Genomic DNA, 922,746 nt, shown 5'->3' with positions numbered 1-922,746 from the left:
CCACAGTCATTTTGAGACCGGGTATGCGCACATCAAAGATGGTTTGCGCTGAAGCATTGATAAAGCGTAATTTAACGCGCTGTCCTGCTTTGACGATTTGTGCCCAATTAGCTGCGGTGGTTTTGCCATTGATAAGGTAGGTAAATGTGTTTTCACCCGACAAGTCAGTAAAATCAGTGGGCATCATGCGCATCTGATTCCACATTTTACGCTTATCAAACGCGGTTTTCATATCTGTTTCGGCAATATCAGACAGTAGCTTCTTGAAGTCTGGCAGATGATAGTTATCAAAATCTGCGCGCTGTTTGAGCAGTTTTAAGAGATTATGCGGGTTGCGGCTGGTCCAATCACTGAGCACGAGCACGTGGTCTTCTTCGATAGGATGACGCTCACGACCTTTAGGTTCAATCACAATGGCACCCAGCATACCGGTTTGTTCTTGGAACCCACTGTGTGAGTGATACCAATAGGTGCCTGATTGTTTTAATTTGAATTTATAAGTAAAGGTGCTGTTTGCAGGAATGCCATCAAAGCTAATACCCGGCACCCCATCCATCTCAAACGGTACTAGTAGTCCATGCCAATGGATAGAGGTTGATTCATCCATCTGATTATGAACACGTATCACCACCGTATCGCCTTCACGCATCTTTAGCGTCGGTGCTGGTAATGAATTATTGATCAGCGTTGCCATGCTCTTTTTACCGTTGACAATAGCGGACTGTTTACTGACGTATAAATCAAACTCTTTACCGGTCAATATAGGCACTTTATGAGTGTTTTGGTCACTATTGATAGTAGCACCCTGACTGCCCGAACGACTTGAGTGTCCCAATGCACTACTGGCCATGGTCGGTATCAAGGAGGCGCCAAGGACAGCGGAGGATCCGGTTAAAAAACGTCGGCGGTTCAATATGTTCTGTTTATTCATAATGATGACCTAATTTAATTTGAGAGATGGTGGTTAAGCTTATGGTTATAATATTTAACGATACGTCAATTACGATTGGGAATCTTATTAAGCCGCTTTTGATGCTACTCACATTCAATTTATCCAGATCTCAGCCAAAACAACCATCAAAATTATAGTTGCTGCTGAGGAGAATCAATAGCGGCATAAACTTCTGTGGTGCCGTCTTTATTAAGCTGCATTACTTTATAAGGCATGAATTTATCTTGATATTCCATACCGGGGCTGCCAACTGGCATACTAGGTACGGCAAGACCAATGGCTTGTATAGGAGGATTTTCTAAGAACTGAGCCATGTGTTTAGCAGGGACATGTCCTTCAAAGACGAAACCGTCGGTAGTAACGGTGGTATGGCAAGAGCGCATTTGCTGTGGTACGCCATAGCGATCCTTGAATAAAGAGACATCTGCCACATCTTGCGCGGTTGCACTTAATCCATTGTCTTTTGCATAGCCTACCCATTCTTTACAGCAGCCACAGTTGGCATCTTTATAGACGGTCGCTGAGACGTTTTTGAGTAATGATGATGGGTCGATTGCAGGAGCATCTGCCGGAGCCGAACTTTCGTTTAGTACTTGTGCCTTCTGAGTAGCAGACTGTTCAACCTTTACTGGTTGAGAATCAGGGACACTGGTAGTAGATTGGCTACAAGCGGCTAGTGTAAGGGGTAGTGCCGATACCGCCATCAATAAAAGGACACGACCGGATAACCAGTGATGTCCATTAGGAAACCCGTGTATGTAATGTCTCATCAAATCACCTTTAAGTGTCTATTATTATGCTCGATACTCTAAAAACTGGACCCTATATTTGTGGTCTTAACTAAAAACGTTAAATGCAGCACCGTTCAGTACTGCATTATTAATAACGATAACATTTAATGATGATGCTTCTATATACAGATAGGGTTAATGCTGCATTCCAGAACCATCTTCCGACATCTCCATACCCATACCATCATCCGACATATTCATATCACCATCAAATGACATGTCCATCATATCGCCATCTATCCGAGTGGTTAGCATCGTGTACTGAGCTTCATCTAATTCAGGTAGCGATCTGATAAAAGCGACCATTGCCCACATTCTATCGTCATCATGGGAGGCGCCCCATGCAGGCATTCCCGAAGCCATAATGCCATGTTTGATGGCCCAAAAGCTTTGCTTTGCACCGTCCTCAGTTTGATAACGTTTGACGATATCAGCCTTGGTAAAGTTGGGCGGCTTCGGATATAAGCTTTCGCTAAAGTCAGTTTGTGCCACTCCCGGAGACAAGTGACAGCCTGCACACATATCTTTATAGTCCGCGCCACCAGAGCTGATCATGTCAACCTTCTCTAAGTCTGGTACCACAATATCTTTACTGGCAGTTTGTATAGAACGATTGCGCGCAGTTTCTAAAAAGCTATACATCATTGGGCTATGCTCTTGGTCTGCACCCACGTTGACAACGCCACTGCTGACAACCGCAAACATCCCAACGATTGCCACAAATAAAGTAAAGAGCACACCCAATAAAAACTTCATATATTTTCCTAAAAACTTATTTCCGTTAATTTCTCTCTGCTATTAGAGAGGAGCTGTGAGTTAACAGAGCTGAAATTTTTAAGATTTACTGTCAGTAGTCACACAATGTTTTTGGTACATTTGCTTCATTTTGCTCATATTGGCCATCATGGCTTTCATAGCAGGGTCATTCATGTCCATCTTGCTATGATCCATTTTTCCCATCATTTGCATATGCTTTTGCATTTTTTCACAGTTCATTTGATCTTTTTCAGCATGCATTTTAGGGTCATGCGCTAGAGCTGAGGTTGATACAACAAGAGCGATGGCAGTAATGGCGATTGATTTAGTCAGTGCTTTAAATTGCGACATAATTAATTCCTATTGATTGGATTAAGATCTATTGAGGGTAAAGCAGTTAGACCAGCCTCAATGATACATTATTCGTTCTGACTGGCACATGACATTAAGATTACAATATTGTCATCTTCACATATTGGGATTTCAATATCCCAAGTAATCTTTTAGTATTACTTCTCGCTATTATAATTTTTCACAAAATATTTTTCAGATTGCAAGTGTTGATCCTGATGCTGAACCTGACACGCGACTCTCGCATCGACATAACCTTTCATTTGCGCGCTAGAAATTTGTGCATCGTTATGATCTGCGTTCTTTGCAAAACTAGTAACCGCATCACAACTACTAAGAATAGAAGCATCTAAGTTCGTGGTGTGAGCATTGGCCGCTGACATACCAACTAACATTGATACTGAAAGTAAAGCTGCTTTTTTTAATGTACTATATTTTTTCATTTAAAACCCTTTGAATTCAAATAATAAATCATTTAAGTAAGATAATCGCCTAACTCATAGAAGCGGTCTAAATCAGAGACAAGCTTTTATGTGGCGTTGATTTAGAATACTAAATAGAGGCTGACAGCTAGATGACACGGACATGACGTTTTTGTTAGAAACAAAACAATACTGTCATCTACTTGTCATTAGAACCAAATGTCATTATCCGCTTTTATCCGTAGAGCGCCGTTATAACAAGGACTTTTGATAAATATATAGATGATAATCTAACAACGTTAGTGATACGCTGTTGACAAATATAATGATATGAAGGTAAGCGACGATGAAAGTACTGTTAGTAGAAGATGAGCAAAAACTTGGAGAATATATTAAGAAAGGCTTAACTGAGGCCGGCTTCATCGTGGATCATTATATGACTGGTCTAGATGGCTATCATGCGCTAATGACTGAAGAATTTAGTGTGGTGCTGATGGATGTGATGCTACCTGACGTCAGTGGCTTTGAGCTGATACAGCGCTACCGTGCCGCTGGAAAGCATACGCCTGTTTTATTTTTAACCGCTAAAGATGATTTAAGTGATCGAATCAAAGGTATTGAAATTGGTGGCGATGATTATCTGACCAAGCCTTTTGCTTTTGCTGAGCTGATTGTTAGAATAAAAAGTTTGCTGCGACGTGCCAACCAATCGGACTATAAAAGCACAGTCATCCATACCGCTGATCTGAAAATGGATATTGCCAAACGCACTGTATACAGAGGCGACACCCTTATCAAACTGACTGCCAAAGAGTTTGCTCTATTACAGTTTTTCCTAGAACGTCAAGGTGAAGTACTGCCACGTACTGTGATTGCCTCGCAAGTATGGGATATAAATTTTGACAGCGATACGAATGTCATTGACGTGGCTATAAGGCGCTTGCGGATAAAAATTGATGATGGATTTGATATAAAGCTGATTCATACGGTACGCGGAATGGGCTACAAGTTAGAGCCACTGGCTGTCGACGTGGATAGTGGCATGGGCGACGATAGTATTAATAAAGACAGTCTGACATCAAATGAGAGATAAATCTAAGAATCGGCGTTGGCCGCTGTTATGGCGCACTGTTTTTTTACTGACCATATTTGTTGTCATCTCTCAAGTCATTATTTATATATGGGTTCAGCGCTCTGTTAACGAGCACTTTGAGCAAATGGACTCAGAGATCATTACTCATGCCGCGTTTAATTTGCGCAAACGTATGGTTGCCTTGGGCGAAGAAGTAGAGCCATTAACAGCTTCAAAGTCCCAATCACTCATTGATGACAATCACCTACATTCTTCTTGGCTAGATTATGATTTAAAAACGCTAATATCAGATAAAAACGGCAAATTATTATCCAGCGATCCCAGTAATTTCATCAATGATCTACCGGCAGATTTTAGCTTGTTACAACTATTGCAGGACTATCGCGATCAGCAGTTTATGATCAAGATAAATAATAGGCATTACCGAGCCATTATCATTACACATCAAGAGGTTTTGGCATTTATTGCTCTACCTATCGATGTGCATCATCAATATCTTATCCAGTTTAATCGCCAGCTGAGCTTGATACTTATCGCCATTACCTTATTATTGGTTTCAGTAGCAGCACTAAGTGTACACTGGGGTTTTGCTCCCCTAGCTACTATCGTACAAAAGATGAAGGGTATTAATCCTGAGCAGTTACATGAAAGGGTGGTGGTCAGTAATATGCCCTTAGAGCTACGACCATTGGCTGAGTCTTATAACTTAATGATGGAAAAGCTGGAAAGTAATTTTGAATCGTTATCACGCTTTTCAGATAATATTGCCCATGAGCTACGTACTCCGCTGGCGACGCTTGGCACTCAAACCCAAGTGATGTTAAGTAAGCCTAGAGCAAGCCATGAATATGTTGAGCAGCTGCACCATCAGCATGACACCCTTGAGCAGTTATCTACGCTGATTAATAATATGCTGCTGCTAGCAAAGACACAAAAAGGGCTGTCTAACTCACAGCTCAATCAGATTGATACCGAGTCAATGTTCACTAAGCTTATTGATTACTATGAGCTAATCGCAGAAGATCGGAATATCTCTTTTGAAAAGACGGGCAACTTTCAAGCTGTGCTAGGAGACGAAAGCTTATTACAAAGACTGTTCGCCAATCTCATGTCAAATGCCATTTATTATGCTGCTAGTGACAGTGTGATCATTATTGAAGCCTCTAGTATTGAGATCCCGACTGTGCCTCATACTGTCACGAGTGATAAGCAAGATATGTGGTTATCTATATTAAATCCTGCATCTTTCAAGGTAGTGATCACCAATCGATTGGATCAACCATTGACTCAAGTAGAGGCTGATAAGCTGTTTGAGCGCTTTTACCGTCATGATAAAACGAATATGATGCATTCGGGAACAGGCTTAGGCTTATCTATCGTGCAAGCTATCGCCAATGCCCATAATGGCAAGGTCAGTATTACTATAAAAGATGAGTCTTACTTTCAAGTCAATGTTGAGTTGATGATGGCTAGATAAATAAGTATCAAATAAGAAAATTCGAGCTTCTCGTCCCACTTAGCCAAATAATTAAGACTGTATTTAGATGTTATTGTTTAAGCAAATGTCGCCTCGATTATTTACATAATTGAGGCTTTTTTCTGTCTAGAAATTCTCCAAGTATTTCAGCAGCAGATTATTGACCACAGTAACAATATTTCTTCCTCCTTTACAAAATTAATATTCCTGACCATTTAGTTAGTTATTTTAATAAAATCATAAACTTAGATGATATCAATAACTTAGAGTACGTTTTTTACTGATATTTGGCGCTAAAATGCAGTTGTCAGCCCTTATAAAACATGCTTAACTGTTTCAAAGTGTTAATAATTGCTGCCAAAATTGGAATTACTGAAATAAGTTATTAAGAAAATTTTTGTAGTTCCAGCAGCATTGATGCTTTTTTTGATGACGTTTTATTTTTATTGAAAGCTAATAGCCTTTTTCCCTCTAGCAGTACGGGTGCGCTTTAACAGGAAGTTAAACCCCGTTTATAGCCATGATAACCATGATAACCATGATGGCAATGTTGCTAGGCACCAACGACTGTAAATAAAGGAATACTACTGTGCGTGATCATTCATCTATAAGCCTATCATTAATCACTAATAAGCTAACCTATGCGCTTGTTGCTATTGCTGCTTTAGGCGCTATGAGCAGCGCTCAAGCAAAAGTGCTCTTCACTGATACCAGTATCTCAGCGCTTTACGGTACTGATTATGAGCTAGTGCCTCAAGAAACCTTAACCACCGTTACTTTAGAGCATGCCTCGACCCATACATGGGGTGGTGTATTTTTCTTTGTCGATCGCCATCAAGGTAAAGAAAATGCAGCAGGTAAAGAGTTTAAGGAAACCTATGGTGAGCTTGCGCCCAAACTTAAGCTGGCAAAGTTTGATAACAGCTTTATCAAACAAGTCAATTTAGCGGGGCAGTACGAGTTTGGCTCAAACAGTAATGGTTTTAGTCAAGATAACTATTTGGTAGGCGTTGGCGCGGATTTAAATGTCCCTATTCCGGGTATGAAATATGCATCGGCATCGTTATATCATGCGTTTAATGATAAGGACAATGCTGATGATCAACAGATTACCTTAACCTATGGCTGGGAGAAAAATAACTTTGTCATAGATGGTTATGTTGACTATGCATTTAACAGCGAAGATGATTCTGTGAAAGATAATATCCATATCAATCCGCAATTAAAATACAACTTACAAGAAGTGTTGGGCATTGATAACCGCTTAGAAGTCGGTATGGAATATAGCTACTGGAAGAATAAATTTGGTAGTGACAAAACACAGAATGCCGCGAGCGCTTTAGTGAAGTTCCATTTTTAAACAGTTATGAATTTTTAAATATGATTAATAAAGCCCTCATGCTAACTTTATCGGTTGGATGAGGGTTTTTTGTTGTGTATGCAAAAAAATCGAAAGTCAGATAGGCTTAAGAAGAAAATAAAGGTGCTAAAAAACCGCATAAATTTTAAATTTGACTCATGCGCTTATGGGCGCTGATAGACTCGACTGACACTTGCAATCAGCGCCACCATGACCATACCCATTATGATAAGAATAGCAGACATCATGTGTGCTGCCTCGTAATTCAATGCTTCTACTTGTTCATAGATAGCAATGGAGACCACTTTGGTTTCCCCCGAAATACTGCCACCAATCATCAATACCACGCCAAACTCGCCAATGGTATGCGCAAAGCTGATTAAGCTGCCGAGGATGATACCGATTCGAGCTTGCGGTAATGCTACCCGTATAAAGCGTCTGAAACGGCTAGGTTCCAGTAAGCTTGCAACCTCCATGACACTGGTTGGAATGCGTAAAAATTGCGCATAGACAGGCTGAACAAAAAAAGGCAACGAGTAAATAATAGAGCCAATGACCAGTCCTTCAAAGGTAAATACAAAGGCACTGATATTGTATTGCAACAGCCACTTACCGATACCAAAATTGGGGCTTAACAGTAATAACAAATAGAAACCAATCACAGTAGGCGGCAAGACCAGCGGCATCGCAATCACGCCCATGAGCATAATTTTGATGCGCCCAATAATCTGACCACGACTCGGCTTTGCCAGCCAATAGGCTAATGGGGTTGCGAACACCAGCAAGCATAAGGTAGTGACACCAGCAAGCTTGATGCTTACCCACACAGGAAGCAGCATATCTGAGATAAGGGCAGGAGACATCATAACGTTACTGTTTATTTACCTTTTATCTAATAGCGCACTTGCACCATGTTATATAGAGCATCAATTATAAAGTACCATTTATCGTATTCTTTTTTTCAAATATCATGGTAAGAAAACACATTTATAATGATATTTAAAGCCTTATGATAAGCGTGCTCACTGACAAAAGACAGTATAAAACAGCTAGGATGGCTTTTTATGCATAGCGGCTATAGATAAATTACCGAACTGCTAAATAACCAGCTCTAGAGAAGTAAGCTTGTCCTGTAGGAGAACGTAGATAATCCGTGAAATCTGCTGCATTTGCTTCATTAGTAATGAGTATGCCGTCTTGTAAGATAGCAGGATAAGATGTTGATGGTAAGAGGTAGAAATGCTCAGGTGTTGCTTTCATTGCTATGACTTGTGAGTGCGCAACAAAGCCATAGTCGACACTACCAGTATGGGCATATTGGAACGCTTGACCGATATTTTCCGCTTGGATAAGACGGTCTTGTGCTATTAGCACGTCATATAGATTTTGCGTTTGTAGATAGGATTTTGCAGATGCACCATAAGGCGCAAGCTCAGGATTGGCAATGGTGATTTTGCTTTTATCATTGCTATTAAGCAGCTCAGTCAATGTGTTTTGATCGAATACACCGACAGCTTTGGTGGCACTATAAATGGACAGTTGCCCTTGGGTATAAGTAAAAGGCGTATGATTTGCATCACCTTTAAAAACCTCATTTAGCAGCTGCGCGGGGAAGTCTTGGTTGGCTGCTAAAAAGATATCATATGGTGCACCTGAGATAATTTGAGAATAAAGCTTACCTGACGAGGCAAAAGTGACTTCTATTTCTTGGTCAGGTAAACCCTTATCAGTTTTGTAGCCCTCGATAACTTCAGGCAATACGTCCGATAAATTGGCAGCTGCAGCGATACGGAGTATTTGAGTTGGCTCAGCGGTGTTGTTGATCTCAGCTGGCAAGTCAGTACCTTTTTCTTTAGTACAAGCCGTTAGCATCAAGGCTAAGCACACTGCTGACACTGTTATATTCTTACCCATTATTGCTAAGCCATTTTGAAGAGTCATCTTGGTAGTATTCTTGCTTCCAAACGGGAATGTCCGCTTTTATCGTATCTAATATCCAGCGGCAGGCATCAAAAGCAGGATAACGATGGGCAGAAACGACCCCAACCCAAACGGCCACATCACCAATCTCTAAAGCCCCGATACGATGAATGGCAATAGCGTGAGTAATTTCAAAGCGCTTTTTGGCTTCTTCGATAATGGCACGCCCTTGATTGAGTGCAAGTTCCTCGTAGCCATAGTAGGTTAAGCGGTTGACGCTACTGGCATTATTGTGATTACGTACACGACCTTCAAAGCATACGAAAGCGCCGCAACTGTCATCATCAAGGGTTTTCTTTAGTCGATTTTCATCAATGTCTGAATCTAGTAGCGCAAAGCCATCACGTTCAGCGATGAGATAAGCCTCATCGATGCTACGCTTAATGCTCATCGACTGCCCATGTACTTGGTCTGCCATATATTGTCTCTATTTATTATTCTTAAAATTTTTAGCGATACACATAAGCGTCTAAATACTATTAACCGCCTGCTACTGGAGTAATGAAGACCACGCTATCGCCATGATTAATCTCATCTGTCCACTTGGCAAAGTAATCGTTTACTGCCACACGCAGCTCTGACTGTGGACGGCTAAAACGATGCTTTTGGCGCAGTTGCTCGTATAACTCGGTTAATGACGTAGACTGTGGCACGTTTACTTTTTCTTCATGACAATTGGCTTCATCGGCTAAGCTGGCAAAGTATAAAACGGTGATATTCATCGTCGTATTTATATCGTCACTGCTTTCTACTAAACTGCTCATAGAAGTCTCCATTATTTATTAATTGCCAAGCTTTATATCTATCATATCGCTATGGCGTATTTACGCATGTTGATAGTCAGATTTGCCGCCCGTCTTATTCATCAGATGGACGTTATTGATGATGATGTCGTGAGAGATGGCTTTGGTCATATCATAGATAGTTAGGCAAGCGACGCTGACGGCTGTCAGTGCTTCCATTTCTACGCCGGTTTTATGCGTAACTTTGACAGTAGCAGTGACAGTAATACTATTTTGACTATCGTCGTATTCAAAATTTAAACCAATCTTATCTAATGGCAAGGGGTGACAAAGTGGAATCAGGTCATGGGTACGTTTTGCAGCCATGATACCTGCGATATGAGCGGTCTGCGTGATACTGCCTTTTTTGGTCATACCATCAGCAGCTTTGATTTGCTCATAAATTATCGCAGGGAAGATCACTTGCCCCTGCGCACGTGCTTCTCTTGTCGTCGCTATTTTGCCACTCACATCGACCATGGTGATATCACCGTCGCTGTCTAAATGGGATAAGGCAGTTTGAATGGTTTTTTGACTGCTGATATTCATTTATCATTTCTCTTAAATGGCTAGTTTCTCTCAGTAAATCTTATTACAGGTGACGTAAAGCAATACAGGCATGCTCAAAATCTTTAGGCGTATTGAAATTGGTAAGACATTGCCAATCCTCTGAAAACGTTACAGGCTGCACAATTGGCTGAATAAATTTCATTACTTGGCGCTGCCCATGGTCAATATAATGCTTTAAATCCGGCTCAATACTTAAGCGATAAATACCTAACAATGGATATAAATGATGCTCATCGGTGAGACAAATGACCGACTTATCTACAGCTTGTGTTATATAACGTTGCAGTTTTTTCCATAAATCGCTTGCAGCAATCAAGCTATCACAGCTGATAACCATCAGCCAAGAGCTAGGCGCATTTGATATAGTGGCTAATGTCGTTGACGAAATCAAATATTGTAATGCCGCCTCTATGGCGACCAATGCGCCGCCAGTTTCGATCTGTTCATTGTCATTACTAGCAAAATCGTCAACCGAAAAGTAATCAGTGATATGAATGATGGGCACTTGCGGGTTATTCAAAATCAAATCTGGATTGATACAAAAACCACGACCGTTATCTGCAATCATAATAGGCGCATTATAAGTAGTTGCTGCGCTTAGTTTAAGCGCTTGCCTGACATGATAATCAAGCAATTGCTCATTGGTTGGTAGCATCAACTCAGCTTTAGGAGAACCCATACGTTTGGATGCACCGCCTGCTAAGATGATGATACCTGCTAAGCGATTCAAGTGATCTATATCGCATGAGCTATTTACACTTTTTAAGGTATTTACAGCATCTGTCATGATTAATCGTGACCGGGGTTGGTAAGCATAAAGTGCGGGACAAAATTGCATGGGCGCGTACGGCTATCGAGCTGTTCTTGTAAGATGCCTTCCCAAGCAGTGCGGCAAGCACCTGATGAGCCAGGTAAGCAAAAAATGCCTGTACCATTTGCCATACCAGCTACAGCGCGAGATTGGATGGTAGACATGCCGATATCGTCTTTTGATATTAAGCGGAACATCTCGCCAAAACCATCTATTGACTTGTCAAACAAGACGCTGACTGCCTCTGGAATGCTGTCTCTAATATAAAACCCCGTACCGCCAGTGGTAATCACTGCATGAACATTTGGGTCCGCAATCCAGCCGCTGACAACGGCTCTAATCTTATAGATATCGTCGGTAATCAGTTGACGATCAGCAAGCTGATGCCCTGCTGCGGTCAATTGGTCGACCAGATACTGTCCTGAGCTGTCTTCTGCCATCGTACGACTATCAGAAACGGTTAGTATCGCGAGATTAAGTGGGGTAAAAGGTGCTTGCAGCTTGCTCATGAATGTTCCTTGATAAATATGCTTATTATGAAAAATATTGCTGATAAATTAACCACCAATCATCGACAAGTTATTCATAATGCCACTGTTCGAGTCATGAAGATGATGGTGCTCAGGTTTAATGGGCATAAAACTATGTAAAGTACTGACCAGTCCTGCAACATCATCTTGCTTCAAATGCTCACGAATGTCGTAATTGCCTTGATCAAATAAGCACAGATGCACCTTGCCTTGACTGCTAACCCGTAGGCGATTACAGCTGTCACAAAAATGGGCTGCATATGGGGCAATCAGTCCGATACGCCCTTTATAATCAGGATGACTGTATTCAATTGCTGGACCGTCGTTACTGCCGCGTTCATGGGTTTGCCAGCCGTCTTCTATCAGATAATTGGTAATGATGTCGGTTTGCGCATGCTGAGCAAAAAATAAATCGCTGTTGTCACTGGTCTGCATAAATTCAATAAAGCGATAAGTGACTGCTCTATCTTTGACATAATCAATGGCATTCATTAAGTTTTCAAAAGCAGTTTCTGCCATCAGAATGCTATTTATTTTAAGCTTAATATCGGTGGTTGCCAGCAAGGTATCCATATCAGCCAAAAGTTGCGGCAACATATCAAAGCCAGTCATCTTATGGAAAGTAGCGGCATCAAAGCTGTCCATACTGATATTAAGCTGATTTAGTCCGGCTGCCTGCCAACTAGCTAAGTGCTTACTAAGCTTATACCCATTACTGGTCATGGCAACGGTTTCAATGCCTTCAGTGTTTTTGATTGTTTTAATAATGTCTACCACATCACGGCGTATAGAAGGCTCACCGCCCGTAATCCTGACTTTTTTGGTGCCAACTTGAGCAAAACCGCGGATTAACGTAGCAATTTCAGCGACACTAAGCTCATCTTGGGGAGGTTTGCCTTGATAGCCATTGGGCAAGCAATACTCACAGCGAAAATTACAGAAATCAGTAATCGATAAACGCAAATAGGTCAGACGTCGTGCAAAGCCATCTGTTAATGGTTGAGCTAGGTTAACTGCAGAATCAGTAGACAAAACTGCCAATTTCGATGGTAAATGATCATCAAAAAAACTAGATGCAGCAGTAGGCGAATACAGTTGAGCATTTCCTACGGTGGGGGCAAGATGGTTCATAGATGATTACCATTAATATAAAATATAGTGTGTACTTTTAAGCGTTGCCTCAGGTTGTGAGTGAAATAGGCTATTCAGGTATAAATATGACCGATTAACTACAAATAACGATCAACCGTCATTCAATTAGTGACTAACACCAGAGTAGCAGTTAGATAATAAATGTTAAGTTTCACACGGTCTATAGCATAGAGGTTTATTCACTGTATCATTTTTAAGCGACATTCACTATATCCAAGGGAAAGGTTGCACTTGTACGCTTTCGCCAGCGGCTACATTGCCAGAATCTTGTGCCAATACAATAAAGCAGTTGGCATGGCTCAGCTGCTTGATACGGTGTGATTGTTGTTTGGTAAAGCTTTCAACATAAAAACTGCCTGCTTCATCTTGGGTTAAAACGCCTCTTTGGAAGTCCTTACGACCCGCTGATTTTTTAACATCGTTTTTAAGTGTTGCCATGACTGTTAATTGCATAGGTCGCTCTGAATGAGACGCGCCTGCCATTTGCCACAAAGCAGGAATCACAAACTGTAGCGTACCAACGACCGTCGATAGTGGATTACCAGGCAAACCAAAATATAAGACAGGCTTGGCAAGGTTTTGCGTCAGCTCACCAAAGACAAACGGTTTACCAGGTTTCATCGCGACTTTGTAGTGGTTAATCTTGCCCAATTGCTCAATGACGGTGGTCAAAAAATCATAATCACCAACGGATACACCAGCGGTAGAGATCAGTACGTCACACTCTTGCATGGCTTGAGTGACAGCAGCCGTCGTTTTGTCTAAATCATCAGGGATAATCCCATAATCTTGAAGAGCTATTGGTAAATCAGAGAGCAGGCTTTTAAGAGTGGGGGTATTAGAATTATAGATTTGCGCCAAACTTTTAAGCTCATTGCCAATCGCCACTAGCTCATCGCCTGTCGCGAATACACCAACAATTAAAGGCTGATAGACGTTGACTTTATCCAAACCCAAATTCGCCAGTAAGCTGATATCAGCAGGATTCAGCCGCTTACCTTTAAATAAAACGGCTTCTCCCGCTACAATTTCTTCGCCTTGTTTGCGAATATGATCATCAGACTGAGCCGTTTGGCTAAGGATGATTGAGTATGGCTTTGATTTATCAATGCTACCTTTTATCGCGACAAAATTGGTGTTTTCTTGCATGATAACGGTATCACATTCATCAGGTACGACCGCACCAGTAAAAATGCGTACTCCTTGACCTGACTGGATATCACCACTATAAGGGCTACCAGCTTGCGATTCTCCGATGATGGTGATGGTAGTATTTATTGCAAGCTTAGTCCCTTTAGCAATCGCATAACCATCCATCGCGGATAGGTTCTGTCTTGGTACCGAAAAAGGCGAGACGATATCTTCAGCCAGTATGTGATGACAGCTGTCTAATAAATCGTAGTTAGCGACGGCTCTTTTATTAAGCGGATAGTCGTTATTATTATAATTCTCTACGCGCTGCTGTATCTCAGCTACAAGCCCTTCAACCGTAATCATAACCTTGTACTCATCTTATTAATGTTGAGCTATATATAGCATGAGACATACTTTATACCATAAGAATGACATGGCTGACAGGGATTTCATAAGCGGAGTTGTAAGATATGATTGAGGTTATGCGTTAGAAAATAAATAAAAATAGAGCAGATTTTAATATCAATTTACCGAGATAGTTTTTTATCGCTTGCCCGAAGAAAACGATGCAGAAGCTTCAAAAAACCATCCCAGTAATGCTATTTTGTCATTAACAATTGCTTATAACCTTAAGCCAGCTCTATACTCATTTTAGGACCAAAGGGTTCATAATGAATGTTATCAAGGACATGGTCAAGGATGATCAGGCTATCAATAATGCTTTCCATAAAAGGCATGGAACCACAAACATAAATATCAGCAAGTTTAGGCAAATTGCTAAGCCAAGCTTCATTAAGAATCTGCCCAGACTCAAAGTAAAAAATGTGCTTTTCTACGTTTATCGCAGTAGCCAACAGTTTATTAACTTCACTATCAAAAGCATGATGCTCTTGGTTTTGGCAAGCATAAACCCAAACGATAGGACGTTTTGGATTAGCGGTAACTTGAGCTTCTAACATGGATAAAATAGGTGTCACGCCAACGCCAGCACTGATCAGTACCAAGGGAATATCATTTTGCTGCATCAACTCCTGATTCAGCTCAAAATTACCAGCCGGTGCCGACAATAGAACCGTGGCACCGACGGTTAGATGATCATGTAAATAATTAGACACTAGACCATTATGCTCATTGCGATTGTCACGTCTAACTGCAAACTGGATACCTTGATCGCTATTGGCTGAGTATAAAGAGTAATGACGCAGAGCGATATGATCGCTGTCTGCTGGGTCTGTTTTTACAGTAATGTATTGACCAGCAGATAATTTAATCTTGCTTAAATCGATAGTCTGATTGTTTACTGAATGGTCATTTACCGGGACGACGGTAAAGGCGGCGATATCAGTCGCTGCTTCTGCTTTTGCCGTTACTATAAACGGTGCAAAGCCTTGCCATATTGCCTGCTCATACATACCGTGCTCGATTTGGATAAATATCGAGGCAATCTCATCATAAGCTTCTGCCCAAGCCGTAAGGATATCGTCAGTTGCTGCATCACCCAATACTTCCTTGATGGCAGCAAGCAGATGCTTGCCAACGATAGGGTAGTGCTCTGGTAGGATTTGTAAGGCGCGATGCTTATGGCTGATTTGCGTCACTTGCGGTAATAACGTCGCTAAGTTTTCTAGATGTTTAGCCGCTGCCAAAACTGTCATTGCCAGTGCAGTCTGTTGAAGACCAAGCTTTTGGTTGGTTTCATTAAAAATATCAAGTAGCTCAGGATGCTCATGAAACATATTCTTATAAAATACAGTAGTAATCGCGGTTCCATGCTCTTCGAGTACCGGTACCGTTGCTTTGACGATTGCTAATGTTTGTAGTGAAGCCATTGTGGATCCTTTAGTGAATATTCACATTGATAATATTTAGTGCTTGAAGGTTAAGGTTAAGGTTAAGGAACGAAATTAATAACGATAATCAAAATTCTGAACCGCCGAATGAGCCAATAAAACGCAATGACTCAACATTTAAAAGTCAAATCGTTAACCGAAATTATAAGATTCATTTTAAATGAATCTTATAATATATTATCTCTGTTCTAATATCAATGATGCAATACTATTGTACTGATTCCTTTTGGCAACATTTCTGTATCACAATCTAATTTTACTTTGCAGGCAAAGGGGTTCATTTATGCAAAGTCCACATACATAAATCATTAGCTTTAAAACGCTACGGTTCATTACATAGGTGGCACAAAAAAGCCCTGTTAGGTACAGGGCTTTTTTTATTAAGCGATAGGTAACTTCTTTATTTAAAATAGTAATTTAGACATTTTTGCCGTGTTGCTTTTGCTGAATGTCTTTAGCTAAGTTGTAGCATTCATTGATATGGTCAGTAGCAATCTTCTTAAAGATCATATAGCCCATAGTACCTGCGACCAGTTGACCACCAAGTGGGATAAATTTGGTTACTTGCTTAGCAGCGATACGACCACCAAAGCCTTGCACTGTCTTTTTAACGATACCACGAGTTGCCATTAAGCCTGCAAAGTCAACGGTACGATCTTTTAGCGCACTCCAGTGAATAGCGCGTGACTCTAAATCTACCGCTGCTTGGCGATCCTCGAGTAAACCAAAGCGCTCACTGATTTCAGGTAACAGCATCGTGAGCATGCTCGCATCAATTGCCACATCAAAAAATGGTACCGGAACGATAGCAACACCAGCAGAGATTCTGGCGCGCTTTTTGACCATGGCGATACATTCTTTTTTGACTTGTTCAAGATTTAAGTTTGGATCAATCGTATTCGGTAGTTTTTCAGCTAAAGGGGTCGTTTTCATGAAATATCCTTAAAATAGATAAAAATAGCAATTAAAAGAAAAAATAGAATAAATAACAAGCAACTGCAGTGTTTATAAGATGCCTACCATTTTATGTATTTATAAACGCCATACAATCGCTGCTTTGTAGCAAAATGCTGAAAAATAGGGGTAATCTGCACCGTTTTTGTAAATGAAGCCACACTCTAAAAATATAAGTTTAGAAATAAATACATTGTCTAGGTGCGCTAAAATTATTCTATAAGTTACGTGATGATGGATGTATAAGCAATCTTTAACCTTGCACCGACATGCCAAAAATTACCTCTAAATTAATATTGTGAGCACTTACTAAAGCCAGTAGAATAGCTTCATGCTAAATTTAACTCCCCGTTATACCAGCACTCGCATTGACGAGTTGCCCGCCGCGTTGCAACCACTTGCCGCTCAATCATTGACGCTTGCTCGCCTATATGCCGCTCGCGGTATTATGCAGCCAGATGAGCTTGAGACTCAGCTGGCTGGTTTGCTGCCTGCTGAAAAGCTAAAAGGTATCATTGAAGCGGTAGATCTATTAGATATCGCTATTGATGACGGTCAGCGTATTCTGATCGTTGGTGACTTTGACTGTGATGGCGCAACCAGTACGGCGTTAATGATGCGCGCCCTGACTGCCATGGGTGCCAAGGTTGATTTTCTAGTCCCTGACCGTTTTAAATATGGTTATGGGTTGACGCCAGAGATTGTCGAATTGGGTATTAAAACTTATCAACCGCAAATGATCGTCACGGTAGATAATGGTATCTCAAGCCATGAAGGCGTGGCGCGCGCGCAGGCTGATGGCATTACTGTCATTATTACAGACCATCATCTCACCACCAAAGAGACACCGCCTGCTGAAGCAGTAGTCAATCCCAATCAACTTGATTGCACTTTTGCTAGTAAAGCTTTGGTAGGTGTTGGGGTAGCGTTTTACGTGCTCGGACGACTGGCAAAGCTGCGCCGCGATGCTGGAAAATCTACCGTACAAGTCAGTCAATATTTGGATTTAGTGGCGCTTGGTACGATTGCTGATGTGGGCGTACTTGATAAAAACAATCGTATTTTGGTCCATCATGGCTTAGCGGCTATTCGTCAAGGACGTGGCTCTCTTGGCATACTAGCGTTACTCGAGCAAGCGGGTCGAGATCCCAAAAAACTACAGGCGCAAGATTTTGGTTTTGTCTTGGGTCCACGTATTAATGCGGCTGGGCGTATGGATAATATGCGCATCGGTATTGAGTGCTTACTAGCAGATGATTGGGCAACGGCGAAGCGATTGGCACAAGAGCTTGAGCAGCTGAATCGTACGCGTCGCCAAGTAGAAGGTGAGATGCGTACGCAAGCGGATAATATCGTCCAAGCATTAGCTGCTGCTGATACAGGTATTGAAGCGGATGTTGAAGAAAGCGATGATATTATCGTTCAGCATAGGCTTGAGAAGAAGAGCACTAATACCCGTAGTATTGTGTTATATCAAGATGACTGGCATCAAGGTGTTATCGGTATCGTCGCAGGACGTTTGAAAGAAAGCCATTATCTGCCAAGCATTGTCTTTGCGCCAGCGAATACTGAACGTACAAGTGCTGAAGATGCCATCAAAGGCTCAGCACGTTCTATTGCTGGCGTGCATATTCGTGATGCCATTGAACAAGTTGCCGAGAGCCATCCTGATTTAATCAGTCATTTTGGCGGTCATGCCATGGCAGCAGGACTGACATTGAAACGAGGCAATTTTGATGCCTTTGTGACAGCATTTAACGCGGTGCTGGCACAGATGGAGGATGAGGTATTCGCTGAGCAAAAATTCACCGATGGTGCTTTGCAAGCAAGTGATTTTAGCTTATGGTTTGCTGAGCATCTTGCAGAGTCTAGTATTTGGGGACATGGGTTTGCGCCGCCAGTATTCGATGGGGTGTTTGAAGTGTTAAGTTTTAAAGTATTAAAGGATAAGCATCTTAAACTGTCGCTACGTTATCCTGATGTACAGTATCCGATTGAGGCGATTCAATTTAATTTTGATAGCAGTGCTTGGGATTACCGTGCCGAAAAAGTACATATATTGTTTGAGCTGGACATCAATGAATGGAATGGTAAACAAAGCTTGCAGTTAATGATAAAAGATTTGGCGCTGGTAAAAGAGACGGTCGAAGCGAACTAGAGGCTTAACGGTACAGATAGTAACTGCGCTAATAGTCGCTAAGCGTCAATATTTCTATGCTTTAATATTTCCATTCAATGGTCGGAAACTGCCAATCATAGCGAATAGCAAGCATGCGTAAGGTAAAAATCGTTGCCATTGCTGAGATATCAGCAATCCAAGCGGTCACGCCAATATGGTGTAGCGCAAAGTAAAGGATACCACCTGTTAAAGCGGCGGTGATATAGATCTCTTGCTGTAGCACCAGCGGAATTTCATTGCAGATCATATCGCGGATGATACCGCCGACAATAATCGTAATAACCCCGAGTAATAGCGCCACCGGCATATTTGCGCCCATACTATCAGCCACCTTTATACCGATTAAGGTGAAGGCTGACAGACCAATAGTGTCAGAGAGTTTAAGAAATGTATCAACGCGTCTAGAATTGGGGTGAAAGAATATCTGCATCACCAGTGAAGAGATGGTAATAACTGTCAAATAGCTCATATCTACCATCCAAAACAGTGGGTGACGATCCAAAATCACATCGCGCACCGTACCTCCGCCGATAGCCGTCACAATCGATACCAGCAAGCAGCCGAACACGTCGAAATTTTTATGCTTAGCTAATATCGTCCCTGAGATACTACAAGCGACAATACCAATCATATCGAACAAATAAATCAGTGAGCGCGGATTAAAAGTAGTAATCAAATCCGAATCTAAGGCAATAATGGGCATGAGTTATTCTCATTAAAGCACTGAGATTACAGTGCTACTAGTTTCTTCGCTCATCGTAAAAACTGGCTAATCTGTTAATCGATCAAACGAATGGAAGGCAAGTGCCAATCGAATTTTAATGCCAGCATACGTATGGCAAAGATGATAAATAGCATTATAAATTCGTTTATTGTCGCGTCTAGCCCCCAGTAGTCGAGCACCAAATACGCCAATGAGCCTGCAATACTGGCAGTGATATAAATCTCACGCTGTAGTACGAGCGGAATCTCATTACAAATGATATCACGCAATAAACCACCAATAATGGCTGTCCAAACCCCCATCATAATAGCAATCATTGGCGCTATATCTTGCGTCAATCCCACTTTAAAGCCAATCACACTGAAGGCTGCTAGACCAATAGCATCAAAGAACTTAAGCGCGTTATCAATTTTATGATACAGATGAAAAAACATTTGCAAGATAAGAGAGGTAGCAGTAATCACGATGACGTAATTGAGATCTGTCATCCAAAATAAGGGGTGGCGATCAAGTGCCATATCCCGTAGTGTACCACCGCCGATAGCATTGACCAGTGCAACTAATATGCAGCCTGCAATATCAAAACCTTTATGCTGCGCGAGCAATGTGCCAGCGATAGCACAGGCGATGATCCCAACCATATCCAACACATACAGCAGGATATCGGGGAAAATAAAGTTATTTATCATCGCTATATTTGAGCCTTAACCATCTTTGGCAAATAATATCAGTCCCAGAATGATGAGCGCAATACCCACCAAGCCCAGTGTAGAAGGAAGGGCATTATTCAGTAATAACATGCCGCCAATTAAAGCAAATATTACTTCACTGGCCTGGGTAGAATCTACGCCTGCCACCTCACTCGATGTCACCGCTTGCTCACGGGCATATAAAAATATACTCGTCGCCGCCACACCTGCGAGTACTGCTACCAGTAACGTATTAAAAACCTGTGTGGTCGCCGGTTGCTCAGGACGTATGATTAAGCCTAATAATAACCAAAACGGCAAACTACCGAGGGTCATTAACCAGACTTTATTAAAGGCATTTTGTAATAAGGTTGTTTCAATCGCAGGAATGCGCGCGATGAGATTTTGTAAGCGTGACGCAGCTTGTCTATCGATAGGTAGGATAGGGGCTTCGGTAATGATGCGTTGGGTATGAGTGTCAATGTTATCATCAGTGTCATTTGGCTGAAGATTATCACGAGCCTGTTGCTGCTCAGCACTGTGTTTGCGCGAATTATGAGACACTTGCCAAACCAGCTGATTGCCAATCGGATAACTGAATGCTGCAATCAGTGCAGGCAGCGCGCCATATAGCAGCATATCAGCCATAGGTACGGTATCAGCGAGAGTGGATGCATGTAAGCCTTCACTGACATTGACCATCACTACGCCGATAAAGACGAGTAGCGCATAAATGATAAATTTCTTATCAAATCTTTGCCCAAATGCTACCAATACCAATAAACTTGTCACGACCGTAAACATAAAGGTTGCTGCAACCACCCAGCCTGCAACGTGGTCGCCAGCATAGCAAATACCCGTATAAAATACGCCAAAGCCAATACTGCCGGTGATACACCAAAATCGCCAATGCTGAAAGAAGATAGCGCTCAATTCTCTAATACGTCCAAAACCATGCTGCATCGCAATCAGGACAGTAATGATGAGCCACATAAATAAATAGCGTAGGCTAGCTGACCAAAACCAGTGCCCACCAGCACTGCTCATCATCTCATTTAATATAAAAGTGGAGCTAAAAAACGCGCCCGCTAATAAGCCCAATAAAATGAGTTTGACCATAGCTATCCCTTTCTTCCTTGGCTTGCTATTTATTTGAGAATCCATTCAGATTTTAGAGACTATTTGCCCTTGGCATCTGCCCAAATAATCTTATGTAGTTGCAATTGAAAACGTACGGGTAGGGCGTCGGTTAACATCCATTCGGCAAGCTCACGTGCGAGTACTGGCACTTCTGGGCTATTATCATTTGCCGTATCTTCATGTGTCACATTAAACATCGGTGAAAACCATACCGTACCGACCAAGTCATCTAGCTTATAGTCGATAAGTTTGGCTTTTGCCCAGTCATAATCGGTGCGATTCATGATGACAAATTTTATTTGGTCATGTTGAGTGAGGTAATCGAGGTTTGACCAAAGATTCTTATCAACTTCACCTGAGCTTGGGGTTTTCAAATCCATCACTTTGCTGACCGCTGGTGGAACATTTTCGACCGTCAGTGCTCCTGCCGTTTCAAGAGAAATCTCATAACCCTCATTGAGCAGACGCTTCATCAATTCAATAGCGTTAGGCTGGGCTAAAGGCTCACCACCGGTTAAGCAAATACGCTTACAAGGGAAGCTGGCAATAGTCGCCATAATAGTCTCAAGCGACTGACGTTCGCCGCCACTAAAGGCATATTCGGTATCGCAGTAAACGCAACGTAGCGGGCAGCCGGTCAAGCGTACAAATATCGTCGGCAACCCTGAAGTCAGTGCCTCACCTTGCAAAGAATAAAAAATCTCCGTCAAACGTAACCCTGCTTCAGGGTCAGTGACAGGGATGGCAGCGGTGCGTAAAGATAACTCACTCATAATATTTCAAATACAGTTAAGGATTGATTGTGCCATCGAGCACATATCAAATAAAAAAGGTTTAAGAATCTGTTTAATGCTCGGAAGTTCAGCGCCCAAACAAGACAAAGATTATAACGTAAAGTCCTCTATTAAGCTGCTATCTAACAACAAAAAAGATGCTGGAGCACAAAGCTTCAGCATCTTTTTTTATTTAAAACAATCACTATCGTGATTAAGTATTTAAGCTAAACGTAATAACTCATTTACGGATGTTTTAGCGCGGGTTTGCGCATCGACTTTTTTCACGATGATAGCTGCATACAAGCTATGCGTACCATCTTCAGAAGGCAAGCTGCCTGGCACAACAACTGAGCCTGCTGGTACGCGACCACGATGAATCTCGCCAGTTTCGCGATCATAAATACGAGTAGATTGACCAATATAGACGCCCATAGAGATCACTGCGCCTTCTTCTACGATAACGCCTTCAACGATTTCAGAGCGCGCACCGATAAAGCAGTTATCTTCAATGATAGTCGGGTTAGCTTGTAATGGCTCTAGAACACCACCGATACCGACGCCGCCTGATAGATGGACATTTTTACCGATTTGAGCACATGAACCAACGGTCGCCCAGGTATCTACCATAGCGCCTTGATCGACATAAGCACCGATATTGACATACGATGGCATCAATACGGCGCCTGGCGCGATATAAGAGCCTTTACGCGCAACGGCTGGTGGTACAACACGCACGCCAGCTTCTTTAAACTGCGCTTCTGTCCAATCTGCAAATTTGGTTGGTACCTTGTCATAAAACTGGACATGCTCGCCCGCTGCTTGAACGTAGTTGTCATTTAAGCGGAACGATAGCAAGACGGCTTTTTTTGCCCACTGATTGACGACCCATTCGCCATCCTTTTTTTCTGCAACGCGCAAAGTGCCGTTATCTAGCTGCTCAAGTACTTGATTGATGGCATCACGGACATCTTGTGGCATGGTTGCTGGGCTATATTCATTGCGGTTCTCAAAAGCTTGTTCGATGGTTTGTTGTAATGACATAAACATTCCTAGAATTGATGAAGGTAAATAAAAAACTTGCCGTATTGTCGCTAATTTGGCGACTTTTAGCAAACGTGATAGACGATACTATAATTTCGGGATTTTATGGGCTTAAGTATTGCTATTTATCCAGCCTAAGATGTCTTGATAAACCTGCTCTTTATTCTGTTCATGGAGCGGCTCATGGCGCATATGAGGGTAGAGCTGCACAGAGACATGATCAAAATGTTGTCTGTCTAAGCGATTGGCAATGTTGCGAATACCGCGACCCATATCACCGATTGGGTCATTTTCTCCGCTGATTAATAACATTGGAAAATCTTTGGCAATCGTCATTGCCCAGTTTTTATGCAAGCCTGCATTCATCAGTGTAAAGAGGGTCATAAAGCCGTTATTAGTAAAGTCAAAACCCGTCAATGGATCGGCTTCATAAGCTTCAACAGCGACAGGATTTTCGCTTAACCAAGCAAACTTTGATGAAGAAATACGATTATTAAGCTTGCTATTAAGTACTTTATTCATCACGTTAGCAAATAGGGCGTTTGGCTTTTTAGGCGCCGCTTTTGTCAGTAACTTATTGACCGGCAATAATACTTTGATCAATGGATTGGCATCCGCTGTGCCCATTAAAATAGCACCGGTAAAGTTACGCGCATGGTGTTTAAGGACGTTACGGACGATAAACGAGCCCATCGAATGACCCATGACGAAATGTGGTACATTCGGATGACGCGCTTTTAAGCTGTCCGCCATGACGATGACATCTTTTAATAATGACTGCACAGGATGCTCTTCACCAAAAAACCCCAAGTCCTTGGCTGATTTAACAGTTTTTCCATGACCAAGCTGGTCATAAGTGGCGACCGCAATACCGTGATCGGCTAAAAATTGCGCCACGTCTGCATAACGCCCGCTGTGCTCTGCCATGCCGTGTACAATCAGCAAGGTTGCACTAATGACAGTATCACTATGGCTCGGCTCAAAAAAGGTATGATGCAGATAATGGGTATTGTCAGAGGAAGTTATTTGTTCATTATTACTCATAAAAATCCAGTCCTTGAATGGTTAAGGGTATGATGAGATAGATTATATATTTTTTAGGGCTTTATTATAGGGATAAGTTATTGCTACAACCAATCTAATTGCGAAATTTGGCAACATTAGTATGTTATTTGGTTTTTAGTGAGCGTTATGGTCTAGTCATTTAAACAGCAGCTACAAAAATATCGACCATAAAAAAACCCCCATCAAAGTGATGAGGGTCTTGGCAAATGCCATAATCGAATCAAATATGACTCAAAAAATTTACTACTAAAATATGGCTCTCCAACCTGGGCTCGAACCAGGGACACACGGATTAACAGTCCGTTGCTCTACCAACTGAGCTATTGGAGAATAAGCGGTAAGTGTTTAATGACTTACTGCGAGCTTAGAAAGTCTCTAACGAGTTCTTGCTAAGTGGGGCGTATTCTAGCAAAGATAAAAAATACGTCAAGCTTTTTTTGCATGTTTTTATACATTAAAGATATTAACGCTAGCGCAAAGGTTGTTGTCGAGCCAATTTGCGTCATATCTTAGATATCACTCTGTTTGCGAAGTAACAACAAATAAAGCAACTTGCTTATACTATAATTATTTAGATTTGATAAATAAAAGACTGCATTGGTTAATAAAATAATGCTAATGAAATTACATTGTTAATAGCTATAAAGCTGCTAAAGGCTTATAAGATAAAGATTTATCAAAGCCAAACCAAGAATAAGATAGCAAACGACGAAAAGGATATTTGCGATGACAGACACTGCTAAGAAACAACATATTGTGATTACGGGTGCGACCTCTGGGATTGGTTATCAGCTGGCAAAAGACTATCTGCGAGAAGGACAGCATGTCTATGCCGTCGGTCGCGATGAGGAAGCCTTATCTGAGCTCAAATCATTAGGAGCAGAAACTATCGATTTAGATCTAATGGATCGAGATAAGGTGATTGCTGCTTTTGATAAAATTAATGAGATTGATTTGGCGATTTGCGGCGCTGGCATGTGTGAGTATCTAGATATGCCAAACTTTGATAGTGCGGCGTTTATGAAAGTGCTGTCGGTGAATATGGGTACGTTATCGCATGCCATTGAAGCAGTACTGCCAAAGCTGATTGCTTCAAAAGGACGCTTAGTTGGTATTGGCTCGGCGTCGGCTTACGTGCCTTTTGCTCGTGCAGAGGCTTATGGCAGCTCAAAAGCAGCTATTCACTATTTAATGAAAACTTTACAGATTAGCCTTGCACCGCAAGGCGTGTCAGTGAGCTTAGTAGTTCCCGGCTTTGTAGAGACGCCAATGACCAAACAAAACGATTTTCCGATGCCGTTTTTACAGACTACACAGCAGGCAAGTCAAGCGATTCGTGATGGTATAAAAAGTGGCAATGACGTTATTGAGTTTCCCAAAAAACTGACGTTGCCATTAAAAGTATTAGGGACATTACCTGATATGGTTTGGCAACAGGTCAGTACAAAAATCAATAAAAAATAGCCAGTTTTACTATTTTTGAACACCTATAAAGAAAATAACTAGGAATATTTTATGCCGTTTTTGCGCCGTAAATCTAAGCAGCTGTCTAATCAAGTAGAAGCCGTTGTTAAGGCTACAAGCCGTCATTCAGAGGATAAGAAGGATGCACAAGTCAGAAAAAATGTCGCTATTATTGGCTCAGGGGTATCAGGTTTAACTTGTGCTCATTACTTGGCAACGCAATTTGACGTCACCGTATTTGAAGCCAGTGATTATATCGGTGGACACGTAAATACCATTGATGTGACGCTACAAGACGGTAAAAAAGCCAAGCCTAATAAGGTTGAAAAAAGTGCCATAGATACCGGCTTTATTGTCTTTAATGAGCGTACTTATCCTAACTTCTTTCGCTTACTTCATGAGCTGCAAGTACCATTTCAAGCAACAGATATGAGTTTCTCAGTCAAAAATACTGCACACAACTTCGAATATAACGGCCATACGCTCAATACCTTGTTATCACAGCGCAAGAATCTTCTGAATCCGAAGTTTTGGGGATTTATTAATGATATCTGGCAGTTTAATAAACAGGTGCGTCAGCTGCGCCAAGATTATGATAAGGCGCGTGAGCAGGGGCAGGATATTGCTGTTTTTACCAAGCAAACGCTAGGCGAATATCTAGATACTAAAAAGTATGGTGATTTATTCACCGATAATTATCTATTGCCCATGGTATCTGCGATTTGGTCGACCAGTCTACGCGACGTACGAGATTTCCCCTTGGTATTTTTCGCTCAATTCTTCGATAATCATGGTTTGCTTGATGTGGTCAATCGTCCGCAGTGGTTTACGATAAAAGGCGGTTCTAAGCATTATGTAAATAAGCTGATCAAACGTTTTGTGAAGGCAGGTGGCAGCGTTCGCGTGAACAGTCCCGTGCAATCAGTTACTCGCAAAGATAATAAGGTAATATTGAGCGTTACAGATACAACAGATAATAAGACGCAAGGTCTTGTGTTTGATGAAGTCATCTTTGCCTGTCATGCAGATACAGCGCTCAAAATATTACAAGATGCCAATCTTACCGAGCAAGAAGTACTGAGTCATTTTACCTTTACCGATAACACTGCTGTTTTACATACCGATACTTCAGTCTTACCCAAAAAACCACTGGCGTGGGCAAGCTGGAACTATTTAATCGATGATAAAAATGCTATTAAAAAAGATAAAGCATCGCTGCAAACTGCTACAAAGCCCGTATTGACCTATCATATGAATATTTTGCAGCGCTTGACTAAAAAGTATAATTACTTAGTGACTCTCAATCATGAGGTGGATGAGAGCCAAGTCATCAAGCGTATCGACTATAGCCATCCAGTATTTAACAATGAAATGATTGCCGCGCAAGCACAGTGGTCAAATATCTCTGGTAGTAGCGATTCACACACCCATTTTTGCGGTGCTTATTGGTTCAACGGCTTCCATGAGGATGGCGTAAGAAGCGCGCTACGTGTCTGTCAGGCATTGGGATGCAACATCGATATTAAGGATAGCGTTGACCCAAGCCATTTACCTGATGCTGAAAGCGCACATACGCCGTTCCGCTATAAAGATTTACCAGTAAAAGCAGACAAACAATTACGCAAACTTAAGAAACGTCAGCTAGTCACTGCCACGACCAATCAAGAGTTGGTTCAATACATTGCAATGTTGGCGCCCGCGGCTAAAGCGTTTAAAAAGAAAAAACTGGGATTTTTTGCTGCTCGTAAAGATAAGCACTCGTAGCAGTTAAATACAGCATGACCAATTAAGGTTATTAAGTATGGTAGAAGCAGAACAGCCTAACAGTATAAGCGTAGAGCCTACCTTGGCAGATGATACTAAGCGCTTGCCACACCAAATATTTCACGGAATAACTTGGCACAGCCGGTTGCTACCGAGTGTGCATAAATTTGCCTATCCTTATCGTTATTGGGGTGTCAACATTACTGCATTAGCAGCAGGGAAAACATTGCCAGAAGTGGATATCAGTTCATTTAGCGGTAATAAAATCCTAAAAAAGTTGCCATTTAATAAGCAATTACTCTTCTCTGGAACAAAAAAAGCCTTACAACAGTTTAATCCTGAGGATTACTTACAAGGATTGAGCACACAAGATAGAAATAGCCTAGATAAAAGCAAAGTTGCTGACGATAAAGGAGGGTATTTATCAGATGTTCAATCACTAGAACAACGTTTAATTCAAGCATTTACAGAACGGACGGGTAGTGCACCAACAGGGGATATGATTGGGATGGTCGTTTGCCGTAATGCAGGGATATATTTTAGCCCAGTAAATTTTTATTTGGGTTTTGATAAAGAGCAAAAACCCAGCCATCTGTTGGCAGAAGTATCTAATACGCCATGGGATAAACACCATTACTATGGGTTTTTATTAGATGGCGCAAACACTGAGTTGTGTCACGATAAAGATTTCCATGTCTCACCTTTTAATCCTATTGACCAGCAGTATCAGTGGCAAGTAACGATTAAAAGGGCAATAAAAAATACTGTCATTAATGAAATGAAAGGTGAGATAGAAGAGCAGTCTAATCAATGCTTAGACGTTCGTATCGCTATCAATATCAGCGATAAGCGCGGTGAAGTACTAAAAACAGGTATTAAAATGTCTGGCGTACCAATGACGGCATCGACGATTTATGAGAGCTTGCGCAAAAATCCACTGATGAATATAACGTCTTTAATGCGTATTTATGGGCAGGCTTTTAAACTCTATGCTATCAAAAAAGTACCCTATATTAATTACGATGAAACATTAGCCGATAGCAAGCAGCAGAATGGCAATAATAATCATGAGCAGTGACAGTAACTATTATGCCAAAACTTCAAAACTTTAAAGGTTCAAAGACTCAAGAATTTAACGCAGAGCTTTTACTATCGAATAATTATACAAGGATGGATAAATGATGTCAGCAAGACTAGCAAGCAAGGCACCCGTATCAACATTAGGAAAAATCACTGCTCACATCAATCAAACGGTTAACGATAGTGCTATTTTGCAGCCAGTTAGTAATAGCGTGAATTATCTGGCGCGAAAAGCCATATTCCGAGCTTTGAAGCACATTCAATTTGGTAGTATTACTATCATTGAGGAGTTTGTTGGGCAGGATGCTAAGCCGCATTGTTTTGGCACAGCTGCTTCTAGCAACATAAGTAGCTCAGCTATCGGTCGTCATACATTGGATGTGACGCTGACCATTCATGATAGCAGCGTCTATCGTCAGTTATTATTTGGTGGTTCTATTGCGCTAGCGGACAGCTATATCAATGGCGAATGGGATACGGATGATTTAACGGGTTTGATTCGACTGGCAGCGCGTAATTTGGCGGTACTTAATCAGTTAGAAAATCGTTTTGCGGTTATTAGTAAAACCTTTGAGCGAGCCAATCATAAATTACGCAGTAATGATAAGTCGGGTTCAAAGTCTAATATTTTGGCACATTACGACTTAGGTAATGACATGTACCAGCGTTTTTTAGACGATACGATGATGTACTCATCAGCAGTCTATAAAAAAGTAGATACGACATTGGCTGAGGCGCAGCAGCATAAACTCGCTTTGATTTGTGAGCGTTTACAACTAAAACCTGAAGATACTGTGATAGAAATTGGGACTGGGTGGGGCGGTTTTGCTATTTATGCAGCAACGCATTATGGTTGTCATATAACGACGACCACTATCTCGGATGCGCAATATGAAGAGGCGCAGCGCCGTGTCGAAGCGGCTGGACTGTCGGATAAAATTACTTTACTGAAGCAAGACTATCGCGAACTGACAGGACAGTATGATAAATTGGTCAGTATTGAGATGATTGAAGCGGTTGGACATGAGTATTTACCGACGTTTTTTGCGAAATGTAATAGCCTGCTGAAGCCAACGGGTTTGATGGTATTACAAGCCATTACCTTTAATGATCAAAACTATCAAGACTATATAAAGTCGGTCGATTTTATTCAGACGCACATTTTCCCTGGTGGTTGCTTACTATCTAATCAAGAATTGACGACGCAGTTTACTGAGCAGACCGATATGGTCATCAAGCAATTGCATGATTATGGCTTTGATTATGCGTACACGCTACGGGATTGGCGTACTGCGTTTATGGCACAACGTGAGGAGATAAAAGCACTCGGTTATGATGAAGCGTTTATTCGCTTATGGGAGTTTTATTTCTGCTACTGCGAAGGGGGGTTTTTGGAACGTACGATTGGAGTCGTGCAAGTCACCGCCGTTAAGCCAAACAACATTGATGCATGGCATTCATAGGCTGCATTTTAGTCCCTATTATAAAAGGATCTTACTATGGGTTATATTTATATCTATCTTGCTTCTCTTGTCATATTTTTGGGCATTGATGCGGTTTGGCTGAAGACCATGACCGGTCTGTTTTATGAAAAGCGTATCGGACACTTACTTGCCGAACAGCCAAATATGACTGCTGCTGGGGTGTTTTATCTGTTTTACCTATTGGCGCTGTGTATTATTATTTTATACCCACAAATCAGATCAAATGCGCCGATTCACCATATCTTCTTATTGGGCGCTTTGATAGGACTGATGGCTTACGGTACTTATGATTTTACCAGCTTAGCGTTATATAAAGGTTTTACTCTGGACACCGCTTTGGTTGATTTTGCTTGGGGTGGTATTTTAACAGGTTCAGTGAGTGCTATCGTGGCTTGGCTTGCTTATCGTTTTCATTGGTTAAGCTAATCTAGTAGTTAAGTTAAATCGACTATATTTGCGCTGTCGGAATTGCTACTGTATAAATAACACTTTAAATAGATTCTACCCCCGTTAAGGAACATTATGACGCAATATAACACCAGCTCTACCGCCAAAACAGTCCCATTAAACCATGAGCTGTATATGTCAGTGCTTATGACGCCAGATATGGCCAATTTTATTGGTAACGTTCATGGTGGGGATTTGCTCAAGATGCTGGACCAAGTCGCTTATGCCTGTGCCAGTCGCTATAGCGGTAGTTATGTGGTGACACTGTCAGTCGATCAAGTGATGTTCCGTGAGCCTATTCATGTTGGAGAGTTGGTAACGTTTGCAGCTAGTGTCAATTACGTTGGTAAGACTTCAATGGAAGTCGGCATTCGAGTAGAGGCAGAAGATGTACGTGCACGTACCGTTCGCCATACCAACAGCTGCTACTTTACCATGGTGGCGATTGATGAAAATCGTAAGCCCACGCTAATCCCTGAGCTTGAGATTAAAGATGCCTTGCAACAATGTCGATTTGACGCAGGCTTAGAGCGCAGAAAGCTGCGTATGGAAGGCTCGCAACGTATCAGCTGTGACATCAGTAAATTGACTAATAAAGTAGCAAGCGTATAATCTGCTCATTAATGCAGACAATAAACATACTCTCACCAAAAAATTACTGATAAGAACAGATTTTTTGACTACAGTAAATGGAATCTAAAGTAACTAATAGATCAGCTAGTGTTTATATATAACTAGTCTGGTTTTATACCTTAAACCATCCATTTATTGAGACTCAGATGAGTTTAAAACCGCCAGAATCCAACCCAAAAGATGAGCCAATGTCGCGCGCTGATACGCACGGCATTGGTCGCTCTCGCGCTCGAAATCCTTTTAATGCTTCAGATAGCACCAATTCTGACCACTCTAAATCTGTGCCAAGCCATGATGACAAAAAATCGAGCTCATTAATAACGGTTTTGATTGCAGTTGGTGCCAATCTTATTATTGCAATTGCTAAAACAGTAGCAGCGTTTATGACGGGTTCCGCTTCCATGATAGCGGAATCAGCGCATTCTTGGGCAGACGCGGGCAATGGCACCTTATTGATCGTTGCAGAGAAAAAGTCGGTCAAACCTGCTGACAAAAGCCATCCACTCGGCTACGGTAAAGAGTCGTATGTATGGTCAATGATTGCCGCGTTTGGCGTCTTTATGGCAGGTTCAGTAGTGTCTATTTATACTGGCATTACTGAGTGGAATGCAGCTGAAACTGAAACCAACTATACCATCGGTTTTATTATCTTGGCAGTCGCCTTTGTGCTTGAAGGATTTTCTTTAACACAAGCTTATTTGCAAAGTAAAAAACATGGCGAAGCGATTAATGTCAGTGCCATCGGCTATGTGATGGACACCTCTAATCCCACCTTGCGCGGTGTGTTCTTTGAAGATTTGGCGGCAGTAGTAGGTTTGGTTGTGGCGGCAGCTGCTATGGCAATGCATGCCTATACTGGCGAACCATTTTGGGATGCGCTTGGGTCTATCATTGTCGGTATATTGCTGGCCGTAGTGGCAGTCTTTTTAATCAGTCGTAATCGTGATTTTTTGGTTGGCTATAGAGTCTCAGAAAAAATGCACGATTATATTTTATCAGAGCTTATCAAGCATCCAGATATTGATAGTGTTTCTTACTTGCATTTGGAGTGGGTAGGTCCCAAAAAAATATTTATGGTCGCGGCGGTCGATATTGCTGGAAATCAACATGAACATGAGATTGCGCACAAATTTGAAAGTATAGAAAATCAGTTTCGCAGTCAGTCATTGTTTCAAGAAGCTATCTTAACTTTATCTGTCCCTAACGCTGAAATCTTACGCTTACCTGATAATGAACATTCATAATCTATAATAAGAATGAGAACATAATATGAAAAGTCCTTTAAAACCGTTAACAAAACATCCTAATCGCCATACACAGATAGTATCACCGTTGCTGGCATTAGTAGTAGTGACTTTAATGTCAGCTACTGCTGTACAAGCCAATGCAGAATTAATCGTACACAGTGATGCCAATCGAATTCAACAATCAAAAACGGTCACATCAGCACCCTATAACGTCCGTAAGATCGATGATCCACAGAGTGTCAACCGCCCGTTACCTACCGATATCTCTATTATTAAACTGATGCAAGTCATGCATATTGATGAGCAAATCCAATCTATCGTCGATGGCAAGCAAGCGGCTATCAATGCAATCAATACGCAAACTCAGAATCAACAGGTGACTGATGAACCGTTGAATAAACGTCAACGTGAGCTACAAAATCAGATCCAAAGCGTGTTAGGGCAATATGCCAAAATTATGACCAATGGGATGGGCAATACGGCAGATATTCAAACCTTAACGCAAGCTTATATCAGTGCAGCAAAAACTTACTATACGCAAGCGGAAGTGGATGCCCAAATCAAATTTTACGACACTGCTGTCGGTCAAAATATCTTAGCAAAACAGCCACAAATTACTGCCGCTTTTTTAAAGCAATCTTTACCGCAAGATACCTCAGAGACTGAAAACCAATTAAGTGAGCTGTTACCGCAGATGAAGCAAATTGTGAAAGGTGTTTTTTAAAGTGTGTGTTAGAAATATAGTTAAAGTCCCTACAATATCTATGGTAGTGCTGGTATAAATTTTTTGCAGCCTCTGTCTGCGTAGGCACAGCAAGCAAGAAAAATTAATACCAGTAATATACGATTCATCGGTATTGATGTTTAATGATTCTAGTCAAAATCGTCAAACATAAAAAAGGTCACCATTGAGGTGACCTTTTTCTATTTAGCAAATAAGTTAATCTTATATTGAGACGTGCTTATTTTTTAGACGTATCTTTTTTCGGGGCGTTTGCACCGATAAACCAAGCATCTTTATCAACAGTACGACTCACTTCAGTCAATAAGTCAGCGGTATCTTCATCACCAGCATCGCCAGCGGCATCAATCCCTTCACGCAAAGATGCAGCAATGGTCTTATAGCGATTGGTCAACTCACGAACATGCTGGTCAACGTCAGTGATATCAGTCGGGTAAGTCTCTAAGATAGAGTCCTCAACGACACGTTTAGAGATACCATTGGCTTTACCACCAAGGATAACAATGCGCTCAGCGACTGTATCATAAGCTTCTGTTAAGCGCCCATAAGTGTCATCCAATAACTGATGTACACCAATGAAACCAGTACCTTGAAGATTCCAATGACATTGCTTGCTATCCATACTCAAATCAATCAGATTTGCTAAATTCGCATTCAACAGATCGATCATTTTTTTTGCAGTTGCGTCATCTATTCCACTTGCGTAACGTTCTCTCATATTCTGCTCCATTATTCTATTTTAATAAATCTAAGTTTCTAATTATCAACAGCTCTTTAAATTTTTATTTATTAAGGTGTTGCTGACTGCTTATAAATTCATTATCGATAATAACAGCTTAAATAATAGATGGAACCCCAACATTTAGGCTTTATACAAGGGTCGTGTAATGAGTTTGTTAATCATGAAAACCTTTGTAAATTTAACCGCTAAAATAGACGCTTTGATAACAATCCGTGCACACGCCAGCATATTCAATCGTATTAAAATTTGATTTAATTGACGTTAAGTTAAGAATAGTCATACGCATTTTAAGCCTTATAAATATTTAGTCCTTTGGTCTAATGCCTTTCTCTGCGAATTTATCAAACAGCTGTTGCTGAGTTAAGTTGACTGTGTCATTAGCAAATTCATAATAATCGGGTTTTCTATCAATGAAAATCTGGCTCTCAAAAGTAAGGTTTGGATTCTCTTGAAATAGTCCTAGTGACAGGACATAAGTTTCAGAGCTAAGCTGATGATAATAGAGATTGGTGCCGCATTTATGGCAAAACGCACGCTCCGCCCATGCTGAAGAGGGGTAAATAGTCATTGATTCTTCACCTTTAATATCAGGTTTTGAGTGGCTATGTATCGCCATTAGTGGTCCGCTGCCCCAACGACGACACATCGTACAATGGCACGCCTCAAAGGTATTGATATCTTCTAATTCTATGGTGACGTTACCGCACAGACAGTGACCTTTCATAACTCGTTCCTTGATTAATGGTCATTGAACTATACCTGAGTTTCTATGCTTTTTATTGAGTGTTTGTGCATCCATTTGTGGGCGTTTTGCGCAATAAATGACCTTTAAAAATAAAGGTTTAACCCCATATTGTTATAAACCTAACCTCTTATAACTTTTTATAAATATCAGGAAAATAACCATTATGCGAATGCCTGAACCGCGCTCGTCGCGTCAGCTAAACCAATTGGCCACTCAGCTGCAAGGCGAAGCTGAAATTAGTGGTGTCAACGCGTCTGGTACGCAAATATCAAGTCGCGCCTTTGAGATGGTCACCGAGTTTGAGCCAGCAGGCGATCAGCCGCAAGCGATAAAGAAACTGGTTAATGGTATTAATGCTGGCATGGATGAGCAGCTATTACTGGGTGTGACGGGTTCTGGTAAGACCTATACCATGGCAAAGGTCATCTCTGAGACGCAACGTCCAACTATTATCATGGCGCATAATAAGACGCTTGCCGCCCAGTTATATGGTGAGTTTAAGTCGTTTTTCCCCAATAACGCGGTTGAATACTTCGTTAGTTATTACGACTACTATCAGCCGGAAGCCTATGTCGCAGCGAGCGATACCTTTATCGAAAAAGACAGCGCCATTAATGATCATATTGATCAAATGCGCCTATCAGCGACGCGTGCACTACTTGAGCGTCGTGATGCAATTATCGTCGCCTCAGTATCCTGTATCTATGGTCTAGGTGATCCAGAAAGTTATCTAAAAATGCTGCTACACGTCGTCGTTGGTGACAAAATCGATCGCACTGCTACCATTAAACGTCTTGTTGAAATGCAATATACGCGTAACGAACTGGACTTTGGGCGTGGTACTTATCGTCTTCGCGGTGAGCTATTAGATATTTATCCTGCTGAGTCTGAGCAGCTAGCGGTGCGTGTGCACTTGTTTGATAATGAAGTGGAAAAAATCACGTGGTTTGATCCTTTAACAGGGAAGACCGTGCGTACAGTGCCGCGTATTACTATTTATCCAAAATCACATTATGTGACGCCGCGCAATAAATTGGAGGCTGCTAGTCATACCATCCGCGCTGAGCTTGAGCCTCGGCTAGAGTATTTCCGTGAAAATAACAAGCTGATTGAGGCACAGCGTCTTAAAGAGCGTACTCAGTATGATCTTGAGATGATTCAACAGCTCGGCTACTGTAACGGTATCGAAAACTACTCGCAGCATCTCTCTGGTCGTCCATCAGGGGAAGCACCACCGACTTTGTTTGATTACATTCCAGAGGATGCGTTATTATTTCTTGATGAGTCGCACGTGACAGTGTCGCAGATTGGTGCAATGTATAAAGGTGATAGATCACGTAAAGAGAACCTCGTCAATTATGGCTTTCGTCTACCAAGTGCCATGAATAACCGTCCGATGAAGTTTGAAGAATGGGAGCGTATTAAACCAAAGACCATTTATGTTAGCGCCACGCCTGCATTGTATGAACTGGAACATAGTGAGCAAGTGGTCGAGCAAGTCGTACGTCCAACGGGTTTGATTGACCCTGAGATTGAGATTCGTCCTGTATTGACGCAAGTCGATGATGTGCTGTCTGAGATTACCAAGCGCCGAGAAAAAGACGAGCGCGTGTTAATCACAACCTTGACCAAGCGTATGTCAGAGGATTTGACCAGCTATCTCAAAGAATATGATGTCAAAGTTGCTTACCTACACTCGGATATCGATACCCTTGAGCGTATGCAGATTATCCATGAGCTGCGTACGGGCGTGCATGATGTGCTGGTCGGCATTAATCTATTGCGTGAAGGGTTAGATATGCCAGAGGTGTCATTGGTCGCGATATTTGATGCGGACAAAGAGGGCTTTTTGCGCTCTGAACGTGCTCTGATTCAGACCATTGGTCGGGCGGCGCGTCATATTAATGGTAAAGCCATTCTCTATGCTGACCGTATTACCAACAGTATGCAAAAAGCGATTGATGAGACCGATCGTCGCCGCGAAAAGCAAGTGGCATTTAACCTTGAGCATAACATCACACCAACAGGCGCACGCCGTAGTATCACGGATAAAATCGATACAGGTGATGACCATGATGCCAATGATAATCAGATGATTCCAATTAAGAGCAATCTGCCTGATGTCGATATCAGTATCTTACGCAGTCCTGATTTGCTCGCGAAAGAAATCAACCGTCTTGAAAAGCTTATGAAGCAGATGTCGCGTGACTTGAAGTTTGAAGATGCAGCAAAAACGCGTGATAAGGTACTAGAGTTAAAGGCGCATTTATTGTAAAGAGTAAAACTATAATTTCAAAATAGTAATAAAAAGGTGAGTTGACAACGGCGCAGCTCACCTTTTTTATGGTCTTCTTATAACCAAAATAACCTCGCTTTTGCCCGAGGTTATTAATAACCAATAATTGGTAATGACAAAACTTGTGTTTATACCAAATGCCAACTAATATGATATCAATGAGCAATATGAACTTATAACAACGGACGTTGAGGCACATAATACATCATGCAAAATAATAAATGCTTAGAATTAAATGCGAATGAAAACTCACTAGGCATGTCAGCTTCTGCCAAACAAGCCATTACAGACTCTTTAGGTGCAGGCTTCCGTTATCCAGATAATCCACGTGCGGCACTCATTAGCAAAATTGCCACCATCCATGGCGTGGCAGAAAACCAAATCTCATTAGGCAATGGCTCAACTGAAAATATTCGAGCTACCTTACAAATGCTGCAATATAAAGCTCTAAAAGAGGGCAGGCAGTTTCAAATGGTAATCCCTGTTCCCACTTTTGATTGTGCAGAGATGTATGCAAATGCCATTGGCGTGCCTGTGGTCAAGATACCGTTAACCGCTGAAAACTATGATTATGATTTTGACGAACTACAAAAAGCAGCTGACGATTTTGATGGCATCAGCCTACTTTATATTTGTAATCCAAACAACCCAACTGGCATCATTACATCAACTTCAAGGCTTAAAGCCTGGATAAGTAAGGCGCCAGACAACCATTACTTTTTATTAGATCAAGCGTACTTGGAATACGTGTCAGACCCAAGTTTTGAGAGTGGGATTGAATGGGTAAAACAAGGGTTATCAGACAAGCTTATTGTTATCCATACTTTCTCAAAGTTATGTGCTTTAGCTGGTATGCGAGTGGGCTACGCGATTTCTAACCCGCAAGCTATTGAGACTGTCGAAGCATTTATGTCTATGGATAATACCAACTTGTCAGGTGCGGTTGCTGCTATTGCGACGTTAAATGATGCAGAGTTTTTAGCGCTAAGTTTGCGCAATACCAATCAGTCGCGTCAGATGATTGAAACAGTCTTAGACGATCTGGGACTGCGTTATTTACCTTCACAGACCAACTTTATTTTTCATGAAATAAAAGGTGATTTAAAAACATATATCGACAGAATGCGAGACCATGGCATCAAGGTTGGTCGCGAGTTCCCACCTGTTATAGGCTTCAACCGCTTGACACTTGGTACGCCCGATGAGATGGCAGCATTTATCAAAGTATTAAAGTTATTTCGTGAAAAGGACTGGGTATGAGTGAGATAAATCATATGTCTTAACCAACCTCAAACGCAGTTTTACATATCCCACCTTAAAAAACATCACTTTATCTTATAAGATTGGTCAGTTAAGCACACTCTTTTAGATTGCTAGCTTTCAAGTTGCTAGATAAATTTAAGTCGCTGGATAAACGCTGAGCGATAGCTAAAGTTAAGTGTGCTAACGTCAATTATAATTATAAGGTTAAAGATATATTCATGTTTGATATCAAATCATTTTTTAAACGAGAAGTAGAAAAAAAGCTCATCAATTTAGACGATTATATTTTTATGCCTGAGCGTGTAGAGACGGCGCTAGAAGGCGGATTATTAAATTGTGTACTCAATAGTGATGGTCGAGTGGATGTTTTTTATACCAAGGATGGCGTGACAGAAGTAAGTTCCGCATCACGTAAGCATCCATTTACTGCGTTTGAGACCGAGCTATATCATGGGGTTTATGATGATATTATTCATGATTTGACTAAAGAGGTGAGTAAGATACTTGAGCGTCGGTCAAAATACTTTCGCCAGAACAAGACATTGCATCCTACAGCGTCTCTAATGTCTCAGCCACATTACAACAAGTAAGCTATAAGGTGATTTGAACTATTGTAGGTTTAGAAGAAGTAAAGGCAATTGGTAAGAAAAAGGGTGCGTTATATTTAAATGACGCGCCCTTTTTCTTACCTTGTATTTTGGTGTCAGCTTGAAACAGTTATTACTGATGCTTAGTTTTTCATACCAACTGATTTATCTTTGGCAGCTAACTCAGATGATTTAGTAATAGGAATAGATTGTGCGCCTTCAACTAAATGATTGGTCTTGGTTTGTGTGACCAAGCCTTTGGCAAAACGAGTACTGTCGTCACGTATTTTTAAAGTATTGGTAAAATACCATTCACACTGAAAAGCGTGTTCATTGATATCAACAGGGCGTTCTGCGGTTGATGATGGATCGCGATCTATTGTTGATAATCTATACGAATAGGCTGGGTTAAGCAATCGCCAACCCAGCCTAATTATTTATAATGACTGATATTATTAATAAACTATTTATTTAACGATAGTGGAATAACAGCTCTGCAATGATTTTGCCACGACTCTAGCCACTAATTGCACACGATATTGTGGGTCTATGGCTGCATTACCCAATTCGACGATGCTGACTTGTTGCGGTGCTTGCTCACTAACGCAACCACAAACTCTGCCTTTTACCGCTTCTTCTTGCGCTTCAGTCATAGCGACACTGGCAATACGCCACGCGTTTTGCTGTTCGATCTGACTGCGACATTGATTGTCGATAGCTGCTTTAAAAACGCTCATACCGATCTCGTTTGCAGTACCCATTGCTGTTCCTGCATTGGTATTGCCGCCCGTTGAGGCACATCCCGCTAGTGCCAATGTTGCTAGTAATGCTGTTGATGCGAATAATTTTTTCATCAAATTTCCTTTCAGATTGATCAGTATTATGAGGGGGTATTCTTAAAGTTTTATATCGTGCTGAGCAGATGTACCAAAACCTATAATCTGCTTTTTACTATCTATACCTTGTGATATTGGCATGATATACATCAGCACAAATAAAAAGTCATCTTACTAGAACTCAATATTGATGACAAAGGAAATATAAACGTGCTATCAGAATATCTATTAACAATTGTTTTTTATACCAAGTTATGTCGTAGAAAAAATGATGATAAATATTCTAGGAGTAGTTCATCTTTATGGACTTAAAGGTTTACAAGGCGGTTAAAGTTTGTTTAAATAACTTACAATATGAAACTTAGTATCGCTTAGCGAAACAAGAAAGCGGTATTTAGTGAATAATAGCGCTTAACTTTCAATAAATCTCGATTTATAGTCAGGATAAGGGTTAGTGAGAAAAACAATATAGCAATATAAAGTCTCTCATGTTTTAATTAGATAGACTGTTTTTTTATGGCGCTCTTATGATAACAGAGTGAGTAAAAAGCCATTCAAAGTAGCACGTTGCTAGTGTGACGGATATGGATAGTACCATTATATCTGAGTCATACTTTTATAAGTCCATTTGCTTTATTTTATCAAGGAAGAAAATAATGAAGTCCATTTATAAACTGCCTTTACTTGCGGCAATGATTGCAGCCAGTATGACAATGGTTGCCTGTTCAGACAAAGCGGCTACTGATAGCGCAGCTACTGACAGTGCTACTGCTGAAACCACCACAGATACCGCTGCCACATCAAATGACAAGCTTGAAACCAAATTTGTCACCATTGCTACAGGGGGCGCCTCCGGTCCTTACAATATTATTGGGACGTCTTTAGCAGAGATTTATGCAAAGACTTTTGGCGTTAATGCTAAGACCCAAACGACAGGTGCTTCAGTAGAAAACGTCAATCTGTTGACGCAAGGTAAAGTAGATATGGTGCTGGCGCTCAGTGATGTCGTTACTGATGCAGTCGAAGGTAAAAATGACTTTAAGGCACCTATCGCCAATATTCAGCAAATTGCTGTTCTGTATCCCAACGTCATTCAGCTAGTTGCTTCAGAGAAATCTGGCATCAAAAACATTGAAGATTTAAAAGGCAAACGTATTGCGGTTGGCGATCAAGGCTCGGGTACAGAGGTTAATGCTCGCACCCTGTTAGAAGGTTTTGGTATTACCTATGATGATGTCAAGGTCGATTATCTAGGTTTTGCAGATGCTGCAGATGCGATGAAAGCTGGAAAAATTGAAGCGGCGTTTTTTAGTAGTGGCTTACCAAACTCTTCATTATTAGAGCTAGAGCAAGGTATCAAGTTGCAGTTGGTGACCATCAATCAAGATAAGCTGAAAAAAATTATTGAGACCAAGCCTTACTTTAAGACTTTTGAGATTCCTGCTGGTACCTATGGTAATGCTGCTGCTATCCCAACCACAGCCGTCATGAATGCTTTATTGGTACGTTCTGATATCTCTGAAGAAGATGGTTATAAGCTGACCAAAGCATTGTTTGAAAACTTAGATGGTCTAAAAAATGCTCACCAAGCGGCGAATGATATCAGTTTAGAGACTGCCCAAGTCGGTATGGTTGCTCCTATTCATCCTGGTGCCAAAAAATACTATGATGAGAAAGCAGCTAAATAAGCAAGTATGGTGGTTTGCTGGCGTAGCATCTATTGCTGCGCTGGTTTTATTTATACTATGGGCGATTTTTAGCCGCCAAACAGTCATTGAAATACGAGTAGCGGGCGTTGCTGGTAACAATAACAATAGTGCCAGCCTAGTCTGCTATTTTGTTGAGCCCAATTTTCAATTGCGCTGGATTCACTCGGTAGAAAAGCAATGGTGGGAGGAGCATTATCTTCGTGAAGAAGAGGGCTTACTATTAACCACTACCTACTTTCAAGCGTTTGGTGCTGGTACGCCGTCTACTGAAAATGTCGCTCCTATACAAAAAGAGGGCTATGTCGGGTATCAAATCAACCAAAGGTTTCCCCATCTCAACTGGGTTGTATCAAGACTGACAAAAGGTGAGATTAATTATGCCGGTCAGCGCATTCTTATTCATCAACTGGTACCAGATTATTCAGAAGTAACTATCATGCCCAAAGCATATAGTCCAATCGATAGATTCAATAAGGATTTTTGTCATGAACTCCCAAGTGATGGATCACAGTAGCGATAAGCCTCATGTCAGTGATGATGCTAAGTTGGCAAATCAGCCAAATGCGCCTGAAGATACTGATAATTACGATGACGTTGATCCTAGTGTCACACAGGCAATATTAGAAAAATACGATCGAGAATCTATTACGCGTCATATCACCCAAGGTCCAGTGAAGTATATTATCGCTGCGATCTGTATTTTCTACTCCATTTTTCATTTATACATTACTTTTAATCCAATGCCATCGTTACTACAGCGCTCTGTGCATGTGGGCGTTGGCTTCGCTTTGATTTTTTTGATTTTCCCTGCCAGTAAAAAAAGCAGCCGTAAGAAAGTGGCATGGTATGACTGGATTTGGTTTATCTTTTCCTTATCTGGGATGACGTATCTCATTTATGAGTATCAAGATATTGTCACCAGTCGCGGCGGTATGGCAAATTCGGTCGATGTGATCTTTTCTATTATTACGGTTATCTGCGTCCTTGAAGGCAGTCGGCGTATTACTGGCTGGATCTTGCCCATATTAGCCTCTATATTTTTGCTATATCCCTTTATCAGTCATTTGGACTTTATGCCGGATAGGCTGCTGACCAGACCTTATGATTTGGGCGATATTTTTGGTCAATTATTCTTAAAGACTGAAGGCTTATATTCGGTTGCAATTGGTGCCTCAGTCACTTTTATCTTCTTATTCATTCTATTTGGGGCATTTTTAGCGCGTTCTGGAATGGGTCAGCTGTTTAATGATTTGGCATTGGCGCTGGCAGGCGATAAAAAAGGTGGACCTGCTAAAGTCGCTGTCATATCAAGCGGCTTTATGGGTAGTATCAATGGTTCAGCCTTATCGAACGTGGTCAGTACGGGCGCGTTTACCATCCCATTGATGAAAAAGGTTGGTTATCATAAAGACTTTGCAGGAGCCGTAGAGGCAAGTGCGTCGGTCGGTGGTCAAATATTGCCACCTATTATGGGTGCCAGTGCTTTTATTATGGCAGAGACGACAGGTCTACCGTATAGCACTATTGCTTTGGCAGCGTTATTACCTGCTATTCTCTATTATCTAGGCGTTATCGCACAGGTACATTTTCGTGCCGGTCGCCGAGACTTAAAAGGCATGGCAAAAGAGAGTTTGCCGCAGGTAAAAGAGGTATTAAAAGCACGCGGTCATATGTTGTTGCCGATTGTATTCTTGATTTATTTATTAATACAAAATGTTCCTGTAGGTTATGCCGCGGCTTATACCATTGGCTTTACTGTTGTCATCAGTATGCTACGCAAAGAAACCCGCATGGGCTTCAAGGATATTTTAGGCGCTCTAGAAGATGGTGCACGCCAGTCATTAGCAGTGATGGCAGCTTGTGCGGTTGTAGGTATCATCATTGGGGTCGTTAGTTTGACCAGCTTTGGTACAGTAATGACCTCTTCAATTGTCACCTTGGGTGCAGGGTCGTTATTGCTCACATTGATTTTGACCATGCTAGCGTCTATGGTCTTGGGTATGGGATTGCCTTCTATCCCTGCTTATATCATTACCGCAACCATGGCAGCGCCTGCTTTAGCAGGATTTGATATTCCTATTTTATCAGCGCACATGTTTGTTTTCTATTTTGGTGTGTTTGCAAATATTACCCCGCCCGTCTGTCTGGCAGCTTTTGCTGGTGCTGGTATCTCTGGCGGTGATCCGATGAAAACAGGGTATTTGTCATTAAAGTTAGCGTTAGCAGGTTTTATCGTCCCCTTTATGTTTATTTATAATCCTGCAATGTTGATGATTGACCCAACAGATCTTGCGGTTACGGCGAAAGAATTTCCATTGCCGCCGGTCATCGATATTATTATTGCTGTTGTGACATCGGTCATTGGTGTGATTGGACTTAGTGCCGCGTTAGAGGGTTATTTTAAAAGTGATATAAATCTCGCTACGCGCTTAATATTAGCATTAGGCGCATTGCTACTGATTTATCCTGGGCTGATCACAGGTGCAATAGGTGGCGTAATAGTACTAGGTATTGCGGCATTCAATATAAAAGGTAGTAAGGCGCCAACCGCTTTAAGTGTTTAACATTGAAGCGCTGCTATTTTAAGTGAGACAGAAAAGTTAGAAGCATAGAAAAGGTCGAATAGCAGATATCTGCTATTCGACCTTTTTGTATTTTAAGACTCATCACGTTACGTTGATATAGTGACGACTCTCACTTAACAGCCAAGTTTCCCTTCTGCTGCTAATGCTTTTTTGCTACGGATAGGTGCTGGGCAATCTTCACCATAGTACTGACGATCAGCAAAATAGCTTGAGCGCACCATAGGACCTGCCCAAATATTAAAGAAGCCAATCTTTTTGCCATAGTCCATATAACGCTGGAACTCATCTGGATGCACATAGCGATCGACTGGCGCATGGTCTTTACTGGGTTGTAAATACTGACCAACGGTAATCATATCGACGTTATGCGCCTTTAGATCATCAAGCAGCTTATAGATTTCTTCTTCAGTTTCACCAAGTCCAACCATAAAGCCGCATTTGGTCGCAATATCAGGTCGACGTTCTTTATAAATCTTTAGCAAGTCTAATGAATGCTGATAATCTGAACCTGGACGGAAAGCTTTATATAAACGAGGCACGGTTTCGATATTGTGGTTAAAAACATCAGGCGCCGTTTCAGTCAATAAGTCCAATGCGATATCCATACGACCACGGAAATCTGGTACCAAAATCTCGATCAAGCAATTTGGGCTCAGCGCACGCGATTCATTCAATACTTCAACGAAATGCATCGCGCCGCCATCTTTTAAATCATCACGGTCAACCGAGGTAATGACGGCATATTTAAGACCTAAACCTTGGATGGTCTCGGCAGTATGACGCGGCTCATCTTTATCAAGCTCATTTGGACGACCATGTCCGACATCACAGAACGGGCATCGACGTGTACAGATATCACCCATAATCATAAAGGTAGCGGTACCATCGGCAAAGCACTGTGGAAGGTTAGGGCAGGCAGCTTCTTCACAAACGGTATAGAGTTTCTGTTCACGTAAGGTGGACTTGATACGTGCGACTTCCGCAGGTGAAGACAGTTTTACCCGAATCCAATCTGGCTTTTTCTTAGCCTCGACAGTCGGGATAATTTTAATTGGGATACGAGCAACTTTATCGTAGCCACGGAGTTTTTCGCCTTGGATGGCTTTTTTGGGTTTTGCGCGGGCAGCAGGCGTGTGCGTTTGTACGGCGTTTGTCATAATCGAATGTTCTCTTAACCCTTGATAGAACAAGGGTTTATGGAATTATTAGAATGCTTTATGAATAGAGCTATTATAGCAGATATTTGGTCAAGGTTTTTTAGGCAATCGTATGAAATTCAGTTTATCAAGGCTACTATAAATAAGCGATTTAGCATAGTTTCATTTATTGATATCAATGTTCATGTCATTTAGTACGTCTATGGCAGCGCGAAACGCTTCTTGAGTGGCAGGTGCGCCGCAATAAGGCAGGCTGTGCATCAAGACTTCTCGAATCTCAGCGACACTTGCGCCATTATTGATGGCACCTCGGATATGTCCCTTTAGCTCGTTTGGGCTTTTTTGTGCAATCAAAAAACCAATCGTGATAAGCGAGCGATATTTGCGCGGTAGTACCGAGTCATCTTGCCATGTACTGCCCCAAGCGTGCTCGATAATCCAATCTTGTAATGGCTGAGTAAATGGCGTTGCTGAGTCAAGTGAGCGTTTGACATGTGCTGCACCCATCACCTCGGTACGAACTTTTAGACCGTTTTCATAATTGGCGTTTTGACTGGTGCCTTGATTGGCATTGTGACTCATACTGTGAGTAGTATTGCGATCTTCATTTTCTTTATTAGCCATTGTCATCCTTGATTTTATGATTAAATCCTTTGCATTTAATCGGTATATTCTTATCAAACATTATAACAGTCGAGTAGGTTTTATTTAACCGTTAATCGAGATATAGTTGATTCCATTTAACAATAACAACGTATAACAATAACGAGATACTAAGACAGTAGCGGTATATCTTTTTAAGTGAATAGATAGTTGCAACCGCAATTTACTACCAATATATTGTGAATGTTAAAAAACAAAATAGGCCCTCAGTTTGAAAAATTTAGAATTTATGATATAGGCACCATTAGTCATATTATTTATGGCACTATTTATATAATAAATGTTCAATATGCCCCCTTTATGACCGCTTTATGAGCCTTTTAAAGGCTGAGCCATTAACATTTAGGGCGTTTTAAGCTATGATTGCACGGATAATTATTCCATCTAGTATATAGACGCAGGCGGTCATGCTGACTACCCACGTAATGTGCTAATACTCCCAACTGACGAGGACGACTATTGTGTTAGAAGCTTATCGTAAACATGTCGAAGAACGTGCTGAGCTAGGAACGGTTCCGCTACCACTGAACGAAAAACAAGTAGCAGAGTTGGTTGAACTACTAAAGAATCCACCAGCGGGCGAAGATGCGTTCTTGATGGACTTGCTCGAAAATCGTATTCCTGCCGGTGTTGACCAAGCTGCTTACGTTAAAGCGGCATTTTTAGCAGCGATCCTTAAGGGTGAAGCGACCTCTTCACTAGTAAGTAAGAAAAAAGCGGTTCAAATCTTGGGTACGATGCAAGGTGGTTACAACGTTCAACCGCTAGTTGCTGCTCTTGATGATGCGGAAGTCGCGCAAGAAGCTGCCGATGCGTTGAAAAAAACCTTGCTAGTATTTGACGCATTCAATGATGTGACCGAAAAAGCAGAAGCGGGCAATACTATTGCTAAAGAAGTCGTTCAATCTTGGGCTGACGCTGAGTGGTTCTTGAGCCGTGACGCTGTACCAGCAAAGACGACTTACACGACATTTAAAATCACTGGCGAAACCAATACCGATGATTTGTCTCCTGCACAAGATGCGTGGAGCCGACCTGATATCCCATTACATTCATTAGCAATGCATAAAAACTCTCGCGATGGCATTACTGCTGACGAAGAGGGCGTTATCGGTCCGATGAAACAGATCGAAGCGTTAAAAGAAAAAGGTCATCCATTAGCCTATGTTGGCGACGTGGTAGGTACGGGTTCTAGCCGTAAATCTGCGACCAACTCAGTACTGTGGTTGATGGGTGATGATATCCCTAACGTGCCAAACAAACGTGGCGGCGGTCTAGTACTAGGTAATAATATTGCACCTATCTTCTTTAATACTATGGAAGATTCTGGCGCATTACCAATCGAAAAAGTAGCCGTTGATAACCTAAACATGGGCGATGTCTTTGACATCTATCCGTATGATGGCAAAATCACTAAGCATGATTCTGATGAAGTACTGTCAACCTTTAAGCTAAACTCGCCAACTTTGCTTGACGAAGTTCGTGCGGGTGGTCGTATTCCGTTAATCGTTGGTCGTGGTCTGACCAATCGTGCTCGTGAATATATGGGTCTTGGTCATTCAGACGTATTTGCTAAGCCAGAAGAGCCAGTTGATACCGGCAAAGGCTTTACACTAGCGCAGAAAATGGTTGGTAAAGCTTGTGGCCTGCCAGGCGTTCGTCCTGGTATGTACTGTGAACCAAAAATCACTACTGTCGGCAGTCAAGATACCACTGGTCCGATGACCCGTGATGAGCTAAAAGACTTAGCCTGCCTAGGTTTCCAAGCAGACTTAGTGATGCAGTCATTCTGTCACACGGCTGCTTATCCAAAGCCAGTTGACATCGAAACTCAGCATACACTACCTGACTTTATTATGAACCGAGGCGGCGTGAGCTTACGTCCAGGTGATGGTATTATTCACTCGTGGCTGAACCGTATGCTACTTCCGGATACCGTTGGTACTGGTGGTGACTCGCATACGCGTTTCCCAATCGGTATCTCATTTCCAGCCGGTTCTGGTCTAGTAGCGTTTGCTGCTGCGACTGGTGTTATGCCACTTGATATGCCTGAATCTGTCCGTGTCCGTTTCATCGGTGAGCGTCAAGCCGGTATCACCTTACGTGACTTAGTCCATGCAATTCCTTATCAAGCGATTAAAGAAGGTCTGTTAACCGTTGATAAGAAGGGTAAAATCAACGAGTTTAACGGTCGTATTTTAGAAATCGAAGGTTTAGAAGATTTAACCGCTGAACAAGCGTTTGAATTGTCTGATGCTTCAGCTGAGCGTAGTGCTGCTGGTTGTACGATTACTCTATCTGAAAAGTCAGTTGCCGAGTATCTAACGTCGAACATCACATTATTAAAATGGATGATCTCAGAAGGTTACGGCGATGCACGTACGATTAGCCGTCGTATCGAAGGTATGCAAGAGTGGTTGGCTAATCCAAGCCTGATGCGTGCTGATGAAGATGCAGAATATACCATCGATATGGTTATCGATATGTCTGAAATCAAAGAGCCGATTCTTTGCTGCCCGAACGATCCAGATGATGCAAAAACATTGGCTGATGTCGCTGGTGACACCATTGATGAAGTATTCATTGGTTCATGTATGACTAACATCGGTCATTTCCGCGCTGCCGGCAAATTGCTAAAAGATGTCCCAGCAGGTAGCTTGCAAACACGTCTATGGATTGCGCCGCCAACCAAAATGGACGCGCGTCAGTTGATGGAAGAAGGTTATTATAATATTTATGCACAAGCCGGCGCTCGTACAGAGATGCCAGGTTGTTCATTATGTATGGGTAACCAAGCACGTATTGCACCGAATTCTACTGCCGTTTCGACTTCTACCCGTAACTTCCCGAACCGTTTAGGTCAAGGTGCTAACGTATATCTAGCATCAGCTGAATTGGCTTCTGTTGCTGCGGTACTTGGTAAATTACCAACCAACGAAGAGTATCAGCAGTACGCTGGCATGCTTGACAGTATGGGCGAAGAGGTGTATCAATACATGAACTTCGACCGTATGGAAGACTATACTGAAGAAGCTGATAAGATCAACGTTGCTCAGTTGAGCTAATTTTGGTCAAATCTTAAATGCTTTGAAGTTTTCAAAAACCCTGTATCGTCATGATGCGGGGTTTTTTGCTGTGAGCAATGGCTGGTTTCTCTTATTATCTTATGTATAATATGGGAGCAGGCGGAAACCGTGGCTCTGTATGTTATTTCTCCTTTTCTATCTCGGGACGGACCGATACTTTGATAGGCACTTTTTGTTTGCAATCAAGTGCTTTGGAGTTTTGGTTGATTACTTTATCCCCCATCAAACGTCGCATCTTCTATGTGACTGTCTTTGAAATCATTGCTATCATTTCATCTACCTTGGTTCTTATGCTGTTGAGTAACAGCAGCGCCGCAGAATCTCTACCAGTTGCCGTGATGGTCTCATTGGCAGCGGTGATTTGGAATTTTATTTACAATACGGCATTTGAAAACTGGGAACGTCGTAAGCAGGTGCCGCAGCGCACGTTATTGGTACGTAGTGCCCATGCGATAGGTTTTGAAGGCGGCTTGGTTTTGATTTGCCTGCCGGTGTATATGATTTGGTACGATGTTGGTTTTATCAAAGCCTTTATGATGGAAGCCGTGCTACTGCTGTTTTTCTTGGTTTATACTTTTTTCTTTACCTTGGGTTTTGACAAAATATTTACCTTACCACATCACTATAAAAGTGCTTCTGCTTCTTGATAAATAAAGAGGTTAATGGAAATGGTTTTGTCCATTAATTATATAATTTATTCAAAAAAGGCTGCACCTTGGCAGCCTTTTTAATGATATTGCAAAGAACAATGTCATCAGCGTACTATTTACCTTGATAAACGGGCTTACGCTTTTCCATAAATGCGGTAATACCTTCTTTAAAATCATCGGTTTTAGCAAGCATCGTTTGTTGTTCTACTTCCATATCCAATGCTTCATTAAGATCCATATAGGCATGAGTATTAATCATGTGCTTCATCGATGCCAATGCTTTGCCGGGTAGATTACTCAGACGCGTTGCCAATGCCAGTACGCTCGCATCAAGCTCATCGTTACTAACCACATCGTTGACTAAGTTTAAGCGTGCCATATCTTCCGCTTTGAGCTTATCGCCAAGCATGACCATTTCAGTCGTTTTTGCGACGCCAATCAATTGATTCAATAAGTAAATACCACCAGCATCTGGAATCAGACCAATATTGACAAAAGCTTGTACAAATTTGGCATTTTCAGCGGCAATACGAAAGTCACAAGTCAGCGCCAAGTTCATGCCAGCACCAGCAACGGCACCTTCTAATTTGGCGATAATAGGCTTATGAATATTACGCAGCTTTAAGCTAATCTCAGCGACTTCACCAACCATAAAGTTCAGCTTATCCGATAATGCCTCGCTTTCCATACCGTTTTCTAACATCTCACCGATATGCCCGCCACTTGAAAAATTATTGCCAGCGCCCTGCAAAACGATGACTCGTACTTGCTCATCTTCATCGGCTTTGGTCAATGCTGCCATCATGGCGTCTTTGAGTACCGTGCTAAAGGCGTTCAAGGTTTTAGGATCGTTCATTGTGATGGTAGCGATATGGTTTTCGGCTTGGTATTCGACGAGAGCTTGTGACATTTTGGATATCCTTAAGATGATGTTCTAAATAATGATTGCAATAAAATACTGGTATAGTCATGTTTGAATAAAAGAAATATACATATTATAAAGCACTACTGAGGTTAATTTTTCTTGCTTTCTGTGCCTGCGCAGACAGAGGCTGCGAATAATTAATCTCAGTAGTGTTGTATTCTTTTAAAATTGGATCAACTATATCGGCAGTAAGTAAAACAAATAGGGCAATACTAATTACTATAGCAGTTTGAGCTTATTATAAAAGCGAGATTTGTGCGCGCTTAAGGCACGTTTTGAATAACATTTTTTGCTGCTATCACTATTGCCAAAGGTATAAAACCTATCATTCAAAAATAAGGCTACTATCTGTAAGAGGGTTGAATTATTCTAGAAGACAGATTTCAAAAGGTTTTATTTTTTATCACACTAACAAGGAAGTGGTTATGCCAATGATTCATGTCAATGATATCGATATTTATTATGAAGACAGCGCACCAAACGATAAGCAAAAGCCCATCATGGTATTCGCCCATGGTTTGCTATGGAATACGCGTATGTTTGACAAGCAAGTCGAGTATTTTAAAGCGGGTTATCGCTGTATTGCGTTTGATTTTCGGGGACAAGGTCAGTCTGAAATTACCAAATCTGGCTATGATATGGAAACCTTAACTGAAGATACGCTGGCGTTGTTAGATGCGCTAGATATTCAGCAGTGTCATTTTTTAGGACTATCAATGGGTGGATTTGTCGCCCAACGTATTGCGTTAAAGCGTCCTGAATTATTGCTATCACTGACGCTGCTTGAAACCTCTGCTGATCCTGAAGATCCTAAAAACGTGCCACAGTACCGCAAGCTGATTAAAGCCATTCGTTGGTTGGGCATGAAGCGTGTCAGCCAAAAAGTAATGCCCATTATGTTTGGTAGCAGTTTTTTAGCAGATAAATTGCGTAAAGCTGACCGTAGAGAGTGGTTGTCTATGTTGCAAAGCAATCGTAAGGGCGGGGTCATCAAGGCAACTACTGGCGTGATTGAGCGCTCTGCAACGTATGATCAGCTCAGTGATATCAAGACGCCGACGCTTATAATTGTTGGCGATGAAGATGTGGCAACACCGTATGCAAAAGCTGAGCGCATGCACTTTGCGATAGCAGGCTCTAAGCTGGTGGTGATTAAAGGTGCAGGGCATACGGCAACGGTTGAAGAGCCGGAGCAAGTTAATAAAGCTATTAATAAGTTTCTAGTAAACTTTATATAGTGTTCATTGCGGATCTATATACCTGATATAACAGCGTTTATTATCGCAAAAAATGTAGTAAAAAAGCCGTTATCATGAATTTGATAACGGCTTTTTTAACGCTTTAAAAGGAGTGTTTACAACTTATAAGCGCGCTGTATAGTCGTTATTGCCATCATTAATGGTGCCAAAAACGTTAGCTCTATTGACGATTTCGGTTGCCCAAGCACGATGGGTAGCAGGCTCTAGCATAGTATTATTATATTTAAAGACCGCTTTTGCCTCGCTATGTAATATCGCCTGTGCCTCATCTAAAGTGCTAAGCGGTACGCAGTATGCTTGCTGTACCAAAGCAATCTGACTTGGATGAATAACGGTTTTTCCGACCAACCCCAAGCTGACATCACGCGTCAACTCTTGCATAAATAACGTAGGCTCATCCAAATACTCAAACACTGGCGCCGACAGATAAAAGCCATGGGGTACAAAACAGCCAAGCAGCTGGTAGGCTAGTGTACCAACAGGTGTATCATAGACAAGGCTATTCTTAGGACGGCGCAAACGCAGTGCTGCAAATAAATCATTACCACCAATACGCAAAGCAAATACCGGCTGGCTAAAAGCTTCTTTAAAACCAATCGCCAGCTCTTGATTATGATGTGGATTAAACAACGCTGCCGTTTCAAGCGTCGGCATTAATAGCATGTCAGTACTAAGATTCTGGCATGCCATGCGCCAATTAGATAGACTGTACATATCGACTTTTGGCATCACAAAGCCATCAATCAAATCAATATGGGTAAAGCCCGATAACTGCTCTAACATGGCAGGATGGCGCGGACGTACAAATACCAACGGACGCGTTGGCTGCTCAGTCTGTATCTTGGTTTGTTGTGTTTCAGCTTGCTGTGTCGGCTCATTGATACTATCAACGTGCGTCGCCCACGTATACAGCAGCGTCTGCAAGCGCTCAAGTGCCAACTCAACATCATTGTGGCTGACCGCATCTTCTAGACAGATGATAATACTATTAATCGTCGGTAATTTATCACGCTTGATCACTTGCCAGATATCTTGGCGCGTCGCTGGCATATATAAGCTCGCTCCCAACTGATACGGATGATGCATGTTAGGCTTGAGCATAGCATGACGCTCAGTAATCAGATGCGCGTAAGACTGGGTGTTTTGATAAAGGTGGGACTCGTTTTTTGGCATATCTGACATAATGGGCATCGTAAATAGTGGTAAATGAATGGGTCTAAAAGTATAGTTTCAAGATTAGGTAGAAAGATAAGGAGTTATTAATCGTCTGTAGCGCGCTGCTTAATAAGGGTAATCGCTTGATAAGGCAGTATTTTATCACCTAGTACGCTAATAGCGATATGTCGCTGTGTACATAAATGCCTTAATAATATAGTGTCGGGGTGCTCAGCGCTCGCTAACAAAATACGTTCAGGGTCGCGGCGTAGTATCGCGCGTGTCGCCTCAGCAATGGTCGGCTTAATACGATTGCGGTTGCTAATACCATACTCAGCAGCCAAGCTATCGACTAATTCGGCCGTTTGATAGCGAGGTTGCTTATGTGTTGGCAAGCATTTCAAAGGCGTGTTTAATATACGCCTTGTCGCATCGATACAATCAATAAAGGCCAGACTATGATCTGCACTGATCAAATTATCATAAAAGACACTGCGATGCAGCCCCAATTCCGGCTCAGTATATAAACTGCGTGATATAAGCCCTGATACAGTACTATTTAATAAACCTGACGGAATCAACCAGTCATCGATACTAGCAGCCAGCCAAGCAACACCAGCCGGATCAGCAAGGGTCAGTAGCGGTATAACATCCTGATCTTGATGGAAAATATTGGCAAAGTTAGGGTGGTTAGGATCGGCAAAGGCTTTTAGACTATGCGCCAGTTCTTGATAAATCGCCCCTTTACCCGTCCAACCATCGACAAATACAATCGGGCTATGAGGATGATTATTTAATATCATTTTTAATGCAACTGGATCAAGACCACGATCTCGTATAATACTGACGCCATAATGCACACTTGGTAGAGAGTAGCTGCTATCGGCAGTTGCTAATGCGCGTTGTAACAGCACGCCTATTGGTAAACCGGCACGCACAAGACTGACTAATATTAACGGGCGCTCATTATTGACGTTTGGCTGAAAAACTTGCTGTAGCGTATAGGCCAAATTGGTAATATCAGTCGCTGCTCTTACTTTTCCCTGCTCTAACGCCTCGATATATAGCTGCTCATGCATGGCACTTGGCGCGTCTTCCAAGGTCAGCATATCAGAGTAATGACGCTGCCCACTTTGAATCAGTGCTTCTTTTTGACTGACAGGCACATCAGCAACGGCATCTTTATCAACGATATTGAGCAGCACAGTGACATCGCTAGCAAGATAGCTGCCTGAGCCATATTGTGATAAATCGGCTGTTTTAATATTAGAATGGATTGAGGTCATAGTAGAAATAGTTGTACTCGTTTGATGACGGTTTAATAATAGATTAATAGCAGAATATCATTTAATAAAAGGTAGCGCTCATCATTTAGCTGCAAATTTCTCATGTAGCTGTCCATGATTGGGCATGCCGTACCAGTCAAGTAATTGCAGAAATGGCAGATCTGCCAGACTGTCACCAAAACCGAAGCTTGGGCGCTGATGATCCAAATGCTGTTCCAATAAAAATTGTACCGCATGACGTTTATGAATAGCATGCGGCAATATTGCTAAATTATTAGCATTCACATGCACATAAAAAATCTCATCAAAATCTGGTATGAGCGTTGGTAATTGTGTGGCTAACTCTGCCAATGCTTTATGGTCTTTTTGTCTGTGTTTGATCGCTATATAAATGGTCATCTCGCTATCGATAAAAGTATCGGTATGCGGGGTTAACTTTAAATCGTTATGAGTACTATCGCTTTCTGGTCTATAACTATTGACCAATTCAGTCAGCTGACTGAGCTTATCTTGTACTGGAGCAAGCGCGTTATACATATGCTGCTGCCACGTGCTTAGTAGCTCACCATCAGACGCTAAAATGACCGCGCCATGGGTCAATACTTGCCAGCTATTAAAAGGCAGTTTGACGCGTTTAATTTCTTGACGATCACGTGCTGTGACAGCTATCAATTCAGTACTGGCAAATAGCCAATTAAAAAAGACCGCTTGGCGCTGACTCATAAAGCTTAACGGCTCACCTTGTTTATTGATGGTGGCGCAAACCAAATTTTCAGGTTCAGTAGTGGGTAATTCCCATGCATCAATTTTACGCTGAGTTTGAAAGAGCGTATCGTCCAAATCCATTAGCGCATATGGCTTTACAATGTTTGGACTAGACTGGAAAAATGGGAAGGTCATTATGTTTTCCAAAGATAAAATGATGATAAGACTGTTTATAGATGGCTTGGATACGAATTTGTAAAGGAGGTGCAGCGCTGATTTTTAAAACTGAGCATTACCTATTTATCAGACTTTAGCCAAATGCAGACAGTATAACGATAATCATAAAAAAGGTCAGAATAAATCGGTAATAAAAGTGCAGAATTATCGCAAGAGGATTGGCTTTAACCAATTTTGGATTGGATAGATAAGCTTAAATGACAGAGTTTAAAAATGGCTTGTGGCTGATTATAACCATCGATTTAATAAACTCAGAAAATTCAGTGTGAAATTTTCCGAGTTTATTAAAGTGAGGTTTCTTGAATAATAGGACGGTATTAAACTGATAGAGTCGATTCCAAATAAAATAGATACGCTATATTGCAACGCGGAACTGGTATGAATTTTTCTGGCGTGCTGTGCCTACGCCGACAGAGGCTGCGTAAAATTTATTCCAGTCCCGCTGTATCGTTTTAATACTGAATTCACTATAGAGACAATAGTTATGAAGTCAGCACCCAATTATCCATATATTTCTTCTAACCTTAGGCAAGAGACTAATCGTCCTTCCCATTCACGTAGCTCAGGTTCAATTTCGCTACATATTGGTTTGGCATAGGGGCAGCGTTTATGAAGTGCGCAGCCACTTGGAGGGTTAAGCGGACTAGGTAATTCGCCTTGTAGAGTCAGCTCTTTTTTATGACCCGTCACTGAGGGCGCTGCTGAGAGTAAAGCGATGGTATAAGGGTGTTTAGGATCATTATAAATAGCATCTTTAGCACCGTGCTCAACGGCTTTGCCTAAATACATGACCATCACGTCATCTGCTACGTGGCGTACGACAGAAAGGTTGTGCGAGATAAAGACATAGGCAGTATGATATTCATCTTGCAAATCCATAAATAGATTCAGTACTTGCGCCTGAATAGAGACGTCGAGTGCTGACGTCGGCTCATCAGCGACGACAATTTTAGGATTAAGCATCATGGCACGGGCAAGAGCAATACGTTGGCGCTGACCGCCAGAAAACATATGCGGATAGCGCCCCGTATGCTCAGGACGCAAACCAACGTGCTTCATCATTGCATGGACTTTGGTGCGTTTTTCATCTTTACTCAGCGTGGTATGAATGTCTAACGGTTCGGTGAGCTGAAAACCAATGGTATGACGTGGGTTGAGACTGCCATAAGGGTTTTGGAACACCATCTGAATCTCAGTACGCAAGTTCTTAAGCGCACTTCTGCTATAACTAGTAGTTGCCTCATTGTTAATAAACAACTCGCCACTGGTAGGTTCTTCTATTAAAGTCAGCTGACGAGCTAAAGTAGACTTTCCACATCCTGACTCACCAACGACTGCGAGAGTTTTCCCTGCTTCTAGCTCAAATGAGATGCCATTTAGCGCCTTGACGAATGCTTTACCTTTCCCTAAGCCTAGAGACACCTGATAGTGTTTATGTAGATTATCTGCCTTTAAGACAATTTTATTACTCATGTTGCAGACTCCAGCGTAGCGGTTTGAGCAGTCCGAGTAGGATGTTCAGGAAGGGTGGCGTGAATACAGCGGACTTCGCCATTTGGGGTTGCTAAAATGGGTGGTGGCACCTCACAAGCAGGCTCTTTGTATGGGCAACGTGGTGAGAGCAGACAGCCTGTAGGCCTGTCATATTGGCTTGGCACCACACCTGGTAAGCTATTTAATCTATCTTGTCCAACAGCCAGTTCAGGAATCGCCTGTAGTAGCGCTTCGGTATAAGGGTGCGCAGGTTTTTGGAATATCTCTGGCACTGTACTGGTCTCGACCACTTGACCGGCATACATGACAGCGACATCACGAGCGTTTTGTGCGACTAAGCCCAAGTCATGAGTGATGAGCACCATTGCCATTCGCTTTTCACGTTGTAAGCGACTGAGTAAATCCATGATTTGAGCCTGAACGGTAACGTCGAGAGCGGTCGTCGGTTCATCAGCGATAAGCAGTTTTGGCTCGCAAGCCAGTGCCATCGCAATCATGACCCGTTGACTCATACCACCTGAGAGTTGGTGCGGATAGACCCGTAGGCGATTCTTAGCATCTGGCATCTCAACCAGCTCTAATAATTCTAAAAGACGCTGCCGTACTGCTGCTCCGCGCAAGCCAAGATGGGTGGTCAATACCTCGCCCATTTGCATCTCGACCGTAAAGCTTGGATTCAGGCATGACATGGCATTTTGAAATATCATCGAGATATCTTTACCGATAATCTTGCGCTTTTGTTTTGCTGGCATAGTGAGGAGTTCTTTACCATCAAAGTTAAGACGATCAGCAACGACAGTGGCAGAAGAGGGTAATAAACCCATCAGTGCCATCATAGTGACCGATTTACCAGAGCCTGATTCACCGACAACCGCGACGACTTCTCCTTGTTTTATTTTTAAAGAGACATCATCGACCGCACGGAATGCTCGTGCTCCTTCTCCAAAAGTCACCGATAGATGCTCAATATCGAGCAGTAATGAATTATCTGTGGCAAGGCTATTCGCTATTGAGCTATTCACGTCAGAGCTATTTACTTGAAAATCGTTCATTAGGACACCTGCTTCAATTTTGGATCTAAGGCATCACGCAGACCATCACCCGTTAGATTGATGGACAATGCGGCTAAGAAAATCGCCACACCCGGCCAAATCGCTAACCATACATTACTCTGGATATATTGACGAGCAGTACCTAACATCGCGCCCCACTCAGCATCAGGTGGCTGAACACCGAAACCTAAGAAACCAATCGCGCCCGCTTCCAAGATAGCAGTAGAGAAAATCATGGTCGCTTGGACGATTAATGGCGCCATACAGTTGGGTAATATCGTGATAAATAATAATCTTAAGACGCCTGCGCCCATGACTTGTGAGGCAATAAAATACTCACGTTGTAGCTCAACCATTGCCGTCGCGCGAGTCAACCTGATAAAAGGCGGTGTACATACCAAGGCAATGGTAATGATGGTGTTGGTCATCGAAGGCCCTAAGATAGCGGCAATGATGATAGCAAGCAGTAAACTTGGGTAAGACATCAAGATATCATTTACTAGCATGACCGCTTTGCCCCAAACCTTAGGCCAAAAGGCAGCACTTAGCCCTAAAGATACGCCTACAATCATCGCTATCGAAGTAGCACTGATGCCAATAAATAATGAATAACGTGCGCCGTGCATGACGCGCGAGAGCGTATCACGACCGGCATCATCGGTGCCCAAAAAGAACATCGAATCACCGCCACTAAAGAAGGAGGGCGGCAACTGCTCTTTACCGGTGAATAATTCATAAGGGTCATAAGGGGCAATGGTAGGGGCCAAGATTGCGACGATGACCATCAGCATCAAGACTATAAAACCCAGTACCGCGCCTTTATTTCGGCAAAAGGTGTATAAAAACAGCTGCCAAGAAGTCGGCGGCTTAGGCGCAACCGGAGCAATGTCAGAAGGAACTACAGAAGGCTTCATTGGATATTCCTTTAGTGAATCAGACCTTGTTTTACTCCACTGGCTTGCTTACTTTATTAGGATAAGTCGCTTATGGTTTCAGCTAACTTAGCATGCGCTTATCTTCTGTAAGCTGAGTAATACAAACTTAGGGATACAAGATCTTTATGAGCACTATGGGTAATTATTAAAAACTATAAATAGCAATTGTCGATGCAATAACAATGCATCAAATGGGCTTCACCCTAACAATAGACTATGAAGAATGGCGAATTCTAGGATTAATAAATCCATATAAAATATCGATCATTAAGCTCACCAGAATCAGAGCAGTAGCGACCAATAAAATACCATTTTGTACAATGGGATAATCACGTGTAAAGAAGCCATCTAATAACCAGTTGCCGACACCCGGCCAACTAAAGATAGTCTCAGTGATAATGGCACCAGCCAGCAATGTTGCCATCTGTAATCCCACTACGGTTACTACGGTAATGAGCGCATTACGCATCACGTGAATTAAAATCACACGTTTTGGTGACAGACCTTTGGCTCTTGCAGTACGCACATAATCTTCATCCAATACTTCAAGTATCGCTGAGCGTGTCATACGAGCAATCATCGCTAAAGGAATGGTAGATAGGGCAACCGAGGGCAGGATGAAATGTTTGACAACGTTCCAAAAGGCGCCGGGCTCACCAGAGCTTAAAGAACCTAGTAGCCAAGACCCGTATAAAGGTTTGACGTCTAGGAACTGCGCGACAGAGATAACGCCAGAGACCGGTAGTAGACCTAGATAGTGGGCGAAAATACCCGTTAGGATAGGACCAAGTAAGTAGATCGGCATAGAGTAGCCGGCAAGTGCGCCAGACATTAAGGTATAGTCTAGCCAAGTACCACGGCGTAAGGCAGCCAAAATACCCAGACTAATACCAACGATACTCGCTATCGTAATCGCGCAAAGCGCCAGCTCTAATGTCGGCACAAAATGCGCAAAAAAATCCTGCAATATAGGCGTACGGGTGCGAAAGGATTCACCAAAGTTACCTTGCAGTATCCCAGTGAGATAATCCCAGTATTGTACGGGTAAGGGTTTGTCCAAACCAAGGCGGGCTAAAGCCTGCGCATGTAGCTCAGGATCAACCATGCGCTCTCCCATCATAATCTCAACTGCATCGCCAGGTACGAGGCGAATAAGAATAAAAGTCGATAGGGTTAAGCCGATATAGACGGGAACTAAGATTAAAATCCGGCGTAGAATATAAAGTAGCATAGCTCGGCTCGTTTTTATAGAAGTGGCTTTTACTAGCTATAGCTCAGGCTCAGACAAATACGGCTGGAACAGAATCTCTGAACCAGCCGCAAACGTATATAAAGCAATGACTATAGAATAAAAGGCGTCACTAGGGTTTGTTAGGTACTGGTATTGAATCTAATACCAGTACCTCATGAGATATTGGTATTAGCTAAGGCTATTTAATACAGCTATTCAATATCAACGCCATCAAAGCGAATGGAGCCGAGTGGGCTAATTTTGTAGTCTTTTACATTAGGGGTCGTTAATACCGTCACGACTGAGTTAGCAACTGTGGTCCAAGGTAGTTGGTCTTTAAAGATAACCTGAGCCTGCTTGTAATTGGCAATACGCTCATCTTGGTTGGTATTTGCACGCGCATCCATGACCAGCTTATCAAAGTCTTTATTACACCAGCGCGAGTAGTTGTTACCGTTAACCGCATCACAAGATAATAGAACGCCTAACCAGTTATCAGGATCGCCATTATCGCCTGTCCAACCGGCTAGGATCGCTTCAGGCTCGCCTTTACCCGCACGCTTTAGGTACTCGCCCCACTCATAAGTCACAAGCTTGGCTTTAACGCCAATTTTAGCCCAATCTGATTGAATCATTTCAGCCATTAGCTTGGCATTAGGGTTATAAGGGCGCTGAACGGGCATATACCATAAGTCGATTTCTAAATCTTTAGCACCTGCTTCAGCCAGTAGGGCTTTGGCTTTTTCAATATCGTAAGGCGCATCTTTGATCTCATCGTTATAGCCCCACTGCGTTGGTGGCATTGGGTTGCTTGCTTTGATACCAGAACCTTGATATACCGCATTGATGATGGCGTCTTTATTGATTGCCATATCAAGAGCGCGGCGAACATTGACATCTTTTAGGTCTGGTTTTTCAGTGTTATAGCCTAAGTAACCAACGTTAAATCCAGCATCATCCAGTACGTTTGCTTTGCCAGATTTTTTGGCAGAATCAACTTCAGATGGGTTGGCATAAGCGGAGACATTACATTCGCCTGCTTGTACCTTCTGTGCGCGAACCGCAGAATCTTTAGTGATGACAAAGACGAGGTTATCGATATGAATGTTGTCTTTGTTCCAATAGTCAGGATTTTTGGTATAACGAATCTGCGCATCTTTTTGATACGAAGTAAAGACGAAAGGTCCGGTACCGACTGGTTTGGTATTTAGATCAGCGGCATTGCCAGCGTCTTGTAACTGCTTAGCATACTCTGCAGAATGCACATAGGCGAACGGCATTGCTAGGTTTTGTAGGAATGGCGCGTTGGTCTCAGTCAGAGTGATTTTGACCGTATAATCATCGACTTTTTCTACTTTGTCGATAATATCAGGCAAACCCATACCTACTGAATACGGGAATTCAGCTGGATAGTCTTTATTAAAAGCAAAGCCTGTATCGGTGAGACGTTCGATAGTAAAGATAATGTCATCAGCGTTGAAGTCACGAGTTGGGGTGAAGTAATCGGTCTTGCCGAATTTGACGCCTTTACGTAGATTGAGTGTATAAGTCTTACCGTCTTCACTGATTTCCCAACTTTCGGCTAAGCCTGGCTCAATTTCGGTTTCGCCACGTTTAAACTGTACGATACCATTAAAAATAGGATAAGCACTGGCATCAAAGTCAGTACCTGCCGTATATTGCGCAGGGTCAAAGCCAGCAGGGCTACCTTCTGAACAGTAAATTAAGGTCTTAGCGGCTTTGGCATCGCTACCGGCATCTGCCGTTTTATCCGCAGTTTTATTGTCGCCGCTACAGGCGCTGACGCCTAGCGTTAAGGCTGCTAATAAGGTGAGCTTGAAAAATGGAGTTTGCACTGTGATTACATCCTGTATAAATCGTTAGATAATTATCGATTGATAGCACGACAACGACGTTAGACGCCGTTGATATCGAACTCTAATCGATAAACCTTTAATTCCTTTTAAAGTATTTATCAATTCAAATTATTTCAGGTCATGACAAATTATCAGAATTTGAGACACCCCAAAATGGTGTATCTCAAGTGTTTGGTCTTCTAATAGTTGATATGTTGACACTGAATAAGTAAATGAATAGACCGAATATATAGGTAAATATGAGGTTGTGCAAGGTGTCTACAGCGCAAATATGAATTTTTTTATGCTATGGACATCTTTTTTGTTATTGATGAGGTATTTAACCTCCGTAAAATCACAGGCATGTATGAGTAAACTTTGTTTTAGAAAGATATAATAAATATTCTGAAGATGTTCATATTACGGCTATGACAATCCATTATCAGTAGCTCGTAATATGCATGTTAAATGCACGTCTATTTAGGACTCACCACCAACACATTATCCAAACCTTTCCACATGGTATCCACACTATCAGCCGACGTTTCCACACATAATACAATCAAATCCCACTCATTTGGCTCAACGTTATAAGCAAAATTGGTCATACCAAGGCCATAATTATCACGAAAGCTTAACATCGTGCCAATACCGCTACCAAGTGCAATCGGCGAGCGGGTTAATGCGCTAAAATTCACCGTATTATTGCTGTTATCTAAATTCGTCTGTGTCTCAAGCCATTCCGCCAATAAAAATGGCAACCAGACAAATTCATTACTGCCCAATACCAATATTTTTTGTGGCAATTGAGCGTTATTAAATGCGTTTTGACCATCAAAACTTGCAAATGCAGTTTGGAAACTTGCTAGATAATCCGCAAAGCCATTCGTGCTATCTAGCGTTGGAAAGCGTCCCCAGTTACCGGTATTGCCCAAAGGTTGACTACCAGCTTCGGTCGTATCAACCGATGGCATAATGATAGGCTCAGGGTTGGGCGCATCAGTCCATTTCCAAGCGCCAGATAGTAAATGATGGCGGTGAAAATCAATATTTGGCAGGCGGGTGGCAATCGTATCATCGGCGTTAGCATCAGACTCATTTTGATTCTGATCTAGAGACCAATCAACCAAGGTTGTGAGATGCACTTGCTCTAGTTGGGCCAACCCAGCTTCACGTAATGCTGTGACGACATTAACGCAAGTATTACCCGTTGATGCTTCATCATCGACCATAATCAGCGTTTTACTAGCAAGTAGTTGCGCTTGCGTCATTTTATTGGCACTTTGATAAATCAGATGCTGACTGGCATGACTGTGGTCTTCGCTAAAAGTGGTCAATAAAGAATCGCTACTGTTGTCATCATGCTGGGCATGACGAGTAGAATTTAGCAGCAACGCTTGCGGATAGCGCGTTTGTAGCGCTTGGTGCACACCAGCAGATAATCCAACCGCCGTCTCTGCCATACCGATGACCAAAATCGGCTCAGGCAAATCATCAGGTATTAAGTTTGCCAAATCAGTAAAGGCATCACGCATGATGCTTGGTGCCACCGGAATATGACGACCTAACACTTTTGAGACAAACAAAAACGCCCGTTTTGGATTGATACGTTGAGCAAAATCAAGCAAATCTTCTAGCTGATAATGGCTGCTTTCTTTAAGGTCGTTGTTACCACTAGCAGCGTTGGTCTGATAGGTCAGATCAAGCGTACCGCGAGGTAAGGTGATGGTCGTGTTGTGTTGCTTATTTGGCATTCATATTCCTTCAGTCTTTCAATTTTTTATATCGTTAGTTTCACTTATTCAGCAGTATCTTCTTCAATTTTTACACTCACCATAATAGAACGTACTTGGCACGGTATAATTTGCTGTGCGATATCTGCCAGTTTCGGCTTCTTACTTAAACCGAGCCAATAAGCAAAACCAACTTGAGTTATATCTACACCGCTATGAGTGGTGTAATCAATACCACCAGAGGGGCGACTATTAATCTCAAGCACACGATGCTGACCATTATCATCCGCTTTAGTCTGGACACTAACGACACCATCACAGCCGAACGTTTTTATCAGTGGAATGACCACATCCATGACCGATTGCTCATAACCAATATGCTGAATTTTCCCCGTTTTATAACGAGTAATAGCAGCCAACACTTCGCCGTATTCACAGACGACATCGATAGAGTATTCTTGTCCTGATAAATAAGGCATCAGCAACATGGGAATCGGGCGCTCATGCACCATGAGACTGTTGGTATAAGCATTGATAAATTGTGCGGTATTGATTTTTTTCTCTTCGGTAAAGTATAGATGCTCAAAACTGTCGTATTGCTCACTTTCTTCTTTACCTGTCTCTTTAACTTTACCTAAGCGCCAAAATCCTTGGGCAAAAATCCCCGTCACTGGTTTGACACATAAAGGCTGATGACCATGGGTGGCAAGTAACGCTTCAAGCTCTGCGACAGTATCAAAGCGCCATGCATCTGCGACAGGGATATCATGCTCATGGCACTGCTGCATAAAGGCAAACTTATCATCGATGGATTCCAGTGCTGCAACGCTGGTCGCACCTGTCAATAAACGGATACCTGCTGCTGCAAATTTTTCGCGATGAGCTTCATAATCAATGCCATTGCGTCCAGTGAGTAACACTTTCACGTTGTTTTTCTGAGCTTGTTCTAACACAAATTGCCAACGTGGCATCAATGGCTCAACAGATTCAAGCATTGCTTGCTCATTGTTATCTGCGGTGCTAATAGAAGGCTCGCGGTAAACGCTATCGGCAAATTCAAAAATCTCAGGCCTATTATGACGATGTGAGGCAACGACATGAAAGGGCATGCTAGATTGAGCTTTTAGGGTTTGCAGGCTAGCTAACATATCACGCTGGCTTGACTGACCTTCAGCCAACCAAGCAGCGCTTAACTTTGTATGATGACTATTGTTAACAGGGTTATCCATAATTCTCTTTGCACTCTCTTAAATAATAGGGTTGTGGATCACTCGATATCGTCATCATAAAGTGATTAGCAATTTAATATATGATCGAATAATTTCAGACATGGCATTTATACATAACGGGCTCTATTATATACAAATGCTAGATGTTATAAATGTTTCCAATTAAATAGCATCAAGGATTTTTACTTTTTTTATGATGTTTTATAAGATGCTGGTTCTGATTAAGGTTGTAATGCCATCCATGCTACTATATGGCGATAGTTAACCTCACTCATATAAGTAAATAATAAATAACGTAAAGGATAAATGATGAGTCAACCTCAAGCTTTAATTGCAGGTGCTAACGCGCCGCTGCCAACGGATAATATTAGCATTCGTATTTTAAGCCAAAGCGCCATCGATTGCGCTGCATATCGCCTGACGACTGAAGGTAAAGTGCGCGGCGATGGCGATATGATATTTTATGGGCAGACGCGTAGCGATGATGGTAGCGTGAGCTTTCGCGGTCATGACAGTGATGGATTTTTTGATATCAATCTACCTGCGCAGCCAGCAAGTATTGAAAAGATTGCGTTAGCGTTTTCTAGTGCGCAGACGTTGGCTCAAGTCGGCGATGTAGATATTCAAGTACTACAAGGCAGTCAAGTGCTGATAACTTGTCAATTATCTGCTGCTGGGCGTAATGAAAAAGCGATCATCTTAGCGGAATGTTATCGTCGGCAGGGCAATTGGAAGTTTCGTTTTATCGCTCAAGGTTTTGAAGGTGGCTTAAAACCTTTATCTGAGCATTTCGGTGTAGAGATTGCCGATGAAGCACCAGCTCAAAGCCCTGTACAAAATCAGTCACAAGGGCAAACTCAGCCTATTAATACGCAGCGACCAATCAATACGCAAAAAGCTAGTAGTGCACCTCAGACAACTACGCCACCGCCGATTCCTGCTGGCTCTACCAATCCTTCAATCAACCTAAGTAAAATTACTTTAACCAAAAATCAATCTAGTATCAATCTCAAGAAACGTGATGATTTTGGCAAAATATCGGTTAACCTAGACTGGAACCAACGTCCAGATGTCAGCAAGCAAGCACCCAAAAAAGGGCTGCTCGGCGATTTATTTAAGCAGCATAAAGCTGATGGAATTGATCTCGATGTTGGTGCGATGATTCATCTGAAAAATGGTGAAAAAACGCTTATTCAAGCGTTGGGAAGTCGTTTTGGTAGCCTACAATCAGCGCCATACGTTTTATTGCGTGCCGATGATAGAACAGGACAGGTAAGCGGCGGTGAATGGCTAGATATCAATGGTCAGCAGTGGTCACAGATTGAAGAAGTATTTATCTTTGCTTTCATTTACGAAGGTGCACCAAATTGGGCGCAAACTGATGGGGTAGTGACTATTCATGTACCCGACCAGCCACCGATTGAAACGCGTTTGACAGAAGGTACAGGTAACTTACCGATGTGCGCCATTGCGCGTCTGGTCAATCAGCAAGGCAGTATCAACGTTGAACGTATCAACCAATACTTCAAAGGACATCAAGAGATGGACAAAGCCTTTAATTGGGGATTTAGCTGGAAACGTGGCAGTAAGTAATAGCTCTAAGGGTATTGTTAGCACACGTAAAAAAACAGCCTATCTAATAATAGATGGGCTGTTTTTCTATGAATCATTTTTATAAATGATAAAGCGGGACATTATTTCAAAAACGACACTTATGGATATTAAGCATGCGGGGTGATAGCAGGCATTAAGTCATGGAAAGTGCGACCAGTCGCCGTTTCACCGATGGCATGCATCTTCCACTCATTATTATGGCGATATACTTTTGCCATAATCATCGCCGTATGCGTACCTTGTGAGGACAGATTATAGCGTGCTACTTCAGTATTGTTATTGGCATTGACGATACGGCAAAACGCATTTTCTACTGTCTCAAACGTCTGACCAGTAAAGCTGTTGACGGTAAATACCAAGGATACTACGTTAGCTGGAACTTTTGATAAATCAACATTGATTACTTCATCATCACCATCGCCGTCACCGGTGCGATTATCACCAGTGTGCACGATACTGCCGTCTTTTGATTTTAATTGGCTAAACCAAATGGCATCAACTGGCTGTTTGTTGCTATCGAACATAATGCATGATGCATCTAAATCGATAGAATCGCCGCCACTACCACCACCGAATAATTTACCTAAGAATCCACCTTTTTTATCTTGTGGACCTTGGGCAACGTCCCAGCCTAAACCCAATTTTACTTGAGTAAGCTCGCCGCCTGCTTCTTTGCTTAGGGAGATTTTTTGACCCTTTTGTAAACTAACTGCCATGTGATAATCCTTATAATAGTTGTATGAGAAATTGCTATAAAATATTGCCAAGTAATCCGCTATTGCCGCCACGACCACCTGAACTGGTGCCCAAGATGCTTTGTAGCCATCCTTGATAGCTGTCACGATTGCGTGAGCAAATAATAACTTTGCCTGAGCCTGAAAAGTTGAGTACCATTCCTTCGCCACTGGTGACTGAATTGATAATATTGCTCATAATGCCTTTTTTCTTACTGGTCGATACAGAGAGCTTATAATCAAGCGTTGAATCCCAGCAGACCACATGACCATTATCGATGATGACGTCTTTATCTGGCGTCACATCAATCTCAAATAATGAACCGAAACCCGATACCACTACCTGACCTTGACCTTGTGTCTGCATGACCATAAAGCCGCCAGTATCACCAAAGACTGCGCCACCTAGATTACGTTGAATATTGGCTCTGATATCGACACCGATTTGTGCCGCGACAAAAGCACCATCGCTCAAGGTATATTGATGTTTGCCGCAATCAATGATTTGCATATCGCCATCGAGCGTTGGTGCCAGCAAGCAATCACCTTCACCGTTTACCGCTTCGATTTGCTGTTGAAAAAGTGACTCATCGTTAGCAAAACGGCGCATCAATGACTGCATCAGTCCACCTTGCAATTTACCTTTTAGCTCAAGGTTTGATTCCATCATCACCATGGCGTTGGCTTCGCAATAGATTGAGTCGCCTTTTTTAAGATTACAATGTAAAAAAGGTTCAATAGTACCAATTAAGCTAAACGTTGCAGCCATAGGTCAAAAGTCCTTGTTCTAATATTTTCATGAGTCCATCTGTAGAGGATATAGCAAATAACTTCTGTCAATATCGTTTAGACATTAAATTCATATCCACTTAAATTTAAAGCCATCAAATGTCTTAAATAACACACTTGATGGCTTATAGATCTCGTAAGTAGCTTGTAAATAAATAGTTACTTACGATAGTTGGCTTGCGACACGATTAAGTCAATTAGACGATTAAACGTTGACGCCATAAGAGGCCGCTAATGGTCCAAGACCACCGCTAAAGCCTTGACCAACCGCGCGGAATTTCCAGTCGCCGCTATGACGATATAACTCACCAAAAATCATCGCTGTTTCAGTACTACCGTCTTCTGATAGGTCATAACGAGCGATTTCAGCATCGCCATTGTCGTTCAAAATACGGATATAAGCGTCGCCCACTTGACCGAAGTTTTGGTTACGAGCTTGACCTTCATAAATGATGGCACAGATAGCAACTTTGCTCACGTCAGCTGGAATGCTTGCAAGGTTGATTTTGATTTTTTCATCATCGCCATCACCTTCACCAGTACGGTTATCGCCTGTATGTTCAACCGCGCCATTGTCTGACTTTAAGTTGTTAAAGAAGATAAAATCTTGATCGTTACGTACTTGACCCGCTTCATTGACCAAAAAGCCAATCGCATCTAAGTCAAATTCTTGACCGTCAGTGGCGCGTGGATCCCAGCCTAGACCGACCGTAATATTGGTTAAACCTGGCGCTTCTTTTGATAAGTTTACGTTGCCGCCTTTTGTTAAGCTAATAGCCATGTAAATATCCTTTGGATTAATAATTAAGTGGATTGATTGATAAAAAATGAACTCAAATAGTGCAGTGATCGATATATAGACGTTATGAGAAAAAAATATCTGTACGCCATGTCCTGCATATCATTACGTTTTACTATACTAAGCGTTTGCTTACTAAGCAAGGCGTATTTTGTGCGCTGATGTTATGTTTACTAACAGATATAGCAATTGTGCAAATCTGATACTTTCTAACCGTCCCGATAACAATCATTAAGATATTGTTATCAAAAATGAATTTTTTAGATACTGAAGTTGGTATTAAGGTTGCAATATCGAACCTACCAATGAAACAAAACCTTATGATATGAATTACTCATAAAGTAAAAAAGGTATAAAAAACAGGTCATACCAATCGCTTGATATAACCTGGCATGACTACGATTTTCTACCAAAGCGCTTTTTCTTAATTTGAACGTAGCGTTTAAACGTAAGCTAAAATCAACACTAAGTCATCGCCTTCGCTTGTTGCTTGCGATGCTTAAGTGAAGCAAGCAATGCCCAACCAATAAAGGCAATACCAATCAAACCAGTAATAATCTCTGGTACATGGAATTTCACTGATAGCAGCATAATAATTGCCAAAGCACCAATGGCATAATGCGCACCATGTTCTAGATAGATGAACTCATCAAGTGTGCCTTTGTCTACCAAGAAAATGGTCATCGAACGCACAAACATGGCACCAATCGCCAGACCTAACATAATCACGATAACGTCATTGGTGATTGCAAAGGCGCCAATCACACCATCGAAACTGAATGAAGCATCAAGAACTTCTAAGTATAAGAAACCAATAATACCGCCCTTCATAATCGCGCTGGTCGCTGCGGCGCCTGAACCCTTCTCTTCATTTTCTAAGTCTTCTTCAAGGTCACCCTCGAGCATACCAGAGATAACTTGGACACCAAGATAGACCAAGATACCCCAAACACCCGCAATCAGTACGGCAGAAGCTTGTTCCGCACTTGCCCAAGATACAGCAAACATCAGGACAATAAGTGCAACAAACACGCTCATGGCATCGACTTTGCCAAGCTTTGCTAAGCGGCTCTCAAGCCAGTTAAACCAATGCACTTCTTTATCATCAAAGATAAAGTTTAAGAAGACGAGTAACAAGAAGATACCACCAAAGGCTGAGATTTCAGCATGATGCGCCATCAGTCTTGCTGAGTATTCTTTAGGGTCGTTCAATGCCAGATCTATCACTTGCATCATGCCAAGGTCTGCGGTAACCGCAACGATGACAATTGGGAATACCAAGCGCATACCGAATACAGCAATTAAAATACCAACGGTTAAAAATATCTTTTTCCAAAACTCGTCCCAGCCTTTAAGGACTGAGGCGTTGACCACCGCATTATCAAAGGACAATGAAATCTCCATGACGGCCAAAATAGCAGTAATAGAAAGGGTGGTTATCAAACCGCCCATACCGCCATGTGAATATCCCCACCATGCAGCTACCATCAATGCGATAGCTGTGAAGATGAAGTCTAAATAAAAATGTCTCATGACACATCCTGTCTGGTTGCGTAAAGCTAAGGTTGTCTATTATAGACGCAGCATAAAAAAAGTGGCTATCGCTAGCCACTTTTCCATGTGTGATTTTTAATGAAATATAAAGTATTATCAGTCATTTGGCTATTAAAGATTGTGACTATTTTGCAACCATATTTTACAGCCAATAGTGAGGCATAATGGCTTTAGGTTTTGCACCTACTTATCATCTAATGGATGGTTTTAGCACGGGCTAAATATCGATTTAGATAGTAGTTAACTAACAGTTTAAATAACGACACCATATTGCTGGCACATCGCTTGTAAGCCACCAGAGTAACCTTGACCAACGGCGCGGAATTTCCATTCTGCATTGTGGCGATAGACTTCTCCAAATACCATTGCTGTCTCAACAGAGTAGTCTTCTGCTAAATCAAAACGGACCACTTCAGCACCCGTTTCTTCATTCACAACGCGAATAAAGGCATTAGCAACTTGACCGAAGTTTTGGCTACGAGCCGCTGCATCATGAATAGTGACTGTCACAACGATTTTATCGACATCGGCAGGTACTTGCGTTAGGTTGACTTTGACGACTTCGTCATCACCGTCGCCTTCGCCTGTACGGTTATCACCAGTATGCTCTACTGCGCCATTATCAGACTTGAGTTGGTTGTAAAAGATAAAGTCATGGTCGCCACGTACTTTGCCAGCTGCATTTAATAAGAATACGCTTGCATCAAGATCAAATTCGGCACCAGAAGTTGCACGCTCATCCCAACCAAGACCAATAAGCAGCTTAGTTAAGTTTGGATCCGTTTTGGTTAGCGATAAATTACCGCCTTTGTTTAGAGATAATGCCATGGAATGGTCCTTGTTATTTATTGGAGTAGGGTGGACTGCACGTTCACAACGGTAAAAGTAATAACTGTTTTAAGACCGTCAGTTCAAAATAGTGCTGTGTCGCTTTTGAATGATATTTACCATACCAGCGATAATGGGATTCAATAACGATAAAACGATCACTAGTAGCTCTCTATCATACCAACAAAAAATGACCCAATCAAAGCTGATTGGGTCATTGTTATGTTTTATAGCCAGTTAGGCGTCAAAGCTAAGATTTAGTGTTTGTTATAGACTCTAACGATGACGAATCTCAAAGCTTTGATGAATCGGTTTTTTGATATCAAAATCAAAACCAATGGTTTTTTGGGTGATATCAACGATGTCATAACGTTCAGTTAGCTGCTCATCCAGCTCAAAGCGGGTAAAGTTATTAGAGAAGTATAAAATACCATCTGCTGTTAAGCGGTTCATTGCGCGGTTAATCAGTGCGGCATGATCACGCTGGACATCAAAGGTACCCTGAAACTTTTTAGAGTTTGAAAAGGTTGGCGGATCAATAAAGATAATATCGAATTGTTCCGTATTGTCTTTGATCCACTCAAAAATATCGGCAGCAACGAATTGATATTTATTACCACTGACATTTAACCCATTTAAAGCAAAGTTTTGTTTGCCCCAATCCAGATAGTTCTGTGATAAATCAACGCTGGTGACTTTTTTAGCACCTGCCAATGCCGCATGCACACTCGCCGTACAAGTATAAGCAAATAAGTTCAATACCGATTTATTACGACTGTTGTCTTTGATACGCGCACGCATATTGCGATGGTCAATAAATAGACCCGTATCGAGGTAATCGGTGAAATTGACATAAAGATAAGCACCATCTTCGCGGGCAATATAAAACTTGCCACGCTTTTCGGTATTGCCTTGTTTGCTATATTGATCATTACCAGATTGACGAGCACGGGTTTTAATAAAGATTTGTTCGCGGTTAATACCGAATACTTCACGAATACCCATTAGCGCCAAATTAAAGCGTTTTTTGGCGGTTTCTGGTGGAATAGTTTTCGGCGGCGCGTACTCTTGTACATGGGCATAATCACCATATAAGTCGATTGCCACTTTGAAATCAGGTAAGTCAGCGTTATAAACACGGATATTACTCACGTTGTCTTTTTTAGCCAATTTCTTTAGTCGGGTCAGGTTTTTTTGCAAACGATTGATAAAATCTTGACCGTCTTCAACCTCAATTTCACGTTTCTCAAAACGGCTAACAAGATTCCCTGTCTGACCAGCAATCAAGGTGCCATAGCGGAAATACACGGTAATGGCGCCATTATGACACCGTAACGTTTTTGGCTCTCTAATTGGCAAAATATCGACTTGCTCAACGTGAGATGCCAATATACCAAGCATCGGGTCAATACCACTACCGGCAAAGCTGTCTTGTAAGATAAGCCCAATCGATTGATATAACGGCTTAATCATTTCTTCATCACCCAGACGCTCACCATAAGGTGGGTTGGTGATAATTAAAGGGTTGCTCAAACGACCGTCAGCAACCAAAGGTTTTAAGAGCGTGCTTAGCTGATCAAGGGCGCGCGTTTCGATATCGAGTAGCGGTAACAGGTCTTGTAAACCAGCAGCAATCAGATTCTTTTCTGTGGCAATGATAGCGCCATTATCGGCATCAAATCCAAAGATAAGCGGTAATGTATCTGGCTGCTCATTAGCAATCTCTAAGGCTGCACGGAAACGCGTTTGTGCATCATCAATCATTTCTTGCCATAAAATCTTGTCATGATGCTGCCATTCATAAAAACCAAACTGATTGGCGGCTTTATCGATACCGACGGCATAATCGCAGTGCATGAGGAGCGCTTCAATGATAAAGGTACCAGAGCCACACATAGGATCGATTAGCGCATTATAAAAAGGCGCATCACCTGCTTCGTTTTTCTTATGCCAGCCTGCGCTATAAAGTAGCGCCGCTGCTAAGTTTTCTTTTAGTGGTGCTTCTGTCATTGCAACGCGATAGCCACGGCGATGCAAGCTGGTACCTGACAAATCCAAATATAACTCAGCTTGCTTGTCATTGACGGTCGCAAAAACAGAAAAGTCTGGGTTTTTACTATCGACGTTAGGGCGGCTCTCATACACTTCGTTAAAGGTATCCGCAATCGCATCTTTAATACGTAGCATGGCAAACTGTTGGCTGACAGCCACACGTTTATCAACAGAAAGACGAATCGCAAAGGTTTGCTCTAGGCTAAATTGCTCTGTCCAATTGACCGATTTCGCCAAACCATACAGCTGCTCAGCCACATCATATTCGGCATTGATATTTTTGCGTTTAATCAGCATTAATACGCGCGATGCCACGCGCGACCAAAGACAGATCTTATATAAATCACGCAAGGTACCCGTAACAGCAAGGCGACCGGTACTCTTTATCTCACTTGCAATACCAAAACTGGTCAGCTCAGTCTGTAGCGGTGCTTCTAACCCATCGGCGCAGGTGATGATAAGGTCAAGCGACAATACCTGTGAAGATGCTTGTGAAGATGGTTGCGAAGACGCTGTGGATGAGGCGAGCGCGGTTGTTTCGGTCATACGGATACCTGTGGGCTAAATTGATAAATAGTGCACATCATAAAATAAGATGTTTAACCGCTAATTTTACCATAATTCTATAGCGGATGGTTTAAAGCGCTGATGTTTAAGAAAGCGATGGTTAAAAGATTTCTATTTGAAAGTACTTTTTATGGCATATAAATGCTAAATAAGTTGCAAGGATATTAATGCTGGTCTTTGTTCAGCGCTAATGACTCTGAAACAGTTTGCGCGGTCGTTGCCAATGGCTTGGGTTTGGTCACAATCGGATAGACGTCTTCTCTTGGCATAAGTAAGCGCATATGAGGATAAGGGGTCGAGATATCAGCGGCATCAAAAGCGCGTTTGATATTCTCTCGTAAATCTTCTTTGATTTTGGGCATACGAGCAACTGCCGCTGGTTTGACCCAAAAGCGTACAATAAAATATACGCCATACTCGCCAATCTCTGCCACAGTCGCAGAAGATTCAGGTCGGTTGAGGACAGCCTCACTATCAGACAGTACCTGCAAAATCTCATCACGTGCTTTATCAATATCATCTTCAAAAGCAATACGCATCTGAATATCAAAGCGTATAAAATTTTTGGAGGTCAGGTTGGTAACGACAGAGGAGGCCACATTCGAATTGGGTATGATGACCGTAATATTGTCACGAGTTAAGACGTGGGTCGTACGTAAGGCAATCACCACCACGCGCCCTTCATTGTCATTGATATTGACCCAGTCACCAACTTGAAAGGACTGCTCAAGCAAAATGGTAATACCTGCGATAAAATTGGCAAGCGTTGACTGCGCGGCAAAGCCGACCGCCAAACCAGCAATACCCAAACCTGCCACCAGAGATACAATATCAAAGCCGAACTGAGCCATGACACTGGCAAGCCCTAAGACTAATAGCAGCACAGATAAGATATTTTTAAGCAGCTGCTCAATAGAAGCGTTTAAACCGTAGTGCTGTAGTATTTTATGGACAATTTGTCCCGATGATGTCCATAGCACGTAATATATTCCCGCCCATGTACTGGCTTTGGCAGTGGCTTTAATGGTATCGGGCTCAAAATTCAGCTGACTCATAATAGCAATGACACTGGTCACAGCCCATACATAACGCAAGATTGAGCGGGCAATTTTAGCGCGGCGCTCATTCAGACGAATGCGTGCTTTGCTTTTTTTTAGTACATAAATAGCAAGCCAATACATAAACCCCGATATCGCAAGCAGTATTAGAATTTTGATGCCAGTGCTTACCAGTTCTACTGATTTAGACGACCAATCTAAGGTGCCTTCCTCGATAGAGCCACCAATCGCAAGAAAAAGGCTGGTATGTAGGTCACGAGCAATCTCTTGAAAAAATTCAGTAATACTAGCGATTGCCATTATCTTATCCATGAAAGGTGTGGTTCTAAAAATGTATTACTTTGCACTAATAAGACGTTAACAACATGATTTAAGCGACTTTAACCGTCATCTAATGATATCAATATCAGTATTGAATCAGCTTAAATCATCGCTACAAATCTCACTGACGTTGGCGACAGTCCATATATTTCATTATTTTAAAAAACAGCGTTTTAATAGGCATTTAAGAGTTATTTTTTTGGGTATCAAGCGACTGATACGGTATTTCCATCAAATCCTGAACATCACGCAAGGCGGTACGCAAGCCTTCTAGGATAGTAGGATGGTAAAAAGGCATATCAAGCATGTCTTTAATACTCAAGTCATTAGTAATTGCCATTGCTAAGATATGCCCGATGTATTCTGCATCTGGACCAACCATACTTGCACCTAAGATTCTGTCTGTTTTTTTGCAGCCATAAATATGCAATAGACCACAGTTAACACCCATGACGCGGCTACGACCTTGATTGTCGAAGCTGACTTTCCCAATCACATGCTCAAGTGTTGAATCTTCTTGGATTTCCGGTAAAGACATACCAACATTGACGATTTGTGGTGAGCTAAATACGATGGAAAATGGCGTGGCAGGCGGACGAATATAAGCGTCTTTTTTATTGTCACAGACCATACTGCCGGCGCTAAAACCTTCATCGCTTGCTACATGCAGCAAGGGAATATTAGCATTGGCATCACCAACGATATAAACGTCTAAATCACCGATTTTACCAGTTTTTTTGTCCAGCTGTTGTGGGCGATTTTTTTCATCAAGTTCAACGCCTAGGTTTTCAACACCCAATGCCTCTATATTATTACGTCGACCAGTCGCGACTAGTACGTAATCACCTTGCCATTGTTGCACTTCGCCAGCGCTGTCTTCATAATCAATAAAGGCAACAGTGCTGTTTTTATTTATGCTTTTATCGCTATTTTCATCTGATTTTTGACCGACATCAGTAATTTTGCTGCCCAAGTGCATGGTCAGCTCACGACTTAAGCAATCAATAGCTTTGTTATTGATGTCTTCGTCTTTTAGACCAGCAACGCGTTTGGCGCGATTAAATACCGTTACCTTGACACCCAATCGTGTGAAAGCTTGGGCAAGTTCTAAACCTATCGCACCTGCGCCAATCACAGCCATAGATTTTGGCAAGTCGGCTAACTCAAAGACAGCATCTGAGGTCAGCATAGTATCACCAAGCTTATCTTCCCAGCCATCTGGAATAAAGGTCGAGCTACCAGTGGCGACAATGATTTTATCTGCTTTGATCAATTGATCATTGACCTCAATCAAGCCTTGCTTATTAATATAAGCCCGTCCCGCTATCTTACTATCCTCAGGCCAGCTATCGACTTGTTTTTCGATGTAGCTGGCAAAATGATCACGCTCAGCGCGCACCCGTTCCATCACTTGTTTGCCATCTATGCGAGCAGTGGCATGTACGCCAAACTCAGCAGAATGATTGGCATCATGAGCGCGGTCAGCAGCTGCAATGAGTAGCTTGCTTGGCATGCAACCTACCGCAATACAGGTAGTCGTCCAAAAGCCATCATTGATAATAATGACATCTTCTAAGAATTTTTTTGCTTGGCGAAAAGCGTTTTGTCCGGCAGTCCCAGCACCAATGACCGCAACAGATACCTTGCGAGTCACGTTTTGATGATTGCTATGATCAAAGGGAGCAGAAGAATCAGAGGCGGTATCAGGCTGTTTATTCATAGTATTCTCAAATAAAAATAGTTTTAAGGTTTATCGTAAGATCGATTAGAAGACTAAGGTGCAAGTGTAGTTAATAAACGCTCAGTATAATCCTTTGCTTTAAGGTTACGCTGTGCATGAGTGAGCGTACCATTTTTATCAAAGACAAACGCCGAACGTACAAGACCTAGAGTAATATTGCCATACATGTTCTTTTCTTTAATCACATCAAAATAGTGGCAGAGTTTTTCATCGGCATCACTAATAAGTGGAATATGTAGATTATATTTGCTAATAAAGTTTTCGTGTGATTCAACGCTATCACGTGAGACGCCAATAATGTCGTAACCTAAATCATCAAATTCGTTAAGATGGGCGGTAAACTCAGTTGCTTGTGTGGTACAGCCAGGTGTATTGTCTTTTGGGTAAAAATAAAGGATAAGTCCTTTGCTGGTGTTGGCGACCAGCTCTTTTAGGCTAATATCATCATGAATGAAATGACCATCTAACTCACGTACGATAGTGACTGGAAAATCAGGTAGAGTAATGGTTTCTGTGGTTGGCTTTGCCATCATAAAATCCTTATTTATTTTGATTGCGGTTATATTATTATTGGTCATCCCATTATAGGCAGATTCATAGAAATAAATCCTCGATTTTACACATCACTTATGGATGAGCAACAAAAAAGACTGGCAATGGCCAGTCTTTTATATATCTAAAAATTTGAGGATTAAGCAGGTTTTTGTGGCTGTTTTAAGTCCAAACCAACGGTACACTGTTGCAAATCTTTTTGCATTTTTTTCACATACGAGAGGCTTGATGGGTCTTTTTTACTTTGCGCATAGCTCTCAATCTCCCACATCTGACCAATGGTCATATTGCTACGGACACCGATCGTGCAATCACAAAGCTTGGTTGCAGTGCTCTTGTCAGCGACTTTATATTTGACCGCGCCGTTGACGCAAGTATTGATATTATTCTGCTTAATATCAACAGCGTTCGCTTGTGGCATGGCAAATAGTGCAGCAAGAGCTAGAGGTAGTACTGGCAAAAATTTCATAAATATCCTTTTACATGTGACTGCGATAACTTGAATTTTTTATAAATGAATTAGATTTTGTACAAATGATAAAATATTACTTCTAATAAAATGTTGCTACTTTGATGAGCATTTATATCTTGTGGTAGAGAAAGTGGTTCATACCATAGCAATGATTGTATTTAAAATACAACGGCAGCGTGCTGTGTTAATGCAAGCGAATGTTTCGCCAATGTTTAATTGCCTTTATTTTAAGACCGTTTATTCATTTTCCAAGGCGAAACTTCTAAAATTATTACTGATAATGGGTAGGGTCGGCAACGCCTGCCTGAGCGAACCCTTGACGACGCAGCGCGCAACTGTCACAAACGCCGCAGGCAAGACCATTGGCATCTGCTTGATAACAAGAAATTGTTTGTCCGTAATCAACCCCTAGCGACAGACCCAGCTCGATGGTTTTGGCTTTCGATAATTGTTGTAGCGGGGTTTGAATCGATAAATGATGACCGGTAACGCCCGCTTTGGTAGCAAGATTTGCCATATGTTGGAAAGCGGCAATATACTCAGGACGGCAATCAGGATATCCTGAATAATCGACTGAACTGACACCAATGACGATATGGTTTGAATCGGTTACTTCAGCAACTGCTAGGGCATAAGATAAGAAGATAGTATTGCGCGCTGGCACATAAGTGTTTGGAATCGCGTCATTATCAATCTCATCACGCTTTTTGTCTGGGAATTTATCCGTATCACCATCAGGCACAATCATACTGTGATCCGTTAGTGATGAGCCACCCAGTTGGGCGATATCGATATCAATAATTCGGTGATTAACGCCTGCAGTTTCAGCGATTGCTTTGGCAGCGACCAGCTCACTATTATGACGTTGACCATAATCAAAGCTGACTGCAGTTACTGACGCATAACGGGCCTTTGCCCAATATAAACAAGTCACTGAATCAAGCCCACCTGATAGCAGTACGACCGCATTTTGGCTTTTATGCAGCTCATTTAATTGGGTATCGTTTTCTTGATCAGCAGAAGAGGTTGGCAGAGCAGTATTTGTCATAATGGCATCTATTATTGGTTAGCGAAAAACGCCTATTTTAGCAAAAATTCTACCATTACAGAACCTTGAAAGCAGCATTAAAACATCATGCAAGTAATAGGATAAAGTTTAGGAAATCGATAATTAGTAGCTTTAGATAAGCAGTCACATTTAAGACGATAATTTAATGTCATCTTTTCAATCTGTTAGCAAATTTTGTTATAATCGCTGCTGTTTTAAATCATGTTTGAAGCGTTGCCTTATGAAGCATCATTGTTAGCCATACGCAGATAGCTTTTATTGCAGCCTTTTGAATAAATCGATTGATTATCTCTTTTGAAGTAACGCCATTCTTGTCAAGATATTGAGTAACTTATGACTGCAGCAACCTTATTTACACCATCAATCACGCCTCAGTTTGACAAGGCTTCTATCGATACTAATGTGAATCATCATGATAAAACAACTGATATCGAACAGATGTTATATGATGATGTCGATGACAGAAATGATGATTTTATGGATGAGCAAGCAGATAACATATTGGCTGATACGCAATCACTGACCGAGTCGGCTCACTTTCGGAAATTGCAAAAGAAGCTTCGTCGTCAAGTATCATGGGCGATTCGTGACTTTAATATGATTGAAGATGGCGATGTGGTGATGGTCTGCGTATCAGGCGGTAAAGACAGCTATACGTTGCTCGATATCTTGCTGCTATTAAAACGTATCGCCCCGATTCATTTTGATATCGTTGCCGTCAATCTTGACCAAAAGCAGCCCGGCTATCCAGAAGAAGTACTACCTGCCTATCTAAACGAGCAGGGCATCGCTCATTATATTCTGGAAAAAGATACTTATAGTATTGTCAAAAGTGTGGTGCCAGAAGGGAAAACTTATTGCTCGGCGTGTTCACGTCTGCATCGTGGCTCACTGTATGGTTTCGCTAAACAAATCGGTGCGACCAAGATTGCGCTTGGGCACCATCGCGATGATATGTTGGCGACTTTCTTTTTGAACTTATTCCATGGCGGCGCGTTGAAATCGATGCCGCCCAAATTACTCAGTGATGACAAGCAAAACATGCTCATCCGTCCACTGGCTTATGTGGAAGAAAAAGATATCATTGAATATGCGAACCTAAAAGAATTCCCGATTATTCCGTGTAATCTCTGTGGCAGCCAAACCAATCTGCAACGTGCCATTATCAATGACATGTTACGAGAATGGGACGATGCCCATCCCCAGCGCCTAGCGTCTATTTTTAAAGCGATGCAAAATGTTGCGCCCTCGCAATTGGCAGATAGAGAGCTGTTTGATTTTGAGACATTAAGTCTGGATCGTGACGATAACGAGCGTTTATTTGAAGGCGATAATATCCAAGCGGGGCAAATAGAGAGTCTGGCTGAGATTGGTTTGCCAGTATCACCAGAAACGCAGATATTCAATCCAGACTTTGCTAATGCAGAAAAGGGCAGCCGTGCGCCGAAAAAAATCCCAACGATCAATCCAGTGATTTGATGATTTAATAATTTAATGATCTAATACTGTTTACGCTCTTCAAATAATAAAAACCAGCTCATGATAGGTTCATGGCTGGTTTTTTATTTTAATCATACTTTGAACAGTTTAGCTTTCGCCAAATACTGGTAGAGGATCAAAGCTAACCTCTGATCGTGGTAACTTGGCAACATCTTGCATGCGCCAATCGTCTTTACCTTTATGACTTACTTGTAAATAATATTTTGCTTTAAGAGGATCGATATCTACTTGGGCGCTATATTTATTGCCTTCTAGATGCTTTAACACCGCATCACGGTCTTTTTTAATGTCAGTGGCATGAGATATAGACAAATCCAGTGTTTCAGGATAACTAAGTGGACTGCCATTAATCAGTTTGCCTGACTGCAAACTTTGCTCAGGATAATTCAGATAAAACACAACATCGCCATTATCTGCAAATTGCATTTGTCCATGCAAGTCTAAATCATAGGTCAACTTGTCACGCGACACATCATGATAAAGGGTTTTACCATCCATATACCAGTCGTCGCGTACCACGCTATCACGAATCTGATAAGAGTAATAAACAAACCAGATGCAAGCAATGACGACAAAAGCTGGCATACCAATGACAAAGATAACCACCATGTAGTTTTTGTACCATGGCTGGCTGTCTTGATGCTTAAAATTTGGGGCTGGACTGGACATAACATACCTATTAATCAGATATCTAGTAACCGTATCAACGGATAAAGCTGACAGCCAAAAGCTGCCAAGGTAAGGTAACTCAATAACCAGTGAGCTATCAAGCGCTAACTCACTGGTAGGTATCATTTAACAATGAATGTTAATATTTACTGACCTTGAGTGGTAAAAACATTTTGCTTACTAACATGATATTTGCCGTCTTCACTACTGACATTCAAAGTCACGGGTGTTTGACCAAATTCAATCATATCAGGGTCGCCATAGATACTAACTGGCATATCAAAGCTTTCACCGGCATCTAACGGCACATCGTTAAAGCGAATCTCCAAGCTCAAACCCTCTTGCGGTGCGAGCGTTATTTTATAAGTATGGGCATCTTGGGTTTTATTGGTCAGCTTAACGATATAACTGTTTTCAATCATGCCTTGCTGATTCAATGAAGACAACTGATTGCGGTCACGCCGTATATCAATCTCTAATGGCACACGGTCATTCAAAGCGTATAAAACACCGCCACAAAGTATCGTGAGAAGTGCTAAGTAAGCGAAGAAACGAGGGCGAAAGACACGGCTCTTCTCTTTTTCAGCCAATTGACGCTCTGTGGTATAACGGATAAGTCCGCGTGGATAGCCCACTTTATCCATTATCTCATTACAAGCATCCACACAGGCGGCGCACTGAATACAAGCTACTTGTAATCCATCACGAATATCAATCCCAGTAGGGCAGACCTGTACACACATCTGACACTCGATACAGTCGCCTAAATTATCAGGGTTGGTGCCTTTTTTGCGAGCACCGCGAGGCTCGCCGCGCTCATAATCATAAGAAACCACTAAGGTATCTTTATCAAACATCACACTTTGAAAACGACCATAAGGGCAGATTTGGATACACATCTGCTCGCGCATATAACCTGCATTGACGTAGGTCGAAAACGCAAAAATAAATACTGATACCCAAATCCACGTCGCCCAATCAGGGAAGGGGATAAAACCAATCATCTGCCAGCTATTGTATAGAGCATCTGTACCGGATACATAACTTACAAAGGTCGTGGCGGTAATCATGGAAAACACAAACCAGATGAAATATATCAAGAAGCGTTTAAACACCTTGGTTGCGCTCATTGGTTCTTTATCAAACTTAATGCGTTTATTACGATCGCCAATCACCCATTTTTCTACATATTGAAATAAATGCGTCCAAATGGTCTGGGGACAAGCATAGCCACACCAAACTCGCCCTGCATAGACTGTTACCATAAATAAGGCGAAGGCTGCAATGATAGCAAAGGCGGCAATAAAATAAAAATCCTGCGTCAAAAATGTCATGCCAAAAATATAATAATGCTGGGATGGCACATCAAACCAAATAGCTTGTCGTCCGTTATAGCGTAACCAGGGCAACAGCAAAAACGCCGCTAAAAGTGCATACATCGTAATAACACGAATGTTTTGATAGAAACCAGTCACAAATCGTGGATGGACACGATGCTTGGTAGCATCAAGATCTACTTGCTGTACAGGGATTTTATTAGATTGTGGTGCTGACATAAACGTGCCTCTTTAAAAAAAGAATCAGTCTGCTGGCATGGGTAACAAACATCTATTATAAAAATAAGATAGGTGGATGTGCGGTGTTATCAATGTCAGTAAGTAGAGAGATAAAAATTAAAATGCCTTTAATTCGTCTACCAAATGAGGGATGATCAATAATTGGCAAAAAAGCTGAAATGGCTCTGTCACCAATGTCTTATGGTCTAACTATTTTAACATTCTCCCTACTATAAATGGGGTGAGAGTGTTAAAAAGCAATATCTATATGAGGGCTATTACGCTACAAATAGTAGTACTGCTAAAAGCCATAATTGATGACAAAGCTTAAATATTTTTAATAAAAAAGAGAGGACTGTAATGACAGACCTCCCTTTATCTAAATCTACTCGTCAATGAGATAGCTGCTAACCAAGTAACTATAGTTAAAATTAACCGTATTAGTTAACCGTCTTCTCTGTACTTACCACTTGTTTTGGCATTGCAGCAGCAACAGAAGTTGCCTTAGCAGCAGGTTGAACAGTTCTATCTGATAATGAATATACGTAGGCCGCAAGCAACATAATACGTTCATTACCTAGCTTGGTTTCCCACTCAGGCATCACACCTGCACGACCATAACGTAATGTTTCTCGAATAGTCTCGCGATCGCCACCATATAACCAGATATTATCTGTTAAGTTTGGCGCACCCGCTGAAATCATACCTTTACCCTCTGGACCATGACAAAGCACACAGTTGGTAGGTTCTTTAAAGATAGCTTCACCTTGAGCAACTTGGGCTTTATCAAGCTCGTAACCGGGTTGGTTACCAGATAGTGACAACACATATTCAGAAACAGCACGAATACCATCTTCACCAAGTTGATCACGCCATGCAGCCATACCGCCGACGCGACCATTATGTAACGTCGTTAAGATGTTTGACGCTTCGCCGCCATATAACCAATCATTATCGGTTAGATTTGGATAACCTGTAGCACCTTTGGCGTTTGAGCCATGACAGACCGCACAGTTCTGTAAGAACAAGCGACTACCGACTTTTAACGCATTCGGGTTTTCAGATAACTTTTCTACATAAGGTGACAGTTCTGCAATTTTCTCATCAATTTGAGCTTGCAGATCTGCAGGCGGCTTTTCACTACGACGCATAGTCGCTTGCATCTCAGACAAGCTGGCTAGGGTCTTAGTAGCACCGCTGGCATCTGCTTTTGCCAAAATGTTTTTCTCAAAGTTATCCGTAAATACTTTGTTGTTACTCTCAAGCTCACTGTAAAGCTCGTTTTTAGAAGTCCATGGCAAAGTTTTGCCATCGACTTCTACGGTTGTGATGCCTTCCCATTTTGAGGGGAAAATACCTGGAAAGAACACCCAGTAAGCAACACCCCAAATGATTGATCCAAAAAATATCACTAGCCACCATTTAGGCAGCGCTTTATCATATTCTCGAATACCGTCGTATTCATGCCCTGTGGTACCATCGTCTTCTACTTCTGGTTTGAATTTTAAGACCATTAGTAAAATACCGAGGATAAACGCCCAGCACATGATACTTAGTATAGTTATCCAAGAACTCCAAAAGAATGTCATCATTTATCCTTATCGCGCTGCTCGTCAGACAGAGATTTGATATCCTCGTCATCAAGCGCAAGTTGTGCATCTTCTTCGAAGCGTTTTTTGTTTTTTGGCGAATACGCCCACCATGCAACACCTACGAAGGCAATAAAGGCAGAAACGGTCGCAATTGTTTGTAATTCACCAATACCCATTAGCGCTGTCCTTCCATTGCGGTACCTAACTGCTGAAGGTAGGCAACCAAAGCATCAAGCTCAGTAGCACCAAGCACAGCATCTGGAGCGCCTTCGATATCTTCTTCAGTATAAGGCACACCGAAGCGATCACGGAAGAGACGCATTTTGGCTTGAACATTAGAACCATTCACTTCATTGGTCGCAAGCCATGGGAAACCAGGCATGACTGATTCAGGCACTAATGAACGTGGATCAATCAGATGTTGTCTTTGCCAATCTTCAGAATAACGTCCGCCCACACGTGCTAAATCAGGACCAGTACGTTTTGAGCCCCAAAGAAAAGGGTGATCCCACGTTGATTCGGCAGCACGTGAATATGGTCCATAACGCTCAACTTCAGCACGTAATGGACGTACCATTTGGGTGTGGCAGACATGACAACCTTCACGAATGTAGATGTCACGACCTTCAAATTCAAGCGCAGTCCAAGGCTCCATAGAAGGGAGAGGAGTGTTCACACCACCTTCTTCAGCACCTCTATAATCGTATATCAGCGGTACAATCTCAACGAGCGTTGCAAAGCTAATAGCGATAACGATACCGATGACCAACAAGCCTGTATTTTTTTCAATAATTTCATGCGGTGTACCAGCCATGATCGCTCCTTATACTTTAGCTGTCGAGATTTGATCGACACTAGGTTCATGATCAGTCGGATCAGCAATGTCTACTGGCTTACCTTCTGGCATCTTGATTGTTCTATAGACATTATATGCCATTACAAACATACCAGATACATACAGAAGACCACCAAACGCACGACCAATATATGGGAAATGCGAGAACTCAACGGTATCAACAAAGCTGTATACCAAAGTACCATCAGGGTTGGTCGCAAGCCACATCATGCCTTGGCCAATACCTGAAATCCACATAGATACGATATAGAAGATGGTACCTGCTGTTGCTAGCCAGAAATGCGTTGTGATCAAGCTGATAGAATACATTTTTGGCTTGTTATAAATACGTGGTAACAGTACATATAGCGAACCAATGGTAATCATACCAACCCAGCCAAGCGCACCTGAGTGTACGTGACCAACTGTCCAATCCGTATTATGCGATAGCGCATTGACTGTTTTAATAGACATCATTGGACCTTCAAACGTCGACATGGCATAGAATGACAAAGCGACAATCATAAAGCGAATGATCGGATCGGTACGTAGCTTATCCCAACTACCTGAAAGCGTTAGTACACCGTTAATCATACCACCCCAAGATGGAGCAAATAGAATAATAGAGAATACCATTGCTAATGACTGCGTCCAATCTGGAAGCGCTGAATAATGCAAATGGTGACCACCAGCCCACATGTATGAAGCAATCAATGCCCAAAAGTGAACGATAGACAAACGGTAAGAATAAATTGGGCGACCAATCTGTACTGGCACGAAATAATACATCATGCCTAAGAAAGCAGCCGTCAGATAGAAGCCTACCGCATTATGCCCATACCACCACTGCACCATGGCATCGGTTGCACCGCCAAATAGCGAGTAAGACTTAAATGCACTAACAGGAATCGCCATGCTATTTACAATATGCAGTAGCGCAATCGTAATAATAAAGGCAGCAAAGAACCAGTTAGCCACATAGATATGTGACGTTTTACGCTTAATTAGTGTACCGAAGAAGACAATAGCATAAGATATCCATACCAATGCGATAAGGATGTCAATCGGCCATTCAAGCTCAGCGTATTCTTTAGCCGAGGTTAAACCTAATGGTAAGGTGATAACAGCCGATACGATAACCGTCTGCCAACCCCAAAAGGTAAACCAAGCTAAGTAAGGCGCAAATAATCTTGTCTTACAAGTACGCTGAACGATGTAATAAGACGTTGCGAACAAGGCTGAGCCACCGAACGCAAAAATAACCGCATTGGTGTGCAGTGGTCTTAAACGACTAAAAGTCAGCCATGGAATGTCAAAATTGAGTGCTGGCCATGCTAACTGAGAAGCAATGAACACACCAATACTCATGCCGACGATGCCCCATACCACGGCCATAACCGTAAAGAATCTTACGATAGTAATTTCATATTCACGGTCAATGGGGGCGAGTGCTGTGTTTTGTAAACTCATTGGATGATTCCTTTACAGCCCGAATTATCAACAGAATTAACTAACATGCCATGTCATCTAGATCATGATAAAGATCATAACCAAACAATGGCTTTGGTAAAGGCTGTTTTCACTCGTCTTATCAGGCTGACGGTATTAACTATCAAGCTAAGCATGGCCTAGATATCAGTGATTGCTGATGGGTAGAGAGCAGTACTAAAGCGGACTGCCCGCGAAGCTGATTGATAGTAGGATTGTTAATATATTGTCAGGTTTAATAAGAAAATGTGCCGTTCTCGAGCATCAAACATCTATTGAGGCTGAGTATTTATCTTAATTGTCACTGCTAAAAGCCGTACAAACCAAGATAAATACTGATGTTCAACCGGTGATAAGAAGGTATCGACCGTCAATGTATGCTAGCGATAGCTGACAAAAAAACATATTTACGTAATGTTTAGTTAAAACTCCCGACTCTGTTTAAGGGTATTGTAACGCAAACCTAATCAAATATCATCAGAACTATGCGCCAAAATACAAACTCTTTAGTAAAATCTTAGCAAGCAACTTATCACTGCTACGCTATCCGCTTATTTTATACCCAATTTCATGACTATTCTATAGATGAAAAAAGATAGTATTCACAAGTTTGTATGGACCAACTATGAACAAGGTTTTGTAACAATTTTATTATTTGTTCTACAAATAAGTTTTACTTATTGTAAAGTCGCATCTTATAATGCCACTGAGCAGCATCCATAATAAAGTGCTTATTATATAAAATAGTCACCTTGTAGTAGTAAGTTTTTTGGCATTTAACTGGCTGTTAGGTTGGAGCACGAAGGGTGCTGACCTAGCACTGATTAACAACAATAGGTATTAAGGATAATAATATGGCAGTTTTTTTGACAGATGAATGGTTTGAGCAAGTTGAGCAAATGGGTCAAGAAGCAGGTGAGCTTAATTTGCCGCCTGCACTTGCGAATATGATCGTCAATCTAAAAGTATCTGATAGCGATCAAGACATCGAAGCCAACTTTGCAAACGGTCTATTACATCGCGGCTTAAACGATGGAGCGACCACCACGTTATTGCTTGATCGTAGTATCCTACAATCCATCATCACTGATTTCGATACCAATGAAATCATGGGCGCCTTTATGGGTGGCAAAATTCGTGTCGAAGGCGATATGTCACAGTTGATGGCAGTACAGACGGCTCGTCCAAGTGCTGAGCAAAAAGCGCTTTATAGCAATATTAAGTCAATGACTACAATGGCTTAGAGTCATTATTAATTTAATCGTATTTAGACAAATAAAAAGCCCCTAAAATCAATTAGGGGCTTTTTATTTGTCTAAAATAATCTAAATCTGACTAGCTGGCTTTCGATTGTACTACTTGCTGATTTTCTTTATAAATGGCAGCTTGTAGCCATACGTTTGCTTGTACGTAATCATGAACGTTAATAGAGGCAGTATCAGGTGTTTTTAGCGCCCCAATACGCATCACAAACGGATCAGCATCTTGTTCGCGCAGTACCACCACATCAAACAGAATAATCGTTTTACCATTAAATAAGGTTTCTTGCTTGCCCAGTACTTGACCTTGACACCACGCTTCGTCTTCCTGCCCTAACGTATCGCCAAACAAATAAGCACACATATGACCCAGATTGATCTCGACCGGCGCCATTTGTTCTTTGGTTTCTGGTTGCCATGCTTTGATTTGTTCTTGTAGGTCATCCGGCATCTTTCCATCGTTTGCCGCGACGATATCATTGAAAGCACGGTGATAGCGTATCGCTTCTTGGTCTTCTACTTTGATGACTTCATTTTGTTCACTGATTTTGATCTCATGTGCCCATGCGCTAAAGTTCACAAAATAGCTGGTATCACGTTGGTATAAATGACGATTAGCAGTATATAGCTGATCAAAAGCATAGATGATGCTGCCATCAGTGGTACGTAAGCGTAATACGGCATCGTGTGAGTTGTCATTGACAATCATACGCTCGATTTTACAGCTCAATCCATATGGGCTGTCGACACAAGGATAGGCATTGATAAAGCATTCAGGCTTGCCACCCTTCATTGCCAGTACTTGATTGATATGACAAGGCTGGTTCTCAGATAGCAATAAACAGCTGTCTTTGGCACTGACATCGGTATTAAGGCCTTTAGGCATCGCTGCTTTTTCAATCATCTGTTGTAACCATTCAGGTACATCATGACTCATGTCATCAGTCAGAATACGCCAATGGTCACCGTGACCAGCTGATTGCTCATCAGTTAAGGTGATTTTGGTAGGAGATTGGATGTTTTTATATTGATAATTAATGGTCATGAAAATACTCAAACTTAAGTCAGCCATGAGGTTTGGGTCTGAAACTGTGATCGCTGAGTACCATGTGCCACTTTAAAAGAGGGGTTTATGATGGTCAGCAATGCCGTCAGTAAAGAGGCAACAAACAACAATGAGGGGTTAATGACAATTGTCCTTAGCATACAATATATAGGTATAGACACAGAGAATAGCAAGTCTGTTATAAAAAATAATCATAAAACCGCATTTTTTATTATAAAATCTGGACAGTTTTCGGTAATGACTGGCACCTGTTAGCCAAATTGTGTCAAACTAGCTCCCTTTTGACAGCCACATTTGGCTTGTCTTACACCCTGTTTTTGTGTTCGATTGATATGTTTTTGTGGCAGCTGCAAAAGTGTGATGCAATTGCCGCTATTTGTTTTGTAACCTACATAAAGTCGCACGTAGATAAGATAAAGAGTTTGAATATGTTTCGTCCTTTAGCGTTATTTATCGGCTTACGGTATACCCGAGCAGAACGTAGTAATGGTTTTATCTCTTTTATATCACTGATCTCAATGATTGGTCTGACGCTTGGCGTGGCAGTATTGATTACCGTACTGTCGGTCATGAACGGCTTCGATCGTGAGCTAAAAACGCGTATTTTGGGTATGGTACCGCAAGCGACTGTCACATCAACCGAGATTATCGGTGATTGGAAACAAGTCGCTGATAAGATTAAAGAAGATCCGGAAGTGGTTGCAGTTGCGCCTTTTATCCAGTTGCAAGGTATGTTGACCTCGAATGGTCAGGTAGCTGGCATCATGGTGACAGGTGTTGATCCTGAGTATGAGAAAAACGTTTCTATCATCAATGAGCATATGGTAGAAGGCAATATTGATACGCTAAAGAATGGCGAGTTCGGTATTGTGCTTGGTGAAGGTATGGTGCAATCACTAGGACTGCAATTGGGTGACAAAGTCACTCTCGTGCTGCCAGAAGCATCACCATCACCTGCTGGCGTGATACCACGCTTTAAACGCTTTACCTTGACTGGTATATTCTCTATCAGTCCAGAAGTGGACAGTCTCATGGCATTTATTCCAATGGGCGATGCGGCAAAATTACTGCGTTTACCAGAGGGCGCCCAAGGTATCCGTATGAAGCTTCATGATATCTTTACAGCGCCAATGGCAGCACAAAAAGCGGCTGCGATTGCGCCAGAGCAATTATATCCTAGTGATTGGACCCAGACGCATGGCAATCTATTTGGTGCTATCCAAATGGAAAAAGCCATGGTTGGCTTGCTACTGTTCTTAATTATCCTCGTGGCAGCTTTTAATATTGTTTCAAGTTTAGTGATGCTAGTCACAGATAAAAAAGCAGACATCGCTATCTTAAAAACTTTTGGCGCCTCTCCGCGTCTGATTACCCAAGTTTTTATGGTACAAGGTGTAGTGATTGGTTTTATTGGTACCATTGCAGGTACGATATTGGGCGTGATATTTGCATTAACGGTCAGTGATATTTTGGGCTTTATCAATAATAGCTTTGGTCTAAATTTATTTGATGCCTATTTTGTGAACTATCTACCATCGCAGCTGCGTTTGGCAGATGTGGTATTGATTACCAGTGCGTCATTTATATTGAGCTTTTTGGCGACCATTTATCCAGCACGCCGAGCGGCTAAAATTCAGCCTGCACAAACGCTGCGTTACGAGTAATTTACAGGCGTTAATGCCGTTATAAATAAAATAAAGGAAGCATTATGTCTGCTATCTTAAAAGCGACCAATATTAATAAGATATACGATGAAGGCGCTGTGAGCACCCAAGTCTTGACCGGTTTGGATTTGACTGTCACCGCCGGTGAGCGTATCGCTATCGTTGGTACCAGTGGCTCAGGAAAGAGTACTTTGCTCCATCTGCTTGGCGGACTTGATACGCCAACCAGCGGTGAAGTTTGGTTGCATGGTCAGTTGTTAAACAGTATGAATGAGACCGAACGCGGTGCGATGCGTAATAAGCATTTGGGATTTATTTATCAGTTTCATCATCTATTGGCTGAATTTACTGCCATTGAAAACGTTGCCATGCCACTATTGATGCGCCCAGAAGTATCGACGGCTGAAGCGCGTCAGCAAGCCATCGATATTTTAAACAGTGTTGGTCTTGAGCATCGTTTGGCTCATAGACCGGGTGAGTTGTCGGGTGGTGAGCGTCAGCGCGTGGCGATTGCGCGTGCTTTAGTCACCAAACCGTCGCTTATCTTGGCAGATGAGCCAACAGGTAACCTAGATTATGATAACGCACAAAGCGTTTTTGGATTATTATCAGAGCTGCAAAGTACGATGCAAACGGCACTATTGATGGTCACTCATGATCGAAATCTAGCGGCGCTTGCTGATCGTCAGCTGCTTTTACGTAATGGTCATTGGGAAAATTATTAAAATATAATAGGAAAGGACTGCAAGATAGCAGTCTATTGATTGAGTAAGGATAAATATAATGGATAAAGATAACGACCCGATTGCTGCTTTTGGCAGTATTGAAGAAGGCGATGAGCCACTAAACCTTTATATGGATACCGCGTTATTTGATACGCTCGATAAACAAGGTCAAATAGATTTACTGACGCCCGTTTTCGATCGTATTACTTTGGCAGGTGTTGATTTTGATTTAAAGGTTCAAGACAGTGCGACAGGTAAGCGTTATGTATTGCTCAAAAACGAAGAAGTGGTTGAAGTTTTTGTGATGGATAATAAGCTCACTGACAACATCCTTAATGCTATTGAAGCAAATAGAGATGAGGATTAATAGCATTTATTAAAGTTCGGGCGGCTTATCTAAAGAGCTAAGCTGCCTTTTTTGCCAACTCGTGACAGTCTTATAGCGCCAAATGGCTTTAAACGCTAAGCCGCAGACGATGCTTGTAATAATGGCTAAGATAGTCAGACCTAGGCAAAATGCGGTCAAGGACACAGTGCCTTTATAAGTAATAAAGGGGTTGGCGCCGTCCGATATAATCCATAAACTTAAGTCAGAGATCATCCTGCCGATCGTGCGCAAGCTAATCATCGGCAAATCGAGTATTTCGGCACCGATATAGTATCCAGCGTAAAATACCGGTAAGGTGGTGAGTGGATTGGTAATCCATGTTAAGCCCAGTGCCATAGGGACATTGGCACGGAAAATAAGCGCACCAATCAATGCTAATAACATCTGTCCTGGCAATGGAAAAAAGGCACTCAGCACGCCGATATAGACGGCTTTATTTAAGCTATGGCGATTAAAATGCCACAATCGTGGGTCAGAAAGTTGCGGCGCAAACAGTTTTAATGTGCGACTTTCTAACACTTTCTCAGGGGTAGGTAATAAGTCTTTTAAACGTTTTTTTGGCACAGATTTGCCTTTACTCATTGTCCGCAGCCCGCTCAATCATAATAATAGGCAGATAGGCAGTCATGTTATTGATAAAAGTATAGATAAGAATTCTATCAGAAAAACGTAAAAAGAACGTTAGACAATCACCATCCTAGTGTGTGCAATTAGTATAGGATAATATCCGGATAAATACCATGGCTTGATGTAGTGGTATTTAGCGCCAAGGTAATAGAGCAAGCACATTACGGTTTTTTAGTGGATGCTATATATTATTTCAAATATCACGCAAGGAGCACTGGTGTATTGGTTAATAGGTAGCTTTATCATCCTTGCTATGATGGGTGTTTTGGCGGTTGCTGATAGCACGCCTATACTAATAATGCCGCTATTTATGGATAGCGCCAGCACTCCTGTTCTGACTATTTCATTCGTACTTCTTACCTTTATTTTAATTTTGATAAGCCAGTTTACTATCCCGTCAGTTAATCCTATCAATTCTGTAAAAAATACGTCTCATCACTCTAGGTTTGCTTCTCGTATTCTCTATTTTATATCAATCGCTATACTAGTAAGCACTTTGGTTATTGGTAGTGGTTTGAAGGCACTAGTAAGTCACCAACAAGCAGACGATCAAAAAATTACTGAGCCAATGCGTGTGCAGGCTTTGGTTCATATAGAGGGAATAAGCGATAGTGTGTATGATGCTGGTACCGATACTGGCTATCGGCAAGTGGCGATCATCAGTCAAATATTGCCATTGGTTTCTGAGCTGACAGCGCAAGACTTAGATAAAGTGACAGCAGAATATGGAGCAGGGCTAAATAATAGCTTAAGCGGCGATGATATCAAGTATGAATCTTCAAATGCCATATCTTCACATCAAAACACACTCGCTGAAAACGCTGTTCAAGATAAGGTATACCGCGTCCTACTCAATGCTTACCCAAAAAAGCCAGCCAAACAGTCATCTAAGACTAACTCTCAGAAAAAATCTAAAAAAACAAAAAAACAAAGTCAGATTGCTGACTTAAATCATTTGCAGCCGGGTGATAGATTGTTTATGACCTTGAAGCTGGCACCGCTTGCTACTTCTGAGCAAGTATCAAATAACCCATCAGGGTTTGATAGTTATCGCTGGCTACGTAGTCGGCACATTGACGGCGTTGCCAATATACTGGCTACCAGCAGCGCAATTTTGCCATCCAGTCACCCACAGATACAGTCACATTCAAATTCAAATTCGCATTTACTCTCTTCTGATTCTTATTTAACACGGTTGCGTACTGCTATTGACCAAGGGCGTTGGCAATTACGTCAGCACTTTTATAAAGATTGGGCTACAAATACTGCTGCAGAGCAACAAGCAAAAGCGGTCACATTAAGCTTGCTGACCGGTGATCGCAGTTTAATTAATCGTGAGACCAAAGATCTATATCAGTTGGCTGGCATTTCACATTTATTAGCAATATCGGGTACACATGTTTTGTTTTTAGCGATTGTGCTGGCTGGTATAGTTATCCTATTGATTAATCGTCTGTATCCCGCTCTATATCGCTATATTCCGCGCTGGCACGTACGTTGGTGGGTGATGATTAGCGCCGCATTTATTTATGCATTGTTTACAGGGTTTGATGTGCCCGCTGCACGTACCGCATGGATGCTACTGGCAATTGGTCTGACAAGACTAACTTTATTGCCCGTCAGTACCATGCGCGTATTACTTGCTCTGGCAGTACTGATGGCATGGCATGACCCTTATGTATTATGGCAAGCAGGTTATTGGCTGTCCTTTATTGCCGTGGCGTTATTGCTTAAATATGAAGATACCTCACAAAATCAGCCATTAACATCAAACCAACCCTCTACTTCTTATGACAAATTACTCAGACGTTTATGGCTAAGTTTTAAGCGCTTATTTAAGTTACAGTGTTGGCTATTTCTAGCTCTTTTACCTGTAACTTTGTTGCTCTTTGGCAAAGCGTCATTATGGGGATTAATCGTAAATCTTTTTGCTATTGGCTTATTTGGTTGGATTATTGTACCGCTGAATTTATTGGCTGGGCTTTGCTATCTTATATTGCCGTCTGTAGCCAATATTATTTGGATGTTAGTTACTGTGATTGTCAGTAACCTACAGGAACTGATAGCATGGCTAACGGCAATGCCTGTGCTATCAGATGCGTGGCTTTATACGCCCGTTAATGCCGCTATTTTGCTCATGGCATTATTAACCCTGTTACCTTGGTTGCTACCTCGCGGTCTGATCAGTCGTTGGTTAGTATTGCCACCGCTCAGTCTTTTGGTAATGACGGTATATGCCAATCAGCAGTCACTGACTACGACACCCACTCTATATATATTGCCAACGGGTGATCATTATATAAGTGCCACTTTATTACAATATCCTGGCGTCAATGATAAAGATGCCAAAAATACCAGCTGGCTGTTTTTGGCAGATCATAGACCCAGTAACACTAAAATTAAGACCATGCCCAGCAATCTGACGGCAGATAAATTCTCTGCCATGTTAGCGCAGCAATTGGGCAGCTTATCTGTCAATAAGCTAGAGGGCATCGTCGTACAAAGCAGTAGTAGTGGCGTGACTGATTCACGCGTTTACGATAAAAAGAGCAGCGCAGTGAGTCCTAATGATTCAGAACTCTTACCCATGATAGTCGCTCAGCTCAGTCAGAGATTGCCTGTGAGCCAATACTGGCAAGCAGGACGTAGTGAGCGTTGGTCTGCGCTGCATCAAGCTTATAAAGTTACTACGGACTCTCAAAAGACGGCAACTATCAGCGCCCAACGTTGCGAATCCGGTAAAATATGGCAGCTGCCAAATGGCAACTTAACGTTGCAAGCAATCACAGGTTGGAGCAAGCTAGAGGACGCCAGTGTTTGGGATTGTACTGTGGCTATTGATAGCAGCACGCCCATACGAGTGCTCAAGTATCAAGCAAATGATCCTCTCAAGTCATTACCTGCTAACTCACAAACACCTATGTCAAAAAGCCAACCACTATCTAACCAAGCAAATATGTCGCAATCGCGGCTAATTTTGAATGCAGATACGCATGAGCGAACTTGGCAAATGTGGTCGTTGCTATGCTCGGCTGATTTAACCAATAGCAATATAGCCATGAATCATACGACATGGCTGGGTCACAGTACCTCACATATCTCGAATGAGGTAATCACCCAGCAACAAATAGATGAGATAATAACCTATGATAATAAACCGTTAGAAGTGGCTTTATCTTCTGATGCGCTATTCAAAGAGGGTGATTAGGAATTGTTCCAATATCAATAATGTTGCAGATGTTATTGGGAACTCCTAATATCTAGTGATAGTGTTTTATTTGTGATATCACATTTATAAAATACACGTATTTCACAGAGATGCTATTGAACCACGAGTAAAATGGCACCATACTTAACCACCTATTCATACAGAAAACTTAAACAGTAAGAATCTCGAATTTTCTGTCGTAAGTTTATATAATCTGTCTTTTATCGTTTTACATTGTTTCTACTTAGGAAGTTATATGCCCAACTGGCCGCCAGACCCTAACAAACGTCCTGATAATTCGGCAAATCAGCCAGCACCGATGCAGCAGTCAAACCAGCCGAGCGGGCAAGAATGGCGACTGATTGAAAATACTTTATTAGCAAGCGTGGTCGAGCAACGCCGTGCTCGTCGTTGGAGTATTTTCTTTAAGCTACTGACCTTTGGCTATATTTTATTGATATTTTTGACGATTGGTCGTAGCTGTAGTACTGAAGCACCCACTGGTCTTGATGGTATCGATACCAGTAAGCCGCATTTGGCAGTGGTTGAGCTTCAAGGAACTATTAGCAGTGGTGATGTCGCTAATGCTTATGATGTCAATGATGCGCTCACACGCGCCTTTAAAAACAGTAACTCAAAGGCAGTGGCGCTCGATATCAACTCACCGGGTGGCTCGCCTGTGCAGTCAGATGAAATCTGGCAGACTATGATGGATTTGCGTAAAGAATATCCAGATAAAAAGCTTTATGCAGTGATTGGTGATATGGGGGCTTCTGGCGCGTATTATATCGCATCAGCGGCTGATGAGATTTATGTCAACCCATCAAGCCTAGTCGGTTCGATCGGCGTCATTATGCCAAGTTATAATGTAAAAGGCTTGATGGACAAGGTCGGCGTAGAAGATCGCACCATTACAGCAGGTGAATATAAAGATATCTTGAGTTTATCACGTCCCCTAACGGATTATGAAGAAAAGCATGTTGAAAAAGTGCTAGACAATACTCATAAGCACTTTATTAATGCCGTAAAAGAAGGTCGTGGCGATCGTCTAAAAAATCCTGAACAAAATAAGCTGTTTTCGGGACTGTTTTGGACAGGTGAGCAATCTATCGAGCTTGGCTTGGCGGACAAAAAAGGCAGTATCTCAAGTTTAGAGAAGCAGCTTAAATTAAATAACGTGGTTAATTATACGCCAAGTGATCCGTTCCAATTATTTATGGATCGCTTCGCCGTCAAATTGGGCGCAGGTGTGGGTTCAAGTATCAATCTTGATCTCTTGCCATCAGAAGAAGGCAACGCGCAGATGCGTTAATAGACTTTAATTTTTAGCGTTACCGTGTATGATTGTTAAGGCTGAGCGTATGATTACGCTCAGCCTTATTTATGTGTCGCTATCTAGCATTTAAAACCATAAATACAATACAAACCACTATAACAACTATAACAACTATAACAACTAATGAGAATGTGTCATGAGTGAAGTCAATTTGCAGTCTTTTGCGTCCTTACCGATATCGAAAATAACCCAAAAACCAGTCATCCATTTTGCTCATGCCAATGGAATGCCAAGTCCTGTCTATGAGCCGTTTTTTGAGAAATTGGCTGAATTTTTTACTATTGAATATATCTCCATGTTAGGCGATACGCCTGATTATCCGGTCGATAACCAATGGCGAAGTCTCACGCAGCAGATTGTCGATAGCGTCAAGGATACCTGTAAAAAACATGGCGTTAAGCAAGTCGTAGCCGTCGGGCATTCGCTTGGTGCCATGTGTACCTTGCAAGCGTTGTACCGTGCACCTGAGTACTTTTCGCAAGCCGTTCTGATGGATCCACCATGGATTTATGGCAAAGTTAGCTTGCTATGGCATCTTGCCAAGACAGCAGATCGATTGCCATTGATGAATAATCGTTTGATGGATAAGCTATCGCCAGCTGGCGTGTCTAAGCATCGCCGTGACGTATGGGATAGCCGAGAAGATGCGTATGACAAACTGCGCCATAAAGGATTTTTTAAAGATTTTACTGAGCGCAGTTTTCAAGGTTATATTGAGCATGGTCTGCATGAGCGTGCCGATGGTAAAGTTACCTTGGCGATTCCAAAAGCCAGTGAAGTCGCCGTCTTTCGCACCAACCCTTCTTGGTATTGGTTGACCCCAAATCGAGCCCCTAAAGTGCCAGTTACCTTGATTATTGGTGAGGACAGTATCTTTTTAAAACGTCGATTCCCGCAACAAATAAAGTCGCGCTTACGTATTCCTTATATTACTCATGCGGGCGGTCATATGTTTCCACTTGAGCATCCAGAGTCTGTGTCAGAGCAGGTATTAGCATTGATTGAAAAACAGTTATCTGCCAAATAACAACAGACTTTGTTTTTAATCAATTTCCTTACGCTAAACTGATTGTCTTTGTGAGCAGTTTTTAAGCAATGCTTCAGTATCTTTTCGAGTAAACCTATTATGTCAATGCGAATGCCAAATAAGAGCACCGCTGAAAACAACAAAGTTGTCATACATCCTCAGCCTTTATTCACATGCTTAGGCACTTTATTGCTTATCATAGGCATGGTGGTTTTTTTCTTTATCAGTCAATTGATCGGGATTTACATCGCTGGCAAACTGGTATTACCAACTGCCAAAAGCGCAACGGTCGGCGATATTTTCTTTTTTGGCAGCAATGATGGAACGGTTGTCAGTATTTCTATCATGATAGGCTGCGTGTTATTAGTGGCAATCAGTGCGTTGGTTATACGCGTGAGAGGCGGCAATTTAAAGCAGTATTTGGCATTAAGACCGTTCTCATTGGCGGTCGGTATGGGCATGATAGGGCTGCTGTTAATATTTATGATTGGCAGTCAGGCATTGACGTATATGCTTGATAAATCACCGTTGGCGTTTGTAGATCCTTTATATCAGTCTGTCAGCTCAGTATGGCTACTTATTTTTGCGATGGTTATCGTCGCGCCCATTTATGAAGAACTCATATTTCGTGGCATATTGTGGTCGGCGATTGCAGAGCAATTCACCTCGCCACCTGATACAGAATATCGCGGGGCAATCGTAGCAAGTCTAGTGACCAGTTTGATATTTGCGGTCATTCATTTGCAATATGGAATTTACGAGATCAGTACCATCGTGGTGTTAGCATTACTATTTTGCTATGCGCGTATCAAATCAGGCTCGCTGATATTGCCCATGTTATTACATATTATAAATAACGGCGCGGCTATGTGGCAGTATTTGGCGCAAGTAGCATAAAGAATAACAGTGAATATCTGATAATTAATACTTACGCCGTATGCATTGTTATTTAATAGTAGGTTTCATCAGGCATCAGGCATCAGGCATCAGGCATCAGGCATCAGGCATCAGGGTTAAGGGCTAATACTTCAGTCGCCGCGTGCTTGATATCATCGATGGTCAATTGAGGCTTACCGCTCAATGCTTGACGCCATTTTCGAGCACCCACTAATCCTTGGAATAACCCTAAATAGTGCCGAGTCATCGTTGGAAGTGCTTCACCTTTAGCTATTTGCTCTTCTAAATAAGGATACAGCTGAGCTAGTATAACTGAACGCTTCGGGACAGGGGTGTCCCACAAGCTATTGGCTTCGGCTAACAAATACGGGTTGTGATAAAAGGCGCGCCCAATCATAACGCCATCGATATGCTCAAGATGCGCCTCAATATCAGCGACGGTCTCAATCCCACCATTTATCTCAATATCAAGGGTAGGAAAGTCCTGCTTTAAACGATATACATCTTCATAACGTAGTGGCGGTATCTCACGATTTTGCTTTGGGCTCAAGCCTTGTAGCCACGCCGTACGCGCATGAACGATAAAGCGTGTACAACCACCTGCTGCTACCTTTTGTACAAAATCCGCCATAAATTCATAACTGTCAAAGTCATCAATGCCAATACGATGCTTGACCGTGACTGGAATATCGACTGCCGCTTGCATATGCTTGACCAAGTCTGCAACGGTATTGGGTTCTGCCATCAAGCAAGCACCGATTTTATTGTGCTGTACACGATCAGAGGGGCAGCCCACATTAATATTAACCTCATCATAACCATGCTGCTGAGCAAATTCTGCACACTGCGTCATCTCAGCGATATCTGCGCCGCCAAGTTGCAATACCAGCGGATGTTCAAGAGTATCAAAGCGTAAATGCCGTGCACGATTGCCATGTATCAGCGCGCCCGTACTGATCATCTCGGTATACAAATAGACATGTGGGTTAAAAAGACGGGCAAAATAACGATAATCCGTCGTTGTCCAATCAATCATGGGTGCAACCGAAAGACGTTTATTGGTCATATCAACCATAGTGGTTAAGCCTTAATTTTTTAGAAATTTTTGAAGATGTATATGCTAAATGCTGATGGTATATGTGTCAGTTTACGTATCACTTGCGATGGCTTGTAAAGCTACAATGAATAGGCTGATAAAAGATCAGCCTATTTGGATAAAATAACACTATATAACTTGATCGATTTTTTTGAGTTCAGGCAGATTATAAAAATAAATCCCCATAATTATGGCAATAAAACCGATAAAGACGATATAGAGTGCAGGAGAAAAGCTCACATATAAAGTGGCGTAGCCAAGCCCGAACGGTATCAATACCCCAACAATACCATAAGTGACATTGTAGCAAAAAGCCATTCCGGTGAGTCGCACATTGGTAGGAAATAGTTGAATCAAGATGGCAGGTATCATGCCGATAACACCTGCACAAAAGCCTAAAAGTGCATACATAATAAGGATATAGTCGCCACTTGCCTCTAAATGATAGAAGAAAGCAAGCATTTGAGCGATTAAGATAATAGAGCCTATCGCCAAAATTTTGCCAAAGTTTTGATGGTTAGAGATGATGCCATAAAAGACACAACCAAAAATCATAAAGACGATGCCAAGACTGTGCGAGAATCCAAACAAGTCAGTATCAAGTGTAAAGCGTAATTCAATCAAATCAGGCAGTAAAATAACAACGACTGTGGTAATACTTGAGGCAATTAAAGTGAGAACCAGACCAATAAAGATAGCATGTTTACAATGCTTAAATAGGGTTGTAAAAGGCTTAGCAACATAATCACTGGGTCTTGAACTTTTCATCTGAGTGAAAAACGGTGTTTCTTCTATCCATCGCCAGGCAAGGAGCGGTAAGACCGTCAGGATAGCTGCGATAAAGAAGGGCAAACGCCAGCCATAATCTGCCAATTGCTCAGTGGTCAACGTACTGTTTAACCAGAGAAAAAAAGCATTAGAAAATAAAACGCCCACAAAAAAGCTTGCAGTAACGTAGCTACAGCCTACAGACAGATATTGGCGCGGCACGTGCTCTGCGACAAACACCCAAGAAAGTGGCACATAAAGACCGTATGCCATGCCATGTATGATTCGCAAGACGATAAACAATGCTGGCGCTGCCAAACCCCACTGTGCATAAGTAGGCAAACATCCCATCGCCAATAAGCTTGCTGCCGTAATCAAGATACTGATTAGTAATAACGGTTTACGACCTTTTATATCGCCATAACGTCCAAAGATAACACCGCCAATTGGGCGTGCCACATAACCAATTGCAAATAATGACAGCCCCTGTATCTTCATAAGATTGGGATCTGAGCTAACAGGAAATAAAGTCGCTGCCAACATATCTGCAAGATATAGGTATATTAAAAAGTCGAAAAACGCTATTGCACTGCTATAGCAAGTAAACAGTACCGTATTTTTATCTTTAGAAGACATAAGTGCATATTGAGAACGAGAAGGCATATTAGGTCACGCATCCAGACATTAAGGTATTCGTTAAGGCAGTCATTATCTAAATAACTGCCTATAATAAAAAACGATAAATTATCATTGCTAATGATTTATCGTCAAAATAAGACGTTTATGTCAAATATGATTATATGAAACAGAATTAAGCCAAGAGCATTCAACTTCAGTTTCTTTTATATTGAGCCAACTATAATAGCCAATCAATAGGTAACCATGACATGATGGTTAGCCAAACATGGTCACTGACATCGACGCGCGGCTCTGAATCATAAATGACTTTCTTATCTTTTTCCATGGTATGCCATTGTAAATCACCGTTTTCTAGTAACTTCACTTCATACGCTTGGTTTAGTAAGTCATCGCTCAATGCACCATGCAACTGAGTCGCAAGCTCATCATCATTGATAATCACGCCCATCTCAGTATTAATATTAGCCGAGCGCGGGTCAACATTATATGAGCCAATGAATACTTGATAGTCATCAACGGCGAAAGCTTTTGCATGTAAACTGGTTGAAGATTGGCTACGCGCTTTCCAAAGTTTGTTTTCACGCTTTTCTTCAGAAGCGGTTGATTTTAGCTCATAAATCTTGACTCCCGCGCGCAGTAAACTAGGACGCCATTGGCTATAGCCAGAATGTACCGCTGTTACGTCGGTTGCATCAAATGAATTGGTGAGAATTTTGATTTCGATACCAGATTCTGCTAATGCGACCAACGTATTAACACCGTCTTTGGTCGGTACAAAGTAGGAGGAGATAATAGTCAGTTTCTTTGATGGACTACCGAGCAAAGTGCGCAGCTGATGCACCAAATTGGTGTCTGCTGGCACAGTTTTAGTCAATTTACCGACGTCATCACTTAAGAATTGCATGTCCGTCCAGCGAAACGGCACGCGTTTATTAATCAAATCCGTATCGATAGAGGAGTCTTCTATGGCTGCTTTATACACTGATAAGCTGCCACTGCTACTACTTTTCTCATCGGCTTTTAACTTATCGAGCCCTTGTACGAAGTCAGTCGTCTCTCCTTTATCAAGGGTCGCTAAGGTTTGAATATCGAATGATATTGGTGCTGACCAGTAGCTGGCAAAGCTATTATCAATATCTGCCACCACTTTACCAATCAATAGTACATCCAAATCTGCGAACTGACTGCTTTTGTCATTGCTTAGGTATTCATCACCGATATTACGACCACCAATAATGGTGATTTGCTTATCAAAAATCATGCTTTTATTGTGCATGCGTCTATTGATACGTGGCAGACCGGTGACAAAATTTAAAGTCTGAAATTTACGATGCATAAGTGGATTGATGATACGCACAGCAATATTAGGGTGACTGGCAAAACGCAGTAAATGCTGATCAAACTTAGCATTATTATTAAAATCATCGAGCAGTAAACGTACGATCACGCCGCGCTCTGCCGCATCCCATAAGTCTTTGAGCATCAGCTGACCGGCTTGATCATCGTGCCAAATATAGTACTGGGCATCGATATTTCGCGTTGCCATACCTGTCAATATACTGCGTGAGGCAAAAGCATTGGCGCCCGTCACAATTGGATGATAGCCTGATAAATCAGGGTGAATTTCACTCTGTTGACTGATGGCAGCAACCAAATCAAGACTATCCGTGTTTGGGGTAGCAAGGTCTGTGCTGACAGTCGTAGTATTTATAGGATCGCCCTCTTTTTGGGCATCTTTTTCTATTTCAGCTTGTTTGCTGATGTCCGATTGGTATAAAGCATTGACCCGTGCGGATAGTGCTTGGCTTTCAGGCAAGTGCGGCTGCTTGGGTAAGCTTTGGCATCCACTAAGACCTAAGGTGAGACCGAGTGTCAGGCTCAACGATAAGTTGCTGGGTTCTATACTGAACATCGACATAAATAAATTACCTTAGTGAGCCTTTATATAATGGAGAAGTTGCCAAAAAATATGTATGGATTTCTTGGTGGTTTTGCAGATAATAACACTGATTATAAGGCATATGATAATATCGCCTAAGGCAAAGTTTAAATCGCCGCTAAGCTTATCAGGTGTCGGCATCTGTGCCTATTATAAATACGTTACTTTTATAAAATATTGCCTGTATTAGATATTGTTCTTATTGGATCTAGGTAGCACAATTTTTGCTTCTTATTTCTAATAAGTGATAGGTTAGGCAAAATAATAGACAGTCAGCGCTGAAAACTGCTGCTTTGAAGCTGCTGCTTGGAATAATTTATCATGATATGATAACGCGAATACGTGAAGTTTATAATCAAAAATAAACGCTATTGTAAATAACAATCAAGGCAATGGAAACTTTATGAGTCAACCGCAAAATAAAGACAATATAAACGGCTTGGATGCAAACTGGTGCAATGATGCACTGGATTTAGAACTCGATTATGGTATGCAAACCATTGCAGTACGTGCAGGTCAGCATCGTACCGATGAGGGCGAACATTCAGAAGCTATTTTTACAACCAGCTCCTATGTATATAGCTCAGCAGCTGATGCTGCCGGTCATTTTGATGGCACTAAAACGGGCAATGTCTACTCACGTCATACCAATCCAAGCGTACGTACCTTTGAGCGCCGTTTAGCAGCACTTGAAAACGGTGAGCGTGCAGTCGCAACAGCCTCTGGCATGGGTGCGATTTTGACCATGTGTTTGGCGTACTTAAAAGCCGGTGACCATTTACTTGCTGCTAATCAGCTATTTGGCTCCTCTATTGGTCTGTTTAATAACTATATGGCAAAGTTTGGTGTAGAAGTCAGTTACGTTGATTGTTTCGACAATGACGCATGGGCAAATGCTGTTCAACCAAATACTAAGGTGATTTATTGCGAAAGCCCCAGTAATCCATTGGCACAGATTTGTGATATTGGCTTTTTAAGCCAGCTATGTAAAGCCAATGATATACTCTTGGTCGTTGACAACTGCTTTGCCACCCCAGCTTTGCAACGTCCGCTTGATTTGGGTGCCGATGTGGTGATTCATTCTGCAACCAAATACTTAGACGGTCAGGGTCGAGTACTTGGTGGCGCGTTAGTCGGTAGCGATAAGCTGATGCAAGAAGCGTTTACCGTCATACGTTCAGGCGGTATCAGCATGAGCCCTTTTAATGCTTGGGTGTTTACCAAGGGACTTGAAACGCTTAAATTACGTATGCAAGCGCATTGTAGTAATGCCAATCAAGTGGCAAAGTTTTTGGTTAATCATCCCAATGTCAGCACCGTACACTTTTCAGGCTTGAGCGACCATCCATCGCATGAGTTGACCAAACGTCAGCATCATATAAAAGACGGCTTTGGAGCAATTATGGGTTTTGAAGTGCAGCCATCAGAGACGCGTGATTCCAAATCTGCCGCATGGCATGTCATTGATTCAACTCAAATGGTCTCTATCACCAATAATTTGGGTGATGCGAAAACAACGATTACCCATCCTGCAACAACGACCCATTTTCGTTTGAGCGCCCAAGAGCGCGCAGAAGCAGGCGTAAAAGACGGTCTGATTCGTCTGTCGGTCGGTCTAGAAGATGTGGAAGATATCATCAAAGATTTGGCGCGTGGTTTAGACAGTTTGTAAAGATAACGGTATAATTGCTATTAGTATTTTATTTTTTATTATCAAAACCCCCATTATTTATTATTAAAAAACCAAGAGGCAACTATGAATATCCAAGCATTGATGCAACAAGCACAAACCATGCAAAAGAAAGTCGAAGCAAACGTCGAAAATGCTAAAAAAGAGCTTGGCAGTAAAGAAGTGCATGCAGAAGCGGGCAGTGGTCTGGTAAAAGTAACCATGACAGGTCGTCATGTGGTTAAGCGCTTGACCATTGATCCAAGCTTATTAGAAGATGAGCCAGATATGATCGAAGATCTTATCGCTGCTGCTATCAATGATGCGGTGCGCCAAGCAGATGCGCTATATGAAGAAACCATGGCTGGCGCGACCTCAGGTATGGGCTTGCCACCAGGTATGCAAGGTATGTTCTAAGTAGCTGGTTCTTAAACGCTAAAGGCGACATATTAAAGAAAATGGGGTTGTTATCGACATGATACGACCCCATTTTCATAGCTATGATTTATAAACAAAGGACATCACTTTGCTGACAGCCAAATTTGATCAGCTGGTCAAACAGTTGCGTATCTTGCCGGGCGTTGGTCAAAAAAGCGCTCAACGTATGGCGCTGCATCTACTCACCAAAAAACGCCCACAAGGCATGGCACTTGCTCAAGCGCTTGATGAAGCGATGCGTGATATCGTCGAATGTCAGCGCTGCCATAGCTTTAGCGATGAGGCTGTTTGCCCATTATGCCAAGATCCTAGGCGTGATGATGCATTGCTATGCGTGGTTGAGACAGCAGCTGACGTGATGGCGATAGAGCAGACGGCAGGCTATCGTGGGCGTTATTTTGTGTTAGGTGGTCACTTATCACCGATTGATGGCATTAGTGCTGATGATTTAAATATTGAGCAACTGGTCTGGCGCGTCAAGCAAGAGCCTGTTGAAGAGCTGATATTGGCGACCGGTACGACGGTTGAAGGGCAAACGACCGCGCACTTTATCAGTGAGGCAGTCAGTCGTCATGTCAATAAAGTCACGCGTCTGGCGCAAGGCGTACCGATGGGCGGTGAGCTTGAATATCTTGACAGCATGACCCTTGGACAAGCGATGCAAAACCGCTCCTTTTTATAGCCTTCTTATCTTTATCAGATTAAAATCTTGCGCATTTTATTCAATGATGTGGTTATAATTGCTTATATTATTTTATCGCTTTCTCTTTTAATTTTATTAAGACGTGCTTTAGCGTTTTATTCTCTCTTATCAATGCAGGTATCTGCCCGTGTCTAACACTGCTCCAACCGAATCAAACCTTCAAAATACATTTTCGGCTGACGAATTACACCATTCAATCAATCCAGCCAAATTAGTAGACCTGCCAGTAGAGCCGGATATTGACGCATTATTAGATATTGCTGATGAGGTTACCGTCACTTGGGTGCGTAAGCAAAGCCAGTTGGATGAAGTGATTGAGGCATTGGCCACTTGCGGGCGTGTGGCATTAGATACCGAGTTTATCAAGCGCGATACCTATTATCCACGCTTAGCACTGATACAGCTGAATACTGGCAATCATGTATATTTATTAGATGCGCCGCAGTTACAGCTGAGTGAGCTATGGCAAGCACTTATGAAAGTTGATGTGGCTATCTGGCATGCTTGTGGTGAAGATTTAGGTATATTTTATCTATTGTCCGGCTGCCCGCCGCTGACCAATATTTTTGATACGCAAATTGCCTTGTCCTACTTAACAGGTCAATTACAGATGGGCTACCAGCAAGCGCTTGATGAGCAGCTCGATATGCATATTGATAAGGAACAAAGCCAGTCAGATTGGTTACAGCGTCCATTATCAGATGAGCAAGAGCAGTATGCGATTGATGACGTGCGCTTTTTACCTGCGTTATATTTGAGTCTTGAATACGCCCTAAAATCTCAAGGTCTCTATGAGTATGTCTGGGAAGACTGTCAGCTTTACGCCAACGACTTATATGATGCTCAAAATGTTGCAGACGAGCAGATGTATCTAACCATGGCAGATTATCGCTATACCTCTGAGCAAATGGCCATATTGCAGGCGGTAGCCACATGGCGTGAAGAGCTGGCGCGCTCAACCAATCAGCCACGTACTTTTGTCATAAAAAAACAAGCGGTGCGTGAGATTATCACTGAAAAACCAAACACGATGCGTGAGCTTGCGCATAAGACAACGATACATCGCAGTATGTTGCGACTGTATGGTGAAGAATTACTCAAAGTGATAAAGGAAGCAAAAAATCTGCATCCTGCAGAATATCCAGATTCTCTATTGCCGCCGTATCGCTCAAAGAATAAAGTACTCTCAAAAGCGGTACAAAAAACGATAGATGATCAAGCAAGAGTTACCGGCGTACCTGCCAATGTCTTGATGCGTAAAAAATGGCTTGGGCAATTATATGAAGTGATTGCTTTTGATCAAGATATCAGCGAGTTGCCGCAAGGGTTGAAAGGCTGGCGTCATGATTGGGTAATGCACACCTTTATTCCCGTTATCGAAGCGCATAAAACCGAGCTACAGCAAGGCATGGGTATCAATGTATAGGGTTTAACGCCTGATACTTATCTGCGTTCAAATTGACCGTACTGTAAAAAATATCCTGTCTGCTTGGCAACGTTAGTATCAATCAACATGCCGGTATGCGATACAGGCAGGATTAAATGGTCAGCCGCTGCTTCAAGTTTGGTCTCTTTTAAATAGACGGTGCCATCATGCACCAGATGTTCATCAAGCAATGGGTTATGAGCTTGGCGTAATTTGCGATTATGATATTGCAGAAATATCTGACCCAAACCGTATGGACGATTCCCAGCAATCACGCCAAGGGTAATATGCTCAGGTAATGGCCCAACGGTGCCATCTAATGCATCGATATAGGATTGCCCAACGATAGCAGGGCTCAGCCGCCAAATATAATTCGCACAAATACTGCCCATATGCGGTGTCCCAAGGGTCACGCAGCGACCAATTTGCCACTTAGGATACTGAGTAACAAAATCACGAATAATCAAACCGCCCAAGCTATGACCGACCAAATGTATCGGCTCATCAGGATGATGATTTTTTTCAAGCCACTTATTAAGCCGTTGGCTATTGGTTTGAATACCATCGCGCATACTACGATAGCCAAATTGATGAGTTTTAAACCCTGCTGCTTGTAAGCGTTTGGCAAGTGGTCGCATAATCCAAGCCGTTTGGTGCAGACCATGGATAAGAATGACAAGATTATTTTTCTGCATATGTGATTCTAACCAAGTGGATGATATGAATAGATTAATAGCCATTTTATTATAGCGCTAAATGTTAGTAGTAAAATAAAAACCTCCAAATCAGCTGCTGACTTGGAGGTTTATTTTTATCTTTTATAAAGTATCAAAACTAAGACTATATAAAACTGGGATTACATATAGTTCTCGATACTTGGGCACGAACACATGAGGTTTTTGTCACCATAGGCGTCATCGACACGTGCCACACTTGGCCAGAATTTATTGGTGCGGATATAAGGCAGTGGGAATGCTGCTGTCTCACGGCTGTATGGATAGGTCCATTCGCCGTCAATTACCATAGCAGCTGTATGCGGGGCATTGACCAATGGATTGTTCTCTAACGTCCAGTTGTCTTCGCCCGCTTTGGCTTTCAGCGCTTCCGCTTTAATAGATTTTAGAGCACTGATAAAGCGATCAAGCTCTTCTTTTGACTCTGATTCTGTCGGCTCAATCATCAAGGTGCCCGCTACTGGGAAACTCATGGTTGGTGAGTGGAAACCATAATCCATCAAGCGTTTCGCGATATCGCTTTCACTGATGCCCGTCTCTTCTTTTAAAGGACGAATATCGATGATACATTCGTGAGCAACGCGACCGTTTTTACCCGTATATAGCACAGGGTAATGGTCTTTTAATTCAGCGGCAACATAGTTGGCATTCAGTAGCGCAAGCTCGGTCGCTTTTAATAAACCATCGCGTCCCATCATGGCAATGTACATCCATGAAATAGGCAAAATGCTCGCTGAGCCATAAGGGGCTGCTGATACTGCTGAGCAGTCTTTTTGTGCATTGTGCACAGGGCTTAAAGTATGGTTAGCCATAAATGGCGCCAGATGCGCCTTCATACCGATAGGACCCATACCAGGACCACCGCCGCCATGTGGGATACAGAAGGTTTTATGCAAGTTCATGTGCAGTACATCAGCACCAACGTCAGCTGGCTGCATCATGCCAACCTGCGCATTCATATTAGCGCCATCCATATAAACTTGACCGCCATGTTTATGAATGAGGTCACAGATTTTACGGATACCTTCTTCAAACACACCATGCGTCGATGGGTAGGTGATCATCAATGCACCTAGACGCGCGCTATGCTCTTCAGATTTAGCAGTTAGGTCATCGATATCAACGTTGCCATTGTCATCAGTTTTGACCACAACCACTTTCATGCCCATCATCATAGCAGTCGCAGGGTTAGTACCATGCGCTGACATAGGGATCAAGCAAACATCACGGTCAGTCTCACCGAGTGATTCATGATAACGACGAATCGCTAGCAAGCCTGCATATTCACCTGAAGCGCCAGAGTTTGGCTGCATAGAGACATCATCAAAACCGGTAATGGCTTTTAATTGCTCTTGCAAGCTATCAATCATAGCAACGTAGCCTGTGACTTGGTCACGCGGTGCAAAAGGATGCACATTGGCAAATTCAGGCCAAGTGATCGGTAGCATCTCACTGGTGGCATTCAATTTCATGGTGCAGCTACCGAGTGAAATCATGCTGCGGTTCATCGCCAAATCTTTGTCTTCAAGCGATTTTAAATAGCGCAGCATTTCATGCTCGGTATGATGCGAGTTGAATACTGGATGCGATAAGATAGCATCAGTACGTAAATGAGCACTATCAAGAGAGACACGAGCGTCTTCTGGTAGATCATGTGCTTTAGTAACGAACAGCTGAGTTAGGACATTAAAGTCTTTCTGATCGCTGGTTTCACTGAATGCAACGCTTAATTTGGTCTCACCAAGACGCCATAAGTTATAACCAACATTGTCAGCATTTTGAAAGATTTGGCTAGCAAGTTTTTCTGAGCCACAATCAACCACAACGCTATCAAAGAATTGATCATGGACAACATTTAAATTACTATCGTTGGCGTTTTTGATGACGTCAGCGAAGGCAGTCGCAAATGCATGGATACGAGTAGCGATACGCTTTACACCACCTGGACCATGATAAACGGCATACATACCAGCTAGGTTTGCCAATAGTACTTGTGAGGTACAGATGTTTGAGTTGGCTTTTTCACGGCGGATATGCTGCTCACGAGTCTGTAGCGCCATACGTAGGGCAGTATTGCCTTGTGAGTCTTTTGATACCCCGATGATACGACCAGGTGCTGAGCGCTTGGCTTTATCAGAGAACGCAAAGTAGGCGGCATGTGGACCACCAAAGCCCATTGGAATACCAAAACGCTGCGTGCTACCCAATGCCACGTCTGCGCCCATGTCCGCTGGTGATTTTAGTAACACCAAACTCATGATGTCACTGACGACACTCACATAAGTTTTATTTTTCTTAACGGCAGCGATAACGTCGGTTAGGTCTTTAATATCGCCTTCAACACCGACATATTGGAATAATGCACCAAAATAGTCGCCTGATTTAGCCAGTTCAAAATCACCAACAACCACTTCCCAACCAAAATATTTGGCACGAGTATTAATAACATCTAGCGTTTGCGGATAGACGCGGTCATCAACGAAAAACTGCATAGACTTGCTTTTGCTGACACGTTTTGACATTGCCATCGCTTCAGCAGCAGCCGTTGCTTCATCAAGCAGTGAGGCGCCAGCAAGCTCAAGACCAGTCAGGTCGATACAAACTTGTTGGAAGTTAAGCAAGGCTTCTAGGCGACCTTGAGCGATTTCTGCCTGATAAGGCGTGTAAGCGGTATACCAACCTGGATTTTCAAGGACGTTGCGCTGAATAACTGCTGGCATACGCACAGGCGAGTAACCTTGACCGATATAGCTCTTATTAACAGTGATGTCATCTGCCATGGTACGCAATTTGGCAAGCGCTGCGTGCTCACTCATCGCCACTGGCAAATCTAATTCTTTATGCAGACGTACTGGTTCAGGCACGGTATCATTGATAAAGCTTGCCATGTCGCTATAACCAATAGCGCTGAGCAGGTCAGCTTGTTTGGCATCATTTGAGCCAAGATGACGATAAACAAATTCGGCTTCATTGAACAAGCCTTCAAACGTATCAAGAGTTGGGTTTTGAGAGATAGTCATGGTGATCCTTGGTAAATATAGGAATAAAGGAGATGGCTATAATAAAAATAGGGTAGTAGCAGGTTATACGTAATATACAAATTGGTCTTGTTCAAAGCGGAACTGGGTATTGTAAACGCCATTATCAGCACGCTCCCCAGCACCAATCATCATAACGATATGATGATTATCACTCAGTTTTAATAAGCGCTTCATAGCAGGCTCATCGAAACCGCCCATCGGGCAGCTATCAAATCCATGCGCGCGTAAGGCAAGCATCAGGTTTCCAGCCGCTAATGCGGTGTTATTGGTTGCCCAATTTTTGGTATCTTCAAAGGTATAATAAGGCGATTTTATAGGACCCTTTATACGTCTGACTACTTGAATGGCGCCCCATTTGGCTACTGATACCACGTTAGCAGGTCCACGCAAAAAATCTAAGGCAACGACTTTGTTGTAGTAGTCTTTGACTTTTTTTGGCACCGGCATATCAGGGTATTCACGCAATATTTGCTTTGCATGGTCATGCCAAACGTCAGTACGAGCAACGACAGCGATTAAACGTGCTGAGGTTTTTGCTGCGTTTTGATTCATACAGTTTTTGACCGCGCGCTTACGCTTACCAGCATCATCAATAACATAAAATTCCCATGGCTGAAGATTGCTTGAGTTTGGGGCAAGCATCGCCAAACGCAGGCAGTCTGCTAATACATCGTCAGGTATCGGCGCATCTGTAAATCGGCGTACCGAACGGCGCGACTCTACCACCTCACAAAATGCTTGCAGCTGCGGGGTGTGACTAGGCGTCGCAAGAATGTCTTTATTGCCAGTATTAGAATTCATAGTAGGATCCATGCTGAGGAATGAGTAATCAGCTTCAGGCATTATCGATTGCATATCTTCAATAATGTCTGACGAGTGATTAATATGAATAAATCAGATAGCAGTTGGGCGTCATAAATTGAGTGCTGATTGTCTTGAAAATACTGCATTGAAAACACGGTCTTGCCATTATTGTCTTAAAAGTAAAGCGCACAGATACCAGCGCTTGCCAGTATCTGTCGAGTTGCTTCTTTTAATCAGTAAACATTTTATAAATAACAATCTTATCAAAGACTGTCTTATCAATAAAAATATTAAAAGCAGCAATACTAAAGTTAAATGCTGCTTTTAAGAGAGCATAAGACTGATATTACAGCTCGTTTTCGTACTCATCAGCCGTTAGCAGTGCTTCATAGTCAGCGATATTGTCAGGCTTCATTCTGAAGAACCAACCTTCACCATATGGATCAGAGTTGATGATTTCTGGATCATCTTCTAAGGCCTCATTGATAGCAACCACTTCACCTGAAATAGGCGCGTAAACGTCAGATGCGGCTTTTACTGATTCAACAACAGAGATTTCGTCATCGACAGCGATGATGTCACCTACGTCTGGCAATTCAACAAATACTACGTCACCCAATAGGTCTTGAGCATGATCAGTGATACCAACCGTGATAGTACCGTCGTCTTCTAAGCGTAACCACTCGTGGCTGGCGATGTATTTTAGTTCTGCTGGGATATTACTCATGGTTTCTCTCCTAGGTGATAGAGGTTAATTAATAAAAAAGAAAGCTAATAATAGATTTTCTGTTGCCTACGAGTCAAACTGCTGCTTGCCATTACGGACAAACGGTAGTTTAAGCACGCGTACATCGACGAACTTACCTTTACCGCGCAGATCAATTTGCACATTGTCATCTTCTGCTAGGGTAGCAGGAACACGGGCGATGGCGATAGAATTTTTGAGGCTAGGAGAGAAAGTACCACTAGTAATGATACCTTTTTGCTCTTTATCAGTGCCTTGATTAATGGTCACTTCCATACCTTCACGTAATACGCCACGGCTAGTCATTAATAAGCCCACTTGCTTCATAGCAGTATTGTCATCTTTTGACTGTTTGCGTTTACTGACCATAGCATCGCGACCAATAAAGTCACGATCGTCTTTTAGCGCCAGTGTCCAGCCCATGTTGCACTCATAAGGGCTAACATCTTCATTCATATCATGACCATAGAGGTTCATGCCAGCTTCCATACGCAATGTATCACGAGCGCCAAGACCGGCAGGCTTTATACCATTGGCTTTTAATTGCTCAAAGAACGCCGGCGCATCATCGCCATGCATAATGACTTCGACGCCATCTTCACCGGTGTAGCCCGTACGAGCGACGAACCAATCTGTACCTTCGATGTCTGTTAAATCAGCACCAACGAAAGGCTTAAGACCAGCTAAGGTATCTGCCCAGCTAGGTTTGGTTTGCGCCAGTTTTTCAACGGCGTTTGGTCCTTGCACGGCAATCATGGCAAGCTCTGGCCGCTCAGTGATGCTGATGTCAAAACCTTCAGCGACTTTGTCAAATTGCGCCATGTCTTTATCGCGAGTAGCAGCGTTTGAGACGATACGGTATTCAGTAGCGTTTTCGTTCATCAGGTAAACGATTAAGTCATCGATGACGCCACCTTGCTCGTTGAGCATGCCAGAATATAGCGCTTTACCGACGGTTTTGAGTTTATCGACATCATTAGCCAGTAGCTTTTGTAGCCATGCTTTGCTGTCAGCACCTGTGACATCAGCGACGACCATATGTGAGACATCAAACATACCAGCATCAGTACGCACCGCTTCGTGCTCTTCGATTTGTGAGCCATAATGGATTGGCAATTCCCAACCAGAAAAATCCACCAGTTTGCCATCACTCTCGACATGAGACTGATAAAGGGGTGTGCGTTGAGGAGCTTGGCTGTTAGTATTTTGAGTATCGGTCATAACAAATCCTTATGTGGACATTAGCTATACTTAGTAAAAGTATTAGAGCTGATGTACATGATCATAGTAGCGAGAAGCAATATTGCAGGGTACAAGCATTGCAACCAAGGGTAGTACAGAAATAAGATAAAACTATCCGCCAAACAAACGCTTAACGTCAGTTTAGAGGGAAGCCCTATCTGTCCTGTGACCTGAGATTTTCAACACGATCCATCATCGTAATTCTTCAACAGAGCAATGATGTCGCGTTTTCTCCCCTTCGGTGGGTAAGACGTCGTCCGTCCTTACCGCTCTCCAGATTTGTTATGCCTAAGGTTTGAAGAACAATACGCCAATCAGCGTGATGCAAATAAACCGTTATGACATGTGTTTTTCAGTCCTTTTACCTGAGCGATTAGCAGGGTGGATGCGCCTTCGGTGGTCATGTAGCGGCTGTCAGTACAAACTCGTTAATATGAGCATTACTAACATTAGGCTAAAGACTCTCTCCTGAAAAACGCTTTTATTATGAAAGGTTCACAGCTTTTTTACAACCCATCATATAAATTATAGTGAATAATTTTAGCAAACATGCTTTTTTATACGGACAATACATCGAACGACAGCAAAATAGAGTACATGTGTTTCTGTAAAATTACATAGCGCCAATATAAAATAAAGCTGAAGCATTTATTATCAAAATTTAAAAGTATAAAATTTATCTATGAGCATCATGCCTGACCGTACAAGGGATACAGAGTGCTCATATGAAGATGTTCCTTACTTTCTCTTAAGCTAAGTTGCGATAGTATTTGGGATGCTTTACCTTATCTGAACGTAAAGTCACTACTGATAATGGCTTGAAATATGCTAATCTATGACGATAGTTTCTGATAGGTTGTTTTTATGCATTGCGATATTTATAAATTCCTTAAACATGATGATATGTATATCTATATTGCCCGTCCTGATTATCCGAATGATACGGATGAGATCAAGGATTGGCTGGGTGTGTTACCCAAAGACTTTCGTGCAGGCTTAGGTCGTAGCAAGTTTGTCATGCATCTGGATTTGGGTACAACGCCTACACTTGCTAGAGTGGACAAAGAAGAAGTGCTAGAAAAGCTAGCGTCGCAAGGGTATTTTGTACAATTACCACCACAAGATGTCATGCGCCGCCAAGCAGAATTGCGTGCCCGTGAATCTCAAGACAGTATTTATAATACGTAATAGTTATAAAATTATATTTTAACAAGGTTTACGTCGATATTTTGCAGCTCATTTTATCAAGTCTAATTTTTTAGCTGGCTTTTTTGAACAGAGTATATAGATACAGATGAAATGTCGAAATATCAAAATATATAGTGTCATGCATTTTGGTGAATAGTCATGATAAACTAGCAGTTTATTAATATAATCACTATTCCGCACTATTTACGAACGCAGGTAATAAAACACGCATGGACTGGTTAAAAAATATCTTACACAGCTTACCACTAGAAGCCATCAGCGATATTCTCGGTGAGATTGCTATTTGGTGGGGGCAGCTGGTAAAAGACGTGCCGGTAGCAGATTTACCAATGTATGCTTATCTTGGTGGCGTCATTATCGTGTTAGTACTTTGGCTACTGGTCGCGCGCATACTACCACGTCCATTAGGCGGCATGAGTTGGATGATACTGTTTGCTGTATTGTTAGCACCAGGTACAGCACTGGGTGACCCAAGCGTAATTGCACCTGCCAGTATCAGCGTGGTCTATGCGATTATGATGAAGGACACGACTGGGGCGATTGCCAATATGCTGCCCATCATGGTGGTATTATTTGTTGGTTTATTTGTTGGTTTTGTTTGGCAGCTTATTCGCGGTGCCTTTGAATCAAGCTTAGATAAAGCTCGCAGTCGTACTGCACAGGACACGCAAGCAAATATGCAGCTAGCTTCTGGCAATTATTTGGCGACAGAATCTGATGAAGTGGGGGCAGTTAAAGATATTGATCCAGCAATTAATCTAAAAAAGGATACGCCTGTATCTAAAAATAATGATTAGTCTGAATGCGATTGCTTTAACGCTATAACCTTTTAAAGTATTTCCTTTCTAGTTGACAGTGTTGATTCCTGATTCCTGATTCATGATTCATGATTCATGATTCATGCATTTTTTCTAATGATTATAAAAGACACCATGCGTGTCTTTTTTTATATGATAAATATCTGCGAACGCATGAGTATTTTGGCAATCAATAAGGCTGTGCTAATCTAAATGACAATTTATTAACGCTCTTAAAACCTTTTAACGATAACAATAAATGAGATTGTATTATGACCGATAAAAAAACCAAATTTACGGGTACGCAAAGCTATATCGCTACTGATGATCTGCAATTGGCAGTCAATGCGGCAATGACGCTACAAAAACCGCTACTTATCAAAGGTGAGCCGGGTACAGGCAAGACTTTACTAGCAGAAGAGGTTGCTGAAAGTTTAGGTATGCCACTGATTACGTGGCATATCAAGTCGACGACTAAGGCAGAGCAGGGTTTGTACGAGTATGATGCGGTATCGCGTCTGCGTGATTCGCAAATGGGTGACGATAAAGTCTATGAGATTGGCAATTATATCAAGCCGGGTAAATTGTGGGATGCCTTTACCAGCAAAGAGCGTAGTGTATTATTGATTGATGAAATTGATAAAGCAGATATTGAATTCCCAAATGACTTGTTGCACGAGCTTGATAAGATGTCTTTTTATGTTTATGAGACGGGCGAAACCATCACAGCGGCGCAGCGTCCCGTGGTTATTATCACCTCAAACAATGAAAAAGAGCTACCGGATGCGTTTTTGCGTCGTTGCTTCTTTCACTATATTGATTTCCCTGAAGAGGAAACCATGCGCCAAATTGTTGAGGTGCATTTTCCCAATATTCAAGAAAAGCTGGTCAATGACGCGCTTGATATCTTTTATAAACTACGTAACGTTCAAGGACTCAAAAAGCCGCCATCAACGTCTGAGTTGGTCGATTGGTTGACGCTATTATTGGCGGATGATATGGCTCAAGCAGAGTTAGAAGAAAACTTGCGCGGTGAAAAGTCTATTCCGCCACTATATGGTGCCCTGCTGAAAAACGAAGCCGATGTGAGTTTGTTGCAGCGTTTTGCTAATATGATGCGTCGTTAATATTTGTAGCTTGCATTGATTTTAACATCAGATATCAAAGTCAATGCCAGCGCTTAGCCTATGACTGTATCAATTAATGATATCAGCAATATCACCAGATAATAATATCAGCCAATAAGTGATACGACTCTTATGTTTATCAAACTATTTTACACCTTGCGTACTTATGGCGTGCCAGTCAGTACCCGCGAGCTGCTCGATTTAAATGCTGCGTTAGAGCAAGGGCTGATGATGCAGCCGCACCCTGAAGATCCAGCATTGACTACTTTCGCCAGTCGTGAAGACATGTATCGTCTGATTCGGCTATGTATGGTCAAAGACGAGCGCCATTTTGATAAGTTTGATCGTGCCATGGCAGATTATTTCGAAGGCGTCGATAGTTTAGACATGGATGAGCTGTTGGCCAAGCTAACGGACGTGCCCAAAGAATGGCTCGATTTAAAGCTCGATCCAAAGAACCTGACCGATGAGCAAAGACGTCTGCTAAAAAAGTACGGCTCGCTTGAGGAGTTGATGAAGGCGTTGGAAGAGCGGTTAAAAGAGCAAAAAGAGCGTCATGAAGGTGGTAGTAAATGGGTCGGTACTGGTGGCACCTCACCGTTTGGCGCTTATGGTGACCATCCTGAGGGCGTGCGTGTCAGCGGTGAGTCACGCAAGCGTAGCGCGGCAAAAGTTTGGGAGCAGCGCAAATATCGCAATCTTGATGACGATAATCAGCTCGGTACTCGTCAAATTCAAATGGCGCTACGCAATCTGCGCCAGTTTGCACGGACCGGTAGTGCTGATGAGCTCGATATTCATGAGACAATTAAGCGCACGGCAAAAAAGGGTGTGCTCGATATTCATATGCAAGCAGAGCGCCGTAACCGTGTCAAAGTACTGATGTTATTTGATGTGGGCGGCAGTATGGATGTTCATGTCGAAGCGCTTGAAAAACTGTTTTCTGCGGCGAAAAATGAATTTAAAACCTTAGAGTTTTTTTACTTTCATAACTGTCTATATGATTATGTCTGGAAGGATAATAACCGTCGCCATAGCGCGCCTATGCCAACCTTTGAATTGCTTAATAAGTATGGGCGAGAGTATCGTGTTATCTTCGTGGGTGATGCGTCGATGTCACCGTATGAGCTGATGACGGTAGGCGGTAGCGTTGAGTATATGAATAATGAAGCAGGCATTGTTTGGTTAAAGAGGGTGCTCGCGCACTTTGATAAAGTTGCTTGGCTCAATCCTGAGACTCCAACCTATTGGCAATATACCCAAACCATCGTTGAGATTAAAAAACTGTTTGATAATAAGATGTATCCGATGACGTTACATGGCGTGGAAGATATGACCAATTATATGGCGCGCTAATATTATATTAGATTTAGAGTAATTGAATGTTAGCATTGCAGTCAGTTTTTAGATGATATAAATCAGAATAAAGAAACAGCTTCTATTATTTAATAGAAGCTGTTTCTTTATAACATTTTAATTGTTTACGATAAGCAATCATTGCCTCATCATTAATAATTAAATAATAGGACGATTCCACGCATCACGTACGGCAAATCTAGCATCTGACCATTCTAAGCGTGAGTTGCCACGTGAATTTAACCAATCTCTCTGCAAGTCTTGCTCTACCAGCTCAAACGTTTGATCGTTACCATACTGCTTGCGCTGCGCATAACCATAACCATAGGCATTACGATAATCGGTATCGTAGTCATATTGCGGGTTATAGTAGTCAGTCGTCGCATGCTGAGTACGCCAGTAAGTGTCTTCTTCCATATTGCCTTCAAAGGCATTGGCAACAGCGTTACCAGCTGTTGCACCGACGACTGCACCAACGGCACCGCCTACGACTGAACCTACTGGACCACCTACTGCACCGATAGCTGCGCCTGCTGCTGCACCCCCGACCATACCTGTACCACTACTAACAGGATTGGCTTCTCGTTGTACTTCATTTTGATCAGTAGGATTAACGGCTTCACCAACTTCTTGGCCGCCAGCACCACCAGCAACTGCGCCTGCTAAGCCGCCGATTACTGTACCGACTGGACCACCAACTGCTGTACCTACAGCAGCGCCTGCTGCTGCACCGCCTAGTGCACCAGTACCACTAGCAATAGGATGCGGCTTCTCATGAGCTTCTAAGCTATCGGTAGGATTGACCATCTCGCCTGCTTCATGTCCAACTTTGCTACCTGCGATGGCCCCAACAGCGCCACCAACTAAGGTGCCAACTGGACCTCCAACTGCTGTGCCTACGGCTGCACCTGCTGCTGCGCCACTAAGTGCGCCAGTACCAGTCGCCACTGGATGCGGCTTATCTTCACCATGATGGATCGGCTCAATAGGCTCTCTATGACCTGCATAATGGACGTACTCTTTTGGCTCATAGTTTTCACCATTCATACGAGCATGGGTCTTATCCCAACCATCGCGTACCATGTCTTTTGCTTGTAGCCAAGTCATGCGTGAATCGCCTTTTACCTCATACCAGCGCTGTTCAAGTTCAGCTTCAACTTCCTCAAAGCGCGTAGCATTCGGATAATGTGCACGGGTTGCATAACCTACTGCATAGGCTGGATGATAATCGGTATCGTAATCATAATCTTCGTGATAATAAGGGCGCGTGGTATGAGTTTCTTGCCAGTATTCATATTCTACCGTTGGATCTAGCATCTCACCGACTGAGCTACCTGCGACGCCGCCGACGATAGCGCCAATAGCGCCACCAATCAGCATACCTAGTGGACCACCAATAGCGCCAATAGCTGCGCCTGCTGCTGCACCGCCTGTACCACCAAGAGCCGTACCAATTGGATGTGAACCTGGCTCACCTGTGATAGGGTCAGCGTTGTCATTGATTACTACTGTACGATTGATATTATCCATGAGCCATTATCCTTTTTTACTATTATTGTTAAATTATTAAGAATGATATAAATAGCCTAAAATCTAAATGACATTAAAATAAAAGTCATTTTTGACATCCAATCTTAGCTTGTCCTCTAAACCAGTATGCTAGCTATTAACGCTTGCTAGCAATCGTTGTGTAGCTGTTCAAATTTCTAATACTTATTTCAATACTTCGCACCTAAATCACCTTTGGAAAAGCTGGCGATCCCTGCTTGCTCAGTAATATAGCCCAAGGATGAGGGGCTAGTCTGTAGTACATATCTGCTACCTGTATAGCAGTTCAGTAAACGATACTTCCATAATGAGCATTATTGTTAACCAATGATTATCAAAGCGTACAAAAGTAAATAGAATGTAAGTTGAGCTTATTGGAATCGCTATTTCCCAGTTATTGATGTTATGAAAAGGATTAAGTAAGCACAAAAAAGGCACTATTATTAAGAGTAATAGTGCCTTCATTTTTATTAATAAATACTTAATGTGGCTCAGTGAGTCTAAAAAGATGCAGTCTCAGTAGATATGGTATTACTGATGATGAATTGGTGGAATGTAAGTAACCATACTATGGTCTATTGTGTTGACTCAACCAGTCCAATCATCACGCCCATCTCTTTTTTATCGTGCTTATCTATCGTGGGTGCGTATAAAGCGGATGCAATACCGCCATCTAAAAATAAAGCATTTGGACACTTCAATTCGTTTTTAAATAGTGAGGCAAACTGATAAAAGGTCACGGGTGCTTCGCTATTGACAAATTGTAGACTGCCATCGCTACACACGCCTATACCGTTGCGAATTTTAGCTGAGGTGCCATCAGGGTCAAACTGCGGATGGATAGCGTCGTTAATAACCAGCATAGGACCTGATTGGGTGGCATACAATGGCTTTGCAGTGCTGTTTTTTAGCTGCTCGGCTAAGGCATTGCTTTCAGTGATTTGTACCTTGCCAGACTTATCCCACCACAGTACACCATTTGGCAAGAGGTGAAAATTGCCGCCGCCTTCTTTCAGGTTTAATGCACGTATCTCTTCAGATTTGATGACGGTATAGCCAATGGGTGCATAATTTTCATTGTACATGCCCGCATTCATGGCAAACTTCAAAGATTGCGATGGGGGCAGTGTGCTCAAGAGATTATCGAAAGTCAGTAGCGGTTGACGACTGTCAGATTGTTGCCAAAACAACTGTAATGAATAGCGCTTATCTGTCAACAAATCAGACTGAATATGACAAGTGCTATAAGCAAACGGTGTGTTGTGTGATTGACATGACCAATCAGTAGAAGCAGTGTCCGCCTGATTACTATCAGTTGGTTGGCAAGCACTTATACCAACAGTCATAAGCGCCATAAGCGCCATAAGCATCATTGGCAGTACATGAAGAAGTTTTTTGAAAACAGTGTTTGGCATCAATCATCTATCTTTTATAAGGAAATAAATTGCGTGATTGTCACAGCCAAACACTGTTAAATGGTTAAACAGTTGGCGGTATAAAATCGCGGACGGTATTATTGACATTGCCAATCATTTTACCACCATCAATATTGACGTCTACCTCTCCAACCGTTTTTTCTGTTGGCGCACCTGTTTCTTTACCAATATCGCGCGAGTCTTTATTATAAGCAATCAGCGCATCATTATTGGCTAAAAAGCTCGACGAATCTGCCATTACCCACATCTGATTAAAGACCTCTGATCGCGCATTATGATCAAGTAAGGCGCCTTTATCGGTGAAATAAAAGAACTTCGACAATAGCTTAATTTTTCCATCATCCAAACGGCGTGCAATGTGATAAGGCTGCAATTGACTTGGGTGCTGTAAGCCGACTGCGCCAACGATGCTGGCAAGCGATTTTAGGGTATTTTTATGATAACTGGCAACGCGTTCAGCCTTACTTGGTACATCAAGTGCTTTTTGACGATAAGGGTCTTGGGTTGCCACACCTGTCGGGCAGGTATTGGTATGGCAAGAGCGTGATTGGATACAGCCGACAGCAAACATAAAGCCACGTGCAGAGTTACACCAATCAGCGCCCAATGCCAATAGGCGGGCGATATCAAAACCTGAGACGATTTTGCCACTCACGCCAAGTTTGATTTGGTTGCGGATACCTGCCCCAACCAAGGTGTTGTGAACGAATAAAAAACCATCGATCAATGGCATGCCGACGCTATCCATAAACTCAACAGGTGCAGCACCCGTGCCGCCTTCAGCACCATCAATGACGATAAAATCAGGGTAGTTATCGGCTTCTATCATGGCTTTGACAATCGCCATAAACTGCCAAGGCTGACCAATACAAAGCTTAAAGCCAACTGGCTTGCCTTCTGATAAATCCCGTAGCTGCTGTAAAAACACAACCAATTCGCGAGGCGTACTAAAAGCAGAGTGCGAAGCAGGTGATACGCAGTCTTGACCCATCGGCACTTGACGGGTTTTAGCGATTTCTGGGGTGATTTTTTCTGCTGGCAACACGCCACCCTGACCGGGCTTAGCACCTTGTGATAGTTTGATTTCAATCATTTTGACTTGCGGGTCAACAGCTTTTTCGGCAAATGACAGTGGGTCAAAGTTGCCATTGTCATCGCGGCAACCGAAGTAACCTGTACCCAGCTCCCAAATCAAATCACCACCGAATTTACGATGATAAGGGCTGATAGCGCCTTCACCACTATCATGAGTGAAGCCGCCCATTTTTGCGCCTTGATTGAGCGCCATAATGGCATTAGCAGACAAACTGCCAAAGCTCATCGCTGAGATATTAAACACTGACATATCATGCGGCTGCTTACACCGCTCACCGCCCACAATGATGCGGAAGTCTTTATTCTTAATCGGCTCACTGACAGCAGATTGCAAAAACCATTCTTTACCATGAGCATATAAATTGTCCAAAGTGCCAAAAGCATTGGTATCGCTGACGTTTTTGGCGCGCTGATAGACCAAGGCCCGCTGCTGACGTGAGAACGGCACTTGCTCTTTATCGTCTTCTAGCAAATACTGGCGAATCTCAGGACGGAAATCCTCTAACACATAGCGGATGTGACCGGCGATAGGATAGTTGCTTAAGATAGAGTGCTTAGACTGCAATAAGTCATAAATACCTAGCCCAACGGCGAGTCCACCGATGATGATGAGTGCCCAGTTGACGAGGAGTAATCCTGCTAAAAACAGCAAGATTGCGGCGCCAAAGGTGCTGTAGCGTAGCAAAACACCGGTTAGGTAAGGGGAGTTGTGTTCAGGCTCAGGGTTCAAATTGGTTCTGGAATCGGGCATAACAAGGCTCAACTATAAAAAATAGGAATTAAAAAATGCGGCAGTAAGTTATTTGGTAACTTTGCCGCTATTCATGATTCAATATAGAAAGATTAAGTAAGAGTTTTAAAATGAGCGAAAGCGCTAAAAGCCAACATGTTAAAAGCAGGCCAAACGCCCTTAGGGGCTCAAATTTGTGGTGTGTATCATACGCCTATAATATCACGGCTCCATATCAATTAAGTAACGGCAGACCGATAAAGACCTTGCAATTGCTACTCTTAGGCTTTAATAATTCCAAAAAAAACCTTAAGCTTATGTTTTAATGACCGTTTGTCGCGTAGCTATGATTAAATCACCTATAATCAATGGCAGAAAATATTAAAAATAAAATTGAAACCGACTGTCAGTATCTGGTGGTAAGGTCTAAAAAGCACCTTGTAAGCTGTGACGAGGACGGCGCATGAAGGGTAAAAAAAGCAATTATTCAACAAGGTCAATTTGCCAGTTATTGGTTTGAATGACAATATTGATTTTGCGCAGTTTCATGGCGATGTCATCCGCTTGTCTTTATAAGCTTGCGACCGAGACCATGAGATTCCATTTAATCTCACGGTGGCTATAGCGATCCGCCTATGTATCAGTCGCTTCTATCAATAGCTTATGGCATATTACTTTTATTATTGGTATTTGCATTAAATTTTAACGTCTCTTACGCTTTAGCACAAAATACTTGCTACAAAGTGTATAGCACTTAGACCAAATCACTTTGTGATTGTATCGAAACGCTTTATTATCATTGGTAAACTAAGTTAAAACTTACCTGGCAACTCAATTAGTCTAAACCCCGCTGCCAATCCTTTCAGCCAACACTTGCAACTTAGGTACTATCATCGCCGCATAGTCTTTGCTTTCCCAGTTAGCACTTGGGACACTGGCATTGAGTGAATACGCATATTGCCCAGTCGCAACATCAAAGACACCAACGGCCACTGCTAATATGTCCGTAGAGAACTCACCATCCGATACGGTATAACCATGCATTTTATAATGGTCTGCAGCGTCAGATAAAGCACCCTGCGCATGGTTATAATCTTCTGCTGATAGCTGCTCTTGTAAATTACTACGAATAACAGCCTGTCTTATTTGCGAGCTAGCCGCATAAAAAGCACGTCCAATAGCAGTGCGGGCGACGGGAACGGCTGAGCCAACTTGCAAATTGACCGATAGGCGGGCAGGGCTACGACAGCAAGCGTGATAGCGCATTTCCCCTTCGACTTCGGTTGCTAAATTCACCGACACCTCGTTTTGACTGGCAAACTGCCGCAATAACGGTTCAGCTGCTGCCACTAAATCATGACGACTCCACGCTGTTGCACTTAATCGCACCGCACTACTACCCAATTGATACTGTCCATGTAGCGTCACGCGCAAAAATCCAAGCGTCATCAAGGTATGAATCAGACGAGTAATTGTCGCTTTTGGCAATTTTGTCATCTGGCATAACTGCTGATGGCTAAGCGCCTCCTCATGCTCAAAAGCTGCCAATATCATTAAGCCACGTCCAAGGGCAGTGACAAATTGCCTATCGTTGTCTTCTTTACCTTGGGTAAGGGAGCTATTTAATCGATCCAATAATGGTGCGGCTACCAGCATATTTTTTCTCATTTTATAACCATCTGAATGAATAAGGGTTTACAGGACGCTAAAATTTTGCTTAAATAGTTCATATTATGAAACTAAGTTTCGCATAGCGGAATTTTGAAGTCAATAGTAAATTTAGCCAAAGCATCATATTCACCATTAATCGTCGGTCAGGATGATTGACAACAAGGAGCACCACATGGCAACTTCTAGCAGCCCGCGTTTTGATTGGGAAGATCCATTTTTATTACGTGACCAGCTTACAGATGAAGAGCGCATGGTAACGGATAGTGCGCGTCAGTTTTTTCAAAAAGAGCTGATGCCGGGTATCATTCAGGCCAATCGTAATGAACATTTCGACCGCGATATCATGCGTCAGATGGGCGAGATGGGTCTTCTTGGTGTGACGATCGACGGTTATGGTTGTGCTGGCATGTCAAGCGTGGCTTATGGCTTGATTGCGAAAGAAGTGGAAGCGGTGGATTCGGGCTATCGTTCAGCGATGAGCGTGCAGTCAAGCTTGGTCATGCACCCGATACATGCCTATGGTACAGAAGAGCAGAAAGAAAAATATCTACCAAAACTGGCAACTGGGGAATATGTCGGCTGCTTTGGTCTGACAGAGCCGGATTCGGGTTCAGATCCTTCATCAATGTCAACGCGCGCGCGCGCAGTGGCAGGCGGTTATGAGCTGACTGGTAATAAAATGTGGATTACCAATAGCCCGATTTCTGATGTATTTGTCGTTTGGGCAAAAGATGATGCCGGTGACATTCGTGGTTTTATCTTAGATAAAGGTATGAAAGGGCTGTCCGCACCGAAAATCGAAGGCAAGTTCTCATTGCGTGCGTCTGTCACGGGTGAGATTGTTATGGACAAAGTGTTTGTCCCTGAAGCCAATGCTTTCCCAGATATTCGTGGTCTAAAAGGTCCGTTTGGTTGCCTAAATAAAGCCCGTTATGGTATCGCTTGGGGGTCAATGGGCGCCGCTGAATTCTGCTGGAAAGCGGCTCGTCAGTACACCCTTGACCGTAAACAATTTGGTCGTCCGCTAGCAGCGACACAGTTGGTACAGCTAAAACTTGCCAATATGCAAACGGAAATCACACTAGGTCTGCAAGCAGCATTGCGTGTTGGCCGTTTGATGGATGAGGACAATGCGGCGCCTGAAATGATTTCACTGATTAAGCGTAATAATTGCGGCAAAGCGCTAGAGATTGCCCGTATTGCCCGTGATATGCATGGCGGCAATGGTATCTCTGATGAGTTTCATATTATTCGTCATGTGATGAATTTAGAAGCGGTCAATACTTATGAAGGTACCCATGATATTCATGCGCTCATCTTAGGTCGTGCGCAGACTGGGATTCAGGCATTTTATTAAGCGTTGTTAGCTAATAAGTATTAGCTAATTTCCCGACCATTAACGTACGTTACTGTTGTGCTTCTTACGAAGCACTTGATAAGCAGTAGCGTGCGTTTTTTAGTTATTAGTCCTCATTTATATCTGGTTTAGCAGTAGTTCTAAAGAATTAGATAAATGAGGACTAGGCACTGTCTTATCATTTTTATCATTATAAAAAATACGTTATCAATAAGGGATTATTATGACTGTCACTACAACGACACAACAGCCTGAACAAGCCAACTTTACTAATAATGCTACCGCTGATATTGCGACTGATGCTGTATCACAAGGCGCATTATATGGTATCAAGGTGCTTGATTTGTCGCGGGTATTGGCAGGTCCTTCTTGCACTCAAGTGCTCGCCGACCTTGGTGCCGATGTGATCAAGGTTGAGCGTCCACATATCGGTGATGAAACCCGTCATTGGGCGCCGCCAAAATTCAGCGATGATACATCCGCTTATTACGCTACCATTAATCGCAATAAAAAATCCCTTACGGTCGATATCACCACGCCTGCTGGACAAACCATCATTAAGCAGCTCGCTGAAACAAGCGATATCGTGGTAGAAAACTTTAAAGTTGGCGGTCTGAAAAAATATGGTTTGGACTATGAGAGTCTAAAGCAAAGCAATCCACGTCTGATTTATGCCTCACTAACGGGCTTTGGGCAAACAGGTCCCGATGCTGAACTTCCGGGCTATGACTATATTATTCAAGGTTTGTCAGGGCTAATGAGCATCACTGGACCTACTGATGGCGAACCGCATAAAGTTGGCGTGGCAGTGGTAGATTTGTTTGCAGGTTTGCAGCTGACGATTGGTATTCAAGCGGCGTTAATAGCGCGCCAGCATACTGGAATGGGTCAACATGTCGATGTCGCGTTACTAGACAGTGCGCTGGCAATGCTCGCCAATGTTGGTATGAATCATTTGGCATCTGGTGAGGTACCGCCGAGACTGGGCAATGGTCACCCTAACATCGTTCCTTATCAAGTGTTTGCCGGTGCAGGGGAGGAGCATTTCATTTTAGCCTGCGGTAATGACAGTCAATTTGCCAGACTATGCCAGATGTTATCCGTAGAGTGGCATACTGACAGTCGTTTTGCGACCAACCCTCAACGCGTTGCCCATCGTGAGCTGATTTGTGAGTGGCTCATAAACGCATTTGCCGAGCATCCACGTGCATATTGGCTTACGCGCTTGCATGAGGCAGGTATTCCTTGCGGTCCTATTCATAATGTTGCAGAAGCTTTGGCTATGCCGCAGGCGATGGCACGAGGGATGATTGTTAATTTTGCCGCGCAAGGCAGTCCGGTAAGAGCACTTGGTAGCCCCATTAAACTCTCAGGCTCGCCTGTCACTTATCGTACACCGCCACCGCGTTTGAGCGAGCATACTGACAGCACGCTTAGTAATTTGGGCTATGACAGCGATATGATCGCCAAATTGAAAGCTGATGGGATTGTTTGATTAAACCCCTAATTGTCTTGGTCGAAGGCGGCTATTACCTGCAAAAGCTCAATGACAATTTGCAGGCGTTTTTGTCAGGGCTTATAGTCAGCCCTAAATAAAATAAGTACAAATATCATAAAGTGCTACTGGTATAAATTTTTCTTTCTTTAAACAAGGAAATAGTAGCGTTTAGGTTTTATTGCTAATCAATGAAACCTAAACGCTGTTCAATTTGCTTCGCCAATTCAATCAGTACAGCACTGACCTCAGCACGCTTGGACTCATATTCTGCTTGTAAAAAGCTGACTGCCATACCCGCAACCGCATTGCCCGACGCATTGCGTATGTAAGTCCCTAAGCAATACATACCATCACGCAATTGCCCATCATCCAGTGAAATACGGCTCTGCTGTATGGCAGCAATTTCATCCGCTAAAGTTTCAAAGTTGGTAACTCCGTTAGGTGTCATTGGCTCTGGAAAGATACCTTCATAAAGTGATTTGATATTATGCATGGGCAAGGTTGAAAGCATAGCTTTGCCCGTGGCAGAAAATACTGCTGGTACGCGCACACCAGCACGGAAAGTAAAACCAAGCGGAGCTGGTGCTTCATGACATGCTAAAAAAACCACTTCGCCCAAATCCATTTTGGACAGGGTGACGGTGTGCTGTAACAGGATAGGATATTGCATGATAAGGTCTTTAAATAACTGCACCACCCCTTGCTGCTGCTCGTATTTACCCGCCCAATATAGCAAGTAAGACCCTAAGTGAAAGCGCCCTTCGCTATCCTTATAGATGACATGCTTGGTAAGTAGGCTTTGCAAAATATTATGCGTTGAGCTACGTGGTAGCTTTAACTCTTTTGCAATATAAGCTGCCGTTAAGGGCTGCTGGCTTGCCGTGATTAAATCCAGAATTTGAAACGTTTTGTCTAGAGCAGGAACGGCGCTGGTACTCATAAGTTGCCTATTAAAATGTCAGTTGAAAAGTAAAAATAAAAAATATGTTCGAGAACTATCAAAATAACGGTTGCAAAGAGTATCGCATCGTTCTTATAATGATGTCTCATATATGGAATATCTGTTCAGTATATTGAACAGTGCATATATTATCAATCATTATTACTGACTGCTTACGTCAATTTTTCATTGGTTTAATAGCTGTTTAAAAAGACAAGCTTATGCCAACGTTAGATAGCTTTATAAATAATAAATAAGTAATAGCGACAAACATGGAGTGTTACGATGCTAAATACGACCCTAAATCTCTCAAACCCAGATTTGATCAAACAGCAGTGTCTTATCAAAGACGGATGGCACGGTGCCAATGATGATGCCACTATTGAAGTGAGCAATCCATTCAACGGCGATGTTATCGGTACGGTGCCAAGCTTGACGACCGCTGATGTCAATGATGCTGTTACTTACTCTCACGAAGCTCAAATCACTTGGGCCGCTAAAACCCCACAAGAACGCGCGCAGCTGCTGCAAAAATGGGCAGATCTTATCGATGCCAACAAAGAAGATTTGGCCATTATCATGACCGCCGAGCAGGGCAAGCCTTTGGCTGAATCACGCGGCGAGATTGGTTATGCCAATAGCTTTATCCGCTGGTTTGCAGAAGAAGGCAAGCGTGTTTATGGTGATGTCATTCCTGCAACCAACTCGCAATTACGCTATGTGGTATTAAAACAGCCCGTTGGCGTTTGTGCTGCCATCACGCCTTGGAACTTTCCAGCGGCGATGATCACGCGTAAAGCAGCTCCTGCACTAGCAGCAGGCTGTACCATCATTATCAAACCTGCGACTGAAACACCATTTTCTGCCTTAGCACTCGGTGCATTGGCTGAGCAAGCAGGTATTCCTGCAGGCGTTATCCAAGTTGTGACCGGCAAATCATCTGTTATCGGCGATATTCTTACCGGCGATGCTCGCATTCACAAGCTATCATTCACAGGCTCTACCGAAGTCGGTCGCACCTTAATGGCGCAGTGTGCTCCAACGATTAAAAAGCTGTCATTAGAGCTTGGCGGCAATGCACCGTTTATCGTTTTTGATGATGCCGATCTTGAAAAAGCTGCTGAAGGTCTAATCGCCTCTAAATACCGTAACGCCGGTCAAACCTGTGTGTGTGCCAACCGTGTTTATGTTCAAGACAGCATTAAAGATGAATTCTTAGATATCTTTATCAAAAAAGTCGCTGAGCTAAAAGTCGGTAATGGCATGGAAGAAGGGGTCAACGTTGGTCCTTTGATTAATGAAAAAGCCTTACAAAAAGTACAAGCGCTACTAAAAGATGCGCTAGACAAAGGCGCAACCCTGATTGCTGGTGGCAGTACGAACAATGCGTCAGCCCTTGCTTACAACCCAACTGTTATCACCGATATCAGCGCTGATATGGATATTGCCAGCGAAGAGATATTTGGTCCTATCGCGCCAGTCTTTACTTTCTCATCTGAAGAAGAAGTTATTCGCGCAGCCAACGACACTATCTACGGTCTAGCAGCTTATTTTTATAGTAGCGACTATGCGCGTGCTTGGCGCGTGACCGAAGGTCTTGAGTATGGCATGGTTGGACATAATACGGGCATGCTCTCAACAGAAGTAGCACCATTTGGCGGCGTCAAACAATCTGGTTTTGGTCGTGAAGGTTCAAAATACGGCATCGAAGAATATGTTGTGACCAAATACTGGTGTTCTGACGTCAGCTAAGCTTTTCAGTTTTATATTCTATTTTAATGGTCACATATTTAATTGTCACATAGCGCGAAACGGGGTTCAGTACTATGAATCCCAACTGTAATTTACTCTATAAACCGCCATCACTTCACTGGCATCTACGTAAAAAGAAAGAAAAGGACATTCTTATGACTACCAATCAATCATTACTTGCACGCCGTAAAGCGGTATTGCCAACCGGACTGGGTGTGGCTTTTCCTATCTTTGCCGAAAAAGCAAAAAACTCAGAAGTTTGGGATATTGAAGGCAATCGTTATATCGATTTCGTTGGCGGCATCTCAGTACTAAATACCGGTCACAGTCATCCAAAAATCACGCAGCGTGTGCACGAGCAGCTAGACAAATTCACCCATACTGCTGCGCAAATGATTAACTATGAATGCTATGTCGATCTTGCCGAAAAACTTTGCGAAAAAGTGCCTATCAGTGGCGACACCAAAGCGTTCTTCTTGACCACTGGTGCAGAAGCGGTTGAAAACTGTATCAAAATTGCTCGTGCAAAAACCCGTCGTCCAGGTGTGATTTCTTTCGTTGGCGGTTGGCATGGCCGCACGCTTATGTGCATGAGCTTGACTGGTAAAGTATTGCCATACAAAAAGAACTTTGGTCCGATGCCAGGGCCTGTATTCCATGCACTATTCCCATGCGATGAGCTGAATGTTACTGAAGAACAAGCATTGCATAGCCTTGAGATGATTTTCCAAGCGGATATCGATCCTAGTGAAGTGGCGGCGATGATTATCGAGCCAGTACAAGGTGAGGGTGGCTTCCATCAAGTCACGCCATCATTTGCTAAGTCTTTACGCGATATCTGTGATGAGCACGGCATCGTCCTAATCTTTGATGAAGTACAGTGTGGTTTTGCGCGTACGGGTACGTTGTTTGCCTGTGAACAATTGGGCGTTGAGCCAGATCTAATGACCAGTGCCAAGAGCTTGGCAGGTGGTTATCCTATTTCTGCCGTTATTGGTCGTGCCGATATTATGGATGCCCCGCAAGTAGGTGGCTTGGGTGGTACTTATGCTGGTAACCCACTTGCTTGTGTAGCCGCTTTAGCAGTCATCGAAGTCATCGAAGAGGAAAACCTACTTGAGCGTAGTATTGAAATTGGCGACAAAATTGAGTCATTTTTAAAGGGCTTAAACTTAAGTAGTATCGGACATATTCGCCATAAAGGCGCCATGCTCGCGTTTGAATTAATCGATAGTGATGGTAAGCCTGACGTTGAAGCGACGACTAACCTAAAAGCGAAATCATTTGAGCAAGGTTTATTACTAGCATCTTGCGGTATGCATGGCAATGCCATTCGTGTGATGGTGCCATTGACGGTTGAAGATGAAGTGCTACAAGAAGGTCTTGATATCATCAAAGGTATTTTGACTGCCTAAGTATTTGATAGCTTAAAGGATAACAAGTGCTAAAGGTTGGGCTGTGTTTATAGTCAAATCCTAAGCAGTGTTGGTACAACGGCGCCTTGCAAGTCAAGACGCCGTTGTTGTCTCCGCTATCGAGATATTAAAAATACTATCGAGCTTCTCGGCTGAGAAGTATGGAAAGATAAACATGAGGGGCAATGCCCTGTTAAATAAAACCCTGTTATATAAAATACAGTGTCACTCTAAGTGTAATGAAAAAAGATTCACACGGATGAAGCACGGACAAGGAGCAAGTTATGTCTGAATTAAAAAAATCGTTAGGGACGCTAGATGTTATCGCCTTAGCATTTGGTGCAATGGTCGGTTGGGGCTGGGTCGTCTTGGCGGGCGGTTGGATTTTATCTGCTGGTACTTGGGGTGCGATGTTGGCATTCTTTATAGGTGGGCTGGCAGTGATACTGATTGGTGTGACTTATGCTGAGCTTGCGGCATCGATGCCCATCACTGGTGGTGAGCATACTTATACCCATCGCGCGCTGGGAGTCAATGTCTCCTTTATCTGTTCATGGAGTATCCTATTTGGTTATTTCTCTGTGGTCGCCTTTGAGGCAGTTGCCTTGCCGACAGTCGTAGAATATTTTATTCCTAATTATAATCAAGGTTATCTCTGGACCATTGCTGGATGGGATGTTTATGCCACATGGGTAGGGGTTGGGATGCTGGGCTCCGTCATTGTAACGTGGCTAAACATACGCGGTATGGAAGTCAGTGCATGGTTCCAAAAAACTGCAGTACTAGGTATTTTATTCGTCGGAACCTTGCTATTTATTGGTGCAGTGCTTTATAACCCTGAAACCTCTACAGCAATACAATCGCCAGCCTTCATTGGTGGTGTCGGTGGCATGATGGCCGTCATTGTCATGGTGCCCTTTATGTTCGTGGGTTTTGACGTTATTCCACAAGCGGCAGAAGAGATTGATTTAACTCGTCCTAATATCGGTAAGTTTTTGATTATCTCTATCGTCGTTGCGGTGATGTGGTATGTGGGTATCGCTTGGAGCGTGGGCACGACGTTGCCACTGGTACAAGCAGAAAGCTCAACCTTAGCCACAGCTGATGCCATGACCAATGCTTGGCAAGGCAAATGGGCAGGTATTTTACTGGTTATCGGCGGTGTACTGGGTATTTTATCAAGCTGGAATGCGTTCTTAATTGGTGGTAGTCGTCTACTTTATGCGATGTCAAAAGCGCGCATGTTGCCAGCTTTTTTAGGTAAGTTACATCCAAAATACAATACACCTTCGAATGCGATTCTCCTCATTGGTGGTTTAGCAACGCTAGCACCTTTATTTGGTCGCAAGATGTTGGTTTGGATCGTTGATGCTGGTGGTTTTGGTATCGTCATTGCCTATACCTGTGTTGCTATTTCATTCTTGGTACTACGCTACCGCGAGCCTGATATGGTACGTCCCTTTAAGATACCAGCAGGTAAGCTTGTCGGTATGATAACGATTGCGCTTAGCTTTGGTTTATTGATGCTATATATGCCAGGTATGCCATCAGCACTGACTGCTGTTGAATGGTGGATTTTCTTTGGCTGGACCGTCTTAGGTATTGTGTTATATAGCTATGCAAGGATTAAATATCCAGGTATTAGTGAATCGATTATGGCAGAAGAGCTACGTGAATTAAAAATCGTCAATCAATTGTGGTTAAAAGATAACCCACCTAAGCGCTAAGTTTTTCGATAAGATATTTTTTCATCAATGATCATTCAACAAAAAGCCTAACATTAAATGTTAGGCTTTTTGTTTATCTAAGAAAAACACTATCGATTACGATTTGTCACGAATCAACTTATAGTTTAAAAATTCAGTGATACCAAGGGTACCAAGCTCGCGACCAAATCCAGAGCGTTTAACGCCGCCGAATGGGGTATTGGCCTCACTACCAGAAGGCGCGTTGATAGTCACCATACCGACATCTAATTGCTCAGCAATCTCTGCTGCCAATGCTGCGTCTTGAGTTTGAATGGAAGCACCTAGACCAAATGGTACATCATTGGCAATTTTGATTGCATGCGCAATGTCATTCGCTTTGTAGATAACGGCGACAGGACCGAATAGCTCCTGACGATAGACATCCATTGAGTCATCAACATCTGCCAATACCGCAGGGGCAAACCAAGCACCTGGCTTGTCTTTAACGATGCCACCCTCGACTAATACCGTTGCACCGGCTTTGACAGCACTGTCTAACTGCTCTTGCAAATTATTTGCTGCCGCCTTCGAAGACATAGGGCCAATGAAAGTATCTTCATTTTGTGGATCAGCTAGGGTCATGCCACGCACGGCGTCGGTAAAGCCTTTAACAAACTGGTCGTACACGCTTTCGACGATGATTAAGCGTTTAGCAGCATTACAAGCCTGTCCAGTGTTACCAAAACGACCTACGATTGCACCTTGTACGGCCTGCTCGATGTCAGCATCCGCTGCGACGATAAAGGCATCGGAGCCACCAAGCTCTAAAACGACCTTTTTGAGGGCGCCACCAGCTACTTTTGCAACTGCTTGTCCTGCACGTTCAGAACCTGTCAACGAGACGCCTTGCACTCTGGTGTCTTCAATAATAGTCGCTGCTTGATCGTTGGTAGCGAAGACATTGTTATACACGCCACTAGGTAAGCCGGCGTCTTTTAGAATATCAACGATAACTTCTGCGGTGTTAGGGCACTGCGGCGCATGTTTTAAGATAATGGTGTTACCTGCCATCACGTTTGGTGCCACAAAACGAGCCACCTGATAATGCGGGTAGTTCCATGGCATGATGCCAAGTAAAACGCCAACTGGGAGCTTTTCTACTGAGGCAGAACCTTGATCCACATCAATGGTATTTGGTGCTAATAGTTGCTCACCGTTATCTGCATAATAGCGATAAATTTGAGCAACCAGTTGGAGCTCACCCTTTGCTTGTGCGAGAGGCTTGCCCATTTCGTTGGCAACGATACGTGCTAGCTCATCTTGGCGCTCAATATAGATGTCAGCTATTTTATTTAATAATGCACTACGTTCGCTAAGCGAGGTCTTTTGCCAGTCTTGATAAGCATTATTTGCTTGTTCAATAGCGTTTTGGATATCTTGTTCAGTGGCGGTAGGGTAAGTGGCTTCTACTTCACCAGTGGCTGGGTTATTAACTTGATAATCGCTCATAGTTATGTCCTTTTTTAAAATATTATTGGGTTCAAAATCCATTTGGGTCTATATTTTTATGCGGCTGCTTTTAGTTAATACTTTTAGTTGCTGCTTTTAATTGATGATTTTGGTTGCTGCTGCGTAATGCAATGAATATTGCCGCCACCAAACACAATCTCTTTCGTTCGTACTCCCACTACCTGATGTTGAGGAAAGACTTTTTCAAGCTGCTCGATAGCGAGTGCATCATTTATATCATCATATTGCGGTACGATGACAGCGTCATTACAAATTAAAAAATTGGCATATGAGGCAATACAGACGTCACCCGTTAAGCGCGCCTTGGCATCATCAGATTGTTCAATATCATAATGTTCAGGCAAGGTGACAGAGTTTTTGGTACAGCAAAGCTTATGGACTTTTAAACGTCTGCCTTTTGCATCAGTCATATTTGAGAGCTGCTCATAGGCTTTTTGCGTGGCTTCATAAAACGGATGCTTAGGGTTGTCAGTAAACAAGCAAACCACTTCACCAGGGCGCGCAAAGCAAGCGATATCGTCAATGTGACCTGTAGTCTCATCAGGATCAATACCGTCATCAATCCACAGCACTTTTTGTACATTGAGATAGGCTTTTAGCTTGTCTTCAATTTGAGCTTCGGTTAGGTGCGGGTTGCGCCCTGGGCTTAGCAGACACATGCGCGTAGTCAGAACCGTGCCTTCACCATCGACATGAAATGCACCGCCTTCCATCACAAAGTCATCCGTTCGATAGCGTTTGGTATCTAAATGGTCACATAAGCGTTCAGCCAGCTTATCATCGTCATCCCACGGCGAGTATAGCCCGTCATAGTCGCCGCCCCATGCATTGAATGTCCAATCACAAGCGCGTAGCTCACCTGCTTCATTGATTAAAAATGTCGGGACAGTATCACGCGCCCAAGCATCGTTGCTGGGCATGGATATGACGTCGATATCAGCAGGTAGACTATCGCGGCATGATTGATAGTCATCAGGATTGACCAGTATGCCAATTTCACAAAATCTGTTAATTGCCAGTGCAACATTGGCATAAGCTTTCTGAGCAGGAAGTGCTTGCTGTCGCCAATTATCAGCACGGTAAGGCCATACCATCCATATTTTTTGTATCGGCTCAAATTCTGCTGGCATGTAAAAGCCGTCTTGTTGTGGTATTGAGCCAGTGATTAATCGGTTCGGTAATAATGACATATAGAGCACCTTATTTGACGACTTTTTTTAGCGATGAGTGGAAAGAGCCTAAAGCTCGAGTGGTGGTCACGCCAAAAGATTTGATAGAGCTGAGCGAGCCGAGCAGTAGAGTGTCTCTAAAGCAGGTATATAACTGTAGCACCACCAAGAATCTGGGTTTTTTGATCGAGACTTATCAGCCAAACAGCTCAACGGAAGAAAAAATTGCTCATGAAGGTGAAGAAATCGGTACCGTCATCGAAGGTAAAGTGTTGATTCGTATTGAAGAGACCACCTACTTATTAAATGAAGGTGACAGTTATGTGATCGATACGATTAAACCGCATACTTTTATCAATCCTACTGATGGCGTGACTCGTATCGTTAGTGCGCATACGCCAACGACGTACTGAACAAAAATCAGCACAAGCTTTTATACAGTGATAAGTCCATATATTAATGCATTTTCAAAAGCGTATGATTATTGAACATACAGGATTGCCTTTTACTCACGCTATTTTCTACTAGAAAGTAGCGTTTTTTATATGTGTCTTTGAAGCAAGCTGATAAGAGGAAAGTTAATAATAGATAGGCAAGAAGTCAAATTAGAAATGACGCCAATTAAGCATCGTTTGGCTCTTCTGTTACTTTAGTACTATAAGATGTGTTGGGTTTGTCTTTGACCAACCTGACTTTATTGGCTGTTTTTTTATTAATGATGGGCTCAGAAGTCACGCCAAAGACTTTTTTGTGTCTTCTTACGGCTAAAGCATCCGCTGCCGCTTTTTCTTCTGCTAATGCCTGCTCATGCAGATTTTTATAGACGCCTATTGTCTCATCAATCATCTCACGCATGGTAAATTTGTTGGTCATCTCAGGGCGAGTCACACTTTCTAACTGATTGCGCACCGCTTTGCACAGTGCGTTGGCATTGTATTTTCTGACCAAACCTTGCGGATAGAGTGGGCGCAGAATTTCACTAAATGCCGCTTGATCCCAGCCAATGACAGGCGTACCCAAATGAATGGCTTGTAAGGCATTAATGCCGATAGATTCAGGCTGATTGGCAAGTGCCATGACGACATTGGCCGCTGACAACCACTCACGCATATCATTACGTTTGCTGCCGACATAAGTGATACGATCGGCTAGTCCCAAAGTATTGCTGCGTTGACGAAAATCTTCATGGGCGACATCGCCTGCGCGATAATCATCATCCATAATAATGGCATGGATATTGGGGAACTGCTCTTGAAGATTGCCCAAGATATCAATCAGCCATTCTTGACCATATTCCTTACCGATAATGGTTGGAAATACTAGCCATTTTTTATTCTCAAGCTCAGGGTATTCAGCAAAAGTATGACGTAGCCAATATACTGATGGATTATGACGATAAGGATAACGCCGCGTATCAACACCGCGGTAGATACGTTTAATGACTCTGGGGTCCAGCTCCTCACGGCGCAGCCCTTTTTTTAAGTAATCAGTCACACTATCAGACACAGTAATAATGGTGTGAACATCAAGCAAGGCTTGTGAGTATTTATTAATAGGATAGAAGCCATACATGGTCGATACCAGTTTTGGTCGACGTTTTACCCGTGCACGGCGCAGCGCTAAATGCAGTACCCATGCTGGTGTCCGCGAATGCACATGGATGATATCAGGGTCATATTTTTCAATCAGGCGGCGCAGTGGCGCGACCTGTAACAAGGACAGCCAAGACTTTTTGTTCATATATAACTGATGATAATGGTTGCCATCACGCTTTAGGCGTCTGACCAAGTCATTGTCTTCATTAGCGCTAGAGATAATAATTGAGGTATGCTCGTTTTTAACCAAAGCACGCCCAAGATGAAAAATACCGCGCTCGGATTCATCATGCTTCAAAGACGACAGTAAACGCATAACTTTCATAATGGCGTGAGTCACTATTAGAGGATATCAAGCTGCTATTGTCAGTGAAAAGCGTCTAAAACTCAACCACCAAGATAAAAAGATAGCATGGGACGATGACTATTATTTGTCGTCAATAAATACAGATAATATAAATAACAGTAATCAAATATTTAGCGCTGTTTTTTGAGGTGCGGCGCATTTGGCAGGACTTGTTTTTCACTCAAGTATTTCCAATAGCGCTGCGGTAAATATTGCTTGTGCAAACGTGGATTTTTACGCTCTTTGATATTGACGTTGGTAAAATAGCCTTGCCAAAAACGCTGATAATGTTGCTCATCTTCGCTATGAATGCTGGCAGGATTGCGCAGTACTGCCTCATCAAGCTCAGTAATGGTTTGCAGGGCTGCGGGGCGCTTGGGCGTGCTTTGGCTTTTGTCATAATAAATACCATAGCCACGAGCCAAATCATAAATTGCCCAATGCTGATCTTGATAACGCTGACGAAAATGCTCTCCGATTAAAGGCAAAACATTAAAATCCGGCTCAACACGGGCAAAGTAAATGTCTTCAACTGTATGCTCAAAGCGTACAAAGGCTTCCATGCGGTGTTTTTCACGACCGACAGACTTGACCGTTTGCACGAGTTCTAAAACATTGAGATTACCCAAATCATCCATGATATGGCGACTTGGGTAGTTAATAGCATATTTCACTACTTGAAATAGAGTAGTGCCTATATTGTCTTTTTCTGACAAAAAACCCCAAAGTAAATTGCGCATACCCGAGCGACCTAGGAGTTGATTCAACTTCGTAAGTACTCGTTCGGCATGGTTGGCATTGGTCTCTACACTAATGGCGTGAGCGAGTAATGACGGCACATAACAGTCCTGCGCAATAAGCTGTAGCGATGTATCGTCCTGTAAGTGATTGGAATAGACGTAAAATACTGCACTGAGCCACCCCTCAAAACTTGGCTCATAAAGTACAATACTGGGCGTCAATTGACCCAGCTGGTAATTTTGGTTTTTGACAAGTTCTGATAGTGATTGCGACATTATTTGTCCTAAGATAACTTCATGATAGTGGCTAAATTATCAATAATTTTGATATTTAAAACAAAGCCAACTGTCCACTGCGTTGATCTTTAAATTTCGTCTGCGTTTGCGCCAGCACATATTGACGAAAGTTGTCACGGGTTAAGTGTGCGAGATGCTCGTTTTTACCAGTAGTTGCAATGAAGTATTTGGCGCGATTGACCGCCGCGCCCATTTTCTTCAAGTGATAAAGTGTGAGCTGATTAAACTTGCGGGCTTTGACTATTTTCTTAGCCGTTTTTGTACCGATACCGGGAATACGTACAATCATCTCATAACTTGCTGTTTGGATATTGACCGGAAAATGCTCACGGTGGCGGATTGCCCATGCTAACTTTGGGTCGCAGTCCAAATCTAAAAATGGCGAGTCCGGTTCAACGATTTCGTGCGCGCCAAAACCATAAAAACGCATCAGCCAATCCGCTTGATAGAGACGGTTTTCGCGTATCATTGGCACAGGCGTACCGATAGCTGGCAGGCGACTGTCAGATAGCATTGGCACATAGCCAGAATAGTAAACTCGTTTTAAATCATATTGTTTATAAAAATGACTCGATAGCTGAATCACTTGCAAGTCGGTCTCGTTACTTGCGCCAACAATCATCTGGCTAGTCTGACCTGCTGGCACAAATTTCGGCGCTTTTTTATGTGTTTTACGGCTCTCACGAATGGTGATGATTTCTTCTTTTACCGTTTCCATCGGTGCTTTTAATTGTTCGTGAGATTTTTCTGGTGCCAGTAACGCCAATCCTGATTTAGTTGGAATTTCGATATTGACGCTTAAGCGATCAGCATATAATCCAGCTTCTAACAATAATTCTTTTGAAGCTCCGGGAATGGTCTTTAGATGAATATAACCATTAAAACGCTCACGGGTACGTAATATCTTGGCGACCTCAACCAGTCGCTCCATCGTATAATCCCCACTTTTAAAGATACCTGAGCTAAGAAACAGTCCTTCGATATAGTTACGGCGGTAAAACTGCATGGTTAAATCAACGACTTCCTCAACACTAAAAGCAGCGCGCGGGGTGTCATTGCTTTTACGCGAGGTGCAATAAGCGCAATCATATATGCAATGATTGGTCAGCAGGATTTTCAGCAGGCTGACGCAGCGACCATCTTCGGTATAGCTGTGACAAATACCAGTTGCTGAGGCATCGCCAAGGCCACCGCCTTGGTTTTTGCGGGTACCAGCGGAGGATGAGCAAGAGACATCATACTTAGCAGCGTCCGCTAAAATATTGAGCTTACCTTGTAGTCGTTCATAATTGATGGTTGCCATAAGCGGTATTTACTATGTCAGTAATGAAAGACTATTTTAGCAAAATTAGCGTTAAGTCATTGTATTTATGAGTAAAATGGCAATGATAGACGACAACTGTTGTCGTCTATTCTGAGCTGCACTATACGATTATAAAAGCGATTAAATTTGAAGCAATATAGTCAGTGAAAAGTAATATCGATACATTGAGTACTGTTAGTATTAATTTTGCTTGCTTGCTTGCTTGCTTGCTTGCTTGCTTGCTTGCTGTGCCTAGGCAGACAGAGACTGCAAAAAATTTATACTAGCAGTACCGTAGCGTTTTTAAGGTATTTTACTATGGTTTATGAATAGCCACAAAAAAGGCCTTGCCGGCTAGAGAATTAGCAAACAAGACCTTTTATTAGTTTTAATATTTCTTAAGTTGTAATACTATAACTTCACTGCCGTATTTATTGAACTTTAGCGCGTATCACGACAGTCTGTGCAGCTTTAGGACTAAGATTTACCAAGTTCCATTTAAGACCTGAGTAATTTTCTTTTACCACCACTGTATTGCCAACTTGTTGGATAGTTTGATAGCTATCGCCACCAGTGGTCGCAAGCGTTGGTAGTGGACTGTTCAATGACACCATTCTGACGCCATTTGGCAAAGAAACCATGGCATTGATATCAGTCACTGGTTGCGCTGTGGTATTGGTATAAACGGTATAATACTCAATCACATCACCAGGCGCGATATGGTTGGCAGGTACTGCAACTTCACGTCCATCACTATTTTTCAAGATTTTCATAACTTTGGTTTGCGCGTTGACCACATCAGGCGTACTAAAAGTTGGTTTGAGCTGCAAGGCTTCTATAGAAGTAATTGTTGTCATAGGGGTAGTGATCACCGGTGCATTGATTACTGACGTATTTATGACTGGCAGCTGAGTTGCTGTGGTTACAGGCAGTATTTGAGTCGTCGGTAATACTTGAGTGACAGTACTGGTTGGCACTGCGATGACATCAACACGGCTGCTTTGATTGGTTATTTGGTTGGTCACCGGTACGCTAGTGACAGTCACACTACCTTGAGTAACGACAGTATTACTAACACCATTACTGGCTACTTGGCGAACCACGTAGCGCGGTACATTGGTAACCTGCGTCACAGCAAACGGCATGCCATCTTGCATACCAATACTATTAGGCGTAGCGGTAATGACAGCTGTTTTACCATCAGAATACTGCTCGACCACGGTGGTACTACCGCCCGTAGAAGGTAGAACGGTCACTTCAGTGGCGGCATTGGCAGCAGACATAGCCATAACAGTGCCTACCAACAGTGCGGATACTGCCGTGAATGTAGCTGTTTTTTGCATCACAACAAATGAGCGATCAATAGTGGTGGTCATAATAAAGTCCTTTAAAATGATAATAAGTAACACAAAAATAGAGAACACTTAAAGAAGAAAGCCCAGATAAGAAAACCCCCGTTAATTGACGCTGCAAGGGAGGTCAAATAACGGGGGCAGCATTACTGATAACAGTAGTAAATAGCCAGACGATAAAAGCTATCTGTCAAACCGTCCTATCAAACTATTGATTTATCCGTGATTATTTTAATTAGTTGCTAAGCATATACTTAGCAATCTCAACTCAACAATTATGCGCTAAAACGAGTTAGGTAGAAAAGCAGCGTTGTGTAACTGCTATCCTATAAACGATGACTTTTTGTGTGGTTTACTTTATCTAATTTCTTAAGAAAATTACTATTTGAATCATTACAAAAGACGACTATATTAATCGTAAATGACTTTCATAATTTCGTATTCAACCACACCTTTTGGGGTTTCAATACGCGCTTCATCGCCCTCAGATTTACCAATCAAACCACGCGCAATCGGTGAGTTAACAGAGATTTTACCGGCTTTGAAATCCGCTTCGTCGTCACCAACGATTTTGTACTGCTTTTCTTCTTCAGTGTCCATGTTTTCAATAACGACGCTGACGCCGAATATCACACGGCCATCTTTTGGTAACGTCGTAGGATCAATCACTTGCGCACCGCCAAGTTTGGCTTCGATGTCACGGATACGAGCTTCACAAAATCCCTGCTGTTCACGCGCTGCATGATATTCAGCATTTTCTTTCAAATCACCGTGTTCGCGCGCTTCAGCGATAGAGGCGGTGATGCGAGGACGGTCAATACTTTTTAACTGTTTTAATTCGGCTTCTAAAGCCGCATGTCCTTGCGGAGTCATGGGATAACGTTGCATGTTTTTTCCTTAAACCAATAACACGGGCACCATCTCCTACTCTTAGTGAATAGTGAGATGGTGTCAGAGTTGTTGCAATGGGTATAAAATAAAAAAAGAATAATGATGCAGACAGCGTAACCAGTCAGGTCGCTATCATTCATTGATATCAATTCAATAATCTGGGTGTTTAAGCTTACGTAATAAAAAGCATAGTCGCAGTTTAGCCACTATGCTTTTTAGGTCTATCATTTAAATTTTATTTCAAGCATGGTCTACATTATTAAACGCTACACTATGCTCAAATAAGCTCCTAGGCAAGCCTAACGGTTATGCTTAATCTACTGAAATTATTCAGCCAAGTCAATAGAGCTATACAATAGACTTTGCTTGCTCATGTAAATCTTGTAATTTATACACCTCAAAAGGTAGGTCAATCGCATAAGATTTACAAACGGCATCTGCTGCACCCAAAGTCGTGACGTAGAACACTTTGCCTTGTAGCGCGCTACGACGGATAGAGAAAGAATCCTCTTGTGCCTGCTTACCTTCAGTCGTGTTAATAATAATATCGATTTTGCCGTTTTTTAAGGCATCAACGATATGTGGGCGACCTTCGGTGACTTTGTTAATTTGCTTGCATTCAATACCATTGTCACTTAGTACTTTTTGCGTACCAGTAGTCGCTACAATGTTAAAGCCAAAGTCAATCAGCTGACGAGCGATAGGGGAAATTTGCTCTTTATCGCTATCACGTACTGAAATAAAGACGGTTTTGGTTTCACCTTCAGTTGGCAAACCGGGTAAACGCTCATTACTACCGATAACCGCTTTGTAGAATGCTTCGCCAAAGGTTTTACCCACGCCCATCACTTCGCCAGTCGATTTCATCTCAGGGCTCAAGATTGGGTCAACACCAGGAAATTTAGCGAATGGGAAGACGGCTTCTTTTACCGCAAAGAATGCAGGAACGATTTCTTTCGTAAAGCCTTGGTCTTTAAGCGACGTGCCAGCCATACAGCGTGCTGCGATTTGTGCTAAAGAAGTGCCGATACATTTAGAGACAAACGGTACGGTGCGCGCGGCACGTGGATTGACTTCTAAGATGTAAACCGTTTCACCTTTTACCGCAAACTGGACGTTCATTAAGCCGACAACACCAAGCTCTTTTGCCATGGCGACGGTTTGTGCGCGCATCACATCGCACAGCTCATCAGACAACGAGTAAGAAGGCAATGAACAGGCTGAGTCACCAGAGTGGACACCCGCTTGTTCGATATGCTGCATGATACCGCCAATCACCACATCTGTACCGTCGCTAACACAGTCGACATCGACTTCGATGGCATCATCTAAGAAGCGGTCTAATAGAACCGGCGCTTCATTTGATGCTTGTACCGCAGTGCGCAAGTAATGTCTTAATTCATCTTCGTTATAAACGATTTCCATCGCGCGACCACCGAGTACATAGGATGGGCGTACAACCAGCGGATAGCCAACATCTTTTGCTTTGACCAAACCGTCTTCTAAGCTCGTCGCCAAGGCATTGGTTGGTTGCACAAGATTCAACTGCTGAATCATATGTTGGAAGCGTTCGCGGTCTTCCGCACGGTCAATGGCATCAGGGCTGGTACCAATGATTTTAACGCCAGCAGCTTCAAGCGCGCGGGCGAGCTTCAATGGCGTTTGACCACCAAACTGTACAATCACGCCGTCAGGATTTTCGATACGGACGATTTCTAACACGTCTTCTAATGTGATTGGCTCAAAGTAGAGACGGTCAGAGGTGTCATAATCGGTAGAAACGGTTTCAGGGTTACAGTTGACCATGATGGTCTCGTAGCCGTCTTCGCGCATGGCAAGCGCCGCGTGTACGCAGCAATAGTCAAACTCGATACCTTGACCGATACGGTTAGGACCACCGCCGATAACCATGATTTTCTTGTTATCGGTAGGATTGGCTTCACATTCGCTATCGTATGTTGAGTACATATAAGCGGTGCTGGTAGCAAACTCTGCTGCACAAGTATCGACACGCTTATAAACTGGATAGACATTTAAGTCCCAACGTTTGGTACGTAGCTGCTTTTGTGAGACGCCAAGCAACTTAGCCAAACGCAAATCTGATAAGCCTTTACGCTTAAAGCTGCGTAAATTATGCTCAGTTAAGCCGCCAAAACCTAACGCTTTAACTTGTGCTTCGGTTTTTACGATATCTTCGATTTGTACCAAGAACCATGGGTCGATTTTGGTTAGTTTGAAAACGTCATCGACGCTCATGCCGATACGAAAAGCATCAGCAATATAGTAGATACGTTCAGGCGTTGGAATGGTTAAGCGGTTGGTGATTTCGCTACGCGCTTTTTCAATACTTACTTTTGATAAGTCAATTTGCTCATCAAAACCATCATTGCCAGTTTCCATACCGCGTAATGCTTTTTGCATCGACTCTTGGAAGTTACGACCAATCGCCATGACTTCACCAACTGACTTCATTTGCGTTGATAATACATTATCGGCTTGTGGGAATTTCTCAAAGTTAAAACGAGGAATCTTAGTGACGACATAATCAAGCGCAGGCTCAAAGCTGGCTGGGGTTTTGCCGCCCGTGATGTCATTTTGCAATTCATCTAGGGTATAGCCAATTGCTAATTTTGCCGCAATTTTTGCAATCGGGAAGCCCGTGGCTTTTGAGGCCAATGCTGATGAACGTGATACGCGTGGGTTCATTTCGATGACGACCATACGACCCGTTTCAGGGTTGATACCGAATTGCACGTTTGAGCCGCCCGTTTCGACACCAATCTCACGCAGTACTGCTAGTGAAGCATTACGCATGATTTGATATTCTTTATCGGTCAGCGTTTGTGCTGGAGCAACCGTGATTGAGTCGCCGGTATGTACGCCCATCGGGTCAAAGTTCTCAATCGCACAAATGATGATGCAGTTGTCGTTTTTGTCACGAACCACTTCCATCTCATATTCTTTCCAACCGATGAGCGACTCATCGATAAGCAATTGATGGTTTGGCGATAAGTCAAAGCCACGCTCGCAGATTTCAATGAACTCATCACGGTTATAAGCGATACCGCCGCCTGAGCCGCCCATCGTGAATGATGGACGAATGATGCACGGATAGCCCATTTTTTCTTGGGTCGCAAATGCTTCTTCCATGGTTTCAGCGGTTTCAGCACGTGGACACTCAAGACCAATACGCTTCATGGCTTTATCGAACAAGTTACGGTCTTCTGCCATCTCGATAGAGTCTTTGGTTGCCCCAATCAATTCGCAGTTATATTTGGTTAATACACCGTGCTTGTCTAACTCTAAGGCACAGTTTAGAGCGGTCTGACCACCCATCGTTGGCAAGATCGCGTCAGGACGCTCTTTAGCAATGATTTGCTCAACCGTCTGCCACGTAATCGGCTCGATATAGGTCGCATCCGCCATGGTTGGGTCAGTCATGATGGTCGCAGGGTTTGAGTTGACCAAGATGACGCGGTAGCCTTCTTCTTTTAGCGCTTTACACGCCTGCGCGCCTGAGTAGTCAAACTCACATGCTTGGCCGATGACGATAGGGCCTGCGCCAATGATAAGAATGCTTTTTATGTCGGTACGTTTTGGCATAGTTAGGGCTACCTTCGTTTGAGTGATATTTTGAGTAATCTGCATTTTAACGATATGTTCAATAACGCTTATCGTGTCTGGCATGGTGTAGCTTGAATCACCATCTGTGCTTCAAGCTTTATACTTATTATTTATGGCTAGGTATTAAGCTTTCGCTGCTGCCATCATATCGGCAAATTTATCGAACAGTGGCGCAGCATCATGCGGTCCAGGGCTGGCTTCTGGGTGACCTTGGAAACTAAAGACTGGCTTATTAGTCAGCTCAATCCCTTGGTTGGTACCGTCAAATAATGAGCGATGGGTCGATTTAACATTGGCAGGCAGCGTGTCTTCATCAACCGCAAAACCATGGTTTTGACTGGTAATCATAACCGTGCCAGTTGCCAAGTCTTGCACTGGATGGTTGGCACCGTGATGACCGGTTTTCATTTTGATGGTTTTTGCACCGCTGGCAAGACCAATCAGCTGATGACCTAAGCAGATACCAAAGGTTGGAATGTCAGTTTGTTCAATGATATGACGTACCGCATCGATAGCGTAATCACAGGCAGCTGGATCGCCAGGGCCATTTGATAAGAAGATACCATCTGGATTCATCGCGAGGACATCTGCGATAGGCGTTTGTGCTGGCACGACAGTGACATGACAACCGCGGTCAACGAGCATACGTAGGATATTGGTTTTGCTACCAAAGTCATAGGCGACAACGTTGTATTTTGCTTCGACGTGCGTGCCCAAATGCTTAAAGAAGCCGCCTGTACCGCTATCATGGCTACCAGCTACATCGCGGTTAAGTAAGGTGTCTGATAAATCCCAGCTACCAGCGGTCCATTCAAATGTCGTCGGTGTACAGCATTCTTTTGCCAAGTCCATGCCTTCGATACCAGCAAATTCTTGCGCCAGTTTGATGGCTTGCTGTTCATCTTCGCTGCTAATTGTTGTACCGTTAGAAGCGGTCATGATACAACCGTTTTGCGCGCCTTTATCACGTAGCAGGCGGGTCAATTGACGGGTATCAATATCAGCAATGGCGACGGTATTATGGCTCTGTAAATAATCAGTCAGTGACTCTGAGTTGCGGAAGTTTGAGGTCACCATGGTCGCATCGCGGATGATAAGACCTTCAGCCCATACTTGATGACCATTACCAGACTCGACATCTTCAGCGTTGGTGCCGGTATTGCCAATATGCGGATAAGTAAGCGTGACCAGCTGACGTGCGTAACTGGGGTCAGTAAGGATTTCTTGGTACCCTGTCATGGCTGTATTAAATACCACCTCACCGACACGATGACCAAGACTACCGATACTCAAACCGCGAAAAATCGTACCGTCTGCTAGTGCCAAAATTGCTTGTATTTCTGCCGATGAATTCAAGGGTTGCCTCCGCTGTTATTAGTGAGTGCTGTGCTGTTTTTTGGTTAAAATAAAGCGCTGCTTTTTTGATTATTGCTATTTAACTGCGGCTAAATAACCATAATAAAAGAGACAGCGCCAAAATTTTTCCACAAAAAAGCGAGAAGACATCATAGATGAAAAGGTACAGGATTCACTAGGTGGTGAATAAGTAACTTACATCATGTCCGCTCGCTTTGGCACAGATTTTGCGCATTATACTAGAGTTTTGCACTAAGGGCTAGCATCTTAAGCTGATGCTTGACTAATAAATTTAAGATGTTTCTTATTTAACCTTCAATCATGAGCAGCCATAGTAGATTTGGCTATAGGTAGTGACTAGGAGGTGATATAAATAGGTATATAGGTATATAGGTATATAGGTATATAGGTATGAAGATTAGGATTTATTGATCAAAAGTTATAATGTACTGATAAGCCATAATAATCTGGCGATAAGTTGGTGGCGATATGCAGCTGGTCATCTTGATAGCTTTTCGTCAGATACATACTGCTCGCCATACCTAAGGCAGCGCCTGCCAATACATCGACAGCATCATGCTCATCGGCTTCAATGCGGCTATAAGCCACAAAACCTGCGCCAATATAGGCAGGAACACTATATTTTAGTCCATAGCGTTTATGAATAAAACTGGCACCCTGAAAGGCTCTTGAGGTATGACCAGATGGATAAGAATCATCATCGCTGCCATCTGGGCGCTCTTTACTAATCACAGATTTTAGGGCATAAGTGGCTGCAACATTAGTTGCAAATGAATAATAAAATTGCTCTCGTCCCTCTTTATCATCCATATAATAAGTGCTACCGTAAGCAACGGCTGGTATAGCGAAAGATAGAATGTCACCCGCCTTGTCGATATTATCGCTACTACTGGCTTGAGCTGGCATAGCGACAAGCAAGCTGCTCGATAATAAAAAACTACTGGGTAATAAAATGATAGCGGAAGCGTTTTTGCTGATCATTGCGGCAATCCTAAAGAGGGTTTATAGGGCAGATGAAGGAAAACCGCATTATACTACAACTGCTTGCTCCTAAATTCAGCGCTCACATATTTACAGGTCAGTTTTATAGCCGATATCTGTCTCAACTACATTTATGAATAATAACAACTGAATAAAACCTATCAAGGATAGAGTATGATTTATCAATATTTAGACAAAGTGCCTACATTCGCTGTACCCTTTAATGGTTGGGTTGCAGACTCAGCATGCGTGATAGGCGACGTGTATTTGGGTCATCAGTCAAGCGTCTGGTTTGGGGCAGTGATTCGTGGCGACAATGAACGCATCCATATCGGTGACTATACTAACGTGCAAGAAAACAGTGTTATTCATACTGATGCTGGTATCGAGGTAAAAATCGGTAATCATGTCACCATTGGTCATTTAGCGATGCTGCATGGGTGCGAAGTCGGTGATAATAGCTTGATCGGCATTGGCGCGGTCATCTTGAATAATGCCAAAATCGGCAAAAACTGTATTATCGGTGCCAAAGCCTTGGTCACCGAAGGCAAAGAGATACCAGATAATTCTCTCGTTGTGGGCGCTCCTGCAACAGTGGTCAAAACTTTGACTGATGAACAGGCAGTCATGATGAAACTGTCAGCGCTACACTATAGCGATCGTTGTCAGAAGTTTAAAACGGGTCTTAGAGAGATTGAGCAACCAGAATAAATTGCTAATGAACAATCACTAATCAACAGTTACTAACGACCGATTACTATTAATTATTACTAATTGTCATTAATGAGTATTTTATTATGAGCACGCCAAGCATTGTCAGCCAGACTGTCTCACGCACGTTAGCGCTATTTGATTTAGACCATACTTTGCTCGATGTCGATAGCGACTACTTATGGGGCGAATATATCGTCAAGCATAATCTTGTCGACGAAGCCGAGTATCGCACTGCCAACCAGAAATTTTATAATGATTATATTGAAGGTACGCTTGATGCGACGGAATATAACGAGTTTGTGGCACAGTTTTTAAGCAGCTTACCAATGGATAGGTTGCATGAGCTGCGAGAAGATTATATTAAAAGTGAAATCGAGCCGCACATTCGCCCAAAAGCGATGGAAGTCCTGTGTCAACATGTTGAAGCAGGTCACGATGTGGTGATTATTTCAGCGACCAATGACTTTGTCGTTTCGGCGATTGCTAAGCGTTTTGGGATTGAAGACGGCAATGTGATCTCAACGCCTCTTGAGATAAAAGATGAGCGCTATACGGGTAAATTGACTGATAAGCCAAACTTTAAAGAAGGTAAAATTTATCATTTGGATAAATGGATTGGCAAACAGCAACTGGCAGGTATTAATTTTGACAAGACTTATGCTTATTCAGACTCCAAAAATGATATTCCTTTACTAGAGTGGGCAGATGTGGCGATTTGTGTATCGCCTGATGATGCGCTACATGCCCATGCGTTGGCACACCACTGGGCGGTTGAGGATTGGTCGATTTAAAAGATGAAAATAGCGGCTAAAATTAGCCAAACATTTCACCCAAATCTCATTTAAAATAGCGCCATCGTATTTTTAAAACAGACAGGAACCCTTATGGAAATCAATCCGTATCAAGAACGAATTAAAGATTTATCAGAGCGTGGGCAGGACTTGCGGAGGTATCTTTGACTTCGATGGTAAGCAAGAACGCTTAGAAGAAGTCAATTTAGAGTTAGAAAATCCCGAGCTATGGAATGATCCAGAACGTGCGACCAAGATTAATAAAGAAAAAAGTCAGCTTGATGGTGTGATTGATGTGGTGGTGTCGCTTGAAACCACATTAGAAGATGCATCTGCCATGCTGGAGCTGGCGGTAGAAGCAGAGGATGAATCCTTACTGGCGGATGTGCAAGCCGAATTAGACAACGCTGAAAAGCGCGTTGCCGATTTAGAGTTTCGCCGGATGTTTAGCGGTGAGATGGACCCAAATAATTGCTACTTGGACATCCAGTCAGGTAGTGGAGGTACAGAGGCGCAAGATTGGGCAGAAATGCTACTGCGTATGTATACGCGCTGGGCGGAAGCGCATGGCTTTAAAGTGGACGTTATTGAAGTATCATCAGGTAGTGTCGCTGGTATCAAGTCGGCCACGATTGAGATTAAAGGGGATTATGCCTTTGGTTGGTTACGTACCGAAATCGGCGTCCATCGCTTAGTGCGTAAGTCACCATTTGATAGTAATAACGGTCGTCATACTTCATTTGCTGCCGTTTTTGTGTCGCCTGAAATTGATGATAATATTGAAATTGATATCAATCCAGCAGATTTGCGTATCGATACCTATCGCTCATCTGGCGCAGGTGGTCAGCATGTGAACACGACCGATTCTGCGGTACGTATCACCCATGAGCCAAGTGGCGTGGTGGTCACTTGTCAGAACGAGCGTAGCCAACATGGTAATAAAGCGACGGCGATGAAAATGCTGCGTGCCAAGCTTTATGAGCTTGAGATGCAAAAACGAATGGAATCTCAGCAAGCGGTCGAAGACGGTAAGTCAGACGTCGGTTGGGGCAGTCAAATTCGCTCTTATGTGCTTGATGATTCACGTATCAAAGACTTGCGTACTGGCGTTGAAACCTTTAACACTGGTGCGGTACTCGATGGCGACCTCGATCAATTTATCGAAGCGAGCCTAAAAGCGGGTCTATAAAGCTGGACTGTAAAAATAGAGTATAAAGACAGATTTAAAATATCAACCAACACTTAATTAAGGAAAATTATGCCAAGCGTTAATAATTATTTTGAAAACAAAGTGACTTCTATCGCCTTTCAAACCGCAACTAAGCCTGCTACTGTCGGTGTAATGGAAATTGGTGAATACGAATTTGGCACCAGCGAATTTGAAACCATGTCAGTCGTTAGCGGTGCCTTGACGGTCAAGCTGCCAGAGAGTGATGAGTGGCAAACCTTTAATGCTGGCGAGCAATTTACCATTGACGCCAACCAAAAGTTTCAAGTAAAAGTGGAAGTTGAGTCTGCTTATTTATGTACTTACGGTAAATAGCCATTTCACATATGAGTACAGTCGTCAAAAAAACGCCAAGCATTAACTTGGCGTTTTTTTGACGACTGTACTTTATTCTCCGACTAATTTCAAAAAATAAAACAAGCTAATACAATCTATAAGTTCTTACGGTATTGCACCATATCTGTTTGAGTGGCGATTGTGTCATAGAGTTTGCGCGCTGTGGTGTTTCCCTCTTGGGTTGTCCAATAAACGCGGTTGCAGTTTTGCTGGCGGGCAAACTCATAAACCTGTTCAATCAATGCACGTCCTACGCCGTGCCCGCGCACAGATTGATCCACGTATAAATCCTCTAAGTAGCAGCATTCAGTGCTATTCCAAGTATTGGGGTGTAGCACCACATGCGTGATACCTACCAACTTGTCGTCTTGCCAAGCACCAAAACCATAAATCGGCACATTACTATCGAGCAAACTGTGCCACGTTGCATTCGTCGTTTCTAATGGCAAGCTGCTCTCATAAAACGTCAGATAGCTTTGCCAGAGGCTTAACCAAGCATCGTAATCACTTTTAGATAATGGCATTATTTTTAAAGAGCCATTAGTTGGCTTTATAGGAGTGGCGTTTGTCATATTGGTGGTGTCTTTAGTTAGTTTGTCTTAAATTATGCCTTAGCGCCCAAAATCTACAAGCCATTTATCGGTTTTATTTTACACAGCATTACACATTGTCCATGTCAAGTACACAGCAATGATAATGGCGATTAATTATGCTAAAACAACGATATTAGCAAATGAGTATTTTTTATGGCGAAGTCAAATCAACCAACCAATATACAAGATGTGCGCCATGATTATGAGCACTTGGCGAGCCTCGCAAACTTACGTTATGTCAGCGATACCGATCCTGGATATGGGCGTCGGCGTTCTGGGCGTGGCTTTACTTATCGAGATGCCACTGGCAAAACGGTCAAAGATAAAGCCTTGCGTCAGCGCTTTGATGCTTTAGTCATACCGCCGATGTGGTCAGAAGTTTGGATATGCCAAGATGATAAAGGCCATCTACAATCGACAGGTCGAGATGATAAAGCGCGTAAGCAGTATTTATATCATTCAGAGTGGGATCGGGTACGTGACCAAGCCAAGTTTAATGCCATGATAGGTTTTGCTGAAGCATTGCCCAATCTGCGTGCGCAAGTTGAAAAAGATTTAGAAGCCAAACCCTTATCACGTGACAATGTGTTGGCAGCAGTGGTCAAATTACTTGAGACCACTTTGATTCGTATCGGTAATAGTCGCTACGCCAAGCTCAATAAAAGTTATGGTTTGAGCACGTTACGCAGTAAGCATGTCAGCGAAACGGATACTGGACTGGCATTTGACTTTGTCGGTAAAAGTGCCAAAGAGCATCATATAGAATTGCAAGATGAGCGTTTGATTGACATCATCCAAGCGTGCTCTGAGCTGCCCGGTTATCAAGTATTCAAATACTTAGATGAAGAGGGCAATAAGCAAGTCGTTGATAGCGCTGATATCAATGATTATCTGCGTACGCATACCTGTGGTAACAAGTGTGAAAGTTATAGCGGCAATTTATACAGTGCAAAAGACTTTCGTACTTGGATGGCAAGTGTATTGGCAGCAAGCTACCTTTATGATGAGCTGCAAACCAAATCTGGTAAATTGATTTTAGCCAGTGCGCCTGATATTAAGGAGCGCCAGCAACTGGTGACCGATATGGTAAAAAGCGTCGCCGATGAGCTCGGCAATACCCCAACGGTCTGCCGATCCTCTTATATCAATCCTATTATTATTCAGCAGTTTTTAGCGGGGGAGTTTTTTGAGCCTTATAAACAAGCGCGCCGTGGACGTACCAAACGGCATCAAAGCTGTGAAGAGAAGGCGTTACTTGGGTTTTTGAGCGCGCTACAGTAAACCGTTACTAAGTAACTGTTTTTAGGGAATAATAAAAATGATACGTTATGTATTGAAATAAGTATAAAAATACGTTACTAATAGAGTATGTGCCATTTAAGATTTTTAAACAGTTGATCAAATATAGCTGTTTTACGATTTATTCTATTATTTCTAACTCTCTGATTTTGTCAGTGATTCTCGATTGCTAAAGGATTAGCTTATGAATACCTCTCCTTCAAGTACTACATCTTTAAACACCCCTTCAAATCATGCTGTAAATACCTCACAGGCGCTAACGAGTTATAGTGACTATTATCATAATTTTGATATGAATGCATTACTGACAGAGATATTTGGTAAAAATTTAGATGACCGTTTAAACGCCTATATGGCGTGCTGTGGTCGTCATGTACGTGACGGTCGCGGTGATAATATTGCGCTAGTTCATGAAGATACGGCTGGCAATGTCACGCGTATGAGCTTTGCTGAGCTTGATAAAGCAAGTGCACAGGTTGCCAGTTTACTACTTTCTTATGGCGTGCAAGCGGGTGACCAAGTGGCAACTATGTTACCGCGTACCCCTGAGTTACTCACCATTGTATTAGCCACTTGGCGGATTGGCGCAGTCTATCAACCGCTGTTTACCGCCTTTGGTTATGACTCGATTAAGTATCGAATGGACAAAGCCAATACTAAAGTTGTTTTTACCAATCAAGACAATCGTGGCAAGTTTGACGACTTGGCGAAGCAAACCAAAATGGTGCTGGTTGGTAGCAAAGTAGATGCGCAAAGCTGGGGTGATGATAGCTACGCTGAAAAGGTCGCAACGCAGTCGCAAACGGTAGACGCGGTTTCATTAAATACCGATGCACCCTTTCTGCAAATGTTTACCTCGGGTACGGTTGGTAAGTCAAAAGGCGTTAGTGTGCCACTAAGCGCACTTTCGGCTTTTTATCTGTATATGCGTTATGCAATTGACCTGCGCGCGGATGATAACTACTGGAATATGGCAGATCCAGGCTGGGCGTATGGGTTATATTACGCGATTACTGGGCCATTATTATTAGGTATTACTACCTATTTTAATGAAGCGGGCTTCGATGCTGCCAATACCCGCGACTTTATGGTACGCCATAAGATTAGCAATTTGGCGTCCTCGCCAACTGCATTTCGGATGATGAAATCGAGTGGCGTGTTTGAAGCTGCTCACAATGACAATAGTAATGATAATGAGGCTAAACTATCACTGCGCTGTGCCAATTCAGCAGGCGAGACCTTAAATACCGAAGTGGTCAACTGGGTTGAGACCTACTTAAACTGTAAAGTTTGTGATCAGTACGGACAGACAGAAACGGGTATGACCTGCTGTGAGCATCATGCGTTAGAGCATGAGTGCCCAGTTGGCTCGATGGGTATGGCGCTACCGGGGCATACACTCGTTGTGTTAGGTGATGATATGAACATATTACCTGACGGCGAGCAAGGACAGCTTGCCGTAGTGGTCAGTCAATCGCCCGCGTTTTATTTCCGTGGCTATAGCTGGAACGAAAAAGATGCCTTCGCTGATGACTATTATTTAACAGGTGACGTGGTCGAGCGTCATAGTGATGGCAGCTATTGGTTCTCAGGGCGTGATGATGACATTATCATTACCGCAGGTTACCGAGTTGGGCCAACCGATGTCGAAAACACAGTGCTTGAGCATGAGGCAGTCGCAGAGTCAGCGGCAGTTGGCGTGCCAGACGAAGTGCGTGGTCATACCATTAAGTCTTATGTGGTGCTAAAAGATGGTATCAAAGGCACAGACGAGATTGCTAAAGAGATTCAAGACTTGGTCCGCAGACGTCTATCAACTCACGCTTATCCACGTGAGGTTGAGTTTGTGAAAGAATTGCCAAAAACCCCAAGTGGTAAAATTCAGCGCTTTTTGCTGCGCAGTTTATCTGCGGCTTAATAAAGCAATGCATTTATATCGTCAGGTTAAGATAAAAATCGATAACTGATAAAAATAACAGTATAAATATTAATTAAAGGAAAAATTATGCAAATTGAACAACACAGCTTTTTGGTCACGGGCGGTGCGTCAGGTCTGGGTGAGTCGGTAGTGCGTGCTATCGTTGCTCAAGGCGGCAAGGTTGTCATTGCTGATCTTAATGAGTCGACGGGGCAAGCACTGGTTGATGAATTGGGTGACCATGCTCGTTTTGTACGCTGTGATGTGACCAGTGGCGACGAGGTACAAGCGGCTGTTGATATGGCTGAAAGCGAATTTGGTGGTCTGCAGGGGTCGATTAATTGTGCTGGTATCGCTGTCGTACAGAAGCTCTTAGACCGTGAAAACAATCCGGCAGATCTCGATACTTTTAGTCGCGGCGTCAATATTAATCTTGTCGGTTCTTTTAATGTTGCGCGTTTGGTGGCAGCCAGTATTGCGAAGCGTGTAGCTAATGCCAATAACGCAGACAGCTCCGTAGAGAAGAACGCTGACAACGGCATCATTATTAATACGGCTTCTATCGCTGCCTTTGATGGGCAAGTAGGGCAAGGGAGTTATGCTTCATCTAAAGCTGGCGTCGTTGGTATGATGTTGCCGCTCGCACGTGAGCTGACTCGTCATGGTATCCGTGTCATGACTATCGCGCCTGGGGTATTTGCAACGCCTATGATGCAAAGTCTGCCTGAAAAGGCGCGCGAGCAACTAGAGGCTGCGGTACCGTATCCTAAACGCTTGGGTAATCCTAACGAGTTTGCCAAATTGGTCATGCACATCATTGATAATGCCTATCTCAATGGCGAAGTGATTCGTTTGGATGGCGCGATTCGTATGGTGTAATAGAATTCTAAGAATTTAATGTCGCAGTTTTAAGTCTCATTCGTACAACTCGCACAACGCTTGGCATGGTTTTTTGCTATAGTTGATCCACTTTTAAAAGAGTACGGAACTACTGGGGTTCATTATTTGCAGCCTCTGTCTGCGTAGGCACAGCAAGCAAGAAAAATTAACCCCAGTAGTGATTGATAATATTTGTATTTCTTTTATTAAGGACTGATTATATCTTATAGATAATAATTTTATTTATTAATAATAAGAAGTAATACCATGCCATTTTTTCGTGCAGATTTTAGTCAGTATCTTGTTTGGTTAGTAAGCGCAATAAGTCTTAGCATTGTGACTCTCATGAGTACCAATGCCGCGTCAAACATACAAAATAATTCAAAATCTACCCCCTCTATTCCTGATACTGCCATTATCGACAAAGTCTTCGTTGATAAATCAGCGCGTGTTCTACAATTATTAAGTGGTGACACTGTTATCAAGTCTTATCATATAGCGCTTGGTGGCAATCCTATTGGTCACAAGCAGGAGCAGGGTGATAAGCGTACCCCGTCAAGTTCTTATACACTCGATTATAAGAATGAAAAATCCAAATTTTATCGCTCTATTCACATAAGTTATCCTAATGCGGTTGATAAGGCACATGCTAAGAAGATGGGCGTCAATCCGGGCGGTGATATTATGATTCATGGTCAAAAGAACGGTTCTGGACATCTGGCTTCGGTCAATCAATTACGCGATTGGACCGAGGGCTGTATTGCCGTCACTGATGAAGAGATGGACGAAATCATGGCGATGGTCAAGGTCGGTACCGCTATTGAAATCGTAGAATGAAAATCTTAAATAAGCGGTATCCGTAGATGCATTTTTTTCTAAAATTGAATGAATTATATATTGAGTGTAATCACGATTTAGTGACTTTATTTCAAGCAATTAATATCATTACTATTAATAAGGTTTTAGTGCTGAGTAGGTTGAAATTCCTCTCTATATACCGCATATATAAAGGCAGACGAAGGCAAGTAAACAGCATAAGTTTGCTGCCTGATGATATATAAATGATAAAAGGATACTACTATGAGATTTGAGAAATTTACCCAAAAACTGCAATCTGCCATTCAAGAAGCACAAAGTTTGGCGTTAGGGCGTGACCATACGGGAATAGACCCTGTGCATTTGCTAGCAGTCTTGCTACAAGATGAGTCTAATTTGTCTATCTGCCAACAAGCGGGCGCGTCTATCCCTGCGCTAAAAAATGGCGTGGCAAAGGCGCTGGACAACCAAGCAACGATTAGTGAGCCAACAGGAGACGTTAATCTAAACCCAAATTCAGTCAAAATTCTGAACTTGGCAGACCGCCAAGCACAAAAAGAAGGTGATGATTTTATCGCCACCGAATGGGTAATGTTGGCACTGGCTGAACAAGGCGATACCAAAAAGATATTTGAAAGTGCGGGCGTTACAGCCAATAAATTGAAAGCCGTGATTGAGCAATTACGCGGTGACGATACCGTGAATAATCAAAATGCTGAAGATCAGCGTGATGCCCTCAATAAATATACGATTAACTTAACGGAGCAAGCAGAGCTAGGTAAGCTTGATCCTGTGATTGGTCGTGATGAAGAGATTCGCCGTACCATTCAAGTACTGTCTCGACGTACCAAAAACAACCCTGTGCTCATTGGTGAGCCAGGTGTTGGTAAAACGGCCATTGTAGAAGGTTTGGCTCAAAAAATTATCAATGGTGATGTACCAGAAGGTTTACGTCGCAAAGAAGTGCTGTCGTTGGACTTGGGTGCGTTGATTGCTGGGGCAAAATTCCGTGGTGAGTTTGAAGAGCGACTTAAAGCGGTACTTAGCGACTTATCGAAGCAAGAAGGTAACGTCATCTTATTTATCGATGAGCTACATACCCTAGTCGGTGCGGGTAAAGCAGATGGCGCGATGGACGCTGGTAATATGCTCAAACCAGCGCTTGCTCGTGGTGAGTTGCACTGCGTCGGTGCCACGACTTTAGATGAATATCGTAAGTATATTGAAAAAGATGCGGCGCTTGAGCGTCGTTTCCAAAAAGTATTGGTTGATGAGCCAACGGTCGAAGACACCATTGCGATATTGCGTGGTCTCAAAGAGCGCTATGAGCTTCATCATGGGGTCGATATTCAAGACAGTGCCATCATCGCTGCTGCTCGTATGAGTCATCGTTATATCACTGATCGCAAGTTACCGGATAAGGCGATTGACTTGATTGATGAAGCTGCCAGTCGCTTACGTATGGAGATGGACAGCAAACCTGAATCGCTTGGCAAACTCGATAGTCGTCTGATTCAGCTAAAAATGCAGCGCGAAGTACTCAAAAATGAAGAAGATGCTGGCGCGCAAGCAGAGCGTAAAGTGCTTGATGCACAAATTGAAGAGTTAGAGAAAGAATACGCTGATCTTAATGAGATTTGGCAAGCAGAAAAAGCTTTGGTCAAAGGCAGTCAGCAGCTAAAAGACGAGCTGGACAAAGCGCGTATTGCTTATGATAAAGCCAGTCGTGAAGGCGATTATGAGACCATGAGTAAGCTACAATACGAGACGATTCCGCAGTTAGAGCGCCGTATCCATGAGTCTGACTTGGCAGAGCAAAAAGAGCAGACTGGTGAAAATAGTGGTGTAAAATTGCTGCGTAACAAAGTCACGGATAATGAAATCGCCGAAGTTGTTGCTGCAGCAACGGGTATTCCAGTCAGTAAAATGATGCAAGGCGAACGTGATAAGATGCTGGCAATGGAAGAAAAACTCCATGAGCGCGTTATCGGTCAAGATGAAGCAGTTGAAGCGGTAGCCAATGCAGTACGTCGTAGTCGTGCTGGCTTGTCAGATCCGAATCGTCCTTCTGGTTCATTCTTATTCTTAGGACCTACGGGTGTTGGTAAGACTGAGTTAACAAAGTCGTTAGCAAACTTCTTATTCGATAGTGAGGATGCAATTGTTCGTATCGACATGAGTGAGTATATGGAGAAGCACAGTGTCAGCCGCTTGGTTGGTGCGCCTCCAGGATACGTCGGTTACGAAGAAGGTGGTGCCTTGACTGAAGCGGTACGCCGTAAACCTTATAGTGTGATTTTGTTTGATGAAGTTGAAAAAGCGCATCCTGATGTGTTCAATATCTTGCTACAAGTGTTGGATGATGGTCGTTTGACCGATTCACAAGGTCGCGTGGTGGATTTTAAAAACACGGTCATCATTATGACCAGTAACTTGGGCTCGCATAAAATCCAAGAAATGGTCGGCGAGAGCTACGAGGATATCAAAGCAGAAGTGATGGATTCAGTTGGGCAGCATTTCCGTCCAGAGTTTGTCAACCGTATCGATGAGATCGTGGTATTCCATCCACTAGGTATGTCGCAGATGGCAGGTATTGCTGCGATTCAGTTAAACCGCTTACGTCAGCGTTTATATGAGCGTGAGTTAGATATCGAGTTATCAGCAGAAGCGATGAATAAGCTGGTTGCGGTTGGTTATGATCCTGTTTATGGCGCGCGTCCACTCAAGCGTGCCATTCAGCAAGAGATTGAAAACCCATTGTCATTGAAGCTGCTGGCGGGTGACTTTGTTGCTGGTGATATCATCAAAGTCGATGTCGGTGTGGATGATAAGCTGACATTTGATAAGCTTAGAATGAGCTAATCGTTCATTTTAGCCCTTGATCCGAAAATAAGCCCCTTATTTGCCCATTTTTTATACAGGCAAGTAAGGGGTTTTTACTTTGTGCGCCATCATTATTTTTACTCTTGCCCTACTTAGATTATGTTATAAATAATCTAAGCTCTAATTATATAAATATAAAATTTATGGAGATAAAAGAATGATAATAATAAATAGGCAGTATATGAGTAAACCATTAACGTTACCGATAATTATCACAGCATTACTGTTTAGTACTTCTGCTTGTTCCAATCAATCTGCCACTGATACCAATGCCGATCTGGCAAAATATCAAGAAGCTGAAACCTCAGTAGCAGATGTTGCAAGTACGGACAAACCTGCCTTTACCACAAAAGACGTTGCCACCTTTGATGAGCCATGGGCAATGACTGCATTACCAAAAGTTGATAATAAACCATTAAGACTACTCGTAACACAAAAGACAGGTGAGTTATTTATAGTCAATGCAGCGACTGGTGCTAAGACAGCCGTCGTGGGCATACCTAAAGTCGCTTATGGCGGGCAAGGCGGTCTTGGCGATATTATTCTTGCACCGGATTTTACCACTTCTAGCTATGTATATATCAGCTACGTAGAGGCAGGCAAAGGGGTTGATAATAATAAATTTGGTGCAAAAGTCATCAAAGCCAAGCTGTCAGGTTTGGATACTGATAAGCCAAGTTTGCGGGAGATTGCTCCAATTTGGCAGCAGATGCCAAAGGTAGACGGGCAAGGGCATTACAGTCATCGCTTAGTATTTTCTCCTGATGGGCAATATTTGTATATTAGCTCAGGCGAACGTCAAGAAAAAACCCCTGCTCAAGACATGACTGTCAATTTGGGCAAAATAATACGGTTAAATACTGACGGCTCGATGCCAATGGACAATCCATTTGTGAGTAATAATGACATCGCTGCTCAATTTTGGAGCATAGGACATCGTAATGTACTCGGGATGGCATTCGATAGTAAAGAGCAGTTGTGGGCGCATGAAATGGGTCCACGAGGTGGTGATGAGTTCAATCTGATTGAAAAAGGTAAGAATTACGGCTGGCCAATCGTATCAAATGGTCGCAATTATTCTGGTGTGGATATTCCTGATCACAGTACGCGTCCTGAGCTTGAAGCACCCAAAATCACATGGACACCAGTCATATCCCCTTCATCAATAAGTATGTATTCGACTGGTAAGCACAATGATTTTCCGGCGTGGCAAGGTAATGCGCTGATCAGTGGTTTATCCTCCAAAGCGCTGATAGTTGTTAATTTCGATGAAAATAATGGTGCGACTGAGCGCTATCGCTATGATATGGGCGAGCGTATTCGTAGTGTACTGGTTGCAGATGGGCAGGTTTGGGCGCTTGAAGATGGTAATGATGGGCGATTACTGAGACTATCGCCTAAGTAGGATCGTGCTAAAGTTGTTTTTATTTGTATAGTTATTTAGTTATTCTAAAAAAAATTATTAATTTATTTAGAAAAAATTAAGGGTTTTATCAAGTTTTAATTTGTAATTGATTGATACTTAAAGCCTATTTTGTTAAGGTGATGTTCCTTAAATTTTGAGACTTGCACATGGAAGAAGTAAAAGTAGGCAGATTAGGCCCTTTTCCACGGGTGAGTAAACCTGTGTTTATTACCTCAACACTGTTGATTGTTGGATTCATTATTTTCGGTGCACTTTTCACTGAAACAGCAGGGGCTCTCTTTAGTTTTTTACAAAATTTTATTACCGATAAATTCGGCTGGCTGTTTATTCTCTTAGTTAATGCGGCGCTTGCACTTTGTATTTACTTAGCAATGAGTCGCTATGGTGACATTCGGCTAGGCAATCAGACGGAGCGACCACAGTACAATCTGTTTTCGTGGATTGGCATGTTGTTTTCCGCAGGTATTGGTATTGGCCTAGTTTATTGGGGCACAGCGGAGCCGTTGTATCATTTCATGGCACCACCAATGAGCGATGCCGAAACGGTTGCAGCAGCAAAGCAAGCGATGAACATCTCATTTATGCATTGGGGTCTACACGCTTGGGCGATCTATACGATTGTGGCGCTATCTTTAGCGTATTTTCATTTCCGCCGCGGTCTGCCCTTATCGATTCGATCAACTCTATACCCTATACTCGGTAAACGAATCTATGGTCGATGGGGACATACTGTCGATATCTTGGCCGTATTTGGTACGATGTTTGGCGTGGTCACCTCACTAGGGCTAGGAGTGCTGCAGATCAACTCCGGACTCGAAAAGCTATTTGGTACACCTAATAGTCTCACTGTACAGTTTGGTTTGATTGCTTTCATCACAGGGCTTGCAGCCATTTCCGTTATGATGGGTTTAGATAAAGGTATTAAGCGACTTAGTGACATTAACATTGGATTCACGATCGTCTTATTGGCGTTTATGGTCATTTTAGGACCGACACTCTTTATCTTTGATAGCTTTATTGAAAACATCGGAAACTATCTGACCGTGATTGTGCCTCTAGGTACATGGGGCGAGTCTTATAGTGGGACAGATTGGCAGAGTAGTTGGACGATATTTTATTGGGCATGGTGGGTCAGTTGGGCACCATTCGTTGGTATCTTTATTGCCCGTATCTCTCGTGGTCGTACCATTCGTGAATTTACGCTTGGGGTATTACTGATCCCAATGCTTATTTTGTTCTTCTGGTTTACGACCTTTGGCGGCGTTGCTGTTCATATGGAACTTGCCTCTGCTGTGTCAGGTATTAGCCCAGGATTGGTTGAAGCGGTACAAGCAGATACCGGTAGTGCGATCTTTAAATTGGTTGAATACTATCCATTGGCAAAACCGATTACGCTACTGATCGTCGTTATGATTATGCTTTGGTTTGTGACGTCATCAGACTCGGCCAGTTTTGTTATCGATATGCTGACAGCTGGTGGTGATACCAATCCACCAAAAATTCAGCGTTTGTTTTGGGCAACTACAGAAGGCGTTATCGCTGCTATACTACTAGCGGCTGGTGGGCTGTCTGCTTTGCAGGCCGCTGCTATCGTAGCAGGACTACCGTTTGCCTTAGTGATTTTTGTCATGATGTACGCGTTGTTACGTGGTCTTAGCCGCGATCGTCTGATTCTATATCGAGCTCAGCAGAATTTTATTACTGATGAATCGGCAGATCACAACTCGGCTAATGAGTTCGTCGACGAGCATTTGTTGAAAGGCCCACCTAAAATTGTAAAGGGTGATTAATCAACGCGATGCTGATTAATAGTCATGAATTAGGGCTTAGATAAGCAACCTGTGATTAAGCGAAGAAAGATCAAGAGTGTGCTGACAGTCGTTTCAATCAATGATTGACAGCTCACTATATCTGTTTTTTATTTATTAAAAAACGATAAAATACTTGTAATATCAAATCCTAAGATGCATGGTTATCTTAGGATTTTTTTATTTGTTGACCAATAGCAAGGTTATAAAGTGTCTGATTCGATTTGATAGTTGTGTAATATCTTGTTAAGGTGAGCCCCTTCAAAAACTGAGACGACTAAATGGATCATGTAAAAGTTGGCCGCTTAGGCCCTTTTCCACGGGTAAGTAAACCTGTGTTCTTAACTTCAGCGCTATTGATTTTGGCATTTATTATATTTGGTACTTTTTTTAATGAGCAAGCTGAACTGGTATTTGGTCATGCCAAAGCATTCGTGTCTTTGCGCTTTGGCTGGTTCTTCATTGTGGTGGTCAATTTAACGCTGGTGATGAGTATTTACATGATATTCAGTCGCTATGGCGATATCAGACTTGGTCATCAGAACGAAAAACCCGAGTATAATATAGTCTCTTGGATTGGTATGCTGTTTTCAGCTGGCATCGGTATTGGACTGCTCTATTGGGGCACCGCTGAACCCTTGTATCATTTTATGGCGCCGCCATTGGGAGAGCCCGAAACGATCGCCGCCGCCAAGCAAGCGATGAATATCTCGTTCCTGCATTATGGCTTACATGTGTGGGCGCTCTACGGCATGGTTGCTTTGTCATTGGCTTATTTTCACTACCGAGTGGGCTTACCACTAGCAATCCGCTCGACACTTTATCCTATATTGGGTAAGAAAATCTATGGCGGTTGGGGTCATACGGTCGATACGCTAGCAGTGTTTGGGACGATGTTTGGGGTAGTGACAACGTTAGGTCTTGGGGTGTTACAGATTAACTCAGGTCTTGAGACGTTATTTGGTATTCCCAATAATATTACAGTGCAAATTATGTTGATTGCCTTTATCACTATGCTGGCAGGACTGTCTCTATTTATGGGACTCGATAAAGGGATTAAGCGCTTAAGCGATACCAATATATTATTTACTGTGATATTACTCAGTTTTGTGATTATTTTAGGACCGACTCAGTTTATCTTTAATAGTTTTGTAGAAAATATCGGTAATTACTTACATGAGATTGTACCACTAGGTCTTTGGACAGAATCTTATAACGGTGAAGAAAATTGGCAAGCCTCATGGACGATTTTCTATTGGGCATGGTGGATAAGTTGGTCGCCTTTTGTTGGGGTGTTCGTGGCTCGTATCTCTCGTGGTCGTACGATTCGTGAATTCATATTGGGAGTGTTGTTGATTCCTATTACCATATTGTTCTTATGGTTTACCGCTTTTGGTGGTTCAGCCGTTAATATGGAGCTAATGGCGGCGGCGGACCCCAATGTTATCAGTCCTGGCTTGATCGAGGCCGTCCAAGCAGATACTGGCAGTGCCATCTTTAAGTTGATGGAGTCTTATCCGCTAACATCGGCTATGAACTTGCTCATCGTGGTAATGATTGTTCTTTGGTTTGTCACGTCATCGGATTCAGCCAGTTTCGTCATTGATATGTTGACCTCAGGTGGCGATGCTAATCCACCGAAAATTCAGCGCTTATTTTGGGCGGGTACCGAAGGTATCATCGCAGCGGTACTATTGGCAGCAGGTGGCTTGAGTGCACTACAAGCGGCTTCCATTGTGTCAGGTTTTCCTTTTGCGATAGTGATAGTCGTAATGATGTATTCGCTACTACGTGGCTTAAGTCGTGACCGTTTGATATTGTATCGCAATCAGCAATGGTTTATCACCGAGGAATCTGCTGAGCACAATTCAGCCAATGAATTTCGTGATGAAGACTTGCTTACAGGTCCGCCTGATATTGAAAAGCCTGAAGGTTAAGAGTTTTTTAGACAATGTTTAAATAATACTTAAGCTGAAAAATAACTCAAAAAGCCCCAGCTTTATTATAAGTTGGGGCTTTTTCATTTCTACGGATATATCTATAGTCAATCCACTATGAATCAAACATAATGCTACTGGGATAAGTTTTGCGTCGCCTCTGTCTGCGCAGGCACAGCAAGCAAGAAAAATTTATACCAGTAGCGCGTTATAATATTTGTACTTATTTTATTTAGGACTGACTATATTATGATGAAAAGTATTTGATTAGAGTTACCAGAGGTAGGATGTAAACTACACACATTGTCCTTTTACATAACCGACTGCAGAGGTAGTACCACATGCTGAACAGGCGTTGCCCGCAGTACGATAACTGACACCTGATTGGTTTTTTACAGTGACACAGACAGGATCATACTGTGCGGTACACATGGTTTGCTCAGGATTAAAGGGTGGGCATTTATTGAAAGGATTGTTAATTGAGCCTTGATTACTGCTAGCACTGTGGTCTTTGTTGTTTTCAGTGCTATGAATAGGCGGCTCAGAATGGGTGCTGATTGGAAGATTATTACAACCAGATAATGTGATGGCTACTGAGAGCCCTAGTATTGACAGCCACGGTTTAGATAAATGATTCATAATGATGTTTCCTTATAAATAGCGCTCGATAACTTCCTGTTATCAACAGTCAACGACAACTATATCAGAAATAGAATGATACAAATGGATAGTAACTTATTTAGGGGAAGTCATCCACCACATCATATGATAAGTACAAAATAAAATCGAGAAAATTATACATGTATATATAGTCAGGGAAAAGTAATATCGATACATCAAGTACTGCTGATATTAATTTTTCTTGCTTGCTGTGCCTACGCAGACAGAGGCTGCAAAAAATTCATACCAGCAGCACTGTAGCGTTTTTGAGATATTTTAACTATAGCTATACTACTGCTATGAATTTTGCTCAATGCGTGAGAAAAGCTGCAAAAACTTCATAGCAATAGCATTGTTGGCTTTAATGGCTTTCTATCATTTACAAGCAAATAAAAACCCCAAGCTTAATAGTAAGCTTAGGGTTTTTATTTGCTCAAAGATAATTTCTGCCACTAAAGATGCCCAGATAAATATCTTTAACCAAGCATAACCGTTTTATTTAGCAGGCTTATCATCTTGATTAAGCTGAATGTATTTATCAAAGTTCTGCGCATAATCAGTCAAGTTGTCGCTCAGCATTTGGCGATATTGTTTGGTATAAAATTCGACAATATCATCCTTTTCTTTGGCAAAATCATCACCCTTTACAAAGCCGATCGAGGCGACCGATGCGCTATAACGTGCTGCGGCATAAAGCAGTGACGCACCTACTTGACCTGAGTGCGCCTCAGGACCTAATTGACTGTTTGCTACACCAATAATGGCATCAGCACGTTGATAAAACGATTGCATTTCAGGGGTGATTTCAAGACTTGCATCAATCTCATTGTTTTGAGCATTCTCTTGAGACATAAACGACTCCTAATAATGGTAGGTAAATTTAAATGTATCACAGCAGTCTAATAACTGGATAAGATAATAGGTACAAAAAGGGTTTTAGCAAAAATTTTATAAGCCAGCATCCGCTTTTAAAATCTCAGCTTTGTCAGTTTTTTCCCACGTAAAGGCGGTTTCAGAACCTTGGCGACCAAAATGTCCAAAACTAGCGGTTTGCTGATACATCGGCTGCAATAAATTCAGCATACGGGTGATACCATACGGACGTAGGTCAAAATGCGTACGAATCAAGCTAATGATTTCATCGTTGCTAATTTTGTTAGTACCAAAAGTGTTAATCGAAATAGAAGTCGGTTCAGCAACGCCAATGGCATAGCTTACTTGTACTTCACAGCGATCGGCAATACCAGCAGCGACGATGTTTTTAGCCACGTAACGCACCGCATAAGCCGCACTGCGATCGACTTTTGAGGGATCTTTACCACTAAATGCGCCGCCACCGTGACGCGCCATACCGCCATAAGTATCAACAATAATCTTACGACCGGTCAGTCCTGCATCACCAACAGGACCACCGATGACGAATTTGCCAGTCGGGTTGATATGATAACGTGTACCAGCATGTAGTAGCTCTGCTGGGAGTACTTGTTTGATAATTGACTCCATGATCGCTTCTTGTAAATCGGCTTGCGAGATACTTGGATCATGCTGCGTAGATAAGACGACCGCGTCAATAGCAACAGGTTTATTGCCATCATATTTAAGCGTGACTTGTGCTTTGGCATCCGGACGTAACCAAGGTAATTCGCCTGCACGGCGCAGCTCCGACTGACGCTCCATCAAGCGATGAGCATACTCGATAGGGGCGGGCATCAATACTTCAGTCTCATTGCTAGCATAACCAAACATCAAACCTTGGTCACCAGCGCCTTGTTCTTCAGGGTCAGCGCGGTCAACACCTTGGGCAATCTCAGGCGATTGTTTACCAAGCATATTAATAACCGCACATGTCTCGCCATCAAAACCCAAGTCTGAATGATGATAACCAATGCCATTAACCGTATCACGCACGATGCGCTCAACGTCGATATTTGCCGTGGTGGTTATTTCACCTGCCAATACGACAGCGCCAGTTTTGACTAGGGTCTCACATGCCACGCGTGCATGTAAATCTTGCCGTAAGATGGCATCAAGGATAGCGTCTGAGATTTGATCAGCCATTTTGTCAGGATGACCTTCGCTCACAGATTCTGAGGTAAATAAGTTGTATTCGCGCATAATAGGATCGCTTAATTGAATCAATAAAGATAGGAAAAAGCATAACGTCAGGGCGCTGCTTTAATTAGTATTGGCCAAACAATGTATTGCTTGGTGTTTAATTGGTACTACTTAATTCACTTATTCATAAATGCATGTGTTATATAAATTTACATAAGGCACAGATTTCTATAAATCATATGGGGTCAGGCTAAGAGAGCGATAGCTTTACGTTGTACTATATCGAATTATTAACTGACAACGTGCTTGAAGCTGTCGCCAATCATACGTCTATCACCTGATTATCAGCAGGATCAAAAATATGACGTACTTGCCTAAAAATACGCTTATTCTAACTCGAAACGCAATAAAACTCTAGTAAGCTGCACTCGTTCTATTATAAGTAATGCTCAATCATGACATTATTATAATTTAGCATAAGTATATTGATCGATAGGCTTTACGATCATTATCATCTGCTCACGTCACAACTCTAAAAATACTGCTTTATCTTTAAACATACATTCGTCATAAACAGGACAAGCGCCGCATTTTGGGGTACGAGCTTGACAAGTATAGCGCCCATGCAAAATCAAGTAATGATGAGCATCAACGATAAAGTCATCGGGGATACGTTCGACCAGTTTGTGCTCAACGATTAAGACATTTTTGCCAGTGGCAAGTCCCGTACGATTACCCACTCGAAAGATATGGGTATCGACCGCCATCGTCGGCTGTCCAAAGGCTGTATTTAGAACTACATTCGCCGTCTTGCGCCCGACACCCGCTAGAGACTCTAAGTCTTTTCGGTTATCAGGGACGGTGCTATTAAATTTCTCAATCAAGTCACGGCAAGTTTTGATAACGTTTTTAGCTTTGGCATTAAACAAGCCGATATTCTTAATATAGGATTTCAAACCTTCTTCGCCTAAAGCGAGTATTGCCTCAGGCGTATTCGCCACCGGATAGAGCTGATTGGTGGCAATATTGACGCTGACATCAGTCGCCTGTGCTGATAATATGACTGCGATAAGCAGCTCAAAGTTACTCTTATAATTGAGCTCAGTCACTGGCTTATCAATCGTCGCCGCCAATTTCTCAAAAAATGGACGCACATCACGGTTGGGCATGCGCCTCGATGGCGGAGTATCAGCTGTTTTATGTTTGACGGTTTTACTCATGGTATTTTTACCATTATTTTGTTCATTGGTTATTCAAAGTGGATATTGGCTATTAAAGTTGTGCAAGCTCAGCTTTTAATTCATTCAATTCTGCTTGTTTGCTTTCATTGGGACGTACGCTAAGCTGCTTTTCTAACTTCTTAATTTTACTGCGCAGCTTTGCCGCTGCAATAGTGTTTTTTGCTTGAGCTTCACTGATATTTAACGACTGACTGGCGGCATTATTCAGTTTTGCCTCCACCATGCTGACCACGGGTCTACTATTGCTGCTATCCGCAAGTTGCTTGCTCACACGATTTAAATGGGTATGATAACGCTGTCTCAAATCCTCTTGCTCAAGGGTGCGCTCAGGTGTCGAAAGCGTGCGCTCAACTGTGACCAAATCGATGCAGTCAACAGGGCAGGGCGCTATACATAATTCACAGCCCGTGCATAAATCTGTAAAAATAGTATGCATATGCTTGCCAGTACCAACGATGGCATCAACAGGGCAGGCGGGAATACATTTGGTACAGCCAATGCAATCATCTTCACGAATAACGGCGCGCACTTCAACAGGCCGCTGAGAAGTACCATCTAGTGGCCATTTTGAAGGTTCAGCGCTTAGTATTGGCATATCAGCATCGATAATCTGCGCGATAGTATCCGCCACTGGCTGACCACCCGGTACACACTTATTATGTGGCTCACCATCCATCACGATAGCAACTGCATAAGGTAAGCAACCATCAGCATGGTCGCATAGACCGCACTGTGTTTGCGGTAGGCTGCCATCAATGCGCGCAATTTTTTCCTGAACATCAGCAGGCAATGTTTCTATCTTCAGCGAATCGAATAAGATTGGCAAATTGGTTAAACGGATATGATTGCTGTTTTTATTCATGGTGCTTTGCATTTAATGTAAAACCTTTATATCAGTGCTAGATGCTGATATTAAAATAAATAGGATAATAGTAATATGGATGAAGGTTGAATGATGCATTGATATGATAGATTAAAGCAAAATACCTTGCTCATTGGCAATTTGTGCAATCAGCTCATAAGCAATGCTACCCTTAAAGGGAATTTTTGGCAGCTTTGATAGATCAAAAAAATCTGCATGTGATAGCTCATCTTCTTGTATAACGATATCGCCATCTGCATAAGATGCTCGAAAGCCCAGCATCAAATTAGACGGAAACGGCCATGGTTGACTGTTCACATAGCGAATATCGGACAAGCTAAGACCCACTTCTTCTGCCACTTCGCGTACCACAGCATGCTCTAGACTTTCACCTACTTCTACAAAGCCTGCAATCAAACCGTATAGTAACGGTTGGGGCGACTGTAATAAATGAGAGGCTGTTTTTTGCTGACCGTAACGATGATGATGAGCCAATAAAATTTGCATTTCACCCGTTTTCGGGTTGGGTCGAGTAATGGCGGTAATGACGCAGGGCTGTACACGCGGATACTGACGCAATCGACAAACGTCACAAACCATGGCACGCTCACCGCATTTGGCAGCTACAGTGCGTGCCGCGCAGCGACTACAAAACTGTGTATCTGCTTGCCAACGAAGTAGTTGTATGGCTTGGCTAAGCTGAGCAGCGAATGCTATGGGCAGGTGCGTGATAAGCTGTCGATAAGGTATAAAAGTGTTAATACTGTTCTCTACATGGCTAATAACGCTGCTATCCAAGTCACTACTTGTTAATTCATCACTGTCTAAAATACTGGGCAAGGCGATATTATGTGCTATTGCATAATCATAAGTGATAGAGCGGCTTGCTTGTACAGTGACAGCATTAGCGTTATCAGTATCATCTACATCACTCGGCAGCCAGCTATTGGGCGCTAAGCTATCAAATAATGTAACCTGTCCTAATTGATAAGCTTGCTCATTACTGATATTAAAGTGTGCTAGCTCAACCTGTAAAGGCCACCAGCCATTAGGCGTTTGACGACATAAGATCGTTTCATCAGATAGGACAAAGGCGCGGATCATCATATAGGTTTCCAAACGGTCAAAGACAAGCTCATATCAGCTTGTCTTTGTATAAAAATTTAAATAAATGATTAAGCGGCAAGCAATTGGCTTAAGCTATGCTGCCCAACATCCAATGCTTGTTTGCTGACAGGGCGATTGTTCTCGAAACCGTCTAGATGATGGTCAACTGCCATGATAACATCAGCAATATAAGATAAGGTGCCATCATCGATACGATTACCACTATTGATACGTTGCTGTAAATAATTTGCCAATTGACTGAGCATACTGGCAGGCGTTGGCAATTGCAAGAAGCGTACCGCACCGCTTACTTGACGTAGCATTTCAGGGGTATTTTGAATATTAAGAATATCGCGCTCAGGCTCCGCAAGGTAGTCATTGATTGCTTGTTCAGCACTGGCAATTGCCGTACGACTCTCTTCTATCAAGGTATCATAAGCGGTATTCAGCTGATGTAGTGAGATATGAGGATTGTTCAACGGCAGATAAATTGCACCTGGAGTATGCATCTCAGCCATGGCGATGGTCGCGTTTTCTGCATGCATGAGTGCCAATAATAAATGATCAAAATCTTCTGGAGTAGGCGAGCGCCATGTGCTGACGGCTTCTGACGCTTTAATCAGGCTATTGGCGGCATTAGATAGACCAAGAAGATGCAACGCAGAGCTTAAAGTAGTGAGTTCTTCAATAATTTGCGAGGTCTGCATATCGACTGGATTGATTGAGTCACCACGGGCATAGCTGTCGACATTTTCTTTAATCGTATTGATTTGAGTCTGGATAATGATATTCAAAGTATCCGTCAGCTCACGGTTTGGACCAAACAAGAAGCGCTCCATCTGCTGGCGCTGTGGATCTTCTAAACGGTTGGCGGCGTATTGATCGCGCAGCATTTTTGCCGCTTCAGTATCACGTTGTCCGGCAAAACTGACCAAATCAGCAAAACGCGTATCCATGACAGGCAAATAGCTTTGGAATTGCTGCTCAACATAAATAAGCGTGTGCTTTTGAGTGACATTAAGCGGCAGTATGGCTGCGATATCAGTGACCGCAGCGGACGCTGCTTGCCAAAATAGACTGCTGGTATTTTTCGCTATCAAAGCACATGCCGCTGACATAGCATCCAATTTTTGCTGATCATCTTGATTGATGTTGCCATCCCGATTGACCAAAGTAACGCCAAGCCCACTACGATAAGCATAGGTCAGTAGCTCTTGATCAAGGTTGAGCTCATTTAGCGGCTGAAAATTCTTTTCAGGATCGGCGATAATGACGCTACTATTACCAAAAGCAGAAAAATAATCAGCAGCAATAGGCGCTATTTGGCTATGAGCATTTAGCTTATTAATAATAGGTAGTAATAAAGTAGGCTCTACCGACTCAGTCAGCAGCACAAATTCAACATAACGATCAAGCGTCATGATCGCTTCGGACAGATCCATGATTAAGTCAATATCACTATTGTCGCCACTGTCATAAAGCTCCTGTAAACCGTGTACAATCGCATTATTGAGTGCCTCTGCACCCACCAAAGATATCAGCTCAAAAATACAAGAAAGCTGTTTTAATACAATAATAGAGTCTAATAATAATGGCGCTTGGCTATTGTCGTCATTAAATTCGCCCAAATGAATCTCAGTATCTTTGAGTATGACCTTGACCTCATCGTGCAATAAGTGCAGCGATGGCAAATTAAAGTCAGTAACACTAAGCGTTGGCGCGGTCAATTTTATTTGCGTAGAGTGGTTCATAATTATTTTTTCCATAAGATACTGACGAAAATAGCAAATAGTTAGAGAGTAAATTAAAAAATAGCGCTAGATAAGGTTTTACTTTTTATCGTTATAATAATCAAGACTATATTCTCTAATCGCCAATATAAGAAGCGATTTTAATGTCTGTTACATTTTGGCTTTCAGCTCAGGATAATCTTCTGCGAGCGATGCATACCAGCTTTTATTGGCGCCCTCATCAGTACTTGACTCAAGCAATAAAGTTGCTAAATTGGCAAAGCTAGCATGGGCTGTGTGTCCGCCATCCGCTTGCGCGTCATCCTCAATGCCTAGCGTTACTTGTCCGCCAGTCATCGCCAAATAGACTTCTGCTAAAATCTCTGAATCTAGTAATGCCCCGTGAAAGGTACGGTCTTGCTTGCCCACGTCTAAACGACGTACGAGAGCATCAAGAGTATTTTTCTGTCCAGGATACTGCTGCTTTGCCATGACCAGTGAGTCGGTCACTTTTACTCGCTCAGCAAAGTCATGCATGCCAACTTTGGCAAACTCCATATTTAAGAAGTTCATATCAAACGAGGCATTATGAGCGATGACTTCTGCACCATCCATAAAGTCATAGAGCGACTGCGCGACTTGGTCAAAGGTTGGTTTGTCCGTTAAAAACGCTTCAGAAATACCGTGAATTCGAATAACTTCTTCATCCATACCGCGCTGTGGGTTGATATAGACGTGGAGCTTTTCGCCGGTGAACTTACGTCCGATCATCTCTACAATACCGACTTCGATAATGCGATCGCCTTTTAGCGGATCAAGACCGGTGGTCTCAGTATCCATAATGAGCTGACGATCAGATTCATGACGATGGATTGGCTTGGGTAGCAGCGGTATAAAATACGGATTGGCACGGCTGGTATCACCATCGAATTTTGGCGTATCTGCTTCAACATTAGTAACCATGTTGGACGCATGGTTATTGATACTTGTGTCAATCAAAGGCGTCTGGGCGTCTGGCATTTCTATAGCACTCATTGAATTGGTGGCATTGTACGGACTAATATTTTCTTCAGCGAAAGCATGAGTATTTATTACATTGTCATTATAACTTTGATTCTCTAGTAGTTCGGCATCAAGCTCATCATCCATCATATCAAAACCTAATGGATCAAAATTTAGCCAATCATCGCTGCTTGATGGCTTTTTATCAGCTGTTATTTGCTCTTTTTTTTTAATGTTATCTTGAGTCTCTATTATCGAATATTCACTACGTGAGGTCACACCTAGGTTCGCAAGCTCATCCGCTTTTTCATTGCCAGCATGTCCAGCATGACCTTTTACCCAATGCCAATCAACATCGCGTCGCTGACAGAGCTCATCGAGTCGCTGCCATAGGTCTTGATTGGCGACGGGTTTTTTACTGGCCGTTTTCCAGCCTCTTTTTTTCCAACCTTCAATCCACTCAGTGATGCCTTTTTTGACATAACTTGAGTCTGTCCAAATCTCGAGTTTTTGCTCATGCGGGCTATAGGTCAATGCTTGTATCGCACCCATCAATTCCATACGATTATTGGTTGTTTCTTTATCACCGCCATAAAAATCCTGCGTCCGTCCGTCGCTAAATATCAGATGAGCGCCCCAGCCACCAGCACCAGGATTGCCTTTACACGCGCCATCTGTGTAAGCAACCGTAGTGTCTGCTTTGGCAGCCAATGGGTTTATGGCATTACTGGTGTTAAATGGCTGCGCTGCGCTGCGATTTTCTGACATAAAAATTTACTGACCTAATAGAGAATAAATACAGGATATAGCGAAGCGATTTCACTGATATATTGGAGGTTAATTCTAGCTACCTATGTTGGAATTGAGTATAACAAATCCAGCGTTAATAGGGGCAATTGCCATGCACAAAAAACCAAAAACAGATATCCTAATAGTAAGCTTATCGTTTTCTGTTAAAATAGAGCGGTTGTAAGGATATGTCTAGCCAGACATTAACTATAATTTGCTTAACTAAAGCTTTCAATGCTCGAATGCAGGATTACCCTATGATGTCCTTAGCCTCAAAACCTTCTTCTAAAAACCTCAGCCATTTGATGATTACGATGGCTGCGAGCAGTATGCTGCTTTTGAGCGCTTGTAATGATAGTAATACCCAAGCGGATACCAAAAAGGTTGAGAAGGTAGCAGATTTATCTATCTTTGAGGGCTGTTATACCGTCAGTCATGATGAGCCGGCGCAAATAAAAGTCAGCCAACAGGGCGGCGCATGGGTCATGCAGATGAAAGAGCCTGCAAGTGCCAAACGTGTTTGGGATGATGCTGAGCCGTTAGAGGTGATTGAAAATAGCGACATACCACAGTTTTTTTCTATTGATCCTGATAATGTCGATGCGGTGATTGGTCGTCCGGATAGAGTGTTGGTATTAGCTCATGTTAAGCCTGTTTATGCCAATATCGATCCGCTACTTGATAGTGAGTACTTGTCTTATATCTATAAAGGGGCAAACACTATTTATCGAGTCGAATGTGATGACGTTAATACTGATATTTTGGCCAATCCTCATGCCAATATTGTCATTGATAATGTTAAAGAGACTATTTAGTTAGGTATTATCAGTCAATATTACATATCTGTTATTTATGATAAAAAGTGCTTTTTTATCAATACAATTTTGTTATAAACCGTCGTATCATTAGAGTTAGGCAATATGAATTTTTTTAGTTATGTGGTGTTGGGTGGGTTTTCGTATGCGGCTGGTTGGGCGATACGAACCTATGTATTAAACAAAAAACCTGAACCTGAGCAGAATTATAATCTAAAGCATCCAGCTATCTTGGCGTATTTGGGCGGGTTCTTTATTATTATGTTGATTGTCTCATGGCTCATCGGTCGCTACGTGCTTGGGCACGCCAGCATTGATGTGCCATTTATTATCATAAACAGTCTGGTTGCAACCTTTGTCTATTCGTTCGGTCTCAATCCAGAAAAAGCCCGTTATGATGTGCCGGATTAATGGCTTTTTGCACAAGTAAAATTAATAGAGATATTGTTATTCTCATAAAAAGACACGGTCGATGAATACCTCATTGAACGTGTCTTTATAGCAAATACTATAGGAAGTTATGTTGGCTATGTTGCTTAACAAAGACTGCTAGGCAGCTATAACGACTTTTTAGTATCTACCTTATCATCTTCCGCTTTAGACTCTTCGTCTTTATCTGATTTTTCCGTACTTTTATCTTTGAGCTTTTTATTAGTAGGCTTTGAGTCTTTATCTTCAGATGTGCTTTGTTGATCTTTCCAAGTTTTGTACTTCCGCAAATCTTTTTCCATGAGCTTGAGACAAAATTTCAGTACCAAAGCATCATCGATTCGACCGATAAAAGGGATAAAGTCTGGAATAAGATCAATAGGGTTTATAACATAGAGCAGACCAACCACTGCCGCTGAAATAGTTTTATAAGGGATATTACGATAGTTACCTTGGTAGTAGTCTTTTACCAAGCTCATGAGCAATAGTAAATCCTTGGTATAACGCTCAAGACCGCGACCGTTTTCAAGTTGGTCTTTTATTTTGTCTTCTTTACCCAAGATGAGTCTAATGCTATCCATTAGGCTTTTATTGTCTTTCTCTTTGTCAGCCATACTTATATTCCTTATTTTTTGTTAAAGACTATTGAACGCCCTTTACTATAACAAGAGTCGTCACTTCATCCAAATAAGGCTGTGAGTGATTCTGTAGCGTTTTGTTGACTAGCATAACAATGGGTTGAGCTGCCCTAGACAATCTTAAACCAAATTGCCGTCCCAACTTCCGTTATAATGCAATGTTTCAAAGATAAAGGCTTAGCGCATATTAAATGAAATCGCGTGCATTTAAAGCATCAATGCTAAAGAAGTATCCTTGTTAAACAAGCATTAACTGAATAGTACAAAAAGGTAAAATAATGACCAAGATATCTTCTGGACTTAATCGTCGCCAATTTTTATGTCAAGTCGGAATCAGTGCAGGGGCAGGATTATTAGTAACCCAAAGCATGACTCAGGCGCTAGCCGCCAATGCTATTCAGCAAGATAAAAGTACGCAGCTTACCAAAGATGACCTGCCAACGGCGTTAACATCACAAGAAGCAGCGCCCGAAACATTGCAGGCGCAAACGAGTTGTATCACGCCGAATATTGAGACGCGGCTTTTTGCCAGCTCTAATGTCGGTGGTAGTGACGAGCGCAATCAATTGGCGTTAGATCGCATGGCTTGTGCAGGTTTTAAAGTCGATAATCCTACGATTACCACTCGGCAGTATTTGCGCTTTGCAGGTACGGATTCGCAAAGAGCAAGTGATCTGCAAAATATCGCCACGGGTGCGATCAAAGCGCCAAAGCTGCTACTTGGTGTACGCGGTGGCTATGGTGCTGTGCGTCTATTGCCGATGGTGGATTGGTCAACGCTGGGACGCATTATGAAGGAGCGTGGCACGATACTCGCAGGCTTTAGTGATGTAACCGCTATTCAGTGCGCACTATTGGCAAAAGGAGGCATGAGCTCGCTTGCCGCCCCGATGCTTTACAGTGAGTTTGGCAAAACCAAACCCGACCAAGTCAGCTGTCGACAATTTGCGGAAGCATTAACCAATCCTAATCTGGCTGTCAACATACCAGATGCCTCTTTAACCAGTCCAAATTTACCGAGCATCTTGGCAAGCTCTGAGCCGAAAACGATAACGGGCACTATTTGGGGTGGCAATCTGAGCGTGGTGTCAGCGCTGGCAGGCAGTGAGTATGTGCCACGAATTGCTGGCGGTATCGTATTTTTAGAAGATGTCGGCGAGCAAGCCTATCGTATTGAGCGCATGCTGTATGATTTGTATTTGGCAGGTGTGTTTAAAGATCAGCAAGCCATCGTGTTTGGCGCGTTATCAGGTGCAGGTGAGGACAGCTATGACAAGCGTTATGATGTCGCCACCGTGATTCGTCAATTGCATAAGCTGACAGGATTGACGATTTATAGCGGCATGCGCTTTGGTCATATTGGTCAGAAACACAGTTTTCCACTGGGGGCGACGTGCCAGCTTAGCGCCAATACAGTCGGTGGCTATCAATTGGCATTTAGCGATTATCCCACTATTAAGTCGGACGCCATTCATGTCGAAGGCTTGTGGCAATAAAATTTAGGTCTATAGTCGAATCCAAATAAATCAGTTACATGGCTATCAAGTTGCTCAATGAAAAGTTGTTTTTCTTGCGTGCTGTGCCTACGCCGATAGATGCTGCGCAAAACAACTTTTCGTCTCGCTGTATCGTTTTTATATCGAATTAACTACATAAAATTTTTGCTGTGATAAATTTGCTTCAGCAACGTATTACTTTGAAAAAATACACTATAAAGTTAAATCGCCAGTCTCGAAAATTTCTCCTGATATTCTTTCGGGGTCAGTTCAGTAGCGCGTTTAAAAAGCCTAGTGAATGAGGAAATATCATCGTAACCAACTTGCTCCGCTAACGATTTTATCGTCACATCGCCCAATTCCAGTAAGCGCTTTGCCTGCTCAATTCTGACTGCTTGAATATACTCAATCGGGCGCATCGCAACGCAGGATTGAAAGCGTCTATTTAACGTGCGTGGGGTGATATTTACCATAGCTGCCAAGCCGCTAACTTGAATAGATTGCTTGAAGTTTTCCTCGATAAACTCTTGTACTTGTTTAACCAGTTGATCTGAATGTGGTTTATGCAACGTCACATTGGTATAGCTGTTTTGATTGCCTCTTTTACTATCAATAATCTGGGTTTTTGCCACTTGGGTAGAAATCTCACGCCCACAATAACGCTCTATCAATAGCAATCCCAAGTCATAAAAGGCGCTACCACCTGCCGCACAAAATATATTGCCTGATTGGTGTGCTGAATCACTTTTTGGCTGGCTTTTTGATTGGTTCTTTGATGGATTCTTTGATTGAGTGACAAATTGATTCTCTTGCAAATCAACCAGTGGAAAATCTGCCTTAAACTTACTGGCATAGCCCCAATGAGTAGTCGCTACTTTGCCATCGAGCAAGCCTGCTTTTGCCAAAAAGAAAGCCCCGCTACAATTACTAGCGATATCCGCTTTGGTATTCGCCAGTCGCTTGATGTGCGGAATTAAATCGCTATTTTGGCTCAATACTTTATCGATTGAATCGCCAATGGTTGGAATTAATAGTAAGTCGCACTCTGCGACTTCCTGAATATCGCAATGCGCGCGCATGATTAAACGGTTGCTGCATCTAATATCCGCGCCACCTAAGCTTGCAATCTGCACGTCAAACCTTGGTTCTACTGCCTCATCCAAAAACCGTTGCCAGCTGACGCCAGTAAACGAAAATAAATCTAACGCCCCAGCGAGCACACTGCCGAGCACGCCATCGAAGCCAACGATAATCACTTTAAACGGTTTGAAGTAGGGCAAAATTTGGCTTCCTTTAAGTGTATGCAAATTTATGGCTGATATTCATCAGCCGCACGATACGTAATTTGAAATTCACTCACCATAGGTTAGAGAGAATGTCTTATTTGACCATAATTATGTCATAAATGACAATACGGCAAGGCGTTAAATTAGATTAATATCAATGAATCACCAAATTTAATGAGTTAATGAGAATACTATGGCAGCAGATACGCTTATCAATGACTTTGAGTTACCGTTCCAACTATATGATGTATTGGGTACTGAACATTTAACCGAGCATCCGAAGTTTGCAGAACACAGCCGCGAAACCTTCGATGCAGTATTAGACACTGCCAATAAAATCGCGACCAATTTATTCTTGCCCCATAACCATGTGGCAGATAAAAACGAGCCACAGTTCGATGGCAAAAAAGTCAGCATGATAAGTGACGTAAAAGTCGCCTTTGATGCGTTTCGTGAGTCGGGCTTCATCGCTGGTCGTTATAGCTTTGACGATGGCGGCATGCAATTACCCGAAACGGTTATGACCGCAGTGGCAGGCTATTTTATGGCGGCCAACCCATCAACGACGGCTTATCCATTTTTGACCACGGCGGCGATTAATGTCATCTCACATTTCGCCAGTGATGAGATTAAAAATGCCTTTATGCCGCGTATGCTAACGGGTGAATTTACCGGCACGATGGCATTAACTGAGCCACATGCTGGCTCATCGCTTGCCGATATCAAAACTACCGCCGTTAAACAAGACGACGGCAGCTATCGCGTCAAAGGCAGCAAGATTTATATCTCAGCAGGCGATCACGAATTGTCTGACAATATCGTGCATTTGGTATTAGCCAAAGTGCCGGGCGGTCCTGGTGGTGTCAAAGGTATCTCTTTATTTGCCGTACCCAAGTATCGACTCAATGACGATGCATCGGTTGGCGAGCGCAATGACGTGCATTTAACGGGACTTATTCATAAGCTGGGCTATCGAGGTGCGACTTCTACCGCATTAAGCTTTGGCGATGCAGGCGAGTGCTATGGCTATCTTATCGGCGAAGAGCATTTTGGTCTGCGTTACATGTTTAAAATGATGAATGAAGCACGTATCGCGGTTGGTTTTGGCGCGGCGATGATTGGCTATCGTGGTTATCAGTATTCGCTCGATTATGCCAAAGACAGAACGCAGGGCAGAATTGCACCGAATAATAAACCTGAAGATGCAGCAACGGCGATTATCCAGCATGGCGATGTGAAGCGTATGTTGCTTGCGCAAAAAGCCTATAGCGAGGGCGGCATTTCACTGTGTTTATATGGCTCAAACCTGATTGACCGTATCAATACTTGTGAAGATGCAACATTAAAAGCTGAGCTATCAGAACTGCTGGATTTATTAACCCCAGTATTAAAAGCATGGCCATCTGAATATGGGCCCAAAGCCAATGATTTAGGCATTCAAGTATTGGGCGGTGCAGGCTATACGCGCGAGTATCAAGCCGAGCAGTTTTGGCGTGACAATCGTCTCAATCCCATTCATGAAGGCACAAATGGTGTGCAAGCGTTAGATTTATCATTCCGTAAGTTATGGCAAAACAAGGGTCTTGGTATTCAAATTCTAAAACGTGAAATTACCCAAGACTTAGAAAGCATTACCACGCCCGAGACTGCCAAACTTGCCGGTAAATTGATGCCTTATATGGGTCATCTGCATGAAGTATTGGTGCATCTAAGCAAAATCCTGCAAACGGAAAAAGCACTAACGCTGACTGGTAACGCACAAGCATTGATGAATATCTTTGCCTCTATCGTGGTCAGCTGGATTTGGATTCGCCAAGCCAGTAAAGCTGAGCAATTGCTAAGCGAGACAACAGATATTGAAAAGCAGAATTTCTATCAAGGGAAAATACAAGCAGCCAAATACTTTATCGATTGGGAATTGCCGTTAATCAATCGCGACATCGAACTGTTAAATAATGACAATGCGGTATGTACCAATATGCAAGCAGAATGGTTTTAAGTGACTGTTTGGAATGTTTTCAACATAAGAACATGCCTGAACAATACGACTAATGTGATGCTGGGATGAATTTTTCGAAGTCTTTGGAGTGCAAAGCGCACAGCAAGCGAGAAAAATTTATCCCAGAAGAACGCTTTTTAATATATTTGGCTTATTTTTAATAAACTCTTTTTAAGCAAACGATACCAATGGCTTTTTATAAAAATTTAAAGGAATAAATAATGACAACAATGAATAAGCAGTGGCGCTTAAAAGAAAGACCTGTTGGCGCACCGAGTTCGCAGACTTGGGATTATACTGAGTCAGAACTACCGATTATCACAGACGGTCAGTTACTGATAAAAATTGAATATATTTCGATGGATCCAGCGATGCGTGGCTGGTTAAACGATGCCAAATCTTATATCGAACCAGTACAGATTGGTGATGTCATGCGCGCGGGTACCGTGGGCGAAGTCATTGAAAGTAAGCATGAGAAGTTTGCCGTCGGCGATTATGTCTGTGGTCACAATGGCGTGCAGTCATATGCGGTCAGTGATGGTAATGGGTTATACAAAGTCGATCCAAACCTTGCACCCTTATCTTATTACTTAGGCGTGCTCGGTATGCCAGGTATGACTGGCTACTTTGGCTTATTAAAAACTGGTGAGCCAAAAGCTGGCGAGACGGTGGTCGTCTCTGGTGCTGCGGGTGCCGTTGGTGGCTTGGTTGGACAGATTGCCAAACTAAAAGGCTGCCGTGTCGTTGGTATCGCAGGCGGTGCTGAGAAATGTAAATTCTTAGTTGATGAGCTAGGTTTCGATGCTGCAGTAGATTATAAAAATGAGGATGTCAAAAAAGGCTTAAAGCAAGCTTGTCCAAACGGTGTCGATGTCTTCTTTGATAACGTAGGCGGCGATATCTTAAATGACGTCCTCACGCAAATTAATCTGCGCGCGCGTATCGTGATTTGCGGTGCGATTAGCCAATATAACAACACCACAGCGGTAAAAGGGCCGTCAAATTATTTATCCTTATTGGTCAATCGTGCCCGTATGGAAGGCATCGTTGTCTTTGATAATATTAAAGAGTATCCAATCGCGATGAAAGAGATTGCTGGCTGGATTCAGTCAGGTGATATGAAAGTAAAAGATCATATCGTTGAAGGTATCGAGACTTTCCCAGATACCCTGATGATGCTTTTTAAAGGTGAAAACTTCGGCAAACTGGTACTTAAGGTAGAGGGATAGATCATGACACTGAATACAAACGGAATTTCATCAGATGTAACGGGCAAAAGAATTTTGATCACGGGCGGTGCGTCTGGCATCGGTGCGGTTAGCGCGTTATTGCTAGCCAGTCGCGGCGCAAAAGTTGTGATCGGTGATATGGCCGAAGAGATGGGCGCTGCGGTTGCTAAGCAAGGTCAAGACGCTGGCAATAGTATCGTCTTTAAAAAGGTCGATGTGACGAGTGGCGACGAAGTACGCGCGTTGTTTGCCTTTGCCATGGAAACGTTGGGTGGTCTTGATGTCGTGGTAAATAATGCGGGCATCGACCATCAGCCTGCACCGATGCATGAGCTAAGCGATGAGGACTTTGACCGTAATATTGCCGTTAATCTAAAAGGCGTCTGGCATTGCATGCGTGCGGCTGTTACTTGTATGGCAGCCAATGGTGGCGGTCACGTGATTAATGTGGCATCCATCGCAGGGCTGCGTTCTGCGCCGTTATTGTCAGCATATAGCGCCGCTAAACATGGCGTGATGGGACTGACCAAGTCTGCTGCTCATGAATATGCGCGCGTCAATATTCGCTTTAACGCCGTCTGTCCAAGCTTTATTGACACCCCTATGGTGCAAAATACCATGGCGAAGATGGGCGAGCGCGCGCAAAAAGCAACAATTAATGCCAGCCCGCTACGTCGTTTAGGGACAGTTGATGAAGTATCCGGCGCGATTGCATGGCTCGCGAGCGATGAAAGCAGCTTTATGAATGGTCATGCGTTTACCCTTGATGGTGGCATGTTGGCTTAGCTGACTTAATGCAATTTCTTAAAACGATTGGTATGAAATTTCTAAGCTAAGTATCTCAGAGCTGGTAAAAATTTTCTTGCTTGCTGTGTGCGTTGCACTCCAGAGGCTGCAAAAATTTCTTCCAGCTCTGCTACACATTTAAAATGTATAAATAATATATTTAAAAATATAAGGAATAATAATGAAAGATTTATTTGATTTAACGGGTAAGATTGCTTTGGTCACAGGTGCTAGTCGTGGTATTGGCGAATCTATTGCACGCTTATTAGCTTCTAGAGGCGCGCACGTCATTGTCTCTAGCCGTAAAATTGATGCTTGCCAAGCGGTCGCTGATAGCATTGTCGCTGATGGTCACAAAGCCAGTGCCTTTGCGTGCCATGTCGGAAATATGGATCAGATTGATGCTATTTTTGAGCACATCAAAAGTGAGTTCGGTCAAATCGATATTTTAGTCAATAATGCCGCTGCAAACCCTTATTATGGTCATATCTTAGATACGGACTTAGCCGCTTTTGATAAGACCGTTGAAGTCAATATTCGTGGTTATTTCTTTATGTCGACAGCTGCTGGTAAGATGATGCGCGAGCAGGGCGGCGGGGTTATCTTAAATACCGCTTCGGTCAATGGCTTAGTCGCAGGTGACAAGCAAGGCATCTATTCAATCACCAAAGCTGCTGTGATTAGCATGACTAAAGCGTTTGCAAAAGAGTGTGGCCCATTGAACATTCGTGTCAACGCGTTGTTGCCTGGTTTAACCGATACTAAGTTTGCCTCAGCGTTAACGACTAATGATAAAGTCTTAAAAATGGCGCTACATGCAATTCCATTAGGACGCGTAGCAGATCCAGATGAGATGGCTGGCACGGTATTATATCTAGTGTCTGATGCGTCAAGCTATACGACGGGCGCAACGATCGTTGTTGATGGTGGGATGTTGGCTTAGTTAGCCGTTCGCCCTCTAAAAGTAGAGCCATTTTTAAAACCGTATGCTGATAAATGGCATACGGTTTTTTATTTGGTTATAGTAAGTACTAATATTTTAAGTAACAGTGTTTGAAATAATAGTGTTTGAAGTAATAATATTTAAGGAAGGAGTAAAGCATGCAAGCATCTATTGTTAAAAAATTTTCCAATATCAAAACATGGTTATTCGTTCCAGCCACTCGCATAGATAGAGTGGAAAAAGCCTTTGCCAGTGGGACAGATGCAGTGATTGTGGATTTAGAAGATGCGGTTGCTACAACGGACAAGGTGCGAGCTCGCAAAGATTTACAAGTCTATTATAATAGTCAGGCTTATCAGCCGATTTGGGTACGCATCAATAAAACAGGTAGTGAGGAGTTTTTCAAAGACGTAGTGCTCTGTCAGAAAATGCCTAATTTGGCTGGCGTGTTACTAGCCAAAGCTGAGCAAGCATCAGATATTGAAAGTGTGCATCAACTTACGGATTTGCCTGTCATTGCGTTAATAGAGACAGCGCTTGGTTTATATCAAATTGATAGTATGGCAAAATCCGCTGGACTGCTTGCATTTAGCTATGGGTTTTTAGATTTATGCAATGATTTACAGGTGCACGTAGGTACAGCGGCAGCAGATGTTATTGCCAATCAAATTCGTTATCAGCTTTTACTCACATCAAAAGCACATCAATTATTAGCGCCTATTGACACGGTTTATACTGATTTTAACGATGGTAAGGGGCTTGGGCAGCGAGTGCAATTATGGTCACAAATGGGCATGTCCGGAATGCTTTGTATCCATCCAAAGCAAGTAGCAACTGTTAAGCAATCTCTGCAACCGACTGACGCCGATATTGAGTTTGCAAGACGTGTGATAGAAGAATACGAGCGGAGCGCGCAGGCGATATTTAAAATAGCAGGTCAAATGGTCGACGCGCCCGTGATTGAGCGCTGCCGTCAGTTGCTGAGTTTATAAAAGGTGTTTAATAGATTACGCCCTAGCAAACTAAAACAGCAAAAAAGGCGCGGTACGACTGGCTTTTGATTTCGCAACCTCTGCTGGTGTGCCTTCTGCCACAATAAGACCGCCCTCATCACCAGCGCCCGGCCCAATATCGATAATCCAATCACTGTTACTAGCGACTTGCATGTCATGCTCAACCATAATCACAGTGTTACCAGCGTCAACGAGTCCGTTCAATTGTGCCATCAATAGCGACACATCCGAAGGATGCAGGCCAGTTGTAGGTTCATCAAGGATATAAAGCGTGTCTCCTCGTTGTGTTCGTTGCAGTTCGGTGGCAAGCTTAATACGTTGTGCTTCGCCACCCGAAAGCTCGGTTGCGGGCTGACCAAGGCGTAAGTAGCCAAGCCCGACTTTTAGCAACGCGTCTAATGCTCGTAGGATGGGTGCTTCTTCCACAAAGAATTCATAAGCAGATTCAACAGTGAGATCAAGGATCTCAGCGATATTTTTGCCTCGATAAGTGATCTCAAGGGTTTCATCATTGTAGCGTTGCCCATGACACACTTGGCACGGCGAGTAAACGCTCGGCAGAAATAGCAGTTCAACACTCACAAAACCAACACCTTCGCAATTTGGACAGCGGCCTTTCTTAACGTTAAAGGAGAATCGACCGGCATCGTAACGTCTAGCCTTTGCTTCTGGCGTTGCGGCAAATAATTTGCGCACATGATCGAACAGGCCGGTATAAGTAGCAAGGTTTGAGCGCGGCGTACGACCGATGGCTTTTTGATCGACGGTCACCAATCGACTTACGTGCTCCATCCCATCAGCAATCTTACCGCTGGTCTGAGTTTCTAGCTCTTGCTCTAGTAAATCAGCTTCGCCAGTCGGTGCTTCGATGATTGTCTTCTGCCCTAATTCGCTATAAATGAGATCGACCAGCGCTTGACTGACTAGGCTTGATTTGCCCGAACCTGATACGCCCGTCACCGTTGTCATCACCCCCAATGGAAACGCTACATCTAGCCTTTGCAAGTTGTTGCGTTCGATATTGACCAACTGTAGCGAGGATTTCGCTTTTCTTGGGGTATGCTCAACCGCCCCTTCAGTCTCAAAAAGATACTGTCCTGTGCGTGATTGCGCAACGTCCCGCAAGCCTGCTACAGGGCCACTATAAATAACTTCGCCGCCATGGGTTCCAGCCTTTGGCCCCACATCGACAATCCAATCGGCGTGCCGAATCACGCTGACATCATGCTCAACAATAAATAACGAGTTACCAGCCGCGGTCAGCTCATCCAATGCGCCCAATAGCGCTTGAGTATCAGCAGGATGTAATCCAGCAGACGGCTCGTCAAGCACATAGACCACACCAAACAGTTTAGAGCGAATTTGGGTAGCGAGTCTTAGGCGTTGTAATTCACCCGGAGACAAAGTAGGTGTAGTGCGTTCAAGTGAAAGATACCCTAAGCCTAGCGTGGTCAGAGCCTCAACTCGAGACAGAATGTCACTGGCAATACGTTGAGCAACAATGGCCTTTTCTCGGTTTGGCATATTATCAGTTGGTTTGGTCTTGGCCGCATCCTGAAGTTTGAGTGCCATTTCAGTCAGGGTTAATTGAGACAGTTCACCAATATCAAGACCCGCGAACTTCACCGATAGCGATTCTTTTTTGAGTTTTTTGCCATGGCATTCTGGACATTCAGAAATTTGCATAAACTGGGAAACGCGCTTTTTGGTACGCGGACTTTGAGTGCTAGCAAAAGAGTGCAAGACGAAATTCTTTGCACTGGTAAAAGTCCCTTTATAATTGGGCTTTTCGCCTTTTTTAATCGCCTCGCGTACTTGTTCAATGTTGTATTCTGGATAAACAGGGACTTCTGGGGTGTCGTCGGTAAAGAGAATCCAATCGCGGGTTTTTTGGGGCAGGGTATTCCACGGCTTATCGATATCGTAGCCAAGTGAGGTCAGGATACGGCTTAGGTTTTGCCCTTGCCATGCAGGCGGCCAAGCGGCAATGGCGCGTTCGCGAATGGTTTTGGTATTGTCAGGAACTAGCAATTCTTCTGTCACCTCAAACACGCGGCCAATACCGGAGCAAGTAGGGCAAGCGCCATCTGGCGTGTTTGGAGAGAATGCGTCAGCGTAGAGTATGTCTTGACCAGCAGGGTATTCGCCCGCTCGCGAGTAGAGCATGCGTAAGCCATTCGAAATCGTCGTGACACTACCAACCGATGAGCGCACAGACGGCGTGCCTCGTTGTTGTTGGAGAGCAACGGCAGGTGGTAAGCCTTCTATCGAATCGACATCAGGCTGATCTACTTGATCGATTAAGCGTCTGGCATAAGGCGATACTGAGTCAAGATAGCGGTGTTGTGACTCAGCAAAAAGAGTACCAAATGCCAGCGAAGATTTGCCTGACCCTGATATACCCGTGAATACCACAAGGGCATTACGTGGCAAATCAACATCGACGTTTTTTAGATTATGAACCCTTGCGCCTCTGACTTGGATGCTGTGAGCTGGGTCGCAAGCGATATTTTTAGTGGCATTGTCATCAACTTTTGCAGTGGATTTTACTTTTTTATTTTTAGTGGTCATAAAACAGTTATTCCTATCAAATCGTATTTTTAGCTTTAGTGTGCAGAAGGCGGGTAAAGTTTTGGCTAAGAAACTGCTTGCTAAATAATTAGCTAATTAAGCAATGTCTTGGTTTAAGCAGTATCTTGGCAATCTAAAACCATCCTAGCATGTCAATATCGAATCCTTAGATAGGCTTACGCTTTACAGACAGATGACAGACATAGCAATGCCAAACAATAACATTTATGAGGTTTCATCTCTGAATTGCAGCTTATAAGTCTTGAAAAACTGCTTTTAAGACATGCGGATTTTTGAAGTGGGTGAGCTGGCAAGTAGCGAGGTAGCTGATAATGGTTTATCATTAATCATAACTATCAATTATTTATAAAAGCATCCTATGATTTTTATCAGCAATACCATTAGTTTAAATGACAGTGATATCGAGATTAGCGCTATACGTGCGCAAGGCGCAGGTGGGCAAAACGTCAATAAAGTCTCCTCTGCGATTCATTTGCGTTTTGATATCCATGCCTCAAGCTTGAGTGATGTCATTAAGCAGCGTTTGCTTGATAGTAAAGACAGCCGAATTACCAAAGAAGGTGTGCTCATTATTAAGGCGCAGCAATTTCGTACCCAAGAACGTAATAAAATTGATGCGTTTGAGCGCTTACAAAGCTTTATCACCAAAGCTACTTACGTCAATAAAACACGCAGGCCGACCAAACCGAGCAGAAATGCTAAGCGTAAACGTGTCGATCAAAAAACTCAGCGCGGTAAAACAAAAGTATTACGCGGTAAGGTGGATTTTTAGATAGACTGATTTGAAGGTGGATTTTCACCATTAACCAAAAAGCAAAATGCCAGCCCATTTAAGTGGCTGGCATTTTTTTGTGCGCTGAATGAACTTTGGTTAATCTGCCCTTAGCTAACCAAGTCTTCTGCTTAATTCAGGAAAACGCTTTATCATAAACAACATTAGGAGTAATGCGGCACTGGCGATTGCCGCGCCAACATAGCCCACGCTTGATAACGAGAGATGAGTCACAGCATAACCTCCGAACAGTGCGCCCGTCCCAATGCCTAAATTGATAATCCCTGAAAACATCGACATCAGCATATCCTGTGCATTGACATCGACCATGATGACCTTGGCTTGCATAGAGACAATCAATAGCATGAGCGCCGCGCCCCAGAGTAGGGCAATCAAGCTGAGCGCCCATATTGAGGTCACCGCAAATAACAGCATGAGCATAGATAATAGTATCAGTATCGTCGATATCAGCATCAACCTAGTATTAAAATTATCCCCCCAGCGACTGAATATTACACTACCCGCAATCCCTGCGACACCGAACAATAGCAGCACAATAGTCGCAGCGTTTTCGCTGATTGAGCCGACTTGACGCATAAAAGGCTCGATATACGAGTAAGCCGTATAGTGCGCGGTAAAGACCAGTAAAATTAGCAGATATAGGCAGACCAATAAAGGGTTTTTGAGTAATTCTGGAATCTTTCTAAAAGACCCTTCAAACATACTAGGCAGCGTGGGCAACAGTCTCATTTGCAGAATGAATACGATAAGGGCAAGCCCGCCAATACCACCAAAAGTCGCGCGCCAGCCAAACCATTGACCGACCACGCGTCCTAGAGGCACACCCAACACCATCGCTAATGACGTACCGGTCGCAAGCACGCTAAGTGCCAAAGCCTTTTTGCCTTCCGGTGCCACGCGTATCGCAATCGCTGCGGTGATTGACCAAAATATCGCATGCGTGAGCGCAATGCCAACTCGGCTGATGAGCAGCACTTCAAAGCTCCAAGCAAATACTGACAACATATGACTGGCAATAAATACCGCAAATAACGCCAACAGCAAACGCTTGCGCTCAAAGCGACTGGTCAGCAGCATTAATGGCAATGACATGGCCGCGACAATCCACGCATACAGCGTCAACATCCAGCCCGTCTCTGCCGTGGTGATAGAGAAATCTTGGGCAATGTCGCTTAATAGGGCAACAGGGACGAATTCGGTGGTATTCATAATAAAGGCGCTGACGCCCATTAGGAATACTTGAAAATACTGAGTGCGGCGAGCATTTGCGCTCACCTCAAGGTTATGTTTCATATGATCCAACGGTCAGAAAGAATGCTAAAAAATTAGCGTAAAAACGGGGCAGAAAGTGAGATGTTCACAGAAAAGGTAAGCAAGATAGCAAGTCAATGGCTTTAGTTAAAGGGGTTTTTTGCTAATATCATTAATGCTTAGCCTTTTAATGATAAATACTGACTTCGACAATAAGTTTATCTGGTTTGTCAAAATAGATAAATCAGAGGATAATTCCAAGCAATATCATACTTATTTAGAAGTTATATTATGCTCATCAATGCAGACTTTTCATGCCGTGCTGCCTTAGCACCTGAACACTATCAGTGGGTCCAATCACCACAAAACGGCGTCGAGCGCGTGATGCTTGACCGAGTTGGCGCCGAAAAAGCACGTGCTACCAGTATCGTACGCTATGCCCCTGAGTCAAATTTTCCGCATCATCTGCACCCAGGAGGTGAAGAGATTTTGGTATTGTCAGGCACTTTTTCTGCAGATAACAACGATTATCCTACTGGTTGGTATCTACGCAATCCACCGACTTCAGGGCATCAGCCTTATAGTCATGAGGGGGCTGTTATTTTTGTCAAACTTTGGCAGATGACAGTCGACGAGACCCGTCATGTCGCTATCGATACCAACGATGCTGACAACTGGCAAGAACAAGGCGGCCGTGAGGTTTGCCATTTATACTCGGATGCAAAGGAGCAAGTGATCTTGCAACGTATCAATGCAGGTGAGGCATTGTTTACAGGTATCATCGTAGGAGGTGCTGAGCTATTGGTGCTAGAGGGCACGTTGATAGAAGCGGGACAGAGTTATCAGCGCGGTGGTTGGATACGTCTGCCTGTCGATGCGATATCGCAAATAACAGCAGGAGGGAATGGCGCCACGGTTTATCTAAAAACTGGACATTTATCACAAATCATCGGTATCGATGTTCACTGAGTTTATAAGTACTGTTGAGAAAAATAATATGAAAAAAGCATCGGTAGCGATTATTGGCGGCGGTCTAAGCGGCTTGTATGCGGCTTATTTATTGGAGAAAAAAGGCATCGATTATGTGCTGTTAGAGGCGCGTCCGACGCTAGGTGGTCGTATCGTTACTGCAAAATTTTCGAGAGATAATAAAAATATAGATAGCTTTGATTTGGGGCCTTCTTGGTTTTGGCCAGACTATCAGCAGCAGTTGGCGCATCTTATTGCAGAACTGCAATTAGAGACCGTAACGCAGTTTGAAGACGGCGATATGATGGTCGAGCGCTCGCCTGATGCGCCTGCTGTTCGTACGCAAGGCTATAAGAGTTCACCACCTTCTATGCGACTTAAAGGCGGTATGGCAGCATTGATAGAGGCTTTGTATCTTCACTTAGATGCATCACGTATTTTGACTGGTCAAATCGTATATCAACTTAATCATGTTGGTCAATATATTGAGATTGCTAGTAAAGATATATCTGAGCAAGTAGTGACTTGGCAAGCACAACATGTGCTGCTAGCGCTACCGCCACGTTTGGTACAAGAAAGCATTACGTTTCAACCTGCTTTACCTTACAATCTAGCTGTGCAGTGGCAGCAGACAGCCACTTGGATGGCGCCACATGCAAAATATGTGGCGGTTTATGACACGCCTTTTTGGCAAAAACAGGGTCTTTCTGGAGCGGCGAGAAGCGCCCAAGGTCCTATGGTTGAGATTCATGATGCTTCGGTGACAGACGGTAGTGGTGCGCTGTTTGGTTTTATAGGTGTACCTGCAGAAATACGTCAAAATATTTCTGAAGCCCAATTAAAAATCCATTGCCGTGCACAGTTGGTAAGACTGTTTGGCGTAGAGGCAGAGAACCCTAAAAGAGAATATCTTAAAGACTGGGCGCAAGAACCGTTTACAGCGAATGCTACTGACGCGAGTGGCAATGGTCAACATGCGTCAGCACCTGTATCTAAAGCAATATCTGGCGTATGGGAAAATTGTCTGACGGGTATTGGCAGTGAATGGTCAATACAATTCCCAGGTTACCTTGCTGGGGCGATTGATGCCGCTAGCATAGGGACGCTAAACCTTCCTGAGTCAGTCTTGACTTAATTAATCCTGCTTATACCAATATAAAGAACCGCCTCTAAACAGTCGTTTTTGGATCTGCTCTTTCCTTACTATACGGGCGTTTCACTCTTTATAGTAAGGAAAGGTTTGAGCTCAATGTAAAGTGCGGCGTGTCAAGTAAAGCCATATTATCAGTCCGCCTTGCCCCCATAATTCCATCTAGCCTTATCTCATCTAAAATAAACAAAATACATATTAACCCTTCACATTGCTAGATTATTTCTATAAAATACCGACCGTGTGGTTTCTTTAATGTATATACATTATTAATATGTGCTCAATTTGAGACAGGTATCCTAATTATGAGTCCTACCACGATTGCTTACGGTTACCTTGCCATTGCTATCATGTGTGAAGTCATTGGCACCACCTTTTTAGCTAAGTCAGAGCAGTTTACGCGTTTGGTGCCGACAGTGATTATGGGTGTGCTCTACGCCATCTCGTTTTACTTATTGACACAGACTATCAAGACCATACCGCTTGGTATCGCTTATGCGTTGTGGGCTGGACTTGGGATTGTATTGACCTCATTGGTAAGCTTGGTGTTTTTTAAGCAAACACTGGATACAGCAGCGGTGGTTGGTATTGCGATGATTGTGGGCGGTGTCGTCGTGATGAATTTACTATCTAATTCTGTCGGGCATTAATCGTGTATCTGGAGATAAAAATGGAAGCTGAAAACGCGCATAAGCGCAAAAAACAACCAGAAGTAGTACGTCGGGCATTACTTGACCAAGCGGCACGCATTACTTTAGAGCAAGGTTTGGCCAAGGTGACCTTCCAAGCGGTTGCTGATGCAGTTGGGGTAACCAAAGGTGGCGTGATGCATCATTTCACCACCAAAAACGCCTTGGTGATGGAAGTATTTCATGACGCCATGAAAAAGTTTGAGCTAGAGGTTGACGCGGCTATGGCAAAAGACCCTGTACGTTTTGGCTCTTTTACCCGTGCTTATATCAATGCCACGATTAGCTTGGGCGAAAAAGGGCAGCATGAGTTCAATAGCCAAGCGACACTATATGCATTGATGCTAGGCGATAGTGAGCTACGTGACTTATGGGCAGAGTGGGCAAATGCACAATTAAAGAAACATGAAGCAACCGACAATACCGAAACACTATGTATGGTGCGTTTAGTCGCTGATGGTATTTGGCTCTCTGATTTTTCAGGAATCAATATCTCAGATAAAACATCCATTCATAAACGCTTGATAAGTATGATTCAATCTGAGAAAGAGTAAGACGCTGCTCTCAACTGATTTATCGAAGAAGCGTTTTTTATTATAGAAGCATTGAACGAACAGCTTATAGAAATAGACGATATAAATTTATTTTAAACATTTAACCCATGACGACATCATTCGGTATTAACTTTTTTATAAAGCTTTTGCCAGTCGTCAATAGGAGCACTGCATGACAGCTACTAATATAAACTCAAACAACTTAACAGACATCATTGATTTAGAACAAATACAAACTGCTTATATTAACGGCCGTTATTTGGCGGTAAATGAAACGCTGACGACTTTTGAAGATATTAATCCAGCGACGGGTGAAGTGCTAGCGACGATTCAGCAAACGACCAATGAGCAAATCGACGACGCTGTTAAAGCCGCACAAAAAGGTCAAAAAGTTTGGGCAGCACTGACAGCAGTTGAGCGTGGTCGAATCCTATCAAAGGCCGTTGAGATATTACGCGAGCGCAATGACGTACTGGCATTACTCGAAACGAAAGACACAGGTAAAGCTTACTCTGAAACTAAGTATGTCGATATCGTCACTGGTGCGGATGTCGTTGAATATTATGCGGGTCTGGCACCGATGATTGAAGGTCGTCAGATTCCACTACGTGATACCAGTTTTGTCTATACTCGCCGTGAGCCACTTGGCGTGGTCGCTGGTATTGGTGCATGGAACTATCCGATTCAAATCGCGATGTGGAAGGCAGCACCAGCACTAGCTGCTGGTAACGCGATGATCTTTAAGCCATCAGAAGTGACACCGTTGACTGCGTTGAAACTGGCAGAAATTTTGACAGAAGCAGGATTACCAGATGGCGTATTTAACGTCGTCCAAGGCAATTATAAAGTGGGTGAGGCCTTAACTCAGCATCCTGATATCGCCAAAGTATCGTTTACCGGTGGCGTACCGACGGGTAAAAAAGTCATGTCGAGTGCGGCATCATCGTCTCTTAAAGACGTGACATTAGAGTTGGGTGGCAAGTCACCATTGATCATCTTTGATGATGCAGACATCGATACGGCTGCGGACATCGCGATGATGGCGAACTTCTATAGCAGTGGTCAGGTATGTACCAATGGTACGCGTGTGTTTATTCCTAAAGCCATGCAAGCTAAGTTCGAGCAAGCTATTTCAACGCGTGTTGAGCGTATTAAGTTGGGTGATCCGATGGATGAAAGCATCAACATGGGCCCACTAGTCAGCTTCCCGCATATGGAAAGAGTGCTTGGCTATATCGAGCAAGGTAAGGCTAGCGGTGCACGACTGCTAACAGGTGGTGACCGTGTGACGACAGGCGAATTGGCAAATGGCGCATTCGTCGCACCGACGGTATTTACTGACTGTACTGATGAAATGACTATTGTACGTGAAGAAATATTTGGCCCAGTCATGTCGATATTGACTTATGAGACTGAAGAAGAAGTTATTCGCCGTGCCAATGATACCGAATATGGATTGGCAGCTGGCGTCGTGACTGCTGACTTGACCCGAGCACATCGAGTCATTGCTCAAATCGAAGCGGGTATCTGCTGGTTAAATACATGGGGCGAATCAGCCGCTCAAATGCCAGTCGGCGGTTACAAGCATTCAGGTATTGGCCGCGAAAACGGCATTGAAGCCCTTGAGTATTATACGCAGACCAAATCTATCCAAGTAGAATTGGGTAAGTTTGAATCTGTATTTTAATCATTTGTATTGAGAAAATTCTTAATCAGTAAAGTGGTTCAGTAGTAGAGCTAATTTGTTCTTTGTTCGACTTTACTGATAGTAAATGATTTATTTTTCAATATTATGGAGCGTTTTATGACATCGACCACACCTGAGTATGACTACATTATCATTGGTGCAGGATCAGCAGGCAATGTGCTGGCCACGCGTTTGACCGAAGATGCCAACATTAAGGTGCTGCTACTAGAAGCGGGTCGTCCAGACCATCGCTTAGACTTTCGTACTCAGATGCCAGCGGCGCTCGCTATGCCGTTGCAAGGTACTACTTATAACTGGGGTTATAAAACCGATCCTGAGCCCTATATGAATAACCGCGTCATGGATTGCGGTCGTGGTAAAGGGTTAGGTGGCTCGTCTCTGATTAATGGGATGTGTTATATCCGTGGTAATGCACTAGATTTTGATGATTGGTCTGAGATTAAAGGCTTAGAAGATTGGACGTATCTTGATTGCCTGCCTTATTTTAAAAAGTTAGAAAACCGTGATGCTGGCGAGAATGACTATCATGGTGTGGGTGGTCCTGTTGAGATGACCACCTCAAAACCAGGGGTCAATCCACTGTTTCAGGCGATGATTGAAGCAGGCGTGCAAGCTGGCTATCCAAGTACTGACGATTTAAACGGTTATCAGCAAGAAGGCTTTGGGCCAATGGATCGTTTCGTGACGCCTAATGGTCGCCGTGCTTCAACGTCCCGTGGCTATCTGGACCGTGCTAAACCGCGCAGCAATATTACGATTTTGACGGGTGCATTGACCGATGTAATCTTGTTTGATGGTAAGCGTGCCATCGGTGTCAAAGTCGAGCATCAAGGTCAAACCAAGAACTTTCATGCCTCTCGTGAAGTGATTGTCTCATCAGGTGCAATTGCTTCGCCACAATTATTGCAGCGTTCTGGTATTGGCCCTGGTCAATGGTTAAAAGATCTAGGTGTTAATGAGATTATAGATTTGCCAGGCGTCGGTAATAACCTGCAAGATCATTTAGAGCTGTATATGCAGTATGAATGTAAGCTGCCAGTGTCGATTGCACCTGCCAATAAATGGTGGAACAAGCCCGCCATCGGTGCTGAGTGGTTATTCAATGGTACGGGTCTTGGCGCGTCAAACCAGTTCGAAGGTGGCGGTTTTATTCGTACCGATGAAAAATTCACCCATCCTAATATTCAGTACCATTTCTTACCATTAGCGGTACGTTATGATGGTCGAAGTGCGGTTAAATCGCATAGTTTCCAAGCACACGTGGGCTCATTACGCTCGCCAAGTCGTGGTCGTGTCAAGCTGACCTCAAAAGATCCAAGTGCTCATCCGAGTATCTTGTTTAACTATATGTCTCATGATCAAGACTGGCAGGAGTTCCGTGCTGCTATGCGTATCACGCGTGAGATCATGCATCAGCCAGCACTTGATCCTTATCGTGGCCGCTCGATTGCACCAACGGATGATTTAGTGACTGATGCGCAGTTGGACGAGTATGTCCGTAACCACAGTGAGACGGCTTATCATCCATCTTGTACCTGTGCGATGGGCGAAGACAATGATTCGGTCGTAAATGGCGAAGGGCTGGTACATGGTATCGATGGCTTGCGCGTCGTTGATGCGTCAATTATGCCAAATATCATCAGTGGTAATCTAAACGCGACCACCATTATGCTGGCAGAAAAAATCGTCGATAAAATGCGCGGTGTGCAGTTGCCACGTTCGACGGTAGATTATTATGTCGCTAATGGTGCACCGCTCAGAGCAGAGCCGATGCGGAGTTATAGTTCTATGGTATAAGCGGTTGAATCATCAATCATATAAGACAGTTTTAATAAGAAGGCCTTTTACAGTAAAGGTCTTTTTTATCAGCGCTAAAGTTTAAGAAGATGAGTGCCGTTATGGCTGCCTCTGTTTATCGTTTGCTTTGCTATTTTTTCACATTGTTGATTTAGCAAATTTCATTTATTGGTACTGCTTTGTGCGTCATGCAGTTATTTGTATGTCATGCGGTTATCAGCCATAAGATTATGACGGACAAAGCAATATCAGACCCTGTTTAATTTACCTATTGAGGTCTTTTATGTACAGCTCGCCATCAAAAGATGCGACGAAACCCCTGACTCTAAATAAGACGGTTTTTTTAGGCTCAGCTATTATTTCTATTTTATTGATAATCTGGACGATTGCGTTTCCAGATTATAGTGAGGCATTATTAAGTTCAAGTATGGCATGGGTATCAGAGAGTTTTGGCTGGTATTACATGCTGGTGGTTGCCGCGTATAGTATATTCGCCTTGTTTGTTGGCTTTTCTAAGTATGGCGATATTAAGCTTGGTCAAGATCATGAAAAGGCGCAATTTCCTTTCCTAGCATGGGCCGCGATGCTGTTCTCTGCGGGTATCGGTATTGATTTATTGTTCTTTGGTGCGTCTGAGCCGTTGATGCATTATCTGACGCCGCATACGGGGCTCGAGCCTGCCAGTGAGGCGGCCATGCGTGAAGCACTTGCACAGACCTTTTTACATTGGGGTCTACATGGCTGGGGCATTTATGCTTTAATCGGGATGGCATTGGCGTACTTTGCTTATCGTAAAAACATGCCACTTGCGTTACGTTCGCCACTGACGCCTATCTTTGGCGAGCGTTTAATCAAAGGCTGGCTTGGTGATGGTATTGATACCTTTGGTGTGGTTTGTACCTTGATGGGTATCGCGACCAGTTTGGGTATTGGTGTATTGCAAGCCAATGCTGGTTTGACTCATGTTTTTGGGATTGAATCCAGCAAAATGGTTCAAACCTTTATCATCATAGGTGTTGTCGCTGCCGCGGCGATCTCTGCGATGACTGGTGTAGAAAGAGGCGTCCGCCGTTTATCCGAATTTAATATGCTATCTTCGATATTGCTATTAATCGCGATATTGGTGATGGGTAATACGGTTTATTTGCTGAATACCTTTACCCAAAATATTGGTCAATACTTCCAAACCATCGTTTTCAAAACTTTTGATGTTTATGCTTATGATGGTCAAGCTGGCGCTGACTGGAAATCAGGCTGGACGATATTTTTCTGGGCATGGTGGGTCGCTTGGGCACCGTTTGTAGGCCTATTTATTGCGCGTATTAGCCGTGGTCGTACCCTGCGTGAGTTCGTATTTGGTGTGATGTTTATCCCACTTGGATTCATCTTTGCTTGGTTCTCTATCTTTGGTAACTCAGCGATAGATTTGGTTGCCAATGGTGCCACTGAACTTGGTGAAATCGCAGTCAATGATGCGGCAATGGGCATGTTTGCCTTGTTTGAGTATTTTCCTTACAGCGAAGTGCTATCATTTGCAGGTGTTGTGATTGGGCTAGTATTCTTTGTGACTTCAGCTGACTCAGGCGCGTTAGTATTAGCAAACTTGAGCTCACGCGGCATGACCAATGATACGGATGCACCTGTTTGGTTACGCTTATTTTGGGCAGCAGCGACCGGTCTTATTACCTTAGGATTATTGTTTGCTGGTGGTTTTGCCTCATTACAGTCCGTATCCGTCATTGCAGGCTTACCGTTCTCTCTCATCCTTGTACTCTATATGATGTCGATGTGGAAGTCGCTCAAAGAGGAAGGTAATAAGCGTAAAGCCAGTACGATTGGTACGGCTAATGTGCTTGATAGTGGTAAAAGCTGGAAAGCACGCTTGCAACGTATTGTGAGTTTCCCAAGCCATGCACAAGTTGAACGGTTTTTACAAAATGTGGTCAGACCTGCCATGACGGAAGTTGAAAAAGAGTTTGCCGCAGGCGGTCTAAAGACGTCTTTGGATATCCGTAACCCTGAACATATCGGACAAGATATAGATGAAGGTATGGATGAGAGTAGCGGTCAAATAGATGGTCTGAAATTACGGGTTGGACACGGTGATGAAGACGACTTTATTTATGAAGTTAATTTGATCAAAGCGGAGCGTCCTAACTTTACATTGAGCACATCAACTAAGAATGCAGAGTACTATTATCGTGCGGAAGTGTTCTTGAGTGAAGGCTCGCAAGAGTATGACTTGGTAGGTTACTCTAAAGAGCAAGTATTGGTCGATATCTTAAACCAGTACGAGCGCCATTTGCAGTATTTACATTTAGAGCGTTAATAGCTAAGTAATATACTCGATTTTACACTGACCCCATAAGTTGGATTCAACTTATGGGGTTTTTTAAATGTCAGTGTTATAGTCGATTCACTCTAAAAGGAATAGGATATATACTGCTACGTTTTATAATGAAGATTAACAGTATTACCATTATCTGATGTGCTATCATTATTAAAAATGGTCATTCAGACCTATCGTGGGTTTAATGGTTTCGTAGCTTTCACTTGCCATTGTGAATCAATCAATGACAGCGCTACAAGCCTTGCAACTTCCAGCACGATATAAAATAACTCTGGTAAAGCGCATGAGCCTTTTCTCCGACAAAGTCATCCATGCCTTATTTGATTTGCCGAATTTGGCTTATTATTATACTTTTATTGTCGGAGTTATAGGAGTCTCACTTGTTTAATCTTCCTGCTACTCATTCCAAATACACCCGCTATTATAGACCGCAGCATTCTTTGGCGCGCCGTATCATTACTCAAATCGATACGTGTGAGCGCCGTCCCCAAGATATTACCAGAGCCATGGGCTATCCGCTTAAGCATACTATTCCTGCCTGTGATCGTTTGCGTCACGTACTGTCTAGCGAAAAATTGGGCTTGGATGGCAGTTATATCGATGCTTATTTTACTCCTGAGCAATTCTTAGAAAAGCTGGTTTCAGTACTTGATATGCAGGATGAGGCGTTTGGAGAAGACATCGCTCAAATCAAGTATGATTTGGCGCATTATGCGTATCCTTTGCCTAAATATCGGTTAAGAGCAGATGTTGATTTTGAGTTTACTGCCGGCGCAAATTGGATGTCCCGTGGCGGTGCGGCTCAATTGGCTCATGCTCACTTGCCTGAAAATATTGCTCGAATGACTGAGACAGAACGTGAGTTCATCGTACAAAAGTGTATTGATGAGCATTACAAAAACTACAATGGCAATTTGCCATATGGCGGCATGATTAAAGGCTACTGGCTAACGATTGAGCAGCATGGTGAGGTTATTAGCAAAGTGGAATACGGACTGCCCGTTAAATCATGATAGTACTCATAACGACGTAAGAAAAAATCTTAAAAAGCCTATTTAAAATCCATCTCAATAGAAAACCGCCAAGCACTTTTTAGCGTTTGGCGGTTTTTTTGAGCTTCAATATATAAACTATCAGCAACTAAGCTTGATTCAAACCGTTTAGTAAGTGCTGCTAAGACCGACAAACAAACTCGTTGATTTGTCATCATCACCTTGCGAGTGCGTAACACCAGCATTGGCATTTAATTGACCAAAGCTTTTGGATACACCAAGCGTCATGCCAAAATTATCATCGTCGGTCTGTACCATTGGCGTATCAAAGCTGACATTTGCTATGGTGTTAAGACGCGCAGAAGCCGCTTCACGATTGTCACTCAACTGCTTTTGATAATGAACATCCCCGAATACATTAAGTGAATCGCCTAGATTATGGTTGGCTTTCACGCCAAGTTTGCCATAAGTGGTAGTATATTTTTGCTCATCAAACTGCATGGCGATACCAGACATTTCTTGCTCTTTTAGCGCGTCCAATCTCACACGGCTAGCCGTTGCACCGATATATGGCGTGATAGCAAGGCTGCTGAACTGCATCGGATATCCTGCCTGCAAGTTAGCATAGTAACGTTTACCATCAGCATTAGAGTTAAACTCTTGTTTATTGCCACCAAGTGTGACCGCACGTGTGACATCAACGTCTAGATTACCAAAGCCAACCGCGCCATTAAGCTGCACGCCGCCAAGCTTATCTAGCGTATTGCTATGATAGACACCAAAGCCTACTTCTTCTAAGTCGATATTGCTTAAGCCAGTGCGAACCCCTGAGTTCTCAAAATCTTTTTGAGTGATATTGCCATACAAGCCTGTTACCGCATGTGCTGAGTTAGGATGAGCAAAATCTACACCTAATAATACTTGGGTATTACTATCGCCTTCAAACCTTGCAATATCTTGATTTTCAAACTCACCGGTTGCCCATAACTTACGGGCAGGTTTTTGTTCACTACTTTGGATTTTATTGATGTGAGATTGCAAGCGCTCGCTAGTTGCTAGCCCTGCTGTCGTCGCAATGTGCGGCAACACGCCAATAAGACTAGGAGCGGTAACGACGGCACTGGCGTAATCTGCAATCATTTGATGCGCACGTCCCGACGGATGGATACCATCAGCAAAGAAATAGCTTTCATTGGCACCTGGCGCGACTAAATTACTTGATCCACATAAAAGCGAGCTTGAAGTGTTGCAAGCTTTTTGAGTCATATTTGTAAAGCCATAAGCCGTAGGGTTGGCAGCGACTTGTTGTAATAAGCTAAAAGTATCGAGCGGTATGATATTAGCACCCGTAGCTACTGCGCCACTATACATAGTTTGATTATATAAATTTGCTAACATCGTACCAGACGATTGAAACCCTGCTCCTGCAGCGATAGCAGTAGGTGTTAGACCTATATCAGGGATATTAGGTACTAAAATATAGTTCGCACCATTATCTTTGAGCGCTTTAATAGCGGCGACTTGGCTGCCAGCCGCTGATGAAATCGTATTTATCGCATTAGCAGGATTTGCAGCTGCCGCAAGTAAATCGTTTGCGCCTCCCCACACCACATACATACCATTAGGATCAACTTTTTTATTAGCCAGATAACCAGTTACTTGAGTGTTCACAGACGCAACAGGAACGTTAACGCCAAAGTCCGTATTAACGATATCCTTGCCTGCTCTTGCACCACCAATAGCATAGTTATTACCAGCTTGATTTCCAAGATAAACGATGGGAACAGCTGTTGTACCTAGCTGCTCAGCGAATGACGTTGCCCATACGTTATCAGGATTGGTCGTAAATTGACCTGACTCTTTAATACCGAGCTTGCCTTGGGTAATGGGACTAAAATAACCGCCATCGGTCAAGCTATCACCAAAAAATGTCACACTGCTATAAAGCTCAGCATGCGCTAGACCTGCCATTGATAGCGAGATGGCAAGTATACTTTTGGTCAATGTTTTAAGGGTGGTAGGGTTAACAATAGCGTGAGAGATATTACGAGGCATATCGACTTCCTTGTCGTGAATGTAGCGGTTTATTAAGGAAGTGTAACTGCTTTAGAAAATCCTATCAATCGAATTTATCGTAAATCCCAATATAAGTTGAATAAGCTAACAAGTATAAAACTTTTAACCATGGTGCTGTAAATATCGTTCTAAACTAATGCTCTATCTTCTAAATTATCCAGACCATCATAACAATGCAATTACTTGCATTGTTATGATGTGCAAATGAAGGTATCGTCCCTAGTATTTTTAAAATGATGAAACACCCTAGTAATGATCAACCTCCGCGTCTAAACTTATTAGTCTCAATTCAACTACGAACCCTACCTATGACTTCCTCTTATCATTGCCTGTATTCTTTTCGTCGCTGCCCTTATGCCATGCGCGCCCGTCTCGGCATACTGTTTGCCGAGCTACAGGTAGAGCTGCGCGAAATAACACTGAAAAATAAGCCGTCGCAGATGCTAGCCATTAGCCCAAAAGGTACGGTGCCTGTTTTACAACTTGTAGATGGGACGGTGATTGAAGAGAGTACAGAGATAATGATATGGGCGCTTGAGCAGCAAGATCCGCAAGGGCTTTTGGATGCAGAGGTTTTGCAGCAGGCAAATGCTTTGATTGATAAAAACGACAACGAATTTAAATATTGGCTCGATCGCTATAAATATGCCGATCGTCATACAGACATGACCCAGACAGAGTATCGACAGAAGGGTGAAATATTTTTACAAGTGTTAGAGGAATTGCTGACTAAAAATCCTTATTTGCTAGGGAAAACTGTAACGATTGCCGATATTGGTATTATGCCTTTTGTCCGTCAATTCGCTCATGTCGATCGTAATGTTTTTTATAGCCTGCCTTATCCAAATCTACAGCGATGGTTACAAGATTGGCTGCAGCATCCGTTTTTTTTGCAAACGATGACCAAATTTCAGCCGTGGCAGGATGGGATGAAGCAGTAATTTTTTGCTGAGACGCTCTCTAAAATATTTAACAAGTGTTAATACTTTGAAATTTTCGTCTCATGTTTGTTAAGGTTACTACCCTCTAGCTATCTATCTTATTGAATTACTACAAGATTCACAGTACGGATTAACTAAAAATAGGATTGAGCTGCCATAATTTTTACCAATGTGTAAAGAAATAATTTGACAATTATGTACGGTTGGCTTATAAGAGATAAACAGTATGGCTGTTTGCCCATAAGTGCTTTTTTATAGCGCCTATTTGCATTAATTAAGCTCATACACATATCAAGGGAAGCATCTTCTACCCTGATGGTACATCGCAATTTATCTGAACTACTCGTTTTATGGTTTTTAGGCAATCATTGCCCAACTGATGACATTCGATGACAGCTACTAGGCTGCCACTGCCACTGCCACTGCCACTGCCACTGTCACTCTAACCTCACCCACGCACGTGAATGTATTTTCTCATTTTGCTATTGTCAGCCAATTTGCTGACGATTCAGCGATGTATGTCGCGCTGGGCCTATAAAAAAGGTTTCCAATCGCATGACGATTTTATCTTCTATGCCTGTGCATCCGCAGCCAATCATAGATTCTGGGCATCGTTTTGATGCCAGCCGCCATTGGCCAGCCTCATTAACTCTGGGGTTTGCAGCCTATCCTGAAGCGGACACTCGCATTACCCGCATGAATGTCGCACGTCACTATGGTCCACTACGGGTACAGCGCGCTTTTTACCCTGAAGGTCGTGATGGCTGCTGTCATGTGTATCTTTTACATCCACCCGGCGGTATTGCCAGCGGTGATTCTTTAACCATCGATGTTACGGTGTCTGAAAACGCTCACGCTTTATTAACCACACCAGCTGCCAACAAACTGTATCGAGCCGATAGTAATAACGTCGCTTGGACACAACACACTCATCTTAAAATCGAAGACGGTGCCACACTTGAATGGCTGCCACAAGAAACGCTGGCTTTTGATGGGTCACGCGGTGAGCAAACGGTGATTATTGATTTGGCTGAAACGGCTAAATGCTTGGGCTGGGAGATTATAGGCCTTGGTCGCCCAGCCAGCGACTTACCTTATGTCAGTGGCATCATTGAACAGCGCTTTCAGCTTAGCCGAAAAGGTCGGCCACTATGGTTAGAGCGCCAAGCTATTGACCCAATACATCCTCGCTTTTTAGGTAAATGGGGACAAGGCGGCGCTACGGTTCACGCTACCCTTTGGGCTGTCGGACTGAGTGACCCTGCTGACACCATTACCGAACTACGCGACAAAATACCTGCCAACCACAATTGGGCGGTGACTTATCGCCGCGGTGTGCTTTTACTTCGCTATTTGGGCATGGAGCGCAATGAGGCATGGGATTTATTGCAACAAGCGAGGGAAATTCTGCGCCCAAGACTGATGGATGTTGAGGCAGTGACGCCGCGCATTTGGTTAACCTAATAATTTTTATGCGTATTTTTTTTCGATTACACATAAAAGCAAGTCGCAGATCAATCGGTTTTCAGCACAACAATATTAATAATAATGGAGACAATAATGGAACTAACCCCCAGAGACAAAGACAAATTAATGCTTTTTACTGCTGGGCTTTTGGCCGAGCGCCGTAAGGCAAAAGGGCTGAAGCTTAATTATCCAGAAGCGATTGCTCTGATAAGTTGTGAGATTATGGAAGGCGCACGAGAAGGGCGCACGGTGGCAGAAATGATGGGCGCCGGTCGCGAAATTTTAACTCGTGACGATGTGATGGAAGGTGTACCTGAGATGATTGAAAGTATTCAGGTCGAAGCGACTTTTCCTGATGGCACCAAACTGGTGACTGTTCACAGTCCTATTATCTAATAAGAGCATAAAGCTTAAGGAGAGCATGATGATTCCAGGTGAATATCAATTAAAGAAAGGTGATATTGAACTGTGCGTAGGTCGAGACAGCTTTGTGATTGAAGTGGCCAATACCGGCGATCGCCCTATACAAGTGGGCTCTCACTATCACTTTGCTGAAACCAATAGTGCACTGAGCTTTGATCGCAAAAAAGCCTATGGCCATCGCCTAGCGATACCTGCTGGCACCGCTACGCGCTTTGAGCCAGGTCAAAAACGTGAGGTGTCGTTACTGCCTTATGCCGGACTGCGCCGAATCTTTGGTTTTAGAGGTGAGGTAATGGGTGCGCTAGATGACAATTCAGATTCAGGAGAAACACGATGAAAATATCTCGCGACGCCTATGCCAATATGTATGGTCCGACCATTGGCGATCGCATCCGTTTGGGTGATACCGAGCTTTGGATCGAGATTGAAAAGGACCATACCCATTATGGTGAAGAGGTAGTATTCGGTGGCGGTAAAGTGATTCGTGATGGTATGGGACAAAGCCAATTGTGCTCAGACTCAGTGATGGATACTGTGATTACCAACGTGATTATTATTGATTGGTGGGGCATCGTAAAAGCCGATGTTGGCTTAAAAGACGGGCGCATTGTCGCTATTGGTAAAGCCGGCAACCCTGATACGCAGCCGGATGTTGATATTATCATTGGCGCAGGTACTGAGATTATCGCTGGTGAAAACCAAATATTGACCGCAGGCGCGGTAGATACTCACGTTCACTATATCTGCCCGCAGCAAGTAGATGAGGCGTTAATGAGCGGTCTTACCACTATGATTGGTGGCGGTACTGGCCCTGCAACTGGCTCAGTCGCTACCACCAACACGCCTGGACCGTGGCACATTGGCAAAATGATGCAAGCCGTGGATGACCTGCCTATTAACATCGGATTTTTGGGTAAAGGCAGTGCCAGTACGCCTGCAGCACTTGAAGAGCAAGTCAAAGCTGGCGTTATGAGTTTAAAAGTTCATGAAGATTGGGCGGCAACGCCAGCAACGATTAGTAATGCGCTTGATGTTGCTGACCGTTACGATATTCAGGTAGCGCTACATGCTGATAGTTTAAATGAGTCAGGCTTTGTTAAAGATACGCTAGAGGCCTTTAAAGATCGCTGTATCCATTCGTATCATACTGAAGGTGCGGGTGGTGGTCATGCGCCAGATATTATTGTCGCTTGTGGTCAGCCAAATGTTTTACCGTCATCGACCAATCCAACACGCCCGTACACCATCAACACTGTTGACGAGCATCTAGACATGCTGATGGAGTGTCATCACTTAGACCCAAATATTCCTGAAGATGTGGCCTTTGCTGATTCGCGTATCCGCCGTGAGACCATTGCTGCAGAAGATATTTTGCATGATCTTGGTGCCATTTCAATGATTTCATCGGACTCTCAAGCCATGGGCCGTATTGGTGAAGTGGTCTGCCGTACGTGGCAAACCGCGCACAAAATGCGCCTGCAACGTGGTCTGCTACCAGAAGATCAAGAGCGCGGTACTGATAACTTCCGAGTCAAACGTTATATTGCCAAATACACCATCAATCCTGCCATCACCCATGGTGTATCACATGAAGTGGGCTCGGTAGAGATTGGCAAAATGGCAGACTTGGTACTATGGCGTCCTAAGTTTTTTGGTGTTAAGCCCTCCATTATCTTAAAAGGCGGCATGATTGCTGGTGCTGCAATGGGTGATCCTAACGCAGCGATTTCGACCCCGCAGCCAGTGCATTACCGCCGCATGTTTGGCGCGCTAGGACGTGCAGTTTCTGCTACACGTGTTACTTTCGTTAGCCAAGCTGCGATGAACACGGGACTCGAAGAAAAACTGGGGCTAAAAAGCCGATTGGTCGCGTGTAAAAACGTTCGTAGCATGCGCAAAAAAGACATGAAGCTGAATGATTACTGCCCGAACATCACGGTAGATCCAGAAACTTATGAAGTTCATGTAGACGGTGTGCTCTTAACTTGCGAGCCGCTCTCTGAATTGCCATTAGCTCAGCTTTATCATTTGTTTTAAGCCATCTGTTTTAAATCGTTTGTAAGGATAATAATATGCTTGAATTAATAAAAAGAATGGATGCTAATGCTTCGGTCGATATTTATGACACCTTGACCTTGCCTTATGAGCTGCGTATCCGTGGCCGTCTAAAAGCAGTCAGTGATAATGACCGTGACGTGGGTTTATTTCTTGACCGAGGTCCTGTGCTTCGTCATGGTGATTTGCTACAAGCCAATAGTGGTGAGGTGATTCAGGTTCTTGCAGCTGATGAGCCAGTAGCTACTGCTTATATCGAAAGCGGTTTACCACTCGCGAGACTGTGTTATCACTTAGGTAATCGACATGTGTCACTTGCCCTTGGTAGCGATGAAGATGGGCGCCATTGGGTGCGTTTTCCTCCAGATCATGTGCTTGAGGAGCTAGCAGTACTATTGGGAGCAGACTTAAGGCATCACGACGCACCATTTGATCCTGAATCTGGTGCTTATGCGCAGGCTGGTCGCGAGCACTCGCACTCAAATAGTCATGCGCATTCTCACTCTCATTCTCATGACCACGACCATTCTGAACACGACGGTCATAACCATGCGCATTGATGAGCCGTCAAATGCTGTGAGCGATCTGGCATTGTTAGGTTTGATGCAATTAATTAGCCCAGCATTACCTATTGGTGCTTTTGCTTGGTCACAAGGTTTGGAAAGTGCGTTTGAGCTGGGTTGGGTCAATAATGAAGCTCAACTGGGCGAATGGTTGGAAGGCGTTTTAGGTGACGGTTTGACGCGTTGTGAACTGCCTGTCTTAGCACGTTTACAGAGATGTTGGGCAAATAATGACAGTGATGGTTTGGCTTTTTGGAATGATTGGCTACACGCCAATCGGGAAACGGCTGAGCTGAGCGATGAAGATACACGTTTGGGTCAAGCATTGATACGCCTACTAAACAGTTTGGATTTGCAGCCACAGACAGCGTTAGGTCATGCCGAGCTACCAAAGGAACCGGGCTATGTCACTGTCTTTGCGTGGACGGCTCATCAAAGGCAGGTGCCTGTACGTCAAGCTCTACTAGGATTTGCTTGGGGCTGGCTAGAAAATCAGCTTGCAGCTGCCTGTAAAGCCCTGCCACTCGGTCATACCGCTGCACAACGTTTGAACGAGACGTTACGTCCGCAACTGGTAGCGGCAGTTGATAAAGCTTTAACCTTAACTGATGAGCAGTTGGGTCCGATTTTACCCGGCTTAGCACTGGGTAGTGCTCAACATGAAACTCAATATTCACGATTATTTCGAAGCTAAATTAATACTTCGTTTTTAGATAAGGAAAATATACATGAAACATTGTTTAAGAGTAGGTGTTGGTGGTCCGGTTGGTTCTGGAAAAACAGCTCTATTACGTCAGTTATGTAGTGCGCTAAAAGATCACTATGATATCGCTGTGGTTACTAACGACATCTATACGCGTGAAGATGCTGATTTTTTGTTAAAGCACGACGCCTTGCCTGCTGACCGTATTCTTGGCGTAGAAACTGGCGGCTGTCCACATACTGCTATCCGCGAAGATGCCTCGATGAATCTGGCCGCAATTGATGATTTGCAAACGCGCCATCCTAACCTAGAGCTGGTGTTAGTAGAGTCTGGCGGCGATAACCTTGCGGCTACCTTTAGCCCAGAGCTTTCTGATTTGACCTTATATGTCATTGACGTCGCTGCTGGTGACAAAATTCCTCGTAAAGGTGGCCCAGGTATAACTAAGTCAGACCTGCTGATTATTAATAAAATTGACATCGCCAAATACGTACATGCTTCGCTAGATATCATGGAGCGTGACTCAAAGAAAATGCGCGGAGAACGTCCTTTTATATTCACTAATCTGTATGACGGCGTGGGCGTAGAAGAAATTATTAGCTTTATCTTAAAGCAAGGTATGTTACCTGAGCGTCGTCCTGGAAAGCTAAGCGCCAATGCTTAATGCTTAATTGCTCGCATTTAATAATCATGGTCAGTCCTAAATAAAAAAATGCAAATATTATCAATCACTACTGGGGTTAATTTTTCTTGCTTGCTGTGGCTACGCAGACAGAGGCTGCGAATAATCAACCCCAGTAGTTCTGTACTCTTTTAAAAGTGGATCAACTATAAGTATACGGACAGTATTTTAAAACATTATCTAGAGCAATTATTCAAATAATAGAAAACAAGAAAATAGGAGAGAAAGATGAATAAAATGACTAAATTGCTGCTGACAGTAGGGCTAATGATGACTGCTACTTTGGCGATGGCCCACCCTGGTCATGGCGAGCACGTGACCAACGGTTTCCTTAGCGGCTTACTGCATCCGATGATGGGCCTTGACCACTTATTGGCTATGGGCGCGATTGGTTTTTGGAGTATTCGCCAAAACACTACGATGAAACGTGGCACGCCGTTATTTGTCGTAGGCGGCATGATAGCTGGCGCAGGCCTTGCTTGGGCGGGTGTCAGTTTGGCTGGGGTAGAGACCGGCATCGCCATGTCAGTATTGCTAGTCGGTGTACTAATCGCCACGTTAGCAAAACTGCCGACTGCTGTTGGTGGCACCTTGGTTGCGCTGTTCATGGTCGCCCATGGTTATGCTCATGGTATTGAAATGACACAAGGTTCAAGCTTATTGCTTTATATGGCTGGCTTCGTTGTCGCCACCTTAGCGATTACCTTTATCGGTCGTGGTCTAGGTACCATGATGCTCAAAGCCGATAATCGTATTACCCGTGCATTAGGCGGCGTGGTTGCTATCATCGGTGGCGTATTAGCTGCGGGCTAATATGTATTAATCAAAAAAAATTTCGTCTCGCATCAAGCTAAGAAGCCGTAGGGACTTCCTACGGTTTTTTAGTTTCTCATATTCCTTTTCGCATCTACTAAAGATCTTAAAGCGACGACAGTGGGCTAGATGCCTGCTTCATTAATAAATATATCAACCAGCTTAGTAATTAAGCCTATCAAAAAGGGACTATCACGATATGAATGATACCATCATAAAATTATCTAGAAACACGAACCGTGCGCCGATTAGCGCAACCTCAACTCAGAGCGTTGCTTTTTCTCATTACAATAACGTTTCAGCACAATTACCAATCGATCCTAAGACTGGAGCATTAGCCTCTGCTGACATCACAGCACAAGCCAAACAGTGCTTAGATAATATCAAAGTGATTGTAGAAAGTACTGATCATCTCATGGATGATGTGATTAAAATCACTGTATTTTTAAAAGATATTACAGATATGACGGTAGTAGATACTGTCTATCGTACCTTCTTTAGCGACTATCTGCCAACACGTAACGTAGTGATGGTTGCAGAGCTGCCTATGGACGGTGCCTTAGTACAAATGGATGCATTACTTTCAAATGGCGAAGGTACTCACCCGCAAGCACCTTGCGAGCTCGTAAAAGTGGCAAAAAACACCGATAATGCGCCAATCGACTCTTTATCTACCCAGACAGTTGCTTTTTCTCATTACAATAACGTTTCAGCACAATTACCAATCGATCCTACTTCAGGGCAACTAGTAGCAGGCGATATAGCAGAGCAGACGGCGCAATGCCTAACCAATCTTAAGTCGATTTTGAATAGTATCGATGTCGGTATTGATGATATTGTCAAAATAAACATTAGTCTAACCAACCTTACTGATATCACAGCCGTCGATGACGTTTATAGCACTTTTTTTCCAGATACTGCTATTGCCAGAGCCGTCAATTATCTACCAGCGCGCACAGTGACTATGGTTTCAGGGCTACCTATGGCTGCTTTGGTACAAGTTGAAGCCGTGGTATCACATGGAGATGGCACACCGCCACAAGCCGTTGAAGATCGACATGGCATTGTGATCAAAGCCAATAATACTGAGCAAGCACCAAAGCACTCGTTAAGCACGCAGATGGTTGCTTTTTCTCACTATAATCATCTTTCGGGTCAATTGCCTATCAATCCTGAAATAGGTAAGCTCATCAATGGTGATATAAAGGCGCAGACTCAGCAGTGCTTAGATAATATCAAAGCCATTGCCAAGAGTATCGATCATAAAATGGATGACATCGTTAAAGTAACTATCCAACTCAAAGACATTAGCGATATTGACACGGTCAATGATATTTACACCACGTTTTTTGACGGTGAACTGCCTGCCAGAACAGTGTTTGGCGTATCAGCAATCCCTATGGATGCATTGATACAAATCGATGCCGTACTCTCTAATGCTGAAGGTACGCCACCTGTAAGATAGTGGTCATTCAGATTTTGCCATAACAATTGGTTTGACGCACGTTTTCTAGAGCGTCATAATCAATTGATGATTCATCACCTAAATAAAATAAAAAGGCTTTCAACTATTTGGAAGCCTTTTTATATGTGGAAGATATAATTAAACAGGTAAGAGTAGGCAGAAACAGTAAGGTCTAAATAAAAAAGAATCATTCATAGCAGTACCGTAGTGTTTTTAGAGTACTTTGACTATAGTTAGCTAATAATAGCACTTAAGGAAAATTTATATAAACAAGGAAGTGATAAAATGAAAGGGATTACCCGTTTTTCGAATAGTTTGATGGAGAAGTATTTACCGGATCCATTTTTGTTCGTTATTATCTTAACAGTGGTTATTTTTGTACTGGGTTTAGGATTAACTGATTCTTCACCGGTACAAATGGTGGCGTTTTGGGGTGAAGGTTTTTGGGCATTACTCGCATTCTCAATGCAGATGGTGTTGGTATTAGTCACAGGTTTTGTATTGGCAAGCAGCCCAATATTTAAAAAAGGTTTAGGAAAGCTTGCAAGTTTAGCAAAATCGCCGGGCAGTGCCATTATCTTGGTAACTTTAGTATCCCTTGCGGCAAGTTGGATTAACTGGGGATTTGGGTTGGTGATTGGGGCATTATTCGCCAAAGAATTGGCAAAGCGTGTAGAGAATGTCGATTACCGTTTATTGATTGCCAGTGCTTATTCTGGTTTTATTATTTGGCATGCTGGTTTTTCGGGCTCCATTCCTTTATCTATTGCCACAGAAGGGCATCCTTTCGCTGATAAGATTGGTATTATTCCGACCAGTGCAACCATTTTTGCCAGCTATAACTTAATAATCGTTGTAGCATTGATTGTCATCGTTCCTTTACTCAACCGTTTGATGATGCCGAAAAAAGAAGATACGGTGACGGTAGATCCGAGACTTCTGGTTGAACCAATTGATGAAGTGCTGCCAGAAAAATCGGACATGACACCAGCAGAGCGTTTGGAAAATAGCTGGATTTTATCCATGATCATTGGCGCATTAGGTATTGCTTTTATCGTCTATTATTTTGTACAAAATGGCTTTGCCTTGACGCTTGATTTGGTCAACTTTATGTTTTTGTTCCTTGGGATTATCTTTCACGGAACGCCTCGTAAGTATTTGATTGCCGTTCAAGAAGCGGTCAAAGGTGCTGGTGCTATTATTGTCCAGTTTCCGTTTTATGCAGGAATCATGGGTATGATGACAGCGTCAGGCTTGGCAGGCGTGATGTCAGAAGCATTCGTCAATATCTCGTCAGCTGAGACATTGCCACTTTTTGCCTTCTTAAGTGCAGGACTCGTCAATTTCTTTGTCCCTTCAGGTGGTGGGCAATGGGCAGTGCAAGCACCCATTATGTTAGAGGCGGCAGAGATGCTGGGCAGCGATCCTGCAAAGGTTGCTATGGCAGTTGCATGGGGTGACGCATGGACAAATATGATTCAGCCGTTTTGGGCATTGCCAGCCTTGGCAATTGCGGGGCTAAAAGCCAAAGATATCATGGGTTTTTGTGTCATCGTCCTGATTGTTAGTGGTGTTGTGATTGGTTTAGGGCTATTGTTTTTATAATTAACACCTAGCGTTTTTGGTACGGCTTAGCGTTTAGACCTTGCCTATTTGATGGGTAAGGTCTTTTTTTATGAGAATAATTCAAGGGGTATGTCTATCGCTGTCTATCTAAAATTGTCCAAATAAGCGACAATACCCGCATAAATTTTAAGCGTATATTAAGAGCGATATATCCGCTTAGAGACTCTCATTTTTTTGATAGTAGACATCTATTAAATCTAACACACATAAAAGGCCGTCCCAAATGACCAATGATAACCCATATGATTTTTTACCATTACAGCCTACTGGTAGAAACGAGACTGATACTGCCAATACTTACGCGCCCGAAGACATGATCAAGATATACGAGCAGCAATTTCTCATACCAGTCCCTGAAGAGCAGCTAACTGAATTTTTACCTGCGCTAAAAAGCTTCTATGATATTGATAATCATACTCTAGATGTTAGCGCCATTATCTTCGAAGCAATCGCGGATGCGAGTATTATTTACAATCACAAAATAAAAGCAGGGCGCTACCAACTCCTAGAGGGCTTGGTAAAAGAAGAGCTTGAACATGATGAAGACGACAAAAATGATGCAGGTATTGATGGCGTTGACAGCAATGACAGTGAAGAAGCGCAAGCCTATACCCTAGAGTGTAAGCGTACCTTTTTTATTAATGATATAGAGATGCCCTATTATTTTAATTTATTTATTCAGGGCGATAGCTATTCAACATTAACCAAACAAGACACCTTGCTAGAGCAGATGTATTGGTTCGCGAGTGACGGTACCGATGACAACGAACGCTTAGAGGCTATCAATGCGCAGTTAGCGAGCTTAGGTATTCGTGCAATGGATTTGGCGACGCTCTATCAGATAGTGGATTATGTAGAAGACCACATCATAGACGATGCCATGATAGAAACCCTTAATAAATTATTAGATGATGCTGAATAGTAAGTGAAAATAATACTAAACAGCCAATCAAATTTTGTATGTGACTTTAAGTTATAACACTTTCTCTTTATACGGTCTGCCAAGGAGAGTGACACGTGGTACATCATAATAACGCCAATATTGAAAGCAAATCAGCATGGGCTGTTTTTCTTATCTTCCTTAGATTGGGGTTGACCTCATTTGGTGGCCCTGTCGCTCATTTGGGCTATTTCCGTGATGAGTTTGTAATACGCCGTAAGTGGCTGACTGAGAACAGCTATGCCGATTTAATCGCGCTCTGTCAGTTTTTACCAGGACCTGCCAGCAGCCAAGTTGGCATTGCTATCGGGTTATCTCGAGCAGGATATGCTGGCGCGCTTGCTGCTTGGACGGGTTTTACCTTACCCTCTGCCATAGTGCTTATGTTGTTTGCCATAGGTATTAGCCGTTATGGGGATATTGTTCCACTTGGTGTATTGCATGGTTTAAAGGTCGCGGCAGTGGCTGTGGTTGCGCAAGCGGTATGGGGTATGGGGAAAAATCTCTGCACCGATGTTGCGCGAATCTCTATCATGGCGCTGGCTGCTTGTTTTGTACTTTTGGTGCCTTCTGCATTAGCTCAAGTGAGCGTTATTGCTATTGCTGCCATCATTGGACTGCTATGGTTCAAGCCTGATAAAGTAATGGCTCATGACCCTTTACCTATTACTATTAGACGTCCAGCTGCTCTTTTTTGGTTGTTCTTGTTTTTTTCATTGCTCATCGGCTTACCGCTGCTGACTGCATTGTATCCAAGCCAAACCCTATCTATGGTAGATACCTTTTTTCGTGCAGGATCACTTGTATTTGGTGGCGGACACGTAGTATTGCCATTATTACAGGCTGAGATTGTTCCCGCAGGCTGGATAAGTAACGATACTTTCTTAGCAGGTTACGGAGCTACGCAAGCAGTGCCAGGACCTTTATTTACCTTTGCAGCATTTCTAGGTAGCTCGATGAATCAAGCTCCTAGTGGCTGGCTAGGAGGGATGATTTGCTTGATAGCAATCTTTGCGCCGTCATTTTTATTGGTTATGGGCGCACTGCCATTTTGGGAGAGTCTACGCCAAAATCTGCGCACAAGAGCCGCACTATCTGGTATCAATGCAGCGGTCGTTGGTTTGTTATTGGCAGCGCTTTATCAGCCTGTATGGACAAGCGCTATCATTGAAGCAAAAGATTTTGGTCTGGCATTGGTCGCGCTCATTGCTTTGATGTTCTGGAAATTCCCTGCTTGGCTGGTAGTGATTGGCTGCGGAGCCGCTGGATGGTTACTAACACTATAAGGTGGCAATTGAGGTGGTACTAATGACAGACAACTATTTGTATAACGAGCAAATACATTAAGAAATTGCTAATTTTAAAAATTGCTCATTATTAAGCAGTTTTTTCTAATTTTGGAAGGTTTAACTCTCTCAAGAGTCACCACATCAAGTTACGTTTCAACATCCACCTCAAACGCTAAAGCTGAAATTCACCAAATTTATCTTTACCGTTTATGCAGCATAGCTCAAGGTTATTGATAACGCTAAAATAGAGCAGGATAAATGACCCATAATAAGATAAACTGCCCCGCGAGCGCTGATTGGATTCGATATATTTCGGACTGGACAGACGCACTTAATCAGTTATAAAAGATTATTTATAAAAGAACATTGTTATAAGGTACATCATTATGGAACAAGCACAAAACGCGGTAGAAAAAAGACCTGTATTCATGCCTAGAGTCAACAGTGACAATCTGGTAAAAACAGATATGGTTCGGTTTGAGCGCCATGTGGGGTTTGCGAGTCGGCAAAAGAAAAAATCTATCAATGATATGCATCAAGTTATTCGCAAAAAATATGGATTTAATCACGTTTTAGAGCTGTCGAGTAAATCGGGTAATAAGTTGAGTTTTTTACTCAGCCCTTTGAGCCTAAAGCTAACTAATGAGAATGGTGGCGAGCAGTATAGTGTCGAAAACGCCTTTCAAAGCAGTATGGTTTTTGAGGATGGTGGCCCCTATATCGACTTGCTAAGTGCACCGCCCAGACAAGCCAAAAAAGATGAGCGATTAATAACCTCGGGTGAACTCATTGGCTATAATTATTTCGGTATGGAGTGGAGTGTAGAGCCATTAACGACGTTTTATGATTGGCTATATGTGAATGCGCTAAAGCAAAACCCTCAGCTGCATGAAGAGGTCATGCAATATCAAGCCTTTACTGATATGGAGTTTAATCCAAAGAAATCTATCCATGGTGCAGCTTATGCACTGGCTATGTTTGTGGCGCTCCATAAACGAGAGCTACTGGATAATGTTGAAGATCCAGCGGTATTTTTTAACTTATATCATGACTTTAAAGTGAGTAACACCGAGGAGCTTTTGGAAGCGGGCTGGATCTGATCACTAGACCAGCGCTCAATTTAGTATAAGAAATTGGTGAACCAATTTTCTTGCTAGGCTGTAGTGGAATAATAACCTTAGACTGTGCTTAAAAGAAGCGATGTGATACGAAGTACCACATCTATTATCATGGAAGAAAATAAAAACAGACTATGAAAACTGATACCAATCCTTCGCTTGCGTTTAGAAGATACCCTTCGACGACTGCGCTGCAATGCTTCGAGACAGCGGCTCGTCACCTAAGCTTTACTAATGCTGCCTTAGAGCTGCATATGACGCAAAGTGCGATAAGCAAGCAAGTGGCGCAGTTAGAAGAGATGCTGAATATATCTTTGTTTTATCGTACCTCGCAGCGTATTTCGTTAACGCCTGCCGGCAAATCTTATTATATTGATGTACTAAGTATTCTTAAGCATATTGAGACTGCGACGACCAATTTGATGTCGCATAGCAGTAATTTGGAGGTGCTAAAAATGGTCTCGCATCCCACCTTTTGTGCACGTTGGCTGATTCCTGCGCTTCACGGCTTTAGTCAGGAAAACCCTTTAATTAGGCTGGATATTAAAGAGCAGGTAGGTCCATTTTTCTCCGAAGAGCATGATATCGATATTGCGTTCTTATACGGAGAAGGGACGTGGTCGGGAATGCAAAACGTTAAATTGTTTGATGAGTACTGTGTGGCGGTTTGTCGCCCTGATTATTTGCAAGGTAAAGACTTGCAACCGCAGCAGTCGGACAGCTATGTGCTGCTACAGCTGAGCTCACGGCCTAGCGCATGGTACGAGTACTTTAAGCAGCAGCAGATTAGCTTGGATGGTACGTTTGTAGGTCCACGTTTTGATACGTTTCATGCTTGCATTTCGGCAGCATTAACCGGTTATGGCGTTGCCTTGGTGCCGTTACGTTTGGTGGCTCCCGAGCTGCAATCGGGTCAGCTGGTGATGGCTTGGCATTATGCGGCCAAGGGGAGAGGGGCTTACTATATGTCTTATCCTTTATCGCTTGGCAACTCGCACAAGACCAAAGTGATGCAAGAGTGGATTGCACGCTACTTAGAGACGTCCAGTCAGAGTCAGGTGGAGTTAGCCAGTTTGCTTGGCATCACTTGTACGAGTGTCAGCCATGGATAACGACAGTAATGTGATTAACTGCTAAAAGCCAGTGGTGAAAAAAACAATCGCTTCAATCAGACACGATGACAAAAAGGAATGCCCGCCCAACTATTATTCGTTTGCCCAAATCCTAGGTTTTTGTTGAAATGAGCGTCTAACTCAAGGAAGATGAGAGACGTTCATGGATTCGTTGTATAACGTTACCGATGCATTCACCATGGTGCATCCAGTGACCCTTAGCAAAGGTAAAAATGCGCACGTTTGGGATACGAATGGCAAGCGCTATATTGATTTCGTCGGTGGTATCGGCGTATTAAATTTTGGTCATTGTCATCCGCATATCGTGGACGCTATCATCGATCAATCACAAAACCTCATTCACTACGCCTACAATGCGGCAGGTCACCTGCCTTACCAAAAGCTCATGCCGAGACTTTGCGATTTAGTTCCCATTGCAGGCGAGCTTGCAGGCATGTTGACCAATTGCGGCGCCGAAGCGACCGAAAATGCGATCAAAATTGCTCGTATGAAGACCGGTCGTGTCGGTGTGATTGCTTTTGATGGGGGCTTTCATGGCCGTACCCTCGCAGCTGTCAACCTCAATGGTAAAGTTGCCCCGTATAAACGCGGTCTTGGCCCTCTTGCCGGCAGTGTCTATCATATTCCATTCCCAAGCCCTGACAATAATATCAGTGACGAGCAAGCCATTGATGCTTTGCTGCGCCTGTTCGAAGTCGAAACTGATATTAGTAACATCGGCGCTATCATTGCAGAACCGGTTCAAGGCGAAGGCGGTTTTCAATTAATGTCACCAAAATTTGCTCAATACCTACGTAAGTTCTGTGATGATAATGCCATCTTACTCATTATGGATGAGATTCAGTCAGGCTTTGGGCGTACGGGTACACCGTTTGCTTTCAGCCATCTAGGTATCGAGCCCGATATGGTATTGCTGGGTAAAAGTATCGCCGGAGGTCTACCATTAGGGGCAGTCATTGGTAAAGGCACTGTGATGAACGACTTACCAAAGGGCAGCTTGGGCGGTACTTATTCTGGCAACCCAGTAGCATGTGCTGCTGCCAATGCCACGCTCGATATCATGGCAGAAGATGCCGTATGGGACTCAGCAAAACACTATCAGCAGACTATAGAATCGACGATAGTACAGTGGCAACAAGAGGGTCTAACGCCTTGGTTGTATGGACTAACGGGTATCGGCGCTATGCGCGGTATTGAACTGCGTCATCCATCTCATGGTACGCACCCAAGCGTGATGACTTATATTTTAGCGGAAGCTCGCAAGCAAGGATTGTTGTTGATGCCTAGTGGTAAATACCGCCATATCATTCGCTTATTACCGCCATTAACGATTGAGCCTGAAACCCTACAAGAAGGCCTCGATATCTTAAAAGGCATCCTAGCATCTATCCCAAATGAGCTGCCGATTCAATGAGTATTTTTGCTTGTAGCTTCTATTTGGCTACATAAAGCAGCCATCATTTTTAACTATTATTCATCTGTCATCATAACCAGTTTAAGGAGAATAACCGTGAGTTCAGAGCATCTAATCTCAAACCAAAAAAATATGAGCAGTGACGATACCCGTCATCGTTTTTCGCTCGCTATGTCAAATATGTATCAAAAAGAAGTGCCGCTGTATACTGATCTTATGAATCTGGTCGCTGAGGTTAATCAGGATGTATTGGACAAGCAGCCTGAGATTTCTGAACAGCTTAAGAATACTAATGAAATCGATAGACTCAGCATGGAGCGCCATGGAGCGATTCGATTGGGTGCTGCGGCAGAGCTTACGATGATGCGTCGTTTGTTCGCAGTTATGGGCATGTATCCGGTCGGGTACTATGATCTAGCGCCTGCTGGCGTGCCAGTGCATTCTACAGCGTTTCGCGCGATTGATACGGCATCGCTCAATAATAGCCCGTTTCGCGTATTTACCTCATTGTTGCGTTTAGATTTGATTGGCGATGAGACGCTCAAGCAACAAGCCCAAGCGGCACTGGATGCACGCTGTATCTTTACCGATGACGCGATCAAACTGATTAAAATTTATGAAAACGAGGGCGGTCTAACGAATGAGCAGGGTGAGCAATTTGTCCAAGAAGCGTTAGAGACTTTCCGCTGGCATGAGCAGTCGCCTATCTCGAAAGATGTATATGAGCAGTTGGCAGGTCAGCATCAACTGATTGCCGATGTGGTTGGGTTTAAAGGACCACATATCAATCATTTGACCCCAAGGACGCTAGATATCGATGCCGTCCAGCAAGGTATGCAGCGCCGCGGGATTACACCAAAAGCGATCATTGAGGGACCGCCACGCCGTCACTGTCCTATTCTTTTGCGCCAGACCAGCTTTAAGGCATTAATAGAGCCAGTGAGTTTTAAAGGTGCTGACGGTCAGTATGAATCCGGTCAGCATACCGCTCGCTTTGGTGAGATTGAGCAGCGCGGTGTAGCCCTGACCCCAAAAGGCCGTGCCCTTTACGACCAATTGCTAACCGAAGCTCGTAAAAAGTTGGGTACGACCCCAAATGAAGACAATGCTGAGCAATATTATCGATTATTAAGCGAATCTTTTGTCGCTTTTCCAGACGATTATAAGACACTGCATCATGAGCAGCTTGCTTATTTCCTTTATCAAGTAGCTGATAAAGAGGCTTTTGCAAACCACATTATAGATTCACCGTCAAACGAGCTCTCTGCTGCCGATCTGCAAAGCCTGATTGAGCAAGATATCATTCTTATTGAGCCGATTGTTTATGAAGACTTTTTGCCTGTGAGTGCAGCCGGTATCTTCCAGTCCAATCTTCATAGTAATAGCGAGAACAGCTATGACGGTCAGTCCAATAAGCAAGAATTTGAGCAAGCCTTAGGCATGCGTGTGCAAGATGAATTGGCATTATATGCGCAGCGGCAGAATGAGAGTCTACAGGTATGTTTGGCCTTGCTACGACAAGTGGCTTAAAGCAATTTATGGTTAAAAGACAAAACAGTGGCGCTGTGAAAAACATTTTTTTAGAGCAGTCAGGTTTAATCCGCTTTAATACAGTGAGGATGATATCAGTCAATATATTGATTCAGTAAGATTTTATCCACTAAGTTTAAAATGCCATTCCAAAAATGAATGACAGCAAGAAATTTATTATTTTGCAACTTAAGCGACGGCAGGGTAGTTTATAGATCTGCACGGACGTAACGAAATACTATACAAAGGAGTCAGTATGATTAAGCAATACATGTCAGCCATGGGCGTCGACGAAAGCCAGTACCAAGCAGGCGATTTCGCAGTCTATAGTCCTATCGATGGTGAAGTCATCGGTAAGGTCGCTTTGCATCAAGTGAACGATGTCGACACACAAATACAAGATGCTAAAAAAGCCTTCAAAGAATGGCGTACAGTGCCTGCTCCTAAGCGTGGCGAATTGGTCCGTATTTTAGGCGAAGTGCTCCGTGAGCACAAAGAAGATCTAGGCGCGCTAGTTTCTCTAGAAGCCGGTAAAATCAAAGAAGAAGGTCTAGGCGAAGTCCAAGAGATGATCGATATCTGCGACTTTGCAGTAGGTCTGTCTCGTCAGCTTTATGGTTTGACTATCGCCTCAGAGCGTCCTGGTCACCACATGCGCGAAACTTGGCAGCCATTAGGCGTCATCGCGGTCATCTCAGCTTTTAACTTTCCCGTTGCTGTTTGGTCATGGAACACGGCGCTAGCCTTGGTCTGTGGTAATCCTGTGATCTGGAAACCTTCAGAAAAAACCCCTTTAACTGCCATCGCTTGCCAAGCGCTGTTTGAGAAAGCCCTAGCCAAATTTGGCGATGCGCCTGCCAATCTATCTCAGCTCCTATTGGGTGAAGCCGATGTCGGTAATGCGTTGGTTGAGCATAAAGATGTGGCTCTCGTCAGTGCTACGGGCAGCACACGTATGGGCAGAATCGTAGGGCCAAAAGTCGCTGAGCGTTTCGGTAAGTCTTTACTAGAGCTTGGTGGCAACAACGCCATGATTCTAACGCCAAGTGCTGATTTAGACCTAGCCTTACGTGGCATTCTGTTCTCAGCTGTTGGTACGGCAGGTCAGCGCTGTACCTCGCTACGCCGTCTATTTGTTCACGAATCTGTAAAAGACGATATCTTACCACGCGTAAAATCTGCTTATTCAACAGTGAGTATCGGACATCCACTAGAAGGCAACTTGGTCGGTCCACTCATTGACCAAGATAGCTTTAATAATATGCAAGATGCCTTGACCAAAGCCCGTGCAGCCGGCGGTACAGTGACTGGTGGTGAGCGTGTTTTACAAGATAAGTATCCAAACGCTTACTACGTGACGCCTGCTATTGTTGAGATGGATGCGCAAAATGATGTCGTCCGTCATGAGACTTTCGCGCCTATCTTATATGTCATGACCTATACAGACTTCGACGAAGCTTTAGAGCTACAAAATGACGTACCACAAGGCTTATCTTCTTGCGTCTTTACCAATGACTTGCGTGAAGCTGAGCTGTTCTTAAGTGCCCGCGGTAGTGACTGTGGTATTGCCAACGTCAACATCGGTACCAGCGGTGCTGAGATTGGTGGCGCATTCGGCGGTGAAAAAGAAACCGGCGGTGGTCGTGAGTCAGGCTCTGATGCCTGGAAAAACTACATGCGTCGTCAGACCAATACGGTCAACTACTCAACTGAGCTACCACTAGCACAGGGTATTAATTTCGGTTAATGCAAGCCATAGTTGCTAATGTAAAAGTGTGTTTTTAGCCAGTTAAGCGCGCGTTATGTGCGCTTAACTGCCCTTAGCATTACTTGTATCCTTTTAAATTCTGCTTTGAATCTTAAAACCGTCAATAAGCCGCAAAATAGCGGATAGCCGTTTTAATTAAGATTACTGTTTAACGCTCTATTTTTTAAACCCTTTTAATGATTCATGAATATCTTTCAAATATTTATTTTGATTGATGGCAATACTTTATTCTTTAACATTATTATTAAGTTATTGTTTTAATTGATTATTTAATATAAATGCATTTAGAGAAGTGACTTAGGTCACTAGATTGGTTTGCATCTGACCAATGAGCAACACCGTACGATGACTATATACCAATGGATTTGGTTTTAACTACTAGGATAGGTAGATATATTATGATTGCAGATAAACCTCACAAACCGCATGACCCTGATATCGAAGGTTATGATCCTTCTTCTAGCTTCCTGCTAGATATTGCCCCACTGATATTGACTGCCATTATTCTAATGGTGCAATTTTTTGTCTTTAAAGATTTTACTCCGCATATTCCGCTAGCATGTGGCATCTTGATTACCGGTCTGTTCATGAAGTTACGTGGGCGCAGCTGGGACGGTATGGAAGAGCGTTTCTTAAAGGTTGTGAAAATTGGTCTGCCTGCCATGATCATCTTGATGGGTGTAGGGATGCTCATCGGTGCTTGGATTATCGCTGGTACCGTACCCACTATTTTATACTACGGCTTTAGCGTTTTTTCTCCCTCCTCATTCCTAGTCTCTGTTTGTCTTATTTGTGCCATTATTTCAGTAGCAACGGGTACCTCGTGGGGCACGGTTGGTACAGTCGGTTTAGCTATGATGGGTATCGGTCTGGGATTAGGTATTCCTCCTTCACTCACAGGTGGTGCCATCGTCTCTGGTGCTTTTTTTGGCGACAAAATGTCTCCGTTGTCTGACACCACGAACTTAACACCAGCTGCTGCCGGCGTGGATCTTTGGGACCATATCCGTGGCATGTTGCCGACGACTGTACCTGCCATGGTGACTGCTCTGATTCTCTATGCTTGGATTGGTATGAGCTACGGCGCAGACAATGTCGATCTCACTTCAATCAAAGAAATACAAACCTCATTAGCAGCGAACTATAACCTGAGCATTATTACTTTATTACCTGCTGTCGTCGTCGTCATTGCAGCTGTTATGAAAATGCCAGCCATTCCAACGGTATTGTCAGGTGTGGTAGTCGCAGGTCTTGTCGCATTTTTTATGCAAGGCGTTGGTGTCCATGACATCTTTAACGTCCTACAAAATGGCTTTAAAAGTGAGACCGGCTTTGCTGTGGTTGATCAACTGTTGTCTAAAGGTGGCGTGATGTCCATGACTTGGGTCGTGACCTTAACTATCTTTGCACTAGCTTTTGTCGGTTCAATTGAGCATTACGGTACATTAAAAGCCATCATGGCCAAAATCAACAACATGGTGAAGTCGAGATTTGGTTTAGTGATTACGACTTATGCCAGTACCATCGGTGTTGGTACGCTTATCGGTGATGTCTATACCACGCTAGTCTTACCGGGTCGTCTGCTCAAAGATAAGTATAAAGAGATGGGTTACAAGCGCACGACGCTTACTCGCTCTATCGAAGATACGGGTACGCTGTTATCGCCACTTATTCCTTGGAACATGGGCGGTAGCTTTGTCGCGGCAACCCTAGGTATTGCGACCTTAACTTACGCGCCATTCGCCTTTGCCTGCTGGTTATCACCATTGTTTGGCTTGCTATGGGTCGTCTTAAATAAATTTATTCCTCGTGAAGAACCGACTGTCATCGATAACACAAGCACGCTCTCTACCGTAGAAAACGTATAATTTAGAAGGAACTTGAGATGTTGCAAGAGCAATGTTTGTGGAGCGTCACTGCGCCCAAAACTCACCACTACGATACCCTAACGAGCGAAACGCAAACACGAGTTTGTATCATCGGCGGTGGTTATACTGGACTGTCTGCTGCGATCCATCTGGCAGAGCAAGGAGTGGCGGTGGTGTTACTAGAGAGTAAGATCATCGGTAGCGGCGGCTCAGGACGCAATGTGGGTTTTGTGAATGCCGGTACTTGGGCCCGTCCTGATGACCTCAATAAAATCATGGGAGAAGAGGTTGGTGAACGTTTAGGGACTGCGCTCGGTCATGCGCCAAGTCTCGTGTTTGACATCATCGATCGCCATCATATTGATGCAAAGGATACGCGTACGGGCAATATCCATATGGCACACAATGCCAAGGGTGAAGCCGATGTAGATATCCGCTACGATCAGTTGATACGTCGCGGTGTTCATGCCGAGGTATTGACCGGTGCGCGCTGTCATGAATACTGCGGGACAACCAGTATCAATAAGGCGCTGCTCGATCATCGTGCGGGCACTATTAACCCATCTGCATACGTCAATGGCTTAGCGGCAGCCGCGACTAAACTGGGCGTACGTATCTATGAGCACTCGGCGGTAACTTCAGTTGAGAAGTCTGATGGTAATTGGTATGTGCGTACGGCTGATGCGGCGGTGAAAGCTGAAAAAGTTATTATCGCGACCAATGCTTATACCGAAGGCGAATGGACAGATATTAAAAAGACGTTCTATTTGGTCGATTACTATCAGATTGCCTCCGAGCCATTGACCGGTGAAGCGGCAAATCGAATATTGCCTTATAAAACGGGCGCTTGGGATACGCGATTGGCATTGTCCAGTATTCGCCGTGATAACGAGGGTCGTCTGCTCCTTGGCACGGTCGGTGGCAAAGCCATGAAGTCCAAAACCTTCTATCAAAACTGGGCGAATGTCGTACAAAAGAGCTATTTCCCAGATCTGCCTAAATTTAAGTGGCAGTATGAGTGGTACGGTCACTTTGGCTTTACGCAAGACCATATCATGCGTATCTTTGAGCCAGAAGACGGTATCCTTGCCGCGACTGCATACAATGGGCGTGGGATTACCACAGGTACTATGATTGGTAAATGCTTTGCCGATTATATTATCTCAGGTGACCGCGACGTCTTGCCATTACCCTTTAAGACGATTAAAGAAGCTAAGGTGAGCATGTCTGGACTGCGTTCGGGCTATACGGAGATGGGGCTGACTTTGTATCATATGGGTCAATGTCTCAAAATCATAGCCTAGTTTTTTGACGCAGGGCGTTGTGTTTATTTATTGCCGCCGCTGATTTGGCGGAGAGATTAAGTGAACGGCACACTGCTTTTATTTATTTGGAGTGTATATTGTGACTGATTTTTCAGCACTGCCTACTTTAGAAGCTGCGCATATAGAAGCTATACATACAGAATCTGGGTATGCTTCAACCGTGCTAGCATTAACTCAGCAACTATTGTCTATACTGCAAGAGCAGCATGGTTATGATATATCACAGATTAAGACAGATGCCGTGAGCTTAGAGCATTGGGGTAAAGACTGGACCAAACATTTTGCGCCAGCACCCTCTGCGATCGTATTTCCGAAATCTACTGAGCAAGTCCAAGCCTTAGTAAAGCTGGCAAATGAGCACAATATTGTCATCACACCGAGTGGTGGTCGTACCGGGCTATCCGCAGGTGCAGTCGCTAGCAATGGTGAGATAGTTGTCAGCCTAGATAAGATGAATAAAATTGGTCAGTTCTATCCGGCTGATCGTTTGGTAGAGGTGGAGGCCGGTGTGATTACTGAGCAGCTACAGCAGTTTGCTGAAGCGCAGGATTTGTATTATCCGGTCGATTTTGCCTCAGCAGGTTCAAGTCAGATCGGTGGTAATATTGGTACCAATGCGGGCGGGATTAAAGTGATTCGCTATGGCATGACACGTCAATGGGTAATGGGTCTAACTGTCGTGACGGGCAAAGGTGATATCCTTAAGCTGAATCGAGGCATGGTTAAAAACGCTACTGGCTATGATTTACGTCAATTATTTATTGGCGCTGAAGGCACATTAGGTATCGTCACCGAGGCACAAATGAAGCTTGACCGTCCACCCCAAGATTTGACCGTGATGGTGCTCGGCATGGATGAATTTGACCATGTGATGCAGGTGTTAGCGGCTTTTCAGGCACAAATTGATTTGACTGCGTTTGAGTTCTTTGATGAGGTGGCGATTGAGAAATTAATGGCGACTGGGCATGTGCAAGAGCCGTTTGAAGCTCGAACGAAATACTACGTTTTATTAGAATTCGAAGCGCCGTATGAGCCGATTATGGATAAGGCAATGGCTATCTTTGAAGACTGTATGGAGAATGGTTGGATAGTCGATGGGGTAATGAGTCAGAGTATGGCTCAGGCGATGGACTTGTGGAAGCTGCGCGAGTATATCTCTGAGACGATTTCAGTATTCACGCCGTATAAAAATGACATATCAGTACTCATCAGCCATGTGCCAAACTTTATCCATGATATAGAAACGATCGTAAACGCCAAATATCCAGATTTTGAGATTTGCTGGTTTGGACATATCGGCGATGGCAACTTGCATCTCAATATTTTAAAACCCAAGAATTTATCAAAAGACGAGTTCTTTGAGCAATGCCAAACGGTGAATGATTCTATCTTTGAGGTAGTGCAGCAGTATGGTGGTTCGGTCTCAGCAGAACATGGCGTGGGTATGACTAAAAAGCCTTATCTACACTATAGCCGTAGCGAAACCGAGATTGATTATTTGCGTGAGATTAAGAAAGTGCTCGATCCCAATGGTATTATGAATCGCGGCAAGATTTTTGATCTTTAGTTGAGTGATATCGTAATCAACTAAGACTTATTCTCAATAAAAACTATAAGGAAGCCTCATGAATATTTTAGACAGCAAAACGGTAAAGAGTCAATTGACCATGACCATGGCTATCGACTCAATCGAGCAGCTGTTGATCCTACAAGCGCAGCATCCAGAGTGGATTAAGTGCCCTGAGCGCTTGGTCATTCCGACTTTCACTGCCAGTGATAAAAGCAGTGGCTCACATCTATCGATGCCTTCAGTATTGTTCGATGGGCATGAAGAATTTGCTATCGTTAAACTGGTCACCATTTGTCCAGATAATCCAAAGCGCAATCTACCGACGACTACCGCTGTGGTAAGTGTCTCAAACAATGATACTGGTGAAATCCTTGCCTTCATGGATGGTGTTTATGTCACTCAAGTACGTACGGCAGCGCTATCAGGTATCGCGAGCAAGTATTTAGCAAAGCCAGATAGCCAGCAAGTGTCAGTCATCGGCTGTGGTGGTATGGCATATGAGCAGCTGAATGCTGTGCTCACTGTGTGTCCAAAGATCAAAAAGGTAACGCTATGGAATCGAACTGCTAAGGGTGCAAATACCTTTAAAACACAGTTTTCTGAACAGTATCCAGAATGGTCGGTCACCATCGAAGTCTGCGAAGATATCGCGAGCGCTGTAAAAGATGCCGATGTGATTAACTTGGCGACACGTGCAACCGAAGGCTTGTTTGAGATAAACCAAATTAAAGCCGATGTACATATTAATGCGGTAGGTGCTTATCAACCTGAGATGAAAGAAGTCAGTGATTCCGTCATTGAAGGCTGCTCACATGTCTTTATTGATGATATCGCGGGCGGACGTCATGAAGCGGGCGATTTGATTCAGGCGGATGCTGCTGAGGGTTGCAGTTGGACTTGGGAGGATTTAAGTGGCGATTTAGCTGACTTGGTCACAAAAAATATTACTATCAATCAAGATAAAAAAGGCGTCACGTTATTTAAGTCGGTCGGTGCGGCCAGCTTTGACGCGGCAGTCGCTTTGAAAGTTGCTCAAAAAGCTAAAGACGAAGGTCTGGGTCAGCTGATTACTTGGGGGTAGTGATATGCGCTATGACGTTATTGTAATTGGTGCCGGCATAGTAGGAACCTCTATCGCTTGGCATCTGCAGAAAAACAATGCTCAAGTTCTCTTGTTAGATAAAAAATGCCCAGGAGAAGAAACTTCCTATGGTAATGCAGGTATTATTACAAGAGAGGCGGTAAATACAAAACCGTTCCCTAGAAGCTTTAAGGAGATATCTAGAATATTACCCAATAAAAGTGCTGATATTCGATACCGTTGGTCTGCAATATATCGTCTTCAGCGCCCATTATTACAGTATTGGATTCACTCAAGTCCAAAAAACGTTGAAGAGATCGATGACGAGTGGGCTACGCTCATTCAGCATTGCACAGACGAGCATGAGCCTATGATTAGAGCGTCAGGCGCTGATGAACTGGTCAGTAAAATAGGTTGGATTGAGCTTCATCGTAAATTAAGCAATTTTGAAAAATCAATTAATAAAGCGGTAAAAGCGGCGGATAAAGGCGTGGAGTATCAGGTTCTATCGCTAGCAGAGCTCCAAGCGCTAGAGCCAAATGTGAACTTTACAGATTATGTCGGTGGTATACGCTGGAAAAACTCTTGGCAGATAAAAAATCCCGGCAGTCTTGTGAAAGCATATGCTAAAAATTTTGAAGCAATGGCAGGAGAGATAAAACAATCCACCGTAAAAAATATGATACAGACAGAAGAGGGCTGGCAGGTCATTACCGATAGCGAAACCTATTTATGTCAGAATTTGGTCATTGCTGCTGGTCCTTGGTCAGCTGATCTTATTAAACCATTGGGTTATAAAATTCCTCTATTTCCTATGCGTGGTTATCATCAACACTTTAAAAGCACCGACCAAAACGCATTTTCTCATAGCTTGTTTGATGTAGATAAAGGGTTTGTGATGGGCACAATGGATCAAGGCGTGAGAATCACGACTGGCGCTGAAATGGCATTGTTAGATGATCCAAAAGACTTTAATCAGTTAGAGACTGTACTGACTTTTGCAAAAAAAGTGTTGCCGCTTGATGCTGCTGTTGAATCTGAAGCATGGTGTGGGACAAGACCATGTATGCCAGACATGAAGCCAGTTATTGGGCCTGCATCAAAACACGATAATTTATGGTTTGCTTTTGGTCATGCTCATCAAGGTCTGACACTTGGACCGGTGACAGGACGTCTCATTGAGGAGATGATTCACGGTAAGCCATTATTTATTGATGCTCAGCCATTTAGTAGTAGACGCTTCGATTCCAATCTTTAATAAACATAGGTCTTAATAAACGTATCTTTTAACCCCGCTAGACCACCTTTTTAACGTCCTTTACAGGCTTAATATTTATTAAGTCTGTCGTCAAAACATCCCTTACTCCCTCCTTTTTCTACTATAAAACTAGCAACATGAATTTTACTCATCTTTAATTTAAATAGTATCATTTTTATTCATGTTTTGGTTCGGGTATGATTCATCTCATACACAAATTCGGTTTTATCTCAAATACTGAGATTAGATTAAGGTAGCGAATTATCATGAGTAAACAATTTATATATTCCATCTCGAGCATTCGTTTTGATGAAAATTATCAGCCTGCAGACAGCACCCGTCTGACGACTAACTTTGCGAATTTGGCTCGTGGCGAGAGTCGTCAAGAGAACTTACGCAAAACGCTGACTATGATAAACAATCGTTTCAACGATCTAGCACATTGGGACAATCCGACAGCCGACCGTTATTCTGTTGAAGTTGATATAATTTCTGCCGACTTGGATATTGAAGGCAATGGTCATACATTCCCAGTCATCGAAACGCTAAAAACAACGATTATTGATCATAAAGAGAACAAACGTATTGATGGTATGATTGGCAACAGCTTCTCATCTTATGTGCGCGATTATGATTTTAGCATCGTATTGCCAGCACATTTCGATAACCATCCTGCATCGCCACCACCAGCCGATTTTGGCGATTTACATGGCAAACTGTTTCAACATTTATTAAATTCAGGTGCCTATAAAGCCAATTTTAATAAACAACCGGTGATTTGCCTAAGCGTTTCAAGTAGTAAAACCTATCATCGTACGGGCAATCAGCATCCTGTATTAGGGACTGAATATAGACAAGATGGCTGCGCTTTGAACAAAGGATCATTGACCGATGAGTACTTTTCCAAAATGGGCTTGACGGTGCGCTATTTTATGCCTGCCAACAGTGCTGCACCTTTAGCATTTTATTTTTCTGGTGACTTATTGAGTGATTACACCGATCTTGAGCTAATCAGTGCGATCAGTACCATGGAGACCTTCCAAAAGATTTATCGACCTGAAATTTACAATGCCAACTCGACCGCCGCTCAAATATATCAACCCAGCTTGAAGTACCAAGATTATTCACTGACGCAAATTGTGTATGATCGCGCGGAGCGCAGCCAGATGGCAGTAACACAAGGTAAATTTACGGAAGACGAGTTCATTAATCCTTACCAAGACATTCTTGAAGAATGGGCGGCAAGCTATGATGTTGCAAGCGAGACCGTTCAAAGAGAAGCGGCTCAAAAAGAAATGGCTAAAAAACAGGCAGCTTAAGCAATCTAACTATAGCCAAAATATAAAATACGAATGAATAAGAAGATGAATCCCATGACAATATTATTACCGACACAAAAATTATTACCAACATCAACAGCGGGCAGTTTACCAAAACCTTCTTGGCTTGCCGAACCTGAGAAAATCTGGTCACCTTGGGCATTAGAAGGCGAGCAATTGCTCGAAGCCAAACAAGATGCGCTACGTTTAACATTGCAAGAACAGCGACATGCAGGGATTGATATTGTCAGTGATGGCGAGCAGACGCGTCAGCATTTTGTCACCACCTTTATTGAACATCTTGATGGCGTCGATTTTGAGAATCGAAAAACCGTTAAAATTCGTGATCGTTATGATGCCAGTGTGCCGTCTGTCGTTGGCGCGGTAAGCCGTCAAAAGCCAGTATTCGTTGAAGATGCGAAGTTTTTACGTCAGCAAACCGATCAGCCGATCAAATGGGCGCTGCCCGGTCCGATGACGATGATTGATACCTTATATGATGGTCATTATAAAAGCCGTGAAAAATTGGCGTGGGAATTTGCTAAAATCTTAAATCAAGAAGCCAGAGAATTAGAAGCGGCGGGTGTAGATATCATCCAGTTTGACGAACCTGCTTTTAACGTGTTCTTTGATGACGTCAACGACTGGGGCATCGCTACTTTAGAGCGCGCCATAGAAGGTCTAAAGTGTGAGACGGCGGTGCATATTTGCTACGGCTACGGCATCAAAGCCAATACCGATTGGAAAAAGACACTGGGTTCAGAGTGGCGTCAATATGAGCAAGCCTTTCCTAAATTGCAGCAGTCTAATATCGATATTGTCTCGTTAGAGTGTCAAAACTCACATGTACCGATGGATTTGATAGAACTCATTCGCGGTAAAAAAGTGATGATTGGTGCCATTGATGTGGCAACCAATACCATTGAAACCCCTGAAGAGGTTGCTGATACACTACGCAAAGCCCTGCAATTCGTCGATGCGGACAAACTTTACCCGTCCACCAACTGCGGCATGGCACCGTTGTCGCGCCAAGTTGCCCGCGGTAAATTGAACGCTCTAAGCGAAGGCGCGGCAATCGTGCGTCAAGAGCTGACAGCTTAGGATTTACCGACTAAACTTATGCAAAATTTAGCTTTTATAGGTTGGGTCTTTAACTCCGCCTATAAAAGCTTGTTTAAACTCATGAGTGACCTCAGTTATCAATGTACTTACTGATTTAACATTTAGGATTGCAGCAATGAGTAAAGATGTGATTGAAGCAACCGACTTTAGAGATGCCATGTCTTTGTTGACGACCGCCGTCAATGTAGTCACCACCAAAGGGCAATCTGGTCTGCATGGGTTTACTGCCTCGGCGGTATGTAGCGTCACCGATACACCGCCAACCTTGCTGGTCTGTATGAATCAAACGTCTCGCTCACATGCCCATTTTCTTGAAAATAAAACCTTAAGTGTCAATGTGTTGGGCGCACAGCATGAGCCTATATCTAATGCCTTTGCTTCTAAATTGTGCTCAGAAGAGCGCTTTGGGCATGGTGCTTGGACGCAATTAGCGACAGGTGCGCCTATTTTAGAAGATGCATTGGTCAGTTTTGACTGTGAGATTGAGGATATTCAGCAAGTTGGTACGCACAGTGTCTTTATGTGCCGAGTTGTCGCCATCAAACAAGGCTATCAACAAAGCAGTGCTGATGAAAGCTTGGTGTATTTTAACCGTGCTTACCATCAAGTAGGTCAGGTAGAAATCGTTTAAGCTGACTTTCTGACATTGATTATCTAATTGTCATCTAACTATAGTCAGCTCAATATCAAGAAGATACAGTGAAACTGGAATGGATTTTTTTTAGCCTCTGTCGGCGTAGGCACAGCAAGCTAGAAAAATTCGTACCAGTTTCACCTTGTCAGATAACGTATTCATGTTATTTTGTATCGACTATAAAACTATCATTTAACCGAGAAGTAACTATCCTGTGGAACTAATCATTTTTTTAATAATAGGCGCTCTAGCAGGATTTGCTGCGGGGCTTTTTGGTGTGGGCGGCGGCACGATTATCGTACCACTGTTATTTATCGTCTTTACCCAAATGGATTACAGTCCTGACAGTATCATGCATTTGGCGTTAGGTACGTCGCTGGCGACCATCATTGTTACCTCTATCAGCTCGCTCATGGCGCACAATAAAAAGGGCGCCGTCATGTGGCCTGTTTTTAAAAACCTAGCACCCGGTTTAGCGATTGGCTGTTTTTTAGGGGCAGGGATTGCAGGACAGATATCTGGGCTGTATCTTCAGCTTATCGTTGGGGTGTTTTTGCTGTGGGTCGCTTATAAGATGTTTTTCGATGGCAAAAAACAAGTCGTTAGTCATGCTGATGATGTCGCTGGCGTTAATACAGAACTGCCTTCAAAACCTAAGCAACTAGCAGCAGGCGGGGTGATCGGTATCGCTTCTGCCATTTTTGGTATTGGCGGCGGCAGCTTAACGGTGCCTTATTTAACTCGTTACGGTGTGGTCATGCAAAAAGCCGTTGGCACGTCAGCAGCGTGTGGCTTGCCCATTGCCATTGCTGGAGCGTTAGGCTTTATGTTCTTTGGGATGCAGCAACAAGTTGATGTGCCCAATACCATTGGCTTTGTGCACATTTATGCCTTTTTAGGGATTAGTATCATGAGCTTTTTCACTGCGAAGCTAGGTGCAAAAGTCGCCCATATACTATCACCAGAGCTTTTAAAGAAATGCTTTGCGGTATTATTAACCGTGGTTGGGTGTTATTTCCTTTTAAAAGGGCTGCTTTAGGTGTTCATAGCCGTTCCTCTAAAAGGCAAAGCTTGCAAACTGAGCTACCCAAAAAGCACATAGCGAAACGCATTATCATGATCTAAATAATCCAAAGCATGACAATTTAGAAAACAGTCTAGAAAACAATATTGAGACAGTAGCCTAGTCGTGCTTGGGCGGTACAGAATATGTGCCAACAACATGCGCGACCAAGTCGCTAGAGCCTTCTGAGTATAAGGAAACCTCACCTACAATGAGCGTACGCCCTACCTTTAGCAAGGTGCACTCAGCAATAATACGCGCTTCTGCTGATGGTTTACGCAGAAAATTGATGGTAAGGCTTGTTGTTACTGTCAACGCTACAATGCCAATCTTACCAAGTATCGCCACATAGAGTGCGACATCAGCAATGCTCATCAATACAGGGCCAGAGACCGTACCACCAGGACGTAGCTCATCTATACCGATATCATGCGATAAGGTCGAACTATCATCGCCTACTGCTTCAACTTTGCACTTGGTTTGAGGGAATTCTAATGCCATAAAGGCTGCTATTTCTTCTTTGGTCGCTGACATACATACTCCTGTGGTTTAATTATTCTTGTTGTTAACTATCTTTTCTTCGCACTCAAGTTCATTGGTTCGATTAACACAACTAGAATCGATAAAATTGGTATCGATTCTAGTTTCTTACTATAAATGGGTAGTAGATAGATATATTTTTGATACTGACTCAATATTTTCAGTTGCGTATTCTTAAATTAAGGTGTACCAGCGTGACCCACTTTAACTGGTGTAGATAGCATACGCCCTTTAGTTTCAGCGGTGCGTAACGCTTCATCCCAATCAGGTGCTGCACACATAAACAATGTTTTGCCATCTTGTCCGCCAAGAGCGACCGCAAAAATGCCGTCAGGTGCCGTATCAACGGTTTCTAAGATTTCTCCCCCTTCTTTAATACGAACAGCACGTTGGTTCAAGGTATCTGCAATCCAAACAGCGCCCTCGCTATCTAAGGCAAGACCATCAGGTAAGATGCTGGCGTTCTCTATACGTGCCCCTAAATTTGGCTCGTCTCCTAACTCTCCAAAGTTAGCAAAATCACGTTTTTCTCCTAAAGTGCCGTCTTTATTAATATCGAACTGTGATACTTTATTACCAAATAGCTCATTAACGATTAATGTCTTTTCATCCGCAGAAATGACCATGCCATTTGGAAAGGCCAAACCTTCTGCCACAACCTGAGAGGTACCATCAGGTCTCACCAATACAAGACCAGTGTGTTTATGATCAGCACCACCCATCAGATCAAAACCGAAGTTTCCAACATAAGCGTTGCCATTAGGCGCAACGACCATATCGTTAGCATGCCCCTCACAATGCTTCCAAATATCAGCGTGAACAACTAATTCGCCATTGTCCTCTAAACATAACACTTTACGATCTTTCATAGAGACAACGAGCATACGGCCGTCAGGAAGCCAGCCTAGGCCAGATGGCTGCTGTTCTACATGCACAATTTTTTCTGCAACGCCTTCATCATTAACACGATAAACGCCTTTGGTATAAAAATCGACAAACCATAAAGCGTTTTTGTACCAACGCGGTCCTTCTAGGTAATGGAATCCATCAACTACCACGTCTAACTCATATTTTGACATAACTATCTTCCTTGATTTATAGACAAAATTATTTAAGAAATTTGCTGCTTATTAGAGTATTTCTTGGTAGATCATTTTTACTTCCTCTAAAGACATATCCATTGGATTGGTTTCAATGAGACGAGCATAGGTATTAATGACCATATCAGCTAACGCGGGGATATCCTGTCCCGTTATATCTAGCTCATTTAAGCGATATTTTAGACCACTTGTTTTCAAGAAGTCCTTTAGTTGATTAATAAATTGATGGGCAGCCTCTATGTCAGTCATGCCCGAAGTGTCGATAGGCATCACTGCACGCGCGAGTTCTGCATAAAGAGGTGCTGCTACTGGTAAGTTGAAAGTAAATACACTGCACATCACGAGCGCATTAGCATGCCCATGCGGCACATGGAAGTTAATGCTAAGTGGGTAGGAGAGTCCATGTACAGCTGCTACGGAAGCATTGACAAAAGCGATACCAGCTAGCGTTGAACCCAATAACATATCAGCACGAGCATCAATATCATCGCCGTGATGGAGCACTGTATAAAAGTTACTCCATAGCATTTGCAAACCTTTAACAGCCAACGCATCTGAAATGGGGTTCTTTTTGGTGCGGCTTGTGTAAGCTTCAATGCAGTGAACCATCGCATCTAAGGCAGTGGCAGCAGTAATATGGCGAGGAAGCTTGAGAGTTAGCGTCGCATCTAAAATCGCGACATCAGGTAGGATTTTAGGCGTGTATATGGCTTTCTTGCTGCCATCCTTTGCTGTGATTACAGATACAAAGGTAGCCTCTGCGCCAGTACCTGCAGTGGTGGGGATCGCAAACAACGGCATTTTTTTGAAACCACTAATATCTGCCTCTAAGAGCTCATTAACCGACTGAAAGTCATTGGAATATAGCGCGACAATTTTCGCGGTATCGATAGGGCTGCCGCCTCCTAAACCGATGACCAGATTACACTGGTTCGCCCTGGCAAGTTCAATAGCTTCTTCGACGACTTCAATAGGGGGATCAGCAACAACCCTGTCGAAAATAACAACATTAATACCAGCCTGCTCTAAAGACTCTTGTGCGATATCGACGTATCCTAAATCAGAGATGCCAGCGTCTGTAATAATAATGGCAGATGTCGCGTCGTACTGTTTTGCTAAATCCCCTAGCTTCTGGCGCATACTGTCAGCTTCGCTAACGATGTGTCCATTAGTATAAAACTCCATCCCTGTCATTCTATTCTTCCTTGTGTAGATGAGCGATCATTTTTGTGTATTTATAGCCTTTAGATAAATCGCATGTATAAAGTCTTAGTATTAACTCAATCACGCTACAGTGTATATCTATTAATTGGCACTTTTTGTAAGAATATTTCTTTATTAAAAGCATTAAATTCTATCGAGATATTACTCGCTATTCCTTTAGCTTTTTGAACCTTTGACATCATTAATAAGCTTTATCGAAGCTATCGCAATCTATATGACTCTGGATATATTTCTAGGTTTCTTCCCATCTCTACTGAAATGGGCACTGAATTTCCTATATAATACGAGCCATCTCGTTGTTGATGATCCATTCAATTTAGGCTTTTTTCTGAACAAGAAAGGCTTTTTATTAGGTAAAAACGGTGCTTTATGTTTAACGCTTCCTCGACTCGTTTAAATAAATACATCAGTGAAAGCGGTATTTGCTCCAGGCGAGACGCTGACCGCTTTATTGAACAAGGTAATGTATACCTCAATGGCAAGCGTGCTGCAGTAGGCGCGCAAGTGGTTGCTGGAGATACGGTGAAAGTCAACGGGCAGCTCATTGAGCCGAAAGAAGCTGATGACTTTGTTTTTATTGTCTTGAATAAGCCAGTCGGCATTGTGAGCACCACGGAAAGCTCCGAGAAAAACAACATTGTTGATTTTGTGAGACATAGCGTACGTATTTTCCCTATTGGGCGTTTGGATAAAGATTCTCAGGGCTTAATCTTCTTGACCAGTAATGGCGATCTAGTCAACAAGGTATTGCGTGCTGGTAATAACCATGAAAAAGAATATTTGGTGACGGTGAATAAACCGATAACGGATAATTTTATCGAAGGTTTGGCTGGTGGCGTGCCGATGTTAGGTAAGATGACGAAAAAATGCCCTGTCACTAAGGTGTCGCCTAACGTGTTTAACATCACGCTAGTGCAAGGTTTGAACCGTCAAATTCGCCGTATGTGTGAGCATTTTGGCTATGAAGTCGTCAAGCTTGAGCGTACACGGATTATGAATGTCAGTCTTAAAGGTACGCCCGTTGGAGACTGGCGAGATTTGACGCCAAAAGAGCTGTCTGTTTTACTTAAGTCTGTAGAAGATTCTTCTTCGCAAGACAGTAAACCGGCTAAGAAATCTAGTAATGCACCACGAAAAAACCCTCGTGCCGATGACTCGTCAAAAGCAAAGTCGTCTTCGAAACCAGCGGGTGCGGCAAAGGGAAATAAAAAACACTCCAAGGATGATGCTAGAAAACCAGCGGGTTCTAAAGGTAGAGATGGGCGTCCTGCTGGTCGTGGTAAGCCGTCAGGGGGTAATGGTAAGTCTGGAGGCAATGGCAAACCTGCTACAAATGGCAAGCGCCCTTCAAAAGGTCGCGGTTCTTCGCGATAGTAAGTTTTCACAGTGTGACTGCTTTGTTTATTTCTGAAATGGCAGTAAGCTAAAGAACTTTAGTCTTAACGAGATAATATTATGTTTAAAATAAAAGTAGAGCGCATTGTCAAAAAACCGATTGATAAGGTATTTGAAGCACTGAGTGACCATGCCAGTTATGGCTCATTTAAAGCGGTAGGTGTAGCTAAGTTGGTGACGGAAGGTGACGAGGAGCGCAATGGCGTTGGGGCTTTACGTACCATTCAAACGGGACCTGTTAAGTTTTGGGAGCGAATTACGGCGTTTGAGCGTCCTACTCACATGCAATACCAAATCGAAAAATCTAGACCTATAAAAATGCAACATGATAAAGGCGTCATTGATTTAAAAGACTTGGGCGATGGCACCACACACGTGACTTGGGTATCTGAGGGTCGATTGACTGTACCACTGCCATTAATCGGTCGCCTATTTGACCGTCAAATGCAAAAACAAGGAACCGTAGGATTTAGTAGCATACTTAAATCTATAGAAAGCCGCTAATCTAGCGGCAATATCGGCCTTTTTAATATAACTATTTAGTAGTGGCTTATTTTATTAGAGCCACTGCTATCCGTCCTAATCTGTTTTATTTTTGGCAGCTTCAACCTCGTTAAAGCGTGCTAATTGCTCTGGTGTTGCTTTTTGTTGATGCTTCTCTTTCCACTCAGCATAAGGCATACCATAAACAAGCTCGCGCGCATCCTCGTATTCGATCTCAATACCACGCTCTTCACCAGCAGCTTTATACCATTTCGATAAACAGTTACGACAAAAGTCTGCAAGGTTCATAAGATCAATATTCTGTACGTCTTTACGCTCGTCTAAATGGGCTAATAAATGACGAAATGCTGCAGCTTCTAATTCAATGTTGGATTCCAATTTTGCCATAAGATTTTCCTAATCGTTAATGCGTATTTGTTCGTTATTATACATGAGACCTTAAAAGTGTTGATGACCCATTGTTTTATTATTTACTAGATGTCTGTCTGCCCGTCATCTATCTACCAAAGCTCTTTACCTTTTAATTATAATATTAAACCATTTCTCACTTCTATCGGGTCTTTGATCACTAGTATAGAGTCTGTTGAACATTGGGAATAAATCAGTAGAAAAAAATAGCAAAGCAGTAATCTTTAAGTTCTTATATAAAAAAGATACCGTTCGCTATACCTCGCACAATGCTCACGAATGAGAACTGGGCAAGACTAAGATTTATATTACTAGAACTTAACATCTATGACAAAAGAAATCTTAGACAAACGGTCGAAGATGTACTGTGTTGGTTGTCCTCGGCGTGATCTACCCGCTAGCAACCATGCAACATAGCCAAATGACCAATAGTGACATGATTGCCAGTCCTGATTCCAGTACCCTTATCAGCATGAATGACAGTCTTTTCTTGAACATTGCTATATTTGCTAATATGGATGTGCTCAATGTCTCCAAGAACCACTGCATCGAACCAAACACTAGCTTGATGACCTAAATAAACATCACCAATGACACTTGCAAAATTAGCTACCCAACCGTTAAAAGCGTTAGCAAATTTAGGACTTTTATCTAAATATTTATAAATCATAGCCTACCCTTAGTTATTTTTAATAAATGGTTGTTAATAATTAATAATTTAAGAACCCTATTCTGATTGTCTAAGATTTACTAACAGTTCAAAGTTAGCGTTAGATGAGCTATACATGTCAGAGTTATAATCAGTTCTCCGATTTTTAAGATGGTAGCTGACTCAAACATTTACTTTGGTTAAATTTTTATGTGAATCAGATAGCTTTTAGTCCTAGCAGCATATCTTTAATCATACTGTCTAAATCTTTCATGGTTTGCTTAACGTTTGGTTGCGTGCTCAGTGTCATAACCGCTCCTACTAGTAATCCATAAATCAAACTAACTGCAACGTTAGTAGCATAAGGCTTCATCTGACCACTGTTTTGTAGTTGTGAGACGATACTTTCAATGTGTCTAATGGTATGGCTACTATCGATTTTTTGCCATTGCTCCCATCCTAATACTGTAATAACCTCTTGTAGAGGAATCGTATTTGACCCATGAGCAAGAATAAAATTTAAAAAAGCATGACACTGATTGAATGCGGTCTGCCAGTCATTATCACCATTAGGAGCTGCTGCTATCGCCTCAGAAACCTGACGCGCCTGTTGCTCGAAGCAAGCCTCAAACACTGCCTGCTTATCTTTGAAATGATGATAAATCGCTCCTTTTGTTACCTGTGCTTGTGCCGCTATAGTATCAATTGATGTTCCAGCAAAGCTATCACGGCAAAATAACGCCTGTGCTGAATTAAGAATAGCTTCGCGAGTTTCCTCTGCATAAAGCTGTCGTCGAGAAATACCTTTCATAACACATCCAATTGGTTATTAAATTTGCTATTATACTAACATACTAATAGTATGTTAAATACCATAGGTATTTATCAAGAATATAAAAGACAAGGGGTCAGAATTTAAACAACTAAGGATGATCGTAATGAAGACTTTTACAGATATACAAGCAAAAACTCAGCATCTTGAGACTCAAGACGGTTATCCACTTTTGGCAACCTTATATCAATCATCGACTCCCAGTAGCGTGATTATCATTGCGCCGGCTGTCGCTGTGCCACAAGCATATTATCAATCTTTCGCAGAATACTTTGCAGGTCGAGGAATCGACTGTATTACCTTCGACTATCGGGGTACTGGACAGTCTTTAGCTAAGGATTCACCTTATCAGATTCGCTTGGAGGATTGGGGCATACAAGATATTGAAGCGGTTATTCAATTTACTCAGAACAATTATAGCGATAACTTTCCCATTCACTTTTTAGGACACAGCATAGGTGGACAACTCATGGGGTTAGCTCCATCATCGAAAGTTCTCAATCGTATTGTTCATATTGCTGTATCCGCACCTTATTGGCGACGCTGGCCGCTGAAAATAGGACTAAATATACATGCTTTTACTAAGCTGGTGATTCCCCTATTTTCAGCGCGGCGAGAGCAATTTCCTTCGAAAAAAGTAGGGCTTGGCAAAATGAGTGTGCCCTCAAGTGCTATTAGACAGTGGGGCGCTTGGATGAGTAAAAAGAAATATTTATTTGACCCAGTTTTCAAGCTTGAACTTAGTGGTTATAAAAATCTTAGTCAGCCATTATTGGCGCTTGGGTTTAGCGATGACGAGCTAGCGCCAGAGGTGAATATCAATGTATTACTAGGCTATTTTTGCAATGCTTACATTACTCACGAATTTATCAATGTTTCTGAGCTTGGACTTGGAACAGTAGGTCATGCTGGCTTCTTCAAACCTCGATTTGAAGATACGCTGTGGTCTAAGGTAGCTGATTGGTTGAATGAATAAATAGTGTCCAATCAGAGCTTGTAAGAACAAGCTTGATATACAAATAACTAATAGGAGAAGTAAATGTTAAAAATGAAATCGAACTGCGAGAAATGCAATTTAGATACAGGGCTTACTGCTGTAGCGTATATATGCTCATATGAGTGTACCTTCTGCGAAGCATGCAGCAAGAATATGGACTGCATCTGTCCAAACTGTCAAGGTAATTTAGTTCTTAGACCTATTAGAACCAAAAGTCCTAGGGAAGCTCTTATGTCTAGGATTAAGAAAAAAGTATTTGGTTTATAAATTTTTCTAAAATCAGAGAGTGTTTTTGGAAGTGAAACGTTTTAAAAAAATAAGTCCGACTTTCTTTTCCTAAAAACCTCATCACTATGAACACCAGACTCAATAGCCACATTCACAAGTGCCCTCAGAATAGCTCAGGGCACGGTTTGGGCACCAAATGGGCACCGCACCGAAAATGAGCTTTTTGATTGAGTAGCTAAACTTAATTGGATTAGAAAAGATATTTTGAAATATTCTCTACAAGCTTTGAAAATTAGACAAAAAAAAGTCTCACTGTTAAGTGAGGCTTTTTAAGTATTTGGAGCGGGAAAAGAGATTCGAACTCTCGACCCCAACCTTGGCAAGGTTATGCTCTACCACTGAGCTATTCCCGCTAATTATCAATTAACTATCGTCAGTTGATGATGGCGTATTATACGCAGTTTTTTGAGCGTGTCAACAGCTAGTATGAAAAAAAGCAAAAGATAGTAAATTGGCATATTATCGCATCGTCTATCTATGTTATAACAGATTGTTATAATCTATATTCCAAAAGCTTTGCTTTCTATAAATAGGCTGGAATGCAGTTTTATAATTACTTTTATCATATTTATGATTAATAAACATAACACTTAAGGATAAGTAGTATGAGTCAACAATATACCATCGCTGATTATTTGTTTGATCGTGTCGCAGAAGCAGGTGCGTCAGAGGTATTTGGCGTACCGGGTGATTTTAATCTAACGTTTTTAGATAATGTACTTGCCTCAGATAAATTACGCTGGGTAGGTAATACCAATGAGTTAAATGCTGGTTACGCAGCAGATGGCTATGCACGTGAGCGTGGGTTTGCGGCGATGGTGACGACCTTTGGAGTGGGTGAGCTGTCCGCTATCAATGCCACCGCAGGCTCGTTTGCGGAGTATGCGCCAGTGCTCCATATCGTAGGCGCGCCAAGTACAGCATTACAAGATTCAAAGCGTCGCATCCATCACTCACTTGGTGATGGCGTGTTCAATCATTTTATCAAAATGGTAGAACCGGTTACGGTAGCACGGGCGCAAATTACGCCTGAAAATGCTGCCTCAGAGATTGACCGCGTGATTCGCTTGATTCTCAAAAAGCATCGCCCAGGCTATTTATTACTATCACCAGATGTAGCAAAAACGCCAATTTATCCACCGACGACCAAACTTATCGATAGTGAGGAAGATATTACTAGCCAAGCGGCGTTGGCAGACTTTAAACAGGCGCTGATAGAATTTTTACCCAATAAAACCACGACGCTCATGGCAGATTTGATGGTGCATCGTTTGGGTCTGCAAAATCAGCTTAAGGCTTTGATTGCCGATACTGACATTCCTTATACAACGTTATCGTGGGGCAAAACTTTGCTTGATGAAAATAGTGAGCGTTGGGCAGGCACCTATGCAGGCGTGGCATCGCGTCCTGTCGTTAAGGATATGGTCGAAAACTGTGAGTGTTTGATAAAAATTGGTGTGCAATATACTGATACTACTACTGCAGGTTTTAGCCAAGATATTGATGAAAACGTGGTGGTTGACCTGCATTATGAGCGTGCGAGTATCGCAGGCAAAAACTTTGCGCCCATTGCCCTAAAAGATGCTCTAAAAACACTGCATGAGGTAATGACCTCAGATATTAATATTGTACCGAAGCAGTTCTGTGAAGAGGTAAAGCCGCATGAGCAACATGGCAAGGATGATGAGGCTATCCGTCAAGATGATTTATGGCATATCATTGCCGATGCGCTCGATGATAAAAACTTGGTGTTTTCAGAACAAGGTACTGCCTATTTTGGTATCAGTGATGTGCGTCTGCCAGAAGGCGTGACGTCTTATGGACAGCCGATGTGGGGTTCTATTGGTTATACTTTGCCTGCGAGTTTAGGTGGTGCCATTGCTTCACCGCATAAGCGTAGTATTTTACTCATTGGTGATGGTTCTGCTTTATTAACCATCCAAGAAATTGCGGTAATGATTCAAGAACGCATCAACCCGGTGATTGTACTGATTAACAATGATGGCTATACCGTTGAGCGCGCGATTCATGGTGAAAACCAGTACTATAACGACATTCCTAAATGTGACTGGCAGTTGATGCCAAAAGCGTTTGGTGCCAATGATGATAATAGTCTGCTACTAAAAGCAGAGACAGCAGGCGAGTTAAAAGATGCTCTCAAGCAAGCGGCGGCTGCAAAAGATAAGCTGGTTATGTTGGAGGTTATCGCTGGCAAGCATGATATCCCGCCACTATTAGCCGATATCAGTGCCGCGCTTAAGCCAAAAAATGATTAATTAGTTCGCAAATAGCATCAACAATTATCAGTCATAGCCCCATTTAGCAGCATTGCTAGATGGGGTTTTTTTGAGCCTTTTTATGGTGTAAGTCAATTAAGCTGTTGTTCCTCTTATATCGCTTTGCAGACTTTAGTATCATGGTGGATTGGGCTATGTTCAGCCCTTAGCATTCAACAGGAGATGATCCCGTCGTGATTTGGTTAAAAATGCTTATTGGCGCTCTAATGGTACTGGCGATTCAATTATTTGCGCAAACTCGATTTTTTTATTTGGCGGCACTTGCGCCACTTTTCCCCACCTTTACATTAATCAGTCACTTCATCGTCGGTACTGAGCGTAGCCCTGCTGATTTAAGGGTTGCACTGATATTTAGTATGCTCGGCGTCATCCCACATCTTATTTATACCTGCGTGGTCTTTTTTAGCATCAGCTATGTCAGCTTATATAAGGCACTTTTATTGGGCACCGTCGCTTGGACAGTGGCAGCGGCCATTTTAGTGATTACGTGGCAATACATTCATGCTTAGTAGTCACTAAACAAGCAGCTTAAACGATGCAAAAGAGCGGTTTATCAACTGAATATATAGGCTAAGGTGACTATTTCTAAAGATAATTTTTATAGATTCCGTTGTAGATGTTATGCTTAAGGACGATTTTATCGTGTTACCTGCAACAAACTCATAACCAGACTATATCGATAACTCCATTCGTCATCACTGATAAAATAGGGCTTAAAAAAAGATGGATACCTTAAATATCCTATACCTTGTAGGGGCATTGTTAATTTTCGCCAGTATCATGGCAAGCACGTTATCAGCACGTTTGGGCGTTCCATTATTGCTGTTGTTTTTAATGGTAGGAATGCTGGCTGGTGAAGAGGGTATCTTAGGTATCGAGTTTTCCCAATATGCTATTGCTAATTTTGTTGGGCAAGCCGCTTTGGCTTGTATCTTGTTAGATGGTGGTCTACGTACCTCTTTTAAATCGTTTCGGGTTGGTCTTAAGCCTGCCGTTACACTCGCTACTTGGGGTGTCCTCGCTACTGTCATGATACTGGGCGTATTCGTGACTTGGCTACTCGATGTCGATTGGCGCTTTGGGCTATTGATGGCAGCTATCGTTGGCTCAACCGATGCGGCAGCGGTATTTTCACTATTGCGTAATGGCGGTGTCAAGCTCAATGATCGCGTTCAAGCTACATTGGAGCTAGAGTCAGGCGCCAACGATCCTTTGGCTATTTTGCTTGTGACAGGATTGATTGCTTTAAATGTCGATCCCGCTGGGCAAACAGTACTGGGCTTCTTAGGGTTGCTATTACAGCAGCTTAGCTTCGGTTTGGGCATGGGTTTGTTGTTTGGTTATTTATTGGCAAGACTATTACCCAAAATCCACTTGGCAGAAGGTATGTATGCCATTTTGATCATGTCTGCTGGCTTGGCAGTCTTTGCCGCGACCAATCTTATTGGCGGTAGTGGGTTTTTGGCGATCTATCTCACCGGTGTGCTGATTGGCAATCATAAAGTACGCTCAACCGAGCATGTCATGCGGGTGATGGATAGCTTTGCTTGGTTATCACAAGCGGTGCTTTTTGTGGTGCTAGGTTTACTCGTGACGCCATCGAACGTTATCGATGTTTGGTATTATTCAGTGGCGATTGCCGCCTTTATGATTTTAGTTGCTCGTCCTATCGCGGTCTATACTAGCGTTAAACCTTTTAAATTCAAAGACAGAGAAATCGGTTTTATCTCTTGGGTTGGCTTGCGTGGTGCGGTCCCTATCACCCTTGCGATATTGCCAGTCATGGCAGGGATAGATGGTGCCTTTATGCTATTCGATATTGCCTTTGGTGTGGTGGTCTTGTCTTTGATTTTGCAAGGCACGACCATTCCTATTATGGCAAATTTGTTTAAAGTACGTATTCCGAATAATAAAGACCCAGAAGAAGAACATGAAGTTTGGGTATCTGATAAAGCGAGCATTACCTTATATGAATTTGAAGTAAAGTCTGGTGCATTTGCGATTGACCGTCATCCGATGGGCATCTCTAACCGTGTCAGCCCTGATGAGATTAGCATCTTTGCTTTGGTACGTCGGCAACACATTGTGATGGTTGAAGAGACGACCAAGCTCAAATGTGGGGATAGAGTCTGGTATGCGATGAGAGGTAATCATGCCAGTCAAATTGCCAAGATTTTCAATGATACGACACTCGATCGTAAAGCCATTGATGACTTTTATGGCGATTGGTTACTGTCACCTAGTGTGAAGCTTGGAGATTTGCCTTTTTTTACCGACATCATGGCGTCTGAGTCTCTTGTAGATAAGCTAAAGGCAAAACCTGAAAATACTTCAAAAATTATGTGGGAGCAGACGGTCGCTGAGTATGTCATAGACAATTTGGATCTGAAGCCAGTATCAGGCGATACGGTTGATATCAGTGATGAGTGGTCATTGGTCATCAAAGAAGTGGACGATAAAGGAAAGCTAAGAACGATTGGTTTAAAGCACTTGGAGTTTGCTAAGGCGATTTGATTTTTTGCTATATAGTGACTTCGGTATTAAAACGATACAGCGGGACTGGGATGACTATTAAAAAAGCGCTATTGATAATCAATAGCACTTTTTCAATAGTATTATCTACAGCAGTGATTACCACATCAAGTCATCTGGAATCACATAAGCGGCATATGGATCGTCTTCTGCCAGCTCATCTTCTGCAGTATCGTTTGATACCACCATAAAGCCTGTCATCTTTGAATCGATACGATCAGCAAGTGGGCGCGGTAGTAGGGCATAGCTGTTATCTAAACGGGCGATGACCACATGACCTGCTACAATTTGATCATATAGCTTTTGAGTGATAGAGATTTTTTTGACTTTGGCATCGTCGACAAACTGATAGCTGATATCGCCGTTTGTTTCGGTCAGTTGATGCTGCTTAATCATTTGAATGATATTGGCTTTTAGCATCTTTTCTTCTAAGATGCGCTGCTTTTCTTGATTGAGCTTTTGGTCTTTTTCTAGCTTCTTAGCTTGAGCATCTGCCAAGGCTTTTTTAGCTTCGATATTCGATGCATCGCCAGTGCGCTTAGCGTGCTGCGTCTGTTTGCTTATTTTGTTGGCTTTCTTACTATCAACCAAGCCTGCTTTTAGAAGTTGAGCCTGTAGGGCGTTTTTTGCCATATCTGCATTACCTAAATGAAACTAACTAAGTGAAATGATCTAAATTGTCTTCAGTCATGGTAACAAATTCTGCCAAGAGATGTCATCAAATACGGCAATCCCAAAGTTTTTATTGAAAAATCGTTTGTCAGATAATTGAGTCACATACCTTTTTAGAATAATTGCTGTAGATTCTTGTTCACCCGCTCAAGAGCTTTGATGGTTAATAATGTGTTCAGCGAGGGTGATGAAGTCTGAAGCGATAAAGTCGGGTTTTGGTACATTGGGTGCCGAAAGTAGCGCGTTATAAGGTCGAGTGATAAAAGCCCCTTGGCAGCCAGCAGCTTGAGCACCGATAACATCCCAGAGGTGACAGGCGACAAGACATAGCTCTGAGGTCTCAACGGACAGCTCGCGAGCGACCATCTGATATGTCGCCGGTGCAGGTTTAAATTGGCTGACGTTTGCAACACTAAAATTCCGCTCAAAGAATTCACTCAGTCCTGCTTTTTCAAGCGGTGTCGGAGAAGCGCTAGGTGCTGAGTTGGTCAAAGTCACCAATCTAAATCCTGCATCACGTAGTTTGGTCAAAGCAGGGATAGCATCAGGGTGAGCTGGCATCTGACTCATACGCTGCTTAAACTCCTGAACATCTTCTTCGGTTAGGGTAACGGCATGAATATCTGCGGTCATTTGTAAAGCACCGACGCCAAGCTCGCCAAAAGGTGTGTAGAGACCAGATAAAGTCATGGTTTGCGAATAAAGTACCAATTGCGCGAACCACTCTCTGAGTCTGTTATTATCCCCAAATAAACGCGTGAATAAGGGCGTGAGCGTATCGATATCGAGTAAGGTTTCGTTGACATCGAATACGATAATCGGAGCTGAGTAGATATAGGACATAAAAGTTCCTTTTGCAATAAAAGTAAGCCTTACTAGTGAGGTTTGATAATATAATAAAGACATTCGGTAAACTTACTTTAGCTGGACTTGAGTAATCATTCAAGATAAAATTGAGTAGTCACTCAAATTGTATAACCATGTTTACTTTATTGTCTAAAATCATGGGATAAAAATTGGAATATTATGTCACGTACCACATTATATAATCGTCATGAAGCATTAGAGCGGGCCATACAGCTGTTTTGGCAAAAAGGCTTTCATGCAACCTCTTTAAAGGATATCGAGCAAGCGCTTGATATGCGACCGGGCAGTATTTATGCCGCTTTTGGTAATAAAGATGGATTGTTTCAAGAAGCGCTTGATTACTATGCGCAGGCAGGGCTAAAGGAGCTTGAGCGTACATTAAGCAGCTATGAAACCCCTTTATTAGGATTGGCAGCTTACATGCGTCAGCTTGGCGGTATCCGCGAAAAAAATCTGCCCAGTCGGGCATGTATGTTGGTCAAGAGCTTACTTGAGCTTGGTGCCCGTGAACAGTTAGCGCTAGAGAAAGTTGAAAAATTACTAGCCGGTATGGAGGCGCGTTTTGCCGCATGTTTTGTGGAGGCGCAGCAGCTAGGAGAGTTGGATAACACGCTCGATCCACTGAGGTTGGCCCGTCGATTACAAGCCGAGGTTATGGGGTTACGTGCTTTTGCTCAGCGCGATGTTGACAGTGCAGCGGTTCATGCGCTTGCAGAGGATATGGCGTATTCTATAGAAAGCTTGCGCAATAATGAGTCTGTTGGTTAAAACGATGCTTAGTGGCCAAGCGTACGTTCGCTAGTATGATGGTCATTTAAGCTAAAAATCGAACATGAGTATGGATATTAACGTTCATTTATATGATAGCAGGTGTAAAAAAAGGCTACTTGAAAGATTAAGTAGCCTTTTTAGTTTTAAATTTTGCAGTGTGTTTCTATTATTAATTAGAGATACATCTATTGTGGCATGTCCGCTAATTGCTGCAAAATACTTTTGAAATTCTCAACCCCTTGAGCACCGCTAACCAGATGCTTTTGGTTAAAGATAACAGAAGGTACGCTTTGAATACCTTGCTGCCTCCACTGTTGCTGAGCACGGCGGACGTCTTCAGCAAAGCGCTCGTCTGCTAATACCGCTAGCGCCTCACTACGATCTAAACCAATCTCTGCTATGATATCGGCTAAGACTTCTTTGTTAGAGATATCTCTAGCGTGAGTAAAGTGAGCCGCGAACAAGGCTTGCTTTAAATCATGCGCGTACCCTTGCTGATCGGCCCAGTGCAGTAGTTGATGCATAGCAAAGGTATTATAAGTGCGACTCTCTTCAGTAAAGTTAAATGCAAAGCCTACCTCACGACCAGCCTCAGTCATTCTAGCGCGGCTGGCATCAGATTCCTCCCGACTTGAGCCGTATTTCTTAGCGATATGCTCACGATAGTTTCGTCCTTCGTGCGGCGTATCAGGATTAAGCTCAAACGGATGCCAATGAATCTCATACTCAGTATTGGTTTGTTTGAGTGCTTCGGCCAACTGTCCATAGCCTATAGCGCACCAAGGGCAAACCACGTCCGATACAATATCGATGCGCAGTGGGGCTATTATACTCATCACAATATCTCCTTCGATTTTATACGAAAAGCTTTGCTCAACTAGTCTGTGCTGTTAATCAGCCTTATGCCATTCAAATTTTTGAAAAGGCTTATCGATTGGTGTATTAGCGAGATGGTTGGTGTAGTTACTCATTACTTTCTGTGCTGTTGCTAATACCACTTCTAGCACTTGACGCTTAGTGAATCCTGCGTCTAAAAACGTTTGTACAGTGTCATCATTGACGTTGCCACGATCACGAACCACAGATAGAGTAAAGTCACGTAAAGCTTCTAGTTTTGCAGTTGGTAGTGGCGTCTCGTCACGTAATGCATCAGTGATAGCATCATCGACTTTCATGCTTTTGGCAATACCAGTATGAGCTGGCACACAATAATGACATTCATGCTCGACGTTGATGGTTTGCCATACTACCGTAGTCTCTTCGTCATCAAAGCTGCTGTCTAAGAACAATTGATGTAGACGTTGGTAGCCTTCAAGCAATCCAGGCGCTTCAGCCATTACGGCATGTAAGTTTGGAACCATACCAAATGCATTGATTGAGACATCAAGTAATGCTGTGCTTTCTGCTGGCGCGCTTTGTTTGTCATGTAATGTAAAGTCAGTCATATATAATTCCTATTTGGTATTAGTAACAGTATTAAAATTTTATTCAATCATTCAGGTTGAAAAATAACGATAATATGTGGTTAAAGTTAGAGCTCGTTATCGTAAAGGTATCACCTTCTACTTGATAACTGACACCACTATAAATTATTTTGAGCAATCACTCAAATATAAATTGAATGATTGCTCAAATATTTGTAACGCTGGTTAACAATTAAAGGTTTTGCTAGCAATTAATGGTCCGTATTACCCGCTTAGTGATGGTTAGATGCTGCATCTATTTTTGATTGGATTGATTTATAGAAGGTTTATTTTTAAAAGGCATGAGCAACAACCCCCATAGCGAGGCATTTTGCTTGGCATCGGGATACTCTTTTAAACCAATATCTAATGCTTGGTCAGGTTTTGATCCTTGACTTTTATAACTACCAAAAAGCCAATCCCACCAAGTCACACTAAAACCATAATTAGAATTGGTCTCACTGGCCCGTTGGCTGTGATGAATACGGTGTAAGACTTGCGTGACTAGAATCATGCGTAAAGGCTTCTCAATCACTGGCGGCAGACGAATATTGGCATGATTAAACATAGCCAACCCATTTAAGGCAATCTCGAATATAAGTACCACGATAGCAGGGACACCAAGCACACTAATGACAACGAGCTTAAGCAATATGCTTAAGACAATTTCGATAGGATGAAATCTAAGCCCGGTGCTGGCATCGATATGCGCATCAGCGTGATGGACACGGTGCAAGCGCCAGAGAAGCGGCACTCGATGAAACAAGCGATGTTGCCAGTAGATAACAATATCAAGCAACAATAAGCTTAAAATAATCGCCGCGATATTCGGTATCTCAACTAGATTAAATAAACCGATACCGTTTTTTTGATTATAAATGGCGACCGTTGTCAGCCCAATGGGCACTGCCAAACGGGCAACAAAAGAAGAGGCAAATACTAGCCCAAGGTTGGCAAACCAACGCTTGCTACTCTTAATCGGTGATTGCCGTGCGGGATGCCTATGCTCAATGAGCATCATAATGACCAATATGCTAAAGAAAAAGCCCAAACGCCACCACATCTCATTCGCCATTATTGACCTCCTTAATGGGCTTATGTATATCGGTTTCGAGCCGTTTAAGCGTATGATAACCGCCATATATACGAGTCATAATAGTAACCGCACACGCCGCTGCAAAAATACTAGCTAATACCACAAAGTGCTGTGGCCAAATACAAAAGGCGATAAACAAAACAATGGTTTCAGTACCCTCAGTGAGACCATTTAGGTAATAAAAGCTCTTATATTTAAATTGTGGCTTATCTAATTGGAATTTTTCAGCTGCAATAGCAAAGGCCAAAAAGCTAGAGCCCGTGCCAATAAAGGCGGCTAATAACAATGCGCCTGCAATGGCGTTTTGCTCGGGATTAACCAATACAAAGCCGAGTGGCACCGCTGCATAGAATAAAAAATCTAGAGTAATGTCTAGATAGCCGCCAGCACTTGAGCTTTGGCCAGCATAACGTGCCAGTGCACCATCTAATCCATCAAAAACACGGTTTAATATAATAGCAATTAGTGCTGCATACCACAGCTCAAAAGCAATCAATGGCAACGCCAACATACCAATGAGAAAACCAGTGACAGTCAACTGATCTGCGGTAACACCGCCCTTATAAAATAGCACGACCAATGGCTCTAATAGAGGCTTGATGATGGGTGTAATAAACTTATCGAGCATATTTCTGCCTTTTGTATCGTCATTCTTTTAGAAGCAAGCAGTCGAACTTTTTATACTGGTTTCTAAATATGGTTTATCAAGCTTTTTATTTTATCAAAAGCTAAAGGCTGTTTATCAGGCAAACGCTTTCTTATCAAAGGCGAACTATTTTGCCATTTGCCGCTTCAGCATCGCTATGGTCATGGGTAACCATGATAGTAGGTAACTTATGCTGACGGATTTGACTGAATACCAATTGTTGGGTTTCCGCTCTAAGCTGGCTATCAAGTTTGCTAAAAGGCTCGTCTAATAATATCGCCTTAGGCTGGCTTAACAGAGTACGCAGCAGCGCAACACGGGCTTGCTGACCCCCAGATAAGCTATCGGGATGTCGATTTTCCATACCTGCCAAACCGACTTGTTCAAGTGTGTCTGCTATTTGCTCAAAGCGCTGCTTTTTATTGCCTTTAGGCATCGCAAAAGCAATATTGCCTGCAACCGATAAATGCGAGAATAAGAGTGCATCTTGATATAAAACGCCAATATGGCGTAAATGCGCGGGTAGGTGACTGATGTTTTGACCATGTAGCCAAACCTCGCCCGTAGCACTTAAGCCGCTCGGCAAGGTGCCGGTCATCCAATTTAATAAACTTGATTTGCCACTACCAGATGGACCCATGATAGTGAGAATGTCACCACCCTCAATCTGCTCATCTAACTGAAGGAGCAATTTATCTTCTCGAAAGAGCTGTAGATTTTTTATCTCTAAAGATGATTGCATTAAAGACCCTTTATATAATCAGTTAAAAATATAGCCAGTTCAAAATAAGAGAGATGTCAATGAAGCTTAAAAAACTTTTTATGATTGAACATTCTAACGCACGCCACTCTTAAAGAAATACTTTGGTAGCAGCCATGCCACCATAAAGCCAATCAGTGGCAATACCATTTGTATAATGGCATAGACAGCACTGGTCCGACGGCTGGCGCCATTAGCAAGCGTTACCGCTTCAGTCGTAATAGTGGCAATACGTCCGCCGCCCGTGAGTAACGTTGGCAGATATTGTCCGAAGCTCACTGCAAGTCCTAGTGCCATTGCGATGAGTAGCGGTGCAAATAACTGCGGTAACTTAACTTGGAAGAATATTCTCATCGGCGGCGCTCCAAGACTGGCTGCTACAATGGCAAAGCGCTTATCTAACCTTCTATAGCTGCTGGCAAGGGATAAAAAGACATAGGGCAGTACAAATAAGACGTGGGTAAAAGCGACGTTAAAAAATGCCGCTTGGTTATGGGCAAGTTGCTGTAACCATACCAAGCCAAATAAGAAAGCAATGCTCGGCACCAGAAGTGGCAGGTAAATAATCAAGCTGGTGAAATTCGAGATGGGTTTATTGCTTAACTGCTCTGCCTCTAAGCACAATAAAGTGATGCCAATAGCAAAAAGCGTTGAGACGATACCAAGGGTGAGCGTGTTAAATAATGGCGTGCTTATTTGCATCAAGGCACTTTGAAAGTGTGACAGTACGAGCTGCTCTGGCAAGGCGGCAGGGAAGCGCCAATAGCCAGCTAAAGACCACATCAGCAGACCAATGAGCGATAGGGCTATAAACCCTATGATGAATACCGTGGCGCTTGCAGTGAGTTTCTGCCAAATAACATCCTTATACTGGCGTTTTCCATTGACCAGTGCTTCGCTACATAGTGCTTTGACCATACGCTCACCGCCCAGCCATAATGCAATTAAGCTGCCTGTCAGTAGTAGATGTAATATTGCCCCAGCCGAGGCTTTGATACGTAAGTTTAAATCAACATCATTGAACCACTGCATGATAGTGACAGCAAGCGTGGGCGGAGTGTTGGGTCCTAAAATTAATGGCATCTCAACACTGGCACTGGCGTAAGCAAGTACTGCCAAAATAGGCAAACGCAAGAAGGGGTACAGTATAGGAAATACTGCTTTAAAAAAGGCAGTGATGGGATAGTAGCCTAAGTTTAGGGCAACTTGATATTGTTGGCGCAGCTTCTTACCAAGCTCAGGCTGTGCGAATACGCCAAGTGCCATTAACAATAGAAAAGGCAGCTCTTTGAGTACTAGACCTAAGATGATACTAATACCATAAGGGTCATGCGGTAGTATCCCCTGTGGTGCCAGCTCCCAACCACTGAGCCATGGCGATATCATTCGTGCAATCATGCCAGAGGGTGCAATTAAAAACCCAACGGCAATCGCCGCTGCGGCATGCGGGATTACTAAAATAGGGCTAAGCAAACGTTCAATACGTGTGAGCCAAATACTATTAAAAAACGTTGCCAATATCATAATCGCAATGACAAAGGCGAGTAGGGTACTGAGAAATCCGGTCGCTACACTGAGCGCAACCATTTGCTTAAGTCCTAGAGTTTGACCCAGCGCTTTAAATCCTTGTAGACCAAATGTCGTTGTTTCTAGAGCAGGCACCCAGCCAAACGCTGGCAGGATGACGCTTATCAAACCTCCTAATACAGGCAAAATAAGGAGTATTAGTAAAAGACTGGGGCTTAGGGTCACTAAACGCGTAAAAAGGTCAGTTTTACAAGTCGCGGCTATTTGATTGCTTAAATTAGAACCTACGATAACAGCATTGAGAGTATCAGTATTCGCGCCATCAGCATTGCTGTTATTAGTATCAGCCTTGTTTTTCTCGATAGGTTTTTTCATTCACTAACCCCGTAGCGCGCTTGCCAACCTTGCATAATGGCGTCGACCCAGCTGGGATGTGGTTCACTGACGGTTCGTTTAATGGCATCAAAAGGTAGGGCGCTTGCATGCGGTTTATTGGTTTTAAATAATGCTTTTTGCTCGGCGCTCAGTGTTGATTGAACCAGCACTGTTTTATCTCCCCAGACAGCTGGGTTTTGTTTATGGGCCTGTGCTTCTGGGCTCAATAAAAAGTTTGCTACCAATTGGGCTGCTGCTGCATGGCTTGCATTGTAAGGAATAGCAACAAAGTGAGTATTGCTCAAACTGCCATCTGTCATGGCATAACTGCGAATACTGGGCGGCAAGTCATAGCGCTGAACGGCGGCTGGTATTTCGGGTCCTGAAAAGGTAAAGGCCAAGCTGAGCTCGGTATCATCGACCAAACGGCGCATTTGTGCGCCGCTTTGCAGGAATTGCTCACCTTTTCGCCATAGCCTGGGATGTAGCTCATCCAAAAAGTCCCACAGCGGATCAAGTATCAAATCTTTGTTTTGTGCATCTACTGGCTGGTTAAGCTCTGCTCTGAGAGTGGTTCCATTCTTACTATCATTTTGCTCATGCAGCATGACCAAAGCATACTTCAAAAAACTCATACCCAAAAAATCAGGTGGCTTTGGGTAGCCAAAACGTCCGGGGTTCTGCTGTGCCCAAGCGCTTAATTGCTGTAAGGTGGCAGGCGGCTTATCTATCGCTAAGTTATCATAATAAAAGGTCAATGACGCCTGTCCCCATGGCGATTCCATACCATTAGTAGGTATACCGAAATCAAGCGTGACAGAGGGGTTGTTATCAGGATCAGTCAGAGCAAAGTTTGGCAGAGTAGATGCCCAGTCCTTTAACAGTAATTTATTCTCACTCATAGCGGCAAAGTTTGCACCGTTGATCCAAATTAAATCAACGCTACCTTTATCGTTATTATTGGCAGATTTTTCTGCAAGGACACGGCTGACAGCTTCACTGGTGTCGCTTAATTTGACATGAACCAAGTTAATATTATATTTTTTATCGACCGCTTTTGCAGCCCACTGAATATAGGCATTAATTTGTGGATCCCCGCCCCAAGTATGAAAGTAAACATCTTGATTTTCACCAGCTTGTACCGTCTGCTGCCACTGCAAGGTACTTTTATTATCTATAGCAGTGGGAGTCGAAGCGGTACTTGCAGAGATGCCAACACAGACACCAAGCACTATGACAAAGGCGCTATAGCGGCGCAGTTTTTTTGGTATTGTCAAAGCTGCTGGCAAGCTAGTAGGGTGCATGAATTAACCTCGACGCCAAGTATGATACTTCTCAAGCAACTGTAGCGCTTTTGTAGGGGCATGATTGCGTTTCCATTCGCCAGCTGCATACTTATTGCCTTCCGCCCATGTTGGATAGATATGAATGGTGCCCAGTATTTTATTCAGCCCTAGATTGTGTTTCATGGCTAGTACAAACTCAGCCATCAGGTCACCGGCATGTTCAGCGACGATAGTCACACCCAATATCTTATCTTTGCCCTTTGGGGTAATCACCTTGATAAAGCCATGATTGGCGCTTTCGGTTACCGCCCGATCTAAGTCTTTAAAGTTATAACGTGTGACTTCAAAGTCGATACCTTTATCAATTGCTTCTTGCTCATTTAAGCCCACTCGTGCTACTTCTGGGTCAATAAACGTCGTCCATGGAATCACCCGATAATCTACTTTGAATTTTTTAAGATGACCAAATAAGCCATTGACCGCAGCGTACCATGCTTGATGGGAAGCGACATGGGTGAATTGATAGGGACCTACGATATCACCTGCCGCATAGATATTGGGGTAAAGGGTCTCAAGATACTCATCTGTACTGATGGTGCGCTCAGTATCGATGCCCAAGGTGTCAAGCCCGTAACCTTCTAGGCGCGCACTACGACCGACTGCACAAATCAACTCGTCATACTCAATGGCAGTTTCTTGTTGATCATCAGTGCTGCCTTTTGGTGCAACGATAATATGTTTTTTGCCATCACGAGTTTCACAGCGAATTGCTTGCTGTGAGGTTAAGATAGTAACGCCACTCTCAGTCAGTGATTCTTGCGCAAATACAGAAACCTCGACATCCTCTTTTTTCATCAATCGCGTGCCTCTTTCGATTTGGGTCACAGCAGAACCTAAACGAGCAAAGGCTTGTGCCAGCTCACAGCCAATGGGTCCGCCGCCAAGTACGACCAGCTTGCTCGGCGCTTTATCAAGTTTTGCAAATTTATCCCAAAGAGTGTCGCTGGTCACAAAACCTGTCTCCTCTAAACCCGGTAGGTCTGGGACAAAGGGGCGTGCGCCCGTCGCGATAACGATAGAGCACGCGGTTAATGTCTGAGTGCCGCCATCATTGAGGGCAATCTCAACCGTCCATGGATCAATGAGTTTTGCATAGCCTTTTAATACCTCGACACCCAAATCTGTATAACGCTCAACACTGTCATTGGGAGCGATCTCAGCAATGACTTTATGAATGCGAGCCATGATGTTCTTGAATGCAAAATCCGGTTGGCTATTATTGAGTCCATAACGTTCGCCATGGCGTATCTGCTCAACCACTTTTGCGCTTTTTATCAGCGCTTTACTGGGGACGCAGCCATAGTTTAAGCAGTCGCCGCCCATTTCACCTGCCTCAATCAATGTGACTTTTGCTTTGACGGTCGCAGCAATATAGCTGGTAACAAGCCCGCCAGCACCAGCACCAATCACAATCATATTCCGGTCGAATTTTTTTGGTTTATTATAGTTCTTATAGACACGGCGTTTTTTTAGTGTCGTTAATATGCCTTTCGCTATTAGCGGAAATAATCCTAATAATGCAAATGAAGCCAGTAGATTAAAAGACAAAATGCCAGATAACTGCTCAATTTGTGCCAACTGCGTACCAGCATTCACAAATACAAAGGTGCCGGCAAGCATACCGATTTGGCTGATCCAATAAAAGGTCCTTGCTTTGATAGCAGTCAAACCCATCAATAGGTTGATAAGGAAAAAGGGGAATATCGGCACCAAACGTAGCGTAAATAAGTAAAATCCGCCTTCTTTTTTTACCCCTGCATCAATAGAGGCAAGACGATCAGGAAAACGCTGTTTAATGGTATCGCGTAACAAATAACGCGAAGTCAAAAAGGCGAGGGTGGCACCGATACTGGAGGCAAATGAGGCGACCAATACACCTTGTACTAAACCAAATAAAGCACCGGCTGCCAAAGTTAAAATAGCGGCGCCGGGTAAAGATAATGCCGTGGCTAAGATGTAGACCAAAAAAAAGCCGCCGATGACTAACCATGGCGACTGTGTTTTATATTGCTCAAACTGATCCATCGAGCCTTTTAAGCCCTCAAGTGTTAATAATTCATTGAGGTCAAAATAAAAAAAGCCAATGACGCCAATCAAGACCGCGAATATCAAAACTATTTTTTTAATCATGGATTATCCAGATAAATAATATAAAACATCATGTAATAAAGAATCACTTAGCAAAGAATAACGCTGTATTCCTACTATAAGCTAGTTTTTCATATAGTTATGTTATAAATGACAGTTCAAAATTTAGTCATAGATATACGTAAAATATGACATTTATCCATTGTAATCGTTATTGAGCGATTGTTCAAATATAATATTGTGGATGGCTTGAGACAAATTTTAAAGTGATATAGAAGAAGGTAGTGATAGTTGTCCTCTGCTTATATCAGTATTATAAAAAACCGCCAAATACACTCATTATTTGGCGGTTCTAAAATACAATAGCTAATGTCCTAATTACGAAGAGAGTTATAAAGAGATATGCTGAGCTTCACCTTTTTCAAGAGCAAGTTTAGCGGCAGCAGAGGCTACTGCTAAATCCTGTAAACCAACACCCGTACCATCAAACAAGGTAATTTCATCATCTGAGCTGCGACCTGGGTGATCTCCATTAATAACATCACCAAGTGTGGTAATATCACTCTCTTTGATAGCACCAGATTTAATCGCATGCTGGGCTTCACCAAGACTGATTGATTGTGCGACTTCATCGGTAAATACGGTGGCAGACGCTAAAAGGTCAGCATCAACTTCTTGCTTACCAACGGTATCGGTACCCATACAGGCGATATGTGTGCCCGGTTTGATCCACGCTTTCATCAATAATGGCTCAAACGCTGAAGTAATGGTAATAATCACATCCGCCTCGCTACATAACTGCTCACGCTCAACTGCTTCAAATGGTATGCCTAATTCCTCAGCGACAGCTTGTAAGTTCTTGAGACGATCTTTATTTTTATTCCAAGCGACTACTTTTTCGAAATTGCGTTGCTCAAGAGCGGCACGCAGCTGAAAAGTAGACTGATGACCGGCGCCGACCATACCAAGTACTTTGCTGTCTTTACGTGCTAGATGGGAGATTGATACGGCAGATGCGGCGGCGGTACGTACGGCAGTTAAATAGTTGCCGCCGACCAGTGCACGCAATTTACCATTATCTGGATTGAATAAGAAAATCGTGGATTGATGATTGGTCAAGCCTTTAGCCGCATTACCTGGCCAGTAGCCACCTGATTTTAGACCTAGTGATTTTCCTGCACGGTCAAAACCTGATTTAAAGCCGTATAACGCATCAGCATAGCCAATGGCTTCGCGGATAACAGGGAAGTTATAGGCGTCCCCTCGTGACATTGACGCGAAAACATTTTCAACGGCGATAAATGCAGAAGGGCGATCAATCACCGATTTGCAAGCGTCTTCTGATACGATCAATAAACCTTCGTCACTATTAACACTATTTGCTTCACTCATTATAAATTCCTTTTTATGCTTTTTAATTTGTAATTCTTGAATACTTTAAATAAATAAGGGCTGCTGTAGGCTAAAGCTACAACAGCCCATCTAAACTAAACGGATAGAATCATACTAATTTAGCTTATAGTTCCTAATCTAGTTCTTAGTACATTTTACCGCGTGCAGATACTGGCCATACGGTTTCAACTTTACCGTTACGCACACCAATATAGAAATCATGAACGTTACAAGTAGGATCACAATGACCAGGTACCAGTTTTAGTTTTTCATTGATTTCCAGTACGCCGTTTGGATCGCTGACTACGCCATGCTCGTCTGAACATTTAACATATTCAACATCGTCACGACCATAGATGAACGGTAGGCCACTATCAACTGACTGAGCTTTTAGACCAGCATCAACGATGGCTTTGTCGGTTTTGGCATGGCTCATCACAGACGTTAGGATGAATAAGGCGTTTTCCCACTCGCCAGCATCGATGCGGTTGCCGTCTTCATCTAGAATACGACCGTAATCGGCATCCATAAACGCGTAAGAGCCACACTGTAATTCGTTGAAAACACCTGAATTACTTTCGAAGTAATAACTACCTGTACCGCCACCCGACACGAATTCTGGTTTTAGCCCGATTTCAGTTAATGCATCGATTGCTTCTTGTACTTGATCGATAGCGATTTGTGTTTTCGCTTTGCGATCGCTAAAGCTGTCCATGTGTTGCATCGCACCTTGATAAGCTTGGATACCAGTGAATTTTAGATTTTCAGCGGCATCAATTGCTTTGGCAATCTCAACAACCGCTTCAGTGGTCGTTACACCACAACGTCCAGCGCCGCAGTCGATTTCGATATAGCAGTTCAGCTCGGTGTCTGCTTTGGTCGCAGCAGCTGATAGCTCAGCGACGTTATCGACATCATCGACACAAACGGTGATGGTTGCACCCAACTTAGGTAGATTCGCTAAACGCTCAATTTTAGCTGGATTACGGACTTGGTTTGATACCAATACGTCTTTAATGCCACCACGTACGAATACTTCTGCTTCAGAGACCTTTTGACAGCAAACACCAATAGCGCCGCCAAGCTCTTCTTGTAAATTTTGTACGTCAACTGATTTGTGCATTTTACCGTGGCTACGGTGACGCATATTATGCGCTTTAGCATAATCGCCCATTTTTTTGACGTTACGCTCAAGGGCGTCAAGATCCAAGATCAAACAAGGGGTTTGAATGTCAGCTTCGTCCATACCAACAGTGGCGGGTACGTTGTAACCTACTTCTAATTCGGCAGTCATTGTCATTTTAATTCTTCCATGTTATTAGTTAGTGTTATAAAAAGCCGTTTAAACTTGCGCATTACTGGCGCTTAGTTAACGCTCCATTTGTAATCAGTTATTGATACCTAATTACTGATATTTAGTTGCCGATCGTTAATTCCAAGGCAACTTGTCAAGATCAACGTTACCACCAGTGATGATGACACCAACCTTTTTACCGGCAAAAACGTCTTTGTTCTTCAAGATAACAGCAAGCGGCACGGCACAGCTTGGTTCAATGACGATCTTCATATGCGTCCAAGTCAGTTTCATCGCTTCAACGATTTCTTCTTCAGTCGCGGTCAAAATATCAGTCACATAATTGCTAACAAAATGCCAAGTCAAATCTTTAAGCGGTACTTTTAAGCCATCAGCAACCGTTTCAGGCGCATCATCAGCGATAATATGACCGGCTTTAAAGGAGCGCGCAGCGTCATCAGCGTTTAATGGCTCTGCTGCGTAGATTTTGACATCTGGTGCTAGGTTCGCCAACGTCAAACAAGTACCTGAAATCATACCGCCACCACCAATGGGTGCTACAACCATATCAGGTTTTTCACCAATCTCTTCCATTTGTTCTAAAAACTCACGTGAGCAAGTGGCTTGTCCAGCGATAACGCGTGGATCATTGTACGGATGGACAAAGTCGCCGCCTGTTTCTGCTTGAACTTTGGCAAAGACTTCTTCACGTGATGTGGTTGATGGCTGGCATTCGGTGATGATACCCCCATAGCCACGTACCGCGGCTTTTTTAGCTTCAGGCGCGCTATGCGGCATGACGACATTACAAGGTATACCACGCTGGCCTGCCGCATAAGATAAAGATAAGGCATGGTTACCTGAGCTGTGTGTACAGACGCCATTTTTGGCATCTTCGTCAGAGAGACCAAACACTGCATTTGAGGCGCCACGTACTTTAAATGCACCCGCTTTTTGAAAGTTCTCACATTTAAAGAACATCTCACAGCCAGCCAGCTCATTTAAAAAGCGAGAGGTCAGAACAGGAGTGCGATGGATATATGGTTTGATGCGCTCATGCGCTTCTAACATATCATCAAGGGTTGGAATCACTAATCCATTATCATTTGTTATCATAAAAAATAGTCCTTCATCTTTTGTTTAACTCTTGTTATTTAATAGCTTGTTATCTAATAAATTTTATTTAGTTGGTGCGCTGTTGCGATAATACTCTTGTGCAGCCGCAACGCCTTGTCCGAGTTTAATAGGGTAGCCTAAATCAACCATTGCCATCTCAATCGTTGCAAGCCCTGCTAGTACCATAACTTCAGTTAATGAACCTAGATGACCGATTCTAAATGCTTTACCATTCATCTCGCCCAAACCAATACCAAATGAGATACCATATTTATTAAAAGCATGATCGGTCAGCTTGTTACTGTCAAAGCCTTCAGGAACAAAGATGGCGCTGACGGTATTAGAATAAAGGTCAGGTGTTTTTGCACACAGTTTCATACCCCAAGCGCTAACCGCTTGTCGTACGCCTTCGGCTAGACGGTAATGACGTGCATAGACATTATCAAGACCTTCATCAAACAACATCTCAAGACTTTCTCTTAGGCCATAGATGAGATTTAATGGTGGCGTATAAGGGAAGCCGCCGTTGGCATTGGCATTTAACATATCACGAAAAGCAAAATAAGTACGTGGAAGCTTTGCCTCATCCATATGACTCAAAGCTTTTTGACTGACGCCCAATATTGCCATACCCGTTGCGAGCATAAAGCCTTTTTGTGAGCCGGCAACAGCAACGTCTACGCCCCAAGCATCCATCTCAAAAGGGACACAAGCAATTGAGCTAACACCATCTACGAATAATAAAGCAGGGTGGTCACTGCTATCCATAGCTTTGCGAACGGCGCCAATATCACTTAAAACACCTGTTGCTGTTTCGTTATGGGTGACCATGACGGCTTTGATTTCGTGTGCGGTGTCTTCGTTTAAAATTGCTTGGAATTTATCAGCAGGTGCGCCTGTTCCCCAATCGCATTCTACAACTTGCACATCAAGTCCGTGGCGCTGACACATATCGATCCAGCGATGCGAGAACATACCATAGCGTGCAATCAGAACTTTATCACCAGGTGACAAGGTATTGCTAATAGCAGCTTCCCAGCCACCTGTGCCGCTAGAGGTAAATAGAATGATTTCGCCATCTTGGGTGCCAAATACTTTTTTACAATCAGCAAGCACCGGTAAGAACGTGTCTGAGAAATCAGGCGCACGGTGATCTTGCGTCGGCACGTTCATTGCGCGACGTAATCTGTCAGGAATATTGGTAGGGCCAGGAATAAAAATTGGGTTTTGTAGCGACATGATTGACATCCTTGTAAGTGCATATAAAGGGGCACGATTGTTGTATAAGCAGGGGTTCATGCGAATTTAATGCAAGAGTCTTCCTGACTCATACAGTTTAGGTTTTGTGTTTTTAAGATTTAAAAAATTAACCATGTCAAAGAAAGGAGTTGCAGGTGATTGGTCACTTTACTACTTACTGCGTTCTTTTTATGGTGTTCTTGCGGTAACGATTTTTACGAAGGATAAAATAAGAGGTTTTGGTTGAAAAAGTGTAGATACTCATCAACTGGTTAAAATATAGCACTAATAGTAAGTTGTAACAAGGTGTTTTTAAATAACCTTTGTGCTAGACTTCTCAAGACTATTACAGTGACTGTTTTGCGTAAATAGCCGACATTAGTCCTATTTATTCTTTTATGCTTTGATCGAAATAATTCATGATTGCTATTTCAGTTGTATGATGTCTTCAAGAGCTGCTATAACTTCAGTATAATAGGGATTCTTGCCGACAACTTTGCCTTGATTGGTTATATCAATTGGATAACGTTTGTATCGCTATTCTTGATTACTAAGCCATCGCACTTAAGTTATCTGTTAGATAGCCTCTGCTTTACATTCTGTACTATATCTCTGCAATTTTTTGGTCATGGTAAGCGCCTCGTCCAGTGGTTAGTTTACTAAGTTTATCTTTACAGTTTCTTCGGCATCGCTCAATTTCTAACTTGCTAAAAACAACTTATTCAATTAAGAAAATATAATAAAAAACCCTTCATTATCAATGTTGAGGGTTTACAAAAGACATTGTATTTATTATAGATATCAATTCTTTAAGAATGTCAGCTTGAACGAATTTGAGCAAGCTAGAGCAAACCATAAATTTAAATAATTTCATTTGTTTAATGAATCGATAAAAATACTTAACCCATTAACCTTGTACCACCCCATACTTTCAATAAGAAGATTTTATCATGTTAAACCAACGTCCGTTATATATCCCCTTTGCAGGTCCTGCACTATTAGAAACCCCTTTATTGAATAAGGGCAGTGCTTTTTCATCAGAGGAGCGCGATAGCTTTAATTTAACCGGTTTGCTACCTCATAATATTGAGACGATTGAAGAGCAGTCATCACGTGCTTATCTTCAACTACGCTCATTTACCAGTGATATGGATAAGCATATTTATTTGCGTAATATACAAGACACTAATGAGACATTATTTCACCATTTGATTGAGCAGCATATTGAAGAAGTCATGCCGCTTATCTATACCCCTACGGTTGGGCAAGCGTGTGAAAAATTCTCTCAAATTTATCGCCGTAAACGTGGTTTATTTATCTCTTATCCTGAACGTCATAAAATCGATGACATGTTGCAAAACGCCACCAAACAAAACGTAAAAGTTATCGTGGTCACTGATGGTGAACGTATCTTGGGCTTAGGTGACCAAGGTATTGGCGGTATGGGAATTCCAATTGGTAAATTGGCTTTATACACCGCTTGTGGTGGTATTAGCCCAGCTTACTGCTTACCTATTTTGTTAGATGTCGGTACCAATAATCAGCAGTTGCTTGACGATCCTATGTATATGGGCTGGAGAAATCCACGCATCTCTGGCGATGAGTATAATGAATTTGTAGACTTATTTATTCAGGCTGTTAAGCGTCGTTGGCCCGAGGTGTTATTGCAATTTGAAGATTTTGCACAGGAAAATGCGACCCCATTATTGAATAAATATCGTGATCAGCTATGTTGCTTTAACGATGATATCCAAGGAACTGCTGCTGTTTCAGTCGGTACATTGATTGCAGCATGTTTAAATAAAAGCCAGAAACTTAGTCAACAAAATATTGCTTTCTTGGGTGCAGGATCTGCAGGTTGCGGTATCGCTGAGCACATTATTCGTCAGATGCAGCGTGAAGGGTTAACAGAAGAGCAGGCTCGCAGACAGGTATTTATGGTTGACCGTTATGGTCTGCTAACCGATAGCATGACAGAGCTACAAAAATTCCAAACACCGTTAGTGCAAAAAGAATCAGACATTGAACATTGGGATAAGAGTCAAAAACTTGGGTTAGCACAAGTGGTTAAACAAGCAAGAATAACTGTCTTGTTTGGCGTAAGCGGACAAAAAGGTCTCTTTACGCAAGAGGTCGTCGAAGCTTTATGTGCTAATACTGAACATCCTATTGTATTGCCGCTATCAAATCCAACGTCTCGTGTTGAAGCAACACCGCAAGAAGTGACTAACTGGAGTCGTGGTAAGGCCATTGTTGCAACGGGCAGTCCTTTTCCCAATACCACTTTTGAAGGTCAGTCTTTTGAAGTCTCTCAGTGTAATAACAGCTATATATTCCCTGGTATTGGCCTAGGTGTATTAGCAGCACGTGCGACGGGTATCAGCGATAATATGCTGACGGCGGCAAGCCAAGCACTTGCAGATATCTCAGTAGAATATGAAAAAGCGCCAGGTGCCATATTGCCGCCCATTAAATTCATTAGAGAAATCAGTGAAAAAATAGCCTATGCAGTTGCCCTGCAAGCAATTGAAGATAAATTAGCATTACCAGTCACGGCAGAAAACTTAGAACGTCGATTAAAAGCTAACTTCTGGTTACCTAAATACCGCGACTATCGCCGTACTTCTTTCTAACGGTTAGAAAATCCGACTAAAAAGCTGAATGCTACGATTAAAAGTAGCATTCGGCTTTTTTAATGATAACAATGCTAATCCACTAGCCGTTGACGTTTTGCTGGTGAAATTTTTCCGTATAATGAATTCAGTATTAAAGCGAGACGGTAGGACTGGGATGAATTTTACGCAGCCTCTGTCGGCGTAGGCACCGCATGCTAAAAAAATTTATACCAGTACTGCGTTGGAACATAACGTATCTGTTTTATTTGGAATTGACTATATCATGGATTGTGAGGTTTTTATGGTCATGATAAATCCTTAATGTGTAAGCCAATCGATATGATCACTGTCTGATAACCCGCTTATCATTCAGTAGTTCACAGAACACCTATTTATGCCATAGCATATGGCATTATAGGCACGGTCTTACGCTATGCTTATCATGCCTTTATCAAGGATAAAAGCAACGATGTCATCAACGCCTTCACCCGTTTTCATGTTGCTAAAGACCACAGGCTTATCGCCGCGCATTTTTTTGGCATCACGTGCCATCACCTCAAGTGACGCGCCTACGAGAGGGGCAAGATCGGTTTTATTGATGATGAGTAAGTCTGATTTCATGATACCAGGGCCGCCTTTACGAGGGATTTTGTCGCCTGCCGAGACATCAATGACATATAGCGTCAAGTCGGATAATTCAGGGCTAAAAGTTGCTGCCAAATTATCACCACCAGACTCGATGATAATAAGCTCAAGACCTGCAAACTGCTGCTGTAATTCGGCGATGGCAGATAGGTTAATCGAGGCATCTTCACGGATGGCAGTATGCGGGCAGCCACCCGTTTCGACACCGCGAATGCGCTCGGCTGGCATGGCCTCATTGCGGGTTAAAAATTCAGAATCTTCTTTGGTATAAATATCATTGGTTACCACTGCCATATTGACATCATCACGTAGGCGTTGACACAATCTCAGCGTTAATGCCGTTTTTCCTGAGCCTACAGGGCCACCAATACCTAAGCGTAATGGCGATAATGTCGTGTCTGAATGTTTGTTTTCGACTTTAGGAGTTAGTGCCATAAATAAAGTTCCTTAATAAGTGTTAGGGTTTTCAGCCATTAAGAGCGAAATAAGCGGCTATATTGCCTTTCATGCTGGCAAGACAGGAGCGCTAAATTTGGTAAGTTAGCTGATATTTGTAGCTGTTGATAAAGTAGATTTAGCTTTGATATCGCTATGTCAGAGCTATCTGCCATTAACGGCAGCCTTTGAGCGTACAAAAAGCTTTGCTCGACGCGAGCAGCCAGTGGCTGTACTTGTTGGCTTAGTAGCTGTTGCAGCTGCCAAATGATTCGCTGTCCTGCCATTTGTCCAAGTGGTACGGTCTTGACCGCAGCCAGCACCATGTTTTCGATTTGACCAAAAGCGTAAGTGGTCATGGCTTGTACAGGGTTAAATTGCCAGTGCGAGCTAATATGGGCATACAGTGGCAAAAACCCATGGGCGAGTAAGCGATCAGGCACATTGAGCTCAAGGACATTATCAAGCCATGCGGATAAAGACAGAGCCAATTGACTTGACTCATAGACGAACTCTTTGGTTTCGCGGCTAGCGTGGTAATCTGCACCTAAAGCATCAGCAAGTGCGACGTCCTCAATCATAAGTGCCTCTATCATCAGCGCTAGTAGCGGTAGCTCATAACGACATAATGCCAGCTCCAGATAATCACTCATAAAGTCCATACTACTGCTTTCATCATAAATAAGCCCTGACTCAATAGCAGGTTCTATACCTTGCGAGTAGGTATAACTACCAATAGGTAAGTTGCTTGACGCCAGCATGAGCAAACGTCCGGTCACATCTGCATGATTCAGATCATTTATACCTTGTGCGGTACTGGCAGGATGCTGGGAGTGCGTGGCATGATTAGTCATGAGAGTTGCCGTGGGTGTGTGAATGGTCATGGCCGTGATCGTGATGACTATGATTGTGATTATGATTATGACCATGAGAGTGAGAATGTCCGCCTTGATTGCCTTTATAAGCACCCGTTTCTGGCTCAAACGGCGCTTGTACGGCTTGGATATGTAGGCCAAGTTGATGTAACATCGCTTCTAAAACATGGTCAGGCTCAAAGTAGAGGGCAGTAGGGGTCAGCATTAAAGGCACATGGCGGTTGCCTAAATGGTAAGCGCCTTTCATAAGGTCAAAGTTATTATCTGCAGTCACTTCTATCAAGGCTTGCTTGGCGGCCATAATCTGTATCAAATTGCCTTGATGGTCTGCTAGCACACTGCCATTCTTAATGGTTTCCGTACGTGGCAAATCAATACCAATGGATTCTTGATGCTGTGTTTCTGCTTTAAAACGGCTACGCTGACGAGTGTCGAAATCTAAATATAAAAAGTTTTCTGCCTGTTTTTGCCTATCAATAATCGCTTGTTGTTCAGGGTTGAGGGTTGATAGATCAAGGCGTTGCGTATAAATGTTCATAATTATGTTTATAGTCCGTTAAAATAGATTATTCACAGCTGATGGGGGATTATCAGCACGACAATAAAAAGCAGCTAGAATAAAAAGTAGCGCTGTGCCATTGGTAGATAGTCGGCAGGCTCACAGGTCAGCAGCTCGCCATCGGCATATACTTCATAAGTCTCAGGGTTGACCTCCATCTGAGGACAGTAGCTGTTAAACTTCATGTCTTGTTTGCGTACCTTGCGAATGTTGTGTACCGCTTTGATGACCTTTTCTAATCCTAATTGCCTATCAACCCCCTTATCAATAGCCGCACTTGACATAAAGGTGATGCAAGTCTGCGCTACTGTCTTGGGGAAGCTGCCAAACATGCTGCGATAGTGCACAGGCTGCGGGGTAGAGATAGAAGCATTGGGGTCACCCATAGGTGCCGCTGCAATCAAGCCGCCTTTAATGATAAGGTCGGGCTTTACACCAAAAAATGCAGGCGACCACAACACTAAATCTGCCCATTTTCCCAACTCAAGTGATCCCACTTCATCACTAATGCCATGGGTAATAGCGGGATTGATGGTGTATTTTGCGAGATAGCGTTTGATACGAAAGTTGTCGTTGCTGCTATCAGAATCCGTAGGACTTAGCATGATATTGTCTAAGGATTGCTCGGTTTTAGCTGATTGATCAGGAGCAAGGTGACCACGCTGGGCTTTCATCTTATCAGCCGTTTGCCATGTGCGAATAATGACTTCTCCCACGCGTCCCATCGCTTGCGAATCACTACTCATCATGGAGATAGCGCCCATATCTTGTAAAATATCTTCGGCGGCAATGGTTTCTTTACGAATACGGCTTTCTGCAAAAGCCACATCTTCAGCAATGGCTGGGCTTAAGTGGTGACAAACCATGAGCATGTCGAGATGCTCGTCAATAGTATTAATGGTGAAAGGGCGCGTTGGATTGGTTGATGAGGGTAAAACATTGGTTTCGCCAATAGCTTTTAAGATATCTGGAGCATGACCACCGCCAGCGCCTTCGGTATGAAAGGTGTGAATACAGCGGTCTTTAAATGCGCCTAGAGTGCTATCTAAATAGCCGCTTTCATTTAACGTATCAGTATGAATAGCCACTTGCACATCATATTCTTCAGCCACGCTAAGGCAGTTATCAATGGCTTTGGGCGTGGAGCCCCAGTCTTCATGAAGTTTAAGCCCGATAGCTCCTGCTTCAATCTGCTCTACAATGGGAACAGGTAGACTAACATTGCCTTTACCTAAGAATCCGATATTCATCGGAATAGCATCAGTGGCTTTTAGCATGCTGTGAATATGATAAGCACCAGGAGTACAAGTGGTGGCAAGAGTACCTTCAGCAGGTCCCGTACCACCGCCTAACATCGTGGTTACACCAGACACCAATGCCGTCTCACACTGCTGCGGTGCAATGAAGTGAATATGGCTATCGATCCCGCCAGCAGTTAAGATTTTACCTTCTCCTGCGATAATTTCGGTAGCAGCGCCAATAGGTAACGTCACGTTAGGCTGAATATCAGGATTGCCAGCTTTCCCGATGCCACTGATACGACCCTCTTTGATAGCGACATCTGCCTTATAGATACCGCTGTAGTCCACAATCAGAGCATTGGTAATAATAGTATCGGCAACTTGCTCACCCAGCAGCTGTGACTGACCCATGCCATCGCGGATAACCTTGCCGCCGCCAAATTTAACCTCTTCACCAATGCTAACACTATCAATATCAGGCTGGTGATCAATATGACTAGTCAAATCATACTCAACCTCAAGCCATAAATTTGTATCTGCCAAGCGTACCTTATCCCCTGTGGTAGGGCCAAAATGTTCGGCATAAATACGTCGGTCAATGCGTTTTTTCGAGGTGTTTTGAGAGGTTTTAGGGTCTACAACGCCCATAACTTTGCCCGAAAAACCGTAGATATGCTGTCTACCTGAGATGGCAACCAGTTCCACTTCGCGCGCTTGTCCCGGCTCAAAGCGTACCGCAGTGCCAGATAGGATATTGAGTCGATAGCCAAGCGTCGACTCTCGATCGAAGCTCAGTGCTGCATTTACCTCAAAGAAGTGATAGTGAGAACCGATTTGAATAGGGCGATCACCTGTATTGATTACTGCTATGGTTTGAACGCAGCGACCAGCATTCAAAGCCATATCGCCTGCTTTAATCTTATATTCGCCTGCTTTCATCGTCATTTTTATTATCCTTAGTCGTCTTACGGCAATGGCTCTAGTTCAATATCGTTGTATACGGCTTTATAGCAAGCAAGCTATACAATGGGGTTATGTACCGTCACCAGCTTAGTGCCATCGGGGAAAGTGGCTTCAACTTGGACATCGTGTATCATCTCTGCAATGCCTTCCATGACGTCATCGGCAGAGAGATAAGTGGCTCCTTCACTCATCAGTTGCGCCACGGTTTTGCCATCACGCGCGCCTTCCATTAGTAACATGCTAATGTAAGCGATAGACTCAGGATAATTGAGTTTTACACCGCGGTTTTTACGACGTTCCGCCACCATACCGGCTGTAAATAATAAGAGTTTATCTTTTTCTGTAGGATTTAATTGCATAAAGCTTCCTTAATAATTATTGTGCTTTAAAGACTATGATTCGTTTTTAATCTTCATAAAGTAAATGTGCTAAGTTAAATGTACTAAGTAGAGTCATTCTGGTTTGATTAAGCATTGTTTAAAGATGAGAGTATGCAGGAGCACATGATATTAAGTATCCCAAATCCTTGGTCGATGAGGCTCAAGCTTGTACCATCTAGACCGTATAAGCTCGCGAATTTGGTAAAAGGCCTCAAAGCAGGCACGCACATCTGCTCCTAAATAACGGCAATTGATACCTTGAAAATTGTGAGTACAGTGAATGGGTAATGACTGCGTATCAATGAGATTGCGTATCTCGGTAATAGTGGCATCTAAATATTGACCAAGCTTGAGCGGATTATTCTGTAACTCAGGCGCAATGACCTCTGTGCTAGGTATTGCCCAAAAAGAGCCATGCACATGTTGATTGTTCAGTCCTAATGGTGAGGTAAACCAGCGGGTATTGGCTTGCTGGGAGGTGCACTCACTGACCAATAAATCACTCTCACGCCATATCTCTAAGCGGTTGGCATAATGACCATTAGCAAACGTCTCTTGATACGCTTGACGTCCGAACACAGCAATATCCCAAGTCAATAAACTTGCCGTTTTAGCCAAATAAAAGCGGTTATTGGCAGTAGAGATAGAATGATCGTAATAGATACTTTCTTGTGGTAGCCATTCAAGAATAGCGTGGTCATCGAGGCGGGCGTTGATATGCTGTTCTGCGCTGACAACATCATTGAAACAGTCGTTAGAAGTGTTGCTATGTGCCGATTGAGTACCGTTGTTAAATTTTGATGAATCGCTGGGTCTAGAGAATCGTAATGATTTGCGCTGCCCGTACCATTTGCCGGCTCCAGGAGTGGTAATCACCGCATGGCTATTAGAGTGTAGGTTAAATTCCAATGTTAAGCGGTCATCATCGGCGATACCAGCAGGAGGATACAACACATAAATATGGCAAATTCCTGCTTGGCTACTATCAGTACTATCAGTACTATCAGGCTCAGGATACAGCGCGCGCTGCACCATGAGTGCGCCAGTATGGGCACGATGACACAGCCGAGTTTTTGCAGTATTAGAGGCGCAGTCGAAATGAAGCTGTAGTGAGGATTGCCAAGTCAAAATTGTGTTCCCTTTTAGAAAGTGTCCTTTTAGATTGCCACCAACTCTTGAATGTTGTTTTTTGCCATGTCACATCCAACCCCTTGAGCTACCACTTGTCCTCTAGAGAGCACGGTATAGTTATCGGCAAGCTCTTCTGCAAACTCATAAAATTGCTCGACCAGTATAATGGCCATTTCACCTTGATAACCCAAATCCCTAATGACCCGCCCGATGTCCTTGATGATAGAGGGCTGAATACCTTCAGTCGGCTCATCAAGTACCAGCACAGATGGCTCGGAGGCAAGCGCACGAGCAATAGCGAGCTGCTGCTGCTGACCGCCAGATAGATCGCCACCGCGCCGATGCTTCATCTCGTCCAGCACTGGAAATATATCATACAAGTGTTTGGGTACTTTGCTTGCTTTTCGTTGAGAGAATTTCGCCATGCCAATCAGAATGTTTTCTTCAACGGTCAAGGTGGAAAATATATCACGTCCTTGAGGTACATAAGCGAGTCCTGCGCGTACACGCTGCTCAGGCGTCATCTGACTAATGTCCTTACCGTCTAATAAAATTTCACCTGATTTTATTGGTAGGATGCCCATCAAGCATTTAAGCAAGGTGGTTTTACCGACGCCATTACGACCCAGCACCACGCTACATTCTCCTACAGGGGCGGCGAGGGTGACATCACGTAAAATGTGACTGCCACCATAATATTGATTTATGGCATTAATTTCTAACATATAAGTACCTCTATTTTTTAGGTCTATTTCTAAGCACTACTATCAATTATCGACCCAAGTAAGTCTCAATAACGGCTTCATTATTCTGTACTTCACTCAACGTGCCTTCAGCCAAAATAGCACCATTTGCTAAGACCGTTACTTTCTCACTTATGGCATCAATAAAGGTCATGTCATGCTCAACCACGATTAAAGTATGATTCTTTTTGAGGCGCAGACATAACTCAGCGGTATGTTCGGTTTCGGCATCTGTCATGCCTGCTACTGGTTCATCAAGCAAAATAAGCTTTGGTCTTTGCATCAATAACATCCCAATCTCTAGCCACTGTTTTTGACCATGAGATAACAGTCCTGCTGGCTTGTTAATCAGCTCTTTTAGGCGTATTTGATCAAGCGTTGAGTCAAGGGTATCTTGGATTTCTGCATCAATACGAGTAAGCCAGCTTTTTGACACTCGCTTATCCTTTGGCGCGGCCAGCATTAAGTTATCGAGTACGGTAAATTTCTCAAACACGGTAGGTTTTTGAAACTTACGGCCAATGCCTGCTTCCGCGATTTCTTCGGTAGATAGTTTGGCTAAATTATGTACTTGACCGAAAAATGCACTGCCTTTAGTGGGACGCGTTTTTCCAGTGATGACATCCATTAATGTCGTCTTACCTGCGCCATTAGGGCCGATGATGCAGCGTAGCTCGCCTGCCTCAATGTATAAAGATAAATCATTGAGTGCACGGAATGAGTCAAACCACACGCTAACGCCTTCTAAATACAGCGCAATACCATGTCTCATATCCGGCCCTGATTTGGGAACAGGATGCGCTAAACCACCGCTATCTCCGTAATCTTCAGCCAAAGTAGTGACTGGTCGGGTAGGCGTGTTTTCTGCGACCGTTATGTGTGGTGTATTTTTAGAGTTTTTCATTGGATTATTGATACTAGGATTGTTTTTAACAAGCGCATCGTTAGTAACTTTTTGGGAGGTAGCAGCATTAGTTAGTAACATTATTCTTTTTCCTTTTTAAAACGATCAAGTACGCCAATGATGCCGTTAGGGAGAAATAAAGTAACCACCACAAATAATCCACCGAGGATAAGCAACCAAAACTCAGGGTAGGCAACGGTAAAATAAGTCTTAATTGCATTGATTGCACCTGCGCCTACGATAGCACCAATGAGTGAACCTCTTCCTCCCGCAGCCACCCATACTGCCATCTCGATAGAGTTGACGGGGTTCATCTCGCCCGGATTAATGATGCCAACTTGCGGTACATATAGAGCACCAGCGATACCAGCAATAACTGCAGACAATACCCAAGCAGAAAGCTTGTACCAAAGCGTGCGATAGCCTAAATACTGCAATCGATTTTCACTATCACGGATGGCACCGAGCACGCGCCCATAAGGCTGGCTCATCAGATAGCGTAGTCCAAGATAGGACAGTAGCAGCGCCAAAGCAGTCGTAAAACACAGCACAGCCCTTGTTGAAGAGGCAGTGATGTCATAGCCCAATAACGTGGTAAAACCTGTGAAGCCATTGTTACCACCAAAGCCTGTTTCGTTACGGAAGAATAATAAGGCTGCCGCATAGGTCATGGCTTGAGTAATAATCGAAAAATAAACCCCTTTGATCTTGGAGCGAAAAGCAAAATAGCCAAAGATAAAAGCGACCAGACCGGGAACTAATACCACTAGAGCCATCGCCCACCAAAAGTGTTGAGTGCCTGCCCAATACCACGGCAGCTCGGTCCAACTTAAGAAACGCATAAAGTCTGGCAAGCCTGTGCCAGCCGTTTCTCGCGTTAAATACATACCAAAAGCATAACCTCCTAGCGCAAAATAAAGACCATGACCTAAGCTTAGTATGCCAGCATAGCCCCAGACCAAGTCTAAAGCCAGTGCTACCATGGCGAGCGCCATTATTTTGCCAATCAAAGTTATCCAGTAAGCAGACAGGTGAAAACTAGAGGTTTCAGGTAATAGATGGAGCCAAGGCAATATCAGTAGCACTAAAAAACACAAACCAATCAAAATGGCATTACGTGGGGAATCAGATAATAATTGAGTCAAACGCATGAGGTTCTCCTTAATCCACAAAACGGCCTTTGAGGGCAAATAAACCTTGTGGACGTTTTTGAATAAACAAAATCACAAGAACCAGTAATACAATCTTAGCCATCACAGCACCAATGCCAATTTCAAGCACCGTACCACTGACACCAAGACCTAAAGATGCCAATACCGCGCCCCATACTTGCCCAACACCGCCAACCACGACGACTAAGAACGCATCAATGATATAAGTCTGACCTAAGTCGGGTCCGACATTGCCTACTTGCGCTAAGGCACAGCCAGCGAGACCTGCGAGACCCGAGCCAAGTCCAAAAGCCAACATATCGATGCGAGCAGATGAGATACCCACTGCACGTGCCATTTGCCGGTTTTGAGTGACAGCGCGCACAAATAGCCCGAAACGAGTCTTATTAAGTAAGTACACCAGTAACATAAGAATAATGATGGTAAAGCCGATAATAGCGATACGGTTGAAGGGAAGCACAAGGCTCGAGGACACTTGATAGGCACCGCTCAACCAGTCGACATTGCTGACTTCGACGTTTTGCGCGCCAAATATCATCCGAACCAACTGCATAAGAATCAAACTGACACCGAAAGTTGCCAGTAAGGTTTCAAGCTCACGACCGTAAAGCGGGCGAATAATGATTCGTTCGATAATCATGCCGATAATGGCACTGACTAAGAAAGCGACGGGTATAGCAGCAACCAGATACCATCCAGTCATACTAGGAAAATACGCTTGAAAGAGATTTTGCACCATATAAGTGGCGTAAGCACCAATCATAATGAGCTCACCGTGGGCCATATTGATGACCCCAAGCAGCCCAAAAGTAATGGCCAGCCCTAATGCCGCGAGTAGTAAGATACTTGCCGTACTAAGCCCCGTGAACAGATGACCTATCCAAGTACTGATGGTAATGCGCTGCTCAATACTATCCTCAGCGTCTAACAGCGCAGATTTGAGTACAGGATCGATATCATCTGCCGCCAATGCTTTTTTGACATCAACTAAGACTTGTGGACTATCGCTATCAGCAAGCACGCTAAGCGCGGCAATTTGGGTAGTAACGTCGCCATCTCTAAAATCAATCCTCGCTTGTAAAGTACTCAACGCCGTTTTGACATCATCGTCTTCCTCATTAGTGGCAGCAGTACTTATGAGTGCTGGATCTAGCTGTTCGATATTGTCCGCTAAGATGGCAACTGCCTGCACACGTTGCGTAGGATCGTTTGACTCAAGCTTAACCTTGGCTTGTCCAAAGACTAAGGCTGAGCGTAGCGTATTGGTCAAAGTCACTTGCGCCAAGTCGCTAGGCCACTCAGTGGTCAGCTGCTTAGCAGGATAAGTAAATAGTTCATCTTCGCTGTTAAGTAGGTAGGTTTGCCCACCATTACCTTGATATAGCTCATCGTTTTTTATCAGCTCAACTAAAGTATCCAAACTCTCAACTGACCCCGGCCACTGATTGAGCATGGTTTGGCGCATGGTGAAGTCAGCAGCAACGAACTGCTCGATAGCATCCCCTTTACTTACCGCAAGATTAGCAGGCGTAGTCAGAGACTGCTTGTTTTGAGCAAGTAAGGTATCGTCTTGAGCAAGTAAGATCTCTTCACTTACAGCATTGGATGTCGCTGCCACAGTATTAGTCGATAGTTTCTCGCCATGGCTGTGTGCTATTGGCGTCTCGTGAGCATGAGCAGCTGATGTGATAGCAATGAGGAGTAAAGATAGTAAGGCGATGACAAAAGTCTTATTAGAATAATTGGCTTGCGCGTCACTTTTATAATAGGAAGGAGAATGTGACATGATGGTTCCTTTTTTGCAGTCAACACTCCTCTAACCTCTACTGAAAACTGTTTTATCAGTAGAGGAGCTAAAGGGTTGCTGGTATTGATACCATTAAGGGGCTAAGGATTAGGGACTAAGGCTTGGGTGACCATAACCTTATTTAGGAATGTACTGACTCCATGGCTCAGCACGAATGACTTTTGGCGTTTTGCTGATCACATCGAACTGACCATCGGCACGGATTTGACCGATCATGACAGGCTTCCATAAGTGATGGTTTTCCTCATCCATTTTTAATGTATACCCTGATGGCGCGTCAAAAGTCTGACCTCCCATACTAATACGCACTTTGTCGACATTAGTGGTACCTGCTTTTTCGACTGCTTGTTTCCACATATTGATACCCACGTAGGTGGCTTCCATAGGATCATTGGTCACGACCTTTTCAGCATTCGGTAGCTTATGATCTAGCGCATATTTCTTATACTTTTTAGTGAAGCCGCTGTTGACAGGATTTTTAACCGACATAAAGTAGTTCCATGACGCCAAATGCCCTTGCAATAAGCTGGTATCGATACCGCGAAGCTCTTCTTCTCCTACTGAGAATGCCATGACTGGGATGTCAGAGGCTTTAATACCTTGGTTGGCAAGCTCGCGATAAAAGGGTACATTTGAGTCCCCATTAATGGTAGAGATAACTGCCGTCTTTTTACCGGTCGAGAAGCTTTTAATATTACCCACGATGGTCTGATAGTTGCTAAAACCGAAAGGGGTATACTCTTCCATGATGTCTGTTTCAGCGACGCCTTTAGACTTCAAAAAAGCCCGCAGTATCTGGTTAGTAGTTCGAGGATAAACATAATCTGTCCCAAGTAAAACGAAGCGTTCTGCACTACCGCCCTCTGGACTCATTAAGTATTCAACGGCAGGAATAGCTTGCTGATTGGGAGCTGCTCCAGTGTAGAAAATGTTCTCTGACTGCTCTTGACCCTCGTACTGCACGGGGTAAAACATGAGACCATTTAACTCTTCAACGACAGGCAGCACTGACTTACGTGATACCGACGTCCAACCACCAAATATGACATCCACTTTGTCTTGAGTTAACAGCTGACGCGCTTTTTCAGCGAATAACGGCCAATCAGAAGCGGGATCTACGACGATTGGCTCTAGCTGCTTACCCAACACACCGCCATTGGCATTAATTTCATCAATGGTCATGAGAGCCGTATCTTTTAATGATGTTTCAGAGATGGCCATCGTTCCAGATAAAGAATGCAAGATGCCAACTTTGATGGTGTCACCATCTGCCGCAGGGGTAGTAGCGGTCTCGGCCGTTTCGGTTTTTGTGGCTGTAGAATTGGTCTCAGCGCTAGTTTCTGCAGGTTTTTGACAACCTATAAGACTTAAGCTACCTACGACGGCTACTGCTAGTAGAGACAAACGTGATGTGAGTTTTGAGTCGATACGATAATTTGTACTTATAGGAGTAGCAGTGATAAGCGTTGGCAATAAAGACATATATTTCTCCAAAAAGATAAAGTAGCAGCTTGGTAGGCCGAGTTAACAAACCATTCCTAACTGCTATTAATACTTCAATATTTATGCCATTCCAAAATACACAATAAACGCACCAATATCGGTCTTTTTAGGAGATATTGCACTTTTTTCGCACCATGATGGTTTTTATGATTTTCTATGCACCATCTGTGTCTATTCTAAGAGGATTAAAACGATTACATTGAAAGCGGTGTGCTGCTAAGTTCAGAAAGCATAAACAAGGGTGCTTGCAAAGCAAACCCCGATATTAATTAAGCCAATTGAGTACTCATAAAAGCAGTAAGGACTTGCTAAGACATGCCAGCATGTAGTGGAATAATAAATTCGGACAGCTGCTAAGAGGTCATACTAAACAAAAGACGGAACATAGTATGACCAACAAACGCAATCAATATACCTGATAATTCAAATTAGAAGCCATCAGCTTAGTCGTTGAACACAAACGTAAAGTACCTGACGGTGCTGATTCATTGAGGATAGGCAAATCCACCCTCAGAGGTTTATCGCACACTTTAACAAGCCAGCTAAAAACACTAGACAACAAAAAACCCCATAAACATTGCGTTTACGGGGTTTGAATTTGGTGGGCCCAGTAGGACTTGAACCTACGACCAAAGGATTATGAGTCCTCTGCTCTAACCAACTGAGCTATGGGCCCTTTAGACGCACAATGATACCTGATTTTTATATATTTTCAAGTAAAAGTTAGCAGATAGGGCATACTATTTGATGAATTATCACTAATTACCACCAGCCAGCGTCAAACTTCGGCCTCCATCTACGGTTATTATTTCACCCGTCACATAACTGGCATTCGCCAAGTAGAGCACGCTATGCGCAATGTCAGCAGGGATGCCTATTCGCTGCATAGGAATGGAGCTTATAATCTTACTTTGCTGCTCGCTATCAATCGCTTGATCGCTATCTGCATCGGGTAAAATATTGACCCCAGGCGCGACCCCATTCACGCGTACATCAGGCGCCATATCCAGTGCTAAAGACTGCACCATCATCCGATGCGCCGCTTTTGCCATATTGTAAACCGTATAATTGGCGAACGGCTTATCCTGCGCATGAATATCAAGCAGACTAATAATACAACCTTGTTGTTGCTTAAGATAAGGTAGTAGTGCTTGGCTTAACAACAAAGGCGCTTTGGCATTGGTCAACAGCAGCTCATCCCACTGGTCATAATTAATACTGCCAAGGGGAGTAGAGTAAAAGCGAGAGGCATTATGTACCAGTACGTTTAGTTGCCCAAATGCCTGTATGATAGTTTGGGTCAGGTGCTTGAGAGTGTCTGCCTGATTTACCACTGCCAAATCCGCGACAATAACCACAGCACTATGAGCGCAAGTATCATTCAGCGCGTCTGCTAATGCATGTGCCTCTTGCTCACTATGATGACAATGGATAATGACGCGATAGCCTTGCTTGTGAGCCGCACGAACAATTGCAGCACCGATACGCTTAGCGCTACCAGTCACAAGCATAACAGGGGCATGAGTATCAATTGGCTGAGAAGTTTTAGTTTTTTGATTCATAGTAGCGTTTTAATCAGGATATATTTTTAAGTTTTAAAAGGTCATTTACTCTATTTTTAGTCAGGCTGTTTGCGTTTGTAAATGCTCAATTCTGCATTGACGCAAGGCTTTACCAATCGCTGGACCTTTGAGACTTTGATCAATATCATTCATACCAATACTGTGAAAGCTATTTAATGCCAACATCATCTGACGGTGCTGTATAGATAACTGCAATACTTGGCTTGTGACCAAGAGCTGCGAGAGTTTTTCAGGCTCTTTATGGGCGCTGCAGGCTTGAATAAGATCAATTTTCTCGGCAGCACTGAGTTGGGTTATAACGCTTAATTTATCAGCTTGTTGTACGAATAAACCAGCAAATTGTGTTTGTGCCTTTGGTACTTTAGCCATATTACCTATATCGTTAATACTTTTGACAGCTGTTATGGCTTCAGTAGGCTTAGTCTGAAATAACGATGGCTTAAGGCTAACCATTAATAGCGCCCAACGCTGTGATAGATTCAATTGCATCTGACCGGCGAAATATAGCGATGTTTGCACTGTCTCTCGTATCTGATCATCATTCCAAGCCTGATGTAACGGTGCAAAGTACTCTGCAAGGGCGCCGATATCAAATAGCTGTTGCCAGTATACCTGGGGGGAGAGCTGCATCATTGCACGGCTCGACTCTTGCCAAATACGCTCGCTATTTAAATGGGTAAGCTCTCCTGAAGCAACCAACTCACGCATCAAGACTAACGTGTCATCAGCGATAGTAAAGCCCAAATCGTAATAGCGGCTATAAAAGCGCGCCGTTCTCAGCACCCGTAAAGGGTCTTCGTTAAAGGCACTTGAGACATGACGTAGGGTTTTATTTTCAATATCCTGCAATCCGCCGTAGTAATCAATCACGTCACCACTTATCGGCGTATCGTCGGTTAAGCTAGTAACCTCTATGGCCATGGCATTGATCGTCAAGTCGCGCCGCTGCAAATCGTCTTTTAAACTAACGTCAATACTGGTATGTACGCTAAAGCCCTGATAGCCCAGACCTTGCTTACGCTCAGTTCGTGCGAGGGCATATTCTTCACGGCTTACCGGATGCAAAAATACAGGGAAATCTGCGCCTACTTGCTGAAAACCTGCGTCAAGCATCTCATTAACGGTTGCCCCAACGACAACGAAGTCTTTATCTTTAATAGGGCGCCCTAATAGCTGATCACGTACTGCACCGCCGACGAGATACACTTGCATAATATTCTCTTTATATTTACTACCAATTAACCTAAATTTTGTCAAAAAAAACCAGCCAATACTTTAAGCGTTGGCTGGTTTTAGTATAGCAGACGGTCTCTATAAAAAATGCAAAAGACCGTCTTAATTGCGCACTTTAACTTTGAAGAGCTTAATCGATTACTGCTTCTCGTTGTCTAAATCCTGAGCTTCAGTGACCGCAAGTGCCGTCATATTAACCACACGGCGCGCTGTGGCTGATGGCGTTAGAATATGTACAGGTTTGCTTGCACCTAACAAAATAGGACCGATAGACGCGCTACCGGTTGCCGTCTTAAGCAGGTTAAAAGCAATGTTCGACGCATCTAACGTTGGCAAGATAAGTAGATTTGCTGAACCTTTAAGGTTGCTCGAAGGCAAGTCATTGGCACGGATATGTTCGTCAAGTGCAGCATCACCTTGCATTTCACCGTCAAACTCAAAATCGACATTCATCTCGGTCAGCAGTTGATGTACTTTACGCATTTTGACGGCGCTGGCACGATCAGAAGTTCCGAAGTTTGAATGCGACACCAAAGCCACACGTGGGGTAATGCTAAAGCGGCACAATTGCTCAGCTGCCAATACAGTCATCTCAGCCAATTGCTCAGCCGTTGGATCTTCATGGATATAGGTATCAGCAATAAAAATATTACGATCCTGCATAAGCACCGCATTCATCGCATAAAAATCATTAATACCTTCTTTTTTGTTGATTACTCTGCCAACATATTTTAAATGCAGCTGATAGTGACCGAATGTGCCACAAATCATACCATCGGCATCGCCATTTTCAACCAAAAGAGCACCAATTAAAGAGGTCTTGCGGCGCACATCACGGCGAGCAAGCTCGATACTGACACCAGTACGTTTGTTTTTCTCGTAGTAGCCTTTCCAGTAATCGTTATAGCGCGGATCATCATCAACATTGACGATAGTAATGTTCACGCCATCTTTCAAGCGTAATGCTAGCTTTGCGATATTATTTTCGATCACTGAAGGACGACCGACCAAGATTGGATAAGCCAACTGCTCATCGACGACTACTTGTACTGCTAATAGTACGTTGCTGTCTTCGCCTTCACAGTAAACGATACGTTTTGGATCTGCTTTTGCACGAGCAAAAATAGGCTTCATTACAAACGCTGAGTTATAGACAAACTCAGACAGACGCTGACGATAGGCTTTCATATCTGCGATAGGAAGCGTTGCAACGCCTGAATCCATAGCTGCTTTTGCGACTGCAGAGGCGATTTCAATGATTAGGTTTGGCTCAAGTGGTCCTGGGATCAGGTAATCACGACCAAAGCTTGGCGTACTTTCAACGTTTTTGACGTTGCTAATTGGCGTCGCTTCAACATGTGCCATAGCAGCAATGGCGCGTACGCATGCAATTTTCATTTCTTCGTTGACAGTCGTTGCGCCTACATCTAATGCACCGCGGAAGATATAAGGGAAACACAATGCGTTGTTTACTTGGTTCGGATAATCAGAGCGACCGGTTGCCATAATAACGTCTGGACGGACGGCATGGGCGATTTCTGGCATGATCTCAGGCGTTGGGTTAGCAAGCGCAAAGATGATAGGGTCTTTTGCCATACGGCGAACCATGTCTTCTGTCAATGTACCCGGCATAGATAAGCCTAGGAACATGTCGACATCATCCATCAGCTCTTCAATAGTCGTAGCAGTGGTTTCACGAGCATAGCGCTGTTTGGTTTCATCAAGGTTTTCACGGGTAGTAGAGATAATACCACGTGAGTCTGATACGTAGATATTGTTTTTATTCACACCAAGGGCGCAAATGATGTCCAAGCAAGAAATCGCTGCAGCACCAGCACCAGAACAAATGATTTTAATATCTTCAATTTTTTTGTTCGTGATGATTAATGCATTAAGCATCGCCGCCGCAACAATGATTGACGTGCCATGTTGGTCATCATGGAATACTGGAATGTTCATACGCTTACGCAATTCGCGCTCGATTTTGAAACACTCTGGTGCTTTGATATCTTCTAAATTAATCCCACCAAACGTAGGCTCTAAAGAAGCAACTGCCTCAATGAATTTGTCCGGATCGTTTTGTGCAATTTCAATATCAAAAACGTCGATACCAGCGAACTTTTTGAATAGAACCCCTTTGCCTTCCATAACAGGCTTTGATGCCAATGGACCGATATTTCCCAAACCTAACACCGCTGTACCATTGGTAATAACACCAACTAAGTTGCTACGTGCGGTATATTTTGCCGCAAGAGATGGGTCTCTTTGAATCTCAAGACAAGGTACTGCCACGCCTGGTGAATAGGCGAGCGCCAGATCACGTTGGTTTGCCAATTGCTTGATAGGAGTAACTGAGATTTTACCAGGGCGAGGGAACTCATGGTAATGTAAGGCAGCTTGTTCAAACTGCTCTTTTTCCGTACTAGGGGTGTCCGTATTCAAAGTGATATCGTCATTCATAATAATTGCCATGGTTAGGATAAATTGGAATAAATTAAATGGTGATAAAAACTAATGCCTAATTCTCAATAACCATTGAATATGATCATGAGTGTACATTGATTGTTAAAGGGTACTATGCGGCGCTTAAACATCAACAAAAAACAACAATAGTGCAAAATAGATAGTCTACATTATCGCCAATAATTTGCCTAGCTAAGGACTATGAACTGCGCACACAATATAATAAATTGATATTCATTATTTAGCTAGTTGATAATGCCAAAAAAATGACCCAAATATCAACCCTAAATGCAAAATATTTCAAAATATTACAGAATAAATATATATTAAGATGAACAGCTGATTGGCATTTGCGGTGCATGAGGCGCAGGCGGTAAGGTATCAAGGTCAATGGCGCTATCATGTAGCGTATAAGGGCTAGCAAGCAGCTCAAATATTCTATTTAGTTCTTTAAACTGTCCTTGCTCTGCGGCAACGATAACACGCTGAGCCATGCTGTTACGCAATACATAAATAGGATTGCTGGCTTGCATATCCTCAATTGCTTGAGTAATCGATACCTGCTTTACTTGTGCCAGATAACGGATCGACCATGCTTGCCAGACTTGCTGTGCTTCAGGATTCAGCTCGGCCGTCAGGGTTGCAAGCAACTGCTGCTCATAATGATGCTCATTAGGTGCGATTAATCCTAATAACGCTCGGAAACTATTGGTATAGTCGAGTAGATTATCCTCTAGTAGTGTCAACCATTCAAACGCTAAGCTTAAACTTTCACGCTGATGCGGCAACCCAAGCTTACGGCATAGCCCTTGCTGATAATGCTGCATAAAGGTCGCCTCATAAGGTGCTAGACAATCTGCTAACGTCTCGCGCGTCACACCGTCTAAACGCATAAAGTGCGGCAACCAAATATTTAGATTCCAATGTCCAATAGCAGGTTGATTTTGATAGGCGTAGCGTCCGCTATGATCAGAGTGATTGTTGATCCAAGCAGGGTTAAAACGCTCCATAAAGCCAAACGGACCAAAATCTAGAGTACTGCCGGTAATAGACAAGTTATCAGTATTCATAACACCATGCGCAAATCCAATCAGTTGCCAATCAGCTATCATCCGTGCGGTACGTTCAACCACCGCCTGCAAAAATGCTAAGACTGGTTTATCACTATCACGGCACTCAGGGTAGTAGGTATCAATCATATAGTCGGTAAATTCAGCGAGTAAGTCGGGCGCAAAGCTGGCAATCCACTCAACATGACCTAAGCGAATATGACTGTCAGCGACTCGCATTAAGGCAGCTCCTGCTTCTATTCGTTCACGGCGCACTTTGGTATCTGATACCACAAATCCCAAGGCGTTAGAGGAGGCGATACCAAGCTGAGTCAACGCATGACCACATAAATACTCACGAATGGTACTGCGTAATACCGCACGCCCATCGCCCATGCGTGAGTAGGGAGTCAAGCCTGCACCCTTTAGATGCATATCTTGTAGTTGATTGTTTTTATCGAGTACTTGCGCCATCAATAAGCCGCGACCATCGCCCAATTGCCCCGCCCATTGCCCAAACTGGTGACCAGCATACGCCATTGATAAAGGCTGAAATTCAGCTGGCACATACTGTCCACCAAGTATTTCAACCCAACGAGTCATCAAATCTGTATCTTCCGTCCAGCCCAGCTGCTCAGCAACTTGAATATTAAAATGACCGACACGAGGATTGTCTAATGGGTTTGGCAGTTGCTCATTATAAAGACGGGTGTCCAATTGAGCATAGGTGTTTTGATAGCGCATAAGAGCCGTTCCAATTTAAAGATAAAAGCTGGGAGAAGAGATTTAAGATATGAATAGAGTAAACTCACTATAACATAGCCTTGATATAGCAGCATTGCACTCTGTCCGTCTCTTGTAAATCATGATTAATTATCACATCATTGTTTATCACATTACTATTTATCAATAGACATGAGATTTAATACCGCACGAAAAAATCCCCCTATCTTTTACAGATAGAGGGAAGGAGAAACGTCACAATAAAATACTAAATAATCAACCAGTTATCAATACTTAAGCCGCTTTTGCGCTTTCACCGATAGAGCGAAATGCTGTTTTTAGGTTGCTGTTATGCGCCAATATTTTTTGTTCAATCTTGGCATAATCTTGCTTTAACTCATCTTCAACTTCATGCAAGCGATCAGCAAACTCGGTCTTTTTCAGCTCAATGGTTTTTGCTTTTAATGCTTGCCATTCTTCAACCGTTTGCGTAAAGGCATCGTATTCAAATTTAATACGATCTTGGAAGCTTTTCATTGCATGAGGAATATCAATACCGCTTGATGTGACCGTATCAATCTGCTGCTGCGCTGCTTTAAATTGCATTTGTACTTCAGCATGCTTGATAGTGGTGTCATCAACAGTACGTAGCTCAGTAGTCAAGCCCAGCTTCGATAAACCAGCGATGAGCCATTTGGTTGGATCATACTGCCACCATTTTACGCCATTACGATAATCGTACTGGAAGAAGTGATGATAGTTATGATAACCCTCACCCCACGTAAATAGAGCCAAGAAGAAGTTATCACGGGCAGTGTTGGTATCGGTATAAGGACGCGACCCAAACATATGACATAGCGAATTGATAAAGAAGGTAAAGTGATGCGTCAGTACCAGACGTAGCAAACCGACGATGACCAAAGTACCCCAAACATCACCCAATAACCAACCGATCGCGGCGACTGCACCGATGTTCAATGCAGCAACCCATAAACCGTAATATTTATGCTGAATTTGCAGCGTTCTATCTTTGGTCAGGTCAGGGATATTTTTATAGTCAAATTTTCCGCTAGGATAATTGCGTAGCATCCAGCCCATATGACTAAAGAAAAAGCCACGTTTCGCTGAGTACGGGTCTTCTAAGCGATCATCGACATGACGATGATGCGTACGGTGACCAGAAACCCAATCAAACGCTGAACCCTGTACCGCAAAGGTAGAACCTAGCAATAAAAAGTTTTTGACGATTGGATGCGCTTTATAAGCACGATGCGATAGTAAACGGTGATAACCAGCTGTGATACTGATACCCGTCCAAACCATAAACGCCCCAAATACGCCCCAAACCGGTGCACTGACTTGATGGGTGAACAGATACCATGGCGTAATAATTGCTGCAGCAATAGGCGTGGCTACCAGAATAGTCGCTGGAATCCAGTTAATCGGTGCTTTGGTAAACTCAAATTCACGCATATCGATATTGTCTACATCGGTAGGCAGTTCAGTCTGCTCAGAGGCGCTTGCATAGTTGCGTTTGGCAACAGGCATCTCATCGAGTGAGTTTTTTGCTTTATTCTCATCAAAACGTGTTTTAAAACGTGTGACTTGAATGCTGGCATTTTTGACAAGTGTGTCACCAGATTTGATAGCGAAACGTAAGCCTTTAAGCGGTAAGCCAAGTGCTTTTTTTGCAATCATATAATATCCCTAACGGTATTAATTTAAGCGTCTATATTACCTTAAATACTTAGTAAAGTGAACACTTATACACTATAAAAATATTGCTAAATAACAATAACTTGTATGGATTATAGTAGGTGTTATGGCAAATAAGCCGTGACTTATCAGCTATAAGGTAAAAATGTAAGTAAAACAATAAATATGTACACCACAAAAGCGAGTTTAGAAATAGGAGTAATGCGTTAAGGCAGTAATAAATAGCTTGGATAATCGGTAATAATCACATCAACTTGCCAGTTTATAAGCTGCTTAATAGTCTCAATATCATTGACCGTCCATGCACTTACGGGTAAGTCATAGCGATGACAATGCTGTATGACTTCACGATTCAAAAGCGGATAGTGGATACCTAATTGCTTACAGCCAAGTTGTAAGGCAGTATTGGGAGCCTGTTTCAATAGTTCAGGCTCTCGAATAAGCAGCCCACGTGGTATATGCCTCATGAAAGTACTGCGTTGTAAGCGGGCATGCAGCTCAACATCAAAGCTGGTTAGTACAATCGGTAGGCTAGCAAGTGGGCTATCAATGAGGTCACGCATCAAGGCTTTTACGAGTTTGGCATAATCAGTGCGACTATGGGTTTTAACCTCAAGCTCAATATAAGTATAGGTATTTAGAGCAGAAGCAATGTCAGGCAACGTGATAATTGGCTGACCAAACTGATGATGACGCTGTATTTCGTTCACATTTAGTTGATCTAGACGCGACTGCTGCGCGCACATGCGCTCAAGCGTTTCATCATGAAAGACGATGAGCTGTCCATCTCGGCTAAGTTGTACATCGAACTCTACACCTGCCAAACCAGAGCTTTGCAAATTTTGCGCATATTCAAAACCTGATAAGGTATTTTCTAATGCTTCACCGCGCGCGCCGCGATGACCAAGTAGCAAGGTGTTCTTAAGATCTATCATAACCAGTAACCATCACATATTTTGAGCATTATAATGGAAATATTATATCGTCTGTTATTAACTGCATCCAACGTTATCACGTATCAAAGCGTATTGAATAAAGCATTTATAAAAATTTTATGCTGATAAAACTTTCTGTCATCATCTTAATATTTGTTTAGGTGAATATATATTTGTAGCTTTTTTGCAACTAAAGCTAGATTTCGGACACAATGTTGAACGTTATTTGTACATCAGTAGGCTACATGGATGACCATCTCCTGCAAACACCGTATAATAATGTGGTTTTCAAATCTATCGCAATGCCGGTTTCTGCTAGATTTGAGTTTTATAGTGTAAATGTCAAATACTGTCCGTGAGCGACGGTACGAATCAGTAAATTGGAGCAAAAGAGATATGAGCGTAGCAAATAAAAGTGTGAGCAAATGGTATAAAGTTGCTGGTATCGGCATGGTATGTGGTTTAGCGCTTGCTGGTTGTGATCGCTCAGAAAAAGACGATGCCGAAATGGTAGAAGTGACTGAGCAAGAAACACAGGTTAGTGAAAACGCTGCTGCCACGGCAGTGAGCTGTGATGATCCTATGGTACAAGACCGCCTCAAATCCGCTTTGAAAAATACGCTCAATCAACAAGCCCAAACTTTAGCCGTCAGTTATGCCAACGATGCAGAGATTGGCTTAGGCAGCGGTGTGGTTTCTACTAAAGCAAATGGTATTATCATCGATGTACAGAATGCTGCCGTGTTGCAAGCAACCAATGAAAATGGTCTGACAACCTGTCAGGCAAGCGTCAGCATGACTTTGCCAAGTGAAGACTTATATCAAGCCAGCCAAGTGCAAGCCGCTAATAATCAGCCAAGTTTGCAATCACGCTTAGCCAATGACAATATTCGTATCAATAACAATATGCTCATTGATGATGCTTTTACCTATGTTGTTGGTACGCAAGGTGGTCAAGTACGTACACGTATCGCAGGACAGCCAGCATTATTAACAGTGGTATCAGAAGTGGTCGCCAGCTCAACGCTCCAGTCAGCAATGGAAGAGCAGCGCGCCCAACGTGGCACTCAGCAACCTGAACGCCGCCGTGAACCAGCACAGAATACACAGAGCAATAATAATACTAGCCAGCCAAGAGCGGTAACGCCAGCTGCGCCTGTGCGTCCAGCACAACCTGCTAAGCCACCAGTTGTTAATCAAAACAGTAGTCAAAATACAAAGACGCCAAGTAGCACTCCGTCAGCGCCAACACCTAGCACTACTGCGCCTAGTACAGTAACTCCTACACCTGCTGCTCCAGAAGCACCAAAAGCAACGCCTAAAGATGAAAGCATTGATATGGTCATTATTGAAGATAAAGAAGCAACTTATTAATCTTATTGCTATTAAATATCGATAAGCATCGTTTCAGTATTTCAATAAAAAAACGCCTGCAACATATTTATTGCAGGCGTTTTTTTATGGTTCATTAAATGGCTCAACTATCAGCGAATTTTTGTAATACTTGGCTGTCCCACAAGACTTCAGAGACCTGTTCAGGGTCTGTGCAAAAACGTGCGGCGACAAAGAGCCAATCAGACAAACGGTTGATAAAGCTGACCGCTGTCGGTCGAATGGCTTGTGGCTGCGCTTGTCTTAGTAATACTGCTTGGCGCTCAGCGCGGCGACAAACAGTACGTGCCACATGCAACTGGCTGACCAATAATGAGCCTGTTGGTAAGATAAAGTCTTTTAGCGGTGGTAACGTTGTATTCATCGCATCGATCTGCTGCTCAAGCCAATCAATATGAATCGTATTTACGCCTTCATATTCTGGCATAGCAAGCTCACCACCGATATTAAATAATAAATGTTGAATAATCACTAAAGCTTGGGCAAAGTCGACTTCTTGCTTTGTTTGCAAGCGTTCAGGTAGCTGTTGGCTGTGACTTGAATTATTGGTTTGCGCACTTAACGCTTGAGTAAGCTGTGCACGTACCAAGCCAATGTGCGAGTTGAGCTCATCAATATCACCCATCACACTAAATAGGATGTCCGCCTTACTGACGCGACTACCATCTGCCATGCCGGTACTGCCATCATCGCCAGTACGCGTATAAATTTTGCTCAAACGATTGCCCATATTTTTATCCTTAACTATCAATGTTTTTATCATTACAGAGTCTTACTTGCGCGCTCATTGTAGTATTTTACGAGCATTTTCGCTAAGATAATGGGTTAAGTTTTATATTGATGTTCTCTTTACCCTTGATTTATGCATGATTTGCTTATGTAAGCGCTTTTTTATTGGCTAAGCGTACATGATTGCTAGGCTTGTTTTCTCTTATACTTTTAATTTAAAGGCTTTATGACTATGACCACACCTCTTGCAGACGCGATGTCTCAGCTCGTCATCTATGACTCACTTACTGGACGCAAGCAAGCATTCAAGCCGCTTGCCACGGGCAAAGTTGGCATGTATGTGTGTGGCATGACGGTTTATGATTATTGTCATATCGGTCACGCTCGAGTGATGGTTGGCTTTGATATGGCAGTACGTTGGCTAGCACAATTGGGCTATGACGTAAATTACGTGCGTAATATTACTGATATTGATGACAAAATCATCACTCGTGCTGCCGAAAATGGTGAAGAGATTGGCACATTGACCCAACGTTTTATTACTGCCATGCATGAAGATGCGACAGCACTTGGCTGCTTGTCCCCTGATGCAGAACCGCGTGCGACCGATCATATCGATGAGATGCAGCAGATGATTGAGACGCTGGTTAGTAATGACTATGCCTACGCGGGTGATAATGGTGATGTCTACTATGCAGTCGATAGCTTCGCAGATTATGGCAAATTGTCAAAACGTAACCTTGATGATATGCAGGCAGGATCACGGGTTGAAGTCGAAAATGACAAGCGCAATCCATTTGATTTTGTGTTATGGAAAGCGGCGAAACCGGATGAGCCGCAATGGGCATCAGCGTGGGGTCAAGGGCGTCCAGGCTGGCATATTGAATGCTCAGCGATGTCGACCAAATGCCTTGGTAATACCTTTGACATCCATGGCGGAGGTCATGATTTGCAGTTCCCGCATCATGAAAACGAGATTGCCCAATCTGAAGCAGCAACCGGCTGTGAATACGCGCGTAACTGGATGCACGTTGGTTTTATCAATGTTGATGGCGAAAAAATGTCCAAGTCATTGGGGAATTTCTTTACCATTCGTGATGTCATGGCAAAATACTTACCAGAAACGGTTCGTTTCTTCTTATTGTCGAGTCATTATCGCAGTCAAGTAAACTTCTCTGATAGTGCCTTGGACGAATCGCATAATAGCCTAAGCAGGTTGTATCAAGCATTAAAAGTTGCTGAACAACAAAAAGGTGAAGTACTTATTATCGATGAAGCCTTGATTAATAATGCCTACGCCAGTGCAGTGGGACAAGACTTTATCAAAGCCATGAATGACGACTTTAATAGCTCAACGGCTATCAGTGTACTATTTGGATTGGCGCGTGATATCAATAAAGCGAGTAAAGCAGAAGATGTAGAGACTGCATGGCAATTAGCGCAGCACTTAAAAGCTTTGGCGCAAACGCTTAATATTTTACAGCAGCCTGTGCAGCAGTTCTTGCAAGCCGTCATTGGTGAAGTAGCTGAAGATAGTTTAACCGACGAAGCCATTGATGGGCTAATCATCGAGCGCGCTGATGCCAAAACCAATAAAGACTTTGCGCGTGCTGATGAGATTCGTGTGCAGTTGAAAGAGGCTGGTATTGAGCTTGAAGACAGTCGTGCGGGCACCACTTGGCGCCGTGCTTAATGTAAGCATTGGTTTTTTGCGCTTGTTCATTCACAAACAATAATAAATTAAGCCAGCTATCTGCTGGCTTTTTTGTGTCTTCTGCATTAGCTTAATATCATACTTATTAGCAAGAGTTTTTGTATGCAAACTCCTTTCGGATTTCTCAGGACTCACTCTCTACAGTCTCATGCCCAATTTTTACCGCGACTGCTCTTTATAATTGGCAGCTTATTTATCCTATTAAATATGGCGTGCATTTCTGCTTATGCAGCAAGCAGTACTGAGGAAATAGACAGTCAAAATATTGAAGAGACAGTTACTACAAAACCAGAAAATTTGGTGGAGTATGCTGCGCAAAGAATCGATAAGTTAAAAGAAGAAGGAGTGACTGTTTCTGCCGTTGCAGCAGAGGTAATTAGCCCGCTAGAAAAAAGGACAGTGCAGCAAGCAGGTGTGCTACAAGGAGACTCTGGTCTCACTGGTGATTACAACGAAAACTACTATACGTTAGATAAGCTTAATGCAGGTTTGCCGCCCTTGTCTGAGCCGCCAAACTTGTCAACCCCACTTGCCACATTAGAGTTTTTCCAATCGGCAGTCATGAATCAGCAATATGATTTGGCAGCTTATGCACTAAATATGAACTTGATTGATAGTGAATCACAGTCGAATCAAGCAATGGATTTGGTCAAACAGCTTGATTTTCTGTTGATTGAAAAAAAGCTCTATGTTTTTGATGAATTGCCAGATCGTCCTGACGGTTTGATTGAGCCACCGCTTGGTAGCACGAACAGTATTCAAGGCATTCCTAGACGTTCGATTCAGCTGGGTTATATTGATTATCGCGAGCGCCGAGTACCCTTGCATCTAGAGCGTGTACGTATTGATGATAGTGCGCCTTTTTGGGTATTTTCAGCGCAGACGGTGGCAAATATTGATAAGCTTTATGAGCAATATCATCCGGCAAAGTTTGAGCGCTATCTGCCTAGTTGGACCAAGCTAAAGCTTTTTAATATTGCTATCTGGGAGTTTTTAGCGTTATTTATATTCTTCTCCTTTACCATGGGCATTGGCTGGCTGCTAAGTACTGCCGCTGGCAAGCTCCTCAATTGGTATGTCATGGATAAAGAAGGCAACCGTCTTGGCACCCTTCATCACAACGGTGTAGAGGATTTGGTCAATAAGCTGACAGTACCGCTAACCTTTACCATCAGCTTCTCATCGGTATTTACCTTGGTATCGGGCGGCTTCCCTTACTTGGATGCAGTCGCTTCCTCGACACGTCCGATTATTTGGATTGGATTGGTCTTTAGCGCCATGTGGCTCGGTATACGTGTTATCAATTTTTTTGCCAACCGCTATCAAGATATGCAGATTGAAAATCTAGGAGAGGAGCAGTTTGACAAAGTGCGCCGTCGTCGAACTTACGTATCGATATTTCGCCGCGTCTTCGTATTTGTCATGGTGTTGGGCAGTATTTGGATAGGTCTGAGTGAGTTTGCCAACATGGAAGGCTTTGGCAAAACCTTACTGACTTCGGCTGGCATTGCTGGCGTGGTCATTGGTATCGCCGCTCAACCAATACTGGGTAACATCATTGCTGGAGTACAGGTAGCAGTGACCCAGCCCGTACGAATTGGCGACAGTGTGATAATGGATGGCAACTTTAGTACCGTTGAAGACCTGCGTTATACTTATGCGGTACTAAAAACATGGGATGAACGTCGATTAATCGTGCCGATGCGCGAATTGATCACCGAAATGGTAGAGAACTGGTCGCATACAGAAGTGCATCAGACCTGTCCTGTGTTCTTATATATCGATTACGGCGCAGATATTGACGCCATTCGGCAGCAGTTTATTTCGGTAGTGAAAGACAATAAGCTTTGGGATAATAAAACTGAGCCTGAAATATTTGTCGTTGAGGTAACTGAAAAGACCATTCAACTGCGCGGCGCTGTTTCAGCGGTAGGCCCTGTAGAAGCATGGACACTGGCCTGTGAGATACGTGAGCAGATGCTTGATTATTTGTACCGTGAACAAAAGCATTATCTACCAGCTGAGCACCTTGTATTGAGACAAAAATAGTCAATGTCTATTGGTTTGGCGCTTAAAAAAATTGAATGTACAGCGTCACTATCGATAGACAGCTTTGGGTAAAACCTATTGACAAATATAGCATGCGATTTGCTTGCTTATTTGTTATAATATGGCGTTATTTTTAAGGGATAATTCAGTTGTTAAGCATTGTATAGTTAGATTTTGGGGCAGGTAAAGGGTGCTGTATTAGCCAGTCTGCTGAGCCAATGATTTAATGAGCAATGATAAATTGATGATGTGCCGAACGAATGTTTGTATTTAGTATTTGTTCCCCACGGTCTTATTATTCTCTGCTAGGTTTTGATAGCCTGAAGATTTTGATAAAACGTTCGTTGATTGTCTTGATGCTGTATTGCCCACCCATCAAAATAACCACTAATAGGGGTCTGTATGTTGCGAATTGTCGATGAAGCCTTAACCTTTGATGACGTTTTATTATTGCCAGCTTATTCAGAAATACTGCCAAAAGCTGCTAATCTAACGACCCGCCTAACAAAAAGTATCACACTAAATTTACCGCTAATTTCTGCTGCTATGGATACAGTCACTGAGTCTGAGATGGCCATTACCATGGCACAACTTGGTGGTTTAGGTATTTTGCATAAGAGTATGGATATCGATAAGCAGGCAATGCAAGTGCGCCGCGTCAAGAAATTCGAAGCTGGTACTGTGGTTGATCCTATTACTGTGCATCCAGAGATGACCATCGGTGAGTTATTAAGACTGACCCAAGACAATAACATCTCAGGCGTGCCAGTGGTTGAAAAGGGCACTGATAAAGTAGTTGGTATCGTTACTCATCGTGACTGGCGCTTTGAGACCAATCTGTCGTTACCAGTTAGCCATATCATGACGCCGAAAGAGCAGCTCGTCACCGTTAAAGAAGGTGAGAGCAACGAAAACATCAAAAGACTGCTACACGAGCACCGTATCGAAAAAGTTATTGTTATCAATGATGATTTCCGTTTGCGTGGTCTGATTACAGTCAATGACTTTGCTAAAGCTGAAAACAATCCAAATGCTTGTAAAGATGAGCAAGGTCGCCTGCGTGTGGGCGCAGCAGTTGGTACGGGCGCTGATACTCAAGCACGCGTTGAAGCATTGATTGCAGCTGACGTCGATATCATCGTTGTTGATACCGCGCATGGTCACTCAAAAGGCGTTATTGATAAAGTATCTTGGATTAAAAAACACTTCCCACATGTACAAGTGATTGGCGGAAATATCGCGACAGGTGATGCTGCAAAAGCCTTACGTGATGCTGGTGCAGATGCGGTCAAAGTTGGTATTGGTCCAGGATCTATCTGTACCACACGTATCATCGCTGGTATCGGTGTGCCGCAAATCTCGGCGATTGATAGTGTTGCAAGCGCTTTGCAAGACAGTATTCCATTGATTGCTGATGGTGGTATTCGCTATTCAGGTGATATGGCAAAAGCCATTGCTGCTGGTGCGTCATGCATCATGGTTGGCTCACTTATGGCAGGTACAGAAGAAGCGCCAGGTGAAGTTGAGTTGTTCCAAGGTCGCTATTATAAAGCTTACCGCGGTATGGGTAGCTTGGGCGCGATGTCAGGTCAAAACGGCTCATCAGATCGCTACTTCCAAGATGCCAAAGACGGTGTGGAAAAATTGGTGCCAGAAGGTATCGAAGGTCGTGTACCTTATAAAGGTCCAGTCGCTGGTATCGTCAACCAATTGGTAGGTGGCTTGCGCTCATCTATGGGTTATACCGGCTGTGCCACGATTGAAGATATGCGCAGCAAACCACAGTTCATCAAAGTTACCTCAGCGGGTATGAAAGAATCGCATGTGCATGATGTGCAAATCACCAAAGAAGCACCTAACTATCGAGTCGACTAATTATATCTTTGCCGCTATAGGATGCGATGACTCGCAGCTGTACAGTGTCAAGCGACGTTAAGATACAAACAGCCAACAATGCCTTGTTATTGTTGGCTGTTTTTTTTGTAAAATACAATCATAGATTATTCTAATAATTGATAACTGTTTGTCTTATCAAAACCATTGATGACAGTGAATGATTGAAGCTACTGAGCTTGCTTCCACGTAGGGGCTTTTACTTTTAGACTTAAGGAAAAATAATAATGAGCTACTTTGGCACTGATGGTATTCGCGGTAAATTTGGTGAGCTGCCAATTACGCCAGACTTTATCTTAAAGCTCGGTTATGTCACAGGATTGGTGCTGATAGAAAACAATCAAAATTCGCCGCGTAAGCCAAGTGTTGTGATCGGTAAAGACACGCGGTTGTCAGGCTATGTGATCGAAGGCGCACTACAAGCCGGCTTTAATGCCGCTGGCGTCGATGTATATATGTTAGGGCCATTGCCCACACCTGCTATCGCACATTTAACCCGTAGCTTTAATGCCGATGCAGGCGTGGTTATTTCTGCTTCACACAATCCATACTATGATAATGGCATCAAATTCTTCTCAGCCGACGGCAAAAAATTAACTGATGCAATGCAAAATGCTATCAATGATAAGTTGGACGCTATTATGGCGGCTGACGGTAATAACGATGCCGTAATGCCTATTCTTGATCCGGCACAATTGGGTAAAAATAACCGTATCGATGATGCGAAAGGTCGCTATATTGAATTCTGTAAAGGCAGCTTTCCCTATCAATATGATTTAGATCATCTGACTGTGGTCGTCGACTGTGCAAATGGTGCAGGCTATAGCGTGGCGCCTCGTGTCATGCGTGAGCTGGGCGCCAATGTCATAGCCATTAATAATAAGCCTGACGGCATCAATATCAATGCTGATTGTGGCTCAACCCATCCTGAAGGTCTGCAAGAAGCAGTGCTAAAATACGAAGCCGATGTGGGCATTGCTTTAGATGGTGATGGCGACCGTATTGTGATGGTTGATGAAGCCGGCAATTTGGTTGACGGCGATGGTATCTTGTATGTGCTCGCTACTCAAGGTCAAACAAAGGTGGCAGGTGTCGTTGGCACCCTAATGAGCAATATGGGTTTAGAGTTGGCGTTAGAAGCGGCTGATATTGAGTTTACGCGTGCAAAAGTAGGCGATCGTTATGTGATGCAAGAGCTTGAGGCCAACGGTTGGATATTGGGCGGTGAGCCGTCAGGTCATATCTTATGCTTGGATAAAAGCCGGACTGGCGACGCTATTATTGCAAGTTTGCAGATACTTGCAGTCATGCAAGCAAGAGGCAAAGCACTAAGTGATTTAACTGAAGGCTTTGAAGTATTGCCACAAAAACTGGTCAATGTACGCTTGTCTCAAATGCAAGATCCGTTTGAGCATGAAGAGCTAGTGGTTGCTTTTGATAAAGCTCGTGCTACTTTAGAAGGTCGCGGTCGCTTGCTTATTCGTCAATCGGGTACAGAGCCGATGATTCGAGTCATGGTTGAATCAGATGATGAGATAGAGTGTGATGTAATGGCGAATGATTTGGCAGATAAAATAAAAGCTATATTAGGTTAATAGTCTTTGATATAAACACACTAGAATAGCAAAATAAGGGACAATCATGAGTATGGATTTTAGCGATCAGCGTTTGTCATATGAAAAAGGTCAACTAGACCAACAGTCAGTACCAGCATCACCATTTGAGCTATTAAATGCTTGGATGCAGCAGGCTATAGAAGAAAACGTACAAGAGCCGTATGCTATGAGCTTGGCAACATGCGGGGCGGACAATAAACCCAGCGTGCGTATTGTTCTATTGCGTGAAATTACAGATAAAGGCATCGTTTTTTATACCAATTATGAAAGTGCCAAGGGTCAAGATATCGCTGAAAACCCCAATGCCGAAGCGCTGTTTTTTTGGCACAAGCTTGAGCGTCAGATTCGTATCAGCGGCAGTATTGCTAAAATTGATGCTGATAAATCTGCTGCTTACTTTCAAAAACGCCCGCACGATAGCCAAGTAGGCGCATGGGTTAGCCAACCACAAAGCGGTGAAGTTGCTAATCGCGATGTGATGGAGCAGACGTTTGAGCAATTGAAAACAGACTATCCAGAAGGTGCAGCCGTACCAACGCCTGAGTTTTGGGGTGGTTACGAGATTACTGTCAATGAGATTGAGTTTTGGCAAGGTCGCGCCAATCGAATGCATGACCGTATTGTCTATCATAAAGAGGCGGATGGTAGTTTTAGCACCAAACGCTTATTGCCTTAAACGTAATCAATAGCGCATGATATGGGCTTAGAAGAAGTTCATGTTTATAAAAAAGCCACTTTACCTGTCGTATTCATATGGCAAAAAAAGTGGCTTTTTTTATTTCTTTAATAGTGGAGCTATTTGGTATCAACATCTACCGAAACAGACATACCAGGACGTAGGCGGGCAAGGTCTGGCTGGTTAGAGTCTAAGTCGATGCGTACCGGAATACGCTGAGCAATTTTAATATAGTTACCTGTCGCAGGATTGGCAGCGCCAGCACTGAATTCACTGCCTGTTGCGGGTGATATATTGCTGACCCGTCCGCTAAACCGTGTACCACCTAAGGCATCCACATGAATAGTGGCCGCTTCACCAATGGTCATATTTGCCACTTGCGTCTCTTTAAAGTTGGCAATAATCCATACGCCTTTTGGTACGATATACATAAGCTGCGTACCAGCAGTGACATATTGTCCTGTTTTAACGCTCAACTGACTCAGTTGTCCCGATTCAGGAGCACGGATTATGGTGTTGTCCAAGTTAATCTGTGCTTGTTTTGCGGCAGCTTCAGCATTTTTGATATTGGCATCCAATGAAGAGCGGCTAGCCGTCGTTTTTTTGCTGCCCTCGACTGCCACTTGTAAATTGGCTTCCGCTTGTTGGACACCAGCTTGTGCTTTTGCTAATTGAGCTTCAGCATGGGCAACATCTGCACTTGATACTGCACCAATGGCAATCAAGCCCTGATAACGGTTGACGTCCTCTCGGGCACTGTCGACACTCACTTTGGCGCTATAAACATCTGCCTCACGTGCCTGAATCTGTGCTTGGCTGGTGCCAGTATCTTGCGCATTACTAGAGCGATTGGTTAACGCAATATCGATATTCGCCTGCGCTTGTTCGAGCTGCTGCTGAAAAGTACGGTCATCTATTTTTACCAATAAGTCACCAGCTGCAACATTCGCAAAATCTTCTACTGCTACTTCTGTCACATAACCTGACACTTGCGGACTGATAATGGTGGTTTGTCCTTTAACAAAAGCATTATTGGTTTGCTGCATGGTTGGGGTAAAAGGTGGCAGTTTCCACGCATAGAGAATGAGTGCCACACCAATAACAATCAGTGCAATCAGTAAGGCTAAATTAAAAAACGACTTCTTTTTGGGCGACCAACCTGCTGGCGCAGGAATAGATTCAGTAGGTGGCATCGGTGTATCATCTTTGCCATCGCCTGCCTCAGTGCTGTCTATTTTATTTGTATCAGCGGCGTCTATAGGCTCATTGGTATTCGTAGGTAAGTCATCAGAAGGGTCGGTTTGAATCCGAGTTGCAGGCATAGTCGGTTCAGGTTGAATGGCTGCTATATTGGTATTTGTGTCATTATTGGAAGCCACGTATGACTGTGATGGTGTATCCACAACCGCTTGATTTGATAATGATTCACTAGCTTGAGCATTTTCAACAGTTTTAGCTGTTTTGTTAGGGGTGCTTGCGTCATCAACGCGGTTCGGTTTGTCTTCGTTCATGACACGCTCCTAAAGGATTTAATAAGCATAATAGATAACGTTACAATAATAATAAGAGAGAATAGGCGCTATAGAATACACAATAGCATTTGCACTATCTGCTATTTTTTGCCCATCATTTCTGCTAACGCGGCAAGCTCTTTACCAAGAGGATTGCGCTTATGATACAAATAATAGAAATACACCATTAATAAATAGATCGCGGTAATCGTAGCGCTCACTGCCATTAAAAAGAATAAATCATCATAAGCGGCAACGGTCGCTTGGCGCTGAATCCCTTGCAGCATTTGGGTCATTTGAGCAGGGTTGCCAGCAGTCATCGAGCTGACCATATCTGCATAGTGCATCTGCGTGCGAATAGTGGTAAAGGCTTGAATACCGGCGGCACCTGCTAAACCGCCAACCGTTTGTGAAATACCAAAAATCACCGAAAAGCTAATAATATAGGCAGGTCCATTGGCAATGGCACGAAACATCCCTTCAAATACCATCGGTCCCATAAAGTATACGGCAGCAAACGCAATGATAAACTGGCTAAAATAAAACATGACAGGTGTAGAGTTCAGTGACACACCCGTATCTATCCATGCACCAATCGCAATCAATGCCACGGCAAAAATCACCGGTCGACGTAGGTCCAGCGCATTGGTCGTAAAAATACTAAGCACCAATGCCAGCGCACTGGCCGCCAAAATAATGGCATAGAACACAATCAGCTGATCATTGCCATAACCGAGGTTAGCCAACAATCCTGCCGCACCAACGCTTTGTTCAGACAGCAAAATACGCATCACAGCGCCCGTTATCATAAAGGCGATAATCGTACGGCTGCGCATCCAACGTACTTGTAGCATCGGGTTTTTACGGTGGGTTTCAATCCACAATGCAATAGCAATGGTCACGACAGCGATGATAAGTGGATAGCTGAGCCAAGGCGTTGTCCACCATAAAATACGACCTTGTACCAAAAAAACTGCCAATGCTGCAAGACCAGTCGCAAAAAAAACAAAGCTGACAATATCCAGCTTTTCAAAGACTTTTTCCATATTACCGCGTGGCAGCTCAAGAAGGTTAATTAAGCCAAAGCATATCAAAGCTAAGCCTACTTGGAATAAAAACAAGCCTTCAAGTTGACCATCGGCGGCAAGATAAGGCGAGATGATGCGAGATAAAGGCACCCCAAACTGTACCAATCCAAAGCCCAAAATCAGCCCACTAATACGCCGAGCTGCTGGCATGCCTTGCAAACAATAAAAGATAGACAATACCGTCATGGCACTCGCAACCACGCCGCTAAAGCCACGGGCAATCAGCTCTAAATAATAAGGATCAATGCTAATTCCGGTGGTTGAGCTCAATAGATGACTACTGACTAACCACTGCATACTGGTCGCTGAGAGCAAAAAGAATAGTGTGATTTTGCTAAATAACGACATACCAAACTGTTGGCGAATTTTATAGAGCAGTACCGTGATACAGGCATTGGTCATATGGTAAGCGACTGATATCCAGCCACCCTCAACAGGGGTTAAGCCCATCTCGCCTTGGATTTGAGAGAGGTTGGCGACTAATAGACCGTTTTGAAAACTGGCAGTAATACCGATAAAAATACCGATCAGTAAGTAAAATACTTTTCGATAAGTAGGATGATCGGGTGTGGCAGGAGAGCCCAGCATAAACGGCTGTTCATGAGGTTTAAACTGATAGTCGGTACTCATGGGCTATCTATCATCGGTAACGACGGATAATGTAAATTCATGATAACGCTCCCAAGTATCAGGCGGTGTCTGATCAGCGCTAATAAGCGTGGTCGGTGCTCATCATACGGTTTTATTATTAGCGCTTATTCATTTAAAGGGCTATAAAAAATAGGTCACAGAACAATAAAAGCATAAAGATATAAAAACTCTAATACTTAATAATGCTGTATAAGAAAAAATAGCCCAAGAAGAGCTTGAGCTATTTTATCATAGTTTTTGATTATCGTTCGCATCTACGCGATTAACCGTGGGATTTATGTCAGAGTAGTCATATCATAATTTGCTTCCAAACGCATGGCGCGCTGATAGCTATCAAGGCTTGCCAGTTGTAGCGCGTATTCTTTAATATGAGGATAATCCTCTAACGCCTCACGCTTGAGAAGCATAATCAAATCAAACGACAGCATAAAATCTGCACCGCTTAGCTTGTTACCCACGATAAAGGATTTGCCTGCCACCTCGTCATTTAGATAGCTCAGTAGCCTGTGTTTTTCTTGAGCGATATACCCTTTTAAAAATGCATTATCACCAGCACCTGCTTTATTGGTAAATAATTCAAGCAAAAGCGGCAGCATCAGCGAGCTTTCAGCAAAGTTAATCCACTGTAAGTAATGACCATAATCTGCGCTATCGATAGCAGGGCGAAGATTATCAGGTGCAAACCGCTCAATCAACAGCTCAGTAATCGCACCTGACTCTGCATAAAGCTCGCCATCCATCTCAATAACCGGAGACTTACCAAGAGGATGTACCGCTTTTAGGCTATCTGGTGCTAGATGCGTTTTGGCATCACGCTGGTGGCTAATAATTTCATAAGGTTGTCCCAATTCTTCTAAAAGCCATAACGTCCGTAATGAGCGTGATTGATTGAGGTGATGTAAGCGAATCATTTAGTTAGCCTTTTTGCAGTGGATTTGATGCTATTAAGCCTGTATTTTAGCCATTAAACGCTTGGCGGCTTCTTCTGACGACGCCGGATTTTGACCCGTGATCAGCAAACCATCTTCGACCACAAACGATTCCCAATCAGAGCTTTTTTCATAGTTTCCGCCATTGGCTTTTAGCACATCTTCTAATAAGAAAGGCACGACGTCAGTGAGCTGAACCGCTTCTTCTTCGGTATTACTAAAGCCTGTGACCGTTTTGCCTTTGACCAGATACTCGCTATCGATTTTAACGTTTTTGAGCGCGGCAGGAGAATGGCAGACAAAAGCAACTGGCTTATCTTGTTTGATAAACGTCTCAATTAATTCAATCGAGTTTTTATCAACGGCTAAATCCCACATTGGACCATGACCACCAGGATAGAATACTGAATCAAAATCTTCCGCTTTCATATCTGCCAATTTTTTAGTCGTTGCTAGGCGTTCTTGGGCTTCAGAATCTTCTTTAAAACGTTTGGTATCTTTAGTTTGAGCATCCGGCGTGTCACTACTTGGGTCAAGTGGTGGTTGACCGCCTGCAGGAGAGGCAATCGTGATATTGACACCGGCATCTAAAAAAGCATAATAAGGTGCGGCAAATTCTTCTAGCCAAAAACCTGTCTTCTTACCAGTATCGCCCAATTTATCGTGTGAAGTTAGTACCATTAAAATATTCATAATTGTCCCTGTTTATTGTTGAAAGTTATTATTGAGGTTTATTATTAAAGCCTATCAGTACTGTGTTGCAGTCGGTATTGAAAGTTATTAACGCTATCAAAAACTAATAACGCTAAAAAACCGACTTCTGACAGTATTCATCTTTTAAGAATGACTTTCAGTAGCTGTCTTAACAAGTTATGTTGTTAACTGGTTATTTTCATGATTTTTTATGTTAGTTATTGAACGTCAGCCACTTTAATCACGGTTTTACCAAAGTTTTTGCCATCAAGCATGTCAAAGAAAGCTTGTGGCGCTTGTGCTAAACCATCAACTTGATGCTCTTTGGTTTTAACATCACCTGATTCAAGCCATTTGCTCATCGTAGCTAAGAATTCTGGAAAGTGATCGCCGTATTCTTCAAAGATAATAAAGCCTTTTATGGTTAGACGTTTACTGAGAATATTACCCATCAGGACACCCAAACGGTCTTTACCGTCCGGCAATTCAGTGGCGTTATATTGTGATATCAAGCCACATACTGGAATACGTGCGTGGGCGTTTAATAGTGGCAATACGCCATCAAAGACTTTACCACCGACGTTTTCGTAATAAATGTCGATACCATCTGGGCAAGCGATTGCTAGTTGTTCAGCAAAGTCATCGGCTTTATGATCAAGACAAACATCAAAGCCTAATTCGTCAACCGCGTAAGCACACTTCTCAGCACCGCCAGCGACGCCAACAGTACGTAAGCCTAACTGATTACCGACTTGTCCAACAGTTGCGCCAACAGGACCCGTTGCCGCCGCGACGACTAAGGTTTCGCCTTTTTTTGGTTTACCGATATCAGTCAAACCCATGTAGCCTGTGAAGCCGGGCATACCAAGCACACCCAAGCCATAAGAAGGGTTTGCCATATTTTTATCGAGCTTTAGTACGCCTTCGCCATCGCTGACACTATAGTCCTGCCAGCCCGAGTTCGATACTACCAAATCACCGACTGTAAATGTATCGATATTAGATTCGATAACTTGGGCAACCGTTCCACCTAGCATGACATCGCCAATTTCTAATGGGTCAGCGTAGCTTGCGGCATCACTCATACGTCCGCGCATATAAGGGTCAAGCGATAAATATACAGTGCGTAATAGCATCTCGCTTTGATTGGGTTTTGGAATCTCGCCAGTAGCCAATTCAAAATTATCGGCAGTTGGTGCGCCATGTGGGCGGCTGGCAAGTTTGATTTGACGGTTTTGTTGTTGATTTTGTTGTTCGTTAAAGCTCATGATAAAGCGCCTTATTTTATTTATTTTTGATTTTAAAGTTACCTGCCACTCTGAAGTGACAGGCTAGTGGTTTCTATAACGACAATATAACTATAGATAATTACTCAGAGAGTTAAGCGTTGCTAGTAATGGCACGCTCTAGAATACGACGTGATACTGCCAAGTCGTTTTTACCATGCTCACCCAATTTCACCATACCATGTACTTCTAATTGCTTGATAATAGGATCAATGGCAGCAGCATCTAACTCGACATCTGCTAAGCTGACCGGCAGTCCAAGCTCGCGGAAGAAGTTTTCAGTCTGTTTGATAGCCGCTTCAATGATGGCATCATCATTTAATTCAGTACCATTATCGTCAGCTTTAATGTTCCAAACGTTGCGTGCATATTGAAGCAATTTGTCTTTTTTACTGTCTTTAAGCTCACGCATGACTGATGGCAATACGATGGTCAGCGTGCGAGCATGGTCAATCGCGTGTAATGAGGTCAACTCATGACCAATCATATGCGTCGTCCAGTCTTGCGGTACACCAGTACCGATCAGACCATTTAGCGCCATAGTTGCCGTCCACATGATGTTTTTGCGAGTCTCTAAATTCTCTGGATCGGCTTTTACCGCTGCGCCTTCCTCAATCAGAATCTTTAATAAGCTCTCAGCAAAGGCATCTTGAACTTTCGCGTTGACCGGATAGGTCAGGTACTGTTCCATCACATGAACAAAGGCATCAGCCACACCATTCATTACTTGGCGTTCAGGTAAAGTCATGGTTTTGGTTGGATCTAAAATTGAAAATTTAGGGAAGGCAAGTGCATTACCAAACGGCAGTTTTGCTTGGCGTTCACTATAGTTAATCACGCCGCCTGAATTCATCTCAGAGCCAGTTGCTGGAATGGTTAATACCGCGCCCAAATCAACTGCTGAATCGATATCTCTGCAATAACTGGTGAGCGCATCCCATGCTTTATCGCGTGATACCGTACCGTCTTCTTCAGTCAATGACGATACCAGTGCGACAAACTTACTGCCGTCAAGCACAGAGCCACCACCAACGGCTAATAAGAAGTTGATATCGTGCTCATTGACCATATCAGCCGCTTTTAATAGCGTCGTAAATTCTGGATTGGCTTCGATACCACCAAATTCGAATATTTCGCGATTGCCACTGGCAGCTAATGCCGTTTTAACTTCATCTAACGTACCTGTACGCTGTGCTGAACTGCCACCATAGGTAATCAGTACGCGGGCATCTGTTGGTACAAGCTCAGCCAACTTCTCGATTTGACCTTCACCAAAGACGATACGGACGGGATTGTAATATTGAAAGTTATTCATAAGATTCCTAATATGTTTTCTGAGTATGAAAAAGGGATTTAAAAACTGAAAATAAAGTCTGCAACTTATTTGCATCTGTCTGCATTATATATTAATTAGACCGGTCGTCTAGTGATTATAGTAAATAGTTACAAAACTATCGTATAAGCATTTCAGCCGATATTAAGTTAATCGAATTATTCAGTTGGACTTTTAATAGTAGTAATTAATATTTTCTTCAAACAAAATATTAATAAGATATCCTTGTTCAACACTAGTTCATGGTAAGTTAAACAAGGAGGAGTAAGACGGAAGGATAGACAAAACGAGAGCTACAGAATGTAAATAGATCGTTTGTAAAATGAAAAAACTAGCGACCCATAGCGGTAGTAGTCATCAGCCATACTTCTGCTAATGGGGTATCCGTTTGACTAATTTTGGTCACTAAGCTGGCACCAAGCCATGCAAAATACCAACGTTTTGCCATACTCTCAGCCGCTACGTTAGCGGGATGAGGGACAGAACCGTCCGCCCAGCCGGCTTTAATTTGAGTTGCAAGCCATGTAATCGTTTGCTGATAGCCCGCATATAGGACTTTACGCATTGGCTCGGACATATCTGACACTTCAGCGCTAAGCTTTACTACCAAACATTTCTCATGAGCGCAGCCGCTTTGCTGTGTGTCATACCAGTTTTGGAAATAGTCATACAATTTCTGCTGGGCACTAACATCTTGTGAACCAATAGTATCAAGGCGCTGCTTATACTGGGTAAAGTAGTGGCTGATAATCGCCTCACCAAAGGCTTCTTTTGACGCAAAATAATGATAAAAAGAACCTTTGGGCACGCCTGCCGTATCTAATATTTGTTTAATGCCAACAGCGGTAAAGCCTTTTTGTGCGATGAGCTTATAGCCCGTCGTTAACAGATGGTCTCTGGTGTTCGATAATGCAATATTAGATAGCGAACTGTCTGGTTGAGTATGTTTTATAGCATTGGGTATAGACATGTGACTTATGTTCTCCTTAGAGAGACTAATTATTTAAGATGGTTTAACAAATTTATAAGTATTAATTGGCAAGTTACGTTTGTTCAACAAACAATAGGTTTAAAAGATTCTAATCTTTATAGCGTTTATGTTAGCATTAGACCAGTCGTCTAGCAAGTTACGTTTGTTATCGTATGCTGCTATTGCTTATTAAACATGTTACGGAATCTGATAGACGGCCATGATACGTTATAGCCACACTCTAATAATATTATTAAATAAAAAATAGGAACAATTATGTCAACAGAAACTAAAAATACGCAGGTAAATGTTTATACAGATTTTCATTTGCAATATATATCAGGCGAATGGAAAAAAGGTGATGACGATAGTATTAATACCAATACCAATCCGTTTAATGGTGAAACCTTGGTTGAGATTCAACAAGCAACGGATAAACAACTTGATGAAGCTTATCAAGCGGCGAGCGAAGCTCAAAAACAATGGGCAAAGCAAACTCCGAACGAACGTGCTGCTATCCTTTATAAAGTAGTCAGTATCTTTGATCAGCGTCAAGATGAGATTGTTGATTGGCTAATCAAAGAGTCGGGCAGTACCCGTATTAAGGCGATGGTCGAGTTTAGCAGTGCGCGGGCGATTACCCTTGAAGCCGCAAGCTTTCCCAATCGCGTCCATGGTGAGATTCGCCCGTCGAACACACCGGGTAAAGAAAACTTTATCTATCGTGAACCGATGGGTGTGATTGCCGTGATTAGCCCATGGAACTTCCCACTACATCTAACCCAGCGCTCTATTGCGCCAGCATTAGCACTAGGGAATGCCGTAGTGTTAAAGCCTGCTAGTGATACACCGATTACCGGTGGGTTGCTGCTTGCAAAAATATTCGAAGAAGCCGGTTTGCCAAAAGGATTATTAAACGTTGTCGTTGGTAGCGGCAGTGAAATAGGCGATGCGATGGTCACCCATCATGTTCCGAGTTTGGTTTCCTTCACCGGTTCGACCTCTGTAGGTAAGCATATCGGTGAGTTGGCAAATGGCGGCGACTATATCAAGCAAGTGGCGTTAGAGCTTGGTGGTAATAGCCCGTTTGTCGTGCTAAAAGACGCTGATATTGAGCAAGCCGTAAAAGCCGCTGCCTTTGGTAAATTCTTACATCAAGGTCAGATCTGTATTGCGATTAACCGTATCATTGTCGAAGATGAGATTTATGACGATTTCGTTACGCGTTTTGTGTCACACGTTAAGACCTTGAATTTTGGCGATCCTAGCAAAATTGATACGGCAGTCGGTCCGATTATCAATGAAAAACAAGTTGAGTCGCTAAAAGAAAAAATCGCTAAAGCGCAAGATGAAGGCGCAAAAATGCTATTAAGTGGTGAGATAAAAGGTCAAGTGGTACCACCGCATGTCTTTAGCGACGTAACACGTGAGATGGACTTGTCTTGTAATGAAGTATTCGGTCCTTTGGTTGGTATTATTCGTGCCAAAGATGAAGACGATGCGCTGTCGATTGCTAATGATTCTATGTACGGCTTATCGAGTGCAGTGTTTACCCAAGATATGGCAACAGGTTTGCGCTTTGCCCGCGGTATCAAAGCTGGCATGACCCATATTAATGATATCTCAGTGAATGATGAAAGCAACGCGCCATTTGGCGGTGAGAAAAACTCGGGTATCGGACGCTTTAATGGTGAATGGATACTAGAAGAGTTTACTACCTTGCATTGGATTTCAGTGCAGCATACGCCGCGTGATTATCCTTTTTAAGCATTTATTATTAAAGCTCTAATTTGATGTGTTAATAAAAAAGACTGCCTATAGGGCAGTCTTTTTTGTGCAGTCATAAGAATCTTATTTTCTCATTTAGCATGAAAGCCTAATAACCCTTGTATTTCTTCGATAGTCATATGTCTGATAAGCGCTTGTTCCTCAACGGTTAGGCGATTCGTATGTTCTTTTAACATGCTATAAAGACTGCGTGCAATCTCAGATGTCGTGGCGTAATACATCTGCGGTTCTTCTTTGGTCAGTTTTATCAAAAATTTATCAATTAATTTACGTTTGTGAGTAGCAGCGTTTTCTTCGGTTTTTTCAGTCATGATATTCTCCTAGGGATAAATCATTTAAGCAGTCGGCTTACTTATAGTCAATGAGTGTATTGAAAGTGGTGAAGCGTCAAGTAGGGTTGAACCTATCTGTAAGCTGCCCTAGATCGTCTTACTTATCTAAGACAGCCCCTAAAATTATTATCTTACTTTATAATGAATGGCACGCTAAACCATATCAAAGGTAATATCCTATAATGACCACGACCATTTTTGCTACCCACCATTATAATTATCCGCAAAATTTTATCGAGATGAAACCCAAGATTGCGCGGCTTGAGCAGGCGATTAAAAAACTCGAAGCCAATCTGATCACTGCGGATACTGAGGTATTAGAGCAAAGGCTTGCCAGTCATTTAGGGTTGCAAGTAGATTATGCCAGTGAGCTTAATGGCAATCAGCTATTGGCCGCCACGACTATTGAGGGCAAGGTATTGGTGATAGCCGGTGCCGGTTCTGGCAAAACCAAGACTTTGACCTATAGAACCAGTTACTTGATAGAAAACGGCGTGTCGCCAAAAGAGATTTTACTATTAACCTTTACTCGTAAAGCAGCCAACGAAATCAAAGGTCGTGCTAGAGCTTTGCTAGCAAGCACACCATCTTTTGCCCAAAGGTTAAATAAGGATTTGGTAGAAGATAAATTGCCAAAAAATAAAACCCTGAATGACATTACCAGTGGCACCTTCCATTCTTTTTGTAATATGCTATTGCGTCAATACTCAGGTCTGCTTGGTATTAATCCGAGATTTACCATTCTAGATACAGGCGACAGTGAAGACGCCATCGATTTAATTCATAAGGAAAAAAAGTATCCGACCAAAATAACCAATCAGGCATTTCCGCGCAAAAAAACGTTGCAAAACATCTTTTCAACCTCTAGAAATCGCCGTATTCATATCCGCGATTTAATCGAAAACAGCTATCCTGATATTGCCGTGCATATTCCTGTTATTGAGCAATTGGCCATTGACTTTCATGAGTACAAGCGTGCCAATCATTTATACGATTTTGATGACATCATTAGCCAAGTGGTGCGTCATTTAAAGCATAATGATACCTTTCGCCAACTGCTACAAAAGCAATATCGTTATGTCATGGTCGATGAATATCAAGACACCAATATTCCGCAAAAAGAGCTGATTGATCTCATCTGTGCGCCTACGTCGGTGTCGCTGATGGTCGTCGGTGATGACAACCAAAGTATTTATGCCTTTCGCGGCGCCAATTATGAAAATATCTTATTATTTGGAGAGGGTTACCCTGAAGCTAAGCTGATTAAACTTGAGCAAAACTATCGTAGTACGCCAGCAGTGCTTGATTATATCAATGCTCTGTCTGCTCAGATCACCTTGGGTTACCAAAAGCAGCTGTACTCTGGTGTTTCTATAGAAGGTGTAAAACCAATATTTCGCCGACTTAGCGATGAGAGCAAAGAAGCAAAGTATATTGCTGATAGAATTATCGAATTAAAATCAGACTATGATTATCAAGACTTTGCGGTATTGTGCCGAACCTCCTTTCAATCTAACTACGTCCAGCTAGAATTTATGGAACGTAATATCCCGTTTATTGTCGTTGGTGGGATTCGTTTTATTGAAAGACGCCACATTAAAGACGTCTTAGCATTTGTTAAGATACTTTATAACCCGAATGATACCATTGCATGGCACCGTATTTTGACCTTATTTAAAGGCGTGGGGTCGGTGACTGCCACGCGCTTAACCCAAGCGATTAATGCTGACAATAACTCTTTTGAGCCGTTATTAACAACAAAGTTTGCCAAAAAAAGCACGCAACTTGAGCCGCTGTATAAAATGCTAAGTCAAGCCAGTCAAGCAGAGTCGGTCGAAGCCATTATCGAGCTGATTCTAGATTTTTATATGCCCGTTTTAAAAATCAATGAAGACAATTGGCGTGAGCGTAGCGAAGACTTCCGTGTGCTCAAAAATCTAGCGTTAGAGCATGATAGCCTAGATAAATTTTTAGAAAATCTGGCACTCGATCCACCTAATGACTCGGTTGCCACCGCAGGTGAGCCTGAAAAAGGCGAAGAAGGTATCGACAAAAACAGGGACAAAGTGACCATTTCGACCATTCATAGTGCCAAAGGACTTGAATGGTCAGTGGTATTTGTTAATTCATTGGTAGATGGTATGACGCCGCATTACCGCTCACTAAGCGATTTTGAGGAGTTAGAAGAGGAGCGTAAGCTGTTTTATGTTGCCTGTAGTCGTGCAAAAAGCAGGCTGTTTCTAACTGCGCCCGATTATTTTTCGAGCTATTCAGGCTATTTTGATAAAGTGTCACGGTTTATCGCTGAAGTACCTGCTGATAAGATAACGGTGCTAACGGTAAAACAGCCTTTAGAAGAGAGTGATGATCCAGTTTGGTGGTGATAAAAAATGCTATAAACGTTGGAAAATAGCTTAAAAAATGACTTTTGTTTTTCATTAGGTTGTCACTATTCCTATCAAAAATACCTTGCATAAAAACATATAACCAAAAGTGTTTATTCGTAAAAATATTTAACAGATAAGGGTTTAAAAAATCTTTCAATGCGTTACTATGACCACCTTACCCGTTATATTCATCTATTTAACACTCTGTATCAAAGCCATAAAAAGGGATATGTTATGCGTCATGAAGTTATCGTTATCGGTGCAGGTATGGTTGGCACCTCGGTTGCTTGGCATCTACAAAAAAACAATGCTGAAGTTTTACTTATAGACAAAAAGCTACCGGGCTCAGAGACTTCATACGGCAATGCTGGCTTGATTCAGCGTGAGGCGATTCATACGCATCCGTTTCCGCGCCAGCTGACTGAAATGATACGTGTATTGCCAAACCAAGGTACTGATATCCGCTATCGCATACCAGCTATTCTTCGTTATCATCAGGCACTATTGCAATACTGGAAATACTCTACACCTGCCTCAGTTAAAAAAATCGAAGGCGAGTGGCAAACACTGATTGAGCATTGCACAAGCGAACATCAAACCATGATTAGCGCCTCTGGTGCAGATGAGCTGATTACCCGCGATGGTTGGTTGCAATTACATCGCTCTGAAGACACTTTTAAAGAAGCCATTGCGCTAGCTATCGATGCTCGCAATCAAGGTGTTGAGCACAAGGTATTGACGGTTGAAGAGTTAAGAGTCATGGAGCCTAGTGCCAATTTTGATGAGTTTGTCGGCGCAATTCATTGGCTCAACTCTTGGCAGGTCTCAAACCCAAGCTTTCTAGTTAAAGCCTATGCAAAAAACTTCCAAGAAATGGGCGGGACAATTAAAGAGACTGGCGTTCAAGAGATCGTACAAGAAGATGGCGGCTGGAAGATTGTTACCGATACCGAGACTTTCTATAGTGATAAATTAGTCATCGCAGCAGGACCTTGGTCTAATGATCTCATCAAGCCGCTTGGTTATGACTTGCCATTATTCCCGATGCGTGGCTATCATCAGCATTTTAAAGTCAACGAAAAGAACACCATCCATCATAGTATGTTTGATATGGATAAAGGTTTTGTCATGGGACCGATGCAGCAAGGTATCCGTATTACCACTGGTGCTGAGATGACGACCATGAATGCGCCAAAGAATTTTGGACAATTGAAAACTGTGCTTAAACTGGCGCGAAAAATATTGCCATTAGAAGATGCAGTTGAGAGTGAAGCATGGGCAGGCTCGCGTCCTTGTATGCCAGATATGAAGCCAGTTATCGGTCCTGCAAGTAACCATGAAAAATTATGGTTTGCCTTTGGTCACAGTCATCAAGGTTTCACATTAGGACCAATGACCGGTCGTCTCGTTGAAGAGATGATTCATGAAAAACCGCTATTGGTCGATATCAAGCCATTTAGCGCTGATCGCTTTTCTCGCTAAGTAAGATTTCATAAAACTTGAGTCATTTATACATTTTAAAGCATTAAAAATTAAGGATAATAATCCATGCAAAAGCTCCATAGTAATCAACGTATGAGTAAAATTGTGGTTCATAACCAGACTGTTTATCTATGTGGTCAAGTAGGTAACGCTGAAGATGACATCAAAGCCCAAACATTGACTTGTTTAGAAAAGATACAAGCCTTGTTAGAAGAAGTTGGTAGCGATAAATCAAAGCTACTGTCAGTGACTGTCTGGATAAAAGATATGTCAGATTTTGCCGCCATGAATGAAGTATGGGACAAGTGGTTTGAAGGCGTACAGCCGCCAGCTCGTGCTTGTGGCGAGTCGGCATTGGCACGTCCTGAGCTATTGGTTGAGATGATTGCCATCGCTGCTGAGTAAATATCAGTATCTGCTGCTTAAAACTGAATAATGATGAGAGGGCGTGATATGACTATCACGCCCTTTTTGATGAGTAACGTATGCAAATAGTCTATAATTAACCTCGTTGACAGTATTGACAGTTATCTGATGAGCAGCAAAAAAAGGTTATATAAAAATGATTAATAATAAAATCTATCACTCAATTTATGTGTTGGCAGAAAAGCTATTAGAAGCGGACAGTGCCAATGATAAAGAGACATTTGATACGCTGTATGTACAGCTAAAAGACTTGTGCATTGAAAATGAGAAAGGCAATAAGGATCATCCTGAGCAGTGGGAGACATTGGCAGATTTTACGGAAGATTTGGATGAGGCATTAGTTATTTACCAAAAAGCCTTGGATAAAGCCGCAGCGATTCAATCAAAAGAGCATTTATCATCGATTGCCTTTTCAATGGCTGAATTACAGAGCGAGCTTGGACAGACAGAGGCAGCGATTCAAAGCTTACAGAGTGCTAAAATTACTGCCAGTAAGCTCGACGATAAAGCATTCAAAAGTGAGATAAATAAGATGCTTGCAAAATTACTAGCTGAGTAATCTTAATTATTGCCATCTCTTATTTAAAAAACGCCTTTGTTATTTAAAAAAGTGGCGCTGCCAACGCCAACAGAGACATTTTGCATTATAGAATAACTCTATTGTTCTTATCGTCCTGTCCATATGGCAGAACGCTTTTCGATAAAGGCGTCAATCCCTTCACTCACATCATCCGCCATCATATTGCAGCTCATCACCTCGCTGGCATACTCGTAAGCATCTGCCAATTCCATATCCAGTTGCTTATAAAACATGGTTTTGCCAGTTTTAAGAGCGACTGAAGATTTATTAGTAATAGCGTCTATCAGAGACTGTAGCATCTGGTCTAATTGCTCAGCGCTTGCCACACGATTGATCAGTCCCTGCTGTAGTGCAGTGTGGGCATCTATAAATTCACCAGTAATCAGCATCTCAAATGCTTGCTTGCGAGATAGGTTGCGACTGACTGCTACTGCAGGGGTAGAACAAAATAGTCCTACATTGATACCAGAGGTGGCAAATTTGGCATTGTCTGAGGCAACAGCTAAATCACAGGCTGCGACCAGTTGACAACCAGCAGCGGTAGCGATGCCTTGTACTTTGGCAATGACAACTTGCGGCATTTGATTGATGGTGAGCATCATCTGACTACATTGCTCAAATAAAGCGCGCTGAAATGCTTCATCTGGATTGGCGCGCATCTCTTTTAGATTATGTCCAGCACAAAATGCCTTGCCATTTGCGGCAATCACCAGCACTTGTATGGTTTTGTCTTGGGCAATATTATCCAGCTCCGCTTGCATGGCAGCTAACAACTCAACAGATAAAGCATTGAATTGTTTGGAACTGTTAAGTGTCAACGTTACAACACTGCCTGAATTTTTTCTAATAACCAATGGCTCATTGGTGTTGGTCGAAGGAGTCACTGATTGAATTGGGTTAAACTGGCTCATTTATCGTCCTTGATAATGGGTATTTAAACTTAGTGTAAAAGTGTAGAAGCTATTTAAATAATAACCCAAATAGTAGCATGCTTAATTAGTTAAGCAATATCTCTGTGATACTGAATATAGCCCATATAAAAATAGCACTCTTATATGATAAGAGCGCTATTTTTATGTTTTAAAGGCAATCGTTTCAAAGCGTTAATTACTGTTAGCGCCCTTTAGTAAGCGCCTTCACTGTAAATCAGCTCATAGCTATGGCTGTATATCTCAACGATATTGCCAAACGGATCTTCCATATAAATCATACGATATGGCTTTTCTCCAGGGTAGTAATAACGAGGTTTTTCCATCCGTTTTTTACCACCTGCGGCAACCATACGCTCGGCAAGCTCTTCAACATTCGGATCTTGAACACAGAAATGAAAAATACCAGTTTTCCAGTATTCAAAGTTATTGTCAGGGTCTTCTTGATTTTTGAATTCAAAAATTTCCACACCAATACGGTCGCCAGTCGATAAGTGAGCAATACGAAAACTGCCCCAACCTGCACCAAAGACTTCTGTACACATCTTACCAATAGCACTGTCATCTTCAGTGATTTCGGTCGGCTCCATGATGGTATACCAACCCATCACCTCAGTATAAAATTTGACAGCGGCATCGAGGTCAGGTACTGAAAGACCAATATGTGAAAAGCTTCTTGGATAAACGTTATTCATGGTTTGTACTCCTTTTTGATATGGGAGTAGTTTACAAAGTTATATGTATTACGTAAAATTATCATTTATTATAAAGATAAGTATATATTGTAATGATAAATATCACATGGCTACGTACTTTTTGCACTTTGGTAGAAGTTGGGCATTTCACTCATACGGCTGAGCGTCTATATATGACGCAGTCAGGGGTTAGTCAGCATATACGTAAGCTTGAGAGTCAGTTGGATATTGACTTGCTTATTCGTCAAGGTAAGCAGTTTTCATTGACAGATGCAGGTGAGCAGCTTTATCGAGAGGCAGAAGACATCTTGCAGCGATTATCACGCTTAGAGCAGCGTATCGGTGACGATCCGTATAATGAGGGAATGGTGCGAATCATGTCGCCTGGCAGCGTCGGTTTAAAGCTCTATCCGCAGTTGTTAACATTACAAGAGCAGTATCCACAGCTGGTGATTGATTACCGTTTTGCCCCCAATACAGATATAGAGCAGGCGCTCTCCAAGCATGAGATTGATATAGGTTTTATGACAACTATCTCGGATGATGAGACGGTCAGCTGCAAGCCGGTGGCTCAAGAAGCGCTGCAACTGGTGACACCAGTCTCGACGATTGAGCCAAGCTGGGAAGCGCTTACCGAGCTTGGATTTATTGATCATCCTGATGGCGCACATCATGCCAGTTTGCTATTGAGCGCCAATTATCCTAAGTTCGAACACATCAATGGTTTTAATAAAAAAGGTTTTTCTAATCAGATAGGTATGATTTTAGAGCCAGTGAGTAGGGGGCTTGGATTTACCGTATTACCAGCGCACGCAGTTGCCGCGTATTCAAACCCGCAGCTGCTAAAAAGTCATCAGCTGCCAGTCTCAGTTAGTGAAACCCTGTACTTTGCTATACGCCGCCAGCAAGTACTACCAAATAGGATGCAAACCGTTATCAATGAGGTAAAAAAATGGCTATAACAGTGGCTAAAAGAGCGACTGAAATAGCCTCATAAAACCTACTTGATGCTTTGACCCAATTTTATTGCCGCAGCAATATTGGCAGCGGTAGTTTCAATATTATGATAAGCATTTTTAAAGATATTATCGATGGACTCTAGTTTTTGAATACTGGGCATAATAACGTCAAACTGACTAGTCTGAGCCGGTTTTAGTCCATCAACACTGCCACAAATCGCAATCACTGGCGTATGGCTCAGTCTGGCAATGTGGCTAATACCGCCAGCGACTTTACCCATGGCAGACTGAGCGTCAAGCTTGCCTTCACCAGTAATAACCAAATCTGCATCGGCAATGTGCTGTGATAAGTTGGTAACTTCTGCCACTGTATCAAAACCTGATTTTAGCTCAGCTTGGCAAAAGCTCATTAACGCATAGCCAAGACCACCTGCTGCGCCCGCACCCGCTATCTCTTGATAATCTTGGTAGCCATTCTGCTCGCATATACTCGCAAAGTGGTTTAACGCTTGGTCCAAATCATTAACTTGCTGTGGACTAGCGCCTTTTTGAGGACCAAATATCGCGCTGGCACCCAACTCGCCACATAAAGGGTTGGTGACATCACAAGCTACTTCAAATACTGTCTCTAACACGCTGGCATGAAAGCTTGTCGCGTCTAATCGTTGTAAGTTGGCAAGCGCGCCGCCGCCTTGGGCTAATGTATTGTCATCACTATCATGAAACGTCATACCAAGTGAGGTTAGCATACCAAGTCCCGCATCATTGGTGGCACTACCACCAAGACCGATAATAATACGTTTGACACCTTCCCTTAAAGCATCTGCAATCAGCTCGCCAACGCCATAGCTGCTGGCGATGACTGGATTGCGCTCTGCCACAGTCAAGAGATGTAAACCGCAAGCTTGAGCAACTTCGATGACCGCAGTTGCATCAGGCAGTAATAAGTATTTTGCGCTAATCGGTCGCATTAAAGGGTCATGGACGTGCACTTCTTTCCAGCGACCACCTAGCACGTAAGACAATACTGCAGAAGTCCCTTCACCGCCATCTGCCATGGGTAGCAGTTTATAGTCAGCATCTGGAAACACTTGGCTGAAGCCAGATTGAATGGCGCGGCAAACATCTAGTGCTTCTAAGCTTTCTTTAAATGAGTCGGGAGCAATTAAAATTTTCATGAATGTCTCTTTGAATCTCTTTAAATAAATACCAAGGTTAATAACCAAATAAAGATGATACTGGTCACGCCCTGAATACCAGTCGCCATAGAATGGGCTTTATAAGCCTGTGCCACACTCATACGACTAAACTGGCTAACAATCCAAAAAAAGCTGTCATTAGCGTGCGAGATAGTCATCGCGCCTGCACCAATTGCCATCACACAAAATACGCGACCAAGCTCACTATCGAGACCTATTTGACCCAATAGTGGTGCGACCATCGCAGAGGTGGTCACCAAGGCAACAGTAGTTGAGCCTTGTGCTGTTTTTAGTGCAGCAGAAACGATAAATGGCATAAAAATACCAAGCCCCAAGGCAGATAAAGTCGTACCCAAATAATCGCCAATTGGTGTGACCTTTAGCATAGCGCCAAACGCGCCGCCAGCACCAGTGATTAAGAGAATAGGCGCTGCGACCACCAAGCCTTGAGAGATGCTATCGCTGATTTGCTGCGTTTTTTGTTCAGTATTGATGAGTAAAAATGATAAAAACAAACCAATCAGTAGGGCTGTCAATGGATTGCCAATAAATATCAAGATATCTGTTATGGTACTTGTACCAAATGGCGTACTAGGTAAGTTAGCAACAGACGATAAGCAAATCAAGACGATAGGCACGATAATAGGTAAAAATGCCATGGTCGCTGACGGTAGCTTACTATAGTCGTCGCGAGTTTTCATATTATTTGGCACATTCGAAGCTGGCGCGTCGAGTGCATCAATATTGTCAGGAGTGGCATTCAGGAAGCGATTGGACCATAACCAACCGGCAAGTACTGCAACAGTTGTCACAACCACACCGACCATGATGACCAAGCCCAAATTTGACTCAAGTCCCAAGTTTCCTGCTGCTGCAATTGGACCGGGTGTCGGTGGTACAAAGGTATGAGTGGCATATAAGCCAGTTGCTAAGGCAATACTCATCGCCACGCTTGATACTTTTAAGCGCTCAGCCAAAGACTCTTTTAACGAGTTTAAAATAATATAGCCTGAATCGCAAAACACTGGTACAGATACCACGGCACCTACGATAGACATCGTCAAAGTAGGGAAGCGTGGTCCCAAGACTTTAATGACTGTCTCTGCCATCACAATGGCGGCACCTGTTTTTTCAAGGATTAAGCCGATAATGGTACCAAATACAATGACCAGACCGATATACCCTAAGATACCGCCAAAGCCATCAGAGATAGTTTTGGCGACCGTATTAAGCGGTACTTGGTAAAACAGTGCGACCAAGAAGGCAGATAATATCAATACTAAAAAAGGATGCCACTTGAGTTTTGCGGTGGCAAAAATAATAAAAAGAATGGTCAGCACCAGCCAAAATACGATCATCACTATCTCTATATAGTTGTTAATGTCTTATGAAAAATTATGAGGCTCATGCAGCGTGCACTTCATAAAGCATCAATAGTCATATGAATTTTTAAAGGGGCATATTCTATAGTAAATCTACGTTGCTAGGAAATCTATTCGGCTCATATTTGATTTTATTCATGGTAAAGCTTGGATACTCTGCTAGTATGTGGGTTTTGTTTGACATGTACCAGATTTAGGATACTTCCTTTGAACATATTTAATGCCCCGATAATTCCCAATATCGAAAATAATGCACTACGCCAGCAGCTAGAGCAAATCATTGACCAGAAGACCAAACCAATTGGCGCACTTGGACGTTTAGAGACGCTCGCTCTGCAGTTAGGTATGATTCAAGGCACAATTATGCCAAAGATTGAGCAACCTCAAATTCGAGTATTTGCCGCCGATCATGGTTTAACCAAGCATGGCACGTCTGCGTATCCTAGTGCAGTCACTGCACAGATGGTTTATAACTTTTTGCAAGGCGGCGCTGCCATCAATGTCTTAGCACGTCAGCATAATATTGAGCTAAAAGTAGTCGATGCTGGGGTAGAAGCGGATTTTGGCAACTCTCCTTTTAAAGACCATCCGCAACTGCTAGATTATAAAATTCGACATGGTAGCCGCGACGCGCTGACAGAACCTGCTATGACACAAGTAGAATGCTTGGCTGCATTAGAGAGTGGTATGAGCGTGGTTAAGAACATGGTAGGTAATCTATTGATTGTCGGTGAAATGGGCGTCGGTAATACGTCAGCGGCAAGTCTATTGCTGGCGAGACTTGGCGACTTGAGCATTGCCGACTGTATCGGTCGCGGTACAGGACTCGATGATGCAGGCTTGCAGCATAAGGCAAATATCTTAACGCAAGTATTAGAGCGTCACCGTGAAGTACAAGCGCCGCTCGATGTGCTTGCTGCATTAGGTGGGCTTGAGATTGCTATGATGGCGGGGGCGCTTATTCAGGCCAGCAGTGAGCGTCGTATTTTATTAATTGATGGCTTTATCGCCAGTAGTGCTTTGCTTGTCGCCGAGCGCTTAGCACCGGGTGTTGCTCAATATGCTATCTTTGCTCATCACTCAGTTGAACCAGGGCATGCGCATTTATTAAAACTGCTGAATGCTAAGCCATTACTTGATATGGGTATGCGCTTAGGCGAGGGCAGTGGTGCGGCATTAGCGTATCCATTATTGCAATCCGCTTGCGCGATTATCAATGAGATGGCAAGTTTTAGTGATGCTGGTATCAGTGAGCAAAGCAAGTGATGCCAAGCTCATCCTCCAAGCTGTCTGTATTGCAGCGCCTTCGTTATGAAGCCCGATTGATATTGGTTGCTGTTCAGTTTTTAACCCGTATATCCGTCCCGTCTTTTAACTATTATGATCCGCAGTGGCTGCACCAAAGCAGCCGTTATTTTCCAGCGGTAGGCTTACTGATAGGTTTGCTTTGTGCTGGCGTGTTTTGGCTTAGCAGTCTCTTATTCATACCGCTAGTTGCGGCAGTGATAAGTACGGCTTTTGGTATCAAGTTAACAGGTGCTTTTCATGAAGATGGACTTGCCGATAGTTGCGATGGGCTAGGTGGCGGACTCACTCGCGAGCGCACTTTAGAGATTATGAAAGACTCACGCTTAGGCACGTATGGCGTATTAGGTTTGGTCTCAGCGCTATTGCTTAAAATCAGCTTACTTACTGCGATGCCAACACCCGTTGCTATCGTTGCACTCATTATTGGGCATACTGCGTCACGTTTATTTTGTATTAGCTTACTGACGCTATTGCCTTATGGCGGAGAGATTGAACATGCCAAAGCAAAACCGATGGCACAGCAGCTGACACCATTACAAGCTATATATAGCAGTGGTTGGCTAATATTGGCTATTACTTTGGTCACACTGGTTTTCCCTTATACCATGCGACAGATTGGTATTTGGCAATGGTTATTGGCTTTATTGCTAGGCATAGGCGCGACAGATTATATGCGGCGCTTATTGCGTAGACGTTTAGATGGCTATACGGGTGATGGCTTAGGAGCCACGCAGCAGCTTAGTGAAATTGCTATTTACATTGGACTGGCCGCTTCATTGCCCTTAATTTAAGCCAAAGCGTTAAAAATGATGCTAAGAAAGGATACTCGCACTCATGATTCTGTATATTTGGCGTCATCCAAAACCTGTTACGGCTGGTGGTCTTTGTATCGGACAGACAGATGTAGAGGTCGATAAACGTAAACTAAAACGCCTTGCTAATAAAATACAGCGCTTTGTACGTCTACAACAATTACCAAAAGTGATTTGGGTTAGCCCCTTACAGCGTTCACTAAAGGTTGGGGAAATATTGGCACAGCGCGGTTTTGAGTGTCGAGTCGCACCTGAATTGGCTGAGATTCATTTCGGTGATTGGGATGGTCAGTCTTGGAAACAGATTGAGAAACAACAAATTGATGAATGGTGCAATAATTTTGCCCACTTTGCGCCTGATCATGGTGAAAATTTGCAACAGCTGTTTAATCGAGCGGAGAGCTGGTTGGATAAAATTGCAGTTGAGCAAAAAGATCATCCAGTATTAGCCATCGGTCATGCTGGTTGGATCAATGCCGCTAAGATGATCGCGACTGGTCAAGAGGTACCAAACCTTGCAATTAACTGGCCACACTCTGTAGGATATTTATCCTGTAGTCGTATTGATATTTAACCAAAAAAATGGTCATTATAATGACCGTTTTTAATATTTAATTATAGTTTAAAAGTGTTGAAATGCTACTGACAGTCATTTGATAGATCATTAATCTTCTCAAAACATGCTCTCTCAGTTTCTGCTATAGCCGAATCAAAGCTCACATAAATGCCTTTGTCATCTAAGGTCGCATACCAATGGTCAGTATTATTATCGGTTAATATTTGGAAGTATTTATTATTAACGATTCTACCAACCTTATAAGTTTTGCCTTCGGTATAAAAGTCATTGCCTTGAGTACATCGTAAAGTGTCATCAGTATTTATCATGGTATCCTAGATTTCATTCATAAAATATATATCGTCAGCATAGTGACTAGTAGGATTAGAATACAACAGACGTTATCAATAGTCTTTTGTCATTGCGTATACAGTGTTTATTGTCTGTATCAGTACTAATACAAATAACGAAGTCCAAATCCAACACAAAAAAAACCAGCAACCTAAAGTTGCTGGTTTTTTATTGCGACTAAAACTTAGTATGCTAAAGATTACTCTTCAGAATAGTCTTCGTTTTCGTCTGCAGCATTGTCTTCGTCTAAATCTTCGTTGTCGCCATCTTCAGAAAGAATGGTAACTAGAATAGTAGCCGTAACGTCATGATGTAGTTGAATATCAACATTATATTCACCAATTTGACGCAAAGTGCCTTCAGGTAGCTTGATTTCAGCACGGTCAACTTCTAGACCTGAGTTAGTCAATGCTTCAGCGATATCGCGTGTACCGATAGAGCCGAATAGCTTGCCTTCGTCACCTGATTTAGCGCGCATGATAACATTAACGTCAGTTAATGCGTCAGCACGTTCTTGAGCAACCGCTACTTCTTTTGCTTCTTCAGCTTCAAGTTCAGCACGACGTGCTTCGAACTTTTCAATGTTAGCTTTAGTAGCAGGTAGTGCTTTACCCAAAGGGATAAGAAAGTTACGTCCGTAACCTGGTTTTACATCGACAGTTTCACCGAGTTTGCCAAGGTTGACGATACGCTGTAACAAAATAATTTGCATGAGTCATTCCTAGTTAACGGTTAACCCTGATGGTTATCAGTGTATGGAAGTAGCGATAAATAACGAGCTTGCTTGATAGCAGTCGCTAGTTGACGCTGATATTTAGTAGACGTACCGGTAATACGGCTTGGTACGATTTTGCCATTATCACTGATATACTGTTTTAGCAATTCAACATCTTTATAATCGATGTGAGTGATACCTTCAGCAGTGAAACGGCAGAATTTGCGACGGCGATAAAAACGTGCCATGATTATGCTCCTTTAATTAGTCATCACTGTGGTTGTCGTTGTCATCATTACTGTCTGGACGACGAGTAGTAGCTTTGCGTGCGCGTTTTTCATCGGCATTCTTGGCTAACTGCGACTCTTCAGTGACAGCATCATCACGGCGCATAACTAGACTACGAATGATCGCGTCGTTATAACGGAATAATTCTTCAAGTTCAGCTAAAGTCTCGCCGTCAGTTTCAATGTTGAAAAGAACGTAATGAGCTTTGTGAATCTTGTTAATTGGGTAAGCAAGTTGACGACGACCCCAATCTTCTAGACGATGGATAGTGCCGTTGTTGTCTTGAACTAACTTGATATAGCGTTCAACCATGCCGACCACTTGGTCGCTTTGGTCTGGGTGTACAAGTAACACCAGTTCGTAATGTCGCATTATGACTCCTTACGGATTAGTAGCTATTAACCCTATGTTAATAGCAAGGAGATTTATAAGGTAAGCTCAAATCCTACCCATTATTATAAATAATTAACAGAGAATAAGCTTAGTTTATAAAGCGCCGTATTATAACAGTAGTCACTGATGAACACAAAGGTTAATCAATGCGCAACTGTTAATAAAAATTATTAATCGAATACCTTGTTTCTTTATCAATAAAAAAGCAACGCTGATACGTCGCTTTTTATGACAAACATAAGAGATATTATGAATAATCAAAAATAGGATTATTTTATTTTTGGCTCTTTTATCAATTGACTACTATCTGCTTTAACTACCAAAGTTTTGGCCAATTTGTCGTGCCAACCAATGTTTTCAGGGCTTTTAGACGCCATATAATAATGAATAGCAATAAGGACAAAGCCTAAAAAGCTGGTAAACGAGAATAGTAAGTTATAAATGATAAACAGCAAAAAGGTACGCATACCAATAAGCTTTAAAAATGATGGTAGACGATGGGTGGTTTGATCAACCACACGAATACCCGTAATCATTTTGCCCAGCGATTGACCACGTAAAGTGATAAATAACAATTGCAAGGCAAACAAACCAAAGACCATGACCTGCGAGATCATCAACGTGCTGCTAGGCAAGCTTTCCATCAATGTCACTGAGTACTGATAAGCAGCGTCCATATCCTGAATATTTTGGAACTTGGTATAGTCGACATCCATCTTGGTCAATGCCATGACTAGTGGAAAAATAGCTAATAAATACAGTAAAGCATTCAGCGCCGTTGCCAATATCCGTGACATGATAGGAGCGAGTATCACATTACCCACTACTTTATCTTTCTCTGAAGCAGCTTTGGTCGCGTTAGATTTATTTAATGACACGTTGCTATTTGGCGTGTGATGACGATTGGTTGTCATATCTGCTTTGGTGTTTTTAGCCGTGTCTTTTGAACGTTCAGGCTTGCCATATAAACGATCTAGCGATACCGATTGTTTGTCTTTATTGGTATCTGCTGCATCGTCTTCTGGGAAGATAGTAACGTTGTTAATGATAGAATCATTAACCTCAGGCATCGCTACATGAGTTGGGCGATAAAAGGCTTGATTATTAGTTAAGTTACCCATGCGCTGCCACTGATCTAAGCCGTCATGCCAGACCAAATCATCTAATAGCACTTCACCAGAGGTGAGCATAATATTGAGCTGATCCAAAGTGTAGGGACCGGCTTGTACGTTATTTCGAGCAAGGAAAATCTGCATAATTGCCTGCATAGTTAGTCATGTCTTAAGTCACTGTTTTAAAAAACTGCTTTTCAGTCACTATTGATCATACATTATATTAGGGTCTATTTGAAAAAATCAAATAGACCCTAGTAATTGTATCTTAAATGACGGTGTGAATTAACGTTGTGACGTAACGTTACAGCTTATTTCGCTTCTTCACCCGCTAAGAAGAACCAAGTATCTAGTACTGAGTCAGGGTTCAATGATACTGAGCTGATGCCTTGCTCCATGAGCCATAAAGCTAGATCTGGATGGTCTGATGGACCTTGACCACAGATACCGACATATTTGTTTTGCTTACGGCAAGCATCAATTGCCATTGACAACAGCTTTTTAACCGCAGGGTCACGCTCATCAAATAGATGTGAGACGATACCTGAGTCACGGTCAAGACCTAGAGTCAACTGAGTCAAATCGTTTGAACCGATTGAGAAACCGTCAAAATGCTCTAGGAACTCTTCTGCTAGTAAGCAGTTGGTTGGTAGCTCACACATCATGATAATGCGTAGACCGTTTTCACCACGTTTTAGACCATTTTTCTCAAGCAATTCGATGACTTGTTTGGCTTCACCAACGGTACGGACGAATGGAATCATAATCTCGACGTTGGTCAAGCCCATCTCATCACGGACACGTTTCAGTGCTTTACACTCAAGCTCGAAGCAGTCACGGAAGTTATCAGACACGTAGCGGCTAGCACCACGGAAACCAAGCATTGGGTTTTCTTCTGATGGCTCGTATAATTTACCACCAAGCAAGTTAGCATATTCGTTTGATTTGAAATCTGACATACGAACGATAACCGGCTGATCCATAAAAGCAACGGCTAGGGTTGAGATACCTTCAACCAATTTATCCACATAGAAGTCAACGGGTGAGGCATAACCTGCGATACGCTCATTAATGGCTTGTGCAATTTCACGTGGCAAGCTGTTCATGTTCAGTAAGGCTTTTGGATGTACACCAATCATACGGTTGATGATGAACTCAAGACGTGCAAGACCGATACCTTCGTTTGGCATTTGGGTAAATGAGAAGGCACGATCTGGATTACCAACGTTCATCATTACTTTGAATGCAAGCTCAGGCATAGATTCTACAGAGTTGGTCTGTACTTCAAAATCAATCTGACTTTCATAAATGAAGCCAGTATCGCCTTCAGCACAAGAAGCAGTCACATCTTGACCATCAACCAACAGCTCAGTGGCATTACCACAACCAACGATAGCAGGGACGCCTAGCTCACGAGCGATAATCGCTGCGTGACAAGTACGACCACCACGGTTAGTAATGATAGCAGAAGCACGCTTCATGACTGGTTCCCAATCCGGATCCGTCATGTCTGATACCAATACATCGCCTTCTTGTACTTTATCCATCTCATTTAGGTTACTAACGATACGGACTTTACCTGAACCGATACGTTGACCAATTGAGCGACCTTCACACAATACTTTAGCGTTAGTCGTATCGATGATATAACGTTCCATGACATTGCTGTCTTGGCGACTCTTAACCGTTTCAGGACGAGCCTGAACGATAAAGATTTCATTGGTGTCGCCGTCTTTTGCCCACTCGATATCCATTGCTTGACCATAATGCTTTTCAATGGTCATCGCTTGCTTGGCAAGTGACGTCAGCTCTTCCGTAGACAAAGAGAACTGCATACGATCTTCTTTTTCAACATCAATGACTTTAACTGATTTGGTAGTACTACCTTCATCACCATAAATCATTTTCTTGTGCTTGCTACCTAAGTTGCGACGGATAATCGCAGGTTTGCCGTTAGCAAGTAATTGCTTTGATACATAGAATTCATCAGGGTTTACGGCGCCCTGTACAACCATTTCACCTAGACCATAGCTTGAAGTGATAAAGACCACTTGATCAAAACCACTTTCGGTATCTAGTGTGAACATAACGCCAGCAGCACCAGTTTCTGAGCGAACCATACGCTGTACAGCAGCAGACAATGCTACGCCTTCGTGCTCAAAACCTTTGTGCACACGATAAGAGATAGCACGGTCATTATAAAGAGAAGCAAAAACTTCTTTAATCGCGATTAGGACGTTATCAATGCCGCGAATGTTCAAGAACGTTTCTTGTTGACCGGCAAATGAGGCGTCTGGCAAATCTTCAGCAGTAGCAGAAGAACGTACCGCAACCGCGATTTCTTTACCATCGCTCATTGCTTCGAATGAATCACGAACCGCTTGCTCAAGATCTTTTGGCAGTTCTTGCTCAATAATCCAAGTACGGATTTTTTTGCCAGTTTCAGCCAGTTTATTGACATCATTAACATCAAGTGTTTTAAGCTCGTTGTTAATTTTGTCAAGTAAGCCTGTTTCTGTTAGAAACTGGTAAAAAGCATTTGAAGTTGTGGCAAAGCCGCCTGGAACACTAACGCCCAAATCAGATAGATGGCTGATCATTTCACCAAGTGAAGCGTTTTTGCCACCGACCATTTCAATGTCGTCTTTTCCTAACTGATCAAGGTTAATTACAAGTGCTGTAGATTGCGCTGCCATGATAACTCCAGAAAATAAGGTTATTTAGTAAAGATTATAATGGTCGATTATACCCCTATATTTTGAGAATTTCGAGAGCTTGAAGCAAAAAAAAGATGAAAAAGCTACAAATTGTGAGATTTGCTACATATTTATTAGGCTAGATCATAAATTTTGGCACGATAAATATCGATCTTACAGTGAGCTGAGTCTTAAAAATCTATCTAAGTCTAAGTGTACGCCTGTAACATTGATTACTATTAAGCGTCTATTATGCGTATAATAAAGGTGAAAATTTGAGACGCATATGACCAAATTATGAAGCGCTAGATGCTAAAAATGAAAGGCTGCTACTGAGGTTTCAACCAAGGATTTAAAAATAAGGTATCAACGTTATGTATGTAAATCATTCGTCACCACAACCCAATTCTACGATTCAAAATATGAAAGCACTAGAAGTTGATAACGCTCAGAACATAAGAACGGCGTTTTTTATCTCTGATGGCACGGCGATTACAGCAGAAACGCTTGGGCGTGCTATTTTAAGCCAATTTGCTTCAGTGCCTTTTGAGACTCGAGTATTGCCTTATGTGGATAATCTAGAACGTGCTGAAGATGCGGTTGTGCAAATCAATACCGCCTATCAGCGAGATGGCTTGTTGCCACTGGTGTTTGATACTATTGTTAGTCCTGAGATTCGTGAAAAAATTAATTCAGCGCACAGCTGTAATCTTGATATGTATGAAGGTCTCATCGGTCGCGTTGCAGAAGAGACGGGCGTGGAGCCAGATGGGCATTCAGGTCATGCCCATGATAACGTCGACTCTGAGACTTATAAAGAGCGTATTGATGCGGTGCATTTTGCTTTAGATAATGATGACGGCGCGCGTACCCGTCATTATCACGCAGCAGATATTATTCTGATTGGGGTATCACGCTCTGGTAAAACGCCAACCTCATTATATTTGGCACTACAATTTGGTATTCGAGCGGCCAATTATCCTTTAACCGAAGAAGATCTAAACGATAACCAGCTACCTAAAGCATTGCGTGAGCATAAACACAAGTTATTTGGTCTGATTATCGATACGGATCGCTTGGTGAAAATCCGCCAAGAGCGCCGCGCGGGTAGTCGCTACTCAAGCTATCAGCAATGTCAGCAAGAACAGCGCGCAATACAAGGAATTTATACCTCACAGGGGATTCCAAGTCTTGATGTGTCAGAGATGTCCGTTGAAGAGATTGCCACGCGTATATTACAGATGACTGGTCTCAAACGCCGTATTGGCTAATTGAGCTCGGTCTCTATTTTTCTGAAAAACAATACTTTTGAAAAAAACAGTTGTAGTGGTGGCTGTATTGCAAAATAACGTATCACCACGTATGGTGGACACACTTTAGCACCATGGATATTTTTATCTAGACATTTATAAAGATGAAGGCGTCCGCGAGCTAAAAAACAGATTCATAAATGAATAAAGAGGACACGATGGGAAGCAAAACGATAGGCGACGCGACCAATGATACTGGTAAAGATATTAAAACTGAGGTGTCTAATAAGGAAAGTGGTCGTGTGCCAAACCCCGAGCATACTGAGGGTAAAAATAAGAAAGAGAAAATCGAACAAACGCATGAGCAAGTTACTGAAGATATCATGCATCATCCAGATTTGGTCAATCCACTAGATGATACACGTATCGACGTAAAATCGGGCTTTACTAAGGATTCACAACGTCTAAAAAGCGATAAGCATGAGTTTGAATATGATGCGGTCGTATTAGGTGCAGGTCCTGCGGGTGAAGCTGCTGCCATGAAACTTGCCAAATCGGGTAAGAAGGTGGTAGTTATTGACCCGCGCGAGCAAGTAGGCGGTAACTGTACCCACGTTGGTACGATTCCAAGTAAAGCTTTGCGCCAGTCCGTTTTTAACTTGATTAACTTTCGCCGTGACCAGATGTTTACTAAGGCCATGGATTATCATCAAGTCCCGCTGAATATCGTGTTAGCTAAAGCTCGAAAAGTGATTTTGCAACAGGTTCAGACGCACACCAGATTCTATGAGCGCAACCAAATCGAAGTGATTCATGGTTGGGCAAATTTTATCGATAAAAACACGATACGTATCGAAATTGATGAAAATACCTTTGAAACGATTACCTTTAACAAAGCTATCATTACGGTCGGTAGCCGTCCATACCGCCCTGATATCTTAGACTTCAATCATCCACGCGTATTTGATTCTGATAAAATCCTACAGATGGATTATGTGGTTAAGAAAATCATTATTTATGGCGCTGGCGTGATTGGCTGTGAGTATGCGTCTATCTTCACCGGTCTTGGCTATAAAGTAGATTTGATTAATAACCAAAACCAACTGCTAAGCTATTTGGATAGTGAAATCAGTGACGCCATCGCTCATGACTTTCGTCAATTTGGCGTAGTTATCCGCAGCAATGAAGAGATTGACCATTTAGAAACGCACGATGACTGTGTGATTTTGCATCTAAAAAGTGGTAAGAAAATCAAGTCAGACGCTATTTTATGGTCGAATGGACGCTCAGGTAATACTGAAGGCTTAAATTTAGAATGCCTAGGTCTAGAAGCCAATAGCCGCGGTCAGCTGAAAGTTGATGATACTTACTGTACCGAAGTTGAAAACATCTATGCAGCGGGCGATGTTATCGGTTGGCCTTCATTAGCTTCTGCCGCTTACGACCAAGGGCGCTGTGCGGCGGCATTTATGGTCGGTGACCGTGATGCAGAGCCTGTATCGAGCGTACCAACAGGTATTTATACTATTCCTGAGATTTCATGTATCGGTAAAACGGAACAAGAATTAACCGATGCTAAAGTTCCTTATGAGGTCGGTCAGGCTTTCTTTAAGCATCTTGCACGCGCGCAAATCATTGGTGAGCGTTCAGGCGTTCTAAAAATCTTGTTCCACCGTGAGACGTTAGAGATTTTAGGGATTCATTGCTACGGCAATCATGCTTCAGAGATTATTCACATTGGGCAAGCCGTGATGAAATGTAATGCCACGCTTGAATACTTTGTAAATACCACCTTTAATTATCCAACGATGGCAGAAGCTTATCGCGTCGCGGCATTGAACGGTCTTAATCGTGTGTTCTAACGATTAATGATATTAAACTGAGTCAATAAAAAAGCGTCTGTAATTATACAGGCGCTTTTTTATCATGGTTAATATGTTATTAACTTTAATAAGCATTTTTACGTTCTGACGTTAACCAGCGGAATAGCAACAGTAGAATAAAGTAAAAAATCCACAATCCTGCCAACGCATAAAATCCTGTCGCTACTTGCGCGATACTGGCGCCCATTTGGTTAAGCTGCACGGAAGTATTGATACCTGGTGTCGTTGGCAATAACCAACGAATAATTTGCAAGAATTCAGGAAGCTGATGGGCAGGCCACGGATAGCCGCTGACAAAAAACATCGGTAACGAGCTAAAAATTAAAATTTGCATACTACGCTCGCGCTGGCGAAACCAAAGTCCAAGCACGCAACCAAGTGTGGCGACTGTCGGACAAAATAGCAGCAAGAATAATAAACTGCCGAGCATGTTTTGCCCGCGCGGATAGTCATGAAGCTCAAATGCCCAGCCATAATAGAAACAGCCAATCACAAAGCTAAACATACTTAGCGCGGCAATCCGCCCAAGCCAGCCACGAATGTTAGTTCTATGGCGTCGTTGCTCATAGCAAGTGCCGATTAACATCGCTGTTGACATCAAAAGCGTTTGCTGCAAGATAAGAATAGACACCGCTGGCACGACGTAAGCGCCATAACCTTCCGTTTGATTATATAAAGGGATAATCTTTAACGGTACGGCTTGGGTTTTAGCAGAAGCAGTCGCTAAGTACGCCCCTTGTGCCACGTTTTTCTTTACCTCAATGCCAGCTGAGACGGTACTAACTGCTTGCAAAAATCCCATTTGTACGTTTTTATTTAATAAAAAATAGCCGCCATTACCAAGCACGCTGACGCTAGCGGCTTTGCCTGACAACACTTGCTGTTCAAGTCCGCTTGGAATAATCATGTAGCCTGCGATGTCATCCGCCCACATGGCATCGATGGCTTGCTGCTCATTTAAAAAGCGTTTTGTATCTAATTGCGGGCTGGCACTGGCATAACGAACGATGGTTTGCGATAAAGGACTATTGTCTTTATCAACAATGCCAACAGGTACGTGGTTGACCACTTCGGTAGAATACGGCCAAGGATAGAAGAAACCATAGATAATCGGTGCAATCATCAATAGTAACAGCACACCTTTATCAGAAAACACGTCTTTTATGGTTTGTAAAAAGCTGCCAAAGAAGCTTGGCGATGCCAGAATTTCCTCTGATACTACTATTTTAGTAGACGATTTATGATTTGAATTGGATGACATCAGCGTGCTCCCCAGCGTTCAGGATGCGCTAATGCGCGTTTGCTTAGTAAAGCCGTTAAAGATAGCGTAACGAGTGTTGCTAGTGTCAGCCCGTAAACAATCGGTAAGGATATGATGACAGGCGCTTGCATCTGTAACTGTGCAATATGCAGCTTAAGATAATGGGTAAGCGGCAGCACATCTGACCAATGCTGGGCATTCTTACTGATAGCGACGTAAGGAAATGTCACTCCAGCGAATGCATAAGAAGGTGCTGAGATAAAACCCGTCGCCGATAAACCCATACGCAATGAGAAGGAGCCTAAGGTAAATATAGCGCCAAGCCAGAAAGATAACATCATTAATAATACAAGGCTTATATAGGTTACCATGAGCGCGCTAATAGCAATCGATTGTTGCGGCGCTGCCAGCCATAAAGCCAATATCGACCAAATACTATAAGCCAGTAGCGGCCAAAAGTACTTGCCCAATAAACCAAATACCAATACCGGTATACTTACTTCTTCTGATGCTTGGTTTTGACTGGCTGAGACATTATCTAATGGACTAGGTTGGCTGTCATTATTAGGTTGATCATCTTTAGGTGGTAATGTTAAATAAACATGACTGCCATTAATAAAGTGATACCAGCGTCCGATTCGCTTGTCACGCAATTCACGGCCGATCGTCGTTGCGCCAATCACCATTGCCAAAATATGCAGCAGAGCAGGAATGACTGTCGATGCCAAAAATTGCTGATAATCAGTCGCAGCATTAAACAAGCTAATACGTTGAATGCTAATAGGAGAGTAGGCAATCGCAGCTTGTGATGGAGCCATCCCTTGCTTGACCAAGCGCTTCATCTCAACGCCTGCGGATAAGGTACCGATGACAGACTGTACGCTGGTTTGGATAATACCAGAGTGGGTGCCATATTGGGCATTGACTTGGAGTACGATAGGAGCAGGCTTACTTAATAAGATATTACGAGAAAAATCTTCAGGGATAATGACGACTGCATAGATATCACGCTGCAAGATAGCAGCTTTTGCCGCAGCAGGCGTATGATATAGCTGCTTTACCGTCAAATTAGGATTGGCTTCCAAATACCGTAATGCCGTATTGGCAACAGGCCCCCGATCATTATCAATCACGCCAATAGGCAAATCAGTGATTTGTATTTGTGAAAAAATCCACCAAATTAATAGCACAGTAGCCAGCGGTATCCAGAACACCATCGCCAAGTCCCACGGATTTTTTACCAAAAAACGTCGCTCGTAAGCTGCACTGCGTACAAAAGCATCCTTTAGCTTCGTCAGGCGCATAGCTTACTCTTGGTTCTGATTAACGAGGGCAGGATTGAGACGTACAACTACGCTCATACCTGAGCGAATACGTCTATCAGGGTTAGTGGGTCGGGCTTTTACTTCAAAGGTACGAACATCAAAACCATCATCATTATTAGTCGGTCGCCAAGTGGCAAAGTCAGACAAGGTTGAAGTAGCATAAACAGTGAATTGCTTGGTATAAGGCTTTTCAGGTGATGATAAAGCGGGAATAGTACCCATGAACCGCTGACCAATCGCAAACTGATTTAAGTAGGTTTCCGTGACATTTAAGACGACCCATTGATCATTGGTATTGACTAAGGTTAGCAGCGGCACACCTTGACCGATCACTTCACCTGCATTGACGATGACATTATCGACGACACCAGAGATTGGGCTTTTTAAGTTGGCTTCTTCTTTCGCTACCAATGCTTCTTCTAATTGCGCATCGACTTGCGCAACTTGTGCAGTCGCCGCTGACTTATCTTCACTACGTGCGCCTTCCATCGCTAACTCATATTGTAAGCGTGCCGCTTCGGTTTGATCTTGAGTTGCCAAATATTGTGCATAGGCTTCATCACGCTTTTGCCGCGCCATCAGTCCTTCTTCATACAGACGATTAACGCGCTGATAAGTGTTTTCTGCCAAGTCGGATGCCGCTTTATGAGCTTGCCACGCTGCTTTTGCTTGAGCGATTTCTTGCGGACGCGCCCCATTTTCTGCTTTATCTAGCTGGCTTTGTGCCATCTGTTTGCCAGCACGTGCCTGATTGATTTTTGCATTAATCTCAGGCGAATCCATCTCTATTAGCTGTTGACCGACCGTTACTGCATCACCTTCTGTGACTAATATTTTTGCAATACGTCCCGGTACTTTTGCCGCGATAGACGTTTGTTGCATTTGCATTTGCCCTTGGAGGGTAATAATTTGCGGCTCGCTATGCTGATTGCTCTTGTATAAACCATAAGCAATCACACCCAAAATAACTAAAATCACCAGCGCCGAAATCGCCCTTTTAATCTTTGTTGATTTATTATCTTTTGCTGACTGGCGCTTATAGCTTGGCACCGTTTGCTCCGGCTCAATGCTAGTATCAGTATTGGTGTCCCTATCGGCATCAGTGCTGTTATTCATATTAGTCTTAGACGCATCAGCATCATTTGCATCGACCGTAGAATCCATGTTCGTGGGTTCTGGATTATTGTTAGTATTGGTCGATCCAGTCGATGAGTTTAAGGCACCTAGTTTGCGCGAGTCGCCTGATTCGTTGGTAGATTCAGTCATGACAGTGAGATTCCTAAAGCAATAAAGTCGGTAATAAGCAAAATAAATCGTTTGTCGTCTGATATTGCGAAGACGATAAATGGGTGATTTTATTTGTCATATAAAGTGGGTAGCCGAATATCGGCGGCATTGAGATAGGCATTAAAGGCAAGGGGCGTACCGCAGCTTTGCATAAGAGCAGCAAGTGATTGAACATAGCTATAAGCTGCTTGCGCTTGCTCCGTACGTGCTTTTAACGACTGCGTTTGCGCTTGGGCAATCTCGACTGGCGTATTCAAACCCTCTTGTAGTCCAAGCCTGCGCAAACGCAAGACTTCTGCCGCAAGCTCTACATTGCTTTGTAGAGCTTGATAGCGTGATTGGGCGTTATTCACATCATGCCAGTTTTTTTCAACCAGTAATAATAGGTTGTCACTGACTTCAATCTCAGACAAGTCAGCTTGGCGTATCTTGGCATTACTTGATGCCAGAGACGCAGTTTTATCCAGACCGCCCCATAACTTCCAACTTGCTGAGACGCCAGCGACCCAGCTTGGGTCTTTTTCAATTTGCCCGTAGCCATACAGCATGACAGTCGGCTTGTAACCAGTATCCGATAGCGCATGTAGCTGCTGCGCCTGAGCACGTTTGGCGGCGACTTTTTGTAGACCTGGGTGATTGGTCAGTGCCAAATCTTGAAAGTAGCTGACATCAGGTAAGGGTCGGCTTGAGACAAACAAAGGTGTGCGAGGTTTAATGCGATACTCAGTGCGCAATAGACGCTGTAAAGCTATCATTGCAAGACGTGCATCATTATTGGCATTGACAGATTCACTTTTGGCATCAGCAAGTGCCGATTGCGCTTCTAAGCGATCAACTCGCGATATAAAACCTTCTTCAAAAAGCCGCTGCGCCATATGGTCAGTCTGCTGCAAGGTATCATAGGCATCGTCGCGTAAATAGGCGGCAATGATTGCCAATTGCGCTTTAAAATAACGCTCAATTAAAGTGTTATAAAGCTCGTTTTTGTCCAATATACTGTCAGCTACGGCTTCTTGAGTACGAGCATTGGACGCGCCTGTCAGAGCGGCAGTACGTCCAGCGGTATAAATAGGCCATACTACCCCAAGTCCTGCGCCCGCCGTAGAGCCTGAGCGTTTTAACTCGTAGTTATCTGGGATACGCTCACCAACCAATTCACCAAAATTTGGCAAATCTGGAATGGGCGGAATAATGTCACCAACCCCATTATTAATATCATTGACGATGCCGTTTTTTAGCGACGATAGATCAATGTCCGCATCCAAATTGTAGGTAGTGGCTGAAACACGGGCAAATACAAGTGGGTGGTCGATAGTTTTGAGGGCATCCGTTTGATACTCGCTGGCAGCAATAGCGGCCTGATTGGCAGCGATTTTTGGGGATACTTGCAACAAAATATTTTGCGCTTGCTCAAGACTTAACAAGCTAGACACTTCTAACGGATAGCTGTTCTCTATGCTTTTATGGGTAATAGGATCGATAAGCGTGCTTAGAGCTGCTTGACGTCCAGAGACCTCGCTTGTACTGTCGACACGTATCGTCGCTGATTTTACAGAAACTTCGTTTATAGAAGATTTCTTTGCAGAAGCTGCATGCTTAGAGGATACCGTTTTAGAGGTGATATTTTGATTGACCATATCAAGTGCACTTAATGCATTGTTTTGATTGTCGGCGTCGATAATCTGTGTCACATTGACAGCTATCATCTCATTTTGTGACTCATTCATATGCTCACTAGCGCGTGCAGAGGCAGTCGCCGCTATACTCATGAGCGTAATCGTCATCACGGCAGTGGACAGAGTCGATAGAGCAAATTTCATAGGTCACGTAAGCCATTAATTAGAATACAAGGTACAAGTTAAAAGGTGTCTAGAATCACACGCAATGTATAAACAGTATTAGTCATGCTGAGTACTGTTTATGCTAGAGATAATCTAAGCTAAATATTATGCAAAATGTGCTGCTAAATAGACTAAATTATCAAATATAATTCGATCTAAAATTTGTCATGGATGACAAAGCGTACACTGTAGTGCCACAATAGTGACGGGTCAATGCTCACTATTTGCTTATTCTGCATTGTATCAACAAAGGGTTTATGGTAACGCTTTTAACTATAATGAATAATAGCATCATTTAATAAACAGCTGATATAGGCTAGTAACTTGTTTTTCCTCTGATTTTCCTAATTGCATAGGTTTAAATTTTTTGTAAGTACTATCTATAAAATGGATAGCAGTATCTATACTGAATTTTAGATTTTATAAATTTATAGTTAATAAATAATAATATTAGACTCAAATAAGATAAGACAAGATGGGATGTGAGTAATGGCAGGATATATTTTAGCGTTAGATCAAGGGACAACGTCAAGTCGGACTATATTGTACGATGATCATGCGCGCCCAATCAAAATGGCACAGCAGCCAACGGTCTTAAAGACACCGCAAGCCGGTTTTGTTGAGCAAGATGCCCAGCAAATTTGGCAGACGCAAATCAGCTGCGCTCATGACGTCATCAATCAGGCAGGGCTACTCGCCACCGATGTTAGCAGTATCGCTATTACCAATCAGCGTGAATCTATTGTCATGTGGGATAAGCAAACAGGTAAGCCACTTGCCCCCGCTATTATTTGGCAAGACAGGCGTACAGCGAGCTACTGTGAAGCGCTTGCTGCTGAGAACCTAACCGCCACGCCGCAAAGGGGTACGGTTAGTAATAATAGCCAAGGTGATATGGCAAGCGAAGTGCAACGTATTACAGGTCTGCGTTTAGATCCATATTTCAGTGCCAGTAAAATCGCTTGGTTACTAGATCAAAATCCTAAATTAAGTGTACGCGCCAGCAAAGGTGAGATAGCAGTTGGCACCATAGACAGCTGGCTGATATATAAGCTCACAGGTGGTGAGCATGTCATCGATGTCACCAATGCTTCTCGTACCTTGCTATACGATATCCATAAGCTGGCATGGTCGGAGGAGTTGTGCGCCCGATTTGGCATACCCATGAATATTTTGCCCAAAGTTCTGCCATCCGATGGCGACTTTGGCAAAACCAAAAAGGGATTATTTGCCAAACAAATCCCAATTCATGCAGTATTGGGTGACCAGCAAGCAGCACTTTTTGGTCAAGGCTGTCTTGAGACGGGCATGGCTAAAAATACTTATGGCACTGGTTGTTTTATGCTAATGAATATCGGTCAAAAGCCGCTGCTTAGTGAACATAAGCTACTCACAACTATTGCATGGCAACGAAAATCTGCACCAACTCGCCCAGACAATCTCTCGTTCGAACAAATCGTCCAATCTGGCAGACGCATGCTACAGCCTCCAGGTAGAGAAGTAACTTATGCGTTAGAGGGCAGTGTTTTTATGGCGGGTGCAATTGTACAGTGGCTGCGTGACAACCTAGGTATGTTTCAAAAAAGCGGCGAGGTAGAAGACTTGGCTCGGCAAGTTGAGAGCAGTGAAGAGGTGGTTTTGCTGCCAGCATTTACAGGATTAGGTGCCCCTTATTGGCGCTCAGATATCAGTGCCAGTATTACTGGTATGAGTCGCGGTACGACCAAAGCCCATATTGCAAGGGCAGCACTCGAGGCGGTTGCTTATCAAACATACGATGTGCTCATTGCCATGCAAAAAGACAGCCCGCATCCACTCACTGAATTAAGGGTAGATGGAGGCGCGGCAAACAATGATTTGTTGATGCAGTTCCAAGCAGATTTATTGAATGTGCCTGTACTGCGTCCAAGAGACACAGAGATTACCGCAAAAGGAGCCGCTCTACTTGCTGGCTTAAAAACAGGTTTATATGATGATACAACGATGAAGGTCTCATGGCAGGTAGATCGAGTTTTTGAGCCTAGCATGTCTATAGATGTTCGTGAAAAGCATCTGTATAAATGGCAACAAGCTATCAGTAGAGCATTAATAGTGCCTTGATTACCATGATAGATAGTGTTTTGCTTATTACTTAATAGCCGTTTTACAATATTATGTAATCGACTCACCTAGAAACTACGTCAGATGACAAAGTTTTGGTACAGATACAGACTGTAACGCAATATCATCGTGATTTTGACACAGTTTACATATTCGACCTATCTGTCTTTGAACTCAGTTCCTATACTTTAGAAGATTTAATAAAACGCTTAATCTAGCTTATATTGCTATTAAGTAGATTGATGATAAATAGAATATATAACAAATCAATTAAGGAAGATATTATGAATAACGATGGCCGTATTACAGACCCGAATAACCATGTGGTTACTGATGACTATCTTGAAGTTGGTGATAGAGAGCGTATTATCGATGACAATGAGCGCCGATTGACTGGTAATGATCAGACAATCAACAATACTGTTATTAGACATGAAAATGACAACATTATAGAGGATCATGATGCGATTGATCGTACTGCTGTCAAGCATATGTCGAAAGAAGCAAGAAGTGATCTGAATGCTGATCCAATCACAGGGGAGCCAGGCTCACACCCTGTAGGTACAGGTATTGGTGGTATTGGCGGCGCAGCAGCAGGTGCTGCTATTGGCACGATGGCAGGCCCATTAGGCACGCTTATTGGTGGAGCAATTGGTGCAATTGTCGGTGGCGGTGCAGGTCATGCAGCAGCCGAAGCGATTGATCCAACGCGTGAAGAAGCATATTGGCGTGCAGAGTATGCCAATGCCGATTACTATCAAGAAGGTCATGATTTCGATCGTGATTTGCATCCAGCTTACGCGGTAGGCTATGCTAACCGTGCACGTTATCCCGCTGATGCCCGCTTTGAAGATCATGAGTCAGATTTAGAGCGCTCATGGAACAATGTGAAAGGTGAATCACGTATGGAATGGAATGAGGCACGTAGAGCATCTCGTGATGCATGGAACCGCATTTCTTAATGTATTTATGCTGATTTTAATAAGGTATTAAGTACTTAGGTTAGATAGTCTATAAAAGTAGTCAGCGAATAATATGCAAGTGCTGCTAATAGTATACTTGCTTCAAGTAACCAAACACGACTAAAGCTTACTGTCTTATTACTGGGTTTAGTTCGATTGTAGACATTTTTTGTTAACAGACGCAATAATTTGAATTTATGCTATTTTAAAGCCTCCAAAGATTTCTTTGGAGGCTTTTTTACTGTATATTACTATGTATGAATATATAATATGCTTTATTGTTAAAATTAGCCAATAAGTAATAATTAGAAACCTTATGTAAAAAAATTATAGAATAATAGGCAGTTTATGACCAATAATAATGAAAGTAATCATAAGCAATTTTATATAGCAACTGCCAACCTGCTCAATTTTGCCAATCCCAATCGTCTCTATTATCCAAACGCACCTGCATATACTAATCACGAATACGAACATAAGTTACGCGGTATCACAGATCTACTGTCAAAGGCACATGCTGATATCATTGCGGTCCAGGAAGTATGGGACAGTGAAGCGCTCGAAGCTTTAGCAGTATCATTGGGCTTTAAGCCTGAACATGTCGTTATTCCGCTGGCCAGTAATGACAGCGTAAATTCATATACGCAAGGTAAAGGGGCGCAAAATACGCCTGCTGTCGGTATCATTAGTCGGTTTGCGCACTTAGAAACCAGTTTGCTTGAAGAGATTGCCTCAAAAGCGGTCATTGATATCCCTGATGTTGGTCCTTATCATCGCTTTAATCGTCCGCCCCTGGTATTGCGCGTAGATGCATTTGGTCAGCCGATAACGATTATTACCGCTCATCTAAAAAGTAAACGTGCTTTTTTCTTACGTGATGAGGCTGGTAATTTGTTAGAAGATATGGATGATCCAAACATTCGTATTCGTGCCAAGTTGCGTAGTTTGTGTATGCGTGCGGCAGAAGCGGCTTCTATCCGGCTTTCTATCATAGATAGGTTACAGCATACTCGTGAGCCCTTGATTTTGCTTGGTGATATGAATGATGTGACTGAAAGCGTGACCACCCAGCTGATGACTGAGACTGGCGAGGTCAACTATGACAAGAGCATGCGAGACGTCGCGCTGTTTGATGCTGCTCGTATTCAAGCCCGTTATGGTTGGATGAAAGATGTAGCATACACGCATATCTATCAAGGTATGCCAGAAGTGATTGATCAGTTATTTGTCTCTGAAGAATTTCTACCTGATAGTAAGTTTTCGCTCGGTCAGGTTGAACGGGTTGACTACTTTAATGACCATTTAAAGTGGGATTATGCAGATAGAGTGATCGACCACGGTATTATAAGAGCGAAAATAAAGCTTCACAATTAACACTATTTAATAATTAATTACTGAATTTTTTTTAACCTATTCTTGTTCCTTGCTTGATAGTGTACAAGCGTTTATTATGCCTCTTCGTTGAGTATAGTAGCGGTGTTATCAATCCATATGTGATTGATAGAAATGGTGCTTTGATTTAGGGCGCATACTATCCGATGAACACTATATTTTTAAAGATATGACATAACATTAAGAGATTTATCATGAGTGAAAATAAAGACGACAAAATTGAAGATGTACTAGTAGATTCGGAGTTGGCAAAAAAGCTGGTGCCGAATAAGTTTAAGTTTACTAGCCAGCAAGGACGCGCCCGCCGTCAAAAATTGTTGATGGGTGCTAAAAAGTTGAGTGAAACTCAATCTATCAATGATATTACGCTTGCCGCTGTCTGCGAAGAAGCGGGTATTCCACGGGCGTCTGCTTATCATTTCTTCCCTAATATTGAAGCCATATTTTTGGCGCTGCGTTTTTTAAATGCTATTGATATTTTAGATGTATTGAGAACCGTTGAGACGGTTAAATATGATAGATGGCAAGGGTATCTTACAGCGCTGATTGATCGCTGTGTACAAATTTTTGATGAAGATCAAACCAAAGCCAAATTAATTTATGATACCAATACACCTGATTTTGAAGGCGACAGTTTTGGCGAGCATATGGATCACCAAGTAGTAAAATTGGTCTATGATCGTTTGGCTGAACGCTATGAAGTGCCTAAGTTTGAAGATATTCAAGATGTATTATTGATTACCTTTAGTATCGTGAATGCGATCTTTACTGTTTCTTATCGTCGTCATGAACGTATTACCGATAAGTATCTGCAAGAAGCTAATACGGCATCTATCGCTTATCTGCGTTGTTACTTGCCAGAGAAGCTACCGCGTAAAGACCGTTAGTCTGTCTATTAAGTTTTAAAGACAGACATTAAAAAAATCCGACATTTATATGTCGGATTTTTTTGCTAAATTTTTATGTATAAGCTTTATAAAATACTTATAGTGAATAAAATTCCTACATTTGATCAAGTGTCGGCAATACTTGTCCATTACAGCGATCACCACTTGCATCGAAAGGCGAGTATTGCTCATAATAACGTACGATAAGCCCTTCTAATGCCACGTTTTCTTTAGAATTGTGAGCATTAACAAAAGCCTCACGTGCCTGCTCAAGCCAGCGGTCAGCCATGCGAAATTGACTACCTGCCTGCCGTGAATTATGTTCACATTGGTCGGTCGCTGCCCAGATTAATGCCACTTCACTAAATGCTATTTCACGGGGAGCGCTTGCAATACCATCGCTGTCTTTGAGGGCGCTTAACGTTGCCCATAAATCAGGTCGCATTAGCGCTGATGAGGCAGATATATCTTGGATAAGAACAAGATCGTTTTCTGAGCCTTTTTTTAATGCTTGCAAAATAGCTTCTGCAGATTTTGCCGCTTCTAATCCAGCAGGTGAGCGACTATTCATGCTGTCTTTATGGATGGCATAGTTGAGCCAAGCTTGGGCTTTATAAGCAAAGTACTGTTGCTGCGCAGTTTTATCTTTTTGCTGATAATGCTGTAGTTCTGCTAGCATACAGCTCATCGCCCGTTGCTGCGTATTTTGGTTTTTATATGTCGCTTTTAAATCCTGACTCTGGCAGTAATCAGAGGTGTCTACAGTAGTGATATTCCCACTTTTTTGAAGAGTCGTAGCTGCGGTTGATACACATGAAGTCGTTGATAATAGCAAAACAGCTGAAAACGCAGCACATATTGGATTTTTATAAGTAGCTACTTTAATAGTAGAGTAAAGCATAACGCGAAAACCTTGTAGTAAGCTGATAAGTATCGGTGCTGGCAATTTTGAGACTGATTTTATCGCTTATCAAATGCTATAGTCAATTTACTTCAAAAATATAGTGCTATTGGAATAAGATTTTGAAGTCTTTATCTTCCTTTAGTGCATGTGAATAAGGAAAAACGATTCCAGAAAAACGTCATTCAAGATGGTGCCTTTTTAATTGACCGTCTTATAATGTAGAGGATACAGGTGCTGCACGTTTATTTTTACGTGGGTCTTCACGCTTAAATAGATCTTCATCAAACTTGAAGCGTAGTCTAAAGTAAGCGCCCTCGATGGTAGTATAGTCATAAGCGATGTCTTCATCTTCAAAGCCCATGAAGTTATAACCAAGCGATAACCATAAATTGTTCATTGGACTATAGCCAACTTCAGCGCCAACTAAATAGGCTAGGTCATTTGCTTGCTTATTCCAATAAGTACCTGCTTGTAAACCAATATCCCAGCGCTCGCTAATATCATATAAGCCACGGGCATACAAAGCATGAGCGGTATTGTCACTTGCGATACCTTGAGCATCGTATTCGGTATATTTACCTGCATAGTGACCTGATAATGTTAATGGTCGCGTTGGATGGTAGTTACCGCTCCATGACCAGACAATAGCATCCTTTTGATAAGGGTCATCACCAGTGGCATTATCATCTAAGCGATATTCAAGCTTGGCCAGCATATCAAGCTGATTGCTATCGTAGTCGCGATAGGCAGCACCAAGTTGAAAGCGATTGATAGTCCGATGACCATCGTCATAATCAACTTTTGAATAAATATCTTTGGCTAATAAAGTCACTTCATCGTTATAGCGATAGGCAACGCCAGCACTACCTAATAAGGTGTCACTGGTATCGCCCCAGCGTTTTTCTAGGCGCCCTGATGCTTTGTAATTTTCGTTAGCAAGGTATTCAACGCCAAAACCTGCTGCAGTTGAGGTACTGTCTTTCTCACCCTCTAAAGATTCGACACGCTCGAGTAAAGTATTAAGCGTCAAACCTTTTTGCACATACCATTTATTCTTTAGACCAATGGCAGCTTCCGCTTCGCGAGCACTGATGGCATCACGCATACGGTATTCACTATAAACCTTGCCATCTTTCATATAAGTGGCATCAAAGCCGACAACAGTGCGTTGACGCTCCTCAGAATCGTCTAAACCATAGCTGCCAGACAAGCTATTGATTAAATCATGGCGAGCATAAAGTCGACCTAAATTACCCAGTGCTGTTTCACCGCCGATAGAGGTTGCGTTACGTGAGCTGTGTTCAATATCTTGCTCATACTCAGCAAATACCAATGAGTTATTTAGCTTTGGCAAACGCGCGGTTAGACGGGCGCGGGCAGTGGTGCCTTCGATATCTTTTTCAGTGTTGCTGACGTTGCTTAGCGCAGATTGATTAATGATGTCATCATTTGCAAAAGTATCATTAGTAATATCCACCACATCTGTTGCTGCTTGGATATTACGTGAGGCTGCTGCTTCTTGTTTATAGTAGCGTACACCAATTTCACCAACGATATTTTTGCTTAAACGCTGTTCGATACTGGCCTGTACGCCTTCAGTACTTGCATCAGTAATATGATCTTCTGTGCGTACGCCTTCAAGTTTAAGCGCAGTCTTTTTCTCGTTTAAAGTGTGGATGATTTCGATGCCAGATTCGGTACGACCAGCAGTTTGTGGTGACGCGCCAGTGACAAAACCGATATCGGTATCGTTATGATAGGCTTTTGCACGGGTATGTTTTTTATTATCATAGTCAAGCTCGATACGTAGAGCGTCACCCTCAGCATTATCGCCTGTTAGTTTGTCCGCATTGATCTGATTGCTTGGCTCGAAATTTGGATTCTCAGCTTTGTTTTTGGCATATTCTGCGACCAGTTTTAGCTTGTCATTAAGTTTAACCACAGTATTAACGCTAGCAAGCTCTTCTTTATTAAGTGGATCATCACTATTAATATAGCTGCCACCGATGGCAATTTTATCAGTCAATTGTCGTTTAGCAGCGACGCCACCTACCCAATATTTCTCACCACCTTCATCAACTTCGACAGTAACGCGTAAGTAGATAGGGTTGCCATCGATATCTTGGCTAGCAATCGGTGATTTTAGATATAAGCTACGGCTAATAGGATCAATTTCATAATCAGCAAAGCGCGTCAAGGTCTCACGGCGCACAATACGTCCAGGATTATTAGCATCACGGGTGATTACTTCTATAGTTTCTGAATTTTCTAATACTGCATCAAAATCATTAGCAAGCGGGTAAGGACCTGAAATGCCCAAACCACGAGTTTCATTGACACGCTGTGAGGTGCTTGTTTCAGCGGCAAAAGCAGTAATACGCGTGTTGCTATCTTCAAACTGGGCTTTGACACCAGTCAGTGTACGATTGTATTGACCGAGCTTAATACCTTCATCGTTGTCAATTTGAGTCTTTAAGTCGCCATACATGGCAAATGAGCGACCTTTATCTAGACGTACATATAGCTTGCTCGTCGATTGCGCATCAAAACCTTTGGCTGATGAGTCGCCATAAACGGGATAGTATTCGCCCGGCTCGATATCACGGAACAGGCGTTCGCCTTTTTTGTCGCTGTCATAAGCAAGCGTTAATAGATAATCACCGCGTACTTTGCCTTTTAAGAACATTGCCGCACGACCCGTCGCTGAGTAATCATCGTTACCGGCTATTTCGCGTAATTCTTTTTCAAATGCACCTTGTGCGTTAGTGATATTACTACCATCAAAGTCTTTGAGCGCTATCGCGCCTTCAACGATACCAACAGCTATTAATGGACGCAATTGAGCCGTAAACTGTAGCGGAATTACTTGCTTAGTACTGCCTGTATCGATGATCATCTCACCTTTACCGGGTACGCTTGGCGCAGTCACGGAGATCAACAGCTCACCACCATTGACAGTAACTTGCGTGCCGGCTTGGTCTTTACTGCTGTCTGCCAAGTTGATACGGCCAATATTGGTATCAAGCGTAAGCGAAGTAGAGCCAATATAGGGACGGTTGTCACGATCTTTTAAGCTAATAACGACTTGATATTCGCTGACGCCATCAGCAGGCACTAGCTGTTCTTGAGTACGATAATTAATAGCTTGCAAGCTATCAGGAGTTAAGACTTTAATCGTTTGCTCAGAGATTATTTTGTTATTCACGTCGGTTGCGACACCGCGTAAAGTATTAGTGCCACGCTTTAAATCGACTGCGTAATAATCAAATGCAGTAACATTTTGCTTTTCTTGTTCAGCGGTTTTACCTATTTGCTGTTCTGATACCGCTTTACCATTGGCATATAAAGTAAATATCGACCCGAGTGGTGCTTGTACCTGTACCATTTGCTTATAAGTAGTGAGCTGTTGACCTTCATCTAAATTAATAAAGGCGACGTTATTGTTAGCCACTTCTTTCAAGTATTCTTCTAACTCTTTTTCTACTGGCGGCGTTACCGTGGTGACGGCCATATCGATACGATTGGCTGCTGGATTGACTATTTCATTTACGATGGCTGAGTCGCATTGAATGCCTATATCTAATGAGTCATTAGATTTGCAGCCGCTGGCATTGATATTGTCTTTATTGTCACGGTTATAGTCAGGATCTAAAGTTAGCTCGCTTTTAACCGCTTGCTCTAAGCGATCGTTTTTGGCACCGATACTTTTGCTACGCGCTACAAGCTCTGCGTTTAAGCGTTCAGTACTATCCGCCATACCGCCAACGATACCGAAATCGGCACGATGCAGCTCGCCATATTTTAGGTCAACGAAACGGCTACCGGCATCACCAGCATTACGGTTGCTTTGGGTAACCAGTTCTGTGGCGTTTGGAATAGTCGTGCGGTCAACTTTTAGGACGTGGGTTTTAGCACTAATACCATAAAAGTTATATTTACCTTCAGGATCAGTGACAACAAAGTTGCCGTTTTCCATATAGAGTCGCACGCCAGCAACACCAAGCTCACCATCTTGTTTTTGTTGGATGCCATCGCGGTTGATATCGTGGTAGACCTTACCAACGATGATACCGTCAGTGTTCATGACGCCACGACCAACTTCGATTTTCCACTGTGCTTCTCTTGAGCCGACGCTTTGACCTTGGTCGTTATTAGCGACAGCAGTTGCACGGTTGATACCATCACCGCCTAATGATGAGGCACCAATCAACACGCGATAGGTAATCTTCTTACTTTCGCCAATTGCCATATTACCTAAATTTAATACCTGATATTTACCGTCTGCCTTGAACTCAGTGGTCTGTGCTTGATTGATATCAAGGTTAGTGGTTGGGCTAACACGCACACTGCTCTCGACGTAATCAAAACCACGTGGTAGAGCATCTTTTAGCTGTACATCGTAAGCAGTCGATTTGCCGCTGTTAGTGACATTGATGGTATAGCTGACATAATCACCGAGTTCCGCACTTTTGACATCGCTTTCTTTGGTGACAACCAAACTTGCACTCTCATCGATGATATTGATTTGCGTATTTAGATCATCGATACGGACGGTAAAGTCGCTATCTGTTGGTAGCTGATCAGCACCCGTGCCGACAGAAGGATCAATACAAGCGTCTAAACTGGCGGTCAAGGTATCGTTTACCAATGTCTGAATAAATTTATCATTGATAGCATTGGCATTATTTTGGGTCGGTGCAGACAGACGATATTTGCCTGTATTATTACCAGTCTCGATGCCTTTAAGAGAGTAGATGTCACCTGTCATCGGAGACTTAACCGTGATCCATACTTGATCTGGCTTATCAGATTGCACGTTACATTGAGCATAGCTTGCGTCAATATAAACGTTTTCATTGATTTGTGAAGTGGCCTTGGCTCCATTAAACTGAGGCGTGGTAAATTTGATGTTAGGCTCGATGATAACCAGTCTGTCTATGGCGTCAACTGCCGCGACTGATGGATCTTCTAATACAACCGCACCGATTTTTACATCAGCAGTATCACCATCGCTACCATTGATATCTGATAAAGCTTGCACGATAAGCTGAATGCTTTCACTCTGACCAAGCTTGATTTGAGTACTCAAGTTGTCCAGCATTATTTGTCTATCTGCTGAATCAACTTGGCCGTTTTTATTCAGGTCTTGATAGACTTTTAAGTTAGAGATGGTTGGTGATATTGCAAACGTTAGCTCAACTGTTTGATCACTGTAGCTTGTGTTGCTCAGTACATTGGTCCAGCTGACCTCTGTATTTGGCATGACAGTGCGCAGAGGCTGTTGATTCAAGCTGATGCCGTATTCAGGAAGTGTAGAAGCTTTAACTTGCACTTGGTTTGAAGCCGTGCTTATAGATACATCATTTTCGTTATCAACACTATAGCTGGCTTGAGCTGTGTTATTGATTAACTGTACCAGTACATCTGGCGCAGCAAAAACCATATTTGATTGCATAAGCAACATAGCAAGCGTCAGCGCAGAAACCTTAGCTGTACCTGATGTGAAGCATTTAGACGTATTGATTACACTGGAGGTCATAATAAGTCGCTTATCCAATAAAATATAAAGTGGCAATAGGGTGGAGCGTCTCTAGCTTGACTACTTAAAAGCAGGTAGTTCAAGCTAAAGATTTAATTTATAAGTATCATGAGACACTTATAAATCTATATAGAAAATTAACGAGCGTTTTTGATCTTAATTCTAAAGGTCAAGGTGCCAACGCCCTCAGGAACTAAGGTATAGTTGCTACCAAGAACTGCAGTACTACTAGTACTAGCTGTACCTGCAGTAGAGTTAGCAGTAGCAGAAGTAGCAGGTGAACCAGCTATCAAGTCTGCACCATCTGAGAAGTTAGATAACAAATCCGAGATGGTTAAGGCGGTAAGGTTAAAACCTAATGCCGCTGAAGACGTATTAGTTGCCTGAATACGATAGATGACACACTGATCAGGGGTTGCATTAATAGCAGTTTGAACAAACGCCCCTGCAGCAACCGTACCTGAACAAGTCGCATCTAAGGCTTGAGCCTTCACTAAAGCTAAGCCTCTAACATTAGTCGTATCGGTCACTGAAGTAGCAGCAGGTGGATTAGTACCAGCTGGGGTCAAAGTTACGATAGTCGTTTCAGTGCTACCAACAGCTGCCGCATCATCAGTAGTTGCAGGAGTAGTGACATTGCCTGAAGACACTTTGTAGTTAATCGCTAGTACGCCACCAGGTGCGATACCATTTGGAAATTGAGCTGTTGGCAGTGTAGTGCTATTAAGAGTGTACGTATTACCACCAGCAACAGTAGGTTGCAGCGTTATAGTAACTGTAGCTCCACCATTAGGCGGTGTATAAGTAACACTGATAGGACCAGTAACCGGTCTAACAGCATCATTGTTACCACCATCGGCAATAGTGAAGGTCAATGGATTAGTATTGGTACCTTCATTATCTTGACCGTTGTTAGTAATAGTATTCGTCTGTGTGACTTGACCATCAGTACCTGAGGCAGGGGCAATCTCTCTAGTCGATTGCGAACCCAATACAACCGCTCGTCTAGTGAAGTTAGTTACACCAGCGCTATCTACACCAGCGCCATTCGCTTGATCAGCAGCAGGAGGAACTCTAGTAACATCTAGATTGTTATTTGTACTATCTAAAATGTCATAGTCAGTACCAAGTATAGGAGCAGCAATTAACGGACTAACCGCACCGACGAACTTATCGTAGACTTCTACATTGTTAGTTACTGAACTATTAGCAGCTGTATATTGAGTTTTATCAACATTAACCGTAAAAGTAATCGTGCGACTTGCGCCAACAGCTAAGTTCGCTACGGCAACATTAATAGCTTGTCGAGTACCAACAGTAGAAATCGTAGCGGTACCAGCACCACCAGTTACCGTCACATCTGATGCTGTGCCGCTAGGCAAACTTAGACCTGCAGGAAGGACATCTCTGATAACAATATCAGTCGCATCAGCACTATAGCTAGTAGTCGGGTTAGTCACTACAATACTATAAGTAATCTGTGGGGTAGCTGCTGTCAGATCGACAGTACTCGTCGCTGCTTTTGCAATTTTAAAGGTAGGCAATCTTACAATAGTTTGGTTTTCGTTAACCAATGTCGCATTAGCTGGAGCATTATTTGTGAAGAAAGTACTCGTCGCAGTTAATGTGCCCACGCCTTTGTCATTACCATTACGAGCGGCGGGCGTAGCTGCCTCGTAGCTTAGATTAGCTCTAGTACCTGGCTGTAGTTTAATAGTACCACCATTAGCTATGGTACCTGTCTGTGCTTGACCATTCAATGCAGTCACTTGAGCAGGAGTTAAAGCAGTACCGTTTGCTTGTACAATAGTAAACGTAACAGGCGCAGTACCTAAAGCATAGTCTGGTGTTCCAGGAATAGTTACTAGTGGTGAGTCATTACCTGTGGTATTAACGGTATAAGTATCCGTCACATTACCCGTGTTGGTTAAATTATGAGTAAAGGTAGTCGTACCACCTGGCGTAGCAGTCTGATTGATAGCAGTATCGTCACCAATGCTACCATCATCAACAGTCGATACCAATGCAAAGTTAGCCGTTTCGCTAACGTTTACAGTCACTGTATTAGAAGTCACGTTTGGCTGAGCAATACCAGCAACGCTATAGTTTGCGGTTGCGACGTTATTGATGGCAGCAGCACCTGCACTAACACCACCAGTAGTATTAGGAGTAGCTGCATTAGCACCACTAGAGATACCCATAGCAGCAACAACACCGACAGCTAATAAGGTATAGTTAAAAGGGTTTGATTTCATGTATGACTCCAAAAGTAAGGTTTAAAGGTAAATCGGTTAGTAATGGGGCAATAAAAAGTGGCAAGTCTTTGTTACATCAGTCCACAATGGTGTTAAGTGAGACGGCAGCTGATTTCTGTGCGGGTAATAGCTTAATATTCCAACGCAGGGTACGGTATTCAGAAAACGGAATCTTGACCATCTTGCCATTGACTTTGCGCATCAGTGGCATGTCCATATAGTTCTTGCCATCGATGCTGGCCTGGGCACTGGCAGGGCTTGCCTCACCAGTAAATGTCATATTGGCAGGGATAGGCAGGACCACTGCTAAGTCTTGAATATCTTTATTGATGATATTGCTATAGGTGGCTTTATACTGAATAACAGTACCTGCTGGGGCAGTACGAACGGGCACATAGCTGGTTTTGCCCGCAGCGTTTTTAATGACTTGATTGGCGGTTAGATCCATTTTCAACGCATCATCGGCATGAGCGGTATTTAACAAACATACTGACGCTAAGCTAGCTAGTAATGTGTTGCGTAAAACATTAAAACCTTTCATATAGTATTCCTTGTTTACACTATTGCTATTAATGAGACTTAAATGTCATCTTATATGATTCAAAAATCGTAATCAGTAATCTATAAAAGCTTAGGTGATGTCAGATTTTTTATTAAAGCTATTGTCACAAACTAAATACAAAATTTCACTATAAATAAGACAAACGGCATTTTGAAGTGACTAAACGGTAGAAGCCCCATCTTTCAAGATAGGGCTTTTGTTGAAAAAGGCAGAATTTTCCGTATTGGGAATAATGCAAGAAAAAACGATGACTAAGGATTTCCGTTCGTTGTGCCGTACTTAGTATTAAAATAGAAGTCACGGCTTGTTCTTTGGTTTAAAGGAAAGGGGTTAGTTTTGACTAGACCGTTTTGACCAATAGGAACGCTATCAGAAGCATAATCAGTTGTACTAGCTACTGGATTAGCTAATATTGATGTGACCAAAGCACCATTTTGTCCTCTCTCTTGCAATCTATCTTGCACGACAGAATTGGTGATAGGTGTATTTGCACGATTGGTTGCTGTTATTCTATAGGCGATACACTGTCCAGGTACAATATTGCCGTTAATACCTTCTGTACTAAAGCCCGTTCTAGGATCGGAAGTAGTGGTGATACTATTGTAATTCAGCCCAGTAGAACAATCATTTACAAACTGAAACTTTCTAAGGACTAATGCTGCGTTTTCTGGGATGACTCTACCGAAATTCCTACTGGGATAATTATAAGTCGTAGTTGCAAATCCAGTATTGATATTGTCACTAGTGGTTCGAACAGGATAAGTAGTTCCTGTTCTACTCTCTATCAAGCATATACTTCTATTGGTACCAAACGTTGAGAGAGGTACGCTGAACTGATACTGACCAATGGTGGCACCCGTACCTGAGGGCTGCGTGGCATAGATGGTAGATGTATTTGAACAACTCACTAGTCTGACCGTACTCCCTGCAATACCGCTTTCAGGAGGCGTATTGAATACCCCATTGAAATAATTGGCGTTGTTGTAAGTACCAGTCGTAAAGTTAGGTTGATTAGCATTGGCTTGAGGAAGGGTTATACCACCATTGTCGTCAAATACTGTACCTGAGAAAATATACTGGGGGACGTAACAGTAGTTGTCTACTCGAATATCAATCTCTTGATTAGTCGCAGTTGGAAGAAAGCCCGTATTTGTATAACGAATTTTTACTGAAGTCACTGGTTGAGAAAACTGGATAGATCCTTGGCATTGGGTACCTAGATCTTTAGCTGGACAGTTAGGATCATTAACAGATCTAGTATATAAACCCTGTAGATTCTGATCGAAAATTATATTTGATCCCACTATCGGTTGAAAAGCTCCAGTAATAGTAGCGCCTGCTTCATTGACGCCTGTAATTTGAACAAGGTCATCAAAAGTATTGCCGTTGCTATTGGCGTAATCAATGTCAAATGCACTTAAAGCTACGTTAGTAAGAAAAATTGGCTGAGACGTTATGCTATTACGAAAATCAAGATTTATGTCTGTAAAAGCAGTGTTATTGGGAAATGTCCGTCTAACGTTAATAGCATTGAGACCACCTGCAGTAATGACGCCGAAGTTACTAAGTTGTGTATTAGTACTAGATTCAACCGTATTCATCCTGATCTGTAAAGGAATACTGCCTGCTGCATTGCCTGCAACCGTGACGTAATTATTGGTATTGACCGCAGATACCAAACTAGAGTAGTCAGCATTAGTCAAGCTGCTTTGAGAGAAGTTGGCAGGACAAGTAGCACCTGGATTAGTAGCAAGTGCAAATGATGAATTGCTGATCGCAAGAAAAATCATCGCTGTCATCAACGCCAATATTCGATATAGATATGTACCAAATAATTGTGAAGCTATTGCATTTACGAAGCGCTGAGTCTGATACATATTGCTATCCCTATAAACTGATATTCACTAACAATCATTTATGTAAATACGCACGATAAACATAATAAAAAATCTGTGAGTATTACGTAATTCATCATATTAAGCAATAATTTTGTAAATTTCCTAAAAAACGGATGAATGGCAGATTTAATATGACCAAATACATATATTTCTGTTAAATATTATATTTACCACTGATTACAAAGAATCTCCCAACAAACCTCCCAAATATCTCAAAAAACATAATCACTATTTATTTTAAAAATACTTGTCATATTGGCATTTCTTTATAGCTATAAACAATACGTGAATAAACCCCTATAATAGAGCGTCAATATCATTTGATGATGAAAGTCGCATATCGGCTGTCGTTTACTTTTACTACGATGTCTGTTTGAACCCCATGCCAAGCTACAGTTGCTGATTATTAGCACTGGTCTGTAATAGCCAAGACATATAATGGAATGACGAGATGCAGCAAGGAAGGCATTAGGTAAATCGTTTGCTTACGAAAATATGTATAACTCTGTGATTTAATAATACCCTGCCACCGTGTAGGGATGACTGATAAAAAAGGATTAGAAAAGATGAATTATTACAAGGATGCTGATAGCAGCGAAACGCAGGAATGGCTGCAAGCTTTTGAGTCTGTGATTAAGCATGCCGATAAAGATCGTGCGCAGTTCTTATTAAAAGCCTTATATAATATGGGGGTACAAGAAGGCCTGCCCTTTAACCGTTTAGATACGGCCTATATCAATACTATCGCCGTTGAAGATGAGCCGATGTACCCAGGTGACTTGACGATCGAGCGCAAGATTCGCGCCTTGATTCGCTACAATGCCTTGGCAATGGTGATGCGCGCCAATAAAAACGATGACGATTTGGGCGGTCATTTAGCCTCATTTGCTTCTAGTGCGACGCTATATGAAACTGGTTTTAACCATTTCTTCCGTGCTGCCAGCGATCATTTCGGCGGCGATATGATTTATTATCAAGGTCATTCAGCGCCAGGTATGTATGCACGTTCTTATCTAGAAGGTCGCTTGACTGAAGATCAGTTGGATAATTTCCGCCGTGAAGTCGGTGGTAAAGGGTTATCAAGCTATCCGCATCCTTATTTGATGCCGGACTATTGGCAGTTCCCAACGGTTTCGATGGGCTTAGGTCCTATCATGTCGATCTACCATGCCCATGTACATCGCTATATGGAAAACCGCAAACTGCTAGAGTCAGAAGGTCGTAAGATTTGGGCGTTCTTAGGTGATGGTGAAACAGATGAGCCAGAAAGCTTAGGTGCTATCTCTCTTGCTGGTCGTGAAAAGCTGGATAACCTGATTTGGGTCGTTAACTGTAACCTGCAGCGCCTCGATGGTCCTGTTCGTGGTAATGGTAAAATTATTCAAGAACTTGAATCCGTATTCCGCGGTGCTGGCTGGCGTGTGATTAAAGTGGTTTGGGGCGGTAATTGGGACAGTCTGCTTGCTAATGATGATACTGGTGTCCTTAAACACCGTATGGAAGAGACAGTCGACGGTGAGTATCAGCTATATGAAGCGCGCGATGCCAAATTTACCCGTGAGCATTTCTTTAATAAGTATCCTGAATTAAAAGAGATGGCAGATGCCTTAACGGATGAAGATATTTCACGTCTGAACCGTGGTGGTCATGATCCGATGAAGGTTTATGCCGCGTTTAGTGAAGCCATGAAAACCAAAGGTCAGCCGACGGTTATTTTAGTGAAGACCGTCAAAGGCTATGGTCTATCCACCACCCAAGCGGTTAACAAATCGCATCAAGTCAAGAAGCTTGATCAAGAAGCATTGGTGTACTTCCGTGACCGTTTTGATTTGCCATTTACCGATGAGCAGTTAGAGACGCTACCGTTCTATCGTCCAGCTGAAGATTCAGCAGAGATGAAGTATCTAAAAGGTCGCCGTGAAGCCTTGGGTGGCCATTTGCCAAATCGCCGTAGTGGTCATATTCCTTTGAATATCCCTGATTTATCTATCTTTGATCGTGTTTTAAAAGGTAGTAACGGTAAAGAGCAATCAACCACCATGGTGTTTGTGCGTCTATTATCAGCAATGCTAAAGAACAAAGACATCCAAGATCGCGTTGTACCTATCGTACCTGATGAAGCGCGTACCTTTGGTTTAGAAGGTATGTTCCGTCAATTGGGTATTTACTCTGCCGTTGGTCAAAAGTATACACCTGAAGACAGTGAAGCCTTGATGGGTTATAAAGAAGCCATCGATGGTCATATGTTAGAAGAAGGTATCAACGAAGCGGGTGCAATGAGTGCGTGGATTGCGCTGGCAACCAGTTATTCAGTGAATGCGCTACCGATGATTCCGATGTACATCTACTACTCTATGTTCGGTTTCCAACGCATTGGTGATTTGGCTTGGGCGGCTGGTGATTGTCAAGCACAGGGTTTCTTACTTGGTGCTACAGCAGGTCGCACGACGTTAAATGGTGAAGGCTTGCAACATCAAGATGGTCATTCGCAAATTTTATTCAACGTCGTTCCTAACTGTGTGAGCTATGATCCGTGCTTTGGTTATGAATTAGCAGTCATTATGCATGACGGTCTACGCCGCATGTATGCTGAAGGTGAGCGTATTTATTACTATCTCACCGTGATGAATGAGAACTATGAGCAACCTGCAATGCCAGAAGGTGTTGAAGAAGGCATCAAGCGTGGTATGTATCTGTTAGAAGATAATGGTTCTGCGCAAGTTCAGTTATTAGGTTCTGGTGTTATTTTACGTGAAGTGCAAAAAGCGGCACGTATTTTAAAAGATGAGTTTAATATCACATCGAACGTCTGGAGTGTGACCAGCTTTAATGAGTTGACACGTGATGGTATGGCGTGTGATGACTATAATCGTCTACATCCAATGGATGAAGAGCGCGTGCCATGGATTACTGAACAGCTTGCACCGCACGAAGGTGTGGTCGTTGCCGCAACGGATTATATGCGCAACTATTCAGAACAGATCCGTGCTTGGTTGCCAGATAGCCGTCCATACACCACACTAGGTACTGATGGTTATGGTCGCTCCGATACCCGCGAAAATCTCCGTAGCTTCTTTAACGTTGATGCCGCCCATATTGTTGTCGCTACTCTAAAACGCTTGGCTGATGAAGGCGAAGTAGAAATGCGTTTGGTTAAAGACGCGATCTCTAGCTTGAATATCGATATCGATCATCCGCCTGCATGGCAGCAACAGCCATATTATGACTATTCTCCAGACGCTCCAGCACCTGGCAACATCAATCCGATTCCTGTACCTGAGTTTGTCGCTGAAGATGATGATGAAATCAGCAGTGAAGGTCGCGCCGAAGATCAAGCCGATGCAACCTTACTTAATGATGATGATGTCGAAGAAAAATAACCATAAGACAAGGAAATGAAAAATGGACATTAAAGCCCCCGATTTGGGTGTCGATAGCGCCGAAGTCAGTGAAATTATGGTTGCAGTTGGTGATGTCATTGCAAAAGACGATAATATTATTTTACTTGAGTCAGATAAGGCTTCAGTTGAAGTGCCAAGCTCTGCTGCTGGTAAAGTGACTAAAATCAGTGTTGCGATTGGTGATCAAGTCAGTGAAGGTATGGTGCTAATCGAGCTTGAAAGCGAGACTGACAGTCAAGATGACAATCAAAGCCTAGAAACACCTGCTGCTGACACTCAAGAGAAACCTCTTGATGCTGAGCAAGAAGAACTGCAAAAGGAAGAGCAGAGCGATAAGGTAGCCGTTGAGTCAAATACCGATCAACCTGTTGAGCAAGAAGCAACAGCGACCACGCATGCGCTCCCAGATTTAGGCGTCGATGAAGCGCAAGTATCTGAGATTATGGTCAGTGTCGGCGATATGGTCACTGCTGATCAGTCTATCTTGCTGATCGAGTCAGATAAAGCGTCGGTTGAAGTGCCAGCGCCACAAGCCGGCAAAGTTGAGAAAATACTGATACAAGTAGGCGATATGGTTGCCAATGGTCAAGACTTTATAGTCATCATTGGTCAAAGCTCAGACAATGCTAATGCTACGAGTGAAGCCAAAGCACCAGTCGCTCAATTGCAAGATTCAAAACCAGCAGTGAGCGAGCAAAAGACTGATTCAAGTCAGGAAGCTGCTAAACAAGCCACGACTGCGCATAAACAAGTTGCTAGTACTACTGCAAAAAGCAGTACAGGTAATAAGCTGACTGAAGCACAAGTCAATGAAAAAATGGTTGATGTCTATGCTGGTCCCGCCGTGCGTAAACTTGCCCGTCAGTTGGGTGTGGATATTAGCCAAGTAACAGGTTCAGCACTGAATGCACGTATCTTAAAAGAAGATTTGTTTGCTCATGTGAAGCAAAGCTTGACGACAAAACAAGCTGCACCCGCTACTGGAGCCGGTGTATCTAGAGCCAGCTTACCAAGCTTACCTGATATGAGTAACGTTGAGATTTGGGGCGAAACAGAAACCCAAGACTTAACTCGCTTGCAAAAGGTGTCGATTCCACAGCTGAATTACAACACTTACTTGCCACAGGTGACGCAATTTGATTTGTCTGATATCACTGAGACAGAGCAGCTGCGTAGTGAGCTTAAAGGCAATATGAAAGCTGAAGGTGTTGGACTGACAATTTTAGCCTTTATTGTCAAAGCAACGGCTTATGCATTGACCCAGCATCCACGCTTTAACAGTCATCTAAGCGATGACAATACGCAAATTATTCTTCGTAAAAGCGTAAATATGGGGATTGCAGTAGCAACAGATGATGGCTTAATCGTGCCAGTGATTAAAAATGCTCACGAAAAAGGTATCAAGCAAATTGCGATTGAAATCGGCGAATTGGCCATCAAAGCCCGTGATAAAAAGCTAAGTACTAAAGACTTGCAAGGCGCAAGCTTTACCATCTCAAGTCAAGGCATCTTAGGTGGTACGGCGTTTACGCCATTGGTAAACTGGCCACAAGTTGGTATTTTAGGGGCATCAGAAGCGACGATGCAACCGAAATGGAATGCTGATAAGCAAACTTTTGAACCGCGCTTGATGTTGCCATTGTCATTATCATATGATCATCGTGTGATTAATGGGGCTGATGCGGCAGTATTCACGCGTTATGTTGCAACATTGCTTGCTGACCCGCGTCGTATCTTGCTATAGGTTTTATTCTTATTTAAATTTTATATAAAAGAAAGACTATCTTCGGATGGTCTTTTTTATAGCTGTTATTGCAACAAATGATAGATAAATAATAGACACAAAAAAGCCAGCAACTAAGCTGGCTTTTTCTATTTATGATATTAGCTCATAATTCTGCTAAATTAGAACTGTTTTACAAAGGCAACGCCATAAACCCAAGGACTGATATCGATTTTGCCAATGTCAGTACCGTTCAAAGTAGCGTCAGTTTTGATGTCCATATAACGGGCATCAATACGGAAAGACTCAGTGGCAGCAAATGGGATATCAAGACCGATATGACCAGCAACACCAACGCTATCATCAAGCTTTAATTCAGTACCTACAACATTTGCTTTTTCTTTAAAGAACATCGTGTAGTTTACACCAACACCCACAAACGGTTTTACATTCATAGGTAGGTTATAATCATCGAAGTGATATTGTAGAGAAAGCGTTGGTGGTAAATGCTGAGTTCTACCAGTGATCTCATTATTTAAGGCATCGGTTAAGGTAAAGTCATGATGAAATGGAATGGCAGCGAGTAGTTCAACACCAACGTTATTAGCGATAAAGTATTCACCACTGATGGTTGGACGGACATCGCCATCAACATCTACAGCATAGCTTGTGCCCCCTATAGTGACATCACCATTATCATTTTTAGGATCAACATAATGCGCACCAGCGGCAACTGTCCAAGTGCCTGCAGGTACAGCAAAAGCAGTGGTCATAGTAAGTGCAGTAGCAGCGGCTAAAACTAGGGATTGTAGTTTCATCGTTTAATTCCTCAACGTTTAGATAATGGTCGCTAGCTCATGAGGGATGTCATAAGTTAGCAACATATAATGTTAGGCTAGGGATTAACCTGTAACATCTGCTATCTATTATAGTACAAATACCTTACTAGTAGTAAGGTTTTAAGCGGAACGTTCAGATGTTTATGCGTAAAGTTACAATGAGAAAGGTTTGGATACGTTAAAGTTTATGGCATAACCTATTTTGATTGTAGGTTTTTGCTATTATTGATATGCCATTATTTTATAAAGGGATCGGTTATCTATTATGCTTGGCTACTGTAGTAATTCTCCACTGCGCTGTGACAACGCTCTCTCATTGATAGTGTTAGACCAAATAGATTCTTGTTGCCCGATCTGTGGCTTATCCTTGCTACCTGCCCAAAAACGTAGTCATGAGTGGCGCGCTGAAGAGCGGTTATTGCGCATAGCGTTTTTCGCCGTTGCTATCATATTGGTCTTGGTTGTCTACATTTATTATACAAAGTTAGTATAATCAGACTCTCATAACGGCTTTTTTGTTCATCCAAGCTCGGTGTTACACCGCATAGGGACGGCATGCTATTTCAATCTATACGGCGCTTGCGTCTTTTTGTCTATAATATTTTGCAAAACGATGAGCATGATACGCTCTTTAGTCGCTGTGTTGATTATTTCCTTATTTTTTTAATTATGGCAAATGTCACTGCGGTGATTGCAGAGTCTGTTGATACTTGGTACTACCCTTATCAAGAATACTTTACGTGGTTTGAAAATTTTTCTATTGTGATATTTTCTATTGAATATTTGCTTCGCATATGGAGCGTTGCTGAAGCCAAGCCAAGCAATACTACATGGCGACAGCGCTGGGATTGGCTAAGAAGTCCATCTGCATTGATTGATTTGATTGCCATTGCCCCTGCCTTTTTGAACTTCTTTGTCAGTATAGACTTGCGTTTCTTGCGTATTTTACGTTTGTTTCGTATTCTTAAATTGACTCGTTATTTTGCCTCATTGCGTATTTTGTTGGTGGTTATTAGTAAGGAAAAAGGCTCTTTCCAAGCGGTTATTTTTATCTTAATAATTATGATTGTGACCGCTTCTAGTGGTATCTATCTAGTAGAAAATCATGCACAGCCAGAAGAGTTTGAATCGATACCAAAAGCCATGTGGTGGGCGGTAGTTACTCTAACAACGGTAGGTTATGGCGATGTGACGCCGATTACCAATGCTGGCAAAATATTAGGCGCTATTATTACTATATTGGGCGTTGGTTTAGCAGCGTTACCTGCTGGTATTTTGGCAACCGGCTTGGCAAATGAGCTCAGTCAGCGCCGTGAAGAGCTTGAGCAGGATTTCAGGGGACAGCTGATTGATAGTGATTTTGATTTGGTTCAAAATCAGATGATGATTGAAAAAATCCGCCGCGAGCTGGGCTTAGATAAAGAACAAGCGCAGGATATTGTGCTGCAAGTGCTGCGTGAGCAAGAGCTTGAGCGCCGTGAAAGAGACGTGCAGCAAAAGAATTTTTGTCCACATTGCGGTGAGCGCTTATAGTAAAGGACTATAGTCAGGGAAAAGCAATATTGATACATCAAGTACTGCTGATATTAATTTTCCTTGCTTGCTGTGCCTACGCAGGCAAAGGCTGCAAAAAATTTATACCAGCAGTACTGTAGCGTTTTTAAGATATTTTAACTATGCCAGTTATCACGGGCTTTCTTCTGTATCGAATCGCCTATATAGAATTAAAAATGGTCAATGGCTTTGTATAGCGATTGACCATTTTTAATTAAGCGCGGCACATCCTTTTAGCTATATATGGCTTGCGGGATCGGTAGGGCACGAGCCAATTCATGCGCCACTTGTTGCGCCGCTATTGCCAAATCTGTTGCAGGGAGTGGCAGGTTCTGTAACGTTAGATGCCAGTCATCTACTTCTCGGCGCAAATGGGCAACCCACAGCGTCACGCAATCACGTGGCAGCTGCTTTAAATTGACCTCAAAAGAGCGGTTACCTTCATCATCGCTGAGATGAATCTCGCCTTTTTTAACTCTGGTAAAAGGTTGTCCGTAATAGGAGTTGGCAATCAAAGCAATATGCGTGATATGAGCAGGGATTTCATCCAGATATAGTCTGATTTGCTCTTGATCAAGCGGTGCAAGATACATCGCTTGGTCGCCGCGGTCTTTACCATTCAAACTATCGCCTTGATGGCATATCGATTCGGCTTTGTCGCGCAGCTGCTTAAACCAAACGATATCGCTGATGGTGCAGTTGTCATCATATAATACGCAAGCCAAATCAAGATCCATGGAGTTTGCATTTTTATTAAAACGCTTCTTTAATTTTTTAAATAAGCCTGTCTGCTCAACCTTGGTAAATTCATAATTGAGACCAAAAAACAAAGTTCCTGCGTCCAAACCCAACCCTCTTAAGCTGTCTGAAAGTAGTGGCGATGGGGTAGTGGTCGACATAATTATCCTTTTGATACTTGGTTTTTTTATGAGTGAATTAGGTAGATGTAGAAGCTATAAAAGTGCTTGTAAGAATGGCTTAAAAATTTAGATATCTTCCACTGCTTTATCTAATACCGCTTGATAAAGCAGCTCTGGTTTGGCATTCAGCAGCCCATTACCAAAACCTCGTAACCACCAAACCAGCTGAGAAGTTAGATTCACCGTTGCTTGTATGGTTAAGGTTTCATCGCTATTGATAATAACAATTTGGTCATCACTGAGCTTACTTTCTGTTAAGCTTTTGCCAGCTTGTTTGGTAAATTGTAGCTCAATCGCTGTATATTTGCCATGATTGGGTAGTTGGCGGAATAAGGGGTGGCTAAAGCCCATACCACCTGCATCCAGATAGTTATCCAACTGAAAATTATCAGGCGTTTTTGCTGCGCTCTCTAATATCTCAACACTGGCAAATCGATGTAGGGCAAAGGTGCGAATGATAGTTTCGCTATCATCAGTGCGGGTCGCGAGCAGATAAATAATCACCCCACGCTGAATAATAGCAATAGGGTTTAAGGTATATTCGCTGGCTTGGGATTTGTTGCTACGGGTATAGCTGGCTTTGATTTGTAATTGATAAAATAAAGCATGATAAATATTATCTTTACTGTCCAAATCAATGTGCGGCGCAATCAAAGGCTGGGTCGCGGGTTCAATACGAACCCTATCAATCCATGAATGGGTTACTTTGCTGTTTTTAAGTTGGCGACGTGCCAAATCAAACCAAGGAAATAACTCATCTAAAATAACTGGCGGTAGCAGCTGGCTTAGATTGGCTTCCACCATATTAAAGGCAACCGCTTGTGATAGATTCATATGCGGCAAGCTTTGTAGCGGCGCATCGTCTTCCCAGCGCCAACCTTGTGGATTGGCGTTATTTTTTTCGATAGGAAAGCGTTTGGCAAGGGCGTTTAAGTCGCGCTGTACTGTGCGCAAACTGATATCAAAACCTGCCAGTATCAGTTGCTCATAAACATGAGTGGTGCCGACCCAGCGATTACGTTGTAATTGCGACAACACTTGCCACTGCCGCGCTGTTGTCGCAGCGCCATGACGACTATCGGCTGCATCATCAGCGGCTTTATTGTCTGAAAGTGCAACAGCGTTTGCTTGCTCATCAGTAGCCTGTTGATTGTCGCGATTATCGTTGTCAGTATGAGCAATGTCGGTATGAGATACAGTCATGAAAAGATAACCTTTGTAATGTCACGATTATAAAGTCAGTGGGTTATTCACATTAGTATGAGCATGAAATGACATCAGCAGATGGTTATTATATAGCATTGCAGAGAGCACCCTAATATCTAGCGTGCTTCATCTATAATAACTTCTTCTACGATAGTGTCGTTATCCTCTTTAATAAGCTGTTCTTTAATAGCCTTTTCTTTGTTAGAGACTTTATTCTTATCTTCTTTTTTTTGGCGTTTGGCTTGGCGTTTCTTTTTGGCTTTCTTTTTTGATTTTTTATCGTCAATATCATCATCTGTGTTTTGGTTTTCATCCCATAGCATCAAACGACTTAAGACTTTACCAAACAACGTCTCTTTGCGGTAGCGACTTTTCTTATTCACTGTATCGACAGGTAATCCCGTCATTAATGTGAGCGCTTCACTGAGCGTGTGCACCCCATATATATGAAAGCTACCTGCTTTTACAGCGGTAATGATATCGTCGCGCAGCATAAGCTGTTTGACGTTTGCCATAGGAATGACCACGCCTTGCTGTCCAGTCAATTCTTGCTCGCGGCACGCATCAAAGAAACCTGCAATCTTGGAATTGATGCCGCCGACGGCTTGTACTTCACCAAGCTGATTCATAGAACCTGTAATCGCAAGAGATTGATTGATCGGTACGTTTGCTAAGGCAGATAATAGCGCACAGCCCTCACTGACAGTCGCGCTATCACCATCAATATGCGCATAGCTTTGCTCAAAAGCCAGTGAGGCACTAAAATTTAGCGCATGGTGCTGACTAAATAATGCTCTTAAGTAGCTGGTCATGATCAGCATACCTTTGGCGTGCAAGCTACCGCCCAAATCAACATCACGCTCGATATCTAGGATTTCACCCGTACCGATATTTGGCTGAATGACCGCTGTGAGACGGGCAGGCATGCCAAATTCACTATCGGCATAGCTTACCACTGTTAACGCGTTGACTTGCCCAACTGCCTCTCCTTGGGTTTGAATAAGCTGCTGACCGTTTTTGAGCTCATCCCAATAGAGGTCGCGCAAATATCCTGAGCGCTCATCCATATCTTCAATAGCTTGCACCACATGCTTGGCACTAACGATATCCTGTCCGCCTAAACGCGCATGGCGATTGGATTCATGCAACAGCTTAATAAGCAAATCACTGTGCAGACTTAGACGGTCTTGATCCTCTGCTTGCAGACTTAAATGCTCAAGTAGAGCAGCTTGTGCCCTTCTATCAAATGGATAAAGATTGGCGTAATCGATGATGTCTGCCATCTTTCCCACCAACGCGAGCTCGTGCTCATGAGTACGAACCACATCATCGTGGAAGTCAGCACGTACCTTAAATACCGCATCAAACTCCGGCTCAAGCTCCAGTAATTCGTAATACAAATCAGCTTCACCCAATAAAATGACCTTGATATTAAGATCAATGGGCGCAGGCGATAAGGATAAGCTACCTGTTAAGGTCAGCATTTGCTCAAGACTTGAGAGTTTGATTTTACGAGACTGTAGTGCACGCTTAAGACCTTGCCACGCATAAGGATGCTCAAGCAGATGACTGGCTTCAAGCAGTAAGTAACCTCCATTAGCACGATGTAAAGCGCCGGCACGAATCATGCTGACATCGGTCGTAACCGTACCTAATTGAGTGATCTGCTCTACATGACCTAATAAATTTAAGTGAGTAGGCAAGTCTTCAAAGATAACGGGCGCACCACTATCAGGCTCATGACTGCTAATAACATTGACCGCATATCTACTAGGCGTCGTGGCGAGCAATGCCGTTACAAACTCTTCATCATCTCCATTAACGATACGCTCGACATGAGTAACCATATCGGCAAAGACTACTTTCAGATACTCAACGACCAGTGGTTGAGCACTGAACTGCTCATAAATAGGGGTAAATAACGGCTGTAGTGCTCGCTTGGCAATATTGCGATGTAGCGACTCGATGGCATCATTGGCTTCATCTTCTAATTGCTCTAAAGCAATCGTCAGCTGACTCAGACGTTTTTGCATATGATTTTTTTGAGCAAAATTATTTAGCTCAGTTTCATATTCACTAACGTGTGCGTTATTGTCAGCCTTAATATCGCTCTCATCGGTGCTAGCGGTTGCCGCTTCCTTATTGTCATTGATAAGGGTATTGTTTTTATGACTATTAGAGAGTTTGTCTTCTTTATCATCCATATCGCTCGTTTCTGTTGCAAGCTGGCTTGGATGAACAAAAACGGCTTTATTATCAAACGGCCGAAACGTTAACGCTAGATCATACTGCTTGCCCTCAGCATTGAGCACATCATAGGCATGACTTTCCTTTTGATGCGTGTCATTTTTGATGGCTTCTATCTTACTTTGATATTGGTCGCTGCGAAAGCGCTGGCTTAGTCTTTTTTTGGCTTGTTGCCACAAAGTATTGACTTGATGTTGCAAGACTGCGGCCTGACCAGCAGGTAAGCGCAGTGCCAGTGGCGTCCGAGGATCAGTGAAGTTATGTACATATACCCAATCATCCGGCGTCGGTGCATCGGCTGCGATAAGACTGAGCAAGCGACTAATCACCGTGCGTTTACCCAAACCATTCTCGCCAGCCGCAAACACATGATAGCCACTAGCATGAATATCGAGTGCCGTATGCAATGCCTTAAGCGCCCGCTGTTGCCCAAAACCAATATCTAAATCTGGTGCGCTACGAGTATCGGCTGGCAGCAGACTGGGTTTACTATAGCGCTTAAGCTGGTTTGTCGCGACGAGGCAGCGCTGACTGACTTCTATGAATATAGGGTGAGGTGTAATAGGCGCATCAGTAGCGTTAGGGTTATTTTCTTTTTCTACCGACTTACGGACCGTTTTTTTACGTTTTAAGCTTTTATCCAATTTCTTTTTATCTAAGGAATTCTTATCCAATGATTCCTTATTGGCTGAGGGCTCTTTATGGGGATGCTTGTCACTTGAGTCACTAATAGGCATCATAGCCTCTGCGGTATTATCGCTAATGTCTTGTTGGTCTTTATTCAGGGGTATGTTTGTCTGTTCTGTCATAGGAATAGGGTCAGTCGCTTAAAAATATTAAATGGTGATTGATTTTGGTTTTTTTGATGGGGCAATGGATACATTAGCATTTATAGTAATAGAACATCTTACAAGATATCGCTGTTTTTTAAAGCAGTCATTGAGCGCAATTTTGTATCATGAGCGATTATGTCTTAGCGAATAAAAGTTTACTAATAGTAATTATAAAACAATAATAGTAGAACAGTTAAAGAAGAATAACAGCTCAATATAGGCGTAGATAGTATAAGATGACGCACATTGGCGCAATCTGCAACTATTCAATGAGCAGCCTGCATGATAAAATAGACGGTTCACATGTCAAAAACGGATAAACCCTTGTATGTCAGACTCCACTAAATCTTCTTTATCCTCTGCTAACATGGGTAATATTCATATTGATCCGACAGGCTTCGTAAAGCTTGGCGCACAATTACCGACATTGGCGAATATCTTAGCGCAAGCAATAGACGAGTTGGGTCTAACATTGAGTGCCCAGCAGCAGCGCAGCTTATTATTGTATTTAGACCAGCTTTTATTATGGAATAAAGCGTATAATCTGACCGCGATTACTGATCCGGTAGAAGCACTTATCAAACATATTATCGATTGTTTGGCTATTATAACCCATTTACCCTCGGGGTCGCTGCTCGATATTGGTACGGGCGCAGGTTTGCCGGCAGTGATTATTGCTATTTGTCAGCCTGAGCGCTCATGTACCGCGCTTGATAGCAATCAGAAAAAAATCCGCTTTATTAAGCAAGTGAGTAGTGAGCTTGGTTTGAGTAATATGCAGCCTATCGCATCGCGTATTGAAGCGCACGAGGCAAGCTATGATGTAGTTACTTCTCGAGCATTTGCCAGTTTGATAGATTTTGTTGCAGTTGCCGAGCCGCGATTGGCAGATAATGGCTATCTATGTGCGATGAAAGGCAAAGCGCCAAGTGAAGAAGAGTTAGACGCTTTAAGTAACGATTGGCAGTTTAAGACCATTAAATTAAACGTGCCACGTTTACATGATAGTCGTCATTTAATTGAATTGTCTTATAAAAATGTCTAAGCTATGAGCACAGCATTTACCATGAAACTATCTTTTTCATGGTAAATGCTGTGCTCATGTTTATGTTTTCAGTAAAAGCGCGTGTTAATAAAATTAGTAACAGATCCTAATTAAATTGAGTGAGTGTATGGAAATCATAGCGATTGCGAATCAAAAAGGCGGCGTGGGTAAGACCACAACGGCGGTAAATTTGACCGCCAGCTTGGCTGCCAAACGCAAGCACGTACTGCTCATTGACTTAGACCCACAGGGTAATGCGACCAGTGGTACGGGTGTGGATAAGAATGAGTTGGCACTGACGATAGCAGATGTGCTCCTTGATGGGGTGGCTTTATCTGACGCTATTGTTGGCAGTCCGGCAGGATTCGATGTCATCGGTGCCAATCGTGATTTGGCGGGTATGGACATCACTTTGATGAGCAAAACCAACAGCCATGAGTTATTTAAAACAGCAATGGCAGATTTAGTTGATGCGCAAATAGCGGCACAAAAACTTGCCTATGATTATGTGATTATAGACTGCGCGCCCAGCTTAAATTTATTGACAATTAATGCGTTGGTGGCGACTGATAGCGTTATTATTCCGATGCAATGCGAGTATTATGCGTTAGAAGGCTTGGCAGATTTGTCTCAAACGATAGAACGTTTAACAGAGTTGAACCCTAAGTTATATATTCGCGGTGTGGTCAGAACGCTATTTGATGCACGCAATACGCTCGCCCGTGATGTGTCTGCTGAGCTGGAAGCGCACTTTGGTGAGATCATGTATCAAACCATTATTCCAAGAAATATCCGTTTGGCTGAAGCGCCTGCGCATGGTCTACCGGTCATTGCTTATGAGAGATGGTCAAAGGGCGCACGTGCTTATCAGAAATTGGCCGCTGAAGTCATGAAACAAAGTCGATAGTTATGTGGTTATAAGAGAAAATGATCGATTATAAAAAATAATGGATCACTGGAGTAATCAGCCAGATAACAAAATTGTGCACATCGTATTTATTATTCAATTTAAAACATTTGGCTTTTATTTGAGCGTTAGAGGATAGGTAATCATGGCGAAGAAAAGAGGGTTGGCTGCCAATCGAGGTTTAGACGCCTTATTAGGGTCAATCAAAAAAGAAAAGCAAATCACCGCCTCTGCCTTGCAAGACGATATAGCTGTGCGCGAGCAGGCTTTACCCGCTGATCCAATAGAGACAAAAGCGACGGTCAAAACTACCGCTAATGCAAAATCTACTGCCGCTTCTGAGTCAAAAGATGCCAATCAACGTAAAGCTCGTACACCGCGCACAATAAATAAAAATACTGCCAATGGCAATCGTGTGAACGTGAGCGAAAGTAACGGATCTGAAGACCAAATCAGTTTGGTGCAAATCGATGTTACCCGTTTGCAGGCCGGTAAGTATCAACCGCGGCGCGACATGAGTGAAACGGCACTGGCAGAATTGGCATCTTCTATCGAACAGCATGGTGTCATGCAGCCGATTGTCATTCGTCCATTACTCGCCACAGAAGATAAAAGTGAAGCTTTTGTTACTCACGAGATCATCGCCGGTGAGCGCCGCTGGCGTGCGGCGAAAATGGCAGGCAAGTCAGTCATTCCAGCGATTGAGCGTGCTTTGTCAGATGAGCTTGCGATTGCCCTCGCATTAATTGAAAATATCCAGCGTGAAGATCTATCCGTGATTGAGCAAGCAGCAGCATTACAGCGTTTTCATACTGAATTTGGTATGAGTCACGCTATGATTGCTGAAGTCGTGGGTAAAGCACGTACTACCGTATCAAACCTTCTGCGCTTAAACCAGTTGCACGACACGGTCAAAGATCACCTAGCTACTAGCGCCTTAGATATGGGTCATGCGCGTACGCTTTTAGCGTTATCATCTGAGCAGCAGCCTATCATTGCTCAAAAGATTATCGATGGAGGTATGACCGTACGCGAAGCTGAAAAGCTTGTTAAATCTATTTTGCAGCCAGCGCCAAAAGCCAGTCGCACCGAACAAGTACAGTCTCGTGATGTTGAGCGTTTGACGCAAAGATTGACAGATATGCTCGGCGCTGAAGTGAAGCTTAAGCATAAAAAAGACGGGCAGGGTAGTGTTGAGATATTCTTCCACAGTCAAGATCAATTAGCCGCTTTAATTAAGCATATGGAAGCACAGGCTTAAAATATTGCGTGTGTATTTAATCTAATGCTTATTTAAATAATCTTGATGACCGCTATTTTTATCAAAATATAAAAGAGAGTTGATATGTGGGAGTTGGTAAAAGCGGGTGGTTGGCTGATGACACCTATTGTATTGTGCTCTATTTTAGCATTGGTGATTATTATTGAGCGTAGCCATACCTTACAGTTTAACAAGGTTGCCCCAAATAGATTGCGTGAGCAGCTGATTACTCGCCTTCGTGAAAATGGTGACATTGGTCGTACGCAGCTGATGAATGTCAAAGAAAAGACTGCGCTAGGTGATATCCTAGCAACGGGTTTGCTCTATCGTCAATACGGCTTAGAGTCGATGACGATGCATATGCAAAATCGTGCAAGCGTACAAGTACATCAATTAGAAAAAAACATCAATATGCTTGGTACTATCGGAGCGATTGCCCCTTTACTTGGCCTGTTGGGTACAGTACTGGGTATTATCTCATCGTTCTTAGCGATTACTGATGGTGCGATGCAAGACCCAACGATGCTTGCTGCAGGGGTGTCGCAAGCTCTGATTACGACTGCGGCCGGCATGATAGTTGCCATCCCAGCGTTGGTAGCCTATCGCTATTTTCAGCGCCGTATCATCGATATCAATGCGCAATTTGAAACCCAAGCAGGATTGATGGTTCAAGAGTTGTACGATTATCAACTGTTAGAAAACACCCATATTCCTAATACATCTAAGCAAGTTACTCATGCTGCAGTAGATGCTAGCATAAGAGATCAGCACTCAATTGACGGATTTGGTTTAGATAAAACGGCAACGGCTACTCTATAGTTGTATTTTTAGCAGCGCCATAATGGCATTGTGAAAACGCTATATTGGTCAGATTAGTATCGAATATCACGACTATTGAAGAGAGTGACATGCGCTTTAGAAAACCAACCGTTGAGCCGCTTGAAATTAATCTGACCCCAATGATTGATTGTTTATTATTTTTAATCGTGTTTTTGCTACTAGCAACCTCGTTCAATCACTTTAGCCGCTTAAATATTATTTTGCCTGAAGCGGAAGGTGTGGCACTGACTGAAGAGAAAAATAGTATCGAGGTAGCTGTACAAGAAGATGGCAGCTACTTGGTCAATGGTATTACCCTTGCCAGTAGCAATGAAGCGGAACTCACCAGTATGTTGCAGCAAGAGGCGGGCAGTAATCGTGATATGCTATTTGTGATTGCCGCTGATGCCAATGCCACACATCAATCAGTGGTAAGAGTGATGGATATCGCTGGCAAATTGGGCTTTTTAAATATAAACATCAGTACCGTTGTACCACTTGGTCAAGCGTTACCGCAATAAATCTGAATAAGCTTATAGCGTGTTCTCAGTATTAAGCACCATCACTCTTTTTTATGGCTATATACATCATTGCAAGTTACTGCTTTATCAATGCCATTTACTCTCGTTCTTATACCTATATTGAGGCTTTTATGAGCCAAGCTTACCAACCTGACTCTACAAAAACTTCTGCTAAAACACCAGTAGCACCAACAGTGGCGACGTTAAATCCGCCTAAACGCAAGACGCTCATGCGTTTACTGGCTTATTTAAAACCATACTGGTGGGCAATATTGCTCACTATCATCGGTTTTGCTATTAATGCCGCCACCGAGATTTGGATTGCCAAACTCTTGCAATACATCACCGATGCTATCAATCAGAACGATCAAAGTAAACAGGATTTATTTCCGTTTATTATTGTGATGTTGTTCTTTGTGCGCGGTGTGGGTAGCTTTTTGGGTAATTACTATACGGCATTGGTGTCACGAAATTTGGTCTATGAGCTGCGCGTAGAAGTGTTTAATAAGTTACTGCGTTTGCCAAGCTCATTCTATTTGGCCAATCCGGCAGGGACGATTTCATCTAAGCTTATTTTTGATGTTGAGCAGGTGACCGCTGCTAGCACCGATTCGATGAAAACGTTATTACGTGACGGTCTCACCGTGGTTGCCTTGATGGGTTTTTTGCTTTATAGCAACTGGCGTTTGACGCTGATTTTATTCGTTGTGCTGCCACCGATTTTATGGCTTATCCGTGTAGCGTCAAAGCGTTATTTGAAGCTTTCCAAAGGTATTCAAGAAACGATGGGTGATGTCAGTCATATCACCAATGAAGTCATCAATGGTTATCAAGTGGTCAAAAATTATGGTGGACAAGCATACGAGTCCAAGCGCTTCGATGTGACATCTAAGAAAAACCTACGCCAAGGCATGAAGGTTGTTGTGACCAATAGTATCAATACCCCAGCAGTACAGTTATTGATGGCAATGGCAATGGCAGTCGTGGTTTGGCTAGCGCTACGCCCTGCGGTGATAGACGATATCTCAGCAGGTCAGTTTATCTCTTATATCGCAGCAGCAGGTCTCTTAAGTAAGCCAGTACGCTCATTGACGGATGTCAATCAACAACTGCAGAGAGGGCTTGCAGCTGGTGAATCGATATTTGCTTTATTAGATGAGCCGGAAGAAGCAGATACTGGTGGGCTTAGTCCTGCCTTGGCAGGTGAGATTAAACTGGATAATGTCAGCTTGGTTTATCCAGATTCAACCGTGGCACTACACGACTTTAATTTGGATATACGTGCAGGCGAGACAGTAGCGCTCGTTGGACGTAGTGGCGCGGGTAAATCATCTTTAGTCAATTTACTCACACGTACGTTAACCACTTCTTCAGGGCAGATTACGCTAGACGGTATGCCCATTGAAGACATTAAGCTTGAAAGCTTACGTGCCCAGATTGCGATGGTCAATCAGCAAGTGGTACTGTTTAATACCACTGTGTTTAATAATATTGCTTATGGCAGTTTGGCTCATAAAACTCCAGCTGAAGTTGAGCAAGCAGCAAAAGATGCCTTTGCTCATGATTTCATTATGCAAATGCCAAATGGCTATCAAAGTGAAATCGGTGCTGAAGGTTTACAACTCTCTGGCGGTCAGCGTCAGCGTCTATCGATTGCACGTGCTCTGCTAAAAGATGCGCCAATTTTGATATTGGATGAAGCTACTAGTGCTTTAGATAATGAGTCAGAATATTATATACAAAAAGCGCTCGATAATATTATTAAGAATCGCACGACACTGGTTATTGCACATCGATTGACGACAATTGAGTCTGCTGATCGCATTGCTGTACTAGACGGTGGTCAGATTGTTGAGCTTGGCACCCATGCTGAGCTGATGCAATTGCATGGTCATTATGCGCAGATGTATGCGCGTGATTTTGAATAATTATGAATATTGAAACGATAATAACACGTGCATGGCAACGTAAAGCGGCTTGGCTTTGGCTACTGTTGCCAGTGAGTTGGCTGTATGCACTGTTGATGGTACTGCGCCGCCAAGCTTATAAAGTAGGTGTTTTTTCCAGTTACCGTGCGCCTATTCCAGTCATGGTCATCGGTAATATCACGGTGGGTGGTAGCGGAAAGACACCATTAATTATTGCTTTGGTTCGACATTTGCAGCAGCAAGGCATTAAAGTAGGGGTTATCAGTCGCGGTTATGGCGGTGATAGCAGCCAGATGCCATTATTGGTTAATACAGAGAGCGTCCCTAATGTCGTCGGTGATGAGCCATGTCTCATTGTTAATACGACAGGGCCAGCCATGGCCGTATCTCCTAACCGTCAGCAAGCGATTGCTATTTTGCTAGAGGCTTATCCAGATCTACAGCTTATTATAGCTGATGATGGCTTACAGCATTATGCGCTGCAACGTGATATTGAATGGGTTGTGGTAGATGCAGCGCGAGGGTTTGGGAATAAACAGTTGCTACCGACAGGATTTTTACGCGAACCCATTTCACGATTAAAGGGTGCTAATGTCATTTATCATCAAAAGGCAGCTACATCATCGATATACAATAAATCTGATCATAATACGCTTCTAACTGAGCATTTAACGATGCATTTACAAGCGGATGATTTGGAGCTGTTGTGGTCATCTAATAATCAGATAGATAATTTAGCCGTAGTAGCTATGGTACCTGAAAAAAGCAGCCAGGTACATGCGGTGAGCGGCATTGGGTATCCTCAGCGTTTTTTTGATACTTTAAATGCGCTTGGTTTTGAAGTGTTTCCGCATCCTTATCCTGACCATTATGATTTTAGTCTGGATGAACTGTTGCAGTATACTGACTATCCTATTATCGTGACCAGTAAAGATGCCGTGAAAATAAAAGCTTTGATAATGCAAGCCATTATTAATCATGCGCTGAGTGACGAGTATAAAGAGTTAGTCAGCAGATTATGGGTATTGCCAGTGACCGCAGTATTGTCAGAGAGTTGTTACGAGAGTTTACAACAGCAATTGCAAACCTTGGACATCGATATAAGCATGAGAAAGCAATAATATAGCGTTTATCATATAAAGATTTAAAAGGTTTTATAGGAACATATTATGTCATCAGCCCTTATGCCCGTCAAAACTCATATCGTCATTCCTGCGCGTCTAAAAAGTACACGTCTACCTAACAAGCCATTATTAACCATTCATGGCAAGCCCATGATAATTTGGGTAGCTGAAAAGGCACGATTGGCGGATTTTGCCGATGATATGTGTATTGCAACCGATGATGAGTCGATTGCAAAAGTTTGTCTAGATGCAGGTTTTGATGTAGTGATGACAAGCAGTGAACATGCTTCAGGTACGGACCGTTTGGCTGAAGTGGCTGCCATCAAAGGCTGGGCTGCCCATGATATAGTGGTTAATATGCAAGGTGACGAACCACTAGTGCCACCATTGTTACTAGAGCAAGTTAAAACATTATTGGTACAAGATGTAGAGAGCGTCATGGCAACTTTATGTGAGCCAATCGAGGACTATGATACCTTTATGCGCCCATCCGTCGTTAAAGTGGTCAGTCAGAAGTCCAATGACCAACAACGAGCGCTTTATTTTAGTCGCGCGCCGATTCCTTGTAATCGTGATGTTGTATTAACCAGTGAGAATAATAAACAGCCGCCAAAAAATGCCTATCGTCATCTAGGCTTATATGCTTATCGTGTCAGTTTGCTACAGCAATTTGTTCACTGGTCACAAACGCCGCTTGAAATACTAGAAAGCTTAGAGCAATTACGTGTGTTGGAAAATGGTGGACATATCGCCATTGCTAAAGCTGCCTGCTCATTACCTGCAGGTGTCGATACGCAAGAAGATTTGGATCGTTTAAATGCCATGAGTTTGACAGATTTCCAAGATTATTAATGTAGAATAGCCTAAGCAATAAAAATACAGTTTCTATTAAAATAGTTTTAATTAAATTTTATAGCATTATTTTTATTCCAAATTACTCTTAGAAATTATGCTCTAACACAGATTTTTAATTGAAAGATATTAAGTGAGTGCCATGAGTGAGCTGACAAATATGACAGATGATATGTATTTTGCGCCACTATTGCCATGGCAACACGAACTTTGGTCGCAGCTGACAATGCGGGTACTAGCGCCGCAGCAATCTCTACCTCATGCGCTGTTAGCAGCTGGTATGCAAGGCATGGGCAAGCGCGCTTTTGTATGGCGATTGGTGGCATGGTTATTATGCCGCGCGCGTGATGAGCATCCACTCGGCGCTTGCGGTCATTGTGAGAGCTGTCAATGGCTTAGATCAGGTACGCATCCAAGCTTACAAGTGCTACCGCTAGTCAGCCTGCCAGTCAATGCTGATAGCAGCGCTCAAAAAGAAGCGTTAGCTAATAGTACAAAAGATAAAAAATCTGCTAAGACAGCGAGTAACGCGTCATTAAAAATAAAGGTGGATGATATTCGTGCCTTGCAGCCTTTTATTTATCAAGGCGGGCAGGGAATGCGTATTTGCGTATTAGATCATGCTGAGAAAATGACCATTGCCGCCGCCAATGCGCTACTTAAAACCTTGGAAGAACCCCAAGCCCAAGTCCATTTATTTCTGATTAGTGATGCCCCTGCACAGTTGCTCCCAACGATTAAAAGCCGTGTTCAGCAATTGGCATTACAGACGATTGACCCTGCTGTCGCAGTGGATTATGTGACTAAAGCATTGGGCAGCAATATTCATCGTGAAGCGGTTGGTACAGATGCCATTGAGCAGCTTATCCAGTTAGCAAATGGTGCGCCTTTAGCAGCTGTGGCACTGGCTCAAGCGCCATGGTATAGCAAGCGCGCACTATGGCTGACAACATGGCAGGCATTACGTAGCGGTAAGCGCAGTAGCGTGGCGGCAAGTGACTATTGGCAAACCCAACTTGGTATTGTCGAATTTATCCAGCTGTCTGAACTCATGATAATCGATATCCGCCGTGTTGGTTTGGGCTTTGAAGCGCAGCAAAAAGACATTAATTTTTTAATCAATTTAAATGATTGTCAACCTATTGATAGTAGGTTAGAGGTGTTTGCGCATAGCTTACAACAGACAAAAATTGCGCTGCAACAAAACGTGCAAGAAAAATTCGCCTATGATAAGCTGATGCAAGATTTGGCTTGCTTGTAATAGACAACAAAGCCTAAAGATGCTCTCGCATATCAGTGCATGCCATTAAACTTATTATCAGTATTTATACTCTAATACTATACAAGATAACCCTGTGTGAAAAAATACTGTAAACCTCATTGATAAAGGAAGCTGACTATGGCAATGCCAGGACGTGGTGGGATTTTAACCTGTCATATTGAAAACATAGATATGCTATATGCAAGCTATCTGTCCTTTGTTACCAATGGGGCATTGTTCGTGCCGTCTGATCGAGCGCAAAAACTGGGTGACGAGGTTTTTATTGCTGTTACTTTGCCCAATTCTAGCGAGCGTTTGCCTATGAATGGCAAGGTAGTTTGGATTAATTCTAAAGCTCAAAGTGGTCGTCCAGTAGGTTTTGCAGTCCAAATGGGCACGGACATTACGGGATTAAGAATAAAGAACGAAGTTGAGCGTCTATTGGCAGGTAAGATCGACAGTTTGCAGGCTACTTATACTATGTAGTTTTAATATTTATCAGCAATTATAATGACTGTATAAAAAAAGCCTTATAACTCTTTATAAGGCTTTTTTATGAGCAATATTTTTTAGACAGTGTGAATGCTAATAATTAATAGCGCGGCGGCACATACATATCATCAGGAATAGGCTCGCGATAATATTCATCATCGCGCTTACGATCAGGTAGCTCCACCTCATCGCGTGGCACTTCTTTATAAGGAATTTGCTCAAGTAAATGGGCAATACAATTGAGCCTTGCACGTTTTTTATTATTGCCCTCAACCACCCACCAAGGCGCTTCAGGAATGTGCGTACGCTCAAACATCGTCTCTTTTGCTTTTGTATAATCTTCCCAGCGTCGCCGTGATTGCAAATCCATCGCTGACAGCTTCCACTGTTTCAGTGGGTCATGAATCCGGCTCATAAATCGAGAATGCTGTTCATCATCAGTAATTGAAAACCAATATTTTACCAAACGTATGCCCGAACGTACCAGCATACGCTCAAACTCTGGTACTGATTGAAAAAACTCTTCGTACTGCGCATCCGTACAAAACCCCATAACACGCTCGACGCCCACGCGGTTATACCAGCTACGATCGAATAAGACAATCTCGCCTGCAGCAGGTAAATGCGCCACATAACGCTGAAAATACCACTGTGATTGTTCACGTTCAGTAGGTGCAGGTAGCGCAGCCACTCGACAAACACGGGGGTTTAATCGTTGGGTGATACGTTTAATCGCCCCACCTTTACCCGCAGAATCACGTCCTTCGAATATCACCACAATGCGCTCACCGCGATCAACGACCCAATCTTGCAGTTTAATCAGCTCACGTTGTAAACGTACCAGCTCTTGAAAGTAGGTACGCCGATCTAACCGCTCTTGCTCACTCATCTCGCGACCATCAAACCGGAAATCGCGTACATAATCGTCTATTTCATTCTCAAGCTCTTCATCATAACTGTCAATTAAGTCTTGGTGCATCTTGCGTTTTAGCTCATCGTTCAAAAGATCTTTATCCATACGCTCTATGAATGTCACTTGCTCAGGTGTGGTTAATTTACTGCGTTCTTGCTCGGTTAAAGATGTCGGGTCAATTATTAAGGGTTTTTTACCCATGATGCGCTCCTGATAAATATTTTTATTATGCCGTTACTATCTTATAGTCCATTAAATCCAAAAGTACGTCGATATAAGTGTCGTTTTTACAAATATCTTTATTCTGTTTTATACCCATCTTTACTTTAGCATAGCACGCTCAATTCTATGAGTAGAGTAAGCTTCATTATTGTGTTAATAAAGTAGCCAATATTTATTTAGATAAAAAAATACCCTCTAATCTATTGATTAGAGGGTATTTTTAAAACTGCATTAGTCTTACACGTTGTATTTACATATCACTATTTTTCTAAGATACAGGTCACACCTTGACCGCCAGCGGCGCAAATAGAGATAAGCGCACGACCTGAGCCTTTTTGATCTAATAGTTTGGCAGCAGTGGCTAGGATACGACCACCGGTTGCAGCAAATGGATGACCTGCAGCAAGTGATGAGCCGTTGACGTTTAGCTTACTACGATCGATAGAGCCTAGTGGCGCGTCAAGACCTAGACGCTCTTCACAGAACTTCTCGTCTTCCCATGCAGCAAGCGTTGATAATACTTGTGAAGCAAAAGCTTCATGGATTTCATAAAAATCGAAATCTTGTAGCGTCAAACCAGCACGCTCAAGCATACGCGGTACGGCATAGGCCGGTGCCATGAGCAAGCCTTCTGTATCACCAGATTTACCGATGAAATCAACAGCCGCTGTTTCTTGATGGACGATATAAGCCAATGGTTTTAGACCATGTGCTGCCGCCCACTCATCAGTACCCAATAGGATACAAGATGCACCATCAGTCAATGGGGTAGAGTTAGCTGCAGTCATGGTTGGCTTAGCATTCTTCTTACCAAAAACAGGCTTGAGCTTAGCTAGCTTCTCTAAAGTGGTATCTGGACGCAAGTTGTTATCGCGGGTCAGACCTTTATATGGGGTAATTAAATCATCAAAGAAACCTTCGTCATAAGCGCGTGCTAGGTTTTGATGACTATTGAAGGCAAGCTCATCTTGCGCTTCACGGCTGATGTTCCATTCAAGCGTAGTGATCGCTTGATGGTCGCCCATAGATAAACCAGTACGTGGCTCACCATTTTGCGGCGTATCAAGTAAATCTTTCGGGTTTAGACCCATCAATGCTTTTAGGCGTTGTTTATTGTCTTTAGCTGCACCCAATTTAATCAATACTTTACGTAAGCCATCACCGACTGCGATAGGCGCATCAGAAGTAGTATCAACACCGCCAGTAATAGCTGAATCGATGATACCAAGCGCGATTTTATTGGCAGAAGCAAACGTCGCTTGCAAGCCAGTACCACAAGCTTGAGAGATATCATACGTTGGGGTATGTGGGTTAAGTGCAGTATTTAATGTCGCTTCACGAGTCAAGTTGATATCGCGGCTCAGTTTCATAACTGCACCAGCAACGACTTCGCCGATTTTTTCATCTTGTAAGTTAAAACGCTCGACCAAACCATCTAACGCAGCAGTGAGCATATCCGTGTTGCTAACATCAGCATATGAGCCGTTTGAGCGAGCAAATGGGATACGGTTGCCACCTAGGATAGCCACACGGTTCTGACCTGAGCTAAGCTTAGTCGTACTTGCTTTTTTAGCCACAGTATTTGTTTTCTTAGCAGGAGTCGCGTCAGCCTTTTTAGGTGCTTCTTTTTTATCGCTGTTACCTTTTGCTGCACTTTCTTTAGCTGCGTTATCCTCTTTCGTAGCAGTGGTTTTACTATCTTTTGCTACGGTTTCTTTTTTAGCGCTATCAGCTTTTGGTTCTGCTGCTTTGGCATCTGTTTTTTTAGCATCAGTGGTGTCTGATTTTACAGCAGTATCAGTGCTCTTAGCATCACTGGCTTTTACCACTGTGGTCTCAACAACAGGACTATCTGGGTGATTGCTTTTGTTACTCATAATATTATCCTTAAAAAATATGGGTAGAAATAGAAAAGGGAAGTTATCAAAAAAATATTTAAATAATAGAAGTCTTTATTCTAAAAACACCTAAAATACTTTAGATACGTATTACCATTTATTGCGATATATATTACACATTATTGTCATATAGCATAAGACGCTTTTTATAACCTTACTGTATATCTTTAGCAAACGATGTGACGCTTAACCATGGATATTGCAGTGTTTACAAGGATAAATACAAGCTTTATAAACTGGCTAGTACTGATTAAAAGCATTGCATAATCGTAGGTTTGATAATATATTGTTATCGATAAATGGATTTGCTATAACTTATAGGTCTTAGTTTAGCACAAACTAAAATCCTTTAACGGCAGAAAAATAGACCATCTTGTATACTGGCTTGTCTACATATTGCTATGGACATTAGTGGTTTTTGGACTTATTCGGTATGAATGTGTATAGTTAAGACCGTTTCTAACCTATTTAATAAGTACTTATTATTTATAAATGATGATGTTAATGTCGCTTTATACAGGTAGTTTTTATAATCAATGCACTTTAATAGCGCGCATTTCATCATAGATACATTTTATTCTTGTTTACTATTATCTTACTCATCAATTAAAGGATTATATTATGTCAGACCGTTATGGTGATTTTGTTCAGTCGTCTATTGGTAAAAAGGTTGCAAAGAATTTAGGCTTACCAATGCCAGTAGATCTTGACCGTTTTGATAGTGGTCAACCTTTGGTACGTGGCAGCGTGCTGGTTGGTCGTGCTAATGGTGGCAATAACGCAGTTAGTGCGTCAGTGGCTCGTATTTTGTCAGAGCTGCATACGGAAATCTTTGTAAATAGTGGTGATGACGTAAAAGATACCCTGTCGGATGCAGGCGTTAAAGCCAAAGCCAATACTGGCAGTGATGATAAGTTTAAAGTCTTATTGTTTGATGCCAGCAATATTAGCAATGCTGAAGAGCTCAAACAAGTGTACGAGTTCTTTCATAGCGTTGCGCGCCGTGTCGAAAAATCAGGTCGAGTGATCGTCATTGGTCGTCCACCAGAAGCGTTGACTGATATCGAAGCCGCATTGGCGCAGCGTGCCCTTGAAGGTTTTGTAAAATCAGTTGGTAAAGAGTTTAAACGTGGTATTACCGCACAGCTTATCTATGTTGAAGCAGGCGCAGAGCAGAATTTAGACTCAACGCTACGTTTTTTTACGTCAGCGCGTTCAGCTTATGTGTCAGGACAGGTCGTACGTGTCAGTAATGGTTCCAATGTCGATGTCGATTGGAACCAACCATTAGGTGGCAAAACCATGCTTGTCACTGGCGCAAGTCGCGGTATTGGTGAAGCAATTGCCCGTGTATTGGCTCGTGAAGGGGCGCATGTTATTTGTTTAGATGTACCACAGCAGCAAGCTGACTTGCAGAAAGTGGCAAGTGAAATTAGTGGTTCGGCTTTGACAGTGGATATTACCAGTGCTGATGCTGGTAAAGAAATCGCAGAAGCTGCACAAAAACGGGGTGGTTTGGATTCAGTGATTCATAATGCTGGTATCACCCGCGATAAAACACTAGCAAATATGGATGATAAACAGTGGGATATGGTGCTCAATATCAATTTGGGAAGTATCGCTAAGCTCAACCGTTATTTACTAGATAACGATGTATTAAAAGATGCTGCACGTATCGTCTGTGTGTCTTCAATCTCAGGTATCGCTGGCAACTTGGGCCAAACCAACTATGCGACCTCAAAAGCTGGTGTCATTGGTTTAGTCAATGCAACCGCCAAGCAGCTAGAAGACAATGCAAAAGGCATGACCATCAATGCAGTTGCGCCAGGATTTATCGAAACGCAAATGACTGAAGCGATTCCATTTGCTATCCGTGAAGCAGGTCGTCGTATGAACTCGATGAGCCAAGGCGGTTTACCAGTCGATGTTGCAGAAACCATCGCATGGTTTGCCTCACCTGCCTCTGGTGGTCTAAATGGCAACGTTATCCGCGTTTGCGGTCAAAGTTTATTAGGTGCATAATTGTCCTAATACCATATGGAAATGCAGATAATAACGAGGGCTATGTGAGCCATAAAGCTGGTCGCTGATTGCCTTTATTAAGCAAGGTGTTGATGTTACTTCACATATGCTTACGAAAAAACTGCTCATAAATTGTAATAAAGCTGCCCAAGGGTGGCTTTTTTATGATAAAAACAAAGTGACAATAAGCCAAACACCGTTGCGCCTATTTTAGGATTTCATCTTATATTTTAGTCATCGAATTCATAGCATATTAAATGCCATCAAAAAACTACTCAATCCCAACTTAGGATGTATTATGTCAGACAAACATTATGATGCGTTGCCCAAAGCGCATACTACCTATGCAAATATTGTCAAAAGCCTATTGCCTATCGGTAATAATGGTAAAGTCAGCCGCGATGAGTTGCCGCAAGCGACATATTTTGTAGATGATTTGCATATTGATCAAAGCAATCTAAATGATTATCGTAAAATTTGCGGCTTTGCAGACGATGGCAATGTGCCAATTACGTATTTTTCGGTGCTTTCACAGGCGTTACAGATGAATATGATGGTCAAAGAGCCATTTCCATTTGCTATGCTAGGACTGGTTCACGTCGATAACAGCGTGACCCAGTATCGTGCCATTAAGCAGAGTGAAACGGTTGCTATGTCAGTGATGTTTGATAATTTGCGTGACCATGCCCAAGGTCAGCAGTTTGATTTTGTCACCACGGTAAAGGCAGCAGAAGAAATCATTTGGGAAGGCACGTCGACTTATCTATCACGCAGCAAAAAACCTGCCAGCAGTAAGGACAAAAAGAGTACGCCGCGTCCAGTAGCCGTTAAGCCATCAATCAATGAAGAGGGTGTTCACAGTATTTTTGAAGTGCCAGAAGATATCGGTCGCCGTTATGCGTTTGTCTCTGGTGATTTTAACCTGATACATTTGCATCCATTATCAGCACGTGCCTTTGGTTTTCCAAAAGCTATTGCTCATGGTATGTGGTCAAAAGCTAAGTGTTTGGCAATGATGGGCGAGCTGCCTGATGCTTGTACGGTTGAGGTGTCATTTAAGCTGCCTATTTTCTTACCATCTGAAGTAGAGCTTATCGCTGATCCACTTGCTCAATTAGAAGGCGCAGAAGATACTTGCCAGTTTGGTTTGTTTAGTGCAAAAAATGACAAGCCGCATCTTGCTGGTGTGATTACCTTGCAGGATAAAGCGAAGTAAAATATAATTTTTATATCAAAAATCATTACTATTGAAAACATTTATCCTTATGACTTTACATGAAAATTCAAAAAGCACCGAATGCTCTGATCATTCAGCTGCGGTAGACAAAGCAGCAGTTGCTGATGCTAGCAGTGCCGACACTAGTAGCAACGATAATGGCATCCATCTTGCCACCATATTTGAGCCATATTTTCGTCCTGATGAAAATACCATCGTATGCGGTGCGCTTGATGATGAAAAGGTGGCCGCATTGGCAGCAGCTGGAGTTGAGTTGGTTATTAACTTGCAGCCTGATGAAGAGCTGAAATTCGATGAAAGTACAGCTGTAGAGCAAGCAGGTATGCAATACGAGCATTTACCTATCAATGGCACTGCTGACTTGAAACAGCTTAAAATACTGGCGTTTGATAACATACTACGTCAGCATCATGGCAAAAAAATTGCCATGCATTGTGGCTCTGGCAATCGTGTTGGCGCTGCCATAGCCTTACGAGCTGGTTGGTTACGTGGACGTAAAATGGATACGGCTATGGAGCGTGGGCGTAGTCATGGTTTGACTAAACTTGCAGAAGAGGTTCATAATCGATTGCTAGTACCGCGTTAAATCATAAATATCCCTAACAATAAAAAAGGCGACCTTAGGGTTGCCTTTTTTATTGTGTGATACATTATAAAAATATTTTGGAGGATAGAGATTTTTTATCCTGATAAGATGTATAACAGGCTTTAAACTGAATAACTTCATAAATATAAAATAGAACAGGGCACTTATGAAAAATAATAATGAAAGCATCTCTACGACTACCCATCAAAACGCTACCGTAGGTACATATACTGACAATCATATCCAACGTCGGCTTCAACAACTGCTAACAGATTTGCAGCTTGATGATGCGCCAGCAGGCGGCGCATTAGTGGTTTATAAAGCTGGCAAATGTATCGCACAGGCAAGTGTGGGGTTAGCACGTGCTGATTTATCATGGAATCCAGATACTTTATCATTGAACTTTTCGACTGGCAAAGGCATCTTGGCGACACTGGTTCATGTATTGGTATCACAGAAAAAACTGGATTATGATCTACCGATTGCCCATTACTGGTCAGCATTTGGCGTGCAAAATAAAGAGAAAATCACTTTACGCAGTGTGATGTCGCATCAAGCCAATCTTTTTTCGATTCAAAGTATTGACCTCGATAATGAAATCGTCCTTGATTGGAGTATGATGCTAGAGAAAATTGCAGCAATGCCTGTGACTGCCCCTGAGCAGGCGGAATTATACGACAGTGCTTACAGTGCCTTGGTCTATGGTTGGGTGCTGGGCGGCGTGATAGAAGCCGTTACTGCGATGCCACTGGCTCAAGCGTTACGCCATTATCTAACAGAGCCATTAGGTATTGCTAACAGCTGCTACTTTGGTATACCAGAAAATCAGGTCGACAAGGTTGCGCGATTGGTTAAAAACTTTGAGTCAGTAGAAGAAGTGTCAGAAAATGCACAAGAAAGCTCACAACCGCAGCCACGTTCCCGCCGTCATAAACCAGTTTTAAAACCAGATTCAGTAGATACCTTGCAAACTTATAGCAATTTACCGAGCTATGCCTGCTGGCAACAACAAGCAGCCAATCAGTATGCAATCCAATCAGTAACAGCTGATAATAAAGAGCAGATAGAGAAAGTACTGCCAACATTGGATACGGCACAAATCAACCGTCTATACTTTGATAACAGTCAGCTGAATCTTAAAAACTATAAAGCAGCCCTGTTACTTGCGAGCAAAGAACCGATTGACTATTATCATCCGCAGACTTTACAAGCTACTATCCCTGCTGCCAATGGCGTCGCATCAGCACATGCACTGGCGACGATTTATGCGATGTTGGCTAATGGTGGTATATGGCAAGGGAAAACACTCATTGATGAGGCAACCTTTAAGCAGCTATCAACGCCGCAAGTCACTGGTATGGATGCCGTTATGCCAGCCCATATGGATTGGCGCTTGGGTTATCATCGCCGCTTTAGTATTTGTAATAGCGATAATTTTGAGGTAAACACTCACAATACAAAATTTCATGCGCCACAAAGTTTTGGACACATGGGCTATAACGGTTCAGTTGCGTGGTGCGACCCTGAGCGGCAGCTATCGTTTGCCTTTGTCCATAATTTTGATGTGACCATGCTCAACGATATCCGCCAGTTTGCGCTGACGGAAGCAGTCTTGGATCTAATTAATACTGAAATTTAATCAGCGTTAGTGATTTATAAATAGCATTCTTTAGTTAAAGAAATACTGTTTATCTTATTATTGCGCTTTGTTTGGTGTCATTTTAAGCAGCTGTTTTGCTGTTAAACCATGTATAAAAATAGACGCCAAAATCACAATTGAGCACACTATCCAAAGTTTAAGGGCATCTTCATCATTAAAAAACCCTTGGTTGAGTGCATAAGATAAGTAGTACAGGGTACCGATGCCGCGGATACCTAGGGCTGATATGGCATATTTTTCAGTGCGCGGTAGATTCAGCCCTGATAAGGCAATAAAGCCGCCAAGCGGACGAATCAATAATAAAAAAGTAAAGCTGACGATATAGACGCGCCATGTTAGCTCAACGCCAGCTTGTAGACCTTGTCCAAGGAACATGCCAAAGATGACAAGCACCAGTGACATGAGTAAACCTTCTGATTGCTCAGCAAAATCATGCAATTTATGGTGGTAAGTGTGTTCAGATTCTGAACGACGGAACGCAAATGCCGCGACGAACACGGCAATAAAGCCATAACTATGGACGTATTCTGCCAATCCATATGCCACCAAAGTTAAGGCAATGACCACATAACCTTGAGACATAGTCGTCTCACGGCTATACTTTGAGAACACCAACTTTGCCATGACTTTGCCAACGAAGATGCCGACCAGTAACCCTGCGCCAATCTTCCACAATACATCATGGGTAAACCAAGACCACAGCATATCGCCCGTAAAACGCTCTCCTTCGCTATAGGCTTCTGCGATCTTAATCGCAAGATATACAAAAGGGAAGGCAAGCCCATCATTTAACCCTGCCTCTGAGGTTAAGGTAAAGCGTGGTGTATCTTCACCTCCGGTATTGGGCGGTCCAACTTGAATGCTAGAGGCCAATACCGGATCCGTTGGGGCAAGGACAGCGCCGAGTAAAATCGCAGCACCTATTGTCATACCAAAGGCATAGTAACCTAATACTGCCATCGCAAAGATACCGATGGGCATGGTAATCAGGAGTAGGCGCATCGTCGGACGCCATAATCGCCAAGACAGCTCAGTATCAATCTTGATACCCGCACCGACCAAAGAAACCAACACTACGATTTCAGTCAGTTTTTCGATAATCAGTCCATTATCGATAGGGTTCAAAAATGCCAAACTTGTCCAAAAATAGCCCATCATCAAACCAAAGCTTAATTGCAGCATGGGCAGGGAGATAGGCGTGCGTTTAAAGATAATCGGAAATAGCGCACCGAATACGAAGGCAATGCCGCAAACCAATAAGAATAAATTGTAATTTTCAATCATGAGGTTGGTGCACGCTGTTATATTTAATTTAAAGTTTAAAAAAGTCACACTTAGTAGCCGTTTATAATGACGGTAAAAACATCTAAATATCGCAAAAAATCGTTATCAGATAGTGATTAAATAGATAGATACGTTGTTTTTTGGTGAAAAAAAGCCTGCATTGCGCAGGCTTAATAAATTCAGTTCAAGAAGGGTACTTAAATATTATTGTCTAACGTTCAACTTGGCTGACGTCACGTACAGCGCCCGTATCGGCGCTGGTGGTCATTGCGGCATAGGCACGTAAAGCAGGAGAGACATGACGCTCACGGCTGACGGGTTTCCAAGCATCACGTCCACGACTTTCCATTTCTTCGCGGCGAGCAGCTAACTCTTCATCACTGACCTGCATATTGATGGTACGGTTTGGGATATCAATATAGATAGTATCGCCTTCTTGCACGAGGCCAATGGCGCCGCCTTCAGCGGCTTCTGGGCTGGCATGACCAATAGACAAGCCTGATGTCCCACCAGAGAAGCGACCATCTGTAAGCAGCGCACATTCTTTGCCTAGGCCTTTAGATTTTAGATAAGTCGTCGGGTAGAGCATCTCTTGCATACCAGGACCGCCTTTTGGACCCTCAAAACGGATGATAACCACATCGCCTGCGACGATTTGATCATCAAGCACCGCTGCTACTGCGTCATCTTGTGATTCAAAGATGCGTGCACGTCCGGTGAAAACCAAGATGCTGTCATCAACGCCGGCAGTTTTGACCACACAGCCACGCTCAGCAATATTTCCGTATAGAACGGCAAGACCGCCATCAGTCGAATAGGCATGTTGGGCACTTCGGATACAGCCGGATTCACGGTTTACATCCAGATTTGACCACTCTTTTGATTGTGAGAAAGCCTCAGTCGTCCGTACGCCACCAGGGGCTGCGATATAGCGTGCACGTGCTTCAAGATTGTCAGGATTCATAATATCCCATTTATCAATCGCTTCTTTCATCGTGGCACTATGGATAGTTGGCAAATCGGTATGCAGCAAACCAGCACGGTCAAGCTCGGCCAATAGCGCAAAGACACCGCCAGCACGATGTACATCTTCCATATGATACTTTTGTGAAGCAGGGGCAACTTTAGCCAAACAAGGTACACCACGACTTAAACGGTCAATATCGTGCATTTTGAAGTCGACTTCGGCTTCATGTGCAGCAGCGAGCAAATGCAAAATAGTATTGGTAGAGCCGCCCATGGCGATGTCTAAAGTCATGGCATTTTCAAACGCGGCTTTAGTGGCGATAGAGCGCGGTAGGACTGAATCATCATCTTGCTCGTAGCGACGTTTGGCTAGTGACACGATGGTACGACCAGCTTCTAGGAATAGCTCGCGACGTAGCGAATGGGTTGCCAATAGTGATCCATTACCCGGTAATGCCAATCCTAATGCTTCGGTCAAGCAATTCATCGAGTTGGCAGTGAACATGCCAGAGCACGACCCACAGGTAGGGCACGCTGAGGCTTCAATAGCAGCGACATCTTCATCACTAATGCTATCATCAGCCGCGTCCATCATCGCATCGACGAGGTCAAGCTTACGAATGGCATTACCTTTACTGTCAGTGCTATGGACGTCGCTACTACCATCATTATTATGACTGTGTGCGACTGTGCTGGCGATAATTTTACCCGCTTCCATTGGGCCACCTGAAATAAAGACGACGGGGATATTGAGGCGCATGGCTGCCATCAACATACCCGGAGTGATTTTATCGCAGTTAGAAATACATACTAGCGCATCGGCGCAGTGGGCATTGACCATATACTCGACAGAATCAGCAATCAAATCTCGACTCGGTAGTGAATACAACATACCGCTATGACCCATGGCAATACCATCATCAACAGCAATGGTATTAAATTCTTTTGCCACGCCACCCGCTTTTTCAATTTCGCGTGCAACCATTTGTCCCAAATCTTTTAAATGCACATGGCCGGGTACAAACTGGGTAAAAGAGTTGGCAATGGCAATAATAGGTTTGCCAAAGTCGCCATCAGTCATGCCAGTTGCGCGCCACAGGGCACGAGCACCTGCCATATTACGACCGCCGGTAGAGGTTTTTGAATTATAATCCATGTGGTATTCCTTACAAATGAGCGAGATTTATTAATATGTGCAGCATCCGCTGCAATGTTGATAGTGTGCTTTTTATACCGGGCGAGTACTAGTGAATAATACTAAGTCGTTACCATACCATTAGATATGAGTAACTGAAAATAATTAACCTATAACAAACAAGACTTAAGGGTCAATCATTTATGCAATGCGCTCCAAAATAGCGGTTTCAAACCAAGGGAGCTCAGCTTTATCTGCTTCTAGCTTGGCAATGACGACTAAGGCGTGAGTCGCTGGTAGGTATTGATACTCCATATTGGCTTCTATCGTCAATGGTAGCGGCTGATTGGTTTCTGTATCAATGCTCAGCTCGTCAATACTAATCAGTGCTTGTTTGTTGTTTTTATACAGGATATCAATACGACCAAAAAACTGCCATTCCTTAAAGGCTGCAATGATAGCATCATCTTTATCTTTAGTATAAATCTGCTGCGTCTCTTTACCAGTATTGGTCCAATGCAAACGGACAGCGAGTTGTAATGCTTCACTAAATACCACCAATGAGCCAATCACTTTGACATGCCACGGATTGGATATGAGTGCTTCATCGATACCAATTAGCTTGGCAGCTTCTTGCGCTGTCATCGGTGTATTAAACTGTGCCAGTAGCTTTGGGGTTAAAGGATGGGTCTGCTTAACGACATCGTCCAAACTGTCATAATGATATAAAAATGGCAGCGGTAAGTCTTGAGTGAGGGTCTTTTGACTGATTTTACAGTTATGAATACGCCAACTTATGGCTTTATCAGTCAATGCTTGCGCTAATATAATGGCATTTGGGTCAGTAGCTGGAAGGTTATTTGCCCCAAGCGTTTGCTTATGCTCACCATTATTTATGGTAGCGTCATTGATAGACTGCGTATGAGCGTCAGTATTATTAGATAATTGAGTTGGCAAGGCAGTCAAATCCATCATGGTAAGGTCATCGAGAGAGTAGATTAATATAACATTTATCGCGCATGGCTCGTCAATAATTTAATCATCAACGAAAGCAGCAAGTTAGTTCATGAAGATCAATCAGTGATTATCTGATACTTGTACTTAAGTGAGATTTCGTCCACTATATTTAATGGTGTAAGTATTCGTTTAATACTCGCTATCCAATCAATACTAACTTTGATTCAATAATAATACAGGTTAAAGGAATAAGATAATGAGCCAAGCCAATCCGCAAACTACTTATAAAGACGATAATATTTTTGCCAAAATGCTCGATGGCGATATCCCTTATCATAAAGTTTATGAAGATGATAAGACTCTTGCTTTTATGGATATCATGCCACAAGCAAAGGGGCATGTTTTAGTCATTCCTAAGCAAAAAGCGGTGGACTTAGCCGATCTTGAACCTGAATACGCGGCAGCTGTGTTGATGACGGCTAAAAAAGTCATGGAAGCCCAGCGTCAGGTATTTGATCGTGAAGGCATTATCCAAATGCAGCTAAATGGTGCAGAAGCAGGGCAAACGGTGTTTCATTATCATGTGCACCTGATTCCTTCTAGTATTCATGAGCTTGGTCACCATGCCGTCACACAAGCAGATCATGCCGAGCTTGCAAAAACAGCTGAACAACTGGCAGCGATTATTACTGCGTAATTTTAAAAACGTCTATCATTGTTCTGAGTTAAAAGAACAGATAGTACTTACTCTTTAGATAATAATAAAAGGGCAACTAACAAGTTGCCTTTTTTGTTTTTAGGTAATAGTGCTGTAACAATAGTTCAAGTAATGTGACAAATGGGCAGCAATACTGGGGTTAGTAATCGGTTTGTGGTAAACATTAAGTCTACTTGATCGTTAATATAAGAATCTGCTTATGAAGAACAAATCCTCCCGTTCTACTATCTTATTGCCCGTCTTCGTGCCGGCAGCAGCCATTATGCTGCTATTAGTGATTGGTACTGCCATTAATCCTGAGTCTGCTGGGGAACTATTTAGCACCGTTCTGAATTTTACCACCGAGACTTTCGGCTGGTTCTATATGCTAGCAGTCGCTATATTTTTGATGTTTATTATTGTCTTGGCGTTTTCGTCTTATGGCAGTATTAAACTGGGACCAGATCATGCTCAGGCTGAGTATAATTTTCTTGAATGGTTTGCCATGCTGTTTTCTGCAGGGTATGGGATTGCTTTATTATTCTATGGCGTAGCAGAGCCAGTCATACACTTTGCCAGTCCGCCGCTTTCAACGCCGCAGACTATTGAAGCTGCCAAAGAAGCGATGCAAATTGCCTATTTTCACTGGGGTTTTCATATTTGGGCGATCTATGGTGTGGTTGGTTTGTCACTGGCTTACTTCTCTTTTCGTCATGGCTTACCACTATCCATGCGCTCGACATTATATCCATTGATTGGTGATAAAATTTATGGTCCGATTGGACATACTGTTGATGTGTTTGCCATTGTGGGCACGATGTTCGGTATTGCGACCAGTTTGGGGATTTCTGTATCACAGATCAATGCCGGGTTAAATTATCTATTACCAAATACGATACCTGTTAGTATTACAGTTCAGGTGATTATCATTGCGCTGGTGACACTAGCAGCTTTGGCATCTGTTCTCGCTGGCATGGATAAAGGGGTAAAGCGACTCTCAATTTTGAACATGATGTTAGCAACGGGGCTGATGCTGTTTGTTTTTATCGTGGGTCCAACCATCTTTATTCTAAACGCCTTTATGGAAAACACGGGCAGCTATTTAGGCAATATTGTTGAGCGTACTTTTAGTTTACAGGCTTATCAATCGAGTGATTGGATCGGCAGTTGGACACTCTTTATCTTTGCATGGACGATTGCTTGGGCACCCTTTGTCGGATTGTTTATTGCCAAGATTAGTCGGGGTCGTACTATCCGTGAGTTTGTATTAGGCGTGATGTTAGTACCAACCTTCTTTACATTCTTCTGGTTCGCAGTTTTTGGCGATACAGCGCTCCATATGATTATGGTTGATGGCTATGATGCACTCATTACTGAAGTGCAGAACAACCAAGCAATTGCATTATTTAAATTATTAGAGAACTTACCTTTTACTCAGATAGTGTCGTCATTAACAGTACTATTAATTATTACCTTTTTTGTGACCTCATCGGATTCAGGGTCTTTGGTGATTGACTCGCTTGCAGCCGGTGGTCGTAGTGATACGCCATGGTGGCAACGTACATTTTGGGTAGTGACTGAAGGGGCAGTTGCTGCAGCGCTGCTGGTCGCTGGTGGACTAACAGCATTGCAGACTGCCGCTATTGTCAGCGCCTTACCCTTTGCCGTTATCATATTAATTTCGATATTTGGCATGTGGCGAGCGCTGCGTATTGAAGGTCATCGTAACCAGAGTTTAGGTAACGACAACCATTTGCCACCGCATCTACTGAAACTAGAGGCTTGGCGCGAGCGTATTGATTATATGACTGAGCAGCCAACACGCGATAAAGTGCTTAGTTATATCAGAGGAACGATTTTATCTTCTATGCACGAAGTGGCTGAGAAGTTCGCCGATACAGGTTGGTTGCCTGATGTGAATTATGATGAGATCAATAACCGCGCTGTATTAGAATTGAGAAGTGGCGATAATGTGGAGTTCTGGTACGAGGTTCGCTTATCAGAGCATGATATTCCTGATTATTATACGGAAGATATGGCAAACAAATTGCCGCAAGAGCACCATTACCGTGCTGAAGTGTATTTGCGCCGTGGTGGTCAGACCTATGATTTATATGGTTATGAATCAGTGTCGATTATTAATGACATTATCGATCAGTTTGAGAAGTATCTACACTTTGTCAATGTCTCACCAGATATTTTACCGTGGCGTATGCAAGAGCATGATGAAGATATAACGCTTGAGCAGGGCAGTGTGTTTGATAAATAGGTATATTAAACAGGACATTCAATGTTGATAAACTTTATGAGCTGAGCAAATGATTACGTAATCCCTTGCAATATGCGCACGAATCCTTAGAATAACGGCTTGTTTTCATTACCAATCAAGCCGTTTTTTATGTCTATTGATTCTCCAGTTTTACTTTCGTCTAATCCTACCTCAGACCATCCTTTATTGCAGCCACTCGTGATTGGCGGCTTGACGATTGAGAACCGTTTGATAGTTGCACCGATGGCTGGCGTGACAGACAATCCTTTTCGCAGATTGTGCAAATCTTTTGGTGCAGGTCATGCAGTCAGTGAAATGATTATCGCTGATACGGCATTGTATGCGCGCAAAAAATCGCTCTATCGTGCCAATTTTGATAATGAAATCGCGCCTATTTCGGCACAAATTGCTGGAGCTGAACCTGATAAATTGGCAGAAGCGGCGCGTTATCAGATTGATAATGGTGCACAAATTATTGATATTAATATGGGCTGCCCTGCCAAAAAGGTTTGCCGTAAATTGGCAGGCTCTGCACTATTGCAAGATGAAGACTTGGTTGCGCGCTTGCTAGATGCTGCGGTGAATGCCGTCGATGCGCCCGTTACTTTAAAAACGCGCTTGGGCTATGAGAATGGACGTGAAAATATTTTGCGCGTTGCAAAGCGAGCAGAGCAAGCGGGTATAGCTGCTATTGCCATCCATGGACGCACGCGTGAAGATATGTATACCGGAGAGGCGCGTTATGAGCTGATACGTGAGGTCAAAGAAAGTATTAGCATTCCAGTCATCGCAAATGGCGATATAGACAGCGCGCAAAAAGCGCAGCGTGTTTATGAGTTGACCGGCTGTGATGCGGTGATGATTGGACGCGCTGCCCAAGGACAACCATGGATATTTCGCGATATTGAGCATTTTTTGCGCACAGGTGAGACGCTGGCATCACCCAGTGTTAGCGAGATAAAAGGAATTGTACTGACACATTTAGAAGAGCTATACGGTTTTTATGGTGAATACTCAGGCTGCCGTATTGCTCGCAAGCACATTGCTTGGTATACCACCGGTATTCCGAACTCTAACGCCTTTAGGCAAGCCATGTATGGTGAGGAAAGTACCGCCGGACAGTTCCGTGTGGTAGAGGATTTTTTGAATGCTCATGAATAAACAATGAAGAGCATATGTCGAGCACAAAGTGATCCATACTTCATCTAGTAAGAATGTCTATCCAGTTAAACTGGCTTTATTGCTTATTTATTTCCTTTAACCTATATTTCTTTGTTATGATTTAGGTAAATATTAACGGAAGTCTAATTTTTAAAAGGATGTTTCATGGCTAACCCTTCAAAAAAAGCAATCGGTAAAGCAGTTCAAGACAAAAATATTATTATAACGGGGGCATCAAGCGGTATTGGTGAGCGTACTGCTTTTTTGCTTAGTGAATGCGGTGCTCATGTCATTTTGTTGGCACGTACTGAAGAGAAGCTAAAAGCGGTTAAAGAAAGTATCGAAGAGCTTGGTGGTAAGGCAAGTTATTATCCTTGTGATTTGACCAATATGGATGCCATTGAAAAAGTTAGCACGCAAATTTTGGCGGACTTTGGTCACGTTGATGTCTTGGTAAATAATGCCGGTCGCTCGATACGACGCTCGGTTCACGAATCCACTGAACGTTTCCATGATTTTGAGCGTACCATGGATATTAATTACTTTGGCGCAGTCAAAATCATTCTTGGGTTTTTGCCGACGATGATTGAACGTCAAACGGGTCAAATTGTGAATATTTCATCAATTGGTGTATTGGCAAACAGTCCGCGTTTTGCCGCGTATGTCGCCTCAAAATCGGCCTTGGATGCCTTTAGCCGTTGTCTAGCTGCAGAAGTCAAAGGCGATAATGTGACGATAACCAATATCTTTATGCCATTGGTACGCACGCCGATGATTGAGCCAACTAAGCTTTATCGTTATATGCCAGCGCTTATGCCAGATGAGGCCGCAATGATGGTCGCCAAAGCGATCGTTCATAAACCAAACAGTATTGCCAGCAACATGGGCAAGTTTGCGTCGGCTACTTATTCATTAGCACCAGCGATTAACGTTGGTATTCAATCGATGGGTTATCGCATTTTCCCGAGCACTCGCGCCGCTCAAACCACCGATAAAAAACCAAACCTTGCTCAACGTGCCTTTGCCAGAATCTTACCGGGTGAGCATCACTAGATTGTATTTATTATGTATAACCAAAAAAGGATACTTCGGTATCCTTTTTTAGTGCCTTAAAAGCATTGATAATGATACAGACGGGTAGGCAGCAGTGGATTTCTATTTAACATAAGGCTCGTTATGGGAAGAAGGACGGTTTTTCCTAATGAGAACTTAAGCCTTTTGTTACAAGAGATATGTTGATGAACTAACTCATTAAAAAAATGCAGATGTGCTCTTAAGCATATACGTAATGGAAATTAAGACATGCATCATGACTATCTTAATTCCTATTACTGTAAGCTTTATTCCTTGCTTCAATTCTTAGTATTTAGAAAATATTAGAGGGACTTGATATATGTAGTACCAACTTGGCATCAAGCGCTTACCAAGTTAGTACTATATTGATTTATATCTGCGCCTGCGGATTATTTTTGGCATAACGCCATGACATCAATCCAGTAATAATTAGCACTACTGCAATAAAGCCTAAAGAAGCTGCTATTGGAACGTGATAAAGATCAAGTAGAAGCATTTTTATACCAATAAATGTCATTATCACGCCTAGCCCATATGGTAAGTAGTGCATTGTGGCTGCTGCGCCTGCTAATAGGAAGAACATAGCACGCAGACCTAAAATAGCGAATAAGTTAGCACTTAATACAATGAATGGGTCGGTGGTAATGGCAAAAATAGCAGGAATAGAATCAACTGCAAAAATAACATCAGAGATTTCGACTAAAATTAATACTACCAACATGGGTGTCGCCCACAATAGACCGTTTTCACGCACTAAAAACTTTTCGCCTCGTAGCGTGGACGTAATGCGCATGTGTCTACGTAGCCATTTTAATAGCTTCATTTCCTCAAGGTCGACAGGTTCGTCGTGGCCACCTTTTAAAAATTTATAACCGGTATAAACCAAGAACGCACCAAAGATATAAAGTACCCATGAAAACTCTTGGATTAGCCATGCGCCTGCAAGAATAAAAATAGTACGTAAAACGATAGCGCCTATCACGCCATACAATAGTATACGGCGCTGTAACGCAGGTGGAACAGCAAACGCGCCAAAAATCATAAGCCAAACAAATACGTTATCAATGGCTAGTGATTTTTCGATTAAATAACCAGTCACAAACTCTAAGGTTTTTTGATTGGCAACTGCTACACCCAATTCTGCGTTTAAATACCACCATAATCCGCCTGCGAATATAGCAGATACACTGACCCAAGCAATACTCCATACCGCAGCCAATTTAATAGAAACAGGTTGGTTCTCTTGTACTGCGTTTACATCAGAACTCTCTGGCGTATGTTTGTGCTTAAAACCTAAAAAGTCGATCAGTAACATGACTGCGACTATTACAAAAAAAATGGCATATAGCCAAGGGGTGCCGATGGTTTCCACAATGTTCCTCAAGTATAATAATAGGGGTCGCTATGATATTTAGCTGCAATTGATATGCCGTTATATCAGTGCCAAAGCCCTAAGAAGAAAATCTAATATACAGATTTTATTTCTTTTCATCTACACCAATTTTAGTTTAGAAAAGCTAATGACATATTACTATTTGAACCTATTTAAATGATAAATAAATCACTAACAAGATAAGGTAAACCAATGCATCAAATGAGTGAATGGGTGCTAGTTATCATGGCAAAGTTTGGCTATCTTGGCATTATATTTGCCATGTTTGCTGAAAATGTTTTTCCACCTATACCTTCTGAGCTAATTATGCCAGCAGCAGGTTTTGCGTCAGCTAAAGGTGATTTAAATATACTATTGGTCATAGCAGCAGGTACATTTGGCAGCGTTTTAGGCGCTCTACCTCTCTACTATCTAGGATCTTTATTCAATGAAGAGCGACTAGTGATTTTTACTAAAAGGTACGGCAAATACGTGTTTATTAAGCCTGAGGATATTTTATCGTCCAATGTTTGGTTCGATAAACATGGTAAAAAAGCGGTTTTTTTTGGTCGCATGGTGCCTGGTATTCGTTCACTAATTTCCATTCCTGCAGGGATGAATAAAATGTCGCTGGTTTCTTTTGTAATATTAACGGCTTTAGGGGCAAGTATTTGGACGACAATATTGACTCTTTCAGGATTTTACTTGGGTAGAAACTATGAGGTCATTGCAGCTATGCTAGCGCCTTACTCTAAGGTTTTCTTATTACTTGCCATAGTCATGATTGTTGTTTGGCTTATTAGACGTCGACTATCTGATCAGCATAATAGTAAAACTGTTTAAAACAAAATCGATTTATGGGGAAAATGACGGTTCTTTACTTTACCGATAGATTCCTCAATATTTTATTTTAGGCATACCCCAAGGGAACCAACTGTTTCACCCTTCAAACCTATTAACAGACTACTTAAAACAGACTGCTATAATGGAACCACTTATAAAAGACTAGCCAAACACACGCCACATTATCCAAAATAACCCAGCCATAATGATAGCAATGATGAGTAGTCGCTTTGCCCAGTAGGGCAGTAGGGGTTTTTTATAGCCTAAATCATTGAGCTGACTGTCAACGCCTTCTTGTAGGCTTTGGAAGCTTTGCTCCGTTGGTGTGCTTTTTACTTTACTCTTAATCAAGCGCTCAGTATCATCTTCGACTGTTTCTCTATCAAAGTTCATGGCTTGACTAGGAATGCCTTGTTTATTAGCGATACTGTTTAATTTTTGCTGCTGCTGATTTTTGAGAGCAAGCTCGTATGCATCGATGCGAGATTTTGCAGCATCCATACTGATATTTTCGTCAGCGGCTAACGTCTTAATTGCCATGACCAGATTGCCTTTTTCGACCATCATGATAACCGTTTTCGGTAATTTTACTTTGGCAGGTTCTAAGCCTGAATCAGAATCAAACATGACTGTCCTTATTTGAGCATGATAATAAGTAGATTGGGGTATTATAACCTTGTTGTACAGTCAAAATTCAAGCAAAAAAATACCGCAGTTATCATCATATCTGCGGTACTGTTATCAATTTTATTTCATTTTAATTTATAGATCTTTCCAGCGTTGGATAGACTCTTTAATGACTTCTTTGGCTTCTTCTACGTTACCCCAAGATTCAACCACCGTTGTACCTGCTTTTTTGAGGTCTTTATAGTGACTGAAATGGAATTCTAGCTGATTGATCAGCTGCTTTGGTAAGTCCGCTAGACTGTTATAAGCGTTGCCTGTATCACGGTCGTCAGCAGGTACGACGACGATTTTGTCATCGACTTCGCCATCATCAACAAACTTCATCACACCGATGACTTTCGCTTTTAAGAAAATACCAGTCGGTAAAGGCTGTTCTGTGATGATAAGCGCATCTAACTCGTCGCCATCTTCATCAAGAGTTTGTGGGATAAAACCATAGTTGCAAGGCTTGGCAAAAATCTGTGGGTCAACACGATCAAGCTCAAATACGGCCAACTCGCGATTCCACTCAATTTTATGGCTACTACCAGCTGGGATTTCTACTACGACATTAATAATGCCGCCGTCAACATCGCCTGCGTCCAAAATTTTATTAAAATCTGCCATAAAATACTCCAATGTGCTTTTGTTATGAATGTTTGAATCGTAAAGGGTTAAAATCGGCGTCCAAGGTTCGTTACTGCGCCCAATTTGTGCCGTGTGCGATTATAACAAGTTTGAATCAAATTTTCTCACAATGCTTAAGTCTAAGCGCGCACGATATTATGCAAAAAAGGATTATACAAAAAATACCTATTTTGGCGCTAATTCACGCAATGGGATGTCTCCTGCATGACGTTTTGCGATATTGTCGATGAGCTGTTGCGTAAATTGCTCGTAGCTCAGGGTCTTTTGGTCATCGGTAAGCGGTAGGTTATTTGGCTGTATATTGGTCGCTTGGTTCATATTAACAAAATCCGCCAAACGCAACATTTGCATGCCAGCATAACCACAAGGGTTGATAGCATTAAATGCTGATAAATCACAATCTAAATTAATGGCAATACCATGGTAGCTAAAGCCATGCTTGATTTTAAAGCCAAGCGACGCGATTTTGCCAATCATAATGGTATTATCAACTTCTATCTCATCACTAGTAGGAGCGCTGTCCGTTTCTGTAGCCATATCAGCATATAGATAGACACCTGGGGCATCACGGCGGGCACGGGCGCTGATATGGTTGGTGTCAGTTGATGCTGTGCTCTTGAGACAGTCATTGACCACATCCTCAATCGCTTGCTCAGCGTGTGAGACCATATTGCGCACACTCCAGCTGATACTGTCCAAATCAAACAGCCAATACATAACCAGCTGACCATGTCCATGCCATGTTACCTGACCACCGCGATCCGTCTTAATGATAGGCGTATTAGTACGTTGCAGGATATGCTCTTCTTTACCTGCTTGCCCAAGAGTATAAACGTCATTGTGATCGACAATCCATAACTCGTCAGGCGTACGCAGTCCTTGCTCTTTTTTAAGAGCGATACGCTCTAACGTGCGTGATAACATGGCATCAAGAGTAGCCACATAATCAGCAGCAGTGAGTGACTTTGTGATGAGATTTTCATTAAGTGGTTGCGTATTAAGCGCCTGCATAGTATTTGGCATGAGAGTGGCTGTCTTATGTTTTTGTTATGTAAAATGGGCTATCTATTGTTAATATTACTGTCATTGAGTGTAGCAGTTTTCATATTGTCGCCCAAATTTTAATTTTAATTATATTGAACTGGAAAAATATAAAAGAATAAAATAGTCACAAAAGGCACCTTGTAGTGAGCAGATACGCATCGTATACAAACCCATGGGTGCATTAAAGATGCTGTTCATTCAGGAATCAATGGGCTACATTAAATGGTACTAAACAAAAGTAATATCTAAGAAAATGATGTTTTAGCCTTATTCACTATTAGGCTTTGTTGCATAGATAACACGTTTACAAGGATAATAGAGTGATATCAGTGATTTTTAGTGTCTAATAATAGCTATAGAGTCTTAAATTTGACAAAACGTGCTGACTCTCACGTATATGACAAGGAAGATATATGACAGACAGCGATCAAAACAATCAGGTTCAAGCGATGCATCCTCAATACGATGAGCACGAAGGGCTTAGTATTATCAAAACCGTGGCAGATATGCAGTCACAGTTTTCACGCATGCAAAATCTAAGCCGTACTCAGCCTATCAATGATTGGGCAACGCGTAGAGACCAACTCGATAATCTAGAGCTAATGCTGAGTGACAATCAACAGCTACTTGCTAATGCTATCAGTGCTGATTTTGGCTATCGTAGTGAATCAGAAACTCAATTTGCCGAGCTGTTTCCGAGCTTTACGGGTATCAGTCATGCCAAAAAGCACGGTAAGAGGTGGATGAAGGCGCAGCGAGTATCGATTTCAGCACTATATATGCCAGCCCATAATGAGATTTTGCCACAGCCATTAGGTGTGGTTGGTATCATGGTACCTTGGAACTATCCTTTATTCTTGGCGATAGGACCGATGATTGACGCGATTACCGCTGGTAACCGCATCATGGTTAAAATGAGTGAAGCGGCGCCGCAATTTGCGCAAACGTTTGCAGAAACCATTTCACGTTATTTTTCAGCAGATATGGTTTGTGTGGTCATCGGTGAAGTTGAGATTGCAGCGGCTTTTAGTGAGCTGCCTTTTGATCACCTGCTCTATACTGGCTCTACTGCTGTTGGTAAAAAGGTAATGGCAGCGGCAGCACCCAATCTAACACCGGTCACGCTTGAGCTTGGCGGTAAGTCGCCAGTCATAGTACTAGAGGGTGCTAACTTAGAAAATGCTGTCAATCGCGTGATGATGGGTAAGACCTTAAATGCTGGTCAAACGTGTATCGCGCCTGACTATGTACTGATTCAGCGCCAACATCATGATGAATTTGTGCGTCTGGCAAGAGAGTGGATGGAGAAACACTATCCCAATATTGAAAGCAATCCTGATTACTCACGCATTATTAATGTTCAGCAGTTCAAGCGTGTTAAAGGCTATTTAGAGAATTTATCCAGTGAAGGTGTCTATAGACTCACTGATGCGACGTCTAATCTTGAAACGCGTCTCATGCCACCGGTTATTGTCAGCGAGCCTGCGCCTGAGAGTGATTTGATGCAAAACGAGATATTTGCACCCGTTTTACCACTCATGCACTATGACACTCTTGATAATGCGATTGCATTTATTAACGCCCGTCCACGACCGTTAGCGCTATATGTCTTCGGTGATAATAGCCGTGATATCGATAAGGTACGCACCAATACGGTATCGGGCGGATTATGTATCAACGAGGTGATTATGCATGTAGCGCAGCATGACTTGCCGTTTGGCGGTGTTGGCGATTCAGGTACAGGCGCTTACCATGGTAAAGCTGGATTTGATCGTTTGAGTCATATGAAACCTATCTTTGTACAATCCAAATTGAATGGGCTAAATATATTGTTACCGCCCTATGGTGGCTTATTTAAAAAGGCAATGGCGCTGTTTTTGAAATAGCAGTTTAAAATAGTTGCCTTATTAAATAGATAGTATTTATTCACATTCCTCCATCAATAGCATCTACTACGGTAAGTGCTATTTTTTTGTCTAAAGAATCATTTGTTATCAGTGTTATAAATCGCTACACTTTGTGGTGACACTAAACGATAGTTTTGTTTGTTTTAGATAAAAATCAGTAGTAGATGATAGGCTTATTAATTGCTCAAATTAGGCTGATGACAGCTATTTTCATAGTAAAGACAATAAATAGGATAACGCCGTGCGCCAATGGATTGCATTTAGCTTATTGCTTATAAGCTCGCTCTTACTGTCTTTGCCAGTATCAGCTGCTGTGCCAACATGCCAAGCACCGATTAAATTTGGGGCATTGACATGGGAGAGTGGTCAGTTTACAAGCGGTGTTTTAAAATACATCATTGAGAGCGGCTATGGCTGTCAGGTAGAGGAGGTGCCGGGAGCAGGTCCTGCACTTGAAACAGCATTGTCGCAAGATGATATCCAAGTTATTGGAGAGCAGTGGATAGGGCGCTCACCCATCATGACACAAGCTATTGAGCAGAATAAAGTCGCTGTTATTGGTGACACGCTTAAGGGCGGTGCAACCCAAGGTTGGTATGTTCCTAAATATGTACTGGACGAAAACCCGGGTCTACGCCGTTATCAAGATCTGCCTAAATACGCTGAGCTGTTTAAAGACCCTGAAAACCCCAGCAAATCACGCTTTATGAACTGTCCATCTGGTTGGACATGTGAGATTTTTAATACGCGATTGCTGAAAAATACTGGCTTGGAGAGTGATTTTAATAATGCCCATCCCGGCACAGGTGCAGCCCTTGATGCTGAAATTGCTTCCGCTTTTGAGCAGCATAAGCCACTCTTATTTTATTACTGGCAGCCGACAGGTTTGATGGCAAAATACGATTTTGCCGCATTGGAATTTCCTGCCCATGATGATGCCTGCTGGCAAGACTTATTACTTGCTTATGGCACCGCTGATTGTGTGTCGGGATTCCCTGTATCGCCTTTAGGTATCGCTGTATCTACCCCGTTTATCGATGCCAATCCTGAGCTTGCAGATGTTTTCAAAAAAATCCAATTTAGCCCCGCTGAGCTTAATGGTGCTATTTTAGAGATGAGTGAAAGCAAACGTAGCGGGGAGGAGCAAGCCTTTGTTTTTCTGCGTGATAACCCCCAAGTTTGGCAGAAGTGGTTATCGGATGAGGCAGCTACCAACCTTGCAGCTAAATTAGGTATTAGCTTAACGGGTGCTGCTATCGTGACTGATAAAAAAGCATCTAGTACGAACCTAGCAGACCCATCATCTATCTTCCCTTCATGGTCACTTGAATCTCCACTGAATAACACCTTAGCCAGCGTCGTTCGCAATCATGGCGACGTATTCCGTACGATCAGTACCGTCGCCTTAACGTATTTATTGCTTCCTATTGAGCGCCTATTAACGCTTATCCCACCATGGCTAATTATTGCCCTTGTGACGGTATTGGCATGGTTTGCTGTACGTAAAATTTGGTTTGCCTTAGCATGCGGCGCTGGGTTGTTCTTAATTGGGGCATTTGGTTTATGGGGCGCGTTAATTGATACCTTGGCATTGCTCATCGTTTCAGTATGGGTGACGGTGGTTATTGGTATTCCTATCGGCATTGCCATGTCAGGAAGTAAGCTATTGCGTAAGATTGTGACGCCTATATTAGATGTGATGCAAACCATGCCAAGCTTTGTATATCTGATACCGGTACTGATGCTGTTTGGAATCGGTAAAGTGCCAGCGCTGTTTGCCACCATTATTTATGCATTACCGCCGCTTATTCGTCTGACGACCTTGGGTATTACTCAAGTGAATCATGAGATGGTAGAAGCAGGGCGCTCGTTTGGCAGTACGCATCTGCAATTGCTTATTTGGATTAAGCTACCGCAAGCACTGCCCAGTATCATGGCAGGGGTAAACCAAGCCGTCATGATGTCACTGTCTATGGTGGTATTGGCGTCCATGATCGGAGCGCCAGGTCTTGGTGAAGATGTATTGCAATCTATTCAAACGCTCAATATTGGTCAAGGCTTACAAGCAGGTACGGCGATTGTCATTGTGGCGATTATCATTGACCGCATTACTCAGGCGTTTGGGCAAGGTAAGCGTGCGCGCCAAAAAACCATTGAAGCTGGTAGACGCCCGATTGGTTAGCAGTTATTTGCAGACATAATAATGCCTTGTGTCGGTTTTAAAATAACTCAACTACATGAATCAATCTTAATAAATAACAACTCTAAAAATAAAAACAAAGAGAACGACAATGAATCATATTCAGCTAGAAAATATCAGTAAGATATATAACGCCAGTCACGCACAAGCAAAAATGGCATTGGCATTGCTGGCTGAGGGTATGGATAGTATTGCAGTAAAGAAACAAACCGGCTATTCGGTCGGGCTTTATGATATTAATTTAGCGGTCAAAGCAGGCGAGCTGCATTGTATTATGGGGTTGTCAGGCTCCGGCAAGTCAACCTTAATACGTCATATCAATCGTCTGATTGATCCAACCAGTGGCAAGATATTGGTAAACACGGCTATCAATGCTAAAGACTCTGTGACTAAGTTAGTATCTAACTCAGTAGTTACAAATAAAGATACCTTGCCAATAGAGAAAGGAGAACCCTCTTCTGCTGTTAATATCTTAGCGCTCAATGATCAAGAGCTTCAGCAATATCGTCAGCAAACAGTCAGTATGGTGTTTCAGCATTTTGGTCTGGTACCTCATATGACCGTCATTCAAAACGTCGCCTATGGCTTGCGGGTGCGAAAAATGAGTATCAAGGAGCGTCATGAGGTAGCTAGGCACTGGCTGAATGAAGTTGGTCTATCCAATCTAGAGAGTAGCTATCCCGATGAGCTGTCAGGAGGCATGCAGCAGCGCGTTGGGCTGGCACGTGCTTTGGCAATGGACAATCCTATATTGCTCATGGATGAAGCCTTTTCGGCGCTCGATCCTTTGATTCGCGCTCAACTACAGGATCAATTATTAGAGCTACAAGCGCGATTGAATAAGACGATCGTGTTTATCACCCATGATATTGACGAAGCCATCAAGGTAGGTCAGCGTATTAGTATTTTGAATGGTGGACGTTTGGTGCAAACAGGCACATCAAGCGACTTACGTCATAATCCCGCTGATGAGTATGTCGCTAGATTTATGGGTGCTAAGCAGTAGGTGTATATAGTCGATTCATTTTAAAAGCGATACAGGGCTATTGGCTATAATTTTTTCTTGGTTGCTGTTCGCAGGCGTGACAGAGGCTGCAAAAAATTTATAGCCAATAGCACGTTATTACAATCGTATCGCTTTTATTTTGAACTGACTATATAGCGACTTATGTTATCGTTATTATTTTCTAAAAGGTAGGTTTTTGCTAAAGTAATCTATCACTCTACTATTTCCATGCTGTTAAAAAAGTGTAGCAGCATCTCTTTTACTATTAAAAAAAACTCCATTATCAGTATATACTATTAAGATACTCTAATATGGAAGTCATACTTAAAGCATGTCATATCTTTATCTAAGCTAAAGCCACTACAGATACAGCATTAGGTTTCAACTCTAGCCTCACACTCTATTTATATTTTGTCTTATAGCTTTTACTAAGCCTGACTCACCCTTTTACAGTATGTTTATCGCTCCAAAACCTTTACTCATTTACTTTAACTAATAGCGCAAGAAGACCATAAGCTGCCCTACAGCATGTAGCTTATAGTCGTAAGACTTCGTCAAAAGGATATCTCATGCCACATAAGAAAGACCATCATGATGCGAATAATCATAACACTAATAGTCATGAAAATAAGAACGCTAATAATTCTGCGATAGCCCCACCGCAAGCTGCGTCACGTTGGTTAAAGAATATCAGTGCGTTTGGCGTCACGACGGTCTTGAGTGCTGGTATATTGGTAGCTTGTGGGCAGATGAGTAGTGCAGAGAATAACGTCAGTAGTAGTACAAGCAAGCAAAATAGTGGCGTGAAAAGCTCACGTGATATGTTGCCATCCGATATGCTCAAAACAATGCAAGCATTGCCGCAGTTGACCAAGGGTTTGGGTAAAAATGGCGCTGCTGTGATTGACCCTAGTAAACCCACCTTGGTTAAGTTTTGGGCGAGCTGGTGCCCATTATGCTTAGGGACGCTAGCAGAAACTGAAGAATGGCGCACTGATCCTAAATTTTCTGGTTTAAATGTCGTCACTGTGGCAAGTCCCGGTCATCTGAATGAAAAAGCCGATGGCGAATTCAGCACTTGGTATGCTGGCGTGCAAGCCGATTACCCTAAGCTTCCCGTATTGATTGATGCCTCAGGTGAGCTGATTAATACGCTTGGCGTACAGGTTTATCCAAGCTGGGCAATACTCGATAAAAACGGTAATTTGGTGCATTTGGTCAAAGGTAATATGTCAGCAGAGCAAGCCTACGCCCTTGCTGAAAATGCGAATAATGATTTTGCTGAACTCAAAGCTGGTAGTGCTAAGCCTGCAAATGTCCAAACATTAGATAACAACAGTAAAATTGAGACTATTAAGCAAAAAGATGGCGTTTATTATAATGACAAAGGTAAGGCGATTAACACCCGCTCAATCTACCTAGCAGGTGGCTGTTTCTGGGGCGTAGAAGCCTATATGGAGCGAGTCGATGGTGTCGTAGATGCTGTGTCAGGCTATGCCAATGGCGACACAGTCAACCCAAGCTATGAGCAAGTAATCCGTGGTTCAGGGCATGCCGAAGCAGTCAAAGTCACCTATGATGCTGATAAAACGGATCTGGATACGATTTTAAAGTATTATTTCCGCGTGGTTGATCCAACCAGTTTAAACAAGCAAGGTAATGATCGCGGCGTACAGTATCGTTCAGGGGTTTATTACACCGACAAAGCAGATAAAGCAGTAGTTGATGCTGCAATCAAGCGTGTGCAAAGTCAATATAAGCAAAAGATAGTCGTTGAAAACAAAATATTGGACAACTTTTACTTAGCTGAGATGTATCATCAAGATTACCTAGCGAAAAATCCGAATGGCTATTGTCATGTTGATTTAAGCCTTGCCGATGACAAGCCTGAAGACACGGTACGTACTAAGCTTGCATCAGTAACTACTGTCGCTGAGACGTTAGATCCTAAGCGTTATGCTGGGTTTGATAAAGGCGCGTTAAAAAACACTTTGACCAAAGCACAATATGATATCACTCAAGATGCAGGCACTGAGCGGGCATTCAGTCATGAATATGATAACTTGTTTGCACCCGGTGTCTATGTCGATGTGGTCAGCGGTGAGCCTTTATTCTTATCAACTGATAAATATGCCTCAGGCTGTGGTTGGCCAAGTTTTACCAAGCCAATTGATAAGCAAGTGATTACGCAACATGACGATATGGCATTTAACATGGTACGTACTGAGATTCGTTCACGAGTAGCGGATTCGCATCTGGGTCATGTGTTCCCTGATGGTCCAAAAGACCGTGGCGGTCTGCGTTATTGCATCAATGGCGGGGCATTGCAGTTTATCCCAGTCAATGTGATGCCTCAGTCAGGCTATGCGCCACTAGTGAAGTTGGTTAAACCTGCGAAACCTTAGTAAATAACATGGTTTAATAATTTTATAAAAAGACGTTAAGAATATTCTTGGCGTCTTTTTTATAGGTTATAGTCGGCTAATAATGTGATGAATACTGCTATGAATCGTAGTAATTTTGCTGCAATCCATAGTGAACTCTGAAAAATAATCTAAAGTTCGTTATACTCAAACGCTTATGATTGTTCTATCAGTAATATATATAGTCAAAATACTCTAGAAACGCTACGGTACTGCTGGTACAAATTTTTTGCAGCCTCTGTCTGCGTAGGCACAGCAAGCAAGAAAAATTGATATCAGCAGTACATAATGTGTCGATATTACTTTTCATTTACTATATCGTTATGTCCACCTATTTATCGCTTGCTTCGTTTAGCGATTTTTCATTTTTGTATTTAAGGCTGTAACATGACCGTTACCCATACTTCTACTACTTTTGAGCCTATTATTACCTCGTTACTTGATAACGACTTGTACAAATTTACTATGCTACAAGCCATGCTACATCAGTTTCCTCAAACCCATGGTGTCTACCGCTTTCGCTGCCGTAATAATAAAGATGCCGCTTATCCACTTTCTGATATCAAAGATGCCTTAGAGCAGCAACTAGACAGCTTATGTGAATTGCGATTTTTAGAAGATGAACTAGAATACTTACGTGGCTTGCGCTTTATGCGTTCAGACTTCGTTGATTACTTGGAATTGTTTAAATTAAAACGTCGTTTTATCACGGTGACTACCGATGACAAAGGTCGCCTATTTATCGATATCGAAGGTCCGATGATTCAGGCGATGTTCTTCGAAGTATTCGTACTAGCCATTGTCAATGAGCTATATTTTAAAGTATTAACGGATGCAAGTGTGCTTGAAGAAGGGCAGCGCCGCTTAGAGAAGAAAGTGGAGTTGTTACATCGTTATGCTGCCGAACAAGCAGGCAATAGCCGTGATATTCCTCCTTTTATCGTTGCTGATTTTGGTACACGTAGACGGTTTAATAAAGACTGGCAAGCTCATGTGGTTGAGACTTTGCACAAAGCTGAGCCAAACATAGTGGGCGGCACGTCCAACGTTTATTTGGCAAAAAAGCTTGGCATGACGCCCATTGGTACCATGGCACATGAGTTTATGCAGGCATTTCAGGCACTGGATGTGCGCCTACGTGATTCGCAAAAAGCGGCGCTTGAAGCTTGGGTACACGAGTATCGCGGTGATTTGGGTATTGCGCTGACTGACGTCGTCGGCATGGATGCGTTCTTACGCGATTTTGACTTGTATTTTGCTAAGCTTTTTGATGGTTTGCGTCATGATAGCGGCGACCCTTATCTTTGGGGTGATAAGGCGATTGCTCATTATCAAAAGCTAAAAATAGATCCAAGAACCAAAGTGTTAACCTTTAGTGATGGCTTGGATCTGAATAAGGCGTGGGATTTGCATCAGTATTTTAAAGGTCAAATCAAAACCAGCTTTGGTATTGGCACCAATCTCACCAACGATATGGGCATCACGCCATTGAATATTGTTCTGAAATTGGTTGAATGCAACGGTCAGCCGGTCGCTAAACTGTCTGATAGTCCAGGTAAGACAATGATCAATAATGACACCTATCTTGCCTATCTACGCCAAGTGTTTGAGGTTGACGAGCCTGAATAGCTTTCATTAAAAGCCATTTAGGCACGACAAAACGGCTATTTAGCTCTCGCTTGCAACCGTTTTGTTTTCTTCAGAGAACGCGGCATCTAAAGCTTGTTGTACTGCGTTAATACGAGTCTCGCAAATGCGATAAGCGGCAATCGATTCTTCAACAGTGGTCATGAGATTATCAATATCAGGCTCATCTTGTTGCTGCAATTCAGCAGCATTGGTTTTTAAGATATCGTAGGCCGCCTTAAAAGTTTTTGGGGCGGCTTTTTTGCGTTTGCGAGTAGGGGTGCTCATAATGTTTCCTAATAGTAAAAATCAAAATAGATAGATAAATAACGGTTGCGGATATTCTGTACTGCTAGACGATTAAGAGGATGCGTTTGCAGATTCTGGCGTTTTATCATCAACATAGACATCAATAATCTGTGCTTTTGCTTTACCGTCTTTTAGGACGATATGAATGGTCTGCTCCGGGTAAAGCTGGTTGCTACTGGTCAGTATTCGTTGGTCCTGTTCATCAGTCAGCATGCTATAGCCCTGCTTAAGTACGCGTGACGGTCGATGCAAGAGTACAATATCACGCAGATGTGCGCTATCACGCTTTGCTTGTATTAACTGCTGCTGAGCACTTTGCATAATAATTTTCTGATGATTTTTACTATAAGTAGAGGCGAGTGAAAGTTGTTGATAAGCAGAGGCTTGAGTCTGTATATGCAGCTGGCTTGCTTGTCTGGCAGCTTGTTTCACTTGACGATGTGCACTTTGTTGGATACTACGCCACGCATAAGCACTGTCTTTTTGTAGTGCCGTTAATTGACCAATGGTTTGCGATTGTATTTGGCTCAATTGGCGCGCAGTTTGTTGTTCAGCTGTATTTAATTGACGCTGAGCAGCTTGTTTGATCTGCATTTGATATTGCAGTGTCTGAGTGACCAGCTGTGCTAAATGCGCCATGATAGCCGCAATGACTTTTGATGGCGTATCAAAGCTGGTATGTGCCACTTCATCTAAGATAACTTTGTCACGCTCATGACCAATCCCAACCCAAACAGGGACAGGTTGCTCAGCGACTAAAGCAGCAAGCTCATAATCGTTAAGGTAAGCCAAATCACCAACAGCGCCACCACCACGGATAATTACTAATAAATCTGGCAGGCGCTGATAAGTATTTTCAAATTGCTGCTGAGCACTGATGATTGCTTGACGAATCTCTGCTGGGGCATGATTACCTTGAAAAGTGGCGTTATGATAATGGAAATGACAAGCGCCTGTACTCGCGAGTCTATTGGCGTCCGCTTGAAAATCGCCTAGCCCTGCGGCTTTTTCAGGAGCGATGACCAACACATGCTCGATATCAAACGGAGTTGGCAACTGCTGATTCAGGTTTAATAATCCTTCACCTGCCAAGCGGTCAACCATCTCAGCATATTGACGCGCTAAATCGCCTAACGTATAGCTTGGGTCAATATCTTCAATGGTGAGAGAGAAGCCGTATTGCGCATGGAAACCTGCCGATACCTTTAATAAAACCGTCAAATCACGGTCCAGTGGCATACCCGTTGCGCGCTCAAACTTGGCTAAAACCCGCGCCGCTTTAAAGCGCCATAGATTGCCACGGCAGCTGGCAATGACTTTACCGTCGTCATCTTTTTCTGCCAATTCAAAATAATAATGCCCACCTTTGCTAGATAAGTTTCGTATCTCAGCTTTGACCCAAACACGGTGATTAAAAGTTTGCTTGATCACCATATCGACCGCTGATAAGTAATCACTAAGGCGCAGGACAGTATCTTCTAAGTTACCCTCTAGACTGTTTTCTTGTTCTGCCAACTCCGCCTCCAAGGTCGCTAAATCTTTGGCAGGCGCTAATACTTTAGTGTGCTTGGTATTTGACAGGTTGGGTTTGCGCATAATAATAGACCAAAGATAGTGAGGGCTTAGAGACCAGCTAGGTGACGTAAAAGATAAGATAGGGTAGTTTAACCTAAAAGCCTCTACACAAAAAGCAAAGCCAACAAGCAGCGATTGATATTGTATCTTTATCGCAAGCTTATTGGCTCTAAGTTATCGCTAATACACTACATATATAACTACAGCTTTATGACATGACTTACTGACAGCGGAAACTGATCATATACTCATAGTCATCATCACGTGATAAATTTGGTGAGCCTGTGCCAAGGATGGTACCGAGCACGGCACTCGCTTGACCAATCATACGCCCTGTACTCTCATTTAAGATGCCATTATATTTCACTTGATCCTCAACGATAATCACCTGTTTGCCTCGGCAAGTAGTCTTAGCACTATCTAGTGCGTTTTGCTGAGCTTTTATCTTGGTCTTGGCAATACCAGTTGTTTCATAAATAGAGTTGGCACGTTGAATAACTGGCGATGAAGGCGTGGTTTGACAGGCACTCAAAGTGAGGGCCGCGACTAAGGTGGCTGCTAAAGTAGCCGTTTTATTAAAAGTCTTCATAAGTATTTCCTAATTCCGGTAAAGTAAAAATGAAAGCATGAACCTAAAAGTGACAGATATAGTTAAAATATCTCAAAAACGCTACAGTGCTGCTGGTATAAATTTTTTGCAGCCTCTGTCTGCATAGGCACAGCAAGCAAGAAAAATTAATATCAGCAGTACTTGATGTATCGATATTACTTTTCTCTGACTATAGATATGTTAAAGCTTTTATCAAACGATGAATTTACCCTATTGATATATTGAGTGTCTAGACGGTTATTGTGTTCGATATTGCGCTTGTATTACCTACCGAAATAGACAGCGATAAAGGTGCGCTAAGTTTGCCCAAAAGTCATAAGTAATGTCTGTCTGAAGCAATATCTGTCTGCTATATTTTTTGACAATTTTCTATGATTAATAGTAAAAATTCGACAGATAGCGGCAATACACAGCAAATCACTTGAAATATAAACCATATCTAGGATAATTGAGCTATTCATTCCTAACTAATAAGTATTATATGCAATTGATTCCCGCTCCTGCTGGCGTGTTAGAAGTTGACGCGCTTTGGCAACAAGACAATTCTAATAACCCAAATACGGATACCGTTGCGCTGCTTTGCCATCCCAATCCGTTGTTCGATGGCACGATGAATAATAAAGTGGTGACGACCATGTACCGCTTTGCTCGTGATAATGGTATGCACGTGGTACGTTTTAACTTTCGTGGTGTTGGACAATCGACCGGTGAGCATGATTATGCTGATGGGGAAGTAGTTGATGCAATGACCGTGCTACAATGGATTGCTGAGCAAACTCCGGCACGCAAATTGTGGCTTGGCGGCTTCTCCTTTGGTGGTTATGTGACGGCGCGTGTGGCTGAGCAAGTGCTAGTGTCGCCGCATATATGGGGACTGGATGATTTTGAGATATCTAAGATTGCTCTCATTGCTCCCTCAGTCGAAAAAAATGACAGCAGTGATATAGACTTACCCGCCGATAAAACCTTTGAGATTTATGGTAATGCAGATGAAGTCATCGACCCTGATAATATGCAAGAATTTGCTGATCGACTGGGCATTCCTGTGAGCGTTGTTGATGGCGCAGGACACTTTTTTCATGGGCGTTTGTCTGAGCTGAAAAAGCTTTTGGAGCAGCATACGTATAACGGCGACATATAGTATTAGCTACAGAGCGCTTAATACCCTTTAAGCTACCTAAAATAGCTTTGCGCTAATCAGTATTGTTAAGAGTTAACGGATTATTTTTACAACCTTAAGCTGTGTTAACCTAAAGAATGGTTGTGATAAGCCATTCTGATAAACCAGTTGCTACTATCTCAGTGTAAAAATCATAAGTTAGTAGCGATTGTCGGTATTAATACTTTATTCTGATATTTATTTTGTTTAATGATGAGTCGTATTATGAGTTTATCTCCCTTACAGCGTTATGAGCAAGCCATCAGCACGGATGAGTTTACTCGTGATGAGCAGCAGTATTTGGCGATGAGTTACTTGGATGGTCTTTACCATCAGCTCAATGATAACGCGGTACAGAAAAAAGGCTTTTTTAGTTTTTTAAAAGCAAAGCCTGTTGCACCCAAAGGTTTGTATATGTGGGGCGGGGTAGGACGTGGTAAAACATGGATGATGGACATGTTTTATGATTCATTGACCATTGAGCGCAAGATGCGTCAACATTTTCATCATTTTATGCAGCGGGTACATCAAGAGCTACATAAGCTCCAAGGCGAGAGTGATCCGTTAGAAAAAGTCGCTGATATCATCTATGCTGAAGCGGTGATTATCTGTTTTGATGAGTTTTTTGTCTCTAACGTCTCTGATGCGATGATTTTGGGTGATTTGTTCACCATGCTATTCAATCGCGGTATTACCTTGGTAGCGACATCAAATATTGAGCCATCTGGACTCTATAAAGATGGCTTGCACCGAGATCGCTTTATGCCAGCTATTGCCGAAGTTGAGAAGCATACCAGCGTTATGAATATCGACTCCGGTATTGATTATCGCTTGCGTGTGCTGCAACAAGCTGAGCTATACGAGTCGCCCATGACCAAAGCCAATCATCACTGGCCCGCCAACCGTTTTGCCAGCTTGTCTAACAATCAAAAATTCAGCAATGAGCCTATCACTGTTAATGGTCGTGAAATCAGGATTAATGCGCGTACCGATGACATCTTATTTTGCGACTTCCGTCATTTATGCATGGAGCCGCGGTCGGCATCTGATTTTATTGAAATCGCTAAGCAGTTCAGCACCGTACTTATCAATGCCGTACCAGCGCTCGATGATGATTTGCGGGATCCAACACGACGTTTTATTTATTTAGTTGATGAGTTTTATGATCGCCGTGTCAAATTATTGGTGCGCGCGCAACAGCCGATTCTTGAGTTATATCAAGGACAAAAACTGGCGTTCGAGATTGAACGTACACGTTCGCGCCTGCTTGAGATGCAGTCAGAAGATTATCTGAAAATGGAGCATCGTACTGAAGATTCGGATGCAGCATAGATTTTATTCAATTCTTTAAATATTAAAAACCAGTTGTTGTCCAATACTGTTGGCTACTCTATAACAATATAGCAGCAGCAGCTGGTTTGTTTCTACTTATATCCCATAAAACTATAATAATATTACCTATAACAGGCAAATGTGCCTAACTGCTAAACACTTATAATAATGAATAAGGATAGACCATGAGTACCTCTGAAAAGAGTCACGACCATAATAATGATGAGCCAAACAATACCGAAAGTCCGATAGTAACCAACTCACAAGTGACCGATGAACAACTGATCAATTGGATTAAATCGAGGCGCAGTATTGGTAATCTGAGTATCCCTGCACCGACAGAAAGCCAGATAAAAGCCGCTATCGATTGTGCAGTGACAGCCCCAGATCATAAGAAACTACAGCCGTGGCGCTTTATCGTCACACAGGGTAATGCTCGTCATGAGCTAGGTCGTGCATTTTTGGTGGCAGCTGAAGCCAAAGCAGCACAAGAAGGCGATACCCTATCTGAAAAAGAGCGACAAAAAACTTATAATATGCCATTACGTGCACCCGTTATTATTACTGTCGTCACACAAATGCAAGTGCATAAAAAAGTACCATCCTTTGAACAGATGCTTAGTGCGGGTGCGGCAGTTCAAAACCTCATCTTAGCGCTAAAGGCACAAGGTTTTAGTACGGTGTGGCGTACTGGACTACTTTGTAATGAGCCTGCTGTTAAAGCATATTTTGATGTAAGTGCAGATGATTATGTCACGGCTTTTGTTTATACCGGCAGCAGCCCTTGTGATATGCCAACGCGCAAGCCGATTGATATTGAACCACTGATGCGCTTTGATCAATAAAAGTCTTTATTGCATAATATAGTGGGCAACCAAGGGCATAGCTAAATAATGACTTAACGAGAATGGCTGTTTGGCTGAGCTAGTAGCCTAAAAAATACTGTTAATTTGTACAAATAATTGTTCATACATTTTGCTGCGCTCACTGTATACTCAGCATAAATGAATTTATCACAAAGTCAGTCAATTCGGATAAAACATATGATAAGCGCTAATGACAAAAGCACAGATACCAACGTAGACAGCACTCAAGCTGAGCAAAAAGTGGCTGAAAAACAAAATAAATTGTTGTCTGGTATCATTGATCGTGCCACCAAATCTAGTCTTGGACGTAAAAAATTAAATCCAAGTGTGGTGGAATCTGCCGTAGCAAAAAAAATGGAAGAGATACATAAAAATCCGACCAAGCTGCGTTTAGTGGTATTAGGCGGCGGTAGCTTTGGCACCGCCATGGCAAACTTAGCGGCACGCAATGGCTGCGATACCACGTTGTGGGTGCGCAACAAGCGTACGGTCAAAGCGATGGCAAAATCGCAAATGAATAAAAAATACCTGCCAGGCTATAAGCTTGATGACCGCCTAAAATACAGTCATGAGCTGCAAGCCGCAGTCAAAGATACGGATATTATCTTCATTGCCGTACCGGGATTGGCGTTTCGCGAAACGCTTAAAAGTATCGCCCCTTTTATTAGTGGGCAGTCTATTGTTTCTTTGACCAAAGGGATGGAAAAAGACACTTTTTCCCTGATGAGTGACATCATCAAAGACGAGCTACCTGAAGTAAATTTTGGCGTGATGTCTGGTCCAAATCTTGCTATAGAAATCATGAAAAATATGCCATCTGCTACGGTAATCGCTAGTGAATCTGAACCATTACGTCATGCCGTACAAGCGGCATTACATAGTGCATTCTTTAGAGTATTTGCTAGTGATGATATCCGCGGTGTTGAGCTTGGCGGCGCGCTAAAAAATATTTATGCCATTGCTATGGGTATGGCAGCTGCTTACGAGGTTGGTGAAAATACCAAAGCCATGATATTGACCCGTGGCTTAGCGGAAATGAGTCGCTTTGGTGTACATGCCGGTGCCAATCCGCTGACCTTTTTAGGGCTATCAGGTGTCGGGGATTTGTATGCCACTTGTAGCTCGGAGTTAAGTCGTAATTATCGTATCGGTAATATGCTTGGTCGCGGGATGACGATTGATGCAGCGGTCAAAAAATTGGGACAAACTGCTGAAGGGGTGAATACCATTCAGCAAGTACATGAAAAAGCCACTAAAGAAGGCATTTATATGCCTATTACTCATGCGTTACATGCCGTCATTTATGAAGACAAAGCGGCGCTTGGTGTTGCCCTGCATTTGATGGAAGCGGGTTTCCGTAGTGATGTTGAATTTGTCATGGAGCACGACCACAGTAATGCTTCGCTGACCGCGCAAATGCAAACTGCAAACAGTCAATCAAAAGAGGATAAAAGTAAGCAGGGTAATAAATAGTAAGAGGTTGTTAGCGCAATAGCAATAGTGTGTCATTAAAAGAGAGTTACTTATAATTTGAACTGGCGATATAACAACAATAAAAAAGGCTGATAACTTATGAAAATTGTTTTGATGCGCCATGGTCAAGCAGAAGACGAGACGCGTCCCGATAGCGCCCGCCAGCTGACGGATTTTGGTCAGCAGCAAGCAAAGCAGACCGCAAAATATATCACTACGCATTATCATCCCGATTATTTTTTGGTCAGTCCTTATGCGAGGGCACAGCAAACACTGGCAGAACTCCAGGCACAACTGCTTACTGTTCCATCGAGCATACAAGACAATCTCACGCCGTCTGACGATGCGCGTCAAGCGTTGAATGAGATTGCTGACATTGAAGCTAAGTGTCTGGTGGTGGTTTGTCATATGTCTATCGTTGCTTATATCGCAGGGTTACTAACCAATGACTATCCTGAGTCTTTTTCCTTGGCAGAAGCACGTGTGTTTGAGATGGATTTTGTGATGGCAGGTATGGCACGCGAGATTGCCCGCTTTGTACCGGATCAGCCTTATTAATCTAAGTTATTATTGATGGTTAATAATAGTGCTGCTGTTGATGGTCCTAAATAATCTGCATTTTAGCTAAACGATAGCTTTGATATATTATGGCTTTAATAATTGAGGACACATTTGGTGTTACATGTTTGGTTAAGAGCGCAGCACAGTCCACTAGCGGTCTGGCATGAAGACAGTCAACACTGGCAGTTGGTCGAGGGTTGGCAGCAGCTACAGGATATCTATAGTCGCTATAAAGCAAATAGCCAAAAAGCCATTTGTCTTTATTTTCCATCTACCCATATGCTACAAGTCGATACGGAGCTAAACAGCACTCAGCTTAAGCAGTTAGGCAGTAGTGGCAAACAGTACTTGTTTGAAGAGACGTCTTTAACGCCTGTTGAGCAATTGGCTATTCGGCAAATGAGTCATAACAACACGCATCATCTGTATGCGCTGGCACAAAGTGATATCGAGTTATGGCAACAAAGCGCAAAGCTTGCTGGCATGAATATCGTTGCTTTATTGCCTGATTTTCTATTACTGCCACTGCCAGAAGAAGGGGCTGGGCAGCAAATCACCCTATATCAAGACAAAGAAACCGTGTTGCTTCGCCAATCTTTATATCAAGGTATGGCAGTCAGCTATCTACCGTTAATCTTTGAGCGTTTTCCGCATTTAAGCGAGGTCTTGATAGTACCTGCCATTGATAACGCTGTTTACGTTACCAGCGACATTTCTGATGCCATTGCTACTGATATCATTATGACTGATAATGAGCTTGCTAATCGAACTGAGATTGAAAACTCTATAGTAGCAGGCAGCTTTACCGCGATTACAGCTGACATGATAGCTGAGCATCAACTGTTATTAACCACACTAGTGACGACGCCAAAACCACTTGATAACGCAGAGCGTCATGCGCTGAACTTTTTTGTTAAGTCAACGGATTCGCAGTTGTCGCCTTATCTTCGTGTGGCGCTGATGGTGGCGTTATCGGCACTGGTATTGCAGATGGCGACTGATGCGGTGCAGTGGTATCAATATAATGAGGCAACAACTGCGACTAAGACTGAGATTGTGACACAATATCAGTCTTGGTTTCCAAATGAGCCACTCAGTACGCGTACCAAACTACAAGTTCAATTAGAGCCAAAATTGCGTAGCGATAGCCAAGCAACCGCGTCACATATTGCAGTCCTTTCGCGTATATCCCCTTTGATTAAACAGTCGTCATTAAAGGCGCAAGCATTGCTTATGCAGCCTTCAGCACTTAGCTTTACGTTGATTGCTCCTGATCGCGGCAGTCTTGATCAGTTTACTGCTACACTCGTCGCGCAAGGTCTAACGGCAAAACTAGAGCAAGTGAATGGCAATGAGCAAGGGCAGTTTAGCGGTCAAGTAACGGTCAATGTTATAGACAACAACAGCAGTGTCGGCAATAAAGGGTAATGATGAAAATACTACAGCGCCGTACCAAACGTAGCACAACGATGCTGCAGACAAGGGCATTATCAGCGCGAATGACTGGCTATCAAAACCTGCTATTTATACGCTGGCAAGCACTGTCTTCTCGTGACCAGTTGGCTTTGCTATTATTGTCTGCTTTTTTACTACTGTTTGTTGGCGGTTACGGCGGTTATAGTATTCATCAGGCAGCCAATAATAGCAAAAACGAGTATCAAGAGCAGGTTGCTGATTATTTTTGGTTACGTGCTCAAGCAGGTAATATAGATAGTAATGCGTTAGCGGCTGCCAATACTACTGATGGTGCAGAAGCAATACCTGCTGCTAGTAGTGTCAATGCGCTGTTGACTAATTCAGGCATTGTAGATGCGCAAGTAATTGTTAATGGTGAGACGGTACAACTGAGCTTTAACAATCCGAGTCAAGCAGTGGTGAGTGCTGCCCTTGGTAAGCTTGAACAACAAGGCTGGCAATTCACTCAGTTGTCTATGCAGCAAGATTTGCTCACTAAAGCGATTCAGGTTCAGGCTACCGTTACCTCATCATAAAGGGGCAAGGGGCTAGGAGCATTGGGATAAAGTTTACTCAAAAGTAGCCAATAGCTTTTATGCTAACAAACCCATTTATACAGCAGACCTTATTGAAAAAGTACTTCTTAGACACTATAAAATAGCTATAACAAATGTTTCACTTTAAAATTCATGCCTCATTTATGTGTAGGGTTTTATAATCAGCACAATATGCTATGTATGCCATGACAGGTGATCATATAAATAATCCGATGAGTGATAATATGAATAATAAACAAAGCCGCTCTTTAGTAACTTATAACCACATTACGTATTTATTATATGTACTCAGTTATTTTACTGCCGGTTTGCTGTGGATTGTGCCTATCTTTATGAATTATGCCAAACGTCGTGATGCTGATGGCACATGGCTTGCCACGCACTTTGACTGGCAAATTAAAACATTTTGGTACAGTATTGTGTGGTTTATCGTTGGCATTGGCATCATTACTTTTGCTCTTGGTAGTTTTGGCGTTAGTATGATGGCGGATAGCGGTAACATCGCTGTCGGCTCGGTATTACTAGCAAGCATTGGTTTTATTATTATGGGTGTTGCCTTTATTTGGCATTTATACCGTATCGTGCGAGGCTGGATTGCTTTAGCGGATGGTCGACCTGTTCCTTAATAATTGAGCTGTATTTTAATATAGAGAGTAGATAGCTATAGTCGATTCCAAATAAAATAGATACGCTATATTGCAACGCGGAACTGGAATAAATTTTTCTGGCGTGCTGTGCCTACGCCGATAGAGGCTGCGTAAAATTTATTCCAGTCCCGCTGTATCGTTTTAATACTGAATTCACTATATATTCTCTATAGTAAAATTGGCTGATGAAACTTTGGTCTTATTTCGACTAAGCTGATATAATCGCTGCGCTTGACCACATTGGTTTTCTTTATTCATTTTCACTTTCAAGCAGGGTCTGTCGTTACTATGTCTTATGCCTTACTTCGCCCTTTTTTGTTTAATATGGACCCTGAACACGCGCATGAAATGACCTTATCCTTATTGGATAAAGCTCATAAAGCGCGTGTTTTAGGTTTGGTTTATGGTCAATCTATGCAGCCAACTGATTGCATGGGCTTGCAGTTCTCTAATCCTGTTGGTCTCGCTGCTGGGCTAGATAAAAACGGCGATTATATTGACGCCTTAGCTGAACTTGGTTTTGGCTTTATCGAAGTAGGCACGGTCACCCCAAAGCCGCAAGCCGGTAATGATAGACCACGTTTATTTAGGCTCAAACAAGCAGACGCCATTATTAACCGTATGGGTTTTAACAATGAAGGCGTCGACTACCTCATTGAAAATGTGCAGCGCTGTAAATACAAAGGCAATATCGGCATTAATATCGGTAAAAACGCTGCAACGCCAGTTGAAAAAGCGGCTGATGACTATGTTTACTGCTTAGAGCGTGTTTACCCACATGCTTCCTACATCACTGTCAATATCTCTTCGCCAAATACTGCAAATTTACGTGACCTGCAAAGCGGAGAAGCATTAACTCATTTGTTAGATGCGATCAAAAACCGCCACAGTCAATTGGCAACAGAATACGGTTTTTATGTGCCATTGGTTCTTAAAGTCGCGCCTGATTTAGATCCAATACAGGTAGATTATATCTCTCAGCAACTGCTGGATTTCGAGATTGATGGTTTGATTGCGACCAATACCACATTGAGCCGCGTAGGCGTCGAAGATTTGCCCGATGGCGATCAAGCAGGCGGTTTATCAGGTCGTCCGGTCAGCCACATTAGTACGCAGATTTTACAACAATTCTCTGATCAGCTGGATGGTAAAGTGGCATTGATTGGGGTCGGCGGTATCGATAGTGGCGCTAAAGCTGTCAAGAAAATCGAAGCGGGCGCAGATATGGTTCAGCTTTATTCAGGGCTTATTTACAAAGGGCCTGGACTTGTACAGTCTTGTATACAGTCTATCGGTGGTTATTACGACGCGATGGAAAATTAATTTAAGCTATATGGCTTACATTAAAAGTATGAAGGCTTGTTATCTAATACTTAATTCAATACCTGATACAAAAGATATAAAGTAACGAGGCGGTAAACATGAGTGGTTTAGACATTGTGATTGCTGTTGTGGTGCTAATAGGCTTATGGCGCGGCTTTCAAGTGGGTCTGATTAAGACGGCAGTTGGTTTGGTCGGTTGGTTTATCGCTCTTATTGCAGCAAGTCGATTGGCCGCTTCCGTAGCACCGCAGTTATCGAGTATCATCCAGAACCCTGTCTTACAGATGGCTGCTGCTTTTTTATTGGTAGTGATTGCGATATTGGCTATCATGCACTTGGTTGCTTTTGTCTTTTCAGGTGTCTTAAAAACTTTACGTTTGGGTGTACTTGATAAGATGGCAGGTGGCCTATTAGGTGCTGCTAAAAATGTGCTGATGGTTTTAGTGATTCTTAGCATCAGTGCGCCACTATTGGTACAAATGCCGCAGTGGCAGACATCTGTACTGGCACCTGAGCTATTACCTTATGCGCCTGTCGGTAAAGCGCTCGTCTCAGATATGTTTGGGATGGCTTGGGATCAGGTCAATCAATCATAAGGGTTGAATAAAAAGCTATTCAACCGCATCTAATATTCGTAAAATACCATCCATCAATTATCAATGCTTAATCAACAACCGTTTGTGTCATAGATCACTCTCTTCTTAAAAAGATTTTAATCTTAGCAAACATCATCAGCTTGGCGGCATATGATAGGTCACAAACTAAAGCGATTTTATCAGTAGTAATGCCGTTATTGTGTTTTTAATGTGTGGTTCAAATTCAAAATAGGATACAACTATGTGTGGAGTCGTTGGGGTCGCAGCTCATGAGCCGGTCAACCAAATTTTGTATGATGCCTTAACCATGTTGCAGCACCGTGGGCAAGATGCGGCAGGTATTGTGACTTTACAGGATGGACGTTTATATTTACGCAAAGAAAACGGCATGGTACGTGACGTTTTTATGAATCGCCATATGTTAAAGCTGGTCGGTAAATTCGGTATCGGTCATGTGCGTTATCCAACTGCTGGAACGTCAAGCAGTGCTGAAGCGCAGCCTTTTTATGTCAACTCGCCTTACGGTATCACGCTGGCACATAATGGTAACTTGACCAATGCTGAGAGCTTGGCGAAGTCGCTTTATCAAGAAGATCGTCGTCATCTAAATACCGACTCAGATTCTGAGGTTTTGCTCAATGTGTTGGCACATGAAATGCAAAATCTAGGCAAAACTCATCCAACGCCTGCTGACATCTTTGAAGCAGTGACAGCGGTTTATGGCCGTGTTGAAGGCGCTTATGGCGTAGTTGCTTTGATTACTGGTCATGGTTTGCTAGCATTTCGTGATCCAAACGGCATTCGTCCGCTTATCTTTGGTAAGCGCATGGCAGCTAATGGCGGCACAGAATATATGGTGGCATCAGAATCGGTTGCTCTGACCGGTTCAGGTTTTAGTATTGTTCGTGATGTTAAGCCAGGCGAAGCTATATTTATTGATTTGGACCATAAATTGCATACGCATCAGTGCGTTGAGCAAAAAGAATATACACCTTGTATCTTTGAATATGTGTATTTTGCCCGTCCAGATTCTATTATGGACAATATCTCCGTTTATAAATCACGCCTACGTATGGGTGAAAAACTGGCCGATAAAATCCTTGCTGAATGGGGTGAAGATCATGATATCGATGTGGTCATTCCTATCCCTGATACCTCGCGTACCTCAGCGATGGAGCTAGCGCTAAAGATGAATATCAAGTACCGTGAAGGGTTTATGAAAAACCGCTATATTGGTCGTACTTTTATCATGCCAGGTCAGCAGCAGCGCAAAAAGTCAGTGCGTCAAAAGCTAAGTGCAGTGCCACTTGAGTTTAAAGGTAAAAATGTCCTTTTGGTTGATGATTCAATCGTCCGCGGTACAACCTGCCATGAGATTATCCAAATGGCACGCGATGCAGGCGCGCGCAAGGTATTCTTTGCCAGTGCAGCGCCACCGGTTAAGTATCCAAATGTCTATGGTATTGATATGCCAGTGCGTAGCGAACTTATCGCGTCAGGACATAGCGTTGAAGAAGTGCGTGATATCATCGGTGCTGACCGCTTAATTTTCCAAGATTTGGACGATTTGATTGAAGCGGTCAAAGATACTAAGCATAGTAAAGTTGAAGGTTTTGATTGTGCCGTATTTAATGGCTGCTACATCACTGGTCAAATCAATGAAGCGTATCTTGAGCATCTGCAAGAGCAGCGTAACGACACTGCTAAAAAGGGTAAAAAAGGGGTACAAATAGTCGCTGATACGCCAGTAGATATGATGGGTGTAGAAGAACTTTAAGCTTCTTTATATCTTAAAATAAAGTAAGTAAAAAAAGGCTGGATTCTCAATGAATTCAGCCTTTTTGCTATTAAATTTATTGTCAAAATATATAGTTTTAAGAGTGATTCTTTAGATTAAAAAAGCATTAAACAACCATAAAAAGCCATTAATCGCAGTGATACCGACCACCATGCTGACCAGTAATTGACGGCTAATATGATAGACAAACAATACCAATAATAAAGCGCCAATTTGTGCCATTATTAAATGCATCTCCGCACTATTGATACCGGTACTTTGTGACAAACCTTGATAAGACAAGCTGGTTAAGATTAGTAATACCATTACAGACAGCGGTAAACTTTCATTTAATCGATGCAGCCAAGGCGTATCCAGTAGCTTTTTGGGTATTAAAGCGGGTAGAGCGCGGGTAATAAAAGTCACTGCTGCCATCGCGAACGTTGCAAAAATCAGATAACTACTGCTCATTACTGCCTCCTTGCACACTGCGCTGCACCCAAACTCCACGGACTAAAATCATAAGCATACAAATCGTAATCGCTACCAATAATAACCAGTTACTGGTAAAAAACGAGGCGATAACTAAAGCAATGACAGCAATAATAATAGGGAAATAGCGTTTGATACTTTGGAATTGCTCATAAGCTAAAATCGCAAACAGACACACCAAGGCAAAGTCTAAATGTGGCACCAAATCACTCAGTGCACTACCAATCATTACACCAATCGCACCAGCTAATACCCACCAGCTTTGATTGAATAAGCTTATGGGCACTATCAACGCTTGTCGTGATTCATTCGGCAAACTGGTCATCACCGAAAAAGTTTCGTCAGTTAGAGCAAACAAGCAATAGGTCTTGGCTATTTTATTTTTTGGGAGATATTGTAATAATGGCATGCCATAAAAAACATGACGCAAGTTAATAGCAGCAATATTGGTTGCGATATTGCCAATCGGTAATCCAGCACTTAACATTGGTAGGCAGGCATATTGAGCGGCGCCCGCATATAACACTACGCTGAGCATAATCGTTGCCCATACTGGTATACCGGCAACTTGCGCAAGCACACCAAAGGCGATGCCCGCTGGCAAATAACCCATGGCGACTGGTAAGCTTTTTTTAAAGCCTTCTGCCCAGTCATAGCCCTGTACCTGAGTTTGATTGATCTCATTTGATTGAGTATTCACGTCACATCCTAGTTTTTACCATTGTTGTTTATTATTAAATTTTAAAAGGAGCTTAATAGTGTAATGCTGATCGTTCAATGGTCAAGTTGGAGTTTTTCATAGCTGCCAGTTTGATGAGCACGGTATAGAAATCCAGCAAGTATCAACATTCTTAGCAACAATAAACACCATACGCTGAGCCAGATGCCCGTCATAGCCCACTGCTGATAAAGCAACCAACTCAATGGGAAAAAGATAGCCGCTAATATAAGGGCTGCATTGCGAATAATGCTACCTGCTGTTAAACCAAAAAATATTCCGTCTAACCAGTAAGCACCAACCCCGACAAGTGGTAACAGGACAGCATATAAATGATAGTCGTAAGCGAGCGTAAAGACCGGTTCGATATTGGTCATAAACTGTAAATATGTGGGCATGGCAAGCCACCATATCGCACTTAGCAGGATAGCAAGACCATAGCTCACGATGCCGGTACGCTTCACAATAATGCGAAAGCGCGACCAATCTCGTCGACCCGCTACTTGTCCACTTAACGTCTCAGCAGAGACTGCCACCCCGTCAAGGGCAAAGGCTGAGATGCTTAATACTTGTAATAAAATAGCATTGGCAGCGAGTATGACGTCACCGCTTTGAGCAGAGAGTCGAGTAATCCAAGCAAAGCTTAATGTTAAAATAAGCGTACGAATAAAAATATCTTTATTTAATGAAAATAGCCTAAGCATCTTATCTTTATTAAAATGCTGCGGATCAGCAGTAAATAACGCCTGCCAAGAGATTTTCAAATGTAGACGACTTAACCATAATGCCAATACTACGCCCAGCCAGAAGGCAATCGCTGTACCCAATGCAACACCGACCAAGCCCATATCCATTGCAAAGACAAAAAATAGTGTCAGAATGATATTAATTATGGCGATAAAACCTTGTTGATATAGCATATAACGGGTCTTGCCTTGACCTGCAAACCAGCCAATAAAAGCAAAGTTCATTAGCTCAGCAATCACACCCCAAAAGCGCACATCTAAATAGGTCTTTGCTGCATCGCCGCTATCAGGATTGGCGGCAAGCGCTTGTAGACCAAAATCAATGAGCCAAGGTTTTACCAGTAGTAAAACTGCACCAATCATAAATGCCAAAACCAAAGCGCGTTGCAAGATGGACAACAGCGGTGATTGCTGACTAGGATTATTCTTTAGAGTATCGTTATGAGCGGTATTTTTATTAGCCAGCTGTCCTAGCGCCTGTGCCGAAAGTCCAGATGAAGCATATTGCAAAAAGTTAAAACTGACGAGCAATAGTGATAGCAGTTGTACTGCAAGCCCGATACCAGCAAGTTTTGCCGTATCATTCATATTGCCAATAATCGCTGTATCAATGACGCTTTGTAGTGGCATTGCAAGATTTGCCAATAATACTGGCAATGCAATAGCGATAATACGTGCATAGCGAGTATCAATAGGCGGCATAGGACGTGGCGGTAGGATAGATGACATAAGGCAATCGCTTAGATAGGCAGATTAAGAATGCTCATAGGTAGTGCTAAGGATAATAACTTATAGCAGCGCTAAAATTTTTAGGTATTGATTTGATTTTGACCATTATACATAAACAAAAGCACCTAGAGTCTAGGTGCTTTTTTCATGATCACGCTTATCTACTCACTTAATAGAGAATTTACCAAGTGAGCAGGGGTGCCATTATCAATCTTGTTCAAACATCTTTGGATCATTGAAAGTCACGATTTCTTCTTCAAACTCAGGTTTTACTTTGACGATAAAGTCATCACGTGACAGACCCATCGCTAGAGGAATCGAGCTTGCAATATAGGTAGAGGAATAAGTACCAGCAAGTAAACCAATAAACAGTGCCGCTGAGAACCAGAATAAGCCATCACCGCCCAAAAACAGCATTGCTAATACCACTAATAGCACGGTTGAAATGGTCATAATCGTACGGCGTAGTGTCTCTGTTAATGACAGATCAATCGTTTGACGCGGACTGATACCGCGGACACGGCGGAAATTTTCACGGATACGGTCATAGACAACGATGGTATCGTTCAATGAATAACCAATCAATGCCAAGATGGCTGCTAGTACTGTTAGATCGAATGGGAAGCCAAATAAGGCAAAGACACCGATGGTCACGATAGCATCATGGAACAAGGACAATACTGCGCCAAGTGCCAGTTTGAACTGGAAGCGCAGGGCAACATATCCCAGCATACACGCTAGTGCAAGCACAATTGACATGACTGAGCTTAAGTAAACCTCATTACCCACTTGACTACCGATAATATTCACGTTGCTGATTTCAACATCGTTATTAGGTAGCGCTAATGCTTCGCTCAAGCTGGTGTTAAGACCATCGATGTTATCAGATTGAGGCGGCAAACGTATTAGCAGCTCTTGCGAGGTGCCTAGGTACTGCACGACTGCATCATCAAAGCCATTATCTGCCAACGCAGTAACCACATCACCTTGCTCGACAGATTGCTCATAGCGCACATCTGCTGACACGCCACCGGTAAAATCAAGACCAAGGTTTAAGCCATTGACCGCAATTGCAATGATACTACCAATCACCAAAATGATTGATAAAATGCCCATTGGCTTTTCTATCTTCATAAAAGGAATGATACGCTGATCACCAACGGCTTTGATACCGCCTTCGGCATAGGCAGCTGCATCGTCAGCAGCGTCACCCAATGCTAAGTTAGGATCGATAGCAGCAGGCGCGAGCACCTGGCTATCTTTATCAGCGCTTTTGCCACTACGCGGATTTTTATTAGCTGATTTTTTAGCAGTGGCGTTATTGGTTTGGGTATTGCTGCCTTTGCCATCACGGCGCGGCTTTTTACGGCGACGCGTAGTTGCTTCATTATTTAAGCCATTCGGTTCAGGATTGTTCTGTTTTTCTAGAGGATTGTTATTATCGATTGCCATAGTTTTCTCCTAACCGATGCTCAGACGTTTGATAGATTTACGCTTACCATAAGCAATTTGTATCAGTGCACGGGTTACCAAAATAGCCGTAAATAGCGAGCTGACAATACCAATGGCTAAAGTAATCGCAAAGCCTTTAATCGGACCTGTACCAATTGCAAATAAGATAAAGGCGACCAGTAAGGTTGTGATATTGGCATCGAAAATACTACTATAGGCGCGATCAAAACCTGCCACGATAGCTGATTTCGGTCTCACTCCATTAGCTATCTCCTCGCGAATACGCTCAAAAATTAGAACGTTAGCATCGACAGCCATACCAATGGTCAATACGATACCAGCGATACCAGGTAGCGTCAGTGATGAGCCTAAAATGGACATAATAGAGATAATAATAATAACGTTAACTGCTAGAGCAATATTGGCAATCACACCAAACAGACGATAGAAGATAATCATAAATGCAAAGACTAGTAAGTAACCAACCTGCGTAGAGAATAAGCCTTTATCGATATTTTCCTGGCCCAGTGATGGACCAATGGTACGCTCTTCAACAAAATACATCGGTGCTGCTAACGCGCCTGAGCGTAGTAACAATGCAAGCTCAGCGGCTTCAGCGCTACTATCAAGACCGGTAATACGGAATGATGAGCCAAGGACTGCTTGGATATTTGCACGGTTAATGACTTTTGTTTCAGCATATGGCGTCCGAACTTCAGTCGTTTCGCCAGTCGCTGGGTCTTCTTCATAAGCGATGCGCTGTTTATTTTCAATAAACAATACTGCCATTTGTTTGCCAACCGCTGTACGGGTAGCATTCTGCATCAGCTTACCACCAGCACTGTCTAAGGTAATACTAACCTCAGGTGAGCCACTTTCATCAATACCGGTTTGAGCATTAGTAACTTTATCACCAGTGACAATCGCTTGGCGCTCCAATAATACTGGCGGACCATCAAGGGTTTCAAATGGGAACGCTTCAGTACCGGCAGGTGGAATACCGCCTGTATAGTTTTCGGCACCTTCAGCGACCATACGGAATTCAAGATTGGCCGTACGACCAAGGACGCGCTTTGCCTCAGCGGTATCTTGTACACCTGGTAGCTCAACGACGATACGGCTAGCGCCTTGTGATTGTACCAAGGCTTCTGTTACCCCAAGCTCAGCAATACGATTGCGTAGGGTAGTCAAGTTTTGATTGACCGCATAGCTGTTGATTTCATCAAGCGTTGCATCGTTATACGCCAAAATCAGGGCAGGGCCTTGCTCATCAATAGAAGATTGCAGGGCAAAGGTGTTACCCATTGAGCTTTGCAAAACGTTTTGGGCACGGTTACGAGTGTCTGTATCGGAAAAATGCAATACCACGCTACGCTTGTCGTTTTTAATACCTTTAACAGCAATGCGCTCAGCTCTTAGATCTCGTCGAATATCGCGACTGGCACTGGTCAGACGTTGTTCGAGCGCCTTATCCATATCAACTTCTAAGACGAAACGAACGCCGCCACGCAAATCAAGACCAAGTTTCATGGGCTTTGCGCCGATATCACGCAACCACTGCGGCGTTGTCTGCGCTAAGTTCAGTGCGACCACATAGTTCTCACCCAAGTTTTTTCTCAATACTTCCTGAGCTTTGAGCTGATCGACTGGATTGTCAAGACGTACCAATGCGCTGTTACCTTTGAACGTACCATCATGGTAGTTCAAGCCAGCTTCTTTTAACAAGTCTTGTGACTGCGTTAAAATGCCATTAGACAACTGTGTGCCTGCTGCAGCACTGGTAATCTGTACAGCAGGTTCGTCAGGATATAAGTTAGGAGCAGCGTATAGACCGGCAATGATAAGTACGACGGTGATGAGTAGGTATTTCCAAGCGGGATATTGCATAATCACTTCTTTAGGTTGATAAACTACTGGCGACGCAGGCCACAAGTTAGCAGATGGGAAGTTAGCGATAACAATGGTGAGGTGCTTATTTAGCTGCCATAGAAGCCATGATAGTGCACCACTGTAATCATCCGCGATGATAATAAAGCATAAAACGATAAAGCCAAAAATGACCGTAAATAATGTACGGTCATTTTATAATCATTACAACTGTTAATTGATACTGATACAGTAATAGCCAGTCATTATCGTGCTGATTAATTTTAACGATCACATATATCAATTATCAAAGATGTCAATGACGTTTAAACGCTTTCGATAGTACCAGCTGGCAATACTGAAATAACAGAAGCACGTTGTACTTTGATATCTGTATTATTATTTAAGCTTACCACTGCATAATCGCCTTCCAAATGTTTGATACGACCCATCAAACCACCAGCAAATATGATTTCACTGCCGACTGTCAAAGCACTTACCATAGCGCGATGCTCTTTAGTACGTTTTGATTGTGGACGAATCACCAAAAAGTAAAAAATAGCAAAAAAAGCAACTGGTAATAAGATTTGACCGAACAGTGATGCCGCACCGGCAGTTTCAGCAGCGTGAGCGGCTTGGATAAATAACAACATAGTTTCTCTCGACAAGTTATAGATAATAATTAATTTAGACGCATAGTAGCAAAAAATACCAGACTTGGTAACTGTTAATCATAAGCTGGATATGTTTTTCTTAAGCTAAAGGCATGTTGATAGCGCATTACTTTGCCTATCTGACTTTTTAAGCTGTCTACATTATATAGAATCCATTGACTTATAAAACAAGCCCAATAGTAAATAGTTAACATGTCATCAAGCGAAACCCGTATTTCTCTCATTCGCAAATGTGTCGTGATTATTGAAATATATAGCGATTTATTGTGAAATAAGCGCATCAATGCTACTATCGAAAGCAAATAGTCGCCAGTTTTTACAGTAAGATTTAAGCCATTGTGCTGAGCGATATGTGCTCATTTATATATCAAAGATCCAAACCATATCAGATAATATTTTCTATCTGCTTGCCTCTGCTCATGATATATTGTGACTTCCTTTTACTTCTTTGTTTAGGTTACCTAACTTGTTCACCTCTTTTATGTCTGTACCTCGTTTACATCGTTCGCGTGCTTGTCGTAAAGACGCCTCTGCCAAACCTCCCCCGACGATGCGCGGCGATACTCGCTTGAGTATCAAATCATTGTTGGTATTATTCGGGATAACGTTACTGCCGCAAACGGTTTGGGCGGCTGAAGCTTTGGCAGACCCAAGTGCCAGTAGCATACTACTGCTCATCTTATTTGTGGTAGTAGCGATTGGTATCTCATTTATCTGTTCGTTGGCAGAGGCTGCATTGCTCAGTATGACCCCGTCATATATTGCTGACATTCAAGAAACCAATCCAAAAAAAGCAAATATGCTAAAAAGCTTAAAGGTTGATAATATCGATCAGTCTTTGGCAGCTATCTTGACACTAAATACAGTGGCGCATACCTTAGGCTCTATCGGTGCTGGTGCGCAGGCAACGATTGTATTTGGTAGTGCCTGGTTTGGTCTGTTTTCTGCAATCATGACATTGGCGATTTTGTTTTTGTCGGAAATCATGCCAAAAACGCTCGGAACAATATACTGGCGACAACTAGGTGGCGTTGTTGCTTATTTTGTCCGCGGTATTATATTGCTGCTGTATCCACTTATTTGGATATCAGAGAAGTTCACCAAGCTGCTTGTACGCGGTAAAGAGCCGCAGGCGTTTAGCCGTCGTGAGTTTGCCGCGCTTGCCAGTATTGGTGAAGAAGCAGGACAAATCGACCCATTAGAGTCACGTATCATCCGTAACCTACTGGCATTTGGCGCTATTAAAGTCGAAGATATAATGACACCGCGTTCAGTGATGCTGGCGTTTGAAGAAAATAAAACCGTTGCAGAATTATTGGTTGATCGCCCAAAGCTGACATTCTCAAGATTGCCAATTTATGATGGCGATTTGGACAATATCACGGGTTTTGTGTTGAAGACGGACATGCTATTAGCAAAGGTGAATCATGCTGTCGATAGACCATTGACGCAGTTTAAACGCGACATTACTTTTGTTTTTTCAAAGATGAAATTGTTTGATTTGCTTGAGCTGATGCTGAAAAACCGTATACATATTGCCATTACGGTTGGTGAATACGGGGAAGTCAAAGGTTTAGTTACTCTAGAAGATGTGTTCGAAACTCTCTTAGGTCTTGAGATTGTCGATGAGATAGATCGAGTTGAAGACATGCAAGCATTGGCACGGCAAATGATGGACAGACGTGTCGAGCGCTTGGGTATGAAGCTGAGCGATGATGAGCATTATGAAGACTATACGGCTGAGAGTAAGCAGTAAGCAGTAAAAATTTAATCAGTTTTTATTGCGTAAACTACTGATAATTTATCGTATGCTTTTTATAAGATAGCTCATTTATTCAAAAAGCATACTTTGCTGAGGTAGTCGCAATAATTACACAGGGTGTCACATGGCTGTGAGAATTAAGTGATAGGCTAAAAGTATCCTAATAAGAGGCTGCTAGAAATCTAATATAAAAGCACTTGTTAGAAGTGCCTATCAATAGAAATACTCGTTAATCACTGCATCGATTGAAGATACTAGTTCGTCAGTAGTTAAAAGTTCAGGGTATAAGATTTATTGGATATAAGTAGCATTCTATAATTAAATCGTAGCTATTTCATTGTCGTTCAATAGTAATGATTATAAAGCCACCATTAAGGAATATCATGAAACAACTATGGGGAAAAGGGCTATTGGCTCTATTGATAAAAGGTGCCAGCTTGGCGGCAATCGTTGCTGCTGTCAGCACCATAACTATCACTGCGCAAGCAGCAACCATGACTGAAGCCTTGGTACAAAACTACGCAACTGCTATGAAGTCTGCCGCTAATAATCGAAATATTAATCAGGTGGCGCGTTTGGTTTCTGATGAGGCATTGATTTCATTGTCAAGAAAAGGCAAGTCTACCAGTTTGGATAAAGAGGCTTATTTAAAACTGCTGCAAAATAGTTGGGGCAATACCTCAAACTATCGCTATGACATCAATGTTGATAACATTGTAATTTCAGGTGAACAGGCAAAAGCCAATGTAACTACCAATGAAAGCTGGGTCAAAGATGGTCAAAAGGTCTCCTTTGTTACCACTTCAAGAGTGACACTGGCTTTGTCTACTGGTGACGCCATACTTCTGCGTGCTGTATCCCAAGTTACGATTAATTAGTCTTCGTTCAATAATAAAGTCAGCTAATGAGCAGAACCTTTAGCCATCAATGATAGGGCATATTAATTTTTGTGAATTATCTTTTATATTGAGCTGGTCTTTATTCGATATTGCGTACTATACTGTCAATCAACTTTATTTCATCACTTCTCGTTGTTAGGAAACTTCCATTATCATGTCTACTGTGTCATCGAACTATCGCTCATTTATAGCTTTACCATTGACGCTTGCGGTGTCAACTCTTCTTATCAGTGCGTGTAGTAATACATCAGTGGTGAAAAAGACGGGTGCGACTGGCAGCACAGCTGTGGTTACTAAGCGTCCTACCACGCAAGTTCAGCCAACGGGAAATGCAGATTATTCGACTGCATTTTTGGATGCTGAAAGCTTAGATGAGCTTGCTGATTTATTGGAAGCCACCGATATGACTATGGTTGAGGGCAACAAGCTTGCTATTCAACAATATGGTGACTTGTGGAATCGCCTGCGTGCTGGGTATCGGATGAACGGTGGACAGCCGGTTTATAATCAGCGTATTGAAGCACAAAAAGGCTGGTTTACCAGTAGACAGGATTATCTAAACCGTTTAACAGCGCGTGCCAGTCGCTATATTTATCACACAGTAAGAGAGGCAGAGCGTCGCAATATCCCAACCGAGCTGGCTTTGCTGCCTGTGATTGAGAGCTCCTACGATCCAAGTGGCACCAGTAGTGCGGCAGCAGCAGGTTTATGGCAGTTTATTCCGAGTACGGGACGTATTTATGGTCTAAATCAAAGCAGTACATATGATGGTCGCCGTGATGTGATTGAGTCAACACGTGCCGCTTATGATTTTCTGACGGCATTGCACAATCAGTTTGGTAGTTGGGAGCTGGCATTAGCCGCTTATAATGCCGGTCCTGGTCGTGTGCAAAAAGCCATTGATGCCAATAGAGCTCAAGGTTTACCTACCGACTATTGGTCACTCAGATTACCGACTGAAACCATGAATTATGTACCACGCTTTTTGGCAGTTGCCGAAATCGTTGCCAAACCTGAAAAATATGGTGTCTATTTACCGGCTATTGCTAACCGTCAGCATTTCCGTAGTGTGCCTGTCAACTATGGCGTAAGCTTAGCCGAAGTATCGCAAGTCACGGGTGTTAGCTACGATGAATTAGAAAGATTAAATACGGCGTTAACCTCAGCACGTATCGATTCATCAGGTCCGCAGCGTATTATTATTCCTAATGATGTCAGTCTGACCACTGATGTGAAGCTGAGCGCTTTGAGGGGTAATGGCAGTAGTAATATTCTCGCCTCTAGCAATGCTGTTACGACGACTACGCCAAGCTACTCTGGGTCAACAACGCCAAGCTATAATAATAAGCCATATACTACTAGCTCATCATTACCGGGTACTGGCAAGGGTCTTGCTGACTATGCTGCCAGTGCAAGCGTCCCGCAGCAAACCACCAGCTATATTCCGCCATCGTCATCAACGACCAGCAGCTCAGTTTATAGCAGCAGTGCCTCAGTGCGTACAGAGCCACCTTTAACCTCAGCAGAAACCAAAAAAATCAACGCTGAGCTGAAAAGTAGTAACAGCTTACCAACCACATCAGCGCAAATCACTCAAAACAATACCATCATTCAAGAGCCGCCGCTAAGTAAAGCGGAGCGTGATTTTATTGCCAATCAAATTCGTATTAATACGCCTGAAACCAATGTCATTAACGCCGATGGTAATATCAATTTATCTGCCGTGCAGACGCAGCAGTCCGTCTTAGAAGCCACGGGACAAGAAAAGAAACTGAGCTTCCCAAAAACCTCAGTTAGTAAGCCAAAACCACAAGGCACACGTACCACTTATACGGTCAAACGCGGTGATACTTTGGCTAATATTGCCAGTCGCTCTGGTGTGAGCTGGCGCGATATTGCCGAATGGAATCAGATGGATGCCAGTGCCAAGCTACTCTCTGGTAGTACTTTGTATCTATATAATGCCAAAACTATCGAGCCATTGAGCACTACCAGCAGCACTGTCGCGAGCCAGCCTGAAAGTTATGTGGTACAAGGTGGCGATACGCTTATAGGTACTGCCAATCGCTTTGGTTTATCAGTGACGCAGTTAGCAAGTTATAATAATTTGAGCAGCCGTGCAGACTTATTAAGAGGTCAGAAACTATGGCTTATCCCAGGCAAAGTAACAGCGCCAGTCAGCACTCCTGCCGCGCCATCTACTAAACCGAAGAAGTCATCGACTGCGACCAAAAACTATAAAGTAAAAGCGGGTGATGGCTTGATTGCACTTGCACGCCAATTTAATATAACGACTGAGACATTGGCCAGTCTTAATGATATTGGTACGACAGATTCATTATACGTCGGTCAGACCTTAAAAGTACCTGCTAGTGTAGACTTTACTTCTAACAGTGCGCCTACTGCTACACAGAGCACTGCTAGTAGCAATAACACCACAACCAAAGCCAGCAGTTCAAGCTCAGCACCAACTAGCAATTATAAAGTAAAATCAGGGGATACCTTGATTGGTATTGCTAATAGTGTTGGGGTCAGCGCAGAAGATATTGCTGCCGTAAATAGTAACTTTGATGCTAAGGCGCGTTTACAACGTGGACAAACGATTAAAGTTCCTGTATCAAAAGAATTGGTTGATCGTCAGCTAAACGATGAGGCAGTCAGCTACAAGGTAAAATCAGGCGATACTTTGACGGGTGTTGCCCAGCGTTACAATATTGGCTTGGGTGACTTGGCAGCAGCTAACAATCTCAAGACCAATTCTAACTTGATCTTAGGTCGCACGATTACCATTCCTGCTAAAGGTAGCGTGAGTACTAGTGAGAATGCTGCTGCCAGTAGCAAGAGCAGTAGTTCGGTGAGCACAGAGACGACCAGTAAGGCTGGTAGCGCGCCATCTACCAGTAATAGCGGCAAAAAGCTCGGCAACACAGAAAGCTATAAGGTGCAGTCTGGCGATGGACTCATTGCTTTAGCACGCCGCTTCGGTGTTTCAGTTGAAGACTTAGCTGCTACCAATGATATTTCGACTAAAGCTCAATTACAACGTGGTCAGACCATCAAAGTGCCGAAAGTGACGGTCAGCTATACGGTTGGCTCAGGAGACAGCTTGATTGGTTTGGCACGTAAATACGACGTTTCAACCAAAGAGCTTGCGGATATGAATAACATTGCAGTCGATACCATGCTGCAACGCGGTCAACGCTTAACGGTGCCTAATCGCTAATCTGTGCATGTTTGAATAAATGTTGTTAATAAAAAAGCTGCTCTTATCAAAGAGCAGCTTTTTTTATGGCAGTATCAATTATCAATATCTGATTAAACCGTGGCAGTTTTTATTGTTTCAAGATAGCTTCTGATATTGCTCACATAATGCATGGCTTGACCATAGCGGCTATTTGACGCTTTATTATCAGACAGATAGGCATATATATTTGCCCAACTTTTATCATCGATACCTTTGGCACTCAATTTACGCTGAATACCTTTAACGGCATTTGGTCCCATATTATAAGCCGCAAGCGCAAACCAAATACGATCCGTTTTTGGCACATCGGCAAAATCCGTTTTCATCTGCTCCAAGTAACGAGCACCGCCGCCGATACTTTGGTAAGGGTCAACACGGTCTGAGACGCCCATTGCCTTTGCCGTATTATTAGTCAGCATCATAATGCCGCGTACTCCGGTCGGAGAGACGGCATTGGCATCCAAGTGCGACTCTTGATAACCCATGGCAACCAAAAGCTCCCAATCATGATTGTAGTTGCGCGCTTGTTCTTCAAACGAAGACTGATAATCAGGCAGCTTTTCTGTCAGTGTGGTCTTGAAATGGTCTTGACTATAGGCATCTTTTAATAAGTCTTGATTATAAAAGGCGGCTAGCTTTTGAGTATTATCAAGCTTGATGCTATCACATAAAAAATAGCTGGCTTTTTGTGACAATGGATCATTGGCAGAATTAAACGTCCAGCTTACTTTAGGATGCAAGCCATTTTTGGTCAAACTGGCATCATAACCACAGCTGACATTAATAGAAGATAAATTCAGCTGGCTTTTTAATTGGGTGCTGGCCGTGGTCAATGCCATATCCGCATCGCCTGACTGTAACGCTCTTAGCGCAGCTTCCTCATCAGCATAAGCTTTGAGAGTGACTTTTACCCCAAGCTCATCAGCATAGTTACGCACTAAGTCGTAACCAAATCCATGTTGGAAGCCATCGGTCGCAAAATAAGTGCTATCGCCTGGAACAGCAGCGATGGTTAAGGTCTTCTCCAGCATAACATGGTCATAAGCTGGTACTTGGTTATTCATGGTCGTCAGACTCTCAGCAGGGAGTGAGAGTAGGGCGATGCTTGAGATTTGCGCCAATTTCTTGGTTTTGGCGAAACGAGTCACTTTGATAGATGCAACAGCTGGAACGATGTTACTTTCGGTGTTTAGCAAGCGTTTAGATGGACGCAATATATATGAGATACGGCGTTTAGCCCCTCGCGCAGATGCTTTCGCACGATAAGTAATTCGCTGCATGGATGTCTCCTAATTTTAGCCATCCTACTTACCATAAAAATACGTGCTCATTTATGCCAATATCAGCAGCATAAATAGCAGTGCATTTTAAATACTATAAAATTTACATACTTATTGAGCATATAAATCTCATAACATCTCGTTTAAATATAGCCGTACAGTCTCAGCTGGCAACCTTATAGCAAGGGGTGTAAGAGCATAAAAAAGCACTTTAATACCTGATTGCTAAAAAAGGCTGCAAAACACCGCAAAGGCGCTAAATCAGATGATTCCTTCATCAATGATAGACTTGGCTATGATTGGAACTATTTAAAAGACATTATTTAAAAGACACTTTAAAACATCGGTAAGGTCATGAATAAATTATTGGAAAAACGTGGCGTGAGCAGGATATGCTCAGAGTTGTTACGCTGGTATGAATAATTAAATACTCTGACTATGTTAAGAGTAAATGGTCACTCATACCGTTTATCCAGCAATAAAGACAAGCAAGTTAATCTGTCTGATAAATAAGACTGATCAATAAAAGCCAATGGTTAAAAAACCATCAGGTAGTTTGCTGTACCGCTATTGCGACATTAAAATAGAAAATATCATCTTACTCAAGAATATATAAGCCGAGGTGATATTGTATTGATCGCTGTTTATATCCCTATTAAAAAAGTAAAAATAATAGGATTTTAGACCTCAATCATCATTTTAGTGCCATAACCGGAAGCTGTAATAATGGGGAGTCTCATGACAAGACATTCTTTCTACAGATAGTAATATGCAGATATTCATCTGATTATTCAAGTGTGGTTAAGAAAATTGCGATAAAACTTAACAATAGCACTATAGACGGTAATAATTTAGCCTGTTTTCTGTCGCATAATTTCGATTTAGTGAATATAAGTTCGTTCTGTTACTGGCCAAAATAAAAAAGGCAGGTAAGCAAAAATCTGCTTACCTGTCTTTTTTAGGAGAAAAATAAGTTTCTGCTGCTTAAGCAGGATTATCGATATCGATAAATGTCACTGGTAAGTCAAACTGTTGAGCAACAATCCTACCTAAAGCTTCAATGCCGCCGCGTTCTGTTGCATGATGTCCGCAAGCAAAATAATCAATGCCAAGCTCACGGGCAATATGAGTCGTACGTTCTGATATTTCACCAGAAATAAACGCATCACAGCCCATTAATGATGCTTGCTCAATCATATCTTGTGCGCCGCCCGTACAGATACCAATCCGTTCAATTAACTTATTACTGGTATTAGTATTGATATTATAATCAGCAGCAATATGTAATGGCATGCGCCCCAATGCTTGAGTAATTTGAGCGATAAGGCTTTGAGCCGTCTGCGGTATACAAGTAGCAATATTACCAACCGGATGTGTCTCAGTCGGCTTAAGTGCCTCGATGATGGTCATGTCTAACGCCGCCGCCAATGTAGCATTGTTACCGATGACAGGGTGGGCATCGAGTGGTAGGTGATAGCCGATTAAGGAGATACCATGCTGCATAAGCTTGCGAATACGCTGACCTTTCATACCAGTCAATGGGGCAGGTTCACCTTTCCAAAAATAGCCATGATGTACCATGATTGCATCAGCATTATCTGCAATGGCGGCATCAATCAATGCTTCACAGGCAGTCACACCAGTAACAATACGCTGAATAGCCCGCCCGCCATCTACTTGTAAACCATTCGGTGCATAATCTTTGAACGCAGTCGCTGATAAGTAATCATCGCAAAATTTAGTTAGGGATTGTGCAGTAATGATAGTATTTGATGATGTGATTAAGACATCGTGCGTGCTCATAGTATTCCCTTATAAAAATTTCAATTAATAATTGCAGTAGCTCAAGTATTTATAAATAATGAATTATTTCTCGTAATCACCATTTTAACATGATGCGGCAAAAGAATAGACAAGCCCAATAACTGAAACGGTACACGATGCGCTACCATTGTATTATGAGGACAGCTATAATTTACACATGTGAAAGTGCCTTATATCAAGGCGTACGCCTGATATGGCTTAATACCGATTGTCCATGTGAAATTATAGAGGTTTTTATATGTCGTCATCCCCGAATGCCAAGAACAAGGCTGGTCTCTTAAGGTGGTTACCTTGGATTTTACTGCTATTGGTCACAGCCGCCTTTATTTGGTTATTTGCGAGTATGAAGACAGCATCGGAGGCAAAATGGGAGCCGCCAAAGACCACACCTGCTGAGCAGCAAGCTTCCGAGCCGGTATCGGACTCACCAACGCCTATCGCCTCTTATCATAATGGTGTGGCTCGAGCCTCCCAGTCTGTGGTCAATATCTATACCACGCAGACGATGGCAGAACATCCTTATATGAACGATCCAGTGTTGCGCCGGTTTTTTGAATATCATGGCGCACCGTCAGAAGAGCAAGGCAATACCAACCTAGGTTCAGGCGTTATCGTGTCGGATGATGGTTATATCGTCACCAATGCGCATGTGATCGAAAAAGCCGATGAAATTACTGTTGCGTTTAATGATGGTCGCAAAAGCCGTGCAAAATTAATTGGCACAGACCCAGATAGTGATTTGGCAGTGATTAAAGTCGATATGACTGGGCTTACACCGTTGGGCTTTCGTGAAAAACCAACGCTGGTAGGCGATGTAGCATTAGCGATCGGTAATCCCTTTGGCGTCGGTCAAACCGTTACCCAAGGTATTATTTCAGCGACGGGACGTACAGGTCTTGGCGTCAATAAGTTTGAAGACTTTATTCAAACTGATGCGGCTATCAATCCCGGTAACTCGGGCGGCGCATTGGTTGATGCACGTGGTGAGCTGATTGGTATTAATACTGCCATCTACTCACGTTCTGGTGGCTCTATGGGTATTGGATTTGCTATTCCCACCGCTATCGTTGAGCAAGTGATGAATGCTCTAATCAAAGATGGCAAGGTCAGTCGTGGTTGGCTGGGTATTGAGATACAATCACAGCTGAGAGATCCCACACAGCTCGAATCATCAACAGGCGTAGAAGTGCTTAACGTGGTTCCTAAGAGTCCAGCTGCTAAGAGCGGTCTAAAAGTTGGCGATATTGTTTTGACCATTGATGGGGTTGAGATGACTGATGCCAATACCTTGATTCAGTATGTCGCTCGTAAAGCACCTAATACCACGCTGCATGCGCAAATCTTACGTCAAGGTAAAAATGCGCAAGTGAAGATATTGCTAGAGGAGCGTCCAGTTGAAGAGCCAGTCACCGTGCCCGTTGTGATTCAAGATGAGACGCTTGGCGGTGCGCAGCCACCAACGCTACAAGCGCCAGAACAAAATGTCCCTATGATGTCAGAGGCTGAACGTGACCGCATGCGTGAAGAGCTTTTATTACTGTTCGAAAGAGATGGTGCACCTTTGTAAAGAGAGTGTTTACCGATTCTCTGATCTCTAAGAGCAATAACAAAAAGCGCGCTATCTATAAGATAGCGCGCTTTTTTAATAAGTTTTGATTGATCGAATGGTTAGTAATTTATTGATTTAGCAGCTACTTTTCTATCAGCTCATGATTGACATAAATCACGCCTTGTACTCTACAGCAGCAGGGTAGGATTTCATCTTTTTCAATCATAGCAAGCGGCTCAAAAGGATAATCAATAACGTGTGAGCTGGCGATACGCTTGATGCGGCAGCTGCCACAATAGCCTTCCTTACATTGATAATTGATATCATGTCCGGTGCGTAGCAATCCATCAAGCAAGCTTTCGTCATCATGCAAGTAAAATTGCTTCTTACTCGTCATTACCCAAGTCATAGTTTTATCCTATCTTTTTATAATATGGTCAATCCTAAATAAAATAAGTACAATTATTATAACGTGCTACTGGGATAAATTTTACTTGCTTGCTTTGCCTACGCAGACAGAGGCTGCGCAAAACTTATCCCAGCAGCACTACACTTATTCTATGATGAATCGACTATATTAAAAGCTCAATCTTGAAAAACTATCTTCTACAACTCAAAATCATCAAAATCGCTGTCTGATAAGTCTGAATCAATCTGACCGACCAAGTACGAGCTAATCTCTGTTTCTTGCGGGGCAACTTGTACGTTGTCAGACGACAACCACGTGTTAATCCACGGAATCGGATTTGATTTAGAGTTCGGGAATGCGACTGGTAAGCCAACCGCTTCCATACGTAAATTGGTGATGTATTCGATATATTGGCACAGAATGTCTTTATTCAGCCCAATCATTGAACCGTCTTTGAACAGATATCCTGCCCATTCTTTTTCTTGCTCAGCCGCTTTTCGGAAGATCTCGATGCTTTCTTCATAGCATTCTTTGGCAATATCGACCATCTCTGGATCATCACGACCGATGCGCATGAGGTTAAGGATATGCTGAGTACCCGTTAAATGTAGCGCCTCATCACGAGCGATTAATTTAATAATCTTAGCATTACCTTCCATTAGCTTGCGCTCAGCAAAGGCAAACGAGCAAGCAAATGACACATAAAAGCGAATGGCTTCTAGAACATTGACTGCCATCAAGCACAAATAAAGCTGCTTTTTCAGTGATTTTAAATCGATGGTAATTTGCTTACCATTGATCGTATGCGTGCCTGCACCATATAGGTTATATAGCGATGAGCTGTAATACAAATCATCATAATACTTAGCGATGTCCGCCGCGCGCCCTAGGATGTGCTCGTTTTGCATGATGTCATCAAAGACGATAGCAGGGTCGTTGATAATATTACGAATGATATGGGTATAGCTGCGTGAGTGAATGGTCTCAGAAAACGTCCACGTTTCAATCCATGTCTCAAGCTCAGGAATCGATACCAGTGGCAGTAGCACGACGTTTGGGCTACGACCTTGGATAGAGTCGAGCAGCGTTTGATACTTTAGGTTGCTGATAAAGATATGCTGCTCATGTGACGACAGATTGCCATAATCCATACGATCACGTGATACATCGACTTCTTCTGGACGCCAAAAGAACGACAACTGCTTTTCGATCAACTGCTCAAAGATAGGGTGCTTTTGTTGGTCGTAACGCGCCACGTTGACCGGATTACCAAAAAACATCGGCTCTGTTAGCGCATTGTTTGGCGTTTGGGAAAAAATCGAATAAGTCATGGGACTGCCTTTATCATTGATATGGTTATTAAGTTATAGGGTTTGACTAGATTTGGTTTGATTGGATTATATTACAAATGCTCTAAAGATATCTGTTCTGGCGTCTGTCCGTCATTCATATACGCTTTAAACATCTCACTCAGCTCGCTATCATCCAAACCTTCCAATTCATCGATCGCACTCTTACGCAGCGCACTCAAGCCATCATCATCTGATAGTTGCTGCATTTCTTTCTGTACGTCTTTTTTAGTCACTCTCTTTACTGGTTTTTTCAATACTTTTGTGGCGACTTTCTTTAATGCTTCTGGTTTTGCTGCTGTGCCTTCGCCTAATTGCTCACGGACGTCTGCGATGTCGACTTCTACTTGTACGATATGCGAGCCACCATCGTTTAGGTCTGAAAATACGTTTGGGATAAACAAACCACCGTCTTTGATGATTGCGGTATATTGCACATGACCTCCGTCGTTTTTATTGTTTGTGTGTTTCAGTTATAGCACTTAATGCCTCTTATAATGACTTTCATCATGGCTGGCGTGTCGCAAGATTGTCATATACTTTGTTGTTTTCTCTTTTGCCTACTGCTAATACATAAACTACCACCACATCATCTTTTACGGTATATACCAGACGATAGCCTACGGTGCGTAATTTGATTTTATAAGTATCCGTATGTCCCGATAGTTTTGACGCAGGCACATGAGGGTTTGACAATCGCTGCTGTAATTTTTTCTTAAACTGCTGCTGAATACTGGGCGCTAACTTTTTCCATTCTTTTAATGCTAAAGGATGAAACTCAAGATTATAAGTCATCCAATGTTACCTTTATCGGTATCTGCCCATCATTTAACCGTGCGCTAACGGTTTGGCTTAATGCCATGTCGTCCATCGCTTCCATCATGCGCTCAAAGACGTCTGTTGAGACTAAGTAAGCCACTGGTTTATTGTGGTTTAAAATAGCAATGGATTCACCATCTGACTGTTTAATCAGTGCCGATGGGTTGGCCTTTAATTCTGAGATACTGGCTGTCTGTGTGGCAAATATTGGTTGCATTACTCATTCTCCGCTAATATTATGCTCTAAATATAGGGATAATTTTAGCATGAAAATTAGGTCTTATTTATTAATATATTTATGTGTAATTTGTAGGGTGCGCCTCGCGCACTTTTAAACACAATTTGCATATCATCGGTGCGCTGGGCGCACCCTACGTCACTACAAAAGCTATTGTATTTCTATAGTTGTAGGATTGAAAAATACATTATCTGTTTTATATATAATGGTGAAATTTTTTCGACCTTCTATAATATTTACGAACGTATATTTATCATTAAAATAAAGTATTTTGTAGTCCGTATAAGATTCAAAATCATTTGATATTATTTCCTCTATTTTTGAATAATTATAAGTGCCCTTAGCTTCATTCATATACTCTATAAAAAAATAAGTAATACGTAAAAAAATTACTATAAATGAAACCAGTAAAATTGAACTAAATACTGAAAATATCGATTTAGAGATTTTTAATAATTTATTATCAATCAAAATTACATGATCTATATTTCTAAGATATTCTTTCTCAAGGTTTATATATTTGAAGCAATAAAATACCATAGCAAGTATTCCAACATATATTACCGCATTTACAGCAATGAAATAATTAGAAGAATTAAGAAGCTCTTCTGTAGACGGCATCTCAACAACTGCATATGTAATTGAAATGGCTTGTCCTGTTGCAATTACTAAGGAGGAAATTAAAGATCTTAATTTGAGCTTGGTTGTAAGTTTTTCTGGTATGAAAGAAAGCTTGATGAGCAAAAAATTATTATGTATATATACAATAGCTGCGATAATCCAAAGTAATAATATTGCTAATAAACCATCTGGAACTAGTTGAGTAACAGAAAAATATCTAATATATCGTAAGTCTATCATGCCTAACTTGAATAACTGTATTAGACCTCCTAATACAGTTGGTATTAGTACAATAATAGCAATATTGACTTTAATTAAATTTGATAAATAACTTATTCGATTTGTTGTTGTTTTTATAATACCTTGAAGAAATATATCTTCATTGTCATCGTGTGATTGTTCTTTATCAATATTCATTAGTGACAGTCTCTGCTGCTATACTTAATTCAATTAGTCGATAAAGTGGTTATTATATAAAATTAAAATGCTAAGCAATATTAATAAGCGGGTTTAGCTTAGACACTAAACTAAACCCGCCATCCATCAAACTTAGATTTTACATGCACCACCAGCACAATCATCTTCCATGTCCGCTTGCGCATCGTTCGCACCATCACGGGTATTGTGATAATACAACGTCTTTACGCCAAGCTTATACGCGTTTAGCAAGTCTTTTAGCAATATCTTCATTGGTACACGACCGCCTTCATAACGAACGGGATCGTAGTTGGTATTGGCAGAGATACTTTGATCGACGAATTTTTGCATGACAGCGACCAGCTTTAGGTAACCGTCATTGTTTGGCATTTGCCACAGTAGCTCGTACTGACCTTTTAACTTATCAATCTCAGGCACCACTTGCTTGAGGATACCATCTTTTGACGCTTTGATAGAGACCAGACCACGTGGTGGTTCGATACCGTTGGTCGCGTTGGCGATCTGACTAGAGGTCTCAGACGGCATCAAGGCGGTTAGGGTAGAGTTGCGTAGACCGTGCTCGGTGATCTCGCCACGTAGCGTTTCCCAATCGAGATGTAGTGGCTCTTGGCAGATTTTATCCAAGTCGGCTTTGTACGTATCAATCGGCAAGATACCTTGTGAGTACGTGGTCTCATTGAACGCAGGACACGCGCCTTGCTCTTTTGCCAATTTGTTTGACGCTTTTAAGAGATAGAACTGCAATGCTTCAAACGTTTGATGAGTCAGACCAAGCGCACTGTCGTCTGAATAGCGTACACCATTCTTGGCAAGGTAATAAGCATAGTTAATCACGCCCACACCGAGCGTACGACGACGCATGCTGCCGTTTTGAGCTGCTTTGACTGGATAGTCTTGATAGTCGAGCAGGGCATCAAGCGCACGGACGATGAGCTCAGCTGGCTCTTCGATATCGCTGACATTTTCGACTTTACCCAAGTTGACCGCTGATAGCGTACAAAGGGCGATTTCGCCTTCTTCGTCATTGATGTTATCCAGTGGCTTGGTCGGTAGGGCGATTTCCATACAGAGATTTGACTGACGAATTGGCGCAACCGTTGGGTCAAATGGGCTATGGGTGTTGCAATGATCGACGTTTTGGATGTAGATACGACCCGTGCTGGCACGCTCTTGCATCATCAAGCTAAATAAATCTGCTGCTGGAATTTGACGGCTACGAATAGCAGGATCATTTTCGTACTTGGTATATAACTCTTCGAACTTGTCTTGATCTTCAAAGAACGCATCATACAAGCCTGGCGTATCACCTGGTGAGAATAGCGAGATGTCTTGACCTTTGATCAGGCGAGTGTACATCGTTTTATTTAGCTGGACGCCATAATCCATATGACGGACACGGTTGTCTTCGACGCCGCGGTTGTTTTTGAGTACCAGTAACGACTCAACTTCTAGATGCCACAATGGGTAAAATAGAGTCGCAGCACCGCCACGGACGCCACCTTGTGAGCAGCATTTAACAGCCGTCTGGAATAATTTATAGAATGGGATACAACCCGTATGCTGTGCTTCACCGCCACGGATAGGGCTACCAAGGGCACGGATGCGACCTGCGTTGATGCCGATACCAGCGCGCTGTGACACATAGCGTACGATGGCGCTAGTGGTCGCGTTGATAGAGTCTAGGCTATCACCACATTCGATCAATACACATGAGCTAAACTGGCGCGATGGGGTACGTACACCAGACATGATAGGCGTCGGTAGTGAGATTTTGAATTCTGAAGTCGCATCATAGAAACGCTTCACATAGTTCATACGCTCTGATTTTTCGTAACGGCTAAACAAGCACATTCCAACCAACATATACAAAAACTGTGGGCTTTCATACACGGTTTTGCTAACACGATCTTGGACGAGGTATTTACCTGCCATTTGCTCAACAGCTGCATAAGCCAGATTCATATCGCGCCAGTGATCTAGATACTCTTCTAATTCGTCAAATTCAGCACGGCTATAATCGGCTAGGATATGCTGATCATATTTACCAGCGTCGGTAAGCTTTTTGACATGATCATAAAGGTGCGGTGGGGTGAATTTATTGTAAGCAATCTTACGTAAATGAAAGATGGCCAAGCGCGCGGCTAAATACTGATAGTCAGGCGTATCTTCAGAGATAAGATCTGCTGCTGACTTGATGATGGTCTCGTGAATATCACGTGTTTTGATACCTTCATAAAACTGAATGTGTGATTTTAGCTCCACTTGTGACACCGACACATTATCTAAACCGTGAGCTGCCCACTCGATAACCTTGTGAATTTTATCTAACTCGATAGGCTCTAAACGTCCATCACGTTTGGTTACTTGGATTTTATCGATATGTGTCATGCTGACCTCGTAAGTTGATTGCTTATTAGTTATTTACTGAATGACTTATTAGTGATGCCGCGCGGTGTAAGGACGCCAAGCATGCTTTATAACGCGATATATATGCTCATGATAGAGTGTTTTTTTGAGGCAAAAGCTCGCCACGGCTCATGGTGATGGTTAAAATCACTGAGCACTACATATAGCGTGTTTGTTAATAGGTGGACACAATATAGCGGGAAAATTTTGAAAATGCTATATTGATTTTAGCGGCAAACTATGTTGCTGAGGGCTTATACGTTGTCCGAATTTGGGCAAAGGACGATGGCATAAGGGTTAGACGCAAATGAGTTTAATAATAAATTTTTTGTAAAAATCTAATCACTCTTTGCTTTTTATTTGCTCGTAAATTGTTGACTAATAAAAGAAGTCATGACAATAATAATGCGGGCGCAGATTGTACATCAAACCACAAAAAATCGCCACCCAAATGAGTGACGATTGTCATTATCTTCAGTGAATTTACGCCCATGATAGTAGGATTTGATAGAGGGCAGTAAGAGACTGTCAACCCTATCATAAGTTACATCACAATGCGTACGGTCTTAGCCGCATCAAGAGACGCATATAGGGTATTGACTTGCTCAGCAGTCGTTAAGTATAAGTTCACCCGTATAGAATGAAAGCGTCCTGTTTTTGAGGGTTTGACTTGCATAGACGCTAAGTCAAAATCCGGAAACTGGCTGCCTAAAATGAGTTTGACTTCGTTCAACAAAGTCTCATGCTCACCTTCATTACCGATAATACTCATCGGGTAATTCATCGGAAAATCCCACAACTCAGGATTTTGAATGTCGGTTTTTTTGCCTTTAATTTTGTCATTGCCCAACGATATTTGAGAGACGTTGACATCTTTTTTAGGATTTTGTTGATTATCGCTCATGGGTGAGTCCTTAGTGCTATTTTATAGTGAGGCTTGAGTCTTAAAATTGGCTGGTATTTTAACAAACGACTATCGATTAACCACAAAAAAGCTGAGACGCGCTCAGCTTTTAGGTTTATATATATTCTGCGATATATAAGGACAGTATGCTAAAAAGCTACTGTCTTTATAGGGGGCTTATCAGTCATTTTCAAGGAAAGAGCGCAGATGCTCAGAGCGTGATGGATGACGTAATTTACGCAATGCTTTTGCTTCAATCTGACGAATACGCTCACGCGTCACATCAAACTGCTTACCAACTTCTTCCAAGGTATGGTCCGTTGGCATATCGATACCAAAACGCATTTTGAGCACGCGTGCTTCACGCTCAGTCAAATTGCCTAATACATCACGCGTCGCTTCACGTAGACCAGCAGCCGTCGCATCGTCAACAGGGCTTGAGATCGTGCCATCTTCGATGAAGTCGCCTAGGTGCGAATCTTCATCATCACCGATAGGGGTTTCCATTGAGATAGGCTCTTTGGCGATTTTTAATACTTTACGGACTTTGGCTTCGTCCATCTCTAAGCGTTCGCCTAATTCCTCAGGCGTTGGCTCGCGTCCCATTTCTTGTAGCAATTGACGAGAGACACGATTAATCTTATTGATCGTCTCAATCATATGCACAGGGATACGGATGGTACGTGCTTGGTCAGCGATAGAGCGGGTGATTGCCTGACGAATCCACCAAGTCGCATAAGTTGAAAACTTATAACCACGGCGATATTCAAATTTATCGACGGCTTTCATCAAGCCGATATTACCTTCTTGAATCAGATCCAAGAACTGCAAACCACGGTTGGTATATTTTTTGGCAATTGAGATAACGAGACGTAAGTTAGCCTCGACCATCTCTTTCTTGGCACGGCGGGCTTTGGCTTCGCCAATAGCCATACGGCGCGCCACATCTTTCATGTCGTGGATTTCCATCTCGAGCTTATGCTCGTAATCACGGATAGCACGTTGTAACAAGATAACATCGTCGGCGACTTTCTCTAATGTGGCAGCAAAAGCAGGCTTACCTTTAATACGCTCAATCAACCAATCAACGTTGGTTTCATTACTTGGAAAAGTCTTACGGAACTCTTCGCGCGGCATACGACCACGGCGAATCACCAAGCGCATGATTTGACGCTCATGCTTACGCACGTCATCATAAACATCATGCATAATAGCCATGACTTGATCAGATAGACGGTTATTCAGCTTTAGCATCATAAAGCGGCTAGCCAGCTGCTCATAAGCTTCATTGGCTTGTGCACTACCACGACCATAATCAAGTAAGGCTTGCTTGGCTTTAATAAATAGATGCTCGATCTCTTCTAGACGCAGGCGCACTTCTTCTGGATCGATACCGCTGGTTTCTTCTTCAGCGTCCTCTTCCACTTCCTCGTCATCCTCCTCGTCATCATCAAGCCCAGATTTTACTTTGGCTTTTTCTTTGATGATCGGCGGGTTTTCTTTTTCTTCTTTGATGCGCTCGCGTTCTTCCTTCGCTGCTTCTTTGGCTTCTTGAGCAGCGATTTTGTCTTCTTCGGTTTCAGGGTCTAAGAAACCAGTGATAACGTCAGAAAGCTTTTTTTCGCCATCTTGGACTTTTTGGTACTCGTCAAGGACGAACTGTACCGTACCCGGCCAGTAAGACATGGCATGCTGTACGTCACGAATACCTTCTTCGATACGCTTGGCAATGGCAATCTCGCCTTCGCGCGTTAATAGATCAACCGTACCCATCTCACGCATATACATACGCACAGGGTCAGTGGTGCGACCAGGTTCGGTTTCAACAGAAGCTAGTACCGCTGCTGCCTCATCCGCTGCCATGTCATCATCACTTGAATCGTCGTTCATCAAGATGTCATCGGCATCAGGCGCAGATTCAAAGATTTTGATGCCAACGTCGGTTAGCATTTGTACAATATCTTCGATCTGATCGCTTTCGGTAATAGAGTCGGGCAGTTGGTCATTCACCTCAGCATAGGTTAAATACCCTTGCTCTTTACCCATTTGGATTAAGGTGGCCAGTTGAGATGTGGACTTAGAAACTGACTTATCGTTCATAAATACTCGCTTACTTGCATCGGACATTTTTATATTGTGACTGGCTATCGCTCGCTGGGTGCGTTGATCTTATCAATCGATTGATCAAAATATGGCGTAAAGGTAGTCAATAATATCAAAAATGAGTGGATATGAATAAAGGCTCAAAATACTACAATTACAATGTTATAAAACCGCTAACGCTCAAAAATTTTCAAAAGGCTAATACCTAAAAATAAATATTTTAAAATACGCTTTAACGATAACATTTAAAAATTTATACCTAAAACTGTGCTCAATCATACGGGCGTATCATCATTTTGTCGTTATTCATTAAACCATGCTATAAATAGTTAGCGACATAGTTTAACACAGACCAGTGTAATCAAGCACGAGGTAGTGATATCTACCGACTGTTTTTTACTGATTATTTACCAGCTATTCCATGTTAAACATAGTTTTAATAACAGGCAGTTTTAATAAGCTAAGACAACAGTGCATAATCATTAATAGTGGGGACAATGTCGACCCTTTTAAAGGGCAGCTGTTTTATAAATAAAATCTAATAATCATATTAAGATTTAACCGTCGCCATTTGGGCCGATTGTTCTGCTTGCTGCGCACGTAACCAGTCATTTAATAACTGGGATTGTTTGCGGACAATCGCCAGTTTTATGTTGTCAGGGTTTTTAATCAAATTTTGTGTTTTCTTCTTCATATGGCGTTCAATCAGTTGGCTGACCAACTCTTCGACCAAACCATCGAGGCTCAAGATATTACGACTGGTCAGGGCTTTATAAAAGCTGCTCCAATCACGGCTAAGCGTCTCTTGCGTCAAGGGTTTGACGTTAGAGAGAATAAAGTGCGCCGCCGCATTGACATCTTTTGGCAAATATTTCAGGCAGCGCTTAATAGTGCTGACGACATCAAGTAATGCCGTGTCCTGCATATCTTCCCAAGCCAGCGGGCGTAAAACATCAGCCGAGGCTTTTTGCTTAAGATGAGCGGGCAGGTGTAAGTCATTAATACCGGCTTGTTGCCAAATGGCTTCGATAGGATCATCAATCAAGGCACGCGGCTGGAATACAAAGCACAGTTGAAGCTGCTGACTGATGGTCATCTCACCATCAAAATCTAGCAGGGCATCTTTGGCTTCGATGTTTTGGCTACGTTTGCCGCCAAGCTTTTGATAAATGTCATTATTGAGCAGGTAGCGGAAACTACTGCCTTTTGGTAAGGCAGTAGTCAAGGCGCGTACTTGTGACATGAGCTTGGCTTTGCCTTCCACCAAACTCAAATCATGACGCTCACTGAGATAGGCAAAGATATACTGTGATAGCGGCATGGCGTTAGTGATCTGCTCACGCATTGCATCCGCGCCCTGACTTTTTATAAAGGTATCAGGGTCATGATTGTTGGGCAGCGTCAAAAAACGCAGCTCTTTTTCATCACTGAGCACCGGTAGCGCCACTTCAAGCGTACGCCAAGCGGCTTTTTGTCCGGCGCTATCACCATCAAAACTTAAGGTTAATGTTGGATTTAGCGTTAATAGACGTGAGATTTGACTCTCATTAATTGCCGTGCCCATCGACGCAATGGCACCATAAATACCGACTTGATATAGGGCAATCACATCCATATAGCCTTCAACCACTAGCCAGTCATTTGCACGTTTTTGGCGTGACTCATAATAGCCATATAGTACATGCTGCTTATGAAAGACGGGCGAGTCAGAGGAGTTGATATATTTGGGCTTTACCTCATCATCAAGCGCACGACCACCAAAACCAATGGTACGCCCTTGATTGTCTCGAATAGGGAAAATAACCCGATCACGAAGTAGGTCATAATCGCGTCCAGATTCTGAGCGCCGCACTAAGCCAAGCGCTTTGAGACCTTCGATATCTTGTGGAAATTGATGCTCAAGATGTTGCCAACCAAAAGGCGCGTAGCCCAAGCCAAAAGTTTCGAAGATTTCATCGCTAATACCGCGCGATAAGAAGTAATGCTTAGCATGAGGGTGAATACTGAGATTATGTTGATAAAACTGCTGTATCTGCTCTAGCAGCTCATATAAGTTGCCATCTTTATCAGAGATACTATTATCATTGTAGAGAGCAGTATTATCATCATCGGTTAACCATGCAGGCGGATAGCCATTGTCATCTTGATAATGAGCATCATAGCCATCCATTACATAAGGGACGGCATCGTAAGCATCTAACGGTGGGTAATTGTCATAACTATGGTGATCATCATAAATTGGCGGCTGCGTATCATCAGCTGGCATGATTATGGCTGACTGATTATTGGTTACTGGCTGACTATCATTTTTTCGCAGATGCGTTGACGATGTTGCTGGCTTAATAGCAGATTTTGGCTTAGCTTTTGATTTAATAGGGGCACGCTGATAGCTGACGTTTTGCTGTTCTTCTTTTGGGACTTCAATGCCCGTCTGCTTGGACAGCTCATTGACCGCTTCGATAAAGGTGAGGTTTTCATAATCACGTAAAAAACTGATGGCATTGCCACCGACGCTACAGCCAAAGCAGTGATAGATGTTTTTTTGTGGATTGACATAAAAAGACGGCGACTTTTCACCATGAAAAGGGCAGCAGCCTTTAAACTCACTACCAGCACGTTTAAGCGTAGTATGACGCCCAATGATACTGACTAAATCAGCTTGGCTATTTAATTGTTCAAGAATGTGATTTGGGATACTCATGCGAAAAACAGTTTACCACAGGTGCAATATTGTTGATGCTCAAAATAATGCAAAAATAAAACAGAAAAAATAAGGCCAACCGTATCGTTGACCTTATTTTTAGTTGACGTCTGACGCCATGACAGCGTTATTGATTAAAGCGCACAAACACTCTTAATCAATCATACCAAAATACGATTAATTGCTATCGGTCATATCGATGCTGTCATTTTCAACCGCCCCTAAGCGTACACGACGATTGTCATCAGTCAGACGCAGCGGAGAAGTGCTGCTTGGGGCTGCTGTATTTGCAGCATTGTCGCTTGGCAATCTCAGTTGAGTGGCATTGCGAATGACTTGAGTTTTGGTCGCACCGTTATAGTTGGCAGTGGAAAATGAAGTGTCTTTATCAAAACGACTCAGCTGTCCAAAAGTTAATTTGTTTACTAGAGAACGCTCACGTTTGGTATTGAGCTTGACACGTCCATCAGCACTTAGCATGTTTGGATAGTTAATTTGCAATAAAGTTTTATACTCGTTTGCTAAATCAGTTAGACCTAATTTTTCATGGCTATAAGCAAGGACGGCAATCGCATCTGGCACAGATTCGCTGAGTGGATAATATTGAAAGACCCATTTGGCACGATTGACAGCAGCTACATAAGCTTCACGCTCAATATACCAATTAGCAGCGCTCATCTCACTTTCAGCAAACTGATTATAAATAAACGTCATGCGCTGAGCGGCATCAGGTGCGTAAGGACTGTTTGGGTATTTGTTCAACAGCTCTTGGAAATTGGCGAAAGCAATACGGTAGTAAGCAGTATCGCGCTCCGCTTGGTTGAGCTTAAACAGTTTCAAACCTTCAGACGAGCCTTGCATATTGGCAACGCCGCGCACATAGTAAGCGTAGCTCACTTGCGGGTTAGACGGGTACAGACGAATGAACTGCTCAGCACTGGCAGCCGCAGTTTCATATTTACCACTGGCATATTGTGCATACATCATATCGAGCAAAGATTGCTCGGCATATTGTCCAGTCGGATAAAAAGTGCGCAAGTTGGTTAAATCTTCGATCGCTTGAGTATAGCGACCTTTATCAATCTGAGCAATCGCGTCATTATAGTACGCTTGCTCTGACTTCTCAGCAGTGACCACTGCATCCACGTCTTTACCGCCGGTGAGGTTTTTAAAGGTTTGACAACCCACTAAGTTGACACTTAGGGCAAGTAAAGTGATTGAGGACAGTTTGATAAACGTATTGCCAACAGCTTGCATACTTCTTCTCCGACACAAGACGTATAATAGCAGCGACGCTATCATACTATTTAGTAGATTGATGATAAAAAACGATGCTTGGTGCATCAATAATGGTCTATCATTTTACATGCCAATCACTAAGCATGCGTATTATTATAAAAACATGCTCATTAAAAAACATAGTTATTAATTTATTAAAAATTTACTCTGTAAACATGTTACGCAATAAGGCGTGCATCACATGTAAGGCTTTTATAAAAGAGCTACAATAACGACACAGTGCCATAGCATACAGCAAAACATGGCTATACTTTATAGAATAACATTTGCTGCGTCTATTTTTTCATGAGCTATTTTGTAGTTAGGCGCACCGCTGGCTTATTCTATAATGCATTTTTATTCAGTGATACCTTAAGTACATTCCACTAATATAGTACAACGTTTGAATCGCCACACTTATCAGGATTCATGCCCGCTAGTTTAGCATGAGCGGTTGCAACGGGCGATGTTCAATAGTGCTGACAGTGACAAATATACAGTAAATTACAGCCATGTTATATTTTAGAGAGCTAATGAGTGCTATAAATTCCCAGATAACACGCAGCTTCTATAGGGCTTAAACGCTCAGCATGTTACACTAGAGCCATATTATGACCATTTTTTGACCACGATTATTATTTATGGTCTATAAGTGCCAATCTGTTTTCTTATGAAGTACTCCGACTGAACATTGTCAGAGGCTTTACCATATATAAATCTGCTATGAATACATGATGCTATGACTACCAATTTACCCGCGAACCAATCCACTGAAGATTCATCAATGACAGACTTATCAACGCAAGGTTCACCTGTGCCAGAATCCACGATACCCAATGAATTATTAACCATTAATGAGCAATTTGACGAGCATTTGGACGATGATAACGTGTCAGATGATGAGCTGCTTAATGACGAAGACGAGCATGGCGATGATGAAGTCTCGGTCGCAGGGCAATCTGTGCCTGTTGTGGTTGACGTGAAGCATACGGTCATAGAAGACGAAGCAGGTTTGCGTATTGATAAACTGGCATCAAAAATATTTACCGATTTTTCACGTGTCCAGTTACAAGGCTGGGTAAGTGATGGCAGCTTGCTTTATAACGGTAGCATACAAAAACCTAAGATCCGTGTTAAAGCTGGCGATATCTTGCATCTGTCGACGACTTTAGAGCAGCATAGTGAGGATCAGCCAGAAGATATCGCAATCGACGTGGTTTATGAAGATGATGACGTATTGGTCATCAATAAGCCAGTCGGCATGGTGGTACATCCAGGTGCCGGTAATCAAACAGGCACTTTGGTAAACGCGCTATTGTATCACTATCCGCAGCAGCACCATTTGCCGCGTGCAGGCTTAGTCCACCGTATTGATAAAGATACTTCAGGGCTATTGTTGATTGGTAAAACAAAACCCGCACAGCTGGCACTGATGGAGCAGCTAAAGGACAAGTCAGTGTATCGTCATTACCAATGTGTGGTCGCAGGGGATGCAGCGAGTCTATCTCGTCATCGCCGTATTGATGCGCCCATTGGACGCCATCGTAATCAGCGTACCAAAATGACGGTGATGACGGCAGGACGCGAAGCTGTGACTCACCTATTGAATGTAACCGCGCTTAATGGTAACTATTGTTTGTTGGATATAGGGCTTGAGACAGGGCGTACGCATCAGATTCGTGTGCATCTGAGTCATATTACTTATCCTATTGTTGGTGATAGAGTCTATGGCGGTCGTCGTCAGCTACGTGCTGGTCTAACAGAAGCGCAGCGTCAAGCGATTAATAACTTCCCGCGTCAAGCACTCCATGCTTATACGTTGGGTTTCGTTCATCCAACGACTGGTGAAGACGTTGAGGTCACTACACCAATGCCTGAAGATATGCAGCAGCTAATGGCGGTCTTAAGTGACGGTTATGACGAAGAGTAAGCGCTGCAAAAACGCTTTATTAAAACGGTAAATATGCCATGAAAAATACGCTTCCCATGACATTGATAGCACAGCTTGATGATGTGGCTGTGTTTCAAACGGCTGCTTTTTCTGATATAGACTATGCAAGTATTGATATATCTCGGTCTAAAATGAATCAGCAGCCACATCAACGACAGCAAGCAAGTTATGGCGAGCTGAACTTGGGGCTGCATGTCAATGATGATGCAAGCGTAGTATTAAGTAATCGGATGCGTGTGCTTGCTACGATTAATGAGCAGATGATCGCGCAGCAAAACCTACCTGGTCATAGCGTGCCTGTCAAAGCGCTACATTGGGTTAATCAAGTCCATGGTAATCATATACATGATACCGATGCTACAGTACTGAGTATGGTGCCTATGGCAGCTGATGCTATGGTTAGCAAACAAGATGGTACTGGGCTTGCCATAATGACGGCTGATTGTGTACCGATCGTTCTTTATCAGCCAGCAACTGGGCAGATAGCGGCGATTCACGCTGGCTGGCAAGGGCTGGCATGCGGCGTAATCAAAGCAACGGCTGAACGCTTTAGCGACAGCGGCGAGATTATGGCATGGATAGGCATTTGTATCAGTCAAGATAATTACGAAGTGGGTAGCCAAGTCCGAGATAAGTTATTGGCAGGTTGCATCGCGAATAACGCTTTGACGACAGATGCAATAAATAATTTTAATGAGCGCTATGTGATGGCGTCAGTTACCAGCGAGTTAGACGCAGCAAGTACAGCGGACAAGTTATCATACAATACGCCAGTCTATGCAGAAAAAATTAAGATAGATTTGCCAAAAATTGCCGCGGATCAATTGCGGGCAGCAGGGATTGTCGTATGCAATGAGTCCTCTATCCCTTGTAGTTATGCTGACGGGCATTACTATTCTTATCGACGTCAGACCCATTTGCAGCAAGCTGCAACGGGACGCATGGCCTTGATTATTACGCGCAGTGCTTCTATATATAGCTAATCCACTTTTAAAAGGGTACAGAACTACTGGGGTTAATTATTCGCAGCATCTGTCTGCGTAGACACAGCAAGCAAGAAAAAGTAACCCCAGTAGTACCTTATAACATTTGGATTTTTTTATTTAAGACCGATTATAGTAACTAAAGCATGATCATTCAAAAGAGTAACTGTCACATAATAAGTGCGTCTTCTTATCGTTAACAATCATAAGCCTAATTTACATTTTTATTTTTTATTTCATTACTTATAGCCATTATTAGAGTTTATATGAATACATCTGTTACACCGTCTATTGTACTACCTCCTGACGAGACTTCTCTTAGCGTATCTAATATATCGATGGCCGTTATTTACCATAGTAACTACGGTCATACTCAACGTGTCGCAGAAGCAATCGTGACGGGCGCTCGTCAGCAACTACCTGAAGCGCAAGCCAAGGCTGTCGATGTCAATGACGTCGATTGGGAGTTTTTAGATCAAGCGGATCTGTTGGTTTTTGGTAGTGCGGTATATATGGGCAGTGTGACAGCAGGCTTTAAGACTTTTATGGATGCGACATCGAAGCGTTGGTATCATGGAAAATGGCAAGGCAAGTGGGCAGCAGGTTTTGCCAACTCAGGTGGGCTTAGCGGCGATAAGCTTGCTGTACTACAACAGATTTGTCTTTATAGCATGCAGCATGGGATGAACTGGATAGGATTGCCACTCAGACCGACCGGACATGAGCCCCATGATTTAAACCGTTTATCGAGTAATTTGGGTTTGATGACCCAGTCGCTTGATGGTCCACCTGAAGAAACACCAGGCGTGGGTGATATAGATACGGCGATTTGGTTTGGTGATCATCTGGCAAAAACTATCATAAAACATCAGCCCGCCTCATAAAAATTCAAAAGCTATTTATTAAGTAGTAAATACCAAAAAGCAGATATCAAACTGATATCTGCTTTTTTTATTGTCAGCTTTTTATATCTATCTTAGTGCTCGTTATTTTCAACGGAAATATCTGCAACTGGGACAGTTTTAACCAACAGATTTTTGCTCGGAGCGTTTTTAACAGGAATCGGGCTTTCGACAAATTGAAACGACTGACAACCTGTCATAAATAAGGCAGCTGTGAATATATAGGTCAAGGTTAATGACTTCATAATGATATCTCAAAAGGCAATCGGCGACGGTGAAATAGCGCTCATCATAACCAATGCACGGAATTGTGCAAGATATTATCTCATTATAAACGGAAGTAGTACGCTCTGTAAGAAACGTTTAGGATGGGCGTTATGTATCCATTATGTACAGCCAAAATAGGATAAGAAGAAATGTTGGCTTCATTATCTAGCCATAATTTACCAGTAATTCATGTTCGTAAATATATAGAAACAAGCTTTTATAACTTTACTAATTGTTTTATAAAGAATTAATTATTTTACCTAAATTTATAATATAAAAAGGTATAACCGTCTATTAAAAAATATATCCAATTATTTATCTTTTTAAGTTTTGTAAAAAAATGATAGCAATGCGTTACTATCCAAGTAATAGAAGTGAAATAGTCTTACAGTAGTGAGGTGAACAGACATTTTTTAGCAATGATCTATAAATGGATATTTTATTACAGTTTTATCTTGTACTGATAATAGCAAAAAATAATGATAAAAATTCAGCTCAACAGTAGAAGTTATGCGCAACAATCATGAAAGTATATGAGATGTTAGCGAAATGAGGGAATTATGAAGCGATTTTCTATGATGTTATCGATGCTTGCCATTGGTATGACCTCCAGCGCTGCGATGGCTGAGGATACGAGCCTTACTAATACAAGCTTACCTAATGCGACCTTACCTAATATCAGTCCTGCCAATAGCGTGCTCGTCAATCGAGGTGCCTATATTGCTCGTGCAGCGGACTGTATGGCGTGTCATGGCGAAGACTATACTGGCGGTACAGCAATAGAGACCCCTATGGGGGAGATTTATTCTACGAATATCACCCCCTCCAAACGCTATGGTATCGGCAATTATACTGAAAAAGATCTAAAAAATGCGCTGCAAAAAGGTCGTGCGCCTAGCCATATGCTATATCCTGCCATGCCATATCCTTCTTATAGTGGTATGAAAGAAGAGGATGTCAGCGCGCTGTTTGCCTATCTGCAAACCGTGCCAGTGGTAGATGAAGCGCCAAAGCATAAAACTGACCTACCATTTCCGTTTAATATTCGTGCGCTCATGTTCGGTTGGAACTTTTTAAATGTTCCTTCTACTGAGGGACGTGATGGTCTCAATGAGACGCAGAAGCGCGGTGAGTATCTGGTCAATAATCTAGAACACTGTGGTACTTGCCATACGCCACGCAACAGCACCATGGGCTTCGATAAAAAAATGTATTTATCTGGAGCGCAGTTAGGGCATTGGTACGCACCTAATATCACCCCTGACGAGTCAAGTGGTATTGGCAGCTGGAGTGAGCAAGATATCATTACTTATCTACGCACCGGCGAGCTTGATCAGCGCGCTTATGCTGGTGGTCCAATGGGTGAGGCAGTCGCGCATAGTACTCAGTATCTAAAGCAAGAAGACTTAAGCGCGATTGCCTCTTATCTAAGAGCAGTACCTGCCATTCAAACCGATGATAAAGTATTTGTCGTCGATGTCTCACGTTTACCGACTCGGGTGAACGAATCTATTACCCATGATTTACTTGCCCAAAAAGATTATTTGGCTCAAGCCAAAACTGCTGTGAGTAAGGGCAGTAATTCACCAGAAGCCTTGTATTTGGCTACGTGTGGCAGTTGTCATGGTGTGGACGGCTATGGTCAACCTGATGCACAGTATTCACCCATCGTAGGGCTAAGCAGTCTTCGCCGCGATAAGCCTGATGTGCTCGTCAATATGATTTTGCATGGGGTCGTTGGCAGCACCAATACGTCACCGATTATGCCTGCTTTTTCGGATGAGCTGAGCAGCGAGCAAATTGCCAGTATCGCCAATTACGTACGCATCAACTTTGGCGGTCTTGCCAACAGCGATGTGAGTGCAGCGGACGTCGAGCGCATCGCTGCCACTAGCGCCGAAAAGCCATTTTTAATTAAATACGCAGGCTTGCTGGCAATATTGGGTATGATCGTCGCTATTGCCGTCATTATATTTATTATTCGAGCCATCATACGCTCTAAGCACCGTCACTGATTTGGGTTTCATTTCACCTTTCATCAAACAGCGTAGTCATCAATACTATAAAGCTATGTTAGATACTGATTATAAGACAAGGATTATGGCAATTAGATAGAGCGTTATCGTTTGGCAATTATAGACAACAACACGCCAAGTACATTGATAACGATGCGTCTACTATCCTGCACCATTGTCTACTTTAAGGATATTATTATGAAAGACATGCTTCAATCACCCACGCGCCGTCAATTGCTTTCAATGATTGGTAAAACAGCGGGCGCGACCGCCATGTACCAAGCAATGACGACCTTGGGGTTTGCTTCAGAGTCCAGTTTTAAAGAAGCAATGGACCTTAAAGGCGCACCTACTGGCGCGAGCATTGTTATTCTTGGTGCTGGTCTTGGTGGTCTTACTGCCGCCTATGAGCTGCGAAAAGCGGGCTACGATGTCAAAGTGCTTGAGTTTCAAAATCGTGGTGGCGGTCGTAGTTGGACACTGAACAGTGGTGATAAATATACCGAGCTTGGCGGCGAAGAGGTTACTTGTGATTTTGAAGAAGGCAATTATTTCAATGGTGGACCATGGCGTTTGCCAAGCCACCACTATGCCGTCTTTCATTATTGCAAACAGTTCGGTGTTGAGATGCAACCCTTTATACAAACCAATGACCGCGCTTATTTGCACCGTACTAATCATTTTAATGGCGTACCGCAGCGTTTGGGTGACATCAAAAATGACATTCAAGGTCATGTGGCGGAGCTGCTATCGAAGTCAGTAAACGTGGGTGGTCTGGATCGCTCAGTCAATACTGAGGACAAAGAGAAGCTGCTAGAAGGGCTAAAAGGCTGGGGCGTGCTCGATAAAGACTATCGCTACCGCCCCAGTAATGAGACTACCAAACATCGTGGCTTTAGTGTGTTCCCAGGTGGCGGTTTGATGCCAAATGAAAAGCCGTCAAAGCCATTACCAATCAGTGAGATACTAGATTCAGGCATGTGGGGAGATATTTATAGCAATCACATGACCTATGGACATCAGCCGACCATGTTTCAGCCAGTTGGTGGTATGGGTAAAATCGGTGATGCTTTCACCCGCGAATGTCGCGATATGATTGAGTTTAATGCCAAAGTCACTAAGATTCATCAAGATGATACTGGCGTTACAGTCGACTATGTGGACAGTAATAGTCCCGATGGTGCAACTAGAACCATTCGGGCAGACTGGTGTGTCTGCAATATACCTTTAACCGTATTAACCCAGCTCGATATCAATGTCTCAAAACCAATGAAACAGGCGATGGCAGCGGTTCCTTATGACACTTCCTATAAAGTAGGTTTGGAATTTAATCGCCGCTTCTGGGAAGAAGATGAGTGGATTTATGGCGGTTTAACCTATACCAATATGCCTATTACCCAAATTGCTTATCCGTCAGAAAATATGTTTAAAGATGGCTCGGGTGTATTGCTTGGTGCCTATGGTTTTGGCGCGACTTCTTATAAGTTTAATACTCTAACACCGCAAGAGCGTATCAATGTGGCGCTTGCCTACGGTAAGTATATCCATCCGCAGTACCCAAAGGAATTCCGCGCCGGAACATCTGTCGTCTGGCACCGTATTCCTTGGACACTCGGCTGCTACGGTATTTGGAGTGAGTCTAGTCGTGAGCAGCATTACGATAACCTATGCAGTATAGACAACCGTATTGTGCTGACAGGTGAGCATTGCTCTCATATTCCTGCGTGGCAGGAAGGGGCTATATTATCTGGCATGGATGCAGCTAAACGCTTGCATAAAAAAGCAAAAATGCTGGGTTAATTGCGGTGCACATAGAGACAATCATTATAAATTCAGAGGCTATCATGAACACTATCATCATGAAAACAACTATCATGAAAAACATGACACCTAAGATGCTGATGATCATGCTGCTAAGCAGCAGCGCATTATTAGGCTGTAGTCAAAAAGCAGACGATGTAGAGACGGTAGCCAGTAAACACGATGCTGAGCAAACGGTTGACTATCAAGCAAGTCGCAATACTGGCAGCTGGGGCGCTGTCTATATGAGCCGTGACGAGCTAAAAGCGCAGCCTATCAATGTCGTTGATGACAGCTCATTACCCAATATGGAAAATGATCCTATTATTAGCGAGTGGGAAGCAAAGTTTGAAGGGTCAAATGCCTTTATTACGACCGATGGCAAAAAGCTCTATCATGACTCCTGTGCTGGCTGTCATATGCATAAAGGCGAGGGCGCTTATGGTGCAGGCTATTACCCGCCACTGGCTAACAATAGCAAAATGCAGTCAAAATATTACATCATTAATATTTTGATCAATGGTTTCCGCGGGATGCCATCGTTTCATATGATGATGAATGATGCGCAAATGGCGGCAGTGACTCAATACGTCGTCAGTGACTTAAATGGTTACACGGATACAGTGACCGATGAAGACGTGGCCAAGCTCAGACATGCCAATCCGCCCGGTTATGATCCAAGTGAATAGTGTTGCTGTGAACAATGTTTCCTTAGAATAAAAGCTGATCAATTTACTCTCATATAAAAAAGTGCCCAATCGATGATAGGGCGCTTTTCTTGGTTAAGACATTACGAATTTCTAGCTCTATCTGGGACTGGCTGACCAGACAGGTGAGCGAATCGTACCTTGCCCAGATTTACCAAAGGCTTCGCCGCCGTTTAGTGATTTGATAGTCAGTACGCCCTTACCACCTTGCTTTGATGCATAAACAACACGCTTACCATTTGGTGAAAAGCTCGGTGCTTCATCGATACCAGTATTGCCCAAATTAGCAGTGACCGCGCCGCCGCTGTTCATAACAGCCGCTGAGCGCCCATTTAAAAAGGCAATTTGCGTACCATCACTACTAAATTGTGGGCTGGTCGCATAACCACTATTAGACACTTTGGTTGTGCGCCCTGAACCAAATTCATAACGATAAATCTGCGGCTTATTAAATCCAGTCTTATCAGATACAAAGACAAAAGATCTGCCATCAGGGGCGTAGCTTGGCTGTACTTCACTGCTTGGCCAATTGGTCAGTCGTCTTGGTTGACCGCCGCTGGCACTCATCTCATAAATATCAGCACTGCCTTCAAAACTACTCGAAAACAGTATTTTGCTGCCATCTGGCGAGAACGAAGGACTTAAGTTGCTACCAGGGAAAGGCGTCAATGGAGTTGCACCGCCGCCGCTCACGCTTTGCACATAAATAACAGGATAAGATTTATCACGTTGTACTGAATAAGCGATACGATTGCCATCGGGCGACCATGCTGGAGAGAAGATAGAGCCTGAAACCTCAGTAATGGTTTTGGCGTTTTCGCCATCAGCATCCATGACTTTTAAGCGTGAGACTTTTGCTTTGCCAGTGCCAATTTCTTCGATATAAGCAATACGCCCTGAGAAATCACCTGGAATCCCAGTAATCAGCTCATAGACTTTATTAGAGATGACGTGAGCGGCATAGCGCATGTTGTCTTTATCAGCAGTTAAGGTTTGCTTACCTTCGATCACGCGTCCTGTCTTAACCTCAATCACTTCGTAATCGGTGACCACTTTACCGCGGCTACTGCGTGTGCTGCCGACTACTAAATAAGGAACCCCCATACTTTGCCAAACGGGTAGAGTGCCAGCCAGCTCGCTGCTACTATGCGGCTGTTGTGGTAGGTTTTGGTTGGTAACTTTTAGCTCAGTTTTGCTCAAATTATTTAAAATAATAGGCGACAACACACTATCACCAGCAAAAGCCACAAAAGCCACTTGGTTCTGTTGCACAGGAATATCGTAATCGAGTTCTAAAACAATGGGCGCTGCCAATACACTTGGCGCGATCAGCAAGCTTGAGGCGCTAGCAAGTAACGAGATGAGTAGTTTTTTATGGGTGCGCATGAGTAAGTTTAGCTCCTAAAGCAGTATGAGTATCATTTTTATAGGTTATTAGTCCGCCATAAAGATAAGGCAGTCCCTTCTACAGTACAAGCTGTTTAAGGTAACGTTATCAATAATATAAGACATGAGCAACTGATTAATTGCTACCTTTAAACTGTAGAGTAAAGGTTGGGTATTTGGGATCGTCAGCATCGATTGGTAAGCTGCCTGTGTTCAATACGGCTTGTTTTGCGGCTTCATTGACAGCTTCATCAGGTCCTGAAGCGGTAACATTGGTGATATTACCGCTGGCATTGACCGTAATTGTGAGGGTCGCACGCTGGGTTGAGCCCTTTGCCGCAGTCGGTGGGTTATAGTTACGTCTGATGAGGTTAATGATTTCACTATTACTGGCGCCGCGACTGCCACCTGACGCTGAGCGGCTGTTGCCTTTTGAAGGGCTTGAGGTTGTGCTATCACCAGATAAAGTCGACTGCCCATCGTTTGATAGACTAAGGGTTTGACCTGAACTACTAGAGCCGCCCGTATTGATTTCTATATTTCGGTCGGTAGCAGTTGGGCGCTTAATCTTGGGAGGATTGTTTTGTTTATTGCGGAAATCCCCAAGCCTTTTTTGCTCTTCAATCAGCTGCTGTCGTCTTTCTTTTTCAATCTGGTCATGTTCTTCTAAGACGGATTCGTCTAAGCGCGCGGCCCACTCAGCCATACTGCGCTCATACTCTTGGTTTTGCTCAAGTAGGCGTTGATGCTGCTCTTCACTCATGAGCATCGGACTAGTAGCAGATTCATCCGAGCGTGTGAAGACAGGCACTTGCTGAGAGTTTGGTTGAGCAGGATTTGGAGTGCTGACGCTTCCATCAAAGGCTTCTGTTGGCGTAGCTGAACTACTTGAGCCGCTTTCCGCTTGCATAGCACTGGCTGCGGCGGCGCGATTTGCAAGGATTTGACCTTGCATCTCGGCTAACTGTTCAGGAGATACCATGGTCGTTTCAATACTACCTGCGGTCTCAACGTCCATATTTTGGTAGGTATAGATAAGTATACCAATGACAAGACCATGTGCCAGCAAACTGAGCAGCGTGGGTAAGGTTAGCCCATTGCCTTCGGGTTCAGTTGGTACATAAACGGTTGGAGCCTTGTGCATGGTAGTGATACTCAAAAACGTGATACTAAAAGATAAGCTACATCAGATTATCTGCTTTATTATAACCGGCTACACCAAAACGGCTGTTTTTTAATATTATAAAATGATTAAACCGCTGGTGTAGGCAATGGAGCGCCAGTTAATAGTCCAACCTTCTGAATACCGGCTTGTTGCAACGTTGCCATCAAAGTCATGATAGCGCCATATTGATTGTTTTGGTCGGCATTAATCATCACTTGTACTGGCTGAGCACCGGCATCACTGCTTTGACTTTGCAAAGTCGAGAGGGTATCAATTAGCTCAGGCTCACTAACAGGTAAGTCAACATTGCTCTCATAACTGATAAAAATCTCACCGTTACCGGTCAAAGATACAATGACTGGTAGCTGGCTTTGACTCATGGTGTTGGTTTGCTCTTTTGGCAAATCAACATCGACGCCAGTAATCAGCATCGGCGCGGTCACCATAAATATCACGAGCAGCACGAGCATTACGTCGATATAAGGAACAACGTTCATCTCCGCATTCAGTGCTTTTTTCTCACGGCGATAGGGACTTTGTTTCATAGACCAGCCACCTGAGTGCTTTGGTTGGCTTGGTTGGCTTGGTTTACTTGAGTGCTAGGCTGCGGGCTTTCATTACTGGTTTCGCGCTGCAGCATACCTGTCATCTCATCACAGAATAAGGCACGTGAATCATATAATCGACTAGATTTGGCGGTAAAATGGTTATAAGCCAATACCGCAGGAATAGCGGCAAACAAACCCATAGCGGTGGCAATCAATGCTTCTGCAATACCTGGTGCCACAGCGGCTAGGGTAGCTTGTTCATTTTGTGACAAGCCCAAAAAGGCATTCATGATACCCCAAACGGTGCCGAACAGACCGACGTAAGGTGCAACGGAGCCGATGCTGGCAAGCGTTGTAAGTCCTGATTCCAAAAGTAGCTGCTGACGACCAAGACCCACCCTAAGCTTACGCTCAACGCCATCGATAATGTCATCTTTTGGTTGACGTTTTTTGTGCATTCTTAAGTATTCAGAGAAGCCAACATAGAAAATCTGCTCAAGACCTTGGCGCTCAGGTGAGCCCTGAATACCTTGATACAATTTCGCCAAATCTTCACCCGACCAAAACCACGCCTCGAACTGTTGGTCAAAGTTTCTGGCAGTGCCAAGCCGCGCACTCATACGAAAAATAATCACCCAACTGAGTAACGATGCTAATAATAATAGAGCCATCACGATCTGAACCAGCAGGCTCGCTTGAGTAATAAGGTCGATAATATTTAAGGATTCAGGCATGTAAAGGACTCATGGATAATTAATAATAGTCATTAAAAATAGGGTGCTCATATTAACCCCCTAGTGTACTGCTAATCTTGGTAAATATCATTAATAATGTGTTAATTACATAATGAGCAGTTTTTTCCTAAAATTTATGGTGACAGCACTATCATTTTATAATATTGTCCATATGGTCAACTATTTTTTGCTCTTTTACTGACAAGTTCATGGCATTCATTGAAATTATCTATTTATTTCCATAGAATGTTATGATTTGTTGCTGTAATTTTTCACAGTGGTTTTATTTTTAGCAAATCTTGTGTGGCTAAAGGATTAAAAACATCATCTCCAACCGTAGTTTATAGCGTCATTTACAGTCGCAATTTGGAAGCGTCATTTATCGTCGCAATTTAGGTGTATTTTTTATGTTTGAGTTAAAAGCGGCATTTATCGTCGCAATTTGGAAGCGACATTTATCAATACCATTTGATAATGATAATTTACTCACTGCAATTTGGAAGCGACTCCTATGAACGCAATTGAACGATATTTTGGGATCGATGGGCACAATACCACGATCAAAACAGAGATTTTAGCAGGTGTAACCACGTTCTTGACGATGGCTTACATCATATTTGTCAACCCTAACATACTTGCTGATGCAGGTATGGATAAAGGCGCAGTATTCGTAGCTACCTGTCTTGCCGCGGCCATTGGTTGTTTTATTATGGGTATTTATGCCCGCCTGCCAGTCGCACTAGCGCCTGGAATGGGACTCAATGCCTTCTTTACTTATGGCGTGGTTTTAGGAATGGGCTATGCTTGGCAAACGGCGCTTGGCGCAGTATTTTTGTCAGGTTGTATCTTTATCCTATTAAGTTTGTTTAAAATCCGTGAAATCATTATTAATTCTATTCCGACCAGTATCAAACAAGGGGTTGTCGCAGGTATTGGTGCGTTTTTGGCCTTTATTGCGCTTCAAACCTCAGGTGTCATCGTCAATAATGATGCGACACTAGTGGGACTAGGTGACATGACCACGTTTTCACCTGCGATGGCAGCCCTTGGTTTTATTGTTATCGTTGGTTTGTCACATAAAAAAGTACCCGGTGCGGTCACTATTGGTATTTTATTGGTTGCGCTTATTAGCCTTGTCACAGGAAATACCCAGTTTACAGGTATTATCTCAGCGCCGCCCCCTATTGCACCAACCCTGATGCAGCTTGATATTGCTGGCGCGTTCGATGTAGCCATGATTAGTGTTATCTTTGCTTTCTTATTCGTTGATTTATTCGATACAGCAGGCACGCTGATTGCCACCACCACTCAAGCAGGTTTGATTGGTAAAGATGGTAAAATCCCAAATATGGGCAAAGCATTGCTAGCAGATTCGACGGCGACTGTGGCAGGTACAGTACTTGGTACCTCATCAACAACCAGTTTTGTTGAAAGTGTCTCAGGTATTGCTGCAGGTGGTCGTACTGGTTTGATGGCTGTGACCGTTGGCGTGTTATTTTTACTCAGCTTATTCTTTTCACCACTTGCCGGTATGATTCCAGGATATGCGACTGCGGGCGCTATCTTTTATGTAGCAGTACTCATGATGGAAACATTAAAAGATGTCAAATGGAATGACTTAACAGAAGCGGCACCAGTGGTGGTGGTCCTATTGTTTACACCTTTGACCTATTCTGTCGCTGACGGTATTGCGCTTGGCTTTATCACTTATACTGCCATCAAAGTAGTTGCTGGTAAATTCTCTGACATCAGTATTCCTGTTTTGCTATTGACAGTAGTATTACTGGCTAAAATTATCTTTATCTAGTTTTTAATCAATCGACGCGCACTGTTAATTACGGTTGATATTGCTATAGAGATATCAGTTAAGCCCTTCTTATTATCAAATGATAAGAAGGGCTTTTTGGTATTTACTATTCTTATTATATCAAGACAGTAGCGCCAACTATTTGATTCATAAAACAATTAATCATAAATAGTAAATCGGAAATTATAACCAAAGCGTCACGTTTGTGAATGCGTTAATAACTGTTTGTTTTTTAACACTATTATAATTGGCTAAAATGCATAATATTGTTAGTTTGAAAATTTATTTCATGGTAATATGCGGATATTAAGCGCATCACCTCAATCAACGCCGTAGAGGTTTTTCTTATCAGTGAATCAGCATTGCATATTGCCACTTTATATTGCAAACACTCTCCTTTCACTACTAACAAGAAGAAGGCACTAATGCCGCTTAGTTTTATGTTGTTGCCTTTGTATTGTTGACGTAGTCCGTTGCACAGTCAAACGATCTACTTGACCTTTTCCAGCTTATGCTGGATTTTCTCGTTTTTTAATATTGTCGTGTGTTCTGTTCATTGTTATGTATGTTATCAAAGCCGAATCACTCACACTGCTTAATAGCTGATTGTGATTGATTGCTGTTTTCGATAGGGTAGATGATAAACCGTTTCAATACTTTAGCGTTACGACGTTGTTTTAGCGCCACAATATTTAAAAGTTTCAATATTTAAAAGTCACAATATCAAAAAGTTTCAATGTTAAAAAGCCTCAGCGCATCACTTATGATGGATTTTCAAGTTATGGAGTTGTTATGAACCCAGTAGAGCAATTTACCCCGCAAGAGCCGATTTTATTTAATCCTATTGATTTGTTATCACCAGAATATATTGCTCAGTCATCAACAGAGCTACATGCGCGTATATCGCCTTTATATAGCGTAGATGAAGAGCGCTGGTTGACGCAGTTATTGCCACTTGCCAAACCGACAGATGCCGAGCGTGACAGTGCAGCTACGCAGACGCGTCAGCTGGTTGAGCATGTGCGTAATGATGGTAAAGCGGTAAAAATGGTCGACTCATTATTGCTTGAGTACAGCTTGGATACCCAAGAAGGTGTTTTGCTCATGAGCTTGGCGGAAGCCTTGATTCGTGTGCCGGACAATTATACAGCTGATGCGCTGATTCATGACAAGATGAGCGTCGCTGACTGGAAAAAACATTTAAAAAATGACAATGGTTTTATGGTCAATGCCTCAACGTGGGGCATGATGATGACAGGCCGTGTGGTGAGCATCGATAGTGATACCACGGCATCTGGATTTTTAGATCGCATGACCAAAAAGATGGGTGAGCCTGTTATTCGTAGTGCCATGCAAAAAGCCATGCGTATCATGGGACACCAGTTTGTACTTGGCGAAACGATTGAAGGCGCTAATAAAAATAGCCAGCCATATCGCAATAAAGGCTATACCTACTCATTTGATATGTTGGGTGAAGCGGCAATTACTCATAAAGATGCTGAAAAATACTTTAATGATTATTTGCATGCTATCAAAGCCACTGCAAGTGTGAAAGTTAAAGAGGGCATGCCTAAGCCATCAGTTTCGATCAAGCTGTCTGCATTGCATCCGCGTTATGAAGCCACGCAAGAAGCGCAAGTCATGGGGCTGTTGCGTCAACGCTGCTTACTGTTGATTGAAGCTGCGCGTGAGGTGAATGTTGATATCAGTATTGATGCCGAAGAAGCCGATCGTCTTGAGATATCGCTAAAACTATTTGAGTCCTTATATCGCGACAATCTAACAGCGGATTGGGATGGTCTTGGCTTAGTTGTACAAGGTTACTCAAAGCGTGCAATTGCTATTTTGGCTTGGCTGGCACGCTTGGCAACTGAGGTTGGCGACCGTATTCCTGTACGTCTAGTAAAAGGCGCTTATTGGGATACAGAAATCAAGCTTGCTCAACAAAAAGGTCTATCAGGCTATCCGGTCTGGACGCGTAAAGAGGGGACGGATACCGCTTATCTTGCCTGCGCGCGTTTCTTATTGTCAGAGCATTTGCGCGGGCTAATCTGGCCACAGTTTGCCACCCATAATGCCCATACGCTTGCCTCAATCATGACCATGAGTGCCCATAGAGACTTTGAGTTCCAGCGTCTACATGGTATGGGCGATGCATTGTACGATCATATCTTGCAAGCCTATCAAATCCCTGTGCGTATCTATGCACCCGTTGGCGCTCATAAAGATCTGCTGCCGTATTTGGTACGTCGATTGCTCGAAAACGGTGCCAATAGCTCGTTTGTCCATCAGTTATTAGACAAGTCTTATCCAATTGACAAGCTAACTGTACATCCGTATGACAAGCTATTAACCAATGCAACGCTACACAATCCAGATATTCCATTACCGTTAGCTATCTATGGCGCACGCCGTGCCAGCTTTGGTCCCAATATCTTTGTAGAATCGCAGTGGATACCGTTTAAAGCAGCTATCGATACGCATATATACAAAACATGGTCTGCGACTTCTGTTATTAATGGCAACGCAGTCAATGACAATACGGTAGATGGCGACACTCATCAGCTTGACAAGCAAGCTATATGTGCGCCTTGGAACCATGAAGTCATTGCCGGTGAAGTCGTCTATGCCAATGCTACTATCGCACAGCAAGCAATTGCGGCGGCAGTCGCTGGACAAGGCGAATGGCAAGCGGTTGCTGCTACTAAACGTGCGGCTATATTGCGTAAAATAGCGGACTTATATGAAGAAAACTATGCAGAGCTGATGGCATTATGCCAAGTTGAGGCAGGTAAAACCTTACAAGACAGCATTGATGAAATCAAAGAAGCGGTTGATTTTTGCCGTTTTTATGCTGATGAAGCTGAGCGTTTAGATGATGTTATTTATGAGTTTACCGATTTGGCAGGCAAGCCGTCGCGTCAAGTTTATAAAGCACGTGGCACCTTTATTTGTATCAGCCCATGGAACTTTCCATTGGCTATTTATACCGGTCAAGTAGTTGCAGCACTGGCTGCAGGTAATACCGTAGTGGCAAAACCTGCCGAACAGACGAGCTTAATCGCTCATTTTGGTGCGCAGCTTATGTATCAAGCTGGCGTGCCAGTAGAAGCATTGCAACTCGTGATTGGCGCGGGCGACGTTGGTGCTGCATTGACTGCTGCGGACAATATCGCAGGTGTTATCTTTACAGGTTCGACCCAAACGGCGCAGCGCATCAACCAAAGCCTAAATGCCCATGCTCAAGTCAGCGGTGAGCTGCCTGTCTTTATCGCCGAGACTGGCGGACAAAATGCCATGATTATGGACTCAACGGCATTGCCTGAGCAAGTGGTTAGAGATGCGGTATTATCTGCCTTTGGTTCAGCAGGTCAGCGCTGTTCAGCATGTCGTATCTTATGTGTACAAGAAGAGATGGCAGATGATTTGATTGAGCTATTGCAAGGCAATATGGCTGAATTAATCGTTGGCAACCCGCTATATGCGACTACAGATGTAGGTCCTGTGATTGATATTGATGCCAAGCGCGGACTTGAAGCGCATATCGAACGCATGCGCGCTGAGCCAACGGCTACGATTTTGGCGCAGACACCGATGAGTGATAGCTCAGAGGTCAGTCAAGATCAAGCAACGTTTGTATTGCCAACGGCGATAGAAGTAAAAAGTATCGATGTGATCGGTGGAGAGCATTTTGGTCCTATTTTGCATGTACTGCGTTATGAAGCACGTGATCTAAATAAGCTGATTGATGCAATCAATGCGACGGGTTTTGGTTTGACCTTGGGCATCCATAGCCGTATTGAAAACACAGTAGAGCATATCGAGCGCCGAGCCTTTGTCGGCAATACTTATATCAACCGTAACCAAATCGGCGCGGTCGTCAACGTACAGCCGTTCGGTGGCTGCGGTCTATCGGGCACAGGTCCCAAAGCAGGTGGTCCACATTATGTCGCCCGTCTGATGAGCTTAACGACAGAGCAGTTGGCTAATGAGCAAGTGGCTCTGATAGACAATACCACTGCAACCAGTACTCAAACAATAATCGCATAAGGAGTAGCACTATGGCGACTGAATTCAAAAAAAATCATGGCCAAGTTTGTGAAACTTGGCGTTTGCTTGGCGCAGTGAATCGTGCCACTTATCTGCAAGAAGCCGCACCAAGACTGGCATTATTGACCGGTGATGCCAATAAGGCAAAGCGTCTGTTCAATCATTTATTGAGCGCCTCACCCATGCTTGACGAAGAGCACCGTATGACTGGTGCTACGGGCGAGTCAAATGACTTGTACGTGACGGGTCGCGGTAAGACGATGGTTGTTGGCGGCGAGTCTGCTCGCGCGATGGCAGTGCTTGGGCAATTGCTAGCAGCATTATTAACGGGTAATGAGGTGATATTGCATTGCCCAAGCCAAGATGAGATGTGCATTGAAGCGGCAAAAATCCTCTATGAGAGTGGCATCAGTGATGATGTGCTGAGTGTCGCCAATGACTCACAAACCGTCACGCTTTTATATATCGATCGCCTTGCGCAAGTTGCCGTCTCTGGTAATCGGCAAGAGGTGCAAGCGGTCAGTCAAGAGCTTGCCAAGACCGATGGTATGTTGACGCAAGTCATTAGCGTCACTGATATGGACGGCTTATCAGAGATGCTAACGCCTGATTATCTATACCGCTTCGTCACTGAGCGTGTAAAGACCATTAATACCACTGCCATTGGCGGAAATGCAAGCTTGTTAGAGCTTGGCACATAGAAGTAACAGCAACAATTTAGTACAGGCAACCAATAATCTCATAAGAAGTTAAAAGATTAGCTTATTGCCAATAAAGAAATAGCTCGAATAGTAAAAATGACGATCAGTCATTATTCCCAAATATTTGGTGAGTAATTGCTGGTCGTTTTTTTATGCTTAAATTTAGAGGTAGGATAGGTAGGTATTTTAGTAAATACTCACTTTAGTAATGAAGTTTCTTGGCTTTTCAACCAAAATAAGGTATTTTTTGAGTTGTAAGTTAAACAAAGATGGTGATAATATAAGTTAACCGTTTAGTCAGCAATTATTCACTAAATGGTTAATAAATCCCTTTAACACGGAACGTTGACGTAAGCTAAGCCTCGAAAGCATGTTTTAACGATGCTTATATTCCTCGATTTTCCGATAGAGTAGTCGTCATTAAGACGATACCCAAACCCTTGATAATGCTTTTGTATTTACTAAAGATGCTCATCCATCATAGGTAAATTAAAAAGTTCAAACCGCAAACAGATTAAGCCTGAGCAAGTCAGTAGTCAGATAGGCAGTCAGCTTATTCAATACAGTTATAACTCTCAGTATTGATGTAGGTATGATGATCATCATCGTATAAATTTTATTAACATGGTAATTAAGTACTCACTTAAGGGCAGCGCATTTGTGTGCAGTTATCCTTTAAGATACTGATTGTTAAGATTTTATGATTCGATTAAAGATAAAGCAGTTTTTTATCTTCCTTTTATTCTGACAGCTGAGCATTGCTATGATTTATTTTTATTTGAACGGTCAATATAAGCAATTAACTGACCTCAATCCGAATACCACGGTGCTTGAGTATTTGCGCTTGCACGAACGCCAGACTGATACCAAAGAAGGCTGCGGCAGTGGCGACTGCGGAGCCTGTACGGTGATGGCGCAGCGCTTACCTAGCAGTGGTGAAGATTCTTCTGATTTGCCTTTTTATACCCTTAACGCCTGTATTACGCTACTGTCATTGATGGATGGTCATCATATAATGACGTCAGCTTATATCGCGGACAATCCTGAACATCATCCAGAACGTGCTTTATTGCACCCAGCGCAGCAAGCAATGGTCGAATGCCATGGCTCGCAGTGCGGGTTTTGTACGCCTGGATTTGTGATGACGCTGGCCAGCACCTACGAGAATCATCGTCTGCAAGTCGCAAAGGGAACCATTAAAGATGATTTAAGCTACGATGATATCGTGGCTTCAATTGGTGGGAATCTTTGCCGTTGTACAGGCTATCGTCCGATTATCGAGGCTGGTTTGGCAATGAGTGAGATTGGTAGACAACGCGATGCTGATCAGACGATCGCCAAAGACTTGACCATCAGTTTAGCGACAGATGCGATGGCAAATAGCAGACAAACCGTTTCAAGCGAAATGGGCACTATTGAGCCTGCACTTACTCAAGGGTCACGTAAGTTATTCATTCCACAGTCTGTTGCTGAGCTCAATCAAGTGCTCGCTGCCCATCCAAAAGCGACCATTTGGGCAGGTGGTACGGACTTAGGTTTGAGTGTGACGCAACACTTGGTTGATCACGATATTATCGTACAACTGTCAGCGATTGACGAGCTAAAATCTTGGTCACTACAAGCGTTAAGCTTAAATACCGATGAGCAGTCTAAAGGCGATAGCGAAGTAGAGTCTTTAGTATTGGGTGCTGGCATGAGCTATAAGAGCATGCTGCCTGCGCTTGAACAGCATTTCCCTGCGTTTGCCAATTTGTTTGAACGTATTGCTTCTCCGCAAATCCGTAATATGGGCACTATCGGCGGTAACGTTGCTAACGCTTCACCGATTGGCGATTTGCCTCCCATTCTATTGGCATTAGATGCTCATATTCATCTGCGTCATTGTGCTGCTATTGACAATGCTATTAACAGCGCTACTGACAATATCAATGTTAATAATGTCCATTCAAATCAAGTATCTAGTATTGATGAAATCATTCCTTTATCTAAATTCTTTTTAGATTACAAAAAGACCAAACTACGTGCTGGTAGTTACGTGGTTGCCCTTCATATTCCGCTAATGCAAGATCATCAGTATCTCTATATTCATAAGATTAGTAAGCGTTACGAAGATGATATCTCAGCGTGCTTGCTTGCTGCGCGACTTGATTTGTCAGCGGATGGCATGACTATCCAAGATGCAAAATTTGGACTTGGCGGCATGGCGGCGATACCTTTATTGGCAGCAGAATGTCAGCAGGCACTAATTGGACAAGCAGTAAATGTTGCCAGTTTCGAGCAGGCAGCACAAAGGCTACCTAATGATGTCTCGCCGATGACCGATGTGAGAGCCAGCCGAGAGTATCGTATGCATGTGATGCAGCGGTTAATCATTAAGTGTGGCAAGCAATTGGTTGCTGATGTGCAAGCGGTAGATGCGTAAGGAAACATATAGTAAGTAAGCTCGGCAAGGGCTAAATAGACGGCCCTAGTGTTTGAACTTGCTTGATTATGCTAACTCACGTAACTTTCGCATCGCTAAAAGATACAGTCAAAACGCTATTGTTAGAGAGATAGGTTTTGCTAAAAATATAAGAGAGAGCCATTATGAGCCACCATTCTTCATTATTTGACAGCTACAGTACCCGCAGACAGCGTCCACCAAAAGACAAGATTGGCACCCAAGCCAAACATGACAGTGCTATTAGTCACGTTATGGGTACCGCCACTTATGTGGACGATATGCTAAAACCACAAAACACCCTGCATTTAGCAATTGGTAAAAGTGCTCACGCGCATGCTCGTGTATTGAATATGGATTTGAGCGCCGTACAAGCAGCGGACGGGGTCATCGATGTCATCACCTTTAAAGATTTACCAGCCAAGACTGATATCGGAGCAGTGTTTGATGGCGACCCACTCATGGTCGATCAGATCACAGAATATGTCGGTCAAACGCTATTTACGGTGGTTGCCACTAGTCACCGTGCAGCAAAAAAAGCCGTGCTCAAAGCCATTGTGGAATATGAGCCGCTGCCCGCAATCCTCACTATTGATGAGGCGCTAAAGCAAGAGCAGTTTGTACGTCCAAGTCACTTTATGACGCGCGGTGATGCTCAGGCTGAGCTTGAGAATGCACCTACTCGTATTGCAGGGCATATTCATATGCTGGGGCAAGAACATTTTTATTTGGAAGGGCAAGTATCTTATGTTGTTCCTTGCGATGATGGTGGGCTTGAAGTATATACTTCTTCACAGCATCCGAGTGAAGTGCAGCAGCTGGTCGCCGAAGTGGTCGATTTACCTTTTCATGCCGTGACGACAGTTGTGCGCCGAATGGGCGGCGGTTTTGGCGGTAAAGAAACGCAAGCTGCGGCATGGGCGTGTCTGTGCGGTATCATTGCCAAACGCCATAATGTGCCAGTGAGTATGCGCTTAGACCGTCAAGATGACATGGTCGTCACTGGTAAACGTCATGAATTTGCCAATCGCTACGATGTCGGTGTCAATGATGCTGGTCAAGTGCTTGGCGTTGATATGCAGCTATCAGGATTGTGTGGCTATTCACCAGATTTGTCCGATGCCATTGTCGATCGGGCGATGTTCCATTGTGACAACGCTTATTATTATCCAGCGGCTCAGATCGCTGGTCATCGCTGCAAGACACATACGGTATCTAATACCGCTTATCGAGGTTTTGGTGGCCCACAAGGTTTGCTGACCGCTGAATATATGATGGATGATATCGCCTACAGTTTGGGCAAAGATCCTCTGCAGGTACGTTTGGCAAATCTATATCAAAATGGTCAAAGCACCCATTATGGGCAGCCAATTGAGCATTTTGATTTGGCGACTATTATGCAGACGTTAGCTGATGATAACGATTATGCTAAGCGCCGTGAACAAATCACAGTCGCTAATCGAAAAGCTGAAGCCGAAGGTAGTGACAAACGTTTTGGTCTGGCTCTAACGCCGGTCAAATTTGGTATCTCATTTACGGTACAGACGCTAAACCAAGCAGGTGCTTTGGTTCATATCTATACCGACGGTACCATTCAAATCAATCACGGCGGTACTGAAATGGGGCAAGGGCTATATATTAAGATTGCCCAAATCGTTGCCAATGAATTCGATGTCGACTTGGATACCGTAAAAGTAACCGCAACTCGCACTGATAAAGTGCCAAATACTTCGCCAACAGCGGCGTCGTCAGGTACTGATATGAATGGTAAAGCCGCCCAAAATGCCTGTATTACTATTAGAGATCGCTTGGTTGAATTTGCTACTGAACATTTTGACGTAAGTGCAGAAGATGTCAAATTTGAGCGCAATCATGTCCATATCGGTGATAAAAAAACACTAACCTTTGCTGAAATGGTGTTACTCGCATATCAGCACCGCGTTAGCTTATCGTCTACTGGCTATTACAAAACACCAAAGATATTTTATGATCGCTCAAAAGCGTGGGGTCGCCCATTCTTTTACTTTGCTTTGGGTGCCTCTTGTTCTGAGGTTGAGATTGATATTTTAACGGGTGAATATAAAGTATTGCGCTGCGATATCTTGCATGATGTCGGGCAGTCGATTAATCCTGCAATTGATATCGGTCAGATTGAAGGCGGTTTTGTTCAAGGTATGGGCTGGCTTACTGCTGAAGAGTTGGTTTGGGATAAAAAAGGCAACCTTGCGTCAAACAGTGCCGCCAATTATAAAATTCCAACGGCGCATGACTTACCAAAACAATGGAGCGTCAAACTGTTCGAGCGTAAAAACGAAGAGCAGACTATTTATAACTCCAAAGCCGTTGGCGAACCGCCATTTATGCTAGCCGCTAGCGTTTGGTGCGCGATTAACAACGCGATTGCAAGCTTAGGTGATTACCAGAAAAACCCTGAGCTGACTATGCCGGCAACGCCAGAAGCAGTGCTCAAATCAGTAATGCGATTGCAGGGTCAAGCGTGGGAAATTGCTTCTAAAGCGGATACAGATACGATTACTAGCCTAACAGTAACCGATGATAATTGCGGTATTGATGATGATAAAGTCAAGCCGCAGCAAGTCGCACATGGTAAGGATATTAATCCAACAGAAGTCGAAGGTAAGCTAACGGATGATCAGCCTGAAGCGATACAAAATCCAAATGTATCAACGGCTCGCGGACCGGCACATAGTGAATAAGTCACTAATCACACCGATGCCACCAACAAAGTGGTATAACGGGCTAGCGCAATATCAGCAGCAAGGTATTGCGCATGTTTTAGCTACAGTCGTTGCAGTCAATGGCTCAGCACCTCGTGAGCTTCAATCAAAAATGATCGTGACGCTTGATGCATGCTGTGACACCTTAGGCGGCGGTAGCCTTGAACATGACGTGACGATAACCGCTAGGCAATTGCTAAATGGTGAAATTAATGGCACTGACGCTAGAAGCACGCAACCGTTAAAAGAAGGTAAGTCTGCAAAGGCGCAGGCAGTACGCCGCGATGCCGTTTACACCAAGCATTATCCATTGGGTGCTACGTTGGCTCAATGCTGCGGCGGTAGCGTCACGGTCATGTTTGAATGCTTTAATGTAACGCCGCCCATGTCATTACTGGTGTTTGGCGCAGGGCATGTAGCAGCTGCGCTAATGACCATTCTTGCCGAGCTACCTTGTCAAGTTGACTGGGTGGACAGCCGAGCTGAAATGTTTGAGCGTTATCTAACGCATAATCCGGATACTGTAGAGGGGCAAGTGACTTATCAGTTGCCTACTCACATTCGCCCGCATATTGATGAAGATCCAGTCGATTTTGTTCAACCGTTTGTTGCCAAGAGCATTGAAAGTGCCTTGATGAATGCGTCAACAAAAAAAGGCACTCAGTACTTTATATTGGTCATGACACATGATCACAGTCTTGATTTTGATTTGGTGCGTGCCGCGCTCGATGCTTATGTAAAAATTGGCATCGATAGCAGCTCATTACCTTATCTTGGCTGTATCAGCTCAGCGACCAAAGCCAAGCGTTTCAGAGATCGCCTGCTACAGCGTGACTACAATGAGCAAATAGTCGATAAATTGACCATGCCTATAGGACTTAATACTGGCGGAAAAGAGCCAATGGCAGTCGCGATCTCTATCGCGGCGCAAGTTATGCAGCTTTATCATGATTTATAACTAACATTCATCTTAATTAAAAATTTTTTAATTCTCTATTTATCTGTCTGCCTTAAATGCATTAAGACATCGTTCTTAGTTTCGTCAGCCATCATAAGATATAGGCTGCGCTCAGTAACTTTGTGCTTGTATTTCTTTGATTGTATTAGGGTAGACACATAATATGGATGAATTTTTAACCAAAATACTTATCTATTATTGTGAGATTTTTTTATGACCATACATATTTATCAAGCACAATTATTGCATTATTTAACGGAAGAGAATCTGGCGGCAAGAGCCAAGCATACCCATGTAGAGACGGCTGATTTAACCAATGATAGTTTAACCAATGCTGAGCGTCCTAGCATTACGGTGGTCGATAAAAACGTTACTTTGCTGCCAGTGGTGGCAGGCGTCAAGGTTTATCCTGAGTATATCGCCAATGGTGCTTTGGTGGTCGATGATGCGACTGGTCGCGTCGTAGATTATGGTAGCTGTGCGTCAATGATGTCGCAGTACGGCAACGCCAGTCGTCAAGAGGGTCAAGCGCCAGTACAGATTCATGATTATCAAGATAAGCTTATCATGCCAGGCTTTATTGACACCCATGTACATTATCCGCAAATAGATATGATTGCTGCGTTTGGCGAGCAATTACTTGATTGGTTGAACAATTATACCTTTGTGACCGAAGCCAATTTTGGTGATGCAAAGATTGCTGATGATACCGCAAAATTCTTTTTAAACCAGCTGCTTGCTAACGGCACAACAAGCGCCTTGGTATTTTCAACCAGCCATCCACAGTCAGTAGAATCGTTCTTTAACGAAAGCTGCCGTCTGAATACTCGTATGATTACGGGTAACGTATTGATGGATCAAAACGCGCCTGAGCATCTGTGTGTACCAACAGAGCAGGGCATCCGTGATACACAAAATATCATCGATAAATGGCATGAGCGTGGACGTCAGCATGTGGCGATTACGCCAAGATTTGCCATTACCTCAACGCCAAAACAATTACAAATGACCGGTGAGCTGTATCGTAGTTATGATAGTGTTTATCTGCAAACACATCTGGCTGAAAACCTTGATGAAATCGCTTTTGTACGTGAGCTTTATCCCAATCATAAAGGTTATTTGGACGTTTATCATGATATGGGCTTACTTGGCAGGCAGACGACGTTGGCGCATGGCATCCATCTCTCGACATCAGAATATGAAGTGCTACGTGATACTGGCACCCAAATAGCCCATTGCCCGACGTCCAATTTATTTTTAGGCAGTGGACTGTTTGATTTGTCCAAAACTCTAAGCTATACCGGCGTTAGTATCGCAACCGACGTGGGCGCAGGTACTAGCTTATCGATGCTGACCACTTTATCAGAAGCCTATAAAGTTCAGCAATTGCAGAGTAATCCGCTATCAGCGCATCAAGGCTTATATCAAATTACTTTAGGCAACGCGCAGTCATTGTTGTTAGACGATAAAATCGGTAACTTTATGCCAAATAAAGAAGCAGATTTTGTGGTGATAGATATGGGAGGCACTGATTTAATGGAGCGCCGTATGACACAGACCAAGTCGCTTGATGAGCAGTTATTTGTATTGATGATGTTAGGTGATGATAGGGTGATTGAAGAAACGATTATCGCTGGCGTGAGTCGTTATAAAAAAGCGGTTGCTGCATAAAGGGAAGTATTAAAAGTATTTTTTTGCTTAATTTAGAATGTTTACATAAAAATCAGCGCCAATTTATTAAGACATTCAAATCTTAGTAAATAGGCGCTGATGTTTTTTAAATCATGCTTAATAGCTAATAACTATGGCATTACTCTGGATGATTCATCCATATCCAACCATTCTCTAACCATTCCATCACTTCATCAGGGTCAATCCCTTCCATATCGTCAAGGGTTAAATGCTCGCCATTAGATAAGCGTACCAGTAGTGCTATCGATGTTTCATGCAAATCATCTAGGCGTTGCCCATTGGCATATAAAACGATGTCATTATCCGCCTGGGTGTATAACAAACGATTGCTGTAATCTGCTTGCAACGTCGCGCCAGTTGCCAATGCTGCTATCATCTCATCAGTCGTCAGCGACTCTTCAGGGACAAGCACATCATATTGACGCTTGCTGACCACTTCAGACACGGCTTGGCGAATAATCGTATCACCGCGCTCAGATTGGAGGAGTTGTAATAATTGAGTTTTAATCGCCTCAATGCTGTCAGTCTTTAATGCCCCTGACGCTTGCATAGCTTGTGGTAATAACATCGGTATAAATAAAGCGCTGTCATTGGTTGCGACATCGGCAAGGCTGTCAATAATTTGCATCAAGTTTGGACGACGGCAGCCAAAGGAAAAGGTTAGGCAATCATCTTGCGCTACGCCAAAATGTGCTAGTTTTGGTGGCACGTATAGCACATCACCGGCTTCTAAGATTTCATCAAAGATAATCTCGCCCATATCATCAAATAGACGTATCGGCTCATCGGCAACAAATTGGGTCTGCTCATCACAAAACTTACCTAACTGCCAACGCCTAGAGCCAAACCCTTGCGCTAAAAATACATCGTAATTATCATAATGCTTGCCAACCGAGCCGCCTTTTGGCGCATAAGACACCATAATATCATCGCGCTGCCACTGCGGTATAAAATCAAGCGCCTGCCATAATGCGCCAAGTTCCGGCGACCATTGCTCAAGATTTTGTACCAGTACTGACCATTGCTCAGGTAAGTTATCAAAGTCGGCTTCAGTTAGTGGGTTCTTTTTAAGTTGCCATTGCGACTGACCTTCTTGTTTGCTCGCAGCTTGAGTCAGTAGCCTTGCAGTAGCGTCTTCATCTATGGCTAAGCCTAAGATATCTTCCGGCTCAAACATACCAATTAATTGCGGTAAGCCTTGCTTAATCAAGAGGGGTTTTTTTTGCCAATAATCGCTTAAGAATTGCTCAGGAGTAATGGTATTCGGTAAACAAAGGGGGATAGAAGTCATGGATAAATCCGTATGGTTAACTGGTTATAAGATTAATAGAAATGATGGCTTTATAGGCAGGATTTATTAGTTTATGATTATTGCTTATCTGATGACTGTCATCAGAGCCTATAATTATTCTTAGGACATTTATGAAAAAATTGCATTTTATCGTTATTATTGCCAGTATGTTTTTGCTGCAAGCTTGTGTACATAAAATTGTTACTGTACCTGCTAAAATCGCTTATAAAACCACTAAAGGTGTGGTTAAAGGTACGGTCGCTGTGGGTAAAGCTATCATACCGGGCGATAGCAGTGATAAAGACGATAAAGAATAAAAACCTTACCCATCAACTATGTATTTTAAAAAATAATAGTGTTTATAGTAAGGTTCTTATTAAGATATAAATGAATGCTCATTTATATCTTTTTTGCATTTGATAGAGATGAGCTGATTGCCAGTTAAATTTTAGCAATCCATTCTTTAATCGTGCGTGCTTGTTCAGCCGCATTACCAATATAAGTAGCAGGCGTCATTTCGCGCAAACTGTTTTTATCGCTTTCACTGACTGCCGATAATTCATCGCCATCAACAAAAGTAAGCATTGCTTCACGAGTCATGGCATTACCACGGGTAAGAGCTTTAAGCTTCTCGTATGGGTTTTCAACACGGTAGCGACGCATCACAGTTTGAATCGGCTCTGCTAATACTTCTTGCGCATTATCTAGGTCATCATTTAAACGTTGGGCATTTAATTCAAGTTTGCTGACGCCTTTGAGGCACGCATCATAAGCAATCATGCTTTGTGCTAGACCAACACCGATATTACGTAACACGGTAGAGTCAGACAAATCGCGCTGCATACGTGAAATCGGTAGCTTTTCACCCAAATGAGCAAGCATGGCATTAGCTACACCCAAATTACCTTCAGAGTTTTCAAAGTCAATCGGGTTGACTTTATGCGGCATGGTAGAAGAACCCACTTCACCATCTTTTAGGCGCTGTTTAAAATAGCCTAAGCTAATATACTGCCAAATATCACGGTTAAAGTCGATTAGAATGGTATTAAAGCGTTTTACTGCGTCAAACAATTCAGCGATATAATCATGTGGCTCAATTTGTGTGGTGTACGGGTTAAACGTCAATTCTAAACGTTCATTAATGAATTTCTCAGCATGATTCTGCCAATCAACGTCAGGATATGAGGCGTAGTGAGCATTATAGTTACCGACCGCACCATTGATTTTACCGAGCAACTCTACCTGACCGACTTGCTTAATTTGACGAGCAAGGCGATAAGCAACGTTTGCCATCTCTTTACCTAGAGTCGTCGGGCTTGCCGTTTGACCATGAGTACGTGAAAGCATCGGTTGATCAGCATGGATAATTGCTAGATTAACAATGCTATCCGTTACTTCTTGCATTTTAGCAACGACGATTTCGCGGCTGTCTTTGAGCATGAGTGCGTAAGATAGGTTATTAATATCTTCACTGGTACAAGCAAAATGAATAAATTCTAATGAATCTTCAAGTGCTGCCTGACCACGGAATTTATCTTTAATAAAGTATTCAACCGCTTTTACATCATGGTTGGTCGTTGCTTCGATGTCTTTGATCGCTTGCGCGTCAGCTTCGCTAAAGTTATCTACGATAGCATTTAAAAACGCATTGGTATTGGTATCGAATTCTGCCAACTCACCAATCGCGCTATTATCAGCCAATGACTGTAACCAGCGAATCTCAACGGTCACACGCGCTTTAATCAGACCAAATTCTGATAAATAAGGGCGCAAGCTATCGGCTTTGGATGCATAGCGACCATCGATTGGGGAGAGTGCGGTAAGTAGATTCATATCATTGCCTCAAAAAGTTATTGAAATTACAGCTGGTTAAAAAAATGTAAAAAATGATTTAATCTGAAAAATCATCATGTATTAATTAGATTGTGTTGTACCGTACTTAGTATTGAAGTAAAAGTCGTAAGATGATTTTGCCGCTAGAGTAAATATTTTGGTTTTAATTAAACCATTATTACCGATAGCCACACTATCAGAAGCATAGTCATTTGGCTTATAAAGTGGTGCAATCAGTTTTGAGTCGACTACGGCCCCTTTTTCTCCCTTCTTTTGAAGCATATCTTGCATTATGAAGTTATCAATAGAAAGGTTGGCGCGATTGGTTGCCGTAATTTTATAGGCAATACAGTTTCCAGGCTCAATATTGTCAATAGGTTTAGTACTAAAACCACTATTAGGGTTGTCAGCAGCGGTATTGCTAATAGTAGGGTAATCAATAGTCGCCGGACAGCTATTTACATATTGGTATTTTATAAGTACTAGAGCAGCATTTTCAGCAGCGACTCTACCAAAATTATTGGTATCATAAAAATATTTGTTCGTCACTAAATCCACTTGTTTTTTACTATTAGTAGTGCGAATAGGGTGTGTATTCGTACTGTTTTCTTCTATCAAACAGACAGTGTTTTTGCCGCTCAGATTGGCAATGGGCGTTCTAAGTTGATATTGCCCAACACCAGTCATAGGTAAATTTTCACTAGCGTAAACTATATCTGAGTTGTTGCAATCGACTAGTTTAATAGTACTGTTAGAAATTCCGCTTTCGGAAACGGCATCAAAAATACCGTTAAAGTAGCCAGAGTTATTGATTTGTGGATTGGTATTACCACCATTATCGTTAAATACTGTTCCTGAAAAAACATAATAGAGAGGTTCGCTTTCTACCCCGAAGCTGAGCCATTCATTATAGGTTTCTCCAACCACATCCGCTTCAATAGCACTATTACCTCTCATGATGCCTTCGTAAGTTAAGGTGACAGTCTTGGCATTCTTAACCGCAAGAACATAGTTGCTGTCCGTATTAGCGATACCATAGCTGACGTAGCTGCTATTATTAGCTATGATGTCGTTTACGTTCAATGCCCGATAAGTCGTCTGATTATTGGGACTGGTAGAGGTTTCTTTTAGAATATTGGTAAAGGTGGGCATAGGGGGCAAGGTACCTCTTTTTTGACCAGATGCAAAAGATACTTGTCCACTACTATTGGTAGTAGGCGTAAACGAGCTACTATTACCACTACCGTTAAGCGCAGTGATTCCGTAATAATATAAGCCGCTATCCCCACCATTTGAGCTATCGAAGCGTAGCTGTGGCAAGGTAACCGTATTGTTAGAGCTAAAGCTATTTCCAGCCAGTTTTTTACCCATAAAATAATCACCCATGGCATTATAAAAATAGGGGACGTTTGGATTATTTCTGATGGTAGCTTGCGCAGGCGTACTAATTTGACTATTTTGGGTAAAGCTTAATGTTTGACGTGCAATCTCTGAGTTACCACCCAGTGAATAGCTAGCTTGCCCAACTTTTATGGTATGTATAGAAGCATTGTCATCAGGAGTAATAGTAAAGGTGTACTTAAACTTATCTCTATCAATACTAGTATTAGAATCATTCCTGATTTCAATACCATTGGTGCGCGTACCACTAGCTGGTGTTATCTCAGCGCTATTGTTATAACCAATATTTTCATTGCGAACTAAAGTAAAACTACCGGTAGCACCAGAACCTGCTGCTACATATGTGCCAGAAGCAGTACCAGCCGAAGCATTAGAGCTGGTAACTGTCATACTACCCATATTTGTTGGTGCAGCCTGCAAATTAAATGACGCCGCTATAAAAGTAAGCGTAAGACCTCGCTTCGCCCATAACGAAAAAGAAGTTGGAAGAGTAAGTAAAACACAAAAGCGAGCGGTCATTCAATATCCTAAAAAAAGGCAAATCATTTTATTGATTAAGGATAAATGAGATGTCAAATTCCGCAAGGCGCATCAATAGAGGCAATCACGCCGCCGCCTAGACAAACTTCCTCGATATAAAATACCGCTGATTGACCGGGAGTAACGGCACGTTGTGGCTCATCAAATACCACTCGTACCTCACTACCATTTTCATTGTTAGCAAATACGGTACAAGCTTGGTCAGGCTGACGATAGCGCGATTTTGCCATACAACGTAAGCCATCTTCGTTAAAGATATCTGCAGGCGGTAAACCATTGACCCAATCGAGCTTATAAGCTTGTAGCTCATTACTCAGCATCATGGCATGCTCGTGACCTTGTCCAACGATCAAACGATTGTTATCTAAGTCTTTTGCGAGTACAAACCATGGTTCTTCGGGACGATCTTTCACTCCGCCAATACCAATACCACCGCGCTGCCCTAATGTATAGTACATAAGACCATCATGCGTACCGATAGTAATACTATCGTCAGTGACGATATCGCCTTTTTGTGCCGGCAAGTACTGCTGTAAAAAGTCTTTAAAACGGCGCTCGCCAATAAAACAAATACCAGTTGAATCCTTTTTATTGGCGGTAATAAGGTCATGATCTTCAGCGATTTGACGAACGACTGGTTTTTCCAGCTCACCAACTGGGAACAGGGTTTTGGCAAGCTTGTCACCACCAACCGCATGTAAGAAGTAGCTTTGGTCTTTATTATTATCGAGACCACGTAGCAATTGAGCCACTTCAATACCGTCATTATTCTTATGGTTCACACTGCGGCGGGTATAGTGACCAGTGGCGATATAATCAGCACCAAGCGTTAAGGCATAATCTAAGAATGCCTTAAACTTGATTTCTTTATTACATAAAATATCGGGATTTGGCGTGCGACCCGCTTTGTATTCCGCTAAAAAATGCTCAAAGACGCGATCCCAATATTCCATGGCAAAGTTGGCGGTATGCAGTTTTATGCCAATTTTGTCGCACACCGCTTGCGCATCTGCTAAGTCATCCATCGCCGTACAATATTCGGTACCGTCATCTTCTTCCCAGTTCTTCATAAACAGACCTTCGACCAAAAAGCCTGCCTGCTGAAGCAATACGGCAGACACAGAAGAGTCGACTCCGCCTGACATGCCAACAATCACATGCTTAGTGCTAGGATCATTGATATCGGCAAGCGTTAGAGGGCGATGGGCGTCAAAAGAAGCAGAAGCTGATGTGTTAGAAGCGTTTGGTATGGCTGACATAAAGCGGCTCAACTATTTATACGTTCTCCAAAATACATATTGACGCCAAAATTATGCAATCACTACCATGCGTAGTCTCAGCAGAACGACGTCAGCTTATCTTTTGGATTGGGTATTATGATAAAATAAGCGTCATATTATACCAGTTAATTGAAACTGGTGGCGAGCTATGGCATCTTACTGGCGGTAAAATCGCTTTAAAAATTTAGATAATGGTTTTCAATTATCCTAATCACCATTAATTTACTTGGAATGATAATGATAAAAATTGGTCAAGGTATTGATGTTCATGCGTTTCATAATAATGGTCAACAGCAGCAATATGTGGTGCTGGCAGGTGTGCCTATTGATCATACGCACAGCTTACTTGCGCATTCTGATGGTGATGTAGTACTGCATGCACTTGCTGACGCTTTGCTTGGTGCCTTGGCACTTGGTGATATCGGGCAACATTTTCCAGATACCGATGCGGCAAATGCCGGTTTAGATTCACGCGTACTACTTCGTTATGTGTATGGCAAAGTTTTGGCCGCAGGTTATATGTTGGGTAATGCTGATATTACCGTAATGTGTGAGCGCCCAAAACTAGCACCACATAATTTAGCCATGCGCGCTAACATCGCTAGTGATTTGCAGACCGATGTGAGTAATGTCAGTGTTAAGGCAACCACCACTGAAAAATTGGGCTTTACCGGTCGGCAAGAGGGTATTATGGCCAATGCCGTGGTATTATTGGTGCCGAATGCGTCTGGCGTTTAATTCTCAATAGTATATCAGTGCGTATGATTATGGCTGTCAGCTTTCAAAACTGCTTGCAATATGGTTAAGATTGCCCCATGTAGCAGCCACATGATAAATTTAATGTTACCTGTCTTTTTTATAAATAGTTTTAATTAATAGGAGTTTTTATGAGTGAGCAAACCCCAAATACTGCTGCCAACGATATTGAACAACTGATTCGTAACCAAATCAAAGACAACAAAGTCATTCTGTATATGAAAGGCTCACCGCAGTTCCCACAGTGTGGTTTCTCTGCCAAAGCGATTGAAGTCTTGACACAAATTGGTCGCCCATTTGCTTTTGTCAATATCTTAGAAAATCCAGAAATCCGCGCAACGTTACCACAAATTGCTAATTGGCCAACTTTTCCGCAGCTATGGATTGATGGTGAATTGATGGGCGGATCAGACATCATTTTGCAAATGTATCAATCAGGCGAGCTTAAGCCTTTGGTTGAAGCAAATAGCCCAGCTGCTTAATATCGAGAGCACTTTATATCGACGTTTAATGCTTAAATATCTAAGTGGCATTAAGATGTTGATATAATTGACATTCGATCCTAAGTACCCAAATCCGAGTCGCCTTATTAAAGGTTGCTCGGATTTTTTATTTTTTAATATTGACAGTCAGCAAGTTCAATTGTTTTTGCCAACTTTATCCCCATATAACTCTTAATATCGATGTTCAATACCTCGAAACATTGAGAAACATTAAATCAATAATAAGAGAGTTTTATGACTAACGAATTAAATAGCCAAGCCACTCAAATACAAGATGCCGAGCAAGCTGCGATTGAAAAACGTCGCGAGCACTTAAAAAATGAATCCACGCGCATTATTGAAATCGCTGGCAATGAGCCACATTCAGCGCTGAAATGTATTCATCAGCTTAGCGTGGCAGGCGGCGCAACAGAAGCCACTTATATTGCGATTGAACAGCGTATCGTCGCGGATCAAGATGCTGCGGGCGCTTATCATTTGGCGTTATTGGCACAGAATACGCCAGATTTACCCATTGATGCGCGTCAACTTATTGAACTGGTCGTTAATAAAGGCGACAACCAGCAGCGTTTAGCATTGCTAAAAAACTTGCCACTACCACCCGTTGAGACGATTAAACAGTATATATTGGCGAGTAATGATGGCGATGCGATTGGGCAGATGAATGCTTATTTACAGATTAATCCAGAAGGCTATGGCAGCCAACATATGCTGGCGAGTGGGCAGGCGGATCGTATTGTGCCGCTTAGTCCTGGCAAATAAGCCCTGACACATAAAGGTTGGGAATGAGCATTGGTAAATGCTGTCAACGTTAATCAAAACTTCTTGATCGTTAATCTCAATAGTTTTTCGTATAACGTTTTTTAAATGATAAAAAATTGTTATAATTAATGATTATCTATTCAGCTAATAGTAGCTTGTTCTATATTCAAGTCGCTATTTCTTTTTTAAATTCGACTGACACTTATCTACCCAGTTCCTGTTATTGAATAATAGCCTGTCGCTAAGCATAGCGTGATCAGTCAAGTGAGGCATTACATGCAATACCCAAAAAATTACGACGTGGTGGTAATCGGTGGCGGTCATGCTGGCACAGAAGCTGCTTTGGCGGCCGCACGTATGGGCGCGCAAACCTTGCTGTTGACGCATAATATTGAAACGCTGGGGCAGATGAGCTGTAACCCTGCGATTGGTGGTATTGGTAAATCGCATTTGGTGCGTGAGATTGATGCGCTTGGCGGCGCAATGGCACTGGCAACGGACAAATCTGGCATCCAGTTTCGAGTACTTAACAGTCGTAAGGGTGCCGCTGTACGAGCCACTCGAGCGCAAGCAGATCGTATTCTTTATAAAGCCGCCATTCGTCATACGTTAGAGAATCAGCCAAATCTTGATATATTTCAACAAGCGGCTGATGATATTTTGGTTGAAAACGGTCGTGCCACAGCGGTTGTGACTGCTACTGGTATTATTTTTAATACGCAAACGGTCGTGTTAACCTCAGGTACGTTTCTAGGCGGGGTGATTCATATTGGTCTTGAGAGCTCAAAAGGTGGTCGCGCAGGCGATCAGCCTTCTATTAAGCTTGCTGATCGTTTACGTGAGCTGAAACTCCCTGTTGGTCGCCTAAAAACAGGTACGCCCGCCCGTATTGATGCGCGTAGTGTTGACTTTAGTGTGATGACCGTACAGCCGGGTGATACACCGCTACCAGTAATGAGTTATATGGGCGATGTGTCCATGCATCCTGAGCAGGTCAATTGCTATATAACTCATACCAATGCGCGCACGCATGATATCATCCGTGAAAATCTAGACCGCTCACCGATGTTCTCTGGCAAAATCGAAGGTGTTGGTCCACGTTATTGTCCATCTATTGAAGATAAAATACATCGCTTCGCTGACAAAGACAGTCATCAGATTTTTATTGAGCCAGAAGGCTTGACCACCCATGAGCTATATCCAAACGGTATCTCAACCAGCTTGCCGTTTGATGTGCAGTTAGAATTTATTCATAGTATGAAAGGCTTAGAGAACGCTCATATTACCCGTCCAGGCTATGCGATTGAATACGATTATTTTGATCCGCAAAACCTAAAACCAACGCTTGAAACCAAATCGATTGACCGCTTGTACTTTGCCGGTCAAATCAATGGTACAACTGGTTATGAAGAGGCTGGCGTACAGGGTTTGCTAGCAGGTACTAATGCGGCATTGGTTACGACTAATAATAGTGAGTTTGAAACGTGGACACCGCGCCGTGATGAAGCCTATCTTGGCGTGCTCGTTGATGATTTGATTACCCATGGTACGACTGAGCCATATCGTATGTTTACGAGTCGTGCAGAATATCGTCTATTATTACGTGAAGACAATGCCGATCAACGTCTAACTGAAACAGGTCGCAAGCTTGGTCTAGTAGATGATGTGCGCTGGCAAGCGTATCAAGAAAAAATGGAGGCGATCACAACGGAGACCTCACGTCTCAAAGATATGTGGGCAACCCCTGCTAATACGTTGGGCAAAAAAGTCACAGAGCAAACGGGCGAGGTGCTGTCAAAAGAATCAACTGCTTTTGATTTGCTCAAGCGTCCGCAGATTCATTTTGCTGATATCGCTGCCATCACTGATTCGCAAGTAGATGCGCAAGTGGGTGAGCAGATTGAAATTTCTGTCAAATATGCAGGCTATATTGATCGTCAGCAAGAAGATATTGATCAGATGAAGAGATTGGAGAATACAGCCCTACCAATAGATTTTGATTATAGTGTAGTATCTGGGTTGTCCAATGAGATTGTCCAAAAACTTGCGCAAGTCCGTCCGTCAACATTGGCTCAAGCGGGACGTATCAGTGGTGTCACACCGGCTGCTATCCAGCTACTAGCAATGACGGTCAAGAAACAGAAAAAAGTAAAAGCAGCATTAAACGCGTCATAACAATGTATCAATGACTTAAAAAATAGAAAAGCAAAAAGCCTATACCGAGAAGTCGTTATGGGCTTTTTTTATTGCCAAAATACTACCGTTGTTAAAAGAAAGAGGTGTACTCACTTGTCTTGGTTGCTGCTTTCTCTTTATACTGGCTCTACGAATTACCAACTCTATTGTTATTACTTATATCTTTTTTATTAATTTACCTCGCTATTGTCCACATTATGATGGGCTTGTCACTAAATTGAGCCTATTTATGATTGATGCCATTATTTTTGCTATGACCATCGTCTTGCCCAACCTTGTCTTAATGTGGTTAGGTTTTTTTATGAAAAGACGCGGTGAGGCGGATCAGGTGTTTATCGATCAGGCCTCTAGTTTCGTTTTTAATTATTGTCTGCCCTGTCTGCTGTTTTTTAGTGTGGTCGATAGTGACGTTGATTATGCGAAGCAAGTGGTATTGATAGGCGCTGGTATTGTGGTGACCTTTATACTGTTTATCGGCTCTGAGCTCTATGCCAAGCGCTTTATCAGCGACCCTGCCAATCAAGGGGTTTTTGTACAAGGTATTTTTCGCAGCAATATGGCGATTATTGGACTGGCAACCGTTGCCAACGCCTATGGAACGACTGGCTTAAGTATTGGCGCGGTATATATGGGTGTGGTGACAATACTGTTTAATATCTTAGCGGTGATTACGCTCAGCCGAGTGTCTAAGAGTATAGAGGATACTTGGCTCAGTCGTAGTACCATGATTATTAAAAAGCTATTTACCAATCCGCTCATCATTGCACTCGTTGCAGCCTTTACTTATAAAGCATTGCCACTACCACCGATAGCGGGTGTGATTCATATCACCGGTGGGTTGTTAGCAGCAGTTGCTTTACCGCTTGCCCTGATTTGTGCGGGTGCCAGTATTAATTTGAAGTCGATGTTGCATCCTTCTGGACTTTCTATGCAGGCAAGTATTGGACGCATTGTTATTGCACCGTTGGTTGCTATAGCGGTTGGTTTTGCTTTTGGCTTAACGGGCGTACATATGGGCGTACTGTTTTTGATGGTTGCATCACCAACAGCAGCAGCAAGTTATGTGATGGCAAAAGCGATGGGCGGTAATGATATTTTAGCGGCCAATATTTTGGCATTTACGACAGTAGTTGGTATGTTTGGCATGGCGATTGGCGCAGCAATATTACGCGCTATGGGACTAATTTAACCACTGTTTGATAAATGACTACATACTTATCAAACAGTGGTTAAATCAAAAGACAGTTGTTAAGAGTTTATCAACCCCTGATTAAAAAACCTTCCCATCTTTATAGAAGTGAACCGACCCCCATAAGTTGGACACACCTTATGGGGGTATTTTTATGCGTTACGATCTAGACTTTAAGATGCAAGTCATCGCATACTATCGGCAAGGACATACCGGACTTGCCACAAGTGAGAAGTTTAAAGTAGATTCGAAACTTGTACAAAAATGGGTTAAGCAATATCAAAGCGGTGGTATAGACGCGATCAAGCCAAAGACAAGTAAGGCCAAATACAGCAGTGGGTTTAAATACAAAGTGATTACGACCATGCTGACGCAAGGATTAAGTCAATCCGAGGTCGCTTTAACATTTAATATCAGCTCACCTGCTTTAATTAGCCACTGGCACAAAGCATATCGACAACAAGGCATGTCTGGACTAATAACCAAACCCAAAGGTAGAACCGCCATGAGTAAACCCTTTATCACAGACAAACCAGATGATGAGAAAACCTTAGCAGAGCTTAAGCGTGAGAATGAGTACCTACGTGCAGAGAACGCCTACCTAAAAAAGCTCGATGCCTTGCTCAAAGCGGAGGAACAAGCAGGCAAAAAGCAAGGCTCATCGAAGCACTAAGACAAGCGCACCCTTTATCTGCTTTGCTAAACATCGCTAAGATGGCTAAGAGTGTCTTTTACTACCATAGGTGCCAGTTTGACGTTAAAGACAAATATGCAGACTTAAAACAGCGTATTGCTAAGCTGTATCATAAGCACAAAGGCAGGTATGGCTATCGCAGAATAACGGCCGCGCTAAAGCAGTTAGATTGTCATCATAACCATAAGCTCATCGCTAAGCTTATGCATGACATGACCCTTAGCGCAAAGATAAGACGTCAGAAGTATCGCTCCTATAAAGGACAACAAGGTAAGATTGCGAAGAACTATTTAAAACGCCAGTTTCATGCAGATAGACCGAACAAGCGCTGGCTCACCGATATTACCGAGTTTAAGGTCGGTGATGATAAGCTGTATTTGTCGCCCATACTAGATTGTTATAACAATGAGATTGTCAGTTATACACTCTCAAAGAGACCGACTTATGACTTAGTTGGCAAGATGCTAGAGGATGCTTTGGCAAAGACGAAAGCGTGTCGTGATAAGACGCTCATGCTACATTCTGATCAAGGATGGCATTATCAAATGAGACTGTTTGGACAGGTGCTGAAACAGCATGGGATTAAGCAAAGTATGAGCAGAAAAGGCAACTGTTTGGATAATGCGCTCATGGAGGGGTTCTTTGGTACCCTGAAGTGCGAGACCATTTATATTGAAAAGCCTAATTCGATTGAAGGTTTAGAGAAACAGATTCATGAGTATATTCACTACTATAATCATGAAAGAATTCAACTCAAACTAAAAGGACTGAGTCCTGTTAAGTACAGAACTCAGTCCTTGATATAAAATAAACCGTCTAACATTTGGGGGTCAGTTCAAAGGGAAGGTTTTTTAATATTATGCAAGCATTGCTATTGGTTGTAAATCAAACAAATTAAGCTTAGAGACAAGCTCAAGTGAGCGCAAACGTGCTGCTTGGTCATAGATGTTTGCTGTCACAATCAGCTCATCGGGCTGATAGGTAGCAAGAAACGCTGCAAGCTTTGGCTTGACAGTTTCAACAGAACCGATAAACGATACCGACAACGCACTATCCACCATCATTTTTTCAGCAGCGCTCCAGATACTATCCATATCATGAGTAGGCTTTGGCATTTGACCTGTTTCACCACGGCGTAAACGCACAAAGCTCTGCTGTGCTGAGGTAAAATGATAATGTGCGGTGGCATCATCGTCCGCAAGCAATAAATTTGCCGCTAGCATGACATAAGGCTTATCTAAATAAGCCGAGGGTCTAAATTGCTCTCGATAAGCATTGATGGCTTGCCCAAGCATTTGCGGTGCAAAGTGTGAAGCAAACACATATGGCAATCCTAAGTGCGCTGCTAAGGTCGCACCAAAAAGGGAAGAACCTAGTATCCAAATGGGAATATTAGATTTTGCACCGGGGAACGCCTGTACGGGACTATCATCTGTGCCATTTCCCAAAAAGTACATCAACTCTTGCACATCTTGCGGAAAGCGATCAGCATCTTGCATCTGGCGACGTAATGCCTGAAAAGTTGCACCGTCTGTACCGGGTGCACGACCCAAACCCAAATCTATGCGGTCGCCATATAATGCTTGCAGGGTACCAAACTGCTCAGCAATGACGAGCGGGGCATGATTGGGCAACATCACACCACCTGCGCCAATACGTATACGCTTGGTCTGAGCACCAATATGCGACAATAGCACTGACGTCGCTGCACTAGCAATACCAGGCATATTATGATGTTCTGCCATCCAATAGCGATTAAAGCCAGATTTTTCGGCTTGCTGCGCTGTTTCAACGGTTTGGGCGACACCTTCAGCAATGCTTTTACCTTCAGGGACAGGTGCGAGATCTAGGAAAGATAAAGGGATTTTGTTACTCATAAATTATCCAGTAGTGTATTAATTATTTTCTACTGATATGCTTATAGTCAGTGATAGTTTCAAGTACCTATAGTCAGTGTTAATGAATCATAACAAAGTAGACTAACTCAGTATTTAAGCTCACTTAACAATTATCAATGTGCGTTTATAGATATAAAGGCGTGCCTATAAAGTTGTAATACATTATGAATAGGGCACAAGCAATATTGCAGCACTAAAAAAAGCAGGCAACCTAAGTTACCTGTTTTTTTTGATTGGCTAGTGATAAAGTGGTAATGAATCAAATCATTAGTGCTTTATCAATATGGCTTTATTTGACTTAGTGGCTATTTAGATTAATCACTTAGATTGACCACCAAGCTTATAGGCCATGACGTAATCGCCAATAGTTGTGCCAACTGAACCGTGTCCACCAGCAACTAATACTACCATCTGCTCACCTTTAGAGTTCAAGTAAGTCATAGGCGTGGCTTGACCACCTGCTGGAATACGCACATTCCATAGGACATCACCATTTTTCAAATCATAAGCGCGGAAGTTGTTTTCGGTCGCCGCTGATAAGAATGCTAAGCCGCCTTTAGTAATGATAGGTCCACCGATACCAGGAACACCTAACTCCAATTTTAATGGAATAGGAGATAAGTCTTGTACGGTACCATTTTTGCGTTGATAAGCAATCTCACCTGTGGCCAGATAAGCACCTGCTATTGTGCCCCATGGTGGCTGCTGACAAGGTACGCCAAGCGGTGATAAAAACGGTCCCATTTCTACCGCATAATCTGCGCCTTCATTGGCATTCACACCTTGCTCACCTTTATTGGTTTCAACATCACCAAGTGTTTCTTTAGGAATGAGTTTTGACGTAAAGGCAAGGTAAGTTGGCATACCAAACATCACGCCATTTTCAGGATCGACGGCGATTCCGCCCCAGTTAAAGGTACCAAAGTTACCAGGATAGACTATGCTGCCATTCGTTGATGGTGGTGTATAACGACCATCATAATTAAGCTGGTTAAATTCAATTCGGCACATCATCTGATCAATCAGGCTGGCACCCCACATGTCTTTTTCTTTCAACATCGGTGGCTCAAAACTCAAACCAGAATACGGCTGAGTGGGTGCGGCGTGTTCACTTGCAATGAGATAGCCTTGCGGTGCATCACGTTCTTTGATTGGTACAATAGGCTTGCCTGTTGCGCGGTTCAAGACATAGACATCACCTTGTTTGGTCGGTACAACCAAAGCAGGTTGGACGCCATCATTTGTATCTAAGTCAAGCACCGTTGGCTGAGCAGGTGTATCCATATCCCAAAGATCATGATGGACAAACTGCTGTACCCAGCGCGCTTCGCCTGTATTAATATCTAACGCGACCACAGAGGTTGCATATTTTTCTTCAGCAGCGTTGCGGTAGCTGCCCAGCTGATCTGGCGTGCGGTTACCCATAGGGAAGTAAACCAAACCAAGCTCTTCATCAGCACTAGCGATCGCCCATGAATTTGGCGAGCTGGTTTTGTACGTCTGAGTAGGATCATTGACATCAAAAGGCGCGGTGTTGTCAGGGTCGCCTGAATCCCAGTTCCACAATAGCTCACCAGTATTGACATCATAAGCACGGATAACACCAGAAGGTGAATTTACATCATAGTTGTCATTGATGGCACCTGCCACAACAATAGTATTGCCTACCACTATCGGAGGCGACGTCGAATAGTAGTAGCCCGCCTGTGTAAATGGCATATTGTGCATCAAATCTAATGCGCCATCTTCACCAAAATCTTGACAGCGTTGGCCAGTATTTGGATCAAGTGCATATAACTTAGCATCAGAGGTTGGAATAAATATCTTGGCATCGCATTGTTTAGATGCGTTTTCAAAAGTATTACCAGTAACTTTTTGAACCATCATATTGCTGTGCACAGCAGATTTGTTGGTTATGGCTGTATTATTAGCCGTTGTATCATTGATGGCACTATCGCTGTTTGCCTCATCATTAGCAACTAGAGGAGTACTATCCGTGCCAGCTTGACCAGCATAATAAGACACGCCTCGACATGTTTGGTGTTGGCGTTGCAGGTTCTTTTCTACTTTGGGATCAAACTTCCATAGTGTCTTACCAGAGTCTGCATCCAATGCCAGCACCCAGTTATGAGGAGTGCACATATACAGAGCATTGCCGATTTTTAATGGCGTTGCCTGATAAGTGGTCTCGCCGATATCATTAGGACCTTTGACATCACCTGTTTGGATTTGCCAAGCAAGCTCTAAATTTTTGACATTGTCAGTGTTGATTTGAGTTAGGGGAGAATAGCGTTGCCCATAGTTAGTACGACCATACGCGCTCCACTCGCCGTCTGGTGTTTGTTGGCCATTTGATAGTGGGTCACCAAGATTTGCAGACGTATCAGATGAAGTGGTATCTTGATCGCCATCATCGGTGGCTGTTAAATTGAGCTCACCTAATTTGTCAGTAACATTGTTTGCTAAGCTTCCAAAAGAGAGCAGTGCACCCACACCTACGCTAGCGAGCAATCCCCAATAATAAAGAGGGTTTTTCTTAACAGTGTCTATGGTTGATGTACTACTAGCAGAGCTCGTCGATACTTGAGTCTTGTGACCACGCATCTTATTTGATACCCATGGCAAGAGCATCAACAGACCAAATATGAGCGGGAAGCCAACACGAGGCGCTAGCGCCCACCAATAGAATCCAGATTCCCAAAGTGCCCAAACAATGGTCGCTACTATAAAGATGGCGTAGAGTGCGTAAGCACTCCAATATTTTTTGAACAATAAAAATGCCGTCGTCAGTATGATAACGCCGGCAAAAAGATAGTAAGGACTACCGCCTAGAGAGAGCAGGTAAGCGCCACCGATAACCAAGGGGGCGGCAAAAACTGCCATAATGATCGCTACGAATTTTTCCATGAGCGCTACCACCTGTTTACATAAGAGCAAATGGACATGCAGTGATCGACACCCAGTAATAATGACTAATAACGAGATGTCTAGGCGTCCAGCAATACGTGCATAATAAAAAATAAATCAAACGCTGAATGACGTTCTAGACTCTATTTTATCATTTATGCATAAGTTCGGTAAAGGTGGGGTAAGCTAGGAATAACGGTTTGGTAGGGATGTTTTAGTTGTTGAATTGTTTTTGACACAGCTCCATAAACGCCCGTCCATACTGACGAATCTCTGCGTCATCACGTACTGCCATCCAACTGGTAAAACGTCCAAAATGGTCGACTGGAATGGCGGTTAGATTTTGATAATGACTTGGCTCAAATGCCATCTCCGCGATAATACCAATCCCTAAGCCAAGTCCAACATAGGTGCTAATCACGTCTGCATCAAGTGCTGCCAATACGATATCTGGCTCAAGACCGGCGTCGCTAAAAGTCTTGTCAATGGCGCCGCGCCCCGTAAAACCACCGTGATAAGTTACGATTGGATAGCTGGCGAGAGTTGGTAAATCGATAGATTCTAGTCCTGCCAGTTCATGATCGCTTGGCACGATGACACGATGCGTCCAGTCGTAATAACGATAGCAGCGCAGATAGTTGTTATGTAGCAAGGACTCGGTTGCAATACCAATATCGGCCTGCCCACGTATCACCATCTGTGCGATTGTTTCAGGATCTGCCTGTTGCAGAATGAGATTAACCTTAGGAAAACGCTCTTTAAATTCTTTCACGACTTCTGGTAAGACATAACGTGCCTGAGTATGAGTCGTGGCAATTGTCAATGTACCGACATTTGGATTGTTAAAGTCGAGGCTGAGGTTTTCAATCGTACGGATTTCGGTAAAGATAGACTCAATATGCGGCATGAGCGCCGTACCCATTGTCGTAAGCCCCGTTAAACGTTTGCCTTGGCGCACGAACACTTCGGTTTTGAGCTGATTCTCAAGTGCTGCGATATGCTTTGAAAGACTTGATTGGCTAGTATGCAGTACCGTCGCCGCCTGACTTAAATTATAGCCATTGATTACGGTATGCCACACTGTCTCCAACTGTTTGAGTTGAATTTGCAGATGCCGCTGATTGACCACTACGTCGATTGCCATAAGTTAATCCCATTATATAAAGAGTCAGTCGTCTTTATAAGAGTTAAAACGCCCAAAAAACATAACAAGCGTGTAGTGTAAATCAAAGCTATTATTCTTGTATATAATAAATAGGTATCTATTTATACATATATGGAATATAGGAAAATCGCTTGGATAGTACGCTAGATAGAAATATAGTAGTAGTAACCAAAAAATTATAGCTTAATTTATATTTAAGAAAGGTTAAGATACATGTACTTACTAAGGCAAGCTATAGAATATAGCCGATATGCTCAATCAAGTAGTTAGTGGAAAAACATCTAGTCAATTTAAGCATTCTCAAGTACCATTATTCAATTTTGCAGCAAATGTCATTTTCTTTGTACAGAGCTAGGCAATTTTTTGTCCTTTTTTATCCTGATAGTCTCGATGTCACACTGCCAGTAGATAAAATTTTTGGATAAAAAGTAGCGCACTGTCGTATTTTTTGTCTAAATTTTTGGTGAGTCGTTATGTCTGCTGTCCAACCTATTCCGCCCAATTCTCCTATGGCCAAGAAGTCACTTAGCGAATCTTTGCAAGCTTATCTTGATCGGCGTTCACTTATCATGCTGTTCTTGGGCTTTGTCGCTGGCATTCCGATCTTACTAATTTTCTCTAGCTTATCATTATGGCTGCGTGAAGCAGGGATTGATCGTAGCGTAGTAACGATGTTTAGCTGGGCGGCGCTTGGTTATGCCTTTAAGTTTATCTGGGCACCACTAATTGATGCGGTGCCATTGCCAATATTAAACAAGCTTTTAGGTCGCAGGCGCAGCTGGATTTTGGTCTCGCAGATTATGATTATTGCCGCTATTTGTATTATGGCGAGTGTCAATCCAGCGAATGAAGGCAGTCTAGTCCTGATGGCAGTAGGTGCAGTACTACTTGGCTTTTCATCAGCGACACAAGACATCGTTATTGATGCCTATCGCATCGAATTGGCACCACCAAGCCTACAGGCGGTCTTGTCTGCCATGTATGTGACCGGTTACCGTATCGGGATGATTGTTGCTGGTGCTGGGGCATTATATTTAGCCGATTACTTTGGTTCTACCGAGAGCTTTTATAGCTATGAGGCGTGGCGCAATACCTACTGGATTATGGCAGCGGTAATGGGTATTGGGGTTATTACCACCTTGGTGATTCATGAGCCGATTAGACAACAAGTGGTTGTTGAACGTAAAACGTCAGAATATACCCGTCTAGTATTAGTATTCGCTATATCAATCATAGGTTTTGTACTGGTATTTGCTAATGCGGGCTTGGTCTTACCTGAGACAGAAAGTGTGTTTGCAGGCTTCTTAATCGAAGTAGTGCGTATGGTATCGAGTTTGGCAGCGGCTTTGATTATCGGTTACGGCTTAGTAAAAGCCAATCTTGTGGAGCAAGAGTTTGCTAAGACCACATGGATTGAGCCTATTGCTGACTTTTTCCGCCGTTACGGTAAAAAGGCGTTATTGTTATTGGCGCTGATTGGTCTTTATCGTATCTCCGATATTGTTGCCGGGGTCATCTCTAACGTCTTCTATCAAGACATGGCATTCACTAAAGTTGATATTGCCAACGCCGTTAAATTGGTTGGCGTTGTCATGGCGATTGCTGGTGGTTTCTTAGGTGGTTTATTAGCACAAAAGATGCGTATCATGCGCGCAATGATGGTTGGAGCAGTCCTTGCCTGCGTGACCAACTTGTTATTTATTCTGCTGACATACCATCCTGGGAGCTTGCCGTATATGTATTTGGCAGTAATCCTTGATAACCTTGCAGCTGGTCTTGCTAGTGCCGTATTTATTGCCTTTTTATCTGCATTAACATCTATTCGATTTACTGCCGTCCAGTATTCAATATTTTCATCACTAATGACATTATTACCAAAAGTGGTGGGTGGTTATTCAGGCACTATCGTTGATAGCACCAGTTATCCCTTCTTCTTTATGTTTACTTTTCTAATTGGTATTCCTATTTTAGCGCTGATTTATTATGTTGATAAATATATCGTCATTGGTGACAATGATGATATTTATGGTGGTGGCAGTGACGATAGTAATAGTGGCAGTAATAAAGGTGTTGAGTTAACCAAAGCCAATCCTAATTTAACCAATACCAATGAGCCACCGCGCGCGTCAGAGTAGGTTAGAGGTTATAAAAATAAAGCAGATATAATTATTAAGAGTCATTTATGACAGCGCAAAAAGCAGCAGACGTAACAGTATGGCAAATCAAGCAGCAAGCGATTCAAATGGCGGAAGAATTATCTGTTCCGCCATTTTGGATAACGGATTGGCTGCTATATATCATTGATAAACCCGCGCTATTTTTAATAACGGATGATAGCTATCAGCTAAGTGATGTTGAGGTTGAGAGATTTAAGGCTGGTGTGACCAAAATGCAGCAAGGTACACCATTGGCTTATTTAACGGGTATACAGGCATTTTGGTCGCTTGATTTTGCCGTTAATGAACATATCTTAATTCCCAGACCCGATACTGAAGTTTTGGTTGAGCAAGTACTACATTGGATAAATACTGCCAATGAAGAGTTTGTGCCTAATGCTGCTAGCAATAAGCGTCTGCTTGATCTGGGCACGGGTTCTGGTTGCATTGCCATCAGTCTTGCTCACGAGTTAAAGCTAGCTCGCAAATTGGAACCAGTAAGCTGGCAAGTCGTTGCCGTTGATTTCTCGCTAGAGGCGCTAAAAATTGCTCAGCATAATGCGGTTAGTAATGCTGTAGATATCGAGTTTGTCCATAGTAGCTGGTATGATGCACTCTCTACTCAGGACGAACATTTATTCGATGTGATTGTCTCAAATCCGCCCTATATTGATGAGGCGGATGAGCATTTAGCAGGTTTATTAGCAGAGCCAATTAGTGCTTTGAGCGCCCCTAATCATGGTTTGGCTGATATCGAACATATTGTCCATCATGCGCCGCAGTACCTAAAAGTAGGCGGGCTACTAGCGATTGAGCATGGCTTTGATCAAGGGCATGCTGCGCGCCAGTTATTTGCGGACAATCACTTCGATAATATACAAACGATTAAAGATTTTGGTGGGAACGATAGAGTGACGCTTGGGCAGTTTAATAAAAATAAGCGGCAATATTGAGTACTGGTAATCCATATGAGTAATGTAGAAACAGAAATATTGTTAGATGATGAGCTGCTGCGTTATGCGCGTCAAATATTGCTTGATGGCTGGGATATTGATGCTCAGCTACGACTAAAATCATCACGTGTCGTCATGATAGGCGCAGGTGGGCTAGGTTGCCCAGCTTCTGAAACCTTAGTGCGTGCAGGACTTGGGCATATTCTCCTAATTGATGACGATGACATTGAAGCCAGTAATTTACAGCGTCAAACATTGTTTTTACCGGAGGATATTGGTAAACCTAAAGCTCTAACTGCTGCGCAAATGTTAATGCGTATCAATCCTTTAATCACAGCTCGCGGTACGATAGCGCGTTTGAGTGAAGACAATGCTTATGAGTTACTTTATATGGCGTCCGGTACGCCAGACCTATTGTTAGACTGTACAGATAATTTTGCTACCCGTGACATCATCAATCGTATTAGCGTGCGCTATCAGATTCCATTATTATCGGCATCTGCTATTGCAATGCAAGGGCAACTGGCACTATTTGAGCCACATCTAAATACCGGCTGCTATCACTGCGTGTTTGGTTCGGTAGTACTGGATGCCGAGGCGGATGAACGTACGTGTGCCAATTCAGGGGTGCTTGCCAGCACTACAGCTATCATGGGTAATCTACAAGCCAATGCAGCTTTGCAATATCTAGGATTAACCAAAAATCCACTGACAAACAAACTGCTGATATGGGATGGTAGTCGGATGCAGCAACGCTTGATGGGATATCGAAAAGAGTCAGAATGTCCTGTCTGTAATAGCCTTTCCTAATTTCAATTAATGATTTTTTACCAATTATAATCGCCGATTCCCAAATATCCTTCTTATGACCACAGTTGTCTTTTATGAAAATTCATCGTCCGCATTTATTAAAACATACCTTTAATGTCGTTAACCGTATTCGTCAAACAGCAAGTGTCGCTGGTTTATCAGCGCTTAGAGTGGCGAAGGGCGAAAAGCCTGATGCCATGCTGTTAAAAGAAACTTTTGAGCAACTGGGTACGACTTATATCAAAATAGGGCAGTTTATTGCTAGTACGCCGTCATTATTTCCGCGCGAATATGTGCAAGCCTTTCAAAGCTGTTTGGATCAAACCACACCATTGTCTTATGCTTATATCGAGCAAGTATTAACAGAAGAGCTAGCTGTTAATGGACTCACACTTGAAGAGACGTTTGCCTACATTGACTCAAAACCACTGGCTTCTGCTTCTATCGCCCAAGTCCACGCAGCGCGTTTGCATAATGGTGATGAAGTTGTCTTAAAGGTGCAAAAACCTGGCGTCGAAACCATTATGCAGACGGATTTGGGTGTATTGCATGGCGTGACAAAGCTGGTTGAATTGTTGATGCCTTCAATGAGATTTGCCAGCATTGCGCCGATTATTGATGAGATTCGTTTGCGTATGCTTGCGGAGACAGACTTTATCGCTGAGGCACAAAATATTCGCGACTTTCAGCAGTTTTTGGCAGTATCAGGCAATACACGCGTGGTGGCACCAAAAGTCTATGAGGCGTACACTACCAAGCGTGTGTTGACCATGAGCCGCTTATACGGTGTCTCTATGGTAGATGAAACTTTGATGCGTCAATATTGTACTGATCCTGCCCAAGTGATGGCAGATACGCTCAATACTTGGTTTGCAAGCCTGATGCTGTGTAATAGTTTCCATGCGGATTTGCATGCGGGTAATTTAATGCTATTAACTGATGGACGTATCGGATTTTTAGATTTTGGTATTGTCGGTAAATTGAAGGCTGAAAGCTGGCGCGCTTGCATGGGAATGATGCAAGCCATGCAGGATAATGATTATTATGCGATGGCACGCCATATGATAGATATGGAGATGACACATGGTGGTAATCAGGTTGATGTGGTGGCATTGGGTAATGATTTGCAGCGTATGATGAAGACCATTATGGCAGAGGACAAAGCCTTTACCAGTGGTGTGCCTTTTAATACGAAAGAGCAGGCGGATGAGTTGAATACAATGATGCTGGAGATAGTTGAGGTCGGTAAGTGTCATGGTATTCATTTTCCGCGTGATTTTGCTTTATTGACCAAGCAAATGCTCTATTTTGACCGCTTCATGCGTACGCTTGCACCTGATATGGATATGTTTAGTGATCAGCGCGTGCAGATGTTGGGACAAGCAGAGAAAAATGAACAAGAAAATCGTCCAACACTCAATGTTTCGTAGGATTAAATACTATATTTAATGCTGTTCTAATACTCGTTCATAATTGTTGTTTACTACTTTAACACAAAGGATTGTGTGCTTTTTGCCACAAAATGGCCCTGTCATGATGACTGCTCTCAAAAGCCGTGCTGTTATTACTATCACCAATGAAACAGCTGTTGCGTTGATTGGTATGTACTGTATGGCAGTGGTGATGGGGTTTGGACGCTTTTTATTTACAGCCACTTTACCTGATATTATGCTGCAATTGTCGCTATCCACGACCATTGCAGGTTGGCTCGCTTCAATCAACTATATTGGCTATTTTATTGGCGCGCTTATCGCGATGTTTGTGCCGCAGCGTTTAACATGGCACATGCTAATATTATGGACAATAGTTAGTGTCATTACTACCATGCTGTTGGTCGTGCCAAATATGTCATTAAATCTATGGTATGGCATTCGGCTGATATCAGGTATCGCAAGTGGTGTGGCGATGATTTTAAGCTCATCTTTGGTCATTCAAAGCTTCAGTCTTGAGCGCCGTTCGGTGCTATCGGCAGTACACTATGCAGGTATCGGCGTCGGTATCAGTGCCTCCGCAATACTGACGTGGTGGTTACTGACGCTTGGCTACCATTTCGACGTGATTTGGCTGATCGCTGGAATGATTAGCTTACCTGTTTTATGGTTGCTGTATGGCATACGTCCATCTGCTATGGTTACTTTATCTGGTTCAACATCATCAAATCTAACATCAGTAAGCTCAGAAAAATCCCAGAGTAATCGTTATTCCTCGCTATATCAAACCTATATTAATTTTAAGCGTTCTTTATTTGAGGCGCTAGCAGGTCATAGCAAGCCCATTGCGTTATTGTTGACCAGTTATGTGCTGGCAGGCTTTGGTTATATTACATCGGCGACTTTTTTGCCCGTAATGGCAGCACAGCGTTTGACCACTCAAAATTCTGCTGGACTGTCTATTTGGCTGGTGGTAGGTATTTTTGCCATGCTCTCAAACCCGATTTGGGGTGCTCTTGCCAAGCGTATTGGTGAAGTCAAAACCTTAATGGGCTTGACGTTATTGCAAGCGTTTGGCATGTATTTGCCTATAGGGTTTGATGGCGCTATTGGTTTATATGCTAATGCCATGATTTTAGGATTAACCTTTGTGGGTATGGTTTCTATGACCTTGACGATTATTAAAAACATAAATCCCATGTATTCAAATCTGCTGATAGGACTGGCGACATTAGCCTATGCAATAGGGCAGTTCATCGGACCATTGGTAACGGTAGCGCTGGCGGGAGAGAATGATAACTTTAATGCAGGGTTGTTGGTAGCGGCTATAGGACTGCTGACAGGACTAGTTTTGGTATTCTTTTTCTGGCGTCAAACGAACCGACTGCAAAAAATAATCATTTAAGCGAATCACTTTAATATGATTAAACCATACTGCGGCTGAATACTTCTCGCAGCTCAAAGCTGGTATGGACTTGTGCCACGCCTTCGATACGATTTAACCGATGCAATAAAAATTCCTCATAGTGAGCCATATCGCGTACGCGTACTTTAATCAGGTAGTCCTCAGAGCGACCAGTGACGATACTACAGCTGATGACTTCATCGAAGCTTTTAACCTTGCGCTCAAACTGCTCAAAACGGTCAGCTGTGTGACGGTCCATACTGATAGCAATGAAAACTGCCAAGGGATAGCCAAGTTTTTGGGCATCGGTTTGAGTATGATAACCGGTGATAACGCCACTGTCTTCTAAGCGCTTAATACGGCGCGCACAAGGGGTTGCCGAGAGATTAACGCGCTCGGCAAGCTCAGTAATGCTCATACGTGCATCGGTCTGTAATAAGCGCAATAAGCGTTTATCTGTGTCATCAATATCTGCAATTAAAAGCTGATTAGAATGAGTATGTTGCATAATAAGTATCTTTGTTAGTGGATTATGCCAATTATAGCGATTGATTTATCGCATTTCACTAATATAAGGTAAATATACTTATTATAAAGCCGATATTCACCTTATAAACTTTGTTATTATAATGGCATAAGTTCGTATTATCTCGTATGATAAAGCAGGATCTTGGCATTGATTGCCTCACTAAAAATACCAACCTAATGCCATCTAAGGATTGATTATGTCTGACCAAGCAACACGCCCTGTAGCGCCTGCCGCTGCAAAGAGCACACCAAAAAAAGCCGCTTTCGATTTCCGTAAATATCGCCCTTTTGCATTTGCGCCACTGTTGCCGGATCGCACATGGCCGAGCAAAACGCTAGAGAAATCACCGATATGGGCAAGTGTGGATCTGCGTGATGGCAATCAGGCATTGATTGATCCGATGACTATTGAACAAAAAATGCGTTTTTTTGAAACTTTGGTAGATGTGGGTTTTAAAGAGATTGAAATAGGTTTTCCCTCAGCGGCACAAGTCGAGTTTGATTTTGCTCGTAAATTGATTGAAGAAAATCATGTGCCTGATGACGTGACTTTGCAGGTATTGGTACAGGCACGTGAGCATTTGATTGCTCGTACTTTTGAATCCTTAAAAGGCGCAAAGCGTGCCATCGTTCATGTTTATAACTCAACTTGCCGTATTCAGCGCGAAAAAGTATATGCTAAAGATAAAGCTGAAATCAAAGAGATAGCTGTCACTGGTGCTAAATTATTGGTTGAATATGCTGCTAAATATCCAGAAACAGAATGGGTATTCCAGTATTCACCTGAGAGCTTTAGCCAAACTGAGACTGAATATGCAGTTGAAGTCTGTGATGCCGTTTGTGATGTTTGGCAGCCCGAGAACGGTCAAGAGGTAATCTTAAACTTACCTGCGACGGTTGAGGCGTCAATGCCCAATGTATTCGCTGATCAAGTCGAGTATTTTTGTCGTAATCTTGCCAAGCGTGAGCATGTAACTATTAGCTTGCATACGCATAATGACCGAGGCTGTGCGGTGGCAGCGGCTGAGCTTGGTGTGCTTGCTGGTGCAGATCGTATCGAGGGCACCTTGCTTGGTAATGGCGAGCGTACCGGCAATATGGATATTATGGTCATGGCGATGAATCTGTTTAGCCAAGGTATCGATCCTGAGCTTGATTTTAGTAACATGAGCGAGATTGTACAAGTCGTTAGCGAATGCAATAACTTGCCTCTGCATCCACGTCATCCCTATGTAGGTGAGCTTGTATTTACTGCCTTTAGCGGCTCGCACCAAGACGCGATCAAAAAGTGCCTCGACTATAATGAGAAACATGTGGAGAAGACAGAAAACGTCTGGGATGTGGCATATTTACCAATTGATCCTGCACATATTGGTCGCAGCTATCAGGATGTGGTTCGTATCAATAGCCAATCTGGTAAAGGCGGTGTGGCTTATATCTTGCAGCGTAACTATGGCTTTAATTTACCACGTTGGATGCAAATTGACTTTAGTGGTGTGGTACAAAAACAAGCTGAAACCACGGCTCGTGAATTGCAGAATGATGAAATCTTACAGACCTTTGAAGACACTTATTTACAGCAAGGCAGTTTTGAGCTGTTAGATTATACGGTCAACAATAAAGGCGGCGAAGTCTACTTTAACGGTCAAGTTCAGATGAATGGCGATACCATCACTATAGATGGTGATGGTAATGGGCCGTTATCTTCGTTTATCGATGGATTGGCGCAGCACACAGGTAAATCAATCCATGTCATTAACTACGCTGAGCATGCAATTAATCCGCAGCATAATAGCGGTGATGGTATCAATGATGATAACAACAGAGACAATAAGACAAATGCCAATGCTGCTGCTTATATACAGCTAAATGTAGATGGTGAAGTTTATTCCGGTATCGGTACTTGTAGCAGCACTGTATCAGCCATGCTAAAGGGTGCATTGTCAGCCTTTGCTCAAGCAGTTAGTATCGCTGCTGTTTAATAACTAAGTACTTAAGAATTTAAATATTTAGGTATATAAGTTTACGTTTATATAAGTATAACGTCATGGCTCATTGCGATAAGCAAATCAGAGCCATGGCGTTATTCTTTATGTTTGAACCTATGTTTGAACCTCAGTAATTAGAGATCTTATTGAAGTGCTTACCACTGAGAGGTTAAAGCCTAATAGCATAATGTTACTTGTGTTTTCGGTGACTAAGACTTACGCTAATGTACATAGCATTCATTATTATAATAGTATAAATAACAAGGTTAATTATGGAACCTCTCTCATTTGCTTCATTTTCATTAGCTGCTATTTTGGCATCATTGCCAGTAAATGGCGAAGCAGTTAGTAAGCCGACCATTACCACACATATTAGTCCTGCAATTGCTGGACAGTGGGAGATTGATCTAAACAGTAGTATCACAATGACCAAAGAAGCTGAGGCGCGGCAAGCAGCGTTAAAAGATGAGAGTCAGATTAAAAGTAACGAACCTAAAGTCGACGCCGGTGCAGGACTATTGACACAAAACGAAAAACGCCTCATTAATATTCAAGCTGATACCAGCAAAAAACTCATTGCATCAGCAAAGAAATCTGCTCAGTGCCGTGAGCTTTACAATTTTGCTGCTGATAATGAAATGTGGTCAGTCAGTGGCAAAGAGTGGACTTATGGACGTTATTTGATTACGCACCGTGAAGAGGGGCTACCTATCATTGCTATTAAAACCATTTACGATAACAATGAAGTAGATTGCTCCGGCAGCCAGATAGATCAGAGCAATGAGGCGTTGATTGCATTTTTAAATCATGATGGCAATCAAATGCAGTGGTGTGCTGATCCTGATGGCAAAGAGTGCTTTATGAATTTTAATAGAATTCTGCCATAGTAATAGTTTTCGGTGACTTTGCTTTAGCTTTAATTACAATCATCATTAAAAAACCGCTATCCATGCAGATAGCGGTTTTTTTATTGAGAACAAATCTTTATGATAACAATATGTGATATCAATATTTAATCAGTTCACAAGTTGGCTTTTTCTTTATTAGCAGTTAACAATTCTCTTTCAAGATAATGAATATTCTGTGCTTCATGAACAAAATTATCATCTGATAAGATTACATCACGATGCATCGGGATATTTGTTTTGATACCTTCGATAACCAACTCATCAAGTGCCTGTAGCGTTTTAGAAATCGCTTGCTGACGGGTTTGACCATGACAAATAAGCTTACCAATCAAAGAGTCATAGTAACTTGGAATCTCATAGCCAGGATATAGATGTGAGTCAAAGCGGATACCAGCCCCACTAGGTGAATACAGCTGAGTAACCGTACCAGGTGATGGCATAAAGGTCACTGGATCTTCAGCATTGATGCGACATTCGATCGCATGACCTTGAATTTCAATCTCACTTTGGCGATACGATAAACCGTAGCCTGCTGCGATTTTTAACTGTTCAACGACCACATCAATGCCTGTAATCATCTCAGTAATAGTATGCTCAACTTGTACGCGAGTGTTCATCTCAATAAAGAAATATTCATTATTTTCAAATAAAAACTCAAAAGTACCAGCACCGCGGTATTTGACCAGCTTACATGCTTTTACGCAAGCATCTAAGATAGGCTGACGTACATCATCAGGAATATCAGGGGCAGGGGCTTCTTCTAAAACTTTTTGATGACGACGCTGCAATGAGCAATCTCTGTCATATAAATGGATGGCATTACCATTACCATCGCCAAGTACTTGTATCTCTACATGTCGCGGGTTTTGGAGATAACGTTCCATATAAACCGTATCATCACCAAACCATAGCTCAGCTTCTTGCTTAGCCGCTTGCACTTGACCGATAATTTCTTCAAAGCGCTCAACCACACGCATACCACGACCACCGCCACCCGCTGCCGCTTTAATCAACAAGGGAAAACCAATATTGCGCGCTTGCTCTTCAGCATTGTGTAGCGTCACAGCACCTACTGAACCAGGTACTGTCGGCACACCCGCTTTTTTCATGGCATTGATCGCGGAAACCTTGTTTCCCATCAGACGAATATGATCTGCAGTAGGGCCTACAAAGGTTAATCCAGCTTCTTCAATACGTTCAGCAAATTCAGCATTTTCAGCCAAAAAACCATAACCGGGGTGAATGGCATCAGCGCCAGTAATCTCAGCAGCAGTCAAGATAGTATTGATATTTAGATAGCTTTGATTGGCATTGGGCTTGCCGATACAAATGGCTTCATCAACAAAGCGTAAGTGCATTAAATTGGCATCAGCCGTAGAGTAAACACCAACGGTTTGAATACCAAGGGCTTTACAAGCGCGAACGATACGTAGAGCAATCTCACCTCTATTGGCGATGAGCAGTTTTTTTATCATGGGGTCATCCTTATTGAAGCGGCGTTTTTTAATGGAGTCACTATATTCAGCAATATCAAAACTTATTATTAAGCATAATGATTATCTAACTTTAAAATCTTTAAGCTTAGATATGATTAAGCTAAAATAGCCTAAGCATAAGTTGATATTGCCTGATAAATAGCACGCTCTCCATCAGAACGAGGTAAAGGTTGGCAAATCTGGTTACGCTTTATAGCGTACGATAGGCTGACCAAACTGTACCACTTCAGAATTAGTGACCAAGATCTCATCAATAACACCACTTTGAGTCGCCTCAAGAGGATTCATAATTTTCATCGCTTCAATGATGCCGAGCGTATCACCAGCTTGCACTTTTTGTCCAACCTTTATAAATGGTGGATCATTAGGGCTAGGGGCTGAGTAATAAACGCCAACCATAGGTGATGTCTCAACACTACCTGCTTTCATCGCAGGCTGCGATTCAGGAGTATGAGGTGTAGCAGCACCAGCAGTAGGTGCGGCCATCATCGTTGGCGCCGGCGCATCATAGTGACGAGTCAAACTGATATGCTCGTCATCTGAGCTGATTTCCAAATTAACCAGTTCGCTTTCTTCCATGAGTGCAATGAGGGTGCGTATTTTTTCAATATCCATAATTGTATTTTTGCCTTGTAACAAATTCGAGAAAAATAGTGTAACTAAATATTGTGTAGATAATTGCTAATGATACCTATATTCACGGCAATGAGCAATCGATGTACAGTTGTTAACTGAGTTTTTTTACATATTATGACGTAAGCGCTCGTTTGAGTAAGAAATGCTAAAGAATTTATCATAGTCTATGTGACTTGCGAGCGCCAGTGATGATTATTACAGATAACATTTAGATAAACTTGTGTAAACCTAGTCTTATTATTATCCCCACATTGCCAGCAATCTCTTCTGTTGGTAGCGCAAACGTATGGTAAGTAAAATAGACGATAAAAATAACCCTGTAATTAAAGCCATCCAAAAACCTTGCGCCCCAATATCAGTGAAGCGTACTAGATAAATACCAAGCGGCAGTGCCACTATCCAGTAGCAAAATAGGGTAACCCACATCGGGATTGTAGTATCTTGCATGCCCCGTAATATGCCCGCGACATTGACTTGCCAGCCATCAAATAGCTGATAAGCAAGCGCAAAGATGAGCAAATGCATGGCTTGAGCTCGTACTACAGGATTGTCAGTGAATGCCGCTGCCAATTGTGGTCTAAATAGCCAAACACCAATCATACAAGCAAATGCAATAAGTACCGTCCATATAAGACCGGTTGCTTGTACTTGACGCAGTGCCATTAGGTTTTTTTCACCAAAGCGGTTGGATACCATAATGGTCAGTGCCATCGCGACCGAAATGGGGATCATAAACAACTGCGAGGTCACTGATAGGGCGACTTGGTGCGACGCGGTTGCCAGCTCACCCAATGGACTAATCACCAGTGCGCCTAAGCTAAATAGACTGGCTTCAAAAAAGATAGAGACGCCAATCGGAATACCAAGCTTGAGAAGTTTTTTTATCTGTGCCCGATTTGGGCTGGCAAAGGCATAAAAGAAGCGCGTACTGGCAAATTGCTGACGCTTAGTAAAGCTGGTATAAGCGGCTAATAATAAGACGTTAATCCACAAAACGATAGCAGTTGCTACCCCGCAACCAGCGCCACCCATCTCAGGCATGCCAAATAAGCCATGGATAAAAATATAGTTAAGCGGGATATCTGCAAGCAGCCCTATGATACTAATAACTGTCACTGGCTCAGGTCGACCAAGCGCTTCACAGTAACTACGCAGCACCGCATAAACGGCAATTGCAGGGAAGCCAAATGATACGCCATGCAAATACTGAGTTGCTATCGGTTGTATATTTTCAGGAACACCCATGAGGGCAAGTACATTGGGTGCTAGGTTGACAATGATAAAACCAAGGATACCAATGACACCAGCCGTCCATAATGACTGCTGCGTGATATGTGGTACTTTATCGAGTTGGTTTTGACCAATGGCTTCACCGATCAGAGGCGTAGTCGCAATCAAAATACCTGTTGCTAATAAAAATAATGGTAGCCAAATACCTGAGCCGACAGCGACAGCAGCCAAATCAAGTGCCGAAACTTGACCTGCCATAATGGCATCGACAACACCAAGCGCTGCTTGACAAAATTGGGTGATTAAGATGGGCAGCGCGAGTATACCTAAGCGTAAACTGTAACTTTTAAAATCTACAAAAGACAACGGGAAAACCATAATGAGCAACTTTTATTCTTTACAATAATTATTTTTAATAAACAAATTTTACTAATGAACAAACACAGCCATCAATAAATCAATAGCGAGACAGTAAAATAGGAGGTGTGCGACGATAATACTCCGATAAATAATATGAGCAAGTCCATTTTTAATAAGACTAGGCATGCAGAGTTAAAAAAGAATCACTGATGCTAAAATAAAAATAACCCGTCAATTCAAGTGATGAAGTGACAGGTCATAAGTTAATAGAATGGTAAAGAAGTCAGGCTATAATGTAAATATTTTAGAAAAGTTTGATGAAGGTCGTATTTATAGGTGTATTAAGCCCCTAATAGAAGAGTTAAACATCAATTTTGGTGCTTGTAAGCCAGAATTATTCATTCAATAGAGTCGGTATCTTCTGACAGTAAATTAAGATTTCCTGCAATATCCATGATTGCATACCAGTGTTTAGGCTCCAGTGGTATGATGGTCAATTGCTCACAGCCTTTTCTCAGTAATAATGAGTCCTCGAGCGCGGGCAGAAACTTTAGCTCTGACAGTGGTAATATTTTGTTAAAAGCTTGATTGAAAGTCAAATCAACCATATACCATCGCGGATTCTCTGCGGTGGCTTTCGGGTCGTAATGCCGGTGTTCAGGATGAAATTGAGTAATATCAGGATAGCCAGCTTGACTAATAGTCACGATACCAGCAACGCCTGAGGGTTTAGCACTAGAGTGGTAAAAAAACGCCTTGTCACCTACTTGCATATCATCACGCATAAAATTGCGGGCTCGGTAGTTACGCACGCCATCCCACATCTCTGTTCCTGCACCTTCTAAGTCTTTTATACTAAAACAGCTTGGATTAGATTTTATAAGCCAATATGCCATGGTTTTTATCCTTTTTATATAGTCGGTTATTTATAATTATTTTATATAATAATGGTGATTCTTAGTTATTTTGCCTATAACTAAGAATTTTTAACATGAGCCTTTGTCATTGGTTTTGTTATCGATAGAATTTTCTTGAAGTTAGGCTTTTTTTTACTGTGCTTAGCCGTTATCCTAGCGGTATTTTCTGCTATTGATGGCAGTTACCTATTTATAGATAAGTCCGCTTATGTCAAATATCAAACCTAATCAACTGTTTCAGCAAGCAAAGCCTTTTCATGATGGTCATTCGAATGCAGTAGAAGTGACAGACATTCCATTGGCGTTATACATCCATATCCCGTGGTGTGTCAAAAAATGCCCATACTGTGATTTTAATTCACATGAGCTACCAGTTGATAGTCAGCTGTCCATGTATGATGAATATGTCGATGCATTATTGCAAGATGCTGCTATGCAGCAGATATTGACCCAAGGACGTGAGATTAGCTCCATATTTATCGGCGGTGGTACGCCGTCGTTGTTGCCCATTGCTCAATACCAGCGCTTGTTTGATGGTTTACGGAAATATTATCAATTTTCTAGCGACATCGAAATCACCATGGAGGCAAATCCAGGCACCCTTGAGCATGCGCCATTTGCTGAGTATTTAGGGGTGGGTATTAATCGCCTATCGATAGGTGTACAGAGCTTTTCTGCTGAACAATTAACCACGCTTGGACGCATTCATAATCCTACTCAAGCGCTATCTGCAATTAAAGCAGCTCGAAAAGCTGGATTTGAGCGCGTAAACGTGGATTTGATGCATGGACTGCCAGAGCAAACCATGAGCGAGGCATTAGACGATATTCAAATGGCACACGATGCTGGTGCGACCCATATCTCATGGTATCAGCTGACCATTGAGCCAAATACCGTATTCTATCGCAGTCAGCCAATTTTACCCAATGAGGATCGCTTGGCAGATATAGAAGAATCTGGTCAGACATTATTACAGAATTTAGGCTATTGCAATTATGAGGTATCTGCATGGTCTGGGGCAGCGGATAAGCCTTGTCAACATAACGTCAATTACTGGCAGTTTGGTGACTATTTGGCAATCGGGGCGGGTGCTCATGGAAAAGTCACTATTGGACAAGATATTATCGGACAAGGTATTGGCAATGAGATGGCGACTGACATATGGAGTATTGATAGCGAAAATACTCAAACAGGTATCTATCGCTTTAGTAAATCCCGTATGCCAAAAAGTTATATAGAATATGAAGAAGCTCATGGCCAAGATGGGGCATCAATATCAGCGCCAAAAATGGTTGGCTGGCAAGCGATTGATGAAGAGGAGTTGGTTAGTGAGTTTATGCTTAACGCCTTACGTTTGCATGGTGGCGTAGCATGGTCGTTATTTGAAGCACGTACGGGGCTAAGTTATGACAGCATTGCAATACAAGTTGCTACATTAATCGAGCAAGGTCTATTGATAGATCATCCGGAACAGTTGCAACCGACAGAACTTGGTAAAAGGTATCTCAATCAAATATTAAGAGCATTTTTATAGCGAAGTATGCTTGTTAAATATTCAGAACTTAAGCTTCATAAAAAAGGGCTTATCACATAGATGATAAGCCCTTTAAACAACCTAAATATTTAAAGCTTAGATTTTGTTTTGTACTTCTTGTGCAGTACCGCTTACAGCACTACCAGCGCTTGATACGTCTTGGCCTAGACCTTTAAAAGTGTTACAACCAGTTAATACAAACATAGCAGCCAAAGATGCGATAACTAATTTTTTCATGGTATATTCCTCAAAAAAGACAGATACAGATAAGTAGTGTAGTAACAGTGAAACCTGATGTTGATCCTAAGTTACACTGCAAGATGATAACAGACGATGACAATATTTTTATATTATCCCCTTGTCCGTTACAGCCATCATAATCAAAGTTAAAATACGTGCCCAGTATCAAAATGTAATTATTGGCAGTAAACTGTAACTTTTAATTACCTTTGCCATATAAGTCAGAAAAATAACCCTAATGCTAATGACGGAGAGAGTATGACCATTCATATCGTGCTGGTAGCGCCAAAAATGCCCAGTAATACGGGCAATATCATTCGTCTGTGTGCCAATAGTGGGGCGCAGCTGCATTTAGTCAAACCATTAGGGTTTGAGCTGGATGATAAAAAATTGCGCCGTGCAGGATTAGATTATCATGAGTATGCCCATCTGCAAGTACACGACAATTGGTCAATAGCAAAGCAAGCATTGCAGGATGCTGACTGTCATACCATTACGGCATTGACCACCAAGTTAAGTAAGCCTTTTTATGATTATGATTTTGGTGGACAAGAGACTGCAGAGTCGGGCAGTGATTTTTCTGGAAATAATGTGGCCATGGTTTTTGGCTCAGAAACAGCGGGACTGGCAGATGATATACGTGAAGATATTGGCGCTGATAACTGGCTACGATTGCCGATGCTAGCAGATTCACGCAGTTTGAATCTGTCGAACAGCGTGGCAATATGTTTATATGAGGTATGGCGACAACAAGGATTTGGCGGTGATGAAGGTCGTAGTATCGGCTATGAGACACTCATCGTCTACGACCCAAAGTAGTACTTTTATTATAAATGCTCATAAAAAAGGCAGATAAATAAAGAATTTATCTGTCTTTTTTATGAGCATTTATAAGCAATTCGGCGGTTTGGGTAGCCCAGCGAGGCGATTGACATGGCGGGCGACCAGACCTGTGTTAAATAGCTGCTGTAGCTTTTGATTGCTGATGTCATTATCGGGCAAAGTCTGTTGCAGCCATTTGATCAACGGGCGGGTAGCGGGGGCGTGATTAAATTTTATAAAAAACGCTCGTACTTGCTGCAATATGGCCAAGTGCTCAGCATTTAAATGTACGTCCAAGGTATCGGCTAGCTGCTGTGCAATAATTGGCGTCCAGACAGTGTGGTCGCATAAATGTCCATCTTGGTCTAATGCCACATCGTCTAATGCTAAATCGATTGAGCTCAGAGAGGATGTAGACGAGTTAGTAGACATACTCATAAGGCAATCGTCACGACTTTATCAAAGCGGCTGTCTTGGGTCATCGCTACCCATTCTGCATCGCTTAAAATATCAGTGAGCTTTGCCGCTAGATTAAGCTTCGCTGCGGTATTTTCATGCAACTGTGCCACATCGTCGGCAAGCGCGTAAATACCAGCAATGGTTTCTATTTCCATATTCTCGATATCGCCCAAATATGCATTGAACCAATCTATAAATGCGACGGTTGTACCCAACAAAAGGATGCTATCGCCCGCCTGCCATGACAACGCCATTTGTTCCGTAGTGCGTCTGAGCGTATCCATACTGCTATGTAATTGATATAAAGTTGCCATACTCGTGTCCGATTGCTTGCTATAGGTTTGAAACAATAAAATTTTACATCAGCTTTGCTATTTATAGCTTTAAGATTAAAAAGTGAGAATTTGCTCAAATACTTGTAAATTTACTTCTTCTGGAATCAAGACTAACTGCGTTGCCAAGTCCGTCGGTAGCATGCCAGCTATCCAGCCACTAAAAACATCGTCAGGTAGCCACGCTGGCGGCATATCATAAAGCTCAAGCGCTTGAATCATACCTTGCAAGCGTGAGTTTGGCTGCATTAAAAATCCAAAGACGGGCGCATCCAAATACAGCTGCACTTCGTGCCCAAAGGTTGCCAACGTCAAGGCCAGCGCACAGCCTTCATAGCTTGCCATTTCAGTGGGCGTATGCAGCCGAATGAGTAATTTCATGAGGTTTTCCTAATCTTATTTGTCGCTATCTATTGGTATCAAACTGAATTTTTATTTCCATCATCTTTATTAGAATTGTAGTAAGCGACAGTCGCCTTGCATCATCATAGCAAGCTCACTCAGACCTACCAGCTTAAAACCTGTCGCTAGATTTTCTGTCTCTAACTGATGGCGGCTGCTGTTGTCCGTATCACTAATACCGCGACTGAGTGCCGTACTGACGCATACTGGCAGCACAAGATTATATTGTTCTGCCAGTACCTGCCACTCTTGGGTAATATTTGATTGATCAGCGGATTGCCACCTTAAACGATTGGCAGTATGTGCTGCATCTGCATAAAAGAAGATGTTTAATACAGAGTTTTCATGATCCGCGCTATTAGGCGCATTATCGGCTAAAGAGGCGTTTTGTAGATAAGCGCGCGCATAGCGTAATGCCAGATAGGCAAGTGGATGGCTTGGGTCAGCGGTAATCAAAAGTAGAGGTGTTGAGAGTGTCATAATGGCGGTATCACATAGTATTAATAAGCATTGAATAAATGAGTATTGAAAAAGAACTGAGACCTTGTGTGGCTGTATATTGTATCATCATTCAGCGCTTTTTCATTTTTTGCAAGTATAGTCAATTCTAAATAAAACAGATACGTTATGTTCCAACGCAGTACTGGTATAAATTTTTCTGGCGTGCTGTGCCTACGCCGACAGAGGCTGCGTAAAATTCATCCCAGTCCTACTGTAGCGCTTTAATACTGAATTCGCTATATGCTTGCTCTTGGCAGCGCATTACTTTATTTATGTTACTATAAAAGCATAGTGTTTAACTGATCCATAGCAGTTGTGACCGTTCCGTAAGAAAAAACAATAAACTTATTCGCCCAGTTCACGTAGGCTTATGGCTCTATGCTGCAATGAGGTATCATCATTATGCTATCTACCACTCCAAATGGTAACGGCTATCAGCCCACATCAGAACAGCTACAAGTATTGCAAACTGCCAGTGAGTTTGCTTATCAAATTTGGCAAAGTCGCACGGGCGCCTGCCAGACGTTTTTACGCAGTTATCCTTTAGACACGACCTTAACGCGCCAACAGATTGATGACCTGATACAAGATTATACCTTGGACGAAAATTATCAGCTTGGCCATGAAAACAAAGTGATGAGTGGTTTACGCAATTTGCGTATGCTACTGATGATGCGTTGGGTATGGCAAGACGCATTGGCAGTGATTGAGCTTGAGCAATTGACCGACGAGCTGTCCGAATTCGCTGATGGTTGTATTTTATTTGCGAAAAACTATACCTATCAGCAGTTGGTGACTCAATATGGTCAGCCTACCTTTATTAATGAGAAAGGCAATGCGCAAGTTGATGATATGGCGATTATGGCAATGGGCAAGCTTGGCGCTCATGAGCTGAATTTATCAAGTGACATTGATCTGATTTTTATCCATCAAGCGCGCGGTGAAACTGATGGGGATAAAGCTAAAGGCACGCGTAGTATAGATAATAAGCGTTTTATGACTCGGCTCGGTCAAGGTATTATTAAGTTGCTCGACAATAATACCGCTGATGGTTTTGTGTTTCGAGTAGATATGCGCCTGCGCCCATGGGGTGATGGTAGTGATTTGGCGATTCATCTGTCAGCATTACAGAAGTATTTTTCTCAGCATGGGCGGGCATGGGAGCGGTTTGCTTGGCTAAAAGCCCGCGTGGTTGGGCACATAGAGCGACCGTTCTATGATGACATTCAAGCACTTATTAAGCCGTTTGTCTTTCGATATTACGTCGATTATAGTGCTTTTTCGGCATTACGAGAGATGAAGTCTCTGATTCAGAATCAAGTCGCCCAGCGTGAGGATTTGGACAATATCAAACTCGGTGCTGGTGGTATTCGAGATATCGAGTTTATCGTTCAAGCTTTCCAGTTGATTTATGGCGGACGGCATCCGCAGCTACAGGTCAAATCTTGTTTGAAGGCAATGCAGGCGCTGTATGAGCTTAAGTATTTAGAAGAAACCACTTATCAGGAACTGCAAAGTGCTTATCGGTTTTTACGCCGGCTTGAGCACGGTATTCAAGCAATCAATGACCAGCAAACCCAGCGTCTTCCTCATGATGTGCATTGGCAGCACAATCTTGCGCTCACGCTTGGGTTTGAAGACTGGGCTGCATTATTAAATACGCTTAATTATCATCGATATCATGTCAATGTGCCGTTTGAGCGTATGGTTACTGAAAGGCAAGTACCGGATCACGATGATGAGCTAGAACCTGCTAACTTGGATGAGCAAGTGGCTCGTTTAAATGACGTGTTGACGGAAGAGAATCATAGCCAATTGCAAAATTTTTGGCAGTCAAAAATGGTGGCCAATTTAAGCGATGAGGCTCGTGAACGCTTGGACGGAGCGTATCCAGTAATTGTGCATGCGCTACTTGCTCATCAAGATCAGCAGCAATTGGCGAATACTGCATTGCCGCGCTTGATTGCCTTGCTGGAAGCGATTTGTCGTCGTTCTATCTACTTGGTTATGATTGCAGAGAACCCAAACGCCACGGTTGAGTTGATTCCGATGCTGTCTGCTAGCCCTTGGATTGCCAAAGAGCTGGCACAGTATCCAGTGTTATTAGATACATTTTTACAGCAACGCTATCGGCATTTGCCAGACAAACTTGAGCTGCGTGATATCTTGCGTCAGCAGTTATTGAGAGTAGAGCCTAATGACGAAGAAAAGCTGCTTAGCGTATTACGATTATTTAAAAAGAATCAAGTATTAGCGGTTGCCGCCAGTGATGTGTTGGCTGAACGTCCAATCATGAAGGTGTCGGATTCTCTAACTTATATTGCTGAAGTGGTATTAGAAGCGGCGCTTGAACGTGCTTTTGCTGAAATTGTGAAACGTTATGGTTATCCTATTGGCCAAGATGGCGATCCGGTCACCGAAGCAGATTGCGGCTTTGCTATTATCGGCTATGGCAAGCTTGGCGGTCTTGAGTTGTCTTATTCATCAGATTTAGATTTGGTGTTTTTGCATAAAATAAAAGAGCAGGGTATGACCACGGGTGAAAATTCGGTCAGTGGCATGAAGTTTGCGGCACGCTTGGCGCAAAAGCTCATGACCTATCTTAATACCCAAACCCGTGATGGCCGTGCTTATGAGGTAGATATGCGCCTGCGTCCCTCCGGCAATGCTGGCATGATGGTGGTGTCTTGTCATGCGTTTGAAACCTATCAGCTTGAGAAAGCTTGGTCATGGGAGCATCAAGCGCTGGTACGGGCGCGTGCAATCTGCGGTGATAAACGCGTCACAGCCCGTTTTTGTGATATTCGCCGTACTGTCTTAGCATTACCGCGCACAATTGAGGAAGTACGTATCGAAGTGACAAGTATGCGTATCAAAATGCAAAAGCATCTGGGTACGAGCCAATGGCAACAGCAAGCGGGTAAGTTTCATCTTAAACAAGATGCAGGCGGTGTCATTGATATCGAGTTTTTGGCACAATTTGCCGTACTGGCCTATTCGCATGAACATCCAACCTTGACCAAATGGAGCGATAACGTCCGTATCTTTGAGGAGATGGCGACACTAGGTATTTGGGAGCGTGAGATCTGTCAAGATTTGACGGATGCTTATTTGCGCATAAGGGCTGCAACGCATCAATTGGCACTATCCGAGCAGTCATTACTGGTCGATGAGTCGCTTTGGACTGAAACCCGTGCACTCGTACAGGCGCAGTGGCAGCATTTGATGGGTGTGGAATCGACAGAATAGCGGTATTAAAACGGCTGTGCTGAATGAAAGGACAGTGTTAAGACAGTCTTGGCACTGATATTTAACGCCATATAAATAAAGGCACTGCAGTAATGAACTAAAATATTTCATTTGCTTGGCGTGCTGGTGATATAATCATTTGCGCATTAAATTTGCACATGATATTCGTGCATTAAAACAGACACTCAGTGTCACTATAAAATTTTAATTAAAACATTTACTTAACACTCAACAAAAAAAGTTAGACGTTAGCGCTAGCATAAGGATTATTAGATGAATATGGCAACAAAGGAAGGCAAGCTTTGGATGAATGGCACGATGATTGAACAGCCAGATGCCAAAATTCATGTGCTTACGCACAGCATGCATTATGGTATCGCAGTCTTTGAAGGCGTCCGTGCCTATCAAACTGCTGATAACCGTACCGCGATTTTCCGCTTAAAAGAACATACTGAGCGTCTGCTAGGTTCGGCAAAGATTTTCCAAATGGACGTGCCTTTTGATGCAGCAACACTTGAGCAAGCACACAAAGATGTGGTCAAGCAGAACAATCTAGCAGAAGCTTATATTCGCCCGCTAATTTGGTTCGGTGCCGAAAAACTGGGTCTGTCATCACGTGATAATAGCGTTAATGCCATGGTAGCCGCTTGGCATTGGGGCGCCTACCTTGGTGAAGAAGGTATCAAAAACGGTATTCGTGTAAAAACGTCATCATATACCCATCATTTGCCAAACGTGACCATGTGTAAAGCAAAAGCCTCAAGTAACTACCCAGTATCTATCATGGCGAACCAAGAAGTGACCCGTAACGGCTATGACGAAGCCATCTTGATGGATCCACAAGGCTATGTCTGCCAAGGCGCTGGTGAGAACTTATTTTTAGTTAAAGATGGTGTGCTACATACTCCTGATTTAGCAGGCGGGGCACTTGACGGTATCACGCGTCGAACTATTGTCCAATTTGCTGAAGATTTGGGCATTAAAGTTGTTGAGCGCCGTATCACTCGTGATGAGTTCTACTTAGCGGATGAAATATTTATGACTGGTACTGCTGCTGAAGTCACGCCTATTCGTGAATACGATGATCGTACTATCGGTAATGGTGGTCGCGGTCCGTTGACTGAAAAGCTGCAAACCTTATACTTTGATGTGGTTCATGGTCGTAATGAGCAGTATATGGATTGGTTAAGTTTTATTGACTGATTGTGTTACTTTATTTTTTTTAAAAAGCTGGACGTCACTGTCCAGCTTTTTTATGATTAAATGATTCTTTTTAAGTAGAGCTATTAAATAACTATATTCATAAATAGTCTACAATAACTGCTTTTTAAAGTATTTTACTAATCTGGTTTGAATACACATTATATCGAGGTAGCTGTGAAAATCCTTCATGTTCTGCTTACTAGGATGCCTATACCGCCTTTAAAATATGGAGGCACTGAACGTGTTGTTTGGGCATTATATAAAGGGCAAAAAGAGTTGGGACATGACGTTAAGTTTATGACCAAGCATCAGAACCAACATCCTGATTCAATTTTATACAATCCTGCTCAGGGAATTGAAGATCAAGTAGAAGGCTGGGCCGATGTTATTCATTTCCATTTCTTATTTCAAGGGACATTAAAAACCCCTTTTGTTTGTACAACGCATAACCAACAGATTACCCCTGCTATATTTCCTAAAAATACTATATTTCTGGGGAAATTACATGCCGAACGTAGTGGGGGAGAAGCGTATGTTTATAATGGCTTATACTGGGAGGATTATGAGCAACCTAATATAAAGCAGCCAGAAAACTATGTACATTTTTTAGCGAATGCAAAATATAAAGACAAAAATTTAAAAGACAGTGTGGATATTGCAAGACAAGCAAATAAAAAATTGCATGTTATTGGTAGTAAACGTTACTGCTTAAAATGGCGTAAAGACGGAAAATATCAACCTTATATTTATCCGGGTAATGATCTTAAGTTTTATGGCATGATTGGCGGTGACAAGAAGAATAAGGTTATTCGCAACTCGCAAGCGTTGATTTTTCCTGTACTAACAAATGAAGCTTTTGGCTTAGCTATGATTGAAAGCTTATATTTAGGCTGCCCTGTTATTGGTAGTCGATGTGGTTCTCTGCCAGAGCTCATCAATCAAGATGTCGGTGTTAGTACCGATAGTAAAAGTGTGATGATAGATACTCTAAGAAATATTGGACAATTTAGTCGTCAGCGCTGTCATGATTATGCACGAGACACATTCAATCACCTTGTGATGAGTAAGAACTACTTATATTTTTATGAAAAAGTCTTAAATGGTCATGCTTTACATGAGACAGCACCTAAGGTGACTCAAAATCTCCCATATGATTTTGTCTTAAAAGATTAAAAGGTTAAATGATGAAAATATTACATGTACTTTTGACTCAGTTAAGTATTCCACCCAAAGATTATGGTGGTACTGAACGAGTGTTATGGGGATTGTATCAAGGACAAAAATCACTAGGGCATGAAGTCAGGTTTTTAACCAAGCACAAAAGCTCACATAAAGATGCGGTCTATTTTGATGAGCAACTGCCTTTAGAAAAGCAAATAGAAGGGTGGGCAGATATCATTCACTTTCATTTTCGCTATGATAATGATATCGATACTCCATTTGTGTGTACTGAACACAGTAACAGCGAGATTGAACAAGAATATCCTGTCAATACGATCTATTTATCAAAGAAGCATGCGGAAAACTATAATGCCAATTGCTATGTGCACAATGGTTTGTATTGGAATGATTATGGCGAGCCAGACTTTAATCCTAAAAACTATGTCCATTTTTTAGCAAAAGCTTCTTGGCGAATTAAGAACCTGCAAGGAACTGTGAAAATAGCGCAGCAAGCGGATATTCCGCTACATGTATTAGGCGGCGATCGTTTTAACATCCGTCGGAACCCTTATTTTTATACGTCCTCAAAACTGACCTTCCATGGAATGGTCGGTGGTGAGCAAAAAAATCAGTTACTCCGTCACTCCAAAGGATTGCTCTTTCCCGTGTTATGGCATGAGCCTTTTGGATTGGCAGTCATTGAAAGCCTATATCTGGGTTGTCCTGTACTGGCAACACCTTTTGGGTCTCTACCAGATATCATCACGCAAGAGGATGTTGGCGTTTTATCTGACAGTTATGCCGAGCTTGTTGAGGCGACTAAAAATATTGATAGATTTGATAGACGTGCTTGTCATCATCATGCGCAGACGTATTTTAGTCATGTTGCCATGGCAAAAGGCTATATGGAATGCTATGAAAAAGTGCTTGCAGGCGAAGTACTTAATGCAACTAAACCAAGAGCCAAAGCAAATATTAAAGAAAGATTAAAAATGAGAGACTGATTTAGTGAATTAGTCGAAAGGGACGATAGTGTAAAACGTACGTTTACCGATACTACGTTTAATCTTTTTGAAATAATGTTTTAGGTCTCGTGGATCTTTCGATCTGATTTTTCTATGCTCTATGCGTCCAGCTTCCAGATCGCTTGCTAAAGTAGGATTATCTGCTTCTAAGAAAGTTGATTGTATGCTTAAAGCAGGAGAGATTTGGTAGACTGATATTCGAGGTAAGAATTTATCAAAAATCATTTCGTCTATTGGCACGTAGTCTTTTTCATTGAGAGATCTGATCTGATGAAGTAGTGTTTTTGCGCCTTTATTTGAAATAATATAAGCCGCTGCTCCGGTATGCCAGTTTTCTAACTTTAAAAAACATCTCTCTCCATAATTGATTTCTTTTTCACTACAATGTGTTTTCTCTAATGCTGTTTCTAATTTGATAATATCCATGTCAATTAAGTTATCTAATATCCATTGATTATCAGTGAGAAAATTATTAGCATTTTCTCCTAAGTATATATCGTCCTCAAATATTGACATATATTCGAGATTGTCGTCTATTATTTTTTGCCATAAGCAAACATGGCTCAAAAAACAAGCTTTTTCTATAGGTGATAAACGCTCACTTTCTGCCAAGCGTAAACCTAATGCTTTAGACACTTCCGTCAATTGAGAGATTGTTATCGCATCATAGAATTCAGAAGGGATGTTTTGCTTTGTAAATTCTTGAATGATGTGCTGACGACGATCAGTCGCGGTTGTTAAGCTGATGACATGGTTCTGCATTCAATCTTTTCCTTGGTTAAGCTGCCAAAGCATTATATATTTATCCATTGTGTAGCCTAATGAGGCGAAAGCCAAAATATAGCCATAAGCCCCGCCTAATATGTCAGCACGCATGATGTATTCACGAAAGAAAGAAAACCAAGAACGTAATAACATGCCTAAAAGCGTTACCTTTTTACCTTTATGATGTTTTTCTCTTGCCCAATCATGACTGTAGCGCACATTTTTCATCAAAAAATGGTGTAAATTATCATTGGTAATATGCAATAGATAACCTTTCAATACCTCACTTGGAACGCCTTTTTGATCTAACGATTCATGAACGTCTAAATTAGAATATTTAAATAAGCTATTGGCATATAATCGTGCCAGTTTATCCGTATACCATATTCGTTTCTGTACTTCGACGCCGCAAAACTGATTGACTCGAGCCACACTAAATACTCTATCAGTCTGTAGCGGCTCATTTAACAACATAGCAATAGAATGTCTTAAATCATTCTCTAGACGTTCGTCTGCATCTAGTACTAAGACATAATCACAAGTAGCATAAGATTGTGCCAACTGTCGCTGTCTTCCGAAGCCTTGCCACTGTTCATTGACGTACCATTTAGCACCATACTGTAGGGCAATGGCTTTAGTATCATCTGTGCTACCAGAATCCAAAATAATGATTTCATCTACAATATCTTGTACTGTTTTTAAACATACTTCTAAATGCTTGCCTTCATTTTTTACAATCATTACTAAAGACAAGCTGCTTTGTTTTTTCGATACGTCTACTGGCTGTAAGTTTTCAGCTATTTCCAACGATTTTATAAATGCTTGCTCTGTTTTATTGTATGTTAGGTCATATAAAATAGCGTATTTATTAAAGGTATACTGCATAAATAGCAGCGAATATATGAGTCCGTATTTGCCTTTTAAGAAGCGTCCATCTATTAGGTACTGCTTAATAAATGCCCAAATTGGATTGAAAATAACTTTATAAAAGCTAATTTTTCTACCTTTTTTATGGCGATCCTCAGCCCACGCCTTAGCATAATCTAAACGTTTTTGTAGCCAAAATAGTGGCGTTTCGGCTGTATGATGGCGCATAAACCCATCTAATGTCTTGGTAATAGCATTATGTAGGACGACAGATTCATGGACTAGATTTTCATTATAATAAAAGTGACAGGGATATAAACGCCAGTGTGCTTTTATTGCCCAATAGCTAGGGTCAATTTCGTGCCCAAAAATACAATCAATACGCTTAATACCATAGACTGTATTATCAGGTTTTTGTGTGATGATCTTTAGTATACTTTCTTTAAGCTGAGGAGTAACTTCTTCATCAGCATCTAATGCAAAAATCCAATCACCGGTCGCATATGACTGTGCCAATTGACGTTGTTTGCCAAATCCCTGCCAATCTGTATTGACATACCATGTTCCGCCATATTGCTCTACGAGCTGACGGCTATTATCGGTGCTGCCTGAGTCTAATACGATGATTTCATCAGCCAATCCTTGCAGAGAAGGTAAAGTAATAGCAAGGTTTTTGGCTTCATTTTTAACTATCATTACTACTGATAAGCGGTATGACCTAATATTTTTTACATGATTCACACCATATGCTCCTGTAGATAGTGATTTAGATTTGCATCAAAATAAGGGCTAATACCCTAAAAAATAGTAGCCTACAGTTTAATTAGACAATAACAAATGTATTAGCGAATGAATAAAAAAATGTTTTAATAGATGCTTGTTCGTAATATAAAAATAGAGGAGACTAGCATACAAATGCAGAGCGCTGCAATATTAAACAATTATTTTACGGCTATTTATTATACCAAGATAGGCATCACAAGTATGAAAGACGGGTTACTATGATAACTAGCAATAAACCAACTATTTTACTAATATTAAAAGCGTTAGAAGGGCGCGGTGCAGAACGTATGGTCACGACATTGGCGCGTGCCTATATAGATATGGATTATGATGTCCATGTGCTTTGCCTAGAAGATACGACAGATATGTGCTTAGATGCTCACGTGCATTACCACATCGTCCCTTATAATCAGCCGCTTTTTAATATAGAAACTGAGCAAGCCACCGCTTATAAACAGGTTGCAGCGCGCATTGATGAATATGTACTAAAAAATATCGGAACACCTAAATTAATCTTGGCCAATATTTACAAGGTTAATTGGATTATGGCATATAGTAAGCTACCAAATATAGTGAACGTATTGCACACCGCAGTGTCCAAACAGTTTCAAGAAAAGCTAGCAACTATACCTGCTCAAACCATAAGTCATTTAAAAGTGGTTTATGGTGCTCATCCGTGCAGTTGTGTCAGTGAAGGCGCATGCCAAGATTTATTGGCATTAATAGGTAACTTAAATAGAACCACGACAATTTATAACCCATGCGATGTCAGTCAAATTCAGCAATTGGCCAGTGAACATTTTCATATTGAAGAGTTTGGCTTGACTGATAAAGGTTATATTATTCATGTCGCTTCGTTTGACGCTATGAAAGGTCATCGTGATTTACTGCAGGCCTATGCCAAAACAGAGCGCAGACTACCATTGGTTTTGGTAGGTAAAGGTCGACTTGAAGATGAAATAAAACAATTAGCGATTGAGTTAAAAATTGAGGATAAAGTATATTTTTTAGGCTTTCATGCCAATCCTTATCCGTTGATTGCGGGAGCCGCACTGCTCGTCATGACCTCTAAGTATGAGGGCTTTGGTTATGTTATCGTCGAAGCGCAAGCCTTAAATATACCTGTTATCAGTACGGATTGCCCCTTTGGTCCAAGAGAGCTGTTACCACAGAAAAACTTAGTTGCTATTGATGATATCGAAGGGTTGGCAGCGCTAATAAGTCAGGCATTAGATAATGCGAATCAATTTATAACGCCGTTAAATCAGCAGCTATTACCAAAACATATTGCACAGCAGTATTTAGATTTTTCGCTATCAATAGTAAATGATATTAACTAAAGTCGAAAAGTGATTTAGAGATAGGAGAGTGATTGGTAACACGCGTGCCATATTGTTGATAGGTTTTGGCTAATAAATTAAATGACGGTACAATAGTATTGCTGATGACATTATTTAGCGTCGTGGGCGCACTACGCTCTCTATCTTCATAAAAACGCGGCTCGTTACTATTAAGTAGATCAACACCATATAAATGCAGTGCGTTTGCACCACGGGAGAAAGCCAGCTGCGTTGCTACATAAGCCACTGTTCCAGCTTCTACAAAGCCGTAGGTGATGTCTAAGGACAACCCGATAGGTGATGGCTGATGATAGCTATCGATAACAAATTTAGCATGCTTAGCAAATGCTGATAGTGGCGTTTTTCTATTGAGCGCTTGGTATCGTGACTCCTTACCTAACAGCAAAAGACTAAATTCTGAATCATTTCCTTTAACACCCCACGGTCTGTCAACAAGATAGATAATACGCATCTTATGATGATATTTTTTTATGATTTCAGGGTGGGCGCTGACCAATGCTTCTAATACTGCCAAGGTGGCATATAAGGGCTGACCGGTGTAGTATTTATTTAATATATCGGGCTGATGGAGGATAAAACGTGCATCACTAATGACATAACCGACGACTTTGGTAAAGCTATACTGAGCGGTGAGACTAATACTACCATTAATAAAAATCGTGGCTGTATCTAGTAAAGGTATAAAATCTACCTCAGCAATAGAAGGACCTGAAGCAATGATATTGACAGCTTGTCGGTCAAGGTTTTGTTGATTTTCTTTTGCGTTAAATGCGTGAATAGGGAACGGCTGATTACCAACCTCAAACTCAATCATAGGAGGTAATCCCAATTTCAGCTCCAGATATTTTAAAGTAATGATGGTTTGATGATTAAATTATATCCAATATTCTTTGAGCCAAGGGCTCGGCTTCACATGACGATACCATTTACCGCCACCCCCTGCTATCGCGTCTGGCGGATTAATCTCACCATGGAAAATAACGATTTTAGCATCATTTGGCAGAGTAGGTGCCCGTACTAGATTAAAAGGAATAGGTGCAATACACTGATATTTAAAACTCACGCACCAGTCTTTGTTCCAATACTCTAAATGATGATGCTCACGTAAATAATTGGACAGATACGCTTGCTCATGGCGAACTTGCTGACGAATGCTGTCGAAGTTGCGCTCAAAATTTGCGAGCAAATCAGGATAAGTATTCATACCGATATTGAAGCGGTATACCGAGCTATTGCCAATCATACGCCACGGTTTTTTCCAGTCACGAATGATGACGACGCTGTCTTCATGCTCAGCTTTATAAGTGAAAAAGCCGTCGATATTATCAACGATAACGATATCAATATCTAAAAATAATGCAACGCCTTTTAAATCGTAAAGCTCGGGCTTAAAAGTCGTGAGCTTTTTCCAGCCACGCTCAGGTCCTGCAGGTAGATTGAGCTCAGGGATAGGGTGGCAGATAACAGCAGGATCGATACCAGTACTGTCATCGGTTAAGCAAACCATCTGAAAATCTAAAGTTAGGTTACGATGCACCATGTTATAAAGACGGTTGACATATTCAGCACCATATTTATCACCCCATTTCATACAAATAATATAACGCTGATCAGAGTTTTTACTGTCTGTTGGCGTTTGATTGGTTGGTAAATTTTGATTCATGTCAGTTGCCATAGTGCACTCATATTTATATAAATAAGGGGCTAACTTTTAAAAAATTGATAAAAAACACTAAAATTGAGAGTCTATCAGTAGCGTACGGATTTCACTGTATCGATTTTATTTATTATCGACACTAGGATGATGTGCGCGAATAAATGCGGCTAGATTGGCTTCATCAGTGTTATAAGGGTTGTCTATCATAGGGATATGCTTAAAGCGTCGATAACCCCACATATAATGACTGTAATTGTCTTCAATCATACGTTGCATTGCTAGATTGAGTGCATAAGCTGCCGTTTCAGTATTGCGATCATATAATGCTGGGTCATCGAGTTTATAGCAATAAATATCAAAGCCATGCCCGTCGTCGCGGCGAATACATGCCAATCCGACCAGTGCGCATTTGGTTTTACTAGCAAGTTTGGAGGCGAGGGTACTGGTCAACGTTTCAATGCCAAAAAAAGGCACGATGATACCGCCTGATGGGTCAGGAACGTGGTCAGGTAAGACAATACTAAAACCACCTTGTTTGAGTGTTTTAAATACTGCTTTTACACCGCTACCATCCGTCGGTACTAATGTCGCATTGAGGCGGGCACGACCTTGCAATATAAAATTGTTGGTAATGTCACCTTTTACGGGCTTATACATGATGGTTGGCGAGCCAAATTGATTGAGCCAAGCATTCATCATCTCCCACGTACCCAAATGCGGTACGATCGCGAGCATGCCGTTAGGACTAGCAAGTCCATCAAGTAAGATGTCTTTATTATGAACGTCACGAATTTGAGCAATACTCCAATCAGGTGGCATCGCCCAGCTTTTGATTGACTCAATGCTGGTTAAACATTGATGATAGATAATCTCTTTGGTTAAGGCTTGTTTTTGCAGGTGAGATAACATAGGGGCAATCAGTGCCATGTTGATTTTAACCGTGCGCATGATACTAGCGCTTGGCATCCTTAAGATTATCCACGCAACAAAACGTGCCAGCATCTGCAAGACAGACAGTGGCACGATTTTGAAAATATGATACGGATTCATGACCATTCACACAGTAATGAATCACGTAACAGGCACTGTAAAAAATAGCTTCGCATGATCAGACTATTTATTCAGCAGACTTACTGGTGTCAGCTTGTACTTTTTCACGGACACGGATACCAAGCTCACGTAGCTGCTTGGTATTTACCTCAGCCGGTGCTTGGGTCAATGGACATTCAGCAGTTTTGGTTTTTGGGAAGGCAATCACGTCACGGATAGAGCTTGCGCCTACCATAAGCATGATTAAGCGATCCAAACCAAATGCCAAGCCACCATGTGGCGGCGCGCCAAATTTTAACGCATCAAGCAAGAAGCCAAATTTGTCTTCTGCTTCCTGATCATCAATACCCAATGCTTCAAATACGGCTGTTTGCATCTCAAGCGTGTTGATACGTAAACTACCACCACCCACTTCAGTACCGTTTAATACCATATCATAAGCGATAGAAAGGGCAGATTCAGGATTGGTTTTTAATTCTTCAACCGAACCTTTTGGCTTAGTAAATGGATGATGCATTGAGGTCCAGCGACCATCTTCAGTTTCTTCAAACATCGGGAAGTCAGTTACCCAAAGTGGGGCCCACTCACAAGTGGTCATTTCTAAATCTAAACCAATCTTTTGACGTAGGGCGCCGATGGCATCATTGACTACACTGGCTTTATCCGCACCAAAGAAGATAATATCGTTGCTTTCTGCACCAGTACGCTCAATCAGGCTTACCAATACATCATCAGTCATATTCTTAATGATAGGAGACTGTAGACCAGATTCTTTATCCACGCCGTTATTGATGTTGCTGGCATCGTTGACTTTAATATAAGCCAGACCACGTGCACCATAGATACCAACGAACTTGGTATAAGCATCGATTTGTTTACGGCTTAATGAAGCACCGCCTGGTATACGTAGGGCAGCAACACGACCTTTAGGATCGTTAGCAGGACCGGCAAACACTTTAAAATCAACGTCTTTCATTAAGTCTGCAACGTCAATCAATTTAAGCGGAATACGTAGGTCAGGCTTGTCTGAGGCATAATCACGCATGGCTTCAGCATAAGTCATACGTGGGAACTGTTCAAATTCAACGTCCATCATCGTCTTAAAGACATGCTTAATCAGACCTTCGTTGATATTCATGATTTCTTCTTCATTTAAGAAAGAAGTCTCAATATCGACTTGGGTAAATTCAGGCTGACGATCCGCACGTAAATCTTCATCACGGAAGCACTTAGCGATTTGATAATAGCGGTCAAAACCTGCGACCATCAATAACTGTTTAAACAGCTGTGGCGACTGCGGTAAGGCAAAGAAGTTACCCGGACGCGTACGTGAAGGCACAAGATAATCACGAGCACCTTCTGGCGTTGCACGAGTCAAGATAGGGGTTTCTACGTCTAAAAAGCCATGATCATCCAAATAACGACGAATCGCTGAGGTGGCTTTCGCACGGAATACCATACGATCTTGCATTTGTGGACGGCGCATATCAAGATAGCGATATTTGAGACGCAAATCTTCTGATACCGTACTTTTCTCATCATTCAATGGGAATGGCGGGGTTTCAGATTTTGCCAGCACTTCAATTTCTTTGGCCAACAGCTCGATATGACCACTGGTCATATTTGCGTTTTCAGTGCCCGCGTAGCGTTGACGGACACGACCTGTAATTTTTATTACATATTCAGGACGTACCGCATCAGCAATAGCGAACGCTTCTGGGGTATCAGGATCGACAACGACCTGCAAGATACCAGCGCGGTCACGCATGTCTAAGAAAATCACGCCACCGTGATCGCGACGACGATGTACCCAGCCTACGACACTAATGGTTTGCTCAATTAAGCTTTCGGTTACGGCTCCGCAATATTCGTCTCGGTATTCGCTATGCGTCATAATATAATTATCCAGTTGTCAGCCCAATTCGAAATACAATAATGCAGCCATCGTTACGCTTCTTTTAGATAATAACTAGTTTAGTTAAAAGAAGCGCAAACAACGCGATTAAGACAAATAGTCATCACGTTGGCTACAGAAAATTTGGTGTAAACGTATATTATGCCTAATCTGCCTTTGTTATACAACCGAATCAGCCCAATCAAAGCTCAGTAAAGATGGCTATAAGCCGTATTTATGCCGTAACAATTGCATTAGGTTAAATATTGTTCCTCTGCTTGAAAAGATAAGCGCGCGTGCGCATATCAGCCTAACTTATAAAATTACACTAAGACCGTCTTAATCATTTAAGGAATCGCACTCATGCTTTTTAATCCCTCTAAAAACCCTGTTGAGCTAAGAGTTATCCATCTGAATAAAAACCAAGAGCAACGCCGTGAAGACCTGATGGAGGCGACTCAAGGTAAAGCTGCCCTCAAACAATTCAAAAAAACACTGGCTAAAAAAGCAAAACAAGCCCTAAAAGCGAAAACCAAAAATAAGAAAAAAAATAGTGATAGCAAGCAACAAGTTTTTGTACTCGACTTTGATGGCGATATCAAAGCCACTGCTGTTAAACACCTGCGTGAAGAGATTAGCACACTTATCAGCACGGCGAATAAAGGCGATGAAGTGGTGGTGCGTCTAGAGTCTGGTGGGGGCGTAGTACACGGTTATGGTTTAGCCGCCGCACAATTGGCTCGTCTGAAAGATGCCGGTTTGAAACTCACCGTCTGCGTTGATAAGGTTGCAGCTAGTGGTGGCTATATGATGGCCTGCGTAGCGGACAATATTGTGGCGGCGCCATTTGCCATTATTGGCTCTATCGGTGTGGTATCACAACTGCCCAATTTTCATAAATGGCTCAAAAACCATGATGTCGATTATGAGATGTTTACGGCTGGTGATTACAAACGTACCGTGACTGTATTTGGTGAAAATGACGACGAAGATCGTGCCAAATATCAAGAAGAGCTAGAGCAAACCCATGAGTTATTTAAGCACTTTGTCAATCGTTATCGCGGTATGCTTGATGTAGATAAAGTTGCAACAGGCGAGCATTGGTATGGTGAAGATGCGCTGCATTTGAACTTGGTAGATAAATTACAGACATCAGACAGTTATCTATTAGAGCGTATGGAAAACAACGAAGTGTACGCGCTGCATTCACGTCAAAAGCCAACACTGGCAGAAAAGCTAGGGCTATCACAAGCTGCAGAAGCGACCATCAGCATGGCGGTTGATAAGCTGCCAGAGGCACTAGCACGATTTGACCTTAATAGTCGTTTAAATATCTTAAAGTAGTTTTAAGTATTAAGAGGCTAGTGCATAGCTGATCTTTAAAGTTCTAACCTTAATTTGTGCATTGTTTGTATTTTGTAAAAGGCGTGTCCTAACGGGTCGCGCCTTTTTGCTGTTTAAAAATAATTGCTGTGTTATAAATGGTAAATACGATACAGAGTTTACGTACGTACACTATGAAGTTTTTTATAAAAATGTGATTGAGATAATTAATAAGGATAGGGAAATCATTATGTCTAGCAATGCCTTAATGTTTACAGCAACAGAACATGGTCAAGCCATGCATGCCCAAGTACAAGCATTTATCGAAACCCTTATTGAGCCCATTGAAGCGCAATTTTGGGCAGACTGTCATCAGCAAAATCCTGATGGTAATTGGAAAAATTGGCAGTGGCCAGAAAAGTATGAGAGCTTACGTAAGCAAGCACGTGAAGCTGGCCTGTGGAATTTATTTTTGCCGGATGACATCCTAGGTGCTGGCCTTTCGGTTACCGATTATGCACCGATTGCAGAGTTGACAGGTCGCAGTTTATTAGCGCCTTACGTGTTTAACTGCAATGCCCCTGATAGTGGCAATATGGAGCTGTTGTGGCGTTATGGTACACAAGAGCAGCAAGATAAGTGGCTGACGCCAATCTTGGAAGGTAAAACGCGTTCGGTATTTTGTATGACTGAGCCTGAGGTGGCATCCAGTGATGCGACCAACATGCAGGCGACTGCGGTTGTCGATGGCGATGAGATTATTATCAATGGTAGTAAATGGTGGTCGTCCGGTCTTGGCGACCCAGCAGTTGATATTTTGATTGTGATGGCATACACCCCTGATGAAACTAAAGACCGTCATCATCAGCATTCGATGGTATTGGTTCCAGCAAAAACTGCAGGCTTCAATATCGAGCGCATGCTAAAAGTATTTGGCGATTATGATGCGCCGCATGGTCATGGTGAAGTCAGCTTTAATGATGTACGTGTACCCGTTAGCCACTTTATCGGTGGCCCAGGTATGGGCTTTGAGATTGCGCAAGGTCGCCTAGGGCCAGGTCGCATTCATCATTGCATGCGTTGTATTGGGGCCGCTGAAAAGTCGCTAGAGCTGGCCGTAAAACGCGGTATGGAGCGTACGGCTTTTGGTAAGCCATTACTACAACTAGGTGGTAACTTTGAGCGTATTGCTGAAGCACGTATTAAGATTGACCAAGCCCGTTTGCTGACTCTATACGCCGCGCAGAAAATGGACGGCCAAGGTACCAAAGCAGCACTCACAGAAATCTCTGCCATTAAAGTCGTTGCACCAACCGTGCTACAAGAAGTGGTTGATATGGCGATTCAAATCTATGGTGGTATGGGCGTTTGCCAAGATACGATGCTGCCGAGTTTCTTTGCTCAAGCACGAGCGCTGCGCTTAGCCGATGGTCCTGATGAAGTGCATAAAACCATGATTGCTAAGTTAGAATTAAAGCGTCAAGGTTTTAGCCGTTCGTCGAAACCTGCTAAATCTTAAGGTAACTTAGATTTGTATCTATAACTAATACAAAACAAGCTCAATGGCGACCATAACTATAAATCATTTGATAGTGGATTCTTCACCCCTAAATAATCAATAAAAATAACTGACCACACGATAAGGAACATCTTATGGCAACTGCTAATCAGAGCAATACTACGGATAAAGAAGTAGCTAATAAAATATTAGATAAAGGTGGCGAGGTTCGTGAGGGCGAAGAGCTTGACGCCAAAGCGGTTAGTAACTGGCTACGCGCCCAAGGAATCGATGTAGCAGGCGAGCCAATGGTTACTCAATTCTCGGGTGGTGCATCAAACTGGACTTACCGTTTGCAATATGAAGGCGAAGGTAACGCTGAAAGTAAAAGCCAAGATTTAATCTTACGCCGTCCGCCAAAAGGCACTAAAGCCAAATCAGCACATGATATGGTGCGCGAATACACTGTCCAAAAATCCTTAAAGGATGCTTATCCTTACGTACCTAAAATGGTCGCGCTATGTACGGATGAGTCCGTCATCGGTGCCGATTTCTATGTCATGGAGCGTATGGAAGGTATCATTCCTCGTGCTAATTTGCCAAAAGGGATTGATTTAAACGAAGAGCAAACGCGTGCATTATGTACCAATGTTATCGATGCTTTAGTTGAGCTGCACCAAGTAGATTATAAAGCGCATCCTGATTTAGTGAATCTTGGGCGTGGCGAAGGTTATTGCGAGCGCCAAGTAACAGGTTGGGATAAGCGTTATGTCAAAGCCAAAACACCTAATGTCCCAAGTTTTGCATTGGTACGTCAATGGCTTGGTAAGCATACGCCTGCTGATAGTAAGACTTGCTTGATTCACAATGATTGGCGTTTTGACAACGTCATTTTAGATGCCGCAGATCCAACTAAGGTTATCGGTGTACTTGATTGGGAAATGGCGACCTTGGGTGATCCTTTGATGGATTTGGGTAGCGCCTTGGCTTACTGGATTGAAGAAGATGACAACATCATTATGCAGCAGTCACGCCGTCAGCCCACGCATTTAAAAGGCATGATGACCCGTGATGAAGTGGTGGATTACTATCTTAAACAATCAGGTTTAGAGATAGATAATTGGACGTTTTATGAGGTGTTTGGTTTATTCCGTCTAGCGGGTATCGTGCAGCAAATTTACTATCGCTATTATAATAAACAAACAACCAATCCGGCGTTTAAGAATTTTTGGCTTATCGTTCATGTATTGCATGCAAAATCTCTGAAGTCGATAGCACAGTATGAAGGTGAGGCGTTATTTAACACTCATGTGCAGCCGCATTTGCAAGATATGGGCGTCGATGCTGCCACCATTGAGCAATTACCAGCGCCTGTACAAAAAGTTATTAAAGGTATTTTACCGAAAGGCTATTTTGCTAAGTCGCCGCAATCAACAGCTGAGTAATTTTTTAGCAAGTAAAATGTTTGAAATCAGCATATTGAAACTATGATAAAAGGCAGTATTTTATGACAACCATTCTTCTGGCACGTCATGGCCAGGCATCCTTTGGACAAGAAAATTACGATCAGCTGTCAGAGCTAGGTGGTATCCAAGCGCAAATGCTCGGCCAGCATTATGCAACGACCCAGCGCCGAATCGATGCTATTTTTACGGGGAGTTTGGTCAGGCAACAAGATTCTGCACATCATTTTTGGCAGCGTTATCAGTCATTTGCTGATACCGATAGCTCTAACAAGCCTGCAATCGATATGAGTGCGCCGGATAGCTATGTACTGCCACAATTTGATGAATTTAATCATAAAGATGTTTTTGTTAAATCAGATCCAGCATTCAGCACTCGAGCATCAATTGCAGCTGAGATTGCTAAAGCGGATGTACCGATGACACGTTTGGCTGAGTTATTCGATAACGCGATGCGGCGCTGGCATGGCAGTGATTATGATCAAGATTATATAGAAAGCTGGTCGCAGTTTAATGAGCGAGCTAAGCAAGCGCTTGAGCAAATACGTATACAGATGACAACGCTAAATTTAAATCGTGATAGTACGGTATTGGTATTTACTTCAGGCGGCATTATTGCGGCTATTACCGCGCAGTTATTACAACAAGGCAGTCAGACTGCGTATCAAATCAATAAAAGCTTGGTTAATACGGGCGTGACATCTATTACTTTAAAAGAGCAGAATTCACGTTTACTATCATTAAATGAGTATAGTCATTTATTCGCTGATGGTAAGCGTTTTGTGACATGGCGATAATTCATGATTGGTTGCTAAAACCTTGTTATAGAAAGTCTGTAGTGGCTGGCTACTAGCGCAGATAACACCAAAGCCACATAGACAGTTGGAAGTGTTTACGTTATCTTGAAGTTATCATTGATACATAAGAGAATGTCCATGCAAAATAAATTACTGAGCCTAGTGGCAAAAAAAGCCACCAAAAGTAAAAATCAATTATTTGGCGCGGTTCAACCAGCACGTTATTTAAAAGGTTTAAATAAACAGCAGATTGGTCGTGGCAAAACGGTTTTAATCACGGGTGCCAGCTCAGGGTTGGGCGAGGGCATGGCGAGATTGTTTGCTAAGCTTGGATACAACCTTGCTATTTGTGCGCGTCGTACGGATCGTTTAGAGAGTCTACAAATAGAGCTGATGGCACAATATCCTGATATTCGTATCGAGTATCGAGTGCTAGACGTTAGTGATTATGATGCGATTTTTGAAGTGTTTGATGCCTTCACGGCTGACTTTGGTCATATTGATCGTGTCGTGGTCAATGCAGGCATTGGCGAGAGCCGCCGTATTGGTAAAGGACGCTTTGATACCAACCGCCGTACGGTTGAGGTTAACTTTATTTCGGCGCTCGCGCAGTGTGAAGCAGCGATGAGTATCTTTCGCGCACAAAATAGCGGCCATTTGGTCGTGATATCTAGTATGTCAGCGATGCGTGGATTACCTAAGCACTTGACTGCCTATGGTGCGAGTAAGGCAGGCTTGGCACATTTGGCAGAGGGCATCCGTGCTGATATGCTATTGACCAAACTGCCGATCAAAGTCTCTACTATTTATCCAGGCTATATCCGTACTGAAATCAATGAAAATGCCAAGCCATTACCGTTTGAAGTAGATGCAGATACGGGCACCAAATCCATCGTTGCAGCGATTGAAGCTGAGGTTGATGAAGCTTGTGTACCCAGTCTACCATGGTCTATCGTCGGTCAAGCAATGAAGCACTTGCCATTGCAGGTGGTCAATAAAGTCAGTTAGTACAAGCGACATTAATAACATCAAGACCAATAAAAGAATCCCTCTATATGCTGATATAGAGGGATTCTTTTATTGGTCTTGATGTGTACAGATTTTAGAAGTTATAACATTTGAGGGTTATCTGCCATGTGTTTTTCACGCAGTTTTTGACGCAATATTTTACCCACATTACTCTTTGGCAACTCACTCACAAATTCAATATGACGCGGGCATTTGTAGCCAGTCAAATTGTCCAAGGCAAATTCTTTAATATCACTTTTGGTAACATTGTTATCAGCAGGAACGATATAAATTTTGACCGCTTCGCCTTGATGCTCATCAGAAATGCCAATCACTGCGCAATCAATAATACCTTTGCAATCTAGCATAACTGACTCAATCTCATTCGGAAAGACGTTAAATCCTGATACCAAAATCATGTCTTTTTTGCGATCAAGTAAAGTGATATAGCCTTTTTCGTCCATACTAATGATATCACCAGTACGGAAATAACCCTCTTTAGTAAAGTCGTTGGTGTTGTCTTTATTAAAATAGCCTGAGGTGATATTTGGTCCCTTAATGCACATTTCACCAGACTGATTAAAACCTACGGTCTCGCCATTATCATCGACCACAATTACATCGACACTAGGTACAGGAATGCCAATAGTGCCATTGAACTTGCGATCAGTAATGACGTTAGCAGTACCTGCTGCAACCCCTTCAGTCATACCCCAACCCTCAACCATCGGGCAACCAGTGACTTCTAACCAGCGCGCTGCCGTCTGCTCAGTCGCTGCCATACCGCCTGCTTGTGAGATACGTAATGCGCTAAAATCTAGATTTTTAAAGGTTGGTTGATCAAGTAGCCCTTTAAACAAGGTATTGACGGCAGGAAAAATATGGAAGGGCTGTTTTGATAAGGTTTTGACAAATCCAGGCATGTCTCGTGGATTAGGTATTAATATAAAAGTATAACCCGAACGCATACCTAGCAAGCTCAGCATAAAGGCAAATATATGATATAGCGGCAATGCCATGACCATATTGATATATACCTCATTGATTTCAGAAGTAACAGGGCGATACCATGCTTCTGATTGCATGGCAGCAGCGACAACGTTACGCTGGGTTAAAATAGCGCCTTTAGATAGGCCTGTTGTACCGCCGGTATATTGTAAAATAGCTTTTTGTTGCAGTGAGGTTTTTGGTGTTTGAAAAGGCAGGTTTTTGCCTTTTTTAAGCACATCAGGGAATTTGGTAACATTATACTTAGGGTCATTCAGGTTGTACTTAGGCACTAAGCGTTTGACCTGACGAATAACAGTATTGACCAAAATACCCTTTAGCCCCATCATATCGCCCATTTTCGATAGGACAATACGTTTGATGTTCGTCTCTTCAATGACTTGCTCAAGTGCTTGAGCAAAGTTATCGACGACAAAAATAACCTGAGCGCCTGAATCATTGAGTTGATGACGTAGCTCACGACCAGTATATAGTGGGTTGATAGGGGTGCAAACATAGCCGGCGCGCAATATACCGATCATGGTTGGCAAGTATTGCGGCACGTTTGGCATCATGACTGCCACTACGCTACCTTTGGGGATATCTTGTGCTTGCAACCAAGCAGCGACAGCAAGAGACGCTTTGTCCACGTCTCCATAAGTATGAGAAACGCCCATACAGATGGTCATAGGATGCATACGGAAGCGGTCAAAACACTCTTCATACAACTCGATGAGACTTTCATACTGATCAGGATTAATAGTCTTGGGTACGTTTGCTGGATATTGAGCAAGCCAAGGTTTATCTGTTGTCATACTAAGCGTCCTTAAATTTGCGATCAGTTAAGGCTCTATACAAAAGTAGTCACATCCATGTCAACAATACGAGTCATCGCCAGTTAGGCAGTGGATTGTCGAGTGCTATCCCATTTATTCACAAACTGCTAAAATACGGCGGCCTTTATACAAGGTGATTGAACTAAAAATTCATTTAACCACACAGAAAACTCATCTGAATGGATTAAATGGCTGGTTTGTAATTATTTTTGAAAAATGTACTGCTGTTTAAGGTCAATTAATTGACCTCAGTTAAATATATTACTGACTCAATGTTATAAACAATAGCGTAACATATTTTGGCAATACATTAACATAAGTGTAATTGAGTAAGTTATTGCTATAAAAGAACTTGAGAGTTTGTCGTTATACTTGATATATTGAAAAATATATGTTGCAACTAAGAATAGTGAAGCGATTGCAGAGATAAGATAGTATATTAAAAATGCTAATAAAGTTTAAAATTGATCGATGGTATGGTTAATAAAAAAGCGCCTTGCATCTAATGCAAGGCGCTCTTGACAATTAAAAGACCGCTTTAATTATAGTTGAGGATTGTCTATCAGATGCTTCTCGCGAAGTTTTTGACGTAATACTTTACCGACGTTACTTTTTGGTAGCTCAGTAACAAACTCGATATGACGTGGACATTTATAACCAGTCATATTGTCTAAAGCGAACTCTTTAATAGAGTTTTTGGTGACATTATTATCAGCAGGGACAACATAGATTTTGACCGCTTCACCTTGATTCTCATCAGGGATACCGATGACAGCACAATCGATAATGCCGTCACAATCAAGCATGACCGACTCGATCTCATTTGGAAATACATTAAATCCTGACACCAAAATCATGTCTTTTTTACGGTCTAATAGTCTAAAGTAGCCTTTCTCGTCCATGCTGACGATATCGCCAGTGCGGAAGTAGCCATCTTTGGTAAAGTCATCACTACTGTCTCTATTTAGGTAACCTGAGGTAACGTTAGGTCCTTTGACACACATCTCGCCTGCTTGATTGGCACCGACAGGGTTGCCCTCGTCATCGATAATAATGACATCAACACTAGGGACAGGGACGCCAATCGTACCATTAAACTTGCGATCAGTGATGACGTTGGCAGTACCAACAGCAACCCCTTCCGTCATTCCCCAACCCTCAATCATAGCGCAGCCTGTCGTCTCAAGCCAGCGTCTTGCTGTTTGCTCAGTCGCTGCCATACCGCCTGCTTGTGAGATGCGTAGTGAGCTAAAATCTAGGTTTTTAAAGTTCGGATTGTCGAGTAAGCCTTTAAATAAGGTATTGACCGCAGGGAAAATATGGAAGGGCTGTTTTGATAACGTCTTAATAAAGCCTGGTATATCACGCGGGTTAGGAACCAATATAAAAGTGTAACCTGCACGCATACCCAGTGAGCTCAGCATAAAGGCAAAAATATGATACAGCGGCAGTGCCATCACCATATTGATATATACCTCATTAATCTCTGAGGTAATAGGGCGAGTCCAAGCTTCTGACTGCATCGCGCCTGCGACAATATTACGCTGAGATAAAATAGCGCCTTTAGACAGCCCTGTTGTGCCACCTGTATATTGCAAAAAGGCGGTTTGACTCAAAGACAGTTTTGGCTTTTGGAACGGCAGGTTTTTGCCTTTCTTGAGCACATCAGGGAACTTAGTGACGTCGTATTTTGGGTCATTCAGATTATACTTGGGTACCAAGCGTTTGACCTGACGGATAATGGTGTTGACCAAAATACCTTTTAGACCCATCATATCGCCCATTTTTGATAGGACAATGTGTTTGATATGGGTTTCTTCAATAACCTGCTCAAGTGCTTGAGCAAAGTTATCGACGACAAAAATAACCTGAGCGCCAGAGTCATTCAATTGATGGCGTAGCTCGCGGCCAGTATACAGAGGATTTACGGGTGTACAGATATAACCAGCCCGCAAAATACCAATCATCGTTGGCAAGTATTGCGGCACGTTTGGCATCATAAGCGCGACTACACTACCTTGAGGCAGACCTTTTGCCTGTAACCATGCAGCAACCGCGATAGAAGCTTTATCGACATCGTCGTAGGTATGAGTAACGCCCATACAGATGGTCATAGGATGCATGCGAAAGCGATCGAAGCACTCTTCATATAGCTCCATGATACTGCTATATTTGTCTGGATCAATCGTCTTTGGCACACCAATAGGGTAATTTGCAAGCCAAGGTTTATTTAGCGTCATAGTCAGCGTCCTTGAAATATGAGAGAGGTTAAATGTTGCTAGCTAAGCAGTCAGATCCTTGTCAATAAAAAAACAGCGCTGACATAAAAGCGATCGCTGAATTTGATAATATCCTTATCCATTGACAGACTGCTGGTGTTATTGGGTTATTTGGCATCAGTAAATGGTAAAAAATAAGTGTTTGATTAAAAAACTATTTGAGTAATCTTAAAAAATTAGTCGAATTAATTTTTTCTACCAACCATCTACCACAAAAAAATAATATATCAAATATATAATGATACATTTAAGCAATACGTTAGCATGAATCTAGGCTAAGGCACTATGATGATAAGAGTACTGCTCAGTACAGGAAATATCCTTATAAATGAATATATAGAAAGGTCTATACCCCGCTCAATGTAAAAATGATACAGCGAGACTGGAATGAATGTTTTGCAGTCCTTGTAGGCATAGCATGCTTCACAGGGGCTACGAAAAATCTATAGCAGTAGAGCTGTATCGGTTTTAAATCAAATCGATTCTATATATCATACAAAAAGAGAAGATGACTAATTATTGTCGTAGGAAAAACAGATTTTTCTAAAAAGACTTAAGAAGCTACTTATTATATTCTGAAATTGCTTGCTCAATAGCAACACGTAATTTTTTTGGCACACGAATAGGGCGCATTGGCGCGGTATTGGTACTGGTTTTATTTGACGCATCATTCTCTATAGCATCCGGTGTGATTTGATTTTGTACGCAGGCAACAACGATTTTAGTGCTGCTTAGCAAAACCGCTTTTACATTGTCAGCAGTGTTCTCTTGAGAGTGCTGACGATAAATGCTTTGATAAAATACAATGCTGGCAGGTTTTATCTCAACGTTATCAATGCGTACATTAATGACCTCATCTAATAAAATAGCGCGCTTATATTGCAAGTCTGCTTGAGTGACGACGAAATGCTGAATCTGACCGTCATTGGTCTCCAAAAAATAACCATTTAAGCCCAATCGAGTAAACCAATCGCGGCGGCAGTTTTCAAAGAACACTAAGTGATTGGCATGATAGACTATACCGCCAGCATCAGTATGATTGATGTAGACATTATAGTTGGTCGCAAATAACGGCGTGATTATGTGAGGTTTTGATACGGCAGTTGGGTTCTTATCAGTTGTTTTTGTCATAATAATGCTCAATAGATTTTTAATAATAGGGTGTTATAAGTTGTTTAAATGCCGCTGCTTGATAAGCATGATTTAATAAAAAGTAGGATAGTCAATAAGAGTGGCTTGATAGCATGTTTTGATAAAATGACACGGCAAACAGCCAAGTAATTAGACCAAACAAACACTCTAACTCAAGATATAAAAGGGTGCAACAGCTAGCGCTGTCTATGTCTGTTATCATAACCGTATTTATTTTATTTTAGATTTATTTATAAGTGCATTTTAAAACTGCATTTACTTATCAAAGCAGTTATTTATATAGGATAGGATAATTTATGACCCGTTTTGTTTGTTTTAATATCAATGGTATCCGAGCTCGTCAACATCAGCTGGAGGCGGTGCGAGATATTATCGATCCTGATGTCATGGGTCTGCAAGAAACCAAGGTGCATGATGAGCAGTTTCCCCTTGAAAATGTAGAAGGCTTGGGCTATCACGTCGAGTATTTTGGACAGAAAGCGCATTACGGTGTGGCATTATTATCGAAAGTTGCGCCTATTTTTGTGCAAAAAGGTTTCCCTGACGAAGATGAAGAGGCGCAAAAACGTTTTATTCATGCGCGTTATGAGTTTGATGGGCGTGAGATTGATGTGCTCAATGGCTATTTCCCACAGGGTGAGAGTCAAGATCATCCAACCAAATTTCCGATGAAACGCGCTTATTATGCTGATTTAATGGCCTATATTGATACGCTAAAAGTAGAAGGGCGCTCGCTAGTGATTATGGGGGATATGAATATTGCCCCAGAAGACATCGATATTGGAATCGGTGAAGTAAATGCTAAGCGTTGGTTGAAAAATAGAAAAACATCCTTCCTACCTGAGGAGCGTGAATGGTATAGCAATCTTATGTCACGTGAGTTGACTGATACCTACCGTTTGCATTATCCAGAAAGCACCGAATTATACAGCTGGTTTGATTATCGCAGTCGCGGTTTTGATGATGATCCTAAGCGTGGATTGCGTATTGATCATATTTTATGTACGCCTGATCTTGTCGAATGTTGTGTTGATGCGGGTATCAGCTATGAGCTGCGCGCTATGGAAAAACCCTCTGACCATGCGCCTATTTGGACAGCATTTGATTTAAACAAAGTATGATGTTTTTACCATTACGACTAAGGCTTTACAATCAATAAAAATATACCAATATCAATAATTAAGGAGTGAATGATGGCAGTTGGCAATGTTGCAGTACCTGAGACGATTTATCCTATTGAAGGCATTAAATTAAGCGCTACCGCAGCAGGCGTACGTTATAAAGATCGTGATGATTTGGTAATTATTGAGATCGCAGCTGATGCTGCCACTGCAGTGGTAACGACCAAAAATACATTTTGCGCTGCGCCTGTGCGCGTATTACGTGAACACTTTGCTGCAGCTTCTCCGCGCTATTTGGTGACCAATACTGGTAATGCTAATGCTGGAACCGGTGCTGATGGCAAACGCCGCGCCACAGATATTTGTGCGGCATTGGCTGCTAAAGCTGGCGTGGCTAGTGATACTGTATTGCCATTTTCGACGGGTGTTATTGGGGAGTCATTAAATAGTGAGGCAATTATCGCAGGACTAGACAACGCATTAGCCAATCTAGCGCCTGATAATTGGCTTGCTGCTGCAAATGGTATCCGTACAACGGATACGATTCCAAAGCTCGCGAGTAAAAAAATCGATGTTGATGGTAGTAGTTATCATATTACGGGGATGTCAAAAGGCTCAGGCATGATACGTCCCAATATGGCAACCATGCTTGGCTATGTTGCAACCGATGCCAATATTGCTGCTGACTTATTACAAGAGATGTTAAGTGCTATCAATGAGCAGTCTTTTAACCGTATTACGGTTGATGGTGATACCTCGACCAATGATTGTTGTGTACTGATAGCGACAGGTGCTGCGAGCTCAGATATCATTGATAGCCCTGAGCACCCACATTATCAGCCAATGTTTGATGCGTTAGCTGAAGTCTTTATACGTTTGGCACAACTGATCGTACGTGATGGTGAAGGCGCTACTAAATTTATGACGGTAAAAGTCACAGGTGGCAAAACCACGCAAGAATGCTGCGATGTGGCATATGCGGTTGCGCATTCACCCTTGGTCAAGACGGCGTTTTTTGCCAGTGATGCCAATTGGGGTCGTATATTAGCAGCCGTCGGTTATGCTGGGATTGAAGACCTTGATACCGAACAAGTCGATGTCTACTTAGACGAAGTTAGGATTTGTCAAAATGGTGGTGTCGCGCCAAACTATACGGAAGAGGCGGGCAAGATGGTCATGAGTCGCCCTGAGATTACCATTCATATCGATCTTGCACGCGGTGATGCCCATGACACCGTTTATACCTGCGATTTATCTTACGACTATGTCAAAATAAATGCGGACTATCGTAGCTAAAAAACCTTAATACTTAATTATAAAGAATGCTCAGAATCATCATGATTCTGAGCGTTTTTTATTTAGTGTTTTAAACTGATATCACTGAAAGTAAGATGTATTTGTCGGTAATATCAAAAATATTTATTTACTGTTGATTAACAACCGTTGCAAAAGCTGACGTTAAGTTACAAAGCAGTTGTAGAGGCGAAGTTACTTTGCGCCCTATACTGGTCAAGTTAATAATAAATGATTAAGTGATATCGAAAAACCGTTTATTCTAAAATGAATAAATCGAGTTCAAACAAATAAAACTATGAATACATTGAGGATTTTATAATGAAAAAGTTAGCATTAGCAGCAGTGATGGCAACGTTTGTTTTATCAGGTTGTTCAACCATGGCAACTGACGATACGCGTACCATGGTCGTTGAAGGTGAACCGGCAGTGGTAAAAGTCATTAACATTCCAAGTTTTAAAATAGAGATAGCCCCACTGAAAGCAGTTTGTGAGCTACAAGCTTCTAATGGTGCCATGATTGAGTCAGAGTGCTTGCAGTATCGCCAAACGTATCAGAAAAACTACACCCCTTTAAATGGTAATATTCAAGGCTTTACGTATGAGCCAAATTATCGTTATGTTTTGGACGTTCGCCAAGAAGCGATGATGGATGAAGTAACGAATGCAGTCAAGCCAGTTTGGATACTGAACCAAGTAGTGTCAAAAAAAGCGGAATAATTGCTTATTAAGTAGCTTTTGGAATAAATAGCACTACCGTTAGTTCAATAGTAGTTAGCTCAAAAAAAGACCTCTAATGATTAGAGGTCTTTTTTATAATAGGATTTATATGTTCTATTGAGTTATAAGCTGCCCAATCATTAGCATTGGCTGTATTTCACACTGACGCCATGAGTGGCAGTCGGTATACGGTTGTCAGCATATACTGCCAATCCACCGCGAGAAGTTTCTTTGTATTTATCTAACATGTCAGCGCCAGTAACTTTCATAGTTTCAATGACTTTGTCTAAAGAGACAAAATGTTGACCATTACCACGACAGGCAAGTCGTGCTGCATTGACGGCTTTGACTGCGCCCATCGCATTGCGCTCGATACAAGGGACTTGGACTAAGCCACCAACAGGATCACAGGTCAGACCCAAGTTATGCTCGATACCAATCTCAGCAGCATTAAGACATTTAGCAGGATCTCCGCCTAGGATTTCTGCCAATGCAGACGCCGCCATTGCACAAGCTGAACCTACTTCACCTTGACAGCCCACTTCAGCACCCGATATTGAAGCGTTTTGTTTGATTAAGCTGCCAATTGCTGTGGCATTTAACAAAAACTTGCGCGCGCCATCAAGGCTATAGTTTGATAAAAAATCGCGATAATAATGCATCACTGCAGGAATGATACCTGCGGCGCCGTTGGTAGGAGCAGTGACCACATTGCCGCCATTGGCGTTTTCTTCATTGACTGCTAAAGCGTATAAATCAATCCAATCCATCGCAACCAGTTTGTCATTTTGCGCAATCGGCTGGTCTTTTTCAGCACATAGTTGCACATATAGTGCTTGAGCGCGGCGTCTTACATCTAAGCCACCCGGTAGAATACCGCTGTTTTGGCAGCCACGGGTCACACAATCCTGCATCGACTCCCAAATAGAATCTAAATACGCAAATACTTCTGCCTGCTCACGGTAATGGCATTCGTTTGCTAATACCAGCTCGCTCACGCTCAAGTGATGTTTACGGCATTGTTCTAATAGCTCTGCGGCGCTATTAAAAGGATAAGGAATAACATCGATAGTCGGCGTTGCATTATCTTCATCAGGATTGGTCGCATTTTCTTCATTGATAACAAATCCACCTCCTACGGAATAATAAGTCTGCTGATAATGGCTGCCATTCGCTAAAGACACACGAATAGTCATAGCATTCGGATGATAAGGTAGAACCGTCTCATCATACCAGTGAATATCACGCTCTGTATCAAAAGCAATAACGTGCTCGCCTGCGATATTGAGTTGATTGTCTGAAAAGATCGGTGCTAGATATTCACTGGTCAAACGCGTATCGATGGTGCTAGGTGCATGACCAAGTAAGCCCAGTAATATGGCAGTATCTGTAGCATGTCCTTTACCAGTTGCCGCAAGCGAGCCATATAACTCAATCTCTAAAGACTGGATGTCGCTCAGATTGGTTTGCTTTAGGAGTGACTGTACAAACAAGTTAGCCGCTATCATAGGACCAACTGTATGAGAGCTTGATGGGCCAACGCCGATTTTGAATAAATCAAAGACACTAATCATAATAAGTTACCAAAAAATAAAAGGGATTCAGAAAAACCGCATAGCAAAGACTACTGCGCCCATATAAAATTATAACGGGCAACAATAGATAATAAGTATCGATCATCGATAAATTTAGTGCATTGTCTATGAGAATGTTTAAACGTGTTCGTTCGAGTGACGGGTGAATAATAGCTGTTGTTTATTATTAAATTCCGTTATGATGCTCGGCATCAACGCTTATGTAACATCCTGTAAGTTAGCTGTCGCTATAGAATACACGGTATGAGCAGCCAAAGCGTTGAATTTAGTAAAGCATATCTTAGTCAATACAGCTAGCAAAATGTGGTAATACTCTAAAATAATACCTATTATTATGATATTTCCAAACAGCTGATTGGAGATAGAAAAATAGTGTAGAAAAACATAGAAATAAAAAGTATGTTCTTGCGAGATATTAAGATTAAGCAAGAGAGACAGTTTGTTAAAAATATTAAAAATAGCTCTGTATTTATACAAGAATCTGTAGTTAGTAAGAGCTAGATTTCACTATTTTTCCATTAACTTTTTATTGTATAGATAGCTATCTCATATAATAGCCACTATTTATAACAGCACTTATAGTAAATACCGTTATTTGTTATCTCTTTATTTATTCGAGCTACTATTAGCCTGTATCATTAGTGAGTTATTACCAGTCTGTTATTATTAGCTTAAGCCTATAGGACAATCACGCATGATAACCCCTCCAGAAAACTCGTCTCAATCAACGCCGCATAGTCAGAAAGAACCATCAACGCCAAATGCACTAGAAGCAGCAGGTATTGATGTTGCAACTGGCTCGGCGACAATGAACTTACCGTACAATCCAGACTTTGATAATGGTCGCTGGTTTCCAAAATGGCGTCCATATGGCGGTGATTTGGATCGTGATCCGGTTGGTATTAATGAGTATTTACCGCCCTCAAAAAGCATGCTACTGGGTATACAACATACCTTTGCGATGTTTGGGGCGACAGTGCTTGCGCCATTATTAATGGGCTTTGACCCTAACTTAGCTATTTTGATGTCTGGTATTTGTACGGTGATGTTTTTTGTGATTACCGGTGGACGTATGCCAAGTTATTTGGGGTCGAGTTTTGCTTTTATTGGTCCCGTGATTGCCGTGACGGCATATGCTGGCGTAGGGTTTAATGCTAATCTGAATGTTGCATTGGGCGGCATTATGGCCTGCGGTATTATTTATGCATTGATAGGTCTGTTGGTCATGAAGACGGGTACAGGCTGGATTGAGCGCTTGATGCCACCGATTGTTACCGGTGCGATTGTAATGATTATTGGTCTTAATTTAGCGCCCGTAACCATTCAAGGGGTGTCTGCCAACCAATTTGATGCATGGATGGCCACGTTAACGGTATTGCTTATCAGTGGGGTAGCGGTATTTACCCGCGGCATGCTACGTCGTTTGCTGTTATTAGTTGGCTTAATATTGTCTTATATTGCTTATTTTGTGATGACCAATGTATTGGGCTATGGCGTGCCGATTGATTTTAGCAGTGTGTCGACGGCTTCATGGTTTGGTCTGCCAAGTATTCATGCGCCGCGTTTTGAGATGAGCGCCATTATATTAATTGCCCCTGTCGCCTTTATTTTAGTTGCTGAAAATTTGGGACATTTTAAAGCGGTAGAAGGCATGACTAAAGCACGAGTAACGCCTTATATGGGTCGCGCGTTTTTTGCTGATGGTTTAGCAACGACTTTCTCAGCAGGATTTGGCGGTACAGGTGTCACGACTTATGCTGAAAATATCGGCGTGATGGCGGTCACCAAAGTATATAGTACGACTATTTTTGTCGTAGCAGGTTTGGTTGCTATCATGCTGGGCTTGTCACCGAAATTTGGTGCGATTATTCAAACCATTCCGCCAGCATTATTGGGCGGTGCTTCTATCGTAGTTTTTGGTTTGATTGCTATCGCTGGTGCGAAAATTTGGATAGACAACCATATCGACTTTAGTAAAAACAGCAATCTGATCATCGCAGCAGTCACTGTGATCATGGGAACCGGTAACTTTAGCTTGCATCTAGGCGGCTTTGATTTGGGTGGCATCGGTACGGCTACCTTAACAGCAATTGTGCTTAACGCTCTATTTAATCGCCAAAAAGACTAACTTTTTTACTATCTTAAGCTTCAAATAATTCACTATATTGATAAGCAAAAGCCACAATAATCATTGTGGCTTTTATCTATTATGGCGCTTGTTTATGATCGTTTTTATTCTATACGAGCTTTACTTATAATCACGCTTATAAAACCGTGCAAAAAACCGATAATGGCGTAGGGCGCGTGGTTTAGGCTTTAACGAACCCAAATAAATGGCAAACATCGTGAGTAACGCACCGCTCCATTGTAGGGTATTGATGGGCTTATCAAGCCAAGTATAATCAATTACCAACGCCGCAACCGGCTCGGTCAATAATAGCAATCCAGTTAATGCTAAAGACAGCTTGGGAATAGAGTAGGCGATAAGCCCCCACGCTAGGCACTGCATGACCGTACCATAAATCAATATCCAGCCAATATCAGACCAGCTATTAGGCAGTATATTACCCATATCAAAGACAAACATTGGCACAATCATTGCCAGTCCGCCCCCAATACTAATCAGCTGCATAAGCATGAATATCGGCGTCGGCTCAGTATCATGGGTCTTACGTATAAAGGTCATTGATGCTGCGAGCATAGCCCCTGACACGATACCAGTAATAAATCCCCAAGTAGCAGCCTTATTCTGGGCAAATTCTGGGCTACCGATCATTGCCACACCCAACATTGCCAAGACCAAGCTGACAAGCTGTAATATAGATTGGCGCTCGTTAAAGTATAGAAAGCCAATGGCTGCCAAAAAGAAAATCTGTAAGCTGTTTAGTAAGGTTGAAATGCCGGGACCCACCGCATAGATACTCTCGTGCCACAGTGCCAAATCCAAACCTAAAAATGCACCCGATAATAAGCCATAAAAAACAGCACGTTTTGAGCGCGGTAGCCGTTGCCCTGTCATTTTTGCTAATACCGCAAACACCACGCCTGAAATAGCCAAGCGCCAAAAAGCCATTGCCCAGCCACCGATGTCAACATGAGCGACGATTAAACTGCCCAAACCAAAGATCACACAGCCAATGAGCAAGCCAGTAGCAGCGGAGCGTGAAGAGGCAATAGCCATATATTATCCTTATATCATGACAACTTTTATTTCAATTATTGCGTACTAAAGACATCATCTTTACCACAAGCCGTATTGTCGATGTTTTGAGCTAAAATTGAAATGGTTTGATATTATTTATTTTTATTTTATAGTAGTATTTTATGACTTTAGAGAATATGAACTTTCTAAGGTTTCATCTAAAGTATAAAGACAAGTTACTGCCTATTAATATACTTACAGGAATATCATTGGCGTTTTTACTGCGATTTGTTACCCTCATTTCTACTTTTATATTGTAATATCATCAGCTTAAAAAACTAATACCCTTAAAATATCTCATTTAAATTGCCTCAACCGCCATCATTACTTTAGCTTAGGTTTGCTTATGTTCCAACGTACCTTATCAAAACGATCACTGTCATTAACGACATCTAAAGATCAGTCATCCCTAATAAAGCGCTGTGCTCTGACAATTGGTATGTTAACAACCGCGTTATTTGTCATACCAAGCGCGCAAGCTGCCAGCTGTAAAATTCCTAAGAGTTATTATAAGAACGTCTCTTGTACGGCGAGTAGTGGTTATTTTTTAGCGGTGAAAGACTTTGGCGCACCGGTCGCCCTTATCGATAAGCAAGGTAAAAGCCTTGTTGACTTAACGCGCTATCAAAAAGTGGATACAGATAAAATATCAGCAGGTCTATTGCCTGTCATGCGTAATAGTCATGTCGGTTATCTGAATATGCAAGGTCGTGAAGTGATTCCTGTAATGTATGATGTGATAAATGACGGTCAAGGTTGGGCGCGTCCGGTATCTGAAGGGCGTATCGTGGTCAAGCAGGGCGGTCACTATGGCGTCATCGATACGGCAAATAGGACTATTGTTCCATTTTCAGCAGCGATTAGTGATATTGATGACTACCGAGGCGGTATGGCTCGTGTACGTAAAAACAAAGCGATAAGCTGGCTTGATAAAGAGGGCAATATTAAGAACGCCAATACTCAAAGTACTAATACTCAAAATGCTGGTGTCAAAAAAGATAATAGTAAAAGTAATGACGGTAAGAGTGCCAAAAACAGCCGTGCAAATGACCGACCCGCTGCCAGTAAATCAGAAGTTACACCTAGTGCTCGCGCAAATAGCACACAGAAAAATTCAGCCTCCATACCAATTAATCGCTTTACCTCGCTGCAGCCGCGTCAACAAGACGGTAGATGGGGATTTGTTGATGATAATAATGTCACTATGATTACGTATTCTTTCGACGAAGTACGTCCATTCTCGGAAGGGCTAGCGGGCGTGCGCATTGATGCAGAGTGGGGCTTTATCAATCTTGGCGGCGAGCTTGTGATTCCTTTTAACTTTAAGGATTTTGACGGCTCTAATAACTTTAATGATTCCAATAATAAGAGCCTCAGTCTTGATAGCCGCTATAAGGACAAACCTTCTTTTGTATTTGTAACGGATAAGGCTTGGATTGGCAGCTTAGAAAACGGCACTAAGATGTGTATTGACAAAGAAGGCGCGGCTGTCGCCTGTGATTAAATCCTAACAGCATATTTTATTTTGACCAAAAAAAGAGCCTATAGCGATTCATGATTGCTATAGGCTCTTTTTTGTAGCCGGAAAAATTCACAGGCTAACTCATTAAAACTATTTTTCTAATAAGTGATTGCTAATTAAATCAACCATATATGGCTGGTAGTACTCAGGAATATCGTGCGCCATGCCTTCAATCAAATGAAATTTGGCATTAGGGATGGTTTTGGCAACCACGCGACCTTGTGAGGCAGGAATTAAGCCATCAGCGCTGCCATGTAATACGATAGTAGGTGCTTTGACTTGTTTGCTAAATCGACTGATAGAACCTGATGCCAAGATAGCATTGAGCTGCTGCACCGTACCGAGCGGATGAAAGTTACGCTGATACCGTATCTTGGCAATATCACGTACCATGCGCACATTTACATGCCCTGGCGTACCAACAGTCTTCATAAACCAAACGCTATGGCGCACGATATCACGCTCAGAGTGGCTCTCAGGACGATTAATCAGCGTATATAGCTGTCTAGGCTTTGGTGGTTTTAAAAAGGCACGGTTGGTGGTGGTAAACATCAATGCCATCCGCTGTACTAGGCTTGGATAACGTGCCGCTACGATTTGGGCAATCATGCCACCCATAGAAGCACCCAGCAAATGTGTTTTGCCAAGCTGCAAAGCCTTGATTAAACGCGCCGTATCTTCTGCCATGTCGGTTAAATTGTAGGCAACCTGTGCACCTTTATTAGACAGTCCCGTTTGCAGGCGCATCATCATTTTAAGCTGACTAATACGCGGTAGACCATCGATTTGTACTTTAGAGGACAAACCGATATCACGATTGTCAAAACGAATCACAAAAAAACCAGCATCAATAAGGCGCTTAATAAAATGATTTGGCCAAAATATCATTTGCGAGCCAAGTCCCATAATCATAAGCAGTGGCGGATGATTAGGATTACCACCAGCTTCAACACACAGCTCAATACCGTCGCCGATATCTATCATGGCTTGATAAAGATGCTCACTGAGGTCTGATGCGCCCCACAGGTGCTCACCAAATTTTTGCCATTCAGGCGTCGGGTAACTTGAGCTGCTATCCAATGAATCAGGCAATTTAGCAGCATTATCAATGTTGTTTTTTTCTGTCATGAACGGTCCTATCTAAAAGGTCATTGGCTTAAAGTTCTAGCATCTCAAAATCAAGCTTGCCAACGCCGCATTCTGGGCATGTCCAATCATCAGGGATATCATCCCATTTGGTGCCCGGTGCGATACCTTCTTCAGGGCAGCCCAGTGCTTCATCATATATCCAGCCGCAGACAATACATTCATAACGTTTCATAAAGAGTCCTATCGATTATTACCAGTGTTACTATACGTTTTTAAGGTGATATTGATGGCACATCAAGAATGATTACCGTCAATATTTAGACTGTAAAAACGCAGCTAGTTTAGCATATAACCGTTGTTTTCATAGTTAAGTTTACACTTGTATATTGAGATTGATAAACGTTTATCAAGTCACTATGCCTGATTTTATTGACTTAATAAGTGGTGTTTTCCCCATTGCCGCGCAATATTAAAGGCAATTATGCTATAATAACCGCCGTTAATTTTCTGATGCATAGATTATTTGCTATTGTTACATCATTATCTAGGTTATAGACGTTAAGGGTTATTATGAGCGCAAACACCGCTGTTACAGCAGTTGATACCGCAATCGAGTCATCGAATACGCTCAATACCGATCATCCATTTTGGAACATCATTCGCACAGTACCAGACTTCCCTAAAGTCGGCATTGATTTTTATGATATTACACCGTTACTACGCAGTCACATTAATGAAGTCATTGATGCACTGCTGTCTGTCCTACCTGAAGGCATAATGGATGAGGTGGATTGTTTGGGTGCTGTTGAAGCCCGTGGATTCGTGTTTGCAAGTTTGCTGGCAGGACGTCTGGGTAAAGGTATGATTTTGCTACGTAAACCCGGCAAGTTACCACCGCCTGTTGCCAATAAAGCCTACGCGTTAGAGTACGGTAAAGATACCCTTGAGATGCAAAACAATCTGCCACCAGAGCGCGTGCTATTGGTTGATGATATCTTGGCAACGGGCGGCACACTGACCACTGCTTATGAGCTATGTCAATCAGCAGATCATACGGTCGTTGGTGCATTAGTCTTATTAGATTTGGTGGATTTACATGGCGATTTTCCAGTGCCTGTTTATACGGTATTGAAGGCGTAAATGACTGGCAGCTTTACTTATAGTCGGTAAAAATAAAAAGTAATATCGATACATTATGTACTGCTGGTATTAATTTTTCTTGCTTGCTGTGCCTACGCAGACAGAGGCTGCAAAAAATTTATATCAGCAGTATCGTAGCGTTTTTAGGGTATCTTAACTATAAGTAAAATGCGATAAGAGCCAGTTTTCTATGGCTTTGAGATGATATGATTAAAGCAATCTAAAAAAGCGCGCTGAACCTATTCAGCGCGCTTTTTTAATCAGGGTTTTTTAGACTGCTTGTATGTTACGTGTGCTATTTGGCTTGCTCGTAATTTTTACAAGCTTGCTCGACTAGTATACGACTGACAGTTTTTGGGGCAGTAATTTTGAAATCTTTGGTAGTCAGGAGGGGTTTTTCTGATTGCCAAGACTTTATTACTTTGTCGTCAGCGGTATAATAAACGTATGCCCGTCTGTAATAGCTGGCGTCCTTACAAGAGATAAGCCATTGCTGGTCGCTATGATGAATACCGCTTTCTTTACTATCACTCGTTGTACTTTTTAATGCAGGGTAGGTTCTACGAATGGAGACGGTAATATTTTCGACCCGCTTTTCATCAAGGATATTGATGTCAGAGCGTTCGATAGAATCCAAATCTAAGCTAAAAATGGAACCGGTCTGACTTTCTGTTACTTTCGACCAGTTTACTGCATGAGCACCAATCGCAAGCGTACTGCTTGCTAATATCACTGCTAGCCGTTTCATAATTAAGCCTTGCTTGTAGTCATTTTAGGTCGCTCATAATAGCCAACTTACTATGAGCAGGCAAATTTCTTTTATTACCTGCTGCGTATACCTATGTAATATTTCCACTGTTTTATAGTGCTTTAGTAAGTAACTCTCAAGCCAGATAGACTTGGTTATACGCCCATATTAATCATATATGCAGCTTAGCTGCGCATACTCGCTAGCATATGAGCAAGCTCATCACGCGCACCGATAAAGCCGTCAATGCCTTTTGGTAAAAGATCTTGAGTAATGGTGTCTTGTTGATAGGCGCTACTGAATTCTTCAGCGCTTAAGCTCACTCGCGTCATATCTGTCATGTCCATCGACATGCTTTCTGATAATTGACGTGTAACCTCAATATCCATTGCTGCTAGCTCATCAATGAGGTCAGGTGCAATGGTCAATAAATCACAGCCTGCCAGCGCTAATATTTGCTCAGTTGAGCGGAAACTTGCGCCCATTACCTGCGTTTTATAGCCATGCTGCTTGTAGTATTGATAAATGAGCTTAACCGATTGTACGCCCATGTCATCAGAGACAGGTATGTTTTGACGGTTTTGCTGGCGTTTTTGCCAATCCAAAATACGTCCAACAAAAGGGGATATCAAGGTCACACCAGCATCGGCACAAGCGATGGCTTGATGTTGCCCAAAGAGCAAGGTGAGATTGCAGTGTATACCTTGAGTTTCAAGGTAGCGTGCCGCCTCAATACCTTGCCAAGTCGCTGCCATCTTAATCAACACACGCTCTGAGTCGATACCTGCTTTTTGATAGGCTTCCATGAATGCCAATGCCTTATCAATGGTCGCTTGTGTGTCATAGGACAAGCGAGCATCGACCTCAGTTGAGACACGTCCTTCAATTGAAGATAAAATATTACAGCCGATTTGAATGGTTAGCTCATCAATTACCGCATCGATATCATCTCGATGGCGGCTCATGGTTTCTGATAATACCGCTTCATTATCAGGATGGATCAGTGCTTTGGTAATTAGACTTGGATTGGTGGTCGCATCGATAGGTTTTAGACGCTCAATGGCGGCAAGATCGCCTGTATCAGCGACAATGGTAGTCATAGTGCGAAGCTGTTGTAATGCGCTCATCAGATATCCTTGGTATTATTCATTAATGGTGTTATTTTCTTATGGATGGTTGTGGTCTATTATGGATAAAATCCTCTGTCCTTTTAAACTGTAACATAGATTTAGGCACATGTTACCTGATAGTTTTAGCAGGCTAAGCCCGTATATCTCTTAACTATGCTAAGATTTATAGCGATTTGCCACTTTACGTTCATTTACGAATGGGCACTGTCCATAGTTTTTGTTATAGTAGAGCCGGTCAGTGGTTGAGCTTTACGAATACTACGAACTTTACTAAGAACATAGCGCTGCTTCAAAAAACCAATAATGATAAATTGGTGATATAAGAGCAACAAATAGCAAAAATATTTATGTCCTTTAAAAAATCTTCATGTCTTTTAACGAAGTATTTATGGTCATCATTGACAAGTAGTTATACCTAACAGTCATAAAATCTAAAAAAGGATGGGCGGTAATGAGTGAGCAGTCACCAGAACAAAACAATGATAATCTAAACCAAACCACCGCAAGCATTAGTACTACCGCAACGGATAAAGAGTTTTTGAATACATTACGCGGCAGTATCGATGCGGTAGACTGCGAAATTCAGACGCTGATTAACAATCGTGCCAAATTGGCTCAGCAAGTGGCGAGCGTCAAAAAGAACCACATTGCCAATGATTCTGCTGCTGAAAATGCCAACCCTATCTTTTATCGTCCAGAGCGTGAGGCGCAAGTGCTAAAAGCTGTCATGGAGCGTAATGAAGGACCTATTGCCGATGAAAAAATGGCACGCTTGTTTCGAGAGATTATGTCGGTATGCCTTGATTTAGAAGCGCCGCAGCGCATTGCGTTTTTGGGTCCACTGGGCACTTTTACTCATGCGGCTGCATTAAAGCACTTTGGTAAAGCGGCGGATACTGTACCGCTGAATACCATTACTGATGTGTTTCGTGAAGTCGAAGCGGGCACCGCAATGTATGGCGTCGTGCCCGTTGAAAACTCATCTGAAGGCGTAGTCAACCATACGCTAGATGGCTTTTTATCTTCTACATTAAAAATAATCGGTGAAGTCGAGCTGCCGATTCATCAAAACTTTTTGGTCGCTGAACATACCAAACTTGATGGGTTAAGCCGTATTTACTCGCACCAGCAATCATTGGCGCAGTGTCGGCATTGGCTTGATGTGAATTATCCCAATGTCGAGCGTGTTGCGGTATCGAGTAATGGTGAAGCGGCACGTCGCTTGAAGAACGAGTGGCACTCGGCAGCGATTGCGGGTGACGTGGCAGCAGCAGAATATGATTTGCATAAGCTTTATTCAAATATCGAAGACAATCCAAGCAATACGACCCGTTTCTTGATTATTGGTCATGAAGCAATTGCACCATCAGGTCAAGATAAAACCTCAATTATGGTTTCAGCGCATGACAAAGCGGGCGCTCTGATCGAAATATTAAAGCCTTTGTCTTATCATGGCGTGTCTATGACCAGCATTGAAACGCGGCCTGAGCGTCCTAATAAATGGGCTTACGTCTTCTTTATTGATATGAATGGGCACATTGAAGACCCAAATGTGAGCGCTGCTATCGCTGATATTCGTCCATTGGTCAAAGACTTACGTGTCTTAGGCTCTTATCCAAAAGCAGTACTATAAATTTACTGGTTTCTATGGGTTATTGTTTTATTAGTATTAGCCGCAAGCGTTTATAAATTGCCTTGTCATAAATAGCGGTCACCAGTGACATTAATGGGCTTAGCCAATGATAGGTGCGTTATCACATCTAAGGATTAATCATGCAGTCTGCGCAATCGACAGAGTCAAATTTATTACCGCTCGTACCTGCTTACGAGAGTGTTTTGGCGTTGACACCGTATCAAACCGGCAAGCCTATTGAAGAGCTAACGCGAGAGTATGGCGTCTCAGATGTGGTAAAAATTGCCAGTAATGAGAATCCGATAGGCTGCTCACCGCACGTTACGCTAGCGATTACTGAACAGCTAGGTCAGCTGTCACGTTATCCTGATGGCAATGGTTATTATCTAAAGCAAGCATTGGCTGATTTTAATGATGTCAATGTTGATCAAATTACTTTGGGCAATGGCTCTGATGATTTGCTCGATATCTTGGCGCGTAGTTTTGTAGGTGCAGATGATGCAATCGTTTATAGCCAGTATGCCTTTGTGGTCTATTCAATGCTCGCTAAAATGCAGGGTGCTATGGATGTTGAAGTGCCTGCTCAGCGCTTTGGTCATGACCTAAAAGCCATGAGCCAAGCGGTTCAGGATAACTCTAATACCAAAATCGTCTTTATTGCCAATCCGAACAATCCAACCGGTACACAGCTTGAACATGCTGAGCTAAGAGAGTTTGTCGCTAGTGTGCCAAGCTCAGTACTGGTGGTGTTAGATGAAGCTTATATTGAATATAGCCCTGAGAGCAATAATCGGGCGCTGTTAGATGAATTTGATAATGTGGTTATTGTTCGCACCTTTTCTAAAGCCTATGGGCTGGCAGGTCTGCGTGTTGGCTATGCGTTAAGCTCGGTAGCTGTGGCAGATTTACTCAATCGCATTCGTCAGCCATTTAATGTGAGCCGCATTGGACTGGCGGCAGCGGCAGCGGCACTTGCGGATCAAGACTTTATTGAAAAAACTCGTCTGATGAATAACGAGCAGATGCGCTGGTTGGAAAAGCAGTTTGATGCACTGGGACTGGGCTTTATAAAGTCACATGCCAACTTTATTATGGTCGAAATCGAAGTTGAAATGGAAGATACAAACGCTGCTGTTATTTATCAGGCATTGCTTGAGCAAGGCGTTATTGTGCGACAGCTAGAGGTTTATGGTTTGCATAATTGGCTGCGTATTAGTGTAGGGGTCGCAGAAGATAATATGCGTCTGATTGATACTTTGCGCTCTATTTTGACCGATGATTAAGTCAATAACTAATAAGTAATTTAATAAGCAACCTAATAATTAAAACAATATGCAAAAAATAAATCACGCCGTAAATATTCAAGCAGCAACTAAACTGACTCCATCCTCTACGCAGCCGCTATTCCAGCAAGTGTGTGTGATAGGTTTGGGTTTGATTGGTGCAAGTCTTGCGCAAGCGATTAAAGACAATGGTTTAGCTGAGCGTATCGTTGCAGTCGATAGACACGAGCCAAGTCTAGAGGAAGCTATTCAACATGGCTTACTAGACGCTGGTAGCTCAGTACTTAATGACGTGATATCTAATAGTGACTTGATAGTGATTGCGGTACCAGTACAAGCGGCACAAGCGGTATTTATAGATATCAAAAATGCAATGGATAGTGGTCTACTTGCTATTGATTGTATTATTACCGATGTATGCAGTACCAAAGTTAATATTATTGATGCTGCCAAGACTGTGTTCGAGACATTGCCTGTCGGGCTTGTGCCTGCACATCCAATTGCTGGTGCCGAAAATTCAGGGTATCATGCTCGCCGCGCTACATTGTTTGTCAATCATAGCGTTATTGTCTGTGAACTCCCAACGACTAGCCATATAGCAATTGCCAAGCTAAGCCAGTTATGGGAAGCAGTGGGTGCAAGCGTCATGCCGATGGATGCCGCTCATCATGATTCTATATTGGCACATACCAGTCATTTACCGCATTTGCTCGCCTTTAATTTGGTCGAACAGCTGGCAAGCCATGATGATAATTTAGATATTTTCCGCTATGCCGCAGGTGGTTTTCGTGATTTTACCCGCATTGCTGCCAGCGACCCTAAAATGTGGCATGATATATTTTTTGCCAACCAAAACGCGATTGTAAGCGCCCTTGATGAGTATAGCGTTTATTTAAATGATATTCGTCAGCTTATCATTGATAAAGATTCAACCGCCCTGATGGGACTTTTGGGCCGCGCGCAAGCCGCACGGCGACATTTTGGCCATATGTTAGCCAGCACCCCTTATACGGATACTTCTGCCATGTCAGCTTCTTATAATATCACCCCAAGCAACACCGTCTCTGGTACTATTGCCATTCCTGGGGATAAGTCTATCTCTCACCGTAGTATTATGCTCGGTAGCCTTGCTACTGGTGTAACTAACGTGACTGGATTTTTGGAAGGGGAAGATGCGCTTGCCACTTTGCAAGCGTTTCGCGATATGGGCGTGACCATTGAAGGTCCTGATAATGGCAATTTAACCATTCATGGCGTTGGTATGAATGGCTTAAAGCCAAGCAAAACACCTTTATATATGGGCAATTCTGGCACCAGTATGCGTCTGCTTTCAGGCATCTTAGCAGCGCAAGCATTTGATAGCGTATTGACGGGTGACACTAGCCTAAATAAGCGTCCAATGGAGCGTGTGGCAGCACCATTACGTGAGATGGGTGCAGTGATTCAAAGCACTGGTCAAAAAGGTACAGCGCCACTGAGTATTACTGGTCGAGATAGTGTTGGCAAACCTCTACAAGGGGTTGAATACGATATGCCAGTTGCTTCTGCACAGATTAAATCTTGCTTATTGCTGGCTGGACTTTGGGCGGAAGGCACCACGACCATTACTCAACCTGAAGTTAGCCGCGATCATACCGAGCGTATGCTTTCAGCTTTTGGTTATCCAGTAACGGTCGATGGCAATCGTATCAGTGTTGAAGGCGGCGGCACGCTCACAGGCGGTAATATCGCAGTACCTGCTGATATCTCGTCGGCAGCATTTTTTATGGTGGCTGCCGCCATCAGCCAAGGGAGCGAGTTGACTTTGAAGCAAGTCGGTATCAATCCTACGCGTACCGGCATTATTGATATTCTTAAGCTGATGCAAGCGGATATCAGCTTAAGTAATGAGACTCATGTTGGCGGTGAGCCAGTAGCGGATATTACTATTCGAAGCTCAAACTTGGTCGGTATTGAAATACCAGAGTATCTAGTACCACTTGCCATTGACGAATTTCCTGTATTATTTATCGCAGCCAGCTGTGCCCAAGGCCGTACCGTTTTGACCGGTGCAAAAGAGCTGCGTGTCAAAGAATCAGATCGCATTGCAGTAATGGCAGAAGGCTTGCAGACATTAGGCGTTGACTGTACCGTTACTGAAGATGGTCTTATCATTGAAGGTAAAGGGGTGGTCGGTCAGAGTAATGATGTGAATAATAGCCAAGCGGTTTTTGGTGGTGGACATATTGTCTCGCATCATGACCACCGTATTGCTATGAGTTTTGCGGTTGCCAGCTTACGCGCCTCTAAGCAGATTACCATTGAAGGCGTTGAAACCGTTAATACCAGCTTCCCAGGATTTGCAGAACTTGCCAACCAAATTGGCATGTCTATTGACGTTGTGAGTGCTTAACGCAGTAACTTTAATTTGAGCCAATGATAATAGCTTAGCAATAAAATAAGCTATTAATTTTATTATTTTAATTATGGTTTTCGGCAGCAATGAGTTGATACGATTTCTAGTATCAACTCATTGCTTTTTACCTTTTATTCTATCTGTAGTGACCCTGTACTCTTAACACCAAATTACCATCAATGATAATAATTGGGTGAGGGTGCGCTTTGCTCTAAAAAGTTGTCCTATCTTATGACTACCCAAAATGTCATCAAAAAACCTGCTGCTCCCATTAAAACGACCAGACGTGGTATTGTCACCGCGCTGATAGCTTTTTCTATCTGGGGTGCTTTTCCTTTATACTTTAAGCAATTATCGGACTATAATGCCACTGAAATCATTGGTCACCGTATTGTTTGGACCTTTGCTTGTCTTTTAGTTGTGTTAGTAGTGACCAAGCGTTGGCAGTGGATTGACACGCTAAAGAAAAACCCGAGGTGGATAGCCTATACCTTTGTGTCAGGTATTATCATCGCGATCAACTGGCTCACTTATGTATGGGCGGTTAACAACAACCAGATTTTAGAGGCCAGTTTGGGGTACTTTATTGGACCACTGGTTGGCGTAGGATTGTCGATGCTACTGTTCAAAGAGCGCCTGCGTACTTTACAATGGGTGGCAATTGGTTTTGCGCTATTATCAGTCGTTATTCAAGTTGTCATGCTGGGTAGTCTGCCGTGGGTATCGTTAATATTGGCGTTTAGCTTTAGTACTTACGGTACCATTCAGCGCCAAACCCCTCTGACAGCAGTCGATGCAATGTTTGTCGAGACAGCAATGCTACTGCCTATTTTTATCGCATGGTTCTGGCAGTCTGATGTGGCGAGTAGTAATATCAGCTTTTGGTTTACGCCTTCTATTTGGCTGCTTATGTTGGCAGGACCTATCACTTTGATACCGCTATTGATGTTTAACAAATCCACCAAGCTGGTCGCTTATAGTATCCTCAGTTTTATGAATTATCTGACGCCGACCTTTATTTTCTTCTTGGCTGTATTCTATTACAATGAGCCTTTTGATTTACATCGTTTGGCAGTCTTTGGTTTAATTTGGCTGGGTCTGCTATTATTCAGTATCGATTTATGGCGTCATCGCCCAAGTAAGCAGCTAAAAGCAGCACGCCTACGTGAAGAAGCATTATCTTCTAAATAAATCATCAAACTAAAATAGATAGCAAAAATATCATTAACAAGGATGCTTGTATGTTTCATACCCAGTCTGATGTCGTGTTTGTAAAAGGCTTAAAAGTAGAGGCGGTGATTGGCGTTTATGAATGGGAGCGCGCCATTACACAGCCGTTATTGATTGATATCGCGCTTGAAACCGATATCAGTCGTGCTGCGGTGTCAGATGATGTAAACGATGCGCTAAATTACAAAGAAGTCTGTGATGATGTCAGTGCGTGGTGCCAAGCTATTAAGGCTCAGTTACTTGAACATCTGGCTGGGCAAATCGCTGATAAACTGCTTGAAAAGTATAGCTGCGATAAAATTTCCTTAAGTATTGCTAAGCCTACCGCTATTCAACAAGCAGATGCAGTTGGTGTCCAAATCACCCGCTATGCCAAAGCCGCATCTAGCGTATCTACCAATCAAGTTAATCCTAGCTTGTCTGATGATGCATAAAGCCTTGGCTGATTTATTTGAATCACTGATAAGCTGCGATCCTGAAACGCTGCAAGCACAGCCTGTAAAAGCTGTGCTACTGGCCTTAGGTAGCAACCATGATGCGCAGATACACTTACCGCGTGTCCGAGAGCGATTGACAAGTATTGGTGCTATAACATTGTCAACAGCCTTTCAAAATCCTGACTTCACTGCCACTATAGAATTACCAAAACCTGACTATACCAATCAATGTGTCCATATTTTGTTAATGTCACCGATGACATTACAACAGTTGCAGCAAATTTTCAAACAGTTTGAATGTGACTGTAATCGGCAGCGTTTAACGGAAACACAGGCACCAATAAAAAAAGTCACGATGGATATTGATATATTGCTTGTTAAATTGGATAAAGATAATAGCCTAAGCAAAAAAAATGATTCTGAATGGATAATAATGGCAAATCGCTATCCATTTAAAGCGCATGAGAGGGCAGGGATAAAAGAATTGGTAGCGGGGATAGATAGTTGACAGTTGTAAAACGAAAGCTCTAAGCTGAGCTTAATATTAAACCCAGCCCAAGAATAAAAAGTTATTGCGATTCAGCACCTATCTCATTCATGTCACTTTTGCCAATCACGTCCAAATCTTCTAAGCACAATTTGTCATATTCTTTTTTGCAAAAGTTAGGATCGATTTTGCACATGGCAGTTTGTAATTGATCTAAGCGATTTTCTGATTGTTGAATGTGTTCAAGCATTTTAGCAAAGGCTTCAGCAACAGGGTCTTGTGACATGGGATCAATGCCATAAGCTTGAAAAGTGGTTTCGCGCGCTGTGTGATTCGTTGTTTTTTTATCTGCGGGGTTCTCGGTAGAAGCAGCTTGCACTGCTTTTTCTTGTTGATTGGCATCATTGACTTTGGTCGTAATAGGATTGCCTTTTTCGTCATGATGCTCTGATATCATACGAGCAGCATTACCGACCATGGTTGCGCCTGCTGGCACTGCTTTAACCACGACAGCATTTGAGCCAATTTTAGCGCCTTTACCAACAGTGAATGGTCCTAATACTTTAGCACCGGCACCGACGATGACGCCATCTTCCAAAGTAGGGTGGCGTTTGCCGTTATTCCAAGAAACGCCGCCAAGCGTGACGCCATGATAAAGGGTCACATCATTACCAATCTCTGCTGTCTCGCCAATGACGATACCCATGCCATGGTCAATAAAAAACCGACGACCGATCTTAGCAGCAGGATGAATCTCGATACCAGTAATGATACGCGAGCCATAAGAAATCACTCGAGCAGCAAGCTTTTGCTCATTTTGCCAAAGACAATGCGCGCCGCGATGTAGAATAAGCGCGTGGATGCCAGGGTAAGTTAAGATTACCTCTAGACTATTACGCGCAGCAGGGTCGCGATTGAATACCGCATCAATATCTTCTTTTAGGTCTCTTTTGATGCGGACGAGCGATTTGAATAAAGCAGTTGGCAATGACATAAATCGTCCTATCGTATTTTTGGTTACAATCTCTTTAGTTATAGCAGTTTTATAGCAAAAAATATAGCAATGTACTTTAAATAAAAAATCGTCTGTAGATAAAACGCCAATAATTAGCGATTCATCTCCAGACGATTACTCTTATCCTTTAGCTATCACTGACAACATATTTGAGCAATTCAACAATCTGCTCAGGCGTTTGCGCCCATGCCATTGCCGCGGCATCCACTTCTTTTAACGGATGAATAATATCCTCAGCATGCAATGTGATATACGGTTTGCCCAACGCGGCGCAATAACCGGCATCGAATGCGGCGTTCCACTGCTTATATTTATCACCAAAACGAATAATAGCAATGTCACACTTTTGGATCATATTTTTGGTGCGAATCGCATTAACTTTGGATGATTTATGATCGCGCCAGAATCCATTGTCATCTTTACCGAGTACATCACCTGCCGCATCGCTGGCTTCATGCTCAGTGACTGCTGAGATAAAGGTAATGTCTAAACCCTGTTCTTTCGCGCCTTGCATAATTTTCTGTCGCCAGTCAGTGTGTATTTCTCCGGATAAGTAAACAGTCCAATTCATCGTAAATCCCTTTTTATTGTTAAATGATATGACTACCTGTACTACTAATAATGCCAATAGTGGCAAGAAAATTAGCTTATTAAATGTTAGTCTTTTAAAAGTTTTGCTAGCAGAGCACTGAGTAACTGATACTCTTTTTGGTCGAGTTGAATACGTGAACCGAGTCTAGATAAGCGTGATGGCAGCGATTTTAAGTTTTCACTATCTGCCAGTTTGCGTTGAACCATCAATGCGGTGGTACGCTCAGTAAGCAATTGCAATTGCTGTTGAGTAATCGCTGGCTCATCCCATTGCTGGCGCATATAGGTATTAAGCATCCCTTGTTCAGTCGTCTCTAGGTTGTCAGTTACCTGTGCTATATCATTAACTTCGCTGTCAGCTTGGATATGAGTTTGTGCATAAGCATAAATAAAGCTCGCGATCACTTGCACGGCTGAAGCAACATTGAGCACTGGATAAGCAGGGTTGGCATCAATTTGAACATGATAGTCAGCATAAGCCAATTCTTCATTGGTCAAGCCGCGATCTTCACGCCCAAACAGGATGGCAATATTGGGCGCTGTATTACTGTCGTGCCCGTCAATCGTGCTTTGCTTATCAATAAAGTCCAACATGATTTTGGCAGCTTGTGTCGGCGTGACCACAGGACGCGGCAAATGACGGCTACGACTACTGGCCGCAAATACTAACTGGCAATCAGCGATAGCAGACTCAAGCGTTGGTGCGATAATTGCTGATGATAGCAAATCACTGCCACCAGCAGCATGAGAGACGCTAGTGTCATCAATCGGTAATTTTGGATCAACCACCGTCAATCTCGATAATCCCATGGTGTGCATGGCGCGTGCTGCTGAACCAATATTGGCAGGCAATGTCGTATTGACCATCACTACTTGAACACAAGACAAATAATTGCTGACGTTTGGTACTGCTGTTGCTAAAGATGAGGGTGCATTGTTACTCATTATTGTCCTAGTCGCTGGTTGATGTCTTGCTCAGTACGTTGTAATGCAACTGCGATGTCCTCGATAAGAGGGGCTTGTTCGCTGATAAGACGCTCACGGCAAAGCTCTTGCAATTGACTGCCAAGACGCGTCATTTGGGTTGCGCCCAAATTGACACTGGCTCCTTTTAGTGCATGAGCAAGCTCAAAGCCATTGGCATTATCTTCTTCTTGCTGAGCTTGTCTGAGTTTTGTGATACGGCGACGACAATCAGTAAAATAGACTTGTATCAAATCGACAAAGTCTTCTTCTAATAAGTCGCGCATATCTTCAAACTGCTCAGTATTGATAATCTCGTCATCAGTTATGGCGGTCATATCTTTGTTCGTAATAGTAGCCATAGTCATGTTCCAATAGGATTAAAGTTAGCGCAGAAAGAATTATTATAATAAATATTTTCCTACTAATGAATATGCTAACGATAATACATTCGTTAGCTGTAGTGAAAATGTAAGTTATCTTCGCTAATCATGCTTTTTAGCTGCTGTAAATTATCATCATTCGGATAAATGCGCCAATGCTCAGACAGTCCTACATTGGCAATGCCATATTCTTCATAAATACTGAGTCCAAGGGGTAGGCAATTATCTCTAATAGAGACGTCGGTGTTGCTCAAGGCGTTGTTGGCGTAGCTTTTGTTACTTAGGCTTGGGTCAGTGTCATTTGAATAAGCATCTTGTGCCATATTGTTCTCTAATGCCAACAAATCATTACCATTTTCATCATATAGACTGCCACCCATTGAGGCATTATAACCGTCAAAACTATTGTTATTAGTATTCTCGCTTTGCTCGTCTTGCTCATCGTTATAAGATATTTTTGGTACTGGAATCATGCTGACTTGTGCCGATTTCAGTAAAGGCTGCATGCGTGTCAGCAGCTCGATATCACTACCATGAATTTTAATACTGATTTTTTTGAGCCATCTTAGGCGAGCATCGACCATACTCATGGCATTATCAAGACGAGCAAATAAACGCCCATCACGCTCACGGATGCTGCCTTTAATTATAACAACTTCATCTATTTTTAACTGTTCTTTGACACGGTTAAAGCGCTCAGCATAACAGCTGACCTCTAACCTTGATGTCCCATCGTCTAAGGTAATAACGTTACGAGTACCAAAGTTGGCGATATCAATGATAAGACCAGCAAAATAGCAGCTGCAGTTATAGCCCGTATCAGTCAATTTATCGAGACGAGCACCTGAGGTATAGCGTTTGAGCTCGTCTCGATATTCATCGATAGGATGTCCGGTCAAATAAAGCCCTAGAGTATTTTTCTCTGCTTTTAGGCGGTGTTTATCACCCCAAATTAGCTCTGGGGTCATCACCAACGGTGGCGCGGCGACGACACCATCCATTTCACCAAACAAATCCATCATACCTATTTCACGGTTTTGACGGTCTTGCTCAGCCGCCTGTACTGCACTTGGCAGCTGACTCATTAATGCGCCGCGAATCTCGTAGGCTTCATCGGCTGGCAAGTCAGGACGTAGGGTAGCCGCAAAGTCATCAAAACAGCCGGCACTGACTAATGCTTCAAGCGTGCGTTTATTGACCTTTTTGATATCAACGCGACGGCAAAAATCATATAGATCTTTAAAAGGTCCTTCACGTCTTCGTGCATTGACAATAGACTCGACCGCGCCTTCACCGACCCCTTTAATCGCCCCCAAGCCATAAATGATATTGGTCGGGGTATCGGCAACGAAATGCCATTCACTACGGTTCACTGAAGGATTAACGACGGTTAAATCAAAGTTTTCACGGCAATCATTGATAAAGAACACCACGTTATCGGTATTGTTCATATCGGAAGTTAATACCGCCGCCATAAATTCAGCAGGGTAATACTGTTTTAGATACGCGGTCTGATAAGCAAGCACACCATAAGCGGCAGAATGCGAGCGGTTAAAACCATAACCGGCGAATTTTTCCATCAAGTCAAACACGCCGCCTGATGTGACTTCATCAATACCTTGTGCGGTGGCACCAGTAATGAAAATATCGCGCTGTTTGGCCATCTCTTCAGGTTTCTTTTTACCCATGGCGCGGCGTAACATATCTGCACCGCCCAAGCTATAGCCTGCCATCACCTGTGAGATTTGCATGACCTGTTCTTGGTAGACAATAACGCCATTGGTGTTTTCTAAAATTGGCTCAAGGTTGGGATGGTCATAAATGACTTCCTCACGACCATGCTTACGGTCGATATACATCTCTACCATGCCTGCATCGAGCGGACCCGGACGATAGAGCGCACACATGGCGATCACATCTTCGATGTTGGTCGGTTGTAATTTCGCCAGATACTTTTTCATACCCATACTTTCTAACTGAAAGACAGCAGTGGTCTTGGCATCTTGCAAGAGCTTGTAGGCTTTAGCATCATCTAACGGCAGGTCTTCTAACACCAAGGCATCTTTGCCTTCTTTTGCACGGCGCAGGTTGATATTTCTGACAGCAGCATCAATCACGGTCAAGTTACGCAGACCCAAAAAGTCAAACTTTACCAGCCCAACGGCTTCAACGTCATCTTTATCAAATTGGCTGACGCGGTGACCTTCATCATCACAATAAATGGCGCTAAAATCTGTGATTCTGTGCGGTGCAATCAATACGCCGCCGGCATGTTTACCCACGTTCCGGCAAATACCTTCAAGCTTGATAGCCATCTCCCATACTTCGATGGCATCTTCATAATCCATATTATCAGGGTTGGAGATTAAGTCTTTCAGCTGCGGCTCTTGCTCAAGCGCTTGACTGAGTGTGATCCCCGGTGTTTTGGGAATAAGTTTAGACATTTTACTGGCAAGAAAGTAGGATTTACTTTGCGCACGCGCCACATCTCGTACCACCGCCTTTGCCGCCATGGTACCAAAAGTGATAATCTGCGAAACCGCTTCACGACCATAGGTTTGCGCCACATAATCAATAACGCGGTCGCGACCTTCGATACAAAAGTCAATATCGAAATCGGGCATGGACACACGCTCAGGGTTTAAAAAGCGCTCAAATAATAAGTCGTAATGAATAGGGTCAAGGTCGGTAATATTGAGCGCATAAGCCACGAGCGAGCCTGCACCAGAACCACGACCAGGACCGACTGGTACGCCATTGGCTTTTGCCCAACGGATAAAGTCCATCACGATCAGGAAGTAACCGGGGAATCCCATTGATAAGATAACCTTGAGCTCATACTCTAAGCGGTCATCGTATCTTTGGCGTATATCACTCCAATTATCACTGCGCGCGTCAACTGGAAAGAGCTTGTCTAAACGATTGTCAAGCCCACGCTGCGATTCTAAGCGAAAGAAAGATTCAGTGGTCTCGCCCTCAGGTACTGGAAACTCTGGTAGTACGTTAATACCTAGCGTTAAGCTCACATTACAGCGCGTTGCTAAGCGCAAGGTATTATCAATCACCTGCGGAATATCAGCAAATAGCTGCTGCATCTGCGTTTGGGTTTTCAGATACTGCGCATCAGAATAAGTTTGCGGACGATTTTGGTCGGCAAGGACATAAGAGCCAGCAATACAAACCCGCGCTTCATGAGCATCAAAATCATCTTGTTCTAAAAACCGCACGTCATTATGGGCAATAATAGGAATGTTATGTTTGGCACCCGAGTGAATCGCTGCTTTAATAAAGGCATCTTCGCCAGTACGATTGGTGCGTTTAATCGCAAAATATAAGCGATCAGCAAACTGCGCTTGCCATTCTGTCAGTAGCTCATCGGCTTTTTCTGGCATTGAGCCAACCAATGCTTGTCCAACGTCTGACTTTTCAGTGAATAAGACAATGACACCTGCCGCATGCGCTAAAATATGGCTGCGTTTAATAACAGGAGTACCGTGATTAACAGGATCAGCACGTCCTTCGGTAAAGCCAAGCGATACGATACGAGTGATGTTTTGGTAGCCCTCGTTGTTCATCGCCAATAAAGTTAAGCGCGTGTCTTCATTTTCCATGATGACTTCACTACCGATAATTGGCTTGATACCTGCACCTAAGCAGGCACGATAGAATTTCACCGTTGCATACAGGTTGGATAGATCTGTCAAGGCAAGGGCGCTTTGATTGTCTGCCGCCGCCGCTTTAACCAACGGCTTAATACGCACGATAGAATCGGTAATGGAATATTCGCTGTGGATGCCAAGGTGTACAAATGCCATAGAAGACTCTTACGGATGCAAACAAAAGGAGAGGGTGCGAATGAGCGTCAGAGATAAAGCAAGTGAAAACAGGTGGTAATTTATTTAAAAAATATATTATATCAATGGTTTGACTGATATTTTCAATAAACTATCATGTTAATAGCCACACTTTATACGCTGTATCTCAGCCGCTAATCATAGCATTATTTGCTCATAACAGCCACTCGACGTCGCGCAAAAATATAGATAACCATCCATAACATAGTAATTGTATGGTTGATAGCTGACTGTGTTAGAGAAAACCACTAGTTATCAATTTCCTATATTGATTATATGGTATTCACTTGTAATAGCATTAAAAATGCCCTCTACCATATATTAGGTAGAGGGCAAGAAGGTACGAAGAGTAAGTGCTACTTGGTGCTTTTATTGAAATATTGAAATAGTGTTATTTTAGTATCCAACCACCGCAGCATCGACAATACGTGGATCCGAAGAGCCGTATACGCCATTTGGAGTAACCATAATAGACTGTGTTGATCCCATAGCTGACTGCTGACTGACCTTATGTCCCATGGACTCCAGTTTCTTGATGGTATCGATATTTAGTGCTTTTTCGATACGAATCTCATCCGGTAGCCATTGGTCATGAATACGCGGCGCATGCGTCGCTTCAGCGATATTCATATCATGGTCAATGACGTTTGAGATCACCTGCGTGACGGTAGTAATAATGCGGCTACCACCCGGACTGCCTGTGACGATATAAGGTTTGCTGTCTTTAAATACGATTGTTGGACTCATAGAAGATAACGGGCGTTTATTGGCTTCAACCGCATTGGCGTCGCCGCCGATTAAGCCGTAACCATTTGGCACACCGGGCTTGGCAGAAAAATCATCCATCTCGTTATTGAGCAGTATCCCCGTACCTTCAGCAACAAGCCCCGTCCCATAAGAAAAGTTCAGCGTATACGTATTGGCTACTGCATTGCCGTCTTTATCGACAATAGAAAAATGCGTGGTTTGATCACTCTCGTACGGTAGAGGGTTATTCGCTTTAATGGTTGCTGCTGGCGTGGCTTTATTTGGGTTGATTAAAGCGCGCAGCTTATCAGCATAAGGCTGGGCAGTTAAACCACTGGCAGGCACGTCGATAAAATCCGAATCACCCAAATACTCAGAACGATCGGCATAAGCAAGCTGCATAGCCTCAGCCATTAAATGAATGGTTTGCGCGCTGTTTTGACCATAGTCTTTTAGCGGATAACCTTCTAAGATATTTAAAATCTGCACGATATGAATACCGCCAGAAGACGGTGGTGGCATTGAGACAATCTCATAACCACGATAATCGCCTTTGACCGGCGTACGGGCAATAGCTTGATAGTTTGCCAAGTCCTGCAAGCTCATTTTACCGCCTGCTTCATTGACCGCTTTAACCAATTTACGGGCGGTTTCTCCTTTATAAAAACCATCACTACCTTTTGCCGCAATCAGTTTAAGGGACTTTGCCAGCTCCGGCTGTTTTAAACGCTCACCCGGTTGATAAGTGCTACCATCGGCTTTAAAGAATATCTTTTTGGTACTTGGCCATTTTTGTAAGCGATCGCTTAACGCTTCTAGCGATTCGGACAAACCAGCAGTGACTTCAATACCGTTTTCAGCCAGCGCAATCGCTGGTGCCATTACTTGCCCGCGGCTCATGGTGCCATGATCCTCTAACGCTTTGAGTAAGCCTGCGACCGTACCCGGCACACCAACGGCTAAGCCATGATAACGAGATAAATCACTGACGGCATTGCCCTCCTTATCGAGATACATATCACGCGAGGCGCTACTAGGGGCTTTTTCACGATAATCGAGTGCCACTGTTTTACCTTGTTTGGCGTCATATACCATCATAAATCCGCCACCGCCGATATTACCGGCTCGCGGTAATGTCACAGCTAACGCAAAGCCAACAGCTACAGCAGCATCAACGGCATTGCCACCATCTTTCAAAATCTTTAAGCCGATATCAGAAGCCAGTGCTTCTTGGGTGGCAACCATGCCGTTTTTTGCCCAAATAGGATGGTGGATAGCGTCCACAGAATAGATGGCTTGATCGGTTTTGGCTTGCGTGGCCTTAGGCGTGAACGTGTTACTTTTCGCTCGTGTCACGCGCTGCGTCTCAGACAATACCGTGGGATTTTCTTTCATAACCGTTAGATTAATCGCACTGGTATTAATCGAGGTTGGATTGATGGTTTTTGAGGCGACAGCAGTATTTGTGTCTACCGCATGGGCAGATACAGAAAATAATAGCGTGCTGCCAATAATTAACGTTGCAGATTTTAAAGTCTTATAAGTGGGCGCTTGTGTCTGATGAGAATGAGAATATGGAGCTGACATCGCAAAGTCCTTTTTACGAGGATGAAAGAAATTGGGCTAAAAATACAGGATTAATCAATAAGATTAACTGATAAGGTTAAATAGTAACGAATATTGCTAGTAGTAGAAAGGACTTTGACATCTTTCGTTTTCAGATAAGAAAATGGTTATGAGGTAATTGAATTTAGGAAATGTAAAATACAGAGGAAAAGAAGCGCATCGGTAAGCCGATACGCTTCTTTAAATGTTCTTACTTTATCTAACTAATGCTTTCTAATTGTATAGCTTATATCTTACTGCGCTTGGTTATGCATCTTACGCTGTTTTGAACCATGATGACCTTTGGTTGTTCTTTCTGATTTTAACTGTGCCATTTTTGCACGCTGCTCAGCTGTGAGTACTTGCGAAATGGCATGTTGGGTTTGAACGCGTTCAATAAAGCGCTGCTTGTTTTTAGCTGCTTGCTGGTCTGCAAGACGATTGATGGCAGCGTTATCCAAGGTATTAGCGTTCATCAATGCCTGCATCTGCTGCTGTATTTGCATACGTTCTGCTTGATGTTTTGCACGGTCATTTTTGCGATCGCCCTGTTTTTCTTGCATGATGGCTTTGATTTGTGCCTGCTGCGTCGCTGTTAGATTTAGCTGTGCCATTGGACCTCTCATGCCGTCTTTCATGCCTTTATGCTGCATTTTGCTTGTTGTTGGCGTCGCCTCAGTAGAGGCATTGACACTGCTGCAGGCAGTCACGGTCAATACGCTAGACATCGCTAATACTGAACCCATCAATAATTTTTTCATCTGTATCGTTTGCATAAAAGTTTCCTTAATTTTATAAGAGCGAGTATTTATCTAATAAGCCTAGTTTTGATCAAGTGTCCCGGATAGTCACTATGCATCATTACTATGAATCATTATTAAGCATCAGTACTCGACATGGTTAATGAACGTTCACTTGTTTTTGATAACCGCTATCATACGACAGCTAGAGGTTACGAACATTTATGAAATATTAAGAAAGGTAACGTTTATAGCGCGTAGGTAGCGCTTGCCTGATAATATGAGCCATAACCGGATTGAGAGGCATAAGAATAAGGTGATAACGATGTCAAATATTTTATTGGGTGACGATGACGAAGAGCTGACTCAATTATTGCAAGAGTATCTGCACAATCATGGTGTTCGTTGTGACTGCGTGCATGATGGCGAAGCGGTCATAGAGCGTCTAAAAATGACGATGCAGGATAATTCGCCTTATGATTTGTTGGTGCTCGATATTATGATGCCAAAAATAGACGGACTCAGTGTGTTACGTCAGCTGCCTGCTATTAGTGATATCCCTGTCATTATGCTTACTGCAAAAGGGGAGGAGATAGACCGTATCATCGGGCTTGAGCTTGGCGCTGATGATTATATTACTAAGCCTTGTAATCCACGTGAGCTGCTGGCACGCATCAATGCGGTGATCAAGCGCACCAGTATTGCGGCACATATTGTTGAGCAATTACCGCTGCCGAGTAGTCGCTTATATCTTGACCAACAGCAAAGGCTTTGCCAGATAGATGGCGTTGAGCTGCAATTAACAGGTACAGAGTTTGATTTATTGCTGGCTTTATTACGACAAAAAGGCGAGGTAGTCAGTAAATCGTGGCTGTCACAGCACGTCTTGCAGCGAGAATTACAGCCTTTTGACCGTAGCCTTGATGTCCATGTCTCGCGCCTGCGTAAAAAACTTCAACCTTTCCATGATGAGCCAATCAAGGCAATTCGTGGTAAAGGCTATCAGTTGGTACTCTAATGACAGAAGCTGCCCAAAATCCTACAGCGATAAACAAACCGAAGCTGAGCATACCTATGTCGCTATTTTGGCGACTGTTTTTGAGTTTGCTATCTATGATTCTGATCACTTCTATATTATCTATAGCAGTAGAGCGCTGGCTTAATGAGCGAGAGCTTGCTACTCGTATGGATTCTCAAATTGATAAGCTGCTTATTCAGCGTGAGCGGCTGGTCATATCCTTGGAAGCGGGTGATTTATCTGCTGTAAAGCAGATTTATAATGAAGATCGAAGACTCATGAGCCAAATCAGGATATACGATGAGCAGGGCGCTATTATATTTCCAAGATATCGGTTTCGAGAAAATCGAGTCAAGCGGCGTCCAGCACGTGACGTGGCAAGTATAAAGGCAATAGACTTGCAGATAGAAGGTGAGCAATCATCTGTACCACCGAATATGTCCAATTCTGTGAGTAGCAGTGTTGACAATAAAGCATCTGATTACAGTGAACTTAGTGATAAAGACCGTGTCGATAAGAACCCTTATAGGGCGTATTCCTTTGATAAGGATGGCGTCAAAAGCGCGCACCCAAATAATAAACCTTTTAGCCTCGATGATATTTTAAAACCAATACCGTCTCATAAAGCCATTGCTGACATTGATAGCCGACCTGAGTTAGCTGAGGTTACGGTGGTCATGCCAAATAATGACAGCGTTATCGTACAGCTGCGTCCGCACCTGTTATTTAAAGATGTGTTAGAGCTACAGCGGGGCAATTTTATGCTGCGGCTCTTGCTGATTATACTCTTTAGCGTGTTGGTGTGCTTTTGGCTCAGTCGTACGTTGACTCGGCGTATTGGGCGTGTGCAGGATACCGTACACCGGATGATAGATGGCAACTATGAAGTCAATCCGCAGTTATCAAGTCTGGGTTCTGACGAATTGGGGTTATTAGCAAAAGATGTCGCTTTACTATCAACGCGGCTCGCTGACAGTGAGCTGGCACGCAAGCAGATGTTAAGTGATATCTCGCATGAGCTGCGCTCGCCGCTGGCCCGTCTCGATGTAGCGACTGAGCTGACACGAGATTTTGCGCCCAACGCCGGTCGTTATCTTGACCGTATCGATAAAGAGTCAACGCGGATGAATGAGCTGATTGAGCAAATTATCCGTATTCAATCGTTGCAAATGCAGCAATATACCGTCGACACTCTAGAAAATGAGGCAGTAGACATCTGTGAAATTATTAATGAGATTGGTCAAGATGTCTGTTTTGAGTTTCAGCATAAAAATATATATTGGCAATGGCATGCGAATCCGTCTTTATTGCCAGATTCTTGCACAGTAAGGGGCAATCAAGAACAGCTGCATAGTGCCCTTGAAAACATCATCCGTAATGCCTTTATGCATACTGCTTTTGATTCGGCAGTGATGGCTGAGATACAAGCAGTGAAGATGAATAATAAAGTGTCAGCTATTGAAATAAGCATCACTGACGAGGGCGGCGGTGTTGCCGAAAAGGATCTGGAGCGTATTTTTCAGCCTTTCGTTAGGCTTGATACGGCGCGCCATCGCGAAACGGGCGGTTATGGACTGGGGTTGGCAATCGTCCATGCCGTAGTGATGGCACATAGAGGTCAGATCACTGTCCATAATCGCCAAGATGGCATATTAGGGCTTGTGATAAAAGTAATATTACCTATTAAATAGAAACAACCTCAAATGAGAACGTATTTCATCAACATATATTCACTAATAAGAATATAACGGATGAACGGTAGTAAATTACCGATGGGTGGTATTGAGACTCTCTGTATATTCGTTAATAATAATATACAGAGAGTTATAATGATTTACAAAATAAGACGCTTTATGTCTCAAATAATCATCTAAGTAATTTTTTAACCCTAACTTCTAATCCTATTGCCTCATAACTGTTTTCTTTTGTTACATCAACTCTCTACAAAATGGATTTTAACTTCGATTTTTTAAATCAGACAAATCTATAAGGGAGTATACATTATGAACCGCATCTATAAGGTAATATGGAATGAAGCCTTAAACTGTTTCACTGCAGTTGGTGAATACGCAAAGGCACGTGGCAAATCTTCCAAATCTAGCGTGAGTGCAAACGCTACCATCAACACGACAGAAAATCTTTCATCTACCAGTGCTTTTAAACTCACGGCTATCGGGCTGGGTTTAATGGCGGCTGGTTTTTGTATACAAGCGAATGCTGCTTCAGACTTTGAGGGTGACATTGGTGGGAAGCTTGACGCTTCTATTCAACTTAACATTGTAGGTGGTGAAAGTAATCCTATCAATCTAACAGATAACAACATTGGTGTCGTAGGCAGTGGTGGTGGTGATGATACTACCCCTAATGATCCAAAAACGTTAACCATTAAGTTAGCCAAAGATATTGATCTAACCCATGAGGGTAGTCTCACTATTGGCGATACCTTAGTGGATAACTCAGGTATTACAATCACTAATATCGATCAAACTAAAACTGTCAGCTTAACAAGCACCGGTCTTAACAACGGTGGTAATCAAATCACGAATGTTTTTAGTGGTGGCGAAGTTGAAACCAATGCTGCAAACATTGGTGATGTTAATAGGGTAGTTTCAGCCAATAGGATAAAGTATTTCAGTGTCAAATCAACAGGTGGCACGAATGAAGATAACCTAGGTGCTCAAGGTGTAGACGCAATTGCGATTGGTAAGGGTGCTTCTGCAGTTGGACAGACTACAGTAGCCATAGGTTTAAACTCCGGTTCTGGATCAACTGCAGGTACTGAACAGGGAGTATCTGTAGGTAATGCATCAGGTCAAAATGTACTATCATCGGGTAACGTAGGTATAGGTAGAGGTGCAGGCTCAAATGTAAGTGCTACGCCAAGAGCTACAGTAGGTGGTAACCCAGCATATAGACCTTATTCGATCGAAGGACAAAACACTGCAATTGGCGCTGATGCTGGCAATGGAGTCTATGGTGATTCTAACTCAGCATTAGGTGAGCGTGCAGGTCGTAATGTTGACGGTCATGCTAATACGGCTATTGGTGCCTTCTCAGGTAACGCAGTAATTGGTAGTGCTAACGTTGCTATGGGCCCTACTGCGGGCTACACAGTTACCGGTGACAGAAATACAGCAGTTGGTAACTTCTCTGGTTCGCATGTAGTTGGTAAAGCTAACTCGGCGTTTGGTAACGGTGCTGGTTCAAACGTTACAGGTGAATATAACCTTGCTCTAGGTGCTGGTGCAGGCGCCGGTATCACTAATGATTTGACAGTAGCTATCGGTAATAATGCTGGCAATTTCCAGAACGGACAGATTGGTAAAAACAGCATATCAGTAGGTACTAACTCTTCAGCTCAAGGTCACAGCAGCATGGCGCTTGGACGTGGGTCTGTCTCTGCTGGAATTAATGCTATTGGTATTGGTGTTCAATCTATCGCCTCAGCAACAGGTACTATTGCTGTCGGTGATAGAGCTGAGGCTAGTGGTGAAAATGCTATTGCGATTGGGAAAAATTCGCTAGCTACAGGGTCACAAGCTATTGGTGTAGGATCACGTGCAGGGAATGGTGGTGCAGCATACGGTGATAACGCTGATGCAGGAGGCACCATAATGTCTGCTACTCCTACTGTTATCAAAGGAACTGCTATAGGTAATGGCTCTATAGTTAATGTTGATAATGGCGTGGCTTTAGGATTTAAATCAGTAGCTAACCGTACTGCTACTGGCTTGGGTACAGTGTTTGTCCCAACATCAGCAAGTAGATTAGCTATTGAATCTACTAGAAGTACTTTACTTGGTGCTGTCTCTGTAGGCAATAATGTTGACGGCAACCGTCAGATAGTTAATGTCGCAGCTGGTAGAGATGATAGTGATGCGGTCAATGTATCTCAGCTAAAAGGTGTTGATGCTAAAGTCAACGAAGGCTTTGGTTTAAGAGCTGCCGATGGTAACACTGTCATGAAACCATTAGGAGAACAAGTCGAGGTAATTGGCTCTAATAGCAATATCACAACTACAGCTGCTAATGGTAAAGTTGAAATTGCCCTAAATAACAACCTAGATTTAGACACTAATGGCAGTGTCAGAATGGGAAGTGGTGGTTTGTTTGGACTAGGGTCTGTAACTACAGTTAATCGTAATGGCATGAGAACAGGCAATATCCTGCGTAATACAGTAGTTACTGATTCGGGTGTGAGTGTTAATGGTATATTTGGCAACAGTGCTTTGGCTACTGATGGTCTAACCATTAGTAATGGTCCAAGCGTCCTTAGATCTGGTATCGATGCAGGCAATAAAAAAATCACTAATGTGAAAGCGGGTTCACAGCCATTAGACGCAGTTAACGTCAGTCAGCTTAGCCGTTCTGCTGCAGGATCTAGAACAGAGGTGGAAGCTGGTACTAATGTTGCTGTCACGAACATTCCAGGTGCTAATGGTCAGAACGTTTACAAGATCAATGCAGATGGAACTACTGTTTCTGGATCTACCGCGGTAACGGTCACCGCTGGCTCTAAAAATGCGACAACCAATCTCACAGACTACGCAGTTGATCTAAGCCAAGTTACTAAAGACAGCTTAGTGAAAGCGGACAACTCAGTACAGTATGATAATGCCGGTCAGACCAGCGTGACGTTAGGTGGAACAGGATCAACAACGCCTGTCACACTAACCAATGTGAAAGCTGGTTCTACCGAATTTGACGCTGTGAACTTCGGTCAGCTAGAAACTACCAATAATGCAGTAAACCGAGGCTTGGATTTCACTGGGGATAATACTGACTCCACCTCTATAATTAATCGTAAGTCTGGTCAATTATTAAAAACCACAGGTGGTAATACGGATCTAACTAATTTATCTGATGACAATATTGGTGTTATTGCTAACAATATCACCAATACTCTAACAGTCAAATTAGCTAAAGATTTAACAGGTCTTAACAGTGCAAGTTTTGGCAATGACGTTATGATCTCATCTACTGGCTTAAGAGCAGGGACTACCGTAGTAAATACCAGCGGTGTCAGCTTTAGTGACAGTACAGTAAGTTTAAGTAGCACTGGTCTTAACAACGGCGGTAAAGTTATTACCAACGTTGCACGAGGTGCTGAGCTTACTGATGCTGTTAATGTTGAGCAGCTGAATGAAGTCAAGCAAAGCGCTACTGATGCCAACAAAGGCTGGAATATTAGTGCTCAAGGCGCGAATATTAGCACAGTGAAACCAACTGATACAGTCGACTTAAACAACACAGATAACAATATAACCGTCTCTAAAACAGCAGAGAGTAATAATGTTACCTTTAATTTAAGTAGGGATATCGCCATAGATAGTTTGCAAACTGGTGATGCCACGATGAATAGCAGTGGTCTAACTATCGTAGGCGGTCCTAAACTTACTAAAACCAGTGTTGATGCTGGTGGTAACAAGATTACCAACGTCGCTAATGGTTTCATTGAGGTAGCGAGTAAGGATGCCGTCAATGGTGGACAGTTATTTGAAGTTTTATCTAGCATCAATACACAGACAGCTGTGATAGCTGAGATGGGCGCTGGACTTAACTTCGATGCAGATAGTGGTCCTGTTATCAACAAAAAAGCAGGTTCTGCTCCACTTACGTTTAAAGGTGGCAATAATATCACCACGACATCAGCAGGCAGTAGCATTAAGTTTGACTTAAACGGCAACATCAATGTCGACAGCGTGACGACTGGTGATACAACCGTCAGCACAAACGGAGTCGTTATTGCAGGTGGTCCTAGTATCATTAAAGCCGGTATATATGCAGGTAATGGTGAAACTGCTCCTAGTATGACAGCAGCCGGTATTAATGCTGCTGGCACTAAGATAACCAATGTTGCGGACGGCATGCAACCTAGAGACGCTGTGAACTTCGGTCAATTGGATGCAGTCAATAGAAACCTAGGCAATAGCATCAATGAGCTGGGTTATAGAATTGGCGAGGTTGAGGACGACGCCAACGCTGGTATCTCAGCAGCCATGGCGATGTCTTCATTGCCTCAAGCTTACATCATCGGTAAGTCTATGATAGGTGGTGGTATCGCAACGTATAACGGTGAGAGTGCCGTTGCTATCGGCTTTTCGAAACTGTCCGCCGATGGACGTTGGGTCATGAAACTAAATGGTACTGCAGATACTCAAGGCAACGTAGGTGCAGCCATAGGTGCAGGTTTCCATTTTGACTAAACACCTATTTTACTGAACATCTAAGCGAAATGACAATCATAATCATTAGTTAGATACAAGAAGCAAGGCATTAGATGCCTTGCTTTTTTAATGAATATTTATCAACATATAAAAACCGACAGAACAGATTAAAAATATAATCACGCTCGTTAACTATTAACGTACCAAAATAACCGGTGACAGCGTACTGGCGATAATCTCTGTTGTAGTGCTACCAAGAAACAGATGCTGTAGTTTTGAGCTGCCATAAGCCCCCACCACAATAATATCGATTGCATGCTCCATTTGAAAAGCTAACAATCCATTGACCGCGTCAAGCTTTTGGAGCTGATGAGTCTCTACTGAAAATCCTGCTGCTGCCATCTGCTCGCGGGCATCAGCAAGGCTTCGTTTGGCGGTTTCATTATCGTTACCGATCATCACGATATGACCTTGCATGCCTTTTAATAATTTGCTCTCTGACAGCATAGTTATAGCTTTAATCGCTGTTTTACTAGCGTCAAAGGCTACCATGTATGAGTGAGGTTCTTTGAATTTCTCTGAGCAAATGAGTACCGGTATGCTTGACGCTCGTGCAACTGTCTCGATTTGGCTGCCGATGTTGATGCGACTATGTTTATGGTCTTCACCGCGGCGTCCCATAACGATGGCACGATTATGCGCTTTAAAATGCTCAATAGCAGGCAATAGCTTGCCACGGCGCTGATAAACATGGACATCTACGTCATCAAACTGATTTTTGATATGGCTTTTGGCATCTTGCACCAAGGCGTTACTATAGCTATTGACTACCTTGGCTCTTTGCTCGTCCAGCTGAGACAATTCATCTAGCAAGAATTGACGGCTATTGATGCCAATCGCCCCAGACAAGTCTCTTCTAATAGACGCTGCCACATCACTGACATGCAGCAGTCCTACCGAAATATTGAGTCGACTTGCATACCATGCTGCATAGTCACAAACAGACTCTGTCACTGCTGAGCCGTCAATACAAGCCAAAACGTGCTGTTGAGTTGTCATCATTCATCCTTAAATGCTTATTTTTTCGCTACCAACTTTATGTCAATCAGCTAATAATGAACTGCTTTCATATCAAATTTAGCACCAGCTTTTATCAGTATAGCCTTTAGTTAAAAAATTTTTCCAGTTTCTAAAATATAACATGCGCGGAGTCCTTTTAAAAATATGACACTGATAATCTTACTATAATTTTTTTGGGTCTATAGACAAAAAATCAGAAATATTATCGTTAATATTTTTCTATTAATCAAAAATATCCCATTCTATATTTTAAAGTATGGTTTATAAATGCGTTGATACCTATCTGAGAAAAATAAATAATAAGGATTTTTAACCATCATACCTTACGGTAAGCACATCTCTTTGAGATAAAGAAAAATAGATCTGACTGCAATTTAAAGAGGAAAAGAACACTATATAAAAGATATTAAAAAGCGAACTAATGTTAATTTATATGAGATAGATAAAATCCCTATAGGTAAATTTAAGTCATTCAACTTGTTTTTTGCGGGAAAGTTGCTAATATGCAGCAATGCATTTTATTGTTGGTTTCGTATCAAACGCTTCATCGCGAAGTGGTTTGATTTTAATATGGAAGTTACTAGGAAAAAAGGTATGACATCATTAAATCATGAAGGTCGCGTGCTTCACGACGGTCTAAGCAAAAAAATCATGTCTGCTGATCAAGCAGCAGCGTTCATCAAAAACGACATGAATGTCGGTATGAGTGGCTTTACCGGTGCAGGTTATCCAAAAGCGATACCCGCTGCGCTTGCCAAACATATGGAAGCGGCTCATGCTCGCGGTGAAGACTTTCAAATTGGTTTATTGACAGGTGCCTCTACCGCAACCGAATGTGATGGCGTATTGGCAGAAGCGAACGGCATCAAGTGGCGCACGCCATATCAATCAGAGCCTGCTTTACGTAAACAAATCAACGCTGGCGCCGCGCATTATTTCGATATGCATTTATCGCATGTGGCACAGCAGAGTACCATTGGTTTCTATGGCAAGATGCATATAGCGGTCGTTGAAGTGTCAGGTATTTTGCCAGATGGTCGCCTGATTCCATCGACTTCTATCGGTAACAACAATGCCTGGTTAGAAAATGCCGACAAAATCATCTTAGAAGTGAACGCGCAGCAAAGCTTGATGTTAAAAGGTATGCACGATGTCTATAATGATATCGGTATGCCGCCAAACCGCAAGCCGATTCCACTTGTGACTCCAGGCGGACGCATTGGTGTGCCGTATCTACATTGTGACTTGGATAAAGTGGTTGGCGTTGTCCTAACGAACTCGCCTGATCGCAACAGCAAGTTTGCTGATCCTGATGAATGTTCAAACAAAATAGCCAGTCATATCATTGATTTCTTCCATGATGAAGTCAAAAAAGGTCGCATGCCAGAAAATTTATTACCGATCCAGTCTGGTGTAGGTAACGTAGCCAATGCCGTATTGGCAGGACTACAAAACAGCCCGTTTGAGAATTTAACTGGTTACACTGAAGTATTGCAAGATGGTATGTTAGACCTAATTATGTCTGGCAAAATGACCATGGCATCTGCCACTGCACTGTCATTAAGCCCAGATGCGCTAGAGCGTTTTAATGCCAATATCGAAGAGCTGCGTGCGCGTATTGTATTGCGCCCCCAAGAGATTACCAATCATCCTGAAGTGGCACGGCGTTTGGGCGTTCTTGCCATCAATGCCATGATTGAATGCGACCTTTATGGTAACGTCAACTCAACCCACGTCATGGGCACCAATATGATGAATGGCTTGGGCGGCTCAGGTGATTTCGCTCGTAACGCTTATACGTCATTCTTTGTATCGCCATCAGTGGCAAAAGATGGTGCTATCTCTTGTATCACGCCGATGGTCTCGCATCACGACCATACTGAGCATGATGTGATGGTCATTGTCACCGAACAAGGATTGGCAGATTTGCGTGGTTTATCGCCGCGTCAACGTGCAAAAGCAATTATCGATAACTGTGCCCATCCTGACTATCGCCCAATGCTGCAAGATTATTTTGATCGTGCTTCAGATACGGCTGGTATGCAAACGCCGCATATCTTGGACGAAGCATTATCATGGCATCAGCGTTATGTTGAAACGGGTGATATGCGTATTAAAAAAGCTGCTTATAAAATTGCCGTTTAATATAATAGATATTATAACAGCATAAATAAATTCCAAAAAAACGCCCCTTATTTAATTTAAGGGGCGCTTTTTTGTGCAACGTTAAGTAATTTAGTAACGAATTATTTAACGGCTAGTAAATACAATCGCTTTCGTACCGTTGTTTGTCGGTTGGCTAATCGTCACTTTACTATCTAAGATATCGCCGCGCGCATTGATTTTATAGCATTCTGATGAGACACCATTGGGATCATTTGCGACGAGTAGATTGGCTGAGGTGTCGACACAAAACCATGCAGTGTTATTGGTGTCTCTGGTCAATGACCAGCCTTGTCTGTAGCTACCTATATTTTTGCGCATACTTCTATCGGCGTATACGTCCTCTGCAATCAATTGACTAGAGGAGCCAACGGTTGCCAGCTTAGGAAGCGTCATGCTCTGGGTCGCTAGTGAGTATTTGCCTGAGCTATCAGTATAACCATGGAAAACTAATGGATTTAACGTAAAGTAATTGATGGCAACAGATTGGTCAGTGATTTGATTATTTACTTTATTAATAGTATTTACTTCGGCAGCTTGTACTTGTTTATTATTGAATACCATACTGCCTTTTGGGGTAATTGTAATATCAGCTGAGGCAGTTTGATTGCCGACGGTCGCTACCAAGCTTTGACTGCGAGCTTTGGTGTAAATGTTGAGCATCGCTGCTTCAACAGGATATTGAGTGACGATAGTATTTTGGTTGTTATTGCCAATGGTGCCACCGTTTATCCCGCCAGCACATGCGCTCAAGCTCAGTGCCACTGCGGCGCATAATCCTAATTTTTTCATCATTTATTCCTTATTTTGTTTATATGAGCATATCTATGTCTACTATAATCGAATTTTTGTGCCATGGCATCTGCTATCTACCTTTGTCCTTGCTATCATTACATCACTATAACAACCAATGATTTGTTAGACATCTATTGCACAACAAGGTGATAAAAATAGTGGTGTATTTTTGCGATAAATACTTATTTACAGTTCAATGATAAGCATCTTTTTGCACCTCATTATGGCGAGTCTGTTATCATTTCGCTCTGCAAAAGTATCAGCGTTAGGAAGTCAATATGATCGTCAAGCAAAACCCAAGCGCCATCAAACTATTCTTTACCTTGCGTGGCTCAATTCTTCCCAAAGTATATCCTCAAATTTTGCTGATTGGTCTTATCAGTGCGCTTATTACCAATATTCAGCACGGCTTTCCAAGCTCTTTTTCTTCTTATAGCGTTGCGCCTTTCACCTTGCTTGGGATTGCCTTATCGTTGTTTTTGGGCTTTCGTAATAATGCCAGCTATCAGCGTTGGTGGGAAGCAAGGGGGCTATGGGGACAATTGGTTTATGATGCGCGCAGCCTGTGCCGTCAAGCGCTCTCTTATATCGACGAAGACAATCCAATAGGGCGAGATACTCAGCGCCGTCTGATTCATCTGAGTATTGCTTTTACTCATGCGGTGCGTCATCGACTGCGAAACACCTCGCCTTGGGACGATATCGAGCGCTTTGTTGATCCGAAATATCATAGCAAAATGCGGCAGGCAAAAAATCTGCCTGATTATCTGATGCGCTTGATGGGTAAGGAGCTTAGACACTGTCGGAAGCAGCATTTGCTATCAGAGCAGATGGTACAAAATATGGATGAGCGCCTGAATTCTATGACGGTGGTACTGGCAGCGTGTGAACGTATTCATAATACACCATTGCCATTTGCTTATACTTTGCTTGTACATCGAACCACTTATCTTTATTGCTTTATGCTGCCGTTTGGTCTGGTATCTTCTCTAGGCTGGGTGACACCCTTAATCTGCAGCGTGATTGCCTATACCTTTTTTGGACTAGATGCGCTGAGTGAGGAGTTAGAATCACCATTTGGCTTGGCGGACAATCAGCTGCCATTAACGGCTTTATCGCGCACTATTGAAATCAACTTGTTAGAGGCCTTGGGTGAAACTGATTTGCCAGCTGATATCAGCCCTATAAAAGGCTACTTACCATAAATAATGAGTAAGATAATAAAAGACCGCTCAATTGGAGCGGTCTTTCTATGTTTGTATGTCACTTTGATTGCTTATTAGCCTTAAATACCTTTTAAAAAGCTCAGTAAGATCCCTTTTTACGTACTAGGTCATTGTGTATCGCTTTTATGAGCGCCGCTAAGGGACAGTTGCTTATAGCTGACTGGGGAGTTTTACAGGAATAGGGTAGTTATACATCCAAGTCTGTGAGGTGTTTTCATTGCCTAATGAACCCTCAAAGCTCCAGCCCCATGTAAATAGATTGCCGTTCTTAAAAGGTATGCCATTGTTTTGATTGCGTGGTTTTTCATGTGCAATCAGATGCATTGTACCCATCGCCATATTATCGATGTTTTTTAGGTTGGCAAGCCTGTTTGTTGGTTCATCTAAGTTTTCATAACTTGTTTTGCCTTTGCCGTCTGTTTCACCAAACATGCCCCAAGCATAAAGGATGCCATCTGACGCTTGGGTGTTACTATTATTTGCTGCAACATTGTCCAACAATACATAGCTGGCATTGCCATTGGCGTAGACACGGCGAACCTCTTTACCGGCAAACCAAGGCAATTTGGTTGGCGCAGTTATGGTGCTTGCCCATACGTTTGCGGTATTTTTAAAGCCAATTCCGTTGTAGCCTATTTGGCTGCTAGCATTTAGCCCCCAACCATAGACAGAGTCTTTGTTGGTCAGTGCTAAAACATGATCTTTACCAGCAGCAAGCTGAGTGACTATTTCTTTCTCTACCCCTTGAGCAGTACTATCAGCCAAATCCTGTGCAATGACATTGATACGTACCGGTTTACTATTAACGTTGATGCAATTGTTGGCTTTATCACATGCTTGACCGCGCCCAAGATTGGCGCTCGCGTCGCTGCCCCAACCCCATACCTGACCTTTATCATCTAAGGCATATGAGCTACTGCTACTGGCTACGACTTGTATGATATGACCGACGCCCTCTGACGCCGAAAAGTCCACTTTGACTGGTATGCTGCTGTCTATAGCGGTGTTATTACCGAGCTGTCCTTGAGCATTAGCGCCAAATGCCCAAACGCTGCCGTCTTTGGTCAATACCAAATTATGATTATAACCAGCCGCTAGCATGACCGCATTATTAATACCGGCAATCGCGCTGATATCAAGACGACAATCAGCGGATTTAACACAAGAATGACGATTTGACTGACCACGTCCTAATTGTCCATAAGCATCATTACCCCAGCTATAAACTTGACCTTTATCATCGATAGCAAGCGAGTGGTTTTGATTAAATTTAATAGATACTAGATTTTTTGGGGCATTATTCATGAGTGTCGGTAACTCTGGATATCCCATAGTATCAGTGAATGTCGAGGTATATGCAGTGCCTGTTTGCCCATAGTTATTACGACCCCAACCATAGAGCTGCCCATCATGAAGGGCTGCGGTATGTGAGCCACCAGCTGCCACCGTATCACCCAGATACATATTTTTGGTTGAGCGCATGATATTACCTGCATTGTCAGTGGCGGCTAAGGCAATGCTGTTTTTGCCTAAATCTAACAAGATGCGATCGTTAAAATAACCATTTGTGTCAATAGTTAGTGATTGAGGTGCTCTACCGTTCAATGTATAAGTCACAGACTTTATGCCACCGCTATCTTGCACTTGACCTGAGACAAATACGGCCGCAACTGCGCTATAACCACTTGAAAAGTTGCTATCCGTTGTCAAAAGTGGCGGTGTCCCATCAATGATTTCTGTGCTGACATCAGAATCATCGCCGCAAGCAGTCAACATCAAAGTAGCGGTAATCAAAGCGACTGCTTGGGTCAGAGTGGATAAACGCATAAATGTCTCAATCAGTGATCAATAAAAATAAAAGGGGTAGCAGTGCCAATCCTAAGATAGGGGCACTTAGTAAAGTGACTGTAATAATTTAAGCGAATAATATTACAAACGATAACTATTATCAATATGTAAATTAGGATGGCAGTATATTAGATATGTTACGGATCAGAGCAGCAAATATGATAATGGCGGCGTACAGATGAGGTGCTGCCTATAGGGATTTGCCATCAGTATTTTTATAGGGCTGTAGCGAGGAGAGCTTTAATAAGACTTTATGACATGGTGGTGAAGATAGCGACTAGGCGACTATCTGGAAGTATGGTAAAAGCGCGGATCATGCCACTGCGTTATATGTATGTTTCCATGATACTGAGTTAATAATAAAATCGCATACTCACTTAAAGTGTTAATAATTATGCGATTAAAGTGTTAATAATTATGCGATCTCTATCATTAATTACATGATCTAGCTAATGTAAAGATTGCTCTCAATACTATTTTTCATATGCAGTAGACGAGGGGCAACATCTTCCTCTAGTTTTGTACGGCTCAAAACGAAATTTGGCGCGCCACAATTAAAAGTCAGTAGGCCCTCAGTAGGGTGCATTAAAGCAGTGGCAACTGCATTGACATCTTTTTGCCATTCGCTAATTGAAAAGCAATAGCCATAATCTTCATAATCTTTAAAAGCTTTATCTAGTCCTCTTCTAATCTTTATCCAATCCTCTTTGTACTTAGTGCGAATGGCATCAAGGATAAATTCTTGCTCAGCCTGCGGCATACTTGCTAGACAGGCTCTGCCCATCGAACTTAAGTGAATAGGTAAGTATGAGCCGACATTACGGCGCATAGTCGTAGTGCCATCACCTTGCACCACATTCAAATATACCATCGTTAGTCGATCGCGAGTGGCCATGGCAACCGCACTATTTGCATACTCTGCTAACTCTTCCATGTATGGCGTTACTAGATTGTTGATAGAGATGTTCGCCATCATCGTATAGCCAAACCCTAAGACACCAGCAGACAATTGATATTTACTACTATTTATTGATTGCTTTAAATAGCCGAGCTTAACTAAAGTATAAGTAAGACGCGTAATCGTGCCTTTAGGCAGCCCGGTTAGTTGACTTAAGTCTTGATTACCAAGATAAGGACGCTGCGGGGTAAAACAACGAAGTAGCTCTAGCCCTCGCGCCAAAGCGGTGACGAACTGCCGATCATTCTTATCGCGCATCTCTGCAATCGGCTCTAGCAGTTCGATATGTGTTGTGTTAGCCGAGCCTTCAGTAATAAGGTTTTTAGTTGTCATATATTATTTTTATTCTCAATTAAGTTAATACAAATGTAATGGTCAACATACTGCTTATCGTATTTTATTATCAGAATAAATTACTTTGAGCTAATAATAGTATGCACCTTTAACCATACTATCTTAAAGGTGCATTTAAAATACTTGGCACAGCTATTATAAGCTATTTCGCTATGCGGTACATATATTGAATAATATTATGCTTTTTGTGGGTCATACTGTTGTTCTTTAATAAACAACGTCGGAATAAGACCACATAAGAAGTACGCACCTGCCATCAGTAATAAACCTGCGCCGATAGAATTTTGCATCGCCATATAACCAATAGCGACGGGCGCAATAACTGAGCCCAGTCGTCCGATATTGAAAGCACCACCGATAGCAGTACCTCGAATAGCAGTCGGAAAGCTTTCGGTCAAATAGGTGGCGTTAATTGCATAAGGAATACCATATAAGAAGCCAAAGGTTATCATTAACCAACCGATGTTTTCTGGCGTATGCATGTAGACCAATACCGGTATAAATAGTGCCGTACCCATCGTACCGAAAGCAAATACTATCTTGCGACCTATCTTATCAGCCACGATACCTGCGACTAATTTGGCAAACATCATAGTCAGATAAGTACCTGCCATATAGATAGCCATCTCTTTAAACTTGATACCTAATTCAGTTTCTAGATAAGATGGTAACCAGTTGCTTACGCCAAAATAACCAAATAATAAAAGCCCTGAACTCATAGACCATAAAATAAACATGATGCGATGCTTTGGATTCTCAAATATGGCTTTATAAGGGTTTTCAGGTTTTTGAAGTGAGTTCTTTGCGCCACTAAGTTTAAGGGCACGTGACTCTTTCCAAGACTGGGGCTCAGACACTAGAAAATACATCAATACTGCCAGAATAATAGGTATAAAGGTTAAGAGGTATAGAGTGCGCCAACCATAGCTAGGAATAATCCAAGCAGACAGGCTCGTAATAACGAGAGATCCTAAAGTAAACCCTGTCATCAACATCGCAAGCACCGTCGTTCGATGTTTAGTAGGGACCATCTCAGACATCAACGTATTGGTCGCAATGTATAAGCTACCAAGACCCAAACATGCGGTGAATCGTAATGCTACAAAATGTTCGTAGCTCTGCGCAAACCCACTAAAACCTGATAATACAGAGAAGAGTGCGGTCGCAATCACGATAACCCGTACCCGTCCAAAACGATCACAGGCCCAGCCGCCAAAGAACCCACCGATTGCCATGCCAAATAATGACCAACTGCCCAAAGCACCTGCTTGTACATTGGTCAATCCAAATTCTTGTTTTAAACTTGAAAGCGTAAAGGCAAGAATACCGATATCAGCCCCATCACATAACAAGACTAAAAAACAAAATACAAAGGCCAGTTTCCAAGGTTGCTTCTGGGTAGAATTTAAGCTTGGATTCGAAGTTATAGCCGCACTTTTCACAATACATATCCTTATCGTTGTGAGAATAAAAAACTATTTTAATAGTGTCTTTATGACGGTATTCACGTCCTAGCAAATACCGGTATCGCCTAGCTCATCAAACAAACTACTATTCACTGACTTCTTTAATCATATTACGGGCGATGATAATCTGCTGAATCTGAGTCGTACCTTCATATAAACGATACAAGCGCACATCGCGATAAAAACGCTCAATGCCATAATCGGCAATGTAACCCGCACCGCCATGAATTTGTACGGCTCTATCAGCAACGCGACCACACATTTCAGTGGCAAACATCTTGGCACAGGAGGACTCAGTGACGACATCTTTACCTTCATCACGCAGGCGTGAGGCGTCTAATACCATAGATTTAGCCGCATAGATTTCTGCTTTTGAATCAGCGAGCATCGCTTGAATAAGCTGAAAATTGGCAATTGGCTGCCCAAACTGCTTACGTTCAACGGCATAATGTAATGCATCATCCAACATGCGAGTCGCGGCTCCGGTACTCGCTGCAGCAATATGTAGGCGCCCTTTATCGAGTACTTTCATCGCGGTTTTGAAACCTACACCTTCGACACCACCAATCAAAGCATCAGCAGGCACGACACAATTATCAAAGATGACGTCACAGGTATGAGCACCTTTTTGCCCCATTTTTTTGTCAATTTTGCCCAAAGTAATACCAGGGGTATCACTCTCAACGATAAAGGCTGAAATACCACCCGATCTTTTATTTTGTGGATCAGTACGTGCCATCACGGTAAACACGCCGGCTTCAGGAGCGTTGGTAATATAGCGCTTAGTACCGTTGATAATGTAGGTATCACCGTCCTTGATAGCAGTGGTCTTTAATGAAGCGGCATCTGAGCCAGAATCCGGCTCGGTCAAACAAAATGAGCCGATGATTTCACCACTGGCGAGCCTTGGTAGATATTTCTGTTTTTGCGCTTCAGTACCATCGATGACTAGACCAGATGAGCCAATACCGTTATTTGTCCCTATCAATGAGCGAAAAGCAGGAGAGGTGCGCCCTAGTTCAAATGCCAGCGTGACCTCTTCTTCCATCGTAACGCCAAGCCCACCATACTCTTCGGGAATAGTCAGTCCAAACAGCCCTAACTCGCGCATTTGATTGATGATATCGTCTGGAAGACGGTCATTTTCTGCTACCCAGTGTTCCATCGGTATTAATTGGTTATTAACAAACTGGCGGATAGTGTCGGTGATTTGGTCAAGAACGTCCTTATCTCTGATCATGTGATTCTTCCTTGTTTAATTGATATTCAAATTGATAGCGGCTTCATAATTGCCTTGAACAAACAGCATAATTGATAGTTTATGAAATTACAATAGTTTTGGTTTAAATAACCGCAATGCGGTATTTATTAAAAAATTAAAGTTTAAATGGTTGGTTTATTTCTCAATTTAACTGAGATTTACCCTTCACAAAGGAAAATAAACAGTATATATTGGTCTTAAATATCGCTATGCGGTATTAATTATCATAATTACTAGTGTTTTTGAAGGTTGATGTACTTTACCTAAGGACACTGTTTAAGGGACAGCATCATGGAAGAGCCAATCATTATTTGTAAACAACAAGAAAATGGCGTTAGTGTGATAAGACTCAATCGTCCCAAGGTTCGCAATGCTTTAAACACTGAGCTACGCGAAAAAATGGCAGAGATTTTTATCAAACTAAACGATGACCCAAAGACTAAAGCTATCGTGCTGACGGGTGGTGATAAGGTGTTTGCGGCTGGTGCTGACATCAATGATTTTCTAACTGCGAAAACAGTCGATGTGTATTTGCGTCATAGCGAACGCTACTGGGATGCCATCACCAATTGTCGCAAGCCGATCATTGCAGCGGTCAATGGCTATGCGCTTGGCGGCGGTTGTGAGCTTGCTATGCATGCCGACATCATCGTCGCTGGCAAGTCTGCTAAGTTTGGCCAACCAGAAATCAAAATAGGGCTGATGCCAGGGGCAGGGGGTACGCAGCGGCTATTTCGCGTAATTGGCAAACATAAAGCCATGAAGCTGATATTAACGGGCGACATGATAAGCGCTGATGAAGCAGATCAAATGGGGCTAGTCTCTGAAGTAGTCGAAGATGAAGCGACTATCAAACGTGCTATCGAAATTGCAGAGCAACTAGCGGGTTACTCGCCTATTGCCTTAACCCAAATCAAAGAAGTTGCCAATCTCGGGGTGGACATGCCATTACAAGCCGCGTTGGCTTTAGAGCGTAAAGCCTTTCAGATTTTGTTTGATACCGAAGATCAAAAAGAAGGGGCAAAAGCCTTCTTAGAAAAGCGTCGTGCTGAATACAAAGGACAGTAGCTTGTTGAATCATAGAGAGACATAACTAAGCAACCCTGAAAACGAGACTATTTAACAATAGCGCATAAAGTAACAAGACCATATAAAGGATTATTATGACTGTTAAATCATTGGCCATTATCGGCACCGGTATTATGGGTATGGGTATTGCGCAAATCGCCGCCCAAGTAGGCATTCAAGTGCTGTTATTTGATGCCAAGGCAGGCGCTGCTGAGCATGGACGCCAATCCCTTCAAGCTACCCTCGAAAAACTAGCCGCCAAAGGTAAATTCACCGATGAGCAGCTGCAATCTACTTTATCGAATCTGATCGTGATTGAAGATATAGCCAAAATTGCCGAGGTAGATGTCGTTATTGAAGCAATTATTGAAAATTTAGAAATAAAACAACAGCTTTTTAAACAGTTAGAAAGCATTGTTCCTGCCGAGACGATTTTGGCAACCAATACCTCCTCGCTAGCGGTGACCGCGATTGCTTCTAATTGCGAGCACCCAGAGCGCGTGGCAGGATTTCACTTTTTTAATCCAGTACCTTTAATGAAAATCGTTGAAGTGATTCCGGGTATCTCTACCAAACCTTCAGTGGTTGAGACGCTGACGTCTTTAGCCAAACGCATGGGACATTTAGGGGTGGTGGCAAAAGATACCCCAGGATTTATCGTCAATCATGGCGGTAGAGCTTACGGTACAGAAGCGTTGAAAATATTAGGCGAGGGAGTTGCAAGTTTCGAGGACATCGACCGTATTTTACGTGACGGCGCTGGCTTTCGGATGGGACCATTTGAGCTCCTTGATCTCACCGGTATCGATGTATCACATCCAGTGATGGAGTCGATTTATAATCAATATTATTCTGAGCCTCGCTATCGCCCACATCCGTTAACTCGTCAAATGCTAATAGGGAAAAAGCTTGGTCGCAAAGTCGGTGAAGGCTTTTATCACTACACAGAAAATAAAAAACAAGATGGTCAAAAAGTTTCAGCAGATACGTCTAAACAATCATTGTTTGAATCATTAGTTCTTAAAACAGGGTCTGATACTTCAAACCTCTCCGTTTGGATTGGCGCAGATTTAGCAGAAGATAGACAACAGCTGATTGATCATTTGAACACTAATGGTATTACTATCGACGATAATGATGAGCCAAATTCTGGCAGTTTGATATTACTGGCAATTTATGGCGAAGATACCACCAATGCGGCTATCCGCTATCAAGTCAATCCTAACCAAGCGGTCGCTATTGATATGCTGACTGACTTATCTAAGCATCGTACCTTGATGCCAAGTATCGTCACCCAAGATAACTTTATTGCACAAGCTTATGCTTTATTTGGTAGAAAAACAGATAACCGTTTAGTTGAGGACAAAGCCATTACACAGGTTGCTGTTGATGCCACACTGATCACTGAAAGCACTGGGTTTGTGGCGCAGCGAGTCATGGCTATGGTGATTAATTTAGGCTGTGATATTGCGATGCAAGGTATTGCGTCTCCTGAAGATATCGACAATGCCGTCAAGCTTGGACTAGGGTATCCCTATGGTCCTATTTCATGGGGAGACGAGCTTGGGGCTCAGAGAATCTTACTTATCTTAGAGCGTATTTATGGGTTAACAGGTGATCCGCGTTATCGCCCAAGCCCGTGGTTACAACGCCGCGCCACGCTAGGTATTTCACTATTTACTCAGCAAACTAATTATTAATATTAATAGCAACAACCTAGCAATCTTGCTAAACCATATATCTTAATAAGACAAACTCTCAAAACACAACAAGGAAAAGTTATGTTAGATGCCTATATTTATGACGGATTAAGAAGCCCTTTTGGTCGCCATGGAGGCGCATTAGCCACCGTTCGTCCTGATGACATGATTGCGACAGTAATGAAAGCTTTGGTCGAAAAGCATCAATTGCCTAATGATATCTTTGATGAAGTACTGATCGGTAATACCAATCAAGCTGGTGAGGACTCACGTAATATCGCCCGCAATGCTGCGTTATTGGCAGGATTAGATGTCAAAACACCCGGTCAAACCGTGAATCGCTTATGCGCTTCAGGACTATCTACTGTCATTGATGCCGCTCGTAGTATTACTTGTCATGAGGGGGATATATTTTTAGCAGGGGGCGTTGAGTCCATGACCCGTGCACCTTTTGTCTTTGCTAAGACTGAGCAGCCTTTTAGTCGTGAGTTTAAAGTATTTGATACGACTATTGGCAGCCGGTTCCCCAATCCCATTATCGAAAAACAGTTTGGCAGCGATAGCATGCCGCAAACGGGTGATAATGTCGCCCTCAAATACGGTATCACTCGTGAAGAAGCAGACAAATTTGCAGCGGCCTCGCAAGCGAAGTACCAAGCGGCAAAACAAGCTGGGTTCTTCAATGATGAAATAACACCGATTATGGTATCGCAAGGTAAAAAATTACCCGAAAAAGCGATAGTGGAAGATGAGCATCCTCGTGCCAGCTCTACTGTTGAAGCGTTACAAAAACTTAAACCTTTAAACAACGAAGGTGTCGTCACAGCAGGCAATGCTTCAGGTATCAATGATGGCGCAGCGGCTTTAATTATTGGCTCAAAGCAGGCGGAGGAAAAGTTGGGCTTTAAGCCTATTGCCAAGATTCTTTCATCCGGTGCTATGGGTGTTGAGCCGAGTATTATGGGCGTAGGACCTGTTGAGGCCATTAAACTGGCGTTGAAACGTGCTGACTTGACACTTGATGATATGTCCATCATTGAGATTAATGAAGCGTTTGCCTCGCAAGTACTTGGCTGCTTAAAAGGTTTAGAAATTGACTTTGATGACAAACGCGTCAACCCTAACGGCGGAGCAATTGCTGTTGGGCATCCGCTGGGTGCATCAGGCGCAAGACTGGCATTAAGTACCGCTCGCGAGCTTCAGCGTACGGGCGAAAAATACGCGGTGGTCAGTTTATGCATTGGCATTGGGCAAGGGCTTGCCATGGTGATTGAACGAGTTTAATTTTTCCGAATTAACATCGCCATACTATTTTATTATCAAGGATGACCATAATGACTACGATACTTAACCAACATGAGGATTACCAGCAAGCTCAAGAAGCCTATGGTTTTCCTTTGATTATCAAACAGCTACTAAACCGTGCAAAAATCGCCTCTAAAGATCAAACCATTAGTTATGCGGATAAGGTTACTTATACGTACGCTGAATTTTTTAAGCGTGTTAATCGCTTGGCAAACGTACTTAAAAACATGGGTTTGCAAGCAGGTGATGTGGTTGCTGTTATGGATTGGGACAGTCATCGTTACCTTGAAGCTTACTTTGCTGTGCCTATGTCTGGAATGATTTTGCAAACGGTCAATGTACGCTTGGCTGAAGATAAAGTGCTGTATACCATCAACCATTCCAAACCAAAAGCCTTGTTACTTAATGCTGAGTTTGAGCCAATGGCTAAAAACTACCGTCATGAAGCCCCTTCTATTGAGAAAATTATTTGGCTGGATGACGCTCAGTATAGTGAAAACGATACAAAAACTGAGCAAGCCAATATGCCAGATTATGTTGAAGGTGAATATGAGGCAATGCTAGCCGCGGTCAGTGATGAGTTTGATTTTCCAGATTTTGATGAAAATACCATCGCCACCACATTTTATACCAGCGGCACGACGGGTGACCCAAAAGGGGTTTTCTTTACCCATCGACAGATCGTATTGCAGACGCTATCGAGTACGCTGGCCTCTGCACTCAGCGCCGAAGGTCAAGGTGCTCGCTACAATGATGTTTATATGCCGATGACGCCATTGTTCCATGTGCACGCATGGTGTTGGCCGTATGGGGCAACCATGATAGGGCTAAAACAAGTATATCCAGGGCGATATGTATCCGAAGTATTGGTTGACTTGATTGAACACCATAAGGTAACACTCTCACATGGTGTCCCAACCATTTTACAAATGTTACTTAAAGAAATGGCAACGCGAGGACGCAAGTTTAATGGTCTTAAATTGTCAGTAGGTGGCTCCAAATTAAACGAAGCTCTAGCTGAAGCCGCTATTGAAAGTGGCATAGAGTTTATCTCGGGGTTTGGAATGTCAGAGTCCTGTCCTGTACTTGCCCGAATGGCATTCGGCGATCAGACAAGTACTATGACAACGACAGAGCAGATCAACTATCGTTGTCTTTCTGGCTCACCAATTATGCTGGTATCGATGGAGCTTTGGGATGCGAACGGCAAATCTTTACCGATGGATGGTGAGTCGACCGGCGAACTCGTCGTTCGAGCGCCTTGGCTGACCCAAAGTTATTTTAAGAATCCAGATGCTGGCGATGAGTTATGGCGCGGTGGCTGGATGCATACCCAAGATATTGCCTGCATTACCGCTGATGGTACTCTCAAAATTACTGATAGGCTCAAAGATGTCATCAAGTCAGGTGGCGAATGGGTATCCTCGCTTGAAGTCGAAAATATTTTATCATTCCATCCTTGCGTTGCTGAAGTGGCCGTCATTGGAGTAGCGGATGAAAAATGGGGCGAACGTCCTCTAGCGTTAGTGGTTCTGAAACCTGAGCATACCGATATTAAAGCCGAGGATATTTTAGCATTGGGTCATCAAGCGGTTGAAAAAGGCTATTTACCAAAGTATGGCGTCCCCAGTGAAATAAAATTCTTAGTAGAAATGCCGAAGACCAGTGTGGGTAAGCTCGATAAGAAAAAGATGCGGATAATGTACGCAGAAAAATTAATCTAATCCAAACATATTTATTAGTGACTGCAAAAAAAACAGTTAATGCAGCTTACTGATAATTTGAATAGGTATGTTCATTTGCGCGACTAAACGAGATAACTATGAAAGCTTTAGCAAAACTACCAGAAATACAAGAGACGCTTAATAAAGATAATGACCATCCTATGCATGGTTTTGCGGTTATTTACTCTCAACAAGTAGAGTGGGGCGATATGGATTCTTTTGGACATGTCAATAATGTGGTCTATTACACTTATGCCCAAAATGCTCGTATTCACTATAACAGCCAATTAAATCTATTTAATGAGAAGACTTTTTCAGTCATGGCAGCATCATCCTGCCAATATTTCAAACCAGTAATCTATCCCGATACCTTATGGATCGGGGTTCGAATTAAGAAAATTGGCAATGCCAGCTTGATTCATGAATATACCTATTATAGTACCGCTATGAATACTATCGTTGCTAGCGGTGAGTCAGTACTGGTATATCTTGATAAAGCCACTGGACAAAAGAAAAATATTGATGACACAAAAAAAGCCGGTATTAGTGATTTTGAAAGGGTTCAATAAAGTAGGAGACATGTGTTTTTGTACAAGGAGATAATACTGGTATTTATGAAGTAACAAAATACAGTAGCGATAGGCATTTAAAGGAATTTTCAAACAATACAAGGAATGTATAGATCATGCTTTATATCAAAAAGTTGTCTTTTGGTTTGGCGGTTCTTGGGGTATGTGCACAAGCACAAGCCATAGATCTTGTCACAAATGCAGATACTACTCTAAGTATCGGTGGTTATGTTAAAGCCGAGGGTATATTTTATTCTCCAGATGAAGGCGAGTCAGAGTTCAAAGGCAATGCACGGCAATCTCGGATTAATCTGAAAACCACTAAGAAGGTAGAGGATAAAAAATTAACGGGTTTTATTGAAGGGGATTTTTATGGCAATGCCGCAAATGGCGGTTCAGACTTGCGACTTCGCCATGCTTATGTTCAGGTCAACGATTTGACCGTAGGTAAGACATGGAATGGGCAGTTCTTGGCGGTCTACCCGCTTTTGACTGAACAGCTCGACTTTAGGGGTACGGGATTAGGAACCATCTCGGGTGGGGGCGCTGATATCCGTCCAGATCTAACGGTGCATTATACTCATAAAGGGTTTCGTGTTACCGCTCAACAACCTGTTTATGAGGACGCTAACCTGCCTGATATGGTGGTCAGCTATAAAAATAACATATCTGATCTTAGCTATAACTTAGCGGTCACTGCGCGTGAGGCTAAAAATGGAAACGATTCAGATGTCGGTGTCGGCGTTTCTTTGGCCGGTAAACTCAAACTGGGTAACGACTCATTACATGCGAGCGTATTCAACGGTGAAGGGATGGGCGTCTATTCCACAGTATGTGTCGGAAAAATGCTTGGGACAACTGGAGCTATAGATTGTGATGCTGAAAACGGCGAGCTTGTGTCGCAAACAGGCTTTACGGTAGGGTATAGGCATAAATTTACAGAGAAGCTTCTGAGTAATATGCGTTATGGCGAGATTAATGTAGATGATGCGGCTGATACTTCCGTCAATGTAAAAAGTATAAACCTTGTTTATAATTATTTACCAGATCTCGATTTTGGTATTGAATGGCGAGATCGAAGCGATAAGACATTATCGAAAGTAAAGAAAGGTCAGCAAGTCGAAATCATGGCCAAATATAGCTTCTAAGCTAAATAATTTCTAAGCCGAATAGCTGAATAGTATGTCGTTTAAAGTTATATGCCATCGTCTAAATCATGATTATATAGTTAGTACTTATATAACAGGTTGCAGAAAAGGCGCATAAAGCTTGTCACTTATGGCAGTAAAGAGCAAAAGGATAAAAGGTTGTTAGCGTGACTGCAAGCAGGTGCAATGGGATTTTTATATACGGCTATGCCAAATCTAAGCTTTAGCGTTCTTCGGTATAGCTCATTTTTGCGTTGACTGCTACACTATCTGACACTCCAACATATTCTTTAAAGCACTACCATAAAAACTGATTAAGGACAGGTTATGCATATCACGGCAAATTTTGACGCGGGCAATATTGAGGTTATTAGTTTAGAAGACAAAAAAGATATCCAATTGGCTATTCGTCCGGACGTCGGTGGCGAGTTTTTTCAATGGTTTAACTTTCGTATAACCGGTCAGATTGGCGAGCAATATGTGCTCAATATCCTAAATGCAGGGGAAGCCGCGTTTTCTGGAGGGTGGGAGAGTTATCAAGCAGTTGCTTCCTATGATCGTGAGTATTGGTTCCGCCTGCCCACCTCTTATAAAGACGGCAAGCTGACCATAAACGTAGACATGGAATGTGAAACCATTCAAATTGCTTTTTTTGCCCCTTACAGCTATGAGCGTCATCAAGATTTATTAGCCGCTGTACAAATGCACCCATTTGTGACGTTAGAGCATTTAGGTGAAACGCTTGATAAGCGCGACTTAACCTTAGTTAAAATTAGTGATGGCGATAGCAGTAGTGACGAGAGTAAGCGCAACATTTGGATCACGGCGCGTCAGCATCCTGGTGAGACTATGGCTGAATGGTTGGTCGAAGGTCTCATTTATAGCTTATTAGACGGTGATAATGCGACTGGCAAATTATTATTAGACAAAGCAAACTTTTATATTGTGCCGAATATGAACCCCGATGGCAGCGTACGTGGTCACCTACGTACCAATGCCGTCGGAACGAACCTAAACCGCGCCTGGTCAAATCCGAGTTTAGAAAAAAGCCCTGAAGTGTTTCATGTTATTAAGAAAATGGAAGCGACTGGCGTTGATCTATTTTATGATGTACATGGTGACGAAGAGATACCTTTTGTGTTCCTTGCTGGCTCTCAAGGGACGCCTAATTATAATGACCGACTCGCGCGACTACGTAATAGATTTTCAGAAGTGTTAAAGCTGGCCAGTGCTGACTTTCAGACTGAAGAAGGCTATGATGTTGATGCACCGGGTACAGCGAATATGACGCTCGCAACTCACTGGGTGGCCGAACGTTTTGACTGCCTAGCCAATACTTTGGAGATGCCGTTCATAGATAACAATAATGTACCTGATGCAGATACGGGTTGGTCACCAGAGCGTTCTATTAAATTAGGAGAAGCGTCGCTAGTTGCCATGTTAGCGGTAGTTGATGATTTACGTTAGTTAACAGCTTCTCTAATCCTAATTTTATAACACCACATAAGAAAAACCATCATAAAAAGGTTGCGATCGCTATATTACAAATAGCGATCGCAACCTTTTTCTTATTTATTGATGCTGAGTCACAAATGGCGTTCGTTTATAAACTTGATATTACTGTATTAATAAAGCAATCATCATCTAAGATATTACAAGCCAGCCCCAAAACAAACTTCCAATGGCATTATCACAATGCAACTCATAAATATCTAAGTTTATTATTTTAAAGACCTTCTGAAAAATAGGCTGGCAAGCGCGCAGGCAAGCGTCAATGATAACAACATCGAGACTAAAGTATGGCTAAAAAAATGGTCGCCAAATGCCATTTTATATAGCCCCATCGTCCATCCTAAAACTGTGACGAGTATAAAAATTTTATAGCGATATTTTTGTACTGTCGGTAAAAATGCCAATCCATATAAAGAAAATCCTGCACTGGCATGCGCCGCTGGAAAGCACTTCGCAGGCGTTTTAGCGAGTATGTTTTGCCAAAGATTGAGATATGATAAATCACCATTGAAAAGAAATAAACTATTTGGACAGCTAACATGGGTAAAGCTCTTAAGGGTTGCGATAACCGTAGGTACTATGATGATAGTGATTAATAAATAACCTACCTCTCGGCTAGACAATGCTGCGATTGGTCTAATAAAAAACACTTTAGCATTCACAGTATTAGTGTATCGACGTTGCCAATAGTGCCAAATTAATACCATTATTAAATAGACGCCAAATAATATTAATAATAATTTTGGAAAATCATAAAAGATAAATCTATAAGGCTGCGCACCTTTTTCAAGAAGCCAATGTCCATTCGTATAAAAAAGATTACTAATACGAATATCAAATTGGCTGTGCTCAAACGTCAATGTCGCAATAATCGTTAAGCACAGCAGCTTGAGCCACGTCCAATCAGTTGTGTTTTTTACTAGCGTCATTGAGTCTCCTTTTAAATTATATTAAGTCGAAAATTTTTGAATCTTACTTAATATAAAAGGTTCCAGAACGCCATTACCCATAAGACAAACAAAAGCAATAACGCCAAAAATTGCGCCGCAGAACCTACATCTTTAGCTATTTTAGCGAGTGGATGTTGGTTCGTTGAGGTATGATCAACACTGGCTTCAATACCGGTATTAAACAGCTCAACGATAAGGGATAAAAAAGAGGTGATTGTCAGCATCATTTTTATGCTGATATCAAAAGGGATAAGTATGATTGCTATTAATAAGACGCTATTAAGCCAGAATACTTGTCTAAAAGCCGCCTCATATTTATAAGCGGCTTTAAAACCATCTAAAGAATAACCGGCGGCTTTAACAATACGAGAAAGACCTTTGTTACCTTTGGCAAGACTGGCATAACTATTAGGTGCAAGCAGTTGAGTAGCCGTCGTTTGGTTTTTTGATTCGGAGTTGATTGTATTCATATTGAATTCTTAATACGCATTAATATTGAGTTACGCTAGATGTTTTGAGTAATTAAAAAAATAATCAAACAAAAAATTAGCATACTGTTCTTATGAAAACAGTATAAAACAGGGGATATTAAGAAAACGTTAAGACAATATTGATTGGTTGATTCATGAAATACAGTGAAGACTTATATACGGCATTTATTATAATAAATGCTAAATGTACTACCACCTGTAGCATTGTCTTGGTGCATAAGCTCCCAGTCCATATGAGTCATGATACGTTGCACAATGCTAAGACCCAAACCGCTACCTTCTACCTGATCGCTGGTATTTATGTCATTCAGACGCTCAAATCTCTCATAGAGTAAAGGCATCATAATTTCGGGAATACCAAGACCAGTATCAGTCACCGTAATTTTTTCAGCATCGATAGTGACAATGACTTCACCATCATCTGTGTATTGAAACGCATTTTTTATTAAATTACCCAATGCCATTTTTAGCAGCTCAGGGCGGACATTTGCTATGTAATCTTGCTCAGCGACTACTTTACAAGTTACCGGTTTATGGCGGAGCAAATATGTTAAGCGTGTCACTTCATTAAGGGCGATGGTGTTGATAGAGGTTTGCGGTGTGTCCAGCTGTTCAGGCGCGCGCGATAATAGTAATAAAGCGCTGATGATTTCAGAGGTTTCTTTGGCGGTCGTACTAATACGGTTGGCGAATTCGCTTAGGCGACTGTGCTCTTCAAGTTGTGAGGCTAATACCTCTGATGCACCCATGATAATGGTCAACGGTGTGCGCAATTCATGACTGACATCGCCAGTAAATAGCTGCTCGCGTTTTAGATATTGCTCTAGTTTATGATTTTTTTCATCGATAGCGCGTGCTAATACCCCAACTTCTGAGGGTAGATGGGTTAAGTCGGTGAGGTTTTGATGATCGGTTTCTACGGCTTGCTTTAAATCTAGTAAAGGCTTAATGATTTGCTTAGAGGATAAGTAAGAGAATAGCGCTGCAATGAGCAAACTCAAAACAACCGCAATTTTTAGTGCATCTGCAAATATATCCTCTAACTCTTCGAAGATGGCTAAAACAGGATAGTTTTCCATCACCATCTCGGACCCTTCTAAGTAGGTCAAAATATATTTTTGCTCATTTTGTTGATGGGCAAAAAAATGAAGATTCGTTTCAGTGTTGCCCCTTTGATTGTTCACGGTTACCTGCATCTCTTGAACAGTTCCGTTTGCTATCGCTTTTAAATTTTCAGGCGCACTGTCATAACGATAAATTTTGATACCAGGATTTGCTGTATAAGCCGCCTGTTCACCTTCTTTTTCTTGACTAAGTTGCAGCTGTTGTAAAAGACGTCCTTTCACTAAGTCCTGTTCGATTCGCATCTCAGCGTACATAAAAATACTGACGAACGTTGTGCAAAGCAGTAAGGCAAATAACAAATAGGAGATTCGAAACTTATTAGCGATGGATTCTATAGTGAACATGGCAGGTGCTTATTTAGAGTCAGGTAATATATAGGGAGGTACAGGCGTAACTACTTATAGTAAACTTCAATCTTTAAATTGTATTATGAATTTTCAAACTTTATCTGGGTCAATAATTTGGTAACCAACACCAGCCATTGTTACTATCATGACTTTATCAAACGGTTTATCAACTTGCGCACGTACACTATGCAAATGGGTGCGAAGCGCATCACTACTTGGCACATCTTGTCCCCATACTTTTTCCTCAAGCTCAGTTTTACTGACTACCCGAGGCGAGGCAATCATCAGAGTGTGTAAGATTTTGAATCCCGTTGGGGTTAGTTTTAATGGTTTGTCTTCTCGTTTGATACTGTGTTCCTCAGTATTTAGAGACAGCTTGCCAACTTCTATATTGTGCTGAAAATGTTCATCTTGATGGCGGCGTATTAATGCTTTGATGCGAGCTTCTAATTCAACCAATGAGAAAGGTTTGACCAAATAATCATCCGCACCACTATCAAACCCTGCAACCTTATCTAAAACAGTATCACGCGCGGTCAGCATCAATACGGGCGTCTTATCATGCAGCTCTTCTCTAAGCGTTTTGCACAGCTTAGTACCATCCATACCGGGAAGCATCACGTCGAGCAATATAACATCGTAGCGATTGCTTGATGCCAGTGCTAAGCCACTCAGACCATTATGGGCATTGTCCAACTCGAAACCTTTTGGCTCAAAAAAAGCATAGATATTGGCTACGATATCAGGATTGTCTTCAATAATAAGTATCTTATACATAATGGCTACTATCTACAAAAAGCGTGAATTGAATAAAAAAGTTTAATGGGTAGTCTTAAAAAAGGTGGGTTCTGACGCTACTTCTTGAGTAGTGATACCAAAAAAATGCAATAAGGTTGGCGTAATAAAATCATGTGACACTGGCTGATTGGTCATATTAGACAGACTCTTAGGATTAATGCCATTGTTTTTAGGTGACCAAATAATGACTGGCACCTGTTTTTGCGCATTCGGCGCAATACCGTACGGCAGACCATGTAAATATACATTGTTTTCACCCAGACTTTCCCCATGGTCACTAATATATACCATCACCACATCATAGTCTTGCTCATAGGGTTTTAGCGTATCTATAACGGCATTTAAAAAGTAATCGGTATAGCGAATCGCATTGTCATAACCATTTATAACGGATTGAGCATCACACTTAGATAACTCGTTGGTCATACAGACTGGCTTGTATTCTTCAAATTCCTTGGGATAACGTTGGTAATAAGCAGGACCGTGATTGCCCATTTGATGTAATAAAATCAGTGTATCTTGTGGCTTCGCAGTAGTCTTGACCCCTGTGTCCGACTTAACTAAAGTATCAAAACCGTCCAACATGCCAATATCACGACATTCAATATCACAATTAGGATTTAGCTTAGGCGTTTTATAGTCCTCAACGGTGACTCGATCTGCCACGCCTTTAGAGCTAGAGTTATTGTCCCGCCAGATAACATTAACGCCTTGTTTGTTGAGGGTATCAAGCACGTTTTCATTATATTCAGCAGTGTCAACGTCGTAATCGCTTCGGTTTGCATAACTGAACATGCAAGGTACTGAATAAGCAGTTGACGTACCACAAGAGGTCGCATGGTTGTAGCTATAGGTATCCGGCTGGCTGGCAAGTAACGGCATCGTATCGCGTTTATAGCCATTCAAACCAATATGGTCAGCGCGAACCGTTTCACCGACTACGAAAACCATCAGTTTAGGTTTCGTTGTGCTACTGACGGCTGCGGTACGCTTTGCATCTGGCGCATGCAGTATCAAGGTATCGGGGCGGCGTAGCTCATCGACGTAATCGGTACCGAGTTTGATAACAGAATAAACAGGGGTAATAGGATTGGTATAACTACGCACTATTTTATGCTGGCGGAAAAAGCTGGCGTATTGATCTCCAAATGGTAATAGGCAAACCGCTATTATCGCAATAGACGTTATCAAGGTGATTGCCTTTTGCACGATTGAGCGAACTATAGACAAACGCTTTATACGAATCTTACTAATTAAGAAAGCAGGTAGCACACCCAATAGTAGCAGTCGAACAATAAAGCTTGGTGCTATCAAACCCATCGCTTCTGCTTGGTCTGTCTGCAAGCTGTTAACCAACATGCCAGTGTCAAATATCGTTCCATAAGCATCGGTGAAGTAACCACATACTGCCGCAATCAGCACCATAGCAATAAGCACTACTTTTGCCGTCGGTCGATAACATAATAGCTGAAACAATAACCACATCAGCCCAAACAGTAAGCCAGTCAGAGAAACGATAAAACCAATGTTATCAGCAAACGGATAGATCGTTAATACTTGTTTAAAGAAGCCAATATTTGCAGTAGCAACGAGATAGAGCGTAACCACTATAATCAGATAAGTAAGATTGACTTCACGATGATAAAATTTATTTTTATCGAAGGTTGCATTATTATTTTTAGCAAGACTTATATTATGGGTTTCTGCAATGGCTAGATCGGTAATTAAGTGTTTTGACATACACAGACTTCTTAATAGAGTGAGATAAATTTTATTCTCTAAGGTAGCAATTACCCTGTTAAGAAGATGTTAAGAAGCCTAGATTAAATGCATAATAGCTAATGAAGATACAGATTGTATCTGATACTCTAAAAACTCATGAAATACTCACAAAAACGGCTGTAAAAGAGACTTCTCATTCATGATTACGCTCATCCAAAAAAATCAGCAGTTGTTCCTTTTAGGAGTCTTTATTCTATTAGTGGTGGTTGTTTTATGGGTTTTACAGTATGTGATAATTCGCTATGGTCAGAAGGTACTGAATCAGGTGCCGACATATTGGACGGTGCTCGAACAATATTTTGGAAAAAGCAAACAACTCACTCGCTTAAAAAATAACTATCCAAAACTGTATCATGCTTCGTTGCAAAGGCTCACTGTACAGCACTTTTATGGATTGCCTCTGACGGTTTTATTTTTAGTCATGGGTTATATCTTAGCTTTGTTTTTTGGTTTGGTTGAAGATGTGGTTACGTCAGATGCTATTGTGGCAACGGATTTTTTCGTGTCACAGCAGATGAGTATGCTGAGTGAGTCGCCTGTAGTGAAGCTTTTTATTTTTATTACTAGCTTTGCCTCTACTGCAACGACCTGTTTAATTGTATTGCTAGTCTGTATCCTATGCTGGGTGATTCGCCAACCCTATATATTGGTAGGGTTCTTAATAGCCACTTTAGGAAGTACGATATTTACTTTCCTTAGTAAACTATTATTTCATCGCACGCGACCAGTAGATATTTTATTGTTTGAGCAGACAGATTCTTTTCCCAGTGGACATGCGACGGTTACGGTTGCGTTATATGGATTCTTGGCTTACATGGCTATTCGTTTTAGTCGCAACTTTGCCACGCAAGTTCGGATAGCTGTGATTACTGTCTTTTTCTCACTGTTGGTAGGATTAAGCAGGATTTTGCTGAATGAGCATTATTTGAGCGATGTACTGGGAGGTTATTTGGTAGGCGCATTATGGCTAACAGTAGCGATTAGTGTGACAGAGTGGCTAAGGACGCGTGACAAAATTGATTGGCAGATAAGTTGGTCAGTTACTCAGGTTCGTCTGGTCTGGCTCAATATTGTATGTGTACTGATCGGCACCTCGATATATGCTGAATTTTATCAGTTGCCATTGTTAATCTAAGTAAATTCAAGGTATTAACGCCAAAAAAATAGTATCGTTCATATTTAACATTAATAATGATGGCTAGTTTTTAGTCATAGGCTTGTCCCAGTACAGTGGTGAACCATAATACCCGTTCATAAAATTAATAAAGCGTCTTACCTTCTGTGGTAGCAGTTTAATGTGGGCATAAACTACATATAAACCCAAAGCCTCAGTGCAATTTTTAGCAACACTGCGACCAGTTTGTCACTCATAAGCGCCTCACTAATAATGAAAGCCGGCTGTAATATCAGTCCTGCTCTTACAATAGATACATTCATTACTGTAAGCACAATAAGCTACTTCAGCACTCCATAAAAATTACTATATAATCTGACGCTTATAGGCAAATATTTGCTATCGTTGATGGACAATTATTCAACTGCTATTTCTAATAGGCTGCCTAATAAATCATCATGATACTAAATCCATTTACCCGTCTCAGCGGCTCTATCAGTGCTTGGATAACTATCTTTGTGATTATATTACACGGTCTTACTGTATGGGCTGTGATATCTATGGATAGCCCTGAAATTTTGGAGGCTAAAGCGGCTAAGCCTCAGGCAATCCAATTAGAGCTAGTGACATTGCCAAAATCATCCGCAGCGGCTACTGCAGAACGTCGTGCCGAAAATATCCTTACAAAATCTAACTCTGTTCATCAACGACTGCCGCAATCAGAGAAAAAATCTGCTGAACTATCAGATACTAAACAGGTAGAAGCTAAGTCAGTAAATGCTGTGTCAAAGCCAACCTTTAGTAAACCGCTAAATTCTATCAAACCTTTAAGTTCTGATCCAATAAAAAATCAGTCAAATCCAGAAAAGACTAAGATAACAAAAGAAACTCAACTGCCAGTCTTGGTACAGAAAAATACGACCAAAGAATCGGAAGAAATTGCCAAAAAAATGACGGAAGAAGAACAGGATCTTGTAGCCTTGGTTCAAGCGATGACAGAACAGGTCAGCCCTGAATCAACAGATATGTCAACGCAAGGGCTGGTCATAAAAGAGACGAGAAAAACAGTTAGGATTAAGGCTGAAGAAGAAATAGATATAGCGTCGTTAATCCGATCGGTGACAGCACAATTCAATCGTGATCAAGCACGTCAGTGGCAAGAAGGTAGAAAACGCGCAGGGCAAGAGCTGCTGCAAGCGCAGGCTGGCAAGAGTAATGAGAAACGAAAACAGCTTAATCTCAATGATGAGGCAGTTGACTTTTTGGAGGAGCAAGCCAGCTGGCTTGATCAGAAGAAACCTGAAACAGACCTACCGTCGGCGATTTGGCGTGAAGTGACTAGTCAATCAGGCGATATCTTCACTGTATTATTAGAGCTTCATGTCGATAAAAGCGGCTACATTACGGATGTGCAATTGCTCGAATCATCGGGTAATAAGATTGTTGATATTGCAGCGATGACTCAAGTCAGAGCAGGACAACTTAAACCGTTCCAACAAAATGAGCGACCTGTTAATGGCATTGTACCGATGTCATTAATATATGAGCGACCTTAATCTAAGTAATAGCTCGTTTTCCTTTTTTGATTAAACCGACTATATGAAGAATGTGTTCATAAAAAATGTATTGTCAGCCTCACTAGCTACTTAACTGCTTTTAGGAGCCTATATGGATTTTACAGATTATTGGCAATATACAGATATCATTACTAAGAGTTTGTTTTTCGCATTATTTGCTTTGTCGATTGTGTCTTGGGTGACAGGGATTTTACGATTGTACTATAGCCATCAGTTGGCTAAAACCGTCGTCGTTGACTTATCTCAGCAAATACACAATCAGATACCGCCCACTTTGCAAGCTAGCCCAGAAGAGCGCAGGCTTCTCACCGAACAGATGTTATTACAGCAGATTGGTCGATATCGTTATCAAAGCGAGCAAGGGTTACCACTGCTCGGTACGACTGCTGCTATTGCCCCCTTTATTGGGCTATTTGGGACAGTGTGGGGCATATTCCATGCGCTACGTAGTATTGGTGATAGTGGGCAGGCAGGACTTGCCCAAGTAGCGGGCCCAGTAGGTGAAGCGCTTATTATGACTGGTCTAGGTCTTGCGGTCGCGATTCCTGCGGTGATTTTCTATAACGTCATTACGCGTATGAATCGCCGAATCTTGTATAGAGCCAATGACATTGCGCATGGTCTATTAGGCGAGTCAATGCGGCCGAGTATGCTAGCAAATAGCAAAGCAACTCTCGTTGAAGCAACTGGTGCCAAAGTATAGACAGTGGCTATTCATTCGATAAACTGACGAATAAAGAAAAATAAGGAGGCAGGTATGGCATTCCATCTAGGTGATGAAGAGACCCAAGGTATGAGCGAGATGAATCTCATTCCGCTCATTGATATTATGCTGGTACTGATGATTATCTTTTTGGTCACAGCCACGGTGATGAATCCAACCGTACCACTGGATCTGCCTGATACCAATGCCACAGTAAGCGGCTTGCCTGATGAGATATTGCAAATAAGCATTGATAAAGACAATGGTCTATTTTTGGATGAGGAAGCGCTGACGTTAGCGCAATTGCAATTGCGGCTTGAAGAAGCGTCAAAAGACGGTGCTAATCCGAATATTCATCTGCGGGCAGATCAAGACACCCGTTATGATATGGTGGCGCAAGTGCTGGCTGCTGCCAGTACTGCGGGTTTGACTAAGGTTGCTTTTGTCACTGAATAAATAGCCATTTATAGAATACAAAATTTCCTCTTGAAATTAAGAAGGGGCTAAGATTATTAATCTTAGCCCCTTCTTTAATGTCTTAAACCGTGTTTATGATAAAAGCAAACATAGTGGAATCACTGTAAAACTAGTCGAAATTATTCAATAACGTATCGATGTTATGTTGAACAACCTATATGTATTTTAACGTTTTAATCACGTTATTCGTTCAAAAAACCACCACAATGCAATGGCGATACTAACAAAAGAGCCAGCATAAAATATAACCGATTTATAAAAACGCGTATGACGTAATAACAGCGCGATCGGAAATACTATGGCAATGAATACTAGTTGTCCTAGCTCAATCCCTATATTGAAGCTTAATAATGCTAATACGCGCTCACTTGTTGCTAGTGGCAAATCTACGAGCACGTTGGCAAAGCCAAACCCGTGAATCAGACCAAAAACAAAGGCCAGATAGACGGCTCGCACTCGTAACATTGGTACCAGATTGTTTAACGCAGCGAATGCGATGGACAGAGCAATTAAAGATTCGATAAAGCGGGCAGGTATACTAACGATACCAAGAGCAGCTAGGCTCAAGGTAATTGAGTGCGCAAGCGTAAAGGACGTTGCAATCCAAAATACCTCAAGTAATGCAGCTCGCGGCTTGGCAACGGCAACCAATTGTTTTTGCTTACGCACGTAAACTGCTGGTATTAAAAGGACAAACAAAAACAATAGATGATCCCAGCCGATCAGCAAGTGGTGTATCCCACTTTTCAAAAAGTTTGTCGCCGTAGAGAGCCAGCCAGAGTCTGTCCCGGCACCTAATGAAGTTTGTCCAACAGTCAATACTTGAACCGGTAATTCGCTACCAGCTTGCGTCAGTATCAAGCGGTGGTTAGCATCGATACCTGCCAGAACTTGATAGTTAAGCTCTGAGATAGGAGCAGCGCAGCCCAACTCAAATTCGGTATGTAAGTAATTAAAGCCACCACGCGTATTAATCGCTAGTGGCGCAAAGTTTGTGGTTTGACAGGATTGATCGCCCGCTGCTAATGTCACCTGAGCAGCAATAAGCTGTTCTATAAGCGTCGTCTGTGATTTGACCTCTGCCCAACTTACTTGACTGTCTTGGTTTGAGTCTATATCTATCAGCAAAGCTAAGTCTCGAAGCGATAGCTCGTACTTAGCCTTATAAGCAGTATCTGCTGTACTCGACGAGCTCAGGGGCTCTAAGTTTAAGTAAGCCGTACTAGATTCATGTGCTTGTAGTGCCGTAGACGTCAGCACCAATAAGAATAAAGTCAGATAACGATAAGTGTGACTCCAAATGAGCCTGATAAATGCGCTCATGAAGTTGTCTCCTTGCTTACGTACTTACTTACTTGCTTGCTTGAACTGTTGATTTTACCTAAGCGTAGGTCGCGCTCAAGTGCCGGGTATTCAAATTGTGTGTCTGTCATAAACTGGCGCAATAGCTCAATGTCTTTTTTGCTACCGGCTTTGATGGCTGCTGTCGCATAGATCACGATGTCAGCCGTTTCGCGCTGTTGTTGCCAGTTTTCGCGAGCCAATTGCAGCGCTGGGTTAATTTGGTTAGCAAGTAGGGCATAAGTAGCCTGTTCACGCATGTGGGCATTTTCCTCACGTATCTTCCATACATCGATGCGTTCTTTCATAAGTCCTAAGTTTTGCTGAGCGTTAGGATCCCCCAGTTGAATTTGAGCCGTGATGAGCTTTAGCAATAGCGCGTCTTTGTCAGTATGATCCTGAAGCAATAGCCGCGTTTTTTCATAGTCTCCTTGTTTTAATAGCCAATCAGCGCGTGCCATGAGTGCGGGTACAGTTTGAGTGTCCATCACACTAAAGACTTGAGTAGCAAGCGCAACATCCTTGCTACGCAGTGCAGCGTCTGCCTGAATAAGGTAAATCCAGCGTGCGGTCGATGCATCGAGTCCGGGCGCAAGATTGGCGAGCCCATTCAGGGTTTGCTTTGCTTGCGTCAGTTGACCGGTCATGCTCTGCACTTGAGCCATACATGCCAATTGATAGACACGTAGAGAAGCATCATCGAGCTTTGTACAGTAGCTTATTGCCTCCTCAAACTGACCTTGTACGACAAGCAGAGAAGAGAGTGTCAACAGCGCATCTGCATGAGCAGGATCTTTACTTAATATCTGCTTTAGCTGTGCTTTTGCTTCGGAGAACTTGTGATCTGCCTGCAATGCTCGTGCTCGTAACATGAGGGTTTCTACATCCGGATCCTTTATTTGATCCAGCTGCGCTCGGGCTTGACCCAGCGCACGTGGATCACCCTGTAAGTAAGCGCGCTCTAAAAGCTGACTGGTTTGCTCAGGACTGGCTGTGCTCGCACTAGACAAAAAGCTGTCTGAGTTTGAGTAGCGCGGCGGCGGTGAATCGGTGGGTAAGGTCTCAAGAATTTGTTGGTCGCTTTTTGGAATAAAGGGTGCAGCATGAAGAAGGGGGCTGCCGATAAGTAATAACGGTAGTAGTCCAATAAAGGGCTTAATCCAGTTCATAAGATCTCTCAGCTCAAAACATAAAGAAACACCTGATCAAGAGTTTGATCAGGTGTCAGGTTTATATCACGTCAGATTACAACGAGGCGTTGGCACCTGTTACCGCAACAGGCTCTGCTAGATTGGCTTCGGGAAGGATAATCCGATCAATGTCTTGCGGTTCGTCGGTATTTACATCCTTACTGGCGTTGATCACAGCAGAGACTCTCTCGACTGCTAGATTTGCCTTCGCTTGATCTGCTGCTACATTGGGATTGCCCTGATTTCCTGTCTCAAAGTTCTTGTTATCATTATCACCGAAGCAACCAGTAAGAGCTGTCGACCCGGTAATCAATAGGACTAAACATATATAACGCATCTTGTTTCTCCTTAGGGTGGATTTAGCTTACTGGGGCTGGGAGGTTGCGCCAGGGTTAGGGGTTTTTAGATAAGGGAAGGCTGAATCAAATTTATCAGCGGTTTTACGCACGCCATCAGTAAGTGGCGCTGTACCGGCTTTAGCATCAGCAGGAGCACAAGAAATATTAATTGTACATAATACACCCATAGCTACTCTTAGAGAGACATCGGTGACGTCATCACCAGGCCGTCTGCCGTTCGGGAATCCTGCATTATCGCCAGCAATCACACCTAAATCGTTTTGAGCACCAGCACCTACTGCAGCAATATTAGTATTCAAGCGCAGCATATCCCCTGGAACTACATTTGCATTAGCTGGTTTGTTGACACCTGGGACACCAGTCAAAAAGGCAGTGACTAGATCGTTACGCGGGAAGTTAGTAGGTGCTGGCGCACTTGGATATAGTTTTTGAATCAAGGCAGGTAGCGTAGGATAGAACACATAATTCTTGAAATTAGCCACGTCATCTTTTGGCTCTGAGGCGTTAAATTTGTCTTTGTCTTTAAGACCAATGACGACCTCATTGACCAGCGGCATACCCAATCTTGAAACTTGAGTCCATGCACCACCTTTCTTAGCAGTGGTACTGATACCAGAAGCAGGTGAAGGATTGACTAAGGTAGCCTGACGAACACTGGCAGTCGTCCAAGCGCCGATCACAGGATCTACACCTCTCTTATTATTGCCTAAATCTACTTGGGCGGCGTTAACGAGACAAGCTTTAGGTATCTCCATTGCAATCGAGGTAATATTTTTATCTGCTAGTACGTTTGTCCCGCCGTCACGTGGACCTAATGGATTTAAATTAATCAGATCGAACACTCTACCCAAATCAATAGCAAAGCTTTCAGCGCGTTGACCGACAAAGACCTTGCCAGCCCCACAAGTGCCTAAGTTTAACGGTTGAATAAAGCCTCTTGCATAGCCTGGATAGTCTGCAAAAGACTTGGTGCCGATATAGTCAAATGGCTTGTTAAAATTCCCCAGTGGTGTACGCGCGCCGCTACGGCGATCACCTTTAACCATCGTCACACCATAGCTTTCACTGGTTTGCACGTTAGCTGGGTTTGAGGCATCGCCCGCGTTAGATAATGGTATCGCAACATTTGACGGACCGCCTGAGGGTATTTCGATGCTATTTAGTGTTTGTTTGAAGTCAAATTGGAAGGTGACGTCTTCGACCGCATCACCGTTGTTATCAATGTGGATCTCATATAGAGCATCATCATCTAACGAAAAATAGTTAGGTCCACCGTAGGCGTCTTGCAGTGGTAAATAGTTAGCAATGATGGTGACGTAATCTGCTCGGCCACTCTCATAGCTGTTAAACATATAGAGGTCAGTGGCATCAACTTTAGGCGTTTTGGTGATTGAGGGCGCTTCACGGTGACTAGAGGCTACAGCGCTTGCACTTGCGCATAAAGCCATCGCTGCTAATAGAGCGTGTATAGTATATTTCATACGAATCCTTGTAAAAAAACTTGAGGGCTAAGGGGTATTTAAATCATAAATATATAGACGGTACATACTTGGATATTGCATTACTAAATGGTTGATTTTGAAATATTTCCGAGAGGTTCCTGAGACAATTTAAATTTTTATTATATATAATCCATATATAAATATATCTAAACTATCCTCTGAATAAGTTAAACAAAACTATATGCTTAAGCAAGAATTTTATTATGGCACTCATCGGGTTTATCGTAACGTTCATCGGATTTATTGGGATAAGTGTTGTTTTTCTGTTACAAAAGCGTTTTTAAATCACTTATAAAGGTATTTACTTAAAAACATAAGGGAAATAAATGGAATATTAGCGCAAGAAAAGCAAGGATAATGGAATAATAAGCTGATAAAAAAGGCTCATTATTCAGGAGAGAATGGCACACGCTTTTAAGTCGTTCAAAGTTTTGAAAATATCGCAGCTTCATCTTGTCCTTATATATAGCTAACATTATCAATGTTCAATAATCTAAGATTAATGGCAATGCATCAGAAAAAATAAGGTATTATTAATTAGATTAGCTTTATACAAGCAGTAGATTTATAAGACAAACACTATCTATACCAAAAATTTAATGATGTCCATTTATAATCAAGAAGACTGACACCTGGATTCTATACCACTATGAAATCTACCATTGAATTACTCGAAGATACTGATTTTCCTAATATTAAAAGGCGAGAGCTTAAAATCTTGCAAGTGAATATGGGTTACTTATGCAATATGTCCTGTGTGCATTGTCATGTTGCCGCCAGTCCGTACCGTACAGAGATGATGTCACGTGAGCTGGTTGAGCTGATTCCACAAATTTTACAAGCGCAAAATATCGATACACTGGATTTGACTGGTGGCGCGCCTGAAATGCATGAAGACTTTAAGTACTTGGTTAAAGCGGCACGAGCGCTGGGTGTCAAAGTGATTGACCGCTGCAATCTGACGATTCTGATGGTAGAAGGTTATGAGGATATGGCGCAGTTCTTGGCGGACAATGAGGTCGAGGTTGTTGCTTCGCTTCCCTGTTACTCATTAGAAAACGTAGACAAGCAACGCGGTAAAGGGGCGTTTGATGACAGTATTTTAGGGCTACACAAGCTTAATGCTTTAGGTTATGGTAAATCTGGTTCGAATTTGACATTGAATCTTGTGTACAACCCGCAAGGGGCGACACTACCACCCAATCAGCAGCAGCTAGAAGCGGATTATAAGCGCGAGTTAAAAGCGCACTTCGATATTGAGTTTAATCAGCTATTTGCGTTAACCAATATGCCTATTCAGCGCTTTGGTGCGGTTCTATTGGCTAAAAAACAGTTCCATTCCTATATGGATTTACTCAAAGCCAATTATGTAGCCTCCAATTTAACCGAACTGATGTGTCGCTCGACTATCAGCGTAAATTGGCTGGGAGAATTATTTGATTGCGATTTCAACCAGCAGCTTGAGATTCCGGTACCAAACAAAGCCCGCCGTCATCTAAGAGATTTATTAACACAAAATCCTGCAGGTGATGATATTGCCATTGCGGACCATTGCTATGGTTGTACGGCAGGACAGGGCAGTAGCTGCGGCGGTATTTTAGAAGAGTCAGCTATATAGCTTTATTAGAGTAGATTAGATAAAACTGGAATAAATGAGATTAGGATAGGCAAAAACCTATCTATTTAAGCGGAGTTACTACCATGTCATTATTCAATAACTTAATAGTCAAAACGACTATTGCCACCGCTATTTTGTTATCAAGCGCAGCCGCCTATGCGGATTTTAATCACAGCAGTTGGGATACGTTGCTAGATAAACATGTAACCATGACCAATGCTGGCAAAGCGTCGGTAGTTGATTATGTTGGCATGCAGTCAGATAAAAGTAAGTTAGATAGCTATATGGCTGCCACTAGTAAGGTCAGTCAATCTGAATTTAACGGTTGGAATAAAGCTGAGCAACTAGCCTTTTTAATCAATGTCTATAATGCAGGTACGGTGGAGTTGGTGCTCACCAAGTATCCAAATATCAAATCAATTAAAGATATTGGATCCGTATTAAGCTCACCTTGGAAGCAGAATTTTATTCCACTATTGGGTAAAACACGCTCGCTAGATGATATTGAACACAATCTGATTCGCGGCTCCAAGCGTTACAACGACCCACGCATTCACTTTGCGGTTAATTGTGCCAGCATTGGCTGTCCTGCGCTCCTAGACGATGCGTTTACTGGAAAGCGCTTAGAGAAGCAGTTAGAGCAAGTCACCAGTAAGTTTTTGGCAGACAGCAGCCGTAATCGCTTGAAGGGCAATACGCTTGAGGTATCACCAATTTTTAAATGGTACAAAGAAGATTTTACGATGGGTTGGCGCGGTACTAATGACGTTGCAGGATTTTTGGGACGTTATAGTCAAGCATTAGGAATGAATAGTACTCAAGTGAAGGCCTTAGAGCAGGGTAAAATAAAAGTCAGTTATACCAATTATGATTGGCGGTTGAATAAGAAATAAATTGGGCGTTAATAAAAATGACTGCTGTGCCAATCACCCTCTCTATCGTAATACCGTTATTGAACGAAGCGGATAATTTGCCTAAATTGATGGATCATCTTGCTCATCTGAATCCAGCACCTTATCAGGTCATATTAGTGGATGGCGGTTCAACAGATAACTCAGTTGCCATTACCAAGGAACTGATTGAAAGTTTGATAGATAGCAGTCCATCCGTTATTAGTGGACAGGTTATTGATTGGCAAATAACAGAGTCCGCCGCTGGACGTGCGCTGCAAATGAATGCAGGTGCTGAGCTAGCAACGGGTGACGTGTTGTTGTTTTTGCATGCGGATACGCAGCTGCCGAACCACACTATTGCTGATATTACATCAGCCGTCAGGCACGCCGCGTGGGGGCGTTTCGATGTGCGTTTGGACAGTTCTGCATGGATGCTCAAGGTAGTCAGTCAGATGATTAATTGGCGTTCCAGATTTAGTGGGATTGCAACGGGTGATCAAGCGATATTTATCAAAAAACCACTTTTTGAGCAGCTGGGTGGTTACTCTCAGCAGCCACTTATGGAAGATATTGAACTTTGCAAACGTCTTAAAGCTGTTGGTAAGCCGGCTTGTCTACGAAGCAAGGTAATAACTTCGGCACGGCGCTGGCAACAATATGGAACTTGGCGCACGATAGGTTTGATGTGGCATCTGCGTTTTGATTACTGGCGCGGTGTCTCTGCTGATATTATTAAGCAGCGTTATTATAAGACTTAGTAGCTAACAATTGCCTTTATTAGCCGTGAAGAGTCCTAGAGTACGCTCAAACCATTTCAACTTGTAATAATAAAAATTCAAATACTTATGCCAAGAGATGCTATGCAAACAGACGCGCTTATTATTATCTTCGCCAAGTTCCCCGCTCGTGGTATGGCAAAGACACGTTTGCAGCCTGCGCTTGGTCTTGAGGGTGCATCACTTATAGCAAAACAGCTGTTATTGCATAGCGTTGAGCAGGCACTAGCAACCGGATTTAGCGTCGAGCTGTGTGTGAGTCCAGCGCCAACTGATTTATGTTGGCAGACGCTTGGTTTACCTGAGTCATTGCAGTGGTCAGCGCAAGCAAATGATGACTTAGGGTTACGTATGTTAGCTGCTAGCAGGCAAGCGTTAAATACTTTTAAACAGGTGGTATTGATTGGCACGGATTGCCCAAGCTTAACGCCAGTGCGTATTCAAGATGCAGTGCAGCAATTAGAACAGTCTGATACGGTCATGATTCCTGCCTCAGATGGCGGTTACGTGCTCTTAGGGTTTAAGCAAGTTGATGCCAGTTTATTTTCGGATATTGAGTGGAGCACTGCCAGCGTGGCAGCAGTGACTCGACAACGTATTGCAGCATTGAGTTGGACATTGGCGTTATTAGACCCACTGCACGACATTGATGAGCCTACAGATTTAAAACATTTGCCCGTAGGTTGGCTTGAAAAAATAGGCTCTTGATTAGCTGGTTCTTTAAATATGGTTCATATTTCTTATCTTTAGGATGACCCTGATATAGGGGGCTGAATAAGGTTGCTTAAGCCGTTTTATTATTAACAAGGAAGTTATTATGCATGAGGTCGTTCAAGATTATTATGGCAAGCAGCTACAAAGTACTGAGGATTTGAAAACGTCAGCATGCTGTGATATTAGCAATATGCCAAGTTGGTTAAAGCCTTTGTTAGCGAATATTCATGATGAGGTTCTAAGTCGATATTATGGTTGTGGCTTGGTCTGCCCAGCGCTACTTGAAGGCTGCCGTATCCTAGATTTGGGCTGCGGTTCGGGCCGTGATGTCTATGCATTAGCACAATTGGTTGGACGTACAGGTCATGTGGTCGGTGTCGATATGACAGATGAACAACTAGCCATTGCAAAGCAGCATCAAAATTATCATGTGGATAAATTTGGCTACGACAATGTGACTTTTCTCAAGGGCTACATCGAAAAGCTAGATGAGCTCAATTTAGACCCCAATAGCTTCGATATCATTGTCTCAAATTGTGTTATTAACCTATCGCCTGATAAAGCAGCGGTGATGGCCAGTGTGCAGCGTTTGCTCAAGCCTGGCGGTGAGTTTTATTTCTCTGATGTCTATGCAGACCGCCGTATACCGCAGCATTTAGTCAATGATCCTGTCCTTTATGGAGAGTGTTTAAGTGGTGCCTTATACTGGAAGGATTTTGAGCGCTTAGCACGACATGCTGATTTTTTAGACCCGCGTTTGGTTGAAGATCGTCCGCTTGAAATCACCGATCCGCTACTTGCTGCTAAGATTGGCGATATTCAGTTTTTTTCCGCTACTTATCGATTATTCAAGATTGCCACGCTGGAAGATGCTTGTGAAGACCACGGTCAAGCAGTCATTTATCACGGAACCATTGACCAGCTACCGCATCATTTTAATTTAGATAAACATCATACGATTGAGACAGGCCGCGTTTTCCCTGTCTGTGGTAATACTTTTCGTATGCTAAAAGAGTCACGCTTTGCTAAGCATTTTGATTTTATTGGCGATGATAGTCGCCACTATGGTATTTTCGCAGGTTGTGGTGATATCCTACCGTTTGGTCATCAAGCGGACATAGTGTCTGGGCCGTTTGTTAATTCAGGAAGCTGTTGCTAACAGTAAGACCTGTATGATGTTGAAAAAGCTATCTCTCCAAAAAGCTGGCTGTCAAAAATAAAAGAGACCCTCAAATAGTTTGAGGACCTCTTTTATATGAAAAAACATTATAGATGTCTAAGGTTTTAACCTCTACGGAAGCAATGCCGCAAGCCTTGTCTTAGTCTCTGCGCTCATCGCTTCAACAGGCGTGACTAATGCTTGGGTCAAAGCAGTATGAGCGATGGATTTCGGCTGTTCGGATGCAATTAATGCCACGGCTTGCTTAATGACTTGCTGCGCGTTGTCTGCATTTTTCATTAGATTTTGTATAGCATAATCTGCACTGACGGCTTGCTCATTTGGATGCCAACAATCAAAATCTGTCACTAGCGCCAATGTGGCATAGGCGATACTGGCTTCGCGTGCCAGCTTAGCTTCTGGCATATTGGTCATACCGATGATGTCCGCTTGCATCTGCCGATACCAATGTGATTCTGCGCGAGTTGAAAACTGTGGTCCTTCGATACATACATAGGTGGCTTTTGCGTGGCACTGCCCATCGGCAATATTTGCGTTGTCATAAGCTCGCATCAAGATGTCTGCTACTTCAGGGCATAAAGGGTCAGCCATTGACACATGGGCGACCGCACCATCTCCAAAGAACGTGCTTACTCTCTGCTTGGTCATATCAATCATTTGATCGGGAATGACCATATCTAATGGTCTCAGCTTCTCTTGCAATGAGCCAACCGCTGATACTGAGACGATATAGCGTACGCCTAAAGTCTTTAAGGCATAGATGTTGGCACGATAAGGCACCTCAGAGGGGGTTAACCTGTGTCCTTGACCATGTCGCGTTAAGAATGCAACTGTGACGCCATTAAGTTCACCGAGCACGATGTCATCAGATGGCTCACCATAGGGTGTCTCAATTTTAACGCTGCGCTTATTGGTCAAAGCTTGCATTTGATACAGACCGCTACCGCCGATAATAGCGATATCGGCAGCGTTATTTACCGTAATTTCTACTGCGGTTGAAGTCATATTGGGCTCCAAATGATCATTGGTAGAGTGTATCAAAGTTAATACTACTAGCGTTTACTGACTCTCTTATACATACCTTGAGCAAGCGCCTTCAAGATCATCGCCTGACTTTGCACAAAGCCGTTGTACTTGGGCAAATCATCCTCTATATCGCTGGTGTGGCGATTATAAAATAGATGCATAGTTGGCTTGGGTAGTGCCGCCACATCAGGATAATTTGTTGTGGGTATTAATATTAGATTGCCGCCCAACGCCATTTCTATACTGGGTTTATTGCAACGGGTACAAAGTCCGCGGCTAATATTTGGTGGGAGTTTCCAACGGCGAAATTTGGTTCTGATAAGGTTTAATGAACTCACATCGGGTTTAAGTAAAATCGTCACATCATTATAAGCTTGGCCAGTGAATTCTTGGCAAATAGTGCAGTGGCAGATAAAGCGTCCAATGGGCTGATTGTTGATCGTATAAGTATTGCTATGACAGGAGCAAGAGCCTTCTTGTGGGGTAAATTCTCTGCTCATTGGTCAGTCCTTAATAGTAGGGGCGTGGATATTTATTGTTTTGAAATATAGCACTATCCTAGCGTATTAGTGTAGTCGCTTTCAGTATCATGATCGAATAGGATCTATGTTAAAGAAGATGCAGAGATAAACTAGTGGTTTAATGAAGCATTTAGCATGACTAACAAAAAGCAAAAGCTGTCAAAAAATTATAGAAAATAGCGCAAAGTTCTTTATATTTTTTACTTTAAGTCACTTAGGGTGATGATGAATTATCTCGGGTTATCATAAATAAATTGGACCAAAAGCTTAGCCACTTTTTCACCTTGGTCTTCTTGAAGAAAATGTCCGCCGTTGGCAATAGTCGTATGTGCTTGACCTTTGGTGCCGGGAATGATTTTTTGCATAATGCGATCGCCACCAGCAGTCACTGGGTCAGAATCGCTGAACAGCGTGATAAAGGGCTTTGTCCATTTACTCAGCTCAATCCATGCAGCGCGGTTATTTTCTGAAGCAGGATCATCCGGCGTCGAGGGTACAAGCAGTGGAAACTGTCTAGCGCCCTCCTTATAGGATTCATCAGGAAATGGTGCATTGTAGGCGTCGATCACCGCCTGTGACAGCTTGGTAACGGTACCGCTCTTGATGGTCCCTCCGACATGAAATTGAGGTGTTTCCTGCGAGAATTGCTGCCATTTACGAAAACCTTCACCTAGATCGTGGTCGCCGGTGGGGAGCATGGTGTTGCCAGCTGCTACCCGAGCAAATCGGTCTGGATTTTCTGCAACCAAACGCAAACCAATCAGTCCACCCCAATCCTGACAAAACAGAGTGATGTTATTCAGATCTAATTGGTCGAGTACGGATTGCATCCAGTTGACATGACGTTGGTAGGTATAGTCAGTACGAGATGTGGGTTTGTCTGAGCGCCCAAAACCGGGGAGGTCTGGCGCAATAACGCGGTGTCCCGCTGCAGTCAGTATCGGAATCATTTTACGATATAGATAACACCATGAAGGCTCCCCATGCAACAGTAACACTGGATCAGCGTCTCTTGGTCCTTCGTCTAAATAATGCACACGCAGCTCATTGTCTTCGCTGTCGTCGACCATTAGATAGTGCGGGTCAAAGTTGTAATCTGGTAGGTTTGCAAAACGCGAATCGGGAGTTCTGAGGATTTTCATGTCTCGTCCTTGAGTTGGGTAAATGAGCGCGTATTCTTACACAGCTGATGGAATCTTAGAGTTAGGTTGGATCGCCACAAAACCCGATGAGAATGGATCGCCATCACCAATCTTAATCATGTTTGCATCATATTCCGTACTCTTACCCTATGCCAATTATTCCTCTAACTTGATAGTCGTTCTTTGGCTGTTAGGTATTCTTATCGGGTTTAGCAAAGTTTTGAGGGTATAGCGCGCGTGCTGCCACATCATCAAACTCGGTCTTAAACTCGATGCCTTTAGGAATATTTCGGGCTTTTTGGACCGCAGGGCGAGCACTTATATTTGCAAACCAGCGCTTTAGATTAGGATAGTTGTCTAAACCTTCTTCACCTAAGACTACGGTTGCTTTATCAATCCACCCCCAAGCTGAAATATCAGCGATGGAATACTCATCGCCAACCAGATACTCGCGACCTTCCATGTGGGTCTCTAACACTTCGTAATGACGTTCGGCTTCACGAAGATAACGATTGATAGCATAAGGCGTTTTCTCTGGTGCCTTATGTCTAAAATGCACAGATTGACCAGAAAACGGCCCTAACCCTGTCGCTATAAACATCAACCATGACAGCATCTCGCCACGATCTTCTGGTTTACCGGCTAATTTCCCTGTTTTTTCGGAGAGATACATCAAGATAGCAGTAGAGTCAAATACACGTTTGCCATCATCTTCGATGGCCGGGGTTTTACCATTGGGGTTAATAGCGCGATACTCAGAGGTATGTTGTTCGCCTTTTAAGGTATCTATAGCGATCAACTCATATGGCAAGCCAGTCTCTTCGAGATAGACAGCTACTTTCATCGGGTTTGGGGTTTGATGAAAATAAAATTTGAGCATAACCTGATCCTATCCTGTGGAGGTCTTAGTTTGACAATCATAAAAGCAATGAAAAATACAAATAATCCTTAAAGACTCATGCAGTCATTAAGGATTATTTTTTACAGTGAGCCTAACGATGCGTACCGCGAATAGGGTAGTCATTCTTTCGAATAAAGGCTAAACCATTCGCAAGGGCTTCAAGTTCAGGTCTAGCAAAAGGTGCGTTGGAGATATCAACGATTTGAATTTCTCCATCAGCATTAATCACAAATACACCAGGCTCTGCAAAGGGATGATCGGTCTCTTTCTCTGAACGTGGCTCTGAGATATAAAGTCCTAGCGTATTCATCTGCTCAACAGTCAGACCATAGGCAATAGGGAAGTCGATATCTAATTTTTCTAAATGACTCTCTAATTGCTCTTTACTATCACCTGATACTGCAATGATATCGACACCCGCATCAGCAAATGACGATTTTACGGTTTCTAACTGGTTGAGGTATTTAGTACATATCGGACAATGTTGACCTCGATACATCACGACCAATTTCCAGTCATGACCGTTATCAGGCGTACCTAGTGACTTTATATCACCATTTAGCATTTGTACGTCTATATCGGGGAATTTGACACCGGCTTGAATTTTTTGTGCGTAATTTGATGGCATGATTTATCCTTTAGAAGTGTTTTATAAGTAGGAGTAATTTATATAGCAATGATCATCTTAACTGGACTAAAATAAATGTTCAAGATATATTTGAGCAATCACTCAAGTTAATTAATCATTCCAATCTACAGATGCTAATATCCAGTTTACTAAGCGTGTAGTAAAAGAGTATGGGCGCATAGGATAGGCATTATTTAAAATAGAAGGTAATGTGGTAGATTCACCATCACAACGAATATGAATGGATGCCTGTTTAGTTATACTCATTGGTGTTCAGCTCCTTTGAATAAAATCCCTTTGAATAGAATTAAAATTTCTATCCTAAAAACTACCTTAAAGCTATTGCCTATACCTCTTTACTGTACCACTTGCAGCCCAGCTTGCAACACATAGTCAGAATGATGGCTACTATTGAATATAGAGCCAATAACAGCATAAAAGTGTTTTGTTATTGTCTTAGGGTATGTCATCAATTAATATCATTGCTTTAAAAAAATATATTTAATCTATATTTGGGCAGATGAATGAAAATAGCACAAGACTATATAGCCTAAGCGAAAAAATATAAAAAGTAATAAATGGGAGTAAGTATGAAAAACGTGATGTTTATAGGCTATGGATCTATGGCAAGAAAAGTACATGAGATGTTGCCTAAAAACATTGTCCTCTCAACAGTATTGGTAAGCACCAGAAGCGCAGAGATTATAAAAACTGAACTAGGCGAGTCTATAGATGTGATTACTTCGGTAGACGATTTGATAGAAACTCCTGATTTAGCAGTTGAGATGTCGGGTCAGAATGGGCTCAAAGAACATGCTATTAAAATATTGGAAAAGAGCATCCCACTTGGGATTGTATCTGTCGGCGCTTTTACTGATGAGAAGTTTGCTATATCGCTTGCTGATACTGCAGAAGCGAATGGTGTGAAAATTCATATCTTAGCGGGTGCAGTGGCTGGAATTGATGGCATACACGCTGCAAGTTTCGCAGGACTCAGTGATGTGGTTTATCAAGGTAAGAAGCACCCATCGAGCTGGAAAGGAAGCCATGCAGATCGGCTTATTGACTACGATAATTTAGTGGAACCTACTGTGTTTTTTACGGGTACCGCTAGAGAAGCGGCTGCTTTATTCCCTGATAATTCAAACGTTGCCGCTACGATTGCGATTGCAGGCGTTGGCCTTGATGATACAACCGTAGAGTTAATTGCTGATCCAACGCTTGAGTACAATATTCATCATATAATGGCGAAAGGGGTATTCGGTAAGCTTGAGATTAGCATGGCTGGACTGCCATTGGTCGAAAATCCTAAAACCTCAAGTCTAGCAGCATTTAGTGCCTTGCGTTTATGCTGCCAGATTGATCAGGTTATACAAATATAAAGTATGATTAAAATAGAGTCGAAATCAAATTTAGGTCGCTATAGGTGTGTCTAAAGTGACTGGTTTTTCTTGAATTTTTTTACTATCTACGGCTGCATTAAGGTTTACTAAGAAAATAGCAACGGCTGCAATTATTCCTGGTATGGCGATAAATAAGAAGTTCGTTTGGTGGCTAAGCTCGAGCGTGAGTAGCGCCCCAGTCAAGATAGGACCTACGATAGCACCAATGCGACCGATACCCGATGCCCAGCCCATAGCTGTCGTACGTACAGCAGTCGGATAATACTGAGCAACAAAGGTATAGAGCAGAATCTGTGAGCCGATAGTAGTAGCACCTGCAATCGCGATTAGGGTATATAGCACCACTTGAGGGCTATTGTAGCCAAGTAATATCAACGCGGCTGCACCAGCGACAAACATAACGGTTAATACAGGCTTTAGATGGAATCTATCGGCTAGCACACCGCCACCAATAGCACCGACCATACCGCCAATATTGAGCGCAAATAAGAACAGCATACTAGCGCCTAGTGAATAACCTGCTTGAATCATAAGCTTTGGTAACCAGCTGGCGAGAGCATATACCATCAACAAGCACATAAAGAAAGCTACCCAAAACATGATGGTGGTAAAACCTCTATTTTTTAGGAATAACGCTTTGATAGGAGCGTCATCGCCTTTGGTTGGCTCATCTAAGATTAAGTCAGTAGAGGCTGTGATAGTCTCTTGTGGTGCAAGTTTGCGGACGATTTTTTTGGCTTCATCATGTCTTTTTTCTTTGACCAAATACATCAAGGATTCAGGCAGCATTTTCCAAATGATTGGTAAGAGTAAGGTAGGAATGCCTGCAATATAAAACATAATCTCCCAACCGTAATCTACCACCAAAAACGATCCCAATAATGCTGATGCCATACCGCCGATCGCGTAACCACTAAACATAATAGCGACTAGAGTACTACGAATACGCTTTGGGGCGTATTCAGAGGTCAGCGCCACACAAATCGGCATCACGCCGCCGATACCAAGACCAGCAATGAAGCGTAAAGCTGCAAACTGCATCGGACCATTAGCAAAAGCACCGAAAAAGGTAAAGCTACTGAATAGACCGACGCATATCATGATGGTCTTTTTTCGACCGATTTTATCAGACAAAGTACCAAAAATCATGGCACCAAACATCATGCCAAAAAGTGCTGCGCTGGCAAGAAAGCCTGCTTGTACCGCGGTCAATGACCATTCTTCCATGAGTAACGGTAGGGCCACTCCATAAATGATGAGATCATAACCATCAAAGATAATGATCAATAGACACCAAAACAGCACCTTCCAATGAAAAGGAGCAAATTTGGCTTCATCAATAACTTTATTGATGTTTAAGGTTGGTGATTCCATTCGTTTTTCTCCATGGGTAATATCCTTATAAGTATCTAACAAGTTATTGTTTTCTGATGATCAAGTCAAAAACTATCTAAGTATAAATATATACCTATAAGGTATGGATTTTGATCTTATGGCAGATTAGAAAGTACAAGTACGAGTAGATGGCTTGAATAAAAAAGTGTATTTTTACTAAAATAATGTCTAAACAACTAATAAACCTTTAGATATCTGTTTTTCTGAATTTTATGCGCTTGTTGCTAAGAGAGAATGCTTCTTAAGAGGTAGATGAAAAAACAGCTCATATGTCTTTTAAATATATGAGCTGTTTCGATTTTTATTAAATTATATCGGTTGTAAGAGATAAAATAACGACTTTAATTATTGATTTAAGCAAGTGCTCATACCAATAGATATCGCTCTTTTAGAAAGTTATTTTTTCATAGCCAAATAATCTATTGCTAATTGGCTAAGCGCTCTAGTACCAACTTTGAATGATGATTCATCTACATAAAAGTATGGGGAATGATTATACGGCGCTTTGCTAACGTCTTGTCCTACTGGAGTGCCGCCTAAAAAGAAAAATAAACTAGGTATTTCTTGGGCATAAAATGAGAAATCTTCAGATGCCGTTAGTTTAGGCACCTCAAGTACATTGTCTTTACCTGCTACGTTTTTGAGCGTCGGTAACATTTGCGCGGTAAGGGCTGGGTCATTAATCGTAACTGGATAACCTTTATTGATTTTGACGTCAGCTTTAGCGCCTGATGCCATTGCTATATGAGTGGCCGTGGTTTTCATCTTATCAAAAATTTGGTCGCGATTATCCATATCAAAGTTACGAATAGTACCAATCATATTGACACTATCTGGAATAATATTATCGCGTACACCGCCACCTATTTTACCGAATGAGACAATAGCGGGCTCTTTAGTAATATCAATCTGACGGCTCACTATGTGATTAACACCGGTAACGATTTGCGCCGCAGTTGAAATAGGATCGACCCCATTCCAGGGCGCTGAGCCATGAGTTTGTTTACCGTTTACTGTTATATCAAAGGTATCAGCACTCGCCATAATAGGGCCGCTTCGGTAGCCAATTTGGCCACTATTTAAGCTCGACATAACATGCAATCCAAACGCAACCTCAGGCTTATACTTTTTAAAAATGCCTTGCTTCAGCATGAGCTCAGCACCGCCTTCTTCACCTTCAGGGGCACCTTCTTCGGCAGGTTGAAATACAAACATGATATTGCCGTGCAATTCATTTTTAACCGCAGCTAGTACTTCAGCCGTTCCCATTAGCATAGCAACATGAGTATCGTGTCCGCAGGCATGCATGACCCCAACGTCTTCACCCATATACTTAGTCACAATGGTTGATTTAAAAGGCACATCTGCTTTTTCGGTAACGGGTAATGCGTCCATGTCTGCACGTAGCATCACTGTAGGGCCAGGTTTAGCTCCCTTCAAAAAACCAACAACACCTGTATGCGCTATATCAGTTTCGACCTGCATACCTAGTGATTTTAGATGCTTGGCAACAAGAGCGGCAGTACGAGTTTCTCTATTGCTCAATTCGGGATGTTTGTGAATATCCCGACGCCATTCAATCACCTTTTTTTCAATACTTTTAACTTCTTTATCGATATTGATGTTGGCATGAGCACTAAATGTGCTAAAAGCAAAAATACCGATAACCAATGATAATAATGATCGTTTCATACTGTCTTCCTTGTTTGATGGTACTTCCTTGTTATTGCTTTGATATGCTCATGTGATAATTTTAGTGACCAATAGCGCTATTAAATATTTAAATATTGTCGCACGAGTTTATTGAATGCTTCAGGCTGTTCAATATTCGAGATATGCGAGGCATCGATAGTAGCCAGCTTAGCGTTAGGTATATGATCGACCATATATTGACCATCGGCAACTGTTGTTACTGGATCTTCAGATCCTGCAAGCACTGTGACTGGCACGCGGATATTCTTTAACTGCTCGCGAGTATCAGCGACAGATAATGCCTCACAGCAGCTGGCATAACCCTCACTACTGCCAGCTGCGAGAGCGTCAGATAATGCTTTAACTACATCAGGATGGTTATCGATAAATCTTGCTGTGAACCAACGCGAGGCAGCTGTAGTGGCGATAGGCTCTAGACCTTGCTCACGTACCAATTGCGCACGATCTACCCATGCCGCCTCATTACCAATCTTCGCGGCGGTATTGCATAGCATTAAGTGATGAAAGCGGTTGGGGTGATTAATAGCCAACCATTGACCAGTCATACCGCCCATAGAGATGCCACAAAAAAATGCTTTATCAATATTCAAGTAATCCAGCAAGTTAATGACGTCTTGCCCAAGCTGATCCAAACTATAAGGACCTGTTGGTGCAGAAGACTTACCATGGCCACGGGTGTCGTAGCAGATAATAAAATAATCGTGCTGCAAGGCATCGATTTGTGGCTGCCACATATGATAGCTGGTACCTAAGGAGTTGGAAAATATCAGAGCAGGATTGCTGCTATCACCAAACGTGGCGTAATTTAGAGCTATTTCTTGATTGTCAAATATGGGCATACTAAGCATCCTTTTTTAGGACTAAAATGTTGAAGGCATATGTAGAGATGAGGATCACGCTTGATAATTAACCCGCTCAATAATCATCGCGATACCTTGTCCTACGCCGATACACATTGAGCAGATGGCATAACGCTTACCTGTTTTCTCAAGTTGATTGAGAGCGGTTAAAATCAAACGTGCGCCTGAGGCGCCAAGCGGGTGACCAAGGGCAATCGCACCGCCATTAGGGTTGACGCGCTCGCTATCATCAGATAATCCTAAGTCACGCGTACAGGCGAGAGCTTGAGCGGCAAAAGCCTCGTTTAATTCAATGACATCCATCTCATCAAGTGACAGTCCAGTTTGCTTAAGCAGCTTTTTCATCGCTGGTGCGGGAGCAAAGCCCATAATACGTGGCTCAACGCCTACCGTAGTTGAGGCCACAATACGTGCACGCGGCTTTAGATTAAACTCTTTAACGGCTTGCTCTGATGCTACTAAAAAAGCCGCTGCGCCATCATTGATACCTGATGCATTGCCAGCCGTCACGGTGCCATCTGCGGTGATGATAGGGCGCAGCTTGGTCAACTTCTCAAGTGTGGTATCAGCACGAGGGTGCTCATCAGTATCGACGCTGACAGGATCACCTTTACGCTGCGGGATGCTGACAGGAGTAATCTCATCGTTGAAAAATCCTGCCTCTTGCGCCGCTGCGGTACGTTGTTGGCTACGTAATGCAAATGCATCTTGGTCAGCGCGATTGACATTGAACTGCTCTGCGACATTTTCGGCGGTTTGTGGCATGGTCTCCGTGCCATATAGCTCATCAAGATTTGGATTGATAAAGCGCCAGCCCATCGTGGTATCTTCGAGCTTTTGACTACGACCAAACGCTTGATCTGACTTGCTCATTACCAATGGCGCACGGCTCATACTCTCAACGCCACCTGCAATAATAAGGTTGGCTTCACCCGCTTTAATCGCGCGCGCCGCTATCGCTAACGCATCCATAGACGAGCCGCATAAGCGATTCACGGTAGTGGCAGGCACTTGATAAGGTAGGCCAGCTAGTAACGACGACATACGCCCGACGTTGCGATTGTCTTCACCGCTCTGATTAGCACAGCCGTAAATAACGTCATCTACTTTTACCCAATCGACATTGGCATTACGTTCGATTAGCGCCTTGATAGGTATAGCACCTAAGTCATCGGCACGTACTGGTGCTAGACCGCCGCCGTAGCGTCCAAAAGGGGTGCGAATGGCATCAATAATATAAGCGTTGTTTAAACCAGTGGTTGAATCGATCATGGCGATTATCCTAAGTTTTGATTGTTCTAGGCTTTGATTAAGTGGGCTTTTTATTTAGTAGCGTCAATTAGCGTCGAACCCGTCAATGTTTGTAAGTCTTTAAAGCTTAAGTTGTCAACTATCTCCGTGACGACCATACCTTTATCAGTCACATCGATGATGCAGAGATCAGTATAAATACGATCCACACAATTTTTGCCAGTCACAGGGTAGGTAAGCTCGCTGACGATTTTAGGCTCGCCAGTTTTGGTCGTGTGATTGGTCATCACAAAGACTTTTTTGGCACCGACGGCTAAGTCCATAGCGCCGCCAACAGCAGGTATTGCATCTGGCGCACCCGTGCTCCAGTTGGCCAAATCGCCGTTTTCAGCAACTTGAAACGCGCCCAATACGCAAATGTCGATATGACCACCACGCATCATGGCAAAGGAGTCGCCATGATGAAAGAAGCTACCGCCATCGAGCATGGTGACATACTCTTTTCCGGCATTAATCAGCTCAGGGTCTTCCTTACCTTTGGTAGGTGGGGGTCCAAAAGCTAGTAAGCCGTTTTCTGAATGCAAAAATACATCTTTATCATCCGGTAGGTATTGGGCAATTTTGGTCGGTAGTCCGATGCCTAAATTGACATAGGCGCCATCTGGAATATCTTGTGCAGCGCGCTCGGCGATTTGATCGCGGGTCAAAACAGTGTAGGAAGTATGGTTCATGATGACGCTCCTTATAGTTGGCAGTATTAAGCGGTGGCTGTAGTAGCAGGGCTAGTAGATTAAGTGCTAGCAGGCTGAATGTGCACCACATGCTGTACAAAGATACCCGGCGTAATAACGTGCTCAGGATCAAGCGCGCCAAGCTCAACCGTTTCAGAGACTTGAGCAATAGTCACGTCAGCTGCCATTGCCATGATTGGACCAAAGTTACGGGCAGACTTGCGGTACACCAAGTTGCCCCAACGATCGCCTTTATCGGCTTTAATTAAAGCAAAATCAGCCTTGATCGGATATTCAAGAACGAAGTCTTTGCCATCGATATTACGAGTCTCTTTGTCTTCTGCCAGTAAGGTACCAAAGCCTGTGGGCGTATATACCGCACCGAGTCCCATACCAGCTGCTTGAATGCGGCAAGCCAAATTCCCTTGTGGTACTAGCTCAAGTTCAATCTTGCCAGCATGATAAAGCTCATCAAATACCCAAGAGTCGGACTGGCGCGGAAAAGAGCAAATGATTTTACGCACAGCACCCGTTTTTAAGAGTTTGGCAAGACCATGGTCGCCATTGCCGGCATTGTTATTGATGATAACTAAGTCTTTAATACCCAAGTTGATCAGGCCATCAATTAGCTCAGCAGGCTGACCTGCAGTACCAAAACCACCAATCATAATGGTAGCGCCATCTTTAATTTGACTGAGTACGTCAGAGATGCTTTTATCAGCTTTATTAATCATGTCTATATCCTATAAAAATTCATATGAGGTAATGTCTTTAAGGTTGATAAGCGGTGCACAGGTTGAGTCATTGCTCTGAGACTACTTAAGTTTTGTCGTAAGAGCGCCACTCTTAATTGGCTTCATCATTAGCGCTCTTTAATGAGGTTGATAATGTGGGTAATAGGCGTTTTTTGGTTAGGATGTGATGAGCAATCATGCCGATAAGAATGCCCCAAAATACAGAGCTTAATCCCAAAAAGCTCATACCCGATGCAGTGGCCAAAAATGTAATTAAGGCAGAGTCTCTTTGATCATCGTCTTTCATAGCGAGCGTAATATTGGCAGAAATGGCACCGATTAATGCAAGACCGGCTAGTGCCGCGACAAGCTCTTTTGGAAGTAAGCTAAATACCATCACAATACTGCCAGCAAATAAACCGCCAAATAAATAGAAAATGCCATTGGCGACGCCTGCAATATAGCGTTTCTCTTTTATCTCATGAGCATCTTTACCAGTACACAGCGCGGCAGTGATGGCAGCAAGTACAATAGTAATACCGCCGACACAAGCAACAGCTAAGGAGGCGATACTAGAAACAGCAACGATAGGTTTGGCTGGCGTGTCATAGCCACTTAGATTTAAAATAGCCATACCGGGTAAGAATTGACCTGTTAAGCTCACAAGGATGAGTGGTATAGCGAGGTTAAACGTTGAGTTCCACGACCATTCAGGGGCAATAAAAGTGGGTATAGTAATGGCTAAATTAAAATCGACAGGGTTCATTTTGCCAAGTAAGATACTTAAGATGACGCCACACAGTAGTACCCAGATCATCGTGTAGCGTGGTGATAAGCGTTTAGCGAATAGGTAGCAAGCCAACATACTAAAAACAATAAATGGCATCGTGTCAGTTGCGACAAATAATTCTAAGCCGAACTGAAATAAGATGCCTGCCATCATGCCAGCGGCGATACCGTTAGGAATCCCTCTTAGAATTTTGTCAAAGTAACCGGTCACCCCAACAATAAATATCACAATGGCTGAGATGATATAACCAGCAACGGCTTCATTGATACTCATCTGTGGAAATAGGGTAACCAGTAGAGCGGTACCAGGTGCGGACCATGCCGTGATAACCGGTGTTTTATATTTAATAGATAAATAAATACCGGGAATGGCAGCACCGATGGAGACCCCCCAAATCCAAGACGCCATCATGGCATCTGATACTTGCGCGGCTTGTGCGGCCTGAAAAAAAATAATTAAAGGACCAGCATAAGAAATCAGAACCGCTAAGAACCCTGCAACCGATGCGGAGAGCGACCAGTCGTTTTTTAAGGTTTGGATTACAGAGGCCATATTGCTTCCTTGCAAATTAGCATTCGTTACGGGGTTGCAAATTAAGATGCATGCTACTAATTGGCAGATTTATTGTTATCCTTCGTCGCCACCGCCCACAGGAATAGTACTACCAGTGATATAAGAAGACTCATCAGACGCTAAAAAAGCGATAGCGTTCACTTGCTCATCGATTGTGCCGTAGCGTTTCATAAAGGTACGATCAATGGTTTGGTCAACCACGGCATCCATCCAGCGTTTTTCATCGGCAGTTAAAGGATTGGCATTACGAGGAATTTTTCTAGTCGGGGCTTCAGTACCGCCAGTTGCTACTGCATTCACACGGATGCCATCGTTTGCATATTCAAAAGCGAGCGATGCGGTCATGGCGTTCACGCCACCTTTTGCTGTCGAGTAGGGTATGCGGTTGATACCGCGAGTAGCAATAGAGGACACATTAACAATAGTGCCTGACTGCTGTTTGACCATGGTTGGTAATACCGCATGGCAACACCATAATGTTGGAAATAATGAGCGGCTGATTTCCTTTTGGATTTCTGCTTCAGAAAAGCTGGTAAAAGGTTTCATCCATATTGCGCCGCCGACATTGTTGACTAATATATCTATGCGCCCATAGCTATCAAGTGCCTTATCAATAGCCTCTTTAGCACCTTGATGGGTTTCAAGGTCAGCTTGAATGGTAACGGCCTCTCCGCCATCAGTAATGATTTCAGCTAGCACCTCTTCTACTAATGGAGAAAAGTCTGCCATGACGATTTTTCCGCCCTCACTTGCCAAACGTAAAGCGACTCCGCGTCCGATGCCTTGGGCGGCACCAGTAACGATACATACTTTATTATCAAATCTTTTACTCATGACAGTCTCCTAAAAATCTTGCTCATGCTTTGCTAGTAGAGTAATACGGCTAGGCTACGTTATTGTTCACTGGGCGTGAATTTTTCATAGTAAAAATTACTCGGTTTTAGATTGCTGCTGTCTAACCAGTTACTCACCGCATCCACCATCCCTAACGGACCACACAAGTAGACATCGACGTCACCATCGTTCAGCCACTCATTATCAACATGACCGGTAACATAGCCTTTACGCTCATGCTGGCTGTCTTCAGTGGCGACACAGGTGCGGTAGTCAAACCAAGGGTGGTTTTGTTTGACTTCTTCTAGTTTCTCAACTTCTATAAGATCAAAATCGTTGGTGACGCCGTAGACCATCCTGACAGGATGATGAGCACCAGACACCTCTAAACTTTTTAGCATCGATAAAAAAGGCGCGATACCGGTACCGCCTGCTAGAAATAGAGTCGGGCGGATTAGAGGGCGCAGGTAAAAGCTACCAAATGGACCCTCAAAATTAATCTCTTGACCTATAGTCGCAGTATCAGATAAAAAGGTGCTCATTTTGCCGTTAGGAATATTGCGGACGACAAATTCAGCTTGCTTAGCGCTTGGCACGGAGCTAAACGAGTAAGAGCGTGTTTCATCAGTATCAGGAATACGGATGTTGACGTATTGACCCGGAAGAAATACCAAAGCGTCTGAGTTGTCCACTTCGACACCAAAATGAATGGTAGATTCAGACAACACATTGAGTTGTTGTAATTTGCCTTTAAAAGTAGATTTACCAACTTTACAGGCTTCAGAGGAGCTGGGCACCTTGATCACGCAGTCGCTCTCAGGAATCATCTGACAGGTGAGGACATAACCTTCAGCAGCTTCAGCTTCTGTCAATGCATCTTCGATATACATATCAGGGTGCATGTCGTAGCTGCCAGATTCACAGTGGCAACGGCAAGTACCGCAAGCACCATCAAGGCAATCCACAGGGATATTGAATTTTTGACGATAAGCGGCTTCGGCGACGGTTTCGTCGGCTTCACATTTGATGAAGCCTGTGACGCCGTCTTCGAACTGTAGAGCAATATTATATTCCATGAGAAATATCCCTTTTCAACACGTATTAATTAAAAGCTAGTGGCTAAATAATGAGTGAATAATGATTAGACGTGATAGACGTCCATGATTTGATGCACATAGTCGTCTTTTAAGACCACATACTTATCCAAAATTTTTGGTTGGTCTTGAGTCATGTCTATTTTGTACTGAGAGTAACCCCAATAGGTATTGGTCTCGTGATAGCGAAAGGACTTGTTGATCCAGTTGAAACGCACCTTCACAATACCGTCATTGTCTTCGAGTAGTTCAATATTCGATAAATTGTGCGTGGTACGCGTATCAGGTATGGTCGCTGATGAGCGCTCAGTCTCGATGCGGAAGATACGATCTTCAAGACCACGGCGATCCGGATAATAAATCAGCGAGATTTCTCGTTGTGGGTCGCTGATGAGCTGACCATCATCATCCCAACTTGGCATCCAGAAAGGGCAGTCTTCATCGTAATAAGTGAGCCATTCTTCCCATTTTTTCTCATCCAATAAACGCGCTTCACGGTATAGAAACTGTCTAATGTCTTCAATGTTAACAGTTGCATTTTTCATGATTGATATCCTTATTTTTTTGTCAGTTCTACAATAAATAGCAGAGTAATAATAAAAATGTATTAGTCGCTATTAGCACCGTGTAGCTGCTGCTCTTGCTCTAGAGCTTTTTTCATCTCTTCATGCCAGTAACGATGTTGGACGGTATATAGCCCTTCATCTTCAGTCTTAACACCACTCATCAAAGGTTTGAGGTCAATAGCGGCAGCGCCTTCATCTGCACCTTGAATCCAATGCTCAGAGCCTCGGCACATATCATTCCATTCAAGCTTGATACCGTTATAACCTTCTTGACACGAGCGGAACTCTTCTAAGTCATCAGGTGTTGCCATACCAGTAACGTTAAAGAAATCTTCATACTGACGAATACGGCGTGCACGTGCCTCATCGCTTTCGCCTTTTGGTGCGATACACCAGATACTGACTTCAGTTTTGTCAACCGCGATAGGGCGGAGCATGCGAATTTGTGAGCTGAACTGATCCATGATGTAGACGTTTGGATATAGGCATAAATTACGTGAGCGCCCAATCATCCAGTCCGCCATGGCTTCACCGTAGCTGGCGACATACTCATCGCGATAAGCATAGTTTGGACGGTCTTGTGGGTTTTCCCATTGTGTCCATAACAGCATGTGACCGTTTTCAAAAGAATAAAACCCACCGCCTTGTCGACCCCATTTGCCAGCGTTCATGGCTTTGATATTGTCTTCTTTGACAGCTTCAGTTTCTTTACGGCGCGCAGTTGTCGCAGCGTAGTTCCAATGCACGGCTGATACGTGATAGCCGTCGGCACCGTTTTCAGCTTGCAGTTTCCAGTTACCATCAAAGGTGTAGGTTGAGGTGCCGCGTAGAACTTCTAGACCTTCTGGCGACTGATTGACAATCATGTCAAGAATTTTGGTAGAGCCGCCAAGCCAGTCTTCGATTGACTGAACATCATCATTTAAGCTGGCAAAGATAAAGCCTTTATAATTGGCCATCTTCACTTGTTTTAGGTCGTGTGAGCCTTCTTTATTGAAGCATTCTGGATAGCCTGCATGTCTTGGGTCTTTAACTTTAAGCAGCTTACCTGAGTTGTTAAAGGTCCAACCGTGGAATGGGCAGGTGTAAGTGGCTTTATTGCCTTTTTTATGTCGGCAGAGCTGTGCACCACGATGTGAGCATGAGTTAATCATGCAATGCAGCTCGCCTTCTTTATTGCGGGCAAGAATAACAGGCTGACGACCAATGTATGAGGTGTAGTAGTCGTTGTTATCAGGAACTTGAGACTCATGAGCCAAATATACCCAATTGTTTTCAAAGATGTACTTCATCTCAAGCTCGAACAACTCTTCGTTAGTGAAGGCGCTACGATGCAGGCGATAAATCCCTTTTTCACTGTTGTCTTCTAAAAAATCATCAATAGTGATGTCTGATCCTTCAGGTACTAGATTGATACGCTCGCTCATGGCTGCCTTCCTTGTATAATGACGGTATAAAATGAGATTAGAAGCTAACGTTTGATACGACAACTGAGGACATATCAAACGTAAGTCGCTAATAGTTATTAATGAATGCTATTTAATATGAGTGCTCATTAACCTTGAGCACGGCGGCGTTCTACTTCGCTGCCTTGTATAGCTTGGTCAATGTCTTTTACTAAATGAAAGTCAAAGTCGATACTTGCGTAAGGCTTATCAAGCGCTTTTTCTTTTAGCTTGTCCGCATCTTCGACCATCGTTACCTCTGGTACCAAACCTTCGCGGCTTGCAAAAGCAAAGTCATCCCATAGGTACTCATCGCCATCGATGTTAATCTGCGTGGTCAGTTTGCGATGACCATCAGCACTGGCAAAGAAATGAATGTGAGCTGGGCGATGACCGTGACGTCCTAGCGCGCCCAATACTTTTTGCGTCATTCCTTCTGGTGGTACCGAGTAACCTAGCGGCACGATGCTGCGGAATGCATAATTTCCGTTTTCATCGGTAATGATGCTACGACGTAAGTTGAAATGAGACTGTGATTCATCAAAGAAAGAGTAGTTACCTAAGCTGTTGGCATGCCACACTTCAACTTTTGCGTTTGGAAGAGGCTTTCCATCTTCACCATAAACAGTGCCTTGCATAAATAGCACGGTGCCATTATCAAGGTCAGTGCCATCATCTAGACGCGCAAAGCCCTTTTCTTCTGGCGCACCAGCGACATAGAGCGGACCTTCAATAGTACGTACAGTCCCGCCATCAAGACCGGCTGCTTTTAAATCCTCTTCAATCATTAAATCCATGAAGTGATCGAAACCCAAGCCTGGTGATAATAAACCAGCTTCTTTGCCCAAATCACCGATAAACTCAACGCCAGACCAATATTCATCTGCAGTGATTTTTAAGTCGTTAATGGTTTGCATAAGGTCGGTCACGATACGCAAGACAATCTCTTGTACGCGTGGATTGACTTGCTCAGGGAAGTCGATTTTGCCTTTGATGAACTGAGTGGCTAATGCTTCAATTTGGCTGCGTTCCATGTCTCTCTCCTTGTTGAGGACTGTTTTATTAAGGGGTAATTGCAGTGAGTATTCTTACTCAGTTTTTATAGGTTCTGATATCAGCTGTACTGGCTTGCTTTAGCTGTCATCACTACGAACAGATGATGGATGACGTAACAATGGTGTCACTTCAACCTTCATGTACGGATAGAGCGGTAATGACATCATAATGTCGTGTAGCTCTTCATTACTCTCAACATCAAAGATGCTGAAGTTAGAGTACTGACCGGCTATGCGCCAAATATGACGCCATTTACCTTGCTCTTGGAGCTTTTGTGATAATGCTTTCTCAGTTGCTTTAAGCTCGTTGACCTTGTCGGCGTCCATATCTGTTGGGATTAAGACATCCATTCTGACGTGATATAACATAATTATTTCCTTATATTTAATGATAGGTAACTTTGTTAGCTGTTACAGTATTTCAGTTTGAGCATTAGTGGCAAATTGCGGCTTCGATGATTTAAGTGAATTATTGATTGCTTGTCTGGCATAGTGATAGACCTTATCGCTATCTACTTCAATGCCAAGACCTGCACCTGTAGGTACATTTAAGCCAAAATTTTGATAATCAAGAGGCTGTACTAAAACGTCTTCGGTTAATAGCAAAGGACCAAACAGTTCTGTATCAAAATTTAAACTGGGATAGGTTGAGAATACATGGGCTGATGCTGCCGTACCGATAGGACCTTCAAGCATCGTGCCACCATAGAGCTCGATACCTGCTAGATATGCCATTTGCCCAATAAGACAAGCAGCTTTTAATCCGCCTGCTTGATTGATTTTCACGGCAAAGACGTCGGCACAATGATCTGCTGCTAAGGTAAAAGCATTCTGAGGGTCTTGGACAATTTCATCCGCCATGATAGCTACATCAAAATGTTCGGTTAAACGTTTTAGTGCGGCTTTATTGCGCATTGAGATAGGTTGTTCTATTAACTCAACGCCGCCAGCTTGTAATAAGCTAATACCTTGCATTGCCTCAAGTTCTGTCCATGCTTGGTTAACATCAACTGTGATACGGCAATCAGGTAGCGCTTTTTTGATAGCCAATACGTGGGCAACATCATCAATAATCGGATTGCTACCGATTTTTAATTTAAAAATGCGATGGCGCTTTTGCTCAATCATGCGCTCAGCTTCTGCGATATCGGTCGCTGTATTGCCGCTAGCAAGCGTCCATGCTACTTCGATGCGATCGCGGACACGGCCACCAATCAGCTCACTTACTGGTAGGTTTAGGCGTTTGCCTTCGATATCGAGTAGGGCAGTTTCAATCGCACACTTTGCAAAACGGTTGCCATTAACATGAACACTTAGCAGCTGCATGGCTTTCGCTGTGCTAGTAGGCTGTTCTTTTAATAAAAGAGGCGTAAAGTAGGTATCGATATTAGTCTTGATACTATGAGGGCTTTCTTCTGCGTAGCTTAGACCACCAATGGTGGTCGCTTCGCCCCAACCTTCATAGCCATCTTCTGTTTGAATATGTACTAAGACTAGTACTTGTTCTCTCATGACCGTGCAAGCGAGCTTGTGCTCTCGAATAGTCGGTATCGGTACTAGCAAGGTGTTAATTGAGCGAATCATATCTGTCCTTAATTTATAAGTCTTACTTCCTTATGCTTAATAAGAACTATAATTGCTGGATAACGACATGTCTAAGACCTATTTAGTCTGTTATTAATACCTTTTAGGTATTTTGATAACCAACCCGCACCATGTTATGTTCTTTAGGTATCGATAGGCTTATAGGTCACTCAAGGAATAACATTCAATGGAATTGAGACATTTACGCTACTTTGTAGCGGTGGCAGAGGAAAAAAGTTTTAATAAGGCAGCAGAACGTTTGTTTATTTCGCAACCACCACTGAGTCGTCAGATAAAACAATTGGAGGAAGAGATAGGCGTCACGCTGATTGATAGAGACAATCGACCTCTAAAGCTTACGGAAGCTGGCGAGTTTTTTTATGATCATGCGCTGCAGATAATAAAAAAATCAGATGATCTGCGTGCTATGACTTTTCGTAAGGGTAATTTTGACAACTCACTCTCTATAGGTTTTGTATCATCGATATTATATGGCATATTGCCAAAAGTGATTGCGCGCTTCAGAGAGGTCTATCCAAATATAGAAATTAAGTTATATGAGTTAAACTCTTGGCAGCAAACGCAAGGATTGGTAGATGGTAAAATAGACGTAGGATTTGGCAGGCTACTATTTGAAGATGCTTCTATCAGAAGAATGGTCCTTAGAGAGGAGAGTTTGGTTGTTGCAGTTCCTGTCAGTCATGTGCTCGTAAAGGAGAATCGTACTAGCATCAATCTAATGGATTTAACCAATGAAAATCTATTGTTATATCCAACAGCGCCGCGTCCCAGCTTTATTGATTATGTGTTGGAATTGTTTGAAGCCCGTAACTTAAAAGCCAATTATCTGACTGAAGTACGTGAGTTACATGTTGCGTTAGGGTTAGTAGCAGCAGGTGAAGGCCTGACTATTGTGCCAAAGACGCTTGAGCATCTGCGTAGTCAAGAAGTGACTTATATTCCATTTGAGGATGGTCATTTAACCTCACCGATTGTGATGAGTGTCAGACATTTTGACAAATCAGAATTGTTAAAAACATTGTTAGACGTGACTTATCAGATTTATGATGAAGAAGGGTTTGATTATAAGCGTGAGAAAATATGAATACATCATAGTGTTAATATAGAATATAAACCTATGCGTGAAAATTTACGAGTGCTAGTTCAATAAACGAGTCATTGCCGTTAAGCCCAATAAAAGCTAAGGTATTGACTCGTCCCAGTAAGGTGGCGTGCCATAATAGCCTTCCACAAAATCAATAAAACACCTCACTTTATGTGGTAGCAATTTTCTATGGGCATACACTGCATATAAGCCCAAAGCCTCAGGCTCAAGTTTTGGCAACACTATGACTAGTTTGCCACTACTAAGCGCTTCGCTGATAATAAAAGTCGGCTGTAATACCAAACCTGCGCCTGCAATAGCCGCGTCCACCAATACATCACCATTATTACTACGAAGCTCGCTACCTTGCTTGAGGTATTTTGCTTTTAATAATTGGTAGATATCGTCCTTACCATCCATATTCATATAGCTGTAATGCAAATAGCGGTGTTCGGCAATATCTTCAGGCTGAGTTGGCGTGCCATGTTTGTTCAGGTAATCAGGTGCGGCGCATAACATCACACGAATGGGTGCGACCTTCTTAGCAATCAGTGACGAGCTTTTTAGCTGCCCGATACGCAAGGCCACATCGAAACCCTCCTCGACAATATCGACTTTGCGATCAGTCAATTGTAGGTCGACCTTGACCAATGGATAATGTATCTGAAAGTCAGTGATTAACTTAGCCATATGTTTTAAGGCAAACGATACTGGTGCACTGATTCTTAAGACGCCTTTGGGATTCTGTTGTAAACCACCTAATTTTGATTCCATATCATCAATGCTAAGTAAAATCTGTTGTGCATGTCCGAAGTAATGACTGCCAGCTTCGGTAAGGCTGACTTTACGAGTGGTGCGATTAAGCAGGCGACTATTTAGCTGCTCCTCCAACTTAGAGACATATTTGCTTACCAACTGCGGTGACAGCTGCAAGGTATTTGCCGCATTACTAAAGCTGCCTTCGGTCACCACTGCCACAAAGGCGCGCATCGCATCGATTCTATCCATATTTTGCCCTATTTCTATTTAACCATCAAAATTCAACGCTAAAACAATTATCAATGATATGTTGTTAATTACTCAATATTATCTATCTTACTCTTTTACTGTGTTGATAGTAAAGTATGGTTATTCCAGGGATTAAATACCCTTCCTAAAATAAACCTAATGGAGTAATAACAATGAAAATGTCAGTACTGAATAGAATTTTGCTATCTAAAGCGGGCGCTGCCGCTTTAATCCTTCGTGTACCCGTAGGTTTGATTTTGATGGCTCATGGCTCACAAAAGTTATTTGGCTGGTTTGGTGGCAATGGGCTGGCTGGCACGGCTGGGTGGTTAAGCAGTATGGGTATGGAACCTGGTTTCCTAATGGCAATATTGGCAGGGAGTGCTGAGTTCTTTGGTGGTCTTGCCTTAGTATTAGGATTATTGACACGACCAGCTGCATTAGTTGCTGCATTTACGATGTTAGTCGCCATCTTCTCTGTACATATCGGTAATGGATTATTTGTCGCTGATGGTGGCTATGAGTATGCCTTAGTATTGATGGTCGCTTTGATTGCTTTGGCAATACAAGGTGGCGGTTATCTCAGTATGGATAATGCTTTATCAGAAAAACTAGATAATGTTTAATAAATCCACATTTACTCGCTAATAGTAAGTGTCCATCTTAAATAATGGCAATTGGACTAAAAACTGGCAACATATATAAGATAAAGAAGGCGATGTTCGCTGGCTTGTGACTTTAGTATGCTTCCATGTGGCTTATTATTATTTAACAGCACTGAATTCCAGTAGAATTGTGCCTGTTCATCCTAGCAGTATTTAGTAAAGATAATGGAGTGAAGCTAATGAATAATGAGTCTATTTCAGCCACGCAGCCAGTATTATTTATACCTCACGGTGCAGGTCCTTGTTTTTTTATGGAGTGGCAGCCAGCTGATACTTGGGATCAAATGGCTGAATTTTTAAAAAATATCTCAAGTCGCTTGCCACAGTGTCCCAAAGCTGTTTTGATCATCAGCGCACATTGGCAAACACCCGAGTTTAGTATCACCACTAGTATGCAACCTGATCTAATTTATGATTATTATGGGTTCCCTGAGCATACTTATCAGCTGACTTATCCAGCAGTGGGCGCGCCAGTATTGGCTGAACGGATAGGTAATATGCTCACTGATGCAGGTTTAAGCAATAAACAAGATGCTACAAGAGGCTTTGATCATGGAGTATTCATCCCGTTGAAACTCATCTTCCCTAATGCGGATATCCCAGTAGTGCAGTTATCGCTACGTCAGGATCTTGATCCTGAAGCCCATTTAATGGCAGGTAAAGCAATTGCGGCATTACGTGATGAAGGGGTGTTGATTGTGGGCAGCGGTATGAGTTTTCATAATATGCGCGGTTATGGCGATAAAAAATTCACGGCTCCATCAGTGGCATTTGATGATTGGTTAACTAAGACGGTTGCAGCCGATGAAGATGCGCGATTTGCAGCCCTTAGTGATTGGTCTAAAGCGCCCCATGCTATCGAGTCTCATCTATTAGGAAGCGAAGAGCATTTGATCCCGCTGATGGTTATCGCGGGCGCAGCAGGAACAGATCAAGGGCAAAAGGTCTATTCTCAGCAAGTAATGAACACTCAGATATCAGCCTTTCGGTTTGGCTAAGCTCAGATTCTTCTATCAAACCTCAATATCAATCAAGCTACCTAAATGTTTCTAAAATTAATGAGAGCCCGCTAAAATTCCTCAGTAGATGCTTAGTGGGTTTTTTATACATAACGCAGCTATGTGGTCTACGCTGTAAGTCAGGTAGAAACCAACTTGGGAGGTTTTAGGCATACTGCTTAATCATAACCTATGCTATCGATTTCGTAATCATGCAATCCATATCTAAAATGAGTAGTTCGATACCTGTATAGCGCATCGATCATAAATCAATGCAAATGAGTGTTATGGTTAGGAGGTTTTGAGCACACGAAAATCAACAGTCAGTCTATAGTGGTCAGCATACTATCAGGCGAGTCTGACACGGCAAATCCCATCACACGACAGGCATACAAACCTAAACACGGCTAGATAACACTAGCCGCCTTTGATAAGAATATAGGTGACATCATCTGTCTAGAATTGTTCAAGCGCAGATGGGTTAAAGTTTAATAGGTTTTCATGGGTCTTATGCGCACCATCAGCTTTCTTGTATTTATAAGTCTTTATTCAACGACTTTGAGGTTCTATTTTTGCCACAACCTTACCTGCCGAACTGTCACACTGAAATCAGCTTCCTTCTTTCCTAATTATTAACGGTGCCTAACAAAGACGCACATTTTTCTTTATATATTAAATTAGCCTTATCCTTTTATAAAAAAATCATTTTCGGTGGCTGATGCATTAAGAAGTTTTGGTGAGAGATATTCCAAGCATAAGCGCCTGCTAAGGTAAAAACTAGGTAATCGCCGATATGCAGCGCGTCAATCCATTGATCTTTTGCCAGTATGTCTTTGGGCGTACAAAGCTGACCGACAAGGGTTGCCTTAGTGCCAGTGATGGCGGCTTTCGCTATCAGACTGTCTTGCGGTTCGGTTTCCAGTGTTTGGCTCATGCGGCGCGGCATGATGAAAAAAGGATGATTGTGCTGCTGCGCGGCGGGCGTTCTAAAGTGATGCGTGCCGCCATGACCAATCACAAATGTCTCGCCAAGATTTTTTTTGATATCCAGTACCTCCATGACGTAATAACCACAGGGCGCAGTGATAAAACGTCCAATCTCAAACCTGACCGTAAACTGCGGATTTGCCGTTAAAATGCTGGCAAGCTGTTGACAGAATACTTCCCACTCAAAATGCTGCGGCTGCTGATCATAGTGAATACCAATGCCGCCACCCACATTGATGGTCAGGTTTGAGGGCAACGACGGATAATCGTGCTGCCATTTCTTGACCATCTCCATATAGCGCTGCATTAATAGCAGATGGCGCTCGACTGATAATTGATGCGACATCAAGTGAAAGTGAAACCCACAAAATTCAATAAATGGGCTTGAGTCGATGATAGCTAGCGCTTGCTTGAGATGGGTTTCATCTAGCCCAAAGGGGGTAGGCTTGCCGCCCATGACCAGCTTACTGCTGCCGATATCACCAATATCAATATTCATCCGCAAAAATATACGGACGGGAAGCTGCAAGGATTGGCTTAAGATCTGGATTCGAGTCAGCTCGACCAGACTCTCCACATGAATGGTATCGATTTGCTGTTGTATGGCTTGCTGTAAGTCTGAGGTCAGCTTGCCCGGTCCACCAAAAATAATAGGGTGGTTTGGCTGGTGGGTTTGTAGCCAATTGAGCTCGCCTGCAGAAGCGGCCTCAAACCCATCTACATGCTCTGCTAAGGTTGATAGTATCTTAGGCTCAGCATTGGCCTTTATGGCATAAAACAGCTGCGTGTTATTAGGCAGGCAGCGCTTCATAGCTGTTATACGCTCTTCTAGAGCTTCCAAGTCATAAATGTAAGCACAGAGCGGCGACGGCTGCGCACCATAATTATGGATACAGTCAATTATTTTTTGAGGAAGCGAATGCTTATCTGAGGTTTCGACTAAGTGTGTTGTTGTCACGTTTGTCATCATTTTAGGCAACCTTTGATTCAGATAATTTATGAGTTTTTATATTGTCTTTATTGGCGTTGAGCATAGAGGACTGCCACGGGCAAGGGAGCATCACGTAGGCGGAATGTTTATCAGCAAGCGTGAGTAATCGAGTTTTATAATTGGTCTTGCTGGGTAAGCTACCGCCGTCTAACAAATCCTGAATTTCAGGCTGAGTACCATATACCAGCTGCCAGTTCATCAATATATCTTTGACATGCTGCCAAAGTCGCGCCTCTAAAATCTCTGCTGATTGCGCACCTCGGCATAAATAAAAGATGGCCTCACTAAGATTGTTCACAAAAACGCAATAGGCAATACGTGACCATCCTGCTGCTTTAGAATAGCGTATGGATTGTTTACAGCGCTCGGATAAACCAGTCGCGTCAGCAAGTGACCACAGGCTATCAACCAGCTTGGTGCCTTCCAAATCTCGAATCCAGACGCATGTCGGCAGACCTTGATGAAAGCCAATTACCGTGTTTTGTAAATGCGGCTCGAAAACAACGCCATGATTAAAAAAGTAATCAAACGTGCCGTCAATTAAAGTATTTGCATAACGGCTGAACCATAAGCAGGCTAGAGTGTCATAAGATGAATACTCGTTATCACGTTGACCAGTGTGTACGCAATGTTTTTGTAGCTGGCGCTCGATGACGCTGTCTCCGAATTTATCCTCTGTAAATAAGGCCGCAGCAACTTGTGGCGTTAGGTATTTAATTTCATCCGTCGTAAATGACTCTCGAAATAACATGCCAAAGGACTCGGTAATAAACTGAGTCGAGCTGGAATCGTCATCGGGGAATTTGGCGCTCATATCAAGGGTGGCAGCCCCCGGCTCTAACATCAGCTTAAAAGCTGGCGCAGTCAGACGCTTGCTGTGATCAATTTTATCTAAAATGCTATTTAGATAAACGGCACTGTGGAGCTCATACCAAGCGTTTTTGCGAATGCAATTGGTCAGACGAACATGGATAGAGCATTTGATAAAATGTGATAGCTGGTGATGATATAAGGTGCGCACCGATGAGGTTGGGGATACTGCTTTACCCGTCAGACCAAGCGGTATCATATATCCTGATGTGACAGCCCGCTTGATGGTCGGATTTGCCAAGATGTCATCGGCTTCCCACGGATGACAAGGGTAGTAAACCCAATCGGTGTCGCTATCAGTATCTGAATTAATAGACTCTAGTAAGTCGCCAGCGTCAGCAAGTAAGGTGTGAGCGATATTGCGCAGTAAGGTTTTGGTGTCTTTGCCAATATAGCTGACGAGGGAGGAATCAACCTTAAACCAAAACAGAGCAAATTGGCTTTGGGTTTCGGGCGAGTGCGCCAATAAAGACGTCATATCGACCCCTTGCCGGCTTTTCGGCGACGGATGATACGCATGACCCCACAGCAATGCTTGTTCGCTATCTATATAGCCATTAACGGTGGATTTATCTTGCTGTAAATCGTGATGGTAGTTAGTAGCGTGGTTGCTAGAGGCCTGCAAAAAAGCGGTTGTCACCCTGATGCTATTATCAATCTGGTATTTTAGCTCTTGGTTGATATCGATTTGATAACGCGTAGCAATATAACTGTGCAGATAATCGACCAATTGATAAATGTTGAGGCACGCCCATGATTGACCGCGCACTTTTAGCCAAGGCGCTCCGCTTGGCTGGCACTTGCCTAGATGACTAAAATACGCCACTGGCAATACGATTTTTGCAGAAGCGATCTCATTAGCGACAGGAAATCGAATCGTTAATAGGCGCGTGCTTAGGCAGGCGTGGTTATCACGTAGACACAGTGGTAAGTCGTCCTCAGACTCATCAATGCTTAGGTCTTGATTGGGGATGGCAAACTCACGAAGATAACAATTGATGATATTTGTCAGTGCATGCTGCTCAGACTTATACTGATGGTACTGCGAAAGCAGGCTTGGCACTGGGGTACTTTCAACTGTTTTACTGGGTAGTAGAAAATTTGGTATCGTGTTGTTTGATAGTGAATAGTTTGGTTTCATAAGTGATGTCTTTTTTTTAATGTTTTAGATGTTTTAGAGTGATTGTTGTTGGTAGTTCCCTTTACACAATATTGCTATATTTTGCTTGATACATTTTGATGGTTATTATCGCGATAACTGCCATCATTGCTGAGAGAACAAACGGAGAGAGCAAACCAAACATCGGTACAAATAAAGTGACCGACAATCCTGCTAGCACGCCGCCCCATTTTGCTAGCGCATCATAGCGAGAGAATATTTTGCCGCTATGTTTAGACTGATTGGTATCCGCCATTTGTGCATGCAGGCTTTGATAACACATAAACATACCAACGCCAAATAGCATTCTAGCCAACCAAATCAAGAGAAGATAATCCGTCAAATGCAGTAAAACCGAACTCGCTAATACCGTAAAACCAAGGCTTAAGGACATTGCTGGCAGGCGTTGGCTGATGCGCCCATAGAGCAGCTGACAGATCAGATACATGACATGAGGCATTGCATATAACTGTCCTATTTGAGAGGTGCTAAGCCCAAAAGTTTTGGCAAATGGCAAAAAATAGGGGAAAGTCGCTACCATACAAAAGGCTAAGAAAAACTGCAGCACCGATATAAACAGATAAGGATTGGCGAAAAAAGCTGTGCTCGTTAGACTTTGTGCTGAGTGCTGAGTCTCCTTTTTATCGCTTTTAGCTGTGTTGCTGTTACTGTTGTTGGTTTTGGTTTTGGTTTTGGTTTTTGTAGATGCTTTTGGCAATTGGGTAGTCTTGGTGCTTGTGCTGACATTGTCTGCTTTGATAACGTCTTTTTTTAACAAAAAGCTGAGTAGTAATGCTAAGAGCGGCAGAATGGCAAGTACGCGATACAAACTTAACACCTCGTAATAGTGTACCAAAAACCCTAGCCCAATCGGGGCCGTAATCAGGGCAAGTCGTGCTGAGAATTGAGTGAAATTCAACACCTGTTTTAAGGCGTTTTTATCAGTGATACTGGTGGCTAAATAGGCGTTTGAGGCAGCCATTGTCCCACCAAACAGCCCCTGAACGCTCAGCCCTATGACGAGCTGCCATAAAGACTGAGAAAATCCGCATATCAAAAACCCCACCGCCAAACCCAACTCCGCCCGCAACAAGGATGTTTTGCGACCATATGTATCGGCAAAACTTCCCCAGTATCTGGCAGCGATGGCAGTCATGAGGGTCGGTAATATAAACAGCAAACCAACCCAGCCTGATTGCAATGGCGCATTTAGCTCTTGGAGCATGATTGGTAAAAACAAAGGCATACCTAACGCAGAAAACGCGGACAGGTAGTGACAACATAGGACGATTGCCACCATCATTCGATAGCTCATTAGGAATCCTGTTTGTGTCGCTGCATAAGTTTTAAGGTATTGGGCGCTGATTTACCATAGAACTTATTGATATCAGTCGCGCCAGACTGCTCTTTTGACAACAGACTACCAGCAGACAATAAGTATTTGATATACCAATGCTGGTTCTCTAATAAGACTTGCTGTGCAAGATGGATGTCGTAACCTTGTTTAGAGAGGCTATGTAAGGTCGTATCAATACAGTCTATTAAGGTTTGATAGGCGTCATGACGGTTGATGATGTTATGGGCGCTCATCATCTCAATAATGGCGGTGATGTCGAGCTGGAGCGTGATGGTCAAAAACATCTGCGCTAATGCTAACTCATCTTCAACGACGATACGTTGGTCTTTAATATCCTTGATGTCATTAATAGCACTGCTATTTATCACATCGCCTAAACCAACTTGTGCCATGCCAGCGTTAAATCTTGGTGGATAAAGGCGTGCAGAATCATTGTCTTTCATGAGCAAGGTCATCGTGCTGCTATGTTGATCAAATACAATGACGGCATTTTGCTGATTGGCTTCTAGCGCAATGCCATATTTTATCCATAAATTTAAATGAACATGGCATAACAGATGGATGTACTCTTTTAACCAAAGCTTGCTATCACCATCATAAAACTGTGCAATTAAGTGGCTGATAAAGGGACGACCATCAGGCATGACCCTGCCGAATGCTGCCACAGGCACAGGGGTTTTATCCGTTAAATTGATATCGTCATAGCGCCTGACTATAAAGGCGAGCGTCTTATCATCGCCCATATGACTACCTAGGCTTTCATCGCAATGGGCGTAACACTCTTGTAGCGCGGCATCATTTTTTTCAATCAATTGTAAGGTGCGTTGAAACCAGTGACCATCATAAATGGTTGAGGGCTTAATTAAGCGCACGTTTTTATTGCCTAAGGTGCGGACAATGAGCGGTATTTTAATATGAACATTTGGGTCAGCACAGCACAATACCGTACGCACAGATAAGGTTGGTTGTACGCTTAGCGCAGACTTGGGTGCCAATATGAGTTGCCGCGTATCATCCTTGAAAGCATGTTGCAGCAGCGGCAAAGTTAACGGATGTATGGGAAACAGATGGTGCGTCTGTTGGAGGTCCGGACTGAGACCGACGTCTGCACAGCTTGGCCAAATATTAGGCAGCTTGGCGCTGACAGTGCTTAGTGCTTTAGAGATAGCAACCCAATGTAGACTAAAGGTTGGTGCAAACTCTGGACTATAGGCTGCGATATCAGACGCGTCCAGACCAAGCTTGGCTCGGGCAGTCGGATAATAAGGGTGATCCAAATACGAGGCGACTTGATCGGCGTATAGCAAACGCTCAGACCAGCTTGGGTATTCATTAATATTGCGCTTAAGATGGCAGCGTTGAGACTCAAACCCTTGGCGCGCTAACGCTCGGTGTTCGGTGGCACAATCAAGCTCAAGCAGATAGCTGTCGAGCGCAGTCTCACAGGCATCTGGCAACTGTTTGAGAATGGCTACAAAATCCTGATAGTCATGCTTGATGAGGTAATCGCCTGAGTTTTTTTGAAGCCACATTGGGCTGGCAAGTTGCCAATATTGCATATAATCACTGGCTACAATCGGCAACCAGTCGGTTTGATTGGACGAAGTTATCTTTAGCCACAACTTCTGCTGTTTTAACACCTCTGGCAGATGAGGAAGATCAAATTCTGTTTCCATAATGGTGCTATCTGACAGCAAGCCATAGACGTCTTCGCGGATACAGGTGTTGATAAAGCGTTCGGTAATATATTGTTTGTCCATTATAAGCTCTCAAAATATAACAAGTTAAAAACTAAAAGTTAAATCGGTAAAAGGTGTGTCTAAAAATTTTATGATTCAAACTGCCATTGCAAATTTTCTATGGCATCGCTTAGCACGTCATTCATGGTATTTGTGCAATCGGAATAAGCCAGTAGTCGGCTCAGATAGTCTTTATTAGAGTGGGTAATATGAATGGTTTGATGTTGTTTTTTTAGGGGCTGATGGATAATGACACTTTGTTGGGTTTGTTTTTTAAATGAGGCAGGAGCAGATCGAATCGTGCCAGATTGAGGTGCAACAATGTAATGAATGCGTGCATGCGTACTGATGGCGAGTGACCCGAACTCGGCCTCTAACTCAGCAATGCTGACCCCTTGATGCAATCTAACAATGGTGTCAAACCATGGGTAGTGCGCCATATCATGTAATAAAAACTCTCTGCCATCACCGATGCTGCGATAGTTGATTTCAACCAAATGCACCTCGCCCGTTGGGGTAATAATAAACTCACTGTGACAGACGCCAAGTCCAACACCGATATCTTGTAGAATCGCCAAACAACGCTCACGGTACTGTACACACAAAGGCGTATTCCAAACTGCATCAAGCTCTACAAAATGTGGCGGTTCGGTCAATGTCACCTCAAAGCCGCCTACCGCCACCAAACGCTCACCATCTCCGAGTGTCTCTAACGTAATTAAGCGCCCAGCCACATAGGACTCAACCAAAATAGGCAGGGTTTTTGACTGCCAAAAACTTTGGCAATAGCTTAGCAGCTCGTTTTTATTCATACAAAGCTGAACGTCCATGCTAGCGACGCCTTGCTTGGGTTTAGCGACTAGAGGGAAGCTGATGCTGAGATTCTCAAGGTGTAAATCTTTGGCGGTTAGCAGCTGATAGCCGGCTTGGTATAAGTGAGCAGAATGCAGCTGTGTTCTCATTAAGTACTTGTCTTTAAAGACCAAGCAGTGACACCAGTCTTTACTAGGCAAATGGAAAAATTCAGCGACCACAGCGGTTGCGGCTTGTAGATGGTCGCTATTACTAAAGACCAGATTGGGCAGGATATGATAATTATTTAAGGTATCAATGATCGCTAGAGGGTTAAATACATCGCATTCAAGGATGCTGATTTGCGCCCCTAAAGGCGTCGTTATTAACGCATCCATGTGTGCCTCTTTATCATCGGTTATGATAATCAATTGACTGTCAGGTACGTGCCTCGATTTCAATAAGGCGGGGATAAAACCTTCAATAACTGCATCGTTGACCACATGAGTGATGAGAACCGTAGAATAAGTCATAGAGTTTTCCTTTCATAATTAGCTATAAATAAAAACAAGCAGTACAATCTTTTATTGAACGCAATAATAATGATAATGATAATCATTTACAAGTAAATTATGAAAATATTGTTCTATTAATGGCTGAAATCTACTAAAATTTTTTAAGAGAGGGGTTTAAGTGCGAAGGTAAGCAGTGAAATTTGATAAGAGAGACAAAGAGGTTACAATGTTTTTTTGAAATAAAAGCAAATCCATTTCAGATTTGCTTTTATCGTTGCGAAGTATTCAAGAATTAGAATTTATTAACCCTTAAAATTGATAGTTAAGCCCCAGTTTGTATGAACGTCCGGGTGCAGGATAGCGACCAACAGGACTGGTATCGACACCGCGGAAATAATACTGTTCATCAAATAAGTTATTAATACCAAATTGAACAGATAGTTTTTCGTTTTTGGTATCTTGCAATGTTTTTTGTAGGCTCAAGCTCCAAACTTGATAAGCAGGTGTCTCACCAATGCCGCCGTCTTTGCTTTCTGCTACCGTGTTGGCATTATCAGCATAAGCTTTGTCATAGTAAACGCCAGATAAAGTAGCGTTGTAATCTTGATGCTTATAACTGGCGTGCCAGCCCAACTGATGTGGCGAGCTGTACGGCAGTTGATTGCCTTCATCTGCCCCTTCTTTTAGCGTGGCATCAAGATAGTTGTAACTAAGACCTACATCTAGGTTTTTGAATGTTTTTGGGGTATAAGTAATCGCAGTTTCTAAACCTTGATGCAGGGTACGACCCACATTATCAAAGCTTTGCTCTGCGCTGTTCCATTGCAGCTGATCTTTAAAATCTATGCGATACAATCCCAAATTAGCTTGCAGACTATCGGTGGTATAGCGTGTACCTATTTCATAATTCCACGCAAGCTCACTACCTTCTTCACCGTTACCGCGAATATTGGCAATTTGCGGCGTTCTTAGAGATTTCTGCGCATTGGCATAAATCAGCCAAAGCTTGTCATCAGACTTGGTTAATGCATAAGACGTTGTCAGCCCAGGCAGCCATTCCGTAATGGTGTTATCTGTTTGCGTGTTATTACCAGCATCATTAAACGTCATTTTTGCATTTTCATAACGAATACCGGGGGTAACTTTTAGACGCTCATCCAGAAAGCTCATCTCATCGCTAACATAAGCGGCCCATGCATCCGTTTGTAGGTTCCAATCACGGGGCATGGTCGTCGTACCATCAGCAAGTTTGGTTTGCGTCAGTTTATAATCGATGTCTTCATTGACGTAGCGCACGCCACTGATGAGGTGGTGCTTGATATTTTTGCTATCACCAATCTTCATAGAAAACTTCGGCTCTACGCCATAAACAGTAAACTCACGAGGTGAGGTACGTAGGCTGTCTGCTGCAATAGCAGGATCTGCCCAATGTACACCTTGTTTGTTCGCTTGTGAGTTAAATCCCCACTCAAAATTACGTGTGGCATGATGACCAAAAGTAGTGAGGTCTAATACTGCTTCATCACCGATATCTAAGTAGTTTTTGTACTTAGCATGCCAGCGCGTTGATTTACCTTGATAAGCTTCAAGTGGGCGTTGACTCTGTTCGACATCTTGCTCATAGGCAGCAGGCGAGAGCGCACCCGGCATTTCTGTATCAGCATCATAGTATTGCAAGAACCCTTCCAATTCTTGATTGTCATCAATATACCAAAGGGCTTTGGCTTGTAGGTTAGTAACTTCAGTGTCTGAGTGATCTCTAAAGCTGTCACCCTTAATACCGTTGGCTTCTAGCTGTATTCCGAAATCATCATTTAACCAGCGGCTGTGACGAGCATATAAACTGGTCAATGGCTTACCATTTTGCTCAAAGACCGTTAAATTGGTACCAATCTCAGTTTGAGTCTCTTTCGTAATAGGTTTGGTGATGAGGTTAATCACACCGCCGACATTATTTGGACCATATTGGGTCGCAGCCCCGCCGCGTACGACATCGATGCGCTCAAGATTATCAAGGGTTGCTGGAAAGATGGACTGACCGGTATGACCATAAGGTGCTAAGGTTAAAGGAATGCCATCCATTAAAAACTGCGCCTGTCCACTACGGCTGGCACTCAACCCGCGAACAGAGATATTCGGTAACACGCCAGTGCCTGTTTCATCGTCAATTTTGACACCTGGAATAAACTGTAGCGCCCCGTCAATGGAGTTACTCACGGTTTTTTTAATAAAATCGTTGTCAATCACCGTACGATTACCGGCAAATGCTTTTACCTGATTAGCACTAGAATCACCTAACGTCTCTGCAGTGACAATGATTGGCGCGGCAGTAAAAGAAAGTACTTTTGTTTCTGCTTTATTATTAATGGAGCTAGTTGTAATGGAAGTGTCTGAGCGAGCCTCAACACTCGTTTTCTTACTAATGGGCGTCATCTCAGCGCTACTTTGTTGATAAATGCAAAACATAGCAAGACAAAGCGCAGAACGTTTAAAAATAATAACCATAACAATTCCAATTATTTAGCAGGTGTTTATGTCAGTCAAAGGTGAATAGTGTTACTAAAACGTTGCAATTATAAACAGTAATAGTTATCATTTGCAAAATTATTATCATTTATATGCTTAAGTATTAGTAAATACTGTTCAATAATTATTGATACTAAGCCACTGACAACCTCGCTCATTCCTTAACACATCTATGGATCTAATTATGTCTCACCATCAACCTAAACCCTTAGTGACTGCGGTTCGTGCTCAATTATTCCTCGCCATGATGACGACTGGTCTAACCATGGTGGTGAGTCAACAGGTTGCTGCTCAAGAGACAGCTATACAGCCATTAACAACACTGCCATCAACGACGCTAGCGCCGATTGTGGTCATGGCTAAAACCTATGAAGGCTATGCTGCTTATGCTCCAACGTCAGGGACCAAGACGCAGACCGAGTGGTTAGATGTGCCGCAGTCAGTATCGGTAGTAACTAAAACGGAGCTAGAGGATAGAGGCGCGGTGCGCGTGATGGATGCTATGAAAGGCGTCGCCGGTTTGAATAACACGCTTGGCGAAGGTAGCCGAGACGAGTTTGTGCTGCGTGGATTCAATGGTTTAAACGATGTCTATAGCGATGGTATGCGCGATGATGGCAAATTGCAGTCCTATCGCAGCCTCGCCAATGTAGAGCGCGTAGAAGTGGTAAAAGGTCCAGCGGGCGCGCTGTATGGGCGCGGTAGTGCGGGCGGCATTATCAACCTCGTCAGTAAAAAAGCAGAAGGTAAAAACTTTGATAAAGTGCAAGCGCAAGTGGGTAGCGATGGCTTAGCTGTGGCGCGCGTCGATAGCTCGCATAAATTATCAGATACCGTCAATGCCCGTATCAATGCCGAATATCGCCGCAGTGACTCCTATGTCGATCATGTCGATTCAAATGATGTCTTTATTGCACCAACGGTACGTTGGCAGCCGACTGACCAGCAAACGCTTGATTTCTCGCTTGATTTTATGCGTCAGCACCTAGTGCCTTATCGCGGTGTTCCGTCCAAAGATGGCAAGCCTGTTGATGTACCTCCTAATACCTTTTATGGCGGCACCAATGATTACCAAGATTCAGACACTTGGCATGCCAATGTCAATCATGAGTTTGATATCAATGATGATCTTAAATGGACCAATCGAGCTTCATACAGCCATATTACTTTAGAGCAAAAAGGCACCCGTCAATCATCTGCTGATGTGGTCAATGATAAGGTTGAACGTACTGTCAATAATTTTGGTTATGATCCACGCACGACTAAGACATTGCAGTCTGAGCTTGCTTGGAATAAGGGCAATCATGAGCTGCTATTTGGTGCCGATTATAATGACATTGATATCGATTTGACCCTTGCGACTGACAAAAATGTACCACCCACATCTGCAACTAACCCGAGCGCTGGTCCAACGCCTAACCCAGGTTTCCCCGCATTTCGTAAAAATAGTACTCAAAGCATCGGTGTCTTTGCCCAAGATGTTTATCATATTGGCGACTGGTCACTTGTCGGCAACGTCCGCTATGACAATATGCGCCTGAGTCAAAACGCTAATGGTAAGGACAGTGAGCTTAACGACGACAAATTCAGCTACCGAACAGGCGTCGTCTATAAGTTTAACGATGCCACCTCCGCTTATGCCACTGTAGCGCGTTCATGGCAGCTGCCTTATTCTGGAACGTTTATCAATCCAAAGTTGGGCGCACTTTACCAGACCGACCTAAAAGAAATTGGGGTGAAAACGTATTTAAATAATGACGATATTATGCTTAATGCTTCTCTCTATCGCATTGATAAAGAAGACCCAAAAACCAATGACAATCGCGAAGTGACGGATAAAGATGAGTTTCGTCATCAAGGTCTAGAGTTAGAAGCTCGAGGTAAGCTAAGTGATAATTGGGATGTGTCGGCAGGCTATAGTTATCTTGATGCTGAAGATAAAAAAACGGGTCTGACGCCAAACGACGTACCGAATCAAACGTTCTCGTTATGGACCGCTTATCAACCTGCTGATCAATGGCGAATTGGTGGCGGTGTGAATTATATCAGTGACCGCTACGCTGGAGACGCAGAGGCAGTCGAGCTAGCTGGCTATACGACCGTAGATTTAATGACTGCCTATAGCATGGGCAAACATAATCTGCAATTGAATCTAAATAACGCTCTGGATAAAGAATATGCGCTTGGGGCTACCAATGGCACCTCGGGCAAAAACCAAATTGGTCTTGGTGCGCCAAGAACGTGGCTATTGACCTATAACTATGAATTTTAATGAGGAAGCATTAACGCCAAAATTTCATGTCCCTAGCGCCAAACCCATTTAATGATATTAAGAAAAGCTATTTATGAATCAACGTCCAAAGCTCATGCTTATTTTACCCTTACTGGTCATCGTATTGATTGTGGTTGGCGGTATTGTTTTTATTATGAATCAGAAAAACAATGTTACGGCAACGCCATCATTGAATGCTGATAATGGCGTATCGGCAGCAGCAGTTAAGTCAAATGACAAAAATAACGTTCTTCTGCTAACTGATAAAGAGATTAAAGCGCGTTTGCCCAATTTGAGCGACTATCCGCGGGATCCAAAGCGTATCGTAGTTTTGGAATACTCATTTTTAGGGGATGCTTTAGCGCTAGGACTCAATCCGGTTGGTATCGCCGATGATAATAAACCTGACAGTATTATTCCTGAATTTAATCAGCAGCTATCTGGCTATACCTCGGTCGGTTCGCGTTATCAGCCAAGCCTTGAAGCCATCGCTGATTTAAAACCCGACCTTATCATTGCCGATGACGAGCGTCATACGGTCATCGCCGATGAGCTTAATCGCATTGCACCGTCGGTCGTGCTTAAAAGTCGCGGTGAAAGTTATGTAGAGAATATACAGACGGCGCAATTGGTCGGTCATATCGTACATCAAGATCAAAAAATGTCTCAAGTCATCAATACACATCTAAAAAAGATGGCAAGTTTAAAGTCGCAATTGGCGACAACTCCACTTGCTAACCACAGCGTGCAGTTTGCTATTATCAGTGATAAAGGCATGTGGCTGCATGGTCCAAGCTCGTATGCCGGTAGTTTACTCAATCATCTAAATATCAAAAGTCCGATTCCTGAGCAAACAGGTGAGGCGTATATCGCAACCAGTTTGGAGCAATTATTAGCGGCTAATCCTGATTGGCTATTAATTGGACGTTATAACGATCACACCATTTATGATGAATGGAAGTCCTCACCATTATTTAATCAGCTAACGGCGGTTAAAAACAATCAGGTCATCGAAGTCGATCCCAATTATTGGGCGCTCAATCGCAGTATGCAATCCGCTGAATATATGACAGCTGAGCTGCTTGAGATTGCTAAGCAAAAAGGCAAAAAAAGTTCAAGTCCTTCTTTAAAAGAGTCAAATTAATGAGACATTGCACTACTGTCTTTTTAAAGCAAGGCGGATTTTATGGTTGAACCGCAACTGAGCCGCTCATCTGCTATATCGCTAAAACCCCATATTGCAAAGCGCCCGATAACACGGGCGTTATTATGGTGTGGGTTATTAGTCATTTTACTGATTGGCTGCTGGCAAGGGTTAACGGCATATTCAAAATTTGCCCTGTCGCTGACGGATTTACTTTCCTTATTGACGCAGCAAAATGGTCAAGCGTCGCTAACTGCACAATTATTAATAGAGATTCGCCTGCCGCGCGTGCTCGTGGCGATTATAGTCGGTGCCAATTTGGCGGTGGCTGGACTGCTAATGCAAGTGATGACCCGTAACTCACTGGCATCTCCTGCGGTATTGGGTATCAATGCAGGGGCAGCGTGCGTGGTTGCTTTATCCTCTATTGGTTTAGGATTTACCTTTTTAACCTCTACCTTTTTGCAAGCAATGGTTGGGGCAGTGCTCTCTTGTGCCCTCGTTGCAGGATTGGCGGGTTATTTTTCTGGGCGTCCGGTGCATCCTGTCCGTCTAATCTTATCGGGCGTTGCTATCAATGCGCTGCTGGTCGGCATGACACGAGCGGCGCTGATTACTACGGATGAGCAAGCTTATGGGGTACTGTATTGGCTAGCTGGCTCTATTGCCAATACGCGCTGGGAGTCCATTCCCATGCTAGCGGCTATATCGCTGCTGACCTTGGGTTATGGCTGGTGGCTATCACCTAAATTAAATGTCTTGGTGCTGGGCGATGATGTGGCAAGTAGCCTTGGGGTGAACCTGCGGGCATTACAGTGGTCGTGTGGGGCATTGATTACGATATTGACGGCTATTAGTGTGGCGGTCGCCGGTCCTGTTGCCTTTGTCGGTTTGATTATTCCCCATGTTGCCAAGCGCCTGTTAAAGCAGGTATCGAATATGGCTTATGAGCAGATTTTGCCATTGTCTATGCTGCTTGGCAGTATATTGATGGTGTGGGCGGATGTCTTGTCACGAGCAGTTGCTTATCCGGCAGAGACACCAGTGGGCTTACTAACGGCACTGATTGGGACACCCGTTTTTATTGCGCTGGCATGTAGAAGACGACTCGATAGCTGATTGATATAGTTAGGGAAAATTAATATCGATACATCAAGTACTGCTGATATTAGTTTTTCTTGCTTGCTGTGCCTACGCAGACAGAGGCTGCAAAAAATTTATACCAGAAGTACTTTAGCGTTTTTGAGATATTTTAACTATAACTAAAAGCGATTCAAAATCCTATCCAGCAACAAAAGTAAGCAACGAATGACAATACAAACCAACGCTTCTTCATCGTCCTTACACTCACTATTTGCTCGTAAATCGGTAGGTAGGGCGGTAAGGTTAATTATATTGCTGCTATTTATACTCAGTATTAGCAGCATCTTTTTTGGTGCCAGTGAATTAACGCTAGCGCAAATCTGGCAGCATTTACAGCAAGGGTTTGGCGGCGACAAAGACTTTATTGTCTGGCAACATCGATTGCCGCGCACGCTATTATCAATTTTAGTGGGCGCAAGTCTTGGTCTATCAGGATCATTAGTACAAGGGGTCATTCGTAACCCGTTAGCATCTCCTGACTTGATGGGTATCAGTGCTGGCGCAGGGTTTTGCGCGACTTTGTTGCTGGTTATGCTTCCTGCGGCACCAACGTGGTGGCTATCTGTCGCAGCTTTACTTGGCGGATTATTGGCGTTTAGTTTTATCATGCTGTTGGCACAGATATCACAGCCTACGCCAGCACGTTTGGCATTGATTGGCGTTGCCATTAGTGCTTTTTTAGCCAGTGGGATTAATTTTCTATTGGTAATTTATCCTGTTGAAATCAATACCGCAATGATTTGGTTAACTGGTAGCTTGTGGGGTCGCAGCTGGCAACATATTCCCATGCTAACGATAATATTTGCCGTGCTGATGGCAGTTAGTATGTATTTAGCATGGCGTTTAGATGTGTTAGGACTTGGCGAGGAGACGGCATATCATCTTGGTGTGTCAGTCAAACCATTAGAATTTACCACATTAGTTATCGCAGTAGTGATTGCGAGCTTGGCAGTGTCGGTGGCAGGGACAGTCAGTTTTATTGGTTTACTCGCGCCGCATATCGCACGATTGCTCTTTGGGCATCAGCACCGCATCTTGTTGCCAGCGTCAGCGCTGATAGGCGCGATCATTTTAGTCACCGCAGATGTATTGGCACGCAGTCTATTTGCGCCAATTGAGCTACCAGCTGGCGTCTTAACCTCAGTGATCGGTGCGCCTTATTTTATCTTTTTGCTATCGCGCTATAAGGGGTGGTGATGCTATCAGTGAATGAACTACAGCTTGGCTATCATGGCGGACAGACAGTTATCAAAAACTTGTCCCTTGAGTTGCCAGAAAATAAAGTCATTGGACTCATTGGTCCAAATGGTTGCGGAAAATCTACGCTATTAAAAGGCTTGTGCCGGCTGATTCAACCTCAATCGGGCAGAATCTTACTTAGACAACAAGATATGGCGCAATTGAATAATCGGCAGATTGCTCGTCAGATATCGGTATTGCCACAAGTACAGACCAATCCTGAAGGCTTGACTGTCAGACAGTTGGTTGAGTATGGCAGAACGCCCTATGTCTCACATTGGGGTAAGTTGAGCGCGACAGACAACCAGATAGTAGATAGCGTCATACATGAGATGTCTATTCAATCTCTAGCTGAGACATCACTTGAAGCTTTGTCAGGCGGCCAACAGCAGCGCGCTTGGCTCGCGATGGTTTTAGCGCAGGATACGGATATTATCATGCTGGATGAGCCCACGACTTATTTAGATATCTCCTACCAAATAGAGCTGATGCGGCTCATTCGGGAACTAAAAGACAAAGGCAAAAGCATTATAGTTGTGCTCCATGACCTTAACCAAGCAGCAAGATATTGTGATTTATTGGTGGTGCTAAAGTCGGGCGAACTGCAAATAATGGGCACCCCTTGTGAGGTGGTGACGGAGGGAATGCTTGCTGATATATTTGACGTGCAAGCCAAAGTGATTACGGACCCTGTCGCAGGGTCACCGATGTGTGTGTATTTATAGCATGCCTGCGCCGCTATCTTTTATCAGCTGAGCACCAGTACATTTACAGCTGGCAGCAGGACTTAGAGCCTAAAACAACTAGACACAAAGCACCGACTAAAGTACCTAATGAAGCCTCACAAATCGATGTCGAATAGTATCCTGACGATTATATGTATGAGCGTGCAAATCGTTTAGGTTGTAGTTAACTATAGTTCTTGCTTATTTCACATACATAAATTGATCATTAATAATTCTGATAAACGGACAGCAATATTGTTTATCAGAATTATTATAATGTTTGACTGAAACTTAATCTGCTTTAATAATTTCCTAAAGCCTAAAGCCGCTCTTACTCTATGTTCAACATCGATTTCGCCACAGCTTCGGCCACTTTAATACCATCAATCCCTGCTGATAATATTCCACCTGCATAGCCGGCGCCTTCGCCTGCAGGGAATAAGCCTTTGGTATTAATGCTTTGGAATTCTTTATTGCGTTTAATACTGATTGGTGACGATGTTCTGGTTTCTACGCCAGTTAGTAAACCGTCGTCAGATGAAAATCCTTGGATTTTTTTATTAAACGCCGGAATGGCTTCACGTATGGCATCCACGGCAAAATCAGGTAGTGCTTTGCTTAAGTCGGTTAAGGTAATGCCCGGTGTATAAGACGGGTTAACATCCCCTAATTCTGAGTCTGGCTTACCTTTTAAGAAATCACCAATGGTTTGCGCTGGTGCGTTGTAGTCTTTGCCGCCTAATTCAAACGCTAAGGTTTCTAGTTGTCTTTGTAAATCGATACCAGCAAGAGGGTGGTTTGGGTAATCTCGCTCTGGGTCGATGCCGACAACAATAGCACTGTTGGCGTTACGCTCGTTCCTTGAATATTGGCTCATGCCGTTAGTGACAACACGGCCTTCTTCTGATGCTGCGGCAACAACGGTCCCACCTGGACACATACAGAAGCTATAAACAGAACGACCATTTTTACAGTGATGAACCAGTTTGTAATCCGCAGCGCCAAGTATTTCGTTTCCAGCATTATCACCAAAGCGTGCTTGGTCTATGGTTGACTGTTTATGTTCAATCCTAAAACCAATTGAAAAAGGTTTTGCTTCAACATACACGCCTTTATCATGGATCATTTGGAAGGTATCGCGGGCACTGTGACCAACAGCAAGAATGACATGGCTAGTTTTTAAGGTTTCACCAGTATTAAGTGTCACGCCAGTTACTTTTGAGTCAGTGATGTGCAAGTCATCTACGCGAGTAGCAAAACGGACTTCACCACCAAGCTCTATGATCTCGGCACGCATTTTTTCTACCATGGTGACTAACTTATAAGTACCTATGTGCGGTTTACTGACAAATAAAATCTCCTCTGGTGCGCCAGCTTTTACAAATTCAGTCATTACTTTACGGCCATAATGATTGGGATCTTTCACTTGGCTATATAGTTTACCATCAGAAAAGGTACCCGCTCCGCCTTCACCGAATTGTACGTTTGATTCTGTGTTTAATTTACGCTGACGCCAAAAGCCAAAGGTGTCTTTGGTGCGTTGTCTGACTTCATTACCGCGTTCAATGATAATAGGTTTAAAGCCCATTTGGGCAAGAGTAAGTGCTGCTAATAAACCACAAGGTCCAAAACCAATAACAACAGGACGCTCAGTTAAATCTTCTGGCGCTTTACCTACATATTTGTAGCTGGTATCTGGTGTTGCTTTAACGTGGTTATCTGACTCAAATTGAACCAGTAAATCATTGGTTAAATCCGAGTCGGTCAGTGTGATGTCTAGCGTATAAATTAATTGGATATTTCTTTTATTACGAGCATCATAACCACGTTTAAACATCACAAATGACACCATCTGCTCAGCAGAAATTTTAAGTTTTGTCGTTATAGCAGTCGTTAAATCTTCAGGTGCATGATTTAATGGCAATTTAATTTCAGTTAAACGTATCATTGGTTACTCATAAACTCGTGTAGAAAACAGTCTCGCATTTTACTGGTACTGATACAAATAAGCGAATAAATATTTTACTTACGCAGGGTAAATTTACGGATTTGTATTGTAGTTTGAAAATGATCCGCCATCTTGAATTATAAATGATAATTTTTATGGCGTTCATCGTTGATGATAACTGCATTAAATGCATATACACGGACTGTGTTGCAGTATGTCCCGTGGATGCATTTTTTGAAGGTCCTAACTTTTTAGCGATAGATCCTGATAATTGCATAGATTGCAGCTTGTGTGAGCCTGAATGCCCAGCCAATTCTATTACACTAGTATCGAAACCAAGATTTTAGAAAAGACCTATCGAAAAGCCATCTGCTAAAATAAATATCCATTCAGACGTTATATAAGATATAGATTTTTGCCATCACCATAGAGTGTAACTTTTTTGGATATTGAGTGTTTGGCGGTATCGGTTAATACCGTCTATGATACCGTTATTTTCACCGTGTACAAGTGGTAGATACCGTTATTAATCGGTGACTACCGTATATTAAACAATAAAAAACCCTTGCAGCGCGTGGCTTACAAGGGTTTATCGTGTTATATCGCTATGTTTGTTGGTGCGCCTACAGGGACTTGAACCCCGATCGATCGCTTAGGAGGCAACTGCTCTATCCTGTTGAGCTATAGGCGCATAATAGAATGCTATTGTAGAAAAAAGCACTTATAAAATCAATTAATACCGAGTAAGTAGAGGGTTTTGTATTTATTTAGCAATACTGATAGCGTCAGCGACATCTACTGTCAACTCACCTGTTGCTTTTTTGCCTTGCGTATTTGACTTAAACAGGTTTGCCATATCATTTTGATAGCCATCGATATTTTCATAATCGTGTCTACTTAATATATCTTGCCCTGTACTTGAGAGTAAAAAGTTTCGAAAGTTAAGTGCAATAGGATTTTGAGTTAAGATGACACCGTCTACTTTTTTCTTGTCTTTTAAGGCATAACTAAACGATACAAGACTTCGAGTGTTTGTATTATCAGCTTCACCTTTAGCAGCGATTTCATCAGCATTGCTATCTGCATCGATAGTATCTTCTACCATGCCATTTTTTGCCTTGCTCTGGTTTTGTTTATCTTGTGCTATTTTTAATTTTTCTTGTAATGGTGCTAAGCGCGCTGCCGATAAATTGCCATCAGCAATAATGATATCGGTATCAACAATAAATAAAGACGGCTCATTATCGGCTACTTTATTATCCGATAGCGTCAAAAGTGCAACAGAGGCGACATAACTTGTCATGATTTCTACATTGGGATAACGAGATTGAAAACTTGAAATCACAGCGTCTAAAGGCGCTTGTAGCTTTTCTTCTGCTTGTATGTGCAAAGTGCTCTTGGCAACCGTCTCTCCATCTTCTTCCGCTGAAGCAGTTGATCCATTATCATTTGACATAATAGGCAATGGATCCATGTTTTTACGATTGCTGGTCCATAACCAAGTAAAGATGGCGATAAAAATAATCAGCAGCAGTAAAATGAGCCCAGCCAGTAGCAGCTTGTAGTCTTTCATATGGTACCGATCTTCTTATTGTTGGTTTAAATGTGGTTTAGAGCGGTTGATGCAGCACTTCATCTGCTAAATCCGCCAGCATATCCGAAAAAACATCAGTTATCTCTTGTGTAATAGCTATAGCTTGTTGTTCTGGGTTTTTATGAGCAGTGGTATTATTGCTACTTGCCAGAGCAGAGAGGTAGTTTGAAGGGGAAGAGGGTTGATTGTCAATCATTTTTGTGGAGGTTTGATGCGCCGCCAATGGTGATTGTCCTGCACTTAGTTTGTCTTTAAGCCATTCAAAGCCGTGAGTTTCCCACCATGCCTCGAAGCGTGATAAGGTGCTTCCACGTACTACCATAGGTAGATTTAGGGTCCGTAATTTTTGTGCCAAAATAGGGTCGCTTATGGCTTGATGAATACTCAGATAGAGTCCACGACTGTCATCCTTATATGGCTGTCTATTTTGCCAAGATTGATGATCTATTTTCATGCGTGGCAATTGCCAAAGCTCACCGCGGTAGTATACGACATATAAACGTCGTTTAGGGTGAATGAAAATGGCATCAATGGGACGCAAGGGCATAGTATTAAATTGTCTCATCACTAAGAATTGAGGTAAAACGCAGCGACATCTATTGTCGCAGTGTGTTTTTATCGGTGGTTTATATGCTAGTAAACGTTGGCGAACAATGGCAAACTAATAGCCAGATTACTATTCGTCTTACAAGAGAGTCTGTAAGCGGATATACATGAGTGTTTACCAATGCAGTTTGATTTAACAGCGTCATGCTAGCAGAAATGTCGTCCATTGACGACTGCTAAACATGGATTGACAAGTATTGCCGCCTACAGCGTTGTTATTACACTCAAAATTTTACTATGAATGTTTGCGTGCTATCTCGAGCATGTATTCTTTATCAATTCCTTTATTCTCCTGCTACTTCAATCAGACTATTCTCTATGTTTACCATTATACAATCCCATCGTACCGAAAATCTTGTTGATCAGCTTCTTGTGCAGTATCAGTCCAAAAGTCAGCCTGTTTTTGAGCCTTTTATTGTCATTGTGCCTTCAATGGTATTGGGTGATTGGTTGGATAAAACCATTGCCAGCCGTGCTGGTATTAGTACCTTAGTGCGTACTAAGTTTTGGGGTCAATATCAGTGGACACTTATGCAGGATGTATTAACCCGCCATAATGCATATCTGTTAGAGCGGGACCCTGATACAGCAACCTTGAATGTTCCTGAAGTGGCAGTATTGTCACCAACGGTCATGCAATGGCGATTGTTTGGGTATCTGACTTACTACCAAGAGTCGATTATTAAAGATGAAAAACATCCGGTGAATCCGCTGCTGGCGTCTTTGATTGATGAGCCACAAGAAGGGGTTGAGCAAGACAATGTACGACAAGATAAGTCGCAGCAAGATGCGCGTATTTGGCAGCTGTCAAATGATCTGGCGAGGGTGTTTAATCGCTATTTGACCCATCGTGAGGATTGGTTGGCGCTATGGTCGCATAATAAACCGCTGAATGTGGATGAGCTAATTGCAGATAAAGATGCCTTGTCACTGCGCTTTGATAAATATGCGCGTGGCACGCCTGAGTGGTTAGTGGAGCATTATGTTGAGTTAGAAGTTGCCCAACGATTCTTGTGGTCGCATTTATTTGCGGATGTGCATCAGCACCGTGTTGTACTGGAAGAGGTGTTTTGGCAAGCACTAAAGTCAAATAAGGCTGGCGAGCAAAGTCAGTTACCCAGAGTGCTGCGTATTTTTACCATCCAGCAGTTGCCACAGACTGAGCTGGACTTTTTGCAGCGCTTATCGCAATACATGGATATCACACTGTTGCATTACAATCCATCAAAGCTGTTTTGGGCAGATATTGTTGATAAGTCGTGGTTACAGCGTCAGCAGATTATCAACCCTGAGAGTGTCTTTTTACGTGATTACGGTCATAGTTTGCTGTCACGTCTCGGTAAACAATCGCGTGATACCTTTGCCATGCTTGCCAACTTGTCAGGTAATGAGCAATACGACGATGCGCTTGTAGAATGGCAAGATAGCTTTGGTATTGGCGAAAACGGCGATGATGATTTATATGATGAATTCGGCTTTGATGATAGCGTCTATGATGCTGATGTGAGCGGCAGTTCTCAAACTGCGCAAGAAAGTCCAAGCTTACTTAGACGTTTGCAAAACGATGTGTTGATGCTTGATGAGCAATCTACCCAGCAAGCGACGGCTGTAAAAGTTTCGCAGGAGATGAGTAAGCAAATAGAGCTGAGCTTTGATCAAGAGCCGCATCAAACACCATGGTATGAAGATGAGGCGTTAGAGAGTAAGCGCTTTGAAAAAGACCGCTTTTGGGCAATGTCTGCGCAAGATAATAGCCTAAGTATCCATTCGTGCCATAGTTTACAGCGTCAGCTTGAAGTGTTGCGTATTATGATTGGTCGTTGGCTAAATGAACCCATCAAAACTGGTGAGAAAAAGCGCCATATCTCCGACATTGTTGTGCTGCTACCTGACGTTGAGCGTCATCATGCGCTGATCAGCTCTATTTTTGTTAATGGCAAAGGTCAGGATGGTTTGACTCTGCCTGCTAAGGTGACTGGTGTTGTCGATGCAGACATTCGCCAGTTATGGGAAGCCATTATTGGTTTTTATAAACTATTGGGTAGCCATAGTACCCGTTTTGAGGCGGCTGAGGTCTTGGACTGGCTGATGCTACCGCCTTTGTTTGAAAGTTTTGGACTGACTCATGAGCAAATGAGCCGTGGTTGTGACTTGTTGGTAGAGGCAGGCTTTATTCGCGGTTTTGACGAGTTGCATCTTAAACAAACTTTGGACAGTAATGACTATGACTATCGCTTTAGCTTTGCGCAAGCGTTAGATAGATTAACCTTAGGTCTGGTCATGCCAGAGGCTGAGTTGAGCGACTGCTTATATGCCTTAAATGAGGATGAATGGCCAAGTACTGCGTTGCCAGAAATGACATTACCGTTACCACAAGTGAGCCTAAATGATGCGTTGATTGTTGAAGCGCTTTGCCGTATTTATGCAGGTTTGGTCGCACGACGTGATGATCATACACAAAAGATGAAAGCGGAAGATTGGCTCGATCAGATTGAGACACAAGTCATTCATCGTTACTTTGGCGATGTCGATCAAACACGTACCATGCGCGCCATCTATAATGCCATGAACGGCTTTAAATCAAGTTTGCGAGCCAATCGCCATTATAGACAGTATTCTAGTGGAGATAGCGCCAACAAAGAGGTAGAGCAAAGGCTGGCGGGCGTTGAGCAGTTACCGCTTAAACTAAGCTTTATGCTAGACAGTATCGAAGCGGAGCTTGAAAGTCAGCAGGTCAGTGCTGAGCCTACTGGTGTGATTACCTTTGGTAAATTTGGTGCATTAAGAAACGTGCCCTTTGAATTGGTGGTGATGCTTAATATGAACCTCTCTGAGTTTCCTGGGCGTGACCGTGATAACCGCTATGATTTGATGAAAGCCGCCACTGCCCGTCGCGGTGATAGAGTCAGCGAAGATGATGACAATGGCGCATTTTTAGATGCGCTACTGTGCGCGCGCAGTGCTTGCTGGATATTTTATAACGGTCAAAGCTTGACGGACACCCATGAGCATCTGCCAGCCAACCCAGTCAGTGAACTATTACAGTTTTTGCAAGGTGAGATACAATGGCAGGTGAACTCGCTTGAAGCATTTGAAACACTTAAGAATATTGACCAAACTACCGAGAGCCTCAAGCGCTATTTGCCTAAATTAATTAAGCAGTGGCTGCTGACTGAGCATCCTGCACTGCCTTTTCATGAGAGTCTGTTTGAGACTGCAATTGAAGATGTTGATATTTCAAATCACACTGCTAAACCCAATCAGAATGCAGATATCAGTATTCAAAATAACAGTCCTGTAGGTATGACTGATGAATTAGACGCTATCTTAAATAAAGCCATGCGCAAAACCAAATTAGCGCAAAAAAAGCAGTTCCCGCCTGCGCCGCTTTGGCAAGCTGTGTTTGATACCTTGAAGGATCGAGTATCTAGCGAGCATCCACAGCTAGTAGGCTTACCTACAAAAGGGCAATATGAATCTATTGCTCAGATTTTCGGTCAAGGTTTGGGGCAAATGGGACAAGTAGATAATCAAACATTCTCTGCATTGATTGAGATGCTAGCGTTAGATAGTACTGCTGATGCCAGTGGTAGTAGTGATATGAATGAGGCACTCATCAAGACCCTATTTGATACTATATTTAACATCGGAGAGATAGATATTGAAGGGGCATTGGCTTACCAAGTGCGCCATCCTGCCAAAGCATTCTTACGGTCTCAAAAGGTGCATGTGGTACAAGGTGAAGAAGCATTGTCGCAGCAAGAGCCCTTATTTTTAGACAGTTTAACTACCTATCAAATCAAAGATCATTTGATTAAACAGTTGGTTACTGATGAGAATAAGAAAAATGATAGTGATGCAGCGGATGAAACCACTACGCCAATCCTGATGTATCAAAAAATTATGCCTGCTGGTGTCGCTCGCCAGACCACGCTACCCAATCAACAAAAGAAACTACAACAGCAATGTTTAGAGTTTAAAGAGCAGTTAATTGCTAATGGCTTGGATGAGAGCAGTATTCTCAACGAGAGTACGGCAGATATCAGTAGTGTATTACAGCTACTGACCCCAACCGCCGAATATCCTGTTCAGATAGAGCTAAAAAATATACTGAATAACACTGATAATGATTCAAAAGACCAGACAGATATAGAGGGTATAGAGACACTGCTCAAGCTGTTGCCAAAAATCATTAAGATCAAAGGCTCAGTACCAATATTGGCACCCATATCAGTTATTCAGGCAGGCGTGCCTTATGCTCAGCAATCACCCAAGCAGTGGTTAAATATATTACCCAACTCTGCCAGTCCTAGGCATTTACTCAAGTTTTGGTTGTCACATTTGTATTGGCAAGTGGCCAGACGTACCACTGCCGAGCAAGTAGCATTAAATGATGGCGTGAGTATTTGGCGTTTTAATAAGCCCAGCTCACAAGTTAAAAAGTATGACAAGGTCATCGCATTTAAACTAAGCCCGATTGTGTATGAAGACGCAGTCATTGAGCTGATAAAATGGGCTATTTTTGGCAAGTTAACGGGTCAAGTGCCCATTACGTTATTACCAGAATATGCACTTAATTACCTTGATAAGTATCTAACCGCTGAAGAAGGTGACGGTAATAGCTACTGGCCAAAACGAGCCGACTTCTCAGACTGGTTAAGACCTAACTACAACTCAGACACGGTATACGATACTTGCTCGCAGCATGCTATTTGGCAGTACGTGCTACGTGACCAAGATGCATTCAAAGCGCTATCGGCAGCGTTGACTACATTAGCCCAGCCACTGTATGAGCCGATGTTTAATGCGTTAACTAACTTAGATGGTTAGCTCATTATCTAGAGCAGCCCCTAATTAATTTTTGCTATTTTGTTTTAATAAATAATAATTAAAAGTATGCGCCCATATGACAGACTTTACCGACCCAATCAATACCATTGACTCGTCTACACAACCGAATTTATTTGATGAATATTCAGATGAGCTGCCTTCGTCTGCTGTGTCTGAACGTAAAGCCGATGTCATACCGGCAGTCGATGTTGATCTAACGGGCAAGCACCTAATTGAAGCCTCAGCTGGTACGGGTAAGACTTGGACGCTGACAGGTATTGTACTGCGCCTATTGATCGAAGCGCGACGTGCGCCAGAGCAAATCATCGCCACGACTTTTACACGAGCCGCTGCTGCTGAAATGCGTCAACGTATTCATGATCGTTTGGTGGACTTTTATCAGCTATTACAATGGGTCAATAGCCTAAGTGCTGATACTGGCAATAAAGAGCGTTTGTACCCCAACATACTGCAAGTTATGCCTGAGGGTAATAAAGACGCACAAGCAGATAACAACTCAATTACTGATGCAAACGTTGAAACAGGTATTGACGAGTTAAATCAAGACCTTGCTGCTGATAAGCAAGTGGCGGCTGAGCAACGTAAACAAGCAAAAAAAGACCGTGAAAATTGGCTGGTTAATCAGGCCAAATATGTGCGCTTAGATGGCATCATGCAAGATCCTATCAACCTGCATCTCGTCGGTTATTTGCTAGATCACGTGTACAGTTACCCAATGGCGGAAGCTATCAGGCGTACCGCATTGGTACTAACTACCTTAGATAAGCTATTCGTAGGCACACTCGATAGCTTGGCGCAGAAATGGCTGACGGAGTACAGTAGCGAAACTGGTCACCAGCAGGGCATGGGCATTATTGAAGACAGTAGTATTGAACAAGTTACCGATAGCATTGTTCATGATGAGCTGCGTCAGTTTCAGAGCCGCTTATACTATGAGCAGCCGAAACTCTATGCGCTAATGGATCAGCAGGGTAAGCTGTCTGCAGTGGGTGATCATAAAAAGTATGTGACTCGCTCGCTTAATTTTATCTCTGCGCCGATTGATGAAATAAGGATTGAGAAAGGCTTTGATTTTGATGCATACGAAAAGCTAATCAATGAGTTTTCTCAGTTAGATTTAGCAGATATCCAGCCTTACTTAAATCCTGATTATAGAAAGTCTCAAGGCTTCAATGGACGTTCTAACTTATTTAAACAGTTTGATGCCATTATCGAGGTGCATCAAAAGATATCGGAATATCAGCTGACATTTAATAGCTATTTGAATGAGAGCGAAAACAAGATTGTGACATCATTGCAGGATTCTAGATATCCCGATGAAGATGGCAAAATTAAGAACTTTAATAAGAATAAAGAAAAAGAGCATCAGACGCTTTTTGAGTTAGAGACCATTAGTAAGTTAATGGCTATCTTAGACATGCTTGATAGTTTAAATCAGCATATTTTGTTGGTATTAGCCAATCTTAACCGTCATATTATGTTAGCTGTACGTAGTAGGCTGCCAGTTATTTTAGAAGAGCGTGGCGAAACGACCTTTAGTTTGCAGATGTTACGCTTAAACCAAGCATTAACTGGTCGTCAAGGAGATAAGCTGGCGCGTTATATTCGTCATCACTATCCTGTGGCGCTGATTGATGAGTCGCAAGATATCAATGGTGAGCAAGCCATTATGATTGAAAGTATTTATTTGCCAAAGAATAAACGTAAACAGTCGGACAGTGATAAGCAGTCAACCACTAAGAAAGCCAATCATGAATTTCTGCTATTGGTTGGTGATCCCAAACAGGCTATTTATGGGTTTCGTGGTGGCGATGTTGCCAACTATAACTACATGAAAGCCCAATTTGATAAAAGCACGCTTTGGACGCTCGATATTAACCGACGTTCAAATGCTGGTGTGATTAATGCCCTAAACTGTTGGTTCGGCATGGCTGATGTAATCACTGGTGAGAATAAATTAGCTCAATTAGGCGCAGGTATTTATTACCAGCATATCAAAGCGGCAAAACCAGAATATGAGCTGTCTTGGTTTAATGAACCAGACGCTCACAGCACTACTTTAGTGAATGAGGTGCTCTCTGCCCAGCCAGTGAGCGTATTACACTTACCTTATGATAAAGACAAAGAGCTTGAGTACGATGAGCATGAAATCACGGCGCGTCATATTGCGACTTTGCTTAGTAGTGGTCAGACCTTAAAAGGCAAACCTATTCAGCCCAATGATATCGGCGTGCTGGCACGTACCAAAAAAGATTTAAAGCGGGTTGAAGATGAGTTGGTTAAGCTTAATGTACCGACCTTGACTACCAGTGATGTCAGTATCTTTGAAACCATCATGGCAGAAGATGTGGCGGCGCTGCTGAGTGCCATGCTATATCCGTATCGTCATGACATGATTAATCGGGTGTTGACCAGTCATTTATATGGACTGAGTATCAAAAACATCAAAGCCATGATGACGGACCATGAGTCAGGAATTACCGAGGGCAGTAGTACAACAAGCTCCCATTCAAATGATTCCAATTCGAAGGATATTTCAGTTAATGAGGCTACTGATAATAAAAAAAGTTATCAAGATTTTATTACTTATCTAAAAGAAGGCGCACAGCGTTGGCAGCACTTTGGTATTTTGTCAGCATTGCATTACTTGTTAGATAAAAATCCCATACAGCCGCAAGGCGTTTGGCAAGCGCTAGCGGCTCATCCAGAAGGCGATCGTCATATCATGGATTTGCGTCATGTGATGGATATCTTGGCGCAGTATGGCCTAGGTATGGGTGAGCATGAACTATTGGCTTGGTTTAGACAAAATATAGATGCAGCGCCCAATAGCGATTGGGCTAAGCAATATCCGCTACCGACAGAGTCTGGCGTACAGCTGATGACCATTCATAAGTCCAAAGGACTTGAGTTTCCTATTGTGTATGTATTGGGTATGGGTGATGCCAGTAGAAAGTCAGGCACCAATGAGAAGTATGGCCTGTATTTATATAACGCAGATCAAGCACCTTCAGTATTAGTACAGCAGTCACTAGATAGTCAATCAACAGGAAATCAACGCCGCTTCTCACCGATACAAGGTTCTGCTACCACAGAGGACTACTACACCGATATCGAAACGCGGGAAGATTTCGATGAGATGCGACGACTAGGTTACGTGGCCTTTACCCGTGCCAGTGAGCAGCTTTATGTTGTTCTGAGAGACCCTAATGACACAAGAGATATGAAGCGAAAACCAGTGTTTTATTGGTTTGAATCACCAGAAGCGAAATTTGAGCTGCCTGATAGACTCAAAGGTACCATAGGCATGCTCAGAGGGCATAAGGTCAATGAGTTCTACGACAAGAATTACGCAAGCAACGATGCTAAATCAGCAGGCGTAAATGACAATGTTCAGCTAGCCGCAACCAAGTTAGATGTTCATAAGCTTGCCACAGAGACTATTGAATACGCGCCTTTTGCAGAGGTTATGAAAACCAATTATTTTTATGGCTGGGCTAAGACTAGCTTTACCGCTTTGGCTCGTCAGCTCGATGAATCTACACAAGCAATGGCGATAGTGGATGAGCGTATTGATGATGCTATAGACATTGATATGGCAGAAACTTCAGTGTCGATTGAGCCTTTGCTTAATAGTGATGCGTCTCTTGAAAAAGTCAATGGGTTAAATCTCAAATCAGAAGATGATATCCGCTTTACCTTTGTGAAAGGTGCTAATGCGGGTACGTTTTTGCATGAGATATTTGAAAAAATTGATTTCAGCAATAAAGCGCAGTGGTCTCAGGTGATCGATAGAGCCATCAGCAGCTATCAATTGCCACTGGCATATAGCAGTGCTGAGCAGCAAGGCCGTCGATCACAAGCGAAGAAACAAGAGCAAGGCGATGACGGTTCATTCAATACTAGTTCACTTGATCTTGCTTCAATAGATGCTACCAAGCATGAGGCATTAATCAATTGGATTAAAGAGGTACTACATGCGCCGCTATTGGCCTCCAATCAACCTTTATTTTCTCTTAATGCAGGACAGCGATTTTCTGAGTTGGAGTTCAATATGGGGTTGTCAGAGAACTTTAAAGCACAGGATATCAGTAAACTCTTCCAACAATATCTCCCTAATGAGATGGACAAACACGTCACTCTTATTCCGCAAAATAAAGCACATTTGTATCGTTATCTGCGTGGCGAAATTGACTTAGTGTACGAACATGCTGGCAAGTATTACGTTGTCGATTATAAAAGTAATTTTATAGGAAATAGCCTAAGCGATTATAATAAAGATACACTTAAGCAAGCAATGTCCAAAGCAGGGTACTGGCTACAAGCAGCGATTTATCAAGTAGCGTTACACCGATTCCTTTCAATGAGGATTCATGATTATGCAGGCAATGAAGATAAGTATTTAGGCGCTGTGGAGTATGTCTTTTTACGAGGTGTGTATGATCCCAATTCTCAAATAGCTGATGATCTATCACAAGATGTTAAAGAGGCTGATAATAGCCACTCAATGCACAACGACCGCTATGGATTAGTCACGTGGGATATTCCAATCGATTTTATTAAAGGTTTGGATGCGTTGTTTGGCATGCCCGATTAGTAGGCTATAAGTAATGATTAAATGCTAAAAAACATGATATCGATTAACTATTTTAATATAGAGACAAGCATACTATGAGTAATAATAAAAAAGAGAGCAAGGCAGTAATTGGCTTACAACAAAGCTGGGCTAGTAACATCAGTGATTATATATTACTACGCCGCGAGCAAACGTATTTAGCGTATAAGGCAACGGATGCAAAAGCTAATACTGATAGTAAGCAAGTCGATAAAACAGAAGAAAGTAATTTATTCACCGCTCTATTCGTTATGTTAGCAACTCATTTGGAAGAGGGGCATACCGTATTAACCATTGAGTCCTCTGAGTATGAAGAAGCATTGCAAGGTCAAATCAATGATGAGGCAGTTACGCTATATGCTTGGCAGCAACAGTTATTAGAGATGCTAGCAATGCCAATCTTTGCGCTGATAGATACCAAACTAAATACGCAATCAGAAGATGACTCTATAACTGAAAGGTCGCTATTCGTATTGCTAGACACGCTATTTGATAAGAGAGATCAGCTGTGGATGCAATTGGCGCTTAGCAACCACGAAAAAGAGGTGCTAACTAAGCGTTTTGACATGATTGCTACGCTATACCAATTATTGAAAAACACGGACTTAAGTTTTTTTATACGCCTAGTTAACGAACACGATTTGTTTGCTGAAGTTAATAGTAGCATTGATAATAACGATAAATTAAATAGCCTAAGCAAAGAAAAACAACCTATTATTTATAAAAAGGTTAACAGTCAAAAGAAAGAAGGTTCAGCAGTATCAATAACTTTTTGGCTACACCGTGCTTGGCAAGCAGAATTTAACTTAGCAAAAAATATCAACAATATTTTAAATCAGCAGGTAAGCCCTTTGCAGATAGCAATCCCTGAAAACCTTCATAAGCACCAAGTGAAAGCGATCAATGTCGCGAATAATAATGCATTTAGTATTATTACTGGTGGTCCAGGCACAGGTAAAACATATACCGTGGCTCAATTGGTCATTGCGCTGCAGCAAGCGACAGAGAGTGGGGGGGATGGGGCTGAGCATATTCGGTTCAGTACGGACAGTGCCAGCCTAGCCTTAGCAGCACCGACTGGTAAGGCTGCCCAGCGAATGCAAGAGTCTTTGCAAATGGCTCTAGATGGAGCGAATGTAGAGCTACAACTGCAAGAAGCCAAGACCATTCATCGCTTATTAGGCATTGGTCGAACAGGTAGACCTCGTTACAATGCAAATAATCCACTCGGCGAAGATATTATCATTGTCGATGAGGCGTCTATGTTGGGGGTGGAACTGGCTAATTACCTTGTGAGTGCGGTGAAACCAGGCGCAAGGCTTATATTGTTAGGAGATGCGAACCAGCTAGCCGCAGTAGATGCTGGGGCAGTATTGGCTGACTTATGCTGCATTCCATTGCTACAACCTATACATGCAAAGCTAACAGAGAGTCGCCGATTTAGCGCAGACTCAGGGATTGGGAAGCTTGCCAATCAAATTAATAAGACAGAGGCAGATACTCAAGCTATTTGGCAGTTGTTAAGGCAGGACAAGGCACTGAGTTTTCAATATGTAAATACGTTGCAAACAGAGATAGCTATAGATAATAAAATACAAAATAGCCTAAGTAATTATAAAATTCTCTCAAACCTCACTCTAAATTATCATCAATACCTGAATAAAGTTAAATCACTACTAAAGAATCCAATAGAAAAATCCGTGCCAGAATTAGTAAAAAGTACAATTACTTCATTAATGCAAACGTTTAATCAGTTTAGAGTCCTAAGTGCTGGTCATAATGGCGAGTGGGGTGATCACTACATTAATAATCATATCACTCAATGGCATCTTACTGAACTAAAGCTACCGCTAGGTCAAAATACATGGTTTCATGGTCGTCCCGTTATGGTTTTACAAAACAACTATGAACTTGGATTATTTAATGGTGATATCGGTTTTTGCTTGCAAACAGGAGATGAAAGAAGCCGATTGGAAGTTTTCTTTGAGAATAAAGCACAGGGAATTGCTGTCAATCTGCTAAATGAAGACGTTATCGCTACAGCATATGCAATGACCATTCATAAATCGCAGGGGTCTGAGTTTGATCATGTGGCCATTACTTTTGATAATAGTCATGCAAGGCTTTTGAGCAAAGAGCTTATTTATACGGCGGTAACCCGTGCTAAAAAACAGGTGACAATATATAGTACAAAACATGCTTTCGAAAAAGCCGTTCAGACACCGACTGAGCGCAATACGGGTTTGGCATTGCAGTTTTAGTTAGTATTTATCGCCTATATTATCAAAAAACATTCAAATACATATACTTATCAATAAGCAATAAAAAAGCACCCATCGGGCGCTTTTTTACTATGCTATCAAGTCAACCAAAAACTGATTAAATCTTGTCTTCTTTAATAGCGTAGATACCAGGTAGATGACGTAAGTAACCATGGAAATCCATACCACAGCCATAGACATAGCGATCTGCAACATTAATACCAACGAAATCAACATCGAAACCTTTAACTTTACGATCATGCTCTTTATTAAGAAGAACACATGATTCAATCGATAAAGGTTTTTCCTTGCTCAATTCTTCAACCACTGCTTTTAAGGTGATGCCTTCATCAAAAATATCATCGATCAATAAGACATGCTCTCCTTCAATGTTAACATCAGGCTTAAATTTCCAATCAAGCTCATTGGTTCCTTCGTTATCACGATAGCGCGATGCATGGATATAATGCATACGATGATAAAAAGTAAGGTGAGTCAGTAATTGACCGGCTGGGATAAGCCCGCCATTCATAACGACCATAACAATCGGATTTAGACCAGCATAGTGCAGATTAAGCTGTGCGGCTAAACGCTCATAAGCGGCAGCAACTTCTATACTGCTGATTAGGCATTCTGAGTTACGTAATGTTTTTTCAATTTCTTGATTGCTGATTTGGGTCATCGGACGTGCCTTTGGTAAAAAGTGCCGCTTATTTTAGCAAATTTTAGTGAATATGCCCAATGCCAACTGGCTTTTGAGGCAAAATTAATCAAATATTGGCACTTATTCTGGCTTTTCTACGATAAAAGGGCGGTAATAATTCGCCAAACGATTCAATGAGCTGTCTGGCAAATCAGGTAACAACTTATTAAGTGCCATATTCATGCCTTTATCGATAGCTGCTTTGGCAACAGGTACAGATTTGCGTTTAATCATACCCAATTTTAAGGTTTCAGCAAAACGGCTAATAAAGTGAGTTAAAGTTTCTTCGTTCATGGTTTCAAGTGCGGTTTTAAATGTCTTGGTATCCACATGTTCAGGAGTAATGGCTGCAAAACCTTTTTGAATGATGGCAGTATGTTGTTCTGTGAGCTTAAAACCCACCCGTTTTAGACCGTCATTATCGATAAAGGTTGCTCGATCTCTTAGAAAATGGAAGCTTGGCAATACTTCTTCGTTGTTTTCTTTACCCAGCAAAATATTAAGCAAGGTATCGGTCGCACGTTCAACAGTGACAACCACTTTACGCATGGACGCTTGGCGTTCAGGATTTGGGATAATGTCAACCAGACCAACCAATAAATTATCAATAAGATCACGCGCAGTCTGATGCGTTAAAGCATCGCGATATGGGTAGTATGGTACTTCCTCATTCGATGCAACGATTTGCTCAGCTTCAACGATTAATACTTTTAATTTATCTGAAGGTACAAATCCAAAATAATGCGCCATTGTGCTTCCTTTATTTGTTGTTTTCGAGGTTTAACTAGCGTTACATTCTTTGTTAAATCGGTTAGTATTTAAATGGGTTGCCAACCAAAGATTCACCATATCATATACTGACTGATGACGTCTGCTAACTATAAAGTTCAGCCGTATTAATGGATGATGATATGACAAAATTTCTATCAACTGCTTAATTGCGTATGGTCAGGTGCTCTGAGTCACCCGCCGAAGACTAATTTAACATATTTTTTATATTCTAAATTAAAAAGCTTGAACTTATAAGGCTACCCATTACTTGTCTAAGGAGAGATAAGATGAATAGTGCAATCGTGCTATTGTTTGCTGTTGCCGCTATGCTTTGCGGTTATCTGTTTTACTCAAAATTTATCGCCACTAAAATTTTGGCATTGGATAATAGTATCCCCACGCCAGCGCATGCCATGAAGGATGGGGTAGATTATATTCCCACTAATAAATATGTGTTGTGGGGACACCATTTTACTTCAGTCGCAGGGGCAGCACCGATTATTGGTCCTGCCATTGCGGTTATTTGGGGCTGGGTACCTGCTATCATTTGGGTGGTATTAGGTACTATTTTTATGGCAGGTGTCCACGACATGTCTGCCATTTGGGCAAGTATGCGCAATCGAGGTCAATCGATTGGCTCGATTGCCGGTACGGTCATGGGTACACGTGTACGCAGCTTGATGATGATCGTTATCTTCTTATTATTACTCATGGTAAATGCGGTATTCGGCGTCGCTATTGCTAATATGATGATAAAAACCCCATCCGCTGTACTGCCAGTTTGGGGTGCTTTGATAGTCGCCTTTATCATCGGTCAGTGCATTTATCGCTATAAGATGAATCTGGTTTGGGTATCAATCATTGGGGTCACGGCTTTATATGGGCTTATCTATCTTGGTCCTATGTTCCCCATTGTGTTACCTGAGACATTCTTAGGCTTACCTGACAATGCTGTTTGGATTATTATTTTGTTTGTCTATGCGGCAATCGCGTCTTTGTTACCAGTCTGGATGCTGTTGCAGCCGCGTGATTACATCAATGGCTTGCAGTTATTTGTCGGTCTGATTTTATTATATGCCGCCATCTTTATTGCGACTCCTAATATTGTCGCGCCAGCGATCAACACAGCATTGCCAATCGGCACACCATCTATGTTGCCTTTATTATTTGTGACCATTGCTTGTGGTGCAATCTCGGGCTTTCATGGTTTGGTAGCGACGGGTACGACGTCTAAGCAAATTGATAAAGAAGAAGATGTACGATTTGTTGGTTACTTCGGTGCCATGGGTGAGGGTATGCTAGCACTTGGCGCGATACTCGCGGCAACAGCAGGCTTTGCAACCCTTGGCGACTGGCAAGCCGTTTATCAAAAATTTGGCGACGGCTCTATTGGTGCCTTTATTGATGGCGGTGCGACTATCTTGAATGCTGGCGTCGGCATTGATATGGTTTTATCGCAGACGATGCTAACGGTAATGGCAGCCTTGTTCGCTGGTACCACGATGGATACTGGAGTACGTTTGCAACGTTATATCTTCCAAGAATTTGGTGAGATTTATAAACTACCTGTTCTAAATAAAAGTGTGGTGGCAACATTGCTTGCCGTTGGTAGCTGTCTATTATTAGCCTTTGGTGCTGGTGGCATCGATGGTGCTGGCGGTATGATTATTTGGCCGTTATTTGGCACCACAAATCAGCTCATGGCAGCCTTAACCTTAATGATTGTAACCGTTATCTTATTACGTAAAGGCAGACCAGTATGGTATACCTTAGGGCCATTGTCGTTCTTACTGGTCATGACGGTATTTGCGTTATTGATTCAGCTAAAAACCTTTTTCAATGACGGTAATTGGCTGCTTATTATTATGGATATCATTATCTTGATAGCCACAATCTTAGTAACGTTTGAGAGTCTATCAGTACTGCGTAAAGAATGGTCGATACACAGAGGCAAAAGCAACCTCTAAGCCATGTTGAATGCCTAGTTAAATACTTACTGAATTACGATAAAAACGCTAGCAGCAATTGCTGGCGTTTTTTGTCTCATATAGGCATGATAGATAATAAGCATAGGAAAAATAAGAGTCTTCATGGAAACGACAAATATGACAAAACCTATAAAAAATATTGAGCCATGGTGGCAACGGTTTGCGGCTGGGTTAAATGAGTTTTATCATGCGCCGTATCGCCAGACGATGGCACGCGCCGCGCGTGATGAGGAAGATTTTTTTATGCTACTCATGTTTGCGGAAAGCTTAGGTATCGATAATCCGGCAAGCTTTTATACGCTAGAATTGCAGCCTTTGTTTTTAGAAAACTTCCATGAATGGCATACACGCATGGGCATGGATAGATGCCCTTTTGACCATGTTGGTTGCTGCTAGTTTCCTTTGAATTAATTAAAACGAGATAAAAGTATGGCATTACATCCATTGCCTGCATTGCTAGAGCAATTAATGACACAGCCGATTATATTTATCGGTGGCAAAGGCGGAGTGGGTAAAACCACCACTGCCGCTGCACTTGCCAGCTATTATGCCAATCAAGGTAAAAAGACGCTGATTGTTTCGACTGATCCGGCACATAGCTTGGGCGATGTGTTAAACGTCCCGCTCAAAAACAAAAAAACAGCAGTAACTTCTTATCTAGATGCTATTGAACTAAACCCTGATATCATCGTCGATGAGCATTTTTCCCAAGTTGAACGCACCATTACTTCCTATGCAAACCCAGACATGATGCCAAAAATTCGCGAGCATCTACGGCTATCAAAATCAGCACCTGGCGCACAAGAAGCCGCCATGCTCGAATCCATGTGTCAGCACTTGGTTGCAGCAGCAGATGCCGGCTATGAGCACGTTATTTTTGATACGGCACCGACGGGACATACACTGCGTTTATTAGTGCTGCCTGAGATGATGGGGGCATGGACGGATGGATTGCTAGCGCAGCAGCGACGGCAGGCAAAACTGCGCTCGGTGGCAAATCATTTAGGCAGTCACAATCAAAAGAGCAATCAAAAAGACGTCGATAATGATGTGCCAAATCCATTTGCTGCAAAAAAATCTGACCGCTGGGAGCAAGCGGTATCCATACTGGAAAAACGCAAACAGCTGTTTCGTCGGGCAGGGTTGCTGCTTCATGACCGTACACAAACTGCCATTGTATTAGTGATGACGGCTGATGTATTGCCATTGGCTGAAACCAAGCGAGCGATAGAGCAGTTAGAAGACAGTAAGCTTATGCCAGCCGCAATCGTTATCAATCAGTTGATAGATCCGACCCAGTCCGAGACGTTTTGGCAGCGTCGTGCTGAGCGCCAACAGCAATTAATGCAGGATATTGAGCAAAGTTTTCCCAATTATCCGCTATACCCAATATATCTGCAGCAAACCGACGTACGCGGTACTGATGCCTTAAGTGCATTAGTAAGCCCAGCATCATAAAGCCCGTCAGTAAGAGATATTATCTTTAACATGTTTATGCATTATGGCTGACCCTGATACGACGACAGCTTACTTGCCAGCGACCATGCCATATCTGCGCGTAATAACTGCGCCTGCTCAGACTTGCCACTACTGAGTGATGACCACTGCGGTTTGCCACGAGCTTTTTTCAGCTCACTGGGCAGTTTGTGCGTTGCCCATGGCGTTATAGCATTATTATTCCCAGCGTCAGTATCACCAATTGATGCCTCACCCTTATATATCAGCTGCGTAGCATCTGTTGCTGCATGCCCACGGTGACGTAGCGCAGTGAGCAAATCTATCGCTCGAGTGGCTAGGAGGGTCAATGTTGCAGGGTCGATATATAACCGCTTAACCCCTGATATTTTATCGGCGATACTGCCAGTATTGGATAGCAATCCACCTGCGATGCCACCGATGGCAGCACCCAATCCCAAGGTTGTACCAAGAGCCGCCGCATCAATACCCAATCCTAGTAACGCGCCTGCAGCCGCGCCTGATGTGGTGCGAATGCCATAACTTTTGAGAAGCTCGGGGTCGAACGGGTCTTGCTGATAGGCCTGTAGCTCAAGTGGCGTTGCCGCTACATCATTGTCATAAAATTTATATAAACTCAGCAAATTATGCTGCATTGCGCGTTCGCTCTGTCTAACCGCTTCTTGCATTTGCTGTAATACTGGCATGGGATCATCATCTTCGCCAATTTCACGGACAAATGCTGCGACGTTTAACAAAAAATCTGCAATGATAATATTGGCTTCATCATATAACTGTGCCCAGTTTTCAGTGCGGCGCGCCATTAATTGCTCAAGCATCTCAGAGTGGGTAAGCATAGTCGCAAGATTCTGCCATAAACGCATCTCATCGTTAAATTCAAATGCCACTGAATCAAAGCGCGTCGAGATATGTAAGTTACGTCTTGCCAGCATAGTCTGCCAATCATCAATATTGGCATCCTGAGCATCAGTGAAATTAAATACCGGCATAACAGGAATCGCGGCCCAAGATAAAATAGCCAGCTCATCTCTATATTTACCAAGTACCGGCTCACGCGCATCGACGACATAGATGGCCATATCACTTGCTAACAGCTGACGAATCACTTTGGCTTCTTGGCTATAGTCCTCATTGCTACTTAGCGCATCACTACTTTGAGCAATATCAGCTGCCAAAAACTGTTGCAGGCGCTCAATACCATCACGGCGACTGGCGGTATTATCTTCAAGCCAATCCATCAGCCCTGATGCGTCCTCCAAACCTGGGGTGTCATATAGAGCCACCAACACTTCACCCGTTTGACTATCCGTCAGTTGGGCACGTTCTACATGGCGCGTGGTTGCGGCTTCATTTTTTACTTCACCGAAATAAACGTCACGTAATAGAGTACGTAATATAGAGGTCTTACCCGTATTGGTATGACCAACGACCGCAAGCTTTAATGCCTCACCACTAGCGATGGTTTTTTTAGCTTCCCTGTAGCTAGTTTCTGGTTCACTTGATGACTGTGGGGCTAATCCAGACGATGATGCTTGAGGATTGACCTCATACGCTTTATCAGCAAAAAGCCCTGCAGGCTTATCGGTTTTTTGCAGACTGTTCTGCGCATTATTTCCCTGATTATTATTGTCATTATTCATAATAGAATCTTATATTGATTGGTAGTATCCAAAAACATCATAGCTATTTATTGTAGAAAAAATTGTTCTATATTTCGGTATGAGTTCAATAATCCATCGTCTAAAAAAAGATTTTCAGTTATTAATCAAACCGATTTTTCGAGCAGATAGGGCAGTTTGCCATTGCTGATAACGAACATGTTGTTTTTCTAAATTCGAGTCTGAACCAGTATTTAAAACATCATTGCCCGTATTATGGTGCTCTGTCAGACTCAGGCTATTGTCCTCTAACAGTTGTACAATCAGTCCATGTTTGGCGTGATTGGCGATCTGATCAAGTTTACGCAATGTACCACGGTCAGGCAGCGCTTTAAAATGAATACCAAGTAATACCTGTACCGGATTTGCATCTAGGTAAGCCTTTAGCCGTGCCATATCTTCACGGTCATCAAGAATACCAAAATTCTCAATATCAGTCGTATCAGTAATGCCTGTATCGAAACCCGACTGCCACCATTGGTTTTGCTCCGCTGGATACTCTAATAGCGCAACCAGTTTTTTGCCAGCACTGACTTGGGCTTTTGGGGCGATAGGCGCGGGGGCTTCTTTAAAGTCATCAGCATCCACCACATGACGCTGCCAAAAGTTCAAAATCTTTTGATAATAGGGCAGCTTGATATCCAAACGCATCTTTTTACGACGGAACATCAAGGCACAAAATGCCCAAGCAATCGCGCGTGGGACAATCCCGTACATCAGTAAACTACCAACCAACAAGCCTGCCCATTGCCGTGCGACAGACAAAGGCATAGCATCAGTCACTAATCGGCTCTGTACGATAGCCGTACTGTCCGGAACATCGAATCCAACCATACTTGGTAACCAGCCAAGTACTTGCGTCAAAGTAATTAGCGCCTGATCTGACAGCAGCGTTGACTCCCAGCTAAAGCTGTATTGACGCACAATCAGCAGAAAGATAATCGCAAGCAGCATACCAGTCAGTGTGGCAAGCCATAACTGATGACTAAATCTGCCCAAATACCAACGCATACCGCTATGCTGCAATTGACGCTCGTACAGAGTGACTGCCGCTTGAGTCACATCATCTTTACCACGTATCAAATAACTGGGGCTGACAAAGCTGGCAAACCAGTTTGAAGACTGCTTGCCTTGATTGATAAGCGTCATGGCTAGCCAGCCCAGAAGCATAAGACTATGAAAACCCAATAAGCATACCAAGACGTAAAAGAAGTTCACTACATTGGTCTGTAGTAAGGTGAATAAGCCCAAAAATCCTGAGAGACACCAAATCACGCTCATGACCACCATGATGCCTTTGATGCGACCATCAATCTTACCAAGCACGCCTGCCAGCGCGCCATTGCTGTCTATTCGTGACGCTCGTCGATGCAGTTTTTGCAGTGGCGATCCTTCTTCATTTTGCAGCTTTTCAGTAATGAGTAGCGGGTCAGTGGCAAAGACATGCTGCTGCGTCTCAAGAGTACGTACCAGCTCAGTCAATTGGTCTTGGGGCGATAGCATGGTCTGATGTCCGTATAATCAATAGTGAAATGAAATATCAAAATGTGTTGAAAATTATAATCATAAAAGCGTATTTGATGATGCAATTATTACTTTATTTCTGAAGGTTATAGATGTCAATTTTAACGATATTTATGTTGCTAACAAAAAACCTGACCATATGGTCAATAATAACTGGCAGTTATTATAAATAAGCGGTATGCTAAAAACACATTAGAATCCTGATTTAAATGTTTTATCAAATATTCATCCCTATTCTAATGTCAAATTCAAATTATACACAGCGCTATTTGCCACTATAAACAAAAGTGGCGTTATAGCTGACCAATAATAAAGATTGATGAATAAAAGGGCGATACGCCTTTTTAGCAATGATAGGTAGAGTATTTGGTTTTATAACAATCTTGAGTCCCACTCTAGGAGTTGTCGAAGAACAAGCCTAGAACATATCAACAACAGAACACGAAGGACGGCTATTTAATATGGATATTAAATCTACTTCTCAATCGGCAGTTGCCCGCCCAGAAGATGAAAACTTGGGTATTGGTGCCAATATTGCTTATGGCTTTCAACACGTACTGACCATGTACGGTGGTATTATTGCGGTTCCATTAATTGTGGGACAGGCAGCTGGATTATTACCTTCTGAAATTGGCTTATTAATTGCCGCCTCATTATTTATCGGTGGTCTTGCGACTTTATTGCAAACGATTGGTGTGCCATTCTTTGGCTGTCAGTTGCCACTCGTACAAGGTGTATCGTTTGCCAGTGTAGCAACCGTGGTTGCGATTGTGACAACGGGGGGCGGACTACCTTCTGTATTTGGTGCTGTCATTGCCGCCTCTGCTTTGGGCTTTTTGATCACGCCTATTTTCTCCCAAATTATCAAATTCTTCCCGCCATTAGTGACTGGCACCGTCATTACTACTATTGGTTTGACCTTGATGCCAGTCGCTGCCCGCTGGGCAATGGGCGGTAACAGCAACTTACCTACTTTTGGTAGTATGACCAATATTGGTCTTGCTGGCTTCACGCTAGCGATGGTGTTATTACTAAGCAAGCTTGGTAATGCGGCGATCAGTCGCCTATCGATTCTATTAGCGATGGTCATTGGTACTTTTGCTGCTTGGGCATTAGGCTTGGTTGATTTCTCTGGTATTACGACAGGCTCTATTTTTGCTTTCCCATCACCGTTCCATTTTGGTATGCCGACCTTTGAGATTGCTGCAATTATCTCTATGTTTATCGTGGTATTGGTTATTTTGGTTGAAACGTCAGCAGATATTTTGGCGGTCGGCGATATCATTGAGACAGATATCGATTCAAAACGTTTGGGTAATGGACTACGAGCTGATATGGCAGCCAGTATGATTGCCCCTATATTTGGCTCATTTACTCAAAGTGCTTTCGCACAAAACGTAGGTCTAGTTGCCGTAACTGGTGTTAAAAGCCGTTTTGTAGTCGCTTATGCCGGTATTATCTTGGTTATTTTGGGCTTGATGCCGATTATGGGTCGTGTTATCGCTACCGTTCCTACCGCCGTACTTGGCGGCGCTGGTATCGTATTGTTTGGTACGGTTGCAGCCAGTGGTATTCGCACGCTTGCGCAGGTCAGCTACACCAATAATATGAATCTAATCATCGTTGCGACCTCCATCGGTTTTGGTATGCTACCGATTGCCGCGCCAGCGTTTTACGATCAATTTCCAGACTGGTTTGCAACGATTTTCCATTCAGGTATCAGTTCTGCTGCCATCATGGCCATTGCCCTAAACTTGTTGTTTAACCACTTAAAAGTAGGTAATTCAGACCAACAATCCGTATTTGTTGCTGGTACAGAAGACCGCTCGGTACGTCCTGTAGTGATGATTGATCTATATGAAGGTGATTATTTTACTGAAGGCAAATTGTTTGATTGCGACGGTAAAGAGATACCTATATCAAAAGAACCAGCGCATCACTAGAAGCTAAAATCAGAGGCTAGAAAAAGCTAGACAATTGAAAGCAAACGTATAAAAGGCTGCCTGTTATGGCAGCTTTTTTTGTATAACCTATATTATCAAAATAATAATACTGCAAAAATTCATCACATGATCAGCGTTCAAGATAAGTGACACACTCCCCCTATGGTAAATAGGTTTACATTGAATCAATATAGTAGAAGTAGTTTTAATATTGCGTTATAACCCCTATAAATACTCACAAGGATGAACGCCTTATGAATACTAAAAATTATTTTATCATTGGTGGTACAGGCGGTATCGGTAAAGCCATGGTTGAACAATTGGTCCACACTGCCGCCAATGAACACGCCAGCACCCTTACGAATAATGATATGCACACCAATACTGACATCCGTGTCTTTGCCACATACCATAAAAGCGTGCCTGATTTTGAAGCAGAAAATCTGTATTGGATAGCAATGGATATCTGTGACGAGCAAAGTATCAAACAAGCAGCTGATGCGATTAAGCAGCAAACCACACATATAGATTGGGTGATTAATTGTGCTGGACTACTGCATACCAAGACGCGTCAGCCAGAAAAATCACTACAACAGATTGAAAGTGAGTTTTTTTTACAGAATATGCAGGTTAATGCTTTGGCAAGCTTGCTCATTGCCAAGCACATCAAGCCGCTATTGGCGAAAGCTGAACGAAGCGCAGATAAGCCGGCGATTTTTGCGACGATATCGGCAAGGGTAGGTAGTATCAGTGACAATCAACTTGGCGGTTGGTACAGCTACCGTATGAGTAAGGCGGCACTGTCAACACCCAGCTATCAGCTCCGTTTCAGGGCAACGTAGCTGACGGGCAGTTATTTTCGCCAGTCTATAGTGCTGAATGCTTGCTTGAGGTACTCAGTAAGATGGGTGCTGCCCAATCAGGGAGTTTTGTGGATTGGGCAGGGGAATCTATACCGTGGTAGGTTTTAGAATGAGCCTTATTTCATTAGAAATTGACGAGTTAAGGCGATTAATAGGCGACAAATAAATCCATAAATTCGTTTACTGGTGTTTGCTCTAACCGCTGTTGGTCGCTACACAATGCAAAAATCTCTGTACAGCGACTGTCGATAAACCGCGTGGCAAGACTGGCACGGAACTTTGCCTCCAATATCGGCAAACCCTCAGTACGGCGGCGTTTATGACCGATAGGGTATTCAATCGCTACCTTATCGGTACTACTGCCATCTTTAAAGAATACCTGTATCGCATTGGCAATCGAGCGCTTGCTTGGATCATGATAGTCTTTTGAATAACCGGCATCTTCTTCAACGACCATCTTATGACGCAGACCATCAATCAAAATATGATGCTCGGCATGATAATCATCTTCATAGTTTTCAGCCATCAAATCACCGGTGAGTAAAGCCACTGCAACCATATACTGCAAACAATGATCGCGATCAGCAGGATTGGCCAGCATCCCTTCTTTTGAGATGATCCGAATAGCAGACTCATGAGTCGTTAAGATGATTTTTTCAATGTCTTCCATGCGGTCATCAATACGTGGATGCAAAATAACGGCCGCCTCACAAGCCGTTTGCGCATGGAACTCGGCAGGGAAGCTTATCTTAAATAAGACATTCTCCATCACATAGCTGCCAAACTCGCGCTGGAAGGTAAAGCACCGCTCGTTTTCAGGCTTAAGCGCCAAATCCTTATTAGTATGGCTAAACAGCACATCATAAAAGCCCCATTGCGGCGCTGTCAATGCAGAGGGTATGCCCATTTCACCGCGACGCGTGATATCGACCAAACGTACTGCGCGACTAGTGGCATCGCCTGCTGCCCAAGACTTACGGCTACCGGCATTGGGTGCATGACGATAGGTACGTAGTGCCTGACCATCTACGATAGCTTGAGAGATGGCAGCCATGATACGCTCATGTGGTAGTTTATAAAGTTTGGCAACAACAGCGGTCGATGCCAACTTCACTAAAAATACATGATCGAGACCCACACGATTAAAGGAGTTGTCTAATGCCAACACCCCTTGAATCTCATGCGCCATAATCATGGCTTCTAGCACTTCTTTCATAATAAGAGGTGCATGCCCCTGACTGACGTTTTGCTGGCTGATATAATCTGCTACTGCCAAAATCGCCCCTAAATTGTCAGAGGGGTGACCCCATTCAGCAGCGAGCCATGTATCATTATAATCAAGCCAGCGCACGATACAGCCAATGTCAAAGGCAGCTTTAATAGGGTCTAGGCGATAGGAGGTGCCGGGGACACGCGCGCCATTAGGAGTAATTTGATCGGCGCAATCAGGACCTAAATGCTTGGTACATTCAGGGAAACGTAATGCCAGTAGTCCGCAGCCAAGCGTATCCATCAGGCAGTAGCGAGCGGTATTCCAAGCATCAGTGTTATTGGGTGAGTCGTTATCTATAGAGTAATTGAGTACATAATCGGCGATTTTTTCAATCTCGCTATCATACTCCGGTCGTACATTGCTTTCCACAGTAGACATAATCGTTACCTCTTCCTTGAGTCAGATATATAAGTGACTTATCAATCCTATTACGAATCAATAAACCTGCTATCAAAAATAGCATACTCACAATCTAACCACAGTGAAGTAGTGTAAGACCTGCCTTGAGTGGAAAAATATTTAGACCATCAAATACAGTAAACCAATAATAAATAACACTGCTAATATCAATAGCAAAAAGCTAAGAATACTGCTTGTCGTACCTGAGCTTTCTCTTTTTACTTTGACCTTTTTAATAATAGGTAGCACCATAACGACATGCTCAATACCGTCTTCAAGATAATGCTCGCCTTCAGGGATAAACCCAAGAGATTGGTAAAAGTTTAGTAGATAAGTCTGGGCTGAGATGATGATAGGTTTTTTACCGTATTTTTTACGGCAATATTTGATAGCCTCTAGCATCATTTGACGGGCGACACCATCACCGCGATGTGCCGCCAACACCAGCACTCTACCAATCGATGGAATAGGACCTGACGGAGTAACGGCGGATTTTTTGGTATTAAAAACAGGCGGAATAATGCGGCAATAACCAATCAGCTGCTCGTTTTGGTGCGCGACCAGATGTAAGCAATCAAAATCGACCTCATCCATATCTTGATAAGGGCAATTTTGCTCAACCACAAACACTTGCGAGCGCGCTTTTAAAATATGATACAGATCAACGGAGGTTAATTCATCAAAGGTTTTTATCGAAATTTCACAAGTCATAATCACACAGCTTCTAACGATTTAAAGGATAATCAAAAATAGGATGCAGCAAAGAGTGAGCATTATAACGATTTCGTACCGCATTAACTATTCAAGGTTTGACTGATTTTGTCTAAGTTCAGGCTATCCGACATGGCGCTGAATATTTCAAAATACTTGCCACCTTTATGGTAGAGATACTCGTGGGTGCCGGTCTCGACCACGCGCCCGTCTTCTATCACTACCAAGTCATCAGCATCAATGATTTGAGCAATATTGTGCGACACCATAATCACAGTACGGTCTTTCTTAATAAGATCTAAGCTTTTTTTGACCTGTTGACTGGCAATAGCGTCTAGGCTGGCCGTTGGTTCATCCAAAAACACAATAGGCGGATCCTTTAAGAACATCCTTGCCAGCGCAATACGTTGCTGCTGTCCACCTGATAGGGATTTTGCGGTACTCTCATAGCCTTTGGATAACGACATGATTTGCTCATGAATAGAGGCTTTTTTTGCTGCAATCACAATATCATCGTCACTAGCACTCATATCACCATAACGGATATTTTCGCCAATCGTACCCGAAAATATATGATTGCTTTGTAGTACCAACCCGATATTTTGACGCAACTCATGAGTATCACAGTCGGCTAAATTATGCCCATCTAAACATATTGTGCCGATGTCTGGCGCGTAAAACTTTACCAATAGGCTAATAATCGTACTCTTGCCAGCACCGGAGAGGCCCACCAGTGCAGTAATACGATTGGGTTTGATGGTAAAGCTGACATCTTTTAGCGCTTGTGTGCCATTGGGATAAGTAAAATAAACGTTTTTAAGTTCGATGAGACCTTTTAAATCTTTACTGCTTCTGCCAGTGATGTTCTCAACTTGGCTTTCATCTTCTAAAATCTCAAAAAATCCTTCGGCATAGGTCAGCGCATTGTTGATTTGGTCATAAATACGATGTAATTGACGGATAGGAGCGGCGACGTTTTGGAATAGCATGACGTGGAATAAAATCATGCCGATGGTCATTTGGCCTTTTAATACAAAGTAGGCGGTCAGTAAAATAATCACCACCACGCCTATTTGCTCAATAAAGGTTTTTACCGCGTCATAAATAAAACCAATGCTACGAATACGCAGCTGATTATCGGTCATGTCTTTTTGAATCTGTAAATGCTTCTCCGCCTCGATAGACTCGCGGACAAACGATTTTACGACACTGATAGAATTAATCAAAGAGATAACCATCCCACTTTTGGCTTCTCTAAAGCCACGCATCTGCCGGCGAAAACCTTGCAACCGTCTCGCTTGTTTTTGACTAATAAAAAAGTAAATCGGGATGATAATCAGACCAACCAAGCCTATCCAAAAATTGGTCGAAAACATGATAATGAGTGAGACGATCGCACTGGCAAACAGTGGGAGCATATCGATAAAGAAGTTTTGCACCAAGCTTGTAAGACTACTAACGCCATAATCAATACGGGTTTGCAATTTTCCGCTGTCGTTTTCACTACTGGTATAAAATGCCATCCGATAGGTGAGGATGCGCTCAATGATTTTTTGCGACAAATCACGTGAGAGATTGATACGAATTTTTTCACCAAAGAAGCGCTGTCCAAAAGAGATGAATATCGACAATATCTCTTTGGTTAAGAGTACCGCACTGATAATGGTCAGCATGCGCACGCCAGCTTCCCATGGCTCGGCAAGGGTAGCGATTTCGGTCAAGGTATCAACGGCATAGCGCAACACAAAGGCATTAACTTGCGCGGTAAAGGAGCCAAGCACCGTTAAGATTAGCGTTGCGATAATCAGTGTTTTGTAAGGTGCGGCAAATACGGCAAGCTTTTTTAGAATATCCCACAGCAACGCCCGCCGCTCTTTTTTTTCGACCGGCGGCTTTTTATCTAACTGCACATGGCGTGACTGGGGACGAGTTGGCATAAAAACCTATTTAAAGTTTAAAAGGCATCCGCTGGTACAAAAACGTCACCTATCATGATACGACGTGCTGAGCGACTCATCGAGACTTTTTTGGCTTGCCAGCGTCCATCGATCAGTTCGGTTTTTCCGCCGACGAGCAATGTGCCAGAGGGGTGACCAAAACGAACTTCATTAAGCTCGCCACCGCCAGCAACCTCGTTAACAAGAGTGCCTTGCGTCGTCGCTGCTGCCGCAATGGCAACCGCTGCTGTACCCATCATCGCATGATGCAACTGCCCCATGCTCATCGCCCGTACGACTAAGTCAATATCTTTAGCATTAACGGCTTTGCCACTTGATGCGCTATAACTTTGCGCAGGAGCTACCCAAGCGATTTTTGGAATATGCTGACTAGCTTGAGCCTCACTGACTTCTTTGAATAAACCCATTGCCACACCGCCTTTGGCACGGATTTTTTCAAGCTTGGCAAGCGGTTCGCTATCACTGTTGATATCACCCTGTAGCTCAGTACCCGTAAAACCTAAATCTTCTGCCTTTATAAAGATAGTCGGGATACCAGCGCTAATAAAGGTGGCTTTGACACTATCGATGTTTAGACCACAGCCAGAGACATCAAAGTCATCGATTAGATTGTTTGTCGGGAACATGTCACTAGATGAATCAACCGGATCGATGAACTCAATTTTGACTTCAGCGGCTGGGAAGGTCACACCGTCTAATTCAAAGTCACCGGTTTCTTGCACTTGTACCTTGCCTTGCTCATCTTGATACACAGGCACGTGGGCGATAATAGTTTTACCGATATTCTCTTGCCAAATACGCACTTCACAAATACCGCTTTCAGCATTTTTATCGATGCTGCTAGCAATTTTGTCGGCATCGACCAGACCCATATTAATAGCACAGGCACCAACCGCTGCTGTTAAGTTGCCACAGTTACCCGCCCAGTCAATCATAGGCTTGGCAATATTAACTTGTCCAAACAAATAATTGACATCGTGGTCTGCTTTATCAGATTCAGACAATATTACTGTCTTAGAGGTGCTAGAGCTGCCATTACCTAATCCATCGATTTGCTTACCATAAGGGTCAGGGCTACCAATGACACGTAGCAAAAACTTATCACGTGATTCACTAGCGACTTGGCAGCGCTCAGGTAGGTCAGATAATTTAAAGAAAGTACCTTTTGAAGTGCCGCCACGCATATAGGTGGCTGGGACGGATAATTGGGGGGCGAAAGAGGGTTTTGATTTAGAATTGGTTTCGGCCACTGTATTAAGTCCTTTTTCTATTGTTATAAGATTGGGTATGGTGCCATCAGCAAGTAAACACGAACGACTAAGAGCGCTCGTTAATAATGATAGCGACAAGAGATAATAGTCAGATAGTTATCATCGACGGCATATACCAACCGATTGGCATCATCGATGCGTCTTGACCAAAATCCGGATAGATTTTCTTTTAGGGGTTCAGGCTTACCAATGCCTTCAAACGGATTACGCTTACATTCGGTGATGAGTTTGTTAATACGTTTGAGTGTTTTTTTGTCTTGTGTTTGCAAGTACAGATAGTCTTTCCACGCAACATCTGTCCATGCTAGTTGCTCACTCATTATTAGACCCTTTGCATTGATTAAAGCCTTTGAGTTCAAGCATTTTCAATGTCGCTATCCGTATGCTCATTGTTATCGCTGCTACCATTACTTTTATCACTGCCTTCTGCCGTATCAATTAGCTCACGCGTAACAGTCTTGCCAGCTTTATATTGGGCAATAGATTCCGCTAAGTGCGCCGCATTGGCAGGAGATTTTAATAGATAGACGGTTTCCATCAGGCTATTGTAATAATCAAGCGACATTACAACCGCATCATCAGCGTCACGACGGGTCACGATAGTGGCGTTGGCATCATCGTTTACCGTATCTAGAACGGACTTTAAGTGCTTTCTGGCTTCTGAAAAACTAATGACTCTCACAACATACTCCATAACTTGTACAATATATAGTACATATTACGCCATTAATTAAGTAAACTCAATATTTAGCTACTATCTAATACTTAGGTATAAGTAAGAAGGCTCAGTGTGTAGAATGCAAAAGCAAATAAAAGCCGATGTCATATAAGGTTATACAACATCGGCTCTTTGATTATTTCACACTCATGACACTTACGCGATATCTAACGTGCCATCGATAAACTCTTTGGCAAAGCGCTGTAGCATGCCGCCTGCGTTATACATTTTAACCTCATCAGCGGTATCTAAACGGCAAATGATAGGGGTTTTAGTCGTGCTGCCATCAGCACGGTTAATCACCAGCGTCATCATGCCGCCAGCAGAAACTTCGCCCGTGACATCAAAGACTTCTGTGCCGTCTATATTTAGTGTGTTACGAGTCGTACCTTTTTCAAACTGCAAAGGTAGTGCGCCCATACCAACCAAGTTTTGACGATGAATACGTTCGAAATCTTCAGCGACCACCACCTCAACTCCTGCTAAACGCACACCTTTGGCAGCCCAATCACGGCTTGATCCTTGACCATAGCCGTCACCTGCGATAATGATTAGCGGCTGCTCGCGGTTCATATAGGTTTCGATTGCTTCCCACATGCGCATAACTTGACCTTGTGGTTCAACCCTAGCAAGCGAACCTTGTATTACTTCACCTTGCTCATCACGTACCATTTCATTCAATAGCTTTGGATTGGCAAAGGTTGCACGCTGAGCCGTTAAATGGTCGCCGCGATGGGTGGCATAAGAGTTATAGTCCTCGCTTGGCAGACCCATGGTATCAAGGTACTCGCCAGCTGCTGAGTCGCCCAAAATCGCATTAGAGGGTGATAAATGGTCGGTAGTGATATTGTCACCTAATACCGCTAATGGACGCATACCTTTTAGCTTATTCATCGCTGCCATTTTGCCTTCCCAATAGGGTGGACGACGAATATAAGTGGTCTGCTCGCGCCAGTTATAAAGTGGACTGAGCGCTTTACCCGTATCTTTTTTGGCTTCATCAAACATCGGGATATAAACAGCATTAAACTGCTCAGGCTTCACGGCTTTGGCAACGATGGCATCGACTTCGTCATCATCAAACCAGATGTCTTTTAGATAAACATCATTGCCATCCGTGTCTTTGCCCAATGAATCTTTTTCAATATCAAAACGGATATTACCGGCGATAGCATAAGCGATGACCAGTGGCGGTGACGCTAAGAACGCTTGCTTGGCATACGGGTGGATACGACCATCAAAGTTACGGTTGCCCGATAATACCGCAGTGGTGAACAGATCGTTATCGATGATTTCTTGTTCGATATCAGGATCAAGCGCGCCACTCATACCATTACAAGTGGTACAAGCAAAGCCAACCACGTCAAAGCCGATTTCTTGTAGCTCAGGCATCAGACCCGCTTCTTCTAGGTACATTTTTACCGTTTTTGAGCCGGGTGCTAAAGATGATTTCACCCAAGGCTTACGCAATAAGCCTTTTGCATTGGCATTACGGGCGACAAGACCAGCAGCAACCATATTGCGCGGGTTAGACGTATTGGTACAGCTGGTAATCGCGGCGATAATCACGGCACCATCTGGCATCAAACCATCTTTTGGTTCAGGTAATTTATCACCCTCACCGTGAGCAATTCCTTTCGCAACCAAGTCTGTGGTTGATACGCGCGCATGCGGACGTGAAGGGCCTGCCATATTACGTACCACAGCGGATAAATCAAACTCAAGCACACGCGCGTATTCGGCTTTTTCCATACCATCAGCCCATAAACCGGTTTGCTTGGCATATTGCTCAACCAGTTTAATTTGATCTTCGCTACGACCGGTTAATCGTAAATAATCGATGGTTTGCTCATCAATATAGAACATCGCTGCGGTGGCGCCATATTCTGGGGTCATGTTTGAGATAGATGCACGGTCACCAACGCTTAATTGGCGCGCACCTTCACCGAAGAATTCAATATAAGTAGACACCACGCCTGCATCACGTAAGAACTCGGTCATCGCCAATACCAAATCGGTACCAGTAATGCCTTTTTGCAATTTGCCGGTTAATTTAACACCAACGTAATCTGGGAGGCGCATATACGATGGATTACCTAGCATGACGCTTTCCGCTTCAAGCCCGCCCACACCGATTGAAATCACACCCAATGCATCAACCATCGGGGTATGGCTATCAGTACCAACCAAAGTATCGGCAAATGCGACTTGTTCACCGGCTTTATTTTGTACCACTTGTACAACCGGCGACATTTTTTCTAAGTTAATTTGGTGCATGATGCCGTTACCGGGCGGTACGACGTTGACGTTATCAAAGGCATACTGACACCAGTTGATAAAGTGGAAACGGTCATCGTTACGGCGCTCTTCGATAGCGCGGTTTTTCTCAAAAGCGTTCTCTTCAAAACCTGCATGCTCAACGGCTAGTGAATGGTCAACAATCAATTGTGTTGGAACGATAGGATTCACTTTTGATGGGTCACCGCCTTGCTCAGCGATGGCGTCACGTAGACCAGCCAAATCAACAAACGCAGTCTGACCTAGGATATCATGACAAACGACGCGAGCAGGGTACCAAGGAAAATCTAAATCTTGCTTGCCTTCGATATGTTGCTTGAGCGCTGCGGTTAAATCTTCTGGTGGGCAGCGGCGTACCAAGTTTTCACACAGTACTTTTGAGCAGAACGGTAGCTTGTCATACGCGCCCGCTTCGATGTTTTCGATTGCTTCACGGGTATCAAAGTAATACAAATCTGTGTCAGGTAATGGCTTTTTAAAGGGTTCATTCATCGGTTGTACAAGGGCGTTGTCCATAAGTCACCTTTAGCTGTTGGCTGGTTTAAATTCAAAAAATAGTCATTCTTTTAGCAAAATCATCAGTGAAATGAGACGTTAGAAAAGGGCTTTGCTAAAAAAATATGCTTAAAAAGACAGTGAGGTTATTAAGAAAAGGTTTAACTGCTAAATTGTTGTATATGTCTAGCAGTTAAGCCGGCTATCTCGCATAAGTATTTATGCGAGATAGTAAATACATATGGATTAACGCGCGCTCATCTCTGGTACTGGGCGCAGCTCTTCGCCAGTATATTCAGCACTTGGGCGAATGATACGGTTGTTCGCACGTTGCTCAAACACGTGTGCTGCCCAGCCTGTTAAACGTGAGCAAACAAAGATTGGCGTAAACAGCTTGGTTGGAATACCCATAAAGTGATAGGCAGACGCATGGAAGAAATCGGCGTTACAGAAGAGTTTTTTCTCGCGCCACATGACTTCTTCACAGCGTACTGATACTGGGTATAGCACTTCATCACCAACATCTGCTGCCAGTTTTTCAGCCCAACCTTTAATCACGACATTACGTGGATCTGATTCGCTATAGATAGCATGACCAAAGCCCATAATCTTATCTTTACGCGCTAGCATTGCCATCATCTCAGACTCTGCTTGATCAGGAGAGGTAAATCCTTCAATCATATCCATCGCCGCTTCGTTGGCGCCGCCATGTAAATGACCACGTAATGAGCCAATCGCGCCAGTGATACAAGAATGGATATCAGATAGGGTAGAGGCACACACGCGCGCGGTAAAGGTAGAGGCGTTAAACTCATGCTCAGCATAAAGAATCAGTGATACGTTCATTACCTTGGTATGCAGCTCGTTTGGTTTTTCACCTTTAAGCAGATGTAAGAAATGACCGCCAATCGTATCATCGTCGGTTTCAGTTTCGATACGCACATTGTCGTGGGTAAAGCGATACCAGTAATTGATGATTGATGGGAAAACCGCCAGCATACGGTCGGTTTTATCGTTCTCTTGTGAGAAGTCAGTTTCCATCTCAAGGTTACCAAGCATCGAGCAACCGGTACGTAATACGTCCATCGGATGGGCATCTGCAGGAATACGCTCAAGCACATCTTTTAATGCTTGTGGTAAGCCACGTAAACCTTTCAATTTAGTTTGATAAGCATCAAGCTCACTTTGGGTAGGTAAGTTGCCGTATAGCAACATATAAGCGACTTCTTCAAAGATGCACTTGTCTGCCAATTCTGAGACATCATAACCACGATAAGTCAGACCTGAGCCTGATTTACCAACGGTAGATAGGGCTGTTTTACCAGCTACTTGACCACGTAAACCTGCGCCTGAAAGTTCTTTCTGTGCTGCCATGATAAATTCCTTTTGTTGGTAGCTTGTGTTGGATGAAAGATAAAGGTACTGCAAATATTAGATAATGCGCTGGCATGTTCATTGATAGAAAAACCAACGCTTTTAACCGCTAAAACTACTTATTATCTGCAAATAACTTGTCTAGCGTTTGTTCAAACTCATGATAGTTTAAGAAGTCATACAGCTCCATACGGGTTTGCATGGTGTCGACAACTTTTTCTTGTGTGCCATCATTAAGCAGATGCTGATAAACATTTAATGCCGCTTTGTTCATCGCACGGAAGGCTGACAACGGATAAAGCACCATATCGACACCCACCGCGTATAACTGCTCGGTGGTATATAGATCGGTCTGACCAAACTCAGTCATATTAGCTAGGACTGGAATATCAAGCACGTCGGTAAACTTACGGTACATCTCAATATCCGTTAGTGCTTCGGCAAAAATCATATCAGCACCAGCTTCTTGAAAAGCAACCGCGCGCTCAACCGCTGCATCAAGACCTTCGACAGATAGGGCGTCGGTACGTGCCATCACCACAAAATCTTTGTCCGTCTTGGCATCAAGTGCCGCTTTTAGGCGATCAACCATTTCTGAGATACTAACGATTTCTTTATTTGGACGATGACCACAACGCTTTTGCGCCACTTGATCTTCGATATGAACCGCAGCCACACCGGCTTTTTCCATTTTACGAATGGTTTGAGCAATATTAAATGCACCACCAAAACCGGTGTCAATATCAACCAATAATGGTGTATCAACTGCATCGGTAATACGGCGCGCATCTTCTAAGACGTTATCAAGGCTAGTCATACCCAAATCTGGCAAGCCAAATGAGGCATTGGCCACGCCAGCACCAGAGAGATACAAGGCTTGATGACCAACTTGAGTTGCCATCATTGCTGTATAAGCGTTAATCGCGCCAGCAATCTGTAGCGGTTGATTATTATCATTTTTTTGTTTCATTGCACTGCGAAAGCGAGCGCCAGCTGATAGGGTCATGTCGTGGTCCTTACGTGGAGGGAAGATCTTGTCGTTATCATTCGCGATTCAATCGTTGTGCTTGATTATAACCAATTATTCAGGACTACAAAGCGGGATTTTCATTCAACTGTTAATATAAATTAAATTAATAAATTAAATATATTGATACTATTTATTTTATGGATAATGCTATCCATTAATTAGAGGTTTATATCCATTAGTATTCATAACGTATCAAACGCTGCATTTCTTCTTATTAGATATTTACATCTGGTTACAATTATATCTATAAGCGTTTTATCGTTGTCTACAAAAAAGCCCTCTTAGTATGGCTAAAAGGGCTTTTACTCTATCGAGTCTATTATTAGCTAGATGGCTAACCTTTATTTTTAACCAATAATACCTGCAAGGCTAGCTAGGAATAACAAGGTAAAGCCACCTAAGAATACAAGCCCTGCAATCGAATAGGCGTTCATACCGGCTGATAGCTTTTTATGGTTTTTCACGAGCGAATAGTTTAACCAACCAAAGATAGGCGCAGATATAAAGGCGGATATCATAGCGAACTTCAGCATAGCGCCTAATTGACCTGCAAAGAAGCTGATAATCAAAAGACCGCCACCGATAGCATAGGTGGTCCAAAAAGCGATTTGCTTTTTGTTAATCTCGTCTTCACCTTTTAGTAAGCGCCAGCATTCGGCATTGGCACGTCCGTAACCGTCAGCACAAGTAATCGTCGTGCCAAACATACACATAAAGGCGACAAAGGCGACCAGTAGTCTTGACCATTCACCGATAGTGGCGGTATACATATTGATAAGCTGATCAATATAAGCGACACCTGCGGTTTGAATCTCTTGACCTGAGCCATATTGTACGAAAACGCCCAACGCTAAAAAGAACAAGGCTAAAATAGCGGAAACTAAGAAACCGACATTGAAATCCAGCAAACCCTGACGGTGAGTGGTATTGTCCGCTTTTCTCTTGGCTGATGTCCACATCGAGGTGATGGCAGCGAACTCAAGTGGTGCTGGCATCCAACCCATAAGAGCCACAATAAACCCTAAAGTCGCCAAGTTCCAAGGAGAGGCAGGGACAAAATCCGCCACCATAACCGTCGGCTTACCAGCAGCAATCATCACCGCTAACACGGTTGCAGATACGAGCGCAATCATAATCCACTTGGTCACGCCGTCAAGCAATTTATAATGACCAGCAATCAGAAAAAACCAACATACAGCAACGATAATGACAGCTAAGGCAATACTTGATAGTCCTACAGATGCGGGCAGCATAAAGCCCAATATCACTGCCGCAAGCAATGTCACAGCCCCCGTACTAATCACAGCCGATAAAATAGATAGGATAAAATAAATCCAGAGATAGGCTTTTGAGCGTTTGGCATAGCCTGCGATTAAGCTCTCGCCAGTGTCGTAGACATAATCGGTGGCAAAGCGGAAGAACGGATACTTAAAGACGTTGGCTAATATAATCATAATCGCCAGCTGCCAGCCATATAACGCGCCAGCCTGTGTCGATGAAATCAGATGCGAGCCGCCAATAGCAGCAGTCGCCATCAGAATACCGGGACCAAATATTCGCCAGCTAAAGCCTTCTTGCTGCGCGGAGAGAGTATCGCCTGTGGCGCTTGGGTTATTGAGTGGTTGTGTGGTCATGCTTACCTCGAAATGGTTAAAACGGCAAATCATCACTTACCTGTGTCAGTCTGCCAATGATCATGAGCGCATCGCTTAATACTATTCATTAGTACTGTTTACGAGTACTGTTTCTTAAAACGATTTGTCTTGTATCGACTTTAGCACACCAATCTGGTTTAGTAGAATGATTATTTATATAATTATTACTTATTTTTTGCATAGCCATTCCTGATAGTTAGCATAATTAAATATAAATATCAAGATTTATCAATGGCTATTTTTTCGGGCTTCTTTATACCACAATTATGACTCAATATCTGATAATTTAGCGCTGAGATTCAAATTTTTGCCGGCGGTAAGTAATGCCGCGCTGCTCATAGACATGATAAGTCGCACGCAATAAGTCAGGAATATGAGGATGCACAAAATCCTTAAGTGTATGCAGATAAATAGGTGAGGTGACGTTTTCGTGGATGAGGCGCTGATAGCTGATCTGCTCCGTACGCACTGTCTTTAAACTGGCAGGTACTAAGGTGATGCCTTCGCCCGCCGCTACTAACCCGAGTGCCACTTGCAAGTCACTGACAGTGGTGGTCATAAATGGAGAGATGCCGTACTGTGCAAATAAATATAGTAAAGGCTCTGTTATCTGCTCAACAGTAGAGGCTTGATGATGGCTCGTATTATTTTTCTTATTCTGCCCCAAGGTTTTAGGAATCCCTGTGCCTGATACCGTTTCTGGTGTTGTAGATACAGGTAAGTGGGTTTGATGATAGAGAATCAGGCGGTTATTGGCCAAATCGATCAAGCGTTGCTCGCGCACATTGGCAAGCGGATGGGCTTTAGGGAGGGCAACGACATAGCGCTCGTGGCGTAACAGTATTTGCTGTATCCATGGGTCTTGATGGGCAAAGCGTCCAAAACCAATATCGATGTCACCAGATTTGAGCGCATCCATTTGCTGATAGGAGCTGATGTCCTTTAGGTTGACGTCAATCTCAGGATTGGACTGCTTCAGTCTGGCGATAATCTCAGGTAGCAACCCATACAATATAGAGGGCACAAAACCGATATTTAATGCGCTGCTAGGGGCAGATAAGCGCTGGGTCATACCAACAACCGTATCGACTTCTGTCAGTATGGTACTGATTTTATCGTAAAAGAACGTGCCAGCTTCTGTTAAATGTAGCGGTCTGTGATAACGGTCAACCAACATCACGCCCATGTCTGTCTCAAGTTGCTTGAGCAAACGGCTTAAACTGGGCTGTGACAATCCGATTTTGGTAGCGGCTGCGCTAAAGCTCCGAAGCTCGGCAACGGCAATAAACGCATTGAGCTGCTTTAAATCCATGTTTTATGCTCATTTATCTGTAATATCATGTCGATTGATGAAGCGGATACTACTGTATTTTATATCAATAACAGCAAAACTATAAAATTATGCTTGAAGCAGACGAGTTGACACTCTATATTGTTGATTAACGATAGCGTTACACTTTAGCAAACTAATAATTTTTACTCTTCATTCTAGCAGTCATCTACGGTTTCGTGGCATAAACTGGTTTGGTATTACTTCATGAGCGACAAAAAAGACAAGCAAAGCGCCGATTTAGAGGCAAACTTAGCAAAAATCGCTAATACGAAGCCACGACTGCGTAATCGTAAACATAATATCTATGAGCGTTATATCACTCGTGTTGAAAGCGCAGAGACTATTGAAAGTACTATCGAAAATACAGAAAATGAGCGCGAGCCAACTGTCACCACTTATGCTTATGATGAGAGTGATGCCGGACTTAGTGCAAGTCTACTGGACAGTTCTGTTCAGCCGCACATATTACAACCGCTTAAAAACGCTGACAAGCTGTCATCCTATGAGCCACTAAGTGCAGCAGAACTAGAGTTATTTGGCAGCCAAGAGCAAGATAGTGTGGAAAATACAGCAGGGTTACAGATATCTGATAACGCGAGCACATCGGTAAGTTTGGACTTCTCTGATGAAGATGAGAAGGTTATACACCCTTTAATAACAACTGAGACGACTGATAACGCAGTTTCTACAGTTAAAGATGAAGATACTGAGGTAAATGATAGCGCTTATATTGATGAACCTATCAGAACTGCACCTTTAACAACTTTGCCCATCAAAAAATCGAAAAAAAAGAAAGCGGTAAAATCAATACAAACGCAGAAGAGTAGTAAAAAGCCGCTTATTATAGGTATGGTGCTTGGCTCACTCATGATTTCTGCTGCTGTATTCACGTTAATTGCGACTGGTTTATTGTCTGCCGGTACTACGTCTACAGCGTTAAATGAAGCTGGCACGCCTATTAATGAAAACGCGACTCAGACAAGCCCGGTCACCAAACAAACAGCTACTGACACTGAAATAAACACCACTGAGAAAAATGTTGTGGTAGAGGCTAATACGCCACCTGCTGTCATTGAAGTGCCCAGTGACTCTGACCCTGCCAAATCATCAAACCCCAAGCCTGAAACGAACGCGATGAATAATGAAGCAGCTGCTAGTTTGTCTTTAAGCCATTCAAAGCCTGCCATCACATACGAAGATTTTAGAGAAGAGTCACAAAACACGCTATATCGTGAAACCAATGATTAGCGTCATAAAAACTCTTGTCTCAAATAACTTTCTTGCTTTTCTTTAGGCTCTTTTTTAACCAATGGTCAAATATGAACGGACCAAATGGTAAGAACGAGCCAAGCACGCCGGCAGGGATCGCCCATATAGGCATTTTTATCTTGACGGCTGTGCCCATGAGTACAACAATATAGGCGATGAATAAGCCGCCGTGAGCCATACCGATATATTTTACCCCTTCTGGAATGTCCATCATGTATTTTAGTGGCATAGCGATGCAGAGCAACAGTAAAAACGAGGTGCCTTCTAGATAACCTATCATCGTAAGCGTTTTTAATGCTGTATTTTGTTCTGTTGTAAGATTAGAGGCGGGTTCAAACATTGGCTGAGCCTGTGGCACTGTATTTTCCTTTTATCATCGACATATAAGGTATGGTCGTTTAACGAGGTAAGCAATAATAGCAGCCGTAGGTTGCTATTATTGCCTTTAGTGAAAAAACCAATAGAACGGTCAATATATGTGCAAATAAAACAGATTAAGTTAAAAAGCTTGCTAGCTAAGCATCAAGGGCAGGGGGCTTACTTTCAAATTCCGCAAGCATCTTAGTAATGAGCTGATCTTTTTGCTGCCAAACTTGCTCAACCCAATCAAACATTTCTGCTTTTATCGCCTCATCAGTCTCATAGCCGCCATTTTGAACACTAGCAAATAAGTCATCAGGCATCTTAATATGTCTGACATCGACGCCCAGACGCTTGATATTGCCTTTCCATAAGTCGCCATATGTCGGCACACCATCAGGATAGACGATGGTCATATCTAAAATACCATCGATGTCTTCGCCAAGCGCACTAATCGCTAGCGACAAACCGCCCGCTCTTGGTTTAAGCAAATGTGTATAGGGCGACTGCTGCTTATCCCGTTTTACGGTGGTAAAACGTGTGCCTTCTAGATAATTTAACAGTGTAAAAGGCTTGTCTTTCAGCAATGCACAAGCGCGTTTTGCTTCTTCGATATCTTTGCCTTTTAAGGCAGGATTTTTCGCAATCGCCTCTTTAGAGTGTCGACGCATCATTGGAAAATCGAGAAAATAGAAAGCTTGACCAATGACTGGAATATATATCAGCTCAAACTTGGTAAAAAATCGCGTCAAGGGCAAACGCTTTTCACTAATATATTGCACGATACTGGTATCAACCCATGATTGGTGATTGCTTACCAGTAAATACTTGCCCTTGGTATGGATATCATCAGGTAGGCTGATACGCCAGTCTTTATCCGGCAGAATATTATCGATCATCGCGTTATTGCTGTTAATCCAATAATTGGTCACATCAATGACCGCTTTATCAGCAATCGCTGCACCAGTAACAGCTTTGGCTGCACCCATAATCCATACAGGAGGACCTGCCAACATACTATTAAAAGTAATAACGCCTGTCGCTGTGGTCAGCGAAGCGATTTTGCCAAGTTTAGGATTGCGTTCATGTAGTTTTTGAACGAATGATTTGAATCGCATGTTAAATCCTCTTAACCTTACATATTATAAGTGGTTAGTAACGTAGTGGCATAATACTAGCAGAAATCGATAGGCGTGTTTACGTAATTGGTTTGGCTTTACATTTCACCGTTAGTCGTGGATATACCTAGTAGCTGATAACTAATAGCTAATAGACGTCAATCGTATTTGATTTATTTTTATATCAAACTAGGTTTATAATGTACCCTTAATATTTAGAGGGTTTACAGTCGATGATCGACACTAACACTCTTGAGCTCACGACAAGCCAAAAACAATAAAAAATCCAGTGCTAAATACTTAACACTGGATCAATAAGACCAATCAATCAAAGTACCAATTAGCCTTGTAGCTGATCAATCATACCTTGGTATTTGTCTTTTTTCTCAGCAATCTTACTACGCTCTTCTTCTGCATTATCTACCGATCCTTCAGAGTCTGCCACTTTCTTATCAAAAGCTTCTAACTCGGCAGTTTTGGCATCCAAAAGTCTATTAAGCATGATAGCAACTGCTTTTTCAGAAACGTCAAGCGTCATATTAGAAGCTTCAGACGTAAAATCGTCTTTAAGCTTAGCAGCCCATTGATAGATATTAGCTATCGTCGCACTATGCTTGTCCTCATGCTTGTCTTCATTTTCAGAATTAGACTTATCCTCTTCGTCAGATTTCGCTTCTTTTTTGTCAGAAATAAAGTCATCTTTGAGCTTAGAAGCCCATTGATAGATGTTCGCTATCGTCGTACTGTGCTTATTTTCTTTGGCAGAATTGTCATCTTGATCGTCTTTATTGGACTCATCATCCTTGCCAGACTTAGTTTCTTCATCGACCTCATAGTCTTTGTCAGCATTGTAATCTTCAAAATCACCGTCTTCATAAACGACAGTATCACCTTTTACTACTTCTACGCCTGTTACCGCATCATTTGAAGGCGTTGTCGCTGCACTCTCAAGAGACTCTAAGGCATTTTTAATGTTATCGTTATTAGTAGACTTGTCAGACATGATCTATGATCCTTTTAATGGCATTAAGTGAAATATATTTACCGCCAATATTATGCCAGTACAATTTTTTATTCAGTATCTTAATGTAAATTACATGTTTCAATTTGCTAAAAAGACGGCTACGCCTTAAACAACTTCCATTTCTAATAGTGTTGTAGATGACGCTTCTAACTGATCATATTTTATCACCACACTATTACCTTCAAGACTGGTATCAAGCTCAACATGGTAAGTAGCAAGCGTGACACTTGTATCATCCAAGCATTGACCGGTGGCAAGGTTAAATCTCTGCTTATAAATAGGCGAGGCCACATACAGTACCGCTTCATCAATGCCAGCATCGTTGGTCACGGTAGTGCCTCCAATTAACCCTCTAGATAATACATTGGCTTGACTAAAGGGGTCATAGTTATCAAGCGCAAACAGCTTAGCATCCTTAGTGCGAAAAATTGCCACTTGTTTACCCTCTATCAGTGCGCAAACACCCGTCTCAGGGAGTATGTCTTCTAATTTACAAACGGTATACTGGTTCATTGGGTGATCCTTATTCGTATATGATCGGAAAGTGTTAAACGTTGATTAAGCCAGCTCGGTCACTAAGATTTTAGCTTTTTCACTATCGGTCGCAGGGCGAATTTGCTCGCGCTCGGTGACAAAGACCACATTGTCATCTCCTTGCTCACTATTGACGAAATGACGGAAACGTTTGAGCTTTTCGCTATCGGTGATGGTGGCTTTCCACTCACACACATAGTTGTCGATCAGCAGTTGCATCTGCGCTTCTAGCTCGTCAGCGATGCCTAAACTGTCTTCAATAATGACCGCTTGTAAATATTCCAATCCGCCATCTAAGCTCTCGCGCCATTTTGAGGTACGCTGGAGTTTATCTGCTGTTTTTATATAAAACATGATAATACGGTCGATGTATTTGATGACCGTGTCGCTATCAAGATCGGTGGCAAACAGCTCGCCATGACGCGGGGTCATACCGCCATTACCACAGACAAATAAATTCCAACCATTTTCGGTGGCGATAATGCCAAAGTCTTTGCTTTGTGCCTCTGCACACTCGCGCGTACATCCCGACACGCCCATTTTTATCTTGTGCGGTGAACGTACGCCTTTATAACGGTCTTCTAATCTTAGGGCTAAGCCGACACTGTCATCGACACCATAGCGACACCAGTTATTACCCACACACGATTTAACAGTACGCAACGACTTACCATAAGCATGACCGGTCTCAAAGCCAGCTTGCACCAACTGTGTCCAGATATCAGGGAGTTGGTCTAAACGTGCGCCAAATAAATCCACGCGTTGACCACCTGTGATTTTGGTATACAAATTAAACTCTTTGGCGACTTGCCCAAGGATGATCAGCTTATCAGCGGTGATTTCACCACCCGGCACACGAGGTACGACCGAATAGGTGCCATCTTTTTGTATATTGCCCAGATAATAATCATTGCTGTCTTGCAACGGTGTCAGTTCAGGCTTGAGCACATAATCATTCCAGCATGAGGCCAAGATTGAGGCGACCGTAGGTTTGCAAATCTCACAGCCATGACCGTTGCCATGCTCATCCAACAGAGCATCAAAGGTTCTAATACCATGGACACGAATCAAGCTATAGAGCTCTTGACGGGTATAGGCAAAGTGCTCACATAAATCATTATTGACCTCAAACCCAAGGGTCGTTAACTGATAGCTTAAAGTGTCTTTCACCATAGGTGCACAGCCACCACAGCCTGTACCTGCGCTGGTACAAGATTTCAATTCTGCAATGGAGTACGCACCGTTCTCAACCGCCGCGCAAATAGCCCCTTTGGTGACGTTGTAGCATGAGCAAATCGTGGCGCTATCTGGTAAATTTTCTATACCCATCGTTGGTTTTTCAACGTTAGGTAAAATCAGGCTTTCAGGATGGGCAGGCAAGTCGATATTGTTAAGATATAGCTGTAATAGATTGTTATAGTCTTCGGTATCACCGACCAATACCGCGCCAAGCAAGCGTTTGTTATCAGACGTTGTAACCAGTTTCTTATAAATGCCTGTCGCAGGATTTTGATATAAATAGCTCAAACTGTCTACGCTTTTGCCATGTGCGTCGCCAATACTACCCACATCCACGCCCATGAGTTTGAGCTTGGTGCTCATATCAGCGCCCGTAAAGGTTTGCGAATGATCGCCTGAAATTTGCGCCGCACAAATACTCGCCATGCTGTAGCCTGGTGCTACTAAGCCAAATATTTGGTTATCCCACACCGCGCATTCGCCGATAGCGTAGACATGCGCGGCATTGGTGCGGCATTTTTCGTCAATTAAAATACCACCTCGTGCACCTATTTCAATACCGCACTCAGGATTGTTTTTGATAATGCCATCTTGCGGACGAATACCGGCACTAAAGACGATCATATCGGTGTCAAGCGAGGTATCATCGGTGAATTGCATGGTCAGCTGGCACGGATTCTCATTAAAGGTGCTCAGGTTTTTATGTATCGCGTCGCTATTATCAATAATGGCTTGGGTATTCTTACCAGTCAATACTTTGACCCCAAGGGCTTCAATTTTTCGCTTTAAAATATCGCCGCCAGCCGCATCAAGCTGTACGCCCATCAATTGCGGAGCAAACTCTACCACATAAGTCTCTAGTCCTAAGGTGACCAGTGCTTTTGCTGCTTCAAGCCCGAGTAGTCCTCCGCCCACAACCACGCCCTTCCTGACTGTTGGGCGCTCAGCGATGGCAAGAATGTCATCCAAATCAGCAATGGTGCGATATACATGACAGTGTGCATGCTCACGCCCTGGAATCGGCGGTACAAATGGATAGGAGCCTGTCGCCAGCACCAGCTCACCATATTCAATCCGCTCGCCAGCTTCAGTGATGATGTATTGATTGGTGGTGTCAATATCTACAATACGCTGGTTCAGATGCAATTGAATCTGGGCAGATGCATAGGCGCTTAAATCAACCAAGTTGAGCTTACTAACATCTTTATGTTCAAAGTAGCTCGATAAATATACCCGATCGTAAGCGGGACGGTCTTCTTCAGCAAACACATGAATCTCAAACTGCTCATGTAACCCTTTTTCTATGGCTCGCTCGATAAAATGATGTCCAACCATACCGTTACCAATCACCACCAACTTAGCTTTACCTGCCTTACTCACTATAGTGCTACTCATGTAATTATCCTTAGTCATGGGTTTGTCTAAATAGTGCTTACAGTAATTACATCTTCAATAACTGTGCCAAGCACCGTTATATAGCGCCATATCTTTAAGCGAGAGTCTCATCACTACAGACGAAAAACCTGACGATGACAGTGTATTTCCTAGGCGGCGTGGTATGTGTGAGGATATAAATAGCAATGATAAATAAAAAAGTCTTTTCTCATTAAAAGTGAGGATATAAAAAATGGATGCACCAAAATAGATAAAACCATGCACCAATTTGACTGTATTTATGGCAGTCAGGGTTTTTCATTCATCTCGATAAAATTAGCGTTTGTATATGGTTATTAAATTATGAATGACCTTGTAATAGCTGCTTGGAAGTCACCTATAGCAAAGCATGAACGCTTTTATCAAAGCCGAGGTTTTATCTGTATAACGCAGCTGATAGCGGCAGCTGGCACAGCCATTGCACCCCCTTAAATGCTCTAACTGGTCAGTTCGTTCAACATAACGTGTTCTTACGGCTTTCCATGTTAGCCCTGAATTTTACTATTTAAGGAAACCGCTTATGTCGTCATCGCCATCACCGAGCCCTGCTGCACCAAATAAAAACAAGCTCAATATTCTCTCTTTTACTGGTAAAAACCAGATACTCCATCTTGGATGGATGGCTTTTTTTCTGACCTTTTTTGTATGGTTTAACCACGCACCATTCTTATCTGCCATCGGTGAGACTTTGAGTTTGACCAAGGACCAAGTCAAAACCTTGTTGATATTAAACGTCGCTTTGACTATTCCAGCTCGAGTCATTATTGGTATGTTGACCGATCGTTTTGGTCCGCGCCTCGTCTATACCGCTATTTTGGCTATAGGCGCTATTCCTTGTTTTACCTTTGCCTTTGCGCAAGATTACAACACGCTGGCATTGTCCCGTTTTTTCTTGGGCTTTGTGGGTGCAGGGTTTGTGGTGGGTATTCGTCTCATGAGTGATTGGTTCCCTGCAAGTGAGCTGGGTACTGCTGAAGGTATCTATGGCGGTTGGGGAAATTTTGGTTCTGCTGCTGCTGCGTTGCTGTTGCCAACAGTAGCTATTATTGCTGCTGCTATAGTTGGTGGTGATGAAGGATGGCGTTATGCGACGGCCACCTCAGGGGTGGTGATGATGCTCTATAGTGTGATTTTTTATAAGATGGTGCGTGATACGCCTAAGGGTGCGACGTATTTTAAGCCCAAAAAGTCTGGCGCCATGATGGTGACTTCAGCAGGTGACTTTTGGCTGATGATGGCGTTTAAGCTGCCAATGTATTTGGCGTTAGCGCTTTTGGGATGGAAGCTATCACCCGCTGGCGTCAGCTTACTCAGTCAGGCAAGTGTCAATATCGTCTACATCGGATTGGTTATTTTATATATTTATGAGTTTGTGAGTAGCTATCGCTTTAATAAAGAAGTATTTACGACTCCTGTGCCAAAAGCGCATCAATATGATTTTAAACAAGTCGGTATCTTAAATATTTTATACTTTGCGACCTTTGGCTCAGAGCTTGCCGTAGTGTCTATGTTGCCGCTTTTCTATCAAGAGACATTTAATCTATCAATTGTGATGGCAGGGGTTTTGGCATCTAGCTATGCGTTTATGAACTTGATGTCGCGACCGGGCGGCGGCTGGCTCAGCGATAAGTTTGGTCGCAAAATAACGCTGCTGATTTTGACCGCAGGTTTGGCTGTTGGTTATTTATTAATGGGTATCGTGGATTCAACATGGCCAATTGCCTTGGCATTATTCATCACGATGTTTTGCTCTTTCTTTGTACAAGCGGGTGAAGGTGCTGTGTTTGCGGTTATTCCACTGATCAAGCGTAGCATGACCGGACAATTTGCTGGCATGACCGGCGCTTATGGAAATGTTGGCTCGGTTGTTTATTTAACTGTATTGAGTCTGGTCTCTTATCAAGTATTCTTCATGGTAATCGCCGCGACTGCTGTCGTTGGCTTCTTTGCGCTGTTCTTTTTAAAAGAACCTGAAGGCGTCATCATCGAAGAGATGCCTGATGGCAGCTTTGCCCAAATTAAAGTGAGCTAATTATGCCAATGAATGAGGCACTGTGGCAGCTTGATTTTCATAGCATGCAAGGGCGCAAGTCTGAAAATCAAGACAGTTTTCTGATAACAACATGCTTGCTGTATGGACAGTTTACAGCAACCATCAACGGCGGTGTTCAGTGTCCTCACGCGCCTTTATTGGTTTTAATGGCTGATGGTGTCAGTGCCTGTCAGTTTCCCAAACAAGCCAGCCAATTGGTGGTCAATACTGTCACGCACCATCTTACCTTAGCACTTAAAAACGGGGCACTTAAAAATGAAGCACTTGAAGAGATGGTATTGGCAGAGAACCAATCGCAATCAGCAAACATAGACTTTGATGACAATCAAGTTGCCATTTTGATTCGTGAGGCGGTCAATAAAGCCAATGACGCCCTCTATTTCCCGCAAGTCTATGAGCGCGTGCCACCACTATTATCCACCTTATCAGGTCTACTATGTATCGGCGACCGTATCCATCTGTTTCATACAGGCGACTCGCGTATTTACCGTGTCGGTTTAGAGAGTATAAAAGTGCTCAGTAAAGACCACCGCATTCACCATGGGCAAGATAAAGGCGCGCTATCTGCCGCTATTGGCGCGGATACGATGGTCGAGCTCCAGCAGTCAGTATTTAACTTGCATCAAAATGAATGCTTAGCACTGATGACAGATGGCGTGTATGAGTCTATTGCAGCGTCTGAGCTCCAGTTTGAGCTATGTTCAGCAGTAAAGGCGCTGTGTCAGCCGAGTCAAACGATAGATACGACGGATAACAGCTCGAATGACGGGGCAGTGAATAGTCTTAGCATCAGCCAAAGCATATGCGAGCAGGCGTTTAACGAGGGCAGTCATGACAATTTAAGTATGGTGATACTCGGTATGAATGCGCAAGCGCTCCATAAGAAAAAGACAGCCAATAGCGCTCATACTAAGAACAATAGTAATAATAAAAATGCTAGCCTGCATGATCCGATGCCTCACGACATCCATCGGTATCAGTTATTAACGGGCTTAGAAGTTGGGGCACGGATTGATGGTTTTATTGTCAAGCATATTATAGCCCGCACTGCTCGTAGCGAAGTATATCTAGTAGAGGATGAAAACCATCATCTATTTGCACTAAAGTCACCAAGCCTTAGTGCCATTACCGATGGTCATTATCTGCGCGAATTTCTAAAGGAGCGTAAAATCGGTCTAAGCTTATCTAAGCATAGACGGGCGGGCGAGCCTGCCTATAATCAAGCAGATCCTAATAACCTATCTAGTGACAGCAGCCTTACAGGCATCAGCAGTATAAAACCCTATCTAGACGCAAGCTCAGCGCTTAGTGCTTCAGGGTTGCTACGCTATTACCCCATACCAGCCAGCAGTGCATATCTATACCATCTCACAGAATATATTGAAGGCGAAAGCCTAAGAGATTTTATAGATCGTCATGCGCCTTGTGATGTGTGGCAGACATATGATTTGCTAACCAAAATAGGCATGGCGGTTCGGGTAATGCATCGAAACTATCTATTGCATCAAGATATCAAGCCGGAAAACATCCTATTGACCACATCAGGCGCGGTCAAATTGATAGATTTTGGTTCAGCCAGCTCTTCCATACTTAAAGACAGTACGCGACCACCGAACGGTGATTTGCACTATGCTGCACCAGAATATTACACCGATGCACCAAAAGGTGTGCATTCTGATTTATTTTCCATAGCGGTGATTGGCTATGAGCTGCTAACAGGTGAGCTGCCATTTAGCTCACAAGCGTTGATGCATTCACATCAGGCAAATCATACCTTAACGCTACCTACTCAATTATTACGTCAGTACCGTGTACCTGCTGCCAGCCAGCAAGCGCTAATGCGTGCGCTGCTTGCTAATACCCAAGCTCGCTATCAAGCGATTGGCGAGTTCTTACAAGATTTTAACCCTGAGAATCATAATTATATTAGCGACCCTGAGCCGCTCATCATACGCAACCCATTACTGGTATGGCATAGCATTTGCTTTATTCAGTTTGTGCTCATTTTTTCGCTGTTGACTTATTTCTTATAAGCGCAGGCTTTAAGCACAAAAGACACTCTGACACGCCATTTAATTAATGCTGCGCGTTGCGGCTAAGGGATTTTTTGCTCATGTCATCAGATAGATCAAAATTAACAATACAGACAATGTCTTATGCTCATTCAAATGCGGGTATTGTCATTATTGGTGCTGGTATGGCAGGCAGCCGTTTTGCCATTGAGCTGGCACGTGCCCAGCAGCAAAGTAAGTCGCCAAATAACCAAAGACCATTACCGATTACCCTTATCAGCAAAGAGCCAGAGGTCGGCTACAACCGCATTATGCTATCACCAGTGCTGGCAGGAGATAGCGCCTTTGATGATACTTATTTATACCAGCAATCAGATTATGAACAGTTGGGTATTGTTGTCTTAGCGGGGATTGCTGTTACCGCTGTGGACACCAAGCAACAGTCTATTAAGCTTGATAATGGACAGACGCTGGTGTATGCCAAGCTGGTTATCGCTACAGGTTCGAGCGCTCGAGTCATCCCTTTTCCCAATCATGATGCGGCAGGCGTGCACGTGTTTCGAGAAGTAGCCGATGTAAATGCTTTAATTGAATACGCGCGCCAAGGGAAAAAAGGTCTGGTGATTGGGGGTGGGGTATTGGGGTTAGAGGCCGCCTGCGCGCTGGCTTCTCAAGGAGCAGATATGACGGTCATTCATGTAGACAGCTATGTTCTTAACAGGCAGCTTGATTTACCTGCTGCCCTGATGTTGCAAGCTGAGCTGGCTCGTCGGGGCGTAGGTGTGGAGGTCTCTGCTATTACTGATTATATTGCGGTCAATGACCAGCATGAGGTGAAAGGCTTATCACTGAAGGATGGACGTACCTTGCCGGCAGATTTTATTGTGATGGCAGTCGGGGTGATGCCTAATATCACACTGGCAAAAAATAGCGGACTGACAGTCAACCGTGGCATCATCGTCGATAATTATATGCATGCCAGCGCTGCCAATGTATATGCTATTGGTGAATGTGTGGAGCTAGACGGTGAGCTGTTCGGTATGGTAGCGCCCGTCAATCAGCAAGTTGATACCTTAGTTTCTGTCCTAAAAGATGCGAGGATATCAAACGATGGTTTAGCATCCAGAAATAATTGGCACCCCTTTACTAGCAAACCGCTGTCTTTAAAGCTAAAAGTATCTGGCATCAGTGCTTTTTCAGCAGGGCAAGTCGACTTTGATGAGGAGGAAGCGGCGGCTATCGAAACCATCACTTATCAGCAAACCAGTATAAATCACTATCACTGCCTCTATCTTAGAAACAATAAACTGATCGGCGCTGTACTCTACGGTGAGGTCAATGAGGGCAGTTTCTATAGCCAGCTGATCAACAGCAATAGTGATATCGCGCCTATAAAAGCGGATTTAATATTTGGCGAGGCTTACTGTGATTTGGAGAAAATAACGATAGATAGTGAGGCTAACGGAGACATGGATATCGATAGCGATCTGGATTTATTAAGCGCAGCAGACATAGTAGGAGCGGCGTCATGAGTGAAGTGATCTTGAGTAATAAACCGAATGCTAGTCAAGAATTAGAAAGTGGTATACGCCGATCTGATCATAAATCTAATAACAAATCTGATGACATGATCAATCCTTCAAAAACGGCTCTTATTGCCACTTATACTGAAGAAATGACGTCCACCATACGCACCACTTGTCCTTACTGCGGGGTAGGGTGTGGCGTCCTAGCCAGTGTCGATGCGACAGGGGTAGTGAGCGTAAAAGGAGATCCTGAGCATCCGGCGAACTTTGGTAAACTATGCTCAAAAGGCAGTGCGCTGGCGCAAACCTTAGGCAGTGAGCGACGCTTAACTGAGCCTTACTATCAAAACAAGCAAGCGGTAATGCAACAGCATCGACCTATGCAATTGGTTAATGATTTTAACGCTATCGACATATCTGATGAGCCACTTACAAAGCCTACCGATTGGAATAACGTCTTAGATGATATTGCCACGCGCTTAAACGACACTATTGCTAAGCATGGTCGCGACAGTATTATGTTTTATGTCTCAGGGCAGCTGCTCACTGAGGATTACTACGTTGCCAATAAGTTTATCAAAGGCTTTATCGGTAATAATAATATCGATTCCAACTCACGCCTGTGTATGTCTTCCGCAGTAGCAGGACACAAACGTGCCTTTGGCGCTGATTTGGTGCCTGGTAATTACGAGGATTTAGAGTCCTGCGATTTATTAGTGCTGGTGGGCTCGAACATGGCATGGTGTCATCCGATCTTATTTGGGCGTTTTTTGGCCGCCAAAAAAGCCAATCCCAATAAAAAACTGATTGTCATTGACCCACGTCGTACCGATTCCTGTGAGTTTGCCGATTTGCATCTACCGATAGCAGCGGGCACCGATACGCATTTATACAATGGTTTATTATATTATCTTAGCGAGCACGGCTTCTCTGATACAGGTTATATCGAGCATGGTCATGGTGTTGATGATGCTTTAGCGGCAGCCAACGTCTGGAGCATTGAAAAAGTTGCTCAAGCTTGCCAAGTCAGTATCGACAGTATCCTTGAATTTTATCAGCTAGTCGCAGCTCATGACAAAACAGTAACTGCCTTTAGTATGGGTGTCAACCAGTCAAAGAGTGGCACTGACAAGGTGAATGCCATTATCAACACCCATCTGCTTACGGGACGAGTGGGCAAACCAGGTGCCAGTCCTTTTTCACTCACTGGTCAGCCAAATGCCATGGGCGGTCGAGAAGTCGGGGCGCTGGCTAATTTGCTGGCGGCACATTTAGACTTGGACAATAGCGTTCATCGGCAATTGGTCGCCGACTTTTGGCAGGCACCTCAGCCTATTGCTGCAGAAGTAGGCGTCAAAGCGTGCGATGCTGCCGATGCTATCTTAGATGGGCGGATTAAAGCCATTTGGGTTATGGCAACCAATCCGGTCGTGAGCTTACCTGACGCGGATAAATTTCGTCGTGCATTATCAGTTTGCGACTTGGTGATAGTCTCTGACTGCTCGGTAGATAGCGATACGGTTAAGTGTGCTGACATCGTATTACCTGCCCAAGGTTGGGGCGAAAAATCAGGGACGGTCACCAACTCTGAGCGGCGCATCTCGCGCCAACGGGCTGTAAAGCCTGCACTCGGTCTTGCCAAACCTGACTGGTGGATACTCTCGCAAGTGGCGAGGCGTATGGGGCTATCAGGGTTTGATTATGATCATCCTAGTGAGATATTTAATGAGTACGTGGCGCTCACTGCTTTTAAGAACGACCCTAGTAAATTAGCATCGAAAAACAATCAACCGCGCTATCTTAATTTGGCTAAAGACCTACCAATGCCAATCCTAAACCGTGCTGACTATGAGGTAATGAATCCCTTTCAATGGGGCGGTGCGCGTATTACACCTGCTCAAGTAAAACTCATTGCTATTACGCCTTCAGATAGTGCTAGCCTGCCTAATTTTCATCACTTCCATAAACATCAACGTCGGCAGAAGTCGAATAAGAGCGATGTTAAGAATAGAGATAAGTGGCATAACACTGACTTCAACCCATCAACCGTGAATCTACGCCTGATTACCGGTAGACTACGAGATCAGTGGCATACCATGACACGCACAGGGCTGGCGCCACAGCTTAATCAACATGAATCTGTGCCGACGCTGACTATCCATCCTAATGAAGCCAAACAACTCGGTGTTGAAAAGGGCGACTATGTGCAGCTACATCCTCGCTATGAGCAGATCCTGCCGAATAGTGAGGCGACAACTATTGATACGAATAATGTTAGTAGAAATGCCGATACAGATAATGAGAATATAGAGCAAAAAGTTTTAGCGCAAATCGTCATCAGCGATAGTATGCGTGTTGGCGATGCTTTTATGCCTATGCACTGGAGTAACGCCTTTGCTAGCTTTGCACGGGTAGGGACACTCATCCCGACTGTGGTCGATCCACATTCAGGGCAGCCTGAGCTAAAAAACTCAGCGATTCGCATGAGCGCCGTGCCTATGCAGACACTTGGCAAGATTATGGTGCATCCTGATTTGCAGGACACCATATTAGTGCACTTGCGTGCGATGACTGCTCATTTTAAGAAGGAATCAATAGCGGGTGAGTCGCAAACAGTGTCTACAAACTTTGAGTTAAATGGTGCAGGTTCGTCTCTCTCACTACCAGCGCTGACATGGAGTATCAGCAGGCAAGCCAATAGTGTGCTCATTACTCTTGCCAGCCCAGCCGAGCGCACAGCTAGGCAGTTGCTTGACCCTAAATTTTGGCAGCAGTTTATCGATGACTATCAAAAGTCTGTATCAGACAAGTGGTTGACTGGCAATGCCGAAGATACTCTGACGGTTAATAGCGCTTTCACCTTGAGTAAACCAGAGAAGCAACTACGCTTTATCTCGACTCAGTCGGAGGTGAGGAACAAAGCATTAAATCATATATTGCCAAGTGATTCAGACTCCGCCGTACCTAGTGATCAGCTGCTATTAGCTATTTATTTTGCACCGAAAGTGATGTATTTGCCTAGTACACATTGGCTTGACAGCTGCTTTGCCAGTACGGATGCCATACCAGTACAACAGCGTTATAAATGGTTGCTGGCAGGCCGTCCAGCTACCGGCTATATCGATCCAGGTCCGTTGGTGTGCTCTTGCATGGCAGTCGGAGAAAACATCATTATCAATGCAATCACTAAGCAACAGTGCCATAGCGCACAATCAGTGGGCAAAGCGTGCCGTGCTGGTACCAATTGCGGCTCGTGTGTGGGTCAAATCAATGCACTTATTGAGGAGTATGCATCATAGCTGTCTTATAACTTCTTTATAACCGCCTTATGAAATACAACCAATTGATCAATATGGCATAGGGCTTGCACCGTATATTGCACTAACAGCATCATTAGGAGTCACCGTCATGACGGATTCATCTGCCTTTATCGCAACACTACCTCCAAACGATTTATCTAATAAAAAGTGTGTCGTCAATGCCCTAAACATGCCACTAAATATAGCAGCTGCAAAAGTAGGCACTGTGCATTTAGTCGGTGCAGGCTCTGGTGATCCTGAGCTGCTCACACTAAAAGCTTTGCGAATCATGCAGCGCGCTGATGTGGTGCTTTACGATAGCCTAGTCTCAGAGGATATATTGGATATGTGCGAACCAACAGCGGAAAAGATATTTGTTGGTAAACGCCGAGCCAATCATGCGCTGCCGCAAGAAGGCATCAATGAGCTGTTGGTCAAGCACGCGCTGGCAGGTAAAACAGTTGTAAGACTCAAAGGCGGCGACCCTTTTATCTTTGGGCGCGGCGGCGAGGAGCTTCAAGAAGTGGTGCGCCATGGTATCTTTTTTGAATCTATCCCTGGTATTACTGCCGCCAGCGCCGCTGCTAGTAGTACAGGTATTCCATTGACGCATCGAGACCATGCGCAGGCAGTGAAGTTTGTAACGGCATATAAGAAATCAGGAGCGCCAAATAATAACTATGACGAGCATTTAGATAGCACCCAAACGGTTGTTTTTTATATGGGATTGCATCAGCTAGATGAATTGACTGAAGGGTTGATAGCAGCGGGACGAGATAGCGCGACGCCTTTTGCGGTGATTAGCCATGCCAGCTTGCCCACGCAGCAACTGCTCATCGGCACGCTTGGTAGTATCGCTAAGCAGCAAGCTGAAGCGAAATTGCCAACGCCCGCATTACTGATTATGGGCGATGTGGTGACGCTATATCATGAATTTGCAGACTACAACCTTGGTGCATTTGGTAAGCGTGCAGTCTGCAATATTAAGCAATCCATCACCGATAAACATCTTATACCTACTTTTGAGAGTGTTGCATAAAATATAGGGTTAGTCTAAATGCTCAATAAGACAAGTTCAAGATTGGCTAATCTTAAAGACAAGTTCAAGATTGGCTAATCTTATCTATTATAAATTTCGTAATTGCTCAATTAACCAGCGATGTATACCACTGTCACTGGTACGTGGATGCCATGCTGCGATTACCTTAAAGGTAGGCGGTAATGCTTCGATTTTAATCTCTTTAACTTTACTATTTGGTAATAGTCGCGCAGGATAAAAGGCAATCATGTCGGTGGTATGTAGGATATCTGGCACGGCTGAAAAGCTAGGAACTGACATCACAATATGGCGTTTAAGCCCTTTTTCTGCAAACCAGTGATCATGCGATCCGCGCAAATTGGCACGTGAAGGCGATACCACCAGCTGCGGGTGTGCGGCAACTTGCGCCAGTGTGAATATCTCTGTTGCAAAGGTATTTTTATAACCCGTCACACATAAATGCTGCTCTTCAAATAGCGTCACATACGATAAGTTATCAGGGATAAACTCTGGAAAAGTAATCAATAAATCAAGTTCGCCTGCCGCAATGAGCTGATTGATATTGTCTGAGGCAAAATCTCTCACTATCAGCCTTAAATTAGGCGCTTCACGGCGTGTAATACTAAACAACTGCGGCAATAATGCCTGCGTCGCATAGTCGGTTGCACTAATCGTAAAGACGCCTTTGTAGGTTTGCGGCGTAAACACTTCTGGCTCTAACAATACTTCCAACTGCTTTAATATCTCATCAATCGGTTGCCGCATCGCTAGTGCTTTTGGTGTTGCCACCATGCTATTGCCTTGACGAATAAACAAACGATCATCAAACAAATCCCGTAGCTTACGCAACTGCTCGCTAATCGCTTGTTGTGTCAGTCCCATTTTGCGCGCAACTTGCGAGAGGTTTTGTAGATCAAGCAGCGCCTGCAATACTCTAAGCTGCTTGATATCTAGCCGATTCATACCATTCATAACAATTACCATTAATAGTTGTACCCTAAACAAGAAAGACTTGTTTCTAATTGTACCCTCAAAACGCTATGCTGACCAACATTGCTTAATAGCAACTAAATGAGCTATTAAGCATCAAAACAGACCAAATACATTCAATAATAAGCCATCAGCTGCTTTAAAAGAGACATTTATGACACAAACCATTCTAAATACAAGTACACTATTTTCCTCTGTACAACTTGGACCTTATACGCTCAAAAACCGTATCGTGATGCCGCCTTTGACGCGCTCTCGTAGCACGCAACCTGATAATATCCCTAATGATTTAATGGCAACCTATTATGCACAGCGCGCCTCAGCAGGTTTTATGGTAACTGAAGGTACACAGATTGAGCCACGAGGCCAAGGTTATGCATGGACGCCGGGCATTCATTCACCAGCGCAAATTGAAGGCTGGAAGAAAGTCACGCAGGCGGTACATGCTAAAGGCAGTATTATTTTTGCGCAGCTGTGGCACGTTGGCCGCGTGTCTCATACCAGCTTACAGCCGCAAGGTGCTCAGCCTGTAGGCCCATCAGCGATTGCTGCTGACAATGTAAAAGTATTTATTGAGACAGGTCCAAGCGAAGGCGCATTGGCCGATCCAAGTGAGCCACGCGCACTGAGCACAGAAGAAGTGGGTGAACTGGTCGCTATGTATGCGGCAGCCGCACGCAACGCACTAGAAGCAGGTTTTGATGGGGTAGAGCTACACTGTGCCAATGGCTATTTGGTGAATCAATTTATCTCTGAGCATAGCAATACACGTGATGATCAATATGGTGGTTCGTTGACCAATCGTCTGCGTTTTTTAAAAGAAGTGGTCGCTGCCGTCAGTGAGGTGGTTGGTGCTGATCGTTTAGGCGTACGTTTTGCGCCTTTATTTGCCAGCACGGATGAGACTCGTGTGTATCTAGGCTTAGTAGAAGCAGATCCTCATCATACCTATATTGAAGCGATTAAGGTGCTTGAACAGGCGGGTATTGCTTACTTATCTATTGCAGAGGCTGATTGGGATAATGCGCCTGATTTGCCAGAGCCTTTTTACCAAGCCGTCAGAGCTGAGTTTTTAGGACGTATTATTTATGCTGGCAAGTACACGGTACAAAAAGCCGTGAACATTTTAGAAAAAGGCTACGGTGATTTATTCGCGTTTGGTCGCCCATTTATTGCCAATCCCGATTTACCTAAACGCATAGCCAATGATTGGCCACTCAATGAGGTAGATCCTGCTACGATGTATGGTGGCACTGCCATTGGCTACAGTGATTATCCTCGCTATCAGGAATAGCAAAGCAGCTGAGCATTGAATGAGATAAGGCCATTAATACTAATGGCCTTATTTTTTATTTATAAATTTGGGATTTATTGGATATTCACAAACAATCAATCATCAAGCGACAATTATTGTTTTTGTCGCTTAAATATTTTTCTTTTATCATTTTATCAATAGGTAGCAGGCAATGAATCAGAATACTAAAGACAGACTGATACGTATATTAGTAGGATATGTCGGACTTTATCCGACGCTCTTAATCGTATTAACGTTATTAAAGCCTGTGACTCATGGTTTAAGTCTGCCAGTGGTGGTATTGATTGAAACCATAATACTCGTACCGTTGACGCAGATGGTGTCATTTCCACTAGCAGGCTGGCTCATTGAGCGTTTAAGAAGATAACAGGCGTTGCTCTTTGCCTAGTTTTAATATGGGTTTTTAAGAGTATTGACTGAGATGATAAATGATTGATGGCACGGGTAAGTTTATAAACCAGATAATTGAGTTGGTTGGATTTCAGCCGGGTATTAAAAACAGCACTCTATAATAAGGAGGAAAATAAATGGTTCATAAACCTTAATATCTGACTTAGACTGAGTACAACAATTCTCATTTATTATAGAGTGTGCATGAGAGCAGATAAGTATTCGAAGGCTTGAGTATGCGCTTATCAAGAATTTCTCTATGATCACCCAAGTATCAAACAAACTCGGAATAAGTCACCGACTAAAATACATAATAAGTTTCCAAGAGAAATTGAACAACATCCTAATTTTCTCAACAATGAATAACCTGAGTTAGGAACGCTCCTGAATGGGTGCAATTACATATTCCTATTGCACCTTTTCCTCATAAGGTGCATGGATACTTAGTGCTTTAAATTCTTGTTTTTTAATTGAGTTGCCAATAAAGAGGATGACCATAAACCTTAGCAAAATAATCAATTAATGTTCTAACATTTAGAGAGACATGACGAGTATGAGGATAAATAGCTGCGACATGTTGAGGTGTGGTTTTCACGGCTGCATTATAATCAGGTAGTAGCTTGATAAGCTCACCGCTCTTTAAATGCTCACCGATGAGCCAATCTGGAAAAAGCACAATCCCCATACCTTTGAGTGCAGATACCAATAAAGATTCTGCATTATTAGACATCAGTAAAGCAGGCGCTAAGAATGGCGTCCAATCTTCATTTCCTGTCTTAAAAAGCCAACGATTGGGTCCTGTTGAACCTTTATATAGTAAACATTTATGATGTGTTAGATCTGCTGGCACTTGCAATCTACCATGCGTGTTTATGTACGATGGAGAAGCGGCAAGATGATAGGTTTGCTCGCCAAAAATACGCGCATGAAAGGCGGAGTCATGTAACGTGCCAATTCTAAAAATAACGTCTGTTGCATAATGATGAGGATCAATAAAGTCATCCGTTAAACTCAAATCTATCTGTAATTTAGGATACTGAGCACTAAGCTGTGGCAGCCAAGGTGCGATATGTCGTTGTCCAAAAAATACGGGAGCGTTGATTCTAATTAAACCACCCGGTTCCAATGTCCTGTCTTGAAGCTCCTGCTGTGCTGCACTCATGCTCTCGGTCATGGATTTTGCATAGCGCATAAATACGCGACCTGCCTCAGTAGGAGTAACAGCGCGTGTATTACGGTAAAAAAGCTGCTGTCCCAGTGAGTCCTCTAACTGTTTGATAATACGTGACACTTTAGAAGCCGAGACGCCTTCTTTTCGAGCCACTACAGAAAAACTCTGAGCGTCAAAAACCTCTATAAAAAATAATAGTGTTTGTATGTTGATGGTATCTACCGTATTCATTTGTGCAACTTATGCAAAGGTCATTTTCGTATTATAGCGTTTTTTAATGGGTATACATTGCTGTAAGCTGCAGCGTATTGCTCATTAAGGATTTTTTCATGCAAATTTTATTGATACTCATTGTTGTGTTAGGCGGCATGGGGTTGTCTATTGAAGCAGGATTACTTGGGCCTTTGGGGAGTCAGGTAGGCGAGCTGTGGGCAACATTGAGCATTTTTGGTGTTGGCGCTGCTCTGACATTCTTTTTGATGCTGTTTTTTAGTCCGCGCGAGAGTCTTTCCTTTTTCTCACAGCCCCCTTTACTACTGGTTGGTGGTATTTTAGGGCCTGTTTATGTTGTGGTATTAACCGTGGTGACGCCTGTTATTGGCATTGCGCTGACGATGATTGGGATATTGGCTGGGCAAGTATTGCAGAGTTTAATCATAGATCATTATGGCTTGTTCGAAACCATGGAACGAAAAATAGACAGTAAACGAATTATCGCTTTATTTTTCATTATTGCCGCACTTGTTTTTATGGCAAAAGGATAACCTAAATGATGCTTATTTTAATGATTGTATTAGCAATAATTGGCGGTGCGGCTTTAAGTGTTCAGGCAGCATTAAATGGTCGCCTTGGCAGCAACGTTGGGGTGTTTAAAAGTGCCTTTTTAACCTTTTCTGTGGGTGCGGTTGTGACCGCTTTGCTTATTTTCTTTTTTGAGCCAAATCATACCGTTACTTTGATGGATGTCCCTAAGTGGCAACTGCTTGGTGCCTTATGCGGTGTTCCTTACATTGTCATTATGGTGGTTGCGGTCCAGCGTATTGGGACTGCTGTGGCAACGGTAGCGGTTATTTTTGGTCAGCTGAGTATGAGTGTATTAATTGATAATTTTGGTTGGTTGGGTAATGAGGCGATTAGCCTTTCAGGCAGTCGAATAGGTGCTTTGGTTTGTTTGGCAATTGCGCTTTATTTTATTTATGCTAGCAGCAAGTCTGAACCTAAAGAGGCTCAGTAATGAGCTATGCTGAAGAAATTGTATAAACTAATATGGGAGGTTTTAATCAGACAGCTCAATCATAATGACCCATGCTTTTGATTTTATAGTCATTAAGTTCATATCTAACACTAGCAGTTCGATGCTTGTATAGCGCACCGTTGAACTAATCGCAGATCATTATGGTATTCCAATTAATTAGATTTTGTTAATGCTAGTGCTTACATTTAGCTAAAAATACTGGTAAAAATCCAAGCCTGAAGGCACTGGTTCATGGATTCAAACGCTCCCTAGGCAACCTATCTTAAATATTTCTGAGCCTCTCTTTTAGATACGGCTCAATTAAGTCTAGAAGAATAGGAAATTTATAAATACCAAGTCAAAATGTATAGGAAAAAGGATTTTCTATACACGTTTGGAAGACACAAAAGACGATATGGATATATCCTAAGGGGTATCAATGGACGCAAACATGGATCAGAGTATCCGTTTACCGACCCCTAAAATGGAATCGCTACAATCAGTATGTAATACCATCCGAAAAAGCGACATTATTCGCTGGATTGATAATCAATTAAAAAAGCGTTAAGGGATCGCTTTCAATTCGAAAAAACTGACCAGCCCGTTTTCTGTACCAGCAGCTCTAATGCCTTTGACCCAAGTTTGGAATTTCCTACGTGATCAAGCCCTGGTGACCAGACTGCGATTGAGCCTTTACCTGGCGCTATCGTCAAAATACCGCCACCAACACCACTTTTACCCGGTAGCCCGACACGGTAGGCAAATTCACCAGCGCCATCGTAATGACCGCACATCATCATTAAGGAGTTTATCCGTCGAGACTGCTGTGCATTAATCACTCGTATCCCTGTGTGTTGATTAACACCATTAGACACTAAAAAAAGACCCGCACGGGCTAACTGCTCACAACTCATTGCAATCGCGCATTGATGAAAATAAACACCGAGCACCTTATCCACATCGTGCTTTATATGACCAAAGGACTTCATAAAGTGGGCTAAGGCGGCATTTCGATCTCTGTGATCCATTTCAGACGCTGCCACTTTATGGTCAAAACGGATCGAATCATCATCGGCAATAAAGTGTACAAACCGCAGAATTTCACCCAAGGTTTCTTTCGGCTCATGCCCCATCATAATGGCATCCACCACGGCAATCGCACCAGCATTGATAAATGGATTACGCGGTCGACCCGATTCAAACTCCAATACGGTGATCGAGTTAAAGGGATCGCCAGATGGCTCACGACCAACATGGGTCCAAATCGCATCACCTAACTTGCCAAGACCGATGGTTAAGGTAAATACTTTGGAGATACTTTGGATCGAGAATAGGGTGCTCGCATCCCCTGCTACATATACCTGCCCATCAGGTGTCGCTACGGCAATACCAAACTGGTTCGGATCGACATGCGCCAGTTGCGGGATATAATCTGCCACTTTTCCACGATCGGTTTCAAGGGCCATCTCTGCGGCAATATCATTAAGAATCTGTTGCATATGAGTTGGGTAACCGTATTTCTACTGCGTTGTTGGATAATAGTAATTTTAACTGAATAAAAGGTGATAAGGATGTAAATATTATATTTTAATTCAGGTCTATTGAAGTGAATTGCACTCAGATTCTCGGAGATTATTGTGACCGTGAGCATAATCTCACAGTCATTTCAGTTTTTTTGCATAAATAATGAGTGGGGTTGCTCCGTATTATCAGTTCAGGGATACTTATTTTCACCCTCCAAAGAGGTACTAGATAAATCCATGTCTACATTTAATGTAGTAAATAATTACCAAGAGGTTATTAACTCTATTGATACAGTTGATATATTTCGCCAATCTCATAGATAGTACTATACCTCTAAAAGATAGTAAGAATATTATATGTCAGCAGAGTTGACACCAATAAGAAGTCGTTACTTGCTCAATTACTGTGTTTAGACCTTAAAGGATGTAAATAAATTTGATTTATAAGCTCATACTAAATAAGCATTTGCAGGTTGCACTGCTGTTTTTGCTGATTCAGCAAATTATTGTGGCGTCATCAACGTTTTTTATTGCTCGCCTTGCACAAAGTCTGACCGAAGACACTATCTCAATTTTGTATATGGTGCTATTTGCTGTCTCTTTAGTAGCGGTTTATGTGCCTGCATACTTTTGTGTCACTAATACAGAGCGCGCCAAGTACGATGCTCATAAGCTGTACAATGATAATTTTCATACTGTCTTTTTAGGTAAGACTTATTTGTTATCTAGCGACGACTTACAGAGTACGGCAACGACAACGCTTGCTCAAGAAAGCAACTACACGCTTGAGACAATCATTGATAGTATTTTTGATATTTCAGCGTTGGTACTCAATGTCTCATTTAATGTGTTGGTCATTGCTTGGTTTTTAGATGGCACATTACTGCTTGGTTATGCAGTAGGTATTATTTTCGCCTCTATGTTTGTGCATTTCAGACGACACACCCTAAAAATGGCTGCCAAAACAGATCAGCAATCACGGCTGAATTTAACCGCTAAGCTTTTTGACAGTTGGGATAACGTCGTTATTTTCAATAAGCATAATTTCAAGATTTATAATAGTATTGTTCAAAAAAGCTTTGCGACAGCTAAGAATAATAGCGTTAAATCCACATCGATACAGCATATCAATTCAAGCTTAGGCATGATCATACTTATGCTGCCTGTCTTTGTGGTCACTGCTTTTATCTTCAATAAAAACTGGCATGATGCTGCGACGATGGCGGTACTCATTGCCACGCTGCCAAGACAAATTCAGCTATTGCAAATGTGCTATGCCTTGATTGGCTATCATACCAGTATTGGCGTTATCAAAACGATGCTAGATGGTATTTTAGAGGTCTTACAACCTACCGCTGTCAATTTAGATAACTATATTCAAGCAGACCAAATACGTGTTAAGCAAACAGGGGATATTTTTGATTCAACACAACTACCCAAGCAAGGCAGAGTAACGTTGGTTGGTAATAATGGCGTTGGTAAATCTTGTATGTTACTTAAACTCAAAGACCACTACCAAGAACAGGCTTATTATTTACCTGCCAAGCACAATTTGTATTTCAATTACAAAACAGACAAAGCCCATAGAGGTTCAACAGGACAACAACTCATCAAGCAAATTCAAGAAATCAGAGAGGAGGATCGAAGTACAATTATCATGCTTGATGAATGGGATGCCCATTTGGATAAAGAAAACACTCAAATCATAGATCAATATCTTGATGAGCTTGCCCAAACAAGACTTGTCATAGAGGTTAGGCATTGAGTTAGAAAATATTATTTTTTAGATAGTAAGGTATAGACAAGACGATATCCTGAATCACCTGCGGTAGAAACATAGTCTACTTTCTCTTGTGCGATCAAGTTTATCTCATAATACTCAGCATAATATTGTTCAAGTTGAGATCGTGTCACTAAGAAAGGAGGTAAGTTTTTATGATTATCGCTGCGCTGCTTCTCACCATCATAAGCAAAAGATAAGAGAAGTTGGCTTGCTTTATTACTAAGCGCCATCATTTTCTGTGTATAGCGTGTACGTAGATTATCAGGCTTCATATCTGGAAGAGCAACTAATGCACCACGATCATAGATAGCATCTATTATTCCAATATCAATAGGACTTAAGTCAAAGATATCACCCACCCAAATTTTGAGAGTTTGTCCCTCATGTTCAGCTTGATAATAGGTGAGGCTAGGGGTAGTTGGATGTAGCGATACTGTCGCTTGCAAATCGTTTTCGGCAAAAAACTGTGTAACCGCTATCTCTGACAGCTCAACACCAATAACGTCAAAACCTTGACTGGTAAACCATAGCATATCCACGCTCTTACCACATAAAGGCACAAAAACGCGACCATTTTTAGGGGTGTTGAGTGCTTTGAAATGATGTATTAGCATGGGGTTTGGTTTTTTCTGAGTAAAATTAGTTTGGCTATTTTTCCATGCATTTTTCCAAAATTCAGGAGTCATAAAGTTAACCTTTATTGTATTAGACTGAGTCTGCCTTGTTATTTTACTATGGACACCTCTAAGCTGTCTCAAGATGTATCCACTTTGATAAAATAGATATGAATGTCAACTAGTGCGCCATTTACTGATAGGGTATTTCTTAAGTAATTTTCTTCAATATTTTATAATATTTCTCAAACAAACTCGATTTTTTGACTGAGTAATTGCTATGAGCCTATCCTTAATCTTATCAATATCTGCCTTTGCTTTAGCGGTTTTGCTGGCAGGTAATGGCTAATTTATTCAACGCTGCGGGCGTCTGTCTATCAAGTACCAATTTTTTATTATCAAACGTGTGCATCAGAGTAGATAAGTATTCAATCATTTGTGTTTGCTTAAATATTCGAGCACAGTTTAAGTTGAGCCAAAACAAATCTGCTGAAAATAGAGTAGGGGCTGTCGCAGGACTGAAACAGCTAGGAACGTCAAAGGCGGATGCGATGGCGACGTTGGTTAAAAAGGTAAATGAAGATTAAGCTTGATTATACGGGTATAAATGAGCGATATTTAATTTAATAATATTAACTCAAGGACACACCATGACATCGATACGAACCGTTGGCATATTACTTTTTAACGAAGTCGAAGTATTAGATTTCGCAGGACCTTTCGAGGTGTTTTCATTGGCTGAAAACGATAGCAGTGATAAGCATTTTGATGTCATTACCATTGCCGAGCACCAAGCGCCAATATCTGCTAGAAATGGTTTAACTGTTATACCGGATTATAGCTTCGACAATCATCCCACTATCGATGTTTTGGTTATTCCAGGCGGTTATGGTGCTGAAAAGATCGAAATAAATAATCCAGTGGTTATTGATTGGATTATCTCTCAAGCAAAGATTACCGAGTTAACGCTATCAGTCTGCACCGGTGCCTTGCTATTAGCAAAAGCTGGATTGCTGGCTGGCAAGTCTGCAACCACTCATTGGATGGATTTGGACAATTTAGCATCCTATCCTAATATTGAAGTCATCGCTAGTACCCGTTTTGTCGATGCCAGTGATGAGACTACTAAGTTGGTAACATCAGCAGGAATAAGTGCGGGTATTCATGCCAGCCTGTACTGTGTGAAGAAGTTGCTAGATAGTCAAACTATGCAAACAACTGCAAGACGTATGGAGTTTGATATAGGTTAAAAGCGTTAATAAATTTGGCTAACAAACACCTCGGCATAAAGAGCTTGGATCTTTCGTTATCGGCTGGCAGTGTCACTTTGAAGTGACCCGATAGAGTATGGTCAAGATGGTAACGAATGGGCGTGATGGAATCTAAAATGAACTTAATAACTATTTGATCATAATCTCATAAACTTAATATCACATACACTTCATTTAACATAATATACATTATGCGAAAACAAACCAACGGTTTTATAATTTGGGCACATCATATTTTGTATAATGCTATTTGCTAATCATCCCATTGATTTCTATCAGCGGTTATTGAATGTCGATATATTAGTTTCTAATTAAGGACAGTTTTTTAGCAAATGCGCTCGTAAAGATGTTCCCTCCTCATCTAAGATTACATCCGCCACTTGGCACGCAGAATTATCACAGGACAATTCATAATAAACATCATGGCCGTGCGCTAAGCTGACTTGAACCAAGCCTCTGGTCGTCACTGAAAATTGCTTGTCTTGTGCATAATCAGGATCTTGAGAATTCCACAAGACATCATAACCCACATGACAGGATGTTTGCGCTTTAGCAAAGTAATCTTGCTCACGCTGCATGGCAGCCTTCAGATCCGGATTAGCATATTGTTGTAATACCACTGGGTTATCCATTCCTTCATTATTCACATCCTGCTGGTACATCTTGGCCACAGTATCAATTTTCATGGCAAAAGCTGTCTGTAACGGCTGCGTTAGATTAGCAGTAGCCGTGATAGCAGAAAACCCTATTGTGAGCATCATTATAGAAAATATCATTTTTTGCATGGCACCCTCCATGAAATATGACGTTTTAAGTGTTATATTCATTAAATCACATACAAGCTACCACTTTACTGCTTAATTGTGTCTATCGAGTTTATTAAAAAAACTGTTTACACAGCACCATTATAAACTTTGATGCGTTATTAGTACTATTGACTGGTAAATATACATTGGATCTAGTATGTGTTTTGGAATGAATTAAATAAGCTACGATAAGGATATTGTTATGATGCCATCTACTCGTTCTAATATTTTTCAGTCTTATCTTTATAAGCTATCAACCGCGGCGGGTTTTGGTTTAGTGCTAGCAATCACAGGGTGCCAATCTTCTGCTGAATCCAACGCCAGCACTCCAAATCAATCAACTGGCAACCCATCTGTACCTATAGTCTCAGATATGAGCCAGCAAACGCTCAAACAGCAAGCACTGCGTATCCAGCGCGCTCTTGCCAATAATGATTTTTCTAGAATCACAGATGATATTCACCCAACTCGTGGCGTACGTTTTTCGATGTATGCTTACGTAAGGACTGATACGGATAAAGTCTTTAGCCGCGAGCAGTATGCTCAGTATCTACAACAATCAAAAATTCGTTTCACTTGGGGTGATTTGGACGGCTCTGGCGACTCGTTGGTGATTCCGTTACCAGAATACTTAGATACGTGGGTCGCTGGTGAGAAATATAACAATGCCAGTATCAGCGTTAATGAGTTTAAGCATAACGGCAGTATGATCAATAATTTAAAAGAGATTTACCCCAATTCAGAGTTTGTTGAGTTTTATCATAAAGGCTCAGAGCAATACTCTGGTATGGACTGGCGTATCCTACGCTTAGTGTTTGATGAGTATCAAGGCAAACGTTATCTGGTTGCTATTGTCAATGAACAATGGACGGTTTAAAGATTTTTACCTATAAAAACAAGTGCTTACAGTCATAAAAATCAATAAAGGGCGGTGTTATTAAATCAATACACTGCCCTTTTTATGGTTTTTTTAAGCTATTAAACGGATAATTAAGAAATTAGCGACTGAAAAATCCGTAAAAACACTTATAAACTGAGTAAACATTGATGATTTTTATAGGTCATATAGAAGGTAGTAGCAGTACCCTTATCCTCTTTGCTTTCATATACTGGATAATCATACGCTTCCTCAAAAACGCCCTTATAACTATCTAGTTTATCCATACCTTTTGTAGTTAAATCTGATTTGTTGTTTATATTCATTAAATGATAAATGTCGCTATAATCAACCCCTTTTTGTCTCATCTCCATAATATTGAAAGCAAAAGCTGACTGAGTTGAACAAAAATCTTCATTATTATCAGATATATTTTGGGCTTTATCGAGGGTTGAATCTATATATACTCCTAATTCTTGCAGCTCTTTAGGATATTGTGAGGGAGCATTGATAGCATATGCCGGATGCGTTATCAGCAAAGCATAAATTAAAATTAGCAATTTTTTCATGAAATTCATATTCTCGTAAGTATGGTTTTTTCTAATCGCTTTTACCAAGACACCTTTCATTCATAGTGGCGTTTGCCGAAAAAACTTCACCATTATCTCGTAAATATCAGGATAAGCATCAATCAGCTTTTGCGGCGTTTCAAAGAACACTTCGCTGAGCACCGCGAAAAATTCCGCAGGATTGGTCGCGCCATAACGGTCGAGACCTGATTTATGATGGCTTTGAAAATCCTCAAAATCTCGCGTCATAATTTCAGTCCAGCGCGCAGGATCCATATCCGGTTGCAGCGGCGGAAAGCCATTAGCGCGACCATTTAGCATATCAAGCTTATGCACAAACTCATGAATGACGACATTATGCCCATCACGCTCGCCTGAGTGTTTGGCATCCTTCCATGACAGTATAATGGGACCACGCAGCCATGCTTCGCCGCTACGATGCTGACTGCCCTCATGGACGATACCCAACTCATCTACGGTGCTGGTTTCGCTTTTGTAAGAACCCGGATAAATAATAATGGCCGACCAGCCAGCGTACCATTCAAGGCTTAGGTTTAAAATAGGCAGACAAGCTTGCAAGGCGATAGATTGCTTGACCGCATCGGTAATCTCGAAACCCTGCGCGCCAGTAATCGACTTATCCGCCAAAAACAACGTCGCCAGCTCAAACAAGCGTGTTAGCTCATCCTCGTTTAGCCTCTCAAGTATCACAATACGCTTGGCAGCTTGCAGCCAGTCAGCATGGGTAAACTCGCTGTTGTCTAAGATACGCTGCTCGCGCCAGTCTTTTATCATGCTAAACATATTGAATTTCCTTTAATTTCGTCTTTAGACTGTACTTTTTATTATTGGCGTTATGTGTTTTATGGGGTTAAATGGTGCTGACAATAAGCCTATTTATCAAGATTCTAACGACAACATATTCATAATTAATTTAATCAAGGTTTCTTTTTGGTTGGGGTCAGATTCAGCGACCAATAACGTTAATGCGGCAAGCCCCGTGTTATTAATAACCATGTCACCTTTATCATTGAGCAGTCTATTATTCCGATGCAAAAAATCTACAAACAAAAAAGCGCCGCTGCGTTTATTGCCATCGGTAAAAGGATGGTTTTTGACCATAAAGTACAGTAAGTGCGCCGCTTTACTCTCGATGGTCGGGTATGCAGGCTCGCCAAACACCGTCTGCTCTAAATTACCCAGTACACTGTCCAAACCATCACCGCGAGGCTTAGCAAATAGTTCAGTCGCCTCGCCCCTTGCTATCAGCTGCGCTTTTAAATCCGTCAGCGCTGCCATTGCCTCAGTCGGACTGGGTAAGATACCACCATCTTGCCCTGCAGGATTATCAAGCAAACCTTCATCATAGCGCTGTAACCATAAGAATGTCTGTGTATAACGGCTGATAATCTCAACCAAGCCGCGTCCTTCATCGGTTTTAAGCTCGGGACTTTGCGCGGTTTTTCTAATTAAGTTTAATGCTTGTTGTAGCTCGCTCGAGTTTTTATCAAAGCGCTCTTGATTGAGTGTATAGCCTTGAACCAAGTATTCACGTAAGCGCTGGGTTGCCCAGCGTCTAAACTGCACACCTTGGGGAGATTTGATGCGATAACCCACTGAGATAACCACATCTAAGTCATAAAACGTCACAGGGCGATCAGAATTTGCAATATGCATTTTTTGCATATTGCTTTTTTCAGCAATTTCTTCATCGTTTATAGCATTGGCAATATGACGCGAAATCACTGATTGGTCACGACCAAACAACTCGGTCATTTGTGCTTGCGTGAGCCAGACAGTCTCTTGCTCGAAGCGAACGTCTACCTGCGCCTTTCCATCAGCGCTTTCATATATCTCTACTTTTGCTGTTTTATCATTCGTCGCATCAGTCATCTTGGTTTTTCCTTAACTTAATATACGCGCTTATGCTCAATTCGTAAATCATACAGCGACTGCATGACAGAGTACATAACAATGACTATCCTGTGCCTGTGCCTGTGCTTGTGCTTGTGCTTGTGCTTGTGCTTGTGCTTGGAGTATCTCGCGGCGTATAACCGAAATGCTGCTTATAAATGCGTGAAAAGTAACCTTGGTCACCATAACCGACTCTATGCGCCACTTCATCGATGGTCACGTAACTTTTGGTTTTTAAAATATGATTGGCCTGCTTTAAACGTAGCTCTTTTACCCATTCCGAAAAACTATAGGGCAACTCAGCAAACAGTTTATGCAAGTATCTGACCGATATATGACAAGCCGCAGCGACCATCGCTGGGGCTAAAGCGGGGTTTTCTAGGTGCTGATGGACGTAATGCTCGATGCGCTTTAGATGTACCGACTGTATGGACGAGCTGCTACTCATCATCACCTCTTTCGGGGCGCTTAATGTCAATACAATAAGGTTAAGCAGCTGCTGCTCTAGGATTTTAACCTCTAAAGCCGCCAATCGATGCTGCTGAATCAGCTCTAATATTTGTCTGATTTGAAAAACCAGCAACCTGCCTGCCCCTTCATCAATAGACAGACTGCGGGCAAACTGCCGCTCTATAGTGCCCATTTGCGGGGTTAATAGCGCCAAAGGCACCTTAATCACATATAACGACACTTGCTGCAGATGATAAAACTCATAAGGTAAGTTTGATAATTCAATAAAGAACTGACCCGGGCTTGAGGTTAATTGGCGGTTTTTTTGCGCAAAACGGACGCTACCGGTCACAGGAAAGGTGATTAAAATACTGTCGTCGCTACTATTGTCCTTAATGCCGTCACTAGACTGATTGCTTACTAAGCTGCGTTTATAATGTACAGTATTGGCATGATAATGAGACACGCCGATATCCAAAAGCTTGGCGTGTTGCAAGTAACCAGAAAACTGACTTGGCTGGCGAAAGCTTACATTGAGATCAAAATAGGTGTCATTGATGGTGCGCTTCCAATCAAACGCGTCTAACGTTTGAGGAGCACTTATAGCAGGCGTTGAAGATATTGGCGCAAATGGGGTTAATAGTGGTGATGATATTGCCGAATTTGAAATAGAATTGTCCCCTACAATGTCTATGAGACTATCGCTGTTTGCTGTGTTATTAGCATTGGTATTGTCTGTATCGCGACTTGCATTCATCCTTGAATACTCTATGAATAAAAAATGAGCGGTAATCGCTGCTTATACACTAAGCGCTATTTGTAAGCATTTTATTAGATGCTAAGCGGTTATTTTTATATCATAAACGTATTATTACCCTGATGTCTAAATATGATACCTAAAACAAACATCAGGCATTAAACGAGGTTTAATGCCTGATGGGAAAACTATAAAGCGATAACGCTGAAAACAGCAAGCTAAGCGGCTTTGGTTAGCTTATAAGTGCCCGTCTCATGTAATTCTGCTTGCCAGCCTTTTTTAATCACAATCGTGGTGGTTGGCTCTTGAATAAGCGCCGGTCCTGCAATCAGCGCCCCTGCCCCAAATTCCTCACCATTATAAATAGGCGTATCAATCCATTCGTATTCTTGATCCATGATCATCTCACGGCTGCCTACTTGCGCCTGACTGATATCACCTTGTTGCTTAGCAAGCTCTGGTAGCTTGGGCTTACTGATTTTACCAATGACAGCGACTTCGATATTGACCAGCTCCACCTTATTATCACGCTCATCATAAGTATAGAGCTCTTTATGACGATGATGAAAGGCTTCCAAAATCGTTTGCACGCTATCGGCATCAAGCTTGCCATTGGGTATCAGTACATTACACTCATGCACCTGCCCGACGTAGCGCATCTCCATGGTGCGCTCGATGATGATATCATCTTCTGCAAAGCCATCTTCTAACAGCTTTTGTACGCCTAGGCTTTCTAACTCATGTAAGGTGGCATTGAGTGACTGTAGCTCTGAATCTGGCGCAATAATCATCATCTGCGTGGCCAGATAATTATATTTAATATCAGAGATGATTTGACCAAAGGCGCAAAGACAAGAAGCAATCTTTGGTATCAAAATAGTACCAATACCCATCTCTTCTGCCAAGTCGACAATATGCATGCCAGCAGCGCCGCCGGCACAGATAAGCGCAAAGTCGCGAGGGTCATAGCCTTTTTCAATGGTAATACGGCGGATACCGTTTGCCATGTTTTGATTGACGATGGCACTGATACCAAAGGCTGCATGTGCCAAGTCAATTTTTAGTGGATCGGCGATATGTTTTTGTACCGCTTGCAGCGCTTTGTCTTTATCCAAAGTCACGCAGCCGCCTAGCACCGCATCCGGCTCTAAGTAGCCTAAGACCAGATTGGCATCGGTGACCGTTGGCAACTCACCGCCTTTACCATAAGACGCTGGACCTGGGGTCGCGCCAGCACTTTGTGGACCGACCTCCAACATACCAAAGTTATTCACATGACCAATAGAGCCGCCGCCGGCACCCAGCGTTTCGACATGAATCATCGGCACGCCAATACGATTGCGTAAAAAATCAATATCACGGTTTAGGCTGGTTCGGCCAGATTTGGCCATGGTGATGTCAAAAGACGTACCACCCATATCGACGGTGATAATGTTATCAATACCAAAGGCGCTGGCAATATATAAACCGGCTTGCGGTGCTGATGCGGGTCCTGAGTTGATGGCATTAACTGCTCGTTCGCGCATGATGTTACCGACGGCAAGCCCGCCATTCGACTGAAAGTAACGAACGGGCTGCTCAGCGCCGAGTGCCTTAAAGTAATCATCAATCTTATGTACATAAGACGCCATAACCGGGCTTAGATAGGCATTCACCAGTGTCGTTGAGGTACGCGTATATTCCTTAATCTGCGGATATACTTCACTACCGCAGCAGACAAACACCCCCGGCATATGCTGCTCAATCAGCTCTTTGGCACGCTGTTCATGCTGAGTATTGCGGATAGACCACACAAAAGAGATGGCAACCGCTTGCACGTCTTGCTGTTTTAACACTTCAATCGCATCGAGGATATCTTGCTCATTTAACGGCTCGTGTTCGGTGCCGTCTGCCAAGATACGGCCACGGATAGGAAAGCGGCGGTCACGCGTAGCAATCTGCGGCGCTGGCGGGTAACTGGCATCATAGCGATGCCCTTCTTCTTTGTGCCCTAAGCGTATCTCGATACTGTCTTCATGCCCTTTGGTGCATAGCAAGCCCACTTTCACGCCCGTCATCTGAATCAGTGCGTTCAGTGCAACCGTCGTACCATTAATACACAAATCGCAGGCTTGAATGATGTCTTCGATAGGACGGTTAAATTTGTTGGCAATTTGCTGTAGACCATTGGCAATGGCTAAGGTGCCATCCTCTGGGGTCGATGGCGCCTTAAACAGATGAATGTCACCGGTTTTTTCTGCCAAGACAAAATCTGTAAAAGTCCCGCCAGCATCAACGCCAATACGAAAATCGTTGTTCATAAGTCATCCTTAACTCAATCATGAAAGTTCAATGTGTGTTTTATGCGGTTATCTGGCGGCGTAAGTACTCAGTCTCAGCTTCATTGAGCGCCAGAGTTTCTGGGTCAATTACCACGCCGTATTCAATCTTTGCCGCAGAGATTGAGATAATCCTTTCTTTTACATCCTTGATGACCGCTTGAATATCGCGATCAAATGAGCTGCCGTAGCCGCCGCCACCCGGATTGGTATTGCGCGCGCGTTCACCCGGCGTGATTTCCGTAACGGTGTTTTTTCTATATAAGTCCGTTTGTCCGTCTTTATGTAGTATCTCTAGACGCCCAACTTTAAGCTCGGGTGAGATTTGTTCCGCGCCGCCGGCGCCCATAGTAGGATTCTGACGACCTTCGCCAAAGGCAATAACCGTCATAGTATGGTCTAATGGCTCAACTTCCCAAACCGTACCACAGCCGCCGCGGTACTCGCCAGCGCCGCCACTGTCTTCTGCCAATCCATACTTATGAATTAAGATAGGATACTGATATTCCAATAGCTCAATATCTCCCGAGCTTAACGCCCCAAAGCAGCTCAATGGCCCACAAGCATGCCAGCCATCCATTTGTTGGGTGGCGCCTGCGCCTGAAATAATAGATGCCAAAATCATGGTGACGTATTGCTCGCCAGTTTTTGGGTCGATACCAGCGATATTGATCCCTGATGAATGTCCCCAAGAGGCGGTAACGCGCTCAGGTGCTGCCGCTTCAAATGCCATACGTACCGCGTCAGTTAAAGTTTCCATCGGCGTGGTCGTACAGTTGACATGCGGCGCCGGTTCTTTGGCATTACATAAGGTGCCATGCTCGCCCAAATCAACGGTCACACAGCGATATAGGCCTTCGTTATACGGCGGCTCTACTTGAGCAAACATCATTAGCCCAAGTAATACTCCTGACATCGAGTTACCAGCATAAGAGTTGATAAAGTAAGGGACTTGCGGTGGACTGGTGATTTTAATATGCACGTCGCTGTCTTTGATGACAATGTCTGCGCTGATGGTCATATCACCCAAGCCATGACCTGAATCTTCTAACACCGCCTCGCCATGATAATCGCCATCTGGGATAGAGGAGATTAATGAGCGCATATGCTGGTCAGCCATATTTTTTAGCTCTTCAATCGCACCACGCACCGTTTCAACGCCGTATTTGTCTAGCAGCGCAATCATATTACGCTCGCCAACGGCACACGCGCCATACTGAGCATTGAGATCGCCTTCTTGATTACGGCGTGAGCGCATATTACTGTGTATGAGGTTAATCACATCACGACGTCTAACGCCTTTTTCCCAAATCTTAATAGGCGGAATGCGTAAGCCTTCGGCATATATCTCTTTGGCGTCAGGGTTATAGCCTGCTGGTACAGGGCCACCGATATCAGTGACATGACCTTTACAAACCGTCCAAAAAACCAACTCACCTTTATAAAATACCGGCTTATACATACAGCAATCTAAGATATGGCTGCCCATCATCACAGGGTCGTTATGATAAATGACATCGCCTTCATGAATGTCATCACCGTAATATTCGGCGACGGCTTTCATGGCTGGCATGAGTGAGCCTAAATGAATGGGAATATCTTGCCCTTGCAAAATCATCTCAGGCAAATGATCAAACAGCGCATTGCTATAGTCATGGGCTAAGTTAAAGACACTCGAACGGGCAGTTTTTTCTAAGGTGGTTGTCATCTCACGCTGCGCCGTTTCTAGGGCACCACGTACGACAGACAAGGTAATAGGATCTATAGAGGGGTGAGCGTTGCTCATGAAAGACTCCTTGTCGAGAAATTTGGGTCAGAATAAGCGCATTTATATAAGAGAAATAAGAGAATATGCTGGTCTATATGACCATTTATCCTTACCCTTCAGCGCGCGCTTTATCTGGCTTATCATCTATCCTAATGATCAAGCTTTTTCACTATAGCGAGGTTTTGGCAAAATAGATTGACTGTGCGTGCAGAGTTTTTGACTGTGAGTGTACAGCTGTAGCTATAAGCAGCCTGTTTTCATCTTTATCATAGTGGGATATAAAGCGTTCAGAATAAAAAAAAGAGCAATGCTTCATATGTGATGCACTGCTCTTTTTGCCTATTCTTACTAACCCTATAGGAAGCTATAAGTTATTTACTACTATGCGTGAGCAGACTTCCTGCCTAGGCCCATCTTCACATTAGCCAAAATCAGTCCAGATAAGATGAGCACCATTGCTAGCATCTTCCACCATGTAACCACTTCTCCTATGAGCAGCACTGAAGTCGCCATACCGAATACGGGCACCAGTAAGGCAAATGGCACAACCTTAGAAGCGATATTTTGACTAAGCAAATGCGCCCACAATCCAAAACCTATCAGGGTTGAGACATAGACGATAAATCCAAGCGATAACCAAGACTTGAAGGACGCCTGTGTAAATGTTGCAAGCGTCCATGCCTCATTTTCAAATAACAGAGAAGATAGGGTCAAAACTATACAAGCAATCAGACCGCCCCATACCACTAGTGATAGTGCAGACAGTGCCGATGTTCTATTTGAAGCTTTGTTGTTGCTATTAACAGGCGAGGCAGTAGAAAAATTACTAGCGCTTTGCTGCGTTGAGGCCTGTTTTGAAGCAATATTGCCAAAGCTCCAACCTATGGCTGCAATCAAGATACAGATAAAGCCAACCAAGGGCATATCACCGCCGAGATTTAGCGCAATCACACCCAAACCTAGTACACCGACCAGCATACCGATAATCTGCATGCGACTCACCGCTTCACCTAATATGACATACGCCAGCAAGACGGTAATAAAAATTTGAACTTGCAACAACAGCGCCGTCAAACCTGCTGATGCACCCAAATGCATGGCAGTGAATACAAAGGTATACTGCATAACAAACGTACCAATGGCATAGATAAATAGCGTACGGTTGAATTTGGGCGGTTTAAGGAATAAAACCAACGGCACGGCAGTAAAGAAAAAACGTAGCGCGGTTAACATCAGTGGCGGAAAGCTTTCAAGCGCCCAGGCAATAAAGGTAAAGTTCACGCCCCAAATAAAGGTAACCAATACGGCTAAGGCAATGTGGATTGGGGTCATATAATTATCCTAAATAATTATTCATTGTTGATACACTCAACTATAGTTTAAATACCCATAACAGACCCGATACAGTTTTACTAATGGTGAACAAAGTGTATAGTTACTCTTAACGTTACAATTAATCATGACATTGAAGAGATAAGCACATTCATTATGGTCGAAACCTATACGCTCAATCCAAATTTAACCAAGACTGTCGCTGTCGCTGAATGGCTACAGCAGCGTATTGATTGGCAGATTTACCTGCCCAATCAGCGTGTGCCCTCGGTGCGAAAGTTAGCGAAACTATTAAATATATCAACCTTTACAGTGGTACAAGCTTACGAACAGCTGGTCGCTACCAACGTATTAATCGCCAAACCCAGCTCGGGCTATTATGTCAATACGCAAGCAAAAGTAGTTCAGCCCAATGATTATAAAAGAGTGGTCGTTAAGCACCCAGTAATAGATACGCGCTGGCTGGTACAGCAGGTCTTTAGTGATATTCCGCATCATCGCTCGCCAGGGGTGGGAACATTACCGAGAGACTGGATACGTAATGATAAGATGGAATGGGCCATACGGCAGGTCACCCAGCAAGCCGATAGCTTTATCTATGATTATGGTAATGTTCATGGCTATTTGCCGCTACGTCAGCAGCTGGTTCAACACCTGCATACGCTGGGCATGCAAACCCATACCGAGCACATAATTACTACGGCAGGAGTGTCGCAAGCCGTGACCATGGTGGCGCGGCTGCTTACTCAAGCTGGGGATACGGTGGTCGTTGATGGGCCGGGCTGGTATTGGCTATCAAGCTGCCTGCAACAACAAGGATTAAACGTCGTCTCTGTAGAACGTGACCATCAAGGGCCTAATATTGAGCAGATGCAAAAGCTGTTTGCGACGCATCGTCCCAAGCTCTATTTGACCAATAGCGTGCTGCATAATCCAACCTCCTGTAACTTGCATCCTGCCCGCGCGCACCAAGTACTCAATCTTATTCATGAGTACGATGCTTATATTTTTGAGGACGATTTATACGCCGCATTTGTACCGGGTGGTCAAGTGCTGCGTTATGCTAGCCTTGATCAGTTTGAACGGGTGTTTTATGCGACTGGGTTTTCAAAGTCAATGGCGTCAGGCTGGCGCGTTGGCATGTTGGTCTGTCCTGATAACTATATCGATGATGTATTGCGTATTAAAACCTTAAGCAATTCAAACACGCCAGAATTTGGTGAACGAGTTTGTCATCATTTATGGACGCATGGTGAGTATCGCCGACAGATTAAAAAAGTGCAGCAGCATTTATATAGGGCTCATGAAAGAATGCGCCAAGTATTACCAAGGATAGGACTTATCTACCCTGAGCATACACAAGCAGGTCTCTTTGTTTGGGTAGACACGGGGCAAGATACCAGCCAGCTGGCACTAGATGCCTATAAAGAAGGTTGGCTAGTTGCACCGGGGCAATTATTTTACCCCGATATCAGCGCCTCAACCCATCTTCGCCTAAATGTCTCAACAACAAGCGATGAGTTTTTGAGTTGGTTGGGTGATTATTTGGATAAAAGCTGTCAATACTGATAAAAATGCTATTACCCCACAACCAGCCGCATCATCTGCGTACTGATATAACCGCCAAAGGTACCCACGGCATAGCCTAAAATACCCAAAAATACCCCAACTGGCGCTAGTGATGGGTGAAATGCCGTGGCAACAATCGGTGCCGATGACGCGCCGCCAGTATTGGCATTGGAGCCGACCGCCAAAAAGAAAAACGGCGCACGAATTATCCTAGCGACCGCAAAAATAATCACGACGTGAATGCTCATCCAAAGCAAACCAATTAGTAGCAGTCGCCATTGTGAGACGATGCCTGCTAGATTAATTTGCATACCGATAGCGGCAATTAATATGAAGATAAAGACGGTACCAATTTTTGAAGCACCAACATGATCAAGTCTGCGTATTTTAGTAAAAGAGAAGACCACGCCGATTAACGTGATGATCACTACCATCCAAAAAAACGAGCTGGCAAAGCTATATTGCACCGCCCATCTATAAGGCGCAAAAAAACCTGCAATCTGACCACCAACGAAATGTGCCACACCTACCATAGCAAAGCATAAGCCAAACATCACCATCAAGTCATTTAAAGTCGCTGGACGAGCATTGTCACGCTCATAATTCTCAACGGCTTTGACGACCTTATCAATGCTACTGCTATCCGCCCGTAAAAACTTGTCAATCTTCTCACTGTGTTTTGCCATGACTAAGATGGCCAGTAACCACAGTGAAGCATTGGTAGTATCAACCAATATCATCATCCCAAACAGATCATCACTGACGCCAAACAGCTCCTTCATCGCTGCTTGGTTTGCCGCGCCGCCGATCCAACTACCAGCAACCGCTGAAAAGCCGCGCCATAGCGTGTCATCGGTAAACATCTCAGGCGACACCCATTTAGCGATACCTAAGCTAATAGGACCACTAATGACAATAGCGATACTAGCAGCGAAGAACATCGCAATCGCTTTCCAACCTAGACCCAATATCTTCGGTACATCCATCGACAAGGTCATTAACAGCAAACTAGCTGGCAACAGATAGGTAGCAGTAAAACCATAAATCTGCGAGCCAATACCGTCAGCGAAGACACCTAGACTATTTAGCGTCGCAGGGATAAAACAGCACAGTACGATACCCGGTAGCACTGCATAAAACCGTTGCCAAAACTTACCAGGCAATGCTTGGGTATAAAATACCAAACCAATAATCGCCATAATGATGCCAAACGCTAATGGCAAGCTTTCAATAGCTAAGTGAGAAATATCCGGCATCAACTGGCTCCACAGCACACGATGAGTAAAAGTTTGTCAGTATAGACAAGGCAAAAAAAACGCGCAAGTAGCTATCGAGTACAAAGCTTAATTTTAAAAGATTTGAATAAGCCACAGTTTTTAAATAGCTGCATATAATTGGGTCATATCTCTACGTGGTGATTAATATCAAACTATTGGACACAAAAAAGCCAGATAACAAGTATCTGGCTTTTTTTGCAATATCTTTAGACGATTAAGATATGATTATCAAAAATCATTAATCGTTTAAAATAAAGCTATTACGAGTTGTTACCACGGTTGCCGCCAGTTGGACGACCTTGACCACGGCTGTCTGAACGACCAGCTGGGCGACCTTGGCTGCCACTTGGACGACCACGACCCGTTGCAGCACGCTCGCCACGTGGAACGCCAGTGCTATCGCCACGACTAGGAGCACCAGTACGCTTACCTTGATACGGCTTGCCACCTGAACGCTCATTTGGCTTACCTGACGCGTCACGTGGCTTACCTTGATAACCGCTGTCATTGCTTGCGCGTTGACCAGTCGGTGCGCTATCGCTTGAACGACCACGAGCATTAGCAGGATTACCTTGATAGCCACCACCCGCGCGACCACGACCTTGACCATTACCGCCGCCGTTTGAACGACCACGACCGCGGCCACGACCATTACCTTTATTTTCGCTAGGTACATAAGTCTTCTTAGGTTCCATACCTTCGATGATACATACTTCCATTTTGCGATCTAAATAACGATTGATAGCGTTTAGCTGTGGACGGTCATCCATGCTACATAAGCTGATAGCGATACCAGTACGACCAGCACGACCACAACGACCGATACGATGGACGTAATCTTCAGTTTGGCGCGGTAAGTCATAGTTGATTACGTGCGAGATTGCTGGGATGTCTAGACCACGAGCGGCAACGTCAGTCGCTACTAGGATTTTGACTTTACCATTACGCAAGTCTTGAACGATACGGTTACGCTTGCTTTGTGGCAAATCACCATGTAGGAAGCTGGCTTTATGACCCGCTTCTTGTAGCTGTTTTGCTAGTTTTTCAGTGCTACGTTTGGTAGCAGCAAAGATAATGATCTGTTCCATATCTTGCTGGCAAACGATTTTATCAAGTAAACGGTTTTTATGATCAAAATCATCACAGTAGTACACTTTTTCTTCGATGTGTGCAGACTCTACTTTGATTGATACACGCTCAGGGTTCTTAGTAAAGCTGGCAGCAATTTTACCTACTGGGCCATCCCAAGTTGCAGAACACATGATTGTTTGACGATCAGTAGGAGCAGCACGTAGGATATCACTGATGTCATCAGCAAAACCCATGTCTAGCATACGGTCAGCTTCATCAAGGACCAAGATTTCTAGGCTTGATAAGTCAACGCGACCAGCATTGATATGGTCAAGTAGACGACCTGGGGTCGCAACGATAACTTGAACGCCTTTTTTCAAAGCAGTAATCTGACCGTTGTATGGTGCGCCGCCTACTAATGGCACACAGAACAGACCGCGCATATCTTTAGAATAAGTGCGTACGCTGTCATGCACTTGCTGAGCAAGTTCACGCGTTGGCGTTAGAATAAGTGCTTTGGTTAGTTTGTCAAAGCTAGTAGCGCGGCTTAAACGATCAAGTACTGGGATAACGAATGCTGCAGTTTTACCACTACCCGTTTGCGCTGACAATAATAAGTCACGACCTGCTAGAGCAAAAGGAATCGCTTGTGCTTGGATGGGCGTTGGGTTGGTATAACCACTGCGATCAAGTGCAGTTAGAATAGGCTTAGCGATGCCAAGATCAGTAAAAGTAACTTGATTTTCGTCAGAAGCGTCAGTAGAAGCTGCTTCATTAGTAGTTGTGTTTTGAGTGGTGTCTTCGATAATGCCGTTTTCAGCAGCGATTGCAGATAAGATGTCAGTCATGAGTATCCTTGGTAAGTATAAGCTGCTGTAAATTCAGCAAACTTGATGCATACCACTGATAACCGTTCACCACGCTACCCATATAATCTGATTATCAAAATCATGATAATTACATGCCAAACCCATAAGGCTTGTCAAAATTATATAAAGGCGTTCGTGCTGTCTGACGTATTTTGGTGGTAGTGCCGAGTGTCTCATCTTTGTCTGCTAAAAACTCGATATCAATGCTTATTCCAAAGCAGATAAAGGTAAATAACAACCAATCTAGCCCCTACAAGGGTCCGTAGATAAGATATGAGTCAAAAATAATAGGATTATTTAAGTACACAAAATCATCGGCAACAATTACTTTCGGTCATCCTAGACCCAAAATCGCAGGCGATGTTATCAATCTCATAATTCACATTAGACTATGCTAACGTGGCGACGCAGTATAACACAACAAAATCGTAATCAGTAGCTGTTTTTACGATTATTGTAGAAAACAGCTTTAACGCAAGAGTTGATGAGCTATACATGATTAATAATATAGGTATTTTTGCATTAAATATTTTTATCGTGTGCGCTGCATTTACGCTAAAGAATATCGAATAAATGATCATTACCGCTTTAAAAGAAAAGCAAGCAATGAGGTATTGTAGACATTGATATTAACGTGATAGTTTCACATCAGTGACGTATAGGGGCATCTGCCAAGCACCGCCCGCTTCAATCATACGGCACAGACCAGTGCTACTCTCATGACTTTTCTCAAAATCCTTACCCGTCCATAACCATTCGGTTTTAGAGATACAGTCGCCAAGACCCCGACCTTTTTGGACAGAAGTGATCTGACCCTTGTCGTAATCGGTAGCGTTGTTTGTGATCAGCTTTGGCTCGTATGGTTTGGTATCATTGATCACCCAGACACCCTTACCTGCATTATAAGCACCTGTCCAGCAATTATGCTGTACCAACAGCTGCTTGCTGTTTAGGCGATTGACATTCCATGACGATTTGTCATATAGGCTTGGGCAGTCGCTACTGATATCTTTTATGGTGCCTTTCATCAGATCTGATAACTGAGATGAGCGCATGACGAATTTTTTCTTATTACCAGAGGTGGCTTTTGGATTGGGCATCACCATCCGTATCGCTGGTATTGACTTAGGCGATAACACACTATTGTTAGATTTGCTTGCGCCCTCTGTACGAACAAAAGCACTGGCTGTGCCCACTCGACCTTGTGCTTCATCCGCTTTTAGCATGACCGCACTCGCCCCTTTATCGGACAAGCGCCAACGCGTATTACGGATAACAAGCTCTATCTTGCTTGATTTGGTCAGTGCCTCTAACAGCGCTGTGACTTGCGGTGAAGTGAGTTCAGCATAGCCAGCCGCACCTGAAAAAGGCTTGGCTTCGCCATAATCTCTATCATTAATAAATAAAGATATCCGGTGACGGTTACCCAACTGCATCAAGGCTTTGGCAGAATTTTCTCTTGCACCGCCAAGCTTGACCCGTGCATCAACCGTGGCATTGGCACCTGCACGGCGTATCAACAACAAAGACACTGGCAATTCGATATCATTGTCTGCTTGATAACCCGCCAGTCGGCAAGTACGTGTATTGTCACAGACCACTTGCCAATCTTGACTGGTAAAATCTATAGGCGTATCAGCACTAGCTGCGGCGCTGTATAACGCGGTACTGATAGCAGTAAGGAGGGGTAATAAAATTCTTTTTGACATGGTTTTTGTTATCTTTTTTGTTTTTTTAGACGGCGCTTTGATATGGGAGTTGTTTGAGTATTTAGGTTTGACAACACTACTCTGGCTACTAGGACCATTTGCACTCAATAAGAGGGTTGGTCTATTCCTAAGCATATCATTCTCCTTCATAATCATCATTCATCAATAGAAGAGGTTTAAGCGCCTACCCTTTTTGGGTGGAGGCTGCTATCTTAACGCATCCATGTTTCTATCTGTTGTACTAATGTACCATTATGTAATTAACAAAGTATAGCTCAAATGCTTATATCTATATTTATATTTGGAATAATGAATATTTAAAACAGAAAAAGGTTAATAAGACAGGTGCTTATTAACCTTTTTGTTCTTCAATATACAAAGGTGTTTTATTTTTTACCTTTTATATCAAACATTTACGGATAGATAAATGAGCCACTTAGATGAATTATCGTGGCAACTAGTCTAAGGAATAGGCTCAAGGACTAAGTCCACCGCGCGTTTAACGGCTGGACGTTCAGCAATTTTTTTCGCCCAGCGCTGTAAATGTTGATAGTCATCCACTTGTAAGAATTCTGCCGCCTCATAGAGCTTGCCAAGTGCCAATTGACCATACCATGCCCAAATAATCATATCGGCGATATTATAATCAGACTCCTCGTCTCCGCCCATATATGTATGGTCTTTTAGGTGGCGGTCAAGGACGTCAAGCTGGCGTTTGACTTCCATAGCATAGCGATTGATAGGATACTCCATTGGCTCTGGGGCATAGGCGTAAAAATGCCCAAAACCGCCACCTAAGAAAGGTGCACTGCCCATCTGCCACATTAGCCAAGACAAGCATTCTACCCTTGCCTTACCTTGCTGCATCGGAATGAATTTGCCAAATTTCTCCGCTAAGTACATTAAGATAGCGCCAGACTCGAAGATAGCAAGCGGCTCGCCAGCTTCGCTAGGACTATGGTCGACCAAAGCCGGTATCTTTGAGTTTGGGTTAATAGCGACGAAGCCCGAGCCAAACTGATCGCCTTTCGAGATATCTATCAGATAAGCATTGTATGCGGCTTCCTTGATATCAAGCTCAGCAAGCTCTTCTAATAAGATATTTATCTTAACACCATTAGGCGTATTCAATGAATATAGCTGTAATGGCGCATCGCCTACTGGCAGTGCCTTATCTTGTCGTGCGCCAGCGGTTGGACTGTTGATACTTGCAAATTTGCCGCCGTTTTCTTTATCTTGTGTCCAAATTTTGGGCGGTGTATAGCTTTCTATCTGACTGTTCGTAGAATTGTTATCCTGACTCATAATGTGACCTATTTTTTGTTGTATTGATTGTCATATTTTAGAAATGGTGGTTTCTACCATATACCTCCCACTATAACGGGGACTGATCCTGCTATTAAAGTCCTGTCTTGTAATTTATATGGTAGAGATGTTTAAGTGAAGTAGTATTTAGGATATAAGATAATGACAGATATTTTAAAAATTTATTAAGCCATTTCTTTTAGCTAAACCATTTCTTTTAGATAGCAACTATTTAGATCAGTCCTTTTGAATGGTTACTATGCTGCTCTTTAACTACTCGGCAGTTATTTTTATACTACGCATAATATAATGGCTTTGTTGAAAATTTACTGTCGATTAAGGTGAGTTTCCACGAGCCACGGTTTTAAGATATGGTGAAAGTAAAATGGTAGCCCTGACTCCAACGCAAGATAAATACCTACCCTATGTACTGGCGGTAGCGTTATTTATGCAAATTTTAGACGCTACTATTCTAAACACGTCCCTACCACAGATGGCACAAGCATTGGGCGAATCGCCACTACAAATGCAATGGGCAGTCATCAGCTACGCACTTACTTTGGCGATTTTTATTCCTATTAGCGGATTTTTAGCCGATAAATATGGCACACGCCGTGTGTTCTTGTCCGCCATTATCATATTTTGTATCGGCTCGCTATTATGTGCCGCTTCTCCGACACTAGACTTCTTAATAGGCTCACGTATTGTACAAGCTATCGGCGGCGCGATGATGACGCCGGTTGCACGCTTAATTTTGGTCAAGTCTTATCCGCGCAATAAGCTCTTAACGGTGATGAACTTTGCGGTAATCCCTGCTTTGGTTGCGCCATTGGTCGGACCGGTATTGGGTGGTTATATCGTACAGTATACCAGCTGGCACTGGGTATTTTTAATCAACATACCCATGGGTGTTTTTGGTTTTATCATGGGCAAAAAACTGGTACCAGCGTTATTTGAGGACACCAAGCGTCTAGATTGGACAGGGTTTTTGTTGTTTGCCGCTGCCGCTTGTGGTTTTACCTTGGCGGTAGAATTTGGCGCACAAGTCGGGCGTGGGTTTTATGGGCTGATGTTTGGATTACTGGCAAGTCTGTTGCTTGGTGCTTATATTTGGCACGCAAAACGTCGCACAGCTCCGCTATTTCCATTGAGTTTGTTTGATATCCGTACCTTTCGCATCGGTATCACGGGTAATTTATTTACTCGATTTGGCATTAGCGCTGTGCCATTTTTGCTGCCGTTACTTTTGCAGGTGGTGTTCGAGTACTCTCCCTCGCAAGCTGGCTGGCTACTTGCCCCTATCGCCGTAGGGGCTATCGGCATCAAGCCTTGGGTGAGTAAGATTATCCAGCGTTATAGCTATCGCACGGTATTAGTGTACAACACGACTTTTATGGGTATCTTGATTATCATCTTGGCGCAGTTTAATGATGCGGCGCAGTGGATGTGGTTTATACCTATTTTAACTGTCATGGGCGCATGTAACTCTATGCAATTCAGCGCAATGAACACCATTACCATTGGCGACCTGCATGGTACTCAAACCAGTAGCGGCAATAGCCTGATGGCTGTCAACCAACAACTCGCCATCAGCTTTGGTATTGCCTTTGGCGCTGCGCTGCTCACTCTGCTACGTGAGCGCCTACAAATGGATACATTGACCGCCTTTCAAACCACCTATTGGATATTAGGTGTCTTTACCATTCTCTCAGGATTGCATTTTTTACGCTTAAAACCCGAGGACGGTCGTGGTTTATATTAAAAGTGAGTATTGAAAGGTTGTATTTGAAATATAAAGAATAGACCAAAAAAAGCCAGCCTATGCTTGGGTTATGAGCAAAACATAGGCTGGCTTATTGTGATTCAATGAGAGTTACTAATATCTAATCGTCATTCATCTGCGATTGGATATAGTTTTGAATACCGACATCTTTCATTAAGTCTTCTTGCGTCTCAAGCCAGTCTTGATACTCTTCATTACCGTCTTTTAGAGTAACCAATAGCTGACGTGATACATAATCTTGCTGCGTTTCACACAAAGTAATCGCATCGGTGATGATGCTAAACTTTTGCTTTTCTAAGCGCAAATTGCAGTCAATCATTTCAGGCACATCTTCAGCGATAAACATCTTGCCATAATCTTGCAAATTGGGTAAACCACCTAGCAATAAAATCCGTGCAATCAAATCATCAGACCATTTCATCTCTGCGATAGACTGTTTATAGAAATTTTCGTTTAATGCTTCTAAGCCCCAATGGCGAGCAATACGTGCATGTAAAAAATACTGGTTGATGGCTATCAACGACTGACCCAGCACTTTATTCAGCGCGCGGATAATGTCTTTATCCCCATTCATATTCTCTCTCCCTATCTATTGGATATTTGATTTGACTATATAGCGATTATTATCCGTTACTATCAAACAAGATTTGAAGAGACTTCAGCCATCTGACTTTGCAAATAATTTGGCAGACCAATCATATCAATCAAGCGTAGCTGCTGCTCAAGCCAATGGGCATGATCCTCTTCCGTGTCTTTGAGCTGCACGACCAACATCTCGCGTGTGACATAGTCATGCGCTTCTTCACACATTGCGATACCGTCTTTAAGATGTTTTTGTACCTGATATTCTAAATTTAAATCAAGCTGTAGCATCTCAGGTACAGTAGTACCAATATTAATCGCGTCGACGCTCATTTTAGGCGTGCCGCCTAACATCAAAATACGACGAATAATTGCCTGTGCATGTAAGGTCTCATCTTCCATCTCATGGCTAATACGCTCATACAATTTACCGTAATGCCATTCTGCATACATCTCAGAGTGGATAAAATACTGATCACGAGCTGCAAGCTCACCACCTAACAAAAAGTTTAAATAATCAATCACTTTAGGGTTGCCAATCATCACTTACACTCCTGTATGTATCATTGTTTGTTATATACATTCATAATTTTGCATATATATAAAGTGCCATTAGTAGACCAATCAGTAAAGATTAAAATCAACGAAGGCCCTTACATATTAAGAAGGATATAGTAGCATAGAGAGAGCTTAACGCTTGTAACGATATGAACTGAGAATCATAACCAACCACTATTTGTATTAGCGTATCAGCAACAGGTGCGATAGCAAACTCCCAATAGAAGTAGCTAGATTCAGTTTTGATGTGGAGTATCAGTGGAGTTATATGGACGCTTGCAACCTACTCTTTAGGTATAATGCTAAAATAGTAAATGCATAATAGTGAATATAATCCTGTTTTATCAAGGCTTATACACGATTAGGATGCACAAGCTAGAGCGTAAAGCCTTATAAGTATTTAGCGCTTAAACAGCATAAGCCAATACTTCGAGCTTAGCATGATGCTCCTCTAGATAATCATTTACCATAGGCTCACAGCAGCCGCAGCAGGTGGCGACATCTAACGTGTCTTTTAAGCCATCTAACGTATCGATACCAGACGCGATAGCAGCTTTTATTTGCTTTTCTTTGACATCATTACAGATACAGACGTACATAAATGGGTTCCTACTGTGATTGACTAACGTGTTATTCGCTATAATAACGATAATTATTAGCATTTACAATAGTGTTTGGTGACTTTTTCAGTCAGGTTAATAACAGATTTATGGATACGTTGATCTTAATCAATCCATGTAACTGAATATAGTAATCCATGTAAACCGACGGTATCAAAGGTAGTAAAATGGCGACGAACTGTAAATTTGCTCATTTTTTAATCGATTTTAAGGATAACTGCTGTTATATTGTCCTCCTATTAACTAAATATACATTGGAATTGACCCATGTCTAATAATAATTCTATGATACAACCACTTGAGTTGTTTAAAGTATTATCTGACCCTACGCGCTTGAAGATTTTCCAAATCCTATATAATAAAGAATCACGCTGCGTCGGTGAGTTAGTAGAGATACTTGATCAACCACAGCCAACGATATCGCGCCATCTCAACCACTTAAAAAAACTGGGCATCCTAAATTGCGTTCGTGATGGAACCTGGATGTGGTATGAGGTTGCAAATGACTTGCCAGAATGGTGTCAAGACATCTTGGACACTACCTATAAGCAGATATCAATCAAAGAAAGAGCCATGCTAAAACTAGCCTAATGCTAATAGGCAGTGAAAGTTTTGCTTAGATAACTTTGGCTTATATTAGCCGCATAAAAAAGACCTCATCATAAGGTCTTTTTTTATGCGCTATCGCTAGCACTCTTGATTGAACTTTAAACCAAGTCTAAGAAATCACTGACAAAGGCATTGGCTGGATGATGAATCAGCGCCTCTGAGGTGCCTACTTGCTCGACACGACCATGATTCATCACGACAATTTCATCGGATACAGCCCTTGCTTCTTCTTGGTCATGAGTCACCATGATGCTGGTGATACCAAGCTCATGATGTATGTCTTTTAGCCAAGTTCGCAGCTCTTTACGCACCTTGGCATCCAGCGCCCCAAATGGCTCATCTAATAGCAGTAGTTTTGGCTTAACTGCGAGTGCACGAGCCAGCGCAATACGCTGCCGCTGACCGCCTGATAGCTGATGCGGGTAAGCGTTTGCCACTTGTGGCAGCTGTACCAAATCTAATAGCTCAGCTATACGCTTATCAATATCCGCTTTACTGGGGCGCTCGTTTTTTGGTAGCAATGTCAGACCAAAGCCTACATTGTCGGCAACATTTTTATGTCGAAATAACGCATAGTGCTGAAACATAAAACCGATATGGCGCTTTTGTACCGGTGTATTGGTGACGTCTAGCTCATCAAATAATATCTGCCCAGAGTCTGCATATTCAAGACCAGCAATGATACGCAGCAAAGTGGTTTTACCGCAGCCTGAAGGACCTAATAAAGTCGTTAATTTGCCGGTAGGTACTGTGATATTGATATCATCTAAGGCAGTGAAGTTACCAAATTTTTTATTAACGTTACGAATCTCGATGCTCATAATGGTGTCTCTTATTATTTCTTTTATCGTAGCAGATAGTTTCAATAGTATGGCGTATAGCAATAGTGGCTTCTATGAACCGTTATGATTTTCCTGCCGATTCTGTAACAGTATCATTAGCACTGACTGGTAGTTCAGGCGCACTTATCAAACGTTCAGACTTGGCAAATTTGTGATCTTGTAGCTTGGTCATGATTTGCTGAATAAGTAACGTGACCAAAGCAAGTGCGGCAAGTAAGCTCGATAAGGCAAACGCGGCGGTAAAGTTATAGTCGTTATAGGCAATCTCAACCAGTAGCGGCATAGTGTTGGTTTCTCCGCGGATATGACCTGAGACCACACTCACCGCACCAAACTCCCCCATCGCCCGTGCATTGGTCAAAATCAAACCATATAGCAGCGCCCATTTGATATTGGGCAGTGTCACATGCCAAAACGTTTGCCAACCCGTCGCGCCTAACGTTAATGCTGCCTGCTCTTCACTATCGCCCTGCGTTTGCATCAGCGGTATTAATTCACGCGCCACAAAAGGAAAGGTGACAAATAACGTTGCTAAAATAATACCGGGTACGGCATAAATTACCTGAAAACCCATGCTCTCAAGCCAGCCACCAATCGTAGAATTAAGTCCAAATAACAGAACAAACATCAAACCGGCTACAACGGGCGACACTGAGAATGGTAAATCAAGCAACGTCGTCACCAACTGCTTACCTTTAAAATGATAACGCGTTACTAGCCACGCAATGGCAATACCCATCACCATATTAATCGGTAAGACAATCGCAGCAGTAATCAAGGTTAGCCTAATCGCCTGCAAGGCTTCAGGATCAACGAGAGAGGCAATATATAATTCCCAGCCACCCTTAAAAGCTTCATAAAACACAGCTAGCAGCGGCACTACCAACATAATAACCATGAATAAAACCGCAATGATAATAAAGGTGCGGCGTACCCATGGCGTATCTTTGGTTGCTGGGTTGCTTTGGTAGTCGTAGCTATTAGAGATTTGCATTAGCGAGCTCCTACACGGCGCGACAGCTTCCACTGTACGATATTAATGGTCAATAAAATCACAAAGGAGATAAGCAGCATAAATAATGCAACGGCTGACGCGCCTTGAACATCAAACTGCTCAAGCTTACTGATAATGATTAATGGCAAAATCTCAGACTGCATTGGAATATTACCTGCGATAAAAATAACCGAGCCATACTCGCCGGTCGCACGGGCAAACATCATGCCAGCACCCATCAGTAACGCAGGCAACAGCTCTGGTAAAATTACCTTGCGAAATGTCGTCAAGCGATTGGCACCCAATACCGCAGACGCCTCTTCGAACTCAACCGATAACTCCGCAAGTACGGGCTGTACAGCACGAACAATAAAGGGGAAACTGACGACCACCAAAGCCAACCAAATACCTATCGGTGTAAAGGCCACTTGAATATCAAATTTGGCAAACCATTGCCCAATAAGACCATTGGGTGCATACAAAGTCGCAAGAGAGATACCCGTGACCGCTGTCGGTAGTGCAAAGGGTAAATCTACTAAGGCGTTTATTAAGGATTTGCCCCAAAATTCATAGCGTACGAGCACCCATGCGACCAGTGTGCCAAACACCATATTGGTTAGCATCGCCAAAAACGACATCCATAAGCTGAGTTTGATCGCCGCCGTGACTTGTGGTTGGCTAATAGTCTCCCAAAATCCCGTCCAGCCCATTTGGGTTGTGGTATAGGCCATCATGGCAAACGGCAGTACTACCAACAGTGACAAACTAAAGACAGTGATGCCCATACTTAACCCAAACCCTGGTAGCACATTGCGCTGACGCAAGCGTGTTAACCAGCCTTTTTTCGGCACGGGTTTGATGGTAGAAGGTGTTGTTGCACTCATAATAGTGTCCTATTGCCTAGCTGATGGTACTTATCGTAAGCACTCTATCGTATCGATATAAAGAAAAAAGCATGATAAAAAGAGATTATGAATATGCTCATGGTATAAAGGACATAGCGTTGTCGGCCATGTCCTTTATGAGATTGACATAATTTCATGATGTCGTGCGTTACTGATTAATAGTCAAATAATGCAGTCGCTGTACTCAAATAAATTCTTGAATAAGTAACGGCTTCTATCGTCGGTTACTCACAGTACTACCGTTGTTACTGAGGCGCATTAACCGCTAACTTATCAAACAAACCACCATCACTGAAATACGTGCTCATGATCTCATCCCAAGTGCCAAAAGCGTCATTTGGACGGAAGGTGTCGATAGGTGGCAATTTATCACTGTTTTTATCAAGAACACTCTTCACACTTGGGCGTAAGTATAAGTCAGCTGCTAATTGCTGGGCCGCATCGCTCCATAAGAAATCAAGATAAGCTTTGGCGGCATCTGTGGTGCCTTTTTTATCAGTGACGGTTTTTACGATAGCAACTGGGCTTTCAGATTTGATTGAGTATTTTGGATAAACAATATCGACTTGACCGACGCCAAAATCTTTTGCTGCAAGGTTGGCTTCGTTCTCAAACGTTACCAAGACATCGCCGATACCACGCTGTACAAATGTCGTAGTCGCCGCACGTCCGCCACTTTCATAGACTTTGACGTTTTTTAGCATGTCTTTGACGTATTTTTCCGCTTGTGCTTCATCTTTATTAAAAGCATGTAAGCCATAACCATAAGCACCTAAGAAGGCATAGCGACCGTTACCCGTCACTTTTGGGTTTGCCATGACAATCTCAACACCCTCTTTGGTCAAATCTGCCCAATCATTGATGCCCTTTGGATTGTCTTTGCGCACTAAGAAGACGATGGTGCTGGTAAAAGGTACGGCATTGTCTGGGAATTTGCTTTCCCAATCTGACTCAACCAAGCCTTTTTTCTCAAGCAGCTCAATATCAGAGCCTTGGTTCATAGTTGCGACATCGGCTTGTAGACCATTCGCGACCGACAGGGCTTGTTTACTCGAACCACCATGCGACTGCTTGATAAGAATATTGCTGTTTGGGTGCTCGCTTTTGTAATGATCAACAAATAATGGATTGTAGTCTTTATAAAAATCACGAGCGACATCGTAGGAGACGTTCAATATTTCGATGTCCTGCCCTTCTGCAGCTGCTGGCGTGCCCTCTGCATTGGCAGCTGGCTCAGTTTTTTCGTTGTTGCTACAGCCTGCAATGCCTAAAGTGAGCGCCACACCGGCGATACTTAGGGCGCTAAGTGTCTTATTTTTATAACCTGCGGTATATGATGTCATGGCTGCCTCAAAAAATGTCTGATAAGTAATGTAAGTATGCTAACAGTGCTATCTTATTATGTTTAATGATGAATATGTGTATGTTATTGCCAAAATGGAATAAAGAAATGATAAATATAAGATTATCAATAACTTAAATTTATCAGTAATGCATAGGTTAAATATTTTTAATGATCATTGACTATCCGCTAATAATTTAGCCATTTGATTCAGCCTTTCATCTAAGCATGAATGTCTGAATCAAATGGCTTATAACTGAACAACTTGATTACCTTTTTGGTTACCTTTACTGCACGCTTGCCAGCTTATCAAAACGCCCGCCATCAACAAAAAACGTTTCCATAATCTGTGTCCAAGGACCAAAGACACTGACTGGCTCAAACGTCTCAATATCAAGCAAAGTACCTTTATGGGCGGCAAGTACTTGCTCATTACTAGGACGCATGTACATCTGTGCCATCAGTTCTTGCGCTGGCGTGTCCCATAAGCTTTTTAGATAGGTGTTTGCCGCTTCTGTTTTGCCCGCTTTGTCAGTCACCGCATTCACCACTGCAACAGGATTGGCAATCAACACTGAATAACTTGGATAGACGATATCGACTTGCCCTTTGGCAAATTGCTTGGCGGCCAAATGCGCTTCGTTTTCGGTCGTGATAAGCACGTCCCCTAGACCGCGTTGGGTAAAGCTGGTCGTTGCTGCACGTGCGCCATTGTCATAAGTGACGACGTTTGCCAAAAGTTGTTTGATAAAGGTATCTGTTTTGGTAGAGGTTTCGACCGTTTCTTTAAAATGATGCAGACCATAACCGTAGGCACCTAAAAAGGCATAACGCGCCGTACCACTGGTTTTCGGATTTGGTATTACTATAGCTACGTCACTACGTGCCAAATCTTGCCAGTCTTTAATACCCTTTGGATTGCCGCTACGTACCAATAGAACCATGGTACTGGTATAAGGAACCGCGCCGTTTGGTAGCGCTTTCTGCCAGTCAGCCGCAACCAAGCCTTTTTCGACCAATAGATTCATATCGCTTTCTTGGTTAAAGGTCACCACATCCGCTTGTAGACCATTAGCAACCGACAGGGCTTGCTTACTCGATCCACCATGTGACTGATTGATATGTACTTTGCTGTTGGGATGCTCTTTTTGGTAGCCTTTGGCAAATAAGGTATTATAGTCTTTATAAAAATCGCGTGAGACATCGTAAGAGACATTCAACAAATCAATATCTTGTGACGGCGCTGCTGATTTTTGGGCGCCGTTTTGGGTCTCACTTTGCTTAGATTCAGTAGGGCTACAGCCCGTCATGAATACCGCCATTGTCAGCACACCACCCATTATCAAGGTACGTGGTGCTTTATTTTGAAGCACTTGATTATCAGTCATTGAGGTATGACGCAAAGGCTGATTCTTGGCTATATTGGTCGTTTGCATAGACGCTCTCGATAATGTCATGCTGCCACTTGTGGACCTTACTATTTTATTAATTCTATAAATAAGGATAACAAAGGCAGTGATGGTAAGAATTTTGGGAGATACATTGGTTTTTTTGTTGATGAGAGATATGCTAGCAGCATAGATAACAAACGCTTAGTGACGAATACGCTTATCGAGTGGTGAACTTGGCATAAGCACGATGATTACTAGCGCTATTATTAGTTATTCTGTAGTAGATATTTTCAACAGCTGTTTTTGCAATATAGAGATAAGCCGTCACTTTTGTGTCACTTGTGCTTAAGTTGCCGTATTATTTGCCCAGTAGACGAATATTTGTGTAAGCTGTATTCTCGCTGGCGCTGTATAGTCAGTCCTTAATAAAAGAAATACAAATATTATCAATCACTACTGGGGTTAATTTTTCTTGCTTGCTGTGCCTACGCAGACAGAGGCTGCAAATAATGAACCCCAGTAGTTCCGTACTCTTTTAAAAGTGGATCAACTATAATCGCTGCAAATAAACGACTGCTACCTAAAACTGTTGAATTCAATCAAAAATAGCCATTTTGCAAAGCCATTTTTATCACTTACTCACTTACCCAAGGCAACTTAATGATTACTTCTTTCTCTTGTTACTCGCGTTTTTTTGCCGCCCTCTCTTTGACGAGTGCAGCGATGCTTGCTTTGAGTGGTTGTAATAACACTATAAAAGCCAATGTGGATAATCACAGCGTTACGCAACCCGCAGCGACACTCTCGCCTGCTGTAAAAGTCATCGTTGGTGACTATGCTTCTGAGGGTTATGCTAAGCGTACGCAAGGCGATGACTGGGTAGGCGTGATGGTCAAAGCAGACGGTGATAAGCAGATTGACATTAAGGTACGTGCGCGCAGCGATATCAAAAAACCGACCTGCCATTTTGATGGCAAAGCAACATTGATGGGTCAAGATGATGCACACGGCATTATTTTTCAGAGCAAGGTTAATGACAGTACGGCTTTTTTTCAATTTAAAGATGATAAATTGACTATTGATAGCCAAGATAAATACGCGCTTAACTACTTTTGCTCTGGCGGTGGCACATTGGTTGGTGACTATCAAAAGTTGGCTGGTGATTTAGAGCTCAGCTAACCACGAGATGGTCAAAACGTTCAAATAACAAAAAAGGGTCAGACTTATCATCTGACCCTTTTTTACTGTTAATAGTTCACATTTGATATAAATTTCTATACCGCAGAAGCCCCGACCAATTTAACCTCAGCACGCTCATCAAAAGCGATACCAGCATAATAATCACGCAAAATCTGCAACACTTCTGGACGGCTAAAGTTCTCTGGTACATCAAGGTCTTCTGAGAGTGCTTTGCGTAGTTTGGTTCCTGATACTTTGACATGTTCAGACGCTTCATGCGGGCAGGTTTTATCTGACGCCATGGCATTACAAGCATTACACCAAAACGTCCAACCAATCTTTAACGGTTGGGTAATCAAATCATCTTTACCGACGTGGTCAAAAATGGTTTGGGCATCAAAGGCACCATAATAATCACCAACACCGGCATGGTCACGACCAACGATCAAATGGCTACAGCCGTAGTTTTGGCGGAATACGGCATGTAATAATGCTTCACGCGGTCCGGCATAACGCATATCAAGCGGATAACCTGCTTGAATAACAGTATCAGCTCTAAAGTAATTGTCAATCAAGGTTTTAATGGCTTCTTGGCGTACGTCTGCTGGGATATCACCTGGTTTTAACGCACCCAATAATGAATGTATCAGTACGCCATCACAGATCTCAATCGCAATCTTGGCAAGGTATTCGTGTGAGCGGTGCATGGGATTACGGGTTTGGAAAGCCGCGACCGTTTGCCAGCCTTTATTGTCCAAAATTGCGCGGGTTTCAGCTGGTGTTTTATAAATCTCGGGATATAAGGTTGGAAACTCGCCTTCGCTTAGAACTTCAACGCTACCTGCAATGTTGACTTCACCTTGGTCCAGTACTTGTTGAACACCAGGATGCTCAGGATCTGTGGTGGTAAATACTTGTTGGCACTCATGCTCTTTATCAATGGTGTAGGTTTCTTCCACCGTTAAAATACCCATAATCTCGCCATCTTGCGCCACCAATGCAACTTTATCACCTGTATTTAAGCTGTCCGCTGTCGCTTTCGGTGCTGATAAAGTAATAGGAATCGGCCAAAACAAGCCAGCATTATCGCCACTTTGTAGACGCATATTATCAACCACGCCCTGCCAATCGGCTTGATTCATAAAACCATTTAACGGCGTAAAACCGCCAATACCAAACATAATCAAATCACCGCGCTCACGTGAGCTGAGCGTAATGGTTGGCAAAGTACTGGCAAGTTTTAATGCTTGGTTGCGAGCCTCACCATTCAATAGTAACGGCTTAAGCTCAGCACTACCGTGCGGAGGCACAAGTTTTGAGGGTGTTTGATTATGGATAATAGATGTCATAGTAATTTTACAGCCTTAAGAGATGAGAGAAAGATGAGTAACTGTAGATAACAGTACATAGAGAAGCAATTGGGCGAATAAAGGGATAATGGCAGTATGTTAAAGCTATTTATTAAATGATTAAAAACTGCTCATTAAAATCAGGTATTGAATTCGATAAGCATAGGCTACCTAATTTTCGTTATGAAAATTTATGCTGTGTTTGGATATAGATATGTCTTAAAGGAATTTATGTTTATAGACGCAAGCTTATATGATGTAAATCTGAATGGTTTACCTTGCGACTGGCAATAAAATCTAATACACACGCAAATCATTTTCGTCGCAGCTTTTATGTTTAAAAATAAAATTGAGATTACGTCATGTATCAATATAACTACGCTGACCAAACCTTGGTAGAAGAACGAGTCGCACAGTTTCGCGACCAAACCGAACGGTTTTTGGCAGGCGAGCTGCCAGAAGAGCAATTTTTACCGCTGCGTTTGCAAAACGGTCTTTATATTCAGCGCTATGCACCGATGTTGCGTATCGCCATTCCATATGGCCTGCTAGCCAGCTACCAACTGCGTAAATTGGCAGAGATTACCCGTAAATATGATAAGGGTTACGGACACTTCACGACCCGTACCAATATCCAGCTGAACTGGCCAAAGCTAGAAGATGTGCCAGACATATTGGCAGAGCTGGCATCGGTACAGATGCATGCCATTCAAACGTCGGGCAACTGTATTCGCAATACGACTACCGATCCTTATGCCGGTATTCATCAAGAAGAGATTGCGGATCCACGTCCTTATTGCGAAATTATCCGTCAGTGGTCTACTTTTCATCCTGAATTTGCTTTTTTACCGCGTAAATTTAAGATTGCTGTCGTTGGTACTGCCAATGACCGCGCGGCGACGCAAGTACATGATGTGGGATTGCATGTAAAAACCAATGATGCAGGTGAGCTTGGTTTTGAAGTATTGGTGGGTGGCGGTCTTGGCCGTACACCAGTGATTGGTAAAGTAATTAATGAATTCTTGCCACGTCAGCATCTGCTTAGCTATCTAGACGCTATTTTGCGCGTTTATAACCTGCATGGTCGCCGCGATAATAAATACAAAGCGCGTATCAAAATATTGGTCGAGAGCATGGGCGGTCCTGCCTTTGCGAAATTGGTCGATGCTGAGTGGGAAGCCCATACCAAAGATGGTCCACTGACGCTGACCGATGCCAATTTTGACACTGCTATTGGTTTCTTTAGTGAGCCTGATTATGTTGGTTTTGATGCCTTACAAGTACAGTCTGACTTGCAACAGCAACTCAATGCGAATAAAGATTTTGCCGATTGGTACAACCAAAATACAGTCGCGCATAAAATAGCAGGCTATCGCGCCGTCGTAATTTCTCTGAAAGCAGGCTTGGTCGACGGAACCTACGTACCATCTGGTGATCTCAGCGAATCACAAATGGATGCTCTCGCGGATTTGTCAGACAAATATAGCTTTGGTGAACTGCGCGGTACTTATCAGCAAAATCTCGTCTTCTCTGATGTGCAAACCAACCATCTCTATGAGCTATGGCAACAGCTGTCTGATCTGAATTTAGCACGCGCCAACATTAATACCCTAACAGATATGATCGTTTGCCCAGGTTGGGACTATTGCTCGCTTGCCAATGCCACGACTCACAACATCGCTGAGCAAATAGAAAAACAGTTTGATGATTTAGACTACCTTTATGACTTGGGTGAAATTCGCCTCAATATGTCTGGCTGCATGAACGCCTGTGCCCATCACCACACAGGTGATATCGGTATCCTAGGTGTTGATAAAAAAGGTGAGCATTGGTATCAAATCAGCCTTGGTGGCAACTCTAGTAACGACGCCAAAGTCGGTAAAATATTGGGTAAAGCAGTACCAGCCGAAGATGTGGCGATTACCCTACAAAAAATACTGGACGTCTATTTAGAGCAGCGCGTGAGCAATGAGAACGATGTAGAAGCTTTTAGTGACTTGGTCAATCGCGTTGGCGTGGCACCTTTTAAGGAGAAGGTCTATGGGTAATCATCATGTGTTAAACAGCAAAGGTATTGATATCGGTCAAAGTGATACGTGGTTGGCGCTTAATACCGATGAGCTACCAGATGGCATTGCTCTTAGCCATATATCGCTGCTTGAGCTATTACATAAACAAGAAAAATTCGATATCGTATTGCCGCTCACTGACTTATTGAATGCTGAAGGCAAGCTTGCTGGCGGGCTATTACAGCAGCTGAACGAGCTATTGACCGAACATGCCAGCCGTGTTGGCGTTTGGGTTACGTCAAATAATGACACTGATACATTGGTTGGTTTGTCAGATTTTTTATTACAACAAGATTTGATTGTGATCCATGTACCAGCATTTACCGACGGACGTGGTTTTAGTTATGCGCAAACCCTGCGTCAAATAGGCTACGAGGGTGAGATTCGTATGGCTGGCAAGTTTGGTCGTGATCAAATTGCTTATCTTTTACGCGCGGGCGCAGATAGCTTTGTGCTCAGTGAGCATGATATGAAATCTATCTCTGATATCAGTCAAGCATTTAATGCGCTTGCCAGCAGTTACGATGGACGCGATGCTAGCGCATTACCGATGTTTGCAGGCACTTAGTTTTAGAATAAATCATAAGCACTTATATTAGTTACTTTTCACTCTAATCATTTTTACATGAACTTTCATCAAGGAATCTACCATGAGCCAATTACACCCAAATCTAGATATCGATCAAGCCAACCAAGACTTGCAAGGTAAATCGCCAGAACAAATCGTAGAATGGGCATTAAGCCAAGCGAAAAACCCAATCATTACCACTAACTTCCGTCCTTACGAGTCTGCGATTTTGCATTTGGTCGCGTCGCTGCGCCCTGATATCACCGTATTGTGGGTAGATTCTGGCTATAACACTGACGCCACTTACCAGTTTGCCAATAAAGTCATCCGTGATTTAAATTTAAACGTGGTCACCTATATTCCTAAGCAAACTGCTGCCCATCGTGACGTGACAATGGAAGGTATTCCTGGTATTGATAACCCACTACATGATGAGTTCACCGATCAAGTGAAGCTTGAGCCATTCCGCCGCGCTTTAGATGAGCTAAAACCTGATGTTTGGTTCAATGCTATCCGTAAAGATCAAACCGAATTCCGTCAAGGTCTTGATGTCCTGAGCTTGTCTAAAGACGGCGTGTTAAAAGTCGCACCGTTGTTTGATAAGACAGATAGCGATTTGGATGTTTATCTTGAAGAACATAACCTACCTAATGAGTTTGATTACTTCGATCCAACTAAGGTAGAAGAGCATCGCGAATGTGGCTTGCATACGCAGTTGTAATTGCTAAATACAGAATTGTGATTTAATGAATACAATGCATAAAAATCCCGCTTAACCGGTTTATACCGAGTTAAGCGGGATTTTTTTAGTATCATGATTTTATATTGCTATTCCCTTTCTCAGCAAAAACTACTTTTAATATCTCAAAAACGAATATACTAATGCCAATACATTACGTGAGCCTGCGCAACTGATAACTCATAATAGCAGTATATATTCAATTGAATGACTGGTCATACTATGAATACCTTTCCCCTATTTTTTAAATTAGAAGATCGTAAAGTCCTGATTGTTGGCGGTGGTGATGTAGCATTACGCAAAGCTGATTTGCTGAGCCGTGCTGGCGCGTGTATCACTGTCCTTGCGCCAAGCATTAGCCACGAGATACAAGCCTTGCTAAGTGATAGCAAGCACGCGCTGATTTATGAGAATTATAATAAAACCTACATGACAGATTCGCGCGTTATTATCGCGGCGACTGATGATGAGATGCTCAATCACCAAATCCATGCTGATGCCACTGAACTCAACATTCCGGTAAACGTCGTCGATACGCCGCATTTATGCGATTTTATCTTCCCTGCCATTGTCGATCGCAATCCCATCGTCATTGGTATCTCATCAAACGGTAAGGCACCAGTACTCGCACGTTTACTGCGGGCACGCCTTGAGACCTTGATTCCGCAAGGTTATGGTAAATTAGCCAAGCTTGCTGGCGAGTTTCGAGGTGACGTTAAAGCCAAAATTCCAACATTGACTGGGCGTCGGCAGTTTTGGGAGCGAGTATTTGAAGGTAAAGTCAGCCAATTGATGTTTTCCGGTAATGAAAACGAAGCCATTGCCCAACTGCAAGCGGATTTGGATAAAACAGCGGCAACTATCACGGCAAAAGATGCCACAGATACAGTAACAGAAGCCCAAAATACGATGGGCGAAGTCTATATCGTTGGTGCCGGTCCCGGTGACCCAGAGCTGTTGACTTTTAAAGCACTGCGTCTGATGCAGCAAGCGGATATCGTCTATTATGATGCGCTGGTATCACCGCAAGTATTGGATTTGTGCCGCCGCGATGCTGATAAAGTATATGTCGGCAAAAAACGCAGCAATCATGCCGTTGCACAATTGGGCATCAATGAGCTACTGGTCAATAGCGCAAAAGAAGGTCGGCGTGTGGTGCGTCTAAAAGGCGGTGACCCCTTTATCTTTGGGCGTGGCGGTGAAGAGATTGAAAGTCTGCGCTCTCACAATGTCCCTTATCAAGTAGTGCCAGGCATTACCGCTGCCAATGCCGCTGCTAGCTATGCTGGTATTCCGCTAACCCACCGTGACCATTCGCAGTCAGTACGTTTTGTGACAGGGTTTTTAAAGGCAGGCTCGCCTAATAATAACTTTAAAAGCTTTTTGAATACTGATGAAACAGTCGTATTCTATATGGGTCTGCATTCGCTACCGCGCTTGACGGAAGGTTTGATTGATGCCGGGCGTAGTGCAGAGACCCCGATTGCCATCGTCTCTAACGCCAGTATGCCCAATCAGCAAGTATTAACGGGTACACTTGCCAGCATCGTTGAATTACAAGCACAACATCAACTACCTACGCCTGCTCTACTCATCATGGGTGATGTCGTAAGCTTACATCATGATTTGGCTTGGTATAATAATGAAAAGACCTCGGAAAACGATAATAACTGGTTACGCGGCGGCACTGCTACGACGCCAAAACCAAATACTAGCCAACAAGCGCATGCGCTATCTATGATTGCTAATTTGGCAACAGAAGATGGTGGTCTTGAGCAGTTAGTGATTGATTAGAAAGCGCCCTAAAAGCCCCTTTTGATTTAAAGCCCTGCCAATTTAGTGGTAGGGCTTTTTTATGATTGCAACAGAGCAAAATTCTCCAATCCTTGCTAGAATAATGACTGTCTTTTTATTCACCACTAAGCCTCATTATGCCTGTATCTGCTGTTACCCCTCTTACTATCCTGCACACTTCTGACTGGCATTTGGGACGCAGGCTTTATGGACGTCTGCGCTATGATGAATTTGCCGCCTTTTTAAATTGGCTACAAGACACTATTAGTGCGCAGCAAGTGGATGTACTTATTGTCGCTGGTGATATCTTTGATACCATGACCCCGAGTAATAAAGCCCAAGCGCTGTATTATGAGTTTTTAGGCAAGGTTTCAAAGTCATGCTGTCAACATATTGTCATCGTCGCTGGCAACCATGACTCACCTACTTTTTTAGATGCTCCAAGCAATGTACTTAAGTTTTTAAACGTCCATGTCATTGGTACGGCTTGTGATGACGTAAATGACGAAGTGATGGTGTTGGATGATGCAGCCGGTACACCGTATTGTATCATCGCTGCTGTCCCTTATCTGCGTGACCGCGACGTGCGTAGCAGTAGTGCTGGCGAGTCAGCTCAAAGCAAAGACGCCAATGTCATCGCTGGCATCTGCGCGCACTATGATGAAGTCGCAAAGATTGCCAACGCCAAACAAGCTGAATTATTAAAATCGCATAAGCGCCATATCCCTATTATTGCCACAGGGCATCTGTTTGCTGCCGGCGGCACCACTACTGATGATGATGGTGTTCGTGAGCTATATGTTGGCTCGCTTGGTAAAGTCTCCGCTGATATGTTCAGTGAAAGCTTTGATTACGTGGCGCTTGGGCATTTACATGTGCCTCAGCGCGTCGGTGGGCGTGAAACCATTCGATATTCAGGATCACCTATTGCAATGGGATTTGGTGAGGCGCGCCAGCAAAAGCAAGTATTGCTCATACAGTTTGGCACGGTGCTAAAAAACAAAGAGCTAACACTGGAAAATGCCTCTGAGAGCAGCACTCATCAGCTGAACAACACCCTTATTAACACTGATAAGACCGTAGAAAAAACCGCTAAAAAAGCAGTCAATCAGGCGGCAAGTTTTATGGATGACCTATTTGCTGATGTCGAGTCTCTAGAAAGTGATCAGCATAGTGAAACGAGTATTGAAGAACCCTCTGAACAAACAGAAGTTATTCTAAGCACTCCTTTCACTTTACCCGCCACGCCACTGCATCATGATACCGCCCGTCAGATGCAAGTTACCTCACTCCCTATTCCAAAGTTCCAAAACTTGGCGCAAGTATCAGGTGATTTGGAGACTATTAATCAAAAAGTTGATAAGGTTATTGAAGCTCTGTCTGATACAGAATCGGTCTGGTTAGAGATTATTTACACTGGTGATGAGGTGATTAGCGAATTGCGTGAAAGTATTCAAGCGATGGTAGAAGGCTTACCGTGTGAGGTATTAAAAATAAAAAATACGCGCACTTATAACAAAGTCCTTAATCAGCAACAAATCTCTGAGACGTTACAAGACTTAAATGAGCAAGAAGTATTTGAGCGTTGTTTAGCCACTCATAACATCCCTGACGAGCAAAGATTGACCTTGCGAGAGGCTTATGAGCAAATCGTTTATGATCTGCACCATGCAGATACTCAAGCTGAATAACATATAAAACTCATCAGCCTGATACAACGAACAGTAAATTATCACCACTATCTATAAAAATAAGACCATGCCATGCGCCTAATTGAACTCAGACTTAAAAACCTCAACTCCTTAAAAGGCGAATGGCACATTGATTTTAGTGACGCCGCTTTTCTTAACGAAGGTATCTTTGCCATTACTGGGCAAACAGGCGCTGGCAAGACCACTATTTTGGATGCTATTTGTTTGGCGCTCTACAGTCAAACACCACGACTCGGTGATATTACTGGCTCTACCAATGAGATCATGACCCAAGGTACAGGAGAGTGCTCGGCTGAAGTTATTATCGAGATTGACGCTAAACGATATCAGTGTTCATGGTACCAACATCGTGCCCACAAAAAAGCCAAAGGCAACTTATTACCGATTAAGCACGAGATTAGCGAGGTCAAATCTGGCAAGATTTTAGAAGAGAAAAAATCTAAGACCTCTGCGTATATTCAGGATCTTATTGGTATGGATTTTAGCCAATTTACCCGCTCCATCATGCTGGCACAAGGCAGTTTTTCCGCCTTTTTAAAATCTGATATCGGTGATAGAGCGGCGATTTTAGAGAAGATAACAGGTACCGCTATCTATGCCAAAATCTCACTCAATGTTCATGAGAAAAAACGCTTGGAAGAAGATGTGCTCAGTAAGTTGCAGGCAGGCGTTGATGGCTTGTCTTTACTAAGTGTTGAAAACGAAAACCTATTGGAAGCCGATCTAAAAGTATTGAATCAGCAGCAGAGCACGCAGCGACAAACCTTTAAGACATTAAGTGAGCAGCTGCAATGGCTAAATAACATACAACAGCTACAAAGTAACCTGTCTGTTTATCAGAGCGAGTTTGCAAGCGCCCAGCAAGCGCAGCAAGCTTTTATTCCAGAAGCTAAGCGTTTAAGTATTGCAAACAAGGCATTAGAGATTGATAGCCAGTTTCGTGAGCTTAGCTATCGCCGTGATACGGTCCAGAAGCTAGATGTTGAGCAACAGAGTTTGCTAAATCAAATCCCTGCCCAGCAAGAATCGCTGACGCAAGCTGCTCGCCATTTAGACAATGCCAATATGCTAGAAAAGCAAGCATCAGAAAACCTTCAAATAAATTTGCCCCTCATCGCACAGGTACGCGAATTAGACAGCGATATAAGGCAGCAGTCTCAATCCTTAGTGGAATACAACCAGCACAAGGAATTATTGGCAGGCAATGTACAGATATTAAGCCAAACCATCCAAAGTCATCAGCAAACTGCCAATCGCACCAAAACTCAGCTAAATAATATTGACGAGTACTTTAGCGACCACCCAGAGATGAGCGACCTTGATACCGATATGACAATCTTTGATAGCAACTGTCAACGATTAAGAGCACTACTAGAGGACAACTCTGAGCTTTCAGCCACTAGGATGGGTCAACATAGCCATGCCCGCCAGCTACAAGCTGATGTTGAGATATTATCCAAACAGCAAGATACTGATATTTTATTGATAGCGAAGCGGCGCGAGCAACTGCTAAAGCTACAACAGCAGCAAGCAATCATCATTCAAAAGCAGCCCCTTGCCAGTATGCGTAGTGAGCAAGAGCAAATTGATCCAATCCTCATACAAATTGAGCAGGTGAGCTTTAAGATTACACAGCGGTCTGAGCTGATCAGTCAAATCCATAAAATCAATCTCACGCTACCGGTATTGAAGCAAGAGCTAATGGTCTTAGAAGATTTAGTTGCCACTCATCGCGCCGACATTCAGAGCACTAAGCTTAAAAAACAAGACAAACAGACGCACCTTCATTTACTGCAAAAAGTTGCAAGGCTTGAAGATTACATCGTGGAGCTCAAAGACGGTACACCCTGCCCACTGTGTGGCGCGCATGAGCACCCTTATGGTAAGCATCATCCGCTATTAGATAGCCAACTTGACAATAAACAAGCGTTGCCACTAACACAGCAGACCCAGCAGAAAATAGCTGAGCTTGAGATACTCATTGAGCGTCTCGGACAAGCGTTATCTAAACATCATATCGACCATGCTACTAAAAATGAAACCATTAGCAACCAACAGCAGCAGTTAGCTCCGTTACAGCAGCAGTGTAAGATGTTGAGCAACGACATTCAAGATAGTCTACTTTCACTTTTTAACGCCAATAAAAATTATTCCAAAGCGATTGCAGGGATTGTCCATCCGCTTTATCAACTGAGTGAGGATATCAATGCGATTGATAGTGACGTTGAACGCACATTACCTTTACTAAACAGCGTCAAACAAAAGCTACTCGAGCAAAAGCAGTCTCTTAAAGACTTATTGTTTCAATATGATGATCTAACGGCAAGCATGTCAACGCTAAGTATTGCTATAGAAAGTGATGAAAAGCAGCATCAGGTATTGATGAGCAAGATCAATAACCTAACGATGGATACCAAGCTACACTCGCAGAAAATAGAGACCATTGAAGATAAAATAGCCACCAACTTTTCGGCATTAACCCCTATTACCAGCAGTATTCTAACTTTGGCAGATAAGTATCCGGCGGATAACTACGCAGAATATTTAAGTATTGATTTTAAAAAAGCAGACATTCAAAGCGCACTTAAGCAATTGGATGCTAGCACTGATGACAAAACCGTACTAGATAGCAGTAACTATGAGCGTCATATTGACAGATTACGTCAACAGCGCAGCATGCTAAATCAGCTGAAAAATTATTTTACTAAACAGAAAAACAGCCAGCAACAGCTAACCAATACATTAAGTACAGTGAGCGCTCAAATTGACACTAAGCAAGCACAGCTTTGCACGGATGAAAGCGCTCTAAAGAATCTCGAACACTTGATAGTGGAAAAAAATATAGATCTTGAGCTGCTCAGGAGCAAAAGAACAGAGCTTTTTTCAGATAAAAACCCAGAGTCAGAAGACACTCTACTGCGCCGCACAGTGGATGACGCAAAAGCCAAACAAGCAAATGCTCAAAGACAACTAGACAGCACGCAGCAAGTATTAGAGCAATTGCAAAACAGGCAACGACAGCTATTGGCAGAATTGCAGTCTGCTATGACAGCCCTTAATACCCAACAAGAGGTATTTATGGAGCATCTAGCAGCGGCGCAGTTTGTGGATGAAGATGCTTTTATCCATGCGCGCTTGCCTAAAGAAGAGCGTGATGCTTTACATACTCGTAAGCTTACGATTGATAGCGCCTTGCAGCAGGCAAAGTCACAGTTAGATAGCACCCAACAATCATTAGAGCAGAACCTATCTCTTGCTATGACGGATATCAGCCAAGAAACGATTGCCGCCCAACATCAGCACATTCAGATGGAGATTGATCAGCTCAGTCAACAGATTGGTGCTATTGTTCAAAAGCTCAAAGACAATGAGAACCAAAAAGGTCAACAAGCAACGCAGCTTATAGCTATTAATGCGCAAAAAGAAAAATTACAAGTTTGGCAGCAGCTGCATACTTTAATTGGTTCAGCCGATGGTAAGAAATATCGCACCTTTGCTCAAGGCTTAACTTTTGAAGTTATGATTAGCCATGCCAATAGCCAACTACAAAAGATGAGTGACCGCTATTTGCTGATTCATGATGACAGCAATCCGCTTGAGCTTAATGTCATTGATAACTATCAAGGCGGCGATATTCGCAGCACCAAAAACTTATCTGGTGGTGAAGGCTTCATTATCAGTCTCGCGCTCGCTCTTGGACTATCGCAAATGGCTAGCCACAATATCCGTGTGGATTCGCTATTTTTGGATGAAGGTTTTGGCACGCTTGATGAAGAGTCGTTAGATATTGCTCTAGATACCTTGACAGGCTTGCAACAAGAAGGGAAATTGATTGGTATTATCTCTCACGTACAGGCGTTAAAAGATCGCATTTTGACCCAAATAAAGGTCGAAAAAATATCGGGCGGCTTTAGTCAAATCAGTGGTCAAGGATGTCGGCGCGTTATGAATGACAAAGCATGATAAGTTAGCAGGATTGATAACGACATATGATAAAGAAGTACCTTTAAAGGCATTTATTAAATGATACTGGCACGGCTATTTGGCATAAAAACATAAAAAAACCACCGTTAACGAATAACGGTGGTTTTTTATAATCAAACTATCTATTTACTTACTCGATTCGCTATTTGGTCACTAAACCACTTAACTCACTCATCAAGACGGATAACGTTGAGAGGCTGATTTGGCTATCATTATTGCTATCAAGTTTATCCATCTCAGCAGTAACGCCGGCAAGCTGGCTAGCATGACGCGATTTCCAATCACTGAAGGCTTGAATGGCATCAGGTTGAGTCAATAACGTCTCCATCAGCATACGTAAGCTGCGCGATACATCATTGGCAAGCGCATGACGGGCACGGCGATCCCAGTGGTCTTGCTGCGGCAAGATAGCAATATTATCCATCATCCAATCAAGCTGCAAAACGTGATAGGCCTCAAAGTATAAAGTGGCAATCTCATCAACCGGACGTTCGTACTGCTCTGCTAAGAGGGCAGCATCAAGGGCATCAACATGGTATGGCAACATTGCAAACATCGATGCATCATTGATAGAAAGACCATCTTCTATCAAGCTTGTGGTATCGGCTTGCAAGTATTGTGAAAATTGCTGCTCAATAAATCCGCCTGATTTGGTTAGCTTTTCGACACTGTCTTCAAAACGGCTAATCATATCGGCCACTTGCAAATCTTGTCCAAAGGCATTGATAAACCAGACTACTCCGTTTTCGAGTGCATCGCGCAGACGCAGTTCAAGCTCAAGCAGCAAAGTGGCATCGACTTGATTGTCAAGTGCTTCAAGTAGCTCCCATGCTTTTGAGACATGGAACACATCACGCGCAATGGCATAGCCGCGCACGATAGTGGCAAGCGTTTGTCCTGTTTCTTCATGCAGACGGAATAATGCTTCGATACCCAGACGGTTGACCACACTATTGGTCATATACGTACTGATGATTTCACGGTGTAAACGGTGCTCAGTCATCTCATCAAAGAATTTTGATGCCAGCTCATCGGGGAAATACTTGCGTAATTCATTAACGAAATACGGCGCATCCGGTAAATCTGAGAGCAGTAAGTTGTCATAAACCCACATTTTTCCGTAAGCCATCACAACGGCTAGCTCAGGATTGGTCAGACCTGTGCCAGATTTTTGGCGTTTAGCAATCTCTTCATCTGATGGCAGATACTCAATCGCTCGATCAAGACGCCCTTCTGCTTCTAACATCTGAATAAAGCGCTGATGATCGCTTAAGTTTGCCGCTGCTCGGATTTGACTCAGCTCAATTGCTTGCGGTTGCAGATAGTTTTGACGCAGCACCAATTCGCTAATGGTCTCGGTCATGCTTTCAAGAAGCTCATTGCGCTGCTTCAACGTCATATCACCTTGCTCAACCACTTTGCCAAGTAAGATTTTGATATTGACTTCATGATCTGAGCAGTTGACGCCGCCTGAGTTATCGATAGCATCAGTATAAATGCGTCCACCAGTTTGGGCATACTCGATACGACCTCGCTGCGTGAGGCCTAGGTTACCACCTTCACCGACGATAGCCGCACGTAATTCGCCACCGTTGACACGTACGGCATCATTGGCACGATCACCTACGTCAGCATGACTCTCCTCACTACTTTTCACATAAGTACCGATACCACCGTTCCAGATGAGGTCAACCGGTGATTTTAGCAATGCACTGATAAAATCATTGGGCGCTAAGCTGTCCTCAGAGATATCAAAAACCGCTTTCATTTCAGGGCTGATAGCAATGGTCTTGTCTTGACGTGAGAAGATACCACCGCCTTGGCTAATGAGAGACTGGTTATAATCTTCCCACGATGAGCGAGGTAAGTTAAATAAGCGCTCGCGTTCTGCAAAAGACGCTGCTGTATCTGGATTTGGGTCAATGAAAATATGCAGATGGTTAAAGGCAGCAACCAGTTTGGTATGAGTTGATCTGAGCATACCGTTACCAAAAACATCACCGCTCATATCACCAATGCCCACGACGGTAAAGTCATCACGATTTTGGATGTCCATGCCGCGCATACGGAAGTGGCGCTTGACCGATTCCCAACCACCGCGGGCGGTAATGCCCATCGCTTTGTGGTCATAACCAACCGATCCACCAGAAGCAAAGGCATCATCTAGCCAAAAGTTATATTCAGCAGATAAGGCATTAGCGATATCAGAAAAGGTTGCCGTACCTTTATCGGCAGCGACCACCAAATACGGATCATCTTCATCATGACGTACGGTATTGGCTGGCGGGACAATCGCACCATCGACGATATTGTCGGTCACATCAAGCATACCGCGAAGGAATGTCTGATAGCAGGCAATACCTTCAGCTTGGAACACATCACGACCATCCGCCATGGTTTTGGTCTTAACGATAAAACCGCCTTTTGAGCCAACCGGTACGATAACGGCGTTTTTGACCATTTGTGCTTTAACGAGTCCAAGTACTTCAGTACGGAAATCTTCCATACGATCAGACCAACGCAGCCCGCCGCGAGCGACTTTACCGCCACGCAAATGCACTGCTTCAACGCGTGGTGAATAGACAAATATCTCAAACATTGGTTTAGGCTTGGGTAGATTTGGAATATCTGCTGCCAAAAACTTAAAGGACAAACGATCTTTACGCTGCCCATTCGCCTCTCTTTGATAAAAGTTGGTACGGACCATGGCGTTAATTAAATCCAAGTACCAGCGGAAGATACGGTCTTCATCCAAGCTACTGACACCTGCTAATGCGGTGGTAATCTGTGCTCGAATCTGGCTGGTTTTGCTGGCACGTTCCTCTTCACTATAGTTAGGATTCATTCTTGCATCAAATAAACTGCCTAATGCGACACTGATGTCACTGTTTTTGACCATAGTTTGCTGAATATAGACATTTGAGAACGGTGCTTTCGCTTGCATCATATAGCGTGACAAGGCGCGCAGTACCACCACATCATAAGTATCTAACTTGGTGGTCAATACCAATTCGTTAAGCGAATCACTCTCCACCTGTCCTGCCCAAATTTGCTTTAAGCTGTCCTCAAATTGTGCACGCACCACTTGCATATCAATGGTATCAACGTGCTCTAAGACCAGCTCATACTCCTGCATCCAAATAGGTTGCTCAGGTAAATCAAACTCATAGGTCTGCGCTGAGATAACTGATACCCCGAAGTTCTCTAGTACGGGTAAGACTTTAGATAAGATAACTGCTTTTTGACGACCATATAGCTTTAAGTGCAACTGATTGCTTGCGTCACCTGTCGATTGATACAAGTGCCAAATCATCGGCTGCTCATCGCTAAGTCCAGCCAAACGCTTGGTATCTTCAACGGCAGTACGTGCATCGAATCGCTCTTGGTAAGCGGCAGGGATATAACTTAAAAATCTGCGCGTCAGAGCATTGGCATGCTGCTCACCGACATTATCCAGCAGCATTTTTTGATAATTATCACTCCACGACTGCATCAAAAAGGACAGCTTGGCTTGGAGCGCAGCGGTATCCACCTCATGCACTTGACCTGGCACTGTACGGACATGCACATGGACGCGGGCATGTTCAGATTCATTAAACTCCGTTGTAAAGCCTGAAGATGTACCACCATAAGCTTCTTTTAGGACGTTCTGTACCTTGATGCGAAGTTCGGTATTGAATTTATCACGCGGAATATAGACCAAGCAGGAAACAAAACGCTGGTAATGATCGATACGGCAAAATAAGCGCAGGCTTTTTTTGTCCTGTAGTTGGCTAATTCCTAGTACTGTCGGGTAAAGATCTTCAATGCTGGCTTGAAACAAGTCATCGCGCGGCAAGGTGTTAATGATATGCATCATTTTATGATACGCATGACCATCACGTGGTAGTTTTGCCATCGCCATGATTTTATTTGATTTTTCGCGTAATAATGGAATTTGTTGCACGCTTAGTTGATAAGCTTGTGCTGTAAAAAGACCAATAAAACGATGCTCACCGATGAGCTTGCCATTATCATCAAACTTATGAATGCCCAAAAAATCCATATAAACTGGGCGGTGTACTGGCGATACTCGGCTTGATTTTGACAATACCAATACTTGCGGCGCTGTTAGCAGTCTTTTTAGATTGCTTGGCAGCTCGTCAAAGCTTTTTGAAAGCTGGTCTTCACTACCGCCACGTAATAGCCCAAGCCCACTATTGCCAATAGAAAATAAATCCAAATCACTACGGTCGTCTTGGTTGGCTATATTGCCAACACTATTAACCTCGATTCTGTGCCCGTCTTCTAAGCGGTACTCTCGATATCCCAAAAAGATAAAGTGATCGTCCAAGACCCAATCTAAAAATGCTTGAATCTCTTGTTGAGAGTAAAATACTTCCGGCAGTGTTTTTGTAGCAAGTTCCGCTTTTATATCGGTTAGCTTGGCACGTATCTGCTGCCAGTCATCAACGACGACATCAAGTGTGTCTACTTTTGCCAGCAGCATCTGTTTTAATGCGGCCAATTCATCATTGTCTTGATAAGAGATTTCACAATGAATCAAAGACATGTGTGAGGTGCCACTTTCTTGAGCACTTTCAACTTTAGTGATCGCGCCATTTTCATCGCGTTCGACATTGACGATGATATGATAAGTACGATGCACATCGATGCCTTGCTCTTCAAGACTCATCAATAGCGTGTCGACCAAAAATGGTCGGTCATAGGCAACGATTTGGATAACGGTATGTGAGCTGTGAAAATGCTGCTCTTCTGCAATGGGATTTAATATGGCAAGCTGCGGATGGCTACGATCATAGGCTTTTAATAGCGTAAAATGATGCAGCGCCATCCCAGCCAAATCAGCATTACTGATGTCCTTTGCAGTCTCTTGATGCAATGGCTGATAGTAGCTATGAATAAAGTGGTCAAATAATGATTTGTCCGCTTGTACATAACTGGTGGCAATATCGCTTATCTGGCTGATCCGCTCTTTTGCGATATTTAGAGAGTTTGGCATATCCTTTGTCCTTGCGCTTTTTTATAAGCTTCTTATTTAGGTGTTATGTCTTATGTATTGTGAATAATTAAGTTTGAACTTATTGAACATTAGCAATCATGGTTTGTCTGACTCCCGCTATACGAACTATTTTGTGAGGTTTAACAGGTCTATGAGTAAATAATTTCACTCAAGGCTATCTCTCAGGTGGAATTGTAACGCACCTGCTGGCATAGCTAAAGCGTACAACATCATTTCATGAATCAGTAAGATGTCGATAACATTTACTAATGAGACGATTGTGATCTGATACGGCTGAATATAGACGGACAGGCGCATAGCTATGACACATAGTCATGACAAGGGTGGCGTTTTTTTGTTAGAATAGCGCAGAATATTGGACAGTATTTTGCTGGCTCGCTATTAACTCACTTATTATGAATTTTAATGCTAAGGGCAAGAGGTATGATGAATATTTTGGTGATTGGTTCAGGTGGTCGTGAACACGCACTAGCATGGCAGTGCGCAAAAGATAATAATGTAAAAAATATCTATATCGCGCCCGGTAATGCTGGAACCGCCCTTGAGCCCAAATGCCAAAACGTCACTTTGGAAGACGCCACTGATGCAGGCGAGCACAGCGCTGTTATCAAGTTTTGTCAGAATAACGCTATCGACATGGTCATCGTTGGTCCAGAAGCACCATTGGTAACAGGCATTGTCGATGCTTGTCGTGCTGCTGGCATCAAAGCTTGGGGTCCAACAGCGTATTGCGCGCAGTTAGAAGGCTCAAAGACTTTTGCCAAAGAATTCATGGAGCAAAACAATATCCCAACGGCAGCTTATCAGGGCTTTACCGACGCAGTAGCGGCAAAGGCTTATATAGATGAGCAAGGCACACCTATTGTCATTAAAGCCGATGGTCTTGCTGCTGGTAAAGGCGTCATTGTTGCTGAGACGATCGAACAGGCGCATGAAGCCATTGACGATATGTTGGCGGATAACAAGTTTGGCGATGCCGGTAGCCGCGTGGTGATTGAGCAGTTTTTGCAAGGCGAGGAAGCCAGCTTTATCTGTATGGTCGATGGTGAAAACATCTTACCCATGGCAACCAGCCAAGACCATAAGCGTGCCTTTGAAGGTGATGCGGGTCCAAACACAGGCGGAATGGGTGCATACTCTCCTGCGCCAGTTGTCACTCAAGAGGTTCATGATAAAGTCATGGCACAAGTGATTCAGCCTGTTGTAGATGCGATGAAAGCTGCCGGTCATCCTTATACCGGATTTTTATATGCTGGACTCATGATTGATGATGCGGGCGACCCGTATGTGATTGAGTTTAACTGCCGTTTTGGCGATCCGGAGACGCAGCCTATTTTGATGCGCCTGCAATCGTCGATGGTTGATTTGGTTGCACAAGGACTCGAAGGTAAATTACCGAGCGAAGCCAATTGGGATGAGCGCCCTGCCCTTGGTATTGTCATCGCCTCAAAAGGCTATCCTGAAACTTCATCGAAAGGTGATGTGATTGCAGGCTTGCCAGAATTAAATAGTGACAATCAAAATTCGGTAAAAGTCTTTCATGCGGGCACGGCTTTTTCTCATGAAAATGCTCCTAGCAATGAGAAAGAAGTGGTGACCAATGGCGGTCGCGTATTATGTGTGACTGCATTAGCAGATAGCATCTCAGATGCACAGCAAGCAGCATTAACGGTCACTGCTGCTATCAGTTTTGATGGTGCTCATTATCGCCGTGATATCGGTCATCATGCTATTGCTCGTGAAAACATTTAAATAGTAGTGATAAGTAGCACCTACCTATAGCGACTTTTGATAAATTCGACCTAGCGTGATGCTGGGTTGAATTTTTTGATGGGTTATAGTTTTTAAAGGCTGCTAAAACTAATAGGCAAAAAATGCTTAAGAATTTCAGCATGTAGCCTAAATTACAAAGTAAATAACGTCGCTTGGCTAAGCTGCAAAACCTGCCTTCTTTATATGATACAATTCTGTACACTCATAGCACATCTCCCTTGTATTGTAGGTACATCACCCACAAATCAATACCAACTCGATGAAATGACGATATCTATGGCAAACAATACCTCTAGGTCTTCTAATAATAAGCAGTCTATCGATAATTTAAAAACCTCGGGGTTTGATCGTCGTATGTCGATTGCCAAAACCTCATTGAACATCGGTCGACGTTGGGCAGGTAATAGCGTGTCTGGTATGTTTCTTAATAAAGAAGCACGTACAGCACGTAACCAGATTTTTATGGAAGAACAGGCGCATTATTTGGCAGAAGAGCTTGGTAAATTAAAAGGCTCTGTCGTGAAAATTGGTCAAATGCTGGCGATTTATGGTGAGCATATCTTGCCACCTGAGATTACCCGTGCCTTACAAACGCTTAATGATGATACAGCGACACTTGCATGGCCAAAAATCGAGCAGAATTTACAGGATTTATTGGGCAATAAGCTGCAGGATCTTCAGGTTGACCCTGTTCCTATTGGTACAGCATCCCTCGCCCAAGTTCATCGTGCAACCGTCATAGCCACGGGTGAGCAAGTGGTATTAAAGATTCAATATCCGGGTGTGGCTGATGCGATCAACTCTGATTTGGCTTTATTTAAGAGCCTATTAAAGGTGAGTAATATCGTTCCACAAACCCGTTCACTCGATGCATGGTTTGAAGAGATACGTGATTTATTACATCATGAAGTCGACTATGAGGCGGAAGCTGACACAACAGAGCGGTTCTATAACCGTTTGATTGACGATGCACGTTATGTTGTACCTAAAATTAACCGCCATTATTCGACCAAACGCTTACTTTGTATGTCTTATGAGCCGGGTATCAGTGTGGTTTCTGACGCATTGCAACTACTCCCTCTTGAGCGTCGAAACGCCATCGGTCAGGCGGCTATTGAAATCATGATACAAGAGATTTTCGTTTGGGGTGAGATGCAAACGGATCCAAACTTTGGTAATTACCTTGTCCGTGTCGCACGCGACGAAACTGAAATTGATAAACTGGTCTTATTAGATTTTGGCGCGATTCGGCAGTTCGATAATAACTTATTGACGATTGCTCATAATTTATTACGTGCCGGTTATTATCATGATCATCAATCTATGATGAGTGCCATGACTGGTTATGACTTTTTTGATACCATGAGTGATAAAGTACGTTCAGATATCGCCTCATTGTTTTTGTTGGCAACTGAACCTTTTAGTGATCCTGTGATAAACACGGATATGCCTGCTAATTGTCTAGATTACCAACAGCGCTATATTTGGGCTAACAGTAAGCTGCATACTCGCCTCTCAAATGATGCGACACAAGCGATGCAGTCTTTCGAGTTCAATCTACCACCTAAAGAGTTTATGTTTATCAGTCGGAAATTTATCGGTGCTTATACTTTTTTGACTGTGCTTGATGCTCGTACGGATTCTAATAATTTAGTAAAACCGTTTTTATAAACTTATTTCAACGTACCTACTCAACAGATTTTTGAACCGCCTTTTTAGGGGCGGTTTTATTTATTATGATTTTATTTGCTTAGGCTATTTTACAGTTTTAACTTAACCTTAGCGCTTGATAGGAAATGTAATTCTTTTATTTTTTGCTTAGGCTATTATCTTAAACACTTACATCAGCTATCATCCACTTATCGAATCTGGTTTGATAACCTTCAGGCTTCTTCATGCTTAACTCCCAACAGGTTTCTTGCCGTGCTAAGTATTTAACTTCAAAATGTGTACGCTGACTGCTGCTTGCAACCTGACTACGCGTATTGGGCAAACACCATACCTCATTTGCTTGATGCTCGGCATTGTCCATATATGTTTCGATGTTGGTTGCCAATATTATCTCCCCGTCTACCTGTAAGCGTGACAGTAAAAACTCAAAAAACGGCATATTAAGCCATTGTTGATTGGGATTGTGCTGCTCAGGATTGGGATATAAGATATAGATACTATCGATACTGTTTGGCGCAATTGCATGTACGATCCATGCAATTGCATCAGCATGAATAGCGGTCAAATTGGCAGAATTCTGCTGCGCTACCAATTTTTCAAATGCCTCAAACTTATTGCGAGTACGCTCAATCGCAATCAGATGCTTATCAGGATTTTGCATGGCAAAGCTTAAGGCATGCTTGCCCTTCCCTGCGCCAATCTCCAAAACGAGTGATGATTTAGGTTTAAGTGCTGCATCTGGCATCACAAAATCACGTGGTGCTGAGAGTCGTTGAGGTTGAAATGCCCGCTCTTGCTGATGTGAAAGCTCAAGGTTGTCAGTCATTTGCTGTCCTTAAAGTATTTGTCATTTGTCATTATTCGGCTGCATGCTATTATATAGTCAATGCAACCCAATAGTAATATCACGATATCGATTACTCATCGACAGATAGCTTTCTCAATCAGATTAATAGAGCAATGATTTTAAAATCAATTACTGCTTACTTTTTGAGGATACTTTGTTGATAAAACCAAGGATCTCTCTACTTTTATTATGACCGAATCTACTTCTAACGCCAGCCCTTCACCTAAAACGTATCCTTGTCCAGAATGCGATAAGCAAACCACATGGCAAGATAATAAATATAAGCCATTTTGTAGTCATCACTGTAAGCTGATCGATCTTGGCGCATGGGCAAACGAAGACTATACATTGCCTGCTGAGTCCACGCCGTTTTCTGATGAGCTATAGTATTAAGCCCTTTACCCTCTTACTTTTATCACTTTATGATTCCAAGGATGCTGTACATGTCTGCTACTTACCTGATGCCCACTTATCTTCGTCAACCTATCAGTTTTACCCGCGGCTCAGGAAGCTGGCTCTATACTCAAGATGAGACGCCTTATCTAGACGCATTGACTGGTATCGCGGTATGTGGTTTAGGACATTGCCATCCACAAGTAACCGAAGCTATTCAACAGCAGGCAGCAACATTGGTTCATACCAGTAATTTATTTGGTATAGACTGGCAAGAACGTGCTGGTGAAGCATTATGTAATGCCGCGCAAATGGACAGTGTTTTTTTTGCCAATAGTGGCGCTGAAGCAAATGAAGCAGCACTAAAATTGGCGCGTCTATACGCGTATCAGCAAGGATTTAAGCGTCCAAAAGTCATTGTGATGGAGCAATCTTTCCATGGTCGTACCTTATTATCATTATCAGCAACTGCCAACCCCAAAGCGCGCGAAGGCTTTTACACTTTAGATAATGATTTTATTCGTGTACCATTTGGGGATATTGCCGCCATTGAACAAGCAGTTCATGACTATGAGGATATTTGCGCGGTATTCGTAGAGCCTATTCAAGGTGAAGGTGGTCTTAATACGGCAGCTAACGGCTTTACTTACCTTGAGCAGATACAAGCCGTATGCGATACACATAATTGGCTGTTCATGCTCGATGAAGTGCAAACCGGCAATGGACGAACAGGTAAGTATTTTGCTTATCAGCATAGCAGCGCACGCCCTGATGTATTAACGACGGCTAAAGGCTTAGGTAATGGCTTCCCTGTCGGTGCCTGTATGGTACGTGGTCGCGCCAATGGCTTATTTGGAGCTGGTAGTCATGGCTCAACCTATGGCGGCACACCGTTAGCCAGTCGTGTGGTACATAGCGTATATGACGTATTGGCGAACAGTGATATCATGCAAAACGCCGTCAACGAGGGACAGTTTATTCGTGATAGCATGGTTGATGCATTTGGACAATATGGCGTCAGCAGTCGCGGCGCTGGGATGATGATTGGCATTGCCCTGCCTGAAGACATGGACTGTAGCAAGCTTGTCGATCGTGCTCGTGATGAGCAGAAACTTATCATCAATATCACAGGCGGTCATGTGATTCGTTTGCTACCACCACTTAATATGAGCCGTGATGCAAGCTCACAAGTGGTTGAACGCTTGGTTAATTTACTAAAACCCTCGTTTTAAACGTCTGTTTAACCAAAACATAAAAAGCCTATAGATAATTTGTCTATAGGCTTTTTTCATTATTAATCAATCAGCTTTATTATCATTTAAATAAACTAAACCTTAGTTTGCATGAAAGTATTTTTTTAATACCTCTAAGCAGCGCGTGATTTTTGCAGGCTGTTGCTCACGGTTTAAGGTTACAGCATATAGTACAAAACTTGGCATCTGGTAGCCGGTCAAAACTTCGACCAAGTTGCCCGATTCTAGCTCTTTTTTGACATCCATTTCCATCATTCTAAGAATACCATGACCTTCTTTGGCGATGGTCATTGCCATAAAGACATTATTGGTATGGATACGCGACGTCATTTTGATACGTGTTTTTTTACCAGTCTCAGTCTGAGTAAGCTCAACATTATTTGTATCCTTCATGATATCAATACAGATAAGATGATGATCTGCCAAATCTTTCGGCGTTTCGATTTTCTTATGCTGACGTAAATATTGTGGTGAAGCGACCAACATTTGACGCACATCAGATAACGGATGATTGCTAACAGTTGAGTCGTTGATATTGGGGCTCATACGTATCGCAATATCGATTCGCTCATCAATCATATCAATATAATTATTATCTGCAAAATAGGTGATACTAAGATCATCGTGCGCTGACATCCAAGTCGATAGTGCTGGCAAAATATGATTGACACCAAGCTCTGGCGTTGTTGCAATACGCAAACTACCTGCCAATTCATCACGTAATTGATTGACTTTAATTCGACCTTGCTCTGCCGCACTTACCACATCTTTTGCCGCTTCATAAAAGCTAGCACCCGCTTCTGTTAAGCTGAGCTTACGGGTTGAGCGATGTAATAACACCACACCAAGCTCGTTCTCTAAAGAACGTATTTGCTGACTGACGGCGCTGGTGGTGATACCAAGCTCACGGGCTGAACCACTAAAGGAGCCGTGTCCGACCACACTAGCAAACACAGCCATACCACGTAAATTATCTAACATATTCTCATCCAAGCTGCTTTTTAGTTGTTAATATAACTTAACCATTATAGCGGATAATGATAAATCTTACAGTTTTTTAATATTAAACTCAGAGTAAGATGTGAGTGTTCCTTAATAAATAAAGGTAAAAAAATCAAGATGATAGATCAATATCACCTTGATTTTTTAATAGATACAATATTTTAATAAAGTGCCAATTTTTATAAACTATCAATTAATAAATGTATGACTGTTTAATATAACTGAACCTTGCCCATTTTGCCTTCGCCGCGCTCGGTTAAATATTGCATCACTGGCGTATTAAACAATCTTGATTCTGCCACTGTTTTAGCCTCAACGAGACGTTTTTGTTGACGACGCTCTGGGGTTTTATCATCGGCTTGCGCGATACTGCTATCAATTCGTAAACTGATGGCGGCATCAGGGAATTGTACCTGCATCTTTGTCGCTAGCTGCTCAAAGGTTGCCTGCAAATGCTTACTATCGACTGCTGTGACAAAGATGGCTTCGGCATTACAGCTGCCTGTCATCATACCTTGACGGGCAAGCGCCAATTCATCTTGAGCCAAACTAGCGGCTTCACGAGCAGTTTGTAGCCAATAGTCCCATTTTTCTGGTGTCCACTCACCTATCAATTCTTGCGGCGGACAACGCAGAAGCGCCCGAGGGTCTTCAGATTGACTGAATAATTGAGAATCATTTACCTCGGGTTCAACAACGGGTTCAACAACGGGTTCAACAACGGGTTCAACAACGGGTTCAACAACGGGTTCAACAACGGGTTCAACAACGGGTTCAACAACGGGTTCAACAACGGGTTCAACAACGGGTTCAACAACGGGTTCAACAACGGGTTCAACAACGGGTTCAACAACGGGTTCAACAACGGGTTCAACAACGGGTTCAACAACGGGTTCAACAACGGGTTCAACAACGGGTTCAACAACGGGTTCAACAACGGGTTCAACAACGGGTTCAACAACGGGTTCAACAACGGGTTCAGGCTGATTGTTGGACAATTCTAGCGTGTCATAAACGCTAGAATTATCGTACTGGCTTAAATGACTAGCCTCGTCATTTGAGTAATATTGCTCATGTTGAGTAATACTATTATCAGCGCCAACATCCTGTTTATCATTGACACTTATATCAGTATTCTCATAAACGATATTGTCAGATTGAGTTTGTAATTCTAATGATGATGACACTGGCTCAGTGATTAATGTAGCGCTAGAGACAGTGGTAGTAGGTTTTTCTATAGCCATTACCGTACTATCAAGTACATTGGCTAATATCTCATCAACCGGTAAGGGACGAAAAGCTAAGAGACGTAAAATACACATCTCAAGTGCTTGCATCGGCGTACTGGCAAGCTTGACGCCTTCCCGTGCTTGTACCACGATTTCATAATAAAGCTGTAATACGTCAGGGCTCATATGCTGGGCAAGCTGATCGATATGCTGTGCTTGCGCTTCATTGACATTGAGAGCGACTTCGGGCAGCAGCTGACACAATGCCAACTGATGCAATAGCTCAGCGAGTCCGTCAAACATACTGCTAGCATCAACCATTTGCGCACGCATCTGCTCGATATGGGCAGCGACAGCAGGCTTATCATGATTATAGATATCTGTAATTAAGCTCACTAAGTCGGCCGCATCAATCAAGCCGAGCATCGAATTAACGGTCACATCATCAAGCGCACCTTGGCCAAAAGCAATGGCTTGATCGGTCAACGATAAGGCATCACGTACCGAGCCTTTTGCCGCACTAGCCAATTGCCAAAGTGCAGGCTGTGTATAGCCTACTTGTTCTTGGGTTAGAACATTGGCTAAATGCTCACTGAGCAAGCTTTGCGACAAAGGACGTAATACGAACTGCAGACAGCGCGAGATAATAGTAATCGGCAGCTTTTGTGGATCCGTAGTGGCTAATAAGAACTTGACATGCTCAGGCGGCTCTTCCAAGGTTTTGAGTAGCGCATTAAAGCTGTGTGTTGACAACATATGCACTTCGTCAATCAGGTAGACTTTATAACGGCCTTGGCTTGGCGCATACGGCACATTATCCAGTAGCTCGCGCGTGTCCTCAACTTTGGTACGAGAAGCCGCATCAATCTCAATCAGATCAATAAAACGCCCTTGATCAATCGCCACGCAATTATCACACACGCCACATGGGGTACTGGTAATGCCAGTATCACAGTTCAAACATTTAGACAAAATACGGGCGATGGTCGTCTTACCGACGCCGCGCGTACCCGTAAATAGATAAGCATGATGCAGACGATTGTAATCAATGGCATTAATCAATGCCTGTGAGACATGCGTTTGCCCAATCAACTCGTGAAAGTTTTTGGGGCGGTATTTGCGGGCTAAAACTTGATATTGCTGCGTCATAATGAATGCCAAGGTAAGTCGTAAAAATATAAGTAAAGCATCAAATTAGCAATTTATCTTAAAATCAGTTATCGAAGCTAAGTGTCAAAAATAAGTGTCGAAACTAACTATTGAACCTAACTATCCAAACCAAGCATCAAAAACAGCTATCAAACTTAAGTCTCAAAACTAGGCTATGATTGAGCTCTCAATTGAGCCAATTGTTGATATAAACGCTGCGTATTCGCATCGATAAGCGATCCATGCTGATGGAAAGCATCTAGATGTACTTCGGTATTCACGCTATCTTCACAAGGTCTGATATCGACACCAATTAAAAACAGCTCTTGCATAACGGGCTGCTGCATCTGAGCGTTGAGCTCAAATAGCAAATCTTGATGACCAGCACGAACTTTATCTGCACTTAACGAGCTATTGCTATCTTGCGCATAAAATACCATCAAATAATGGCGACCAAATACATTGTAAGAGTGCTCATGGCGCACATAACCTGTCCAGCGCGATTCTTGGTCAATTGTTCTATGGGCCAATATTTTTTCTATCAAACACGCATAGGTGTACATGGATTCATCGACCAAAATATCAACCTGCTCTTTTGGTAGTGGGTTACCCGCTTCATAACAGCTTTTGATTAAACTATTAAAAAGCTTGTACCACATTCGAGTATTTTTCTGAATCTCTGCCATCAGCGCTGCCGCAAACTCAGTTTGGTTAGGCTCTGCTGCTTTTATCAATCGTGGTTCAATCTGTGCTATCAATCCATGACTGACCAATTGCTCTTGAACTTCAATCGCCCTATGATGAAAATCTGGCGATTGTAAGAACTGCACAAGCAAAGTCGACTCGTCTGCAAACGTCTCAAGCCCAGTCAGTTTACTGCGATGAAACGCTAGATAGGCGGTCAAATCACTTGGCGTCACCAACTGGTTTAATATCTCAGCAAAGTTCTGGTAGCTAAATACTTGTAGAACGCTGTGTTCATCGTCCAAATCTAATACACAATCTTCAGCAAAGAACTGACTGCCATACTCATAACCAACCGCATAAGATGGCAATGATGAATACTGGTTTTGTAGATCATTATGATCGCAATCTTGATGCTGGACTGAAAGTGATGTTAATCCAATAAAATATACGGGTTTATTAGATGTCGCTTCATTTTTATGAGTGATAGCTTTATCGTTTTTGAGATAAAGATGTGCATGTTGCTTGATAAGCTGATTGACAACTTCTTTTCTCCATGTACGAACTTGAGTAGTATCAATGTCTTGCTTACTTGCCTGCATCACGACATCATTGACAATAAGATAAACCGTCGCATTAGAAAACTTGAAAACAAAATCATAACCCTGAAAATATTCAGGGCTAGTGATTTTCTTTTCTGATAAGTCATACAAAGACAAAAAACTCTGTTGAATCATCTGTTGCCAAATCGAGGGCGTTACTTGCTGATTGTCCATAGTATGCATAATGTCCCTATTAATTAAGTACTAAAAAACCATAGAAGGCTATTCCATCAAAGCGGAGAAAGCCATCTTATGTTCAGTTTAGTACTAGCATAGACTTATGGCAAGCAAACTATCTTTAACCCTCAAGCTTACGGCGCATATGTGGGAATAAAATCACATCACGAATACTGGCAGAGTCTGTCAATAACATCACTAAACGGTCGATACCAATACCTTCACCTGCTGTTGGCGGTAAACCATAAGACAAAGCTTCGATATACTCTGCATCGAAATGCATCGCTTCATCATCGCCAGCATCTTTTTCAGCAACCTGACCAAGGAAACGCTCAGCCTGATCTGCAGGATCATTAAGCTCACTAAAGCCATTAGCCAACTCACGACCACCGACAAACAGCTCAAAACGATCCGTAATCTCAGGGTTATCATCACTACGGCGTGCTAGCGGTGAGGTTTCAGCAGGGTATTCAGTGATAAACGTCGGCTGACGCAATTGGTGCTCAGCGGTTTCTTCAAAGATGATGGTCTGCAACTTACCCACACCAAAGACATCCTTTACCTGTTGCTTTAGCGTTGTCGATGCGTACTCTGCAAGATACTCACGATCGTTAATACGATTCATATCAAAGTTTTCTGCATATTTGGCAATCGCATCAGACATAGATAGACGTATAAATGGCGCTTTTAGGCTAATGGCTTCTTCTTGGTAAGTAATCTCGGTGGTACCTAAGATATCGATCGCCAATTCGTTAAATAAGCGCTCAGTCAAATCCATCAAATCATGATAATCTGCATACGCTTGATAAAACTCAATCATGGTAAATTCAGGATTATGACGGGTTGAAACGCCTTCATTACGGAAGCTACGGTTAATCTCAAAGACTTTCTCAAAGCCACCAACGACCAAGCGCTTAAGATAAAGTTCAGGAGCAATACGCAGATATAATGGCATGTCTAACGCATTATGATGGGTCACAAACGGACGTGCCACTGCACCACCTGGGATCGGATGCATCATAGGCGTTTCAACTTCCATAAAACGCTCATTTAGCATAAATTTGCGAATACCGCTAATGACTTGACTGCGCACCATAAAGGTATCACGGGTCGTCTCATTAGTCATCAAATCAAGATGACGATTGCGATAGCGTGCTTCCACATCAGCTAGTCCATGAAATTTATTTGGCATTGGGCGTAATGCTTTGGTCAATAACTCAATCTCTTCAATATGTACGTACAAATCGCCTTTGCCTGAACGACCGATATAACCTGATACACCAACGATATCACCCAAATCTAGCGATTTGATGTCTGCTAACGTCTTTTCATCTAACTCTTTGCGTGCCACATATAACTGGATACGACCTGTCATATCTTGGATAACAATAAACGCCCCACGGTTCAGCATGACGCGACCGGCGACATTCACCTGTGTTTTTTCGCCTTTAGCATCATTGTCAGCAATTTCTTGTTTTGAGATACCCTCAAAAGCTGCCTGCAAGTCTTGAGCATAATCTGTGCGCTTAAACGTATTCGGATAAGGCTGTTTACCTGAAGCGACGATATCATCCAGCTTGGCTTGCAATTGGGCAATCAGCTCATTAGCGTCTTCTGGAGCTTGCTCTTGATTGTTTTGCTGATTTTGATTATTAGGCTTTGACATAACACTCTCAAAATTATTAGATAATTAAAGGAATAAACGAAAACGATAAACTTAAATTAAGGGATTAAAACAAAAAATTCAAATTAGGCAGCTGCATAATGATTATGTGGCTTTAGTATTAAAAATAAATAGTAAATTAATCAACACAGATAGCAGGATGTGCCACACCTTTTTCTATGGTTTGATAACAGCCAAAACCGCTGCTGTCACTAGCGCATTGCCCAGACTGGTTTTTAGTACTACTCTTAATGAACTCACCGGTATTTTTGCACTTACCTTGGCAGTCGGTACTGTCTTGGCAAGCTTTTCCTGCATCGGTATAAGTCACCACACATTGATAGCAGCCAAGGCGACCTTGCTGTGAAAATGCGCCACCCTTTGCCGTGCACGCTCGTACCATCTCGTTAGGCGGATAGATGCACGCTTGATAAGAAAACGGGTCATTTTTATGAGTCGTTGCAGTATTAGTCGTTACACTATTATCGCGCTGGTCTGGCTGTACGACTGACGTTGATGAAGGCGTGACACTACAAGCAGATAACCAAAATACCATTAAAATCGCGACAATAGTCATCGCGATTTTATTAAACGGTAATAGTAGCGATGAGTTGGTTATCATATGCATAGCATACGCCTCTTATATTATTGGCTAATGAAGTGCTTATTAAGCACCGCCAATACTTGCCATCAAGTCCGCTTGATGCTCACGTAACAGCGCATCAAGGATTTCATCCAAGTCACCTTCCATAATCGAATCAAGCTTATATAAAGTCAGATTAATACGATGATCCGTCATACGTCCTTGCGGGAAATTATAGGTACGGATACGCTCCGAACGATCGCCGCTACCAACCAAATCGCGACGTATCGTATCAGCGGCATCTACCTGTGCTTGGACTTTGACTTGCTGAATTTTTGAAATCAGCATTTTCATCGCTTGCGCACGGTTTTTATGTTGACTGCGTTCTTGTTGACACTCTACCACGGTACCCGTTGGTATATGCGTCAAACGTACAGCAGAGTCGGTAGTATTCACGTGCTGACCACCAGCACCGCTTGAGCGGAAAGTATCAAAGCGAATATCAGCTGGATTCAAATCAACCGTATCATCAATTTCAACTTCAGGCATCACAGCGACAGTACAGGCTGACGTGTGTACACGACCTTGGCTTTCTGTATCAGGCACACGCTGAACACGATGTACACCAGACTCAAACTTTAGACGACCATAAACGCTATTACCAGACACACGAGTAATGATTTCTTTATAACCCCCATGTTCGCCCTCATTGGCTGACAAAATCTCTAAAGTCCAGCCTTGGTTCTGGGCGAATTTTTGGTACATACGGAATAAGTCACCAGAGAAAATCGCTGCTTCATCACCACCTGTCCCTGCACGAATCTCAAGGAATGCGGGCACTTTGTCGTTAGGATCTTTTGGCAGCATCATGAGATTAAGTGCTTCTTCCATCTCTACAATAGTATCGCGAGCACTGTCAATCTCTTCTTGCATCATCTCTTTCATGTCAGGATCTGATGCTTCTTTTAGCATCGCTTCTGCATCAGCCTGATCCGTTTCTGCACCAACATAGTTCTGCCATAAAGTGGTGATATCCATCAAGTCACTATGCTCAACGGACAGCTCACGGAATTTATTGTTATCACTGATGACACTCGGGTCTGATAATAAGGCAGTGACCTCTTCATAACGGTCTACCATTTGGTCTAAACGCAGGCGTAAGGATTCTTTCATAAAAGGACTTTTAATTGAATAATTGAAATAAGACCGTGATTATAGCAAATTTTTGCGCTTAAATTAAAACCTCTCAGCAATCTTGTCAATATATGAACAAACTTTTCTACTGCTTGCACCATATCGACGCTTTTTTCTGATAATTTAAATACAGCATCAGCTTCCCTCAAAACTTAAATAAAAAAATAGCCAAGAATACTCTTGGCTATTTTGATAATAATTAAGACTCAGGACTTAAAAAATTAGACCTTACGGACGATTACCGACCCAATAGAGTAACCAGCACCAAACGAGCAAATAACACCCAAATCACCAGATGCAAGGTCATCTTTATAGCGATGGAATACAATCATCGGGCTGGCTGAGCTGGTATTGGCAAATTCAGCAATGACACTCGGTACAATGGCTTTGTCTGCTTCTTTACCGATGACCGTACGCAAGATTAAATCTAGCATATTGGCATTGGCTTGATGGAGCCACATCATTTTTACATCAGAGGTTGGGATATTGTTTTCTTGTAGATGCTCAGTAATGACTTCTGACACTTTTGGACAGACTTCACGGAATACTTTACGACCATTTTGTAAGAATAATTTATCGGTTACTGGCTCTTTAAGGTCCGGATACATCTCTGTTTGCGCTGCCAAAAACTCTGAACGATCCATAAAACCGTATTCGTTTTTGATATTGGTCGAAAACTGAGTAAATAGCTTAGAGTTTAGAATCTCATAGCCTTTAGGTGTATCCAGCTCTTCGACGATGCAAGCAGTTGCGACATCACCAAAGATAAAGTGACTGTCACGGTTACGCCAGTTTAAATGCGCTGAAGTAATTTCAACGTTGACCACAGCGACGCGCTTAGCAAGACCTGATACGATAGAACCATGTGCTTGTGATAGACCAAAAGTCGCCGCACTACAAGCCACATTCATATCATAAGCAAAGCCGCCCACCATACCGATCGCATTTTGAATCTCGATAGAGACGGCTGGGTAAGTACGCTGAAAGTTTGAGCAGGCAAGGATGATACCATCTAAATCATTGGCCTCAAGTCCTGCATCAGCCAAGGCATCACTTAACGCAGCCACACCCATTTCTGCCATGATAGACAGCTCTTCGCCCAAGTTACGATAAGCGATAACAGGTGCCATGATGTCAGGATTTAAGATGCCGTCTTTTTCCATCACATAGCGTGATTTGATACCAGATACTTTTTCGATAAAAGCCGCTGATGAAGGCTGAAGAGCCGTGAGTGTGCCTGCTTCAATGTCAGCCGCGTGTTTTGTATTATAGTTTTCAACATACTGATTAAAGGACTCTACCAGTTCTTCATTACTGATGCTAAAAGGCGGGATATACAGGCCGGTGCCTGTGATACAAGTCGTCATGATACGCTTCCTTGTCTACTACTATGGTGCTTGAAATAAGCATAAGGTGAAGTAAAACAACAGTCGTCTAATTTTGGGTGAATGACTGTAAACTTAAAATAAGTGCCTTTATTATGCCTGAATATTATTATTTTTCTAATACTTTGTTACAAATAATCAGCTTCTTGCCAAGAATAAGCAAAGATTGGCTTCATTTTGCGGTAGCTGCGTTATAATCAGCCTTGCTTACTCACGTTATTTGTATAAATAATTGATCTGCATTTTGATTGTCTACATCTCTATTAAGAAATATCAAACTTATTATCTATTTTGGAATGACAATGGTGGAACTTTTGAATTGGTTGTTTGGTCAGTATGCCGACTATCCGACTTTGTTTATCGGGTTGGAATTGATTGCGGTTATCTTTGGGGTAGCCAGTGTACTACTCGCCAGTAAAACCAATATTTTGGTATTCCCTATTGGCTTGGTCAGCACCGCTATATTTGTCTATCTCTTATGGAAATGGCAATTATTTGGTGATATGTTTATCAATGCTTATTATACCATTATGAGTATTTATGGCTGGATAAATTGGTCAAAAAATAAAGAACTTACACAGCATCAAGACCATATAAACCCCACCGCTCAACAACATAACCAAGAGCTTAAAAACACTGATGCGCCAAACCTTATCCAAGTAGAACGTTTAGATAAAAATGACGTCCCTATATTGGCACTATTAGCCGCGGCAACTATAGCTTTTGTTGGTCTGGTTTATTATTTTAGACCAGTCATCAATAACAACTTCAGCTTCGATGGTGCTGAGCTTGGCATGCATCTATTTACGTGGGTTGAATATACTGATATGTTAACCACTGCCCTGTTTTTGATGGCGATGTGGCTGATGGCACGGCGCAAGATTGAGCATTGGATACTCTGGATTGTCGCTGATGCTATCTCAGTACCGCTCTATTTTTATAAAGGTCTAACCTTTACAGCATTACAATACGTAGTCTTCACTCTTATCGCAATTTGGGCTTATTATGAATGGCAACGACGCTATCGCCTTCAATCTCACGCAGCATACGCCTAAATCCGTCATCAAGGTCGCAGTTTTAGGCGCAGAAAGTACGGGAAAAACCACACTGTGCCGTGATTTGGCCGCGCATTTTGACTGTCCTTGGGTGCCAGAATATATGCGCACTTACTTGCAAGCTAAATGGGACGACGAGCAACTGACCTGTACGTGGGATGACTTATTGCCTATCGCACAAGGTCAGATACTGCTTGAGAATAAGTTGGCAAAGCAAGTATCACAAACGTCAAACGGCCATCATTATTTATTTTGCGATACCAGCTTGTTTGAGCTGATGGTCTACTCTAATTGGTATTATGGCGATTGCCCTGAAGTGCTCACCCAAGCAGCATTGGTGCATCATTATGACTTAATACTATTAACCGACGTTGATACACCTTGGGTTGCTGATGACTTGCGTGATAGCCCGCATCAGCGAGATGAAATAAGCGCTTATTTTGCTGATCAGTTAACAGCTTATAACAAACCATTTCAATCAATTGGCGGCGCTCGAGAGGTGCGGGTTCAACAAGTGGTAAAATTGCTAGATGCATTTAAATTAAATAATAATGCTTAGGCTATTTAATAAACACTGTCAAACCTTGCACCCATTACTACCTCACGAGCTTAGTGTTTAAAGCTTTTGCCCAATTCCGGCAGTTGTCCTCGCAGCGCTCGCATTGCTGGTTGGCATCAGAGATAAAGTCCACGTGTCCGCAGTACATACAAGCGTAATACGTTTGTGATTCTACCTGCTCAACCGCCTGATACTGTTTCGGGAAAAGTGGCAGACCATAGCCGGTGTCATCAGGTGGGTATAATAACAGGCTAAAATTGCCATCGGTTTCAAGCAAACCGGTACGAACCTGACCTAAATGCTCGACCCCCTGTTGGCGCATTTCCGCAAAAAACTCATCATGTGACATTTTCCCTTCTGCTATTTTGTCGTGTACCAGCATGCCATCTTCGACGATATATAAGGACTTACCTTCTAACAAATCTTCAAAAGGCTGATATTTCATCATGCCCCATGTACAGAGCCGGTAAAGCAGTATTACCGTACTCATGATTAGTACCGCTTGGATAATCGGTAAATCCTCGGTAAACATCGGGTCACCTGCGATAGAGCCCAGTGACAAGATGATAGTAAGCTCAAAGATAGATAACTGTCGAACGCCGCGCTTGCCGGTAAAGCGCAAAAATGAAATGATGAGCACAAACATGACAATGACACGTATCAGTATCTCAGCAGCAAATGTCCATGTTGTATCATGAATGAAAATACTTGCCCAATCCATATTTTTTCCCTTGTTATTATTTTTAATGATGGCATCAAAACCACTCTATTTAAAGCTGCTCTATTTTATGCAAAAACTCACTTATTAATTGTAGGAATTATTTTTGAAAGTCACATTGTATACGCTGATTGCGTTAATAGCCTTTGCTGCAAACTCTCTGTTTTGTAGGATGGCCTTAGCAGAGGGTTATATAGACGCTTGGAGCTTTACCATTGTTCGACTATTAAGCGCTGCTGTCTGCTTGAGTATGATCATGGCAGCTCAGTCCTACTACTTAAGACATCGCAAATTGAGACTTAGTCATTCTTTCAATGAAGAGATATTAAGTGAAAGAGGGAATTGGCTGAGTAGCATAAGCTTAGTTATTTATGCGCTGTGTTTTTCGATTGCCTATGTAGAGCTTGAGACTGGCACTGGGGCGCTGATTTTATTTTCAGCGGTTCAGCTCACTATGATTGGTTGGGGGATTTATAAAAAAGAGACATTGAGTCATTTGCAATGGATTGCCTTTGTTATTGCCATCACAGGGTTTGTATATTTGATGCTACCATCGGCCTCAATGCCTTCATTACTCGCTGCCATGCTCATGGCAATCAGCGGTGTGGCATGGGGTATCTATAGCATACGCGGCAAGACCTGTCTCTCACCGCTGCGAGCCACAGGTTTTAATTTCATCAGAAGTTTGCTAGCGATACCGATATTATTAGTCGCTGGTTTTATATATCAAAACATTATGGATGTGCAACTCATTCATATCGACAGTATCACCATGGAAGGGATATGGTTGGCGTGTGCATCAGGGGCAATTGCCTCTGGCATCGGCTACAGCATCTGGTATATGGCAATGCCTTTATTAAAAAACACACAGGCTGCCGTTATACAGCTTTGTGTGCCCGTGCTTGCAGCGTTACTGGGTGTGGTGATTTTGTCCGAGCCGATCACTTTAACTTTTATGATAGCAAGTACTGTCATCTTGAGCGCAGTATTGGTCTTTATTTTAAATAAACAGCCATATTAGTCACAATATAAGGCGCTTATGCTGAAATGTTGTCTATAATGCTCATTTGAGGCGACATCGCCATAGTGATAACAGGGTTTTTATAAATATCGCAGGCGATGAACGTTTTTATCAGGGCTTTTTATTGAAGGAATTTTATTAAATGACAACCACTACTCGCCAAGAATACGACTTACTTGGTCATCGCGATGTGCCGGCTGACGCTTACTACGGCATCCAAACCTTACGTGCTTTTGAAAACTTCACTGTTAGCGGTGTGCGCTTACATCAGTTCTCTACCTTTATCCGTGCCTTTGCTACCGTCAAGAAAGTGGCTGCTATTGCCAATAATAAAGTTGGAGTATTAAATAATACCGTTAAAGATGCGATTGTCGCAGCGTGTGATGACTTAATCGCTGATAAATATCATGACCAATTTATCGTCGATATGTTTCAAGGCGGCGCAGGCACCTCAACCAATATGAATGTCAATGAGGTCATTGCCAATCGTGCTTTAGAGATATTAGGCTATGAAAAAGGGCAATATCAGCATGTGCATCCAAATAATCATGTCAACCTTTCGCAGTCGACCAATGATGCCTATCCAACGGCGCTCAATGTCGCATTGGATGACTATTGCACCCATTTGTTAGAAAAGATGGCCATACTGCATCAAAGCCTAATTAACAAAAGCATCGAATTTGCCGATCAATTAAAAATGGGACGCACCCATTTACAAGATGCGGTACCGATGACTGCAGGTCAAGAATTCAACGCTTTTGCAACGATGGTCAAAAAGGAGATGGCACGTATCGAGTCAACTCGTGCGCTGTTTCATGAGATTAATATGGGTGGTACCGCTATCGGTACTGGCTTGAATGCACCTGCTGGGTATTCAGAGCTGTGTGCTGAGACATTACAAGAGCTAACTGGCAGACCTTATTATATTGCTGAAGATTTGATTGAAGCCACACAAGATACCAGTGCTTATGTTGCTTTGTCTGGCAATCTGCGTCTATTTGCTGCTCGTCTATCAAAGATTGCTCATGACTTACGCTTGCAATCCTCGGGTCCTCGTGCAGGCTTGGCACAATATCGCCTGCCTGAGATGCAGCCTGGTAGCTCAATCATGCCGGGTAAAGTAAACCCCGTTATACCTGAGGTGGTCAATCAAGCGTGTTTTCATGTAATGGGTATTGATACCACTATCGTCATGGCATCAGAAAACGCTCAGCTACAACTCAATGTCTTTGAGCCAGTCATTGCTTTCAACTTATTTACCGGTATGAGCATGATGGCAAATATCTGTGAGATATTTGCCACGCGCTGTATCGATGGCGTAATGATGAATAATGAAGCGTGTAATACTGAAGTATTCAACAATATTGGTCTGGTAACCGCATTAAACCCACATTTGGGTTATGAGTCGTCTACCTATGTGGCAAGAAAAGCCCAAGAAACCGGTGGTCGTGTTTATGACATCGTTCTAGAAGAGAACCTGATGGATAAAGAGACGTTAGACAATCTACTCTCTCCTGCTAACATGGTATATCCGAAGGTCAAACTGACCCCTTAGTGTTTTTTTTAACGTAAAAAGGCTGGGTTAGCGATTGCTAATCCAGCCTTTTTTTATTTTATTCATATCTGCATTATTTGGGGAAAATCTATAAGCTATATCTACGCACTGTCTAAAGATTGTGAAAATTAAAAATTAGTGCGTGGAACTCGCCCTATGTATTTACTCTAAAACGCTTAAGCCTGCGCGAGCAATACTTACGTCTTCATTGCCATGTGCGCCGCCCACACCAATACCACCAGCCACAATACCATCAATATATACAGGAATACCGCCCGGCATTATCAGTATGTTTTCATCAAGGTATCTGATGTCGGCAGCAATACTACCGTCCGCAACGCCTCTAGCGATAACTGCTGTTTCTCTTTTTTGCGAATTGGCTGTATAGGCTTTTTTATAACTTGAGCGAATAGTGTGCACACCCGCTCGATGATCCTTTAAAAAGGCCAGTATTTGCCCAGAACGATCAACCACCGTCACCGATACCATTAGACCATGCCTTTTAGACTCTATAAATGCAGCATTCACTATATCTTGTGCCATCTCGCCTGTGAGTAACGAGATTTTTGTATCTTGTGTCTCAGTATAAGAGACGCTATCCATAGCTGTAATTCCCATCTTCAATCCTTGATTTGATTTTATGAATAATTCATTGTCTTTGCATAACTCTCAGGCGCAAGCTTCATAGTAATAATCAGCATGCTCACCAATGTGATAAGTAGCATCAGCCAAACGGCTTGAAAGCTACTTGACCACTCACGCAAAAATCCGGCAAAGTACGGAATGATTACGGTAATAACAAACTAATACCTTGTACAAATGCGGTCACAGCACCAGCCAATGTAGGAAGTAACAGAGATTCAAATACGACTGTTAACGTGAAAGAGATGTATTAATTTTATAAAAATAATAATTGAAACACTGTAGAGGTTAGCAATCGGTGCATGGCGACTGCTTGAATATTTATTTCTCTAGAAAGGCTTGTAAGGTATGAGCTTAGCAGCCAGTGTCATGATAATATCTAAGATATCTATATAAGCGGTTGAATAAGCTTTTTGATAATACGGGCAAGAGTGTCATGCTTTTAGCAAATGGCAACTAAAAGCATGACCATAAAAAATAACCATAAAAATTTGCGAACGGTTACTGAAGTACTTACTTTCATGCTAACTCATTTTATCCCATATCTTACTGAGACGCTTGGGTGATACTGCCATACGGGTTTTCATCGGCTGAGCAAACAGTTGAATGCGGTACTCCTCGACCATCCAGCGGTAATCGCTGATGGCTTTATCATTAGCACGTCCTGCAAGTCTTTCCATATGTAAGTCAAGGGCATAGACGCCATCGAGGTCGGCTTCGACATTGTGCTCAAGACGGTCGATACGAATCTCTAGCGCTTCCAGATAGCGTGGATACTGCTGCCAGTGGCTATAATCCATACGATAAACAAAATCAGCCAAATGTAAATCTGCTAACTGATCTTCAATATCTTCAATAGACTCGCCAAATATCTCTCGATCAAGCATTAGCATGCTTTGGCGAATACGTTGCCAGCGAGTATAAACGCTTTTGAGCGTTTTTATGACCGTTTGACCAATCAGCAAAAAGTTACTTAGTAGCACATCGAGCGTTTGGCTATACTCTTCAGGAGTAAAGGGTAGCTCCTCACTGAGTCCAACCGCAACATCATTAGCACTCTCAGGTAGGTCTGCCGTATGATTAAACAATACATAGTGCTCTTCGAGTGTTGCATCTAAAGTCGCATCAATAATGATAGTCTTAAGCTTTTCCATATCACCAAGCGGTGCGAATGCCAGTTTAAATATGTTGTCGACTTGACTGGTAAGCTGTTTTTTCTTTGAGCCAAGTCTACTTTTGATTAGCGTTAACACCCCGATACGGTGCGCCTGCAGTGCTGCATTAACATCGGTATATTGATGGATAGATACCGCTTCACCTGCCTCGTCAGCAACCAAAGCAGCAAACTGCTTCATAACCACGCCTGCGCTATGATGGTTTTTACTAAAGGCAAAGTGTTCAGGAAATTCTGTATGCGCGCCTTGCTGCTCATTCACCGCTTGGCGCGTCTGAGAAGCATGGCGAATCTGTAGCGTTTGCAGATCGCGTCCTTTTTCGATGATACGGTTCTTATCATCGACCACGCAAATTTGTGGCTGCAAATAACGATCAATACTAGACGGATTGAAATGCTCGGCGGTGACTGACATAATGCCACGGCGGTTAAGTGCTTGGCAAAGCTGTTTTAATAACCCCTGTCCACCCGCAGGCTGCAACTCATCAAACAAGCTATCGGCAGTATCAGGAATAGGTACAATCTGACGACGAATGTCTTTTGGTAATGATTTTAATAATTGCAATACCAGCTCATAACGCCAACCAGGTACACCCCATAACAATTCAATCGCATCAAGCTGCGGTAGGGCGACAAGCGGCACACGGATGGTCACCCCATCATCATCGCTTGCTGGATCAAAGATATAGCGTAGTGGCAGCTTTAAGTCACCAAGCTTCCACACTTCTGGGAAATCGCCTGTGGTCGGTGCTTGGCTATTAAGCACGTCTTCATCGGTAAAGAACAGATACTTAGTATCGGTTTTTTCAACTTCGGCACGCCAGTCTTCAAACGTTTTGCGGCTCGCAATATGATCGGGGATTTTTTTATCATAAAACTGATACAAGGACTCTTCATCGACTAATAGATCACGGCGGCGTAATTTATCCTCGATACGTTGAATGTCAGCAATTTTATCCATATTATGCTGTAAGAATGGTGCTTGTCTACCTAAATTTCCAGTAACCAGACCGTCACGGATAAATATCTCGCGCGATTCGCTTAGATTAACTTGCTCATAGTTGGTCAGTTGCTTACTGATAATAATCAGACCAAATAAGCTGATCTGGGAATAAGCTTTAACGCGGCCAGTTTTTTTCGACCAATGTGGCTCAAAGTAGTGATACTTTAATAAGTTACCGGCGGCTGAGATAATCCATTCTGGTTCAATCTTGGCAACGGTACGCATAAAGACTTGCGATGTCTCAACCACTTCAAAAGCCATGACCCAAGGTGGTATTTGTTTAAAAACCGTACTGGCTGGGAATATTTTGGCTTTCTGCTGGCGAGCAGCTAAGTATTCACCGCGATTTTCAGTTTTGTGAGCAATCGTAGACAACAAACCTGTTAACAATGCGCGATGTAAATTGGCGTATTTAACAGCTTTGAGTGCTTCATCTTCAATCGCGGTAGGGTCACTGTGAGTCACTTCTTTCGAGGCATTCTTGTCAGCAGTTTTTGCCTCATTAGCATCAGTCAGCTTGAGCTCAGTGACCATTTGTACTAACTGACGATGGGTTTGACTCCACTCACGTACACGCGGGAAGCTTAGATAGTTTTTCTTCGTAAACTGCTTACGCTGATTGCCAGACAACTTATTGCCATCTTCGTCTTTCTCAAACAGGGCTTTCCACAGACTTAAATAGAATAAAAAATCAGAGTCATCTTGGCGAAATTCAGCATGCTTCTGATCCGCTTGCTGGCGCTTATTTACTGGCCGCTCGCGTGGATCTTGGACAGCAAGCGCTGCAACGACAATGAGCATTTCTCGGATACAATCAAAATCGCTACCAGCTACCAGCATACGTGCCAGCCTTGGATCGATTGGCATACGTGCCATCTTTTGACCAGTCGGTGTCAGAACCAGATGATCCAGACCCTGTTTTGATTTTGGCTTGTTAGTTTGTTTAGCTGAAGGTACGTCGTTTTTAGCAGTAATCGCGCCCAATTCATCAAGCAATTTATGTCCATCAGTAACCAAGCGACTGTCAGGTGGCTCAATGAAGGCGAAATCATCGACGCTTCCTAGGCGCAGATTTGCCATTTGTAAAATAACGGATGCTAAGTTAGTGCGTAAAATCTCAGGTTCCGTAAATTCAGGACGACCAGTAAAGTCCTCTTCGCTATATAAACGAATACAAACACCCGGCGCAACACGACCACAACGCCCTTTACGCTGATTGGCAGCAGCTTGCGAGATGGCTTCAATTGGTAAACGCTGTACGCGCGAACGATAAGAATAGCGTGATATACGCGCAAAACCCAAATCAATCACATAGCGAATGCCGGGTACGGTCAATGCTGTCTCAGCGACGTTAGTCGCGATAACAATACGTCGGCCGCGACCTGATGGCTGAAAGATACGCTGTTGCTCTTCATAGGTCTGCCGTGCAAATAGTGGCAGCACTTCTGTATGCTTAGGTCCATGACGCTCAAGTACTTCCTGGAGCTCACGAATCTCAGCTTCAGTGGCTGCAAATATCAAGATATCTGCTTGATCAGAATGACCTTTACTTTGTGCATCGCTAAAGCATTCTTCCACTGCAGCAACCACCGCACGTGGCAGATTTTCTTCAAAGTCGTCGTAGCTATCATCGTCTGAGCTGGTTACTGGCTCATCTGTTAACGGACGATAACGCACTTCGACAGGGAAGCTTCGTCCTTCGACATTAAAAATAGGCGCAGGAATTTGCCGTTTAAGCTTATTATCGTAGCGACTAAAGTATTCACTAAAGCGTTTAGTGTCCAGTGTCGCTGAGGTAATAATGACTTTTAAATCAGGGCGCTTGGGCAGCAGTTTTTTTAAATAACCCATAATAAAGTCAATGTTTAAACTACGCTCATGGGCTTCATCAATAATAATAGTATCATATTTACTCAAAAAACGATCGTGACCAAGTTCAGCAAGCAAAATACCATCAGTCATTAGTTTAACGACAGATTGCGCCGTGCCTTGCTCGTTAAAGCGAATCTTGAAGCTGACCGTATTACCAAGCTGCTCGCCCAATTCTTCAGCGATACGGTTTGCCACACTGCGTGCCGCCAGTCGTCGAGGCTGTGTATGCCCTATCTGCCCACGTATACCGCGACCTGCTAGCATTGCTAACTTAGGCAGCTGCGTAGTTTTACCGGAGCCTGTCTCACCTGCAACGATAATCACTTGGTTATCGATGATTGCCTGAATCAAATCATCACCACGTTGGCTAACAGGGAGATCCTGATTCAATTTTTCTGCCAGCCTATCTGGAATGCTCTCTATACGCGCTTGCACCGCTTGTTGCGAGCGAGCTTTTAATTGCTCATATTGGGCGCGTTTTTTATCTAAATTATTGCTATTTTTAACGTTGTGTTTGTCATCCGTATTGCTATTTTTATTAGCAGACGATTTTGCACGTGCCAGCTCACGCTCAAGGCGACTGAGATAATACTCGTCCTTCGCGAGCACAGGTAAATTAGCAACAGAAATAACCTGTTGAGTATCCACACTTTCTTTCTGCGTATTTTTTGTCTCGGCGTTCAGATTTTCGGCTTGTACAGGCTGGATTTTTTCTTGATTTTCTGTTGAAGTATCAGGCATATTTACTTAGGCTATTTATTATTTAGGAGTTATTAGATTATGGGGATAATTGAGCTGCGATTCAAGTTACTCGTGTATGGCCTAGACTTGAGTTGTTGCTTATAGAACGTATCAAATTTCTAAAACAACCAAAAATCTCACAGAGATAAGGAGTGATTAGACGTATCTCTTAAAACTCATAAATACGTAAGCGACAATTAATATTATCACAGTGCTAATTTTTTAAGATTTTTAATACTTAAATATCCTACGTATTTTTTATCTTCTATGACATTTATACTTTTATCAAGCGCTCTTGCAAGAGGCTCGATAATGATTTTAACATTTGAGATAAGATCATTGACGTTATATATGTTGTCTATATCTACTTCAAACTTGTCATCAATATGCGAGGCAGCGTTAAAAGGCGATGCTTTATCTTTAAAAGTAAATTGTTTATAAAATTCGCTCTGTTTTGCTTGTTTAACTGCATCTGCTTGGCTATCAGCCACGATAAGTAGCTTATAATGAAACTCTTCAAAACTGCCCTGCTGATAGCCGCCTAAATTGATAAAGAATAGCTTTAAGTCGTTGGCGCACTCTGCTTGAATATTGGATTCCACTAATTTAATCGCATAATTATCAACTTTGCTAATAGCGCGGTATGAATCAATATGCCACTTATTTTTCACTTCAGGCCAATGGTTATTGATATCTGCTATTAATTCATTAACCTGATTGGCCACGCCAAAAAATATATCGTGTTGTTCAATCAACCGTCCTTTGGGACGACCGCCTAATTGAATCATATATAGGGTTGGCATTTTAGAGATTCCTTAGACATCTTATATGTTCCTTGTTAGATAAACCTAGTCAGTTAATAGTCATTCCAATCTGCTTTGAGCAGCTAATACATCAATGATAACAAGAAAGAAACGATAAGTATTTTATACCGACATTATGACTACTAGTAAATGAAAAACCCAATGTTTAAGAATCACTTAAACATTGGGTTTGTTCGGTTATAACTGTTTTCACTCATAGATTATAGTAAGAAAAAATATGCCCACAAACCTATGATAAAGGTAGAAATAACATTCAGTATGACACCAACACGTATCATCTCTGTCTGCTTAATAAGACCCGTCCCAAAGACAATAGCGTTTGGTGGCGTGGCAACTGGTAGCATAAATGCGCAAGAAGCACCGATACCAATAATCATGACTAATACTGCAGGTGGTAGACCCATTTGCTCAGCAATAGCCGCAAACACAGGGACTAACAAGGCGGCAGAAGCCGTATTAGAAGCAAATTCTGTCAAGAATATAATGAATGCCGCAACTGCCAGTACCACGACGATAAGCGGTGCAGAGGACAGTCCATTAGCAACTGCTTGACCAAGAACCAACGATGCGCCTGAAACTTTTAACACTGTTGATAGCGCAATACCACCACCGAACAACATGAGCACACCCCAGTCGGTATTGTCAGAAACTTGCTTCCATGAAACCAACCCTAAGCTGACCACCGCTGATGCTGCTAACAGTGCCACAATAGAATCAACATCATCAATATTAAGTGCGGCACCAATTTGTTTCGAGAGTATCCAGCTTAGCGCTGTGACGATAAATACAATAATTGTCAGTACACGCGGCTTATTCCATGCAATAGCCTCATCATCTTCGTTCAGCGTGACCTGACGGTTAAGATTGGGCTTGAGGAATAAATACATGGCACCGAGCAATAATGGCAACAGCACCACCATCATTGGAATACCAAACTTCATCCAATCGACAAACGCGATATCAAGTGCTTTTGCAGCAATAGCATTGGGTGGTGAACCAACGATCGTACCCAAACCACCAAGGCTCGCAGAATAGGCAATACCTAATAGTACGAACACAAAAGTGCCACGGTCTTTTTCGCGGTCAACCTGCGTTAGAATACCAAGCGCCAGTGGCAGCATCATCGCTGCAGTAGCCGTATTTGATATCCACATCGATAAAAATGCGGTGACCCCAAATATTAAGAATACCGCATTCCTCAGATTACCACCTGACATGGATAGAATCTTAAGCGCTATTTTCCTGTCTAATTGCTGCACATGCAATGCCGCCGCTAATGCAAAGCCACCAAAAAATAAATAAATAATTGGGTTAGCAAAGCTTTGTAATCCAATTTCAGCATCGAAATCCGGTAAACCAATTAGCGCTCCTATGACCACTACCAATATCGCTGTAATCGTCACATGTACTGCTTCAGTTAACCATAAAACGCCGATAAAGAACAACATGGCGAGGCCTTTATTGGCACTGATATCATACGGCAATACGTTATAGATAAACAGACTGATAACCGCCGCGATAGCGACAACTATCAATCCTTTACCGGTACCTTTTGGGAAGGTATCCGTAAATAAATACTCGTTGCCATCGTTAGGAAGATGGCTATCTAGTTTTTTCTCTGACATATAATGTCCTTATTGTACCCAAAGACGGTGTTAAAAATTATAAACATAAAGACGTCTTTCAGCTGTTAACCATACCTTTATAATCGTACTTAATAACAGTACTGACAAAAACAAGGTGCCATCATAGCAGAAATATTATCCACCAAATTATTATCAATATAGACATATTGAAAACCTTGTCAGAAATATAATCTTTATTTCATCTACCCAAAACCAATTGGCTTTATAAGTATGGATTTAAGTCTATTTTGAAAAACCAGAAGTCAGTTTGATACAAAGTTACATACCGTCACTAAATATGTTCATATCTTCCCTGTACAACTCATAAGCTGTATCACATACTGAGTTGGTGAAGAACGTTAATAAAAACAAATAGGAGATTCTCATGGCAGATGACAACAAAACTGACTCAACGACGAAAATGGCACCAAAAGACATCAACCAAGATGGATTGGCTAAAGAAGATCAGCAGCGTACTGACGATTCCGCGTTAGATATGATGCAAGGGTTGCACGAACATGAGGACCATAAAGAAGACGATCAGTAGTCTGTATGGATTCGATTGAAATAAAATTTAAAAATGAATAAGCGCTTATCAAACTGATGGGCGCTTTTTTCTTGGCCGTCTTTTTTCTGATAGATTGTCTGATACATAGTTGTATACGAAGGCTGCGCTCAAAACAATAGTAATAGGCAAAAACAACGCACCATAGCCGACTCTGGCATATAAAAAAGCACCTACGGCACTGCCAGCGCAAAAACAGTACCAAATAATCGCCTGAAAACCTAATGTTGGCTTACTGATGCGACGACCCGCCAGCCAATTACCGATGGCAGCGCCCATATCTGAGGTTAGTCCTGTTAAATGCGTGGTACGAATCACTGCACCGCTATAAGTGGCAACCATTGCATTCTGTAAGCCACATGCCATAGCAGCGGAAAGCTGTCCTAGATAATCGTGCTGCTGGTATAACCAATAGCTTATTAACAATAATGCCGCTTCAATATAAAGCGCATTACCATAACGTCGACCAAGCTTCAATGACGTCTGACCGATAACAAAACCACTTAATACAGCCCCTGCCAAAAAAGACAGCAGTAGCGCGCCGATAAATAAAAGGCTTTGAATGTCTAAGTAAGCGATAGCAGCGGCAAACAAGCTTACGTTACCTGTCACATGCGAGACAGATAGATTGGTAAAACCCATTAATGCTGCCGTATTGACACAGCCTGCACTGAATGCCAATACGGCGCCACCCCACAATATCCATCTTGGTAATTTGGTTATCATATTCGTCGCTTAATGGCTTATCAGCAAAAAACCCATAATATAATCAAAAAGACAGCCGATTGGCTGCCTTCCTCATTCCTCATTATATATCGTTGAGAATTGTCTTTTAACTACTTCGGCTCATCAAGCATCATTAGCTGCTCGCTGATCGCGACGGTATTGAAGCCTGCATCAACAAACATAATCTCACCAGTGATACCAGATGCCCAAGGCGACAATAAAAATAGCGCGGCATTACCGACTTCAGCTTGAGTAATATTACGCTGTAACGGGGCGATTTTTTCACTGATATCAAGCATTTTACGGAATGACTTGATGCCACTGGCAGCAAGCGTACGAATAGGACCTGCCGAGATCGCATTGACGCGAATGCCCTCACCGCCCATTGAAGTTGCAAGGTAGCGAACACTGGCTTCAAGACTCGCCTTTGCCATACCCATGACGTTGTAGTTTGGCAATACTGAAATACTGCCTTCATAAGTCAACGTCAACATTGAGCCGTGGCGCATAGCAAGTAGCTCACGCGATGCTTTTGCCAATGCCACAAAGCTATAGCTTGAGATATCATGGGCGATATGACTGCCTTCACGGGTTGTCGCATTGACAAAATCACCATCAAGCTGATCCATCGGTGCAAAGCCAATCGCATGTACTACGCCATTGATGCCATCGCCCCAATGGGCAGTGACTTGCTCAAAACAAGTCGCAATAGACGCATCTGATGCCACGTCACACTCAAGGACCAAGTCCGCCTCAAATGCTTCAGCCGCCATATCTACCCGTTTTTTGATTTTATCATTAGGATAAGTCAAAATTAACGACGCGCCTTCACGATGTAGTGCTTCAGCGATTGCCCAAGCGATAGATAGTTTGCTAGCGATGCCTGTAACGACAAAACGCTGTCCTTGTAATAGCATAATATTTCCTTTTAAGTCAATTTAGGTCATTTAAATGATCGATTATTTTTAATAGTTGGCTAATAAATAGCGAGTAGAAGTACCAATTGAAAGATGAGTTATTATACACGAATTGATTTAAGTAAACAGTCGTAAACTGTATTTGCTTACACTGTATTAATGCCTAATCCCGCTTAATAATACCATTTAATATTGATAAAACGGTGAACTACCGGCTACAGCAGTATGAAGTTAAGTAGATTTCGAGTATAATCACAGCCCTCCCAGCTTGCACAATTTTTATAATAATCCTTTACAACCATTGTTTGTAACTAAGGATTTAGCGTTAAGCTACACCCACATTTTGGATGGCTGCCAAACTTATGAGCAATACCGCAACAATAGCATCAGACTACCAAGAAAGCATCGTATCCTATCGCCAGCTCATCGCCTCAACGGGTGAGGACTTGCATCGTCCAGGACTTGAAGACACCCCAACACGTGCTGCCAAAGCATTTGCGCATTTGACCAAAGGCTATCATCAAAGCTTAGATGAAGTCGTTAATGACGCTTTGTTTCCATCGACCAACCGTGAGCTAGTATTGGTACAGAATATTGAGTTTTATTCATTGTGCGAGCACCATATGTTGCCTTTTCACGGTGTAGCACACATTGGTTATTTACCAAACGGTCAAGTGTTAGGGTTGTCTAAATTTGCTCGTATCGTCGATATGTTTTCTCGTCGCTTGCAAGTTCAAGAAAATTTAAGCGAACAAATAGCGCAAACGATTATGGATGTGACGGGCTGCCGCGGTGTGGCAGTAGTAATGGATGCTGCTCACATGTGTATGATGATGCGCGGCGTCAATAAGCAACACTCTACTACGCGCACAATGTCGATGTTAGGTGAGTATGTACATGACAATCAAGCGCGCAATGAGTTTTTAGATGCTGTACCGAAGCGTAAACCTGCTTTTTAATGTTGAAGATTAATATTACCTAATTATAAAAAGGACGCTCATGCGTCCTTTTCTCGATTATCTTTTTAGTATTTCAAATATAGTTCACTGGCCATAATCTATTCAATAGTGATAAGAACATAATTAGACTTCATAAAAAAACCTGCCGTATGGCTACGACAGGTTAAAAAAACTAAATCAATAAAATGACTATTGACCAAATATGTAAGACATACCAACTCGGCCGCCGAACTTTGAGTCAGCAAAACCAAATGCACCACTGACTGACGTGCGACCATTATCTAACATTGTAGCGGCACCAATAGCTAAAGCACTTTCACCCTCATAATGACCCACACCACCAAACACAGCAACCTTGCCTGGTTGGAGATTGGGGATAGCCTGTTGTGTTGCTAAAGAAATAGCCACGCCACTATTGGCTGTTTTTTCCACATCATCGACTCGACGATTTATGCCGTTAGAGTAATTCTGAAAGCTGTTATTCAAAACGTCATACTTAGTATCAGTATAAGTATTGGCATCAGTCACTGCTTTGAGCCTAGCCGTATTTAATTGTGTGACATTAACCGCATCAGAACCCTGTGTACCAGCTGCCACATTAATTATCTGACGCTCACTACCTACTGAGCCAACTGATACTGTGTTATCACGGTTTGCTGTGGAGTCACTTCCAAGAACAACTGAGTTATTCACTCCCGTACTGATGCCGTTTCCTAAAACTACTGTGTTGTTGCCGGTGACCGTATTATTATTGCCGAAGCTATAGCTACCTGAGCCACTTACTGTGCTTGGATCGCCAATTGCACCAGAGTTTTTACCGGTTACTAAATTGCCCACACCAATACTAATAGATTGGCTGCCTTCAGCTACTGCGCCATTACCTATTGCAATAGAATCTTTACCTGTGGCTTGGGCTGGTGTCGCTGTACTATTAGAGGTCTGTATAGCAACATTGATATTAGCATCCTTACCTGCCTCACCTTTAGCGCCAGTCAAACCTTGGATGCCTTGTTCCCCTTGAGCACCAGTTAGACCGATGTCGCCTTTATCACCCTTGGCGCCAGTTTCGCCTTTGGCACCAATTTCACCCTGTAGGCCTTTAGCACCAGTATCACCTTTAGCACCGGTCAGACCTTGAATGCCTTGTACGCCCTTAGCACCAGTTAGACCGATATCACCTTTGTCTCCCTTGGCGCCAGTATCTCCTGTAGCACCCGTCAGACCTTGGATACCTTGTTCGCCCTTAGCACCAGTTAGACCGATGTCGCCTTTGGCACCAATTTCACCCTGTAGGCCTTGAATACCTTGGTCACCTTTAGCGCCAGTTTCACCCTGTATGCCTTGAGCACCAGTATCACCTTTAGCACCATCCATACCAGCAGGACCCATAGGACCCATAGGACCTGGCATTCCAGAGTATCCACAATCCCATGGATGCATATCGCAATAAGGATCATATGCCATGGCAGACTCTGTTGTTAACCATATGCCGCTAACTGCTAGCATACTGATTGTTAAAAATGATATTTTTATATTTGCTCCGCGCATTTTATTATCGGCAGAATTTACTACTACAAGACCCGACACTGTATTCAATTCTCTTTTTAACATAACTCTTCCTTGTAATTTACACACTAAGAAATTCCAATCTAGCCATCAAAAATAACATTAAATTTCAATTATTACTAAACTGATACATTGTACTAATAATTATGACATGAAAATTTAAGAAAATATATTCATTTTTTTTGATAGATAGATATGTTCTCTATTATGTTCAATAAGACTATATAGCATCACATACAAAAACCGCTTATCATATCAGTAGTTAACTACTGATATGATAAGCGGTTTTTGATTTCTTATGACAGTAAGGGAATTAGCTAGCTGATTTTACGTCATTGATCCATCTACCATAGCCAGCCGCTTCCATCTGCGCCAGTGGGATAAAACGCATTGCTGCTGAGTTCATGCAATAGCGCTTACCCGTCGGTGCCGGACCATCGTCAAATACATGACCGACGTGTGAATCGGCATAACGGCTACGAATCTCGGTACGGGTGCCAAATATTCCTCGATCTGCCTTTTCTACGACAAAGCTAGCATTCAGTGGACGAGTAAAGCTCGGCCAACCTGTACCGGACTTGTATTGATCACGAGACGAATATAATGGTTCACCTGATACTACATCGACATACAGTCCAGGTTCTTTATTATCCCAATATTCGTTATCAAAAGCGCGCTCAGTACTATCTTCCTGAGAGACTTTATATTGAATGTCACTTAGTGATTTTTTAAGATCAGCTTTTGTCGGTTTTACAAAGGTATCTGGGTCAAAGCCTGCACTTGTCTTAACTGTCGACGGCTTTACTGCAGTTGACGAGGTATTCGACATTGCTGACTTTGCACTGGTTACAGTCGGTTTGAATTGGTTGAAATCTAACTCATATTTTTTACCATAGACACTTTCAATGAACTGGTAGCGACCAGAGTTAAACGTATAAGCTTTATAACGTAGTGGATTCTTTTTGTAATAATCCTGATGATACTCTTCTGCTGGATAAAATTCGCTAACAGGTACAATCTCGATTACGACTGGATTTTTATAGACGCCAGAGGCTTGCAGAGATTGCTTAGCAGCTTCGGCTATCTGTTTTTCTTGCTCACTATTATAAAAAATAGCTGGGCGATACTGGGTGCCTCTATCTACAAACTGACCTTTATCATCAGTAGGATCAGCGATTCGCCATAGTGCTTGAACGATACCATTGTAGGTAATCTTGGTCGGATCATAATAAACTTGGGCTGCTTCAGTATGCCCTGTACCACCAGCTGAAACAGTACTATAAGTTGGATTCTTAGATTCGCCACCTGTATAACCTGACACTACCTCTACCACACCAGGAATCTTTTCATAACCCGCCTCGACACACCAAAAGCAGCCACCAGCGACCGTTGCTACTGCTAAGTTAGGGTCGGTAGGCGCATAAGGATTTTCAATGGAAACATTTTTTATCGTAGGCGGTTTTTCAGTGGAGGCGCAACCGACATAAAAGACACTGCTCGCTACTATCGCCATGCCCACGACTTTAGCTGGTAATTTATAATTCACTATTAATGGGTGTGTCATGAAAGGCTCCTAAGGGTAATATCATGTAACCATCGTAACCCTTAGGTCTCACAGAAATATTCCTAAAGTGTTGTTTATATACACCATATTTAATGAATGGCCATAGAAAAAGCTTACTACTTTTCAATAATAAGCTTTTTATTAATTCATGACTAGGTTATTCATTTAGCAAATCATCTATGCAACTTTATCGCTCTTAACATCAGTATCGGCATGCTCATCACTGGCTTGCTGAATCTTCGTTAAAATGCTCTTGATTTCAGATGCTGACAGATACGTTGGCACCGCATAAGTATCGCTGACTTCTTTAGCTGCGGCTTTAGCAATGCTATCAAAGTCAGTGGTTTTCATACCTTTAACCGTTGGATCGATATTTAAAGTAGCGATCAATTCGCGAACTTGCGCAATCAGATGATCTGCAATCACAGCATCACTCTTGCCGGCTTGACCATCCTTAACCATACCCGTTTTTCTAGCCAGATCTGCTAGTCTTTTTTTGCTTGCCTGACGATTGACATCAAGTACATAAGGTAACACGATGGCATTAGCACGACCATGAGGAATACTATAATACGCACCAAGCTGATGAGCGATGGCATGGACATAGCCAAGGCCCGCTTTATTAAAGGCAATACCGCCGTAATGAGCGGCAATACCCATTGCTTCTCTGGCTTTGAGATTGCCGCCGTCTTTATATACTACTGGCAGATTCTGCATAACTGACTTCACCGCAGAAGCCGCATAATAGTCGGTCTCGACGCTCGCATTAGCACTCATCCAAGCTTCTAAGGCGTGGGTCAACACATCGATACCCGTATCCGCTGTGATATGAGCCGGCATCCCTTTCATAATAACTGGGTCAATAGCGGCGGCTAATGGCACCATTCTTGGGTCGATAGATAGTGCTTTTTGATGGGTTTTATCATCTGATACAACTGCACCAAGTGTCGCTTCCGAACCAGTACCCGCAGTTGTAGGCACACAGTACAGCGGTACAGAAGGCTTTCGTGCTTTAAGAATACCGATAAGTTGCTGCGGCTTGCAATTGTTGCCTTGTGACATAGCAATCATTTTAGCTGCATCAATCACAGAGCCACCGCCGATAGCAATAATAGAATCGCATTTAGCATCAATGGAGATGCGTAGCCCTTCTTCAACCACTTTAAAAGTAGGGTCTGGCGTAATACCGTCATAGACTTTATAGCGGATATTTTTGCTATCTAGATAATCAGTGACTTTTGCAGGTATACCAAGCTTATTCAATACCGCATCAGTGACGATAAAGACATTGGTGCTACCTTCATTAATAAGCATGTCGCATAGCTCATCACAAGAGCTTTCGCCGACGAATAACATCGGTCTTCTAATCGGGATAACATAAGCGAAGGCTTTTAGTACTTTGGCGCGTGTCTTGGCAACGGCTAAATAGCCAGCATGCTGTAATCCATCGGTACTTACTAACTTACTACTTACTAATTTAGCAATACTATTTTGTTTTTTCATGGGTATAAAAATCCTTTTTTAATGATGCTTTTAATGGTAATAATGACCGTTTGAACTAACCGAATAAATCAAGGTTCAAATAATATACATAGGACTAGGTTCTATATAAAGTAAACTACTGTCCAAACTTATTGTACCATTGCGATTTTTGGTATGTCGCTATTAGTATGAACTGCTATGTTCTAAGTATTTAGTATCATTTACTTAGGCTATATCACATTCGCCTGAAATAATTGCTTTGCATACGGATGTTGTGGATTATTGAACACGTCTTCGGTACGCCCAAACTCAATGCACTTGCCTTCTTTTAACACTATAATTTGCTGACACAAGGCACGGACTACTTTTAAATCATGACTGATAAACACATAGCTGATTTGCAGTTTCTCTTGAATTTCACGTAGCAAATTCACTACAGTGACTTGCGTAGTGCTATCAAGCGCAGACGTTGGCTCATCCAATATTAAGAGACTTGGCTGCATAATAAGGGCACGAGCCAGAGCCACCCGTTGACGCTGACCACCTGATAGCTCGTGCGGATAACGCTGCGCAAACTCTAACGGTAAATGCACGGTAGCAAGACTGTTCATTACTGCCTGCTGACGTGCTACTTTAACAACGCCTTGTACTAACAACCCTTCTTCGACGATTTCCATGACAGTCATACGAGGGTTAATACTGGCAAATGGATCTTGAAAAACCATTTGAATCTGTGAGCGGAAGGTGCGCAAATCACGTTTTGATAACGCCGCAATATCTTGATTATTCACCATTATCTGACCACTGACACGCGCTTGATTACTAAGTAACTGACTTAACGCAAGCGCTATGGTAGTTTTCCCTGAGCCTGACTCACCAACGATGCCCAATGCCTGACCTTTTTGCAGGCTCATATCGACATCTTTAACAGCCATGAACCAGCGTTTGGTACCACCAAACAGACTTTTTTCAATTGGAAACTGTACGTGTAAATTGCTGACTTGCAATACGGTTGATTGCTGAATTTTATCATCATTAGAGAAGTTCAGCGCTTGGCCAAAGTCTTGTTTGATAAGCGAGCGGGTATATTCTGCTTTAGGTTGACTAAATACCGCTGCAGTTCCACCCTGCTCAATAGTCTGCCCTTGACGCATAACGGTGACTTCATCACTGTAGCGCCTGACCAGATTGAGGTCATGGCTAATCAATATCATCGCCATATCATGCTGACGTTTAAGATTATCTAATAGAGCGAGAATCTCATGTTGCAAGGTTACATCAAGCGCGGTGGTTGGCTCATCAGCGATTAAGATGTCAGGTTGCTGCGCTAATGCCATGGCAATCATCACCCGCTGACGCTGACCACCCGATAACTCATGCGGATAGCGATTTAGCTTATCAGTAGGATCGGTGATATTGACATCATTTAACAAGGCGATACTTTTTTCATGCCATTGATTTTTGGATACTCCGATTAGACGGAGCGATTCTGCAATTTGTTTGGCAACTGTATGCAATGGATTAAGCGCCGTCATCGGCTCTTGGAACACCATGCCGATGCGCCGCCCACGTACATCACGTAGAGCTGCATTACGTGTTCTATCGTTGGCTATTGGTAATGTAGTCATTCCTACTGTATCTGCTAACTGCACTTTACCAGTAACGGTCAAGCTATCTGGGAGCAAGCCTAATAGCGCGAGACTTGCGATCGATTTACCAGAGCCGGATTCACCAACGATGGCTAGTGTTTGACCTTGCCTGAGCTCATACGTTAGCTTATCGACTAAAACAGTACCCGAAGTGGTTGCAATGTTAAGCTTATCCACTGTCAGCATGAGCTTATTTGATATATTGATATGATTGTCATTTAAAAGACTATTTTGCTCAGTAGCAATTGTCATATTCTCAGTTGTCATATTAAGAGCGCCTCGGATCAAAGGCATCACGCAGTGCTTCACCAACGAAGATGAGCAACGACAAAATAAAGGTTAAGCTAAAAAATCCCGATAAGGCCAGCCAAGGCGCATCAAGGTTGTTTTTCCCTTGTACCATCAGCTCACCCAGCGACGGTGACCCAGGTGGTAAACCATAACCCAAGAAATCTAGCGCTGTTAACGCAATAATATTGGCCGTTAAAATGAACGGCAGCTGTGACAAGCTTGACGCTAGCGCATTGGGCAAGATATGCCTTAGCATGATTTGGCTGTCGGAAGCCCCCAGATTACGCGCCGCACGCACATAGTCAAAGTTGCGCGCGCGTAAAAACTCTGCTCGTACCAAGCCAACCAGCCCCATCCAACCGAACAATAACATCATTGCAAACAGCATAAAGATACTGGGGCTAAACAGGCTGACCAAGATAATAATCATAAACAGCTGCGGCATCCCGCCCCAAACCTCCATGAAGCGCTGCCCTGCCAAATCTATCCAGCCACCGTAATAACCTTGTATCGCACCGACGATAATACCAATCACTGCTCCTGCTAGTGTCAATGCCAAACCAAATAATAATGACACTCGCATGCCATACAGTATACGCGCCAGCACATCGCGACCCAAGTCATCCGTACCAAGCCAATTCTGGCTATTGGGTGCCGCTGGATATGGAATACCTAGCTCAACGTTTGGCGTCTGATCAGCAAACGGAATGATCGGCATCACATAATAACCCTGCTCAGTAATCAGCGTCTGTACCGCAGGATCTTTGTAATTGGTCTCGGTCTCAAACACTCCGCCAAAAGTCGTCTCAGGATAGGCTTTTAGTACGGGGAAGTAGTAATCGCCTTGATACTGTACAAGTAGCGGCTTGTCATTGGCAATCACATTGGCTGCCATACAGATGACAAATATCAAGGCAAAAATGAACAGCGATATGACACCAAGACGATTTTGACGAAAGCGATTAAGTCGTGCCTGCCAGATAGGATTTAGGCGACGTTTTTTTTCTATAGCAATAGCAGATGCGCTTGAGTGCGTTGAAGGTAATGGATGACTTGACATTAGCGCCCCTCAAAATCGATACGGGGATCAATTAAGTGATAACTTAAATCACTGATTAACTGTAATAACAGTCCGACCAAGGTAAAAATAAACAGCGTGCCAAATATCACGGGATAATCACGCTGCTGAATGGCTTCGAAACCTAACAAGCCCAAACCATCAAGTTTAAAAATAATCTCAATAAGGAAATTACCGGCAAAGAAAATGCCAACGATAGCCGCTGGAATACCGGCGATAATAATCAGCATGGCATTACGAAACACATGTCCGTATAGCACTTGACGCTCAGCCAAGCCTTTGGCACGAGCGGTAAGCACATATTGCTTGCCGAGCTCTTCTAAAAAGCTAAACTTGGTCAAATAGGTCAAGCCAGCGAAACCACCAACCGTACTTGCTAGCAGCGGTAGCGCCAAATGCCAAAAGTAATCTTTGATTTTACCCAGCACGCTCAATTGATCAAAATTCTCAGAGGTCAAGCCTTGCAGTGGAAAGATATTCCAGTAGCTACCACCTGCAAAAAACACCAATAATATAACGGCAAATACGAAAACGGGTATTGCATGGCCGATAGCTAGTAGCATGGCTGTGACTTTATCAATCCCTGAGCCATGATGCATGGCTTTATAGACCCCCAGTGGAATCGCTATCATATAAATCAGCAGCGTGCTCCAAAGCCCAAGCGAGATTGATACAGGGAGCTTCTCGATAATCAAGTCAGTAACCGATTGCCCTTTAAAAAACGACTCCCCAAAATCCAGCTGGGCATAATTTTTTAGCATTAGCCAAAAGCGCTCAGGCGCGGATTTGTCGAAGCCATATTGTGCATTAATCGCCGCCACCATCTCTTCTGATAGGCCGCGCGTGCCTTGATACGTACTATTATTACCTGAACTACCCGCACCAATATTACCGCCCAAGGCATTGTCTTTTGCACCTTGCTCAATCATGGCGAATTGCTGCTCAACAGGACCGCCGGGCGCTGCTTGTACAATGACAAAATTCGCCAGCAATATCAAAAATAGCGTCGGTAATATCAATAACAACCTTTTTAAGATATAACGACCCATAATGGCGGCTTCCTAATAGTAAGAAATATGGCAATAGAAAGAATGCGCAGCTAATAACTATCAAAGCGTCAGTCAAAGCATTGATTAGAATTTAAAAGTTATTTTTAAGCTCACGTAGAGCTGCAAATACAGTCAAAGATTTATCATCATCGGTATTAAACTGAGCCTTTACACCTGCAATCACACTCGGCTCTTGCGTGCGTAAAAATACATTGATCGCACGTTCATGTCCTAAAGTAACGGGGAGCGTCGGAATGCCTTGTGCGGTTTTGTCTTCTGCTTGTGCCAAAGCTTGCTGCATCGCTTCATTATCAGGCTCAATAGATAGCCCAAAACGTAGATTGCTAGCAGTATATTCATGTGCAGGATATAACAGCGTCTCAGCTGGCAGTCCATTTAGACGCTTAAAGCTGTCATGCAACTGCTCAATCGTTCCTGTAAACACACGTCCGCATCCAGCACTAAATAAGGTATCGCCACAAAAGCAGTGCTTAAGGCCATCGATATCTAATATATAAGCCATATGGCTGGCGGTATGACCTGACACATCCCATACCTGCGCAGAGCAGCCCCACGCGCTTACTGTACTGCCATCTTTGATGGTCTGATCTTCATCGACACTATGCTCAGTATGCGCAACCAGATGCGTCATCGGATACGACTCTTGTAACTCTGCAACGCCGCCGATATGGTCATGATGATGATGAGTCGTCCAGATAGACGTCAGCTCTAATCCATTTTCCTCTAAATAAGCAACGACTGGTGCCGCTTGACCCGGATCAATAACAATGGCTTGCTTGTTACTCTCATTGATTAATGTCCAAATATAGTTGTCATTGAATGCTTTAATTGGGTGAATACGAATACTCATACTAAATCCTTACCAGTGGTTATCTTTATTGCTAATGTCTATTAAATTCTTTCAAATTACTTTTAATGTCATTGTCACTGTCACTTACTGTTTTAAATATTGATTAACGCGTGCTTCTGCTTTTTTATCCGTCCACCAGTAATCAATACCGATGGCATTAGATGGCAGCTTTTCAGTATGACGGTATTGATTCCAATACGCGACATTGGTACTAGACTTACCATATAATGGCACCAAATAGTGACCTGCACGCAGCAGGCGATCGAGCACTTGAGTATAGAGTACAATCTCATCACGGTTTTTAGCATTGGCAAGCAACGCTGTCACTGTATCGATAGCAGTATTTTTTATGCCAGCCGTATTATGATTACCAGGCTCATCAGCCGCCGCACTGCCCCAAAATGCCGCTTGCTCAGCACCAGGCGATAAGCTCTGGGCGAATACATCGACTACCATGTCATAATCGAAACGACGCACACGCTCATAATATTGTGCACCATCCACTTGGCGTAGCGTCACATCAAAGCCTAAACGCTTTAGATTACGAATATAAGGCAACAACACTCGACCCATGGTTTCGCCTGTCATTAAAATTTCAATCTGAGCAAGCTTGCCATCCGGCTGATACAGCTTCATATCTTCATAATAAAATCCAGCATCTAGCAACAGCTGCCGCGCTTTTAACAACCCTTCGCGATTAAAGCCACTACCATCACTGGTTGGCAGCTGCCACTCCATTAATACTGCTTTGCGCTGCATTGGTTCAAGTTTAGATAATAATGGAATTAGCACCTGCATCTCTGCATCTGTCGGCGTGCCAGTGGCGGCAAGCTCTGATCCATGAAAAAAGCTTTGCAAACGCTCATACTGCCCATGAAATAAGGTTTTATTCATCCATTCGAAATCATAAGCTGCGGTTAAGGCTTGACGGACACGAATATCTTGAAAGATGGGCCGACGCATATTCATGATAAGTGCTTGCATCGGCACTGGATTTTGACTGCTTATTGATTCTTTACTAATAAGACCTGCTTTTACTGCGGGGAAATTATAACCCGTTGCCCAGTTAGACGCTTTATTCTCTGGGCGAAAACGATATTGACCCGATTTAAAACCTTCAAAAGCAATCTCATCACTCTGATAGTAGACAAACTTAATCATATCAAAATTATAACGACCACGATTGACCATCAAATCACGACCCCAATAATTGGGATCACGCACATAAATGACCGCCCGTCCCGCATCAACACGCCCTAATTTGTAAGGACCGCTACCCATCAATGGCGTTAGGCTAATTTTTTCAAAATCAGCATCGATAGAAGACTTGGCAAAAATAGGAAATTGACCAACCGTTAATAAAATCTCTTTATTTTTATCAGAGGCAAAAACAAATTTTACTTGCTGTTTATTAATAATCTGAATGTCTTTAATATCCCCCAAATAGCTGCGAATATACATCGGCCCTTTGTTCAGTATCGCGTCGTAAGTGGCTTTTACATCATGACTGGTCACCAATGATCCATCCCAAAAGCGTGCGGCAGGATTGATATGATAAATAATCCAGCTGGTATCATCAGGGTCATAAGTGACCTTACTTGCCAGCTGCGGATACATGGTAAAAGCTTCATTTAATGAGCCAGTCATCAAGGTATCATATAGATAGTCGGTGCCAGCCATTGCTACCCCCGTCGTCATCCATTTATTAGCCGCATTAAAAGTACCGCGCGCATCAAGCGACAACGTGCCACCGGTCGGCGCATTTGGATTGGCATACGGCATAAATGGGGCGTCGATATATTCAGTAGGACTATTATGACCAAGCGCAGTAGTAGTGATCGGCACCGCGATACTGGCTGGTATCCAGCTCGCCATGGTCACTAATAGGACAGTTTTTAGCATGGTATTTTTTAGCATAATAAAGTTATAACAAACCCCTGTGCTAGCCCAATGAATATGAAGATAATTGACTAAAGTACTGCCCTATAATTGAAAGCAGTAAGTTCCACAAAATTTTATCATAACAAACTTAGATTTTTTAACCTAATGGTTTGCAGCGTGAAAGTGACTCTATGACACATTATTCACCAATAATAAGCATCAATGCTCATAAAAAAAGACGCAACTCATAAAAGTGCGTCTTTTTTCCAAAAACTGTACTGACTTAAGCGTGCTTCTTTTCAAACGCAATCATAAAGTCGACCAATTGCTGCACCCAGTCTAGCGACACCGCATTGTAGATGCTAGCACGCATACCACCAACATCGCGGTGACCTTTTAGATGCAGTAAACCTGCGGCTTCTGACTCTTCTAAAAATACTTTATCAAGACTGCTATCAGCCAACGTAAACGGGACGTTCATGATAGAACGATACTTAGTGTCGACTGGATTGCTATAAAAGCGACTATCATCAATCGTTTTATAGAGCAAATCCGCTTTTTGTTGATTAATTTTGCCGATAGCAGCAACGCCGCCTTGCTCTTCTAACCAATCAAAGACCAGACCTGCCAAGTACCAAGAGTACGTCGCTGGCGTGTTTGACATAGATTCTTTTTCGGCTTGGTGTTCATAGTTCATGAGTAGCGGGCACCACTCACTTGCCTGCCCTAATAAGTCTTCGCGAATGATGACAATAATTAGCCCAGCTGGACCAATATTCTTTTGCGCACCAGCATAAATCATCCCAAATTTAGACACATCAATCGGTTGTGACAAGATGCAAGATGACATATCAACGATAATAGGCGCATCAACTTTCGGTGGCTCAAATACTTGCAAACCATGAATGGTCTCATTGGCACAGTAGTGGAAATACGCCGCATCTTCGCTCAGGTTCCAGTCACTTTGGTCTGGCACGTCCGTAAAGTTACTGTCTTTGCCTGTTGCCACCAGATTAACCTCACCAAGGCCTAAATTAGCATAACGCTGCGCTTCTTTAATGGCTTTTCCTGACCAAGCACCAGTAGTGAGGTAGTCACCGCGTCCACCATTTAACAGATTTAATGGAATGGCTGAAAACTGTAAGCTGGCGCCACCTTGCAAAAACAGCACTTTATAATTGTCTGGAATATCCATCAATGAGCGCAGTTTGGCTTCAGCTTTTTCAGTAATCGCGATGTACTCTTTACTACGATGGCTGATTTCCATCACCGATACGCCGCGTCCTTGCCAGTCTAGCAACTCTTCTTGAGCACGTGATAATACGGCGGTCGGTATAGTAGCAGGTCCTGCTGAAAAATTAGGTACACGGTTAGGAGCGGCTTTGGTAGTCATAATCATTATCCTAAATATGATAAAATCATCGTTGTTAGTTGGGTTTTAAAAATTATGGGATTTAAAAGTTAACCATTGAAATACTTTTTACGTTTTTATTTTATTGGCTAACGACTATGTTGCTGATAAAAAATAATCAAAACTTTCACTGTTAATCAGCCGAACCAGAAATCATCTCCCAAAGCGTGCGCTTTAAGCGACTATCAGTAAGCATTTCATCTAACGTTGGTGCAGCAGTCAAATCGGGATGCTCAAGCCCTTCAGGTAACGCAGTCAACGCCAACACCTTTATTTCTTCTTCGCAGCGTCCAATTTTAAAGACGTGTCCAGCAAAACTGGCATTGGCAAGCTCAGCCGTATCCATGCCCTCACAGATAGGGAATGATGTTGTCTCACAAGAGATTGATAGCGCTTGTGTGATATTTTGCCACAGTTTTTGGCTGTCATTATTAAGCGCTTGAATATCAGCAATGATTACCCAATCGCCATAACGACCACCTTGTAAGTCGAACGGTGCTACCTTAAGGGTATGGTCATAATGACTGTCATTAGAAAATACCTGCTCATCAAACAGGGCAACGTCTTGTTGAACGACCGTATCTGTCTTAGAACCAACTGCGGTATCAGGGCTGACTGCATCAAAACTATAAGTAACTGGGCTTTGCTGGTTAAAGGTATGCGCGCTTATATCTTGGAGGTCGTCAGTTCCCGCTTCATTATATGGATAAGCAGAGACATTATGGTCAGCACTGCTATCTAATATTTCAACGTTTTCTTCATCTGGATTTACGATGCTGACAACTGGCTGTTCATTATTTGGCTGTGTCTTGACGTTGCTAGTAGTAGAATCAGACTGAGTCATACTGGGCATGACAGTAGATGCTGCAATATCACTGATATTAAGAGTTTCTGAGCTTGGCTGCACCCACTGATTGATACCCATCATCGCTAAAATCTGACGCTGCTGTACACGGTGCTGTAATACCAGCTGCGGGTCTTGGATATCACTCATGCGACTCTACTATCCTACTTATACAAAATGGGTTTACAGGCTTTTACTGTCAAAAACGATGCTAACAACTACTTGATGCATTAACTATAAAATCGTCTAATCTACCTAAAAAAGCTGTCTAACACCAAGCCAGTGCTCTGCCAGTATCGTTAAGCAATCATATTCATCTTGGCTGACTATCGTATCGTGTAACATCACTGTATGCAATGTACTTAGCCATTGACGATAATGGCTAAGTACATATAGATTATCAGTAATGACATCATCAATACGGCTGTTTTTTATAGCGCTATTATACTCTATTTGACCATCACTCTGCTGCCTGTCTTGATAATTATCACCAGCCTCTTCACTGTCTATGCTTGGTGATATAAAAACAGGCACTGCTTCTATCAATGCCAATAATTGCACACTATTTAAATTTTGTGCAGTCAATAGTAGCCATTGTAAATTTGCATTGCTCACTGCTGTTAAATCAATATCAATCAGGCGTGCATGACGGCGTACATATACAACATAATTGGACACATTAAAACTTCTATCACTCAGAGCTGATGCTACCTGACCTTTGACATCTTTTGATAATCGGTAGACCAGTAGCGTTAATATTGTTTTTTCAGCGTTGCCAAGGCTGTTAAAAACCTGACCTGATGGATCAAGCTGGGCATAAATATCATCTAAACCAGCTCGTAACTCCAGTTGCCATGATTCATTGGTGCTTGATAAATTATGGTTTAAAACACCAGACAGTATAGGCAGTAGTTGCTGTAAGTGTAGTGCCTGCCATAACGACAAAATTGATGGCGATCGAGAAATTGTATTCTCTGATCGCGTGAATACTGGTTTAGGCTCACCCATGTAAACGTCATCATTGGCTATATTATCAGTAAAATTTCTGCTCAAATCGACGGTTAACTGACTTTTAAACAGCTCAATGATGCCATGCTGATAGCGCATCAGCATGGTACGAGATTTTGTTTGCTGTTTATAATATAGATGGCTTTGGTGGCTATGGCTACTTTCACTTTTTAAGCGTAAATGATTTATCACGCTTTCGGATAAATTATGTTGGGACAGTTGCTTTATAGCAAATATTATCAAAGCACTATCTAACCGCCGATCAATACCAGCAACCATCTCTAGTAACTGCTGGTCTATGGTATGCAACAATATTTTCTGATCACTCATTATATCAATTCGAGGTTTTACATTAGACGTAGAGCTACTATCAGTCGTAGTCACTACCCTATCTTTAGGAATACCACTCCAGATATCTGATAAATCATAAGTGGCAATAGTAGACAATATGCAACCTTGATGGCATAACATCACTGCCTCAATCAAAGCCTGCGCACCCCGCGGATGGTAACTGTGATTAAGCACATATTGTGGCAGTGACACCTTGTTTATATCAGCAGTACTGATTAAATTTTTTGCCAGCAGGTCGCTATCATGCTTTGCTTGCCATGGCCTTATCAGCTGATGTTTATCAATCGACTTTACTTTTACTTTTAAACGCCCATCAACTATCACATCCTTCTCTACAGCAAAATCAAGACCTGAGTCCGTGTCTAGTTCACTACTTATTTCTGTATCATTGTTCTTATAAATACTAGGTGATAACTGAGATTGAAGTGTGATTTTTTCTGGCGATTCTGTACTTAGGCTATTTGCTGTTATTGCTCCCCAATCACCCAGCCGGCACTGCTCATAAACTTCTTGTACTTTCTTCTGATTAATACGTTTTTCTTTGGCAACTTGTATGGCAAAGTCGTGATAAGTATTGGCATTAATGGCGCTCATACGCTCACTCAAACTTGGATGAGTGGCAAACCATGAGACATCACCTAGGTCGGCGCCGCTACTGGCAAAGAAAAAATGACTCAGTCCATTAATATCGGCGATACCTGTCAAGCGAGAACCCAAGGAATCTTGATGAATGGCTTGCAAGGTTTCCATAATTGCTGGCGAGCGTGTGAGCTGTATACTGGTCGCATCGGCTAGCAATTCACGCTCGCGGTTAAAGCTGTGCTTGATTAGTTGAGCACTTGCCATGCTAGAGAAGCTCAACCCATGTATTAGTAATGTCCAGATATTACGCGTTGCTTGTCGATCTATTACAGGTCTATTTTGCAACCATTTCGACTGACGCTTGGCTGAGGACTGCTGTTGTTGTGATTGCTGCTGCCAGTAAGTGACCCACTCACTATGAGTGGTAAAACGGGCGGTTTGCGCCTCTGTACTGCGTGCAAAATGATCAACTTGTCTCTGTGATAGAGACTGATGGGAAGTGATATCAGTATCAAGGGAACGATGATTGGAAATTGGATCACTCCAGTCATAGAGTAATTGCAAGCCTGCCAGCACAACCATTAGTTGTAGATTAAACTTGGGATCACCATGTAAGAGATGACCATATTCGTGCCCTATCAGACCATACAACGCCTCATCAGACAACTTATCTAGCGCACCTTGAGTGACGACCAGCACCATATCTTGACTATGACGACCAGCGACGAATCCATTGATGCCTTGCTCGTTAGGCAACACATATAATATTGGCATACTAAAACCTGAAGCAATCGCTAGCTGCTGGGCAATCTCATAATAGCGACGATAAACAGGCGGGAAATCACGCTCATCACGTACCGCAATTTGGCGTGCACTGAAGCGAACCTTTGGTGCAGGCTCATGCTGATGGGCAACCCCTTGACTATGCTCCCACGCATCTTGGCTATGGTCAATAAATAGCCGAACCCCGCCCACACGCTGAGCAATAGCGCGACCACCCGCTTCTAAACGTCTGTACTCTAAAAAACTGCCAATGACAAAGCTACCGATTATCCAGACCACAACCAGTATCAACACCCAATGATCAATGCCACCAGTAAATATCGTCAGCAGCAGCGCCATGATACCCAGCGCTACTGCCAGATGTGCAAAGACAATGAGAAAAAATAGCCCATAGAGCAACAGACTTCGCTGAGTACGGGTGCGCTGTTCACCAAAAAAATCCATCTAGTTGCCTGACTTAAAAATAGCTAAACGCATTTAAGCATACGAACGTAATGAAACATCAGCCTATATTGACGACAGATGCTTGTGCAATCGCTTTTCTATCTTCAAAGACCAATGGACTGAGAGGACGAAAACTAAAAGTCGTGCTAATCAGATTATTGGGAAATACCTCGCGGTCATTGTTGTAGAACATCACGCTGTCATTATAGTGCTGACGGGCAAAGCCAATGCGGTTCTCAGTATTGGTCAGCTCATCCATTAACTCTTTAATCATGCTGTCTGCTTTTAGCTCAGGATACGCTTCCACGACAGCTGAGAACTGTCCTAATGCTTTGGACAACATACTCTCAGCCTTGGCAAATAGCGCCATGTGTTCAAGCGAGTCTGGCTGATGCTTGCTAGAATCCTGCAGACTCTGAGCATGGTTGCGCGCACTAATAACGCTTATCAGCGTCTCTTCTTCGTGAGACAAGTAACGTCTTGTAGTTTCGACTAGGTTTGGAATCAAGTCATGACGACGTTTTAGCTGTACATCTATCTGCGCAAAACCATTTTTTGCTTGATTACGGGCGCGTACCAACTTATTGAATATTGATGCACCAAAAATCATTACAAATACAACCACTACAATGAATGACCAAACAAACACTTTCATCGTCAGACTCCAATACGCTTTGTATTAACCTTATTGTTAATAAAAGTTACTGTATTGTATTTTAACTTATATAGTTTACTAAAAGTTCAAAATAAGACAAAAGACAGGCGAAAAAAAAGCCCTTTATAATGAAGGGCTTATTATCAGGATTAAATATTTGGGCTTATTTATATATTTTATTATCAAATTTTGGGCAAAAAAAAGCGACCCCAAAAGCACATCCTCGGCACACATTATAACTATTACCGTTGCTACCTTCCGGTCCTGGCGGGATTCATAGAACAATGTTGCGAGGCTACCAATGGGGCCACCAGCTGCAGATTATACAAGAATTTTTTATTATTACAACCCCAATCGTAAAACTGTTCGCTTTTTATACTACATGCGCCTGTAACTTAAGTGACAAAATTCTCACAGCGATACTTTTAAATTTTGCTATTTTAGCTAAGAAGCTTAAATGCTATAAAAAATGCCAAATAAATAAAATGCATTTTTATGGTCTTCAAATTAACTTCTTCAAACACAATTACGTCATTCAGGAGATTATGATGAAAAAAATATTAACTAGTAAAGCTGCTCTCAGCACTGGTACAGCACTTTTATTAACAGCGATGATGGGAAGCGCTCATGCAGCACCAACTGGCTACGACCAACTTACTTTTCAGGCAGAAGTAAAAGAAGAGATTCAAAACGATGAGGTCACTGCCAGCTTATATAAAAAAGCACAGGCAACCGATGCAAAAGCATTAGCAACCACATTAAACACTTCGATTAATAATGCTTTGAAAATCGCTAAACGCTACCCGACTGTCACCGTCAGTACAGGGCAACAGCGTACCTACCCACGCTATGATAAAAGCAATAAAATCATTGGCTGGACAGGACAGGCAAATATCGATCTAAAAAGTACCGATTTTACCGCAACTAGCCAGCTGATTGCTGATTTACAAGAAACCTTAGTGATGGAAAATCTTAGCTTTGGTGTTTCAGATATCAAAAAGAATGCATTAGAGCAAAAGCTAATGACCGAAGCTTCTCGCGCTTTTCAGCAGCAAGCTAAAAATATGACCCGTGCTTGGGATGCACGCGGCTATCGTGTCGTCAATGTCAATCTAAACACTGGCAGCAATTATCCGCGCCCGATGTATAATGCAATGAGTATGAAAGCTGAGAGTGCTGATGCATCTGTACCAAGCCAAAACTTTGAATCTGGTAACAGCACCATCTCAGTCACTGCCAATGGTACGATTGAGTTGACTAAATAAAATACACTCAAAGTTATATGAAAAGATGAGTATAAATAAAGGCAATCGCTGATATCAGTGATTGCCTTTATTTTTTAGATAACATTATTCATCATAGGCTACTTTATAGCTGGCTGTTCAAGTGTCATAGGTTTATCAGCTATTGGCTTATTAAAGGTTTGCATATTAGGCTGTTTGCCATCTTGGCGCAGTTTTAACAGTACCTTTTGATGCCAAGGCAAGCGCTGATAAGCCAAAAGCTGCTCAGCAATTTTTTTATTATTTTGCAATGTCTGCGTATTTTGAATCACATATACAGTTCTTGAGACTTGCTTTAACGTCTGCCCTTTCGCGTTTTTGACTACAGCATTGATTACATGAGAACCCGGTAAAATATCAACCGTAGAAATTGAGGCACTTAAACCTTGGGCCACTTCATTACCATCAAGCGTAATACTCACACTATCTCCTACTTGTAGTGCAGGTTTAGTTTGTAGAGTGACCACGATACTTTGCGCCGGACGACGATACGCACGCTCTTCGCTAGGCTCAATCATCGTCAATTGATAACTGACGCGTGGTGCTTGAATTGCGCTTGAAGCACTTGCCATCGCTGGCGGTGTTGCATTGCTAGTGACCATTGGCTTAGCAGGTGCAATAGGATTACTATCTACTGCGGTGCTGTTATTAGTAGCATTATTGGATGTAGAGCGAGTGTCCGTTATAACAGAAGTTTCACTAATTTGCTTGCCCGGTTTATTTTCGTAGTTCTGAGGGCGATCGGTAAAGGTGACTTGACCCGTTTTTTCATCAATGATTTTATAAATAGCAGCGGCATTTGCAACAGGCATCCAAAGACTAGCCGTGCTAACCATAAAACCCGTCAGCAGGCTTAAAGTCACACTTTTATTCAAAAGATTACTTTTTGATAATAGAGTCATAGTCAGTCAGCCTAATAGATACTTATTATGAATATACAGATGAAACTATTATGCGTTACTTTTCATATTAAAGCAGTATCGTCTGCACAGAAATTTTTTCAGCTCAGTCAACATAGATATTCAAGAGCAAAAAAAACCAGCTAAGATCTACTTAACTGGTTTTTTATTAAAATCATTGGGCGTATTAGCTATAAATTAGCAGCTGTAATACAAGTCAAACTCAACTGGATGAACAGTAATGTTGACGCGCTGTGCTTCTTCTTGTTTTAGAGCAATATAAGCCTCTAACATCTCTTTGGTAAATACATCGCCTTTTAATAAGAACTCATGATCATCTTTTAGTGCTTGTAGCGCCACTTCTAAGTTTTCAGCGACCGTTGGGATCAGTGCTTCTTCTTCTGGTGGCAAATCATATAAATTTTTGTCAGCTGCTTCACCTGGATGCATTTTGTTTTGAATACCGTCAATACCAGCCATCAACAACGCCGCAAACGCTAGGTATGGGTTGGCTGCTGGATCAGGGAAACGTGCTTCAACACGCACTGCTTTTGGGCTACTAACGTGCGGAATACGGATAGACGCTGAACGGTTAGATGCTGAGTATGCAAGCTTGATAGGCGCTTCATAATGTGGCACAAGGCGCTTATAGCTGTTGGTCGATGGATTGGTAATCGCATTAAGTGCACGAGCGTGTTTAATGATACCACCGACAAAATACAATGCCGTTTCAGACAAGCCCGCATATTCATCACCAGAGAAAGTATTGACACCATCTTTTGAGATTGAGATATGGACGTGCATACCAGAACCATTGTCACCAACGATAGGCTTTGGCATAAAGGTTGCTGTTTTTCCAAACTGATGAGCAACATTATGTACGGCATATTTGAGTTTTTGCACTTCATCTGCTTTGCGTACTAGGGTGTTAAAAGCAACGCCAATCTCTAACTGACAAGGCGCAACTTCATGGTGATGGACTTCGATACAACCTTCACCAATCATATCTTCAATGCGATCACACATGACGGTACGCATATCTTGTGCGCTATCAACAGGTGGCACTGGTACATAACCGCCTTTGACACGTGGGCGATGACCCATATTGCCCCACTCGTAGTCTTTGTTAGTTGACCAAGCGGCTTCTTCAGCGACGATTTCATGACTGACACCAGACATGCCAACAGACCATTTTACTTCATCAAACACAAAGAATTCAGGCTCAGGACCAAAATAGGCAGTGTCACCAATACCGGTAGATTTTAAATACTCTTCAGCACGGCGCGCAATAGAACGTGGATCACGGTCATAACCTTGTAGGGTTGATGGCTCAATGATGTCACAAGTCACAACAACCGTAACCGCATCAAAGAATGGGTCAATAAACGCCGTATCAGGATCAGGACGCAATATCATGTCTGATGCTTCAATCCCTTTCCAACCAGCAATCGATGAGCCATCAAACATTTTGCCATCTTCCATCGATTCTTCATCAACGCTATGAGCTGGAAAGCTCATATGATGCTCTTTACCGCGGGTATCTGTGAAGCGGAAATCAACCCATTTAGCGTTGGATGATTTGATCAGATCAAGTAGTTTATTTGACATAGATAGTTTCCCTAGTGATTATCATGGTACTGAAATTATAGTAATGGCTTTGTATTACTAAACAGTGCTGAGGTTGAAGATAACGGTTTTTACTCGTTATTCATACTAATAGCCAGTATCTGTCTTTATTATTAATGACACATTTTTATCAATCAGACAAATGCAATTGCTATATTAGCAATATCTCGCTAATAATGTTGCACTCTTCAGACGCCGATTGATAAATAGTTTGTGCTGCAAGGCAATACAAGATACTTGTATGCTAGGAAGATGCAACAGCCATGCCAACCTAGCTAGTTTCATTACTCTATATCATCAGATTTTTAGTTTATTACTAATAAATACAGTTAGTTAAATAAAATACAGACTAATTTTCCAGAAAAAATATTGACTCACATTTGCTTCTAGCAATGAATATCAACGATTCAATATCATAATATTAGCATCATAATAGTGCATAGATAAGAATATATTTAGTGCACGTGCACCATAGTAGAACATTTATAAATATTTTTTGAAAATATACTTTTTTTAGCAGCGGTAATGGTGCCAAGTTGCCGTTCCATTAACGATTAAGCATACTTTTATCTAGCGACATTCAATCTATAGAATCATCACATTTGATAGACGACAAAATAATGTTAATATAATGATGCCATAAAATCTTTAACATTAAGTGACATAGCAAACTGCCATACAAATTTATTAATCAATACCAACAGCAAACATCTCAATAAGTTGAAGCCCTCATGATTCTGATGATCGATAACTACGACAGCTTTACATATAATATTGTACAGTACTTCGGTGAATTGCAGCAGGACATCACCGTTTGTCGTAATGATGAGATTAGCATTGAGCAAATAAAAGCGCTTGCGCCTGACGTCATCGTTATCGGTCCTGGACCTTGCACCCCTGATAGCGCCGGCATCTCACTTGAATTGATTGATACTTTTAAAGGCATGATACCAATACTGGGTATCTGCTTGGGTCACCAAGCTATTGGACAGGCGTTTGGCGGTAACATAGTCAAAGCAAGCGAAGTGATGCACGGACGCTTATCCGCTATTTACCATAATGGACAGGGTGTGTTTATGGGTTTACCCAATCCTACACAGTTTACCCGCTATCATTCACTGGTTATTGATAAATCAAGCTTACCTGATGGCTTTGAGGTCACTGCTTGGACCCAACATGTCGATGGCAGTATAGAAGAAATCATGGGTATTCGTCACCGTGACTTTGCCATTGAAGGAGTACAGTTTCATCCTGAATCTATTTTAAGTGAGGCTGGCTATCAGCTGCTTAATAACTTTCTACGAGCGCATCATTTGGCTGTTATAGACACCGATAACTTGCCACAGGTAGGCTAGCCGCTAGAAATTATCTAAAAATTTAAAATAATAATAAGTGAGAATATGATGACCACTGCTCCTTTGCAGAACGTACTTTCAAACGTAACCCGTACGCCAGAAGATATCCATCAGCTGTCAGATGACAGTATCCATGAGCTACTAACCACCGCATTAGGTAGGATTTTTCAACACATTGATCTGACCTTTGATGAGATGTATCAAGTGATGCTAATCATCATGCAAGGCAGATGTAGTGATGCCATGATGGGTGCTATTTTGACCGGTCTGCGTATGAAAGGCGAATCAATCGATGAGATTACCGCCTCAGCAAGTGCTATGCGTGCATTGGCGTCAAATATCGCCCCAAAAAACTGTGACTATATGGTCGATATCGTTGGTACAGGTGGTGATGGTGCCAACTTATTTAATGTCTCTACAGCGGCAGCGTTGGTAGCAGCAGCAGCAGGCGCACAAGTTGCCAAACATGGTAACCGCGGTGTTTCAAGCAAATCTGGTAGCTCGGACTTGCTTGAGCAAGCTGGTATCAGTCTATCGCTGACACCTGAGCAAGCGCAAGCCTGTATCGAAGACCAAGGTATTGGCTTTTTATTTGCGCCAAACCACCATAGTGCCATGCGTTATGCCAATCCAGTACGCCGCGAGCTAAAATCTAGAACGATTTTTAATATTTTAGGTCCACTCACCAACCCTGCTGGTACGCCCAATTTGGTGATTGGCGTTTTTACCGCGCAATTATGTGAACCTTTAGCAAAGGTCATGAAAAATCTAGGCGCGCGCCACGTGATGGTCGTCGGTGCAAAAGATGGTTTGGATGAAATAAGTCTCGCAACCTCGACCACGGTGGCTGAATTAAAAGATGGTGAAATTTCTGTCTATGATATGATGCCAGAGGATGCAGGTATTGATTCACAAACCTTGATTGGGCTTGATGTTGACTCACCAGCGCAAAGCCTCGAGCTAATACGTGCCGCTTTGTCAGGCACAGAGACACATGAACGATCAGTGCTTAAAGCGCGCGATATGATTGCGTTAAATGCAGGCGCAGCGATATATACTGCAGGACTTGCAAGCAACTATCCAAACGGTGTGAGCCGAGCACAAAAAATTATCCAAAATGGCGAGGCTTTAGTGAAGCTTGAGTCTTTGGCGCAATATACGCAGCAATTGGCAGCCAATGCTTAACTTATAAGTACATAAACCTAGCCATCATAGACTATTTATTTTTAACCATATTTGGATACCGCCATGACTACTAACAAAACAGTTGGCTCACATATTCCTTCAGTATTACAACGTATCGTTGCTACCAAACATGAAGAGGTTGCTGCTGCTCGTAATCTGTTATCACTTGAAGACTTACAAGTAAAAGTCGCGGCAGATAAACAATCTCGTCGCGGTTTTGCCAGTGCCTTGCGCGCCGCTGATATCGGTATTATTGCTGAGATAAAAAAAGCCTCGCCTTCTAAAGGTATTATCAATCACAACTTTGCGCCGGCTTTATTTGCTAAGCAGTATGAGCAATCAGGCGCAAGCTGTCTGTCTGTATTGACAGATCGCGATTACTTCCAAGGTGATGATAGCTACTTGGTCCAAGCACGTGAAGCTTGTGATCTGCCGATATTACGTAAAGATTTTATGATTGATGTCTATCAGATTTATCAGTCATATTTACTTGGTGCAGATTGTATATTACTGATTATGGCGTGCCTTGATGACGCACAGGCGCAAGAGCTACATGCGCTAAGCATCGAGCTTGGTATGGATGTGTTGATAGAAGTGCATACGGCAGAAGAGCTTGAACGTGCCCTACAACTGCCACATTCAGAGCACAATATCTACGGTATCAATAACCGTGACTTAAATACCTTTGATGTGGATTTGCAGACGACACTTGATTTAAAGAACGCCCTATTACGCGAGCTTGCTATTGATGATGCATTTTCTGCTAACCCTAATGATAGCTTGCTACGACCGCTCATCGTAACCGAAAGTGGCATTCACAGCAGTAACGATATCCGCATGATGCTAAGCCATAATATTCAGCACTTTTTAATCGGGGAACAATTTATGAAAACCGATCATCCTGGACAAGCATTACAATCCTTACTTGCGAGCGTCGCAGCACAGGCGTAAAGTAAGTGAGATAGTTTAGATAAAGCCAATATGAAAATAGTCATTATCTTTATTACTTACTCAATTAATCATTTATTCACTAACCAACGATACATTAATTATTATGTCAAACTCTCTATTTTCAAAAGAAATGCAAGACCAACTTAAAGAGCTTAAAGGTCAATTGAGTAAAGGTCGTGATACTGTGTCACCTGATGGCGACGACGGTAAGCCCACTGAGCCTGTCTCGCTATTGACTCAAAAGCAAGTTAAAAAAACCGTCAAACAGATGGATAGCGAACATATCGATGATGATAAAGTCTTGTTCATGCAAGCAATGAATGGTGTCAATCAACTCGACGATAAAAACGTACGTTCACCTGCCAATGCAGCAAAAGCCAAAAAGCCTGATGCAGCGACACTGTCTAAACGTGCAGCCGCTCAAGGTGGCGAAGCAAGCGACTTGGGCGCTGGTTTATCAGATATGCAGGCTTTATTGAACCCTGTTGCTGGTGAAGCCTACTTATCTTATAAAAACCCTACCTTACAAAACAAAATTTTTACCCAGCTAAAACAAGGTAAATTACGTTGGTATGATGCTGTAGATATTCATGGCTGCACTATTGACGAAGCACGTGTAGCAATGACTCAATTACTCAGCCAAGCAAAGCAAAACAATGAAACATCGGTAAAAATCGTCCATGGTAAAGGTAGTGAAGCGATTCTAAAAACTTGCGTCAACGGTTGGTTACGTCAATTACCAGAAGTGTTGGCATTTTGCTCAGCCCCGCCAAAAGATGGTGGCAATGGCGCTGTATTGGTATTATTAAAAAAGAATAAACCTGATAGCGAATAAGCTCTTTGGTTTAGGAACAAAAAAGGACTGCAAATAAGCAGTCTTTTTTTATAGCTGTATTTAACCTATATTCAGTAGGTAAATTTAATTATTTAGGACAAGTCTCTCATGGACGTACAAAATACTGAGATAATAAAAACTGTTAAAACAATTGAAAATAATGAACAGCTAAAACTTCACATCGATGCACTTATTGCTATTGAACCAAAATTTGCTCCTATCTATGAGCAAGTAGGTGCTCCAGACTTAAGACGTAATACTGGCGGCTTTGAGCAGCTAATGAGAGCGATAATTGGTCAACAGCTATCTGTAGCGGCGGCTTCCAGCATTTGGAAAAAACTGCTTGATGCTAACCTCACCTCACCGCAAACGATTATTCAGGTAGAAGATGATATATTGCGAACACAGGGGTTATCTAAGCAAAAAATTCGTTATACGCGCTCATTGGTTGAACATGATATCGACTTTGAAGCATTAACCACCATAAGTGATAAAGAAGTGCTTGAGATACTCACTGCCGTCATTGGTATTGGCTGTTGGACGGCTGAAATGTACTTATTATTCTCTTTAGGACGAGCTGATGTACTCGCGGTCGATGACTTGGCGATTAAAGTCGCAGCGATGGATTTGCTAGGTCTAGCAGAACGTCCAACACCAAAACAATTAAAAATGGCGACCAAAGATTGGTCGCCACATCGGAGTGCTGCTAGCTTACTACTATGGTCACATTACGGCTGGCTAAATAATAGAAAAGCAGTGCCTTTATAATAGGCTATCTTATTAAATGCTTCATACCTTAGGGAATCTAAAGCTCTTTTTAACCTGCTTGAACTTTAGTTTTGCTAAATTATAACCACGATTTTTATGAATGCGTTTGTATCTATTGCCGATCATATCCTTTTTTAAGCCATCTTTGGGTTTATCTGCAGTCTGCTCATCATCAACAGCATTCACATCTTTGCTTAAATTAACGGCTTCAGGCTTATCATCAGCAGCATTTTTTTTATCAGCTTTCTTGTCAACCGTCTCGCCTTCTTTACTTTCATGATCTAATTCAGCCTGAAGCTCTGGTTGCTTAACAATCAGCTGCTGTGTTGGCAGGGCATGCTCTACATCATACTTTCTAACTTGCATTAATAGATCAACGAATAACACATCTTGTTTTTCATAGAATTCGATGATACCAGTGGCATTGATATAGGCTTGCAATTGAATAATATAACAATCTTGACGCAACTCTAAGATGTTGACTTGGTTCCATTCTTGATTGGTTAATTCATGCTCATCCAAAAACGTATCCAAGTGCTTGACCATCTTAAACACAACATCAATATCAGCGGTACGCTTGATATACAGCTGATGCAAAAAGCGGAACATATCACGCGAGGTAAAGTTTTCAATTTGCATCGATGAAAAATCGCCATTAGGTACTGTGACGATAGTGCGAGTCAAAGTACGCACGCGCGATGAGCGAATACCAATATCGATGACGGTACCTTCATAGGTACCAAACTTGCAATAATCACCGATACGTACGGGCGAATCTGCCACTACTACCACACTACCGACTAAGTTTTCGATGGTCTTTTGCGCACCTAATGCTAACGCTAAACCACCGACACCTAGTGCCGCAATACCCGTCGTTAAGTCAAAGCCCAAGTTACCAAAAGTGACGATGACTGCAAATATCAATAGCAGTGCTTTGACGACTTTGCGTAGTAGCCCCAAAATTGAGACCCGTTCAGTATAGTTTTTCTTATAGCTTAAGTTCACTGCACGGGTAAATAATGCATCGATAATGCGTAATAACAACCACGTTATCGCCACCCACGAAGCAATCTCGGCGAAACGGTTGACAGGCTCGCGCAGGGTCACTGACACGCCCGCATAAACCATCACCTCAGATAAAATCAGCGCCATAATCACCACCGCTAGCGGCAATATCACTTTATCTGGCAATGGTAGCGGTACATCACGGACACGAGGGTAAGTGATTTCTAATAAATGATACAGTAGCCATACTGCGATGTACGTGAACAAAAAACTACTGATAGTCATCATTAAAGCGGCTACCAAATCAGCCAACTGATAACCAAAAAGCTTTTTGCCTTCCAACGAGTCAATGGTATAACGAGAAACCAAAGTCGGCTCATAGTTCTCTATCGCCTCTGGTATTGAGCTGAGTGTATCGGTAGAAAACTGCCAATATTGCTCACCTTCTTTTGACACCACTCTTTCAAGTAATAGAGGAATGCTGGCATCACTGACTTTGATGACACCTACATTTTCTTGGCTTGGCGGTAGCTGATCGGTCAAATTGCCTTCAGGCGTATTATTAATCTGCAAATCAGCCTGAAAACGACCACCTGCATCGAGGGCTTGCTTGAACTGTCGTACAATGGTTGTGGGATTATCGGATTTAGATAGGTTTAAGTAATTACTCGCCAGCAAATAATCATTTTCACCCAATGCTGCAATAAATCCTTGCACCGTATGCCGAGGCGTATCGCGTCCGAATGAATCAGGTATCGATGTGCCATCCCCTTCCTCAGTCTTAGTCCCACCCACACCCAGTATGCTCGTCTCAGCTGCCAACGCACTAGGCTGCGAGAGGACACTAAGTGCCATAGCAACGAGTAGTGTTATCACGATTAATGGTAATTTCATCAATGACATCGATAAAGATGGCACGGCAGTGGTATTCAGACGATGTTTAATAAACAAAACAAACCTCATGGCTTTATGAATGGCATAACGAAAAACGGGGAAATCTGCCCTATAATAACAATTATGATGATCAAAAATATCACTAGTGAACAAAAAAATGATAAATAGCTTGTCCCTTGCTTAAACCAATCAAAGATAGCTAATAGTGAATAATATTCACCCTATGATGAATAAACATTAGGTGAAAGTGGTTTATAAATGAGGTGCTTTTATAGATAATAACGCCATGTATTTTATTTATTACTTTTTGTAATTTTTAGCTGCTCAGATTTCACTTCTGTAACTTCTTCAATTGATTAATTTGGAATTCAACATGGTTTTATCACGTTCATCTTCAACCACTTATCTGCGGTTGTGTATTTTAAGCGCATTTGGCGCATTTGCTATGAGCGCTAACGCCGCTACTGACGTCAATGTCATCAGTGATAGCGAGCTACCACAAGTTGAGCTTGATAAAATTGTAGTCACCGCCACTCGTACACCGACTAAAACCAGTAATGTCATTGCTCAAACTCGCGTCGTTGATAAAGAAGATTTAAAACGCTTTCAAGGTCAAAATGCCCTTGATATCATCAAACGTCAGCCAGGTATCAGTCATTATACCAATGGCGGGCCTGGTACCACCTCAAACTTTTATATGCGTGGATATGATAATAAGCAAATATTGGTGCTTATTGATGGGGTACGCTATAGCTCAATTAGTGCTGGCGGCGCAACATTAAGCTTACTGCCTGCTGATCAAATCGATCGTATTGAAATATTATATGGTGCTTCTGGCTCTAGTATTTATGGTTCAGACGCAATCGGCGGCGTGATTCAAGTGTTTACTAAAGGCTCAAACATTGAAAAGAGTCAGGTTTCTATTACTGCAGGTGTAGGCTCACATAACGAATATCTATATGGCGCTAGTGCTCAACTTAACAGTGGCAATGGCACGACAATGAGTTTATCAGCCAGCCATAATGAGACGGATGGCATCAATGCGACCTTACCAAATGCCTATGGTTATAATAGCGATGATGACGGCTTTAAAAGCGATAACGTTAGCTTAGCGTTAACTCAGCGTATCAATGAACAATGGTTAACCGGTGCAAGCGCCTTATATAGCAAATCGACCACAGATTATGACGATGGTGCAGCAAACGCCTATTCAAAACAAGAAAACGGTTCTGCGCAAGCGTTTGTTGATTGGCGTTATATGCCTGGTTCTTCTGTCAAATTACAGTATGGTCATTCTATTGATAAGAGTGATAACTACGGTAGCTTCCCTGGTGTTTTTGATACCAAACAAAATCAAGTTAGCCTGGTAGGTCAGCACAAGTTTCAAGTTGGTCAAGGCATATATGGCCTTGAATACCTTAATCAAGGGCTTGATAGTACTGCCTATACCGTTGATGACCGTGACGTGAAAAGCGCATTCTTAGGCTATCTATTGGCCAACAATCAATTCGATGCTCAAGCCAACGTGCGCTTTGATGACAACTCACAATATGGTGGTGAGACGACTTACAACCTAGGTGGTGCCTATCACATTAATCCTAACCTACGCGCTGGTGCCAACTACGCCAAAGGCTTTCGTGCGCCTACTTTTAATGACTTATACTATCCGGGTTCAGGTAATACTAATTTGAAACCTGAAACCAGCGATAACTATGAAGCTTTTGTTGAATACGATACTGTATTACAGTCGACACGTCTAACAGGCTATAACAACAAAGTTGATGATTTAATTGGCTATGTTGCAAAACCTACACCTGGCAATCCTTGGGGCGGTAGCAGTGAAAACGTTGATAGAGCTAAAATTGAAGGTATTACCTTAACTTCAGATTGGGTTCTTGATAGCTATTTATTTGGTGGTAGCTATGACTATCAGCAAGCAAAAAATGCCAGTGGCGGTGCGAGTGATGGTAATTTCCTTGCCATTCGTCCTGAACATAAAGGTCTGGTATATGCAGGCTACCGCTTACCAAGCTTAGATGTTCGTGCAGAATACCAATATGTTGGTGATTATTATAGTGGTGTCGCTAATACAGACTCACAGTTAGTCGATTCTTACGGTTTATTGAATATCAGTGGTAACTATAAACTCACTGATAATCTAGCTATGACTGCTCGTTTAAATAATATTGCGAATAAAAAATATATTACTCTACCGGGTTATAATACTGATGGTATTAACTTCTTCACCTCTTTAACCTATAATTGGTTCTAGGGTGATTTAGAATCACACTGAACTGATATTCATTTAAATGAGAAAAGGTCATCCAACGATGGCCTTTTTTATGGATGTCAATCACATAAAACGATATTGCGTGTCATCACTACTTACCATTTATATCAGTCAATAGGTGACAAATTACACATCATCTATTACAATAATCACCCTCCGAGAGGTGTTGCACCATAATATCTGATCTTGCAAATAGGCTTTAGAGCCGTGCTAATCAGTGGTTATGTTAGGCTCGGCAACTGTTGAATAGTCTTTCTCATGATTGTTAACAGCGCAAATAACGGCACCTGCGTTATTATTCTTTTTATCATACATTAACCACTGATAGGAGCATATTATGGACGCAGTGTCTAACACCCCATCTGCCCATACGATCGACCCCTCTTTCACTGACTATAAAGTCGCCGACATCAGCCTAGCTGATTACGGCCGCCGTGAAATCACGCTTGCCGAAGCTGAAATGCCTGCCCTTATGGGGTTGCGTCGTCGCTACGAAGCCGATCAACCGCTTAAAGGCGCAAAAATCGCTGGCTGTATCCACATGACCATCCAAACTGCTGTTCTTATCGAGACACTAGTCGCGTTAGGTGCTGAAGTACGTTGGACCTCATGTAACATCTTCTCAACTCAAGACCATGCTGCCGCGGCGATTGCTGCTGCTGGTATCTCTGTTTATGCTTGGAAAGGCGAAACCGAAGAAGAGTACGAGTGGTGCTTACGTCAACAAATCCACCTTGGTGGTGAAGAATCAGGTCAGCTTTGGGATGCTAACTTAATCTTAGATGACGGCGGTGATTTGACCGCATTGATTCATAATGATTATGCTGAATTGCTGGATAATATTCATGGTATTTCAGAAGAAACTACAACAGGCGTGCATCGTTTGGTTGAGATGTTAAACAAAGGTACGCTTAAAGTACCAGCTATCAACGTCAATGACGCGGTTACTAAGTCTAAAAATGACAACAAATACGGCTGCCGTCACAGCTTAAATGACGCTATCAAACGTGCAACCGATATGTTCCTTGCCGGTCGCCGCGCCTTAGTTATCGGTTATGGCGATGTTGGTAAAGGCTCTACGCAAAGCTTACGTCAAGAAGGTATGATTGTACGTGTGTCAGAAGTCGATCCTATCTGTGCCATGCAGGCTTGTATGGATGGCTTTGAAGTATTGTCACCTTATATCAACGGCGATAACACCGGCGGCGCAGAAAACATCAACACGCGTCTGTTAGAAGATACCGACATGATTGTTACCACTACTGGTAACTACCATGTTTGTGACAGACATATGCTTGCAGCATTGAAGCCTGGTGCAGTCGTTTGTAACATCGGTCATTTTGACACCGAAATTGACACCCAATTTATGCGTGACAACTGGCGCTGGGTTGAGATTAAGCCACAAGTGCATCAAATCTTCCGCTCAGACGACGAAAATGATTACTTGATTTTGCTTGCTGAAGGTCGTTTGGTGAATTTGGGTAACGCAACTGGTCACCCATCGCGTGTAATGGACGGCTCTTTTGCTAACCAAGTATTGGCGCAAATGTATCTGTATGAAGAAAAATTTGCTGACTTGCCAGCTGATACACGTACTGACAACTTATACGTCAAAGTTTTACCGAAAAAGCTAGACGAAGAAGTTGCCGCTGCGATGGTTGCTGGCTTTAATGGTACGCTAACTAAGCTAACTAGCAAGCAAGCTGAGTATTTAGGCGTACCTGTTGAAGGTCCATTTAAGCCTGACGCTTATAAATACTAAAAGGAGCCAGACTGTGACTAAGCCTGCTTTCTCCTTTGAGTTTTTCCCAGCCAAAACCGAGCAAGGACACGAAAAGCTCCTCAGCACTTATGATGAGCTGAATAAGCTGTCACCTGCGTACTTTTCGGTGACCTATGGTGCTGGTGGTTCAACTCGTAGCCGCACTTTAGATATCGTCCAAGCCTTATGCGCGCGCGGTGAGACTGATATTGCACCCCATATGTCTTGTATTGGCGATGATAAAAGTGAAATTGCCGAGTTACTTGAGCATTACAAAAGCTTGGGCATCAAACGTTTGGTCGCATTACGTGGCGATTTGCCTTCAGGTCAAGTAGGCATGGGTGAGCTGCCGTTTGCATTAGATTTGGTCAAGTTCATCCGTGAGCATTCGGGCGATCATTTCCATATCGAAGTAGCCGCCTATCCTGAAATGCATCCACAAGCGCGTAGCTTTAAGCTTGATATCGACAACTTGGTCAATAAATATCAAGCTGGCGCCAATGCTTCGATTACCCAGTTTTTCTACAACGCTGATAGCTACTTGTATCTTCGTGAGAGCTTAGAAAAACGCGGTATTGATACCGTAGCACAGCCATTGGTTGCTGGCATTATGCCAATCACCAACTCTAGCAATCTGATGCGTTTTGCTGACAGCTGTGGCGCCGATATCCCACGTTATGTGCGTAAGCAATTGGCTGACTTTGGTGATGATAGTAAGGCGATTCGCGAGTTTGGCTTTGAAGTGGTCTATCGTCTGTGTGAGCGTTTAATTAGCGAGGGCGTACCTGCCATGCATTTTTATAGCATGAATAAGGTTGAGCCAAACAAGCGCTTAATTGAAGCCTTAGGCTTGATTGCTTAAATATTTACCGAATGTATTGCTTAATGACTGGCGTTCCTAGGAGCGCCAGTCTTTTTTGGTATGGGAATTGCAGTTATGCGAATTCCATTATTGACAATCCCTTTACCCACTCAAATGATATTCTGCTAAGATATTGAAAAATATCATGACCCCCATTATAGGAATAAGTAATTTTGCGACGTTTCTTTTATGCCACTAATAGCAACATTAGTAATGACGTTACCAATGAAAAGGCTGCGACCTACCCTCAGCTTAGCACCTTGCCTATCGGTGCCAGCGTCGAATTAACTGAAAGTATCGTCCATCATTGGTGCCGTGTATTACGAGCAACTATTGGTGACCAAGGTGTTTTGTTTGATGGCTTTGGCGGTGAATATCAGGTACAGCTCGATACCATCAGTAAAAAAAACGCGACTGTGACCCTGCTTTCTCACACAAATAATGATAATAGTGCACCCATATTTACCAAAATCGGGCTGGTAATGAGTCGTGGCGAACGGATGGATTACGCCATTCAAAAATCTACCGAGCTTGGCGTCACTGCCATCCAATTGCTAAGCAGTCATCATGGCGAGGTCAATCTGAAGCCTGCCCAAGTCGAAAAAAAGCTTGCTCATTGGCAGCAGGTTGCCATTGCCGCGTGTGAGCAATGCGGTCTTAACCGTCCACCGCTTATTATTGCGCCTATTCCCATTAACGATTGGCTTAAGCCTATCACAACGACCACGCTTGTAAAGATAGAAGCGACTATCAGCTCTATGGTTACCACCCTTAGTCAGGATGCTTATTATCAAGTATTACAACAACCCGCTGATTTGCGTCTACAGCTTAGTGTACCAGCGGCAGGACAACCTGCTATGCCTGATTCGCTACTATCGGTATTACAGCAACCAGTGCCTTATATTGAATTGTTGATTGGTCCTGAAGGTGGCCTAAGTACTGACGAATGCGCTCAAGCAGCAGACGTTGGTTTTGAGCCTTGGCAAATTGGCACAAGGGTATTACGAACAGAAACTGCCCCAGTAGTCGCCTTGGCAACATTGCAAGCACTGTTGCCATGTGTCAATCCTTAGTAGCAGTGCAAAGCGTCATATAGTCAGTTCACAATAAAAGATACAAATGAAATAGCGTTTTACTGAGACAAATTTCGCTTGCTGTGCACTACGCGTATGAGCACCAGATTCTTCAAAAATTTGTCCTAGTAGCACTGCATCTTTCTAAACTGCACTGATTACATTAAAACAGCGCTAATTGCCAATACGAAAAGCTCTCTTTATCGATTTACCTCTATTTTATGAGTTCATTTATGACTGCTTTTACACCAATGCCACTGGCGGATAAACAGCAACTATTGGTCAAACTTTGTGAACAATATGAAGATGCTATCTTTATATTGGATGCAAATTTGTATTATTTATCGGTCAATGCAACTTATGAGCGCATGATCGGTTATACGGAAGATCTTTTACTTGGGCGTCCGCTTGGTATATACGCGGCTGAATTTTTATCAGAAGAAGAAAGATCTATTCTAGTAGATATTGCTGAACACTTAGACAGTCAAGGTTTTTATGAAAACGACTTTTCAATGCCAAATCGCTACGGAGAGCTTCTAGATTGTTATATGACCTATCGAAAAATAAAAATAGGTCATACTATTTATTACGTTGGTATGGTTAGAGATATGTCTGCCGTGGTAAAAAATAAAAAACAAGTCGCACACTTGTTAAACTACGACCAATTAACTGAACTGCCTAACCGCAAAGTATTTTTGAGCCAAACTAGCGATTTGTTACTGGATAGCTATCAAGAAGTTATCATTGTACGTTTAAATATTGATCGCTATCGCAGCCTTGCAAGCTTACTGGGTCCCGATGGTATCAATAGCTTAATAAAAAAATTTGTGACACGCATCAAAGACCTAAAACTTGGTTGTTTGCACTGTTTCTCTCATTTCGGCGGTGATGATTTTGCTTTACTGTTTGAGTGTAGTGACGCCAATATGGTGCGCCATCAACTAGATATTTTAATGCAAATGTGTGAGCGTCCTTTCTTTATTAGTGATAATGGAGCCACAAATACCGAGGTATATTGTCATGTCTCTGTTGGGGTCAGTTACTATCCTGAAAATGATAATGAGTTTATCGGCTTATTAACCAAAGCTGAAAGAGCATTAAATTATGTCAAGCAGCAAGGTGGCGACGATGTCTGTTGGTATAACAAATCCCTTATTGAGCTCAATGCTGATCATTTGCAATTAGAATATGAGCTTAAAAGAGCCACTAACGAAGGTCAGTTTGTCACCTATTATCAACCCAAATTCGCCCTAGATACAGGCGATATTTCAGGCTTTGAAGCATTGGTACGCTGGCAGCATCCCATTCGCGGATTGCTGCAACCTATTGATTTTATTGATGCCATTATCTCTCACAAGTTATCGCTTGAGTTGTTCTCTCAAGTGGCAACCCAAATCGCTGAACAATTAACCATTTGGCAAAAACTTGGCTTTGACCAACATATTTGTATCAATGCCGATGCCGCTGAATTCAGCAATCCAGAATTTTTTGATGTGGTCAGTAATTTACTGGCACAGCATCAAATTGCCGCGCACCAATTACATATTGAGGTGACAGAATCTTCTTTGATGAAGCGCCACTCTAATGTTAAAGAACAGCTAAATTCGTTAAAAGCGCTAGGGGTTTGCTTGGCTTTAGATGACTTTGGTACCGGCTATGCTTCTTTGAGTTATCTGCAAGAATATCCCTTTGACTTCATTAAAATCGATAAAAGTTTCATCTCTAAAATTACCGCAGACAAAACTCAACGTGCTATTGTTAACGCTATTTTGGCATTAGCAGAAGCACTGGATATGCAGGTCATCGCAGAAGGTATCGAAAACGAGCAACAGCGCGATTTACTCTTGGCTATGGGTTGCCAGTATGGTCAAGGCTATTGGTTTGGGAAACCTATGTCTGCTGAAGTTACAACCAACATGTTAGTGAAACAACATTTGTCCAAAAATAACAATGACTAGAGAGCGAGTATAAAACATCCTCATACCGTTCCTCTACCATATCGATAAACGCGCTTAGTGTGTAGGCTATATTATACATAGGATGCAAGATAGGTTGATGACTTATCAGTATTGTCTCCAAACTTGTATATTTTCCAGTGAACGCCTATCTTTTACCAAGAATTTACAGATACGGTCTTAATTCTTTTCTCAATGTTATTTCATATGATCGGTATCGTTGTTTGTTAATAATGCAGACACACTCCATGCCAGCAAGATACTAGCAACTCAGACTTACAACAACAGTCGTCCCATCGCTGTCGGTCATACACCAAAAAAGGACAGGAAGTTATGCAATACAAAGCACCCTTACGTGATATCCAATTCGTGATGCATGAGTTACTTGACAGCGAAAGCCATTATAAAACTTTACCAGCGTTCCAAGAAGCAGATCGTGAGCTAATGGACAGTCTGTTTGAGATGGCGGCAAGCTTTGCTGAAAATGAGCTATCACCATTGAATCAAAGTGGTGACGCTGAAGGCTGCCAGTTTGACAATGGTCAAGTGACGACGCCAAAAGGCTTTAAAGAAGCATACAAAGCGTATTGTGAGCTTGGCTTCCCAGCCTTATCTGCTGAAGAAGACTTCGGCGGTCAAAACATGCCGTTTTCATTATCGACAGTCATTAATGAAATGGTTGGTACGGCTAACTGGTCATTCTCTATGTACCCTGGTTTATCTCATGGTGCCATTCAAACCATCGAGCATCACGGTACAGACGAGCAAAAACAAACCTACCTAGAAAAAATGGTCAGCGGCGAATGGTCAGGCACCATGTGCTTGACTGAAGCACATGCAGGTTCTGATTTGGGTATTATCCGCACCAAAGCCGAGCCTAAAGAAGATGGCAGCTATAGCATCACTGGTCAAAAAATCTTTATTTCAGCTGGTGAGCATGACTTAACGGACAATATCATTCACATTGTATTGGCTCGTCTACCAGGCGCGCCTGCTGGTACAAAAGGCATCTCACTGTTTATCGTTCCTAAGGTAACAGTCAACGAAGATGGCAGCCTAGGTGAAAACAATAACGTCGTTTGTGGCTCTATCGAACACAAAATGGGCATCAAAGCTTCAGCCACTTGCGTGATGAATTTTGATGGCGCAACAGGTTATCTAATTGGCCCAGAAAACCGTGGTCTACAGTGCATGTTTACCTTTATGAACGTGGCGCGTATTGGTACCGCAGTTCAAGGTTTGACAGCAGCAGAATATGCGTTCCAAGGCTCATTAACTTATGCCAAAGATCGTCTAGCGATGCGTTCATTATCTGGTGTCAAAGCCCCTGAAAAAGTAGCTGACCCTATCATTGTACATCCAGCGGTTCGTAACATGCTGTTGACTGAAAAAGCCTTTGCTGAAGGTGGTCGTGCTTTAGTCTATTACCTCTCACATTTTGCCGATACTGTCGCAAAAGGCGAAGGCGATGCGCTTAAATTTGCTGACCAAATGCTGTCATTATTGACGCCTATTGCTAAAGCGTTCTTGACAGAAACTGGTCTAGAAGCAGCCAACCATGGCGTCCAGGTTTATGGTGGTCACGGCTTTATCAGCGAATGGGGTATGGAGCAAAACGTCCGTGATACACGTATTGCATGTCTTTACGAAGGTACTACTGAAATCCAAGCGCTCGATCTACTCGGTCGTAAAGTATTGGGTTCACAAGGCAAGCTGCTAGCAAACTTCGTCAAAATAATCCAGACATTCTGTGAAGAAAACAAAGAAAACGACGAGATGGGTCAGTTTATTCGCCCACTTGCCAAACATCTTAAAGAATGGGGCGATTTGACTGCACGTATCAGTATGCAAGCGACTGAAAACCCAGATGCGGTTGGCGGCGCTGCGGTCGATTACATGTATTTCAGCGGTTATGTGACGCTCGCCTACTTGTGGGCACGCATGGCATTAGTGGCACAAACTGAACTTGCTAACGGTAGTAGCGAACAAGCATTCTACGACGCGAAAGTCAAAACCGCGCAGTTCTACTTTGCCAAACTGTTGCCACGTACCACCACTCACGTACAGCGTATCAGCACTGGTGTTGAGCCGTATATGAGCATGGATGTTGATCAATTTGCGTTTTAATTAACACCAAAAAACATTGATCGATCATTTTTTTGTAGCGCTAAATAATGTATTTTTTATCGGCAACATACCAAGGTGTGTTGCCGATTTTGTTTACTATCACTTAAAATCTGCCATAGTCATTTTTTAAATAAAATAATCCATACTTTTGGTGTACGCATAATTCACGAACAAATACACCCGTGCGCAAGCTAATTTGCTAAACTTTAATAATGAATATTAAGCCCAACTCAAAAGATCTCTTATAAATTTGTTCAACTCACTTTTATTTATTTGAACCAAAGGAATGTTTATGGCTGTTTATAATGCCCCTCTTAATGACATGCGCTTTATCTTAAATGATGTGTTTAACGCGCCTAAATTTTGGCAAAATAACGAGAATCTTGCTCATGTCGATATGGAAACGGTCGATATGATTTTGGAAGAAATGGCAAAACTGACAAAAAACGTTTTGTTACCTATCAACCGTAGCGGTGATGAAGAAGGCGCAACCTTCCAAGGTGATGGCGTTGTTACGACTCCAACTGGCTTTAAAGAAGCTTATAAGCAGTATGCTGAATCTGGCTGGGTCGGCTTAAGTGGTAATTCTGAATACGGTGGTCAAGGTTTCCCAAAAATGGTGACCATGCTAACTGAAGAAATGGTTTTTACCGCCAACCAATCATTTGCTCTCTACCCTAACCTTACCGTTGGCGCGACACTGTGCCTAAACGCGGCTGCCTCTGAAGAACAGAAGCAAACTTACTTAGAGAAAATGTACAACGGCGAATGGGCTGGCACCATGTGCTTGACAGAGCCACATGCTGGTACTGACTTAGGTATTATCAAAACCAAAGCTATCCCTAATGATGACGGTAGCTATGATATCTCTGGTACCAAAATCTTTATCACTGGCGGTGAGCATGACCTAACTGACAATATCATTCATCTGGTACTGGCAAAAACACCGAATGCACCAGAAGGCTCAAAAGGTATCTCACTATTTGTCGTACCGAAATTCTTGGTCAATGAAGATGGCAGCTTAGGCGAGCGCAATACCCTAGCAGTCGGCTCTATCGAGCATAAAATGGGTATCAAAGCCTCTGCCACTTGTGTGATGAACTTTGACAGCGCCAAAGGCTGGATGGTTGGTGCAGAAAACACTGGTCTGTCATCAATGTTCATTATGATGAACTATGAGCGTGTCACCATGGGTCTACAAGGGCTTGGTGGTTCTGAGCTTGCTTATCAAAATGCGGCGTTATATGCTAATGACCGTGGTCAAGGTCGTAGCGATACCCAACTGCAAAGCCCAGAAAAACCAGCGGATGCCATCATTCATCATGCCGATGTACGCCGTATGCTATTAAATGCCAAAGCCAACACTGAAGCGTCACGTTGCTTTGCGATGTACGTTGCCAAAAACCTTGATGAAGAGAAGTTTAGTACTGATCCAGAGGCCGCTCAAGCTGCTGCCGCACGTGTTGCACTATTGACGCCCGTGGCTAAAGCATTCTTGACCGACAAAGCACTAGAAGCCACTATTGATTGCCAGCAAGTATTTGGCGGTCATGGCTATATACGTGAATGGGGTATGGAGCAAATCGTTCGTGATACGCGTATCGCCCAGATCTATGAAGGTACCAATGGTATTCAAGCGCTTGATTTACTAGGTCGTAAAGTGGCGAAAAATAACGGCAAATACGTTACCCATTTCTTAGGTGAAATTCGTGATTTTGTCAATAATATGCAAGCAGAGCACGGTATCAAGCAAGCGACGCTAGATGCTGCTGATACAATTGAAGCACTAACCACAACGGTGCTCAATAATATTGGTGAGCGTAAGAATGAAATTAACGGTTGTGCGGTTGATTATATGCATGCCTTTGGTTACTTAGCCTACTCGTATATGTTTGCGTTGATGGTTGAGGCGGCCAATGGCAAAGAAGGTGATTTTTACACCAATAAAGCCAAGCTTGCTGATTATTTCGTTGGTCGTATCTTGCCACGTATCGATGCCCATGCTCAGATGGTTGAAGCTGGTAGTGATCCGATGATGAACTTTGACCTGAATTACTTTGACGTACCTGCTAGCTAATTGGTTACTTTTATAATAAAGTAAGCCTTGCCGCACTATGATAAAGGGGACAGTCACGCTACTGTCCCTTTTTTTGCCAAAAATATCTTCATAAAATTGACACAATAGTCATCAAAATACCTGCTAACAAAATAGTTGAATATTGATGAGCCGTTACGATTAAAATAACGCAAAACCAAATGCCTTAAACTTAATAAAAATATACTAAAACTTATAAATGAGGGCGCAGTAAATTAACAAGCGGTAAATTAATAAAGATATGTACCGCCACAGTGATAATTACAGCCAGTCACTAAAAGAAGAATATGTCTTATTTCACATACTACATAATAACGATGATTGAAATAACTACCATAAGGGATACGATGTGTCAGAGATAAAACACATTTTACAACAGATTACTGCCTTAAGTGATGTACCAGATCCCGCGGTACTTAAGCGCTTAATCGATGAGCTACGAGTAAGTGATAAAGAGCCTACTTTAGCCAATCAGAATATTCAAAATCTTATTGAGGTTTTACGTCAGCATCCAGAATATGGCGATGGGCTGTCGAGTTTTGTCTTAAAACTTATTATCGAATACCGCCAGATCGCTCTTTATACCGATACTGGCATTATGTCAGATCAGGGTTTCTTTTACAGTTTACGCCGTTTGATTGGTCATCGTTTTTTGCCTCTACTGCCACAAGAAGATTCTGTCGTAGAATTGGTCGGTTATTTATTTGATAAACGCTCTGATGAGCGCTGGCTTGCCCATATCGAAAAAGAAAAATGGGATGAGCTGGTCGGGCTACTCAAAGTCCATGAGCAGCATCTAAACTTAGTCGCGACGGCAAAAAACAGTATTTTGAACGCGATTATCATTTTATCGTATCGTATCAGCGGTATTGGCTTGCATCCAGACTTGATGGAATCTTACCCACAAATGCTGAATTATTCAGCGTCGTTTGTGGCACAAAATCAAGAAGCAGTCTTGTACGTCAATCAGTACCGAGAAGCACATGAGCTCGACACCTTAACCGATATCATTCCCGAAAAAGCCGTGGATCCAGCGCCTCTATTGGTCATGATTGAGCAATGCGAAGACATCGTTGCCACCATACGCAAGCGCATTTACAAAACCGGTATCTCTATTCGCCTAACCAACATGATGCTACGATTAGATCAAAGCTTACAGCGCATGCGCATATTGACTGAGCTGGTAGCAAACAACTACGATAAGCGCGATCGGGCAATAATTGAGTTGATTCAAGCGCTGATTACGACTGCCAGTCATCGTTATAGTATTGGCTATTTGATTGACAATAATACTAAGCTGCTATCGCGAAAAGTCACTGAAAACGCCAGCCGCGTTGGCGAACATTATATTAGTACTGATAAATCCGGTTATCAGAAGATGTTTAAAAAAGCCTCTATCGGTGGCTTTATTATTGCTTTTATGGCGACGACTAAGATATTGGCATACCACTTAGCTCTCGCACCAATGGGTCGCGCCTTTGTCAATAGTATGATTTATGGTTTGGGCTTTGTTTTCATCCACATCGTCCATGGTACAGTCGCTACCAAACAGCCTGCCATGACAGCGGCAGCTATCGCCTCAACCATATCAGACAGCTCGGGTAAAAAGTCCCATCAGTTAAATAAACTGTCTGAATTGGTGGTCGATATTTTACGCACCCAGTTCATTGCCATCATGGGTAATATTATGATGGCTATACCAGTCGCCTTGATCATCTCTTTTGCTTGGTTGCAATATACTGGCGCGCCGATGATTGATACCGATAAGGCCGCTCACCTACTTCATGATCTCGACCCTTTTCGCTCACTAGCTTTGCCACATGCTGCCATTGCTGGGGTATATTTATTCTTATCGGGTCTGATTGCTGGCTATTATGATAATTTGGCGGTCTACAACCAGATAGGCGCCCGTATTCAGCGTCATAAGCTATTACAGTATTTATTACCCAAAGCATGGCTACAACGTTTAGGCGGCTTTATAGAAGCCAATCTTGGTGCCATCATGGGCAACTTTATCTTTGGGGTTTTCCTAGGAAGTACTGCAACGATTGGTTTCTTATTTGGCTTACCAATTGATATTCGCCATATTGCCTTTGCTTCAGCGAACTTGGCTCATGGCTTATTTAATATGTCGTCCAATCAGCTAGAGTGGCAAGTGGTGCTGCTTTCTGTCTTTGGCGTCTTACTTATCGGTATGGTCAACTTGATCGTCAGTTTCTCACTGGCACTTCTTGTCGCTTTACGCTCAAAAGAGGTGAAATTCGTTGATTGGAGTCGCTTAACTAAGCAACTCTTCAGCCACTTAATGACGCATCCTTCTGACTTTTTTTGGCCACGCGACAAACCGATGAAGTATGCACGTATTGATAGCCAAGGTCAGATGATTTTCGATGATACCGCATCACAAAATAGCAATCAGCCACTCCCTAAAAACTATGTGGTAAGGCGCTTATCTGATGTCAAAGTGCTCCCAAAAGCCTTGCAGAAGAAGATGGAAGGACAGCAGGCGGTCACTGATATACATTATGCTAATCCATCGGCAGAGCATCAGCTGAGTCGTGAACTAAACAACCGCGAAGCTCATATTACCGTCAATAAACCAGCCATGAATAAAACCATTGAGCTTGATGATGGTCTGACAGAGGAAGCACTTAGCAGCGTCCCTTATAGTCAGGATATTCAATATGACAAAACGCATGCTGCGTTTGATGAGAATAATCAGACGGTATCTGATGCGATTAGTCAAGACAGCACTGCTGATAACAAAGTTGCAGGCGACGCCAAAACGCCATTACCTAAACCAAAAAAACCACCAAATCTACCCAGTTAATGGGTTAATTTGATGGCTTGATTGGTTTTTGGAATCACTAAAAAATTAAGAAGATATCGGCAAGCACTGCGCACTTGACGTAATGGTCTTGCCATCACTTAAGCGATAGGCTAGCAAATGATTGCCCCAAACACAGCCACCATCTAGTGCACGAGCATAAGGCAGATCAACCTCACCTTTGAGCGCGGCCCAATGCCCAAATAACACCTTACGCGTGCGCGGCACTTGCCATTCAAACCAAGGCAAAAAATCCTCTGGCATGCGCTCATCTAACCCTGAGGTAAAGCTAAATTCAAGCAGCCCATCCTGCTGACATAAGCGCATGCGAGTAAAATAATTGGCAATCGCTCGCATTTTCGTAAATCCATGAATGTCTGCATGCCAATTATCTGCCGTCTTGCTATAGAGGTTTGGCAACAATCTATCAAGCTGTTTTAAATGACTGCGCAACTGCGACTCTAACTGATGTGCATACTTTTCGGCGTCTTCAATACTCCAATGCGGCGGAATACCGGCATGCACTAGCACCGTATGCTTATCAGGATAAACCAATAATGGCTGATGACGTAGCCACTCTAGCAACTCATCACAATCATCGGCTGCAAAAATCGGTGCCGTTTTGTCTTTTTTCTTAATTTTCGTCGCCCCACGCCATACGGCTAGCAAATTGATATCATGATTGCCAAGTACGGTCGCGGCTGCCCCTTGCTCACACAAATCTTTGACATGACGCAAGGTATTTAAAGAGTCCTCGCCACGTGCCACTAAGTCGCCGGCAAACCATAATTTATCTTGTTCTGGATCAAAATCCAATGTTTTAAGTAGCTGAAGATACGCAGCATAGCAGCCTTGCAAATCACCGATAACATACTGATGACGATAACTCATAAGCTCTCAATCTTTCTTGTGGATATTGTAGATACTACTTAGCAATGAATGATATCTACGGTATGAATAGCACTGATAAATCAGCCTTCTACTTTACGCGCTTGATTGCTCAAATTGACAAAATCTTTCACGCTTAAGGTTTCAGGACGGGCTTGTGGATCAATGGCGCAAGCTGCAAAATCGTCTTCGCTCAACGTCGGCAATAACGTTGATTTTTTGAATATAGCGCGCAACGTTTTACGGCGATGATTAAAGGTTTCGCGTACTACCAATGCAAAATACTCTTCATCTTCTGCCACGACTGGCTTAATAATGTGCGGCGTCAGACGAAATACGGCACTGGTCACTTTTGGCGGCGGATTAAAAGCACCACGTGGTACGGTGAGCAAATAATCCGTATGGCAGTGATACTGCATAATGACCGATAGGCGACCATAGGTTTTGCTACCGACATCAGCGGTGATACGTTCAACCACTTCTTTTTGCAGCATAAAGTGCATGTCTTCAATCACATCGGCATAGCTGAGTAAGTGAAAGAGTATGGGCGTTGAGATGTTATACGGTAGATTACCCACCACGCGTAATTTGCCGCGCTCATCGCTATAAAGCTCCCGATAATCCACATGCATGGCATTGTTTTTGATAATCTCAAAATTTGGATGACTATTAGCCCCGATACGGATACGCAAGCTATCTGCCAAATCACGATCCAACTCGACTACAGTCATCGCATCTACTTCTGCCAATAACGGTTCAGTTAATGCGCCCATCCCTGGCCCAATCTCAATCAAATTGTCATCACGCTCTAAGCGAATGCTCTCAACAATCTCACGGATAACACTACGGTCATGTAAGAAGTTTTGACCAAAGCGTTTACGCGGTTGGTGTTTGGCAGCACGTAGGCTGTTGGTAATAGATTGAGCATCAAATGTAGTTTTTGACATAGAATAGTCTTAATGAGTAAGAGGTAAAAGTGAGCAATGACGATAAAATGAGTGTTTTATTGGGATGAATTATATCACAGCTTATTATTTGACTGTGTTTTTGAGATATTTGATCCGTAAACTACCCATACCTTGGCGCAACCGACACAGTAGCTTTTTTGTTCTAAACCATTTGCTATAATATTGGTTATATATACGGTACCCTAGTGAGGACTTGAACACTAGGCTGTAGGCTACTAGTATCAATGTTTTAACTCGCTGAAATACTCACAGGGTACTTCATGATGTACTTACCATACATATTCTATTAGTGATCGGTGCGCTATACAGGCATCGAATGTATTTCAACAACGCGTCTTATGATAAAGAGAGTATAGAGTTATTTGTAATTAGTAAAAAACATAGCCCCTCAAGAAAGGCTTTTTTTGCTAGTAGACTAAGTTTTTTAGCAAATGGTATGATTAACGAATAAACCACAGTTAGTGACGCGACTCTATGATCTTTTCTAAGTCTAAAATGACAACTACCCTTCTTTTTCTTTTATCTTCACCATTTTTGTTGATGGGTTGCCAACAAATTCAAAGTGCAACTAATCAACAAGCTTTACAGACGCAATTGAAGGTTAAGAAAGAAAGTGATGTTGCAAAGCTACAAAGACTGGCAGAACAAGGCGATGTAAAATCGCAGTTTAATCTTGCCGAGAGATATAGAGAAGGTATAGAAATAAATATAGATTGTGACAAAGCAACCTATTGGTACAATAAAGCAGCTAATGAAGGAGATATAGCGGCTCAGTCCAACTTAGGCGTCATGTACAGTCTAGGTTACTGTGTATCTCAAGACTATAATAAAGCAGTATATTGGTACACGAAAGCAGCTGATCAAGGAGACGTAGCGGCTCAGTTCACTCTAGGTGACTTATACCACAAAGGTTATGGTGTGCCGCAAGATTATAATAAAGCAATTTATTGGTACACAAAAGCAGCTAGTCAAGACTATCCATTTGCTCAATATGCTATAGCCACTATGTACGAAAAAGGTCAGGGCGTACGTCAAGATTATGCTATTGCTAAAGAATGGTATGACAAAGCATGTGATATTGGATTTCAATCATCAGGTTGCGATGAATATAAGACTAATTATAGTAAATAATTTTGAATAGAGAAGAGTTGACTTAGATTAATTTTCCTGAGGTATACCCCAATGGAACCAGCTATTTCACCCTCTAAACCTATTAACAGACCACTTAAAACAGACTGGTATAATGGAACCACTTATATTAAGGCGTGTTTGATGATTCATAAATAGGTATTACTGACGGTAACGTTATCCAATACTGAGTGACAAATCTCGCCAAAGTATCGACTTATACAAGAAGTCTATCAATAAGCGATTTATCGGCCATCTCATTTGCCATGATGAGTGCTTGGTATAGGCTGGTGGCACTAGCACCGCCACGTCCTGCCAAATCAAGCGCAGTACCGTGATCGACAGAAGTACGAATATAAGGCAGTCCCAAAGTCAAATTGACTGTATCGCCAAAACCATGTGACTTGAGTACAGGCAACCCTTGGTCGTGATACATGGCAATCACCGCATCGCAGTTGGCTAAATGCCTCGGCGTGAATAAAGTATCCGCTGGCATCGCCTCTGATATATCTATCCCAATATTGATAAATTCTTGTAGCACTGGATTGATAATCTCAATCTCCTCAATGCCCAAATGCCCGCCCTCGCCCGCATGTGGATTTAGACCGCAAACTAAGATACGTGGCTGCGTCAAGCCAAATTTCTCACGCATATCATCGATAACAATTTGTACTGTTTGGCGTACGTTATCGGCAGTGATGGCTGCAGGGATATCTTTTAACGCCAAATGCGTGGTAACAAGTGCCACCTTCATGGCTTCATTAGCAAGCATCATAACGACTTTATCACAGCCACTTTGCTGCATAAAAAATTCCGTATGCCCACTAAACATCGTGCCATCTAACAGTTTGATATCAGCCTCTATCAATGCAGATTTTTGTAGTGGTCCGGTGACGATAGCGGCGACTGTTTTGTTGGCTGCCAGTTTATGCGCTATTTCCAACTGTGTAACCACCATTGCGGAGTTATTGATATCAATTTTCCCACAAGCGACGAGCGCAGCACAGGGAATATTTAATAAGATAAAAGCATTATCATTATTAATAGCGCCACTGTTAATACTCTGCTGGGACATTTGATTTAAAAAATCATCGTCTTCTATAATTGCCTCATTTGCATTGATCGTTTTCCAAGGTGGGCAGCTTTTTAATATGCCCGCAGCAATAAGCTCATCGGCACGTTTTTGCATTGCCTTGCTATCTGCCGTGACCCAAACTGGACGATCAAAATCCTGTAACTTACCCTCAGCCGCTAGCAGCAGTACGATATCCATACCAATACCCGCAGGTTCACCAGTCGTGATTAATAATGGCAATTTTTCTTGCATAGCACTAACATCCTATTATTATATTAAGAAGCTGATTCTATTGTATTTTTTATGATAAATGAGCGTATTTGAAGCTGTGTTATATGCCATGAACTTCATTTCATAGAAGCAGGCATTTTTATAGATAATTACTTATCTGGGCTGAAAAAATCACATAATGTGTTAAACTTTCGCTTTTGATTGTAGCATTTACTGGCACGCGTGAGATGACGTTTTGGTACTTCTCTCATCGAGGTGCATTGCGTTTGCTTTGCTGTATCATGACTAAAATAAATACTTACAACAATATCCATCTATACCGACTTTTGAAATATTAGGCACTCATGGCAGATACTGAAAAAACCGACGACTTACTCAATCAAACACCGCCGCACAATATCGATATTGAAAAGGCGTTGCTGGCGTCTTTGATGAGCATCGAAGAGGCATACGATAAGATTGCAGATATCGTCACCAAAGACGATTTTTATGCTGGGCGACATCAGTATATTTTTGATGCTATTGCGCATTTAGCTGCAGTCAATGAGCCTTATGACACGGTTATGGTACATGATTGGTTAGAGGCACAAAAGCTGCTAAAAAGCGCAGGCGGTGACAGTTATTTGGCGGATATCTTGAGCCAAAGTCCAGCAACTTTGTTTAACCTGACGGCTTACGCCCAGCGTGTACGCGAGCTATCTACACTACGTCAGCTGATTACTACCGGCAATGATATGTTGACCCTAGCCTATAATCCCAAAGACCAAACCGTCAGCGATATTTTGGATAACGTAGAAGCAAAAATATTTAGCATCAATGAGCAGCATAATAAACGTGCAGAGCAGCGTGGACCTGTCGGTATTACTGCCGTATTGACCAATGTCATTGATAAAATCCAAGAGCTCAAATCAAATCCAGATGGCATGATTGGACTACAAACCCCATTTGTTGAGCTTAATAATAAAACCCAAGGCTTGCAAGCAGGCGATTTAGTCATTGTAGCTGCGCGTCCATCGATGGGTAAAACCACCTTTGCCATGAACTTAGCAGAAGGGATTTTATTTAATGAAGATTTGCCTGTAGTGGTATTTTCGATGGAGATGCCCGCAGAATCTATCGTGATGCGTTTGCTATCATCTTGGGGCGCAATCAACCAAACACATCTGCGGTCAGGTCAAATGAATGAAGATGAATGGGCAAAAATGATGAACGCCATTCAGCATTTGCAGTCAAAGCATCTATATATTGATGACAGTACTGCCCTGCCACCGTCTGAGCTGCGTTCACGCTGCCGCCGTATAGCCAAAAATCATGATGGCAAGCTTGGCGCTATCATTGTCGATTATCTACAATTAATGAAAGTACCCGGCCTAGATGGCAACCGTGTTGGGGAAATCTCTGAGATTTCTCGAAGTTTAAAAGCACTAGCACGTGAGCTTGAATGTCCAGTTATCGCCTTGTCGCAGCTTAACCGTAGTCTAGAAAATCGTCCTAACAAACGTCCTATTATGTCGGATCTGCGTGAATCTGGTGCGATTGAGCAGGATGCCGATTTGATTATGTTTATCTATCGTGATGAGGTTTATAATGAAAACTCAGACCACAAAGGTGTGGCTGAAATCATTATTGGTAAACAGCGTAACGGCCCTATCGGCACCATACGTTTGGGTTTTGAAGGACAATTTACCCGCTTTATCAATTTGACGCCAGAATACTATCAAAATGTCAGTTTTGAGAACGACGAATAATAAAACTGACAGATAATTACTCATCAAAATTGCTCGTGAAAATGGCCAGTGACTCATCAACTCAATTGATGAATTACTGGCTTTATAAATTTATTCCTTCATAACTTTGCTAAAAAAGAAGACGATTATGCGCACAATCACTATCAAGCCTGCCGCCATTACTCATAATCTTAGTCAAGTAAAAGCGTTAGCACCAAAATCTAACGTCCTTGCGATGGTAAAAGCCAATGCCTATGGACATGGCGTCGCCGCCGTCCTACCAGCGTTACAGCAAGCAGATGGTATCGGTGTCGCTACTTTAAGAGAAGCGTTAGAAGCACGGCAATTGGGCTGGGATAAAACCATTGGGCTTATTGAAGGGGCCTTTACTGTTGATGAATGGCGACAAGCAATTGAACACGATATCAGTTGCGTGATTCATCATGCGCCGCAATTGGAGTGGGCATTAGAGCAAATACCACCTGTTGATAGCGCCACTCGAGTGGTTTGGATAAAGTACAACACGGGTATGAATCGTTTAGGTTTTAATAACCAAACGCTTATTTCAGCCGCAAAATCTCTGCATGATGCTGGCTATCAGCTGATTTTGACCACCCATTTTGCCAATGCCGACAATCAAGATCACTCATTAAATGCCATACAAATCCAGCGTTTTAATGACATGATAAGTACTTTACGACAAACAATCAGTACTAATATTAAAGGATCGTTGTGCAACTCTGCTGGTATCGTTAATTTCCCAGAGCATCATCATGATTGGGTGCGTCCAGGCATTATGTTATATGGCAGTGCGCCTGTTATCGACCAAAGCGCGTACACGCTAAATTTGCAGCCAGCCATGGAATTTAGCGCACAAATTATTGCCTTGCAGACCGTACAAGCTGGCGACGCCATCGGTTATGGCAGCCGCTGGATAGCCCAGCAAGATGTTAAAACGGCTCTCGTTAGTATTGGTTATGGTGATGGATATCCCCGCGTTGTCAATGAGGATGCTTATGTTTCAGTCATTGACGCCATAAATCAGCAACGCTACTCATGTGCAGTGATTGGGCGTGTCGCAATGGATATGATTGTCATCGATGTGAGCGCTGTACCAGAGAGTAGCGCTTTAAATAGCAAGGTCATACTATGGGGTGATGCGCCGCATGTTGATGAAGTTGCCACCCATGCTGATACGATTGGCTATGAGCTACTATGTCGTCTAAGCGTACGTCCAAATCGTATACAGATGTAATCGCCATGTCAGATAATGTCTCATCGAATGCAGCTTTGCATGACTGATAAATCATGGCAAATTGGATATTTACATTGAGAGTAATTGCGCTATACTAAAAGTTTGTTGTCATTCCAGTATACGCATTGACGCGATATCATTGCCGGCTGATAACGTATCATTTTCATTGACTTTGTTCGACTGCTAGGATTGCTATGAGTTTGCGCCATTTTTTAACCTTATCTGATTTAACCAAACAAGAACTAGAAAATCTTATCAAACGCGCCAGCGAATTGCGTCATATGCAACATGCAGGCGAGATATACCAGCCCTTTGTTGGTCGTACGCTCGGTATGATATTTGAGAAATCATCCACCCGCACGCGGATATCGTTTGAAACCGGCATGGGACAGTTTGGTGGTAGCGCTATCTTCTTATCGCCAAATGATACCCAACTTGGACGCGGTGAGCCAATTGAGGATTCCGCGCGCGTTATCTCTAGCATGGTCGATATCATTATGATTCGCACCTTTGGTCATGAAAAAGTCGAAACCTTTGCAAAATACTCAAGCGTACCAATCATTAATGCCTTAACGGATGAATTTCATCCATGCCAGCTATTAGCTGATATGCAAACTTACTACGAGCATCGCGGTAGTATCGAAAATAAAATCGTCACTTGGGTCGGTGATGGCAACAATATGTGTGCATCCTATATGCAAGCTGCCAATCAGTTTGGCTTTGAGCTACGAGTAGCCGCGCCTTATGGCTTTGAGCCTGACCCTGAGCTGATGAAACGCTTCTCACATTGCGTGAGTATCGTTGAAAACGTACAAGAAGCAGCAAAAGACTCTCACTTAATTGTCACTGATGTGTGGGCAAGCATGGGACAAGAGTCTGAACAAAACACGCGTGCGCGTCGTTTTTCCTCTTATCAAGTGACACCATCACTGCTAGATAAAGCCGATTCTGAAGTGATCTTTATGCACTGTTTGCCAGCGCATCGTGGTGAGGAGATCTCTCATGATATGTTAGATGACCCACGCTCAGTGGTATGGGATGAAGCTGAAAACCGCTTACATGCGCAAAAAGCCTTGATGGAGTTTTTGCTAAAAGACAAAATCAAAATATAGGTACCATTTTTCAAAAGCTATTTATACCGTCATAGATATTAAAAAGACAGAGCACAAATTATGTGCTCTGCCTTTTTAATATGTGATAACTAAGTTAGTGTCTAATAAACAAGCGCTTATTGATTATCGAGTCAGTACTTCAACCCCATTACTGCTGGCTTTTAACAACACATCGGCTTGATTAGCAGCAAAGATACCATTACAGACCACACCGACGATATTATTAAGCTGCTGTTCAAGTGCTATTGGATTACTGACATCTAAATCATAAGTATCCAAAATCACATTGCCATAATCGGTGACAAAGTCTTCACGATAAACAGGTTCACCGCCCATTTTGGCCAACTCGCGCGCCACATATGAGCGGGCTTGTGGCAATACCTCTATCGGCACTGGGAATTCGCGCCCTAGTATCTCGACACTTTTACTTGCGTCAACCATACAAACAAATTTGTTCGATGCAGCAGCAACGATTTTTTCACGCGTGAGCGCACCGCCGCCACCTTTAATCAGTTGCAAATGCGCGTTTACTTCATCAGCACCATCAATATATACATCAAGCTGACCGGCAAAATTTAAGTCAATAATCTCGATACCAAGTGCGCGCAATCTATCTTCTGTCACCTGCGAGCTTGCAACTGCGCCAGTCAGCTTTACGGTTGGTAATAACTCAATCAGACAGTTCACTGTACTTCCCGTCCCCACGCCAAGTATCATATCATCTTCGATATAGCGTAGGGCGGCGCGGGCGGCGGCTTGCTTTTGTGCTTGCTGATCACTCATCATAAGTCCTTGGCAAAATAAACGTATCGCTTTAAAAAAAAGTAAAGGGTAAAAGAGGTAAAATGCGCCGCTATTATAACCGATGACTTTGATGGATGTCAGCGTAATAGCGCCTCTAATAATCAGATATGACGTTAAATTTTAAAACTAAGACAAATAGGGCAACCAAAATACCAACGCTAATAAGGTGACTAATAACACTGGTGGGGTGATAATCAAACCAATCTTCATATACTGCCCCCAGCTGATTTTATAATCCTTTTCTGCCAATACATGCAGCCATAGTAAAGTCGCAAGACTGCCCACAGGCGTAAATTTGGGCCCCAAATCATTGCCAATAACATTGGCATAAATCATCAGCTCACGAGTGGCGGTCGGTACTTGGGCGCTATCAATCGCTAGTGCGCCTATCAAGGTAGAGGGCATGTTATTCATAATAGATGCCACGATAGCAGAGAGGAATCCTGTGCCCAAGGTTGCTATTAGATTGCCTTGTTGCCCTAACCAATTCAAGATTTGAGCACCATAGGCAGTTAATCCAGCATTACCCAAACCGTAAACAACCAAGTACATACCAATAGAAAATAAAACAATCTGCCAAGGTGCTTTACGGACAATTTCAGGCACGGACATCACCGCCCCACGACCGCCTTGCCAAAATCGCCCTGCAATCGCCATGAGCAGTAATGCAGCTGCGCCAGTGACGAGCGAGATAGGAATACCGAGCGACTCTGTCGCAAAATAAGCGACTAGCAGCAAAGCCAGTAGCGGAAAAGCAGCTTTAAAAACCAAAGTGTCTTCGATCGCTGACTCAGGTGCACTAAGGTCCGCCATCGAGTAGTGTGTTGGAATGTGGCGTGCATAAAATATCCATAGCACCGCTAGCGTTGCTAGTACAGAGACAATATTGACTGGTACCATAACCAAAGCATAACGTCCAAAACCAATATCAAAGTAGTTAGCACTAACGATATTAACGAGGTTAGATGTGACCAATGGCAAACTTGCAGTATCAGCAATAAAACCAGTCGCTATGATAAATGCCAATGCAGATGGCGGCGAAAAATTTAACCGTAATAAAATCGCAATCACAATCGGGGTCAGTAATAATGCTGCCCCATCATTGGCAAAAAACGCAGAAATAAAAGCGCCTAATATCACAATCATAGGGAACAATAGACGTCCTTGTCCATTACCCAATCTCGCTACATGCAGGGCTGCCCAAGCAAAAAACCCAGCCTTATCTAAGATAAGAGAGATGATAATCAGGGCGACAAAGGTAAAAGTAGCATCCCAAACGATGTCCCACACGACACCAACATCAGATAATTGCACCACACCAAAAGCTAGGGCGACCAACGCCCCACCCATAGCGCTCCAACCAATGCCTAAACCTCTAGGTTGCCATATTACTAGCCCTAAAGTAACGATAAAAATAATCAATGCGAGCATGAACTACCTTACTTAAGCAGACTTACTTAAGAAAACTTAGTGACATTTATTCAAGTAGGCTTCATACAGCCTACTTGATTTAGCCTATTTTATTGAATAAGTATCGAATCGATATTAGGTCAATTTAGAATTAAAAATTAAATCGATTTTTGATTGACGCGTTTTGATACTTCTTCAGCACTTTCAACCCGTTCAGAATAGCGATCCGTCAGATAGGCTGAGCGGCCACGAATGAGCCACGTGAACTTCACTAACTCCTCACAAACATCAACAAGGCGCAGATATAAAGGCGACTTATCCATGCGATTATCATCGTTAAATTCCAAAAAGGCTTTTGGAATAGACGACTGATTTGGGATAGTAATCATGCGCATCCAGCGCCCAAGAATACGCAGCTGATTGACCGTATTAAAGCTTTGACTACCTCCACTGACTTGCATTATCGCTAAAGTCTTGCCTTGAGTTGGTCGGACGCCGCCCAATGACAGCGGGATCCAATCGATTTGCGCTTTCATGATACTGGTCATACTTCCGTGACGTTCGGGACTGACCCACAGCATACCCTCTGACCACTGCGCAAGCTCACGCAGCTCTTGCACTTTAGGATGGTCTGCATCAACAGCATCCGGTAATGGCAAGCCAGATGGATCAAACATCTTCACCTCACAACCATACCAGCGCAATAGACGACTCGCCTCCTCGGCTGCTAGCTTTGAAAAGGAACGCGTGCGTAATGAGCCGTATAACACCAGTATTTTTGGCGCATGGCGTGGGTCATTTGCGCCTATTAAAGACTCAATATCGATAGGATGAATAAGACTTGAATCAATATTGGGCAAATTATCCAAATCGACCACATTCAAATCTGCTGTATTATTTGCCATAATAAACCACTTCCCCATCTTCTTTAGTGAAGCTATTCACGGGGTTATCTAGTAACTCAAACACTCGCTCTGATGGTCGGCACAATGCCGCGCCCTTATCTGTGACTACGATAGGACGATTGATTAAGATAGGATGGTCAATCATGGCATCGATAATTTCGTCATCAGATAGCATAGGGTTGTCTAGACCCAGCTCATCATTAATCGACTCTTTACTGCGTAACAGCTCTCGTGGTGAGAGAGCCATTTTTTCTAATAGCTCAACCAAATACTCGCGACTCGGCGGTGTTTTAAGGTATTCAATCACCTCTGGATTATCCCCTGACGCTTGCATAATGGCTAAGGTATTACGAGAAGTACCGCATTTTGGGTTGTGAAAAATCAAAGATGTCATCGTAATCTCACCTATTTTTTATGAATATAGAATTGGGACGTTTTTGATTTGTAGTGATTTAACACTTGCGCTGTTTATTAACACTATCATCTAACGTATTAATTGCACCGCGCCTATCGGTTGAACAGCTATTTAAATTATTAACAAGAGACGTGCACAGCTCTGAGTTCCCAGCGCAGCAATCTTGTAATAAAAACTCAATGATTAGCTGCATATGTGATAAAGAGGCACGATAGATAATCTGCCGGCTTTGGCGCTCTGATATCACCCATCCTGCTCGTGCCAGCACCGATAGATGTGTGGACATCGTATTATGCGGTACAGACAGTTGGCGCGCAATTTCACCCGCAGGTAATCCTTTAGGCTCGTGACTGACCAGCAGTCGAAATGCCTTTAAGCGGGTTTCTTGTGAGAGGGCGGCAAAACTTGTCATAGCTTGAGTCATTTCCATATGTCCAATAATACAGACATATGGAAATGACTCAAGTTTTTTTGGATAAATAAGCAAAAAAAGTAGTAATTGCTCTAATTTATCTTTGTTTGATGAGCATCAATGACCAAACCGCCGCAAAAACTGTAATTGTGTCTTGCAACATGTTTAAAATCAGCATAGGCTAATCTATTTGATTTTTATCATTCTCTGCATTTTTTGTCGCTAATAGCGACTCGCTTATTTACTTATAATTCACCGCACTTTTTCACTCATACATTCACAAGTTTAGGAATCATTATGCTGTCACATTGGGTACGAGCCATCTTACAAGCCACCGTCTATGATGTTGCTATTCAAACACCACTTGAAGCGGCACCCAAACTGACCCAACGTTTTGCTAATGACATTCGTTTTAAACGTGAAGACCTGCAACCGGTAAAGTCTTTTAAATTGCGCGGTGCTTATAACCGCATTAGCCAATTAAATGATGAGCAAAAAGCACGTGGCGTGATTTGCGCATCGGCAGGTAACCATGCCCAAGGGGTTGCCTACTCTGCTCGTAAACTTGCTCTTAATAACATTATCGTTATGCCAACTACTACTCCTGATATCAAAGTAGATGCCGTCAGAGCACTTGGCGGCAATGTCGACTTGTACGGTGATAGCTTTGATGAAGCCAATCGCTATGCCATTGATCGCGCTGAGCGTGAAGGTCTGACTTTTATCCCACCATATGATGATGAGCTGGTGATTGCTGGACAAGGTACCATCGGGCTTGAGCTCACCCAGCAATGGCGCAATATGGATTATGTTTTTGTAGCAGTTGGTGGTGGTGGTCTGATTTCTGGCGTCGCTGCATTTTTGGGCGAAGTTGCCCCGCATGTCAAAGTCATCGCTGTAGAAGCCGACCAATCAGCGTCACTAAAAGCGGCACTTGAAGCCAATGAGCGAGTCAAACTTGAACAAGTAGGACTGTTCGTCGATGGTGTGGCAGTTGCCCAAATCGGCGAATTACCGTTTGATATTGTTCGTATGCAGAAGAGCGATAAGTCCGGTCCTGTCGTCGATCCTGAAGTCGTCACTTGTACCAACGATGAAGTTTGCGCTGCTGTCAAAGATATCTTTGAAGAGAACCGTAGTATCGTTGAGCCTGCTGGCGCGCTGCCAGTTGCTGGTATGAAAAAATACATCGAGGCTCATAACCTACAAGGCAAAAACTGCGTCGCCATCATTTGCGGTGCCAATATGAATTTTGATCGCTTGCGCTACATCGCTGAGCGTACTGAGATTGGTGAGAAAAAAGAAGCCATCTTTGGCGTAACGATCCCTGAGCAGACTGGCGCTTTCTTAAACTTCTGTCGTAGCCTACACGGTCGTAATATTACTGAGTTTAATTACCGTGCTGATAGTAAGAAATCACCTGATTCTATGGAACCTGCGGCGATATTCGTCGGGATTGCATTAAAAGAAGGTGACAAAGAGCGTCAAACCATCCGTACGCAATTGGTAGCTGATGGCTATACAGCACACGACTTGACCGATGACGATGTCGCCAAATCCCATATCCGTCATCTGATTGGTGGTCATGCTCATGTTGAAAATGAGCAGTTATTACAAGTCACTTTCCCAGAACGTCCAGGCGCTTTATTGACCTTTTTAGAAAAATTGGGTGACGATTTTAATATTACCTTGTTTCATTATCGCAATCATGGCGCTGCTGAAGGTCGAGTATTGGTCGGTTTACAAGCTTCTGAGGGTAACTCTCGCCAGCTACAAGATGCGCTGCTCGATATCGGTTACGACTGCACCATGCTTAATGATAATGTTGGTTATCATTTGTTTTTGAAATAAAAATAAACGTAGACTATCAATTTATCAGTGGCCGAAAGCATTAATCCCAAATGACATAATGCACAGAAGCCACTTAAATCTTATAGCACTGTCCTAATACAAAAATGGATAATAACCATGACGGCATCCCCTGTGAACAGCAGTGTTGTCAATAACTTCAATGACAAAAACGATGTTAATCGCTTAATGCTCTTTTAATTATTAAAAATACCACCATTATAATCTTACGTTATTGATATCTATGAGGTTTTGATGAGTAAACATAATAAAAACCACAATCAGCCCAGTCATAGCAATCCTGATGCTGTTCGTATGCGTCTTGATAAATGGTTATGGGCTGCACGCTTTTACCGCACTCGCACTCTTGCCAAAGAAGCCATCGAAAGCGGGCGCGTACATTATGCAGGTAGCCGCGCAAAGACCAGTAAAGAGATTACCGTTGGCGATGAATTGCAGATTCGTCAAGGATCAGCCACTGCCATGACTGAAAAGACAGTCGTTGTTGAAGCACTAACGGCGCAACGCGGTAACGCAACAGCAGCTGAAGTATTGTATTCAGAAACCGAAGAAAGCATCGCTCGCCGTGACTATTATGCTGAGCAGCGTAAACTTGCCAACCTTGCCCGTCCAGACAACAAACCCAATAAAAAAGAGCGCCGTGATTTACATCGTTTTAAGAGCAATCAAGATTAGCTCTCTTGGTAAGATCAGTAATAATATCGCCTCATCTTAAATAATAATACGGCTAGCGGGTATGCATGAACCGCTGACCCTATTGTTTACTCTCCGCCCTTGCCATTCAAGGTATTAACCGTTACGCTATCACTCATTAACTTACACTCTATAGCATGCTTATAAATCACATTTTTAGTGTTGATTTTGATAGCATGTTTTTTTATTGCGACAAAAGGTCATCATATGCCCATCAAAGCGTCTACTCCGTCATCTGTATTATTGGTCTGTTTGGGGAATATCTGCCGTTCACCAACTGCTGAAGAGATTTTTCGTCAGCAAGCAGCGATTGCAGGGTTGTCGATGAAGGTAGATTCGGCAGGCACTGGGGATTGGCATATTGGGCATTCACCTGATGAGCGCGCGCAGCGTCACGCTAAAGCTCATGGTTACAACATCAATAAATTGGTCGCGCGCCAAGTCAGTGCTGATGACTTTCGCGATTTTGATTTAATCTTAGCGATGGATGCACAAAATTTAGCAGACTTGCAGAGTATTAAAAACGGTATAACAAATACCGATAAAAAATTAGCCAAATTGGCTTTATTTAGTGAGGAAGATCCCACTTACGGCGGTGATGATGTGCCAGACCCATACACTGGTGATGGCGATGCTTTTGAAGAGGTAATCGAGCGTATCGAATCAAGTGCACAAGCTTGGATTGAAAGCTGGAAGATATAGTAATCATAAGGCGCTATATTTTTGCTACCTTTATACCTAGCATCCTTTATAATAAATACCATATGACTTTTTGTTTACTTGCCCCATAGGCTATGTTATGACTTCAGCTTTATGCTCTAAACCCAGTGCACCACACACTCTATCTGATGACGTAGCTGATTTGTCTCATAGCAACACCATGGCTTTGGCATGTATGGCTGACTCTGTAGTTACCTTAACGGATGAGGTGCAACTTGATGAGTTTATGGCTTATTATGAGCAAAATACTCAACATAGAAAGCCATTATTTGTCTTGTCCGGTGGTAGTAATGTACTATTACCAGCAAAGCTCAATGCGATTGTCTTACGACCACAAATGCGTGGTATACAGGTGACAGCGCAAACAGACTCTCATGTCGATATCGAGGTAATGGCAGGTGAAAACTGGCACGACTTGGTGGTACATACGGTCGCTCAAGGCTGGTATGGACTCGAAAACCTTGCCCTCATACCTGGTCTGACTGGCGCCGCTCCCATACAAAATATTGGCGCTTATGGTGTTCAGCTAGAGGACTGCTTACAGTCTGTACGTGCTTACCATCTGCCAAGTCAAACGTGGCATGATTTGACCGCGGTCGACTGCGATTTCGGCTATCGTGATAGTATGTTTAAACGTCAGCCGAATACGTGGCTAATCAGCTGTGTGGGTTTTAGATTGCATACTGATGCGACAAAGGTGCTGGCAAGCTATGGTGATGTACAGACCGTCGCACAGAGCTATGCGATACAGCAAGGTCGCACCAAACCGACGCCCGCTGATGTAATGCATGCCATCATTGAGATTCGTCAGCAAAAGCTGCCTGACCCGAAGCAATTACCAAATTGCGGCAGCTTTTTTCAAAATCCTATTGTCCCTCAAGATCAATTTGCTACGCTGCAATCATCTTATCCGGCTATCGTTGGCTACCCAATGCCTGACGCAATGACTAAAGTGGCAGCCGGCTGGCTTATCGAACAAGCGGGTCTAAAGGGCGGCGGTATAGAGCCTATTTTTACCCATCAGCAGCAAGCGCTAGTACTGACCAATCACGCGCCGTATATTGCTACTAAACAAGATGTCGCCGCTGCTCAAAAATATATTATAGATACTGTCTATGAGAAATTTGCGATTCAACTGTCGCGTGAGCCAGTATGGGTAAATGCCAATGGCTCCATTGGATACGATGAGCATGTGGTCTAAGCAGTCATGGTCTAATCGCCTATGGCGACATTATTTACGTTCAGCTGAGCGTATGATCAAGCTGTTTCGTATTATCAATGCCACGTTTTTGCTGGGTGCAACGACAGTTATTTTAGTCCTCATCAGTTTATTCACGCCGCTATTTTCTCAAGCAGTAGTCTATATATTGGCTCATCTGCCGCTACCAAAAATGCCACCTGTTGCTATGAGCTCGCCGCCTACCGCTTATGTGGTATTGGGTGGCGGTCTAACCAATGATAATAACAATCAAATTATCCTCAATCGCTATAGCCTTAATCGTGCCCGTGCTGCCGCTACAGCCTATCACGACCTTCCTCTGCCCATTGTACTCAGTGGTGCTGAAGCGCCTTGGCTTGGTCAATGGCTGATTGAGCATGGTATTGATGGGTTAATCAGCGAAAACGCCAGTATGAATACTTGCGAGAATGCGCGATTTACGGCAAAGCGTATCCCTCTGCATCATGTCTATCTCATCACCGACAGCTACCATATGGCACGTGCTCGCAGACAATTTGCCTTAAACGGTATCAATAGCACGGCGATTAATGCCCCCTTACCCGTCATACGTGACTGGATGGAGCCAGCACAAAACTTAAGCCATTCTAGGCGGGCGGTTTATGAGGTTGCCGCCTATCTACGCGATGTGATACGACCTCAAGCAAATTGTCGCCAAGCTAAAGAAGTGACGTCGCAGCAGCTGTTGACTCCAAGAGGTAAAGTTGCCAAAACTGCTGACGACTAGAGTCTATACCTCAATTTTAGAAACATACCCTCATAATAACCTACCTTTTTCCCTTTATCCTTACAGGTCAACCATCTCACTAGCAACAGGTGTATAATAGTAAAAGAAACTGCGATTAAAGAGATGTGCCATGCTCAGTATATTTTTACTAATTCCATTAAGTCTCATGCTGTTTGTGGTCGCGATTTGGGCAGTACGTTATGCGGTCAAATCCAATCAATTTGAGGATTTGGATAACGCCTCCCAGCGCATTATTTTAGATGATCGCCAAGAACGTCGACAAGTCATACAAGCTCAAGAAAATGTAACACCTATTCAAGAAGTAAAAGAAGTGAGCGCTACTACTTCGATTGAAAAAGAATCTAATAAGCTAAATAATGCGCATATTGTCACCCCTTCTCTCTCTGATACAGACAAGCACTCAAAAACATAGCCTTGGGCTATCTTACTAATGCGTTACCCACTTATTCTATCTGCATAAGAGAGTGATAAGTCGGTACGCCTTTTACCATTTTTAGGAGTACCTTCCCATGACCACAGCTTTACTCGTTGCGGCATTATTAATGGGTTTTTTTTGGTTCACCGCATTGCTTAGGTATGTGTGGCGGCTTAGTAACTGCCTTTGGTCTGTCGATGAGGGATGTCAGCCCCGCCAAGCGCCGTGCATTGGTGGCGACCTATCATTTCGGTCGCTTAACCAGCTACGCATTTTTGGGTTTGATCGCAGGACTGTTAGGTACTGCCGTATTGCAACCATTGATGCAAGGCAATAGTGCACCACGTATTTTGCTTGGTTTGGTATTGGTGTTCGTCGGCATGACCATGCTTGGTGCACCATTTTTAAAGAGACTTGAGCGTTTTGGTATGCGATTTTGGCAATACCTAAGCCCTATTCGTCAAAAAGTATTTCCACTCAATACTTTTCCGCGAGCATTGTCTGCCGGTCTTCTATGGGGATTCTTACCTTGTGGCTTAGTCTATGGCGCCCTACTTATCGCTGTGGTCGCGCACAATCCTCTCAGCGGTGCTGCCTTGATGTTCGTCTTTGGCTTAGGAACCGTACCGATGTTAGTCGCTACTCATGAGACCGTTGGTTGGTTACGGGATAAGATTGGACGTTTTCGCTTAAGACAGCTTAATGGTGCTGTGATGGTATTATCAGGTTTGGCTGTGGTCTTCGTTCCTATCGCCATGTCCAGTATGCATGGTGATCATGGCGGCGGTCATAGCATGGGCATGGCGCATGGTGATACTATGATGATGACTGATACGGATAATACGACTCACCACGATATGAGCCAAATGGATCACAGTATGCACAATGACTCGGAGACGATGGAATAGCATTACTAATCAATGATAATTGCTTAATGTTATAACCAATATTACATACATAAAAAAAGCCCTTAATGATTTATCAAGGGCTTTTTTTATCAGTCAACAATTTTAAATAGTTTGATGAATAATGTATTGGCTGAGTTCTAAATATTAAGTACTTAAGGCTGCCACTGTTCAAGCTTAAACTTCGTATCCAAATGCTTCTCTAATGCCGGTATATTAAAGGCATCATCTTCGCTGACAAAGCTAATACTAATACCGGTTTGCCCGGCGCGCCCAGTACGACCAATACGATGTACATAGTCATCTGGCTGATCTGGTAAGGTATAGTTAATCACATGGCTGACATCATCTACATGAATACCGCGCCCTGCTACATCAGTCGCGACCAAAACAGAAGCATGACCATCTTTAAAGCGCTGTAAATATTTTTCGCGTTTTTGCTGAATCACATCGCCTGATAACATGACAATTTTATGTCCCTGACGCAGCTTATGATATAGGCGCTTTACTTGGTCTTTACGATTGGCAAAAATAATGACCTTTTCTACCGTACTATCCGTGATAATACGCTCAACCGCTTCTAGCTTCTGATCTTCGGTTAAGAGATAAAAATGTTGGTCTACCAGCTCACTGGTTTTATGCTCAGGCTCAATCTCAACAAACTCTGGCTCATGTAACCAGCGATAAGCCAAACCCATCACATCTTGGTTAAAGGTAGCAGAAAACAATAAACTTTGACGGTCGGTATTAGGCGGCATGCGACCGACTAAGCGTTTGATATCGGGTATAAACCCCATATCGAGCATGCGGTCTGCTTCATCTAATACTAATACTTCTACGCGATCAAGATAAACCATACCTTTGTGCATTAAATCAATCAAACGACCAGGTGTAGCAATCAATATATCGACGTATTGACGCTCAAGCTCATGCTGCTGGGTTTCATAATTGGTGCCACCCATAATACAGACGCTATGCAAAGAAGTATATTTGGTCAAAGCGATACAGTCATCGAATATTTGCTGAGCAAGCTCACGGGTAGGTGCCATAACGACAGCACGTGGCTCACCTAAATGACGTTCTTCATCAGCAGCAAATGGACGCTTAAGTAACGCCTCCATAATGGTCAATAAAAATGTAGCCGTCTTGCCCGTACCCGTCTGCGCCTGTCCGATCGCATCTTGGTTTGCCAGCGTATGCGGCAGTATTTTTGCTTGAATCGGCGTCAATTCAGTAAAACCTAAGTCACTTACTGCACGCAAGGTCGCTGCTGAAAGTGGCAAATCCGTAAACGTCGTAAAGTTACTCAAAGAAATATCCTTTTATATAAATCGCTTGTGTATCATAAATAAATGAGAGGCTATAAGGCTTAACGATTTATATCAACCATTAGCCAACAGGCAAGCCCTATAAAACTGATAAGCATAAAAAAGCCAAGCCCCATGTCGATGCTTACCAAATACGCTGCGTTAAAATCAACATAAGTAAGACAGGACGGGCTTGACTCAGTAGTATATCAGTAGTTTGTACAGACATTATAGCTAAACTGCACGAATGACTGTTACGATTACTCTTCTACTTTTCTGACTTCTTCAGCTTGTAGGCCTTTATCACCTTCTACCACACTGAACTCAACTTTTTCGCCGTCTTTTAGAGAGCGATAACCATCACCTTGGATCGCGCGGAAATGCACAAAAATATCTTCTCCGCTATCACGTTGAATGAAACCAAAGCCTTTTGAGTCATTAAACCACTTAACGATACCTTGCTCGCGAGCTGACATAATATTACTTCCTAAAAAGTTTACTTAGTCCCAAATTCCTTTGCATCATTGCATATAAACGGGTACCAAGATGATGAAATCAAAACTTAAAAGTGACTATCTAATACAGTATTAGCGAAATATGAAAGCCTTATACTTACTTTTAGTATTTAGTCATTTTAATGCCTCTAGTCTTTGATGGAAACTAAAACTACTTTATCAAAAAAGTGTTAATTATCTACCAAACTAGAGTTAGCAACAAACATGTAATGTTTATTGTGTAAAAAATATCATAACACGGGTTTTTAGCAACACAAAGGCTTTTAAGATGATTTTTATACCTCGATCTATTTTTTGGAATTATTTTTTTATAAGTTAGCTTGCAAGCTGTTAATATAAAAGGATAGAGAGCGCTATGTTTCCTAACACCTGTTATTGTAGTACGCTTATACTCACCAATAATTTATCTAGACATATTCATTGCTACTCATAGAGACCATTATGACCGCCTCATCTCAATCAACAACGACCAGCACTGCTTCCCATAAAAAAGCCAATAAAACCCTTACTCATAAGCTATTATTGATTAATGGTGTCAATCTAAATCTACTCGGCAAACGTGAGCCTGATATTTATGGTCATATGACGCTTGCTGATATTGAGAGTGCTTTAATCAAGCGCGCCGCGGCACATGGTATTGAGCTAATTTGTAGTCAGTCGAATCATGAAGGCAAACTGGTCGATGATATTCAGTATTACGGTCTATTGGCAGAGCCAAGCGCACAGATCGATGCCATAATCATCAATCCTGCTGCTTTTACTCATACGTCTGTTGCGATACGCGATGCGCTACTTGCTACCCAAAAGCCATTTATAGAAGTACATTTATCTAACGTCCACGCACGCGAGTCGTTTCGCGAGCATTCTTATTTATGTGATGTAGCGGTTGGCGTGATTTGTGGTTTGGGGCATTTGGGCTATGATATGGCATTGGATTATTGGCTGACCCATACTTATGCAATAACACTGAATAAGTAGTTTAATGGCGTTAAGGTTTTTATCTAAATAATACTGCCGAACACATGACAAAAATTACTGCGACAAGTACTACACAAACCGTTATTGCGATACTTTTTAGCACAGTAGTTAAACAGCATTCATTCGATTAAAATAATAATATTAGGGGTTAGATAATAACCCACTAAATACCCCACTATATGGTGATAGGCATGGCAAAATCGTCCGGAACGCGCTTTATGAAACTTGCTGGTATGACAGCAAGTATTGCTGGAAAAGCAGCTAAAAACTCCCTAAAACATCTCTCAAGTGACGAAGAAAAACGCCTACAAGCGCGCTCAGAATTGATGCAAGATGTCGGTATTCAAATCGCTGAAACTTTAGGTGAGATGAAAGGTGCGGTCATGAAGGTAGGTCAAATTGCCTCGCAGTATAAAGATGTGTTTCCACCTGAAGTTGCAACTGCATTAGAGAAACTGCAAAAAGATGCACCGGCGATGCCCTATGCACAGATACGCGTACAAGTTGAACGTGAGCTCAAAGCACCTATTCATGAATTGTTTACTGAATTCGAAGAAATGCCATTTGCTGCAGCTTCCATCGGACAGGTACATCGCGCAATTTTACCATCTGGACAAAGGGTTGTGGTTAAGGTGCAATACCCTGATGTCGACAAAAATTGTGATAGCGACCTAAAACAAGTCCGTATGGCACTAAAAATCGCTGGCGTGCTCAATATGAGTAAGCAATTGCAAGAGCAGTTATTTCACGAAATTCGCCAAAGCTTACATGATGAGCTTGATTATATTAAAGAGGCGCATAATCTGCGGGTATTCGGCGCTTTTCATGCCGAAGATACGGGTCTCATTATCCCAAAAGTGATTAGCAGTCACTCTTCTAAAAGAATCTTGACCTTGACAGAAGAGAGCGGCGAAACCTTGACAGTGGCAGCAACGTGGGATAATGATATTAAGCAGAAAATCGCAGTGCGCTTGTTTCATTTTACCGCAGGGCAGCTGTTTGGGTTATATCGAATGCACTGCGACCCTCATCCGGGCAACTTTGCGTTCCGTGCTGATGGCAGTGTGGTTGCCTATGATTTTGGCGGGATTCGTAGCTATAGCGACAGCGAAGTTCAATTATTTCGCCGATTTGCCAAGCATGCCTTAAAAGGTGATGTCACTGCCCTTGAGCAAGATTTGGTTGCTCTGGATATACGCCGTGAAGACGATAAAATTGTACCGGGTGAGTTTTATGGAAAATGGTTAGAGATTGGGCTGAAACCCTTATCTATCAAACCCTATCAAGACGGTGATTTTGATTTTACAAGCAGTCAAACCCATCATGAAGCCATCGACCAAATGCGCACTTCTTTGAAATACTTTGGACAGTTTCAACCATCAGCCTCTACGATGATGCTCGACCGTACTATATCAGGACAATACTGGAACCTAGTCAATCTAGGAGTGACGATAGATTTGTCGCCACTGGTACATGAATATATAGGTTTTTAGAGCGTTAAATTGCTATAAATATATAGGACAAGTTTTAGTATTGGTTATACATGCAAGGCATGTCCACAGCGGTCACAAAAATCCGCACCTACTGCGTGTCCAAATTTACCACAGTTTGGACACGTGACAGGATTGAGCTGCGGGCGCATATTACGTGCAAGCTCTGAGGTGAAAATCCCTGTCGGTACAGCAATGATTGAGTAACCTGTAATCATGACCATGGTTGCAATGGCTTGCCCCAATGGTGTTTTTGGTGACATGTCGCCGTAACCAACCGTCGTCATGGTAACAACTGCCCAGTAGATAGATAGCGGAATACTGGTAAAGCCGTTTTCTGGTCCTTCTACGACATAGATAATCGAGCCAAAAATGGTGACCAGTAGCACCAGTGATAAGAAAAATACCGTGATTTTTTGCTGACTGGTTCTAAGCGCAGACGCCAAAAACCCTGCTTGTTGCATATAGGCTTCAAGCTTAAGTACCCGAAAGATACGCAAAATACGTAAGATACGAATGACAAGTAAGTACTGTACGCCCACAAACATTAAGCTTAAGTAGCTCGGTAGTACGGACAATAAATCCACTATCCCAAAAAAACTAAACACGTAACGAAAGCGATTGGGCGCTGAGAACAACCTGAGCATATACTCAATCGTAAACAAAATAGTAAAAAACCATTCTGCATATAAAAACAGCGTGCCATACTGCAAGCGCATATAGAGCACACTATCGAGCATCACGACCGCCACACTGGCCAAAATCGCGATCAACAATACAATATCAAACAGCTTACCCAAACGAGTATCTGTACCTTCAATAATAATATGAATGCGGTTACGCAAATGAGTAACGGCTTCGGTATTCGGCTGCTTCATAAAGTCAATCAAATCATAGGATCAATGGATATCTAAAACCGGACAACTTAGGCGTATATGCATAAGCTAAGATTGGTCAAAATACGTGAAAGTGGTTTATAATATTGAAAGTAATGTGGCTATCGGCTGCTATCCGTCACTACGAGAATAATCGATAGCGGGTCAAAAGCCAGAACATAGCAGTGTAGCAAAAAAGCGCTATTAACAACATACAAATCGTTAACTTAGCGACAGATCACTTACCTGAGCTTAACAGCGCAATCAGGTAATAAAACTCCTGTAGCGATAAAAAATTTTTACCAATAAATGTTTTAGCTGTACAATACATCACTCGTAATACTTAAGGACGTCATATGGCAGGCCATTCAAAATGGGCAAATATCAAACACCGTAAAGCCCGTCAGGATGCGGTAAAAGGTAAAGTATTTACCAAAATTATTCGTGAAATTGTTTCTGCTGCCAAGCAAGGTGATCCTGACCCTGATAAGAATCCGCGCCTACGTGCGGTCATTGAAAAAGCCCTCTCCGTCAATATGACAAGAGACACCATCAATCGTGCGGTAGCTCGTGGTACAGGCGGCGATGACAATGACAATATGGACGAAGTCAGCTATGAAGGTTATGGCATCGGCGGCGTCGCAGTATTAGTCGAAACCATGACTGACAATCTCAATCGGACAGTCAGTGAAGTACGCCATGCTTTTACCAAAAATGATGGCAATCTAGGTACTACTGGCTCTGTGGCTTACCTATTCAATAAACGCGGTGAAATAAGCTTTAATGACACAAGTTTAGAAGATGAAGTTATGCTAGTGGCATTAGATGCAGGCGCGCTTGATATCGAAAATGATGGCGAAAGCTTGCTTGTCATCACTGAGTGGGAAAATTTCGGTCATGTTAAAGACGCGCTTAATGCTGCTGGTTTAGTCTCTGACAATGCTGAAGTAACTATGTCGCCATCAACCAGTGCTGAAATAGACAACGTTGCAGATGCCGAAAAAGTCATGAAGATGATTGATATGTTAGAAGATATTGATGATGTGCAAGAAGTTTATAGCAACGTCAATTTTTCAGACGAAGTCATGGCGCAACTTGAGCAGTAATTTTCGTGCTTTGTATTAAAAAAGCCAAACGTTTTTAGCGTTTGGCTTTTTTGTTCAGCAATATGTGACGAGCAATTACTTCAAACTAAGCTTTGCACGTGACGCCTTCAAGCGCTAACAAATGCGTTTTCTTATCTAAGCCGCCTGTATAACCACCAAGTTTGCCGTCGCTTGCAATAACACGATGACACGGAACGATAATACTAAAAGGGTTTTTACTATTGGCATTCGCAACCGCACGAAAGCCTTTGGGACTATCGACATTTTGTGCCAGCGTTGCATAACTGATCGTCTCGCCGTAACCAATATCTTGTAGTGCTTGCCAAACCCGCTGCTGAAACTTAGTTCCCAAGCTTGTATCTAGGGGCAAATCGAACGCTTGACGCTCACCGTCAAAATACTCCGTTAATTGTGCTATAGCCTCTATTAATAATGCTTGAGTAAGTTCATTTTTGCTTAGGCTGTCTTTATCTATGAATGTGAAGCTTTGATCGACAAGACCATAATGTTTTTTAAGCTTGGGAATAGATTTTGAGCTGTGCCAAGAGTCACCTGCCAGCAGCCAATTGACTTCAACCAGCTTAGGACTGCTATATTCATTGACACTCGCAATTAATGTTAACTGATTAGATCCAAAAGCGGCTGTGGTGACTATCATGACTACTCCTTTCAAATCGTTGTATTTTCAAGACTTGAGTATTGGCTAAAATAAACTGTTGAGCACTATTCTTTGTCATCAGTTTCAAACAACGCGGCGACAAATTGTTTTGGACTAAAGGCACGCAGATCATCAATCGACTCACCTACGCCAATATAACGAATAGGCACATCTGTCGTTTCGGCAATATTAAAGACCACACCGCCTTTTGCAGTTCCGTCTAGTTTAGTAATCGTGATTCCGGTTAATGGCACCACTTTATTAAATAATTCCACTTGATTAATGGCATTTTGACCCGTGCCAGCATCAAGCACAATCATACCTTCATGTGGCGCGCTTGGATCCGCTTTGCGCATCACACGTACGACTTTTTCGAGCTCTGCCATTAGATGGGTTTTATTCTGTAAACGTCCAGCAGTATCGGCAATTAACACATCAATATTTTTTGCTTTAGCAGATTGCATGGCATCAAAGATAACTGATGCACTATCAGAGCCATGACCTTGCGCCACAACTGGAATGTTATTGCGTTCGCCCCAGATTTGTAGCTGTTCAGTCGCTGCTGCGCGGAAAGTATCCCCTGCTGCTAACATCACAGACTTACCCTCGCCTTGCAAACGTTTGGCAAGTTTACCGATAGTCGTCGTTTTACCTACGCCATTCACGCCTACGACCAAGATAACAAATGGTTTTTTGCTGCTATCAATAATAAGCGGCGCAACTTTCGGCGTTAAGATATCGACCAATTCAGTCTGCAATGCCTTGTATAGTGAATGCGCGTAGATTAAATCGCCGCGATCTGTCTGCTCAGTAAGGCTTTTGATAATACGATTGGTTGCATTGACACCGATATCAGCCACCAACAGTTGGTCTTCAACCTCTTCTAATAGCTCATCATCAATCTCTTTGCCTCCAATAAGGATACTGACCATCCCTTCAGCTAAGTTCTTACGCGACTTACTCAAGCCGGTTTTCATCCGGTTAAACCAGCTGCCTTTTTTGCTGCTTTCTTGTTCTTCTTGCGATGCTTTATTTGCTTGCGACTCTACTGGAATCTTTTGCTGTGGCTCAGAAGACGATTGATTACTACTATTAATGCTACTTGCACTGCTAGGAGTAACGCTTGGCAGATCCCCTAGTTGTGCTTGTAAGGGCATAGTAGGGATTTTTGATCCAGAGACAGCTGGTGTTGTCTTCTCTGTTTCATTGGTATTTGCAAAGCTCTCTGAGGTATTGTCTGTATGACTCTGCTTTTGCGTCATGAGGATAGGCGCGCCTAGGGCAATGCTCTCGGCTGCATCGGTGCTTGATACTTGCTTATTGACTGTAGGCGTTACTGGCTCATCACTATTACTTACCTCATTTCTTTCAGGGGCATCGATAATAGGGACAGATTGCACTGGCAGACTGGGTAAGGTAATATCATCGTCATCTAATTCATCAAGTCCGCTGTCAAGATTAATGACCACACGATTGCTATTATTGGGGTTATTCATAAGTTTGCCCTAAAGTTCATCAGTATCAGTAATGTGTTTATGGTAAAACCGGATCTGTATATCGTTGTATTGTCCGTTTTCTATGATTCAATGCAGAGATTATTTTTAGTCTAGTTTAGCATAATTCAAGTTGAGCTCAGCCTTTCGCATCCTAGATTGCTTATAAATGGCAAAAATCATCAAGTGATACAAAAGCGCTATTAAACCTTTAGCGTGAAAAAGATGATAAATATAATCGCTCATTAAGCAAGTTTCGCTTAAGGTTTGGACACATAAATCTGACCTTTGCGATGGCAAACTTCGCCTACTCTTAGCAAGGCTAATTAAATACCTGTTTATACCCTTTATCTCCATGCTTATTACTTATATTAGGAATGTCTTATGTTGTCTTTATCCAATCATTATAAAAACATCGCCCATATCACTGCTGCTTTATTACTGGCGACGATGGCACTATCAGCGACAGGTTGTAACACGACTCAAGAATTCAAGCCGACTGCCAGTGTCATGGTTGGGGCGCACAAATCTTTATGATGGTATAAGTATCAGTACCATGATGAAAATAGATATGTAGTCAATTCAATTTAAAAAGAACACAGTACTGCTGGGATAAATTTTGCGAAGCCTCTGGAGTGCGAAGCGCACAGCAAGCGAGAGAAATTTATACCTGCATAATGCTATTCTGAACGTAACTCTTTTACATTGAACTTACTATACGCTCTCATCCATTTACAAGCTGCCCGTTTAAAAGTCTCCCTTTTATATAAGTAGAACATACCATGTCTGTCCCTTTATCTCGAACCACACTCTCTTTACGTCTTGCATCTGCCTTAGCCATGGCGACCACACTTGCCGCTTGTCAAACCAGTACCATTAACGCCAATTCCGTGACTGCGGTCAAGAATCCAGTGCCTGAAAACATAGTTACCAAGGACATTCAGCCATCATCAGCGCTGACTATGGATATCTCTGGTCGCCATGAATATCAGCTGAAAAATGGTCTAAAAATAGTGGTAAAAGAAGACCACCGTGCGCCTGTGGTGATGACTCAGATTTGGTATCGGGTTGGCTCAGCTGATGAGCCGGTCAATAAAGGTGGTATCTCGCATGTGCTTGAGCATATGATGTTTAAAGGCACTAGTAACGTTTCAAGCGCTGATTATGAACGCTTAATTGCTAAGTTTGGTGGCGTCAATAATGCCTTTACTAGCTATGATTATACGGGTTATTACGAGCTGTTCCCTGCCAACCGTTTTCCTTTAGCACTTGAGCTTGAAGCAGATCGGATGAAAAACTTAGTATTTAATGAAAAAGAGTTTGTCAAAGAGCATCAAGTTGTCATGGAAGAGCGCCGTCAACGTACTGATGATAATCCACTTGCCAAGGCTTATGAGTCATTTCGTTTGCTGGCCTTGCCAAATAGCCCCAAAGGCGAGTCAGTCATTGGCCCCATGAGTGAGCTTGAATCGATTACGCTCTCAGACTTAAAAGACTGGTATAAAATATGGTATGCACCAAATAATGCCACCTTGGTTATCGTTGGTGACGTTGAGCCAGCCGAAGTCTTAACACAAGTGAAGCGTTACTTTGATGAATTGACGCCAAGTAAGCTGCCAAAACGTCCTGCCGTCAGTCAAAAAGGCTTTCGTGGTTATCAGCAAGTAGAGTCTGAGCAAGCAGTACAAGTGCCTGTCTTATTGATGGGTTACAACGTGCCAAGCCTTGTGACAACAGATGCTAGCAATGAAAAACAAGCCTATGCACTATCGCTTGCGCAAGACGTATTGGATGGCGGTTTGTCAGCGCGCCTTGAGAGTCGATTGGTACGCGAGCAAGGGCTTCTGACCACAGTGGGTACGTCTTATGATCTATTAGATCGTGGCGACGGGCTATTTTTGATACAAGCGACTCCGCGTGAAGGCGTCAGCTTAGCGCAAGCGCAGCAAGCTATCCTCTCTGAAATAGAAAAGCTTAAAACCGATCCAATTGCCACCGATGAAATTGAGCGCGCCAAAACCAATACGGTCACTGGTCTGGTATACGCGCAAGACAGCATGGAAGGTCAAGCGCGTATGATTGGCTCACTACAGTCTATCGGTCTCGATGATAGGTTACTTGCTCAGCTACCCACCAAAATGGATACCGTAACGGTTGCAGACATACAAGCAGCTAGCAAAAAGTATTTGGTCAAAGACAATTTGACGGTCATGCATATTATTCCACCTAAAGAACCGGTCAAAAAGTTCGTTAAGAAAAAATGAGGTTAATATAATATCAGATGATGTTATCCAATATTATGACTCAAAATACCAATGACTAAAAACGCTATTAATAAGAAGAAAGATATGACTCAAAATCCTACTCTCCATGCTAAAAAGAATACTGTTCTGGTGTCATCAATAAAGCCAACATTTAAGCGACTACCCTATTTGAGTATGGGGTTATTTTTGGGGCTGACTACTTTGACCATGACCGCGCAGGCTGATGGCATTACTGGTGAGGATTATCGTACTCAGGCATCTGCAGTCGATGTCAATGCACCTATTGCTGCCTTGTCTAAGTTGACTAGCCTTGATAATGCCAAGCCTTTAAAAGTCACCGTTCCAAAGATTCAACAGTTTAAGACCAAAGCGGGTGTGCCAGTACTTTTTGTACCGACGACGGCATTACCCATTGTCGATATCGATTTACGTTTTAATGCTGGTAGCGCGCGCGATGGCAGTATCAGTAGCACAGGTTTTGGTATCGCCAATATGACAGCGACTATGCTTGAACAAGGCTCAAAACGTTTAGATGAAAACGAATTTACTCGCGCGGTTGAAACCTTAGGCATCAATCTAGGCAGCAGTGCCTATAAAGATATGTTTACGGTCTCATTACGCAGTTTATCTGACGATAAACATCTATTACCTGCCATCGATTTGATGACCCAAATGCTCATCGAACCAAGTTTTAATGAACAAATTCTAGCCCGCAATAAAGCCCGTTTATTGGTCGGCTTACAGCAACAAAAACAAGACCCAAGCAGCCTTGCCAGCCTTGCTTTTGATAAAGCACTCTATGGCAGCCATCCTTATGCTCATCCTTCTGTTGGCACCCTTGAAACAGTACCTAATATCACAAGACAACAGCTGATAGATTTTAAAAATCGCTATCTGGTTGCCGCCAACGCTAGCCTTTCTATGACAGGTAATCTAACTTTAGCGCAAGCCAAAAAACTGGCAGAAAACATCACGGCGGGTTTACCTACTGGTCAAGCAGCGCCTATTCTGCCTGAACCAAAACTATTGACGAAGTCTCAGCATATTCATATTCCCTTTCCTAGCACTCAAACGACAGTACTGATGGGACAACTGGGTGATAAGCGTGCAACGGATCCGCAAGCGCAGCAGAAGCAAACCAATTTTGCTGTCGGTAATGAAGTGCTCGCAGGGGGCGATTTTAATGCACGACTGATGACGGAAATCAGACAAAACCTTGGCTATACTTATGGTATTTCAGGCTCGATGAGTCCGATGCTGACACGCGGACCATATCAGATAGGTTTTTCGACGCGCAATGACAAGGCTCGTGCTGCGATTGATGCTAGCTTAGACGTTATTAATAACACGTTAAAAAATGGTATTACTAGTACTGAGATGAAGCTGACCACGGATAATTTAAAAAACAGCTTCCCAATGGGTTTTGCCAGTAACGCTGGTATTAATGGTTTGCTTGGTATGATGAATTTTTATCAGCTACCAACAAGCTATCTTAGCAACTATGTCAATCGTATCGAACAAGTCAAATTAGCAGAGGTGAATCAGACCCTGCGTGATACCTTAAAGCCTGATGACTTCTTAATTGTGACCGTTGGTGAGGTCAATCCTTGGGATAAGAAGGCGGCTAAATAGTTAATTTATCTTTCATAGTGCTATAAAAAAGCTCAGCCCATTATATATACGGGCTGAGCTTTTTTTCTATCTTAGAATTATCGTCAGTAGCGGCAGGCAGAGCTGCTACTGGCATGATTAAAGCCCCATTTACGATAACCATCGGTATCTAAATGTATAGCACCAGTGGAATATAATCCTAGACCAAAATTGTGCGACTGACCCTGATATTGCCAAAACTCACATAAGCTGTCTTGCATTCGGCTCAGCTGCCATGGACTACTTTCATAATCTGGCACCCAAATATCAATCGCGCCAGCTGTCATATGCTTACTACTACTCGCGCCGCCTGCACAGTCATTTAATCCGGGACTACGATATACCGAGCGTATCTCACTGTTTGCTGGCAGAATCCCTTGGCTTTTCAGCTGACTATATAGCTGCAATGTCGGTACAATGTTTGACCACAGCTCCTGAGGAGGCAGTTGATACGGCTCATAGCCACATTTGTCCCAACTGCGAGCGGTGGTCAGTAGCTGTGACAAAGGCGGTACGTTTCGAGCACCGACACGCGCGCTTAAATAGCGCTGATAGTTTGCTACTTGGCTTGCGCGATAGCTATTACTGTTGAGCCAAGTATTAAAATCCATGCTGATAAAATCATTGTAATTGTTATTACCCGTGCTATAGGTGGTGTTATAACGCGGCGTACTTCTATTGGTAATGACACGTTTGTTCTCTTCTATCGATAAGCTGGCATCAAATTCAAACTCACGCTGCTTTTGCTGAATGAGTCCTTGCATACTATCGCCACTTGATCCGCTTAAAATAGTCACCCCTGCATTATAAGGCGCTCTTTGTGGAGATGGCGTGATATAGGTATTGGCATTGCTGTTGTTCACGCTGCTACCCTGACGTACTTGGATACGGCGCTCACTATTATCACTAATAATAGCAGCATGGGCACTCATAGTGCTGGCACAAATACAGAGTGCAATAATAGGCTTGTGGATTTGCCTGGAAACTTGTTTTGTTATTTCGATCATTGCAACAAACACCGCTAAAAACGTTTTATCGATACTATCAAATTTTAAGCAAGCAAGCTAAACTATCGTCACCAATTGGCAGCGACTTATTCGTTATTAACACTTATCCTCATTATTTTTATATTGACGTTACTTTATTACCGACAAGTTACTTTTTTTATCATCTAATCGGTTAAATGCCCTATAATTATCGATTTTCTTAAGTCTTCTGCTAAATATAGCCCTTCTTCCACGCCAACTGCCAGTCACACTTTGCCTATGTCTTCTAACCCGCAATATCGTTTTTCCCGACAGAGCCACCATTTCGGTCAAGGTCAGACACCGACCTTTTGGCAACGTAGTCATATTGACCCTTGGTTGACCCTTTTATTATTAACCGTTTGTTGTATTGGGCTAACGATTTTATATAGTGCAGCCGCTCAAGATACGAGTATGGTGCTACGACAAATGGTCAGCTATGGTGTCGCTTTTACCGTTATGTTTATCATGGCGCAGATACCACCGAGCCTTTATCGTACTTTTACGCCCATCTTTTATGTATTAGGTCTGATACTACTGGTGTTGGTTGATATTATCGGTGAAGTACGTATGGGGGCGCAGCGCTGGATTAATCTACCAGGATTTGGTAGTGTGCAGCCCTCAGAGTTTATGAAGCTTGGCATGCCTATGATGTGTGCGTGGTTTTTGTCTAAGCGTGATCTGCCCCCTTCACTACCCAGTATCGGCATTACCTTGGCGTTAATTGTGGTGCCAGTCTTATTAATCGCTAAAGAGCCAGATCTTGGCACTTCATTATTAGTCGCTGCTAGCGGTATCTTTGTGCTGTTTTTGGCAGGGCTATCGTGGCAACTGATAGCTGGTGCGGTTGCTTTGTCGATCCCGCTTGTTGCCTTTGCTTGGAATTTTTTGTTACACGACTATCAGCGTACCCGTGTACTCACACTATTCAATCCTGAGGCAGATGTGCAAGGTGCTGGCTGGAATATCATTCAGTCCAAAACTGCTATCGGCTCCGGCGGTCTAACGGGTAAAGGCTATTTAGAGGGTACGCAGTCGCATTTGCATTTCTTACCAGAAGGTCATACCGACTTTATTATCGCGGCTTTCTCTGAAGAGTTTGGCTTGCTTGGCGTCATACTATTGATGTTTATTTATGCATGCTTATTAACCCGCGCCTTATATATCGCCTTTTCTCATCCTGATACTTATAGCCGACTATTAGCAGGCGCGATTGCGATGTCGTTTTTTGTGTATGTCTTTGTCAATGTTGGTATGGTCGGCGGTATTTTACCTGTCGTTGGCGTACCTCTGCCTTTTATCAGTTATGGTGGTACTGCCATTGTTACTTTAATGGCAGGTTTTGGTTTACTGATGTCCATTCATACGCACAAGTCAGACTAAGTATCTCCATTTCTATACCTAAAGAGACAATATTTTAATAATACGGTCTCTTTTTTTATACCCTTTATAATTCCTATCAAGGTGCAATGAATTTTTCAGAAATTAAGTATTCAATAGCTTGTGCCAGTATCTAAAATAGTGAAAATGGCGATGATACATAGATGGCTGAATACATAAAGAAAACATAACATAGCATGTTTAAAAATTGAATCGATTAACAAATAACCGCACAAATTTGACTTAAAATCTAGTTACTAAGTAACTATACGTAAAGATAGAATGTGCAAAAATCTTAGTAAATAAGTTAATTTTTGCCCATTTTATTTGTAATCAATTATATATGAACTATTATAAAAACTATAATTTTATTACGCCTTATTAGATCATAAGATTATGATTTAATTAATAATATTTTCAAATATCATCCTTGCAAATTATACCTAATATTCAGTATTTAGGATTGAATACCAGTTTGTTTTATTCCTTGTCTTTTACAATTATTTGCGTTAATCTCGTCTTAGTGTCATTTATACATAACCCGTACAGACCTACTAAGAAAGTTAGCATTTAATTATATTGTCGTTGTAGCTCATCCGTATAGTTAGCAACTTGTAGATTTTAGACTTTCAAAGTCACTACTTAATTAACGGTTTAATAACAAACTCATACGTAAAACTCTCGAAACCCTTTATTAACTTAGCAATGTTAAAAAGGCTGTTTATCGAATATTAGTATCTGATTTTAGTTGTTGATGAATATTTTAATTAAGATTGTTAACTATCATTTGAGCGTGTCATAAGTGGATTATTTACAATCATCAATCCAGTTATGATCATGAATTAAAAATTACCATACGTTAGAACTTATAAAAGCCGAACGATAAAATCAGTCATTATAAAGAAGATAGATTGATATCGGTTTTGGAGTTTGCGGTATTGTTAGATTGGTCTAACACTATCTCGCTCAATCTAAGATGTTTTTAGAGTTAGGTTCTAAGGTATAAGTCATAGAGGTATTTATGAATAAGCGTTTATCTGGTTTACTTACAATGTCAGCGGTACTATTTGCTGGCTCTGCAATCGCTTCTAATGCAAATGCTGTAGAATCAAGAACCTCCCTTGCTATGATCTCGCAAGATAACGCCTCCCATATCGACCGTGTACTTGGTGAACTTAGTCGTCAACATGACGGCGCATCAAGCTTAGTCAAGTCTGCACGCCAACCTGCTTCATTAGCGCTTAGCAGCTCACTGTTAGCCAGTGATACCGCCCAAGTCAGTAATGATGAAGATGTGTTAGAGCGCTTAACAGCTGTTGCCTCTAACTCTGTCAGCAAATTCAAGCAAACTGGTTTAGCTTCTTGGTATGGTCGCCAGTTTCATGGTCGCAAAACCGCCAGTGGCGAAACTTTTGATATGAATGGTTTAACGGCTGCACATCGCTCATTGCCATTAAACTGTTATGTTAGAGTGACCAACAAAACCAATGGTAAAAGCGTCATCGTTAAAGTAAATGATCGTGGTCCGTTCCATGGTAATCGTGTGATGGATTTATCTTATGGTGCTGCCAAAAAACTTGGTATTACTGCTAAAGGTGTCGGTAACGTCGCGATTGAGCGTGTTTCAGGACCTTCTTCTTAAACCATTAACGTTTTAGACCATTCGCGGTTTAAGCCTTTAACGGTTTTGTACAAATATTTTTAGATTTAAATAAAAGCGCCTAACTAATTGATAGTTAGGCGCTTTTTCGTGTCTTAAATTTACAAGGTTTATAGTTATAAATGTTAGATCAACAAACTATAACTCGAATGCACTCGCAATCGCATCATCAAGACGTTCGACTGCAATGACATTAATGCCTTTAAACTGCGGCGCATCTTTGGCAGGTGCATTGGCTTTAGGAATAATAGCATGCTTAAAACCATGCTTCATCGCTTCTTTTAAACGCTCTTGTCCATTGGGTACAGGACGAATTTCTCCTGATAGCCCCACTTCACCAAAGACCGCCAATGACGATGGCAATGCTTTTTCTCTAATGCTGGATGCACAGGCTAATAATACTGCCAAGTCTGACCCTGTTTCTATGACTTTGACACCGCCAACGACATTGACATAGACATCTTGCCCGCTGGTATGGATACCGCCATGGCGATGCATCACTGCTAACAGCATAGACAAGCGCTGAAAGTCTAATCCTAATGCCATACGTCTTGGTGAGCCTTGAGAGTCATCAACCAAGGCTTGTACCTCTACCAATAGCGGTCTTGTGCCTTCTCGGCTGACCATAACCACAGAACCCGCCACGGGCTTGTCATAGCGGCTCAAAAATATCGCTGATGGATTGGCAACCTCTTTTAGTCCCATATCTGTCATGCCAAAAATACCTAGCTCATTGACCGCGCCAAAACGGTTTTTGACGGCACGAATCATGCGAAAACGAGAATCAGACTGACCCTCAAAGTACAATACCGTATCGACCATATGCTCAAGCACTCGCGGACCGGCAAGTGTTCCTTCTTTGGTGACATGTCCCACTAGAAACAGAGCTGTACCTGTTTGCTTAGCATAACGTGTCAAAATCGCCGCTGACTCTCGAATTTGACTGACCCCGCCTGGTGCAGAGTTAATCGCATCAGTATAAATAGTCTGAATGGAATCAATAATAGCAATCGCTGGCTGCTCTTGAGTCAAAGCGGCACAAATAGTCTCGACATTGGTTTCAGCAAGCACACGAAGTCTGTCCGCAGGTAAATCCAAGCGCTTTGCCCGCATAGCAACCTGTGCCAATGATTCCTCACCAGTCACATACAGAGCGCTACCTGCCAGTGAATCCGCTTTTGCCATATTGGTCGCGGTTTGCAATAGAATGGTCGATTTTCCAATACCGGGGTCTCCGCCAATCAGTACCACAGAACCTGCAACCAATCCACCGCCCAACACACGATCAAACTCACTAATACCCGTCGGCAACCTGGTATCTAGACCTACGCTCACCGCATTGAGCGGCATCACTGCACTATGCGTTCCTGCATAATTGCCCGCCGGTGTACCAGCACCACTTGCATTACGAGGTATGGCGCGACCAGCATTGGGCTTTGCTACGTTTTTATTATGATGTGGCATACTGACGTTAGGCGCTTCAGTCAAGGTATTCCATTCGCCGCAATCACTGCATTGCCCTGCCCACTTGCCAAAATGAGCACCGCAAGCTTGACAGACATAACTGGTTTTATTTTTTGCCATAATATAGAAGCCTTATGCAGGTGTTCAAGTTTAAAAGAGAGAGTATATGAAAGGGAATGACGCTTATAAGCGTATTTTTGAAGATAAGAACTAAAGTATAAATATTAAGATAAACAAGCAGTTGCTGTAAGAAGCAATGTTTTATAGAAGGATTTTTGCAAACGGCACAATATAGAGATGGCTGACTAAGAATGCAAAGTAACAAATCTTATGTCAGCATAATTCAGTAATCAATCAATTAGTCTATACCTGAAAGTCTTTACCAAGATACACAGATTTCACCAGCTCATTTTCCAGAACTTCTTCTGAGGTACCCTCAGCAATGATAGCACCTTCTGATACGATATAGGCTTTTTCACAAATCGCTAAAGTCTCACGAACATTGTGATCAGTGATTAACACACCGATACCACGTCGTTTGAGCGCTAAAATGACATCTTTGATATCACCGACAGAGATAGGATCTACACCGGCAAAAGGCTCATCTAATAAGATAAACTTGGGGTCAGCTGCTAGAGCGCGAGCAATCTCACAACGACGACGCTCACCGCCTGATACGCTCATACCTAGAGATTTTCGTACATGTTCTAAGTGAAAATCACCAATGAGCTTTTCAAGCTCTTGACGCTGCTGGTTACCATTCAAATCTTTACGAGTTTGTAAAATGGCTAAAATATTGTCTTCAATGGATAGCTTACGAAAAATAGAGGCTTCTTGCGGTAAATAACCAATACCGGCACGCGCACGCTCATGCATAGCATATTTAGATAAGTCCATATTTCCCAAGGTGACACGGCCTTTATCCATATTGACCAGACCGACTACCATATAAAAACTGGTCGTTTTACCGGCTCCATTTGGACCTAGCAATCCAACGACTTGCCCTTGCTCAACAGAGAATGAGACATCTTTGACGACCCAGCGCTTACCATAGCGCTTACCCAAGTTTTGCATCGACAAACGAGCGACCGGCTCAACAGCATCATTCGCTGTTATGGTTTGGTTTGCTGCTAAAATGGCATTATTTTTATTATCATTCATAACTTACTCATAAGGTGGTCGCATTTAAATGGATAGCAACCACTGAAATGTTTAGTCTTTTGTTTATATTTATCGCAGGTGTTATGACTTAAGTCGTCATATAGCCTAACGTATACCACTCTGGCTGGTACTATTGTTAGGCGGGAATACCAATTCGACGCGCTGATTGCCGCCAGCAGTCGCTTCCACATCACCAGCTTTTAGGCTATAACGAATGACATTACCTGCGAAGCTTGCACCATTTTGCACCAATTTTGCATTGCCCGTTAGCGTCACGATACCCGTCACAGCATTATAGTCAATCTTATTTGCCTGACCTTTTGCCAGACCTTTTTCTTGCGTCACAACTTGCTGCATCGTCGCTGGACGCCCTGTTGCTACTGCAGAATTGATACTTCGACCTTGTGATAAATTGACAGTGATATTATCAGCGGTCATCTTAAACGTACCTTGAGTAATAACTACTGTACCAGAATAACTTGTAATACCGCTACGCTCACTATAAGTGGCTTTGTCTGCCAATAATTTAATAGGCTGATTGGCATCTGATGGCAAAGCATGGCTGTATAGTGGCAGCGCCAACAGCATAACCACTGGCAGTGCACGCAATCTATGCGACACTTGAATAGAGCGTGTCGATAGCAAGCGTAAAGTAGGCAAAGAATTAGATTTCATGAAAATTACTCGTTTTATAATGGGTAGTAGAGTTTGCAAACTTCCTGCTAGATGCTTCACTGAATAATATGCTAATTAAAATAAGGCTTTGTCTTGACGGTCAGCGGGCGTAAAAGAGACAGCCACTTGACCAAATTCATAGTCGCCCGTTTCAAGATTGGCTTTCATACTCGATGCCTCAAAACGGTTCATACCTTGTTCAACCTTAACTGGCTCATTACTATACACTTGACCTGACTTGGTATTGCCTTTCAATGTGGCACCAGTGACTTTAATAGGTTCAACTTCAGGCTTAGCTGTTTTGCCTTCACTGATTAAAGAAAAGCCACCTGATAAGCTCAGCTCGCCCGTCTGCTGACTGATAGCTGCTGTACCCGCTTCAATACGATAACGCTGCTCATCTGACGGTTCCCAGTTCATGGTAATGCCTTTCATCTCATCTTTATTGGTCACCGGATTGTGCGTCAATGACTCAGCGCTCAGCTCATATTCGGTCTTGCCTTGCTCATTCGTTTGTACCGCCTTAATATCTGTTGCTTCATAATCGACATCAGAGGTTTCAATATTGACTGGCGGCGTGATTTCCCCTTGCTGCTTAAAAAACCAACCAGCAAGACCAGCGATGATCAAGGTAATGACTATTAAAACACGAGTATTCACGATAAGTCATCCTGATTTTTTACTTCATCAAGCGTATAGTGCGCGATAAAGTCTTGGTAATGTCCATGACCCTTTAAAATGAGATCACATACTTCACGTACGGCGCCTGTACCGCCGGCTCGCGTGGTCACCATATCACTGCGATTGATAACCTCTGCTTGGGCATTTGGCACAGTAGCAGCAAATCCTACTGTTTGCATGGCTTTGATATCTGGCAAATCATCACCCATATAAGCACAATCAGCAGCTGTGATATTAAGTGCCGGATCAAGGCTTGCAAGCAGCTCGTTTAATGCTACTAACTTATCATCACGTCCTTGGACAATATAATCTACACCAATTTCAGTGGCGCGTTTATCGACCATAGAACTGCTACGACCGGTAATAATCGCAGTCAAAATACCATAACGGGCTAATGACTTGACGCCTAAACCATCATAGACAGAAAACGCTTTGGTCTCAACACCATTGGCATCATAGATAATTTGACCATTTGATAAAATACCATCAACGTCCATGACCAATAACTTCACTTGTCCGGCTTTCTTGATTAAGTCTTGCATCAGTCATCTCTTCTATTAATAGATATTCTAATATAACGTTTATTTTACACCAGCTTGTAGTAAATCATGTACCGTAATAATGGCTTCTAGGCGCTGGTCATCATCGATAATAAGCAATTGACTGATAGCATTCTCATTCATCACGCTAAGCGCATCTGATGCTCGCATAGATTTACTGATACGACGAGGGCTACTTACCATCAGCTCACGCATCGGGGTCTGCAAATCAATGCCTTTTTCCAATCCTCGCCTTAAATCACCATCGGTAAATATACCAACTACTTTTTTCTCATCATCTGTGACCACCGTCATGCCCAATCGCCCAGCTGACATGATAAATAGTGCTTCTTGTAACGGTGCCTGCTGATTGATGAGTGGCAAGTCCTCTGTCTTAGTATGCATCAAATCTTCTACGCGGGTCAGTAATTGACGACCCAATGCACCTGCAGGATGCGATAACGCAAAATCTTCTGAGGTAAAATTGCGGGCATGCACTAAGGCAACTGCCAATGCGTCACCGAGTGCTAGAGTTGCTGTGGTACTTGAGGTAGGAGCAAGATTGAGCGGGCAAGCTTCTTGCGACTTACCAAGTGTCAATATAATATCCGCAGCATGGGGCAGCATACCGCGTTTATCTCGACTGATACTAATCAGCGGAATATTTAAGTGCTTGACCACAGGCAAGAGCATTTTTATCTCATCTGACTCGCCAGAGTTAGAGATGGCAAGCAACACATCCCCTTTGACCAACATTCCGAGGTCACCATGCCCTGCTTCACCAGGATGCATAAAGAACGATGGCGTACCAGTAGACGCAAATGTCGCCGCTATCTTACGACCAATCAATCCCGACTTACCCATCCCTGTCACAACCACACGACCTTGACATGCCAAAATGATGTCACAAGCCTGAGCGAATCTATCATCTATTTGCTCGGTCAGTAATGCTAGTGCCGCCTTTTCAGTATTGATGGCATCAATAGCGGTACTAATAAATTGCTCATGGGTTAGATTGCGTTCAGGACTATTCATACAGTGGCTCTATATTTTATTAATTTTTTGTTTGCAATGACTCTATATTTTTGGCTATATGTTATTATAATTTGATGAATCATTTTACTATACATTTTATAATACTATGAACCATATTAATAATTATGGTCAATATTAATATGATGCTGTAGGAATACAGCCATAAGGGTATCGCAGGTACATTAAAATATTATTGCTTATAAGAATATCAATACAAAAAAACCCACTATAATAGTAGGTCTCAATATGATATCTCATGTCTTAGTAGGAGGGTCTAAGAGTTGCTATCATCAGATTCGTCATTAGGTTTGTTGTCATAACCCACATTCTCTGACGGCGCTTCAAAACCACGATCTTGACCAAAACCACCACGCTCAAAACCGCGTTCTTGACCTTGACCAAAGCTACCGCGCTCAAAGCCGCGCTCTTGGCCTTGACTAAAGCCACCACGATTAAAGCCACTACGATTGGCAAAACCACGTTCTTCAAAGCCGCCACCAGTAGCTGGATTTGCGCTACCGCCACGCTCAAAACCACCGCTCACACCGCCACTTTGACTCGGATAGCCCATTGGTGCTGCGCCTTGGCTTTGAGTAGTCGCGCTTGGCGTTGTACTGCTACGAGGATTACGTGCTGGGACGACTGTTGAGATAGCATGCTTATATACCATCTGACTGACGGTATTTTTCAGCAAAACCACATACTGATCGAATGATTCTATTTGACCTTGCAGCTTAATACCGTTCACTAAAAAAATAGAAACAGGAATGCGATCTTTGCGTAGTGAGTTCAAGAACGGATCTTGTAAAGTTTGTCCTTTTGACATGAAATCTCTCCTAAATATTATATAATTATTGTTAGCGCCAATTATTTTAAGGGTTACTGCAATTATAATGGCTAAGGGTAGATACAATAATAAGTCTTATTTATAAAACGTATCTAAATAAGTGCTAAAGCTTGTTAAGTCATTCTACTTTATCGTGAATATGTCATTATTTTCATAAATTAAGTAACCAAGTGTTGCATGGGTCACCTCTATCACCAAATGTTGATGAATAATCACTAAAAAGCAGTTAACGCTTGCAACAGTTAACACTTTCATATAATCAAATTATAACAGTTATATACATTATACTTTGAAAATAATTGTCATTACTTTCGTATCTTTGTATGCTGTTATACGGTCATGCTGTGTTTTTATTACTACAGCTCGACCATTAATATTACAGAACACTAATGGTCTGACAAATCTAGATATAGGCAAACGACTGATATCACTCATTAAACCAAATACGCTCTCGCCTGCTCCATAGTGCTCAATGAGTGCAATATTAACTTATTTTTTTGAAGATCTGTCAGATCATCAGAGCCAACAATGGATGTCGACGACGCTGTTACTGATCCTATTGCAGGCACTGCTGCCGTATTGGACAGTTGCATCACTTTTCGCAGCCACGTGTATTGGCGCTTTGCTAACTGCCTTGTAGCATATAATGCCTTATTTTGCATTTGCTGACAAGCAAGCGCTTCGGTTTGGGCAGTTGCCATTGGTAGATGCGTCTGAGTTATGCTACTTTGAATCGTGGTATCTTGCTCTTTACTTTCGTTACTTGATGGTTCCAATTGAGCAAAAGCATCATAAAACTGCGCTTTATCCAAATGGGGCTGTTCAAATACAGGGTGATTAGTCTGTACCAAATACTCTAATACTTGTCGATAACCAACACAGCGCATCGAAGGTAAGCCTGGGGTCAAAGGATAATGCTCAAGCAAACTGATAACCTCTGCTATCAATCCCTCATTCCACATGATATCTAATCGCTGCTCAATACGCGTATGCAACCATGGACGGTCTGGCATAACCGCCAAAGCATGCCACTGTTGATTGGGATTATGTGCCAATGCCTGCTTGGGCTGACGCTGCCAGTCACTAATAGGAATATCAGTTTGCAAATATACTTCAACCGCGCGGGTAATGCGCTGAGTATCGGTGGCATTAAGGCGCTCATGACTAATCGCATCGACTTTACCAAGATAATCATATAGCGCACTGATACCCTCATCTTGGCGCCACTGTTCAACGCGTGCGCGAACACTGTCATCACTATCAGGCACTGGTGAGAGTCCATCAAGCAATGCCATGTAGTACATCATCGTACCACCGACGAGCAAGGGTATTTTGCTATTCTGATGACATCTATCAATCAGTCTTGCTACATCATTAACAAACTCAGCGACACTATAGCTTTGCATAGGATCAATGATATCGACCAAATGATGAGGGTATCGTGCCAGCTCAGCAGCGTTTGGTTTTGCGGTACCGACCGTCATGTCACGATACACCAATGCTGAATCTACCGAAATCAGCTCATAACGACCGCTATCATAAAGCTCGTAAGCCAAAGCAGTCTTACCACTCGCGGTTGGTGCCATCAAGCACACCACGCTATTGTCCGCCAAATTGGGACTTAAGTAAGAAGATAGGCTATCAGACGAAAGTCGCATATACTTGCCTTTGATGGTCATGGTTTTAAGAACAATAAGGTAAATTATTGATAGCTCAGCGATATGTCCTAACTATAGAAAATACGCTATTTTCACAATAGCGCTATTTAAGCGCAGATGATAACATCAATGTGACTAATTGATGACTATCTATAGAGTGGATAGCATATTTGCTCAGTATTGCTTCTATGTCTACTACAAAAGCTCGTGCATCTTGTGCAGACATTTGCATGCTTATCTTCGCCAATTGTTGATTGGTAGTAGTACTATTTAATACTTTGGCTTTGTCATACATAGTGCTGCTAAAGACAGTAGCCTCAAACAATACTTTTAATCTTGACTGCCATCTCTCAGCACTAATTAGCGCATACTGCCCTTGATAATAAAATAGCAACCAAGGCAGCGCTTTACTGTCATTACCATGTATAGCTGTCGACTCCACCAAACCAGTAACACTATCTATAACTTCTAAGCAAACTGGTAAAGGTGGTGTGTTTACAGAGTGACTATTAACAGCATGACGACTGTCTTCTACAGGCTTATCAATATGAAAGTCTTTAATACTTTCGGATAACGACTCATTTTCTGACAGCTGATATGGTTGCTTAGGAGCTTGCACTTGCTGACTTGCCGTTGCATTGTTGGTAGATGATGTTATTGCGTCTAACGCATTAAACGACTTTCTTATGGAAATATTATCATTTGGTGCTCGCTCTTTAGAGCGAACAATTTTCGCGGTATTTATCGTTCTTAGCTTCGCACGAACCGCATGACTTAAATGCGCCATGATATTGTTCAGCGGGCTAATCTTGATACGCTGCTTTGAAGGATGAACATTAACATTGATCCACTGAGTTGGTAACTCAAAATAAAGCGCATAACCCATACCTGCTAGCTGTACACTTTGAGCCATTTGACGAAGCTGATTGCTAATTAATGCCTCTTTTACCAATCTGCCATTTACATAAATAAGCTTTGGTAAACTATGGTTGGCATCATGACTTGCCCACAACCAACCGCCAATACTCGCCGCTTGCATAGTGCGTACATTATCAGCATATTCACCATTAGCATGAGTAGCAGAAGAACTTCCAAATTGCTGCGTTAGGCTAGATAAATCAACCGCGACTTCAATGGCCTGCTCTTTAAGTGCCAATCCAGTCGCTTGCTCCAAACGTGATAGCGGCAGATACTTTTCAGTATCTTTATTTATAGTGTTTACCGACAGTGATAGCCGTTTTTTATTATCATGAAAAAGCGTCAGCGCCACATCAGCGCGTGCTAAAGCCACTTCACGGACAATCGTTTCAATATGACCAAACTCAGTCGCGATAGATTTCAAATTACCACGGCGTGCTGGTACATTGAAATATAAATCTTTGACTGTAATAGTAGTACCGCGATGATGCACAACGGGTATTAGTTTTGGCGTATCGCCCAATATACCGGCAACTTGCAACTGACGCCCAATCCCGCTGCTATCATGACTACTGGTTAAGGTCAAACGGGAAACAGCAGCCGTCGCTGCCAGTGCTTCCCCGCGAAAACCCAACGTTGTAATACCATGCAAGTGTGCCACATCAGCGACTTTGCTAGTGGCATGACGTGTGACTGCCATGACCATATCATCGGGATAAATCCCAACGCCATTATCAATCACCTCAATCATACCCATGCCACCTTGGGTAATGCGGACTTCGATATCTGTGGCATGAGCATCAATTGCATTCTCGAGGAGCTCTTTAACCACCGCTGCTGGACGCGTCACGACTTCACCCGCCGCTAATTGATTAATAAGCAGCGGTGATAGTTTTTTAATGCGTGTATTGGTGTGGCTATGTAGCATTGATGGGTATCATATATTGAAAATAATAGAGGCGGATTTTAAGCCTTTAAACATCTGTAGCACGATTTGGACTAAAGATTTAGATTGGATAAGTCAAAACCTTGTGCTTGTCCTGCCTTTGACAATCGTATTGCAACTTGGCGAGATTCTTTATCATCATTACCATTACTTTGAGTCATATCAATAAACATAGTAGGCAGCGGCAAATAGCTGTCCGCACGGCTCGCCCATTCAATGATAACCAACGCATTTGGCTCATCCAAATACTCATCAAAGCCAATAAAAGACAGCTCTTCTGGATCTTGTAAACGATATAAGTCAGCATGATAAACAGGTTTAATTGAGCCGTCATTTTGAGTAATACCATAAGGCTCAACCAAGGTATAAGTCGGACTTTTCACCGCTCCTTTATGCCCTAGCGCTTGCAACCAATAGCGAGTTAATGTGGTTTTACCTGCACCCAAATCTCCTGCCAGCCACACACTACCTGTCAGCGGCAAAGCTGCTAATTGCTCAGCCAAACGCTGGGTATCTTTTTCCGAATGCAGCGTCAAAGTCTGCAAGTTCTTACCACTTATAGCTGCGTCTTCAATCGTTTGATTATTATTCATTAAACTCAATCTACCTGTACTTGCATTGTGACTGCTGGATTAACGAAACTATCGCCGCGTATCAATTTGGCATATAGTTCAGGATCACTCCACTCAGCACTAACTTGGTCGCTAAACTCAAATTCTTCTAGTGTTAGCTTGCCCATTTGCTCATTAGCCACATCATCAGCAAAACACTGCGCGTACCCCGTTGCAGTTTCATGCGCAATCACTGAATATACGCTGACATCCACTTCGCCATTTTGCATTTGTGTCTGTTGCAAAATCTCTTGCGCCCAAAAGAATATTACCCGTGAGAATTGCTCTGCTGATGGCGATACCGGCAAGCTGATCCAACGTGCACTGAATTTCTTACAGGCAGCGATGTACTCAGAATCGTCTTTACTCCAAAAACAAATCGCATGATCAAAGCTGTCGATAATGTCTTTAATAGAGGATTTTAATAAGCCAAAATCATAGACCATCTGCCCATGATCTAAACGCTTGGCCTCAAGTATCAGCTCGATCTGATAGCTATGACCATGAATCGAGTGTTTGCAACGCTCAGAGCTACAGTTACGCACAATATGGGCATTTTCAAATTTAAACAGTTTACGGATACGCATAATAATCAACCAAAACAGTAAGCATCATTGTGCTAAATAATAATAGGATAAAGGTTTGCCGCGATTTATCGGCTTGCTGCTCATTATAGCAAATCGTGATGTATTCGTAAGTAAGCACTTATTAACGCCAGCGTCCATTTGCTTGAAGCTAGCTATTAATCACCCTTAGGGCTATACTGATTTTAATAAGTATTAATCAGTCACATAAAAGGACAACATCATGAGTAAAGGTCAAGATAGTAAGAAGAATGTCAAAAAGAAGCCGCTATTAACGGCAAAAGAGAAAAAAGCGGCTAAACAATCAAAGAAAGATGATAATGGTAGCATCTTAGGAAAGCATTAATAGTAAATGCCTCAATATGCCAATCGAACCTAATGGTTTGATTGGCATTTTTTTATTTATATGATCAGTGAAAAGCAATATTGATACCTTATTGTACTGCTGGTATTAATAAGCTTTAATTTGCGCACTTTGACTCATAAGCTAGGCACTGCGCGGCGCAAACATAATAATTGCCATGCCCAATAAAGCGATAGCAGAACCTACAATATCCCAAGTCGTTGGACGTATCCCATTCACCGTCCACAACCATAAAATCGCCATTGAAATATAAACACCGCCATAAGCGGCATAGACCCTACCGGCAGCAGCTGGATGTAATGACAGCAGCCATACAAAAGCTATCAAACTCAGGGCACCAGGTATGAGCAACCAAACTGACTTACCCTCTCGTAGCCACAAATAAGGCAGATAACAACCTGCGATTTCAGCCAATGCAGTAAGAGCAAAAAGCCCCACTGTTTTTAATTCAGACAAAACTTACTCCTCGACCGTGATAAATCCCGTCAAATAATGCACAGCATGACCGGAGATAAGCACTCTATCTCCTGCAACCACACAGTCTAGTACCCCGCCACGTTTTGACGCTTGATAAGCGACCAATGTATTTTTACCCAGTCGCTGTGCCCATAATGGTGCTAATCCAGTATAAGCCGAACCCGTAACTGGATCTTCATCACCACCATTGGCAGGCCAGAAATAACGTGAAATAAAATCGTATTCTTTGTAGTCAGCAGATTTAGCCTGACAAGTGACAACTACATCGTAAGGCGCAAGTTGTTTTAGCGCGTCATTATCACGCTCTACATTTAACACGTCAGATTCCGAGTCATAAATCACAAAATATGCCTGTGAGTTTTTATAGACTTCAATAGGGACAATAGACAATCCTGCCAGCAAACTATCAGGGATATCACTGACTTTCTCAGGCTTAGTATTGGGAAAATCCATCTGTATTTTATCATGATCGGTTTGCTTGACCGCTAAAACCCCAACTGCTTCAGCTGAAAACTTAATAGACGTCAAAGTAGGGTTTTTCTTAAACAGTACAAAGGCAGAAGCCAAGGTCGCATGACCACAAAAATCAATCTCCGTAAGCGGTGAAAACCATCGAATATGATAAGTACCTTTATTATCCAAGACTATAAAAGCCGTCTCTGATAAATTATTTTCAAAAGCAATAGATTGCATGAGTTTCTCAGACAACCAACTTTCTGTGATAATCACTGCCGCTGAATTGCCTTTAAACACAGTATTAGTAAAGGCATCGATAACATTGATTTCTAATTGCATATTACGCTCTTATTTTTATGATAGGGATATCGCTGATTTACGGTAAAAAACACACTACTGTTAATAGAAGTAGAATGAAATTTCACAGCCTTTATAAGGCTCTATCTAAAGGATTGTCGCATCGGTTTGAAGAGCTTATATTTGTAGAAAATAACTTGGTATTTATCATCCTCTGTATTTTCCTACAGACTCTCGAGCTTATCTTTTGCACATCAGTATACATCTTTGAAAGATTTGCATTTACTATTTGGCGATTATAGACAGAGTACAATCATAGCTAAGGCAATATCTGAGGCGCGATATAATCGGTCAAATTAATAGTGGCTATTTTCTCAGCCCAATCTGACTCAGTTGGATGCGGTAAACTATCTAAAACCGTCAAAGGCTTCTGATAAATTGTTTTAAAAGCATCCATAAACCCAATTGCGGTATCGCCGCAAGGTACGATGATAATATCAGGTGGCGCTTGCTCAAGTACTTCAGTTAATCGGCTCACAAAGTCTTTAAAAACACCGTTTTTCTTCAAATCCACAGGTACTTTATTCGGATTACTTTGATTTAAATTTTGTTTAATAGCTGCCAATTCATTCATTTTTGCTAAGTCTTCACTATTTAGAGCGCAAGGGTAAAACGCTTTATTTAGTGGCAATGTAGAGCAGTTCAAAATACCCAGTGGCTGATAATTTAGTGCTTTGATATTACAGCCTAATGGCAATTGGGCATCAAAATCCTTTAAATACCCTTGAGTCATCAAAAATTGAGTGAGCTCAAGCGCCGACTCGCCTGCCGCTGAATGCTGATGGATATATTCATTGATATAGGGAGATTCTAGAATAAATAACACTTTTAACTTTGTCACATCCTCAATCAAGTTGAAGACTTCATATTTTTCTAAAGACATAGCCATTCTCCTTATGCCATTTATAGCTATCAGTTTTATGATACTCATTTTTATTATAGAAGCAGATACGTAAAAAAGCACCCTATCGAGTCTGCCTCAATAGGGTGCTTTTTATTTAACGAACAATAAAAGCCAACACGAGAATTTAGATATCAAACTCAAGCGGTCTATCGCCCTCGCTATCTTTGATACGCGTAGGCAGACCAATTCTATTCAATAGATTGATAAATGGCTTGGCATCAAGCTCTTCAACGTTGACCATTTTTCCTGCATCCCACTCGCCTGTAGCAACTAGCATCGCCGCGGCGACTGGTGGCACGCCTGCAGTATAAGAGATACCTTGACTACCAACTTCATTATAGGCATCTTTATGATCTGCGATATTATAGATAAATATCTCACTATCGACGCCATTAATCTTGCCTTTGACCTTGTCACCGATACAGGTTTTACCGGTGTAATTTGGCGCAAGTGAACTTGGATCTGGTAGGACCGCTTTCACTACTTTTAATGGAATAACTTCTTGTCCTTCAGCAGTCATCACTGGCTGCTCAGACAATAAGCCCAAGTTTTGTAGAACGGTAAAGACATTGATATAATGCTCACCAAAGCCCATCCAAAAACGAATATTGGGCACATCTAAGTTGGCTGATAAAGAATGCACTTCGTCATGACCACTTAAGTAACTGTTTTGCACACCAACAACAGGCAAGTCATCTGTACGCTTTACTTCAAACATCTTATTAGACTGCCACTTACTGTCCTGCCAAGAATAAACCGTACCAGTAAATTCACGGAAATTAATCTCAGGATCAAAGTTGGTGGCGAAGTATTTACCATGACTACCAGCATTAATATCAATAATATCAATATCAGTTACTGAACCTGCATCCATCATGTCATAACCAAGACGTGCATAGGCATTGACCATACCAGGATCAAAACCTGCACCTAAGATCGCAGTGACATTATTATCGGCACAACGCTGTTTGCGCTTCCATTCATAGTTATCATACCATGGTGGCGTCTCGCAAATCTTGCGAGGATCTTCATGAATAGCGGTATCAATATATGCTACGCCAGTCTCGATACAAGCTTCCAATACTGTCATATTCACAAATGCCGAACCGACATTGATAAGGATTTGAATACCCGTATCTTCAATCAGCTGTATCAGCGCTTGGGTATCCATGGCATCGACTTCATGCGTGTGCAATACCGCTTGCTGCTTAAAGCTGTTCTTTTCTATAACGCTCTGAGCGATGGCATCGCATTTATCTTGGGTACGTGAAGCGATATGAATCTCGCCAAGTACGTCATTATGCATCGCACATTTATGCGCGACTACTTGAGCGACGCCGCCAGCACCGATAATAAGTACATCTTTTTTACTAGGCTTAACTTGTTGGTTTGTGTTCAAAGAACAATCCTCCTTTGTGTCCCTGTCGATACCATTGATATTGGCTATGCAAAACAGAAACGAGTGAATGATATGCGTGAATTAAAAAGGAAGACCGAGGAAAACCCACGCACCCGTTAGACAAATCCTACTGTGTTTGCCAGTAGCAATTATAACAATTTTTACTGACTTTTCGGCAAAAATTACAACATAACTTAAAAACGTCAAAGCGAATAAAGATTTATAGATAGTTGTTTGGCATTACCATTTGGTCATGCCAAATATGCGTCTAATAGCGTTATGACAAGCTTGCCTTATAATCTTGATAATCAAACTCGCGCTGGATATCGATACTGCCATCTAAGCGGCGAATGACAATCGCTGGCATATTAACACCGTTAAACCAATTTTTCTTGACCATGGTATAGCCTGCTGCATTGCCAAAGGTAACGGTGTCACCTATTTTTAGGGTATTTGGCAAGGCATACTCACCAAAGATATCGCCTGCCAAACAAGAGCGACCATAGATAATCGTATGATCAGCAGATTTTGCGTCCTCGCTGATGGGTGCGATATTGGTAGGGTCGATGTCGAGAGAGGCGATATTAATTACATCACTATTCACAGCTGCTATCGGCGCTGACTCACGGTAAATCAGCAAATCAAGCATATGTGCTTCAATGGATGAATCTACTACTGCGAGATTCTTTTCATTATGCATCGTATCTAAAACGCTTGTGACTAGCGTGCCAGCACCATGAATACTTGCCTCACCCGGCTCAAGGTAGACTTGTACGCCATATTTTTCACTAAAGCCTTTTAACCTGTCAGCCAGTTTCTCTAGTGGATAATCAGGGGCAATAAAATGAATGCCACCGCCCAAACTGACCCATTCAAGCTGCTGCAAAACATCACCAAATCTGGTTTCAATATCAGCTAAGCTGTCACTAAATGCCTCAAAACTGTCATTTTCACAGTTGTTATGAATCATGACACCGCTAATATCACTCAACACGGCTGCAATTTTATCTTTATCATGCTCGCCAAGACGACTAAACGGACGCGCAGGATCGGCAATAATGAATGACGAGTTGCTGGTCTTTGGATTTAAGCGCAGCCCAACCGGTATGTTTTGCGCTGCTGCTTGATCTTTAAACACATTTAACTGGGAGATTGAGTTGAAGATAATCTTATCGGCGTAGCTGAGCACTTCAGGCATCTCATCCGCGCTGTAAGCCACGCTATAGGCGTGAGTTTCTTTTTTATCTTTGCTACTAGCGTCGCTATTATTACCAAAAGTCTCATAACCCAATCTGACTTCATTTAGCGAAGATGACGTCGTACCATGCAGATAAGGCTGCATGATATCAAAAACGCCCCAAGTCGCAAAACATTTGAGCGCAAGCAGTGCTTTTGCGCCAGACAACTCGCACAGGCGCGCGATAATCTGCATATTGGCAACGATTGCGGCTTCATCAAGCAAGTAATATGGCGTTGGTGGTAATGATGACTGAGTGTTTTGTAGCGAATTTTTTGTATTCATAAGGGTTACCTAATAGCTGCTGCTCGTATCATGACAGACATAAATATTTGCGCTATAGTAGACTAAATCTATCATAATTAGAATAGCTTATGTCTCTCTCAACCGATTATTCCACCTCAAAAAGCCATGCCAATTTATCGTCACTTGATCCAAAAAACATAAGTTTAGAGTATCTCGATTCAGAGGCGCGTGCCGTATTAGATTTTTGGTTTGATAAGGACAATGAACAGTATTGGTTCGAGCAAAGCCATGAATTTGATCAGCAAATAAAAGAGCGGTTTGGTAAAATTTGGCAAGCAGCAAAGCAAGGGGAATGCGTCACTTGGCGCATTTCAGAAGCAGCAACCGACTGCAACAGCTCCATTACCGCTTTAGCTGGGCGTCTGGCAGAGATCATCGTTTTAGATCAATTTTCACGCAATTTATGCCGCAATAAAGCGGAGGCCTTTGCGCAAGATGGTATGGCGCTGGTGTTGGCTCAAGAAGTCATATTGCAGCCACATTTTTCTACCTTACCAATGACATGGCGCAAATTTGCTATTATGCCGTTTATGCATTCAGAATCTTTGATGATTCATAATCGCTATCTGCCATTATTTGAGCAGCTCGATGATGCCATTACTTTAGATTTTGAGCAGCAGCACAAAGAGATTATCGAACAGTTTGGACGTTACCCACATCGCAATAACACGTTAGATCGTGAGTCAACGGATGAAGAAGAAGCCTTTTTGCAGCAGTGGAACTCGTCGTTTTGACGCGATAACGCTTTTATAGTGGATTGACCATTGTATAAAACAAGGGCTGAATCAGATAACTGGTTCAGCCCTTGTTTTATAACTTGTTCTATAATAAGTCTTTTAGATCACGCAATTAATTGTTCACAGCACCAGTTTTAAAGGTAAAGCTCTCACGCTCTGTGGCTTTGCTATCGACTAAGATATCAAAGCTGACACGGTAATCACTATTGCCATGTAAACCACAATTTGCGTCTTTTTTACTGGTGCTTGTACAGCTTTTCAAATTGTCCGTAATGGGCAAGATGAACGCTTCGTTCGCTGGTAGCTCATATATGGTGTTTTTATGGGGATCTTGGCGATAATCTAATATCTCAATGGGCACATCCATATTACGCTGTATATCATGGAATTTAACATTGCTGATATCAATCGTTTGAGCAGACGGCATACTGACATAAATAGGCTGTCCGATAGGATCAGTTTGTAAGTCACGACCTGTTCCTTTGACCGGACTTGGCGTTTCGTTATACAACGCAGTGACGGTACCGCTGACCCCTTGGCATGGATAAGTGAATATTCCTGCTACCGTATTATCTTCGGTCGCCTGCGTCGCTGAGGCATGGTTGACTAATACATAACCTTGATTATTAGCCGTATCCTTACCAAAAGGCTTATAGGTGACCATGCCCGTCCCTGTCAAACTTGAACCTGGTAGCATCAAAGAACGCAGATGATAAGGCGCTGCCAATAACGACTTAGCCATTGAGCCTGCCACTATATCAGAGCCTATAATATTGCCTACCGAGCTATAGTAAACCGATTGGGCAATATTCTCAGTCACCCCATATTGGGCGTTGCCATATTTTGCCTTTAATAACCGGTCTGTGAAGCTAACGCCCCTAAAGAACGGGTTATTATCACCCGTGACGTTTGCGATATCTGCAATCTTATTCTCATAATGTGGATTAAAAGTAGTCGGTGTGCTGTTAGCAAATACGTGCTTGATGTATTTGGCATGTTGAATCGCAATATTATCCAGTGCGGTGTCAGCGGACAAGCCACCAAGACCACAGCTGGTACGCGCTAGACTAAAGGTATTACTTGCGATTAATGCTGCTTGTGCCTCATTGTCGCTTGCCACATTATCAGGCTTATCAGTCGAGGTATCATCAGGGCTAGCAGCAGGTGCTGTTGGCTCTGGCGTAACGTCGTTAGCGCTATTATCTGAGTCTCCGCCACCGCCACAGGCCGTTAAAAAAGCCGTTAATAATATGATTGCAGCGAGGTTTTTTTCTGGCAATTTGAGGCTCATCTCTTATCCTATAAGATAGTAGCGTGGTTATTATGAACAATAATTCGGGTATAACGAATATTATCGAATACTTATTCAGATGTCATTTAATGAAAAGTATAAAGCTTTAAAGCATGTTTATTGAAAAACTAATAAGTATTTCGCTTAGGCTATTTATTTAAATAAATCAGCCAATCTCTACCCACTCTTAGCGCTCTAACGCCTTTCTAACGGGTGCAAAGCTGCGTCTGTGCGCGGCTAATACGCCATAAGTTTCGATTGCCTCCATATGTGCGCGTGTTGGATAGCCTTTATGCTTGGCAATGCCATATTCAGGATGCTCAGTGTCAAGCGCGTACATGGTTTTGTCACGGCTAACTTTTGCCAAAATACTGGCAGCGGCAATACTGGTATGACGAGCATCACCCTTGACCCATGCTTGACAGTCAACTACTTCTTCTTCGACACCAAGTTCTACGAGCCTTGCATAATTCAATTCAGGACAGCGATTCCCATCGAATAAAACTTCAGCATGCAGCTGATGTATGTCTTGTGCCATGTCATTCAAATGATAAGCAATGACCTCTAACATTATCTCAGTACATAAACGCATCCCAAGCATGGTAGCTTGTAAGATATTCACTTGGTCAATCACTGCCGCTGGAATATCAGCAATGACATAACCAATGGCATATTGCTGAACCAAGGGATACAGCATATCGCGCTTTTTTTCGCTCAACTGCTTGGAGTCCGTCAGTATCGATAAGGGCGTATCTTTGAGAGGCTGCCCTTCAATCAGTCCTGACCAAACACGTGGTAATATTGCCGACGCAACATGCACACTGCCCAACAATGGTCCACGCCCTGCTTCATCGACACCAATCTGAAGCACTGAGCTCGTATCACTCTGTGCAATAGTGTTCGAATATTGCGCAAGTAATTCGTTGATATTAAGTTGACCAGATAAATAAATGGGAGAAGCCAAATTAATATATTGTCCTTTTATATCAATCTGTTCGATACGGCGTCTGATCTGTAAGATATGGTTCTCTTTATATGGCATGCTATTCATTGATTTTACGGTCTTATGTATATGAGATGACGAGATATGAGGTGAATTCACTTACTAGATCTGCGCCGTTTTCGGCGGATAATTTTGCAGATACCATTGTTCAATCACGCTATTGGCAGGTTGATGATTGCTTTGCTGTTGCAAAAGATGCTTGGTCTGAATCAGCGCATTCAATTGCTCCGCATAAGCACGTGGCTGCAAAAGGCGCATGACGGTACGGCAGATATTGTCACTACTTGCCTGCTCCTGAATCAGCTCCGGTACAATAGCTGTAGCTGCCAAAATATTTGGCAAGCCCACATAGGGCACTTTGACCAGACGTTTAGCAATCTGATAAGTCAACTGATTAAGCTGGTAAACCACCACCATAGGGCGCTCGAGTAGCATCGCCTCAAGCGTTGCTGTACCTGAGGCTAACATCACAATATCCGATGCCGCCATCGCCTGCTGACTAAAGGTTGGTTGACTATCATCATAGACTACCACAATGGCGGCACGCAGCTGCTCTGAGCGCTGATCAATGACGTCTTGGACGATATATTGATGATTTTGATCGACGGTTGGAATGATAAAACAGAGCTTTGGGTCCAATAAAAGCAGCTTTTGGATACCGTCTAGCATCAAGGGTAAAATAGCCGTTATTTCACCGCGGCGTGAACCTGGCATCACACAAATAAGCTGGCTGACCTCATCAAAGCGTTCGATAAAAAACTGCTGCAAGCCATCGTTATGCCAAACAAGCTCACTACGGCGCTGATTGATTGGTATGTCGAGCAGTGACTGGTCAATGGTATGCATCAGTGGATGCCCAACGCATACCGCCGGATGCTTATAACGCTCGTAAACAGGCAGCTCAAACGGAAACAGGCACAATACCAAGTGGGTTGCCGCTTTAATATTATGAATACGTGACTCGCGCCAAGCCCAGATAGAAGGACTAACATACTGCACGCAAAACACGCCTTTAGGCTTTAATTTTTTAGACACTCGTAGATTAAAATCAGGGGCATCTATGCCAATAAACCAATCAATATCCGCCTTTTTAAAAGCAGCCAGCAACTCACGACGCGCCTTAAGCAAATCAGGCAATTGCCCCATGACTTCTACCAGACCCATCACTGCCAAACGGGACAATGGAAAAATACTATTAAGCCCTTGTGCCTGCATTTTGGTACCGCCCACTCCGACCCAAACGATGTCATCACGTAGATTGTTCATCTGCTGCATAAAATCTGCACCCAGACTGTCTCCTGATACTTCACCAGCGACGATACCGATAACGAGCGGCTCACGCGTTATAGTAGCCAACTCGTAAGTATCAAATGGCGCAGTTAAATCAGGCTGAAACGTAGCGGTATCGGTCATGAAAAGCTCTTAATAATAAAGTGTTACAGTGAAAGTCGTACAAGGGAGAAAACATGGATATTATAAAATATAACATGGGATATCTATTATAGGATACGCACCATCATAATCAGCGGCGTTTGTGGTGCTCAAATTCAGCTATTTATACTGCCATCATACGTGACGATGATAAAAATAGCGAAGCTGCCCGAAGAAATCCAGTGGCATAAATGTCTCTTTATCCTACCTATAATCATCAAGTATAACCAAGTTTTCGCATCAGCATTCCAGTTATCAGTCAATTAACTGCTTGACTGCCCTTGTCAACTGGTACTTTTGTCCGCATAATGAAAGTCCCTATAAATCAGCTAGACGATATATAATCATGATAACAACCGCTACCCATAATGCAGAAATTGACGACGTGAATATTGAAAAATTTATTCCATTAATCACACCCAATGAGCTAAAAACCGAACTTCCTTTATCAAACGAAGCCTATAAAACCGTTTTAAATGGTCGTCACACTATCCAAAATATCTTGGATGGCAAAGACAAGCGTTTGTTTGTGGTTATTGGTCCATGCTCTATTCATGACATCAAAGCCGCTCATGAATATGCTGATCGCTTAGCCATATTGGCGAAAGAGATTGAAGACAGCGTATTCGTTGTGATGCGTGTCTATTTTGAGAAGCCGCGCACGACCGTTGGCTGGAAAGGCATGATTAATGACCCCGATATGAATGACAGCTTTGATATCGAAAAAGGTTTGCGTACAGCCCGTAAGCTACTGCTTGATCTCAATGAAAAAGGCCTACCTTGTGCTACTGAAGCGCTTGACCCGAATACACCGCAGTACATGCAGGACTTGATCAGCTGGTCAGCGATTGGCGCACGTACAACCGAGAGCCAAACGCACCGTGAGATGAGCTCAGGCTTATCATGCCCAGTCGGCTTTAAGAATGGTACTGATGGTGGCATGACTGTTGCGGTCAACGCCATGCAAGCGGTAAAAGCGGGTCATAGCTTTTTAGGTCTTTCTTCAGATGGTAAAGTGTCTATCATCAAATCTAAAGGCAATCCTTATGCTCACGTGGTATTACGCGGTGGCAATGGTAAGCCTAACTACGATGAAACAGCAGTCGCTCAAGTAGAAGACGCGCTTGCCAAAGGTAAAACCAGTAGCAAGATTATGATTGACTCAAGTCATGCCAACTCAGGTAAAGACCCTTATTTGCAACCGATGGTGATCCAAAACGTCGCGGAGCAAATCAGAAACGGCAACAAGTCCATCATCGGTATGATGATTGAGAGTCACTTAAAAGGCGGTCGCCAAGAGCTGACTGCTGATTTGGATGCGCTCGAATACGGCATGTCAATTACTGATGGTTGCTTAGATTGGGATAGCACGGTCACAGCACTACATAACTTACGTGATATGGTCAAAGACATCCTACCTAACCGTTAATAACTGCTTATCCAATAATAGCTGCTTATTAAAAAAGCCCGTTTGACACTAAATTGTCAGACGGGCTTTTTTCATGTTTAAGATTATGACTTTAGTTTTCTAAGACAGCTCTATGCAGTCGCTGTACCCAGTACACTGCTTAGACTCTCATGCACATGCTTAGAGGATACTTGCTGCTGCACATCGAGCAGCTGCGAATGAGCCATTTGACGGCGTGGCTCAGCTAACGTATTCCAACGTGCCAATACTTGTAGTAGGCGCGAGGCTATCATCGGGTTAGAATCATCTAGTTTCTTAATCACGTCTGTATAGATATCCAAACCTTGTTGCGTCCATAATGCAGTTGGCTGCGAGGTAAAAGCGCTGATGACTGAACGTACGCGATTGGGCGTATTCCAATCGAAATCTTCATGTGCTAATAGTGATTTAATAACATCAGCATTGACGTTGTCAGCAGATGCTTGGACACTAAACCACAAATCAATCACCAAATCATCGGCTTGAAAACGCTGATAAAAATCTGCCAAGTACGCATCAGCATTTGCCACTTGATGATTGACCATGGCCTTTAGTGCGCCAAAACGTTCCGTCATACAGCTGGCATTATCATACTGCTGCTGTGCCCACTCTACAGCGCCTTCCATGTTTGCCGTCAATGCCATATCTAGCACCACATTACGTAGTGCCCGTTCACCACGAGCTTCTGCACTGTCTTCATAGGAGTGCAATGGCAGTTGCTTGTAAAGCATTTCCCATTGATCTTTTAACGCCTCTGCTAGCTGCTGATACAAACCTTCACGCTGCGCTTTGACCACTTCTGGATCATAATCTTCAGGAATAGCAGCCGCCAACTCTTGAGCTGATGGAATATCAAGTAAACGCGCTGCTAGCATTGCATCTTCACCTGCGAGCACTGGCAATGTCTGCGCCAATGCCGCTAGATAAACATCAGGATTGCTCTTTGTGCCTTGGGTGGGCAACAAAATACGGTTGACCAGCATCTGCGTCACTTGCCAACGATTGAAGCCATTGGTTTCATGTTTGAGTAAAAATGCCAAATCTTCATCTTGATAATCATAATTCAGCTGTACAGGCGCACTAAAATCACGTAGCAAAGACACCACAGGCTCAGCACTTACGCCTTCAAAAGTAAAGGTTTGTGTAGCTTGGTCTAATAGCAACATACTCTCAGCAATAATTTTGCCGCTTTCTTTATCAAATAATGCCGTTGCAACTGGAATAGGCAAGGGTTTTGGCGCATCAAAGCCGCTCACATGGCGGGTTTGCTGACTCAACGTAATGGTCAATGTTTGCGTGGCGCTATCATAGTCTTGATGACCGGACACCACTGGCGTACCTGGCTGGCGATACCAATCGATAAAGTCTTCTACTTTACCGTTAGTAATACTAAGCGCAGATAAAAAGTCTTCAACCGTGACCGCTTGACCATCATAACGACGGAAATACTCGTCCGTCCCTTTTCGGAAATCATCAGCGCCCAAGGTATTGGCTATCATACGGACAATTTCAGCGCCTTTTTCATAGACGGTGGTGGTATAAAAGTTATTAATCTCAACAAAACTCTCAGGACGTACAGGATGGGCAAGTGGTCCTGCATCCTCTGCAAACTGATGGGCACGCAAAGTCGCGACGTCATCGATACGTTGTACCGCGCTTGATTGCTGATCCGCTGAAAACGACTGATCGCGGTAAACGGTAAAGCCTTCTTTTAAACATAACTGAAACCAATCACGACAAGTAATCCGATTGCCCGTCCAATTATGGAAATACTCATGGGCGATAATAGCTTTTACGCTAAAGCTACGAGTATCAGTCGTGGTTTCAGGGCTCGATAATACACAGGCAGTATTAAAGATATTTAACCCTTTATTTTCCATCGCACCCATATTAAATTGACTGACTGCAACGATCATATAACGATCTAAGTCATAAGCACGACCGTAATTAACTTCATCCCATTGCATCGAATCTTTGAGTGCTTGCATACCAACATCACACTTATCGATATCAGCTGACTTTGCATATACTTCAAGTAAGACTTCTCGACCTTCACTGGTCGTATAACTATCCGCTAATACATCCAAGTCAGCGACCACACAAGCAAACAGATAGCTTGGCTTATTGGTCGGATCATGCCAAATCGCATAATGGCGGTTTGGCGCATCAATCATCTCCCCCGCTTCAACCAAATTACCATTGGCTAGGAGTGTTGGATAGCGCTTGTCTGCTTCAAGGCGAGTGGTAAATATCGCGAGTACGTCAGGGCGGTCTGGATAAAAGGTAATTTTACGGAAACCTTCCGGCTCGCACTGGGTGACAAACATCGTCTCATCACCACTGCCCGCCATATAAAACCCCTCAAGGGCAGTATTGGTCTGTGGACAGATACGCACTTGTAGCGCCAATGTCACCTCATCAGGAGCATCACTAATCGTAAGCTTACCTGCTGACAGCTCATAACGCTCAGCACTCAATGCCTCACCATTCATCATAAGAGCCAACAGCTCTAAATCTTCACCAAATAAAATGATATCGCCTGCGCTTTGACGTACCATCTTTAGAGTACTGTCTACCTGTGCATGGTCTTCAAATAACTTGATATCTAAGCTGACAGTTTCAACATCGAAGCTTGGCTTTTGATAGTCTTTTAAATTGATTTTACTGGGCGCATGGAGAGGTACATCAGGCATTTCAGCATTGATGATTTGTGCATCGTTTTCAGCGGTAGACATATAGATTCCTATTGGTTTTTATGATGGTTATATTTATAACAGCCTTTATAGCAAGACTTAAGCGACACTTCGATACTGTCGCAATACCTATGTAAGATACCTAAGTACATTGATTTAAAGCGCCAAATTTCAAGGTTACTGATAAATTAAAATAAGAAAGGTAACGATGATAAGAATCCTTATATAATGACGTAAATATTGGCGTAATGCGCATTATATCTATTTGTAAACTCTAGCATTATTTACAGTAATAGTACTTACATAAAGTAACATTTAGTATATTATAGATAGCAATTGCCTAAGTTTTATCGTAAGCAGTTTACAACAACAAATGTAATTCATTAAAATTTTTGGAGCTTATTATGTCAACCAGTTTTTCAAAAATCGCTGCCCTCGCTGTATTATCAAGCGCTGTTGTTCTAGCATCAGGTTGTGCCACTAAGCGTGCCACTTCTGAAGTCGTCGTTGCCCCTCTAGGTATCCCAGGCGGTCAAGTTGGCTACAATGGTGCTGTTATCGTAGACAACTCAAACGCAGTTATTACCGGTGCTGAGAACATCCAAGCCGTTGTGTACTTTGCCTTTGACAGCAGTGCGATCACTTCACAATCTGCAGGTGTCTTAAACCAACACGCGGGTCTGTTAAAATCTAACCCAAATGCAGGCGTAGTTATCGCGGGTCACACCGATGAGCGCGGTAGCCGTGAATATAACATCGCATTGGGTGAGCGCCGTGCCCAAGCAGCACGTGATTATCTTGCCGCTCAAGGCGTTGCAGCAAATAATATCCGTGTCATCAGCTATGGCGAAGAGCGTCCTGCTGCTGCCGGTACGAACGAAGATGCCTATGCCCAAAACCGCCGTGCTGAACTGTCTTACTAAGTATATAGCATAAGACATTATAAGCATTCAAAAGCCCAACAAGCCTATTGTTGGGCTTTTTGTTAGGCTAAGATAAATCACGATATAAACCATAAGTTTCTACAATATACAGACTATGCAAAACTTAATGCTACACGATATTCTCTATACTCAGCTCGACCCCATGACAATGACGTGGTGTGCGACTGCTAAAGTGCGTGCTTCACATTGCGATATTAAAAAAACCACTACTTGCTTAGCTGCCCCTCAAATTGCTTATAACCAACGCCAGCAGCAACGTGCAGGTGTAAGGCTATTATTGCAGGCATTGCTCAAAAGACTGGATATCGTCGATTGTTTAGATGAATCAAATTTTCCTTATCGACTCACTCATAGCCAATATTATGTGTGTTTTAGCCATACCAATGGCAATAATAAAAATGCTACTCGAATACAAAATGATATAGAAAACTCAGACATACCATACGTCAAGGTCGCTGTCGTTATCAGTCGCTATCGTCCCTCGGGTATTGATATCGAAGTCAATGCCGTGAAATGGCAGGTAGCAAAGCGGTTCTATCATCCAAAAGAGCTGGCTATCTTGCAAGCATTGCCAATGATACAGCGTAACTCTGCCATAAAATGTCTTTGGCAAATAAAAGAAAACTTTATCAAGATAGATCAATATACGCTTGCCCAAGGTTTAGGCATGGATTATTCCGCCATCATTATTGATGTACTCAATCAGCCTATAGAAATCCTACCTTTGCTTACTCTGACTGACGATAAGACTAACTATCGAATTTCTGTTATTTCCTCACAGCAAACTGTTATTGTTTATTGATAAATCTCAAATACCTGATAATAAGTGATATTTATTACTTTATTTTAGACATAAAAAAACGACCCTCAAAAGGATCGTTTTTTTATACTTATTCTTCTGTTAACAACAGTATTTAAACGGTTGTTAAATTAGAAGCGATAAGTTGCACCAACTTTAACAATTGGCATCCACTCTAACCAGTTTTTATCTTCTAGTTCTCTTTCAGCTTTATCAGCAACGCTAGCTGAAGTTTCGCCTGTGATAACGCCATTTTCATCTCTAATAAAGCCGTTTGCGCCGCCAACTGAAGTAACATCAGCATCAGTTTTACCCATATATGCAGCGCCTAGCTCGCCAAACAGACCAAAGTTATTGGTAATGTTAGGACGGAAGCCAATAGTAGCATAAGGAGCTAGCGTATTACGGTGCTCAAGGCTACCTTTTAAAGTACCTACATCGTCTGCATTATATTGCTTGCCGTTAACTTTATAAACGCCACCATTAGGATTAGAAGTTACGTTGATTTCGTTATCAGGAACGATGATACCAGCACCCATAGTGAACCAGTTTGCCATAGGACGTACTTGTACGCCTAGGTACGGGTTGCTAAAATCAGTATCTACATCGTAGTTTACGTCGTTAGCATCAAAGTCGCCGCCGAATAAATCAGCAGCATCGCCGCCTGCCCAACCAGCTTGAATTTCAGTTTTGTCGTTTAAGCCCCAAGCGATGTTAGCACCATAACCTAAAGTACCAACTTCAGCACTGATCGCTGCTGGATGAGTAACGGTTTGGAAGAAAGTCTTAGTACCGCCAACAACTGCACCAGTGGTGTTACGTAACACACCAGCATCTGCATTATAGGCATAACCAGCGTCTGCTTGATAAGCAACTGCTACTGGCTCAGCTTCGTATACAACAGCATCATTGCCATCAATAACAATAACTGGATCAGCTGCAAGAGCAGCAGTTGAGGCTAAAACGGCAGCAGTGATTGCTGTTAATTGAATAAGTTTCATAATTACTCTCCTAAAGTATGAAATAACACGCCCATAAAAAAATGAAAATCTAACTTTTTTAAACAATCATTTTGATGCGAGGATTAAAACAATTTTGGCTCAAAAAGTCACCCCTAAAGACGCACTTTTTATTTACCATTATGTAAAGATTGCATAGATATTGTAATAATTACTACACCAGCCCGCAATACTTCGCCTTTTTGTTACACAATGCTATTAAAGCCACCGCGCAGCCTACACATGATTATTGGAACGCTTAACGCTCATGTAAAGATATTACAAAATATGTCTGCATGATGGAGCATCTTGAGAAATAACGCAATAACAGTTATAGAGTTAATTACTACAGATTGTTGTACTTTGTGACTGAACGTATCTAATATTGCTAAGAAAACCGAAAAATTCTCAGATAATTTTGTTATAAATCCACGCAATGTAAATACGTTACTATATAATGAGAGATAGGCTTGTCTAAGGGTTATATTGTGCTAAATTAGAGTCAGTAAGCCAATTACTGTATGCTTTTATACTTATCCATTTTTAGCCTTATCGCCTTGACTGTTCTGCTCTATTTTTAGAGGCGATTATATCCATTACGATATAACTACTTGCTTTGTTTTTTTATTATTACTGAGTCATTTATATGCCTAAAGTATCATCGATTACCCGTGTGCTAGAGATTATTGAGGCGGTATCTTATGCCTCAAAGCCGATTTCGCCACTAGAGCTATCGCAGGAGCTTGATATTCCGAAGCCAACCATTCATCGATTGATTCAAAATCTGGTTGATGAAGGGTTTGTGACAATTGATATTGGCGGCGGTATTATACCGGGTAAACGCGTACGCAATTTGGGTGTTGAGCTTTGGCAGCAGCGACTGTTCTTTAATGAACGTCAAATGATTTTGCAAAAACTGGTCGATGAGCTAAAAGAAACCTGCGGTATCGGTGTTCCTTATCACATGAATATGATCTATACCAACCGCGCACAAACGACCTTGCCGATACAGATTTATTTACCAGTGGGCGCAAAGTCGCCAATGTGGTGTACAGCGACTGGGAAGCTGTATTTAAGTCAGTTGCCGAGTGCAAGCCGCGAAAAAATACTACAAAATTTGTCACTAGATAAGTTCACTAAAAATACCATCACTGATATCGAAAAATTAAACGCTGAGCTTGATCGTATCGCTGAAACAGGCATAGGTATCGATAACGAAGAGTTTATCTCTGAGATGGTGGCAATCGCCGTACCGATAAGGGATAGGAAATCACGCTACCTTGCTTCGTTATATCTGCATGCACCGACCATACGGGTGTCTTTAGATGACCTCTTAACCTATGTGCCACGACTGCAAAAAGCGGCGCAAGATATTCAGTCTCTGGTCTACGAGCTGCCAAGTTAAATGCCTTGATATAAACTAGAAATAAGTCAAAAAAAGGTCTGCACTATTACTATAATGCCGACCTTTTTTATTTGTGTGCTTAATAATTTAAGACAATACAGAGCTGTCGTGACGCGCCATAATACTAGAAAAATCTCTATCACCATTCTCGATGGTATGCGCAGCATATAGCTCAGTTGCTTTAGCGCCCATTGGTGTCTCTACATGCGTGTCTTGAGCGGTTTGCATGGCAAGGTTAAGATCCTTTTGCATCAGCTTACTCATAAAGCCGCCTTGATAGCCATTGCTCGATGGGACATTTTCCATTACTTGCGGGTACGGGTTGTAGACCTCTAGCGTCCAGTTACGACCGGAGCTTTGTAGCATGATATCGGATAGTACCTTTGGATCGAGACCATTTTTGACACCTAGATTAATCGCCTCTGCCGTTCCTGCCATCAGAATTCCAAGCAGCATGTTATTACAGATTTTAGCTACTTGTCCTGCACCATGCTCGCCTGCGTGGAAGATATTTTTTCCCATTACAGCCAGTATCGGTTCAGCTTTGGCAAAGGCTGCATCGTCTCCACCAACGATAAAGGTCAATGTGCCAGCGATAGCGCCACCTGTACCGCCAGAGACTGGCGCATCTAAAAAATCAATACCAAGCTTACTTGCAACTTCTGCTACTTTCCTAGCATCAGCTGCTGCTATGGTACTGCTATCGATAACCAAAGTACCTTTTGGTAAGTCTACAAGTAGACCGTCAGAGCTACCTTCTCCTAGATAGACAGAATGCACGTGCTTGCCAGCAGGTAACATACTGATAATCACTTGGGCATTTTGAGCAGCATCTTTCGGACTCTCTGCTATATTGGCACCCGCTTGTTGCAAGCGCGTGGTCGCCTCTACAGATAAATCATAAACCGATAGCGTATAACCTGCCTTTAACAAGTTTTCTGCCATTGGACCGCCCATGTTACCTAGTCCAATAAAGGCAATATTTGGCTTTGCTGTATTACCATCATTATCAGTCGTAGTTGTACTACTTGAACCTGTATCCTTTGTAGCCATCTCATCGCTCCTTGATGATTGATTATGCAATTAGTTTTAATTTTTCAAATTTCACTTAATCTAGTCACTTAATCCAGTTAAGTTGGCTTAAATCAGATGCTAAATATCTGGTTAGCGAACCGCTTCATTACCCAATGCAGCAGCGCTAAGCCAATCGTCTAAAGGATGCTCGCCTTTAGCATATGGATTGGTAAAATGCTGCTGGATATAATCTTGTCCCTCTGCGCTCAAGCAGTCCGCTAACGTACGAGACCAGTTTGGCGTGCGATCTTTATCAATCAATAACGCACGTACGCCTTCCTTAAAATCAGGGTTAGCCGCACAATGTACAGCGACATTGGTCTCTAGGTACAAAACTTGCTCTAGCGATAAATCCGTCACCTTATGATATAGCGCATAGGTCAATGCCGCAGTCACTGGACAGCCATGTCGATAGGTTGCAATGGCTCGTTGTGCCCAACTGTCGGCAGCAAAATCTGTATCAAGCTGTGTGAGCGCCTCATCATTTTGTAATAGCGCATCGATATCACCCAAACCGCCTCTGTTCATTAGTTGCTGAATAGCACACCAATGCTGTGCAAGCTTACTAGCAGGCAATTCAGCAACAGGCTGCGCCGCCAGTGCGCGGCTAACGATACTGTAGGCACTATTGTTATCACATTTATCCGTACTATTAGCTGCAACCTGCCAGTCGCTCTGTGTTAAGCGCTGCATGATGGCATCATAATCCTGACTTCCAACCCCATATTCTGCTAAGTTGGTCAATAATGCATCGCTACCATTACACATTGCACCTGTCAGCCCTAAGAATAAACCAGTTTTGGCCGGCATGCGTTGCAAAAACCAACTGCCAGAGGCATCAGGGAATAGACCAATGGTAATCTCAGGCATAGCAAAACGGGTACGCTCAGTGACCAAGCGATGGCTACAGCCTGCCATCAACCCCATACCGCCGCCCATAATGATGCCATCGCCCCACAAAATTAATGGCTTAGGGTAAAAATGCATTTGGCGATAAAGACTATATTCATGACCAAAAAAATCTGTCGCATAAGGATTTGGCATAGGCGCTGTTGCTGACATACTGTCATATAACCTACGAATATCACCGCCAGCACAAAACGCCTTATCGCCCGCGCCTTTTAATAGCAATGCCACTACTTGCTCATCACCTTGCCACTGCTCTAGTTGTTGCGATAACAATTGACACATCTCAACGCTCAAGGCATTAAGAGATTTGGGCATATTTAATGTCATTATCCCAATAAGGTGACCACAATCTGTCGGCTCGGTGCTGAATAATACCGGCGCGTCTGATATGCCTTCTATAGCTGCTGTCATAAATGTGACCTACAAAATGAAAAAGTGAGAAAATATTATTTTGATTAAACTAACTTTTGGTTAAAGTAATTAAGGTATCGTTTATTTATTTTGCCAAACAGGCTTACGCTTCTCTAAAAATGCTTGCACACCTTCGCGCTGATCTTCAGTATCAAACAATTTAACAAAGGCTTCACGTTCATGGATAAGGTTTTGCGCAGGTGGTGTGTGTCTTGCTGCTTGAATAAGTTTTTTGGAATAACTGACTGCAACGGGTGATTGTTTAGCAACTTTTTGCGCCAGTGCTTGAGCTGTTTGTAATCCTTCACCTTTCGCAGCAACTTCTTCGACTAAGCCAATGCGTAGTGCAGTCTCGGCATCGACGCGCTCGCCGCACAATATCATGCGCTTTGCCCAGCCTTCGCCTACCAAAGCCGTTAGATTTTGGGTACCACCAGCACACGGCAACAAGCCAACGCCTGTCTCAGGTAATGCCATTTGAGCATGGTCTTCTGCAATACGGATATCACAAGCGAGTGCGCACTCAAGACCACCGCCCATCGCATAGCCATTGATCACTGCAATGCTAACGCCGCGATAGGCTGACAGTGCTTCGAACGCTTCACCAAAGGCTATCGCCATACTGATTGCGCGACCTTTATCGCCATCTGCAAAATTATTTAGATCGGCGCCCGCTGAAAAGAATTTCTCACCATCACCATGAACGATTAGTGCATATACCTCATCATTAGCATTGAGGTCAGTGACCAATTGCTTAAGCGCCTTAAGACTGTCCATCGTCCACGTATGAGCAGGTGGGTTGTTTAGGGTTAATGTCGCAGTATGACCATCAATCGATAGTTTTAAGTTGGTATAATCCGTCATGATCAAACATCCTTATCATAAAATCATTTTATTCATATAAATAGGTTAACGCAGTTGGCTCAATGCATTATCTTGTAATAGCTGACGCGAAACAATCACGCGCATAATTTCATTGGTACCTTCCAAAATCTGATGCACACGCAAATCTCGCACATGACGCTCAAGCGGATACTCATTGAGGTAGCCGTAACCACCGTGTAGTTGCAGAGCTTCGTTGGCGACATCAAAACACAAATCCGTGGAGAGACGCTTTGCCATCGCGCAATAAGTAGAGGCTTGCGCATCCTTATTATCGACTTTACTGGCCGCTAAATAGAGCATTTGCCGCGCCGTGATAGTTTGAGTCAGCATATCAGCAAGCTTAAACTGTACCGACTGTAAGCTGGCAATCGGGCTGCCAAACTGACTGCGCTCTTGTACATAGTTGGTCGCTGTCTCAAGCGCCGCTTGCGCCGTCCCTACTGCACAGATACCGATATTAATCCGGCCACCATCCAACCCTTTCATGGCGATACGGAAACCTTGACCTTCCTCGCCGATGAGATTCTCTACTGGCACTTTGACATCTTTAAAGCTAATCGTCCGTGTTGGCTGCGCTTTCCAGCCCATTTTATGCTCATTTTTGCCGTATTCAATACCAGCACTATCGGCATCAACCACAAATGCTGAGATGCCTTTGGGTCCTGCAGCGCCCGTACGTGCCATAACCACTAACACATCGGTGGAACCTGCCCCTGAGATAAAAGTTTTTTCGCCATTAAGAACATAATACTCGCCTTGCTTATCGGCTTTGGTACGTAATGATGCGGCATCAGAACCGGCATTAGGTTCCGTCAAACAGTAACTGCCAAGCCATTCACCACTAACCATGTTGGGCAAATATTTCTTGCACAACACATCGCTACCAAACTCACCAATCATCCAGCCAGCCATATTATGAATGCTCATATAAGCAGCCACCGCGGTATCACCCCATGCTAGCTCTTCAAAAACCATGGCAGAATCTAAACGCGGCAAGCCCAAGCCATCATACTCAGGGTTGGTATATAACCCTAAAAATCCAAGCTCGCCTGATTTTTTGATGACATCAATTGGGAAATGCGAAGTGCGATCCCATTCAGCAGCATTGGGCTTTAGCTCTTTTTGGGCAAACTGTCTGGCAGTTTGGCGAAAGGCAATTTGATCATCGGTTAATGAAAAATCCATGGGGTTATCCTTATGCTGAATATGGTGTGTTAAGTCGTCAATGCAAATATAGGTGATTCAGCATTAAATTGAAATAGTCGTATTGACACCGCGACTTGCTTCATCATCAAACCAGCGCGCCGTAACGGTCTTGGTTTGGGTATAAAATTGCACCGCTTGCTTACCATAAGGACCCAGATCACCAAGCTTACTAGCACGTGAGCCTGAAAACGAGAACATCGGTAGTGGCACAGGAATTGGCAAGTTAATACCGATTTGACCGACTTGGATATCTTGCTGGAACTTATGCGCGGCAGCCCCTGACTGAGTAAAGATAGCGGTACCATTACCATGCGGGTTGGCATTGAGCAGCTCAATTGCCTCATCTAAGCTATTGGCACGCATGATGCACAGTACAGGTCCAAAGATTTCTTCTTTGTAAATTTGCATGTCGCTTGTGACGTTATCAAAGATAGTTGGACCAACGAAGTTGCCTTTCTCATACCCTTCAACCGTAATACCACGACCATCAAGCAATAGACTGGCCCCCTCTTCTACACCAGTACCAATCAAATGCTCAACACGCGCTTTTGCTGCAGGAGAAATCAGTGGACCCAAATCTTTATCGTGCTTACCGGCTGAGACGATTAAACCTTCTGCTTTGGCCTTGATGTCATCAATCCACTCACCAGCGGCACCGACAAGGACAACGACAGACAATGCCATACAACGCTGACCGGCAGCACCAAATGCGGCACCTGCTAGCTGATTAAGCGTTTGCTCTTTATTAGCATCTGGCAGGATAACGCCATGGTTTTTTGCGCCCATCATACACTGAGCACGTTTACCTGATTGACTGGCACGCTCATAAACGTGTTTACCAACGTTGGTCGAACCTACAAAAGAAACTGCTTTGATATCGGGATGATCACAAATGGCATCGACAGTGGCTTTGCCGCCATGTACGACGTTTAGCACGCCTTCAGGTACGCCCGCTTCAATAGCAAGCTCAACCAAACGCATGGTCACCATCGGATCTTGTTCAGAAGGTTTTAAGATAAAAGTATTACCCGTGGCAATCGCCATTGGAAACATCCACAGTGGAATCATCGCCGGGAAGTTGAACGGCGTAATGCCTGCACAAACACCAAGTGGCTGCCAAATACTGTAAGTATCAACACCTGAGGCAACGTTTTCAACGAAGTCGCCAATCTGCAGGTTTGCAATACCTGCTGCATGCTCAACCACTTCTAAACCACGGAACACATCACCGCGCGCATCAGCAATGGTCTTACCCTGCTCTGCAGTCAAGATCTCTGCTAATTCATCCATATGGTCGCGAATCAGTGCTTGATACTTTAAAAAGATACGAGCACGATTGGTAATTGGTGTTTTGCGCCACGTTTGAAAAGCCGTTTGAGCGGCAGCGACTGCTTGATTGATTTCATCGTCTGTCGTTTGCGGTACCTTGGCAATGACTTCTTGAGTGGCAGGATCGGTAATATCAATCCATTCGTTAGTATTAGAATCAACAAATTGACCATTGATGAGCTGCTTGACGTGGTGCATAAGATATCCTTATCTTGTTTGTAAGACCGCCATTAGGTGACGGCTTAGAATTTTGAAGACTTTGAGTTTTAAAACTCTAAATTTAAAAACTTAAAATTTATCATTCTGTCATATAATTTTAAAATGATTTATTTCGTATCGTTATTGACTATAACAATAAAACAATTTTAGGGTCAAGCTCTTTATGCTGCTTTTAGTAAAGTTAACGTTAATGTCCGATTTATCTACCATAACCCATAAGCTATTAACGACAATAAAAAAGCCCATGAGTATTCATGAGCTTTTTTAGATAAAGGTAATTTTAAAACATGCCTGAAAATGCGCCTAGTAATCTTTCATAGATTGCTTGACCGCATCAATAGCCGTTGGATTATCAAGGGTAGACATATCACCAGTGGGTTTATCCTCTGCTAACGCCCGAATAGCACGGCGCAATATCTTACCAGAGCGCGTCTTTGGCAATGCTTGCGGGAAATAGATCGCCGCAGGCCTTGCGATCCCGCCCAAAGATTTGACGACCGCGCCTATCACTTGCTGCTCAAGGCGAAAGCGGTTTTCAGTCGTTGCCACCAGTTCATGATTTTTTAGCACACAAAAAGCAATCGGCAGCTCGCCTTTTAGCTCATCTTGAATACCCACGACCGCACACTCTGCGACCTCTGCGTGCATACTGATCGCCTCTTCAATCTCTTGGGTGCCCAGTCTATGACCAGCGACATTAATGACGTCATCGGTACGACCAAGGATATGAAAATAACCATCTTCGTCAACGACTGCATAGTCCGATGTCGAATATTGATTGCTATCCGCTAAGCTAAAGTAGCTGTCAATAAAGCGCTTATCATTACCCCAAACCGTGGTCAAACAACCCGGTGGTAAGGGCGCACGAATCGCCAGTAAACCTTTTTCGCCCGCTTTACACGGCTCGCCAGTTTCTTCATTGATGACCTGCGCATCGTAGCCATACATAGGATAGCCAGGTGAGCCTTGTTTGTGCGGTTTATCAGCGAACCTAGGAGTATTACTCAGAATAGGCCAACCCGATTCTGTCTG

Annotated in this window: 733 protein-coding genes, 4 tRNA genes, 1 other RNA gene, 9 pseudogenes and 2 riboswitches (2 of these 749 only partly in view); of the genes and pseudogenes, 339 read left to right on the top strand and 408 right to left on the bottom strand. The window is 42.7% G+C overall.

The features are described 5' to 3' along the window. From OEG80_RS08985 to OEG80_RS08965, 5 genes are all read right to left on the bottom strand, one after another. On the bottom strand, nucleotides 1-931 hold the 5' portion of the coding sequence (locus OEG80_RS08985; protein WP_263240437.1) for a copper resistance system multicopper oxidase. 776 nt of this gene lie to the left of the window's left edge; 931 of the gene's 1,707 nt are visible here — the first part of the coding sequence; the start codon lies at nucleotides 929-931; its stop codon lies beyond the left edge, outside the window. Between the two features lie 152 nt (nucleotides 932-1,083). After that, on the bottom strand, nucleotides 1,084-1,722 hold the full coding sequence (locus OEG80_RS08980) for a DUF411 domain-containing protein (protein ID WP_263240434.1): 639 nt from the start codon (nucleotides 1,720-1,722) through the stop codon (nucleotides 1,084-1,086). Between the two features lie 156 nt (nucleotides 1,723-1,878). Then, the gene (locus OEG80_RS08975) at nucleotides 1,879-2,499 is read right to left on the bottom strand and encodes a c-type cytochrome (RefSeq protein WP_263240431.1); all 621 of its coding nucleotides are present in this window, start codon (nucleotides 2,497-2,499) and stop codon (nucleotides 1,879-1,881) included. Between the two features lie 78 nt (nucleotides 2,500-2,577). Then, nucleotides 2,578-2,850, bottom strand: coding sequence for a hypothetical protein (locus tag OEG80_RS08970; RefSeq protein WP_020443008.1), 273 nt, complete (start codon nucleotides 2,848-2,850; stop codon nucleotides 2,578-2,580). Between the two features lie 158 nt (nucleotides 2,851-3,008). Next, nucleotides 3,009-3,293, bottom strand: coding sequence for a hypothetical protein (locus OEG80_RS08965; RefSeq protein WP_149410012.1), 285 nt, complete (start codon nucleotides 3,291-3,293; stop codon nucleotides 3,009-3,011). Nucleotides 3,294-3,618: 325 nt separating this feature from the next. On the opposite strand from OEG80_RS08965, the gene OEG80_RS08960 reads away from it, so the two are divergent. The 3 genes from OEG80_RS08960 to OEG80_RS08950 all read left to right on the top strand — a co-directional run bounded on the left by OEG80_RS08960 (nucleotide 3,619) and on the right by OEG80_RS08950 (nucleotide 7,202). After that, the gene (locus OEG80_RS08960) at nucleotides 3,619-4,365 is read left to right on the top strand and encodes a heavy metal response regulator transcription factor (RefSeq protein WP_263240428.1); all 747 of its coding nucleotides are present in this window, start codon (nucleotides 3,619-3,621) and stop codon (nucleotides 4,363-4,365) included. Continuing rightward, on the top strand, nucleotides 4,355-5,842 hold the full coding sequence (locus tag OEG80_RS08955; RefSeq protein WP_263240427.1) for an ATP-binding protein: 1,488 nt from the start codon (nucleotides 4,355-4,357) through the stop codon (nucleotides 5,840-5,842). Before OEG80_RS08960 ends, OEG80_RS08955 begins: the two co-directional genes overlap by 11 nt. Before the next feature lie 589 nt (nucleotides 5,843-6,431). Beyond that, complete coding sequence (locus tag OEG80_RS08950; protein WP_201532378.1) at nucleotides 6,432-7,202, top strand: DUF5020 family protein; 771 nt, start codon at nucleotides 6,432-6,434, stop codon at nucleotides 7,200-7,202. A 164-nt stretch (nucleotides 7,203-7,366) separates the two neighbouring features. Here the strand turns inward: OEG80_RS08950 and modB are convergent, their stop codons facing one another. From modB to OEG80_RS08895, 11 genes are all read right to left on the bottom strand, one after another. Further along, entirely contained in the window at nucleotides 7,367-8,068 is a 702-nt protein-coding gene (gene modB, locus OEG80_RS08945; protein ID WP_263240425.1) for a molybdate ABC transporter permease subunit, read from the bottom strand. A gap of 220 nt (nucleotides 8,069-8,288) precedes the next feature. Next, nucleotides 8,289-9,116 carry a molybdate ABC transporter substrate-binding protein gene (modA, locus tag OEG80_RS08940; protein ID WP_263240423.1) on the bottom strand — a complete coding sequence of 276 codons (828 nt, stop codon included), beginning with the start codon at nucleotides 9,114-9,116 and terminating at the stop codon, nucleotides 8,289-8,291. Beyond that, nucleotides 9,109-9,600 carry a molybdenum cofactor biosynthesis protein MoaE gene (locus OEG80_RS08935; RefSeq protein ID WP_011513057.1) on the bottom strand — a complete coding sequence of 164 codons (492 nt, stop codon included), beginning with the start codon at nucleotides 9,598-9,600 and terminating at the stop codon, nucleotides 9,109-9,111. Before OEG80_RS08935 ends, modA begins: the two co-directional genes overlap by 8 nt. Before the next feature lie 61 nt (nucleotides 9,601-9,661). Then, entirely contained in the window at nucleotides 9,662-9,946 is a 285-nt protein-coding gene (locus tag OEG80_RS08930; protein WP_263240421.1) for a MoaD/ThiS family protein, read from the bottom strand. 60 nt (nucleotides 9,947-10,006) lie between these two features. Continuing rightward, nucleotides 10,007-10,513 carry a cyclic pyranopterin monophosphate synthase MoaC gene (gene moaC, locus OEG80_RS08925; RefSeq protein WP_263240419.1) on the bottom strand — a complete coding sequence of 169 codons (507 nt, stop codon included), beginning with the start codon at nucleotides 10,511-10,513 and terminating at the stop codon, nucleotides 10,007-10,009. A 43-nt stretch (nucleotides 10,514-10,556) separates the two neighbouring features. Then, nucleotides 10,557-11,321: a molybdenum cofactor guanylyltransferase gene (gene mobA, locus OEG80_RS08920; RefSeq protein WP_263240417.1), complete on the bottom strand. Its 765-nt coding sequence runs from the start codon at nucleotides 11,319-11,321 to the stop codon at nucleotides 10,557-10,559. Between the two features lie 2 nt (nucleotides 11,322-11,323). Further along, a complete protein-coding gene (moaB, locus tag OEG80_RS08915; protein ID WP_263240416.1) occupies nucleotides 11,324-11,854 on the bottom strand; it encodes a molybdenum cofactor biosynthesis protein B in 531 nt (176 codons plus the stop codon). Between the two features lie 48 nt (nucleotides 11,855-11,902). Further along, entirely contained in the window at nucleotides 11,903-13,006 is a 1,104-nt protein-coding gene (gene moaA / locus OEG80_RS08910) for a GTP 3',8-cyclase MoaA (RefSeq protein ID WP_263240415.1), read from the bottom strand. A 228-nt stretch (nucleotides 13,007-13,234) separates the two neighbouring features. Then, nucleotides 13,235-14,524, bottom strand: a complete 1,290-nt coding sequence (locus tag OEG80_RS08905; protein ID WP_263240413.1) for a molybdopterin molybdotransferase MoeA — start codon at nucleotides 14,522-14,524, stop codon at nucleotides 13,235-13,237. Between the two features lie 266 nt (nucleotides 14,525-14,790). Then, nucleotides 14,791-15,990 (bottom strand): globin domain-containing protein, encoded by a 1,200-nt coding sequence (locus OEG80_RS08900; RefSeq protein WP_263240411.1) that lies wholly within the window; start codon nucleotides 15,988-15,990, stop codon nucleotides 14,791-14,793. A gap of 438 nt (nucleotides 15,991-16,428) precedes the next feature. Next, the gene (locus OEG80_RS08895) at nucleotides 16,429-16,944 is read right to left on the bottom strand and encodes a hypothetical protein (RefSeq protein WP_149410024.1); all 516 of its coding nucleotides are present in this window, start codon (nucleotides 16,942-16,944) and stop codon (nucleotides 16,429-16,431) included. A 352-nt stretch (nucleotides 16,945-17,296) separates the two neighbouring features. Here OEG80_RS08895 and recJ point away from each other — a divergent pair, with 352 nt between their 5' ends. Continuing rightward, nucleotides 17,297-19,123, top strand: a complete 1,827-nt coding sequence (gene recJ / locus OEG80_RS08890) for a single-stranded-DNA-specific exonuclease RecJ (RefSeq protein WP_263240410.1) — start codon at nucleotides 17,297-17,299, stop codon at nucleotides 19,121-19,123. 61 nt (nucleotides 19,124-19,184) lie between these two features. Here recJ and OEG80_RS08885 read toward each other — a convergent pair whose 3' ends face one another. From OEG80_RS08885 to OEG80_RS08855, 7 genes are all read right to left on the bottom strand, one after another. After that, complete coding sequence (locus tag OEG80_RS08885; protein ID WP_011513071.1) at nucleotides 19,185-19,847, bottom strand: trimeric intracellular cation channel family protein; 663 nt, start codon at nucleotides 19,845-19,847, stop codon at nucleotides 19,185-19,187. A gap of 74 nt (nucleotides 19,848-19,921) precedes the next feature. Further along, nucleotides 19,922-20,557 (bottom strand): trimeric intracellular cation channel family protein, encoded by a 636-nt coding sequence (locus tag OEG80_RS08880; protein ID WP_020443023.1) that lies wholly within the window; start codon nucleotides 20,555-20,557, stop codon nucleotides 19,922-19,924. A 15-nt stretch (nucleotides 20,558-20,572) separates the two neighbouring features. Next, nucleotides 20,573-21,676: a multidrug resistance efflux transporter family protein gene (locus OEG80_RS08875; protein WP_263240408.1), complete on the bottom strand. Its 1,104-nt coding sequence runs from the start codon at nucleotides 21,674-21,676 to the stop codon at nucleotides 20,573-20,575. Between the two features lie 59 nt (nucleotides 21,677-21,735). Then, on the bottom strand, nucleotides 21,736-22,470 hold the full coding sequence (gene queE / locus OEG80_RS08870) for a 7-carboxy-7-deazaguanine synthase QueE (protein WP_263240407.1): 735 nt from the start codon (nucleotides 22,468-22,470) through the stop codon (nucleotides 21,736-21,738). A gap of 222 nt (nucleotides 22,471-22,692) precedes the next feature. Next, nucleotides 22,693-23,514, bottom strand: a complete 822-nt coding sequence (dapD, locus tag OEG80_RS08865; protein ID WP_020443027.1) for a 2,3,4,5-tetrahydropyridine-2,6-dicarboxylate N-succinyltransferase — start codon at nucleotides 23,512-23,514, stop codon at nucleotides 22,693-22,695. 111 nt (nucleotides 23,515-23,625) lie between these two features. Next, nucleotides 23,626-24,558 (bottom strand): lysophospholipase, encoded by a 933-nt coding sequence (locus tag OEG80_RS08860; RefSeq protein ID WP_263240406.1) that lies wholly within the window; start codon nucleotides 24,556-24,558, stop codon nucleotides 23,626-23,628. Nucleotides 24,559-24,833: 275 nt separating this feature from the next. Then, nucleotides 24,834-24,909 (bottom strand) — tRNA-Asn (locus OEG80_RS08855). A gap of 396 nt (nucleotides 24,910-25,305) precedes the next feature. On the opposite strand from OEG80_RS08855, the gene OEG80_RS08850 reads away from it, so the two are divergent. The 8 genes from OEG80_RS08850 (at nucleotide 25,306) to OEG80_RS08815 (ending at nucleotide 33,422) form a co-directional block, all read left to right on the top strand. Next, nucleotides 25,306-26,043, top strand: coding sequence for an SDR family NAD(P)-dependent oxidoreductase (locus tag OEG80_RS08850; RefSeq protein ID WP_133105188.1), 738 nt, complete (start codon nucleotides 25,306-25,308; stop codon nucleotides 26,041-26,043). Between the two features lie 51 nt (nucleotides 26,044-26,094). Next, nucleotides 26,095-27,807: an NAD(P)/FAD-dependent oxidoreductase gene (locus OEG80_RS08845; RefSeq protein WP_263240405.1), complete on the top strand. Its 1,713-nt coding sequence runs from the start codon at nucleotides 26,095-26,097 to the stop codon at nucleotides 27,805-27,807. Between the two features lie 37 nt (nucleotides 27,808-27,844). Next, nucleotides 27,845-28,885 (top strand): DUF1365 domain-containing protein, encoded by a 1,041-nt coding sequence (locus tag OEG80_RS08840; protein WP_263240404.1) that lies wholly within the window; start codon nucleotides 27,845-27,847, stop codon nucleotides 28,883-28,885. Between the two features lie 100 nt (nucleotides 28,886-28,985). After that, a complete protein-coding gene (locus OEG80_RS08835) occupies nucleotides 28,986-30,350 on the top strand; it encodes an SAM-dependent methyltransferase (RefSeq protein ID WP_149410034.1) in 1,365 nt (454 codons plus the stop codon). Nucleotides 30,351-30,386: 36 nt separating this feature from the next. Continuing rightward, complete coding sequence (locus OEG80_RS08830) at nucleotides 30,387-30,797, top strand: DUF2177 family protein (RefSeq protein WP_011513081.1); 411 nt, start codon at nucleotides 30,387-30,389, stop codon at nucleotides 30,795-30,797. Nucleotides 30,798-30,893: 96 nt separating this feature from the next. Then, complete coding sequence (locus OEG80_RS08825; RefSeq protein ID WP_149410035.1) at nucleotides 30,894-31,430, top strand: acyl-CoA thioesterase; 537 nt, start codon at nucleotides 30,894-30,896, stop codon at nucleotides 31,428-31,430. A gap of 167 nt (nucleotides 31,431-31,597) precedes the next feature. Then, nucleotides 31,598-32,695, top strand: a complete 1,098-nt coding sequence (locus OEG80_RS08820) for a cation diffusion facilitator family transporter (RefSeq protein ID WP_263240402.1) — start codon at nucleotides 31,598-31,600, stop codon at nucleotides 32,693-32,695. 25 nt (nucleotides 32,696-32,720) lie between these two features. Next, nucleotides 32,721-33,422 (top strand): DUF2059 domain-containing protein, encoded by a 702-nt coding sequence (locus OEG80_RS08815; protein WP_263240400.1) that lies wholly within the window; start codon nucleotides 32,721-32,723, stop codon nucleotides 33,420-33,422. A 238-nt stretch (nucleotides 33,423-33,660) separates the two neighbouring features. On the opposite strand, the gene dps is transcribed toward OEG80_RS08815, so the two are convergent. Beyond that, nucleotides 33,661-34,158, bottom strand: coding sequence for a DNA starvation/stationary phase protection protein Dps (dps, locus tag OEG80_RS08810; protein ID WP_133105181.1), 498 nt, complete (start codon nucleotides 34,156-34,158; stop codon nucleotides 33,661-33,663). Nucleotides 34,159-34,486: 328 nt separating this feature from the next. Next, a complete protein-coding gene (locus OEG80_RS08805) occupies nucleotides 34,487-34,906 on the bottom strand; it encodes a GFA family protein (RefSeq protein WP_149410038.1) in 420 nt (139 codons plus the stop codon). 184 nt (nucleotides 34,907-35,090) lie between these two features. On the opposite strand from OEG80_RS08805, the gene uvrB reads away from it, so the two are divergent. The 3 genes from uvrB (at nucleotide 35,091) to OEG80_RS08790 (ending at nucleotide 39,076) form a co-directional block, all read left to right on the top strand. Further along, entirely contained in the window at nucleotides 35,091-37,202 is a 2,112-nt protein-coding gene (gene uvrB / locus OEG80_RS08800) for an excinuclease ABC subunit UvrB (RefSeq protein ID WP_020443038.1), read from the top strand. A gap of 228 nt (nucleotides 37,203-37,430) precedes the next feature. Then, nucleotides 37,431-38,483 (top strand): pyridoxal phosphate-dependent aminotransferase, encoded by a 1,053-nt coding sequence (locus OEG80_RS08795; RefSeq protein ID WP_149410039.1) that lies wholly within the window; start codon nucleotides 37,431-37,433, stop codon nucleotides 38,481-38,483. A gap of 221 nt (nucleotides 38,484-38,704) precedes the next feature. Beyond that, nucleotides 38,705-39,076 carry a hypothetical protein gene (locus tag OEG80_RS08790; protein ID WP_149410040.1) on the top strand — a complete coding sequence of 124 codons (372 nt, stop codon included), beginning with the start codon at nucleotides 38,705-38,707 and terminating at the stop codon, nucleotides 39,074-39,076. A 140-nt stretch (nucleotides 39,077-39,216) separates the two neighbouring features. On the opposite strand, the gene OEG80_RS08785 is transcribed toward OEG80_RS08790, so the two are convergent. Further along, on the bottom strand, nucleotides 39,217-39,489 hold the full coding sequence (locus OEG80_RS08785) for a hypothetical protein (protein ID WP_149410041.1): 273 nt from the start codon (nucleotides 39,487-39,489) through the stop codon (nucleotides 39,217-39,219). 51 nt (nucleotides 39,490-39,540) lie between these two features. Next, nucleotides 39,541-39,927, bottom strand: a complete 387-nt coding sequence (locus OEG80_RS08780) for a hypothetical protein (protein ID WP_149410042.1) — start codon at nucleotides 39,925-39,927, stop codon at nucleotides 39,541-39,543. 638 nt (nucleotides 39,928-40,565) lie between these two features. On the opposite strand from OEG80_RS08780, the gene OEG80_RS08775 reads away from it, so the two are divergent. From OEG80_RS08775 to OEG80_RS08765, 3 genes are read left to right on the top strand one after another with little or no spacing between them, the layout of a single operon-like run. Next, nucleotides 40,566-41,597 carry a TAXI family TRAP transporter solute-binding subunit gene (locus OEG80_RS08775; protein ID WP_149410043.1) on the top strand — a complete coding sequence of 344 codons (1,032 nt, stop codon included), beginning with the start codon at nucleotides 40,566-40,568 and terminating at the stop codon, nucleotides 41,595-41,597. Further along, nucleotides 41,575-42,132 (top strand): DUF1850 domain-containing protein, encoded by a 558-nt coding sequence (locus OEG80_RS08770; RefSeq protein ID WP_149410044.1) that lies wholly within the window; start codon nucleotides 41,575-41,577, stop codon nucleotides 42,130-42,132. The genes OEG80_RS08775 and OEG80_RS08770 overlap by 23 nt, the downstream gene beginning before the upstream one ends. After that, a complete protein-coding gene (locus OEG80_RS08765; protein ID WP_223145240.1) occupies nucleotides 42,104-44,182 on the top strand; it encodes a TRAP transporter permease in 2,079 nt (692 codons plus the stop codon). The genes OEG80_RS08770 and OEG80_RS08765 overlap by 29 nt, the downstream gene beginning before the upstream one ends. A 134-nt stretch (nucleotides 44,183-44,316) precedes the next feature. Here OEG80_RS08765 and lipA read toward each other — a convergent pair whose 3' ends face one another. Together lipA and OEG80_RS08755 are read right to left on the bottom strand one after the other, a co-directional pair. Continuing rightward, the gene (gene lipA / locus OEG80_RS08760) at nucleotides 44,317-45,360 is read right to left on the bottom strand and encodes a lipoyl synthase (RefSeq protein ID WP_011513094.1); all 1,044 of its coding nucleotides are present in this window, start codon (nucleotides 45,358-45,360) and stop codon (nucleotides 44,317-44,319) included. A 162-nt stretch (nucleotides 45,361-45,522) separates the two neighbouring features. Continuing rightward, nucleotides 45,523-45,942: a carboxymuconolactone decarboxylase family protein gene (locus tag OEG80_RS08755; protein ID WP_149410055.1), complete on the bottom strand. Its 420-nt coding sequence runs from the start codon at nucleotides 45,940-45,942 to the stop codon at nucleotides 45,523-45,525. Nucleotides 45,943-46,484: 542 nt separating this feature from the next. On the opposite strand from OEG80_RS08755, the gene acnB reads away from it, so the two are divergent. Then, nucleotides 46,485-49,088: a bifunctional aconitate hydratase 2/2-methylisocitrate dehydratase gene (acnB, locus tag OEG80_RS08750; RefSeq protein ID WP_149410045.1), complete on the top strand. Its 2,604-nt coding sequence runs from the start codon at nucleotides 46,485-46,487 to the stop codon at nucleotides 49,086-49,088. Between the two features lie 224 nt (nucleotides 49,089-49,312). Continuing rightward, entirely contained in the window at nucleotides 49,313-49,756 is a 444-nt protein-coding gene (locus tag OEG80_RS08745; protein WP_262881117.1) for a PACE efflux transporter, read from the top strand. Between the two features lie 115 nt (nucleotides 49,757-49,871). Here the strand turns inward: OEG80_RS08745 and OEG80_RS08740 are convergent, their stop codons facing one another. Next, nucleotides 49,872-50,669, bottom strand: a complete 798-nt coding sequence (locus OEG80_RS08740) for an enoyl-CoA hydratase/isomerase family protein (RefSeq protein ID WP_149410046.1) — start codon at nucleotides 50,667-50,669, stop codon at nucleotides 49,872-49,874. Between the two features lie 440 nt (nucleotides 50,670-51,109). Here OEG80_RS08740 and OEG80_RS08735 point away from each other — a divergent pair, with 440 nt between their 5' ends. Next, on the top strand, nucleotides 51,110-51,922 hold the full coding sequence (locus tag OEG80_RS08735) for an alpha/beta fold hydrolase (RefSeq protein ID WP_263240397.1): 813 nt from the start codon (nucleotides 51,110-51,112) through the stop codon (nucleotides 51,920-51,922). A gap of 123 nt (nucleotides 51,923-52,045) precedes the next feature. Here OEG80_RS08735 and OEG80_RS08730 read toward each other — a convergent pair whose 3' ends face one another. From OEG80_RS08730 to OEG80_RS08685, 10 genes are all read right to left on the bottom strand, one after another. Next, entirely contained in the window at nucleotides 52,046-53,125 is a 1,080-nt protein-coding gene (locus tag OEG80_RS08730) for an HpcH/HpaI aldolase/citrate lyase family protein (protein WP_020443048.1), read from the bottom strand. A gap of 77 nt (nucleotides 53,126-53,202) precedes the next feature. Continuing rightward, nucleotides 53,203-54,384 carry a cysteine protease StiP family protein gene (locus OEG80_RS08725; protein ID WP_263240396.1) on the bottom strand — a complete coding sequence of 394 codons (1,182 nt, stop codon included), beginning with the start codon at nucleotides 54,382-54,384 and terminating at the stop codon, nucleotides 53,203-53,205. Nucleotides 54,385-54,465: 81 nt separating this feature from the next. Then, nucleotides 54,466-55,284, bottom strand: a complete 819-nt coding sequence (locus OEG80_RS08720; protein ID WP_263240393.1) for an HAD hydrolase family protein — start codon at nucleotides 55,282-55,284, stop codon at nucleotides 54,466-54,468. A gap of 543 nt (nucleotides 55,285-55,827) precedes the next feature. Then, nucleotides 55,828-56,799 carry a peptide ABC transporter ATP-binding protein gene (locus tag OEG80_RS08715; protein ID WP_263240391.1) on the bottom strand — a complete coding sequence of 324 codons (972 nt, stop codon included), beginning with the start codon at nucleotides 56,797-56,799 and terminating at the stop codon, nucleotides 55,828-55,830. After that, the gene (locus OEG80_RS08710; protein ID WP_263240390.1) at nucleotides 56,796-57,872 is read right to left on the bottom strand and encodes an ABC transporter ATP-binding protein; all 1,077 of its coding nucleotides are present in this window, start codon (nucleotides 57,870-57,872) and stop codon (nucleotides 56,796-56,798) included. Before OEG80_RS08710 ends, OEG80_RS08715 begins: the two co-directional genes overlap by 4 nt. Next, the gene (locus tag OEG80_RS08705; protein ID WP_133105167.1) at nucleotides 57,872-58,786 is read right to left on the bottom strand and encodes an ABC transporter permease; all 915 of its coding nucleotides are present in this window, start codon (nucleotides 58,784-58,786) and stop codon (nucleotides 57,872-57,874) included. Before OEG80_RS08705 ends, OEG80_RS08710 begins: the two co-directional genes overlap by 1 nt. Before the next feature lie 235 nt (nucleotides 58,787-59,021). Beyond that, nucleotides 59,022-60,038 carry an ABC transporter permease gene (locus OEG80_RS08700; protein WP_263240389.1) on the bottom strand — a complete coding sequence of 339 codons (1,017 nt, stop codon included), beginning with the start codon at nucleotides 60,036-60,038 and terminating at the stop codon, nucleotides 59,022-59,024. A 212-nt stretch (nucleotides 60,039-60,250) separates the two neighbouring features. Beyond that, complete coding sequence (locus OEG80_RS08695) at nucleotides 60,251-61,894, bottom strand: ABC transporter substrate-binding protein (RefSeq protein ID WP_149492789.1); 1,644 nt, start codon at nucleotides 61,892-61,894, stop codon at nucleotides 60,251-60,253. Between the two features lie 476 nt (nucleotides 61,895-62,370). After that, entirely contained in the window at nucleotides 62,371-63,648 is a 1,278-nt protein-coding gene (locus OEG80_RS08690; RefSeq protein WP_263240387.1) for a phosphoribosyltransferase domain-containing protein, read from the bottom strand. Nucleotides 63,649-63,692: 44 nt separating this feature from the next. Next, the gene (locus tag OEG80_RS08685; RefSeq protein ID WP_263240385.1) at nucleotides 63,693-64,856 is read right to left on the bottom strand and encodes an ATP-grasp domain-containing protein; all 1,164 of its coding nucleotides are present in this window, start codon (nucleotides 64,854-64,856) and stop codon (nucleotides 63,693-63,695) included. Nucleotides 64,857-65,165: 309 nt separating this feature from the next. On the opposite strand from OEG80_RS08685, the gene OEG80_RS08680 reads away from it, so the two are divergent. Continuing rightward, on the top strand, nucleotides 65,166-66,449 hold the full coding sequence (locus tag OEG80_RS08680; RefSeq protein ID WP_149410051.1) for a TerD family protein: 1,284 nt from the start codon (nucleotides 65,166-65,168) through the stop codon (nucleotides 66,447-66,449). 128 nt (nucleotides 66,450-66,577) lie between these two features. Here OEG80_RS08680 and OEG80_RS08675 read toward each other — a convergent pair whose 3' ends face one another. From OEG80_RS08675 to queC, 11 genes are all read right to left on the bottom strand, one after another. After that, entirely contained in the window at nucleotides 66,578-67,186 is a 609-nt protein-coding gene (locus tag OEG80_RS08675; protein WP_011513115.1) for a TerD family protein, read from the bottom strand. A gap of 34 nt (nucleotides 67,187-67,220) precedes the next feature. Then, entirely contained in the window at nucleotides 67,221-67,973 is a 753-nt protein-coding gene (locus OEG80_RS08670; protein WP_133105161.1) for a TIGR00266 family protein, read from the bottom strand. 225 nt (nucleotides 67,974-68,198) lie between these two features. Further along, entirely contained in the window at nucleotides 68,199-68,774 is a 576-nt protein-coding gene (locus OEG80_RS08665; protein WP_149410052.1) for a TerD family protein, read from the bottom strand. Nucleotides 68,775-69,257: 483 nt separating this feature from the next. After that, the gene (locus tag OEG80_RS08660) at nucleotides 69,258-70,325 is read right to left on the bottom strand and encodes a DUF475 domain-containing protein (protein WP_263240383.1); all 1,068 of its coding nucleotides are present in this window, start codon (nucleotides 70,323-70,325) and stop codon (nucleotides 69,258-69,260) included. Between the two features lie 273 nt (nucleotides 70,326-70,598). Further along, complete coding sequence (locus OEG80_RS08655; protein WP_011513118.1) at nucleotides 70,599-71,174, bottom strand: TerD family protein; 576 nt, start codon at nucleotides 71,172-71,174, stop codon at nucleotides 70,599-70,601. A gap of 276 nt (nucleotides 71,175-71,450) precedes the next feature. Continuing rightward, the gene (rlmKL, locus tag OEG80_RS08650) at nucleotides 71,451-73,772 is read right to left on the bottom strand and encodes a bifunctional 23S rRNA (guanine(2069)-N(7))-methyltransferase RlmK/23S rRNA (guanine(2445)-N(2))-methyltransferase RlmL (protein ID WP_263240382.1); all 2,322 of its coding nucleotides are present in this window, start codon (nucleotides 73,770-73,772) and stop codon (nucleotides 71,451-71,453) included. Nucleotides 73,773-73,957: 185 nt separating this feature from the next. After that, a complete protein-coding gene (locus OEG80_RS08645; protein ID WP_227673075.1) occupies nucleotides 73,958-75,151 on the bottom strand; it encodes a mechanosensitive ion channel family protein in 1,194 nt (397 codons plus the stop codon). A gap of 205 nt (nucleotides 75,152-75,356) precedes the next feature. Then, on the bottom strand, nucleotides 75,357-76,892 hold the full coding sequence (locus tag OEG80_RS08640) for a dihydrolipoyl dehydrogenase (RefSeq protein ID WP_149408779.1): 1,536 nt from the start codon (nucleotides 76,890-76,892) through the stop codon (nucleotides 75,357-75,359). A 53-nt stretch (nucleotides 76,893-76,945) separates the two neighbouring features. Then, a complete protein-coding gene (locus OEG80_RS08635) occupies nucleotides 76,946-77,443 on the bottom strand; it encodes a peroxiredoxin (RefSeq protein ID WP_188004052.1) in 498 nt (165 codons plus the stop codon). Between the two features lie 161 nt (nucleotides 77,444-77,604). Then, nucleotides 77,605-77,934, bottom strand: coding sequence for a hypothetical protein (locus tag OEG80_RS08630; RefSeq protein WP_011513123.1), 330 nt, complete (start codon nucleotides 77,932-77,934; stop codon nucleotides 77,605-77,607). 274 nt (nucleotides 77,935-78,208) lie between these two features. After that, the gene (queC, locus tag OEG80_RS08625; protein ID WP_020443065.1) at nucleotides 78,209-78,985 is read right to left on the bottom strand and encodes a 7-cyano-7-deazaguanine synthase QueC; all 777 of its coding nucleotides are present in this window, start codon (nucleotides 78,983-78,985) and stop codon (nucleotides 78,209-78,211) included. Between the two features lie 354 nt (nucleotides 78,986-79,339). On the opposite strand from queC, the gene ttcA reads away from it, so the two are divergent. Next, a complete protein-coding gene (ttcA, locus tag OEG80_RS08620; RefSeq protein ID WP_263240380.1) occupies nucleotides 79,340-80,485 on the top strand; it encodes a tRNA 2-thiocytidine(32) synthetase TtcA in 1,146 nt (381 codons plus the stop codon). A 108-nt stretch (nucleotides 80,486-80,593) separates the two neighbouring features. Here the strand turns inward: ttcA and OEG80_RS08615 are convergent, their stop codons facing one another. The 6 genes from OEG80_RS08615 to ccoN all read right to left on the bottom strand — a co-directional run bounded on the left by OEG80_RS08615 (nucleotide 80,594) and on the right by ccoN (nucleotide 86,628). Further along, on the bottom strand, nucleotides 80,594-81,175 hold the full coding sequence (locus OEG80_RS08615) for a FixH family protein (RefSeq protein ID WP_011513126.1): 582 nt from the start codon (nucleotides 81,173-81,175) through the stop codon (nucleotides 80,594-80,596). Between the two features lie 146 nt (nucleotides 81,176-81,321). Then, nucleotides 81,322-82,731 carry a cytochrome c oxidase accessory protein CcoG gene (gene ccoG / locus OEG80_RS08610; protein WP_020443068.1) on the bottom strand — a complete coding sequence of 470 codons (1,410 nt, stop codon included), beginning with the start codon at nucleotides 82,729-82,731 and terminating at the stop codon, nucleotides 81,322-81,324. A 440-nt stretch (nucleotides 82,732-83,171) separates the two neighbouring features. Next, the gene (ccoP, locus tag OEG80_RS08605) at nucleotides 83,172-84,320 is read right to left on the bottom strand and encodes a cytochrome-c oxidase, cbb3-type subunit III (protein ID WP_011513128.1); all 1,149 of its coding nucleotides are present in this window, start codon (nucleotides 84,318-84,320) and stop codon (nucleotides 83,172-83,174) included. Beyond that, nucleotides 84,320-84,499 (bottom strand): CcoQ/FixQ family Cbb3-type cytochrome c oxidase assembly chaperone, encoded by a 180-nt coding sequence (locus OEG80_RS08600; protein WP_011513129.1) that lies wholly within the window; start codon nucleotides 84,497-84,499, stop codon nucleotides 84,320-84,322. The genes ccoP and OEG80_RS08600 overlap by 1 nt, the downstream gene beginning before the upstream one ends. Then, nucleotides 84,499-85,137 carry a cytochrome-c oxidase, cbb3-type subunit II gene (gene ccoO / locus OEG80_RS08595; protein ID WP_011513130.1) on the bottom strand — a complete coding sequence of 213 codons (639 nt, stop codon included), beginning with the start codon at nucleotides 85,135-85,137 and terminating at the stop codon, nucleotides 84,499-84,501. The genes OEG80_RS08600 and ccoO overlap by 1 nt, the downstream gene beginning before the upstream one ends. Before the next feature lie 9 nt (nucleotides 85,138-85,146). Next, nucleotides 85,147-86,628: a cytochrome-c oxidase, cbb3-type subunit I gene (gene ccoN / locus OEG80_RS08590; protein ID WP_263240378.1), complete on the bottom strand. Its 1,482-nt coding sequence runs from the start codon at nucleotides 86,626-86,628 to the stop codon at nucleotides 85,147-85,149. An 872-nt stretch (nucleotides 86,629-87,500) separates the two neighbouring features. On the opposite strand from ccoN, the gene OEG80_RS08585 reads away from it, so the two are divergent. Next, on the top strand, nucleotides 87,501-87,890 hold the full coding sequence (locus OEG80_RS08585; protein WP_011513132.1) for a hypothetical protein: 390 nt from the start codon (nucleotides 87,501-87,503) through the stop codon (nucleotides 87,888-87,890). Between the two features lie 91 nt (nucleotides 87,891-87,981). Here the strand turns inward: OEG80_RS08585 and OEG80_RS08580 are convergent, their stop codons facing one another. Then, entirely contained in the window at nucleotides 87,982-88,950 is a 969-nt protein-coding gene (locus tag OEG80_RS08580; protein ID WP_149408776.1) for a hypothetical protein, read from the bottom strand. Nucleotides 88,951-89,399: 449 nt separating this feature from the next. Here OEG80_RS08580 and OEG80_RS08575 point away from each other — a divergent pair, with 449 nt between their 5' ends. The 3 genes from OEG80_RS08575 to OEG80_RS08565 are packed head-to-tail and all read left to right on the top strand — an operon-like array spanning nucleotide 89,400 to nucleotide 91,727. Next, nucleotides 89,400-90,635 carry a lipoprotein-releasing ABC transporter permease subunit gene (locus OEG80_RS08575; protein WP_011513134.1) on the top strand — a complete coding sequence of 412 codons (1,236 nt, stop codon included), beginning with the start codon at nucleotides 89,400-89,402 and terminating at the stop codon, nucleotides 90,633-90,635. 44 nt (nucleotides 90,636-90,679) lie between these two features. Then, complete coding sequence (lolD, locus tag OEG80_RS08570) at nucleotides 90,680-91,360, top strand: lipoprotein-releasing ABC transporter ATP-binding protein LolD (RefSeq protein ID WP_011513135.1); 681 nt, start codon at nucleotides 90,680-90,682, stop codon at nucleotides 91,358-91,360. 58 nt (nucleotides 91,361-91,418) lie between these two features. After that, on the top strand, nucleotides 91,419-91,727 hold the full coding sequence (locus OEG80_RS08565; RefSeq protein ID WP_149408775.1) for a hypothetical protein: 309 nt from the start codon (nucleotides 91,419-91,421) through the stop codon (nucleotides 91,725-91,727). Nucleotides 91,728-91,736: 9 nt separating this feature from the next. On the opposite strand, the gene OEG80_RS08560 is transcribed toward OEG80_RS08565, so the two are convergent. Continuing rightward, nucleotides 91,737-92,330 (bottom strand): DUF2062 domain-containing protein, encoded by a 594-nt coding sequence (locus tag OEG80_RS08560; protein WP_011513137.1) that lies wholly within the window; start codon nucleotides 92,328-92,330, stop codon nucleotides 91,737-91,739. 262 nt (nucleotides 92,331-92,592) lie between these two features. Here OEG80_RS08560 and OEG80_RS08555 point away from each other — a divergent pair, with 262 nt between their 5' ends. The 4 genes from OEG80_RS08555 (at nucleotide 92,593) to OEG80_RS08540 (ending at nucleotide 98,843) form a co-directional block, all read left to right on the top strand. Beyond that, on the top strand, nucleotides 92,593-95,583 hold the full coding sequence (locus OEG80_RS08555; RefSeq protein WP_263240375.1) for a ComEC/Rec2 family competence protein: 2,991 nt from the start codon (nucleotides 92,593-92,595) through the stop codon (nucleotides 95,581-95,583). Nucleotides 95,584-95,839: 256 nt separating this feature from the next. Further along, the gene (sppA, locus tag OEG80_RS08550) at nucleotides 95,840-96,895 is read left to right on the top strand and encodes a signal peptide peptidase SppA (protein WP_020443076.1); all 1,056 of its coding nucleotides are present in this window, start codon (nucleotides 95,840-95,842) and stop codon (nucleotides 96,893-96,895) included. A 160-nt stretch (nucleotides 96,896-97,055) separates the two neighbouring features. Next, a complete protein-coding gene (locus OEG80_RS08545) occupies nucleotides 97,056-97,946 on the top strand; it encodes an alpha/beta fold hydrolase (RefSeq protein ID WP_201551534.1) in 891 nt (296 codons plus the stop codon). A 111-nt stretch (nucleotides 97,947-98,057) separates the two neighbouring features. Beyond that, nucleotides 98,058-98,843 (top strand): CPBP family intramembrane glutamic endopeptidase, encoded by a 786-nt coding sequence (locus OEG80_RS08540; protein ID WP_263240372.1) that lies wholly within the window; start codon nucleotides 98,058-98,060, stop codon nucleotides 98,841-98,843. 103 nt (nucleotides 98,844-98,946) lie between these two features. On the opposite strand, the gene dusA is transcribed toward OEG80_RS08540, so the two are convergent. The 3 genes from dusA to OEG80_RS08525 form a co-directional block, all read right to left on the bottom strand. Further along, complete coding sequence (gene dusA, locus OEG80_RS08535) at nucleotides 98,947-99,918, bottom strand: tRNA dihydrouridine(20/20a) synthase DusA (RefSeq protein ID WP_263240371.1); 972 nt, start codon at nucleotides 99,916-99,918, stop codon at nucleotides 98,947-98,949. Nucleotides 99,919-100,068: 150 nt separating this feature from the next. Further along, a complete protein-coding gene (locus OEG80_RS08530; protein WP_263240369.1) occupies nucleotides 100,069-101,370 on the bottom strand; it encodes an MFS transporter in 1,302 nt (433 codons plus the stop codon). 193 nt (nucleotides 101,371-101,563) lie between these two features. Further along, nucleotides 101,564-103,264 (bottom strand): phospholipase D family protein, encoded by a 1,701-nt coding sequence (locus OEG80_RS08525; RefSeq protein WP_263240368.1) that lies wholly within the window; start codon nucleotides 103,262-103,264, stop codon nucleotides 101,564-101,566. Between the two features lie 424 nt (nucleotides 103,265-103,688). On the opposite strand from OEG80_RS08525, the gene OEG80_RS08520 reads away from it, so the two are divergent. From OEG80_RS08520 to OEG80_RS08505, 4 genes are all read left to right on the top strand, one after another. Beyond that, nucleotides 103,689-104,957 carry an O-succinylhomoserine sulfhydrylase gene (locus OEG80_RS08520; protein ID WP_263240367.1) on the top strand — a complete coding sequence of 423 codons (1,269 nt, stop codon included), beginning with the start codon at nucleotides 103,689-103,691 and terminating at the stop codon, nucleotides 104,955-104,957. 84 nt (nucleotides 104,958-105,041) lie between these two features. Continuing rightward, nucleotides 105,042-105,371, top strand: a complete 330-nt coding sequence (locus OEG80_RS08515; protein ID WP_263240366.1) for a YbaB/EbfC family nucleoid-associated protein — start codon at nucleotides 105,042-105,044, stop codon at nucleotides 105,369-105,371. 109 nt (nucleotides 105,372-105,480) lie between these two features. Further along, complete coding sequence (gene recR / locus OEG80_RS08510; RefSeq protein ID WP_020443082.1) at nucleotides 105,481-106,074, top strand: recombination mediator RecR; 594 nt, start codon at nucleotides 105,481-105,483, stop codon at nucleotides 106,072-106,074. Between the two features lie 148 nt (nucleotides 106,075-106,222). Beyond that, entirely contained in the window at nucleotides 106,223-107,521 is a 1,299-nt protein-coding gene (locus OEG80_RS08505; RefSeq protein WP_263240364.1) for a ribonuclease D, read from the top strand. Between the two features lie 17 nt (nucleotides 107,522-107,538). On the opposite strand, the gene OEG80_RS08500 is transcribed toward OEG80_RS08505, so the two are convergent. From OEG80_RS08500 to gcvT, 5 genes are all read right to left on the bottom strand, one after another. Continuing rightward, complete coding sequence (locus OEG80_RS08500; RefSeq protein WP_149408767.1) at nucleotides 107,539-108,216, bottom strand: esterase/lipase family protein; 678 nt, start codon at nucleotides 108,214-108,216, stop codon at nucleotides 107,539-107,541. 161 nt (nucleotides 108,217-108,377) lie between these two features. Continuing rightward, nucleotides 108,378-111,275, bottom strand: coding sequence for an aminomethyl-transferring glycine dehydrogenase (gene gcvP, locus OEG80_RS08495; protein WP_263240361.1), 2,898 nt, complete (start codon nucleotides 111,273-111,275; stop codon nucleotides 108,378-108,380). A 63-nt stretch (nucleotides 111,276-111,338) separates the two neighbouring features. Beyond that, on the bottom strand, nucleotides 111,339-112,097 hold the full coding sequence (locus tag OEG80_RS08490; RefSeq protein WP_263240358.1) for a nitroreductase family protein: 759 nt from the start codon (nucleotides 112,095-112,097) through the stop codon (nucleotides 111,339-111,341). 349 nt (nucleotides 112,098-112,446) lie between these two features. After that, nucleotides 112,447-112,827: a glycine cleavage system protein GcvH gene (gene gcvH, locus OEG80_RS08485; protein ID WP_011280078.1), complete on the bottom strand. Its 381-nt coding sequence runs from the start codon at nucleotides 112,825-112,827 to the stop codon at nucleotides 112,447-112,449. Between the two features lie 66 nt (nucleotides 112,828-112,893). Then, nucleotides 112,894-114,066: a glycine cleavage system aminomethyltransferase GcvT gene (gene gcvT, locus OEG80_RS08480; protein WP_020443087.1), complete on the bottom strand. Its 1,173-nt coding sequence runs from the start codon at nucleotides 114,064-114,066 to the stop codon at nucleotides 112,894-112,896. 169 nt (nucleotides 114,067-114,235) lie between these two features. Continuing rightward, nucleotides 114,236-114,374, bottom strand: a riboswitch (glycine riboswitch). Between the two features lie 56 nt (nucleotides 114,375-114,430). Continuing rightward, a riboswitch (glycine riboswitch) is annotated at nucleotides 114,431-114,568 on the bottom strand. Between the two features lie 383 nt (nucleotides 114,569-114,951). On the opposite strand from gcvT, the gene OEG80_RS08475 reads away from it, so the two are divergent. From OEG80_RS08475 to OEG80_RS08460, 4 genes are all read left to right on the top strand, one after another. Next, a complete protein-coding gene (locus OEG80_RS08475) occupies nucleotides 114,952-115,275 on the top strand; it encodes a YcgL domain-containing protein (protein WP_149408764.1) in 324 nt (107 codons plus the stop codon). A 230-nt stretch (nucleotides 115,276-115,505) separates the two neighbouring features. Beyond that, nucleotides 115,506-116,093: a hypothetical protein gene (locus tag OEG80_RS08470; protein ID WP_011513154.1), complete on the top strand. Its 588-nt coding sequence runs from the start codon at nucleotides 115,506-115,508 to the stop codon at nucleotides 116,091-116,093. Between the two features lie 272 nt (nucleotides 116,094-116,365). Further along, nucleotides 116,366-117,220, top strand: coding sequence for an AAA family ATPase (locus OEG80_RS08465; RefSeq protein ID WP_149408763.1), 855 nt, complete (start codon nucleotides 116,366-116,368; stop codon nucleotides 117,218-117,220). Between the two features lie 132 nt (nucleotides 117,221-117,352). Further along, nucleotides 117,353-118,576, top strand: coding sequence for a vWA domain-containing protein (locus OEG80_RS08460; RefSeq protein ID WP_263240354.1), 1,224 nt, complete (start codon nucleotides 117,353-117,355; stop codon nucleotides 118,574-118,576). 789 nt (nucleotides 118,577-119,365) lie between these two features. On the opposite strand, the pseudogene OEG80_RS08450 reads toward OEG80_RS08460, so the two are convergent. From OEG80_RS08450 to OEG80_RS08430, 6 genes and pseudogenes are all read right to left on the bottom strand, one after another. Then, nucleotides 119,366-119,545 (bottom strand): annotated as a pseudogene (locus OEG80_RS08450) (glycine zipper domain-containing protein); the annotation flags it as partial. An 81-nt stretch (nucleotides 119,546-119,626) separates the two neighbouring features. Then, nucleotides 119,627-120,106: pseudogene (locus OEG80_RS12995) on the bottom strand (glycine zipper domain-containing protein); the annotation flags it as partial. 593 nt (nucleotides 120,107-120,699) lie between these two features. Further along, nucleotides 120,700-121,539, bottom strand: coding sequence for a phosphodiester glycosidase family protein (locus tag OEG80_RS08445; protein WP_149408760.1), 840 nt, complete (start codon nucleotides 121,537-121,539; stop codon nucleotides 120,700-120,702). A 64-nt stretch (nucleotides 121,540-121,603) separates the two neighbouring features. Beyond that, entirely contained in the window at nucleotides 121,604-123,406 is a 1,803-nt protein-coding gene (locus OEG80_RS08440; protein WP_263240352.1) for an FMN-binding glutamate synthase family protein, read from the bottom strand. A gap of 462 nt (nucleotides 123,407-123,868) precedes the next feature. Then, a pseudogene (locus OEG80_RS08435) lies at nucleotides 123,869-124,018 on the bottom strand (DIP1984 family protein); the annotation flags it as partial. 207 nt (nucleotides 124,019-124,225) lie between these two features. Continuing rightward, nucleotides 124,226-125,053 (bottom strand): IclR family transcriptional regulator, encoded by an 828-nt coding sequence (locus tag OEG80_RS08430; protein WP_149408758.1) that lies wholly within the window; start codon nucleotides 125,051-125,053, stop codon nucleotides 124,226-124,228. Nucleotides 125,054-125,228: 175 nt separating this feature from the next. Here OEG80_RS08430 and OEG80_RS08425 point away from each other — a divergent pair, with 175 nt between their 5' ends. Continuing rightward, nucleotides 125,229-126,413 (top strand): acyl-CoA dehydrogenase, encoded by a 1,185-nt coding sequence (locus OEG80_RS08425; protein WP_020443096.1) that lies wholly within the window; start codon nucleotides 125,229-125,231, stop codon nucleotides 126,411-126,413. Between the two features lie 223 nt (nucleotides 126,414-126,636). Beyond that, nucleotides 126,637-127,908, top strand: a complete 1,272-nt coding sequence (locus OEG80_RS08420) for a CaiB/BaiF CoA transferase family protein (protein ID WP_149408757.1) — start codon at nucleotides 126,637-126,639, stop codon at nucleotides 127,906-127,908. Nucleotides 127,909-128,092: 184 nt separating this feature from the next. On the opposite strand, the gene OEG80_RS08415 is transcribed toward OEG80_RS08420, so the two are convergent. Then, nucleotides 128,093-128,851: an IclR family transcriptional regulator gene (locus OEG80_RS08415; RefSeq protein ID WP_263240350.1), complete on the bottom strand. Its 759-nt coding sequence runs from the start codon at nucleotides 128,849-128,851 to the stop codon at nucleotides 128,093-128,095. 285 nt (nucleotides 128,852-129,136) lie between these two features. On the opposite strand from OEG80_RS08415, the gene OEG80_RS08410 reads away from it, so the two are divergent. The 3 genes from OEG80_RS08410 (at nucleotide 129,137) to OEG80_RS08400 (ending at nucleotide 133,745) form a co-directional block, all read left to right on the top strand. Next, nucleotides 129,137-130,603, top strand: a complete 1,467-nt coding sequence (locus OEG80_RS08410; protein ID WP_149408755.1) for an NAD-dependent succinate-semialdehyde dehydrogenase — start codon at nucleotides 129,137-129,139, stop codon at nucleotides 130,601-130,603. Nucleotides 130,604-130,758: 155 nt separating this feature from the next. Then, nucleotides 130,759-132,018, top strand: a complete 1,260-nt coding sequence (gabT, locus tag OEG80_RS08405) for a 4-aminobutyrate--2-oxoglutarate transaminase (protein ID WP_263240348.1) — start codon at nucleotides 130,759-130,761, stop codon at nucleotides 132,016-132,018. A 284-nt stretch (nucleotides 132,019-132,302) separates the two neighbouring features. Further along, nucleotides 132,303-133,745: an APC family permease gene (locus OEG80_RS08400; protein WP_133105330.1), complete on the top strand. Its 1,443-nt coding sequence runs from the start codon at nucleotides 132,303-132,305 to the stop codon at nucleotides 133,743-133,745. Nucleotides 133,746-133,841: 96 nt separating this feature from the next. Here OEG80_RS08400 and OEG80_RS08395 read toward each other — a convergent pair whose 3' ends face one another. Together OEG80_RS08395 and aguA are read right to left on the bottom strand one after the other, a co-directional pair. Then, complete coding sequence (locus OEG80_RS08395) at nucleotides 133,842-135,215, bottom strand: NAD-dependent succinate-semialdehyde dehydrogenase (RefSeq protein WP_149408753.1); 1,374 nt, start codon at nucleotides 135,213-135,215, stop codon at nucleotides 133,842-133,844. A gap of 83 nt (nucleotides 135,216-135,298) precedes the next feature. Next, nucleotides 135,299-136,426: an agmatine deiminase gene (gene aguA / locus OEG80_RS08390; RefSeq protein WP_263240345.1), complete on the bottom strand. Its 1,128-nt coding sequence runs from the start codon at nucleotides 136,424-136,426 to the stop codon at nucleotides 135,299-135,301. 14 nt (nucleotides 136,427-136,440) lie between these two features. On the opposite strand from aguA, the gene OEG80_RS08385 reads away from it, so the two are divergent. Further along, complete coding sequence (locus OEG80_RS08385) at nucleotides 136,441-136,818, top strand: cupin domain-containing protein (RefSeq protein WP_227673000.1); 378 nt, start codon at nucleotides 136,441-136,443, stop codon at nucleotides 136,816-136,818. A gap of 208 nt (nucleotides 136,819-137,026) precedes the next feature. Here OEG80_RS08385 and OEG80_RS08380 read toward each other — a convergent pair whose 3' ends face one another. The 8 genes from OEG80_RS08380 to OEG80_RS08345 all read right to left on the bottom strand — a co-directional run bounded on the left by OEG80_RS08380 (nucleotide 137,027) and on the right by OEG80_RS08345 (nucleotide 148,911). After that, a complete protein-coding gene (locus OEG80_RS08380; RefSeq protein ID WP_149408752.1) occupies nucleotides 137,027-138,325 on the bottom strand; it encodes a glycosyltransferase in 1,299 nt (432 codons plus the stop codon). Between the two features lie 152 nt (nucleotides 138,326-138,477). After that, nucleotides 138,478-139,362 (bottom strand): TIGR03915 family putative DNA repair protein, encoded by an 885-nt coding sequence (locus tag OEG80_RS08375; protein ID WP_263240344.1) that lies wholly within the window; start codon nucleotides 139,360-139,362, stop codon nucleotides 138,478-138,480. Between the two features lie 55 nt (nucleotides 139,363-139,417). Then, nucleotides 139,418-140,686, bottom strand: a complete 1,269-nt coding sequence (locus OEG80_RS08370; RefSeq protein ID WP_020443111.1) for a putative DNA modification/repair radical SAM protein — start codon at nucleotides 140,684-140,686, stop codon at nucleotides 139,418-139,420. A gap of 431 nt (nucleotides 140,687-141,117) precedes the next feature. After that, nucleotides 141,118-142,062 carry a hypothetical protein gene (locus tag OEG80_RS08365; protein ID WP_263240341.1) on the bottom strand — a complete coding sequence of 315 codons (945 nt, stop codon included), beginning with the start codon at nucleotides 142,060-142,062 and terminating at the stop codon, nucleotides 141,118-141,120. Between the two features lie 387 nt (nucleotides 142,063-142,449). Beyond that, entirely contained in the window at nucleotides 142,450-142,926 is a 477-nt protein-coding gene (greA, locus tag OEG80_RS08360; protein ID WP_011513174.1) for a transcription elongation factor GreA, read from the bottom strand. 351 nt (nucleotides 142,927-143,277) lie between these two features. Continuing rightward, the gene (gene carB, locus OEG80_RS08355; RefSeq protein ID WP_263242494.1) at nucleotides 143,278-146,532 is read right to left on the bottom strand and encodes a carbamoyl-phosphate synthase large subunit; all 3,255 of its coding nucleotides are present in this window, start codon (nucleotides 146,530-146,532) and stop codon (nucleotides 143,278-143,280) included. Between the two features lie 144 nt (nucleotides 146,533-146,676). Beyond that, nucleotides 146,677-147,909 (bottom strand): glutamine-hydrolyzing carbamoyl-phosphate synthase small subunit, encoded by a 1,233-nt coding sequence (gene carA / locus OEG80_RS08350; RefSeq protein WP_149408748.1) that lies wholly within the window; start codon nucleotides 147,907-147,909, stop codon nucleotides 146,677-146,679. A 432-nt stretch (nucleotides 147,910-148,341) separates the two neighbouring features. Further along, complete coding sequence (locus OEG80_RS08345; protein ID WP_149408747.1) at nucleotides 148,342-148,911, bottom strand: phosphatase PAP2 family protein; 570 nt, start codon at nucleotides 148,909-148,911, stop codon at nucleotides 148,342-148,344. 174 nt (nucleotides 148,912-149,085) lie between these two features. Here OEG80_RS08345 and OEG80_RS08340 point away from each other — a divergent pair, with 174 nt between their 5' ends. The 4 genes from OEG80_RS08340 (at nucleotide 149,086) to ppnP (ending at nucleotide 151,959) form a co-directional block, all read left to right on the top strand. Continuing rightward, nucleotides 149,086-149,622: a gamma carbonic anhydrase family protein gene (locus tag OEG80_RS08340; protein WP_149408746.1), complete on the top strand. Its 537-nt coding sequence runs from the start codon at nucleotides 149,086-149,088 to the stop codon at nucleotides 149,620-149,622. Nucleotides 149,623-149,708: 86 nt separating this feature from the next. Further along, nucleotides 149,709-150,416, top strand: coding sequence for an HAD family hydrolase (locus tag OEG80_RS08335; RefSeq protein WP_263240337.1), 708 nt, complete (start codon nucleotides 149,709-149,711; stop codon nucleotides 150,414-150,416). 93 nt (nucleotides 150,417-150,509) lie between these two features. Continuing rightward, a protein-coding gene (gene prfB / locus OEG80_RS08330; protein ID WP_149408744.1) for a peptide chain release factor 2 occupies nucleotides 150,510-151,605 on the top strand; the annotation gives its coding sequence in 2 pieces (ribosomal slippage) (nucleotides 150,510-150,581 and nucleotides 150,583-151,605; 1,095 coding nt in all). A gap of 69 nt (nucleotides 151,606-151,674) precedes the next feature. After that, nucleotides 151,675-151,959, top strand: coding sequence for a pyrimidine/purine nucleoside phosphorylase (gene ppnP, locus OEG80_RS08325; protein WP_020443118.1), 285 nt, complete (start codon nucleotides 151,675-151,677; stop codon nucleotides 151,957-151,959). A gap of 116 nt (nucleotides 151,960-152,075) precedes the next feature. On the opposite strand, the gene OEG80_RS08320 is transcribed toward ppnP, so the two are convergent. Further along, nucleotides 152,076-152,552 carry a GNAT family N-acetyltransferase gene (locus OEG80_RS08320; protein WP_263240335.1) on the bottom strand — a complete coding sequence of 159 codons (477 nt, stop codon included), beginning with the start codon at nucleotides 152,550-152,552 and terminating at the stop codon, nucleotides 152,076-152,078. A 174-nt stretch (nucleotides 152,553-152,726) separates the two neighbouring features. Here OEG80_RS08320 and OEG80_RS08315 point away from each other — a divergent pair, with 174 nt between their 5' ends. The 8 genes from OEG80_RS08315 to OEG80_RS08280 all read left to right on the top strand — a co-directional run bounded on the left by OEG80_RS08315 (nucleotide 152,727) and on the right by OEG80_RS08280 (nucleotide 165,539). Further along, nucleotides 152,727-153,854 carry a DNA topoisomerase IB gene (locus tag OEG80_RS08315; RefSeq protein WP_263240333.1) on the top strand — a complete coding sequence of 376 codons (1,128 nt, stop codon included), beginning with the start codon at nucleotides 152,727-152,729 and terminating at the stop codon, nucleotides 153,852-153,854. Nucleotides 153,855-154,056: 202 nt separating this feature from the next. Then, complete coding sequence (locus OEG80_RS08310) at nucleotides 154,057-155,790, top strand: AMP-binding protein (protein ID WP_263240331.1); 1,734 nt, start codon at nucleotides 154,057-154,059, stop codon at nucleotides 155,788-155,790. A gap of 87 nt (nucleotides 155,791-155,877) precedes the next feature. Further along, nucleotides 155,878-156,669, top strand: a complete 792-nt coding sequence (locus OEG80_RS08305; protein ID WP_263240328.1) for an SDR family NAD(P)-dependent oxidoreductase — start codon at nucleotides 155,878-155,880, stop codon at nucleotides 156,667-156,669. Between the two features lie 345 nt (nucleotides 156,670-157,014). Next, a complete protein-coding gene (locus OEG80_RS08300) occupies nucleotides 157,015-157,506 on the top strand; it encodes a L,D-transpeptidase family protein (protein WP_262880823.1) in 492 nt (163 codons plus the stop codon). Between the two features lie 243 nt (nucleotides 157,507-157,749). Beyond that, on the top strand, nucleotides 157,750-160,347 hold the full coding sequence (gene clpB, locus OEG80_RS08295) for an ATP-dependent chaperone ClpB (RefSeq protein ID WP_133105347.1): 2,598 nt from the start codon (nucleotides 157,750-157,752) through the stop codon (nucleotides 160,345-160,347). Nucleotides 160,348-160,549: 202 nt separating this feature from the next. Next, on the top strand, nucleotides 160,550-161,773 hold the full coding sequence (locus OEG80_RS08290) for a PQQ-dependent sugar dehydrogenase (RefSeq protein ID WP_149408738.1): 1,224 nt from the start codon (nucleotides 160,550-160,552) through the stop codon (nucleotides 161,771-161,773). A gap of 167 nt (nucleotides 161,774-161,940) precedes the next feature. Then, nucleotides 161,941-163,584 (top strand): BCCT family transporter, encoded by a 1,644-nt coding sequence (locus OEG80_RS08285; RefSeq protein ID WP_149408737.1) that lies wholly within the window; start codon nucleotides 161,941-161,943, stop codon nucleotides 163,582-163,584. A 299-nt stretch (nucleotides 163,585-163,883) separates the two neighbouring features. Then, nucleotides 163,884-165,539: a BCCT family transporter gene (locus OEG80_RS08280; protein WP_149408736.1), complete on the top strand. Its 1,656-nt coding sequence runs from the start codon at nucleotides 163,884-163,886 to the stop codon at nucleotides 165,537-165,539. Between the two features lie 294 nt (nucleotides 165,540-165,833). On the opposite strand, the gene OEG80_RS08275 is transcribed toward OEG80_RS08280, so the two are convergent. The 8 genes from OEG80_RS08275 to dnaQ form a co-directional block, all read right to left on the bottom strand. Beyond that, complete coding sequence (locus OEG80_RS08275) at nucleotides 165,834-166,178, bottom strand: hypothetical protein (protein ID WP_020443128.1); 345 nt, start codon at nucleotides 166,176-166,178, stop codon at nucleotides 165,834-165,836. 516 nt (nucleotides 166,179-166,694) lie between these two features. Beyond that, the gene (locus tag OEG80_RS08270) at nucleotides 166,695-167,051 is read right to left on the bottom strand and encodes a DUF3144 domain-containing protein (protein ID WP_149408735.1); all 357 of its coding nucleotides are present in this window, start codon (nucleotides 167,049-167,051) and stop codon (nucleotides 166,695-166,697) included. Between the two features lie 96 nt (nucleotides 167,052-167,147). Then, nucleotides 167,148-168,314, bottom strand: a complete 1,167-nt coding sequence (gene metK, locus OEG80_RS08265) for a methionine adenosyltransferase (protein ID WP_133105351.1) — start codon at nucleotides 168,312-168,314, stop codon at nucleotides 167,148-167,150. A gap of 464 nt (nucleotides 168,315-168,778) precedes the next feature. Further along, nucleotides 168,779-169,474, bottom strand: a complete 696-nt coding sequence (gene nth, locus OEG80_RS08260; protein WP_149408734.1) for an endonuclease III — start codon at nucleotides 169,472-169,474, stop codon at nucleotides 168,779-168,781. Nucleotides 169,475-169,526: 52 nt separating this feature from the next. Then, nucleotides 169,527-170,369 (bottom strand): RnfABCDGE type electron transport complex subunit B, encoded by an 843-nt coding sequence (locus tag OEG80_RS08255; RefSeq protein ID WP_149408733.1) that lies wholly within the window; start codon nucleotides 170,367-170,369, stop codon nucleotides 169,527-169,529. A gap of 99 nt (nucleotides 170,370-170,468) precedes the next feature. After that, the gene (gene nudC, locus OEG80_RS08250) at nucleotides 170,469-171,464 is read right to left on the bottom strand and encodes an NAD(+) diphosphatase (RefSeq protein WP_263240324.1); all 996 of its coding nucleotides are present in this window, start codon (nucleotides 171,462-171,464) and stop codon (nucleotides 170,469-170,471) included. A 68-nt stretch (nucleotides 171,465-171,532) separates the two neighbouring features. After that, complete coding sequence (locus OEG80_RS08245) at nucleotides 171,533-173,215, bottom strand: hypothetical protein (RefSeq protein WP_262880822.1); 1,683 nt, start codon at nucleotides 173,213-173,215, stop codon at nucleotides 171,533-171,535. Between the two features lie 150 nt (nucleotides 173,216-173,365). Then, the gene (gene dnaQ, locus OEG80_RS08240) at nucleotides 173,366-174,964 is read right to left on the bottom strand and encodes a DNA polymerase III subunit epsilon (protein WP_149408730.1); all 1,599 of its coding nucleotides are present in this window, start codon (nucleotides 174,962-174,964) and stop codon (nucleotides 173,366-173,368) included. A 278-nt stretch (nucleotides 174,965-175,242) separates the two neighbouring features. Here dnaQ and OEG80_RS08235 point away from each other — a divergent pair, with 278 nt between their 5' ends. Both OEG80_RS08235 and OEG80_RS08230 read left to right on the top strand, forming a co-directional pair. Next, nucleotides 175,243-175,800, top strand: a complete 558-nt coding sequence (locus OEG80_RS08235) for a hypothetical protein (RefSeq protein ID WP_149408729.1) — start codon at nucleotides 175,243-175,245, stop codon at nucleotides 175,798-175,800. Nucleotides 175,801-175,905: 105 nt separating this feature from the next. Further along, nucleotides 175,906-176,211 (top strand): hypothetical protein, encoded by a 306-nt coding sequence (locus tag OEG80_RS08230; protein WP_149408728.1) that lies wholly within the window; start codon nucleotides 175,906-175,908, stop codon nucleotides 176,209-176,211. Between the two features lie 146 nt (nucleotides 176,212-176,357). Here the strand turns inward: OEG80_RS08230 and OEG80_RS08225 are convergent, their stop codons facing one another. Continuing rightward, nucleotides 176,358-176,843: a YkvA family protein gene (locus tag OEG80_RS08225; protein ID WP_149408727.1), complete on the bottom strand. Its 486-nt coding sequence runs from the start codon at nucleotides 176,841-176,843 to the stop codon at nucleotides 176,358-176,360. Nucleotides 176,844-177,145: 302 nt separating this feature from the next. Here OEG80_RS08225 and OEG80_RS08220 point away from each other — a divergent pair, with 302 nt between their 5' ends. Then, the gene (locus OEG80_RS08220; RefSeq protein ID WP_149408726.1) at nucleotides 177,146-178,363 is read left to right on the top strand and encodes an LD-carboxypeptidase; all 1,218 of its coding nucleotides are present in this window, start codon (nucleotides 177,146-177,148) and stop codon (nucleotides 178,361-178,363) included. 221 nt (nucleotides 178,364-178,584) lie between these two features. Here the strand turns inward: OEG80_RS08220 and OEG80_RS08215 are convergent, their stop codons facing one another. Next, nucleotides 178,585-179,643, bottom strand: coding sequence for a GlxA family transcriptional regulator (locus OEG80_RS08215; protein ID WP_149408725.1), 1,059 nt, complete (start codon nucleotides 179,641-179,643; stop codon nucleotides 178,585-178,587). Nucleotides 179,644-179,842: 199 nt separating this feature from the next. Here OEG80_RS08215 and OEG80_RS08210 point away from each other — a divergent pair, with 199 nt between their 5' ends. The 5 genes from OEG80_RS08210 to OEG80_RS08190 all read left to right on the top strand — a co-directional run bounded on the left by OEG80_RS08210 (nucleotide 179,843) and on the right by OEG80_RS08190 (nucleotide 185,598). Beyond that, entirely contained in the window at nucleotides 179,843-181,648 is a 1,806-nt protein-coding gene (locus OEG80_RS08210) for an acyl-CoA dehydrogenase (RefSeq protein ID WP_149408724.1), read from the top strand. A gap of 221 nt (nucleotides 181,649-181,869) precedes the next feature. Then, on the top strand, nucleotides 181,870-182,877 hold the full coding sequence (locus OEG80_RS08205) for an NADP-dependent oxidoreductase (protein ID WP_149408723.1): 1,008 nt from the start codon (nucleotides 181,870-181,872) through the stop codon (nucleotides 182,875-182,877). A 3-nt stretch (nucleotides 182,878-182,880) separates the two neighbouring features. Continuing rightward, nucleotides 182,881-183,663 (top strand): SDR family NAD(P)-dependent oxidoreductase, encoded by a 783-nt coding sequence (locus OEG80_RS08200; RefSeq protein WP_149408722.1) that lies wholly within the window; start codon nucleotides 182,881-182,883, stop codon nucleotides 183,661-183,663. A gap of 181 nt (nucleotides 183,664-183,844) precedes the next feature. Then, on the top strand, nucleotides 183,845-184,606 hold the full coding sequence (locus OEG80_RS08195; RefSeq protein WP_020443142.1) for an SDR family oxidoreductase: 762 nt from the start codon (nucleotides 183,845-183,847) through the stop codon (nucleotides 184,604-184,606). A gap of 158 nt (nucleotides 184,607-184,764) precedes the next feature. Beyond that, nucleotides 184,765-185,598 carry an HpcH/HpaI aldolase/citrate lyase family protein gene (locus OEG80_RS08190; protein ID WP_263240321.1) on the top strand — a complete coding sequence of 278 codons (834 nt, stop codon included), beginning with the start codon at nucleotides 184,765-184,767 and terminating at the stop codon, nucleotides 185,596-185,598. Nucleotides 185,599-185,628: 30 nt separating this feature from the next. Here OEG80_RS08190 and uvrA read toward each other — a convergent pair whose 3' ends face one another. Further along, on the bottom strand, nucleotides 185,629-188,190 hold the full coding sequence (uvrA, locus tag OEG80_RS08185; protein WP_263240320.1) for an excinuclease ABC subunit UvrA: 2,562 nt from the start codon (nucleotides 188,188-188,190) through the stop codon (nucleotides 185,629-185,631). 379 nt (nucleotides 188,191-188,569) lie between these two features. Between uvrA and arfB the strand changes: the two genes are divergently transcribed. Then, nucleotides 188,570-188,983: an alternative ribosome rescue aminoacyl-tRNA hydrolase ArfB gene (gene arfB, locus OEG80_RS08180; protein WP_263240319.1), complete on the top strand. Its 414-nt coding sequence runs from the start codon at nucleotides 188,570-188,572 to the stop codon at nucleotides 188,981-188,983. A 114-nt stretch (nucleotides 188,984-189,097) separates the two neighbouring features. Here arfB and OEG80_RS08175 read toward each other — a convergent pair whose 3' ends face one another. After that, nucleotides 189,098-190,297 (bottom strand): sugar transporter, encoded by a 1,200-nt coding sequence (locus tag OEG80_RS08175; protein WP_263240317.1) that lies wholly within the window; start codon nucleotides 190,295-190,297, stop codon nucleotides 189,098-189,100. Between the two features lie 249 nt (nucleotides 190,298-190,546). Here OEG80_RS08175 and OEG80_RS08170 point away from each other — a divergent pair, with 249 nt between their 5' ends. The 8 genes from OEG80_RS08170 (at nucleotide 190,547) to OEG80_RS08135 (ending at nucleotide 200,485) form a co-directional block, all read left to right on the top strand. Continuing rightward, complete coding sequence (locus tag OEG80_RS08170) at nucleotides 190,547-191,224, top strand: cupin domain-containing protein (protein WP_263240316.1); 678 nt, start codon at nucleotides 190,547-190,549, stop codon at nucleotides 191,222-191,224. Nucleotides 191,225-191,252: 28 nt separating this feature from the next. After that, a complete protein-coding gene (locus tag OEG80_RS08165; protein ID WP_263240314.1) occupies nucleotides 191,253-192,359 on the top strand; it encodes a flavin monoamine oxidase family protein in 1,107 nt (368 codons plus the stop codon). 320 nt (nucleotides 192,360-192,679) lie between these two features. Then, on the top strand, nucleotides 192,680-193,024 hold the full coding sequence (locus OEG80_RS08160) for a DMT family transporter (protein WP_263240311.1): 345 nt from the start codon (nucleotides 192,680-192,682) through the stop codon (nucleotides 193,022-193,024). A gap of 20 nt (nucleotides 193,025-193,044) precedes the next feature. Beyond that, entirely contained in the window at nucleotides 193,045-193,617 is a 573-nt protein-coding gene (locus OEG80_RS08155; RefSeq protein ID WP_263240309.1) for a TetR/AcrR family transcriptional regulator, read from the top strand. A gap of 172 nt (nucleotides 193,618-193,789) precedes the next feature. Beyond that, complete coding sequence (gene betB, locus OEG80_RS08150) at nucleotides 193,790-195,304, top strand: betaine-aldehyde dehydrogenase (protein ID WP_442792429.1); 1,515 nt, start codon at nucleotides 193,790-193,792, stop codon at nucleotides 195,302-195,304. A 117-nt stretch (nucleotides 195,305-195,421) separates the two neighbouring features. Further along, nucleotides 195,422-197,122 (top strand): choline dehydrogenase, encoded by a 1,701-nt coding sequence (betA, locus tag OEG80_RS08145; RefSeq protein ID WP_263240307.1) that lies wholly within the window; start codon nucleotides 195,422-195,424, stop codon nucleotides 197,120-197,122. Between the two features lie 283 nt (nucleotides 197,123-197,405). Beyond that, a complete protein-coding gene (gene betT / locus OEG80_RS08140) occupies nucleotides 197,406-199,451 on the top strand; it encodes a choline BCCT transporter BetT (RefSeq protein ID WP_011513217.1) in 2,046 nt (681 codons plus the stop codon). Between the two features lie 401 nt (nucleotides 199,452-199,852). Further along, nucleotides 199,853-200,485 carry a hypothetical protein gene (locus tag OEG80_RS08135; RefSeq protein ID WP_263240305.1) on the top strand — a complete coding sequence of 211 codons (633 nt, stop codon included), beginning with the start codon at nucleotides 199,853-199,855 and terminating at the stop codon, nucleotides 200,483-200,485. Nucleotides 200,486-200,632: 147 nt separating this feature from the next. Here the strand turns inward: OEG80_RS08135 and OEG80_RS08130 are convergent, their stop codons facing one another. Continuing rightward, nucleotides 200,633-202,519, bottom strand: coding sequence for an autotransporter domain-containing protein (locus tag OEG80_RS08130; RefSeq protein WP_181210288.1), 1,887 nt, complete (start codon nucleotides 202,517-202,519; stop codon nucleotides 200,633-200,635). A 329-nt stretch (nucleotides 202,520-202,848) separates the two neighbouring features. Here OEG80_RS08130 and OEG80_RS08125 point away from each other — a divergent pair, with 329 nt between their 5' ends. The 27 genes from OEG80_RS08125 to OEG80_RS07995 all read left to right on the top strand — a co-directional run bounded on the left by OEG80_RS08125 (nucleotide 202,849) and on the right by OEG80_RS07995 (nucleotide 233,686). Further along, complete coding sequence (locus tag OEG80_RS08125; protein ID WP_263240298.1) at nucleotides 202,849-203,481, top strand: glutathione S-transferase; 633 nt, start codon at nucleotides 202,849-202,851, stop codon at nucleotides 203,479-203,481. Between the two features lie 555 nt (nucleotides 203,482-204,036). After that, the gene (locus tag OEG80_RS08120) at nucleotides 204,037-204,945 is read left to right on the top strand and encodes an urease accessory protein UreD (protein WP_263240295.1); all 909 of its coding nucleotides are present in this window, start codon (nucleotides 204,037-204,039) and stop codon (nucleotides 204,943-204,945) included. A gap of 96 nt (nucleotides 204,946-205,041) precedes the next feature. Beyond that, nucleotides 205,042-205,344, top strand: a complete 303-nt coding sequence (gene ureA / locus OEG80_RS08115) for an urease subunit gamma (RefSeq protein ID WP_011513222.1) — start codon at nucleotides 205,042-205,044, stop codon at nucleotides 205,342-205,344. A gap of 28 nt (nucleotides 205,345-205,372) precedes the next feature. Continuing rightward, nucleotides 205,373-205,708 (top strand): urease subunit beta, encoded by a 336-nt coding sequence (locus tag OEG80_RS08110; protein WP_011513223.1) that lies wholly within the window; start codon nucleotides 205,373-205,375, stop codon nucleotides 205,706-205,708. Next, nucleotides 205,705-207,408 (top strand): urease subunit alpha, encoded by a 1,704-nt coding sequence (ureC, locus tag OEG80_RS08105; protein ID WP_263240292.1) that lies wholly within the window; start codon nucleotides 205,705-205,707, stop codon nucleotides 207,406-207,408. Before OEG80_RS08110 ends, ureC (OEG80_RS08105) begins: the two co-directional genes overlap by 4 nt. Before the next feature lie 35 nt (nucleotides 207,409-207,443). After that, nucleotides 207,444-207,986 carry an urease accessory protein UreE gene (gene ureE, locus OEG80_RS08100; RefSeq protein ID WP_263240290.1) on the top strand — a complete coding sequence of 181 codons (543 nt, stop codon included), beginning with the start codon at nucleotides 207,444-207,446 and terminating at the stop codon, nucleotides 207,984-207,986. Continuing rightward, a complete protein-coding gene (locus OEG80_RS08095; RefSeq protein ID WP_263240288.1) occupies nucleotides 207,940-208,683 on the top strand; it encodes an urease accessory protein UreF in 744 nt (247 codons plus the stop codon). Before ureE (OEG80_RS08100) ends, OEG80_RS08095 begins: the two co-directional genes overlap by 47 nt. A gap of 34 nt (nucleotides 208,684-208,717) precedes the next feature. Next, a complete protein-coding gene (gene ureG, locus OEG80_RS08090; RefSeq protein ID WP_263240285.1) occupies nucleotides 208,718-209,356 on the top strand; it encodes an urease accessory protein UreG in 639 nt (212 codons plus the stop codon). 246 nt (nucleotides 209,357-209,602) lie between these two features. Further along, nucleotides 209,603-210,187 (top strand): HupE/UreJ family protein, encoded by a 585-nt coding sequence (locus tag OEG80_RS08085; protein WP_263240284.1) that lies wholly within the window; start codon nucleotides 209,603-209,605, stop codon nucleotides 210,185-210,187. 199 nt (nucleotides 210,188-210,386) lie between these two features. Further along, entirely contained in the window at nucleotides 210,387-211,652 is a 1,266-nt protein-coding gene (locus tag OEG80_RS08080) for a RidA family protein (RefSeq protein WP_263240283.1), read from the top strand. Nucleotides 211,653-211,937: 285 nt separating this feature from the next. Beyond that, a complete protein-coding gene (locus OEG80_RS08075; protein WP_263240282.1) occupies nucleotides 211,938-213,257 on the top strand; it encodes a short-chain fatty acid transporter in 1,320 nt (439 codons plus the stop codon). A 244-nt stretch (nucleotides 213,258-213,501) separates the two neighbouring features. Further along, nucleotides 213,502-214,200 carry a hypothetical protein gene (locus OEG80_RS08070; protein WP_263240281.1) on the top strand — a complete coding sequence of 233 codons (699 nt, stop codon included), beginning with the start codon at nucleotides 213,502-213,504 and terminating at the stop codon, nucleotides 214,198-214,200. A gap of 95 nt (nucleotides 214,201-214,295) precedes the next feature. After that, nucleotides 214,296-215,504, top strand: a complete 1,209-nt coding sequence (gene chrA, locus OEG80_RS08065) for a chromate efflux transporter (protein ID WP_263240279.1) — start codon at nucleotides 214,296-214,298, stop codon at nucleotides 215,502-215,504. 389 nt (nucleotides 215,505-215,893) lie between these two features. Beyond that, the gene (locus OEG80_RS08060) at nucleotides 215,894-216,607 is read left to right on the top strand and encodes a DarT1-associated NADAR antitoxin family protein (protein ID WP_263240276.1); all 714 of its coding nucleotides are present in this window, start codon (nucleotides 215,894-215,896) and stop codon (nucleotides 216,605-216,607) included. A 152-nt stretch (nucleotides 216,608-216,759) separates the two neighbouring features. Continuing rightward, a complete protein-coding gene (locus tag OEG80_RS08055) occupies nucleotides 216,760-217,737 on the top strand; it encodes a LysR substrate-binding domain-containing protein (RefSeq protein WP_020443167.1) in 978 nt (325 codons plus the stop codon). 163 nt (nucleotides 217,738-217,900) lie between these two features. Beyond that, the gene (locus OEG80_RS08050; RefSeq protein WP_263240274.1) at nucleotides 217,901-219,172 is read left to right on the top strand and encodes a 2-aminoadipate transaminase; all 1,272 of its coding nucleotides are present in this window, start codon (nucleotides 217,901-217,903) and stop codon (nucleotides 219,170-219,172) included. Between the two features lie 132 nt (nucleotides 219,173-219,304). Continuing rightward, nucleotides 219,305-220,702 carry a 2-oxoadipate dioxygenase/decarboxylase HglS gene (gene hglS / locus OEG80_RS08045; protein WP_263242491.1) on the top strand — a complete coding sequence of 466 codons (1,398 nt, stop codon included), beginning with the start codon at nucleotides 219,305-219,307 and terminating at the stop codon, nucleotides 220,700-220,702. A gap of 256 nt (nucleotides 220,703-220,958) precedes the next feature. Continuing rightward, nucleotides 220,959-222,449: an L-piperidine-6-carboxylate dehydrogenase gene (gene amaB / locus OEG80_RS08040; RefSeq protein WP_263240272.1), complete on the top strand. Its 1,491-nt coding sequence runs from the start codon at nucleotides 220,959-220,961 to the stop codon at nucleotides 222,447-222,449. A 419-nt stretch (nucleotides 222,450-222,868) separates the two neighbouring features. Further along, nucleotides 222,869-224,338 carry a Na+/H+ antiporter NhaC gene (gene nhaC, locus OEG80_RS08035; RefSeq protein WP_149492589.1) on the top strand — a complete coding sequence of 490 codons (1,470 nt, stop codon included), beginning with the start codon at nucleotides 222,869-222,871 and terminating at the stop codon, nucleotides 224,336-224,338. Nucleotides 224,339-224,355: 17 nt separating this feature from the next. Beyond that, nucleotides 224,356-225,642: an L-pipecolate oxidase gene (gene amaA, locus OEG80_RS08030; protein WP_263240269.1), complete on the top strand. Its 1,287-nt coding sequence runs from the start codon at nucleotides 224,356-224,358 to the stop codon at nucleotides 225,640-225,642. Between the two features lie 181 nt (nucleotides 225,643-225,823). Continuing rightward, nucleotides 225,824-227,230: an FAD-binding oxidoreductase gene (locus OEG80_RS08025; protein WP_263242489.1), complete on the top strand. Its 1,407-nt coding sequence runs from the start codon at nucleotides 225,824-225,826 to the stop codon at nucleotides 227,228-227,230. A 58-nt stretch (nucleotides 227,231-227,288) separates the two neighbouring features. Continuing rightward, nucleotides 227,289-228,314 (top strand): ornithine cyclodeaminase family protein, encoded by a 1,026-nt coding sequence (locus OEG80_RS08020; protein ID WP_263240267.1) that lies wholly within the window; start codon nucleotides 227,289-227,291, stop codon nucleotides 228,312-228,314. A gap of 4 nt (nucleotides 228,315-228,318) precedes the next feature. Next, nucleotides 228,319-229,572, top strand: a complete 1,254-nt coding sequence (locus OEG80_RS08015; protein ID WP_263240266.1) for an NAD(P)/FAD-dependent oxidoreductase — start codon at nucleotides 228,319-228,321, stop codon at nucleotides 229,570-229,572. Nucleotides 229,573-229,838: 266 nt separating this feature from the next. Continuing rightward, nucleotides 229,839-230,891: a DUF1852 domain-containing protein gene (locus OEG80_RS08010; RefSeq protein ID WP_263240263.1), complete on the top strand. Its 1,053-nt coding sequence runs from the start codon at nucleotides 229,839-229,841 to the stop codon at nucleotides 230,889-230,891. Nucleotides 230,892-230,945: 54 nt separating this feature from the next. Next, nucleotides 230,946-231,992 (top strand): methionine synthase, encoded by a 1,047-nt coding sequence (locus OEG80_RS08005; protein WP_263240260.1) that lies wholly within the window; start codon nucleotides 230,946-230,948, stop codon nucleotides 231,990-231,992. 148 nt (nucleotides 231,993-232,140) lie between these two features. Beyond that, nucleotides 232,141-232,644: a flavin reductase gene (locus OEG80_RS08000; RefSeq protein WP_263242486.1), complete on the top strand. Its 504-nt coding sequence runs from the start codon at nucleotides 232,141-232,143 to the stop codon at nucleotides 232,642-232,644. Nucleotides 232,645-232,861: 217 nt separating this feature from the next. Continuing rightward, entirely contained in the window at nucleotides 232,862-233,686 is an 825-nt protein-coding gene (locus OEG80_RS07995) for a sulfite exporter TauE/SafE family protein (protein WP_263240259.1), read from the top strand. Between the two features lie 144 nt (nucleotides 233,687-233,830). Here the strand turns inward: OEG80_RS07995 and OEG80_RS07990 are convergent, their stop codons facing one another. The 3 genes from OEG80_RS07990 to OEG80_RS07980 all read right to left on the bottom strand — a co-directional run bounded on the left by OEG80_RS07990 (nucleotide 233,831) and on the right by OEG80_RS07980 (nucleotide 236,544). After that, nucleotides 233,831-234,244, bottom strand: coding sequence for a PaaI family thioesterase (locus OEG80_RS07990; RefSeq protein WP_020443179.1), 414 nt, complete (start codon nucleotides 234,242-234,244; stop codon nucleotides 233,831-233,833). A 185-nt stretch (nucleotides 234,245-234,429) separates the two neighbouring features. Next, nucleotides 234,430-235,329 carry an SMP-30/gluconolactonase/LRE family protein gene (locus tag OEG80_RS07985; protein WP_263240257.1) on the bottom strand — a complete coding sequence of 300 codons (900 nt, stop codon included), beginning with the start codon at nucleotides 235,327-235,329 and terminating at the stop codon, nucleotides 234,430-234,432. Between the two features lie 51 nt (nucleotides 235,330-235,380). Beyond that, nucleotides 235,381-236,544 (bottom strand): iron-containing alcohol dehydrogenase, encoded by a 1,164-nt coding sequence (locus OEG80_RS07980; RefSeq protein ID WP_263240256.1) that lies wholly within the window; start codon nucleotides 236,542-236,544, stop codon nucleotides 235,381-235,383. Between the two features lie 399 nt (nucleotides 236,545-236,943). Between OEG80_RS07980 and rluF the strand changes: the two genes are divergently transcribed. Both rluF and OEG80_RS07970 read left to right on the top strand, forming a co-directional pair. Then, entirely contained in the window at nucleotides 236,944-237,948 is a 1,005-nt protein-coding gene (gene rluF, locus OEG80_RS07975; RefSeq protein WP_263240255.1) for a 23S rRNA pseudouridine(2604) synthase RluF, read from the top strand. Between the two features lie 81 nt (nucleotides 237,949-238,029). Beyond that, nucleotides 238,030-238,473 carry an SRPBCC family protein gene (locus OEG80_RS07970; RefSeq protein ID WP_263240254.1) on the top strand — a complete coding sequence of 148 codons (444 nt, stop codon included), beginning with the start codon at nucleotides 238,030-238,032 and terminating at the stop codon, nucleotides 238,471-238,473. Nucleotides 238,474-238,548: 75 nt separating this feature from the next. On the opposite strand, the gene OEG80_RS07965 is transcribed toward OEG80_RS07970, so the two are convergent. After that, nucleotides 238,549-238,860 (bottom strand): DUF1244 domain-containing protein, encoded by a 312-nt coding sequence (locus tag OEG80_RS07965; protein WP_263240252.1) that lies wholly within the window; start codon nucleotides 238,858-238,860, stop codon nucleotides 238,549-238,551. A 278-nt stretch (nucleotides 238,861-239,138) separates the two neighbouring features. On the opposite strand from OEG80_RS07965, the pseudogene OEG80_RS07960 reads away from it, so the two are divergent. Next, nucleotides 239,139-239,277, top strand: a pseudogene (locus OEG80_RS07960) (IS5/IS1182 family transposase); the annotation flags it as partial. 1 nt (nucleotide 239,278) lies between these two features. Here OEG80_RS07960 and OEG80_RS07955 read toward each other — a convergent pair. Both OEG80_RS07955 and OEG80_RS07950 read right to left on the bottom strand, forming a co-directional pair. Next, the gene (locus tag OEG80_RS07955; protein WP_263240250.1) at nucleotides 239,279-239,551 is read right to left on the bottom strand and encodes a gamma carbonic anhydrase family protein; all 273 of its coding nucleotides are present in this window, start codon (nucleotides 239,549-239,551) and stop codon (nucleotides 239,279-239,281) included. A gap of 196 nt (nucleotides 239,552-239,747) precedes the next feature. Beyond that, complete coding sequence (locus OEG80_RS07950) at nucleotides 239,748-240,341, bottom strand: TetR/AcrR family transcriptional regulator (protein WP_263240248.1); 594 nt, start codon at nucleotides 240,339-240,341, stop codon at nucleotides 239,748-239,750. A gap of 127 nt (nucleotides 240,342-240,468) precedes the next feature. Here OEG80_RS07950 and OEG80_RS07945 point away from each other — a divergent pair, with 127 nt between their 5' ends. Together OEG80_RS07945 and OEG80_RS12990 are read left to right on the top strand one after the other, a co-directional pair. Further along, on the top strand, nucleotides 240,469-241,338 hold the full coding sequence (locus tag OEG80_RS07945; protein ID WP_263240246.1) for an alpha/beta hydrolase family protein: 870 nt from the start codon (nucleotides 240,469-240,471) through the stop codon (nucleotides 241,336-241,338). Between the two features lie 63 nt (nucleotides 241,339-241,401). Then, entirely contained in the window at nucleotides 241,402-241,626 is a 225-nt protein-coding gene (locus OEG80_RS12990) for a DUF1272 domain-containing protein (RefSeq protein WP_442792428.1), read from the top strand. 299 nt (nucleotides 241,627-241,925) lie between these two features. On the opposite strand, the gene OEG80_RS07940 is transcribed toward OEG80_RS12990, so the two are convergent. Next, nucleotides 241,926-242,000: transfer RNA gene (locus OEG80_RS07940), tRNA-Gly, on the bottom strand. A gap of 252 nt (nucleotides 242,001-242,252) precedes the next feature. Between OEG80_RS07940 and OEG80_RS07935 the strand changes: the two genes are divergently transcribed. The 3 genes from OEG80_RS07935 (at nucleotide 242,253) to OEG80_RS07925 (ending at nucleotide 246,458) form a co-directional block, all read left to right on the top strand. After that, a complete protein-coding gene (locus OEG80_RS07935; RefSeq protein WP_263240243.1) occupies nucleotides 242,253-243,923 on the top strand; it encodes an alpha-keto acid decarboxylase family protein in 1,671 nt (556 codons plus the stop codon). Between the two features lie 194 nt (nucleotides 243,924-244,117). Further along, on the top strand, nucleotides 244,118-244,453 hold the full coding sequence (locus tag OEG80_RS07930) for a GlpM family protein (RefSeq protein ID WP_263240240.1): 336 nt from the start codon (nucleotides 244,118-244,120) through the stop codon (nucleotides 244,451-244,453). Nucleotides 244,454-244,667: 214 nt separating this feature from the next. After that, the gene (locus tag OEG80_RS07925; protein ID WP_263240238.1) at nucleotides 244,668-246,458 is read left to right on the top strand and encodes a potassium/proton antiporter; all 1,791 of its coding nucleotides are present in this window, start codon (nucleotides 244,668-244,670) and stop codon (nucleotides 246,456-246,458) included. A gap of 117 nt (nucleotides 246,459-246,575) precedes the next feature. Here OEG80_RS07925 and OEG80_RS07920 read toward each other — a convergent pair whose 3' ends face one another. Both OEG80_RS07920 and OEG80_RS07915 read right to left on the bottom strand, forming a co-directional pair. Continuing rightward, the gene (locus OEG80_RS07920) at nucleotides 246,576-247,109 is read right to left on the bottom strand and encodes a DUF2058 domain-containing protein (RefSeq protein WP_263240236.1); all 534 of its coding nucleotides are present in this window, start codon (nucleotides 247,107-247,109) and stop codon (nucleotides 246,576-246,578) included. A gap of 186 nt (nucleotides 247,110-247,295) precedes the next feature. Continuing rightward, a complete protein-coding gene (locus OEG80_RS07915) occupies nucleotides 247,296-247,991 on the bottom strand; it encodes a haloacid dehalogenase type II (RefSeq protein WP_263240233.1) in 696 nt (231 codons plus the stop codon). Nucleotides 247,992-248,174: 183 nt separating this feature from the next. On the opposite strand from OEG80_RS07915, the gene OEG80_RS07910 reads away from it, so the two are divergent. After that, the gene (locus OEG80_RS07910) at nucleotides 248,175-248,783 is read left to right on the top strand and encodes a TetR/AcrR family transcriptional regulator (protein ID WP_263240232.1); all 609 of its coding nucleotides are present in this window, start codon (nucleotides 248,175-248,177) and stop codon (nucleotides 248,781-248,783) included. Nucleotides 248,784-248,971: 188 nt separating this feature from the next. On the opposite strand, the gene OEG80_RS07905 is transcribed toward OEG80_RS07910, so the two are convergent. The 12 genes from OEG80_RS07905 to bhcA all read right to left on the bottom strand — a co-directional run bounded on the left by OEG80_RS07905 (nucleotide 248,972) and on the right by bhcA (nucleotide 263,128). Continuing rightward, entirely contained in the window at nucleotides 248,972-249,622 is a 651-nt protein-coding gene (locus tag OEG80_RS07905; protein ID WP_263240229.1) for a DsbA family oxidoreductase, read from the bottom strand. 54 nt (nucleotides 249,623-249,676) lie between these two features. Then, nucleotides 249,677-250,231: a carboxymuconolactone decarboxylase family protein gene (locus OEG80_RS07900; RefSeq protein ID WP_011513312.1), complete on the bottom strand. Its 555-nt coding sequence runs from the start codon at nucleotides 250,229-250,231 to the stop codon at nucleotides 249,677-249,679. Nucleotides 250,232-250,505: 274 nt separating this feature from the next. Beyond that, nucleotides 250,506-251,324 (bottom strand): sterol desaturase family protein, encoded by an 819-nt coding sequence (locus OEG80_RS07895; RefSeq protein ID WP_263240227.1) that lies wholly within the window; start codon nucleotides 251,322-251,324, stop codon nucleotides 250,506-250,508. After that, nucleotides 251,314-251,973 (bottom strand): CDP-alcohol phosphatidyltransferase family protein, encoded by a 660-nt coding sequence (locus tag OEG80_RS07890; protein ID WP_263240226.1) that lies wholly within the window; start codon nucleotides 251,971-251,973, stop codon nucleotides 251,314-251,316. Before OEG80_RS07890 ends, OEG80_RS07895 begins: the two co-directional genes overlap by 11 nt. 133 nt (nucleotides 251,974-252,106) lie before the next feature. Then, the gene (locus OEG80_RS07885; RefSeq protein WP_263240225.1) at nucleotides 252,107-252,733 is read right to left on the bottom strand and encodes an ATP-binding cassette domain-containing protein; all 627 of its coding nucleotides are present in this window, start codon (nucleotides 252,731-252,733) and stop codon (nucleotides 252,107-252,109) included. Between the two features lie 93 nt (nucleotides 252,734-252,826). Then, a complete protein-coding gene (locus tag OEG80_RS07880; protein WP_263240224.1) occupies nucleotides 252,827-254,653 on the bottom strand; it encodes an ABC transporter permease in 1,827 nt (608 codons plus the stop codon). Then, a complete protein-coding gene (locus OEG80_RS07875) occupies nucleotides 254,650-255,957 on the bottom strand; it encodes an ABC transporter substrate-binding protein (protein ID WP_263240223.1) in 1,308 nt (435 codons plus the stop codon). Before OEG80_RS07875 ends, OEG80_RS07880 begins: the two co-directional genes overlap by 4 nt. Before the next feature lie 3 nt (nucleotides 255,958-255,960). After that, nucleotides 255,961-258,129 (bottom strand): FAD-dependent oxidoreductase, encoded by a 2,169-nt coding sequence (locus tag OEG80_RS07870; RefSeq protein WP_263240222.1) that lies wholly within the window; start codon nucleotides 258,127-258,129, stop codon nucleotides 255,961-255,963. Nucleotides 258,130-258,477: 348 nt separating this feature from the next. Further along, on the bottom strand, nucleotides 258,478-259,479 hold the full coding sequence (bhcD, locus tag OEG80_RS07865; RefSeq protein ID WP_263240220.1) for an iminosuccinate reductase BhcD: 1,002 nt from the start codon (nucleotides 259,477-259,479) through the stop codon (nucleotides 258,478-258,480). A gap of 145 nt (nucleotides 259,480-259,624) precedes the next feature. Then, nucleotides 259,625-260,779, bottom strand: a complete 1,155-nt coding sequence (gene bhcC, locus OEG80_RS07860) for a 3-hydroxy-D-aspartate aldolase BhcC (RefSeq protein WP_263240219.1) — start codon at nucleotides 260,777-260,779, stop codon at nucleotides 259,625-259,627. A gap of 129 nt (nucleotides 260,780-260,908) precedes the next feature. Next, nucleotides 260,909-261,889 carry a beta-hydroxyaspartate dehydratase BhcB gene (gene bhcB, locus OEG80_RS07855; RefSeq protein ID WP_020443202.1) on the bottom strand — a complete coding sequence of 327 codons (981 nt, stop codon included), beginning with the start codon at nucleotides 261,887-261,889 and terminating at the stop codon, nucleotides 260,909-260,911. 63 nt (nucleotides 261,890-261,952) lie between these two features. Beyond that, on the bottom strand, nucleotides 261,953-263,128 hold the full coding sequence (bhcA, locus tag OEG80_RS07850; RefSeq protein ID WP_263240217.1) for an L-aspartate--glyoxylate aminotransferase BhcA: 1,176 nt from the start codon (nucleotides 263,126-263,128) through the stop codon (nucleotides 261,953-261,955). Nucleotides 263,129-264,078: 950 nt separating this feature from the next. Between bhcA and OEG80_RS07845 the strand changes: the two genes are divergently transcribed. Then, nucleotides 264,079-265,761 (top strand): NAD-dependent malic enzyme, encoded by a 1,683-nt coding sequence (locus OEG80_RS07845; RefSeq protein ID WP_133104094.1) that lies wholly within the window; start codon nucleotides 264,079-264,081, stop codon nucleotides 265,759-265,761. A 408-nt stretch (nucleotides 265,762-266,169) separates the two neighbouring features. Here OEG80_RS07845 and ureG (OEG80_RS07840) read toward each other — a convergent pair whose 3' ends face one another. From ureG (OEG80_RS07840) to OEG80_RS07755, 18 genes are all read right to left on the bottom strand, one after another. Then, nucleotides 266,170-266,823 carry an urease accessory protein UreG gene (gene ureG, locus OEG80_RS07840; protein WP_263240216.1) on the bottom strand — a complete coding sequence of 218 codons (654 nt, stop codon included), beginning with the start codon at nucleotides 266,821-266,823 and terminating at the stop codon, nucleotides 266,170-266,172. Nucleotides 266,824-266,861: 38 nt separating this feature from the next. After that, the gene (locus tag OEG80_RS07835; protein ID WP_263240214.1) at nucleotides 266,862-267,677 is read right to left on the bottom strand and encodes an urease accessory protein UreF; all 816 of its coding nucleotides are present in this window, start codon (nucleotides 267,675-267,677) and stop codon (nucleotides 266,862-266,864) included. Beyond that, nucleotides 267,670-268,236, bottom strand: a complete 567-nt coding sequence (gene ureE, locus OEG80_RS07830) for an urease accessory protein UreE (RefSeq protein WP_263240212.1) — start codon at nucleotides 268,234-268,236, stop codon at nucleotides 267,670-267,672. The genes OEG80_RS07835 and ureE (OEG80_RS07830) overlap by 8 nt, the downstream gene beginning before the upstream one ends. Before the next feature lie 74 nt (nucleotides 268,237-268,310). Then, the gene (gene ureC / locus OEG80_RS07825; RefSeq protein WP_263240211.1) at nucleotides 268,311-270,443 is read right to left on the bottom strand and encodes an urease subunit alpha; all 2,133 of its coding nucleotides are present in this window, start codon (nucleotides 270,441-270,443) and stop codon (nucleotides 268,311-268,313) included. A 74-nt stretch (nucleotides 270,444-270,517) separates the two neighbouring features. Beyond that, nucleotides 270,518-270,820 (bottom strand): urease subunit gamma, encoded by a 303-nt coding sequence (gene ureA, locus OEG80_RS07820; RefSeq protein ID WP_010200554.1) that lies wholly within the window; start codon nucleotides 270,818-270,820, stop codon nucleotides 270,518-270,520. Nucleotides 270,821-270,970: 150 nt separating this feature from the next. Then, nucleotides 270,971-271,969 (bottom strand): urease accessory protein UreD, encoded by a 999-nt coding sequence (locus tag OEG80_RS07815; RefSeq protein ID WP_263240208.1) that lies wholly within the window; start codon nucleotides 271,967-271,969, stop codon nucleotides 270,971-270,973. A gap of 29 nt (nucleotides 271,970-271,998) precedes the next feature. Further along, on the bottom strand, nucleotides 271,999-272,697 hold the full coding sequence (gene urtE / locus OEG80_RS07810; RefSeq protein ID WP_263240206.1) for an urea ABC transporter ATP-binding subunit UrtE: 699 nt from the start codon (nucleotides 272,695-272,697) through the stop codon (nucleotides 271,999-272,001). A 46-nt stretch (nucleotides 272,698-272,743) separates the two neighbouring features. Continuing rightward, on the bottom strand, nucleotides 272,744-273,700 hold the full coding sequence (urtD, locus tag OEG80_RS07805; RefSeq protein ID WP_263240205.1) for an urea ABC transporter ATP-binding protein UrtD: 957 nt from the start codon (nucleotides 273,698-273,700) through the stop codon (nucleotides 272,744-272,746). Further along, entirely contained in the window at nucleotides 273,700-274,770 is a 1,071-nt protein-coding gene (urtC, locus tag OEG80_RS07800) for an urea ABC transporter permease subunit UrtC (RefSeq protein ID WP_010200558.1), read from the bottom strand. Before urtC ends, urtD begins: the two co-directional genes overlap by 1 nt. 10 nt (nucleotides 274,771-274,780) lie before the next feature. Then, nucleotides 274,781-276,577, bottom strand: a complete 1,797-nt coding sequence (gene urtB / locus OEG80_RS07795) for an urea ABC transporter permease subunit UrtB (protein WP_263240203.1) — start codon at nucleotides 276,575-276,577, stop codon at nucleotides 274,781-274,783. A gap of 138 nt (nucleotides 276,578-276,715) precedes the next feature. After that, nucleotides 276,716-278,026 carry an urea ABC transporter substrate-binding protein gene (urtA, locus tag OEG80_RS07790; RefSeq protein ID WP_026037277.1) on the bottom strand — a complete coding sequence of 437 codons (1,311 nt, stop codon included), beginning with the start codon at nucleotides 278,024-278,026 and terminating at the stop codon, nucleotides 276,716-276,718. A 674-nt stretch (nucleotides 278,027-278,700) separates the two neighbouring features. After that, nucleotides 278,701-278,777 (bottom strand) — tRNA-Ile (locus OEG80_RS07785). An 82-nt stretch (nucleotides 278,778-278,859) separates the two neighbouring features. Further along, nucleotides 278,860-279,663, bottom strand: a complete 804-nt coding sequence (locus OEG80_RS07780) for a pteridine reductase (RefSeq protein WP_263240201.1) — start codon at nucleotides 279,661-279,663, stop codon at nucleotides 278,860-278,862. Nucleotides 279,664-279,723: 60 nt separating this feature from the next. Continuing rightward, a complete protein-coding gene (locus tag OEG80_RS07775; RefSeq protein WP_263240199.1) occupies nucleotides 279,724-280,896 on the bottom strand; it encodes a tRNA nucleotidyltransferase in 1,173 nt (390 codons plus the stop codon). 159 nt (nucleotides 280,897-281,055) lie between these two features. Further along, nucleotides 281,056-283,377 carry an NADP-dependent malic enzyme gene (locus OEG80_RS07770; RefSeq protein ID WP_263240198.1) on the bottom strand — a complete coding sequence of 774 codons (2,322 nt, stop codon included), beginning with the start codon at nucleotides 283,375-283,377 and terminating at the stop codon, nucleotides 281,056-281,058. A gap of 329 nt (nucleotides 283,378-283,706) precedes the next feature. Then, nucleotides 283,707-285,173, bottom strand: a complete 1,467-nt coding sequence (locus tag OEG80_RS07765) for a protein adenylyltransferase SelO (protein ID WP_263240197.1) — start codon at nucleotides 285,171-285,173, stop codon at nucleotides 283,707-283,709. 273 nt (nucleotides 285,174-285,446) lie between these two features. Next, nucleotides 285,447-286,625: an acyl-CoA desaturase gene (locus OEG80_RS07760; protein ID WP_181210356.1), complete on the bottom strand. Its 1,179-nt coding sequence runs from the start codon at nucleotides 286,623-286,625 to the stop codon at nucleotides 285,447-285,449. A 449-nt stretch (nucleotides 286,626-287,074) separates the two neighbouring features. After that, nucleotides 287,075-287,803: a glycerophosphodiester phosphodiesterase gene (locus tag OEG80_RS07755; protein ID WP_263240196.1), complete on the bottom strand. Its 729-nt coding sequence runs from the start codon at nucleotides 287,801-287,803 to the stop codon at nucleotides 287,075-287,077. A gap of 396 nt (nucleotides 287,804-288,199) precedes the next feature. Here OEG80_RS07755 and OEG80_RS07750 point away from each other — a divergent pair, with 396 nt between their 5' ends. Then, nucleotides 288,200-289,177 carry a hypothetical protein gene (locus OEG80_RS07750; protein ID WP_263240195.1) on the top strand — a complete coding sequence of 326 codons (978 nt, stop codon included), beginning with the start codon at nucleotides 288,200-288,202 and terminating at the stop codon, nucleotides 289,175-289,177. Nucleotides 289,178-289,280: 103 nt separating this feature from the next. Here the strand turns inward: OEG80_RS07750 and OEG80_RS07745 are convergent, their stop codons facing one another. Next, complete coding sequence (locus OEG80_RS07745) at nucleotides 289,281-289,925, bottom strand: cob(I)yrinic acid a,c-diamide adenosyltransferase (RefSeq protein ID WP_181210216.1); 645 nt, start codon at nucleotides 289,923-289,925, stop codon at nucleotides 289,281-289,283. Between the two features lie 255 nt (nucleotides 289,926-290,180). On the opposite strand from OEG80_RS07745, the gene cysS reads away from it, so the two are divergent. The 5 genes from cysS to pdxH all read left to right on the top strand — a co-directional run bounded on the left by cysS (nucleotide 290,181) and on the right by pdxH (nucleotide 297,872). Next, nucleotides 290,181-291,617 (top strand): cysteine--tRNA ligase, encoded by a 1,437-nt coding sequence (gene cysS / locus OEG80_RS07740; protein ID WP_442792465.1) that lies wholly within the window; start codon nucleotides 290,181-290,183, stop codon nucleotides 291,615-291,617. 228 nt (nucleotides 291,618-291,845) lie between these two features. After that, nucleotides 291,846-293,687 (top strand): mechanosensitive ion channel family protein, encoded by a 1,842-nt coding sequence (locus tag OEG80_RS07735; protein ID WP_020443223.1) that lies wholly within the window; start codon nucleotides 291,846-291,848, stop codon nucleotides 293,685-293,687. Between the two features lie 402 nt (nucleotides 293,688-294,089). Further along, nucleotides 294,090-295,562 (top strand): IMP dehydrogenase, encoded by a 1,473-nt coding sequence (gene guaB / locus OEG80_RS07730; RefSeq protein WP_011280629.1) that lies wholly within the window; start codon nucleotides 294,090-294,092, stop codon nucleotides 295,560-295,562. A 245-nt stretch (nucleotides 295,563-295,807) separates the two neighbouring features. Beyond that, nucleotides 295,808-297,175 (top strand): phosphoglucosamine mutase, encoded by a 1,368-nt coding sequence (gene glmM, locus OEG80_RS07725; RefSeq protein WP_263240191.1) that lies wholly within the window; start codon nucleotides 295,808-295,810, stop codon nucleotides 297,173-297,175. A 46-nt stretch (nucleotides 297,176-297,221) separates the two neighbouring features. Next, nucleotides 297,222-297,872: a pyridoxamine 5'-phosphate oxidase gene (gene pdxH / locus OEG80_RS07720; protein WP_263240190.1), complete on the top strand. Its 651-nt coding sequence runs from the start codon at nucleotides 297,222-297,224 to the stop codon at nucleotides 297,870-297,872. 119 nt (nucleotides 297,873-297,991) lie between these two features. Here the strand turns inward: pdxH and OEG80_RS07715 are convergent, their stop codons facing one another. From OEG80_RS07715 to OEG80_RS07685, 7 genes are all read right to left on the bottom strand, one after another. After that, entirely contained in the window at nucleotides 297,992-299,383 is a 1,392-nt protein-coding gene (locus OEG80_RS07715; protein ID WP_263240188.1) for an HlyD family secretion protein, read from the bottom strand. Nucleotides 299,384-299,484: 101 nt separating this feature from the next. Continuing rightward, a complete protein-coding gene (locus OEG80_RS07710) occupies nucleotides 299,485-301,101 on the bottom strand; it encodes an MFS transporter (RefSeq protein WP_263240186.1) in 1,617 nt (538 codons plus the stop codon). 296 nt (nucleotides 301,102-301,397) lie between these two features. Next, nucleotides 301,398-302,033 carry a glutathione S-transferase family protein gene (locus OEG80_RS07705; protein WP_011513349.1) on the bottom strand — a complete coding sequence of 212 codons (636 nt, stop codon included), beginning with the start codon at nucleotides 302,031-302,033 and terminating at the stop codon, nucleotides 301,398-301,400. Between the two features lie 33 nt (nucleotides 302,034-302,066). Continuing rightward, nucleotides 302,067-302,744: a type 1 glutamine amidotransferase domain-containing protein gene (locus tag OEG80_RS07700; protein ID WP_263240184.1), complete on the bottom strand. Its 678-nt coding sequence runs from the start codon at nucleotides 302,742-302,744 to the stop codon at nucleotides 302,067-302,069. Between the two features lie 218 nt (nucleotides 302,745-302,962). Continuing rightward, entirely contained in the window at nucleotides 302,963-304,012 is a 1,050-nt protein-coding gene (locus OEG80_RS07695; protein ID WP_263240183.1) for an NADP-dependent oxidoreductase, read from the bottom strand. A gap of 112 nt (nucleotides 304,013-304,124) precedes the next feature. After that, nucleotides 304,125-305,345, bottom strand: a complete 1,221-nt coding sequence (locus OEG80_RS07690) for an iron-containing alcohol dehydrogenase (protein WP_263240181.1) — start codon at nucleotides 305,343-305,345, stop codon at nucleotides 304,125-304,127. A gap of 349 nt (nucleotides 305,346-305,694) precedes the next feature. Further along, nucleotides 305,695-306,333, bottom strand: coding sequence for a TetR/AcrR family transcriptional regulator (locus tag OEG80_RS07685; RefSeq protein ID WP_020443230.1), 639 nt, complete (start codon nucleotides 306,331-306,333; stop codon nucleotides 305,695-305,697). 276 nt (nucleotides 306,334-306,609) lie between these two features. Here OEG80_RS07685 and OEG80_RS07680 point away from each other — a divergent pair, with 276 nt between their 5' ends. Further along, on the top strand, nucleotides 306,610-308,100 hold the full coding sequence (locus OEG80_RS07680) for an aldehyde dehydrogenase family protein (RefSeq protein ID WP_263240180.1): 1,491 nt from the start codon (nucleotides 306,610-306,612) through the stop codon (nucleotides 308,098-308,100). Between the two features lie 92 nt (nucleotides 308,101-308,192). Here OEG80_RS07680 and OEG80_RS07675 read toward each other — a convergent pair whose 3' ends face one another. After that, the gene (locus tag OEG80_RS07675; protein ID WP_011513355.1) at nucleotides 308,193-308,432 is read right to left on the bottom strand and encodes a hypothetical protein; all 240 of its coding nucleotides are present in this window, start codon (nucleotides 308,430-308,432) and stop codon (nucleotides 308,193-308,195) included. A 203-nt stretch (nucleotides 308,433-308,635) separates the two neighbouring features. Here OEG80_RS07675 and OEG80_RS07670 point away from each other — a divergent pair, with 203 nt between their 5' ends. The 4 genes from OEG80_RS07670 (at nucleotide 308,636) to OEG80_RS07655 (ending at nucleotide 313,307) form a co-directional block, all read left to right on the top strand. Further along, nucleotides 308,636-310,837, top strand: a complete 2,202-nt coding sequence (locus OEG80_RS07670) for an ATP-dependent helicase (RefSeq protein WP_263240179.1) — start codon at nucleotides 308,636-308,638, stop codon at nucleotides 310,835-310,837. 237 nt (nucleotides 310,838-311,074) lie between these two features. Then, nucleotides 311,075-312,322 carry an NAD(P)/FAD-dependent oxidoreductase gene (locus OEG80_RS07665; protein ID WP_263240174.1) on the top strand — a complete coding sequence of 416 codons (1,248 nt, stop codon included), beginning with the start codon at nucleotides 311,075-311,077 and terminating at the stop codon, nucleotides 312,320-312,322. A gap of 66 nt (nucleotides 312,323-312,388) precedes the next feature. After that, nucleotides 312,389-312,727 (top strand): RidA family protein, encoded by a 339-nt coding sequence (locus OEG80_RS07660; protein WP_133104122.1) that lies wholly within the window; start codon nucleotides 312,389-312,391, stop codon nucleotides 312,725-312,727. 157 nt (nucleotides 312,728-312,884) lie between these two features. Further along, nucleotides 312,885-313,307 (top strand): tetratricopeptide repeat protein, encoded by a 423-nt coding sequence (locus OEG80_RS07655; protein ID WP_263240173.1) that lies wholly within the window; start codon nucleotides 312,885-312,887, stop codon nucleotides 313,305-313,307. 107 nt (nucleotides 313,308-313,414) lie between these two features. Here the strand turns inward: OEG80_RS07655 and OEG80_RS07650 are convergent, their stop codons facing one another. After that, nucleotides 313,415-314,239: an enoyl-CoA hydratase gene (locus OEG80_RS07650; RefSeq protein ID WP_263240169.1), complete on the bottom strand. Its 825-nt coding sequence runs from the start codon at nucleotides 314,237-314,239 to the stop codon at nucleotides 313,415-313,417. Nucleotides 314,240-314,451: 212 nt separating this feature from the next. Beyond that, the gene (locus OEG80_RS07645; RefSeq protein WP_263240167.1) at nucleotides 314,452-314,952 is read right to left on the bottom strand and encodes a lactoylglutathione lyase family protein; all 501 of its coding nucleotides are present in this window, start codon (nucleotides 314,950-314,952) and stop codon (nucleotides 314,452-314,454) included. Nucleotides 314,953-315,044: 92 nt separating this feature from the next. Here OEG80_RS07645 and OEG80_RS07640 point away from each other — a divergent pair, with 92 nt between their 5' ends. Then, the gene (locus tag OEG80_RS07640; RefSeq protein ID WP_263240165.1) at nucleotides 315,045-315,914 is read left to right on the top strand and encodes a LysR family transcriptional regulator; all 870 of its coding nucleotides are present in this window, start codon (nucleotides 315,045-315,047) and stop codon (nucleotides 315,912-315,914) included. A 38-nt stretch (nucleotides 315,915-315,952) separates the two neighbouring features. Here OEG80_RS07640 and OEG80_RS07635 read toward each other — a convergent pair whose 3' ends face one another. Both OEG80_RS07635 and OEG80_RS07630 read right to left on the bottom strand, forming a co-directional pair. After that, nucleotides 315,953-317,089, bottom strand: coding sequence for a glycerate kinase (locus OEG80_RS07635; RefSeq protein WP_263240163.1), 1,137 nt, complete (start codon nucleotides 317,087-317,089; stop codon nucleotides 315,953-315,955). 20 nt (nucleotides 317,090-317,109) lie between these two features. After that, the gene (locus OEG80_RS07630) at nucleotides 317,110-318,468 is read right to left on the bottom strand and encodes a GntP family permease (protein WP_263240162.1); all 1,359 of its coding nucleotides are present in this window, start codon (nucleotides 318,466-318,468) and stop codon (nucleotides 317,110-317,112) included. A gap of 231 nt (nucleotides 318,469-318,699) precedes the next feature. On the opposite strand from OEG80_RS07630, the gene cobT reads away from it, so the two are divergent. The 3 genes from cobT to OEG80_RS07615 are packed head-to-tail and all read left to right on the top strand — an operon-like array spanning nucleotide 318,700 to nucleotide 321,186. Further along, nucleotides 318,700-319,758, top strand: coding sequence for a nicotinate-nucleotide--dimethylbenzimidazole phosphoribosyltransferase (cobT, locus tag OEG80_RS07625; RefSeq protein ID WP_263240160.1), 1,059 nt, complete (start codon nucleotides 318,700-318,702; stop codon nucleotides 319,756-319,758). After that, a complete protein-coding gene (locus OEG80_RS07620) occupies nucleotides 319,758-320,591 on the top strand; it encodes an adenosylcobinamide-GDP ribazoletransferase (RefSeq protein WP_263240158.1) in 834 nt (277 codons plus the stop codon). The genes cobT and OEG80_RS07620 overlap by 1 nt, the downstream gene beginning before the upstream one ends. Before the next feature lie 43 nt (nucleotides 320,592-320,634). Beyond that, nucleotides 320,635-321,186: a histidine phosphatase family protein gene (locus OEG80_RS07615; protein ID WP_181210196.1), complete on the top strand. Its 552-nt coding sequence runs from the start codon at nucleotides 320,635-320,637 to the stop codon at nucleotides 321,184-321,186. Between the two features lie 65 nt (nucleotides 321,187-321,251). On the opposite strand, the gene OEG80_RS07610 is transcribed toward OEG80_RS07615, so the two are convergent. The 6 genes from OEG80_RS07610 to ppsA all read right to left on the bottom strand — a co-directional run bounded on the left by OEG80_RS07610 (nucleotide 321,252) and on the right by ppsA (nucleotide 326,723). Next, nucleotides 321,252-321,497 carry a hypothetical protein gene (locus tag OEG80_RS07610; protein WP_011513368.1) on the bottom strand — a complete coding sequence of 82 codons (246 nt, stop codon included), beginning with the start codon at nucleotides 321,495-321,497 and terminating at the stop codon, nucleotides 321,252-321,254. A gap of 221 nt (nucleotides 321,498-321,718) precedes the next feature. Then, a complete protein-coding gene (gene rplI, locus OEG80_RS07605) occupies nucleotides 321,719-322,231 on the bottom strand; it encodes a 50S ribosomal protein L9 (RefSeq protein ID WP_011513369.1) in 513 nt (170 codons plus the stop codon). A gap of 20 nt (nucleotides 322,232-322,251) precedes the next feature. Next, complete coding sequence (gene rpsR, locus OEG80_RS07600; RefSeq protein ID WP_010198808.1) at nucleotides 322,252-322,482, bottom strand: 30S ribosomal protein S18; 231 nt, start codon at nucleotides 322,480-322,482, stop codon at nucleotides 322,252-322,254. Nucleotides 322,483-322,498: 16 nt separating this feature from the next. Then, nucleotides 322,499-322,894, bottom strand: a complete 396-nt coding sequence (rpsF, locus tag OEG80_RS07595; protein ID WP_011513370.1) for a 30S ribosomal protein S6 — start codon at nucleotides 322,892-322,894, stop codon at nucleotides 322,499-322,501. A gap of 290 nt (nucleotides 322,895-323,184) precedes the next feature. Beyond that, nucleotides 323,185-324,171, bottom strand: coding sequence for an RDD family protein (locus OEG80_RS07590; RefSeq protein WP_263240156.1), 987 nt, complete (start codon nucleotides 324,169-324,171; stop codon nucleotides 323,185-323,187). A 167-nt stretch (nucleotides 324,172-324,338) separates the two neighbouring features. After that, entirely contained in the window at nucleotides 324,339-326,723 is a 2,385-nt protein-coding gene (ppsA, locus tag OEG80_RS07585; protein ID WP_133104133.1) for a phosphoenolpyruvate synthase, read from the bottom strand. A 422-nt stretch (nucleotides 326,724-327,145) separates the two neighbouring features. Between ppsA and ppsR the strand changes: the two genes are divergently transcribed. After that, on the top strand, nucleotides 327,146-327,994 hold the full coding sequence (gene ppsR, locus OEG80_RS07580) for a posphoenolpyruvate synthetase regulatory kinase/phosphorylase PpsR (RefSeq protein ID WP_041753451.1): 849 nt from the start codon (nucleotides 327,146-327,148) through the stop codon (nucleotides 327,992-327,994). A gap of 197 nt (nucleotides 327,995-328,191) precedes the next feature. Then, the gene (gene sthA / locus OEG80_RS07575) at nucleotides 328,192-329,835 is read left to right on the top strand and encodes a Si-specific NAD(P)(+) transhydrogenase (RefSeq protein WP_011513373.1); all 1,644 of its coding nucleotides are present in this window, start codon (nucleotides 328,192-328,194) and stop codon (nucleotides 329,833-329,835) included. Between the two features lie 85 nt (nucleotides 329,836-329,920). Here the strand turns inward: sthA and OEG80_RS07570 are convergent, their stop codons facing one another. The 4 genes from OEG80_RS07570 to OEG80_RS07555 form a co-directional block, all read right to left on the bottom strand. Further along, nucleotides 329,921-331,117: an ABC transporter permease gene (locus OEG80_RS07570; protein ID WP_263240153.1), complete on the bottom strand. Its 1,197-nt coding sequence runs from the start codon at nucleotides 331,115-331,117 to the stop codon at nucleotides 329,921-329,923. Beyond that, the gene (locus tag OEG80_RS07565) at nucleotides 331,117-332,421 is read right to left on the bottom strand and encodes an ABC transporter permease (RefSeq protein WP_263240151.1); all 1,305 of its coding nucleotides are present in this window, start codon (nucleotides 332,419-332,421) and stop codon (nucleotides 331,117-331,119) included. Before OEG80_RS07565 ends, OEG80_RS07570 begins: the two co-directional genes overlap by 1 nt. Nucleotides 332,422-332,424: 3 nt before the next feature. Beyond that, nucleotides 332,425-333,708, bottom strand: a complete 1,284-nt coding sequence (locus OEG80_RS07560) for an HlyD family secretion protein (RefSeq protein ID WP_263240149.1) — start codon at nucleotides 333,706-333,708, stop codon at nucleotides 332,425-332,427. A gap of 89 nt (nucleotides 333,709-333,797) precedes the next feature. Beyond that, nucleotides 333,798-335,549: a TolC family protein gene (locus OEG80_RS07555; RefSeq protein WP_263240148.1), complete on the bottom strand. Its 1,752-nt coding sequence runs from the start codon at nucleotides 335,547-335,549 to the stop codon at nucleotides 333,798-333,800. Nucleotides 335,550-336,059: 510 nt separating this feature from the next. Here OEG80_RS07555 and glpK point away from each other — a divergent pair. From glpK to OEG80_RS07535, 4 genes are all read left to right on the top strand, one after another. Then, on the top strand, nucleotides 336,060-337,670 hold the full coding sequence (gene glpK, locus OEG80_RS07550; protein WP_263240146.1) for a glycerol kinase GlpK: 1,611 nt from the start codon (nucleotides 336,060-336,062) through the stop codon (nucleotides 337,668-337,670). A gap of 491 nt (nucleotides 337,671-338,161) precedes the next feature. Continuing rightward, entirely contained in the window at nucleotides 338,162-338,632 is a 471-nt protein-coding gene (locus tag OEG80_RS07545) for a hypothetical protein (protein WP_226939380.1), read from the top strand. Nucleotides 338,633-338,980: 348 nt separating this feature from the next. Beyond that, the gene (locus tag OEG80_RS07540) at nucleotides 338,981-340,006 is read left to right on the top strand and encodes an endonuclease/exonuclease/phosphatase family protein (protein ID WP_149408583.1); all 1,026 of its coding nucleotides are present in this window, start codon (nucleotides 338,981-338,983) and stop codon (nucleotides 340,004-340,006) included. A 212-nt stretch (nucleotides 340,007-340,218) separates the two neighbouring features. Continuing rightward, on the top strand, nucleotides 340,219-340,911 hold the full coding sequence (locus OEG80_RS07535; protein ID WP_011513381.1) for a TetR/AcrR family transcriptional regulator: 693 nt from the start codon (nucleotides 340,219-340,221) through the stop codon (nucleotides 340,909-340,911). 115 nt (nucleotides 340,912-341,026) lie between these two features. On the opposite strand, the gene OEG80_RS07530 is transcribed toward OEG80_RS07535, so the two are convergent. From OEG80_RS07530 to OEG80_RS07510, 5 genes are all read right to left on the bottom strand, one after another. Further along, nucleotides 341,027-341,812: a hypothetical protein gene (locus tag OEG80_RS07530; protein ID WP_263240144.1), complete on the bottom strand. Its 786-nt coding sequence runs from the start codon at nucleotides 341,810-341,812 to the stop codon at nucleotides 341,027-341,029. Nucleotides 341,813-342,026: 214 nt separating this feature from the next. Beyond that, nucleotides 342,027-347,354 (bottom strand): hypothetical protein, encoded by a 5,328-nt coding sequence (locus OEG80_RS07525; RefSeq protein WP_263240143.1) that lies wholly within the window; start codon nucleotides 347,352-347,354, stop codon nucleotides 342,027-342,029. 137 nt (nucleotides 347,355-347,491) lie between these two features. Beyond that, the gene (locus OEG80_RS07520) at nucleotides 347,492-349,609 is read right to left on the bottom strand and encodes a beta strand repeat-containing protein (RefSeq protein WP_263240141.1); all 2,118 of its coding nucleotides are present in this window, start codon (nucleotides 349,607-349,609) and stop codon (nucleotides 347,492-347,494) included. A gap of 76 nt (nucleotides 349,610-349,685) precedes the next feature. Further along, entirely contained in the window at nucleotides 349,686-350,150 is a 465-nt protein-coding gene (locus tag OEG80_RS07515) for a hypothetical protein (protein WP_263240139.1), read from the bottom strand. A 272-nt stretch (nucleotides 350,151-350,422) separates the two neighbouring features. Beyond that, nucleotides 350,423-352,048, bottom strand: coding sequence for a hypothetical protein (locus tag OEG80_RS07510; protein WP_263240138.1), 1,626 nt, complete (start codon nucleotides 352,046-352,048; stop codon nucleotides 350,423-350,425). A 587-nt stretch (nucleotides 352,049-352,635) separates the two neighbouring features. On the opposite strand from OEG80_RS07510, the gene aceE reads away from it, so the two are divergent. Further along, entirely contained in the window at nucleotides 352,636-355,449 is a 2,814-nt protein-coding gene (gene aceE / locus OEG80_RS07505) for a pyruvate dehydrogenase (acetyl-transferring), homodimeric type (protein WP_263240136.1), read from the top strand. Between the two features lie 22 nt (nucleotides 355,450-355,471). Then, nucleotides 355,472-357,214, top strand: a complete 1,743-nt coding sequence (locus OEG80_RS07500) for a 2-oxo acid dehydrogenase subunit E2 (protein WP_263240135.1) — start codon at nucleotides 355,472-355,474, stop codon at nucleotides 357,212-357,214. A gap of 161 nt (nucleotides 357,215-357,375) precedes the next feature. Here OEG80_RS07500 and OEG80_RS07495 read toward each other — a convergent pair whose 3' ends face one another. Further along, nucleotides 357,376-358,011: an OmpW/AlkL family protein gene (locus OEG80_RS07495; protein ID WP_011513389.1), complete on the bottom strand. Its 636-nt coding sequence runs from the start codon at nucleotides 358,009-358,011 to the stop codon at nucleotides 357,376-357,378. Between the two features lie 576 nt (nucleotides 358,012-358,587). Here OEG80_RS07495 and OEG80_RS07490 point away from each other — a divergent pair. Continuing rightward, nucleotides 358,588-359,565: an ion transporter gene (locus OEG80_RS07490; protein ID WP_149408577.1), complete on the top strand. Its 978-nt coding sequence runs from the start codon at nucleotides 358,588-358,590 to the stop codon at nucleotides 359,563-359,565. A 254-nt stretch (nucleotides 359,566-359,819) separates the two neighbouring features. Here the strand turns inward: OEG80_RS07490 and OEG80_RS07485 are convergent, their stop codons facing one another. The 3 genes from OEG80_RS07485 to OEG80_RS07475 form a co-directional block, all read right to left on the bottom strand. Continuing rightward, on the bottom strand, nucleotides 359,820-360,485 hold the full coding sequence (locus tag OEG80_RS07485; RefSeq protein ID WP_020443261.1) for a TerD family protein: 666 nt from the start codon (nucleotides 360,483-360,485) through the stop codon (nucleotides 359,820-359,822). A gap of 87 nt (nucleotides 360,486-360,572) precedes the next feature. Then, on the bottom strand, nucleotides 360,573-361,709 hold the full coding sequence (locus OEG80_RS07480; RefSeq protein ID WP_263240134.1) for a helix-turn-helix transcriptional regulator: 1,137 nt from the start codon (nucleotides 361,707-361,709) through the stop codon (nucleotides 360,573-360,575). Nucleotides 361,710-361,828: 119 nt separating this feature from the next. Continuing rightward, nucleotides 361,829-364,768 carry an ATP-binding protein gene (locus OEG80_RS07475; protein ID WP_263240132.1) on the bottom strand — a complete coding sequence of 980 codons (2,940 nt, stop codon included), beginning with the start codon at nucleotides 364,766-364,768 and terminating at the stop codon, nucleotides 361,829-361,831. Nucleotides 364,769-365,120: 352 nt separating this feature from the next. Between OEG80_RS07475 and rsmG the strand changes: the two genes are divergently transcribed. The 10 genes from rsmG (at nucleotide 365,121) to OEG80_RS07425 (ending at nucleotide 374,996) form a co-directional block, all read left to right on the top strand. Next, entirely contained in the window at nucleotides 365,121-365,837 is a 717-nt protein-coding gene (rsmG, locus tag OEG80_RS07470) for a 16S rRNA (guanine(527)-N(7))-methyltransferase RsmG (protein WP_263240130.1), read from the top strand. A gap of 127 nt (nucleotides 365,838-365,964) precedes the next feature. Continuing rightward, nucleotides 365,965-366,744, top strand: coding sequence for a ParA family protein (locus OEG80_RS07465; RefSeq protein WP_263240128.1), 780 nt, complete (start codon nucleotides 365,965-365,967; stop codon nucleotides 366,742-366,744). A 145-nt stretch (nucleotides 366,745-366,889) separates the two neighbouring features. Further along, on the top strand, nucleotides 366,890-368,005 hold the full coding sequence (locus OEG80_RS07460; RefSeq protein ID WP_263240126.1) for a ParB/RepB/Spo0J family partition protein: 1,116 nt from the start codon (nucleotides 366,890-366,892) through the stop codon (nucleotides 368,003-368,005). Between the two features lie 84 nt (nucleotides 368,006-368,089). Beyond that, a complete protein-coding gene (locus tag OEG80_RS07455; protein WP_020443267.1) occupies nucleotides 368,090-368,824 on the top strand; it encodes a MotA/TolQ/ExbB proton channel family protein in 735 nt (244 codons plus the stop codon). A gap of 89 nt (nucleotides 368,825-368,913) precedes the next feature. Continuing rightward, nucleotides 368,914-369,345, top strand: coding sequence for an ExbD/TolR family protein (locus OEG80_RS07450; RefSeq protein ID WP_263240125.1), 432 nt, complete (start codon nucleotides 368,914-368,916; stop codon nucleotides 369,343-369,345). Between the two features lie 131 nt (nucleotides 369,346-369,476). Further along, complete coding sequence (msbA, locus tag OEG80_RS07445; protein ID WP_263240123.1) at nucleotides 369,477-371,273, top strand: lipid A export permease/ATP-binding protein MsbA; 1,797 nt, start codon at nucleotides 369,477-369,479, stop codon at nucleotides 371,271-371,273. A 2-nt stretch (nucleotides 371,274-371,275) separates the two neighbouring features. Beyond that, a complete protein-coding gene (gene lpxK, locus OEG80_RS07440; RefSeq protein ID WP_149408563.1) occupies nucleotides 371,276-372,394 on the top strand; it encodes a tetraacyldisaccharide 4'-kinase in 1,119 nt (372 codons plus the stop codon). A 48-nt stretch (nucleotides 372,395-372,442) separates the two neighbouring features. Next, nucleotides 372,443-373,249, top strand: coding sequence for a 3-deoxy-manno-octulosonate cytidylyltransferase (gene kdsB / locus OEG80_RS07435; protein ID WP_020443271.1), 807 nt, complete (start codon nucleotides 372,443-372,445; stop codon nucleotides 373,247-373,249). A gap of 142 nt (nucleotides 373,250-373,391) precedes the next feature. Beyond that, nucleotides 373,392-374,510, top strand: coding sequence for a DNA polymerase III subunit delta' (locus OEG80_RS07430; RefSeq protein ID WP_041772513.1), 1,119 nt, complete (start codon nucleotides 373,392-373,394; stop codon nucleotides 374,508-374,510). Nucleotides 374,511-374,648: 138 nt separating this feature from the next. Continuing rightward, on the top strand, nucleotides 374,649-374,996 hold the full coding sequence (locus OEG80_RS07425) for a PilZ domain-containing protein (RefSeq protein WP_011513403.1): 348 nt from the start codon (nucleotides 374,649-374,651) through the stop codon (nucleotides 374,994-374,996). A 106-nt stretch (nucleotides 374,997-375,102) separates the two neighbouring features. Here OEG80_RS07425 and ppk2 read toward each other — a convergent pair whose 3' ends face one another. Together ppk2 and OEG80_RS07415 are read right to left on the bottom strand one after the other, a co-directional pair. Then, entirely contained in the window at nucleotides 375,103-376,116 is a 1,014-nt protein-coding gene (ppk2, locus tag OEG80_RS07420; RefSeq protein ID WP_011513404.1) for a polyphosphate kinase 2, read from the bottom strand. Nucleotides 376,117-376,397: 281 nt separating this feature from the next. Beyond that, the gene (locus tag OEG80_RS07415; protein ID WP_149408561.1) at nucleotides 376,398-378,014 is read right to left on the bottom strand and encodes an acetyl-CoA C-acetyltransferase; all 1,617 of its coding nucleotides are present in this window, start codon (nucleotides 378,012-378,014) and stop codon (nucleotides 376,398-376,400) included. Nucleotides 378,015-378,656: 642 nt separating this feature from the next. On the opposite strand from OEG80_RS07415, the gene OEG80_RS07410 reads away from it, so the two are divergent. The 4 genes from OEG80_RS07410 (at nucleotide 378,657) to OEG80_RS07395 (ending at nucleotide 383,519) form a co-directional block, all read left to right on the top strand. After that, on the top strand, nucleotides 378,657-380,057 hold the full coding sequence (locus tag OEG80_RS07410) for a 3-oxoacyl-ACP reductase (protein ID WP_263240120.1): 1,401 nt from the start codon (nucleotides 378,657-378,659) through the stop codon (nucleotides 380,055-380,057). A gap of 298 nt (nucleotides 380,058-380,355) precedes the next feature. Then, nucleotides 380,356-381,273, top strand: coding sequence for a MaoC family dehydratase (locus OEG80_RS07405; protein WP_149408557.1), 918 nt, complete (start codon nucleotides 380,356-380,358; stop codon nucleotides 381,271-381,273). A gap of 49 nt (nucleotides 381,274-381,322) precedes the next feature. After that, entirely contained in the window at nucleotides 381,323-381,880 is a 558-nt protein-coding gene (locus OEG80_RS07400; RefSeq protein ID WP_149408555.1) for a beta-lactamase hydrolase domain-containing protein, read from the top strand. Nucleotides 381,881-382,046: 166 nt separating this feature from the next. Continuing rightward, on the top strand, nucleotides 382,047-383,519 hold the full coding sequence (locus tag OEG80_RS07395; RefSeq protein WP_149408553.1) for a serine hydrolase domain-containing protein: 1,473 nt from the start codon (nucleotides 382,047-382,049) through the stop codon (nucleotides 383,517-383,519). A 57-nt stretch (nucleotides 383,520-383,576) separates the two neighbouring features. Here the strand turns inward: OEG80_RS07395 and OEG80_RS07390 are convergent, their stop codons facing one another. The 3 genes from OEG80_RS07390 to OEG80_RS07380 form a co-directional block, all read right to left on the bottom strand. Continuing rightward, nucleotides 383,577-384,824: a cation:proton antiporter gene (locus tag OEG80_RS07390; RefSeq protein ID WP_011513410.1), complete on the bottom strand. Its 1,248-nt coding sequence runs from the start codon at nucleotides 384,822-384,824 to the stop codon at nucleotides 383,577-383,579. A 211-nt stretch (nucleotides 384,825-385,035) separates the two neighbouring features. Further along, on the bottom strand, nucleotides 385,036-386,946 hold the full coding sequence (ilvD, locus tag OEG80_RS07385) for a dihydroxy-acid dehydratase (RefSeq protein ID WP_263240119.1): 1,911 nt from the start codon (nucleotides 386,944-386,946) through the stop codon (nucleotides 385,036-385,038). A gap of 180 nt (nucleotides 386,947-387,126) precedes the next feature. Next, nucleotides 387,127-387,900 carry a hypothetical protein gene (locus tag OEG80_RS07380; protein WP_149408549.1) on the bottom strand — a complete coding sequence of 258 codons (774 nt, stop codon included), beginning with the start codon at nucleotides 387,898-387,900 and terminating at the stop codon, nucleotides 387,127-387,129. 238 nt (nucleotides 387,901-388,138) lie between these two features. On the opposite strand from OEG80_RS07380, the gene OEG80_RS07375 reads away from it, so the two are divergent. The 4 genes from OEG80_RS07375 to OEG80_RS07360 all read left to right on the top strand — a co-directional run bounded on the left by OEG80_RS07375 (nucleotide 388,139) and on the right by OEG80_RS07360 (nucleotide 393,062). Further along, on the top strand, nucleotides 388,139-388,579 hold the full coding sequence (locus OEG80_RS07375) for an HIT family protein (RefSeq protein WP_020443281.1): 441 nt from the start codon (nucleotides 388,139-388,141) through the stop codon (nucleotides 388,577-388,579). A gap of 220 nt (nucleotides 388,580-388,799) precedes the next feature. Beyond that, complete coding sequence (locus OEG80_RS07370) at nucleotides 388,800-390,848, top strand: BCCT family transporter (protein ID WP_149408547.1); 2,049 nt, start codon at nucleotides 388,800-388,802, stop codon at nucleotides 390,846-390,848. A gap of 129 nt (nucleotides 390,849-390,977) precedes the next feature. Beyond that, nucleotides 390,978-392,009, top strand: a complete 1,032-nt coding sequence (dusB, locus tag OEG80_RS07365; protein WP_201531300.1) for a tRNA dihydrouridine synthase DusB — start codon at nucleotides 390,978-390,980, stop codon at nucleotides 392,007-392,009. Between the two features lie 165 nt (nucleotides 392,010-392,174). Further along, entirely contained in the window at nucleotides 392,175-393,062 is an 888-nt protein-coding gene (locus OEG80_RS07360) for an SDR family NAD(P)-dependent oxidoreductase (protein WP_020443284.1), read from the top strand. 391 nt (nucleotides 393,063-393,453) lie between these two features. Here the strand turns inward: OEG80_RS07360 and OEG80_RS07355 are convergent, their stop codons facing one another. Next, nucleotides 393,454-394,455, bottom strand: a complete 1,002-nt coding sequence (locus tag OEG80_RS07355) for a TerC family protein (RefSeq protein ID WP_201550793.1) — start codon at nucleotides 394,453-394,455, stop codon at nucleotides 393,454-393,456. Nucleotides 394,456-394,668: 213 nt separating this feature from the next. Here OEG80_RS07355 and OEG80_RS07350 point away from each other — a divergent pair, with 213 nt between their 5' ends. Beyond that, nucleotides 394,669-395,298 (top strand): DedA family protein, encoded by a 630-nt coding sequence (locus tag OEG80_RS07350; protein WP_133104168.1) that lies wholly within the window; start codon nucleotides 394,669-394,671, stop codon nucleotides 395,296-395,298. Between the two features lie 162 nt (nucleotides 395,299-395,460). Here the strand turns inward: OEG80_RS07350 and OEG80_RS07345 are convergent, their stop codons facing one another. The 3 genes from OEG80_RS07345 to lipB all read right to left on the bottom strand — a co-directional run bounded on the left by OEG80_RS07345 (nucleotide 395,461) and on the right by lipB (nucleotide 397,635). Next, nucleotides 395,461-395,925, bottom strand: coding sequence for a hypothetical protein (locus OEG80_RS07345; RefSeq protein ID WP_133104169.1), 465 nt, complete (start codon nucleotides 395,923-395,925; stop codon nucleotides 395,461-395,463). Nucleotides 395,926-396,060: 135 nt separating this feature from the next. After that, nucleotides 396,061-396,591, bottom strand: coding sequence for an inorganic diphosphatase (locus OEG80_RS07340; protein WP_133104170.1), 531 nt, complete (start codon nucleotides 396,589-396,591; stop codon nucleotides 396,061-396,063). A 186-nt stretch (nucleotides 396,592-396,777) separates the two neighbouring features. Next, nucleotides 396,778-397,635: a lipoyl(octanoyl) transferase LipB gene (gene lipB, locus OEG80_RS07335; protein ID WP_133104171.1), complete on the bottom strand. Its 858-nt coding sequence runs from the start codon at nucleotides 397,633-397,635 to the stop codon at nucleotides 396,778-396,780. Nucleotides 397,636-398,069: 434 nt separating this feature from the next. Between lipB and OEG80_RS07330 the strand changes: the two genes are divergently transcribed. The 5 genes from OEG80_RS07330 to pncB all read left to right on the top strand — a co-directional run bounded on the left by OEG80_RS07330 (nucleotide 398,070) and on the right by pncB (nucleotide 406,821). After that, entirely contained in the window at nucleotides 398,070-399,542 is a 1,473-nt protein-coding gene (locus OEG80_RS07330; RefSeq protein WP_263240117.1) for a coniferyl aldehyde dehydrogenase, read from the top strand. Nucleotides 399,543-399,804: 262 nt separating this feature from the next. Next, entirely contained in the window at nucleotides 399,805-401,745 is a 1,941-nt protein-coding gene (locus tag OEG80_RS07325; protein WP_263240115.1) for a glycine betaine ABC transporter substrate-binding protein, read from the top strand. Between the two features lie 109 nt (nucleotides 401,746-401,854). Beyond that, nucleotides 401,855-402,769, top strand: a complete 915-nt coding sequence (locus OEG80_RS07320) for an ATP-binding cassette domain-containing protein (RefSeq protein ID WP_149408501.1) — start codon at nucleotides 401,855-401,857, stop codon at nucleotides 402,767-402,769. A gap of 569 nt (nucleotides 402,770-403,338) precedes the next feature. Then, nucleotides 403,339-405,174, top strand: a complete 1,836-nt coding sequence (gene msrAB / locus OEG80_RS07315) for a bifunctional peptide-methionine (S)-S-oxide reductase MsrA/peptide-methionine (R)-S-oxide reductase MsrB (RefSeq protein ID WP_263240114.1) — start codon at nucleotides 403,339-403,341, stop codon at nucleotides 405,172-405,174. Nucleotides 405,175-405,579: 405 nt separating this feature from the next. Beyond that, on the top strand, nucleotides 405,580-406,821 hold the full coding sequence (pncB, locus tag OEG80_RS07310) for a nicotinate phosphoribosyltransferase (RefSeq protein WP_149408497.1): 1,242 nt from the start codon (nucleotides 405,580-405,582) through the stop codon (nucleotides 406,819-406,821). A 39-nt stretch (nucleotides 406,822-406,860) separates the two neighbouring features. Here the strand turns inward: pncB and xseB are convergent, their stop codons facing one another. The 3 genes from xseB to OEG80_RS07295 form a co-directional block, all read right to left on the bottom strand. Next, a complete protein-coding gene (gene xseB, locus OEG80_RS07305; protein ID WP_020443296.1) occupies nucleotides 406,861-407,106 on the bottom strand; it encodes an exodeoxyribonuclease VII small subunit in 246 nt (81 codons plus the stop codon). A gap of 72 nt (nucleotides 407,107-407,178) precedes the next feature. Continuing rightward, nucleotides 407,179-408,723, bottom strand: a complete 1,545-nt coding sequence (xseA, locus tag OEG80_RS07300; protein ID WP_263240113.1) for an exodeoxyribonuclease VII large subunit — start codon at nucleotides 408,721-408,723, stop codon at nucleotides 407,179-407,181. A gap of 199 nt (nucleotides 408,724-408,922) precedes the next feature. Next, on the bottom strand, nucleotides 408,923-409,291 hold the full coding sequence (locus tag OEG80_RS07295; RefSeq protein WP_011513429.1) for a hypothetical protein: 369 nt from the start codon (nucleotides 409,289-409,291) through the stop codon (nucleotides 408,923-408,925). A gap of 502 nt (nucleotides 409,292-409,793) precedes the next feature. On the opposite strand from OEG80_RS07295, the gene OEG80_RS07290 reads away from it, so the two are divergent. The 11 genes from OEG80_RS07290 to purF all read left to right on the top strand — a co-directional run bounded on the left by OEG80_RS07290 (nucleotide 409,794) and on the right by purF (nucleotide 421,058). Further along, entirely contained in the window at nucleotides 409,794-410,453 is a 660-nt protein-coding gene (locus tag OEG80_RS07290; RefSeq protein ID WP_149408493.1) for an alpha/beta hydrolase, read from the top strand. A gap of 243 nt (nucleotides 410,454-410,696) precedes the next feature. Beyond that, nucleotides 410,697-411,803: a cell division protein ZapE gene (gene zapE, locus OEG80_RS07285; protein WP_263240110.1), complete on the top strand. Its 1,107-nt coding sequence runs from the start codon at nucleotides 410,697-410,699 to the stop codon at nucleotides 411,801-411,803. Between the two features lie 185 nt (nucleotides 411,804-411,988). Continuing rightward, nucleotides 411,989-412,648 (top strand): nitroreductase family protein, encoded by a 660-nt coding sequence (locus tag OEG80_RS07280; protein WP_263240109.1) that lies wholly within the window; start codon nucleotides 411,989-411,991, stop codon nucleotides 412,646-412,648. A 198-nt stretch (nucleotides 412,649-412,846) separates the two neighbouring features. Beyond that, complete coding sequence (locus tag OEG80_RS07275) at nucleotides 412,847-414,142, top strand: NAD(P)H-dependent glycerol-3-phosphate dehydrogenase (protein ID WP_263240107.1); 1,296 nt, start codon at nucleotides 412,847-412,849, stop codon at nucleotides 414,140-414,142. A gap of 99 nt (nucleotides 414,143-414,241) precedes the next feature. Further along, entirely contained in the window at nucleotides 414,242-414,700 is a 459-nt protein-coding gene (gene sixA / locus OEG80_RS07270) for a phosphohistidine phosphatase SixA (RefSeq protein ID WP_263240105.1), read from the top strand. 117 nt (nucleotides 414,701-414,817) lie between these two features. Then, the gene (gene gspL / locus OEG80_RS07265) at nucleotides 414,818-416,131 is read left to right on the top strand and encodes a type II secretion system protein GspL (protein WP_263242482.1); all 1,314 of its coding nucleotides are present in this window, start codon (nucleotides 414,818-414,820) and stop codon (nucleotides 416,129-416,131) included. Nucleotides 416,132-416,133: 2 nt separating this feature from the next. Then, nucleotides 416,134-416,694 carry a type II secretion system protein GspM gene (gene gspM / locus OEG80_RS07260; RefSeq protein WP_263240104.1) on the top strand — a complete coding sequence of 187 codons (561 nt, stop codon included), beginning with the start codon at nucleotides 416,134-416,136 and terminating at the stop codon, nucleotides 416,692-416,694. Between the two features lie 245 nt (nucleotides 416,695-416,939). Further along, nucleotides 416,940-417,341 (top strand): DUF4870 family protein, encoded by a 402-nt coding sequence (locus OEG80_RS07255; RefSeq protein WP_227500764.1) that lies wholly within the window; start codon nucleotides 416,940-416,942, stop codon nucleotides 417,339-417,341. 309 nt (nucleotides 417,342-417,650) lie between these two features. Further along, complete coding sequence (locus OEG80_RS07250) at nucleotides 417,651-418,685, top strand: quinone-dependent dihydroorotate dehydrogenase (protein ID WP_011513438.1); 1,035 nt, start codon at nucleotides 417,651-417,653, stop codon at nucleotides 418,683-418,685. A gap of 98 nt (nucleotides 418,686-418,783) precedes the next feature. After that, entirely contained in the window at nucleotides 418,784-419,281 is a 498-nt protein-coding gene (locus tag OEG80_RS07245; RefSeq protein ID WP_011513439.1) for a CvpA family protein, read from the top strand. A gap of 241 nt (nucleotides 419,282-419,522) precedes the next feature. Further along, complete coding sequence (gene purF / locus OEG80_RS07240) at nucleotides 419,523-421,058, top strand: amidophosphoribosyltransferase (protein ID WP_020443308.1); 1,536 nt, start codon at nucleotides 419,523-419,525, stop codon at nucleotides 421,056-421,058. Between the two features lie 111 nt (nucleotides 421,059-421,169). Here purF and OEG80_RS07235 read toward each other — a convergent pair whose 3' ends face one another. The 6 genes from OEG80_RS07235 to yajC form a co-directional block, all read right to left on the bottom strand. After that, the gene (locus tag OEG80_RS07235) at nucleotides 421,170-421,529 is read right to left on the bottom strand and encodes an AzlD domain-containing protein (protein WP_149408479.1); all 360 of its coding nucleotides are present in this window, start codon (nucleotides 421,527-421,529) and stop codon (nucleotides 421,170-421,172) included. Further along, nucleotides 421,519-422,250: an AzlC family ABC transporter permease gene (locus tag OEG80_RS07230; protein ID WP_149408477.1), complete on the bottom strand. Its 732-nt coding sequence runs from the start codon at nucleotides 422,248-422,250 to the stop codon at nucleotides 421,519-421,521. Before OEG80_RS07230 ends, OEG80_RS07235 begins: the two co-directional genes overlap by 11 nt. 74 nt (nucleotides 422,251-422,324) lie before the next feature. Then, complete coding sequence (locus OEG80_RS07225) at nucleotides 422,325-423,743, bottom strand: MATE family efflux transporter (RefSeq protein ID WP_149408475.1); 1,419 nt, start codon at nucleotides 423,741-423,743, stop codon at nucleotides 422,325-422,327. A gap of 207 nt (nucleotides 423,744-423,950) precedes the next feature. After that, nucleotides 423,951-425,195, bottom strand: a complete 1,245-nt coding sequence (gene secF / locus OEG80_RS07220) for a protein translocase subunit SecF (protein WP_263240102.1) — start codon at nucleotides 425,193-425,195, stop codon at nucleotides 423,951-423,953. Nucleotides 425,196-425,204: 9 nt separating this feature from the next. Next, complete coding sequence (secD, locus tag OEG80_RS07215) at nucleotides 425,205-427,082, bottom strand: protein translocase subunit SecD (protein ID WP_263240100.1); 1,878 nt, start codon at nucleotides 427,080-427,082, stop codon at nucleotides 425,205-425,207. Nucleotides 427,083-427,387: 305 nt separating this feature from the next. Continuing rightward, the gene (gene yajC, locus OEG80_RS07210; protein WP_011513446.1) at nucleotides 427,388-427,714 is read right to left on the bottom strand and encodes a preprotein translocase subunit YajC; all 327 of its coding nucleotides are present in this window, start codon (nucleotides 427,712-427,714) and stop codon (nucleotides 427,388-427,390) included. 502 nt (nucleotides 427,715-428,216) lie between these two features. Between yajC and OEG80_RS07205 the strand changes: the two genes are divergently transcribed. From OEG80_RS07205 to OEG80_RS07195, 3 genes are all read left to right on the top strand, one after another. After that, nucleotides 428,217-429,491, top strand: a complete 1,275-nt coding sequence (locus OEG80_RS07205) for a hemolysin family protein (RefSeq protein ID WP_263242481.1) — start codon at nucleotides 428,217-428,219, stop codon at nucleotides 429,489-429,491. A gap of 389 nt (nucleotides 429,492-429,880) precedes the next feature. Further along, nucleotides 429,881-430,375, top strand: coding sequence for a hypothetical protein (locus OEG80_RS07200; protein WP_011513448.1), 495 nt, complete (start codon nucleotides 429,881-429,883; stop codon nucleotides 430,373-430,375). Between the two features lie 175 nt (nucleotides 430,376-430,550). After that, nucleotides 430,551-433,619 (top strand): LysM peptidoglycan-binding domain-containing protein, encoded by a 3,069-nt coding sequence (locus OEG80_RS07195; RefSeq protein WP_263240099.1) that lies wholly within the window; start codon nucleotides 430,551-430,553, stop codon nucleotides 433,617-433,619. 92 nt (nucleotides 433,620-433,711) lie between these two features. On the opposite strand, the gene OEG80_RS07190 is transcribed toward OEG80_RS07195, so the two are convergent. Both OEG80_RS07190 and OEG80_RS07185 read right to left on the bottom strand, forming a co-directional pair. Continuing rightward, nucleotides 433,712-434,920, bottom strand: coding sequence for a transglycosylase SLT domain-containing protein (locus OEG80_RS07190; protein ID WP_263240097.1), 1,209 nt, complete (start codon nucleotides 434,918-434,920; stop codon nucleotides 433,712-433,714). Nucleotides 434,921-435,904: 984 nt separating this feature from the next. Continuing rightward, on the bottom strand, nucleotides 435,905-436,723 hold the full coding sequence (locus OEG80_RS07185) for a Nif3-like dinuclear metal center hexameric protein (RefSeq protein ID WP_263240095.1): 819 nt from the start codon (nucleotides 436,721-436,723) through the stop codon (nucleotides 435,905-435,907). Between the two features lie 259 nt (nucleotides 436,724-436,982). On the opposite strand from OEG80_RS07185, the gene OEG80_RS07180 reads away from it, so the two are divergent. Further along, on the top strand, nucleotides 436,983-438,311 hold the full coding sequence (locus OEG80_RS07180) for a S1C family serine protease (RefSeq protein WP_149492686.1): 1,329 nt from the start codon (nucleotides 436,983-436,985) through the stop codon (nucleotides 438,309-438,311). Nucleotides 438,312-438,435: 124 nt separating this feature from the next. Here the strand turns inward: OEG80_RS07180 and yfaE are convergent, their stop codons facing one another. From yfaE to OEG80_RS07125, 11 genes are all read right to left on the bottom strand, one after another. Continuing rightward, nucleotides 438,436-438,702: a class I ribonucleotide reductase maintenance protein YfaE gene (gene yfaE / locus OEG80_RS07175; protein WP_011513453.1), complete on the bottom strand. Its 267-nt coding sequence runs from the start codon at nucleotides 438,700-438,702 to the stop codon at nucleotides 438,436-438,438. Between the two features lie 197 nt (nucleotides 438,703-438,899). Beyond that, on the bottom strand, nucleotides 438,900-440,033 hold the full coding sequence (gene nrdB, locus OEG80_RS07170) for a class Ia ribonucleoside-diphosphate reductase subunit beta (protein ID WP_020443319.1): 1,134 nt from the start codon (nucleotides 440,031-440,033) through the stop codon (nucleotides 438,900-438,902). 71 nt (nucleotides 440,034-440,104) lie between these two features. Further along, nucleotides 440,105-440,488, bottom strand: a complete 384-nt coding sequence (locus OEG80_RS07165; RefSeq protein ID WP_011513455.1) for a hypothetical protein — start codon at nucleotides 440,486-440,488, stop codon at nucleotides 440,105-440,107. Between the two features lie 70 nt (nucleotides 440,489-440,558). Continuing rightward, nucleotides 440,559-440,846, bottom strand: a complete 288-nt coding sequence (locus OEG80_RS07160) for a type II toxin-antitoxin system RelE family toxin (RefSeq protein WP_263240093.1) — start codon at nucleotides 440,844-440,846, stop codon at nucleotides 440,559-440,561. Further along, entirely contained in the window at nucleotides 440,836-441,087 is a 252-nt protein-coding gene (locus tag OEG80_RS07155; RefSeq protein WP_020443322.1) for a type II toxin-antitoxin system Phd/YefM family antitoxin, read from the bottom strand. Before OEG80_RS07155 ends, OEG80_RS07160 begins: the two co-directional genes overlap by 11 nt. Nucleotides 441,088-441,258: 171 nt before the next feature. Then, nucleotides 441,259-442,146 carry a hypothetical protein gene (locus OEG80_RS07150; RefSeq protein WP_263240091.1) on the bottom strand — a complete coding sequence of 296 codons (888 nt, stop codon included), beginning with the start codon at nucleotides 442,144-442,146 and terminating at the stop codon, nucleotides 441,259-441,261. Nucleotides 442,147-442,278: 132 nt separating this feature from the next. After that, a complete protein-coding gene (nrdA, locus tag OEG80_RS07145) occupies nucleotides 442,279-444,555 on the bottom strand; it encodes a class 1a ribonucleoside-diphosphate reductase subunit alpha (protein ID WP_263240089.1) in 2,277 nt (758 codons plus the stop codon). 562 nt (nucleotides 444,556-445,117) lie between these two features. After that, on the bottom strand, nucleotides 445,118-445,477 hold the full coding sequence (locus OEG80_RS07140) for a YbeD family protein (RefSeq protein WP_011513459.1): 360 nt from the start codon (nucleotides 445,475-445,477) through the stop codon (nucleotides 445,118-445,120). Nucleotides 445,478-445,657: 180 nt separating this feature from the next. Beyond that, the gene (rpoD, locus tag OEG80_RS07135; RefSeq protein ID WP_041753074.1) at nucleotides 445,658-447,577 is read right to left on the bottom strand and encodes an RNA polymerase sigma factor RpoD; all 1,920 of its coding nucleotides are present in this window, start codon (nucleotides 447,575-447,577) and stop codon (nucleotides 445,658-445,660) included. 553 nt (nucleotides 447,578-448,130) lie between these two features. Beyond that, nucleotides 448,131-450,281, bottom strand: coding sequence for a DNA primase (locus OEG80_RS07130; protein ID WP_149408451.1), 2,151 nt, complete (start codon nucleotides 450,279-450,281; stop codon nucleotides 448,131-448,133). 177 nt (nucleotides 450,282-450,458) lie between these two features. Next, nucleotides 450,459-451,538 carry an outer membrane protein assembly factor BamD gene (locus OEG80_RS07125; protein ID WP_149408449.1) on the bottom strand — a complete coding sequence of 360 codons (1,080 nt, stop codon included), beginning with the start codon at nucleotides 451,536-451,538 and terminating at the stop codon, nucleotides 450,459-450,461. A gap of 805 nt (nucleotides 451,539-452,343) precedes the next feature. Here OEG80_RS07125 and OEG80_RS07120 point away from each other — a divergent pair. From OEG80_RS07120 to OEG80_RS07110, 3 genes are all read left to right on the top strand, one after another. Next, entirely contained in the window at nucleotides 452,344-453,489 is a 1,146-nt protein-coding gene (locus tag OEG80_RS07120; RefSeq protein WP_413786909.1) for an RluA family pseudouridine synthase, read from the top strand. Nucleotides 453,490-453,527: 38 nt separating this feature from the next. Beyond that, on the top strand, nucleotides 453,528-454,493 hold the full coding sequence (locus OEG80_RS07115) for a polyphenol oxidase family protein (protein ID WP_263240088.1): 966 nt from the start codon (nucleotides 453,528-453,530) through the stop codon (nucleotides 454,491-454,493). Between the two features lie 266 nt (nucleotides 454,494-454,759). Next, on the top strand, nucleotides 454,760-455,377 hold the full coding sequence (locus OEG80_RS07110) for a flavodoxin family protein (RefSeq protein WP_409033824.1): 618 nt from the start codon (nucleotides 454,760-454,762) through the stop codon (nucleotides 455,375-455,377). Nucleotides 455,378-455,469: 92 nt separating this feature from the next. Here OEG80_RS07110 and OEG80_RS07105 read toward each other — a convergent pair whose 3' ends face one another. After that, a complete protein-coding gene (locus tag OEG80_RS07105; RefSeq protein WP_263240087.1) occupies nucleotides 455,470-455,640 on the bottom strand; it encodes a hypothetical protein in 171 nt (56 codons plus the stop codon). A 582-nt stretch (nucleotides 455,641-456,222) separates the two neighbouring features. Here OEG80_RS07105 and OEG80_RS07100 point away from each other — a divergent pair. The 3 genes from OEG80_RS07100 (at nucleotide 456,223) to OEG80_RS07090 (ending at nucleotide 460,166) form a co-directional block, all read left to right on the top strand. Further along, nucleotides 456,223-457,677: a cytochrome c gene (locus OEG80_RS07100; RefSeq protein WP_149408442.1), complete on the top strand. Its 1,455-nt coding sequence runs from the start codon at nucleotides 456,223-456,225 to the stop codon at nucleotides 457,675-457,677. A gap of 198 nt (nucleotides 457,678-457,875) precedes the next feature. Continuing rightward, nucleotides 457,876-459,477, top strand: coding sequence for a flavin monoamine oxidase family protein (locus OEG80_RS07095; protein ID WP_149408440.1), 1,602 nt, complete (start codon nucleotides 457,876-457,878; stop codon nucleotides 459,475-459,477). A gap of 44 nt (nucleotides 459,478-459,521) precedes the next feature. Further along, on the top strand, nucleotides 459,522-460,166 hold the full coding sequence (locus OEG80_RS07090; RefSeq protein WP_149408438.1) for a c-type cytochrome: 645 nt from the start codon (nucleotides 459,522-459,524) through the stop codon (nucleotides 460,164-460,166). Nucleotides 460,167-460,283: 117 nt separating this feature from the next. Here the strand turns inward: OEG80_RS07090 and OEG80_RS07085 are convergent, their stop codons facing one another. The 4 genes from OEG80_RS07085 to tolQ form a co-directional block, all read right to left on the bottom strand. Continuing rightward, nucleotides 460,284-461,570, bottom strand: coding sequence for a PD40 domain-containing protein (locus tag OEG80_RS07085; protein ID WP_133104208.1), 1,287 nt, complete (start codon nucleotides 461,568-461,570; stop codon nucleotides 460,284-460,286). Between the two features lie 136 nt (nucleotides 461,571-461,706). After that, complete coding sequence (locus OEG80_RS07080) at nucleotides 461,707-462,729, bottom strand: cell envelope integrity protein TolA (protein ID WP_263240086.1); 1,023 nt, start codon at nucleotides 462,727-462,729, stop codon at nucleotides 461,707-461,709. A gap of 92 nt (nucleotides 462,730-462,821) precedes the next feature. Next, entirely contained in the window at nucleotides 462,822-463,280 is a 459-nt protein-coding gene (gene tolR / locus OEG80_RS07075) for a protein TolR (RefSeq protein ID WP_133104210.1), read from the bottom strand. Continuing rightward, on the bottom strand, nucleotides 463,277-464,017 hold the full coding sequence (gene tolQ, locus OEG80_RS07070; RefSeq protein WP_149408436.1) for a protein TolQ: 741 nt from the start codon (nucleotides 464,015-464,017) through the stop codon (nucleotides 463,277-463,279). Before tolQ ends, tolR begins: the two co-directional genes overlap by 4 nt. A 511-nt stretch (nucleotides 464,018-464,528) precedes the next feature. Between tolQ and OEG80_RS07065 the strand changes: the two genes are divergently transcribed. The 7 genes from OEG80_RS07065 to guaD all read left to right on the top strand — a co-directional run bounded on the left by OEG80_RS07065 (nucleotide 464,529) and on the right by guaD (nucleotide 478,382). After that, on the top strand, nucleotides 464,529-465,824 hold the full coding sequence (locus tag OEG80_RS07065) for an NCS2 family permease (protein WP_149408435.1): 1,296 nt from the start codon (nucleotides 464,529-464,531) through the stop codon (nucleotides 465,822-465,824). Nucleotides 465,825-466,616: 792 nt separating this feature from the next. Further along, nucleotides 466,617-469,874, top strand: a complete 3,258-nt coding sequence (gene putA / locus OEG80_RS07060; protein ID WP_149408433.1) for a bifunctional proline dehydrogenase/L-glutamate gamma-semialdehyde dehydrogenase PutA — start codon at nucleotides 466,617-466,619, stop codon at nucleotides 469,872-469,874. A gap of 11 nt (nucleotides 469,875-469,885) precedes the next feature. Next, on the top strand, nucleotides 469,886-470,575 hold the full coding sequence (locus OEG80_RS07055; protein ID WP_149408431.1) for a 1-pyrroline-5-carboxylate dehydrogenase: 690 nt from the start codon (nucleotides 469,886-469,888) through the stop codon (nucleotides 470,573-470,575). Nucleotides 470,576-471,338: 763 nt separating this feature from the next. Continuing rightward, a complete protein-coding gene (locus OEG80_RS07050) occupies nucleotides 471,339-472,997 on the top strand; it encodes a xanthine dehydrogenase small subunit (protein ID WP_263240085.1) in 1,659 nt (552 codons plus the stop codon). Between the two features lie 164 nt (nucleotides 472,998-473,161). Then, nucleotides 473,162-475,732 (top strand): xanthine dehydrogenase molybdopterin binding subunit, encoded by a 2,571-nt coding sequence (xdhB, locus tag OEG80_RS07045; protein WP_149408428.1) that lies wholly within the window; start codon nucleotides 473,162-473,164, stop codon nucleotides 475,730-475,732. Beyond that, on the top strand, nucleotides 475,725-476,711 hold the full coding sequence (xdhC, locus tag OEG80_RS07040; RefSeq protein WP_262880813.1) for a xanthine dehydrogenase accessory protein XdhC: 987 nt from the start codon (nucleotides 475,725-475,727) through the stop codon (nucleotides 476,709-476,711). The genes xdhB and xdhC overlap by 8 nt, the downstream gene beginning before the upstream one ends. Nucleotides 476,712-476,924: 213 nt before the next feature. Then, nucleotides 476,925-478,382 carry a guanine deaminase gene (gene guaD / locus OEG80_RS07035; protein WP_263240084.1) on the top strand — a complete coding sequence of 486 codons (1,458 nt, stop codon included), beginning with the start codon at nucleotides 476,925-476,927 and terminating at the stop codon, nucleotides 478,380-478,382. A 139-nt stretch (nucleotides 478,383-478,521) separates the two neighbouring features. On the opposite strand, the gene OEG80_RS07030 is transcribed toward guaD, so the two are convergent. Continuing rightward, nucleotides 478,522-479,694: a cupin domain-containing protein gene (locus OEG80_RS07030; protein WP_263240083.1), complete on the bottom strand. Its 1,173-nt coding sequence runs from the start codon at nucleotides 479,692-479,694 to the stop codon at nucleotides 478,522-478,524. Nucleotides 479,695-479,825: 131 nt separating this feature from the next. On the opposite strand from OEG80_RS07030, the gene OEG80_RS07025 reads away from it, so the two are divergent. Beyond that, a complete protein-coding gene (locus tag OEG80_RS07025; RefSeq protein WP_011513481.1) occupies nucleotides 479,826-480,011 on the top strand; it encodes an NF038104 family lipoprotein in 186 nt (61 codons plus the stop codon). Between the two features lie 124 nt (nucleotides 480,012-480,135). On the opposite strand, the gene purB is transcribed toward OEG80_RS07025, so the two are convergent. From purB to mnmA, 3 genes are all read right to left on the bottom strand, one after another. Beyond that, entirely contained in the window at nucleotides 480,136-481,527 is a 1,392-nt protein-coding gene (purB, locus tag OEG80_RS07020) for an adenylosuccinate lyase (protein WP_149408424.1), read from the bottom strand. An 81-nt stretch (nucleotides 481,528-481,608) separates the two neighbouring features. Then, the gene (locus OEG80_RS07015) at nucleotides 481,609-483,447 is read right to left on the bottom strand and encodes a hypothetical protein (protein WP_263240081.1); all 1,839 of its coding nucleotides are present in this window, start codon (nucleotides 483,445-483,447) and stop codon (nucleotides 481,609-481,611) included. A 53-nt stretch (nucleotides 483,448-483,500) separates the two neighbouring features. Beyond that, nucleotides 483,501-484,727 (bottom strand): tRNA 2-thiouridine(34) synthase MnmA, encoded by a 1,227-nt coding sequence (gene mnmA, locus OEG80_RS07010; protein WP_263240079.1) that lies wholly within the window; start codon nucleotides 484,725-484,727, stop codon nucleotides 483,501-483,503. A 252-nt stretch (nucleotides 484,728-484,979) separates the two neighbouring features. Between mnmA and ispF the strand changes: the two genes are divergently transcribed. The 7 genes from ispF to OEG80_RS06975 all read left to right on the top strand — a co-directional run bounded on the left by ispF (nucleotide 484,980) and on the right by OEG80_RS06975 (nucleotide 491,654). Beyond that, nucleotides 484,980-485,486 carry a 2-C-methyl-D-erythritol 2,4-cyclodiphosphate synthase gene (gene ispF / locus OEG80_RS07005; protein WP_149408420.1) on the top strand — a complete coding sequence of 169 codons (507 nt, stop codon included), beginning with the start codon at nucleotides 484,980-484,982 and terminating at the stop codon, nucleotides 485,484-485,486. A 149-nt stretch (nucleotides 485,487-485,635) separates the two neighbouring features. Further along, nucleotides 485,636-485,986 (top strand): Grx4 family monothiol glutaredoxin, encoded by a 351-nt coding sequence (grxD, locus tag OEG80_RS07000; RefSeq protein ID WP_011280514.1) that lies wholly within the window; start codon nucleotides 485,636-485,638, stop codon nucleotides 485,984-485,986. Nucleotides 485,987-486,241: 255 nt separating this feature from the next. Next, entirely contained in the window at nucleotides 486,242-486,769 is a 528-nt protein-coding gene (locus OEG80_RS06995) for a hypothetical protein (protein ID WP_263240077.1), read from the top strand. 276 nt (nucleotides 486,770-487,045) lie between these two features. After that, the gene (mnmG, locus tag OEG80_RS06990) at nucleotides 487,046-488,944 is read left to right on the top strand and encodes a tRNA uridine-5-carboxymethylaminomethyl(34) synthesis enzyme MnmG (protein ID WP_263240075.1); all 1,899 of its coding nucleotides are present in this window, start codon (nucleotides 487,046-487,048) and stop codon (nucleotides 488,942-488,944) included. A 250-nt stretch (nucleotides 488,945-489,194) separates the two neighbouring features. Then, nucleotides 489,195-490,154 carry an AEC family transporter gene (locus OEG80_RS06985; protein WP_149408415.1) on the top strand — a complete coding sequence of 320 codons (960 nt, stop codon included), beginning with the start codon at nucleotides 489,195-489,197 and terminating at the stop codon, nucleotides 490,152-490,154. Between the two features lie 154 nt (nucleotides 490,155-490,308). After that, nucleotides 490,309-490,827 (top strand): helix-turn-helix domain-containing protein, encoded by a 519-nt coding sequence (locus OEG80_RS06980; protein ID WP_263240073.1) that lies wholly within the window; start codon nucleotides 490,309-490,311, stop codon nucleotides 490,825-490,827. Next, complete coding sequence (locus OEG80_RS06975; protein WP_263242443.1) at nucleotides 490,815-491,654, top strand: IS3 family transposase; 840 nt, start codon at nucleotides 490,815-490,817, stop codon at nucleotides 491,652-491,654. The genes OEG80_RS06980 and OEG80_RS06975 overlap by 13 nt, the downstream gene beginning before the upstream one ends. A gap of 51 nt (nucleotides 491,655-491,705) precedes the next feature. On the opposite strand, the gene OEG80_RS06970 is transcribed toward OEG80_RS06975, so the two are convergent. From OEG80_RS06970 to OEG80_RS06960, 3 genes are all read right to left on the bottom strand, one after another. Continuing rightward, a complete protein-coding gene (locus tag OEG80_RS06970; RefSeq protein WP_263240072.1) occupies nucleotides 491,706-492,725 on the bottom strand; it encodes an LLM class flavin-dependent oxidoreductase in 1,020 nt (339 codons plus the stop codon). A gap of 339 nt (nucleotides 492,726-493,064) precedes the next feature. After that, complete coding sequence (locus OEG80_RS06965; RefSeq protein WP_263240071.1) at nucleotides 493,065-495,653, bottom strand: membrane-bound PQQ-dependent dehydrogenase, glucose/quinate/shikimate family; 2,589 nt, start codon at nucleotides 495,651-495,653, stop codon at nucleotides 493,065-493,067. Between the two features lie 214 nt (nucleotides 495,654-495,867). Then, nucleotides 495,868-496,797 (bottom strand): LysR substrate-binding domain-containing protein, encoded by a 930-nt coding sequence (locus tag OEG80_RS06960; protein ID WP_020443358.1) that lies wholly within the window; start codon nucleotides 496,795-496,797, stop codon nucleotides 495,868-495,870. Nucleotides 496,798-497,291: 494 nt separating this feature from the next. Between OEG80_RS06960 and OEG80_RS06955 the strand changes: the two genes are divergently transcribed. The 5 genes from OEG80_RS06955 to OEG80_RS06935 all read left to right on the top strand — a co-directional run bounded on the left by OEG80_RS06955 (nucleotide 497,292) and on the right by OEG80_RS06935 (nucleotide 503,572). Beyond that, nucleotides 497,292-498,953, top strand: a complete 1,662-nt coding sequence (locus OEG80_RS06955) for an AmpG family muropeptide MFS transporter (RefSeq protein ID WP_442792427.1) — start codon at nucleotides 497,292-497,294, stop codon at nucleotides 498,951-498,953. 47 nt (nucleotides 498,954-499,000) lie between these two features. Beyond that, complete coding sequence (gene prmC / locus OEG80_RS06950) at nucleotides 499,001-499,927, top strand: peptide chain release factor N(5)-glutamine methyltransferase (RefSeq protein ID WP_263240070.1); 927 nt, start codon at nucleotides 499,001-499,003, stop codon at nucleotides 499,925-499,927. Between the two features lie 15 nt (nucleotides 499,928-499,942). Beyond that, nucleotides 499,943-500,737 (top strand): HesA/MoeB/ThiF family protein, encoded by a 795-nt coding sequence (locus tag OEG80_RS06945; protein ID WP_263240068.1) that lies wholly within the window; start codon nucleotides 499,943-499,945, stop codon nucleotides 500,735-500,737. A gap of 74 nt (nucleotides 500,738-500,811) precedes the next feature. Further along, entirely contained in the window at nucleotides 500,812-502,167 is a 1,356-nt protein-coding gene (locus OEG80_RS06940) for an ABC1 kinase family protein (protein ID WP_263240067.1), read from the top strand. A 103-nt stretch (nucleotides 502,168-502,270) separates the two neighbouring features. Beyond that, nucleotides 502,271-503,572, top strand: coding sequence for a YbfB/YjiJ family MFS transporter (locus tag OEG80_RS06935; protein WP_263240065.1), 1,302 nt, complete (start codon nucleotides 502,271-502,273; stop codon nucleotides 503,570-503,572). Between the two features lie 19 nt (nucleotides 503,573-503,591). Here OEG80_RS06935 and OEG80_RS06930 read toward each other — a convergent pair whose 3' ends face one another. Next, nucleotides 503,592-504,080 carry an Lrp/AsnC family transcriptional regulator gene (locus tag OEG80_RS06930; protein ID WP_020443364.1) on the bottom strand — a complete coding sequence of 163 codons (489 nt, stop codon included), beginning with the start codon at nucleotides 504,078-504,080 and terminating at the stop codon, nucleotides 503,592-503,594. A 217-nt stretch (nucleotides 504,081-504,297) separates the two neighbouring features. Here OEG80_RS06930 and leuA point away from each other — a divergent pair, with 217 nt between their 5' ends. Both leuA and OEG80_RS06920 read left to right on the top strand, forming a co-directional pair. Further along, complete coding sequence (gene leuA, locus OEG80_RS06925; RefSeq protein WP_263240063.1) at nucleotides 504,298-506,082, top strand: 2-isopropylmalate synthase; 1,785 nt, start codon at nucleotides 504,298-504,300, stop codon at nucleotides 506,080-506,082. A gap of 278 nt (nucleotides 506,083-506,360) precedes the next feature. Then, nucleotides 506,361-506,975, top strand: a complete 615-nt coding sequence (locus tag OEG80_RS06920) for a hypothetical protein (RefSeq protein ID WP_263240061.1) — start codon at nucleotides 506,361-506,363, stop codon at nucleotides 506,973-506,975. Nucleotides 506,976-507,109: 134 nt separating this feature from the next. Here the strand turns inward: OEG80_RS06920 and accC are convergent, their stop codons facing one another. The 4 genes from accC to OEG80_RS06900 form a co-directional block, all read right to left on the bottom strand. Continuing rightward, the gene (gene accC, locus OEG80_RS06915; protein WP_020443367.1) at nucleotides 507,110-508,471 is read right to left on the bottom strand and encodes an acetyl-CoA carboxylase biotin carboxylase subunit; all 1,362 of its coding nucleotides are present in this window, start codon (nucleotides 508,469-508,471) and stop codon (nucleotides 507,110-507,112) included. Nucleotides 508,472-508,675: 204 nt separating this feature from the next. Beyond that, a complete protein-coding gene (gene accB / locus OEG80_RS06910) occupies nucleotides 508,676-509,107 on the bottom strand; it encodes an acetyl-CoA carboxylase biotin carboxyl carrier protein (protein ID WP_020443368.1) in 432 nt (143 codons plus the stop codon). A gap of 261 nt (nucleotides 509,108-509,368) precedes the next feature. After that, nucleotides 509,369-510,736: an MATE family efflux transporter gene (locus OEG80_RS06905; RefSeq protein WP_011513501.1), complete on the bottom strand. Its 1,368-nt coding sequence runs from the start codon at nucleotides 510,734-510,736 to the stop codon at nucleotides 509,369-509,371. Nucleotides 510,737-511,116: 380 nt separating this feature from the next. After that, complete coding sequence (locus tag OEG80_RS06900; RefSeq protein WP_263240059.1) at nucleotides 511,117-511,614, bottom strand: EVE domain-containing protein; 498 nt, start codon at nucleotides 511,612-511,614, stop codon at nucleotides 511,117-511,119. A gap of 229 nt (nucleotides 511,615-511,843) precedes the next feature. Here OEG80_RS06900 and hemW point away from each other — a divergent pair, with 229 nt between their 5' ends. After that, nucleotides 511,844-513,169 (top strand): radical SAM family heme chaperone HemW, encoded by a 1,326-nt coding sequence (gene hemW, locus OEG80_RS06895; RefSeq protein ID WP_263240058.1) that lies wholly within the window; start codon nucleotides 511,844-511,846, stop codon nucleotides 513,167-513,169. A gap of 96 nt (nucleotides 513,170-513,265) precedes the next feature. Here hemW and OEG80_RS06890 read toward each other — a convergent pair whose 3' ends face one another. Then, the gene (locus tag OEG80_RS06890) at nucleotides 513,266-513,406 is read right to left on the bottom strand and encodes an entericidin A/B family lipoprotein (protein ID WP_011280495.1); all 141 of its coding nucleotides are present in this window, start codon (nucleotides 513,404-513,406) and stop codon (nucleotides 513,266-513,268) included. A gap of 261 nt (nucleotides 513,407-513,667) precedes the next feature. Between OEG80_RS06890 and OEG80_RS06885 the strand changes: the two genes are divergently transcribed. Continuing rightward, nucleotides 513,668-514,228, top strand: coding sequence for a tRNA (cytidine(34)-2'-O)-methyltransferase (locus OEG80_RS06885; RefSeq protein WP_011513504.1), 561 nt, complete (start codon nucleotides 513,668-513,670; stop codon nucleotides 514,226-514,228). 69 nt (nucleotides 514,229-514,297) lie between these two features. Here the strand turns inward: OEG80_RS06885 and OEG80_RS06880 are convergent, their stop codons facing one another. From OEG80_RS06880 to tusD, 4 genes are all read right to left on the bottom strand, one after another. Beyond that, nucleotides 514,298-514,663: a TusE/DsrC/DsvC family sulfur relay protein gene (locus OEG80_RS06880; RefSeq protein WP_410477351.1), complete on the bottom strand. Its 366-nt coding sequence runs from the start codon at nucleotides 514,661-514,663 to the stop codon at nucleotides 514,298-514,300. A gap of 2 nt (nucleotides 514,664-514,665) precedes the next feature. After that, nucleotides 514,666-515,004 (bottom strand): hypothetical protein, encoded by a 339-nt coding sequence (locus OEG80_RS06875; RefSeq protein WP_149408394.1) that lies wholly within the window; start codon nucleotides 515,002-515,004, stop codon nucleotides 514,666-514,668. Between the two features lie 75 nt (nucleotides 515,005-515,079). Further along, complete coding sequence (locus OEG80_RS06870; RefSeq protein WP_011513507.1) at nucleotides 515,080-515,403, bottom strand: hypothetical protein; 324 nt, start codon at nucleotides 515,401-515,403, stop codon at nucleotides 515,080-515,082. A gap of 69 nt (nucleotides 515,404-515,472) precedes the next feature. Beyond that, nucleotides 515,473-515,904, bottom strand: coding sequence for a sulfurtransferase complex subunit TusD (tusD, locus tag OEG80_RS06865; RefSeq protein ID WP_149408393.1), 432 nt, complete (start codon nucleotides 515,902-515,904; stop codon nucleotides 515,473-515,475). A 423-nt stretch (nucleotides 515,905-516,327) separates the two neighbouring features. Between tusD and glnE the strand changes: the two genes are divergently transcribed. The 4 genes from glnE (at nucleotide 516,328) to OEG80_RS06845 (ending at nucleotide 522,542) form a co-directional block, all read left to right on the top strand. Continuing rightward, complete coding sequence (glnE, locus tag OEG80_RS06860; protein ID WP_263240056.1) at nucleotides 516,328-519,174, top strand: bifunctional [glutamate--ammonia ligase]-adenylyl-L-tyrosine phosphorylase/[glutamate--ammonia-ligase] adenylyltransferase; 2,847 nt, start codon at nucleotides 516,328-516,330, stop codon at nucleotides 519,172-519,174. A 273-nt stretch (nucleotides 519,175-519,447) separates the two neighbouring features. After that, the gene (locus tag OEG80_RS06855; protein WP_011513510.1) at nucleotides 519,448-520,377 is read left to right on the top strand and encodes a branched-chain amino acid transaminase; all 930 of its coding nucleotides are present in this window, start codon (nucleotides 519,448-519,450) and stop codon (nucleotides 520,375-520,377) included. A gap of 174 nt (nucleotides 520,378-520,551) precedes the next feature. Continuing rightward, nucleotides 520,552-521,550 (top strand): glycosyltransferase family 4 protein, encoded by a 999-nt coding sequence (locus OEG80_RS06850; RefSeq protein ID WP_263240054.1) that lies wholly within the window; start codon nucleotides 520,552-520,554, stop codon nucleotides 521,548-521,550. An 11-nt stretch (nucleotides 521,551-521,561) separates the two neighbouring features. After that, nucleotides 521,562-522,542 carry a glycosyltransferase family 4 protein gene (locus OEG80_RS06845; protein WP_020443378.1) on the top strand — a complete coding sequence of 327 codons (981 nt, stop codon included), beginning with the start codon at nucleotides 521,562-521,564 and terminating at the stop codon, nucleotides 522,540-522,542. 9 nt (nucleotides 522,543-522,551) lie between these two features. Here OEG80_RS06845 and OEG80_RS06840 read toward each other — a convergent pair whose 3' ends face one another. Both OEG80_RS06840 and OEG80_RS06835 read right to left on the bottom strand, forming a co-directional pair. Continuing rightward, nucleotides 522,552-523,325, bottom strand: coding sequence for a glycosyltransferase family 25 protein (locus OEG80_RS06840; RefSeq protein ID WP_263240053.1), 774 nt, complete (start codon nucleotides 523,323-523,325; stop codon nucleotides 522,552-522,554). Further along, complete coding sequence (locus OEG80_RS06835; protein WP_263240052.1) at nucleotides 523,326-524,891, bottom strand: glycosyltransferase family 2 protein; 1,566 nt, start codon at nucleotides 524,889-524,891, stop codon at nucleotides 523,326-523,328. A 305-nt stretch (nucleotides 524,892-525,196) separates the two neighbouring features. Between OEG80_RS06835 and OEG80_RS06830 the strand changes: the two genes are divergently transcribed. Next, the gene (locus OEG80_RS06830) at nucleotides 525,197-526,318 is read left to right on the top strand and encodes a glycosyltransferase (RefSeq protein ID WP_149408388.1); all 1,122 of its coding nucleotides are present in this window, start codon (nucleotides 525,197-525,199) and stop codon (nucleotides 526,316-526,318) included. On the opposite strand, the gene OEG80_RS06825 is transcribed toward OEG80_RS06830, so the two are convergent. The 4 genes from OEG80_RS06825 to aspS form a co-directional block, all read right to left on the bottom strand. Continuing rightward, a complete protein-coding gene (locus tag OEG80_RS06825; protein ID WP_149408387.1) occupies nucleotides 526,311-527,153 on the bottom strand; it encodes a hypothetical protein in 843 nt (280 codons plus the stop codon). The two genes, OEG80_RS06830 and OEG80_RS06825, sit on opposite strands and share 8 nt — an antisense overlap. A 60-nt stretch (nucleotides 527,154-527,213) precedes the next feature. After that, on the bottom strand, nucleotides 527,214-528,014 hold the full coding sequence (locus OEG80_RS06820) for a glycosyltransferase (RefSeq protein ID WP_149408386.1): 801 nt from the start codon (nucleotides 528,012-528,014) through the stop codon (nucleotides 527,214-527,216). 105 nt (nucleotides 528,015-528,119) lie between these two features. After that, on the bottom strand, nucleotides 528,120-529,046 hold the full coding sequence (locus OEG80_RS06815) for a lysophospholipid acyltransferase family protein (RefSeq protein WP_149408385.1): 927 nt from the start codon (nucleotides 529,044-529,046) through the stop codon (nucleotides 528,120-528,122). Nucleotides 529,047-529,113: 67 nt separating this feature from the next. After that, a complete protein-coding gene (gene aspS / locus OEG80_RS06810) occupies nucleotides 529,114-530,940 on the bottom strand; it encodes an aspartate--tRNA ligase (protein ID WP_133104246.1) in 1,827 nt (608 codons plus the stop codon). Nucleotides 530,941-531,303: 363 nt separating this feature from the next. Here aspS and sohB point away from each other — a divergent pair, with 363 nt between their 5' ends. The 5 genes from sohB (at nucleotide 531,304) to OEG80_RS06785 (ending at nucleotide 537,029) form a co-directional block, all read left to right on the top strand. Next, entirely contained in the window at nucleotides 531,304-532,284 is a 981-nt protein-coding gene (gene sohB / locus OEG80_RS06805) for a protease SohB (RefSeq protein ID WP_149408384.1), read from the top strand. A 247-nt stretch (nucleotides 532,285-532,531) separates the two neighbouring features. Then, nucleotides 532,532-533,782: an acyl-CoA dehydrogenase family protein gene (locus OEG80_RS06800; RefSeq protein ID WP_262880828.1), complete on the top strand. Its 1,251-nt coding sequence runs from the start codon at nucleotides 532,532-532,534 to the stop codon at nucleotides 533,780-533,782. A gap of 134 nt (nucleotides 533,783-533,916) precedes the next feature. Next, entirely contained in the window at nucleotides 533,917-535,206 is a 1,290-nt protein-coding gene (locus tag OEG80_RS06795) for a phosphotransferase family protein (protein ID WP_149408382.1), read from the top strand. 62 nt (nucleotides 535,207-535,268) lie between these two features. Then, the gene (locus OEG80_RS06790; RefSeq protein ID WP_149408381.1) at nucleotides 535,269-536,021 is read left to right on the top strand and encodes a histidine phosphatase family protein; all 753 of its coding nucleotides are present in this window, start codon (nucleotides 535,269-535,271) and stop codon (nucleotides 536,019-536,021) included. A gap of 138 nt (nucleotides 536,022-536,159) precedes the next feature. Further along, on the top strand, nucleotides 536,160-537,029 hold the full coding sequence (locus OEG80_RS06785) for an SDR family oxidoreductase (protein ID WP_020443390.1): 870 nt from the start codon (nucleotides 536,160-536,162) through the stop codon (nucleotides 537,027-537,029). 101 nt (nucleotides 537,030-537,130) lie between these two features. Here OEG80_RS06785 and OEG80_RS06780 read toward each other — a convergent pair whose 3' ends face one another. The 3 genes from OEG80_RS06780 to OEG80_RS06770 form a co-directional block, all read right to left on the bottom strand. Continuing rightward, nucleotides 537,131-538,831 carry a long-chain-fatty-acid--CoA ligase gene (locus OEG80_RS06780; protein WP_020443391.1) on the bottom strand — a complete coding sequence of 567 codons (1,701 nt, stop codon included), beginning with the start codon at nucleotides 538,829-538,831 and terminating at the stop codon, nucleotides 537,131-537,133. 563 nt (nucleotides 538,832-539,394) lie between these two features. After that, complete coding sequence (locus OEG80_RS06775; RefSeq protein ID WP_149408380.1) at nucleotides 539,395-541,092, bottom strand: AMP-binding protein; 1,698 nt, start codon at nucleotides 541,090-541,092, stop codon at nucleotides 539,395-539,397. A gap of 600 nt (nucleotides 541,093-541,692) precedes the next feature. Then, complete coding sequence (locus OEG80_RS06770) at nucleotides 541,693-542,262, bottom strand: acyl-CoA thioesterase (protein WP_263240048.1); 570 nt, start codon at nucleotides 542,260-542,262, stop codon at nucleotides 541,693-541,695. A 317-nt stretch (nucleotides 542,263-542,579) separates the two neighbouring features. Between OEG80_RS06770 and xthA the strand changes: the two genes are divergently transcribed. The 3 genes from xthA to OEG80_RS06755 all read left to right on the top strand — a co-directional run bounded on the left by xthA (nucleotide 542,580) and on the right by OEG80_RS06755 (nucleotide 545,417). Continuing rightward, nucleotides 542,580-543,404, top strand: coding sequence for an exodeoxyribonuclease III (gene xthA, locus OEG80_RS06765; RefSeq protein ID WP_263240047.1), 825 nt, complete (start codon nucleotides 542,580-542,582; stop codon nucleotides 543,402-543,404). Nucleotides 543,405-543,476: 72 nt separating this feature from the next. Further along, nucleotides 543,477-544,700 (top strand): bifunctional glutamate N-acetyltransferase/amino-acid acetyltransferase ArgJ, encoded by a 1,224-nt coding sequence (gene argJ / locus OEG80_RS06760; RefSeq protein ID WP_263240045.1) that lies wholly within the window; start codon nucleotides 543,477-543,479, stop codon nucleotides 544,698-544,700. A 318-nt stretch (nucleotides 544,701-545,018) separates the two neighbouring features. After that, on the top strand, nucleotides 545,019-545,417 hold the full coding sequence (locus OEG80_RS06755; RefSeq protein WP_020443396.1) for a DUF4377 domain-containing protein: 399 nt from the start codon (nucleotides 545,019-545,021) through the stop codon (nucleotides 545,415-545,417). A gap of 140 nt (nucleotides 545,418-545,557) precedes the next feature. Here the strand turns inward: OEG80_RS06755 and OEG80_RS06750 are convergent, their stop codons facing one another. Further along, nucleotides 545,558-546,991, bottom strand: a complete 1,434-nt coding sequence (locus OEG80_RS06750; protein WP_263240044.1) for an L-serine ammonia-lyase — start codon at nucleotides 546,989-546,991, stop codon at nucleotides 545,558-545,560. A gap of 715 nt (nucleotides 546,992-547,706) precedes the next feature. Here OEG80_RS06750 and OEG80_RS06745 point away from each other — a divergent pair. Then, on the top strand, nucleotides 547,707-549,140 hold the full coding sequence (locus OEG80_RS06745) for a solute carrier family 23 protein (protein WP_263240042.1): 1,434 nt from the start codon (nucleotides 547,707-547,709) through the stop codon (nucleotides 549,138-549,140). 120 nt (nucleotides 549,141-549,260) lie between these two features. Here OEG80_RS06745 and OEG80_RS06740 read toward each other — a convergent pair whose 3' ends face one another. Then, entirely contained in the window at nucleotides 549,261-550,193 is a 933-nt protein-coding gene (locus OEG80_RS06740; protein ID WP_263240040.1) for a DMT family transporter, read from the bottom strand. Nucleotides 550,194-550,560: 367 nt separating this feature from the next. Between OEG80_RS06740 and OEG80_RS06735 the strand changes: the two genes are divergently transcribed. Further along, complete coding sequence (locus tag OEG80_RS06735; protein WP_442792424.1) at nucleotides 550,561-551,718, top strand: WG repeat-containing protein; 1,158 nt, start codon at nucleotides 550,561-550,563, stop codon at nucleotides 551,716-551,718. Nucleotides 551,719-551,826: 108 nt separating this feature from the next. Here the strand turns inward: OEG80_RS06735 and OEG80_RS06730 are convergent, their stop codons facing one another. After that, nucleotides 551,827-552,864, bottom strand: a complete 1,038-nt coding sequence (locus tag OEG80_RS06730) for an alpha/beta fold hydrolase (RefSeq protein WP_020443400.1) — start codon at nucleotides 552,862-552,864, stop codon at nucleotides 551,827-551,829. Between the two features lie 28 nt (nucleotides 552,865-552,892). Further along, a complete protein-coding gene (locus OEG80_RS06725) occupies nucleotides 552,893-553,057 on the bottom strand; it encodes a rubredoxin (protein WP_011280463.1) in 165 nt (54 codons plus the stop codon). Between the two features lie 338 nt (nucleotides 553,058-553,395). Here OEG80_RS06725 and OEG80_RS06720 point away from each other — a divergent pair, with 338 nt between their 5' ends. Further along, nucleotides 553,396-553,965, top strand: coding sequence for an adenine phosphoribosyltransferase (locus OEG80_RS06720; RefSeq protein ID WP_020443401.1), 570 nt, complete (start codon nucleotides 553,396-553,398; stop codon nucleotides 553,963-553,965). Nucleotides 553,966-554,260: 295 nt separating this feature from the next. On the opposite strand, the gene OEG80_RS06715 is transcribed toward OEG80_RS06720, so the two are convergent. Together OEG80_RS06715 and OEG80_RS06710 are read right to left on the bottom strand one after the other, a co-directional pair. After that, nucleotides 554,261-554,713: a hypothetical protein gene (locus tag OEG80_RS06715; RefSeq protein ID WP_020443402.1), complete on the bottom strand. Its 453-nt coding sequence runs from the start codon at nucleotides 554,711-554,713 to the stop codon at nucleotides 554,261-554,263. A gap of 185 nt (nucleotides 554,714-554,898) precedes the next feature. Further along, nucleotides 554,899-555,840, bottom strand: a complete 942-nt coding sequence (locus OEG80_RS06710) for a transaldolase (RefSeq protein WP_263240037.1) — start codon at nucleotides 555,838-555,840, stop codon at nucleotides 554,899-554,901. 454 nt (nucleotides 555,841-556,294) lie between these two features. Here OEG80_RS06710 and pheA point away from each other — a divergent pair, with 454 nt between their 5' ends. From pheA to OEG80_RS06680, 6 genes are all read left to right on the top strand, one after another. After that, nucleotides 556,295-557,476 (top strand): prephenate dehydratase, encoded by a 1,182-nt coding sequence (gene pheA / locus OEG80_RS06705; protein WP_011513537.1) that lies wholly within the window; start codon nucleotides 556,295-556,297, stop codon nucleotides 557,474-557,476. A 140-nt stretch (nucleotides 557,477-557,616) separates the two neighbouring features. Beyond that, a complete protein-coding gene (hisC, locus tag OEG80_RS06700) occupies nucleotides 557,617-558,759 on the top strand; it encodes a histidinol-phosphate transaminase (RefSeq protein WP_149408367.1) in 1,143 nt (380 codons plus the stop codon). A 49-nt stretch (nucleotides 558,760-558,808) separates the two neighbouring features. Further along, nucleotides 558,809-561,151, top strand: a complete 2,343-nt coding sequence (locus tag OEG80_RS06695; protein WP_263240036.1) for a bifunctional prephenate dehydrogenase/3-phosphoshikimate 1-carboxyvinyltransferase — start codon at nucleotides 558,809-558,811, stop codon at nucleotides 561,149-561,151. A 234-nt stretch (nucleotides 561,152-561,385) separates the two neighbouring features. Next, the gene (rarD, locus tag OEG80_RS06690; RefSeq protein ID WP_133104262.1) at nucleotides 561,386-562,345 is read left to right on the top strand and encodes an EamA family transporter RarD; all 960 of its coding nucleotides are present in this window, start codon (nucleotides 561,386-561,388) and stop codon (nucleotides 562,343-562,345) included. A 50-nt stretch (nucleotides 562,346-562,395) separates the two neighbouring features. Continuing rightward, complete coding sequence (gene folB, locus OEG80_RS06685; RefSeq protein ID WP_263240033.1) at nucleotides 562,396-562,818, top strand: dihydroneopterin aldolase; 423 nt, start codon at nucleotides 562,396-562,398, stop codon at nucleotides 562,816-562,818. After that, on the top strand, nucleotides 562,808-563,329 hold the full coding sequence (locus tag OEG80_RS06680) for a 2-amino-4-hydroxy-6-hydroxymethyldihydropteridine diphosphokinase (protein ID WP_133104264.1): 522 nt from the start codon (nucleotides 562,808-562,810) through the stop codon (nucleotides 563,327-563,329). The genes folB and OEG80_RS06680 overlap by 11 nt, the downstream gene beginning before the upstream one ends. A 61-nt stretch (nucleotides 563,330-563,390) precedes the next feature. Here the strand turns inward: OEG80_RS06680 and cysE are convergent, their stop codons facing one another. The 7 genes from cysE to OEG80_RS06645 form a co-directional block, all read right to left on the bottom strand. Beyond that, the gene (cysE, locus tag OEG80_RS06675) at nucleotides 563,391-564,263 is read right to left on the bottom strand and encodes a serine O-acetyltransferase (RefSeq protein ID WP_442792464.1); all 873 of its coding nucleotides are present in this window, start codon (nucleotides 564,261-564,263) and stop codon (nucleotides 563,391-563,393) included. Nucleotides 564,264-564,450: 187 nt separating this feature from the next. After that, the gene (locus OEG80_RS06670) at nucleotides 564,451-564,894 is read right to left on the bottom strand and encodes a YtoQ family protein (RefSeq protein WP_263240031.1); all 444 of its coding nucleotides are present in this window, start codon (nucleotides 564,892-564,894) and stop codon (nucleotides 564,451-564,453) included. Nucleotides 564,895-564,980: 86 nt separating this feature from the next. Then, nucleotides 564,981-565,859 carry an RNA methyltransferase gene (locus OEG80_RS06665; protein ID WP_263240030.1) on the bottom strand — a complete coding sequence of 293 codons (879 nt, stop codon included), beginning with the start codon at nucleotides 565,857-565,859 and terminating at the stop codon, nucleotides 564,981-564,983. Then, nucleotides 565,859-566,239 carry an Hpt domain-containing protein gene (locus tag OEG80_RS06660; RefSeq protein WP_133104268.1) on the bottom strand — a complete coding sequence of 127 codons (381 nt, stop codon included), beginning with the start codon at nucleotides 566,237-566,239 and terminating at the stop codon, nucleotides 565,859-565,861. The genes OEG80_RS06665 and OEG80_RS06660 overlap by 1 nt, the downstream gene beginning before the upstream one ends. Before the next feature lie 92 nt (nucleotides 566,240-566,331). Then, nucleotides 566,332-570,075, bottom strand: a complete 3,744-nt coding sequence (gene dnaE / locus OEG80_RS06655) for a DNA polymerase III subunit alpha (RefSeq protein ID WP_263240028.1) — start codon at nucleotides 570,073-570,075, stop codon at nucleotides 566,332-566,334. A gap of 435 nt (nucleotides 570,076-570,510) precedes the next feature. After that, nucleotides 570,511-572,448 (bottom strand): gamma-glutamyltransferase, encoded by a 1,938-nt coding sequence (gene ggt / locus OEG80_RS06650; protein WP_263240026.1) that lies wholly within the window; start codon nucleotides 572,446-572,448, stop codon nucleotides 570,511-570,513. Nucleotides 572,449-572,720: 272 nt separating this feature from the next. After that, on the bottom strand, nucleotides 572,721-573,242 hold the full coding sequence (locus tag OEG80_RS06645; protein ID WP_263240025.1) for a Spy/CpxP family protein refolding chaperone: 522 nt from the start codon (nucleotides 573,240-573,242) through the stop codon (nucleotides 572,721-572,723). Nucleotides 573,243-573,531: 289 nt separating this feature from the next. On the opposite strand from OEG80_RS06645, the gene OEG80_RS06640 reads away from it, so the two are divergent. From OEG80_RS06640 to OEG80_RS06630, 3 genes are all read left to right on the top strand, one after another. After that, the gene (locus OEG80_RS06640) at nucleotides 573,532-574,224 is read left to right on the top strand and encodes a response regulator transcription factor (protein ID WP_263240024.1); all 693 of its coding nucleotides are present in this window, start codon (nucleotides 573,532-573,534) and stop codon (nucleotides 574,222-574,224) included. Continuing rightward, nucleotides 574,224-575,915, top strand: a complete 1,692-nt coding sequence (locus tag OEG80_RS06635; protein WP_263240023.1) for a sensor histidine kinase — start codon at nucleotides 574,224-574,226, stop codon at nucleotides 575,913-575,915. The genes OEG80_RS06640 and OEG80_RS06635 overlap by 1 nt, the downstream gene beginning before the upstream one ends. Before the next feature lie 312 nt (nucleotides 575,916-576,227). Next, a complete protein-coding gene (locus OEG80_RS06630) occupies nucleotides 576,228-580,430 on the top strand; it encodes a YadA-like family protein (protein ID WP_263240021.1) in 4,203 nt (1,400 codons plus the stop codon). 156 nt (nucleotides 580,431-580,586) lie between these two features. On the opposite strand, the gene OEG80_RS06625 is transcribed toward OEG80_RS06630, so the two are convergent. Next, nucleotides 580,587-581,450, bottom strand: a complete 864-nt coding sequence (locus tag OEG80_RS06625) for a universal stress protein (protein WP_263240020.1) — start codon at nucleotides 581,448-581,450, stop codon at nucleotides 580,587-580,589. A 615-nt stretch (nucleotides 581,451-582,065) separates the two neighbouring features. Between OEG80_RS06625 and OEG80_RS06620 the strand changes: the two genes are divergently transcribed. Next, entirely contained in the window at nucleotides 582,066-583,616 is a 1,551-nt protein-coding gene (locus OEG80_RS06620; RefSeq protein ID WP_263240019.1) for an acetyl-CoA hydrolase/transferase family protein, read from the top strand. Between the two features lie 105 nt (nucleotides 583,617-583,721). On the opposite strand, the gene OEG80_RS06615 is transcribed toward OEG80_RS06620, so the two are convergent. Beyond that, nucleotides 583,722-584,426, bottom strand: coding sequence for a hypothetical protein (locus OEG80_RS06615; RefSeq protein WP_263240018.1), 705 nt, complete (start codon nucleotides 584,424-584,426; stop codon nucleotides 583,722-583,724). A gap of 281 nt (nucleotides 584,427-584,707) precedes the next feature. On the opposite strand from OEG80_RS06615, the gene OEG80_RS06610 reads away from it, so the two are divergent. After that, nucleotides 584,708-585,634: a bestrophin family protein gene (locus OEG80_RS06610; RefSeq protein WP_263240016.1), complete on the top strand. Its 927-nt coding sequence runs from the start codon at nucleotides 584,708-584,710 to the stop codon at nucleotides 585,632-585,634. A gap of 171 nt (nucleotides 585,635-585,805) precedes the next feature. Here the strand turns inward: OEG80_RS06610 and OEG80_RS06605 are convergent, their stop codons facing one another. The 4 genes from OEG80_RS06605 to OEG80_RS06590 form a co-directional block, all read right to left on the bottom strand. Beyond that, nucleotides 585,806-587,482, bottom strand: a complete 1,677-nt coding sequence (locus tag OEG80_RS06605) for a chromosome condensation regulator RCC1 (RefSeq protein WP_263240015.1) — start codon at nucleotides 587,480-587,482, stop codon at nucleotides 585,806-585,808. 466 nt (nucleotides 587,483-587,948) lie between these two features. After that, complete coding sequence (locus OEG80_RS06600) at nucleotides 587,949-588,794, bottom strand: IclR family transcriptional regulator (protein ID WP_011513564.1); 846 nt, start codon at nucleotides 588,792-588,794, stop codon at nucleotides 587,949-587,951. A 197-nt stretch (nucleotides 588,795-588,991) separates the two neighbouring features. Continuing rightward, nucleotides 588,992-590,257: an MFS transporter gene (locus OEG80_RS06595; protein ID WP_020443429.1), complete on the bottom strand. Its 1,266-nt coding sequence runs from the start codon at nucleotides 590,255-590,257 to the stop codon at nucleotides 588,992-588,994. 109 nt (nucleotides 590,258-590,366) lie between these two features. Next, complete coding sequence (locus OEG80_RS06590; RefSeq protein ID WP_149408351.1) at nucleotides 590,367-591,521, bottom strand: acyl-CoA dehydrogenase family protein; 1,155 nt, start codon at nucleotides 591,519-591,521, stop codon at nucleotides 590,367-590,369. Between the two features lie 312 nt (nucleotides 591,522-591,833). Here OEG80_RS06590 and OEG80_RS06585 point away from each other — a divergent pair, with 312 nt between their 5' ends. The 7 genes from OEG80_RS06585 to OEG80_RS06555 all read left to right on the top strand — a co-directional run bounded on the left by OEG80_RS06585 (nucleotide 591,834) and on the right by OEG80_RS06555 (nucleotide 600,523). Further along, nucleotides 591,834-592,610 (top strand): enoyl-CoA hydratase, encoded by a 777-nt coding sequence (locus OEG80_RS06585; RefSeq protein ID WP_149408350.1) that lies wholly within the window; start codon nucleotides 591,834-591,836, stop codon nucleotides 592,608-592,610. An 89-nt stretch (nucleotides 592,611-592,699) separates the two neighbouring features. Then, entirely contained in the window at nucleotides 592,700-594,310 is a 1,611-nt protein-coding gene (locus OEG80_RS06580; RefSeq protein ID WP_149408349.1) for a 3-hydroxyacyl-CoA dehydrogenase, read from the top strand. Between the two features lie 81 nt (nucleotides 594,311-594,391). After that, on the top strand, nucleotides 594,392-595,594 hold the full coding sequence (locus OEG80_RS06575) for a 3-oxoadipyl-CoA thiolase (RefSeq protein ID WP_149408348.1): 1,203 nt from the start codon (nucleotides 594,392-594,394) through the stop codon (nucleotides 595,592-595,594). A 50-nt stretch (nucleotides 595,595-595,644) separates the two neighbouring features. Then, nucleotides 595,645-597,339 (top strand): fatty acid--CoA ligase, encoded by a 1,695-nt coding sequence (locus tag OEG80_RS06570; protein WP_263240012.1) that lies wholly within the window; start codon nucleotides 595,645-595,647, stop codon nucleotides 597,337-597,339. A 98-nt stretch (nucleotides 597,340-597,437) separates the two neighbouring features. Further along, the gene (locus OEG80_RS06565; protein ID WP_149408346.1) at nucleotides 597,438-597,908 is read left to right on the top strand and encodes an acyl-CoA thioesterase; all 471 of its coding nucleotides are present in this window, start codon (nucleotides 597,438-597,440) and stop codon (nucleotides 597,906-597,908) included. Nucleotides 597,909-598,024: 116 nt separating this feature from the next. Beyond that, entirely contained in the window at nucleotides 598,025-599,056 is a 1,032-nt protein-coding gene (locus OEG80_RS06560) for a hypothetical protein (RefSeq protein WP_263240011.1), read from the top strand. A 327-nt stretch (nucleotides 599,057-599,383) separates the two neighbouring features. Then, nucleotides 599,384-600,523, top strand: a complete 1,140-nt coding sequence (locus tag OEG80_RS06555) for a M14 family metallopeptidase (RefSeq protein WP_149408344.1) — start codon at nucleotides 599,384-599,386, stop codon at nucleotides 600,521-600,523. Nucleotides 600,524-600,777: 254 nt separating this feature from the next. Here the strand turns inward: OEG80_RS06555 and OEG80_RS06550 are convergent, their stop codons facing one another. The 5 genes from OEG80_RS06550 to OEG80_RS06530 form a co-directional block, all read right to left on the bottom strand. Beyond that, complete coding sequence (locus OEG80_RS06550) at nucleotides 600,778-601,497, bottom strand: PAP2 family lipid A phosphatase (RefSeq protein WP_149408343.1); 720 nt, start codon at nucleotides 601,495-601,497, stop codon at nucleotides 600,778-600,780. 47 nt (nucleotides 601,498-601,544) lie between these two features. Next, nucleotides 601,545-601,988 carry a diacylglycerol kinase gene (locus tag OEG80_RS06545; protein WP_149408342.1) on the bottom strand — a complete coding sequence of 148 codons (444 nt, stop codon included), beginning with the start codon at nucleotides 601,986-601,988 and terminating at the stop codon, nucleotides 601,545-601,547. A gap of 173 nt (nucleotides 601,989-602,161) precedes the next feature. After that, complete coding sequence (locus tag OEG80_RS06540; protein WP_149408341.1) at nucleotides 602,162-603,478, bottom strand: sensor histidine kinase; 1,317 nt, start codon at nucleotides 603,476-603,478, stop codon at nucleotides 602,162-602,164. Between the two features lie 93 nt (nucleotides 603,479-603,571). Further along, the gene (locus OEG80_RS06535) at nucleotides 603,572-604,258 is read right to left on the bottom strand and encodes a response regulator transcription factor (RefSeq protein WP_133104297.1); all 687 of its coding nucleotides are present in this window, start codon (nucleotides 604,256-604,258) and stop codon (nucleotides 603,572-603,574) included. 42 nt (nucleotides 604,259-604,300) lie between these two features. After that, a complete protein-coding gene (locus OEG80_RS06530) occupies nucleotides 604,301-606,019 on the bottom strand; it encodes a phosphoethanolamine transferase (RefSeq protein ID WP_149408340.1) in 1,719 nt (572 codons plus the stop codon). A 181-nt stretch (nucleotides 606,020-606,200) separates the two neighbouring features. Here OEG80_RS06530 and OEG80_RS06525 point away from each other — a divergent pair, with 181 nt between their 5' ends. From OEG80_RS06525 to OEG80_RS06510, 4 genes are all read left to right on the top strand, one after another. Beyond that, a complete protein-coding gene (locus OEG80_RS06525; RefSeq protein WP_149408339.1) occupies nucleotides 606,201-607,196 on the top strand; it encodes a phosphatase PAP2 family protein in 996 nt (331 codons plus the stop codon). Nucleotides 607,197-607,633: 437 nt separating this feature from the next. After that, nucleotides 607,634-608,731 carry an energy transducer TonB gene (locus OEG80_RS06520; RefSeq protein WP_263240010.1) on the top strand — a complete coding sequence of 366 codons (1,098 nt, stop codon included), beginning with the start codon at nucleotides 607,634-607,636 and terminating at the stop codon, nucleotides 608,729-608,731. A 112-nt stretch (nucleotides 608,732-608,843) separates the two neighbouring features. Next, nucleotides 608,844-609,455 (top strand): MotA/TolQ/ExbB proton channel family protein, encoded by a 612-nt coding sequence (locus OEG80_RS06515; RefSeq protein WP_149408337.1) that lies wholly within the window; start codon nucleotides 608,844-608,846, stop codon nucleotides 609,453-609,455. A gap of 54 nt (nucleotides 609,456-609,509) precedes the next feature. Then, nucleotides 609,510-609,911 carry an ExbD/TolR family protein gene (locus tag OEG80_RS06510; RefSeq protein ID WP_149408336.1) on the top strand — a complete coding sequence of 134 codons (402 nt, stop codon included), beginning with the start codon at nucleotides 609,510-609,512 and terminating at the stop codon, nucleotides 609,909-609,911. Nucleotides 609,912-610,109: 198 nt separating this feature from the next. Here OEG80_RS06510 and OEG80_RS06505 read toward each other — a convergent pair whose 3' ends face one another. The 4 genes from OEG80_RS06505 to OEG80_RS06490 all read right to left on the bottom strand — a co-directional run bounded on the left by OEG80_RS06505 (nucleotide 610,110) and on the right by OEG80_RS06490 (nucleotide 614,303). Next, nucleotides 610,110-611,255 carry a HupE/UreJ family protein gene (locus OEG80_RS06505; protein WP_149408335.1) on the bottom strand — a complete coding sequence of 382 codons (1,146 nt, stop codon included), beginning with the start codon at nucleotides 611,253-611,255 and terminating at the stop codon, nucleotides 610,110-610,112. Beyond that, nucleotides 611,252-612,442, bottom strand: a complete 1,191-nt coding sequence (locus OEG80_RS06500) for a tetratricopeptide repeat protein (protein ID WP_149408334.1) — start codon at nucleotides 612,440-612,442, stop codon at nucleotides 611,252-611,254. Before OEG80_RS06500 ends, OEG80_RS06505 begins: the two co-directional genes overlap by 4 nt. A gap of 76 nt (nucleotides 612,443-612,518) precedes the next feature. After that, nucleotides 612,519-612,800, bottom strand: coding sequence for a hypothetical protein (locus OEG80_RS06495; protein ID WP_263242435.1), 282 nt, complete (start codon nucleotides 612,798-612,800; stop codon nucleotides 612,519-612,521). 27 nt (nucleotides 612,801-612,827) lie between these two features. Further along, on the bottom strand, nucleotides 612,828-614,303 hold the full coding sequence (locus OEG80_RS06490; RefSeq protein WP_263242434.1) for a DUF4331 domain-containing protein: 1,476 nt from the start codon (nucleotides 614,301-614,303) through the stop codon (nucleotides 612,828-612,830). 670 nt (nucleotides 614,304-614,973) lie between these two features. On the opposite strand from OEG80_RS06490, the gene arsS reads away from it, so the two are divergent. The 5 genes from arsS to OEG80_RS06465 all read left to right on the top strand — a co-directional run bounded on the left by arsS (nucleotide 614,974) and on the right by OEG80_RS06465 (nucleotide 619,484). After that, nucleotides 614,974-615,942, top strand: coding sequence for an arsenosugar biosynthesis radical SAM (seleno)protein ArsS (gene arsS, locus OEG80_RS06485; RefSeq protein WP_263242431.1), 969 nt, complete (start codon nucleotides 614,974-614,976; stop codon nucleotides 615,940-615,942). Nucleotides 615,943-616,025: 83 nt separating this feature from the next. Continuing rightward, nucleotides 616,026-616,835 carry a DUF547 domain-containing protein gene (locus OEG80_RS06480; protein WP_263242430.1) on the top strand — a complete coding sequence of 270 codons (810 nt, stop codon included), beginning with the start codon at nucleotides 616,026-616,028 and terminating at the stop codon, nucleotides 616,833-616,835. A 17-nt stretch (nucleotides 616,836-616,852) separates the two neighbouring features. Further along, nucleotides 616,853-617,593: a TIGR04283 family arsenosugar biosynthesis glycosyltransferase gene (locus OEG80_RS06475; RefSeq protein ID WP_263242429.1), complete on the top strand. Its 741-nt coding sequence runs from the start codon at nucleotides 616,853-616,855 to the stop codon at nucleotides 617,591-617,593. 102 nt (nucleotides 617,594-617,695) lie between these two features. Continuing rightward, nucleotides 617,696-618,319 carry a TIGR04282 family arsenosugar biosynthesis glycosyltransferase gene (locus OEG80_RS06470; RefSeq protein WP_263242427.1) on the top strand — a complete coding sequence of 208 codons (624 nt, stop codon included), beginning with the start codon at nucleotides 617,696-617,698 and terminating at the stop codon, nucleotides 618,317-618,319. Nucleotides 618,320-618,428: 109 nt separating this feature from the next. Next, on the top strand, nucleotides 618,429-619,484 hold the full coding sequence (locus OEG80_RS06465) for a methyltransferase domain-containing protein (protein WP_263242426.1): 1,056 nt from the start codon (nucleotides 618,429-618,431) through the stop codon (nucleotides 619,482-619,484). Nucleotides 619,485-619,616: 132 nt separating this feature from the next. Here the strand turns inward: OEG80_RS06465 and mtnP are convergent, their stop codons facing one another. The 6 genes from mtnP to OEG80_RS06430 form a co-directional block, all read right to left on the bottom strand. Continuing rightward, nucleotides 619,617-620,510, bottom strand: a complete 894-nt coding sequence (mtnP, locus tag OEG80_RS06460; RefSeq protein WP_263242424.1) for an S-methyl-5'-thioadenosine phosphorylase — start codon at nucleotides 620,508-620,510, stop codon at nucleotides 619,617-619,619. Nucleotides 620,511-620,557: 47 nt separating this feature from the next. Continuing rightward, on the bottom strand, nucleotides 620,558-621,031 hold the full coding sequence (locus OEG80_RS06455) for a GFA family protein (protein WP_263242423.1): 474 nt from the start codon (nucleotides 621,029-621,031) through the stop codon (nucleotides 620,558-620,560). Nucleotides 621,032-621,282: 251 nt separating this feature from the next. Beyond that, nucleotides 621,283-622,194 (bottom strand): haloalkane dehalogenase, encoded by a 912-nt coding sequence (locus OEG80_RS06450; protein WP_263242421.1) that lies wholly within the window; start codon nucleotides 622,192-622,194, stop codon nucleotides 621,283-621,285. 190 nt (nucleotides 622,195-622,384) lie between these two features. Next, a complete protein-coding gene (locus OEG80_RS06440; protein WP_263242420.1) occupies nucleotides 622,385-623,074 on the bottom strand; it encodes a glutathione S-transferase family protein in 690 nt (229 codons plus the stop codon). 112 nt (nucleotides 623,075-623,186) lie between these two features. Further along, nucleotides 623,187-623,723 (bottom strand): peroxiredoxin-like family protein, encoded by a 537-nt coding sequence (locus OEG80_RS06435; RefSeq protein ID WP_263242419.1) that lies wholly within the window; start codon nucleotides 623,721-623,723, stop codon nucleotides 623,187-623,189. A gap of 111 nt (nucleotides 623,724-623,834) precedes the next feature. After that, the gene (locus tag OEG80_RS06430; RefSeq protein ID WP_188004043.1) at nucleotides 623,835-623,990 is read right to left on the bottom strand and encodes a hypothetical protein; all 156 of its coding nucleotides are present in this window, start codon (nucleotides 623,988-623,990) and stop codon (nucleotides 623,835-623,837) included. Nucleotides 623,991-624,301: 311 nt separating this feature from the next. Here OEG80_RS06430 and OEG80_RS06425 point away from each other — a divergent pair, with 311 nt between their 5' ends. Then, nucleotides 624,302-625,105: an aspartate dehydrogenase gene (locus OEG80_RS06425; protein ID WP_410477349.1), complete on the top strand. Its 804-nt coding sequence runs from the start codon at nucleotides 624,302-624,304 to the stop codon at nucleotides 625,103-625,105. Nucleotides 625,106-625,135: 30 nt separating this feature from the next. Here OEG80_RS06425 and OEG80_RS06420 read toward each other — a convergent pair whose 3' ends face one another. The 14 genes from OEG80_RS06420 to OEG80_RS06355 all read right to left on the bottom strand — a co-directional run bounded on the left by OEG80_RS06420 (nucleotide 625,136) and on the right by OEG80_RS06355 (nucleotide 639,751). Next, the gene (locus OEG80_RS06420) at nucleotides 625,136-626,500 is read right to left on the bottom strand and encodes an aromatic acid/H+ symport family MFS transporter (RefSeq protein ID WP_263242418.1); all 1,365 of its coding nucleotides are present in this window, start codon (nucleotides 626,498-626,500) and stop codon (nucleotides 625,136-625,138) included. Nucleotides 626,501-626,917: 417 nt separating this feature from the next. Further along, nucleotides 626,918-628,213 (bottom strand): M20 family metallopeptidase, encoded by a 1,296-nt coding sequence (locus OEG80_RS06415; protein ID WP_149408319.1) that lies wholly within the window; start codon nucleotides 628,211-628,213, stop codon nucleotides 626,918-626,920. A gap of 80 nt (nucleotides 628,214-628,293) precedes the next feature. Next, nucleotides 628,294-629,073 carry a 3-oxoadipate enol-lactonase gene (gene pcaD / locus OEG80_RS06410; RefSeq protein ID WP_263242416.1) on the bottom strand — a complete coding sequence of 260 codons (780 nt, stop codon included), beginning with the start codon at nucleotides 629,071-629,073 and terminating at the stop codon, nucleotides 628,294-628,296. Between the two features lie 54 nt (nucleotides 629,074-629,127). Next, on the bottom strand, nucleotides 629,128-630,366 hold the full coding sequence (gene pcaF / locus OEG80_RS06405; protein WP_149408317.1) for a 3-oxoadipyl-CoA thiolase: 1,239 nt from the start codon (nucleotides 630,364-630,366) through the stop codon (nucleotides 629,128-629,130). A 50-nt stretch (nucleotides 630,367-630,416) separates the two neighbouring features. Next, nucleotides 630,417-631,076, bottom strand: a complete 660-nt coding sequence (locus tag OEG80_RS06400; protein ID WP_149408316.1) for a 3-oxoacid CoA-transferase subunit B — start codon at nucleotides 631,074-631,076, stop codon at nucleotides 630,417-630,419. Nucleotides 631,077-631,135: 59 nt separating this feature from the next. Next, nucleotides 631,136-631,810, bottom strand: a complete 675-nt coding sequence (locus OEG80_RS06395) for a 3-oxoacid CoA-transferase subunit A (protein WP_149408315.1) — start codon at nucleotides 631,808-631,810, stop codon at nucleotides 631,136-631,138. A gap of 112 nt (nucleotides 631,811-631,922) precedes the next feature. After that, entirely contained in the window at nucleotides 631,923-633,152 is a 1,230-nt protein-coding gene (gene benE, locus OEG80_RS06390; RefSeq protein ID WP_263242414.1) for a benzoate/H(+) symporter BenE, read from the bottom strand. 75 nt (nucleotides 633,153-633,227) lie between these two features. Then, nucleotides 633,228-634,007 carry a 1,6-dihydroxycyclohexa-2,4-diene-1-carboxylate dehydrogenase gene (locus OEG80_RS06385; protein ID WP_149408313.1) on the bottom strand — a complete coding sequence of 260 codons (780 nt, stop codon included), beginning with the start codon at nucleotides 634,005-634,007 and terminating at the stop codon, nucleotides 633,228-633,230. Between the two features lie 59 nt (nucleotides 634,008-634,066). Then, nucleotides 634,067-635,083 (bottom strand): benzoate 1,2-dioxygenase electron transfer component BenC, encoded by a 1,017-nt coding sequence (gene benC / locus OEG80_RS06380; protein WP_149408312.1) that lies wholly within the window; start codon nucleotides 635,081-635,083, stop codon nucleotides 634,067-634,069. 65 nt (nucleotides 635,084-635,148) lie between these two features. Next, complete coding sequence (benB, locus tag OEG80_RS06375; RefSeq protein WP_149408311.1) at nucleotides 635,149-635,646, bottom strand: benzoate 1,2-dioxygenase small subunit; 498 nt, start codon at nucleotides 635,644-635,646, stop codon at nucleotides 635,149-635,151. 62 nt (nucleotides 635,647-635,708) lie between these two features. Further along, nucleotides 635,709-637,094, bottom strand: coding sequence for a benzoate 1,2-dioxygenase large subunit (benA, locus tag OEG80_RS06370; protein ID WP_149408310.1), 1,386 nt, complete (start codon nucleotides 637,092-637,094; stop codon nucleotides 635,709-635,711). A 128-nt stretch (nucleotides 637,095-637,222) separates the two neighbouring features. Next, nucleotides 637,223-638,146: a catechol 1,2-dioxygenase gene (gene catA / locus OEG80_RS06365; RefSeq protein WP_149408309.1), complete on the bottom strand. Its 924-nt coding sequence runs from the start codon at nucleotides 638,144-638,146 to the stop codon at nucleotides 637,223-637,225. Between the two features lie 99 nt (nucleotides 638,147-638,245). Then, nucleotides 638,246-638,536 carry a muconolactone Delta-isomerase gene (gene catC, locus OEG80_RS06360; RefSeq protein ID WP_011513602.1) on the bottom strand — a complete coding sequence of 97 codons (291 nt, stop codon included), beginning with the start codon at nucleotides 638,534-638,536 and terminating at the stop codon, nucleotides 638,246-638,248. Between the two features lie 42 nt (nucleotides 638,537-638,578). Beyond that, nucleotides 638,579-639,751, bottom strand: a complete 1,173-nt coding sequence (locus tag OEG80_RS06355; RefSeq protein WP_149408308.1) for a muconate/chloromuconate family cycloisomerase — start codon at nucleotides 639,749-639,751, stop codon at nucleotides 638,579-638,581. A 187-nt stretch (nucleotides 639,752-639,938) separates the two neighbouring features. On the opposite strand from OEG80_RS06355, the gene OEG80_RS06350 reads away from it, so the two are divergent. Beyond that, nucleotides 639,939-640,856, top strand: a complete 918-nt coding sequence (locus OEG80_RS06350; RefSeq protein WP_133104318.1) for a LysR family transcriptional regulator — start codon at nucleotides 639,939-639,941, stop codon at nucleotides 640,854-640,856. Between the two features lie 96 nt (nucleotides 640,857-640,952). Here the strand turns inward: OEG80_RS06350 and OEG80_RS06345 are convergent, their stop codons facing one another. Further along, nucleotides 640,953-641,864 carry a LysR family transcriptional regulator gene (locus OEG80_RS06345; RefSeq protein WP_263242410.1) on the bottom strand — a complete coding sequence of 304 codons (912 nt, stop codon included), beginning with the start codon at nucleotides 641,862-641,864 and terminating at the stop codon, nucleotides 640,953-640,955. A 173-nt stretch (nucleotides 641,865-642,037) separates the two neighbouring features. Here OEG80_RS06345 and OEG80_RS06340 point away from each other — a divergent pair, with 173 nt between their 5' ends. Both OEG80_RS06340 and OEG80_RS06335 read left to right on the top strand, forming a co-directional pair. After that, the gene (locus OEG80_RS06340; protein WP_263242408.1) at nucleotides 642,038-642,490 is read left to right on the top strand and encodes a DoxX family protein; all 453 of its coding nucleotides are present in this window, start codon (nucleotides 642,038-642,040) and stop codon (nucleotides 642,488-642,490) included. A gap of 218 nt (nucleotides 642,491-642,708) precedes the next feature. Next, nucleotides 642,709-643,527, top strand: a complete 819-nt coding sequence (locus OEG80_RS06335) for a DODA-type extradiol aromatic ring-opening family dioxygenase (RefSeq protein WP_149408305.1) — start codon at nucleotides 642,709-642,711, stop codon at nucleotides 643,525-643,527. Nucleotides 643,528-644,218: 691 nt separating this feature from the next. On the opposite strand, the gene OEG80_RS06330 is transcribed toward OEG80_RS06335, so the two are convergent. From OEG80_RS06330 to OEG80_RS06305, 6 genes are all read right to left on the bottom strand, one after another. Beyond that, complete coding sequence (locus tag OEG80_RS06330) at nucleotides 644,219-645,481, bottom strand: type III PLP-dependent enzyme (protein WP_263242477.1); 1,263 nt, start codon at nucleotides 645,479-645,481, stop codon at nucleotides 644,219-644,221. 4 nt (nucleotides 645,482-645,485) lie between these two features. Then, entirely contained in the window at nucleotides 645,486-647,516 is a 2,031-nt protein-coding gene (locus OEG80_RS06325) for an IucA/IucC family protein (RefSeq protein ID WP_263242406.1), read from the bottom strand. A gap of 61 nt (nucleotides 647,517-647,577) precedes the next feature. Then, the gene (locus OEG80_RS06320) at nucleotides 647,578-648,849 is read right to left on the bottom strand and encodes an MFS transporter (protein ID WP_263242405.1); all 1,272 of its coding nucleotides are present in this window, start codon (nucleotides 648,847-648,849) and stop codon (nucleotides 647,578-647,580) included. Then, the gene (locus OEG80_RS06315) at nucleotides 648,849-650,651 is read right to left on the bottom strand and encodes an IucA/IucC family protein (protein WP_263242403.1); all 1,803 of its coding nucleotides are present in this window, start codon (nucleotides 650,649-650,651) and stop codon (nucleotides 648,849-648,851) included. Before OEG80_RS06315 ends, OEG80_RS06320 begins: the two co-directional genes overlap by 1 nt. 68 nt (nucleotides 650,652-650,719) lie before the next feature. Further along, nucleotides 650,720-651,955, bottom strand: a complete 1,236-nt coding sequence (locus tag OEG80_RS06310; RefSeq protein ID WP_201531772.1) for an ATP-grasp domain-containing protein — start codon at nucleotides 651,953-651,955, stop codon at nucleotides 650,720-650,722. A 291-nt stretch (nucleotides 651,956-652,246) separates the two neighbouring features. Continuing rightward, nucleotides 652,247-654,442, bottom strand: a complete 2,196-nt coding sequence (locus tag OEG80_RS06305; RefSeq protein ID WP_320157702.1) for a TonB-dependent receptor family protein — start codon at nucleotides 654,440-654,442, stop codon at nucleotides 652,247-652,249. Nucleotides 654,443-654,647: 205 nt separating this feature from the next. Here OEG80_RS06305 and OEG80_RS06300 point away from each other — a divergent pair, with 205 nt between their 5' ends. The 5 genes from OEG80_RS06300 to fecE all read left to right on the top strand — a co-directional run bounded on the left by OEG80_RS06300 (nucleotide 654,648) and on the right by fecE (nucleotide 660,986). Then, nucleotides 654,648-656,735, top strand: a complete 2,088-nt coding sequence (locus OEG80_RS06300; RefSeq protein ID WP_263242402.1) for a TonB-dependent receptor — start codon at nucleotides 654,648-654,650, stop codon at nucleotides 656,733-656,735. Nucleotides 656,736-656,808: 73 nt separating this feature from the next. After that, nucleotides 656,809-657,879, top strand: a complete 1,071-nt coding sequence (locus OEG80_RS06295; RefSeq protein ID WP_263242401.1) for an ABC transporter substrate-binding protein — start codon at nucleotides 656,809-656,811, stop codon at nucleotides 657,877-657,879. A gap of 42 nt (nucleotides 657,880-657,921) precedes the next feature. Then, entirely contained in the window at nucleotides 657,922-658,998 is a 1,077-nt protein-coding gene (locus OEG80_RS06290; protein ID WP_263242400.1) for a FecCD family ABC transporter permease, read from the top strand. 189 nt (nucleotides 658,999-659,187) lie between these two features. Further along, nucleotides 659,188-660,219 (top strand): FecCD family ABC transporter permease, encoded by a 1,032-nt coding sequence (locus OEG80_RS06285; protein ID WP_263242399.1) that lies wholly within the window; start codon nucleotides 659,188-659,190, stop codon nucleotides 660,217-660,219. Next, nucleotides 660,219-660,986, top strand: a complete 768-nt coding sequence (gene fecE, locus OEG80_RS06280; RefSeq protein ID WP_263242397.1) for a Fe(3+) dicitrate ABC transporter ATP-binding protein FecE — start codon at nucleotides 660,219-660,221, stop codon at nucleotides 660,984-660,986. Before OEG80_RS06285 ends, fecE begins: the two co-directional genes overlap by 1 nt. Nucleotides 660,987-661,317: 331 nt before the next feature. On the opposite strand, the gene OEG80_RS06275 is transcribed toward fecE, so the two are convergent. Continuing rightward, the gene (locus OEG80_RS06275) at nucleotides 661,318-662,934 is read right to left on the bottom strand and encodes an NAD(P)/FAD-dependent oxidoreductase (protein WP_263242395.1); all 1,617 of its coding nucleotides are present in this window, start codon (nucleotides 662,932-662,934) and stop codon (nucleotides 661,318-661,320) included. Between the two features lie 155 nt (nucleotides 662,935-663,089). Between OEG80_RS06275 and OEG80_RS06270 the strand changes: the two are divergent. Further along, nucleotides 663,090-663,254 (top strand): annotated as a pseudogene (locus OEG80_RS06270) (indolepyruvate ferredoxin oxidoreductase subunit alpha); the annotation flags it as partial. Between the two features lie 295 nt (nucleotides 663,255-663,549). On the opposite strand, the gene OEG80_RS06265 reads toward OEG80_RS06270, so the two are convergent. The 3 genes from OEG80_RS06265 to OEG80_RS06255 form a co-directional block, all read right to left on the bottom strand. Next, a tRNA-Arg gene (locus OEG80_RS06265) sits at nucleotides 663,550-663,625 on the bottom strand. A gap of 72 nt (nucleotides 663,626-663,697) precedes the next feature. Next, nucleotides 663,698-664,507 (bottom strand): hypothetical protein, encoded by an 810-nt coding sequence (locus OEG80_RS06260; protein ID WP_263242393.1) that lies wholly within the window; start codon nucleotides 664,505-664,507, stop codon nucleotides 663,698-663,700. 37 nt (nucleotides 664,508-664,544) lie between these two features. Beyond that, a complete protein-coding gene (locus OEG80_RS06255) occupies nucleotides 664,545-665,075 on the bottom strand; it encodes a hypothetical protein (protein WP_263242392.1) in 531 nt (176 codons plus the stop codon). A 377-nt stretch (nucleotides 665,076-665,452) separates the two neighbouring features. Here OEG80_RS06255 and OEG80_RS06250 point away from each other — a divergent pair, with 377 nt between their 5' ends. The 3 genes from OEG80_RS06250 (at nucleotide 665,453) to recD (ending at nucleotide 676,861) form a co-directional block, all read left to right on the top strand. Continuing rightward, nucleotides 665,453-669,964, top strand: a complete 4,512-nt coding sequence (locus OEG80_RS06250; RefSeq protein WP_263242391.1) for an exodeoxyribonuclease V subunit gamma — start codon at nucleotides 665,453-665,455, stop codon at nucleotides 669,962-669,964. Nucleotides 669,965-670,040: 76 nt separating this feature from the next. Then, entirely contained in the window at nucleotides 670,041-674,582 is a 4,542-nt protein-coding gene (locus tag OEG80_RS06245; protein ID WP_263242389.1) for a UvrD-helicase domain-containing protein, read from the top strand. A gap of 74 nt (nucleotides 674,583-674,656) precedes the next feature. After that, nucleotides 674,657-676,861 (top strand): exodeoxyribonuclease V subunit alpha, encoded by a 2,205-nt coding sequence (gene recD, locus OEG80_RS06240; protein ID WP_263242387.1) that lies wholly within the window; start codon nucleotides 674,657-674,659, stop codon nucleotides 676,859-676,861. Between the two features lie 118 nt (nucleotides 676,862-676,979). On the opposite strand, the gene OEG80_RS06235 is transcribed toward recD, so the two are convergent. Beyond that, nucleotides 676,980-677,543 (bottom strand): hypoxanthine-guanine phosphoribosyltransferase, encoded by a 564-nt coding sequence (locus tag OEG80_RS06235; RefSeq protein ID WP_011513626.1) that lies wholly within the window; start codon nucleotides 677,541-677,543, stop codon nucleotides 676,980-676,982. A gap of 102 nt (nucleotides 677,544-677,645) precedes the next feature. After that, nucleotides 677,646-678,314, bottom strand: coding sequence for a hypothetical protein (locus OEG80_RS06230; protein ID WP_263242386.1), 669 nt, complete (start codon nucleotides 678,312-678,314; stop codon nucleotides 677,646-677,648). Nucleotides 678,315-678,622: 308 nt separating this feature from the next. Between OEG80_RS06230 and OEG80_RS06225 the strand changes: the two genes are divergently transcribed. From OEG80_RS06225 to OEG80_RS06215, 3 genes are all read left to right on the top strand, one after another. Then, nucleotides 678,623-680,302, top strand: coding sequence for a carbon starvation CstA family protein (locus OEG80_RS06225; RefSeq protein WP_181210439.1), 1,680 nt, complete (start codon nucleotides 678,623-678,625; stop codon nucleotides 680,300-680,302). 123 nt (nucleotides 680,303-680,425) lie between these two features. Continuing rightward, a complete protein-coding gene (locus OEG80_RS06220; RefSeq protein WP_263242384.1) occupies nucleotides 680,426-680,719 on the top strand; it encodes a cory-CC-star protein in 294 nt (97 codons plus the stop codon). A 33-nt stretch (nucleotides 680,720-680,752) separates the two neighbouring features. Beyond that, nucleotides 680,753-681,781: an ArsA family ATPase gene (locus OEG80_RS06215; RefSeq protein ID WP_263242383.1), complete on the top strand. Its 1,029-nt coding sequence runs from the start codon at nucleotides 680,753-680,755 to the stop codon at nucleotides 681,779-681,781. 41 nt (nucleotides 681,782-681,822) lie between these two features. Here the strand turns inward: OEG80_RS06215 and OEG80_RS06210 are convergent, their stop codons facing one another. Both OEG80_RS06210 and OEG80_RS06205 read right to left on the bottom strand, forming a co-directional pair. Beyond that, nucleotides 681,823-683,439 carry a DUF3482 domain-containing protein gene (locus OEG80_RS06210; RefSeq protein WP_263242381.1) on the bottom strand — a complete coding sequence of 539 codons (1,617 nt, stop codon included), beginning with the start codon at nucleotides 683,437-683,439 and terminating at the stop codon, nucleotides 681,823-681,825. Between the two features lie 114 nt (nucleotides 683,440-683,553). Beyond that, nucleotides 683,554-684,960, bottom strand: a complete 1,407-nt coding sequence (locus OEG80_RS06205; protein ID WP_263242379.1) for a DUF2868 domain-containing protein — start codon at nucleotides 684,958-684,960, stop codon at nucleotides 683,554-683,556. Nucleotides 684,961-685,442: 482 nt separating this feature from the next. On the opposite strand from OEG80_RS06205, the gene OEG80_RS06200 reads away from it, so the two are divergent. Beyond that, nucleotides 685,443-686,924: a nucleobase:cation symporter-2 family protein gene (locus OEG80_RS06200; RefSeq protein WP_263242378.1), complete on the top strand. Its 1,482-nt coding sequence runs from the start codon at nucleotides 685,443-685,445 to the stop codon at nucleotides 686,922-686,924. Nucleotides 686,925-687,178: 254 nt separating this feature from the next. Beyond that, nucleotides 687,179-687,766: an SDR family NAD(P)-dependent oxidoreductase gene (locus OEG80_RS06195; protein ID WP_263242376.1), complete on the top strand. Its 588-nt coding sequence runs from the start codon at nucleotides 687,179-687,181 to the stop codon at nucleotides 687,764-687,766. Nucleotides 687,767-687,935: 169 nt separating this feature from the next. Here the strand turns inward: OEG80_RS06195 and OEG80_RS06190 are convergent, their stop codons facing one another. The 11 genes and pseudogenes from OEG80_RS06190 to OEG80_RS06140 form a co-directional block, all read right to left on the bottom strand. Next, entirely contained in the window at nucleotides 687,936-689,438 is a 1,503-nt protein-coding gene (locus tag OEG80_RS06190; protein ID WP_263242375.1) for a bifunctional 2-methylcitrate dehydratase/aconitate hydratase, read from the bottom strand. A gap of 141 nt (nucleotides 689,439-689,579) precedes the next feature. Next, complete coding sequence (locus tag OEG80_RS06185; protein WP_263242373.1) at nucleotides 689,580-690,170, bottom strand: GNAT family N-acetyltransferase; 591 nt, start codon at nucleotides 690,168-690,170, stop codon at nucleotides 689,580-689,582. 83 nt (nucleotides 690,171-690,253) lie between these two features. Then, the gene (locus OEG80_RS06180; RefSeq protein WP_263242372.1) at nucleotides 690,254-692,107 is read right to left on the bottom strand and encodes an ABC transporter ATP-binding protein; all 1,854 of its coding nucleotides are present in this window, start codon (nucleotides 692,105-692,107) and stop codon (nucleotides 690,254-690,256) included. Nucleotides 692,108-692,124: 17 nt separating this feature from the next. Then, nucleotides 692,125-693,378, bottom strand: a complete 1,254-nt coding sequence (gene prpF / locus OEG80_RS06175; protein WP_263242371.1) for a 2-methylaconitate cis-trans isomerase PrpF — start codon at nucleotides 693,376-693,378, stop codon at nucleotides 692,125-692,127. Between the two features lie 80 nt (nucleotides 693,379-693,458). Next, nucleotides 693,459-693,719: a Txe/YoeB family addiction module toxin gene (locus OEG80_RS06170; RefSeq protein WP_263242369.1), complete on the bottom strand. Its 261-nt coding sequence runs from the start codon at nucleotides 693,717-693,719 to the stop codon at nucleotides 693,459-693,461. A 104-nt stretch (nucleotides 693,720-693,823) separates the two neighbouring features. Continuing rightward, a pseudogene (locus OEG80_RS06165) lies at nucleotides 693,824-694,081 on the bottom strand (type II toxin-antitoxin system Phd/YefM family antitoxin); the annotation flags it as partial. A gap of 192 nt (nucleotides 694,082-694,273) precedes the next feature. After that, complete coding sequence (gene acnD, locus OEG80_RS06160; protein ID WP_263242367.1) at nucleotides 694,274-696,931, bottom strand: Fe/S-dependent 2-methylisocitrate dehydratase AcnD; 2,658 nt, start codon at nucleotides 696,929-696,931, stop codon at nucleotides 694,274-694,276. Between the two features lie 225 nt (nucleotides 696,932-697,156). Beyond that, a complete protein-coding gene (prpC, locus tag OEG80_RS06155) occupies nucleotides 697,157-698,284 on the bottom strand; it encodes a bifunctional 2-methylcitrate synthase/citrate synthase (protein ID WP_011513643.1) in 1,128 nt (375 codons plus the stop codon). 115 nt (nucleotides 698,285-698,399) lie between these two features. Beyond that, nucleotides 698,400-699,290: a methylisocitrate lyase gene (gene prpB, locus OEG80_RS06150; RefSeq protein WP_020443510.1), complete on the bottom strand. Its 891-nt coding sequence runs from the start codon at nucleotides 699,288-699,290 to the stop codon at nucleotides 698,400-698,402. A 371-nt stretch (nucleotides 699,291-699,661) separates the two neighbouring features. Beyond that, on the bottom strand, nucleotides 699,662-700,948 hold the full coding sequence (locus OEG80_RS06145) for an NRAMP family divalent metal transporter (RefSeq protein WP_011513645.1): 1,287 nt from the start codon (nucleotides 700,946-700,948) through the stop codon (nucleotides 699,662-699,664). Between the two features lie 307 nt (nucleotides 700,949-701,255). Further along, complete coding sequence (locus OEG80_RS06140; RefSeq protein WP_263242363.1) at nucleotides 701,256-702,281, bottom strand: LysR family transcriptional regulator; 1,026 nt, start codon at nucleotides 702,279-702,281, stop codon at nucleotides 701,256-701,258. Between the two features lie 225 nt (nucleotides 702,282-702,506). Here OEG80_RS06140 and OEG80_RS06135 point away from each other — a divergent pair, with 225 nt between their 5' ends. Beyond that, complete coding sequence (locus OEG80_RS06135) at nucleotides 702,507-703,550, top strand: hypothetical protein (RefSeq protein ID WP_263242361.1); 1,044 nt, start codon at nucleotides 702,507-702,509, stop codon at nucleotides 703,548-703,550. Between the two features lie 19 nt (nucleotides 703,551-703,569). On the opposite strand, the gene OEG80_RS06130 is transcribed toward OEG80_RS06135, so the two are convergent. From OEG80_RS06130 to nirB, 5 genes are all read right to left on the bottom strand, one after another. Further along, nucleotides 703,570-703,911 (bottom strand): DUF3817 domain-containing protein, encoded by a 342-nt coding sequence (locus OEG80_RS06130; RefSeq protein ID WP_149408271.1) that lies wholly within the window; start codon nucleotides 703,909-703,911, stop codon nucleotides 703,570-703,572. Nucleotides 703,912-704,086: 175 nt separating this feature from the next. Next, complete coding sequence (locus OEG80_RS06125) at nucleotides 704,087-705,049, bottom strand: acyltransferase (RefSeq protein ID WP_149408270.1); 963 nt, start codon at nucleotides 705,047-705,049, stop codon at nucleotides 704,087-704,089. A gap of 340 nt (nucleotides 705,050-705,389) precedes the next feature. After that, the gene (locus OEG80_RS06120; RefSeq protein ID WP_263242359.1) at nucleotides 705,390-706,052 is read right to left on the bottom strand and encodes a hypothetical protein; all 663 of its coding nucleotides are present in this window, start codon (nucleotides 706,050-706,052) and stop codon (nucleotides 705,390-705,392) included. A 126-nt stretch (nucleotides 706,053-706,178) separates the two neighbouring features. Next, nucleotides 706,179-706,586 (bottom strand): nitrite reductase small subunit NirD, encoded by a 408-nt coding sequence (gene nirD, locus OEG80_RS06115; RefSeq protein ID WP_263242358.1) that lies wholly within the window; start codon nucleotides 706,584-706,586, stop codon nucleotides 706,179-706,181. Nucleotides 706,587-706,631: 45 nt separating this feature from the next. Further along, complete coding sequence (gene nirB, locus OEG80_RS06110) at nucleotides 706,632-709,241, bottom strand: nitrite reductase large subunit NirB (protein WP_263242357.1); 2,610 nt, start codon at nucleotides 709,239-709,241, stop codon at nucleotides 706,632-706,634. A 559-nt stretch (nucleotides 709,242-709,800) separates the two neighbouring features. Between nirB and OEG80_RS06105 the strand changes: the two genes are divergently transcribed. The 5 genes from OEG80_RS06105 to cobA all read left to right on the top strand — a co-directional run bounded on the left by OEG80_RS06105 (nucleotide 709,801) and on the right by cobA (nucleotide 719,209). Continuing rightward, the gene (locus OEG80_RS06105) at nucleotides 709,801-711,312 is read left to right on the top strand and encodes a NarK family nitrate/nitrite MFS transporter (protein WP_263242356.1); all 1,512 of its coding nucleotides are present in this window, start codon (nucleotides 709,801-709,803) and stop codon (nucleotides 711,310-711,312) included. Nucleotides 711,313-711,314: 2 nt separating this feature from the next. Further along, nucleotides 711,315-713,366: a bifunctional protein-serine/threonine kinase/phosphatase gene (locus OEG80_RS06100; protein WP_263242355.1), complete on the top strand. Its 2,052-nt coding sequence runs from the start codon at nucleotides 711,315-711,317 to the stop codon at nucleotides 713,364-713,366. 80 nt (nucleotides 713,367-713,446) lie between these two features. Further along, nucleotides 713,447-714,877 carry an NAD(P)/FAD-dependent oxidoreductase gene (locus tag OEG80_RS06095; protein WP_263242353.1) on the top strand — a complete coding sequence of 477 codons (1,431 nt, stop codon included), beginning with the start codon at nucleotides 713,447-713,449 and terminating at the stop codon, nucleotides 714,875-714,877. Further along, complete coding sequence (locus OEG80_RS06090; RefSeq protein ID WP_263242349.1) at nucleotides 714,874-718,170, top strand: nitrate reductase; 3,297 nt, start codon at nucleotides 714,874-714,876, stop codon at nucleotides 718,168-718,170. The genes OEG80_RS06095 and OEG80_RS06090 overlap by 4 nt, the downstream gene beginning before the upstream one ends. A gap of 109 nt (nucleotides 718,171-718,279) precedes the next feature. Further along, on the top strand, nucleotides 718,280-719,209 hold the full coding sequence (cobA, locus tag OEG80_RS06085; RefSeq protein ID WP_263242347.1) for a uroporphyrinogen-III C-methyltransferase: 930 nt from the start codon (nucleotides 718,280-718,282) through the stop codon (nucleotides 719,207-719,209). A gap of 87 nt (nucleotides 719,210-719,296) precedes the next feature. Here the strand turns inward: cobA and OEG80_RS06080 are convergent, their stop codons facing one another. After that, nucleotides 719,297-720,181, bottom strand: coding sequence for a LysR family transcriptional regulator (locus OEG80_RS06080; RefSeq protein WP_263242346.1), 885 nt, complete (start codon nucleotides 720,179-720,181; stop codon nucleotides 719,297-719,299). Nucleotides 720,182-720,353: 172 nt separating this feature from the next. Here OEG80_RS06080 and OEG80_RS06075 point away from each other — a divergent pair, with 172 nt between their 5' ends. Both OEG80_RS06075 and OEG80_RS06070 read left to right on the top strand, forming a co-directional pair. After that, on the top strand, nucleotides 720,354-721,493 hold the full coding sequence (locus OEG80_RS06075) for an alkene reductase (protein WP_263242344.1): 1,140 nt from the start codon (nucleotides 720,354-720,356) through the stop codon (nucleotides 721,491-721,493). 172 nt (nucleotides 721,494-721,665) lie between these two features. Continuing rightward, nucleotides 721,666-721,881 (top strand): hypothetical protein, encoded by a 216-nt coding sequence (locus OEG80_RS06070; RefSeq protein ID WP_083759467.1) that lies wholly within the window; start codon nucleotides 721,666-721,668, stop codon nucleotides 721,879-721,881. 489 nt (nucleotides 721,882-722,370) lie between these two features. Here the strand turns inward: OEG80_RS06070 and OEG80_RS06065 are convergent, their stop codons facing one another. Next, nucleotides 722,371-723,306 (bottom strand): LysR family transcriptional regulator, encoded by a 936-nt coding sequence (locus OEG80_RS06065; RefSeq protein ID WP_263242343.1) that lies wholly within the window; start codon nucleotides 723,304-723,306, stop codon nucleotides 722,371-722,373. A gap of 98 nt (nucleotides 723,307-723,404) precedes the next feature. Here OEG80_RS06065 and OEG80_RS06060 point away from each other — a divergent pair, with 98 nt between their 5' ends. After that, nucleotides 723,405-723,839 carry a DMT family transporter gene (locus OEG80_RS06060; protein WP_263242342.1) on the top strand — a complete coding sequence of 145 codons (435 nt, stop codon included), beginning with the start codon at nucleotides 723,405-723,407 and terminating at the stop codon, nucleotides 723,837-723,839. Nucleotides 723,840-723,847: 8 nt separating this feature from the next. Further along, the gene (locus OEG80_RS06055; protein ID WP_263242476.1) at nucleotides 723,848-724,309 is read left to right on the top strand and encodes a DMT family transporter; all 462 of its coding nucleotides are present in this window, start codon (nucleotides 723,848-723,850) and stop codon (nucleotides 724,307-724,309) included. Nucleotides 724,310-724,887: 578 nt separating this feature from the next. Here OEG80_RS06055 and OEG80_RS06050 read toward each other — a convergent pair. Further along, the gene (locus OEG80_RS06050) at nucleotides 724,888-725,808 is read right to left on the bottom strand and encodes a glutaminase (protein ID WP_011513663.1); all 921 of its coding nucleotides are present in this window, start codon (nucleotides 725,806-725,808) and stop codon (nucleotides 724,888-724,890) included. Between the two features lie 460 nt (nucleotides 725,809-726,268). On the opposite strand from OEG80_RS06050, the gene OEG80_RS06045 reads away from it, so the two are divergent. Next, a complete protein-coding gene (locus OEG80_RS06045) occupies nucleotides 726,269-727,597 on the top strand; it encodes a hypothetical protein (protein WP_263242340.1) in 1,329 nt (442 codons plus the stop codon). Between the two features lie 11 nt (nucleotides 727,598-727,608). Here the strand turns inward: OEG80_RS06045 and OEG80_RS06040 are convergent, their stop codons facing one another. Beyond that, on the bottom strand, nucleotides 727,609-728,301 hold the full coding sequence (locus OEG80_RS06040; protein ID WP_263242339.1) for a thiopurine S-methyltransferase: 693 nt from the start codon (nucleotides 728,299-728,301) through the stop codon (nucleotides 727,609-727,611). Nucleotides 728,302-728,879: 578 nt separating this feature from the next. Between OEG80_RS06040 and OEG80_RS06035 the strand changes: the two genes are divergently transcribed. Beyond that, nucleotides 728,880-729,479 (top strand): DJ-1/PfpI family protein, encoded by a 600-nt coding sequence (locus OEG80_RS06035; RefSeq protein WP_263242338.1) that lies wholly within the window; start codon nucleotides 728,880-728,882, stop codon nucleotides 729,477-729,479. Between the two features lie 332 nt (nucleotides 729,480-729,811). On the opposite strand, the gene OEG80_RS06030 is transcribed toward OEG80_RS06035, so the two are convergent. After that, nucleotides 729,812-730,261, bottom strand: a complete 450-nt coding sequence (locus OEG80_RS06030; protein WP_263242336.1) for a hypothetical protein — start codon at nucleotides 730,259-730,261, stop codon at nucleotides 729,812-729,814. Between the two features lie 247 nt (nucleotides 730,262-730,508). Between OEG80_RS06030 and OEG80_RS06025 the strand changes: the two genes are divergently transcribed. Then, entirely contained in the window at nucleotides 730,509-731,183 is a 675-nt protein-coding gene (locus OEG80_RS06025) for a hypothetical protein (RefSeq protein ID WP_263242334.1), read from the top strand. 149 nt (nucleotides 731,184-731,332) lie between these two features. Here OEG80_RS06025 and OEG80_RS06020 read toward each other — a convergent pair whose 3' ends face one another. The 7 genes from OEG80_RS06020 to OEG80_RS05990 form a co-directional block, all read right to left on the bottom strand. Beyond that, nucleotides 731,333-731,812: a hypothetical protein gene (locus tag OEG80_RS06020; RefSeq protein ID WP_263242332.1), complete on the bottom strand. Its 480-nt coding sequence runs from the start codon at nucleotides 731,810-731,812 to the stop codon at nucleotides 731,333-731,335. After that, complete coding sequence (locus OEG80_RS06015; RefSeq protein ID WP_263242330.1) at nucleotides 731,813-732,556, bottom strand: zinc-dependent peptidase; 744 nt, start codon at nucleotides 732,554-732,556, stop codon at nucleotides 731,813-731,815. A 96-nt stretch (nucleotides 732,557-732,652) separates the two neighbouring features. Continuing rightward, nucleotides 732,653-733,645: a RhuM family protein gene (gene rhuM / locus OEG80_RS06010; RefSeq protein ID WP_263242327.1), complete on the bottom strand. Its 993-nt coding sequence runs from the start codon at nucleotides 733,643-733,645 to the stop codon at nucleotides 732,653-732,655. 85 nt (nucleotides 733,646-733,730) lie between these two features. Then, nucleotides 733,731-734,873 (bottom strand): AraC family transcriptional regulator, encoded by a 1,143-nt coding sequence (locus OEG80_RS06005; protein ID WP_263242325.1) that lies wholly within the window; start codon nucleotides 734,871-734,873, stop codon nucleotides 733,731-733,733. Nucleotides 734,874-735,091: 218 nt separating this feature from the next. Beyond that, complete coding sequence (gene capA, locus OEG80_RS06000) at nucleotides 735,092-737,173, bottom strand: caprolactamase subunit alpha (RefSeq protein ID WP_201618442.1); 2,082 nt, start codon at nucleotides 737,171-737,173, stop codon at nucleotides 735,092-735,094. Nucleotides 737,174-737,213: 40 nt separating this feature from the next. Next, a complete protein-coding gene (gene capB, locus OEG80_RS05995; RefSeq protein WP_263242324.1) occupies nucleotides 737,214-738,977 on the bottom strand; it encodes a caprolactamase subunit beta in 1,764 nt (587 codons plus the stop codon). A gap of 363 nt (nucleotides 738,978-739,340) precedes the next feature. Continuing rightward, nucleotides 739,341-740,291, bottom strand: a complete 951-nt coding sequence (locus OEG80_RS05990; protein WP_263242323.1) for an EamA family transporter — start codon at nucleotides 740,289-740,291, stop codon at nucleotides 739,341-739,343. 156 nt (nucleotides 740,292-740,447) lie between these two features. Between OEG80_RS05990 and OEG80_RS05985 the strand changes: the two genes are divergently transcribed. Next, nucleotides 740,448-741,860 (top strand): aminotransferase-like domain-containing protein, encoded by a 1,413-nt coding sequence (locus OEG80_RS05985; protein ID WP_263242321.1) that lies wholly within the window; start codon nucleotides 740,448-740,450, stop codon nucleotides 741,858-741,860. An 11-nt stretch (nucleotides 741,861-741,871) separates the two neighbouring features. Here the strand turns inward: OEG80_RS05985 and OEG80_RS05980 are convergent, their stop codons facing one another. The 4 genes from OEG80_RS05980 to yghU form a co-directional block, all read right to left on the bottom strand. Then, a complete protein-coding gene (locus OEG80_RS05980; protein WP_263242320.1) occupies nucleotides 741,872-743,116 on the bottom strand; it encodes a DUF819 family protein in 1,245 nt (414 codons plus the stop codon). A 281-nt stretch (nucleotides 743,117-743,397) separates the two neighbouring features. Further along, nucleotides 743,398-745,056, bottom strand: a complete 1,659-nt coding sequence (locus tag OEG80_RS05975; RefSeq protein ID WP_011513710.1) for a DEAD/DEAH box helicase — start codon at nucleotides 745,054-745,056, stop codon at nucleotides 743,398-743,400. A 650-nt stretch (nucleotides 745,057-745,706) separates the two neighbouring features. Then, entirely contained in the window at nucleotides 745,707-746,786 is a 1,080-nt protein-coding gene (locus OEG80_RS05970; RefSeq protein WP_262498107.1) for a DUF1176 domain-containing protein, read from the bottom strand. Nucleotides 746,787-747,248: 462 nt separating this feature from the next. Next, nucleotides 747,249-748,091: a glutathione-dependent disulfide-bond oxidoreductase gene (yghU, locus tag OEG80_RS05965; RefSeq protein ID WP_263242318.1), complete on the bottom strand. Its 843-nt coding sequence runs from the start codon at nucleotides 748,089-748,091 to the stop codon at nucleotides 747,249-747,251. Nucleotides 748,092-748,476: 385 nt separating this feature from the next. Between yghU and OEG80_RS05960 the strand changes: the two genes are divergently transcribed. Then, nucleotides 748,477-749,853, top strand: a complete 1,377-nt coding sequence (locus OEG80_RS05960) for a DHA2 family efflux MFS transporter permease subunit (protein ID WP_263242316.1) — start codon at nucleotides 748,477-748,479, stop codon at nucleotides 749,851-749,853. Nucleotides 749,854-749,974: 121 nt separating this feature from the next. Here OEG80_RS05960 and bfr (OEG80_RS05955) read toward each other — a convergent pair whose 3' ends face one another. The 3 genes from bfr (OEG80_RS05955) to OEG80_RS05945 all read right to left on the bottom strand — a co-directional run bounded on the left by bfr (OEG80_RS05955) (nucleotide 749,975) and on the right by OEG80_RS05945 (nucleotide 751,613). Next, a complete protein-coding gene (gene bfr, locus OEG80_RS05955) occupies nucleotides 749,975-750,448 on the bottom strand; it encodes a bacterioferritin (RefSeq protein WP_133104661.1) in 474 nt (157 codons plus the stop codon). Nucleotides 750,449-750,510: 62 nt separating this feature from the next. Then, a complete protein-coding gene (gene bfr, locus OEG80_RS05950) occupies nucleotides 750,511-750,999 on the bottom strand; it encodes a bacterioferritin (RefSeq protein ID WP_263242313.1) in 489 nt (162 codons plus the stop codon). A gap of 422 nt (nucleotides 751,000-751,421) precedes the next feature. After that, nucleotides 751,422-751,613, bottom strand: coding sequence for a (2Fe-2S)-binding protein (locus tag OEG80_RS05945; RefSeq protein ID WP_011513716.1), 192 nt, complete (start codon nucleotides 751,611-751,613; stop codon nucleotides 751,422-751,424). A 288-nt stretch (nucleotides 751,614-751,901) separates the two neighbouring features. On the opposite strand from OEG80_RS05945, the gene OEG80_RS05940 reads away from it, so the two are divergent. Further along, nucleotides 751,902-752,225 carry an ArsR/SmtB family transcription factor gene (locus OEG80_RS05940; RefSeq protein ID WP_011513717.1) on the top strand — a complete coding sequence of 108 codons (324 nt, stop codon included), beginning with the start codon at nucleotides 751,902-751,904 and terminating at the stop codon, nucleotides 752,223-752,225. Nucleotides 752,226-752,341: 116 nt separating this feature from the next. Here the strand turns inward: OEG80_RS05940 and OEG80_RS05935 are convergent, their stop codons facing one another. From OEG80_RS05935 to OEG80_RS05915, 5 genes are all read right to left on the bottom strand, one after another. Beyond that, nucleotides 752,342-753,064 carry a sulfate/molybdate ABC transporter ATP-binding protein gene (locus OEG80_RS05935; RefSeq protein WP_263242311.1) on the bottom strand — a complete coding sequence of 241 codons (723 nt, stop codon included), beginning with the start codon at nucleotides 753,062-753,064 and terminating at the stop codon, nucleotides 752,342-752,344. An 82-nt stretch (nucleotides 753,065-753,146) separates the two neighbouring features. Continuing rightward, complete coding sequence (gene cysW / locus OEG80_RS05930; RefSeq protein WP_011513719.1) at nucleotides 753,147-754,079, bottom strand: sulfate ABC transporter permease subunit CysW; 933 nt, start codon at nucleotides 754,077-754,079, stop codon at nucleotides 753,147-753,149. Further along, on the bottom strand, nucleotides 754,079-754,963 hold the full coding sequence (gene cysT, locus OEG80_RS05925) for a sulfate ABC transporter permease subunit CysT (protein ID WP_011513720.1): 885 nt from the start codon (nucleotides 754,961-754,963) through the stop codon (nucleotides 754,079-754,081). Before cysT ends, cysW begins: the two co-directional genes overlap by 1 nt. 266 nt (nucleotides 754,964-755,229) lie before the next feature. Beyond that, nucleotides 755,230-756,327 (bottom strand): sulfate ABC transporter substrate-binding protein, encoded by a 1,098-nt coding sequence (locus OEG80_RS05920; RefSeq protein ID WP_263242308.1) that lies wholly within the window; start codon nucleotides 756,325-756,327, stop codon nucleotides 755,230-755,232. Between the two features lie 286 nt (nucleotides 756,328-756,613). Continuing rightward, nucleotides 756,614-757,762 carry a sulfate ABC transporter substrate-binding protein gene (locus tag OEG80_RS05915; protein WP_226939344.1) on the bottom strand — a complete coding sequence of 383 codons (1,149 nt, stop codon included), beginning with the start codon at nucleotides 757,760-757,762 and terminating at the stop codon, nucleotides 756,614-756,616. 615 nt (nucleotides 757,763-758,377) lie between these two features. Between OEG80_RS05915 and OEG80_RS05910 the strand changes: the two genes are divergently transcribed. Further along, on the top strand, nucleotides 758,378-758,896 hold the full coding sequence (locus tag OEG80_RS05910; RefSeq protein WP_263242304.1) for a hypothetical protein: 519 nt from the start codon (nucleotides 758,378-758,380) through the stop codon (nucleotides 758,894-758,896). A 95-nt stretch (nucleotides 758,897-758,991) separates the two neighbouring features. Here OEG80_RS05910 and sat read toward each other — a convergent pair whose 3' ends face one another. Then, nucleotides 758,992-760,245: a sulfate adenylyltransferase gene (sat, locus tag OEG80_RS05905; protein ID WP_263242303.1), complete on the bottom strand. Its 1,254-nt coding sequence runs from the start codon at nucleotides 760,243-760,245 to the stop codon at nucleotides 758,992-758,994. A 362-nt stretch (nucleotides 760,246-760,607) separates the two neighbouring features. On the opposite strand from sat, the gene OEG80_RS05900 reads away from it, so the two are divergent. From OEG80_RS05900 to OEG80_RS05875, 6 genes are all read left to right on the top strand, one after another. After that, the gene (locus tag OEG80_RS05900; RefSeq protein ID WP_263242301.1) at nucleotides 760,608-762,293 is read left to right on the top strand and encodes a nitrite/sulfite reductase; all 1,686 of its coding nucleotides are present in this window, start codon (nucleotides 760,608-760,610) and stop codon (nucleotides 762,291-762,293) included. Then, a complete protein-coding gene (locus tag OEG80_RS05895) occupies nucleotides 762,286-762,882 on the top strand; it encodes a DUF934 domain-containing protein (protein ID WP_263242300.1) in 597 nt (198 codons plus the stop codon). Before OEG80_RS05900 ends, OEG80_RS05895 begins: the two co-directional genes overlap by 8 nt. 82 nt (nucleotides 762,883-762,964) lie before the next feature. Then, complete coding sequence (locus OEG80_RS05890; RefSeq protein ID WP_263242298.1) at nucleotides 762,965-763,603, top strand: phosphoadenosine phosphosulfate reductase domain-containing protein; 639 nt, start codon at nucleotides 762,965-762,967, stop codon at nucleotides 763,601-763,603. A 240-nt stretch (nucleotides 763,604-763,843) separates the two neighbouring features. Beyond that, nucleotides 763,844-765,415: a siroheme synthase CysG gene (gene cysG, locus OEG80_RS05885; protein WP_263242296.1), complete on the top strand. Its 1,572-nt coding sequence runs from the start codon at nucleotides 763,844-763,846 to the stop codon at nucleotides 765,413-765,415. A 137-nt stretch (nucleotides 765,416-765,552) separates the two neighbouring features. Then, entirely contained in the window at nucleotides 765,553-767,106 is a 1,554-nt protein-coding gene (locus OEG80_RS05880; RefSeq protein WP_263242293.1) for an exonuclease SbcCD subunit D C-terminal domain-containing protein, read from the top strand. Nucleotides 767,107-767,178: 72 nt separating this feature from the next. Beyond that, nucleotides 767,179-771,090 carry an AAA family ATPase gene (locus OEG80_RS05875; RefSeq protein ID WP_263242290.1) on the top strand — a complete coding sequence of 1,304 codons (3,912 nt, stop codon included), beginning with the start codon at nucleotides 767,179-767,181 and terminating at the stop codon, nucleotides 771,088-771,090. Nucleotides 771,091-771,253: 163 nt separating this feature from the next. On the opposite strand, the gene OEG80_RS05870 is transcribed toward OEG80_RS05875, so the two are convergent. Then, nucleotides 771,254-776,113: an NAD-glutamate dehydrogenase gene (locus tag OEG80_RS05870; RefSeq protein ID WP_263242289.1), complete on the bottom strand. Its 4,860-nt coding sequence runs from the start codon at nucleotides 776,111-776,113 to the stop codon at nucleotides 771,254-771,256. 447 nt (nucleotides 776,114-776,560) lie between these two features. Here OEG80_RS05870 and purD point away from each other — a divergent pair, with 447 nt between their 5' ends. Both purD and OEG80_RS05860 read left to right on the top strand, forming a co-directional pair. After that, complete coding sequence (purD, locus tag OEG80_RS05865; RefSeq protein WP_263242475.1) at nucleotides 776,561-777,886, top strand: phosphoribosylamine--glycine ligase; 1,326 nt, start codon at nucleotides 776,561-776,563, stop codon at nucleotides 777,884-777,886. A gap of 297 nt (nucleotides 777,887-778,183) precedes the next feature. Further along, nucleotides 778,184-779,578, top strand: a complete 1,395-nt coding sequence (locus OEG80_RS05860; protein WP_263242288.1) for an ABC1 kinase family protein — start codon at nucleotides 778,184-778,186, stop codon at nucleotides 779,576-779,578. Nucleotides 779,579-779,738: 160 nt separating this feature from the next. On the opposite strand, the gene OEG80_RS05855 is transcribed toward OEG80_RS05860, so the two are convergent. Then, nucleotides 779,739-780,404 carry a DUF938 domain-containing protein gene (locus tag OEG80_RS05855; RefSeq protein ID WP_263242287.1) on the bottom strand — a complete coding sequence of 222 codons (666 nt, stop codon included), beginning with the start codon at nucleotides 780,402-780,404 and terminating at the stop codon, nucleotides 779,739-779,741. A 210-nt stretch (nucleotides 780,405-780,614) separates the two neighbouring features. Between OEG80_RS05855 and OEG80_RS05850 the strand changes: the two genes are divergently transcribed. Further along, nucleotides 780,615-780,812, top strand: a complete 198-nt coding sequence (locus OEG80_RS05850; RefSeq protein ID WP_263242286.1) for a DNA gyrase inhibitor YacG — start codon at nucleotides 780,615-780,617, stop codon at nucleotides 780,810-780,812. Between the two features lie 56 nt (nucleotides 780,813-780,868). Beyond that, complete coding sequence (locus tag OEG80_RS05845) at nucleotides 780,869-782,050, top strand: aspartate aminotransferase family protein (RefSeq protein WP_020443573.1); 1,182 nt, start codon at nucleotides 780,869-780,871, stop codon at nucleotides 782,048-782,050. A 102-nt stretch (nucleotides 782,051-782,152) separates the two neighbouring features. Here the strand turns inward: OEG80_RS05845 and OEG80_RS05840 are convergent, their stop codons facing one another. The 7 genes from OEG80_RS05840 to OEG80_RS05810 form a co-directional block, all read right to left on the bottom strand. Continuing rightward, on the bottom strand, nucleotides 782,153-783,052 hold the full coding sequence (locus OEG80_RS05840) for a LysR family transcriptional regulator (protein WP_011513737.1): 900 nt from the start codon (nucleotides 783,050-783,052) through the stop codon (nucleotides 782,153-782,155). A 233-nt stretch (nucleotides 783,053-783,285) separates the two neighbouring features. Beyond that, entirely contained in the window at nucleotides 783,286-785,451 is a 2,166-nt protein-coding gene (dnaX, locus tag OEG80_RS05835) for a DNA polymerase III subunit gamma/tau (RefSeq protein ID WP_263242284.1), read from the bottom strand. A gap of 173 nt (nucleotides 785,452-785,624) precedes the next feature. Continuing rightward, nucleotides 785,625-786,920: a hypothetical protein gene (locus OEG80_RS05830; RefSeq protein WP_144061764.1), complete on the bottom strand. Its 1,296-nt coding sequence runs from the start codon at nucleotides 786,918-786,920 to the stop codon at nucleotides 785,625-785,627. A gap of 115 nt (nucleotides 786,921-787,035) precedes the next feature. Then, a complete protein-coding gene (gene lysS / locus OEG80_RS05825; RefSeq protein ID WP_181209885.1) occupies nucleotides 787,036-788,580 on the bottom strand; it encodes a lysine--tRNA ligase in 1,545 nt (514 codons plus the stop codon). A 136-nt stretch (nucleotides 788,581-788,716) separates the two neighbouring features. After that, complete coding sequence (locus OEG80_RS05820) at nucleotides 788,717-789,205, bottom strand: hypothetical protein (RefSeq protein ID WP_020443577.1); 489 nt, start codon at nucleotides 789,203-789,205, stop codon at nucleotides 788,717-788,719. Nucleotides 789,206-789,244: 39 nt separating this feature from the next. Then, nucleotides 789,245-790,333, bottom strand: a complete 1,089-nt coding sequence (gene prfA, locus OEG80_RS05815) for a peptide chain release factor 1 (RefSeq protein WP_020443578.1) — start codon at nucleotides 790,331-790,333, stop codon at nucleotides 789,245-789,247. Nucleotides 790,334-790,575: 242 nt separating this feature from the next. Next, nucleotides 790,576-791,721, bottom strand: coding sequence for a beta-ketoacyl-ACP synthase III (locus tag OEG80_RS05810; RefSeq protein WP_263242282.1), 1,146 nt, complete (start codon nucleotides 791,719-791,721; stop codon nucleotides 790,576-790,578). Between the two features lie 320 nt (nucleotides 791,722-792,041). Here OEG80_RS05810 and pnuC point away from each other — a divergent pair, with 320 nt between their 5' ends. Together pnuC and OEG80_RS05800 are read left to right on the top strand one after the other, a co-directional pair. Further along, a complete protein-coding gene (gene pnuC / locus OEG80_RS05805; RefSeq protein ID WP_263242281.1) occupies nucleotides 792,042-792,794 on the top strand; it encodes a nicotinamide riboside transporter PnuC in 753 nt (250 codons plus the stop codon). Then, nucleotides 792,745-793,353 (top strand): ATP-binding protein, encoded by a 609-nt coding sequence (locus tag OEG80_RS05800; protein WP_263242279.1) that lies wholly within the window; start codon nucleotides 792,745-792,747, stop codon nucleotides 793,351-793,353. Before pnuC ends, OEG80_RS05800 begins: the two co-directional genes overlap by 50 nt. Before the next feature lie 37 nt (nucleotides 793,354-793,390). Here OEG80_RS05800 and OEG80_RS05795 read toward each other — a convergent pair whose 3' ends face one another. Continuing rightward, entirely contained in the window at nucleotides 793,391-794,074 is a 684-nt protein-coding gene (locus OEG80_RS05795; RefSeq protein ID WP_011513746.1) for a DUF421 domain-containing protein, read from the bottom strand. A gap of 103 nt (nucleotides 794,075-794,177) precedes the next feature. On the opposite strand from OEG80_RS05795, the gene OEG80_RS05790 reads away from it, so the two are divergent. After that, nucleotides 794,178-795,092 carry a DMT family transporter gene (locus OEG80_RS05790; RefSeq protein WP_020443583.1) on the top strand — a complete coding sequence of 305 codons (915 nt, stop codon included), beginning with the start codon at nucleotides 794,178-794,180 and terminating at the stop codon, nucleotides 795,090-795,092. Nucleotides 795,093-795,234: 142 nt separating this feature from the next. Next, complete coding sequence (locus OEG80_RS05785) at nucleotides 795,235-796,647, top strand: aspartate ammonia-lyase (RefSeq protein ID WP_020443584.1); 1,413 nt, start codon at nucleotides 795,235-795,237, stop codon at nucleotides 796,645-796,647. A 162-nt stretch (nucleotides 796,648-796,809) separates the two neighbouring features. On the opposite strand, the gene OEG80_RS05780 is transcribed toward OEG80_RS05785, so the two are convergent. The 4 genes from OEG80_RS05780 to OEG80_RS05765 all read right to left on the bottom strand — a co-directional run bounded on the left by OEG80_RS05780 (nucleotide 796,810) and on the right by OEG80_RS05765 (nucleotide 804,528). After that, entirely contained in the window at nucleotides 796,810-797,265 is a 456-nt protein-coding gene (locus OEG80_RS05780; protein ID WP_020443585.1) for a GlcG/HbpS family heme-binding protein, read from the bottom strand. A 548-nt stretch (nucleotides 797,266-797,813) separates the two neighbouring features. Continuing rightward, nucleotides 797,814-802,079 (bottom strand): ATP-dependent RNA helicase HrpA, encoded by a 4,266-nt coding sequence (gene hrpA / locus OEG80_RS05775; protein WP_263242276.1) that lies wholly within the window; start codon nucleotides 802,077-802,079, stop codon nucleotides 797,814-797,816. A gap of 206 nt (nucleotides 802,080-802,285) precedes the next feature. Then, nucleotides 802,286-802,882 (bottom strand): DUF1543 domain-containing protein, encoded by a 597-nt coding sequence (locus OEG80_RS05770; protein ID WP_011513751.1) that lies wholly within the window; start codon nucleotides 802,880-802,882, stop codon nucleotides 802,286-802,288. Nucleotides 802,883-803,103: 221 nt separating this feature from the next. Continuing rightward, entirely contained in the window at nucleotides 803,104-804,528 is a 1,425-nt protein-coding gene (locus OEG80_RS05765) for an SLC13 family permease (protein ID WP_263242273.1), read from the bottom strand. A gap of 385 nt (nucleotides 804,529-804,913) precedes the next feature. Here OEG80_RS05765 and OEG80_RS05760 point away from each other — a divergent pair, with 385 nt between their 5' ends. After that, nucleotides 804,914-805,075, top strand: a complete 162-nt coding sequence (locus OEG80_RS05760) for a hypothetical protein (protein ID WP_011513753.1) — start codon at nucleotides 804,914-804,916, stop codon at nucleotides 805,073-805,075. A gap of 48 nt (nucleotides 805,076-805,123) precedes the next feature. Here OEG80_RS05760 and OEG80_RS05755 read toward each other — a convergent pair whose 3' ends face one another. Together OEG80_RS05755 and OEG80_RS05750 are read right to left on the bottom strand one after the other, a co-directional pair. Next, the gene (locus tag OEG80_RS05755) at nucleotides 805,124-805,819 is read right to left on the bottom strand and encodes a YoaK family protein (RefSeq protein WP_263242272.1); all 696 of its coding nucleotides are present in this window, start codon (nucleotides 805,817-805,819) and stop codon (nucleotides 805,124-805,126) included. Nucleotides 805,820-805,929: 110 nt separating this feature from the next. Then, nucleotides 805,930-806,736, bottom strand: coding sequence for an enoyl-ACP reductase FabI (locus OEG80_RS05750; protein ID WP_263242271.1), 807 nt, complete (start codon nucleotides 806,734-806,736; stop codon nucleotides 805,930-805,932). 362 nt (nucleotides 806,737-807,098) lie between these two features. On the opposite strand from OEG80_RS05750, the gene folE reads away from it, so the two are divergent. After that, nucleotides 807,099-807,695 carry a GTP cyclohydrolase I FolE gene (folE, locus tag OEG80_RS05745; protein ID WP_263242270.1) on the top strand — a complete coding sequence of 199 codons (597 nt, stop codon included), beginning with the start codon at nucleotides 807,099-807,101 and terminating at the stop codon, nucleotides 807,693-807,695. 189 nt (nucleotides 807,696-807,884) lie between these two features. Here folE and OEG80_RS05740 read toward each other — a convergent pair whose 3' ends face one another. Then, complete coding sequence (locus OEG80_RS05740) at nucleotides 807,885-809,159, bottom strand: YadA family autotransporter adhesin (protein WP_263242269.1); 1,275 nt, start codon at nucleotides 809,157-809,159, stop codon at nucleotides 807,885-807,887. On the opposite strand from OEG80_RS05740, the gene OEG80_RS05735 reads away from it, so the two are divergent. Further along, entirely contained in the window at nucleotides 809,158-809,361 is a 204-nt protein-coding gene (locus tag OEG80_RS05735; RefSeq protein ID WP_146110327.1) for a hypothetical protein, read from the top strand. The two genes, OEG80_RS05740 and OEG80_RS05735, sit on opposite strands and share 2 nt — an antisense overlap. A 213-nt stretch (nucleotides 809,362-809,574) precedes the next feature. Here OEG80_RS05735 and msrA read toward each other — a convergent pair whose 3' ends face one another. The 12 genes from msrA to ffs all read right to left on the bottom strand — a co-directional run bounded on the left by msrA (nucleotide 809,575) and on the right by ffs (nucleotide 825,508). Continuing rightward, entirely contained in the window at nucleotides 809,575-810,825 is a 1,251-nt protein-coding gene (gene msrA, locus OEG80_RS05730) for a peptide-methionine (S)-S-oxide reductase MsrA (protein WP_263242266.1), read from the bottom strand. A 177-nt stretch (nucleotides 810,826-811,002) separates the two neighbouring features. After that, nucleotides 811,003-812,328, bottom strand: a complete 1,326-nt coding sequence (locus tag OEG80_RS05725; protein WP_263242263.1) for an iron-containing alcohol dehydrogenase — start codon at nucleotides 812,326-812,328, stop codon at nucleotides 811,003-811,005. Between the two features lie 209 nt (nucleotides 812,329-812,537). Further along, a complete protein-coding gene (locus OEG80_RS05720) occupies nucleotides 812,538-814,223 on the bottom strand; it encodes an ABC transporter ATP-binding protein (RefSeq protein WP_263242262.1) in 1,686 nt (561 codons plus the stop codon). Between the two features lies 1 nt (nucleotide 814,224). After that, nucleotides 814,225-815,307, bottom strand: a complete 1,083-nt coding sequence (locus OEG80_RS05715; protein ID WP_020443593.1) for an ABC transporter permease — start codon at nucleotides 815,305-815,307, stop codon at nucleotides 814,225-814,227. Then, on the bottom strand, nucleotides 815,307-816,374 hold the full coding sequence (yejB, locus tag OEG80_RS05710; protein ID WP_011513762.1) for a microcin C ABC transporter permease YejB: 1,068 nt from the start codon (nucleotides 816,372-816,374) through the stop codon (nucleotides 815,307-815,309). The genes OEG80_RS05715 and yejB overlap by 1 nt, the downstream gene beginning before the upstream one ends. 91 nt (nucleotides 816,375-816,465) lie before the next feature. Next, nucleotides 816,466-817,245, bottom strand: a complete 780-nt coding sequence (gene gloB / locus OEG80_RS05705) for a hydroxyacylglutathione hydrolase (protein WP_020443594.1) — start codon at nucleotides 817,243-817,245, stop codon at nucleotides 816,466-816,468. Between the two features lie 84 nt (nucleotides 817,246-817,329). Next, nucleotides 817,330-819,162: an extracellular solute-binding protein gene (locus OEG80_RS05700; RefSeq protein ID WP_020443595.1), complete on the bottom strand. Its 1,833-nt coding sequence runs from the start codon at nucleotides 819,160-819,162 to the stop codon at nucleotides 817,330-817,332. Nucleotides 819,163-819,409: 247 nt separating this feature from the next. Beyond that, nucleotides 819,410-820,519: a 3-phosphoserine/phosphohydroxythreonine transaminase gene (gene serC, locus OEG80_RS05695; RefSeq protein WP_011513765.1), complete on the bottom strand. Its 1,110-nt coding sequence runs from the start codon at nucleotides 820,517-820,519 to the stop codon at nucleotides 819,410-819,412. A gap of 151 nt (nucleotides 820,520-820,670) precedes the next feature. Then, a complete protein-coding gene (locus OEG80_RS05690; protein ID WP_263242260.1) occupies nucleotides 820,671-821,531 on the bottom strand; it encodes a hypothetical protein in 861 nt (286 codons plus the stop codon). Nucleotides 821,532-821,636: 105 nt separating this feature from the next. Beyond that, nucleotides 821,637-824,549 carry a M48 family metalloprotease gene (locus OEG80_RS05685; protein WP_263242259.1) on the bottom strand — a complete coding sequence of 971 codons (2,913 nt, stop codon included), beginning with the start codon at nucleotides 824,547-824,549 and terminating at the stop codon, nucleotides 821,637-821,639. Between the two features lie 58 nt (nucleotides 824,550-824,607). Further along, a complete protein-coding gene (locus OEG80_RS05680) occupies nucleotides 824,608-825,204 on the bottom strand; it encodes a LemA family protein (RefSeq protein ID WP_263242257.1) in 597 nt (198 codons plus the stop codon). A gap of 207 nt (nucleotides 825,205-825,411) precedes the next feature. Continuing rightward, nucleotides 825,412-825,508, bottom strand: an RNA gene (gene ffs / locus OEG80_RS05675) — signal recognition particle sRNA small type. A 244-nt stretch (nucleotides 825,509-825,752) separates the two neighbouring features. On the opposite strand from ffs, the gene OEG80_RS05670 reads away from it, so the two are divergent. Next, complete coding sequence (locus OEG80_RS05670; protein ID WP_263242255.1) at nucleotides 825,753-826,469, top strand: SIMPL domain-containing protein; 717 nt, start codon at nucleotides 825,753-825,755, stop codon at nucleotides 826,467-826,469. Nucleotides 826,470-826,567: 98 nt separating this feature from the next. Here the strand turns inward: OEG80_RS05670 and OEG80_RS05665 are convergent, their stop codons facing one another. Together OEG80_RS05665 and glnA are read right to left on the bottom strand one after the other, a co-directional pair. Then, on the bottom strand, nucleotides 826,568-827,389 hold the full coding sequence (locus OEG80_RS05665) for a DUF4124 domain-containing protein (protein ID WP_263242253.1): 822 nt from the start codon (nucleotides 827,387-827,389) through the stop codon (nucleotides 826,568-826,570). 195 nt (nucleotides 827,390-827,584) lie between these two features. Further along, complete coding sequence (gene glnA, locus OEG80_RS05660) at nucleotides 827,585-828,994, bottom strand: type I glutamate--ammonia ligase (protein ID WP_011513771.1); 1,410 nt, start codon at nucleotides 828,992-828,994, stop codon at nucleotides 827,585-827,587. A gap of 749 nt (nucleotides 828,995-829,743) precedes the next feature. Between glnA and OEG80_RS05655 the strand changes: the two genes are divergently transcribed. From OEG80_RS05655 to OEG80_RS05635, 5 genes are all read left to right on the top strand, one after another. Further along, nucleotides 829,744-830,367, top strand: coding sequence for an anthranilate synthase component II (locus tag OEG80_RS05655; protein ID WP_263242250.1), 624 nt, complete (start codon nucleotides 829,744-829,746; stop codon nucleotides 830,365-830,367). A 45-nt stretch (nucleotides 830,368-830,412) separates the two neighbouring features. Next, nucleotides 830,413-831,552 carry an anthranilate phosphoribosyltransferase gene (trpD, locus tag OEG80_RS05650; RefSeq protein ID WP_263242249.1) on the top strand — a complete coding sequence of 380 codons (1,140 nt, stop codon included), beginning with the start codon at nucleotides 830,413-830,415 and terminating at the stop codon, nucleotides 831,550-831,552. A 63-nt stretch (nucleotides 831,553-831,615) separates the two neighbouring features. Next, the gene (trpC, locus tag OEG80_RS05645) at nucleotides 831,616-832,503 is read left to right on the top strand and encodes an indole-3-glycerol phosphate synthase TrpC (RefSeq protein ID WP_263242247.1); all 888 of its coding nucleotides are present in this window, start codon (nucleotides 831,616-831,618) and stop codon (nucleotides 832,501-832,503) included. A 103-nt stretch (nucleotides 832,504-832,606) separates the two neighbouring features. Further along, the gene (locus OEG80_RS05640; RefSeq protein WP_263242246.1) at nucleotides 832,607-833,338 is read left to right on the top strand and encodes a Smr/MutS family protein; all 732 of its coding nucleotides are present in this window, start codon (nucleotides 832,607-832,609) and stop codon (nucleotides 833,336-833,338) included. A 108-nt stretch (nucleotides 833,339-833,446) separates the two neighbouring features. Then, nucleotides 833,447-834,106 (top strand): DNA-3-methyladenine glycosylase family protein, encoded by a 660-nt coding sequence (locus tag OEG80_RS05635; RefSeq protein WP_263242244.1) that lies wholly within the window; start codon nucleotides 833,447-833,449, stop codon nucleotides 834,104-834,106. A 21-nt stretch (nucleotides 834,107-834,127) separates the two neighbouring features. Here the strand turns inward: OEG80_RS05635 and OEG80_RS05630 are convergent, their stop codons facing one another. Continuing rightward, nucleotides 834,128-836,074, bottom strand: a complete 1,947-nt coding sequence (locus tag OEG80_RS05630; protein ID WP_149409672.1) for a mechanosensitive ion channel family protein — start codon at nucleotides 836,072-836,074, stop codon at nucleotides 834,128-834,130. Nucleotides 836,075-836,378: 304 nt separating this feature from the next. On the opposite strand from OEG80_RS05630, the gene OEG80_RS05625 reads away from it, so the two are divergent. The 8 genes from OEG80_RS05625 to OEG80_RS05590 all read left to right on the top strand — a co-directional run bounded on the left by OEG80_RS05625 (nucleotide 836,379) and on the right by OEG80_RS05590 (nucleotide 850,999). Then, nucleotides 836,379-838,277: a TonB-dependent receptor plug domain-containing protein gene (locus tag OEG80_RS05625; protein WP_263242242.1), complete on the top strand. Its 1,899-nt coding sequence runs from the start codon at nucleotides 836,379-836,381 to the stop codon at nucleotides 838,275-838,277. Nucleotides 838,278-838,632: 355 nt separating this feature from the next. After that, the gene (gene ahcY, locus OEG80_RS05620) at nucleotides 838,633-840,057 is read left to right on the top strand and encodes an adenosylhomocysteinase (protein ID WP_263242240.1); all 1,425 of its coding nucleotides are present in this window, start codon (nucleotides 838,633-838,635) and stop codon (nucleotides 840,055-840,057) included. A gap of 13 nt (nucleotides 840,058-840,070) precedes the next feature. Beyond that, the gene (locus tag OEG80_RS05615) at nucleotides 840,071-840,919 is read left to right on the top strand and encodes a methylenetetrahydrofolate reductase (protein ID WP_181209910.1); all 849 of its coding nucleotides are present in this window, start codon (nucleotides 840,071-840,073) and stop codon (nucleotides 840,917-840,919) included. Nucleotides 840,920-841,092: 173 nt separating this feature from the next. Beyond that, nucleotides 841,093-841,992 carry a 16S rRNA (uracil(1498)-N(3))-methyltransferase gene (locus OEG80_RS05610; protein WP_181209911.1) on the top strand — a complete coding sequence of 300 codons (900 nt, stop codon included), beginning with the start codon at nucleotides 841,093-841,095 and terminating at the stop codon, nucleotides 841,990-841,992. A gap of 233 nt (nucleotides 841,993-842,225) precedes the next feature. Beyond that, nucleotides 842,226-843,950 carry a putative bifunctional diguanylate cyclase/phosphodiesterase gene (locus OEG80_RS05605; RefSeq protein WP_263242237.1) on the top strand — a complete coding sequence of 575 codons (1,725 nt, stop codon included), beginning with the start codon at nucleotides 842,226-842,228 and terminating at the stop codon, nucleotides 843,948-843,950. 330 nt (nucleotides 843,951-844,280) lie between these two features. After that, the gene (locus tag OEG80_RS05600) at nucleotides 844,281-846,074 is read left to right on the top strand and encodes an acyl-CoA dehydrogenase C-terminal domain-containing protein (protein WP_263242236.1); all 1,794 of its coding nucleotides are present in this window, start codon (nucleotides 844,281-844,283) and stop codon (nucleotides 846,072-846,074) included. Nucleotides 846,075-846,366: 292 nt separating this feature from the next. Further along, on the top strand, nucleotides 846,367-848,151 hold the full coding sequence (locus OEG80_RS05595; RefSeq protein WP_263242235.1) for an acyl-CoA dehydrogenase C-terminal domain-containing protein: 1,785 nt from the start codon (nucleotides 846,367-846,369) through the stop codon (nucleotides 848,149-848,151). A 367-nt stretch (nucleotides 848,152-848,518) separates the two neighbouring features. Next, complete coding sequence (locus tag OEG80_RS05590) at nucleotides 848,519-850,999, top strand: site-specific recombinase (RefSeq protein ID WP_263242232.1); 2,481 nt, start codon at nucleotides 848,519-848,521, stop codon at nucleotides 850,997-850,999. 45 nt (nucleotides 851,000-851,044) lie between these two features. Here OEG80_RS05590 and OEG80_RS05585 read toward each other — a convergent pair whose 3' ends face one another. Together OEG80_RS05585 and rsmA are read right to left on the bottom strand one after the other, a co-directional pair. Next, on the bottom strand, nucleotides 851,045-851,887 hold the full coding sequence (locus OEG80_RS05585) for a symmetrical bis(5'-nucleosyl)-tetraphosphatase (RefSeq protein WP_011513786.1): 843 nt from the start codon (nucleotides 851,885-851,887) through the stop codon (nucleotides 851,045-851,047). 80 nt (nucleotides 851,888-851,967) lie between these two features. Further along, nucleotides 851,968-852,831 (bottom strand): 16S rRNA (adenine(1518)-N(6)/adenine(1519)-N(6))-dimethyltransferase RsmA, encoded by an 864-nt coding sequence (gene rsmA, locus OEG80_RS05580; RefSeq protein ID WP_011513787.1) that lies wholly within the window; start codon nucleotides 852,829-852,831, stop codon nucleotides 851,968-851,970. Nucleotides 852,832-853,347: 516 nt separating this feature from the next. Between rsmA and OEG80_RS05575 the strand changes: the two genes are divergently transcribed. Further along, a complete protein-coding gene (locus tag OEG80_RS05575; protein ID WP_192941322.1) occupies nucleotides 853,348-853,983 on the top strand; it encodes a tetratricopeptide repeat protein in 636 nt (211 codons plus the stop codon). Between the two features lie 214 nt (nucleotides 853,984-854,197). On the opposite strand, the gene pdxA is transcribed toward OEG80_RS05575, so the two are convergent. Then, nucleotides 854,198-855,307, bottom strand: a complete 1,110-nt coding sequence (gene pdxA, locus OEG80_RS05570; RefSeq protein ID WP_263242229.1) for a 4-hydroxythreonine-4-phosphate dehydrogenase PdxA — start codon at nucleotides 855,305-855,307, stop codon at nucleotides 854,198-854,200. Between the two features lie 323 nt (nucleotides 855,308-855,630). Here pdxA and dnaB point away from each other — a divergent pair, with 323 nt between their 5' ends. From dnaB to argF, 3 genes are all read left to right on the top strand, one after another. Beyond that, nucleotides 855,631-857,034, top strand: a complete 1,404-nt coding sequence (gene dnaB / locus OEG80_RS05565) for a replicative DNA helicase (RefSeq protein ID WP_011513790.1) — start codon at nucleotides 855,631-855,633, stop codon at nucleotides 857,032-857,034. Nucleotides 857,035-857,161: 127 nt separating this feature from the next. After that, the gene (alr, locus tag OEG80_RS05560) at nucleotides 857,162-858,268 is read left to right on the top strand and encodes an alanine racemase (RefSeq protein WP_263242228.1); all 1,107 of its coding nucleotides are present in this window, start codon (nucleotides 857,162-857,164) and stop codon (nucleotides 858,266-858,268) included. 194 nt (nucleotides 858,269-858,462) lie between these two features. Next, entirely contained in the window at nucleotides 858,463-859,380 is a 918-nt protein-coding gene (gene argF / locus OEG80_RS05555) for an ornithine carbamoyltransferase (RefSeq protein WP_263242226.1), read from the top strand. A 123-nt stretch (nucleotides 859,381-859,503) separates the two neighbouring features. Here argF and rpiA read toward each other — a convergent pair whose 3' ends face one another. From rpiA to OEG80_RS05530, 5 genes are all read right to left on the bottom strand, one after another. Then, nucleotides 859,504-860,163 carry a ribose-5-phosphate isomerase RpiA gene (gene rpiA, locus OEG80_RS05550; RefSeq protein WP_263242224.1) on the bottom strand — a complete coding sequence of 220 codons (660 nt, stop codon included), beginning with the start codon at nucleotides 860,161-860,163 and terminating at the stop codon, nucleotides 859,504-859,506. A gap of 147 nt (nucleotides 860,164-860,310) precedes the next feature. Beyond that, complete coding sequence (locus tag OEG80_RS05545; RefSeq protein ID WP_263242223.1) at nucleotides 860,311-861,615, bottom strand: arsenic transporter; 1,305 nt, start codon at nucleotides 861,613-861,615, stop codon at nucleotides 860,311-860,313. A gap of 137 nt (nucleotides 861,616-861,752) precedes the next feature. Further along, on the bottom strand, nucleotides 861,753-862,499 hold the full coding sequence (arsH, locus tag OEG80_RS05540; protein WP_263242222.1) for an arsenical resistance protein ArsH: 747 nt from the start codon (nucleotides 862,497-862,499) through the stop codon (nucleotides 861,753-861,755). Then, nucleotides 862,489-862,893, bottom strand: a complete 405-nt coding sequence (gene arsC, locus OEG80_RS05535; RefSeq protein ID WP_263242220.1) for an arsenate reductase (glutaredoxin) — start codon at nucleotides 862,891-862,893, stop codon at nucleotides 862,489-862,491. The genes arsH and arsC overlap by 11 nt, the downstream gene beginning before the upstream one ends. Nucleotides 862,894-862,951: 58 nt before the next feature. Continuing rightward, nucleotides 862,952-863,326 (bottom strand): ArsR/SmtB family transcription factor, encoded by a 375-nt coding sequence (locus OEG80_RS05530; protein WP_263242219.1) that lies wholly within the window; start codon nucleotides 863,324-863,326, stop codon nucleotides 862,952-862,954. Between the two features lie 297 nt (nucleotides 863,327-863,623). Here OEG80_RS05530 and ilvA point away from each other — a divergent pair, with 297 nt between their 5' ends. The 8 genes and pseudogenes from ilvA to OEG80_RS05490 all read left to right on the top strand — a co-directional run bounded on the left by ilvA (nucleotide 863,624) and on the right by OEG80_RS05490 (nucleotide 869,916). Beyond that, a complete protein-coding gene (ilvA, locus tag OEG80_RS05525; RefSeq protein ID WP_181209924.1) occupies nucleotides 863,624-865,177 on the top strand; it encodes a threonine ammonia-lyase, biosynthetic in 1,554 nt (517 codons plus the stop codon). Nucleotides 865,178-865,272: 95 nt separating this feature from the next. Further along, nucleotides 865,273-865,332 (top strand): annotated as a pseudogene (locus OEG80_RS05520) (excalibur calcium-binding domain-containing protein); the annotation flags it as partial. 97 nt (nucleotides 865,333-865,429) lie between these two features. After that, nucleotides 865,430-865,870, top strand: coding sequence for an RNA-binding S4 domain-containing protein (locus tag OEG80_RS05515; RefSeq protein WP_133104596.1), 441 nt, complete (start codon nucleotides 865,430-865,432; stop codon nucleotides 865,868-865,870). Nucleotides 865,871-866,095: 225 nt separating this feature from the next. Further along, a complete protein-coding gene (locus tag OEG80_RS05510; RefSeq protein ID WP_263242217.1) occupies nucleotides 866,096-866,590 on the top strand; it encodes a low molecular weight protein-tyrosine-phosphatase in 495 nt (164 codons plus the stop codon). A gap of 97 nt (nucleotides 866,591-866,687) precedes the next feature. Further along, complete coding sequence (gene murB / locus OEG80_RS05505) at nucleotides 866,688-867,809, top strand: UDP-N-acetylmuramate dehydrogenase (protein WP_263242216.1); 1,122 nt, start codon at nucleotides 866,688-866,690, stop codon at nucleotides 867,807-867,809. After that, nucleotides 867,793-868,572, top strand: coding sequence for a YdcF family protein (locus tag OEG80_RS05500; protein WP_227673058.1), 780 nt, complete (start codon nucleotides 867,793-867,795; stop codon nucleotides 868,570-868,572). Before murB ends, OEG80_RS05500 begins: the two co-directional genes overlap by 17 nt. Nucleotides 868,573-868,702: 130 nt before the next feature. Next, nucleotides 868,703-869,005, top strand: coding sequence for a cbb3-type cytochrome oxidase assembly protein CcoS (ccoS, locus tag OEG80_RS05495; protein ID WP_011513803.1), 303 nt, complete (start codon nucleotides 868,703-868,705; stop codon nucleotides 869,003-869,005). A gap of 97 nt (nucleotides 869,006-869,102) precedes the next feature. Then, nucleotides 869,103-869,916: pseudogene (locus OEG80_RS05490) on the top strand (sulfite exporter TauE/SafE family protein). A gap of 152 nt (nucleotides 869,917-870,068) precedes the next feature. On the opposite strand, the gene OEG80_RS05485 reads toward OEG80_RS05490, so the two are convergent. Continuing rightward, nucleotides 870,069-871,229: a DEAD/DEAH box helicase gene (locus tag OEG80_RS05485; RefSeq protein ID WP_442792463.1), complete on the bottom strand. Its 1,161-nt coding sequence runs from the start codon at nucleotides 871,227-871,229 to the stop codon at nucleotides 870,069-870,071. A 251-nt stretch (nucleotides 871,230-871,480) separates the two neighbouring features. Further along, nucleotides 871,481-871,696, bottom strand: a complete 216-nt coding sequence (locus OEG80_RS05480; protein ID WP_011513806.1) for a cold-shock protein — start codon at nucleotides 871,694-871,696, stop codon at nucleotides 871,481-871,483. Between the two features lie 480 nt (nucleotides 871,697-872,176). On the opposite strand from OEG80_RS05480, the gene aroQ reads away from it, so the two are divergent. Then, the gene (gene aroQ, locus OEG80_RS05475; protein WP_263242214.1) at nucleotides 872,177-872,713 is read left to right on the top strand and encodes a type II 3-dehydroquinate dehydratase; all 537 of its coding nucleotides are present in this window, start codon (nucleotides 872,177-872,179) and stop codon (nucleotides 872,711-872,713) included. A 191-nt stretch (nucleotides 872,714-872,904) separates the two neighbouring features. Beyond that, nucleotides 872,905-874,206, top strand: coding sequence for an ABC1 kinase family protein (locus OEG80_RS05470; protein ID WP_263242213.1), 1,302 nt, complete (start codon nucleotides 872,905-872,907; stop codon nucleotides 874,204-874,206). A 44-nt stretch (nucleotides 874,207-874,250) separates the two neighbouring features. On the opposite strand, the gene OEG80_RS05465 is transcribed toward OEG80_RS05470, so the two are convergent. After that, nucleotides 874,251-875,081: an ion transporter gene (locus tag OEG80_RS05465; protein ID WP_011513809.1), complete on the bottom strand. Its 831-nt coding sequence runs from the start codon at nucleotides 875,079-875,081 to the stop codon at nucleotides 874,251-874,253. A gap of 353 nt (nucleotides 875,082-875,434) precedes the next feature. Here OEG80_RS05465 and OEG80_RS05460 point away from each other — a divergent pair, with 353 nt between their 5' ends. Beyond that, entirely contained in the window at nucleotides 875,435-876,184 is a 750-nt protein-coding gene (locus tag OEG80_RS05460) for a YebC/PmpR family DNA-binding transcriptional regulator (protein ID WP_011513810.1), read from the top strand. 85 nt (nucleotides 876,185-876,269) lie between these two features. Here OEG80_RS05460 and OEG80_RS05455 read toward each other — a convergent pair whose 3' ends face one another. Both OEG80_RS05455 and ftsY read right to left on the bottom strand, forming a co-directional pair. Then, nucleotides 876,270-876,842 carry a methylated-DNA--[protein]-cysteine S-methyltransferase gene (locus tag OEG80_RS05455; protein ID WP_263242212.1) on the bottom strand — a complete coding sequence of 191 codons (573 nt, stop codon included), beginning with the start codon at nucleotides 876,840-876,842 and terminating at the stop codon, nucleotides 876,270-876,272. 65 nt (nucleotides 876,843-876,907) lie between these two features. After that, complete coding sequence (ftsY, locus tag OEG80_RS05450; protein WP_227673018.1) at nucleotides 876,908-877,819, bottom strand: signal recognition particle-docking protein FtsY; 912 nt, start codon at nucleotides 877,817-877,819, stop codon at nucleotides 876,908-876,910. Nucleotides 877,820-878,719: 900 nt separating this feature from the next. Here ftsY and OEG80_RS05445 point away from each other — a divergent pair. From OEG80_RS05445 to OEG80_RS05435, 3 genes are all read left to right on the top strand, one after another. After that, entirely contained in the window at nucleotides 878,720-878,872 is a 153-nt protein-coding gene (locus OEG80_RS05445) for a hypothetical protein (RefSeq protein WP_263242211.1), read from the top strand. 245 nt (nucleotides 878,873-879,117) lie between these two features. Then, nucleotides 879,118-880,599 (top strand): M16 family metallopeptidase, encoded by a 1,482-nt coding sequence (locus tag OEG80_RS05440; RefSeq protein ID WP_263242209.1) that lies wholly within the window; start codon nucleotides 879,118-879,120, stop codon nucleotides 880,597-880,599. 84 nt (nucleotides 880,600-880,683) lie between these two features. Continuing rightward, nucleotides 880,684-882,231, top strand: coding sequence for a M16 family metallopeptidase (locus OEG80_RS05435; protein WP_263242208.1), 1,548 nt, complete (start codon nucleotides 880,684-880,686; stop codon nucleotides 882,229-882,231). Between the two features lie 83 nt (nucleotides 882,232-882,314). Here the strand turns inward: OEG80_RS05435 and OEG80_RS05430 are convergent, their stop codons facing one another. Next, nucleotides 882,315-883,256: a D-Ala-D-Ala carboxypeptidase family metallohydrolase gene (locus OEG80_RS05430; protein WP_263242207.1), complete on the bottom strand. Its 942-nt coding sequence runs from the start codon at nucleotides 883,254-883,256 to the stop codon at nucleotides 882,315-882,317. Nucleotides 883,257-883,514: 258 nt separating this feature from the next. On the opposite strand from OEG80_RS05430, the gene rodA reads away from it, so the two are divergent. Together rodA and OEG80_RS12985 are read left to right on the top strand one after the other, a co-directional pair. Next, a complete protein-coding gene (gene rodA / locus OEG80_RS05425) occupies nucleotides 883,515-884,657 on the top strand; it encodes a rod shape-determining protein RodA (protein WP_011513816.1) in 1,143 nt (380 codons plus the stop codon). A 1,291-nt stretch (nucleotides 884,658-885,948) separates the two neighbouring features. Continuing rightward, nucleotides 885,949-886,296: pseudogene (locus tag OEG80_RS12985) on the top strand (septal ring lytic transglycosylase RlpA family protein); the annotation flags it as partial. A 156-nt stretch (nucleotides 886,297-886,452) separates the two neighbouring features. Here OEG80_RS12985 and radA read toward each other — a convergent pair. The 11 genes from radA to OEG80_RS05365 form a co-directional block, all read right to left on the bottom strand. Further along, complete coding sequence (gene radA / locus OEG80_RS05415) at nucleotides 886,453-887,898, bottom strand: DNA repair protein RadA (protein ID WP_133104583.1); 1,446 nt, start codon at nucleotides 887,896-887,898, stop codon at nucleotides 886,453-886,455. A gap of 243 nt (nucleotides 887,899-888,141) precedes the next feature. Next, a complete protein-coding gene (gene lptB / locus OEG80_RS05410; protein ID WP_181209935.1) occupies nucleotides 888,142-888,939 on the bottom strand; it encodes an LPS export ABC transporter ATP-binding protein in 798 nt (265 codons plus the stop codon). 105 nt (nucleotides 888,940-889,044) lie between these two features. Continuing rightward, nucleotides 889,045-889,614 (bottom strand): lipopolysaccharide transport periplasmic protein LptA, encoded by a 570-nt coding sequence (gene lptA / locus OEG80_RS05405; RefSeq protein WP_011513820.1) that lies wholly within the window; start codon nucleotides 889,612-889,614, stop codon nucleotides 889,045-889,047. A gap of 75 nt (nucleotides 889,615-889,689) precedes the next feature. Next, entirely contained in the window at nucleotides 889,690-890,274 is a 585-nt protein-coding gene (lptC, locus tag OEG80_RS05400; RefSeq protein WP_263242205.1) for an LPS export ABC transporter periplasmic protein LptC, read from the bottom strand. Then, the gene (locus OEG80_RS05395; RefSeq protein ID WP_263242204.1) at nucleotides 890,271-890,837 is read right to left on the bottom strand and encodes a KdsC family phosphatase; all 567 of its coding nucleotides are present in this window, start codon (nucleotides 890,835-890,837) and stop codon (nucleotides 890,271-890,273) included. Before OEG80_RS05395 ends, lptC begins: the two co-directional genes overlap by 4 nt. A gap of 39 nt (nucleotides 890,838-890,876) precedes the next feature. Further along, the gene (locus OEG80_RS05390; RefSeq protein WP_149491721.1) at nucleotides 890,877-891,869 is read right to left on the bottom strand and encodes a KpsF/GutQ family sugar-phosphate isomerase; all 993 of its coding nucleotides are present in this window, start codon (nucleotides 891,867-891,869) and stop codon (nucleotides 890,877-890,879) included. Between the two features lie 274 nt (nucleotides 891,870-892,143). Then, on the bottom strand, nucleotides 892,144-892,695 hold the full coding sequence (hfq, locus tag OEG80_RS05385; RefSeq protein WP_149491722.1) for an RNA chaperone Hfq: 552 nt from the start codon (nucleotides 892,693-892,695) through the stop codon (nucleotides 892,144-892,146). 455 nt (nucleotides 892,696-893,150) lie between these two features. Beyond that, nucleotides 893,151-894,374 carry a tRNA (adenosine(37)-N6)-dimethylallyltransferase MiaA gene (gene miaA / locus OEG80_RS05380; protein WP_263242201.1) on the bottom strand — a complete coding sequence of 408 codons (1,224 nt, stop codon included), beginning with the start codon at nucleotides 894,372-894,374 and terminating at the stop codon, nucleotides 893,151-893,153. 103 nt (nucleotides 894,375-894,477) lie between these two features. Further along, complete coding sequence (gene mutL, locus OEG80_RS05375; protein ID WP_263242199.1) at nucleotides 894,478-896,220, bottom strand: DNA mismatch repair endonuclease MutL; 1,743 nt, start codon at nucleotides 896,218-896,220, stop codon at nucleotides 894,478-894,480. A 71-nt stretch (nucleotides 896,221-896,291) separates the two neighbouring features. Next, on the bottom strand, nucleotides 896,292-896,831 hold the full coding sequence (gene tsaE / locus OEG80_RS05370; protein ID WP_263242197.1) for a tRNA (adenosine(37)-N6)-threonylcarbamoyltransferase complex ATPase subunit type 1 TsaE: 540 nt from the start codon (nucleotides 896,829-896,831) through the stop codon (nucleotides 896,292-896,294). 5 nt (nucleotides 896,832-896,836) lie between these two features. Then, nucleotides 896,837-897,436, bottom strand: coding sequence for a 6-pyruvoyl trahydropterin synthase family protein (locus OEG80_RS05365; protein ID WP_263242196.1), 600 nt, complete (start codon nucleotides 897,434-897,436; stop codon nucleotides 896,837-896,839). A 220-nt stretch (nucleotides 897,437-897,656) separates the two neighbouring features. Between OEG80_RS05365 and OEG80_RS05360 the strand changes: the two genes are divergently transcribed. Then, the gene (locus OEG80_RS05360) at nucleotides 897,657-897,779 is read left to right on the top strand and encodes a hypothetical protein (RefSeq protein ID WP_020443648.1); all 123 of its coding nucleotides are present in this window, start codon (nucleotides 897,657-897,659) and stop codon (nucleotides 897,777-897,779) included. A 141-nt stretch (nucleotides 897,780-897,920) separates the two neighbouring features. Here OEG80_RS05360 and OEG80_RS05355 read toward each other — a convergent pair whose 3' ends face one another. The 5 genes from OEG80_RS05355 to OEG80_RS05335 all read right to left on the bottom strand — a co-directional run bounded on the left by OEG80_RS05355 (nucleotide 897,921) and on the right by OEG80_RS05335 (nucleotide 902,912). After that, entirely contained in the window at nucleotides 897,921-898,253 is a 333-nt protein-coding gene (locus OEG80_RS05355) for a YnfA family protein (RefSeq protein WP_020443649.1), read from the bottom strand. A 3-nt stretch (nucleotides 898,254-898,256) separates the two neighbouring features. Next, nucleotides 898,257-899,069, bottom strand: coding sequence for a PhzF family phenazine biosynthesis protein (locus tag OEG80_RS05350; RefSeq protein ID WP_263242195.1), 813 nt, complete (start codon nucleotides 899,067-899,069; stop codon nucleotides 898,257-898,259). A 277-nt stretch (nucleotides 899,070-899,346) separates the two neighbouring features. After that, nucleotides 899,347-899,970 carry a hypothetical protein gene (locus OEG80_RS05345; RefSeq protein ID WP_263242193.1) on the bottom strand — a complete coding sequence of 208 codons (624 nt, stop codon included), beginning with the start codon at nucleotides 899,968-899,970 and terminating at the stop codon, nucleotides 899,347-899,349. 145 nt (nucleotides 899,971-900,115) lie between these two features. Then, nucleotides 900,116-901,390 (bottom strand): saccharopine dehydrogenase family protein, encoded by a 1,275-nt coding sequence (locus tag OEG80_RS05340; RefSeq protein ID WP_263242191.1) that lies wholly within the window; start codon nucleotides 901,388-901,390, stop codon nucleotides 900,116-900,118. A 277-nt stretch (nucleotides 901,391-901,667) separates the two neighbouring features. Continuing rightward, complete coding sequence (locus tag OEG80_RS05335) at nucleotides 901,668-902,912, bottom strand: carboxynorspermidine decarboxylase (RefSeq protein ID WP_263242190.1); 1,245 nt, start codon at nucleotides 902,910-902,912, stop codon at nucleotides 901,668-901,670. An 89-nt stretch (nucleotides 902,913-903,001) separates the two neighbouring features. Between OEG80_RS05335 and OEG80_RS05330 the strand changes: the two genes are divergently transcribed. Then, nucleotides 903,002-903,667, top strand: coding sequence for a DUF924 family protein (locus OEG80_RS05330; RefSeq protein WP_263242188.1), 666 nt, complete (start codon nucleotides 903,002-903,004; stop codon nucleotides 903,665-903,667). Between the two features lie 115 nt (nucleotides 903,668-903,782). On the opposite strand, the gene OEG80_RS05325 is transcribed toward OEG80_RS05330, so the two are convergent. From OEG80_RS05325 to lpxB, 3 genes are all read right to left on the bottom strand, one after another. Next, entirely contained in the window at nucleotides 903,783-904,961 is a 1,179-nt protein-coding gene (locus OEG80_RS05325) for a CAP domain-containing protein (protein ID WP_263242187.1), read from the bottom strand. A 187-nt stretch (nucleotides 904,962-905,148) separates the two neighbouring features. Then, complete coding sequence (locus OEG80_RS05320; RefSeq protein ID WP_263242186.1) at nucleotides 905,149-906,012, bottom strand: ribonuclease HII; 864 nt, start codon at nucleotides 906,010-906,012, stop codon at nucleotides 905,149-905,151. A 54-nt stretch (nucleotides 906,013-906,066) separates the two neighbouring features. Then, on the bottom strand, nucleotides 906,067-907,377 hold the full coding sequence (lpxB, locus tag OEG80_RS05315) for a lipid-A-disaccharide synthase (RefSeq protein ID WP_263242184.1): 1,311 nt from the start codon (nucleotides 907,375-907,377) through the stop codon (nucleotides 906,067-906,069). A gap of 364 nt (nucleotides 907,378-907,741) precedes the next feature. On the opposite strand from lpxB, the gene OEG80_RS05310 reads away from it, so the two are divergent. Continuing rightward, the gene (locus tag OEG80_RS05310; protein WP_011513838.1) at nucleotides 907,742-908,824 is read left to right on the top strand and encodes a 3-deoxy-7-phosphoheptulonate synthase; all 1,083 of its coding nucleotides are present in this window, start codon (nucleotides 907,742-907,744) and stop codon (nucleotides 908,822-908,824) included. A 110-nt stretch (nucleotides 908,825-908,934) separates the two neighbouring features. On the opposite strand, the gene pepN is transcribed toward OEG80_RS05310, so the two are convergent. Beyond that, complete coding sequence (pepN, locus tag OEG80_RS05305; protein ID WP_263242474.1) at nucleotides 908,935-911,535, bottom strand: aminopeptidase N; 2,601 nt, start codon at nucleotides 911,533-911,535, stop codon at nucleotides 908,935-908,937. 404 nt (nucleotides 911,536-911,939) lie between these two features. On the opposite strand from pepN, the gene pal reads away from it, so the two are divergent. Continuing rightward, a complete protein-coding gene (pal, locus tag OEG80_RS05300) occupies nucleotides 911,940-912,458 on the top strand; it encodes a peptidoglycan-associated lipoprotein Pal (RefSeq protein ID WP_011513840.1) in 519 nt (172 codons plus the stop codon). Between the two features lie 127 nt (nucleotides 912,459-912,585). Beyond that, on the top strand, nucleotides 912,586-913,281 hold the full coding sequence (locus OEG80_RS05295; RefSeq protein ID WP_263242181.1) for a peptide transporter: 696 nt from the start codon (nucleotides 912,586-912,588) through the stop codon (nucleotides 913,279-913,281). A gap of 128 nt (nucleotides 913,282-913,409) precedes the next feature. Here OEG80_RS05295 and OEG80_RS05290 read toward each other — a convergent pair whose 3' ends face one another. Further along, complete coding sequence (locus OEG80_RS05290) at nucleotides 913,410-914,279, bottom strand: hypothetical protein (RefSeq protein WP_149409500.1); 870 nt, start codon at nucleotides 914,277-914,279, stop codon at nucleotides 913,410-913,412. Between the two features lie 643 nt (nucleotides 914,280-914,922). Here OEG80_RS05290 and OEG80_RS05285 point away from each other — a divergent pair. Beyond that, the gene (locus OEG80_RS05285; protein ID WP_011513843.1) at nucleotides 914,923-915,681 is read left to right on the top strand and encodes an IclR family transcriptional regulator; all 759 of its coding nucleotides are present in this window, start codon (nucleotides 914,923-914,925) and stop codon (nucleotides 915,679-915,681) included. A gap of 87 nt (nucleotides 915,682-915,768) precedes the next feature. On the opposite strand, the gene mmsB is transcribed toward OEG80_RS05285, so the two are convergent. The 6 genes from mmsB to OEG80_RS05255 form a co-directional block, all read right to left on the bottom strand. Then, nucleotides 915,769-916,734 (bottom strand): 3-hydroxyisobutyrate dehydrogenase, encoded by a 966-nt coding sequence (mmsB, locus tag OEG80_RS05280; protein ID WP_263242177.1) that lies wholly within the window; start codon nucleotides 916,732-916,734, stop codon nucleotides 915,769-915,771. A 111-nt stretch (nucleotides 916,735-916,845) separates the two neighbouring features. Continuing rightward, nucleotides 916,846-918,075, bottom strand: a complete 1,230-nt coding sequence (locus OEG80_RS05275) for an enoyl-CoA hydratase/isomerase family protein (RefSeq protein WP_263242175.1) — start codon at nucleotides 918,073-918,075, stop codon at nucleotides 916,846-916,848. 81 nt (nucleotides 918,076-918,156) lie between these two features. Then, a complete protein-coding gene (locus OEG80_RS05270) occupies nucleotides 918,157-918,939 on the bottom strand; it encodes an enoyl-CoA hydratase (protein WP_149409504.1) in 783 nt (260 codons plus the stop codon). A 45-nt stretch (nucleotides 918,940-918,984) separates the two neighbouring features. Further along, the gene (locus tag OEG80_RS05265) at nucleotides 918,985-920,145 is read right to left on the bottom strand and encodes an acyl-CoA dehydrogenase family protein (protein WP_263242174.1); all 1,161 of its coding nucleotides are present in this window, start codon (nucleotides 920,143-920,145) and stop codon (nucleotides 918,985-918,987) included. Between the two features lie 63 nt (nucleotides 920,146-920,208). Continuing rightward, nucleotides 920,209-921,693 (bottom strand): CoA-acylating methylmalonate-semialdehyde dehydrogenase, encoded by a 1,485-nt coding sequence (locus tag OEG80_RS05260; RefSeq protein ID WP_263242171.1) that lies wholly within the window; start codon nucleotides 921,691-921,693, stop codon nucleotides 920,209-920,211. A 324-nt stretch (nucleotides 921,694-922,017) separates the two neighbouring features. Continuing rightward, nucleotides 922,018-922,746: the end of a propionate--CoA ligase gene (locus tag OEG80_RS05255; protein ID WP_263242169.1), read on the bottom strand. 1,317 nt of this gene lie beyond the right edge of the window; only the last 729 of its 2,046 coding nucleotides appear in the window; the start codon falls outside the window, past its right edge; the stop codon is at nucleotides 922,018-922,020.

Origin of the sequence: Psychrobacter sp. SC65A.3 (genome assembly GCF_025642195.1) — a bacterium.
GTDB classification, from domain to species: Bacteria; Pseudomonadota; Gammaproteobacteria; order Pseudomonadales; family Moraxellaceae; genus Psychrobacter; species Psychrobacter cryohalolentis.
This window is presented reverse-complemented; position numbering and strand designations above follow the sequence as displayed.

What these genes read in the sequence shown, in the direction of transcription:
- OEG80_RS06245 (WP_263242389.1), top strand. Translation starts at nt 670,041, where the DNA reads ATGACAGACTTTACCGACCCAATCAATACCATTGACTCGTCTACACAA.
- urtB (WP_263240203.1), bottom strand. Translation starts at nt 276,577, where the DNA reads ATGTCACATTCTCCTTCCTATTATAAAAGTGACGCGCAAGCCAATTAT.
- OEG80_RS08235 (WP_149408729.1), top strand. Translation starts at nt 175,243, where the DNA reads ATGATGTCCTTAGCCTCAAAACCTTCTTCTAAAAACCTCAGCCATTTG.
- OEG80_RS07115 (WP_263240088.1), top strand. Translation starts at nt 453,528, where the DNA reads ATGAAAAATACGCTTCCCATGACATTGATAGCACAGCTTGATGATGTG.
- OEG80_RS08960 (WP_263240428.1), top strand. Translation starts at nt 3,619, where the DNA reads ATGAAAGTACTGTTAGTAGAAGATGAGCAAAAACTTGGAGAATATATT.
- OEG80_RS08470 (WP_011513154.1), top strand. Translation starts at nt 115,506, where the DNA reads ATGGACTGGTTAAAAAATATCTTACACAGCTTACCACTAGAAGCCATC.
- bfr (WP_133104661.1), bottom strand. Translation starts at nt 750,448, where the DNA reads ATGAATGGGGATAAAGACATTATCCGCGCGCTGAATAAAGTGCTGGGT.
- prpC (WP_011513643.1), bottom strand. Translation starts at nt 698,284, where the DNA reads ATGGCAGCACAGAAAGAACTTTCAGGCGCAGGTTTACGTGGTCAAGTA.
- OEG80_RS05465 (WP_011513809.1), bottom strand. Translation starts at nt 875,081, where the DNA reads ATGAAGCAGCCGAATACCGAAGCCGTTACTCATTTGCGTAACCGCATT.
- ccoN (WP_263240378.1), bottom strand. Translation starts at nt 86,628, where the DNA reads ATGAGTTTACAAAACACAGCACTCGCCCCCATTGACCGTGAATATGAA.
- aceE (WP_263240136.1), top strand. Translation starts at nt 352,636, where the DNA reads ATGAATTATTACAAGGATGCTGATAGCAGCGAAACGCAGGAATGGCTG.
- OEG80_RS06250 (WP_263242391.1), top strand. Translation starts at nt 665,453, where the DNA reads ATGTTTACCATTATACAATCCCATCGTACCGAAAATCTTGTTGATCAG.
- OEG80_RS06040 (WP_263242339.1), bottom strand. Translation starts at nt 728,301, where the DNA reads ATGACTCCTGAATTTTGGAAAAATGCATGGAAAAATAGCCAAACTAAT.
- OEG80_RS07925 (WP_263240238.1), top strand. Translation starts at nt 244,668, where the DNA reads ATGGATACCTTAAATATCCTATACCTTGTAGGGGCATTGTTAATTTTC.
- OEG80_RS05735 (WP_146110327.1), top strand. Translation starts at nt 809,158, where the DNA reads ATGGCAGACTCTGTTGTTAACCATATGCCGCTAACTGCTAGCATACTG.
- OEG80_RS06515 (WP_149408337.1), top strand. Translation starts at nt 608,844, where the DNA reads ATGGATTTTACAGATTATTGGCAATATACAGATATCATTACTAAGAGT.
- OEG80_RS06695 (WP_263240036.1), top strand. Translation starts at nt 558,809, where the DNA reads ATGCAAAAAATAAATCACGCCGTAAATATTCAAGCAGCAACTAAACTG.
- OEG80_RS06775 (WP_149408380.1), bottom strand. Translation starts at nt 541,092, where the DNA reads ATGACGCTAAATAAACCTTGGCTTGCAAATTACCCTATTGGTGTGCCA.
- OEG80_RS06800 (WP_262880828.1), top strand. Translation starts at nt 532,532, where the DNA reads ATGTTTACAGCAACAGAACATGGTCAAGCCATGCATGCCCAAGTACAA.
- xthA (WP_263240047.1), top strand. Translation starts at nt 542,580, where the DNA reads ATGACCCGTTTTGTTTGTTTTAATATCAATGGTATCCGAGCTCGTCAA.
- OEG80_RS06025 (WP_263242334.1), top strand. Translation starts at nt 730,509, where the DNA reads ATGATGCCATCTACTCGTTCTAATATTTTTCAGTCTTATCTTTATAAG.
- OEG80_RS06940 (WP_263240067.1), top strand. Translation starts at nt 500,812, where the DNA reads ATGAAAATTCATCGTCCGCATTTATTAAAACATACCTTTAATGTCGTT.
- OEG80_RS07085 (WP_133104208.1), bottom strand. Translation starts at nt 461,570, where the DNA reads ATGCGCACCCATAAAAAACTACTCATCTCGTTACTTGCTAGCGCCTCA.
- OEG80_RS08790 (WP_149410040.1), top strand. Translation starts at nt 38,705, where the DNA reads ATGTTTGATATCAAATCATTTTTTAAACGAGAAGTAGAAAAAAAGCTC.
- nhaC (WP_149492589.1), top strand. Translation starts at nt 222,869, where the DNA reads ATGATTGCAGATAAACCTCACAAACCGCATGACCCTGATATCGAAGGT.
- OEG80_RS08630 (WP_011513123.1), bottom strand. Translation starts at nt 77,934, where the DNA reads ATGAAATTTTTGCCAGTACTACCTCTAGCTCTTGCTGCACTATTTGCC.
- OEG80_RS08825 (WP_149410035.1), top strand. Translation starts at nt 30,894, where the DNA reads ATGACGCAATATAACACCAGCTCTACCGCCAAAACAGTCCCATTAAAC.
- OEG80_RS06190 (WP_263242375.1), bottom strand. Translation starts at nt 689,438, where the DNA reads ATGTCTACTGTGGAAAGCAATGTACGACCGGAGTATGATAGCGAGATT.
- OEG80_RS07635 (WP_263240163.1), bottom strand. Translation starts at nt 317,089, where the DNA reads ATGAAAATTTTAATTGCTCCCGACTCATTTAAAGAAAGCTTAGAAGCA.
- bhcD (WP_263240220.1), bottom strand. Translation starts at nt 259,479, where the DNA reads ATGAGTGAAGCAAATAGTGTTAATAGTGACGAAGGTTTATTGATCGTA.
- OEG80_RS07615 (WP_181210196.1), top strand. Translation starts at nt 320,635, where the DNA reads ATGATTCTGTATATTTGGCGTCATCCAAAACCTGTTACGGCTGGTGGT.
- cysT (WP_011513720.1), bottom strand. Translation starts at nt 754,963, where the DNA reads ATGAGTGCAACAACACCTTCTACCATCAAACCCGTGCCGAAAAAAGGC.
- OEG80_RS06955 (WP_442792427.1), top strand. Translation starts at nt 497,292, where the DNA reads ATGTCTGCTGTCCAACCTATTCCGCCCAATTCTCCTATGGCCAAGAAG.
- OEG80_RS07910 (WP_263240232.1), top strand. Translation starts at nt 248,175, where the DNA reads ATGTCACGTACCACATTATATAATCGTCATGAAGCATTAGAGCGGGCC.
- OEG80_RS06615 (WP_263240018.1), bottom strand. Translation starts at nt 584,426, where the DNA reads ATGAAAAAATTAGGATTATGCGCCGCAGTGGCACTGAGCTTGAGCGCA.
- OEG80_RS05895 (WP_263242300.1), top strand. Translation starts at nt 762,286, where the DNA reads ATGGGTAATCATCATGTGTTAAACAGCAAAGGTATTGATATCGGTCAA.
- ureC (WP_263240292.1), top strand. Translation starts at nt 205,705, where the DNA reads ATGAAAATATCTCGCGACGCCTATGCCAATATGTATGGTCCGACCATT.
- kdsB (WP_020443271.1), top strand. Translation starts at nt 372,443, where the DNA reads ATGTCATCAGCCCTTATGCCCGTCAAAACTCATATCGTCATTCCTGCG.
- OEG80_RS05530 (WP_263242219.1), bottom strand. Translation starts at nt 863,326, where the DNA reads ATGACAAGTTTTGCCGCCCTCTCACAAGAAACCCGCTTAAAGGCATTT.
- ccoO (WP_011513130.1), bottom strand. Translation starts at nt 85,137, where the DNA reads ATGGCTGGTACACCGCATGAAATTATTGAAAAAAATACAGGCTTGTTG.
- OEG80_RS08655 (WP_011513118.1), bottom strand. Translation starts at nt 71,174, where the DNA reads ATGGCATTATCTCTAAACAAAGGCGGTAATTTATCGCTAACCAAAACG.
- OEG80_RS05860 (WP_263242288.1), top strand. Translation starts at nt 778,184, where the DNA reads ATGGCAAACAATACCTCTAGGTCTTCTAATAATAAGCAGTCTATCGAT.
- OEG80_RS08160 (WP_263240311.1), top strand. Translation starts at nt 192,680, where the DNA reads ATGAGTCCTACCACGATTGCTTACGGTTACCTTGCCATTGCTATCATG.
- OEG80_RS07510 (WP_263240138.1), bottom strand. Translation starts at nt 352,048, where the DNA reads ATGTATCAGACTCAGCGCTTCGTAAATGCAATAGCTTCACAATTATTT.
- murB (WP_263242216.1), top strand. Translation starts at nt 866,688, where the DNA reads ATGACTTCAGCTTTATGCTCTAAACCCAGTGCACCACACACTCTATCT.
- OEG80_RS05470 (WP_263242213.1), top strand. Translation starts at nt 872,905, where the DNA reads ATGGCAAAATCGTCCGGAACGCGCTTTATGAAACTTGCTGGTATGACA.
- OEG80_RS08395 (WP_149408753.1), bottom strand. Translation starts at nt 135,215, where the DNA reads ATGAGCGATTATCAAGTTAATAACCCAGCCACTGGTGAAGTAGAAGCC.
- OEG80_RS06870 (WP_011513507.1), bottom strand. Translation starts at nt 515,403, where the DNA reads ATGAAATTACTCATTCGGCTGCATACGCCCACTGAAATGGCAAGCTAT.
- OEG80_RS08085 (WP_263240284.1), top strand. Translation starts at nt 209,603, where the DNA reads ATGAATAAAATGACTAAATTGCTGCTGACAGTAGGGCTAATGATGACT.
- OEG80_RS06630 (WP_263240021.1), top strand. Translation starts at nt 576,228, where the DNA reads ATGAACCGCATCTATAAGGTAATATGGAATGAAGCCTTAAACTGTTTC.
- OEG80_RS06105 (WP_263242356.1), top strand. Translation starts at nt 709,801, where the DNA reads ATGTCGTCATCGCCATCACCGAGCCCTGCTGCACCAAATAAAAACAAG.
- OEG80_RS06840 (WP_263240053.1), bottom strand. Translation starts at nt 523,325, where the DNA reads ATGCAGAACCATGTCATCAGCTTAACAACCGCGACTGATCGTCGTCAG.
- trpC (WP_263242247.1), top strand. Translation starts at nt 831,616, where the DNA reads ATGACTACTAACAAAACAGTTGGCTCACATATTCCTTCAGTATTACAA.
- OEG80_RS07350 (WP_133104168.1), top strand. Translation starts at nt 394,669, where the DNA reads ATGCATCAAATGAGTGAATGGGTGCTAGTTATCATGGCAAAGTTTGGC.
- rpsR (WP_010198808.1), bottom strand. Translation starts at nt 322,482, where the DNA reads ATGGCACGTTTTTATCGCCGTCGCAAATTCTGCCGTTTCACTGCTGAA.
- OEG80_RS05830 (WP_144061764.1), bottom strand. Translation starts at nt 786,920, where the DNA reads ATGCATACTATGGACAATCAGCAAGTAACGCCCTCGATTTGGCAACAG.
- OEG80_RS06230 (WP_263242386.1), bottom strand. Translation starts at nt 678,314, where the DNA reads ATGGCGCATTATTTTGGATTTGTACCTTCAGATAAATTAAAAGTATTA.
- OEG80_RS08165 (WP_263240314.1), top strand. Translation starts at nt 191,253, where the DNA reads ATGAAAAAAGCATCGGTAGCGATTATTGGCGGCGGTCTAAGCGGCTTG.
- OEG80_RS07380 (WP_149408549.1), bottom strand. Translation starts at nt 387,900, where the DNA reads ATGATGGATTTGACTGCCTTGCCAACTCAATTATCTAATAATACTGAC.
- OEG80_RS07610 (WP_011513368.1), bottom strand. Translation starts at nt 321,497, where the DNA reads ATGATAAATACTGATGACACTTTACGATGTACTCAAGGCAATGACTTT.
- OEG80_RS08075 (WP_263240282.1), top strand. Translation starts at nt 211,938, where the DNA reads ATGAAAGGGATTACCCGTTTTTCGAATAGTTTGATGGAGAAGTATTTA.
- OEG80_RS07560 (WP_263240149.1), bottom strand. Translation starts at nt 333,708, where the DNA reads ATGACTGAATCTACCAACGAATCAGGCGACTCGCGCAAACTAGGTGCC.
- OEG80_RS06480 (WP_263242430.1), top strand. Translation starts at nt 616,026, where the DNA reads ATGTCATTATTCAATAACTTAATAGTCAAAACGACTATTGCCACCGCT.
- OEG80_RS06575 (WP_149408348.1), top strand. Translation starts at nt 594,392, where the DNA reads ATGTTAGATGCCTATATTTATGACGGATTAAGAAGCCCTTTTGGTCGC.
- argF (WP_263242226.1), top strand. Translation starts at nt 858,463, where the DNA reads ATGAGTTTGCGCCATTTTTTAACCTTATCTGATTTAACCAAACAAGAA.
- OEG80_RS06450 (WP_263242421.1), bottom strand. Translation starts at nt 622,194, where the DNA reads ATGAAAATCCTCAGAACTCCCGATTCGCGTTTTGCAAACCTACCAGAT.
- bhcB (WP_020443202.1), bottom strand. Translation starts at nt 261,889, where the DNA reads ATGATAACAAATGATAATGGATTAGTGATTCCAACCCTTGATGATATG.
- OEG80_RS05960 (WP_263242316.1), top strand. Translation starts at nt 748,477, where the DNA reads ATGGTAGCCCTGACTCCAACGCAAGATAAATACCTACCCTATGTACTG.
- queC (WP_020443065.1), bottom strand. Translation starts at nt 78,985, where the DNA reads ATGACAAATACTGCTCTGCCAACCTCTTCTGCTGATCAAGAAAACGAT.
- OEG80_RS06120 (WP_263242359.1), bottom strand. Translation starts at nt 706,052, where the DNA reads ATGTCTGACAAGTCTACTAATAACGATAACATTAAAAATGCCTTAGAG.
- OEG80_RS06455 (WP_263242423.1), bottom strand. Translation starts at nt 621,031, where the DNA reads ATGAGCAGAGAATTTACCCCACAAGAAGGCTCTTGCTCCTGTCATAGC.
- hfq (WP_149491722.1), bottom strand. Translation starts at nt 892,695, where the DNA reads ATGTCAAAAGGACAAACTTTACAAGATCCGTTCTTGAACTCACTACGC.
- OEG80_RS08970 (WP_020443008.1), bottom strand. Translation starts at nt 2,850, where the DNA reads ATGTCGCAATTTAAAGCACTGACTAAATCAATCGCCATTACTGCCATC.
- OEG80_RS08080 (WP_263240283.1), top strand. Translation starts at nt 210,387, where the DNA reads ATGAATGATACCATCATAAAATTATCTAGAAACACGAACCGTGCGCCG.
- OEG80_RS06555 (WP_149408344.1), top strand. Translation starts at nt 599,384, where the DNA reads ATGCATATCACGGCAAATTTTGACGCGGGCAATATTGAGGTTATTAGT.
- OEG80_RS07935 (WP_263240243.1), top strand. Translation starts at nt 242,253, where the DNA reads ATGAGTCAACAATATACCATCGCTGATTATTTGTTTGATCGTGTCGCA.
- OEG80_RS07905 (WP_263240229.1), bottom strand. Translation starts at nt 249,622, where the DNA reads ATGAGTATAATAGCCCCACTGCGCATCGATATTGTATCGGACGTGGTT.
- OEG80_RS07620 (WP_263240158.1), top strand. Translation starts at nt 319,758, where the DNA reads ATGCCAAGCTCATCCTCCAAGCTGTCTGTATTGCAGCGCCTTCGTTAT.
- OEG80_RS06920 (WP_263240061.1), top strand. Translation starts at nt 506,361, where the DNA reads ATGGAACCTCTCTCATTTGCTTCATTTTCATTAGCTGCTATTTTGGCA.
- OEG80_RS06220 (WP_263242384.1), top strand. Translation starts at nt 680,426, where the DNA reads ATGGAAACGACAAATATGACAAAACCTATAAAAAATATTGAGCCATGG.
- msrAB (WP_263240114.1), top strand. Translation starts at nt 403,339, where the DNA reads ATGCCACATAAGAAAGACCATCATGATGCGAATAATCATAACACTAAT.
- ppk2 (WP_011513404.1), bottom strand. Translation starts at nt 376,116, where the DNA reads ATGGGTAAAAAACCCTTAATAATTGACCCGACATCTTTAACCGAGCAA.
- lptA (WP_011513820.1), bottom strand. Translation starts at nt 889,614, where the DNA reads ATGAAATCTAATTCTTTGCCTACTTTACGCTTGCTATCGACACGCTCT.
- arsS (WP_263242431.1), top strand. Translation starts at nt 614,974, where the DNA reads ATGAAATCTACCATTGAATTACTCGAAGATACTGATTTTCCTAATATT.
- betT (WP_011513217.1), top strand. Translation starts at nt 197,406, where the DNA reads ATGTACAGCTCGCCATCAAAAGATGCGACGAAACCCCTGACTCTAAAT.
- OEG80_RS05260 (WP_263242171.1), bottom strand. Translation starts at nt 921,693, where the DNA reads ATGCACCACGTCAAGCAGCTCATCAATGGTCAATTTGTTGATTCTAAT.
- catA (WP_149408309.1), bottom strand. Translation starts at nt 638,146, where the DNA reads ATGGAACGCAGCCAAATTGAAGCATTAGCCACTCAGTTCATCAAAGGC.
- OEG80_RS08930 (WP_263240421.1), bottom strand. Translation starts at nt 9,946, where the DNA reads ATGAGCAGTTTAGTAGAAAGCAGTGACGATATAAATACGACGATGAAT.
- OEG80_RS06275 (WP_263242395.1), bottom strand. Translation starts at nt 662,934, where the DNA reads ATGATACGTTTAACTGAAATTAAATTGCCATTAAATCATGCACCTGAA.
- OEG80_RS07900 (WP_011513312.1), bottom strand. Translation starts at nt 250,231, where the DNA reads ATGACTGACTTTACATTACATGACAAACAAAGCGCGCCAGCAGAAAGC.
- OEG80_RS08445 (WP_149408760.1), bottom strand. Translation starts at nt 121,539, where the DNA reads ATGCCAAACACTGTTTTCAAAAAACTTCTTCATGTACTGCCAATGATG.
- OEG80_RS06285 (WP_263242399.1), top strand. Translation starts at nt 659,188, where the DNA reads ATGACAATACAAACCAACGCTTCTTCATCGTCCTTACACTCACTATTT.
- OEG80_RS05360 (WP_020443648.1), top strand. Translation starts at nt 897,657, where the DNA reads ATGAGTAAAGGTCAAGATAGTAAGAAGAATGTCAAAAAGAAGCCGCTA.
- OEG80_RS07565 (WP_263240151.1), bottom strand. Translation starts at nt 332,421, where the DNA reads ATGCGCCTGACGAAGCTAAAGGATGCTTTTGTACGCAGTGCAGCTTAC.
- OEG80_RS07765 (WP_263240197.1), bottom strand. Translation starts at nt 285,173, where the DNA reads ATGCGCTATCAAAACACCTATGCTCAATTGGACACCCGTCTTTATAAT.
- accC (WP_020443367.1), bottom strand. Translation starts at nt 508,471, where the DNA reads ATGATAAAAAAACTGCTCATCGCCAATAGAGGTGAGATTGCTCTACGT.
- OEG80_RS08070 (WP_263240281.1), top strand. Translation starts at nt 213,502, where the DNA reads ATGACCAATGATAACCCATATGATTTTTTACCATTACAGCCTACTGGT.
- OEG80_RS06295 (WP_263242401.1), top strand. Translation starts at nt 656,809, where the DNA reads ATGAATCAACGTCCAAAGCTCATGCTTATTTTACCCTTACTGGTCATC.
- OEG80_RS07920 (WP_263240236.1), bottom strand. Translation starts at nt 247,109, where the DNA reads ATGGCAAAAAACGCCCTACAGGCTCAACTTCTAAAAGCAGGCTTGGTT.
- OEG80_RS07180 (WP_149492686.1), top strand. Translation starts at nt 436,983, where the DNA reads ATGTCGTCATCCCCGAATGCCAAGAACAAGGCTGGTCTCTTAAGGTGG.
- OEG80_RS06620 (WP_263240019.1), top strand. Translation starts at nt 582,066, where the DNA reads ATGACATCATTAAATCATGAAGGTCGCGTGCTTCACGACGGTCTAAGC.
- OEG80_RS06605 (WP_263240015.1), bottom strand. Translation starts at nt 587,482, where the DNA reads ATGCGTTTATCCACTCTGACCCAAGCAGTCGCTTTGATTACCGCTACT.
- OEG80_RS06505 (WP_149408335.1), bottom strand. Translation starts at nt 611,255, where the DNA reads ATGAGCGCATTTATCAGGCTCATTTGGAGTCACACTTATCGTTATCTG.
- moaA (WP_263240415.1), bottom strand. Translation starts at nt 13,006, where the DNA reads ATGAACCATCTTGCCCCCACCGTAGGAAATGCTCAACTGTATTCGCCT.
- lpxK (WP_149408563.1), top strand. Translation starts at nt 371,276, where the DNA reads ATGAATATTGAAACGATAATAACACGTGCATGGCAACGTAAAGCGGCT.
- OEG80_RS07375 (WP_020443281.1), top strand. Translation starts at nt 388,139, where the DNA reads ATGAGCCAAGCCAATCCGCAAACTACTTATAAAGACGATAATATTTTT.
- OEG80_RS06290 (WP_263242400.1), top strand. Translation starts at nt 657,922, where the DNA reads ATGGTTGAACCGCAACTGAGCCGCTCATCTGCTATATCGCTAAAACCC.
- modA (WP_263240423.1), bottom strand. Translation starts at nt 9,116, where the DNA reads ATGGGTAAGAATATAACAGTGTCAGCAGTGTGCTTAGCCTTGATGCTA.
- OEG80_RS07160 (WP_263240093.1), bottom strand. Translation starts at nt 440,846, where the DNA reads ATGACTTATAATCTTGAGTTTCATCCTTTAGCATTAAAAGAATGGAAA.
- OEG80_RS08640 (WP_149408779.1), bottom strand. Translation starts at nt 76,892, where the DNA reads ATGAATAAACAGCCTGATACCGCCTCTGATTCTTCTGCTCCCTTTGAT.
- OEG80_RS05945 (WP_011513716.1), bottom strand. Translation starts at nt 751,613, where the DNA reads ATGTACGTCTGTATCTGTAATGATGTCAAAGAAAAGCAAATAAAAGCT.
- OEG80_RS05655 (WP_263242250.1), top strand. Translation starts at nt 829,744, where the DNA reads ATGATTCTGATGATCGATAACTACGACAGCTTTACATATAATATTGTA.
- OEG80_RS05330 (WP_263242188.1), top strand. Translation starts at nt 903,002, where the DNA reads ATGTCTCTCTCAACCGATTATTCCACCTCAAAAAGCCATGCCAATTTA.
- OEG80_RS08730 (WP_020443048.1), bottom strand. Translation starts at nt 53,125, where the DNA reads ATGTCAGATATGCCAAAAAACGAGTCCCACCTTTATCAAAACACCCAG.
- OEG80_RS05880 (WP_263242293.1), top strand. Translation starts at nt 765,553, where the DNA reads ATGCCTGTATCTGCTGTTACCCCTCTTACTATCCTGCACACTTCTGAC.
- ureE (WP_263240212.1), bottom strand. Translation starts at nt 268,236, where the DNA reads ATGAACATTTATACGCAACGCCTTGATCTATCAACCCTCAACCCTGAA.
- OEG80_RS12990 (WP_442792428.1), top strand. Translation starts at nt 241,402, where the DNA reads ATGTTAAAAATGAAATCGAACTGCGAGAAATGCAATTTAGATACAGGG.
- lipB (WP_133104171.1), bottom strand. Translation starts at nt 397,635, where the DNA reads ATGCCAAATACTATGCAGGCGCTTAATACGCAACCACTTAATGAAAAT.
- OEG80_RS06345 (WP_263242410.1), bottom strand. Translation starts at nt 641,864, where the DNA reads ATGGATAGAATCGATGCGATGCGCGCCTTTGTGGCAGTGGTGACCGAA.
- OEG80_RS08675 (WP_011513115.1), bottom strand. Translation starts at nt 67,186, where the DNA reads ATGGCAGTTAGTTTACAAAAGGGTCAAAAAATCTCCCTAAGCAAAGAA.
- OEG80_RS08015 (WP_263240266.1), top strand. Translation starts at nt 228,319, where the DNA reads ATGCGCTATGACGTTATTGTAATTGGTGCCGGCATAGTAGGAACCTCT.
- OEG80_RS05455 (WP_263242212.1), bottom strand. Translation starts at nt 876,842, where the DNA reads ATGATAGTCACCACAGCCGCTTTTGGATCTAATCAGTTAACATTAATT.
- sthA (WP_011513373.1), top strand. Translation starts at nt 328,192, where the DNA reads ATGGGAAGCAAAACGATAGGCGACGCGACCAATGATACTGGTAAAGAT.
- OEG80_RS06645 (WP_263240025.1), bottom strand. Translation starts at nt 573,242, where the DNA reads ATGCAAACGATACAGATGAAAAAATTATTGATGGGTTCAGTATTAGCG.
- OEG80_RS05585 (WP_011513786.1), bottom strand. Translation starts at nt 851,887, where the DNA reads ATGAGTTATCGTCATCAGTATGTTATCGGTGATTTGCAAGGCTGCTAT.
- OEG80_RS06600 (WP_011513564.1), bottom strand. Translation starts at nt 588,794, where the DNA reads ATGACAACTAAAAACCTTATTACTGAAGGCTCGGCTAACACAACACAT.
- OEG80_RS07500 (WP_263240135.1), top strand. Translation starts at nt 355,472, where the DNA reads ATGGACATTAAAGCCCCCGATTTGGGTGTCGATAGCGCCGAAGTCAGT.
- aspS (WP_133104246.1), bottom strand. Translation starts at nt 530,940, where the DNA reads ATGACGCATAGCGAATACCGAGACGAATATTGCGGAGCCGTAACCGAA.
- OEG80_RS06200 (WP_263242378.1), top strand. Translation starts at nt 685,443, where the DNA reads ATGGATATTAAATCTACTTCTCAATCGGCAGTTGCCCGCCCAGAAGAT.
- OEG80_RS08665 (WP_149410052.1), bottom strand. Translation starts at nt 68,774, where the DNA reads ATGGCTATTAGCTTAACAAAAGGCGGCAACGTAAACTTATCAAAAGAA.
- gspM (WP_263240104.1), top strand. Translation starts at nt 416,134, where the DNA reads ATGAAAATACTACAGCGCCGTACCAAACGTAGCACAACGATGCTGCAG.
- sixA (WP_263240105.1), top strand. Translation starts at nt 414,242, where the DNA reads ATGAAAATTGTTTTGATGCGCCATGGTCAAGCAGAAGACGAGACGCGT.
- OEG80_RS07700 (WP_263240184.1), bottom strand. Translation starts at nt 302,744, where the DNA reads ATGAATATTTTAATGGTACTAACTTCACACGATAAATTGGGCGATACT.
- OEG80_RS07710 (WP_263240186.1), bottom strand. Translation starts at nt 301,101, where the DNA reads ATGAGTACCGACTATCAGTTTAAACCTCATGAACAGCCGTTTATGCTG.
- recD (WP_263242387.1), top strand. Translation starts at nt 674,657, where the DNA reads ATGAGTAATAATAAAAAAGAGAGCAAGGCAGTAATTGGCTTACAACAA.
- OEG80_RS06070 (WP_083759467.1), top strand. Translation starts at nt 721,666, where the DNA reads ATGAATCAGAATACTAAAGACAGACTGATACGTATATTAGTAGGATAT.
- OEG80_RS08720 (WP_263240393.1), bottom strand. Translation starts at nt 55,284, where the DNA reads ATGACCTTCCCATTTTTCCAGTCTAGTCCAAACATTGTAAAGCCATAT.
- moaC (WP_263240419.1), bottom strand. Translation starts at nt 10,513, where the DNA reads ATGAATATCAGCAGTCAAAAAACCATTCAAACTGCCTTATCCCATTTA.
- OEG80_RS06845 (WP_020443378.1), top strand. Translation starts at nt 521,562, where the DNA reads ATGAAAATATTACATGTACTTTTGACTCAGTTAAGTATTCCACCCAAA.
- sohB (WP_149408384.1), top strand. Translation starts at nt 531,304, where the DNA reads ATGCTTTTTAATCCCTCTAAAAACCCTGTTGAGCTAAGAGTTATCCAT.
- OEG80_RS08710 (WP_263240390.1), bottom strand. Translation starts at nt 57,872, where the DNA reads ATGAACGATTTTCAAGTAAATAGCTCTGACGTGAATAGCTCAATAGCG.
- OEG80_RS07345 (WP_133104169.1), bottom strand. Translation starts at nt 395,925, where the DNA reads ATGTTTGATTCTGATTCAGGCTTAGAACCTGCCAAAGTAAAATTACCG.
- OEG80_RS07370 (WP_149408547.1), top strand. Translation starts at nt 388,800, where the DNA reads ATGAAGAACAAATCCTCCCGTTCTACTATCTTATTGCCCGTCTTCGTG.
- OEG80_RS05915 (WP_226939344.1), bottom strand. Translation starts at nt 757,762, where the DNA reads ATGCAAACGACCAATATAGCCAAGAATCAGCCTTTGCGTCATACCTCA.
- zapE (WP_263240110.1), top strand. Translation starts at nt 410,697, where the DNA reads ATGAGTTTATCTCCCTTACAGCGTTATGAGCAAGCCATCAGCACGGAT.
- OEG80_RS08585 (WP_011513132.1), top strand. Translation starts at nt 87,501, where the DNA reads ATGGCAGTTTTTTTGACAGATGAATGGTTTGAGCAAGTTGAGCAAATG.
- lysS (WP_181209885.1), bottom strand. Translation starts at nt 788,580, where the DNA reads ATGTCAAAGCCTAATAATCAAAATCAGCAAAACAATCAAGAGCAAGCT.
- guaD (WP_263240084.1), top strand. Translation starts at nt 476,925, where the DNA reads ATGACCATACATATTTATCAAGCACAATTATTGCATTATTTAACGGAA.
- OEG80_RS07525 (WP_263240143.1), bottom strand. Translation starts at nt 347,354, where the DNA reads ATGACCTCCAGTGTAATCAATACGTCTAAATGCTTCACATCAGGTACA.
- OEG80_RS07515 (WP_263240139.1), bottom strand. Translation starts at nt 350,150, where the DNA reads ATGAAAGGTTTTAATGTTTTACGCAACACATTACTAGCTAGCTTAGCG.
- OEG80_RS08335 (WP_263240337.1), top strand. Translation starts at nt 149,709, where the DNA reads ATGAGCACGCCAAGCATTGTCAGCCAGACTGTCTCACGCACGTTAGCG.
- OEG80_RS06785 (WP_020443390.1), top strand. Translation starts at nt 536,160, where the DNA reads ATGCAAAATAAATTACTGAGCCTAGTGGCAAAAAAAGCCACCAAAAGT.
- OEG80_RS07140 (WP_011513459.1), bottom strand. Translation starts at nt 445,477, where the DNA reads ATGAGCGATAATCAACAAAATCCTAAAAAAGATGTCAACGTCTCTCAA.
- gcvT (WP_020443087.1), bottom strand. Translation starts at nt 114,066, where the DNA reads ATGACCGATACTCAAAATACTAACAGCCAAGCTCCTCAACGCACACCC.
- OEG80_RS05390 (WP_149491721.1), bottom strand. Translation starts at nt 891,869, where the DNA reads ATGAATAGTCCTGAACGCAATCTAACCCATGAGCAATTTATTAGTACC.
- OEG80_RS07395 (WP_149408553.1), top strand. Translation starts at nt 382,047, where the DNA reads ATGAAAAATAATAATGAAAGCATCTCTACGACTACCCATCAAAACGCT.
- uvrA (WP_263240320.1), bottom strand. Translation starts at nt 188,190, where the DNA reads ATGACCACTAAAAATAAAAAAGTAAAATCCACTGCAAAAGTTGATGAC.
- OEG80_RS06640 (WP_263240024.1), top strand. Translation starts at nt 573,532, where the DNA reads ATGTCAAATATTTTATTGGGTGACGATGACGAAGAGCTGACTCAATTA.
- OEG80_RS06350 (WP_133104318.1), top strand. Translation starts at nt 639,939, where the DNA reads ATGGAATTGAGACATTTACGCTACTTTGTAGCGGTGGCAGAGGAAAAA.
- OEG80_RS07410 (WP_263240120.1), top strand. Translation starts at nt 378,657, where the DNA reads ATGTCAGACCGTTATGGTGATTTTGTTCAGTCGTCTATTGGTAAAAAG.
- OEG80_RS08460 (WP_263240354.1), top strand. Translation starts at nt 117,353, where the DNA reads ATGTTTATCAAACTATTTTACACCTTGCGTACTTATGGCGTGCCAGTC.
- hrpA (WP_263242276.1), bottom strand. Translation starts at nt 802,079, where the DNA reads ATGCCTGATACTTCAACAGAAAATCAAGAAAAAATCCAGCCTGTACAA.
- fecE (WP_263242397.1), top strand. Translation starts at nt 660,219, where the DNA reads ATGCTATCAGTGAATGAACTACAGCTTGGCTATCATGGCGGACAGACA.
- OEG80_RS08885 (WP_011513071.1), bottom strand. Translation starts at nt 19,847, where the DNA reads ATGCCCATTATTGCCTTAGATTCGGATTTGATTACTACTTTTAATCCG.
- OEG80_RS05890 (WP_263242298.1), top strand. Translation starts at nt 762,965, where the DNA reads ATGAGCCAATTACACCCAAATCTAGATATCGATCAAGCCAACCAAGAC.
- OEG80_RS07555 (WP_263240148.1), bottom strand. Translation starts at nt 335,549, where the DNA reads ATGAAATTTGCTCTATCGACTCTGTCCACTGCCGTGATGACGATTACG.
- clpB (WP_133105347.1), top strand. Translation starts at nt 157,750, where the DNA reads ATGAGATTTGAGAAATTTACCCAAAAACTGCAATCTGCCATTCAAGAA.
- OEG80_RS06780 (WP_020443391.1), bottom strand. Translation starts at nt 538,831, where the DNA reads ATGACAACAGATAAACCTTGGCTTGCTCAATATCCAGCAAACGTACCC.
- OEG80_RS07125 (WP_149408449.1), bottom strand. Translation starts at nt 451,538, where the DNA reads ATGCAAGCTGTTGGCAATACGTTTATCAAACTGTCCTCAATCACTTTA.
- OEG80_RS06030 (WP_263242336.1), bottom strand. Translation starts at nt 730,261, where the DNA reads ATGATGCTCACAATAGGGTTTTCTGCTATCACGGCTACTGCTAATCTA.
- OEG80_RS07965 (WP_263240252.1), bottom strand. Translation starts at nt 238,860, where the DNA reads ATGGCAAAATTGGAATCCAACATTGAATTAGAAGCTGCAGCATTTCGT.
- OEG80_RS05545 (WP_263242223.1), bottom strand. Translation starts at nt 861,615, where the DNA reads ATGCTCGCATTGATTATTTTTATCGTTACTTTAGGGCTAGTAATATGG.
- OEG80_RS08845 (WP_263240405.1), top strand. Translation starts at nt 26,095, where the DNA reads ATGCCGTTTTTGCGCCGTAAATCTAAGCAGCTGTCTAATCAAGTAGAA.
- OEG80_RS08765 (WP_223145240.1), top strand. Translation starts at nt 42,104, where the DNA reads ATGAACTCCCAAGTGATGGATCACAGTAGCGATAAGCCTCATGTCAGT.
- OEG80_RS08685 (WP_263240385.1), bottom strand. Translation starts at nt 64,856, where the DNA reads ATGGATAACCCTGTTAACAATAGTCATCATACAAAGTTAAGCGCTGCT.
- OEG80_RS08195 (WP_020443142.1), top strand. Translation starts at nt 183,845, where the DNA reads ATGAAAGATTTATTTGATTTAACGGGTAAGATTGCTTTGGTCACAGGT.
- OEG80_RS05725 (WP_263242263.1), bottom strand. Translation starts at nt 812,328, where the DNA reads ATGAAAAAACAAAATAGTATTGCTAAATTAGTAAGTAGTAAGTTAGTA.
- OEG80_RS06095 (WP_263242353.1), top strand. Translation starts at nt 713,447, where the DNA reads ATGTCATCAGATAGATCAAAATTAACAATACAGACAATGTCTTATGCT.
- bhcA (WP_263240217.1), bottom strand. Translation starts at nt 263,128, where the DNA reads ATGTCGCTACAAAACCCAATTTTTATTCCTGGCCCTACCAATATTCCT.
- OEG80_RS06755 (WP_020443396.1), top strand. Translation starts at nt 545,019, where the DNA reads ATGAAAAAGTTAGCATTAGCAGCAGTGATGGCAACGTTTGTTTTATCA.
- OEG80_RS08775 (WP_149410043.1), top strand. Translation starts at nt 40,566, where the DNA reads ATGAAGTCCATTTATAAACTGCCTTTACTTGCGGCAATGATTGCAGCC.
- OEG80_RS06125 (WP_149408270.1), bottom strand. Translation starts at nt 705,049, where the DNA reads ATGCGATTCAAATCATTCGTTCAAAAACTACATGAACGCAATCCTAAA.
- OEG80_RS05770 (WP_011513751.1), bottom strand. Translation starts at nt 802,882, where the DNA reads ATGCCAACCCTATATATGATTCAATTAGGCGGTCGTCCCAAAGGACGG.
- OEG80_RS06680 (WP_133104264.1), top strand. Translation starts at nt 562,808, where the DNA reads ATGATGCATAAAGCCTTGGCTGATTTATTTGAATCACTGATAAGCTGC.
- OEG80_RS07750 (WP_263240195.1), top strand. Translation starts at nt 288,200, where the DNA reads ATGAGCGTAGCAAATAAAAGTGTGAGCAAATGGTATAAAGTTGCTGGT.
- pdxH (WP_263240190.1), top strand. Translation starts at nt 297,222, where the DNA reads ATGAGTATGGATTTTAGCGATCAGCGTTTGTCATATGAAAAAGGTCAA.
- OEG80_RS06340 (WP_263242408.1), top strand. Translation starts at nt 642,038, where the DNA reads ATGAAAATGTCAGTACTGAATAGAATTTTGCTATCTAAAGCGGGCGCT.
- OEG80_RS07545 (WP_226939380.1), top strand. Translation starts at nt 338,162, where the DNA reads ATGTCGAAAGAAGCAAGAAGTGATCTGAATGCTGATCCAATCACAGGG.
- cobA (WP_263242347.1), top strand. Translation starts at nt 718,280, where the DNA reads ATGACGGATTCATCTGCCTTTATCGCAACACTACCTCCAAACGATTTA.
- carB (WP_263242494.1), bottom strand. Translation starts at nt 146,532, where the DNA reads ATGCCAAAACGTACCGACATAAAAAGCATTCTTATCATTGGCGCAGGC.
- OEG80_RS07880 (WP_263240224.1), bottom strand. Translation starts at nt 254,653, where the DNA reads ATGAAAAAACCTATCGAGAAAAACAAGGCTGATACTAATAACAGCAAT.
- tusD (WP_149408393.1), bottom strand. Translation starts at nt 515,904, where the DNA reads ATGACACTCTCAACACCTCTACTTTTGATTACCGCTGACCCAAGCCAT.
- OEG80_RS07775 (WP_263240199.1), bottom strand. Translation starts at nt 280,896, where the DNA reads ATGCAAGTGTATCTCGTCGGCGGTGCAGTACGTGATCAGCTATTAGGG.
- OEG80_RS05855 (WP_263242287.1), bottom strand. Translation starts at nt 780,404, where the DNA reads ATGACTGACAACCTTGAGCTTTCACATCAGCAAGAGCGGGCATTTCAA.
- OEG80_RS06625 (WP_263240020.1), bottom strand. Translation starts at nt 581,450, where the DNA reads ATGACAACTCAACAGCACGTTTTGGCTTGTATTGACGGCTCAGCAGTG.
- amaB (WP_263240272.1), top strand. Translation starts at nt 220,959, where the DNA reads ATGATTAAGCAATACATGTCAGCCATGGGCGTCGACGAAAGCCAGTAC.
- OEG80_RS05460 (WP_011513810.1), top strand. Translation starts at nt 875,435, where the DNA reads ATGGCAGGCCATTCAAAATGGGCAAATATCAAACACCGTAAAGCCCGT.
- OEG80_RS06415 (WP_149408319.1), bottom strand. Translation starts at nt 628,213, where the DNA reads ATGAAACGATCATTATTATCATTGGTTATCGGTATTTTTGCTTTTAGC.
- OEG80_RS08050 (WP_263240274.1), top strand. Translation starts at nt 217,901, where the DNA reads ATGGATTCGTTGTATAACGTTACCGATGCATTCACCATGGTGCATCCA.
- OEG80_RS05515 (WP_133104596.1), top strand. Translation starts at nt 865,430, where the DNA reads ATGAGTAAACATAATAAAAACCACAATCAGCCCAGTCATAGCAATCCT.
- OEG80_RS08600 (WP_011513129.1), bottom strand. Translation starts at nt 84,499, where the DNA reads ATGGGTATTGGTGAATTACAAACAATTGCGACCGTTTCTGCCTTTATT.
- OEG80_RS06540 (WP_149408341.1), bottom strand. Translation starts at nt 603,478, where the DNA reads ATGTTCACTATAGAATCCATCGCTAATAAGTTTCGAATCTCCTATTTG.
- OEG80_RS06740 (WP_263240040.1), bottom strand. Translation starts at nt 550,193, where the DNA reads ATGGCTATTGCCTCTTCACGCTCCGCTGCTACTGGCTTGCTCATTGGC.
- accB (WP_020443368.1), bottom strand. Translation starts at nt 509,107, where the DNA reads ATGGATATTGAAAAAATACGCACCCTCATTGCACTCATGGAAGAAAGC.
- OEG80_RS07895 (WP_263240227.1), bottom strand. Translation starts at nt 251,324, where the DNA reads ATGGCGAATGAGATGTGGTGGCGTTTGGGCTTTTTCTTTAGCATATTG.
- lolD (WP_011513135.1), top strand. Translation starts at nt 90,680, where the DNA reads ATGTCTGCTATCTTAAAAGCGACCAATATTAATAAGATATACGATGAA.
- ureA (WP_011513222.1), top strand. Translation starts at nt 205,042, where the DNA reads ATGGAACTAACCCCCAGAGACAAAGACAAATTAATGCTTTTTACTGCT.
- OEG80_RS06660 (WP_133104268.1), bottom strand. Translation starts at nt 566,239, where the DNA reads ATGGCTACTATTACGAACAAAGATATGACCGCCATAACTGATGACGAG.
- OEG80_RS07190 (WP_263240097.1), bottom strand. Translation starts at nt 434,920, where the DNA reads ATGCAGCGAATTACTTATCGTGCGAAAGCATCTGCGCGAGGGGCTAAA.
- pcaD (WP_263242416.1), bottom strand. Translation starts at nt 629,073, where the DNA reads ATGCCCATATTTGACAATCAAGAAATAGCTCTAAATTACGCCACGTTT.
- metK (WP_133105351.1), bottom strand. Translation starts at nt 168,314, where the DNA reads ATGCGCGAATACAACTTATTTACCTCAGAATCTGTGAGCGAAGGTCAT.
- dusB (WP_201531300.1), top strand. Translation starts at nt 390,978, where the DNA reads ATGTCTATTGATTCTCCAGTTTTACTTTCGTCTAATCCTACCTCAGAC.
- OEG80_RS07430 (WP_041772513.1), top strand. Translation starts at nt 373,392, where the DNA reads ATGAGTGAGCTGACAAATATGACAGATGATATGTATTTTGCGCCACTA.
- glnA (WP_011513771.1), bottom strand. Translation starts at nt 828,994, where the DNA reads ATGTCAAATAAACTACTTGATCTGATCAAATCATCCAACGCTAAATGG.
- pncB (WP_149408497.1), top strand. Translation starts at nt 405,580, where the DNA reads ATGACCGTTACCCATACTTCTACTACTTTTGAGCCTATTATTACCTCG.
- OEG80_RS06320 (WP_263242405.1), bottom strand. Translation starts at nt 648,849, where the DNA reads ATGAGCTATCGAATGATGGTGGCAATCGTCCTATGTTGTCACTACCTG.
- OEG80_RS05430 (WP_263242207.1), bottom strand. Translation starts at nt 883,256, where the DNA reads ATGATCGAAATAACAAAACAAGTTTCCAGGCAAATCCACAAGCCTATT.
- moaB (WP_263240416.1), bottom strand. Translation starts at nt 11,854, where the DNA reads ATGAGCAAGCTGCAAGCACCTTTTACCCCACTTAATCTCGCGATACTA.
- OEG80_RS08875 (WP_263240408.1), bottom strand. Translation starts at nt 21,676, where the DNA reads ATGGTCAAACTCATTTTATTGGGCTTATTAGCGGGCGCGTTTTTTAGC.
- OEG80_RS07735 (WP_020443223.1), top strand. Translation starts at nt 291,846, where the DNA reads ATGGCGTGCATTTCTGCTTATGCAGCAAGCAGTACTGAGGAAATAGAC.
- folE (WP_263242270.1), top strand. Translation starts at nt 807,099, where the DNA reads ATGAGCAATACCGCAACAATAGCATCAGACTACCAAGAAAGCATCGTA.
- OEG80_RS08425 (WP_020443096.1), top strand. Translation starts at nt 125,229, where the DNA reads ATGGCAACTTCTAGCAGCCCGCGTTTTGATTGGGAAGATCCATTTTTA.
- OEG80_RS07450 (WP_263240125.1), top strand. Translation starts at nt 368,914, where the DNA reads ATGCGCTTTAGAAAACCAACCGTTGAGCCGCTTGAAATTAATCTGACC.
- pal (WP_011513840.1), top strand. Translation starts at nt 911,940, where the DNA reads ATGTCAACCAGTTTTTCAAAAATCGCTGCCCTCGCTGTATTATCAAGC.
- trpD (WP_263242249.1), top strand. Translation starts at nt 830,413, where the DNA reads ATGATGACCACTGCTCCTTTGCAGAACGTACTTTCAAACGTAACCCGT.
- radA (WP_133104583.1), bottom strand. Translation starts at nt 887,898, where the DNA reads ATGGCAAAAAATAAAACCAGTTATGTCTGTCAAGCTTGCGGTGCTCAT.
- OEG80_RS05990 (WP_263242323.1), bottom strand. Translation starts at nt 740,291, where the DNA reads ATGACCCCAATCCACATTGCCTTAGCCGTATTGGTTACCTTTATTTGG.
- rluF (WP_263240255.1), top strand. Translation starts at nt 236,944, where the DNA reads ATGTTTAACGCTTCCTCGACTCGTTTAAATAAATACATCAGTGAAAGC.
- OEG80_RS06065 (WP_263242343.1), bottom strand. Translation starts at nt 723,306, where the DNA reads ATGAATACGGTAGATACCATCAACATACAAACACTATTATTTTTTATA.
- OEG80_RS08220 (WP_149408726.1), top strand. Translation starts at nt 177,146, where the DNA reads ATGACCAAGATATCTTCTGGACTTAATCGTCGCCAATTTTTATGTCAA.
- prmC (WP_263240070.1), top strand. Translation starts at nt 499,001, where the DNA reads ATGACAGCGCAAAAAGCAGCAGACGTAACAGTATGGCAAATCAAGCAG.
- acnD (WP_263242367.1), bottom strand. Translation starts at nt 696,931, where the DNA reads ATGGACAACGCCCTTGTACAACCGATGAATGAACCCTTTAAAAAGCCA.
- OEG80_RS07950 (WP_263240248.1), bottom strand. Translation starts at nt 240,341, where the DNA reads ATGAAAGGTATTTCTCGACGACAGCTTTATGCAGAGGAAACTCGCGAA.
- OEG80_RS08520 (WP_263240367.1), top strand. Translation starts at nt 103,689, where the DNA reads ATGAGTCAACCGCAAAATAAAGACAATATAAACGGCTTGGATGCAAAC.
- OEG80_RS06665 (WP_263240030.1), bottom strand. Translation starts at nt 565,859, where the DNA reads ATGAGTAACAATGCACCCTCATCTTTAGCAACAGCAGTACCAAACGTC.
- OEG80_RS06325 (WP_263242406.1), bottom strand. Translation starts at nt 647,516, where the DNA reads ATGAAACCAAACTATTCACTATCAAACAACACGATACCAAATTTTCTA.
- arsH (WP_263242222.1), bottom strand. Translation starts at nt 862,499, where the DNA reads ATGGCAAATAATACAGCAGATTTGAATGTGGTCGATTTGGATAATTTG.
- OEG80_RS08205 (WP_149408723.1), top strand. Translation starts at nt 181,870, where the DNA reads ATGACAACAATGAATAAGCAGTGGCGCTTAAAAGAAAGACCTGTTGGC.
- OEG80_RS08575 (WP_011513134.1), top strand. Translation starts at nt 89,400, where the DNA reads ATGTTTCGTCCTTTAGCGTTATTTATCGGCTTACGGTATACCCGAGCA.
- OEG80_RS08275 (WP_020443128.1), bottom strand. Translation starts at nt 166,178, where the DNA reads ATGAATCATTTATCTAAACCGTGGCTGTCAATACTAGGGCTCTCAGTA.
- rsmG (WP_263240130.1), top strand. Translation starts at nt 365,121, where the DNA reads ATGTCAGACTCCACTAAATCTTCTTTATCCTCTGCTAACATGGGTAAT.
- gcvP (WP_263240361.1), bottom strand. Translation starts at nt 111,275, where the DNA reads ATGACTATCTCTCAAAACCCAACTCTTGATACGTTTGAAGGCTTGTTC.
- purD (WP_263242475.1), top strand. Translation starts at nt 776,561, where the DNA reads ATGAATATTTTGGTGATTGGTTCAGGTGGTCGTGAACACGCACTAGCA.
- OEG80_RS07660 (WP_133104122.1), top strand. Translation starts at nt 312,389, where the DNA reads ATGCAAAAGCTCCATAGTAATCAACGTATGAGTAAAATTGTGGTTCAT.
- OEG80_RS08840 (WP_263240404.1), top strand. Translation starts at nt 27,845, where the DNA reads ATGGTAGAAGCAGAACAGCCTAACAGTATAAGCGTAGAGCCTACCTTG.
- OEG80_RS07390 (WP_011513410.1), bottom strand. Translation starts at nt 384,824, where the DNA reads ATGATTGAAAATTACAATTTATTCTTATTGGTTTGCGGCATTGCCTTC.
- OEG80_RS06745 (WP_263240042.1), top strand. Translation starts at nt 547,707, where the DNA reads ATGATAACCCCTCCAGAAAACTCGTCTCAATCAACGCCGCATAGTCAG.
- OEG80_RS07480 (WP_263240134.1), bottom strand. Translation starts at nt 361,709, where the DNA reads ATGACTGTATCTCATACCGACATTGCTCATACTGACAACGATAATCGC.
- OEG80_RS07745 (WP_181210216.1), bottom strand. Translation starts at nt 289,925, where the DNA reads ATGGGCAATCGTTTGAGCAAAATTTATACGCGTACTGGCGATGATGGC.
- OEG80_RS08820 (WP_263240402.1), top strand. Translation starts at nt 31,598, where the DNA reads ATGAGTTTAAAACCGCCAGAATCCAACCCAAAAGATGAGCCAATGTCG.
- OEG80_RS06565 (WP_149408346.1), top strand. Translation starts at nt 597,438, where the DNA reads ATGAAAGCTTTAGCAAAACTACCAGAAATACAAGAGACGCTTAATAAA.
- OEG80_RS08680 (WP_149410051.1), top strand. Translation starts at nt 65,166, where the DNA reads ATGAGTCAACCTCAAGCTTTAATTGCAGGTGCTAACGCGCCGCTGCCA.
- OEG80_RS08155 (WP_263240309.1), top strand. Translation starts at nt 193,045, where the DNA reads ATGGAAGCTGAAAACGCGCATAAGCGCAAAAAACAACCAGAAGTAGTA.
- OEG80_RS05635 (WP_263242244.1), top strand. Translation starts at nt 833,447, where the DNA reads ATGGACGTACAAAATACTGAGATAATAAAAACTGTTAAAACAATTGAA.
- ttcA (WP_263240380.1), top strand. Translation starts at nt 79,340, where the DNA reads ATGACTGCAGCAACCTTATTTACACCATCAATCACGCCTCAGTTTGAC.
- OEG80_RS06790 (WP_149408381.1), top strand. Translation starts at nt 535,269, where the DNA reads ATGACAACCATTCTTCTGGCACGTCATGGCCAGGCATCCTTTGGACAA.
- OEG80_RS06475 (WP_263242429.1), top strand. Translation starts at nt 616,853, where the DNA reads ATGACTGCTGTGCCAATCACCCTCTCTATCGTAATACCGTTATTGAAC.
- OEG80_RS06135 (WP_263242361.1), top strand. Translation starts at nt 702,507, where the DNA reads ATGAGCGACAAAAAAGACAAGCAAAGCGCCGATTTAGAGGCAAACTTA.
- purB (WP_149408424.1), bottom strand. Translation starts at nt 481,527, where the DNA reads ATGAATCTACTTACCGCACTCTCCCCAATCGATGGTCGCTATGCATCC.
- OEG80_RS06610 (WP_263240016.1), top strand. Translation starts at nt 584,708, where the DNA reads ATGATCGTCAAGCAAAACCCAAGCGCCATCAAACTATTCTTTACCTTG.
- OEG80_RS05700 (WP_020443595.1), bottom strand. Translation starts at nt 819,162, where the DNA reads ATGCTAAAAAATACCATGCTAAAAACTGTCCTATTAGTGACCATGGCG.
- prfA (WP_020443578.1), bottom strand. Translation starts at nt 790,333, where the DNA reads ATGAAAGAATCCTTACGCCTGCGTTTAGACCAAATGGTAGACCGTTAT.
- OEG80_RS07130 (WP_149408451.1), bottom strand. Translation starts at nt 450,281, where the DNA reads ATGAGTATCCCAAATCACATTCTTGAACAATTAAATAGCCAAGCTGAT.
- OEG80_RS07835 (WP_263240214.1), bottom strand. Translation starts at nt 267,677, where the DNA reads ATGACTAATCATGCCACGCACTCCCAGCATCCTGCCAGTACCGCACAA.
- ureA (WP_010200554.1), bottom strand. Translation starts at nt 270,820, where the DNA reads ATGCAATTAAATCCTACAGAAAAAGATAAACTCTTATTATTTACAGCC.
- OEG80_RS06080 (WP_263242346.1), bottom strand. Translation starts at nt 720,181, where the DNA reads ATGAATGGTATGAATCGGCTAGATATCAAGCAGCTTAGAGTATTGCAG.
- yfaE (WP_011513453.1), bottom strand. Translation starts at nt 438,702, where the DNA reads ATGACTTGGGTAATGACGAGTAAGAAGCAATTTTACTTGCATGATGAC.
- OEG80_RS08285 (WP_149408737.1), top strand. Translation starts at nt 161,941, where the DNA reads ATGGAAGAAGTAAAAGTAGGCAGATTAGGCCCTTTTCCACGGGTGAGT.
- xdhB (WP_149408428.1), top strand. Translation starts at nt 473,162, where the DNA reads ATGAGCCACCATTCTTCATTATTTGACAGCTACAGTACCCGCAGACAG.
- secD (WP_263240100.1), bottom strand. Translation starts at nt 427,082, where the DNA reads ATGCAATATCCCGCTTGGAAATACCTACTCATCACCGTCGTACTTATC.
- recJ (WP_263240410.1), top strand. Translation starts at nt 17,297, where the DNA reads ATGCTAAATTTAACTCCCCGTTATACCAGCACTCGCATTGACGAGTTG.
- OEG80_RS07645 (WP_263240167.1), bottom strand. Translation starts at nt 314,952, where the DNA reads ATGAATAACGTTTATCCAAGAAGCTTTTCACATATTGGTCTTTCAGTA.
- OEG80_RS06830 (WP_149408388.1), top strand. Translation starts at nt 525,197, where the DNA reads ATGATAACTAGCAATAAACCAACTATTTTACTAATATTAAAAGCGTTA.
- guaB (WP_011280629.1), top strand. Translation starts at nt 294,090, where the DNA reads ATGTTGCGAATTGTCGATGAAGCCTTAACCTTTGATGACGTTTTATTA.
- OEG80_RS08060 (WP_263240276.1), top strand. Translation starts at nt 215,894, where the DNA reads ATGGAACAAGCACAAAACGCGGTAGAAAAAAGACCTGTATTCATGCCT.
- OEG80_RS06590 (WP_149408351.1), bottom strand. Translation starts at nt 591,521, where the DNA reads ATGATCAGAGATAAGGACGTTCTTGACCAAATCACCGACACTATCCGC.
- OEG80_RS06750 (WP_263240044.1), bottom strand. Translation starts at nt 546,991, where the DNA reads ATGATTAGTGTCTTTGATTTATTCAAAATCGGCGTTGGCCCATCAAGC.
- OEG80_RS07680 (WP_263240180.1), top strand. Translation starts at nt 306,610, where the DNA reads ATGTCAACAGAAACTAAAAATACGCAGGTAAATGTTTATACAGATTTT.
- benC (WP_149408312.1), bottom strand. Translation starts at nt 635,083, where the DNA reads ATGGAATATAATATTGCTCTACAGTTCGAAGACGGCGTCACAGGCTTC.
- OEG80_RS08705 (WP_133105167.1), bottom strand. Translation starts at nt 58,786, where the DNA reads ATGAAGCCTTCTGTAGTTCCTTCTGACATTGCTCCGGTTGCGCCTAAG.
- OEG80_RS08430 (WP_149408758.1), bottom strand. Translation starts at nt 125,053, where the DNA reads ATGAGAAAAAATATGCTGGTAGCCGCACCATTATTGGATCGATTAAAT.
- OEG80_RS06100 (WP_263242355.1), top strand. Translation starts at nt 711,315, where the DNA reads ATGCCAATGAATGAGGCACTGTGGCAGCTTGATTTTCATAGCATGCAA.
- OEG80_RS07640 (WP_263240165.1), top strand. Translation starts at nt 315,045, where the DNA reads ATGATAAATATCACATGGCTACGTACTTTTTGCACTTTGGTAGAAGTT.
- OEG80_RS06355 (WP_149408308.1), bottom strand. Translation starts at nt 639,751, where the DNA reads ATGATTCGCTCAATTAACACCTTGCTAGTACCGATACCGACTATTCGA.
- OEG80_RS06300 (WP_263242402.1), top strand. Translation starts at nt 654,648, where the DNA reads ATGTCTCACCATCAACCTAAACCCTTAGTGACTGCGGTTCGTGCTCAA.
- gloB (WP_020443594.1), bottom strand. Translation starts at nt 817,245, where the DNA reads ATGAGTATTCGTATTCACCCAATTAAAGCATTCAATGACAACTATATT.
- OEG80_RS06945 (WP_263240068.1), top strand. Translation starts at nt 499,943, where the DNA reads ATGAGTAATGTAGAAACAGAAATATTGTTAGATGATGAGCTGCTGCGT.
- OEG80_RS05640 (WP_263242246.1), top strand. Translation starts at nt 832,607, where the DNA reads ATGTCAAACTCTCTATTTTCAAAAGAAATGCAAGACCAACTTAAAGAG.
- cysS (WP_442792465.1), top strand. Translation starts at nt 290,181, where the DNA reads ATGTCTCAGCTCGTCATCTATGACTCACTTACTGGACGCAAGCAAGCA.
- OEG80_RS08270 (WP_149408735.1), bottom strand. Translation starts at nt 167,051, where the DNA reads ATGTCTCAAGAGAATGCTCAAAACAATGAGATTGATGCAAGTCTTGAA.
- OEG80_RS06170 (WP_263242369.1), bottom strand. Translation starts at nt 693,719, where the DNA reads ATGAGTGAGCAACTAGCATGGACAGATGTTGCGTGGAAAGACTATCTG.
- OEG80_RS08290 (WP_149408738.1), top strand. Translation starts at nt 160,550, where the DNA reads ATGAGTAAACCATTAACGTTACCGATAATTATCACAGCATTACTGTTT.
- OEG80_RS08055 (WP_020443167.1), top strand. Translation starts at nt 216,760, where the DNA reads ATGAAAACTGATACCAATCCTTCGCTTGCGTTTAGAAGATACCCTTCG.
- OEG80_RS08525 (WP_263240368.1), bottom strand. Translation starts at nt 103,264, where the DNA reads ATGTCGATGTTCAGTATAGAACCCAGCAACTTATCGTTGAGCCTGACA.
- OEG80_RS08755 (WP_149410055.1), bottom strand. Translation starts at nt 45,942, where the DNA reads ATGAGTCACAATGCCAATCAAGGCACCAGTCAAAACGCCAATTATGAA.
- betB (WP_442792429.1), top strand. Translation starts at nt 193,790, where the DNA reads ATGACAGCTACTAATATAAACTCAAACAACTTAACAGACATCATTGAT.
- OEG80_RS05320 (WP_263242186.1), bottom strand. Translation starts at nt 906,012, where the DNA reads ATGAATAGCATGCCATATAAAGAGAACCATATCTTACAGATCAGACGC.
- OEG80_RS06715 (WP_020443402.1), bottom strand. Translation starts at nt 554,713, where the DNA reads ATGAAACGGCTAGCAGTGATATTAGCAAGCAGTACGCTTGCGATTGGT.
- OEG80_RS07235 (WP_149408479.1), bottom strand. Translation starts at nt 421,529, where the DNA reads ATGAGCAGTAGTTATCTGATTTTTGCAACGTTCGCGATGGCAGCAGTG.
- OEG80_RS06795 (WP_149408382.1), top strand. Translation starts at nt 533,917, where the DNA reads ATGGCAACTGCTAATCAGAGCAATACTACGGATAAAGAAGTAGCTAAT.
- OEG80_RS08340 (WP_149408746.1), top strand. Translation starts at nt 149,086, where the DNA reads ATGATTTATCAATATTTAGACAAAGTGCCTACATTCGCTGTACCCTTT.
- OEG80_RS07360 (WP_020443284.1), top strand. Translation starts at nt 392,175, where the DNA reads ATGGCTAACCCTTCAAAAAAAGCAATCGGTAAAGCAGTTCAAGACAAA.
- pdxA (WP_263242229.1), bottom strand. Translation starts at nt 855,307, where the DNA reads ATGCAAGAAAAATTGCCATTATTAATCACGACTGGTGAACCTGCGGGT.
- OEG80_RS07540 (WP_149408583.1), top strand. Translation starts at nt 338,981, where the DNA reads ATGACCAATAATAATGAAAGTAATCATAAGCAATTTTATATAGCAACT.
- OEG80_RS05985 (WP_263242321.1), top strand. Translation starts at nt 740,448, where the DNA reads ATGGTCGAAACCTATACGCTCAATCCAAATTTAACCAAGACTGTCGCT.
- OEG80_RS07280 (WP_263240109.1), top strand. Translation starts at nt 411,989, where the DNA reads ATGAGTACCTCTGAAAAGAGTCACGACCATAATAATGATGAGCCAAAC.
- hemW (WP_263240058.1), top strand. Translation starts at nt 511,844, where the DNA reads ATGTCAAATATCAAACCTAATCAACTGTTTCAGCAAGCAAAGCCTTTT.
- OEG80_RS06075 (WP_263242344.1), top strand. Translation starts at nt 720,354, where the DNA reads ATGACACAAACCATTCTAAATACAAGTACACTATTTTCCTCTGTACAA.
- OEG80_RS08490 (WP_263240358.1), bottom strand. Translation starts at nt 112,097, where the DNA reads ATGAATTCTAATACTGGCAATAAAGACATTCTTGCGACGCCTAGTCAC.
- ggt (WP_263240026.1), bottom strand. Translation starts at nt 572,448, where the DNA reads ATGTCAGCTCCATATTCTCATTCTCATCAGACACAAGCGCCCACTTAT.
- capA (WP_201618442.1), bottom strand. Translation starts at nt 737,173, where the DNA reads ATGAACAACGATTTTCGTATTGGCGTTGATGCTGGCGGGACTTTTACA.
- OEG80_RS08980 (WP_263240434.1), bottom strand. Translation starts at nt 1,722, where the DNA reads ATGAGACATTACATACACGGGTTTCCTAATGGACATCACTGGTTATCC.
- ureC (WP_263240211.1), bottom strand. Translation starts at nt 270,443, where the DNA reads ATGACGATGAAAGCAGGCGAATATAAGATTAAAGCAGGCGATATGGCT.
- OEG80_RS08615 (WP_011513126.1), bottom strand. Translation starts at nt 81,175, where the DNA reads ATGTCCAGTCCAGCCCCAAATTTTAAGCATCAAGACAGCCAGCCATGG.
- OEG80_RS06885 (WP_011513504.1), top strand. Translation starts at nt 513,668, where the DNA reads ATGACCATTCATATCGTGCTGGTAGCGCCAAAAATGCCCAGTAATACG.
- hisC (WP_149408367.1), top strand. Translation starts at nt 557,617, where the DNA reads ATGCAGTCTGCGCAATCGACAGAGTCAAATTTATTACCGCTCGTACCT.
- cysG (WP_263242296.1), top strand. Translation starts at nt 763,844, where the DNA reads ATGAATACCTTTCCCCTATTTTTTAAATTAGAAGATCGTAAAGTCCTG.
- OEG80_RS05510 (WP_263242217.1), top strand. Translation starts at nt 866,096, where the DNA reads ATGCCCATCAAAGCGTCTACTCCGTCATCTGTATTATTGGTCTGTTTG.
- OEG80_RS06825 (WP_149408387.1), bottom strand. Translation starts at nt 527,153, where the DNA reads ATGATTGAGTTTGAGGTTGGTAATCAGCCGTTCCCTATTCACGCATTT.
- OEG80_RS05800 (WP_263242279.1), top strand. Translation starts at nt 792,745, where the DNA reads ATGAATGGCAACGACGCTATCGCCTTCAATCTCACGCAGCATACGCCT.
- OEG80_RS07705 (WP_011513349.1), bottom strand. Translation starts at nt 302,033, where the DNA reads ATGATTCGCTTACATCACCTCAATCAATCACGCTCATTACGGACGTTA.
- urtE (WP_263240206.1), bottom strand. Translation starts at nt 272,697, where the DNA reads ATGTTAGAAATTAATGCCATAAATCAATATTATGGTGGCAGTCACATT.
- OEG80_RS07105 (WP_263240087.1), bottom strand. Translation starts at nt 455,640, where the DNA reads ATGAAGTCATTAACCTTGACCTATATATTCACAGCTGCCTTATTTATG.
- sat (WP_263242303.1), bottom strand. Translation starts at nt 760,245, where the DNA reads ATGACATCTATTATCCATAATCAAACACCCTCAAAACTTGTGCCTCCG.
- OEG80_RS08415 (WP_263240350.1), bottom strand. Translation starts at nt 128,851, where the DNA reads ATGAGTACCAGCGCCGTTCCTGCTCTAGACAAAACGTTTCAAATTCTG.
- OEG80_RS06310 (WP_201531772.1), bottom strand. Translation starts at nt 651,955, where the DNA reads ATGACTTATTCTACGGTTCTCATCACTCATGTGGTCAACGATGCAGTT.
- OEG80_RS07845 (WP_133104094.1), top strand. Translation starts at nt 264,079, where the DNA reads ATGTTAAACCAACGTCCGTTATATATCCCCTTTGCAGGTCCTGCACTA.
- OEG80_RS08010 (WP_263240263.1), top strand. Translation starts at nt 229,839, where the DNA reads ATGAGTAAACAATTTATATATTCCATCTCGAGCATTCGTTTTGATGAA.
- OEG80_RS08225 (WP_149408727.1), bottom strand. Translation starts at nt 176,843, where the DNA reads ATGGCTGACAAAGAGAAAGACAATAAAAGCCTAATGGATAGCATTAGA.
- OEG80_RS07870 (WP_263240222.1), bottom strand. Translation starts at nt 258,129, where the DNA reads ATGATTAAAAAAATAGTTTTGATATTCGCGGTCTTGATTGGCGTCATT.
- OEG80_RS08715 (WP_263240391.1), bottom strand. Translation starts at nt 56,799, where the DNA reads ATGAGTAATAAAATTGTCTTAAAGGCAGATAATCTACATAAACACTAT.
- mmsB (WP_263242177.1), bottom strand. Translation starts at nt 916,734, where the DNA reads ATGGCTACAAAGGATACAGGTTCAAGTAGTACAACTACGACTGATAAT.
- OEG80_RS08245 (WP_262880822.1), bottom strand. Translation starts at nt 173,215, where the DNA reads ATGAACCACTCTACGCAAATAAAATTGACCGCGCCAACGCTTAGTGTT.
- OEG80_RS05680 (WP_263242257.1), bottom strand. Translation starts at nt 825,204, where the DNA reads ATGAAAGTGTTTGTTTGGTCATTCATTGTAGTGGTTGTATTTGTAATG.
- tolR (WP_133104210.1), bottom strand. Translation starts at nt 463,280, where the DNA reads ATGAAACAAAGTCCCTATCGCCGTGAGAAAAAAGCACTGAATGCGGAG.
- bfr (WP_263242313.1), bottom strand. Translation starts at nt 750,999, where the DNA reads ATGATTGGCAACCCTAAAGTGATTGATTATTTAAACTTTTTGTTAGGT.
- OEG80_RS08560 (WP_011513137.1), bottom strand. Translation starts at nt 92,330, where the DNA reads ATGAGTAAAGGCAAATCTGTGCCAAAAAAACGTTTAAAAGACTTATTA.
- OEG80_RS07955 (WP_263240250.1), bottom strand. Translation starts at nt 239,551, where the DNA reads ATGATTTATAAATATTTAGATAAAAGTCCTAAATTTGCTAACGCTTTT.
- OEG80_RS06385 (WP_149408313.1), bottom strand. Translation starts at nt 634,007, where the DNA reads ATGAGTAAAAGATTTGATAATAAAGTATGTATCGTTACTGGTGCCGCC.
- lpxB (WP_263242184.1), bottom strand. Translation starts at nt 907,377, where the DNA reads ATGACCGATACCGCTACGTTTCAGCCTGATTTAACTGCGCCATTTGAT.
- OEG80_RS06935 (WP_263240065.1), top strand. Translation starts at nt 502,271, where the DNA reads ATGATGACTGCTCTCAAAAGCCGTGCTGTTATTACTATCACCAATGAA.
- serC (WP_011513765.1), bottom strand. Translation starts at nt 820,519, where the DNA reads ATGACTACCAAAGCCGCTCCTAACCGTGTACCTAATTTTTCAGCAGGA.
- OEG80_RS06035 (WP_263242338.1), top strand. Translation starts at nt 728,880, where the DNA reads ATGACATCGATACGAACCGTTGGCATATTACTTTTTAACGAAGTCGAA.
- OEG80_RS06400 (WP_149408316.1), bottom strand. Translation starts at nt 631,076, where the DNA reads ATGAACCATACTTCCTACACTGTTTTGACCCGCGATCAAATCGCCGAG.
- mtnP (WP_263242424.1), bottom strand. Translation starts at nt 620,510, where the DNA reads ATGACTTCAACCGCAGTAGAAATTACGGTAAATAACGCTGCCGATATC.
- OEG80_RS06710 (WP_263240037.1), bottom strand. Translation starts at nt 555,840, where the DNA reads ATGAGCGCATTACAACAGCTTCGCACTATGACTACCATTGTCGCTGAT.
- ccoS (WP_011513803.1), top strand. Translation starts at nt 868,703, where the DNA reads ATGCTCAGTATATTTTTACTAATTCCATTAAGTCTCATGCTGTTTGTG.
- OEG80_RS06140 (WP_263242363.1), bottom strand. Translation starts at nt 702,281, where the DNA reads ATGGATTTAAAGCAGCTCAATGCGTTTATTGCCGTTGCCGAGCTTCGG.
- lipA (WP_011513094.1), bottom strand. Translation starts at nt 45,360, where the DNA reads ATGACAAACGCCGTACAAACGCACACGCCTGCTGCCCGCGCAAAACCC.
- OEG80_RS06510 (WP_149408336.1), top strand. Translation starts at nt 609,510, where the DNA reads ATGGCATTCCATCTAGGTGATGAAGAGACCCAAGGTATGAGCGAGATG.
- OEG80_RS06535 (WP_133104297.1), bottom strand. Translation starts at nt 604,258, where the DNA reads ATGTATAAGATACTTATTATTGAAGACAATCCTGATATCGTAGCCAAT.
- OEG80_RS06305 (WP_320157702.1), bottom strand. Translation starts at nt 654,442, where the DNA reads ATGGTTATTATTTTTAAACGTTCTGCGCTTTGTCTTGCTATGTTTTGC.
- OEG80_RS06255 (WP_263242392.1), bottom strand. Translation starts at nt 665,075, where the DNA reads ATGCCCTTGCGTCCCATTGATGCCATTTTCATTCACCCTAAACGACGT.
- OEG80_RS07760 (WP_181210356.1), bottom strand. Translation starts at nt 286,625, where the DNA reads ATGCGTGAATTTGAGTTTACCAAAGCACCGATTAACTGGATTCCAGCG.
- arsC (WP_263242220.1), bottom strand. Translation starts at nt 862,893, where the DNA reads ATGACATCTTTGATTTTTCACAACCCAAAATGCGGTACTTCTCGTAAT.
- nth (WP_149408734.1), bottom strand. Translation starts at nt 169,474, where the DNA reads ATGAGTAAAACCGTCAAACATAAAACAGCTGATACTCCGCCATCGAGG.
- OEG80_RS07885 (WP_263240225.1), bottom strand. Translation starts at nt 252,733, where the DNA reads ATGCAATCATCTTTAGAGATAAAAAATCTACAGCTCTTTCGAGAAGAT.
- OEG80_RS05310 (WP_011513838.1), top strand. Translation starts at nt 907,742, where the DNA reads ATGATAACAACCGCTACCCATAATGCAGAAATTGACGACGTGAATATT.
- OEG80_RS05325 (WP_263242187.1), bottom strand. Translation starts at nt 904,961, where the DNA reads ATGAGCCTCAAATTGCCAGAAAAAAACCTCGCTGCAATCATATTATTA.
- nrdA (WP_263240089.1), bottom strand. Translation starts at nt 444,555, where the DNA reads ATGACACATATCGATAAAATCCAAGTAACCAAACGTGATGGACGTTTA.
- OEG80_RS07475 (WP_263240132.1), bottom strand. Translation starts at nt 364,768, where the DNA reads ATGACAGAACAGACAAACATACCCCTGAATAAAGACCAACAAGACATT.
- benE (WP_263242414.1), bottom strand. Translation starts at nt 633,152, where the DNA reads ATGGCCTCTGTAATCCAAACCTTAAAAAACGACTGGTCGCTCTCCGCA.
- leuA (WP_263240063.1), top strand. Translation starts at nt 504,298, where the DNA reads ATGTCTGACCAAGCAACACGCCCTGTAGCGCCTGCCGCTGCAAAGAGC.
- OEG80_RS08645 (WP_227673075.1), bottom strand. Translation starts at nt 75,151, where the DNA reads ATGGCAATCGCTAGTATTACTGAATTTTTTCAAGAGATTGCTCGTGAC.
- OEG80_RS05970 (WP_262498107.1), bottom strand. Translation starts at nt 746,786, where the DNA reads ATGTCAAAAAGAATTTTATTACCCCTCCTTACTGCTATCAGTACCGCG.
- OEG80_RS05875 (WP_263242290.1), top strand. Translation starts at nt 767,179, where the DNA reads ATGCGCCTAATTGAACTCAGACTTAAAAACCTCAACTCCTTAAAAGGC.
- OEG80_RS05480 (WP_011513806.1), bottom strand. Translation starts at nt 871,696, where the DNA reads ATGTCAGCTCGCGAGCAAGGTATCGTTAAGTGGTTTAATGACTCAAAA.
- bhcC (WP_263240219.1), bottom strand. Translation starts at nt 260,779, where the DNA reads ATGACAATGACTGCCGAATTAGAAGTAGGTTACAACGTACCCGCCACT.
- OEG80_RS07655 (WP_263240173.1), top strand. Translation starts at nt 312,885, where the DNA reads ATGATTAATAATAAAATCTATCACTCAATTTATGTGTTGGCAGAAAAG.
- aroQ (WP_263242214.1), top strand. Translation starts at nt 872,177, where the DNA reads ATGACCGCCTCATCTCAATCAACAACGACCAGCACTGCTTCCCATAAA.
- OEG80_RS06820 (WP_149408386.1), bottom strand. Translation starts at nt 528,014, where the DNA reads ATGGCAACTGACATGAATCAAAATTTACCAACCAATCAAACGCCAACA.
- OEG80_RS07415 (WP_149408561.1), bottom strand. Translation starts at nt 378,014, where the DNA reads ATGAGTAACAAAAGCAATCACCCAGATAGTCCTGTTGTTGAGACCACA.
- OEG80_RS07535 (WP_011513381.1), top strand. Translation starts at nt 340,219, where the DNA reads ATGAGTGAAAATAAAGACGACAAAATTGAAGATGTACTAGTAGATTCG.
- OEG80_RS07185 (WP_263240095.1), bottom strand. Translation starts at nt 436,723, where the DNA reads ATGAGCACGCACGATGTCTTAATCACATCATCAAATACTATCATTACT.
- OEG80_RS05265 (WP_263242174.1), bottom strand. Translation starts at nt 920,145, where the DNA reads ATGGATTTTTCATTAACCGATGATCAAATTGCCTTTCGCCAAACTGCC.
- tsaE (WP_263242197.1), bottom strand. Translation starts at nt 896,831, where the DNA reads ATGAATAATAATCAAACGATTGAAGACGCAGCTATAAGTGGTAAGAAC.
- OEG80_RS06530 (WP_149408340.1), bottom strand. Translation starts at nt 606,019, where the DNA reads ATGTCAAAACACTTAATTACCGATCTAGCCATTGCAGAAACCCATAAT.
- OEG80_RS08955 (WP_263240427.1), top strand. Translation starts at nt 4,355, where the DNA reads ATGAGAGATAAATCTAAGAATCGGCGTTGGCCGCTGTTATGGCGCACT.
- mobA (WP_263240417.1), bottom strand. Translation starts at nt 11,321, where the DNA reads ATGACAGATGCTGTAAATACCTTAAAAAGTGTAAATAGCTCATGCGAT.
- OEG80_RS05285 (WP_011513843.1), top strand. Translation starts at nt 914,923, where the DNA reads ATGCCTAAAGTATCATCGATTACCCGTGTGCTAGAGATTATTGAGGCG.
- OEG80_RS06960 (WP_020443358.1), bottom strand. Translation starts at nt 496,797, where the DNA reads ATGGCAATCGACGTAGTGGTCAATCAGCGGCATCTGCAAATTCAACTC.
- OEG80_RS07290 (WP_149408493.1), top strand. Translation starts at nt 409,794, where the DNA reads ATGCAATTGATTCCCGCTCCTGCTGGCGTGTTAGAAGTTGACGCGCTT.
- OEG80_RS06525 (WP_149408339.1), top strand. Translation starts at nt 606,201, where the DNA reads ATGATTACGCTCATCCAAAAAAATCAGCAGTTGTTCCTTTTAGGAGTC.
- OEG80_RS08880 (WP_020443023.1), bottom strand. Translation starts at nt 20,557, where the DNA reads ATGATAAATAACTTTATTTTCCCCGATATCCTGCTGTATGTGTTGGAT.
- dps (WP_133105181.1), bottom strand. Translation starts at nt 34,158, where the DNA reads ATGAGAGAACGTTACGCAAGTGGAATAGATGACGCAACTGCAAAAAAA.
- OEG80_RS05715 (WP_020443593.1), bottom strand. Translation starts at nt 815,307, where the DNA reads ATGTCAAGTCATCCATTACCTTCAACGCACTCAAGCGCATCTGCTATT.
- OEG80_RS08780 (WP_149410042.1), bottom strand. Translation starts at nt 39,927, where the DNA reads ATGAAAAAATTATTCGCATCAACAGCATTACTAGCAACATTGGCACTA.
- OEG80_RS06930 (WP_020443364.1), bottom strand. Translation starts at nt 504,080, where the DNA reads ATGCAACATACTCATTCTAATCAGCTTTTAATTGCAGATATTGATGAC.
- OEG80_RS06880 (WP_410477351.1), bottom strand. Translation starts at nt 514,663, where the DNA reads ATGTCTACTAACTCGTCTACATCCTCTCTGAGCTCAATCGATTTAGCA.
- OEG80_RS06430 (WP_188004043.1), bottom strand. Translation starts at nt 623,990, where the DNA reads ATGAGTATAACTAAACAGGCATCCATTCATATTCGTTGTGATGGTGAA.
- OEG80_RS06770 (WP_263240048.1), bottom strand. Translation starts at nt 542,262, where the DNA reads ATGACAAAAACAACTGATAAGAACCCAACTGCCGTATCAAAACCTCAC.
- OEG80_RS06020 (WP_263242332.1), bottom strand. Translation starts at nt 731,812, where the DNA reads ATGAAAGGTGTCTTGGTAAAAGCGATTAGAAAAAACCATACTTACGAG.
- OEG80_RS06395 (WP_149408315.1), bottom strand. Translation starts at nt 631,810, where the DNA reads ATGATTAATAAAGCTGATAAAAGCATCTCTGACGTACTCAGTCAAATT.
- OEG80_RS06015 (WP_263242330.1), bottom strand. Translation starts at nt 732,556, where the DNA reads ATGTTTAGCATGATAAAAGACTGGCGCGAGCAGCGTATCTTAGACAAC.
- aguA (WP_263240345.1), bottom strand. Translation starts at nt 136,426, where the DNA reads ATGTCATTATTACCGAACCGATTAATCACTGGCTCAATACCACAACAA.
- ftsY (WP_227673018.1), bottom strand. Translation starts at nt 877,819, where the DNA reads ATGAAAACCGGCTTGAGTAAGTCGCGTAAGAACTTAGCTGAAGGGATG.
- OEG80_RS07155 (WP_020443322.1), bottom strand. Translation starts at nt 441,087, where the DNA reads ATGCAACCAATATTTGCCACACAGACAGCCAGTATCTCAGAATTAAAG.
- rlmKL (WP_263240382.1), bottom strand. Translation starts at nt 73,772, where the DNA reads ATGACCGAAACAACCGCGCTCGCCTCATCCACAGCGTCTTCGCAACCA.
- OEG80_RS06980 (WP_263240073.1), top strand. Translation starts at nt 490,309, where the DNA reads ATGCGTTACGATCTAGACTTTAAGATGCAAGTCATCGCATACTATCGG.
- OEG80_RS07875 (WP_263240223.1), bottom strand. Translation starts at nt 255,957, where the DNA reads ATGCACCCTACTAGCTTGCCAGCAGCTTTGACAATACCAAAAAAACTG.
- OEG80_RS05270 (WP_149409504.1), bottom strand. Translation starts at nt 918,939, where the DNA reads ATGACGGATTATACCAACTTAAAACTATCGATTGATGGTCATACTGCG.
- OEG80_RS07400 (WP_149408555.1), top strand. Translation starts at nt 381,323, where the DNA reads ATGACTTTACATGAAAATTCAAAAAGCACCGAATGCTCTGATCATTCA.
- OEG80_RS08130 (WP_181210288.1), bottom strand. Translation starts at nt 202,519, where the DNA reads ATGCCTCGTAATATCTCTCACGCTATTGTTAACCCTACCACCCTTAAA.
- purF (WP_020443308.1), top strand. Translation starts at nt 419,523, where the DNA reads ATGTGTGGAGTCGTTGGGGTCGCAGCTCATGAGCCGGTCAACCAAATT.
- OEG80_RS05605 (WP_263242237.1), top strand. Translation starts at nt 842,226, where the DNA reads ATGACTGCTTTTACACCAATGCCACTGGCGGATAAACAGCAACTATTG.
- OEG80_RS05575 (WP_192941322.1), top strand. Translation starts at nt 853,348, where the DNA reads ATGACAACTACCCTTCTTTTTCTTTTATCTTCACCATTTTTGTTGATG.
- sppA (WP_020443076.1), top strand. Translation starts at nt 95,840, where the DNA reads ATGCCCAACTGGCCGCCAGACCCTAACAAACGTCCTGATAATTCGGCA.
- rodA (WP_011513816.1), top strand. Translation starts at nt 883,515, where the DNA reads ATGTCTTCTAACCCGCAATATCGTTTTTCCCGACAGAGCCACCATTTC.
- OEG80_RS07695 (WP_263240183.1), bottom strand. Translation starts at nt 304,012, where the DNA reads ATGAGCTTTAACGAACAACAAAATCAACAACAAAACCGTCAAATCAAA.
- OEG80_RS08895 (WP_149410024.1), bottom strand. Translation starts at nt 16,944, where the DNA reads ATGAAAACGACCCCTTTAGCTGAAAAACTACCGAATACGATTGATCCA.
- OEG80_RS06815 (WP_149408385.1), bottom strand. Translation starts at nt 529,046, where the DNA reads ATGAATCCGTATCATATTTTCAAAATCGTGCCACTGTCTGTCTTGCAG.
- OEG80_RS08530 (WP_263240369.1), bottom strand. Translation starts at nt 101,370, where the DNA reads ATGCCTTCTCGTTCTCAATATGCACTTATGTCTTCTAAAGATAAAAAT.
- OEG80_RS08320 (WP_263240335.1), bottom strand. Translation starts at nt 152,552, where the DNA reads ATGACAAACGCCACTCCTATAAAGCCAACTAATGGCTCTTTAAAAATA.
- OEG80_RS08580 (WP_149408776.1), bottom strand. Translation starts at nt 88,950, where the DNA reads ATGACCATTAATTATCAATATAAAAACATCCAATCTCCTACCAAAATC.
- OEG80_RS06545 (WP_149408342.1), bottom strand. Translation starts at nt 601,988, where the DNA reads ATGAATACAATCAACTCCGAATCAAAAAACCAAACGACGGCTACTCAA.
- OEG80_RS07150 (WP_263240091.1), bottom strand. Translation starts at nt 442,146, where the DNA reads ATGAATATTGATAAAGAACAATCACACGATGACAATGAAGATATATTT.
- OEG80_RS05440 (WP_263242209.1), top strand. Translation starts at nt 879,118, where the DNA reads ATGTCTGTCCCTTTATCTCGAACCACACTCTCTTTACGTCTTGCATCT.
- lptB (WP_181209935.1), bottom strand. Translation starts at nt 888,939, where the DNA reads ATGAATGATAATAAAAATAATGCCATTTTAGCAGCAAACCAAACCATA.
- OEG80_RS05670 (WP_263242255.1), top strand. Translation starts at nt 825,753, where the DNA reads ATGAAAAAAATATTAACTAGTAAAGCTGCTCTCAGCACTGGTACAGCA.
- modB (WP_263240425.1), bottom strand. Translation starts at nt 8,068, where the DNA reads ATGATGTCTCCTGCCCTTATCTCAGATATGCTGCTTCCTGTGTGGGTA.
- OEG80_RS08905 (WP_263240413.1), bottom strand. Translation starts at nt 14,524, where the DNA reads ATGATTACGGTTGAAGGGCTTGTAGCTGAGATACAGCAGCGCGTAGAG.
- OEG80_RS07330 (WP_263240117.1), top strand. Translation starts at nt 398,070, where the DNA reads ATGACAGACAGCGATCAAAACAATCAGGTTCAAGCGATGCATCCTCAA.
- betA (WP_263240307.1), top strand. Translation starts at nt 195,422, where the DNA reads ATGACATCGACCACACCTGAGTATGACTACATTATCATTGGTGCAGGA.
- OEG80_RS05690 (WP_263242260.1), bottom strand. Translation starts at nt 821,531, where the DNA reads ATGAGTGATATCCAAGACCCGCAGCTGGTATTACAGCACCGTGTACAG.
- OEG80_RS08410 (WP_149408755.1), top strand. Translation starts at nt 129,137, where the DNA reads ATGCTAAATACGACCCTAAATCTCTCAAACCCAGATTTGATCAAACAG.
- OEG80_RS07890 (WP_263240226.1), bottom strand. Translation starts at nt 251,973, where the DNA reads ATGCTCGATAAGTTTATTACACCCATCATCAAGCCTCTATTAGAGCCA.
- OEG80_RS07015 (WP_263240081.1), bottom strand. Translation starts at nt 483,447, where the DNA reads ATGACCGCTCGCTTTTGTGTTTTACTTACTCTTCCAACTTCTTTTTCG.
- OEG80_RS07715 (WP_263240188.1), bottom strand. Translation starts at nt 299,383, where the DNA reads ATGAACGAAGACAAACCGAACCGCGTTGATGACGCAAGCACCCCTAAC.
- OEG80_RS07110 (WP_409033824.1), top strand. Translation starts at nt 454,760, where the DNA reads ATGAATACATCTGTTACACCGTCTATTGTACTACCTCCTGACGAGACT.
- OEG80_RS06090 (WP_263242349.1), top strand. Translation starts at nt 714,874, where the DNA reads ATGAGTGAAGTGATCTTGAGTAATAAACCGAATGCTAGTCAAGAATTA.
- OEG80_RS06995 (WP_263240077.1), top strand. Translation starts at nt 486,242, where the DNA reads ATGACTAACGAATTAAATAGCCAAGCCACTCAAATACAAGATGCCGAG.
- OEG80_RS06585 (WP_149408350.1), top strand. Translation starts at nt 591,834, where the DNA reads ATGGAAGAGCCAATCATTATTTGTAAACAACAAGAAAATGGCGTTAGT.
- OEG80_RS07670 (WP_263240179.1), top strand. Translation starts at nt 308,636, where the DNA reads ATGACCACGACCATTTTTGCTACCCACCATTATAATTATCCGCAAAAT.
- OEG80_RS07650 (WP_263240169.1), bottom strand. Translation starts at nt 314,239, where the DNA reads ATGAGCCAGTTTAACCCAATTCAATCAGTGACTCCTTCGACCAACACC.
- OEG80_RS07520 (WP_263240141.1), bottom strand. Translation starts at nt 349,609, where the DNA reads ATGAAATCAAACCCTTTTAACTATACCTTATTAGCTGTCGGTGTTGTT.
- OEG80_RS08805 (WP_149410038.1), bottom strand. Translation starts at nt 34,906, where the DNA reads ATGAAAGGTCACTGTCTGTGCGGTAACGTCACCATAGAATTAGAAGAT.
- OEG80_RS05500 (WP_227673058.1), top strand. Translation starts at nt 867,793, where the DNA reads ATGAGCATGTGGTCTAAGCAGTCATGGTCTAATCGCCTATGGCGACAT.
- OEG80_RS05760 (WP_011513753.1), top strand. Translation starts at nt 804,914, where the DNA reads ATGGCAGATGACAACAAAACTGACTCAACGACGAAAATGGCACCAAAA.
- dnaE (WP_263240028.1), bottom strand. Translation starts at nt 570,075, where the DNA reads ATGGCATTTGTACACCTTGGCATCCACAGCGAATATTCCATTACCGAT.
- alr (WP_263242228.1), top strand. Translation starts at nt 857,162, where the DNA reads ATGCGCACAATCACTATCAAGCCTGCCGCCATTACTCATAATCTTAGT.
- OEG80_RS06315 (WP_263242403.1), bottom strand. Translation starts at nt 650,651, where the DNA reads ATGGACAAACAATATATTACCGAACGCTTTATCAACACCTGTATCCGC.
- OEG80_RS07195 (WP_263240099.1), top strand. Translation starts at nt 430,551, where the DNA reads ATGTCTACTGTGTCATCGAACTATCGCTCATTTATAGCTTTACCATTG.
- OEG80_RS07770 (WP_263240198.1), bottom strand. Translation starts at nt 283,377, where the DNA reads ATGAATGACGATATCACTTTGAATACGGACACCCCTAGTACGGAAAAA.
- OEG80_RS07780 (WP_263240201.1), bottom strand. Translation starts at nt 279,663, where the DNA reads ATGAATCAAAAAACTAAAACTTCTCAGCCAATTGATACTCATGCCCCT.
- OEG80_RS05290 (WP_149409500.1), bottom strand. Translation starts at nt 914,279, where the DNA reads ATGAAACTTATTCAATTAACAGCAATCACTGCTGCCGTTTTAGCCTCA.
- OEG80_RS06635 (WP_263240023.1), top strand. Translation starts at nt 574,224, where the DNA reads ATGACAGAAGCTGCCCAAAATCCTACAGCGATAAACAAACCGAAGCTG.
- OEG80_RS08365 (WP_263240341.1), bottom strand. Translation starts at nt 142,062, where the DNA reads ATGACCACCACTATTGATCGCTCATTTGTTGTGATGCAAAAAACAGCT.
- dapD (WP_020443027.1), bottom strand. Translation starts at nt 23,514, where the DNA reads ATGTCATTACAACAAACCATCGAACAAGCTTTTGAGAACCGCAATGAA.
- OEG80_RS08020 (WP_263240267.1), top strand. Translation starts at nt 227,289, where the DNA reads ATGAATATTTTAGACAGCAAAACGGTAAAGAGTCAATTGACCATGACC.
- OEG80_RS08465 (WP_149408763.1), top strand. Translation starts at nt 116,366, where the DNA reads ATGACCGATAAAAAAACCAAATTTACGGGTACGCAAAGCTATATCGCT.
- rhuM (WP_263242327.1), bottom strand. Translation starts at nt 733,645, where the DNA reads ATGACTGATGCGACGAATGATAAAACAGCAAAAGTAGAGATATATGAA.
- OEG80_RS07320 (WP_149408501.1), top strand. Translation starts at nt 401,855, where the DNA reads ATGAATCATATTCAGCTAGAAAATATCAGTAAGATATATAACGCCAGT.
- greA (WP_011513174.1), bottom strand. Translation starts at nt 142,926, where the DNA reads ATGCAACGTTATCCCATGACTCCGCAAGGACATGCGGCTTTAGAAGCC.
- capB (WP_263242324.1), bottom strand. Translation starts at nt 738,977, where the DNA reads ATGAGCAACGCTCACCCCTCTATAGATCCTATTACCTTGTCTGTCGTA.
- OEG80_RS05445 (WP_263242211.1), top strand. Translation starts at nt 878,720, where the DNA reads ATGTTGTCTTTATCCAATCATTATAAAAACATCGCCCATATCACTGCT.
- folB (WP_263240033.1), top strand. Translation starts at nt 562,396, where the DNA reads ATGTTTCATACCCAGTCTGATGTCGTGTTTGTAAAAGGCTTAAAAGTA.
- OEG80_RS05755 (WP_263242272.1), bottom strand. Translation starts at nt 805,819, where the DNA reads ATGATAACCAAATTACCAAGATGGATATTGTGGGGTGGCGCCGTATTG.
- OEG80_RS06470 (WP_263242427.1), top strand. Translation starts at nt 617,696, where the DNA reads ATGCAAACAGACGCGCTTATTATTATCTTCGCCAAGTTCCCCGCTCGT.
- OEG80_RS08475 (WP_149408764.1), top strand. Translation starts at nt 114,952, where the DNA reads ATGCATTGCGATATTTATAAATTCCTTAAACATGATGATATGTATATC.
- prpB (WP_020443510.1), bottom strand. Translation starts at nt 699,290, where the DNA reads ATGACCCTATCAGCTGGCGCTCGCTTTCGCAGTGCAATGAAACAAAAA.
- OEG80_RS08420 (WP_149408757.1), top strand. Translation starts at nt 126,637, where the DNA reads ATGACTGTCACTACAACGACACAACAGCCTGAACAAGCCAACTTTACT.
- OEG80_RS08380 (WP_149408752.1), bottom strand. Translation starts at nt 138,325, where the DNA reads ATGAAAGTTATGCGTTTACTGTCGTCTTTGAAGCATGATGAATCCGAG.
- OEG80_RS08500 (WP_149408767.1), bottom strand. Translation starts at nt 108,216, where the DNA reads ATGCAGAAAAATAATCTTGTCATTCTTATCCATGGTCTGCACCAAACG.
- OEG80_RS08670 (WP_133105161.1), bottom strand. Translation starts at nt 67,973, where the DNA reads ATGGCTGCAACGTTTAGCTTAATTGGTACTATTGAACCTTTTTTACAT.
- OEG80_RS08735 (WP_263240397.1), top strand. Translation starts at nt 51,110, where the DNA reads ATGCCAATGATTCATGTCAATGATATCGATATTTATTATGAAGACAGC.
- pnuC (WP_263242281.1), top strand. Translation starts at nt 792,042, where the DNA reads ATGGTGGAACTTTTGAATTGGTTGTTTGGTCAGTATGCCGACTATCCG.
- OEG80_RS07205 (WP_263242481.1), top strand. Translation starts at nt 428,217, where the DNA reads ATGTCTGTACCTCGTTTACATCGTTCGCGTGCTTGTCGTAAAGACGCC.
- queE (WP_263240407.1), bottom strand. Translation starts at nt 22,470, where the DNA reads ATGAGTGAGTTATCTTTACGCACCGCTGCCATCCCTGTCACTGACCCT.
- OEG80_RS06420 (WP_263242418.1), bottom strand. Translation starts at nt 626,500, where the DNA reads ATGGAATCACCAACCTTAAACATCAATAAAGTTATTGATGAAGCCAAA.
- OEG80_RS07090 (WP_149408438.1), top strand. Translation starts at nt 459,522, where the DNA reads ATGAACACTATCATCATGAAAACAACTATCATGAAAAACATGACACCT.
- OEG80_RS08110 (WP_011513223.1), top strand. Translation starts at nt 205,373, where the DNA reads ATGATTCCAGGTGAATATCAATTAAAGAAAGGTGATATTGAACTGTGC.
- OEG80_RS06965 (WP_263240071.1), bottom strand. Translation starts at nt 495,653, where the DNA reads ATGGAAAAATTCGTAGCGATCATTATGGCAGTTTTTGCCGCCCCCTTG.
- OEG80_RS07530 (WP_263240144.1), bottom strand. Translation starts at nt 341,812, where the DNA reads ATGCTTTACTCTACTATTAAAGTAGCTACTTATAAAAATCCAATATGT.
- OEG80_RS05630 (WP_149409672.1), bottom strand. Translation starts at nt 836,074, where the DNA reads ATGAGGTTTGTTTTGTTTATTAAACATCGTCTGAATACCACTGCCGTG.
- dnaQ (WP_149408730.1), bottom strand. Translation starts at nt 174,964, where the DNA reads ATGTCAGAAAATCGCAGCGCAGCGCAGCCATTTAACACCAGTAATGCC.
- OEG80_RS08740 (WP_149410046.1), bottom strand. Translation starts at nt 50,669, where the DNA reads ATGTCACAAGCTCTCGTCGAATACCAAGCCGAAAACCATATCGCTACC.
- OEG80_RS07295 (WP_011513429.1), bottom strand. Translation starts at nt 409,291, where the DNA reads ATGAAGACTTTTAATAAAACGGCTACTTTAGCAGCCACCTTAGTCGCG.
- rpiA (WP_263242224.1), bottom strand. Translation starts at nt 860,163, where the DNA reads ATGAGTGATCAGCAAGCACAAAAGCAAGCCGCCGCCCGCGCCGCCCTA.
- OEG80_RS06005 (WP_263242325.1), bottom strand. Translation starts at nt 734,873, where the DNA reads ATGAATGCAAGTCGCGATACAGACAATACCAATGCTAATAACACAGCA.
- OEG80_RS07970 (WP_263240254.1), top strand. Translation starts at nt 238,030, where the DNA reads ATGTTTAAAATAAAAGTAGAGCGCATTGTCAAAAAACCGATTGATAAG.
- OEG80_RS07100 (WP_149408442.1), top strand. Translation starts at nt 456,223, where the DNA reads ATGAAGCGATTTTCTATGATGTTATCGATGCTTGCCATTGGTATGACC.
- OEG80_RS05980 (WP_263242320.1), bottom strand. Translation starts at nt 743,116, where the DNA reads ATGCCGGATATTTCTCACTTAGCTATTGAAAGCTTGCCATTAGCGTTT.
- OEG80_RS06145 (WP_011513645.1), bottom strand. Translation starts at nt 700,948, where the DNA reads ATGACCACACAACCACTCAATAACCCAAGCGCCACAGGCGATACTCTC.
- OEG80_RS06855 (WP_011513510.1), top strand. Translation starts at nt 519,448, where the DNA reads ATGAATATGGCAACAAAGGAAGGCAAGCTTTGGATGAATGGCACGATG.
- ccoG (WP_020443068.1), bottom strand. Translation starts at nt 82,731, where the DNA reads ATGTCAGCACCACAATCTAATAAAATCCCTGTACAGCAAGTAGATCTT.
- ilvA (WP_181209924.1), top strand. Translation starts at nt 863,624, where the DNA reads ATGCTGTCACATTGGGTACGAGCCATCTTACAAGCCACCGTCTATGAT.
- OEG80_RS05335 (WP_263242190.1), bottom strand. Translation starts at nt 902,912, where the DNA reads ATGAATACAAAAAATTCGCTACAAAACACTCAGTCATCATTACCACCA.
- OEG80_RS07405 (WP_149408557.1), top strand. Translation starts at nt 380,356, where the DNA reads ATGTCAGACAAACATTATGATGCGTTGCCCAAAGCGCATACTACCTAT.
- OEG80_RS08375 (WP_263240344.1), bottom strand. Translation starts at nt 139,362, where the DNA reads ATGTCGCAATCACTATCAGAACTTGTCAAAAACCAAAATTACCAGCTG.
- OEG80_RS08815 (WP_263240400.1), top strand. Translation starts at nt 32,721, where the DNA reads ATGAAAAGTCCTTTAAAACCGTTAACAAAACATCCTAATCGCCATACA.
- OEG80_RS08370 (WP_020443111.1), bottom strand. Translation starts at nt 140,686, where the DNA reads ATGGCAACCATCAATTATGAACGACTACAAGGTAAGCTCAATATTTTA.
- OEG80_RS07495 (WP_011513389.1), bottom strand. Translation starts at nt 358,011, where the DNA reads ATGAAACTACAATCCCTAGTTTTAGCCGCTGCTACTGCACTTACTATG.
- OEG80_RS08975 (WP_263240431.1), bottom strand. Translation starts at nt 2,499, where the DNA reads ATGAAGTTTTTATTGGGTGTGCTCTTTACTTTATTTGTGGCAATCGTT.
- arfB (WP_263240319.1), top strand. Translation starts at nt 188,570, where the DNA reads ATGATTTTTATCAGCAATACCATTAGTTTAAATGACAGTGATATCGAG.
- OEG80_RS08515 (WP_263240366.1), top strand. Translation starts at nt 105,042, where the DNA reads ATGAATATCCAAGCATTGATGCAACAAGCACAAACCATGCAAAAGAAA.
- OEG80_RS06835 (WP_263240052.1), bottom strand. Translation starts at nt 524,891, where the DNA reads ATGATAGTTAAAAATGAAGCCAAAAACCTTGCTATTACTTTACCTTCT.
- OEG80_RS08545 (WP_201551534.1), top strand. Translation starts at nt 97,056, where the DNA reads ATGAGTGAAGTCAATTTGCAGTCTTTTGCGTCCTTACCGATATCGAAA.
- argJ (WP_263240045.1), top strand. Translation starts at nt 543,477, where the DNA reads ATGGCAGTTGGCAATGTTGCAGTACCTGAGACGATTTATCCTATTGAA.
- OEG80_RS05720 (WP_263242262.1), bottom strand. Translation starts at nt 814,223, where the DNA reads ATGACAACTGAGAATATGACAATTGCTACTGAGCAAAATAGTCTTTTA.
- OEG80_RS07245 (WP_011513439.1), top strand. Translation starts at nt 418,784, where the DNA reads ATGAGTGGTTTAGACATTGTGATTGCTGTTGTGGTGCTAATAGGCTTA.
- OEG80_RS06185 (WP_263242373.1), bottom strand. Translation starts at nt 690,170, where the DNA reads ATGACTTGTGAAATTTCGATAAAAACCTTTGATGAATTAACCTCCGTT.
- OEG80_RS05295 (WP_263242181.1), top strand. Translation starts at nt 912,586, where the DNA reads ATGCTACACGATATTCTCTATACTCAGCTCGACCCCATGACAATGACG.
- OEG80_RS07945 (WP_263240246.1), top strand. Translation starts at nt 240,469, where the DNA reads ATGAAGACTTTTACAGATATACAAGCAAAAACTCAGCATCTTGAGACT.
- OEG80_RS05920 (WP_263242308.1), bottom strand. Translation starts at nt 756,327, where the DNA reads ATGACATCATATACCGCAGGTTATAAAAATAAGACACTTAGCGCCCTA.
- OEG80_RS06490 (WP_263242434.1), bottom strand. Translation starts at nt 614,303, where the DNA reads ATGAAATATACTATACACGCTCTATTAGCAGCGATGGCTTTATGCGCA.
- OEG80_RS06900 (WP_263240059.1), bottom strand. Translation starts at nt 511,614, where the DNA reads ATGGCATATTGGCTTATAAAATCTAATCCAAGCTGTTTTAGTATAAAA.
- OEG80_RS05685 (WP_263242259.1), bottom strand. Translation starts at nt 824,549, where the DNA reads ATGGATTTTTTTGGTGAACAGCGCACCCGTACTCAGCGAAGTCTGTTG.
- OEG80_RS08310 (WP_263240331.1), top strand. Translation starts at nt 154,057, where the DNA reads ATGAATACCTCTCCTTCAAGTACTACATCTTTAAACACCCCTTCAAAT.
- OEG80_RS08230 (WP_149408728.1), top strand. Translation starts at nt 175,906, where the DNA reads ATGAATTTTTTTAGTTATGTGGTGTTGGGTGGGTTTTCGTATGCGGCT.
- OEG80_RS07690 (WP_263240181.1), bottom strand. Translation starts at nt 305,345, where the DNA reads ATGAATAACTTTCAATATTACAATCCCGTCCGTATCGTCTTTGGTGAA.
- OEG80_RS08305 (WP_263240328.1), top strand. Translation starts at nt 155,878, where the DNA reads ATGCAAATTGAACAACACAGCTTTTTGGTCACGGGCGGTGCGTCAGGT.
- xseB (WP_020443296.1), bottom strand. Translation starts at nt 407,106, where the DNA reads ATGAGCACCCCTACTCGCAAACGCAAAAAAGCCGCCCCAAAAACTTTT.
- mnmA (WP_263240079.1), bottom strand. Translation starts at nt 484,727, where the DNA reads ATGTCAGCCATACCAAACGCTTCTAACACATCAGCTTCTGCTTCTTTT.
- nudC (WP_263240324.1), bottom strand. Translation starts at nt 171,464, where the DNA reads ATGATGATCCGCGCCTTTGTCCTATCTGATGAAACGATCTTATGTCGT.
- OEG80_RS05870 (WP_263242289.1), bottom strand. Translation starts at nt 776,113, where the DNA reads ATGCCAAACTCTCTAAATATCGCAAAAGAGCGGATCAGCCAGATAAGC.
- OEG80_RS05740 (WP_263242269.1), bottom strand. Translation starts at nt 809,159, where the DNA reads ATGGCATATGATCCTTATTGCGATATGCATCCATGGGATTGTGGATAC.
- OEG80_RS07460 (WP_263240126.1), top strand. Translation starts at nt 366,890, where the DNA reads ATGGCGAAGAAAAGAGGGTTGGCTGCCAATCGAGGTTTAGACGCCTTA.
- OEG80_RS08400 (WP_133105330.1), top strand. Translation starts at nt 132,303, where the DNA reads ATGTCTGAATTAAAAAAATCGTTAGGGACGCTAGATGTTATCGCCTTA.
- OEG80_RS06435 (WP_263242419.1), bottom strand. Translation starts at nt 623,723, where the DNA reads ATGCCATCAAATTACGCACAAAAAATTCAAGCCGGTGTCAAATTCCCC.
- OEG80_RS07095 (WP_149408440.1), top strand. Translation starts at nt 457,876, where the DNA reads ATGAAAGACATGCTTCAATCACCCACGCGCCGTCAATTGCTTTCAATG.
- OEG80_RS05600 (WP_263242236.1), top strand. Translation starts at nt 844,281, where the DNA reads ATGCAATACAAAGCACCCTTACGTGATATCCAATTCGTGATGCATGAG.
- OEG80_RS08935 (WP_011513057.1), bottom strand. Translation starts at nt 9,600, where the DNA reads ATGGCAGACCAAGTACATGGGCAGTCGATGAGCATTAAGCGTAGCATC.
- OEG80_RS05900 (WP_263242301.1), top strand. Translation starts at nt 760,608, where the DNA reads ATGTATCAATATAACTACGCTGACCAAACCTTGGTAGAAGAACGAGTC.
- gabT (WP_263240348.1), top strand. Translation starts at nt 130,759, where the DNA reads ATGACTACCAATCAATCATTACTTGCACGCCGTAAAGCGGTATTGCCA.
- OEG80_RS06730 (WP_020443400.1), bottom strand. Translation starts at nt 552,864, where the DNA reads ATGACAGAAAAAAACAACATTGATAATGCTGCTAAATTGCCTGATTCA.
- OEG80_RS06335 (WP_149408305.1), top strand. Translation starts at nt 642,709, where the DNA reads ATGAATAATGAGTCTATTTCAGCCACGCAGCCAGTATTATTTATACCT.
- OEG80_RS08345 (WP_149408747.1), bottom strand. Translation starts at nt 148,911, where the DNA reads ATGATCAGCAAAAACGCTTCCGCTATCATTTTATTACCCAGTAGTTTT.
- OEG80_RS06500 (WP_149408334.1), bottom strand. Translation starts at nt 612,442, where the DNA reads ATGAACTGGATTAAGCCCTTTATTGGACTACTACCGTTATTACTTATC.
- rplI (WP_011513369.1), bottom strand. Translation starts at nt 322,231, where the DNA reads ATGCAAATTATTTTGTTACAGCGTATCGTCAACCTTGGCAAACTCGGT.
- OEG80_RS06985 (WP_149408415.1), top strand. Translation starts at nt 489,195, where the DNA reads ATGATTGATGCCATTATTTTTGCTATGACCATCGTCTTGCCCAACCTT.
- amaA (WP_263240269.1), top strand. Translation starts at nt 224,356, where the DNA reads ATGTTGCAAGAGCAATGTTTGTGGAGCGTCACTGCGCCCAAAACTCAC.
- OEG80_RS06735 (WP_442792424.1), top strand. Translation starts at nt 550,561, where the DNA reads ATGTTCCAACGTACCTTATCAAAACGATCACTGTCATTAACGACATCT.
- yghU (WP_263242318.1), bottom strand. Translation starts at nt 748,091, where the DNA reads ATGAGTCAGGATAACAATTCTACGAACAGTCAGATAGAAAGCTATACA.
- OEG80_RS06050 (WP_011513663.1), bottom strand. Translation starts at nt 725,808, where the DNA reads ATGCAACAGATTCTTAATGATATTGCCGCAGAGATGGCCCTTGAAACC.
- glnE (WP_263240056.1), top strand. Translation starts at nt 516,328, where the DNA reads ATGCTATCTACCACTCCAAATGGTAACGGCTATCAGCCCACATCAGAA.
- OEG80_RS05810 (WP_263242282.1), bottom strand. Translation starts at nt 791,721, where the DNA reads ATGACGACTTGTATCACAGGCACCGGCCTGTATATCCCGCCTTTTAGC.
- OEG80_RS08170 (WP_263240316.1), top strand. Translation starts at nt 190,547, where the DNA reads ATGCTCATCAATGCAGACTTTTCATGCCGTGCTGCCTTAGCACCTGAA.
- OEG80_RS05345 (WP_263242193.1), bottom strand. Translation starts at nt 899,970, where the DNA reads ATGTCTTTAGAAAAATATGAAGTCTTCAACTTGATTGAGGATGTGACA.
- OEG80_RS07985 (WP_263240257.1), bottom strand. Translation starts at nt 235,329, where the DNA reads ATGTCAAAATATGAGTTAGACGTGGTAGTTGATGGATTCCATTACCTA.
- msbA (WP_263240123.1), top strand. Translation starts at nt 369,477, where the DNA reads ATGAGCCAAGCTTACCAACCTGACTCTACAAAAACTTCTGCTAAAACA.
- OEG80_RS08795 (WP_149410039.1), top strand. Translation starts at nt 37,431, where the DNA reads ATGCAAAATAATAAATGCTTAGAATTAAATGCGAATGAAAACTCACTA.
- pcaF (WP_149408317.1), bottom strand. Translation starts at nt 630,366, where the DNA reads ATGATCGATTCAACCACTGGTTTAAACAACGCTTATATTATTGATGCC.
- OEG80_RS08565 (WP_149408775.1), top strand. Translation starts at nt 91,419, where the DNA reads ATGGATAAAGATAACGACCCGATTGCTGCTTTTGGCAGTATTGAAGAA.
- OEG80_RS07665 (WP_263240174.1), top strand. Translation starts at nt 311,075, where the DNA reads ATGCGTCATGAAGTTATCGTTATCGGTGCAGGTATGGTTGGCACCTCG.
- OEG80_RS06905 (WP_011513501.1), bottom strand. Translation starts at nt 510,736, where the DNA reads ATGGTTTTCCCGTTGTCTTTTGTAGATTTTAAAAGTTACAGTTTACGC.
- OEG80_RS05935 (WP_263242311.1), bottom strand. Translation starts at nt 753,064, where the DNA reads ATGAGCATCGAGATTCGTAACGTTAATAAAAAATTTGGTAACTTCACT.
- OEG80_RS08850 (WP_133105188.1), top strand. Translation starts at nt 25,306, where the DNA reads ATGACAGACACTGCTAAGAAACAACATATTGTGATTACGGGTGCGACC.
- nrdB (WP_020443319.1), bottom strand. Translation starts at nt 440,033, where the DNA reads ATGACTTATTCGATTTTTTCCCAAACGCCAAACAATGCGCTAACAGAG.
- ureG (WP_263240216.1), bottom strand. Translation starts at nt 266,823, where the DNA reads ATGGCACTAACTCCTAAAGTCGAAAACAAACATTCAGACACGACATTA.
- putA (WP_149408433.1), top strand. Translation starts at nt 466,617, where the DNA reads ATGAACCCAGTAGAGCAATTTACCCCGCAAGAGCCGATTTTATTTAAT.
- OEG80_RS06235 (WP_011513626.1), bottom strand. Translation starts at nt 677,543, where the DNA reads ATGACCCAAATCAGCAATCAAGAAATTGAAAAAACATTACGTAACTCA.
- OEG80_RS06225 (WP_181210439.1), top strand. Translation starts at nt 678,623, where the DNA reads ATGAATAGTGCAATCGTGCTATTGTTTGCTGTTGCCGCTATGCTTTGC.
- OEG80_RS05595 (WP_263242235.1), top strand. Translation starts at nt 846,367, where the DNA reads ATGGCTGTTTATAATGCCCCTCTTAATGACATGCGCTTTATCTTAAAT.
- OEG80_RS08300 (WP_262880823.1), top strand. Translation starts at nt 157,015, where the DNA reads ATGAGTACCAATGCCGCGTCAAACATACAAAATAATTCAAAATCTACC.
- OEG80_RS07425 (WP_011513403.1), top strand. Translation starts at nt 374,649, where the DNA reads ATGGCAATGCCAGGACGTGGTGGGATTTTAACCTGTCATATTGAAAAC.
- OEG80_RS05665 (WP_263242253.1), bottom strand. Translation starts at nt 827,389, where the DNA reads ATGACTCTATTATCAAAAAGTAATCTTTTGAATAAAAGTGTGACTTTA.
- OEG80_RS06465 (WP_263242426.1), top strand. Translation starts at nt 618,429, where the DNA reads ATGCATGAGGTCGTTCAAGATTATTATGGCAAGCAGCTACAAAGTACT.
- OEG80_RS07025 (WP_011513481.1), top strand. Translation starts at nt 479,826, where the DNA reads ATGAAAAAATTGCATTTTATCGTTATTATTGCCAGTATGTTTTTGCTG.
- OEG80_RS08830 (WP_011513081.1), top strand. Translation starts at nt 30,387, where the DNA reads ATGGGTTATATTTATATCTATCTTGCTTCTCTTGTCATATTTTTGGGC.
- OEG80_RS07120 (WP_413786909.1), top strand. Translation starts at nt 452,344, where the DNA reads ATGACAGACTTATCAACGCAAGGTTCACCTGTGCCAGAATCCACGATA.
- msrA (WP_263242266.1), bottom strand. Translation starts at nt 810,825, where the DNA reads ATGACACACCCATTAATAGTGAATTATAAATTACCAGCTAAAGTCGTG.
- OEG80_RS06875 (WP_149408394.1), bottom strand. Translation starts at nt 515,004, where the DNA reads ATGGCAACTTTATATCAATTACATAGCAGTATGGATACGCTCAGACGC.
- OEG80_RS06060 (WP_263242342.1), top strand. Translation starts at nt 723,405, where the DNA reads ATGCAAATTTTATTGATACTCATTGTTGTGTTAGGCGGCATGGGGTTG.
- OEG80_RS07485 (WP_020443261.1), bottom strand. Translation starts at nt 360,485, where the DNA reads ATGTCGACCACTACCCCATCGCCACTACTTTCAGACAGCTTAAGAGGG.
- mutL (WP_263242199.1), bottom strand. Translation starts at nt 896,220, where the DNA reads ATGCTACATAGCCACACCAATACACGCATTAAAAAACTATCACCGCTG.
- rsmA (WP_011513787.1), bottom strand. Translation starts at nt 852,831, where the DNA reads ATGTCAAAAACTACATTTGATGCTCAATCTATTACCAACAGCCTACGT.
- OEG80_RS07990 (WP_020443179.1), bottom strand. Translation starts at nt 234,244, where the DNA reads ATGTCAGCGACCAAAGAAGAAATAGCAGCCTTTATGGCATTAGAATTC.
- OEG80_RS07255 (WP_227500764.1), top strand. Translation starts at nt 416,940, where the DNA reads ATGAATAATAAACAAAGCCGCTCTTTAGTAACTTATAACCACATTACG.
- OEG80_RS05365 (WP_263242196.1), bottom strand. Translation starts at nt 897,436, where the DNA reads ATGCGTATCCGTAAACTGTTTAAATTTGAAAATGCCCATATTGTGCGT.
- OEG80_RS06440 (WP_263242420.1), bottom strand. Translation starts at nt 623,074, where the DNA reads ATGCTCAAATTTTATTTTCATCAAACCCCAAACCCGATGAAAGTAGCT.
- OEG80_RS05795 (WP_011513746.1), bottom strand. Translation starts at nt 794,074, where the DNA reads ATGGATTGGGCAAGTATTTTCATTCATGATACAACATGGACATTTGCT.
- OEG80_RS06055 (WP_263242476.1), top strand. Translation starts at nt 723,848, where the DNA reads ATGCTTATTTTAATGATTGTATTAGCAATAATTGGCGGTGCGGCTTTA.
- OEG80_RS05275 (WP_263242175.1), bottom strand. Translation starts at nt 918,075, where the DNA reads ATGACAGCAGCTATAGAAGGCATATCAGACGCGCCGGTATTATTCAGC.
- OEG80_RS07055 (WP_149408431.1), top strand. Translation starts at nt 469,886, where the DNA reads ATGGCGACTGAATTCAAAAAAAATCATGGCCAAGTTTGTGAAACTTGG.
- OEG80_RS05850 (WP_263242286.1), top strand. Translation starts at nt 780,615, where the DNA reads ATGACCGAATCTACTTCTAACGCCAGCCCTTCACCTAAAACGTATCCT.
- OEG80_RS08835 (WP_149410034.1), top strand. Translation starts at nt 28,986, where the DNA reads ATGATGTCAGCAAGACTAGCAAGCAAGGCACCCGTATCAACATTAGGA.
- ppsR (WP_041753451.1), top strand. Translation starts at nt 327,146, where the DNA reads ATGAAAGCACTAGAAGTTGATAACGCTCAGAACATAAGAACGGCGTTT.
- OEG80_RS05840 (WP_011513737.1), bottom strand. Translation starts at nt 783,052, where the DNA reads ATGTTAGATAATTTACGTGGTATGGCTGTGTTTGCTAGTGTGGTCGGA.
- nirB (WP_263242357.1), bottom strand. Translation starts at nt 709,241, where the DNA reads ATGAGTAGCACTATAGTGAGTAAGGCAGGTAAAGCTAAGTTGGTGGTG.
- OEG80_RS05975 (WP_011513710.1), bottom strand. Translation starts at nt 745,056, where the DNA reads ATGACTGACATCTTATCTGCAATCGCTGCTGAAAACGGCATTATCGAA.
- OEG80_RS08175 (WP_263240317.1), bottom strand. Translation starts at nt 190,297, where the DNA reads ATGAAACATAACCTTGAGGTGAGCGCAAATGCTCGCCGCACTCAGTAT.
- benA (WP_149408310.1), bottom strand. Translation starts at nt 637,094, where the DNA reads ATGAGCGAGCGTATCAATCTAGTACCTGAAGGATCAGACATCACTATT.
- rpoD (WP_041753074.1), bottom strand. Translation starts at nt 447,577, where the DNA reads ATGAACGATAAGTCAGTTTCTAAGTCCACATCTCAACTGGCCACCTTA.
- OEG80_RS08280 (WP_149408736.1), top strand. Translation starts at nt 163,884, where the DNA reads ATGGATCATGTAAAAGTTGGCCGCTTAGGCCCTTTTCCACGGGTAAGT.
- OEG80_RS08315 (WP_263240333.1), top strand. Translation starts at nt 152,727, where the DNA reads ATGGCGAAGTCAAATCAACCAACCAATATACAAGATGTGCGCCATGAT.
- dnaB (WP_011513790.1), top strand. Translation starts at nt 855,631, where the DNA reads ATGGCAGATACTGAAAAAACCGACGACTTACTCAATCAAACACCGCCG.
- OEG80_RS08125 (WP_263240298.1), top strand. Translation starts at nt 202,849, where the DNA reads ATGACTTCCTCTTATCATTGCCTGTATTCTTTTCGTCGCTGCCCTTAT.
- ahcY (WP_263242240.1), top strand. Translation starts at nt 838,633, where the DNA reads ATGGACGCAGTGTCTAACACCCCATCTGCCCATACGATCGACCCCTCT.
- OEG80_RS08095 (WP_263240288.1), top strand. Translation starts at nt 207,940, where the DNA reads ATGACCACGACCATTCTGAACACGACGGTCATAACCATGCGCATTGAT.
- glmM (WP_263240191.1), top strand. Translation starts at nt 295,808, where the DNA reads ATGAGCTACTTTGGCACTGATGGTATTCGCGGTAAATTTGGTGAGCTG.
- ispF (WP_149408420.1), top strand. Translation starts at nt 484,980, where the DNA reads ATGATAATGATAAAAATTGGTCAAGGTATTGATGTTCATGCGTTTCAT.
- OEG80_RS06520 (WP_263240010.1), top strand. Translation starts at nt 607,634, where the DNA reads ATGATACTAAATCCATTTACCCGTCTCAGCGGCTCTATCAGTGCTTGG.
- OEG80_RS08120 (WP_263240295.1), top strand. Translation starts at nt 204,037, where the DNA reads ATGACGATTTTATCTTCTATGCCTGTGCATCCGCAGCCAATCATAGAT.
- OEG80_RS05910 (WP_263242304.1), top strand. Translation starts at nt 758,378, where the DNA reads ATGATTACTTCTTTCTCTTGTTACTCGCGTTTTTTTGCCGCCCTCTCT.
- OEG80_RS07590 (WP_263240156.1), bottom strand. Translation starts at nt 324,171, where the DNA reads ATGCAGATTTTCCTTGCTCGAAATAACGTACAAGCCGGTCCCTACACT.
- OEG80_RS08200 (WP_149408722.1), top strand. Translation starts at nt 182,881, where the DNA reads ATGACACTGAATACAAACGGAATTTCATCAGATGTAACGGGCAAAAGA.
- OEG80_RS07490 (WP_149408577.1), top strand. Translation starts at nt 358,588, where the DNA reads ATGCTATTTCAATCTATACGGCGCTTGCGTCTTTTTGTCTATAATATT.
- OEG80_RS06570 (WP_263240012.1), top strand. Translation starts at nt 595,645, where the DNA reads ATGACTACGATACTTAACCAACATGAGGATTACCAGCAAGCTCAAGAA.
- OEG80_RS07685 (WP_020443230.1), bottom strand. Translation starts at nt 306,333, where the DNA reads ATGTCTATACCCAATGCTATAAAACATACTCAACCAGACAGTTCGCTA.
- OEG80_RS08690 (WP_263240387.1), bottom strand. Translation starts at nt 63,648, where the DNA reads ATGCCAAATAAGCAACACAACACGACCATCACCTTACCTCGCGGTACG.
- OEG80_RS07275 (WP_263240107.1), top strand. Translation starts at nt 412,847, where the DNA reads ATGATAAGCGCTAATGACAAAAGCACAGATACCAACGTAGACAGCACT.
- OEG80_RS06495 (WP_263242435.1), bottom strand. Translation starts at nt 612,800, where the DNA reads ATGCGTTATATATGTTTAGTCCTATTGATTACCGGGTCGACAGCTCTT.
- OEG80_RS07455 (WP_020443267.1), top strand. Translation starts at nt 368,090, where the DNA reads ATGTGGGAGTTGGTAAAAGCGGGTGGTTGGCTGATGACACCTATTGTA.
- OEG80_RS07465 (WP_263240128.1), top strand. Translation starts at nt 365,965, where the DNA reads ATGGAAATCATAGCGATTGCGAATCAAAAAGGCGGCGTGGGTAAGACC.
- OEG80_RS07980 (WP_263240256.1), bottom strand. Translation starts at nt 236,544, where the DNA reads ATGACAGGGATGGAGTTTTATACTAATGGACACATCGTTAGCGAAGCT.
- rpsF (WP_011513370.1), bottom strand. Translation starts at nt 322,894, where the DNA reads ATGCGACATTACGAACTGGTGTTACTTGTACACCCAGACCAAAGCGAC.
- yajC (WP_011513446.1), bottom strand. Translation starts at nt 427,714, where the DNA reads ATGTTGTTATTTATCCAAGCCGCTCACGCTGCTGAAACTGCCGGTGCG.
- ureE (WP_263240290.1), top strand. Translation starts at nt 207,444, where the DNA reads ATGCTTGAATTAATAAAAAGAATGGATGCTAATGCTTCGGTCGATATT.
- OEG80_RS08725 (WP_263240396.1), bottom strand. Translation starts at nt 54,384, where the DNA reads ATGACCTCAATCCATTCTAATATTAAAACAGCCGATTTATCACAATAT.
- uvrB (WP_020443038.1), top strand. Translation starts at nt 35,091, where the DNA reads ATGCGAATGCCTGAACCGCGCTCGTCGCGTCAGCTAAACCAATTGGCC.
- yejB (WP_011513762.1), bottom strand. Translation starts at nt 816,374, where the DNA reads ATGGGTCGTTATATCTTAAAAAGGTTGTTATTGATATTACCGACGCTA.
- glpK (WP_263240146.1), top strand. Translation starts at nt 336,060, where the DNA reads ATGGCAGGATATATTTTAGCGTTAGATCAAGGGACAACGTCAAGTCGG.
- gcvH (WP_011280078.1), bottom strand. Translation starts at nt 112,827, where the DNA reads ATGAGTAATATCCCAGCAGAACTAAAATACATCGCCAGCCACGAGTGG.
- OEG80_RS06720 (WP_020443401.1), top strand. Translation starts at nt 553,396, where the DNA reads ATGAGCGCAAACACCGCTGTTACAGCAGTTGATACCGCAATCGAGTCA.
- OEG80_RS06210 (WP_263242381.1), bottom strand. Translation starts at nt 683,439, where the DNA reads ATGAATAATGACAATAATAATCAGGGAAATAATGCGCAGAACAGTCTG.
- ppsA (WP_133104133.1), bottom strand. Translation starts at nt 326,723, where the DNA reads ATGGCAGCGCAATCTACAGCACTTGTAATTAACCTTGATCAGTTAGGA.
- OEG80_RS08540 (WP_263240372.1), top strand. Translation starts at nt 98,058, where the DNA reads ATGCCAAATAAGAGCACCGCTGAAAACAACAAAGTTGTCATACATCCT.
- pheA (WP_011513537.1), top strand. Translation starts at nt 556,295, where the DNA reads ATGAGTGAGCAGTCACCAGAACAAAACAATGATAATCTAAACCAAACC.
- OEG80_RS08700 (WP_263240389.1), bottom strand. Translation starts at nt 60,038, where the DNA reads ATGCTACTTTATATTCTACGCCGGATTTTAATCTTAGTTCCCGTCTAT.
- OEG80_RS08255 (WP_149408733.1), bottom strand. Translation starts at nt 170,369, where the DNA reads ATGCAAAGCACCATGAATAAAAACAGCAATCATATCCGTTTAACCAAT.
- OEG80_RS06725 (WP_011280463.1), bottom strand. Translation starts at nt 553,057, where the DNA reads ATGAAACGTTATGAATGTATTGTCTGCGGCTGGATATATGATGAAGCA.
- OEG80_RS07250 (WP_011513438.1), top strand. Translation starts at nt 417,651, where the DNA reads ATGTCTTATGCCTTACTTCGCCCTTTTTTGTTTAATATGGACCCTGAA.
- OEG80_RS05350 (WP_263242195.1), bottom strand. Translation starts at nt 899,069, where the DNA reads ATGCAATTAGAAATCAATGTTATCGATGCCTTTACTAATACTGTGTTT.
- OEG80_RS06180 (WP_263242372.1), bottom strand. Translation starts at nt 692,107, where the DNA reads ATGCCAACTCGTCCCCAGTCACGCCATGTGCAGTTAGATAAAAAGCCG.
- nirD (WP_263242358.1), bottom strand. Translation starts at nt 706,586, where the DNA reads ATGAACCAGTATACCGTTTGTAAATTAGAAGACATACTCCCTGAGACG.
- cysW (WP_011513719.1), bottom strand. Translation starts at nt 754,079, where the DNA reads ATGCAAATCTCTAATAGCTACGACTACCAAAGCAACCCAGCAACCAAA.
- OEG80_RS06560 (WP_263240011.1), top strand. Translation starts at nt 598,025, where the DNA reads ATGCTTTATATCAAAAAGTTGTCTTTTGGTTTGGCGGTTCTTGGGGTA.
- urtD (WP_263240205.1), bottom strand. Translation starts at nt 273,700, where the DNA reads ATGTTACTAACTAATGCTGCTACCTCCCAAAAAGTTACTAACGATGCG.
- OEG80_RS06215 (WP_263242383.1), top strand. Translation starts at nt 680,753, where the DNA reads ATGGCATTACATCCATTGCCTGCATTGCTAGAGCAATTAATGACACAG.
- OEG80_RS08860 (WP_263240406.1), bottom strand. Translation starts at nt 24,558, where the DNA reads ATGAGTAATAATGAACAAATAACTTCCTCTGACAATACCCATTATCTG.
- dnaX (WP_263242284.1), bottom strand. Translation starts at nt 785,451, where the DNA reads ATGACGCAGCAATATCAAGTTTTAGCCCGCAAATACCGCCCCAAAAAC.
- xseA (WP_263240113.1), bottom strand. Translation starts at nt 408,723, where the DNA reads ATGCGCAAACCCAACCTGTCAAATACCAAGCACACTAAAGTATTAGCG.
- OEG80_RS08440 (WP_263240352.1), bottom strand. Translation starts at nt 123,406, where the DNA reads ATGCCCGATTCCAGAACCAATTTGAACCCTGAGCCTGAACACAACTCC.
- OEG80_RS06205 (WP_263242379.1), bottom strand. Translation starts at nt 684,960, where the DNA reads ATGCTATCGCCCCAAGACCAATTGACTGAGCTGGTACGTACTCTTGAG.
- OEG80_RS08190 (WP_263240321.1), top strand. Translation starts at nt 184,765, where the DNA reads ATGCAAGCATCTATTGTTAAAAAATTTTCCAATATCAAAACATGGTTA.
- OEG80_RS07050 (WP_263240085.1), top strand. Translation starts at nt 471,339, where the DNA reads ATGATTTATTTTTATTTGAACGGTCAATATAAGCAATTAACTGACCTC.
- OEG80_RS08900 (WP_263240411.1), bottom strand. Translation starts at nt 15,990, where the DNA reads ATGGCTTCACTACAAACATTAGCAATCGTCAAAGCAACGGTACCGGTA.
- OEG80_RS07570 (WP_263240153.1), bottom strand. Translation starts at nt 331,117, where the DNA reads ATGTCATCCAATTCAAATCATAAATCGTCTACTAAAATAGTAGTATCA.
- OEG80_RS05820 (WP_020443577.1), bottom strand. Translation starts at nt 789,205, where the DNA reads ATGCATATGATAACCAACTCATCGCTACTATTACCGTTTAATAAAATC.
- OEG80_RS07755 (WP_263240196.1), bottom strand. Translation starts at nt 287,803, where the DNA reads ATGATAGATCTTAAGAACACCTTGCTACTTGGTCATCGCGGCGCGCGC.
- miaA (WP_263242201.1), bottom strand. Translation starts at nt 894,374, where the DNA reads ATGCGACTTTCGTCTGATAGCCTATCTTCTTACTTAAGTCCCAATTTG.
- OEG80_RS07675 (WP_011513355.1), bottom strand. Translation starts at nt 308,432, where the DNA reads ATGACTGAAAAAACCGAAGAAAACGCTGCTACTCACAAACGTAAATTA.
- OEG80_RS07915 (WP_263240233.1), bottom strand. Translation starts at nt 247,991, where the DNA reads ATGTCCTATATCTACTCAGCTCCGATTATCGTATTCGATGTCAACGAA.
- OEG80_RS05435 (WP_263242208.1), top strand. Translation starts at nt 880,684, where the DNA reads ATGACTCAAAATCCTACTCTCCATGCTAAAAAGAATACTGTTCTGGTG.
- OEG80_RS08770 (WP_149410044.1), top strand. Translation starts at nt 41,575, where the DNA reads ATGATGAGAAAGCAGCTAAATAAGCAAGTATGGTGGTTTGCTGGCGTA.
- OEG80_RS07200 (WP_011513448.1), top strand. Translation starts at nt 429,881, where the DNA reads ATGAAACAACTATGGGGAAAAGGGCTATTGGCTCTATTGATAAAAGGT.
- rarD (WP_133104262.1), top strand. Translation starts at nt 561,386, where the DNA reads ATGACTACCCAAAATGTCATCAAAAAACCTGCTGCTCCCATTAAAACG.
- OEG80_RS07340 (WP_133104170.1), bottom strand. Translation starts at nt 396,591, where the DNA reads ATGGCAGATTTTAATAAAATTTTGGACGCAGGCGATGTTGACGGCGGC.
- OEG80_RS05395 (WP_263242204.1), bottom strand. Translation starts at nt 890,837, where the DNA reads ATGCAAGACTTAATCAAGAAAGCCGGACAAGTGAAGTTATTGGTCATG.
- OEG80_RS07630 (WP_263240162.1), bottom strand. Translation starts at nt 318,468, where the DNA reads ATGATCGTATTTTGGCTGGTGCTGACCATTCTTTTTATTATTTTTGCC.
- OEG80_RS07065 (WP_149408435.1), top strand. Translation starts at nt 464,529, where the DNA reads ATGAACGCAATTGAACGATATTTTGGGATCGATGGGCACAATACCACG.
- catC (WP_011513602.1), bottom strand. Translation starts at nt 638,536, where the DNA reads ATGTTATATCACGTCAGAATGGATGTCTTAATCCCAACAGATATGGAC.
- grxD (WP_011280514.1), top strand. Translation starts at nt 485,636, where the DNA reads ATGAGTGAGCAAACCCCAAATACTGCTGCCAACGATATTGAACAACTG.
- ureG (WP_263240285.1), top strand. Translation starts at nt 208,718, where the DNA reads ATGAAACATTGTTTAAGAGTAGGTGTTGGTGGTCCGGTTGGTTCTGGA.
- OEG80_RS06425 (WP_410477349.1), top strand. Translation starts at nt 624,302, where the DNA reads ATGGGAGTAAGTATGAAAAACGTGATGTTTATAGGCTATGGATCTATG.
- secF (WP_263240102.1), bottom strand. Translation starts at nt 425,195, where the DNA reads ATGGCAATCGATAATAACAATCCTCTAGAAAAACAGAACAATCCTGAA.
- OEG80_RS05940 (WP_011513717.1), top strand. Translation starts at nt 751,902, where the DNA reads ATGTCTAATAATAATTCTATGATACAACCACTTGAGTTGTTTAAAGTA.
- OEG80_RS05785 (WP_020443584.1), top strand. Translation starts at nt 795,235, where the DNA reads ATGACAACCACTACTCGCCAAGAATACGACTTACTTGGTCATCGCGAT.
- dusA (WP_263240371.1), bottom strand. Translation starts at nt 99,918, where the DNA reads ATGGTTGATATGACCAATAAACGTCTTTCGGTTGCACCCATGATTGAT.
- OEG80_RS06970 (WP_263240072.1), bottom strand. Translation starts at nt 492,725, where the DNA reads ATGAGTAACAAAATCCCTTTATCTTTCCTAGATCTCGCACCTGTCCCT.
- ccoP (WP_011513128.1), bottom strand. Translation starts at nt 84,320, where the DNA reads ATGACATTCTTTTGGAGTTCTTGGATAACTATACTAAGTATCATGTGC.
- OEG80_RS05780 (WP_020443585.1), bottom strand. Translation starts at nt 797,265, where the DNA reads ATGGGAATTACAGCTATGGATAGCGTCTCTTATACTGAGACACAAGAT.
- OEG80_RS08965 (WP_149410012.1), bottom strand. Translation starts at nt 3,293, where the DNA reads ATGAAAAAATATAGTACATTAAAAAAAGCAGCTTTACTTTCAGTATCA.
- hglS (WP_263242491.1), top strand. Translation starts at nt 219,305, where the DNA reads ATGAGCAGTGACGATACCCGTCATCGTTTTTCGCTCGCTATGTCAAAT.
- OEG80_RS08660 (WP_263240383.1), bottom strand. Translation starts at nt 70,325, where the DNA reads ATGAGACATTTTTATTTAGACTTCATCTTCACAGCTATCGCATTGATG.
- mnmG (WP_263240075.1), top strand. Translation starts at nt 487,046, where the DNA reads ATGCAATACCCAAAAAATTACGACGTGGTGGTAATCGGTGGCGGTCAT.
- OEG80_RS05750 (WP_263242271.1), bottom strand. Translation starts at nt 806,736, where the DNA reads ATGCTATTACAAGGACAGCGTTTTGTCGTTACAGGCATCGCTAGCAAA.
- pepN (WP_263242474.1), bottom strand. Translation starts at nt 911,535, where the DNA reads ATGCCTGATGTACCTCTCCATGCGCCCAGTAAAATCAATTTAAAAGAC.
- OEG80_RS05625 (WP_263242242.1), top strand. Translation starts at nt 836,379, where the DNA reads ATGGTTTTATCACGTTCATCTTCAACCACTTATCTGCGGTTGTGTATT.
- OEG80_RS06330 (WP_263242477.1), bottom strand. Translation starts at nt 645,481, where the DNA reads ATGACAAACGTGACAACAACACACTTAGTCGAAACCTCAGATAAGCAT.
- OEG80_RS06130 (WP_149408271.1), bottom strand. Translation starts at nt 703,911, where the DNA reads ATGTTTGAACCCGCCTCTAATCTTACAACAGAACAAAATACAGCATTA.
- OEG80_RS06260 (WP_263242393.1), bottom strand. Translation starts at nt 664,507, where the DNA reads ATGAAAGACTACAAGCTGCTACTGGCTGGGCTCATTTTACTGCTGCTG.
- ilvD (WP_263240119.1), bottom strand. Translation starts at nt 386,946, where the DNA reads ATGGATTATAATTCAAAAACCTCTACCGGCGGTCGTAATATGGCAGGT.
- OEG80_RS07225 (WP_149408475.1), bottom strand. Translation starts at nt 423,743, where the DNA reads ATGTCATCTATCCTACCGCCACGTCCTATGCCGCCTATTGATACTCGC.
- OEG80_RS06890 (WP_011280495.1), bottom strand. Translation starts at nt 513,406, where the DNA reads ATGAAAAAATTAGTTATCGCATCTTTGGCTGCTATGTTTGTATTAACT.
- OEG80_RS05765 (WP_263242273.1), bottom strand. Translation starts at nt 804,528, where the DNA reads ATGTCAGAGAAAAAACTAGATAGCCATCTTCCTAACGATGGCAACGAG.
- ppnP (WP_020443118.1), top strand. Translation starts at nt 151,675, where the DNA reads ATGCCAAGCGTTAATAATTATTTTGAAAACAAAGTGACTTCTATCGCC.
- OEG80_RS08210 (WP_149408724.1), top strand. Translation starts at nt 179,843, where the DNA reads ATGGCAGCAGATACGCTTATCAATGACTTTGAGTTACCGTTCCAACTA.
- OEG80_RS08635 (WP_188004052.1), bottom strand. Translation starts at nt 77,443, where the DNA reads ATGGCAAAGCCAACCACAGAAACCATTACTCTACCTGATTTTCCAGTC.
- tolQ (WP_149408436.1), bottom strand. Translation starts at nt 464,017, where the DNA reads ATGCCTGAATCCTTAAATATTATCGACCTTATTACTCAAGCGAGCCTG.
- OEG80_RS06550 (WP_149408343.1), bottom strand. Translation starts at nt 601,497, where the DNA reads ATGACGCTAGTAAAAAACACAACTGATTGGACGTGGCTCAAGCTGCTG.
- OEG80_RS07030 (WP_263240083.1), bottom strand. Translation starts at nt 479,694, where the DNA reads ATGACTTCTATCCCCCTTTGTTTACCGAATACCATTACTCCTGAGCAA.
- urtC (WP_010200558.1), bottom strand. Translation starts at nt 274,770, where the DNA reads ATGCGTTTGACTCAATTATTATCTGATTCCCCACGTAATGCCATTTTG.
- OEG80_RS06195 (WP_263242376.1), top strand. Translation starts at nt 687,179, where the DNA reads ATGAATACTAAAAATTATTTTATCATTGGTGGTACAGGCGGTATCGGT.
- OEG80_RS06670 (WP_263240031.1), bottom strand. Translation starts at nt 564,894, where the DNA reads ATGAATTGGACTGTTTACTTATCCGGAGAAATACACACTGACTGGCGA.
- benB (WP_149408311.1), bottom strand. Translation starts at nt 635,646, where the DNA reads ATGAAAAATGCAACTGTTAACATTGAAGACATTAGACAGTTTCTATAC.
- OEG80_RS05845 (WP_020443573.1), top strand. Translation starts at nt 780,869, where the DNA reads ATGTCTGCTACTTACCTGATGCCCACTTATCTTCGTCAACCTATCAGT.
- OEG80_RS08005 (WP_263240260.1), top strand. Translation starts at nt 230,946, where the DNA reads ATGACAATATTATTACCGACACAAAAATTATTACCAACATCAACAGCG.